The sequence below is a fragment of the Actinomycetospora endophytica genome, assembly GCF_021026375.1.
GTDB classification, from domain to species: domain Bacteria; phylum Actinomycetota; class Actinomycetes; order Mycobacteriales; family Pseudonocardiaceae; genus Actinomycetospora; species Actinomycetospora endophytica.
In genome coordinates, this window is sequence record NZ_JAJNDB010000001.1 from 1,360,607 (window position 1) to 2,204,043 (window position 843,437).

General features: G+C 73.2%; 826 protein-coding genes, 11 tRNA genes, 1 other RNA gene, 19 pseudogenes and 2 riboswitches (1 of these 859 cut by a window edge). Of the genes and pseudogenes, 475 read left to right on the top strand and 382 right to left on the bottom strand.

Going from position 1 to position 843,437, the window contains the following annotated elements:
* Positions 1 to 17, bottom strand: partial view of a hypothetical protein gene (locus tag LQ327_RS06605; protein ID WP_230730711.1) — the 5' end (the start) only. Its footprint begins 298 nt before the window's first position; the window shows 17 of its 315 coding nt (coding positions 1–17); the start codon lies at positions 15 to 17; the stop codon falls past the left edge of the window.
* A 301-nt stretch (positions 18 to 318) separates the two neighbouring features.
* Here LQ327_RS06605 and LQ327_RS06610 point away from each other — a divergent pair, with 301 nt between their 5' ends.
* The gene (locus LQ327_RS06610) at positions 319 to 1,131 is read left to right on the top strand and encodes a DUF1707 SHOCT-like domain-containing protein (RefSeq protein ID WP_230730712.1); all 813 of its coding nucleotides are present in this window, start codon (positions 319 to 321) and stop codon (positions 1,129 to 1,131) included.
* Between the two features lie 15 nt (positions 1,132 to 1,146).
* Here LQ327_RS06610 and LQ327_RS06615 read toward each other — a convergent pair whose 3' ends face one another.
* The 5 genes from LQ327_RS06615 to LQ327_RS06635 form a co-directional block, all read right to left on the bottom strand.
* On the bottom strand, positions 1,147 to 2,370 hold the full coding sequence (locus tag LQ327_RS06615; protein WP_230730713.1) for an acyl-CoA dehydrogenase family protein: 1,224 nt from the start codon (positions 2,368 to 2,370) through the stop codon (positions 1,147 to 1,149).
* 43 nt (positions 2,371 to 2,413) lie between these two features.
* The gene (locus LQ327_RS06620) at positions 2,414 to 2,974 is read right to left on the bottom strand and encodes a DinB family protein (protein ID WP_230730714.1); all 561 of its coding nucleotides are present in this window, start codon (positions 2,972 to 2,974) and stop codon (positions 2,414 to 2,416) included.
* Between the two features lie 132 nt (positions 2,975 to 3,106).
* The gene (locus tag LQ327_RS06625; protein WP_230730715.1) at positions 3,107 to 3,805 is read right to left on the bottom strand and encodes a DUF2306 domain-containing protein; all 699 of its coding nucleotides are present in this window, start codon (positions 3,803 to 3,805) and stop codon (positions 3,107 to 3,109) included.
* A gap of 217 nt (positions 3,806 to 4,022) precedes the next feature.
* The gene (locus LQ327_RS06630; RefSeq protein WP_230730716.1) at positions 4,023 to 5,234 is read right to left on the bottom strand and encodes an acyl-CoA dehydrogenase family protein; all 1,212 of its coding nucleotides are present in this window, start codon (positions 5,232 to 5,234) and stop codon (positions 4,023 to 4,025) included.
* A 30-nt stretch (positions 5,235 to 5,264) separates the two neighbouring features.
* Positions 5,265 to 5,813, bottom strand: coding sequence for an SCP2 sterol-binding domain-containing protein (locus LQ327_RS06635; protein WP_230730717.1), 549 nt, complete (start codon positions 5,811 to 5,813; stop codon positions 5,265 to 5,267).
* A 93-nt stretch (positions 5,814 to 5,906) separates the two neighbouring features.
* Here LQ327_RS06635 and LQ327_RS34600 point away from each other — a divergent pair, with 93 nt between their 5' ends.
* The 4 genes from LQ327_RS34600 (at position 5,907) to LQ327_RS33710 (ending at position 10,472) form a co-directional block, all read left to right on the top strand.
* Positions 5,907 to 6,539 carry a TetR/AcrR family transcriptional regulator gene (locus tag LQ327_RS34600; protein WP_230730718.1) on the top strand — a complete coding sequence of 211 codons (633 nt, stop codon included), beginning with the start codon at positions 5,907 to 5,909 and terminating at the stop codon, positions 6,537 to 6,539.
* Positions 6,540 to 6,795: 256 nt separating this feature from the next.
* Positions 6,796 to 7,986, top strand: coding sequence for an ATP-binding protein (locus LQ327_RS06645; RefSeq protein WP_230730719.1), 1,191 nt, complete (start codon positions 6,796 to 6,798; stop codon positions 7,984 to 7,986).
* Between the two features lie 228 nt (positions 7,987 to 8,214).
* Positions 8,215 to 8,541: a GroES family chaperonin gene (locus LQ327_RS06650; protein WP_230730720.1), complete on the top strand. Its 327-nt coding sequence runs from the start codon at positions 8,215 to 8,217 to the stop codon at positions 8,539 to 8,541.
* Complete coding sequence (locus LQ327_RS33710; protein WP_308286260.1) at positions 8,538 to 10,472, top strand: VanW family protein; 1,935 nt, start codon at positions 8,538 to 8,540, stop codon at positions 10,470 to 10,472. The genes LQ327_RS06650 and LQ327_RS33710 overlap by 4 nt, the downstream gene beginning before the upstream one ends.
* Positions 10,473 to 10,531: 59 nt before the next feature.
* On the opposite strand, the gene argG is transcribed toward LQ327_RS33710, so the two are convergent.
* On the bottom strand, positions 10,532 to 11,947 hold the full coding sequence (argG, locus tag LQ327_RS06665) for an argininosuccinate synthase (protein ID WP_230730722.1): 1,416 nt from the start codon (positions 11,945 to 11,947) through the stop codon (positions 10,532 to 10,534).
* 117 nt (positions 11,948 to 12,064) lie between these two features.
* A complete protein-coding gene (locus LQ327_RS06670; RefSeq protein WP_230730723.1) occupies positions 12,065 to 13,924 on the bottom strand; it encodes an acyl-CoA dehydrogenase in 1,860 nt (619 codons plus the stop codon).
* Between the two features lie 205 nt (positions 13,925 to 14,129).
* On the opposite strand from LQ327_RS06670, the gene LQ327_RS34605 reads away from it, so the two are divergent.
* A complete protein-coding gene (locus tag LQ327_RS34605) occupies positions 14,130 to 16,544 on the top strand; it encodes an FUSC family protein (protein ID WP_230730724.1) in 2,415 nt (804 codons plus the stop codon).
* Here the strand turns inward: LQ327_RS34605 and LQ327_RS06680 are convergent.
* The 3 genes from LQ327_RS06680 to LQ327_RS06690 all read right to left on the bottom strand — a co-directional run bounded on the left by LQ327_RS06680 (position 16,487) and on the right by LQ327_RS06690 (position 19,406).
* The gene (locus LQ327_RS06680; protein ID WP_230730725.1) at positions 16,487 to 17,812 is read right to left on the bottom strand and encodes a D-arabinono-1,4-lactone oxidase; all 1,326 of its coding nucleotides are present in this window, start codon (positions 17,810 to 17,812) and stop codon (positions 16,487 to 16,489) included. The genes LQ327_RS34605 and LQ327_RS06680 overlap by 58 nt on opposite strands.
* 75 nt (positions 17,813 to 17,887) lie before the next feature.
* Positions 17,888 to 18,490, bottom strand: coding sequence for a DoxX family protein (locus LQ327_RS06685; protein WP_230730726.1), 603 nt, complete (start codon positions 18,488 to 18,490; stop codon positions 17,888 to 17,890).
* 307 nt (positions 18,491 to 18,797) lie between these two features.
* A complete protein-coding gene (locus tag LQ327_RS06690) occupies positions 18,798 to 19,406 on the bottom strand; it encodes a hypothetical protein (protein ID WP_230730727.1) in 609 nt (202 codons plus the stop codon).
* A gap of 380 nt (positions 19,407 to 19,786) precedes the next feature.
* On the opposite strand from LQ327_RS06690, the gene LQ327_RS06695 reads away from it, so the two are divergent.
* Together LQ327_RS06695 and LQ327_RS06700 are read left to right on the top strand one after the other, a co-directional pair.
* A complete protein-coding gene (locus LQ327_RS06695) occupies positions 19,787 to 20,893 on the top strand; it encodes an AI-2E family transporter (RefSeq protein ID WP_230730728.1) in 1,107 nt (368 codons plus the stop codon).
* A 62-nt stretch (positions 20,894 to 20,955) separates the two neighbouring features.
* Complete coding sequence (locus LQ327_RS06700) at positions 20,956 to 22,590, top strand: SDR family oxidoreductase (protein WP_230730729.1); 1,635 nt, start codon at positions 20,956 to 20,958, stop codon at positions 22,588 to 22,590.
* A 41-nt stretch (positions 22,591 to 22,631) separates the two neighbouring features.
* Here LQ327_RS06700 and LQ327_RS06705 read toward each other — a convergent pair whose 3' ends face one another.
* Both LQ327_RS06705 and LQ327_RS06710 read right to left on the bottom strand, forming a co-directional pair.
* Positions 22,632 to 23,495 (bottom strand): aldo/keto reductase, encoded by an 864-nt coding sequence (locus LQ327_RS06705; RefSeq protein WP_230730730.1) that lies wholly within the window; start codon positions 23,493 to 23,495, stop codon positions 22,632 to 22,634.
* A 157-nt stretch (positions 23,496 to 23,652) separates the two neighbouring features.
* Positions 23,653 to 25,092 carry an MFS transporter gene (locus LQ327_RS06710; protein ID WP_308286261.1) on the bottom strand — a complete coding sequence of 480 codons (1,440 nt, stop codon included), beginning with the start codon at positions 25,090 to 25,092 and terminating at the stop codon, positions 23,653 to 23,655.
* A gap of 122 nt (positions 25,093 to 25,214) precedes the next feature.
* Here LQ327_RS06710 and LQ327_RS06715 point away from each other — a divergent pair, with 122 nt between their 5' ends.
* From LQ327_RS06715 to LQ327_RS06740, 6 genes are all read left to right on the top strand, one after another.
* Positions 25,215 to 26,468 carry an MFS transporter gene (locus LQ327_RS06715; RefSeq protein WP_230730731.1) on the top strand — a complete coding sequence of 418 codons (1,254 nt, stop codon included), beginning with the start codon at positions 25,215 to 25,217 and terminating at the stop codon, positions 26,466 to 26,468.
* A gap of 10 nt (positions 26,469 to 26,478) precedes the next feature.
* On the top strand, positions 26,479 to 26,832 hold the full coding sequence (cutA, locus tag LQ327_RS06720; protein ID WP_230730732.1) for a divalent-cation tolerance protein CutA: 354 nt from the start codon (positions 26,479 to 26,481) through the stop codon (positions 26,830 to 26,832).
* Positions 26,833 to 26,843: 11 nt separating this feature from the next.
* Positions 26,844 to 28,097 carry an MFS transporter gene (locus LQ327_RS06725; RefSeq protein ID WP_230730733.1) on the top strand — a complete coding sequence of 418 codons (1,254 nt, stop codon included), beginning with the start codon at positions 26,844 to 26,846 and terminating at the stop codon, positions 28,095 to 28,097.
* A gap of 61 nt (positions 28,098 to 28,158) precedes the next feature.
* On the top strand, positions 28,159 to 29,181 hold the full coding sequence (locus LQ327_RS06730; protein ID WP_230730734.1) for a sigma-70 family RNA polymerase sigma factor: 1,023 nt from the start codon (positions 28,159 to 28,161) through the stop codon (positions 29,179 to 29,181).
* A gap of 71 nt (positions 29,182 to 29,252) precedes the next feature.
* On the top strand, positions 29,253 to 30,098 hold the full coding sequence (locus LQ327_RS06735) for an SAM-dependent methyltransferase (RefSeq protein ID WP_230730735.1): 846 nt from the start codon (positions 29,253 to 29,255) through the stop codon (positions 30,096 to 30,098).
* Between the two features lie 59 nt (positions 30,099 to 30,157).
* Complete coding sequence (locus LQ327_RS06740) at positions 30,158 to 30,565, top strand: NUDIX domain-containing protein (protein ID WP_308286288.1); 408 nt, start codon at positions 30,158 to 30,160, stop codon at positions 30,563 to 30,565.
* A gap of 11 nt (positions 30,566 to 30,576) precedes the next feature.
* Here the strand turns inward: LQ327_RS06740 and LQ327_RS06745 are convergent, their stop codons facing one another.
* On the bottom strand, positions 30,577 to 30,909 hold the full coding sequence (locus tag LQ327_RS06745) for a GYD domain-containing protein (RefSeq protein ID WP_230730736.1): 333 nt from the start codon (positions 30,907 to 30,909) through the stop codon (positions 30,577 to 30,579).
* 371 nt (positions 30,910 to 31,280) lie between these two features.
* On the opposite strand from LQ327_RS06745, the gene trpS reads away from it, so the two are divergent.
* Positions 31,281 to 32,465 carry a tryptophan--tRNA ligase gene (gene trpS / locus LQ327_RS06750; RefSeq protein WP_230730737.1) on the top strand — a complete coding sequence of 395 codons (1,185 nt, stop codon included), beginning with the start codon at positions 31,281 to 31,283 and terminating at the stop codon, positions 32,463 to 32,465.
* Here trpS and LQ327_RS34610 read toward each other — a convergent pair.
* The 3 genes and pseudogenes from LQ327_RS34610 to LQ327_RS06765 form a co-directional block, all read right to left on the bottom strand.
* Positions 32,408 to 32,692 (bottom strand): annotated as a pseudogene (locus LQ327_RS34610) (hypothetical protein); the annotation flags it as partial. The gene trpS and the pseudogene LQ327_RS34610 sit on opposite strands and share 58 nt — an antisense overlap.
* A gap of 27 nt (positions 32,693 to 32,719) precedes the next feature.
* The gene (locus LQ327_RS06760; protein ID WP_230730738.1) at positions 32,720 to 33,457 is read right to left on the bottom strand and encodes a ribonuclease FAU-1 family protein; all 738 of its coding nucleotides are present in this window, start codon (positions 33,455 to 33,457) and stop codon (positions 32,720 to 32,722) included.
* A gap of 9 nt (positions 33,458 to 33,466) precedes the next feature.
* Positions 33,467 to 33,877, bottom strand: a complete 411-nt coding sequence (locus LQ327_RS06765; protein ID WP_230730739.1) for a hypothetical protein — start codon at positions 33,875 to 33,877, stop codon at positions 33,467 to 33,469.
* Positions 33,878 to 34,222: 345 nt separating this feature from the next.
* Here LQ327_RS06765 and LQ327_RS06770 point away from each other — a divergent pair, with 345 nt between their 5' ends.
* Positions 34,223 to 34,636: a DUF4333 domain-containing protein gene (locus LQ327_RS06770; protein ID WP_230730740.1), complete on the top strand. Its 414-nt coding sequence runs from the start codon at positions 34,223 to 34,225 to the stop codon at positions 34,634 to 34,636.
* A 25-nt stretch (positions 34,637 to 34,661) separates the two neighbouring features.
* On the top strand, positions 34,662 to 35,438 hold the full coding sequence (locus LQ327_RS06775) for a hypothetical protein (protein ID WP_230730741.1): 777 nt from the start codon (positions 34,662 to 34,664) through the stop codon (positions 35,436 to 35,438).
* 13 nt (positions 35,439 to 35,451) lie between these two features.
* Here the strand turns inward: LQ327_RS06775 and LQ327_RS06780 are convergent, their stop codons facing one another.
* The 10 genes from LQ327_RS06780 to LQ327_RS06825 all read right to left on the bottom strand — a co-directional run bounded on the left by LQ327_RS06780 (position 35,452) and on the right by LQ327_RS06825 (position 46,222).
* Complete coding sequence (locus LQ327_RS06780; protein ID WP_230730742.1) at positions 35,452 to 36,108, bottom strand: alpha/beta hydrolase; 657 nt, start codon at positions 36,106 to 36,108, stop codon at positions 35,452 to 35,454.
* A gap of 86 nt (positions 36,109 to 36,194) precedes the next feature.
* Positions 36,195 to 37,604: a replicative DNA helicase gene (gene dnaB / locus LQ327_RS06785; protein WP_372460649.1), complete on the bottom strand. Its 1,410-nt coding sequence runs from the start codon at positions 37,602 to 37,604 to the stop codon at positions 36,195 to 36,197.
* A gap of 570 nt (positions 37,605 to 38,174) precedes the next feature.
* Positions 38,175 to 38,627 carry a 50S ribosomal protein L9 gene (rplI, locus tag LQ327_RS06790; protein ID WP_230730743.1) on the bottom strand — a complete coding sequence of 151 codons (453 nt, stop codon included), beginning with the start codon at positions 38,625 to 38,627 and terminating at the stop codon, positions 38,175 to 38,177.
* Between the two features lie 17 nt (positions 38,628 to 38,644).
* Positions 38,645 to 38,881 (bottom strand): 30S ribosomal protein S18, encoded by a 237-nt coding sequence (rpsR, locus tag LQ327_RS06795; protein WP_230730744.1) that lies wholly within the window; start codon positions 38,879 to 38,881, stop codon positions 38,645 to 38,647.
* A gap of 45 nt (positions 38,882 to 38,926) precedes the next feature.
* Positions 38,927 to 39,487, bottom strand: coding sequence for a single-stranded DNA-binding protein (locus LQ327_RS06800; protein WP_230730745.1), 561 nt, complete (start codon positions 39,485 to 39,487; stop codon positions 38,927 to 38,929).
* Positions 39,487 to 39,819 (bottom strand): 30S ribosomal protein S6, encoded by a 333-nt coding sequence (rpsF, locus tag LQ327_RS06805; protein ID WP_230730746.1) that lies wholly within the window; start codon positions 39,817 to 39,819, stop codon positions 39,487 to 39,489. Before rpsF ends, LQ327_RS06800 begins: the two co-directional genes overlap by 1 nt.
* A 176-nt stretch (positions 39,820 to 39,995) precedes the next feature.
* Positions 39,996 to 41,024: a hypothetical protein gene (locus tag LQ327_RS06810; RefSeq protein ID WP_230730747.1), complete on the bottom strand. Its 1,029-nt coding sequence runs from the start codon at positions 41,022 to 41,024 to the stop codon at positions 39,996 to 39,998.
* Positions 41,025 to 41,230: 206 nt separating this feature from the next.
* Positions 41,231 to 42,847, bottom strand: a complete 1,617-nt coding sequence (locus LQ327_RS06815; protein WP_230730748.1) for a glycosyltransferase family 87 protein — start codon at positions 42,845 to 42,847, stop codon at positions 41,231 to 41,233.
* An 18-nt stretch (positions 42,848 to 42,865) separates the two neighbouring features.
* Complete coding sequence (locus LQ327_RS06820) at positions 42,866 to 45,751, bottom strand: transglycosylase domain-containing protein (RefSeq protein WP_230730749.1); 2,886 nt, start codon at positions 45,749 to 45,751, stop codon at positions 42,866 to 42,868.
* Positions 45,752 to 45,814: 63 nt separating this feature from the next.
* Entirely contained in the window at positions 45,815 to 46,222 is a 408-nt protein-coding gene (locus LQ327_RS06825) for a DUF5318 family protein (protein ID WP_230730750.1), read from the bottom strand.
* 162 nt (positions 46,223 to 46,384) lie between these two features.
* Here LQ327_RS06825 and LQ327_RS06830 point away from each other — a divergent pair, with 162 nt between their 5' ends.
* Together LQ327_RS06830 and LQ327_RS06835 are read left to right on the top strand one after the other, a co-directional pair.
* Positions 46,385 to 46,990: a PadR family transcriptional regulator gene (locus tag LQ327_RS06830; RefSeq protein ID WP_230730751.1), complete on the top strand. Its 606-nt coding sequence runs from the start codon at positions 46,385 to 46,387 to the stop codon at positions 46,988 to 46,990.
* 140 nt (positions 46,991 to 47,130) lie between these two features.
* Positions 47,131 to 48,204, top strand: coding sequence for an inositol-3-phosphate synthase (locus LQ327_RS06835; RefSeq protein WP_230730753.1), 1,074 nt, complete (start codon positions 47,131 to 47,133; stop codon positions 48,202 to 48,204).
* Between the two features lie 112 nt (positions 48,205 to 48,316).
* Here the strand turns inward: LQ327_RS06835 and LQ327_RS06840 are convergent, their stop codons facing one another.
* Together LQ327_RS06840 and LQ327_RS06845 are read right to left on the bottom strand one after the other, a co-directional pair.
* Positions 48,317 to 49,288, bottom strand: coding sequence for a hypothetical protein (locus LQ327_RS06840; RefSeq protein WP_230730755.1), 972 nt, complete (start codon positions 49,286 to 49,288; stop codon positions 48,317 to 48,319).
* Positions 49,289 to 49,408: 120 nt separating this feature from the next.
* The gene (locus LQ327_RS06845) at positions 49,409 to 52,342 is read right to left on the bottom strand and encodes a leucine--tRNA ligase (RefSeq protein ID WP_230730757.1); all 2,934 of its coding nucleotides are present in this window, start codon (positions 52,340 to 52,342) and stop codon (positions 49,409 to 49,411) included.
* A gap of 134 nt (positions 52,343 to 52,476) precedes the next feature.
* Between LQ327_RS06845 and LQ327_RS06850 the strand changes: the two genes are divergently transcribed.
* Entirely contained in the window at positions 52,477 to 52,977 is a 501-nt protein-coding gene (locus LQ327_RS06850) for an SdpI family protein (protein WP_230730759.1), read from the top strand.
* 12 nt (positions 52,978 to 52,989) lie between these two features.
* Here the strand turns inward: LQ327_RS06850 and LQ327_RS06855 are convergent, their stop codons facing one another.
* Both LQ327_RS06855 and LQ327_RS06860 read right to left on the bottom strand, forming a co-directional pair.
* Complete coding sequence (locus tag LQ327_RS06855; protein ID WP_230730760.1) at positions 52,990 to 53,490, bottom strand: DUF427 domain-containing protein; 501 nt, start codon at positions 53,488 to 53,490, stop codon at positions 52,990 to 52,992.
* A 77-nt stretch (positions 53,491 to 53,567) separates the two neighbouring features.
* The gene (locus tag LQ327_RS06860; RefSeq protein WP_230733119.1) at positions 53,568 to 54,194 is read right to left on the bottom strand and encodes a YqgE/AlgH family protein; all 627 of its coding nucleotides are present in this window, start codon (positions 54,192 to 54,194) and stop codon (positions 53,568 to 53,570) included.
* Between the two features lie 122 nt (positions 54,195 to 54,316).
* Between LQ327_RS06860 and LQ327_RS06865 the strand changes: the two genes are divergently transcribed.
* Positions 54,317 to 55,816 (top strand): MFS transporter, encoded by a 1,500-nt coding sequence (locus tag LQ327_RS06865; protein ID WP_230730761.1) that lies wholly within the window; start codon positions 54,317 to 54,319, stop codon positions 55,814 to 55,816.
* On the opposite strand, the gene LQ327_RS06870 is transcribed toward LQ327_RS06865, so the two are convergent.
* Entirely contained in the window at positions 55,699 to 56,298 is a 600-nt protein-coding gene (locus tag LQ327_RS06870) for a hypothetical protein (RefSeq protein ID WP_230730762.1), read from the bottom strand. The two genes, LQ327_RS06865 and LQ327_RS06870, sit on opposite strands and share 118 nt — an antisense overlap.
* A 118-nt stretch (positions 56,299 to 56,416) precedes the next feature.
* Positions 56,417 to 57,868 carry a CCA tRNA nucleotidyltransferase gene (locus LQ327_RS06875; protein WP_230733121.1) on the bottom strand — a complete coding sequence of 484 codons (1,452 nt, stop codon included), beginning with the start codon at positions 57,866 to 57,868 and terminating at the stop codon, positions 56,417 to 56,419.
* Positions 57,869 to 58,053: 185 nt separating this feature from the next.
* Here LQ327_RS06875 and LQ327_RS06880 point away from each other — a divergent pair, with 185 nt between their 5' ends.
* The 9 genes from LQ327_RS06880 to LQ327_RS06920 all read left to right on the top strand — a co-directional run bounded on the left by LQ327_RS06880 (position 58,054) and on the right by LQ327_RS06920 (position 69,861).
* Complete coding sequence (locus LQ327_RS06880) at positions 58,054 to 58,539, top strand: NUDIX hydrolase (RefSeq protein WP_230730763.1); 486 nt, start codon at positions 58,054 to 58,056, stop codon at positions 58,537 to 58,539.
* Complete coding sequence (locus LQ327_RS06885) at positions 58,536 to 60,920, top strand: hypothetical protein (protein ID WP_230730764.1); 2,385 nt, start codon at positions 58,536 to 58,538, stop codon at positions 60,918 to 60,920. Before LQ327_RS06880 ends, LQ327_RS06885 begins: the two co-directional genes overlap by 4 nt.
* Positions 60,917 to 63,373, top strand: a complete 2,457-nt coding sequence (murJ, locus tag LQ327_RS33720; RefSeq protein WP_269069169.1) for a murein biosynthesis integral membrane protein MurJ — start codon at positions 60,917 to 60,919, stop codon at positions 63,371 to 63,373. The genes LQ327_RS06885 and murJ overlap by 4 nt, the downstream gene beginning before the upstream one ends.
* A 170-nt stretch (positions 63,374 to 63,543) precedes the next feature.
* A complete protein-coding gene (locus LQ327_RS06895) occupies positions 63,544 to 65,511 on the top strand; it encodes a protein kinase family protein (RefSeq protein ID WP_230730765.1) in 1,968 nt (655 codons plus the stop codon).
* Between the two features lie 90 nt (positions 65,512 to 65,601).
* The gene (gene sigM / locus LQ327_RS06900; RefSeq protein WP_230733125.1) at positions 65,602 to 66,189 is read left to right on the top strand and encodes an RNA polymerase sigma factor SigM; all 588 of its coding nucleotides are present in this window, start codon (positions 65,602 to 65,604) and stop codon (positions 66,187 to 66,189) included.
* Positions 66,186 to 66,947: an RsmA family anti-sigma factor gene (locus tag LQ327_RS06905; RefSeq protein WP_230730767.1), complete on the top strand. Its 762-nt coding sequence runs from the start codon at positions 66,186 to 66,188 to the stop codon at positions 66,945 to 66,947. The genes sigM and LQ327_RS06905 overlap by 4 nt, the downstream gene beginning before the upstream one ends.
* Before the next feature lie 58 nt (positions 66,948 to 67,005).
* The gene (trxB, locus tag LQ327_RS06910) at positions 67,006 to 68,016 is read left to right on the top strand and encodes a thioredoxin-disulfide reductase (RefSeq protein ID WP_230730769.1); all 1,011 of its coding nucleotides are present in this window, start codon (positions 67,006 to 67,008) and stop codon (positions 68,014 to 68,016) included.
* A 73-nt stretch (positions 68,017 to 68,089) separates the two neighbouring features.
* Complete coding sequence (trxA, locus tag LQ327_RS06915) at positions 68,090 to 68,416, top strand: thioredoxin (RefSeq protein ID WP_230730780.1); 327 nt, start codon at positions 68,090 to 68,092, stop codon at positions 68,414 to 68,416.
* 284 nt (positions 68,417 to 68,700) lie between these two features.
* Positions 68,701 to 69,861, top strand: coding sequence for an N-acetylmuramoyl-L-alanine amidase (locus LQ327_RS06920; protein ID WP_308286264.1), 1,161 nt, complete (start codon positions 68,701 to 68,703; stop codon positions 69,859 to 69,861).
* A 64-nt stretch (positions 69,862 to 69,925) separates the two neighbouring features.
* Here LQ327_RS06920 and LQ327_RS06925 read toward each other — a convergent pair whose 3' ends face one another.
* Positions 69,926 to 70,600, bottom strand: a complete 675-nt coding sequence (locus LQ327_RS06925) for a GNAT family N-acetyltransferase (protein ID WP_230730788.1) — start codon at positions 70,598 to 70,600, stop codon at positions 69,926 to 69,928.
* Positions 70,601 to 70,818: 218 nt separating this feature from the next.
* Here LQ327_RS06925 and LQ327_RS06930 point away from each other — a divergent pair, with 218 nt between their 5' ends.
* Together LQ327_RS06930 and LQ327_RS06935 are read left to right on the top strand one after the other, a co-directional pair.
* A complete protein-coding gene (locus LQ327_RS06930) occupies positions 70,819 to 72,222 on the top strand; it encodes an aminotransferase-like domain-containing protein (protein WP_230730790.1) in 1,404 nt (467 codons plus the stop codon).
* A gap of 21 nt (positions 72,223 to 72,243) precedes the next feature.
* The gene (locus LQ327_RS06935) at positions 72,244 to 73,215 is read left to right on the top strand and encodes a D-alanine--D-alanine ligase family protein (protein ID WP_230730792.1); all 972 of its coding nucleotides are present in this window, start codon (positions 72,244 to 72,246) and stop codon (positions 73,213 to 73,215) included.
* 46 nt (positions 73,216 to 73,261) lie between these two features.
* On the opposite strand, the gene LQ327_RS06940 is transcribed toward LQ327_RS06935, so the two are convergent.
* From LQ327_RS06940 to rpmH, 8 genes are all read right to left on the bottom strand, one after another.
* Positions 73,262 to 74,335, bottom strand: coding sequence for a ParB/RepB/Spo0J family partition protein (locus LQ327_RS06940; RefSeq protein WP_230730795.1), 1,074 nt, complete (start codon positions 74,333 to 74,335; stop codon positions 73,262 to 73,264).
* The gene (locus tag LQ327_RS06945) at positions 74,332 to 75,240 is read right to left on the bottom strand and encodes a ParA family protein (protein WP_230733128.1); all 909 of its coding nucleotides are present in this window, start codon (positions 75,238 to 75,240) and stop codon (positions 74,332 to 74,334) included. The genes LQ327_RS06940 and LQ327_RS06945 overlap by 4 nt, the downstream gene beginning before the upstream one ends.
* Before the next feature lie 152 nt (positions 75,241 to 75,392).
* Positions 75,393 to 76,136: a 16S rRNA (guanine(527)-N(7))-methyltransferase RsmG gene (gene rsmG / locus LQ327_RS06950; RefSeq protein ID WP_372460650.1), complete on the bottom strand. Its 744-nt coding sequence runs from the start codon at positions 76,134 to 76,136 to the stop codon at positions 75,393 to 75,395.
* A 67-nt stretch (positions 76,137 to 76,203) separates the two neighbouring features.
* Positions 76,204 to 76,740 carry a Jag family protein gene (locus LQ327_RS06955; RefSeq protein WP_230730809.1) on the bottom strand — a complete coding sequence of 179 codons (537 nt, stop codon included), beginning with the start codon at positions 76,738 to 76,740 and terminating at the stop codon, positions 76,204 to 76,206.
* Positions 76,741 to 76,899: 159 nt separating this feature from the next.
* Positions 76,900 to 78,051, bottom strand: coding sequence for a membrane protein insertase YidC (gene yidC / locus LQ327_RS06960; RefSeq protein WP_230730810.1), 1,152 nt, complete (start codon positions 78,049 to 78,051; stop codon positions 76,900 to 76,902).
* Positions 78,045 to 78,599 (bottom strand): membrane protein insertion efficiency factor YidD, encoded by a 555-nt coding sequence (gene yidD / locus LQ327_RS06965; protein WP_308286265.1) that lies wholly within the window; start codon positions 78,597 to 78,599, stop codon positions 78,045 to 78,047. The genes yidC and yidD overlap by 7 nt, the downstream gene beginning before the upstream one ends.
* A gap of 8 nt (positions 78,600 to 78,607) precedes the next feature.
* Positions 78,608 to 78,994, bottom strand: a complete 387-nt coding sequence (rnpA, locus tag LQ327_RS06970) for a ribonuclease P protein component (protein ID WP_230730812.1) — start codon at positions 78,992 to 78,994, stop codon at positions 78,608 to 78,610.
* A gap of 32 nt (positions 78,995 to 79,026) precedes the next feature.
* The gene (gene rpmH, locus LQ327_RS06975) at positions 79,027 to 79,170 is read right to left on the bottom strand and encodes a 50S ribosomal protein L34 (protein WP_230730815.1); all 144 of its coding nucleotides are present in this window, start codon (positions 79,168 to 79,170) and stop codon (positions 79,027 to 79,029) included.
* Positions 79,171 to 79,708: 538 nt separating this feature from the next.
* Here rpmH and dnaA point away from each other — a divergent pair.
* From dnaA to LQ327_RS07025, 10 genes are all read left to right on the top strand, one after another.
* A complete protein-coding gene (dnaA, locus tag LQ327_RS06980) occupies positions 79,709 to 81,427 on the top strand; it encodes a chromosomal replication initiator protein DnaA (protein WP_230730820.1) in 1,719 nt (572 codons plus the stop codon).
* An 886-nt stretch (positions 81,428 to 82,313) separates the two neighbouring features.
* Positions 82,314 to 83,546 (top strand): DNA polymerase III subunit beta, encoded by a 1,233-nt coding sequence (gene dnaN / locus LQ327_RS06985; RefSeq protein ID WP_230730823.1) that lies wholly within the window; start codon positions 82,314 to 82,316, stop codon positions 83,544 to 83,546.
* Positions 83,547 to 83,682: 136 nt separating this feature from the next.
* Positions 83,683 to 84,582 (top strand): phosphogluconate dehydrogenase (NAD(+)-dependent, decarboxylating), encoded by a 900-nt coding sequence (gene gnd / locus LQ327_RS06990; RefSeq protein ID WP_230733132.1) that lies wholly within the window; start codon positions 83,683 to 83,685, stop codon positions 84,580 to 84,582.
* An 8-nt stretch (positions 84,583 to 84,590) separates the two neighbouring features.
* Positions 84,591 to 85,784, top strand: a complete 1,194-nt coding sequence (gene recF, locus LQ327_RS06995; RefSeq protein ID WP_230730824.1) for a DNA replication/repair protein RecF — start codon at positions 84,591 to 84,593, stop codon at positions 85,782 to 85,784.
* A gap of 277 nt (positions 85,785 to 86,061) precedes the next feature.
* The gene (locus tag LQ327_RS07000; protein WP_372460617.1) at positions 86,062 to 86,667 is read left to right on the top strand and encodes a DciA family protein; all 606 of its coding nucleotides are present in this window, start codon (positions 86,062 to 86,064) and stop codon (positions 86,665 to 86,667) included.
* 217 nt (positions 86,668 to 86,884) lie between these two features.
* Complete coding sequence (gene gyrB / locus LQ327_RS07005) at positions 86,885 to 88,891, top strand: DNA topoisomerase (ATP-hydrolyzing) subunit B (protein ID WP_230730826.1); 2,007 nt, start codon at positions 86,885 to 86,887, stop codon at positions 88,889 to 88,891.
* A 252-nt stretch (positions 88,892 to 89,143) separates the two neighbouring features.
* Positions 89,144 to 89,902 (top strand): FkbM family methyltransferase, encoded by a 759-nt coding sequence (locus tag LQ327_RS07010; RefSeq protein ID WP_230730828.1) that lies wholly within the window; start codon positions 89,144 to 89,146, stop codon positions 89,900 to 89,902.
* Between the two features lie 316 nt (positions 89,903 to 90,218).
* A complete protein-coding gene (gene gyrA, locus LQ327_RS07015; protein ID WP_230730830.1) occupies positions 90,219 to 92,729 on the top strand; it encodes a DNA gyrase subunit A in 2,511 nt (836 codons plus the stop codon).
* 151 nt (positions 92,730 to 92,880) lie between these two features.
* Complete coding sequence (locus LQ327_RS35205; RefSeq protein WP_443611913.1) at positions 92,881 to 93,732, top strand: DUF3566 domain-containing protein; 852 nt, start codon at positions 92,881 to 92,883, stop codon at positions 93,730 to 93,732.
* A 64-nt stretch (positions 93,733 to 93,796) separates the two neighbouring features.
* A tRNA-Ile gene (locus LQ327_RS07025) sits at positions 93,797 to 93,870 on the top strand.
* Between the two features lie 83 nt (positions 93,871 to 93,953).
* Here the strand turns inward: LQ327_RS07025 and LQ327_RS07030 are convergent.
* From LQ327_RS07030 to LQ327_RS07040, 3 genes are all read right to left on the bottom strand, one after another.
* Positions 93,954 to 94,367 (bottom strand): histone-like nucleoid-structuring protein Lsr2, encoded by a 414-nt coding sequence (locus LQ327_RS07030; protein ID WP_230730832.1) that lies wholly within the window; start codon positions 94,365 to 94,367, stop codon positions 93,954 to 93,956.
* Positions 94,368 to 94,587: 220 nt separating this feature from the next.
* A complete protein-coding gene (locus LQ327_RS07035) occupies positions 94,588 to 95,442 on the bottom strand; it encodes a phosphoenolpyruvate hydrolase family protein (RefSeq protein ID WP_230730834.1) in 855 nt (284 codons plus the stop codon).
* Positions 95,443 to 95,453: 11 nt separating this feature from the next.
* Complete coding sequence (locus tag LQ327_RS07040; protein ID WP_230730836.1) at positions 95,454 to 96,632, bottom strand: Tm-1-like ATP-binding domain-containing protein; 1,179 nt, start codon at positions 96,630 to 96,632, stop codon at positions 95,454 to 95,456.
* A 183-nt stretch (positions 96,633 to 96,815) separates the two neighbouring features.
* On the opposite strand from LQ327_RS07040, the gene LQ327_RS07045 reads away from it, so the two are divergent.
* The gene (locus LQ327_RS07045) at positions 96,816 to 96,926 is read left to right on the top strand and encodes a DLW-39 family protein (RefSeq protein ID WP_230730838.1); all 111 of its coding nucleotides are present in this window, start codon (positions 96,816 to 96,818) and stop codon (positions 96,924 to 96,926) included.
* A gap of 15 nt (positions 96,927 to 96,941) precedes the next feature.
* A tRNA-Ala gene (locus tag LQ327_RS07050) sits at positions 96,942 to 97,017 on the top strand.
* A 35-nt stretch (positions 97,018 to 97,052) separates the two neighbouring features.
* Here the strand turns inward: LQ327_RS07050 and LQ327_RS07055 are convergent.
* The 9 genes from LQ327_RS07055 to LQ327_RS07095 are packed head-to-tail and all read right to left on the bottom strand — an operon-like array spanning position 97,053 to position 101,258.
* Positions 97,053 to 97,742 carry a tyrosine-type recombinase/integrase gene (locus LQ327_RS07055; protein ID WP_230730845.1) on the bottom strand — a complete coding sequence of 230 codons (690 nt, stop codon included), beginning with the start codon at positions 97,740 to 97,742 and terminating at the stop codon, positions 97,053 to 97,055.
* Between the two features lie 2 nt (positions 97,743 to 97,744).
* Positions 97,745 to 98,188: a tyrosine-type recombinase/integrase gene (locus tag LQ327_RS07060; protein ID WP_230730846.1), complete on the bottom strand. Its 444-nt coding sequence runs from the start codon at positions 98,186 to 98,188 to the stop codon at positions 97,745 to 97,747.
* Positions 98,188 to 98,376 (bottom strand): helix-turn-helix domain-containing protein, encoded by a 189-nt coding sequence (locus LQ327_RS07065; protein ID WP_230730847.1) that lies wholly within the window; start codon positions 98,374 to 98,376, stop codon positions 98,188 to 98,190. Before LQ327_RS07065 ends, LQ327_RS07060 begins: the two co-directional genes overlap by 1 nt.
* 3 nt (positions 98,377 to 98,379) lie before the next feature.
* The gene (locus LQ327_RS07070; protein WP_230730848.1) at positions 98,380 to 98,727 is read right to left on the bottom strand and encodes a hypothetical protein; all 348 of its coding nucleotides are present in this window, start codon (positions 98,725 to 98,727) and stop codon (positions 98,380 to 98,382) included.
* On the bottom strand, positions 98,724 to 99,008 hold the full coding sequence (locus tag LQ327_RS07075; RefSeq protein ID WP_230730849.1) for a hypothetical protein: 285 nt from the start codon (positions 99,006 to 99,008) through the stop codon (positions 98,724 to 98,726). Before LQ327_RS07075 ends, LQ327_RS07070 begins: the two co-directional genes overlap by 4 nt.
* Positions 99,005 to 99,232, bottom strand: coding sequence for a hypothetical protein (locus LQ327_RS07080; RefSeq protein ID WP_230730850.1), 228 nt, complete (start codon positions 99,230 to 99,232; stop codon positions 99,005 to 99,007). Before LQ327_RS07080 ends, LQ327_RS07075 begins: the two co-directional genes overlap by 4 nt.
* Positions 99,229 to 100,485 (bottom strand): hypothetical protein, encoded by a 1,257-nt coding sequence (locus tag LQ327_RS07085; RefSeq protein ID WP_230730851.1) that lies wholly within the window; start codon positions 100,483 to 100,485, stop codon positions 99,229 to 99,231. Before LQ327_RS07085 ends, LQ327_RS07080 begins: the two co-directional genes overlap by 4 nt.
* Positions 100,482 to 100,841 carry a WhiB family transcriptional regulator gene (locus LQ327_RS07090; protein ID WP_308286266.1) on the bottom strand — a complete coding sequence of 120 codons (360 nt, stop codon included), beginning with the start codon at positions 100,839 to 100,841 and terminating at the stop codon, positions 100,482 to 100,484. Before LQ327_RS07090 ends, LQ327_RS07085 begins: the two co-directional genes overlap by 4 nt.
* A 3-nt stretch (positions 100,842 to 100,844) precedes the next feature.
* Positions 100,845 to 101,258 (bottom strand): hypothetical protein, encoded by a 414-nt coding sequence (locus tag LQ327_RS07095; RefSeq protein WP_230730852.1) that lies wholly within the window; start codon positions 101,256 to 101,258, stop codon positions 100,845 to 100,847.
* Between the two features lie 129 nt (positions 101,259 to 101,387).
* Here LQ327_RS07095 and LQ327_RS07100 point away from each other — a divergent pair, with 129 nt between their 5' ends.
* The 3 genes from LQ327_RS07100 (at position 101,388) to LQ327_RS07110 (ending at position 103,977) form a co-directional block, all read left to right on the top strand.
* Positions 101,388 to 102,248, top strand: coding sequence for a GntR family transcriptional regulator (locus LQ327_RS07100; RefSeq protein ID WP_230730859.1), 861 nt, complete (start codon positions 101,388 to 101,390; stop codon positions 102,246 to 102,248).
* Positions 102,245 to 102,922, top strand: a complete 678-nt coding sequence (locus tag LQ327_RS07105) for an HAD hydrolase-like protein (RefSeq protein WP_230730860.1) — start codon at positions 102,245 to 102,247, stop codon at positions 102,920 to 102,922. The genes LQ327_RS07100 and LQ327_RS07105 overlap by 4 nt, the downstream gene beginning before the upstream one ends.
* A 566-nt stretch (positions 102,923 to 103,488) precedes the next feature.
* Complete coding sequence (locus LQ327_RS07110; protein WP_230730861.1) at positions 103,489 to 103,977, top strand: DUF2335 domain-containing protein; 489 nt, start codon at positions 103,489 to 103,491, stop codon at positions 103,975 to 103,977.
* Here the strand turns inward: LQ327_RS07110 and LQ327_RS07115 are convergent.
* The 4 genes from LQ327_RS07115 to LQ327_RS07130 form a co-directional block, all read right to left on the bottom strand.
* Positions 103,910 to 105,127 (bottom strand): rep family protein, encoded by a 1,218-nt coding sequence (locus LQ327_RS07115; RefSeq protein WP_230730862.1) that lies wholly within the window; start codon positions 105,125 to 105,127, stop codon positions 103,910 to 103,912. The genes LQ327_RS07110 and LQ327_RS07115 overlap by 68 nt on opposite strands.
* A 917-nt stretch (positions 105,128 to 106,044) precedes the next feature.
* A complete protein-coding gene (locus LQ327_RS07120; RefSeq protein WP_230733136.1) occupies positions 106,045 to 106,851 on the bottom strand; it encodes an SCO6745 family protein in 807 nt (268 codons plus the stop codon).
* Between the two features lie 125 nt (positions 106,852 to 106,976).
* Positions 106,977 to 107,291: a DMT family transporter gene (locus LQ327_RS07125; protein WP_230730863.1), complete on the bottom strand. Its 315-nt coding sequence runs from the start codon at positions 107,289 to 107,291 to the stop codon at positions 106,977 to 106,979.
* 94 nt (positions 107,292 to 107,385) lie between these two features.
* Positions 107,386 to 108,015 carry a TetR/AcrR family transcriptional regulator gene (locus tag LQ327_RS07130; RefSeq protein ID WP_230730864.1) on the bottom strand — a complete coding sequence of 210 codons (630 nt, stop codon included), beginning with the start codon at positions 108,013 to 108,015 and terminating at the stop codon, positions 107,386 to 107,388.
* Between the two features lie 49 nt (positions 108,016 to 108,064).
* Between LQ327_RS07130 and LQ327_RS07135 the strand changes: the two genes are divergently transcribed.
* The 3 genes and pseudogenes from LQ327_RS07135 to LQ327_RS07145 all read left to right on the top strand — a co-directional run bounded on the left by LQ327_RS07135 (position 108,065) and on the right by LQ327_RS07145 (position 110,659).
* Entirely contained in the window at positions 108,065 to 108,886 is an 822-nt protein-coding gene (locus LQ327_RS07135; RefSeq protein ID WP_230730865.1) for an amidohydrolase family protein, read from the top strand.
* A gap of 1 nt (position 108,887) precedes the next feature.
* A pseudogene (locus LQ327_RS07140) lies at positions 108,888 to 109,850 on the top strand (MBL fold metallo-hydrolase).
* A 29-nt stretch (positions 109,851 to 109,879) separates the two neighbouring features.
* A complete protein-coding gene (locus LQ327_RS07145; protein ID WP_230730867.1) occupies positions 109,880 to 110,659 on the top strand; it encodes an enoyl-CoA hydratase/isomerase family protein in 780 nt (259 codons plus the stop codon).
* Between the two features lie 35 nt (positions 110,660 to 110,694).
* Here the strand turns inward: LQ327_RS07145 and LQ327_RS07150 are convergent, their stop codons facing one another.
* The gene (locus LQ327_RS07150; RefSeq protein ID WP_230730868.1) at positions 110,695 to 111,111 is read right to left on the bottom strand and encodes a hypothetical protein; all 417 of its coding nucleotides are present in this window, start codon (positions 111,109 to 111,111) and stop codon (positions 110,695 to 110,697) included.
* Between the two features lie 58 nt (positions 111,112 to 111,169).
* Positions 111,170 to 112,690 (bottom strand): CocE/NonD family hydrolase, encoded by a 1,521-nt coding sequence (locus LQ327_RS07155; protein WP_230730872.1) that lies wholly within the window; start codon positions 112,688 to 112,690, stop codon positions 111,170 to 111,172.
* A 105-nt stretch (positions 112,691 to 112,795) separates the two neighbouring features.
* Between LQ327_RS07155 and LQ327_RS07160 the strand changes: the two genes are divergently transcribed.
* The gene (locus LQ327_RS07160) at positions 112,796 to 113,374 is read left to right on the top strand and encodes a TetR/AcrR family transcriptional regulator (RefSeq protein ID WP_230730874.1); all 579 of its coding nucleotides are present in this window, start codon (positions 112,796 to 112,798) and stop codon (positions 113,372 to 113,374) included.
* Between the two features lie 3 nt (positions 113,375 to 113,377).
* Here the strand turns inward: LQ327_RS07160 and paaI are convergent, their stop codons facing one another.
* The 9 genes from paaI to LQ327_RS07205 form a co-directional block, all read right to left on the bottom strand.
* Entirely contained in the window at positions 113,378 to 113,779 is a 402-nt protein-coding gene (paaI, locus tag LQ327_RS07165; RefSeq protein WP_230730878.1) for a hydroxyphenylacetyl-CoA thioesterase PaaI, read from the bottom strand.
* Positions 113,776 to 115,800 (bottom strand): phenylacetic acid degradation bifunctional protein PaaZ, encoded by a 2,025-nt coding sequence (gene paaZ / locus LQ327_RS07170; protein ID WP_308286267.1) that lies wholly within the window; start codon positions 115,798 to 115,800, stop codon positions 113,776 to 113,778. The genes paaI and paaZ overlap by 4 nt, the downstream gene beginning before the upstream one ends.
* A gap of 15 nt (positions 115,801 to 115,815) precedes the next feature.
* Positions 115,816 to 116,916: a 1,2-phenylacetyl-CoA epoxidase subunit PaaE gene (gene paaE, locus LQ327_RS07175; RefSeq protein WP_230730885.1), complete on the bottom strand. Its 1,101-nt coding sequence runs from the start codon at positions 116,914 to 116,916 to the stop codon at positions 115,816 to 115,818.
* Positions 116,916 to 117,419: a 1,2-phenylacetyl-CoA epoxidase subunit PaaD gene (gene paaD, locus LQ327_RS07180; protein ID WP_308286268.1), complete on the bottom strand. Its 504-nt coding sequence runs from the start codon at positions 117,417 to 117,419 to the stop codon at positions 116,916 to 116,918. The genes paaE and paaD overlap by 1 nt, the downstream gene beginning before the upstream one ends.
* The gene (gene paaC / locus LQ327_RS07185) at positions 117,413 to 118,354 is read right to left on the bottom strand and encodes a 1,2-phenylacetyl-CoA epoxidase subunit PaaC (protein WP_230730893.1); all 942 of its coding nucleotides are present in this window, start codon (positions 118,352 to 118,354) and stop codon (positions 117,413 to 117,415) included. Before paaC ends, paaD begins: the two co-directional genes overlap by 7 nt.
* 8 nt (positions 118,355 to 118,362) lie before the next feature.
* Positions 118,363 to 118,659, bottom strand: a complete 297-nt coding sequence (paaB, locus tag LQ327_RS07190) for a 1,2-phenylacetyl-CoA epoxidase subunit PaaB (protein WP_230730896.1) — start codon at positions 118,657 to 118,659, stop codon at positions 118,363 to 118,365.
* Entirely contained in the window at positions 118,656 to 119,564 is a 909-nt protein-coding gene (gene paaA, locus LQ327_RS07195) for a 1,2-phenylacetyl-CoA epoxidase subunit PaaA (RefSeq protein ID WP_230733153.1), read from the bottom strand. The genes paaB and paaA overlap by 4 nt, the downstream gene beginning before the upstream one ends.
* Before the next feature lie 295 nt (positions 119,565 to 119,859).
* Positions 119,860 to 121,488 (bottom strand): acyl-CoA dehydrogenase family protein, encoded by a 1,629-nt coding sequence (locus LQ327_RS07200; RefSeq protein ID WP_230730906.1) that lies wholly within the window; start codon positions 121,486 to 121,488, stop codon positions 119,860 to 119,862.
* Positions 121,489 to 121,493: 5 nt separating this feature from the next.
* The gene (locus tag LQ327_RS07205; protein ID WP_230730908.1) at positions 121,494 to 122,297 is read right to left on the bottom strand and encodes an enoyl-CoA hydratase/isomerase family protein; all 804 of its coding nucleotides are present in this window, start codon (positions 122,295 to 122,297) and stop codon (positions 121,494 to 121,496) included.
* 209 nt (positions 122,298 to 122,506) lie between these two features.
* On the opposite strand from LQ327_RS07205, the gene LQ327_RS07210 reads away from it, so the two are divergent.
* Complete coding sequence (locus LQ327_RS07210) at positions 122,507 to 123,223, top strand: SDR family NAD(P)-dependent oxidoreductase (RefSeq protein ID WP_230730910.1); 717 nt, start codon at positions 122,507 to 122,509, stop codon at positions 123,221 to 123,223.
* Here LQ327_RS07210 and LQ327_RS07215 read toward each other — a convergent pair.
* The 6 genes from LQ327_RS07215 to LQ327_RS07240 form a co-directional block, all read right to left on the bottom strand.
* Entirely contained in the window at positions 123,195 to 123,842 is a 648-nt protein-coding gene (locus tag LQ327_RS07215) for a TetR/AcrR family transcriptional regulator (protein ID WP_230730912.1), read from the bottom strand. The two genes, LQ327_RS07210 and LQ327_RS07215, sit on opposite strands and share 29 nt — an antisense overlap.
* A gap of 81 nt (positions 123,843 to 123,923) precedes the next feature.
* A complete protein-coding gene (locus tag LQ327_RS07220) occupies positions 123,924 to 125,270 on the bottom strand; it encodes an FAD-dependent oxidoreductase (protein ID WP_230730914.1) in 1,347 nt (448 codons plus the stop codon).
* Between the two features lie 30 nt (positions 125,271 to 125,300).
* Complete coding sequence (locus LQ327_RS07225) at positions 125,301 to 125,885, bottom strand: PadR family transcriptional regulator (RefSeq protein ID WP_230730916.1); 585 nt, start codon at positions 125,883 to 125,885, stop codon at positions 125,301 to 125,303.
* Between the two features lie 142 nt (positions 125,886 to 126,027).
* Complete coding sequence (locus LQ327_RS07230) at positions 126,028 to 126,438, bottom strand: VOC family protein (protein WP_230730918.1); 411 nt, start codon at positions 126,436 to 126,438, stop codon at positions 126,028 to 126,030.
* A 132-nt stretch (positions 126,439 to 126,570) separates the two neighbouring features.
* Positions 126,571 to 126,927 carry a VOC family protein gene (locus LQ327_RS07235; RefSeq protein ID WP_230730922.1) on the bottom strand — a complete coding sequence of 119 codons (357 nt, stop codon included), beginning with the start codon at positions 126,925 to 126,927 and terminating at the stop codon, positions 126,571 to 126,573.
* Between the two features lie 67 nt (positions 126,928 to 126,994).
* Positions 126,995 to 127,828, bottom strand: coding sequence for a helix-turn-helix domain-containing protein (locus LQ327_RS07240; protein WP_230730924.1), 834 nt, complete (start codon positions 127,826 to 127,828; stop codon positions 126,995 to 126,997).
* A gap of 31 nt (positions 127,829 to 127,859) precedes the next feature.
* Here LQ327_RS07240 and LQ327_RS07245 point away from each other — a divergent pair, with 31 nt between their 5' ends.
* Positions 127,860 to 129,170, top strand: coding sequence for an amidase (locus LQ327_RS07245; protein WP_230730926.1), 1,311 nt, complete (start codon positions 127,860 to 127,862; stop codon positions 129,168 to 129,170).
* Between the two features lie 92 nt (positions 129,171 to 129,262).
* Here LQ327_RS07245 and LQ327_RS07250 read toward each other — a convergent pair whose 3' ends face one another.
* Positions 129,263 to 129,646 (bottom strand): thiol-disulfide oxidoreductase DCC family protein, encoded by a 384-nt coding sequence (locus LQ327_RS07250; RefSeq protein WP_230730928.1) that lies wholly within the window; start codon positions 129,644 to 129,646, stop codon positions 129,263 to 129,265.
* Between the two features lie 65 nt (positions 129,647 to 129,711).
* Here LQ327_RS07250 and LQ327_RS07255 point away from each other — a divergent pair, with 65 nt between their 5' ends.
* Positions 129,712 to 131,166 (top strand): flavin-containing monooxygenase, encoded by a 1,455-nt coding sequence (locus LQ327_RS07255; protein WP_230730930.1) that lies wholly within the window; start codon positions 129,712 to 129,714, stop codon positions 131,164 to 131,166.
* Positions 131,167 to 131,236: 70 nt separating this feature from the next.
* Here the strand turns inward: LQ327_RS07255 and budC are convergent, their stop codons facing one another.
* Positions 131,237 to 132,007, bottom strand: a complete 771-nt coding sequence (gene budC / locus LQ327_RS07260) for a meso-2,3-butanediol dehydrogenase (protein ID WP_230730932.1) — start codon at positions 132,005 to 132,007, stop codon at positions 131,237 to 131,239.
* A gap of 209 nt (positions 132,008 to 132,216) precedes the next feature.
* Here budC and map point away from each other — a divergent pair, with 209 nt between their 5' ends.
* The 3 genes from map to LQ327_RS07275 are packed head-to-tail and all read left to right on the top strand — an operon-like array spanning position 132,217 to position 134,410.
* Positions 132,217 to 132,987 carry a type I methionyl aminopeptidase gene (gene map / locus LQ327_RS07265; protein WP_230730941.1) on the top strand — a complete coding sequence of 257 codons (771 nt, stop codon included), beginning with the start codon at positions 132,217 to 132,219 and terminating at the stop codon, positions 132,985 to 132,987.
* Complete coding sequence (locus LQ327_RS07270) at positions 132,984 to 133,877, top strand: MBL fold metallo-hydrolase (protein ID WP_230730943.1); 894 nt, start codon at positions 132,984 to 132,986, stop codon at positions 133,875 to 133,877. The genes map and LQ327_RS07270 overlap by 4 nt, the downstream gene beginning before the upstream one ends.
* A gap of 11 nt (positions 133,878 to 133,888) precedes the next feature.
* Positions 133,889 to 134,410 (top strand): ester cyclase, encoded by a 522-nt coding sequence (locus LQ327_RS07275; protein ID WP_230730945.1) that lies wholly within the window; start codon positions 133,889 to 133,891, stop codon positions 134,408 to 134,410.
* 10 nt (positions 134,411 to 134,420) lie between these two features.
* On the opposite strand, the gene LQ327_RS07280 is transcribed toward LQ327_RS07275, so the two are convergent.
* The 3 genes from LQ327_RS07280 to LQ327_RS07290 all read right to left on the bottom strand — a co-directional run bounded on the left by LQ327_RS07280 (position 134,421) and on the right by LQ327_RS07290 (position 136,390).
* Entirely contained in the window at positions 134,421 to 134,648 is a 228-nt protein-coding gene (locus LQ327_RS07280) for a helix-turn-helix domain-containing protein (protein ID WP_230730947.1), read from the bottom strand.
* Positions 134,649 to 134,714: 66 nt separating this feature from the next.
* On the bottom strand, positions 134,715 to 135,524 hold the full coding sequence (locus LQ327_RS07285) for an MT-A70 family methyltransferase (protein WP_230730949.1): 810 nt from the start codon (positions 135,522 to 135,524) through the stop codon (positions 134,715 to 134,717).
* Positions 135,525 to 135,595: 71 nt separating this feature from the next.
* On the bottom strand, positions 135,596 to 136,390 hold the full coding sequence (locus tag LQ327_RS07290; RefSeq protein ID WP_230730951.1) for a BglII/BstYI family type II restriction endonuclease: 795 nt from the start codon (positions 136,388 to 136,390) through the stop codon (positions 135,596 to 135,598).
* 124 nt (positions 136,391 to 136,514) lie between these two features.
* Here LQ327_RS07290 and LQ327_RS07295 point away from each other — a divergent pair, with 124 nt between their 5' ends.
* Together LQ327_RS07295 and LQ327_RS07300 are read left to right on the top strand one after the other, a co-directional pair.
* Complete coding sequence (locus LQ327_RS07295) at positions 136,515 to 138,068, top strand: ArnT family glycosyltransferase (RefSeq protein ID WP_230730954.1); 1,554 nt, start codon at positions 136,515 to 136,517, stop codon at positions 138,066 to 138,068.
* A gap of 47 nt (positions 138,069 to 138,115) precedes the next feature.
* Positions 138,116 to 139,636, top strand: coding sequence for an alpha/beta hydrolase (locus LQ327_RS07300; protein ID WP_230730956.1), 1,521 nt, complete (start codon positions 138,116 to 138,118; stop codon positions 139,634 to 139,636).
* Between the two features lie 40 nt (positions 139,637 to 139,676).
* Here the strand turns inward: LQ327_RS07300 and LQ327_RS07305 are convergent, their stop codons facing one another.
* On the bottom strand, positions 139,677 to 141,110 hold the full coding sequence (locus LQ327_RS07305; protein WP_230730958.1) for an FAD-dependent oxidoreductase: 1,434 nt from the start codon (positions 141,108 to 141,110) through the stop codon (positions 139,677 to 139,679).
* A 64-nt stretch (positions 141,111 to 141,174) separates the two neighbouring features.
* On the opposite strand from LQ327_RS07305, the gene LQ327_RS07310 reads away from it, so the two are divergent.
* Positions 141,175 to 141,786 carry a TetR family transcriptional regulator gene (locus LQ327_RS07310; RefSeq protein WP_230730960.1) on the top strand — a complete coding sequence of 204 codons (612 nt, stop codon included), beginning with the start codon at positions 141,175 to 141,177 and terminating at the stop codon, positions 141,784 to 141,786.
* Here the strand turns inward: LQ327_RS07310 and LQ327_RS07315 are convergent.
* The 8 genes from LQ327_RS07315 to LQ327_RS07350 form a co-directional block, all read right to left on the bottom strand.
* Positions 141,774 to 142,100 (bottom strand): DUF5313 family protein, encoded by a 327-nt coding sequence (locus LQ327_RS07315; protein WP_230730962.1) that lies wholly within the window; start codon positions 142,098 to 142,100, stop codon positions 141,774 to 141,776. The genes LQ327_RS07310 and LQ327_RS07315 overlap by 13 nt on opposite strands.
* Complete coding sequence (locus tag LQ327_RS07320; protein WP_230730964.1) at positions 142,093 to 145,044, bottom strand: FAD-binding and (Fe-S)-binding domain-containing protein; 2,952 nt, start codon at positions 145,042 to 145,044, stop codon at positions 142,093 to 142,095. Before LQ327_RS07320 ends, LQ327_RS07315 begins: the two co-directional genes overlap by 8 nt.
* A gap of 46 nt (positions 145,045 to 145,090) precedes the next feature.
* The gene (gene pepE / locus LQ327_RS07325) at positions 145,091 to 145,789 is read right to left on the bottom strand and encodes a dipeptidase PepE (protein ID WP_230730966.1); all 699 of its coding nucleotides are present in this window, start codon (positions 145,787 to 145,789) and stop codon (positions 145,091 to 145,093) included.
* Positions 145,790 to 145,816: 27 nt separating this feature from the next.
* Complete coding sequence (locus tag LQ327_RS07330) at positions 145,817 to 147,550, bottom strand: GMC oxidoreductase (RefSeq protein WP_230730968.1); 1,734 nt, start codon at positions 147,548 to 147,550, stop codon at positions 145,817 to 145,819.
* Positions 147,551 to 147,619: 69 nt separating this feature from the next.
* Positions 147,620 to 148,156: a hypothetical protein gene (locus LQ327_RS07335; RefSeq protein ID WP_230730970.1), complete on the bottom strand. Its 537-nt coding sequence runs from the start codon at positions 148,154 to 148,156 to the stop codon at positions 147,620 to 147,622.
* Between the two features lie 45 nt (positions 148,157 to 148,201).
* The gene (locus LQ327_RS07340; protein WP_230730972.1) at positions 148,202 to 149,173 is read right to left on the bottom strand and encodes an NADPH:quinone reductase; all 972 of its coding nucleotides are present in this window, start codon (positions 149,171 to 149,173) and stop codon (positions 148,202 to 148,204) included.
* A gap of 49 nt (positions 149,174 to 149,222) precedes the next feature.
* Positions 149,223 to 150,080: an SCO6745 family protein gene (locus LQ327_RS07345; protein ID WP_230730973.1), complete on the bottom strand. Its 858-nt coding sequence runs from the start codon at positions 150,078 to 150,080 to the stop codon at positions 149,223 to 149,225.
* A gap of 29 nt (positions 150,081 to 150,109) precedes the next feature.
* Positions 150,110 to 151,021 (bottom strand): SCO6745 family protein, encoded by a 912-nt coding sequence (locus LQ327_RS07350; protein WP_230730975.1) that lies wholly within the window; start codon positions 151,019 to 151,021, stop codon positions 150,110 to 150,112.
* Positions 151,022 to 151,153: 132 nt separating this feature from the next.
* Between LQ327_RS07350 and LQ327_RS07355 the strand changes: the two genes are divergently transcribed.
* Complete coding sequence (locus LQ327_RS07355; RefSeq protein ID WP_230730985.1) at positions 151,154 to 151,645, top strand: DinB family protein; 492 nt, start codon at positions 151,154 to 151,156, stop codon at positions 151,643 to 151,645.
* 1 nt (position 151,646) lies between these two features.
* On the opposite strand, the gene LQ327_RS07360 is transcribed toward LQ327_RS07355, so the two are convergent.
* The 5 genes from LQ327_RS07360 to mug form a co-directional block, all read right to left on the bottom strand.
* Positions 151,647 to 153,119: an aldehyde dehydrogenase gene (locus LQ327_RS07360; protein ID WP_230730987.1), complete on the bottom strand. Its 1,473-nt coding sequence runs from the start codon at positions 153,117 to 153,119 to the stop codon at positions 151,647 to 151,649.
* Entirely contained in the window at positions 153,116 to 153,547 is a 432-nt protein-coding gene (locus LQ327_RS07365) for an FmdB family zinc ribbon protein (RefSeq protein WP_230730989.1), read from the bottom strand. The genes LQ327_RS07360 and LQ327_RS07365 overlap by 4 nt, the downstream gene beginning before the upstream one ends.
* Before the next feature lie 69 nt (positions 153,548 to 153,616).
* A complete protein-coding gene (locus tag LQ327_RS07370; protein ID WP_230730991.1) occupies positions 153,617 to 154,909 on the bottom strand; it encodes a hydroxyacid-oxoacid transhydrogenase in 1,293 nt (430 codons plus the stop codon).
* Positions 154,906 to 155,724, bottom strand: coding sequence for an N-acyl homoserine lactonase family protein (locus tag LQ327_RS07375; RefSeq protein ID WP_230730994.1), 819 nt, complete (start codon positions 155,722 to 155,724; stop codon positions 154,906 to 154,908). The genes LQ327_RS07370 and LQ327_RS07375 overlap by 4 nt, the downstream gene beginning before the upstream one ends.
* 63 nt (positions 155,725 to 155,787) lie before the next feature.
* Complete coding sequence (gene mug / locus LQ327_RS07380; RefSeq protein WP_230730996.1) at positions 155,788 to 156,426, bottom strand: G/U mismatch-specific DNA glycosylase; 639 nt, start codon at positions 156,424 to 156,426, stop codon at positions 155,788 to 155,790.
* A 301-nt stretch (positions 156,427 to 156,727) separates the two neighbouring features.
* Between mug and LQ327_RS07385 the strand changes: the two genes are divergently transcribed.
* Together LQ327_RS07385 and LQ327_RS07390 are read left to right on the top strand one after the other, a co-directional pair.
* On the top strand, positions 156,728 to 157,021 hold the full coding sequence (locus LQ327_RS07385) for a hypothetical protein (protein ID WP_230730997.1): 294 nt from the start codon (positions 156,728 to 156,730) through the stop codon (positions 157,019 to 157,021).
* Positions 157,018 to 158,424, top strand: coding sequence for an alpha/beta hydrolase (locus tag LQ327_RS07390; protein ID WP_230730998.1), 1,407 nt, complete (start codon positions 157,018 to 157,020; stop codon positions 158,422 to 158,424). Before LQ327_RS07385 ends, LQ327_RS07390 begins: the two co-directional genes overlap by 4 nt.
* A gap of 119 nt (positions 158,425 to 158,543) precedes the next feature.
* Here LQ327_RS07390 and LQ327_RS07395 read toward each other — a convergent pair whose 3' ends face one another.
* Positions 158,544 to 159,356: a hypothetical protein gene (locus LQ327_RS07395; protein WP_230730999.1), complete on the bottom strand. Its 813-nt coding sequence runs from the start codon at positions 159,354 to 159,356 to the stop codon at positions 158,544 to 158,546.
* 115 nt (positions 159,357 to 159,471) lie between these two features.
* Here LQ327_RS07395 and LQ327_RS07400 point away from each other — a divergent pair, with 115 nt between their 5' ends.
* Complete coding sequence (locus tag LQ327_RS07400) at positions 159,472 to 160,002, top strand: peptidylprolyl isomerase (protein WP_230731000.1); 531 nt, start codon at positions 159,472 to 159,474, stop codon at positions 160,000 to 160,002.
* Between the two features lie 67 nt (positions 160,003 to 160,069).
* Positions 160,070 to 160,966 carry a rhomboid family intramembrane serine protease gene (locus tag LQ327_RS07405; RefSeq protein ID WP_230731004.1) on the top strand — a complete coding sequence of 299 codons (897 nt, stop codon included), beginning with the start codon at positions 160,070 to 160,072 and terminating at the stop codon, positions 160,964 to 160,966.
* A gap of 33 nt (positions 160,967 to 160,999) precedes the next feature.
* Here the strand turns inward: LQ327_RS07405 and LQ327_RS07410 are convergent.
* Positions 161,000 to 161,371, bottom strand: a pseudogene (locus tag LQ327_RS07410) (PH domain-containing protein); the annotation flags it as partial.
* A 111-nt stretch (positions 161,372 to 161,482) separates the two neighbouring features.
* Positions 161,483 to 161,740: a cell division protein CrgA gene (gene crgA / locus LQ327_RS07415; protein ID WP_230731011.1), complete on the bottom strand. Its 258-nt coding sequence runs from the start codon at positions 161,738 to 161,740 to the stop codon at positions 161,483 to 161,485.
* Positions 161,741 to 161,901: 161 nt separating this feature from the next.
* Between crgA and LQ327_RS07420 the strand changes: the two genes are divergently transcribed.
* Entirely contained in the window at positions 161,902 to 162,552 is a 651-nt protein-coding gene (locus LQ327_RS07420) for an aminodeoxychorismate/anthranilate synthase component II (RefSeq protein ID WP_230731012.1), read from the top strand.
* Positions 162,553 to 162,622: 70 nt separating this feature from the next.
* Here the strand turns inward: LQ327_RS07420 and pknB are convergent, their stop codons facing one another.
* The 7 genes and pseudogenes from pknB to LQ327_RS07455 all read right to left on the bottom strand — a co-directional run bounded on the left by pknB (position 162,623) and on the right by LQ327_RS07455 (position 172,596).
* Positions 162,623 to 164,632, bottom strand: coding sequence for a Stk1 family PASTA domain-containing Ser/Thr kinase (gene pknB, locus LQ327_RS07425; protein WP_230731014.1), 2,010 nt, complete (start codon positions 164,630 to 164,632; stop codon positions 162,623 to 162,625).
* Entirely contained in the window at positions 164,629 to 166,041 is a 1,413-nt protein-coding gene (locus LQ327_RS07430) for a protein kinase domain-containing protein (RefSeq protein WP_230731017.1), read from the bottom strand. Before LQ327_RS07430 ends, pknB begins: the two co-directional genes overlap by 4 nt.
* A gap of 4 nt (positions 166,042 to 166,045) precedes the next feature.
* A complete protein-coding gene (locus LQ327_RS07435) occupies positions 166,046 to 167,533 on the bottom strand; it encodes a peptidoglycan D,D-transpeptidase FtsI family protein (protein ID WP_230731019.1) in 1,488 nt (495 codons plus the stop codon).
* 290 nt (positions 167,534 to 167,823) lie between these two features.
* A pseudogene (locus LQ327_RS07440) lies at positions 167,824 to 169,353 on the bottom strand (FtsW/RodA/SpoVE family cell cycle protein); the annotation flags it as partial.
* Positions 169,353 to 170,741 carry a PP2C family protein-serine/threonine phosphatase gene (locus LQ327_RS07445; RefSeq protein ID WP_230731022.1) on the bottom strand — a complete coding sequence of 463 codons (1,389 nt, stop codon included), beginning with the start codon at positions 170,739 to 170,741 and terminating at the stop codon, positions 169,353 to 169,355. The pseudogene LQ327_RS07440 and the gene LQ327_RS07445, both read right to left, overlap by 1 nt.
* A 112-nt stretch (positions 170,742 to 170,853) precedes the next feature.
* The gene (locus tag LQ327_RS07450; RefSeq protein ID WP_230731023.1) at positions 170,854 to 171,333 is read right to left on the bottom strand and encodes an FHA domain-containing protein FhaB/FipA; all 480 of its coding nucleotides are present in this window, start codon (positions 171,331 to 171,333) and stop codon (positions 170,854 to 170,856) included.
* Between the two features lie 12 nt (positions 171,334 to 171,345).
* Positions 171,346 to 172,596, bottom strand: coding sequence for an FHA domain-containing protein (locus tag LQ327_RS07455; RefSeq protein WP_230731024.1), 1,251 nt, complete (start codon positions 172,594 to 172,596; stop codon positions 171,346 to 171,348).
* A 186-nt stretch (positions 172,597 to 172,782) separates the two neighbouring features.
* On the opposite strand from LQ327_RS07455, the gene LQ327_RS07460 reads away from it, so the two are divergent.
* A tRNA-Leu gene (locus tag LQ327_RS07460) sits at positions 172,783 to 172,865 on the top strand.
* Between the two features lie 32 nt (positions 172,866 to 172,897).
* Positions 172,898 to 173,935, top strand: a complete 1,038-nt coding sequence (locus LQ327_RS07465) for a DUF4185 domain-containing protein (RefSeq protein WP_230731025.1) — start codon at positions 172,898 to 172,900, stop codon at positions 173,933 to 173,935.
* A 117-nt stretch (positions 173,936 to 174,052) separates the two neighbouring features.
* Here the strand turns inward: LQ327_RS07465 and rfbB are convergent, their stop codons facing one another.
* Positions 174,053 to 175,084, bottom strand: coding sequence for a dTDP-glucose 4,6-dehydratase (gene rfbB / locus LQ327_RS07470; RefSeq protein ID WP_230731026.1), 1,032 nt, complete (start codon positions 175,082 to 175,084; stop codon positions 174,053 to 174,055).
* Between the two features lie 163 nt (positions 175,085 to 175,247).
* Here rfbB and serS point away from each other — a divergent pair, with 163 nt between their 5' ends.
* Positions 175,248 to 176,549 carry a serine--tRNA ligase gene (gene serS, locus LQ327_RS07475; RefSeq protein ID WP_230731030.1) on the top strand — a complete coding sequence of 434 codons (1,302 nt, stop codon included), beginning with the start codon at positions 175,248 to 175,250 and terminating at the stop codon, positions 176,547 to 176,549.
* Positions 176,550 to 176,560: 11 nt separating this feature from the next.
* Here the strand turns inward: serS and LQ327_RS07480 are convergent, their stop codons facing one another.
* Positions 176,561 to 177,376 (bottom strand): thioesterase family protein, encoded by an 816-nt coding sequence (locus tag LQ327_RS07480; protein WP_230731031.1) that lies wholly within the window; start codon positions 177,374 to 177,376, stop codon positions 176,561 to 176,563.
* Entirely contained in the window at positions 177,376 to 177,795 is a 420-nt protein-coding gene (locus LQ327_RS07485; RefSeq protein ID WP_230731032.1) for an antitoxin, read from the bottom strand. The genes LQ327_RS07480 and LQ327_RS07485 overlap by 1 nt, the downstream gene beginning before the upstream one ends.
* A gap of 288 nt (positions 177,796 to 178,083) precedes the next feature.
* On the opposite strand from LQ327_RS07485, the gene LQ327_RS07490 reads away from it, so the two are divergent.
* Positions 178,084 to 179,580, top strand: a complete 1,497-nt coding sequence (locus LQ327_RS07490) for a serine/threonine-protein kinase (RefSeq protein ID WP_230731033.1) — start codon at positions 178,084 to 178,086, stop codon at positions 179,578 to 179,580.
* 73 nt (positions 179,581 to 179,653) lie between these two features.
* Here LQ327_RS07490 and LQ327_RS07495 read toward each other — a convergent pair whose 3' ends face one another.
* Positions 179,654 to 182,053 (bottom strand): glycoside hydrolase family 65 protein, encoded by a 2,400-nt coding sequence (locus tag LQ327_RS07495; RefSeq protein WP_230731034.1) that lies wholly within the window; start codon positions 182,051 to 182,053, stop codon positions 179,654 to 179,656.
* A 152-nt stretch (positions 182,054 to 182,205) separates the two neighbouring features.
* Between LQ327_RS07495 and LQ327_RS07500 the strand changes: the two genes are divergently transcribed.
* The 3 genes from LQ327_RS07500 (at position 182,206) to LQ327_RS07510 (ending at position 185,365) form a co-directional block, all read left to right on the top strand.
* Positions 182,206 to 183,333: a 5-methyltetrahydropteroyltriglutamate--homocysteine S-methyltransferase gene (locus LQ327_RS07500; RefSeq protein WP_230731036.1), complete on the top strand. Its 1,128-nt coding sequence runs from the start codon at positions 182,206 to 182,208 to the stop codon at positions 183,331 to 183,333.
* Positions 183,334 to 183,662: 329 nt separating this feature from the next.
* Entirely contained in the window at positions 183,663 to 184,541 is an 879-nt protein-coding gene (locus tag LQ327_RS07505) for a hypothetical protein (protein ID WP_230731038.1), read from the top strand.
* A 164-nt stretch (positions 184,542 to 184,705) separates the two neighbouring features.
* Positions 184,706 to 185,365: an SDR family oxidoreductase gene (locus tag LQ327_RS07510; protein WP_230731040.1), complete on the top strand. Its 660-nt coding sequence runs from the start codon at positions 184,706 to 184,708 to the stop codon at positions 185,363 to 185,365.
* On the opposite strand, the gene LQ327_RS07515 is transcribed toward LQ327_RS07510, so the two are convergent.
* From LQ327_RS07515 to LQ327_RS07550, 8 genes are all read right to left on the bottom strand, one after another.
* A complete protein-coding gene (locus LQ327_RS07515) occupies positions 185,362 to 186,327 on the bottom strand; it encodes a glycine betaine ABC transporter substrate-binding protein (protein WP_230731042.1) in 966 nt (321 codons plus the stop codon). The two genes, LQ327_RS07510 and LQ327_RS07515, sit on opposite strands and share 4 nt — an antisense overlap.
* 29 nt (positions 186,328 to 186,356) lie before the next feature.
* Complete coding sequence (locus LQ327_RS07520; protein ID WP_230731044.1) at positions 186,357 to 187,334, bottom strand: glycine betaine ABC transporter substrate-binding protein; 978 nt, start codon at positions 187,332 to 187,334, stop codon at positions 186,357 to 186,359.
* 155 nt (positions 187,335 to 187,489) lie between these two features.
* Positions 187,490 to 188,509, bottom strand: coding sequence for a glycine betaine ABC transporter substrate-binding protein (locus LQ327_RS07525; protein ID WP_230731046.1), 1,020 nt, complete (start codon positions 188,507 to 188,509; stop codon positions 187,490 to 187,492).
* A 115-nt stretch (positions 188,510 to 188,624) separates the two neighbouring features.
* On the bottom strand, positions 188,625 to 189,428 hold the full coding sequence (locus LQ327_RS07530) for an ABC transporter permease (protein WP_230731048.1): 804 nt from the start codon (positions 189,426 to 189,428) through the stop codon (positions 188,625 to 188,627).
* Positions 189,425 to 190,489: an ABC transporter ATP-binding protein gene (locus LQ327_RS07535; protein WP_230733163.1), complete on the bottom strand. Its 1,065-nt coding sequence runs from the start codon at positions 190,487 to 190,489 to the stop codon at positions 189,425 to 189,427. Before LQ327_RS07535 ends, LQ327_RS07530 begins: the two co-directional genes overlap by 4 nt.
* A 10-nt stretch (positions 190,490 to 190,499) precedes the next feature.
* Positions 190,500 to 191,186, bottom strand: a complete 687-nt coding sequence (locus LQ327_RS07540; RefSeq protein ID WP_230731050.1) for an ABC transporter permease — start codon at positions 191,184 to 191,186, stop codon at positions 190,500 to 190,502.
* On the bottom strand, positions 191,183 to 192,169 hold the full coding sequence (locus tag LQ327_RS07545; protein WP_230731052.1) for an IclR family transcriptional regulator: 987 nt from the start codon (positions 192,167 to 192,169) through the stop codon (positions 191,183 to 191,185). The genes LQ327_RS07540 and LQ327_RS07545 overlap by 4 nt, the downstream gene beginning before the upstream one ends.
* 353 nt (positions 192,170 to 192,522) lie before the next feature.
* A complete protein-coding gene (locus LQ327_RS07550) occupies positions 192,523 to 193,200 on the bottom strand; it encodes a DUF6474 family protein (RefSeq protein WP_230731054.1) in 678 nt (225 codons plus the stop codon).
* A 249-nt stretch (positions 193,201 to 193,449) separates the two neighbouring features.
* Here LQ327_RS07550 and LQ327_RS07555 point away from each other — a divergent pair, with 249 nt between their 5' ends.
* On the top strand, positions 193,450 to 195,285 hold the full coding sequence (locus tag LQ327_RS07555) for a TM0106 family RecB-like putative nuclease (protein ID WP_230731056.1): 1,836 nt from the start codon (positions 193,450 to 193,452) through the stop codon (positions 195,283 to 195,285).
* On the opposite strand, the gene LQ327_RS07560 is transcribed toward LQ327_RS07555, so the two are convergent.
* Together LQ327_RS07560 and LQ327_RS07565 are read right to left on the bottom strand one after the other, a co-directional pair.
* A complete protein-coding gene (locus tag LQ327_RS07560) occupies positions 195,245 to 196,003 on the bottom strand; it encodes an SDR family NAD(P)-dependent oxidoreductase (protein ID WP_230731064.1) in 759 nt (252 codons plus the stop codon). The genes LQ327_RS07555 and LQ327_RS07560 overlap by 41 nt on opposite strands.
* Before the next feature lie 174 nt (positions 196,004 to 196,177).
* Positions 196,178 to 197,464 (bottom strand): SAM-dependent methyltransferase, encoded by a 1,287-nt coding sequence (locus LQ327_RS07565; RefSeq protein ID WP_230731065.1) that lies wholly within the window; start codon positions 197,462 to 197,464, stop codon positions 196,178 to 196,180.
* A 664-nt stretch (positions 197,465 to 198,128) separates the two neighbouring features.
* Here LQ327_RS07565 and LQ327_RS07570 point away from each other — a divergent pair.
* The 5 genes from LQ327_RS07570 (at position 198,129) to LQ327_RS07590 (ending at position 201,538) form a co-directional block, all read left to right on the top strand.
* Positions 198,129 to 198,617, top strand: coding sequence for a hypothetical protein (locus tag LQ327_RS07570; protein WP_230731068.1), 489 nt, complete (start codon positions 198,129 to 198,131; stop codon positions 198,615 to 198,617).
* Positions 198,618 to 198,665: 48 nt separating this feature from the next.
* Positions 198,666 to 199,499: a PIG-L family deacetylase gene (locus LQ327_RS07575; protein ID WP_230731078.1), complete on the top strand. Its 834-nt coding sequence runs from the start codon at positions 198,666 to 198,668 to the stop codon at positions 199,497 to 199,499.
* Positions 199,496 to 200,158 carry a peptide-methionine (S)-S-oxide reductase MsrA gene (msrA, locus tag LQ327_RS07580; protein ID WP_230731087.1) on the top strand — a complete coding sequence of 221 codons (663 nt, stop codon included), beginning with the start codon at positions 199,496 to 199,498 and terminating at the stop codon, positions 200,156 to 200,158. The genes LQ327_RS07575 and msrA overlap by 4 nt, the downstream gene beginning before the upstream one ends.
* A 58-nt stretch (positions 200,159 to 200,216) precedes the next feature.
* Complete coding sequence (locus LQ327_RS07585; protein WP_230731090.1) at positions 200,217 to 201,116, top strand: alpha/beta hydrolase; 900 nt, start codon at positions 200,217 to 200,219, stop codon at positions 201,114 to 201,116.
* 134 nt (positions 201,117 to 201,250) lie between these two features.
* Entirely contained in the window at positions 201,251 to 201,538 is a 288-nt protein-coding gene (locus LQ327_RS07590) for a hypothetical protein (protein ID WP_230731092.1), read from the top strand.
* Positions 201,539 to 201,549: 11 nt separating this feature from the next.
* Here LQ327_RS07590 and LQ327_RS07595 read toward each other — a convergent pair whose 3' ends face one another.
* Positions 201,550 to 202,161, bottom strand: a complete 612-nt coding sequence (locus LQ327_RS07595; protein ID WP_230731094.1) for a response regulator transcription factor — start codon at positions 202,159 to 202,161, stop codon at positions 201,550 to 201,552.
* 448 nt (positions 202,162 to 202,609) lie between these two features.
* Between LQ327_RS07595 and LQ327_RS07600 the strand changes: the two genes are divergently transcribed.
* The 25 genes from LQ327_RS07600 to LQ327_RS07725 all read left to right on the top strand — a co-directional run bounded on the left by LQ327_RS07600 (position 202,610) and on the right by LQ327_RS07725 (position 226,585).
* Positions 202,610 to 204,001 (top strand): DUF1996 domain-containing protein, encoded by a 1,392-nt coding sequence (locus LQ327_RS07600; RefSeq protein ID WP_230731096.1) that lies wholly within the window; start codon positions 202,610 to 202,612, stop codon positions 203,999 to 204,001.
* Between the two features lie 24 nt (positions 204,002 to 204,025).
* A complete protein-coding gene (locus LQ327_RS07605; RefSeq protein ID WP_230731098.1) occupies positions 204,026 to 204,208 on the top strand; it encodes a hypothetical protein in 183 nt (60 codons plus the stop codon).
* 161 nt (positions 204,209 to 204,369) lie between these two features.
* On the top strand, positions 204,370 to 205,785 hold the full coding sequence (locus tag LQ327_RS07610; protein ID WP_230731108.1) for a purine-cytosine permease family protein: 1,416 nt from the start codon (positions 204,370 to 204,372) through the stop codon (positions 205,783 to 205,785).
* Complete coding sequence (locus LQ327_RS07615) at positions 205,782 to 206,810, top strand: aldo/keto reductase (RefSeq protein WP_230731110.1); 1,029 nt, start codon at positions 205,782 to 205,784, stop codon at positions 206,808 to 206,810. The genes LQ327_RS07610 and LQ327_RS07615 overlap by 4 nt, the downstream gene beginning before the upstream one ends.
* 276 nt (positions 206,811 to 207,086) lie before the next feature.
* The gene (locus LQ327_RS07620; protein WP_230731112.1) at positions 207,087 to 207,692 is read left to right on the top strand and encodes a hypothetical protein; all 606 of its coding nucleotides are present in this window, start codon (positions 207,087 to 207,089) and stop codon (positions 207,690 to 207,692) included.
* Positions 207,693 to 207,903: 211 nt separating this feature from the next.
* Positions 207,904 to 208,764, top strand: coding sequence for a class I SAM-dependent DNA methyltransferase (locus LQ327_RS07625; RefSeq protein ID WP_230731114.1), 861 nt, complete (start codon positions 207,904 to 207,906; stop codon positions 208,762 to 208,764).
* 173 nt (positions 208,765 to 208,937) lie between these two features.
* A complete protein-coding gene (locus LQ327_RS07630; protein ID WP_230731121.1) occupies positions 208,938 to 210,728 on the top strand; it encodes a PHA/PHB synthase family protein in 1,791 nt (596 codons plus the stop codon).
* Between the two features lie 183 nt (positions 210,729 to 210,911).
* Positions 210,912 to 211,121 carry a hypothetical protein gene (locus tag LQ327_RS07635; protein WP_230731130.1) on the top strand — a complete coding sequence of 70 codons (210 nt, stop codon included), beginning with the start codon at positions 210,912 to 210,914 and terminating at the stop codon, positions 211,119 to 211,121.
* A 125-nt stretch (positions 211,122 to 211,246) separates the two neighbouring features.
* On the top strand, positions 211,247 to 211,531 hold the full coding sequence (locus tag LQ327_RS07640) for a hypothetical protein (RefSeq protein WP_230731132.1): 285 nt from the start codon (positions 211,247 to 211,249) through the stop codon (positions 211,529 to 211,531).
* A 47-nt stretch (positions 211,532 to 211,578) separates the two neighbouring features.
* Positions 211,579 to 212,004 (top strand): helix-turn-helix domain-containing protein, encoded by a 426-nt coding sequence (locus tag LQ327_RS07645; protein WP_230731134.1) that lies wholly within the window; start codon positions 211,579 to 211,581, stop codon positions 212,002 to 212,004.
* Positions 212,001 to 212,870: an alpha/beta fold hydrolase gene (locus LQ327_RS07650; RefSeq protein ID WP_230731136.1), complete on the top strand. Its 870-nt coding sequence runs from the start codon at positions 212,001 to 212,003 to the stop codon at positions 212,868 to 212,870. The genes LQ327_RS07645 and LQ327_RS07650 overlap by 4 nt, the downstream gene beginning before the upstream one ends.
* A gap of 11 nt (positions 212,871 to 212,881) precedes the next feature.
* On the top strand, positions 212,882 to 213,328 hold the full coding sequence (locus LQ327_RS07655) for a hypothetical protein (protein WP_230731138.1): 447 nt from the start codon (positions 212,882 to 212,884) through the stop codon (positions 213,326 to 213,328).
* A 14-nt stretch (positions 213,329 to 213,342) separates the two neighbouring features.
* Positions 213,343 to 214,203, top strand: a complete 861-nt coding sequence (locus LQ327_RS07660; RefSeq protein ID WP_230731140.1) for an Fpg/Nei family DNA glycosylase — start codon at positions 213,343 to 213,345, stop codon at positions 214,201 to 214,203.
* Positions 214,204 to 214,309: 106 nt separating this feature from the next.
* A complete protein-coding gene (locus LQ327_RS07665) occupies positions 214,310 to 215,515 on the top strand; it encodes a sensor histidine kinase (protein WP_230731141.1) in 1,206 nt (401 codons plus the stop codon).
* 109 nt (positions 215,516 to 215,624) lie between these two features.
* Entirely contained in the window at positions 215,625 to 216,482 is an 858-nt protein-coding gene (locus LQ327_RS07670; RefSeq protein WP_230733165.1) for a S49 family peptidase, read from the top strand.
* Between the two features lie 221 nt (positions 216,483 to 216,703).
* Positions 216,704 to 218,197 carry a hypothetical protein gene (locus LQ327_RS07675; protein WP_230731144.1) on the top strand — a complete coding sequence of 498 codons (1,494 nt, stop codon included), beginning with the start codon at positions 216,704 to 216,706 and terminating at the stop codon, positions 218,195 to 218,197.
* The gene (locus tag LQ327_RS07680; protein ID WP_230731146.1) at positions 218,194 to 218,994 is read left to right on the top strand and encodes an ESX secretion-associated protein EspG; all 801 of its coding nucleotides are present in this window, start codon (positions 218,194 to 218,196) and stop codon (positions 218,992 to 218,994) included. The genes LQ327_RS07675 and LQ327_RS07680 overlap by 4 nt, the downstream gene beginning before the upstream one ends.
* Complete coding sequence (locus LQ327_RS07690; RefSeq protein ID WP_269069193.1) at positions 218,991 to 219,362, top strand: hypothetical protein; 372 nt, start codon at positions 218,991 to 218,993, stop codon at positions 219,360 to 219,362. The genes LQ327_RS07680 and LQ327_RS07690 overlap by 4 nt, the downstream gene beginning before the upstream one ends.
* Before the next feature lie 134 nt (positions 219,363 to 219,496).
* Positions 219,497 to 220,357, top strand: a complete 861-nt coding sequence (locus tag LQ327_RS07695; RefSeq protein ID WP_230731150.1) for a LytR/AlgR family response regulator transcription factor — start codon at positions 219,497 to 219,499, stop codon at positions 220,355 to 220,357.
* The gene (locus LQ327_RS07700; protein ID WP_230731152.1) at positions 220,354 to 221,307 is read left to right on the top strand and encodes a DUF485 domain-containing protein; all 954 of its coding nucleotides are present in this window, start codon (positions 220,354 to 220,356) and stop codon (positions 221,305 to 221,307) included. The genes LQ327_RS07695 and LQ327_RS07700 overlap by 4 nt, the downstream gene beginning before the upstream one ends.
* Before the next feature lie 3 nt (positions 221,308 to 221,310).
* On the top strand, positions 221,311 to 223,023 hold the full coding sequence (locus LQ327_RS07705) for a sodium/solute symporter (protein WP_230731153.1): 1,713 nt from the start codon (positions 221,311 to 221,313) through the stop codon (positions 223,021 to 223,023).
* 161 nt (positions 223,024 to 223,184) lie between these two features.
* Positions 223,185 to 223,544: a DUF485 domain-containing protein gene (locus tag LQ327_RS07710; protein ID WP_230731155.1), complete on the top strand. Its 360-nt coding sequence runs from the start codon at positions 223,185 to 223,187 to the stop codon at positions 223,542 to 223,544.
* On the top strand, positions 223,541 to 225,220 hold the full coding sequence (locus LQ327_RS07715) for a monocarboxylic acid transporter (protein WP_372460621.1): 1,680 nt from the start codon (positions 223,541 to 223,543) through the stop codon (positions 225,218 to 225,220). The genes LQ327_RS07710 and LQ327_RS07715 overlap by 4 nt, the downstream gene beginning before the upstream one ends.
* A gap of 131 nt (positions 225,221 to 225,351) precedes the next feature.
* Positions 225,352 to 225,657, top strand: coding sequence for a rhodanese-like domain-containing protein (locus tag LQ327_RS07720; RefSeq protein ID WP_230731157.1), 306 nt, complete (start codon positions 225,352 to 225,354; stop codon positions 225,655 to 225,657).
* A 4-nt stretch (positions 225,658 to 225,661) separates the two neighbouring features.
* Positions 225,662 to 226,585 (top strand): DUF4328 domain-containing protein, encoded by a 924-nt coding sequence (locus LQ327_RS07725; protein ID WP_230731159.1) that lies wholly within the window; start codon positions 225,662 to 225,664, stop codon positions 226,583 to 226,585.
* 83 nt (positions 226,586 to 226,668) lie between these two features.
* On the opposite strand, the gene LQ327_RS07730 is transcribed toward LQ327_RS07725, so the two are convergent.
* Both LQ327_RS07730 and LQ327_RS07735 read right to left on the bottom strand, forming a co-directional pair.
* On the bottom strand, positions 226,669 to 227,223 hold the full coding sequence (locus LQ327_RS07730; RefSeq protein WP_230731161.1) for a ferritin: 555 nt from the start codon (positions 227,221 to 227,223) through the stop codon (positions 226,669 to 226,671).
* Positions 227,224 to 227,225: 2 nt separating this feature from the next.
* Positions 227,226 to 228,644 (bottom strand): ferredoxin reductase family protein, encoded by a 1,419-nt coding sequence (locus LQ327_RS07735; RefSeq protein ID WP_230731171.1) that lies wholly within the window; start codon positions 228,642 to 228,644, stop codon positions 227,226 to 227,228.
* Positions 228,645 to 228,870: 226 nt separating this feature from the next.
* On the opposite strand from LQ327_RS07735, the gene LQ327_RS07740 reads away from it, so the two are divergent.
* A complete protein-coding gene (locus LQ327_RS07740; protein WP_230731173.1) occupies positions 228,871 to 229,593 on the top strand; it encodes a class I SAM-dependent methyltransferase in 723 nt (240 codons plus the stop codon).
* A gap of 32 nt (positions 229,594 to 229,625) precedes the next feature.
* On the opposite strand, the gene LQ327_RS07745 is transcribed toward LQ327_RS07740, so the two are convergent.
* The 3 genes from LQ327_RS07745 to LQ327_RS07755 form a co-directional block, all read right to left on the bottom strand.
* Positions 229,626 to 230,627: a Rieske (2Fe-2S) protein gene (locus tag LQ327_RS07745; RefSeq protein WP_230733169.1), complete on the bottom strand. Its 1,002-nt coding sequence runs from the start codon at positions 230,625 to 230,627 to the stop codon at positions 229,626 to 229,628.
* Positions 230,628 to 230,843: 216 nt separating this feature from the next.
* Entirely contained in the window at positions 230,844 to 232,040 is a 1,197-nt protein-coding gene (locus LQ327_RS07750) for an arginine deiminase (protein WP_230731175.1), read from the bottom strand.
* Positions 232,041 to 232,146: 106 nt separating this feature from the next.
* Positions 232,147 to 232,974, bottom strand: a complete 828-nt coding sequence (locus tag LQ327_RS07755; protein ID WP_230731178.1) for a CPBP family intramembrane glutamic endopeptidase — start codon at positions 232,972 to 232,974, stop codon at positions 232,147 to 232,149.
* 58 nt (positions 232,975 to 233,032) lie between these two features.
* Between LQ327_RS07755 and LQ327_RS07760 the strand changes: the two genes are divergently transcribed.
* Both LQ327_RS07760 and LQ327_RS07765 read left to right on the top strand, forming a co-directional pair.
* Entirely contained in the window at positions 233,033 to 233,515 is a 483-nt protein-coding gene (locus LQ327_RS07760; RefSeq protein ID WP_230731180.1) for a hypothetical protein, read from the top strand.
* 19 nt (positions 233,516 to 233,534) lie between these two features.
* Entirely contained in the window at positions 233,535 to 233,888 is a 354-nt protein-coding gene (locus LQ327_RS07765) for a DUF3817 domain-containing protein (RefSeq protein WP_372460622.1), read from the top strand.
* Here LQ327_RS07765 and LQ327_RS07770 read toward each other — a convergent pair.
* Positions 233,845 to 234,654 carry a DUF2470 domain-containing protein gene (locus tag LQ327_RS07770; protein ID WP_230731182.1) on the bottom strand — a complete coding sequence of 270 codons (810 nt, stop codon included), beginning with the start codon at positions 234,652 to 234,654 and terminating at the stop codon, positions 233,845 to 233,847. The two genes, LQ327_RS07765 and LQ327_RS07770, sit on opposite strands and share 44 nt — an antisense overlap.
* Positions 234,655 to 234,814: 160 nt before the next feature.
* Between LQ327_RS07770 and LQ327_RS07775 the strand changes: the two genes are divergently transcribed.
* The 3 genes from LQ327_RS07775 to LQ327_RS07785 are packed head-to-tail and all read left to right on the top strand — an operon-like array spanning position 234,815 to position 237,470.
* Positions 234,815 to 235,810 (top strand): hypothetical protein, encoded by a 996-nt coding sequence (locus LQ327_RS07775; protein WP_230731183.1) that lies wholly within the window; start codon positions 234,815 to 234,817, stop codon positions 235,808 to 235,810.
* Between the two features lies 1 nt (position 235,811).
* The gene (gene pheA, locus LQ327_RS07780; protein WP_230731184.1) at positions 235,812 to 236,795 is read left to right on the top strand and encodes a prephenate dehydratase; all 984 of its coding nucleotides are present in this window, start codon (positions 235,812 to 235,814) and stop codon (positions 236,793 to 236,795) included.
* 15 nt (positions 236,796 to 236,810) lie between these two features.
* On the top strand, positions 236,811 to 237,470 hold the full coding sequence (locus LQ327_RS07785) for a histidine phosphatase family protein (protein WP_230731185.1): 660 nt from the start codon (positions 236,811 to 236,813) through the stop codon (positions 237,468 to 237,470).
* Between the two features lie 5 nt (positions 237,471 to 237,475).
* On the opposite strand, the gene LQ327_RS07790 is transcribed toward LQ327_RS07785, so the two are convergent.
* Complete coding sequence (locus tag LQ327_RS07790; protein ID WP_230731186.1) at positions 237,476 to 237,817, bottom strand: metallopeptidase family protein; 342 nt, start codon at positions 237,815 to 237,817, stop codon at positions 237,476 to 237,478.
* Positions 237,818 to 237,831: 14 nt separating this feature from the next.
* On the bottom strand, positions 237,832 to 239,046 hold the full coding sequence (locus LQ327_RS07795; protein ID WP_230731187.1) for a septum formation family protein: 1,215 nt from the start codon (positions 239,044 to 239,046) through the stop codon (positions 237,832 to 237,834).
* A gap of 82 nt (positions 239,047 to 239,128) precedes the next feature.
* Between LQ327_RS07795 and LQ327_RS07800 the strand changes: the two genes are divergently transcribed.
* The 6 genes from LQ327_RS07800 to LQ327_RS07825 all read left to right on the top strand — a co-directional run bounded on the left by LQ327_RS07800 (position 239,129) and on the right by LQ327_RS07825 (position 247,339).
* Positions 239,129 to 240,019, top strand: coding sequence for a hypothetical protein (locus tag LQ327_RS07800; protein WP_230731188.1), 891 nt, complete (start codon positions 239,129 to 239,131; stop codon positions 240,017 to 240,019).
* Positions 240,020 to 240,049: 30 nt separating this feature from the next.
* Positions 240,050 to 241,216, top strand: coding sequence for a glutathionylspermidine synthase family protein (locus LQ327_RS07805; protein WP_230731189.1), 1,167 nt, complete (start codon positions 240,050 to 240,052; stop codon positions 241,214 to 241,216).
* A gap of 71 nt (positions 241,217 to 241,287) precedes the next feature.
* On the top strand, positions 241,288 to 242,151 hold the full coding sequence (locus tag LQ327_RS07810; RefSeq protein WP_372460651.1) for an SCO6745 family protein: 864 nt from the start codon (positions 241,288 to 241,290) through the stop codon (positions 242,149 to 242,151).
* 97 nt (positions 242,152 to 242,248) lie between these two features.
* Positions 242,249 to 242,686 carry a DUF350 domain-containing protein gene (locus LQ327_RS07815; RefSeq protein WP_230731192.1) on the top strand — a complete coding sequence of 146 codons (438 nt, stop codon included), beginning with the start codon at positions 242,249 to 242,251 and terminating at the stop codon, positions 242,684 to 242,686.
* 121 nt (positions 242,687 to 242,807) lie between these two features.
* Complete coding sequence (locus LQ327_RS07820; RefSeq protein ID WP_230731201.1) at positions 242,808 to 245,975, top strand: arabinosyltransferase domain-containing protein; 3,168 nt, start codon at positions 242,808 to 242,810, stop codon at positions 245,973 to 245,975.
* A 146-nt stretch (positions 245,976 to 246,121) separates the two neighbouring features.
* Entirely contained in the window at positions 246,122 to 247,339 is a 1,218-nt protein-coding gene (locus LQ327_RS07825; RefSeq protein ID WP_230731203.1) for an FAD-dependent oxidoreductase, read from the top strand.
* A 127-nt stretch (positions 247,340 to 247,466) separates the two neighbouring features.
* Here the strand turns inward: LQ327_RS07825 and LQ327_RS07830 are convergent, their stop codons facing one another.
* Positions 247,467 to 248,744, bottom strand: a complete 1,278-nt coding sequence (locus LQ327_RS07830; protein ID WP_230731206.1) for a carboxylate--amine ligase — start codon at positions 248,742 to 248,744, stop codon at positions 247,467 to 247,469.
* A 215-nt stretch (positions 248,745 to 248,959) separates the two neighbouring features.
* Here LQ327_RS07830 and LQ327_RS07835 point away from each other — a divergent pair, with 215 nt between their 5' ends.
* The 4 genes from LQ327_RS07835 to LQ327_RS07850 all read left to right on the top strand — a co-directional run bounded on the left by LQ327_RS07835 (position 248,960) and on the right by LQ327_RS07850 (position 252,277).
* Positions 248,960 to 249,760, top strand: a complete 801-nt coding sequence (locus tag LQ327_RS07835) for an HAD family hydrolase (RefSeq protein ID WP_230731208.1) — start codon at positions 248,960 to 248,962, stop codon at positions 249,758 to 249,760.
* 187 nt (positions 249,761 to 249,947) lie between these two features.
* Positions 249,948 to 250,505 carry a phosphatase PAP2 family protein gene (locus LQ327_RS07840; protein ID WP_230731216.1) on the top strand — a complete coding sequence of 186 codons (558 nt, stop codon included), beginning with the start codon at positions 249,948 to 249,950 and terminating at the stop codon, positions 250,503 to 250,505.
* On the top strand, positions 250,502 to 251,602 hold the full coding sequence (locus tag LQ327_RS07845) for a decaprenyl-phosphate phosphoribosyltransferase (RefSeq protein WP_230731218.1): 1,101 nt from the start codon (positions 250,502 to 250,504) through the stop codon (positions 251,600 to 251,602). The genes LQ327_RS07840 and LQ327_RS07845 overlap by 4 nt, the downstream gene beginning before the upstream one ends.
* Before the next feature lie 60 nt (positions 251,603 to 251,662).
* A complete protein-coding gene (locus LQ327_RS07850; protein ID WP_230731220.1) occupies positions 251,663 to 252,277 on the top strand; it encodes a GtrA family protein in 615 nt (204 codons plus the stop codon).
* Here LQ327_RS07850 and LQ327_RS07855 read toward each other — a convergent pair.
* Genes LQ327_RS07855 through LQ327_RS07865 form a run of 3 tightly spaced genes read right to left on the bottom strand, consistent with a single transcriptional unit; the run spans position 252,258 to position 255,000 of the window.
* The gene (locus LQ327_RS07855) at positions 252,258 to 252,704 is read right to left on the bottom strand and encodes an FHA domain-containing protein (RefSeq protein ID WP_230731223.1); all 447 of its coding nucleotides are present in this window, start codon (positions 252,702 to 252,704) and stop codon (positions 252,258 to 252,260) included. The two genes, LQ327_RS07850 and LQ327_RS07855, sit on opposite strands and share 20 nt — an antisense overlap.
* The gene (locus tag LQ327_RS07860; protein WP_230731226.1) at positions 252,701 to 253,969 is read right to left on the bottom strand and encodes a PP2C family protein-serine/threonine phosphatase; all 1,269 of its coding nucleotides are present in this window, start codon (positions 253,967 to 253,969) and stop codon (positions 252,701 to 252,703) included. The genes LQ327_RS07855 and LQ327_RS07860 overlap by 4 nt, the downstream gene beginning before the upstream one ends.
* Entirely contained in the window at positions 253,966 to 255,000 is a 1,035-nt protein-coding gene (locus tag LQ327_RS07865) for a protein kinase domain-containing protein (RefSeq protein ID WP_230731228.1), read from the bottom strand. Before LQ327_RS07865 ends, LQ327_RS07860 begins: the two co-directional genes overlap by 4 nt.
* A 400-nt stretch (positions 255,001 to 255,400) precedes the next feature.
* On the opposite strand from LQ327_RS07865, the gene LQ327_RS07870 reads away from it, so the two are divergent.
* Positions 255,401 to 255,748 carry a hypothetical protein gene (locus LQ327_RS07870; protein WP_230731229.1) on the top strand — a complete coding sequence of 116 codons (348 nt, stop codon included), beginning with the start codon at positions 255,401 to 255,403 and terminating at the stop codon, positions 255,746 to 255,748.
* Positions 255,749 to 255,808: 60 nt separating this feature from the next.
* Entirely contained in the window at positions 255,809 to 256,198 is a 390-nt protein-coding gene (locus LQ327_RS07875; protein WP_230731230.1) for a hypothetical protein, read from the top strand.
* Positions 256,199 to 256,223: 25 nt separating this feature from the next.
* On the opposite strand, the gene LQ327_RS07880 is transcribed toward LQ327_RS07875, so the two are convergent.
* From LQ327_RS07880 to LQ327_RS07890, 3 genes are all read right to left on the bottom strand, one after another.
* Complete coding sequence (locus tag LQ327_RS07880) at positions 256,224 to 257,087, bottom strand: heparin lyase I family protein (protein WP_230731231.1); 864 nt, start codon at positions 257,085 to 257,087, stop codon at positions 256,224 to 256,226.
* Entirely contained in the window at positions 257,084 to 258,736 is a 1,653-nt protein-coding gene (locus tag LQ327_RS07885) for a peptide chain release factor 3 (RefSeq protein WP_230731233.1), read from the bottom strand. The genes LQ327_RS07880 and LQ327_RS07885 overlap by 4 nt, the downstream gene beginning before the upstream one ends.
* A 343-nt stretch (positions 258,737 to 259,079) precedes the next feature.
* Positions 259,080 to 259,364 carry a PASTA domain-containing protein gene (locus LQ327_RS07890; protein WP_230731235.1) on the bottom strand — a complete coding sequence of 95 codons (285 nt, stop codon included), beginning with the start codon at positions 259,362 to 259,364 and terminating at the stop codon, positions 259,080 to 259,082.
* Positions 259,365 to 259,495: 131 nt separating this feature from the next.
* Between LQ327_RS07890 and LQ327_RS07895 the strand changes: the two genes are divergently transcribed.
* The 3 genes from LQ327_RS07895 (at position 259,496) to LQ327_RS07905 (ending at position 262,858) form a co-directional block, all read left to right on the top strand.
* The gene (locus LQ327_RS07895) at positions 259,496 to 261,004 is read left to right on the top strand and encodes an alpha/beta hydrolase (RefSeq protein WP_230731237.1); all 1,509 of its coding nucleotides are present in this window, start codon (positions 259,496 to 259,498) and stop codon (positions 261,002 to 261,004) included.
* Positions 261,005 to 261,171: 167 nt separating this feature from the next.
* On the top strand, positions 261,172 to 262,359 hold the full coding sequence (gene nhaA, locus LQ327_RS07900; RefSeq protein ID WP_269069199.1) for a Na+/H+ antiporter NhaA: 1,188 nt from the start codon (positions 261,172 to 261,174) through the stop codon (positions 262,357 to 262,359).
* Positions 262,360 to 262,402: 43 nt separating this feature from the next.
* Positions 262,403 to 262,858: an Asp23/Gls24 family envelope stress response protein gene (locus tag LQ327_RS07905; RefSeq protein WP_230731241.1), complete on the top strand. Its 456-nt coding sequence runs from the start codon at positions 262,403 to 262,405 to the stop codon at positions 262,856 to 262,858.
* 55 nt (positions 262,859 to 262,913) lie between these two features.
* Here the strand turns inward: LQ327_RS07905 and LQ327_RS07910 are convergent, their stop codons facing one another.
* Positions 262,914 to 263,066 (bottom strand): hypothetical protein, encoded by a 153-nt coding sequence (locus LQ327_RS07910; protein WP_230731243.1) that lies wholly within the window; start codon positions 263,064 to 263,066, stop codon positions 262,914 to 262,916.
* A 113-nt stretch (positions 263,067 to 263,179) separates the two neighbouring features.
* Between LQ327_RS07910 and LQ327_RS34615 the strand changes: the two genes are divergently transcribed.
* The 3 genes from LQ327_RS34615 to LQ327_RS07925 all read left to right on the top strand — a co-directional run bounded on the left by LQ327_RS34615 (position 263,180) and on the right by LQ327_RS07925 (position 266,744).
* Complete coding sequence (locus LQ327_RS34615; protein ID WP_230731245.1) at positions 263,180 to 264,532, top strand: lipopolysaccharide biosynthesis protein; 1,353 nt, start codon at positions 263,180 to 263,182, stop codon at positions 264,530 to 264,532.
* Positions 264,529 to 265,251 (top strand): class I SAM-dependent methyltransferase, encoded by a 723-nt coding sequence (locus tag LQ327_RS34620; RefSeq protein WP_230731254.1) that lies wholly within the window; start codon positions 264,529 to 264,531, stop codon positions 265,249 to 265,251. The genes LQ327_RS34615 and LQ327_RS34620 overlap by 4 nt, the downstream gene beginning before the upstream one ends.
* 92 nt (positions 265,252 to 265,343) lie before the next feature.
* Complete coding sequence (locus LQ327_RS07925; protein ID WP_230731256.1) at positions 265,344 to 266,744, top strand: hypothetical protein; 1,401 nt, start codon at positions 265,344 to 265,346, stop codon at positions 266,742 to 266,744.
* Position 266,745: 1 nt separating this feature from the next.
* Here the strand turns inward: LQ327_RS07925 and LQ327_RS07930 are convergent, their stop codons facing one another.
* Entirely contained in the window at positions 266,746 to 270,267 is a 3,522-nt protein-coding gene (locus LQ327_RS07930; protein WP_230731266.1) for an arabinosyltransferase domain-containing protein, read from the bottom strand.
* A 216-nt stretch (positions 270,268 to 270,483) separates the two neighbouring features.
* On the opposite strand from LQ327_RS07930, the gene LQ327_RS07935 reads away from it, so the two are divergent.
* The 3 genes from LQ327_RS07935 (at position 270,484) to LQ327_RS07945 (ending at position 272,770) form a co-directional block, all read left to right on the top strand.
* On the top strand, positions 270,484 to 270,621 hold the full coding sequence (locus LQ327_RS07935) for a hypothetical protein (RefSeq protein ID WP_230731267.1): 138 nt from the start codon (positions 270,484 to 270,486) through the stop codon (positions 270,619 to 270,621).
* 333 nt (positions 270,622 to 270,954) lie between these two features.
* On the top strand, positions 270,955 to 272,019 hold the full coding sequence (locus LQ327_RS07940; RefSeq protein ID WP_230731268.1) for a glycosyltransferase family 4 protein: 1,065 nt from the start codon (positions 270,955 to 270,957) through the stop codon (positions 272,017 to 272,019).
* A gap of 28 nt (positions 272,020 to 272,047) precedes the next feature.
* On the top strand, positions 272,048 to 272,770 hold the full coding sequence (locus tag LQ327_RS07945; protein WP_230731270.1) for a class I SAM-dependent methyltransferase: 723 nt from the start codon (positions 272,048 to 272,050) through the stop codon (positions 272,768 to 272,770).
* A gap of 12 nt (positions 272,771 to 272,782) precedes the next feature.
* Here LQ327_RS07945 and LQ327_RS07950 read toward each other — a convergent pair whose 3' ends face one another.
* A complete protein-coding gene (locus LQ327_RS07950; RefSeq protein WP_230731279.1) occupies positions 272,783 to 275,953 on the bottom strand; it encodes an arabinosyltransferase domain-containing protein in 3,171 nt (1,056 codons plus the stop codon).
* A gap of 146 nt (positions 275,954 to 276,099) precedes the next feature.
* Between LQ327_RS07950 and LQ327_RS07955 the strand changes: the two genes are divergently transcribed.
* Positions 276,100 to 278,049, top strand: a complete 1,950-nt coding sequence (locus LQ327_RS07955; protein WP_269069202.1) for an arabinofuranosyltransferase — start codon at positions 276,100 to 276,102, stop codon at positions 278,047 to 278,049.
* 12 nt (positions 278,050 to 278,061) lie between these two features.
* Here the strand turns inward: LQ327_RS07955 and LQ327_RS07960 are convergent, their stop codons facing one another.
* Positions 278,062 to 278,295 carry a hypothetical protein gene (locus tag LQ327_RS07960; RefSeq protein WP_230731283.1) on the bottom strand — a complete coding sequence of 78 codons (234 nt, stop codon included), beginning with the start codon at positions 278,293 to 278,295 and terminating at the stop codon, positions 278,062 to 278,064.
* 261 nt (positions 278,296 to 278,556) lie between these two features.
* Between LQ327_RS07960 and LQ327_RS07965 the strand changes: the two genes are divergently transcribed.
* On the top strand, positions 278,557 to 280,749 hold the full coding sequence (locus LQ327_RS07965) for an HNH endonuclease signature motif containing protein (protein WP_230733172.1): 2,193 nt from the start codon (positions 278,557 to 278,559) through the stop codon (positions 280,747 to 280,749).
* Between the two features lie 45 nt (positions 280,750 to 280,794).
* On the opposite strand, the gene LQ327_RS07970 is transcribed toward LQ327_RS07965, so the two are convergent.
* Both LQ327_RS07970 and LQ327_RS07975 read right to left on the bottom strand, forming a co-directional pair.
* Complete coding sequence (locus tag LQ327_RS07970) at positions 280,795 to 282,672, bottom strand: glycosyltransferase (RefSeq protein ID WP_230731287.1); 1,878 nt, start codon at positions 282,670 to 282,672, stop codon at positions 280,795 to 280,797.
* A gap of 100 nt (positions 282,673 to 282,772) precedes the next feature.
* Positions 282,773 to 283,672 carry a class I SAM-dependent methyltransferase gene (locus LQ327_RS07975; protein WP_230731288.1) on the bottom strand — a complete coding sequence of 300 codons (900 nt, stop codon included), beginning with the start codon at positions 283,670 to 283,672 and terminating at the stop codon, positions 282,773 to 282,775.
* A gap of 141 nt (positions 283,673 to 283,813) precedes the next feature.
* Here LQ327_RS07975 and LQ327_RS07980 point away from each other — a divergent pair, with 141 nt between their 5' ends.
* The 5 genes from LQ327_RS07980 to LQ327_RS08000 are packed head-to-tail and all read left to right on the top strand — an operon-like array spanning position 283,814 to position 288,017.
* Positions 283,814 to 285,325, top strand: coding sequence for a class I SAM-dependent methyltransferase (locus tag LQ327_RS07980; protein WP_230731290.1), 1,512 nt, complete (start codon positions 283,814 to 283,816; stop codon positions 285,323 to 285,325).
* Positions 285,307 to 285,696, top strand: coding sequence for a DUF6752 domain-containing protein (locus tag LQ327_RS07985; RefSeq protein ID WP_230731292.1), 390 nt, complete (start codon positions 285,307 to 285,309; stop codon positions 285,694 to 285,696). Before LQ327_RS07980 ends, LQ327_RS07985 begins: the two co-directional genes overlap by 19 nt.
* Positions 285,693 to 286,433 (top strand): phosphocholine cytidylyltransferase family protein, encoded by a 741-nt coding sequence (locus LQ327_RS07990; RefSeq protein WP_230731294.1) that lies wholly within the window; start codon positions 285,693 to 285,695, stop codon positions 286,431 to 286,433. Before LQ327_RS07985 ends, LQ327_RS07990 begins: the two co-directional genes overlap by 4 nt.
* Positions 286,421 to 287,509, top strand: coding sequence for an iron-containing alcohol dehydrogenase family protein (locus LQ327_RS07995; RefSeq protein ID WP_230731296.1), 1,089 nt, complete (start codon positions 286,421 to 286,423; stop codon positions 287,507 to 287,509). The genes LQ327_RS07990 and LQ327_RS07995 overlap by 13 nt, the downstream gene beginning before the upstream one ends.
* A gap of 31 nt (positions 287,510 to 287,540) precedes the next feature.
* The gene (locus tag LQ327_RS08000) at positions 287,541 to 288,017 is read left to right on the top strand and encodes a hypothetical protein (RefSeq protein WP_230731299.1); all 477 of its coding nucleotides are present in this window, start codon (positions 287,541 to 287,543) and stop codon (positions 288,015 to 288,017) included.
* Here LQ327_RS08000 and LQ327_RS08005 read toward each other — a convergent pair.
* Positions 287,965 to 288,591 carry a hypothetical protein gene (locus tag LQ327_RS08005; protein ID WP_230731302.1) on the bottom strand — a complete coding sequence of 209 codons (627 nt, stop codon included), beginning with the start codon at positions 288,589 to 288,591 and terminating at the stop codon, positions 287,965 to 287,967. The two genes, LQ327_RS08000 and LQ327_RS08005, sit on opposite strands and share 53 nt — an antisense overlap.
* A gap of 140 nt (positions 288,592 to 288,731) precedes the next feature.
* On the opposite strand from LQ327_RS08005, the gene LQ327_RS08010 reads away from it, so the two are divergent.
* Entirely contained in the window at positions 288,732 to 290,129 is a 1,398-nt protein-coding gene (locus LQ327_RS08010) for a heparin lyase I family protein (RefSeq protein WP_230731306.1), read from the top strand.
* A 152-nt stretch (positions 290,130 to 290,281) separates the two neighbouring features.
* Positions 290,282 to 291,814: a heparin lyase I family protein gene (locus LQ327_RS08015; protein ID WP_230731314.1), complete on the top strand. Its 1,533-nt coding sequence runs from the start codon at positions 290,282 to 290,284 to the stop codon at positions 291,812 to 291,814.
* A 71-nt stretch (positions 291,815 to 291,885) separates the two neighbouring features.
* Here LQ327_RS08015 and LQ327_RS08020 read toward each other — a convergent pair whose 3' ends face one another.
* Complete coding sequence (locus LQ327_RS08020; RefSeq protein ID WP_230731317.1) at positions 291,886 to 292,332, bottom strand: SRPBCC family protein; 447 nt, start codon at positions 292,330 to 292,332, stop codon at positions 291,886 to 291,888.
* A gap of 44 nt (positions 292,333 to 292,376) precedes the next feature.
* Here LQ327_RS08020 and glf point away from each other — a divergent pair, with 44 nt between their 5' ends.
* The 3 genes from glf to LQ327_RS08035 are packed head-to-tail and all read left to right on the top strand — an operon-like array spanning position 292,377 to position 296,765.
* Positions 292,377 to 293,570, top strand: a complete 1,194-nt coding sequence (gene glf, locus LQ327_RS08025; protein ID WP_230731326.1) for a UDP-galactopyranose mutase — start codon at positions 292,377 to 292,379, stop codon at positions 293,568 to 293,570.
* A 15-nt stretch (positions 293,571 to 293,585) separates the two neighbouring features.
* Positions 293,586 to 294,704, top strand: coding sequence for an alpha/beta hydrolase (locus LQ327_RS08030; RefSeq protein ID WP_230731328.1), 1,119 nt, complete (start codon positions 293,586 to 293,588; stop codon positions 294,702 to 294,704).
* Between the two features lie 54 nt (positions 294,705 to 294,758).
* Positions 294,759 to 296,765 carry a glycosyltransferase gene (locus tag LQ327_RS08035; RefSeq protein WP_230731335.1) on the top strand — a complete coding sequence of 669 codons (2,007 nt, stop codon included), beginning with the start codon at positions 294,759 to 294,761 and terminating at the stop codon, positions 296,763 to 296,765.
* A 22-nt stretch (positions 296,766 to 296,787) separates the two neighbouring features.
* On the opposite strand, the gene LQ327_RS08040 is transcribed toward LQ327_RS08035, so the two are convergent.
* Positions 296,788 to 297,228, bottom strand: coding sequence for a hypothetical protein (locus LQ327_RS08040; RefSeq protein WP_230731337.1), 441 nt, complete (start codon positions 297,226 to 297,228; stop codon positions 296,788 to 296,790).
* 145 nt (positions 297,229 to 297,373) lie between these two features.
* Here LQ327_RS08040 and LQ327_RS08045 point away from each other — a divergent pair, with 145 nt between their 5' ends.
* Positions 297,374 to 298,042 carry a hypothetical protein gene (locus LQ327_RS08045; protein WP_230731339.1) on the top strand — a complete coding sequence of 223 codons (669 nt, stop codon included), beginning with the start codon at positions 297,374 to 297,376 and terminating at the stop codon, positions 298,040 to 298,042.
* Positions 298,043 to 298,058: 16 nt separating this feature from the next.
* Here the strand turns inward: LQ327_RS08045 and LQ327_RS08050 are convergent, their stop codons facing one another.
* Complete coding sequence (locus LQ327_RS08050) at positions 298,059 to 299,405, bottom strand: MFS transporter (protein WP_230731341.1); 1,347 nt, start codon at positions 299,403 to 299,405, stop codon at positions 298,059 to 298,061.
* Positions 299,406 to 299,763: 358 nt separating this feature from the next.
* On the opposite strand from LQ327_RS08050, the gene LQ327_RS08055 reads away from it, so the two are divergent.
* Both LQ327_RS08055 and mscL read left to right on the top strand, forming a co-directional pair.
* Positions 299,764 to 300,075 carry a hypothetical protein gene (locus tag LQ327_RS08055; RefSeq protein ID WP_230731343.1) on the top strand — a complete coding sequence of 104 codons (312 nt, stop codon included), beginning with the start codon at positions 299,764 to 299,766 and terminating at the stop codon, positions 300,073 to 300,075.
* A 156-nt stretch (positions 300,076 to 300,231) separates the two neighbouring features.
* Complete coding sequence (gene mscL / locus LQ327_RS08060) at positions 300,232 to 300,681, top strand: large conductance mechanosensitive channel protein MscL (RefSeq protein ID WP_230731344.1); 450 nt, start codon at positions 300,232 to 300,234, stop codon at positions 300,679 to 300,681.
* On the opposite strand, the gene LQ327_RS08065 is transcribed toward mscL, so the two are convergent.
* The 3 genes from LQ327_RS08065 to LQ327_RS08075 are packed head-to-tail and all read right to left on the bottom strand — an operon-like array spanning position 300,572 to position 303,609.
* Entirely contained in the window at positions 300,572 to 302,017 is a 1,446-nt protein-coding gene (locus tag LQ327_RS08065) for an MFS transporter (protein WP_230731346.1), read from the bottom strand. The genes mscL and LQ327_RS08065 overlap by 110 nt on opposite strands.
* A 51-nt stretch (positions 302,018 to 302,068) precedes the next feature.
* Positions 302,069 to 302,839 (bottom strand): ArsR/SmtB family transcription factor, encoded by a 771-nt coding sequence (locus LQ327_RS08070; RefSeq protein ID WP_230731348.1) that lies wholly within the window; start codon positions 302,837 to 302,839, stop codon positions 302,069 to 302,071.
* A gap of 47 nt (positions 302,840 to 302,886) precedes the next feature.
* A complete protein-coding gene (locus LQ327_RS08075) occupies positions 302,887 to 303,609 on the bottom strand; it encodes an alpha/beta fold hydrolase (RefSeq protein WP_230731350.1) in 723 nt (240 codons plus the stop codon).
* A gap of 536 nt (positions 303,610 to 304,145) precedes the next feature.
* On the opposite strand from LQ327_RS08075, the gene LQ327_RS08080 reads away from it, so the two are divergent.
* Positions 304,146 to 305,576: an acyltransferase family protein gene (locus LQ327_RS08080; protein ID WP_230731352.1), complete on the top strand. Its 1,431-nt coding sequence runs from the start codon at positions 304,146 to 304,148 to the stop codon at positions 305,574 to 305,576.
* A 51-nt stretch (positions 305,577 to 305,627) separates the two neighbouring features.
* On the opposite strand, the gene dprE2 is transcribed toward LQ327_RS08080, so the two are convergent.
* The 4 genes from dprE2 to LQ327_RS08100 form a co-directional block, all read right to left on the bottom strand.
* Positions 305,628 to 306,383 (bottom strand): decaprenylphospho-beta-D-erythro-pentofuranosid-2-ulose 2-reductase, encoded by a 756-nt coding sequence (dprE2, locus tag LQ327_RS08085; protein ID WP_230731354.1) that lies wholly within the window; start codon positions 306,381 to 306,383, stop codon positions 305,628 to 305,630.
* 73 nt (positions 306,384 to 306,456) lie between these two features.
* Positions 306,457 to 307,827 carry a decaprenylphosphoryl-beta-D-ribose oxidase gene (gene dprE1, locus LQ327_RS08090; protein ID WP_230731356.1) on the bottom strand — a complete coding sequence of 457 codons (1,371 nt, stop codon included), beginning with the start codon at positions 307,825 to 307,827 and terminating at the stop codon, positions 306,457 to 306,459.
* 58 nt (positions 307,828 to 307,885) lie between these two features.
* Complete coding sequence (locus tag LQ327_RS08095; protein ID WP_230731365.1) at positions 307,886 to 310,894, bottom strand: arabinosyltransferase domain-containing protein; 3,009 nt, start codon at positions 310,892 to 310,894, stop codon at positions 307,886 to 307,888.
* A 31-nt stretch (positions 310,895 to 310,925) separates the two neighbouring features.
* Complete coding sequence (locus tag LQ327_RS08100) at positions 310,926 to 314,099, bottom strand: arabinosyltransferase domain-containing protein (RefSeq protein ID WP_230731374.1); 3,174 nt, start codon at positions 314,097 to 314,099, stop codon at positions 310,926 to 310,928.
* A 95-nt stretch (positions 314,100 to 314,194) separates the two neighbouring features.
* Here LQ327_RS08100 and LQ327_RS08105 point away from each other — a divergent pair, with 95 nt between their 5' ends.
* Positions 314,195 to 314,713, top strand: coding sequence for a GtrA family protein (locus LQ327_RS08105; RefSeq protein ID WP_230731376.1), 519 nt, complete (start codon positions 314,195 to 314,197; stop codon positions 314,711 to 314,713).
* Between the two features lie 281 nt (positions 314,714 to 314,994).
* Here the strand turns inward: LQ327_RS08105 and LQ327_RS08110 are convergent, their stop codons facing one another.
* The 5 genes from LQ327_RS08110 to LQ327_RS08130 all read right to left on the bottom strand — a co-directional run bounded on the left by LQ327_RS08110 (position 314,995) and on the right by LQ327_RS08130 (position 321,857).
* Positions 314,995 to 318,423, bottom strand: a complete 3,429-nt coding sequence (locus LQ327_RS08110; protein WP_230731386.1) for an arabinosyltransferase domain-containing protein — start codon at positions 318,421 to 318,423, stop codon at positions 314,995 to 314,997.
* A 76-nt stretch (positions 318,424 to 318,499) separates the two neighbouring features.
* A complete protein-coding gene (glfT1, locus tag LQ327_RS08115) occupies positions 318,500 to 319,417 on the bottom strand; it encodes a galactofuranosyltransferase GlfT1 (RefSeq protein ID WP_230731388.1) in 918 nt (305 codons plus the stop codon).
* Positions 319,414 to 320,304 carry a galactan export ABC transporter ATP-binding subunit Wzt/RfbE gene (gene wzt / locus LQ327_RS08120; RefSeq protein ID WP_230733174.1) on the bottom strand — a complete coding sequence of 297 codons (891 nt, stop codon included), beginning with the start codon at positions 320,302 to 320,304 and terminating at the stop codon, positions 319,414 to 319,416. Before wzt ends, glfT1 begins: the two co-directional genes overlap by 4 nt.
* 5 nt (positions 320,305 to 320,309) lie before the next feature.
* On the bottom strand, positions 320,310 to 321,188 hold the full coding sequence (gene wzm, locus LQ327_RS08125) for a galactan export ABC transporter permease subunit Wzm/RfbD (protein ID WP_269069694.1): 879 nt from the start codon (positions 321,186 to 321,188) through the stop codon (positions 320,310 to 320,312).
* A 99-nt stretch (positions 321,189 to 321,287) separates the two neighbouring features.
* Entirely contained in the window at positions 321,288 to 321,857 is a 570-nt protein-coding gene (locus LQ327_RS08130; RefSeq protein WP_230731389.1) for a bacterial proteasome activator family protein, read from the bottom strand.
* 104 nt (positions 321,858 to 321,961) lie between these two features.
* Here LQ327_RS08130 and LQ327_RS08135 point away from each other — a divergent pair, with 104 nt between their 5' ends.
* Complete coding sequence (locus tag LQ327_RS08135; protein WP_230731392.1) at positions 321,962 to 323,179, top strand: cysteine desulfurase-like protein; 1,218 nt, start codon at positions 321,962 to 321,964, stop codon at positions 323,177 to 323,179.
* 70 nt (positions 323,180 to 323,249) lie between these two features.
* On the opposite strand, the gene LQ327_RS08140 is transcribed toward LQ327_RS08135, so the two are convergent.
* Positions 323,250 to 324,239: an NAD(P)H-quinone oxidoreductase gene (locus LQ327_RS08140; protein ID WP_230731394.1), complete on the bottom strand. Its 990-nt coding sequence runs from the start codon at positions 324,237 to 324,239 to the stop codon at positions 323,250 to 323,252.
* Positions 324,240 to 324,329: 90 nt separating this feature from the next.
* Between LQ327_RS08140 and LQ327_RS08145 the strand changes: the two genes are divergently transcribed.
* Together LQ327_RS08145 and LQ327_RS08150 are read left to right on the top strand one after the other, a co-directional pair.
* On the top strand, positions 324,330 to 324,797 hold the full coding sequence (locus tag LQ327_RS08145; RefSeq protein WP_230731404.1) for a MarR family winged helix-turn-helix transcriptional regulator: 468 nt from the start codon (positions 324,330 to 324,332) through the stop codon (positions 324,795 to 324,797).
* Positions 324,798 to 324,852: 55 nt separating this feature from the next.
* Positions 324,853 to 324,937: transfer RNA gene (locus tag LQ327_RS08150), tRNA-Ser, on the top strand.
* Positions 324,938 to 324,944: 7 nt separating this feature from the next.
* Here LQ327_RS08150 and LQ327_RS08155 read toward each other — a convergent pair.
* Together LQ327_RS08155 and LQ327_RS08160 are read right to left on the bottom strand one after the other, a co-directional pair.
* The gene (locus tag LQ327_RS08155; protein WP_230731414.1) at positions 324,945 to 325,316 is read right to left on the bottom strand and encodes a glyoxalase superfamily protein; all 372 of its coding nucleotides are present in this window, start codon (positions 325,314 to 325,316) and stop codon (positions 324,945 to 324,947) included.
* Between the two features lie 39 nt (positions 325,317 to 325,355).
* Positions 325,356 to 325,586, bottom strand: coding sequence for a hypothetical protein (locus LQ327_RS08160; RefSeq protein ID WP_230731415.1), 231 nt, complete (start codon positions 325,584 to 325,586; stop codon positions 325,356 to 325,358).
* A gap of 142 nt (positions 325,587 to 325,728) precedes the next feature.
* On the opposite strand from LQ327_RS08160, the gene LQ327_RS08165 reads away from it, so the two are divergent.
* Together LQ327_RS08165 and LQ327_RS08170 are read left to right on the top strand one after the other, a co-directional pair.
* Positions 325,729 to 325,890 (top strand): hypothetical protein, encoded by a 162-nt coding sequence (locus tag LQ327_RS08165; RefSeq protein ID WP_230731417.1) that lies wholly within the window; start codon positions 325,729 to 325,731, stop codon positions 325,888 to 325,890.
* A gap of 115 nt (positions 325,891 to 326,005) precedes the next feature.
* A complete protein-coding gene (locus tag LQ327_RS08170; protein WP_230731418.1) occupies positions 326,006 to 326,182 on the top strand; it encodes a YegP family protein in 177 nt (58 codons plus the stop codon).
* 49 nt (positions 326,183 to 326,231) lie between these two features.
* On the opposite strand, the gene LQ327_RS08175 is transcribed toward LQ327_RS08170, so the two are convergent.
* Positions 326,232 to 326,918: a TetR/AcrR family transcriptional regulator gene (locus tag LQ327_RS08175; RefSeq protein WP_230731420.1), complete on the bottom strand. Its 687-nt coding sequence runs from the start codon at positions 326,916 to 326,918 to the stop codon at positions 326,232 to 326,234.
* 59 nt (positions 326,919 to 326,977) lie between these two features.
* On the opposite strand from LQ327_RS08175, the gene LQ327_RS08180 reads away from it, so the two are divergent.
* Positions 326,978 to 327,748: a DUF998 domain-containing protein gene (locus tag LQ327_RS08180; protein WP_230731422.1), complete on the top strand. Its 771-nt coding sequence runs from the start codon at positions 326,978 to 326,980 to the stop codon at positions 327,746 to 327,748.
* 31 nt (positions 327,749 to 327,779) lie between these two features.
* Positions 327,780 to 328,349 (top strand): TIGR03086 family metal-binding protein, encoded by a 570-nt coding sequence (locus tag LQ327_RS08185; protein WP_230731424.1) that lies wholly within the window; start codon positions 327,780 to 327,782, stop codon positions 328,347 to 328,349.
* Positions 328,350 to 328,353: 4 nt separating this feature from the next.
* Here LQ327_RS08185 and LQ327_RS08190 read toward each other — a convergent pair whose 3' ends face one another.
* Complete coding sequence (locus tag LQ327_RS08190; protein WP_230731426.1) at positions 328,354 to 329,568, bottom strand: low temperature requirement protein A; 1,215 nt, start codon at positions 329,566 to 329,568, stop codon at positions 328,354 to 328,356.
* Positions 329,569 to 329,615: 47 nt separating this feature from the next.
* A complete protein-coding gene (locus LQ327_RS08195) occupies positions 329,616 to 330,320 on the bottom strand; it encodes a DUF1990 family protein (RefSeq protein WP_230731428.1) in 705 nt (234 codons plus the stop codon).
* Positions 330,321 to 330,485: 165 nt separating this feature from the next.
* Here LQ327_RS08195 and LQ327_RS08200 point away from each other — a divergent pair, with 165 nt between their 5' ends.
* On the top strand, positions 330,486 to 331,742 hold the full coding sequence (locus LQ327_RS08200) for an acyltransferase family protein (protein ID WP_230731430.1): 1,257 nt from the start codon (positions 330,486 to 330,488) through the stop codon (positions 331,740 to 331,742).
* Here the strand turns inward: LQ327_RS08200 and hisC are convergent.
* Positions 331,634 to 332,692, bottom strand: coding sequence for a histidinol-phosphate transaminase (hisC, locus tag LQ327_RS08205; RefSeq protein ID WP_230731432.1), 1,059 nt, complete (start codon positions 332,690 to 332,692; stop codon positions 331,634 to 331,636). The two genes, LQ327_RS08200 and hisC, sit on opposite strands and share 109 nt — an antisense overlap.
* An 88-nt stretch (positions 332,693 to 332,780) precedes the next feature.
* Here hisC and LQ327_RS08210 point away from each other — a divergent pair, with 88 nt between their 5' ends.
* Both LQ327_RS08210 and LQ327_RS08215 read left to right on the top strand, forming a co-directional pair.
* Positions 332,781 to 333,518, top strand: coding sequence for a dienelactone hydrolase family protein (locus LQ327_RS08210; protein ID WP_230731434.1), 738 nt, complete (start codon positions 332,781 to 332,783; stop codon positions 333,516 to 333,518).
* A gap of 118 nt (positions 333,519 to 333,636) precedes the next feature.
* On the top strand, positions 333,637 to 335,301 hold the full coding sequence (locus tag LQ327_RS08215) for a phosphatidylglycerol lysyltransferase domain-containing protein (RefSeq protein WP_230733185.1): 1,665 nt from the start codon (positions 333,637 to 333,639) through the stop codon (positions 335,299 to 335,301).
* A 53-nt stretch (positions 335,302 to 335,354) separates the two neighbouring features.
* Here LQ327_RS08215 and LQ327_RS08220 read toward each other — a convergent pair whose 3' ends face one another.
* Positions 335,355 to 336,386: an alcohol dehydrogenase catalytic domain-containing protein gene (locus tag LQ327_RS08220; protein ID WP_230731436.1), complete on the bottom strand. Its 1,032-nt coding sequence runs from the start codon at positions 336,384 to 336,386 to the stop codon at positions 335,355 to 335,357.
* Positions 336,387 to 336,594: 208 nt separating this feature from the next.
* Between LQ327_RS08220 and LQ327_RS08225 the strand changes: the two genes are divergently transcribed.
* A tRNA-Ser gene (locus LQ327_RS08225) sits at positions 336,595 to 336,684 on the top strand.
* Positions 336,685 to 336,735: 51 nt separating this feature from the next.
* Positions 336,736 to 336,808, top strand: a tRNA-Arg gene (locus LQ327_RS08230).
* Positions 336,809 to 336,912: 104 nt separating this feature from the next.
* Here the strand turns inward: LQ327_RS08230 and LQ327_RS08235 are convergent.
* The 8 genes from LQ327_RS08235 to LQ327_RS08270 form a co-directional block, all read right to left on the bottom strand.
* Positions 336,913 to 337,581: a hypothetical protein gene (locus LQ327_RS08235; RefSeq protein WP_230731438.1), complete on the bottom strand. Its 669-nt coding sequence runs from the start codon at positions 337,579 to 337,581 to the stop codon at positions 336,913 to 336,915.
* Positions 337,582 to 337,977: 396 nt separating this feature from the next.
* A riboswitch (Fluoride riboswitch) is annotated at positions 337,978 to 338,042 on the bottom strand.
* 747 nt (positions 338,043 to 338,789) lie between these two features.
* Positions 338,790 to 339,158, bottom strand: coding sequence for a hypothetical protein (locus LQ327_RS08240; RefSeq protein WP_230731440.1), 369 nt, complete (start codon positions 339,156 to 339,158; stop codon positions 338,790 to 338,792).
* 2 nt (positions 339,159 to 339,160) lie between these two features.
* Positions 339,161 to 339,811 carry a hypothetical protein gene (locus LQ327_RS08245; RefSeq protein WP_230731442.1) on the bottom strand — a complete coding sequence of 217 codons (651 nt, stop codon included), beginning with the start codon at positions 339,809 to 339,811 and terminating at the stop codon, positions 339,161 to 339,163.
* A gap of 215 nt (positions 339,812 to 340,026) precedes the next feature.
* Complete coding sequence (locus tag LQ327_RS08250) at positions 340,027 to 340,230, bottom strand: cold-shock protein (protein WP_230731444.1); 204 nt, start codon at positions 340,228 to 340,230, stop codon at positions 340,027 to 340,029.
* Between the two features lie 197 nt (positions 340,231 to 340,427).
* A complete protein-coding gene (mtnA, locus tag LQ327_RS08255; RefSeq protein WP_230731446.1) occupies positions 340,428 to 341,480 on the bottom strand; it encodes an S-methyl-5-thioribose-1-phosphate isomerase in 1,053 nt (350 codons plus the stop codon).
* Positions 341,481 to 341,515: 35 nt separating this feature from the next.
* A complete protein-coding gene (locus tag LQ327_RS08260; RefSeq protein ID WP_230731448.1) occupies positions 341,516 to 342,649 on the bottom strand; it encodes a serine hydrolase domain-containing protein in 1,134 nt (377 codons plus the stop codon).
* A gap of 85 nt (positions 342,650 to 342,734) precedes the next feature.
* Positions 342,735 to 343,598, bottom strand: a complete 864-nt coding sequence (purU, locus tag LQ327_RS08265) for a formyltetrahydrofolate deformylase (RefSeq protein ID WP_230731454.1) — start codon at positions 343,596 to 343,598, stop codon at positions 342,735 to 342,737.
* A gap of 53 nt (positions 343,599 to 343,651) precedes the next feature.
* Positions 343,652 to 343,957: a hypothetical protein gene (locus LQ327_RS08270; protein ID WP_230731456.1), complete on the bottom strand. Its 306-nt coding sequence runs from the start codon at positions 343,955 to 343,957 to the stop codon at positions 343,652 to 343,654.
* A gap of 422 nt (positions 343,958 to 344,379) precedes the next feature.
* Here LQ327_RS08270 and LQ327_RS08275 point away from each other — a divergent pair, with 422 nt between their 5' ends.
* Positions 344,380 to 344,625 (top strand): hypothetical protein, encoded by a 246-nt coding sequence (locus tag LQ327_RS08275; protein ID WP_230731458.1) that lies wholly within the window; start codon positions 344,380 to 344,382, stop codon positions 344,623 to 344,625.
* 132 nt (positions 344,626 to 344,757) lie between these two features.
* Positions 344,758 to 344,964 (top strand): hypothetical protein, encoded by a 207-nt coding sequence (locus tag LQ327_RS08280; RefSeq protein WP_230731460.1) that lies wholly within the window; start codon positions 344,758 to 344,760, stop codon positions 344,962 to 344,964.
* Between the two features lie 72 nt (positions 344,965 to 345,036).
* Here the strand turns inward: LQ327_RS08280 and LQ327_RS08285 are convergent, their stop codons facing one another.
* Positions 345,037 to 345,210, bottom strand: a complete 174-nt coding sequence (locus tag LQ327_RS08285) for a CsbD family protein (RefSeq protein WP_230731461.1) — start codon at positions 345,208 to 345,210, stop codon at positions 345,037 to 345,039.
* A gap of 35 nt (positions 345,211 to 345,245) precedes the next feature.
* Positions 345,246 to 346,235, bottom strand: coding sequence for a DUF3048 domain-containing protein (locus tag LQ327_RS08290; protein WP_230731463.1), 990 nt, complete (start codon positions 346,233 to 346,235; stop codon positions 345,246 to 345,248).
* 56 nt (positions 346,236 to 346,291) lie between these two features.
* On the opposite strand from LQ327_RS08290, the gene LQ327_RS08295 reads away from it, so the two are divergent.
* From LQ327_RS08295 to LQ327_RS08315, 5 genes are all read left to right on the top strand, one after another.
* Positions 346,292 to 347,005 carry a DUF1707 SHOCT-like domain-containing protein gene (locus LQ327_RS08295; RefSeq protein ID WP_230731465.1) on the top strand — a complete coding sequence of 238 codons (714 nt, stop codon included), beginning with the start codon at positions 346,292 to 346,294 and terminating at the stop codon, positions 347,003 to 347,005.
* Positions 347,006 to 347,062: 57 nt separating this feature from the next.
* Positions 347,063 to 348,892, top strand: a complete 1,830-nt coding sequence (locus tag LQ327_RS34625) for a serine/threonine-protein kinase (protein WP_230731476.1) — start codon at positions 347,063 to 347,065, stop codon at positions 348,890 to 348,892.
* A gap of 75 nt (positions 348,893 to 348,967) precedes the next feature.
* Positions 348,968 to 349,357 (top strand): type III secretion system chaperone family protein, encoded by a 390-nt coding sequence (locus tag LQ327_RS08305; RefSeq protein WP_230731478.1) that lies wholly within the window; start codon positions 348,968 to 348,970, stop codon positions 349,355 to 349,357.
* A gap of 23 nt (positions 349,358 to 349,380) precedes the next feature.
* Positions 349,381 to 350,397, top strand: coding sequence for an acetamidase/formamidase family protein (locus tag LQ327_RS08310; RefSeq protein ID WP_230731480.1), 1,017 nt, complete (start codon positions 349,381 to 349,383; stop codon positions 350,395 to 350,397).
* Between the two features lie 14 nt (positions 350,398 to 350,411).
* A complete protein-coding gene (locus LQ327_RS08315) occupies positions 350,412 to 351,170 on the top strand; it encodes an SDR family NAD(P)-dependent oxidoreductase (protein WP_230731482.1) in 759 nt (252 codons plus the stop codon).
* A gap of 70 nt (positions 351,171 to 351,240) precedes the next feature.
* Here the strand turns inward: LQ327_RS08315 and LQ327_RS08320 are convergent, their stop codons facing one another.
* Positions 351,241 to 351,720, bottom strand: a complete 480-nt coding sequence (locus LQ327_RS08320) for a hypothetical protein (RefSeq protein ID WP_230731484.1) — start codon at positions 351,718 to 351,720, stop codon at positions 351,241 to 351,243.
* A gap of 394 nt (positions 351,721 to 352,114) precedes the next feature.
* On the opposite strand from LQ327_RS08320, the gene LQ327_RS34630 reads away from it, so the two are divergent.
* Positions 352,115 to 356,098: a transglycosylase domain-containing protein gene (locus tag LQ327_RS34630; RefSeq protein WP_230731496.1), complete on the top strand. Its 3,984-nt coding sequence runs from the start codon at positions 352,115 to 352,117 to the stop codon at positions 356,096 to 356,098.
* A 9-nt stretch (positions 356,099 to 356,107) separates the two neighbouring features.
* Here the strand turns inward: LQ327_RS34630 and LQ327_RS08330 are convergent, their stop codons facing one another.
* From LQ327_RS08330 to mobA, 4 genes are all read right to left on the bottom strand, one after another.
* Positions 356,108 to 356,557, bottom strand: coding sequence for a cupin domain-containing protein (locus LQ327_RS08330; protein WP_230731497.1), 450 nt, complete (start codon positions 356,555 to 356,557; stop codon positions 356,108 to 356,110).
* A complete protein-coding gene (locus tag LQ327_RS08335) occupies positions 356,554 to 356,991 on the bottom strand; it encodes a PPOX class F420-dependent oxidoreductase (protein WP_230731499.1) in 438 nt (145 codons plus the stop codon). Before LQ327_RS08335 ends, LQ327_RS08330 begins: the two co-directional genes overlap by 4 nt.
* Positions 356,992 to 357,017: 26 nt before the next feature.
* Positions 357,018 to 357,503, bottom strand: a complete 486-nt coding sequence (locus LQ327_RS08340; protein ID WP_230731501.1) for a hypothetical protein — start codon at positions 357,501 to 357,503, stop codon at positions 357,018 to 357,020.
* Between the two features lie 226 nt (positions 357,504 to 357,729).
* Positions 357,730 to 358,374, bottom strand: a complete 645-nt coding sequence (gene mobA, locus LQ327_RS08345) for a molybdenum cofactor guanylyltransferase (protein WP_230731503.1) — start codon at positions 358,372 to 358,374, stop codon at positions 357,730 to 357,732.
* A gap of 86 nt (positions 358,375 to 358,460) precedes the next feature.
* Between mobA and LQ327_RS08350 the strand changes: the two genes are divergently transcribed.
* From LQ327_RS08350 to cobA, 9 genes are all read left to right on the top strand, one after another.
* The gene (locus tag LQ327_RS08350) at positions 358,461 to 358,706 is read left to right on the top strand and encodes a hypothetical protein (protein WP_230731505.1); all 246 of its coding nucleotides are present in this window, start codon (positions 358,461 to 358,463) and stop codon (positions 358,704 to 358,706) included.
* 81 nt (positions 358,707 to 358,787) lie between these two features.
* The gene (locus LQ327_RS08355) at positions 358,788 to 360,485 is read left to right on the top strand and encodes a formate--tetrahydrofolate ligase (RefSeq protein WP_230731508.1); all 1,698 of its coding nucleotides are present in this window, start codon (positions 358,788 to 358,790) and stop codon (positions 360,483 to 360,485) included.
* A gap of 71 nt (positions 360,486 to 360,556) precedes the next feature.
* On the top strand, positions 360,557 to 361,132 hold the full coding sequence (locus tag LQ327_RS08360; RefSeq protein ID WP_230731510.1) for a cyclodeaminase/cyclohydrolase family protein: 576 nt from the start codon (positions 360,557 to 360,559) through the stop codon (positions 361,130 to 361,132).
* A gap of 1 nt (position 361,133) precedes the next feature.
* On the top strand, positions 361,134 to 362,084 hold the full coding sequence (locus tag LQ327_RS08365; protein ID WP_230731512.1) for an asparaginase: 951 nt from the start codon (positions 361,134 to 361,136) through the stop codon (positions 362,082 to 362,084).
* A gap of 116 nt (positions 362,085 to 362,200) precedes the next feature.
* On the top strand, positions 362,201 to 362,776 hold the full coding sequence (locus tag LQ327_RS34635; protein WP_308286269.1) for a helix-turn-helix transcriptional regulator: 576 nt from the start codon (positions 362,201 to 362,203) through the stop codon (positions 362,774 to 362,776).
* A gap of 77 nt (positions 362,777 to 362,853) precedes the next feature.
* A riboswitch (cobalamin riboswitch) is annotated at positions 362,854 to 363,024 on the top strand.
* Between the two features lie 66 nt (positions 363,025 to 363,090).
* Complete coding sequence (locus tag LQ327_RS08375; RefSeq protein WP_230731514.1) at positions 363,091 to 363,474, top strand: hypothetical protein; 384 nt, start codon at positions 363,091 to 363,093, stop codon at positions 363,472 to 363,474.
* Positions 363,471 to 364,517, top strand: a complete 1,047-nt coding sequence (cobC, locus tag LQ327_RS08380) for an Rv2231c family histidinol phosphate aminotransferase CobC (RefSeq protein WP_230731516.1) — start codon at positions 363,471 to 363,473, stop codon at positions 364,515 to 364,517. The genes LQ327_RS08375 and cobC overlap by 4 nt, the downstream gene beginning before the upstream one ends.
* Positions 364,514 to 366,289, top strand: a complete 1,776-nt coding sequence (gene cobT, locus LQ327_RS08385; protein WP_230731518.1) for a nicotinate-nucleotide--dimethylbenzimidazole phosphoribosyltransferase — start codon at positions 364,514 to 364,516, stop codon at positions 366,287 to 366,289. The genes cobC and cobT overlap by 4 nt, the downstream gene beginning before the upstream one ends.
* A 22-nt stretch (positions 366,290 to 366,311) precedes the next feature.
* Positions 366,312 to 367,526, top strand: coding sequence for a uroporphyrinogen-III C-methyltransferase (cobA, locus tag LQ327_RS08390; protein ID WP_230731520.1), 1,215 nt, complete (start codon positions 366,312 to 366,314; stop codon positions 367,524 to 367,526).
* A 25-nt stretch (positions 367,527 to 367,551) separates the two neighbouring features.
* Here cobA and LQ327_RS08395 read toward each other — a convergent pair whose 3' ends face one another.
* The 5 genes from LQ327_RS08395 to LQ327_RS08415 form a co-directional block, all read right to left on the bottom strand.
* Positions 367,552 to 368,187, bottom strand: a complete 636-nt coding sequence (locus LQ327_RS08395) for a DUF1707 SHOCT-like domain-containing protein (protein WP_230731523.1) — start codon at positions 368,185 to 368,187, stop codon at positions 367,552 to 367,554.
* Between the two features lie 48 nt (positions 368,188 to 368,235).
* Positions 368,236 to 369,402: an Hsp70 family protein gene (locus LQ327_RS08400; RefSeq protein ID WP_230731525.1), complete on the bottom strand. Its 1,167-nt coding sequence runs from the start codon at positions 369,400 to 369,402 to the stop codon at positions 368,236 to 368,238.
* Positions 369,403 to 369,452: 50 nt separating this feature from the next.
* Complete coding sequence (locus LQ327_RS08405) at positions 369,453 to 370,667, bottom strand: cytochrome P450 family protein (RefSeq protein WP_230731527.1); 1,215 nt, start codon at positions 370,665 to 370,667, stop codon at positions 369,453 to 369,455.
* Positions 370,668 to 370,846: 179 nt separating this feature from the next.
* Positions 370,847 to 371,731 carry an SDR family oxidoreductase gene (locus tag LQ327_RS08410; protein ID WP_230731528.1) on the bottom strand — a complete coding sequence of 295 codons (885 nt, stop codon included), beginning with the start codon at positions 371,729 to 371,731 and terminating at the stop codon, positions 370,847 to 370,849.
* Positions 371,728 to 373,251 (bottom strand): flavin-containing monooxygenase, encoded by a 1,524-nt coding sequence (locus tag LQ327_RS08415; RefSeq protein WP_230731530.1) that lies wholly within the window; start codon positions 373,249 to 373,251, stop codon positions 371,728 to 371,730. Before LQ327_RS08415 ends, LQ327_RS08410 begins: the two co-directional genes overlap by 4 nt.
* Positions 373,252 to 373,328: 77 nt before the next feature.
* On the opposite strand from LQ327_RS08415, the gene LQ327_RS08420 reads away from it, so the two are divergent.
* Positions 373,329 to 374,024, top strand: coding sequence for a TetR/AcrR family transcriptional regulator (locus LQ327_RS08420; RefSeq protein ID WP_230731532.1), 696 nt, complete (start codon positions 373,329 to 373,331; stop codon positions 374,022 to 374,024).
* 376 nt (positions 374,025 to 374,400) lie between these two features.
* Positions 374,401 to 375,588: an LCP family protein gene (locus tag LQ327_RS08425; RefSeq protein WP_230731534.1), complete on the top strand. Its 1,188-nt coding sequence runs from the start codon at positions 374,401 to 374,403 to the stop codon at positions 375,586 to 375,588.
* A 127-nt stretch (positions 375,589 to 375,715) separates the two neighbouring features.
* Here LQ327_RS08425 and LQ327_RS08430 read toward each other — a convergent pair whose 3' ends face one another.
* The gene (locus LQ327_RS08430) at positions 375,716 to 376,603 is read right to left on the bottom strand and encodes a DMT family transporter (RefSeq protein WP_230731536.1); all 888 of its coding nucleotides are present in this window, start codon (positions 376,601 to 376,603) and stop codon (positions 375,716 to 375,718) included.
* Entirely contained in the window at positions 376,600 to 377,826 is a 1,227-nt protein-coding gene (locus LQ327_RS08435; protein WP_230731539.1) for an MGDG synthase family glycosyltransferase, read from the bottom strand. Before LQ327_RS08435 ends, LQ327_RS08430 begins: the two co-directional genes overlap by 4 nt.
* 281 nt (positions 377,827 to 378,107) lie before the next feature.
* On the opposite strand from LQ327_RS08435, the gene LQ327_RS08440 reads away from it, so the two are divergent.
* Positions 378,108 to 379,301: an MGDG synthase family glycosyltransferase gene (locus LQ327_RS08440; protein ID WP_230731540.1), complete on the top strand. Its 1,194-nt coding sequence runs from the start codon at positions 378,108 to 378,110 to the stop codon at positions 379,299 to 379,301.
* A 70-nt stretch (positions 379,302 to 379,371) separates the two neighbouring features.
* Here the strand turns inward: LQ327_RS08440 and LQ327_RS08445 are convergent, their stop codons facing one another.
* Positions 379,372 to 380,490: an NHL repeat-containing protein gene (locus tag LQ327_RS08445; protein ID WP_230731542.1), complete on the bottom strand. Its 1,119-nt coding sequence runs from the start codon at positions 380,488 to 380,490 to the stop codon at positions 379,372 to 379,374.
* Between the two features lie 335 nt (positions 380,491 to 380,825).
* On the opposite strand from LQ327_RS08445, the gene LQ327_RS08450 reads away from it, so the two are divergent.
* Complete coding sequence (locus tag LQ327_RS08450) at positions 380,826 to 381,053, top strand: cation transporter (RefSeq protein WP_230731544.1); 228 nt, start codon at positions 380,826 to 380,828, stop codon at positions 381,051 to 381,053.
* On the opposite strand, the gene ku is transcribed toward LQ327_RS08450, so the two are convergent.
* A complete protein-coding gene (gene ku / locus LQ327_RS08455) occupies positions 381,050 to 382,120 on the bottom strand; it encodes a non-homologous end joining protein Ku (RefSeq protein ID WP_230731548.1) in 1,071 nt (356 codons plus the stop codon). The two genes, LQ327_RS08450 and ku, sit on opposite strands and share 4 nt — an antisense overlap.
* Positions 382,121 to 382,291: 171 nt before the next feature.
* Here ku and LQ327_RS08460 point away from each other — a divergent pair, with 171 nt between their 5' ends.
* The gene (locus tag LQ327_RS08460) at positions 382,292 to 383,161 is read left to right on the top strand and encodes an ATP-dependent DNA ligase (RefSeq protein ID WP_230731550.1); all 870 of its coding nucleotides are present in this window, start codon (positions 382,292 to 382,294) and stop codon (positions 383,159 to 383,161) included.
* Positions 383,162 to 383,167: 6 nt separating this feature from the next.
* On the opposite strand, the gene LQ327_RS08465 is transcribed toward LQ327_RS08460, so the two are convergent.
* On the bottom strand, positions 383,168 to 383,842 hold the full coding sequence (locus LQ327_RS08465) for a TetR/AcrR family transcriptional regulator (protein WP_230731551.1): 675 nt from the start codon (positions 383,840 to 383,842) through the stop codon (positions 383,168 to 383,170).
* 106 nt (positions 383,843 to 383,948) lie between these two features.
* On the opposite strand from LQ327_RS08465, the gene LQ327_RS08470 reads away from it, so the two are divergent.
* Positions 383,949 to 384,905, top strand: coding sequence for an SDR family NAD(P)-dependent oxidoreductase (locus tag LQ327_RS08470; protein WP_230731552.1), 957 nt, complete (start codon positions 383,949 to 383,951; stop codon positions 384,903 to 384,905).
* A 32-nt stretch (positions 384,906 to 384,937) separates the two neighbouring features.
* On the opposite strand, the gene LQ327_RS08475 is transcribed toward LQ327_RS08470, so the two are convergent.
* Positions 384,938 to 385,966, bottom strand: coding sequence for a prephenate dehydrogenase (locus tag LQ327_RS08475; protein ID WP_230731553.1), 1,029 nt, complete (start codon positions 385,964 to 385,966; stop codon positions 384,938 to 384,940).
* Between the two features lie 76 nt (positions 385,967 to 386,042).
* Positions 386,043 to 387,227: a M20 metallopeptidase family protein gene (locus LQ327_RS08480; RefSeq protein ID WP_230733187.1), complete on the bottom strand. Its 1,185-nt coding sequence runs from the start codon at positions 387,225 to 387,227 to the stop codon at positions 386,043 to 386,045.
* Positions 387,228 to 387,429: 202 nt separating this feature from the next.
* Between LQ327_RS08480 and LQ327_RS08485 the strand changes: the two genes are divergently transcribed.
* From LQ327_RS08485 to LQ327_RS08495, 3 genes are all read left to right on the top strand, one after another.
* A complete protein-coding gene (locus tag LQ327_RS08485; RefSeq protein ID WP_230731554.1) occupies positions 387,430 to 387,981 on the top strand; it encodes a tRNA adenosine deaminase-associated protein in 552 nt (183 codons plus the stop codon).
* Positions 387,971 to 388,450: a nucleoside deaminase gene (locus LQ327_RS08490; protein ID WP_230733189.1), complete on the top strand. Its 480-nt coding sequence runs from the start codon at positions 387,971 to 387,973 to the stop codon at positions 388,448 to 388,450. The genes LQ327_RS08485 and LQ327_RS08490 overlap by 11 nt, the downstream gene beginning before the upstream one ends.
* 10 nt (positions 388,451 to 388,460) lie before the next feature.
* Positions 388,461 to 388,549: transfer RNA gene (locus LQ327_RS08495), tRNA-Ser, on the top strand.
* 228 nt (positions 388,550 to 388,777) lie between these two features.
* On the opposite strand, the gene mftD is transcribed toward LQ327_RS08495, so the two are convergent.
* Entirely contained in the window at positions 388,778 to 389,959 is a 1,182-nt protein-coding gene (gene mftD / locus LQ327_RS08500) for a pre-mycofactocin synthase MftD (RefSeq protein ID WP_230731555.1), read from the bottom strand.
* A 268-nt stretch (positions 389,960 to 390,227) separates the two neighbouring features.
* On the opposite strand from mftD, the gene LQ327_RS08505 reads away from it, so the two are divergent.
* The 3 genes from LQ327_RS08505 (at position 390,228) to LQ327_RS08515 (ending at position 393,910) form a co-directional block, all read left to right on the top strand.
* Entirely contained in the window at positions 390,228 to 390,923 is a 696-nt protein-coding gene (locus tag LQ327_RS08505; RefSeq protein WP_230731556.1) for an RNA polymerase sigma factor, read from the top strand.
* Positions 390,920 to 391,798 carry a zf-HC2 domain-containing protein gene (locus tag LQ327_RS08510; protein ID WP_230731558.1) on the top strand — a complete coding sequence of 293 codons (879 nt, stop codon included), beginning with the start codon at positions 390,920 to 390,922 and terminating at the stop codon, positions 391,796 to 391,798. The genes LQ327_RS08505 and LQ327_RS08510 overlap by 4 nt, the downstream gene beginning before the upstream one ends.
* Before the next feature lie 294 nt (positions 391,799 to 392,092).
* Positions 392,093 to 393,910, top strand: coding sequence for an ATP-dependent DNA ligase (locus LQ327_RS08515; RefSeq protein WP_230731560.1), 1,818 nt, complete (start codon positions 392,093 to 392,095; stop codon positions 393,908 to 393,910).
* A 51-nt stretch (positions 393,911 to 393,961) separates the two neighbouring features.
* On the opposite strand, the gene LQ327_RS08520 is transcribed toward LQ327_RS08515, so the two are convergent.
* Positions 393,962 to 394,252 carry a hypothetical protein gene (locus LQ327_RS08520; protein WP_230731562.1) on the bottom strand — a complete coding sequence of 97 codons (291 nt, stop codon included), beginning with the start codon at positions 394,250 to 394,252 and terminating at the stop codon, positions 393,962 to 393,964.
* Positions 394,253 to 394,509: 257 nt separating this feature from the next.
* Between LQ327_RS08520 and LQ327_RS08525 the strand changes: the two genes are divergently transcribed.
* The gene (locus LQ327_RS08525; RefSeq protein WP_230731564.1) at positions 394,510 to 395,298 is read left to right on the top strand and encodes a DUF429 domain-containing protein; all 789 of its coding nucleotides are present in this window, start codon (positions 394,510 to 394,512) and stop codon (positions 395,296 to 395,298) included.
* 32 nt (positions 395,299 to 395,330) lie between these two features.
* On the opposite strand, the gene LQ327_RS34640 is transcribed toward LQ327_RS08525, so the two are convergent.
* Genes LQ327_RS34640 through LQ327_RS08540 form a run of 3 tightly spaced genes read right to left on the bottom strand, consistent with a single transcriptional unit; the run spans position 395,331 to position 398,347 of the window.
* The gene (locus LQ327_RS34640; RefSeq protein ID WP_230731566.1) at positions 395,331 to 396,329 is read right to left on the bottom strand and encodes a Gfo/Idh/MocA family protein; all 999 of its coding nucleotides are present in this window, start codon (positions 396,327 to 396,329) and stop codon (positions 395,331 to 395,333) included.
* A gap of 34 nt (positions 396,330 to 396,363) precedes the next feature.
* On the bottom strand, positions 396,364 to 397,152 hold the full coding sequence (locus LQ327_RS08535) for an LmeA family phospholipid-binding protein (RefSeq protein WP_230731568.1): 789 nt from the start codon (positions 397,150 to 397,152) through the stop codon (positions 396,364 to 396,366).
* A 52-nt stretch (positions 397,153 to 397,204) separates the two neighbouring features.
* Positions 397,205 to 398,347 carry an acyl-CoA dehydrogenase family protein gene (locus tag LQ327_RS08540; RefSeq protein WP_230731569.1) on the bottom strand — a complete coding sequence of 381 codons (1,143 nt, stop codon included), beginning with the start codon at positions 398,345 to 398,347 and terminating at the stop codon, positions 397,205 to 397,207.
* Positions 398,348 to 398,420: 73 nt separating this feature from the next.
* Between LQ327_RS08540 and LQ327_RS08545 the strand changes: the two genes are divergently transcribed.
* Positions 398,421 to 399,020, top strand: coding sequence for a TetR/AcrR family transcriptional regulator (locus LQ327_RS08545; protein WP_230731571.1), 600 nt, complete (start codon positions 398,421 to 398,423; stop codon positions 399,018 to 399,020).
* Between the two features lie 247 nt (positions 399,021 to 399,267).
* Here LQ327_RS08545 and LQ327_RS08550 read toward each other — a convergent pair whose 3' ends face one another.
* Positions 399,268 to 399,831: a class I SAM-dependent methyltransferase gene (locus tag LQ327_RS08550; protein ID WP_230733191.1), complete on the bottom strand. Its 564-nt coding sequence runs from the start codon at positions 399,829 to 399,831 to the stop codon at positions 399,268 to 399,270.
* Between the two features lie 103 nt (positions 399,832 to 399,934).
* A tRNA-Ser gene (locus tag LQ327_RS08555) sits at positions 399,935 to 400,022 on the bottom strand.
* Positions 400,023 to 400,120: 98 nt separating this feature from the next.
* Here LQ327_RS08555 and ffs point away from each other — a divergent pair.
* Positions 400,121 to 400,215: signal recognition particle sRNA small type (gene ffs / locus LQ327_RS08560), an RNA gene on the top strand.
* A gap of 100 nt (positions 400,216 to 400,315) precedes the next feature.
* Positions 400,316 to 402,616: a DNA polymerase III subunit gamma and tau gene (locus LQ327_RS08565; RefSeq protein WP_230731573.1), complete on the top strand. Its 2,301-nt coding sequence runs from the start codon at positions 400,316 to 400,318 to the stop codon at positions 402,614 to 402,616.
* Between the two features lie 114 nt (positions 402,617 to 402,730).
* Here the strand turns inward: LQ327_RS08565 and LQ327_RS08570 are convergent, their stop codons facing one another.
* Positions 402,731 to 404,536: an alpha/beta hydrolase family protein gene (locus tag LQ327_RS08570; RefSeq protein ID WP_230731576.1), complete on the bottom strand. Its 1,806-nt coding sequence runs from the start codon at positions 404,534 to 404,536 to the stop codon at positions 402,731 to 402,733.
* Between the two features lie 132 nt (positions 404,537 to 404,668).
* Here LQ327_RS08570 and LQ327_RS08575 point away from each other — a divergent pair, with 132 nt between their 5' ends.
* Positions 404,669 to 405,001: a YbaB/EbfC family nucleoid-associated protein gene (locus LQ327_RS08575; protein ID WP_230733193.1), complete on the top strand. Its 333-nt coding sequence runs from the start codon at positions 404,669 to 404,671 to the stop codon at positions 404,999 to 405,001.
* A gap of 6 nt (positions 405,002 to 405,007) precedes the next feature.
* Complete coding sequence (gene recR, locus LQ327_RS08580; protein ID WP_230731584.1) at positions 405,008 to 405,634, top strand: recombination mediator RecR; 627 nt, start codon at positions 405,008 to 405,010, stop codon at positions 405,632 to 405,634.
* A gap of 43 nt (positions 405,635 to 405,677) precedes the next feature.
* On the opposite strand, the gene leuA is transcribed toward recR, so the two are convergent.
* Positions 405,678 to 407,480 (bottom strand): 2-isopropylmalate synthase, encoded by a 1,803-nt coding sequence (gene leuA / locus LQ327_RS08585; RefSeq protein ID WP_372460652.1) that lies wholly within the window; start codon positions 407,478 to 407,480, stop codon positions 405,678 to 405,680.
* A gap of 289 nt (positions 407,481 to 407,769) precedes the next feature.
* Between leuA and LQ327_RS08590 the strand changes: the two genes are divergently transcribed.
* The 5 genes from LQ327_RS08590 to LQ327_RS08610 all read left to right on the top strand — a co-directional run bounded on the left by LQ327_RS08590 (position 407,770) and on the right by LQ327_RS08610 (position 412,830).
* Positions 407,770 to 408,123 carry a hypothetical protein gene (locus tag LQ327_RS08590; RefSeq protein WP_230731586.1) on the top strand — a complete coding sequence of 118 codons (354 nt, stop codon included), beginning with the start codon at positions 407,770 to 407,772 and terminating at the stop codon, positions 408,121 to 408,123.
* Between the two features lie 119 nt (positions 408,124 to 408,242).
* Positions 408,243 to 409,508, top strand: a complete 1,266-nt coding sequence (locus tag LQ327_RS08595; RefSeq protein ID WP_230731588.1) for an aspartate kinase — start codon at positions 408,243 to 408,245, stop codon at positions 409,506 to 409,508.
* 2 nt (positions 409,509 to 409,510) lie between these two features.
* Complete coding sequence (locus LQ327_RS08600; RefSeq protein WP_230731596.1) at positions 409,511 to 410,566, top strand: aspartate-semialdehyde dehydrogenase; 1,056 nt, start codon at positions 409,511 to 409,513, stop codon at positions 410,564 to 410,566.
* 232 nt (positions 410,567 to 410,798) lie between these two features.
* Complete coding sequence (locus LQ327_RS08605; RefSeq protein WP_230731598.1) at positions 410,799 to 411,287, top strand: Fur family transcriptional regulator; 489 nt, start codon at positions 410,799 to 410,801, stop codon at positions 411,285 to 411,287.
* A 58-nt stretch (positions 411,288 to 411,345) separates the two neighbouring features.
* Positions 411,346 to 412,830, top strand: coding sequence for a catalase (locus tag LQ327_RS08610; protein WP_230731601.1), 1,485 nt, complete (start codon positions 411,346 to 411,348; stop codon positions 412,828 to 412,830).
* A gap of 70 nt (positions 412,831 to 412,900) precedes the next feature.
* Here LQ327_RS08610 and LQ327_RS08615 read toward each other — a convergent pair whose 3' ends face one another.
* Positions 412,901 to 413,824 carry an SDR family oxidoreductase gene (locus LQ327_RS08615; protein WP_230731603.1) on the bottom strand — a complete coding sequence of 308 codons (924 nt, stop codon included), beginning with the start codon at positions 413,822 to 413,824 and terminating at the stop codon, positions 412,901 to 412,903.
* Positions 413,825 to 413,909: 85 nt separating this feature from the next.
* Between LQ327_RS08615 and LQ327_RS08620 the strand changes: the two genes are divergently transcribed.
* Positions 413,910 to 414,473: a TetR/AcrR family transcriptional regulator gene (locus LQ327_RS08620; protein WP_230731605.1), complete on the top strand. Its 564-nt coding sequence runs from the start codon at positions 413,910 to 413,912 to the stop codon at positions 414,471 to 414,473.
* Here LQ327_RS08620 and LQ327_RS08625 read toward each other — a convergent pair.
* The gene (locus tag LQ327_RS08625) at positions 414,463 to 415,239 is read right to left on the bottom strand and encodes an HpcH/HpaI aldolase family protein (RefSeq protein WP_230731608.1); all 777 of its coding nucleotides are present in this window, start codon (positions 415,237 to 415,239) and stop codon (positions 414,463 to 414,465) included. The genes LQ327_RS08620 and LQ327_RS08625 overlap by 11 nt on opposite strands.
* Positions 415,240 to 415,274: 35 nt before the next feature.
* Positions 415,275 to 417,140 carry a S9 family peptidase gene (locus tag LQ327_RS08630; protein ID WP_230731610.1) on the bottom strand — a complete coding sequence of 622 codons (1,866 nt, stop codon included), beginning with the start codon at positions 417,138 to 417,140 and terminating at the stop codon, positions 415,275 to 415,277.
* A 94-nt stretch (positions 417,141 to 417,234) separates the two neighbouring features.
* On the opposite strand from LQ327_RS08630, the gene LQ327_RS08635 reads away from it, so the two are divergent.
* Both LQ327_RS08635 and LQ327_RS08640 read left to right on the top strand, forming a co-directional pair.
* Positions 417,235 to 422,766 carry an ATP-binding protein gene (locus tag LQ327_RS08635; RefSeq protein WP_230731614.1) on the top strand — a complete coding sequence of 1,844 codons (5,532 nt, stop codon included), beginning with the start codon at positions 417,235 to 417,237 and terminating at the stop codon, positions 422,764 to 422,766.
* A gap of 88 nt (positions 422,767 to 422,854) precedes the next feature.
* On the top strand, positions 422,855 to 423,649 hold the full coding sequence (locus LQ327_RS08640) for an SAM-dependent methyltransferase (RefSeq protein WP_230731616.1): 795 nt from the start codon (positions 422,855 to 422,857) through the stop codon (positions 423,647 to 423,649).
* A gap of 28 nt (positions 423,650 to 423,677) precedes the next feature.
* Here LQ327_RS08640 and LQ327_RS08645 read toward each other — a convergent pair whose 3' ends face one another.
* The gene (locus tag LQ327_RS08645) at positions 423,678 to 424,331 is read right to left on the bottom strand and encodes a dihydrofolate reductase family protein (RefSeq protein ID WP_230731618.1); all 654 of its coding nucleotides are present in this window, start codon (positions 424,329 to 424,331) and stop codon (positions 423,678 to 423,680) included.
* A gap of 77 nt (positions 424,332 to 424,408) precedes the next feature.
* Between LQ327_RS08645 and LQ327_RS08650 the strand changes: the two genes are divergently transcribed.
* On the top strand, positions 424,409 to 424,906 hold the full coding sequence (locus LQ327_RS08650; protein WP_230731623.1) for a winged helix-turn-helix transcriptional regulator: 498 nt from the start codon (positions 424,409 to 424,411) through the stop codon (positions 424,904 to 424,906).
* Complete coding sequence (locus LQ327_RS08655) at positions 424,903 to 425,640, top strand: enoyl-CoA hydratase (RefSeq protein ID WP_230731624.1); 738 nt, start codon at positions 424,903 to 424,905, stop codon at positions 425,638 to 425,640. Before LQ327_RS08650 ends, LQ327_RS08655 begins: the two co-directional genes overlap by 4 nt.
* A 4-nt stretch (positions 425,641 to 425,644) precedes the next feature.
* Here LQ327_RS08655 and LQ327_RS08660 read toward each other — a convergent pair whose 3' ends face one another.
* Positions 425,645 to 427,111 carry an HAD-IB family hydrolase gene (locus tag LQ327_RS08660; protein ID WP_230731626.1) on the bottom strand — a complete coding sequence of 489 codons (1,467 nt, stop codon included), beginning with the start codon at positions 427,109 to 427,111 and terminating at the stop codon, positions 425,645 to 425,647.
* Complete coding sequence (locus tag LQ327_RS08665; protein WP_230731629.1) at positions 427,098 to 429,527, bottom strand: glycerol-3-phosphate 1-O-acyltransferase; 2,430 nt, start codon at positions 429,525 to 429,527, stop codon at positions 427,098 to 427,100. Before LQ327_RS08665 ends, LQ327_RS08660 begins: the two co-directional genes overlap by 14 nt.
* Positions 429,528 to 429,814: 287 nt before the next feature.
* Here LQ327_RS08665 and LQ327_RS08670 point away from each other — a divergent pair, with 287 nt between their 5' ends.
* The gene (locus LQ327_RS08670; RefSeq protein WP_230731631.1) at positions 429,815 to 430,831 is read left to right on the top strand and encodes an alcohol dehydrogenase; all 1,017 of its coding nucleotides are present in this window, start codon (positions 429,815 to 429,817) and stop codon (positions 430,829 to 430,831) included.
* 9 nt (positions 430,832 to 430,840) lie between these two features.
* On the opposite strand, the gene LQ327_RS08675 is transcribed toward LQ327_RS08670, so the two are convergent.
* Positions 430,841 to 431,935, bottom strand: coding sequence for a glycoside hydrolase family 18 protein (locus tag LQ327_RS08675; protein ID WP_230731633.1), 1,095 nt, complete (start codon positions 431,933 to 431,935; stop codon positions 430,841 to 430,843).
* A gap of 10 nt (positions 431,936 to 431,945) precedes the next feature.
* On the bottom strand, positions 431,946 to 432,680 hold the full coding sequence (locus LQ327_RS08680) for a hypothetical protein (protein ID WP_230731635.1): 735 nt from the start codon (positions 432,678 to 432,680) through the stop codon (positions 431,946 to 431,948).
* Here LQ327_RS08680 and LQ327_RS08685 point away from each other — a divergent pair.
* Entirely contained in the window at positions 432,664 to 432,921 is a 258-nt protein-coding gene (locus tag LQ327_RS08685; protein ID WP_230731637.1) for a hypothetical protein, read from the top strand. The two genes, LQ327_RS08680 and LQ327_RS08685, sit on opposite strands and share 17 nt — an antisense overlap.
* Positions 432,922 to 433,261: 340 nt before the next feature.
* Here LQ327_RS08685 and LQ327_RS08690 read toward each other — a convergent pair.
* The 3 genes from LQ327_RS08690 to LQ327_RS08700 all read right to left on the bottom strand — a co-directional run bounded on the left by LQ327_RS08690 (position 433,262) and on the right by LQ327_RS08700 (position 436,851).
* Positions 433,262 to 433,338: transfer RNA gene (locus tag LQ327_RS08690), tRNA-Pro, on the bottom strand.
* Positions 433,339 to 433,382: 44 nt separating this feature from the next.
* Positions 433,383 to 434,369, bottom strand: coding sequence for a metallophosphoesterase (locus LQ327_RS08695; RefSeq protein WP_230733197.1), 987 nt, complete (start codon positions 434,367 to 434,369; stop codon positions 433,383 to 433,385).
* A gap of 109 nt (positions 434,370 to 434,478) precedes the next feature.
* Positions 434,479 to 436,851: a penicillin-binding protein gene (locus tag LQ327_RS08700; RefSeq protein WP_230731638.1), complete on the bottom strand. Its 2,373-nt coding sequence runs from the start codon at positions 436,849 to 436,851 to the stop codon at positions 434,479 to 434,481.
* Positions 436,852 to 437,122: 271 nt separating this feature from the next.
* Between LQ327_RS08700 and LQ327_RS08705 the strand changes: the two genes are divergently transcribed.
* Complete coding sequence (locus LQ327_RS08705) at positions 437,123 to 437,479, top strand: WhiB family transcriptional regulator (RefSeq protein WP_230731641.1); 357 nt, start codon at positions 437,123 to 437,125, stop codon at positions 437,477 to 437,479.
* Between the two features lie 141 nt (positions 437,480 to 437,620).
* Here the strand turns inward: LQ327_RS08705 and bagB are convergent, their stop codons facing one another.
* Together bagB and bagA are read right to left on the bottom strand one after the other, a co-directional pair.
* Positions 437,621 to 438,787: an ATPase BagB gene (bagB, locus tag LQ327_RS08710; protein ID WP_230731643.1), complete on the bottom strand. Its 1,167-nt coding sequence runs from the start codon at positions 438,785 to 438,787 to the stop codon at positions 437,621 to 437,623.
* Positions 438,777 to 439,841 carry an ATPase BagA gene (gene bagA, locus LQ327_RS08715; protein WP_230731645.1) on the bottom strand — a complete coding sequence of 355 codons (1,065 nt, stop codon included), beginning with the start codon at positions 439,839 to 439,841 and terminating at the stop codon, positions 438,777 to 438,779. Before bagA ends, bagB begins: the two co-directional genes overlap by 11 nt.
* 179 nt (positions 439,842 to 440,020) lie before the next feature.
* On the opposite strand from bagA, the gene sp36 reads away from it, so the two are divergent.
* The 5 genes from sp36 to LQ327_RS08740 are packed head-to-tail and all read left to right on the top strand — an operon-like array spanning position 440,021 to position 445,054.
* Complete coding sequence (gene sp36 / locus LQ327_RS08720; RefSeq protein ID WP_018332809.1) at positions 440,021 to 440,182, top strand: Sp36 family protein; 162 nt, start codon at positions 440,021 to 440,023, stop codon at positions 440,180 to 440,182.
* On the top strand, positions 440,179 to 440,637 hold the full coding sequence (locus LQ327_RS08725; RefSeq protein ID WP_230731647.1) for a RidA family protein: 459 nt from the start codon (positions 440,179 to 440,181) through the stop codon (positions 440,635 to 440,637). Before sp36 ends, LQ327_RS08725 begins: the two co-directional genes overlap by 4 nt.
* A 50-nt stretch (positions 440,638 to 440,687) precedes the next feature.
* Positions 440,688 to 441,461, top strand: a complete 774-nt coding sequence (locus LQ327_RS08730) for a hypothetical protein (RefSeq protein WP_230731649.1) — start codon at positions 440,688 to 440,690, stop codon at positions 441,459 to 441,461.
* On the top strand, positions 441,454 to 444,225 hold the full coding sequence (locus LQ327_RS08735; protein WP_230733219.1) for a hypothetical protein: 2,772 nt from the start codon (positions 441,454 to 441,456) through the stop codon (positions 444,223 to 444,225). The genes LQ327_RS08730 and LQ327_RS08735 overlap by 8 nt, the downstream gene beginning before the upstream one ends.
* Before the next feature lie 22 nt (positions 444,226 to 444,247).
* Positions 444,248 to 445,054 carry an MBL fold metallo-hydrolase gene (locus LQ327_RS08740; protein WP_230731651.1) on the top strand — a complete coding sequence of 269 codons (807 nt, stop codon included), beginning with the start codon at positions 444,248 to 444,250 and terminating at the stop codon, positions 445,052 to 445,054.
* 50 nt (positions 445,055 to 445,104) lie between these two features.
* Here LQ327_RS08740 and LQ327_RS08745 read toward each other — a convergent pair whose 3' ends face one another.
* A complete protein-coding gene (locus LQ327_RS08745) occupies positions 445,105 to 445,779 on the bottom strand; it encodes a Crp/Fnr family transcriptional regulator (RefSeq protein WP_230731653.1) in 675 nt (224 codons plus the stop codon).
* A 232-nt stretch (positions 445,780 to 446,011) separates the two neighbouring features.
* Positions 446,012 to 446,290 (bottom strand): hypothetical protein, encoded by a 279-nt coding sequence (locus tag LQ327_RS08750; RefSeq protein WP_230731654.1) that lies wholly within the window; start codon positions 446,288 to 446,290, stop codon positions 446,012 to 446,014.
* An 85-nt stretch (positions 446,291 to 446,375) separates the two neighbouring features.
* On the opposite strand from LQ327_RS08750, the gene nth reads away from it, so the two are divergent.
* From nth to LQ327_RS08770, 4 genes are read left to right on the top strand one after another with little or no spacing between them, the layout of a single operon-like run.
* Entirely contained in the window at positions 446,376 to 447,149 is a 774-nt protein-coding gene (gene nth / locus LQ327_RS08755; protein ID WP_230731657.1) for an endonuclease III, read from the top strand.
* Positions 447,146 to 447,793, top strand: a complete 648-nt coding sequence (locus LQ327_RS08760) for a TlpA family protein disulfide reductase (RefSeq protein ID WP_230731658.1) — start codon at positions 447,146 to 447,148, stop codon at positions 447,791 to 447,793. Before nth ends, LQ327_RS08760 begins: the two co-directional genes overlap by 4 nt.
* Positions 447,790 to 448,509 (top strand): NUDIX hydrolase, encoded by a 720-nt coding sequence (locus tag LQ327_RS08765; protein WP_230731660.1) that lies wholly within the window; start codon positions 447,790 to 447,792, stop codon positions 448,507 to 448,509. Before LQ327_RS08760 ends, LQ327_RS08765 begins: the two co-directional genes overlap by 4 nt.
* A complete protein-coding gene (locus LQ327_RS08770; protein WP_230731662.1) occupies positions 448,506 to 449,702 on the top strand; it encodes a MarP family serine protease in 1,197 nt (398 codons plus the stop codon). The genes LQ327_RS08765 and LQ327_RS08770 overlap by 4 nt, the downstream gene beginning before the upstream one ends.
* Positions 449,703 to 449,753: 51 nt before the next feature.
* Here LQ327_RS08770 and LQ327_RS08775 read toward each other — a convergent pair whose 3' ends face one another.
* The 3 genes from LQ327_RS08775 to arfB form a co-directional block, all read right to left on the bottom strand.
* Positions 449,754 to 450,620 carry an alpha/beta fold hydrolase gene (locus tag LQ327_RS08775; protein ID WP_230731664.1) on the bottom strand — a complete coding sequence of 289 codons (867 nt, stop codon included), beginning with the start codon at positions 450,618 to 450,620 and terminating at the stop codon, positions 449,754 to 449,756.
* A 56-nt stretch (positions 450,621 to 450,676) separates the two neighbouring features.
* The gene (locus LQ327_RS08780; RefSeq protein ID WP_230731666.1) at positions 450,677 to 451,123 is read right to left on the bottom strand and encodes a phage holin family protein; all 447 of its coding nucleotides are present in this window, start codon (positions 451,121 to 451,123) and stop codon (positions 450,677 to 450,679) included.
* 163 nt (positions 451,124 to 451,286) lie between these two features.
* Positions 451,287 to 451,730 (bottom strand): alternative ribosome rescue aminoacyl-tRNA hydrolase ArfB, encoded by a 444-nt coding sequence (gene arfB / locus LQ327_RS08785; protein WP_230731667.1) that lies wholly within the window; start codon positions 451,728 to 451,730, stop codon positions 451,287 to 451,289.
* Positions 451,731 to 451,868: 138 nt separating this feature from the next.
* Here arfB and LQ327_RS08790 point away from each other — a divergent pair, with 138 nt between their 5' ends.
* The 6 genes and pseudogenes from LQ327_RS08790 to LQ327_RS33765 all read left to right on the top strand — a co-directional run bounded on the left by LQ327_RS08790 (position 451,869) and on the right by LQ327_RS33765 (position 456,807).
* Positions 451,869 to 452,609: a Fic family protein gene (locus LQ327_RS08790; protein WP_230731669.1), complete on the top strand. Its 741-nt coding sequence runs from the start codon at positions 451,869 to 451,871 to the stop codon at positions 452,607 to 452,609.
* Positions 452,610 to 452,718: 109 nt separating this feature from the next.
* Positions 452,719 to 453,807, top strand: a complete 1,089-nt coding sequence (gene ssd / locus LQ327_RS08795) for a septum site-determining protein Ssd (protein WP_230731670.1) — start codon at positions 452,719 to 452,721, stop codon at positions 453,805 to 453,807.
* Between the two features lie 202 nt (positions 453,808 to 454,009).
* A pseudogene (locus tag LQ327_RS08800) lies at positions 454,010 to 454,630 on the top strand (ATPase, T2SS/T4P/T4SS family); the annotation flags it as partial.
* Between the two features lie 19 nt (positions 454,631 to 454,649).
* Entirely contained in the window at positions 454,650 to 456,071 is a 1,422-nt protein-coding gene (locus tag LQ327_RS34645) for a recombinase family protein (RefSeq protein WP_230731672.1), read from the top strand.
* 4 nt (positions 456,072 to 456,075) lie between these two features.
* Complete coding sequence (locus tag LQ327_RS08810; RefSeq protein WP_230731674.1) at positions 456,076 to 456,624, top strand: hypothetical protein; 549 nt, start codon at positions 456,076 to 456,078, stop codon at positions 456,622 to 456,624.
* 51 nt (positions 456,625 to 456,675) lie between these two features.
* Positions 456,676 to 456,807, top strand: coding sequence for a hypothetical protein (locus LQ327_RS33765; protein WP_269069214.1), 132 nt, complete (start codon positions 456,676 to 456,678; stop codon positions 456,805 to 456,807).
* On the opposite strand, the gene LQ327_RS08815 is transcribed toward LQ327_RS33765, so the two are convergent.
* Positions 456,783 to 457,298, bottom strand: coding sequence for a hypothetical protein (locus LQ327_RS08815; protein WP_230731675.1), 516 nt, complete (start codon positions 457,296 to 457,298; stop codon positions 456,783 to 456,785). The two genes, LQ327_RS33765 and LQ327_RS08815, sit on opposite strands and share 25 nt — an antisense overlap.
* Positions 457,299 to 457,694: 396 nt before the next feature.
* Between LQ327_RS08815 and LQ327_RS08820 the strand changes: the two genes are divergently transcribed.
* The 17 genes from LQ327_RS08820 (at position 457,695) to LQ327_RS08900 (ending at position 464,121) form a co-directional block, all read left to right on the top strand.
* Positions 457,695 to 457,931 carry a hypothetical protein gene (locus tag LQ327_RS08820; protein ID WP_230731677.1) on the top strand — a complete coding sequence of 79 codons (237 nt, stop codon included), beginning with the start codon at positions 457,695 to 457,697 and terminating at the stop codon, positions 457,929 to 457,931.
* Between the two features lie 833 nt (positions 457,932 to 458,764).
* Positions 458,765 to 459,376 (top strand): hypothetical protein, encoded by a 612-nt coding sequence (locus tag LQ327_RS08825; protein WP_230731679.1) that lies wholly within the window; start codon positions 458,765 to 458,767, stop codon positions 459,374 to 459,376.
* Positions 459,377 to 459,518: 142 nt separating this feature from the next.
* Positions 459,519 to 460,175 (top strand): NUMOD4 domain-containing protein, encoded by a 657-nt coding sequence (locus LQ327_RS08830; RefSeq protein WP_230731681.1) that lies wholly within the window; start codon positions 459,519 to 459,521, stop codon positions 460,173 to 460,175.
* Positions 460,172 to 460,336, top strand: coding sequence for a hypothetical protein (locus tag LQ327_RS08835; RefSeq protein ID WP_230731682.1), 165 nt, complete (start codon positions 460,172 to 460,174; stop codon positions 460,334 to 460,336). Before LQ327_RS08830 ends, LQ327_RS08835 begins: the two co-directional genes overlap by 4 nt.
* A complete protein-coding gene (locus LQ327_RS08840; RefSeq protein WP_230731684.1) occupies positions 460,333 to 460,524 on the top strand; it encodes a hypothetical protein in 192 nt (63 codons plus the stop codon). Before LQ327_RS08835 ends, LQ327_RS08840 begins: the two co-directional genes overlap by 4 nt.
* Complete coding sequence (locus LQ327_RS08845) at positions 460,521 to 460,688, top strand: hypothetical protein (protein ID WP_230731686.1); 168 nt, start codon at positions 460,521 to 460,523, stop codon at positions 460,686 to 460,688. The genes LQ327_RS08840 and LQ327_RS08845 overlap by 4 nt, the downstream gene beginning before the upstream one ends.
* Entirely contained in the window at positions 460,685 to 460,972 is a 288-nt protein-coding gene (locus LQ327_RS08850) for a hypothetical protein (protein WP_230731688.1), read from the top strand. Before LQ327_RS08845 ends, LQ327_RS08850 begins: the two co-directional genes overlap by 4 nt.
* The gene (locus tag LQ327_RS08855; protein WP_230731691.1) at positions 460,965 to 461,357 is read left to right on the top strand and encodes a hypothetical protein; all 393 of its coding nucleotides are present in this window, start codon (positions 460,965 to 460,967) and stop codon (positions 461,355 to 461,357) included. Before LQ327_RS08850 ends, LQ327_RS08855 begins: the two co-directional genes overlap by 8 nt.
* Positions 461,354 to 461,626, top strand: coding sequence for a hypothetical protein (locus tag LQ327_RS08860; RefSeq protein ID WP_230731694.1), 273 nt, complete (start codon positions 461,354 to 461,356; stop codon positions 461,624 to 461,626). The genes LQ327_RS08855 and LQ327_RS08860 overlap by 4 nt, the downstream gene beginning before the upstream one ends.
* Before the next feature lie 2 nt (positions 461,627 to 461,628).
* Complete coding sequence (locus tag LQ327_RS08865; protein ID WP_230731695.1) at positions 461,629 to 462,417, top strand: hypothetical protein; 789 nt, start codon at positions 461,629 to 461,631, stop codon at positions 462,415 to 462,417.
* Positions 462,414 to 462,602: a hypothetical protein gene (locus tag LQ327_RS08870; protein ID WP_230731697.1), complete on the top strand. Its 189-nt coding sequence runs from the start codon at positions 462,414 to 462,416 to the stop codon at positions 462,600 to 462,602. The genes LQ327_RS08865 and LQ327_RS08870 overlap by 4 nt, the downstream gene beginning before the upstream one ends.
* 17 nt (positions 462,603 to 462,619) lie before the next feature.
* Entirely contained in the window at positions 462,620 to 462,787 is a 168-nt protein-coding gene (locus LQ327_RS08875; RefSeq protein ID WP_230731699.1) for a hypothetical protein, read from the top strand.
* Between the two features lie 184 nt (positions 462,788 to 462,971).
* Positions 462,972 to 463,259 carry a hypothetical protein gene (locus LQ327_RS08880; RefSeq protein WP_230731701.1) on the top strand — a complete coding sequence of 96 codons (288 nt, stop codon included), beginning with the start codon at positions 462,972 to 462,974 and terminating at the stop codon, positions 463,257 to 463,259.
* The gene (locus LQ327_RS08885; RefSeq protein WP_230731703.1) at positions 463,259 to 463,519 is read left to right on the top strand and encodes a hypothetical protein; all 261 of its coding nucleotides are present in this window, start codon (positions 463,259 to 463,261) and stop codon (positions 463,517 to 463,519) included. Before LQ327_RS08880 ends, LQ327_RS08885 begins: the two co-directional genes overlap by 1 nt.
* The gene (locus LQ327_RS08890) at positions 463,489 to 463,692 is read left to right on the top strand and encodes a hypothetical protein (RefSeq protein ID WP_230731705.1); all 204 of its coding nucleotides are present in this window, start codon (positions 463,489 to 463,491) and stop codon (positions 463,690 to 463,692) included. The genes LQ327_RS08885 and LQ327_RS08890 overlap by 31 nt, the downstream gene beginning before the upstream one ends.
* Positions 463,693 to 463,702: 10 nt before the next feature.
* Positions 463,703 to 463,864 (top strand): hypothetical protein, encoded by a 162-nt coding sequence (locus tag LQ327_RS08895; protein WP_230731707.1) that lies wholly within the window; start codon positions 463,703 to 463,705, stop codon positions 463,862 to 463,864.
* Positions 463,864 to 464,121: a hypothetical protein gene (locus tag LQ327_RS08900; protein WP_230731708.1), complete on the top strand. Its 258-nt coding sequence runs from the start codon at positions 463,864 to 463,866 to the stop codon at positions 464,119 to 464,121. The genes LQ327_RS08895 and LQ327_RS08900 overlap by 1 nt, the downstream gene beginning before the upstream one ends.
* Here LQ327_RS08900 and LQ327_RS08905 read toward each other — a convergent pair whose 3' ends face one another.
* Complete coding sequence (locus tag LQ327_RS08905; protein ID WP_230731710.1) at positions 464,122 to 464,613, bottom strand: hypothetical protein; 492 nt, start codon at positions 464,611 to 464,613, stop codon at positions 464,122 to 464,124.
* Positions 464,614 to 464,664: 51 nt separating this feature from the next.
* Here LQ327_RS08905 and LQ327_RS08910 point away from each other — a divergent pair, with 51 nt between their 5' ends.
* From LQ327_RS08910 to LQ327_RS08980, 15 genes and pseudogenes are all read left to right on the top strand, one after another.
* On the top strand, positions 464,665 to 465,105 hold the full coding sequence (locus LQ327_RS08910) for a hypothetical protein (RefSeq protein WP_230731713.1): 441 nt from the start codon (positions 464,665 to 464,667) through the stop codon (positions 465,103 to 465,105).
* Positions 465,106 to 465,269: 164 nt separating this feature from the next.
* Positions 465,270 to 466,691 (top strand): annotated as a pseudogene (locus tag LQ327_RS08915) (terminase large subunit domain-containing protein); the annotation flags it as partial.
* Between the two features lie 22 nt (positions 466,692 to 466,713).
* Positions 466,714 to 467,100: a hypothetical protein gene (locus tag LQ327_RS08920; protein ID WP_230731715.1), complete on the top strand. Its 387-nt coding sequence runs from the start codon at positions 466,714 to 466,716 to the stop codon at positions 467,098 to 467,100.
* Between the two features lie 21 nt (positions 467,101 to 467,121).
* The gene (locus tag LQ327_RS08925) at positions 467,122 to 468,549 is read left to right on the top strand and encodes a phage portal protein (RefSeq protein WP_230731717.1); all 1,428 of its coding nucleotides are present in this window, start codon (positions 467,122 to 467,124) and stop codon (positions 468,547 to 468,549) included.
* A gap of 13 nt (positions 468,550 to 468,562) precedes the next feature.
* Positions 468,563 to 469,252, top strand: a complete 690-nt coding sequence (locus LQ327_RS08930) for a hypothetical protein (protein ID WP_230731719.1) — start codon at positions 468,563 to 468,565, stop codon at positions 469,250 to 469,252.
* Between the two features lie 59 nt (positions 469,253 to 469,311).
* Positions 469,312 to 469,689, top strand: coding sequence for a hypothetical protein (locus LQ327_RS08935; RefSeq protein ID WP_230731721.1), 378 nt, complete (start codon positions 469,312 to 469,314; stop codon positions 469,687 to 469,689).
* Positions 469,689 to 469,835, top strand: a complete 147-nt coding sequence (locus LQ327_RS08940; protein ID WP_230731723.1) for a hypothetical protein — start codon at positions 469,689 to 469,691, stop codon at positions 469,833 to 469,835. Before LQ327_RS08935 ends, LQ327_RS08940 begins: the two co-directional genes overlap by 1 nt.
* A gap of 33 nt (positions 469,836 to 469,868) precedes the next feature.
* Positions 469,869 to 470,321 carry a hypothetical protein gene (locus LQ327_RS08945; RefSeq protein WP_230731725.1) on the top strand — a complete coding sequence of 151 codons (453 nt, stop codon included), beginning with the start codon at positions 469,869 to 469,871 and terminating at the stop codon, positions 470,319 to 470,321.
* Positions 470,322 to 470,614: 293 nt separating this feature from the next.
* A complete protein-coding gene (locus LQ327_RS08950; protein WP_230731727.1) occupies positions 470,615 to 470,794 on the top strand; it encodes a hypothetical protein in 180 nt (59 codons plus the stop codon).
* A gap of 15 nt (positions 470,795 to 470,809) precedes the next feature.
* A complete protein-coding gene (locus LQ327_RS08955) occupies positions 470,810 to 471,475 on the top strand; it encodes a hypothetical protein (protein WP_230731729.1) in 666 nt (221 codons plus the stop codon).
* A gap of 10 nt (positions 471,476 to 471,485) precedes the next feature.
* Complete coding sequence (locus LQ327_RS34650; protein WP_230731731.1) at positions 471,486 to 473,123, top strand: DUF6582 domain-containing protein; 1,638 nt, start codon at positions 471,486 to 471,488, stop codon at positions 473,121 to 473,123.
* A gap of 100 nt (positions 473,124 to 473,223) precedes the next feature.
* Positions 473,224 to 474,609, top strand: a complete 1,386-nt coding sequence (locus tag LQ327_RS08965; protein ID WP_230731733.1) for a hypothetical protein — start codon at positions 473,224 to 473,226, stop codon at positions 474,607 to 474,609.
* 128 nt (positions 474,610 to 474,737) lie between these two features.
* Positions 474,738 to 474,989 (top strand): hypothetical protein, encoded by a 252-nt coding sequence (locus LQ327_RS08970; RefSeq protein ID WP_230731736.1) that lies wholly within the window; start codon positions 474,738 to 474,740, stop codon positions 474,987 to 474,989.
* A 15-nt stretch (positions 474,990 to 475,004) separates the two neighbouring features.
* Positions 475,005 to 476,378, top strand: coding sequence for a tail fiber domain-containing protein (locus tag LQ327_RS08975; RefSeq protein ID WP_230731738.1), 1,374 nt, complete (start codon positions 475,005 to 475,007; stop codon positions 476,376 to 476,378).
* A complete protein-coding gene (locus LQ327_RS08980) occupies positions 476,375 to 477,064 on the top strand; it encodes a hypothetical protein (RefSeq protein WP_230731740.1) in 690 nt (229 codons plus the stop codon). Before LQ327_RS08975 ends, LQ327_RS08980 begins: the two co-directional genes overlap by 4 nt.
* 13 nt (positions 477,065 to 477,077) lie before the next feature.
* Here LQ327_RS08980 and LQ327_RS08985 read toward each other — a convergent pair whose 3' ends face one another.
* On the bottom strand, positions 477,078 to 477,248 hold the full coding sequence (locus LQ327_RS08985; protein WP_230731741.1) for a hypothetical protein: 171 nt from the start codon (positions 477,246 to 477,248) through the stop codon (positions 477,078 to 477,080).
* Positions 477,249 to 477,287: 39 nt separating this feature from the next.
* Between LQ327_RS08985 and LQ327_RS08990 the strand changes: the two genes are divergently transcribed.
* From LQ327_RS08990 to LQ327_RS09120, 27 genes are all read left to right on the top strand, one after another.
* On the top strand, positions 477,288 to 477,800 hold the full coding sequence (locus LQ327_RS08990) for a phage virion morphogenesis family protein (RefSeq protein WP_230731742.1): 513 nt from the start codon (positions 477,288 to 477,290) through the stop codon (positions 477,798 to 477,800).
* Positions 477,801 to 477,817: 17 nt separating this feature from the next.
* Positions 477,818 to 478,522 (top strand): hypothetical protein, encoded by a 705-nt coding sequence (locus LQ327_RS08995; RefSeq protein WP_230731743.1) that lies wholly within the window; start codon positions 477,818 to 477,820, stop codon positions 478,520 to 478,522.
* Between the two features lie 380 nt (positions 478,523 to 478,902).
* Positions 478,903 to 480,405: a hypothetical protein gene (locus LQ327_RS09000; protein ID WP_230731744.1), complete on the top strand. Its 1,503-nt coding sequence runs from the start codon at positions 478,903 to 478,905 to the stop codon at positions 480,403 to 480,405.
* Positions 480,406 to 480,462: 57 nt separating this feature from the next.
* Complete coding sequence (locus tag LQ327_RS09005) at positions 480,463 to 480,882, top strand: hypothetical protein (RefSeq protein WP_230731745.1); 420 nt, start codon at positions 480,463 to 480,465, stop codon at positions 480,880 to 480,882.
* Between the two features lie 29 nt (positions 480,883 to 480,911).
* Positions 480,912 to 481,571 (top strand): hypothetical protein, encoded by a 660-nt coding sequence (locus LQ327_RS09010; protein WP_230731747.1) that lies wholly within the window; start codon positions 480,912 to 480,914, stop codon positions 481,569 to 481,571.
* 62 nt (positions 481,572 to 481,633) lie between these two features.
* Positions 481,634 to 481,780, top strand: a complete 147-nt coding sequence (locus LQ327_RS09015) for a hypothetical protein (protein WP_230731749.1) — start codon at positions 481,634 to 481,636, stop codon at positions 481,778 to 481,780.
* Between the two features lie 16 nt (positions 481,781 to 481,796).
* Positions 481,797 to 485,792, top strand: a complete 3,996-nt coding sequence (locus LQ327_RS09020; protein ID WP_230731753.1) for a phage tail tape measure protein — start codon at positions 481,797 to 481,799, stop codon at positions 485,790 to 485,792.
* A gap of 24 nt (positions 485,793 to 485,816) precedes the next feature.
* Entirely contained in the window at positions 485,817 to 486,722 is a 906-nt protein-coding gene (locus tag LQ327_RS09025) for a LysM peptidoglycan-binding domain-containing protein (protein ID WP_230731754.1), read from the top strand.
* A gap of 267 nt (positions 486,723 to 486,989) precedes the next feature.
* Entirely contained in the window at positions 486,990 to 487,433 is a 444-nt protein-coding gene (locus LQ327_RS09030) for an SLATT domain-containing protein (protein ID WP_230731761.1), read from the top strand.
* Positions 487,434 to 487,508: 75 nt separating this feature from the next.
* Positions 487,509 to 488,543 (top strand): hypothetical protein, encoded by a 1,035-nt coding sequence (locus tag LQ327_RS09035; RefSeq protein ID WP_230731763.1) that lies wholly within the window; start codon positions 487,509 to 487,511, stop codon positions 488,541 to 488,543.
* Complete coding sequence (locus tag LQ327_RS09040) at positions 488,543 to 488,833, top strand: hypothetical protein (protein ID WP_230731765.1); 291 nt, start codon at positions 488,543 to 488,545, stop codon at positions 488,831 to 488,833. The genes LQ327_RS09035 and LQ327_RS09040 overlap by 1 nt, the downstream gene beginning before the upstream one ends.
* Before the next feature lie 13 nt (positions 488,834 to 488,846).
* A complete protein-coding gene (locus LQ327_RS09045; RefSeq protein ID WP_230731767.1) occupies positions 488,847 to 489,200 on the top strand; it encodes a GPW/gp25 family protein in 354 nt (117 codons plus the stop codon).
* 50 nt (positions 489,201 to 489,250) lie between these two features.
* On the top strand, positions 489,251 to 490,465 hold the full coding sequence (locus LQ327_RS09050) for a baseplate J/gp47 family protein (protein ID WP_230731768.1): 1,215 nt from the start codon (positions 489,251 to 489,253) through the stop codon (positions 490,463 to 490,465).
* Positions 490,466 to 490,496: 31 nt separating this feature from the next.
* Positions 490,497 to 491,105: a hypothetical protein gene (locus tag LQ327_RS09055; RefSeq protein ID WP_230731770.1), complete on the top strand. Its 609-nt coding sequence runs from the start codon at positions 490,497 to 490,499 to the stop codon at positions 491,103 to 491,105.
* Positions 491,106 to 491,150: 45 nt separating this feature from the next.
* Complete coding sequence (locus tag LQ327_RS09060; RefSeq protein ID WP_230731772.1) at positions 491,151 to 492,896, top strand: phage tail protein; 1,746 nt, start codon at positions 491,151 to 491,153, stop codon at positions 492,894 to 492,896.
* Positions 492,897 to 492,926: 30 nt separating this feature from the next.
* Positions 492,927 to 494,051, top strand: a complete 1,125-nt coding sequence (locus LQ327_RS09065; RefSeq protein ID WP_230731774.1) for a hypothetical protein — start codon at positions 492,927 to 492,929, stop codon at positions 494,049 to 494,051.
* 93 nt (positions 494,052 to 494,144) lie between these two features.
* Entirely contained in the window at positions 494,145 to 494,558 is a 414-nt protein-coding gene (locus LQ327_RS09070) for a hypothetical protein (protein ID WP_230731776.1), read from the top strand.
* Entirely contained in the window at positions 494,555 to 495,085 is a 531-nt protein-coding gene (locus LQ327_RS09075) for a hypothetical protein (protein WP_230731777.1), read from the top strand. The genes LQ327_RS09070 and LQ327_RS09075 overlap by 4 nt, the downstream gene beginning before the upstream one ends.
* Complete coding sequence (locus tag LQ327_RS09080; RefSeq protein ID WP_230731778.1) at positions 495,082 to 495,591, top strand: hypothetical protein; 510 nt, start codon at positions 495,082 to 495,084, stop codon at positions 495,589 to 495,591. The genes LQ327_RS09075 and LQ327_RS09080 overlap by 4 nt, the downstream gene beginning before the upstream one ends.
* An 8-nt stretch (positions 495,592 to 495,599) precedes the next feature.
* A complete protein-coding gene (locus tag LQ327_RS09085; RefSeq protein ID WP_230731779.1) occupies positions 495,600 to 496,391 on the top strand; it encodes a hypothetical protein in 792 nt (263 codons plus the stop codon).
* 42 nt (positions 496,392 to 496,433) lie between these two features.
* A complete protein-coding gene (locus tag LQ327_RS09090; protein WP_230731781.1) occupies positions 496,434 to 496,682 on the top strand; it encodes a hypothetical protein in 249 nt (82 codons plus the stop codon).
* A gap of 3 nt (positions 496,683 to 496,685) precedes the next feature.
* Positions 496,686 to 497,099 carry a phage tail fiber protein gene (locus LQ327_RS09095; protein ID WP_230731782.1) on the top strand — a complete coding sequence of 138 codons (414 nt, stop codon included), beginning with the start codon at positions 496,686 to 496,688 and terminating at the stop codon, positions 497,097 to 497,099.
* 68 nt (positions 497,100 to 497,167) lie between these two features.
* A complete protein-coding gene (locus tag LQ327_RS09100) occupies positions 497,168 to 497,881 on the top strand; it encodes a hypothetical protein (protein ID WP_230731783.1) in 714 nt (237 codons plus the stop codon).
* A 16-nt stretch (positions 497,882 to 497,897) separates the two neighbouring features.
* A complete protein-coding gene (locus LQ327_RS09105; RefSeq protein WP_230731785.1) occupies positions 497,898 to 498,401 on the top strand; it encodes a hypothetical protein in 504 nt (167 codons plus the stop codon).
* A gap of 16 nt (positions 498,402 to 498,417) precedes the next feature.
* Positions 498,418 to 502,377 (top strand): beta strand repeat-containing protein, encoded by a 3,960-nt coding sequence (locus tag LQ327_RS09110; RefSeq protein ID WP_230731787.1) that lies wholly within the window; start codon positions 498,418 to 498,420, stop codon positions 502,375 to 502,377.
* 14 nt (positions 502,378 to 502,391) lie between these two features.
* A complete protein-coding gene (locus LQ327_RS09115) occupies positions 502,392 to 503,288 on the top strand; it encodes a glycoside hydrolase domain-containing protein (protein ID WP_230731790.1) in 897 nt (298 codons plus the stop codon).
* A 372-nt stretch (positions 503,289 to 503,660) separates the two neighbouring features.
* The gene (locus tag LQ327_RS09120) at positions 503,661 to 503,954 is read left to right on the top strand and encodes a hypothetical protein (RefSeq protein WP_230731791.1); all 294 of its coding nucleotides are present in this window, start codon (positions 503,661 to 503,663) and stop codon (positions 503,952 to 503,954) included.
* Between the two features lie 97 nt (positions 503,955 to 504,051).
* Here the strand turns inward: LQ327_RS09120 and LQ327_RS09125 are convergent, their stop codons facing one another.
* Both LQ327_RS09125 and LQ327_RS33775 read right to left on the bottom strand, forming a co-directional pair.
* Positions 504,052 to 504,237 carry a hypothetical protein gene (locus LQ327_RS09125; RefSeq protein ID WP_230731792.1) on the bottom strand — a complete coding sequence of 62 codons (186 nt, stop codon included), beginning with the start codon at positions 504,235 to 504,237 and terminating at the stop codon, positions 504,052 to 504,054.
* A gap of 306 nt (positions 504,238 to 504,543) precedes the next feature.
* The gene (locus tag LQ327_RS33775; protein ID WP_269069224.1) at positions 504,544 to 504,666 is read right to left on the bottom strand and encodes a hypothetical protein; all 123 of its coding nucleotides are present in this window, start codon (positions 504,664 to 504,666) and stop codon (positions 504,544 to 504,546) included.
* A 169-nt stretch (positions 504,667 to 504,835) separates the two neighbouring features.
* Between LQ327_RS33775 and LQ327_RS09130 the strand changes: the two genes are divergently transcribed.
* The 3 genes from LQ327_RS09130 to LQ327_RS09140 are packed head-to-tail and all read left to right on the top strand — an operon-like array spanning position 504,836 to position 506,190.
* Positions 504,836 to 505,009, top strand: a complete 174-nt coding sequence (locus tag LQ327_RS09130; RefSeq protein WP_230731793.1) for a MerR family transcriptional regulator — start codon at positions 504,836 to 504,838, stop codon at positions 505,007 to 505,009.
* A complete protein-coding gene (locus LQ327_RS09135) occupies positions 505,006 to 505,653 on the top strand; it encodes a hypothetical protein (RefSeq protein ID WP_230731794.1) in 648 nt (215 codons plus the stop codon). The genes LQ327_RS09130 and LQ327_RS09135 overlap by 4 nt, the downstream gene beginning before the upstream one ends.
* A 3-nt stretch (positions 505,654 to 505,656) precedes the next feature.
* On the top strand, positions 505,657 to 506,190 hold the full coding sequence (locus LQ327_RS09140) for a hypothetical protein (protein ID WP_230731795.1): 534 nt from the start codon (positions 505,657 to 505,659) through the stop codon (positions 506,188 to 506,190).
* On the opposite strand, the gene LQ327_RS09145 is transcribed toward LQ327_RS09140, so the two are convergent.
* From LQ327_RS09145 to LQ327_RS09190, 10 genes are all read right to left on the bottom strand, one after another.
* Positions 506,174 to 506,872, bottom strand: coding sequence for a recombinase family protein (locus LQ327_RS09145; protein WP_230731797.1), 699 nt, complete (start codon positions 506,870 to 506,872; stop codon positions 506,174 to 506,176). The two genes, LQ327_RS09140 and LQ327_RS09145, sit on opposite strands and share 17 nt — an antisense overlap.
* A 67-nt stretch (positions 506,873 to 506,939) precedes the next feature.
* On the bottom strand, positions 506,940 to 507,299 hold the full coding sequence (locus LQ327_RS09150) for a hypothetical protein (RefSeq protein WP_230731799.1): 360 nt from the start codon (positions 507,297 to 507,299) through the stop codon (positions 506,940 to 506,942).
* On the bottom strand, positions 507,296 to 507,733 hold the full coding sequence (locus LQ327_RS09155) for a hypothetical protein (RefSeq protein ID WP_230731801.1): 438 nt from the start codon (positions 507,731 to 507,733) through the stop codon (positions 507,296 to 507,298). Before LQ327_RS09155 ends, LQ327_RS09150 begins: the two co-directional genes overlap by 4 nt.
* Before the next feature lie 90 nt (positions 507,734 to 507,823).
* The gene (locus LQ327_RS09160; RefSeq protein WP_230731803.1) at positions 507,824 to 508,039 is read right to left on the bottom strand and encodes a DUF4236 domain-containing protein; all 216 of its coding nucleotides are present in this window, start codon (positions 508,037 to 508,039) and stop codon (positions 507,824 to 507,826) included.
* 5 nt (positions 508,040 to 508,044) lie between these two features.
* Complete coding sequence (locus LQ327_RS09165) at positions 508,045 to 508,272, bottom strand: hypothetical protein (protein WP_230731805.1); 228 nt, start codon at positions 508,270 to 508,272, stop codon at positions 508,045 to 508,047.
* On the bottom strand, positions 508,269 to 508,430 hold the full coding sequence (locus LQ327_RS09170; protein WP_230731807.1) for a hypothetical protein: 162 nt from the start codon (positions 508,428 to 508,430) through the stop codon (positions 508,269 to 508,271). Before LQ327_RS09170 ends, LQ327_RS09165 begins: the two co-directional genes overlap by 4 nt.
* Positions 508,431 to 508,566: 136 nt before the next feature.
* Complete coding sequence (locus LQ327_RS09175) at positions 508,567 to 510,726, bottom strand: FtsK/SpoIIIE domain-containing protein (RefSeq protein ID WP_230731809.1); 2,160 nt, start codon at positions 510,724 to 510,726, stop codon at positions 508,567 to 508,569.
* Complete coding sequence (locus LQ327_RS09180) at positions 510,723 to 511,454, bottom strand: hypothetical protein (protein WP_230731810.1); 732 nt, start codon at positions 511,452 to 511,454, stop codon at positions 510,723 to 510,725. Before LQ327_RS09180 ends, LQ327_RS09175 begins: the two co-directional genes overlap by 4 nt.
* On the bottom strand, positions 511,451 to 511,759 hold the full coding sequence (locus LQ327_RS09185; protein ID WP_230731811.1) for a hypothetical protein: 309 nt from the start codon (positions 511,757 to 511,759) through the stop codon (positions 511,451 to 511,453). The genes LQ327_RS09180 and LQ327_RS09185 overlap by 4 nt, the downstream gene beginning before the upstream one ends.
* Positions 511,759 to 511,938, bottom strand: a complete 180-nt coding sequence (locus tag LQ327_RS09190; RefSeq protein ID WP_230731813.1) for a hypothetical protein — start codon at positions 511,936 to 511,938, stop codon at positions 511,759 to 511,761. The genes LQ327_RS09185 and LQ327_RS09190 overlap by 1 nt, the downstream gene beginning before the upstream one ends.
* 40 nt (positions 511,939 to 511,978) lie before the next feature.
* On the opposite strand from LQ327_RS09190, the pseudogene LQ327_RS09195 reads away from it, so the two are divergent.
* The 7 genes and pseudogenes from LQ327_RS09195 to LQ327_RS09225 form a co-directional block, all read left to right on the top strand.
* A pseudogene (locus tag LQ327_RS09195) lies at positions 511,979 to 512,623 on the top strand (ATPase, T2SS/T4P/T4SS family); the annotation flags it as partial.
* Positions 512,620 to 513,438 (top strand): type II secretion system F family protein, encoded by an 819-nt coding sequence (locus LQ327_RS09200; protein ID WP_230731815.1) that lies wholly within the window; start codon positions 512,620 to 512,622, stop codon positions 513,436 to 513,438. The pseudogene LQ327_RS09195 and the gene LQ327_RS09200, both read left to right, overlap by 4 nt.
* Complete coding sequence (locus LQ327_RS09205; protein WP_230731817.1) at positions 513,435 to 514,028, top strand: type II secretion system F family protein; 594 nt, start codon at positions 513,435 to 513,437, stop codon at positions 514,026 to 514,028. The genes LQ327_RS09200 and LQ327_RS09205 overlap by 4 nt, the downstream gene beginning before the upstream one ends.
* A gap of 42 nt (positions 514,029 to 514,070) precedes the next feature.
* Positions 514,071 to 514,283 carry a DUF4244 domain-containing protein gene (locus tag LQ327_RS09210; RefSeq protein ID WP_230731818.1) on the top strand — a complete coding sequence of 71 codons (213 nt, stop codon included), beginning with the start codon at positions 514,071 to 514,073 and terminating at the stop codon, positions 514,281 to 514,283.
* A gap of 41 nt (positions 514,284 to 514,324) precedes the next feature.
* Positions 514,325 to 514,849, top strand: a complete 525-nt coding sequence (locus tag LQ327_RS09215; RefSeq protein WP_230731820.1) for a TadE family type IV pilus minor pilin — start codon at positions 514,325 to 514,327, stop codon at positions 514,847 to 514,849.
* The gene (locus tag LQ327_RS09220; protein ID WP_230731822.1) at positions 514,846 to 515,223 is read left to right on the top strand and encodes an Rv3654c family TadE-like protein; all 378 of its coding nucleotides are present in this window, start codon (positions 514,846 to 514,848) and stop codon (positions 515,221 to 515,223) included. The genes LQ327_RS09215 and LQ327_RS09220 overlap by 4 nt, the downstream gene beginning before the upstream one ends.
* A gap of 275 nt (positions 515,224 to 515,498) precedes the next feature.
* Complete coding sequence (locus LQ327_RS09225; RefSeq protein WP_230731832.1) at positions 515,499 to 516,146, top strand: bifunctional DNA primase/polymerase; 648 nt, start codon at positions 515,499 to 515,501, stop codon at positions 516,144 to 516,146.
* A gap of 405 nt (positions 516,147 to 516,551) precedes the next feature.
* Here LQ327_RS09225 and sftH read toward each other — a convergent pair whose 3' ends face one another.
* Complete coding sequence (gene sftH / locus LQ327_RS09230; RefSeq protein ID WP_230733201.1) at positions 516,552 to 518,918, bottom strand: DEAD/DEAH box helicase; 2,367 nt, start codon at positions 518,916 to 518,918, stop codon at positions 516,552 to 516,554.
* 356 nt (positions 518,919 to 519,274) lie between these two features.
* Here sftH and LQ327_RS09235 point away from each other — a divergent pair, with 356 nt between their 5' ends.
* The 4 genes from LQ327_RS09235 (at position 519,275) to LQ327_RS09250 (ending at position 527,118) form a co-directional block, all read left to right on the top strand.
* Positions 519,275 to 521,605 carry a sodium-translocating pyrophosphatase gene (locus tag LQ327_RS09235; RefSeq protein WP_230731834.1) on the top strand — a complete coding sequence of 777 codons (2,331 nt, stop codon included), beginning with the start codon at positions 519,275 to 519,277 and terminating at the stop codon, positions 521,603 to 521,605.
* A 200-nt stretch (positions 521,606 to 521,805) separates the two neighbouring features.
* The gene (locus LQ327_RS09240; protein WP_230731835.1) at positions 521,806 to 522,855 is read left to right on the top strand and encodes a hypothetical protein; all 1,050 of its coding nucleotides are present in this window, start codon (positions 521,806 to 521,808) and stop codon (positions 522,853 to 522,855) included.
* 423 nt (positions 522,856 to 523,278) lie between these two features.
* Positions 523,279 to 526,125, top strand: a complete 2,847-nt coding sequence (gene topA, locus LQ327_RS09245; protein WP_230733202.1) for a type I DNA topoisomerase — start codon at positions 523,279 to 523,281, stop codon at positions 526,123 to 526,125.
* Positions 526,126 to 526,368: 243 nt separating this feature from the next.
* On the top strand, positions 526,369 to 527,118 hold the full coding sequence (locus tag LQ327_RS09250) for a thermonuclease family protein (protein ID WP_230731837.1): 750 nt from the start codon (positions 526,369 to 526,371) through the stop codon (positions 527,116 to 527,118).
* A 1-nt stretch (position 527,119) separates the two neighbouring features.
* Here the strand turns inward: LQ327_RS09250 and LQ327_RS09255 are convergent, their stop codons facing one another.
* Together LQ327_RS09255 and LQ327_RS09260 are read right to left on the bottom strand one after the other, a co-directional pair.
* The gene (locus LQ327_RS09255; RefSeq protein ID WP_230731839.1) at positions 527,120 to 527,305 is read right to left on the bottom strand and encodes a DUF4236 domain-containing protein; all 186 of its coding nucleotides are present in this window, start codon (positions 527,303 to 527,305) and stop codon (positions 527,120 to 527,122) included.
* A gap of 56 nt (positions 527,306 to 527,361) precedes the next feature.
* Positions 527,362 to 527,691 carry a TfoX/Sxy family protein gene (locus LQ327_RS09260; protein WP_230731840.1) on the bottom strand — a complete coding sequence of 110 codons (330 nt, stop codon included), beginning with the start codon at positions 527,689 to 527,691 and terminating at the stop codon, positions 527,362 to 527,364.
* A 61-nt stretch (positions 527,692 to 527,752) separates the two neighbouring features.
* On the opposite strand from LQ327_RS09260, the gene LQ327_RS09265 reads away from it, so the two are divergent.
* The 6 genes from LQ327_RS09265 to LQ327_RS09290 all read left to right on the top strand — a co-directional run bounded on the left by LQ327_RS09265 (position 527,753) and on the right by LQ327_RS09290 (position 532,280).
* Positions 527,753 to 528,256 (top strand): hypothetical protein, encoded by a 504-nt coding sequence (locus LQ327_RS09265; protein WP_230731841.1) that lies wholly within the window; start codon positions 527,753 to 527,755, stop codon positions 528,254 to 528,256.
* 36 nt (positions 528,257 to 528,292) lie between these two features.
* Entirely contained in the window at positions 528,293 to 529,495 is a 1,203-nt protein-coding gene (locus tag LQ327_RS09270) for a DNA polymerase III subunit delta' (protein ID WP_230731843.1), read from the top strand.
* A gap of 93 nt (positions 529,496 to 529,588) precedes the next feature.
* A complete protein-coding gene (locus LQ327_RS09275) occupies positions 529,589 to 530,707 on the top strand; it encodes a serine hydrolase (RefSeq protein WP_230731845.1) in 1,119 nt (372 codons plus the stop codon).
* Positions 530,708 to 530,731: 24 nt separating this feature from the next.
* Positions 530,732 to 531,199, top strand: a complete 468-nt coding sequence (locus LQ327_RS09280; RefSeq protein WP_230731849.1) for an ArsR/SmtB family transcription factor — start codon at positions 530,732 to 530,734, stop codon at positions 531,197 to 531,199.
* Positions 531,200 to 531,250: 51 nt separating this feature from the next.
* Entirely contained in the window at positions 531,251 to 531,718 is a 468-nt protein-coding gene (locus LQ327_RS09285; RefSeq protein WP_230731850.1) for a hypothetical protein, read from the top strand.
* Positions 531,696 to 532,280: a DUF3558 domain-containing protein gene (locus LQ327_RS09290; RefSeq protein WP_230731851.1), complete on the top strand. Its 585-nt coding sequence runs from the start codon at positions 531,696 to 531,698 to the stop codon at positions 532,278 to 532,280. The genes LQ327_RS09285 and LQ327_RS09290 overlap by 23 nt, the downstream gene beginning before the upstream one ends.
* A 270-nt stretch (positions 532,281 to 532,550) precedes the next feature.
* Here LQ327_RS09290 and LQ327_RS09295 read toward each other — a convergent pair whose 3' ends face one another.
* Both LQ327_RS09295 and LQ327_RS09300 read right to left on the bottom strand, forming a co-directional pair.
* A complete protein-coding gene (locus LQ327_RS09295; RefSeq protein WP_308286289.1) occupies positions 532,551 to 533,150 on the bottom strand; it encodes a YbaK/EbsC family protein in 600 nt (199 codons plus the stop codon).
* Positions 533,148 to 533,933, bottom strand: a pseudogene (locus LQ327_RS09300) (carbon-nitrogen hydrolase family protein); the annotation flags it as partial. The gene LQ327_RS09295 and the pseudogene LQ327_RS09300, both read right to left, overlap by 3 nt.
* 21 nt (positions 533,934 to 533,954) lie before the next feature.
* Here LQ327_RS09300 and LQ327_RS09305 point away from each other — a divergent pair.
* The gene (locus LQ327_RS09305; RefSeq protein ID WP_230731852.1) at positions 533,955 to 534,740 is read left to right on the top strand and encodes an arylamine N-acetyltransferase family protein; all 786 of its coding nucleotides are present in this window, start codon (positions 533,955 to 533,957) and stop codon (positions 534,738 to 534,740) included.
* A gap of 77 nt (positions 534,741 to 534,817) precedes the next feature.
* Here LQ327_RS09305 and LQ327_RS09310 read toward each other — a convergent pair whose 3' ends face one another.
* On the bottom strand, positions 534,818 to 535,240 hold the full coding sequence (locus LQ327_RS09310; RefSeq protein WP_230731854.1) for a DUF4395 domain-containing protein: 423 nt from the start codon (positions 535,238 to 535,240) through the stop codon (positions 534,818 to 534,820).
* A 111-nt stretch (positions 535,241 to 535,351) separates the two neighbouring features.
* A complete protein-coding gene (locus tag LQ327_RS09315) occupies positions 535,352 to 535,795 on the bottom strand; it encodes a thioredoxin family protein (RefSeq protein ID WP_230731856.1) in 444 nt (147 codons plus the stop codon).
* A gap of 87 nt (positions 535,796 to 535,882) precedes the next feature.
* On the opposite strand from LQ327_RS09315, the gene LQ327_RS09320 reads away from it, so the two are divergent.
* The 4 genes from LQ327_RS09320 to LQ327_RS09335 all read left to right on the top strand — a co-directional run bounded on the left by LQ327_RS09320 (position 535,883) and on the right by LQ327_RS09335 (position 538,081).
* Positions 535,883 to 535,956 (top strand) — tRNA-Thr (locus LQ327_RS09320).
* Positions 535,957 to 536,051: 95 nt separating this feature from the next.
* Positions 536,052 to 536,522, top strand: coding sequence for a hypothetical protein (locus LQ327_RS09325; protein WP_230731858.1), 471 nt, complete (start codon positions 536,052 to 536,054; stop codon positions 536,520 to 536,522).
* A 267-nt stretch (positions 536,523 to 536,789) separates the two neighbouring features.
* Entirely contained in the window at positions 536,790 to 537,410 is a 621-nt protein-coding gene (locus LQ327_RS09330; protein ID WP_308286290.1) for a site-specific integrase, read from the top strand.
* 107 nt (positions 537,411 to 537,517) lie between these two features.
* The gene (locus LQ327_RS09335) at positions 537,518 to 538,081 is read left to right on the top strand and encodes an HD domain-containing protein (RefSeq protein ID WP_230731868.1); all 564 of its coding nucleotides are present in this window, start codon (positions 537,518 to 537,520) and stop codon (positions 538,079 to 538,081) included.
* On the opposite strand, the gene LQ327_RS09340 is transcribed toward LQ327_RS09335, so the two are convergent.
* Together LQ327_RS09340 and LQ327_RS09345 are read right to left on the bottom strand one after the other, a co-directional pair.
* On the bottom strand, positions 538,072 to 538,545 hold the full coding sequence (locus LQ327_RS09340) for an NUDIX hydrolase (protein WP_230731870.1): 474 nt from the start codon (positions 538,543 to 538,545) through the stop codon (positions 538,072 to 538,074). The two genes, LQ327_RS09335 and LQ327_RS09340, sit on opposite strands and share 10 nt — an antisense overlap.
* A 4-nt stretch (positions 538,546 to 538,549) precedes the next feature.
* Positions 538,550 to 539,293, bottom strand: coding sequence for an XRE family transcriptional regulator (locus tag LQ327_RS09345; protein WP_230731872.1), 744 nt, complete (start codon positions 539,291 to 539,293; stop codon positions 538,550 to 538,552).
* A gap of 153 nt (positions 539,294 to 539,446) precedes the next feature.
* Between LQ327_RS09345 and LQ327_RS09350 the strand changes: the two genes are divergently transcribed.
* The 10 genes from LQ327_RS09350 (at position 539,447) to mobF (ending at position 551,668) form a co-directional block, all read left to right on the top strand.
* A complete protein-coding gene (locus LQ327_RS09350) occupies positions 539,447 to 539,695 on the top strand; it encodes a helix-turn-helix domain-containing protein (protein WP_230731874.1) in 249 nt (82 codons plus the stop codon).
* Positions 539,692 to 539,931, top strand: a complete 240-nt coding sequence (locus LQ327_RS09355) for a hypothetical protein (protein WP_230731876.1) — start codon at positions 539,692 to 539,694, stop codon at positions 539,929 to 539,931. The genes LQ327_RS09350 and LQ327_RS09355 overlap by 4 nt, the downstream gene beginning before the upstream one ends.
* A gap of 59 nt (positions 539,932 to 539,990) precedes the next feature.
* Complete coding sequence (locus LQ327_RS09360) at positions 539,991 to 541,547, top strand: sigma-70 family RNA polymerase sigma factor (RefSeq protein ID WP_230731878.1); 1,557 nt, start codon at positions 539,991 to 539,993, stop codon at positions 541,545 to 541,547.
* Positions 541,548 to 541,706: 159 nt separating this feature from the next.
* Positions 541,707 to 541,892 (top strand): eL20 family ribosomal protein, encoded by a 186-nt coding sequence (locus LQ327_RS09365; protein WP_230731879.1) that lies wholly within the window; start codon positions 541,707 to 541,709, stop codon positions 541,890 to 541,892.
* A complete protein-coding gene (locus LQ327_RS35210; protein WP_372460625.1) occupies positions 541,889 to 542,281 on the top strand; it encodes a WhiB family transcriptional regulator in 393 nt (130 codons plus the stop codon). The genes LQ327_RS09365 and LQ327_RS35210 overlap by 4 nt, the downstream gene beginning before the upstream one ends.
* A 116-nt stretch (positions 542,282 to 542,397) precedes the next feature.
* Positions 542,398 to 542,916, top strand: coding sequence for a hypothetical protein (locus LQ327_RS09375; RefSeq protein ID WP_230731880.1), 519 nt, complete (start codon positions 542,398 to 542,400; stop codon positions 542,914 to 542,916).
* On the top strand, positions 542,916 to 545,012 hold the full coding sequence (locus LQ327_RS09380; protein ID WP_230731883.1) for a type IV secretory system conjugative DNA transfer family protein: 2,097 nt from the start codon (positions 542,916 to 542,918) through the stop codon (positions 545,010 to 545,012). The genes LQ327_RS09375 and LQ327_RS09380 overlap by 1 nt, the downstream gene beginning before the upstream one ends.
* Positions 545,009 to 545,737, top strand: coding sequence for a hypothetical protein (locus LQ327_RS09385; protein ID WP_230731884.1), 729 nt, complete (start codon positions 545,009 to 545,011; stop codon positions 545,735 to 545,737). The genes LQ327_RS09380 and LQ327_RS09385 overlap by 4 nt, the downstream gene beginning before the upstream one ends.
* A complete protein-coding gene (locus tag LQ327_RS09390; RefSeq protein WP_230731886.1) occupies positions 545,734 to 546,585 on the top strand; it encodes a hypothetical protein in 852 nt (283 codons plus the stop codon). The genes LQ327_RS09385 and LQ327_RS09390 overlap by 4 nt, the downstream gene beginning before the upstream one ends.
* A gap of 364 nt (positions 546,586 to 546,949) precedes the next feature.
* Positions 546,950 to 551,668 carry a MobF family relaxase gene (mobF, locus tag LQ327_RS09395; RefSeq protein WP_230731888.1) on the top strand — a complete coding sequence of 1,573 codons (4,719 nt, stop codon included), beginning with the start codon at positions 546,950 to 546,952 and terminating at the stop codon, positions 551,666 to 551,668.
* Between the two features lie 443 nt (positions 551,669 to 552,111).
* On the opposite strand, the gene LQ327_RS09400 is transcribed toward mobF, so the two are convergent.
* The 3 genes from LQ327_RS09400 to LQ327_RS09410 form a co-directional block, all read right to left on the bottom strand.
* Positions 552,112 to 552,882 (bottom strand): DUF1828 domain-containing protein, encoded by a 771-nt coding sequence (locus LQ327_RS09400; RefSeq protein WP_230731890.1) that lies wholly within the window; start codon positions 552,880 to 552,882, stop codon positions 552,112 to 552,114.
* Complete coding sequence (locus tag LQ327_RS09405) at positions 552,879 to 553,292, bottom strand: DUF6978 family protein (protein WP_230731891.1); 414 nt, start codon at positions 553,290 to 553,292, stop codon at positions 552,879 to 552,881. Before LQ327_RS09405 ends, LQ327_RS09400 begins: the two co-directional genes overlap by 4 nt.
* 392 nt (positions 553,293 to 553,684) lie before the next feature.
* On the bottom strand, positions 553,685 to 554,275 hold the full coding sequence (locus LQ327_RS09410) for a hypothetical protein (RefSeq protein WP_230731893.1): 591 nt from the start codon (positions 554,273 to 554,275) through the stop codon (positions 553,685 to 553,687).
* 417 nt (positions 554,276 to 554,692) lie between these two features.
* On the opposite strand from LQ327_RS09410, the gene LQ327_RS09415 reads away from it, so the two are divergent.
* Entirely contained in the window at positions 554,693 to 555,679 is a 987-nt protein-coding gene (locus LQ327_RS09415) for a hypothetical protein (protein WP_230731895.1), read from the top strand.
* Between the two features lie 259 nt (positions 555,680 to 555,938).
* Here the strand turns inward: LQ327_RS09415 and LQ327_RS09420 are convergent, their stop codons facing one another.
* On the bottom strand, positions 555,939 to 556,115 hold the full coding sequence (locus tag LQ327_RS09420; RefSeq protein ID WP_230731897.1) for a YegP family protein: 177 nt from the start codon (positions 556,113 to 556,115) through the stop codon (positions 555,939 to 555,941).
* Between the two features lie 428 nt (positions 556,116 to 556,543).
* Here LQ327_RS09420 and LQ327_RS09425 point away from each other — a divergent pair, with 428 nt between their 5' ends.
* On the top strand, positions 556,544 to 557,659 hold the full coding sequence (locus tag LQ327_RS09425) for a type I restriction endonuclease (protein ID WP_230731900.1): 1,116 nt from the start codon (positions 556,544 to 556,546) through the stop codon (positions 557,657 to 557,659).
* 254 nt (positions 557,660 to 557,913) lie between these two features.
* On the opposite strand, the gene LQ327_RS09430 is transcribed toward LQ327_RS09425, so the two are convergent.
* The 7 genes from LQ327_RS09430 to LQ327_RS09460 all read right to left on the bottom strand — a co-directional run bounded on the left by LQ327_RS09430 (position 557,914) and on the right by LQ327_RS09460 (position 566,345).
* Positions 557,914 to 558,282 (bottom strand): hypothetical protein, encoded by a 369-nt coding sequence (locus tag LQ327_RS09430; RefSeq protein ID WP_230731902.1) that lies wholly within the window; start codon positions 558,280 to 558,282, stop codon positions 557,914 to 557,916.
* Positions 558,283 to 558,324: 42 nt separating this feature from the next.
* Positions 558,325 to 558,621: a helix-turn-helix domain-containing protein gene (locus tag LQ327_RS09435; RefSeq protein ID WP_230731903.1), complete on the bottom strand. Its 297-nt coding sequence runs from the start codon at positions 558,619 to 558,621 to the stop codon at positions 558,325 to 558,327.
* A 502-nt stretch (positions 558,622 to 559,123) separates the two neighbouring features.
* Positions 559,124 to 559,846 carry a hypothetical protein gene (locus tag LQ327_RS09440; RefSeq protein ID WP_230731904.1) on the bottom strand — a complete coding sequence of 241 codons (723 nt, stop codon included), beginning with the start codon at positions 559,844 to 559,846 and terminating at the stop codon, positions 559,124 to 559,126.
* A gap of 101 nt (positions 559,847 to 559,947) precedes the next feature.
* Positions 559,948 to 560,265 (bottom strand): hypothetical protein, encoded by a 318-nt coding sequence (locus LQ327_RS09445; RefSeq protein WP_230731907.1) that lies wholly within the window; start codon positions 560,263 to 560,265, stop codon positions 559,948 to 559,950.
* 811 nt (positions 560,266 to 561,076) lie between these two features.
* The gene (locus LQ327_RS09450) at positions 561,077 to 565,147 is read right to left on the bottom strand and encodes a P-loop domain-containing protein (RefSeq protein WP_230731909.1); all 4,071 of its coding nucleotides are present in this window, start codon (positions 565,145 to 565,147) and stop codon (positions 561,077 to 561,079) included.
* Complete coding sequence (locus LQ327_RS09455; RefSeq protein WP_230731910.1) at positions 565,144 to 565,464, bottom strand: trypco2 family protein; 321 nt, start codon at positions 565,462 to 565,464, stop codon at positions 565,144 to 565,146. Before LQ327_RS09455 ends, LQ327_RS09450 begins: the two co-directional genes overlap by 4 nt.
* 221 nt (positions 565,465 to 565,685) lie before the next feature.
* A complete protein-coding gene (locus tag LQ327_RS09460; RefSeq protein WP_230731911.1) occupies positions 565,686 to 566,345 on the bottom strand; it encodes a hypothetical protein in 660 nt (219 codons plus the stop codon).
* A gap of 193 nt (positions 566,346 to 566,538) precedes the next feature.
* Here LQ327_RS09460 and LQ327_RS09465 point away from each other — a divergent pair, with 193 nt between their 5' ends.
* From LQ327_RS09465 to LQ327_RS09485, 5 genes are all read left to right on the top strand, one after another.
* Positions 566,539 to 567,426 (top strand): hypothetical protein, encoded by an 888-nt coding sequence (locus LQ327_RS09465; RefSeq protein WP_230731913.1) that lies wholly within the window; start codon positions 566,539 to 566,541, stop codon positions 567,424 to 567,426.
* A 100-nt stretch (positions 567,427 to 567,526) separates the two neighbouring features.
* Positions 567,527 to 568,261: a vWA domain-containing protein gene (locus LQ327_RS09470; RefSeq protein ID WP_230731914.1), complete on the top strand. Its 735-nt coding sequence runs from the start codon at positions 567,527 to 567,529 to the stop codon at positions 568,259 to 568,261.
* A 65-nt stretch (positions 568,262 to 568,326) separates the two neighbouring features.
* Positions 568,327 to 569,376: a protein phosphatase 2C domain-containing protein gene (locus LQ327_RS09475; protein WP_230731915.1), complete on the top strand. Its 1,050-nt coding sequence runs from the start codon at positions 568,327 to 568,329 to the stop codon at positions 569,374 to 569,376.
* On the top strand, positions 569,373 to 570,698 hold the full coding sequence (locus LQ327_RS09480) for a hypothetical protein (protein WP_230731917.1): 1,326 nt from the start codon (positions 569,373 to 569,375) through the stop codon (positions 570,696 to 570,698). The genes LQ327_RS09475 and LQ327_RS09480 overlap by 4 nt, the downstream gene beginning before the upstream one ends.
* 13 nt (positions 570,699 to 570,711) lie before the next feature.
* Positions 570,712 to 571,707, top strand: coding sequence for a PrsW family glutamic-type intramembrane protease (locus LQ327_RS09485; RefSeq protein WP_230731919.1), 996 nt, complete (start codon positions 570,712 to 570,714; stop codon positions 571,705 to 571,707).
* Positions 571,708 to 572,337: 630 nt separating this feature from the next.
* On the opposite strand, the gene LQ327_RS09490 is transcribed toward LQ327_RS09485, so the two are convergent.
* Genes LQ327_RS09490 through LQ327_RS09500 form a run of 3 tightly spaced genes read right to left on the bottom strand, consistent with a single transcriptional unit; the run spans position 572,338 to position 575,562 of the window.
* The gene (locus LQ327_RS09490) at positions 572,338 to 573,606 is read right to left on the bottom strand and encodes a hypothetical protein (RefSeq protein ID WP_230731921.1); all 1,269 of its coding nucleotides are present in this window, start codon (positions 573,604 to 573,606) and stop codon (positions 572,338 to 572,340) included.
* A 35-nt stretch (positions 573,607 to 573,641) separates the two neighbouring features.
* Positions 573,642 to 574,538 (bottom strand): nitrilase family protein, encoded by an 897-nt coding sequence (locus LQ327_RS09495; protein ID WP_230731922.1) that lies wholly within the window; start codon positions 574,536 to 574,538, stop codon positions 573,642 to 573,644.
* Between the two features lie 52 nt (positions 574,539 to 574,590).
* Positions 574,591 to 575,562, bottom strand: coding sequence for an asparaginase (locus LQ327_RS09500; protein ID WP_230731923.1), 972 nt, complete (start codon positions 575,560 to 575,562; stop codon positions 574,591 to 574,593).
* Between the two features lie 119 nt (positions 575,563 to 575,681).
* Between LQ327_RS09500 and LQ327_RS09505 the strand changes: the two genes are divergently transcribed.
* The gene (locus tag LQ327_RS09505) at positions 575,682 to 576,767 is read left to right on the top strand and encodes a LacI family DNA-binding transcriptional regulator (protein ID WP_230731924.1); all 1,086 of its coding nucleotides are present in this window, start codon (positions 575,682 to 575,684) and stop codon (positions 576,765 to 576,767) included.
* A gap of 138 nt (positions 576,768 to 576,905) precedes the next feature.
* Here LQ327_RS09505 and LQ327_RS09510 read toward each other — a convergent pair whose 3' ends face one another.
* The 5 genes from LQ327_RS09510 to LQ327_RS09530 all read right to left on the bottom strand — a co-directional run bounded on the left by LQ327_RS09510 (position 576,906) and on the right by LQ327_RS09530 (position 581,054).
* Positions 576,906 to 578,210 (bottom strand): Fic family protein, encoded by a 1,305-nt coding sequence (locus LQ327_RS09510; RefSeq protein ID WP_230731926.1) that lies wholly within the window; start codon positions 578,208 to 578,210, stop codon positions 576,906 to 576,908.
* Between the two features lie 324 nt (positions 578,211 to 578,534).
* A complete protein-coding gene (locus tag LQ327_RS09515) occupies positions 578,535 to 578,681 on the bottom strand; it encodes a hypothetical protein (RefSeq protein ID WP_230733221.1) in 147 nt (48 codons plus the stop codon).
* Positions 578,653 to 579,072, bottom strand: a complete 420-nt coding sequence (locus LQ327_RS33780; RefSeq protein WP_308286270.1) for an IS110 family transposase — start codon at positions 579,070 to 579,072, stop codon at positions 578,653 to 578,655. Before LQ327_RS33780 ends, LQ327_RS09515 begins: the two co-directional genes overlap by 29 nt.
* Positions 579,073 to 579,502: 430 nt before the next feature.
* Entirely contained in the window at positions 579,503 to 580,117 is a 615-nt protein-coding gene (locus LQ327_RS34655; protein ID WP_230731929.1) for a response regulator transcription factor, read from the bottom strand.
* Positions 580,118 to 580,310: 193 nt separating this feature from the next.
* Positions 580,311 to 581,054 (bottom strand): recombinase family protein, encoded by a 744-nt coding sequence (locus LQ327_RS09530; RefSeq protein WP_230731931.1) that lies wholly within the window; start codon positions 581,052 to 581,054, stop codon positions 580,311 to 580,313.
* A gap of 932 nt (positions 581,055 to 581,986) precedes the next feature.
* Here LQ327_RS09530 and LQ327_RS09535 point away from each other — a divergent pair.
* A complete protein-coding gene (locus LQ327_RS09535) occupies positions 581,987 to 582,697 on the top strand; it encodes a hypothetical protein (RefSeq protein ID WP_230731933.1) in 711 nt (236 codons plus the stop codon).
* Between the two features lie 2,255 nt (positions 582,698 to 584,952).
* Here LQ327_RS09535 and LQ327_RS09540 read toward each other — a convergent pair.
* The 3 genes from LQ327_RS09540 to LQ327_RS09550 all read right to left on the bottom strand — a co-directional run bounded on the left by LQ327_RS09540 (position 584,953) and on the right by LQ327_RS09550 (position 587,624).
* Positions 584,953 to 585,483 (bottom strand): hypothetical protein, encoded by a 531-nt coding sequence (locus tag LQ327_RS09540; protein WP_230731934.1) that lies wholly within the window; start codon positions 585,481 to 585,483, stop codon positions 584,953 to 584,955.
* A gap of 418 nt (positions 585,484 to 585,901) precedes the next feature.
* The gene (locus LQ327_RS09545) at positions 585,902 to 586,351 is read right to left on the bottom strand and encodes a hypothetical protein (protein WP_230731936.1); all 450 of its coding nucleotides are present in this window, start codon (positions 586,349 to 586,351) and stop codon (positions 585,902 to 585,904) included.
* A gap of 208 nt (positions 586,352 to 586,559) precedes the next feature.
* Complete coding sequence (locus LQ327_RS09550) at positions 586,560 to 587,624, bottom strand: G1 family glutamic endopeptidase (RefSeq protein ID WP_230731938.1); 1,065 nt, start codon at positions 587,622 to 587,624, stop codon at positions 586,560 to 586,562.
* Between the two features lie 225 nt (positions 587,625 to 587,849).
* Here LQ327_RS09550 and LQ327_RS09555 point away from each other — a divergent pair, with 225 nt between their 5' ends.
* A complete protein-coding gene (locus tag LQ327_RS09555) occupies positions 587,850 to 588,059 on the top strand; it encodes a hypothetical protein (protein WP_230731940.1) in 210 nt (69 codons plus the stop codon).
* A 390-nt stretch (positions 588,060 to 588,449) separates the two neighbouring features.
* Positions 588,450 to 589,355 carry a hypothetical protein gene (locus LQ327_RS09560; protein WP_230731942.1) on the top strand — a complete coding sequence of 302 codons (906 nt, stop codon included), beginning with the start codon at positions 588,450 to 588,452 and terminating at the stop codon, positions 589,353 to 589,355.
* Positions 589,356 to 589,895: 540 nt separating this feature from the next.
* Here the strand turns inward: LQ327_RS09560 and LQ327_RS09565 are convergent.
* Positions 589,896 to 590,366, bottom strand: coding sequence for a hypothetical protein (locus LQ327_RS09565; protein WP_230731943.1), 471 nt, complete (start codon positions 590,364 to 590,366; stop codon positions 589,896 to 589,898).
* Between the two features lie 611 nt (positions 590,367 to 590,977).
* Here LQ327_RS09565 and LQ327_RS09570 point away from each other — a divergent pair.
* Positions 590,978 to 591,409 (top strand): L,D-transpeptidase, encoded by a 432-nt coding sequence (locus LQ327_RS09570; RefSeq protein WP_230731944.1) that lies wholly within the window; start codon positions 590,978 to 590,980, stop codon positions 591,407 to 591,409.
* A 289-nt stretch (positions 591,410 to 591,698) separates the two neighbouring features.
* A complete protein-coding gene (locus LQ327_RS09575; protein WP_230731947.1) occupies positions 591,699 to 592,097 on the top strand; it encodes an LEA/WHy family protein in 399 nt (132 codons plus the stop codon).
* Between the two features lie 599 nt (positions 592,098 to 592,696).
* Here LQ327_RS09575 and LQ327_RS09580 read toward each other — a convergent pair.
* The 4 genes and pseudogenes from LQ327_RS09580 to LQ327_RS09595 form a co-directional block, all read right to left on the bottom strand.
* Positions 592,697 to 593,575 (bottom strand): hypothetical protein, encoded by an 879-nt coding sequence (locus LQ327_RS09580; RefSeq protein ID WP_230731948.1) that lies wholly within the window; start codon positions 593,573 to 593,575, stop codon positions 592,697 to 592,699.
* A 605-nt stretch (positions 593,576 to 594,180) separates the two neighbouring features.
* Complete coding sequence (locus LQ327_RS09585) at positions 594,181 to 594,501, bottom strand: ester cyclase (protein WP_230731950.1); 321 nt, start codon at positions 594,499 to 594,501, stop codon at positions 594,181 to 594,183.
* Positions 594,417 to 594,692: a hypothetical protein gene (locus LQ327_RS09590; RefSeq protein WP_230731952.1), complete on the bottom strand. Its 276-nt coding sequence runs from the start codon at positions 594,690 to 594,692 to the stop codon at positions 594,417 to 594,419. The genes LQ327_RS09585 and LQ327_RS09590 overlap by 85 nt, the downstream gene beginning before the upstream one ends.
* Positions 594,693 to 594,751: 59 nt before the next feature.
* Positions 594,752 to 595,183 (bottom strand): annotated as a pseudogene (locus LQ327_RS09595) (cupin domain-containing protein); the annotation flags it as partial.
* A gap of 586 nt (positions 595,184 to 595,769) precedes the next feature.
* Between LQ327_RS09595 and LQ327_RS09600 the strand changes: the two are divergent.
* The 9 genes from LQ327_RS09600 to LQ327_RS09640 all read left to right on the top strand — a co-directional run bounded on the left by LQ327_RS09600 (position 595,770) and on the right by LQ327_RS09640 (position 608,330).
* Positions 595,770 to 596,486: a hypothetical protein gene (locus tag LQ327_RS09600; protein ID WP_230731960.1), complete on the top strand. Its 717-nt coding sequence runs from the start codon at positions 595,770 to 595,772 to the stop codon at positions 596,484 to 596,486.
* Positions 596,483 to 598,594 (top strand): Rv1355c family protein, encoded by a 2,112-nt coding sequence (locus tag LQ327_RS09605; RefSeq protein ID WP_230731961.1) that lies wholly within the window; start codon positions 596,483 to 596,485, stop codon positions 598,592 to 598,594. Before LQ327_RS09600 ends, LQ327_RS09605 begins: the two co-directional genes overlap by 4 nt.
* 32 nt (positions 598,595 to 598,626) lie before the next feature.
* Complete coding sequence (locus tag LQ327_RS09610) at positions 598,627 to 600,513, top strand: putative bifunctional diguanylate cyclase/phosphodiesterase (RefSeq protein ID WP_230733205.1); 1,887 nt, start codon at positions 598,627 to 598,629, stop codon at positions 600,511 to 600,513.
* A gap of 287 nt (positions 600,514 to 600,800) precedes the next feature.
* The gene (locus tag LQ327_RS09615; protein ID WP_230731963.1) at positions 600,801 to 602,135 is read left to right on the top strand and encodes a sugar transferase; all 1,335 of its coding nucleotides are present in this window, start codon (positions 600,801 to 600,803) and stop codon (positions 602,133 to 602,135) included.
* Entirely contained in the window at positions 602,125 to 603,663 is a 1,539-nt protein-coding gene (locus LQ327_RS09620) for a tyrosine-protein kinase domain-containing protein (protein WP_230731966.1), read from the top strand. The genes LQ327_RS09615 and LQ327_RS09620 overlap by 11 nt, the downstream gene beginning before the upstream one ends.
* Positions 603,660 to 604,826, top strand: coding sequence for a glycosyltransferase (locus LQ327_RS09625; protein ID WP_230731967.1), 1,167 nt, complete (start codon positions 603,660 to 603,662; stop codon positions 604,824 to 604,826). The genes LQ327_RS09620 and LQ327_RS09625 overlap by 4 nt, the downstream gene beginning before the upstream one ends.
* Before the next feature lie 11 nt (positions 604,827 to 604,837).
* A complete protein-coding gene (locus tag LQ327_RS09630) occupies positions 604,838 to 606,148 on the top strand; it encodes a hypothetical protein (protein ID WP_230731971.1) in 1,311 nt (436 codons plus the stop codon).
* A complete protein-coding gene (locus LQ327_RS09635; protein ID WP_230731973.1) occupies positions 606,145 to 607,116 on the top strand; it encodes a glycosyltransferase family 4 protein in 972 nt (323 codons plus the stop codon). The genes LQ327_RS09630 and LQ327_RS09635 overlap by 4 nt, the downstream gene beginning before the upstream one ends.
* Positions 607,113 to 608,330 carry an oligosaccharide flippase family protein gene (locus tag LQ327_RS09640; protein WP_230731974.1) on the top strand — a complete coding sequence of 406 codons (1,218 nt, stop codon included), beginning with the start codon at positions 607,113 to 607,115 and terminating at the stop codon, positions 608,328 to 608,330. Before LQ327_RS09635 ends, LQ327_RS09640 begins: the two co-directional genes overlap by 4 nt.
* Here LQ327_RS09640 and LQ327_RS09645 read toward each other — a convergent pair.
* Positions 608,315 to 608,737, bottom strand: coding sequence for a hypothetical protein (locus tag LQ327_RS09645; protein WP_230731975.1), 423 nt, complete (start codon positions 608,735 to 608,737; stop codon positions 608,315 to 608,317). The two genes, LQ327_RS09640 and LQ327_RS09645, sit on opposite strands and share 16 nt — an antisense overlap.
* 182 nt (positions 608,738 to 608,919) lie before the next feature.
* Between LQ327_RS09645 and mihF (LQ327_RS09650) the strand changes: the two genes are divergently transcribed.
* Positions 608,920 to 609,231: an integration host factor, actinobacterial type gene (mihF, locus tag LQ327_RS09650; RefSeq protein WP_230731976.1), complete on the top strand. Its 312-nt coding sequence runs from the start codon at positions 608,920 to 608,922 to the stop codon at positions 609,229 to 609,231.
* Positions 609,232 to 609,376: 145 nt separating this feature from the next.
* On the opposite strand, the gene LQ327_RS09655 is transcribed toward mihF (LQ327_RS09650), so the two are convergent.
* Entirely contained in the window at positions 609,377 to 609,523 is a 147-nt protein-coding gene (locus tag LQ327_RS09655; RefSeq protein WP_230731977.1) for a hypothetical protein, read from the bottom strand.
* Positions 609,524 to 609,826: 303 nt separating this feature from the next.
* On the opposite strand from LQ327_RS09655, the gene LQ327_RS09660 reads away from it, so the two are divergent.
* Positions 609,827 to 610,210 carry a hypothetical protein gene (locus LQ327_RS09660; RefSeq protein WP_230731979.1) on the top strand — a complete coding sequence of 128 codons (384 nt, stop codon included), beginning with the start codon at positions 609,827 to 609,829 and terminating at the stop codon, positions 610,208 to 610,210.
* A 428-nt stretch (positions 610,211 to 610,638) separates the two neighbouring features.
* Positions 610,639 to 610,842 (top strand): annotated as a pseudogene (locus tag LQ327_RS09665) (response regulator transcription factor); the annotation flags it as partial.
* Positions 610,843 to 611,099: 257 nt separating this feature from the next.
* Here LQ327_RS09665 and LQ327_RS09670 read toward each other — a convergent pair.
* The 6 genes from LQ327_RS09670 to LQ327_RS09695 form a co-directional block, all read right to left on the bottom strand.
* The gene (locus LQ327_RS09670; protein ID WP_230731981.1) at positions 611,100 to 611,669 is read right to left on the bottom strand and encodes a bifunctional nuclease family protein; all 570 of its coding nucleotides are present in this window, start codon (positions 611,667 to 611,669) and stop codon (positions 611,100 to 611,102) included.
* A 504-nt stretch (positions 611,670 to 612,173) separates the two neighbouring features.
* Positions 612,174 to 614,111, bottom strand: coding sequence for a [protein-PII] uridylyltransferase family protein (locus tag LQ327_RS09675; RefSeq protein WP_230731984.1), 1,938 nt, complete (start codon positions 614,109 to 614,111; stop codon positions 612,174 to 612,176).
* A 76-nt stretch (positions 614,112 to 614,187) separates the two neighbouring features.
* Complete coding sequence (locus LQ327_RS09680) at positions 614,188 to 614,526, bottom strand: P-II family nitrogen regulator (RefSeq protein ID WP_230731987.1); 339 nt, start codon at positions 614,524 to 614,526, stop codon at positions 614,188 to 614,190.
* Between the two features lie 3 nt (positions 614,527 to 614,529).
* Positions 614,530 to 615,909 carry an ammonium transporter gene (locus LQ327_RS09685; RefSeq protein ID WP_230733206.1) on the bottom strand — a complete coding sequence of 460 codons (1,380 nt, stop codon included), beginning with the start codon at positions 615,907 to 615,909 and terminating at the stop codon, positions 614,530 to 614,532.
* 376 nt (positions 615,910 to 616,285) lie between these two features.
* The gene (locus LQ327_RS09690; protein WP_308286271.1) at positions 616,286 to 616,993 is read right to left on the bottom strand and encodes a winged helix-turn-helix transcriptional regulator; all 708 of its coding nucleotides are present in this window, start codon (positions 616,991 to 616,993) and stop codon (positions 616,286 to 616,288) included.
* A 543-nt stretch (positions 616,994 to 617,536) separates the two neighbouring features.
* Positions 617,537 to 618,262, bottom strand: coding sequence for a TetR family transcriptional regulator (locus tag LQ327_RS09695; protein WP_230731991.1), 726 nt, complete (start codon positions 618,260 to 618,262; stop codon positions 617,537 to 617,539).
* A 1,131-nt stretch (positions 618,263 to 619,393) separates the two neighbouring features.
* Here LQ327_RS09695 and LQ327_RS09700 point away from each other — a divergent pair.
* Entirely contained in the window at positions 619,394 to 619,777 is a 384-nt protein-coding gene (locus LQ327_RS09700; RefSeq protein WP_230731994.1) for a hypothetical protein, read from the top strand.
* A 571-nt stretch (positions 619,778 to 620,348) separates the two neighbouring features.
* Here LQ327_RS09700 and LQ327_RS33790 read toward each other — a convergent pair.
* On the bottom strand, positions 620,349 to 620,471 hold the full coding sequence (locus LQ327_RS33790; protein ID WP_269069228.1) for a hypothetical protein: 123 nt from the start codon (positions 620,469 to 620,471) through the stop codon (positions 620,349 to 620,351).
* A 320-nt stretch (positions 620,472 to 620,791) separates the two neighbouring features.
* Between LQ327_RS33790 and LQ327_RS09705 the strand changes: the two are divergent.
* Positions 620,792 to 620,995: pseudogene (locus tag LQ327_RS09705) on the top strand (response regulator transcription factor); the annotation flags it as partial.
* Positions 620,996 to 621,187: 192 nt separating this feature from the next.
* Here the strand turns inward: LQ327_RS09705 and LQ327_RS09710 are convergent.
* On the bottom strand, positions 621,188 to 621,415 hold the full coding sequence (locus LQ327_RS09710) for a hypothetical protein (RefSeq protein ID WP_230731995.1): 228 nt from the start codon (positions 621,413 to 621,415) through the stop codon (positions 621,188 to 621,190).
* A gap of 864 nt (positions 621,416 to 622,279) precedes the next feature.
* Here LQ327_RS09710 and LQ327_RS09715 point away from each other — a divergent pair.
* Positions 622,280 to 622,648, top strand: a complete 369-nt coding sequence (locus tag LQ327_RS09715) for a hypothetical protein (protein ID WP_230731998.1) — start codon at positions 622,280 to 622,282, stop codon at positions 622,646 to 622,648.
* Positions 622,649 to 622,978: 330 nt separating this feature from the next.
* Complete coding sequence (locus tag LQ327_RS09720; protein ID WP_230732000.1) at positions 622,979 to 623,587, top strand: hypothetical protein; 609 nt, start codon at positions 622,979 to 622,981, stop codon at positions 623,585 to 623,587.
* A 407-nt stretch (positions 623,588 to 623,994) separates the two neighbouring features.
* On the opposite strand, the gene istB (LQ327_RS09725) is transcribed toward LQ327_RS09720, so the two are convergent.
* Positions 623,995 to 624,735, bottom strand: coding sequence for an IS21-like element helper ATPase IstB (gene istB / locus LQ327_RS09725; protein WP_230733207.1), 741 nt, complete (start codon positions 624,733 to 624,735; stop codon positions 623,995 to 623,997).
* Positions 624,736 to 624,753: 18 nt separating this feature from the next.
* Here istB (LQ327_RS09725) and LQ327_RS09730 point away from each other — a divergent pair, with 18 nt between their 5' ends.
* Positions 624,754 to 625,335 carry an SDR family oxidoreductase gene (locus LQ327_RS09730; protein ID WP_230732011.1) on the top strand — a complete coding sequence of 194 codons (582 nt, stop codon included), beginning with the start codon at positions 624,754 to 624,756 and terminating at the stop codon, positions 625,333 to 625,335.
* A gap of 103 nt (positions 625,336 to 625,438) precedes the next feature.
* On the opposite strand, the gene LQ327_RS09735 is transcribed toward LQ327_RS09730, so the two are convergent.
* Positions 625,439 to 626,560 (bottom strand): substrate-binding domain-containing protein, encoded by a 1,122-nt coding sequence (locus LQ327_RS09735; RefSeq protein ID WP_308286272.1) that lies wholly within the window; start codon positions 626,558 to 626,560, stop codon positions 625,439 to 625,441.
* 112 nt (positions 626,561 to 626,672) lie between these two features.
* Between LQ327_RS09735 and LQ327_RS09740 the strand changes: the two genes are divergently transcribed.
* The 10 genes from LQ327_RS09740 (at position 626,673) to LQ327_RS09785 (ending at position 635,311) form a co-directional block, all read left to right on the top strand.
* Complete coding sequence (locus LQ327_RS09740; protein WP_230732014.1) at positions 626,673 to 627,155, top strand: MarR family winged helix-turn-helix transcriptional regulator; 483 nt, start codon at positions 626,673 to 626,675, stop codon at positions 627,153 to 627,155.
* Between the two features lie 175 nt (positions 627,156 to 627,330).
* Positions 627,331 to 628,365 carry an aliphatic amidase gene (locus LQ327_RS09745; protein ID WP_230732016.1) on the top strand — a complete coding sequence of 345 codons (1,035 nt, stop codon included), beginning with the start codon at positions 627,331 to 627,333 and terminating at the stop codon, positions 628,363 to 628,365.
* A 79-nt stretch (positions 628,366 to 628,444) separates the two neighbouring features.
* Positions 628,445 to 630,061, top strand: coding sequence for an FtsZ/tubulin family protein (locus LQ327_RS09750; RefSeq protein WP_230732018.1), 1,617 nt, complete (start codon positions 628,445 to 628,447; stop codon positions 630,059 to 630,061).
* A gap of 14 nt (positions 630,062 to 630,075) precedes the next feature.
* Complete coding sequence (locus LQ327_RS09755) at positions 630,076 to 630,375, top strand: hypothetical protein (RefSeq protein WP_230732020.1); 300 nt, start codon at positions 630,076 to 630,078, stop codon at positions 630,373 to 630,375.
* Positions 630,376 to 630,521: 146 nt separating this feature from the next.
* Positions 630,522 to 632,177 (top strand): FtsZ/tubulin family protein, encoded by a 1,656-nt coding sequence (locus LQ327_RS09760; RefSeq protein WP_230732029.1) that lies wholly within the window; start codon positions 630,522 to 630,524, stop codon positions 632,175 to 632,177.
* 114 nt (positions 632,178 to 632,291) lie between these two features.
* Complete coding sequence (locus tag LQ327_RS09765) at positions 632,292 to 633,437, top strand: HoxN/HupN/NixA family nickel/cobalt transporter (RefSeq protein WP_230732032.1); 1,146 nt, start codon at positions 632,292 to 632,294, stop codon at positions 633,435 to 633,437.
* Between the two features lie 78 nt (positions 633,438 to 633,515).
* Positions 633,516 to 633,995, top strand: coding sequence for a redoxin family protein (locus tag LQ327_RS09770; RefSeq protein ID WP_308286273.1), 480 nt, complete (start codon positions 633,516 to 633,518; stop codon positions 633,993 to 633,995).
* 21 nt (positions 633,996 to 634,016) lie between these two features.
* Positions 634,017 to 634,493, top strand: a complete 477-nt coding sequence (locus LQ327_RS09775; protein WP_230732043.1) for a hypothetical protein — start codon at positions 634,017 to 634,019, stop codon at positions 634,491 to 634,493.
* A gap of 99 nt (positions 634,494 to 634,592) precedes the next feature.
* A complete protein-coding gene (locus LQ327_RS09780) occupies positions 634,593 to 634,799 on the top strand; it encodes a hypothetical protein (protein ID WP_230732047.1) in 207 nt (68 codons plus the stop codon).
* A gap of 2 nt (positions 634,800 to 634,801) precedes the next feature.
* Positions 634,802 to 635,311 carry a hypothetical protein gene (locus LQ327_RS09785; RefSeq protein WP_230732056.1) on the top strand — a complete coding sequence of 170 codons (510 nt, stop codon included), beginning with the start codon at positions 634,802 to 634,804 and terminating at the stop codon, positions 635,309 to 635,311.
* A 175-nt stretch (positions 635,312 to 635,486) separates the two neighbouring features.
* Here LQ327_RS09785 and LQ327_RS09790 read toward each other — a convergent pair whose 3' ends face one another.
* Together LQ327_RS09790 and LQ327_RS09795 are read right to left on the bottom strand one after the other, a co-directional pair.
* Entirely contained in the window at positions 635,487 to 635,639 is a 153-nt protein-coding gene (locus LQ327_RS09790; RefSeq protein WP_230732058.1) for a hypothetical protein, read from the bottom strand.
* A gap of 157 nt (positions 635,640 to 635,796) precedes the next feature.
* Positions 635,797 to 636,114: a hypothetical protein gene (locus LQ327_RS09795; protein WP_230732065.1), complete on the bottom strand. Its 318-nt coding sequence runs from the start codon at positions 636,112 to 636,114 to the stop codon at positions 635,797 to 635,799.
* Between the two features lie 371 nt (positions 636,115 to 636,485).
* On the opposite strand from LQ327_RS09795, the gene LQ327_RS09800 reads away from it, so the two are divergent.
* Positions 636,486 to 636,824: a hypothetical protein gene (locus LQ327_RS09800; protein WP_230732068.1), complete on the top strand. Its 339-nt coding sequence runs from the start codon at positions 636,486 to 636,488 to the stop codon at positions 636,822 to 636,824.
* Positions 636,825 to 637,668: 844 nt separating this feature from the next.
* Here the strand turns inward: LQ327_RS09800 and LQ327_RS09805 are convergent.
* Positions 637,669 to 638,007 (bottom strand): hypothetical protein, encoded by a 339-nt coding sequence (locus tag LQ327_RS09805; protein WP_230732073.1) that lies wholly within the window; start codon positions 638,005 to 638,007, stop codon positions 637,669 to 637,671.
* 453 nt (positions 638,008 to 638,460) lie between these two features.
* Here LQ327_RS09805 and LQ327_RS09810 point away from each other — a divergent pair.
* The 3 genes and pseudogenes from LQ327_RS09810 to LQ327_RS09820 form a co-directional block, all read left to right on the top strand.
* Positions 638,461 to 638,664: pseudogene (locus LQ327_RS09810) on the top strand (response regulator transcription factor); the annotation flags it as partial.
* Between the two features lie 205 nt (positions 638,665 to 638,869).
* The gene (locus LQ327_RS09815; protein ID WP_230732080.1) at positions 638,870 to 639,058 is read left to right on the top strand and encodes a hypothetical protein; all 189 of its coding nucleotides are present in this window, start codon (positions 638,870 to 638,872) and stop codon (positions 639,056 to 639,058) included.
* A gap of 356 nt (positions 639,059 to 639,414) precedes the next feature.
* Positions 639,415 to 639,481 (top strand) — tRNA-OTHER (locus LQ327_RS09820).
* 378 nt (positions 639,482 to 639,859) lie between these two features.
* On the opposite strand, the pseudogene LQ327_RS09825 reads toward LQ327_RS09820, so the two are convergent.
* Positions 639,860 to 641,133 (bottom strand): annotated as a pseudogene (locus LQ327_RS09825) (IS3 family transposase).
* 218 nt (positions 641,134 to 641,351) lie between these two features.
* Between LQ327_RS09825 and tatA the strand changes: the two are divergent.
* Both tatA and LQ327_RS09835 read left to right on the top strand, forming a co-directional pair.
* Positions 641,352 to 641,729: a Sec-independent protein translocase subunit TatA gene (gene tatA, locus LQ327_RS09830; protein ID WP_230732087.1), complete on the top strand. Its 378-nt coding sequence runs from the start codon at positions 641,352 to 641,354 to the stop codon at positions 641,727 to 641,729.
* Positions 641,730 to 642,174: 445 nt separating this feature from the next.
* Positions 642,175 to 642,768, top strand: a complete 594-nt coding sequence (locus LQ327_RS09835; RefSeq protein WP_230732089.1) for a hypothetical protein — start codon at positions 642,175 to 642,177, stop codon at positions 642,766 to 642,768.
* Between the two features lie 101 nt (positions 642,769 to 642,869).
* Here LQ327_RS09835 and LQ327_RS09840 read toward each other — a convergent pair whose 3' ends face one another.
* The 4 genes and pseudogenes from LQ327_RS09840 to LQ327_RS09855 form a co-directional block, all read right to left on the bottom strand.
* Positions 642,870 to 643,553, bottom strand: coding sequence for a transposase (locus LQ327_RS09840; RefSeq protein ID WP_230732098.1), 684 nt, complete (start codon positions 643,551 to 643,553; stop codon positions 642,870 to 642,872).
* Between the two features lie 151 nt (positions 643,554 to 643,704).
* Positions 643,705 to 644,289 (bottom strand): annotated as a pseudogene (locus LQ327_RS34660) (IS110 family transposase); the annotation flags it as partial.
* 31 nt (positions 644,290 to 644,320) lie between these two features.
* Complete coding sequence (locus LQ327_RS09850; protein WP_230732102.1) at positions 644,321 to 644,884, bottom strand: IS110 family transposase; 564 nt, start codon at positions 644,882 to 644,884, stop codon at positions 644,321 to 644,323.
* Positions 644,885 to 645,017: 133 nt separating this feature from the next.
* Positions 645,018 to 645,506, bottom strand: coding sequence for a hypothetical protein (locus LQ327_RS09855; protein ID WP_230732106.1), 489 nt, complete (start codon positions 645,504 to 645,506; stop codon positions 645,018 to 645,020).
* A gap of 969 nt (positions 645,507 to 646,475) precedes the next feature.
* Between LQ327_RS09855 and LQ327_RS09860 the strand changes: the two genes are divergently transcribed.
* Together LQ327_RS09860 and LQ327_RS09865 are read left to right on the top strand one after the other, a co-directional pair.
* The gene (locus LQ327_RS09860) at positions 646,476 to 646,778 is read left to right on the top strand and encodes a hypothetical protein (RefSeq protein ID WP_230732108.1); all 303 of its coding nucleotides are present in this window, start codon (positions 646,476 to 646,478) and stop codon (positions 646,776 to 646,778) included.
* Positions 646,779 to 647,641: 863 nt separating this feature from the next.
* Complete coding sequence (locus LQ327_RS09865) at positions 647,642 to 647,950, top strand: hypothetical protein (RefSeq protein ID WP_230732127.1); 309 nt, start codon at positions 647,642 to 647,644, stop codon at positions 647,948 to 647,950.
* Positions 647,951 to 648,569: 619 nt separating this feature from the next.
* On the opposite strand, the gene istB (LQ327_RS09870) is transcribed toward LQ327_RS09865, so the two are convergent.
* From istB (LQ327_RS09870) to LQ327_RS09880, 3 genes and pseudogenes are all read right to left on the bottom strand, one after another.
* The gene (istB, locus tag LQ327_RS09870; RefSeq protein WP_230732134.1) at positions 648,570 to 649,349 is read right to left on the bottom strand and encodes an IS21-like element helper ATPase IstB; all 780 of its coding nucleotides are present in this window, start codon (positions 649,347 to 649,349) and stop codon (positions 648,570 to 648,572) included.
* Positions 649,346 to 650,041 (bottom strand): annotated as a pseudogene (locus LQ327_RS09875) (Mu transposase domain-containing protein); the annotation flags it as partial. The pseudogene LQ327_RS09875 and the gene istB (LQ327_RS09870), both read right to left, overlap by 4 nt.
* 61 nt (positions 650,042 to 650,102) lie before the next feature.
* Positions 650,103 to 650,291: a hypothetical protein gene (locus LQ327_RS09880; protein WP_230732137.1), complete on the bottom strand. Its 189-nt coding sequence runs from the start codon at positions 650,289 to 650,291 to the stop codon at positions 650,103 to 650,105.
* On the opposite strand from LQ327_RS09880, the gene LQ327_RS09885 reads away from it, so the two are divergent.
* Positions 650,290 to 650,724, top strand: a complete 435-nt coding sequence (locus LQ327_RS09885; RefSeq protein WP_230732139.1) for a hypothetical protein — start codon at positions 650,290 to 650,292, stop codon at positions 650,722 to 650,724. The two genes, LQ327_RS09880 and LQ327_RS09885, sit on opposite strands and share 2 nt — an antisense overlap.
* A gap of 404 nt (positions 650,725 to 651,128) precedes the next feature.
* Here LQ327_RS09885 and LQ327_RS35215 read toward each other — a convergent pair.
* The 6 genes and pseudogenes from LQ327_RS35215 to LQ327_RS09910 form a co-directional block, all read right to left on the bottom strand.
* Positions 651,129 to 651,197 (bottom strand): annotated as a pseudogene (locus tag LQ327_RS35215) (hypothetical protein); the annotation flags it as partial.
* Positions 651,198 to 651,247: 50 nt separating this feature from the next.
* Positions 651,248 to 651,982 (bottom strand): annotated as a pseudogene (locus tag LQ327_RS34665) (helix-turn-helix domain-containing protein); the annotation flags it as partial.
* Positions 651,983 to 652,428: 446 nt separating this feature from the next.
* Positions 652,429 to 652,803 carry an ATP-binding protein gene (locus LQ327_RS09895; protein WP_230732154.1) on the bottom strand — a complete coding sequence of 125 codons (375 nt, stop codon included), beginning with the start codon at positions 652,801 to 652,803 and terminating at the stop codon, positions 652,429 to 652,431.
* A gap of 196 nt (positions 652,804 to 652,999) precedes the next feature.
* Positions 653,000 to 653,347: a hypothetical protein gene (locus tag LQ327_RS09900; protein ID WP_230732156.1), complete on the bottom strand. Its 348-nt coding sequence runs from the start codon at positions 653,345 to 653,347 to the stop codon at positions 653,000 to 653,002.
* Positions 653,344 to 653,559 carry a hypothetical protein gene (locus LQ327_RS09905; protein WP_230732159.1) on the bottom strand — a complete coding sequence of 72 codons (216 nt, stop codon included), beginning with the start codon at positions 653,557 to 653,559 and terminating at the stop codon, positions 653,344 to 653,346. The genes LQ327_RS09900 and LQ327_RS09905 overlap by 4 nt, the downstream gene beginning before the upstream one ends.
* On the bottom strand, positions 653,556 to 653,771 hold the full coding sequence (locus LQ327_RS09910) for a hypothetical protein (protein WP_230732162.1): 216 nt from the start codon (positions 653,769 to 653,771) through the stop codon (positions 653,556 to 653,558). The genes LQ327_RS09905 and LQ327_RS09910 overlap by 4 nt, the downstream gene beginning before the upstream one ends.
* Before the next feature lie 1,008 nt (positions 653,772 to 654,779).
* Between LQ327_RS09910 and benA the strand changes: the two genes are divergently transcribed.
* From benA to LQ327_RS09935, 5 genes are read left to right on the top strand one after another with little or no spacing between them, the layout of a single operon-like run.
* Positions 654,780 to 656,135 (top strand): benzoate 1,2-dioxygenase large subunit, encoded by a 1,356-nt coding sequence (gene benA, locus LQ327_RS09915; RefSeq protein ID WP_230732164.1) that lies wholly within the window; start codon positions 654,780 to 654,782, stop codon positions 656,133 to 656,135.
* Positions 656,136 to 656,137: 2 nt separating this feature from the next.
* On the top strand, positions 656,138 to 656,692 hold the full coding sequence (benB, locus tag LQ327_RS09920) for a benzoate 1,2-dioxygenase small subunit (protein WP_230732167.1): 555 nt from the start codon (positions 656,138 to 656,140) through the stop codon (positions 656,690 to 656,692).
* A 20-nt stretch (positions 656,693 to 656,712) separates the two neighbouring features.
* Positions 656,713 to 659,496, top strand: a complete 2,784-nt coding sequence (gene benC / locus LQ327_RS09925; protein ID WP_308286274.1) for a benzoate 1,2-dioxygenase electron transfer component BenC — start codon at positions 656,713 to 656,715, stop codon at positions 659,494 to 659,496.
* A 10-nt stretch (positions 659,497 to 659,506) separates the two neighbouring features.
* Positions 659,507 to 662,257, top strand: a complete 2,751-nt coding sequence (locus LQ327_RS09930; protein ID WP_230732186.1) for a helix-turn-helix transcriptional regulator — start codon at positions 659,507 to 659,509, stop codon at positions 662,255 to 662,257.
* Positions 662,258 to 662,295: 38 nt separating this feature from the next.
* A complete protein-coding gene (locus LQ327_RS09935) occupies positions 662,296 to 662,964 on the top strand; it encodes a maleylpyruvate isomerase family mycothiol-dependent enzyme (RefSeq protein ID WP_269069790.1) in 669 nt (222 codons plus the stop codon).
* 66 nt (positions 662,965 to 663,030) lie between these two features.
* Here LQ327_RS09935 and LQ327_RS09940 read toward each other — a convergent pair whose 3' ends face one another.
* Genes LQ327_RS09940 through LQ327_RS09950 form a run of 3 tightly spaced genes read right to left on the bottom strand, consistent with a single transcriptional unit; the run spans position 663,031 to position 665,837 of the window.
* Entirely contained in the window at positions 663,031 to 663,288 is a 258-nt protein-coding gene (locus tag LQ327_RS09940; RefSeq protein ID WP_230732203.1) for a hypothetical protein, read from the bottom strand.
* Positions 663,289 to 663,342: 54 nt separating this feature from the next.
* Entirely contained in the window at positions 663,343 to 664,689 is a 1,347-nt protein-coding gene (locus LQ327_RS09945) for a S8 family serine peptidase (protein WP_230732206.1), read from the bottom strand.
* 35 nt (positions 664,690 to 664,724) lie between these two features.
* Positions 664,725 to 665,837: a phospholipase D-like domain-containing protein gene (locus tag LQ327_RS09950; protein ID WP_230732208.1), complete on the bottom strand. Its 1,113-nt coding sequence runs from the start codon at positions 665,835 to 665,837 to the stop codon at positions 664,725 to 664,727.
* A gap of 277 nt (positions 665,838 to 666,114) precedes the next feature.
* Between LQ327_RS09950 and LQ327_RS09955 the strand changes: the two genes are divergently transcribed.
* Positions 666,115 to 667,350 (top strand): hypothetical protein, encoded by a 1,236-nt coding sequence (locus LQ327_RS09955; RefSeq protein ID WP_230732218.1) that lies wholly within the window; start codon positions 666,115 to 666,117, stop codon positions 667,348 to 667,350.
* 249 nt (positions 667,351 to 667,599) lie between these two features.
* Here the strand turns inward: LQ327_RS09955 and LQ327_RS09960 are convergent, their stop codons facing one another.
* A complete protein-coding gene (locus LQ327_RS09960; RefSeq protein ID WP_230732230.1) occupies positions 667,600 to 668,643 on the bottom strand; it encodes a 2,3-butanediol dehydrogenase in 1,044 nt (347 codons plus the stop codon).
* A gap of 41 nt (positions 668,644 to 668,684) precedes the next feature.
* Positions 668,685 to 669,443 (bottom strand): SDR family NAD(P)-dependent oxidoreductase, encoded by a 759-nt coding sequence (locus tag LQ327_RS09965; protein ID WP_230732233.1) that lies wholly within the window; start codon positions 669,441 to 669,443, stop codon positions 668,685 to 668,687.
* Between the two features lie 346 nt (positions 669,444 to 669,789).
* Between LQ327_RS09965 and LQ327_RS09970 the strand changes: the two genes are divergently transcribed.
* Positions 669,790 to 671,025 carry a hypothetical protein gene (locus tag LQ327_RS09970; RefSeq protein ID WP_230732237.1) on the top strand — a complete coding sequence of 412 codons (1,236 nt, stop codon included), beginning with the start codon at positions 669,790 to 669,792 and terminating at the stop codon, positions 671,023 to 671,025.
* Between the two features lie 8 nt (positions 671,026 to 671,033).
* Here the strand turns inward: LQ327_RS09970 and LQ327_RS09975 are convergent, their stop codons facing one another.
* The 4 genes from LQ327_RS09975 to LQ327_RS09990 all read right to left on the bottom strand — a co-directional run bounded on the left by LQ327_RS09975 (position 671,034) and on the right by LQ327_RS09990 (position 674,841).
* Positions 671,034 to 672,290, bottom strand: coding sequence for a dihydrolipoamide acetyltransferase family protein (locus LQ327_RS09975; RefSeq protein ID WP_230732239.1), 1,257 nt, complete (start codon positions 672,288 to 672,290; stop codon positions 671,034 to 671,036).
* 15 nt (positions 672,291 to 672,305) lie between these two features.
* Positions 672,306 to 673,283, bottom strand: coding sequence for an alpha-ketoacid dehydrogenase subunit beta (locus LQ327_RS09980; protein ID WP_230732240.1), 978 nt, complete (start codon positions 673,281 to 673,283; stop codon positions 672,306 to 672,308).
* A gap of 13 nt (positions 673,284 to 673,296) precedes the next feature.
* The gene (locus tag LQ327_RS09985) at positions 673,297 to 674,352 is read right to left on the bottom strand and encodes a thiamine pyrophosphate-dependent enzyme (protein WP_230732242.1); all 1,056 of its coding nucleotides are present in this window, start codon (positions 674,350 to 674,352) and stop codon (positions 673,297 to 673,299) included.
* A 249-nt stretch (positions 674,353 to 674,601) separates the two neighbouring features.
* Entirely contained in the window at positions 674,602 to 674,841 is a 240-nt protein-coding gene (locus LQ327_RS09990) for an SDR family oxidoreductase (RefSeq protein ID WP_230732244.1), read from the bottom strand.
* On the opposite strand from LQ327_RS09990, the gene LQ327_RS33810 reads away from it, so the two are divergent.
* Positions 674,831 to 674,959, top strand: coding sequence for a hypothetical protein (locus LQ327_RS33810; RefSeq protein ID WP_269069229.1), 129 nt, complete (start codon positions 674,831 to 674,833; stop codon positions 674,957 to 674,959). The two genes, LQ327_RS09990 and LQ327_RS33810, sit on opposite strands and share 11 nt — an antisense overlap.
* On the opposite strand, the gene LQ327_RS09995 is transcribed toward LQ327_RS33810, so the two are convergent.
* Positions 674,956 to 675,099 (bottom strand): hypothetical protein, encoded by a 144-nt coding sequence (locus tag LQ327_RS09995; RefSeq protein ID WP_230732247.1) that lies wholly within the window; start codon positions 675,097 to 675,099, stop codon positions 674,956 to 674,958. The two genes, LQ327_RS33810 and LQ327_RS09995, sit on opposite strands and share 4 nt — an antisense overlap.
* A gap of 80 nt (positions 675,100 to 675,179) precedes the next feature.
* Here LQ327_RS09995 and LQ327_RS10000 point away from each other — a divergent pair, with 80 nt between their 5' ends.
* Complete coding sequence (locus LQ327_RS10000; RefSeq protein ID WP_230732248.1) at positions 675,180 to 675,989, top strand: MerR family transcriptional regulator; 810 nt, start codon at positions 675,180 to 675,182, stop codon at positions 675,987 to 675,989.
* 19 nt (positions 675,990 to 676,008) lie between these two features.
* Here the strand turns inward: LQ327_RS10000 and LQ327_RS35220 are convergent, their stop codons facing one another.
* Both LQ327_RS35220 and LQ327_RS10005 read right to left on the bottom strand, forming a co-directional pair.
* On the bottom strand, positions 676,009 to 676,311 hold the full coding sequence (locus LQ327_RS35220; protein ID WP_372460627.1) for a DUF4236 domain-containing protein: 303 nt from the start codon (positions 676,309 to 676,311) through the stop codon (positions 676,009 to 676,011).
* A gap of 265 nt (positions 676,312 to 676,576) precedes the next feature.
* Positions 676,577 to 677,536, bottom strand: coding sequence for an SDR family NAD(P)-dependent oxidoreductase (locus LQ327_RS10005; protein ID WP_230732258.1), 960 nt, complete (start codon positions 677,534 to 677,536; stop codon positions 676,577 to 676,579).
* Between the two features lie 88 nt (positions 677,537 to 677,624).
* On the opposite strand from LQ327_RS10005, the gene LQ327_RS10010 reads away from it, so the two are divergent.
* Positions 677,625 to 678,185, top strand: coding sequence for a TetR/AcrR family transcriptional regulator (locus tag LQ327_RS10010; protein ID WP_230732259.1), 561 nt, complete (start codon positions 677,625 to 677,627; stop codon positions 678,183 to 678,185).
* Positions 678,186 to 678,295: 110 nt separating this feature from the next.
* Positions 678,296 to 678,637 carry a hypothetical protein gene (locus LQ327_RS10015; protein ID WP_230732267.1) on the top strand — a complete coding sequence of 114 codons (342 nt, stop codon included), beginning with the start codon at positions 678,296 to 678,298 and terminating at the stop codon, positions 678,635 to 678,637.
* Between the two features lie 10 nt (positions 678,638 to 678,647).
* On the opposite strand, the gene LQ327_RS10020 is transcribed toward LQ327_RS10015, so the two are convergent.
* Both LQ327_RS10020 and LQ327_RS10025 read right to left on the bottom strand, forming a co-directional pair.
* Positions 678,648 to 679,304, bottom strand: coding sequence for a DUF2461 domain-containing protein (locus tag LQ327_RS10020; RefSeq protein ID WP_230732272.1), 657 nt, complete (start codon positions 679,302 to 679,304; stop codon positions 678,648 to 678,650).
* Positions 679,305 to 679,326: 22 nt separating this feature from the next.
* Positions 679,327 to 680,313 (bottom strand): N-acetylmuramoyl-L-alanine amidase family protein, encoded by a 987-nt coding sequence (locus LQ327_RS10025; protein ID WP_230732279.1) that lies wholly within the window; start codon positions 680,311 to 680,313, stop codon positions 679,327 to 679,329.
* A 70-nt stretch (positions 680,314 to 680,383) separates the two neighbouring features.
* Here LQ327_RS10025 and LQ327_RS10030 point away from each other — a divergent pair, with 70 nt between their 5' ends.
* Together LQ327_RS10030 and LQ327_RS10035 are read left to right on the top strand one after the other, a co-directional pair.
* Positions 680,384 to 680,611 (top strand): zinc ribbon domain-containing protein, encoded by a 228-nt coding sequence (locus LQ327_RS10030; protein ID WP_230732281.1) that lies wholly within the window; start codon positions 680,384 to 680,386, stop codon positions 680,609 to 680,611.
* Positions 680,612 to 680,696: 85 nt separating this feature from the next.
* Complete coding sequence (locus LQ327_RS10035) at positions 680,697 to 681,239, top strand: YbhB/YbcL family Raf kinase inhibitor-like protein (RefSeq protein ID WP_230732284.1); 543 nt, start codon at positions 680,697 to 680,699, stop codon at positions 681,237 to 681,239.
* A 46-nt stretch (positions 681,240 to 681,285) separates the two neighbouring features.
* On the opposite strand, the gene LQ327_RS10040 is transcribed toward LQ327_RS10035, so the two are convergent.
* The 4 genes from LQ327_RS10040 to LQ327_RS34670 form a co-directional block, all read right to left on the bottom strand.
* Positions 681,286 to 681,552, bottom strand: coding sequence for a hypothetical protein (locus LQ327_RS10040; RefSeq protein ID WP_230732286.1), 267 nt, complete (start codon positions 681,550 to 681,552; stop codon positions 681,286 to 681,288).
* A gap of 213 nt (positions 681,553 to 681,765) precedes the next feature.
* The gene (locus LQ327_RS10045; RefSeq protein ID WP_230732289.1) at positions 681,766 to 682,476 is read right to left on the bottom strand and encodes a YoaK family protein; all 711 of its coding nucleotides are present in this window, start codon (positions 682,474 to 682,476) and stop codon (positions 681,766 to 681,768) included.
* The gene (locus LQ327_RS10050; RefSeq protein ID WP_230732298.1) at positions 682,473 to 682,913 is read right to left on the bottom strand and encodes a DUF5709 domain-containing protein; all 441 of its coding nucleotides are present in this window, start codon (positions 682,911 to 682,913) and stop codon (positions 682,473 to 682,475) included. The genes LQ327_RS10045 and LQ327_RS10050 overlap by 4 nt, the downstream gene beginning before the upstream one ends.
* Positions 682,914 to 682,935: 22 nt before the next feature.
* Positions 682,936 to 683,289 carry a UBP-type zinc finger domain-containing protein gene (locus tag LQ327_RS34670; protein WP_230732301.1) on the bottom strand — a complete coding sequence of 118 codons (354 nt, stop codon included), beginning with the start codon at positions 683,287 to 683,289 and terminating at the stop codon, positions 682,936 to 682,938.
* A gap of 180 nt (positions 683,290 to 683,469) precedes the next feature.
* On the opposite strand from LQ327_RS34670, the gene LQ327_RS10060 reads away from it, so the two are divergent.
* Genes LQ327_RS10060 through LQ327_RS10070 form a run of 3 tightly spaced genes read left to right on the top strand, consistent with a single transcriptional unit; the run spans position 683,470 to position 686,210 of the window.
* Entirely contained in the window at positions 683,470 to 684,090 is a 621-nt protein-coding gene (locus LQ327_RS10060) for a sulfite oxidase-like oxidoreductase (RefSeq protein ID WP_230732304.1), read from the top strand.
* A gap of 7 nt (positions 684,091 to 684,097) precedes the next feature.
* Positions 684,098 to 684,820, top strand: coding sequence for an FAD-binding oxidoreductase (locus LQ327_RS10065; RefSeq protein WP_230732315.1), 723 nt, complete (start codon positions 684,098 to 684,100; stop codon positions 684,818 to 684,820).
* Positions 684,813 to 686,210 carry a dihydrolipoyl dehydrogenase family protein gene (locus tag LQ327_RS10070; RefSeq protein ID WP_230732318.1) on the top strand — a complete coding sequence of 466 codons (1,398 nt, stop codon included), beginning with the start codon at positions 684,813 to 684,815 and terminating at the stop codon, positions 686,208 to 686,210. The genes LQ327_RS10065 and LQ327_RS10070 overlap by 8 nt, the downstream gene beginning before the upstream one ends.
* Positions 686,211 to 686,261: 51 nt before the next feature.
* On the opposite strand, the gene LQ327_RS10075 is transcribed toward LQ327_RS10070, so the two are convergent.
* A complete protein-coding gene (locus tag LQ327_RS10075; RefSeq protein ID WP_230732321.1) occupies positions 686,262 to 686,879 on the bottom strand; it encodes a class I SAM-dependent methyltransferase in 618 nt (205 codons plus the stop codon).
* A 70-nt stretch (positions 686,880 to 686,949) separates the two neighbouring features.
* Here LQ327_RS10075 and LQ327_RS10080 point away from each other — a divergent pair, with 70 nt between their 5' ends.
* The 3 genes from LQ327_RS10080 to LQ327_RS10090 all read left to right on the top strand — a co-directional run bounded on the left by LQ327_RS10080 (position 686,950) and on the right by LQ327_RS10090 (position 690,325).
* The gene (locus LQ327_RS10080) at positions 686,950 to 688,293 is read left to right on the top strand and encodes a serine hydrolase domain-containing protein (protein ID WP_230732323.1); all 1,344 of its coding nucleotides are present in this window, start codon (positions 686,950 to 686,952) and stop codon (positions 688,291 to 688,293) included.
* Positions 688,294 to 688,448: 155 nt separating this feature from the next.
* A complete protein-coding gene (locus LQ327_RS10085; RefSeq protein ID WP_230732333.1) occupies positions 688,449 to 689,678 on the top strand; it encodes an acyl-CoA dehydrogenase family protein in 1,230 nt (409 codons plus the stop codon).
* A complete protein-coding gene (locus LQ327_RS10090) occupies positions 689,675 to 690,325 on the top strand; it encodes a TetR/AcrR family transcriptional regulator (RefSeq protein WP_230732335.1) in 651 nt (216 codons plus the stop codon). Before LQ327_RS10085 ends, LQ327_RS10090 begins: the two co-directional genes overlap by 4 nt.
* On the opposite strand, the gene LQ327_RS10095 is transcribed toward LQ327_RS10090, so the two are convergent.
* The 4 genes from LQ327_RS10095 to LQ327_RS10110 all read right to left on the bottom strand — a co-directional run bounded on the left by LQ327_RS10095 (position 690,298) and on the right by LQ327_RS10110 (position 694,834).
* The gene (locus tag LQ327_RS10095; protein WP_230732338.1) at positions 690,298 to 691,656 is read right to left on the bottom strand and encodes an ATP-dependent 6-phosphofructokinase; all 1,359 of its coding nucleotides are present in this window, start codon (positions 691,654 to 691,656) and stop codon (positions 690,298 to 690,300) included. The genes LQ327_RS10090 and LQ327_RS10095 overlap by 28 nt on opposite strands.
* Before the next feature lie 124 nt (positions 691,657 to 691,780).
* The gene (locus tag LQ327_RS10100) at positions 691,781 to 693,358 is read right to left on the bottom strand and encodes an FMN-binding glutamate synthase family protein (RefSeq protein ID WP_230732341.1); all 1,578 of its coding nucleotides are present in this window, start codon (positions 693,356 to 693,358) and stop codon (positions 691,781 to 691,783) included.
* Positions 693,359 to 693,443: 85 nt separating this feature from the next.
* Positions 693,444 to 693,731, bottom strand: coding sequence for a YrhK family protein (locus LQ327_RS10105; RefSeq protein ID WP_230732343.1), 288 nt, complete (start codon positions 693,729 to 693,731; stop codon positions 693,444 to 693,446).
* Between the two features lie 356 nt (positions 693,732 to 694,087).
* A complete protein-coding gene (locus LQ327_RS10110) occupies positions 694,088 to 694,834 on the bottom strand; it encodes an SDR family oxidoreductase (protein WP_230732345.1) in 747 nt (248 codons plus the stop codon).
* 69 nt (positions 694,835 to 694,903) lie between these two features.
* Here LQ327_RS10110 and LQ327_RS10115 point away from each other — a divergent pair, with 69 nt between their 5' ends.
* The gene (locus LQ327_RS10115; RefSeq protein ID WP_230732348.1) at positions 694,904 to 695,326 is read left to right on the top strand and encodes a DUF3224 domain-containing protein; all 423 of its coding nucleotides are present in this window, start codon (positions 694,904 to 694,906) and stop codon (positions 695,324 to 695,326) included.
* Between the two features lie 112 nt (positions 695,327 to 695,438).
* Positions 695,439 to 696,503: a saccharopine dehydrogenase NADP-binding domain-containing protein gene (locus LQ327_RS10120; RefSeq protein ID WP_230732350.1), complete on the top strand. Its 1,065-nt coding sequence runs from the start codon at positions 695,439 to 695,441 to the stop codon at positions 696,501 to 696,503.
* Positions 696,504 to 696,507: 4 nt separating this feature from the next.
* On the opposite strand, the gene LQ327_RS10125 is transcribed toward LQ327_RS10120, so the two are convergent.
* A complete protein-coding gene (locus LQ327_RS10125) occupies positions 696,508 to 697,047 on the bottom strand; it encodes a methyltransferase (protein ID WP_230732353.1) in 540 nt (179 codons plus the stop codon).
* A 58-nt stretch (positions 697,048 to 697,105) separates the two neighbouring features.
* Between LQ327_RS10125 and LQ327_RS10130 the strand changes: the two genes are divergently transcribed.
* From LQ327_RS10130 to LQ327_RS10155, 7 genes are all read left to right on the top strand, one after another.
* Complete coding sequence (locus LQ327_RS10130; RefSeq protein ID WP_230732367.1) at positions 697,106 to 697,561, top strand: peroxiredoxin family protein; 456 nt, start codon at positions 697,106 to 697,108, stop codon at positions 697,559 to 697,561.
* Between the two features lie 78 nt (positions 697,562 to 697,639).
* The gene (locus LQ327_RS10135) at positions 697,640 to 699,337 is read left to right on the top strand and encodes a radical SAM protein (protein ID WP_230732371.1); all 1,698 of its coding nucleotides are present in this window, start codon (positions 697,640 to 697,642) and stop codon (positions 699,335 to 699,337) included.
* A 50-nt stretch (positions 699,338 to 699,387) separates the two neighbouring features.
* Entirely contained in the window at positions 699,388 to 700,176 is a 789-nt protein-coding gene (locus LQ327_RS10140) for a TIGR04283 family arsenosugar biosynthesis glycosyltransferase (RefSeq protein ID WP_230732380.1), read from the top strand.
* A complete protein-coding gene (locus LQ327_RS10145) occupies positions 700,173 to 701,546 on the top strand; it encodes a dihydrolipoyl dehydrogenase family protein (RefSeq protein ID WP_230732392.1) in 1,374 nt (457 codons plus the stop codon). The genes LQ327_RS10140 and LQ327_RS10145 overlap by 4 nt, the downstream gene beginning before the upstream one ends.
* Positions 701,543 to 702,919 carry a radical SAM family protein gene (locus tag LQ327_RS10150; protein WP_230732395.1) on the top strand — a complete coding sequence of 459 codons (1,377 nt, stop codon included), beginning with the start codon at positions 701,543 to 701,545 and terminating at the stop codon, positions 702,917 to 702,919. The genes LQ327_RS10145 and LQ327_RS10150 overlap by 4 nt, the downstream gene beginning before the upstream one ends.
* On the top strand, positions 702,919 to 703,050 hold the full coding sequence (locus LQ327_RS33820) for a hypothetical protein (RefSeq protein ID WP_269069232.1): 132 nt from the start codon (positions 702,919 to 702,921) through the stop codon (positions 703,048 to 703,050). The genes LQ327_RS10150 and LQ327_RS33820 overlap by 1 nt, the downstream gene beginning before the upstream one ends.
* A 27-nt stretch (positions 703,051 to 703,077) precedes the next feature.
* On the top strand, positions 703,078 to 703,497 hold the full coding sequence (locus tag LQ327_RS10155; RefSeq protein ID WP_230732397.1) for an AhpC/TSA family protein: 420 nt from the start codon (positions 703,078 to 703,080) through the stop codon (positions 703,495 to 703,497).
* Here the strand turns inward: LQ327_RS10155 and LQ327_RS10160 are convergent.
* The 3 genes from LQ327_RS10160 to LQ327_RS10170 all read right to left on the bottom strand — a co-directional run bounded on the left by LQ327_RS10160 (position 703,479) and on the right by LQ327_RS10170 (position 705,323).
* A complete protein-coding gene (locus tag LQ327_RS10160; RefSeq protein WP_230732399.1) occupies positions 703,479 to 704,072 on the bottom strand; it encodes a hypothetical protein in 594 nt (197 codons plus the stop codon). The two genes, LQ327_RS10155 and LQ327_RS10160, sit on opposite strands and share 19 nt — an antisense overlap.
* Before the next feature lie 88 nt (positions 704,073 to 704,160).
* On the bottom strand, positions 704,161 to 704,886 hold the full coding sequence (locus LQ327_RS10165; RefSeq protein WP_230732401.1) for a cytochrome c oxidase assembly protein: 726 nt from the start codon (positions 704,884 to 704,886) through the stop codon (positions 704,161 to 704,163).
* Entirely contained in the window at positions 704,883 to 705,323 is a 441-nt protein-coding gene (locus LQ327_RS10170; RefSeq protein WP_230732403.1) for a hypothetical protein, read from the bottom strand. Before LQ327_RS10170 ends, LQ327_RS10165 begins: the two co-directional genes overlap by 4 nt.
* Positions 705,324 to 705,525: 202 nt before the next feature.
* On the opposite strand from LQ327_RS10170, the gene LQ327_RS10175 reads away from it, so the two are divergent.
* The 14 genes from LQ327_RS10175 to LQ327_RS10240 all read left to right on the top strand — a co-directional run bounded on the left by LQ327_RS10175 (position 705,526) and on the right by LQ327_RS10240 (position 721,450).
* The gene (locus LQ327_RS10175; protein ID WP_230732405.1) at positions 705,526 to 705,786 is read left to right on the top strand and encodes a hypothetical protein; all 261 of its coding nucleotides are present in this window, start codon (positions 705,526 to 705,528) and stop codon (positions 705,784 to 705,786) included.
* 348 nt (positions 705,787 to 706,134) lie between these two features.
* Positions 706,135 to 707,022, top strand: a complete 888-nt coding sequence (locus LQ327_RS10180) for an MlaE family ABC transporter permease (RefSeq protein WP_230732406.1) — start codon at positions 706,135 to 706,137, stop codon at positions 707,020 to 707,022.
* Between the two features lie 14 nt (positions 707,023 to 707,036).
* A complete protein-coding gene (locus tag LQ327_RS10185; RefSeq protein WP_230732408.1) occupies positions 707,037 to 707,915 on the top strand; it encodes an ABC transporter permease in 879 nt (292 codons plus the stop codon).
* Between the two features lie 260 nt (positions 707,916 to 708,175).
* Positions 708,176 to 708,937: an ABC transporter ATP-binding protein gene (locus LQ327_RS10190; protein WP_230733209.1), complete on the top strand. Its 762-nt coding sequence runs from the start codon at positions 708,176 to 708,178 to the stop codon at positions 708,935 to 708,937.
* Positions 708,938 to 708,942: 5 nt separating this feature from the next.
* Positions 708,943 to 710,214 carry an Mce/MlaD family protein gene (locus tag LQ327_RS10195; RefSeq protein WP_230732410.1) on the top strand — a complete coding sequence of 424 codons (1,272 nt, stop codon included), beginning with the start codon at positions 708,943 to 708,945 and terminating at the stop codon, positions 710,212 to 710,214.
* On the top strand, positions 710,214 to 711,626 hold the full coding sequence (locus LQ327_RS10200; RefSeq protein ID WP_230732419.1) for an MlaD family protein: 1,413 nt from the start codon (positions 710,214 to 710,216) through the stop codon (positions 711,624 to 711,626). Before LQ327_RS10195 ends, LQ327_RS10200 begins: the two co-directional genes overlap by 1 nt.
* On the top strand, positions 711,626 to 712,984 hold the full coding sequence (locus LQ327_RS10205; protein ID WP_230732431.1) for an MlaD family protein: 1,359 nt from the start codon (positions 711,626 to 711,628) through the stop codon (positions 712,982 to 712,984). The genes LQ327_RS10200 and LQ327_RS10205 overlap by 1 nt, the downstream gene beginning before the upstream one ends.
* Positions 712,981 to 714,453, top strand: a complete 1,473-nt coding sequence (locus LQ327_RS10210; protein WP_230732446.1) for an MlaD family protein — start codon at positions 712,981 to 712,983, stop codon at positions 714,451 to 714,453. The genes LQ327_RS10205 and LQ327_RS10210 overlap by 4 nt, the downstream gene beginning before the upstream one ends.
* Positions 714,450 to 715,793, top strand: coding sequence for an MlaD family protein (locus LQ327_RS10215; protein ID WP_230732458.1), 1,344 nt, complete (start codon positions 714,450 to 714,452; stop codon positions 715,791 to 715,793). The genes LQ327_RS10210 and LQ327_RS10215 overlap by 4 nt, the downstream gene beginning before the upstream one ends.
* A gap of 10 nt (positions 715,794 to 715,803) precedes the next feature.
* Complete coding sequence (locus tag LQ327_RS10220; protein ID WP_230732471.1) at positions 715,804 to 717,108, top strand: MlaD family protein; 1,305 nt, start codon at positions 715,804 to 715,806, stop codon at positions 717,106 to 717,108.
* A gap of 19 nt (positions 717,109 to 717,127) precedes the next feature.
* Positions 717,128 to 719,548, top strand: a complete 2,421-nt coding sequence (locus LQ327_RS10225) for an RND transporter family protein (protein WP_230732473.1) — start codon at positions 717,128 to 717,130, stop codon at positions 719,546 to 719,548.
* Positions 719,549 to 720,658 carry a peptidylprolyl isomerase gene (locus LQ327_RS10230; RefSeq protein WP_230732476.1) on the top strand — a complete coding sequence of 370 codons (1,110 nt, stop codon included), beginning with the start codon at positions 719,549 to 719,551 and terminating at the stop codon, positions 720,656 to 720,658.
* A complete protein-coding gene (locus LQ327_RS10235) occupies positions 720,655 to 720,867 on the top strand; it encodes a hypothetical protein (protein WP_230732479.1) in 213 nt (70 codons plus the stop codon). Before LQ327_RS10230 ends, LQ327_RS10235 begins: the two co-directional genes overlap by 4 nt.
* A gap of 37 nt (positions 720,868 to 720,904) precedes the next feature.
* Positions 720,905 to 721,450: a COG4315 family predicted lipoprotein gene (locus tag LQ327_RS10240; protein WP_230732482.1), complete on the top strand. Its 546-nt coding sequence runs from the start codon at positions 720,905 to 720,907 to the stop codon at positions 721,448 to 721,450.
* Positions 721,451 to 721,498: 48 nt separating this feature from the next.
* Here LQ327_RS10240 and LQ327_RS10245 read toward each other — a convergent pair whose 3' ends face one another.
* Complete coding sequence (locus LQ327_RS10245) at positions 721,499 to 722,461, bottom strand: ATP-binding cassette domain-containing protein (protein ID WP_230732496.1); 963 nt, start codon at positions 722,459 to 722,461, stop codon at positions 721,499 to 721,501.
* A gap of 204 nt (positions 722,462 to 722,665) precedes the next feature.
* Between LQ327_RS10245 and LQ327_RS10250 the strand changes: the two genes are divergently transcribed.
* The 5 genes from LQ327_RS10250 (at position 722,666) to LQ327_RS10270 (ending at position 726,653) form a co-directional block, all read left to right on the top strand.
* The gene (locus tag LQ327_RS10250; protein ID WP_230732500.1) at positions 722,666 to 723,142 is read left to right on the top strand and encodes a hypothetical protein; all 477 of its coding nucleotides are present in this window, start codon (positions 722,666 to 722,668) and stop codon (positions 723,140 to 723,142) included.
* Positions 723,142 to 723,621, top strand: a complete 480-nt coding sequence (locus LQ327_RS10255) for a hypothetical protein (RefSeq protein WP_230732503.1) — start codon at positions 723,142 to 723,144, stop codon at positions 723,619 to 723,621. Before LQ327_RS10250 ends, LQ327_RS10255 begins: the two co-directional genes overlap by 1 nt.
* 116 nt (positions 723,622 to 723,737) lie before the next feature.
* Positions 723,738 to 724,373, top strand: a complete 636-nt coding sequence (locus tag LQ327_RS10260) for a hypothetical protein (RefSeq protein WP_230732505.1) — start codon at positions 723,738 to 723,740, stop codon at positions 724,371 to 724,373.
* Positions 724,374 to 724,622: 249 nt separating this feature from the next.
* Positions 724,623 to 725,594, top strand: a complete 972-nt coding sequence (locus LQ327_RS10265; RefSeq protein WP_230732519.1) for an ABC transporter ATP-binding protein — start codon at positions 724,623 to 724,625, stop codon at positions 725,592 to 725,594.
* Positions 725,595 to 725,723: 129 nt separating this feature from the next.
* Entirely contained in the window at positions 725,724 to 726,653 is a 930-nt protein-coding gene (locus LQ327_RS10270) for a hypothetical protein (protein WP_230732522.1), read from the top strand.
* A gap of 67 nt (positions 726,654 to 726,720) precedes the next feature.
* Here the strand turns inward: LQ327_RS10270 and LQ327_RS34675 are convergent, their stop codons facing one another.
* The gene (locus tag LQ327_RS34675) at positions 726,721 to 727,494 is read right to left on the bottom strand and encodes a hypothetical protein (protein ID WP_308286275.1); all 774 of its coding nucleotides are present in this window, start codon (positions 727,492 to 727,494) and stop codon (positions 726,721 to 726,723) included.
* 452 nt (positions 727,495 to 727,946) lie between these two features.
* Between LQ327_RS34675 and LQ327_RS10280 the strand changes: the two genes are divergently transcribed.
* The 11 genes from LQ327_RS10280 to LQ327_RS10330 all read left to right on the top strand — a co-directional run bounded on the left by LQ327_RS10280 (position 727,947) and on the right by LQ327_RS10330 (position 740,804).
* A complete protein-coding gene (locus LQ327_RS10280) occupies positions 727,947 to 729,500 on the top strand; it encodes an acyl-CoA synthetase (RefSeq protein WP_230732526.1) in 1,554 nt (517 codons plus the stop codon).
* A gap of 4 nt (positions 729,501 to 729,504) precedes the next feature.
* Positions 729,505 to 731,817: a glycerol-3-phosphate 1-O-acyltransferase gene (locus LQ327_RS10285; protein ID WP_230732528.1), complete on the top strand. Its 2,313-nt coding sequence runs from the start codon at positions 729,505 to 729,507 to the stop codon at positions 731,815 to 731,817.
* Positions 731,814 to 733,256: a 1-acyl-sn-glycerol-3-phosphate acyltransferase gene (locus LQ327_RS10290; RefSeq protein ID WP_230732531.1), complete on the top strand. Its 1,443-nt coding sequence runs from the start codon at positions 731,814 to 731,816 to the stop codon at positions 733,254 to 733,256. Before LQ327_RS10285 ends, LQ327_RS10290 begins: the two co-directional genes overlap by 4 nt.
* The gene (locus LQ327_RS10295) at positions 733,249 to 734,673 is read left to right on the top strand and encodes a wax ester/triacylglycerol synthase domain-containing protein (RefSeq protein WP_230732534.1); all 1,425 of its coding nucleotides are present in this window, start codon (positions 733,249 to 733,251) and stop codon (positions 734,671 to 734,673) included. Before LQ327_RS10290 ends, LQ327_RS10295 begins: the two co-directional genes overlap by 8 nt.
* A gap of 105 nt (positions 734,674 to 734,778) precedes the next feature.
* Positions 734,779 to 734,946, top strand: coding sequence for a CopG family transcriptional regulator (locus tag LQ327_RS10300; RefSeq protein ID WP_230732536.1), 168 nt, complete (start codon positions 734,779 to 734,781; stop codon positions 734,944 to 734,946).
* Positions 734,943 to 735,299, top strand: a complete 357-nt coding sequence (locus LQ327_RS10305; RefSeq protein WP_230732539.1) for a VOC family protein — start codon at positions 734,943 to 734,945, stop codon at positions 735,297 to 735,299. Before LQ327_RS10300 ends, LQ327_RS10305 begins: the two co-directional genes overlap by 4 nt.
* Positions 735,296 to 736,138: a class I SAM-dependent methyltransferase gene (locus tag LQ327_RS10310; protein WP_230732542.1), complete on the top strand. Its 843-nt coding sequence runs from the start codon at positions 735,296 to 735,298 to the stop codon at positions 736,136 to 736,138. Before LQ327_RS10305 ends, LQ327_RS10310 begins: the two co-directional genes overlap by 4 nt.
* Before the next feature lie 181 nt (positions 736,139 to 736,319).
* On the top strand, positions 736,320 to 736,727 hold the full coding sequence (locus LQ327_RS10315; RefSeq protein WP_230732556.1) for an SCP2 sterol-binding domain-containing protein: 408 nt from the start codon (positions 736,320 to 736,322) through the stop codon (positions 736,725 to 736,727).
* Between the two features lie 28 nt (positions 736,728 to 736,755).
* Positions 736,756 to 737,811 (top strand): alcohol dehydrogenase catalytic domain-containing protein, encoded by a 1,056-nt coding sequence (locus tag LQ327_RS10320; protein WP_230732560.1) that lies wholly within the window; start codon positions 736,756 to 736,758, stop codon positions 737,809 to 737,811.
* Positions 737,808 to 739,361 carry an aldehyde dehydrogenase family protein gene (locus tag LQ327_RS10325; RefSeq protein ID WP_230732562.1) on the top strand — a complete coding sequence of 518 codons (1,554 nt, stop codon included), beginning with the start codon at positions 737,808 to 737,810 and terminating at the stop codon, positions 739,359 to 739,361. The genes LQ327_RS10320 and LQ327_RS10325 overlap by 4 nt, the downstream gene beginning before the upstream one ends.
* Before the next feature lie 90 nt (positions 739,362 to 739,451).
* Positions 739,452 to 740,804 carry a cytochrome P450 gene (locus tag LQ327_RS10330; protein WP_230732578.1) on the top strand — a complete coding sequence of 451 codons (1,353 nt, stop codon included), beginning with the start codon at positions 739,452 to 739,454 and terminating at the stop codon, positions 740,802 to 740,804.
* 69 nt (positions 740,805 to 740,873) lie between these two features.
* Here the strand turns inward: LQ327_RS10330 and LQ327_RS10335 are convergent, their stop codons facing one another.
* A complete protein-coding gene (locus tag LQ327_RS10335) occupies positions 740,874 to 742,100 on the bottom strand; it encodes a LuxR C-terminal-related transcriptional regulator (RefSeq protein WP_230732580.1) in 1,227 nt (408 codons plus the stop codon).
* 100 nt (positions 742,101 to 742,200) lie between these two features.
* Between LQ327_RS10335 and LQ327_RS10340 the strand changes: the two genes are divergently transcribed.
* Positions 742,201 to 742,761: a GNAT family N-acetyltransferase gene (locus LQ327_RS10340; protein WP_230732583.1), complete on the top strand. Its 561-nt coding sequence runs from the start codon at positions 742,201 to 742,203 to the stop codon at positions 742,759 to 742,761.
* Positions 742,762 to 742,774: 13 nt separating this feature from the next.
* Here LQ327_RS10340 and LQ327_RS10345 read toward each other — a convergent pair whose 3' ends face one another.
* The 4 genes from LQ327_RS10345 to LQ327_RS10360 form a co-directional block, all read right to left on the bottom strand.
* Positions 742,775 to 744,076 carry a flavin monoamine oxidase family protein gene (locus LQ327_RS10345; RefSeq protein WP_230732585.1) on the bottom strand — a complete coding sequence of 434 codons (1,302 nt, stop codon included), beginning with the start codon at positions 744,074 to 744,076 and terminating at the stop codon, positions 742,775 to 742,777.
* A 107-nt stretch (positions 744,077 to 744,183) separates the two neighbouring features.
* A complete protein-coding gene (locus LQ327_RS10350; RefSeq protein ID WP_230732588.1) occupies positions 744,184 to 744,456 on the bottom strand; it encodes a hypothetical protein in 273 nt (90 codons plus the stop codon).
* Positions 744,456 to 744,692 (bottom strand): DUF397 domain-containing protein, encoded by a 237-nt coding sequence (locus LQ327_RS10355; protein WP_230732591.1) that lies wholly within the window; start codon positions 744,690 to 744,692, stop codon positions 744,456 to 744,458. The genes LQ327_RS10350 and LQ327_RS10355 overlap by 1 nt, the downstream gene beginning before the upstream one ends.
* A 137-nt stretch (positions 744,693 to 744,829) precedes the next feature.
* Positions 744,830 to 745,723 (bottom strand): helix-turn-helix domain-containing protein, encoded by an 894-nt coding sequence (locus LQ327_RS10360; RefSeq protein WP_230732594.1) that lies wholly within the window; start codon positions 745,721 to 745,723, stop codon positions 744,830 to 744,832.
* A 324-nt stretch (positions 745,724 to 746,047) separates the two neighbouring features.
* On the opposite strand from LQ327_RS10360, the gene LQ327_RS10365 reads away from it, so the two are divergent.
* Positions 746,048 to 746,413, top strand: coding sequence for an SAM-dependent methyltransferase (locus LQ327_RS10365; protein ID WP_308286276.1), 366 nt, complete (start codon positions 746,048 to 746,050; stop codon positions 746,411 to 746,413).
* Here the strand turns inward: LQ327_RS10365 and LQ327_RS10370 are convergent.
* From LQ327_RS10370 to LQ327_RS10380, 3 genes are read right to left on the bottom strand one after another with little or no spacing between them, the layout of a single operon-like run.
* Positions 746,410 to 747,618, bottom strand: coding sequence for an RNA polymerase sigma factor (locus tag LQ327_RS10370; protein WP_230732598.1), 1,209 nt, complete (start codon positions 747,616 to 747,618; stop codon positions 746,410 to 746,412). The genes LQ327_RS10365 and LQ327_RS10370 overlap by 4 nt on opposite strands.
* Positions 747,619 to 747,636: 18 nt before the next feature.
* Positions 747,637 to 747,999, bottom strand: coding sequence for a YciI family protein (locus LQ327_RS10375; protein WP_230732600.1), 363 nt, complete (start codon positions 747,997 to 747,999; stop codon positions 747,637 to 747,639).
* Positions 747,996 to 748,931: a class I SAM-dependent methyltransferase gene (locus LQ327_RS10380; protein WP_230732603.1), complete on the bottom strand. Its 936-nt coding sequence runs from the start codon at positions 748,929 to 748,931 to the stop codon at positions 747,996 to 747,998. Before LQ327_RS10380 ends, LQ327_RS10375 begins: the two co-directional genes overlap by 4 nt.
* Here LQ327_RS10380 and LQ327_RS10385 point away from each other — a divergent pair.
* Positions 748,902 to 750,335 (top strand): MFS transporter, encoded by a 1,434-nt coding sequence (locus LQ327_RS10385; protein WP_230732606.1) that lies wholly within the window; start codon positions 748,902 to 748,904, stop codon positions 750,333 to 750,335. The genes LQ327_RS10380 and LQ327_RS10385 overlap by 30 nt on opposite strands.
* Before the next feature lie 36 nt (positions 750,336 to 750,371).
* Here LQ327_RS10385 and LQ327_RS10390 read toward each other — a convergent pair whose 3' ends face one another.
* Positions 750,372 to 751,223: an SAM-dependent methyltransferase gene (locus LQ327_RS10390; protein WP_230732609.1), complete on the bottom strand. Its 852-nt coding sequence runs from the start codon at positions 751,221 to 751,223 to the stop codon at positions 750,372 to 750,374.
* A 62-nt stretch (positions 751,224 to 751,285) separates the two neighbouring features.
* Between LQ327_RS10390 and LQ327_RS10395 the strand changes: the two genes are divergently transcribed.
* Complete coding sequence (locus LQ327_RS10395) at positions 751,286 to 752,182, top strand: N-acetylmuramoyl-L-alanine amidase (RefSeq protein WP_230732612.1); 897 nt, start codon at positions 751,286 to 751,288, stop codon at positions 752,180 to 752,182.
* Between the two features lie 219 nt (positions 752,183 to 752,401).
* On the opposite strand, the gene LQ327_RS10400 is transcribed toward LQ327_RS10395, so the two are convergent.
* The 3 genes from LQ327_RS10400 to LQ327_RS10410 all read right to left on the bottom strand — a co-directional run bounded on the left by LQ327_RS10400 (position 752,402) and on the right by LQ327_RS10410 (position 754,316).
* A complete protein-coding gene (locus tag LQ327_RS10400) occupies positions 752,402 to 753,136 on the bottom strand; it encodes an HAD family hydrolase (protein WP_230732614.1) in 735 nt (244 codons plus the stop codon).
* A gap of 24 nt (positions 753,137 to 753,160) precedes the next feature.
* A complete protein-coding gene (locus tag LQ327_RS10405) occupies positions 753,161 to 753,928 on the bottom strand; it encodes a PP2C family protein-serine/threonine phosphatase (RefSeq protein ID WP_230732617.1) in 768 nt (255 codons plus the stop codon).
* A gap of 106 nt (positions 753,929 to 754,034) precedes the next feature.
* Entirely contained in the window at positions 754,035 to 754,316 is a 282-nt protein-coding gene (locus LQ327_RS10410; RefSeq protein WP_230732620.1) for a hypothetical protein, read from the bottom strand.
* Positions 754,317 to 754,438: 122 nt separating this feature from the next.
* Between LQ327_RS10410 and LQ327_RS34680 the strand changes: the two genes are divergently transcribed.
* Positions 754,439 to 754,942, top strand: a complete 504-nt coding sequence (locus LQ327_RS34680) for an Hsp20/alpha crystallin family protein (RefSeq protein ID WP_308286277.1) — start codon at positions 754,439 to 754,441, stop codon at positions 754,940 to 754,942.
* Positions 754,943 to 755,385: 443 nt separating this feature from the next.
* A complete protein-coding gene (locus tag LQ327_RS10420; RefSeq protein WP_230732622.1) occupies positions 755,386 to 755,838 on the top strand; it encodes a DUF4333 domain-containing protein in 453 nt (150 codons plus the stop codon).
* A gap of 6 nt (positions 755,839 to 755,844) precedes the next feature.
* On the opposite strand, the gene LQ327_RS10425 is transcribed toward LQ327_RS10420, so the two are convergent.
* Positions 755,845 to 756,468 carry an L-threonylcarbamoyladenylate synthase gene (locus LQ327_RS10425; RefSeq protein WP_230732626.1) on the bottom strand — a complete coding sequence of 208 codons (624 nt, stop codon included), beginning with the start codon at positions 756,466 to 756,468 and terminating at the stop codon, positions 755,845 to 755,847.
* Between the two features lie 136 nt (positions 756,469 to 756,604).
* Here LQ327_RS10425 and LQ327_RS10430 point away from each other — a divergent pair, with 136 nt between their 5' ends.
* The 3 genes from LQ327_RS10430 (at position 756,605) to LQ327_RS10440 (ending at position 759,106) form a co-directional block, all read left to right on the top strand.
* Positions 756,605 to 757,222: a hypothetical protein gene (locus LQ327_RS10430; protein ID WP_230732630.1), complete on the top strand. Its 618-nt coding sequence runs from the start codon at positions 756,605 to 756,607 to the stop codon at positions 757,220 to 757,222.
* A 64-nt stretch (positions 757,223 to 757,286) separates the two neighbouring features.
* Entirely contained in the window at positions 757,287 to 758,345 is a 1,059-nt protein-coding gene (locus tag LQ327_RS10435; protein ID WP_230732634.1) for a magnesium and cobalt transport protein CorA, read from the top strand.
* Positions 758,336 to 759,106 carry a putative hydro-lyase gene (locus tag LQ327_RS10440; RefSeq protein ID WP_230732637.1) on the top strand — a complete coding sequence of 257 codons (771 nt, stop codon included), beginning with the start codon at positions 758,336 to 758,338 and terminating at the stop codon, positions 759,104 to 759,106. The genes LQ327_RS10435 and LQ327_RS10440 overlap by 10 nt, the downstream gene beginning before the upstream one ends.
* Positions 759,107 to 759,112: 6 nt before the next feature.
* On the opposite strand, the gene LQ327_RS10445 is transcribed toward LQ327_RS10440, so the two are convergent.
* The 3 genes and pseudogenes from LQ327_RS10445 to LQ327_RS10455 form a co-directional block, all read right to left on the bottom strand.
* Positions 759,113 to 759,289, bottom strand: coding sequence for a hypothetical protein (locus LQ327_RS10445; protein ID WP_230733223.1), 177 nt, complete (start codon positions 759,287 to 759,289; stop codon positions 759,113 to 759,115).
* A gap of 137 nt (positions 759,290 to 759,426) precedes the next feature.
* Positions 759,427 to 759,795 (bottom strand): annotated as a pseudogene (locus tag LQ327_RS10450) (SDR family oxidoreductase); the annotation flags it as partial.
* A gap of 4 nt (positions 759,796 to 759,799) precedes the next feature.
* Positions 759,800 to 761,080 carry an aminotransferase family protein gene (locus tag LQ327_RS10455; protein WP_230732640.1) on the bottom strand — a complete coding sequence of 427 codons (1,281 nt, stop codon included), beginning with the start codon at positions 761,078 to 761,080 and terminating at the stop codon, positions 759,800 to 759,802.
* A gap of 56 nt (positions 761,081 to 761,136) precedes the next feature.
* Here LQ327_RS10455 and LQ327_RS10460 point away from each other — a divergent pair, with 56 nt between their 5' ends.
* A complete protein-coding gene (locus LQ327_RS10460) occupies positions 761,137 to 761,610 on the top strand; it encodes a GNAT family N-acetyltransferase (RefSeq protein ID WP_230732643.1) in 474 nt (157 codons plus the stop codon).
* 25 nt (positions 761,611 to 761,635) lie between these two features.
* Here the strand turns inward: LQ327_RS10460 and LQ327_RS10465 are convergent, their stop codons facing one another.
* Positions 761,636 to 762,610 carry a helix-turn-helix transcriptional regulator gene (locus tag LQ327_RS10465; protein WP_230732645.1) on the bottom strand — a complete coding sequence of 325 codons (975 nt, stop codon included), beginning with the start codon at positions 762,608 to 762,610 and terminating at the stop codon, positions 761,636 to 761,638.
* Between the two features lie 165 nt (positions 762,611 to 762,775).
* Here LQ327_RS10465 and LQ327_RS10470 point away from each other — a divergent pair, with 165 nt between their 5' ends.
* The 5 genes from LQ327_RS10470 (at position 762,776) to LQ327_RS10490 (ending at position 768,231) form a co-directional block, all read left to right on the top strand.
* A complete protein-coding gene (locus LQ327_RS10470) occupies positions 762,776 to 763,951 on the top strand; it encodes a lysylphosphatidylglycerol synthase transmembrane domain-containing protein (protein WP_230732648.1) in 1,176 nt (391 codons plus the stop codon).
* Between the two features lie 181 nt (positions 763,952 to 764,132).
* Positions 764,133 to 765,143 carry a hypothetical protein gene (locus LQ327_RS10475; RefSeq protein ID WP_230732651.1) on the top strand — a complete coding sequence of 337 codons (1,011 nt, stop codon included), beginning with the start codon at positions 764,133 to 764,135 and terminating at the stop codon, positions 765,141 to 765,143.
* Positions 765,144 to 765,281: 138 nt separating this feature from the next.
* Positions 765,282 to 766,076: a (Fe-S)-binding protein gene (locus tag LQ327_RS10480; RefSeq protein ID WP_230732654.1), complete on the top strand. Its 795-nt coding sequence runs from the start codon at positions 765,282 to 765,284 to the stop codon at positions 766,074 to 766,076.
* A 50-nt stretch (positions 766,077 to 766,126) separates the two neighbouring features.
* Positions 766,127 to 767,581 carry a LutB/LldF family L-lactate oxidation iron-sulfur protein gene (locus LQ327_RS10485; RefSeq protein ID WP_230733210.1) on the top strand — a complete coding sequence of 485 codons (1,455 nt, stop codon included), beginning with the start codon at positions 766,127 to 766,129 and terminating at the stop codon, positions 767,579 to 767,581.
* Positions 767,581 to 768,231 carry a LutC/YkgG family protein gene (locus LQ327_RS10490; protein WP_230732657.1) on the top strand — a complete coding sequence of 217 codons (651 nt, stop codon included), beginning with the start codon at positions 767,581 to 767,583 and terminating at the stop codon, positions 768,229 to 768,231. Before LQ327_RS10485 ends, LQ327_RS10490 begins: the two co-directional genes overlap by 1 nt.
* A gap of 21 nt (positions 768,232 to 768,252) precedes the next feature.
* Here LQ327_RS10490 and LQ327_RS10495 read toward each other — a convergent pair whose 3' ends face one another.
* The 3 genes from LQ327_RS10495 to LQ327_RS10505 all read right to left on the bottom strand — a co-directional run bounded on the left by LQ327_RS10495 (position 768,253) and on the right by LQ327_RS10505 (position 770,042).
* Positions 768,253 to 769,296, bottom strand: a complete 1,044-nt coding sequence (locus LQ327_RS10495; protein WP_230732660.1) for an LLM class flavin-dependent oxidoreductase — start codon at positions 769,294 to 769,296, stop codon at positions 768,253 to 768,255.
* The gene (locus LQ327_RS10500) at positions 769,293 to 769,802 is read right to left on the bottom strand and encodes an SRPBCC family protein (protein ID WP_230732663.1); all 510 of its coding nucleotides are present in this window, start codon (positions 769,800 to 769,802) and stop codon (positions 769,293 to 769,295) included. The genes LQ327_RS10495 and LQ327_RS10500 overlap by 4 nt, the downstream gene beginning before the upstream one ends.
* A 78-nt stretch (positions 769,803 to 769,880) precedes the next feature.
* Positions 769,881 to 770,042 (bottom strand): DUF1059 domain-containing protein, encoded by a 162-nt coding sequence (locus tag LQ327_RS10505; protein WP_230732666.1) that lies wholly within the window; start codon positions 770,040 to 770,042, stop codon positions 769,881 to 769,883.
* Positions 770,043 to 770,215: 173 nt separating this feature from the next.
* Here LQ327_RS10505 and LQ327_RS10510 point away from each other — a divergent pair, with 173 nt between their 5' ends.
* Complete coding sequence (locus tag LQ327_RS10510) at positions 770,216 to 770,950, top strand: AfsR/SARP family transcriptional regulator (RefSeq protein WP_230732669.1); 735 nt, start codon at positions 770,216 to 770,218, stop codon at positions 770,948 to 770,950.
* Between the two features lie 10 nt (positions 770,951 to 770,960).
* Here LQ327_RS10510 and LQ327_RS10515 read toward each other — a convergent pair whose 3' ends face one another.
* Positions 770,961 to 771,932, bottom strand: a complete 972-nt coding sequence (locus LQ327_RS10515; RefSeq protein ID WP_230732672.1) for a phosphotriesterase family protein — start codon at positions 771,930 to 771,932, stop codon at positions 770,961 to 770,963.
* Positions 771,933 to 771,991: 59 nt separating this feature from the next.
* The gene (gene whiA, locus LQ327_RS10520; RefSeq protein WP_230732674.1) at positions 771,992 to 772,942 is read right to left on the bottom strand and encodes a DNA-binding protein WhiA; all 951 of its coding nucleotides are present in this window, start codon (positions 772,940 to 772,942) and stop codon (positions 771,992 to 771,994) included.
* A gap of 370 nt (positions 772,943 to 773,312) precedes the next feature.
* Here whiA and LQ327_RS10525 point away from each other — a divergent pair, with 370 nt between their 5' ends.
* A complete protein-coding gene (locus LQ327_RS10525; RefSeq protein WP_230732676.1) occupies positions 773,313 to 774,152 on the top strand; it encodes a Clp protease N-terminal domain-containing protein in 840 nt (279 codons plus the stop codon).
* A gap of 117 nt (positions 774,153 to 774,269) precedes the next feature.
* Here LQ327_RS10525 and LQ327_RS10530 read toward each other — a convergent pair whose 3' ends face one another.
* Together LQ327_RS10530 and LQ327_RS10535 are read right to left on the bottom strand one after the other, a co-directional pair.
* The gene (locus LQ327_RS10530; protein WP_230732679.1) at positions 774,270 to 774,470 is read right to left on the bottom strand and encodes a hypothetical protein; all 201 of its coding nucleotides are present in this window, start codon (positions 774,468 to 774,470) and stop codon (positions 774,270 to 774,272) included.
* A 130-nt stretch (positions 774,471 to 774,600) separates the two neighbouring features.
* On the bottom strand, positions 774,601 to 775,089 hold the full coding sequence (locus LQ327_RS10535; RefSeq protein ID WP_230732682.1) for an Lrp/AsnC family transcriptional regulator: 489 nt from the start codon (positions 775,087 to 775,089) through the stop codon (positions 774,601 to 774,603).
* 237 nt (positions 775,090 to 775,326) lie between these two features.
* Here LQ327_RS10535 and LQ327_RS10540 point away from each other — a divergent pair, with 237 nt between their 5' ends.
* On the top strand, positions 775,327 to 778,869 hold the full coding sequence (locus LQ327_RS10540; RefSeq protein ID WP_230732685.1) for an indolepyruvate ferredoxin oxidoreductase family protein: 3,543 nt from the start codon (positions 775,327 to 775,329) through the stop codon (positions 778,867 to 778,869).
* Positions 778,870 to 778,891: 22 nt separating this feature from the next.
* Here LQ327_RS10540 and LQ327_RS10545 read toward each other — a convergent pair whose 3' ends face one another.
* The 5 genes from LQ327_RS10545 to LQ327_RS10565 form a co-directional block, all read right to left on the bottom strand.
* A complete protein-coding gene (locus LQ327_RS10545) occupies positions 778,892 to 780,235 on the bottom strand; it encodes a carboxylesterase family protein (RefSeq protein WP_230732689.1) in 1,344 nt (447 codons plus the stop codon).
* Positions 780,232 to 780,885: a phage holin family protein gene (locus LQ327_RS10550; RefSeq protein WP_230732691.1), complete on the bottom strand. Its 654-nt coding sequence runs from the start codon at positions 780,883 to 780,885 to the stop codon at positions 780,232 to 780,234. Before LQ327_RS10550 ends, LQ327_RS10545 begins: the two co-directional genes overlap by 4 nt.
* Entirely contained in the window at positions 780,882 to 781,376 is a 495-nt protein-coding gene (locus LQ327_RS10555; protein WP_230732694.1) for an inorganic diphosphatase, read from the bottom strand. Before LQ327_RS10555 ends, LQ327_RS10550 begins: the two co-directional genes overlap by 4 nt.
* 164 nt (positions 781,377 to 781,540) lie before the next feature.
* Positions 781,541 to 782,101, bottom strand: a complete 561-nt coding sequence (locus LQ327_RS10560; RefSeq protein WP_230732697.1) for a YceI family protein — start codon at positions 782,099 to 782,101, stop codon at positions 781,541 to 781,543.
* Between the two features lie 116 nt (positions 782,102 to 782,217).
* Positions 782,218 to 782,667, bottom strand: a complete 450-nt coding sequence (locus tag LQ327_RS10565; RefSeq protein WP_230732700.1) for a hypothetical protein — start codon at positions 782,665 to 782,667, stop codon at positions 782,218 to 782,220.
* A 318-nt stretch (positions 782,668 to 782,985) separates the two neighbouring features.
* Here LQ327_RS10565 and LQ327_RS10570 point away from each other — a divergent pair, with 318 nt between their 5' ends.
* From LQ327_RS10570 to LQ327_RS10615, 10 genes are all read left to right on the top strand, one after another.
* The gene (locus LQ327_RS10570) at positions 782,986 to 783,450 is read left to right on the top strand and encodes a GNAT family N-acetyltransferase (protein ID WP_230732703.1); all 465 of its coding nucleotides are present in this window, start codon (positions 782,986 to 782,988) and stop codon (positions 783,448 to 783,450) included.
* Complete coding sequence (locus LQ327_RS10575) at positions 783,441 to 784,205, top strand: hypothetical protein (protein WP_230732706.1); 765 nt, start codon at positions 783,441 to 783,443, stop codon at positions 784,203 to 784,205. Before LQ327_RS10570 ends, LQ327_RS10575 begins: the two co-directional genes overlap by 10 nt.
* Before the next feature lie 165 nt (positions 784,206 to 784,370).
* Positions 784,371 to 784,877: a hypothetical protein gene (locus tag LQ327_RS10580; RefSeq protein ID WP_230732709.1), complete on the top strand. Its 507-nt coding sequence runs from the start codon at positions 784,371 to 784,373 to the stop codon at positions 784,875 to 784,877.
* A gap of 455 nt (positions 784,878 to 785,332) precedes the next feature.
* Entirely contained in the window at positions 785,333 to 786,079 is a 747-nt protein-coding gene (locus LQ327_RS10585; protein WP_308286278.1) for a MerR family transcriptional regulator, read from the top strand.
* Between the two features lie 121 nt (positions 786,080 to 786,200).
* Entirely contained in the window at positions 786,201 to 787,313 is a 1,113-nt protein-coding gene (locus LQ327_RS10590; protein WP_230732715.1) for a ferredoxin reductase, read from the top strand.
* 30 nt (positions 787,314 to 787,343) lie between these two features.
* Positions 787,344 to 788,570 (top strand): fatty acid desaturase family protein, encoded by a 1,227-nt coding sequence (locus LQ327_RS10595; protein ID WP_230732717.1) that lies wholly within the window; start codon positions 787,344 to 787,346, stop codon positions 788,568 to 788,570.
* 55 nt (positions 788,571 to 788,625) lie between these two features.
* Complete coding sequence (locus tag LQ327_RS10600) at positions 788,626 to 790,278, top strand: adenylate/guanylate cyclase domain-containing protein (RefSeq protein WP_230732720.1); 1,653 nt, start codon at positions 788,626 to 788,628, stop codon at positions 790,276 to 790,278.
* Positions 790,279 to 790,289: 11 nt separating this feature from the next.
* Entirely contained in the window at positions 790,290 to 792,050 is a 1,761-nt protein-coding gene (locus LQ327_RS34685; protein ID WP_230732736.1) for a potassium channel family protein, read from the top strand.
* Positions 792,047 to 792,343, top strand: coding sequence for a Dabb family protein (locus tag LQ327_RS10610; RefSeq protein WP_230732756.1), 297 nt, complete (start codon positions 792,047 to 792,049; stop codon positions 792,341 to 792,343). Before LQ327_RS34685 ends, LQ327_RS10610 begins: the two co-directional genes overlap by 4 nt.
* A gap of 92 nt (positions 792,344 to 792,435) precedes the next feature.
* Positions 792,436 to 793,632 (top strand): glycosyltransferase, encoded by a 1,197-nt coding sequence (locus LQ327_RS10615; protein ID WP_230732759.1) that lies wholly within the window; start codon positions 792,436 to 792,438, stop codon positions 793,630 to 793,632.
* Here LQ327_RS10615 and LQ327_RS10620 read toward each other — a convergent pair.
* On the bottom strand, positions 793,617 to 794,045 hold the full coding sequence (locus LQ327_RS10620; RefSeq protein WP_230732761.1) for a CBS domain-containing protein: 429 nt from the start codon (positions 794,043 to 794,045) through the stop codon (positions 793,617 to 793,619). The genes LQ327_RS10615 and LQ327_RS10620 overlap by 16 nt on opposite strands.
* A gap of 156 nt (positions 794,046 to 794,201) precedes the next feature.
* Between LQ327_RS10620 and LQ327_RS10625 the strand changes: the two genes are divergently transcribed.
* Complete coding sequence (locus LQ327_RS10625) at positions 794,202 to 795,089, top strand: hydroxymethylglutaryl-CoA lyase (RefSeq protein ID WP_230732764.1); 888 nt, start codon at positions 794,202 to 794,204, stop codon at positions 795,087 to 795,089.
* A 43-nt stretch (positions 795,090 to 795,132) separates the two neighbouring features.
* Positions 795,133 to 795,798 carry a class I SAM-dependent DNA methyltransferase gene (locus LQ327_RS10630; protein WP_230732767.1) on the top strand — a complete coding sequence of 222 codons (666 nt, stop codon included), beginning with the start codon at positions 795,133 to 795,135 and terminating at the stop codon, positions 795,796 to 795,798.
* A 119-nt stretch (positions 795,799 to 795,917) separates the two neighbouring features.
* Here the strand turns inward: LQ327_RS10630 and LQ327_RS10635 are convergent, their stop codons facing one another.
* The 9 genes from LQ327_RS10635 to LQ327_RS10675 form a co-directional block, all read right to left on the bottom strand.
* Entirely contained in the window at positions 795,918 to 796,556 is a 639-nt protein-coding gene (locus LQ327_RS10635) for a CoA transferase subunit B (RefSeq protein ID WP_308286279.1), read from the bottom strand.
* Positions 796,553 to 797,356, bottom strand: coding sequence for a CoA transferase subunit A (locus LQ327_RS10640; RefSeq protein ID WP_230732770.1), 804 nt, complete (start codon positions 797,354 to 797,356; stop codon positions 796,553 to 796,555). The genes LQ327_RS10635 and LQ327_RS10640 overlap by 4 nt, the downstream gene beginning before the upstream one ends.
* A gap of 35 nt (positions 797,357 to 797,391) precedes the next feature.
* Positions 797,392 to 798,150 (bottom strand): 3-oxoadipate enol-lactonase, encoded by a 759-nt coding sequence (gene pcaD, locus LQ327_RS10645; RefSeq protein WP_230732771.1) that lies wholly within the window; start codon positions 798,148 to 798,150, stop codon positions 797,392 to 797,394.
* Positions 798,151 to 798,208: 58 nt separating this feature from the next.
* Complete coding sequence (gene catC / locus LQ327_RS10650; RefSeq protein ID WP_230732774.1) at positions 798,209 to 798,490, bottom strand: muconolactone Delta-isomerase; 282 nt, start codon at positions 798,488 to 798,490, stop codon at positions 798,209 to 798,211.
* Positions 798,491 to 798,558: 68 nt separating this feature from the next.
* On the bottom strand, positions 798,559 to 799,656 hold the full coding sequence (locus LQ327_RS10655; RefSeq protein WP_230732776.1) for a mandelate racemase/muconate lactonizing enzyme family protein: 1,098 nt from the start codon (positions 799,654 to 799,656) through the stop codon (positions 798,559 to 798,561).
* Between the two features lie 16 nt (positions 799,657 to 799,672).
* A complete protein-coding gene (locus LQ327_RS10660) occupies positions 799,673 to 800,560 on the bottom strand; it encodes a LysR family transcriptional regulator (protein WP_230732779.1) in 888 nt (295 codons plus the stop codon).
* Positions 800,561 to 800,565: 5 nt separating this feature from the next.
* Positions 800,566 to 801,441, bottom strand: coding sequence for a dioxygenase family protein (locus tag LQ327_RS10665; RefSeq protein WP_230732782.1), 876 nt, complete (start codon positions 801,439 to 801,441; stop codon positions 800,566 to 800,568).
* Positions 801,438 to 802,634 carry an FAD-dependent monooxygenase gene (locus LQ327_RS10670; protein WP_230732784.1) on the bottom strand — a complete coding sequence of 399 codons (1,197 nt, stop codon included), beginning with the start codon at positions 802,632 to 802,634 and terminating at the stop codon, positions 801,438 to 801,440. Before LQ327_RS10670 ends, LQ327_RS10665 begins: the two co-directional genes overlap by 4 nt.
* Positions 802,631 to 803,356 carry an alpha/beta fold hydrolase gene (locus LQ327_RS10675; RefSeq protein ID WP_230732787.1) on the bottom strand — a complete coding sequence of 242 codons (726 nt, stop codon included), beginning with the start codon at positions 803,354 to 803,356 and terminating at the stop codon, positions 802,631 to 802,633. Before LQ327_RS10675 ends, LQ327_RS10670 begins: the two co-directional genes overlap by 4 nt.
* Before the next feature lie 171 nt (positions 803,357 to 803,527).
* Here LQ327_RS10675 and LQ327_RS10680 point away from each other — a divergent pair, with 171 nt between their 5' ends.
* Complete coding sequence (locus LQ327_RS10680) at positions 803,528 to 804,688, top strand: cobalamin-independent methionine synthase II family protein (RefSeq protein WP_230732791.1); 1,161 nt, start codon at positions 803,528 to 803,530, stop codon at positions 804,686 to 804,688.
* Here the strand turns inward: LQ327_RS10680 and LQ327_RS10685 are convergent.
* Positions 804,666 to 805,256: a TetR/AcrR family transcriptional regulator gene (locus LQ327_RS10685; protein WP_230732794.1), complete on the bottom strand. Its 591-nt coding sequence runs from the start codon at positions 805,254 to 805,256 to the stop codon at positions 804,666 to 804,668. The two genes, LQ327_RS10680 and LQ327_RS10685, sit on opposite strands and share 23 nt — an antisense overlap.
* 120 nt (positions 805,257 to 805,376) lie before the next feature.
* On the opposite strand from LQ327_RS10685, the gene LQ327_RS10690 reads away from it, so the two are divergent.
* Positions 805,377 to 805,853, top strand: a complete 477-nt coding sequence (locus LQ327_RS10690) for a flavin reductase family protein (protein WP_230732797.1) — start codon at positions 805,377 to 805,379, stop codon at positions 805,851 to 805,853.
* 44 nt (positions 805,854 to 805,897) lie between these two features.
* On the opposite strand, the gene LQ327_RS34690 is transcribed toward LQ327_RS10690, so the two are convergent.
* The gene (locus LQ327_RS34690) at positions 805,898 to 806,269 is read right to left on the bottom strand and encodes a DUF3253 domain-containing protein (RefSeq protein WP_308286280.1); all 372 of its coding nucleotides are present in this window, start codon (positions 806,267 to 806,269) and stop codon (positions 805,898 to 805,900) included.
* A 229-nt stretch (positions 806,270 to 806,498) separates the two neighbouring features.
* Positions 806,499 to 807,440: pseudogene (locus LQ327_RS10700) on the bottom strand (APC family permease); the annotation flags it as partial.
* A gap of 27 nt (positions 807,441 to 807,467) precedes the next feature.
* Between LQ327_RS10700 and LQ327_RS10705 the strand changes: the two are divergent.
* Entirely contained in the window at positions 807,468 to 807,947 is a 480-nt protein-coding gene (locus tag LQ327_RS10705) for an Lrp/AsnC family transcriptional regulator (RefSeq protein WP_230732803.1), read from the top strand.
* A 54-nt stretch (positions 807,948 to 808,001) separates the two neighbouring features.
* Positions 808,002 to 808,856: a PhzF family phenazine biosynthesis protein gene (locus LQ327_RS10710; RefSeq protein WP_443611911.1), complete on the top strand. Its 855-nt coding sequence runs from the start codon at positions 808,002 to 808,004 to the stop codon at positions 808,854 to 808,856.
* Between the two features lie 57 nt (positions 808,857 to 808,913).
* Here LQ327_RS10710 and LQ327_RS10715 read toward each other — a convergent pair whose 3' ends face one another.
* Complete coding sequence (locus tag LQ327_RS10715; RefSeq protein WP_230732806.1) at positions 808,914 to 809,453, bottom strand: GNAT family N-acetyltransferase; 540 nt, start codon at positions 809,451 to 809,453, stop codon at positions 808,914 to 808,916.
* A 188-nt stretch (positions 809,454 to 809,641) separates the two neighbouring features.
* Between LQ327_RS10715 and LQ327_RS10720 the strand changes: the two genes are divergently transcribed.
* Positions 809,642 to 810,757, top strand: a complete 1,116-nt coding sequence (locus LQ327_RS10720) for an alpha/beta hydrolase (RefSeq protein ID WP_230732809.1) — start codon at positions 809,642 to 809,644, stop codon at positions 810,755 to 810,757.
* 48 nt (positions 810,758 to 810,805) lie between these two features.
* Positions 810,806 to 811,249: an SRPBCC family protein gene (locus LQ327_RS10725; RefSeq protein ID WP_230732822.1), complete on the top strand. Its 444-nt coding sequence runs from the start codon at positions 810,806 to 810,808 to the stop codon at positions 811,247 to 811,249.
* Positions 811,250 to 811,320: 71 nt separating this feature from the next.
* Here LQ327_RS10725 and LQ327_RS10730 read toward each other — a convergent pair whose 3' ends face one another.
* The 3 genes from LQ327_RS10730 to LQ327_RS10740 all read right to left on the bottom strand — a co-directional run bounded on the left by LQ327_RS10730 (position 811,321) and on the right by LQ327_RS10740 (position 814,689).
* The gene (locus LQ327_RS10730; protein WP_230732824.1) at positions 811,321 to 812,958 is read right to left on the bottom strand and encodes an FAD-binding dehydrogenase; all 1,638 of its coding nucleotides are present in this window, start codon (positions 812,956 to 812,958) and stop codon (positions 811,321 to 811,323) included.
* Positions 812,959 to 813,052: 94 nt separating this feature from the next.
* A complete protein-coding gene (locus LQ327_RS34695; protein ID WP_308286281.1) occupies positions 813,053 to 813,463 on the bottom strand; it encodes a transglycosylase family protein in 411 nt (136 codons plus the stop codon).
* Between the two features lie 233 nt (positions 813,464 to 813,696).
* On the bottom strand, positions 813,697 to 814,689 hold the full coding sequence (locus tag LQ327_RS10740; protein ID WP_230732827.1) for an SAM-dependent methyltransferase: 993 nt from the start codon (positions 814,687 to 814,689) through the stop codon (positions 813,697 to 813,699).
* A gap of 347 nt (positions 814,690 to 815,036) precedes the next feature.
* On the opposite strand from LQ327_RS10740, the gene LQ327_RS10745 reads away from it, so the two are divergent.
* The 4 genes from LQ327_RS10745 to LQ327_RS34700 are packed head-to-tail and all read left to right on the top strand — an operon-like array spanning position 815,037 to position 818,842.
* Entirely contained in the window at positions 815,037 to 816,233 is a 1,197-nt protein-coding gene (locus tag LQ327_RS10745; protein WP_308286282.1) for a glycosyltransferase family 4 protein, read from the top strand.
* Complete coding sequence (locus LQ327_RS10750) at positions 816,230 to 817,111, top strand: GNAT family N-acetyltransferase (RefSeq protein ID WP_230732833.1); 882 nt, start codon at positions 816,230 to 816,232, stop codon at positions 817,109 to 817,111. Before LQ327_RS10745 ends, LQ327_RS10750 begins: the two co-directional genes overlap by 4 nt.
* A complete protein-coding gene (locus LQ327_RS10755; protein ID WP_230732837.1) occupies positions 817,108 to 818,082 on the top strand; it encodes a lysophospholipid acyltransferase family protein in 975 nt (324 codons plus the stop codon). Before LQ327_RS10750 ends, LQ327_RS10755 begins: the two co-directional genes overlap by 4 nt.
* On the top strand, positions 818,072 to 818,842 hold the full coding sequence (locus tag LQ327_RS34700) for a class I SAM-dependent methyltransferase (protein WP_230732840.1): 771 nt from the start codon (positions 818,072 to 818,074) through the stop codon (positions 818,840 to 818,842). Before LQ327_RS10755 ends, LQ327_RS34700 begins: the two co-directional genes overlap by 11 nt.
* 38 nt (positions 818,843 to 818,880) lie before the next feature.
* On the opposite strand, the gene LQ327_RS10765 is transcribed toward LQ327_RS34700, so the two are convergent.
* Positions 818,881 to 819,735, bottom strand: a complete 855-nt coding sequence (locus tag LQ327_RS10765) for a DUF4190 domain-containing protein (protein ID WP_230732843.1) — start codon at positions 819,733 to 819,735, stop codon at positions 818,881 to 818,883.
* Between the two features lie 361 nt (positions 819,736 to 820,096).
* Here LQ327_RS10765 and mihF (LQ327_RS10770) point away from each other — a divergent pair, with 361 nt between their 5' ends.
* On the top strand, positions 820,097 to 820,408 hold the full coding sequence (gene mihF, locus LQ327_RS10770; RefSeq protein WP_230732846.1) for an integration host factor, actinobacterial type: 312 nt from the start codon (positions 820,097 to 820,099) through the stop codon (positions 820,406 to 820,408).
* Positions 820,409 to 820,480: 72 nt separating this feature from the next.
* On the opposite strand, the gene LQ327_RS34705 is transcribed toward mihF (LQ327_RS10770), so the two are convergent.
* The gene (locus LQ327_RS34705) at positions 820,481 to 821,872 is read right to left on the bottom strand and encodes a heparin lyase I family protein (RefSeq protein ID WP_230732856.1); all 1,392 of its coding nucleotides are present in this window, start codon (positions 821,870 to 821,872) and stop codon (positions 820,481 to 820,483) included.
* Positions 821,873 to 822,492: 620 nt separating this feature from the next.
* On the opposite strand from LQ327_RS34705, the gene LQ327_RS10780 reads away from it, so the two are divergent.
* The 4 genes from LQ327_RS10780 (at position 822,493) to LQ327_RS10795 (ending at position 828,704) form a co-directional block, all read left to right on the top strand.
* Positions 822,493 to 823,236: a pyridoxamine 5'-phosphate oxidase family protein gene (locus tag LQ327_RS10780; protein ID WP_230732859.1), complete on the top strand. Its 744-nt coding sequence runs from the start codon at positions 822,493 to 822,495 to the stop codon at positions 823,234 to 823,236.
* A 5-nt stretch (positions 823,237 to 823,241) separates the two neighbouring features.
* Positions 823,242 to 824,294 carry an MBL fold metallo-hydrolase gene (locus LQ327_RS10785; protein ID WP_230732861.1) on the top strand — a complete coding sequence of 351 codons (1,053 nt, stop codon included), beginning with the start codon at positions 823,242 to 823,244 and terminating at the stop codon, positions 824,292 to 824,294.
* Positions 824,295 to 824,377: 83 nt separating this feature from the next.
* Entirely contained in the window at positions 824,378 to 826,891 is a 2,514-nt protein-coding gene (locus LQ327_RS10790) for a HelD family protein (RefSeq protein WP_269069239.1), read from the top strand.
* Between the two features lie 199 nt (positions 826,892 to 827,090).
* Positions 827,091 to 828,704, top strand: a complete 1,614-nt coding sequence (locus LQ327_RS10795) for a serine/threonine-protein kinase (RefSeq protein WP_230732863.1) — start codon at positions 827,091 to 827,093, stop codon at positions 828,702 to 828,704.
* Between the two features lie 11 nt (positions 828,705 to 828,715).
* On the opposite strand, the gene eccB is transcribed toward LQ327_RS10795, so the two are convergent.
* Together eccB and LQ327_RS10805 are read right to left on the bottom strand one after the other, a co-directional pair.
* Complete coding sequence (gene eccB / locus LQ327_RS10800; protein WP_230732865.1) at positions 828,716 to 830,167, bottom strand: type VII secretion protein EccB; 1,452 nt, start codon at positions 830,165 to 830,167, stop codon at positions 828,716 to 828,718.
* A gap of 29 nt (positions 830,168 to 830,196) precedes the next feature.
* Positions 830,197 to 830,667, bottom strand: coding sequence for a hotdog fold domain-containing protein (locus LQ327_RS10805; protein WP_230732867.1), 471 nt, complete (start codon positions 830,665 to 830,667; stop codon positions 830,197 to 830,199).
* Positions 830,668 to 830,729: 62 nt separating this feature from the next.
* Between LQ327_RS10805 and LQ327_RS10810 the strand changes: the two genes are divergently transcribed.
* Positions 830,730 to 831,983, top strand: coding sequence for a glycoside hydrolase family 27 protein (locus LQ327_RS10810; protein WP_230732868.1), 1,254 nt, complete (start codon positions 830,730 to 830,732; stop codon positions 831,981 to 831,983).
* Positions 831,984 to 832,125: 142 nt separating this feature from the next.
* Entirely contained in the window at positions 832,126 to 832,518 is a 393-nt protein-coding gene (locus LQ327_RS10815) for a DUF2795 domain-containing protein (RefSeq protein WP_230732870.1), read from the top strand.
* Between the two features lie 71 nt (positions 832,519 to 832,589).
* Here LQ327_RS10815 and LQ327_RS10820 read toward each other — a convergent pair whose 3' ends face one another.
* The 3 genes from LQ327_RS10820 to LQ327_RS10830 form a co-directional block, all read right to left on the bottom strand.
* The gene (locus LQ327_RS10820) at positions 832,590 to 833,339 is read right to left on the bottom strand and encodes a class I SAM-dependent methyltransferase (protein WP_230732873.1); all 750 of its coding nucleotides are present in this window, start codon (positions 833,337 to 833,339) and stop codon (positions 832,590 to 832,592) included.
* A 284-nt stretch (positions 833,340 to 833,623) separates the two neighbouring features.
* Complete coding sequence (locus tag LQ327_RS10825) at positions 833,624 to 833,782, bottom strand: hypothetical protein (RefSeq protein ID WP_230732875.1); 159 nt, start codon at positions 833,780 to 833,782, stop codon at positions 833,624 to 833,626.
* Positions 833,783 to 834,238: 456 nt separating this feature from the next.
* A complete protein-coding gene (locus LQ327_RS10830; protein WP_230732877.1) occupies positions 834,239 to 836,341 on the bottom strand; it encodes a glycosyltransferase family 39 protein in 2,103 nt (700 codons plus the stop codon).
* A 342-nt stretch (positions 836,342 to 836,683) separates the two neighbouring features.
* On the opposite strand from LQ327_RS10830, the gene LQ327_RS10835 reads away from it, so the two are divergent.
* Positions 836,684 to 838,042 (top strand): LCP family protein, encoded by a 1,359-nt coding sequence (locus LQ327_RS10835; RefSeq protein ID WP_230732879.1) that lies wholly within the window; start codon positions 836,684 to 836,686, stop codon positions 838,040 to 838,042.
* On the opposite strand, the gene LQ327_RS10840 is transcribed toward LQ327_RS10835, so the two are convergent.
* Positions 838,039 to 838,377 (bottom strand): winged helix-turn-helix transcriptional regulator, encoded by a 339-nt coding sequence (locus LQ327_RS10840; RefSeq protein WP_230732881.1) that lies wholly within the window; start codon positions 838,375 to 838,377, stop codon positions 838,039 to 838,041. The two genes, LQ327_RS10835 and LQ327_RS10840, sit on opposite strands and share 4 nt — an antisense overlap.
* A gap of 59 nt (positions 838,378 to 838,436) precedes the next feature.
* On the opposite strand from LQ327_RS10840, the gene LQ327_RS10845 reads away from it, so the two are divergent.
* Positions 838,437 to 839,189, top strand: coding sequence for an SDR family oxidoreductase (locus LQ327_RS10845; RefSeq protein WP_230732883.1), 753 nt, complete (start codon positions 838,437 to 838,439; stop codon positions 839,187 to 839,189).
* A 68-nt stretch (positions 839,190 to 839,257) separates the two neighbouring features.
* Here the strand turns inward: LQ327_RS10845 and LQ327_RS10850 are convergent, their stop codons facing one another.
* A complete protein-coding gene (locus LQ327_RS10850; RefSeq protein ID WP_230732885.1) occupies positions 839,258 to 840,799 on the bottom strand; it encodes a S1C family serine protease in 1,542 nt (513 codons plus the stop codon).
* A gap of 296 nt (positions 840,800 to 841,095) precedes the next feature.
* Here LQ327_RS10850 and LQ327_RS10855 point away from each other — a divergent pair, with 296 nt between their 5' ends.
* Complete coding sequence (locus tag LQ327_RS10855; RefSeq protein WP_230732887.1) at positions 841,096 to 842,397, top strand: bifunctional glycosyltransferase family 2/GtrA family protein; 1,302 nt, start codon at positions 841,096 to 841,098, stop codon at positions 842,395 to 842,397.
* Between the two features lie 134 nt (positions 842,398 to 842,531).
* The coding region (locus tag LQ327_RS10860) for an ArnT family glycosyltransferase (RefSeq protein ID WP_230732889.1) at positions 842,532 to 843,437 on the top strand (906 nt) is incomplete at its 3' end.

Here is an 843,437-nt window from a genome sequence, read left to right on the forward strand (position 1 = left end):
TCAGCTGAGATGGTCATCGACGTGCTCCTCGTGGTCACCGACCAGGGTGGTCAGCGCGCTGGGCCGAACGGGTCAACTGTCGTATCGATGTCCGCTCGGATCTGTTAGCTGGATCACGCAGAGTCGTGACGAATCGGGGCGATCTCGCGCCGTCTCCGGCTGTGTACCGGTGTCTCGGGTCGTATCGGGAGTGTCGTAGACGGTGCAAGACGACGCGATGGGGTCCGCGGCGACCCCGGGTGAGGCCCCGGGCGGTCGGGGTGGAGTTCAGGGTCCGACCCGGAGGTCCGGGGCTCCGCGCGGCGGCAGGCTGAGCCCATGACCGACCAGGAGCGGCGCGAGCAGGCGCCCACCCCGTCCCCCGCCACCGCGACCGCCGGTCCGGGTTCCGCCGCGGCCGAGACCGTCGCGCCGGCGAACCCGGCCCCCGAACCGCAGGACGCACCGTCGTCGTCGGGCCCCGCCGGGTCCCTCGGGCACCCGGGCGACCTGCCGCCCTCGCCGGCCGACCTCCCGGTCGACCACGACGACCGCGAGCACGTCGTCGGGCTGCTGCAGGAGGCGGTGTCGCGCGGCCTGATCGACACCCTCGAGTTCGACCGCCGCTCCGGGCTCGCGACGACGGCGCGCACCCGTCGTGAGCTCAACACGCTCGTCGTCGACCTGCCCCTCGAGCACCCGGACCGGGCACGGGCCCGGACGGCGGCCGAGTCGCGCCGTCGTGCGACGAGCCCGCCGGCCGACGACGCCCGCGCCGCCTACGCGGCCGGCGACACCAGCGGCACCGTCGCCCTGCACGCGACGCTCGGCTCGGTGAAGCGCTCCGGGGCGTGGGCGGTCCCGCGCCGGCTGGAGATCGACGGCTGGATGGGCTCGGCGGAGCTCGACCTGACCGAGGCGGTGATCGACCACGAGGTCGTCGAGATCGACGTCGACATGACCATGGGCTCGGTCGAGCTGCGCCTGCCCGAGACGGCCAGCGCCTCCCTGGACGCCGTCAGCGCCACGGCGGGCAGCGTCGAGGACAAGCGCCGCACCAGCCGGCCCGCCGGTCGGCCGCACGTCGTCGTGACCGGGAAGGTCGCGTTCGGCTCCGTCGAGGTGAAGGGGCCGAAGTGGTGGAAGAACTGAGCGGGGGCCGGTGCCTCAGGTGAAGGCGCTGAGGCCGGTGATCTCCCGGCCGACGATCAACGTCTGCATCGTCTCGGTGCCCTCGAAGGTGTGCACCGACTCGATGTCGGCCATGTGCCGCATCACGTGGTTGTCGAGCAGGATGCCGTTGCCGCCGAGCAGGTCCCGGGCCTCGGAGAGGATCCAGCGGGCCTTGCGGGTGTTGTTCATCTTGGCGAGCCCGGCGATCGTCGGCCCGGCCCGACCCTCCTCGGCGAGGTGGGCGATCTGCATGCAGTAGAGCTGCATGCCGGTCAGCTCCGCGAGCATCCGGACGAGCCGCTCCTGGACGATCTGGAAGCTCGCGAGCGGCCGGCCGAACTGGTGGCGCTCGAGGGCGTAGCGCAGCGCCGCGTCGTACGCGGCGGTGGCGTGGCCGAGCGCGAGCCACGCGCACGTGCCCCGCGTGGTGGCGAGCAGCCGCGTGGTGTCGGCGAAGCTCTGCGCCCCCGGGAGCCGGTCGGCCTCCGGGACCCGCACGCCCTCGAGCTCGATGTCCGCCTGCCACACCGAGCGCATCGACCCCTTCCGCGGGATGACGCTCGCGGAGTAGCCCGGGGTCGAGGTGTCGACGACGAATCCGAGCACCTTCTCCGAGGAGGTGTCGCGGGCCCAGACGATCGTCCGCCCCGCGATGCTCCCGTTGCCGATCCAGCGCTTGGCGCCGTCGATCACCCAGTGGTCGCCGTCGCGGCGGGCGGTCGTCGCGAGCGCGACGGAGTCCGAGCCGTGGTCCGGTTCGGTCAGCGCGAACGCGCCGACGGTCTCCAACCGGGCCATCGGCGGGAGGAACCGCTGCTTCTGCTCCTCCGAGCCCAGCTCGTCGATCGTCTTCATCGCGAGTCCGGAGTGCACGACGAGGAAGACCGCGAGGCTGCCGTCCCCCCGCGCGAGCTCCATGTTGACCAGGCCCGAGGTCAGCGGGTCGAGTCCGGCGCCGCCGTGCGAGGAGACGTCGTCGCCCACGATCCCGAGGTCGGCCGCCTGCCGGATCAGGTCCCACGACATCTCGGCGGCGTCCCAGGCCGCGGGCGCGGCGGGCAGCACCTGGTGGTCGACGAAGCGGCGGACCGCCATGAACGTCTCCCACTGCTGCGGATCGAACCGGTCGTGCACCGAGAAGAAGTCGGTGCCCAGGGCCTCGGCGAGCTGATCGCGCACGCCGGAGGGGTCGGCATCGAGCGTGCTGTCGACGGCCATCGGTCCTCCCGGGGGACGGTGGTGGCGGCTGGAGTGCCCGTCGTCACGTCCCGGCAATCGCGCGGGCCCGATAGAGATCACGGAGCAGCGCGACCTCGGCGCCGTGGTGGATCACCTCGCGGTGGATGTGCAGGACGAGTACGGCCAGCGGCTCGGCCGCGTACGGCCCCTCGGCGGGACCGCACGGGAGGGCGAGGCCGTCCTCGCCGAGCCCCCGGACCCCCTCGGTCCACCGGGCGTAGGCGTCGTCGAGCTGGGCGAGCGCCTCGTCGGCGGTCGCGGCGTACGGATGGCTGTCCCAGTCCGCGGGCTGGCCGCCGAAGTGGCTCGCCGTGCGCATCGCGAACACCCCGACGATCACGTGGGCGAGCCGCCACGCGATCGTCGTCACCGGCGGTGGTTCCGGCGGCGGGAACGCGAAGTCGATCACCATGTCGCCGCCGCCGACGGGCGCCGTCCTCGCCTCGGACCGCGGGCGCACGTTCCAGGCGCCCGGCACGGGTTCCCAGCGGTACTCGTCGTCGGTCAGCCCGTCCAGGCGCGGGCGCAGCGAGTGCTCCCAGTGGAAGCGCAGCTGGTCTCCCAGCAGGTCGTTCCAGATCACGGTCGCCCCCTTCCGCCCGGGACGGTATCGACCAGGATCTGAGGTGGGCCCTGATGTCAGCGACGGACCATCGCTGACAGCTGACGTCAGGACGGCGCCACTCTCACATCGGTGTGCCACCCCGGTGCGACCTCACACGGCGGGTCCGACGGCGACACGACGACGCACCGGGCCCGGGCGAGGACCGACGCGCAGGTAGGCCTCGGCCAGCGCGACGTGCAGGACGAGGGCCAGCCAGAAGCTGACGCCGAACCACGGCGCACCCCGCCCGTCCTGGATCGCGAGCACCCCGACGAGCTGGAACACCCCGACCCACACCCGGATCGTGCCGACCCCGAGCGCGACGGCGAAGGCCCGGATCATCCACCGTCGGTGGGCGAGCACGTCGCGTCGACGCACCGCCCGCCGGCCGAGGACGAGCGTGATCAGGAACCAGACCCCGAACACCGCGGCGGCCCCGGTCTCGGTCGGTCCGCCGAACGGGAACCACACCCCGACGACGACGGCGAGCACCCCGCTGAGCAGGCCGGCCGTCACCAGGACCCGGCCGAGGCGGCGGTGCCCGACGAGGTGGCGGGACCGGAACCGGCCCGAGAGCTGGAACAGCGCTCCCAGCAGGAAGACCATCCCCGGCACGATGTGCACGTAGGCGGGCACCGGGTGCGCCACGTAGCGGTACTGGAACGAGTCGGCGCGCGGGAGCACGCCCGTCACCACGCCCGGGACGTCGGTGACCAGGCGCACGGCGAAGAAGACCAGCACCACGCCGGCGAGCACCCCGACCACGACCCACACCCCACGGCGCCGCCCTGCCCAGGACCGCATCGCCATGCCCTCACCGTTCCGTGACCGGTCGGCGAGATCCACCCCGGGCGTCCAGGTCGGCTCGGCGAGGGAGCCGCTGCACGTCGAGCGGATCTCCGATCAGCCCCACAGCGGCTCCCTGATCTTCGACGTCCCACGACCCGACCGAACGCACACAGCGCCGGCCACGAGGGCGAACCGTCGTGACCGGCGCCGTCGTGCACCGCCGGGGAGCGGGGTCCGATCAGGCGATGTGCCGCCCGGAGATGGAGCGGGCGATGACGAGCTGCTGGATCTGCTCGGTGCCCTCGAAGATGTCGTAGATCTTGGAGTCGCGGTGCATGCGCTCCACCGGGTGCTCCCGGGAGTACCCGGCGCCGCCGAGGACCTGGATCGCGCGCTCGGTGGCCCACACCGCGGTGCGGCCGGCCTTGAGCTTGGACATCGAGCCCTCGCCCGCCTCGAACGGCACGCCGTTGCGGCCCATCCACGCCGCGCGCCAGACGAGCAGCCGCGCCGCGTCGATCTCGGTCTTCATGTCGGCGAGGGTGAACGCGATCGACTGGTTGTCGATGATGGGCCGCCCGAACGTCTCGCGACCCTTCGCGTACTCCAGCGCGTACTCGTACGCCGCCCGCGCGATGCCGATCGCCTGCGAGCCGACGGTCGGCCGCGAGAGCTCGAAGGTCTGCATCGCGGCCGAGCCCGAGGACCGCTGGCCCTCGCGCGCCCGGGCCAGACGCTCGTCGAGCTTCTCCTTGCCGCCGAGCAGGCAGGAGCCGGGGACGACGACGTCGTCGAGGAAGACGTCCGCGGTGTGCGAGGCGCGCAGCCCCATCTTCTTGATCTTGCGGGTCGACTCCAGGCCGGGCGTCCCCGGCGGCACGACGAACGCGGCCTGGCCGCGGCTGCCGAGCGAGGAGTCGACGACCGCCTGCACCACGTGGATGTTCGCGATCCCGCCGTTGGTCGCCCAGGCCTTCTGGCCGGAGAGCGTCCACTGGTCCTTGGCCTCGTCGTAGACCGCCCTGGTCCGCATCGCCGAGACGTCGGAGCCCGACTCCGGCTCGGACGAGCAGAACGCGGCGACCTGGACGTCGGAGGCGTCGCCGTAGCACTGCGGGATGAACTCGACCATCTGCTCGGGCGTGCCCGACGAGAAGATGCCGGCGACGGCGAGGGTGGTCCCGAAGATCGCCATCCCGATGCCGCCGTCGCCCCAGAAGAGCTCCTCGTTGACGATCGGCAGCGACAGCCCGGTCTCGTCACCCCAGAAGGACGCGAGCGTCTCGAAGTTGTAGAGCTCGATCTTCGCGGCCTCCTGCAGGACGGGCCACGGAGTCTCCTCGCGCTCGTCCCACTCCGGCGCGGCGGGCCGGATCACCTCCTCGGCGAAGCCGTGCGCCCAGTCGCGGAGGTCGGTGTGGTCCTCGGACAGTTCCATCGAGAACGCCATGTCAGCGCCTTTCCGTGTCGCGAGGCCGGGTCAGGCCGACGGGATGGTGAACATCTTCTGCAGGGCGGTGGCGAACCCGACGTCGCCGGAGACCTTGAGCTTGCGGGTCATGAACAGCGTGATCGGGTTGGCGTTGTTCGTGACGACCTTGAGGAACTCCGTGCCGTTCATGAACAGCTCGGTGCGGGGGTCCTCGTCGAGGCTGGTGGAGACCGCGCAGGAGCCGTGCTGCATCGCGGTCTGGTAGTCGTCGCTGCCGCCGCCGGGCGCGCCGGTGACGTGCCAGTGCACGACCTGACGCTTCGAGCTCGCGCCCGACGACGAGTAGAACTCGCTCATCCGGCCGAAGATCGCGTCGATCACGGGGCGACGCGCATCGGAGTTCATGACGGCCTCGAGCTGGGACTTGCTCGCGCCCTTCACGAGGCGGGCGAAGACCGAGGCGTCCACGGTCTTCGCGCCCTCGGGCTCGGCGAGCGCGTCGCGCATCGTCGCGACCAGGTCGTCCTCGGAGAGCGTCTTCAGGTCGACGCTGCGACCCAGCTCGTTCACGTCGATCTTCTCGGCCACGGCCTTCACTCCGGCATCGTCGTCAGGGGTGGACGCGGGTTTCCGGTACCCCCGGTCCCGCCTTCGCTCGCTACTTTACGCAGTAGTAGATAAGATGCAAGCGTGACCCCCACCGCCCGTCGTCGCCTCGCCCCGGAGGTCCGGCGGCGCCAGGTGCTCGACGCCGCGATCGCGGTCTTCTCCGAGGAGGGACTGCACGGCGCGTCGATGGACGCGATCGCCGCGCGGGCCGGGGTGTCGAAGCCGTCGGTCTACGCGCACGGCGGCACCAAGGACGAACTGTTCGCCGCGTGTCTGGCCCGCGAGGCGGAGCGGTTGATGACGGCGATGACGACGGCCGTCGGGTCCGCCGGCGACGGCGAGGGTCCCGACGACGCCGAGGCGCGCCTGTTCCGCGCGCTGCGCGCCTTCTTCCACGCGGTGACCACGCATCGCCAGGGCTGGACGGTGCTCTACCGGCAGGCCTCCACGGGGGAGTTCGCCGGCCGGGTCGACGCGGCCCGGCGCGCGATCGTGCGCCGCGCCGCCGAGCTGCTCGCGGCCGAGCTCGGCGGGTCGGTCGAGGCGGCCGAGCCGGTCGCGCACACCCTGGTCGGCGCCGCGGAGGGGCTCACCGACTGGTGGCTCGGGACCGAGCACCCGGCGACCGACGAGCCACCGGCCGACGTCCTCGCCCGGATGCTCACCGCCGTGGTGTGGCCGGGTCTGGACCGGCTCCGGGCACTCCCGATGTGAGCGAATGGCACCTTCGGTCGACCAGACCGAGCGACGGTGCCCTTCGCTCACAACGCCCCGCCGACCGAGATTCCGGCGAGGGGCGCCCACCGCCGGATAGATCGAGCGAAGGGACCCTTCGCTCGGAATCGGGCCGTATCCGCTCGTCTAGCTCGAGCGCTAGACACCGCTAGAACTCCCGATCGGGCGACACGCCGATCGCCGTTTCTCGTGACGTATCGGGCGATCGCTAGAGAGGCCCATACTGTTCGAGGGCATGGACCCGGTGCGCAATCCGTTCGCCCCCGGGGCCGGCCAGCGCCCACCCGAGCTGGCCGGCCGCGACAAGGAGCTGACCGCGTTCGACGTCGTGCTCGAGCGCGTCGCCCGCGGACGCCCGGAGCGCAGCCTCGTGCTCACCGGGCTGCGCGGGGTCGGCAAGACGGTGCTGCTCGGCGAGCTGCGCTCGATGGCGGTCCGCGCCGGATGGGGCGCGGGGAAGATCGAGGCCCGCCCGGACGCCGACCTCCGGCGCCCGCTCGCCGCCGCCCTGCACCGTGCGGTCCGCGACCTGGCGGTCCGGCACCGCGCCCCGGACCGGGTGGAGGAGACCCTCGGCGTCCTCAAGGCGTTCGCGCTCAAGGCGACCCCGTCCGACGCCAAGCTCAAGGACCGGTGGCAGCCCGGCATCGACGCGCCGGTCCAGAACGGCCGCGCCGACTCGGGCGACATCGAGATCGACCTCGTCGAGCTGTTCGGGGTGGTGGCCGAGCTCGCCGCGGACGTCGGGGTGGGGGTGGCCCTGCTCATCGACGAGATGCAGGACCTGCAGGTCGACGACGTCTCGGCGCTGTGCGCGGCCTGCCACGAGCTCTCCCAGTCCGGGGCACCGCTCGTCGTCGTCGGCGCCGGTCTGCCGCACCTGCCCGCGGTCCTCTCCGCCTCGAAGTCCTACTCCGAGCGGCTGTTCCGGTACGTACGCATCGGTCAGCTCGACCGGGCCGACGCCGACTTCGCGCTCACCGCCCCGGCCGAGCGCGAGGACGCGAAGCTGACCCAGGAGGCGCTCGACGCGCTCTACGAGGTCTCCGGCGGCTACCCGTACTTCGTCCAGGCCTACGGCAAGGCGGCCTGGGACGCGGCGGTGCAGAGCCCGATCGACGCCGAGGACGTGCGGGTCGCCGCCCCGGACGCGGGCGCCGAGCTCGCCGTCGGGTTCTTCGGCTCCCGCTACGAGCGGGCCACGCCCGCCGAGCGCGAGTACCTGCAGGGGATGGCCGAGCTGTCCGACGGCACCGACGACGCGGTCCTGACCTCCGAGCTCGCGAAACACCTCGGCAAGCGGGCCTCATCGCTCTCACCGGCCCGCGACAGCCTGCTGCGCAAGGGGCTGGTGTTCTCCGCGGAGCGCGGCTGGATCGCCTTCACCGTCCCGCACTTCGGCCGGTTCCTGCTCGGACGCCACTAGACCGGGCACGGAGCGTGGGCGTCACCGTGGCTCCTGCGCTGTCCGGGTGAAGCTGACGAGAGCGGTAACGAACGGCGGCCCCGGGACGACACACCACACGAGCCCCGTGGCGCTGCCGGACCCCCGACCTGGCAGAGCCACGGGGCTTCTTCATGTCCCGGTCAAGATCACCCCACGTCCGGGCGACCGGCCGGACCGGGCGATCCGACCTCCCCGTACGATTCCGACGTGTCGGACCCCCGGCTGGAAATCCAGATGCTGCACGATCGTGTGCTCGTCTGCCCGACCCCCGGCGAGGGCGAACGGCGCAGCACCGGCGGCATCGTCATCCCCGCCACCGCCTCGGTGTCGAAGCGGCTCGCGTGGGGCGAGGTCCACGGCACGGGGAACCACGTCCGGACGGTCAAGGTCGGGGACCGCGTCCTCTACGGACCCGACGACCACGCCGAGGTGGAGATCGACGGCACCTCGTACGTCGTGCTGCGGGAGCGCGACCTGCACGCCGTGGCCAGCGAGAAGATCGAGCCGACGAGCGGGACGGGGCTCTACCTGTGACGACTCCTCCGAATCCGACCCCACCGGGCGGCACGCGGACCGACGACGACCCGTTCGGCGACGACGCCACCCGGTCGCTGGCCGCCGAGCCCGCCCCGGAGTCCGACGCCGAGACGACGGTGCAGCTCCCGCCGGTCCCGGGCCCGGCGGAGACGTCGACCACCGGAGGAGGCGGGGCCGGCCGCACCCGGAGGCGGCTGCTGATCGGGAGCGGGGCCCTCGTCGGGCTACTCGTCCTGCTCTACGTCGTCGACCTGCTCGTCTCGGCCACCGACGTGCCGCGCGGGGTCACCGTGGGCGGCGTCGCGATCGGCGGGATGAACCGGCTCGCCGCCGAGAGCGCGCTGCGCAGCGACCTCGAACCGCGCGTGACCCGCCCGGTCACGCTCGTCGCGGGCACCGACGCCGGCGCCCCGACCGCCACCATCGACCCGCGATCGGCCGGGCTCGACCTCGACGTGGACGCCACGATCGACCAGGCCGGCGAGCAGCCGCTGAACCCGTTCACCCGGCTGTCGTCGTTCTTCACCGACCGCGAGGTGCCCCCGATCAGCAAGGGCAACCCGGTCGCCGTCGGGCAGGCCGTCGACCGGGTCCGCCCCCAGCTCGACCGCCCGTCGGTCGAGGGCACCATCCGGTTCGACGGCGACCGCCCGGTGCCGGTGCCATCCGCCCCGGGCCACGTCGTCGACACCGGTGCCGCCCCCGCCGTCGTCCTCGAGCACTGGCTCGACCCCGCCCCGGTCGCGCTGCCCGTCACGCCCCAGCCGGTGTCGGTCACGCAGGAGGGCATCGACACCGCGATGCGCGACGTGGCGCAGCCCGCGGTGGCCGCGCCGGCCTACGTCGTCGGGTCCGGGCGCAACGCCACGCTGTCCCCCGGCGAGATCGGCTCGTTCCTGAAGTTCGACCCCGACGGGTCCGGTGGGCTGAAGCCGCGGGTCGACGTGCCGACCGCGCAGGCGGTCGTCGACAAGGACCTCTCCTCGACCGAGGCCGAGCCCAAGGACGCCACGTTCTCGTTCGCGGGGGACGCCGCGACCGTCGTCCCCGCCGTCACCGGGCGCACCATCGACTACCAGAAGACGTTCGCCGGCCTCCTCGACGCGCTGGGCAAGCAGGGCGACCCGACCCCGCCGACGACCTTCACGCCACCGCCGGTCCCGCCGGGTGGCACCCGCGCCGACCCGCCGCCCGCCACCGGCCGCGCGGTCAACGCCGTCTACACGACGACGCCGCCGAAGGTCACCACCGAGGCGCTGCAGGCCATCGGCCCGGCCACCGTCATCGGCGAGTTCCAGACCACCGGCTTCGCCGCGGACTCCGGGCAGAACATCAAGCGGGTCGCCGACCAGGTCAACGGCGCGACGGTGAAGCCGGGCGACACGTTCAGCCTGAACGACTTCACCGGCCCACGCGAGGCCGCCCAGGGCTACGTCGAGGCCGGGATCATCGAGGACGGCGTGCCCGACCGCGGCGTCGGCGGCGGCATCTCGCAGTTCTCGACGACGCTCTACAACGCGACCTACTTCGCCGGGCTCGACGAGGTCGAGCACAAGGAGCACAGCTACTACATCAGCCGCTACCCGGCCGGCCGCGAGGCGACCGTGTTCGACGGCGTGATCGACCTGAAGTTCCGCAACGACGGGACCACGCCGATCCTCATTCGGACCCTCTGGACGCCGTCGTCGATCAAGGTCCAGATCCTCGGGCAGAAGCGGTACGACGTCACCTCGCAGACCGGGAACCGCACCAACCCGGTGCCCGCGGGCGTCAAGAGCCTCGCCGGCAACCCGAAGTGCAAGCCGTCCAAGGGCGTCGACGGGTTCACGATCACCGACACCCGGGTGCTCAAGGACGTGAAGACCGGTCAGACGACGTCCGAGCCGCGGACCGTGCGCTACAACCCGGAGCCGCAGATCACCTGCTAACGCATGTGAGTGGATTTGGTCGTGGGAACGACCAAATCCGTTCACATGGGCCGCAGGCCCTAGTCCGTACCGCTCTCCATCGCGGCCCGGTCCAGCGCGGTCTCGTCGACGGGCTCCTGGTCGCCGCGGCCGGCGATCTGCCGCGCGCGGCCCTGCTCGATCTCGCCGACGAACGCCGCCTGCCCGGTGAGCTGGCCCATCGCCGCGTACTGCTCGAGCTTCTCGCGCGAGTCCGCGATGTCGAGGTTGCGCATGGTCAGCTGGCCGATCCGGTCGACCGGGCCGAACGCGGCGTCCTCGGTGCGCTCCATCGAGAGCTTGTCCGGGTGGTAGGAGAGGTTCGGCCCGGCGGTGCGCAGGATCGAGTAGTCCTCGCCGCGGCGCAGGCGCAGCGTCACCTCGCCGGTCACCATCGCGGCGACCCAGCGGGTGAGGCTCTCGCGCAGCATGATCGACTGCGGGTCGAGCCAGCGGCCCTCGTAGAGCAGCCGGCCCAGGCGGCGGCCCTCCTGGTGGTAGTTCGCGATCGTGTCCTCGTTGTGGATCGCGTTGACCAGGCGCTCGTAGGCGATGAACAGCAGCGCCATCCCGGGCGCCTCGTAGACGCCGCGGCTCTTGGCCTCGATGATCCGGTTCTCGATCTGGTCGGACATCCCGAGCCCGTGGCGCCCGCCGACGGCGTTGGCCTCCGTCACGAGCGCGACGCGGTCGTCGAAGCGCTGCCCGTTGATCGCGACCGGGTAGCCCTGCTCGAACCGGATCGTCACGTCCTCGGGCTCGATCGTGACGGACTGATCCCAGAACGGGACGCCCATGATCGGGTCGACGATCTCGAGGGACTCGTCGAGGTGCTCGAGGGTCTTCGCCTCGTGCGTGGCGCCCCAGATGTTGGCGTCGGTGGAGTACGCCTTCTCCTTGCTGGCGCGGTACGGCAGGCCCCGCTCGGTGAGCCATTGGGACATCTCCGCGCGGCCGCCGAGCTCGTCGACGAACGCGGCGTCCAGCCACGGCTTGTAGATCCGCAGGTTCGGGTTGGCGAGCAGGCCGTAGCGGTAGAACCGCTCGATGTCGTTGCCCTTGTAGGTCGACCCGTCGCCCCAGATGGACACGTCGTCGGACTGCATCGCGCGCACCAGCAGCGTGCCGGTCACCGCGCGCCCGAGCGGGGTGGTGTTGAAGTAGGGCCGGCTGCCGGAGCGGATGTGGAAGGCGCCGCACATCAGAGCGACGAGGCCCTCCTCGACCAGCGGGCCGCGGCAGTCGACCAGCCGCGCGATCTCGGCGCCGTACTGCTTCGCCCGGTCGGGCAGCGAGGCCATGTCGTCCTCGTCGTACTGCCCGAGGTCGGCCGAGTAGGCGCAGGGCACGGCTCCGCGCTCACGCATCCACGCGACCGCGACGGAGGTGTCCAGACCTCCCGAGAACGCGATCCCGATCCGCTCGCCGGCAGGAAGACTGGTCAGCACCTTCGACACGCGCGAAAACCTATCTGCCGGTCGGTTGTGACCCGCAGATCACCCTTCGCCTGAGGCACGTGCGTGCGTTTCCGTGCCTGAGCACGGAAACGCACGCACGAGGCCGAAGGCCGACGATCAGAACGAGGCGATGTCCACGTCCATGATCGCGTTGTCCGCGCCCTCGACGATCGCCCGCCGGGCGGTCAGCTCGGGCAGGACGTTGCGGGCGAAGAACCGCGCGACGGCGATCTTGCCCTCGTAGAACGCGGTGTCCTTCGCCGAGGCCCCGCCGTCGAGCGCGCCGATGGCGACCTCGGCCCCGCGCAGCAGCAGGTAGCCGATGAGCATGTCGCCGACACTCAGCAGGAACCGGACCGCGTGCTGACCGACCTTGTAGAGGCTGGTGACGTCCTCCTGCGAGGAGGTCAGGTAGCCGATCATCGAGCCGAGCATCGCCTGGACGTCGCCCAGGGCGGTCGCCAGGAACGCGCGCTCCTCCTTGAGCCGGCCGTTCCCGCCCTCGCTCTCGAGGAAGCCCTGGACGAGGCCGGCCACGTGCATGAGCGCCTGGCCGTTGTCCTTGACGATCTTGCGGAAGAAGAAGTCCTGCGACTGGATCGCCGTGGTGCCCTCGTAGAGCGAGTCGATCTTGGCGTCGCGGATGTACTGCTCGACGGGGTAGTCCTGCAGGTACCCCGAGCCACCGAGGGTCTGCAGCGCCTCCGTGAGCTTCTCGTACGCCCGCTCGGAGCCCACGCCCTTGACGATCGGCAGGAGCAGGTCGTTGACCTTCTCCGCGAGCGCCAGGTCCTCGGCCGAGACCGTGCCGGAGTCGGCGTCCGGGGCCTCGCCGAGGCGCACCGTGTCCTGGTAGGTCGCGGTGAACGCGTAGACGGCCCGGAGCCCCTCGGCGTACGCCTTCTGCGTCATGAGCGCGCGACGGACGTCCGGGTGGTTCGTGATCGGCACGCGCGGCGCGGCCTTGTTGGTCTGCTGGGTGAGGTCGGCGCCCTGGATGCGCTCCTTGGCGTACTCGAGGGCGTTGAGGTAGCCCGTCGAGAGGGTGCCGATGGCCTTCGTGCCGACCATCATCCGGGCGTACTCGATGACCTGGAACATCTGCGCGATGCCGTCGTGCACCTCGCCGAGCAGGTACCCGGTGGCCGGCACGCCGTTGCCCGAGAAGGTGAGCTCGCAGGTGGCGGAGGCGTTGAGCCCCATCTTGTGCTCGACGTTCGTGACGAAGGCGCCGTTGCGCTCGCCCGGCTCGCCGGTCTGCGGGTCGAAGTGGAACTTCGGCACGAGGAAGAGCGAGAGGCCCTTGGTGCCCGGCTTCGCGCCCTCCGGGCGGGCCAGCACCAGGTGCAGGATGTTCTCGACGAGGTCGTCGGAGTCGGCCGAGGTGATGAAGCGCTTGACGCCCTCGATCGTCCAGGTGCCGTCGCCGTTGTCCCTGGCCTTGGTGCGCCCGGCGCCCACGTCCGACCCGGCGTCGGGCTCGGTGAGCACCATCGTCGCGCTCCAGGCGCGGTCGACCATGACCTGCGCCCAGTGCTTCTGCAGCTCGGTGCCGTTGCGGTAGATCACCGAGGCGAAGTTCGGGCCGGTCATGTACATGAACACCGGCGCGTTGGCGCCGAGGATCATCTCGGCGGCCGACCACTGCACGGACGGCGGCACGCCCATCCCGCCGATCGCGTTGTCGGCCGAGAGGCGCCACCACTCCGCGTCCCACATCGCGCGGTAGGACTTCTTGATGCCCTCGTCGAGGTGGGCGGTGTGGGTCTGCGGGTCGAAGCGGACCGGGTTGCGGTCACCGGACTCGTAGGACGCGGCCAGCGGGCCCTCCGCGAGCGCGGCGGCCTCGTGGAGCAGCGCCCGCGCCGTCTCCTCGTCGGTCTCGGCGAACGGACCGACCCCGAAGCGGTCCTGCACGCGCAGGAGCTCGAAGAGGTTGAACTCGATGTCGCGGACGTTGGCGCGGTAGTGACTCATCCGGATCTCGCTCCGTCTCGAAGGTCGGCGCCCGGCAGGGGCACGAGCCGGTCGTACCGGCGGGTAACCACAGAGTATTACCGGGTGGTAACCCTGTCGAGAGCCGCCTGGCGCACCGTCGTCGCAGCCGTCGGCCGCGGCCGGGACGTGGGACACTCCCGGCCCGGGGATCCGGGGTCACGAGGAGGGGACTCACACGGTGCGGGTGGCCACGACGCGGGCACTGGAGTCCCTGCGCACGCTGCTGGTCACGGCCGATCCGGGGCTCGCGCGGCTGCGGCTGGCCACGGTGGCGGTGGCCTCGATGGCGCTGGCGGCGGGGCTCGTCTCGCTCGGCCGGGCGACCGTGCTCACCGGCGAGCCGGTCACCATCGTGCTGTTCGCCGGCGTGCTCGCGATGATCTCCAACCTCGCGGTCAACGAGACGTCGCTGCCCCGCCAGCGGGTCACCACCGTGCTCATGACGGTCCCGGCGCTCGTGGCGACGGTCGCCGGCACGCTGCTCTCGCCGTACCGGGTGGTCGCCGACGTCGTCTTCGTCCTGGTCATGGTCGGCGCGGTCTACGTGCGCCGCTTCGGGCCGCGCGGGTTCGCGCTCGGCCAGGGCGCCTTCATGGCCTTCTTCTTCACGCAGTTCCTCAAGGCCCAGCCGGCCCAGGTGCCCGCGCTCTGCGTGGCCGTCCTCCTCGGGATCGGCTCGACGCTGCTGCTGCGCGGGGTGCTGTTCGCCGAGCGGCCGGAGCGGACGCTGCGCCGGCTCGTCGACGCGTTCCGGGCCCGGGCGCACGAGATGGTCCTGCGGGTCGACGACGTGCTGGAGGCCGCGCAGGAGAGCGTCCCCGAACACCCCGTCGCCGGCCGGTCCCCGGGTGCCGAGCACGAGCAGGTCGGCGAGGTCGTCCTCGAGCGGCTCTACCGCGCGCGGCGGCGTCTCAACGAGACCGCCCTGCTGGTCGAGGACCAGCTCGAGCGCACCACGGCCGAACGCGTCTGGCCCGGCCTGGAGAACGACGTGCTCGCCCTGCGGGTCGTCGACACCGAGCTCGGGCTGGAGCGGCTCGGGGTGGCGGTGCGGCGGATGGTCCGCACCGGCGAGCCCGGGTCGGGGGAGGCCGACCAGCGCCCGACCCCGCTCGCCCTCACCGCGCTGCGCACCGGCCTGGTGCACCTCGGGCGCGCGCTGGAGCGGCGCGTCCCGCACCGCCGGGTCCTCGGTGAGCTCGCCGACGCGCGGGGGGCGGTCGCCGGGCTGGTCGCCGACATCCGCCCCGGGCACGAGCGGGTGCAGCGCGCGGCGTTCGCGGTCCGCCGCGTCTCCGACTCCGTCGAGTACGCCCAGCGCGACGCCCCGGCCCGCCCGGGCGACGCCACGACCGAGGGCATCGCCCTGCCCGGTGTGCCGCGCAGCGCGTCCCCGGTCGAGGTCGCGGGGGAGGCCGCCGGCGACGGCATCGCCGACGGCCGGCCGGATCCGCCGGGCACGGCGGGCGGCGCCGAGGAGGAGAAGCGCGACGCCGGGCTGCTGCTCACCACGCGCCAGGCGGTGCAGGTCGGGGTCGGGACGACGCTCGCGATCGTCATCGGCGAGCTGCTCGCGCCGCAGCGCTGGTACTGGGCGGTCATCGCCGCCTTCGTCGTGTTCGCCAACACCAACAGCCGCGGCGACCTGCTCTCGCGGGGCTGGGGCCGCGTCGTCGGGACCGTCGGCGGGGTGGCCGCCGGGATGGCCCTGGCCGCGCTGACCGCGGGCAACCAGACCGTCTCCCTGATCCTGCTGTTCGTGTGCGCGTTCCTCGCGCTGTACCTGGTCCGGGTCTCGCCCGGCATGCTGGCGTTCTGGATCACCGCGGTGCTCGCGCTGGTCTACGGGCTGATCGGCCAGTTCAGCGTCGAGACGCTGCTGCTGCGCATCGAGGAGACCCTGGCCGGGGTCGTGGCGAGCGTCCTGGCGGCGTTCCTCGTGCTGCCCAAGGGCACCCGGGAGGCCTTCGGCGAGTCGGTCGAGGCGTTCGTCGACACCGCCGACGACGTCCTCACCGGCGCCGTCGGGACCATCCTCGGGCAGAGTTCGACGCCGCCGCTGGAGCGCGCGCGGGACATGGACACCGCGCTGGCGACGCTGCGGGCCCGGGTGCGGCCGCTGCTCGTCGACACCCCCAAGCGCCGCGGACGCTCCAGCCACCGCCGGGCGCTGCGGGTGTTCGTCGTCGTCGACCACTACGCCCGGGCGCTCGCCCGCCTCGCCGCCGACCTCGGCACCACGCCCGATCCCGGCTGGTCCCCGACGCTCTCCCCGGCCCTGCAGGCGGTGCGGGACAACCTCGACGGCCTGCGCGACGTCGTGGTGCGCGGGAAACGGCGCTCCGACGGCGGACAGGTCCTGGTCGGTTCCGCCGAGGAGCTCGTCGACCGGGCCGAGGCGTACGCCGCCCGCGGCCAGGACCCGCACCGCCGCCAGGACGCACTCGTCGTCACCCGGCTGCTGCGCCGCATCGACCAGGCCGTCGTCGCGCTGGCCGTCGACCTCGGGGCCGCCCGGGACGAGGAGGCCGAGGAGGTCCGTCAGTCGCCGAGCACCCGGGCCAGCGCCGGGTTGGTGAACACCCGGTCCGGGTCGTAGGCGTCGCGGACCCGCAGGAAGTCGCCGAGCCGGGGGTAGGCGGCCGCGACGTCGTCGGGCGCGAAGTCGTGGCGGGTGCCCCAGTGCGGCCGGCCGCCGTGGTCGCGCAGCACCGCCGACGCGCGGTCGAGGACCGGCCCGGGGTCGGTGCCGCGGGGGACGCGCACCGCGAGCCACCCGGTCGGGCGGCCGTGGGCGGGGTGCAGCCAGCCGGGTTCGGGCGGCCCGACCCGCATCCGGATCGGCAGCCCCGTCTCGAGCCCGTCGGCCAGGCCGGTGAGCAGGTCGCGGAGCCCGTCGGCGAGGGCCTCGCGCGGCAGCGCCCACTCGGTCTGCTCGTAGCGCACGGCCGGCGGGTCGGACAGCACGCGGTGGCCGGCGCCGGTGGCGGACACGGTCCGCGCGAGGCGGGACACCACCCGGTTCAGCGACGGGGCGAGCCGCGGCAGGGCCCGCTCGACGACGACCGCCCCGCCCAGCGCCGTCCGCCCGGTGGCGCCCGCGCTGGTGATCCCGACAGTGCGCTCGCGCGCGTCCTTCGGGTCGGCCTCGTCCTCGGAGCCGGGCTCCTCGACCGGCTCCGCCGGGTCCACGTACTCCGCCCAGCGGGCCAGAGCGGTCGGGGAGGAGGGGAAGAGGGCGGCCTCCGCGAGGTCGTGGCCCTCCCAGAAGGCGGGGTCGAGGATCTCGTCGAGTGGCCGGGAGGAGCGCGTGACCCGCACCGGGACGGCGGGCACCGCCGCGAGCTCGACGTCGAGCACGACCCCGAGCGCGCCGAGCGCGGTGCGGGCGGCGTCGAGGTCGGCGCGGGGCACGTCGCGGACCTCGCCGCGGCCGTCGACGATGCGCATCCCGAGGACCTGGTCGGAGAGCGATCCGTGGCCCGCGGCGCTGCCGTGGGCGCCGACCGCGAGGGCACCGCCGACGGTGGGCTCCCGCAGGTCGAGCGGGACCGCGAGCGCGAGACCGCGCTCGGCGAGGGCCTCCTGCAGCTCACCGACGGTGGTGCCGGCCCGGACCCGCACGGTGGCCTGGCCGCTGCCCGGACCGCCGGCCGAGACCGCCGTGATCCCGGAGAACGCGGAGGCGTCGAGGTGGACGCCGTCGGTGACGGCGAGGTCGGAGAAACTGTGGCCGGAGCCGACGGGGCGGACGGTCTGGCCGCGCTCGGCGGCGCGGCGGACCACCCCGGCGACCCCGGCCTCGTCGAGCGGCCGCGCGGTCGCCACGGGCCGGCACCGCTGCCCGCCCGACCAGTTCGTCCACATCCGGGTCACCCTATGACCCCGCGGGTCCGGTGCGAGCGGGGTCGGCGGTGACCGACCCGTGCGTCCGCGCGCGTGTCAGGCGACGAACTTGCCGATCGCGACGTCGACGCCGTCGCGGACCGTCGCGGCCGTGGTGCCCGCGGCCGTGCGGGCGCCCTCGGCCCACTCGCTGACCTCGGACCCGACGTCGGACGAGTGCCCGCCCAGGCTCTCGGTCTTCTTGACGAGCTTGCGACGGGCCCGGCGGGCACGCCAGCCCAGCGACGGCTTTCCCTCGGTGTCCACCGCGGCGAGGATCAGGCCGCCGAGCAGGCCGAGGTTCTTGAGGAAGTGCGTCTGCTGGGCGCTGCGCTCGGCCGGGTCCTTGGCCTCCCAGAAGGGGTGCGCGGTGACCGTGGTCGGGATGACGCTCCCGGCCAGCAGCAGCGAGGCGAGACGCGGGAACTTGCCGAGGGCCAGCAGCACGCCGCCCCCGATCTTCACGCCCGCGTCGATCCGGACGAGCTGCTCGGGCTCGGTCGGCACCTGGGACGGGAGCTTGTCCCCGACGGCGTCCTGGGCCTGCGCCACCTTGGGCGCGATCATCCCGACGCGCGGCTCCGGGTTGAGCAGGGTGTCGATCCCGCCCTTGATGAACACCGCGGCCAGCATGGGCCGGGCGAGGCGACGGACCAGCATGGGCAAGACCTCCGACGGCAGGGATGGGTGGCCGGGGCGATACCCGGCGCCGGGTCGGGGCACACCTCACCACGCCCGGCCGCCACCGTCGTGCGGACCCCTGTCGACGGTCCGGTCCGCCCGGCGTCGTGCCCCGGACACACGACGAGGGGCACCCCCGACCGCTCCCCAGCCGCGGAGGTGCCCCTCTAGCTCGTGTCGCCTACCCCGTGTCGCCTCCCTGATGTCGCCGGTCCGATGTCACGTGTCTCGTGTCGCCGCTGCGTCGCGGCCGTTCCGGACTCCCCCGACGGGACCGGACCGGTGACTAGCGACGCAGGACGTGGCGCCCGCTGTCGGGCTCGACCCGGGGGCGACGACGCCGCTCGGCGCGACGACGCATCTCGTCCTCGGCCGACGCGGCGTGGTGCCGGTCGTCGTCGTGACGGATCTCGTCCTCGTAGCGCGGCGGCGGGGGCGGCGCCGTCTCCACCGGGGCGAGCCCCCGGCGTGACCGGCCCTGCGCCGGGAAGGGTCCCGACCCCGGGTGGGGCTCCGGGATGCTCGGCTCGGCGGGGCGACGCCGCTCCTCGAGCCGGTCGTACCGGTCGTCGTGACGCCCGCGACCCCGCTCGTCGGCCGACGTCCGGACCTCGTGCGCGATCGACCGGAAGATCGGCGTCGCCTCGAGCTCCGAGAGCGCCGGCAGGGCGGTCAGCGCCGGACGGGCGCCCTCCGCCCGGGCGCGCCGGGCCCGCTCGTAGCGCTCCTGCTCGTACCGTTCGTGCGCGAGCCGCTCGTGCGCCAGCCGCTCCGAGTCGGCCGGCTGCCTCGGGGCGCCGACACGCTCGAGCCGCGCGGGCTCGTCATACGTCCACTGCCCGTACGAGTCGAGACGCCATCCGCCGCGCACCGACTCCTCTCGCCACACCCACATGTCTTCCACCTCCGCCGTTGCACCACACGGTTGTGCTGACGCTGGGGCGAACGGCCCCGTTCGCTCGCGTCAACAGGCCCAACGGCAGCTGTGTGGCGCACCTTGTGGGCGACGCGCCGAGTCAATCGCGACACGCCCGAACACCCCCTGACCGTGTGTCACTCCACTGGTGCAGGAGGGAGGGGCGTTCTCGGCAGATGCCCGATCTCACCGTCCGTCACATCGACCCGCTCGACAGGGGCACCCGGGTGAGTCGTCCGGATCCGCGACGCGCGTACGGCCGGTCGCCCACCGGATCGAGTGGATGCGCACGGTGGTGGCACACCCCGTCGAGCGATCGGCGGCGGCCACCCGGGCGCCGCGCCCTCTACGGTGCCGGGGTGCAGACGCCGACCGCGCGACGGCCCGGGCCGGTGGTCGTCGGGACGCGGGCGATCCGCCTGCTGGCCGTCGTCGCGGTGGCGGCCGGGACGGCCGCGCTGCTCGCCCGCCTCGCGCTCGTCGTCGTGCCGGTCGCGGTGGCGATCGTGCTGGCCGGCCTGCTCACGCCCCCGGTGCGCCTGCTCGTCCGTCACCGGGTGCCCCGCCCGCTCGCGGCCGGTCTGGTGCTCGTGGCCGCGCTCGCGGGACTCGCCGGGCTCGCGACGGTGCTCGCCGGGGCCGTCGGCGACTCCCTGCCCGCCCTCGTCGCCGAGCTGAGCCGGGGCCTGGCCGCCGTCGTGGACGCCGCGTCGGGCGTCGACACCGCGACGGGCGGTCTCCCGGCCCGCGCCGTCACGACCACGCTGGTCACACTCGCCCGGGACGGACTCGCGGTGCTCGCCGGAGACCCGCAGGCGGTCACCGCCGCCCTCGGCGCCGGCCTCGTCCCCACCCTGCTCGGGCTCGTGGTGACGGTCGCGGTCGTCGTCTTCGCGGCGCTGCTGACCGTCTTCGTGCTCGCGGTCCTGCTGAACGAGGGGCCCCGGGTCTGGTGGTTCCTGCTGCGCGCCGTGCCGGCGGAGCGTCGTCCGGCCGTCGCCGAGCGGGGCGCGCGGGCGTTCGCCGCGCTCGTGGCCCACCTGCGGGGCGTCCTGGTGGTGGCGTTCCTCGGCGCGGTCGGCAGCGGCGTCGTGCTCGGGGCGCTGGGCAGCCCGCTCGCCGGACCGGTGGCGGCGACGGTGCTGCTGGGCGGGTTCGTGCCGGTGGTCGGGCCGCTGGTGGCGGGCGCGGCGACGGTGCTGGTCGCTCTCGCGACGGCGGGTCCGGTCGGGGCCGGGGTCACGGCCGCCGTCGGGATCGGGCTCTCGCTCCTGGGGCACCGGGTGGTCGTGCCCCGCGTGCTCGGCGGTCGTGCCCCGGCGGGGGCGCGACCGAACCCCGTGGCCGTCGTCCTCGCCGTGGCGGCCGGGATCGTCCTGGCCGGGGCGATCGGGGCGCTGCTCGCCGTGCCCGCGCTCGTGGTGCTCACCGCACTGCGCGTCGGGCCCCCGGACGACGCCGGGTAGTCCCCGCCGCGCCGTAGTCCCTCCCCACTGCGCCGCCGACCGCGAGCGGCGACGATGCCCGGGTGCGATGCGTGGTCACCGGTGCGACCGGCTACATCGGCGGGCGACTCGCCCCGCGGCTCGTGGCCGAGGGCCACACGGTGCGGTGCGTGGTGCGCACCCCCGCGAAGATGAAGGACATCCCGTGGGCGCAGCAGGACGGGGTCGAGACCGTCCGGGGCGACGTGCTCGACCCGGACGCGATGCGGGACGCCTGCGAGGGCGCCGACGTCCTCTACTACCTCGTCCACTCGCTGTCCGAGTCCGGGTTCGCCGAGGTCGACCGGCACGCCGCGCTCATCACCGCCGAGGCCGCCCGGAAGGCCGGGGTGGGCCGCGTCGTCTACCTGGGCGGCATCCACCCGGAGGGCGTCGAGCTCTCCGAGCACCTCTCGTCGCGGACCGAGGTCGGCGAGATCTTCCTGCGCTCCGGGGTCCCGACGGCCGTGCTGCAGGCCGCCGTGATCCTCGGCTCGGGCTCGGCGAGCTTCGAGATGCTGCGCTACCTCACCGAGCGGTTGCCGGTGATGCTGACGCCGTCGTGGGTGCACCACCGCGTCCAGCCGATCGCCATCCGCGACGTGCTGCACTACCTGACCCAGGTGGTCCATCTCCCGGCCGACGTGAACCGGACCTTCGACATCGGCGGGCCCGACGTCCTGACCTACCTGCAGATGATGGAGGGGTTCGCCCAGGTCGAGGGGCTGCCGCGGCGCACGATGCTGCCCGTCCCGGTGCTGACGCCGCGCCTGTCGTCGCACTGGGTCAACCTCGTGACGCCGGTCCCGCGGTCGACGGCGGTCCCGCTGATCGACTCGCTGGTCCACGAGGTGGTGGCCGCCGAGTCGGACATCGACTCCTACGTCGACCCGCCCGCCGCGGGCCTGACCGGCTTCCGTACCGCGGTCGACCTGGCGCTCACCCGGATCCGCGAGGGTCAGGTGGAGACCCGGTGGTCGGGGGCCAACGCGCGCTACGCCCCGTCGGAGCCGATGCCGTCCGACCTGCTGCCCTCCGACCCGGACTGGGCGGGCGGCACCGTCTACACCGACGTGCGGGAGCGCGGGTGCGCGGCGCCCGCCGAGTCGCTGTGGCACGTCGTCGTCGGGATCGGCGGGGAGCGCGGCTGGTACTCGTTCCCGCTCGGCTGGCGGGTCCGCGGGATCCTGGACCGCCTGGTCGGCGGGGTGGGTCTGCGCCGCGGCCGGCGCGACGCGAACGCCCTGCAGGTCGGCGACGCGCTCGACTGGTGGCGCGTGGAGGAGCAGGTCGAGGGCACCGCCGCCGCGCCCGACTCGGTCCCGGACCTCGAGGAGGGTGAGTACCTGCTGCGCCTGCGCGCGGAGATGAAGGCGCCCGGGCTCGCGTGGCTGGAGCTGCGGGTCGCCCCGCGCGGGAACGGCTCGCTCTACCGGCAGCGGGCCGTCTTCCTACCGCGCGGGCTCGCCGGGCATGCCTACTGGTGGGCGATCGCCCCGTTCCACGTCCTGGTGTTCGGGGACATGGAGCGGCGGATCGTCGCGGCGGCCGAACTCGAGGAGGGGAGCGGCCCGCTGGCCGTTCCCGACGACGGGCGCGGCCCGGTGGCCGCATGGCGCCGGCACCGTCGGGACCGGGCCGTGCGGGATGCGGCGAAGGCGAGGCCTGCGGCCATGTGAACGCTCTTGGTCGTCCCAGCGACCAAAAGCGTTCACATGCGCTATGCGCTCGCGTCCAGCCGGTGGACGATCGGCCGGGGCAGCTCGATGGTCGCCGCGGCGCAGTTCTCCTCGAGGTGCTCGAGCGACGACGTGCCGGGGATCGGCACCATCACCGAGCTGCGCTGCAGGAGCCACGCGAGGGCGACCTGCGCCGGCGTGACGCCGAGCTCGACGGCCGCGTCGTGGGCGGCGTTGCCCTCCTGGGCGAGGTTGCCGGCGTCGGCGGGCGCCCACGGGATGAACGCGATGCCGTGCTCGGTGCAGTGCCGCAGCTCGGCGTCCGACGACCGGTCGACGAGGTTGTAGCGGTTCTGCACCGAGGCGACGTCGACGATGTGGCTCGCGGCCTCGATCTGCTCGACGGAGACCTGGGACAGGCCGACGTGGCGCACCTTGCCCTCACGCTGCAGGTCGGCGAGCAGACCGAACTGCTCGTCGGCCGCGACGTGCGGGTCGACACGGTGCAGCTGGAACAGGTCGATGGTCTCCACGCCGAGGCGGCGCAGGCTCATCTCGCACTCCTGGCGCAGGTACTCGGGGCGCCCGCAGGGGATCCAGCGGTTCGGTCCGGTGCGCAGCAGGCCGGCCTTCGTCGCGACCGTGACCCCCCGGTACGGGTAGAGGGCCTCGCGGACGAGCTCCTCGCTCACGTAGGGGCCGTACGAGTCCGCGGTGTCCACGAAGTCGACGCCGAGGTCCGTCGCGCGGCGCAGGACCGCCACCGCGTTCTCCGCGTCCTTCGGTGGCCCCCAGATGCCCTCCCCGGTCAACCGCATCGCGCCGTAGCCGAGCCGGCGGACCGGCAACTCGCCCCCGAGCTCGAACGTTCCTGCGGCAGCCGCCGCAGACTCCGTCGTCGTCACGTGGCATCTCCTTCCCCGCTTACGCGAAGCCTCCACCCTGGCATTTCCGGTAGGTCTGGGCCCTGCCCAGTGGCCGAGGTCCCACGGCAGGTCTCGTGACAAGATTCACCCCGCCGCTGCCACTGAAGTGACACCTCACCGTGTCAGTTCCCGCAGGTCACAGGCGTGCCGGCGTCGCCTCCTCGGCGAACAGATCGGACACCCGGTCCGCCGTCGCCCGGGCGCGGGCAGTGGTGGCCAGGACGCCGATCACCCCGATGAGCAGCGTCGCCGCCGCGACCACCCACCACGCCGTCGAGATGCCGGTCTCGATGACGGCCGCGCCGGCGACGATCGTGCCGCTCACGGCCACCCCGAGGGACTGGCCGATCTGGCGGCTCGTCGAGGCGACCGCGGCGGCCACCCCGGCCTGGCTGCGGGGCATGCCGCTGACCGCGGTGTTGGTGATCGGCGGGTTCACCAGGCCGAAGCCGACCCCGTAGACGCCGTAGGCGACCAGCAGCACCCACAACGGCGTCGTGGGACCGCTCAGCGCGATGACGACCGCGACCGCCGTCGTCGTGACCCCCGCGACGACGAGCGACGGGCGCGGCCCCCGGGAGGCGACCAGTCGGCCGGACAGCGGCGCGCAGATCGTCGCGGTGACCGCCGCGGGCAGCAGCGCCAGCCCGGCGTGCAGAGCGGAGAGGCCGCGGACGTCCTGCAGGTAGAGCGTCGAGAGGAAGAGGAACGAGCCGAACGCCGCGAAGGCGCAGACCGCCACGACCGTCGCCGACGAGAACGGCACGCTGGAGAAGAACCGCAGCTCGATCAGCGGCTCGCGCCGGCGGCGCTCCCACACCAGCAGCGCGACCAGCGAGACGAGGGCCAGCCCGCCGAGCCCGACGATGAGCGGCGAGCCCCAGCCGAGTCGGGTCCCCTCGATCACGCCGGTCACCACCGAGGCGAGCAGGACGACGACGAGCACCTGACCGACCGGGTCGGGACGGCGGGCGTGCGGCGCCCGGGACTCCGGGACGTACCGCGCGGTCGCCGCGATGGCGACCAGGACCACCGGGACGTTCACCCAGAAGATCGCGCGCCAGCCCACGGTCTCGGTGAGCACGCCGCCGAGGACCGGTCCGAGCCCGAGCGAGATGCCGACCACCGAGCCCCAGATGCCGATCGCGCGCGCCCGCTCCCGGGGGTCGGTGAAGACGTTGGTGACGATCGACATCGCGACCGGGTTGAGCATCGTCCCGCCGAGACCCTGGACCGCCCGCGCGCCGATGAGCCAACCGATCGAGGGCGCCAGGCTGCACAGCAACGAGCCCAGACCGAACAGCGCGAGCCCGACCTGGAAGGTCCGATTGCGGCCGACCCGGTCACCCGTCGCGCCGGCCAGCATGAGGAAGCAGGCGAGCACCAGGGTGTAGGCGTCGACGGTCCACTGCAGGCTGGTGATCGACGCCCCGAGGTCGGTCCGGATCACCGGCAGCGCGACGTTGACGATGGTGTTGTCCATCGAGACGACGAGCAGGCTCGTGCAACAGATCAGGAGCACGAGGATCCGGCGGCGCAGGGTCGACGTGTCCTGCCGGTCCAGGTCGTTGCGCACGCTCACGAGCGTAGGCCGCCAGGCACGGCCGCTGGGTGTGAGACGGAGCGAACCCGGACGCTGCGTGACCAACCGGACGTCCGGCGTGACGATGGTGCTTGCACGGCCTAAATTCCTCCGGCATGGCGGCTCCCGGACTGTTCGAGCAGGCACGCGGGCTGACCCGCGAGCAGCGCAACGCCTTCCTGGCCGCGTGGCTCGGCTGGGCGATGGACGCGTTCGACTACTTCCTCGTCGTCTTCGTGGTCTCCGACATCGCCAAGGAGTTCGGGGAGTCCACGACGACGGTGGCGTTCCTGGCCACGGCCACGCTCATCGCGCGGCCGATCGGTGCGCTCGGGTTCGGGATCTGGGCCGACAAGAAGGGCCGCCGCATCCCGCTGATGGTCGACGTCCTCTTCTACTCGGCGATGGAGGTGCTCTCCGGCTTCGCGCCGACGTTCACGGTCCTGATCGTCCTGCGCTTCCTGTTCGGCCTCGGCATGGGCGGCGAGTGGGGCCTGGGCGCCTCGCTGGCCCTGGAGAAGATCCCGCCGGAGAAGCGGGGCTTCTGGTCCGGGCTGCTGCAGCAGGGCTACCCGGTGGGCTACCTGCTCGCGACGCTCGCCAACTTCGCGGTCACCCCGTACCTCGGCTGGCGCTGGCTGTTCGTGCTCGGCGCGATCCCCGCGCTCATCGCGTTCCTCATCCGCACCCGGGTCGGCGAGTCCGAGGCGTGGGAGCGGACCCAGGAACGGGTCCAGCTCACGCAGGTCGGTCCGGGCCAGGTCTTCCTGCAGCCGAAGGTGCTCCGGCGGTTCCTCTACCTGATCGTGCTCATGACGCTGTTCAACTTCATGAGCCACGGGACCCAGGACTACGTGCCGACGTTCCTCAAGCAGGACTTCCACGCCGGCACGGGCACCGTCACGCTGATCGCGATCATCTACAACGTCGGCGCCATCCTCGGTGGGGCCTACTTCGGAGCGCTCTCGGAACGGGTCGGCCGCCGGCGGACGGCCGCGTTCTGCGCGATCCTCGGCATCCCGGTGGCATTCCTGTTCGCCTACTCGACGGTGCTGGGGCTGGTCACGCTCGGCGCGTTCCTGCTGCAGATCGTGGTGCAGGGCGGCTGGGGCGTCGTGCCCGCGCACCTCACCGAGCTCTCCCCCGACGAGGTCCGCGGCTTCTACCCCGGCGTGACCTACCAGCTCGGCAACGCGTTCGCGGCGTTCGTGCTGCCGATCCAGACCTCGCTCGCGGACAGCCACGGCGGCTCGTTCGCGCTCGCGGCCGTGATCGTCCCGGTCCTGATCCTCACCGCGGTCGTGCTCCTGATCGGCCCGGAGGCCAAGGGCAAGGTGTTCGGGGCGCGCGAGGAGCAGACCGTCCGGTAGGACTCCGGTGGTGACCGCTTCTCCCGGAACCGACACCGTCGTCGTCGTCACCACCACCGACTCCGACGCCGAGGCCGAGCGCCTCGCCCGCGGCCTGGTCGACGCACACCTGGCCGCGTGCGTCCAGATCGTCGGCCCGGTCCGCAGCGCCTTCCGGTGGGAGGGCGCGGTGTCGGTCGAGACCGAGTGGCAGCTGGTGGCGAAGACGGCCGCCGACCGGGTCGACGACCTCACCGCCTGGATCGCCGCCGAGCACTCCTACGACGTGCCCGAGGTGATCGCGCTGCCCGTCGTGGGCGGCCATGCGCCGTACCTGGGGTGGGTGATCGAGGAGACGCAGCGCGAGGGGGCCCCGGACGCTTAGCCTGGACAACGATGTCCGTATCGACGAGTGCCGTCGCCACCGGCCTGCAGCGCGGGGACCCGGGGTTCCGGCGGATCTCGGTCGGGCTCTTCTTCGCCGGGTTCACGACGTTCGCGCTGCTCTACGCGACCCAGCCGCTGCTGCCGACCCTCGTCGACGTGTTCGGAGTGTCGCCGGGCGCGGCGTCGCTGTCGGTCTCGGTGACGACCGGCGGCCTCGCGATCGCGATCATCCCGGCGTCGGCGGTGTCCGAGCGGTGGGGCCGGCGGCCGGTGATGCTGTGGTCGCTGCTGGGCGCGGTGGTGTTCGGGCTGGCTGCGGCCGTGGCGCCGTCGTTCGGGCTGCTGCTGGTGCTGCGGGCACTCGAGGGGGTCGCGCTCGCCGGGCTGCCCGCCGTCGGCATGGCCTACCTCGCGGACGAGATCGACGCGGGCCACCTCGGCGGGGCGATGGGGCTCTACATCGCGGGCAACTCGGTCGGCGGGTTCGGCGGGCGGATCGTGGTCAGCGCGATCGGGGACCTGTCCGGCTCCTGGCGGGCCGCCCTCGGCGGGATCGCCGTGGTCTCGGGGCTCTGCCTGGTCGTGTTCTGGCTGGTGCTGCCGGCGTCCCGGCGGTTCACCCCGAGCCCGGTGGCGGTGCGGGAGCTGGCCGGCGAGGTGGTGAGCCACCTGCGCGACCCGGTGCTGCGGCGGCTGTTCGCGATCGGCCTGCTGCTGATGGGCACGTTCGTGTGCGCCTACAACTTCGTGGCGTTCCGGCTGCTCGGCCCGCCGTTCTCGCTGCCGGACCTGATCGTCGGGTTCGTCTTCGTGCTCTACGCCGCCGGGACCGTCACCTCGACCGCCGCGGGCCGGCTCTCGGCACGGTGGGGGACCCGCACGACGGTGCTGGTCGCGGCCGGGGTGGCCGCGCTCGGAGCGGTCGCCATGCTCGCGCCGGTGCTGGCGCTGGTGATCGGCGGGCTCGCGCTGCTGACGGTGGGGTTCTTCGCCGGGCATGCGGTGGCGTCGGCGGCGGTCGGGCGGCGGGCGACGCACGGGCGCGCGGTGGCGTCGGGGATGTACCTGTTCAGCTACTACGTGGGCTCGTCGGTCGGCGGCACGCTCGGCGGGGTGGTGTTCGGGGCGGCGGGCTGGTCGGCGACGGTGGGCTTCCTCGTCGCGCTGCTCGCGCTGGCCGCCGTCGTCGTGGCGGGGCTGCGCGGAGCCGCTGCGCGAGGGGAGCCCGCCGTTTCCGAGCGAAGGGCACCTTCGCTCGAATAGAGCGGCGAGGGGCGCCCTTCGCCGGAACCTCTCGAGCGCCCGATGCGGCAGACTCCACGGCATGGACGGCGCGTCGACCCTCACGGACGACGACCTCACGGCTGCCCGCGCCGGGGACGACGCGGCGTTCGAACGGCTCGTCGCACCGCTGCGCCGGGAACTGCACGCGCACTGCTACCGGATGCTCGGCTCCACCCACGACGCTGACGACGCGCTGCAGGACGCCCTGCTGCGGGCCTGGCGCGGGATCGCCCGGTTCGAGGGGCGCAGCACGGTGCGGTCGTGGCTCTACACCGTCGCGACCCGGACCTGCCTGGACCTCGTCGAGGCTCGGCGCAGGCGGGCACTGCCGATGGACCTCGGGCCGTCGTCGTCGGAGCCGGTGCTCGACGACGCCCCCGCCGGCGAGATGGCCTGGCTGACCCCCTACCCGGACACCGCGCTCGCCGTCGAACAGCGCGAGTCGGTCGAGCTCGCGTTCGTCGCCGCACTCCAGCACCTGCCCGGCAACCAGCGCGCGGCGCTGCTGCTCTTCGAGGTGCTCAGCTACTCGGCGGCCGAGATCGCCGCGATGATGGAGACCTCGACGGCCTCGGTGAACTCCGCGCTCCAGCGGGCCCGGCGCATCGTCGCCGAGCGCGTCCCCCCGGTGTCCCAGCAGCGCACGCTGGCGGACCTCGACGACGCCCGGCTGCGTGCCGTCGTCGACGGGTACGCGCGGGCGCTCGAGCGACGCGACGCCGAGGGGCTGGTCTCGCTGCTCACCGACGACGTCACGTGGTCCATGCCCCCGCTGCCGAGCTGGTACTCCGGGCGCGAGGCGGTCATGGCGTTCGCCCGCGCGGTGCCGCTCGGGGACTGCGGCGAGTGGCGGACCGTGACCACCCGGGCCAACGGACAACCCGCCGTCGCGCTCTACCTCGACGGACCCGCGACCCACCGGGACCACGACGACGGCGGCCGCTTCCGCGCCTGGTCGTTGACGGTGCTGACCCTGCGGGACGGCGCCATCTCGGAACTCACGTCGTTCATCGGACCCGAGGTCTTCCGCGCGCACGGACTGCCATCGGCGCTCGCGGAGTGACCACCCGTCCTCCCGACGCGGGCTCGACGTCGGAGATCCCAGACTGGACGGCACCGAGGAGAGGGGCGTCGATGGGATCCGACGACGAGGCCGCGCGACCCCGCGTCGGCACCAACCTGGCCAGCATGCTGACGCTGTCCGAGGTGGGGATCGACTTCGACCGGGCCAACGCCGCCCGGATCTACGACTACTTCCTCGGCGGAGCCCACAACTTCGCCAGCGACCGCGCCCAGGCCGCCCGGATCGTGGCCGCGAACCCCGACATGCCGCGCGTCTGCCGGGTCAACCGCGACTACCTGGGACGGGTCGTCCGCTGGTGTGTCGAGGCGGGCATCGACCAGTTCCTCGATCTCGGCTCCGGGGTGCCCACCGTCGGGAACGTCCACGAGATCGCGCTGCGCCTCGCCCCGGGCGCCCGGATCGCCTACGTCGACTTCGAACCGGTGGCCGTCCAGCACGCCCGGGAGATCACCGAGGGGCTCGACGGCGTCTCGGTCACGCAGGCCGACCTCCGCCAGCCCGAGGAGGTCCTGCGCGCGCCGACCGTCGCGGGCCTGCTCGACTTCACCCGGCCCGTCGCGGTCCTGGCCATCGCCGTCCTGCACTTCATCGACGACGACGTCCCGGCGATCTTCGGCCGGTACCGCGAGGCGCTGAGCCCCGGTAGCGTCCTGGCGATCAACCACGGCAGCTCCGACCAGGACGACCCCGTGCTCGCCGAGGCGGTCCGCAACATCGAGCGCGGCTACCGCGGCAGCGCGACCCCGGTCGTCCTGCGCGACCGCCGCCAGATCCGCGACCTGCTCACCGGCTTCGAGCTCGTGCCGCCCGGCCTCGTCGACCCGGTGCACTGGCCCGCGGCCGACCCCGAGGTCGAGCCGATCGGCGCCTACGCCGGCATCGGGCGCCTGCCCTGAGCCCCGACGTCAGCTGGACGCCCCCGGACGGTGGGCTGTTCTCGCTGCGGGTCGGGGCGATCCTCGTCCGCCACGGGCGCGTCCTGCTCACCCGGACCGACGGCGAGGAGCACTGGTTCCTGCCGGGGGGTCGCGTGAAGCTGGGCGAGCCCGCGGTCGTGGCGCTGCGCCGGGAGATGCACGAGGAGCTCGGCATCACGGTGGAGGACGTCCGGATCCGGATCGTCGCGGAGAACTTCTTCGCCCGGCCCGACGGATCGGTCGTCCACGAGCTCGGGCTCTACGGCGAGTGCGCGGCGGACGGGCTTCCCGACGACGGCGAGTTCGTCGGACCGGAGGGCCCGGGCTCGGTCTTCCGGTGGGCGTCCGCCGGGGAGCTGGCCGGGCTCGACGTGCGGCCGCGGCCGGTCGCCGACCTGCTCCTCGCGTTGCCCGACCACCCGGTACACCTGCAGTTGGGTCGCTGATCCCGGTCGGTTCAGGCACCCGGCCGTTGGTAGGTGCCGCGAGCATTCCCCGCCACGCGCAGGACGCCCGGCAGATCCACGGCGTCGATCAGCTGAGTGGTCTGCACCGAGTCGAATGCACCGGTGCTGTTGACGGCGAGGGCCAGCGCGGCCGCGGTACCCGTGTCAGGGACGGAGAAGAGAACGAATCCGTCCTTCTCTCCCATCATGAAGTACAGGGAGTCCAACTTGCCCCCCACCCCTTCGACCGCCGCGGACACGGCCGACGTGCGGTCCTCGGGTTTCGCCATCATCTTCGCCCACGTCTCGGGGCTGTACGAGAAGAACATCGCGAATTTCTGCATGAATCCTCCAGGGTCTCGGTTCGCCGAGTGTGGCCACGGCTCGCACACCAGTCAGTAGGTGAACGGCGGCGGTAGATGCCGGCCGACTCGACTCTCCGGCCCAGCGATCCGTCACGAATTCCCCCGCGACGGGGAATCAGCTCGTCCGGTCATTCGGCTCACGAGCCCGGGCTCGCCGTCCGGCTCGTTCCGGCTGGTCACCGGGCGGGTCCCGGTGGGACAGTCGCCCCGTGTCCCGTTGCACGCAGTCCTGGTGGTGGTCGCCTTCCCGGCGACCGTGACTGCTGCCCGCATCCGGCCGCCTCACGGCGGCCGGCGCGACGACTCCTGACGCGCACGCGTGAGGTGGCCTCTCCCGAGAGGAACCCCTCATGACGAACGTCCCGTCGTCCGATCCCTCGCTCGAGGCCCGCATCGCCGCGGACCCGCACCGGTTCCGTGTGCTGACCGGTGACCGCCCGACCGGAGCCCTGCACCTCGGGCACTACTTCGGCACCCTCGCCAACCGGGTCCGGCTGCAGGACCACGGCGTCCAGACCTACCTCGTCGTCGCCGACTACCAGGTCATCACCGACCGCGACCTCGCCGGCGACCTGCCCGGCAACGTCCACGAGATGCTGCTCGACCAACTGGCCGCCGGGATCGACCCGGAGCGGGCGACGATCTTCACCCACAGTGCGGTCCCGGCCCTCAACCAGCTGCTGCTCCCGCTGCTGTCGCTGATCTCGGTCGCCGAGCTGCAGCGCAATCCCACGGTGAAGGCCGAGGCCGCGGCGAGCGGCACCCGGGCGATGAGCGGGCTGCTGCTGACCTATCCGGTGCACCAGGCCGCCGACATCCTGTTCTGCTCGGCCCATGTGGTGCCGGTCGGCCGCGACCAGCTCGCGCACCTCGAGGTCGCCCGAACCCTCGCCCGACGGTTCAACGACCGCTACGGCCGCGTCTTCACGGTCCCCGACCCCCTCGTCGGGGACGCCCCGGTCCTGCTCGGGATCGACGGCACGAAGATGAGCAAGAGCCGCGGGAACGCCATCGAGCTGCGGGCCACCGCGGACCGGACGGCTGCCCTCATCCGTCGGGCGAGGACGGACGGCGTCCGACGCGTCACCTACGAGCCCGCGACCCGCCCCGAGGTCGCCAACCTGCTCGAGCTGGCCGGGCTCTGCCTCGGCGAGGAGCCCGAGGACCTGGCGGACCGCATCGGGGACCGGGGCGCGGCCGGGCTCAAGGCGCTGGTCACCGATGCGGTCAACGACCACTTCGCCCCCTTGCGACGACGTCGGGCCGAGCTGGCGGCCGACGCCGCCGCCGGCGGGCTGGACGAGATCCTCGCCCGCGGGAACGACCACGCCACCCTGATCGCCGAGGCGAAGCTCGACGAGGTCCGCGCCGCCATGAACATGAGCTACCGCCGGTCGGCCCCGGCTCAGAAGGCGGAGTGCTCCACCTCGGAGAGCGCGAAGAAGTCGCGGATCAGGCCGACCGCACGGTCCGCGTCGAACGCCGTGCACGTGAAGACCACGACGGCGAGGAAGCGGCGCTCGGACCACACGTAGAGCGAGATGCCGGAGTCGATCAGCGGGACGAACGCGTCGTAGCCCTCGTTGTCCGCGCGTCCCGCGCCGCCGGGGGCGTGGACGGTGGCCTCGCCGTAGGTCCGCAGCTCGAGGACCGCGGGCAGGTCTCGCAGGAAGTCCCGCACCACCGACTCGTCGACGTCCCGGGTGTAGAAGCCCTCCACCAGCAGCCGTTGGCGGGTGATGTCCGGGGCGAGGTCGCGCACGCCGGCACGGTAGCCGCGCAGGTCGGGTCAGAGCACCCGGTTCGGGTGGGCGGCGAGCGCCGCGCCCACGGCGCGTTCGACGAGCACGGGGAGGAACTCGGTGATCGTGGCGTCCCGGAAGCGCTCGGCGGTCCGCGCGACCAGCCGGCGGATGACCGCCGCGCGGGCGGGGTCGTCGTCGGCACCGTGGCGGTCCAGCAACCGGGCGTTCACCGCGGCGAGGGCCGCGGCCGGCAGCGGGGTCAGCCGGCCGGGCCCGACGGTGGCGAACGGCTCGTGCCCGTCGCTGACCGCCCGGTGGAGCCAGTCGGCGGTCGTCCACGCCTGTTCGACCACCTCCGGCGGATATCCCATGCTCACCCGCCGGGACTCGAACTGGTCCTGGTCGATGAGCGCGACCCGACGGTCGCGGTAGCGGACCACGTCGAGGTCGAGGTCGACCGCCCACAGCCCGCCGGTCGCGGTGGTCAGTACCGGCGTGGTGACGTCGCAGTAGAGCGCGAACTCGCCGTCGAGGGCCCAGCGGGCGATCCATGAGCCCGTCCGGGGCACCAGCAGGAGCTGATCGCGGCGGGGTCGTTGCGGCGGCCCGCTGCGGCGGGTCATCACGTGCCCGGCCGGCCACCGGTACCAGCGCCCGAAACGGTCGGTGTCCAGCGTCAGCAGCGGGATGGTCTTGCTGGTCGTGCCGTCCCACTTGTCCAACCGCAGCTCACAGCGCCCCGGTTCCCGGCTGTCGGGTTCGCGGGTGACGGGCTCGGCCACGACGTGCCCTCACCGCTGCGGCGGCAGGGCCGGCATGACGGGCCTGGTCATCCACGCCAGTCCGGCGACGGCGGCGATCACGGGCGCCTCGACGGCACCCATCAGCGCCAGGACGCCGAGCCCGCCGTAGGCCACCACCTCGTGGGGCGACACCGACCAGATCCCGTCCGTGGACGCGCGCACGAAGCCCTCCGCCCGCAGCCCGACCGCGCGTCGGAGCCCGGACAGCTCGGCCTCCACCCGGTCCGGAACCAGCCACGCCCAGGTTCCCGAGCCGCCGCCGACCGGGCGGTGATCGGTCCCGGCGCGACCGCCCGGAGCGTCGTCGTCGGGTGCCCCGCCACCGGGTCCCACCAGCACCGGCGAGGTGACCGTCTCCACGACCCGTAGCTGCCTGGTTCGCCGCTGCCTGTCCGTCATGGTCCGCTCCTCGCCGCCCTGAGCCCCAACGGCCGGGGCGCGGGCCGCGCATTCGCCCGACTCGACCGTCCGGATGGCCACGGAACGATACCGCCGTCCGCCGGACGAAGGCACCCTCCGACAGGACGGCAGCCCGTCCGACATGGTGTCAGAGCTGCTTGGCGAGGAACTGCTCGCTGTGACGGTCCGGATACCGGTCGAGCTCGCTCTGGAGGATCCCGCACCCGACTGTCGCGGCCGTGACACAACGACAGTCACGACGGGCGCAGACCCGGGGGCCGTCGCGGAGCACTCTTCATCCCATCGACGCCGACCACGACGTCGCCCCAGATGAAGGAGCCCGCCATGTCCGTCCCCACCGTTCCCTCGGTTCCCTCCTCCACCCCCGCTCCCGCCGGGCTCACGGCGCCGTTCGACGGCCGGCAGATCGATCCCCGGACCCAGGTGCCGGGCCCCCGACGGCGACGGACCGGGGTGGTGCTGACGGTCGTGCTGTCGGTGGCCACCCTGATCGCCGCGGTCGTCGTCGCCGCCCTCGCCTTCCTCGGGGGGACGACGAGCGTGCCGGCCGCGAGCGTCGGCGAGCAGCTCAGCCGGCAGTTCGGCGCCCCGGTCAGCTGCACCGAGGACCTGCCCGCGAAGGTCGGCGCCACCACGATGTGCACCGGCACCGACGACCAGGGCGTCCACCACGTGCTCGTCACGGCCACCTCGGTCGACGGGTCGCAGGTGGGCTTCACCGGCACCGTCCAGGACTGAGCTCCGGCACCGCGGGAGAGACGTCATGCGTCCCGGCCGGATGTTCTGGGCCGTCCTCGTCAACGGACTCTGGGCCGTGCTCATCGCGGGCTCGGCCGGCGCGGCGATCACCGCGTCCGGCCGACCCGACGCCCCGATCCGGGTGGGCCTCTCCCTGGGATGGGTCCTGATCGGGCTCGCCCTGCTGGCGGTCACCCTGCCGTTCCTCACCGGGGCCCTGCGGTGGCAGCGCACGGCGGCGACGTGGCTGGCGGACCCGTTCCCGACGGCGCCGGCGTCCTTCTTCTCCGTGGAGGAGGCGGCGGACGGATCGGCGTCGGTGTGGTGCGACGGCCGGCACATGGTCACCGCGGTCCCGCTCGACCGCCGTCGACTCGGGGACTGCGTGATCCGGGCAGACGGTCGCGACCTGCACGTCGATCGGGCACCCACGGGTGAGCTGGCGGTCCTCGACGGGGACGCCGTCGTCGGCGAGCTGCACCAGGTGGGACGGATCGCGCCCTACCTCGTGCTCATCGTCGGCGAGTCACGGCTCCTCTCCCCGCCGTCGATCGCGCGTACTCAGTGGGACTGCCTCGACCGCTCGGGGCAGGTCCGCACCGTGGACTTCTCGGAGGTCCCGGTGATCGCGGACAGTGGCGACCGTCGCTCGGTCCTGCGTACCGAGCTCCCAGGTGGTGACGACCCGCAGGCCTGGGCGTGCCTGCTCTGGATCGCCATGCGCTGTCGGTCGATCTCCATCGAGCGCGCCCGGTCCCGGACGTCGGACGGCTACATCCCCATGGTGGTGTCGTCGTCCTGACGTCGTGCGACGGTCATTGCTCGAAGGCCCACGTCACCATCAGCGGGAACTCCTGTCGCCAGAACCCGTCGCCGTGGGATCCGACCCGCTCGGTCATGACGACGTCGGCGCCTGCTCCGCGCAGCGCGTCGGCCCATCTCGTCGCGTTGTCGAGGAAGAACGGTTCCTGCGTCCCGGCGACGAGGTAGGCGCGGGGGAGCGGCCCGGGCATCGCGGCCGGCGGGCGGTAGCCCGCTCCGGGCGAGGCGCACAGGACCGTGCCGTAGACGTCGGGATGCCGGAGCCCGGCCGCGAGGGCGAACTCGCCGCCCGCCGACGCCCCGAACACCGCGGTGCGCGCCGCGGGCAGGGCCACGCCGAATCGCGACCTCACCCACCGGCGGACCTCATCGACGAAGAACGTCTCGTGTGCCGCGAACCGGTCCGGGTCGAAGCCGGGCGAGTACTCGTGGAGCCGCATCGTCTCGTCGGCCGTCCGGTGAACCCCGACGATCATCGTGGACGCCATGCCGGCTGCCTCGAGATCGCCGCCCCACGGCGAGATCTCCTGGCCGTCGGCCGCGAACACGACCGCCACTGGTGGCTCGGGAGGCACGTAGACCGTGACCTGGCGTCCGCCGTCGTAACCGAACGTCCCGGTCAGGAGCTCGCCCGAGATCCCCCCGCCCACCGGTCGATCATCCACCCTCGTATCCGATCGGCGAGAACCACGCCGAGCCTCGGTGGCAGCACTCGGGCGTTCCCCTCCCGGCCGGCTCAGCCCCGGGCGATGTCCGCGAACCGGCTGTAGTGCAGCTGGTGGGCCACGGTGATCGTCGCCGTGGGCCCGTTGCGGTGCTTGGCCAGGATGAGGTCAGCCTCGCCCGCGCGGGGATCGTCACGCTCGAAGGCGTCGGGGCGGCTGATGAGCATGACCATGTCGGCGTCCTGCTCCAGCGACCCCGACTCACGCAGGTCGGAGAGCATCGGCTTCTTGTCGGTGCGCTGCTCCGGACCACGGTTCAGCTGGCTGATCGCGACCAGCGGCACCTCGAGCTCCTTGGCCAGCAGCTTGAGCTGCCGGGAGAACTCCGAGACCTCCTGCTGGCGGCTCTCGACCTTCTTGCCCGAGGTCATCAGCTGCATGTAGTCGAGGATGATCAGCTTCAGGTCGTGGCGCTGCTTGAGCCGCCGCGCCTTCGCCCGGATCTCCATGATCGTCATGTTCGGCGAGTCGTCGATGAACAACGGCGCCTCGGAGATCTCGCTCATCCGCCGGGCCAGCCGGGTCCAGTCGTCGTCGGTCATCGAGCCGGAGCGCATGTCGGCCAGCCGGATCTTCGCCTCGGCCGACAGCAGGCGCATGACGATCTCGGTGCGCCCCATTTCCAGAGAAAAGAATGCCGAAGTCAATCCGTGTTTGATGCTCGCCGAGCGAGCGAAATCCATTCCCAGAGTCGATTTCCCGATTCCAGGTCTGGCGGCGACGATGACCATCTGCCCGGCGTGCAGACCGTTCGTCACCTCGTCCAGATCGGCGAATCCGGTCGGCACCCCGAACGAGACCCCGCCCCGCGACGCGATGGCGTCGATCTCGTCCATCGTCGGCTGCAGGATGTCCTCGAGGGCCACGTAGTCCTCGGTGACCCGCCGGTCGGTCACCTCGTAGACCGCGGCCTGCGCGCGGTCGACGATGTCGTCGGTGTCCGCGCCCTCGCCGCCGTGATACCCGAGCTGCACGATCCGCGTGCCCGCCTCGACGAGCCGGCGCAGGATCGCCCGGTCGGCCACGATCTCGGCGTAGTACGCGGCGTTCGCCGCCGTGGGCACCGCCGCGATGAGCGTGTGCAGGTACGGCGCCCCGCCGACGCGCAGCAGCTCGCCGCGGCGCTCGAGCTCCGCGGACACCGTCACCGGGTCCGCCGGCTCGCCGCGCCCGTAGAGATCGAGCACGCACTCGTAGACCGTCTGATGTGCGGGCCGGTAGAAGTCGTCCGGCTTGAGCATCTCGACGACGTCGGCGATCGCGTCCTTGCTCAGCAGGATGGCGCCGAGCACCGACTGTTCGGCGGTGATGTCCTGCGGCGGCTGCCGATCGAACTCCGGGCGCGAGCCCTCGGAACCGGATCCGGCGGAGCGGGGGCCGCCGTCACGGCCGCCTGCCCCCCGCTCGTCGAGCACCGCCACGGACTGCTCCTCCCCATCGCCGTGGACGCCCGGGCCGCCCCCGGCACGTCCGGCCTGCCCCCTTCTACCGCGAGGCACCGACACCGCCGCCGACCGCGCGAGCACGGCCCGGGACGAGGTGTCCGACGCACGCTAGGTCGGGGTCGTCCCGGCGGGCCAGGCGGTGCTGTTGATGTCCCTGTTGATGGCCTGGGGACGGATCCGGGAGCACAGGCTCCCCAGGTGGGCACACCTGGGGACAACCTGTTGGCAACCGCTCCTGATCAGGCGTCGTCGCAGGTCACACGACTGTGCATCCTGTGGACAACAAGTGGATCGGCATGTCGGCGAACACTGCCGCCCGGCGTGTCGCATCACGGCCACGACGCGCGGAGACGACCGGCCGCCGTCGGGCGCCGGACGGCCGGGTGACGACCGGGCGACCATCCGGCGCCCCGGGTGGGCGACGGCCCGTGCTGTCCACAGCCCGCCCACCCACGCACTCACCGATGCTCCATACGACCCCGGACACACCTCGGGCCCCGGACCGCGCGTGGCGGTCCGGGGCCCGAGGTGAGGACGGTGAGGCGCTCAGACGCCCTGGACGTCCAGCGGGAGCTCGACGGCGACGTCCGGGTGCAGCCGGACGGTCACCTGGTGGGCACCGGTGGTCTTGATGTGGCCCTTGGTGTCGACCAGGCGCTTGTCGAGGTTCGGCCCGCCCGAGGTCCGGACCGCGCCGACGATGTCGGCCGGCGACACGGAGCCGAAGAGCTTGCCGCCCTGGCCCGCGGACTTCGCGGTGACGGTCACGGTGCCGACGCCCTGGAGCTCGCCCGCGATCTCCTTGGCGTGGTCGAGGTCCCGGATCCGCTTGCCCTCCTGGGTGCGGCGGATCGTCTCGACCTGCTTCATCGCGCCGCGGGTGGCGACGATGGCCAGCCCGCGGGGCAGCAGGAAGTTGCGGCCGTAGCCGTCCTTGACGTCGACCAGGTCGCCGGGGCCACCGAGGTTGGCGACGTCGGCGGTGAGGATGAGCTTCATCGCGTGGGTCCCCTTCCTCAGCGCGCGGTCGACGTGTAGGGCAGCAGCGCCATCTCACGCGAGTTCTTCACGGCGACGGCGACGTCCCGCTGGTGCTGCGAGCAGTTGCCCGAGACCCGGCGGGCGCGGATCTTGCCGCGGTCCGAGATGTACTTGCGGAGGAGGTTGGTGTCCTTGTAGTCGATGATCTGGTTCTTGTCCTTGCAGAACGCGCAGACCTTCTTCTTGGGCTTGCGCACCGGCGGCTTCGCCATGGTGTTTCTATCTCCTAGCCGAAATTCTGGGGATGTCGAGAGAGATCAGAAGGGAGGCTCGTCGTCGTAACCGCCGCCGCCGGAACCGGATCCGGACGATCCCGCGACGGGCGCCGAGGCCCACGGGTCGTCGCCGCCGGACTGGCCGCCGCCGTAACCACCACCGCCGCCGCCTCCGTAGCCACCGCCGCCGCCCCCGTTCGGGGCGCCGCCGTAGCCACCACCACCGCCGCCGCCTCCGCGGCTGGCCTTGGTGACCGACGCGGTGGCGTAGCGCAGCGAAGGGCCGACCTCGTCGACCTCGAGCTCGATGACGGTCCGCTTCTCACCCTCGCGGGTCTCGAACGAGCGCTGCTTGAGCCGTCCCTGCACGATGACCCGCGCACCACGGGTCAGGGTCTCGGCGACGTTCTCCGCCGCCTGACGCCAGATGTTGCAGCGCAGGAACAGGGCCTCGCCGTCCTTCCACTCGCCGCTCTGGCGGTCGAAGGTGCGGGGGGTCGACGCGACGGTGAAGTTCGCGACGGCAGCACCGGACGGCGTGAACCGCAGCTCCGGGTCGGCGGTGAGGTTGCCGACCACGGTGATGACGGTGTCGCCGGCCATCAGGCAGCGCCGGCCTTGCCCCGCCGCGCGACGGCGGCCGGGTCACGACGCATGACCTTGGTGCGCAGCACCGACTCGTTCAGCGCGAGCTGGCGGTCCATCTCCTTGATGGTGGCCGGCTCGCAGTTGACGTCGAGGACCGCGTAGATGCCCTCGGCGTTCTTCTCGATCTCGTAGGCGAGCCGACGACGTCCCCAGACGTCGACGTTCTCGACGGTCCCGCCGTCCTTGCGGATGACGTTGAGGAACGTCTCCAGCGAAGGCTGCACGGTGCGCTCGTCGAGACTCGGCTCGAGGATCACGACCATTTCGTAGTGGCGCACGAGTACCACTCACCTCCCATGGGCTGGCGGCCACGGACGGTCCGTGACAGGAGGGTTCTCGGTCGTCCCAGCGTACGTGGTACGCCACGGACGACGACGGGCGGGCCGGGTCCGGCCGGGTCGGCCGGACCCGACCCGCCCGGGTCGGTCCACATCGGGTGACCCCCTCGGGGGTCGGACGCTTCTCAGCGCGTGGTGGTTCCCATCAGCTCGGTGTCCTCGTGCTCGTCCCGCGCGGCCGGGAAGCCCAGGGCGGGCGACTCGGGCGCCGGGGAGCGGACCTCGGTGAGGGCGTCCATCGAGATGGCGTCGTAGGCCTCGTCGTCCTCCGGGGCCTCGTCGACCGGGGCCTCGTCCACCGGGGCGGACGTGGCGGAGGCGGACGTGGCGCGGCGCAGCACCATCGACCGGACGACGAAGGCCGCGACGCCGGCGAGCGCGAGCACGGCGAGCATCACCGGGACGCCCATGCCCTTGGACATGCCGTCGACGGGGAGGGCCTGGACCTGGCTGGCCGTGGTGACCGCGCTGGCCGGGTCGTAGCCGAGGTAGGCCGGGGCGCCGGCCTTGAGGCCCGGGAACGCCGACCCGAAGAGCTGGCCCGCGTCGTAGCTCGAGGCCAGGCCCGAGGGCGCCGACGACGGCGCCGCGGCACCGAGGAACGACGAGGGCAGCGTGTTGAACGACGGCGCGAAGGCCGGCGCCGAGGCCGCGAGCGCGGTGGGCGAGAGGGCCGTCGGAGCGACCGGCGCGATGGGCGCGGACTGCGGGGCGGCCGCGGCGGGGGCGGGGGCCTGCGCGGCGGGCGCCGGGGACGCGGGCGCCGGACCACCGAGCGCGGTGCGGGAGCCCTTCTCGACGGCGCCCGCGACCGGGGCGAGCTGGGGAGCGGCGGCGGCGACCCGCGTCGTCACCGGCTGGACCAGCTGCACCTGCACCTGGCACAGCGAGCCGGCGATCGTCTGCGTGATCGACTGGAACGGCCCGGCGGCGCTGCCGATCGGGACGTTGAACGGGAGGCCGAGCAGCGGCTTCACCTGGACGGTGTCGCCCGGCTGGGCCGCGACCGTCGTGCCGCACGCCGCGGGGACGACCTGCCCTCCGGCGGTGGGCGTCGGCGCGGCGGACGCCACTCCCGCCCCGAACAGCAGCGAACCGGTGATGACACCCCCGGCCGCCGCGACGGACACCAGGCGCGAGAACCGCGTACCCATGCAGGACCCCTTATGTGGAACGACGTCTGCGGTTCCCGGCCCCGGAGCACGAGGCCCGGGCCCCACGCGGCGGGGGCAGGCATCGGCGTCGTCGGACGGGCTCCGACGACCGGCTCAACGAGGCACTGCTCCGGAGGTGACGCACGGATCACCGGTCCGTCACGGGCGGGCCACGCGCCGTGCCCGCCGCACTGGGCCGCGAGGGCTCAGGTTCGACCGGATCGGGTGGCCGTACCGGCCGGCACCCGGGGGAGATCCTCCCGGCGGTCACGGCGCCAGCGGGCGAACCAGGCGGCGTCGGACGCCCCGTCGAGCACTCCGCCGTCGGGATCGGCGCCGATCACGGGCATCCCCGGGCGCCCGGAGCGGGCACGGACCGGGTCGAGCTCCGGACGGAGCACGCTGCGCACGATCAGGACGGCGATGGCCACGACCGCCAGGTCGCGCAGCAGGACGGCCCCGTAGAACCACGGCGCGGGCAGGCCCTTGTTCGAGGTCCCGAGGTAGTAGTACATCCGCGGCACCCACACGAACGCGTCGACCGCCATCCACGCCAGCAGCGGTCGCCACCGCGGGTAGGCGAGCACGGCAAGCGGGATGAGCCAGAGCGAGTACTGCGGGCTCCAGACCTTGTTGGTCAGCAGGAACGCCGCGACCACCAGGAACGTGATCGACGCGAGCCGCGGCCGGACCGGCGCCCGACGGACCAGCTCCGCGACCCCGGCACAGCACGCCACGAAGGCGACCGCCGTGACGGCGTTGAGCACGCTCGGGGTCTGGCCGGACGCGAGCGGGCCGTCGAACCCGGCCCAGCCGGTGAGCCCGGAGACGATGTTGTAGATCGAGTCGGGATCGGCACCCCGGGTGGAGTTGAGCCGGAAGAACTCCCACCAGCCGGCGGGCGCGATGACGGCGATCGGGACGTTGACCACGGCCCACGTCGCGAGCCCGGTGGCCGTCACCGCCCACCAACTTCGCAACCGCCCGGCCCGCAGGCACAGCAGCAGCAGCGGGAAGAGCAGGAAGAGCGGATAGAGCTTCGCCGCCGCGCCGAGCCCGAGCAGCACCCCGGCGAGCCCGGGTCGTCGTCGGGACCAGGCGAGCATCCCGAGGGTCGCGCCGGCGACGGCGAGGGTGTCGAAGTTGGTGAATGCGTGGACGGCCACGAGCGGGGAGGTCGCCGCGATCGCCGCGTCCCAGGGCCGGCCCGGTCTCAGCCGGACCATCGCCCAGACCGTCCCGAGCCACGCGAGCGCCAGCCAGAACGCGGAGAGGTCGAAGTAGACGACGACGGCCAGGCCGCCCGGCAGCAGGCCCGCGCCGGCGAGGCCGAGCCAGCCCGCGGCGAGCCGCGCGTTCATCCACTGGAAGAACCCGGTGAGCACCGGGTACTCCATGTACCGCACCTGCTGGGAGCCGTCGTCGCGCTGCTCGGTCCAGCTCGTCACGTAGGGGACGCCGCCGGAGTCGAGCCGCTCCGCGGTGTAGAGCGGCACCGTGTCCGAGTAGCACATCGCGACGTACTGCCGGTTGTCCCGCCAGTCCAGCTGGGTCTGGCCGTTGTCGTCGACGTACTGCTGCAGGCACGGCGACTTCGCGAACCAGGCCAGCGCCAGCACGATCGTCGCGAGCAGCAGGACCACCCGCAGCGGGGTGAAGAACCGGGCCCGCCCGACGACGGCGTGGGCCCCCACCGGGCCCCCGGTGGCGGCGCTGGCGGCGCGGACGAACGGGTCCTCGTGAGCGGGCAGCACCCGGGACGAGGCGTCGAGCGACGCCGGGTCGTGGGTGCGGCTGCGCTCCGGTGCGGCCTCGGAGGTCAACGGTGCCCGGCGCGCGACTCAGAAGCCGTTGGGGAACAGGTCGCGATTGCCGTCGCCCCCGTTGCCGCCGTTGCCGTTGCCACCGTTGCCGTTCCCGTTGTTGCCGTTCCCGTTTCCGTTGCCGTTGTTCCCGTTGCCGTTCCCGTTGTTGTCCTGGCCGTCGTTGTTGCCGTTGTTGTTCTGGCCGTCGTTGTTGCCGTTGTTCTGGCCGTTGTTCTGGTTGTTCTGGCCGTTCTGGTTGTTCTGCCCGTTGCCGGTGGTGGTGCAGACACCGTTGACGCAGACCTGACCCTGACCGTTCGGGTTGTTCGGGTCCGGGGTCGGGGTGGCCGGGGCGGGCGGCGCGGGCGGTGCGCCGATGGCCTCGAAGTCGGAGAACTGCTGGGCCGGCTCGTTGCGCAGCGCCTGGTTCATGAACCGCTGCCAGAGCTGGCCGGGGACGCCGCGACCGTAGATCGGCGCGCCCTGCTTGGTCTTGATCGGCGAGTTGTCGTCGGTACCGACCCACACCGCCGTCGAGAGCTGCGGGGTGTAGCCGACCGTCCAGGCGTCGTTGTTCTGGCCCTTCTGCGCCGACTGCACGGTGCCGGTCTTCGAGGCCACCGGACGCCCGCCGGCGAGCGGGATCTGGGAGTGCGAGGCCACGTCGAGCATCGACTCCGTGACGTTGCGGGCGAGCTGCTGGCTCATCCGCTGCTCGGGCGCCGTGACGCCGCCGTCGTAGAGGATGCGGCCGTCCGAGGTCGTCACCCGGGTGACCATGTGCGGGCGGTGGTAGACGCCGTCGGCGGCGAAGGTCGAGTAGGCCGACGCCATGTCGCCCGGACGGACCTCCTTGTCGCCGATCGCGATACCGCCGGTGGGCTTGTCCAGCGGCGCACTGATCCCGGCCTGGTGCGCGGCGTCGGCGACCTTCTGCGGGCCGACCTGGATGCCCAGCTGGTAGAAGACCGTGTTGATCGAGAGCGTCATCGCGGTCTTCAGGTCGCAGTTCGGGCAGCTCTCGCCGTCCGAGTTCTCGACCCTCGTGCCGGCGATGGTCTGCGGGGTGCCGCCGTCGAACTGGGTCCCGAGACCGATCGGCGGTTGGCGCTCGAGCCCGGCGAGCAGCACGAACGGCTTGAACGACGACCCGGGCTGGCGCACGGTCTGCGCGTAGTCGAAGCCCGATCCGTCGTTGCCGCCGTAGTAGGCGAGGACGGCTCCGGAGCGGGGGTCCTCCGAGACCAGGGCGGTCCGCAGGTTCGTCGGCTGCCCGTCGAGGGTCTTCGACGCGGTGTCGGCCGCCTGCTGCTGGAGCTTGGGATCGACGGTGGTCTCGACCTTGAGCCCCTCCTGGTTCACCTGCTGCTCGGTGATCCCGTAGGAGGCGAGCTCGTTCTTCACGGCCGCGACGATGTGCCCGCGGTCGTTGTCCGGGATGCCGGTCTTGCGCGCCGACGGCGGCAGCACGTTCGGGAACACCGCCGCCTTCCGGTCGGCCGGTGAGAGCCACTTCTGGTCGACCATGCCGTCGAGCACGTAGTTCCAGCGCTGCTCGGAGCCGGCCCGGTCCACCGCGGGATCCCACTTCGACGGCGACTGGATCAGGCCCGCCAGCACGGCGCCCTCGGCTGGGCTCAGCGTGTTCACGTCCCGGCCGTAGTAGGCCTGGGACGCCGCCTGGATGCCGTACGCGCCGCGGCCGAAGTAGATCGTGTTCAGGTAGTTCTCGAGGATCTGCTCCTTCGACTCCTCCTGATTGATCTTCGCCGCGATCACGACCTCGCGGTACTTGCGCGAGTAGGAGTGCTCGTCGCCGACCAGCACGTTCTTGACGTACTGCTGGGTGATCGTCGAGCCACCGCCGGAGCCGCCCTGGGCCTGGTTCCAGGCCGCGCGGGCGATGCCGATCGGGTCGAAGCCGTAGTTCGTGTAGAAGCTGCGGTCCTCGGCCGAGGCGACGGCGTGCTGCACCCACGGCGGGACCTGGGAGAGCGGCACCTTGATCCGGTTCCCCTGGGCCTGCGCGAGGCTCGCCATCGTCGAGCCGTCGGAGTAGTCGATCGTCGCGACCTGGTTGTTGGTCGCGTCGTCGGGCGAGGGGATGCGGAACACGATCCAGCCGATCGCGAAGGCCACGATCGGCCCGATGATCGCGAGGCCGAGCACGACGTAGCCGATGCGCCGGCCGCGGCGCCAGCGCCGCTGGCTCGGGGTGAGGCCGGCGAGCTTCGCCTGGCGCTTGCTCAGCGGCTCGCCGTCGTCCCCGGTGCCGTTGCCGCGGCCGCCGTTGCCGCGGTCCGGCGGGTCGTCGGTCGGGCGGGTCCGGCCGGGTGCGGCGGAGTTCGGGACGACCTCGGTGGCGACGGTCGGCGCGGTGCCGGGGCGGGAGCCGCCGGCGGTGCGGGTCGCGGTCGAGGTGGTCGCGCCGGCGGCGGCGTACGAGCGCCCGCCGTCGTGGGTCAGGAGGCGCGGTTCCTGCCGTTCGGCCCCCCACGTGTCCTGACGCTCGGGACCGCGGGGCTCGGGCGCCCGGGTGTCCGGCGCGGGGCCGACCCGGGTGGCGTTCGGACCGGCGGCCCGCGGTGGCTGCCCGTTGGGGGGCTGGCCGTTGGGGGCGTGCCCGTTCGGGGGCTGGCCGTTCGGGCCGTGGCCGCTCGGGGGCTGGCCGTTCGGTGGCGGGGGCGGCGGCCCGGGCGGGCCCTGACCACGGGGCCCCGGGGCCGGCGGGCCCTGCGGTGGCGGGCTGCCCTGCGGGGGACGGCCGTTCGGGGCCTGACCGTTGCGCTCGCCGGGCGGGACGTTGGTCCAGCCCGGGGGCAGGTTCCTCGGCGGCGCCGGCGGGGGAGGGGATCCCCCCTGCCGGGGCGGAGCGGCGGCGCCGCTGACGGGACGACGGTCCGTTCGACGGTCGTCGGTCACGTGGCGCCTCCCAGGGACTGCACGGTCGGCAACGGATCCGGCCCCGTCACGCCCCCGCCGGCGTCAGGGCGAGGCCGTTCGACGCCGACGGCGGCCGCCACCCGAGGTGTCGTCCGCTCCCAAGACGTAGGACTGTACGAGGTGGTTCCAACGGCACGTGCGGCAGACCTCCACCACGTGCACGGTGAACTCGCCGGCCGCGTCGTCCAGTCGAGCGATCTCGTCGCCCGAACGGGCGGAACCGGACACCGGGCCGAGCCGCTCACCGAAGACCCACGACACGTTGACCACCTCGTCGCGGCGGCAGAGCGGGCACGGCGTCGTCGTCGGGACACCGTGATAGGTGGCGGCCTGGAGCAGGTACGCCCCGGCGTCGCAGGCGTCCTCACCGGAGATGCGCCCCGCGGCCACGTCGGCGAGATGCGCGCGACGACGCAACGCGTAGTCGACGACCTGGCGGGGGGTTCGCACGCGCCTCAGCGTAGCCAGCGTCGCCCGACGGTGCGCTGCCGTCGTGTGACGAGATCCTCGCACTCCACGTCGATGTATCGGCGCGATATGGTGGGACGAGAGGTTGCTCGTACGGGGTGGCCGGTCGCGCGGACGTGCGGACGTTCCGGGAGGGGAGGCGCGGTGCTCGAGCTCGCGGTCCTCGGCCTCCTGCACGAGGCACCGATGCACGGCTACGAGCTGCGCAAACAGCTCCACGCCCGGCTCGGATCGCTGCGCGCGTTCTCGTGGGGCTCGGTGTATCCGACCCTGCGCCGCCTCCAGCGGGCCGGGCTCATCGCGGAGCGGGACCCGGAGTCCGCCGCGGCGGGCGCCGTCCGCCCGACCTGGGGCCGCCGTGGCCGGCGGGTGTACGAGATCACCGCGGAAGGGAAAGATCGACTCGACGAACTGCTCGCCGAGGCCGGTCCGCAGGCCTGTGACGACGAGAGCTTCGGCGTGCACCTGGCCTTCTTCTCCCGGACCCCCGCGGAGGTGCGCATGCGCATCCTCGAAGGCAGGAGACGGCGCGTCGAGGAGCGGCGCGACGGCCTCCGCACGACCATGACCAGAGCCGGTGAGCAGATCGACCGCTACACCCGCGAGCTGCACCGGATCGGCCTCGACACGACCGAGCGCGAGGTCCGGTGGCTCAACGAGCTCATCGACCACGAGCGCTCGCTGGGCCAGGCCGCCACGCCCGAGCACAGACCGGAGCACCCCGACCGACCCGTGGGTCCGTCGGGCTGAGCGGCCCGGCCGCCGGAGCGGACGTCGACGTCCAGCCCGGTACCCCTGCACCCCATCCACCGCGCAGGACGACACCTGCACGTCAGACACGCCCCGACACCGACCGTCGACCGGGGCACGAAGAGCGAAGGAGACCATCCATGGGTCAGGTCCGAGTGGCCGTCGTCGGCGTGGGCAACTGCGCCGCATCGCTGGTCCAGGGCGTCACGTACTACGCCGACGCCGACCCGGCCACCCGTGTGCCCGGGCTCATGCACGTCGACTTCGGCGGCTACCACGTGCGCGACCTCGAGTTCGTGGCCGCGTTCGACGTGGACGCCAAGAAGGTCGGGCGTGACCTCGCCGAGGCCATCACCGCCAGCGAGAACAACACGATCAAGATCGCCGACGTCGCGCCGACCGGCGTCACGGTGCAGCGCGGGCACACCCTCGACGGGCTGGGCCGCTACTACCGCGAGATCATCACCGAGGCCGACGAGGAGCCGGTCGACATGGTCGCGGCGCTGCGCGAGTCGCGCGCCGACGTGCTCGTCTCCTACCTGCCCGTGGGCAGCGAGGACGCCGACAAGTACTACGCCCAGTGCGCGCTCGACGCCGGCGTCGCGTTCGTCAACGCGCTCCCGGTGTTCATCGCCTCCGACCCGGAGTGGGCGGCGAAGTTCACCGAGGCCGGCGTGCCGATCGTCGGCGACGACATCAAGTCCCAGGTCGGCGCCACGATCACCCACCGCGTCCTCGCGAAGCTGTTCGAGGACCGCGGCGTGCAGCTCGACCGCACGATGCAGCTGAACGTCGGCGGCAACATGGACTTCCAGAACATGCTCGAGCGCGAGCGCCTGGAGTCGAAGAAGACCTCGAAGACCCAGTCGGTGACCTCGCAGGTCGACCGCGACATGGGCAAGGGCAACGTCCACATCGGGCCGTCGGACTACGTGCCGTGGCTCGACGACCGCAAGTGGGCCTACGTCCGCCTCGAGGGCCGCGCGTTCGGGGACGTGCCGCTGTCGCTGGAGTACAAGCTCGAGGTCTGGGACTCCCCGAACTCGGCCGGGATCATCATCGACGCGGTGCGCGCGGCGAAGATCGCGAAGGACCGGGGGATCGGCGGCCCGCTGCTCAGTGCCTCGTCGTACTTCATGAAGTCGCCGCCCGAGCAGTACCGGGACTCGGTGGCGTACGACCGGGTCGAGTCGTTCATCCGCGGCGAGGACTGAGCCCCTCCGTCCCGCACGAGGGGAACCTTCGTGCTGCTAGAGCGACGGGATTCTCCCCTCGCGTCTGGGCGTCGTCCCAGCGCGAGGGGAGCCCTCGTATGGATGGAGCGACTCACCTGGCCTCAGCTTCACGCGCGACCAGGGGCGGACGCGGGCGCCGCCCGGCGCGTTCGTAGGCGGCTCGAAGGTCGGCCTTGACCTCGTCCTTCGCGGTGCGCAACCGGCTCGGCCGGTGCTCGACGAGGACCACGTCGTGCCGGTTCATCAGCGCGCGCCGGCGATAGGAGCGTTCCTGGTCCTCGGGTGACAGGTGGTACTCGACGGACTCGATCTCCCAGGCGACCGCCACCTCGTCGATCCACCCGTCCGGATCGAACAGCCGCTCGCCGGTCTCCAGATGGATCGCCCGATTCCACTCGACCCGCGGGAACGACTCCTCGGCGGCCATCTCGAGCGCGATCTCGCGAGCCCACGCCTCCGGGGCCGACCGGACACCGTCGCGGATCTCGACGAGCGCGATCCGCGGGAAGCGACTACCGCGCTGGCTGCCCACCGCGAGCTCCGCCGAGAGCCGTGGTTCGGTCGTGAACCCCCGCTGCACGGCCTCGGCGATGAGCGCCCGCACCGGGTCCAGGCGGCGCATTCGGCGCGCGGTGTCGAGGACGGCGCGCTCCAGTGGCGCGCACGGGAACCCGCCCCGGACGACTGCGGGGGGCGGCCTGTGCGTGCGTTCGAGCACCACGTCCCCGTCGTCGCTCCGGCGCCTCTCGTGGGGCACGAGAACGAGGAGCGTCGGCCCCTCGGGGAGCTTCGTCAGCCCGTAGCGCCGACAGGCGGCGGCGCCACTGATCACCGCTCCCTCGCCCGCCAGCCGTAGTGCACTGTCGAGGCGCTCCTCCTCGGTCGGCGCCCCTGACTGAAGCCGGACCTGCCCGCGCAGGCCCGGCTCCCACATCCCAGACTTCGTCCGAGCGGCGACGGTGCCCGATCCGACGCCCAGCTCGGCGAGCTCGGCCCGGCGGATCGCCCCGTGTGGCGCCGCCTCGCGAACGGCGCGCCAGTCGATTTTCGCTCTCTTCGGCACGTCCTGGTGACGCAGCTCTGGGCTGTCCGGATCCATTTGATTTCGCGAGGGGAGGATCCGGTCGCTCTAGCAGCGCGAGGGTTCCCCTCGTGCAGAGGGCAAGAGGGGGAAGAGCCCGGGCTACTTGACGATGTTCACCAGGCGGCCGGGCACCACGATCACCTTGCGCGGCTCCGCCCCCTCGAGCAGCTCCACGACCTTCTCCTCGGCCAGCGCAGCGGCCCGCACCTCGTCCTCCGACGCGGACGCCGGCACCGTGATCCGCGAGCGGACCTTCCCGTTGACCTGGATCGGGTACTCGACCGACTCCTCGACCAGCAGCGCCTCGTCCGCCACCGGGAACGGCGCGTAGGCCAGCGACTGCGGGTGGCCGAGCATCGACCACAGCTCCTCGGCCAGGTGCGGGCACAGCGGCGAGAGCATCAGCACCAGCGGCTCCGCGACCGACCGGTGCAGACCGCCCTCGGGGTAGGTCTTCGTCAGGTGGTTGGCCAGCTCGATCAGCTTGGCGGCCGCGGTGTTGTAGTGCATCGCCGGGAAGTCGGCGCGCACCCCGTCGATGGTGCGGTGCAGCAGGCGGAGCGTCTCCTGCGACGGCTCGCCGGCGTCGGCGACCCGCAGCGACCCGTTGTTCTCGTCGACCATCAGCCGCCACACGCGCTGCAGGAAGCGCTGCGAGCCGACGACGTCGCGCGTCGACCACGGGCGCGAGGCCTCCATCGGCCCGGTCGACATCTCGTAGAGCCGGAAGGTGTCCGCCCCGTAGGTCGCGCACATCTCGTCCGGGGTCACCACGTTCCGCAGCGACTTGCCCATCTTCCCGTACTCCCGGGAGACCGGCTCACCGTTCCACGTGAATCCACCCCCGGGCTCCTCCACGACCTCCTCGGCGGGCACGTAGACCCCCCGCGAGTCGGTGTAGGCCCACGCCTGGATGTAGCCCTGGTTGAACAGCCGGCGGAACGGCTCGGACGCGGAGACGTAGCCGAGGTCGAACAGCACCTTCTGCCAGAACCGCGCGTACAGCAGGTGCAGCACCGCGTGCTCGACGCCGCCGACGTAGAGGTCCACCCCGCCGGGGTCGTCGGGCCCGAAGACCTCGGGGCGCGGGCCGAGCCAGAACCGCTCGACGTCGGGGTCGACGAACCGCTCGGTGTTGGTCGGGTCCAGGTAGCGCAGGTGGTACCAGCACGAGCCGGCCCACTGCGGCATGGTGTTCGTCTCCCGGACGTACCGGGCCCACGCACGCTCCGGGTCCGACGCCAGGTCCTCGGAGAACGACGTCCACTCCGTCGCGCGGGCCAGCGGCGACTCGGGCGCGGAGTCGCGGTCGTCGGGCGCGAAGGTCTTGGGCGCGTACTCGTCGACGTCGGGCAGCAGCACCGGCAGGTCGGACTCGGGCAGCGCGCGCGGGATGGACGGCCCGCCGTCGGACTCGCCGTCCGCGGCGTAGGCCACCGGGAACGGCTCGCCCCAGTAGCGCTGGCGGCTGAACAGCCAGTCGCGCAGCTTGTACTGCACGACCGCCTCGCCGTCCCCGCGCCCGGCCAGCCACCCGATGATCGCGGCCTTGGCCTCGTCGACGCCCAGGCCGTTCAGCGAGATCTCGGAGTTCGCCGAGTTGATCGCGGCGCCCGCGCCGACGTAGGCCTCGCCGTCGAAGTCCTCAGGCGGCTGCACCGTCCGGCGGATCGGCAGGCCGAACACGCTCGCGAAGTCCCAGTCGCGCTGGTCCTGGCCGGGGACCGCCATGATCGCGCCGGTGCCGTAGCCCATCAGGACGTAGTCGGCGACGAAGACCGGCAGTTCCTCGCCGTTGACCGGGTTGACCGCCCAGGCCCCGGTGAAGACGCCGGTCTTGTCGCGGGCCTCCTGGCGCTCGAGGTCCGACCGGGACGCGACCACGCTGCGGTAGCCGGCGATGGCCGCCGTCGGGCTGTCCGCGCCGCCGGTCCACCGGCCGTCCAGGGCTGCCTCGCCGCCGGGCGACGGCCACGCCGACGGCACGATCGCGTCGACCAGCGGGTGCTCCGGGGCCAGGACCAGGTACGTCGCGCCGAACAGGGTGTCCGGCCGCGTCGTGAAGACCTCGATGTCCTGACCGGACACCGACTCGCGGAACCGCACCGACGCGCCCTGGGAACGGCCGATCCAATTGCGCTGCATGGACTTGACCGAGTCGGGCCAGTCGACGCCGTCCAGGTCGTCGGCCAGCCGGTCCGCATAGGCGGTGATCCGCATCATCCACTGACGCAGCTGGCGCCGGAAGACGGGGAAGTTGCCGCGCTCGGAGCGCCCGTCGGCGGTGACCTCCTCGTTGGAGAGCACCGTGCCCAACGCCGGGCACCAGTTCACGGGCGCGTCGTCCAGGTAGGCCAGGCGGTACCCGTCCAGCGTCCGGTCCTGCTCCGGCCGGGTCAGCTCCGACCACGCGCGGCCGTCCGGCAGCGACCGGGTCCCGGCGGCGAACTCGGCCTCGAGTTCGGCGATCGGCCGGGCCCGGCCGATCTCGGTGTCGAACCACGACCCGTGGATCTGCAGGAAGATCCACTGCGTCCAGCGGTAGAACTCGATGTCGGTGGTGGAGACCGACCGTCGCTTGTCGTGGGCCAGCCCCAGGCGGCGGATCTGGGCGCGGTAGCGCTCGATGTTCGCCTCGGTGGTGGCGCGCGGGTGCGTCCCGGTCTGCACCGCGTACTGCTCGGCCGGCAGCCCGAACGCGTCGAAGCCCATGGTGTGCAGCACGGTGCGCCCGGTCATGCGCATGAAGCGGCCGAGCACGTCGGTGCCGATGAAGCCCAGCGGGTGGCCGACGTGCAGTCCCGCACCGCTCGGGTACGGGAACATGTCCATCAGGTAGTACTTCTCGGCCGGGTCGAGCGTCTCGCCGTCGGACAGCGGTCCCTCGGGGTTCGGCGTCGAGAAGGTCTGCTCGGCCTCCCAGCGGTCCTGCCAGCGGGCCTCGATGTCGCTCGCCAGCGCCGCCGTGTAGCGGAACGGCGGGGTGCCGCGTCGGTCGGCGTCGGCGGTGGCGACGTCGGGCTGGGCGGTCACGGCGTTCCTCCTGGTCACCACGGATGCGCTGCGCCCGGCGCCCGCACGACGGGTGCGACGGCGACCGGGGCGGCCCGCGCCGACGGCGGACGTCTGGCCGCGGGTCTCTCGAAGGTCGAGCCTACTCTGGGGGCATGGTCGTCCCCGTCCTGGCCGCCGTGCTCGTCGTGGCCGCCGCCGCCGTCCTCGTCGTCGGGATCCTGGCGGCGACGCACCGCCTGCGCCGCAACCGTGTGATCGGGGTGCGGACCAGCTGGACGATGGCGCGGGTGGACTCGTTCCGCCGCGCCAACCGCGTCGCGGCACCCGCGTTCGTCGCGGCGGGCGTGGTGGGGGTCGGCGCCGGGACCGCCGCGGTACTGGCCCCGACGACGGCGGCCGGCGTGACGCTGCTCGTCGTCGGGCTCGTGGGGCTGGTGACGCTGCTCGGGGTCGGCGGCAGCGTCGGCGCCCGCTACGCCGAGGCCGACCGGGTCGAGACCCTCGAGGCCGAGAGCCGCGCCTCCGGTCCCTGCACGCTGGGCCAGGAGAGCGAGGAGCCGGCCGATGCGTGCGGGACGACCGCGGGCGCCTGCGGCGGGGCGTGCGCGCTGTGCCCGCGGGCCGGCGCCGCGGCGGGCGAGGAGGACGGCTGAGGCGCTACCGCCCTACCAGCCCCAGCTCCCCGGGCCGCCCTTGAACGGCCCGACGACGTCGGCGGTGATCCACCCGCCGTAGAACCCGCCGGGCTGCGGGACGACCCGCTCGCCGTCGAGCGTGATCTCGTCGAACGGCGCCGGGTAGAGCGAGACCCGGTCGGCGAGCTCCGGATAGGTCGCCGAGACGTCGCCCTCCGGGTACCACCAGCCGACCGCCTCGAGGACCGTCCCCGGCACGACGATGTCGACGTAGCGCGCGGTGCCCTTCCACTCGCACACCGTCCGGCGCTGCGCCGGCCGCAGGACGCCCTCGGCGAACGCGGTGCGGGGCAGGTAGAAGGTCGGCGGGTGGCTGGTCTCGAGGACCCTCACCAGGTCGGCGGTGTCGACGACGACCGTGCCGGCGAGGGTCACGACGGCGCGGCGGGTGTCCCGCTCGGCACGCGGCGGCCGGGGGTAGTCCCACACCGACTCCTGGCCCGGTCCCGGCTGCTCCCGCGTGATGCCCACCCCGCCGAGTGTGCGTGCGTTTCCGTGTCCTGGCACGGCAGAGACACAGCACGCCGACAGGGCACGCAGGTGCGCAGCTAATTGCGCGACGGCTCCGACACGTGCGTCGCGAGCAGCGCCAGCGGGACGCCCTGGCGGCGCAGGACACCGCCCCAGAGGTCGTGGCGCACCGGCGCGAGCAGGTCGTCGGGCAGCGCGGGCACGACGTACCAGTCGCCGCGTGAGATCTCCCCCGCGAGCTGCCCGCGGTCCCACCCGGAGTAGCCGGCGAACACCCGCAGGCCGCGCACCCGGGGGGCCAGCGAGCCCGGGTCGCCGTCGAGGTCGACCAGCGCCACCGGACCCCGCACCCCGACCACGCCCTCGGTCCGCTCCGGGTCCTGCCCGGTCCGCAGCGCGGCCAGGCACAGCGCCGTCTTCTGCTCCACCGGGCCGCCGACGAAGATCGCGTTCGGGCGCGTGGTGTACGGCCCCCAGGCGGGCAGGACGTCACCGACGGCGACCTCGCTCGGCCGGTTCAGCACGACCCCGAGCGTCCCCTCGGGTCGGTGGTCGATCACGAAGACCACCGAGCGGACGAAGTTCGGATCGGTGAGAGCGGGGGCGGCGACGAGGAGCGTGCCCGCCTCGACGGCGTCGGCCGAGCGTTCGGTGGGCTCGTCTCTCGTTCCCTCGGCCACGACCCCATCGTGGCACTCCGCCATGACGCCGGGCAGCCGGGCCACCCCCTCGTCACACCCCTCGTTCCCGTCCGGACGGAGGGGGACGGAGTCCGGTCCGGGCACCCGAGTCCGTTCCGCCGGGCGGGCGCGTAGCGTCACGGGTCGTGCCCGTTCCTCCCTCCGCACCGGAGCAGTGCTCGACGGTGCCCGGGCACGCCGACACTCCCCGGATCCGGCGCCGGGAGCTCGCGGCCCACCCCGGATTCGTGCGCCTGCTGGTGGTCCGCCTCGGCGCGCAGTGGGGCGACGGCGTCTTCCAGGCCGCCCTCGGCGGAGCGGTGCTGTTCAATCCCGAACGCCAGTCCGACCCGGTGCTCGTCGCCCTCGGCCTCGCCGTCGTGCTGCTGCCGTACTCGCTGGTCGGTCCGTTCGCGGGCGCGCTGCTCGACCGCTGGGACCGGCGCCGGGTCTTCGTCGTCGCCGGGCTGTGCAAGGCGGTGCTCACGCTGGCCACCGCCGCCGTGGTGGCCGCGGGCGTGACCGGCGCGTGGCTCTATCTCGGGGCGCTCGCGACCATCGGGGTCAGCCGGTTCGTGCAGGCCGGCCTCTCCGCGGCCCTTCCCCACGTCGTGACGCCCCGTCGGCTCGTAGCGGCGAACTCGCTGGTCACGACGAGCGGGGCGGTGGCCGCCGCGGTCGGGGCGTCCTGCGCGTTCGCCCTCACCGGGGTGATCGGCGCGGGCGACGCCGGGTCGGGCATCGCGACCGCCGCGTCGGTGGTCGGCTCGGCGGTGATCGTCGTCGTCGCGCTCGGTTTCGTCCGCGGCGCGCTCGGGCCCGACGGTGCCGCCCCCGACGAGACCGCGGTCCGGGCGGTGGGTGCGGTCGCCCACGGGCTGGCCGACGGCGCGCGGGCGGCCCGGTCCGCACCCGGCGTCGTGGCGGCGTTCTGGGCGGTCGCGGCGCACCGCCTGGCGTTCGGCGTCGCGACGCTGGTGATGCTGCTGCTCATGCGCCACGGCCTCACCGACTGGGGCCCGTTCCGAGCCGGGATGGCGGGCCTGGGCGAGACCGTCGCCGTCGCCGCCGCCGGGCTCGGCGTCGCCGCGGTCGTCACGCCCTGGCTCACCGCGCGGCTGGGCCGCCCGGCGACGGTGCGGATCATGCTGGTGCTCGCCGCCGCCGCGCTGCTGGCGTTCGGGCTGCCGATGACGATGCCCACGCTGCTCGCCGCGTCCTTCCTGCTCGGGCTCGTCGGGCAGGCGATCAAGCTCTGCTCGGACGCCGCGGTCCAGCGCGAGGTCGACGACGCGCACCGCGGCCGGGTGTTCGCGCTCTCCGACACCGTCTTCAACGTCACCTACGTCCTCGCCGTCGCCGCCGCGGCGCTGTTCTCGCCGCTGAACGGCCGCTCGGTCCCGCTGATCGCGGTCTCGGCGGGCATCTATCTGCTCGGACTGGTCGTCCACGAGGTCGCGCTGCGGACCGGGCGGCACCCCGGCGACACCCGCGGTCCCGACGGCGGGTCCCGGCAGGCCGGTGAGGTTCACGGCGGCAGCCAGCCCGGCGCGCCCTCGGTCGCCACGAGGTCGACCGCGCCGTCGCCGTCGACGTCCGTGAGCAGCACGTCCCAGCGGGCCGAGCCGGCGTCGGACGTCGCGTAGGCCCGCTCGGCGCGGCCGTCACCGTCCGCGTCCACGAGCAGCTGGTCGGCGGTCCCGTCGCCGTCGAGGTCGCACACCGTCTCGCGGGTCGCCGGGTCGTGGTCGGCCTCGACGACGGCCCCGTCGGGAACCCCGTCGCCGTCGGTGTCGATCACGGCCCGGGTGGACGCCTCCCGGCCGCGGACGTCGCTGAACCGGACCGCGCCGCCGACCGCCGCATCGGCCGGCGTGTCCCAGACCCCGCGGCCGGACGGGTCGGCGAAGATCCGCTCCGGGCGGCCGTCGTCGTCGAGGTCGAGCACCGCCCGGTCGGCCACGCCGTCGCCGTCGGAGTCCCAGAGCGCGTCGTCGACCCGCCCGTCGCCGTCGAAGTCGAGCCGGACCGCGTCGAGCCCGGCGACCGCCCCGCCGGGCAGGTCGAGGTCGGCGGGCGAGGCGTGCCGGTGCACGGGCCCGTGACCGGTGCCGAAGTGGTAGCGCACGGGATGTCGACGCGGGCCGGTGCCCGGCGGTTCCGGATCTCGCGGGGCCGCCGCCGAGGATGTGGAGTTGCTGACGTCCAGCGTCAGCGACGCCGCATCGCTGGCAACCGGAGCACCCCTACTCGGACAGGATCCCCTCCGCGCGCGCCCAGGCCAGCAGCTCCGCCTCGGCCTCGTCGCGGTCGAGCGGCCCCCGCTCGAGGCGGACGTCCTTGAGGTGCCGCCACGCACGGCCCACCACGGGACCGGGCTCCACCCCGAGCAGCTCCATGATCGCGTTGCCGTCGAGATCCGGGCGCACCCGCGCGAGGTCCTCCTCGGCGGAGATCCGCGCGATCCGCTCCTCGAGGTCGTCGTAGGTCCGCTGCAGCGCCGCCGCCCGCCGCTTGTTGCGCGTCGTGGAGTCCGAGCGCACCAGCTTGTGCAGCCGGTCGAGCAGCGGCCCGGCGTCGGTGACGTAGCGCCGGACGGCGGAGTCGGTCCACTCGCCCTTGCCGTAGCCGTGGAAGCGCAGGTGCAGGAAGACCAGCTGGGAGACGTCGTCGACCAGCGCCTTCGGGTAGCGCAGGTCCCGCAGCCGCTTGCGGGTCATCTTCGCGCCGACCACCTCGTGGTGGTGGAAGCTGACCCGGTTGCCGGACTCGACCTTGCGGGTGGCCGGCTTGCCGATGTCGTGCAGCAGCGCGGCGAGGCGCAGCGTGAGGTCCGGGCCGTCGGCCTCGCGGTCGATGGCCTGCTCCATGACCGTGAGCGAGTGCTCGTAGACGTCCTTGTGCTGGGCGTGCTCGTCGATCTCCAGGCGCATCGCCGGGACCTCGGGCAGCACGACGTCGGCGAGGCCGGTGTCGACCATGAGCTCGATCCCGCGCCGCGGGTGCGCGCCGAGGATCAGCTTGGTGAGCTCGGCCTGGACCCGCTCGGCGGTGATGCGGGCGAGCTGCGGGGCCATCGCGCTCATCGCCTCGCGCACCCGCGGCGCGACCTCGAACCCGAGCTGGGAGACGAAGCGGGCGGCCCGCAGCAGCCGCAGCGGGTCGTCGTCGAAGGAGCGCTCCGGCTCGACCGGCGTGTCGAGCACCCCGCGGGCCAGCGCGGCCAGCCCGCCGCAGGGGTCGACGAACGTGCGGTCGGGCAGTGACACGGCCATCGCGTTCGCGGTGAAGTCGCGCCGGACGAGATCGCCCTCCACGGTGTCCCCGAAGGCGACCACCGGGTTGCGGGTGACGCCGTCGTAGGAGTCCGCGCGGAACGTCGTGACCTCGAGGGTCACCCCGTGGCGGGCGAGGCCGATGGTGCCGAACTCGATCCCGGTCTCCCAGACCGCCTCCGCCCAGCCCGAGACGATCTTCTTGACGGCGGCCGGGCGCGCGTCGGTGGTGAAGTCGAGATCGCTGGAGAGCCGGCCGAGCAGGGCGTCCCGGACGCTGCCGCCGACGAGGTACAGGCGGTGCCCGGCCTCGGCGAACCGGCGGCCGAGCTCGTCGGCCACGGGGGAGTACCGCAGGAGCTCCACCACCGCAGTCTGACCGCCGTCCGGGGTCGCGCGCTGCGCATTCCCGGGCCCTGACAGGGCGGACGGCGATGTCGGCGAGGCGGTCTGAGCGGCTGATGGCACGGCGAGACAGCTTAACCCGGACAGGACGGTCACCCGGCCCACCACCCCGCGCGCGGCTCCCCACCCACGACCGTGTCACCGCCCGCCCACCGCCCGGTGCGACACCCCCGCCGGTCCGTCGTCGGCCGTACGATCGCGGAATGCCTCCGTCGTCGCGACGCTCGGCCGACCGCCGTCGGCGCGGCCCGCGGCGACGCATGCGCACGGTCGACGAGTACTCGGCCGGCGGGCTCGTCGTCGACTCCGGACGGGGCTGTGCCGCGCTGATCGGGCGGCTCGACCGGCGCGGCCGGCTGCTGTGGTCGCTGCCCAAGGGGCACATCGAGGACGGCGAGACCGCGGAACAGACGGCGGTGCGCGAGGTCGAGGAGGAGACCGGCATCATCGCGGCCGTGCAGGCCCCGCTCGGCAGCATCGACTACTGGTTCGTCGCCGAGGACCGGCGCGTGCACAAGACGGTGCAGCACTTCCTGCTCTCGGCGCGGGGCGGCGAGCTCTCCGACGAGGACGTCGAGGTCACCGAGGTCGCCTGGGTGCCCCTGGCCGAGCTCGGCTCCCGGCTGGCCTACGCCGACGAACGGCGGCTGGTGCGGCTGGCCGCGGAGATCCTGGAGGAGTCCGCGTGATCCCCCGAGGACCCGCGGCGGGGGCCGACCGGGTCCTCGTCCGGGGCGGGGCCGTCCTGGTCGTCGGCGTCGTGGCCGCGCTCGTCCTGCTCCTGCCGGGGCTCGCCGCCGCCCAGGACGCCACGCCGGGGTCGGTGACCCTCACCCTCGACAGCACCGTCCCCCGCATCGTCACCTCGGACGGCCCGCCCGAGCTCGTCGTCACCGGTCACGTCGACAACCACGGCGCGACGCCGGTGCGCGACGTCGGGGTGCGGGTGCAGCGCGGCGACTCGGTGGCCACCGACCGCGAGGTCGGGCACGCCCTCGACGGGTCGGTGTCCGCGGACGGGCCCGGCGGGGCGGCCCCGGCGTTCACCCCGGTCGCCGAGGAACTGGACCCCGAGGCCGACGTGCCGTTCACCGTCCGTGTACCGCTGCGCGGGCCGGCCGACTCGTCGCTGGCCCTCGCGACGCCGGGCGTGTACCCGCTGGTCGTGGACGTCAACGGCACCCCCGGGACGGCGGGTGCTCCCGCCCGGGTCGCGTCCGACCGGATGCTGCTGCCCGTCACCGGGGTGCCCGGCGGCGCCGGCGCGCCGGTCCCGGCTCCGGGGCGCGCCCCCACCACGTCCGTGCTCTGGCCGCTGGCCGACCAGCCGCGGCGCCTCCCGGTCCCGCCGGGCGCCCCGGCACTGCTCGCCGACGACAGCCTGGCGACCTCGTTCGCCCCCGGCGGCCGCCTCGAGGGCCTGGTGGCCGCGCTCGACCGCTCCGCCCCGCTCGGCAGCCCCGCCGCCGCGTCGGTCTGCCTCGCGGTGGACGCCGACCTGCTCGAGACCGCCGCGGACATGAGCGGCGGCTACCAGGTGCGCACGCCCACCGGCTCCCGGCCGGGCGCGGGCGCGGCGGCCGCGGGCGCGTGGCTCGCCTCGGTCCGCGACGCCGCGCGCGGCCGCTGCGTGGTGGCGCTGCCCTACGCGAACGCCGACCTGCTCGCGACCTCCCGCGGGAACATGAGCGACCTCACGACGGCGGCCCGCACGCTCGGCGAGCGCCGGGTCGCCGACCTGCTCGGCACGCCCGTCGTGCCGGACGCCACGGTGCCCGCGGGCGGGCTGGTCGACGAGCGCAGCCTCGCCGACCTCGCCGGCGGTGGCGCCCGGTCGCTGGTCCTCGACGGCGCGACGCTCGCGGGCGGGGTCCCGCCGGGCGCGGTCGGGCGCTTCGCCGGGGAGAGCGGCGCCGCCCCGCTCGCCCTGGCCACGGACCCGCTCGCCCGCGAGGCCCTCGCGCCCCGGCCCACCGCGTCCGACGGCTCGACGAGCCCGGCCGGGACCGGTGCGGGCCTCTCGACCGAGGACGCGCTGGGCGTCGTCACCCTCCGGGCGCTGGCCCCCACCCCGGTCCCCGCGACCACCGTGCTCGCCCCGCCCGCCGACTGGGCCGCGAACGAGGCCGAGGCGAGTGCCCTGCTCAGCGGCGTCGGCGACCTCGCCCGCCGCGGCCTGACCGTCCCCGTCGACGCCGGCACGCTGCTCACCACCGGAGCGGCGCGGGGCGCGGCGCTCCCGCCCGTCGTCCTGGGCCCGGGTGACCGGTCCGGGGTCTCCGACCAGTCCACGGCCGTCCTCGACGAGATCCGCGGAGTGCGCGACGACCAGCGGGATCTGCTGGCCGCGAGCCGGCAGGACCATACCGGGGCACCCACGCCGTCGGACTACGTCGAACCGCTGACCGGCGCGCTGCTGCGCAGCCTCTCCGCCGCCGGACGGGGGGAGCCGGCGCTGCAGCAGGCCGCCGCGAACGACGTCGCCGCGCAGATGCACACCCTCCGCGGCCTGGTCCGGGTGGTGCAGCCGGCCGGCACGTACTCCCTCGGGTCGAGCGACGCGCCGCTGCTGCTCACGGTCGAGAACCAGCTGCCGGTCGCGGTGGACGTCACGGTCGCGCTCGAGCCGACCCCGGGCGTGCGGGTGTCCCCGGTCCCGGTGCGTCAGGTGCCCGCGTTCGGGAGCGTGCAGTTCCAGGTGGCGCTCGACGTCGGGCGCTCCGGGCAGTTCACGGTGGACGCCACGGCTCGCACGCCCGGGGGTGATTCACTCGGGCCGACGAGTCGTCTGCTGCTGCGATCGACCGCCTACGGCACCATCACGGTGTGGTTGACCGCGTCCGCAGCCGTCGTGCTGGTGACCCTGGCGAGCCTGCGGGTGGCTCGCCGGGTGCGCCGGGCGCGACAGGACCGGCGGTCCCGGCCCAGCCCGCGGCACGCGACCGGTCCGATCCCGACGGTGGATCCGGACGGCACGGCGACGACGGGTACCGGCCCGACGACGGGCGGGGCGGCGCAGGACGGGGACACCTCGACGGGCGGACCGGGCCGCCAGCTGCAGGACCGATGACCGCGCGCCCCGACCGCGGCGCGCCCCATCCGACGCGCCCGGGTCCCGACGACGGCCCCGGCCGACCGGACGACCGCGACCCCGAGGACCAGGGTCCCGACGGCCGGCGCTCCGGCGCGCCGGCCCCCGGTGACGACCTCGCCGTCGTGCCGCCCCCGCCGCCACCGGCCGACGGCATCGTGCCGCCACCGCCCGCCCCCGAGCACCCGGTCACCCGGGCCTCCGGGCCGCCCGGACGTGCCCCCGAGCAGCCGCTGCGCGACGGCCGCGGGCCGTTCCCGCCGCGCGGCGGGCCCGGCGCGCCGCCGCCCGGTCCGCCGGACGGGCGTGCTCCGGGCCGTCCGGCCGGACCACCGCCCGGCCGGGGTCCCGGTCGCGGTCCGGGTGGCCCGGGCGGTCCGGCTCCCGGACAGGGCCCGCCGCCGGGCCGTGGACCGGCGGCGCCGCCGCGCGGACCGGGGCCGCCCGGATCGGGTCCCCCCGGTCCCCCGCCACGAGGCCCGGCCGGACCCCCGCCCGGGGGACCCGGGTCCCCCGCCGGCGGTCGCGCGCCCGACCCGGGCGCGACCCGACCCATCGATCCCGCCGGCCCCGAGGCCGAGACCGTGCCGGGCCGGGCGCTCCCGGGCCGCGCCGCGATCCCGCCCGCCGACCGGACGACCGAGACCAACGTCGTGCCCGGCCGCGTCGAGGAGGCGACGGCCCGGATGGCGGCCCTCGCCACCCAGGGCGGGACCGACCGGTCCGCCCCGCTCGCCTCCTGGACCGTCGGCGACTCGCCGGACGAGACCGTGCTGCTCCCGCGCCCGCCGCTGGAGCAGGACGCGCCCGCTGTCCCGGCGCCCCGCACCCCGAGCGACGACCGGGACGACTCCTCGCTGGTCAAGGCCTCCAGCGGGATGGCGGTGGCGACGCTCGTCAGCCGCCTCACCGGCTTCCTGCGCACGCTCGCGCTGGCCGCGACCATCGGCCTCGGGCTGGTCGGCAGCTCGTTCAACATCGCGAACACGCTGCCGAACATCATCTTCGAGCTGCTGCTGGGCGGCGTGCTGACCAGCGTCGTCATCCCGGTGCTGGTCCGCGCCGCGAAGGAGGACGGCGACGACGGCGACGGGTTCGCCCAGAAGCTGCTGACCGGGGCCGCCGTGGTCCTGTTCGTCGCGACGGTGATCGCGGTCCTCGCGTCGCCCCTGCTCATCCAGCCCTACATCGAGAACGAGGCGAACCGGCCGCTCGCCACCGACTTCGCCTACCTGCTGCTGCCGCAGATCTTCTTCTACGGCATGGGAGCGCTCTTCGGCGCGATCCTCAACGCGCGCGCCGTGTTCGGGCCCGCCGCCTGGGCGCCGGTCCTCAACAACGTCGTCGTGCTCATCTCGCTGGCGATCTACTGGGTGCTCCCGAGCCCGACCGACGGCAGCCCGATCAGCACCACACAGCTGCTGGTGGTGGGCGTCGGCAGCACCGTCGGCATCCTGCTGCAGGCCGCCGTGATGCTGCCGGCGATGCGGCGCACCGGGTTCCGCTGGCGGTGGCGGTTCGGCTGGGACCCGCGGCTGTCCTCGTTCGGCGGCCTCGCCGCGTGGGTCATCGCCTACGTCGTGGTGAGCCAGATCGGGCTCACCGTGATCCTGCGGGTGGCGTTCAACGCCAGCGACGGCGGCCCGTCGATCTACTCCAACTCGTGGCTGCTCATCCAGGTCCCCTACGGCGTGCTCGGGGTCTCCCTGCTGACGGCGCTCATGCCGCGGATGAGCGCGGCGGCGGCGAACGGCCGGCTGGACCAGGTGGTCGAGGACCTCTCGCTCGGCTCCCGGCTCTCCACCGTGACGCTGCTGCCGGTGAGCGTCATCCTCACCGTCTTCGGCTCGCAGCTCGGCGTCGCGATGTTCTCCGTCGGCAAGTCCGGCGGGGCGTCGGCGGAGGCCCTCGGCGCCGCGCTGGCGTCCTCGGCGTTCGGACTGCTGCCGATGGCCGTGGTCATGCTGCAGCTGCGCGTCTTCTACGCGATGGCGGACGCCCGCACGCCGACGCTGATCATGGTGATCATGACGGCGGTGAAGGTGCCGCTCGCGTACCTGTGCCCCGTCCTGCTGGCCCCCGACCAGGTCGTGCTCGGCCTGGCCGCGGTCAACGCGTTCGGGTTCGTGGTCGGCCTCGTGGTCGGCGACATCTGGCTGCGGCACCGGATCGGCCGGCTCGACACCCGCCGGGTCGCCCGCACCATCCTGCTCACCGGGATCGCCTCGGTGGTGTCGGTGCTGACCGCCGTCGTCGTGGTCACCCTGCTCGAACGCCTCCTCGGGGGTGCCGGGACGATCGCGAAGGCCTGGTTGTCCGTGGGTGTGGGCGGGCTCGTCTCGCTCGGCGTGCTCGTGGTCGCGATGCGGCTGCTGCGCGTCCCCGAGCTCGACCCGGTGGTCTCGCGCCTGCGTCGCCTCGTCGCCCGGTGACGGGCAGGTCACGGCCCCGGGGGTTGCCCCGTCGTGACAGGTGTCGCCGGGACGCGCCGGGTCCACGACGCCCGGGCCCGTGTCCCGTACGCTCGGGGCCCCGAACAGGGGTGCGCGGCCCGGGGTACGAGGCTGCGCCGGGGGTGTCGGAAATGCGCCGGAGGTGAGGGGTGGACGACGCGATGGCCGGCCGCCGCGCGCCAGGGGCACCGCGAGGCGCCGTCGCCGAGTCGTCCGGACCGGTGGACGCCCCCGACGAGGACGAGATGCCGCCCGACCCCGCCCCTGACGGCGAGACCCCGGCCGGCGAGCACCTCGAGGACGGCGCGACCGGCCCGGGCGAGGCGCCCGACGGCCCGTCCGCGAACGACGACGACTCCCCGACGACGGCCGTCCCCCCGGTGAGCGGCGGCAGCCCCGGGATCGACGGCCCGACGACGTTCATGCCGGGCGGCAGCCGCCGCGGCGGCACCGGCCGACCCAGCCCGGGACGCCGCGGTGACTCCGGGCGGCGCGAGGGGAACGGCGCCTCCGGCCGCCGTCCGGCCGCGCCGTGGGGCCCGCGCGCTCCCGCCTCCGGCCCGATCCCGGTCGGTCGCGGCGGCGCGATCGTGCCGGGCACGGTCATCGCCGACCGCTACCGGCTGGTCGCCGAGGTCGGCCGCGACCGCTCCGCGGACGCCGTGCTGTGGCGGGCCCGGGACACCACGCTCGAGCGCGACGTCGCGATGACGTTGCTGGTCGGCGGCTGGCAGGCCGACGCGCGGGCGTCGTCGGCGCTCTCCCGCGCGACCCGCTCCGCCCACTTCTCCCACCGCCACGCCGCCCGCGTGCTCGACGTCATCCAGCCCGGCTCGACCCGGCTGCCCTCCGGGGTCCTGGGCGCGGCGGTCGCCGAGTGGACCCCCGGCCGCGACCTCGCCGAGCTCGTCGCGGGCGGCCCGCTGAGCCCCAGCGCCGCACTGCGGGTGGTCGAGCCGCTCGCGCAGGCGGTCGCCGACGCCCACCGCGCCGGCCTCGTCCTCGGGATCGACCACCCGCAGCGCGTCCGGGTCACCGCCCGGGCGAACGCGCGGTTGGCGTTCCCGATGCCGCGCGGCGAGGCGACGGTCGACGACGACGTCCGCGGCCTCGGCTGCGCGCTGTACCTGCTGCTCACCGCCCGCTGGCCCTCCGCCGACGGGAGCACCCCCGCGGGTCTGAAGGCCGCGACGCGGACCGCCTCCGGGGCCCCCGTCGGGGTCCGTGACCTGCGGCCCGGGCTCCCCGTCGGGCTGGCCGCGCTCGTCGACCGGACCCTGGACGACACCGGCGGCATCCGCACCGCGGCCGCGGTGCACGGCCTGGTGCGCCAGCTGCGGGAGGGCGCCGAGGACGACGGCGTGCTGCTGCCGCTGACCGAGGACGGCGTCCAGCTCGACGACGGCGGGAGCACCGTCTGGCACCCGGACGACGACGACGCCCCCGAGGAGCGCGACCCCGCGACCCGCCGCAAGCTGCGCATCGGCGTGACGCTGCTGGTCGTGGCCGTCCTGGCGATCATCGGGTTCGTCGCGTTCCAGGCCGTCTCGCTCGTCGGGGGCGGACCCTCGTCGGGACCACCGCTGGTCATCCCCACCTCCGCCGCGCCCGCCGCCGCACCGGCGACACCGGGGCAGCCGGCCGCCCCCGCCCCGTCGCCCGCCCCCGCGCCCACCGGGCCGGTGCAGCTGTCCAGCATCGCGGTGTACGACCCCTCCGGGGACCCGGACGACCCGGGCAAGGTGGGCCGGGCGGCGGACAACGACCCCGGCTCGACCTGGTCGACCTCGCAGTACGACCAGCAGTTCCCCTCGCTCAAGCAGGGCATCGGGCTCATGACGACCTTCCGGACGCCGTCCAAGGTCTCCCAGGTGATCATCCGGTCGCCCAGCCCGGGCACGAAGATCGAGATCCGCTCGGCCGCCGCGCCGAACGTCCCGCTGGCGCAGACCCAGCTGCTGGGCACGGGCACGGTGTCCGGGGACACCACGACGATCCCGCTGCAGGCGATGCCCGCCCCGACCGGGAACCTGCTCGTCTGGATCACCGGGCTGGCCCAGTCGGGCGATCAGTACCGCAGCCAGATCGCCGAGGTCACGGTGATCGGCGGGAGCTGATCGGGCCCGGTTCGTCCGAACCGCACCCTTCCCGGGCGGGCCGCGTCTAGCGTCCGCTGCGTGGCCGACCCACGCTCCGACCAGGAGCTCATGGCCGCCCACGTGGCGGGCGACACCCGCGCGTTCGACGAGATCTTCCGCCGGCACGGGGAGCGCCTGTGGGCGTTCGCGGTCCGCACCCTCGGGGACTCCCACGAAGCTTCGGACGCGGTGCAGGAGGCGTTCCTGTCCGCCTTCCGCGCGGCGGCCCGGTGGCGCGGCGAGGCCTCGGTCTCCACGTGGCTGCACCGGATCGTCTTCAACGCCTGCCTCGACCGCGTCCGGCGGCGGCGCAGCCATCAGGCCGACCCGTTGGACGAGGACGCCGACCTGCCGATGCCCCGGGACCCGATGGCGGACCGCATGACCGTCCTGGCGGTCGACGAGGCCCTCGGGCGGCTTCCGCTCGCCCAGCGCGCGGCGGTGGTGCTCATCGACATGGAGGGACTCTCGATCGCCGAGACCGCGCAGGTCCTGGGCGTGCGGGAGGGGACGGTGAAGAGCCGGGCGGCGCGGGGTCGGTACCGGCTCGCGGTACTCCTCGGGCACCTGCGTCCCGGCGCAGGGAACGACGACGGCCCCGCGGACGTCGAACCCCCGGGAGGCGACGTGTCGAGCCGTGCGGGAGGTGAGCGATGACGGAGGGATACGGCGGCGGCCGGGAGGACCCGGCGACCGACGACGCGGCGCGCCGTCACGGCGACGGCGAGGCGCCGCGGCCGGGCGAGGAGGACCTGTTCGCGGCGCTCGAGCGCACCCGGGCGGAGCTCGGCGCCGCGCCGGCTCCGCGCCCGCCCGAGGACTTCGCATCCCGGATGCAGGCCGCGCTCGCCGCTGAACGGTCCGCCGGCGGGCCCCCGGCGACCGCCGCCGGCGGGCCCGGCCACCCCAAGCCCCGGGCCCTGCGCGCCGGTCGGACCCGGTCCCGCCCGCCCGGACGACCCGGCCCGCCGTCGCGCCGGCGCCGGGTCGTCGCCGGGGGCGTCGTCGCCCTGGCGGTCGCGGCCGCCGTGGTGGCCGGCCTCGCCGTCGGGACCTCCTCGCCCGGAAGCCCGGCGCCGACCGCCGCGCCCCCCGTGACGACGGGTCCGGCGAGCACCCCGAGCCCGGTGCCGGTGTCCGGCGCGGACCCGGTCCGGGCCCTGCGCAGTGGTCTCGGGGCACGGGATCCCGGGCCGCTGTCCGACCCGGCCCGCCGCTCCGCGTGCCTGGTCGCGCACGGTCTCCCGGCCGACACCGTGCCGGTGGGGAGCCGGCAGGTGCTCGTCGACGGGACCCCCGGCACGCTGCTGGTCCTGCCGACCGGGCGGGCGGCGCGGTTCCGGCTGCTCGCCGTCGGTCCGGCGTGCGCGCCCGGGAGCCCGTCGACCCTCGTCGACCTCACGGTGGGCGGGTGAGTGCTGATCAGCACGGGCCGTGGGGAATCCTGGACCCGTGGCGGACGTTGCAGCGGGCGTGAGTGAGCAGACGATCCACGACGTGATCATCGTGGGTTCCGGACCGGCGGGATACACCGCGGCGACCTACTCGGCGCGGGCACAGCTCGACGTCGTGGTCTTCGAGGGCAGCCAGTTCGGCGGTGCCCTCATGACGACGACCGAGGTCGAGAACTACCCCGGCTTCGCCGAGGGCATCCAGGGCCCGGAGCTCATGGACCAGATGCGCCGGCAGGCCGAGCGGTTCGGCGCCGAGCTGCGCCCGGAGGACGTCGACGCGCTCGACGTGACGGGTGACGTGAAGACGGTCACCGTCAACGGCGCGACCCATCGCGCGCGGGCCGTGATCCTGGCCATGGGCGCCGCACCGCGCTACGTCGGCGTGCCCGGCGAGGAGAAGCTCCTCGGGCACGGCGTGAGCGCCTGTGCGACCTGTGACGGCTTCTTCTTCCGCGACCACGACATCGTGGTGGTCGGCGGCGGCGACTCCGCGATGGAGGAGGCGACGTTCCTCACGCGCTTCGCCCGATCGGTGACGATCGTGCACCGTCGCGAGGAGTTCCGCGCCTCCGGGATCATGCTGGACCGCGCCCGGAAGGACGAGAAGATCTCGTTCCGGACGAACGCCGTGGTCACCGAGGTCCTCGGGGACAACGCCGTCAGCGGGGTCCGGCTGCGCGACGTCGTCACCGGCGAGGAGGACACGCTGGAGGTCACCGGGATGTTCGTCGCCATCGGCCACGACCCGCGCTCCACGCTGGTGTCCGGCCAGGTCGACACCGACGACGAGGGCTACGTGCTGGTCGACACGCCGAGCACGCACACCAACCTCGCGGGCGTGTTCGCGTGCGGCGACCTCACCGACAAGACCTACCAGCAGGCGGTCACGGCGGCCGGCAGCGGCTGCACCGCCTCGATCGACGCCGAGCGCTGGCTGGCCGAGCAGTCCGCCACCCCGACGCCGGAGACCTCGCCGAAGCCGACCGTGGACTCCGAGCTCACCCCGGAGCTCGACGCCGTCGGCTCCTGAGCGCCCGCGTCAACCCCGTTCCGACACCCGACCGAGCACCCGCTCGACCGACGATCTACAGGAGGATCCCACGATGGGCAGCCCCGTCACCGTCACCGACTCCACCTTCTCCGACGAGGTGCTGAGCAGCGACAAGCCCGTCCTGGTCGACTTCTGGGCGACCTGGTGCGGTCCCTGCAAGATGGTCGCGCCGGTCCTCGAGGAGATCGCCGCGGAGCACGGTGACAAGCTCACCGTCGCCAAGCTGGACATCGACCAGAACCAGGCGACCGCGCGCGACTACCAGGTCATGTCGATCCCGACGATGATCGTGTTCCAGGGCGGCAAGCCGGTGAAGCAGATCGTGGGCGCGAAGCCGAAGGCCGCGCTGCTCAACGACCTCTCCGACGTCCTGAGCTGAGCCGTTCCCGACACCCGCACGCCGGGTCCGGACCCCGTCCGGGCCCGGCGTCGGCATGTCCGGAGCCGGATGGCCGACCCCTCCCGCGGTGCCGGTCCGTGAGGCGGTGAGCCCGAACCGTGACCCTCCGGCACGGGCCCGATGCCGGGTGCTGACGGGTCGGCAAGGCACAATGAGACCCCGGTGAACCGAGGGGACGGTCAGTTCGGCCACGCTCACGTGGGTGTCCGGACGCCATGTCGGGTCACCGTCAGGAAGTCCGTGAAGGGGACGGGAGCGACGGAATGCAGCTGCTGAGCCGCGGCGACACCGGTCCGGCCGTCGCCGAGGTCCGCGCAGCCCTCCAGGCGCTGGGACTGGTCGAGCCGCCGGCATCCGGCGGACCCACCCCCGAACCCGGACGCTTCGACGGAGCCCTCGAGGACGCGGTCCGCGCCTTCCAGCAGAACCGCGGCCTGATCACCGACGGCATCGTGGGCCCGGCCACCTACCGGGCCCTGCGCGATGCCCGCTGGTCGCTCGGCGACCGCATGCTCTGCCTGCAGGCCTCGAACATCATGACGGGCGACGACGTGTTCGCCCTCCAGGAGCGCCTCCTCGAGCTCGGGTACGACTCCGGGCGGGCCGACGGCGTGTTCGGCCGCCAGACCGAGCAGGCGCTGCGCAGCTTCCAGCGCGACTACGGGATGGCGCCCGACGGCATCTGCGGGCCCCGCACCCTCCGCCACCTCGGCTACCTGGGCCGCAAGGTCACCGGTGGCCGTCCGGGCCTGCTGCGCGAGCAGGAGCGCCTGCACCGCGCCGGACCCCGGCTCTCCGGCAAGCGCATCGTGATCGATCCGGGTCACGGCGGCCCGAACCCCGGTGTCGCCGCGGGCGGGGTCACCGAGGCCGGCCTGATGTCGGACATCGCGCGGCGGCTCGAGGGGCGGATGTCCGCGGCCGGCATGGAGGCGCTGCTCTCGCACGGGCCGCACGACTGCCCCTCGGACGCCGAGCGGGCCGGGTTCGCGAACTCGGCGGGCGCGGACGTGGTGCTCTCGCTCCACGTCGACGCGAACCCGAGCCCCGCGGCCAACGGGCTCGCGGCGTTCCACTTCGGGACCGGGACCGGCGCCACCTCCACCGTCGGCGAGGCGCTGGCGGGGTACATCCACCGCGAGCTGCTCGCGCGCACCCGGATGCTCGACTGCGGGGTGCACCCGCGTCCGTGGGAGCTGCTGCGGCTGACCCGGATGCCCGCGGTCCGTGTCGAGATCGGGTACCTGACCAACGACCGCGACCGGGCGGCCCTGCTCGACCCGGCGTTCCGCGACGTCGTCGCCGAGGGCATCCTCGTCGCCGTCAAGCGCCTCTACCTGCTCGGACAGAACGACAAGCCGACCGGCACGTTCACGTTCTCCGACATCCTCCAGCGCGAGGAAGGCAGCCCGATCGGGGCGTAGGCCTCCGGCCATGTGAACGTTTTTGGTCGTTCCAGCGACCAAAAACGTTCACATGCGCGCAGCGCTAGCGAGGCGCCGGCGCACCCACCGGGGCGGCGGGCGCCGTCGTCACCGTCACCGACCCCAGGAGCTGGGCGATCGCCGCCTCGACGTCCTCCTTCCAGGAGAACCCGGTGCGCATCTCGAGCCGCAGGCGCGGCCAGCGGTGGTGCGGGGCGACCGTCTTGAACCCGACCGCGCGCAGGAACGCCACGGGTAGGACGCAGCTCGGGGTGTCGTCGGTGGTGCGGCCGTGGGCTTCGCCACGCGGCCGGTCCGCGGTGTCCCCGAACGCCTCCAGCGCCTTCACCCCGCGCCGGGACAGGTCACGCACGACGTCCTGGACGAGCAGCCGACCGACACCGCTCCCGCTGAAGTCGGGGACCACGTGCAGGCCGCAGAGCAGCACCGCGTCGGCGCCCACCGGCGCCGTCGGGAAGGCCGCGGCGCGGGGGACGGCGGCCGGGGGCGCGTAGAACGCGTAGCCGGCCGGGACCCCCTCGACGTGGGCGATCCGCCCGCAGGAGCCCCACTCGAGCAGGACCCCGGAGACCCAGGCCTCCTTCTCCAGCTCCAGCGTGCCGAACTCCTCGGCCTGGGCGCCCAGGTGCGGCGGGAGCTCCCAGTAGACGCACCGACGGCAGCCCTTGGGCAACTCGTCGATGTTGTCCAGGGTGACCCCGACACACTCTCGCGACACCGACACTCCCGTCCGATCGCGGGCCGGCCCCGGTGCGCCGGTCACGTCCCCGCCTCGCCCTGTCCTGCAGGAGGGCATGCGTACCCTCCCACGGCCCCGTCGACAATACGGGCGCCACCGATCGTGGCGCGGTCGGTGCCGAGCCTCGCACGGGCCCGCGACCCGACCGCGTACAGTCGGACGGCGATCCCTCCCGCCATGATCACGGAGAGTCGCCGATGACCGCGATGCCGCCCGACCCCCGCACCACCGGATCCCTCGGGACGGGCGCGGCGGCGGCGGGAGCGGCCGCGGAGGGCGACGCACGCGCCGCGGGCGACGCCGGCGACCCTCACCTGGACCGGTACGCCGCCCGGACCGCCGGGATGACCGCCTCCGAGATCCGCGCGCTGTTCGCGGTGGCCAGCCGGCCGGAGGTGGTCTCGCTCGCCGGCGGCATGCCGAACCTCGCCGCGCTCCCACTGGAGTCGCTGTCGGTGGAGGTCGCCGGCCTCGTCGCCGCCGAGGGGCAGAGCGCCCTGCAGTACGGCTCGGCCCAGGGCGTGCCGGTGCTGCGGGAGCAGATCGGCGACGTGATGGCGTTCGAGGCCGGCAGCCTGGGCGCCACCGGCGGGTTCGCACCCGACGACGTCGTGGTCACGGTCGGCTCGCAGTCGGCCCTCGACATGCTCACCCGCCTGTTCGTCGACCCGGGCGACGTCGTGCTCGCCGAGTCGCCGTCCTACGTCGGCGCGCTGGGCTCGTTCGCGGCCTACCAGGCCGAGGTCCGCCACGTCGCCATGGACGACGACGGGCTGATCCCCGCGGCGCTCGACGAGGCGCTGCAGCGGCTGGCCCGCGAGGGCAGGCGCGCCAAGTTCCTCTACACGGTGCCGAACTTCCACAACCCGGTCGGCGTCAGCCTCGCCGCGGACCGCCGCCCGGAGATCGTGGAGCTGTGCCGGCGCCACGGGGTGCTGATCGTCGAGGACAACCCGTACGGGCTGCTCGGCTTCGACGGCCAGACCTACCCGTCGCTGCGCTCGATGGACCCGGAGAACGTCGTCTACCTCGGCTCCTTCTCCAAGATCTTCGCGTCCGGCCTGCGCGTCGGCTGGGCGCTCGCCCCGCACGGGATCCGGGACAAGCTCGTCCTCGCGGCGGAGTCGGCCACGCTGTGCCCGCCCGCGTTCACCCAGCTCGTCGTCTCGCGCTACCTCGCGACGCACGACTGGCGCAGTCTGGTGAAGTCGTTCCGGGAGATGTACCGGGAGCGCTGCGAGGCGATGCTCGGCGCGCTGGAGACCCACCTGCCCGACGGGTGCCGCTGGACGCGTCCGCAGGGCGGGTTCTTCGTGTGGGCCACGGTCCCGGAGGGCGTCGACACCCGCGCGATGCTGCCGCGGGCCGTCACCGCACGGGTCGCGTACGCGTCCGGGACGGGCTTCCACGCGGACGGCTCCGGCAGCCGGCACATGCGCCTGTCGTTCTGCTACCCGCCGCCGGAGCGGATCACCGAGGGCGTGCGCCGCCTCGCCGGGGTGCTCGACGGCGAGCTGGACCTGCTACGGACCTTCGGCGTCGCGGGGCCCCGTCACGGGACGCCCGGAGGCCCCCAGGCACCCGCCGTCGACACCGCATGATCGCGGATTAGGGTCCCGGCCGTGACCGACCCGGCCAGGACCGACCGCACCGTCGCCGTGCTCGCCGGCGGCCTCTCCCACGAGCGGGAGGTCTCGTTGCGCTCGGGGCGGCGGATCGCCGCCGCCCTGCGCGACGCGGGCGCCGCCGTGGACGAGTGGGACACCGACGCGGCCCTGCTGGGTCGGCTGAACTCGTCCCGGCCGGACGCGGTCGTCGTCGCGCTGCACGGCGGCGAGGGCGAGAACGGGGCGGTGCAGAGCGTCCTGGAGCTGCTCGGGGTGCCGTACGTGGGCACCGAGGCACGCGCCTGCCGCCGGGCGCACGACAAGCCCTCGGCCAAGGCCGAGCTGCTCCGGGCGGGGCTCGACACCCCGGCCTGGGTGGCGCTGCCGCAGTCCACGTTCCGCGAGCTCGGTGCGGCCGGCGTCCTCGACGCGCTCGTCGGGAAGCTCGGCCTGCCCCTGATGCTCAAGCCCGACCAGGGCGGCTCCGCGCTGGGGGCGCAGGTCGTCCGCGACGCCGCGGAGCTCCCGTCGGCGATGGTCGGCGCCCTCGCCTACGGCGACACCGTCCTCGTGGAACGGTTCGTCGACGGCGTCGAGGTGGCGGTGTCGGTGGTCGACACCGGCGAGGGTCCGGTCGCGCTGCCCGCCGTCGAGGTCGAGCCCGGCAACGGCGTCTACGACTACACCGCCCGCTACACGGCGGGGCTGACCCGCTTCCACGGCCCGGCCCGGCTCCCCGACGAGACCGCCGAGCGGGTCGCCGCGGCCGCCGTCGCCGCGCACCGCGCCCTCGGGCTGCGCGACCTGTCCCGGACCGACGCCATCGTCGACGCCGGCGGCCGCGTGCAGGTCCTCGAGGTGAACGTGTCGCCGGGACTGACCGAGAACTCACTGCTGCCGCGGGCGGTCGCCGCCGCCGGCCGGGACCTCGGAGAGGTCTTCACCCGGCTCGTCGACCGCGCCGTCGCCCGGGGCGCCGAGGCGTAGCGGCGATCTCAGGGCGCCCTGAGATCGCCGCTGACGGCTTCGTGGATCACTCCGAGGGTGATGGGCCCGAAGTGCCCTCCGGGCCCATCAGACGGGCAATGCGCTCCAGATCCTCGACCGAACCGAACTCGACGACGATCCGGCCCTTGCGCTGGCCGAGCTCGACCTTCACGCGGGTGTCGTAGGCGTCCGAGAGCCGCTCGGCGAGGTCCTGGAGGCCCGGGGCGTGCAGCGGCTTGCGGGCGGGGGAGCGGCGCTTCGCCGACGACGACTCCTGGTCGCCCCGGGCGAGGGTCACGGCCTCCTCGGCGGCACGCACCGACATCCCCTCGGCGACGATGCGCGCGGCCAGCTCCTCCTGCGCCCCGGTGTCCTCGACACCGAGCAGCGCCCGGGCGTGGCCCGCCGAGAGGACGCCCGCGGCCACCCGGCGCTGTACCGCCACCGGCAGCCGGAGCAGCCGGATGGTGTTCGTGATCGCCGGCCTGCTGCGGCCGATGCGGTCCGCGAGCTGCTCGTGCGTCACGTCGAACTCGGTGAGCAGCTGCTGGTAGGCGGCCGCCTCCTCCAGCGGGTTGAGCTGGACACGGTGGATGTTCTCGAGCAGCGCGTCGCGCAGCAGGTCGTCGTCGGCGGTCTTGCGCACGATCGCCGGGATGTGCGCGAGCCCGGCCCGCTGGGCCGCCCGCCAGCGACGCTCGCCCATGACGAGCTCGTGGGTGACCTCGGCGCCGGCCTCGCCGGGCTCGGGCTCGTCGAGCTCGCGCACGACGATCGGCTGCAGCAGCCCGAACTCGCGCACGGAGTGCTCGAGCTCCGCGAGGGCCTCCTCGTCGAAGACCGTGCGCGGCTGGCGCGGGTTGGCGCGGATGCCGTCGACGCGGACCTCGCGGTAGACCGCGCCGGCGACCTCGCCGCCGTCGTCGCCGGGGCCCGGCGCCCGGCGGTTCGCCGTGGTCGGCGCCGTCCCGTTGGCGGACTCCGAGTGGATGGGAGAGCGCTGGCCGATGACGACGTCGGCCGCGCGGCTGCCCACCCCCGGCCGTTCGTCGGTCTCGGGCGGTCCGGTCGGGATCAGCGCGGCCAGGCCGCGGCCGAGGCCCCCTCGACGTTCGGTCATCCGTGATCCCCCGTGCTGCTCGCGGCGGCCGATTCCGTGCGGCGTTCGGCGACGGCGGCGCGCATGGCGAACTCCCGCGCCGCGTCGAGGTAGCTCATCGCGCCGCGCGACCCCGGGTCGTAGGTCAGCACGGTCTGCCCGAAGCCGGGCGCCTCGCTGACCTTGACGCTGCGCGGGATGACGGTCCGCAGCACGATGTCGCCGAAGTGGTCCCGGACCTCGTGCGTGACCTGGTCGGCGAGCTTCGTGCGCCCGTCGTACATGGTCAGCAGGATCGTCGAGACGTGCAGCGACGGGTTCAGGTGGGACTGCACCAGCCCGATGTTGCTCAGCAGCTGCGAGAGGCCCTCCAGCGCGTAGTACTCGCACTGGATCGGGATCAGCACCTCGGGGGCCGCGACCATCGCGTTCAACGTGAGCAGGCCGAGCGACGGGGGACAGTCGACCAGCACGTAGTCGACGTCGAGCCGGTCGAGCGCCTCGGTGGAGAGCGCCTGCCGCAGCCTGGACTCCCGATTCATCATCGACACCAGCTCGATCTCCGCGCCGGCCAGGTCGATCGTGGCGGGCACGCAGTAGAGGTCCTGCGACCGGTCGCAGACCTGCGCGGCCTGGTCGAGCGTGATCTCGCCGATGAGCACCTCGTAGATCGAGGGGACACCGCTGCGGTGGTCGACGCCGAGCGCGGTGCTCGCGTTGCCCTGCGGGTCGAGGTCGACGACGAGCACCCGGGCCCCGTGCAGGGCGAGCGCGGCGGCCAGGTTGACGGTGCTGGTCGTCTTGCCGACCCCGCCCTTCTGGTTGGCCACGGTGATGACCCGCCGGTGGGCGGGACGAGGCATCCGGTGGTCCTCGGGGTGGAGCACCCGGGCGGCCCGGGCGGCCTCCTCGGCGATGGGCGTCATGCCGCCGCCGTCGCCGTAGATGACCTCGCCCGCCCCGAGCACGCCCGCGCCCACCGTCGACACGGCGTCGCTGACGGCCTCACGCACCTTCTCGGCGCTCGACCGGTCGGGGCCGCGCCGCGTTTCACGTGGAACGCCGCCATGTCCTTCGGTCACGAGGATCGATCCTTCCTGCCACGACCGCGGCGCCCCGCACCGGGACCCGAGCCGGCAGCAGTTCGCCGCTCCGTTCGATGTACCACCACGATGTGCGTCGTGGCGTCTCCCGCGCCGCACGTCACGACCTCGACGTCGCCGGCTCCGGCGGCGCGGAGGTCGACCGCATCGCGCCGCACCTCGTCGTGCGCGCTCGCGCCCTTGAGCGCCGCGAGTCTCCCACCCGCCCGGACGAGGGGCATCGTCCATGTGGCGAGACGCCCGATCGGCGCCACGGCCCGCGCCGTCACCACGTCGAACTCCCCGCACGCCCGCCGGGTCTCCCGCTCCTCCGCCCGCCCACGACGGACGACGACCTCGAGTCCCAGGGTCGCCACGACCTCCTCCAGCCACGCCACCCGACGGGCCATCGGCTCCAGGAGGGTGACGGTCAGGTCCGGCCGCGCGAGGGCCAGCGGGATGCCGGGGAGGCCCGCACCCGACCCGACGTCGAGCACCGTCGAGGCCGGTGGCACCACCCGGCCCACGTAGGCGGAGTTGACCAGGTGCCGGTCCCAGATCCGGGGTAGCTCCCGCGGCCCGATCACACCCTGCTCGCGTCCGGGCCCGGCGAGCAGGTCCGCGTACTGCCGGGCACGGGGGAGCGCGTCCCCGAAGAGCTCCACCGCCTCCGCGGTGGGCTCGGTCGGTCCGGTCTCGCCGGAGCCGTCCCCCGCGGGCGCATGGTCCTGCCCGTCGATCGTCACGCCTGCCGTCCCCGGGAGCGCGTTCCACGTGAAACGCGGGCCGTCGCCGCGCCGTCCATGCTCAGCTGCCGGGGAGAACGACCACGCGACGACGGGGCTCCTCGCCCTCGCTCTCGCTGTGGACGCCGTCGACGCTCGCGACCGCGTCGTGCACGATCTTGCGCTCGAACGGCGTCATCGGCCGGAGCTTCTGGCTCTCGCCGCTCTCCTTGACCTCCTCCGCCGCCCGCCTGCCGAGCTCGGTCAGCTCCGAGCGCCGGTTCGAGCGCCAGCCGGCGATGTCGAGCATCAGCCGGTTGCGGGTGCCGGTCGACTGCTGCACCGCCAGGCGCGTCAGCTCCTGGAGGGCCTCCAGGACGTCACCGCGCTGCCCGACGAGCTTCTCGAGGTCCTTGCCGCCGTCGATGCTCACGATCGCGCGCCCGGCCTCCACGTCGAGGTCGATGTCCCCGTCGAAGTCGAGGATGTCGAGGAGGCGCTCGAGGTAGTCACCGGCGATGTCGCCCTCGCGCACCAGGACGTCCTGGCTGGAGCGCTCGGCGCCCTCGTTCGGCGCGGCATCCTCTGCGCGGCCGTCCGACTCCAGGGTCTCGGACACGGCTTGTCTCCTCTCGCCGGGGCCGCGGGCGGCCCTCCGGTTCCCGGCTCACCGATCCTCGACGGTCGAGGCACGGCGCTCGGGGGTGGGGAATGGGGGGTGGTGGGCGAGCGCCCCGGGCGGGCTCCGGGTCCCGGGGGGACACCGGGCCGGCCGGGGTCAGCGTCGCTTCTTCGACTTCTTGCCGCCGCCCGGGCGTCCGGACGAGGCGAGCTGCTGGCCGGACCGGCCGCCGTTGTTCTTGCCGGGGGAGCCGTTCTTCCCGGACCCGTTCTTCCCCGCCGGCGAGGACACCTTGCCGGGCGCCGCCCGGCCGCTGCCCTTGCCCGAGGCCGGGCGGGCGCCGGGCTTCGGCGTGGTGCCGACGGCGCCGTTCGCGGCGCCCGACGGGGCGTCCACCGGCTCGTCCGCGGGGGCGTCCTCGGGCTCGGCCGACGACTCCAGCTCCTCGGGCCGCTTGGGCTTCTGGCCGGGCTTCGGGGCGAGCAGGTCGCGCTGCTCGGCCGCCTGTGCGCGCCGCTCCTGCTCCTCGCGGGCGATCTTCCCGTACACGTACCACTGCTGGGTCAGCGTCCAGGAGTTGTTGGAGAGCCAGTACAGCAGGATCGCAATCGGGAAGAAGGCACCGAACACCAGCACGCCGATGGGGAAGAGCCACATCGTCAGCTTCTGCATGATCGCGGCCTGCGGGTTCGCCGCGGAGGCCGCCGTCTGGTGCTGCACCGAGATGCGGGCGGTGAAGTGGGTCGCGACGCTGGCGATGATCATCAGCGGCAGCGCCACCGGGATGACGTGCGCGTTGAAGCTGGAGAAGTTCAGCGAGAAGTGGCCGAGCTCCTGGGTGCCGCCGGAGATCGCCTCCGAGAGCTTCACGCCGAGGATGTCGGCGTTGTTGAAGGAGACGACGTCGGCGCGGCTGAAGACGTAGTTGTACGGGTAGTTCGGCTGGAAGCCCCGCAGCACGTGGAACAGACCGATGAACACCGGCAGCTGCACGAGGACCGGCAGGCAGCCGCCCAGCGGGTTGACGCCGTGCTCCTTCTGGAGCTTCTGCATCTCCTCCGCGAGCTTCTGCTTGTCGTTCTTGTACTTCTCCTGCAGCTTCTTGATCTGCGGCTGGAACTCCTGCATCTTCCGCATCGAGCGGACCTGGCTGACGAACGGCTTGAACAGCAGCGCGCGCAGCGTGAAGACCAGGAAGATGACCGACAGCGCCCAGGCGAACCCGTTGTCGGCGCCCAGCGCGAAGCCGAACACCTTGTGCCAGAACCACAGGATGGCCGACACCGGGTAGTAGATGAAGTTCAGCACTTCGCTTGCTCCTCGCTGATGGGGGCTCCGGCTCCCCGGGGGGCAGTGCGGTCAGACGGGTCGGCGGGTGGTCCGCCCGCCCCGGGTGGGTCAGGGACCGGTTCCGGGACGACGACGCCGTCCGGGTCGCGGCTCCGACGTGGAGGTACGGGGTCCAGACCCCCAGGGTGCCAGGGCGCGCACTTGAGCAGGCGCACGGTGGCCAGTCCCGTGCCCCGGAGGACTCCGTGGACCCGGAGCGCCTCGACGGCGTAGGCGCTGCAGCTCGGGTGGAAGCGGCAATGGGGGAGGAACAGCGGGGAGATCCAGCGTCGGTAGACGCCGAGGACGGCGATCAGCAGCCGGGCGGCCGGGCCCGGGGGCGAGTCCGGCAGCGCCGGTGTCCCGATCTCCACGTCGCCCACTCCCGTCGGTTTCCCGTGAAACCACGCCGCGTCGTGATCGCGGAGCTCGCCGGGGCCTGCGACCGGCCCCAGCGACCATGGTGCCCGCGACGGGCCGGGAGGGCGACCGTCGTCGGTACGCGACCACGCGGTCGTCGTACCCATCGGCCGGTCTACCCGGACCCGACGACGGCCGGCCCCGGACACTCCGCGGGGCGCGGGTCCGGGGTGAACCCCAGCCGCCGCAGGGCCGCGTCGAGGTCGGCGCCGAGCTCGGCCGAGGACGACCCCGCCGCCGCCGGGTGCGCCCGGACGACCAGCGCGGTCCCGTCCGGGAGGCCCGCGAGGCGCTCGCCCACCAGGTGTCGCAGTCGGCGGGTCACCCGGTGTCGCTCGACCGAGCCACCGACGGTGCGCCCGACGACGAAGCCGGCGCGCGACCCGTCGTCGTCACCGGTCAGGACGTGCACCGACAACCGGCGCCGGCCGGCCTTGCGGCCGCGACGCAGGATCCGCCGGAAGTCGTCGGGCCGACGGACCCGGCACGGGCGCGGCAGCACGGACTCGAGCCCGGCGGGTCGGGTGCGGGCCGTCAGGCGCTGAGGGCGGAACGGCCCTTGCGGCGCCGGTTCGCCAGCACCGCACGACCGGCGCGCGTGCTCATCCGCAGCCGGAAGCCGTGGGTCTTCGACCGACGACGGTTGTTCGGCTGGAACGTGCGCTTGCCCTTGGCCACGACTGAGAACTCCTGCGTCAGCTCACCCCGGTGTCGGGGGAGCGCGGCTGTGCCGGGTGCACGCCGAAGCCCCAGGGCGTTCCCTGGGCGTGGCGGACCCGGATCCGGTCGTGACCAGCGTAGCCGAGACCTCGCCCCACCCCCCACGGCGGGCCCCGGCGCCCGACCGGCAGGATGATCAGGATCGTCCGCCCACTGACGGCCGGACGGGTGGCCGGGAGAGGTTGTGGCCCGGCGCGAGGCCTTGTTAGCGTCTCGCACCCCGCCAACGCTCCAGCCGCATCGATGGGTCCCCGCGGTCGTTTCCGTGGTCAGGCTCCGGCGGTCGGCGTCGTCCCGGGGCCACGGAACCGGACCTGCCGCCCCAGGCGGCATACTCGGTGCGAACCCTGGGGGCGGGGGCTCGCGCCGCCGTCGCGCGCACGTCGTGCACAGTTGTGGACAACTCTGTGGATTCGTGCGCGATCACGGGCGTGACGTGCGCGGACTCACCAGGAGACCGGGTGCGCAGGGGGACGGACTTCAGGGAGGGTCGGCCATGTCGGACCAACTCTCCGATCTCGACGAGACCTGGACCCGCGTCGTCACGGAGCTCACGTCCGGCTCCGCCGACGGGCCCGCGCTGTCCGCGCAGCAGCGCGCGTGGGTCCGCGTCACGCGCCCCCTCGGCCTCCTCGACGACACCGCACTGCTCGCCGCGCCGAGCGAGTTCGCCAAGGAGGCGATCGAGCGGGCGCTGCGCGACCCGATCGTCGACGCCCTCTCCCGCCACATCGGCCGCCCGGTCCAGCTCGCCGTCCGGGTGGACCACAGCGCCCGGTCGTCCGCCGAGTCGGGACCGGAGACCTCGCCGCTGCCGCGGCTGCCCGGCAACGCCGGCGCCGCGCTCGCGGGCGACGGCGGCTACGCCCCGACGACCTTCGGCCAGGGCTACGACGACGGCGGACCCGACACCGGGTACCTGACCGGCTCGGCCCCGGACCACCACCGCTCGCACCGCGCCGACGCGATCGCGGCCGCGGCGGGCGTCGGGCAGGTAACCCACAACCCGGACCAGGCGCACCCCGAGGAGGAGGTCGACGAGGTCAACGACGGCCTCGCCGCCGTGCACGAGATCTGGAGCCCGCCGGGGCGGACCCCGACGCCGGGCCGGATCGACGGGGACGGCGCCATCGCCTCCCCCGAGCCCACCGGCGGCGACGCGCGCGGCGCGCCCCGCTCGCAGACCCGGCTCAACGAGAAGTACCTCTTCGACACCTTCGTCATCGGCGCCTCGAACCGCTTCGCCCACGCCGCGGCGGTCGCGGTCGCCGAGGCCCCCGCGCGGGCCTACAACCCGCTCTTCGTCTGGGGCGACTCCGGACTCGGCAAGACGCACCTGCTGCACGCCGTCGGGCACTACGCCCAGCGCCTCTTCTCCGGCATGCGCGTGCGCTACGTGTCGACCGAGGAGTTCACCAACGACTTCATCAACTCGCTGCGCGACGACCGCAAGATCGCGTTCCAGCGGCGTTACCGGGACGTCGACGTGCTGCTGGTCGACGACATCCAGTTCCTGGAGGGCAAGGAAGGGACCCAGGAGGAGTTCTTCCACACCTTCAACACGCTGCACAACGCGAACAAGCAGATCGTCGTCTCTTCCGACCGGCCGCCGAAGCGCCTGGAGACTCTCGAGGACCGGCTCCGGACGCGGTTCGAGTGGGGCCTGATCACCGACATCCAGCCGCCCGAGCTGGAGACCCGGATCGCCATCCTGCGCAAGAAGGCCGCCGGCGAGCGGATGGCCGCGCCGCCCGAGGTCCTCGAGTTCATCGCCGACCGCATCGAGCGCAACATCCGCGAGCTCGAGGGCGCGCTGATCCGGGTCACGGCGTTCGCGTCGCTGAACCGGCAGCCGATCGACCTCCAGCTCGCCGAGATCGTGCTGCGCGACCTCATCCCGGACTCGCGCCAGTCCGAGATCACCGCGCCGACGATCATGGCGGTGACCGCGGAGTTCTACGGGGTCTCCATCGACGACCTCACCGGCCCGGGGAAGACGAAGGCGCTCGCGCTGTCGCGCCAGATCGCGATGTACCTGTGCCGCGAGCTCACCGACCTCTCGCTGCCGCGGATCGGCCAGACCTTCGGCAACCGCGACCACACCACGGTCATGCACGCGGACAAGAAGATCCGCAAGGAGATGGCCGAGCGGCGCCGGACCTACGAGCAGGTCCAGGAGCTCACCGCGCGCATCAAGCAGCGCGCGCGGGGCTGAGCCCCGGTCCGGCACGCACGAGTCCGGGACGCCTGCGGTTTCCCGCCCCGACCGGATCGTCGTGTCGCGGCGCCGGGGACGGTTCGCCGGCCGGCCGTGGCCGTCCTGTCGCGGCGTCCAGTGGCACCAGGGCGGCCTTGTCGCGCTGAATCCGAACGACAAGGCGGGCCGGGCAGCACCGAAGACCGCGACAAGGCCCTCATCTCGCCCGGCTCTCCGTCACCCGTCCTGCGGCCTGTCGCGCCGAACGGCACCCCACGCACGTCGTCCTGCGACGGGCCGGACGCTCGACGGCGGTGATCGTCGACGGCTGTCGCCCCGCCCGCCGGTGGTCACCCCGCGTCGGCGATCACCGGCAGATTCTGCACACAGCGTCACAGCGGATCGGGCACCGACCACCGGACGGGACGTCCCGCACCCGATCGACCGCATCGGGACGGCCGGTCCTCGCCCGGCGGGCCCCGCCCGTCGTGCCCCGGTTGCACTGCGCAGTCGTTCGACTCCCGATCGACCCACAGTTGGGGACAAGTCTGTGGACACCTGTGCGTCGAGGGGTGGACGGATCCGGGACGGAGGTCGTCCACCGTCGGTTGTCCACCCCACACGCCGATCCGTCCCCGGATCCGGGGATCGCCGGCGCGTCCCGCTCCACACCACGTCGATCACTCCGACCAGCGTCGACGCCGGTACTCCACAGCGCCCACAGGACCTACTGTCACTGCTGTTCTTTCTCTCTAGGAGGAACTACAGAAGACCAGGGTTGGGGAGCGTCGCGGGCCGTGGCGCTGCACAGGGCCGGAGTGTCGGACCCCCCTGTCAGGCTCTACCGTGACGACCTGCCCGATCCCGTCCGTCCCACCTCTCGTCCGATGCCTGGAGGACAGCGATGAAGTTCCGCGTGGAGCGCGACGCCTTCGCCGACGCGGTGGCCTTCGTCGCGCGCAGCCTGCCCAGCCGTGCGCCCGTGCCGGTGCTCGGCGGCGTCCTGCTGGACGCGGCGGACGACGGCGCCCTGACCGTGTCGGGGTTCGACTACGAGGTCTCGGCCCGGGTCGAGGTCCCGGCCATGATCGGCGACGGTGGTCGCGCGCTCGTGTCGGGCCGGCTGCTGGCCGACATCACCCGGTCGCTGCCGCCGCACCCGGTCGACATCACGGTCGAGGGTCCTCGCGCCTCCCTGACGTGCGGGAACGCCCGCTTCAGCCTCCCGACGATGTCCGCCGAGGACTACCCGCAGCTCCCCGAGATGCCCCCGGTGGTCGGGCAGCTCGCCCCGGAGGTCTTCGCCCGGGCCGTCTCGCAGGTCGCCGTCGCGGCCGGCCGGGACGACACGCTGCCGATGTTGACCGGCATCCGCGTCGAGATCGACGGGCCGTCGCTGACGATGGCCGCCACCGACCGCTTCCGTCTCGCGGTCCGCGAGTTCACCTGGGAGCCCGGCGAGGACGGCCCGACGTCCGCCGACGGCGAGTCCACGGCCATCCTCGCGCCGGCCAAGACGCTCTCCGAGGCGGCCAAGACGCTGACCGCCTCGGGCTCGAAGATCGAGCTGGCGCTGGGCCGCGGGGACGGCCTGCTCGGGCTTTCCGGCGGAGGGCGCCGATCGACCACCCGGCTGCTCGACGCCGAGTTCCCCCGCTACCGCCAGCTGCTCCCCAAGGAGCACACCTCGGCCGCGGTCGTCGAGATCGCCCCGCTCGTCGACGCCATCAAGCGCGTCTCGCTGGTCGCCGAGCGCGGCACCCAGGTCCGCCTCGAGTTCGACGAGGGTTCGCTGCGGCTCACCGCGGGCGGCGACGACGAGGGCAGCGCCGAGGAGCAGCTCCCGTGCTCGTTCGCCGGTGAGCCGCTGACGATCGCGTTCAACCCCGGCTACCTGCTCGACGGCCTCGGCGCGCTCGGCGCGGACGCGGCCCACCTGTCGTTCACCACCCCGAGCCGGCCCGCGCTGCTGCGCCCGGCCGCCGCGCCGGGCGAGGACGCGCCCGCCGAGGGCGAGGTGGGGACCGACGAGGCCTCGACGACGGCGGTCGAGCCCGGCCCCGGCGGCGACGTCGAGCTCCCCGAGCCGCGCCCGGGGTACCTCTACCTGCTCATGCCGGTCCGCCTGCCCGGCTGATGAGCGGACCCGTCCGGGCCGCACCGTGACCGGGCGGCCCGGGAGCGGGTACGAAGGGATCGGCCCCGGCGCCACCGCCGGGGAACGCACGGAACCGGCGCTGGGGACGAGGGAGCGGATCGCGGTGCAGCTGGGGATGGTCGGGCTCGGTCGGATGGGCGGCAACATGGCCGAGCGGCTGCGCGCCGCCGGCCACGAGGTCGTCGGGTACGCGAACGACGGGTCGGGCGACGTGCAGTCGCTCGGCGAGCTGGTCAAGGCCCTGGCGGCACCACGCACGGTGTGGCTCATGGTGCCCTCGGGCGAGCCGACGCACTCGACGGTGCGCAGCCTCGCCGACCTCCTGGAGGAGGGCGACCTCGTCGTCGACGGCGGCAACAGCCGCTTCACCGACGACACCGAGCACGCCGAGCTGCTCTCCGGCCACGGCGTCCACTACGCCGACTGCGGGGTGTCCGGCGGCGTGTGGGGGCGCACCGAGGGCTACGGCCTCATGGCCGGCGGCGCCGACGCCGACATCGAGCGGCTCATGCCGGTCTTCGACGCGCTGCGCCCGGAGGGACCCCGCGAGGAGGGGTTCGCGCACGCCGGGCCGGTCGGGGCCGGGCACTACGCGAAGATGGTCCACAACGGTGTCGAGTACGGCCTCATGCAGGCCTACGCCGAGGGCTACGAGCTGCTCTCGGCGGGCGGCCCGGTGACCGACGTCGGCGCGGTGATGAAGGCCTGGAGCCGCGGCACCGTGGTGCGCAGCTGGCTGCTCGACCTCATGGTCCGCGCGCTGGAGGCCGACCCGCACCTCGACCAGATCACCGGCTACGCCGAGGACTCCGGCGAGGGCCGCTGGACGGTGGACGAGGCGATCGTGCACGCGGTGCCGCTGCCGGTGATCTCGGCGGCGCTGTTCGCCCGGTTCGCCTCGCGCCAGACCGACTCGCCGGCGATGAAGGCCGTCGCCGCGCTGCGGGCCCAGTTCGGCGGGCATGCCACGCGCAAGGCCGGGGAGGCCGCCAACGAGCCGCCGACGGGCGGCTAGACGACACCGTGTACGTGAGGGAGCTGTCGGTCACCGACTTCCGGTCGTGGCCGCAGGCCGACCTGAGCCTCACCCCCGGGGTCACCGTGCTGGTCGGCGCCAACGGCCAGGGCAAGACCAACCTCGTCGAGGCGGTCGGCTACCTCGCCACGCTGTCCTCGCACCGGGTGTCCTCGGACGCGCCGCTGGTTCGGCGGGGGGCCGCCGCGGCGGTCGTGCGGGCGACGGCGGTGAACGAGGGCCGCGAGCTCACGGTGCAGGTGGAGATCCAGCCGGGCAAGGCGAACCGCGCCCGCGTCAACCGGTCCCCGGTGCCCCGCCCGCGGGAGATCCTGGGCATCGTCCGGACGGTGGTGTTCGCCCCCGAGGACCTCGCCCTGGTCCGCGGCGACCCTGGTGAGCGCCGGGCCTTCCTCGACGACCTCCTCGTGGCGCGCGCCCCGCGCTGGGCGGGGGTGCGCAGCGAGTACGACAAGGTGCTGCGGCAGCGGTCGGCGCTGCTCAAGTCCGCGCGCTCGGCCCGGGGCGCGCGGGAGGCGGGCACGCTCGAGGTGTGGGACGCCCACCTCGCGCGCACCGGGGCGTCCCTCACCGCGGGCCGGATCCTGCTCGCCCGGGCTCTCGCGCCGCACGTCACCGCCGCGTACGCGGACGTCGCCCCGGAGTCGGTGCCGGTCGGGGCGCGCTACCGCTCCCGGGTGGAGGCGGTCGACGCGCTGGCCGGGCCGGACGCCCCCACGGGTGAGGACGCCGAACCCGACGACGTGACGGGCGGCCCGCGGTACGCCGCCCTCGCCGCGGAGCTCGAGACGGAGCTGCTGGAGGAGATCGGCCGGCGCCGCGACCAGGAGATCGAGCGCGGGGTCTCGCTCGTGGGCCCGCACCGCGACGACCTGGAGCTCACCCTCGGGGACGGGCCGGCGAAGGGCTACGCCAGCCACGGCGAGTCGTGGGCGCTGGCCCTGGCCCTGCGCCTCGGTGGGTTCGAGCTGCTGCGCTCCGAGGGCTCGGAGCCGGTGCTGATCCTCGACGACGTCTTCGCCGAGCTGGACTCACGCCGCCGGGAGGCCCTCGCCCGAACGGCGGCGCGCGCCGAACAGGTCCTGGTGACGGCGGCGGTGGACGACGACGTGCCCGCTGTCCTGGAGGGAGCACGCTTCGTCATCGAGGACGGCACGGTGCGTGACGAGGTCGCCTCGTGACGAATGATCGGAGTGGGCACTGATGAGCCGAATCGGTGAAGAAGGCCCGGATTCTGGGGACAGACCTGTGGATGCTGTGGACAACTTGTTCAGCATCGCCGGTCTCGACCCCTCCGAGGGCCCGGATCCGGGGTCTGACCTGCGACGTGGACCGGGGAACGCCGTCCACACCCCGGGTACGGACCGCGACGCGGTCGCGCTGCCGCCGGCCCGCCTCGGTCCCCGGCGCCACACGGACGGCCGTGCGGCCGATACCGAGGGTGTTGTCGAGGACCCGGTGGAGCCTGCTTCGACCGGGTCCCCCGAGGCGGCCGCCGACCGTGACTCCGCCGATCCCGCCGCCCCGGCCGACGGCGCTGCGCCCCGCGGCGCCGACATCGCCCGTGCGGCCCTCGACGCCGCCCGCGCCCGGCGGGCCGAGCGGGGCGGGGACTCGCGCGGCGCGACCCGACGCACCGTCCGGCGGGGCGACCCGGGCGACGGCGCCCGACGCCGTCGTCGCTCCTGGTCGGGCGCGGGGTCCGACGACCGCGACCCGCAGCCGCTCGGCCGGGTCGCCTCCCGGCTCTCGGCCCAGCGGGGGTGGGCGCCGAAGCTCGCGAACGGGTCGGTGTTCGGCCGCTGGGCCGAGCTGGTGGGCCCCGAGGTCGCCGAGCACGCCACGCCGACGGCCCTGCGCGACGGCGAGCTGACCGTCCAGGCCGACTCGACGGCGTGGGCGACACAGCTGCGCCTGCTCCAGCGCCAGCTCCTCGCGAAGATCGCGGCGGGCCTCGGCAACGGCGTCGTCACCGGCATGCGCATTCACGGTCCGTCGGCACCGAGCTGGCGGCGGGGCCCGCGGCACGTCTCCGGTCGGGGCCCGCGCGACACGTACGGCTGAGCGCGCGCTGTCCGGGCCCAGGACGCCGGCGGGGCCCGTGGCGGCCGGTCGGACCCTCCCGCAGTCGCGCCAGGCGCTCTGCGACGCGCTCAACAGGCGGACCGGCCCGTTCTGGCGTGGGTCGACCAGTAGACTGTAGGAGGAGTGCGCGACTGTCCTCACCCGGTGTCGGCAGGGTCGGCGCACCGACTGCTCAGGTAGGGAGATTCAGACGCCCGTGGCTGCCGCGAAGAAGAACAACGACTACAGCGCGTCGTCCATCACCGTCCTCGAAGGCCTCGAGGCGGTCCGCAAGCGGCCCGGCATGTACATCGGGTCCACCGGTGAGCGCGGTCTGCACCACCTCATCTGGGAGGCCGTGGACAACTCGGTCGACGAGGCGATGGCGGGCTACGCCACGAGCGTCACCGTGACCATGCAGGCCGACGGCGGCATCTCGGTCATCGACGACGGTCGCGGCATCCCGGTGGACACCCACCCGGTCGAGAAGAAGCCGGCCGTCGAGATGGTCATGACCATGCTGCACGCCGGCGGCAAGTTCGACGACAAGTCGTACGCGGTCTCCGGTGGTCTGCACGGCGTCGGCATCAGCGTCGTCAACGCGCTGTCCACCGCCCTCGACGTCGAGATCCACCGCGACGGCCAGATCTGGACCCAGCACTACGAGCAGGCGCGCCCCGGCCCGCTGACCGAGGCCGGGAAGACCAAGAAGACCGGCACGACGATCACGTTCTGGGCCGACCCGACGATCTTCGAGTCCGTCTCGTACAACTTCGAGACGATCTCGCGCCGCCTGCAGGAGATGGCCTTCCTGAACAAGGGCCTCACCATCACGCTGCGGGACGAGCGCAAGCCGGAGGGCGACACCGAGGCCGAGGGTCACGAGGTCGACGACGCGCCGGACGCCGAGGGCTACGTCGCGAAGGTCAAGGAGCGGACCTTCCACTACCCGGGCGGGCTCGAGGACTTCGTCGCCTACATCAACCACGCGAAGGACCCGATCCACAAGAAGCCGGTGGCGTTCCAGGCGGAGGGCACCGGCCATCAGGTCGAGGTCGCGATGCAGTGGAACTCCGGCTACTCGGAGTCGGTCTACACGTTCTGCAACACCATCAACACCAGCGAGGGCGGCACCCACGAGGAGGGCTTCCGCTCGGCGCTGACCACCACGGTCAACCGGTACGCCCGCGACAAGAAGCTCATCAAGGAGAAGGACCCGGCGCTGACCGGCGACGACATCCGCGAGGGCCTCGCCGCGATCGTGTCGGTCAAGGTCGCGGAGCCGCAGTTCGAGGGTCAGACGAAGACCAAGCTCGGCAACACCGAGGTGAAGTCCTTCGTCCAGCGCGTCTGCAACGAGTGGCTCTCGGACTGGTTCGAGCGCAACCCCGCCGAGGCCAAGACGATCATCAACAAGGCGGTCGGTTCGGCCCAGGCCCGGCTGGCGGCCCGCAAGGCGCGCGAGCTCGTGCGGCGCAAGACCGCGGGCGACATCGGCGGCCTGCCCGGCAAGCTCGCCGACTGCCGCTCGAACGACCCGACCCGCAGCGAGGTCTACATCGTCGAGGGCGACTCGGCGGGCGGTTCGGCGAAGTCCGGCCGCGACTCGATGTTCCAGGCGATCCTGCCGATCCGCGGCAAGATCATCAACGTCGAGAAGGCCCGCATCGACCGTGTCCTCAAGAACAACGAGGTCCAGTCGATCATCACCGCGCTGGGCACCGGCATCCACGACGAGTTCGACCTCGCGAAGCTGCGCTATCACAAGATCGTGCTGATGGCCGACGCCGACGTCGACGGCCAGCACATCCGGACGCTGCTGCTCACGCTGCTGTTCCGCTTCATGCGCCCGCTGGTGGAGAACGGCCACGTCTTCCTCGCGATGCCGCCGCTCTACAAGATCAAGTGGAGCGGGCGGGGCGTCGAGCCGGAGTTCGCGTACTCCGACCGCGAGCGCGACGGGCTGCTCGAGGTCGGCCGCGCGGCCGGCAAGAAGATCAACAAGGACGAGGGCATCCAGCGCTACAAGGGCCTCGGCGAGATGAACGCCAAGGAGCTCTGGGAGACCACGATGGATCCCACGACGCGGATGATGCAGCAGGTGACGCTCGACGACGCGGCGACCGCCGACGAGCTCTTCAGCGTGCTCATGGGCGAGGACGTGGAGTCGCGGCGCTCGTTCATCACCCGCAACGCCAAGGACGTCCGCTTCCTCGACATCTGACGGTTGCCGGGCGGGGCCCGGGGCTCGGGCCCTCGCCGATGCGGGTCTCCGCCGGTGATCATCAGTACATGACGCAGGCCCGACGGCAGCCGGACCCGAGCTCTGTGCCCCTCTTGCCACCAGGAGGCCAGGCGCCACGTCGTCGTTCCACGGGAAACGACGACGCCCGACGCGCCGCCCGACCTCCCCTGGCTACTCTCCTCGGCGCACGGCGGGTTCGCCCGTGCTTCGGAGGCCGAGGAGCGCAACGCGGTGGATCGGGTGGCGGAGTCGGTGGTCGGGAGCGGGCCGACCGGCCTGCTGAGCCGGACGCTGCGCGCCCTCGCACCGCACGCCTGGTTCCTCGAGGACGAGGTCGCCGGCCTGGCGGACGTCGTCAGTACCGGCGCGGTCTGCCTCGACGTCGGTGCCGAGTACGGCCTATACACGTGGACCCTCGCCGGGCTGGCCGGCCCCACCGGACACGTCCACGCCGTCGAGCCGCAACCGGGCCCGTCCGCGTTCGTCGACACCACCCGCCGGCTGCTCGGCGCGGACACCGTCACGGTCCACCGGACCGCACTGGGCGCCGCCGCGGGCGGCGGGGTCCTCTCGCTTCCGCGCCGCCGGCTGCTGCCCGTGCACGGCCGGGCGTTCCTGACGACGGGTGCGACCGGCCTGGGGTCGAACTCCGAGTTCTCCCACCACGAGGACGTGCCGGTTGCGGTGACCACGCTCGACGACCTCGTCGCGGACCTCGAGCTCGAACGGCTCGACCTCGTCAAGGCCGACATCGAGGGCGCCGAGGCCCACCTCCTGCGCGGAGCGCACGCCACGCTCGCGACGTTGCGCCCGACGCTCATGCTGGAGCTCGAGGACCGTCACCTGGCGCGGTTCGGGGCGTCGGTGGCCGAGATCGTCGCCGAGCTCGCGGCGGACGGGTACGAGGCCCGGACGTGGCACCGGGAGCGGGGCTGGGTCCCGCGGTGCCTCGACGACGAGCGCCGCAACGTGCTCTTCACGCCCCGCTGAGCCCTCGTCGGGCCCGCGTCGGGCCCGCGCCGAGCCCCGCTGCACCCCCGCCCGACCCCCTGCCTGAACCCCCCGCTGAGTCCACTGCTGACCCCACCGCACCCCGGGCGGCGCCACGCACGGGTCACACCGCACCTGACCGGCCCGAACACGCGCGGGGGAGCCACGTGATCGTCGGGGTCGCCGGTAGAATCGGGAGGTCGGACCCGGTGTCGTCGTGACCACCGCTGGTCCGGCGGAACGGGTACGCCCCTGATGCGTTCTCCGCGGTGACCGGCCGCGGCCCGGGGGCGCCGAGGAGTGGAGTGGACACCGCGTGACCGAGACGACGCTGCCTCCGGGTTCGGGCGACCGGATCGAGCCGGTCGACATCCAGCAGGAGATGCAGCGCTCCTACATCGACTACGCGATGAGCGTGATCGTGGGGCGCGCCCTCCCGCTCGTGGAGGACGGGCTCAAGCCGGTGCACCGCCGGGTCCTGTACTCGATGTACGACTCCGGGTTCCGCCCGGACCGCAGCTACGTGAAGTGCGCCCGCGTCGTCGGCGACGTCATGGGCAACTACCACCCCCACGGCGACTCCGCGATCTACGACGCGCTCGTCCGGCTCGCGCAGCCCTGGGCGATGCGCTACCCGCTGATCGACGGCCAGGGGAACTTCGGCTCGCCGGGCAACGACCCCGCGGCCGCGATGCGGTACACGGAGTGCCGGCTCACCCCGCTCGCGATGTCGATGCTGCAGGACATCGACGAGGAGACCGTCGACTTCGTCGACAACTACGACGGCCGCACCCAGGAGCCGTCGGTCCTGCCCGGGCGCGTACCGAACCTGCTGATCAACGGCAGCGCCGGCATCGCCGTCGGCATGGCGACCAACATCCCGCCGCACAACCTGCGCGAGGTCGCCGAGGGCGCCACCTGGGCGCTCGACCACCCGGACGCCTCCGAGGAGGAGACCCTCGAGGCCCTCACGGGCTTCATCAAGGGCCCGGACTTCCCGACGGCGGGTCTGGTCGTCGGCCGCGACGGCATCGACTCCGCCTACCGCACCGGTCGCGGGTCGATCCGGATGCGCGCTGTGGTCGAGGTCGAGGAGGACACCAAGGGCCGCACCACCCTCGTCGTCACCGAGCTGCCCTACCAGGTCAACCCGGACCATCTCATCGAGTCGATCGCGACGATGGTCCGCGAGGGCCGGATGACCGGGATCGCCGAGATCAACGACGAGTCGTCCGACCGCATCGGGCGCCGCATCGTCATCACCCTGCGCCGCGACGCCGTGGCCAAGGTGGTCCTGAACAACCTCTACAAGCACACGCAGCTGCAGTACAGCTTCGGCGTCAACATGCTGACGATCGTCGACGGCGTGCCCCGCACGCTGCGGCTGGACCAGGTCATCCGGCACTGGATCCGGCACCAGATCGAGGTCATCGTCCGGCGCACGCGCTACCGCCTGCGCAAGGCCGAGGAGCGGGCCCACATCCTGCGCGGCCTGGTGAAGGCGCTCGACGCGCTCGACGAGGTCATCGCGCTCATCCGCGCGTCGGAGACCGTCGAGGTCGCGCGGAACGGCCTGATCGAGCTCCTCGAGATCGACGAGCTCCAGGCGCAGGCCATCCTCGACATGCAGCTCCGTCGCCTGGCCGCCCTCGAGCGCCAGAAGATCATCGACGAGCTGGCCGAGATCGAGGAGACGATCCGGGACCTGCAGGACATCCTCGACCGGCCGGAGCGCCAGCGGCAGATCGTCCGCGACGAGCTCGGCGAGATCGTCGACAAGCACGGCGACGACCGGCTGACGCGGCTCGTCGGCTACGACGGCGAGGTGGCCGACGAGGACCTCATCGCGGTCGAGGACGTCGTCGTCACGATCACGCGGACCGGCTACGCGAAGCGCACCAAGACCGACCTGTACCGCGCCCAGAAGCGCGGTGGGCGCGGCGTGCAGGGCGCACAGCTCAAGCAGGACGACCTGGTCGCGCACTTCTTCGTCTGCTCCACGCACGACTGGCTGCTGTTCTTCACCAACAAGGGCCGCGTCTACCGCGCGAAGGCCTACGAACTGCCCGAGGCGAACCGCAGCGCCCGCGGCCAGCACGTCGCGAACCTCCTCGCGTTCCAGCCCGAGGAGCAGATCGCGCAGGTCATGCAGATCCAGGACTACGAGGCCGCGCCGTACCTGGTGCTCGCCACCAAGAGCGGCCTGGTGAAGAAGTCCAAGCTCACCGACTTCGACTCGAACCGCACCGGCGGGCTGATCGGCATCAACCTGCGCGACGGCGACGAGCTGGTCGGTGCCGTGCTCTGCTCCGGCGACGACGACCTGCTGCTCGTCTCCGCGGAGGGCCAGTCCATCCGGTTCTCGGCCACGGACGACGCGCTGCGCCCGATGGGCCGCGCGACCTCCGGCGTGATGGGCATGCGGTTCAACTCCGGCGACGAACTGCTCTCCATCGGCGTGGTCCGCGACGGCACCTTCCTGTTGGTCGCGACCGGCGGCGGGTATGCCAAGCGGACACCGATCGAGGACTACCCGGTCCAGGGTCGCGGCGGGAAGGGCGTGCTCACGCTGCAGTACGACCGCCGTCGCGGGACCCTCGTCGGCGCCCTGATCGTCGAGCTGGAGGACGAGCTGTACGCGATCACCGCCAGCGGTGGGGTCATCCGCACGACGGCGAAGGAGGTCCGCAAGGCGGGCCGCCAGACCAAGGGCGTGCGCCTGATGAACCTGGGCGAGAATGGCACCCTGCTCGCGGTGGCCCGCAACGCCGAGAGCTCGGCGGACCCGGACGCCGGCGGCCCGGACCAGCCGGACACACTCCTGTGACCCCGGTCCAGGACTGACCCAGGCTCCCGCCCCCGACCACGAGACGAGCACCGTGAGCACTGCGACACCGGACGAGGACGACGCTCGCGACAGCGGGCAGGCCGGCACCGACGCCGGCAAGGGCGCGAAGGCCGACACCGCCGCCGACACGGTGGCGACGTCCGCCGCGGGCTCCGGGGACGAGGCCGCCCGCGGGTCGGACCAGGCCGCTTCCGCCGGACCCCCGCCGCCGTGGCAGCGGGCCGGCTCCCGCAGCGAGAGCGGGGCCCGGCCGGAGAGCGGGCCCCGGCCGGCCGAGGGCGACCAGCGTTCCGCGGCCCGGCCGGCGACCGGCCCGGTGCCGACCGGTGGTGGGGACCAGCGCCCGGGCACGCCCGCGGCGGGGACCCCCCGACCGTCGCCGCCGGGGCCGCCGCCGAGCGGTCCGATCCCGACCGGGAACCAGCGGCCCTCGCCGCCGAGCGGTCCGCTGCCCGCGCAGGGGGAGCAGCGGCGGTCGAACACGGCGCTCATCGACGCCCCGACCAACCAGCTCTCGCCGGAACAGCTCGGGATGCGCTCGAGCGGGCGCGCCCCGGAGCCGGAGCCCGACCTCGACGACATCGAGGAGGACGTCCGGTCCTCGCGCCCGTCGCGGGGCAAGGTGCCGCGGCGGGCCAGCCTGCAGGTCAAGCGTTTCGACCCGTGGTCGGTGCTCAAGCTGGCGCTGGTCCTCGGCGTGGCGCTGTTCTTCGTGTGGATGTTCGCGGTCGGCGTGCTCTACGCGGTGCTCGACGGCATGGGCGTCTGGGCGCAGCTCAACGGCACCTACCAGGACCTCACCTCCGACAGCGGCGGCGCGGGCCAGCTGATCACCGCGGGCGGGGTCTTCGGGATCGCGGCCATCGTCGGGGTGGTCAACACGATCCTGTTCACCGCGCTCGCGAGCGTGTCGGCGTTCATCTACAACATCTCGGCCGATGTCGCCGGCGGCATCGAGGTCACGCTCTCCGAGCGGGACTAGGCACCGACCCCGGTGGCGGGCGGACCGGACACCCTCCGGTAATCTGAGGCCCGCCACCGCGCGGGGGCCCATAGCTCAGTTGGTTAGAGCGCGTCGCTGATAACGACGAGGTCGCTGGTTCAAATCCAGCTGGGCCCACCGGTCAGGAAACCCCCTCAGCACGACGACGGCCCCGGAGCTTCACGCTCCGGGGCCGTCGTCGTGTGGGTGTCGGGAGACCGTCAGCCGGAGAAGGCGGCGGCGGGAGCGGTCCCGTTCTTGCCGCGGGACTCCCAGGCCTCGACGACGTTGTTCGGCACGCGGCCGCGGTCGGAGACCTCGAAGCCCTCGGAGCGGGCCCACTCCCGGATCTGCTTCGAGGTCTCGCGGTCGTACCCGCCGGGCGACGTGGCCCGGGGCGTGCCGCTCCCGGCGCCGCCGCCGGCAGAACGGCGACGACCAGCCGCGCGACGCCCCCCCGTGCGTCGGGCGGCGGCGACGTACTGCGCGAGCGAGTCGCGCAGTCCGGCGCTGTTCTTGTCATCGAGGTCGATCTCGTAGGTCACGCCATCGAGCGCGAACTCCACGGTGGTGATGTCCTCGGACTCCTCACCAGTCAGGTCGTCCACCAACGTGACGACTGTCTTCTGGGCCATCCGGCGTACTCCTCGGCTCGCGGGGGAATTGCACCCGGAATCGTACCCGGGGTGTATTCACATTATCAGTGAATCCCCCGGTTGCGAGCACAGGGCGGCATGTCACTCGACAGAGGGTGAGAAATGGGCCCCGAGACCGGACAGTCCGCCCTCGAACACACCCTTGGCGAACAACTCCACGAGCGCTTCCGCGTCGGTCAAGTCACAGTCGAACCTCCGGTCAGGACCCCTTCTTCGGGTTCGGCCGGATGCCGGTGAATTCCCGCGTACGCGCGGTCAACGCCTCCTCGGTGGGCAGTCGCTCCATGCTGCTGGCGCCGTAGAAGCCGTGGCAGGTCGTGGCGCGCTCCAGCACGTAGGCGGCGTCGTCAGGCGCGGAGACGGGGCCGCCGTGCACCAGCACGAGGACGTCGTCGCGGACCTCCCGCGCGGCGGCCGACCACTCGTCCACCAGCGACACGCAGTCGTCCAGCGACTTCGCGGTCTCGGCGCCGATCGACCCGCCCGTCGTCAGGCCCATGTGGCAGACGACGACGTCGGCGCCCGCCGCCGTCATCGCGCGGGCGTCGTCGGCCGAGAACACGTAGGGCGTGGTGAGCAGGTCCGCCTCGCGCGCGGCGGCGACGAGATCGACCTCGTGCGCGAAGCCCATGCCGGTCTCCTCGAGATTGGCGCGGAACACGCCGTCGATGAGCCCCACCGTGGGGAAGTTCTGGATGCCGGCGAATCCGAGGTCGCGCAGCTCGCGCAGGAATCGCGGGCGGATGAGGAAGGGGTCGGTGCCGTTGACCCCGGCGAGCACCGGAGTGTGGGACACCACGGGGAGGACCTCGCGGGCCATCTCCACGACGATGTCGTTCGCGTTGCCGTAGGCGAGCAGTCCGGCGAGGGATCCACGACCCGCCATGCGATAGCGCCCCGAGTTGTAGATGACGATGAGGTCGATCCCGCCGGCCTCTTCACAGCGAGCCGACAATCCGGTGCCTGCGCCCCCGCCGACGATCGGTTCACCGCGCGCGACCTTCTCGCGCAGCCGTTCCACGATCTCGGTGCGCCCGGGTGCCTGCGTGCTCATGCAACTCCTTCTCAGCCGGTGATCCCGCGCAGTTCGGCGACGAGGCGCGCCGCGAACTCCGGGTCGTTCACGTGGTTCTCGGTCTCGATCAGGTGCCGGTCCCCGTCCTGCACCAGTTCCGCCCGCAGGGTCTCGACGAGGGCCTCCGTGGCGGCCGGGTCGGCGAACGGGCCGCCCTCGACGTCGAGGGCCGAGACCCCCCGCAGCGGCACGACGAGGCGGACCGGCCCCTCGCACGCGTTGAGCTTGCGCGCGAGGAACCCGGCCGCGGCGCGGCACTCGTCGGGGGTGGTGCGCATCAGCGTCACCTGGGCGTTGTGCTCGTAGAGCAGTCGACCCCGGTAGCGCTCCGGGACGGTGTCCGGCGCCCCGAAGTTGACCATGTCGAGCGCGCCGACGCTGCCGACCCACGGCACCCGTCGTCGGGCGATCGCGCCGAGCCGGTCCTCGGTGGCGGCCATGACGCCGCCGGCGACCAGGTCGGCGATCTCGGTGGTGGACACGTCGCAGACCGCCGAGACGAGCCCGTCGTCGACGAGCTTCTCCATGGCCTGCCCGCCGGTGCCGGTGGCGTGGAAGACGAGGCAGTCGAACTCGTCCTGCAGCGCCTCGGTGACCCCGGTGACGCACGGCGTCGTGACCCCGAACATCGTCAGACCGAGGGCGGGCCGGTCCTGACCGCGGTCGACCGGCGGCGCCGAGAGCGCGCCCGCGAGCGCGTGCGCGGCGTTGGCCAGCACCACGCGGCTGATCCGGTTGAGCCCGGCGACGTCGGTGACCGAGTACATCAGCGCGATGTCGCTCGACCCGACGTACGGCGCGACGTTCCCCGACGCCACCGTCGAGACGACGATCTTGGGGACGCCGACCGGCAGGCGCTGCAGGGCGGGGGTGATCAGCGCGGTCCCGCCGGAGCCGCCGAGCCCGATCACGCCGTCGAGGCCCTCCCGTGACGGCAGCCAGCGTTCGAGCGCCTCGGCCATGGCCGCGACGGACGTCCCCCGGTCTCCGGTGAACGCCTCCGGGCCCGCGACCTCGGCGGCGGTGACGTCCGCGCGTCCCGCCCCCGGATCGGAGGTCCCGACGTCGACGGTGGTCACCTCGTGCCCCGCGCCGCGGATCTGCTCGGCGACGTAGCGCAGCTCGTCGCCCTTCGTGTCGAACGTGCCCACCACGTAGGCGTGCGCCATCCCGGTGCCTCCCGACGTCGTCGTCCTGGGACCGTCCTATCGCACTCGGGAGGGTCGCGCGGCCGATCAGCGATGGCCCGTCGCTGACAGCTGACGTCAGAACGGCGCCACTCTCACATCCGGTGGTCGCCGGTTCGCGGCCCCGACCGGGGGTGTCGTGGGACTGCTAGCGTAGGAGGCGTGATGAAGCTGGTCGTCCTGGTGGCCGCGGCGTTGGGGGTGGCACACCTCGTGCGGCGTCGTCAGGAGCGGCCGACGGCGGAGGTGTGGCGCGACGCGACGCGCGCCTCGTAGACCCTCCGTTCACGCGGGGACGTAGCTCAATTGGCAGAGCACCGCCTTTGCAAGGCGGGGGTTGAGGGTTCGATTCCCTTCGTCTCCACCACGTCTGACCTGCAATAACATGTTCCACGTGGAACATCAGTCCTCCCCCTCGTCGTCCTGGGGCACCTCTGGGGCACACACCGCGGCGTCCATGCGGTCCGCGAGGTCGTCGAGCCGGTCCGGGAACAGGTGGCCGTAGAGGTCGAGCGTCAGCGTCGCCGTCTTGTGGCCGAGCATCTGCTGGACGACCTTCACGTCCGCCCCGGAGGCGATGGCCAGCGACGCGGCGGTGTGGCGCAGCTCGTGCGGGTGGAAGCCGGGCGGGCCGACGAGCTGGACGGCGGGGTCGAAGGTGTTGCGTCGGAAGTTCCGGCCCCGGAGGACGCCGCCGTAGGGTGCGGTGAAGACGAGGTCGTCGGACTCCTTGCCGGTGATCAGCGGTTCGAGATCCGAGACGAGGAAGCGCGGGAGCGGCACGGTTCGGCGTGCGTGCGTCTTCGGTGCTCCCCAGACCAGCCGGCCGTTGACCTCGGTGACGGACTCGGCGACGACGAGGCGGCGGCGGACGAGGTCCACCCGCTTGACGCGGAGCGCGGCGGCTTCACCCCAGCGCAGCCCGGTGTACGCGAGCAGTCGGACCAGGGGCGCGTAGTCCTCGCAGGCCTTGGCGAGCATCGCCACCGTCGCGTGGTCGAGGTACCGGTGATCGGGCAGTGCGGCCCGACGGATGCGGACGCCGGCGGCCGGGTTCTTAGTGATCCGCTCGTCCTGCACCGCCCACGCCATGATCACGAGAGCACCCGGTGCACCTTCATGATCGAGCTGGGCGAGAGGTCGGCTCCGAGCTTCGCCACCCACGCCTGGACCTCGGCGTGTCGGACCGAGCCCAGGGCGGTCGTGCCCCATCGCGGCACGATGTAGTTCTCGACGGCGCCGCGGTACCGGTCGAAGGTCGACGGCGTGAGGTGCCCCTGGGCCGCGAGCCACTGGACGGCCCACTCCCCGACCAGGACGCGGCCGGCGGCAGGGTCGATGTAGGACCCGGACCGCATGTCGTGCTCGACGGACGCGGCGAACCCCTCGGCGTCGGTCTTCTTCTTGAACGCCTTCTTGCGCTGCACGCCGGCGGGGTCGCGCCAGCGCACCAGCCAGCGGGAGCCGTGGCCGTACCGGTCGGTGCGCTCCTGGCCGGTCGGGGTCTTCCGGTGCCACCGGTCGTCGATGTCGGCCATCACGCGGCCCCGGACGACTTCGCCGACTCGCGGTTGAGCCAGGCGTGGAAGCGGTCGCGAGGGACGAGAACCCGCTTGCCCATCCGGAGGCTCGGAATGTCCCCGGCTCGGACGTGCTGGTACGCCTTGCCCCGCGCGATGCCGAGGAGCGCGGCCACCTCGTCGACCGTGTATGTCAGCGACTCCATGGGTCAGTCCTCCGGGAGGTGACGGCCGATGTGGCCGAGGTGGTTGTGCGCTGCTCGGGCCTCCTCGTCGAGGCGATCGAGGAGGGCGCGGATGGTGTCGAGGTGGTCGAGCGCCTGGCCGAACGTGCGAGCGACGGGGACGCCAGGGCGGTCGTCGTAGTGCTTGCCCGGGTCGGCGCGGTGCACCGAGCGACGGAGGTGATCGACGAGCTGGGGCAGGCGCCCGAACAGTTCCGAGAGGTTCCCGGCGACGGTGTAGGCGGCGGGGCCGTCGAGAGGACCGCGTACGACGTGGATGGCCGCGCGGACGTGCTCGCTGGCCTGGTCGACATGTTCGGCGACGGTGGTCATCGGGACCGCCCGATCGTGGCGTCGCCGTGGTCGGTGCCGGGCCACGGCTGTCGGCAGGCGATGCAGTGCGGTTGCGGCCTAAGCCAGCGCATGGAGCTGGCGAGGACCCGGGCGAAGCTCTCGCCGTCCGTGATGGTCATCGGGACGCGCACGTGGACTTCGGGCTGGTCGTAGGCGCGCAGCACGACGACCAGCCGACCGCCGTGCATGGTCACGGCCAGGGTGATGCTGCCCTCGCCGACCTCGAACACCTCCGGTGCGGGAAGGGTGGTTGCGCTCATCGGGTCTCCTCGGTGGGGAGGGTGGCGGCGCGGTCGGTGGCGTCGCCGAGTTGGTGGGCGAACTCGGCGGTGCCGTTGGTGACGGCGGGGCCGAGGGTGGGGAAGGCGGCGAAGAGCAGGCAGACGGTGACGACGCCGGCCAGGGCGGCGGGGCCGGCCTTGTGGCTCTTCGCGAGTAGGAGCGTCACGAGGAAGGCGATGACGACGATCGCGGCGAGGTTCACGCGGCGTCCTCCTGGTCGGTGTCGGGGCGCCGCCCGTGGCGGGCGATGCGGTCGCAGAAGGCGCCGTAGCCGCCGAGGTAGGGCGCGCGCAGGCGGGTGCAGTCGTGCCCGGGCGCGGAGAGGTAGGCGATGCCGGGAGCGGCGTTGGCGTGCTCGGGGCCGAGAGGGCGGGCGTCGTCGCCGTGCAGCATCGCCAGCGACTCGGCCGGCACTCGGAACGAGACCCGGACGGCGAACTGATCGCGGGCGTAGCCGCCGCCGACGGCGTTGGCCTCGAACCGCTGCGCGAGCATCAGGACCCGGAACGCCGCTTTGCGGCCCTCGGAGAGCAGCCGCAGCACCGCCGAGGTGATGCGCTCGGCCAGCTTGCGGTCCTTGGCCTGCGCTGCCCGGAGCAGGCCGGGGAACTCTTCGAGGACGACCAGGACCAGCGGCGTCTGGACCGTGGGCGTGACGGAGTCCCGCCGGGGCGGCATGGCGTCGAGGCGGGTGTCCATCCAGGCCACGAGCCGGTCGAGGTGCTCGGCGTGGGCGACCAGGTCGCGGGAGCCGGTGACCTGCCACTCCCTGTGCGCGGTGCCGTCCCAGGCGCGGCCCAGCAGGAGGCCGGTGATGTCCGAGCCGGTGACGAGGACGTCGGCGGCTGCGGCGCACTGGGCGGTCAGCCCGTAGGAGAGCTGGGACTTCCCCGACCCGTTCTGACCCTGCACGGCGATGTGACCAGGCGAGGCCAGGACGTGCTCGACCAGGGAGCCGTCCTCGGCGCGGCCGAGCAGCACCGGGGCGTCGGCACGCCCGATCACGTCGTCGGGCAACCGGAACGTCGAGGCGAGCGGGTCGACCTCGAAGAGGACCACCCGCAGCCACCGACCGGCCAGCGGCTGGACCCGCAAGCCCGCGAACCCGAGCGAGTGCGCGAGCCGGGCGGCGTGGCGGGTGATGTCGTCGGGTTCGCCGCCGGGTAGCTGCTCGACGGTGAACGAGGTTCCGGCCGGGCCAAGGCGCAGCGCGCCGAACTTCGGGGTGCGCACGGTCATGCCGGTGGCGACGTCGATGTACTGGCAGAGCCCGACACCGGCGCAGGCTTCGCGCCACAGCCCGCGCAGGTCGGCCTCGAGGAGGCGGTGGGCTTCGGCGCGCTGCTGTTCACGGGCCCGGTCACGCAGGCGGCCGAGGAGGCGTTGGGCGGCGCCGGGGCCGCCGGTGTGCCAGCGGACCGGGCGGCGGGTGGCTGGGGTGCGGTTGGTGGTCATGCCGCGTTCCTCTCCGTGCAGCGTGAGCACAGTTCGCCGTCCACGACCGGCATCGGGAACAGCAGCGCGCAGGCCGGACACATCGGTTCGTCGTCGGCGACCGGGTCCGGCACCCCGGCCTGGCGGGCGCGGCGGATCGCGCGCCGGTCGGTGGCAGTGGTGGCGGCCCACAGGCCGTGGTCCTGCCCGGTGTCCAGGGCCCAGCGCAGGCAGTCGGTGGCGACCGGGCAGCCGCCGCAGATCGGAGCGACCGCGATGCGGTGGCGGGCCACGAGCACCGAGGTGTCGTCGTCGGATGGTGGGAAGAACAGCTCGGGGTCGGTGTCGCGGCACGCCGCGTCGGTCTGCCAGCTCATGGGTCACGCCGCCTCGGAGGTGGTGGTCTCGGGGGCCTTGCGGGCGGTGCGCTGCGGCCCGGCGGGTCGCACGGCATCGGCGGTGAACGTGACGTCGACGCCCTTGCCCTGCCGGGAGCCACGGACCTTCATCCGCAGCCCGACCAGCTCGACCGGGGAGTACGCCGGGAGGTCGGGGACCTCGTGAGAGGCGAAGCGGACGCCGAACAGCTCGGGTCGTTCGTCGCGGCCGAGCGGGAGCATCACGTCGATGATTTGGAACGGGGCGCCGGTGGCCTCGTCGAGCTCGGGGGTGGAGCCGGGGCGGCGACCGTTGGGGCCGTCCTCCCAGGCCATGACCGGGGCGACGTGGCCGGTCGTCACGGCGTTGATGGCGGTGGCGTCGACGGGGGTGTCGACCTGGAAGAGGTTCGTCACGGTGTCCTCCTGACACTGACCTAGCCAGCTTGGCTAACCATGTACAGAGTGACACAGCATGGCTAGCCATGTCTACGAGATGGCTGACCTGCCTAGGCAACAATGGGGTCACGGCCATACGCTGGAGAAATGACCGACCAGGAGGGTCTGGACCCGAACGACCCGCGGCCGCCGTATCAGCAGGTGGCGAACTCTCTGCGGGCCGCGATCCTGACCCGCACCCTCTCCCCGGGGGAGAAGCTGCCCTCCGGGTCCGCGCTGGCCTCTCGCTACGGGGTGGCCCGGATGACCGTGCAGCAGGCCATCCGGCTACTGCGCGACGAGGGCCTGGTCGTGTCCCGCCAGGGCTCCGGAGTGTTCGTCCGCCAGCGCGCCGAGCGGCCGGTCGGGCTGCGGCCGCACCTGGAGCGGGCGTTCAGCGAGCCCAACGTGACCGTCGACTTCGCCGGCTTCTCCGGAGAGACCCTGCACGGCGCCATCTCCGAGCCGCTGGACCAGATCAGGGCCGGCCGGCTCCGACCGGACTCGATCCGGGTCCGGCTGCTCGTCCCCGACCCCAGCCGGCCGTGGGCGCTACCCGCCCGCGTCGAGGACCTGGCCGACAGCCCGGAGTTCCGCCGGCGGGCGACCGGGATCATGTCCCGGCACACCCTCGCGGTGGTCGACCAGGTCAACGAGCTGCGCGAGCTCGGCCTGGTCACCGACGCGGTCGCCGAGGTCCGGGTGATGCCCTCGGTGCCGATGTTCAAGGTCTACGTCCTCAACGGCGCCGACGTGTTCTTCGGCTACTACCCCGTCGTCGAGCACGAGGTCGCCCTGGCCGACGGCCCGACCAAAATGTGGGACCTCATGGGCAAGGACACCGTGCTCCTGAGCCACACCGCCGACGCCGACCCCGACTCGATGAACTCCCAGCAGGTCAACCAGGCCGTGCTGTGGTTCGAGTCCGTCTGGGAGACCGTCGCCCGTCCCTACGAGCCAGCCACATGACCCGCACCCTCGCCGAGGTCATGGCGCCGGTCCGTCACGTCCTGCTGGACTTCGACGGCCCCGTCTGTAGCGTCTTCGGCGAGCTGCCAGCACCGGTCGTCGCCCGGCGCCTCGCCGAGGCCATCGACGCCGGACTGCCGGACGAGGTCGTCGGCACCGACCCCCTCGCGCTGCTCTCGGTGTTCGCTGAGCGCGGGCGCGAGACGCTTGTCCAGGCCGAGGCCAAGCTGCGGGACCTGGAGGTCGAGGCCGTCCAGACCGCGCCCACGACGCCAGGAGCCGTCGAGGCGTTGCAGGTGTTCCGGGACACGGGCCGCACGGTGACCATCGTCAGCAACAACTCTCAGATCGCTGTTGTCGCCTTCCTTGCCGACCGCGGACTGAAGCACCTCGTCACCGGCGTCTGCTCACGCCAACACCCGGAGCCTGAGCTGCTCAAGCCCAACCCGTTCCTCCTGCGGCGCGCCATCGTCGAGCGCGATGCTGTCGTGGACGACTGCATCATGATCGGCGACAGCTCGACCGACATCGCGGCGGCGCGCGCAGCATCAGTGGCAATACTTGCTTATGCTAAGTGCCCAGAGAAGCGGGCCCGCCTGGGTGCTCTGCGACCGCCTCCGGATCTTGTGATTGGCGATCTGGCCCGCTTCAGCGCGGAGCTGGCACCCCTCTGACTAGGCAGGAAGCCTGGCGACTGGGTAGAGGCGACACACCTCAGGCCATGCGCCGCCACACGTCGCGGTCGTGTAAGAGTGACTCAGGCACTTCTAGTCACATCCGGTGTGACTACATGGCAAGGTGAGCTTTGTGAGCAGCGAACCCAGCACATGGGCTAGGCGCTGGCGTGCGCTCCTAACGGGAGTTGGGTCACTGCTCGACCTGTCCGGGTCGTCGACAGCTCGCAGTGTGAAGCATCTTTCGGTGCATGTTGAGCCCAAGACCTCGAGCGGCGTCGCCAGAGACTGGGACCTGGTTGGCCGGGACATCGACCGGGCGATCTGGTACGTGGCGCAGGTGAAGACCTCGGATGCCACGAAGAGTCGGCAGAGCGGCGACCCAGCAACCTTAGAGCGTTCTCGCCAACGCTACGAGTACCAGCTTCGGCAGACTCGAAAGGCCCAGCGAGACCTAGAGCGCGAGGTCCGGCGAGCGCAGTCCACAGCGGCCGCGCACGTTAGACACGCCCGGTCCCCGCGTGTCGACCGCTCCAGTGGGGCCTCATGACCTGTATGACCCTCATGTGACGGAGACACCGGACGAGTCCACGTCCGGGCGCGAGATCGAGCAGACGGGCGGAGAGCTAGACGCGCCGCAGGTCGAAGGGACGCCCGCCGACGGCGGTGGGGAGCAGACGGCCCTCTACCGCGTTGCTGGCTACTCGGAGAGCCACCGTGGCCCTCTGCCTTCCGCTCGGACACTCCATGAGTACAGCCAGGTCATGCCGGACCTGCCCGAGCGCGTTGTCCGCATGGCAGAGCTTGAACAGGCGCACAGGCATCGCGTTGATCTTGAGCCCTACAAGCTTGCCCGCACTGGCCAGTGGCTTGCCTTCGCGGTCGTGATCGTTGTGTTCGCCTTCTGCGGATTTCTCGTTCTCAACGATGAGGTGGTCACTGCGGGGATCATCGCCGCCCTCGACCTCGTCGGGCTGGCAACGATCTTCATCGTCGGCACTCGGGGATCGGACCCGAAGGCGGAGGACCCTGAGCCCAGTGAGCCTGACGAATGAGAGTCGGGACCACCGACGGTGTGTCTTGGCGGCCTAGGTAGGTGCACCTCTGGCCTCGGTCTTGCAACCAGGTCTTCACTGCGTTCAGCCCGCCAGATTCCGCCAGCGACAGCATCTTCGTTTGCACCTGCTCTCGACCGACCCACAGCCACGTGTCGGCATCGAGTACGAGCCTGCTCTCCGGGTCCAGGTCCTCGTCGGCGATCTCCTCGTCGGTGGCCTCCCGGCCAAGCTCGGCAAGCGCGCGGAGGTCTCGTCGACCCGTAGACCAGGTGAGCTGCCGCCGACCGTCGGAGGCTTCCTCCCACTCCCACCAGCGGGCCATGGCGGACTCCTCGTAGGTCTCGACGGCGTCCGCGAGCAGCTGCATCGGGGTGCGGCCACCGCGGGCACGGCCTTCTTTGCGGTGCCCACCGGTGACCTCATGGGCCATCTTCGTGAAGTAGTCCGCCAAGTCCCCGTCACCGAGCTGCGCACGACGCATGTCCCACCCGTGCTCCTCCGACGCCGAGAACCCCTTTCGCTCCAGTGCCCGCGACCAGCGCCCGAACAGTCGGGGTCCGAGGACAGCGCGGGCGATCTCGGCGGAGACCTGCTCGCGGAAGCACAGAAGCACGTGAAGGTGAACGTGCCAGCCGTTATCGCCGTCGGTGACCTCGACAGCCCGCGCCCACCCGAGCAGCCCGCCGAACCGCCCTGAGTCCTCCTGCCAGGACGACCCGGAGGTTACGCGCTGCCAGGCGTAGGACAGAACGTCCCAGCAGCCCTCCTGCGCCTTGATCGAGTCCAGCTCGATCGCATCGGCCTCGGCCCGATGCTCGTCGACATCCCAGCCGTTGGCCTCGGCCACGTTCACGTCCGCCAGGCGCTCCTCCAGGCGGTTCCGCCGGGCCCGCTCCTCGGAGGTCAAGCCGAGACGGTCGCCGCGGTCGTGGCGCATGGTCAGGGTCAGCAGGAACGCCGAGCCACCCAGCTCGTCGACCGCGCGCATCACCGTGGCGAGGTCATCGGCCCGGCGGGTGGCGATCTTCGCCGCGCACACCGGGCAGCACCACACCGACCCGCACGTCTTCAACCCGCCGTAGGCCGCGGAGCGAGTGCCGTTCTTGTTCTCGATCACCCCGAGCGTCACGCCGGCCTCGGCATTCATGGTGTGCCCGCAGTACCGTACCCGCTTGAGCTTCGAGATGCGCCGCAGCTGCGACCTGCGCTGCCACCGGTTCGCCCGACGCTCCTGGGCCCCGGCCACCTGTTCGGCCGACCGCGGCTGGGCGTGCTCACGACGACGGCGCTTCCCGGCCCGGGTGTCGGTTCGAAGAGTTGTTGCCCCTTTACCGAGAAACCCCGCGCTCACCGTGCACCACCAGCGAGGACGAGGGCCGGCGCTGACGCGCCGGGGGTGCCCGGCCCCTGCGGGCCGGGCACGCTTCCCCTCCTGTCTTCGACCCGGGGCGCGCGCCCGGCCCGGGGCCCGGCCACCACGACGACGACAGCGAGAACCTGGACCACGCAGATGGATGCGGTGAGCAGGTGGGGCCTCCGGCGGCCAGGCGCTCCGCCCTGGACCAGGACACCGGCCTCGGGAGAGGACCCGACGAACTCGAGCAGCGCGGGTGCGGGGGAGCGGTGGTGGTCGGGGCGGGGTCTCACCCACGACGACGCGCCCGAGGGCTGCCAGACCGCCCGGGGAGCCGCAACCACCTCCACCGTGGCGGTCATCAACGCAGACGCCACGCGCTGCGAGGGCGCGAGCCGGGATGACGTGGAGGAAGTTGCACCACCCCGACCAGCCCGGCAGGTCAGAGCCCGCGCCGCCGAGGGAGAGACCCCGAGGCCGGCGCCTGTCGTGAGGACGTCGTCGTGGGGCACGCCTGGGGCACACCGGTCCCGGTACGGGATGACACGGGGTGGAACAGCACGACCCGGGACGACCTGGTCACCGGGACGGCTGGAACGGATCAGCCAGGACGGTCGACCGGCGATCTCGGCTTTGCAAGGCGGGGGTTGAGGGTTCGATTCCCTTCGTCTCCACCCATCCCGACCTGCGATGACGCCCTCCGCGAGAACTCACTGCGAGCCGGCGGCCACCAGGGTCGCGGAGATGGGCTCGAGCGCGGTGATGAGCTCGTCGAGCTCGGTCGGGGAGAGGGCGTCGTAGGGCGGGGCGGCGAGCTCGTCGGTGAGGGCTTCGATGCGGTCCTTGGTCGCGCGGCCGGCGTCGGTGAAGCGGCCGTCGGCGTCGACGAGCCCGCGCTCGCGCAGGCCGGCCATGACCGCGGCCAGCCGCTTCGTCGGCAGGTGATGGATGCGCCCGAACGACTCCGCCGGGTGGATGCCGTACTCCAGCGCGGAGAGCACGTGGGCCTCGGTGCCGCCGATGCGCTCGCTGAGCAGCGCGGCGATGTGGCCGTCGCCGCGGTGCTCGCGCAGCATGTTCGCGGCATGCCAGAGCCGGGCGACCGGGTCGCCGGGCACCGGCATGGTGCGCAGCCCGGCGAACATCATCCGACCGTCCGTGGGTGCTCTCCTCGCGGCCTCGATCACCAGATCCGCGGCGCCCGCCACGCCCGGGGAGCCGGCGAGCTCCTCGCCGAGGATCCGCCGCACCGACGCGGCGCTGCCGCGTTCCCGGGCGGCGAAGGATGCCTCCGGCGTGGCCGTCTCCCACGCGCTGGGGATGTGTCGTGCGGCCTCTCCCTCGGCGAAGCTGTAGAAGGCCGCGTGCACGACCTCCGCCGGCACCCGTCCCAGGGGTGCGGCGCGGCTGGCGAAGTAGCCGTCCCAGTAGGTCCGGTGCCCGAGTGCCGCGAGCTCCTCGTTGCTCTCGTCGGCGAAGTAGGTGACCAGGCAGATCGGCTCGAGGAGCTCGAACATCCGACGGGCGGTACTGGACACGGGGACCTCCGATGGGGATCGAGACCGGCCCGGGTGCCGCTCTCCCACCCGGACCACGAACGGATTCGACGCGGATCGACACCGTGGCCGGAAATTCTCGATCCTCAGTGCACGAGCTTCAGGCCGATCACCCCGCCGACGATGGCGGCGACGAACACGATCTTCACGGGCGTGATCGACTCCTGCCCCGTCGTCATCGCCACGGCCACGGTCAGCACCGCGCCGATCCCGACCCACACCGCGTAGGCGGTCCCCGTCGGCAGCGAGCGCATCGCGTAGGCCAGGCCGGCCATGCTCGCCGCCAGCCCGACGAGGAAGACGATCGACGGCCCTAGCCGAGTGAAGCCCGCCGTGCGGCCCAGCGCGGACGCCCACACGGCTTCCAGCACGCCGGACACCACGAGAACGATCCACGCCATGACGGACTCCGGTCGGTCGCCGTCTTGTCGGGGTCTGGGTACGGCGCCGCTCGTCCAGGCGATCCCTCCACGCGGAGGGCGCCCGCCGAGTCTGTCAACGGGGCCGATCCCGGACAACGGTCGCGGTGGTGTCCTCGGCCTCCTCGGCGAGTGCCGCGCGGGCCGCGGCGAGGACCGGTCCGTCCAGTGACCGCGGCGGCGGCTTCCCCGCGACGAGGTAGCGGCGGATGGCTCCGGCGGGAAGGTCGAGCACGGCGAAGGTGATCGTTCGACGACGGACGGCCGTCACGTCCCCGTACCAACGCCGGGTGAAGGCGTCGAGGGCCCGGATCAGGCCGTCGTTGACGCCGGCGAGTTCCTCGGTGAGTTCGTCGGGCCAGTGCGGGGTGACCTGTTCGCGGCCGTGCGCGGCCAGCATCTGGGCGGCCGCGGTCTGCTCGCGGGACCAGCGTGGGTAGTGCAGCACCGCCGAGGTGAACGCCTCGTCGAGGTCCTCGCGTCCGAGCGCCTCGAGCAGTCCGGCCTGCCCCGCCCGTGCGGCCCGCAGCCACAGCCCGGCGAGCAGGTGGTCCTTGGTGGGGAAGCGGTAGTAGATCGAGCCGACGTGCCCGCCCATCTCGTCGGCGACGGCGTCGGTGGTCACCCCGGCGGGTCCGTGAGCGGCCGCGACCCGCAGCGCGGCGTCGAGGATCGCGTCCCGGTCGAAGCGGGCGGGCCGTGGCACGCGCTCACCCTAGGGGCGCCACGGTGTTTTTGTGGCTACGCTCAACAACGTGACCGTGATCGACGCCTGGATGCAGCACCCGGGCCAGCAGTGGATCGACAACGAGATGTTCGCGTCGCTGCGCCGCTGGAAGCCCGGCCCGTTCTCCGAGACCGCGCCGCCGCTGGAGACGACGGTGGAGATGATGGACAAGGCCGGCGTCGCCCGCGGGATGCTGTGCGCCTGGTACGGCCCCGACGGCGCCATGATCAGCAACGACGACGTCGCCGCGGCCTGCGGGCGCTACCCGGACCGGTTCGTCGGGGTCGCCTCGGTCGACCTGACCCGCCCGATGAGTGCGGTCGGCGAGCTGCGCCGCTGTGTGGAGGAGTTGGGCTTCCGGGCGCTGCGGGTGTTGCCGTGGCTGTGGGGGCTGCCGCCGGACGACCGCCGCTACTACCCGCTCTTCGCGGCCTGTTGCGATCTCGACATCACCTACTGCACCCAGGTCGGGCACGCCGGACCGCTGCGCGCCTCCGACCCCGGCCGACCCATCCCGTACCTGGACAACGTCGCGCTGGAGTTCCCCGACCTGCGGATCGTCGGCGGTCACATCGGCGTGCCGTGGCTGGACGAGATGATCTCACTGGCCACGAAGTACCCGAATGTCTACATCGACACCTCGGCCTACACCGTGCGCCGCTATCCGGGCGCGCTCGTGGACTACCTGCGTGCCCACGGCCGTCGCAAGGTGCTCTTCGGGTCCAACCATCCGTTCTGGCCCGCCGTCGACTGCCTCGCCGGCCTCGACGACCTAGCCCTGGATGAGAAGACCGAACGCGCGTTCCTGCACGACAACGCCGCGGCGGCCTTTCGCCTGGAAGGAGCATGAGATGAGCGAGGTGAAGCTGCCGAGCTGGGTGCAGTGGCAACCCCGCCCCTTCCCCGACGCGAACCTGCTGCTGCTCCAGGGTCCCGTCCCTGCCCTGGTCGACACCGGGTTCGTCGGCCACGCCGAGCAGACCCGGGAGTGGGCCGAAGCCCGGGCCGGCCGGGTGCGCCTCGTCGTGAACACGCACTGGCACTCCGACCACGTCGGCGGCAACGCCGCCCTGCAGGCCACCGGCGTCGAGATCGCCGCCAGCGCACCCGACGCCGAGGCGGTCCACCGTCGCGACCCCGGCTGCTGTGTCGCCGAGTAGCTCGACCAGCCGGTCGCGCCCTACACCGTCGACCGCGCGCTCGCCGACGGCGAGATCCTGCGACTCGGCGAGGCGGACTGGCAGGTCGTGCGGACCCCCGGGCACACCCCGGGGCACCTGAGCCTGTGGCAGCCCGAGGAAGGACTGCTCGCCGTCGGCGACGCGCTGTCGGACTACGACGTCGGGTGGATCGCCACCGCCCTCGACGGGCCGGACGCCGCGGCGACCGCGGTCGGCTCCCTCGACCGCCTCGACGCGCTGCACCCGCGGGTGCTCCTGCCGGCCCACGGACGCATCCCCGAGGACGCCTCCGCTGCCCTCGCCAAGGCCCGCACCCGGGCGCAGCGGCTCGTCGACGACCCCGAGGGCGCGGTCTGGTACGGCGCGCGACGGGTGTTCAGCTACGCGCTGATGATCCGCGGCGGCCTCCCGGTCGACGACGTCGAGGACTACCTCCTGGCTCGGACCTGGCTCACGGACGCCGCCCGCCAACTCGGGCGATCGGCCCCGGGGCTGGCCGGCGAACTCGTCGAGACCATGCGCCGCAGCGGCGCCGTCGTCGAGGAAGACCACCGGCTGCGCGCCGCCGCCGAACACACCCCGGTCGACCCGGCGAGCCTCGACCAGCCCTGGCCGGCCGCCTGGCCTCGCTGACCCCGACATCGCCGAGAGGAGCACCCTCGATGAGCTGGACCATCGAACGCGACGGCCGGGTCGCCGTCGTCACCATGACCACCAACAAGGTCAACGCGCAGAACCAGGCGTTCTTCGCCGACCTGCACGAGGCGTTCGACCTGCTCGAGTCCGAGCACCCCGACGCCCCGGTCGTGCTCACCGGCCAGGGCGGCCGCTTCTCGGCCGGTCTCGACCTCGGAGAGCACTTCCCGCTGTTCACCGGGCCACCGGAGAAGGTCGCGGAGTGGTTCGCCGGTTACCGGACCACCAACATGCGGCTGTTCACCTACCCCCGACCCGTGATCGCCGCGGTCAACGGGCACGCCTTCGCCGGTGGTCTGGTGACGGCCGCGGTGTGCGACCGGCGCGTCGGCGTCGAGTCCGACGCCCGGTTCGCGCTCAACGAGGTGCCGATCGGCATTCCCATGCCCGCCGTCTACGTGCGGATGATGGCCTACGCCTGGGGCGAGCGGGTCGCGGCGCAGCTCTCGCTCTTCGGCGAGACGTTCGACGCCGAGCGGGCCCGCCACCTCGGTGTCGTCGACGAGCTCGTGCCCGCCGACGACCTCCGGGATCGCGCCGTCCAGATCGCCGGCGCGGTTCCCGAGGACTGCCTGGAGCAGTACGCCTTCACGAAGCGCGCCGCTCAGGCCGCCGCACTGCGCGACATCGCCGACCTGGCCGACCCGCTCGACGTCGAACTCCCGACCTGGTTCACCAGCCCGAATGCCCAGCACGCCCACCGCCGCTACTGGCAGCGGCTCAAGGGCGTCGCGCCGACGTTCTGACCCGCTCGAGCGCGGTGATGAGCTCAGCCGTCGTGTCACTCCAGGGCGTCGACCAGCGGCGTCGGCGAGGGGAACCAGCGCTCGACGGCCTCGGCCGTCGTCCCCGGACCGGTGTTGAACACGATGACGGCGTCCGGGGCGAGCTCGTGGGTGACGTTCACCAGCATCTCGAGCAGGTGGGTCAGCACCGGGTCCATGCGCACGCCGGCCCCGATCGTCACGAAGTCGTACGAGGATTCCCGGAGCGCGGCGCGGAAGACGTCCTCGGCGGTGGCCCCGTAGTCGAGGTAGCAGACGTCGGCCCGGAACCCCAGCTCCTGCAACCGGGCGCGGTTGGCGGCGATGCCCGCCTCGATCCGCTCGGCGTCCATGCCCGGGAAGGCGGCCTTCGACGATGCGCCGGCCGAGACCAGCGCCGGGTCGAGGCCGACGGTGAGCACGGAACGGGACATGGTGGGACCTCCGACAGCTCGACTCCTCCCAGTCTCCCGCCGGGAAGGCGACCTCGTCTCACACCGGCGCTGACCGCGGGATCACCGGGACGAGCAGGTGCGAGGCATGCTCGCCCCCGACGTGGATGACGGCTCCCTCCGCGGAGCGGTGCAGGGCCGGGTGGTCGTGGGCCATCATCCCGAGGTCGCTGTCGCCGGTCACCAGCTCCAGGCGCAGCCGTTCGCCGGGCGCGAGCGTGATGCTGGTCGGCCAGATCTCCACCTCGAGCAGGGTCGGCTCGCCGTGCGGCAGGGGGACCTCACGGTCGTGGGGATGCCAGGGCCGGTGGGGTTCGGACAGCTCCGGGTCGGTCTCGCGGTGGGAGGCCTTGAGCCAGCCCATCGCCATCGGGACCGGCCCGCCCTGGGGTCCGACGCCGGGGATCGGTTCGCCGTCGGTGTCGAGGTGCTGGACCCGGGCGAAGACGTCGAGGTCGTCCCGGTCGGCGGTGAGCCACAGCCGCAGCGCGACCGGTCCGGTGAGTTCGAGGGGCTCGCTCACGGGCGCGGTGTCGAAGGTCGCGGGGTAGGTGGCGGAGCCGGACGTCGGCGGATCCCAGGCGAGGGTGCCGGCGCCGAGGTAGAGCTCCCGCCACTGCGTCCCCGGCAGCGGGAAGTCCGGAGCGTCGCGCCAGACGACGTCGCGCCCGTGGCGGATCGCCAGCTGCACCGGAGGGACGCCGTCCATCGCCTCGGTCCGGTCGGAGAGATAGCGCTCGAGGAACCGCAGTTGCAGTTCCTGGGCCCAGTCCGCGTAGTACGGGTCGATGTGGGTGCCGGTGTGCACGACGAGCCACTTGTCGGCCGACGCGGCCCGGCGCCAGCCCTCGATGTTCCCGCGCAGGTGCAGGTGCAGCGCGCCCCAGTTGGCGGCCGAGAGCACGGGGACCGTGACGCGGTCGAGATCGGTGGCGCGGGCCCGGTGGTAGTCGTCGAGCAGCGGGTGCTGCGGGAGCACCTCGCGCCAGTCGTCGCCGTCGGGGCCGGTGCGCTGCGGCTCGATCTGACGGTCCCACCAGAAGTCGATGAACCCGTTGCTGTAGAGACCGCCCTGGAAGGCGCACTCGCGGTAGAAGTCGCTCGAGCCCTCCCAGGCGATCACCGCGGCGAGGTGGGGCGGCTGCAGCGCCGCCACCCGCCAACCCATCATCGCCAGCCACGAGATGCCGCTCGAGGCGACCTTGCCGGTCGACCAGGGCTGTTCCGCGGCCCACTCGACGACGTCGTGGAAGTCCTCGGCGTCGCGCGGACCGTAGAGGTCCAGCCGGCCCGGCGACTTCCCGGTGCCACGCGTGTCGATGCGCACCAGGGCGAAGCCCCGCGGTACCCACCACAGCGGGTTCGGGGTCTCCCAGACCATGTGCTCGTTGTTGTCCACCAGGTCGTAGAGCGGGTAGCGGTCCGGCCAGTGCACGTCCTTGCCGTACGGGCCGATCGACGCGATCACCGGCACCGGCCCGCCGTCGTCGGGACGGAACACGTCCGCGAGGACAGGGGTTCCGTCGCGGGTGGGAATCGCGACGTCGCGATCGATCAGCATCCTGAGCTCCTTCGCCAGGCATCACTAAGTCCAGTCGACTTGCACGAGCAGTGTGGACGCGTGGCACCGCGAAAAGCAAGTGAGCTTGCGTTAGAGTTCCGGACCATGAGCGAGCCTGAGGCACGACGGCGCCCCGGCGGCCGGTCGGCGCGGGTCCGCGCGGCGGTCCTCGAGGCCACGCTCGAGCTCCTGCTCGCCCACGGCCTCGAGGGCCTCAAGGTGTCCGACGTCGCCGCGCGGGCCGAGGTCCACGAGACGTCGATCTACCGGCGCTGGGGCACGCGGGAGAACCTGCTGATCGACGCGTTGATCGACGCCTCCGAGCAGTTGCAGGTGCCCGACACCGGCAGCCTGCGGGAGGACCTGGTCGTCTACGCGGGCGACCTCGCCGCGTTCCTCGCCACCCCGGTCGGGCACGCCCTCGAGCGCACGCTCGCCGTCGCCGGCGACGATCCCGACACGCGGCGGGCCCGCGACCACTACTGGACCTCCCGCTACGAGCGGTCCCAGCAGATGGTCGTCCGCGCCGTCGAGCGCGGCGAGCTCGCGGAGACGGTGGATCCCCGCCTGGTCATCGAGATGCTCGTGAGCCCGGTGCACTTCCGGATCCTGCTCACGCGGGAACCGGTCGACCGGCGGATGCCCGCGCTGCTCGTCGACGCGCTGCTCGACGGGATCACCTGAGCCTCACGACCGCTGGATGGTGCGGCTCCGCCCGCGGAACTCGGCGATCACCTGGTCGTCGACAGGCCGGCGCACGGTCACGTCGTAGACCCCGCTACGCCCGTGGCGGCTGCGCTCGGTCGCGACCGCCTCCAGCACGTCGCCCTCCCGGGCCGACGTCACGAAGACGACGTCGGCCCCGGCCGCGACCGTGACCGGCCCCGGGCTGTTGCAGGCGCAGGCGAACGCCGAGTCGGCGAGCAGGAACAGGTAGCCCCCGTGGCACATCCCGTGCCCGTTGACCATGTCCGTGGTGACGGTCATGGTCAGCCGGGCCGCGCCGTCGGCGGCGGAGTGCAGCTCCATCCCGAGCTTGCGGGAGGCGGCGTCGTCGTCCCACATCCGCTGTACGGAGGCCGTGATCATGACTGCTTCGCCACCAGCGTGAGCACGTCGTAGCGGGCCACGGAGTCGCCGTGCTGGTTGGTGACGTCGGCGTCCCAGCGGACCTCACCGTAGGCGGCGGAGTCGCGCGGGGTGATCTGCTTGGCCGTCAGCGTGATCGTCAGCTCGTCGTCGAACTTCACCGGTGTCAGGAACCGCAGCGAGTCGATCCCGAAGTTCGCGAGCACCGGGCCCGGCGCGGGGTCGACGAACAGGCCCGCCGCGAACGACACCACGAGGTAGCCGTGGGCGACCCGCTCGCCGAAGAACGGGTTCGCCGCCGCGGCCTCGGAGTCCATGTGGGCGTAGAAGGTGTCGCCGGTGAACTCGGCGAAGTGCTCGACGTCGGCCTGGGTCACCTGCCGCGGCCCGCCGACGACGGTGTCGCCGAGGCGCAGCTCCTCGAGGTGCTTGCGGAAGGGGTGGACGTCCGTCGTCGTGCGCGTGGTCCCCGGCACCCAGCGGCCGGTGATCGCGGTGAGCATCTCCGGGGAGCCCTGGATCGCGGTGCGCTGCATGTGGTGGGTGACGCCGCGGATACCGCCCATCTCCTCACCACCGCCTGCGCGCCCGGGGCCGCCGTGGACGAGCTGCGGCATCGGCGACCCGTGCCCGGTGGAGGTCGTCGCGTCGGCCTGGTCGAGCACCAGCAGCCGGCCGTGCCACGGGGCGGCGCCGAGGACGACGTCGCGGGCGAAGTCCGGGTCCCCGGTGACGACGGATCCGGCCAGCGAGCCCTGACCGCGGGCGGCCAGGTCGATCACCTGCGCGGTCGACGAGTACGGCACCAGCGTGGACACCGGGCCGAACGCCTCGACCTCGTGCACCGCCGCGGAGTCCGGGTCGGCGGCCAGCAGCACCGGGGAGAGGAACGCGCCGCGCTCGGCGTCCGCGTCGGTCACGTCGACGTGGTCGGGTGAGCCGTACAGCACCCGCCCGCCGTCGGTCAGCGACTTCAGGGAGCGCCGCACCTCGTCGCGCTGCTCCAGACCGGCCAGGGCGCCCATGCGGACGTCGGGGTTCGTGGGGTTCCCGACCACGACCCGCTCGAGCCGGCCGATGACCGCGTCGGTGACGGCGTCGAGGTGTTGCTCGGGCACGAACGCCCGCCGGATCGCGGTGCACTTCTGGCCGGCCTTGACGGTCATCTCCGTCGTCAGCTGCTTGACGTAGAGGTCGAACTCGGGGGTGCCCGGGCCGGCGTCGGGGCCCAGGATCGAGCAGTTCAGCGAGTCGGCCTCGGCGGTGAACCGGACCGCGCGCGCCGTGAGCGTGGGGTGGGTCCGCAGCTGCTGGGCCGTGGCCGCTGAGCCGGTGAACGAGACCAGGTCCTGCTCGGTGAGGTGGTCGAACAGGTCCCCGACCGATCCGGCGAGGAACTGGACCGAGCCCTCGGGCAGCAGGCCCGAACCGACGACGAGCTCCGTGAGCTTCGCGGTCAGGAACCCGGTCGGCGTCGCGGGCTTGACGATCGACGGGACGCCCGCGAGCAGCGCCGGGGCCAGCTTCTCCAGCGGCCCCCACACCGGGAAGTTGTAGGCGTTGACCTGCACCGCGACGCCGTGGAGCGAGGTGAGGACGTGCTGGCCGAGGAAGGAGCCGTCCTTGCTCAGGGGTTCGACGTCGCCCTCGACGAGCACGTTCCCGGCGGGCAGCTCGCGCTTGCCCTTGGACGCGTAGGCCTGCAGGACGCCGATGCCACCGTCGACGTCGAACTTCGAGTCGCCCAGGGTCGCGCCGGTCCGCGCGGAGACCTCGTAGAGCTCCTCCCGGTGCTCGCGCAGGTGCCCGGCGAGGGCCTTGAGCAGCGACGCCCGCTGGTGGAACGTCAGGTCGCGCAGCGCCGGCCCGCCGGTCTCCCGCGCGTAGGACGCCGCGCCGGCGAGGTCCAGGCCGCTCGTCGAGAGCCGGCCGACCTCCTCGCCGGTCACCGCGTCCAGCATCGGCCGGCCGTCGCCGGTGCCTTCCTGCCAGCGTCCCTGCAGGTAACTGCGAACCACCACGGTCGGGCTCTCCTTCTACACGTCGTAGTCGACGGTCAGTTCGTCGGAGACCGGCACCGACTGGCACGTCAGGACGAACCCGGCCGCCACCTCCTCGGGCTCGAGCGCGAAGTTGCGCTGCATGCGCACCTCGCCGTCGACGACCTTCGCCCGGCACGTCCCGCACACCCCGCCCTTGCAGGCGAACGGCAGGTCGGAGCGGACCTTCTGCGCCGCGTCGAGGACGAAGCTGTCGGCCGGGATCGTCGCCGTCACCGAACGGCCGTGGAGCACGATCGTCGCCGTCGCCCCCTCGGCCGGGGAGTCCTCGTGCCGGATCGGCTGCGGCGGGGGGGTGTCCACGTAGAACAGCTCCGCGTGGACCTTGTCCCGCCCGATCCCGAGCTCGGCCAGCAGGTCCCGCGCGCCGGTGACCATCTCCAGCGGTCCGCACAGCCACCAGTGGTCCACCTGCGGCGTCGGGACGAGCGAGGTCAGCAGGGTGTGCAGCTTCTCGCGATCCAGCCGGCCGGCGAAGATCTCGGCCTCGACGGGCTCGCGGGAGAGCACGTGGTCGAGCTGGAGCCGCTGGTGGTAGCGGTCCTTCAGGTCGGCGAGGTCCTCGGCGAACATCACGGTGTCCGCGCGACGGTTCCCGTAGAGCAGCGTCACGTGGGTGTCCGGGTGCGCGGCGAGCACGGTCGCGGCGATCGAGAGCACCGGGGTGATCCCGGACCCGGCGGCGATCAGGGTGTGGTGCTCGCCCGGCTGCGGGTCCGGGGTGAACCGTCCCTCGGGCGGGCCGACCTCGAGCTCGTCCCCGGCGGCGAGCCGATCGACGAGCCATTCGGAGAACAGCCCGGTCTCCACGCGGCGCACCCCGATCCGCGGTGCCGCACCCTCGGGCGCGCAGATCGAGTAGGAGCGTCGCTCCTCGGCAGCGTCCCCGTCCCGCCCGCCCCGCCGCAGCGTCAGGTACTGCCCGGCGCGGAAGGCGAAGTCGTCGGTGAGGTGGTCGGGGACGTCGAAGGTCACGGCGACGGCGTCGTCGGTGAGTCGCTCGACGTCGGCGACGCGCAGCCGATGGAAGCCGGTCGCGACATCGGTGGTGCCCGGCTCAGCGGTGGGCGCGCTCATCAGATGTCCTTCATGTGCTCGAAGGGCTCGCGGCAGACGCGGCAGCGAACCAGCGCCGTGCAGGCGGTCGGGCCGAACCGGGACAGCACCGCGGTGTCCGCGCTGCCGCAGCGCGGACACTCGACCCGCTTCTCGGGCGGGGCGAGCGTCAGCGCGACCGGTCCGGTGGTGCGCGGCCCGATGTGCTCCGGCGGCGCGACGCCGGCCTCGGCCAGCTTGCGACGGCCCTCGTCGGAGATGAGGTCGGTGGTCCAGGGCGGGGTCAGCGACACGCGGACCTCGACCTCGCCGAAGTCGGCCAGCTTCTCGGCCAGGTCCGCGCGCATCGCGTCGAGGGCGGGACAGCCGGCGTAGGTGGGGGTGATCGTGGCGACGACGCGGCCGTCGTCGTGCGAGACCGAGCGCAGCACGCCGAGGTCGGCCAGGGTCAGCATCGGCATCTCGGGGTCGGTGACCTCGGCGGCGACGTCCCACGGCGACCGGTCGGTCAGGGTGCTCACCACGTCGCCTCCGGGTGCGCCCGGGCCAGCGACTGCATGACGGCGAGCACCGGGCCCAGCGCCTCGGTGTGCACCCCGTCCCGGCCGCCGCGCCCGCCGACGAGCCCGACGGCGGGCCGTTCCGGACGGGTCAGGGTAGCGACCGGCAGCACCTGCTCCAGGTCCGCGTCGACGTCGGCGCGCAGGGCGGCCGGGTCGACGGCCACCCCGGCCTCGACGAGGCGTGTCTCGACGGCGTGCGCGCCGAAGATCTCTTCGACGAACGGCCACACCGCGTCCAGGCCGGCCTGCATCCGGACGTGGGAGAGCTCGGTGCCGTCCCCGAGGCGCAGCACCCATCCGGCCGCGTACTCCCGCTGGTAGGCCAGCTCGGGCACGGCCTTGGTCGCGACGGCGGCGAGCACCGGATCCGCCGAGCCGCGCAGCCGCGTCATCAGCCCGAGCCGCCACGACGAGAAGACGAGCATCCAGGCCATCGTCTGCGCGAAGTCGCCGAGGTCGATCTCGGCGAGGGTGACGTTGCGGAAGAAGCGGTCGTCGCGGAAGTACGCGAGGACGTCCTCGTCGTCGTGGGCTCTGCCGTCCCCCGTCGCTTCGCTCGCCCGGCCCGCCACCCGGAAGCGCTCCGCCGCGCCGAGGTGCCCGGCCCGGGCCAGCAGCACGCGCGCCTGGCCGAGCAGGTCGAGCGCGATGTTCGCGAGCGCGACCTCCTCCTCGAGCTCGGGCGCGTGCGTTGCCCACTCGGAGAGCCGTTGGGAGCCGACGAGCGCATCGTCGGCCAGCATCAGGCAGTAGGCCGCGAGGTCCTCCGTGTCGACTCCGTCCGGCGCCGGAGCGGTCACCTCGACGACGCTCTCGTCGAAGCCCGCCCCGTGGGCCCAGCGACCGTCGTGGTCGGCGGCGGCGAGGGCGTCGTAGACGTTGTCGTCAGCGTCCATCCCGGCGTTCACAGGTGCGGGACGTCGTCGGGGATGGAGTAGAACGTCGGGTGGCGGTAGACCTTGTCGCCGGCCGGCGCGAAGAACGGGTCCTTCTCGTCCGGGCTGGACGCGGTGATCGCGTCGGCGCGGACCACCCAGATGCTCACGCCCTCGTTGCGCCGGGTGTAGAGGTTGCGGGCATTGTGCAGCGCCATGCGGTCGTCGGGGGCGTGCAGCGACCCGACGTGGACGTGGTTCAGCCCGCGCTTGCCCCGCACGAAGACCTCGTACAGGGGCCAGGTGGCATCCGGGGTGGTGCTCATGCCGCGGGCTCCTCGCTGCGGTCGGCGTGCTTGGCGGCATAGGCGCTCGCGGCGTCGCGGACCCACTGCCCGTTCTCGTGGGCGGCGCGGCGGTGCGCGATCCGCTGGGCGTTGCAGGGGCCGGCTCCCTTCACCACGGCGGTGAACTCGGCCCAGTCGATCTCGCCGAAGTCGTGGGCCTGGCGCTCGTCGTTCCATGCCAGCGCGGGGTCGGGCAGCGTGACACCGAGGGCCGCGGCCTGGGGCACGGTCATGTCGACGAAGCGCTGGCGCAGCTCGTCGTTGGTGTGGCGCTTGATCCGCCAGGCCATGGACTGCTGGGTGTTGGGGGAGTCGCCGTCGGCCGGGCCGAACATCATCAGCGAGGGCCACCACCAGCGGTCGACCGCGTCCTGGACCATCGCCCGCTGCGCGTCGGTGCCGGCCATCAGCGTCATCAGCAGCTCGAAGCCCTGCCGCTGGTGGAAGGACTCCTCCTTGCAGATCCGCACCATGGCCCGGGCGTAGGGGCCGTAGCTCGACCGGCACAGCGGCACCTGGTTGCAGATCGCCGCGCCGTCGACCAGCCAGCCGATGACGCCGATGTCGGCGAACGTCAGCGTCGGGTAGTTGAAGATCGACGAGTACTTCTGCCTCGAGTCGATCAGCTTCTCGGTGAGCTCGGTGCGGTCGACGCCGAGGGTCTCGGTGGCCGAGTACAGGTAGAGCCCGTGGCCGGCCTCGTCCTGCACCTTGGCCAGCAGGATCGCCTTCCGGCGCAGGCTGGGCGCGCGGAGGATCCAGTTGCCCTCCGGCTGCATCCCGATGATCTCGGAGTGGGCGTGCTGGGCGATCTGGCGGACCAGCGTCTTGCGGTAGCCCTCGGGCATCCAGTCGCGCGGTTCGATCCGGCCCTCGGCGGCCACCGTGGCCTCGAAGACCTCCTCGGGCCCACGCTCCGGCGTCGGTGCGCCGTCCGGTGTCGAGGCCGTGGCGAGCCTCGTCGTCTCGTCGGACACGGTCACCCTGATCACCTTCCGCCCGAATGTTCGTTCGGTTGGAATGGTGCCCCAGTCCCGGGGCGGGCGCAACCGCCGACCGCGAACTCCCCGCGGCGCCCATGATCACCGGGATGAGGAGGATCTGGACGCGCAGACCTCAGGAGCTCGTCGTCCCGGTGATCATGGAAGGAGGGTCGGGCGACCCCCGGGGCCGGCCGGATCAGTCCAGGCGCGCGAAGTCGATGATCGCCTCGAGGTCCACGCCCCGGAGCGTGCCGTACCCCGGACCCCAGCCGGTGCCCAGCCGCGAGCCGACGAAGGCATCCGCGACGGCAGCAGGCGCGTGCTCCACCAGCAGCGCGGCCTGCGCGGCGAGCGCGAGGCGGGTGACGAGGTAGCGACCGGTCTCCTCCGGCGCCCCCACGAGCGACTCGATCTCCGCGACCGCATCGGCCAGCAGCGGGTGCTCGGCCGCGGCGGGGCGGATCTCTTCGAGGACCGGCTCGATCGCCTTCGGCTCACGGGCGAGGACCCGGCCCACGTCCATGACCATCATGTTCGAGGTGCCCTCCCAGATCGCGTTGAGCGGCGCCTCGCGGTAGTACCGCGGGAGGGGGTGCTCCTCGATGTAGGCGTTCCCGCCGATGGACTGGATCACCTCCTCGGTCACCCCGGAGACCCGCCGGCAGTTCCAGAACTTCGCGACCGGGGTGAGCAGGCGGCTGACCAGCGCCTCGGACACGTCGTCGTGGTGGTCCTCGGCGCGAGCCAGCCGGAACCCGAGGTGCGCCGCGCCGGCCCACTCGAGCGCGAGGTCGGCCAGTACCGGCGCCTGGATCGGGAGCGCGGAGAGCGGCGAGCCGAACGCGGTGCGGCGGTCGTTGTGGTGCAGCGCCTGGGAGAGTGCCGCCCGCATGAGGCCGGCCGAGCCGATGGCGAAGTCCAGCCGCGTGTACTCGGCCGAGGACAGGATCGTGCTGACCCCGCGACCCTCGTCGCCGACCAGCACCGCCTCGGCGTCGTGGTATTCGATCTCGGAGGAGGCGTTGGCGCGGTTGCCGAGCTTGTCCTTGAGCCGGTTGACCCGGATCCCGTTCAGGCTGCCGTCGGCGCGCCGCCGCGGCACGAGCAGGCAGGACACCCCGCCCTCGGTCTGCGCGACGGTCAGATAGCAGTCCGCCATCGGCACCGACGCGAACCACTTGTGCCCGTTGACCAGGTAGGTCTCGCCCGCGCCCCGGCGCCCGACCGGACGCGCCACCGTGATGTTCGCCCGCAGGTCGGAGCCGCCGTGCTTCTCGGTCATGAAGTAGCCGATGGTCGCGGCCGACTTCCGGGACAGCGGGACGTCGGCCGGGTCGTAGCCCTCGACGACGATCTTCTCGGCCCACGGCGCGAGCTCGGGCCGGCTCCGCAGGACGGGGATCGACGCGTACGCCATGCCGGTCGGGCAGGCCGTCGAGCCGTCGACCTGGTTCCACAGGTAGGAGAGCACCGCGCGCGCCGAGTGGGCTCCCGGCGCGTCGGCGGTCCAGGCCAGCGAGTGCACCCCCGAGCCGAACGCCAGCGCCATCAGCTCGTGGTAGCTCGGGTGGAAGTCGACGTCGAAGACCTCGTGGCCGAGCCGGTCGAGCGTGCGCAGCTCCGGGGTGTGTCGCTGGGCGTTCCGCGCGGTCTCGAGCACCCGCGGGTCCCACACCTGGGCGCCCAGCGCCGACGCCCGGTCGCGGGCCCACGGCGCGTAGGTGTCGACGACGTGGGTGGCCACCGCGTCCCGCTCGAACGCGTTCACGTCGACGAGGTCGCCGATGAGGTTCTCCGGGACCGGACCCTGCCGGGAGAAGTCCACGGTGGTCACTCCTGCGACGCCGAGGGGAACGACGGGGTCCGCTTCTCCTTCAGGGCCGCGACCCCCTCGAGGACGTCCGGCCCGAGGAAGGTGAGCATCTCGTAGGCGGCGGACTGGTCGAAGGTCGGTCCGGCGCTGCGCAGCCAGTTGTTGAGCGTCCGCTTGGTGAGCCGCACGGCCTGCTGGGCACCGGTCGCGAGCGTGTCGGCGACCCGCAGTGCCTCGTCGAGCACCTGGTCGCGCGGCAGCGCCTTCGCGACCATCCCGATCCGCTCGGCCTCCGCACCGGTGATCATCTCGCCGGTGAGCAGGTAGTAGCGGGCCTTGGCCATCCCGGCGAGCAGCGGCCAGAGGATGGCGGCGTGGTCGCCCGCGGCGACGCCGAGCTTGACGTGCCCGTCGCCGATCTTGGCGTCCTCGGCGACGATCGCGACGTCGGCCAGCAGCGCGGCCACCGTGCCGGCGCCGACCGCGACCCCGTTGATGGCCGAGACGATCGGCTTCTCGCAGTTGATGATGTTGTAGACGAGGTCGGACATCTCGGTGAGCATGTGCGAGACCGCGTCGTAGTTGCCGGCCATCCGCTCGACCATCGCGAGGTCCCCGCCGGCCGAGAACGCCTTGCCCGCCCCGGTGATGACGGCGACGCGGGTCTCCGGATCGGCCGCGACGTCGTTCCACACCCGCGCGAGCTCTCCGTGCATCCCCTCGTCGGCGGCGTTGTACTTCTCCGGCCGGTCGATGGTGATCAGCAGGACGCCGTGATCCCGGCGCTCGAAGGTCAGCTGCTGGTAGTCCTCGAAGCCCACCGTGGTTCCTCCGGTCCGCGGGGCCCGCCGTCGGGCCCTCGTGCCTCGTCGCACCGCCGACCCAACCACACCTACGGCTGTCCGACCATGGTGACCGGAGTTCGACCGCTCGGTTGAACAAACCGGGACCGGGTCGTACCGTCCGCGGCGCAGAGCTGCGGATCCGACGAGAGGCGACCGTCGTGGAACTCGAGAACAGGGTGGCCGTCGTGACCGGCGCCGCGTCCGGCATCGGGCGGGCGATCGCCGTCGGACTGGCCGGGTCCGGCGCCACGGTCGCCGCCGTGGACCGCGACGCCGACGGGCTCGCCGCGACCGTCGAGGCCATCGGCGGCGAGCGGTCGCGGGCCCATCAGGCGGATCTGGGCGACAAGGACGCGATCCTCGCCCTGCGCGACGAGGTCGTCGCCGCCCACGGGGTCCCGGACGTCATCGTGAACGCGGCGGGCTTCGACCGCGTCGAGCCGTTCATGCAGAACGACGACGCGCTGTGGGAGGCGCTCGCCCAGGTCAACTTCCTCGGCCCGGTCCGGCTGACGCACGCCTTCCTCGAGTCGATCCTCGCCGCGGAGCGCACGGTCAAGATCGTCAACATCGCCAGCGACGCCGGCCGGGTCGGCAGCATGGGGGAGACGGTCTACGCGGGCACCAAGGGCGGGCTGATCGCCTTCACCAAGTCCCTCGCGCGCGAGATGGCGCGCCACCGGATCACCGTCAACTGCGTCTGCCCCGGCCCGACCGACACCCCGCTGCTGGCGACGGTGCCCGAGAAGGTCCGCGACGCCCTGGTCCGGGCGATCCCGTTCCGCCGGCTCGCCGCCCCCGAGGAGATCGCCGACGCGGTGGGGTTCTTCGCCTCCGACCGCGCGAACTACGTGACCGGCCAGGTCCTCTCGGTCAGCGGGGGCCTGACGATGGCGGGCTGAACATCCGGGCCGCCGTGTCGACCACGGCCTCCCGGAGCTCGGCCCGGCGCTCGCCGGACAGCGAGGGCCGGATCCACAACGACGACTGGTTGAGCACGCCGTGCAGGCACTGCAGGGCGACGTCGGCGTTCGGGCAGTCGAACTCGCCCGCCGCCATGCCCGCCTCGACGACCCGGCGGAAGACCGCGTCGTGGCGCCGGCGGCTGTCCTTCATCATCGGGTCGAACGACTCCGGCCAGGACTTCGGCCAGGAGAAGAGCGTGGCCACCTCCGGCGCGGTGTCGGTGAGGATGCGGACCTGCTCGCGGATCAGCGTGCGCAGCTGCTCGAGGTGGCTCGCGTCGGCGACCCGGTCCAGCTCGGCCTCGAGCCGGGCGTTGACGTCGACGGTCAGCGCCTCGATCACCGCGCCGACGAGCTCGTCCTTGCCGGAGAAGTAGTGGTAGAGCGTCGCCTTCGCGATGTCGGTCCGCTCGGCGACCTCCTCCAGGCTCATCCCCTGGTAGCCCTGCGCGGAGAGCAGTGTCGTGGCGGTCCGCACGATCTCCGCCTTGCGCCGGTCCCGACGACGGGCCACGCGGCTCGACCCGGGGGCCTCGGAGACGACGGACTCGACCACGCACCCATTGTGACCCGCCGGTCCTCCAGTCGACCACCGACCCAACGGCTCGACCCTCGGGTTGGTTTCCGGACGGCCGCCTCACACCAGCTCGGAGTCGCGCACCTTCTGCAGTCCCCGGGCCATGCGGCGCTTCGCCGCGGGCACGTGGTTGACCACCCGCATCGCCGAGCGCTGCGCGAGGACGGAGAACGGGCGCAGCAGCGGGCGGCGGTCGACGTCGTCGTGCATGAACTCCAGCGACTCCCGCACCGCCAGCGCGGAGTACCGGCGCATGTGCTCCTCGTAGGAGCCCACCGCCTCGTCGCGGGAGAGCTCGCCGTCGCGCATGCGCACCAGGCGGTCGCGCAGTTCGCGGGCGTCGCGCAGCGCCGTGTTCGCGCCGGCTCCGCGCCCCGGCGTCATGGTGTGGATCGCGTCGCCGACCAGCGTCACCGAGCTCGGGCGCCAGGCCGGCAGCGGGTCGGAGGTCCGGACCGAGACCGCCAGGGCCGCGGACGGGTCGGAGGCCGCCAGCAGGTCGCGCCAGCGCGGATCCCAGTCGCGGGTGAGGTCGGCGGCGACGTCGTGGAGCGCGGTGCCGCGCCGGTCGAGCACGTCGGCCGGGGTGACGCGTCGCGACGTCGACAGCCCCCAGGACACGTAGTCGGTGGTGTTGTCGTAGCGCAGCCCGGGCCAGGCCGCGAGCAGCGCGGCGTCGTCGGACCCGATGCCCTCGCGGGGTGCCCCGCCGGGCTCCCACGGCATCCGCATCGCGTGCAGGATGCCGAACTGCCCGCGCCGGTCGAAGAGCATCGACATGCCGCTGCGGACCCGCTCGGGCAGGGCGGCGGCCTGGACGGCGTCGAAGGGGAGCTTGCCGCCGATCGCGACGAGCCCGGTCTCCGAGTGCGTCGCGTGCGGCAGGTACTGGGCCCGCACGCGGGAGTTCGCGCCGTCGGCCCCGACCAGGAGATCCCCGCGGTCCGACGAACCGTCGGCGAAGAACGCCGTCACCGTGCCGTCCTCGTGCTGCTCGTAGCCGGTGAAGACGCGGTCGAACGTGATCACGTCCTCCATGCCCGTGAACAGCACCTGGCGCAGCGTGGTGCGGCTGACGTTGTAGTCCTGGTCCTCGGCGGCCTCGCCGTGCGGGAGGTCGTCGAAGCACATGCCCACCAGCTCGGAGAAGTGCTCGGTGTACATCGTCAGGTGGACGTAGGCCCGCCCGGTGGTGGCGACGAACGTCCCGAACAGCTCGTCGTCGAGACACGCCCTGAGCGCCCGGGCGCCGTTCGGGGAGATCCCGACGCGGTAGCCGTGCAGGCCGCCGGTGCGGGTGCGGTCGCGCTCGTGGACGGCGACCTCGAACCCGGCCCGACGCAGGCCGTGCGCGAGGCACATGCCGCCGGTCCCGGCGCCGATGATGAGGATCTTGAATGTGGACATGGGTGTCCCCTGGAAGGTGGGTGCGCGTTGCTAGTCGCGCGAGCGGAGGAGGGTGTCGCGGTCCCAGGTCAGGGCCCCGGACGTGAGGTCGTCGACGAGGCCCTCGATGAAGGTCACGTCGGTCTCGAGCTGGGCGAGGAGGTACTCCTCCTCGACGAGGTGCAGCCGGTCGACGTCGGCGGAGACGTCCGCCAGCTGGTCCCGGGTGTGATCGCGGGCGGCTCGCCGCTCGGCCAGCCGGGCGCGCAGCGCGGCGAGGGCCTCGGTGACCGTGATGAGCGGGAGATAGGCGAGCGCCGCCGTGAACTCGCCGAACTCGGGGCGCGGGGCCACGAGCATGTCGACGGTCCACTCGGTGGCGGCGCGGCGGCCGGCGTCGGTCGCGGTGTAGACGGTCCGTTCCGGACGCGTGGCCTCGCGCTCGACGCCCTGCTCGGTGAGCAGGCCGTCGCGCACGAGGCGGTCGATCGTCTTGTAGAGCTGGGAGCGCTGACCCACGTTGACCACGCGGTCCTTGCCGCGCTCCCGGATGAGCTGCTGCATGCGGTACGGGTGCATCGGTTCCTCGACGGCGAGTGCGAGCACCGCGAGGGCGAGTCCGGACCGCTGGGTCATAGTGTCGAAGCTACTAGTGTCGTCGACACTAAGCAAGGCTTCCCGGGTGTCCTCCTCCGGCGGACGACCCGGTGCCGCGCTCGCCGACCCGGCCCGCCACGTCGTCGGGACGTGGCGGACCGGGTCGGTCCCCCGCGGGTGCTCAGGTGGCGGAGCCGGCGATGTTGACCAGCCAGTCGACCCCGTAGCCGTCGGTGCAGGCGCCGAACTCGTCGCCCCACATCTGCTTCTCGAGCGGCATGGTCACCGCGCCGCTCTCGCTGAGGTGCTTGAAGTACCCGCGCAGCTCCTCGGTCTGGTCCCCGGAGAGGCTGACCGAGATCCCGCTGCCGGTCGGACGCTCCATGCCCTCGGGGGTGTCGGACGCCATGAGGACGAACCCGCTCGGCGTCTCGAGCTGGGCGTGCATGACCTTGGTGGCCTCCGGGCCCTCGGTGCCCATGTCGCCGAAGGTCATGACGTTCAGGGTGCCGCCGAAGACCTCCCGGTAGAACTCCATCGCGGCGCGGGCGGTGTCGGTGAAGTGCAGGTAGGGGTTCAGATTGGTGCCCATCGGGGCTCCTCCGGCCGGTCGAGGAACTGCGGACGCCTGGGCCGTCCGGTCCAGGGGCGCCCATCGTGGCTGCTGGTCAGGTGGCTTGACCAGGATCGGTACAGACCGTGCCGGGGCGGTGACGGCGAGGGGTCAGGAGGCCGGCGGAACCGGTCGGTAGGTCCCGAACGACCAGCGGTTGCCCTCGGCGTCGGCGACGGCGAACTCGCGTGAGCCGTAGGGCTGGTCGGTGAGCTCCATGACGATCTCGCCGCCGGCCGCGACGACCTTCGCGTGGTGGGCGTCAGGGTCGTCGACGACGAGGTAGGTCACCGCGCGGCCGGTGTCCCACGGGTCGTCGGGACGCCGCGGGCCGAGCAGGACGGCACCGTCGCCCCAGAAGAGCTCGGCGTGGCCCTCGGACAGGTGCCCGGGGACGAGGCCCAGCACGTCGGTGAGGAAGCGGGCATGGGCGAGGACGTCGTCGCTGCGCAGCGTGGTCACGATCATGCGGTTCATCGTGGTCAGGGCGCGGCGGGATGTCTTGGACGTCGGGGACATCGGGCGGCCGGGGATCTCAGCCGTGCACGACCTCGGCCGGGTCCACCCCGGCCGCCGCCCACCCGGAGACGTAGTCCTGCGGGGTCGCGCCGGCGAGCGCGCGGAACTCGCGGTCGAGGTGGGCGTGGTCGGCGTAGCCGCAGTCCAGCGCGACGTCGGCGATCCGGCGGGGCGGCCCCGCCACGGCGCCGGGTGCAGGCACCAGCAGGTCGGCCGCGCGCCGGAAGCGCAGGACGCGGGCGGTGGTCGTCGGGGCGAGCCCGACCTGGGACGTGAACCGCCGGGACAGATGCCGCCTGCTCCAGCCCACCTCGGCGGCCAGATCCGGTACGGGGATCCGCCCGCCGGCCGCGGTCAGGCGGCGCCAGGCGTGGGCGACCTCGGGGTCGGGTGCGGCGGTGGACCCGGCCAGCAGCGCGGTGAGGGTGTCGGTGACGAGTGCCAGCCGCTGCGGCCACGCCCCGAGATCGGCGACCCGGTCGGGCAGGCCGGCCAGGACGCGGCCGGCGGGGGAGACCTCGGCGAGCTCGGTCGGGCTCAGCGGCGCGCGGCTGAGCTCCTGCCCCGGCGCGCCGAGCAGCCGCAGCAGGCCGAGCGGGGCGAGGTCGACCTGCACCCCGGCCTGGTGACCCCGGAACTCGGTGAGCGCCGCGGCGTCGGCCAGGCCGCCGAGGAAGGAGCCCAGCTCGCGGTCGTCGACCCGCAACGGCTCGCCCAGGCCGAGGACGAGCGTGCACGTCGAGCCCGGGGCCTGCCGGCGTCGCACCGGGGTCGGGCTGTGCTCGTCGTAGGCCGCGAGTCGGCGCACCACGCCCCGCAACGGCGGCGGCACACCCGCGAGCAGGAACACGCGCCCGATGATGCCGCTACCGTGCGCCGCTGTGGAGCAGCGCGCGTCGTCACAGGACCGGACCCGGGCGGCCCTGGCCCGGGCGCACGAGGTCGCGCCGACGCTGCGGGCGTTCGTCGAGATCGACGACGACGGCGCGCTCGCCGCGGCCCGCGAGGCCGACCGCCGGCGTGCGGCGGGGGAGGAGTCGCCGCTGCTCGGGACCCCGATCGCGGTGAAGGACGACGTCGACGCCGCGGGCCACGTGACGGCGCTCGGCAGCCGGGCGTTCACCCGGCCCGCGGCCACCGACGGGGCCCTCGTCGCCGCGCTGCACCGGGTCGGGCTCGTGCCGGTCGGCCGGACCGCGCTGCCCGAGCTCGCGGCGTTCGGCGTCACGGATTCGGCCCGCTACGGGATCACCCGCAACCCGCCCGCGCTCGGCCGCACGCCCGGTGGGTCCTCGGGCGGGTCGGCGGCGGCGGTCGCCGCGGGGGTGGTGCCCATCGCGACGGCGAGCGACGGGGCCGGCTCCATCCGCATCCCGGCGGCCTGCTGCGGGCTGCCCGGGTTCAAGCCGACGCAGGGGACGATGCCCTCGAGCGGCGGGTGGCACGGCCTGGCGACCCAGGGCTGCCTGACCCGGGACCTCGGGCTCGCCGCGGACTACCTCGACGCGATCGGGTCGTTCCCCGAGCCGCTGCGGCGCGCGCTGGACTCCGACCCCGGCCTGCTGCGGGTGGGCGTCACCGTCGACCCGCTCCCGCTGGCCCCGCCGCTCGCGCTCGACCCGCACGTCGCGGGCGCGGTGCGCCTCGTCGCCGACCGGCTGACCGATCTCGGGCACCGGGTCCGCCCGGTGCGGATCCGCGGCGATCGCGCCCAGGCCGCCGCGATCGCCGTCACCACCCGGATCCTCGCCGGCCTGCACGACACGGCGGCCGGGGCGGACCACCCGGAGCTGCTCGAGCCCCGCATCCGGGACCTCGCGCGGGCCGGGGCGGTCATCCCGGCGGGTGCGGTCCGGGCTGCGGTCGCGCACGGGCGGCGGTGGGGTGCCCGGGTGCTCGACGAGCTCGGGGTGGACGTGCTGCTCACCCCGACGATGCGCGGCCCGGCGCCCCGGGTCGACCGCTGGGGCGGGCCCGCGCACGGCACCCGGGTCGGCGGGGTGACGACGCTGACCTCGATGGGCCGCTTCTACGCGCACACCCCGCTGTTCAACCACACCGGCCAGCCGGCCGTCACGCTGCCTGTCGACACCGGGGCGGGGCTGCCGCGGGCGGTCCAGCTGGTGGCGGCGCGGGACCGGGACGCGCTGCTGATGTCGGTGGCCGGCCGGGTGATGTCGGCGATGCGGTGATCATTCCGGCCCCCGCCTGATGTCAGCGATGGTCCGTTGCTGCCACGAGACGTCAGCAACGGACCATCGCTGACGCTGGGGGTGGGCCGTCCTCACGAGCTCCGGCAGCTCCCGGGGTGCGACTCGCAGTACGGCGTCATCCCCGGGAACCGCCCGCGATGGTCGGCGACCCAGCGGTAGACGCGCTCCTGCAGGGCGGCCGTCACGCGGTAGAGCCCCGAGGGGATCCCGGTGCCGGTCACGGTGTCGAGCACGGCGTTCACGGCCGCCGCCCCGGCCAGCCGTGCACCGTCGGGCCCCCGCCACTGCACCGCGTCCGCACAGGTGGCCGCGTCCGTCCCGATCGACTCGGGCACGCCCGGCTCCTGGTACGGGCGGACCTCGATCCGCCCCCGCCGATCCATCGCGCGGACCCACCCGACGCTGCGGGTGCAGAACCCGCAGTCGCCGTCGAATACGAGTACTCGGTCAGCCACGACTCCAGGGTGCCGTTAGGTTCCCGTCCGGACCACCTCACGACGGAGCGGAGCGGAGCGCGACCTTGGGTAGACGCGTGGTGATCATCGGCGCCGGGTTCGGCGGTATCGGGGCAGCGATCGAGCTGCGGGCGCACGGCTACACCGACGTCACGATCCTCGACGCGTCCTCGGGCATCGGCGGGACGTGGCTGGCGAACTCCTACCCGGGAGCCGCCTGCGACGTGCCCAGCCACCTGTACTCGTACTCGTACGCGCAGCGCCGGACCTGGTCACGGCTGTGTTCGCCGCAGTCGGAGATCCTCGAGTACCTGCGCACCGTCGCGACCGAGTACGGCGTCGCCGACCTGGTCGTGCCGAACACGCGGGTCGGCGAGTGCCGGTGGGACGACGACGCCAAGCACTGGTTGGTCGAGGCGGAGACCGACGGGCAGGCGCGGACCTGGACCGCCGACGCCGTCGTCGTCGCCACCGGGCAGCTGGCCCAGCCCTCGATCCCGAACATCCCCGGCCGTGAGGACTTCGGCGGGCACACGTTCCACTCGGCGGAGTGGGACCACGACCACGACCTCACCGGGCGCCGGGTCGCCGTCATCGGCACCGGGGCGAGCGCGGTGCAGTTCGTGCCGGAGATCGCACCCGTCGTCGGGCGGCTCTCGGTGTTCCAGCGCACCGGGAACTGGTTCCTGCCGCGCGCGAACGTGCTCTACCCGCGGGCGGTGCGGGCCCTGATGAAGGTGCCCTACCTCCAGCGGATCCGTCGCTGGGGACTCAAGAACGTCTACCTCGAGTCGCTGACCCTGGCCATCCGGACGCCGCGGAGCTTCGGGTGGCTGCTCTCGTTCCGGTCCAAGTGGTTCATGCGCCGGCAGCTGCGCGACCCCGAGGTGCGCCGCAAGGTGTGGCCGGACTACACGTTCGGCTGCAAGCGGGTGCTGTTCAGCTCCTACTGGCTGCCCGCCCTGCAGCGCGACAACGTCGACGTCGTCACCGACTCCGTCGAGCGGATCGAGTCCGACGGCGTGCGGACCGCGGACGGCGCCCTGCACCGCGTCGACACGATCATCTGGGGCACCGGGTTCCGGACGACCCAGTTCATGTTCCCGATGGAGATCGTCGGGCGCGGCGGGACCTCGCTGCGCGACGCGTGGGCCGACGGGCCGCACGCGCACCTGGGGATGACGGTTCCCGGGTTCCCGTCGCTGTTCGTGCTCTACGGCCCGAACACCAACACCTCGGGCGGCTCGATCATCGTCTACCTCGAGGCGCAGGCGCGGTACCTGCGGACGGCGCTCGAGGAGGCCGACAAGCGCGGCGCCGCGGCGGTGGACGTGCGTGCCGACGTCGAGGCGGAGTACGACCGCGAGGTCCAGGAGCGGTTCCGCGGCACGGCGTGGCTGGCGTGCGACTCCTGGTACCGCGACGAGTCCGGCCGCATCATCACCAACTGGCCCGGCTACATGGTCGAGTACGAGAAGGCGACGCAGCGGCTGGACCCGTCGGAGTACGAGTTCCTGTAGGTGCGCTCCGCGCCTGTGAGCACTAATTGATGCCAGAGCGTCAATTAGTGCTCACATGGCCGGAGGCCACCTACATCCGCGGCTGGCCGTTCGAGGCGCCGAGACCGCCGTCGACGGGCAGGTGCGCGCCGCTGACGAACCGGGCGTCGTCGCTCGCCAGGAACGCGATCACGTCGCCGACCTCGGCCGGCTCGGCCGGGCGGCCCATCGGGATGCGGTCGCGGAACTTCGCGACGGTGTCCTCGTCCTCCCGGATGCCCGCGCTCATGTCGGTCACCGTGAGGCTGGGGTGGACGGCGTTGACGCGCACGCCGTCGCCGCCGTGGTCGAGGGCCATCGCGTTGGTCAGGTTCACCACCGCACCCTTCGCGGCGTTGTAGGCGGCCATCCCCCAGTCGCCGCCCAGGCCGGAGACCGACCCGACGTTGACGATGCTGCCGCGGGTCGCCGTCAGGTGGGGAAGGGCGGCCTTCGAGGCGAAGAAGACGCCGTTCACGTCGATCGCCATGACCTGGGCCCAGCGCTCGGAGTCGAGCTCGGTGACCGTGCCCGGCTCCGCGATCGCCGCGTTGTTGACGAGCGTGTCGAGCCGCCCGTGCTCGCGGGCGACCTCGTCGACGAGGTGGGTGATCGCCTGCTCGTCGGCGCTGTCGGCCCGCTGGGCGACGACGGTGGAGCCGGCGGGCGCGTCGGCGACGGTCTTGTCGAGCTTGTCGGGCGAGCGGCCGGTGACGACGACGGTCGCCCCGTCCGCGGCGAAGCGGTGGGCCGCGGCGGCACCGATCCCGGAGCCGCCGCCGGTCACGATGACGACCTTCCCGCTGAAGCGGCCTGTGGACACGAGGTACTCCTCGGTGATCGGGGCAGGAGGACCTGCGCGGATACCCGGGCCGGCGGGGTGCCACGGGACGATCCGATCACAGGCGAGCCGGGAGTTGTCCACAGGTGCTGTCCACAGTGTGGAAGAACTACATCGATGTCATTCGAGGTCGTCACGGCGACTCGAAGCCGCCCGGCCCGGCGACTACTGTCGCGACGGTGAGGCGCCGCGTGACCATCGAGCTGAAGACCCCCGCAGAGATCGACGTGCTGCGGGAGGCGGGCCGCGTCGTCGCGCGCTGCCTCGAGGCCGTCCGCGCCGCCAGCGCGCCCGGGGTCTCCCTCAAGGAGCTCGACACCGTGGCACACGACGTGATGCGTGATCACGACGCCACGCCGGCCTTCCTCGACTACCACCCGCACTTCGCGCCCTCGCCCTATCCGGGGGTGATCTGCGCGAGTGTCAACGACGCCGTCGTCCACGCGATCCCCGGCTCCTACCGGCTCGCCGACGGCGACCTGGTCAGCGTCGACATCGGGGCCTTCGTCGACGGGTGGTGCGGCGACGCCGCGATCAGCTACGTCACCGGCGACGCCGACCCGGCCGACCTCGCGCTGATCGAGACCACCGAGCGCGCCCTGTACGCCGGGATCGCGGCCGCCCAGCCGGGCAACAACCTCGGCGACATCGGCGCGGCCGTGGCCGGGGTCGCCCGCCCCGCCGGGTACGGGATGCTCGCCGACCACGGCGGCCACGGCGTCGGGCGCGCGATGCACGAGCAGCCGCACGTCCCCAACGAGGGCCGCCCCGGCAAGGGCCTGCGCCTCCAGACCGGGCTCGTCATCGCGATCGAGCCGATGCTGCACGCCGGCGGGGGCGACGACTACCGCCACGACCCCGACGGCTGGACGCTGCGCACCGCCGACGGCAGCCGCGCCGCCCACGCCGAGCACACCATCGCGATCACCCCGGACGGGCCGCGCATCCTCACCGAGGCATGACGGCGGCCCCGGGCTGGTTCCACGTCCGCCCGGTCTCCCCCGGCGCGTGGCTGGTGGCGGAACCGTCGCACGTGAACGGCTGGCTCGTCGCCGGCCGCGACCGGGCCGTCCTCGTCGACACCGGGCTGGGGATCGCGCCGGTCCGGCCGCTCGCCGAGGCCACGGCGGGCCTGCCCGTCGACGCGGTCAACACCCACCACCACTTCGACCACGTCGGCGGCAACGCCGAGTTCGACGACGTCGCGGTCCACGAGCGCGGGATCGCGCCGCTGGCGGCCGGCGCGCCGCCGGCCGAGCGGGCCGGCTACCTCGCCCACACGCGCGGTCTGCTCGCCGCCGCCGCCACCTACCGCGACCTCGACCAGCGCTTCTTCCACCTGCTCGGCGCCGACTCCGACCCGCGCCCCCTCCCGGACGGGTTCGACGCCGAGGCCTGGGTGCGGCCCGGTCCGCCCGCCGGTCCGGTGCCGCGGGCGCTGCGCGACGGCGACGTGATCGATCTCGGCGGGCGCTCCCTCACGGTGATCCACACGCCCGGCCACAGCCCGGACTCGATCTGCCTGCTCGACGACCGCGGCGGCCTGCTGTTCGCCGGGGACACCGTGAACTCCGGCCCGATCTACGCCCAGGCGCCGGAGTCGGACCTCGAGGACTTCGCCCGGTCGACGGCGCGGCTGGCCGGGATGGCCGGCGACGTCTCGCTCGTCGCCATGGGCCACTTCGGACGCGGGGTCGCCGAGCCGCGCCACCTCGCCGACGTCGCCGAGGCGTTCGATCGGGTCCTGTCCGGCGACCGGTCGGTGGCGTTCCGGGTCCAGTGCGACTGCGACGACGTCGAGGTCCGCGAGGCGGTCTTCGGTCAGTTCTCGATCCTGCTGGACCCCGACTAGGGTCGGCGACCATGCCGCCCCGCGTGTCCGCCGGTCCGCCCGCGCCGACACCGCCCGGGGCGCACGCCTCGCCGGGCCAGGTCGTGCGCTGGGTGTTCGACGTGCTCAACACCCACCACGCCGCCCCGCTGCGGGACGTCCTCTCGGCCGGGTCCCGGACCCGCCTGCCGATCGGGACCTACCGCGGCGTCGAGGACATCCTCGGGTTCTGGGACGGCGTGCTCGCCGCCCTGCCCGACCTGACGATGACGATGCAGGCGATGGCCGAGCAGGACGACACCGTGTTCGTGCGCTGGACCCTGACGGGCACCCACACCGGCGCCGACCTCGCGGGCGTCGCGCCGAGCGGAGCGCGGATCGATCTCGACGGCGTCGACCACGCGACGGTGCGCGACGGCGTCGTCGTCGCGAACTTCGTGATCTTCGACCAGGTCCAGGTCGCTCGGCAGCTCGGACTGGCACCCGGCGAAGGGAGCCGCCTGGACGTGGCCCTGCGGCGTGGCGCAGGCCTGCTCACCCGCCTGCGCCACTGACGGCCCCGGGTCAGTCGGCTTTCTTGCGGACCCGTCCGTGGGTTCCGCCTCGGCCACGGAACTCCACGCCGGCGTCGACGAGGAGTCGACGGACGCGGCCGATGCTGTAGCCGGTCTCGGAACAGATCTCGCGGATGCTCTGGCCCCGCTGGTACCGCTTGAGCAGCTCGCTGGAGAGCTTCTCGCGCTCGGGACCGGTCACCCGCTGGTTGCGCGCCAGGTCGGGGGTCTTCGCCATGGCGCACATTCTCACCGCGAGTGGTCGTTGAGCGCCACCACCTGGGGTTACTTGGCGGTCCAGCGGTCAGATCTCGCGTCGAAACGACGCTGCGTGGTCACTCTCCCCAGCATCGGGGTGACTATGCGTGCCCGGTTCGTGCCCCACACCGCCGCGGTAGGCGGGATACTGCCGTCCGCGCGGCGTCACGTCGGCCTCCGACTCCGCTCCCCACGCCGACCAGCCCTCGCGGGGGTAGCGCGCGAACATCTCGAGGTACGGACCGGGGGAGCACGCCTCGATGAGCTCGTAGGCCTCGTCCGGCTTGCGGGAGTGCTCCCGCTTCACGGTCTCGATCATGTTGACCTGGCGGCGCGCCGGGTCGAGCGTGCGCATCGACCCGCGCACCCCGAAGAGGATCAGCTCGGTGACGTTGCGGAAGTAGAAGCCCACGCCCCGCCCGTCCGGGCCGCCGTCCTTGCGGCGCTTGGCCCACACCAGGTTCGAGACGTAGCGGAACCCCCAGCCCTGCATCACCGCGAGGCCCTCGGGCAGCAGCGCGTTCGGCACCCAGAGGTAGAGGTGGGCGTTGTCCGCCACCACGTCGGCCACGGGCAGCGCCGCGATCTCCGGGGCGGTCATCGTGTCGTACCGGTCCAGCCGACGGTGCTCCGGCGCGACCTTCCCGGTGCGGTTGGAGAACCGCCAGGGCGGGTCCGCGTACACACATGACCACCCGCCCGCGGTGTGCGGCAGCGGGGTCGACTCCAGCGGGGTGACGTCGACGCGCAGCGGGTCGGCCCGGGGCACCCGCCGGGGCCGCCGCGTGGCCGGCCCGCGGCTCGGATCGGCGGCACTCGGATCGGCGGCACTCGGGTCGGCAGCGGCGGTGGTCACGGGAGCGACCGTAGCCGGGGGGTCCGACAGCCCCGGGGCGGCAGCCGCCCGCGGCGTCCCGTCGGCGGCGCTCACCCGGACCACCCGTCGAGCACCGGCTGCTCGGCCGCGACCGTGCCGACCCGCGCGACCGGCGCCGCCTCCCCGTCGTCGAGACCCCAGCACCGGGCGGTGACGGCGACGGCGAGCAACGGGCACCCGCCGGCGTCCCCCCGGGTCATCCGGGACTCGAGCTTGCCCAGGTGCGTGGTGGTCGACGTCGAGAACCGGCTGCGGATCTGCTCGTCGGAGTGCCCCGCGTCCCGCGAGAGGCGTCGGGCGAGCTCACGCACGTCGTCGTGGGTCCTGGTGAGCAGCACGGCGCCGTCGATGAGCCCGGCGTCGTAGAGGCTGCGGTAGGCGCCGATGTCCCGGTCGAGGTTGCCGTCCTTGGCGTTCCACTCGACGTCGAGCGCGACCCGGCCCTTCACGTTGTCGACCTTGTAGCCCTCGTTGCGCACCTCGTTGCACCGTTCGACGACGTCGCGCTCCCCGGCGGGTGCCCACGGCTGCACCTGGAGCACCGAGCGGACCACCGTGTCCACGCGGCCCTCCCGCCAGCCCCGCCCCCGGAAGTCGTCGTTGAGCCGGTGCGCCAGCCGGGACTCGTTCCCGCCCGCCTCGATGAGGTCCGCGGTGCCCAGCACGAAGTCGTCGAGCACCGCGCACAGCTCGGCGAACTCCTCGGGAGCGGTCGCCGCCAGGACGGCGGCCGCGTTGCGGGTCTCCCGGAGCTCGTACCGCTCGCCCAGCGCCGCCAGCCGCGCCAGCGGGACGGCGGCGGGGTCCGCGCCGCCCGCGCGCGACCAGCTGTCGGTGAGCTCCATCGTCGGGCAGTCTCCCAAACCGGGTCCGCACCCCCGCAGACCTCACGGGGAGTGGTGCGGTTTCCTGGACACGACGCCCGCGCGCGGAACCCGGGCGCGTGCGACGAGAGAACCCGGGGGGCCGATGACCACCACGACGCCGGCTCACGGCCTGCCGCGGCTCGCCCCGCCGCCCCCGCCTCCCGACCGACCCGCCGTCGCGTGGTGGCCGGTGCTCGGCGTCGCGGCCGCGCTGGGGCTCGTCCTGGGCGTCCTCTCGGCGCGCTACGGCTACTTCGGCGACGAGTACTACTTCATCTCGGCCGGGTCCCGGCCCGCCGCCGGGTACGCCGACCAGCCGCCGATGCTGCCGCTCCTCGCGGCCGCGCTGCAGCACCTCGCGCCCGGGAACCTCGTGGTCCTGCGGCTGCCGTCGACGCTGCTCTCCGCGGCTGGGGTCGTCGTCGCCGCGGTGATCGCCGCCGAGCTCGGGGGCGGACGGCGGGCCCAGCTGCTGGCCGCCGTCGGGACCGCGGCCAGCCCCTACCTGCTCGCCACCGGCCACCTGCTCGCGACGTCGACCGTCGACCCGTTCTGCTGGTCGGTCGCGCTGCTGCTGCTGGTCCGGTGGCTGCGGCTCGAGAACCGTCCCGACTCCCGCGGGGCGGCGACCCGGGACCGGCTCCTCCTCGGGCTCGGCGTCGTGATCGCGGTCGCGCTCTTCGACAAGATCCTCATCCCGGTGCTGCTCGTGGGCATCGCGATCGGGGTGTGGGTCGCCGGCCCGCGACGGCTGCTGCGCCGCCCGATGCTGTGGATCGGGCTCGCGATCGCCGCGGCCTCCACGGTGCCGACGCTGGTGTGGCAGGCCCAGCACGGGTGGCCGCAGCTGCGGATGGGCTCCGTGGTCGCGGGCGAGTCGTCGCTGTTCGGGAACCGGTGGGAGTTCCTGCCGTTCGCGCTCTACTACGCCGGGGTGCTGCCCGGGGCGGTGCTCGTCGTGATCGGGCTCTGGGCGCTGCTGCGCAGCGAGCGCCTGCGTCCGTGGCGCAGCCTGGGGATCGCCTGCGCCTTCGTCACCCTGGCGCTGCTCGCGGCGGGCGGGCGGCCGTACTACCTGTCGGGGCTCTACGCGCTCGTGCTCGCGGCCGGTGCCGTGGCGGCGGGCACGCTGACCGCCCGGCCCTGGCACCGGTGGTGGCGCTGGACGCTGCGGCCGGCCGCCGTCGTGGTGGGCGCGGTGCTGGCGATGGCCTGGGTGCTGCCGGTGGGTCCGTCGTCGTGGCGGGCGCCGACCGAGTTCGAGACGATGGGCCAGGTCGGTTGGGCGGACTTCACGACGGGGGTCGCGCAGACCTGGCAGGCGCTGCCGCCGCCGCAGCGCGAGCACACCGTCGTCATGGCCTACTCGTACTGGTACGCGGCGGCGCTCGAGCACGAGGGCCCGGCCCGTGGGCTGCCCTCGCCGATCTACTCGACCCACCGCGGCTTCGGCTACTTCGACGTCCCGCCCGGTTCCGAGGATGCGCTGCTGGTCGGCGAGGTGAAGTGGGCACCGCGCTTCTGCTCGCGGCTCGTCCCGCTCCCGACCGTCGCCGGGGCCGACTTCGCCCCGGTCAACGACGACGTCCAGATGGCCCTGTGCACGCCGCGGGAGCCGTGGGCGCAGGCGTGGCCGTCGTTGCGGAACCTCGCGTAGGTGCGCTGCGCGCATGTGAGCACTTTTCCGTGCTATGACACGGAATAGTGCTCACACGGCGAAGCCACCTCCTGCTGGCGCTCCTGCTGCTGCTGGCGGGGTGCGCCGCGCCCGCGGGGTCGTCGTCGGGTGCGCCCGACGGGGCCGCCGGTCCGGCACCGTCGGTCCGGCTCGGGACGAACGGCGCCGCCGTCCCGCGGATCGACTGGCGACCGTGCGGTGGCGCGTTCCAGTGCGCGACGGTGCCCGTGCCCCTGGACTACCGGAACCCGACGGGGCCGACGATCCCGCTCGGGATGGTCCGCCTCCCCGCGCTGGACCCGGCCCACCGGATCGGCACCCTCGCGGTCAACTACGGCGGCCCCGGCACCCCCGGCACGTCGAGCCTGCGCCGGCTCGCGTCCCGGTTCGACGGCGTGCGGGCGCGGATGGACGTGCTCGCGGTGGACCCGCGCGGGGTCGGGCAGTCCAGCCCGGTGCGCTGCGGACCGTTCGACGGGCAGCCGGTGCTGCCCGCCGGGTCCCCGCTCGCCGACCCGGCCGGGTTCTGGACGGCGGCCCGCGCGGCCGGGCAGGCGTGTGCGGCCGCGTCCGGTGAGCTGCTGCGCCACCTGTCCACGGCGAACGCCGCCCGCGACCTCGACCTGATCCGGCAGTCCCTCGGCGACCCGGAGATCAGCGTCTACGGCTACTCCTACGGCACCGTGCTCGCCGGGACCTACGCGAACCTCTTCGCAGACCACACCCGGGCCCTCGTCGTCGACGGCACCCTCGACCTCGCCGCCAACGCCGGGAGCGGTGACCCGGGCCGGCCGGTCGACGTGCGGGCCGGGGTGGCGGCGGCGCGCGACGCCTCGGTGCAGGCGTTCCTCGGCGCCTGCTCCGCCGCCGGGCCGGGACGGTGCGCGCTCGCCGCCCCTCCGGGCGCCGATCCCCACGCCCGGTTCGACGCCGCCGTCGCCGCCTCGACCCGCACCGGCGGGTCCGCGGCGCTCGCCGACCGGGTCTCGACGGCGTTGGAGTCCGGCGGGCGGCTCGGCTCGCTGGCGCGCGGCGTGGCCGCCCTCGCCCCGGCCGGCGTCGCGCCCGGTCCGGTGGTGCCCGACCGGACCGCCGGCGCCCCCGGGCACTCCACGGCCTTCCTCGCGATCCAGTGCACCGACGTCGTGACGCCGAGCGCGGCGCAGATCACCGCGCTGCTGCCCGGCGAGCAGGCCGCCCACCCGCTGTTCGGGGTGCCCACCGCACTGAACACCGCGGCGTGCGTCGACTGGCCCGCGATCGACCCCGACCGCTACCTGGGCCCCTGGAACGCGCCGCTGCGGGCCCCGGCGCTCGTGATCAACGCCCGCGAGGACCCGGACACCCCGCTCGCGAACGCCCGCGCCACGGCCGCGGAGCTCTCGTCGGCGCGGCTCCTGACCGTCGACGGGTTCGGGCACACCACACTCGATCTCCCGAGCCGGTGCGCCCAGGACGCCGCGGCCGCCTACCTGGTCGACCCGACGAGGCCTCCTGCTGACGGCACCGTGTGCCCGCCCGACCCCGGAGCGGTGGCGTTCTCGTAGGTGCGCTCCGCGCCCGTGAGCACAAATTGATGCCCTGGCGTCAATTTGTGCTCACGAGCGCGGCAGCGCACCGGGACCACACGAAGCCGTCGGGCCGGATGACGATGACGTCGCCGTCGCTCGCCCCGTACGCCTCGCGCAGCACCCCGTCCGCGGCGATCGCGTCGGCGTCGAGCACCTGCACCGTCCCGGGCAGCTCCGGAGCGGGAGCCGGCCCGCCGAACGCCAGCACCGTCCAGTCGGCCGCGCGTCGTTCCGCGAACAGATCGGTGGCCGCCCCGTCGACGACCAGCGGCGCGTCCGGCGCACGGTCGCCGGGCCGCGGACCGGGCCCGTCGTCGTCCGCGACGGCCAGCGGACCACCCCGGTAGTTCGTGGCGAACCCCGCCGTGTCGCGGACCTGCTCCGGCGTCCGATGCCAGAACTGCCGTCGGGTCAACTGCCCCGAGAGGCCCAGCACGCCCGCCGCGACCGGGAGCCGCTCGGCGGTGTAGGTGTCGAGCAGCGACTCCTCGGCCCGGCCGGCGGCCACCGCGGCGAGCTTCCAGCCCAGGTTGACCGCGTCGCTGATCCCGGTGTTCATCCCCTGCCCACCCGCGGGCGAGTGGACGTGCGCCGCGTCCCCGGCGAGCAACACCCGGCCCACGCGGTAGTCGTCGACCATGCGGACGTTGAGCCGCCAGTCCCCGCAGGTCTCCACGCGGCGTACACGGATGCGCGGGGCGAGCGCGTCGATCAGTTCCCGCAGTACCGGCTCGGACGAGCGCACCGACGGGTCCGAGTGCGCGATCTGTACCTGCCAGGTCGGCGTGGCCGGCAGCGGGCAGAGCGCGAAGTACATCGCGCCGCTCCCGACCAGCGGCCCGGGCTCGGACCACATGTGCCAGTGGTCCCGGTCGAGTCCGTCGAGCTCCACGTCGCCGAGCAGCAGGCGGACCTCCTCGTGCGTCTCGCCGAGGAAGCCGATCCCGAGCTCGCGTCGCACGGTGCTCGACCCGCCGTCGGCACCCACCACCCACGACGCGGCCACCGTCCCGCCGTCCTCCAGCGCGACCCTCACCCCGTCGTCGTCCTGCTCGAGGCCCGTGACGTGGCGGCCGTACTCGATCTCCACGCCCTCCTCGGCGAGCCGCTCGCGCAGCACCTGCTCGGTGCGCCACTGCGGGATGATGAGCGAGCGGGCCCACGGGGTCGTCGGGTCGGGCTCGGCGCGGTTCAGGACGACGTCCTCCGCGGTCCCGTCCGCCCCGTGCCGCCGGATCGCCAGCTCGAACGCGCCGAGCGAGACCAGGCGGTCGGCCACTCCCATCGCGTCGAGCAGCTCGAGCGTCCGCGGCTGCATGCCCTTGCCCCGCGACCCGCGGTGCGGCCCGTCCGCGGCGTCGAGCACCCGGACCCGCACTCCCCGCCGTGCGAGCTCGATCGCCGCCGTGAGCCCCGTCGGACCCGCTCCCACCACCAGCACGTCATCCATGGGGTGAGACTACAACGCAACTGAGACTTAGTGTCAAAAGAATTTCCGTGCCATAATCGCAGCCATGGGGCTACGGGAGCGGAAGAAGGAGCGCACACGCGCCGAGCTGCAGCGTCATGCGCTCCGGCTCTTCCGCGACCACGGGTACGCCGAGACGACGGTCGACGACATCGCGGCCGCTGCCGAGGTCAGTCGCAGCACGTTCTTCCGGTACTTCCCGACCAAGGAGGACGTCGTCCTGTTCGACGACGTCGACCCGGTGATGGAACGCGTGATGCACGGCCTGCCGGACGGCACCCCGCTGCTGGCGGCGGTGCGGACGGTGCTGCGGGAGTCCTTCGGATCGCTCGACGACGAGGCCCGCGCGCTCGAGGAGGTCCGTATGGAGCTGGCCCGCTCGGTGCCCCAGATCGCGGCGATCCTGCGCGAGCGCAACGCGTTCGCGGTGGAGCAGGTCGCCGGGATGGTCGGGCCGGCGACGGGTCGGGATCCCGCCGACCCCGAGGTCCTGCTCTTCAGCGGGATCGTGCTCGGCGCCCGGCACGCGGCGCGCGCCCGGGTCGAGGCCGGCCGGGCCGCGAGCTACGTGGACGAGCTGGACGCCATGCTCGGGCGGCTCGGCGCGGGGATCCCGCTGGCCGACGAGCCGGTCCGTGCCCGGGCTCAGTCGCCATGACCCAGCACCAGCTCGGGCAGGAATCCGTGCTGGTAGAGCCGCTTTTCCCGGATCATCGGCGAGAAGATCGCGGCCATGAACAGGGCCGAGAACAGCACGAAGCACGGCAGCGCGACCCGCAGCCAGCCCGGCCCCGGCAGGAGCGCGAGCAGGGCGGCGGGCACGCACTGCACGGCGGTGCGCGAGAGCTGGCGCAGGAACCAGGTCCGCGCCGTGAGGTCGTGCAGCACCCAGTCGCCGTACCGCACCGGCAGCCGGGCCCCGAACGCGTAGGCGAGCCACCGCAGCACGCCCGGTCGGGGGGTCCTAGCCACGCGGTCCCGGACGCAGGCCCAGCGCCTGCGCCGCGAGGCTCGCGAGATGGGTGGGCTCGTGGCCGCCGTTCTCGAGCTGGCGGATCTGGGTGCGGCACGAGTAGCCGTCCGCGAGCACCGTCGTCTCGCCCGACGCCGCCCGGACCGCGGGCATGAGTCCGCGCTCCGCGCACGCCGTCGACACCTCGTAGTGCCCGTCCTCGAAGCCGAAGTTGCCCGCCAGTCCGCAGCAGCCCTCGTCGAGCACGTCGGCCTGCACGCCCAGCGCCGAGAGCACCGCACGGTCCGCGTCGGTGCCCAGCTCGGCGTACTGGTGGCAGTGGATCTGGACCAGGGCGGAGCGCTCGGAGCCGTCGGCGAGCCCGGCCAGCTCGTCGGTGTGCTCGGCCAGCACCTCGGCGAACGTCCGGATCGACGCGGACGCGGTCTGCGCCAGCTCGTGCTCCCGGCCGAGCACCTTGAGCGAGTCGCCTCGCAGCGCCGCGGTGCACGAGGGCTCCAGCCCGACGACGGGCACGCCGTCCTCGAGCCACGGCCGGATCCGCTCGAGGCTCCGCGCGATGATCTTCCGGGCGGCGCCGACCTGCCCGGTGGTGACCCAGGTCAGCCCGCAGCAGACGGCCCCGTCGGGCAGCTCCACCCGGTAGCCCAGCGCCTCGAGCACCGCGATGGCGTCGAGCGCGAGCTCCGGATCGAACGCCTCGGTGAAGGTGTCCGGCCAGAGCAGGATCCGCTTCCCGACGTCGGGTCGGGCGGCGTGGTCGGTCTTCCCCAGCAGCCGGCGCAGCGGCTTGGCCGCCAGCGGCGGGATCGAGCGCTGCGGCGCGATCCCGCCCGCCTTCTTGGCGAACCCGGCGAGCGCGGGACGGTTCGCGAGCGCGTTCGCGAGCCGCGGCGCGCCCGGGATCGACCCGGCGATCCGCAGCCACGCCGGCAGCCAGCCCATCGACCAGTGCGACCGCGGCCGGTTCTTCGCCCGGCTCCCCGCGTAGTGCTGCGCGAGGAACTCGGTCTTGTAGGTGGCCATGTCGACGCCGACCGGGCAGTCGCGCGAGCAGCCCTTGCAGCTCAGGCACAGGTCGAGGGCGTCGTGCACCTCCTGCGACTGCCAGCCGTCGGGCACCAGCTGTCCGGACGCCATCTCGAACAGCAGCCGGGCGCGGCCGCGCGTGGAGTGCTTCTCCTCGCCGGTCACCCGGTAGCTCGGGCACATCACGCCGCCCTGCGCGGTGACGCACTTGGCCACCCCGATGCAGCGGCGCATCGCGGAGCCGAAGCCGGTCTCCGGGTGGCCGTCGTGGGTGAGGTCGAGCTGGGTGCGGGTCGGGATCGTGGGCTGGCCGAGGAAGACCCGGACGTCGTCGTCGATGCGCGGCGGGTCGACCACGCGGTGCGGGTTCATCCGGCCCTCGGGGTCCCACGCCGCCTTGAAGTCGGCGAAGGTCTCGATCATCCGCGGCGAGTACATCCGCGAGAGCAGCTCGGCTCGGGCCTGGCCGTCGCCGTGCTCACCGGACAGCGATCCACCGTGGGCGACGGCGAGGTCGGCGGCGTCCTCGAGGAACCCCCGGAAGTTGCGCAGACCCGCCGTCGTGAGCAGGTCGAAGTCGATCCGGACGTGCAGGCAGCCGTCCCCGAAGTGGCCGTAGTAGGCCCCCGAGCGGCCGTGCTTGGAGAGCAACGCGTCGAACTCGCGCAGGTAGTTGCCGAACTGCGCCGGCTGGACCGCGGCGTCCTCCCAGCCCGGCCACGCCTCGACGCCGCCGGGACCGCGCGTGACGATGCCCGCCCCGTCCTCGCGGATCTTCCAGAGCCCGCGCATCGCCGTCGGGTCGCTGACGACCTTGTGGTCGACGGTGGCCCCGGCCAGCTCCTTCGCGATCGCCTCGGCCTTCGCCTCGGCCTCCCCGCGGTCGGCACCGCCGGTCTCGACGTAGAGCCAGCCGGTGCCGCGGGGCAGCTGCTCGTGGGTCCGGTCGTCGGGGCGCGCGGCTCGCAGGGCGCCGATGACGCCGACGTCCATGCCCTCGATCGTCAGCGGCGAGTGCTCGCGGATCGGCACGACGTGGTCGGCCGCGGTGTAGGCGTCGGCGAAGCCCAGCACGGCCAGCGCTCGCGCGGGCGGCGACTCGACCAGCCGGACCGTCGCGCCCAGGATCGTCGCGCAGGTGCCCTCGGTGCCGACCAGCGCCCTGGCCAGGTCGAACCCGTGCTCGGGCAGGAGCTGGTCGACGTTGTAGCCGGAGACGCGGCGGGTGAGGTCGGGGGTGTCGGTGCGGACGAGGTCGGCGGTCCGGTCGCGCAGCGCCCTGAGGTCGCGGTAGACGCGGCCCTCGGTGCCGGGGCGCTTCGCCGCGGCCTCGATCGCGGCGTCGTCCATCTCCCCGCCGACGGTCATACGGGTGCCGTCGGCGAGCAGGACGTCGAGCTCGTGCACGTTGTCGACGGTCTTGCCCCACGCCACCGAGTGCGATCCGCAGGCGTTGTTGCCGATCATCCCGCCGAGCGTGCAGCGGTTGTGGGTCGACGGGTCCGGGCCGAAGGTCAGGCCGTGCGGACGCCCGGCGTCGCGCAGGTCGTCGAGCACGGTGCCGGGCTGGACCCGGGCGGTGCGGGCGTCCGGGTCGACCTCGAGCACCCGGTGCATGTGGCGGTGGAAGTCGACGACGACGGCCTCGTTGATCGACTGTCCGCAGATGCTGGTGCGGGCGCCGAGCGGGAGCAGCGGGACGCCGTGGCGGCGGGTGATCTCGACCGCCCGCTCGACGTCGTCGGCGTCGACCGGCTGCACCACCCCGATCGGGACGTGGCGGTAGTTCGACGAGTCGGCCGACCACATGGCCCGGCTCGCCGTGTCGAACCGGACCGCGCCGCGCACGGCTCCCGCGAGCTCCTCGGCCAGCAGGGAGGTCGCGGTGCTCGGGCGGCTCGGGGCGGTCGTCATGGGCCCATCCTGCTTGGCGATCATGCGGCGTGCAGCACCGTGTGAGTCACGACGGCGTCAGCAGCCACGAGAGGTCGTCCCCGACGGCGAGCTCGACGGGCGTCTCGTCGCGGCGGAACAGCCGGGCGGTGTTGCCGCCGAGGCGCAGCGTGTCGTCGGTCCGGTGCAGCCAGGCCCCCTCCCGGAGTCCGACGACGGGCTCGGGGTTCATCTCGTGGAACTCGACGATCCGTTCCTCGCGGGTCTCGCCCTGGTGGGTGCTGGTCGGGTCCGGGTCGAGGTAGTGCGGGTTGACCTGGAAGGGGACGCGCGCGAGGGCGTCGAACCCGCCGGGGTCGACGATCGGCATGTCGTTGGTGGTCCGCATGGTCGGGCAGGCCAGGTTCGTGCCGGCCGAGCTCCCGGTGTAGCGGCAGTCCGGGTTCGCGCGCAGGCCGTCGAGGATCCCGAGCCGGCGGACGTCGTGGAGCAGCCGGAAGGTGTTGCCGCCGCCGACGAACACGGCTCGTGCGTCGGCGATCGTGGCGGCCGGGTCGGGTTCGCGGTGCAGCGGTCGGAGGTCGATGTCCTGACCGAGGGCCCGGCTGACCCAGGCGACGTAGTCGTCGTGGTCGGCGCGGGCATAGGGCACGAACCACACCGGTCGGCCGCCGAGATGGCTCGCGAGGATCTCCCGGGCGTGCGCGAACGGCGCGGCGCCGCCGGGTGGGCGTGAGTTGGACAGCAGCAGGACGTCACCGGGCACGCGTCGCAGCGTGGCATGCGGCTCGGGTCAGGGTCCGGCGGCCGGCTCCGGTCGCGGCGGCACCGCGGGCGTGCCGAGCGGCACCGTCCGCAGCGCGCCCGGCGCGTCGGCCGGCACCACCGGAGCGACGGGTGCCACCGGCGTGAGCCGCTCGTACGCCGACCCCAGCGGCGGGCGCGGGTCGGCCTCCCCCTTGTTCGGCCAGAACGCCATCGCCCGCTCGGCCTGCGCGGTGATCGTCAGGGACGGGTTCACACCGAGGTTGGCCGAGAGCGCCGACCCGTCGACCACGTGCAGCCCGGGATGCCCGTACAGCCGCTGGTAGCCGTCGATCACGCCGGTCTCCGCGGAGGCCCCGATCGCGCAGCCGCCGATGAAGTGCGCCGTCATGGGCACGTCGACCGCCTCGCCCCAGGTACCGCCCGGGTCGCCGTCGATGAGCTCGGCCATCCGCCGCGTCGTGGCGTTGGCGGCCGGGATCCACGTCGGGTTCGGCGTCCCGTGCCCCTGCCGGGAGACGAGCCGGCCGAACCGGCGGCGCACCGTGATCGAGTTGTCCAGCGACTGCATGACCAGCGCGATCACCGTCCGCTCCGACCACCGCCGCTTGTCCAGCGACCGGGCCAGTGTCCGCGGGTGCCGCACCATCGCCCCGAGCAGCTTCACCAGCCGCGGCACCTTCCCGCCGCCGTCGGTCATGAGCGTGGTGAGCAGGCCCATCGCGTTCGACCCGTGCCCGTAGCGGCACGGCTCGATGTGCGTGTCGGCGTCCGGGTGCCAGGACGAGGTGATCGCCACCCCGCGCGAGAAGTCCCGCGGCCCGCCGCGCTCGGGTGCCCGTCGCGCCATGGCCCCGACGAGGGCCTCGGAGTTCGTGCGGGTCAGGTGACCGAGCCGTTCCGAGATCCGCGGGAGCGTCCCGGCGTCGCGCAGCCGGTGCAGCAGCGTCTGGGTGCCCCAGGTCCCGGCGGAGAAGATCACCTCGTCGGCGGTGAAGACCTCACGACGACGACGGGAGCGCCGCGTCGGTCTCGTCGTCACCTCGTAGCCGCCTCCGGACCGCGGCCGTACGGAGAGCACCGTCGTCTCCGGGTGGACGACGGCGCCGGCGCGCTCGGCGAGCCCGAGGTAGTTGCGGTCGAGGGTGTTCTTCGCGCCGTGGCGGCAGCCGGTCATGCACTCGCCGCACTCGATGCACCCCGTGCGGTCGGGGCCCGCGCCGCCGAAGAACGGGTCGGGCACCGTGACGCCCGGGCCGTCGCCGAAGTACACGCCGACCTGCGTCGGCGTCACGGTGTCCTCCCGGCCCCACTCCCGCGCGACCCGTCGCATGACCTCGTCCGACGGCGTCACGCTGGGCTGGGTGACCACGCCGAGCATCCGCTGCGCCTGGTCGTAGAACGGGTCCAGCTCGGCGCGCCAGTCGGTGATCGAGGCCCACTGCGGGTCGCGGTAGAACGCGGGCGACGAGGGCTGGTAGAGCGTGTTCGCGTAGTTCAGCGAACCGCCGCCCACGCCCGCCCCGGCGAGGACCACGACGTCGCGCAGCACGTGGATGCGCTGGATGCCGTAGCACCCGAGGGCGGGCGCCCACAGGAAGTTCCGGACGTCCCACGACGTCGAGGGCAGCGTCTCCGGGGTGAAGCGTCGCCCGGCCTCGAGCACCCCGACCCGGTAGCCCTTCTCGGTCAGGCGCAGCGCCGAGACGCTGCCGCCGAACCCGGAGCCGATGACGAGGACGTCGTAGTGGGGCGACTGCACCGACGCACGCTAACCCGCCGGTAGCTGTAACGGAAGGTCACACGTACAACGTGTCAGCCACACTGACGCTCAGCGCGCGGCGGTGTCCTTCGCCTCGCGCGCGACCCACCGCGCGGTCTCGGCGTCGAGGAGTCCGCGCAGCACCGCCGCGTTGGCCGGCGACACCGGCGCCCCGTCCTTGAACTGCCGCCCGCGGACGCCGACGTAGGGAGCGCTCGGCTTCCAGTCGGGGTGGGCCATGATCGTCTCGGCGGAGACCCGGTCCTCGGGCGGGATGACCCCGATGACGCCGTCGGCGTACCAGCTGACCTCGGTCGCCGACTCGGTGCGGCTGTACGGGTTGCTGTCGAAGATCATCACGGCGGCGATCCGGCCACGGCCGTCCCACTCGTGGATCCAGCCGACGGTCCCCGGCCCGACGCGCTTCTCCCGGGAGTGGGAGACGGCGAGCTGCCAGGACGCGCGCTTGCCCGTCCAGTCGCCGTCGATGTCCCAGCGTGCCGCCGGTGAGCGGACCCAGGCGCCGTCGTCCTCGGGGTTCTCCGCCGGGGTCCACGCGAGCATCACGTCGGAGAGAATCTCGAAACGGGCGGAACGGCTGGTCACAGGCTGCCTCCCAGGGGTGGTGGTGAGCTCCGAGGTACTCGGGACTCAGGGGACCAGCATGACCTTCCCGACAGCGCCGTTCTCCACCGCCTCCTGAGCGGCGACGACGTCGTCGAGTCCGAAGGTCGACGCCGGCAGCGGAGTGAGGGCCCCGGCCGCGACCGCACCGCGGACCCAGGCGACGTCCGCCGCCAGGTCGGTGGGGCGTACGCCGTAGAGCAGGACGAACCGCAGGGTGGCGTTGCTGGTCATGAATCGGCGCACCGGCAGCACCGGATCGTTGGGCTCGTTGGCGTACACCGCGATCTCGGTGCCCGCCCCGGCGACGGCGAGGTCCAGGTCGAGGTTCGCCCCGAGCGCGACCTCGACGATCCGGTCGACGCGCTCCGCGTACCCGCGGACCCGCTCGATCGCGCCGGCCTCGCGGTAGTTCACGACGAAGTCGGCGCCCGCCGCCCGCGCGAGCTCGCCCTTCTCCTCGGAGCTCACCGTCGTGATCACGCGCGCGCCCGCGTACTTGGCGAGCTCGATCGCGTAGTGCCCGACCGCGCCCGCCCCGCCCGCGACGAGCACCGTCGCGCCGTCGAGCGCCTCGGGGTCGGCCCGCAGGCAGTGCGCCGCGGTCACGGCGGGGACGCCGAGGCAGGCGCCGAGGTCCTCGGAGGCCCCGTCGGGCAGCGGGACGGCGCGCTCGGCGGGCAGGACGCAGTACTCGGCCGCGGTGCCGAACTGGTTGCCGAACGCGGCGAGGTGCAGCCAGACCGACTGGCCCGTCTCGCGGTCGGTCACGTCCGGGCCGACCGCGTCGATCACCCCGGCGCCGTCCTGGTGCGGGACCTGGAAGTCCTCCGGATCCCGGCCGGTGAGCCCGGCCCGCGTCTTCCAGTCGGTCGGGTTGATCGCGGACCGGGTGATGCGCACGCGGACCTGGCCGGGCCCCGGGTCGGGGGCCTCGATCTCCTCGACGGCGAGGACGTCCGCGGCGGGTCCGGTCTTCCGGTAGACGGCAGCCTTCATGTCCCCAGGATTCCCCGGTGACGGCGTTGTCGCACCCTTCCCGACACGATCAGCCCGCACGCAGTTTCCGGTCGTCGTCCGGGAACGCGCCGGCGTCGCGCAGCGCGCGTGACCACCCCGTGCAGCGCTCGACGACGCGGTCCAGGCCGTGCTGCATCCCCTCGAGCACCGGGTCGAGCGCCGCCTCCGTCACGTCCTCGATGTCGTGGCGCAGCTGGGCACCGCGTTCGGTGAGGACGGCGCCGCCGTCCCGGGACACCAGGAGTCGCCGATCGAGCAGGTCGTCGAGGGCCGCCTGGATGTCGGCCTCGGCCCAGGACCGGGTGCGGGTGTAGTCGCGGGTGGTGATCCCGACGTGGGCCTCGGTCAGCAGGTTCGCCTCGATCGGCCCGATCCCCGCCCCGAGCAGCGCGGCGAGGTGGGCGTCGCCGCGGAACTCCCGCAGCAGGTTCGCCGCGTGCCAGAGCCGGCCCCAGGCGTCGCCGGGCCAGTCGAGCGCCGAGAGTCCGGCGAACAGCGGTTTGCCGAGCAGCGGAGCCCGGTCCAGGCCGCCGCGCAGGACGGTGACGACCTCCTCGACGTCGCGGCCTGGCTCGCCCAGGACCCGGTGCAGGCAGCGGACCGCGCCGGCCTGCTTGGCGGCGAGCACGTCGGGGACGGTGGCGGTGGTCAGCGCGCTCTCGTAGATCCCGGAGAGCATCTCGGGCTCGAACACCCCGAAGCTCGCCACCACCAGCGGGGTGGGAGGCAGGCCGAGCGTGCCGGCCCGGCCGAGGACGTAGCCCGCGAAGCGGGCCAGGCCGAGCGCCGCGTACTGCTCGCGGGCCTCCTCGGAGTGGACGTGCACCATCGCGATCGGCTCGATGGCGTCGCGCAGCCGCCGCGCCGGGGTCGGTTCGTCGCTCACCCGGGCTCGGTACCCGGCGTCCGCGCCGCTCACCCCGCGGCGCGCTTGTACGGGTCCGGCGGGAACCACCCGGCGTCGACCACCCGGTCCGCCCACCGTCCGAGGGTCACCAGCAGCTCGTCGAGCTCGTCGCCGAGCGCGTCGAGGACGCGCTGCTGGGCGAGGTCGGTGGCCACCTCGATCCCCTCGCGGGCCGCGCGTCCGCCCGGGGTGAGGCCACCGTCGGCGATCCACCCGCGGGCCGCGAGCCGCGCCACGGCCGCGTCCATGGCCTCCGGCGACCAGCCCCGGGTGCCGGTGTACTCGTACAGGTCGAACCCGATCCGCAGCTCCGTCAGGATGTTCGCCTCGAGCCCGTCGATGCCGGCCGCGGTGCACGCGCCGAGGTGGGCGTCGCCGCGGTGCTCGCGGTAGAGCGTGGCGACGTGCCAGAGCGCGGCGTGCGGGTCGGTGGGCCACGGCAGGTCGCGCAGCCCGGCGTAGAGCGGACGCCCGGCGAGGTCGGCGGGGCCGGCCGCGTCGAGGGCCCCGCGCAGCGAGCGGGTCACCCGCCCGATCTCGGCGACCTCGATCCCCTCCAGCGCCGCGCGCAGGCTCTCGCCGCCGCCGAGCTCGCGGACCCCGAGCAGGTCCTCGACGCTGCACGCGGCGCGGGCCCCTCGCCAGAGCTCGCCCGCCAGTCCCGGCTCGAACACCGCGAAGGTGGCGGCGACGACGCCGGGGGACGGGTCGCCGAGCACGCACGCCCGGCCGCCGACGTAGCCGGTGAGGAAGTCCAGCCCGGCCTTCGTCAGGTGCTGGTGCGCCGGCGCACCCCAGACGCTGACCATCGCCAGCGGCTCGAGCACGTGGCGCAGCCGCAGCGCGGGGGTCTCGGGAGCGGCCGCGGCCACGCCGGTACGGGGCTGGAAGAACGTCTCGCGGGCCTCGGCGAAATCCACGTGAGGAATTGTGTCCCACACCACTGTCGCCGTCGACGACACATCACCCGCGACCCCGTCCGACCGGCGGGGTGCGTGAGGTGCCCGGCGGGGTGTGGACTCGGACGATCACCCCCGGCGAGAGGGCAGCCGATGTCCGTGGACGACTCCTCCTCCGTCACGGCGCGGGCCGTCGCCGATGCCGACGCGGCCCTCGGTCGCCTCGCGGGCATCGTCGGGAAGCTCGGCGACGGGGACCTGCACCGCGCCCACCGCGACGGCGGATTCACCGTCGCCCAGGTGATCTCGCACATCAACGTCTCGGTGGTGCTCTGGTGCGGGGACGTGGCCCGGCTCCGGGCCGACCCCGACCTGCGGTTCTTCTTCCGCGAGGAGATCGGGCACGACGCGAAGGGCTACCCGCCGCCCACCGTCGCGCTCGCCGTCGGCCAGCTCGCCAGCACCCGGCGCACCGTCGCCACCGTGCTGCCCGACGTTCCCGACGAGATCCTGCGGCGCACCGTCGAGATCCCCGACCTCGGCACCATGACCGTCGAGGAGTGGACGCCGTTGATCATCGGCCACGCCACGGGCCACGTGGATCAGGCGGTGGAGATCCTCGTCGACCGCGACGCGATGCCGTGACTCAGCCCAGGGTGAACGGGTCGCGGGTGCCGCCGGTGAGCTCGACCCAGACCGCCTTGTCCTCGAGATAGGCGTCGACGGCCTTGGCCCCGTTCTCCCGGCCGAGCCCGGAGTCCTTGTAGCCGCCGAACGGCACGCTCGGCGCGACGACCCGGTAGGCGTTGATCCACACCGTGCCCGCCTTGATCCGCGCGGCGATCCGGTGGGCGCGGTGCACGTCCTTGGTCCACACCGCCCCCGCCAGGCCGTACGGGGTGTCGTTGGCGAGCTTCACGGCCTCGTCCTCGTCGGTGAAGGTCGTGGCCGCGAGCACCGGCCCGAAGACCTCCTCGCGGAACACCGTGTCGGTGGGCTTCACCGAGAGCACCGTCGGCTTCACGAAGTAGCCGCCCAGACCCTCGTCGGCCGCCCCGCCGTAGGCGACCGTCGCGCCCTCGTCGCGGGCCGTGCGCAGGTAGCCGACGACCTTCTCGTACTGCATCCCGTTGGCCACCGGACCCATCTCGGTGTCCTCCGCGAACGGGTCCCCGAGCTTGATCTGCGAGGCGCGCTCGGCGACCAGGCGGACCAGCTCGTCGTGGACGTCGGCGTGCACGATCAGCCGCGAGCCCGCCATGCAGGTCTGCCCGGTGGCCGCGAAGACGCCGGCGACGAGGCCGTTGGCGGCGGCCTGCAGGTCGGCGTCCGGGAACACCACCTGCGGCGACTTCCCGCCCAGCTCGAGCGTCGCCGGGTTGAGGTTCTCCGCCGCCGCGACGGCGACCTTGCGCCCGGTGGCGGTGGACCCGGTGAAGGCGACCTTGTCGACGCCGCGGTGCGCCGCGAGGTGCGCGCCCGGGCCGCCGGTCGAGGAGGTCACGACGTTGACCACGCCGTCCGGGATCCCGGCCTCGGCGATCAGCTCGGCGAACCCGAGGGTCGAGCCGGGGGCGTGCTCGGAGGGCTTGATGACGACGGTGCACCCCGCGGCCAGCGCGGGCGCGACCTTCCAGCTCATCAGCAGCAGCGGCGAGTTCCACGGCGTGATCGCGGCGACGACACCGACCGGCTCACGGCGGGTGTAGACGAGGTAGTTCGGGTTCGGCGCTGGGATCTGGCGGCCTTCGAGGGTGGCCGCGATCCCGGCGTAGTAGTGGTACCAGCCGCCGAGCCCGTTGAGCTGGCCGAGCATCTCGCGGTAGAGCTTGCCGGAGTCGTTGACCTCGAGGCGGGCCAGGCGTTCGGCGTTGGCGGTGATGAGGTCCGCGAGGCGGCGCAGACAGGCCGCCCGCGCGAACCCGGTCAGCTGCCCCCACTCGCCGTCGAGGGCGGACCGGGCCGCGGCCACGGCGTTGTCGACGTCCTCGTCGCCGCCGTCCGGGATCAGCGCCCAGGACTTGCCGGTGTAGGGGTTCTGCGACTCGAAGGTCTTCCCCGAGACCGCCCCGACGGCCTTGCCGCCGATCACCATCGACAGCTGTTCGAGGTCGCTCACGTCGTCTCCTTCGACCCGCCGTGGCCGTGCCCGTGTCCGTGGCCGTGCCCGTGCGCGGGGGACTCGGCCGCGGGCGTGATCATCGGCTCGCCGGCCCGCAGCGGGACCTGTTCGTAGCGGCCCTCGTGCGCCGCGACCGGGCGGGTGTCGCCCTTGAGCTCGGGGTGCTTGTCCTCGAGGCGCTGGCGCTGGTCCCACTTCCGCTGCATCGCGGTGAGGTACTCGCGGTTGCCGTGGTAGGTGCCCCGCCATGTCTGGGGCATCTGCTCCTTCGCCAGCCCGGCGTCGGCCTGGCCGTGCAGCGCCGGGCGCGACGGCACCTTCCGGGTGGCCTCGCCGCACTCGGGGCAGGCGGGTGCGGGGGCGTCCCGGCCCATCAGCCGTTCGAAGCGCAGGCCGCAGTCACAGCGGTAGTCGTAGATCGGCATTCGGGAGGCCCTCCGGGCCATGTGAGTGGATTTGGTCGTCCAGACGACCAAATCCACTCACATGCGCAGCTACCAGTTGCTGATGGACTTGGCGAAGATGTCGGCGATGTCGTCCTCGGTCGGCGTGCGCGGGCACGTCGCGAGGAGACGCTGCTGCTTCATCGTGCCGTCGACGAGATCGCCGATGTCCGACTCGCCGAACCCGACCGCACCGATGCCGTTCGGGATGTCGATGTCGCGCATCAGCTCGGTCACGACGTGCGGCAGCTGTTCCGACGCGTTGCTCTGCGTCTCGGCGTTCGGACCGAGCAGCTTCGCCGCGGCCATGTGCCGGTCGGGGGCGGACTCGAACGAGAACCGGAACGCCTCCGGCGCCGTCAGCGAGACCGACATGCCGTGCGGCACCATCGCCTCGTCCTGCGGGTAGCCCGCCGGCCGGAAGTCGCGGACCTGCCCGGCGATCGGGTAGGCGTTGGCGTGCGGGATGTGCACGCCCGAGTTGCCGAAGCCCATCCCGGCGAACGTCGCCGCCATCATCATGTCCATCCGGGCGTCGACGTCCTCGTCGCCCCGTTCGACCGCGGTGCGGAACGACCGGGCGAGCAGCGACATCGACTTCTCGCACCACAGGTCCGAGACCGGGTTCGACCCGCAGTAGGTCACCCGCTCCTCGGGCTTCTTGCGGTCGAACGTCGTGTACCAGCGCGCCGTGTAGCTCTCCAGCGCGTGGCAGACGATGTCCATCCCGGCGGCCGCGGTGACCTGGGGCGGCAGGGTCAGCGTGAGCAGCGGGTCGACGACGGCGAGGGTGGGCCGCAGCCGCCAGTGGCTGATGCCCGTCTTCACCCGCAGCGAGAGCACGTCGAGGATGCACATCGCCGTCGACTCGGAGCCGGTGCCCGCCGTCGTCGGGACCGCGATCAGCGGCTTGAGCGACCCCGGCGGTGCCTGGGCGCTGCCGACCGGCTTGTTGATGTAGTCCATCAGCTCGCCGGGGTAGGTCGTCAGCAGGTTGACGGCCTTCGCGGTGTCGATCGACGAGCCGCCGCCGACGGCGACGAACCCGTCCCACGGACCCTGCTGGGTGGCGTAGCCGATCGCCTTGTTCATCGAGTCGTCGGTCGGCTCGACGTGCACTCCGTCGAAGATCTCGACGGTCATGTCGAAGCGGCGGATCGAGTCCGCGATCCGGTCGGGCAGCCCGGTCTGCTGCATCCCGGGATCGGTGATCAGCAGGATGCGCTTCGCGCCGTACTGCGCGAGGTCGAACCCGATCTCGTCGGCCGCCCCCGCGCCGAACTTCAGCGGCGGAGCCCCCCAGGTGAAGACGGACTCCTCGGTGGGGATGCCTGGGACGGTCACGTGTAGCTGCCCCCGTTCGAGACGGTCTTGAGCTGGTGGATCTGGTCGGCGTCGTGGCCGAAGACGACGGTGGCGTCGGTCCGCTCGGCGATGCCGCGGATCTTCTCGACCGACGAGTAGAACTGGCCCATGTCGTTGACGATGGCGGCGGGTGTGGTCGGGGGGCCGTAGGACTCGCCCATGTACACGGCGTCCGACGTGAAGATCATCGTGCCGGTGTCGGGCAGGTCGACCTGCATCGACATCGTGCCCGGGGTGTGGCCGGGGGTCTGGAGCAGCGTGACGCCGGGGAGGAACTCGGTGTCGCCGGAGACGGTGTCCCAGTTCAGGTTCTCGTAGTCGGTCTTGAGGTGCGCGCCGGTGAACAGGCCGTCGAAGCCGAACGCGAAGTCCTTCTCCTTGTCGCTGCAGATCAGCTTCGCCGACGAGTCCTTGAACAGGTCGGCGTTGCCGCAGTGGTCGAAGTGCAGGTGGCTGAGCACCACGTAGTCGATCTGGTTGACCCCGACGCCGACCTGCTTGAGGCGCGAGTCCAGGTACTCGTCGTCGCTGACCTTCTCGTACGGGAAGAAGTCCTGTAGGCCCGTCGGGCCCCAGCGCTCCTCCCAGTCACGCGGGCAGCTGGTGTCCCACAGGATCGTGCCGTCGGGCGTCTCGACGAGGACGCAGTGCGTCGGCACCGTGGCCCACTCGGTCGGCTGGTCGCGCTGCTGGCGGGGGCGGATGGACCGCCCCGGCTTGAGCAGCAACCACGTCAGATCCGCGGTCATCGCCCCGCAGTCGAGGATGCTCACCTTGATGTCGCCACTGGCCACCGCTGACCTCCGCGTCGAGTCGGGTCCCCTCGCCCAGGACCCTGCCTGTGACCGGGGCCACCGTCAACAGTCTTGATCGCCGGATGCGCATCGATGCACGTCACTGGTGTCCATGTCGTGCACGGCCCGGTGCAGCGCGGCGAACGCCTCGCCGAGCGCGGCGGGCGTGTAGTGCGCGTTGAGGCCGCTCGGGTTGGGCAGCACCCAGATCCGGGTGTCGCCGATCCGGGGTTCCTGGGGGCCGACGACGGCGGCGCGGTCGGCGAACGCCACCCGGTAGGCGACGATCCCGACGACGGCGAGCCAGGCCGGTCTCGTGGTGGCGACGAGGGCCCGGAGCCGCTCGCCGCCGGCGGTCAGCTCGGCGTCGGAGAGCTCGTCGGCGCGGGCGGTGGCGCGCGGCGCGACGTTGGTGATGCCTAGTCCGAGGGCCGGGAGCTCGCCCTGCTCGGCGGGGGCCAGGAGGCGGGGCGTGAAGCCGCCGGCGTGCAGCGCGGGCCAGAACCGGTTGCCGGGGCGTGCGAAGTGGTGGCCGGTGTAGGCGGAGACCAGCCCGGGGTTGATGCCGCTGAACAGGACCTCGAGGGGCGGGTCGCCGGGGCCGGGCAGGACGTCCGGGAGGAGCTCGTCGCGGGCGGCCTCGAGCTGGGCGCGGGTGGGGCGGGGTGCCTTGTCGCGTTCTCCTGCGGTCTGCCCTGCCACTTGTCGCAGTGAATCACAACGACAGGGCCGGCTCGGGCGGTGGATCCCCGCGACAAGGTGGGTGGGTCTGGTCGGCTGGGCACTCGGCAGCGGCCGGGCCTGGCGAGGGGCACGTGGCGCAGGTTGGCCGGCGTAACGGGATGCGTGGTGTGCCCGTCGTCGACTGGCGCGGGGCGGCGCGGACCCCGCCCCGGCCGCCGAACGGCGCAGCCGGTCATCCCCACCGGCAGCGTGACCCCCGGTCGTCCACAGGCACGGCGCCGCCCGGGAGCCGCGGCGGAACCCGGGCCGTCACAGGGACATGAACGGATTCATCCACCCCACCGACGCGGTGCGCGACGCCGTCGAGGAGATCGAGGGAGCGGTCCACGAGGCGGCGAGCGCGGCCGGCGCGATGGTCGATTCCCTCCGGATGCTCGCGGCTGCCGTACCGGGCACCGAGACCGCACGACAGGCGACCGCGCTGGCCGCGAGCTGGGCCGCCGACGCCGCCGCCTGGTCCCGCGGCGCCCGGGAGCTCGGGGAGGCGCTCGAGGCCGACGCGGACGACCGGGCGGTCGTGGAGGAGGCCCTGGCCGCCTCGTTCGGCCGGTGACGACCCCGCTCGCCGGGCTCGCCCGTGACCTCGTCCTCGCCGTCGGGTCCTGGGAACGGGCGGTGTTCGCGGTCGCCGTGCCCGAGGGCTGGTCGGGGGCCGCCGCGGACGCGGCCCGCGGCGCGCACGCCCGGCTGGTCGACCGGGGCGCGGGCCTGCTCGACCGCGCCCGCCGGCTCGCGACGGTCCTCGCCGACGTGGCGCCCACGGCCACCGCCCCGCTCGACCAGGCGCACGACGAGCGACTGACCGCGGCACTCCTCGCCGCCGGGAGGGTCGGGCCGACGGCCCGGAGCGCGCCGGTGGACGGTCCGGCCCCGGCGGCGGTCGCGCACTGGTGGGCGGGCCTGCGCTCCGACGAGCGCGACCGGTTGACGGCCGAGCGGCCCGACCTCGTCGGCGCGCTCGACGGGATCCCGGCGCACGACCGTGACCGGGCCAACCGGCTCCGCCTCGCCGCGGCCCGGCGCGACGGCGAGGCCGAGGCGGCGGCCCTGGACCTCGCGCGGGACCACGCGGGCGGGTTCGCCGACCTGCAGGACGTCGAGGCGCGTCTCGCCGAGGTCCGCGCCCGGCTCGGTCGCCTCGCCGCCGTCGAGGCCGCCGCCGCGGCCCCGGGGCACGGCCTGCTCGCGCTCGACCCGGTGAGCGGTCGCGCGGCGGTGGTCACCGGGGACGTCGACGGCGCCCGGCACGTGGGCGTGTTCGTCCCGGGGTTCACCGCGCGGGCCGAGGACCTCCCGGGGCGGGTCGCCGAGCTCGATGCGGTCGCGGCACGCGCGGGCCCGGACGCCGCGATGGTCGCCTGGTACGACTACGCGGCGCCGCAGTGGTCCGAGGTGACCGACCCGGCGCGCTCGGTGCTCGGAACCGAGCCGGCGTCGGACGGCGGCGGACGGCTCGCGTCGTTCGTGGCCGGCCTGGATGCGGCGCATCCCGACGGGCCGCCGCACGTCACCGCGCTGGGGCACTCCTACGGCACGCTCACGGTCGCGCAGGCCCTGCCCGTCGCGCCCGGGATCGACGACGTCGTGCTGCTCGGCTCACCGGGGGTCACGCCGGCGCCTGCGCGGCCCGGGCACGTCTGGGTGGCGGAGGCCCGCCGCGACCCGGTGGCCGACGCCGGTTGGTTCGGCCCGGACCCGAACTCCTCGCCCGCGGTCCGCGGGATGTCGACCGCGCCGCAGGCCGCCCGGACCGGCGCCTCCGGGAGGGCGCTCCCGGCGAGCAGCGGCTCGAGCGGGCACGGCGAGTACCTGCACCCGGGCAGCACGAGCGCCGAGGGGGTCGCGGCGGTGGTCGACGGGCGCGCCGACGACGTCGTCGAGGACCGCATGTCAGGTGCCGGGGACCGGCTGCGGGCGATCCTCGGCCGGGACCGCGCGCTCCGGCCCGCCGGCTGAACCGGCAAGCCCAGCTGAATCGGGAAGCCGAGGTGAACCGGCCCCGGACACACCCGCGGCCGGTCAGGATCCGTCGTGCAGGTCCTGACCGGCCGCGAGGAGGACCGGGGTGCGGCGCGTTAGCTCTTCGCGCCGCCCGCCGGCTTGCTGCTCCCGGTGGTGCCGTTGGTGCTCGGCTTCGGCGTGACCGCGTCGGCCGGCCCCTTCGGCGGGACGACGCCACCGTCCTCGGACGGGTCCGGCACGGCCCCGGCCTTGGCCGCGGGCGTGTCCTTCGAGGGACTCGTCGCGGTGGCCGGCTTCGGCCGCGGGGCCGGCGGGGGCGGCGGCGGGAGCTCGGGGGCCTTGCGGGTCGCGACGACCGCGATCCCGGCACCCAGGATGCCCAGCACCAGCCAGAGGCCCCAGCGGCGACGCTTCTTCTTCGGCTCCTCGGGCTCGATGCGCGCCGCGAGGTCCTTGCGCGCCGCGGTCAGACCCTCCTCGAGGGAGCCGCGGAACGACTCGCCGAACTCACGCAGCTCGTCGGCGTTGCTCGGCAGCGGCGACGCCTCGAGACGCTTGCGCGCGTCCTTGGCGTACACCTTCGCCTGCTTGCGCGCCTCCTTGGCGGCCTGGTTCGCGCGACGACGGGTCTCCGCGCGGGCCTCCTGCGCACGCTGGCGAGCCTCGCCCTGCGCCTCCTCGGCCCGCTTGCGGGCGTCGGCACGGGCGTCGAGGACCCGCTGACGGGCCTCGTCGGCGGCCTTGCGAACGTCCTTGCGGACCTCGGCGCGCTTCTTGGCGCCCTCCTTGCGTGCCTTCTCCCGGTCCTTGCGGGCCTGGGCGGCGGCCTTCTCCGCGTGCTTGGCCGCCTTCTTGCGTGCGCGGCGGCCTTCCTTGCGCGCGTCGTCCAGGTCCTGCCTGGCACCGATCACGGTCTTGCTGCTCAACGGCGACACCTCACTCCTCGGTGGCGGCTCATCATGCCCGCCATTCCCCTGCCTGCAAGTGCCCGACCCGCCGGTGCGTCACACCCGCTACGCCGACGGTGGCACCATGACGCCCGTGACGAATGCCGAGAACGGGCCGACCGCGACGCTGCACACCTCGAACGGCGACATCACCGTCAACCTCTTCCCCGATCATGCCCCGAAGACCGTGGCGAACTTCGTGGGACTCGCGACCGGTGAGGGCCAGTACAGCGAGCCGAACGCGAAGGGCTCGTCGAGCGGGCCGTTCTACGACGGCACGATCTTCCACCGTGTGATCGCGGGCTTCATGCTGCAGACCGGGGATCCCACCGGAACGGGTCGCGGGGGGCCGGGTTACAAGTTCGGCGACGAGTTCCACCCGGACCTGCGTTTCGACCGCCCCTACCTGCTCGCGATGGCGAACGCGGGGCCGGGGACGAACGGTTCGCAGTTCTTCATCACCGTCGCGCCGACGACCTGGCTGAACCGCAAGCACACCATCTTCGGGGAGGTCGCCGACCAGTCCTCGCGCGACGTCGTGGACGCCATCGCCGCCGCGCCGACGGGTCCGGGCGACCGCCCGGTGTCCGACATCGTGATCGAGACCGTCGAGGTCACCCGCTGAACGGGGCAACCCGACGGATCCGACGGATCCGACGCAGCCGTCACCGGAGAGTCCGGACAATGGCGGCATGACCGTTCCCGCGGCCGGGCCGCCCCACCGGGCGGACACCCAGGTCTGCGTCCGCCACCCCGACCGGCCGACCGGCCTGCGCTGCACCCGGTGCGACCGGCCGGCGTGCCCGGAGTGCCTCCGCGAGGCCGCCGTGGGCATGCAGTGCGTGGACTGCGTGTCCGCGGGCGCCCGCAGCACCCCGCGGGTCCGGCGGCAGGTCGGGAGCTCGACGCCCGTCGTCGTCCCGACCCTCATCGCGATCAACGTCGCGGTCTTCGTGCTGACCGTGATCAACGCGGGCAGCGTCGCGAACAACACCGACGGGTCGCTGTTCGCGGCCGCCGCCCTCGCGCCGGTCCAGGTGGCGGGCGGCGGCTGGTGGCGCCTGGTGACGTCCGGCTTCCTGCACATCGGACTGCTGCACCTGCTGTTCAACATGATCGCGCTGTGGTTCATCGGCCGGGACATCGAGCTGGTGCTGGGCCGGCTGCGCTTCTCGGTGCTCTACGGGGTCTCGCTGCTCGGCGGGTCGGCCGCGGTGATGCTCTTCGGCAGTCCCGGCGGCACCGTCGCCGGGGCGTCCGGCGCGATCTTCGGGCTGATGGGCGCGCTCGTCGTCCTGCTGCGGCGCATGCGGCTCCCGATGACCCAGGCGCTCGTGATCATCGGGATCAACGTCGTGCTCTCGCTGACGATCCCCGGCATCTCGCTGCTCGGGCACCTCGGCGGGCTCGTCGTCGGCGCGGTCGTCGCCGCCGGGATGGTGCACGGCCCGGCGCGGTCACGGCCGGCCGCGGGCCTCGTCGTCGCCGGCGGGGTCGTCGTCGTCCTGCTCCTCGCGATCGTCCTGCGCGACGTGTCGTTCGGCTCGATCGTCTGCGACACCGCCGCCTCCTGCCGACGGACGGCCTGAGCGGACCCGTCCGGCGTCGGCGCGGTGCGCCTGCAGCGCGTCCGCGACGTCGACCGGGTCGGTGCCGAGCTCGAGCCGACCCATGACGAGGAGCCGCTCGGTCCCGTCGTCGTCGCGGGCGTCGATCTCGAGGTAGGCGGCCGGCAGCCCGAGGCGGCGCATCCGCACCACCCGCACCGCGTCGACGCGCGCCCAGGGCCAGCGCCGCGTCCCGAGCACCCCGCGCAGCACCAGGGCGTCCTCGTCGGCGGCCAGCCGTGGGCGGGCGCGCAGGCCGACCAGGGCCGCGCCGCCGATCGCGACCCCGGCGACGCCGAGCAGCAGTCGGCCGGGTCCGTCGAGGGTGCCGGTGCGGGCGCCGAGCACGACCCACGCGAGCAGGCCGACGGCCGCCACCAGCCCCATGACGACCGCGGGGACCGGGGCCGCCCACCGGCGCGGGAGGTCGTCGTCAGAGTTGTCCACAGGGTGCGTCCACAGTGGGGACGAATGACATCCGTGTAGTTCGGCCCGGCGTCAGCGCCACTTCATCGTCATGAGCAGCGCGATCACGACGAGGCCGAAGCCGATGAGGAAGTTGTAGCCGCCCAGCTCGGCCATGAAGGGGATCTTCTCGCCGGCCAGGTAGTTCACGACCAGCCACGCGAGTCCTAGCAGGCCGATCCCGAGCATGATGCCGACGTAGGCCGGGTGCGAGGGCCCCGACGTCTTGGCGGCCGCTGCCTGGGGCGGCGGGGTGTAGGCCGGCTTGCGGCGGACCTTCGACTTGGGCACGGGATGCTCCGCTCGGGACGGGGTGGCGGGCACGTCCGGCACGGGGTCGCGGCGCACGGTGCGGCACGCACCCCGGAGACGTGCGCGTGTCGGATTCCACGGTAGCCCAGGCGCTCGATCGGCCGGACCCGCGTCGCCCACCCGGACCGTAGGCTGGCGCCGTGCGGGTCCTCGTCGTCGACAACTACGACAGCTTCGTCTACAACCTCGTCCAGTACCTCGCCCAGCTGGGGGCCGAGCCGGTGGTGCGTCGCAACGACGCCGCGGACGTCCTCACGTTGTCTGACGAGGTCGACGGCGTGCTCGTGAGCCCCGGCCCGGGGACCCCGCGCGACGCCGGCCGCAGCATCGAGGTCATCGAGCGCTGCGCCGCCGCCGGTCGGCCGATGCTGGGCGTCTGCCTCGGGCACCAGGCGCTCGGGGAGGCGTTCGGCGCGGTGGTCGAGCGCGCGCCCGAACTGCGCCACGGCAAGACGTCGAGCGTCCACCACGGCGGGGCGGGCGTGCTCGCGGGGCTGCCCGACCCGTTCACCGCCACGCGGTACCACTCGCTCACCGTCCGGCCGGACTCGCTGCCCGACGTGCTCGAGCCGACCGGCTGGACCTCCGACGGCGTGCTCATGGCGATGCGGCACCGGACCCTGCCGCTCGAGGGCGTGCAGTTCCACCCGGAGTCGGTCCTCACCGAGGACGGGCACCGGATGCTGGCCTCCTGGATGGCCGGCTGCGGTCACCCGGTGGCCGACACCCTCGTCGAGGACCTGGTGCGCGACGTCCGCGCCCTGGCCCTCGCCGCGGCGCCGCCCGCGTAGGTGCGCTCCTCGCCTGTGAGCAGTAATTGACGCCACAGCGTCAATTACTGCTCACGAGCGCGTAGCGCACCTAGTTCCCCGGGAACAGCCCGCCGCCACCGCTGGTGCTGCCGGTCCCGCTGGTGCCGCCGTTCCCACCGAACACCCCGCCGGTGCCGTTGCCGCCGCCGTTGAAGCGGCCGACGGTCACCGTGATCGTGTCCTTCGGGCCCGCCACGCTGCCCGCCGTCGGGCTCTGGCTGAGGACCTTGCCGTCCTGGCTCTGGTCGTCCACGTCGGTCGGGTTGGTCTGCAGGTTCCCGCTGAACCCGGCCGCGGCCAGCGCGGACAGCGCGTCGGACTGCGACTTCCCGACGATCGAGGGCACCTGCAGCTGGTTGCCCTTCGACACCGACAGCGTGACCTTCGATCCCTGCGCCACCGTCGAACCGCCCGACGGCGAGGTGGACAGGACCGTGCCGGCCTTGCCCCCGCCGTCGACCTGGCTCGTCGTGACCTGCAGCCCCACGCCCTCGAGGGTCTGCGTCGCGGTGGACTGGTCCTGGCCGGTGACGTCGGGCATGCGCAGCGTCGGACGGGCCTGGCCGACCGTGAGCTGGATGGCGGTCCCGGGCGCGACGAGGGTCTGCGGCGAGGGATCCTGTGAGAGGACCTTCCCCACCTGCGACGGGTCGTCGACCTGGCGGTTCTGGGGGACCGGGGTGAGGGTCAGCCCGGCGGCCTGCGCCATCTGCTGGGCCTGGTCGGCGGTCTGGCCGACGAGCTGCGGGGTGGGGACACGGTCGGGACCGCGGCCGACCCGCAGTGCGACGACGGTGTCCGGCTGCACCTCGGTGCCCGCCCCCGGGTCGGTGCCGATGACCCGACCGACCTGGCCCTGGTCGGAGGCGACCTGGACCAGGTTCGGACGCAGGCCGGCGCCGCTCAGGGTGCGCAGCGCCACGTCCTGGGGCTGGTTGGTGACGTCGGGGATCGCGAACTGCCGGTTGGACGGCGAGGTGAACCAGAACAGCCCCGCCAGCACGGCGGCGAGCACCAGCACGCCGGCGATGATCCCGTTCCGACGGCGGCGCCGGGAGCGCCGGAGGTCCTCCTGCTCGGCCTGCCAGGCCGCGAAGTCGCCCGCGTCGGTCGCGGGCCCGCCAGCGTAGGCGGCCGGGCCGACCATCTGCGTCGGACCGGTCTGGTTCATGTAGTCGGCGCGCTCGTCGTCCGACATCACCAGCGGGGCCTCGACCGGGTCGCCCTGCAGCGCGCGGATCAGGTCGTCCCGCATCTCGCCCGCGGTCTGGTACCGGTTGAACGGGTTCTTCGCGAGCGCCTTGAGCGTGATCGCGTCGAGGGCCGGCGGCACCGCGGGGTTGAGCTGCGACGGCGCGTCGGGGTCCTCGCGGACGTGCTGGTAGGCCACCGCGACCGGCGAGTCGCCGGTGAACGGCGGCTGCCCGGTGAGCAGCTCGAAGAGCACGCACCCGGTCGCGTAGACATCCGAGCGCGCATCGACGGCCTCGCCGCGGGCCTGCTCCGGCGAGAGGTACTGCGCGGTGCCGATGACGGCGGCGGTCTGGGTCACCGCGGGCTGGGCGTCGGAGAGCGCCCGCGCGATGCCGAAGTCCATCACCTTGACCGCCCCGGACGGGGTGATCATGACGTTGGCCGGCTTCACGTCGCGGTGGATGATCCCGTAGCGGTGGGAGAAGTCCAGCGCCGAGCACACGTCGGCGATGACCTCGCAGACCCGCTGCGGATCCATCGGTCCGCCGGTCTTGACGATGTCGCGCAGCGTCCGGCCGGCGACGTACTCCATGACGATGTAGGGCAGCGGGATGTCGTCCGCCCAGGTCTCGCCGGTGTCGTACACCGCGACGATCGCGGGGTGGTTCAGCGCCGCCGAGTTCTGCGCCTCGCGCTGGAAGCGGATCTGGAACTGCGGGTCGCGCGCGAGGTCGGCGCGCAGCACCTTGATGGCCACGTCGCGGCCCAGCCGGACGTCCCGACCGCCGTGGACCTCGGACATCCCGCCGTAGCCCAGTGCGGGACCGAGCTCGTAGCGGTCGGACAGGAGGCGGGGAGTGGTCATCCGAACTCCTGACAGGTCACGGTGACGGTGTCCCCGCGGCGGACGTCCCCGGTGGGGGACACGTAGAGCACCCGGCAGGCCGACGGGTCGCTCGGCTTCGAGCCCAGGACGGTCCGGACGTCGGAGTCCAGGCCGTCCTGGCGCAGTGCGGCGACGGCCACCGAGGCGGGCCGCCCCACGTAGTCGATGTTGCTGACGTTCACCGTGTTGCCCGACGCCGAGCTGGTGGCCGTCGTGGTGCGGCTCGCCCGGGTCGTCGTGGTCGGGGCCGCCGTGGTCGTCGTCGTGGTCGGGGTGGCCACCGGCGCGGGCGGCGCGCTGGTCTGGGTGTTCGAGAGCAGTACGTAGCCCGCGACCGCCAGCAGCGCCACGACCAGCGCGATCGCCGCCACCGCGCCCCACGGCCCCCGGCGGCGCTGCTGCGGCTGGTCCTCCCAGCGGTCGCGGCGGGGCGCCGGCGCGGGCTGCGGCTCGCGGGTGGTGGCCGGGGCGACGCGGGTCGCCGGGTTGACCGCCTCCGTCGCGGCCGTCCCCGCACCCGGCCGGGGCACCGGCTCGCCGCGGCGCACCGCGGACACGGCGCGCGCGAACTCCCCGCCGGTGGCGTAGCGGCCGCGCGGGTCCTTGGTGAGGGTCAGCTCGATGAGCTGGCGCACCACCGGCGGCACGTCCGGCGGCAACGGGGGCAGCGGGTCGCGGATGTGCATCATCGCGACCGTGACGGCGTTCTCGGAGAGGTAGGGCCGGCGGCCGGCGAGGCACTCGTAGCCCACGACGCCGAGCGAGTACACGTCCGACGCCGGACCGGCGTCACCGCCGCCCGCCTGCTCCGGTGCGATGTAGTGCGCCGTGCCCATGACCATGCCCGAGCGGGTCACCGGGGCGGCGTCGACGGCCTTCGCGATCCCGAAGTCGGTGATCTTCACCTGGTTGTTCGGGGTCACCAGGATGTTGCCGGGCTTGACGTCGCGGTGGACCAGCCCGCGCTCGTGCGCCGCGTCGAGCGCGTAGCCCGACTGCTCGAGGATGTCGAGGGTGAAGTCGACGCCGAGCCGGCCGTGCACCGAGAGCAGCTGCGCGAGCGGCTCGCCCCGCACCAGCTCCATGACGAGGTAGGCCACCGGGACCTGGACGGTGCCGTTGGCGGTCGTCCAGTCGGTGGTGGTCTCGCCGTAGTCGTGGACCTGGGTGATGCCGGGGTTGTTCAGGGACGCGGCGGTGCGGGCCTCGGTGCGGAAGCGGTGCAGGAACTCCGGGTCCCCGGACAGCTCGGCCTTGAGGATCTTGACGGCGACGGTGCGGTCGAGGCGCGAGTCCTGCGCCTCCCAGACCTCGCCCATGCCGCCGATCGCGATGCGGCGCCCGATCCGGTAGCGGTCGGCGAGCAGGGTTCCCGTGGTCGGAGCCATGGCGCTACCTCCCTCCCTGCTGCAGGGCCGCGGCGACGACCGCGCGACCGACCGGGCCGGCGACGGACGACCCGGTGGCGTCGTCGCCGCGGTTCCCGCCCTTCTCGACGATCACCGACACCGCGACCGTGGGGTCGGGCACCGGGCCGAACACGTCGTACCAGGTGTGCGGCGGGCTGGTCTTCGGGGTCGCTCCCTGCTCGGCGGTCCCGGTCTTCGAGGCGAGCTGGATGCCCGGGATCTTGCCGCTGCTGGTGCTGCCGGTGCCGCCGTTCTCCGACCCGATCATCAGCTGGGTCAGCGTCTGGGCGGTGGTCGACGAGAACGCCCGCGTGCCGCGGTCGGGGTCGGTGGTGTCGACCACCGAGAGGTCCTGGCCCTGGATCTGGCTGACCAGGTGCGGCTGCATCGGGAGACCGCCGTTCGCGATGGTCGCGGTGATCATCGCGTTCTGCAGCGGGGTCATGCGCACGTTGCGCTGGCCGATGCCGGACTGCGCGAGCGCGGACGCGTCCGACAGGTCGCCGAGGTCGGACTCGGCGACCGGCATCGGGATCGTCTGGGCGGTGTTCTCCATGCCCAGCGCGGTCGCCATGGCGCGGAGCTTGTCCGCGCCGACCTGGTCGGCGAGCTGCGCGAACGGTCCGTTGCAGGACTTCGCGAACGCCACCGAGAACGGCACCGTCGGGCCGGAGCCGCACGCCTCGCCGTTGTAGTTCTCCAGCGTGGTGGTGTTGTCGGGCAGCGTGATCCGCGGTGCCGCGGTGACCGGCGAGTTCGGCGTGATCAGGCCGTTCTCGAGCGCGGCCGCGCTGGAGACCAGCTTGAACGTCGAGCCGGGGGGATAGGTCGCGCTGATCGCCCGGTCGATCAGGGGCGAGTCCGGGCTGTCGGGGTTGAGCCCGTTCCAGGCCGCCTTCTGGGTCGCGCCGTCGTGGCTGGCCAGCGGGTTGGGGTCGTACGACGGCGTCGACACCATCGCCAGGATCTCGCCGGTCTGGGGGCGGATCGCGACGACGCTGCCCGAGTAGCCCTTGGAGGCCATCGCGTCGTACGCGGCCTGCTGGACCTTGGGGTCGATGGTCAGCGCGACGTTCCCGCCGGCGGGCGCGCGGCCGGTGACGACGTCGGAGATGCGCCGCACGAACAGCCGGTCGTCCGAGCCGTTGAGCACCGAGTCCATCGCCCGCTCGATGCCGTTCGAGCCGTAGACCTGCGAGTAGTACCCGGTGATCGGCGCGTACGCCGGGCCGTTGGAGTACTGGCGCAGGTACTTGAGGCGGTCGTTGGTCGGCACGCTCGCCGCGAGCACCTCGCCGCCCGCGCTGATCTGCCCGCGCTGGCGGGAGTACTCGTCCAGCAGCACGCGCTGGTTGTAGGGGTTCGCCTTGTAGTCGTCGGCCTTGACGACCTGGACCCAGGTGGCCTGGCCCAGCAGCAGCACGATTAGGCCCATGACCACGAGGGAGACCCGACGCAGCGGGGTGTTCACTCTCGGGTCCTCCCTCCGTCGGCGTGCTCGCCCGAGCGGGTCCTGTCTCGCGACGGCGGTGGCACCGGACCGGGCCGGTGGGCCCCGGGCCCGGACTGGCCGGCCGGTCCGGGCGGGTTCGGTCCGGCCTGGTTCGGGCCGGGCTGGTTGGGTCCGGCCGGGCCGTGGCCCGACGGCGCGAGCGGTCCGCCCCGGGGCGGGGTGGCGCCCGCGGCGGGCGACACGGCCCCGCCGTAAGGCGCTCCGGCCGCCTCGTGCGGGGTGGCCGGGGACCCCTGCGGCGGCGTCGCCGCCTCGCCCCGCGACACCATCTCGGTGTTGGCCTCGGCGAGCGGGGCCCGGTGTGCCGCGGGGGACTGGCCGGGCTCGGCCCGGGCCTTGTCCTTCTCGCTCGCGGGCTGGCGGGCCGCGTTGGACACCCGCAGCACCAGGGCGACGAGCGCGTAGTTCGCGACCAGCGACGACCCGCCGTAGGACATGAACGGCGCGGCCTGGCCGGTGTTCGGGATGAGGTCGATGACGCCGCCGGCGACCACGAACACCTGGATCATGATGGTGAAGCCGAGGCCCGCGGCGAGCAGCTTGCCGAACGTGTCCCGCACGGCGAGCGCGGTGCGCAGCGCGCGGGTGGAGATCAGGCCGTAGAGCAGCAGCAGCGCCATGAGCCCGACGAGCCCGAGCTCCTCGCCCATGGACGTGAAGATGAAGTCGGTGCTCGAGAGCGGCACCAGGTCCGGGCGCCCGGCCCCGAGGCCGGTGCCGAGCATGCCGCCGGTCGCGAGGCCGAAGAGGCCCTGCGCGACCTGGAAGCTGGTGTTGGCCGGGTCGCCCAGCGGGTTGAGCCAGACGTCGACGCGCAGCTGTACACGGGACACGAACGTCCACGCCGCGAACGCGCCCGCCCCGAAGATGACCAGGCCGATGAGCACCCACGACGAGCGCTCGGTGGCCACGTAGATCATCGAGAGGACGATCCCGAAGAACATCAGCGAGGTGCCGAGGTCGGACTCGAACACCAGCACGCCCATGGCGACGACCCACGCGATGAGCAGCGGGGCGAGGTCGCGCGGGCGGGGGAAGGTCATCCCCAGGAAGTGCTTGCCCGCCGTCGTGAACAGCTCGCGCTTGGAGACCAGGAACGACGCGAAGAAGATCGTCAGCAGGATCTTGGCGAACTCACCGGGCTGGATGCCCGCGCCGCCGACCCGGATCCAGATCTTCGCGCCGTTCACCTCGGAGAACGTCGAGGGCAGGATCGCGGGCAGCCCGAGCAGGACCAGCCCGATGAAGCCGGCGGTGAACCCGTACCGGGCCAGCGCGCGGTGGTCGTTCACCCGCCACATGACGACCACGAAGATCACCAGGCCGAGGGCCAGCCAGGCGAGCTGCTTCACCGCGTCGGGGTCCGGGGCCGGGTTGCCCAGGTTGATCGCGCGGACGGCCTTGGCCAGGTCGATCCGGTGGATCATCACGAGGCCGAGCCCGTTGAGCAGCGCGGCGCACGGCAGCATCACCGGGTCGGCGTAGGGCGCGAACTTCCGCACCGCGAGGTGCGCGGCCCCGAACAGCGCCAGGTACCCCAGCCCCAGGTACAGCAGGGTGAGGTTGAGCTCCTGGTTCTGGTTGGCCTCGACGAGCACCAGCGCGCCGGTCGTGATGATCGCGGCGAAGGCGAGCAGCGCCAGCTCGATGCCGCGTCGGGTGGAGACGGCGGCGGCGACGATCGGGCGCAGGGCGGTGCGGTCCGCCGGCGCCTCGACGGCGGGACGGGCGCTGCCGCTCCGTCCGCTGCCGGGCGCGGCCTGGGCGGGGCGGGCCATTACTGCACCCGGCGGCAGTCGCGTCCCGGGACCTGCGGGGACGTGGACACGGTCGGCGGCGCCGCGCTGGCGGCCGCGGGCGCCTGGGCTCCCGGCGCGGCGGCGGTGGTGGGAACGATCGGCTGCGTCCCCGGCACGGCGGGCGTTGGCGTGGTGGCTGCCGGCGGCTTGCACGCGGGCAGCAGCTCGTCGGTGCGCAGGCGCTCGACGGTGCGGTGCGCCGCGTCGAGGTCGGAGGTGGGCAGCGAGTCGCCCGTGACCGACATCCGGCCCACCTGGGTCAGGTCACCGACCTGCAGACCGGTCTGCTCCGCGACGTCCTGGAGCTGTACCCCGAGCACGTCGCCGCGTACGCCCTGATAGATGACGACCTGTTCCCCCGAGACTCCGACGTAGTACTGCTGAGAGATCCAGAGGCGGGTGACGAGCAGCGCGAGCCCGGCCAGCACGATCACGCCGACGACGGCGAGCACCACCGCGAGGCGGGAGCGGCGCGGCCTGCTCCGGCCGCGGGCGGCGTCGCTGCGGGCGGGCAGCGGATCCGGGCGCGGCGTCGGCTCCGAGCGCGTGAGGGTCGCGGCCGACGCTCGCGCCGCGGCGGAGTCGCCCGGCGGCGGGTCCGCGCGGCCGTCGCCCGCGGCGCCGCCGTAGATCGGCTGGTCCTCGCCGTAGTCCACGTCGACGACGTCGGCGACGATGCAGGTGACGTTGTCCGGCCCGCCGCCCTTGAGCGCGAGCTCGATGAGCCGGTCCGCGCAGGTCTGCGGATCCGGGATGGTCAGCGCCTCCGCGATGGTCTCCGCGCTCACGACGCCGGAGAGACCGTCCGAGCAGAGCAGGTAGCGGTCGCCGGAGCGGGCCTCGCGCACCGTCAGCGAGGGCTCCACGTCGTGACCGGTGAGGGCGCGCAGCAGCAGGGAGCGCTGCGGGTGGCTCGCGGCCTCGTCCTCGGTGATCCGGCCCTCGTCGATGAGGGACTGGACGAAGGTGTCGTCGCGCGTGATCTGGGTGAGGACGCCGTCGCGGAAGAGATAGGCGCGGGAGTCGCCCACGTGGACCATGCCGAGCCGGCTGCCGGCGAACAGGACGGCGGTGAGCGTGGTGCCCATCCCGTCGAGGTCGGGCTCCTCGTTCACCAGCTCGGTGATGGCGTCGTTGCCCTGGGCGGTCGCCTCGGCGAGCTCGCCGAGCAGGTCGTCGCCCGGCTCGTCGTCGTCGAGCGGCACGAGCGCGGCGATGACCAGCTTGGAGGCCACCTCACCCGCCGCGTGGCCACCCATGCCGTCCGCGAGCGCGAGGAGTCGAGGGCCCGCGTAGACCGAGTCCTGGTTGTTCTGCCGGACCAGGCCCCGGTCGCTGCGGGCGGAGTAGCGCAGCACCAGGGTCACGGGACGATCCTGCACTCACGGGCACGGACGACCTGCACCCGGGTCGGTGCGGCGGGCGCGTCCCTGGGCACGGCGGCGTGCGGGCCACGGTGCCCGCGTGCGGTGTCAGCCATCATGTGCGGAGCTCGATCACGGTCTTGCCGATACGGATCGGCGTGCCCGGGGGCACCTTGGTGGGACCGGTCACCTTGGCGCGGTCGAGATAGGTGCCGTTGGTGGACCCGAGGTCCTCGACGTACCAGTCGTCACCGGACTGGGAGATGCGCGCGTGCCGGGTGGACGCGTAGTCGTCGTCGAGCACCAGCGTCGAGTCGTCGGCCCGGCCGAGCATGATCGGCCGGCCGTCGAGCGCGATGCGGGTGCCCGCCAGTGCGCCCGCGGTCACGATCAGCGCCTTCGGCCCGCTCGACCGACCCCCGCCGCGGCCCGGTTTCGACGTCCCCCCACCTCGGGAGGGTCGCCGGCCGGGCGCGGCCCGCAGTCCGGACGCCGCGTACAGGTCCGAGCGCACGACCCGTAGCGCGGCGAAGACGAACAGCCAGAGCAGCGCCAGGAACGCCGCTCGGGTGAGCTGGAGGACGAGTTCGGGCACGGGGAGAGCGCGTCAGCCCTGGGCGCGGAACAGCAGCGCCGAGTGTCCGACCCGGATGGTGTCGCCGTCGGCGAGCTGCCAGGTCTGCACCGGGGTGCCGTTGACCGTCGTCCCGTTCGTGGACCCGAGGTCGGACAGGGTGGCCTGCTGGCCGTCCCAGCTGATCTCGAGGTGCCGGCGGGAGACCCCGGTGTCGGCGAGGCGGAACTGCGCGTCCTGACCGCGGCCGATGACGTTGGCGCCCGCGACGAGCTGGTACGAGCGGTTCGACCCGTCGTCGAGGGTCAGGCTCGCGGTCATCTGGCGGGTCTGGACGCCGCCGTACCCGGGCTGCTGGCCGTACTGGTCGTAGCCCGGCTGCTGGCCGTAGGGGTCGTAGCCGCCCTGGCCGTACTGGCCGCCGTACTGGTCGTAGCCCTGCGGCTGGCCGTAGCCGGGCTGCGCGTAGCCCTGCTGGCCGTAGGGGTCGTAGCCCTGCGGCGGCTGGCCGTAGCCCGGCTGCTGCCCGTAGGGGTCGTAGCCCTGCGGCTGCCCATAGCCCTGCTGCTGGCCGTACGGGTCCTGCTGGCCGTAGGGGTCGTAGCCCTGCTGCGGGTAGCCCTGCTGCTGGCCGTACGGGTCCTGCCCGTAGCCCTGCTGCGGGTAACCCTGCTGCGGGTAGCCCTGCTGGCCGTAGGGGTCCTGCCCGTAGCCCTGCTGCGGGTAACCCTGCTGCGGGTAGCCCTGCTGGCCGTAGGGGTCGTACCCCTGCTGCGGGTGTCCCTGCTGCTGGCCGTACGGGTCCGGCTGGCCGTACCCCCGCTGGTCGTGCTCGTCCGGGTAGCGACCGGGTGCCTGGCTCATGGGTTGCTCTCCTGCGGTTCGGGGGCTCGCGGTCCGCTGCCGCGACGCGTCGGGGTCAACGGACGACTTGGTGCGGAACTGTCCCGTGTGCAGCGCGTCGGAACGCTCCAGAGAGACTACGACCTCACCGTATGTCTCCCACCCGCCCTCTGTGAGGTGCTCTTCCACGCAGTCGATCAGCGAGTGGGTGATGGTCTCTTCGTCCCCCGCCATCCGCGCGTGGTCGGCGGGGCTGAGCGCCACCGTGTAGTGGTTGGGCGCGAGCTCACGCCCACCTGCCAAGACTCGCACGCCGTCCTCCGCCTCACGACGGAGGGCTTGTGCGATCTCCTGGGGAACGACCTTGCCGCCGAAGACCCGCGCGAAGCTGTCACCCACGAAGCCTTCGAGCGCACGCTCGAAGCGCTGTGCGCGCCCCACCCGCGATCCCTCCTCACGACGTCCGCCGTCCGACAACACCCCGTTCGGAGTGTCGCCACTTCCGACGGGCTCATCGATGGTATCGGTCCGTGCCTCAGCCGCGTTGACCTCCTTCGTGGTGGGCCCCGGAGGGCGTGCTACGGTCGTCGCCGTCGATCACCGCGAGAGCGGATCGGCATCCACTCGGGGCGAGTGGCGGAATGGCAGACGCGCACGGTTCAGGTCCGTGTATCCGAAAGGATGTGGGGGTTCAACTCCCCCCTCGCCCACACTTCTCCTTCCACGCAGGCAGGCTGTGGCCATGGAGCCCGCCCACAAGGTCTGCGATCTCACCGGCCCCGGTCTCACCGACCGTTTCGGCGTCGGCGGAACCGATCTCGGCGCCACCGTCAAGGCGCCGGACGGTCCCCTCCTGTCGGTGTTCGGTGACACCTTCGAGAACGCAGGGGTCGGCGGACCCGGATGGCGGTCCCCGATCGTCCTTTTTGCCGACCCCGGCTCGCGTCGTCAGGGGCTGCAGTGGACCGGCTCGGCCGGCCCGGGCGACTACGCCTACCAGGTCGTCGACTACACGCATCACGGCTACCGGCGGGTCGGGCGCAGCATCTTCGCGTGGCGCCAGATCACCACGGTGCTCCCGACCGACATGATCACGGTCGGGAGCGACGTGTTCCTGCACGTCATGGCCTGTCACGGCCTGGGCAACCCGCGCGCGACCGAGCTGCACCTCTCGCGCGACGGCGGGCGCACCTGGGATCCGGCGGGCTGCCGCTGGCCCGGGAACCACCTCGGCGGCATGCACCAGATGCTCACGTGGGAGATCGACGCCGCCGGCGAGTGGGTGTACGCCCTGACGACGGGGTTCCAGCGCGACCGGGGCCTGCTCCTGCAGCGCGTCCGCGCCGACCGTCTCGCCGACCCGGCCGCCTGGGAGGGGTGGGGCTGGGACGGCTCGACGTGGGACTGGGGGCGGACCCCGACCGAGGTCCTCCCGGGCGCGTTCGGCGAGATGTCGCTGCGACGGGTCCCGGACGCCTCCGGGCGCGAGTGGTGGCTGCTGGTCGTCTTCGACGCCGGGAACTACCGCATCGACGCCTACCTGCTCGACCACCCGACGGCGAACCTCCACACCGCGCCGCGGACGACGCTGGTGCACGGCTGCGGATGGAACGAGGAGGACCACGGCGCCGGGCGTGTCGCGCAGCTCTACGGCGGCTACGCCGTCCCTGGCTCGACGCTGTCCGACCTCGACGTCGTCGTCAGCCAGTGGAACACCGCGACCAACTGGCCGTACAAGGCGATGCAGTTCCACGCCGACGTCTCGGCGCTGGTGGGCTGATCCCCGGCCGGCGGCGCCCGCCCCGGCCCCCGCCCCCGGTGATCAGGAGCACTGGGCGCAGCTCGACGGCGCCCGGAACCTGCCGGTTGTGCTGTTGATCAAGGGCAGGGAGTCCCGTTACGCGCGCCCGGTCCAGTCGGCGCCGGCGCCCTCGATGACGGGGGAGCGGCCGAGCAGGGGCCGCCACCAGGCCTCGTTGGCGCGGTACCAGGCGACGGTGTCGGCGATGCCGTCGGTCCAGGAGACCGCGGGCGCCCAGCCGAGCTCGGTGCGCAGCTTCGTCGAGTTCAACAGGTAGCGCCGGTCGTGGCTGGGTCGGTCCGGGACGATCGTCTTGAGTTCCGGGCCGAGCTCGAGGGCGCCGAGCACGGTGTCGGCGATGCCCTCGATGTCGACCTCGACCCCGGACCCGACGTTGTAGGTCTCGCCGGCGCGGCCGTGGTGGATCACCCGGTCGATCGCCGAGGCGTGGTCGGAGACGTGCAGCCACTCGCGGCGGTTCTTGGTCGAGGCGTAGAGCGGCAGCGGCTCGCCGGCCAGCGCGCGGGTGGTGAACAGCGGGATGACCTTCTCGGGGAACTGGAAGGGCCCGTAGTTGTTCGAGCAGTTGGTGATGGTGACCGGGATGTCGTAGGTCAGCCCGTAGGAGCGGACCACGTGGTCGCCGCCGGCCTTGGCCGCGTTGTACGGGGTGCGCGGCAGGTAGGGCGAGTCCTCGGTGAACGCCTCGTCCGCGTCGAGGGAGAGGTCGCCGTAGACCTCGCAGGTCGAGATGTGGTGGAACCGCGAGACCCCGACCCGGCGGACGGCCTCGAGCAGCGCCTGGGTGCCCATGACGTTGGTCGCGAAGAACTCGCCGGGGCGCAGGATGGCCAGCGAGTTGTGGGACTCGGCGGCGAAGTTCACGACCACGTCCACCGAGTGCGCGCGCAGCAGGTGCGCGATCAGGTCGGTGTTGGCGATCGAGCCGTGGACGAACTCGACGCCGTCGAGCAGCTCGCCGTCGGGTCCGTTCAGCGACTCCCGGACCCCGGCGTAGGTCAGCGCGTCCAGCGCGATCACCCGGTCGCCGGGGTGGACCTGGCGCCAGTAGCGCACGAAGTTCGACCCGATGAAACCGGCTGCACCGGTGACGAGAACGGTGGACACTCGGCTCTCCTGGGGACTACGGACATCAGTGACTGACCCCGGCGAACCTAACCGACCGCGCCGCGTGGTCCGACGCACCGGTGCGGCACCCTGGTGACATCCCCGGTCCCCCGGCCTCCGAGGCGGCCGGGACCACCCTCGGACGAGACCCCCAGAGGACGGCATGCACGACGCACGGACGCTCATCGAGCTCGGCGACGAGGCGGTCCGCCGCCTCGCGCGGCGCGGCTACACGCTGGACCTGGCGGGCCTCGAGGCGCTGTCCGCGCGGCGCAACGCCTCGATCTCGCGGGGCGACGAGCTGCGGGCCGAGTCGAAGCGGGTCGCGCAGGAGGTGGGCCGCGCCGCGAAGGAGTCCGGGGGGCAGAGCCCGGAGGTCGAGAAGCTCAAGGGGCGCGCGCGGGAGCTCAAGGACGAGATCCGCGAGGCCGAGGAGGCCGTCGACAGCGCCGAGGCCGAACTGCGCCGGGTGCTGCTCACCGTCCCGAACCTCCCCGACGACGAGACCCCCGACGGCGACTCGGACGAGGACGCGGTCGAGGTCCGCCGGTGGGGGGCGCCGCCGGAGTTCACCTTCGAGACCAAGGACCACGTCGACCTCGGCGAGGCCATGGGCATCCTCGACTTCGGCCGCGCCGCGAAGCTCGCGGGCGCCCGGTTCAGCGTGGCCCGCGGTCCCGGCGCCGTGCTCGAGCGCGCCCTCGCGTCGCTGTTCCTGGCGCTGCACACCGGTCGCCACGGCTACACCGAGTTCTCGGTGCCCTTCCTGGTGACGCCGGAGACGATGACCGGCACCGGTCAGCTGCCGAAGTTCGAGGAGGACCTCTTCCGGACCGGCACCGACGACCGCAGCCTCTACCTCATCCCGACGGCCGAGGTGCCGCTGACGAACCTGCACGCCGGAGAGATGCTCGACGCGGGCTCGCTCCCGCTGGCCTACACCGCGTGGACCCCGTGCTTCCGGTCCGAGGCCGGCAGCTACGGGCGGGACACCCGCGGCATCCTGCGGCTGCACCAGTTCTCCAAGGTCGAGATGGTGCGGTTCTGCGCCGCCGAGGAGTCGGGCACCGAGCTGGAGCTGATGGTCTCGCACGCCGAGGCATGTCTGCAGGCGCTCGGGCTGGCGTACCGGGTGATCCGGCTCGCCGCCGGGGACATGGGGTTCGCCGCCCAGATGACCTACGACGTCGAGGTCTGGCTGCCCAGCCAGGGCACCTTCCGTGAGATCTCGTCGTGCTCGGACTGCGGCACGTTCCAGTCGCGCCGCGCCGGGATCCGGGCCAAGGACCCGCAGGGGGGCCGGCAGGCCGTCGCGACCCTCAACGGCTCGGGGCTCCCGATCGGCCGGGCGATGGCGGCGGTGCTGGAGCAGTTCCAGGACGCCGACGGGTCGGTCTCGATCCCCGAGGTGCTGCACCCCTACACCGGGTTCCGCCGGATCCGCGCCGACGGCACCACGGAGTAGGGGTCAGCGGCTCACCGGCGGACGGCCGCGAGCTGGGTGGCCTGCCCGACCATCCGGCCCGTGGTGTCCCACACCCGGCAGGTCTCGTGCATCCGCTCGCCCGCGAGGTGGTCGACCCACTGGACGGCGCGCAGCGGGCCCGGGGCGGGCGGGGCGTGCACGTGCGCGGACAGCGACATCGTCGGTGACCAGCCGTAGATCCCGAGGTCGAACGACGCGGGCGGCAGCACGTCGAGCGCGACCATCAGGCCGATCGGCGTCCACACCTCCTGCGTGTCCAGCTCCATCCAGCCCGCGATCCGGCCCTCCCCGTTCGGCCGTCCGGACAGGAAGCCGATGGTGGCCGGGTCGATCCGGGTGTCGACGACCTCCATGAGCGGGAGCGGACCCCGGCCGTCGTCGGTCTCGACCGGACGGCGGGCGCACTGCTCGAACGGGGTGAGGTCGACCGGGTCGGGCGACACGTCGTCGTCGCGCGGGTCGACGCCGGGGTCGGCCGCGAGCACGACGGCGGCCTCGACGCACGGCCGGTCGTCCTGGTCGAGGCGGGCGCGCAGTTGCGTGACGCCCCGGCCCCGGCGCAGCACGTCGACGGTGACGACGGCCGGCCCGGGGTCGGGCGCGCGCAGGAACGTCCCGGTCACGGCCTCCGGGACGTCGTGACCGGATGCCGCGGACACCTCGTCCGTGGCCGCCTGGGCCAGCACCGCGAGCAGGTACCCGCCGTGCATCTTCGGCCCGATGCGCCACTGCTCGTCGAGCAGGGCGGCCCGCCGACCGGGTTCGCCGGTCGGTTCGGTGGTGGTCGCCTTCGCCAGGTCGCCCATCAGCCCTGCGGCGGGCGCGGGGCGTCGTCGTCGGGCGTGATCGGTCCGGGCGGCGTGGTCCCCGGGGCGCTCGTCCCGCCGGTGGGCGGGGTGGGCGGCGTGGTGGGGGTGTTCGGCATGGTCGGCCCGGCGCCTCCGGGAGCGGGGTCCGCCGCCTGGGCGCCGGGAGCGCCCGGCGTACCCGACTCCGGGGTGGACGAGCCCTGGGAGGCGACCCACCCGACGCCGTCGCCGACCTTGGCCTCGGCCTTGCCGATCTGCTCGGAGTACTTCCCGCCGGTCTTCTCGTCGACCCAGCGGGCGGCCTTGCCGAGCGTGCCCTTGATGGTGTCCTCGTTCTCGGACACCTTCGCGCTCACGGTGTCCCTCAGGTCGGAGGCCATCTGCTTGCCCTGACGGGTGATCTCGTCGCGGTCCATGGCTGTCCCTCGTGCTCTCTCGCGGGTTCAGGGGGCGCCTGATACCCGAATATAGCGGCGGAGCACGACACCGGTGATCGTTCCGGTCGGGGCGTCACGAATGGGTCACCCGATGCTCACGTGGAGTGCCGACCACGGGACCCGCGCGCCCGGGGACGGGGTCCCCGACGGAGCCGGTGGACCGACACGGCACGATGGGACCCGAGGCGCCCGGCTCCCCGGCCGGTGACGCCGGGTCCCGCGGGGCGGACCGGCAGCAGGAACAGGTTACGAGGAGGCGCGCGGGCGGTGAGTTCGACGGAGCCGGTGCCCCCGTCCACCGTGGGCGCGGGCCGGTACACGCTCGGCGACCTCATCGGTCGAGGCGGCGCGGCGGAGGTCTTCCGCGCGCGCGACGAGCTGCTCGGCCGCGACGTGGCCGTGAAGCTGTTCCCGGCCGGCGTGGGCGAGGCGGACGAGTCCCGGCGCCAGCGCGAGGTGCAGACCCTCGCCGGCATGAACCATCCCGGCCTCGTGACGATCTACGACGTGGGCGCCGAAGGCAGCCGCGCGTACTTCGTCATGCAGCTCATCGAGGGCGAGTCCCTCGCGGACCGCATCCGGAGCGGGCCGCTGCGCCTCGGTGACGTGGTCGCCCTCGGCGCCGCCCTGGCCGACGCGCTGACGTACGTGCACCGCCACGGCGTCGTGCACCGCGACATCAAGCCGGGCAACGTCCTGCTCGACACCGAGGGCCGCCCGCACCTGTCGGACTTCGGGATCGCGGTCCTCGCCGACGCCACCAACATCACCGCCACCGGCATGGTGATCGGCACCGCGTCGTACCTCTCGCCGGAGCAGGTCCGCGGTCAGCCGGTCGGGCCCGCGTCCGACGTCTACGCCCTCGGGCTCGTGCTCCTGGAGTGCATCACCGCGCGCCGCGAGTACCCGGGCAACGCCCTCGAGGCCGCCGTCGCGCGCCTGCACCGCCCGCCGGACATCCCGCCGGACCTCCCGCCCGCCCTCGGCGGCCTGCTCGTCGCCATGACCCGCGACGAGCCGGCCGAGCGCCCGACGACCGAGCAGGTCGTCGGAGAGCTGCGCATGATCGCGCGCGAGGTCGGGATGGACGCCGAGACGGTGCTCGCGCCCGCGCCGACCACCGGCTCGAACGCGATGCGCACCTCGGCGATGGGCCCGCCCGGCACCGCCGGGACCGGCGCGACCTACGCGATGAACCCGGGGACGCCCCCCGGGGCGTACGACCCGTACGGCGCCACCCAGCGCGTCGGCACCCCGCCGGGGGGCTATCAGCCCTACGGCCAGGACGGGCGGACGGCGCTGGTCGGACCCGGCACGGCGACTGGGGCGCCGGTGGCCGAGGAGCCGGTCCGTCGCCGCAAGCGCTGGCCGATGATCGTCGCGCTCATCGCGGTGCTGCTCGTGGCCGCCGGGGTCGGCGCCTACGCGCTGCTCGGCAACAGCACCGCGAACACCCCCGCCCCGGTCCCGACGGTGGCCCCGCCGGCGCCGGCGACGACGACCACCACGACCACCGAGGAGCGCACGACCACGCGCTCGCGGCGCACGACGACCGAGGCCCCGACGACCACGCAGGCGCCGCCGCCGCCGGTGACGACGACCGTCGTCCCGCCGCCGTCGACGGCGCCGTCGACGCAGGACACCGGCACCTCCACGACCGACCAGAACCAGCAGAACGGCGGCGTCGGCCTGTTCCCGCAGAACAACGGGTTCAGCAACGGTGGGGCGAACCAGACCACCACCCCCGCCAACGGCGGCGGCTGACCCCGCACCCGTCACGAGCGAAGGGCCCCGCCGACCACGTGGTCGGCGGGGCCCTCGTCGTGGGCGGGTCCGGCTACTGGTGCAGCCGGCGGAACAGCGGCGCCCGCCCGGGCGGCTGCTCGATCGCCCCGTGGGGCGGCGTCGGCGGGATGTCGAAGGTCAGCGGCTCGCCGACGGTGAGGGTGAACTGCTCCTCGTGGTGGCTCAGGTCGAGGGGCTCGGTCGACGCCGTCCCCGCCGTGGCGGGCGAGTGCTCGCCGACCTCCTCGAGGGTGTACGTCGTCTCGCCGTGCCCGACGTCGAGGTGGATCGACCGCCCCCGCCAGAGCACCCGGAACCGCAGCCCGGACACCGCCGAGGGCAGGCGCGGCGCGAACGAGAGCCGGCCGTTGTGGGTGCGCATCCCGCCGAGGCCCTGCACGACCGCGGTCCACGAGCTGGCCAGCGCCGCGAGGTGGATGCCGTCGCGCACGTTGTGCTCGAGGTCGGCGAGGTCCATCTGCGCGGACTCGCACAGGTAGTCGTAGGCCAGATCGAGGTGGCCGGTCTCGGCGGCCATCACCGCGAGGGTCCCGGGGGAGAGCGAGGAGTCCCGGACGGTGACCCGCTCGTAGTAGGCGAAGTTCTCCGCCTTCTGCTCCGGGGTGAACGAGTCCGGGCACTGGACCATGGCGAGCACCAGGTCCGGCTGCTTGACGACCTGCTTGCGGTACAGGTCGAAGTACGGGTAGTTGAGCAGCAGCGGGTAGTGGTCCTCCGGGGTGCCCTCGAAGTCCCAGATCGCGTGCGAGGTGAAGCCCTCGGCCTGCGGGTGGATCCCGAGCTTCTCGTCCCACGGGATGACCATCGCGTTCGCGGCGGCCCGCCAGCTCGCGATCTCCTCCGAGCTCACCCCGAGCCGCTCCGCCTCGCGGGGATGCCGGACGGCGACGTCGGCCGCGCCGCGCAGGTTCCGCTGCGCCATGAGGTTCGTGTAGACGTTGTTGTCGGCCACCGCGGAGTACTCGTCGGGGCCGGTCACCCCGTCGATGCGGAAGTTCGACTCGCTGTCGTGGTGGCCCAGCGAGCGCCACAACCGCGCCGTCGCGACCAGCAGGTCGACGCCCACCTCACGCTCGAAGTCGTTGTCGGCGGTCGCCGCGACGTGGCGGAGCACGGCGTCGGCGATGTCGGCGTTGACGTGGAAGGCGGCCGTGCCCGCGGGCCAGTACCCGGAGCACTCCTCGCCGCGGATGGTGCGCCACGCGAACGCCGAGCCCTTCAGGCCCAGGTGCGCGGCGTGCGCCTCGGCGATCTCGAGCGTCGAGTGCCGCCACCTCAGCGCGTCCGCCGCGGCGCGGGGCTGGGTGAACATGAAGACGGGCAGCACGAAGGTCTCGGTGTCCCAGAGGCTGTGGCCGTCGTACCCCTGCCCGGTGAGCCCCTTCGCGCCGATCGCGCGCTTCTCGGCCCGCGCGCCGGCCTGCAGCACGTGGAACAGGCAGAAGCGGATGGCCTGCTGCAGCCGCGGGTCACCGTCGATCTCGACGTCGGCGCGGGCCCAGAAGGCGTCGAGGTACTCGCGCTGCGCCGCGACCAGCCCGTCCCAGCCGGTGTAGAGCGACGCGTCGAGCGCGGCCTCGACCTGGTCGACGATCGCGGGCTGCGAGCGCGAGCTGGACCAGCCGTAGGACAGGAACTTGACCAGGCGCAGCGACTGCCCCGGCTGCAGCCGGCAGATCGCGGTGGTGCGGCCGACGTTGTTCGAGCACGAGCTCTCGACCTGGACGTCGTCCGGGCCGAAGACCTGGTGCTCCATGGCGGCGCCGACCCGCAGTTCCGAGCGCCGGGTCTGGTGGGTCATGCGCGCGCCGTAGTGCGAGTGCGAGTGGTGCTCGGGCACCAGCGGGTCGGTGAGCGCGGCGGCCACGCGGGGGTCGCCCTCGATCTGCGGCATCTGCTCGTTGGCGAACAGCTCCGACTGGACCACCAGCAGGGCGTCCGACCCCGCGTCCTCGGGGATCGAGACCTCGTAGGAGATCGCCGCGACGGCGCGCTGCGAGAAGGACACCAGCCGCTGCGAGGTGACGTCGACGCGCTGCCCGTTCGGCGAGGTCCACTCCACGTGCCGGGTGAGCAGGCCCGAGCGCAGGTCGAGGGTGCGCTCGTGGGCGTGCACCTGCCCGTAGCGCACGTCGAGCGGCTCGTCGTCGACCAGCAGCCGGATCAGCTTGCCGTTGGGGACGTTGACGAGCGTCTGGCCCTCGTCGGGAAATCCGAAGCCGCCCTCGGCGTAGGGCAGCGGCCGGGACTCGAAGAACGAGTTGAGATACGTCCCCGGCATGCGGTGCGGCTCCCCCTCGTCGAGGTTGCCGCGCATCCCCACGTGCCCGTTGGCGAGCGCGAAGAGGGACTCGGTCTGACCGAGCAGATCCACGTCGAGCTCGGGCTCGTGCACGGCCCACGGGTCGACGTCGAACACGTTCGAGATCACGGGAGGACTGTAACGACGTCCGGTGGGCCGGGGTCGTCCCGCCCGGCCGCTTCCAGGGGTTTCCCGACGACGGCGGGTTCCCGAGGACAGCGGGTTTCCGCTGGGTGGGACGGCAGGTGACTCGGCCGGGTGCGTCGCGGTGAGGTGTACGCATGTCCGCACGGAAGCTGGCTCCGTTCCGCGCCGATCACGTCGGCAGCCTCCTGCGTCCCCCGGCCCTCCTGACGGCGCGCGCCGCGCACGCCGAGGGACGGCTGGGCGACGACGAGCTCCGGGCCGCCGAGGACGACGCGATCCGCGACGCCGTCGCCATGCAGGAGTCGGTGGGCCTGCAGTCGGCCACCGACGGCGAGTTCCGTCGGACGTCGTGGCACATGGACTTCCTCTACCAGCTCGACGGGGTGTCCTCGTCGAAGGACTCGTCGGTCGAGGTGGCCTTCCGCAACGCCAGCGGCAACCTGACCTTCGCGTCGATGTCGCTGGTCATCGACCGCCGGATCGGGCTCTCCACGACGATCTTCGGCTCCGCTTTCGAGACCCTGGCCTCGACGGTGACGAGCGCGGTGCCCAAGCTGACGATCCCGTCGCCGTCGATGCTGCACTACCGGCTGGGCGGTGCCCCGGTGCACGAGGGCGGGCCGTACTCCGACCCGGACGAGTTCTGGGCGGACCTCGCCGCCGCGTACCGCGAGGAGATCTCACGGCTGTACGCGCTGGGGGTGCGCTACCTCCAGCTCGACGACACCTCGCTCGCGTACCTCAACGACCCGGCCCAGCGCGACTCGATGGCCGCCCGCGGCGAGGACGCCGACCACATGCACGAGCGCTACGTCGACACCATCAACGCAGCGCTCGCCGGACGGCCGGACGACCTGCGCGTGACCACGCACATGTGCCGCGGCAACTACCGGTCCTCGTGGGCGGCCGAGGGCGGTTACGACCACGTGGCCGAGAAGGTCTTCGGCGGCCTGGCGGTCGACGGCTTCTTCTGCGAGTACGACGACGCCCGCTCCGGCGACTTCTCCCCGCTGCGCTACGTCCCGCGCGGCGACCAGCAGGTGGTGCTCGGGCTCGTGACGACGAAGTCGGGGGAGCTGGAGTCGCCGGACGAGCTGAAGCGGCGGATCGCCGAGGCGTCGAAGGTGGTCCCGCTCGAGCAGCTCTGCCTCTCGCCGCAGTGCGGGTTCTCCTCGACGGTCGAGGGCAACGAGCTGTCCTACGAGCAGGAGGTCGCGAAGCTCGAGCTGATCGTCTCGGTGGCGCAGGACGTCTGGGGCTGACCTCCCTCCTGCCCCGCCCGCCCCACACCCGCCCGTCCCGCCCACGCCCGCCCGCCACCCCGCCCCTCCGTTCGGGACGAACGACTCGTTCGTGGCGTCTATGTGCACGAACGAGTCGTTCGTCCCAAGGGTGGGCGAGTGCGCCAACCCGGCTGCGTCGATCGGTCGATCGATCAATCCACACCGGCACTGGTCGACGGGTTGTCAACAGGGCCGGACAGCTGGACTCACGCTCCGCCGCGATGCGGGCGGACGGTGTTGCCGTGCCGCCCCGCAGCTCCGTTTCCCGCGCTGATCTCCGCGAGTGCGCGCCACTCGCCGTCGCGAGGGTGGCCGCGCTGGTCGACCTCGGGATGCGGCGGGAGACGATCGCCAGACGGGTCAGGGCGGGTGTGTGGCTGCGCCCGTTCCCGGGTGTGATCATCATGCAGAGCGGAGCCCCGACTCGCGAGCAGCTGATCCTCGCCGCACTGCTGTACGCGGGCGATGGGGCGGTCCTGACCGGGGCCGAGGCGGTGCGACGTCAAGGGCTGCGCCGACTGCCCGAGATCCCCGAGCTGCATGTCCTCGTGGAGGAGGACCGCCACCGCCGCTGTCTGCCCACCCTCGTGGTCGAGCGGACGGCTCGGCCACCCGCGACGGTGGAGCGCGACGGCACGGTCGTGGCCACCCTCGATCGGGCCGTACTCGACACCGCTCGGCGTCTCACGGATCGCGACCAGATACGGGCCCTCCTGGCGGATGCCGTGCAGCAGCGCCGGAGCACACCTGATCGGCTTCGGGACGAGCTTGACGCAGGAAACCAACGGGGCTCGGCACTGGTCCGCGAGGTGCTGGGCGAGATCGCTGATGGGATCCGTTCGGCGAGCGAGGGATGGGGACGCGATCTCCACGCCCGGAGCGGACTGCCGCCGATGCTGTGGAACCCGCGGCTGTACTTCCCGGGTGGACGCTTCCTGGCCAGCCCGGACGGCTACCTGCCCTGTGTCGGTATGGCCTGGGAGAACGACTCGCTCGAGTTCCACCCGGTCGAGGAGGACGACACCGCACGTCGTCGGGCAGACATGATCGCTGCCGGCGTCATCGTGGCGCACCACCGCCCGAGGCGGCTGCGAACCGAACCGGAGCGCGTTATCGAGGAGCTGCGTGCCCACTATCGGCTCGCGGCCTCCCGTCCCACGCCGGATCTTGTCGTCGTCCCGGCCTGAGCAATCGGCTGGTGGCGACACCCCGATAGGGACGAACGACTCGTTCGTGGCGTCTACGTGCACGAACGAGTCGTTCGTCCCAACCGGCAGGGGGCTGGGCGGGGCCGATCAGGGGCGGGGCAGCACCGCGCGTGGCGCTCGTCCCCGGCGGGTAGGCCGCTGACATGCGCGTCGTCATCGCCGGAGGCCACGGGAAGATCGCCCTGCTGCTCGCCCGACAGCTCGCCGGGCGCGGGGACCAGCCCGTCGCCCTCGTCCGCAACCCCGACCACGCCGACGAGGTTCGCGCCGCCGGCGCCGAACCCGTCGTCGTGGACCTCGAGAGCATCGGCGCGGACGACCTGGCGAAGCACCTCGCGGGCGCCGACGCGGTGGTGTTCGCGGCCGGCGCCGGGCCGGGCAGCACGGCCGAGCGCAAGCGCACCGTCGACCGGGACGGCGCCCTGCTGCTCGCCGACGCGGCCGTGACCGCCGGGGTGCGCCGCTACCTGATCGTCTCCGCGATGGGTGCCGCCGACGCACCGTCGCAGGCCGACGACGACTCCGTCTGGGGCGAGTACCTGCGTGCCAAGCGCGACGCCGACGAGGGGGTGCTCGGCCGCTCCGCCCTCGCCGTCACGGTCCTGCGCCCCGGGAAGCTGACCGACGAGCCCGCCACCGGCCGGGTCACGCTCGCCGAGTCGAAGGTCGGCCACGAGGAGGTCACCCGCGCCGACACCGCCGCCACCCTCGTCGCCCTCCTCGACACCCCCGCCACCGTCGGCCGGACCCTCGAGCTGATCAACGGCACCGTGCCGCTGGGCACCGCGATCCAGGGGATCTAGGCCTTCGCGACGAGGCCCTCCGCGACCAGCCACCGTCGGGCCACGTCGCGGGGGTCCCTCCCGTCGACCTCGACCTCGCGGACCATCCCCCGCATCGCGGGCCCGTCGAGGCGCCGGGTGATCTCCCCGAACAGGTCAGCCACCCCGGGATGGCCCGCCAGCACGCCCTGGCGCATCACCGGCGCGAACCCGCGGGGGCCGGCCGGACCGACGAGCACGCCGCGAGGGTCGGCCAGCACCGCCAGCCCGAGGGCGGGCACGCGGCCCGACTCGCCCGGCACCAGCCCGGCCGTGCACCGCCCGGTCGCGACGCCGGCGAGCACCGAACCGGCGTCCTGGGGCACCACCGTGGGCGCGAAGCGGTAGCCGGCCAGCAGTGCGGCCGTGCCGGGGGCCACCGGGGATCCGGGGACGGCGTCGGTGGTCGCGCAGAGCGTCGTCGGGCGGGTCGCGGTCAGTGCCGCGAGGGCGGGGAGGTCCGCGGCGACGCCGGGGCGGGTCACGACGACGTCCGCGCCGTCGAACGCCGTCGGGTCCAGCCAGGCGACGCCGCGCGGCGCGTCCGTGGCCCGCAACGTGGCCAGCGGCGTGGCCGTCGGCGGGAGCTGACCGTCCGGGGCCGGGGTCCCGTCGGGCATCGTCGTGCGCAGCGAGGCCCACCCGGTGTCGACGTCGGACTCCTGCGGGGACCCGTGCACGTCGACGGCGGCGACCTTGCCGCACTCGTCCTCGGCGGTGCCGTTCGCGGCCTGCACCGCCGCGATGGTCATCTGGCACAGCAGGCGCAGCGCCGTCGTGGGCCCGCCACCGACGACGTAGCTCGCCGCACGCAGGTCGGCCCGGTGCGCGAGCAGGCCCCCGGAGGCGTCGGGGGAGGTCAGGGTGCTGTTGCCGCAGCCCGCGAGCAGCAGGACCAGCGAGAGCAGCGCCGCCGGGGCACACGCGCGGGCCGTCCGGGGCACCGCGGCATCATCGCAGCTCGTCGCAGTGCTCAGCCGATGAGGCCCTGCTCGTGCAGGAAGGTCCGCGCGACCTCGTCGGGCGGGCGCTTCCCGACCGACACCCGGGCGTTGAGCTCGCGCATCACCTGGGCGGTGAGCATGGGGGCGAGCCGCTCGGAGAGCAGGGCCAGGCGGGGGTTCCGGGCGAGGACGTCGGAGCGCACGGTCAGCGCCGCGTGGTAGGGCAGGAAGTAGCCCATGTCGTCGGTGAGCGTGTTGATCCGCAGCGCGTTGAGCCGGCCGTCGGTCGCGAAGACCTCGCCGAAGGCGCACGGACGCGCGGCGGCGACCGCCGGGTAGATGTCCCCGAGCCCGATGGTTGTGAGGGCGCCGTCGGGAAACTGGAAGCCGTAGGTGCGCAGCAGGCCGACGAGCCCGTCCTCGCGGCCGGTGAACTCCTGGTCGATGCACATCGTGGCGTCCGGGGATCCGGAGCGGACGAGGCGCGCGAGGTCCGAGATGGTCCGGACGCCGAGCCGGTCGGCCGTCGCCGCGGACACCCCCACCGCGTAGGTGTTGTCGAACGGGGTCTGCCGCAGCCAGGTGACCCCGTTGGCGGCGTCCGCGTCGCGCACCGCGGTGAAGAGCTCGTCGGGGTCGGTGAGCCGGCCCTCCTGGCGCAGGTAGATGCGCCACGCGGTACCGGTGTACTCCCAGTACATGTCGATCGCACCGGTGGTCAGGGCGGAGCGGACGGTGTCCGAGCCCTGGGTGTTGCAGCGGTCGACGACGGCGGCCCCGGCCGACTGCAGGAGCGCGATCGTCATGCGGCAGAGCAGCAGCTGCTCGTCGAACTCCTTGGAGCCGACGACGTAGGTCTGGCCGCTGAGGTCGACGTCGCGGGCGAAGCTGCCCGGCGGGGTCATCCGCGTCCGGGCCTCGCCGGAGCAGCCGGCGGCCAGCAGGCACAGGCAGCACAGGGCGAGGGCAGCGGCGGTGAGCCGGGGGACCAGACGGACACGGCCCATGCCGTCGCTCCGGGGGATCGCGGTCGGGCGGGGGCGCGGTGCCCCCGGGCGGAGGATGCGGACGACGACGGCGGGGAGGCCCCGGAGGACCTCCCCGCCGTCACGTGCCGTGCGCGCCCCGGCCGGTCATCGCCGGCCGGGACACCGGGGACCGATCAGGACTGGCCGATCAGACCCTGCTGCTGGAGCCAGGTCTTCGCCACCTGGGCCGGGTCCTGGCCCTGCGACGAGATCTGGCCGTTGAGGCCCAGCATGGTGTTGTAGTCCAGGCGCTTCGCGATCTCGTTCGAGACCTGCACGACGCCCGGGGCCCGCGCCGCCACGTCACCGCGGATGGTGTTCGAGGCGTTGTAGATCGGGAAGAAGTTCTTGTCGTCGGGCAGCGCCACCAGGTTCAGACCCGGGATGCGGCCGTCGGTGGTGAACACCTCGCCGAACTTGCAGGGGTTGCCGTTGGCGGTCGCCTGGTAGACGACGCCGGTGTCGAGCGTGGTGACGGCCGGCGGCGAGGTGTACGGCTTGTTCACGCCGTACGTGCGCAGCAGGTTGGGGAGGCCGTCGTCACGGCCGGCGAACTCGGGCTCCACGCAGAGCGTGGCGTTCGGGTTGCCGGAGTTGATGAAGTTCGCCCAGTCCGACGTGGTCTTGATGTTGTTCTGCTGCGCGAACGCCTTGGTGGTGGCGATCGCGTAGGTGTTGTTGAACGGCGTCGGGTTGGTCCAGACGATGTTGTTCTGCTGCTTGTCGAGGGCCGCGGTCGCCTGGTACTGCTGCATCGGGTCCTTGATCACCTGGGTCTGCTTGAGGTCGGTGATCCAGCCGGTCCCGGTGTAGGACCAGTACATGTCGATCTGGCCGCTGGTCAGGGCGGCGCGCGTGGCGGCGGAGCCCTGGATGCCGCAGCGGTCGTTGACCGTGGCGCCGACCGACTGCAGCGCCTGGACCTGCGCCTTGCACAGGAACAGCTGCTCGTCGAAGTCCTTGCCGCCGACGGTGATGGTCTGGCCGGAGAGGTTGATGCCGCTGGCGGCGAGGCTGCCGCCGGTGGCCTGCGGCTGACCGCTCCCGGACAGGCCCCCGCAGCCCGCCGCGAGCAGCGCGGTGGCCGCCAGCGTGACCGCTGACGCCTTCCACCCGCGCAGGCGGCCGTGACCGCCCGGAGTCTTCACCTGCACTGGTCGCTTCTCCTTCGTCGTGCGAGGTCCGGTGTGGCCTCGTCGTGGATGGTGCGTGCCTTGCTGCGGTCCGGGCGGGCTCCCTCGACCCGCCCGGACGCGTACCGCCCGGCGGTCAGCCCGACCGGGCGACGATGGCCCGCTCGGCGACGCCGGCCAGCCAGTCGATGAGGAGGGCGAGGGCGGCGATGATCGCGCCGCTGACGAACAGCAGGTTGATGCGGTTGAGCCGCAGTGCCTGCTGGACGAGCTCGCCCAGCCCGCCCGCCCCGATGTAGGTGGCCAGGGTGGCCGTGCCGACGTTGAGGACGAGCGCCACGCGCAGGCCGGCCACGATGACCGGGACCGCGAGCGGGATCTCGACGCTGAAGAGGGTCTGCCGCGACGACATGCCCATGCCGCGGGCGGCCTCGATCAGCGACTGGTCGACCTGCTGGAGGCCGACCACGGTGTTGCGCAGCACCGGGAGCAGGGCGGCCAGCGTGAGGCCGATGACGGCGCTGCGGATCCCGAACTCCCAGAAGCCGAGCAGCAGGAGCACACCGAACGGCGGCAGCGCCTGGGCGAAGCCGCCGAGAGCGAGGACCGGACCCTGGACCCGACGGGCCCCCGGGCGGCTCAGCGCGATGCCGATCGGCACCGCGATGACCAGCACGAGCACCGTCGAGTACAGCGTGAGCAGCAGGTGCTGCCCGAGCTGGCTCAGCACGTTCGCGGGCTCGAGGGCACGCGCCTCGATCGTGTCGAGGTTCTGGGCGCTGATGTAGAGGTAGGTCAGCAGCAGGCCGACCACGACGATGATCGGGGCGACGAGCAGGTCGTAGTTCGCCCGGATCACGCCGAGGAAGCCGCCACCCGAGGACTTCCCGGCCTTCTCGGTCGGGGTCGGGACGCCGGGCTGGATGTCGAGCGCGGTCACCGCTCACGCTCCCGCGTCTTGAGGCCGGCGACGAGGTCGTTCCAGTGCAGGACGCCCTGGGGCAGGCCCTCGTCGTCGACGACCGCGACCAGCGAGGCCGAGCCGTCGAGCATGACGTCCACCGCGTCGTAGACCGTGCCGGAAAGCGGCACCGTCACCAGCGCGGTCCCGGCGGCGTCGCGGTCGGGCAGGTGCCGCCACGACACCGGCCGGCCCGCGCCGTCGACCTCGGCGACCGGGGTGCCGTTCTGGTTCCCGACGGCGGCCACGTCGGTCTCGACCGGGTGCAGCTCGAGACGGGAGAGCTCGAGCAGCGACAGCCGGCGCACCGCGGCGCCGCCGCCGACGAAGTCGGAGACGAAGTCGTCGGCCGGGTGGGTGAGCACGGTGTCCGGGTCGTCGTACTGCGCGAGCCGGCCGCCGGTGGCGAAGACGGCGATCCGGTCGCCGAGCTTCACCGCCTCCTGCAGGTCGTGCGTGACGAAGCAGATCGTCTTGCCCACGGTCCGCTGGATCTCGAGGAACTCGTCCTGGAGCCGGTCACGCGTGATCGGGTCGATCGCGCCGAAGGGCTCGTCCATGAGCATGACCGGCGGGTCCGCGGCGAGCGCCCGGGCCACGCCGACACGCTGCTGCTGACCGCCGGAGAGCTGGCGCGGGTAGCGGTCGCGGTAGGTCGAGGGCTCGAGGCCGACCAGGTGCAGCAGCTCGTCCGCCCGCTCGCGGATCTTGTTCTTGTCCCAGCCGAGCATCTTCGGGACGACGCCGATGTTGTCGGCGATCGAGAAGTGCGGGAAGAGCCCGCCCTGCTGGATGACGTAGCCGATCTTGCGGCGCAGCAGGTCCCCGTTGACGTCGGTGACGTCCTCGCCGTCGAGGATGATCCGGCCCGAGGTCGGCTCGATGAGCCGGTTCACCATCTTGAGGGTCGTCGTCTTGCCGCAGCCCGACGGCCCGATGAGCATGACGATCTCGCCCTTGGGGATCGTCATGTCGAGCCGCTCGACCGCCGGGGCGGTCGATCCGGGATAGACCTTCTCGACGGCCTCCAAGACGATCATGTTCTCGGTCTCAGACACGGATCCCCCTCGGGATGGTCAGGCGCTGCACGATGGCGAAGATGATCTCGAAGAAGGCGGCCACCACCAGGCACATCACCGTGCCGATGAGGACCTGGGGGAACGCGTTGGACGCCCCGATACGGGTGATGCCGGTCAGCAGGAGCTTGCCGAGGCCGGGCCCCTGGACGATGGACGCGACCACGGCGATCGAGATCGAGATCAGCGTGGTCACCCGGATTCCGTTGAGGATGACCGGCCAGGCCAGCGGGAGCTGGATCGTGAGCAGCCGGCGGACCCGGCCGTAGCCGAGGCCGCGGGCGGACTCGAGCACCGAGCGGTCCACCGCGGTCAGGCCGGCGACCGTGTTCCGCAGGACCGTGTAGAGCGTGTAGATCGTCAGCACGATGATCGCGGTGGTGACGCCCAGCCCCGTGATGGGGAGGAACAGCACGAAGAGCGCCAGGGACGGGATCGTGAGGACGGCCGCGGTGATCAGCAGGGAGCCCTCGCGGATGCCGGTGGCCCACCAGTCGAAGCTGAACCGGTTGGGGTTCGGCTCGCCCGTGGACACGAGCAGACCGATGGCGATGCTGATGATCGAGCCGATCGCCACGCAGTAGAAGACGAACTGGGCGTGCTGGATCGTCAGGTTGATGATCTGCGTGCTGTTCTCGGCGAAGTACTGGAAGACGTTCACGACACTCCTTCCTTTCTGGTCGGAGGGACGGGCGGGGTGGTCGGTGGGCGGCGCTGCCGGGGGGCACGGGACGGCGGACCCGCTCCGGAGGGGGAGACGGGGGTTCCGGGGGCGCCGAGCGCGGCGGAGAGGTCGGCGGCGGCGCGCAGCACGCCCGCGCTGACCTCGGCGAGCACCGGGTCGATGCGGGAGTCGGGGCCCCCGACCGTGACGGCGGCGACGACCGCGCCCGCGGCGTCGCGCACCGGGGCGCCGACGGCCAGCAGGCCCCGGTCCATCTCGTGGCGAGCGATCGACAGCCCGCGGGCGCGGTCCTCGGCGATGCGGACGACGAGCTCGTCGAGCGACCGCGGGGCGGCCGGGCCGGCCTGGCCCAGCCCCTCGGGCACGATCAGCCGGGCGACGGCGGCGGTGTCGAGGTCGAAGAGCATCGCGCGCCCGCCCGCGGTGCAGGACAGCGGCACGGTGCGCCCGACCCAGCCGATGGCGCGCAGCTCGCTGTCCGGGGCGGCGGTGCTCACCGTCATCGCGCTCCCGCCGCTGCGCACGCAGACCTCGACGCGCTCGCCCAGCAGGGCGGCCTCGCGCTCGACGAGGGCGTCGGCCTCGTCGCGCAGCCGCCGGCTCACCGCGCGGACGCCGAGCGAGAACAGCCGCGTGCCGATGCGGTAGCGCAGCGTGCCCGCCTCGCGCTCGACGAAGCCGGCGTCGGCGAGCAGCCGCAGGAGGCGGGACACCTGCGACTTGTCCCGGCCGAGCGTGCGGGCGATCTCGACGACCCCGAACGACGTCGGCGCCTCGACGGTGCCGGACCGGCCGCCGAGACCGACCGACTCCGGGTCGCCCAGCAGCTCCAGGATCGCGAGCGCGCGGTGGACCTGACCGCCGCCCGAGGCGTCACCGGCTGCGGGGGTCGCGGAGCGGGCGGGACGTGCGACGGAGCCGTCCTCCGGCGCTGCGCCGCGCGAGGCACGTGGACTCATGACCCCCCTCTCCGCTCCCTGACGCCGGGAGCGTGAGGGACAACCGTGGTTGCCGATCAGGCAACGGCCTGCGAGAGATTAAGGGGCTCGCCATGTGGTTGTCACCCGGAAGTTGGGACTTCCGGGTCAGGTCGTGACCGGATGAGTACAGCCCGATCAGTGACTGTGCGTCTCAACAAGGGGTCTGAGCTGCGGATCTGTGCCGGAGTTGTCCGCTTGGTCTCGCACGGGTGAACAGGCTGACGCCAAGACGTAACTTTGGGTGATCTCACTGAATGGGTGTACGGGGTGTCGTCCGGTGACCTGGAACATGGTCCGGGGGTTGCAGGAACGCGGCGTGCCGTTGACCCGCGTCAGCGTCCGGGGGCCGCTTCGCCGGGGGCCCGTCCCCCCGGCGCGTCGAGGCCCCACAGGCCCAGCAGCCGCGACTCCAGGCGGTCCAGCTCCGACGCGACGGCGAGGTGCGCCCGACGCCGACGGGCGCTCGGCATCTGCTCGGCGGAGCGGACGGCGGCCTCGAGGTCGGAGAGGCGGGTACGGGCGTCGGTGCTGAAGGTGCGGACCTCGGCGTCGTCGGGACGGCGGTTCCCGAGCTCGCGGACCGAGTTCGCGAGGTTGTGGCAGCGCGCGTAGAGCGCCGTCCCGCGCCCGGAGAAGGTCGAGAGCTCGTCGGGGGCGACGCCGAGGCGCCGGGCGCGGTAGTCGTCGACGCGGGACCGGGCCTCACCGACCGCCTGGTAGACGATCGGGGCCGCGACCGGGACGACGATCTTGGCGATCCCGATCCACCGCTTCACCGTCGCGCTGGTCAGCGGTTCGTCCTTGCCCGCCTTCTCGGCGAGCTCGGCGTCCGCCGCCTTCTCGGCCTTCTTGGTCGCCTTCTTGTCGGACCGCGCGGCCTTCGCCGTCTCCTTCTCGGCCTTCGCGGCCTGCTTGGCGGCCTTGCGGGAGAGGACGACGACGCCCTCGTCCCCGCTGCCGTGCTCGCCGCCGAGCTCCACCGAGTTCTTCGTGCTCCGCCGCCGTGCCATGGGTCCTCCCGCTGTCCCGGCGGCCGGCCCTCGCCGGGCGCCCCGGGCGGGTGCCCCCGCCCGGTCGATCCCCGGGGCCGGCCGTCCCGACCCGATGTCGATCTCCTCCCGGCACGGTTCCCCGCGAGGCCCGGACCCTAACGGGGTCTCCCCGTCCGTGGGCGGCGCCACGGCGGCGGCGTCCCGCCGGAGCCGGGCCGGTGCCCGTGGCCGACGAGGCTGTCGGGGCTCCGTGGCAGCATCGCGGTCATGAGCAGCGCGGACCCGGGCGGGCCCACCCCGGGCGGTCCCCCCGGCGGCGCGCCCGTGCTGCTGGACGCCGCCGTCACCACGCGCTGCCGCCGCCGGGTCCACCTGGAGCACGATCCGTCCGCCGGCCGCGCCCGGGGGGCCACGCCCGTCGACGGGGCGGGAGCCGTGGTGCTCCCGGAACCGGATCCGGGCGTGGAGATGCGGGTGGCCGACGCGGCGGAGCACCGCGAGGTGCTCGCCGCCCGGTTCGGCGAGCTGCTCGGCGCGTCCTACCGACGGGTGCCCGACGGCCCGCGGGGCGAGCGGGCGTCGGCCACGCTCGCGCTCGCCACGCAGGAGTCGGTCGCCGCGATCGGGGCCGCCGAGCTGCCCCCCGCCGACGGCAGGCGCGGCCACGCCGAGCTGCTGGTCCGGGCCGGCGGGGCGGGCACGGGCTGGTACCCGGTGATCGTGGTCCGGCACCGGGTGACCGATCCCGGCGCCGGCGCGGTGACCTCACCGCTGGCGCGGCCGCACCCGTCGTCGGCGGCGCCCGACGCCGACCGCAAGGTGCGCGCGGTGTCCCGGGACGTGCTGCGGCTGGCGCACCTGCACCGGATGCTCGCCGCCGCGGGCCTCGGGGTCCCCTCCGGTCCCGCGTGGGGCGGCGTGGTCGGGCTCGACGCGGACTGCGTGGTTTGGACCGACCTCGCCGCGGCGCCGGGCAACGAGGCCGGGCGCAGCCCGCTCGACATGTACGACCGGCGCTTCGCGGACCGGCTCGCCGTGGCCGACGCCGCCCGCACCGGAGCGCCCGCGCTCGCCGAGCCCTCCCGCATCACCGAGTGCCGCCGCTGCCCCTGGTGGCCGGTCTGCGAGGCCGACCTGCGCCGCACCGACGACGTGAGCCTCGTCGTCCGCGGGGAGGACGCGCTGCGGCTGCGCGGCCGCGGGGTCGGCACCGTCCGGGCGCTCGCTGCGCTCGATCCGCGGCGCGGGCTGCCGGAGCCGGTCGACGGCACGCCCGACGACGTCGGGCTGAGCACCGACCTGCGCGAGGCCGTCGCGCTCGCCCGGGCCTGGCGCTTCGACGTGCCCCTGGTGCGGCGGGTGCACCGGCCCGACGTGCCGCGGGGCGCGGTCGAGGTCGACGTCGACATGGAGAGCCTCGGCGAGGACGGCGCCTACCTGTGGGGCGTACTGCTCTCCGGGGCCGACGTGGGGCTCGCCCACGGGTACCTGGGGTTCGCCACGTGGGACCCGGTGCCGACCCGGGACGAGGCGCGCTCGTTCGCGGCGTTCTGGGCCTGGCTGTCCGACGTCCGTCGCCGGGCCGACGAGCGCGGGCTGTCGTTCCGGGCCTACTGCTACAACGAGCAGGCCGAGAACCGCTGGCTGCGCGGATCGGTCGAGCGCTTCGCCGGCGAGCCGGGGATCCCCCCGGCCGAGGAGGTGGAGGCGTTCATCGCCTCGGACGCCTGGGTCGACCTGTTCCCGGCCGTGAGCGACTCGTTCCTGTGCCCGCACGGCAAGGGCCTCAAGCGGGTGGCGCCCTCGGCGGGCTTCGGGTGGCGCGACCCGGAGGCCGGCGGCGAGAACTCCATGCGCTGGTACCGCCGGGCGGTCGGGCTCGACGGCGACGAACCGGATCCCGCGATGCGCGACCGGTTGCTCGTCTACAACGAGGACGACGTGCGGGCCACCCACGCCCTGCGGACCTGGATGACCTCGGACGCCGTCCTCGCCGTTCCGCACCTCGACGACCTGCGTCCCGAGGCGGACGCTCGTGGGTCGGCCGCCGCGGGACAGATCGCTAGCGAGGCTGCATGCGCAGCGCCCCGTCGAACCGGATGACCTCGCCGTTGAGGTAGTCGTGCTCGGCGATCATGGCCACGAGCTGCGCGTACTCGTCGGGCCGGCCGAGGCGCTGGGGGAACGGGATGCCCTTCGCGAGCTCGTTGCGGAAGGACTCCTCCACGCCGGCGAGCATCGGGGTGTCGATGATGCCGGGGGCGATCGTCATGACGCGGATGCCGTACTGCGCGAGGTCGCGGGCCGCGGGCACGGTCATGCCGACCACGCCGCCCTTCGACGCGGAGTAGGCGATCTGGCCGACCTGCCCCTCGAAGGCGGCGACCGAAGCGGTGTTGACGATGACGCCGCGCGCCCCGGCCTCGAGTGGCTCGGTCTGCGCGACGGCCGCCGACGCCAGACGCATCACGTTGAACGTGCCGATCAGATTCACGGTCACGACCTGCGAGAACGCCCCGAGGTCCATCGGGCCCTTCTTGGACAGGACGCGGCCCGCGGTCCCGATGCCCGCGCAGTTCACGACCACGCGCAGCGGCAGGCCGGTGTCCACCGCCGCGTCGACGGCCGCCTGGACCTGGTCACCGTCGGTGACGTCGGCGCCGATGTAGTCGACGCGCTCGAGCTTCTCCGCGGTGTCGATCGCCTTCGGCAGGTCGATCGCGACCACGTGCGCGCCGTCGGCGGCGAGCCGGCGGACCGTGGCTCCGCCGAGCCCGGACGCGCCTCCGGTGACGATCGCGGCGACGTCGGTCGTGTCCATGCGCGGTGCGCTCCTCGTGCTCGGGCCGGCCCGCGTGCTCGCGCCGGCGGGTGGCGGGCGCGGTGCGGATGGGGACGATCACCGGGCCCTGCGGCGCGCAGGCTATCCGGTGCCGGACGGCCGTGACAGTCAGGGCTGACCGTTCTGTCGAGGGTCACACCTCGGGGTCCTCCCTCACGGGCGCGACATCCCGAACTGCCAGTCGTCGAGGTAGCGCGTCGCGAAGCCCGCCTCGGAGTACGCGAGGTAGAAGTCCCACATCCGCACGAAGATCTCGTCGAATCCGAGACCCCGGACCTCGGCCTCGCGAGCCAGGAACGTCTCCCGCCAGCGGTGCAGGGTCTCGGCGTAGTCGGGGCCGATGGAACGCCGGTCGTCGATGCGCAGCGTGGTGTGCCGGGCGAGCGTCTGCTCGATCGCCTCGACACTCGGGATGATGCCGCCCGGGAAGATGTACTTGTGGATCCAGGTGTACGAGGACTTCGTCGCCCGGAGCCGGTGGTGCGGCATGGTGATCGACTGCAGGCCGAAGCGCCCGCCGGGCGCCAGGAGCCGGTCGACGGTGCGGAAGTACTCCGGCCAGTAGGCCACGCCGACGGCCTCGATCATCTCGATCGAGATCGCGGCGTCGTACTCGCCGACGGCGTCGCGGTAGTCCCGCACGTCGATGGTGATCCGGTCGGACACCCCGGCCGCCTCCGCGCGGGTCCGGGCGAGCTCGGCCTGCTCGACCGAGAGCGTCAGCGTCGTCACCCGTGCGCCCCGCTGCGCGGCGCGGATGGCCGCCTCGCCCCAGCCGGTGCCGATCTCGAGGACGCGGGAGCCGTCCCGGACGCCGGCCATGTCCAGGACGCCGTCGACCTTGCGGTGCTGGGCCGCGGTGAGCGACTCGGTGTGCTGGCCGTCCTCGCCGATGGGCCCCTCGAACCAGGCCGCGGAGTACATCATCGAGTCGTCGAGGAAGAGCTGGAACAGGTCGTTCGACAGGTCGTAGTGCCGGTGGACGTTCTCCTGCGAGGCCTCGGCGTCGCCCGCGACCTCCTCCCGCGGCTGGCCCCGGTCGTAGAACCCCCGCATCTTGCGCAGCGGGCGCGGCACCAGCTCCTCGATGTTCTCGCTGAAGCACTGCAGGACCCCGACGAGGTCCTCCGAGTGCCAGTCGCCGACCATCCAGCCCTCGCCGAAGCCGATCAGTCCCTGGCGCCCCAGGCGGGTGAAGCAGGCCTCCGGCCGGACCAGCCGGATCGCCGGCGAGGTGGGTCCGCCGCCGCCCTCGACGGTGCCGTCGGGCCAGATCAGGCGCATCGGCATGCGGCGCACCGCCGCGCGCATCAGTCCCTGCGCCACGCGCATCCGCAGCCGGTTCTCCCCCGGGTCCTGCAGGCCCGGCCACACGCCCTCGGCCGGCCGGGGTACCGGCCGGTGGAGGGAGAGGTCGTCGGACAGGGGTGAGGTCGACACAGCAGGTCCTCTCGACGCGGGACGATCGTTTTGCGACGACGTTGGAGTCGACATCACCTTCGTGGCCCGAAGCCGGAGCGTTCGATCTCGGGCGAGGAGATCGTGACCACGTCGGTTCGGAACGGGTGCGGTGCACCGTTGGTCCGTTACCGTGCGCGTCGAGCTACGGACACCGATCCTCACGCGGTCGGTGCGGGTCCGGTCCGCCGGGAGGGTGCCTGAGGTGGACGCCAGCGAGGAGCTGCAGCGCCTGGACGACGACCTCGCGGCCGGTCGCGTCGACGCGACCTCCTACCGACGCCGTCGCGACGAGCTGAGCGCCCGGCGTCGCGAGGAGGAATCGGCGGCGCGCGTGGCTCGTGCGTCGGCCCCGGTCGAGGAGCCGAGCGCGGTCGCGGAGAGTGCGACTGCGGGGGGCGCGTCCGGACCTTCGGCTACCGCGGAGCCGGTGTCTCCGCCGTCAGGCACCTCCGTTCCGGCCTTCCCGGCCGGGGGTTCTCCGGCAACCGGGTCACCGCGACTCGGTTCCGGCGGAACGGTGTCGTCTCCGGAGCCGTCCGGTGCGGCGGGATCCGGGCCGGCAGCACCCGGCGCCACCGGATCGACGACGACGCCGCCGGCGTCTCCGCCGGATACCGGCCCGGCGACCGACTCGATCCCCGTCGTGCCTCCGGAGCCCCCGCGCGGAGCACCCCACGAGCGCCGGACGCCGGACCCCTTCCCGCCGCCCTTCCGCTGGGGCGACCCGCAGCCGACCGCCGCCACGGAGGCCGAGGTGACCCAGGTCGTCGAACGCGATGCGGAGAGCACCCAGGTCGTCCCGGGTCCGCCGTCCGGCGGGTTCCCCCCGCCCGGCCCGGATCCCACGCCCCCGCCCGGCTTCCGCCCGCCGTCGTTCGCGGCGCCGCCGGAGCGGACGCAGATCGTGCCCGGCGGCATCGCCGGACGGCGACCGTCGGCGCCGGTACCGGCCGCGCACACCACGCCGCCGTGGGTCGAGCGGTCACCGGAACGGGTGGAGCGCGACCCGTCGGGGATGCAGGGCGCCGAGGTGTTCCTGGGCCGGCGCCGCGAGCTCGCCTCGGTGATCGGGACGGCGGCGGTGGTGCTCGTCGTGATCCTCGTGCTCGTGCTGTCGTTCACCCTCGGCTGATCCCGGTGGGCCCCCCGGGGCCCGGTCGGCCCACTAGGCTCTCGGATCGTGGCCACCCTGGTGACGTTCCACGCCCATCCGGACGACGAGTGCATCGCCTGCGGCGGCGTCATGCGGGCCGCGGCGGACGCCGGGCACCGCGTCGTCCTCGTCGTCGCCACCGGCGGTGAGCACGGCGAGATCGTCGCCGACGTCCTCGCGCCGGGGCAGACCCTCGCGCAGCGCCGGCACGAGGAGACCCTCGAGTCGGCCCGCATCCTCGGCGTCGCCCGGACGGAGTTCCTCGGCTACGTCGACTCCGGGATGGTCGGCACCGAGACCAACACCGCGCCGGGCGCGTTCGCGGCGGCCGACGTGGAGGAGGCCGCCGGGAAGCTCGCCGTGATCCTGCGCGACGAGGCGGCCGACGTCGTGACCGTCTACGACGACCACGGCGGCTACGGCCACCCGGACCACGTCCAGGTGCACCACGTCGGGATGCGGGCCGCCGAGATCGCGGGCACGCCGCGCGTGTTCCAGTCGACGATGAACCGGGACGAGATGCGCCGGCTGATGGCGGCCGCGGCGCAGGCCGGACTCATGGGCGACGGGGACGGACCGGACGAGGCCGACCTGCACTCGATGGGCACACCCGAGTCGGACCTGACCACCCGTGTCGACGTGACGCCGTGGATCGCCGCGAAGCGGGACGCCATGCGGGCGCACTCCAGCCAGATCGCCGGGGACTCGTTCTTCCTCGCCCTGCCCGACGAGGCCTTCGCCTCCGCGTTCGGCACCGAGTGGTTCCTGCGGCCGGGCGCGCCGGCGGGCGGACCGTTCGAGACCGACCTGTTCTCGGACGAGCCGTCGCGCTCGGAGGGCCGCGTACCGTCGGCCTCATGAGCCTGTTCGGTCGCGACAAGCGCCAGATGGTCGCGCGGGCCGACGCCCTGCCCGGCCGCTCCACGCCCCTTCCGACGTCGGAGCGCCACCTCGTCTCCGGACGCCCCATCAAGCCGCCGTTCCCGGAGGGTCTGCAGACCGCGGTGTTCGGCATGGGCTGTTTCTGGGGCGCCGAGCGGGTCTTCTGGCGGACGCCGGGCGTCTGGTCCACCGCCGTGGGCTACAGCGGCGGCTTCACGCCGAACCCCACCTACGAGGAGACCTGCACCAACCTCACCGGTCACGCCGAGGTGGTCCTCGTGGTGTTCGACCCGACGGTCGTCACCTACGAGCAGCTCCTGAAGATTTTCTGGGAGGAGCACGACCCGACCCAGGAGATGCGGCAGGGCAACGACGTCGGCACCACGTACCGCTCCGCGATCTACTACGCCGGCGACGCCCAGCGGACGGTCGCCGAGGCGTCCCGCGACGCCTACCAGCAGGCGCTGGACGCCGCCGGGCGCGGCCGGATCACCACGGAGATCGCGCCGCTCGGCGAGTTCTACTACGCCGAGGACTACCACCAGCAGTACCTCGAGCGGGTCCCGAACGGTTATTGCGGCCTCGCGGGCACCGGCGTGTCCTGCCCGACCGGTCTCGGGGTCGCCGCCGACGGCTGACCGCGGTGACCTGGCACACTCCGTCGTCGTTCGATCGGGACGATCCGGAGGTGTGACGGTGGCGGTGGGAGAGATCGCGCTCGAGTCGGAGGGCAGGCGGCTCGGGGCCTGGTACCTGCGGGCGGAGGACGAGTCCCTCGCGACCGGCGCGGGCCGGCCGTGCGTCGTCATGGCTCACGGGTTCGGGGCCACGAGGGACTCCGGCCTGCTGCCGTTCGCCGAGGGGTTCACCGCGGCGGGGGCCGACGTGCTCCTGTTCGACTACCGCGGTTTCGCGGACTCCGACGGCGACCTGCGCCGGAACATCGACCACCGGGCGCACCGCCGCGACTACCACGCCGCCGTGGCCCGGGCCCGCCTGATCGAGGGCGTCGACCCGGCCCGCATCGTGCTCTGGGGCTCGTCGTACTCCGGCGGTCACGTCGTGGCGGTGGCCGCCGAGGATCCGCGGATCGCCGGGGTCATCTCCCAGGGCGCGGCCATGGACGGGCTCGGCGCGGTCATGGAGATCCTCCGCTACGCCGGGGCCGGGCAGCTGCTCAAGCTCTCGGGCCACGCGATCGTCGACATGGTCGGCGCCCTGCTCGGCCGCCGTGAGCATCGGGTGGGCATCTTCGGTGCGTCCGGCGCGACCGCCGCGATCACCTCCGCGGACGCCGCCCCCGGGTACGGCGCGATCATCGGGCCGTCGTTCGAGAACGACATGCCGGCGCGGGGCATCCTCACGATCCCGCTGAACCGTCCGGTGACGGCGGCGCCCCGCGTGCGCTGCCCGATGCTGCTGGTGGTCGCGGGCGACGACTCGATCGCCCCGCCCGCCGCCGTCCGGAAGGTGGCCGCGACGGCCGGCGGGCCGGTCGAGACCCTCGAGCTCGACTGCGGGCACTTCGACATCTACGTCGGTGAGCCGTTCGCGACCTCGCTCGAGCGCCAGATCGGCTTCCTGCGCTCGCTGTAGGTCACCTCTCCGGGTGCTCCTGCCGCCGGACCGGTCTCGATCGGGTCACGACGGAAACACGGGGCCGGGCCCGGCGATAGGTCTCATGACAGCGGCCCGCACCTCCTGGGTCGCACCTCTCGGGGGAGACAGTCATGGGCCGCCACCACGTCGCCGACACCGCCGACACCGCTGACGCCGAGGCGCCGCAGGTCGTCGCGCTGCGCTCGACCCCGTTCCCGGCGGTGGTCCCGGGTCCGCGGGTGTCGCCGGAGGCCGTGCCCGCCGCCACCCCCGCCGTCGTCTCGCCGCCGCGGGGGTGGCGGGCCCGGCGCGTCGCCCGCGCCGAGGCCGCCGTCGCCCGGGCGCACGCGATGCAGATCGCGCACGCCGAGCGCCGGGCCCGCCAGGTCGCCCTGGCGTCGCGGGTCCAGGCGCGCTGAGGCGCAGGTACCTAGCCCTCGAGGACGTATCCCCGGCCGCGGATGGTGCGGATGCGCTCCGCCCCGAGCTTGCGGCGTAGGTAGCCGATGTAGACCTCGACGATGTTCGAGGTCGGCGGGCCGCCCCACACGCGCGTGACCAGGTCGTCCTGCGACATGGCCTGCCCGCGCGGGTGGCGGATCAGCGCGTCGACGACCGCGTACTCGGTGCGCGAGAGGCTGACCGGTTTGTTCTCGACGAACACCTGCTCGAGGGCGGTGTCGACCATGACCTCGCCGCGGCGCAGGTAGAGCTGCGCGGTCGGCCGGTCGTCGCCCAGGCGGAGCCGCAGGCGCGCCAGCAGCTCCTCCATGGGGAAGGGCGTGACCAGGTAGTCGTCGTGGGTCGCCCGCAGCGTCGAGACCGTGCGGTCACGGGCCTCCGCCGACGTCAGCGCGATGATCGGCGTCCGCGGGCTCTCGCGGTGCAGGTCCGCGAGGACCTCCACCGGCCGGAGGCCGCTCATCTCGACGTCGAGGACGACGGCGCGAGCGCCGCCCGCCCGTGCCGCGGCCCCGACGCTCCAGCTCTCCCGCAGGAGTTGAGGTTCGAAGCCGTTGGACCGCAACGCACCGACGAGCACGCTCGTTGTGCGGTGGGGAGGGGCTACACACAGCACGCGGCCCCGCTCCGCGTCCGCATAACGATTGGGTTGCATCGCGGACCAGGCTGCCGTGCGCACGACCGGAGTTCAACGGTCCGGCGCCGAACGGTGGCGTGGCGTGTTCGACGGGCGGTTCCCTGAGAGCGGGTACCGGCGTCCGTTGCATCCTCTGGGCCGGTTGGGCTAGACCCCCCACCCTTCGTCGCGCCTCAGCGCGCGGTCAGCGGCATCGCGTTCATGCCGCTCTCAGATCACGGTCCGGTGAACGGTTCCGCTCCTAGCGTTCCGCCTCGCGTTCCCCCCAGGCGTCGTCCGCGCTCCCCCTGGACGGGCATCAGAGCCCGCTCCGCCGGCCGACGTCGCTCGTGCCCCGGACCGCGCTCCCCACGGCCCGGGACCGAAGAGAAGGTCAGGAGGTCGTTCGCCCATGCCCCGACGTGGACGACATCGCACGCGGCTCCCGCTCCGGCTCCTCGCGGCCGTCGCAGCCCTGCTCGTCGGCGGCACCGCCGTCGTGCTGGGCGGCACGGCGCTGGCGAAGGGCTCGGACGGCGGGAACATCATCTCGTCGCTCACCGGCAGCTCCAAGTCCGACGGTGGATCGTCGGACGACAAGAGCGACGGCAACGGTGGAGGTGGCAAGGACTCCGGGTCGTCGGACTCGAAGGACTCGTCGGACTCCAAGGACTCCTCCGGCAAGGACTCCTCCGGCAAGGATTCGTCCGACGGCAAGGACGACTCCTCCGGCGACTCGAAGGACTCGTCCGACAAGAGCGGTCAGGACGACCAGAACAAGGACGACCAGAACAAGGACGACCAGAACAAGGACGGCGAGAGTCAGGACGACAAGAACAAGAGCGATCAGGGCAAGGACGACAGCAAGAACGACGCCAACGGCGACAACAAGAACGACGAGTTCCCCGGCCGGGACAAGATTTCCCCGGCCAGTGGCGACGACTTCGTGGACATCAACGACGTGAGCCCCGACGGGGGCAACCGCGGCAACGGCGGCGTGTTCTCCGCCGGCAGCGCCGCGGTGAACTGCGGCGTGAGTGACCACAACAACTCGGACAACTTCATCGCCGCGCCGGGCAAGCGCAACGGCGCCCAGCACGTCCACGACTACGTGGGCAACACCTCGACCAACGCGAACTCGAGCGACGGTTCGCTCGACGCCGCGGACACCTCGTGCGCCAACGGCGACAAGAGCACCTTCTACTGGCCGGTGCTGCGCGACATCAAGGGCCAGGGCCCGGACGTCGGCCAGGACGGCGGCAGCAAGGACGGCAACGTCGGCAGCATCCTCAAGCCGACCTCGGTCCAGATCAGCTACCGCGGCCACGGCGACGACCAGGTCCAGGCGATGCCCAAGAACCTGAAGATCATCACGGGCAACGCCAAGGCCAAGGTGCAGGACGGCAAGAACGCCAACTCCAAGTACACCTGCACCGGGTTCACCGACCGGGTCACCGACAAGTACCCGATCTGCCCGGCCGGCTCGAAGCTGCAGCGCATCATCGACTTCCCCAGCTGCTGGGACGGGCAGAACCTGGACTCGAAGGACCACATCTCGCACACGGCCTTCCCGGACGAGAAGGGCAACTGCCAGGACGGCTTCGAGCCGATCCCGGCGCTGCACGAGGTGCTGACCTACAACCAGCCGGCGGGGAAGAACTTCTCCATCGACTCGTTCCCGGACAACCAGCACGACCCCACGACCGACCACGGGGACTTCGAGAACGTCGCGACCGAGGCGCAGAACCAGGCCGTTGCGAACTGCATCAACAAGAACCAGAACTGCACCAACGTCACCGGCTGACCGAGAACCGAAAGGAGGCGTGAGATGCAGGCCGACTACCTCGCTCTCGAGGTCGAGGACTACAGTTCCCGTCCCCAGGTCGACTCCCAGGAGCCGACCCGGGAGAAGAACGGAGTGTCGATCCCGGCCCTCATCATGTTGACCGCGTTCTTCGCGGGATTCGTGACGCTGGCCGTGGCTCTCGGTCAGATCGCCGGAGCATGTTGACCTGAGCGGCTGAGGCAGCGCCCGCGTCACACCCCCTCGCGCCCCACCACCGGGAGCCCGAGAGACGGGCTGAGAGGGGACCTGGCCGCGGGACGCGGCGGTGGTCCCGACCGTTCGAACCTGATCCGGGTCATGCCGGCGCAGGGAAACGGAGGCGCAGCATGCCCCTGTCCACGCCCTCGACGTCGCCGACGTCCACGGCCGACCGGGGGAGGAGGGCCGACGAGGTCGCCCCCACCCTCGACGGGCCGGTGCCCCGCTCGCTCGGCCTGCTCGACCAGGGCGCGTTCTGGGCGAACCTCGGGGTCAGCCTGCTCGGCTTCGCCGGGGTCCTGGCCGTCCTGCAGCCCGCCGGTGCGCCGCCCCTGACGATCGGCGCCGCGGTCGTCGCGACCGTCGTCGGCACCGTGATCGGCAGCGCGATGGTGGGGCTGTCCGCGATACCCGGCGCGCGGACCGGTGCGCCCGCGATGGTCGTACTGCGAGGTCTCTTCGGCGGAGTCCTCTCATGGATCCCCTCGGTGCTCAACGTCGTCCAGCTCGTCGGCTGGGGGACCTTCGAGCTCGTCGTCATCGCGCAGGCCGGGGTGGTGGCGCTCGGCGGACCGACCTGGGCGTGGGTGCTCGGCGCCGGGATCGTGACGACGCTGCTCACGCTGCGTCCGCTCGGGATGCTGCGGCTGCTGCGCCGCGTCGTGACGATCCTGGTCGCGATCTCGGTCGCGTACCTCGCGTGGTGGCTGTTCACCCGGCCCGCGGCGGTGGACCTCGGGCAGGCCGGCTCCTGGTCCGGGTTCTGGGCGGGCACCGACGCCGCGATCGCGGTGGCCGTCTCGTGGATCCCGGTCGCGTCGGACTACTCGCGGCACTCCAAGCGGGTGTCGACGGCGTTCACCGCGGCGACCGTCGGGTACGCGATCACCCAGATTCTCTGCTTCGTCGTCGGGCTGGCGGCGCTCTCGCTGGTCGGCGGGAACGGCGACGACGTGTTCACGCCGATGCTCGCCGCGCCGTTCGGGCTGGCCGCGCTGCTGATCCTCACCCTGCGCGAGACCGACCAGTCGTTCGCGAACGTCTACTCGACCGCGGTCTCGGCGCAGAACCTCTGGCCGCGCGCGGACCGGCGCGTGCTGTGCCTGGTGATCGGCGCCCTGGTCACGGTGCTCGCGCTCGGGGTGACGATCAACGACTACTCGAGCTTCCTCGCCGTCATCGGCTCGGTGTTCGTGCCGCTGCTCGGGGTCGGCGTCGGGGACGCGCTGGTGCGACGGCGAGACCGGGATCTGTCCCGGTGGGCCCCGTCCCGGCCGTTGATGGTCGTCGCCTGGCTGATCGGGCTCGTCGCGTACCAGCTGGTCAACCCCGGCGGGGCGCCCGGCTGGTCGGACATGTGGACCGCGGCCCGGGAGGCGATCGGGTTCAGCCCGCCGTCGTGGCTGTCGGCCTCGCTGCTCTCCTTCGTCGTCGCCGGCCTGGTGGGTGCGGCCCTCGCCCGGGTCGAGCGCCGTGCTTCGACACCCGCCGTGGCGGCTACTCCGGGGGGACAGGCCGACGAGGGAGGCACCACCGAACGATGAAGATGCGGACACTGGGCCGGACCGGCATCAAGGTCAGCCCGTACTGCCTGGGCGCCATGATGTTCGGCGCCTGGGGCAACACCGACCACGACGACTCGATCCGGATCATCCACAAGGCGCTCGACTCCGGGATCAACTTCGTCGACACCGCGGACGTCTACGCGCAGGGCGAGTCCGAGGAGATCGTCGGGAAGGCGTTGAAGGGTCGTCGCGACGACGTCGTGCTGGCCACCAAGGTCCACGGCGGCATGGGCGACGACCCGAACCGGGCCGGGAACTCCCGGCGCTGGATCGTCACGGAGGTCGAGAACTCGCTGCGCCGACTGCAGACCGATCACCTGGACCTCTACCAGATCCACCGCCCGGACAACTCGGTCGACGTCGAGGAGACCCTCTCGGCGCTGTCCGACCTGATCCGCAGCGGCAAGGTCCGCGCGGTCGGGTCGTCGACGTTCCCGGCGTCGGAGATCGTCGAGGCGCAGTGGGTCGCCGAGCGCCGGGGTCTCGAGCGCTTCCGGACCGAGCAGCCGCCGTACTCGATCGTCAACCGGGGCATCGAGCGCGAGGTGCTGCCGGTCTGCGAGCGCCACGGGATGGGCACGCTCGTCTGGAGCCCGCTCGCGATGGGACTGCTCACCGGCCGCTACCGCAAGGGCCAGGAGACCGACAGCGCCCGCATGAAGTTCGCGCCGGGACGCCTCACCCACGAGCGCAAGCTCGACGTCGTCGAGGAGCTGCTCCCGCTGGCCGAGAAGGCCGGGGTCTCGCTGACCCACCTGGCGATGGCGTTCGCGGTGGCGCACCCGGGCGTCACGAGCGCGATCGTCGGACCGCGCACCATGGAGCACCTCGACGACCTGCTCGCCGGGGCCGAGGTGACCCTCGACGACGAGATCCTCGACCGCATCGACGAGATCGTCCCGCCGGGCACCGACGTGGACCCGGGCGACGTCTCGTACGCCCCGCCGGCCATCGAGCAGGCGTCGCTGCGTCGCCGTCCCGCCGCGGAGCGCTCCGCCGCCTGACGGCCGGGACCCTCACCCGGTTCCGAGCGAAGGGCACCTTCGGTCAGCTCTATCGATCGACGGTGCCCTTCGCTCAGATGGGCGGGCGCGCGGGGATTCCGGCGAGGGGCGCCCCCGGTCGGCTCCATCGAGCGACGGTGCCCTTCGCTCGAAACGGCCCGAGAACGCGACTTTTCCGGCACTCCACCCTCATCGCCACGCGCGGACACGGTCCTTCGACCGTGGTGTGACCTGGCCCTGGTAGAAAAAGCCCAGTATTCGGCGAGGGGATCGGTCGTGAGCTACCCGCAGCGTTCCTGGGACGACGGCGATGTCGAGGTCGTTTCCAAACGCCTCTGGGCCGGTGGCGTCGCGACCGCGCTCGTCGCGGCGGGCATCGCCTTCGTCGGCGTCCTGATCATCAACAGCATCTTCGAGGTCGGGATCCAGGCCGCGGGCCGCAGCGGCGCCCTGGTCGACAACGCCTCGACCGTCATCCCGATCGCCGCCGGGATCGCCGCCCTGGCGAGCACCGCGCTGCTCCACCTGCTGCTGATGACCACCCCGCGCCCCGCGTCGTTCTTCTCGGCGATCGCGGTGCTCGTCATCGTCGTGCTGATCCTGCAGGTCTTCCTGGCGGACGGCTCGATCTCGGCGCACATCGCGACCGGAATCCTCTACGCCGCGATCGGCATCGCGATCGTGTCGATGCTCTCCGGGGTCTCGGCGACCTCGGTGCGGCCGGCGACCCACGGCGGCTGGGGCGGCCGGGAGTACGACGGCCGGTACGACGCCGGCTACGGCACGCACGACCCGCAGCCGCAGTACCCGCCGCAGAACTACTACGGCGATCAGCGCACGCAGCGTTACGACCCCCGCGGTCAGCGTGACCAGTGGCGGTGAACCGCCCGACGTGGTGACCACGTCGTGTGATCACCACCCGACTCCGGGGCGCCGATTCAAGAGATCGTGATGCTTTTCGCTGTCGGGCCCCGGTTCCTTGACCGGTCACGACCGCCTTGGTGACGATCAGCCGTCCTGATCCTGCGGACCCGTCGATGACGCCTGTCCGCGTGCCGGCCCACCGTAAGATGGGTCCGAAGGGGTGGTCGCCATGACGCAGACGGTCAACGGACACGGAACCGTCACGACGTCCGGATCGGGACCGCGCGGCGGCGACGACCGGCTGGGCAGCGGGGTCTACGACGGTCCCCGCGCGCTGGCCGAGGCCCGCCGCGCCCTGCGGGTGGCGCTGCCGGAGCCGAGCAGCAAGTACACCCAGGACGACGAGTGGTGCGTCGTCCAGCAGCCCGACGGCGCGTGGAGCGAGTTCCGGTTCCACGACTACGACCGCATCTTCGACGTCCCCGGGCTCTACGAGAAGATCTTCTACGACGTCCTCGGCTGCGACTCGCCGCGCTTCATGGTCGGGCTGCTGGCCGACGCGCTGGCCGACGCCCGCATCGAGGCCGCCGACGTGCGGGTCCTCGATCTCGGCGCCGGCAACGGGATCATGGCCGAGGAGCTCGCCGCCGTCGGGGTGGCGCACAACGTCGGGGTCGACATCCTCCCCGAGGCGAGGACGGCCGCGGAGCGTGACCGCCCCGGGCTGTACACCGACTACCTGGTCACCGACCTCACCGCGCTCGACGCCGAGGGGTCGCGGCGCCTGGCCGGCCACGAGCTCAACGCCCTGACCGTCGTCGCCGCGCTCGGCTTCGGCGACATCCCGCCGGAGGCGTTCCGGACGGCGTACGACCACGTCGCCGAGGGCGGCTGGGTCGTGCTGACGATCAAGGACGCCTTCCTCGCCGCGGACGACACCTCGGGCTTCGCCCGCATGATCGCCGACGGCATGGCGTCCGGGACCCTCGAGGTGGTGCGTCGCGAGCGCTTCCGCCACCGCCTGGCCACCGACGCGACCCCGCTGGTCTACGAGGGGATCGTCGCCCGCAAGCGCGGCCCGCTCGCCTGACGGCGGGTCGCGGCTCTTGGGCGCCCCCGGCGTCGACGGCGTGGGATCCGGCCCGCGCCCCGTCCCTTCGGTTGTTTCCTCATCCGGGTGACCGGGCACACACTTGACCGGACGACGGGTCCCGGAGGCACTCCCCGGCCCGGGGCGCGGGACCTGCCGACAGGAGCGCACGCATGGCCGTCAGCACCGATCACGCGAACCGTCACGAGCCGCGGCTGCCCGCGGCGCGGACCCCGGACGTGGCCCGCGCCGTCGAGACGTTCGTGCCGGACGCGGTACTCGCCCGCACCGACCCGGCCCTGTTCGGCCGGACCGCACTGCAGCTGGCCCAGGGCTGGGCCACGCATCCCGGCGAGGTGGGTCGCGCGGCGTCGACGCTCGCGGCCGTGTCCGCCCGGATCGGTGCGGCGACGGCGGGCCGGGCGCTGCGCGGGCTGGCCGGCGGGGACATCACCGGCGGTGACGACGCGGCCCCGATGCCGATCACCAAGGACGGCCGGTTCAAGGACACGACCTGGACCGAGAACCCGGGCTACTGGGCGCTGCGCCAGGAGTACCTGGCACTCGTGTCCTTCTTCGAGGACCTCGTCGGCGCCGCCGGCCTCGACCCGGACTCCGACGAGCGCGCCCGGATGCTCATGGGCCTCGTCGGGAGCGTGGTGTCGCCCACCAACGTCCTGCCGGGCAATCCCGCCGCCCTCAAGCGGGCGTTCGAGACCGGCGGCGCCAGCGTCGTCGGGGGGCTGCGGAACCTGCTCGACGACCTGGCGACCAACAACGGCAAGCCCCGCCAGGTCGACGCGAGCAAGCTGCGGGTGGGCCAGGAGCTCGCGGCCACCCCGGGCAAGGTCGTCTACCGCAACCGGCTCATGGAGCTGGTGCAGTTCGACGCGCAGACCGACGAGGTCCACGAGATCCCGCTGCTGTGCAGCCCGCCGTGGATCAACAAGTACTACGTCATGGACCTCGCGCCCGAGCGCAGCCTCGTCGAGTGGGCGGTGCAGCACGGCCACACCGTGTTCATGATCAGCTACCGCGACCCGGACTCGTCGATGGCGTCGACGACGTTCGAGGACTACCTGGAGCTCGGTCCGGCCGCCGCCCTCGACGTCGTCACCGGGATCACCGGGTCCGACAAGGTCAACGTCATGGGCCTCTGCCTCGGCGGGCTGATGGCCGCCCTGCTGACCACGCGCTGCGCGGTGCGCGGCGACGACCGGATCAACAGCCTGACCCTGCTCAACACCATGCTCGACTACTCCGAGGTCGGACCGGTCTCGTCGTTCGTCAGCCCGGAGATCGTCGAGCGGCTCGAGCAGTCGATGAAGCAGACCGGCTACCTGCCGGCGGAGTCGATGGCCACGACGTTCGACCTGCTACGTGCCAACGACCTGATCTTCAACTACATCGGCCCGAACTGGCTGGAGGGCAAGGCGCCGCCCGCGTTCGACATCCTCGCCTGGAACTCGGACTCGACGCGCATGCCGGCGGCGATGCACGCGTCCTACCTGCGGCACTTCTACCTCGACAACGAGCTCTCCCGCGGCGTGCTGGAGCTCGACGGGGACCTGCTCTCGCTGAAGTCCGCCCAGGCCGACACGTTCATCGTGGCCGCCGAGAACGACCACATCGCGCCGTGGCGGACCTCGTTCACCTCCACCGAGCTGCTGGGCGGAGACGTGACGTTCGTGCTCTCGACGGCGGGTCACATCGCCGGGGTGGTGAACCCGCCGAGCCCGAAGGCCAAGCACTGGGTGGGCACCGTCGGCGCGAGCGGGCCGGACGCACCCGGTCCGGACGCCTGGCGCTCCCGCTCCACCGAGGTCAAGGGCTCCTGGTGGGACACCTGGGCCGAGTGGATCGGCGAGCGTGCCGGCGGAATGCGCACGCCGCCGGTGACCGGCAGCGACGAGCACCCCGTCCTCGGCGACGCCCCGGGGGACTACGTCCGCGGGACGGCCTGAGGAGCCGGGGGAGCCGCTGTCACGGTGTGTCGCCGCCATGACGTTCGCGCGGCCGGGGTGTGACACATCTTGACCGGACCCGACCGGAACGCGCACGGTGTTGCGCAGAGCGCGATGACGCTGCCTCTGTCGCAACACTCGTCGCGGTCGTCGTTGCCCGCCGCCACGCGATCGGTGACGCCCATGGAGCCCCTTCCCGCCCGCCCCGTGCGCTGCGCGTCCACGGCCCTGCGCCGCCTGGTGGACGACGCCGTCGGGTCGGTCTACGACGCGCCGTTCCTGCGTCTCGACCTGCTGCTCGCGGGTCGTCGGGCGCGCTGCGGCTGCGACGACTGCACGGCGCAGGTGCGCCGGACCGTGACGGAGATCGTCGCCTCGCTGCCGGCGCCCTGACCCTCCGCCGGGTGGGCGCGGACGCTCCTGCTCGGTATCCTGAGCGGGCGATCGGCCGGTCGAGCACGCCCGGCCGACCCGACCGCGCCCCGCACCTCACCGTCGGGGCGCCCCAGGAGGAGCCGATGACGTCAGCCTCGAACGGCCACCGGAACACCGTCACCGACCAGGTGACCGACGTGATGTCCCGGGGGCAGCAGGCGATGACCGACGCCGCCACCGGGATGGCCCAGCTGTGGGGCGCCGCGCTCCACGGGGCCGACGACGCCGCACGCCGCACGTCGGGGTCGATCCCGGCCTATCCGTCGGCGGGCGAGATGGTCGACCGCGCGGTCGACACCGGCATCGCGGTCCTCGAGATGCAGCGCTCGGTCGCCCACCAGGTGCTCGACGCGCTGCGGCTGCGCTGAGCGAGCACGCCGGGCCGGAGGCCGAGGACACGGCGCCGCCCCGGGGGATGAACGGCGTCTGGGATGCCCAGCGCCGCGCCCTCGGGTCGTTCATCCGTGACCAGCGACGCCTCGCCCGGCTCTCGCTGCGGCAGCTCTCGGCGCTGTCGCACATCTCCAACCCGTACCTCAGCCAGGTCGAGCGCGGGCTGCACGTGCCCTCGGTGCGTGTGCTCTCGGCGATCGCCGACGCGCTCGACCTCTCGGCCGAGACCCTCCTCGAGCAGGCGGGCCTCGTCCGGGAGCAGGCCGGCCCGCGACCCGGGCCGGGATCGCGCGGGGAGACCGGCGACGACCGTGCGGTGGAACGCGCCGTCCGGGCCGACCGCCGGCTCTCCCAGGCGCAGAAGGAGGCCCTGATCGCCGTGTACCGGAGCTACGTGGAGTCCGCGTCCCCACCCGAGCACGCCCCCGACCTGGGGACCCGCCGGTGACCGCCACCGCTCCCCGTCCGGCGACCGACTCCCCGGAGGAGGGGATCGAGCGCACCCTCACCGTCGCCGGGCGACGCATCCGGGTGGCGATCCGTCCCGGTACCGACCCGGCGGTGCGGCCGCTGGTGCTGGTCAACGGGATCGGGGCGAGCCTCGAGCTCTTCGAACCCCTCGTCGACGCGCTCGACCCGCGCCGCGAGGTGGTGCGCTTCGACGTCCCCGGGATCGGCGGCTCCCAGGGGTCGGCGGTGCCGCTGCCGATGGCGGCGCTGTCCGCCCTGCTCGCCGACCTGCTCGACCAGCTCGACGACCTCACCGGCGTCGGCCATCGCGTCGTCGACCTCCTCGGGCTGTCCTGGGGCGGCGGGATCGCGCAGCAGTTCGCGCTGCAGTACCCGCGCCGCACCGGCCGGCTGGTCCTCGCGAGCACCGGGACCGGCGTGATGATGGTCCCGGCCCGCATCGGGGTGCTCGCCCGGATGCTGACCCCGCGGCGCTACAACGACCCGACCTACCGGCGCCGGGCCGGGCGCGAGATCTACGTCGGGGAGGACCCGGACACCGTCGACGCGCTGTTCGCCCGCGTCCGGCCGGTGCGCGCGACGGCCTACCTGCACCAGCTGTTCGCCCTCACGACGTGGACCAGCCTGCCGGTGCTGCCGTTGATCACGGCCCCGACGCTGGTGCTCGCCGGCCGTCGCGACCCGGTCATCCCGGTGGTGAACGCCCACGTCATGGCCGGCCTGCTGCGACACGCCACGGTGCACCTCCACGACGGCGGGCACCTCGGACTGCTGACCAGGCCCGACGCGCTCGGGCGGGTCGTCGAGGACTTCCTGGATCCGATTCCGCGCCGCGCGCCCTAGAGTGGGTCGGCGTGAGTGCGAAGACGGTCACCGGCGTGGACGGCCGCGAGTGGCTGGTGAGCATGAAGATCATGTGGAGCGACCGCTCCGAGGGCTTCGAGCACGAGAAGGAGGGCGGCCGTCGGGCCGTCATCGGCATCATTGTGGTGCTGGGGCTGCTCTGGTTCGCCCTCATCGCGTGGAAGTTCCAGGTCGCGGCCGTGAGCGTGCCCTGGTGGGTGGTGGCGATCCTGCTCGCCGTCGCGGGGTTCTTCCCGGTCCGCTGGGCGCTGCGCCGCCCCCGCCGGCTCATGGTGGAGGGCGGGCGCTGGCCCGAGGACGACCAGGGCTTCGGTGAGGCCTGGAGCGGTTACATCCGCGGGCGCGCCGACGCCCGGGCCGAGTTCCGGCAGGCCGTCCGCACGCTGCAGAAGCGGGGCACCCCGGCGCGGGCGAACAGCCCGCTGCAACCGCAGTAGTCACAGGAGGAGCCGTGCCGGAGCTGCCCGAGGTGGAGGCGCTCGCCGAGCACCTGCGCACGCACGCGCTCGCCCGTCCGGTGGCGCGGGTCGATCTCGCGAGCATGACCGCGCTCAAGACCTTCGACCCGCCGCTGTCCGCGCTGACCGGACGGCTGGTCACCGGGGCGGGGCGGTTCGGGAAGTTCCTGGACGTGCAGCTCGACGGTCTCCACGTCGTCGTGCACCTCTCCCGCGCGGGCTGGCTGCGCTGGCATGAGCAGGCCTCGACGACCCCGCCGAAGCCGGGCAAGGGCCCGCTGGAGATGCGGGTGCACCTGGACGCGGTCGGCGGCCCCGGGTTCGACCTCACCGAGGCGGGCACGCAGAAACGCCTCGCGGTGTACGTGGTCACGGACCCGGCCACCGTCCCGGGCATCGCCTCGCTCGGCCCGGACGCCCTGACCCTCTCCCGCGAGGCGCTCGCGGGGCTGCTGCGCGGCGCGTCGTCGCGGCTCAAGACGCTCCTCACCGACCAGCGGGTGCTCGCCGGCATCGGCAACGCCTACTCCGACGAAATCCTCCACGTCGCCCGGCTCTCGCCGTTCGCGATGTCGAACAAGCTCGACGACGAGGCGATCGACCGGCTGCACGCCGCGATGATCTCGGTGCTCACCGACGCCGTCGACCGCGCCGTCGGACAGGACGCCGCCCTGCTCAAGGGCGAGAAGCGTTCCGGGATGCGGGTGCACGCCCGCACGGGGCTGCCGTGCCCGGTGTGCGGCGACGTGGTCCGGGAGGTCTCCTACGCCGAGCGGTCCTTCCAGTACTGCGCCACCTGCCAGACCGGGGGGAAGCCGCTCGCCGACCGTCGGCTGTCGCGGCTCGTGAAGTGACGACGCCGGTGCGGGCCGTGATGTATACCGCCGGACGGAGGAGACGGGGCCTACCTCCCCGTGTGCCGCGTTGCTCTGGGGCGGCACGCTGGCGGACGATGTCCTGATGCCCGGCTGGTTGACCGACCCGACGCTCTACGTCGCGCTCGTCGTGGTCGTCGTCCTCGCCGCGGCGGGCCTGTTGATCTACCGGCGGTTGCGGCGCAGGCACGCGTTCGCCTCACCGCTGGAGCGGGCCACCTTCTCGACACTGCACACGGTCTCGCTGGCCGCGCCGGCGCTGCGCGAAGGGCTCTCGGAGTCCTCGGCGCAGTTCGCGGTGCCCTACCTGCGCACCCTGCTCGACACCGAGGCCCTGTCGATGACGGCGGCCGACTGCGTGCCGCTGGCCTGGGACGGCAACGCCGAGCACCACAACCTCGACGTGCGCTTCTACGCCGAGAAGGTCATGAAGACCGGCCGCCAGCAGATGGCCAGCCGCAAGGACATCGAGTGCGGGTCGGACCGCTGCGGCGTCAAGGGCATCGTCGTGGTGCCTCTCGAGGTGGACGGCAACGTCGTCGGGACCCTCGCGGCGGTCAGCGCCGAGACCCCCGGACCGGTCCTGCTGCGGGCCTCCGCCGAGGTCGCCCGCTACATCTCCAGCCAGCTCGAGCTCGCCGACCTCGACGACTCCCGCGACCGGCTCAACCGCGCGGAGGTCCGGGCGCTGCGGGCCCAGATCTCGCCGCACTTCATCTACAACGCGCTCAACACCGTCGCCTCCTTCATCCGCACCGACCCGGAACGCGCCCGCGAGCTGCTCATGGAGTTCGCGGACTTCACCCGCTACTCCTTCCGGCAGGCCGGCGAGTACACGACGCTCGCCGAGGAGCTCAAGAACATCGACCGCTACCTCATGCTCGAGCGCGCGCGGTTCGGCAACCGGCTCGCGGTGAAGGTGCAGGTCGCCCCCGAGGTGCTCTCGGTGGTGCTGCCCTTCCTCGCGCTGCAGCCGCTGGTGGAGAACGCGGTGCGCCACGGGCTCGCGGGCAAGGTCGAGGGCGGCACCGTCACCCTCACCGCGGAGGACTCGGCGAGCGAGTGCCTGATCACCGTCGAGGACAACGGCGTCGGCATGGACCCGCAGGCGCTGCGCGAGGACAACCGCGACGCGCACCTGTCCGGGGCCCACGTCGGGCTCGGCAACGTCGACGACCGGATGCGCTCGGCGTTCGGGCCGGACTACGGCCTCGTCGTCGAGACCGAGCGGGGCGCGGGCACGAAGATCAGCCTGCGGGTGCCGAAGTTCCGGGCCGGGGTGCGGGTCTGACACGCGGGTGTCTCACTCCCGTCCCCGGCGCGTCGTCCGGAGCCGATAGCCTCGTGGTGTGGACCTGAAGCTGCCCTCGGCCCTCAAGCTCCCGCCCGCCGTCTCGTCGGTGCTGCCCGGCGTGCTCGCGTCGAAGGTCGGCGGCGGCACGGTGAGCGTGGTGCGCCTCAACGGCATCATCGCGTCGGCCTCCGGCCCGGTGCCCCGCTCCGTGATCAATCTGCAGGCCGTGGAGTCGGCGCTGGTGCGGGCCTTCGAGGCCGAGAACGCGGTCGCGGTCGCCCTGGTGATCAACTCGCCCGGGGGCTCGCCGACCCAGTCGCAGCTCGTCGCCGACCGCATCCGCGGCCTCGCCGCGGAGCACGAGCTCCCGGTGCTGGCGTTCTGCGAGGACGTCGCGGCCTCCGGCGGCTACTGGCTCGCCTGTGCGGCCGACGAGATCTTCGCGTGCCCGACGTCGCTGGTCGGCTCGATCGGCGTCGTGTCCGGCGGGTTCGGGCTCACCGGCCTGATCGAGCGCTTCGGCATCGAGCGCCGCCTGCACACCGCCGGGGCCAACAAGGCCCGGCTCGACCCGTTCCAGCCCGAGAAGCCCGAGGACGTCGAGTGGCTGCTCGGCATGCAGGGCGAGCTGCACGAGCTGTTCATCGAGTGGGTGCGCTCCCGGCGCGAGGGTCTCGACGAGTCGGCGGACCTCTTCACCGGCGAGGTCTGGACCGGGCGGCGCGCGCTGGAGCTCGGGCTGATCGACGGGATCGGCAGCCCGCACGAGATCCTCTCGCAGCGCTACCCCGACGCCGAGCCGGTCGGCGTCGAGCCCCGCAAGCCGCTGCTCGCCCGGCTGGGCGTCGGTGTCCTCGGCGGGGTGCCGGGGCTGGGCGCGTCGTCGCTCGACCCTGCGGCCGCGGTCGTCGGCGCGCTCGAGTTCCTGGAGCAGCGCGCGCACTGGAGCCGGTTCGGTCTCTGATTGCCCGCTGATCCGCCACTGATCCGCCACTGATTCCGTACGAACGGCACGTTGGTCACCTTCATGGGTGACGAAAGTGCCGTTCGTGGTTTCGGGGGGAGGACGGGGCGGGCGGCGCGGGCGGCGCGGGCCCGGTGACCTCCTGCTCCGCTCCGTCACGATCAGTGGTGCTCTCCCGGCCGCGGCCACCTACTCTCGACGGTCGCGGAGAGGGGGCGTGAGTGGCGGCGGTCGGGTGGGACGGGCGCGACGTGTCCGGGCTGTCCCACGAGCAGATCCACCGCTGGACCCGTGACGGCGCGAGCCCCGAGGCCCTGGCTGCCGCTCGGGATCGCCACGTCGCCCGGGCCGACGAGCTCCGCACCACCGCCGACCGCCTCCGCAGCGCGCAGCGCGGAGTGGCCGAGGGCTGGATCGGGCGCGACGCCGACGCGGCGGGACAGCGCACCGGGGCCCTCGCCTCGCGGATGGAACAGCTCGCGGAGACGGTGTCCGGTCAAGCCCGCGGCGTGGACGGGATGCGGGCGGCGCTGCTGCGGGTGCAGGCCGCGGTCGGGCCGCCCCGGCCCCCGGCGCTGCCCGGTCTCGGAGCGCCGCCGGTGCTGGGCGAGCTGCGCGCGCTGGTCACCGGTGCCCCGGCCGACGGATTCGGCGGGTTCCGCGCCGCGGCCGCGGACCAGGCGGCGGCCCGCGAGGCCTACCGGACCTACCTGACCGAGACGGCGGCCGCCGCCCGCGGGGTCACGACGGCGGGTGCGGGCCCGCCGCCGCCGACCGCCGCGCCGGCCGCTCCGGGCACCGCGCCGGTCCCGTCGGCCGCGCCGGGCCGGTCGATCGCGCCGGGCCCGTCGGCCGGGACGGGGCCGACCGCCTCGGCCTCCTCGCCGGCGGGCGGCGAACCAGCAGCGGCCCGCGGCGTCGTCCCAGCCCCCGGCGTCCGGGGCGCCCCGACCGGGGTGCTGCAGCGGGCCGCGGCGGCGACGCCGGGTCCGACGCCGCCCGGTGACCTACCGGTCGGCCCGCGCGCGGTGGCTCCGGTTCCCGGGAGCACCGCGGTCGGCAGTGCGGGGACGGTCGTCGAGCACGGCCCCGCGGTCGTGTCCTCCACGCCGACGCCCTCGTCCGCGCCGGGAGCGTCGGTGTCGGGACCGTCCGCGCCGGCGGCCTCGGGCGCACCGCCGGCCGCCGCCGGACCCGTCGACCCCGGCCGGGCCCCGGTGGCCCCGGGCTCGCTCGACGGCGGCACAGCGCGCCCGGTCCCGTTCCCCGCCGCGGGGGTGGGCCGGTGGGACCGGCAGCAGCGGCGTCGCGGCGAGCGTGCCGGCGAACCGTCCGGTGCCGGAGCGGACGGTGCGCGGGGGACATCGCCCGCCGGAGGCCCGGGTCCCCCGGCCGACCCACCCGGCCACGCCCCGAGCACCGCCCCGCCGGGCGACAACGCACCCGGCACCACCCCGATGAGTGCCGACGCCACCGGAGCACCCGACGGCCACGGTGGTCACGCCGACCCCGCCGGCCACCCCGCCGTCGGCCCCCTCGACGCGGCCCCTCTCGGTCTGGCGCCCACCGGCGGGTCCGGCGAGCACCGGCTGCCGCCACGGCGGACCGAGTACCTCGTCGATCCCGACCCGGCCGGCTGGGGCGCCGACGCCGGCCGTCGGGTCGCCCCGCCCGTGCTGGGCGAGGACGAGCACGACGACGAGGCCGCACCGTGAGCACACCCTTCCCCGTCCTCACGCTGCGGCGCCTCGAGCTCACGTGGGTGCTCGAGCAGTGCGGCGCCAGCGCCTGGCCCTACCCGCTCGCGGCGGCCGTCTGGCCCGCGGACAGGGAGGACGAGACCGTGCTGGCCCGGGCCCGCGCCGAGGACGCCCTGCGGGCCCGCGGCCTGCTGGAACCCGGCCCGGCGGCGGTGCTGCTCGCGGTCGGGGCCGCCGTCCGGGACCGGACCAGGCAGGTCGACCTGGTGCGGCGCAGCGCGACGACGCCGTGCGCCGCGGTGGCGCTCGGCAGCGCCACCGACGCCGCCCTGCTCTGGTCCGCCGATCACGCGGACGCGGACGTCGCGGTCCGACGGCTCGATCCCGAGGGCCTCGTCGCCGGGCTGCTCGCGCTCGTCCCGCCGCTGGCGCCGGCCGTCGGGCCCGCGCTGGAGGTCCCGGCGATCCCGGGCGTGCCGGCCGGTCCGGGCACGGTGCGCGGTGAGCGGGAACGGCGCGCCGTCGAGGACGTGCTCACGGCGGCGGAGGCGTGGACGCAGATCGGAGCGGTTCCTGCTCCGAACGGGCTAACTTCTGTCCGGGAACGTGTCGATGCCACGATCAAATGGCTGGACGGGCCCCGCGGACGGTACCGACTGCGGCACGATCCGGGGCACACGCACGACGCGGGCCCCGGGCGGACTTCGCGAGGGAGGGCACGGCTCGTGGGGGAGGATGCGACCTCGCCCGCGGTGCGCGCCGAGCTCGAGGCCGCGCTCGGCCCACTGGACCGCGGAAGGAGCACCGTATGAGCGGACCGGGACCCTCGGGGCCCGGGCCCGGTACGCCTTCCGGCGAGGACGGGTCCGCGGCGCTGCACCCGGCCGACGCGCGGCGGTTCGCGGGCCGGGTGGACGACCTCGAGCGCACGGTGGCCGAGGCCCGGGAGGCGTTGCGCCGCCTCGCGGAGGACCCGTTGGCCACCGGGACCGGGCAGGACAACGCGGACATGGCCGCCTGGTACCGCGAGCTGCTGGTCACCGACACGGTGCCCGCCGCGGACGACCTGTCGCGCCAGCTGGACGCGGTTCGCCGCGCCGTCGTCGAGGGCACCGCGGCGTGGGAGGAGTCGGAGCGTTCGATCTCCGATTCGCTCGGCCCCGGCACCGACGCCCCCTGAAACGTCCGTCGATCGGGTGGCGATGTACGTCAGGTCCGGTACGGCGGCGCCGTGACCGGCACCGGTGGGATCGCCCGACCGGCTGGGTCCCTATCGTGGACGCGGGACCGACCCTTGGGCAGGATGGCGAAGCAGTGACTACCAACGACAACGACGGCCTGGTCGTCCTCGCGGTCGACGACGAGGAACCTGCGCTCATGGAGCTCGCCTACCTCCTGGAGCAGGACCAGCGCGTCTCAACGGTGCTGAAGGCGAACGACTCCATTTCCGCCCTGCGCATCCTCACCGGAGGCGACCAGGTCAACATCGGCGGCTTCGGCACCCCGCCGTCGGGCATCTCCGCGCCCGCCAAGCAGTCCGACGTGGACGTCCTGTTCCTGGACATCCGCATGCCCGGGCTCGACGGCCTGGAGCTCGCGCAGGTGCTCTCGCGCTACGTGATCCCGCCGTCGGTGGTCTTCGTGACCGCGCACGACGACCGCGCGGTCGAGGCGTTCGACGTCGGCGCGGTCGACTACCTGCTCAAGCCGCTGCGCCCGGAGCGGCTCTACGCCTCGCTGACGCGCATCCTCGCCTCGCGCGGCACCACGGTCCCCGTGGAGCCCGCCATCGAGGAGGAGGGCGACGACGAGGTGATCCCCGTCGAGCTCGCCGGGACCACCAAGCTCGTGCAGCGGTCGACGGTGCGCTGGGTCGAGGCGCAGGGCGACTACGCGCGCCTGCACACCACCGAGGGCAGCCACCTCGTGCGCATCCCGCTCTCGGTCCTGGAGGAGCGCTGGTCGGACGCCGGCTTCGTGCGGATCCACCGCTCGTACCTCGTCGCGCTTCCCCTGATCACCGAGCTGCGTCTTGCCGGGTCGGGCTACGTCGTCCGGCTGGGCAACGGCGGCGGGACGGGCGAGGTCGCGGAGCTGCCGGTGAGCCGCCGGCACACCCGTGAGCTGAAGGACCGTCTCGTCCGGTCGACGAAACAGGCCTGGGGCCGACGGTGACGACGACCGACGGGCGGACCCGGTCCGGGGGCGGTTCCCCCGGCTCGGGAGACCCGTCGGCCCACGACGGCGCGGGCGAGGCTGCCGGCGCCCCGGCGGCACGCTCCGCCGAGCCCGACGGCGGACCGGCGGTGGCGCGGGTGCGCGCGCGCCGGGAGCGTCCCTCGCCCGGGCCCACGGGCGCGACCGGGCCCGCCGGACGGCACGCCCGCAGCGACGAGTCCGTCGGTACCGGGCACACGCCGCCGCCGGGGTACCGGCCTCGGCACGCCGCGCCGGACGCCGAGACCGAGCAGATCGCGGCCTCGCCCGAGCAGGGCCCGCCGGCCGCGTCCGCTCCGCCTGCCGCCTCCGCTCCGGACGCGGTCACCGACGAGCCCGCCCCGGTCCCCCGGGTCCCCGGCCCGCCGACGCCAGCGGCACCGGATCCGAGCGCGATCGACCCCACACCGGTCCGCGGCCTCCCGCTCGCCTCGACGTTCCCGGCCTCCGCGGTCACCGCGTCCGAGGACGTGCCGATGCCCGAGGGGAAGAAGCCGATCTTCGGCTGGTCCCCGGGCGAGGAGGACGAGCTCGACGCGGACGGGCGGCCCTTCGAGCGCGTGCGCATCGTGCTGTCCGAGCGGCGCTCGCCGACGCGCGCGGTCGGCACCGTCGCCGAGATCGAGGCGCAGACCGCGACCGGTGAGCTGCTGCTGTCCAATCTCATGCGCTCCCAGCTGACGCTCGCGCTGCGTCTCGCCGCCGTGGCGGTGCTCGTCCTGGGTGTGCTGCCCATCGTCTTCCTGACGATGCCCTCGGTGGCCGACGCGGCCCCCGTCCTCGGCATCGGTCTCCCCTGGCTGCTGCTCGGGGTCCTCTCCTTCCCGTTCCTGCTCGTGCTGGGGTGGCTCTACACCCGCCACGCCGAGCGGAACGAGCTCGACTTCGCCGACGACGTCGAGGACTGAGCGGTGTCCACCGCCGCTGCTGTGGTCGCGCTCGTCCTGGCGGGCCTGACGGCCGTCGCGGTGATCGTCATCGGTTCGCTGGGCGTCCGCGTCACTCGTTCCACGGATGACTTCCTCGCCGCCTCGCGGACCGTGCGCAGCCGCGCGAACGCGGCGGCGATCGCCGGCCAGTCGCTGTCGGTGGCCTCGTTCCTGGGGATCGCCGGGATCGTCCTGAGCCAGGGCGTCGACGGTCTCTGGTACCCGGTCGGCTTCGTCGCCGGGTTCCTCGTGCTGCTGCTCTTCGTCGCCGCCCCGCTGCGGCGCTCGGGCGCCTACACGGTCCCCGACTTCGCCGAGACCCGGCTCGACTCCGCCGCGCTGCGCACGATGACCACGGTGGTGGTCTGCGTCATCGGCTGGCTGTACCTGGTGCCCCAGCTGCAGGCCTCCGGCCTCCTGCTCATGGTGCTCACCGGCGCCCCGGGCTGGGTGGGCGTGCTGACCGTCGGCGTCGTCGTCACCGCCGCGGTGACCTTCGGCGGCATGCGCTCGATGACCTTCGTGCAGGCCTTCGGGTTCTGGGTCAAGGCGGTCGCGCTGACCGTCCCGGCCGTCGTCCTCGTCGCCTGGTTCCTCGGGACCGGGCTCGCCACCGGGCCCGCTGCCCCGGCCACTTTCGACCGGCCGACCAGCATCGCCGTCCACGACCCGGTCACCCTCCAGGTCGCCGACCCGGTCACGGTCCGGATCAGCGGCGACGGCCCCACCCGCACGGTCACCTGGGAGCCCGGCCCGCGCCCCGTCGCGGGCGGGAGCTCGCTGGCGTTCCCGGCCGGGGCCCGCGTCCCGGTGGTGGAGGGCGCGGTGGCCGACCAGGGGGCCTGGGACCGCCCGTTCGGCAGCGGGGAGCGCGACCCGTTGTGGGTCTACTCGCTGCTGCTCGCGACCTGTCTCGGCGTCGCGGGCCTGCCGCACGTGCTCGTCCGGTACTACACCAACCCCGACGGCCGGGCCGCGCGCCGCACGACCGTGCTGGTCCTCGCGCTCCTCGGCGGGTTCAGCATCGTGCCGATCGTGCTGGGAGCGCTGTCGCGGTTGTCCGCACCCCAGCTCCTGGTGGGCGGCGAGGGCGACGCGGCGGTCCTGACGCTGCCCTCGATCGCCCTGGGCGGCTGGCCGGGCGTGGTGCTCGGCGGCCTGGTCGCCGCCGGGATCGCGACAACGCTGCTCGCGGTCTCGGCCGGGCTGTTGCTGTCGGTGGCGGGGGTGCTCTCGAGCGACGTCCTGCCCGGGCGACTCGGGGACTTCCGGATCGCCGCGCACGTCGCCGGGGCGGTCCCGATCGTGCTCGCCCTGGTCATGGTCCGGCTGGACTTCGCCCAGACCATCTCGCTCGCGCTCGCCGTCGCGGCGTCCACGTTCGCCCCGCTGCTGCTGCTCGGGATCTGGTGGCGCGGCCTGACCGACCGCGGCGCGCTGGCCGGGATCGTCGTCGGCGGGGTGATCTCGCTCGGCGCGGCGCTCGCCACCCTCTTCGGCGCCCAGCTGCCCGGGACGCTCGGGATCCTGCTCGATCAGCCGGCCGCGGTGTCGGTCCCGCTCGCCGTCCTGACGATGGTCCTGGTGAGCCGCGCGACCGCCTCGCGGATCCCCTCCGGCGTGGGCCGGACGCTGCTGCGGCTGCACGCGCCGGAGCGGCTGGGCCTGGGCGAGATGCGGGTCGGCCGGGGCTGACGCCGCCGCCTCCGGGCTTTCACCTATGGTTCACGCCGGACATACCGTGCGTGACGTAGCGAGCCACACGAAAAGAGCATCTCGTACGGAGTGACGACAACTAGGGTTCCGGCGTTGACAACCCGGCACCCGGCGACCCCGACTCCGAAGGGTGAGAGCGCATGAGCGCAACCGACGAGAGCTCTCGCGGTGCGGCCCCGCCCGGCAGCGGGCCCACCCCGTACGAGGAGATGCAGCGCAGTCCGGAGTTCAAGGCCCTCCGCAGCCGCTGGCGCCGCTACATCTTCACGATGAGCGGCCTGTTCCTCGCGTGGTTCCTGGTCTACGTCCTGCTCGCCGACTTCGCCCCGGACGTCGTCAACACGAAGCTGGGCGACACGAACATGACCGTGGGCCTCCTGCTGGGCCTGCTGCAGTTCGTGTCGACGTTCGCCATTGCCGTGGCGTACGCGCGCTACGCCGAGAAGAACCTCGACCCGACCGCCGCGGAGCTCCGCGCCCGCGTGGAGGAGAAGCTGTGACGGCTCCCCAGACCCTCGCCGCCCTGCCGGCGCAGGCCGCCGCCCCGAAGGAGCTGGGCAGCCCGGCGCTGAACATCGGGATCTTCCTGGTGTTCGTCGTCATCACCCTCTTCATCGTCTACCGGGTGAGCCGGGCCTCGACGACGGCGTCGGACTACTACGCCGCGGGGAGCTCGTTCACCGGGCCGCAGAACGGCATCGCGATCTCCGGGGACTACCTCTCGGCCGCGTCGTTCCTCGGCATCGCCGGCGCGATCGCCGTCAACGGCTACGACGGGTTCCTGTACTCGATCGGCTTCCTCGTCGCGTGGCTGACGGCGCTGCTGCTCGTCGCCGAGCTGCTGCGCAACGTCGGGCGCTTCACGATGGGCGACGTCCTGAGCTTCCGGATGCGCCAGCGGCCGGTCCGCGCGGCCGCCGCGGTCTCCACGCTGGTCGTCTCGTTCTTCTACCTGCTCGCGCAGATGGCGGGCGCCGGCGGGCTCATCTCGCTGCTGCTGGGCATCCCGAACAGCCCGGGGATCTTCGACGGCCAGGCGCTCGTCATCGCCCTGGTCGGCTTCGTGATGATCATCTACGTGCTGTACGGCGGGATGCGCGGCACCACCTGGGTGCAGATCATCAAGGCGACCCTGCTCGTGATCGGCGCGGCCGTCATGACGGTGTGGGTGCTGGGCCTGTTCGGGTTCAACCTGTCGGCGGTCTTCGGCGCCGCGGACTCGAACGCGACCGCGAACCTGCTCAACGCGGGCAACCAGTACGGCAAGACGGTCACCAGCAAGATCGACTTCCTGTCGCTCGCCGTCGCGCTCGTCCTGGGCACCGCGGGCCTGCCGCACGTGCTCATGCGCTTCTACACCGTGCCGACCGCCCAGGAGGCGCGCCGTTCGGTGAACTGGGCGATCTGGATCATCGGCATCTTCTACCTGTTCACGCTGGTGATCGGGTACGGCGCCGCGGCGCTGGTGCCGAAGGGGATGCTCTCGTCGTCGAACGTCAACGACGCCGCCCCGCTGCTGGCCTTCGAGCTCGGCGGCACGATCCTGCTCGGCATCATCTCCGCCGTCGCGTTCGCGACGATCCTCGCCGTCGTCGCCGGTCTGACGATCACGTCGGCGGCGTCCTTCGCGCACGACGTGTACGCGTCGGTGCTCAAGGACGGGAAGCCCGAGCCCGGCTCCGAGGTGCGGGTCGCGCGGCGGACGGCGCTCGTCGTCGGGTTCGTCGCCGTGCTCGGCGGCATCCTCGCCAACGGCCAGAACGTCGCCTTCCTGGTCGCGCTCGCGTTCGCGGTGGCCGCCTCGGCGAACCTCCCGACGCTGCTCTACTCGCTGTTCTGGAAGAGGTTCAACACCACCGGGGCGCTGTTCAGCATCTACGGCGGGCTGGCGATCAGCATCATCCTGATCATCTTCTCGCCCGCGGTGTCCGGGAAGGTGACCGCCGGCAAGAGCGCGTCGATGCTGCCCATGGGCGTCGACTTCCACTGGTTCCCGCTGGACAACCCCGGGATCGTGTCGATCCCGCTGTCGTTCATCCTCGGGATCGTCGGCACGTACGTCGGCGCCAACCGCGTCTCCCCGGAGGAGCGGGAGGAGTTCGAGCGCCGGGCCGCCGAGATGGAGGTCCGCTCCATGACCGGGGCGGGCGCGTCGACGACGGTGGCGTCGCACTAGGTGCCTCGGCTCGTGAGCGCTGATCGATGCCCGGGCGTCAATCGGTGCTCACGGGCACCTACCGCACCGTGTGGTTGCATGGGGACCATGCGTGAGAGCTGGGGACGCCCGTGACGTCGGAGGCGCCCGCCGTGGCCGTGACCGAGGTGCCCCAGGGCGCGACGCTGCTCGACGTCCGGGAGGACGACGAGTGGGTCGCGGGGCACGCCCCGGAGGCGGTCCACGTGCCGATGTCGCAGTTCCTGTCGCGGCTCGACGACGTGCCGGAAGGGCCGCTGGCCGTGGTCTGTCGCGTCGGCGGCCGGTCGGCGCAGGTGGCCGCGTACCTGGTCGGGCAGGGCCGCGAGGCGGTGAACGTCAGCGGCGGGATGCTCGCGTGGGAAGCCGCCGGCCGCCCCGTGGTGGCCGACGGGCCGGGACCCGCGCAGGTGGTGTGACCCGGTGACCTGCCCGCGCTGCGGCCGGGAGCAGCCGCCCGGCGAGTCCGGCCGTTTCTGCGTGCACTGCGGCCGCGTGCTGAGCGGGGTGCGGTGGGTGGCGACCACCCCCGACGCCATGCGCCCCCGCGAGCCGGTGCTGACGCGGCTCCCGTACGCCGGGCCGCCGAGCTACCGCCAGATCCCCCGCTGGAGCCTCTGGCCCTGGGCGGAGCGCCCGGAGCCGGGGAGCCCGGACGGGCCGCTGCCGCCGCGCGCGGCCACCGAACCGCAGGAGGCCCTCCGGGCCCATGCCGCGTTCCTGCGGCAGCTCGCGATCACCACCGGTGTCCTCGCCGGGGTCGCCGCCGCGGGCGAGGTGTTCCGCTACGTGCTGCTGCTCCTGTCCCGGGACCGCGCGCTCTCCGGGGTCGTCCTGGGCTGGTCGGACGTGCTCGTGACGCTGTTCGGCCTGCTCGCCCCGGTGGCCGCGCTCGCGACCGGGGTGATCTTCCTGCGCTGGCTGCTCGCGGCGCGGACCGTCGCCTCCGAGATCTCCGGTACCCGCCCGTGGCGGTCCACCCGGATCCTGCTGCTGGGTTGCGTCCTGCCGCCGTTCACGCTCACCGTGCCGGGCGCCACGCTCGCCGAGATCGAGCACGCGGCCGGGCGGGATCCGGCGCGGCGCCCGGTGCCGTCCCGGCCGGTGCTCACGTGGTGGGCGACCTGGGCGGTCGGGGTCGTGCTCGGCATCCTCACCGTGGTGCAGGGGTTCTGGACGAGTACGCAGGCCCTCGCCGACGGCGTCGAGCTGCACGCGCTGGTCGACGTGGCCGCCGTCGTGACCGCCTGGGCGACCATCCGCGTCGTCGCGCACCTCACCGAGCTGCTCGCTCCGGTGCTGCGCCCGACGGGCCGCAGCTGGGTGGTCCGCCCGGCGGCCGCCTGAGACGCCCCCGCCGGCGGGACGAACGACCCGTTCGTGGCGTCTATCGGGACGAACGAGTCGTTCGTCCCGGGTGGGGCGCGGCCTCAGGCGCCGGCGAGCGTCGCGACCCCGCCCGCGGACGGCGGCGCCGTCGGGTCGGTCCCGGCGCCCCCGGGCATCTCCCGGGCCACGAAGTCCTCGACGTGGAACAGGTTGTCGCCCGCCCGACGCACGATCCGCAGCAGCGTCGTCATCGAGGCGACCTCCTCGACCTGCTCCTTGAGGTACCACTGCATGAACTGCTCGCCGAGGTAGTCGCCCTGGTCGCGGGCGGCGCGGGCGAGCAGCGTGATCTGGTCGGTGACCCGCTTCTCCTGATCGAGCACCAGCTCCACGACGTCCTCGACCGACTTGAAGTCGTTGCGGACCTCGTCGAGGCCCGGGATGCGGACCTGGACGTCGTTGTCGAGCAGGTACTGGACCATGCCCATCGCGTGGTTGCGCTCCTCGAGCGCCTGCGCGTAGAAGTGCGCCGCGAGCTGGGGCAGGTCCTCGTCGTCGCAGTACACGGCCACGGCGGTGTACTGCTGGGACGCCGTGAACTCGTGCCGGATCTGCTCGGTGAGGAGTTCGTGGAACGTCGACGAGGGGTCGTTCATGGTCACCGAGTGTAGGTGCCCCGGGTCCTCGCGTCCGCTGTCGGCCGGGATGTCACACCCTGGCTCCCCGTGCGGGTGGTCACCGCCGGCGGCGCGGCGGGGCCGGTCGGCCCGGTGGGCGCCTGCACCGGCATCGGGCCGGACCAGCCGAACTGCTCGGTGTGCACCCGCCCGACCGGCACCGCGAGCTGCTCGAGCGCGGCGAGCGTCCCGGCGAGCAGGGAAGGCGGTCCGCACACGAAGTAGTCGAGCTCGTCGCGCCAGGGGCGCCCGGGGAGCACCTCGGTGAGGAGCGAGAGGTCGACGCGGCGCCCGGCGGTCCGGATGATCTCCAGGTCCAGGCGGCGGCTCAGCACGTCGAGCTCGTCGGCGAACAGCGGCTCGGTGCCGCGCTCGGCCAGCACGAGCCGGTGGCAACGGGTGTCGCCGCGCTCGGCCAGCGTGCGCAGCATGCTCATCATGGGCGTGATCCCGACCCCGCCCGCGACCAGCACCAGCCCCGCGCAGCCGCGGTCCTCCTCGGCGGTGAACGACCCGTGCGGGCCGTCGAGCCACACCTTCTGGCCCTGCCGCAGCGCGGCCACCCGGTGCGAGAAGTCGCCCTGGTCGCGGACGGTGAGCTCGAGGCGGCCGGTGACGTTCGCGCTCGAGGCGATCGTGAACGGGTGCTCCTCGGTGCCGACGACCGCGCGTCGCAGCCGCAGCCACACGAACTGGCCGGGGTCGAAGCGCATGCCGCCGCGGCGCAGGTGCACCGGCGCGAGCACGAGGGTCGACACGCTGGGGCCCTCCCGGCGCACGCCGTACACGACGTAGGCGCCCTGCCGGGAGAACAGCGGCCGCCACACCCAGCGGTGGGAGAGCACGGCGAGCAGCACCCCGGCCAGCACCACCAGGCACACCCGCATGACGGGGTCGGCGACGAGGTGGTTCAGCCAGAGCACATGTAGCCCCGCGAGCACCAGCCCGAGGCCGGCGAGCCCGACGTGCAGGCGGGCCCAGATCTCGTAGCGGGCCCCCGGCCGTCGTCCGCCCGCGGCGACCCCACCCACGAGCAGCAGGGATACCAGCGAGCCCCAGCCGACCTTCGCGGTGTCGCGCGCGGTCAGCGGGTTGATCAGCTCGGGGTGGTTCCAGAGCGCCACGACGGCGTGCATCACGACCGCGGCCAGCGCGAGGATGCCGAGCCACCGGTGCAGGCCCATGACCCGGTCGACCCCGAAGGCGCGGGTCAGCGTGCGGATGCGCGACGGCACGAGCACGACCACGACCAGTGCCCCGAGCCCGAGCACCCCGAGGCCCACCGACAGCATCGAGCCGACGCGGGTGGAGTTGCCCCGCCAGGCCGACATCACGAAGGGCACCACGGCCAGCAGGACCAGGGCCCCGGCCCACGCCGTCGTCGTCATCCGTCTGCGCACGATCGGGGACGCTAGGGGCGTGACCTGTCCGTGATCGGCGAGTCTGAGAACGGCCACCCGTCGATCGCGCCGAGAGCCCGCCGCCGGGCGACGACGGGCGGCGCGATGCTCCGATCGGACGCGGTGATGATGCGTGTGCGGGATCGGGCTCTCAGATTCGGCGACCCGCCCGCCCCGCCCGGGCCGCTCGGCCCGCCGGACCGGCCACCCGGCAGGATGGCGCGCCGTGACTTTCGACCGGGCGCGCGAGGCCGCCGAGGTACCCGCGGCGTTCGACCAGGACGCGTCGTCCTACGACCGGCTCGTCGGGGCCAATCCGGGGTACTTCGACCACCTGAAGCGCTCGGCGGCCCGCCTCGGCCTGCCCGGGCGCGGTGCGGGCCTGCGGCTGCTCGACGTCGGGTGCGGTACGGGCCTGTCGACGCGGGCGCTGCTCGACACCTACCCGGAGGCGGAGATCGTCGCCGCGGACGCGTCGGCGGAGATGCTGGCGCAGGCGCGGGCGAAGGCGTGGCCCGCGACGGTGCGGTTCGTGCAGTCCCGGGCCGAGGACCTGGCCACGGCGGGCGTCGAGGGGCCGTTCGACGGCATCCTCGCCGCGTACCTGCTCCGCAACCTGCCCGACGTCTCGGCGGGTGTGGCGGACCTGCGGGACCTGCTCGCACCGGGCGCACCGCTGGCCGTGCACGAGTACTCGGTGGCGGACTCGGCGTACGCGCGGGCGGTGTGGACGGCCGTGTGCTGGGCGATCGTCATCCCGCTCGGGAAGCGGGTGACCGGTGACGCGTCGCTGTACCGCTACCTCTGGCGCAGCGTGCTGGCGTTCGACGGGCTGACCCGGCTGACCGGGCGACTGTCCGGCGCCGGACTGGAGCACGTGCACGTCGAGCCCATGGACGGGTGGCAGCGCGGGATCGTGCACACGGTGGTGGGCCTCCGGCCCATGTGAATGGATGTGGTCGCCATGACGACCGAAATCGTTCACATGCGACGCAGTCGCTGCTGGTAGAGCCGTTCGGCGTACTCGATGTCGTCGACCCAGAGCCGCTTCGCCGCCCACTCGATGAGCGGGCGGACCAGCGGCTGGGCGCGCCGGGCATGGACGAACCCCGACCGGTCGGAGTGCGCGACGACGGCCTCGGTCACCTGGGTGCGCGCCCGGCCGTCGGGGTGCGGGGCGAGCGGGGTCGCGTGGGTCTCGACGACGCTGCCCGCCCCCTCGCCGCGGGTGATGTGCATGACGACGGTGCGCGGGTCCGGGCACGTGAACCGGGCCTCGACGGGGACGCCGTAGTTCCTCGAGACCCGGAACGCGACGTGCAGGTCGAAGTGGTCGGAGTCCTCGTCCGCGGTCCGTCCCGGGGCGGAGTCGACGCGCAGGTCCGCGAACGAGTGCGGGTGGAACCACGCGCCGTGCCAGGGGTCGAGTCGGTTCGCGACGACGTCGTCGGGCTCGCACGTCCCGACCATCGTCGCCACCGCGACCAGGCTCTCCGTGTGCTCCGGCCGCACCGGCAGGATCGGGGCGTCGGTGGGCTCCTCGCCGCCGACGGCGTCGAGCCGGACCCACGCCAGCACCCCGTCGTCGTGCGCGGGCAGCGTCCGCCAGCCGGCCCGCCCGGACGGCCCGAGCGAGAGCCCGTGCCAGCGGCAGATGAGCTCGCACCCCGATTGCGTCGCGGTCGACAGATCCGCGCCCAGGTGCGGGCAGGCGCCAGGACCGGCGTGCAACTCGCCGGAGGGGGCGCGCCATGCCACGAGCTCGACCCCGGCCACCGTTGTCCCGAACGGGGTGCCGGCGCGGATCTCGCGCGACGCCCCGACGACGAACCAGTTGCCCGACGGCCGCGCCTTCGCCCGCTCGAGCGCGGCGTGGATGATCCCGGGCCGCGCGTCGCGCCAGGTCGGCTCCATGGCCTCCCAGCGCTCGCCGGAGAGCCGGCGCAGCGGGTTCACGGGACGGCGGGCGGGGCGCTTGTCCAGCACGGTGCCCGACGCTAGGCGTGGCGCGGGTGACGCTGCAGTTCCCCGGGCGCGCTCTGTGGCCGGACGCACGTCTGGCTGCGACGAACGTGGCTGGTGGGCACCCGTCCGGGTGGGGCCCGACCGAGATTCAGCGATGCGGCGTCGCAGACACCCGACGTCCGCGATGCGGCGCCGCTGACACCGGACGTCAGCAGAACCGCATCCTCGATCCGGTCACGACGGCAGGTCGCGCTCCCACGGACAGCTCAGGCACCGCGGCCCGCCGCGCCCGGAGCCCAGCTCGAACCCCTCGATCGTCACGACCTCGATCCCGGCGTCGCGCAGCCGCCCGTTCGTCGCGGTGTTCCGCTCGTAGGCCACGACGACGCCGGGTGCCAGCGCCAGGGTGTTGTTGCCGTCGTCCCACTGCTCGCGCTCCGCGGCGACGCCGGCGGGCCCGGTGTCGACCGCGCGCAGCTCGGCGATCCCCATGGCCCGCGCGGCGGCGGGACGGAACGGCTCCGGCCCGGTGATCGCGAGCCCGTCGCCGTCAGGGGTGATCGTCCAGGCCTGCAGCGCGTCGAGGACCTCGGGGAACACGACCATCGCGTCGACGTCGACCATGGTCGCGACGGTGTCGAGGTGCATCGTCGCGCGGCGCTGGGTGATCGGGACGGCGAGCACGGTGCGGGCGAGCCCGTCGGCGAACATCGCGCGGGCGAACGACTCGGCCCCGGCCGGGCTGGTGCGCTCCCCGACCCCGACCGCGAGCACCCCCGGCGCCAGGAGCAGCACGTCGCCGCCCTCGACGGGGGAGGGGTCGCGCGGGTCGGTGTGTCCGACGCCGCCGAGCTCCGGGTGGCCCCGGTGGGCGAGCGCGACGAGGGCCGCCTCCCGCCGTCGGGCCGGCATGCCCATCGCGGCGGCCACAACGCGGTCGCCGACCCGCACCGACGAGTCGCGCGTGAACATCAGGTTGGGCAGCGGGTCGACGGCGAACTCGTCGGGGCCGTGCATGCGCCGGACCAGCGAGTTCTGCCCGTCGACGAGCTCGCGGAAGGTGAGCCCGCCGATGAGCGCCCGGGCGAGGTGTCCCGCGTCGAGCGTGGCGAGCTCGCCGCGGACCGCGGCGCCGAGCTCGCGGCCGACGGAGCGCTCGTCGACGGCGTCGGCGATCCCGTGGGCGCGGACGTCGTCGTCGGCCAGGGCGGTCCGGAGCAGGTCGGCGAGGAGCAGCACCCGGACCCCGTGCTGCTCGAGGGTGGCGGCGAAGCGGTCGTGCTCGAGCTGCGCGCGCTCGACCCACGGGATGCCGTCGAAGAGCAGCCGGTCGGCATTGCGCGGGGTCAGCCGCTCGAGCTCCGGGCCGGGCCGGTGCAGCACGACCGTCCGCAGCGGGCCGACCTCGGTGTCCACGCGGGGCGGGGTCATGGGCGCCGACCCTAGATGGCAGGAAGGGTTCATCCTGACGTCTCGTGTCAGGGTCAAAGCCAGCACGCCGATAGGGGACCATCGCTGACGACAGCGGGTCGAGATCTCAGTGCGGCAGGAACGACACCTTCCCGGCCAGCAGCGCCGACCCGACGAACGCCACGACGTCGATCAGCGCGTGCGCCCCGACGAGCGGCCACAGCCGGCCGGTGCGCTGCCAGTAGCGCCCGAACACCAGCCCCATGATCACGTTGCCCAGCCCGCCGCCGAAGCCCTGGTAGAGGTGGTACGAGCCGCGCAGCAGGGCCGAGACGACCAGTGACCGGTTCTCCGAGAGCCCGAGCCGCCGCAGCACGGTGAGCAGCCACCCGACGACGAGGACCTCCTCGGCCCACGAGTTCGCCAGCGCCGAGAGCACGAGGACCGGCACCCGCCACCAGTGGTCGTCGAGCACCGACGGCACCACGGTGAGGTTGATCCCGAGCGCCCGCGTGACCAGGTAGAAGCCCAGCCCGGGGATCCCGATCAGCGCGGCCAGCCCCAGCGAGGCCAGCACGTCGCGGCCCGGGCGGGTGCCGTCGAGCCCGACCGCGCGGGGACCGGACCCGGCGCGCAGCAGCAGGTAGAGCCCCAGGCCGCCCCAGGCGACCAGCTGCAGCGACGACGCCAGCTGCGCCGCCAGGTCCACCCAGGCGTCGGTGGCGAGCGGCCGGTCGATCGAGACCTGCCGGGAGGCCAGCGGCGCCGGACCCGCGAGCGAGTCGAGCAGGGAGACCAGCGAGCGCAGGCCGGACAGGCCCAGGGTCACGGTGGCGACGACGAGGATCTCGGTCACCAGCAGCCGGCGGTCCCGCCCGTCGGCCATCGCCACGTCGGCCGGGCGCGGCGGCGAGAGCCACGCCCGCACGCGGCCCTGGGGCGGGGAGGCGGTCATCGGGCGATCAGCCTAGGACGACGGCGGCCACACCGCGGGCGTCGGTAACCTCGCCGGTGTGCGACAGGTCCTGCGAGTGCTCGCCACCGCCCGGTGGGTGGGCTGGACGCTGCTCGCGATCGTCGCGGTGATCGTCTGCGGCGGGATGGCCTACTGGCAGCTCGGCCGGGCGGAGTCGCCCACGGGCACGCTGCTCAATGCCGGGTACGCGCTGCAGTGGCCGCTGTTCGGGGTGTTCTTCGCGGCGCTCTGGTGGCGGATGCTCCACGCCGAGTCGCAGCAGCTCGCCGTCATCCGCGGCGAGATCGAGGATCCCGACGCCGTCCCGGAGGCCGCGGAGCCCGACGGTGCCCGCCCGGCCAGGGCCGCCGTCGTCGACCCCATGACCACCGACGCCGGACCGTTCACCCCCCGCCCCGCGGGCGTGCGGCCCGGTGACGGCCAGGGTGCCCCCGTCCGCGGGCGCGCCCGGACCGACTACAACGCCATGCTCGCCGCCCTGGCCCGCTCGGACGCCGACGCCGCCGACGAGACCCGCTGACCTCCCCAGGAGCCCCCGCGTGACCGCATCGACGCCCACGACGACGCTCACCCCGAAGATCGTCTCCGCGATGAAGCGCTACCGGGTGATGGCCTGGGTCGTCGGCGTCGGGCTGCTCGTGCTCGTGCTGGTCGCGATGCCGCTCAAGTACTTCGCCGCCGACCCGCTGCTCGTCGCGATCGTCGGGCCCATCCACGGCTTCCTCTACATGGGCTACCTGGCGCTGACGGCCGACCTCGGCGTGAAGAGCCGGTGGCCGGTCGTGCGCCTGCTGCTGGTCGCCCTGGCGGGCACGATCCCGTTCGTCTCGTTCATCGCCGAGCGGAAGGTCACCGCTCCGTTGCGGGATGCGGCGCCGGTGACGCCGGGCTGAGCTCGGCGAGGCGGCGGACCTCCGTCCCGAGCATCCGGGGGCAGGCGACCGGGGTCGAGAAGCCGATCCGGACGTCGTGGTCGCCGCGGTCGGTCTCCACCCGCAGCCGCAGCCCGAGCCGGTCGACGGCCAGCGGCACCACGGTGTGGTCGGGGCCGCGCAGCGCGGGCGGCAGGTGCTGGGCGAGCCCGGCGACCAGCGAGCCGTGCGCGAGCGCGAGGTGGGAGAGCCACGAGTCCCCGCAGCCCACGAACGGGTCGGCCGACGCGGCGGCGACCTCGGCGGGCGTGAACGTGCCCGTGCCCTCGGCGTCGGACAGCACCACCGATCCCGGATCCATCCGCAGCAGCACGTCCGAGTGCCCGACGTCGAGCAGCCGCTCGTCGGGGGAGTCGGCGGCGATCCGCAGCGCCGCCCGCCGCGCGACGCGGGTCGGGAGCACCCGCACGCGCCCGGCCACCCACACCAGGCCACGGACCGGCTGCCGGACCGGCAGCGGCGCGGTGTCGGTGAGCTCGAGCATCACCGGCAGGTACTCCCGGGCACGGGTGAGGGTCACGAGCGGGTGGTCCGCGGCCAGCTGCAGCGTCGCGGCCCCGGAGGCGGGCACGTGGTGCAGGACCGGGGTGACCCGGCCGCCGTCGTCGGGATCGGACCCCTCCAGGGGCCCGGCGATCAGTGCCGCGCCGCTCGCGCGGACCGCGGTGGCCCGGGCGCGCTCGGCCGGGCTCGGGACGGGCGGCTGGTGCGGGCAGCTCCTGGCCATCGGGCTCCTCCGGATCCTGTCGGTTAGGTGAGCCTAACCGAACTCATGCCGGGGAGAGCAAGACCTGATCTCGTGGTCGCCCCGCTCGGTGCTTTCGTCCCCGCCGCCGCCGTTCGCCCCGGTGCGGAACCGGGTACGACGCGACCGCTACCGTTCCCTCGTGTCCACCGTCCCCCAGGCCGGTGGGGCACCGGTCGACGGTGTGCCCCCGCTCCTCGCGCGCCTCCTCGACGACGCCGCACTCGTCTCGCCGGGTCCCCGGCTCGAGATGTCCGACGTGCTCGAGTCCCACCTCGACGCGCGCGCCGGCGATCACGGTGGCCTGCTCGGGTCGCTGGTGGTGCCGGTGTCCCGGTTGCAGGAGTTCGTCGCCGAGCTGGTGAAGCGCCGACCGGCCGCCCCGGTGCCGATCACGCTCTCGGTCGACACCGGCCTCGGCGGGGTGCCGAAGGCGCTGTCGCTGACCACCTCGCGCGCCGCGCTGCTCACCACCGCCATGGTCGAGATGCCCGCCCCGCACGACGTGGACTCGGTCTGGCTCGAGCGCGTCACCGAGTTCGTCCCCGACGACGTCGTCGCCGTCGTCGAGCCCCGCCGTCCCGACGCCGACGGGTCCGACGACTGGATCGACGGCGTCCGCCGGGTCGTCGGGCACGGGTGCCGGCCCAAGCTGCGCTGCGGCGGCGACCGTGCCGGCGCGTTCCCCGGGGTCACCGACGTGTCGCGGTTCCTCGCGGTCCTCGCCGCCTCCGGCCGCTCCTTCACCGCGAGCATCGGACTGCAGGGCGCGGCCCGCCACGTCGACCCGGAGACCGGGTTCGACCACCACGGCTGGCTCAACCTCATGGTGGCGGTCACCCGGGCGCTGCGCTCCGTCCCGGAGCCGCCCGCCGGCGGACCCGACGACGGCGGCCGCGGCTCCGGCTCCGAGGACGACGACGAGGGCCCGCGGGAGATCCCCGTCGTCGACCCGTCCCCGGAGCTCGTGGAGGCCGTCCGCGGCGCCCTGGACGCCACGGACGCGGCCGCGCTGGCGGCGGAGGTCTCCGCGGTCGACGAGCCGACGGCCACCCGCGTGCGGGCGCACCTGTCGTCGTTCGGCTCCACCGCGCCCGCCGACCAGGGCGCCGAGATGGCCCGCCTGGGCCTGGTCTGACGTGACCGCGCCCGACATCGCGTTCCTCGGGCCGCACGGCACCTTCTGCGAGCAGGCCCTGCGCTCGCTCGTCGAGGCGCCGGGCTCGGCGCTCGCCGGATCGCGCCTGCGTCCGGCCGCCAGCACCACCGCCGCGCTCGACCTGCTGCGCGCGGGCGAGGTCGGGCTCGCGTGCGTGCCGATCGAGAGCTCGGTCGAGGGCGCGGTGCCGGCCACGATGGACGGGCTCGTGGAGGCGCCGTCGGTGGTGGTCGTGCGGGAGATCCTGCTGCCGGTGCGCTTCGCCGTGCTGGTGCGGCCCGGGACGACGCACGACGACGTCCGCACCGTGGCCTCGCACCCGCACGGCGAGGCGCAGACCCGTCGGTGGCTCGCCGCGCACCTGCCCGCCGCCGAGGTCCGCATGACGCCCTCCACGGCCGCGGCCGCGGCCGCCGTGGCCGACGGGCAGGTGGACGCCGCGGTGTGCGCACCGGTGGCCGCCGGGCACTACGGCCTGGAGATCCTCGCCGACGGGGTGCACGACACCGGCGACGCGGTGACCCGCTTCGTCGTCGCGGCCCCGGCCGGCTCCCGGCTCCCCGCGCCGACCGGCAGCGACCGCACCTCGATCGCCGCGACCACGGTCAACGAGCCCGGCGCGCTGCTGGCGATCCTCACCGAGTTCGCGATCCGCGGGGTCGACCTCACGCGCATCGAGTCCCGCCCCTCGAAGGAGCGGCTCGGGACCTACTGGTTCTTCCTCGACGGGGCGGGCCACGTCGCCGAGCCGGCGATGGGGGAGGCGCTCGCCGCCCTGCACCGCCGCTGCACCGAGCTCCGGTTCCTGGGCTCGTACCCCCGCGCGACGGTGCCCGCCGGCTCGACCGCGCCCTCGCCGCCCGTCGCTCCTCCGGTTCCCGGGCAGGGGACCGGCGACTACGACGCGGCCGCGGGGTGGCTCACCGCACTGCGTGACGTCCCGGACGACGCCCTCGGCATCTGAGCGGGCGTGGTAGTGATGGGAGTCGTGCTGCGCCTCGTGCTCGCCCGTCACGGCCAGACCCCGGCGAACGTCGCGAAGACCCTCGACACGCTGCTCCCGGGACCAGGACTGACCGACCTCGGCCGCCTGCAGGCCGAGGCGCTCGGCAAGGAGCTCGCCGCCGACCCGTCGGGGCCGGTCACGGCCCTCGTCAGCTCCCCGGCCCGGCGCGCCCGCGAGACCGCGGGACTCGTCGCGCCTGCCCTCGGGCTCACCCCGGGGGTCGTGGACGGCACCCACGAGGTGCAGGTCGGCGAGCTCGAGGGGCACAACGACGAGGCGTCCATCGAGCGCTTCCGCGCCACGTACGACGCCTGGCGCGAGGGCGACGTCACCGCGCGGATGCCGGGGGGCGAGTCCGGCCAGGACGTGCTGGACCGCTACCTCCCCGCGCTCGAGGGGCTGCGCGCCGAGCACCGCGACGGCACCGTCGTGCTGGTCAGCCACGGGGCGGTGCTGCGGCTCGTCGCGCACGCGCTGGTGGGGGAGATCCCGGACCTCGGCTCCGACGACCACGTCGACAACTGCGGGCGCGTGGTGCTCCGGGCGGTCCCGGACGCCGGGTGGTCGCTCGAGGCGTGGCGCCGCGAGGCCCCGGGCGGGCTGGCCTCGAACCGCGACGCGACCGGCGGATAGGTGCGCTAGCCCCAGCCCAGCCGGTGCAGCGTGTCGTCGTCGATCCCGAAGTGGTGCGCGATCTCGTGCACCACGGTGATCGCGACCTCGTCCCGCAGCTCGTCCTCGTCGTCGCCGCACATCTCGACCAGGGCGTCGCGGTAGAGCGTGATCCGGTCGGGCAGGACGCCGCCGTAGTCGCTGGTCCGCTCGGTGAGCGCGACGCCGTCGTAGAGCCCCAGCAGGTCCGGCTCCTCGGGATGGCGCCCCTCGACCAGCACGACGACGTTGTCCATCGCCCGCAGCAGCTCGTCCGGGAGCTCGTCGAGGGCCTCCCCGACGAGCTCCTCGAACCGCTCCGGGTCCACCGCCGGGCGGGCCTCTAGTTGCCCTGGTTCGCGCCGGGCAGCAGCGGCGGGAGCGAGGGCAGCACGCGCGGGACGCCCGGCGCGGCGGGCGCCTGGCTCGCCGGCGCCTGCTGGGCGGGTGCCGCCGTCGTCGGCGCGGCCGTGTCGGACGGCTCGACGGCGGGTGCGCCTGCGGGCGGCAGCGGGTCCGGGGAGGCCGGGGCCGAGCCGCCGATCTTCACGCCGTCCTTCACCGCGCCGGTCAGCGGGGCGAAGCCGGAGTTGTCGCCGAGCAGCGAGCCCATGTTGCAGCTCACGCGGCGGGTGCCCGCGTCCCAGGACGCCTGGTTGACGTTGGTCCAGTAGACGGTGAGCTTCGAGTCGGTGAGCTTCTGCGCGCCGACCGCGTTCTGCGCGACCTTGGCGCACTCGGGCTGCAGGTAGTTGTCCTGGTCGTCGACCGAGGGCAGGTTCCCGGTGAACTTCTGGCCGAGGTCCACGGTGCCCGCGACCTCGGCGGCGTGGGTCTTCGCGCACGAGGAGACCGGGTCGGACACCTCCTTGCCGTTGAGCCCGAGGCAGGTGCCCGGCGAGAAGACCACGGCCTGGTCGGCGTCGGCGACCTTGCCCGTCGACGAGAACAGCGCCCCGCTGGTCCCCGGGGCCTGCAGGCCGCAGCGCACCGTGCGGTCACCGTCGGCCCAGGCGGCGGCCGTGGGCTTGAGCGCGCCCACCTTGTAGCGGCCGGTCGGGTCGAGCGGCTTGCCCACGTACTTCTGCACCAGCGTCCCGCACTGGTTGGAGACGACGGTCTGCCAGGCGGCGTCGTTCGGGAACGGCGCGCCGTCGGGCTGCGCCGCGTTCACCGGGCCGGCCGTCTCGAACAGGTGCGACTGCGTGCAGTCGACCTGCTTGACGTCCGAGCCGTCGGCGCGCTGCCAGTTCAGGCACGTGCCCGGGGCGGAGGAGAGCTCCGGACGGTCCGACGCCGGACCACTGCTCGACCCGCCGAGGACCCCCGGCGACGAGCCGCTCGAGTCGCCCGCGAGCCCGAGGAAGCCCAGCCCGTTCCCGGTGGCCGCGAAGGCACTGGCGGCGAGGAGCATGATCAGCGCACCGGCCAGGATGCCGACGACCCCGCGGCGCGCGACCAACCGTCGCGCGGCGTGATCGTCGGTGTCGTCCGCCGCCCGATCGTGGCTGTCGTCGTTGCGTCCTCGGCCCGAGGACGGACGTTCCCGTAGGACCATGGTGCTGACATCATGCCGCGTGCCGGACTTGTCTTCCTCGTGGGGGGACCCTTAACCGGTCGGGTGGGACGGGAGTGAGGACATGAGCGAGGACACCGGCGGCACGCCGCGCCGGACCGACGGATCCGCGGACGACGCGACGCCGCCGTCGGGCACCCCGGCCGTCGGTGGCTCCTCCGCGTCCGGGGCGCCCACCGAGCGCACCGCTGAGCCCTGGTGGAACGCGAGCTCCGACGGGGAGACGGCCGGCGGGTCGACCGGCCGCCACGCCGCGGTGGGGGAGGTCGAGGAGCCCGACTCGACGGACACGACCGGAGAGGCCGCCGCGGGTGCCCCCGACGAGGAGCCGCGACGCGGCCGGGTCCGCTACCAGGACCCCGAGACCACGACGCCGCGGGAGCCGACCGTCGCCGAGCAGCGCGCGCGGCGGGAGGCCGAGCGCCGGCAGAAGGCGCAGGAGGAGGCGGCGGCCGCCGCCGCGCAGCGCAAGTCGAAGATCCGCAAGCGGGTGCTCATCGGGGGCGGGGTCGCCGTCGGGGTCGCGGCCGTCGTCGCCATCGCCTACGCCGCGTCCTCGGGCGGCGGCGACGAGGTCAACGCCCAGTGCACCGACCAGAACGGTGTGGTCGTCGACGACAACTTCTGCTCGGGCACCCCGACCAACGGGTCGTACCACGGCGGCTTCGTCCCGATCTTCCTCGGCGGGTTCGGCAACCAGTACCACTACAACTACGGCTCGAGCTCGCCCATCGGCACCGTCGCGAGCGGCGGATCGACCACGGCACCGCCCAGCGGTACGAGCATCCGCAGCGGCACCTCGGGCAGCAGCCTCGGCTCCACGTCCTCCAGCGGGACGGTCAGCCGCGGCGGCCTCGGCGTCTCGGGGAGCTCGTCCTCGTCGGGCTCGGGGTCCAAGGGCTCGTCGTCGGGCTCGGGTTCGTCGTCCGGCTCCGGCTCGTCGTCGGGCAGCTGAGCAGCACCCCCACCACCCGAGAGGACGCGCGTGCGTCGCGAGAGGTCGACCCCCCGCCCCGACTGGCGCCGGAAGATCGAGGAGCAGGGGCTCGTCTTCGGCACCCCGGCCGCCGGGCAGAACGGCGCGCGGCCCTACTGGGACGAGTCCGTGCACTACGTGTTCGACATGGCCGAGATCCTCTCGCTGGAGGCCGACGTCGAGCTGCTGCACTCGATGTGCCTGGAGGCCGTGGACCACGTCGTCACCACCGAGCGGTTCCGCGACTTCGCGCTGCCGGAGTGGTGCTGGGAGCAGGTGGCGGACTCGTGGAAGCGCCACGACCCGCACCTCTACGGGCGCTTCGACCTGCGCTACGACGGGTCCGGCCCGGCGAAGCTGCTGGAGTACAACGCGGACACCCCGACGTCGCTGCTCGAGGCCAGCATCTGCCAGTGGTACTGGCTCAAGGACGTCTTTCCCGACCAGGACCAGTGGAACTCGCTGCACGAGAAGCTGGTGGCGCAGTGGTCCGCGATCGCCGGCGACCTGCCGCGCAGCGAGGTCCACTTCTGCTGGTCGCAGGCCGAGACCACCGGTGAGGACCACGTCACCACGGCCTACCTGCAGGAGACCGCCGCCGAGGCCGGGCTGGACACCGTGGGCCTCGCGATCGAGCAGATCGGCTGGGACTCCGCGCTGGACCGGTTCGTCGACCTCGAGGAGTCGCCGATGAGCTGTGTCTGCAAGCTCTACCCCTGGGAGTGGATCCTCGGCGACGACTTCGGGAAGCACGTCACCCGCAGCCTCCCGGAGACCCAGTGGGTCGAGCCGCTGTGGAAGACCCTGCTGTCGAACAAGGCGATCCTCGCGGTGCTCTGGGAGATGTACCCCGGCCACCCGAACCTGCTGCCCGCCTCGCTCGGCGATCCCGGGTTCCTCACCGAGTACGTCCGCAAGCCGCTGCTCGGCCGCGAGGGCGCGAACGTGCAGATCGTCGCCGGCGCGGGCGAGCCCGTCGTCGAGACCGGCGGCGTCTACGGCGAGGAGGGCTACGTCTACCAGCTCTTCGACCCGCTGCCCGAGTTCGACGGGTACCGCCCCGCCCTCGGCGCCTGGATCGTCGGCGACGAGTCCGCCGGGCTCGGCATCCGGGAGACGACCGGTCTGGTCACCGACAACGGCGCCGCGTTCGTCCCGCACCGCATCCCGGACTGATGAGCACCGGACACGAAGCATTCAACGGAGCACGCCGATAGGGGAGCTGGACCATCGGTGCCGCTCGACGGCTGTGGGCGCTCTACGAGCCGGTCCACGCGCTCACCTACTTCGCCCCGGCCGCGCTCGCGGTGGCGGAACCCCTCGGCGACTCGTTCTGGGCCCGCTACGTCGCCCAGCGCGCCGCCCCGCTGGAGGACGTCCCGACGGCGGTCGTGGTCGCCGCCTTCGGGGGCTTCGCGCCCGACCGCATCGCCGACGCGCGGGCCGGCATCGCCCCGGACGCCACCCCGACGACGGCCCTGGAGACCCGGCTGCGCGGGATCGACGCGGCCGTCGCCGAGCTCCCGGGCCTTCCCGACGACGCGGTGGTCACCGAGGCGGCCGACCTCGCCTGGACCGCGGCGCAGGCGTGCCAGGACGCCGGCCGCGTGCTCGGCGCGGCGAACCGGGCGATGCCCCGGCCGTCGACGCCGCACCTGGCCCTCTGGCAGGCGACGACGACCCTGCGCGAGCACCGCGGCGACGGTCACCTCGCCGCGCTGGCGGTGCACGGGATCGGGCCGGTGGCCTCGCACGTGCTCAAGGTCGCCGCGGGGGAGTCCCCGGCGCGGGACCTGCGGCTCGGGCGACGGATCGGCGACGAGGCGTGGGACGCGGCGGTGGCCCGGCTGGCCGACGACGGCCTGCTGACACCCGGTCACGAGGACGGCGGCCCGACGTTGACGGCGGCGGGCGCGGCCCTGCACCGGGCCGTCGAGGACGCCACCGACCGCGCGGCCGCCGGGCCGTGGGAGGCGCTGGGCCCCGAGCACACCGACCGGCTGGCGACGCTGCTCGAGCCGATCGCGGCCGCCGCGCGATCGGTGGTCCCGCCGGTCAACCCGATCGGGCTCCCACCCCGAGAGGACGCTGGTGCACCCGGATCCCGCTGATCCGGGTGCATGAACGTCTCCTCGACGGTCGGGGCAGGCGGGGGGCCGCTAGGGTGCGGCGTCTCTTTCGTCCGGATGGACCCGCACGGAGGCCTGCGTGCTGACGCCCGACTTCTTCCCCACCCTCTTCGGCAACATCGGCCTGATCGCCCTCTACGCGGTGCTCGGCGCCGTGCTCATGTACGTCGGCTACTTCGCGATCGACCTGACCACGCCCGGTGACCTGCGCGGGCTGGTGCGCGAGGGCAGGCCCAACGCCGTCGTGGTGTCCGCGTCCGGGCTGGTGTCGATGGCGCTGATCGTGGTGGTCGCGATCTACATCTCCGGGGGCGGGCTGCTCGCGGGGGTCATCAACACCGCGGTCTACGGCCTGGTCGGGATCCTCGCGCAGGTCCTGGTGGTGCGCGGGCTCGAGGCGGTGTCGCGCCTGGACGTCGGCGCCTGCCTGCACGACGAGTACTTCACCCCGGTGTCCGCCATGATCGCGGGGATGCACGTGGCGATGGGGCTGGTCGTGGCGGTCGCGATCATCTGATCCGACCTGCGGGTGTCGCGTCCGGGCGACGCCTCGTGGCTGTCTACCCTCTCGACCGGGCGGCACTGCGCCGCCGGGGGGAGGAGAGATGGCGGCGGGGACCTCCATCGAATCACCGAGAGTGCCGGACCCGGCGTCCTCGGGCGGTGTCCCCTCCCCGGATCCCGGCCACGTCGCCCTACGGCCGCGACTGCTGGTGGCCCTCGGCGCCCTCGCCGTCGTCCTCGCGATCGGCGCGGCGCTCGCCCCCGTCGTCGTGTCGACCCCGACGCTGGTCTGGCCGCAGGCCGGTCGGCCCGCCACATCGACCACCCTCGCGCTCGCCCCGCCGCGGCCGCTGTCGTTCGACGCGACCGTCCCGTGCGCCGCGCTCGCCGGCAGCGGGCCCGGGACCGTCGAGGCGCTGCGCACCGCCCCGCCGGGCGACTCGCTCGGGCTGCTCGTCGCGGCCCACGGCGACGGCCCCGCACGCCGGATCACCGTCGACCTCGACCGGCAGCGCCTGGTCGACACGCCGCTCGGGTCCACGGCGTGCACCTGGGCGATCTCGGTCACCGCGGGCACGCCCCCACGGGTGACCCGCGACGGCGTCCCGATCGCCCTGGCCTGTGGGGCCTGCGCCGCCGTGGAACCCCCGTACGTCACCCGGCTGTCCACCGACCGGGCGGGCACCCCCGGGCTCGGCGTCGAGCTGCGCCCCGACGACCGCTACGACTCCTCGCCCTCGACGCTCAAGACGGGGCTGCTCGTCGCCCTGCTCGTCGTCCTGGCAGCACTGGTCGCGGTGCTGATCGGCCGCCCGCGCCGCGGCCCGCCCGGCCTCGGGGCGCGGCTGCGTCGTCGCGCCGGCGGCCTGCTGGCCCGGGCCCGCGCGCACCGCTCGCCGGCGGACGCTGTGGTGGTCGTCGTCTCGGGGGCGTGGGCCGTGCTCGGCCCGACGAACTTCGACGACTCCTGGTATCCGCTCATGGCCCGGGCGGCGACGCAGACCGGGACCATGGCCAACGCGGTCTACATGTTCGACGCGACCGAGGCCCCGTTCGTCGCGTCGCAGTATCTCGTGCAGGTCTGGGGCGCGATCGGCGGCTGGTCGCTGCTGTGGATGCGGCTGCTCGCCACGATCCTCGGTCTGCTGGCCTACGCCGGGCTGCGGATCTACACGGTGCTCGCCCTGCGCGGGTCCGGGGTGCGCGAGGCGAAGGTCCCGTGGGCGCTGCTCGTGGCGTACCTGCTCTGGTGGATGCCCTACGGGCTCACGCTGCGCCCCGAGCCGCTGATCGTGCTGCTGTCCGTGGTGGTGCTGGTGTGCGGGCAGCTCGCGCGCCGCTGGGGACCGAAGGGCGCGGTCGGCGCCGTCGCGGTGGCGGCCGCGGCCGCCTCGGTGTCGCTGATGTGCTCGCCGACGGGGCTGGTCGCCGTCGCGCCGCTGCTGGTGGACGCGCCGCGGGGGTGGGCCTGGCTGCGCGGCGTCGCGCGGGAGCGGCCCTGGTCGGCGGCCGCCGCGGTCGCGGTCGTCGTCGCAGCGACCACCGTCGCCGTCCCGGTCGGACTCGCCGACGCCTCGGTCGGCGACATCCTCGAAGCGGCGGCGGTGCACGCCTGGTACTACGCGACGGTCCCCTGGTACGACGAGCTCGTCCACTACCAGACCCTGCTCAACCCCGGGGTCACGCCGTGGGCCCGCCGGGCGCCGGTGCTGATCACGCTGGCCGTGCTGCTCGTCGCCGCGATCGCGAGCGGTCGCCGGGACGACCAGGACCCGCTGCGCCGCCTGCTGCTCACCAGTGCGGCGACCACGGGCATCGCGTTCGCCCTGCTCACGATCAGCCCGACGAAGTGGGTGCTGCACTTCCCGGCGGTGGCCGCGTCCGGCACCGTGCTGGTCGCGGTCGCGCTGCTGCGCGCCGCCCTCCCGCGTCAGGAGCGGGCGTTCGCGACGGCGGCCAGTGTCGCGATCCTCGTCGGCGCCGCCGCGGTCACCTTCGCCGGGCTGAACCTCTGGCGACCGTTCTCCGACCGCGGCCAGCCGTTCGGCCCGCACGCCGTCCCCGACCTCACCCGCTCCGAGCAGGGCCTGCTCGCCCCGCACCTCGGGCCGATCTTCCTGCGCAACCCGCTGATCTGGATCGCGATCGCGCTGCTCGCCGCCTGGTGGGCCCGCGCCCGGTGGATGCCGAGGGCGCCGCGGCCCTCGCCCGCCCGCGCGGTGCTGGTGGCGACCTGCCTCGCGGTGGTGGTCGGGCTGGCCGGGGTGTTCGTGCTCGCGCCGATCCGCCAGTACCCGGGCTGGACGGTCGCGCTGGGCAACGTCCACGACGTCGTCCACAGCGCCTGCGGACTCGAGAACGAGGTGTCGGTGCTGCGTCCCGCGCCGACGCCGCTGGGGACACCCACAGCCCCCGTGCTCACCGGGGACTTCGCCGCCGCCGTCGGGAGCCCCGTCCCGCGCGACGTCCCGGGCCTGGGCACCGTGTGGCACACCGACGCGCCCGCGCGGAGCGGCGAGGGCTCGCTCGACTCCGGGTGGTTCCCGCTGCCGGCCGCGGCCGGGACGCCCGCTCCCGCCGGTGACCCGCAACCCGGCGCCACCGACGTCGTCGTCCCCGTCCTGGCCAGCAGCGCGGACGGCGCGATCCATGCCGGCGTACGCCTCGAGATCGGCACCGGCCCGGTCGGTGCTCCCACCTCGGTGACCAGCGAGAAGGTCGGGCTCTCGCCCGCCGCCGACGAGCGCACCTGGCAGGAGATCCCGATCTCGTTGGTCGGCCGGCCGGGCCACCCGACCGCGGTCCGTGTCGTCGCGGACTCCCCGACCGGCGTCCTCGCCGTCGCCCAGCCCTGGATCGGCGGGGCGCGGCCGGTGCGGGAGCTGCTCGACACCCCGGACGGGAAGGGTGTGCCGGTCCGCGCCGACCAGATGAGCTCGGCCCTGTGGCCGTGCGTGAACCAGCAGATCGTCGCGGGCGGCGTCGCCCCGCCGACGCAGTACCGGATGCAGGCGGGGGAGGACCTCGGCCCGAACTACACCGGCCTGTGGACCGACGACACCCTCGGCGGCGTGTGGCGCGGCGAGGAACTGGAGTCGACCTACGTGCGCCTCCCGACCTCGGTCCCGGTCGGCGGCCCCGCCACCCGCCCGTGGGGCTCGGTCGACGTCGTCGTGCACGACCTCCCCACCGGCGGGTACGCGCTGGAGCCCGGCACGACGACCCGCTCCGGCCTGGCCCGGCTGCCCACCCTCGCCCGCGAGTCGTACGCCGGGATCGAGTACCAGGGCGTCGACGACTGATCATCAGCCCGGCTCGTCCCCGGGTGTCCGGATCGTGACGGCGGGTGACGCCACGGGGGTCACCCCGACGACGGCCGCCGGATTCGCGCTCGCCATGATGGGTCTCACGCGCCGTCGTCCTGCGGCGCCCACCGGAGAGGGGGAGCATGTCCGGATCCACCGACGTCGCGGTGGTCGGCGCAGGCCCGTACGGGCTGTCCGCCACCGCGTTCCTGCGCCACCAGGGCACGTCCACACACACCTTCGGTGAAGTGATGGGCTCGTGGCGCCACCAGATGCCTCAGGGGATGATCCTGCGCTCGAAGGAGCGCGCGTCCTCGATCGCGCACCCCGTGCCGGGGCACACCATCACCTCGTGGGCCCGCGCCCACGACATCGCCCTCGACAACCCGGCCTCGCTCGAGCACTTCCTCGCCTACGGCGAGTGGATCTCCGAGCGGATCGTGCCCGACCTCGACCACCGCCGCGTGGAGCAGGTCGCGCGGGAGGGCTCCGGCTTCTCGGTGCACCTCGACGACGGCGACCGGATGCACGCCGAGCGGGTGGTGCTCAGCGTCGGGCTGCTCAACATGGAGCGCTCGGTGCCCGAGCTCGAGAACCTCCCCCAGGGCACCGTCTCCCACGTGGCCCACCACGAGGACCTCTCGGTGTTCGCCGGGAAGCGGGTCCTCGTCCTCGGCCTCGGGCAGAGCGCGCTCGAGAACGCCGCGATCCTCGCCGACCTCGGCGTGGACGTGTCCGTCACGGCCCGTTCGAAGGCGGTGCACTGGCTCGGCCCGCACCGTCCCGGGACCCCGACGTTCCGGCAGAAGTGGCGGGTGCCCCCGACGGACGTGGGCGGCCGCGCCACCGGCTGGATCGCCGCCACGCCCGAGACCTACCGGCGGCTGCCCGCGCGGGCCCAGCTCGAGGTCCGCAAGCGCTGCCTGTTCCCGGCCGGCTCGCACAACCTGCGCGCCCGCCTGGAGCACGTGCCGTTCCACCTCGGCAGCGCGATCCGGTCCGCCGAGTACACCGGCGGCGAGATCGTCGTGACGCTGAAGGACGGGTCCACGCTGAAGGCTGACCACATCATGGCCGGCAGTGGCTACGACTACGACGTCGCGCGCTACGACCTGCTCGACAAGGAGCTGCTCGGCGAGGTGGAGCTCCTCGACGGGTTCCCGAAGCTCGGCAAGGGCTTCGAGTCCTCGGTGCCCGGGCTGCACTTCCTCGGGGCGCCCGCGGTCCGCTCGTTCGGTCCGGTGAACCGCTTCGTCACGGGCACCTGGTACGCCGGGCCCGAGATCGCGCGCCGCATCGCCGGCAAGCGCGGCCCGACGATGCGGGTGGCCTTCCCCGTGGGGTCGCACTCGATCGCCTGACGGATCTCCCAGTACGGCACGAACGGCTCGTTCGTCACCTTCAAGAGTGACGAACGAGCCGTTCGTTCGTTCCGGGGCTGGGCCGAACGGCCGAACAGGCGACCAGCTGAACGGCCGCGCGGGCCGCTCAGCGCGGCTTGCGCAGACGCGGCACCCAGGTCCGGGTGAACCGCTGCAGCACCGGCGACGCCCGGCCCACGAGCATCGGCAGGAACGGCAGCGGGTCGTCGAGGGCGAACCAGCCGTGCTCGGTCGACGGCGGGCGGCCGTCCGGCGCCGGACCGTCGGTGCGGTCGCCGCGGTACGCCACGCGGGCGGCGTAGTCGAAGTCCTCGACCACGAACGCCCGCCCCTCCGGGAACCGCGCGTGGGGCACCGGACGGCCGGTGAGGGCCAGGTGCTGGGCGCGGACGACGTCGAGGCCTGCCTCGTCCTCGAAGAGCCGGAACTGCGCCCCGACCCGCGGGTTGAAGTCGACGAGCTTGTAGCGCCCGTCGCGCAGGTCGCGGCGCCAGTCGAGGTCGGCGATGCCGCGGAACCCGACGGTGTCGAAGAGCCGCCGGGCGTGGTCGGCGAGCTCGTCGTTCCAGCGGGCCCGGCCCGCCGTCGTGAACCCGGCGTGCGGCGGCCACGAGCGCAGCTTCACGCCGGTGAACAGCGCCTCCTGGCCCGGCGCGTCCGGTCCCGGCCACCAGGCGTGCACCACCCAGTCCTCGGCGGTCTCGCGCGGCACGTACTCCTGCAGGATCAGCGACGGCACGTCGTCCCAGTCGAGCGCCATCGCCCGGAGCCGGTCCGGGGTCTCGACGACGGTGGACGAGCGCACCGTCGGGTGGCGGTGGCGCTCGAACGGGTCCCGGCTCTTCACGACGACGGGGAACGCGCCGGTGGCGGCGTACTCCTCGACGTCGGCGAGGTTCTCCGGGAAGACCGTCATCGGGGTCGGGATGCCGTGGGCGCTGCAGAGCCGGAAGAGCCCCTCCTTGCTGGCGACACGGCGGGGCAGGCCCGGGTCGGCGCAGCGCGGGAAGAGGAAGTCGTCGGCGAGCCCGGGCTCGTCGGCCAGTTCCGACACCACCGCCGCGGCCTCGTCGTCGGTGGTGACGAGCACGGCGGGCCGCCCGATCGCCTTCGCGATGCCGTGCAGGCCCTCGGCGAGCTCGGCCGGGTCCTCGCTGCCGGTCGTGGGCCACGAGAACCGGCCGTGCAGGTGTCGCGAGAGGGCGGCCGGGGTGAACCGCCCCTCGGTGACCGCGTAGACGTCCACGCCGCAGCGACCGAGGCTGCGGACCACGCCGACGCCCCCGTGGTGCAGCGGGTAGTTGCCGAGCTTGAGCAGCAGCGCGGGCACCGAGCGGTCCAGCTCCACCCGGTTCCGCGCCGAACCGTGCGCGTCCAGCAGCACGACGCACCCCTCCCCCTGTCGCCGGATCCGACCGTGCTCGGGAGGTCCAACGACGTCGTCGCACGGACGGCCGTCCGGTTCGTCCCGCTCGTCCGGACCGTCGCCCGATCGGATGACACGCTGGTCAGGAGCGTAGACGGGGGCGGCGCCGATCCCGGGGGCAGGAGCCCGGTCGAATCGGCGCCCCGGCCGTGCGAGCGGCGAGAATCGGGTCCATGCGCTCCCCCCGGCTGGTCGCCAGCGACGTCGACGGCACGTTGCTGGGCGCCGACGGGCACCCGGGGCCGCGCCTGCTCGCCGTCCTCGACCGGATGCGCGACGCGGGCGTGCCGCTGGTGCTCGCGACCGGCCGCCCGCCGCGCTGGATCCTCCCGGTGTGCGACGCGATCGGGCTGCGCGGACTCTGCGTCGCCGCCAACGGGGCGGTGCTCTGGGACGCGGGCACCGACGAGGTCCTCGAGGCCGCGGAGTTCGACCGTGACGTGCTCGTCGAGGTGATCGACCGGCTGCGGGTGGCCCTGCCCGGTGCCGGGCTCGCGGTCGAGCGGGTGCCGCGCCCGGGCGTCGCGGAGTTCTGCTGCGAGCCGGCCTACGAGCACGCCTGGCCGAACTCCGACCACGTCGAGGTCCCGGCGGCCGAGCTCACCGCGGAGCCGGCCGTGAAGGTCCTCGCCCGACGCCGGGGGATCGCCAGTGACGTCCTGGCCCGGGCCGTGCGCGCCGGGCTCGGCGAGCTCGTGGACGTCACGTTCTCCGCGGGCGGCGGGCTCGTGGAGTGCTCGGTGCGCGGCGTGACGAAGGCCCACGGGCTCGCGCAGGCGGCCGTGCACCTCGGGGTGGACGCCGACGCGGTCGTGGCGTTCGGCGACATGCCCAACGACCTCGAGATGCTGCGCTGGGCCGGCCACGGCGTCGCGATGGGCAACGCGCACCCCGAACTGCACGCCGCCGCCGACGAGGTCACCGCCCACCACGACGAGGACGGGGTGGCGCTCGTGCTGGAGCGCTGGTTCTGACCCCGACCCCGCGGGGTGGACGCCCGGCGTCGGGCGGTCGACGCCCGGGTGAGCACGAGGCCGACGCCACGCGCACGCGAGCCTCCCTGACAGGCGCTTGTCAAGGCCCGCGTAGCATCGCCCCGGTTGTCCGCCCACCCGTCCGGTGGGCCCTGACCTGACTCGGGGAGACCCGGGAGGAGGACGTGTGCTCGATCGGGCGCCCGATGTGAGCGACGACCCGGCCGCCGAGGTCGCCGCGCTCACCGCCGTCCAGCGGCGCATCGACCACCCCTCGGTGGTGCGCGGTGCGCAGGCGATGTCCCTGTTCGGTGAGCACGCCGCCGGGTGGCTCGCCATCGGTGCCGCGGGTGCCGCGCTCGACCGGCCCCGCCGCCGGCAGTGGCTCACCGCCGCCGCCGCCGTCGCGGGGGCGCACGGCGCCTCCATCGCGGTGAAGCGCGTCGTCCGCCGGCCGCGGCCGCACGACCCGCGCATCGCGGTGTACGTCGGCACGCCGAGCCGGCTGAGCTTCCCCTCCTCGCACGCCACGTCCACCACCGCGGCGGCGCTGCTCTACGGCGGCCTGCTCGGGCGGCCCGGCGTCGCCCTCCCGACCGTGCCCGCGATGGCGCTCTCGCGCCTCGTGCTGGGCGTCCACTACCCGACCGACGTGCTGGCCGGATCCGCCCTGGGGGCGGTGTGCGCGCTCGGCGCCCGCCGTCTCATCGCGCGCGGATCCGTCGGCCGCTGGAGGACTGCATGACGATGTCCCAGGACGCGAAGCCCTCCGAGGCGACACCCTCCGACGTCGAGACACCCGCCGACGTCGAGACCACGGACGCGTCGCGCCCGGAGTCCGACGGCGCCGGTGAGCTCGCCGCCGAGGCGCTCGAGGAGCGCGAGCCGGAGGACGCCCCCGACGACACCGCGGTGCCGGTGGTCCGCAAGGGGCCGCTCGCGCTGCCGCTGGGCGTGCTCAAGACGATGCGCCCCAAGCAGTGGGTGAAGAACGTGCTGGTCCTGGCGGCGCCGTTCGCCGCGGGCCGGCTCGGCGAGGTCGGCGTGCTCACCCACGTCCTCGTCGCCTTCGTGGTGTTCTCGCTCGCCGCGTCCGGGGTCTACCTGGTCAACGACGCCCGCGACGTCGAGGCCGACCGCGCCCACCCGAAGAAGCGCTTCCGGCCGATCGCGGCCGGCGTGGTGCCGGAGTCCGTGGCCTACGGGGTCGCCGTGGTGCTCTTCGCCGGGGCCATCGCGCTGAGCTTCCTGGCGAGCCGCAACCTCGCGGTGGTCGCCGCGGTCTACATCGTCGTGCAGCTGGCGTACTGCCTGTGGCTCAAGCACGAGCCCGTGATCGACATCTGCATCGTGTCCTCCGGCTTCCTCATGCGCGCGATCGCCGGTGGCGCCGCGGCGACGCTCTACCTCTCGCCCTGGTTCCTGCTGACCATGGCGTTCGGGTCGCTGTTCATGGCCGCGGGCAAGCGCTACGCCGAGATGCGTCTCGCGGAGCAGACCGGCGCGAAGATCCGCAAGTCGCTCGAGCGCTACTCGTCGTCGTACCTGCGGTTCGTGTGGTCGCTCTCGGCCACCGTCGTGATCATGGCGTACGGCCTGTGGGCCTTCGGGATCGGCGTGCTCTCCATCCCCGGCCGTCTCCCCACCCCGCCGAGCATGTGGGCGATCATCTCGGTCGTGCCGTTCGTCGTCGCCATCCTGCGCTACGCGGTGGACGTCGACGGCGGCAACGGCGGCGAGCCCGAGGAGATCGTGCTGCACGACCGCGTGCTGCAGGTCCTCGGTGTCGCCTGGGTGGTGCTGGTCTTCCTCGCGGTCGAGCTCAGCCCCCTCCCGCGCTGACGTCCCACCGAACCGGAACGGCACCGCCGTACGGACACCGGACATGAGGAGGCGGACACGGTGAGCGCGCCGGCCCCGGGGTGGACCCGACGGGCCCCGCTGCTGTGGGCCCTGGTGCGCTACGCGCTCGTGGGGGTCGTGAACGCCGCGACCTACTACGTGGTCTACCTGCTCGTGCTCCGCGAGGTCGGCTACCTCACCGCGCACGTCATCGGGCTGGGCGCCGCGATGATCGTGTCGTTCTTCCTGAACTGCCGCGTGACGTTCCGCGTGCGGCCGTCGTGGCGCCGCTTCCTGCTCTACCCCGCCTCGCAGGCGGTCAACGTGGCCGCGACGACGGTCGGGGTGGTCGCGCTCGTCGGCGTCGGCGTGGACGAGCGCCTGGCCCCGCTCGTGGCCGCGGTGCTCGCGGTGCCGGTGAGCTTCCTCGCCACCCGGCTCGTGCTCGCCCACCACCGCGCCACCACGACCACCGGGCCGATCCCGGTCGTGACGGCCACCGGCCCGGTCCCCACCGCGAGCCCGACCGCCGACACCGGCCCGATCCCGGTCGTGCCCGACGACCCGGGGACCCGCAGCCCCGGCACCGGGCCCCTCGCGACGGTGGACCCGGCCGCCGCCGCGGTCCTCGAGGAGGACCCGGCGACCCTTCAGCTCATCGCCGTTCGACGGTGATCGTCGTCCACGCCCCGACGTGGATGCTGTCGCCGGAGCCCAGCGGGACGGCGGTGCCCGGTTCGAGGCGCTCGGCCGCGTAGTTCACCGAGGTCCCGTTGGTGGACCCGGCGTCGAGCACGACCCAGCGGTCCGGACCGACCGCGAGCAGCACGGCGTGCAGGTGCGAGACGCCGGGGTCGCGCGGCGGGCCGGTCAGGTCGATCCCCGGCACCTCGTCGTCGTCGGCGACGGAGGCCGACGGGTCCTCGTCCGGGACCCCGCGCCGCCCGATGCGGATCTCCTCGCCGCGCAGCGCGATCTCGAACTCCACCGGCTCGCCGGGGAAGGCGGGCACCGCGACCGGGTCCGTGGCGGGCTCGGCCCGCGCGCGCACCAGCTCGTAGTGGTCCCGGTCGGCCCAGACGCGCGCCGTCCAGCCCGTCATGGTCGGCCCGGCCGGGACGGGTCGTCGGTGTCCGCGGCCCGGTCGTCCTCACCGGGAGCGTCCACGTCGTCGCCGTCGAGCGGGATCAGGATGGGCCCGGTGTCGTCGCTGCCGTCGGGGCGCGGGCCCCACTCGCCGTCGCCGTCGGCGGGGTCGAGCGGGAGCAGCGCCACGGTGGTGTTGTCGTGCCCGCCGTCCGCCAGCGCCGCGTCCACGAGGGCGCGGGCGTCGGCGAGGACGTCGTCGCCGCTCAGGAGCCCCGCGAGCCGGTCGGCGTCGGGGAGGTGGTTCCACAGCCCGTCGCTGCAGAGCAGCAGGAACCCGGGTCCGGCGGGCCGGAAGCGCCGCGCGCGGGCGGGTCCCTCGGGGGAGTCGTGGCCCAGCCACCGGGTGAGCACGTGGGCGCGGCGGTCGGCGTGGGCCTGCTCCCGCGTCATGACGCCCGCCGCGGCGATCTCCTCGGCCCACGAGTCGTCGGTGGAGAGCAGCTGCGAGGTGCCGTCGGAGGCCAGCCAGTACACCCGGCTGTCGCCGACCCAGGACACCACCGCGGAGCCGGCCCGGGTGACCGCGCCGGTGTAGGTGGTCGCGGGCGGGTCGTTCGGGTCCCCGAAGCGCACCAGGTCGGCCGCGGCCTCGGCCGCCGCGCTGGCGCCCGCCGCGGCCAGGTTGTCGAGCCCGCCGCGGCGGTCGTGGCCGTGGGCGACCACCCGGGTGAGGACCGCCGCGACCGCGGCCTCGGCCCCGGCCAGGGAGGCCTCGTCACCGCGGCGGGCCGAGGCGACGCCGTCGCAGACCGACGCGACGAGCACCTCGCCCGTCGGGGTCGCGATCCGGCCCAGCGCGCAGGCGTCCTCGTTGCGCCGCCGGCGCAGGCCGCGGTCGGTGACCGCGGCGGCCGGGCCGAGCCGGAACTCCACGTGGTCGCGTACCGCGGGCCGCCGCGTCCCACAGTTCCCGCAGCTCCCGTCGGCCGCCCGGTCCGGGCCCGCGCCGCACTCCGGGCAGTCGGCCTCCTCGATCTCCGCGCGCGTCGCGTCGAGGACCGCGCGCAGGTCGGTGTGCTCGCCGGCGCTGCCCGCGGGACCGACGGACTGCACGGGGACCCCGCCCGTGGGGTCCGGGTCCTGGGCGGACGCGGTCCCACGGGTCGCGGCGCCACCGTCCGGCACGGCGGCCGGGATCGCCGTCCCGGGGCTCGAGGGGTCGGAGCCCGGGTCGTCGGAGCCGTTCGTCGCGGACGGCGGCGCGGAGGACTCGGTCACGTCGGGAAGGCTCCTCGGGGGGCGTGCGCAGGGGCGGGCGCGGCGGGGCGGCTGGGATCATCTTGGTGCACGGCGTCCGCGGTGTCCGTCCCACCCACGCCGAGGGCGGCGAGGAGGTCCGTGCCCAGGGCCGCGACATCGGCGTGACGGAGCCCGGGATCGGCCGCGGTCGCCCGCGTGATCACCGGATCCAGGGGCGTCGGGTCCTCGACGGGGCGGCGCGGGGCCAGGTGCGGGCGCACCGGCCGACCGAGCAGGACGGCGAGCGTGCGGCCCAGCGCGTAGACCTCCGAGGCGACCGAGGGGCCGGCTCCGCCCGGCGCGATCTCCGGCGCGAGGAAGCCCTCGGTGCCCCAGACCGGGGCGATGCGGTCGTCGAGGCGCCGCACCGACCCGAGGTCGACCAGGACCGGCCCGTCCGGCGCCCGCAGCACGTTGCTCGGCTTGAGGTCGGCGTGCAGCAGGCCGAGCCCGTGGAGGTGGCCGACCGCCGGGATGACGCCGAGCACGAGCGCGGCCGCGTCGTCGGGGGACAGCGGCCCGCGCGCCGGCCCGCCGTGGACCGGTTCCAGGACGAGGTGGACCGCGTCCGCCGTCGTGACGACGTCGCGCAGCCCGACGAGCGCGGGGTGGCCGTGACCGAGCAGCCGGGCGGGGGTCGCGGCGTCGTCGTCGCGCCGGCGTGCGACGACGACGCTGCCGCCCCGCTCGCCGTCGTCGGCGGTGTAGAGCCAGTCGCCGCCGCGCGCGAGCGGCCCGGTGATCGTCCACCGCCCGCCCAGCACGGTGCCGGGGGCGAGCTCCGGCGCGAGGTCGAAGACGTGGCGACAGTGGGCGCAGGTGCCGCGCAGGCGCCCGGGCCTGCCGTCGCGGGCCCGCCCGACGGGGGCCTCGCAGGACGGGCACCACCGTCGCGACTCCGGGAACAGGGCGGCGGCCCGGGCGAGGAGGTCGTCGGTGGCGTGCCGTCCCCCCGCGGCGGGCCGCAGGCCCTGCCGGGCCCGGCCCGGCCGCGTGCTGTGACGGTCCACCACGTGCTCCCCGTGCGCGGATGAGTCGGCATCCGCTCGCGCCCCGACGGCCCGTCCACCGGGATCGCTGGTGTGACCCGGAGGACGGTCCGAGCACGATACCTCCGCCCTTCGCCGGGGCCCGACCCGTCCACGACCACGGCCCGCGACCGGCCGTCGCGCCAGCTGCGACCCCCGGCGCACCGGGTTCCACCGTCGAGGGGACACCGTCGGTGGACGTCCGGCGGAACGTGACGAGGCACCCGGTGGTGCCCGGGCGCCGAGCGGTTCCGACGCCGGGCCCCCGGGCGCCGGATGGCCGGAAAGGTGCGATGCTGGCTCGACGTACCCCCGTCCGGGGCGGTCGCAGCGCAACCGATTGCGCTGCGCGGCGCCGGACACCGAGCCACGGAGACGCGCAGTGACTTCATCGACTCCGACCCCGTCGACGGGGTCGCAGACGAGCGAGGACCAGCCGTCCGCGGAGAGTGCCCGGCACCGTGTCGACGGCGCCGTTCCCGCGGGTCCGGACAGCAGCTCCCCGGGGGCAGGGAGCACCACCTCCTCCGACGGCGCGGCCACCGACCTCGCGGCGAGCGCCGCCGAGGCCGAGCGGGCCCTCGCCGAGGCCGCGAAGGCCGCCGAGCAGGCGGTCGCCGAGGCCCACGACGACGGGCAGGACGCCGTCAAGAAGGGGTACGACGACGCCCGGCGCGCGGCCGACGAGGCGTTCGAGCAGTCCGCGTCCCGGGCCGACCGCGGGGAGTGAGGCCCGGCCCGCACGGGCGGAGGGGCGGGTCCGTGTCGGGCACAGCGGGGAGGGGCCGCGATGACCGTGCAGACGAGGGTGACCGAGCACGGCGTCCTGCTGCGCTTCACCGGGCGCGACCGGGTCTACGCCTGCCGCGGCGGGGTGTTCCTGCCCATCGACCGCGTGCTCGGCGCCCGGACCCTCGGCCGGCGTGACGCCGTGGCGGCCAGCCCCCGCGTCCACCTGCCCGGCATCTCGGTCCCGGGGATGCTGCGCGCCGGGGCGTACGGCGTGGGGGAGCGCCGGCAGCTGTGGATGGTGCACGCCGCGACGACGCTGCTGGCCATCTACCTGCGCGGCGTCCCGTTCCACCGCGTGGTCGTCGAGGTCGACGACCCCGAGGGCCTCAGCCGGATCATCAACGCCGCGCTGCCGCCGCGCGGGCTGCCGTCGGGCAGCCGCCGCTGAGCCGGCGGCCCGGCTCAGCGGCCGATCAGCCCTTCGGCCCGACCAGCGCCGCCGCCGAGTCGTAGCTGCGGGCCACCCGCGCGTCGATGAGGTAGAGCGTGGCCGACTGGTTGATGGCGGTGTCCCGGTAGATGCCGGTCTTGAGGTAGGAGTCCTCGTCCTGGTAGCGGGTGCCGCCCGGGGGCCGGTACGCGTTGATGCGCTGCTGCCCGTTCATCCAGACGTCGACCTGGGCCTTCTTCGGGTCGGTGGAGAACTTCACGTGCAGGACGATGTCCGTCTGCTGCCCCACGACGGCGGGCCCGATCGGCACCGAGAAGTAGTTGGCTCCCGGGTCGTCCCCGCCGGCGCCGCCGTCGAGCACGAACTGGCCGTGGTCGACCTTGACCTCGATGGGCGGGCTGCCGTCGCCGTCGTTCTTCCACTGCGCGACGACCTGCCAGCCGTCGGCGTTCACGGGGAAGTCGTCCGGGAGGTTCCACGCGAAACCGAAGTAGGCGTCGTCGCCCTCCTTGTAGGAGTCGATCTGCGGCTCGAGCTCGGTGCGCTTGCCACCGCCGGGGACGGTGTAGCGCACGGCCTTCGCGCCGGTGACCCCGGGCGCGTCGACGATCTCGGGAGCCGGGGCGCCGTCGTTGTTGTAGGGCGTGTTCCGGAAGTTCGCCAACGGGTTCGGCCCGGAGAGGTTCGCCTGCCAGAGCGGGGCGGGCACGGACGCCGGGTCGGGTGCCCCGGTGAGCGGCGGCGCGCTGCCGGTGGCGGTCGAGGCGGGCGATCCCGACCCGGAGCCGCCGGAGCCGGAGCACCCGACGACCACCCCGGCCACCAGCAGGACCGACACGGCGAGCCCGAGCAGGCCGTGGATCCGGGTTCCGGTGGAGGTCCTCACGGGGTTGCTCCCTCCGCGATCAATGGTTCGAGGGTGAGATCGGGCTGGTTCTGCGTGACGGCCTGCAGCCGCCACTTGTGCGGGAAGAGCGCGAGCAGCTCGCCGTCGGCGCGGCGGGTCAGCACCTCGATGCCGATCGCGCTGCGCAGCGCGTCCGCGCCGGCGGCGTCGGTGCGCCGCGCGAGGGTGTAGTCGAGGCGCTCGAGCTTGATCGGCGCGGAGAACTCGTCGGCGAGCCGCGCGGCGACCACCTCGAACTGCAGGGGCCCGACGGCGGCGAGCACCGGCGCCTGGTCACCGCGCAGATCGGAGGAGAGCACCTGGATGACGCCCTCGGAGTCCAACTGCTCGATGCCCTTGCGGAACTGCTTGGTCTTCGACGCGTCCGCGACCCTGGCCACGGAGAAGTGTTCGGGCGCGAAGCTCGGGATGGTCGGGAACGTGACCGGCTTCTCCGACCACAGCGTGTCCCCGGGGCGCAGCGCGGTGGCGTTGACGAGCCCGACGATGTCGCCGGGGAACGCCTCCTCGATGGTCGAGCGGTCCCGCCCGAACATCGCCTGGGCGTACTTCGTCGCGAAGGGACGACCGGTGGCGTCGTGGGTGAGCACCATGCCGCGCTCGAACCGGCCGGAGCAGATGCGGACGAACGCGACGCGGTCGCGGTGCGACTTGTCCATCGACGCCTGCACCTTGAACACCAGCCCCGAGAAGGGCGCGTCGATCGGGCGCTCGTCCCCGGTCGCCGACGGGCGCGGGGCGGGCGGCGGCGCCAGCTCCACCAGGGCGTCCAGCAGCCGGGCCACGCCGATGTTCGAGAGCGCCGCCCCGAACATCACCGGCGTCGCGGTGCCGTCGTGGAACGCCGCCATGGCTTCTGGAGTGTCGAAGGCCGCTCCTACCTCGCCGAGCAGCTCGAGCTCCTCGGTGGCGCGCTCCCAGTCGACGCCCTCCTCGGCGGCGGCCCGGTCGGCGTCGAGGCGCTCCTCGGCGGCCCGGGAGGCGCCGTGCGCCGCGCGGGTGAACCGGCGCATCGTGCCGTCCGCGCGCTCGACCAGGCCGTGGAAGTCCCCGGCGATCCCCACCGGCCACGTGATCGGCATCGGGCGCAGCCCGATCCGCTGCTCGACCTCGTCGACCAGCTCCAGGGGCTCGCGGCCCGGCCGGTCCCACTTGTTCACGAACGTCAGGACTGGCACCCCCCGGGCGCGGCAGACGTCGAAGAGCTTGAGGGTCTGCGGCTCGAGACCCCGGGCGGCGTCGAGCAGCATCACCGCGGCGTCGACAGCGGCGAGCACCCGGTAGGTGTCCTCGGAGAAGTCGCCGTGGCCGGGGGTGTCGAGCAGGTTGATGACGTGGTCGCGGTAGGCGAACTGGAGCACCGCCGAGGTCACCGAGATGCCGCGCTCGCGCTCCATGTCCATCCAGTCGGACGTGACGCCCTTGCGTCCGCCCTTCCCGTGGACCGCGCCCGCGGCGGAGATGACCTCGGCGTGCAGCGCGAGGGCCTCGGTGAGCGTCGACTTGCCCGCGTCGGGATGGGAGATCACGGCGAAGGTCCGGCGGCGGCGTGCCTCGCCGCTCGGAGAGCCGTCCGGGCCCGCCGTATCGCGCTCGCCCGGGTCGGCGTGGGGGGAGGCCACGGTCATCGCGCGGTCCTCCCGATGCTTCTCGCCGTCCCCATCGCGGGCCAGATTACGGGCCACGCCGGTGTGACCGGTGTCTGGGGGACGCGCACGTGCGGGCGGTCACCGCCGTCGTCGTGGCGTCCGTACGGCGGCGTCCGGCGACCGTCCGGCGGACGCTCGTCGCGTGTAGCGGACCGCCCAACGGATCCCACCATTCACGTCTGTTTCACCGCGCCCGGTCACCACGGCACACTCTCCACGGGCAGACCGCCCGGTTTGCCAGCGGGACGTCGCGGCCCGACCGGTCCCCCCGGGGGGAGGGGACCGTCCGGGCCGTGACGCCTCCTCACCGGGCGCCCCGGCGTCATCGCCGGGCGCCGGCACCGTCCAGGGGCTGGTCGGGGGCCACGCGCGGCATGTTCCCGCCGCCCCCGCCGTCGTCGGGCTCGACCCAGATCGTCACCGGGTCGCCGGCCGGGACCCGGATACCCGCCAGGGGCTGCTGGGCGGTGACCGTGCCGCTGACCGTCGGCGGGGTGTCGGGGTCGGGATCGACCGCCACGACCCGCGCGGAGATGGCCACCTCGTGGGCCTGGGCGGCCGGGAGCCCCACCAGTGCGGGCACCAGCACCAGGTCGGGCTCGTCCATCCTCACGACGGTAGCCACGACGAGGCCGCCGTTGAAGGGCCGCCAACCCCGGTCGGTCCGTCGTTCGGCAAGATGCGCGTTCCGGCGTCACCGCGCCGGCCCGAGGGCACGAACGACGGCGGGGCGGCGCAATGGGCGATCCGAAGACGGCCGGACGGCGTAACTGGAGCCGCCTACGGGCCCAGCGCGGCGTGGTGCTGCTCGCAGCCGGGGCGCTGCTGCTCGCGGGCTGCGGGGGCACCTCGAGCCTGCCGGCGCTGCAGACCGACACCTCGGCGCCGTCGTCGAGCTCGAGTCCGCCACCACCGCCGACCGCGCTCGGCGCCCCGGCGAACTTCGTGCCGTGCGACGGCGCGTTCCAGTGCGCCACGATCATGGTGCCGGTCGACTACGCCCAGCCGAACGGCCCGACCGTCGGCATCGGGATCGTGCGCCAGCCCGCGAAGGACCAGTCCCGCAAGGCCGGGGTGCTGCTCGTCAACCCCGGCGGGCCCGGCGGCTCGGGGATCGACACCGTGGAGAGCGGCCAGGTCCCGGCCGCCGTCGCGGACCGCTTCGACGTCATCGGGTTCGACCCGCGCGGCGTGGGGCGCAGCAACGCGCTGAAGTGCCCGGTCGGCCCCGACAGCCCGTACTACGGCGACCCGGACCCCGGGAACCCCGCCGGCGAGGCGTCGGCCGAGCAGGCCGTCGAGCGCTACGACCAGTCCTGTGGCGACACCTACCACCAGCTGCTGCCCCATCTCGGGACCCGGGACGTCGCGCGGGACATGGACTCGATCCGCAATGCCCTCGGCGAGCAGCAGATCAGCTACCTCGGGTACTCCTACGGCACGTCGATCGGCCAGATCTACGGCGAGATGTTCCCGCAGCGGATCCGGGCGATGGTGCTCGACGGCGTCGTCGACGTGACGCTGCCCGGGCTCGACCCCAGCCAGGCCGAGAGCTTCGAGAACTCGCTGCACCAGTTCGCCGACGACTGCGCCTCCCGGCCCGACTGCGCGGCCGGCCCCGACCCGATCGCGATGCTCGACCGGGTCCGCGCCCGCGTGAAGGCGTCGCCGCTGCCGGTCGCCGGGACCACGCCGCTCTCGGCGGGGCTGCTCGAGCTCGGCGTGGTGCTGCCGCTGTACTCCAAGGGGAACTGGCCGACCCTGGCGCAGGCCCTCAAGGCCGCGGACTCCGGCGACGGCGGCCCGATGCGCCGGCTGGCCGCGAAGTACTTCGAGGGGTCGAACTCGGACACCTACAACGCCGTGACCTGCCTGGACAACTCGTGGCCGCGCAACCAGGAGGACGTGCTCGCCCAGGCGCGCGCCGCCGAGGCGCGGGCGCCGCACTTCAGCGGCAACGTGCTCGTCAGCGGGCTGACCTGCGCGGACTGGCCCGTCCCGCAGGATCCGCTGACGCCGCCGACCGGCCAGGGGCTCGCCCCGACCCTCGTCATCGGCACCACCAACGACCCGGCCACGCCGTACCAGAACAGCGTGAACCTGGCGCGGCGGCTGACCGGCTCGGCGCTGCTGACCTACCGCGGAGACGGGCACACCGTGTACGGGCAGGGCGTCTCGTGCGTGGACGACCAGGTGAACCGGTACCTCACCGACCTGACGCTGCCGGGGCCGAACGCGACGTGCTGAGCCGCCGCGGCGCGGCGCCGCCGACCCCGCTGACCCCGGTGATCATCAGCACGTGACGCAGGCTCGGCGGCGCACGGCGTTGCCTGACGTCCCCTCGACGCCCACCGCAGCACGCCGCCACCACCTACGATGGCGAGCGGTGTGCCGGGAAGCCTGGTCGGCGGTCGATGCCGCCTGATCAGGAGCCGCCCGTGAGCCCGACCGCCCCCGCCCGCCTCGCCGCCCTCCTCCGCCGCGAGACCGTCGGCGGCGCGCTCCTGCTCGGGGCCGCCGGGCTCGCGCTCGTCTGGGCCAACACCCCCTGGCGGGACGCCTACACCGCCCTCGGCGCGGTCACCGTCGGCCCGGCCGCGCTGCACCTGGCCCTCCCGCTCAGCGGGTGGGCGGCCGACGGACTGCTCGCGATCTTCTTCTTCGTCGCCGGGCTGGAGCTCAAGCGGGAGTTCGTCGCCGGTGACCTGCGCAGCCCGGCCCGGGCCCTGCTGCCGGTGGCGGCGGCGGTCGGCGGGATGGTGGTGCCGGCGCTGCTCTACGTCGCGATCAACCGTGCCGACCCGGCCGCGCTCGCGGGCTGGGCGGTGCCGGTGGCCACCGACATCGCGTTCGCGCTGGCGGTGCTCGCGGTCGTCGGGCGCGGGCTCCCGGCGGCGCTGCGGACCTTCCTGCTCACCCTCGCCGTCGTCGACGACCTCATCGCCATCACGATCATCGCGGTCGTCTACACGCAGCACCTCGCGGTCGGGGTCCTCCTGCTCGCGCTGGTCCCGATCGCGTTGTTCGGCGTGCTGGTCCAGCGCGGGGTGACCAGCCCGTGGTTGCTGGCGCCGCTGGCCGTCGTGGCCTGGGCGCTGGTCCACGCGTCCGGGGTGCACGCGACGGTCGCCGGCGTGCTCCTGGGGTTCACGGTGCCGGTGAAGCCGGGCCTCGCCGAGCGGTTCGAGCACCGCTGGCGCCCGGTCTCCGCCGGGGTCGCGGTGCCGGTGTTCGCGTTCTTCGCCGCGGGCGTGACGGTCATCGGCCCCGGCGGCGGGGTCGGGACGTTCGCCGACCCGGTCACCGTCGGGGTCGTGGTCGGCCTGGTCGCGGGCAAGGCGATCGGCGTCACCGGCGCCACGGCGATCGTCCGACGGGTCACCCGGGCGCGGCTCGACGAGTCGCTGACCGGCCTGGACGTGCTCGGGCTGTCGCTGCTCGCCGGGATCGGGTTCACGGTGTCGCTGCTCGTCGGGGAGCTGGCCTTCGGCGGGGGGACGCCCGCGGACGACCACGTCAAGGTCGGGGTGGTCGTGGCGTCGGTGCTCGCCGCCGCGCTGGCGACGCTCGTCCTGCGCCACTCGGCCCGCCGCCGCACCTGAACGTCGGAGGGCGGTCCCCGCCGCGAGTGGGTACACCTGGGACATGACCAGCGCGAAGCAGCCGATCCCGCCGACACCGCCGACAGCGGGGGTCCCGGAGGTCTCCGGCACCACCGAGGTCCTGCCCGCCGTCGTCCAGAAGGTCGCCGCCTACTCGGCCCGGGAGATCCCCGGCGTCGTGGCCCTCGGCGGGGCGGGCTCCCGGGCGGTCGGCGCGGTGCGCCAGACGCTCACCGGGAGCACCGAGAACGTCGGCGGTGTGCGCGTCGAGCTCGACGGCGACACCGCCACGGTCGGGCTCGACGTCGCGATCGAGTACGGGGTCGGCGCCCGCGAGCTGACCCGCGGGCTGCGGCGGCACGTGCCGGAGGCGGTCGAGCAGATCGCCGGGGTGCGGATCACCGAGCTCAACATCGTCGTCACCGACGTGGTGCTGCCCGGCCGGGAGGACGAGCCGGCGCCGCCGCCCGCGCCCGGGGCCCCGGCCGCGACGCTGTAGACCGGAGCGGACCGTCGTCGGGACCGTGCCCCGGTCCCGGCGGCGAACGCGCTGGTCAGACGACGTTTCGCAGGAAGAGGATGACCGACTGACCCGCCGAGGCGAGGTCCGCGAGGATCGTGTTCACGGTGCCCGCGGCAGTGGTCGGGGAGTCGATGATCCAGAAGATGACGAGAATCGCCACCAGCGCGCCCACGAGCTTCTGCACCGACACAGCGTCACCGTACCTTCACGCGGGGTAGGTCACACCAGCGAGTGACGCGGGTTTCACCAGGATGGTGCACGAAATCCGGTGCGCGGGCGAGCGCTGGGGGGCGGACGGTGGATCGCTATCGTCATCGCATCAGTGCCACGACCGATGGAACCCCGGACTCACCGGCGGCCCAGCCCCGCGGCGGCCCCGGTGCTCGACGCCTCGTCGGGTCGGCGGGGGTCGGGGTCATCATCTCCGGCCTGCTCATCAACGTCTACCTCGCCGTCGTGGCCCGGGCGCTCGCCCCCGCCGAGTACGCGACGTTCGGTGCGTTCTGGGCGCTCGCCCTCGTGCTGGGCTTCGGCCCGTTCCTCCCGCTCGAGCAGGAACTGGCGCGGCGGCTCTCCCAGCGGGAGTCCCGACGGCAGGTGCTGGTCGCCGGGGCGGGCACGGCGGCGATGCTGGCCGGGCTCGCGCTGGTGGTCCTCGCCGCGGTGTCGCCGCTGGTGTGGTCCTCCCTCGACGCGCACGCGGGCGCGTTCGGGGCTCTGGTGGCCCTCTGCCTCGTCTCGGCCGGCCAGTTCCTGCTGCGCGCCATCCTCATCGGGACCGACCGGCTGGTGCGTCACGGCGCGGTGATGGTGCTCGACGCCGTGGCCCGCCTCGGCCTCGCCGTCGTGCTGCTCGTCGCCGGGGGCAAGGACGCCTCGCTCTACTGCTGGGCCCTTGTCGCCGCGATCGCGGTGGCCCATCTCCCGCTGATCCCGGCCGCGTGGCGCCGTGCCCAGCACGAGCCGTCCACCGACGCCGCCGACCCGACCCACCACAGCACGCGGGCCCTGGCCGGGTCGGCCATGCCGCTGCTCGTCGGGTCGGTGTGCGCGCAGCTGCTGCTCAACGGCCTGCCGGTCGTGGTGGTGGCGCTCGCGAACGGGCCGGCGCAGGCGGCGGCCGGGGTGTTCACGGCGGCGTTCACCCTCGCCAAGGCGCCGCTGTCGATGGTGGTGCCGCTGCAGTCGGCCGTCGTGCCCACCCTGACGCGGCTGCTCGCGGCCGGGCGGCGCCGGCAGGTGCTGCGGCTACTCGTCAAGGGCGCGGCGGGGCTGGCGGCGCTCGCCGTCGTCGGGGTGCCGCTCGCGTGGTGGCTCGGCCCACCGATCGTCTCGCTGGTGTTCGGCGACGACTACACGATCCCCGGGGTCGAGCTCGCGGTGATCATCGCGGGGGTGCTCGCGCACGTCGGGCTCGTCGTCGTGACCCAGGTCCATGTCGCCCGCGGCCGGCACGTCGACGTCGCGGCCAGCTGGCTCGCCGGCCTCGTCGTCGCGGGCCTGACGTTCTGGTTCGTCCCCGGCATCGTGGTCGCGGGCGAGGTGGCGTTCGGCGCGGGCTCGGCGTTCGGCGCCGTGGTGAGCGCCCTGCTGCTGATCCGGACCCACGAACCGGCCACCACGACCACGGAGAGGACGGGACAGACGTGAGCGCGGAGCAGGCGCCCGGCAGCCACGAGGGCACCGGGGACCACTACGACGCCGAGTACTACCAGGGCAACGGGCAGGCGGGGGACCGGCCGGCGCTACGGCTCTACACCCGACTCGTCGCCCGCTACACCGACGGCGGGCCTTACCTCGACTTCGGCTGCGGGACCGGCCACCTGGTGCGCCGGCTCTCCGCGCTGGGCCCCGCGTGGGGCGTCGAGCTCTCCGAGTGGAGCGCCCGGACCGCCCGCGGCAACGCCCCCGGCGCCACGATCACGACCAGCACCGACGAGCTCCCGACGGACGGCTTCGGGGCGCTCACGGCCATCCACGTCCTCGAGCACCTCGACGACGCGACGGCCGCGGACGTGCTCGCCACGTGGCGGCGGGTGCTGCGCCCGGGCGGGCAGGCGCTCGTCGTCATGCCCGACCCGGCCGGCCGGGGCAGGCGCCTCGCCGGGGACGCGTGGATGGGATTCGCCGACCCCACGCACATCAACCTCAAGCCGCACGCCGAGTGGGCCGCGTTCCTGCGCGAGCACGGCTTCACCGTCGAGCGCGAGGGCACCGACGGTCTTTGGGACGTGCCGTACTCCCGGCGGCCGAAGCTGCTCGACGCGGCGCGTTACGCCGTGCCCGGGTTCGTGCAGTTCCTCGCCGGCCGGATGCTGCTGCGCCCGGGGACGGGTGAGTCGTCGATGTTCGTGCTGCGGTGTCCTTGATCCCCGGGCACGTGTTGGGCGCTCCGTTCGACGAAACGCCGGCGCGTGACCTCGCCGCGCCGTCGTCGAAGCTCCGGCGGCGGCTTCCGGTCGTGGCCGACGGCGTCCTGCCCGTCGTCCTGTTCGTCGCGGCAGCGGCCTGGAACCTCTGGTTCGCGGCGGGCGCCTCGGCCCAAGGGGTGCTCACCGGCGAGGAGGCCTCGGTCGACCATCGGGATCCGCTGGCGCTCTCGCTGCACTGGCAGCCCTCGATCTGGTCGACCAACGCCGGGTCCCAGCTGTTCTACCTGGTCGCGGGCCACCTGACACCGGACTACGGGCTCCTCTACGCCCGCCCGGTGAAGGCGGCCGCGATGGCCCTGCTCCCGGTGTTGCTCTACCTCGCCGCTCGGCGGCGCCTGGGGTGCCGCCCGGTCACGGCCGCCATGGGTGCAGCGCTCGCGGTCGTGCTCCCCGGCGTCACCAGCGTGGCGTGGGTGGGGACAGAGAACGGCCTCGAGGCGGTGTGGGGGGTCGCCGCCCTCCTCGTCGCCACGTCCCGACGGCGGGTGTGGCCCGTCGCGCCGGTCCTCGCGGCGATCTCGGTGGCCAACTACACGGCTGGGCTGGCGTGGGCCGCGGTGACGGTCCTGGTCTGTCTCTGGCGGATCAGGTCGCTCCGAGACGCGGCGCTGGTGGTGGCCGGGAGCGCGCTCGGCGGCGCGCTGGTCCTCGCTCCTCTCCGCTGGTGGCACAACGGCGCGGTGATCGTCACGGGTGGCGGACACGCCGGCGCCGACCTCCACGACTGGCGTGCCCGCCTCCTCGACATCGGGCATCTGCTCGTCGACGACGGCGGGAGCTACTACTGGTTCTCGTCTGCTCCGATGCTCGCGTCCCGCGTGACTGCAGCGGCCCTCGCCGTGGCAGCGGCCGTGGCCCTGGTCCGTCGGTTCTCGAGGGTCTGGCCATGGTTCGCGGTATCGCTCGCCGCGGCGGGGCTCTACGTCGTCTCGAGCGGTGTACCCGGGTCACGGCGGATCGTGGCGATCGCGGTCGTCGCCGGGCTGTTGACGGCGCCCGCCGTGGACGAGCTGATCGACCTGGTGCGCCCGGCGCACCGCTTCCCCGGGCCTGCCGTGATCATGGTCCGGGCCCTCGTGGTCGTGGCCGCGATCGTCGCGGTGGCGGGTCCGGGCCTCTCCGACGGCGTCCAGAACCGATCCGAGCTGGCGAGCGGGACCCGTCCGTTGCCGATCGACTGGCCCTTCCCGGTCGACCGCGGCGGGACGCAGGCGAGCACGTTCGGGCGGTTGGACGCCGCGCTGCGCTCCGGCGCGATGTCGCCGACCCAGGTGGGTGATGGCTGGGGCGGGACACGGACCCTCGCCGTTCTGGTCGCGCTTTCCGAACGCAACGGACGAACGCCGCCGCTCCCACCCTCGGCGCTCCTTGCGTACTACCGGACCACCGATGACTGCCGGGAGCTCGACGGCCCTGCCGTGTGCCGGTGAGTCAGGGCGTGAGCCCCGAGACCGTCCGCGAACCGGGCACCAGGTCGTAGTTCCCGCTCGGGTAGGGCTGCTGGAAGAGCAGCAGGGTCACGTTGTCGTCGGTGTCCGGGAAGTCGCGCAGGCGGGTCTTCAGCGTGGTCATCGATGCCTCCCGGGCGGCGTTCCCGACGATGCCGCCGTTGTCCGGCTGCGCGGAGAAGTCCGCGAGGGCGGACCCCTGGCTCTCGCCGTACCCCAGGAAGCCGTCCATCGTCTGGGTGACGCCGTTCTGCTGGATCGGCTGGTGGATGCAGGGGAAGAGGAACGCGTTCTCCCACGCGACGGTGTAGGTGTTCTCCCGGGGAAGCACCGTCGACATCGGCGCCCAGCGCTGCGCGAGCGGGGCGGTGAAAGCCAGCCAGCCGCCGATGTCGCTGGTGGTGTCGTCGGCGACGATCCGCACGAGCGTCGCGTCCCCGGGCGGCGGCTGGGACTTCGTCATGTCCACGGTGCGCCAGTCGGTCCCGTCGCTGGTCTCCCGGACGGTGCTCGAGCCCAGCGGCTCGACACCGGGGCCGTTCCCGACCTGCCGGCCGTACTCCAGGCGCAGCGAGTTGCCCTCCCCGAGCCGGCCGGACACCTCGGTCGTCAGCGCCGAGTCGCGGGTCGACCCCGGGGGCAGGCGGAACCAGTCGGTGGTGAAGGACCCGGTCCGCGAGTCCGGAGAGCGGCCCTCCTCCGGGGGCAGGAAGCTGCCCCACACCGGGAGCCCGCGGGGCAGGTCGGCCGGCGGACGGCTGGTCGGGAAGAACGCGTCCCGCACGAACGCCTGGCCCAGTGGCTCGTCGCCGATCGGCGGGATCCGGTCCCGGGACACCAGGGCGGTGCGCTGCGGGGTGAGGACGTCGATCGCCTGCTCGGCGCCGCAGCGGGTGGCCTGCGGGTCCTGCCACGCATCCGCCGCGGGCGAGTACGTCGACGTGGTGTGGTCCGCGGAGAGCCAGAAGTCGGAGACCATGCGCGCGGTGCTCGCGGCCATCGCCACCGTGCAGAGCATCGGGATGGCGATCATCAGCGACCACGGCCGCCAGCCGCGCCCCCTCCACGAGGTCACCAGCGCCACGCCGAGCGCGAGCACGATGAGGATGGCCGCCCACCACTGCGGCTGGTCGAGGAAGAACCCCCTGACGGACGGGTAGTCCAGCCAGGACGGCATCCCGAGGCCCCACATGAAGCCCCAGCGGTTGCGGCCGTGCCCGGCCAGGGCGATCACGGCGATCGCGGCCACCGCCGACGCGAGGACCGCGGGGACCGGCACCTTGCCCTCGCGGGCGCGCACCGTGCGCACCGAGGCGCGGACCAGCCCGGGCCCGGCGACGAGGATGAGGGCGAGGAACGGCGCGCCGACCCCGGCGATCGCCCCGAAGTGGTGCGACGGCTTGCTGGGGGTGGGCAGCAGCAGGACGAAGGCCAGCACCGTCGTCCAGCCCGAGAGCATCAGCCGGCGCGGTACCGGGAGGTCGCGAACCCGGGCGATCACGGCGGTGACCAGGAACCAGACCAGGGCGAGAAGGCAGAGCAGCACGGCGGTGCGCTTCGCGTAGGCGCCGAACCGCGAGGTCTCGTCGAGCAGGAACGCGTACCGCTGGAACTCCAGGTACCAGGTCTGCGCCCGCTGGATCGGCGCGAAAATCTGCTGCGAGCGCACGAAGTCGCCATAGGTGCCGTCCGCGAACCCGGCGAGCGCTCCCAGCGCTCCCGGCGCGATCACCACGAGCCAGCGCGGCGGGATCTCCCACCAGTGCGCCGAGCGCGACCGGATCACCCGCCACGCCGTCGGGGCCGCGGCCAGCAGCGGAGCGAGGCAGATGAATCCGGTCGGCGCGGTCATCAGGCCGACCCCGCCGAGCCCGACGGCGAGGGCGAGCAGGTCCATCCGCTCTCGCTCGACGCCCTCGGCGACGACGGCCAGGGCCAAGGCGGCGAACACCGCGGTGTAGGGCTCCGGTCGGGTGCCGACGTCGTAGGGCAGCCACCAGGCGAGGAACGCGACTCCCAGCACGGCACGGCTCGCGAACGCGATCCAGCGGTGCTCGCGCCACGGGTGGGTCACGCCCGGGCAGCGCGCCACGAACACCCGGATCGCGAACCAGGTGATGACGCCGAGCACGACCGAGGGCACCCGCAGCGCGACCGGGGAGACGCCGGCCTGCTGCTGCCACCAGGACAGCAGGTAGTAGGGCCAGGAGAACGGCGTGAAGCCCTGATTGTAGAGCTGGTAGTAGTTCGGGACGTAGCCCGAGAACGGCACGTTGGCCGCCATGGCCGAGTAGTAGCCGTCGTCGTCGGTGAGCGGTGCGAGGTAGAGCCAGGACCAGAGCGCCACGACGACGACCGCGTCGACCAGTCGCGGTCGCCCCCGCATCCGCAAGCGCGTGAGCCCGGAGAGGATCTTCGCGTCGATCCGGGCCCACCAGCGCGGGGCCCAGGGCGGCGGCGTCCAGCCGTCGGAGTCGAGGTCCGCGCGCGTCGCGACGGTGTCGGCGTCGAGGGCGGCCTCGCGCCACCGGGTCCGGCGGCGTCCGAGGTAGATCGCGGCGGTCGTCGCGAGCCCGCCCAGCACCACCGCCAGCACGGTCGCCGTGATCAGACCCGACTTGAAGGGGCTGGGCGTGCTCGCGTAGCGGTCGTCCGGGGACACGTTGACGGACAGGTCCGCGGGCGTGGCGCCGGGCAGGGCGGTCAGCGACGTCGACAGCGCGTCGATGTTCGGCAGCGGGCTGATCGGCTTCGCGGCGGGCGTCGAGTTCGGCGGGACGTTCTTGACCTCGTCCGGGTCGACCTCGCCCAACCGTGGTGCCAGTGATCCCAGCGGGCGTCCGTCGCGGCTCACGGTCACCCGCGACGCGTCGCCGGCGACCTGGTAGGAGCAATCCCCGGGGGGCAGGCGCTCGGCGAGGATGTCCTTGCCGCCGGTGTGGACGGTCAGGGTGCCCGCGCGGACCCGGATCGAGAGCGCCTTCTCGTCGAACTCGCCGGAGGTCGGCGACATCGTCGTGAGGACATAGCCGTCCGGCGTGCCATCGGCCTCGCGGGCCGCCCGGCAGCTGAACTGCGCGCTGAACGACTCCGGCTGGTAGGCGGTCAGCATCAGCATCGTCGGCGCGGGGCGGGCGACGTCGACCGGCCAGCGGATCTCCGGGTGGTTCTGGATCACCGGCGCGAACGGCAGCAGCACCCCGCAGGCCACGGCCACCAGGGCGGACGCCACCGCGATCACCCGCGCGACGAGCAGCCCGTCGAGGCCCCAGTCGTCCGGTCCCCACCTGTCTGGGCCGTCACCCGGGGTGAAGGCGTCGTCGGCGCGGCCGTTCGAGCCGGTGTGGGTGACGGGCTCGGTCGTGGAGTCGTCGGCCGGGGACGGCGCGGTGCGGGCGGCGGAGCTCCGGGTGGGCACGAGACGCCGGAGCATGAGTCCGACCGTGGTCGTGGACCCGGAGTCGTCGTCGGACGGCTCGACACCGCGTCCGGTGCCTTCGCCCACGCCGCGCTCCGTTCCTCGCCCGAATGTGCCCGCCCGATCCACGCCGGTGGGTGACGCTAACAACCGCCCTCGTCCCGGGCCGTGAAGCCGTGCCGGTGAGCGCTGACCACACCTGGCGCGGGGTTTCGTTCCGGCCGGTGGCGTCCGACCGCCGCCCGACTTCCTGGCGATGGAGGCCCCCGTCTGACGTCCACGACGACCCTGCCCGAGCCCGCCGTGGACACCCCGGCCCCGCCGCGCGTCGGCCGGGTGCCGGGCGTGGCGGCCGAGATCGGCGTCGCCTACGTCCTGGTGCTGGGCGCCTCTCCGGCGTGCGTCCTCCTGCCCGTGCGGATCTCACCGCCCGGCCCATGAGCGTGATTCCCGTGGCGCCGACGGCGGTCAACTCTCCCGATGCGGTCCTGCGCGGTGCGCACGCCATCGGCGGTGACCTCGGGGAACTACGTGGACACACATGGATGATTTCCGTCTGTCCGGCGGGTCGATGCGGGCCGTGAAAGGACTCTTACGGGGCGAGCGCTACCGTGGCAGCGCATCGATACACCGGCCGATGTGCACCCGTGTTAAAGGCGGAAGTGCGCTTCCGACGGTCGTCGCACGACGAGCAGGGAGGGCCCGGCCATCCGACGCACCGCATCACCTGCTGAGAACGACCTCGTCATCGTCCTGACTTACTACACACCGTACGTGTCCGGACTGACCAACGTGGCTCGGGACGTTGCCGAAGGCCTCGCCGCTCGGGGCTGGCGCGTGTGCGTGGTCGCGAGCAAGCACGACCCGTCGCTGCCGACCAACGAGACGATCAACGGCGTGCGGGTGGTTCGTGCGCCGGTGCTCGCGAAGGTCGGCAAGGGGACGATCGGGGTCAACCTGACGCGGATGGCCCTGCGCGAGATGCGGCGCTCCCGCGTCGCGAACCTGCACCTGCCGCTGATCGAGGCGGGGCTGCTGACGAAGCTCGCGCCGATTCCCGTCGTGTCCACCTACCACTGCGACGTCAGCCTCCCGCCCGGCATGGTCAACGTCGCGCAGCGGGAGGCGGTCGACCGGTCGAGCCGCTCCGGCCTGCGCCGCTCGGCGGCCACCGTCGTCACGAGCGAGGACTACGCCCGCCGCAGCCGGCTCTGGCCGGTGATCGCGCCGCACATGGTGGCGATCCCGCCGCCGTGCGTCCCGGTCGCCGACGGCGAGCCCTCGTACCGGCGCGGGGACGGGTTCCACGTCGGGTTCCTCGGCCGGATCGTGGAGGAGAAGGGCGTCGAGCACCTCGTCGACGCGTTCCTCGCCCTCGACGACCCCGCCGCGCGGCTGCTGATCGGCGGCGAGCACACCGGGGTGGCCGGCGGCAGCGTCGTCGAGCGGGTTCGCGCCCACGCCGGCGACGACGACCGCATCGACCTGCTGGGCTTCGTCCCCGACCAGCGCCTCGGCGACTTCTACTCCTCCATCGACGCGTTCGCGCTGCCGTCGGTGAACGCGTTCGAGGCGTTCGGGATCGTGCAGGTCGTCGGCATGCTCGCCGGCGTCCCCGCGCTGGTCAGCGATCTGCCGGGGGTCCGCCTGCCGGTCGAGCGGACCGGGTTCGGCACGATCGTCCCCGCGGCCGACGTCCCGGCGCTGCGCGACGGGCTCGCCCGCCTGCGCGACGCCCCGCCCGACGTCGCTGCCGGTCGCGCCGCCGCGTCCGAGGCGTTCAGCGTCGAGTCCGTGCTCGACGACTACGAGGCGGTCTTCACCAAGGCCGCCGGTTGATCCGTCCCGACCCCTGGAGCCCCGCCCCGTGACCACCGAGGACATCGACGACGTCTCCCGCACCTGGACCAAGCTCGGGCGCGAGGACCCGATGTGGGCGGTGCTCACGGACAAGGGCAAGGATCGCAACCGGTGGAGCGCCGAGGACTTCCTGGCCACCGGGGTCGACGAGATCTCGACCGTGATGGCCCGCCTGGGTGCGCTGGGGCTCGACGTCGGGCGGGAGCGGGCCCTGGACTTCGGCTGCGGCGCCGGGCGGCTCTCCCACGGGCTGGCCGGGGCCGGCTTCGGTGAGGTCCTGGGCTGCGACATCTCCCCGACGATGCTCGACAAGGCGCGCGAGATCGTGCCCGACGAGGCGTGCCGGTTCGTCCAGGTGACCGGGTCGGACCTGGCGGCGGTCGAGTCGGACTCGGTGGACCTCGTCTACTGCTGCCGCGTCCTGCAGCACATGCCGCCCGCCCTGGCGCACGGCTACGTCCGGGAGTTCTGGCGGGTGGCGCGCCCGGGTGGGGTGGTCGTGTTCCAGATCCCGACGGAGCCCTCGTCCTCGGCGGCCGGGCGGGTGCTCTCCGCACTGCCCGTGCCGGTCGCGCGGCTGCTGAGGCGGGGGATGGAGATGCACGCGACGTCCGAGGCCGACGTCCGCCGGCTGGCGGAGTCGGCGGGCGCACAGGTGGTCGTAGCAGACCCCGACACGAGCGCCGGCCCCCGCTGGGAGAGCTGCCTCTACGTGACCACGCCGGGCTGAGCTAGGTCCCCACTAGGGCCGGACCACAGCGTTCGGGCTGACAGGGGTCGAGAATGTCGTGTTAGGCGCGGGTGACCACCCCGGGACCGTCTCGCTACCGGGATCAACCGTGTAGCCATCCGAGGGCAGCGTCGCGCGAAATGTGTACACCTGGAGGCCGGCCGCGTCCGGCGCGTCGGCCAGCCGAGCGGAGAGTTGCGTGACCGCGTCTCCGCTGAAGCTTGGCGCGAAGAGCCCGCCGCGATCGCTCAGAAAGGCACTGTCCCCGACGCCGGCAAGCGCTCCGTCTCCCCACGTCACAGCGGTCGCGACCGGTTCGTTTATGCCGTCCGCTTGGATCGGCTTTCGCAGACAGGGAAAGAGGAACGCGATTGGCCACCCCACGGCCGTCGCCGACCCGGACGGGATGATGTCCGTCAAGGGCGCCCATCGCTGAACCAGAGGTGCGGAAAAGGCGGTCCACCCTCCAGGCCCGTCGGAAGTGTCCGATGCGATGAGGCGTACCGCAGTAGCCCCTCGGGGAGGCGCTACTGGTCCGTCGAGCGTCACCGAGCGCCACTGCCGAGCATCCACTGTCGCGCCGGCCTTGCCCTCGCCCAGCCCGGAGAACGAATCCAGGAGGACGGGTGCCCCGCCTGTACGGGGGAGGGATGCGTACCCGACCCGGAGGTCGTTGCCATTGCCAGCGCGGCCCGAGACATACAACGAGAGCGTCTGGCCCCGCAGATCGGTCGGGATCGAATACCAGGGCGTGCTGAAGGTGCCTGCGCCAGCACCGTCGGCCGGGTCGGCGCTGTCGGGTCCCGGACGGTGACTCCCCCAGACCGACCCCGACGCGATGGGCGGAGGACTCGAGGGCGACCACCCACCCGAGGCGAAGACTCCACCGGTGGCCGTGGCCCCGATGTACGACGCGACCGGCAGACCCGAGGCGCTGTGGGGGTCAAGGACCTGGACCGCCTGCTCGGCTCCGCAGCGGTGGGCGAGTGGATCTTCCAGGGCGTCGGCCCACGGCGAGTACGTGCTAGTGGTGCGCACCGCCCCGACCGCGAAACCGCCGACCATGTACCCGGTCGTCGCGAGGAACGCTACGCAGACCACCACGGGAAGTGCGAGCCATGGCGCGACGGCGACCATGGACGGAGCGCGGCGCCGAGCCACTACCACCATGGCAGCCGTGACGAGGGCGGTCCCGAGCAACCACCACACCGGCTGTCCGTACGCCACGATCCATACCTGGGGCGGGGTCAGCGGATGCGGGATGCCGAGGAGCCACGAGTACGGCCAGGAGTTGATGCCGCGTCCGGCCAGCGCGATCAGGACGCAGACACCCACAAGCGCGGTAACGGCGACGGGATGGCTCAGTGGGCGCCGAGCGGAGACCATCTGAGCGATGCGCGGACTGAAGACAACGACCGTCGCGAGCAAGACGGCGCCGACCCCAGCGAGAGAGCCGAAGTGGTGGGTCCACTTACTCGGTGTCATCCACAACAGCAGGAAACCGAGCACCGTGGTGTGGGCGGCGAGTCGCAATCGAGGCGGCCAGATGCGGTCTCGATCGCCGAGAGTCGCTGTCATGACATAGCCGAGTACCGCGAAGAGAGTCAGGAGGACCGGCAGGCGCTTTGCGTAGTTACCTTGGGGACCCTGCTTGTTCAGCAGGTAGTCCCAGCGGACGATCTCGGTAGACCACGTCTCGGGGTATTGCATGCCGAGGAAGATCTGTTGGGCGCGGGAGAAGTCTCGGAGGGAGCCGTCGGCGAAGGCGAGCAGCCCGACCACGGAGCCCGCCGCGATTATCGTCACGATCGAAAGGATTTGGGCCTGCCGTCCGCGATCGCCCAGCGCCCTCCATACAGCAGGAGCGGCCGCGATGGGGGGCGCGAGGGCGACGAAGCCCGCCGTCCCTGCGGTGAAGCCGATGCCCGCCGCGATCACCGCCAGGGCGGCGGGGAACGCCCGTCTCTGCTCGATCGAGGTGGCGAGAGCGACAAGAGCTGCCATGACGCTCGTGGCGACGACGGCTTCGGGTCGGACGCCGGTGTCGAACGGGAGCCACCACCCCAGGAAGATGATCGCCACCGCGACCCTCAGCGCCCTTTCGGAGTTGGCCGCAAGGGACGCTGAGCGCGCGAGCTTTCGGACGAACGCGCGCACCAGGAACCACGTCGCGAGGCCGAGCGCGACCGAGGGGATCCGCAGGGCGACCGGCGCCGTCCCGACCGCGTCCTGCCACCACCCCAGTGCGTAGTAGATCCACGTGAACGGAGTGAACGACTGGTTGAAGAGCTGGTAGTAGTTTGCGACGTAGCCCGAGTGTGAGACGTTCGCCGCCATTGCGGAGTAGTAGCCGTCGTCATCGGTCATCGGTGCGAGGAACAGCCAAGCAACCAGGACGACTGGTACGACGGCATCCACCACAGCGGGGCGCCGCAGGCGGAGACGACCTCGCGATGAACGGCGTTGCCGCTCTGCGAACCACAGTGCGATGAGGGACACGGCACCCGCCACCACAAGCAGCACGATCGTGACCGCTTTGAGTGGGGTCGGAGACGTCGCCCCTTGATCGTCCAGAGTCAGGTGGACATGGACCTGGGAGTGCTGGCCGGCGAGGCCGGTCGCCAGGGCGTCGACGTCAGGTAAGTCTGCGCCGGGCAACGTCCCCGCGGGCACGCCGTCTATCGAGATGGCGAGTCGGGAAAGGTCGCCCTCGATGGAGACGCTGCACGGGCCAGCAGGCAGTACACCCTGGTAGAGAGTGCTTCCCCTGCTGACAACCGTCAGACGGTCCGCGACCATCGTCGCGGTCAGAGCCGCCCGCTGCGCATCGGGGAAAGCGGGGGGAGCCGTGGTGAGAACGAGACCGTCGGGCGTCGTCGCCGCAGCGCGCGCATCGGCGCACGCGAATCCTGCGTCGAGGGCAAGAGGACGTCCGGTTGTGAGGCCCAGTTGGGTCGACTCGGTCGTGCCGGAAAGCCGCGGCCAGGTCACCTCCGGCCGGTCCGCCGACACCGGCAAGAGGGGAAGGAGTACAGCGCAGACCATCGCGACTATCCCGGCGGTCGTCGCCAGGAGGAGTGCCCGTGGCCACCGCCCGCTGTTACCGGAGGGTGGTTCGTCATTCTCGGCGTCCGAGGCCAGAACCTCCTCCTCCGCCGAATCGTCCTGCGACGTCGAGGTCACACGATTCTCCAGGTCCTTGCGCCATGTGAAGTTGCGGAATCGGAACGTAGCAACTGGGAACCTGATCTGTCGGGAGAGGTCTCCGTCACGACCGGGGGTCCTAGCTAGGGCTTCCCTCGTTCTCCGTAGCCTCCAGCCCTCGGGGGATGTCGTCGGTCCGGGCGGGGCCGACCCGAGAGGAGCACGAGATCGACGCGACGACGCAACCCGAAGCGCAGATCGCTACGGATTCGCGGGAGACCACAACCCGATACAGCGCCTGGATCGCTCCGATCGCGGGCGTCGGGTCCGTACTCGTGTGCCTGGTTCTCCAGGCCGCGATCAGCCGCCTGCGGGTCCCGTTCCCGACCTACGCGGGGACCGCCGTCGCCGCCACTGTCGGCGCCGTGGTCGTCGGGGTGCTCGTCTGGATCGCCGCGCGAGAGAGCCGTGCCCGGTCGGCGGTAGCGACCCTCGCCGTCCCCGGGCTGCTCGCCGCCCTGGTGACCCTCTGGCTCGGGATGCTGCTGCAGGGCACGCGCTACTACCTCGGCGGCATCTCGATCGACCAGAGCTTCCGGACGCAGGCGCTCGCCCGGTACGCCGCCACGTGGTCGCTGGCCGACATGAACTACCTCGGCCTGCCGTCCTACTACCCGGCCGGCTGGTTCTGGCTCGGCGGCCGCGCTGCAGACCTCGCCGGGGTCCCCGCGTGGGAGTTCTACAAGATCTGGGCGATCCTGACGCTGGCCGTCGCGGCCTGGGCGGCGTTCGCGGCGTGGCGTCTCGTCGTGACGCCGGGTCGGGCCGTGCTCGTCGCGACCGCCACCGCCGTCGTCGGGCTGGGCGTCTCGTCGGCCGAGCCCTACGCGTGGCTGCTCGTGGCGCCGATGCCGCCGATCGCCGTGATCGTCTGGCACGCGATCCGGGCCGACGAGACCCGGCTCCGCGGGCTCGCCCTGGCCGCGACCGGGGTGTACCTCGGCGTGGCCGCCATGACCTACTCGCTGCACGCGGGGTTCTTCGGGGTCTACGTCGTGCTCGCGGCGCTGATCCCGACACGGGGCCGGCCGGGGCGTCACCTGGTCCCGCGCATCACACGGGCCGCGGTCGTCGTCGTGATCGGCCTGGTGCTCGCCCTGGTGGTCTGGGCGCCCTTCGTGGTGGCCGCCCTCGCCGGTGGCGTGCCGCGCAGCGACGCTCAGCGGTACCTGCCCTACGACGGGGCGGTCTGGACCTTCCCGATGCTGCAGCCGTCGTCGATCGGGGCGATGTGCCTCGTCGGGCTGATCGGGATCGTGCTGGGGTGGACGGTGCACGAGCGGCTCGCCCGGCCCCTCGCGGTGCTGGTGCTGCTGGTCTACGCGTGGTTCGCGCTGACGCTGCCGGCGTTGCTGGTCGGGCAGACCACCCTCGCGTTCCGGCTCTCACCCGTCGTCGAGCTCGTCCTGGTGTGCGCGGGGGTGCTGACCGCGGTCGAGGCCGTGCTGTTCGCCCGCACCCGGTGGCCCGCGCTCGGAGGTCGGCTGCTGGCCCTGGGTGGGCTGCTGGCCGTCGTCGTGCTCGCGGCCTGCGCCCAGGGCGCGCTGTCGGCGGACGACGACACCGTCAAGGAGGCCTACTCCGACCCGTACCCGAGCACCGGTGCGCCGGCGGTCGGGGCGTTCGATCCGTCCCGGTCCGACTCGTGGGCGCCGCAGCTCGTCGGAGCGGTGCAGCAGGGGTCGGGTCGTCCGGCGTCGGACCTCGTCGTGCTCGGCGGCCCGACCCAGTTCTACGTCGACGCGCCCTTCCACGGCTTCCAGCAGTCCACGCCGCACTACGCGAACCCGCTCGCGCACTACGAGCAGCGCAACGACGCCGTGCGGCAGTGGTCCCGCGCGAGCGATCCGTCGGACCTGCTGCGGCGGTTGGACGCGTCCCCCTGGCCCGCGCCCCGGGCGTTCCTGTTCAGCCGGGGACCGGGCGGGTCGCTGACGACGAACATCGTCCACGACGTGTTCCCGCAGTACCCGAACGTCTCGTCCGAGACCGTGAGCTTCCCCGGCCGGCTGTTCGACTCGCCCGCGTTCGAGCGCCGGGACATCGGTCCGTGGACGGTGGTCGTCCGCCGCTGAGGTGGTCCGGCGTCACCGGACCGGTTCGACGAACACCCGCCGCGAGTCGGTCGGGTTCGCCGAGTTCGACGGATCGGGCCAGGACCCGTCGAGGCGGAAGCCCGGTCCGACCGGGCCCGGGGTGTCGAAGCCGCTGGTGACCAGCCAGGTGGCCGGTACCGGTGCGCGACGGTCGAGGTGGCGGTAGTTCCGGTCCAGCGCGTAGGAGAGCGTGATGAAAGCGTCGCCGACCAGGGCGTGATGCATCGCCCACCAAGCCGGCACCGACCAGCGCACCGAACGCGGTCGGCGGCAGCCCGCCCCGACACCGGATTCCCGCAGACCTCGCCGTGCGTACGACGACGGGCATCGCCGGCCTGGTCAGCATCGCAGCTTCCCCCATGACCAGGGGATCCTCCGAAGATTGCCGGGCTGGTCCGTGCGGCGCTCCGGTGACCACCGCATCGGATCCGCCCGTTTCACCCCAGAGTGTCAGACCTTCGAACTAGTGTGCGAAGCGTGGCGGTGATGGTGGGCGATGTCGTCGAGTCCGGTGCTGAGGAGCCCGGGCTCGATTGGGGCTGCCCGCCCGAGGAACGTGACGCCGGTGTGCCGCCGGAGTGCGCGGTGTTCCCGGAGGCGCTGCCGGACTGGATGCTGCGAGCGATGGATCCGGCCGAGGCGCCGGGGCAGTGGACCGAGGCCGGGCTGGCGGCGGCGTTCCGGGCGGAGAACCACGTCACCTGGCGGCGCTGGCGGTGGATCTGGGAGGCCTGGCGGGCCGCGGCGGACACCACCGAGCGGGTCGCGCAGCGGTCGCGGCCGGGGAAGGTCCCGGCCGCTGTTCTGGGCTGGTCGGAGCAGTTGGGGGCGGCGCGGATCGAGTTCGCCCGCCAGATCCTCGTCCGGTTGCCCGCGCTGGGGGAGGCGATGCGGGAGGGCTGGCTCGAGCAGGACAAGGCGTCGATCTTCGTGTCGACGGTGGCTGATCTGGATGACGCGCAGGCCCGGCTGGTGGTCGAGCGGCTGCTGGGTCGGGCTCCGACGTTGACCCATGCCCAGTTGCGGGCCCGTGTGGAGGCGACCGCGGCGGCGGTCGATCCGGGGTGGGCCGAGGCGCGTAAGGCGGCGGCGATCGCGCGGCGGCGGGTGTCGTTGCGGGTCTTGCCGTCGGGGTCGGCGGAGCTCTCGGGGGTGGATTTGCCGCCGGAGCCGGCGCAGGACGCCTACGACCGGATCGTGGCGCTCGGTGATGTGGTGCACGACCGGCTGCGGGCGGCGGGGCGGGACGCCGGGCACGGCGTGATCCGCTCCGAGGTGCTGCTGGTGCTGACCGGCCCGGATGGGGCCGGGCTGTGGGACGACGACGTCATCGAACTCGTGCTGGCCCGCTTCACCGACCCCGGCACCGGCCCCGACGGCGGCCCCGAGCCCGGCCCTGACGGCGGCCCTGCTCCTGGCACTCCGGACGGCGGCCCGGGGCCCGAGGGCGGCGACGCCGCACCTGACGAGGGTCCCGGCGGCGACCGGTCCGGCGGCGACCCTCTCGACGACGGAACCGACGCCCGGCTCGGAGATGACTCCGACGCCGCGGCCGAGGACGGTGACCGTCCCGACGCCGCGCCCGACCCCGGCGAGCCCGCACCCGACGGACGACCACCCGACGACGACGCCGGAAGCGGCGGCTCCGACGATCCCTGCCCCGCTCACGAGAACGATCTTGACGACGCGGCCCCCGTTGACGGCGCCGGCGGATCAGCGCCGCGGGCGGTGCCGTTCCGGGCGCGCACCGCGATCCGGCTCGGGCTGCGCACCGTGCTCGGCCTGGACCGTCGCCCCGGCGAGATCCCCGGCCAGGGCACGGTGTGCTGCTCCACCGCCCGCCAGTTGGCCTGGGACCGCACCGACACCACCTGGCGAGTCCACCTCTACGACGACCACGGCCACCTCGAGTACTTACTGACCGTGCGACCACCGAGCTGCGGGCCGCCCGGGGCCGGCGGCCGGCGACGACGCCACGTCGTCGAACTCACCGCCCACAGCGGCGAGGTCGACGACCTCGCCGCCGGGATCGGCCTCGACGGCGTCGGGGTCGGCGAGCTCATCGGCGCGGACGCGATCACCCTGCTCGACCGAACGGTCCGCGCGCTAACCGCAGCCCGCGCCCGCCCACCCGAGGAGCACCCGGCGGTCACCACCGCCGACGCCCACCGCCGCCGCCCCGGCGCCGAACTGGCCCGCTGGGTCGTGGCCCGCGACCGCACCTGCCGCGGCATCGGCTGCAACCACCAAGCCGTCGGCGCCGACCTGGACCACACCCTGGCCTGGGACGACGGCGGCCTGAGCACCGCTGATGACCTCGGCCCGCTCTGCCAGGGCGATCACCTGTTCAAACACGATCCCGACTCCGGCTGGACGGTCACCCAACCCGAAGCAGGCGTGTTCGTCTGGACCAGCCCGACCGGCACCCGCCACACCAGGATCCCGGAGCCCTACGACCCACTCCCCGACCCACTGGTCCCGACCGACGGCAGCCCCCACACCCTGCCCGCCGAGACCTGGGCACCCGCCCCGGGGACCCGGGACCCATTCACCCCGAAGCGGAACCGCCACGGGTACATCACCACCGCGGCCTTCAAGACGGCCGGCGCCATGGCCGCACGACACCGCCACCACCAAGGGAAGCCACCCAGCCGCTACGACCACGACCCCGACTTCTGATCCGAGCCCGCGCCTCGGGCGCGGGTTCAGGCTCGGGCGAGAGCCTCAGTCGAGCCCGAAGAGCCGGTGCCAGTTCCCGGCGTCGGTCAGTCGGGGCGCGGCCTCGCGCCAGCGAGCGGCGGCCTCGTCGCCCTCACGGACGAACCGCCACAGCACCCGCGCACCGTCGCGGCCGAGACGCTTGAACGCCTCCGGGTCGCGCTGGCGCACCCGCACGCCGCCCTGGCCGGCGTCGGTCACCGCGACCCGGTCGAACAGCGACACGTGCCACCAGTGGGCCTCGCCGGCGCCCACCGCCCCGACCGGGTGCGGCACCCGCCCGAGCGCCTGCTGCACGAAACGCTTGGCCATGACGAGCCCGGTCCGTGACGGCGTGCCGCCCGCCCGCACGATCGGCATCTCGCTCGGGCCGAGCCCGGGGGCGTCGTCGACCGGGTGCATGACGGTCTCGGGGTACGACGACCGCTCGCCCCGGATCCGCGCGGTCGCCGAGACCCCGCCGTCGTCGAGCACCGACGGCCCGACGAGGAAGTCCTCGACCGCCCGGATCAGCGTCGCGGCCAACCCGTAGTTCATCGACACGAGGTAGCGCCCGAGCAGGTCGCCGAGGGTCGCGGCGACGTGGCGCACCGGGAACCCGCTGTGCAGCGCCGACGTGATCATGGCGTTGCGCAGGTTGAAGTACCGGTGCCAGTCGTCCCAGTCCTTCCACGGGAAGTCGGCGTGCCAGAGGCCCGCCCCCGGGAGGGTCACCGTCGCGAACCCGTGAGCCCGCCCGCGGTAGCTGTATTCGACGTCGTCCCACTGGAAGAACAGCGGCAGCGGGTAGCCCATCGTCCGCGTGACCTCGACCGGGATCAGGCAGGACCACCAGCCGGTGTAGCCCGCGTCGACTCGCCGATCCTGGACGTTCTTCGTGCCGTCCGGGAAGTAGGAGGTCACGTCGGACTCGCCGACGGCACCCTCCGAGACATGGCCGTTGGTGAGGTTCTCGAGCACGGCGTACTCGGCGCCGGCGAGGACCTGGGTCGGGTGCAGCAGGTTGAGCATCTGCGCGCCGACGATCGTCGGGTGCGCCGTGTACTGCGCGAACGCCGCCAGCCGGATGACGACCTCGGGCTCGCAGCGGACGTCGTCGTCCATGAACAGCGCATCGGTGGGGACGTCGCCCGCGGCGCTGACGACCTCGTGCAGACCGCGGGTGAAGCCGCCGGAGCCGCCGAGGTTGGGCTGGCGCAGGTAGCGCAGGGTCGGGCCCATCGCCTCGCGCACCTCGGCGAAGGCCGGGCGGGACTCGACGGGGTCGGTGCCCTGGTCGACGACGATCACCTCGTCGACGACGCCGAGGACCTCCCGCTCGTCGGCGAGGGCCGCGAGGGTGGCGGCGCAGTCGTCGGCGCGGTTGTGGGTGCAGACGACGATGCTGGTGTGGCGCTGCTGCGCCGGGGCCTCGACCGTCCACCGCGCGTCGTGCAGGAGCAGTTCCGCGTCGTCGGTGACGATCTCGACCCACAGCCCGCCGCCGTCGAGAAAGCGGTCGAGCGTCGCCTCGAGCCGCAGGTCCTCGGTGCGCGCGTCGTGCACGGCGACCGTGCGGGGGACGCCGTTGGTGTCCGAGGCGCGCAGCATCACGCGGCCGGCCCCGCTGATCCGGCCCTCGAACCGCACCGAGCGCGCCGTCGTCCAGCGCTGCCAGTAGGAGGCGGGGAAGCGGCCGAAGTAGGTGTTCGTGCTGACCCGGCCGAACGCGCCGACCCGCACGTGGCGGCGACGCCGCTCGGCGTGGCCGGACAGCACCTCGACGTACATCTCGTCCGGGATCTCGGTCGACGGCCCGGTGAAGAGCCCTCGCTGCACCACGAGACGCCCGGGCGCCGCCGGCGTGCTGGAGGCGTCCGTCGTCATCGTCTGCACGTCGGTCACGGTCCGGCCCTCTCCCCCGATCGGCCGCGCCCACTGGTCGTCGGGCGCGTCGTCCTGCTCCCGCAGGGTAGGAGAACCGGTCGGGAGTGCGAGCACCGCGTCAGTTCGGGCGCGCCTCGTCAGCCGGGGTACGGGACGTCGGGGCGTCCACCTCGCGGGCACCGGTGAGCACGACGACGACCTGCTCGTGGTCGTGGGTGAACGCCTCGTAGACGTACTCGACGTCGTGGGTGGCGACATGCTCCCGCCAGGCCCGGTGCTCGCCGTCCTGCCAGCCCGGGTGGTTGAGGTACTCGTCGAATACCAGCACCGACCCCGGGTGCAGGCGCGGGCCGACGAGGTCCAGCACCGTCGCCGTGGAGGAGTACAGGTCGGCATCAAGGTGCAGCAGGTCCACCGGGCCCGGGTGGGCCTCGAGGAAACCGGGCAGCGTGTCCGAGAACCACCCGACGACGAGCTCGGCGCCCTCGACCTCCGGGACCGAGTCGACCGCGAAGGTGCCCGCGCGGAAGCCCGCCCGCCAGTCCTCGGGCAGGCCCTCGAAGGAGTCGAACCCGTACACCGCGCAGCCGCCCCGGTCCGCGGCGATGCGGGCCAGCGTCGCCCCGCTGTAGACCCCGAACTCCAGCGCCATCCCGCCCCGTGGCGCGAGCGAGAGCGCATGGTCGAGCGTCTCGGCCGGGGTACCGAACGTGCGCGCCCCGGCCATCGACTCGCGGACGAAGCGCGCGCTCGAGTCGACCGCGTCCCGCTCACCTGCGGCGAGGATGTCGCGGCGGTCCCGGACCTCCCGGGCGTGCATCCAGGACTGCAGCGACTCGCGAAGCTCGGCGAGGCCCGAGTCGACGCGGGCGCCGAGCTCGGCGAGGCGCTCGTCCTGCTCGCGGCGCAGTGCGTCGACGTGGCGCTCCAGCAGGGGATCCACGGCGTTGCCCACGGCTCCCCGGAACCGTGCCCGGAGGGCCTGCCGCAGTCCGGGCCCGCGTCGCAGTCGTGGCATGGCGGCCATCGAACCGTTCCGTTCGGCCTGCGTCGACCACGTCGTCCGGGCTGTGTCGACCATGCCCCATGAGGAGCGTGGCGGGTCGGTGGCCGGGGGTAAACGCAGGGCAAATTCCGGGCTGCCCGTACGGTGCCCACCATGAGGGCGAACGACGCTGGCGGACCGGCCGTCGCGGCGCGCCCCGTCGAGGCCGACCGCGAGGTGATCCGCTTCGCCGACCCGGCCGATCGCACCGAGGGCGCCGTCGACGTGCTGCTCGACGGGCGGCGGGTCTGGTCGTTCCGGCTGGAGTCCGCCGAGCTCGGCGCGGACGGCCGGCGGGTCGTCGCCTGGCCCGGCCCGATCGTCGCCTCGCTGCGGGGCTCGGCAGAGGTCGCCCTGCGCAGCGTCGCCGACGGCGGGCGGTGGGGGGCCTGTGAGGTCGAGTTCACCCCCGACGCCGGGCGTGTCTCGTTCGCCGACGAGTACGGCCGGGACCTGGTGGTCAACAAGTGGGACCGGGCCGGTCGCGTCCTCGCCGATCACGACGAGTCCATCGTCGGCCGCCTCCTCGACCACGCCGACGAGGTGCGCGCGCTGCTGGTCGATGAGCTGGGGCTCGACGTCTTCGTCACCGGCGGCACGCTGCTCGGCCCGATCCGCGACGGGCACCTGATCGAGCACGACGACGACGTCGACTTCGCCTGGATCAGCCGCCACACCCAGCCCGTGGAGGTCGCGCGGGAGGGGTTCGAGATCGGCCGGGCCCTGCGCCGGGCCGGCTTCGACGTGGTCCGCCACTCGCCGGGCCACCTGCAGATGCACTTCGAGTACCAGGGCCTGGCCGACCACTACGTCGACGTGTTCGCCGGGTGGTTCGCCGACGGCTGGTGGCACCAGGTCTTCTGCATTCGCCACCCGGCCGAGCGGGCGGACCTGCTGCCGCCGATCCCGCTGCAGGTGGAGGACCGCGAGGAGCCGGCGCCGCGTACACCCGAGATTCATCTCGAGGCCAACTACGGCCCGGGGTGGCGCGTGCCCGACCCGGCCTTCCGGTTCGACACCCCGCCGGAGACCCGCCGCCGCCTGGAGAACTGGTTCCCGGGCCTCAACGGCGGCCGCGACGACTGGGACGATCTCCTGCGCGCCGAGCGCCAGGACGGGATCGCGCCCGCGTCGGGCTTCACCCGCTGGGTCACCGACCGGATCGACCCCACGGCGCCGGTCGTCGACCTCGGCTGCGGCAACGGGACCGACGCCCGGGCGTTCGCAACGGCGGGTCACGAGACGCTCGCGGTCGACTTCGCCCGGGAGGCCCTCGCGGCGATCCCGGCGACGCCCGCGCTGCGGACCCGGGTGCTGAACCTCCACGACCCGCGCACCACGGTCGCGTTCGGCGCGGAGCTGGCCGGCCGGCGGGTGCCCTGGGCGGTTCTGGTCCGCCGGACCGTCGAGACCCTCGGCCCGAGCGGGCGGGACCACCTGTTCCGGCTGCTCTCGATGGTGCTGCGGTGCGGTGGGCGCGCCCTCCTCGAGGTCGGCGACGGCGCGGTGCCCGTCGAGGACCTGTGCGCCGAGGCGGGACGGCACGGCCTGCGGGCGTCGGACACGGCGCGCGACGAGCAGGAAGCGGTGACGAGGATGGTGATGACGTGGACGCCGCGCGGGTGAGGGCCGGTCTCGTGGGCCGCGTCCGGTCGGTGGTGACCCGCGGCCCGATCATGCGGGTCCGGCTGCTGACCGGCCGGGTGGTGACGCCCGAGGTCGCGGTGCTGCGGGACGAGCTCACCGAACTGCGGACCGCCCTCGACCGGCAGCGCGACGAGATCGCCGGACTGGGCCACGCCCTGGCGCGGGCCGAGGCCGAACGGGAGCAGTTGGCGGCTCGGGTCGACACCCTGGACGGCGACCTCGACGAGGCCCGCCGCCTGAACGTCCGGCTCGCGGAGCTCACCGACCTGGTCACCGAGGTCGTCCTCCCGCTGCACGACCGCGAGATCGACATCGAACGGCTGCGGCCGCACGACGCCGAGCCCCAGTGATCGGGCTCGTCCTGGCCGCCGGGGCGGGCCGCAGGCTCCGGCCGTACACCGACTCGGTCCCGAAGGCGCTCGTCCCGGTGGACGGGACGACGACGATCCTGGACATCTGCCTGCGCAACCTCGCGGCGGTGGGCCTACGCCACGTCGTCGTCGTGGTCGGCTACGCCCGGCAGGCCATCGAGATCCTCCGCCCGGAGCTGGAACTCAGGCACGGCGTCGACATCGAGCTCGTCGTCAACCCGCACGCCGAGGACCGCAACAACGCGTACTCGCTCTGGACCGCGCGGGAGCACCTCCACGACGGCGCCCTGCTCGTCAACGGCGACACCGTCCACCCGCCCACGGTCGAGGAGACGCTGCTCTCCCACCGCCACCCCGACGGGCCGGAGGTGCTCCTCGCGATGGACACCACCAAGTCCCTCGCCGAGGAGGAGATGAAGGTCGGGGTCGACGGCGAGGGCTACCTGGCCAGGATCACCAAGCTCATGCCCCCGGCCGAGGCGGCGGGCGAGTACATCGGCGTGTCCCTGATCGAGCCCGCCGCGGCCGCGCCGCTCGCGGACGCGCTGCAGGCGACGTGGGAGCGCGACCACGGCCTCTACTACGAGGACGGCTACCAGGAGTACGCCGACCGGGGTCGGCTCGTCCGGCCGGTCCCGCTCGGCCCGACGACGTGGGTCGAGGTCGACGACCACACCGACCTCGCGCGGGCACGGGACGTCGCGTGCCGCTGCTGAGCCGAATCCTCCTGGGTCCGCTCGAGGTCGACATCCGGCCCGGAGCCGTCGACGGTCTGGCCCGCCTGCTGGCCGACCAGCGCATCAGCGGTGGGGGACAGGTCGCCGTCGCCGTCGGTCCCGGGCTCGGCGAGGAGATCGCCTCGCGGCTCGCCGACACCCTCGCCACCGCGTCGGTCTTCGGGGTCGACGGGGGCTCGGTGGACGAGGCGGTGCGGCTGCAGGACACGATCCGCGCCTCCGGGCGCGGGTTCGACGCCCTCGTCGGCATCGGCGGCGGCCGCACTCTCGACGTCACGAAGTACGCCGCCACCCGGCTCGGACTGCCGATGGTCTCGGTGGCCACGAACCTCGCCCACGACGGCGTGTGCTCCCCGGTGTCGTCGCTGGAGACCGAGATCGGCAAGGAGTCGTTCGGGGTCACGATGCCGATCGCGGCCGTCGTCGACCTCGACTACGTGCGGCGCGCACCCGTCGAGATGGTGCGCTCGGGGGTGGGCGACGTCGTCAGCAACCTCTCGGCGATCGCCGACTGGGAGCTGGCGGGGCGCGAGCGCGGCGAGCGGGTGGACGGGCTCGCGGTGTCGTTCGCGCGGATGGCAGCCGAGTCGGTGCTGCACCATCACGGTCACGTCGACGACCCGGAGTTCCTCGTCGTGCTGGCGGAGGCCCTCGTCCTGTCCGGGATCGCGATGACGGCGGCCGGGTCGAGCCGGCCCTGCAGCGGCGGCGACCACGAGATCCTGCACGCGGTGGACCGGCTCTACCCCGGGACCGGCCAGCACGGCGAGCTGGCGGGGCTCGGCGCCCTGTTCGCCACGTCGCTGCGGGTCGACGGCGACCGGGCCTTCGCCGACCTGGACGCGTGCCTGCGCCACCACGACCTGCCCCGCCGGCCCGGCGACCTCGGCCTGACCTCCGCGCAGTTCGCCGAGGCGGTCCGCGTCGCGCCGGCGACCCGGCCGGACCGCTACACCGTGCTCGAGCACCTCGCGCTCGACCGCCCCGCGATCGACCGGGCCATCGAGGCGTGCGCGGACCGAGCTGCCTCGGCCAGGTGCCACAGCGGCTCTTGAGCCGATCGGCCGATCCTGGTGGGATTCGGACATGCTGGAGGCGCACCGGGCCACGTCCTTCCGTTCCCGGTGGGAGGTCCGCGAGGACGACGCCCCGTTGATCGTGCTGGAGAAGAAGGGGTGGCGTTCCGGGGTCGAGTACACCCTCGACGGCACCGCCTACGAGGTCCGCTCCACCTGGACCGGCGGGCAGTACACGCTGACCAGCGGCGACTCCGAGCTCGCCCAGGCGCAGCGGATCGGCCGCAAGCACTGGACGGTGACGACCCCGGAGGGCGAGTACCACTTCCGGCGCCGCTCGATCTGGAAGGCCGACCAGGAGTGGGTCGCCTCCCCGGACGCCCCGTCGGCGCTGGGCGGCATCCGCCGGACCGGGACCTGGCGCGGCGACGCCGAGGCCCGGCTGCCGGGGATGCCCACCCCGCACGCGGTGTTCGTCCTCGCCGTCGTGCTGCTCATGTGGGAGCAGGCTGCCGCCGCGGCGACGGGTGCCTCGGTGTCGAGCTGAGCACCGGCGGCACCACCGCCGCGAGCGTCGTCCACCCGACGGCGAGCACGACCATCGTGGCGACGCCGACCGGCGGGTAGATGTGGCTGGTCAGGAACGACCAGCCGCCGCCGACCACGAGCACCGTCCCGACGACGGCGGCGGTGCGCGCCACCAGACCCCGGGTCACGACGACCGCGGTCACGCCGCCGATCACCGCCGTCGCGAGGTACGCGTAGGTGCCCGGCATCCCGATCCGGTCGGCCATCCCGAACAGCGCGGACACCCAGGGCCCCGGCCCGACGACGACGGTCTCCTGACCGGCACCGATACCCGCCAGGACGTCGAGCGCGGTGTAGCTGCACGCGTAGACGAACCCCAGGACGACGACCACCGTCTCCAGCACCCGACCGCGCCCGCGCACGACCGCCCACGGCCCGAGCGCCAGCAGCGGGAACAGGAACAGCCCGATCAGGTGCAGGTCACGCCACCAGGGCGCCGACTCCGGCGTGAGCATCGTCGGGTGGGTCGTCCCCAGGCCCGCGAGCAGCAGCGGGGGGAGCGCGGCGGCGAGGAGGGCGGCCGGGCGGGGCATGTCGAGGTCCTCTCCTGAGCTGTCACATCACCGTGACGCGCCGGTGATCACCTGTTCGTGTCCGGCTCGCGGGTTAACTGATTGCTCTTTATGGGCGAACTCTCAGTGACAGGTCGAACGACCGGACCGGGGGGGCGGACATGACGGGCAGAACGGACGACGTCGGGCGCGGCGACCATGGTCGCAGAGCGGCCGTCGCGGTGGCGCTGGGTGTGATCGCGCTCGTGGTCGCGGCGCTCGTCACCGGGGTCGGACCCGGGCGCGCCGACGCCGCCGTCGTCACCGGACGGATCGCGAACACCGCGGGCGGCTGCCTGGAGAACGCGAACAACGCGGCGACCGCGAACAACCCGCAGCAGCTCAACAACTGCGGGACGGGCGCCGGGCAGCAGTGGTCCCGCTACGCGGACGGCACCCTGCGCGTCCAGGGTCTGTGCGCGGACCTGGCCGGCGGTTCCACCGCGGCGAACACCCGCGTCCTGCTGGCCGCCTGCTCGACGACGTCGACCTCACAGCGCTGGACGCTCTACGCCGCCGGGTACGTGCAGAACCAGAAGTCCGGGACGTGCATGGCCCCGGTGAACAACCAGATCTACGCCAAGGTCGCCGTCGTCGTCGCGACCTGTGCGAACGTGAACGCGCAGAAGTGGACGCTGCCGGCGGCCTCGACCACGACCACGCCGGCCCCGACCACGACCCCGAAGCCCACCACCGTCCCGCCCACCACGACGCCGAAGCCGACGACGGTGGCTCCGACGACCACGCCGAAGCCCACCACCACGGCGCCGCCCACGACGACGCCGAAGCCGACGACGACCGTGCCCCCGACGACGACCACGAGTCCCATGCCGACACAGACCGCACAGACCTGGACCTCGGACTTCACCGGTTCCGGGTTCGGCAAGTTCGACGACACCCCGTGGAACAACGTCGGGGCGAGCGCCCCGGTGATCGTCAGCTCGCCGGTGACCGCGGGCGCGAAGTCCGCCCAGTTCACGATGCCCGCCGGTGGCACGCGCACCGAGGTCGTGCCGACCACCGCCGAGTTCACCGAGGGCCAGGAGCGCTGGTTCCGCTTCTCGTTCTACCTGCCGCCGAGCTTCCCCACGCAGGTCACGTCGTGGCAGGTGATCACCCAGTGGAAGAACGACGGTGACGGCTCGCCGCCGCTCGAGGTCACCGTCGGGAACGGGAACCTCAAGCTCGAGGGCGGGTACGGCTACCCCGGCACCCCGAAGACGTTCAGCCAGGTGATCGGCCCGGCGGCCACGGGCAAGCGGACCGACCTGATCGTCCACGTCGTCTTCTCGCGTGACCCGTCCCGCGGCACCGTCGACGTCTGGCGCGACGGCACCCAGGCGATCTCGGGCTACAAGCCGGCGGGCGGGACGCTCTACCCGACGAGTGCCGCCTCGACCGACACCCTGATCTCCTACTGGAAGATGGGGATCTACCGCGACTCGGCCATCACGCAGCCGGCCCAGTACACGATCGAGAGCGCGAAGGTGGGGAACACCCAGGCGCAGGTCGCGAACTGACGGATTGGGCACAATCGATCACAATGCGTCGCTATTGGTCTAGGAATCTCGCTGAACGTCACGATTTTCGCCCGATCGGCCTATCAGATCGGCTAATGCCGACGCTGATCGTCACGACTCCCCTCACGGAGCGCAGCGCGTGAGGGGGAGTCATGGCGGACGGGGTGCAGTCGTGTCGGTCGGGGGGCCGTCGTCGGGCGGGGGCGTCGTTCGTCGCCATCCTGGGGGCGCTGGCGCTGCTGGCCGGGGTCCTCGCGGGCGCCATAGGCGGCGCCGGTGAGGCCGAGGCGGCGACGGTGACCGGCACGATCGCCGACAAGGGCGGCGGCTGCCTGGAGAACGCCAACAACTCGACGGCGAACAACAACCCGCAGCAGCTCAACTACTGCGGCACGAACCTCGGTCAACAGTGGTCGCGCTATGCCGACGGCACGATCCGCGTCCAGGGCCGCTGCATCGACACCCTCAACGGGGCGACCGCGAACGGCACCCGCGTCGTGCTCGTCGTGTGCTCGACGACCTCGACCTCCCAGCGCTGGACGATCGCCGCGACCGGCGTGATCACGAATCAGAAGTCGAAGACCTGTCTCGCGCCGCTGAACAACCAGATCTACGCCAAGGTCGTCGTCACGATCTCCACCTGCGCGAACACGAACGCGCAGAAGTGGACGGTGCCTGCGGTGTCCACGACGACCACCACGACGACACCACCGCCCACCACCACGACGACGGTGCCGCCGACGACGACCACGACGGTGCCCCCGACGACCGTGCCGCCGACCACCACGACGACCGTGGTGCCGCCGACCACGACGACGACGGTGCCGCCGACCACCACGGACCCGACCACCACTACGGACCCGACGACGACCACGGTGCCGCCGACCACGACGACGGACCCGACGACCACGACCGTCGTGCCCCCGACGACCACGACGACGGTGCTGCCCACCACGACCACGACGGTGCCGCCGACGACCACCACCACGACCCCGCCGCCGAACCAGACCGCGCAGTCCTGGGACTCGGCCTTCACCGCGTCCGGGTTCGGGAAGTTCGACGACACCCCCTGGAACAACGTGGGCGCGAGCGCCCCCGTGATCGTCAACTCGCCGGTGACCGCCGGCGCGAAGTCCGCGCAGTTCACGATGCCCGCGAAGGGCACGCGCACCGAGATCGTCCCGACGACGGCCGAGTTCAGCGAGGGCCAGGACCGCTGGTTCCGGTTCTCGTTCTCCCTGCCGGCGAACTTCCCGACCACGGTGACGACCTGGCAGGTGATCACCCAGTGGAAGAACGACGGTGACGGCTCACCGCCGCTGGAGATCACGGTCGGCAAGGGCAACCTCAACCTCGAGGGCGGCTACGGCTACCCCGGGACCCCGAAGACGTTCGCCCAGACCCTCGCCCCGGCGACGACCGGTCAGCGCATCGACCTGATCCTGCACGTCTTCTTCTCGAAGGACCCGACGAAGGGCACCGTGGACATCTGGAAGAACGGCACGCAGGTGCTCTCGGGGTACAAGCCGGCCGGCGGGACGCTCTACCCGACGACGGCGGCCGCCACGGCGACCTCGGACTCCTACTGGAAGATGGGGATCTACCGCGACAACACGATCACCCAGCAGGCGCAGTACACGATCGAGAGTGCGAAGGTCGGGAACACCCAGGCGCAGGTCTCCTAGGTGCGCTCCGCGCCCGTGAGCACAAATTGACGCCAGAGCATCAATTTCTGCTCACGAGCGCGTCAGCGCACCTACGCGGTGGGGAGCTTCTGGAGGGCGGCGCCGAGGGAGCGCTCGGCGTCGTCGGCGAGGCCCTTCAGCGCGGGCAGCATCAGCGGGGTGGCGAGCTTCGCGGCGCCGTGGAAGGTGAACGTGGCGGTGTAGCTCACCGTGGTGCCACCCCCGTCGGCGCCGGTGAACGTCATCTCGTCCTCGCTGGTCACCGTCTTGTTCCGGCCGACGATCCGCAGCCGCGTGGGCTCGTCCGCCTCGAGGGTGTAGGTCAGCGTGGTCTGCCGGCCGCGGAACTCGGAGACGTTCGTCCACTGCTTGCCGACGGTGACCGGGGCCGAGGGGTCGACCGGCTCGCAGGTGATCGTGCCGGCGTCCCACTCGGGTGCGTTGCCGAAGTCCCGCAGGTAGGCCCGGACCACGTCGAGCGGGGCGGGTGTGGTCACGGTCCGGGTCACGGTCGGCATGCCCCCGGCATACCCGTCCGGGCTCCCGGCTACCGTTTTCCTCCATGAGCGAGCCTGACCTGGTCATCGTGGGCTCGGGCTTCTTCGGCCTGACGATCGCCGAGCGCGCCGCGACGCAACTGGACAAGCGCGTCCTCGTCGTCGAGCGCCGCTCCCACCTCGGGGGCAACGCCTACTCGGAGCCGGACCCCGAGACCGGGATCGAGGTGCACCGCTACGGCGCGCACCTGTTCCACACCTCGAACGAGCGGGTCTGGGAGTACGTCAACCGCTTCACCGACTTCACCGGCTACCAGCACCGCGTCTTCACGATCTTCCAGGGCCGCGTGTACCCGATGCCGGTGAACCTCGCGACGATCTGCGAGTACGCCGGGAAGGCGATGTCGCCCGACGAGGCGCGGGCGTGGGTCGCGGAGCACGCCGCCGAGATCGACGTGGACGAGGCCGAGAACTTCGAGGAGAAGGGCGTCGCGCTCGTCGGCCGCCCGCTCTACGAGGCGTTCTTCGCGGGCTACACCGCCAAGCAGTGGCAGACCGACCCGAAGAACCTGCCCGCCTCGATCGTCTCGCGGCTGCCGGTGCGCTACACCTTCGACAACCGGTACTTCAGCGACACCCACGAGGGGCTGCCGGTCGACGGCTACACCGCCTGGCTGCAGCGGATGGCCGACCACCCGAACATCGAGGTCCGGACGGACACCGACTGGTTCGACATCCGGGACCAGCTCCCGGCCGACGTCCCGACGGTCTACACCGGCCCGCTCGACCGCTACTTCGACTTCTGCGAGGGCGAGCTCGGCTGGCGCACGCTGGACTTCGAGTCCGAGGTCGTCACGACGACGGGTGATTTCCAGGGCACCCCGGTCATGAACTACGCCGACCGCGACGTCCCGTTCACCCGCATCCACGAGTTCCGGCACTTCCACCCGGAGCGGAAGAACTACCCGACGGACAAGACGGTGATCGTCCGGGAGTACTCGCGGTTCGCGGAGTCCGGCGACGAGCCGTACTACCCGATCAACACCCCCGAGGACCGCGCCAAGCTGGAGCGCTACCGCGAGCTCGCCCGCAAGGAGGCGACCAACCGGAAGGTGCTCTTCGGCGGCCGGCTCGGGACCTACAAGTACCTCGACATGCACATGGCGATCGGGTCGGCGCTGACGATGTTCGACAACCGCATCGCCCCGTGGTTCACCGAGGGCGCCGACTTCGACGGCGCCGATCCCCTCGAGGGCTGACCCCACCCGCGCGGCGTGGGTCTGCCGAGGCCGCTGGCCGACCTCCCGATCACCGACTGGCCGTTCCTGGTCGGCCTCGGGGTCGCCGGCCTGGCGGCGGTCGCCGTGCTGGTCGTCGCGATCCGCCGTCGGGGGTGGCCGACCCGGGTGGTGGCGGGCCTCGCCGTCGTCGTACTGGTCCTGATCAACGCGGCCGCCGGCCTCAACACGTACGTCGACTTCGACCGCACCCTCGGCGAGGCGGTGGGGCAGGTCCCGCCCGACGAGGTGCCGCTGGCCAACCTGCTGCGGCGGATCGCGGTCCCCGCGTCCGGCATCGTCGCCCCCGTCGCGATCCCGACGAAGGTGTCGGGCTTCGTCGCCCGGCCGGCGCTGATCTACGTGCCGCCGGCCTGGTTCCGCCGGCCTCGCCCGCGGCTGCCGGTGATCGTGCTGCTGCACGGCACCCCCGGCGGGCCGGACGTGTGGTTCGGGGCCGGACAGGCGACCGCGACCGCCGACGCCTGGGCGACCGCCCACCGCGGAGTTGCGCCGATCATCGTCGCGCCCGACGTGAACGGCTCGATCGACGCGGACTCCGAGTGCGTCGACTCCCCGGCCGGGCGGGTCGAGACGGCCCTGACGGTGGACCTGCCGCGCTTCGTCCAGAGCACGTTCCGGACGCTGCCGCCGGGTCCGGCCTGGGCGGTCGCGGGCTTCTCGGAGGGCGGCTCGTGCGCGTTGATGCTGGCCCTGCGGCACCCGACGCTCTTCGGCACCGTCGGCGACTACGGCGGCCTCGCCGGCCCGCGCCTCGGCGACACCAACGCCGACACCGCATCCACCCTCGCCGACCTCTTCGGGGGCTCGACGGCACAGTTCGCGGCCCACGAACCCGCCGACCTGCTCGCGCGGGCGCGGTTCGCCCGGCTCGGGGGCTGGTTCGAGGTCGGCGACGCGGACCCGGAGCCGGCGGCCGCCCAGGCCGCGCTCGCCCCGGCGGCGCGGCGGGCCGGGATCGCGACCTGCTCGGTGGTGATCCCCGGCGGCGCGCACACCTTCGACGTGTTCTCGGCGGGATTCGCCGACTCGCTGCCGTGGCTCGCCGGGCGCCTGGGGATCGGCCCGGCCCGGGTGCCGTGCCCGCAGCAGTGAGCGGGCGCGGCGGGCCGCGACCGGCCCGCCGGGGGTGCCCGCTACCGTCGGAGGATGACGAGCACGCAGGAGGGCCGGTCGACCGTGGATCCGACGGTGCGTGACGCCGAATCCGCCCTGCTCCAGCGGATCATCCTGCCGCGCCCGGCCGATCCGGCGACGGTGCGTTCGCTCTACCTCGACGAGGGCACCGCGACCAGCCTGCGCTCGACCGCGCCCACGGCCCAGCGGCCGGGGACGGTCAACACCGAGGCCGACGACTACGTGCTGCACCTGGCGTCGTCCGGGGGCAGGCACGCCGAGGTGCTGTCCCGGACGAGTGCCCGGATCCCGGAGCGCACCGAGACGTCGTTCGCGGCCTACTTCAACGCCTTCCCGGCCTCCTACTGGCGGCGCTGGTCGATCCTCGACGCGGTCCACCTGCGGCTCCACCTGACCGGGTCGGGCCGGGTCGACGTCTACCGCTCCACCGCGCGCGGCGTGCCGGTGCACGTGCACGGCGAGCTCGTCGCCGGCGACGCCTCCCTGGACATCCCGGTGCCGCTGAAGCCGTTCGAGGACGGCGGGTGGATCTGGTTCGACCTGTCCAGCGGGAACGAGCCGCTCGAGCTCGTCGACGGCGGCTGGTTCGCCGACCGCGCGGCACCCGGGCGCGCCGCGGTCACCGTCGGGATGCCGACCTTCAACCGGCCGTCGGACTGCGTCGACACGCTGCGCGCGCTCGGCGAGGACCCCCTCGTCCGGGACGTGCTGACCGCGGTCGTCATCCCCGACCAGGGCACGTCCAAGGTCCGCAACCAGGACGGCTTCGACCAGGCCGAGGCGCTGCTCGGCGACCGGCTGCGGATCGTCGACCAGCCCAACCTCGGCGGCTCCGGCGGCTACAGCCGGATCATGTACGAGGCGCTCGAGCACACCGACTGCGAGCACATCCTGTTCATGGACGACGACGTCGTCCTCGAGCCGGACTCGGTGCTGCGCGCGCTCGCGTTCGCCCGGTTCGCGCGGGCGCCGATGCTCGTCGGCGGCCAGATGCTCTCGCTGCAGGCACGGTCGCACCTGCACGCCATGGGCGAGGTCGTCGACCGGACCACGTTCTTCTGGCAGCTCGCGCCGAACACCGAGGACGACCACGACTTCGCCGTCGACTCGCTGCGCGAGACGCTCTGGATGCACCGGCGCACCGACGTCGACTACAACGCCTGGTGGATGTGCATGATCCCCCGGGTCGTCGCCGAGCAGATCGGTCAGCCGCTCCCGCTGTTCATCAAGTGGGACGACTGCGAGTACGGCCTGCGCGCCGGCGCCCACGGCTTCCCGACGGCGACCGTGCCCGGCGTCGCGATCTGGCACCTCAGCTTCGTCGAGAAGGACGACAGCTCCGACTGGCAGGCCTACTTCCACGCCCGGAACCGGCTCGTCGTCGCCGCCCTGCACGGCCCCGACGACCCGAAGGCGATGCTGCTCGACTCGCTCAAGCGCACCCTGCGGCACCTGTTCCTGCTGGAGTACTCCGCGATCGCACTGCACCAGATGGCGATGCGCGACTTCCTGTCCGGCCCGCGGGCGCTGTTCGGGTCACTCCCGACGGCGCTCGGTGCGGTCCGGGCGACCCGCGCCCGCTTCTCCGACGGGACCGTCGTCCCCAGCGCCCGGGACCTCCCCGAGCCGCCGATCGACGCGCTGGCCGCACAGCTCTGGCCGAACCCGCCGCAGGGCAAGGTCGCGCAGGTCAAGGCCCTGGTCGGGGCGCTGCGCCACCAGCTGCGCCCCGCCGACCCCGGGGCCTGGGAGCGGCCGCAGCGCAACGTCCCCGCCGAGCACGGCACCTGGTTCCTGCTCTCCCGGCTCGACGGGGCCACCGTCTCGACCTCGGACGGCACCGGCGTCACCTACCGCAAGCGCGACCGCAGGCAGTTCTGGGAACTGCTGCGCGTCTCGGTCGCCCTGCACCAGCAGGTGCTGCGCTCCTGGCCCGCGCTGCGCCGCCGCTACCGGGACGGCATGCCCGAGCTGGTCAGTCGCGAGGCCTGGAACGAGCAGGTGTTCTCCCGGTTCTAGGTGCGATGCGCGCTCGTGAGCACTAATCCGTGTTCTGGCACGGATTGGTGCTCACAGGCCCGGGGGCCGCGAGGTCGTCGAGCAGCAGGTCGCGCAGCAGCACGTCCGCGGCGTCGAAGCCCTCGGTGCGCACCCGGGCGGTGTCGAGCCCGAGCGAGGTCTCCAGCACGCGGGCGCCCGCGTCGTCCAGGACCTCGCGGGCGTCCTCGATCGCGTGGCGCCCGCGCGTCCGCCCGCCGTAGCCCACGATCGCGACGACGGTGCCGCTCCAGTCGGTCCGGCGCAGGTCGGCCAGCACGTCGCTCGCGGCGGCCCGGAGGTACTCCGGGACGATCACGACGGCCGTCCCCGCGCCACCCCGACGGCAGGCCGGCGCCTGCTCCAGCCACACCGCGAGGCGGTCGCCGAACTCGGCTCGACGCAGGTGCGGCCGCCGCACGGTGGTGATCTCCCGGGCGTCCATGGTGGCCTCCCCTCACGGCGCTTTCACATCTCCTTGACGGCTGCCATACCGTCGCCCAGGGACCCGGTGGGGCTCAACGCATTTCGCGGCGGGCGAGCAACGGCCGCCGCCAGAGCCGTGGGGCGGCGGTGCCATCATTCGGCGCATGGCGCAGCAGGGGACCGAGGAGAAGACCGGGGCGGCCGGCGGCGACGGCAGCGGTGCGGAGGCCACCGGCGGGGAGGGCGCGGGCCGCCACGCCGCCTCCGAGGAGTCGACCTCGACGGAGCAGCAGGCCCCCGCCGAGCAGGCCACGGAGACGACGGCCGCCGAGCCGAAGACCGAGGAGAAGGCGCCGGCCGAGCCGGCGACCGAGAAGGTCGCGGCGCCCGCGGAGCCGAAGACCGAGAAGATCGCGCCGGCCGAGCAGCCGACGAAGCGTGAGGAGGCGCCGGCGCGCGGTCAGAAGGACACGTCGTGGGCCGAGCCCGAGCGTGCCGAGACTCCTCGCCACCGCTCCGTCGACATCGGCGAGCTCGCGTGGCGGACCGGGAACGTCCTCGCGACCGTCGTCCGGACGCTGGCGCTGCTGTTCGCCCTCGTGCTGGTGGTGAACGTGGTGCTGGCGCTCCTCACCGTGAACCCGGCCAACGGCGTGGCACAGTTCGTCAGCGGCGTCGCGAACATCGTGATCCTCGGGTTCCGGGACCTGTTCATCCCGGCCAACCCGCTGATCGGGCTGATCGTGAACTCGCTGATCGCCGCCGTCTTCTGGGTGTTCGTGGGCGAGCTGGTGTCGCGGGTGATCCGCTTCCTCGCCGCGCGCGTCAAGTAGGGCGCCCCGGCCGCCGTCACACCCCGGCGGCGGTCGGTGTCCCCCCGGCCCCGGCACCGGCTCCCAGCCGGCCGGGGACCCCGCGCACCGGGATGAGGGCCGCGAGGCCGAGCAGCAGCACGATCCCGATCCCGGCGATGCCCCAGCGCTGCTCACCGAAGAGCGTGATGAACAGGCTGAACAGCGCGGGCGCGAGGAAGCTGACCGCGCGGCCCGTCGTCGCGTACAGCCCGAACAGCTCGCCCTCGCGCCCCGGCGGGACCAGGCGGGCGAGGTAGCTGCGCGAGCACGCCTGCGCCGGGCCCACGAACAGCGACAGCACCAGCCCGCCGGCCCAGAACGCCCCCTTGCCCGAGGCGGGGAGCAGCGCCGCCGCCACGATCACGAGCGCGATCAGCGAGACGATGATGACGCGCTTCGGGCCGATGCGGTCGTCGAACCAGCCGCCCGTGACGGCGCCGAGCGCCGACACCACGTTCGCCGCGATCGCGAAGAAGATGACCTCGGTCTGGCTCAGCCCGAACGTCCCGGCCGCCAGCACCCCGCCGAACGTGAAGACCGCGGTGAGTCCGTCGCGGTAGACGGCGCTCGCGACGAGGAAGCCCAGCAGGTTCCGGTCGCTGCGCCCGAGCGCGACGAGCCGGCGCACCAGCAGCGCGTAGGAGCCGAACCACCCGACCTGCGCCGCCTCGGCGTCGCCGGGGGGAGCGGGGTAGGGGAAGCGCATGAACAGCACGGGGATGGCGAACAGCGCGAACCAGGCCGCGCAGACCAGCGCGATCACCCGCGGGCCCATGTCCGCGGACGCGAAGGTGATGGCCCCGATCGGCGCGATGAACAGCAGCAGGCAGCCGATCAGGAGCACGATCCCGCCGAGGTAGCCCGCCGACCAGCCCACCCCGGAGACCCAGCCGGTCCGCCCGGCCGGCGCGAGGCGGTAGATCATCGCGTTGTACTCGACCTGCGCGAGCTCGTAGGCGAAGGTGCCGATCCCGAGCAGGATCAGTCCGAGCAGCAGGTACGACGGCGAGCCCTGGACGAAGAACATCAGGGCGGTCGCCACGACGATCACCGCGGTGAGCAGCCCGAGGCGACGCTGGCGGCCCTGCTCGGCCCCGGACGCGTCACTGCGCTGTCCGTAGACCGGGGCGGTGAGGGCGACCAGCACCCCGGAGATCGCGATGGTGTTCGCCAGCGCGGACGAGCCGGAGGCCTCGTCGGCGGCCACGCCCGAGGTCAGGTAGACGGTGAAGACGAACGTCGTGATGACGGCGTTGAAGGCGGCGGATCCCCAGTCCCAGGCCGCCCAGGCGACCAGTGGACCCAGCGTGCGCGGCGGCGCGGCAGCCTGCTCGGTGGACACGGGAGCGGACGCTATCGGGTCCACGGGCCGCACGACGTGGAGCGCGACACGGCGCGCTACCGCTGGGCGCGTGACGTCATCCTCCCGGCGCAGCCGACGCAGCGGTCCGGGATTCGACGAGCAGCGCAGCGTGATTCGACCGTGATATCGGGCGAGTGACGGCACCGGGGTGGGTGAGCATTCTCGTGACAGCCGGGTCATGTCTTCGCAAAACATGGCGGTGAGCGGTCGTCACCATCGAGTGAGGAACTGTCGCCGCGGAGTCGGAACCCCTTGTCGGACACCTGCCGTCGGAATCTGATTTCGTTCGGTCACGCGATCGACAGGTCGCCCGAGAAGATCATCGAGAGGACACACCGTGGGAGCTTTCCGCAAGGCCGTGCTGGCGACGTCGCTGATCGGCGCCGGGCTCGCGAGCACGACCGGTGCCGCGTTCGCGCACGAGACCGACGGCGGCACGACCGTGCAGAAGGGGCTCATCAACTCCAGCGACTTCGCCCCGAACACCTCGCTGGACGCGTGCAACAACGACGTCCCGGTGAACGCGCTCGGCGTCCAGGTCCCGGTCCAGGACCTCGCGGGCTCGGTGCCGCTGCTCTCCAAGGCGGAGAAGGGCAACTCGGCGACCAACGCGAAGTCCTGCCACAACCCGATCGGCGCCTCGAACTGAGGTACCCGGGTCCTCCTGGGACCCACATCGGTGACGCGCCCGTCACGCCGGCTCCCCCCAACGGCGTGCCGGGCGCGTCGTCGTTTCGGGGGCGGACTACCGTACGCACGCTCCCGCCGTGTCGCCGTCCACCGAGAGAACCAGGGGGTCCCACGGGTGCTGAAGGGCTTCAAGGACTTCCTCCTTCGGGGCAACGTGGTCGACCTCGCGGTCGCGGTTGTCGTCGGCGCCGCTTTCACCTCGGTGGTCACTGCTTTCACGAGCGCGTTCCTCAAGCCGCTCATCCAGCTGGTCTCCGGCGGCGGGCAGTTCGCGGGCTCGTTCATCGTGAACGGGGTGGTGTTCGACTACGCGTCGTTCATCAACGCCGTCATCACCTTCCTCCTGACGGCGACGGCGATCTACTTCCTCGTCGTCTTCCCGCTGAAGGTGGTCTCCGAGCGGCGCAAGCGGGGCGAGGAGGCGGGCCCCGCCGAGTCGACCGACATCGAACTGCTCACCGAGATCCGGGACCTGCTCCGGGAGCAGCAATCGCGCCCGCCGCGCGGGACCGGTCGCGACGAGGACGGCGGGACGGCCGGGCGGATCCCTCACCAGGAGCGATGAGCGCGCGGCTGACGACCAGCGCGAGCGCCCACACCACCGCACCGAGCACCCCGATGATCCCGAGCCCCGCGGTGAACCGCGCGGGGTCGGTGGGCGAGCCGGCCAGCAGCCCGAACAGCGCCACCGCGATCGCACCGGCCGACTGCCGCGCGGTGTTGTTGACCCCGCTGGCGAGGCCGGAGCGCTCCGGGTCCACCGCGCGGACCGCCGCGGCGACGACGGCCGCGGTGAGCAGACCCATGCCGACGCCGAGGCCGAGCAGGACCGGCAGCAGCCGCAGGTAGCCGCTGTCGGGTCGCAGCCCGACGAGGGCCAGGCAGCCGACGATCCCCAGCGCCAGCCCCGCCGTCATCGGCGGCCGCGGGCCCACCCGCCCGACGAGACGGCCGGTGAGCGGCGCCAGCGCGGCCAGCGGCACGAACAGCGGCAGCAGCATCGCCCCGGCGACGACGGCCGGGTGCCCCTGCACGGTCTGCAGGTACAGCGTCGCGACGAACACCACGCCGATGCCGACCAGGTTCATGGCGGCCGCGACCAGGTTGGCGCCGACGAAGGCCGGGGTGCGCCACAGCGCGGGCGGGACCATCGGCGCCGCGGCCCGGCGCTCGCGCAGCATGAAGCCGGCCAGGCCGAGGAGGGCGACGGCCGCGGCCGCCCAGACCCGCGGATCCCCGGGGCCGCGCTCGAGGGCGATGACCGCGAGGACGGCGGCGGCCAGCGTCACCGCGGCGAGGGCGGCGCCGGGGAGGTCGAGACGGTGGACGCGGGTCGGGACGTCGCGGCCGACGACGGCGAGGGTGGCGGGCACCGCGGCCAGCACGATCGGCAGGTTCACCAGGAAGACCCAGCGCCAGCCCGGGCCGGAGACCAGCGCACCACCGAGCAACGGTCCGGCCGGGAGCGCGAGCGCCGAGACCCCGGCCCAGATCCCCACCGCACGGGCCTGCTCGGCCCGGCCCGGGAACGCGCGGGTGACGACGGCGAGCGTGCCCGGGAGCAGCAGCGCCGCGCCGAGCCCCTGCACGGACCGCGCGCCGACGAGCACCGCGGCCGACGGGGCCGCGCCGCCGGCGAGCGAGGCGGCGCCGAAGAGGAGCAGGCCGGCGATCACCACGCGCCGGTGCCCGACCCGGTCACCGAGCGCGCCGCCGGCCAGCAGCAGCCCGGCCAGGACCACCGCATAGGCGTCGACGACCCACTGCTGGCCGCTCAGCGAGGTGTCGAGGCCCGCGCGGATGTCGGGGAGCGCGACGTTGACGACGGTGACGTCGAGCTGGACCAGGAACATGCCCACGCACATCGTCGTGAGCAGGGCGGCGCGGCGGGGAGTGGTCATCGGCCGGGACGGTAGGAGCGATCGGCTTCGCGTCCGGACGAAACGTGGCGCTCAGCGGTCGACGGCGAGGGCGTCGGTGTCGATCCCGAACACCCGGGCGAAGCCCGACCGTCCGTCGTCGGTGATCGTGACGGCGCGGGGGTGGCGGTCCGCGCGGAGCACCCAGCCGAGGTCGTCGAACCGGGTCAGTAGCGCGGCCCCGACCGCGCCGCCCAGGTGGTGGCGCTGCTCGGTCCAGTCCACGCAGTAGCCGATCGTGCGTCGGCGGGTGGCGGGGAGGGTCACGGCGAGCTCGTCGAGCAGGGCGCGGCCGTCGTCGGTGAGCTCGTAGGGCCGGTCGGCCCCGGGGGCGGAGAGCCGGTCGTGGGTCGTCGTCGCCAGGTCGTGGTGGCCGTCGCCGCCGACGAGGGCGCCGCGGTCGAGCAGGGCCGCCATCAGCGCGACGCCGAGATGGCCGGCGAGGTGGTCGTAACAGGTCCGCGCGCGTCGGAGCGCCTGGGCACGGGTGCCCGCGCGCAGCGAGCGGACCGGCCGGGGAGGGGCGAGGGCCGCGAGGGCTTCCAGGGCGTGGGCGACCCGGGGCGACGCCAGCGCGTAGTAGCGGTGGCGGCCCTGCGCGCGGCTCGTCAGGAGGCCGCCGTCGACCAGCCGGGTCAGGTGCGCGCTCGCGGTCGACGCGGCCACGCCCGCCTCGGCGGCCAGCATCGTCATCGGCAGCGCCCGGCCGTCGACGAGCGCCCGCAGCATCGCCGACCGGGCCGGGTGCCCGATGAGCTCCGCGGGGGTCGTGAAGTCGCCGTCCCCGCCCGCCGTGTCCGTCATCGTCGTCGAGCGTAGGTCCAGCACGCTTCGAGTGGGACCGAAACGTGCTACGTCGCGGCGGCCCACAGCGCGTCGGCGACGAGATCGGGCTCGGAGATCATCGCGTCGTGCCCGGTGGCGATCTCCGCCCAGGACCAGTCGGAGCGTGAGCGCGCGTAGGCCCGGCTGCTCTCGAGGGGCGCGTACCAGGGGTCGGTCATCGCGACGTAGTGGCACGGCCGCCCGTTCCCGATCGGGTTCGACCACCGCACCGGCTCGTCGTAGAGCCCGATGGGGTGCGGGGTGAGGCGGCGCTCGAGCCAGGCGGCGTCGGCGGGGTCGGTCACGCCGAACGCCGCGGCGGGTGCCATGGCGAGGCATGGCACGCCGTCGTGCGTCACCGTCGTGGCGCGCCGCTGCGCGACGGTCGGCGCGGGCATGACGTCGAAGGCCGTCCGGCCGTCCTCGACGAGCAGGCCGTCGAGGAAGACCACCCCGCGCACGCGCTCGGGGACGCGGTCGACCGCGCCGGTCACCGACAGCCCGCCGAAGCTGTGCCCGACCAGTGTCACGTCGGTGAGCTCCTCGGCCTCCAGCACGCCGACGACGTCCTGCACGAAGACCGCCACCGTCGCCGCGGCGAGCTGGTGGGCGCGCTCGCCCGCCCCGGTCTGGGTCGGCGTGAGGACCTGGGCACCCCGACGGCGGAGCCGCTCCGCCACCCGGCGCCAGCACCAGCCGCCGTGATATCCGCCGTGGACCAGCACGAACGTCGGTGATGGGGAGGTCACCGGACGACCGTAGAGCAAATGTCTGATGTTTTACAGAGGGACGGCCGGTCACGGTCCTCGTACGGTGCCTTGGCTCCAGTGGGGCTCGAGGACGATCTCGTGTGGGTGATCCACGCCGGGTCCGCAGCGCGTCGGTCCGGTCGCGGCCGGCGGCTGGGCCAGGGTCTCGGCGTGATCGACACCCGGCTCCGTCCTCGTCACGGCTTCACGGGGTGCCGCGCCGCGGGGTCGGCGGGGCGTGGATCCGACGGCCTGACGCCGTGGCGACGCTCCGTGATCGGTGCGCGTCATGCCGGTCGCCACTCCACCGGGGAGGACCGAACCCCGCCTGGTCGGGCGGTGGAGGTGCCCAGGTCAGGGCGTGGAGTGACGCTGCGTGTCCAGCATGACCGGAGGGGCTGACGGCGATGTGGGCTCGTCTCCTTCGATCCACTGAACGGAGTATCAGGTATGGGCCGCCTGCTGCCGTTCCACAGGTCGAGGGTCACGGTCACCGGACCGTGGAACTCGGTCCACGACGGTCGGGGAGGCACACGGTGGGGACGCTGACAGCGCTCACGACACGGACGTCCGGCCGCGACGACGCGGCCGGTCCGACGGGCATGACGCCCGCGCCGACGACTCCCCTGGCGGCCGTCCCCGCCTGGGCGTCGTCGGGGTCCGCACTCGGGGCCACGGCCCTGGCGTCGGCGCCCGCGGCTCCGTCGCCGACCGTGCTGCCGCTGCCGCGTCGGCGCGGGACCTCCCCGACCCCGGCGGTCAGCGTGCCCGCGCCGCCGCGGCCGCCGTCGACCCCCGACGCGCCCGTCCTCCCGCTCACCCGGGGGGACATCCCGCAGCTGACCGGGCTGCGGTTCGTCGCCGCGGTGTGGGTGCTCCTGCTGCACGCCTCGTACGTGCCCGGCGACGTCTTCGCCCGCTGGACCGCGCCGATCGCGCCGCTGGTGGCCGCCGGCCCGCTGGGGGTGGACCTGTTCTTCGTGCTCTCCGGGCTCGTGCTCACCCGCGCCTACCTGGAGCGGATGGGCCGGCGGCCGTCGGTGCGGGGCACGCTCCGGTTCGTCCGGGCCCGCGTCGCCCGCGTGTGGCCGCTCTACGCGGCGGTGACGGTCGCCTTCGGCCTCTGGTGCACCGCGCGGCTGGCGTTCGGCCACGACGGCGTCGTGACCTGGCAGAACCCGCAGCCCGACCTGGGGCCGCTGGGCTGGCTGCGGCAGCTGACCATGACCCAGCTCTGGGACTCGCGCGGCATCGAGGGCATCTCGTTCGTGCTCCCGGCCTGGTCGGTGAGCGCCGAGTGGCTGGCCTACCTGTGCTTCCCGCTGCTGGTCCTGGGCGCGTGGCGGATCCGGAACTGGCCGCTGCCGGTGCTCGGCGCGCTGGCCGTCGTGGCCGCGTCACCGATCGCCGTCGGCTCGCTGATGTCCTCGGGCTCGGGGGAGACCGGCGCGTGGGCCTGGGCGCTGCGCATCGGCGGCGGGTTCACGTCTGGGATGCTGACCTGGCTGGTCGTGGCCCGGATCGAGCGGACGCCGCGGGTCGAGCTCTGGGCGCAGCGGCTGCTGCTCGGGGTGATCGCGGAGACGGTGCTCGTGGCCTACTGGGCGGCCTCCGCGCCCGCCTCGGCGGCGATCCCGGCCGCGGACCGGCTGTGGTTCGCGGTCCCGATGTTCCCGATCCTGCTCGGGTCGCTGTGCCTGGCCCGGGGCGGCGTCGTGCGGTTCCTCTCGCACTCCCGGCTCCAGCACGGCGGCCGGATCTCCTACGCGATCTACCTGGTGCACTTCCCGCTCATCGAGATCACCGTCGTGGCGATGACCCGCTTCCCGGCGCTCGCCCCGAACAGCTCGCTCGCGGCGCTGGCGGTGCCGCACGTGCTGGTCGGGTCGGTGCTGGTGGCGCACCTCGCCTACCGGTGGATCGAGGCCCCGGCGCGTCGGTGGGTAGGTGCGCTGACGCGCTCGTGAGCAGTAATTGACGCCCGGGCGTCAATTACTGCTCACAGGCGCGAAGCGCACCTACACCGGCAGGCGGCGGAAGATCGGGCGCGGGATGTGGCGCAGCACCGTCATCACGGCACGCAGCGGGGCCGGGGCCCACACCAGTTCACGGCCCTTGGCGACGGCGTCCACCGCGACCTCGGCGACCTTCTCCGGCGTCGTCGAGAGCGGGGCGGCGTCCATGCCCGTGGTCATCTTGGTGTGCACGAAGCCCGGGCGGACGATCGTCACGCCGATCCCGTCGCCGCGCAGCGCCTCGGTGAGGCCGGTGTAGAAGGCGTCCATCCCGGCCTTCGTCGAGCCGTAGACGAAGTTCGAGCGCCGCGCGCGCTCCCCCGCGACCGAGGACAGGGCGACGATGCGCCCGTGGCCCTGGCGGCGGAACTCCGCGGCGAGGGTGACGCCCACCGACACCGCGGCGACGTAGTTCACCTCGGCCAGCGCGGTGGCGGCCTCGACGTCCTGCCAGGCGGCCTCCTGGTCGCCGAGCAGACCGAACGCCACGACCGCGACGTCGACGTCGCCCCCGGCGAACGCCTTGCGGACGGTCTCGGTGCGCCCGGCGTCGTCGAGCGCGTCGAACTCGAGGGTCTCGACGTGCCCGCCCGCCCGCTCGAGACGGGCGGCGGACTCGGCCAGACCCGGCGACTGCCGCCCCGCCAGCACGATGCGGAGCGGTCCGCCGGCGAGGTAGCGCTCGGCGATCGCGAGGCCGATCTCGGAGGTGCCCCCGAGCAGGAGCAGGGAGGACGGGTGCCCGACGGCGTCGATCATGGAAATCCTGTCAGTGGATGTCATATTGTGGCTGATGTCAGCTGTCGTTCGGTGTCAGGTACAAATCCGCAGGTCAGGACGTCAGCGCGAGGCGGCGCGACATGTCGGAGGCGAACACGCCCTCCGGGTCGACCGCGTCGCGGACCTTGCGCCACTCGTCGATGCGCGGGTACATCGCCGCGAACGTCGCGGCGTCGGTGCGGGAGTCCTTGGCGGTGTAGAGCCGGCCGCCCATGGTGAGCACGCGCTCGTCGAGACCCCGGCAGAACTCGCCGAGCCCGTCGACGATCGGGAAGTCGACGCAGATGTTCCAGCCCGGCATCGGGAACGAGAGCGGCGCCCGGTTCCCCTCGCCGAACTTCTTGAAGACGTTGAGGAAGGAGACGTGCCCCGACGCGGCGATGTCGGCGATGATCGACCGGAACTCGGCCTCGGCGGCCAGCGGCACGATGAACTGGTACTGCAGGAAGCCCTTCGAGCCGTAGGCGCGGTTCCACTCCCCGAACAGGTCCAGCGGGTGGTAGAAGGCCGTCAGGTTCTGGATCTGGCCCTGCTCGTTCTTGGTCTTGCGGTAGTACAGCTCGCCGATCGCCGAGAACGAGAGCTTGTTGGCCAGCCCGTTCGGGAAGACGTCGGGCAGCGTCGCGAGCTGCGGGGCGTCGAACTTCAGCGGGTCGCGGCGCAGCTTCTCGGGCAGCTCGTCGAGGCGGGCCAGCGACCCGCGCCCGAGCGCCGCGCGCCCGAGCTTCGGGCCGGTGGAGATCGAGTCGAACCAGGCCGACGAGTAGTCGTAGGCCTCGTCCGAGCCGTCGGAGAAGCGCTCGATCGTCTCGTCGAGGTTCGCGGTGCGCTCGCTGTCGACGACGAAGTAGGCGGTCTCGGTCTTCGTCATGCGGATCGTCGCCCGCAGGATGATCCCGGTCAGGCCGATGCCGCCGACCGTCGCCCAGAACAGCTCCGACTCCGGACCGTCCGGCTCCAGACGTCGGATCTCCCCGGTGCCGGTGAGCAGGTCCATGGATGCCACGTGGTCGCCGAAGCTGCCCGCGCTGTGGTGGTTCTTGCCGTGGATGTCGTTCGCGATGGCGCCACCGATGGTGACCTGGCGGGTCCCGGGCAGCACCGGCACCCACAGCCCGAACGGCAGCGCGATCCGCATCAGCTGGTCCAGCGAGACCCCGGCGTCGAGCTCGATCAGCCCGGACCCGGCGTCCACGGAATGGACCCGCTGCCGGGACGTCATGTCGGCGACCAGGCCGCCGGCGTTCTGCGCGGTGTCCCCGTAGGAGCGGCCGAGGCCCCGGGCGATCATCCCGCGTTCGCCCGCGCCGGCGACCGCCTCGGCGAGTCTCTCGTCCGAGGTCACCTCGTCGCCGGACAGCACGGTCGCGCGGCTCGGGGCGGTCCGCGCCCAGCCGACCAGGGTCTTCACGGAACGAGGCATCGGATCGAGGCTAGCGCGCGACCCCGCGTCGACCGCCCGCAGGTACGCCGCCGGCCGCCTAGTTGTCGCCGACCGCGAGCGGACCCGGCGTCGAGAACCCCGAGTGCCCGACGTCGTGCCGGGTCACCGTCGGCGCCACCACCGGCGACGTGGGGACCCAGCGCTCCAGGCTCGCGATGTCGGTCAGCGGCAGGCCCGGCAGGTAGACGGGGTAGCGGACCTGGCGGACCAGCGAGCGCGCCGTCGTCCACGGCCCGCCCTGCGAGGCGGTGTAGCTGATGTAGCCCGACTGGGCCTCGCTGCGGGCGTCCGTCGAGACCCGCCAGCCCGGCAGCGTCGCGAGCCCGTCGCGCAGCGGGGTGAACGGCGTGCACGGGAAGAGGAACGCCCCCGGCCAGTCGACCGCGGCGGGCGTCCCCGGGGGCAGGACCTGGTTCCAGGGGACCAGCCGCGCGATCCGCGGGGCGGAGAAGCCCTGGAAGACCGGGGTCTGGGCCGAGCTGACCAGCCGGACGGCGTTCCAGCGGGCGCTCAGGGCCGGGTCCAGGCGCAGGTCGCGCGAGCGCGGCGCGTCGACCGAGGCCGAGCTCGAGTACTGGGTGGCGCTCTCGTCGATCTTCACCTGCGCGCCGGGCACGAAGGCGCCCGAGGGGTCGCGGGTGCCGAACTCGGCGGTCACGTCCCCGTGCGCCACCGGCCCCGTCAGCGTCACGACGACGGGTCCCGGCGCGTCCTTGCCGGTGGGCGCGCTCGGCCCGGGCAGCCCGAACCAGCCGGTCGTGACGCCGGGCCCGCGCCAGGCGGGGAGCGTGGCGCCGGCCATCGAGGGCCCGTCCGGGGCGGCCGTCGGCGCCGGGCCGGGTCCGTCGGCCGGGAGCAGGCCGGCGAGCGGGTCGGGCTCGACCCGCAGCCGGTCCGCGATGCCGCACGAGCGCCCCTGCAGCGAGGCCACCGAGTCCGAGGCGAGCGTGTAGGAGTCGCGGCGCTGGATGGCGGTGTGCGCGAAGGTCAGCACCTCGATGGCGACGACGACCGCGACGACCGTGATGGCCAGCGCCGGGGCGAGCGCGAGCAGCCGGGTGTCCGTGACAGCGATGCGGCGTCGCTGACGCTGAACGTCAGGATCGCCGCTTTCTCGGCGGAGCGTGCGCCGGATCGCGAGGACCGCGAGCGCCACCGCGAGCACGACGCCGAGGACCAGCACGAGGTCGGAGAGCCGGATGCCGCGCAGCGTGGGGGCGTTCGTCGACCAGGTGATCGCGTAGCTGGAGATCCAGTGCCACTGGTTGTAGCCGGCTAGCGTGAGCCCTGAGGCCCCGGCCGCGAGCGCCACCGCCCAGGCCGCCCGCCGCGGCGCGCGCTCGGCGTCGACGGGGGCACGCAGCCACGCATCGAGCGCCAGCAGCGTCGTCGCCGTGCCGAGCACCGCGAACGCGCCGAAGTGGTGGGTCCACTTCGTCGGGGTGAAGGCCAGCGTCACGAACGAGAGCAGGGTGGTGACGACGAGTCGGTGGGCCGCCGCCGGCCGCGGCATCCGGGCGAACACCAGCGCGCCGAAGGCCAGGGCGAGCAGCAGCACCGGGGCGCGGCGGCCCAGGTTGCCGTCGGCGTCCCCGACGGTCAGCAGCGAGGTGTAGCGCACGTACTCGTCGGTCCACGGCCGGTCGCCGCCGATGAGCGTGCGGATGCCGACCGAGTCGAGCACCGAGGCCCACGTCTGGTCGGCGTAGACGAGCACCAGGGTCAGGCCCAGCGCCGCGATCCCGACGACGGCGAAGGTCACGACGCCGAGCGGGTCGGCCCGCACGAGGCGGACCAGCGGGACGACCGCCGCCAGCAGCGGGGCGAACGCCATGAGGCCGGTGGGTGTGACGGCGAGCGTGATCCCGGCGACCAGCAGCGCGACGACCAGCGGTGTCACCGAGCGCCGCTCGACCGCCCGCTCGGTGAGCACGTAGACGGCGGTCGAGCCGACGAGGACCCACGACTCGGGACGGACCCCGAGGTCGTAGGGCAGCCACCAGGCCAGGTAGACGGTGCCCGCCAGCCACGGCACGAGCCGGGGGAGACACTGCAGTCCCATCCGGGGCAGCACGGCGCGGGAGAGCAGGACCCAGCCGGTGATCCCGAGCGCCGTGGCCGGCAGCCGTAGCCAGAACGGCGCGGGGTCGACGCCGGCGATGACCGCGAGGACCTCGTAGAACCAGCCGAACGGCGTCTCGGGCGAGTTCAGCCAGCGGAAGACCGTGCCGATCTGCCCGTTCTGGCCGAGCGAGCGGACGATGCCCGCGATGTACCCGTCGTCGACGGTCAGCGGGCCGATCACCTGCCACAGCAGCAGGCCGAGCACGACCCCGACGTCGACGAGCCGGGCGGGCCTGGCGCTCCGGCGGCTCGAGGATGTGGAGTCGCTGACGTCCAGTGTCTGCGGCGCCGCATCGCTGACACGCCGCCGGCGCCGCGCCCCCACGACCACCGCACCCAGCGCCACCGCGAACGCCGCCACCGCCAGCGCCCCGAGCGCGATCTTCAGCCCGCCCGCGGAGTTCTGGAAGCGGGTGTCGCCCACCACCGACAGCGACACCCCCGCCGACGTGGGCGCCCCGGTGAACGCCCCGGCCACGGCCGGCCGCTGGTCCCCCTCGAGCCGTGCGACCTGCCGCGACCCCGCACCGGGCGAGTCCACGGTCACCGTCGTCGCGTCGATCCCACTGTCCAGCCGCAGTGAGCAGGCCCCGCCCGGCAGCGTCACCGGCCCGACCTCGTGGCCCCCGACCGACACCGCCACCGCGCCCGCCGCCGGACCCGCCGTCATCGTCAGGCCCTGCAGCTGCTCGGCGAGCGGGTCGGGCCTCGGCGCGGTCGTCGAGAGCAGCACCGTGCCGGGAGCGACCGCGCGCGCCGCCTCGCAGCTGACCGACGCCGTCGTCGTGACCGGCTGGTACGGCAGCATCGGGATCGCCGCCGGCGCGGGCGACGTCGTGCCCGCGGCCGGCCACGAGTAGGTCACGTCGGGCCGCGACACCGGCGCGAACGGGAACGCCAGCGCCGCGAGCACCGACACCACGCCGGCGACGAGCGCGGTCAGTCGTAAGGCCCTATCCGAGATATTCACGTCCCGAGTACGACTCCGACGCGAGCGTCGGGAACCGCGTGAGCCCCCCGCGTTCGACGCGGTTCACGGTCAGGTCATAGCCGTCGACCGGGTGGTCGTAGACGATCCGGTCGACGTTCCCCCACTGCAGGGTGGGCGGTCCGCCGGGGGAGACCCCGGAGAACACGCGCACCGTGGCCCACGTCCGCTCGGACTGGACCAGCGTGCCGCCCCACGACTCGTAGGTCGGGTTGGTCAGGATGAAGTCCGGCGTGTTCTCCGCCGCGGACAGCCGCACCTGCGGGGTCGGAGCGATCCCGTGCCGCACGGCCACCTGGTCCACGCACGGCCACAGGGCCGCGGAGAGCTGGTCGGCGAAGACCGGCACGGTCGACGACGAGTCCGGCCCGATCAGCGTCTGCACCGACTGCATCGCCGCGAGGTGCGGCGGGGCGACGGCGAGCGCGGTGTCGGGGCCACCGACCTTGTCCTCGGCGACGATCCGCACCGAGCTGGGCCGGTCGGCGGGCAGGAGCACCGGCACCTCCTGCCACTGCCGCGAGGTCAGGCCGGGGGCCGGGTTGACGGTGGTCGCAACGGTCCGCGTCGGCGCGGCCGGCGGGCCGTACCCGTACTCGAGGACCACGCGCTGCTTGTCCGGGTCGTTGCCCGCCACGGGTACGACGACGTTGGTGGCCGGGGTGGGGTCACCGGCCACCGCGGGAGGCAGCGGGTACCAGCCGGTGGTGATCGTGCCGAGGCCGGTGCCGCCCGAGGTCCCGGGGTCGGTGTTGCCCGTGGCGGCGGGGTCGGTGACCGCGTCGTGCCACATCGTCGGGCCCACGCCCGACGGGGCGGGCCCGGGCGCCGGGACCGGGTCGGGGTCGGCGGTGCCGTTGCCGGGCGCGGTGAGCGTGAAGTCCCCGGTGCGGGTCTCGGGGGTCAACGGGCCACCGAGGTCCCGCGGCACCGCGGTCATGGCCTCGACGGAGTTCGAGAGCTGGCACGGCTTCCCGGCCAGCGCCTGCAGCTGCGCACCGGCCACCGACCAGCCGGGCGCCTGCACGAGCGGCGCGTAGGCCATCACGGCGAGCATCAGCCCGGACAGCACGACCACCGACGGCACGAGCACCGCGCGGTCGGGGGTGATCCCGAACGTCGACCGGTGCTGCCGGTGCCGCCACCACGCGAACAGCCCGGCCAGCACCGCGAGACCGACCCACCACCAGAACTGGCGCAGGTAGAGCATCCCGAGGTGCGGGGCGAGCTTCTCGAGGTCGAGCATCGACATGTCGGGGTCGAGGTGGTTGCCGAACGGCTGACCTCGGTCCGAGTAGGGCTTCCAGGTGTTCGGCCCGGCGAACCCGAGCACGGTGGCGCCGGTCAGCAGCGCCACGCTCGCGGCGGTGATGAGCGCCCCGGGCCGGCGCGGGAGCGGCGTCTGCAGCATCGCGAGGGCCAGCAGGACGGTGCCGGGCGCGGCGATCGCGCCGAAGTGGTTCACCCACTTCGTCGGGCCGAGCGCCAGCAGGCCGAGCGCGACGGCCGTCGTGACCGCCGTGGAGAGCGTGTACGCCCGGATCGGGCCGCCGATGGGCCCGCGGCGCCCGGAGCCGATCGACACCACCACGAGCAGCACCACGGTCAGCAGCACCGGGAGCCGCCTGCCCCAGGTCCCGGTCTCGATGAGCGTCCGGTAGTGCGCCCACTCCTCGTACCAGGGGAACGTCACGTAGTACCAGGAGTGGACGTTCGTGGCCTCCATGACGTCGCCCAGGGTGGCGTCGCCGAAGCCGATCGGGATCGCGATCGTCCCGGCCGCCACCACGGCGCCGACGACGCCGAGGCGCGTGCGCCAGCTCGCCGCCTTCAGCCAGCGGTAGAGCCACGGCAGGGTCACGACGACGGGTGCGGCCGCGACGAGGCCCGACGGCGAGACCGTCACGGCGAGCGCCGCGATCGCCGTCGCGGGGATGAGCGGGCCGATCACCTCGCGGCGCCGGGCCACCTCGCAGAGCAGCAGCACCGCGGCGAACAGCGGGACGATGAAGACCTCGGGGCGCAGCGCCATCCCGTAGGGCAGGAACCAGGCCAGGTGGGCGCCCAGCAGCGTCCACGGCACCCATCGTCGTCGTTCGATCCGGCCGAGGGCGGTGGCGAGGAGCGCGCGGAGCAGGAACCACGTCAACAGGCCGAGCAGGAGCGGCAGGATCCGCATCCAGAGCAGGCCCCAGCCGGTGACGCCGATCAGGTTCCCGAGGTTCCCCCAGATCGCCATGAGGTACTGGCTGCCGACGAACGGGTTCTCCGTCGCGTCGAACATGTAGATCTGGTTGCCGATGTAGCCGGTGGGCGACGCGTTCCGGGCCATCAGCAGGTACCACGAGTCGTCGTTCTGCAGTGGCGAGAGGACGACCCACGCGAGGCTGGTCAGCGTCACGGCGATGTCGGCGCCGCCCAGCCGTGGTCGTGTGAACCCGAGTCGGCCCGGTGCGCCCCACCATCGTCGCCAGGCCAGCACGAGAGTCGCGGCCAGCGCGATCGCGTGCAGGATCAGCAGCGTCAGCTTCAGCCCGCTCGGGACCGACGAGTACCGGTCGTCGGTGTGGATCGTGGCGGACAGGCCGGGGGTGCCGGGCGCGGCGGTATCGAGCTCGGCGACCTGCGGGGCCTGGCCCTGACCGGAGAAGAGGGTCTGGCCGTCGCGGGTCAGCGTCGTCGTCGTGCCGTCGGCCACCAGGCGGTACGTGCACGCTGTGAGCGGCAGCACCTCGTCGACGAGGGTGGCGCCGTCGCTGGTGACCAGGACACGGCCGCCGGAGTTCGTGAACGTCAGCCCGCGCCCGGGCGTGCCGGCCGACTCCGGCTCGGTGCGCAGCGCCACGCCACCGCCGCGGAGGGCCTGGCACGGGACGTCCACGCTGATCGACAGCGGGCGGTACGGAGAGAGCGGGACGGCCGTCGTGGTGGCCGGCTCGCCCGCCTTCGGCCAGCTCACGACGGGGTCGTCGGCGGAGACCGGCGCGAACGGGATCGCGACGCCCAGCAGCACCGTGACCGCCGCGAGAGCGGCGAGGAACCATCCGGACCGGACCCGCCAGCGGGTCGGTCGGCGCGGCTCGTCCGGTTCCGCGGGACCCTCCGCGGCGCGCGCGGGGGTGTCCTCGACGACGGCCATGGTCAGGAACGGTAGCGACGCCGAGGTCTCGGTCCGGTGGGGGGCGGCGTGGGCCGGTGAGGACGCCGTACCGGGGGCTCGTACCCTCGGTGAGCGTGAGTGTCGAGGAGAGCACGCCGGAGTCCGGCTCCGACATCGAGACGGCCGACGCGGTCGCCGCGGCGTCGGCGAGCCCGGCCGGGTCTGCGGCCGTCCCCGCGGCGGCGCCCGAGAGGCTCGGGCTCAAGGCGCAGCTGGTGCGGTTCGTCGCCATCGGTGCCGTGGCCGCCTGTGTGGACCTCGGCATCTACCAGTTGCTGCTCCACCTCGGTGTCTGGGCGCCACTGGCGAAGGGCATCTCGTTCATCCTCGGCACGACGACGGCCTACGTGCTCAACCGCCGCTACACCTTCGCCGACTCGTCGGGCGGCAGCGGGAAGTTCCTCGGCTTCGTGATCCTCTACGGCTCGACGTTCGCGGCGAACGTCGCCGTCGCCTCGCTGGTGCTCTGGCTGATGGACGCGCCGAGCGTCGGCACCCCGCCGATCCCGGGCGTCGTGTCCTGGTTCGTCGCGCAGGCGGTCGCCACGACGATCAACTTCATCGTCATGCGCACGGTCATCTTCAAGGACTGACGCCCCCCCCGCGGCGTTCTGAGCGAGGGCCCCTTCGCCCGGACAGATGGGCGAGGGGCGCCCTTGGCCGGAACGCCGGAGCCCCGGCGCACGAGGGGCACAGCGCGCACGTTCGGCGGCTCCGCGGCGTGCGCAGTGCGCCCGTGATCATCAGAGCGGAGCAGGCGCGCGAGGCCCCCGCCGCCGAGCGAGCCCATCCCGCGAACGAGCGAAGGGCCCCTTCAGTCGACTAGATCGACCGAAGGGGCCCCTCGCTCGGAAGAACCCGCCGAACGCCGTCGTCAGCGCTCCGGCGACGGCACACCGGGCGGCGGATCGCCGATCTCGCCGTCCCCGTGCAGGCCCCACACCGTCTTCTGGCCGTGCGCCACGTCCGGCGCCACCGTGTTCGGGGCGTAGGGCTCGAGCCGCTCGATGCGGCCCCAGTCCAGCGTGGGCTCGCCCTGCAGGTACGAGGGCACGTCCTGCTGCTTCTCGAGCAGCTGGATCCAGCCCATCGGTCCGCCCGCGGACGGCTGCGACCACGTCTCGCCGCCGATCCGGAACTGCGAGGCGTCGGCGATGAGGCGGTAGGTCGGCACCTGGGCGATGCCGTCGCGCACGTCGAACGGCTTCAGGCACGGCGACGCGAACTGCACCGGCCACTCCAGGTAGCCCGGCTGCTGCCCGACGGCCTGCGTGAACGGCACCAGCTTCGGCCCGCGCATCGGCGCGACCGCCATCCAGCCGTCGACACCCAGCGAGCGGTCCTGGGCCACGAGCCGGATCTGGTCGGCCTGCGCGCCCTTCCCGTTCGCCAGGTTGACCTTGATCTCGCGCCACGGCGGCTCGCCGCCCGCGCCGTCGTCGATCGGGTCCTGGCCGGTGATCTGGATGCGGCCGTCGGGCAGGTGCTTGGCGTACTGCAGGTAGAGGCTGTTCCCGCCGTTGAGTCGCCCGGCGACGCTGATGACCAGCGGCGTCTGCCCGGTGCGCAGCGAGTCGTCCACCGACTGCCACCCGGTGCGCAGGACCCCGGTGCCCAGGCCGGCCTTGTCGAACGTGCCGAGGGTCTGGCCCGCGAGGTCGTTGCGCAGCGTGTACTCGAACCCGGAGAGCCCGGTGCCACCGCCGACCGGCGGGGTGCCGTCCTGGGCGTGGAAGCCCTCGTTCAGCGGGTTCGGGTCGACGAGCTGGGCGAGCGGGCTCGACGCCTGCACGGTGTCCGGCGCCAGCGTCGTCGGGACCTGGCCCGGCGCCACCGGGGTCTGCGGCGCGATCGTCGGCAGCACCCCCTTGGCGGAGGGCGCGACGCCGTTGAACGGCGGCGCGGGCGGCAGGATCCCGGCCGCGGGGCTGCCTTCGACGCGGACCTGGTCGGCCAGTCCGCACGACGTCGAGAACGGGTGGCGCAGCACGTCACCGCCGAGCGAGAAGCTGTCCCACTCCTTGTCGATGCCCTTGGCCATCGACGCCATCTCGAAGAGCACGAGCAGTCCGCAGACCACGGCGATCGGCGCGGAGCCGAGTCGCAGGGCGCGGGCTCGACGCTCGACGGCACTGCCCGAGCGCGAGCCGCGCACCCGCTTGGCCCGCGTCATCACGGGCGTGACGATCCGGCCGAGCTTCCCGGACGGGACCCACGCCCCGGACGACGGCGGGCGTTCCTCCGGGATGCCGCGGATGTGCTCGATGGCCGCGACGATCAGGCAGACCGCCGCGACGGCGAGCAGCAGCGTCGAGGCCTGGTGGTGGTGGTACGACGGTGACTTGTCGTTCCAGGGCACGCCCCAGTTGTTCGTGTACCACCAGGTGTTCGGGCCGGTGAACGCCAGCGCGAGGGTGGCGAACACCGCGGCCAGGAACAGGGACCGGTTGCGCCGGGAGCGCAGCACGTCCGACGACGTGGCGAGCGCGGTCAGCGCGGCGATGCCGGAGCCGAGCGCGGCGAACGCGCCGAAGTGGTGCGTCCACTTCGTGGGGGTGAGCGCGAGGACGAGGAAGCCGAGCAGCGTGGTGCCGATCAGCCGCTGTGACGGGCCGAGCGCCGCGCCGCGGATGCGGTCCCGCCGCAGCAGCACGACGAGGCACACCGTCAACCCGAGCATGATCAGCAGTACCGGGGCCCGGCGTTCGAGCGAGCCGTCCGCGGAGACCGAGAACAGCGACTCGTACCGGACGACCTCCTGGTACCAGGTGTAGTTCGGCCCGATCAGGAAGCGGACCCGGTTGGCCTCCATGACGGCGGCGAACGTCTGGTCGGCGAAGATCGCGACGAGGACGACCAGCCCGGACGCGAGCACCGGGGCGAGGACCGCCAGCCATCCCTGCTGACGGACCCGCTCCTGGACCAGCCGGAAGAGCGGGCGGGCGGCCGCGAGGAACGGCGCGACCGCCATGAGGCCGGTCGGTGTCGCGGCCAGCGCGAACGCCGCCGCGACGAGACCCAGGGCCACCGGGGCGAGCCGGCGGGTGGCGACCGCCCGTTCGACCGCGCAGAACGCGAGCAGCGCCGAGATGACGGCCACCGGTTCGGGGCGCAGCCCGTTGTTGTACGGCAGCCAGAACATCAGGAACACGCCCGCGGCGGCCCAGCCCGCGGCCTTGGACGCCCGGACCTGCTGGCCCAGGCGGGGCAGCATCTCGCGGGAGATCAGCAGCCAGGACACGATGCCCATGAACACCGAGGGCAGGCGCATCCACAGGACGTTGTCGCTGACCTGCACCCAGACCGAGTAGAGCTCGTAGAACCAGCCGAACGGCGCCTCGGGGACGTTGAACCATCGGTAGTAGTTACCGATGTACCCGGCACTCTCGCGTGCCCGGGCGATCCCGAGGATGTACCCGTCGTCGGAGGTCTGGGAGCCGATCACCGCCCAGACCGCGAGCCCGGCGACGACGATGGCGTCGCGCGCGGTCGGCCGCCACCACCGCCTTGGAGCCAGTCTCGGCGCGCGGCGTCCCGCGCGGTTGTCGAGGGCGTGCAACGCCCACACCGCCCCCAGGAAGCACAGCACGGCGAGCACGCCGGCGGCGGTCTTGAGGATGGTCGCCGTCGTCTGGAACCGGGTGTCCGGGGTGACCGAGACGTTCGTCCCGGCCGTCGGGTCCTTCGTGTTGTCGAGGTCGGAGTAGATGCCGACCACCTGCGGGCGGAAGTCCCCGCCCAGCACCACGTCGGCGCCCGAGCCGAGGTTGATCGTCGTCTGCGTGTAGTCGGAGCTGATGGTGACGTTGCAGGCGCCGCCGGGTACCGGTTCCTGAGCGGCCTGCTGGCCGCGGTCGGTCAGCGTGAGCTGGCCGTTGTCGACGTAGAGCTGCAGCCCGACCTGGGAGCCGTTCGGGGACAACGGCGGCGTCGTCGACAGCACCGTCGCGCGCTGGGCCGACCGGCCGTCGAGGCTGCGCACCGCCGCGCACGGGATCGACGCCGACATCGTCTGCGGGCGGAACGCGACCAGCGGGGAGTCGACCGAGCGGGTCCCCGTCGTCGGGCTCGGCCAGTGGATCGTCGCGGTGTCCTGGACGACCGGCAGGAACGGGAAGACCAGCGCGAGCAGCGTGCCCAGACCGCCGAGCACGATCGCGAGCCAGCGGGTGCGCCGCAGCGTCCGGTCCTGCGGGGGGCCGGCGTCCGGCCCGTCCGGTCCCGGCGGGCCCTCCACGGGCGGGGCCTCGGTGCCGGGGTCGGCCGTCGCCGTGTTCGTCGCGGAGCTGCCTGACGTCAGCACGTGGTGCGTCCTGGCATGTGGTGGTCGACCTCCGAAGTCCTGGCCGGGGAGATCCTGTCGGGGAGCTGCGCCCGATTCACGGGCGCCGGAACCTCTCGCGCCGGCCCATGCGGACCAGGCGCAGCCACTCGCGCAGCGCCGCGGGGTCGCGGCGCTCGACGAGGAAGTACCAGCCGAAGCGCAGGTGCTCGATGGCGCCGAGCTTGCGCAACCCGGGCTGGGCGAGCAGGTAGCCCCGGTTGCGGTAGGTGAAGTACCGCTTCGTCGCGTCGCCGGGGTCCTGGGCGTGCAGGCGGCCGCCGAGCATCGGTTTGAACTCGTCGGAACCGTCGGGGTGGACGTAGGCCGTGGTGAGGCACGTGCCGTAGGGAAGCCCCGAGCGCATGAGACGCCGGTGCAGTTCCGTCTCGTCACCGCGCACGAAGAGCCGGAGGTCCGGGACCCCGACCACGTCGAGCGTCGAGGCACGGAACAGGGCGCCGTTGAACAGGTGCGCGATGCCGGGCATCAGCTCGCCGTCGTCCCCGGCGGAGTAGCCGTCCAGGTCGGCGCGTCGCCGGACCCAGGTCAGCCCCCGGCGCAGCGGGAACGCGAGCCGCTCCGGGTCGGCCGCGTTGGTGATCACCGGCGAGACCTCGGCGAGGTCGCGGCGCCGTGCCACGTCGAGCAGCGTGGCGAGCACGTGCTCGTCGGCGGGGCGCCCGTCGTCGTCGGCCATCCAGAGCCAGTCCGCGCCCTGGGCGAGCGCGGTGAGCATGCCGAGGGCGTAGCCGCCGGCGCCCCCCAGGTTGTGCCGCGACGGCAGGTAGGTCGACGGGAGACCGCACGATTCGACGACCTCCCGGGTCGCCGCGTCCGGCCCGTTGTCGACGACGACGAGGTGGTCCGGACGGCGGGTCTGCTTGGCCAGGACGGCGAGCCCGTCGGCGAGCAGGTCGGCGCGGTGGCGGGTGACGACGACCGCCCAGACGCCCTCGGTGTCGGGGGGCGTCACGGGAGGCCCACGGTCTCGTCCTCGGTCTTCGCGGCGGCATCCGCGTCGGTCGCGGCGGGCGCGGTGGTCGAGCCGTTCGACGTGACGGGGCTGCTCGCACCCGGATCCAGGTCCAGGCGGCGCATCGTCTCGGGGCTCAGCGAGTCGAACAGGTCCCGGCCCTTGTAGGCGCTCACGACCTCCCGGAGCGACCCCTGCTCCTTGATCTCGCCGGTGTCCATCCAGATCGCGGTGTCGCACAGCTCGACGAGGAACTCGTCGGAATGCGACGCGAACACGAGCATCCCGGAGCGGCTGACGAGGTCGCGCAGCCGGTCGCGGGCCTTCTCGAGGAAGGCCGCGTCGACCGCGCCGATGCCCTCGTCGAGGATGAGGATCTCGGGGTCGATGGAGGTCACGACGCCGAGCGCGAGCCGCACCCGCATACCGGTGGAGTAGGTGCGCAGCGGCATCGTCAGGTAGTCGCCGAGCTCGGTGAAGTCCGCGATCTCGTCGACGCGGCTCTCCATCTGCTTGCGGGTCATGCCCAGGAAGAGCCCGCGGATGAGGATGTTCTCGAGCCCGGAGATCTCGGGGTCCATCCCGACGGCGAGGTCGAAGACCGGGGCGACGCGCCCCTCGATCTTCGCGCGGCCCCGCGTCGGCTCGTAGATGCCGGCGAGCAGGCGCAGCAGGGTCGACTTGCCCGCCCCGTTGTGCCCGACGAGGCCCACCCGGTCGCCCTGGCGCAGCGACAGCGAGACGTCGCGCAGGGCCTCGACCACCGGGACCTTGGCGTCGGTGATGTGTCCACCGGCGCGGCCGAGGACGGACTTCTTCAGCGACCGGTTCTTCGCATCGAAGATCGGGAAGTCGACGGAGGCGTTCTGGACGTCGATCGAGACCATGGAGCTCACACCCAGTAGGCGACGCGGGAGCGGTAATTGCGCAGCGCGATCAGGGCCAGGGCCCAGCCGACCACGGTGATGACGCCGCAGACGGCCCAGTGCGTCCAGCTCTGCACCTGGCCCACCAACGGCGCCCGGAAGATCTCGATGAAGTGGTAGAAGGGGTTCAGCTTCGCCACGAAGTCGACGATGGACCGCGGGCTGCCGGCACGACCACCTTTCAGCAGGTCCGTCGTCCAGATGATCGGCGTCATCGTGAAGAAGAGCTGCATGAAGCTGGAGACCACGGGCGGGATGTCCCGGAAGCGGGTCGCGATGATGCCGAACAGCAGCGTCACCCACAGCCCGTTGATCACGATGAGCACGAAGGCCGGGATGGCGAACAGCGCGCTCCAGCCGAGGCCCGGATGCATGACCCCGTTGTGCACCATCTGGTACGGCCGGGTGAGCTCCGGGAAGAAGATCGCCAGCACGATGACGTAGACGACCAGGTTATGTGCGAAGAACAGCACCTGCCGCCAGACCGTGCGGAACACGTAGATCATCAGCGGCGCCGGCAGGAAGCGGATGAGACCCTCGTTGGCGATGAAGGTCTCGGTCCCCTCCAGCACGCAGGCGCTGATGAAGTACCAGATCATGAAGCCGACGGTCACGTACGGCATGAACGTGCCGATCGGCTGATCGAACAGCTGGGAGTACAGCCCGCCGAGCGCCGCCGCGGTCACCGCCATGCTGATGGTGATCCACAGCGGACCGATCGTGGAGCGCCGGTAGCGCTGCTTGACGTCCTGCCACCCGAGGTGGCCCCAGAGCTCGCGCTGATCGATCGCGGCCTTGATGTCCCCGAAGGCCCGCCGCCACGAGCGCGGGGAGGGGGCGCGCAGGTCAGCGGCCGCTGCCGCGTCGTCAGGCCCCGACGGTTCGTCGGCGCCACGTCGCGCGAGTGCTGGGACGGCCACGGCGGGTGAGCGTACTCGGGACGGTCAGAGGTACTGGCCGGTCGTCCCCCCGCCCCCCGACTCGCCACCGGCCTGGGAGGCGGTACTGCCGGAGCCCGCGGGCAGGCCGCGGCGCATCTGTTCCAGCTGCATCCGGGCGGCCATCTGCTGAGCCATGAGGGCCGTCTGGATGCCGTGGAAGAGGCCCTCCAACCAGCCCACCAGCTGCGCCTGGGCGATGCGCAGCTCGCCGTCGGACGGGGTCCGGTCCTCGTCGAAGGGGGCGATGATGCGGGCCAGCTCGTCGCGCAGCTCGGGCGAGAGCGCGGCCTCGAGCTCACGCAGTGACGCCGCGTGGATCTCCTTGAGACGACGCCGGCTCGCGTCGTCGAGCTCGGTGGCGCGGACCTCCTCCAGGAGCTGCTTGATCATCGTGCCGATCCGCATGACCTTCGCCGGTTCCTCGACCGCGCCGGAGAGATCCTCCTGGTCGGCGGCCTCGTCCTCGCGCGGGGACGCCTCGCCGGCGGGGACGCGGACGGTGCCGACGGGGGTGCCGTCCGGTCCGACGATCATGACCTGGTCCCCGGCCGGTGCCTCGGGGTGCTCGCTCATGGGCCCCATCCTGGCCGATGTGGGCCTGCTCCGTCCGAGTTCACGGGCGGGGACTCGAGGACCGGCCTCGGCTACGGCGTGCAGCCGACGTACCGTACTGGAGCATGACGGTGGACGTCGCTCGGGTCCGGGGCCAGGTCCCCGCGCTCGGTGATGGCTGGATCCACCTCGACGCGCCGGCCGGGATGCAGGTCCCGGAACAGGTCGCCACCGCGGTGTCCTCCGCGCTCCGCGCCCCGGTCTCCCCGCCCGGCGGGGTCTTCCCCGCCTCGCAGCGCGGCGGCGCGATCGTCGACGCCGCCCGCCGCGCCGTGGCCGACCTGGTGGGGGCCGAGCCCAAAGGCGTCGTCCTCGGCGCGTCGGTGCCCTCGCTGCTCGAGCGGCTCGCCGAGGTGCTCTCCGCGGGCTGGGCGCTCGGCGACGAGGTCGTGGTCTCCCGCCTCGACGACCGCGCCAACGTCGCCCCGTGGACCCGCGCCGCGAGCCGCGCGGGGGGCGCGGTGCGCACCGCCGAGGTCGACGTCGAGACCTGCGAGCTCCCGAGCTGGCAGTACGACGACCTGCTCGGCCCCCGCACCCGCGTCGTCACCGTGACCGCCGCCTGCGGCCACATCGGGACGCGCACCGAGATCGCGGCGATCGCCCGCAAGGTCCACGGACTGCCCACGCCCGCGTCGGGCATCGAGCCGCTGATGATCGTCGACGCCACGGCCGCCGCGCCCTATCTCCCGCTGGACATGGACACGATGGGCGCGGACGTCGTCGTGCTCTCGGCCGCGGCGTGGGGCGGCCCGGCGGTCGGGGCCCTGGTGTTCCGCACCCCGGAGCTGCTCGACCGCCTGCCCGCCGTCTCGTTCGACGCGGCCGCCCGCGGACCGGAGCGGCTCGAGGTCGGCGACGCCCCGTACGCGCTGTACGCCGGCCTCGTCGCCTCGGTGGACCACCTGGCCGAGCTCGACGACCACGCGTCCGGCTCCCGGCGCGACCGCGTGCTCACCTCGATGTCCTCGCTGCGCAGCCACCACGACGAGCTCACCGCCTACCTCGTCTCCGAGCTGCGCTTCCTGCCCGGCGTGACGGTGCTGGGCGAACCCGCCCGGCGCATCCCCACGATCGCGTTCCTGGTGGCCGGCCGCACCGCCCAGGAGGTGGCCGAGCGGGTCGCCGACCAGGGCGTCTGCGTGCTCATCGACCCCGGCGACCAGGGCGCGCTCGAGGTCATCGGCGGTGCGGAGATCGGCGGCGTGGTGAAGGTCGGCCTCGCGCACTACACCTCGCGGGCGGACGTCGACGCGCTGGTGCGTGCGGTGGCGTCCTGCTAGGTGCGCTCCGCGCTCGTGAGCACTAATTGAGGCTATGGCGTCAATTAGTGCTCACAGGCGCGGAGCGCACCTATCCGGAGACACCCAGGACCAGCTTCCCGACGACGCCGCCCTGGTCCATCAGCTCGTGCGCCCGCGCGGCCTCCTGGACCGGGAGCCGCTCCTGGACGATCGGCCGCACGTGTCCGGCCTCGACCAGCGGCCACAGGTCGTCCCGCACCGCCGAGACGATCCCGGCCTTGCCGTCGGGTCCCTCGACCGGGCGCGCCCGCAGCGACGTCGCCCCCATCGAGAGCCGCTTCGTCAGCAGCTTCGCGAGGTTGACCTCGCCCTTCGCGCCGCCCATCAGCCCGATGATCGCCAGCCGCCCGCCGGTGGCGAGTGCGTCGAGGTTGGCCCCGAGGGTCCGGGCGCCGATGTTGTCGAGGATGAGGTCGACCCCGCGTCCGTCGGTGACCGTCTTCACGCCGTCGACGAGGTCGTCGTGGTAGTCGAGCGCGTGGTCCGCGCCCAGGTCGCGGCAGATCTGCAGCCGGTCGGCGTGACCCGCCGTCGCCAGCACCGTCGCGCCCAGCGCCTTCCCGACCTGGATGGCGTGCGTCCCGATCCCGCCGCTGCCGCCGTGCACGAGGAAGGTCTGACCCGCACGCAGGCCGCCGAGCAGGACGACGTTCGACCACACCGTGCAGGCCACCTCGGGCAGCCCGCCGGCGTCGGTGAGCGACACGCCGTCGGGGACCGGCAGCAGCTGGGCGGCCGGGACCGCCACCTTCTCGGCGTAGCCGCCGCCCGCGAGCAGCGCGCAGGCCGGGTCGCCGACGGCCCACCCGCTCACCCCGGAGCCCACCGCGCTGACCCGTCCGGAGCACTCCAGCCCGGGCAGCTCCGAGGCGCCGGGAGGCGGTGGGTAGTTGCCCTGGCGCTGCATGACGTCGGCCCGGTTGATCCCGGCGGCGACGACGTCGAGGACGACCTCGCCGGGGCCGGGTTCCGGGTCGGGCTGCTCGGTCCACTCGAGGACCTCGGGGCCGCCGAACTCGCGGATGGAGATGCCATACACGCCGGTGGACGCTATCGGTGTGGCCCCGACGGCGCCGGGTGGCCGGACGAACGGACCAACCGGACGGTTCGTTGTGGATACCATGGGGGCATGTCCGGTTCGGAGGAGGAGCCCCGCTGGCTCGACGCCGAGGAGTGGCGGGCCTGGCGGAACTACATCGCCGGGCAGGCCCTGCTCCTCGGTCGGCTGGGTCGGGAGCTGCAGGAGAGCCACCAGCTCGCGTTCGCCGACTACGAGATCCTCGTCCGCCTCTCGGAGAAGACCGACCACCGGCAGCGGATGACCTCGCTGGCCGACGAGGTCGTGGCGTCGAAGTCGCGGCTGTCCCACCAGGTCGCGCGGCTGGAGGCCGAGGGCCTGGTCCGGCGGGAGGTGTGCGACTCCGACGGCCGCGGCGTGTTCGCCGTCCTCACCGAGGAGGGCTTCTCGCGCCTGCAGGCGGCGGCGCCGGACCACCTGCACGGGGTCCGGGAGCACTTCGTCGACCTGCTCGACGACGAGGAGCGGCGCGTCATCGGCGACGTCTTCGAGCGGATCGTCGCCAAGCTCCGCTCCTGATCATCCCGCCCCCGGGTGGCGACGGCAGGTGCCTCCGTTGCTTACGCTGACCGGCGGAAGCGTGGCAGAGCGGCCGATTGCACCCGCCTTGAAAGCGGACGTACCGCAAGGTACCGGGGGTTCGAATCCCCCCGCTTCCGCCGACGCTCAGCTCCACGCCGGGAGCTGCTGCAGCGCCCAGGTGTTGCCGTCCGGGTCCGAGAAGTAGACGAACGAGCCCCAGGGCTGGACGTCGACATCGCTCGCCCCGACCCCGCGCCCGACCAGCTCCTTCCGGGCGGCCTCGGCGTCGGCGACGACCATCTGCAGCCCGAGCTGGCTGCCCGGCGGCATCGTCGTGATCCCGACCCCGAGCACGATCGAGCACGCTGATCCGGGCGGGGTGAGCTGGACGAACCGCAGGGCATCGTTCACCTGGTGATCGTGATCGGCCACGAATCCGACCTGGTCGACGTAGAAGGCCTTCGCACGATCGACGTCGCTGACGGGCACGGCCACGAGCTCGAGCTTCATCTCCATGCCCGCGACGCTAGGAAATGAGGCGGTCAGGAACGGTCCTCATGAGTCGGAGTCGTCGGAGTCGTCGGGCGGATACGGGCGGGACCCGCGCTCCCGGTACTCGTCGAGCCGTCCGGTGCCCTCGATCCGGTCGACGCCCATGATCTGCTGGATGAACCGCGCCTTCTGGCGCTTGACCTCGTCCTCCAGGGCCTCGTCCACGGCGGCGGCGAGGTCGCTCTCCGCCGGTGGGTCCTGGTCGTCGCCGCTGGTGCTCTCGTCGTCGGGCATGGGCCCTCCCCGGGGTATGGCGCTAGGCCGAGGGTAGGTGTCCGACGCCGGGGCCGAGAAGACGTCGCCAGGACGACGGCGGGGGTGTCACGCTGGATCCGTTCGGGGAGGAGCAGCCCTTCCCCGCCGGGAATGAGGCACCGTGCTCCTTCTGATCATCATCGCCGCCCTGGTCATCTGGCTCCTGCTGGCGGTCCTCGGGTTCGTCATCAAGGGCCTGTTCTGGCTCGCGATCATCGGGATCATCCTGTTCCTCGTGACCGCGGCCTTCGGGGCGTCCCGGCGCTCGGCGTCGCGCCGCTGATCGTCTACAGCCGATTGCACCCGTCGTATGTGGGGTAAAAGGCGTAGTGAATGCGCCCGGACGCGCCAGCGTCCGGCCCTTCACCGATGCCGACACACGACAGCAGGAGGCTGAGATGGCCGGCAAGTTCGAGGTCTACGAGGACCGGGCCGGGAAGCACCGCTTCCGGCTCAAGGCCGGGAACGGCGAGATCGTCGCGCAGGGCGAGGCGTACGAGACCAAGTCGGCCGCCCACAAGGGCTGCGAGTCGGTCCAGAAGGCCGCCGCCGACGCGAAGATCGTGGAGGTCTAGCCCCTCGGGAGCGCCGGCGGCCGGTCCTGACCGGCCGCCGGCGCACCGATCACGACCGACAGCCGGCCAGGAAGACGTCCACCGCGTGGTCAGCAGCGGCATCGATCTCCGCCGGAGCGATCGTCCGAGGTCGGAACATCCCCTCGTCGAGGGTCCGGCCGAGCAGCAGGAACGCGAAGTCCGCCGCGGCCCGGTCGGGGTCGGTGACGCGCAGCAGACCCCTGGTGCCCAGGCCGGCGAAGAGCGCGCCGAGCGCCGCCAGCACCCGCTCGGGCCCCCGCTCGTAGTACGACGCCGCGAGCTCCGGGAACCGGACCGCCTCGCTGATCACGAGCCGTCGCAGCGCCAGGACCTGCGGGGTCACGACGACCGTCAGGTACCGCCGCGCGAGCGCCCGGAGCGCCGCATCCAGATCGGCGCCGGCGGGGACCCCGTCCATGGCGCTCGGTAGATCGGCCGCGAACGCCTCCGCGGTGGCGGTCACCCCGAGGACGATCTCGCGGAACAGGGTCTCCTTGTCGCCGAACTGGTTGTAGACGGTCTGCTTGGACACCGACGCCGCCGACGCGACCTGCTCGGTGCTCGTCGCCTGGTAGCCCTGACGCAGGAACAGGTCGGTCGCCGCCCGGGCGATCGCCGCCCGCCGTCCGCTCGTGTCGCGCCGGGCCGGCCCGGCGTCGCGAGCCGGAGGATGCGGGCTGATGCGCAGCAGCAGCCCGTCGTCGGACTCCGTCATCGCACCGTGCCTCCCGAAACAATGGACCGGACAGTACCGGGAGCAGTACTGTCCGGTCCATGAGCGGTACCGATGAGTCCAGTTCGAGCGGTACCGTCCGGTCCACCGAGAAGGCCACCGGCCCGTCCGGCAGCCCCCTGGTGGGGCGTGGCGACGCGGACCGCACCGCGGCGATCACCCGCTCCCTGCTCGGGTACGGCCTGCTCGCCGGACCCGTCTACGTCGTCGTGGGCCTGGTCCAGGGCCTCACCCGCGCTGGCTTCGACCTGAGCCGTCACGACCTGAGCCTGCTCGCGAACGGCCCGCTGGGCTGGATCCAGATCGCGAACTTCGTGGTCTCCGGGCTGATGACCGTCGCCGCCGCCGTCGGGATGTCACGGGCCCTGCGGGTGCTCGGGGGCGGGCCCGGCTCGGCGTGGGGACCCCGCCTGGTCGGCCTCTACGGGCTCGGCCTGATCGGGGCGGGCGTCTTCGTCGCCGACCCCATGAACGGCTTCCCGGCCGGGACCCCCGACGGGCCCGCCACCACGGTGACCGTCGGCGGTATCGGCCACCTCGTGGCCGGCGGACTCGGCTTCCTCGGGCTCATCGCCGGCGCGCTCATCCTTGCCCGCCACTACGCGACCATCGGGCAGACGGGCATGGCCTGGTTCTCCCGGATCACCGGGGTGCTCTTCCTCGTGGCCTTCGTCGGCGTTGCGAGCGGGTCCGCGAGCCCGGTCGTCGTCCTCGGGTTCTGGGTTGCGGTGATCCTGGCGTGGACATGGCTCGCGGTCGTCTCGCTCGACCTCTACCGCCGGACCCCGCTGCTCACACCCGCCACCCCATGACGCCGGCCCGTCGATCCGCCACGATGACCGGGTGACGACGACGGCGGGCCCGGTGGCCGACCTCGAGCGTGCCCTGCACGCGACGGCGACGATCATCGACGGCGTTCCCGACGACCGGCGCGCCGCGCAGTCGCCGTGCGCGGGCTGGACCGTGACCGACGTCGTCGAGCACGTGCTCACCGGGAACCTGGTGGTGGCGCGGGCCCTCGGCCCGGATCTCGCGGACGCCCCGGAGGTCGCCGAGTCGCTGGCCCCGCGGTTCCGCAGCTCGTCCGAGGCCCTCGTCGCCGCCCTCTCGCTCCCGGACGCCCTCTCCGGCACCGTCACGGTGCCGTTCGGGACGGTCCCCGTCCCGGTCGCCGTCGGACTGCGGACGGTCGAGGCGCTGGTCCACGGGTGGGACGTGGCCGTCGGCTCCGGTCAGGACACGGGGGCGCTGCCCGAGGATCTCGCGGTGGCCGGGATCGCGTTCACCGAGTCGATGTTCACGACGACGGACCGGGCCCGGCTGCCCTTCGCTCCCGCCGTTGCCGTCGACCCGGCGGCCCCGGCGATCGAGCGGCTCGCGGGCCTGCTCGGACGCACCGACCCCCGCGGGTAGCCGCTCAGGACGCCCGGAGCTCCCGGCCCCGCAGCAGGAGCAGGTAGCCGATCAGCATCACGGTGCCCACCAGGCCCATGAGCAGCACCGAGAGCCCGATTCCGACGACCCCGGCCAGCGCCGCGCACACCAGCACCCCGACGACGCCGAACGCCACCCAGCCCGGCGCGAGCGAGCCCGGTGCCCAGGTGAGCCGCCGCAGGCCGGTGAGCACGAGCAGGACCAGCGCGATCGGGATCGCCACCGCGAACGCCGCCGTCGTCGTCGAGATGTGGGACGTGTGCTCCTCGGCGTCCACCGCGACCTCGAGGCCCGCCCCGACCGCGGCCACGCCGGCGAACACGACGTAGTGGCCGTAACCCCACAGGAACGCCACCCGCTGGGTGGTCAGGCCCTCGTCGTCGCCCGCCAGGAAGTACACCCACCACAGCCCGACGACGACGAGGAGCCCGCCGATCCCGAGCAGCAACAGGGAGATCGAGAAGCCGCGCTCGGACAGCGCCGGACCGAACGCGCCGGTGATCCCGAGGATCACCTCGCCGAGCACGATCAGCGTCAGCAGCCCGTAGCGCTCGGCGATGTGCTCGGCGTGCCAGGTCGTGCCGCCGGTCGCCGACGCCATGGCGTGGGTCTCGCGCGACTCGGCGAACGGCGGGAGCGACACCTCGCAGATCACCAGCACGACGAAGCCGATGAACGACCACGGCGTGGGGACGAAGACGAGCCCGATCCAGAGCAGCTGGATGACGGCGAGCCCGGCGGCGTAGACGCGGGTGACCGGGGCGCGGGCCGGGTCCTCGTGGGCGGCGCGGAGCCACAGCGCGATCATCGCGATCCGCATGATCGTGTAGCCGAGGACGACGGTGCCGATGTCGAAGTGCTCGAACGCCGCCGGGATGCCCACCGCGAGCACGAGGACGCCGGCCATCTTGAGCACGGTCAGCACGCGGTACAGGGCGTCGTCGCAGTCGTACGCCGACGCGAACCAGGTGAAGTTGATCCAGGCCCACCAGATCGCGAAGAACACGACCAGGTAGCCGAGGCCCCCCGCCAGGATGTGGTCCTCGCTGATGGCGTGATGGAGCTCGGCCGCGGCGCTGGAGATGGCGACGACGAACGTGAGGTCGAACAGGAGCTCCAGCGGCGACGACGCGCGGTGCTCCTCGTACGGGTTCCGCGCCGTCATCGGGCGGTACCACTCGGTGCGCGGGCTGGTCACGTCGTGATCCTCCCGGATCGTCCGGTGTCAGCGCGACGGCACGGGTCTCAGCGCGACGACACGAAGTCCCGGGCCGGGGCGCGGACCACGTCGTCGGGCCCGATCGGGTCGGGCACGGGCCGGTCGCCGCCCTCGAGCACCGCCCGGACACGATCGGCCAGCTTGTGCGCGACCGTGCGGTAGAAGCGGCGCTGGGTGACCCGCCCGAACACCGTGAACCCGACGGCGAGCACCGGGTTCCGGATCGTGGCCCGCGAGGAGACCCCGGTGATGACGAACTCGACCCGGCCCGTCGTCGTGTTCTTGACGACCTCGTAGACCAGCCGGCCGCGCTCGAGGTGGTGCTCGAGCGTCCGGTAGCTCCAGCCCCAGGCCCGCTCGGTCGCCCCGTCGGCGCGCTCACGGGTCTCGTCGATCTCCGCGTCGACCCGAACCCCCATGGGCAGGCGCAGGACGAGGAACCGCCCCTCGAGCAGCATGTCCCGCCCGACCAGCGGCGCGCCCGAGTGGAACATCGCGGACATGATGTGGCGGTCGGAGAACTCGTAGTCGCGTACCAGCGCGCACGCGATCTCCCAGGGGCCGCCCGGCTCGGGGTCGCCCGGGTCCTCGACGGCGAGGGTGTGCCGGAGCCGGTCGTGGTGCCAGCCGTGCCCGCCGGCCGCGCCCGGGTCGTAGTTGAGCGCGTAGCCGGCGATCTCGGCGAGTCCGGCCGCGGGGTCGGAGACGGGGGAGAACCGCCAGGTCCGCATCGCGCTCCCTCCAGCACATCGGTGATCGCCGGGCATCGTCGCAGCCCGGCCGTTCGCCCGCCCGCCGCGCCCCGCGCCCCGTCGACCGCCGGCCGTTGACTGCTCACCCGGGTCGTACGCAGCTCTCAGCGACCCCTCAGCCGCCCTCCGTAGCGTCCGGCGCCGATGACCATCGTCGAGGAGCGTCCGCGGCAGACCCCGGCCGCCGCGGCCCCCGCCGCTCCGCCTCTCCCCTCCGCCGCGCCCTCGGGGCGGCTGCTGCAGCCGGCCTCGTCCGGCGAGCGGCGTCTGAGCTGGGACGTCATCCGGGTCCTCGCGGTGATCAGCGTCGTCGTGCAGCACGCCACGTTCACCGCGCAGGGCGTCATGCCGTGGCTGGTCTCGCCGCCGTTCACCTGGAGCGTCGAGGCGGGCGCGAACACGCTGATGGTCATCTCGGCGTACTTCGTGTGCGTGACGATCGCGAAGCGCCGGCCCGGCCGGTGGTGGTGGCAGCGGATCGCCCGGCTGGTGCCCGCCTACCTCGTCGCGGTCGTGGTCACCTACGGCGCCACGCTCCTCGCCGCGGACTACGGGTACTGGCGCCCGGGCGTGCGGGACCTCGTCGGGAACCTGCTGCTCGTCCAGAGCTTCGACCCGGCCGTGACGTACATGGACCACTCCTACTGGACGCTGCCGCTGCAGATCGGGGTGTTCTCGCTCGCGGCGCTGGCGGTCGGCCTGCTCGGGCGCGACCTGTGGCGTCACCCGGCGGCGCTCCCCTCGCTCGCGTGGGCCGGGGTCATCGCTCCGGTGCTGCTCGCGGAGTGCGCCACCGGCTGGCTCGCGACGCTGTCCGACGGCTTCGTGATGTGGCGCTGGCAGCTCTTCGCGATCGGGCTCGCGATGTGGCTGGCCAGCACGCGCCGCATCTCGCTGACCCATCTCGCCGCGCTCACGGCGGGAGGAGTACTCGCCGAGGCGATCATCACGCCCGACGTCGACTCCGCGATCGTGCTCGCGCTGGCCGTCCTGCTGGTCGCCGCGGCGACGCTCGGCCCGGACTGGAACTTCCTGCGGCGGGGTCCGCTGCCGCGGATCATCGGGTGGCTCGCCGGGATCTCCTACGGCGTCTACCTCATGAACCAGCAGATCGGCTACTTCTTCGCCTGGCTGGCGCAGGACCGGCTGGGGATCACCGGCTGGGGTCGGATCGGTGGCGTGCTCCTGCTCGCGGTGCTCCTCGGCTGGCTGCTCACCCGCCTCGTCGAGCGCCCGGCGCACCGGCTGCTGACGCGGTGGCCGCGCCGGCGCCCGTCGGGTGCTGCGCCTGCTCAGCCCGGGAACGACGACGCCGCGTCGATCAGCAGGTCGTTCTCGTCCGGCGCCCCCGCCGAGATCCGCACGCCGTCGGGGGAGAAGCCCCGCACGACCACCTTGTGATCGAGCGCGTGGTCGGTGAACGCCTGGGCCCGCTCGCGCAGGGGGAGCCACAGGAAATTCGCCTGCGAGTCGGGGACCTCGTAGCCCATCCCGCGCAGCGCGGTGGCCATCCGGCCGAGCTCGGCGACCGCGCCGCGGGCGTCGTCGAGCAGGTCGTCGAGGACGTCGAGCGCGGCGATCGCCGCCGCCTGCGCCGGGGTGGACACCGAGAACGGCACCGACACGCTCTTCAGCGCGGACGCCAGGTCGGTCGGCCCGATCGCGTAGCCCACCCGCAGGCCGGCGAGACGGTGCGCCTTGGAGAAGGTGCGCAGGACGACGACGTGGGGGTGCGCGTCGAGCAGCGTGAGCCCGTCGGGGACCTCGGAGTCGGAGACGAACTCGCGGTAGGCCTCGTCGAGCACGACCAGCACGTGGTCCGGGACACGGGTGAGGAACGCCTCCAGCTCCGCGCGCCGCACCGCCGTCCCGGACGGGTTGTTCGGGTTGCAGACGAACACGATGCGGGTGCGATCGGTGATCGCGTCGGCCATCGCGTCGAGGTCGTGCACGTGGCCCGGGGTCAGCGGCACCGGCACGGCGGTCGCGTGCCCGATCAGCGTCACGATCGGGTAGGCCTCGAACGACCGCCAGGCGAACACCACCTCGTCGCCCGGCGAGCACACCGACGACACCAGCTGCTGGCACAGCGCCACCGACCCGCAGCCGACCGCGATCCGCTCCGGGGGGACGTCGTGGTGCTCGGCGAGACGCCGGGTCAGCGCGCTGACCGAGATGTCCGGGTACCGGTTGCCCGCGGCCACCGCATCGGCCACCGCCGCCTGCACCGACGGGTGCGGGGGGAGCGCGACCTCGTTGCTCGCCAGCTTGACCGCCCCCGCGACGGTGCGTCCCGCGACGTAGGCGGGCAGCGAGGACAGGTCGGGGCGCAGCGGCGTCGCGTCGGTCACCCCTCCACGGTAATCCGCAGGTCACGGTGGCCGTTGTTCATCCGGCCTCTTCCCACCGTCCGGAATACGACGTGGAAGGCTGGTGACCATGACGACCCGCACGGAGACGATCCCGCTGGTCGACGACACCGAGCTCGCGGTGACCGTCGGCGAGCCCGAGGCGGCGGTGCGCGGCGGCATCGTCGTCCTGCACTCCGCTCGCGGGGTCACCGAGCGCACCGAACGGATCGTGGAGGGGCTCGCGGGCGAGGGCTGGCTGGCCGTCGCCCCGCACCTGTTCCACCGCGAGGGAGCCGCCCGGTTCGACGACGCCGCCTCGGTGTCGGAGGGCGCCTCCCGGGTCTCGGGCGCGTCGGTGCTCGCCGACTCGGACGCCTCCTTCGGGTGGCTGGCCGACAAGGGGGTGCCCTCGGACCGGATGGGCGTCCTGGGCTTCGACCTGGGTGCCACGGCGGCGCTCGTCGTCGCCTCCCAGCGGGCGCTCGGGGCGGCGGTCACGGTGGCCGCGGCCGGCGTGCAGGCCCCGCTCGCCGACGGGCTGCCGGCCCTGCTCGACGTCGTGGGGGAGCTCACCTGCCCGTGGCTCGGGCTCTACGGGGAGACCGGGGACCCGGTCGACCCCGACGACGTGGACCGGCTCCGCGAGGCCGCGCACACCTCCGGCGCGGTGGTCGACGTGGTGGTCTTCCCGGCGGCCGAGCACCGGTTCGACGCCGACGAGGCCGCCCCGGTGCAGCCCGACCCGCTCGAGGAGCAGGACGGCGAGGGGACCCGGTCGGAAGCACGCAACCGCGTGCTGAACTGGTTCGACGCGCACTTGCGCTGACACGCCGCGGACGGCGGCGGCAGCGAGGCCAGAGGACGTGGGTGTGACGACGACGCAGGATCGCCCCGACGAGGGGGAGCTCCGGAAGGAACGGCGCCGGCGCGCACGCATCGCCCGGGTGGTCGTCTGGGCGGCACGCCTGGTCGGCCTGCTGGCGATCATCTCGATCTTCGCCCCGGCCGCGCGGCGGCGCCTGGAGCCCGCCTCGTGGTTCGGGCTGCCGGTCGAGGCCTCCCTCGTGGGCACGGTCATCCTCGCGACGGCGGGCGTCGGGCTGATGCTCCTCGCCACCGGCCTGCGCCGACGCAAACGACGGGCATGGCAGCTCGCGGTCCTGATGTGCGTGGTGATCATCGCGTCGCACGCGCTCGGACGTCACCCGCTCCCGCCGCTCGTGGTGGCCGCCATCCTCCTGATCGGGCTGCTGCTGACCCGTCGGGAGTTCGACGCGGTGCCCGACCCCGTGGGCCGGTTCGTCGCGCTCCGGCTGGTGGTCCAGCTGCTGGCGGCCGGGCTGGTGATCGTCACCGCGATGCTGGTCCTGGTGCGGCCGACGGTGCTGGTCGGGCACCCGTCGCTCGGTGAGAAGATCTCGCACGCGGCGCTGTCGCTGATCGGGGTCGAGGGCCCCGTGGAGTTCCAGCTCGTCTGGTACGACGACCTCACCGCCGCCGTCGGGCTCACCTTCGGGATCGGCGCGCTCGTGCTCGGCGGCTACTTCCTGCTGCGCTCGGCCGAGCCGCGCCCCCAGCTCTCGCCCGACGACGTGGCCGGCATCCGCGGGCTGCTCGAGCGCCACGGGTCGGCGGACTCGCTGGGCTACTTCGCGCTGCGCCGCGACAAGTCGGTGGTGTTCTCGTCGTCGGGGAAGGCGGCGGTGGCCTACCGGGTCGTGACGGGCGTGGCCCTGGCGTCCGGGGACCCGCTCGGCGACGTCGAGGCGTGGCCGGGGGCGATCGAGGAGTTCGTCGCGGTGTGCCGGCGCTACGGGTGGGTGCCCGCCGTGCTCGGGTGCTCCGAGCAGGGCGCCCGGGTGTGGTCCCGGGAGGCGGGCCTGGACGCGCTCGAGCTCGGCGACGAGGCCGTCGTGGACGTGGCCACGTTCTCGCTGCAGGGCCGCGCGATGCGCACCGTGCGGCAGGCCGTCTCACGCATCAAGCGCGCCGGGTACGAGACCACGGTCCGGCGGCTGCACGACGTGCCCGCCGCCGAGCTCGCGACGCTGCGGGCGTGCGTGGAGCGCTGGCGCGGCGGCCCCGACGAGCGCGGCTTCTCCATGGCGCTCTCCCGCGCGGCCGACGCCGAGGCCGATCCGCAGGCGGTCGTCGTCGTGGCCTCGGAGGGGGGCGCGCCGAAGGGCCTCCTGCAGTTCGTGCCGTGGGGCGGCGACGGGCTCTCGCTCGACCTCATGATCCGCGATCCGGCGGTCACCGAGAACGGGCTCAACGAGCTCCTGATCACCGACCTGCTCGCGGCGTGCCGGGGGCTCGACGTCGCGCAGGTGTCGCTGAACTTCGCGGTGTTCCGCTCCGCCCTGGAGCGGGGCGAGCGGATCGGTGCCGGGCCCGTGGCGCGGCTGTGGGCGCGCGTGCTGCGGATCGCCTCGCGGTGGTGGCAGATCGAGACCCTCTACCGGTTCAACGCCCGGTTCGGGCCGGCGTGGGTGCCGCGCTTCCTCGCGTTCGACGCGGTGCGCGACCTGCCGCGGATCGCCGTGGCCGCCTTCGAGGCGGAGGGCTACGGCGGCAGGCCGCCCGCGCTGCTGCGGCTGCTTCGTCGCTGACGCGACCCGTGCGTGCGTTTCCGTGTCCTGACACGGAAACGCACGCACAGGGCCTACGGCCGGACGAGCACCTTCAGGGCCTCGCGGTCGTTCATCGCGCGGTAGCCCTCGGGGACCTCGTCGAGCCCGATGGTCCGATTGAAGACCTTGCCGGGCTGGACCTTGCCGGAGAGCACGTCCGGGAGCAGGTCGGCGATGTTCGCCTGGGTCGGCGCGATGCCGCCGGTGATCGTGACGTTCTTGAAGAACTTCATGCCGGCGTTCGGGATGTTGCCGCTCTGCGGCACTCCGACGATGCCGACCGAACCGCCGGGCTTCGTCACGTTGATCGCGGAGGTCACGGACTGGTCGAGCCCGACCGCCTCGATCGTGCAGTGCGCGCCGTCGGTGCCGAGGATGTCGCGCACCTTCTGCTCGCCCTCCTCGCCGCGCTCGGGCACCACGTCGGTGGCGCCGAACTCGCGGCCGAGGTCGGTGCGGTCCTTGTGGTGGCCCATGAGCACGATCCGCTCGGCGCCGAGCCGCCAGCTCGCCAGCACACCGAGCAGGCCGACCGCGCCGTCGCCCACGACGACGACGTCCTTGCCCGGCCCGACGCCCGACGTCACCGCGGCGTGGTGCCCGGTGCCGAACACGTCGGACAGGGTGAGCAGGCTGGGCATGAGGTCGGAGTCGACCGGCGCGTCCAGCGTCGTCAGGACGTGGTCCGCGTACGGGACGCGGGCCGCCTCGCCCTGGCCGCCGTCGGTCTCGGCTCCCCAGGCGTTGCCGTTCGGGCAGGCGCTGGTCAGGCCGGCGCGGCAGTACTCGCAGGTGCCGTCCGCGTAGAAGAACGGCGCGACCACGACGTCACCCTGCTTGACCCGGCTCACGTCGGACCCGGTCTCCTCGACCACCCCGATGAACTCGTGGCCGATGCGGTCGCCCTGCGCGGTGGCCTCGCGGTTCTTGTACGGCCAGAGGTCGCTCCCGCAGATGCAGGAGTGCGTGATCCGGACGACGGCGTCGGTCGGGTTCTCGAGCTTCGGGTCGGAGACGTCCTCGACGCGGACATCGCCCGCCCCGTAGATCAGCGTCGCCTTCACGGCAGATGTCCTCTCGATCTGGATGGTTCAAGACCGGGCTACCCGGGACCTCCGCCGATGCATGCGCGAACGTGTACCTGTTCACATTGCGCACAACCGGAATACGGCCCGCGGCGAGGTCATCGGGCCGGGGCCGGGCTCGGGGGTGCCCGCCAAGTGGCTCGCGGGGGACGTGTAATGTCTCCGACCGGTGGGCCCCAGGGCCTCGGGAGGCTTCGCCTAGTCTGGTCTATGGCGCCGCACTGCTAATGCGGTTTGGGGTAACCCCCCATCCCGGGTTCAAATCCCGGAGCCTCCGCAGCGGCGGACCTCCGCCGTGACAACTGAACGCTGTGTCATCGAAGTACATGCGCCCGTAGCTCAACGGATAGAGCATCTGACTACGGATCAGAAGGTTAGGGGTTCGAATCCCTTCGGGCGCGCACACGAACACGCAGGTCAGAGGGGTCGTCGCATCGCGGCGGCCCCTTCGCTGTGTCCGGGTGCAGCATCCCGTGGAGCAGCGTCCCTCGTCAGCGGCCTCCCGTCACTCCGGCGGAGCGGTCGCTGGTGAGGGACCGAGCACGGCGACCGTGACCTCGGGGAGGCTGAGCACTCGGCGCGTGCGGGCCACGCCGGAGGTCAACGCCTCGCACATCAGCCAGTCGCGGTACTCGGGCGGCACACCGCCGAGTGCCCGGCAGACCTCCGCGAAGGTGAAGTTCCGGTCGAACGTGGCCAACGGCTGCCACCGCCGTCGGCCCCCGGGCGCCGCCGGGCAGCCCTCGGTCGGTGGCGCGGGAGGCCGGACCCGGCGGGCCAGGTATGCGGTGGCGAGCTCGTCGAGCTCGCGGAACCAGGGATCGTGCGGGGCGCCGGCCAGGCCCATCGTGGCCAGTTCGCCGAAGACCACCGCCCGGACCACCCCTCGGGCCCCCGACCGATGCACGCGGGTGCCGATCAAGCCGGGGGCCAGTCCCGCCAGCGACGCCCGTGCGCGGTCGCCGACCCGGTCGTTCACCCCCCGCGCCAGCCAGCTCAGCAGCGGATCGGTGCAGTCGGGGTGGTCGCTGAAGCGGCGCCCGGCCAGGACGGACACGTACTCCATCACGCAGCTGCCCTCGGTGAGGTCGCGGTGCCGCCCGCGGGTCAGCACCGGGACACCGAGCGGCGGGGTGTCGCGTCGAGCCGTCGTCGGGGCGCCCATGATGTTCATCGCCGACCACCCGTTCGACAGGTCGACAGCGGACCGCCCGGCCCCCGCCGGCAGGCGACGCCCTCCGCGGCGCCGTGGACCTCGGGACGGAGCCGGCTCGAGCCGGTGTGGTCGGAGTTCGTACTGGTCATCGCTGATGCCTTTCTCGTGACGACGTCCGCGGGTGCTCGGACCCGGCGGTGGATGGCGGGTCAGGGCAGGTCGGGTCGCGGAGGACGCAGGAGTCGGCGGCGTCCCTGGGGTGCGCCGTGGTCGACCTCGACGGGCGCACGAACGCGGGGCGCGCTCCCGGGGATCGGTGAGGGCTCGCCGGCATCACGCGCGCGCGGAGGGCAGCGGGAACGTCGATGACCCGGGGGGAAGGACCAATGTCCATGCGGTCTCCTGAACGGTCGGAACCGAACAGGGACCGTCAGCAGGAAGACCTGCGGTTGAAGGTGAGCCCCATCACCTTCCGCGGACGATAGCCCCGTGCTCGACGACGCGGTAGTCCCGATTCCCCGATGAGCGTCGACCCGTGGACCGCAGGACATACCCGACGCACCCGGACGACCCACCGGCCGTGGACGGTCGCCGAAGCAGAGGGCCCTCCCGTGAACCGTGAGATGTGGGCGGGGCCGGGATATCGTCCGTGGGCGTACCGGGGCCGACCGCGCTCGGCAACCGGCCGGTTCGTGTCGAGGCGTCGTCGGACTCGTGCTCCAGCGGGCCCTCGACGCGGCGGGCACGTGCAGCCGGACCGAGGGCGACGTGGGCCGCTCCCCGCAGCTTGGTGGAGATCATGAGCGGGCGCCCCGAGGACCGGACGGTCGACGGCGAGCCCGTCCTCGGGTCGGTCACGACGGGGCGCGCCGGGCCGGACGGGGATTCGGCGGCCCGGCAGGTGGGCGGACGCGCGAGGAGCGGGCCGACGCGCGCGAGGCGTCCCTGGACGAACTGGCGCGGGTCAGCGGCCACGCGACCACCGACCGGTTCAGCCGGTCGGACGCGGCGTCGAGCCGCGCCGCCGAGACGGTGGCGCGGGCGGAGGAGCACCTCGATCGCTCGCGCGAGGCGCTGCAGCGCGCCCGCCGGCGGCCGAGCGCCAACAGTCGGAGATCGAGCGCGAGACCAGGGCGACCGCTGCTCGTCGTCGGGAGCTGCGGGACGAGGGCAACGACCGGAGTCGGGCGATCGCCGACGACGACCGCTGACGCCGGCCCGATGCCTCAGGCGGTGATCGCGATCGCCTGCTCGACCTCGTCGTGGTGGTACTCGCGGGGCGAGACCACCGCCCCGGTGCGGACGTCGCGGTGGGCGATGCGGGCGCCGCACCAGCCGCAACCGCCCGCGACGTCGACCACGGCGCGGGACGCGACCTCGGAGCGCCGCAGCGCCGTCGCGGCCGCGGCCCGCCGGGCCTCGCGCTCCGGTCCGGTGCGCTTCGAGTAGTCGAGGATCCACCAGAGCCCGAACGGCACGGCGAGGATCGCCGCGGTGATCAGCGCCCACTTGATGATCAGGATCGCCAGGCCGACGAGCAGCACGACACCGATCAGGGTGCCGCAGCCGCCGGCGGGAGCGGAGCGTCGCGCCATCGTCAGCACCACCACTTGCGCGCGCAGTAGCCGCCGGTCAGGGCACCGTCGCGGTGGTTGTGGTGATCGACGTCGACATCGACGTCGGGACTGCTGCTCGACGACGACGACGGCGCCGTCGTCGGGGTCTCCGGGTAGCACTGGTCCACGACCTGGGTCGTCGTCTCCGAGGACAGCGCGCTGGTGTAGTCGGTCTCGGTGACGGAGGACCGGTAGCCCCGCAGCCGGACCCAGTCCCGGCGATCGCCGGTGCGCGACGGGTCGTGGCCCATGGTCACCGTCCTGCCGTCCAGCAGCTGGTGCGCGGCGGCCGTCAGCAGCCTTTCCTGGCACCCCGCCCAGGACTCGGTCGTCAGGTCGTCGGCGTCGACGTGCGCGACGGTGCCGTCGGTGAACTCGACGTCCCGGTAGCTGTCCAGCCGGCTGACGGTCTTCGTCACTCCGGCCGAGGTGTCGTACACCGACCCCTCGGCGGGGTCGCGGGCCGGCACCGGGGCCGCGCTGACCGCGGGCACGGCGACCGGGGCGGCCGCGCTCGAGACGACCGGCGCGCTCGGCGCCGGCGTCGCGTGGTTGCTCGACAGGTCGACGACCGCGACCAGGCAGAAGACCACTGCCGCGATGCCCGACCAGACCTTGTACGCGGTGCGCACCGGGTGTCATTCCTCCCGACGACGACGGATGTGTCGCCGGGTTGTCGCCGCAACCGGATCTCTCGTTACCCGCCCATGACCCCGCTGCCCGTCCGGGTGACGACGGGGTGGTCACTCACGACGAAGGGCCCGCCACCGCGGTGGCGGGCCCTCCGGTCGTGCGATGCGCGGGCGCGGCGCCGTCCCGGCGGCGCCCGGCGTGGAGTGCGGGTGTCTCAGAGAGCCTGGACGGAGTCGGCCTGCGGCCCCTTCGAGCCCTGGCTGGACTCGAACGCCACGCGCTGGTTCTCCTCGAGGGACCGGAATCCGGTGCCCTGGATGGCGGAGTAGTGGACGAACACGTCCTTGCCGCCGTCATCGGGGGCGATGAAGCCGAAGCCCTTCTCGGCGTTGAACCACTTGACGGTGCCTTCAGTCATGCATCCTCTTTCAGGATCAGGCCGGGCGGGTGCGTACCCGCCCGCGAGCGTTGCCCGACTCCGAGATCAGCGGAGGGTGGTCCTGCGCAACGAGCCCGGGCGGTGTCACATCATCCACGGAGCTCGAACGACACAGCGAGGAAAACGAGACTGCAACGGCGGGGACCGTAGCACTCCGACCATCACAGACCCCGCGGTCACCGGCTCACGTGGCGCCGGACGGCGTCGTGACGGGTTTCCCGGACGGCCGACGGGGCGTTCGGCTCCCGCCGCGGGGACCACGCCCGGTCCTCGGTGACGACGGCGGTCACCAGCTCGAACGGCGTCACGTCGAACGCCGGGTTGAAGACCGGCGTGCCCGGCGACGTCGTCGGGACCCCGCCGACCTCGAGGACCTCCTCGGGGCCGCGTTCCTCCACGACGACGTCGTCACCGGTCGCGGTGTGCGCGTCGATCGTCTCCTCGGGGGCGACGACGAGGAACGGCACGCCGGAGCGGGCCGCGGCGCAGGCCAGCATGTAGGTGCCGATCTTGTTCGCGACGTCCCCGTTCGCGGCGATCCGGTCGGCACCGACGACGACGGCGTCCACCCGCCCGGTGGCGATCGCGGCGGGCCCCGCGGAGTCGACGCACAGCCGGTGCGGGGCGCCGGCGCGGGCCAGTTCCCACACGGTGAGCCGGGCGCCCTGCAGCAGCGGTCGGGTCTCGCAGGCGAGCACCTCGCTCAGCATCCCGCGCTCGTGCAGCCGCAGCGCCGCACCGAGCGCGGTGCCGCCCACCCCGCAGGCGAGCTCGCCGGTGTTGCAGACCGTCAGCACGCGCAGCGGGCCGTCCGGGTGCAGCGCGGAGAGCAGGTCGGCGGCGCGGGTCGTCGCGGCGGCGTTGACCCGGGCGGCGTCGGCGGCGACCGCGCGGGCCTCGGCGAGGACGGCGGCCGGGCCGTCGTCGAGCCGCGCGAGCGCCCGGCGCGCCCCGAGGGCGAGCGGGACGGCGGTCGGCCGGGCCCGCGCGATCCGCTCGGCCTCGGCGGGCACCGCCGCCGGGTCGTCGGGGTGGCGGTGTGCGGCCAGCGCGACCCCGAACGCCCCGGCGATCCCGAGGTTCGGCGCCCCGCGGACGGCGAGGGCGCGGATCGCGTCGACGAGGGCGTCGACCGTGGTGAGGCGGAGGTGCTCGGTCCGGTGCGGCAGGGCGCGCTGGTCCAGCAGCACCACCGCCGGGTCCTCGTCCGAGAAGTCCACGATCCGCACGGGGCCGATCCTGCCCCGGATTCGTGGCCGGTGGGTCAGCTCAGCAAGGCGTAGGCGGCGTCGCAGACCGCGGTGTGCAGGCCGATGTCCTCGGGCGAGGCGAACGCGCGCTGGGTCAGGATCACGACGACGAGGTCGCGGACCGGGTCGACGTGCCAGCTGCTCCCCAGACCGCCGGCCCAGCCGAACGATCCGGCGCGGGCGCCCCGCGTCGTCACCGACACCCCGAAGCCCCAGCTCAGGTCGTCGTCGAGGAACCCGCCCGCCGCCGACGCCTGCTGCTCCGCGGTGAGCTGGTCGGAGGTCATCGCGGTGACGAAGCCCTGCTCCAGGACGTCGCCGCCACCGCGGAGCAGCATCCGGGCGAACGCGAGGAGGTCGTCGACGGTCGAGACGAGCCCGGCGGCACCGTCGGGGAAGCGGGGCGGGGTACTCCAGCGTCCGTCGGGTGCGTCCCACGCCTCGTCGCCCTGGTAGGCGGTGGCGAGTCGCGCCGGGTCGCCGGTGAAGGCGGTGTCGCGCATGCCGAGCGGGGCGAGGATCCGCGTGCGGAGGAGGTCGGGGAGCGGTTCCCGCGCGGCGCGCGCGGCGAGGACGCCGAGCACCTGGCCGCTGGTGTTGTAGAGCCAGCGCCGGCCGGGCTGGGCGAGCAGCGGCAGCTCCGCGAGCTCGGCGAGCCAGGCGTCGGGGTCCGGCGTCACGTCCGGTTCCGGCGGCCCCATCGTGTTCAGTCGGCCCGACGCCAGCGCCGTCGCGATCGGCCAGGGCGGGTCGGCCGTGAACAGCTCCATCGCCTGGCCGTACCCGCAGGTGTAGGTCAGCAGGTCACGCACCAGGATCGGCCGGGCCGCGGGGACGGTGTCGTCGAGGGCCGCGTCGGGCGAGCGCAGCACCCGTCGCCCGGCGAGCTCGGGCAGCAGCCGGTCGACGGGCTCGTCGAGCGCGAGCGTCCCGTCGGCGAGCAGGGTCCCGACGGCGGCCGCGACGACCGGCTTGGTGATCGACGCGATCCGGAACTGCGAGTCCCGTCGGACGGGGGCGCCGCCGAGGGTCAGGACGCCCTGGGTCGCGACGTGCACCTCCCCGCCGTGCGCGAGCAGCGCGACCACGCCCGGGACGGCGGCCGCGGCGACGACGTCGTCGAACGGACCGGTCGCGATCGTCGTCATGGGGGCGAGACTAGGTGCGCTGCGCGCTCGTGAGCACAAATTGATGTCCTGGCGTCAATTACTGCTCACAAGCGCGCAGCGCACCTCAGAAGACGATCGTCGTGTCCCCGTCGCGCACCACGCGGTCCTCGCAGTGCCACCGCACCGCCCGGGAGAGCACGGAGCGCTCGACGTCGGCGCCGAGCCGGGTGAGGTCGGCCGTCGTGTGGCGGTGGTTCACCCGCACCACGTCCTGCTCGATGATCGGCCCGTCGTCGAGGACCTCGGTGACGTAGTGCGCGGTGGCACCGACGACCTTCACCCCGCGCTCCTTGGCCTGCCGGTAGGGCGAGGCGCCCACGAACGCCGGCAGGAACGAGTGATGGATGTTGATCATCGGGGCCCCGACGGCCTCGATCATCGAGCCCGACACGATCTGCATGTAGCGCGCGAGCACCACCAGGTCGACGCCCTGCAGCAGCTCGGCCTGGCGCGTCTCCGCCTCGGCCCTCGTCTCCGGCGTCACCGGGACGTGGACGAACGGCACCCCGAAGGGTTCGACGGCGCCGGCCAGGTCGGCGTGGTTGGAGACGACGACCTCGATCGAGACGTCGAGCTCGCCGCGCTGCGTCCGCCACAGCAGGTCGAGCAGACAGTGGTCGATCCGCGAGACGAGGATGCCCAGCCGCTTCGGGACCCCGGAGTCGGTCAGCGTGAAGTCCATGCCGAACCCCCGGGCGACGTCCGAGGCGAACGCGGCGCGCAGCCCCTGGAGGTTCCCGGAGGGCAGGGCGAACTCGGTCCGCTGGAAGTAGGTGCCGCCGGTGTGGGCCGTGGCGTGCTGGTCCAGCGACAGGATGTTCGCCCCGGAGGCCGAGAGGAACGACGCGACGGCCGCGACGATGCCCTGGCGGTCGGCGCAGCGGATGAGCAGCCGGCCGACGGTGTCGGCGGACGGAGACCCGGTCACGGGCCGCAGGGTACTGACGCCGCCCGGCGGCGCGCCGCAGGAACTCCGGCGCGTCAGGAGCGGCAGGCCAGCTCGCCCGCGGGGACGCGGAGCGGGGTCAGGGCGTCGTTGCGGCGGCGCACGATGGCGGTGGAGAGCTCCCGCGCGCGCGCGGCGACCTCGTCCTGCTCGGAGCCGCCCGCGACCGCCGACGCGGCCTCGCCGACCTCGAGGGCGACGCGCGCGAGCTCGTCGAGCAGGTCCGCCGACCAGTCGAAGCGGTCGGTGCCCGCCGGGCACGCGTGGCGCGCCCGACCGAGCTCGGCGAGCGCCTCGTGCGCGCTGCGCACGAGATCCCGCAGCGTCGAAGGATCGTCCACGTCCCCCGCCCCTCGTTCGACAGCCGGTTCCGAGTTCGACGGCCGGTCCCGATCGGGGGAGGAGTGCCCGCCTCCGACGCGCCTACACGTTTTCCGGCATCGCGCGGCCGACGGATCGGTGAACGGAGGGTGTCGCTGGACCGCTCGGCGGCGCGGAGGCGGTACGCGGACCGCTCGTCGCGCGATCGTGCCGCCCGGTCGCGACGTCGGCCACGGAAAGAGTTGAGGCCCGGCCGGCGGGGGGACACCGACCGGGCTGTCGTCGATCACGGGGGGCATGATCGACGACACGGATGGTTCCGTTCCGTGGCATCTGACGTCAAGGAAAACTCCGACGTCGGACGCTGTGCGGCTCGTCTCCCCGGCCCCGGGCAACGTGCGACCATGACGGCGCGGAACGGACCCCGGGAGGGGGAGGGACGATGTTGATCCGGCTGCAGGACGGCCCCTGCCGTGGCGAGCGCGACGTCCAGATCGGCGAGGCCGCCACACCGCCCGAGGAGTACCTGGTGCTCGTCGAGTCCGGCCCCCGGACGCCCACGGACGGTTTCAACGGGGGATCGATCCCCGGCATCAACGTCTTCGCGGTGCACCGGCTCGACCGGCGCGACCCGGACGGCACACCGGTCTACGGCTTCGCGGGCGAGCGTCACCAGCGGGGGTACTAGGCCGCCCGTCGGGCGTACGCAGTACTCCGTCCGCCGAGCGTCGCCGGGTGTTCACCGGGGTGGGTCGGGTCGATCGCGGCGTGCGGGGTACTCGGCCTCGCGCAATCGCATCCGACCCTACGGAGGGGCGACATGGGACAGATCGACGCCAAGCTGGTCAAGCAGTACGAGGAGACCCCGCTGGCGGAGCTGGCCGACGCGCCGGTGTCCGCGCTGCAGGGCGTCAGCGACGGCGACGCGCAGCACCTGAAGGACGCGTTCAACATCAAGACCGTGCGTGACCTCGGGACGAACAAGTACTTCCTCTGGGCCCAGGCGATCACCAAGCTCGCCGAGTAGTCAACGGCCCCGCGACACATACGACGGGCCCCGGCCGGGAATCGGCCGGGGCCCGTCCTCGTCGTGCGGGGGTCAGGACTTGAACGCGTCCTTGACCTTCTCGCCGGCCTGCTTGACGTTGCCCTTGACCTGGTCGCCCTTGCCCTCGGCCTCGAGCTCCTCGTCGTCCTGGAGCTTGCCGACGGTCTCCTTGGCCTTGCCCTTGAGCTCGTCGGTCTTGTTGTCGATCTTGTCTCCGGTGCCCATGCGGGCGGCTACCCGATCCCGCCCGCGATCAGGCGTCAACCTCGCGCGAGCAGCACCCAGACCGGGCCGGTGGCGAACGTCAGAGGTTTTCCGTCCGCCCCCGTGTACGAGGTCGGCGAGTTCGGATCGGGCCGCGACCAGGTCCCCGTCCAGCGCTTCCCGTCGCGCAGCACGTCGACGGCGCCCCGCCCGACGGTGACCGCGGTCGGCGACGGCGCCCCCACGACGTCGTGCACGGCGGAGTTCCTGATCGGTACCCGCTGGACGACGACGGTGGCGGGTCCCCCGGCGGTGACGGCGGGCTGCCCGTCGAACGCGACGGTGTAGCGGCCGTCCGCGGCGTGCAGGTCGACCGGGGTCGAGCCGATCGTCTCCTTGACGTCCGTCGCGGGCTGCCCGCCCGCGGGTGCGGCCCCGAAGCGGAACCCGATGTCGCGGGGGCCCGCCACCCCCGGGGCGGCCTTCACCAGCGCGGCCGGGTCGGCGTAGAGGTTGTGCGGGGCCTCGCCGCGCCCGCGGTGGTAGGCCCCGGCCACCTTCTCGGCCGACACCGGGAGCACCGGGCTCGACGCCACCAGCTGGTTCAGCTCCGGGGCGTTGCCGGAGAACCCCAGCGCGGGCCGGCCGTAGGCGGCGAGGACGTCGATGTCGGACTCCCGGAAGCTGCGCACCGGGCCGACCGAGGGCGGCAGGTGCGAGGCGAACACCGCCAGCAGCCGCGTCACCCCGCCCTCGACCGGCTCCACGTAGACCACGTCCGCGGCGTCCACCCCGGTCCAGGGCCTGCCCTGCGGGGAGTTGTCGACCTTGACGGCGAGGACGGCCTTCCCGGGGTCGGGCCCGCCGGTCAGCGGGGAGAGGTTCGCGGCGGGCTTCGCGGCCACCGGCGACGGTGCGGGCGGCAGCGGCGCCGGCGAGTCACCGCTGGAGCTCCAGACCACCACCCCGAGGATCACCACGATCACGACCGCGATGACCACGGCGATCGCCGTCCGCGCCTCGGTACCTCCCCGTTCCCCGGCCATGCGAGGACCAACGCGGGAGCCGACCTCCCGGTTCGCCCGCCCCTATCATCGGAGACATGGCCCGCAGGCCCGCGCAGGATGGCCGCCCCCGGGAGTCCGAGCCCGAGGACGCGCGGGAGCGCGCCTCGGACGGCGAGCGCGAGGACGTCGCCGCGATGCTGGCGCGGGCGATGGTGGCGGGGCGGCTGACCCCCGTGGAGTACAGCGACCGCGCGGCGATCGCCCAGGCCGCCCGCTACCGCGACCAGCTCGACGGGCTGCTCTCCGATCTGCCCGGCGCCGCGCTGCACTCGTCGCACCGCAGCGACGTCCTCGAGCTCCAGGCGGGGCTCGGGGGCTCCATCAGCCGCCGCGGGTACTGGAAGGTGCCCCCGACGGTGCGGGTGCACAGCTGGGTGGGCGGGGTGCTGCTCGACCTGTCCGAGGCGGAGTGCGCCACCGCGGTGCTGGCGCTGGACCTGGCGACCGGGATGTGCTCGCCGACGGTCGTGCTGCCGGAGGGCGCCACGGCCGACGTCGACGACCTGCGCATCTCCGCGGGCTCGGTGCGCGACGAGACCGTGCACCGCCGGGAGCGCGGCGCCCTGCACGTCTCGGTGCGCGGGCGGCACTCGTTCGGCGACGTGATCCTGCGCCATCCGGTGCGGGGTCGCTGGGAGCGGATCCGTGCGCTGCCGCACGACGCACCCCGCTCCCTGGCCCGCCGGGTGGGCCGTCGCGACCGACCCGCCCGGACCGAGGGCGCCCGGGCCGACCGGCCGGAGCGGTAACGTCGAACGGTGCACCGCCCGCCGGGGTGGGTCATCGTCACGGGTGGGGAGGACGTCGTGAGCTTCGATCCCACGCTCGGCGTGCGATTCCTGATCCCGCTCGCCGTAGGCGTGGTCGTCGCGCTGCTCATGTCGCCGCTGTACGCGGCGCTGGCCCGCCGCCGCCGTCAGGCGCTGCTGGTGGACCGGGTGGTCACCGGACGTGTCGCCCGTCTCACCGGCCCCGAGCGCCGTCGCGCGGTCCGTCACCTGCACCGGGAGGCCGGCCACCCGCTGAGCGTGGTCGCCGGGCTCGCCGGGGCCGCGGGCGTGGTCACGCTGCTCGCCGCGGTGTTCACCGCCCGCGCCTCGCTCGGCGCCGCCGACCGGCGTGCCGTCCTGGCCCGACTCTTCGACGAGCTCGACAGCGCCGGGCTCCCCACCCCTTCCACCTCGGTCGGCCTCGTCGTGGTGGCGGTCGCCCTGGCCGTCGTTCTCGCGCTGGCGGTCGGGACCCTGCACGTCGCGACGCTCGACCTCGAGCGGCGCCGCGCGATGCCGGTCACCCGCCCGTGGCCGCTCTCGAAGCGCCGCGTCACCTGGCTCGCGGCCGTGGCGGCGTTCCTGGTGCTGCTCGCCGTCGGCGTCGAGAACGGCGGGCTCGCCGCGGGGCTGTTCCTGCTCGGCCATCAGCTCACCGTCCGTGCGATGCGCCCACGGGCCTGCACGGTCGCGCCGGTGCTGCCCGAGGCGCTGCGCGCGGCGCGCCTGCCCGGGCCGAAGGAACGCCGCCTCATCCGCTCCCGCCGCGGGCCCGCGCCCGGCCTGCCCGGCGCCGCCGCGCCGCCCAACGGTGCCCGCCCGGCGCCGTCGGGTCCGGCCCGCGACGCGGCGTCGGCTCCGCCCGCCCGTCCGGCGACCCCGCGCCCGGCCACGCCCCGCCCGGCCGCGGCCGGGGTGCCGCCGCGGCCCACCGCCACCCCGCACCCGCCGACGGCGGCCACGCGGCTGGTGGACATGGCGCCGCCGGAGCAGCCGCTCACCCCGCACGACCCGCGGACGGTCGGGGAGTACCAGCTCACCGGGCGCCTGGGCTCCGGCGGGATGGGCACCGTCTACCTCGGGCACCGCGCGGGCGTGAACGGCTCGGTCGCGATCAAGGTCCTCGCGCCGCACCTGCTCGACGACGTCGACGCCCGCACCCGGTTCCTGCGCGAGGGGCAGACCCTGCAGAAGGTCACCGGCGACTACACGGCGCGGGTGCACGGCGTCGGGTTCGACGGGTCGATGCCCTACATCGTCATGGAGCGCCTCGACGGCCCGTCGTTGCACGCGCTGATCGCCGAGAACGGCGCGGTGCGCGACGCCGAGACGCTGACCCGGATCGCGATCGCGCTCGCCCGCGCGCTCGCCGCCCTGCACAACGACGGCATCACCCACCGCGACCTCAAGCCCGGCAACATCCTGCTGACCTCCGCCGGGCCGAAGGTGGTCGACTTCGGCATCGCCCGGGTCGTCGGGCAGACCCACCACACCCCGGCCGGGAACATGGTCGGCACGCCCGGCTACATGGCCCCCGAGCAGGTCACCGGCAACGGCGCGGGCCCCGCCACCGACATCTGGGCGTGGGCCTGCTGCGTGGTCTTCGCCGCCCGCGGGGACCACCTCTTCGACGGCGAGAACGTCGTGGACATCGCCCGGCGCATCCTCGACGGGCCCCCGTCGGACGCGTTCGCCGGTGTCGGGCGGCTGTCCCCGCGCCTCGTGCCGGTGCTGCGCCGGGCCACCGCGCAGAACGCCGCCGACCGGCCCCGCGACGGCGCCGCGCTGCTGCGCCTGCTCGACCGCAGCGGCGCCACGTCCACGGTCGGCGCCTTCGCCTGGGACAAGCTGGTCGGCTCCCGCTGAGGACGCCTCCCGCGGGCCTCCTCCGCTGCTACGGTTTCCGCTCGCCGGAGGAGCCCGATTTCTTCAGGAGTGTGCGTGGCCAGCTGGGACGACCTCGTGCTGTGGGTGCGGGTCCGCTACGAGGTGATGGCGCAGGACGCGGACGGCCTCACCTTCCGGCTGCCGACGACGGAGGGCCGCGACCAGCTGGTCTACGTCCGGCACCGGCGCGAGATCGACGGGCAGGACTGGATGCAGATCGAGTCACCCATCGCCCGGCTCGACGACATCGACGCGCGGCAGCTGCTCGAGCTCGCCGAGTCGACGGTCGTCGGGGGCGCGGCCGCCGTCGACGGCACCGCCGTCTTCCGGCACGCCGCCCCGCTCTCGGATCTGACGTTCGCGGAGTTCGAGGCGCCCTTCCGCCTCGTCACGAAGACCGCGGACGATCTCGAGCGGCGCCTGACGGGGGCCGACCGCTACTAGCACCACGACCCGGAGGTCGCGTCATGGCCGAGCCAGCCGTCGTCGAGTTCTCGCCGACGCCGGACCAGTACGCGTGGACCTTCGGCGGGGCCGCCCCGGTCCTCGAGGTCGAGCCGGGCAGCGTCATGCGGCTCTGGTGCGACGACGCCTTCGGCGGCCGGATCCGCGCGGTCACCGACCTCGCGAGCGCGAGCCTCGATCCGCGGTTCCTCAACCCGCAGACCGGCCCGTTCTCGGTGCGCGGTGCCGAGCCCGGCGACACGCTGGTGCTCCACCTCGTCGACCTCACCCCGGCCCGCGACTGGGGCGCCTCGACGCTCGTGCCGTTCTTCGGCGGGCTCACCGGCACCGACCGGACGGCCCTGCTCGACGAGGCCCTGCCCGAGACCACCTGGATCTACGAGCTGGACCGGGCGCGCGGCACCGTGGCCTTCGTCGCGCAGCGCAGCTCGTTCTCGGTCGACCTGCCGATCGCGCCGATGCTGGGCACCGTCGGCGTCGCCCCGGCCAACCGTGAGGTCCGCTCGTCGCTCACCCCGGACGCGTTCGGCGGCAACATGGACACCCCGGAGATGCGGGCGGGTGTCACCTGCTACCTGCCGGTGAACGAGCCGGGCGCGATCTTCTCGGTGGGCGACGGGCACTACCGCCAGGGCGAGGGCGAGTCCTGCGGCACGGCCGTCGAGGGCGCCATGGACGTCACGCTGATCGTGGAGCTGGTCAAGGCCGGGGCCGCGCCCGCCCCGCGGTGGCCGCGCCTGGAGAACGACGCCGAGCTCATCACCGTCGGGTCGTCCCGGCCGCTCGAGGACGCCTGGCGGATCGGGCAGAAGGAGATGATCTCCTGGCTGGGCGAGCTGCACGGGCTCGACCGCCTGGACGCCTACCAGCTGCTCACCCAGCTCTCGCTGGCGCCGCTGGCCAACGTCGTCGACACCAACTACAGCGCCGTGACGAAGCTGTCCAAGGCCTACCTGCCGCGCACCGACCCGTACGGAGGCCTGCACGGCGACCTCCGCGCGCGGGCGGCGCGCCTCTGACTCCGGAGGAACCCATGGATCTCGGTCTGGCCGGGCGGCGAGCCCTCGTCACCGGCGGCAGTCGGGGCATCGGACGGGCGATCGTCGAGGCCCTCGCCGACGAGGGCGCGACCGTCGCCTTCTGCGCCCGGTCCGCGGACGGCGTCGAGAAGGCGGTCGCCGAGCTGTCGGCGTCCGGGCGCGCGGTGCGCGGCGCGGCGGTCGACGTCGCCGACGGGGACGCGCTGCGGTCGTGGGTGACCTCGGCCGGCGAGGAGCTCGGCGGGATCGACGTCGTCGTCGCGAACGTGTCCGCGCTGGCGATCCCGTCCTCCGAGGAGAACTGGGAGGCGTCCTTCCGCACCGACGTGCTCGGCACGGTCCGGCTCGTCGAGGCGGCGATGCCCGCGCTGGAGGCCTCGGACGCGGCCGCGATCGTCACCATCTCGAGCGTCTCCGGCCGGGAGATCGACTTCGCGGCGGGGCCGTACGGCACGGTCAAGGGCGCGATCGTGCACTACACCCAGGGGCTGGCCCATCAGCTCGCCGGCCGGGTGCGGGCCAACACCGTCTCGCCCGGCAACGTGTACTTCCCGGGCGGCGTCTGGGAGTCGATCGAGGCGAACAACCCGGACCTGTACGCCCACGCGCTCGGGCTCAACCCGACGGGGCGGATGGCCCGGCCCGACGAGATCGCCCGGGCGGTCGCGTTCCTCGCCAGCCCGGCGGCGTCCTTCGTCAGCGGCACGAACCTCGTCGTCGACGGGGCGCTGACGCGAGGGGTGCAGTTGTAGGTGCGCTTCGCGCTCGTGAGCAGTAATTGACGCTATGACGTCAATTACTGCTCACAGGCGCGCAACGCACCTATCGGCGGGCGCCGGCCCGTTCCGGCCCGAAGACGAGGGTGACGACGGCCTGGGCGGCGGTCCCGACCGCGTCGACGGCGGCGACGACACCCCGCGCGGTCCAGTCGACGACGACCTCGACGCCTCGGCGGGCGGCCGATCCCGCGCGCGCCCACGTGGAGAGGACGGTGTCGACGCGGCGGGCGGGCAGGTCGCGGCGTGCCCGGACCAGCTCGGTGGAGGGTGCGGCGCTCATGGCCGGGAACGCCTCGGTGGGCCAGGTGGCGATCCGGCGGTGCGGCAGCAGCGGCCCGACGTGCGGGTGGCGCGGCGCCGGGACGTCGGCGGAGAACAGGGCCGGGCCCTCGCCGAACCGCGCGATCGCCGCCGCCTCGCCCGCCACCAGACCGGACCGGTCCCGGGAGGCGTCGGGCCCCTCGGCCCCGCGCGCCCCCGGCCTGTCGGCGTCCCCGGACGCCTCGTCCGGCTCGTCGGTCATGACCCACCTCTCGGCGTCTGGCGTGATGACACGGTGTGCTCGCGGTGTGGGGCCGGTTCAGGTCCGTCGCCGACCGGCAGGATCCCGTCGAGCGGGGACAGTGTCACCCACGAGCAGGAGTCGGTCACGCCGCTCGCCGCATGTTTCCATCCGGTCACGGAGCATGCCGCATCACCCCTGTAGCCGAGTCCTGTCTCGGCCGTTGCTCACTCACGGGGTCGCATGACCGACGGCTGGTCGTGCGAGCCCTACCGGACACCGGATCGAGTCACCGTTCGTCGCCAATTGATTGCGCGTGGCGACGGAGGTGACGGACTGGTGCGAGGTGGTGACCAGATCGTGATGCAATCGGGTCGGTTCAGAACGATCAGATGCGGATGCGGGAGGTGGAGCGGTGGCGGGTGCGCATTCCCGGTCGTCGCGCCATGAACGCACCTCCGATCCGGACCAGGGGCCCGGGCCGGAGCCGCGCGACCCGGACGTGGGCTCCGACCAGGACCGCGACTACGGCGAGATCTTCCGGACGCGGCCGCCCTACGACCCGGCGCCCCCCTCGCCGCCCGTGGGTCTCCCCTCGGCCTTCAACTCCTCCTCGTTCCGTGCTCCCGGTGGCGGGCGTCACGCCGAGCCGGAGCCCGCCGGCGTCGGCGCGGGCTCGAGCTCGTCCGGGCAGGAGAACAGCCCGTGGTCGGCGACACCGGCCGCCCCGAGCTCGACGTCGACCCGGTCGAGCTACACCGGCTCGACGTCCGGGGCCTCGTCCTTCGGCGGTGGCGGCACCCGCTCCACCGCGCTGGCGCCGCCCGCCGCGGTGCCCCCGCCGCCGCCGCGTACCGGCTCGGGGCCCGGGTCCGGCTCCGGCTCGGGTGGCAACGGTTCTCCGCGCACCGGGTCCGGTCGCCCCGATGACGCTCCCGTGGCGCCCCGCGCCCCGCACTCGCTCTCCGGACCCCAGGCGCTCGCCGTGCCGCCGGGACGCCCGGGTGGTCCGGCTCCGGCCGACCCCGCCTCGCGTCCCGGTGCCCCCGCGTCGCGCCCTGGCGCTCCCGGCTCTGCGCCGGCCTCGGTCCCGCCCCCCGCGCCGCCCGGCCCGCGCCGCCCCGCGGGTCCGGTGCCGCCGGCGGGTCCGGCCGCTCGCCCCGGGAGCCAGCCCGCGCCGGGCCGCCCCGCCCCGAACGGCCCGACGCCCAACGGTCCTGCTCCGAGCGGTCCGACGCCGAGCGGCCCCGTTCCGCAGGGCCCGACCACCGGCGGTCCCGGTCCGAAGGGTCCCGCGACGACCGGTGCACCGGCGACCGGCGGCGCGAACGCCCGCGCCGCGGCTCCCGCCCGGCCCGCCGGTGCTCCGCCCGCCGGCCCGGGCACCGGCTCCGGCCCTCGCCCGCCCGCCGCTCCGGGGACCGGATCGGGTCCGCGCCCGCCGGCCGGGCCCCCGACCAACGCCGGCCCGACCAACGGCGCTCCGGCGAAGCCGGCGACCGCGTTGAACGGTGCCCCGGCGAAGCCCGCGGGCACGCCGAACGGTGCTCCGGCGAAGCCCGGTAGCGGCCCGAACGGCGCACCGGTGAACGGCGCGCCGGTCAAGCCCACGGGTGCCCCGAACGGCGCTCCCGCGAAGCCCGGCAGCGCCCCGAACGGCGCTCCCGTCAACGGCGCGCCCGCGAAGCCCACGAACGGCACCACCGCCAACGGCACCACCGCCAACGGCACCACGGCGGCCAACGGGACCGCGGCCAACGGGACCGCGGCCAAGCCCGGGACCAAGCCCGCGGCCGGGCCGACGCCGACCGTCCCCCCGGCGCGCACCCCCGACGGCACCGCCATCGGACCCGCCGTCGACCCCCTCGGGTCGCCGGACGACGAGGACGAGAAGGACGCCGGCGGGCGGGACGCGACGACCACCGCGCGCCCGACGTCGACCACCCGCACCTCGACGAACCGCACCTCGACCACCCGCACCGCCGCCGTCCCGCAGTCCGCGCAGACCCGCGCCGAGCGCCGCGCCGCCGGGCGCGACGGACTCAGCCGCGCCGCCGGACGCGGGCGTGCCGGCAGCCGCCCGACCCCGTCCGCCACCCGCCGCGGCGCGGACCGCGAGGCCGACGAGCGCCCGGCCCCGCCGCGCGGCCGGATCGCCACCGCCATCGCGGCCCTCGTCGTCGCCGTGGCCGCGAAGGTCCGCCACTGGCCCGGCGGCGAGCGTCTCGTGGGCGCGGGGCACTGGGTCGACGGCCGCGTGCAGGCCTACCTCGACGGCAAGGACCCGGCCGCGCTGACGACCCATGCGTGGCTGTGGCGTCGCCGCCGCCGCGCGAGCTACGCGCTGCTGGCGGCCTTCATCGGCGTCCCGATCCTCACCTTCGCGCTCGGGTGGTTGTTCATCCCGGTGCCGAACGCGGACTCCGCGGTCGAGAGCCAGCTCAACACGGTCTCGTTCTCCGACGGCAGCGTGATCGCCCGCGTCGCCCCCGGTGAGCAGGGCAACCGGCAGAAGGTCACGATCAACCAGATCCCGCCCGCGGTGCAGCACGCCGTGCTCTCGGCGGAGGACCGCACCTTCTACACGAACTCCGGGTTCGACATCGGCGGCATCCTGCACGCGGCGTTCAAGCAGATCACCGGCGGCGCCGGCGGCGGGTCGACCATCACGCAGCAGTACGTCAAGAACGCCATGGTCGGCGACGAGCACTCGTACTTCCGCAAGTTCCGTGAGCTGATCATCTCGGCGAAGATCACGCAGGAGTACTCGAAGGACCAGGTGCTCGAGGACTACCTCAACAGCATCTACCTCGGCCGCGGCGCGTACGGCATCCAGGCGGCCTCGCAGGCGTACTTCAACAAGCCGGTCCAGCAGCTCACGCCGGCCGAGGGCGCCGTGATCGCGGGCCTCATCCAGGCGCCGTCGCAGTGGGACCCGGCGGTCAACCTCGAGGGCTCCCAGCGGCGCTGGAACTACGTCATGGACGGCATGGTCTCGTCGGGGTGGCTGTCCCAGGCCCAGCGCTCGGCCGCGACGTTCCCGGCGACCGCGCCCCCGCGCAAGACCATCAACGGCGTTCCGGACGACGACCGCGGCCACATCTACGCGGCGGTCAAGGACGAGCTGCGCACGCTCGGCATCGACGAGGACGCGCTCGTCACCGAGGGCCTCCAGATCCAGACGACGATCGACCCGAAGGCCCAGCAGGAGGCGACCGACTCCGTCCAGAAGGAGATGAAGGGCAAGCCGGGGAACCTGCGCTCGGCCGCGGTGTCGGTCGACCCGCGCACCGGCGACGTGCTCTCGTACTACGGCGGCGACAACGGGTCGGGCCTGGACTACGCCCAGGTGCAGAAGCAGGCCGGGTCCACGTTCAAGCCGTTCGTCATGCTCGCCGCGCTGGAGCGCAACCCCCCGATCGGGATCAGCACCCAGTTCGACGGCCAGCAGATCCCGGGCAAGACGGTCCGCAACGTCGAGGGGGCGGACTGCAGCAGCTGTTCGCTCAAGCGCGCCATGACGCTCTCGAACAATGTCGTCTTCACCGCGCTCGGCAACGAGGTGGGTCCGAAGGCCGTGGCCGACGCCGCCCACCAGGCGGGGATCTCGGCGAAGCTGGACAACCCGAACAGCGGCATCGCGCTCGGCAACGTCGAGGTCACCCCGCTGGAGATGGCCGGGGCCTACGCGACGTTCGCGAACGACGGCGTCTACCACAAGCCGCACCTGGTCCAGAAGGTCACGACGTCGAGCGGCGAGGTCCTCTACGACCACGCGGCCGACCAGGGCGAGCCGCGGATCGACCCGAAGGTCGCGCGCAACGTCACCGAGGCGATGCGCGACGTGCCGACCTACGACGGCGCGCAGCTCTCCGGTGGACGGCAGGCGGCGGGCAAGACCGGCACCGTCCAGTCGCACATCGACAACCAGAACAACGACGCCTGGATGGTCGGCTACACGCCCTCGGTGGTCGCCTCCGTGTGGGTCGGGACCGACGACAACACGCCGATCCAGTACGGCGACGGCAAGCCGATCTACGGGCACGGCATCCCGAGCGACATCTGGCAGTCGTTCATGAACGGCGCCACGCAGGGCACGCCCAAGCAGTCGTTCGGGGACTTCGTGCCGGTCGCCGGCACCGACCCGGGTGAGACGGCGAGCGGCGAGGGCCAGCAGGCCGGGACCTCCTCGGCGAGCCCGACCACGACGTCGAAGCCGTCGACCCGGGCGAGCGCCCCGACGCAGCCCTCGGCGAGTGCCGCGCCCACCGCGGCCCCGACGCAGCAGCCGCCGGCCCCGCAGGCGGAGGAACCGGCGGCGCCGCAGCAGCAACAGCAGCAGCCGGCCGAGCAGCAGCAGGCGCCCGCGCAGGACCCGACGGAGCCCGGGACCCCCTGAGCCGGGCGGTCAGCCCGCCGTCGTGAAGTCGGCGAAGTCGAAGCCCGGTGAGACGACGCAGCTGACCAGCACCGCGCCGTCGTCGGGACCTCCCGGGCCCGGGGCGGCTCGCTGCCAGTGCCCGCCCGGGACGAGCAGGGCCGGCCGCTCACCCGGGGCGGAGCCCGGCCCCAGGCGCAGCGCCGAGTCCGGTTCGACCGGCGCGTCGCCGTCGCCGCCGAGCCAGAGCGCGAGCGGGGCGCCGCGGTGCCAGAACCAGAGCTCGTCGGAGCGCACCCGGTGCCACATCGACTCCTCGCCCGGACCGAGGACGTAGTGGATGGCGGTCGCGGTGGGCCGGGTGGCGCCGTAGCCCGGCGGCTCGACGGTCACCGCCGACTCCCACACCCGCCGGTACCACCCGCCCTCCGGGTGGGCCTCGAGGTCGAGCTCGGCGGCGAGGGCGGGCCGCCCGCTCACGCCGTCATGTCCAGCGACGCGAGGACCTTCGTCGGGGCGAGGCGCACGACCAGCTCGCCGGGCACGGCGTTGCGCCGCCCGAACTCCGTCGCCTTCTCGGCGCCCATGTAGCGGCCGCCGATCTCGGTGGCGGTGCGCAGCAGCTCGTCGGGGTCCTCGGACAGCGTCACCGAGCCCTGGACCTGCACGAACGCGAACGGCGGCTCCTCGAGGTCGACGGCCAGCGACACCCGGGGGTCGCGGGCCAGCGCCCGACCCTTCGCGGTGTCGGCGCCCGTGTTGAACACCAGCGTGCTGTCCGCCCCGGACCCCTCGAGCTGGAACCAGATCGGGGCGACGAGGGGCCGGCCGTCCTTCGCCGTCCAGGCGAGCTTGCCGGTGCGGGTGCCGTGGGTGAGGAAGGCGCGGATGTCGGGATCGGAGAGGCTCGCCATGATCCCCAGGGTAGGGGCGTCCGGCGTCAGGACGCCTGGCCGAGCGCCGCGGAGAGCCGCCCGACCGCGGTGCGCACCGAGGTGAGCGCACCGACGCACGCGTTCGCGTCGAGCGGGACGGCGGGGCCGGTGGACGGGCAGCCCCGGCCGACGAAGTCGTCGTGGGCGGCGGCGACGGCGGGTACGGCGCCGGTCACGGCCGCGTCGTTCGGCAGGGCGCTCGCCGCGGTGCGGGCGATCCCGGCCGCCTCCTCCACCCATCGCCCGCAGCGCGGCCACACGGCGCGGGCGTCCGGGGAGGCGTAGCAGGGGTCGGCGAGCGCCAGCCGCAGCTTGGAGCGGGCGGCGTCCGGCGAGCGCGCCTCCACGACCGGACCCTGGGTGGCGGCCCCGTCCGAGGACTGGCCCGAGGGGATGTCCGCGGGGCTCCCGCCCGAACACCCCGCGAGCAGGGTGAGCAGGACGACGACGAGGCCGATCACCACCCGGGGCGCACCGTCGCTGGTCCTCACCCGGGCACGGTGTCACGGCGCGCCGCCGAGCGCCCTCCGCGGGTCGGGTTCGCCGGGTTCGTGCGGGGTCGGGTCGCCGAGTGGGCGCTCACGGGTGCCGGGAGGCGGCGCGGGCTGTGCGGCCGCCCATGATCGCCAGGATGACGAGGATCTGGACGCCAGGGCCTCAAGAGCTCGTCATCCCGGTGATCATGGAGCGCGGGCCGTGCCGATCGACCGCCGCCGGTCAGGACTCCGGGCGACCGCGGACGAGGGCCGCGTACTCCTCGGGGGTGTCCACGTCCCGGACGGCGTCCAGGGCGGGGTCGACGGCGCGCAGGGCCGGGTCGGCGAGGAGGTCCACGGCGGACAGCTCGCGGACCGTGCTCGCGGCGAACAGGTCCCCGGGGCGGCGGGCGCCCGCGTCGAGCAGCGCCGTGGCGCGCTCGCCCAGCGCGGTGCGGTAGGCGGCCGCGAGGGGCTGGCGGTGGCCGTGGAGCACCGGCAGCGCCACCTCGGCGTCGCCGAGCGCGGCGAGTACCGCGCCGACGTAGGCGGGGTGCAGCAGCGGCAGGTCCACCGAGCACACGAACGCGACGGCGCTGTCCTGCGCGGCCGCTGCCCGGAGCCCGGTGGCGATCCCCTGCAGCGGCCCGAGCCCGGGGGCGTCGTCGGTGACGGGGATCACGCGCGGGTGATCGACCGCCCGGGGGGATCCGGCGGCGCCGACGACGACGAGCGGTCCGCACACCGCCGTGCCCAGCACCCCCAGGACGTGCTCGAGCAACGAGCCGTCGCCCCAGCGCAGGAGCGCCTTGTCGGTGCCCATGCGCCGCGACCGGCCGCCGGCCAGGACCACCGCGGCCGCGGCGGGGAGCGTCGTCTGGGACACAGGCCGATTGTGGCGCGCCCCTGACGTCTATCCCGACGGGGACGGACTCCCGGCCGGGAGTCCGGCGTACATCCGGAGGAGGAACCGTGAGCAGCACGCCGAGCGGCGCCCCCGAGGCGCCGGGGCGCGCGGCGGAGCCCGAGGACGCCCGCCGCGGATACATCGCGCCGATGCCGACCGACGCCGACGAGGCCCGCGCCGACCGCGAGATGGCCGCCGCGGAGCGGGCGGTGGCGCAGGGTGGCGCCGGCGCGGAGCAGACCCGCCGGATCGGCCGGATCGCCCAGGCGCGTACCCACGAGGAACGACGCCGGCTCTGGCTCGAGGGCTGAATCCTTACGGGGGCCCGCCGCGTGTGAGTGGCTACCCCTTCGCGTCGACGGGAGCCGTGGCGTCTGCTTGTGTGACTCGCCATGAGCATCCCGTCGGACCTCGAGATCGCCCAGAAAGCGACGCTGAAGCCGCTGGACGACGTCGCCGCGGCCATGGACCTGCCTCCCCACCTGTTGGAGATGCACGGCCGCGACGTCGCCAAGATCGAGCTCGACGCCATCGACGCCATGGCCGATCGCCCGCGAGCCAAGTACGTCGTCGTGACCGCGATCACACCGACGCCGCTCGGCGAGGGCAAGACGACGACGACCGTCGGGCTCGGGCAGGCGTTCTCGCACATCGGCAAGCGCGGGGTCGTCGCGATCCGGCAGCCGTCGATGGGGCCGACGTTCGGGATCAAGGGCGGGGCCGCGGGTGGCGGCTACTCGCAGGTCGTCCCGATGGAGAAGTTCAACCTCCATCTCACCGGTGACTTCCACGCCGTGACGAGCGCCCACAACATGCTCTCGGCGGTGCTGGACAACCACCTCTACCAGGGCAACGCGTCGGGCCTCGATCCCTATCGCGTGACCTGGCGGCGGGTGCTCGACGTCAACGACCGCGCGCTGCGCAACGTCGTCACCGGGCTCGGCGGCCGGATGGACGGGGTCCCCCGCGAGTCCGGCTTCGACATCACCTCGGCGTCCGAGGTGATGGCGATCCTCGCCCTGTCGAACTCGCTCGAGGAGATGCGCGCGCGGCTCGGTCGCATCGTCGTCGGGTACACCCGCGACGGCGACGCGGTGACCGCCGAGGACATCCACGGCTCGGGCGCGATGGCGGCGCTCATGCGCGACGCGCTGAAGCCGAACCTCATGCAGACGCTGGAGAACACGCCGGTCCTGGTGCACGCCGGGCCGTTCGGCAACATCGCGCACGGCAACTCCTCGATCGTCGCCGACCGCATCGGCATCCACGGCGGGGACTACCTCGTCACCGAGGCCGGGTTCGGCGCCGACATGGGCGCGGAGCGGTTCTTCAACATCAAGTGCCGGGCGTCCGGGATGACGCCCGACGCGGCCGTCGTCGTCGCGACCGTGCGGGCGCTCAAGGCCCACTCCGGCAACCACAAGATCGTCGCGGGGAAGGACCTGCCCGAGGCGCTGCTCGCGGAGAACCCCGACGAGGTGCGCCAGGGCGGGGCGAACCTGCGCAAGCAGATCGAGAACATGCGCATCCACGGCGTCTCGCCGGTGGTCTGCATCAACGCGTTCCCGACCGACCATCCCTCCGAGCACCAGGCGATCCGCGAGATCGCCGAGGAGATGGGCGCGCGGGTCGCCGTGTCGACGCACTTCTCCGACGGCGGGCGCGGCGGCGCCGAGCTCGCGGAGGCGGTGGCCGAGGCGGCGAACGAGCCGTCGAACTTCCAGCTGCTCTACTCCGACGACACCCCGCTGCGCGAGAAGATCGAGGCCGTCGCGACGAAGGTCTACGGGGCGGACGGCGTCGACTACGCGCCCGCGGCGAACTCCTCGATCGACCTCTACGAGCGCAACGGCTTCTCGAACCTGCCGGTGTGCATCGCGAAGACCCACCTGTCGATCTCGTCCGACCCGAAGCTGCTCGGCGCGCCGACCGGCTGGCGGATGCCGGTGCGGGAGGTGCGCGCGTCGGTCGGGGCCGGGTTCGTCTACCCGATCTGCGGCGACATGCGGACGATGCCGGGCCTGGGCAAGAACCCGGCCGCGCACCAGATCGACGTGAAGCCCGACGGGACCATCGTGGGGCTGTTCTAGGTGCGCTGCGCGCTCGTGAGCACAAATGGTCGCTATAGCGACCATTTGTGCTCACATGCCGGAGGCACCTCGTGAAGGCGCTCGGCGACGTGCCGCTGGGCACGTTCGCCGAGGCCCTGGCGGCCCGCGGTCCCGGGCCGGCGGCGGGGTCGACGGCGGCCGCCACGACGGCGCTCGCCGCGGGGCTGGCCGGGAAGGTCGCGCGGGGTGCCGCGCGCACCGACCCGGCGGCGCTCGACCTCGCCCACGAGCTCGACGGCCTCCGCGCGCAGGCCTTGACCCTCGCCGACGACGACGTGGCCGCCTTCTCCGGCTTCCTCGCCGCCCGGAACTCCCCGGGCGGCGCGGCCGGGGCCACCGAGGCGATCGTGCAGGTGCCGATGGACGTGCTCGGCGCCGCGTGCCGGGTCACCGAGATCGCCGCGGCGCTCGCCGAGCACGGTCCGGACGCCCTCACCGGCGACGCCGTCACCGCCGCCCTGCTCGCCGCGGCGGCGGCGGAGTCGGCGTCCGCGCTGGTGGGGGCCAACATCGCGGACACCGGCGAGGTCGCGGGCGGTCTCGACGGCTGGGGCGACCCCCGGGTCGAGGCGGCCGAGGAGCGCGCGGGGGAGGCCCGGCGGCTGGCCGAGCGGGCGGCGTTCTGACGTGGAGCCCGTCCGCGTCGAGATGACCCGCGGCGACGTCGTCGAGTCCGTGCACGCGGTGTCGCTGGTGGTCCTCGATCCCGACGGGACGCCGGTCACGACGGCGGGCGAGGTCGACCGGCCGGTCTACGGCCGCTCTTCGCTCAAGCCGGCCCAGGCCGTGGCCGTGCTCGAGACCGCGGGCGCCGACCTGACCGACGCCGAGACCGCCCTCGCCGCGGGATCGCACTCGGGCGAGCGCCGCCACCTCGAGGCGGTCACGGCGCTGCTGGCCCGCCACGACCTCACCCCCGACGCGCTGCGCTGCGTCCCCGATCTCCCGCTCGGCGCCGACGCGGCCCGGGCCTGGCTCGCCACCGGGCACGGCCCCGAGCCGCTGGCCATGAACTGCTCGGGCAAGCACGCCGCCATGCTCGTGGCGACCGGCGGCGACCCGGGATACCTCGACCCCGGCCATCCGCTGCAGCAGCGCTGCCGCGCCGCGGTCACCGCCCTCGCCGGCCCGGTCCTCACCGCGAGCACCGACGGCTGCGGGGCGCCGGCCTTCGCCACCACGCTCACCGACCTCGCCCGGCTCCCGTGGCGCCTCGCCCGGGCCGGGGAGGGGACGACGGCGGGTCGGGTCGCGGCCGCGATGCGGGCCCATCCGTGGCTGGTGGCGGGCACCGGGCGCCTGGACACGGTGCTGATGACGGAGGTCCCGGGCGTCCTGGCCAAGAGCGGGGCCGAGGGTGTGCTCGTGGTGGCGCTGCCCGACGGCAGGGCCCTCGCGGCGAAGGTCGACGACGGCCAGGCCCGCGCGCTCGGCCCGGTCCTGGCAGATCTCCTCGGCCCCGCGGGGGCACCCGCGCTCACCGCGGTGACCACGCCCGCCGTCGTCGGGGGTGGGCGTCCGGTCGGGGGATGGCGGACCCGGTGGCCGGGGGGTTCACCCGCCGACTCGGCCGAGTGATGTCACGAAACGTGTCGGAGGGGTGACGTCGGATGGGCGATCACGGTGTGGGAGTCTGACGCTCCTGCGCCATCCCCGGGTCGAGTTCCGGCTCCCCCGTTCCGTGAGGAGTCCGCATGCCCCTCTGTGTGGTTGCGGCCGCCGACCCCGACGTCCGTGAGCGGGTGGCGCGCACGATCGACGCCGGCTTCGACCGGATCACGGGCGTCGATCTCGGCGACCTGCTCGTGACCGTCGCCCGCGAGCAGCCCGACCTGGTCGTCGTGGCCGCGGACGTCTCGACCGGGGGCCCCGGCTCGTCCTGGAGCGTGGCGGTGACGGCGATCCGCGCGGCGGTGCCGGATCTCGCCGTCCTCGTGGCCGGTCCGCCCGACGCCGGGCGCGACGCCGAGCACCGGCTGGCCGCCACCGCCCTCGACCTCGGCGCGCGGGGATTCCTGCGCTCGGGCGAGGAGATCGGCCCCCGGCCGTTCGCCGCCGGACGGCGCCCCTCCTCGGCGGAGCTCTCCCGGCGCGAGCTCGACGTCCTGCTGGGCATGACCGAGGGCCTGTCCAACTCCGAGATCGCCGCGGCGCTGGAGCTGGCCGAGGACACCGTCAAGACCCACGCCCGCCGGCTGTTCCGCAAGCTCGGGGCAGGGGATCGGGCCGACGCCGTCGCGCGCGGATTCCGGCAGGGCATCCTGCGCTGACGACCGGGGGCCGGTCGTCCGACGTCGCACGACCGCGCCGTCGTCGTGGCCTGCGCGACGTTGACCCGGACACGCGCCGTGTGGTGACCTCTTCCGTTGACGGACGGGAGGAAGCCGGTGCGAATCCGGCGCGGTCCCGCCACTGTCACCGGGGAGCGGACCCCACGCATGGCCACGGCCGGGAGACCGGCGGGAAGGCCGGGGCGAGCAGCGATCCGGGAGCCAGGAGACTCCTGCCGTCGCGACGTGCCACCTGCCGCCGTCCCGTCGAGGGGCTGCGGCCGATCGGGCGAGGAACCCGAGGAAGGCCTGCGATGACGCACGTTCCTGAATTCGGCCGGACCCCGGCCTCCGCCGGCCCGCGCGCGCTGCGGCGCCGCACCGGCTGCCCCCGCCCGGACGTCCGCGACCGTCTGATCGGCGAGCTCCGCAGCGCGCTCGCCGCGGCCTGGATCGCCGAGGACCCGTTGCCGCTGGAGCACCTGGGAGCGGGTCCGGTCCGGTCACGGGCCGAGGTCCTCGCCCGGGTCGACTCGCTGGCCCACGAGCTGTGCGAGCGCATGGACGCCGAGGGCTGGGACCCCGGAGCCGCGCCGCTCGCCGTGACCTCCGTCCTCGCCGCGTCGGTGCCGGCCGCGGAGGCGCTGCTGCTGCGCGCCGCCGCCCGCCCCGACGGCCGGGCGCGGGAGGTGCGGTGACGTCGGTCCCGGTGACCGGCCCGCTCGCCGACGTCGACCTGGCCCACCACGGCGACGCCGAGGTCGGTCCGGGTCTGGTCGACCTCGCCGTCAACGTCCGGGCCGGGACCCCGCCCGCCTGGCTCGCCGCGCGTCTCGCCGACGCGCTGACCGGGCTCGCCGCCTACCCGGACGCCACCGCCGCCCGGGCCGCCGCGGCGCGCGCCCACGGCCGCAGCCCTGACCAGGTGTGGCCGGTCGCCGGGGTCGCGGAGGCGTTCGTGCTGCTCGCGCGGGCCCTGCGGCCCCGGCGCGCGGTCGTCGTGCACCCGCAGTTCACCGAGCCCGAGGCGGCCCTGCGCGCCGCGGGCCACGACGTCGAGCGGGTCCTGCTCGACGGCGCGCTGCGCCTCGACCCGGCGCTCGTGCCCGACGACGCCGACCTCGTCGTCGTCGGGAACCCCACCAACCCGACCTCGGTGCTGCACCCGGCCGAGGTCGTCGCGGCGCTCGCCCGGCCGGGGCGGGTGCTCGTCGTCGACGAGGCGTTCGCGGACACCGTGCCCGGCGAGTCCGAGTCGCTGGCCGCGCGCACCGACCTGCCCGGGCTCGTCGTGCTGCGCAGCCTGACCAAGACCTGGGGCCTCGCGGGCCTGCGCGTGGGCTACGTCCTCGCCCCGCCTGAGCTCGTCGACCGGCTCGCCGCCGCGGCGCCGCCGTGGTCGGTGTCCACGCCCGCGCTGGTCGCGATTGAGGCGTGCACGACGGCGGCGGCGCGGGCCGAGGCGGACTCCGCGGCCCGGGATCTCGCCGCGGACCGCGCGCACCTGATCGCCGCGCTCGCGGCAGTGCCCGGGGTCGAGGTCCGCGGCGACCCGGCCGCGAGCTTCCTGCTGCTGCGGACCCCGGGGCGGACGGACGTCCGGGCGGCGCTGCGGGACCGGGGCTGGGCGGTGCGCCGCGGGGACACCTTCCCGGGTCTGGGCGGTGAGCACGTTCGCGTCGCCGTCCGGGACCGGACGATCAGTGACGCATTCGTCGCGGCGCTGGCAGGTGTGCTGTGAGCGCGCTGGAGGCGGGCGACGCGGCGGCGCTGCACCGCGTGCTCGCGGCCCGCCGCGACGTGCGGACCGGGTTCACCACCGACCCCGTCGACGACGACGTGCTGCGCCGGGTGCTCGCCGCCGCGCACACCGCCCCGAGCGTCGGGTTCTCGCAGCCGTGGGACTTCCTGGTGCTGCGCGACGACGACCTGCGCGCCGAGCTGGCGTCGTTGGCCGCCGACCAGCGCGCGACGTTCGCGGCCTCGCTGCCCGCGGCCCGGGCGCGCGCGTTCGCCGGGCTCAAGGTGGAGGCCATCCGGGAGGCGCCGCTCGGCGTCGTCGTGACCTGTGACCCGACGCGCGGCGGCCGGCACGTGCTCGGCCGGCAGACGCAGCCGCGGATGGCGGCGCACTCGGTCGCCGGGGCGGTGCAGAACCTGTGGCTGGCCGCGCGGGCCGAGGGCCTCGGCGTCGGCTGGGTGAGCTTCTTCCGCGAGCGGGAGCTGGCCGCGCTGCTCGGCGAGCGGGTCGGGCTGCCGCAGCACCTCGAGATCGTCGCGTACCTCTGCCTCGGGCACGTGTCGGAGTTCGCCGGCGCCCCCGAGCTCGAATCCGCCGGCTGGGCCCGGCGCCGACCACTGGAGTGGGCCGTGCACACCGACACCTGGGGCAACCACGGCGGCGGCGACGCCCTCGACGGCGCCATCGAGGCCTGCGCGTCGATCGACGTCACGGAGGGCGAGGCCGCAGCGCGCGAACGGCTCACCCGCATGACCGTGCCGCCCGGGGCGCTGGGGCAGATGGCCGAGGTCGGGGTAAGGCTGTCCGGGCTCGCCGGCGACTGCCCGCCGCCGATCCCCGAGCCCGCCGTCGTCGCGGTGTTCGCCGGCGACCACGGGGTGCACGCCCGCGGGGTGACGCCGTGGCCGCAGGAGGTGACCCACCAGATGGTCGCCAACTTCCTCGCCGGCGGCGCCGCGGTGAACGCCTTCGCGAACCAGGTGGGCGCCGAGGTCGTCGTCGTGGACGTCGGCGTGGCGGCGGAGCTGGACGAGGCGCCGGGGCTGCTGCCGCGCAAGGTCCGGCGCGGGACGGCGGACATGACGGCGGGTCCGGCGATGTCGCGCGAGGAGGCGCGGGCGGCGCTGGTCGCCGGGGTGGAGGTGGCCCGCGACCTCGTGGCGGCGGGCAACCGGCTGCTCGTCACCGGCGACATGGGGATCGCGAACACGACGGCGTCGGCGGCGCTCGTGGCGGCGTTCACCGGGGAGTCGCCGGAGGTGGTCACCGGGCGCGGGACCGGGGTGCACGACGCGATGCTCGCCCACAAGACGGCGGTGGTCCGCGAGGCGCTCGAGCTGCACGGCCTGCTCGCCCCCGATTCGAGCGAAGGTGCCCTTCGGTCGGAACGGCCGGCCGAGGCCGACCCGCTCGGAGCGCTCGCCGCCGTCGGCGGGCTGGAGATCGCGGGCATCGCGGGCCTGCTGCTGGGCGGGGCCGCGCTGCGCACACCCGTCGTCGTCGACGGCGTGGTCGCGGGCGCGGCGGCCCTCGTCGCGGCCGCGCTGGCCCCGACTGCGTCACACGGCTGGCTCGGGGGGCACCGTTCGGTCGAGCCTGCCCATACCCTGTCGCTGACCCATCTGGGGTTGGAGCCGTTGCTCGACCTCGGACTGCGGGTCGGCGAAGGGACCGGAGCCCTCCTGGCGGCTCCGTTGGTCGCCGCCGCGGCACGGGCGCTCGCCGAGGTCGCGACCTTCGACGCGGCCGGGGTCGCGAGCAAGGACGCCTGAGGACCGGAGGATCGGACCCATCGTGAGCACGGCGAGCACGCTCTACCCCGTCGGTCTCGACCTGACCGGCCGCCGCGTCGTCGTCGCCGGCGGCGGGTCGGTGGCCCAGCGCCGCGTGGCCGGCCTGCTGGAGGTCGGCGCCAGCGTCGTCGTCGTCAGCCCCGCCGTCACCACCGCGCTCGAGGCGCTCGCCGACTCCCGCGAGATCATCTGGGAGGCCCGCGAGTACGCCGCGGGCGACCTCGACGACGCCTGGTACTGCGTGGCGGCCACCGACTCGGCCGAGGTCAACGCCGAGATCGCCGCGGCCGCCGAGGCGCGCCGGGTCTTCTGCGTGCGCGCCGACGCCGCCGACGACGGCACCGCGGTCACCCCCGCCGTCGGGCGGTACGACGACGTCACGGTGGCGGTCCTCGGCGGCGGCGACCCGCGCCGCGCGAGCGGCGTGCGCGACGGCGTCGTCGAGGCCCTGCGCAGCGGCACCCTCGCCGACCGCCGCCACCGCGCGGTGAACCCCGGCGTGACCCTCGTCGGCGGAGGGCCGGGCGACCCGGGGCTGATCACGGTGAAGGGCAGGCAGGCGCTCGCGCAGGCCGACGTCGTCGTCACCGACCGGCTCGCCCCGCAGCCGCTGCTCGACGAACTGCCGCCCGACGTCACCGTCATCGACGCCTCGAAGCTGCCCCGCGGCCGGTACATGAGTCAGGACACGATCAACGCCGTGCTGGTCGACGAGGCCAAGGCCGGCAACCGCGTGGTGCGGCTCAAGGGCGGCGACCCGTTCGTGTTCGGCCGCGGCTACGAGGAGATCCAGGCGTGCGCGGCCGCCGGGATCACGGTGGACGTCATCCCGGGGGTGACCAGCGCGATCTCCGTCCCCGCGCTCGCCGGCGTGCCGGTGACCCACCGTGGGGTGACCCACGAGTTCGTCGTCGTCTCGGGCCACCTGCCGCCCGGGCACGCGGAGTCGCTCGTCGACTGGGATGCGCTCGGCCGGCTGACCGGCACGATCGTACTGCTCATGGCGGTGGAGAACATCGGGCTGATCACCGAGGCGCTCGTCGCGGGTGGCCGGGACCCGGAGACGCCCGCCGTCGCGGTCCAGGAGGGCGGGCTGCCGGGGGAGACGACGGCCCGCGCGACGCTGGCCAAGCTGCCCGGGGCGATCGCCGCGGCGGGGATCCGCCCGCCCGCGGTCGTCGTGATCGGCGCCGTAGGTGCGCTGGCGCGCGTGTGAGCAGAAATTGATGCTCCGGCATCAATTAGTGCTCACGAGCGCGGAGCGCACCTTCCGTCGCGGTGAGCACCTGGATGCTGCCGAACGCCCCGCGCCCGGACACCTGGACCTCCGGCGCCCCCGGCGGCCCGGGCGCACAGGCGGTGTCGCAGTTCGTGCTGCCGAAGATCGTCGTGCCGGTCGTGGTGACGTGGGTGCCGTCGGGGACCACGACCTTCGTCGACCCGAACAGCACGCCCACCTGCACCGTCGACTCCCCGGGCGCGACCTGCACGGTGCGGCTGCCGAACACCGCCGCGCCCTGGTCGGCGGAGACGACGCCGGGCGCCACGATCGCCACGACGGCGACCACGACGAGGCCGAGGAGTCCGCGCCTGCCCCGGTGCCGTCCGTGGTGCTCGGGTTCCGGCGGGCGCGCGTCGTCGTGCCAGGCCGGCTCGGTGGCCGTCGTCGGCCGCTCGTCGGGGGCGGGCTGCGGCACGGGAGCCGGCAGATCCGCGATCAGCGGGTCCAGCTCGCTGCGGAACCTCGCCGCGTAGGCCGCCTTCGCGCGCTCGTCGTACTCGACGAGGGTCAGCATCCCGTCGTCGTGGGCGGCCCGGAGCCGGTCGTCGATCTCGCGCCGTTCCCGGTCGCCGATCCGCAGTTCCCCGTCCCCCACGTGACCCATCCTGGCCCGCGGACGCGGCGGTGGCGAGGGAGTCGGCCGTCAGCCCCCGAGACCGGCCCGGCCCGCTGCCCACGCGGCCGCGCCGCAGACCTGGCCGTTGGGGGCCGTCGCGCCCGGGTCGTCCGCGCCGGCGAGCGCGCAGCCGGTCCGGGCGGCCAGCCAGTCGCGGATGCCCGGCAGGGCCGCGACGCCCCCGCGCACCAGCAGCGGCGGCCGGCCGGCGTCCGCGTCGTCGAGCAGCCCGACGACGGCCGCGCCCACCTGCTCCAGTGCCGGGGCGAACATCGGGCCCAGGTCGGCGTGGGTGAGCCGGACGACGCCCGGCGCCGGGTGCTCGGGCGCCAGGACCGGCACGTCGACGTCGACGGACCCCTCGGTGCCCAGCCGGGTCTTCGCGTCGTGCACGCCGCGGCGCAGCCAGAACCACGCGCGGTGGGCCTCGACGTCGCTGGAGAACCGGATCCGCTCGGCCAGCGCGGCGGGGGCGCGGTCGAGGACCAGCTGGGTGAGGGCGTCGTCGAGGGACTCGGCGCCGACGTCGACGGTCCGCGCGGGGACCCCGGCGCGCAGCGTCGCCGTGGTGGTGGCGGGGTCGGGTGCCTCGCGGTCGACGAGCGCGACCTCCGTGCCGCCCCCACCCAGATCGGCGACGACGACGGGGCCGGAGCCGCCGAGCCGGATCGCGGCGGCCTCGGGCGCGGCGAGCAGGGCGAGCTCGACGTCGCCGCCGTCCGCGATCGCGCCGAGCGCCGAACGACCGGCCACGAGCAGCGCCGCGGGGCCGGTGTCGGGATCGGTCCACGACGCCGGGTGGAGCAGGGTCAGGACGGCCGGTGGGGTGCCGCGGCGGCCCGCCTCGGCCTGCAGGACGCGGGCGACGAGCGCGGTCGCGACGTTCACCGCCGTCGTCGGGCGGGGCCAGGTCGCGAGCAGCGGGTCGTCGGGGCCGCCGGTGGCCGCGGCGAGGTAGGAGCGGCCGCGCAGCACGGCGGCCTGCGGGTCGGCGTGCGCGGCGTCGAGGGCCGGGCGGCCGGCGAGGACGGTGCCATCGGTGCGGGAGAGCACCACCGAGGGCACCGTGGCGTCACCGTCGACCCGGACCGCGGCGACCCGGGTCCAACCGTCGGCGGGGTCGACGTCGGCTGTGGCTCCCGTCGTCGTCGAGGTGCCGTGGTCCACCGCCAGCACCCAGCGCGGGTCTCCCATGCGCACACCCTAAGGGCGCCCGTCACGGCGTGATCTCGCCCGTCCCGTGCTCAGGCGGGGCGCAGCCGCACCGGCAGTCCGGCGAGGGCGTGGATCAGCACGCTGTGCCGGTAGACGACCTCGTCGAGGCCCACCGCGGGCTCGAGGTCCGGGTACTGGTCGAGCAGCGTCTCGAGCGCGACCTCGCCCTCGAGCCGGGCCAGCGAGGCGCCCAGGCAGAAGTGGATGCCGTGGCCGAAGGCGAGGTGCCCGGAGAGGTCGCGGTCGGCGTCGTGCAGCTCCGGGGCGTCGAAGCGGGCCGGGTCGCGGTTGGCGGCGGCGAGCGAGAGCGTCACGGTCGCGCCCGCGGGGATCGTCACCCCGCCGAGCTCGACGTCGACGGCGGCGAAGCGGGCCGGGGCGTTCGACACCGGGGAGCCCCACCGCAGGAACTCCTCGACCAGCGGCGCGAGCGGCTCGCCCGCGGCGCGGGTCGCGACCACCCGGGCGCGCAGATCGGGGTCGCGCAGCAGCGCGAACACGCTGTTGGTGACCAGGTTCGCAGTCGTCTCGTGGCCGGCGATGAGCAGGATCATGCCCATCGCGACGATCTCGGTGTCGGACAGGCGGTCGCCGTCCTCGGAGGCGACGACGAGCCCGGAGAGCAGCGCGTCGTCGGGCTCGGCGCGCTTGGCCTCGACGAGCTCGGCGAGGTAGGCGGCGAGACTGGCCGACGCCTGCTCCTTGGCCGCCTGGGGCGAGGAGTCGATCATGGTGTTCGACCAGGTCGCGAAGGCCTCGCGGTCCACCGGCGGGACGCCCAGCAGCTCGCAGATCACCGCCATCGGCAGCGGGACGGCGTAGGTGGCCACGAGGTCGACCGGCTGGTCCGGCGGGAGTGCGTCGAGCAGCGAGGAGGCGATCTGCTCGATGCGCGGCCGCATCGCCGCCACCCGCCGCACGGTGAACGCCTGGACGACGAGCTTGCGCAGCCGGGTGTGCACCGGCGGGTCGTTGAGCAGCAGCATGTGCCCGGACGGACCCGGGATCAGCGGCTCGGCGGGGCGCTCGGCTTCGGGCAGCAGCGCCCGGGGGTCCTTGGCGAGGCGGGGGTCGGTGAACGCGGCGCGCACGTCGGCGTAGCGCGTGACCAGCCACGTCGACCCGCCGTCGGGCAGGTCGACCTCGCGCACCGGGGCGATCTCGCGCAGCCGCGACAGCGTGGCGTACGGGTCGACCCAGTAGTCGTCGGTGAAGACGGGGCCGGTGGCGAGGTCGGCGGTCATGACGGCGAGTGTGGCACCGCGGCCGTCGGGTCCGGGTGATTTCGGTGAGGGTTCGCTCAATGAAGCTCGCCGCCGGACCGGAACGAACGGCACGTTCGTCACCTTCGTAGGTGACGAAAGTGCCGTTCGTTCCGGTCGGGAGGGGGTGAGTCGGGAGGGAGTGAGCCGGACGCCCGGGCTCAGGCCTTCGGCTCGCCCATCCCGGCCGAGTTCGCGCCGAACGAGCGGCCGGTCTTGCGGAACTGCTCCTCGAGCTGCGGCACCATCTTCTTCGCCTGCGCGAGGATCGGCAGGTCGCCCAGCCACGAGAAGGTGATCGGGCGCAGCGCGGCCACGACGCCCACCGACTTCGGGACGAACACCCGCCGCTTGCGCTTGGCGATGCCCTCGAGGAACCCGGTCGCGCACTCCTCGACCGAGCTCAGCGCCCCGAGCGGCCCGGGGAGCTTCTTGAGAGTGTCCTCGAAGGTCGGGGAGTCGGCCTTCACGTCGCGCACCAGGTCGGTGTCGATCCAGCCCATGTGCGCGGTCCCGACGCCGACGCCCCGGTAGGCGAGCTCGAAGCGCAGCGCGTTGCCGTAGTTCTCCACACCGGCCTTCGCCCCGCAGTACGCGGCCATCCCGGGCAGCGCGGTGAAGGCGGCCAGGGAGGAGACGAGCAGGTAGTAGCCGCGGCGCTTGGAGACCTCGGCGACGGTGGCCGACACCGTCCGGGACACCCCGATGAGGTTGACCTCCATGACGCGCGCGACGACGTCGGCCGGGCTCTCGGCGACGGTGCCCTGGTTGGCGATGCCGGCGTTCGCGATGACGACGTCGATCCCGCCGAGCTCGGCGACGGTGTGCTTGACGGCGGCGTCGAGCGAGGCCTGGTCGGTGACGTCGCAGGTCGCCCAGGTGTGTTGCGGCCCCAGTTCCCCGGCGATCCGCTCCAGCCGCGCCGGCTCGAGGCCGAGCAGGGCGACGCGCGCACCCTTCGCCGCGGCCTGGCGGGCGGTCTCCTCGCCGATGCCCCGGGCGGCGCCGGTGATGAGGACGACCTTGCCGGTGATGTCGTAGGTCATGACTGCTCCAGGGCTCGTGCGGGGGACAGGACGTACTCGTCGGTCTTCATGTGCTTGAGGCGGCGGTGGAACGGCATCGTGAACGTGGGCCAGAGGGCCGAGTTGTGCCCCTGGCCGTCGAGGTACCAGCTCGAGCACCCGCCGTCGACCCACACCGTGCCCTCGGTCAGGCGCTGCATCTCGGCGACGAACCGGTCCTGCACGTCCTGGCGGGGCTCGACGGCGCCGACGGTGGACGTCCGCAGGCGGCGGAGCACGTCCATGACGAGGTTGATCTGTGACTCGATCATGAACACGACGGAGTTGTGGCCGAGCCCGGTGTTCGGGCCGAGCAGCGTGAACAGGTTCGGGAAGCCGGCGATCATCGTGCCGTTGTGGGCGAACATGGTGTCGCCCCAGTGCTCGGCGAGGGAGCGCCCGTCGCGTCCGATCACCCGGTGGCTGATCGGCAGGTCGCTGATCGCGAAGCCGGTGCCCGCGATGATCGTGTCGACCTCGTGCTCGGTGCCGTCCGCCGTGACGACGGCGTGCGGGCGGACCTCGGTGATCTTCTCGGTCACCACGTCGACGTTCGGACGGTCCAGCGCCGGGAGATAGGTGTTCGACAGCAGGATGCGCTTGCAGCCCATCGCGTAGTCCGGCGTGATCTTCTCGCGCAGCGCCGGGTCGGTGACCTGGGTGCGCATGTGCTTCTCCGCGAGCCCGGCGGCCTTCGCCATCCGCTTCGGATCCTTGAACCCGAACACGAACGTCTCGCGGCCCCAGTAGATGGCCTCGCGGACCAGCCGCTGCAGCGCGGGGAAGCGCCGGAAGGCCCACTTCTCGATCCCGGTGATCGCGCGGTCGCGGCGCGGCATGATCCACGGGGGCGTGCGCTGGAAGACGCTCAGGTGCCCGACGACGGGGGCGATCTCCGGCACGAACTGGATCGCCGAGGCGCCGGTGCCGATCACCGCGACGCGGCGGCCCCGCAGGTCGAGGTCGTGGCGCCAGGTGGCCGAGTGGAAGACCTCGCCCTCGAACGACCCGAGGCCCGGCACGTCCGGGAACGACGGGTCGGACAGGGCGCCGGAGCCGAGCACGACGGCGTCGGCGGTCCAGGTGCCCTGCGTGGTCGTCACGGTCCAGCGCTGGTCGTCGTCGGACCAGCGGGCCTCGAGCACCTCGTGGCCGGTGCGGGTGAACTCCCCGATGCCGTACTCGCGGCTGACCCGCTGCAAGTAAGCGTGGATCTCCGGCTGCGCCGAGAACGACCGGCTCCAGTCCGGGTTCGGCGCGAAGGAGAACGAGTACAGGTGGCTCGGCACGTCACAGGCGCAGCCCGGGTAGGAGTTGTCCCGCCAGGTGCCACCCACGTCGGAGTGCCGCTCGAACACCAGGAAGTCCTCGACGCCGGCCTGACGCAGGCGGATCGCGGTGCCGAGGCCCGAGAAGCCGTTGCCGACGACGGCGACGGACAGGTGCGGGATGTGCCCGTCGCCATGGGCGCCAGGGGCGGGGCGTGCGGTCTCCGTGGACATGCTCAGGGTCCCTCCCATGTTGGTACGACTACGTACCGACTGCCGGAGAGAATGGTACGAGGTGGTACCATAAGCCAGTGACTGTGAGCGCTGACACGACGGCCGGGGACGAACCCCCGGCCGTGGCGGCGATCCGGACGGGGTCGGCGTCCTCGATGCCCGCCGCGGACCACCGCGACCGGCTCGTCGTCGCGATGGCCGAGCTCCTGGCCGAACAGGGCTACGCGAGCGTGACCGTCACCGACGTCGTCGCCCGCGCGCGGGTCTCGAAGCGGACCTTCTACCAGCACTTCACCGACCGGGAGGAGTGCCTGCTCGCGACGTACCGCGTGGTCGCCGAGGGCCCGCTGCACATGATCGCGCAGGCGGCCGAGTCGGCGGCCGGGAGCGGGCTGTCGCTGCGCGAGGAGATCGCGAGCGTGACCGGCGCGTATCTGGCCGCGATGGCCGAACATCCCCTGCTCACGCGGGCCATGCTCACCGAGCCGGGCTCCACGGGACCGGCGGGCCGGAGCGCCCGCCGCGAGGTGATGCGCCGCTTCGCCGACCAGCTGGTCGCCCTCGCCGCGGGGGTGGGCTCCCGCTCGGGCGGCCGACCGCTGCCCCCGGCGCTCGCCCAGGCCCTCGTCGGCGGGATCAACGAGCTGGTGCTGGCCGCGGTGGAGTCCGCGGACCGGGAGGGGGTCGCGCCCGCCGACATCGCCGCGGAGATCCTCGCGCTGCGGGACACGGTGACCGATCTCGCCGTCGCGGTGCTCGCCCGGCGCGACTGAGCGGCTGCCCCGGCGGGGGCCGGTCGAAACCCGTCGGGGGACGTTATGGTCGGCCCGAACGCGGCGTCCGGCCCTCGTGGCTCGAGCCCGAGCTACTCCGGCGTCCCCCTCGCAGTCCGGCGGGGGAAGCCGAGCAGCGAGGAGTCCTCCCATGCCCCGATCCCACGGACCCCCCGGCCCGCCCCCGCCGCAGGGCCGTCCCGCCGCCCCGCCGGCCCCGGCAGGCCCGCCACGGCCCGCCGGACCGCCCCCGGCCGGTCCGCCGCCCGGTGCCGCTCGCCCCGCACCGCCGCCCGTGGGCCCGCCGCCCGCCGCCGCGCCGCCCGCCGGCCCGCCCCCGGGCGCCGGGCCGCCCCCGGCCGCAGGACCGCCGCCGGTGGCACCGGCGCCGACCGCGGCGCCGCCCCGGCCCACTGCCGCGCCGCCCCGGCCCACCGAGGCCCCGCCCCGGCCGGTGGCGGCACCGCCCGAGCCGCGCTCCGGCGGTCCGGGCACGCGCGTCGGTCCGCCCCCGGGCCTGGCCGAGCCGCCCCCGCCGTCGTCACCCCCGCAACCGCCGCAGCCCCCGCAACCGCCGCGGTCCCCGAAGAGCCCGAAGGGACCGAAGAACCCGAAGGGACGCGCCCGCTGGGGCCGGCGCCTCGCGGCCGTCGTCGGGGTGCTGCTCCTGCTGGGCGTCGGATTCGGGATCTACCTGGACACCCAGATGACCCGGACCCAGGCGCTGTCGTCGTACGGCGGCCGGCCGGCCGGCGGATCGGGCACCAACTGGCTGCTGGTCGGCTCGGACAGCCGTGCCGGGCTCTCGAGCAACCAGGAACAGCAGCTCTCCACCGGCGCGGCCGACGGCAGCCGCACCGACACGATGATGCTCGTGCACGTCGCCCCGTTCGGCGGGCAGACCTCGATCATCAGCCTCCCGCGCGACTCGCTCGTGAACGTCGACGGCAACAAGGCCCGCCTGAACTCCGCCTACTCCGCGGGCGGCCCGCAGCTGCTGACCCGCACCGTCGAACAGTCCAGCGGGCTCCACATCGACCACTACGCCGAGATCGGGTTCGAGGGCTTCGCGTCCATGGTCGACGCGGTCGGCGGGGTGAACATGTGCCTCGACCAGCCGCTCGACGACCCGAAGGCGGGCATCAACCTGCAGACCGGGTGCCAGGACCTCGACGGGACGAAGGCCCTCGGGTACGTCCGCTCCCGCGCCTTCCCCGACGCCGACCTGCAGCGGGTGCAGAACCAGCGCAAGTTCCTCTCCGCGCTGATGGCGAAGGCGACGAGCCCGCTGACCCTGGCCAACCCGTTCGCGACCGTGCCGTTCGCGAACGCCTCCGTCGGCACCCTGACCGTCGACGGCTCCGACCACGTCTGGAACCTCGCGAGCCTCGGCTGGGCGATGCACTCGGTCGGGTCCGGCGGGGTCACGACGACGGTGCCGGTGTCGCCGTCGTCGTCGGTGTCCGGTGCGGTGGACTGGGACAAGCGCGACGCCCCGCGGCTCTGGAACGCCCTGCGCTCCGGCGACGACATCCCGCCGGACCTGGTGACCTCGGGGAAGTGAGGTCAGCGGTCCCGGGAGAACAGGATCGCCAGCGCGGTGCAGCCCACCACGATGAGCACGATCGGCAGGACGGCGATGATCGAGTCCGCGTCGACCGCTGCGAGCAGCTGCACGGCGATCCCCTCCTTCAGCCCCACGCGAGGGCCGGCGTGCCCTCGCGGTCGTCGCGCAGGACCGCGGCCGAGTGCCGGGTGATGACGACCGTGCCGGCGACGACGACCGCGGCGGCGAGGATCTCGCCGGCGATGTCCAGGGGCGAGGTCGCGACGTGCTCGCCGAGCACGAGCACCCCGAGCAGCACCGCGACCGCGGGGTCGGTGGTGCCGATGACGGCGTTGACCGGGGCGTTGAGGCGCCCGAGGTGCAGGGCGCGCTGGGAGAGCGCCCAGCCGCACACCGCGCTCACGGCCGCTCCCGCCGCGTACCAGGTGGTCAGGGCCGCGATCAGGCTCGGCTCGCGGAGCGCGGAGGAGAAGAGCGTCGCGGTCAGCCCGTAGAAGCCCCCGGTGGCGAGGGCGAGCAGCGCGGCGCGGACCGGCTCGCCCCAGCCCATCCCGCGCAGGCCCAGCAGGCCGAGCCCGCCGGCGGCGACGGCCACGGCGAACAGCGGCGCGAACGCGGGCTCGGGCGGGACGGCGGGGGCCTGCGGTCGCGCGATCGCCAGGAAGGTCGCGAGGCCCAGCACGCACGCGCCGGAGGCCACGAGCAGGCGGCGGTCGAGCCGGCGCCGGGCGAACCGCGCCGAGGCGATCGTCCCGAACACCAGGCCGGTCACCAGCACCGGCTGCACGAGGGCCACGGGGCCGATGTGGAGCGCGAAGGCGTACGAGCACCACGCGATGCCGATGACCGCCTGTCCGGTCCACCAGCGCCGGCGGCGCAGCACCCGGACGAGGAGGTCGCGGGTCGAGTCCGGCTCGTCGATCTCCTGGCCGGCCCGCTGCTGGAGCACGGTGCCGGTGGCGATCCCGCAGGCCCCGAACAGCGCCGCGATCAGCGCGATCGCGGGGCTCACCGGGCACTCCCGACGAGGCGCGGCGGGATCTCGTCGTCCCCGTCGCGGCTCGGCTCGGCGGGCTCGGGCTCCGCGACCGGGGCGGGCAGTCCCAGGACCGCGGCGAGGTCGACGTCCGCGTGGCCGTCGGACCAGCGGGCGGCGCGGGCGTGGGCGGCGGCCAGCGCGGCGGGGTCGGCGATCCAGGTGCGCAGCAGCCGGGTGAGGGCGCCCGGGCGCCGGCAGGTCCGGGCCAGGCCCGCCGCGGTCAGCAGGCGGGCGGAGTCGCGGCCGTGCCCCGGCAGCGGCTGGTAGATCACGAGCGTCCGGCCGCAGGCGAGCGCCTCCTGCGCGGTCGCCCCGCCGGAGTTGTTCACCACGACGTCGGCGGCGGCGAGCAGGGTCGGGACGTCGTCCACCCAGTCGGGTACCCGCAGACGCTCGCCGCCGACCTTCTCGCGCAGCGCGCGCAGCCGCGTCCGGGCCCGCTCGTCGCGGCCGCAGATCGCCACCACGTGGGCGCGCGGGTGCGCGGCGAGCGCGGCGCGCACCGCGCCCGCCACCCCGCCCAGGCCCAGCGAGCCCGCCGTCACGACGACCACCAGGGCATCGTCGGGCAGTCCGAGCTCCGCCCGGGCCGCGCGGGACTCGTCGTCGTCGACCGGCCGGAACGGGGCACCGACCAGCGGCGAGCGCACCGTGACCCCGGCCCCGGGGTCCATCGCCCGGGTGGGCTCGCGGGCGAGGTCGTCGAGCACGAGGTACTCGTCTACGCCGGGGTAGGTCCAGTAGGCGTGAGGGGCGAAGTCGCAGACCGCGGCGACGATCCGCGCGTCGAGCTCCCCGCGGCGGCGCAGCCAGGCGAGGCCGGCGGTGGCGAGCTGGTGGGTGGACACGACGACGTCGGTCGGCTCACCCGCCAGGTCCTCCTCCAGGGCCCGGGCCACCCACGCGCCCATGACCTCGCGGTAGAACCAGCGGACCAGCCGCGAGTGGGTCACCGCGGCGTACCAGGCCTCCTGCAGCAGCGGCGTCCACTGCACCGCGAACTCGAAGAGCCAGCGGAAGACCGGACCCGAGCCGTGGCCCATCCGGGCGAAGGCCTCGGCGACCCGGACGTCGCTGTCCGGTCGGTCGCGCGTCACCGTCGACTGGACGGCGCGCGCGACCGCCTCGTGGCCCTGGCCGATCTCGCCGGAGACGATGAGCACCCGGGTCGCGTGGTCGTTCTGCGGCCTCGTCACGGGTGTCAGTCTCTCGACCCGCGTTCGGCCGCACCCGTCCGGGTGTGCTGTTCATGCTCCGGGGAGGCCATGTTCACCCGCTCACGGGGGCTTCGGCCGGGCTTCACCCGCCCCTCATCACACCGCCGTGCGCGACACCGATCATGTGTCCCGGCGTCGTGGTCCGGAGTGGGTCACAGTAGGTTCACGGGCGGGTCACGGCCAGCGGAACGCCGTACGGTGGCGTGGATCAAACCCGTGCCCGTCGGACGTCGTCACGCCCGAGAGGAGCCCCGCGACCGATGACCGCACTCGGCGTCCCGAGGTCGATTCGTCCCCGGAGGCGTCACGGTCCCCGCGCCGTCGCCCCGGACCAGCCCACGCCGGCCCGGGAGCCGAACGCGCGCTCTCCGCGCGTCGTCGTGCTCACCGCGCGCGTCGGGGCGGGGCACGACCGGCCCGCCTACGAACTGGCCGCGCGCCTGCGCGCGCGGGGTGCCGTGGCCGAGGTGCACGACTACCTCGACGCGCTGCCCCGGTTCGGCCAGGTGATCATCGGCGACGGCTACGGCGTCGTGGTGAACAAGCTGCCGCGCTTCTTCGACTGGCTCTTCCACGCCCTCGAGCACCGGGGTCTCGTGCGCGGCATCATCCTGACGTTCCTGATGTGCTCCGAGCGCACGGTGCGCCGCTGGACCCGGGACGCGGACGTCGTGGTCTCCACGTTCCCGCTCTCGTGCCAGACGCTGGGGCGGATGCGGGCGGCGGGCCAGATCGCGGTGCCCGTCGTGAGCTACCTCACCGACCCGGCGCCGCACCGGATGTGGCTGCACCCGGGCGTCGACGTCCACCTGTCGGTGACGACCGCCTGCGCCGACGCCGCCGGCGAGGTCTACGGCGTCGCCGTGAGCCCGGCCGGCCCGCTGGTCGACCCGCGGTTCTCCCGCGCGCACACCGACGCCGACCGCACCGACACGCGGCGCTCCCTCGGCCTGACCGACGACGAGACCGCGGTGCTCATCAGCGCCGGCTCGCTCGGCCTGGGTGACGTGCCCGCGCTCGTGGACGCGGCGCTGACGAACCCGTCCGCGCACGTGCTGGTCCTCTGCGGCCGCAATTCCCTGCTGCGCGAGGACCTGGACGCCCGGGACCGGGTGACCGCGCTGGGCTGGCGCGACGACGTCCCGGCGCTCATGGCGGCCGCGGACGTGCTGCTGCACAACGCGGGCGGGCTCTCGGTGACCGAGGCGCTCGTCGCGAACCTCCCCGCCGTGACGTACCACCCGATCCCCGGGCACGGCCGCGCCAACGCGACGGTGCTCGCCGACGCCGGCCTCGCCCCGTGGCCGACGACACCGGAGGGGCTCGCCACGGTGCTCGACGGCATGGCGTACACCTCGCCGCTCTCGCCGTGGCCCGCGGCGCCCGACCGCGACGTGGCCGCGATCGTGCTCGAGCTCGCCGCCGAGGAGCATCAGGCGGTGCCGGCGGCGTAGGTGGCCTCCGGCCTCGTGAGCAGTAATTGATGCTCTGGCGTCAATTACTGCTCACGGGCGCGGAGCGCACCTATGCGGGCGGATCGGTGATCTGGATGACCCCGCCGGACACGCCCGCGATGTAGAGCCGGCCGGTCCGCTGGTCGACCCCGAGCGTGTACGGGTTCTGGACCGTCGGGACCCGCGCCACCTCCCGCGGCTGCGGGCTCGTCATGTCGTAGCCGATCACCTGGTTCGTGCCGGACGAGGCGACCCACACCCGGTCGCGCACCGCGTCGTAGGTGATCCCGTACGGCCCGCCCGGCTGGGGCACCGCGCCGACCTGGGTGGGCGGCCCCGACTGGTTCGGCTGGAACACGAGCACCTGGTTGCCGCGGGTGTCGGTGGCGATCATCCGGCCGTGGCGGTCGGCGACGAGGTGCGTCGGGCCGCCGCCGGCGGGGGCCTCGCCGACGATGTGCAGGGTGTCCACGTTGTAGGTGGTCAGCGTGTTCTTGCGCACGTCGATCATCCCGACGAGGTCCCCGACCGGCGCCACGCCCGCCGGCTGCACCGCGTCGGTGAAGACCTTGACGACCTGGTTCCCGCGCACGGCCGACACCGTCCCGCCGAGCTCGTCGGCGGTGATGACGGTGCCGTTCGGGTCCTGCGTGGCGTCGTGCGGCACCGAGCCGACGAACAGTGGCGGCGCCGCCTGCCCGCCCGGCAGCGTCACCCGCACCAGGGCGTTCGCGCTCTCCACCGGCACGAGCACCGGCCCGCCGGGGGCGGCGAGCTGGAGGTGGCGCACGAAGCCGGGGAGCGGGGTACGGGAGCGCACGGCACCGGTGTCGGCGTCGAGCAGCACCAGCTCGTTCGGGTTGCGCTTGGCGACCGCGACGGTGCGGGTCACCGGGTCGACGACCACGCCCTCCGGGGCCGACCCGACCTGGACCTGTCGGCCCGGCGGCGGGACGGTCGGGACCGGCGCGGACTGCGGCTCGGCGGCGAGCGGGAGCCCGGCGGTGTTCGGCCGCGTCCCCTCGGTGGGCACGCCCGGTGGGAGCAGGCCGGTCGTCGGGGCCGCGGCTCCCGCCGGGGTCGAGCTCGGTGGCGCGGCGGCGGGGGGTGGCTCGTTGCTGCAGGCGGTGAGCGCCAGTCCGGCGACCGCGAGGGCCGTCAGCAGGACGCGGGCTCGACGTCGAGGCATGTCCGGAGTATTCCGTTCGTCGTCGGAAGGTGCCGACGGCGGCCGGGGCAGCCGCCGTCGTCGTCGCGAGGACTCCGTGCGCGGCGCCCCGGGCGGTTCGTCGTGGCGTGCACTCCTGGATCGATCCGGAGCCCGGGGTTCGGGGATACCCTCGGGGGGTACGGTTCCGCGATCATGCCAGGCGCCCCCGGTGCCGCCGCCGCGGAACGCCCCGGGGTGCCCGGCACGCCCGGACCGGGGGCGTGGCACCGTCGCGAGGACGCACGGGGGCACCGACCGGTGACCCACCGCCCCCAACACGCCGGCCGCGCTGCCGGCCCGACAGGGAGGACGACATGGCCAAGACCACGCTCTCGGTCCCCGAGATCCACTGCGACCACTGCCGCGCCGCCATCGAGGGCGCGCTGTCCCCGATCGACGGCGTCGAGGGGGTCGACGTCGACCTCGAGGCGCGGGTCGTCCGCGTCGAGCACGACGACGAGCTGGCCCTCGGGTCCGTCGTCGAGGCGATCGAGGACCAGGGCTACGACGTGCCCGGACGCGACGCCTACATGCGCGCCTAGGCGGTCCGGCTGGCCTTCTCGTCCTTGCTCTCGTCGTCGGAGGTCTTCCGGCGCGACCGTGACGGGGACCCGGACTTCGTGCCGGACGACGAGCCCGACTTCTCCGACGAGCCCGTGCTCTTCGACGACGACGAGCTCTTCTTCCGCGTGGTCGAGCCCTTCGACCCGGACGAGGCGGCCTTCTCGGGCTCCTTCGCCGGTTCCTTCCCCGGCTCCGCCTTCTTCCCGGGCTCCGCCTTCTTCTCGGGCTCTTGCTTCTCCTCGGCCGGCGCGTCCGACCCGGACGCCGTGCCGCCCGCCGCCTCCACCGAGCGACGCAGCGCGGTGAGCAGGTCTGTCATGTCGTCGGTGTCCTCGGCGACCGTCTCCTCGGGGGCCGGGCGCCCGCCGCCGTGCTCGCGCTTGTACTCGATGAGGTCGCCCACCGCCTTGCGGTAGTCGTCCTCGAACCCGTCGGCCTCGAAGTCCCCGGCGAGCGAGTCGATGAGCGAGGACGCCATCGCCATCTCCTGCGGGCGCAGGTCGACCTCGCCGTCGAGCACGGGGAAGTCGGCGTCACGGACCTCGTCGGGCCACAGCATCGTCTGGAGCACGATCGCGTTCCCGCGCACCCGCAGGAGCGCCAGCGTCTCCCGCTGGCGCAGCGCCACCTTGACCAGCGCCATCCGGTCGGTCTCGCGCAGCGCCTCCCGCAGCAGCGAGTACGGCTTGAGCGCCTTGCTCTCCGGCTCCAGGTAGTAGCTCTTGTCGAGCAGCAGGGCGTCGACCTGGTCGGCCGGGACGAACTGCACGACGTCGATCTCGTGGCCGGTCGCGGTGGGCAGCGTCGCGAGGTCGTCGTCGTCCAGGATGATCAGCTGGCCGTCGTCGGTCTCGTAACCCTTCGCGATCTCGGAGTAGGCGACCTCCTCGCCACACACCGAGCAGACCCGCTTCTGGCGGATGCGGCCGCCGTCGACCTCGTGCACCTGATGGAAGCGGATGTCGTGGTTCGTCGTCGCGGCGTAGAGCCGTACGGGTACGTTGACCAGCCCGAACGACACCGCGCCGTTCCAGATCGCGCGCATCGCGCGGCTCCCCTCGCTCCGCCGCCCGTCACCCCACGTGACGGCATACTCCCCCCCAGGATGCCCCACATGCGTCCCGGCTCACAGGATTGCGCGACGGACACGCGACCCACGACACGCCCGAGGGGCGTCCGCGACAGTCCGATCACGGGCTCAGGGCACGATGTCGGCATGCAGGATGTCGGCGTGCGCGGCGCCGGGGTCCGGCCCATGCAGCCGGTGCCCGGTCGCCTCCCGGTGGGTGAGGCGTGGAGCTACGAGGTCGACTGGAGCGGGATCCGCCTGCTCGCCGACGTCGACCAGGGGACGCTGCACCTGCGCACCCTCGACGGGGACGACGTGACGGCGCGGTTCCCGGAGTTCGCCCCGCTGGCCGAGGTCGTCGCCGACGGGCTGTTCGACGGCGAGGCGGTGCTGCTCGACGCGGGGCAGCCCTCGTCGCTGGCGCTGTTCGACCGGCTGCGCCGCGCCGACCCCCGCAAGGCCCGCTCCCTCGCGCACGCCCGCCCGGCGATCTTCATGGTCTACGACGTGCTGCGGCTCTACGGCGTCCCGCTCACCGAGCGCCCGCTCGACGAGCGCCGCGCCACCCTGGGGCGGCTCTCGCTCGACGAGGTCGGGCGCATCCAGGTCTCCCCGGTGTACGACGACGGCGCGGCGCTGCTCGCGGGGGTCCGCGAGCAGGGGCTGCCGGGCGTGATGGCCCGGCGTCGGGACACCCCGTACGACGCCGAGGCCGCTGACGACTGGGTCCGGGTGGTCGCCGGCGTGGAGGCGCTGCCCACCACGCCGACCGACGCCGTCCGGGACCTGCCCGCGCCGGCCGAGCCACCGCCCGCCGGACCGGCCCTGTCGGCGATCGCGCCGACGCTGCCGGGGATGGCCGTGCCGCCGGGCGAGGCGCCGTCGGACCCGTCACCGGCCGCGGCGTCGTCGGGCCCCGCCGCGGCCGCGTCGTCGTCCACCGGACCACGCTCGTCGTCGGGACCAGGCCGCGGCCGGCACAGCCGCGACGAGGAGGAGACCCTCGGGCTGTGGTGAGGCGGGTCAGCCCGTCGGGAGCCGACCGCCCCGCGCCAGCAGCCCGGCGAGGAGCAGCGCCACCAGTTCGCGGAGCGCGGCGGTGAAGTCGAGGCGCATCGCGGCGAGGTCCGGGTCCTGCTCGTAGGCCGCGAGCATCGCGGACGAGGGCTGGCAGGCCGTCCACACCGCGCCGGCGCACAGCACCGCCGCGCCGCCCACGTGCATCGCGGCGTCCGCGTCGACCTCGGGCACGTGCCGGCGCACGGTGGCGGCGAGCGTGCGGGCCGCGGCCAGGGCGGCGTGCTTGTGCCGCACCGCCAGCTCGGTCGAGACGTTGCGCTCGAGCACCGCGGCCTGGGCGCCGAGCAGGTCGCAGAGCACGGGGCGCTCGGCGAGCGTCGTCGCGATCAGCCCGGCGATGCCGTCGGCCCGCTGCTGGGCGGACCCCGCCGTCACCGGGGCCTCGTCGAGAGCGGTGAGCCACTCCTCGGCGCGCGCGTGGAGCAGGTCGAGCAGCGCCGCCTCCCGGGACTCGACGTAGCGGAGCACGTTCGACTTCGCGAGCCCGACCCGGCGGCTGATCTCGTTGAGGCTCACCTCGGCGACCGGCATCTCGAGGAGCATCGCGGCGGCCGTCTCGAGGATCGCCCGCCGTCGTTCCTCGCGCTGGGAGTCACTGCGCGCCCGGCGGAACGTCATGCCGCCGATATTACGGACCGGCGGTACGTTGCGAACAGACCGGCGGTCCGTTAGCGTCGTCGGTAACAACAGACCGCCGGTCTGTTGTTACCGAGAGGAGTCAGCCGTGCACGTCGTTCCCGACCTCACCGGACGGACCGCCGTCGTCACCGGAGCCAACAGCGGCACGGGCAAGGAGGCGGCGGCGCGGCTCGCCGGCGCCGGGGCCCGCGTCGTGATGGCCGTGCGCGTCCCGGAGAAGGGCGAGGCCGCGCGGACCGAGATCCTCGGCCGGGTGCCCGGCGCGGACGTCGAGGTGCGCCGTCTGGACCTCGCGGACCAGGCGTCCGTGCGGGAGTTCGCCGACGGCTTCGACGGCCCGCTGGACCTGCTGCTCAACAACGCCGGGGTGATGGCGATCCCGGAGCAGCACCTCAGCGCGGACGGGTTCGAGCTGCAGACGGCCTCGAACGTCCTCGGGCCGTTCGCGCTCACCGTCCGGTTGCTGCCGCGCCTGCTCGCGACGCCCGGGGCGCGGGTGGTGACGATGAGCAGCACCGCCGCCTGGATGGGGCGGGTCGACCCGGCCCGGCTCGCCGTCCCGCGCCGGTACACCCCGTGGTCGGTCTACGGGAGCACCAAGCTCGCGGACCTCCTGCTCGCCAACCACCTCGCGAAGGTCGCCACGGCCCGGGGCTGGGACCTGCGGAGCCTGGCCGCGCACCCCGGCATCACGCGGACCAACCTGGGGGTGGCCGGGGCCTCGGTCGGCAGCGCGACGCCGCGGCGCAGCTTCCCCCTGCTCGCCGAGCGGCTGCTGCCGACGCAGGAGGTGGACATGGGCGCCGAACCCATGCTGGTGGCCGCCACGGACCCGCACGCGGCGACCGGGTCCTACTGGGGCCCGACCGGGTGGGGCCCGGCCGGCCTGCTGCAGATGGCGGGGCGCACCGGGGAGGTGCGGGCCCCGGCCGCGGCCGGCGACGCCGATCTCGCGGCCCGGTTCTGGGCGGCCGCGGAGGAGCTCACCGGGGTGGCGCTCCCGTCGGCCGTTGCTGGGCGAGGGGCACCTTCGGTCGGTTAGACCGAGCGAAGGGACCCTTCGCTCAGAACGGGTCAGTCCTCGTCCGGAGCTGCCGCCTCGAGCGCCTCGCTGGTCCAGCCGATGATCCGACCCCCGGTCCGGCCGAGCTCGCGCATGGCCTCGAGGTGCTCCGCCGGGCTCGGGTCGAGGTCGATCCGGACCTCGCGGCGATCCTGCCGGGCGGCGTCCAGCGCGGCGCGGCCGTCGTGCCCCGCGGTGAGCGTGGAGAGCAGCCCGCCGGTCGAGGCGAGCGAGCCGCGGGCGGCGCCGAGGCGGCCGAGCGCGTCGTCGAACGCGGAGAGCAGGGCGTCGCGGTTGCCCTCGCACATCGCGGCCGTGAGCTCGGGGCGGGTGGCCGCGACGCGCGTCCCGTCGGTGAACGACCCGGCCGCCAGCGCGAGGGCCAGCTCCCCGCCGTCCGCGCCGACCGCGGCGAGCACGGCGGCCAGCAGGTGCGGCAGGTGGGAGATGCGGGCGACGGCGACGTCGTGCTCGTCGGACGCGGCGGGCACCACGGTCGCGCCGCAGGCCAGCGCGAGCGCGACGACGTCGGTCCACACCTCGAGGTCGGCGTCGTCGTCGGTGGCGACCACCCAGACCTTGTCGTGGAAGAGCTGCAGCGAGCCCGCGTCCCAGCCGGAGAACTCGGTGCCGGTCATCGGGTGCCCGCCGACGAAGCGCGCGGCGGGCGCCCGGCGCCCGACGGCCTCGCCGACCGGCTCCTTGACGCTGGTGACGTCGGTGAGCCGGCAGCCGGGCGCCTCCCGCCCGACGACCGCGAGCACGTCGTCCATCGCGGTCAGCGGCACGGCGACGACGACGAGCGCGTCGGCCTCGGCGGCGCGGCGCACGGCCGCGGCCACGTCGTCGGCGACGTCGTAGCCGTCCGCGCGGGCCTTCTCGGCCGTCGTCGTCGAGGCCGACGCGCCCCACGCATCTCTGCCGGCGTCGACGGCGGCCCGCAGCAGCGAGCCCCCGATCAGCCCGAGTCCGAGCACGCACACGGGTCGCTGCAGCGCGGCGGCCAGGACGGCGCCGCTGTCCACCTCCGGAGTCCCCACGGCACGGGAGCGTAGGACGACACGGACGGGTGACGACAATTCCCCCGTGTGCGCGTTCAGGGGTCGCCGTCCCGGGTCACGACGGACGCAGCGACTCCAGCGCGTAGCCGGCGTAGAGCGCGACGCCCGCGACCATGGCGTCCTCGTCGAACACGACGCGGTTGGAGTGGTTCGGCGGCGCCTCGGACGGGTCGGTGCCGGGCGGGCAGGCGCCGAGGAACGCGAGCGCCCCGGGGACCCGCGCGAGCACGTAGGAGAAGTCCTCCGAGCCCATGATCGGGTCGGGCATCGGCTCGACGAAGCGCGATCCGAGCACCGAGCGCCCGACGTCGGCGACCCGGTCGGCCACCCCGGCGTCGTTCACCGTCACGGGGTATCCGCGGTCGATCTCGACGGTGGCGGTGCAGCCGTACGCGTCGGCCATGCCGGTGCACACCCGCCGCAGCTCGGCGAGCAGCGTCTCCCGGGTCTGCTCGGACAGCGTCCGCACGGTCCCCTCGAGCACCGCGGTCTCGGGGATGACGTTCGTCGTCGTCCCGGCGGTGAGGTGGGCGATGGTGAGCACCGCGGGATCGAACGCGCTCACCCGCCTGCTCGTCATGGTGTGCAGCGCGCCGACCATCGCCGCGGCGGCGGGGACCGGGTCCAGCGCGTCGTGCGGGGCGGAGGCGTGCCCGCCGGCGCCGTGCACGGTGACGGTGAAGTCGTCGGACGAGGCCATGATCGAGTCGGCGCGGGTCTGCAGCGTGCCGGAGGCCAGCCGCGAGGTCACGTGCAGCGCCATCGCCGACGTCGGCCTGGTGCCGCCGTGCTCGAGCAGCCCCTCGGCGAGCATCGCCAGCGCCCCGTGCCTGCTCTCCTCGCCCGGCTGGAACATGAACACGACGGTGCCCGCAAGCCGTTCCCGGCGACCGGCCAGCAGGGTGGCGGCGGAGGCGAGCATCGCGGTGTGCAGGTCGTGCCCGCAGGCGTGCATCGCGCCCTCGATCCGCGACGCGTGATCGACCCCGCTCTCCTCCTGCAGCGGCAGCGCGTCCATGTCGGCGCGCAGCAGCACCGGGGGGCCGGGGTGGTTCCCGGTCAGGGTGGCGACGACGGAGCTCGACGAGCGTCCCGTCGTGAGGGTCAGCGGCAGGTCGCGCAGCGCGGCGAGCACCGCGGCCTGGGTCGTCGGCAGCTCCAGACCGAGCTCCGGATGACGGTGCAGCGTGCGGCGCAGGGCGACGGTGTCGGGCTGCAGCGCGCGGGCCTCGGCGAGCAGCGCGCGCTCCGGAGCACGGTGCGCGGCGCGGCGCCCACCCCCGGCCGCGTGGCCCGAGCGGGTCTCCGAGGACGTGCTCACACCCCGATCCTGCACCCCCGACCCCTGACGGGCGACCGCCCGGCGCGCAGAAGGTGTCGATTCGGTGCGAGCAGGCTGAACTCCCTTTCCGACGCGGAAGGACGCCCCTACCGTGGTCCACATGGCTGGTCAGGGCGCGCAGGCCGCCCCGCGCGGTGGGCCCAAGGGTGGTGGGCCGGGCACCGTCGTGCCGCTCGACGGCTGGGCCGTCGCCGTGACGCGGGAGGAGGGGCGCTGGCGCGCGGTCTCGATGGACCGTACCGCGCTGGCCGACCTCGACTCGGCCATCACCGCGCTGCGGGCGCTGCGCTCCACGGGCGCGGTGCTCGGCCTGCTCGACGTGGACGACGAGTTCTTCGTGCTCGTGCGGCCCGTGCCCGGCGGTGTGGCGCTGCTCCTCTCCGACGCGGTCGCGGCACTGGACTACGACGTCGCGGCCGACGTCCTGGACCTGCTGCGCCTCGACGTCCCGGACGAGGACGAGGTCGACGACGACCCGTGGCCCGAGGGCGACCTCGCGATGCTGGCCGACCTCGGCGTCCCGGCCGACGAGCTCGCCGTGCTGGTCGACGAGATCGACCTGTACCCGGACGAGCAGCTCACCGCGATCGCCCGGCGCTGCGGGTTCGCCGACGAGCTGGCCAAGGTCGTGGAGACCGCGCCTGCGTCCTGAGGACCTGATCGGCCGGGCGCTCGAGGTCGCGGCCGGCTCGGATCCCGACGACGTGCCGGTGGGCGCGGTCGTCGTCGACTCCGCCGGTCGGGAGCTGGCCGTCGCCGCCAACCGGCGCGAGGCGGACGGCGACCCCACCGCGCACGCCGAGATCCTGGCGCTCCGTGCGGCCGCTGCGGTGCACGGCGACGGGTGGCGGCTGGGCGGCTGCACCCTGGCGGTGACACTCGAGCCGTGCACGATGTGCGCCGGCGCGGCGGTGCTCGCGCGGGTCGACCGGATCGTGTTCGGGGCGTGGGAGCCGCGGACCGGGGCGGTGGGTTCGCTGTGGGACGTGGTGCGCGACCGGCGCCTGACCCACCGCCCGGAGGTGGCCGGCGGGGTGCGCGACGCGGAGTGCTCGGAGCTGCTGCTGGCGTGGTTCCGCAGCGGTCGGGGGGGTCGCGAGGGCGAGGCCGGCGTCCCGTAGGGTTACCACCGGTAGCGTGTCCGAGCGGCCAAAGGAGCGCGCCTCGAAAGCGCGTGTGGGTTCTGCCCACCGTGGGTTCGAATCCCACCGCTACCGCCACGCCGGTCATCCCCTCGGGATGGCCGGCGTTCGTGCGTCCGGGCCCGGTTCCGGGTTCCGCGTCCCCCGGCCCCTCGTTTCGACCGAAGGGCACCGTCGCTCGAAAGAGCCGCCGAAGGGCGCCCCTCGCCGGAACGCGCTCGCCCCGCCCCGAACGAGCGAAGGGCACCTTCGCGCGAATAGATCGAGCGAAGGTGCCCTTCGGTCGGTACGAGAGCCGCGAACCCGCTACGAGTTCGTCGCCGTCCGGGCGAAGTTCGGCGGGATGAGCAGGTCCTCCGGCGCGAGCTCCTGGACCGACTTCTTGCCCAGCCCGAGCAGCCCGGAGTCGAGGCCGCCGCGCAGGATGTCCAGGACGTTCCCGACGCCGACCTCGCCCGCCGCCGCGAGGCCCCACAGGTAGGCCCGGCCGACCGCGACCGCGTTCGCCCCCAGCGCCAGCGCCTTGACCACGTCCGAGCCGCGCCGGATGCCGCCGTCCATGATCACCTCGACGTCGCGCCCGACCGCCTCGACGATGCCCGGCAGGACCCGGATCGGGGCGGGCGTCGAGTCGAGGTTGTTGCCGCCGTGGTTGGAGACCTGGATCGCGGTGGCCCCGGCGTCCACGGCGCGCTTGGCGTCGTCGGCGCGGGTGATGCCCTTGACGCAGAACGGCGAGTCCGTGCCCCACTGCTCACGCAGCCACGCGACGTCGGCCCAGGTGGGCGGCGGGGTGAACATCCACTGGCCGTAGGCGCCGAAGAAGGTCGGGGGGACGGACCCGTCGACCGGGATGTTCGGCACCGTCAGGTCGGGGATCTTGCCGCTGCGCAGGAACTCGATGCCCCACTTCGGCCGCGAGACGCCCTCGGGGATGTACTTGAGGATCGTCTTCCAGTCCATCTTCTCGGGGATGGACGGGCTGCCCCAGTCGCGCCCGTGCGAGAACGACCAGTCGAGCGTGACGATCAGACCCTTGGCCCCGGCGCGCTTGGCGCGCTCGGCGCGGGCGGCGAGGGTGTCCCGGTCGCCGACCCAGTACATCTGGAAGAACGTCTTGTCGTTGACCGCGCAGACGTCCTCGATCGACCGGCTCGCGAACGACGACAGGCCCATCGCGGTCCCGCGCGACGCCGCGGCGCGGGCCACGGCCACCTCGCCCTCGGGATTGACGGCCTGCACCCCGGTCGGCGAGATCATGATGGGCATGGAGATCTCCTGGCCCATGATCGTCGTCGCCAGGGAGCGCTCCGCCGGGAGATCCGCGACGTGCGGGGCGAAGCCCAGCTCACGGAAGGCGCCCGTGTTGTCGTCGAGGGTCACCCCGGCCTCGCTGCCGGCCACCAGCGCGCCGTACACCGACTTCGGCAGCCGCTTGCGCGCGCGGCGCTGCGCCTCCGCCACCGACTCGAACCACTGACCTGCCATGAGAGCGCTCCGCCCCTTTCCTCGTCCGGATCTCCGGGTCGACCGGATCGTCCTCTCCACGCGCGGGAACGCGCTCGGTGACCCGTCCCGACGGAGCCTAGATGGCGGCGGTCACCGGGGGACCCGCGTGAGCGGGCGGCCCGGTCCCCTCCGGGCGGAGGGGGCCCGCACCTTCGCCCGATCGACCGAACCGCGGTGGGGCCGGACGCCGAACCCCTGCACGTCTCCGGCGTGACCTACCGCGGCCGGGGAGAGGAGACCGCAGACCATGCACCCGTCCAGCCCCCCGGGGCCCCCGCTCACGGGGCCCGCCCCCGCCGTCCCGGTCGGAGCCGACCGGTCGGCTCCGGCGGGCTCGCCCGCGGGTCCGGACGCCGACGTCACCGACGCCGAACTGGTCTCGCGGCTCGTCGAGCGCGACACCTCCGCCCTCGACGTCCTCTACACCCGCCACGGCCGCGCCGCCTACTCGCTCGCCCGCCGCATCTGCGCGGACGAGAGCCTGGCGGAGGACGTCGTGCAGGAGGTCTTCCTCGTCCTGTGGCGCGACCCGGCCCGCTTCGACCGCACCCGCGGCACCGTCGTGAGCTGGCTGCTGACCCTGGTGCACCACAAGGCGGTCGACGCCGTCCGGCGCGAGGCCACCCGCCGTCGCCACCACGTCCCGACCGAGGAGCCCGACGACGGCGGTACCGCCACCGGGCCGTCGGCGGACCGCGCGGCCCTCGGGTCGGTCATCGCCGAGCACGTCCGGGCCGCCCTGCGCCACCTGCCGAACGAGCAGCGCCAGGCGCTCGGGCTCGCCTACTACGGCGGCTACACCCAGCGTGAGGTCGCCTCGATGACGGGCGTCCCCATCGGGACGGTGAAGTCGCGGATGTTCACCGGTGTCGCGAAGCTGCGGGTGCTGCTGGCCCCCGTCCTCGGCACCTCCGGCCTCGACCTGCTCGGGGACACCTGGTGAGCGCCGGCCACGAGAACGGACAGGACCCGGAGCTCGCCGAGGGCGTCGTCGGGCGTGCCCTGCACGCGCTCGAGCCCGACGAGGAGGACCGCGTCGCCGAGCACCTGCGCGAGTGCGCGGCCTGCCGGGCGCTGCTCTCCGAGACCCACGAGACGATGGCCGCCCTGGCGCACGCGGTCCCCGTCGTCGAGCCGTCGGCGGCGCTGCGGGAGCGCATCCTCGCGGCGGCCGCGGCCGAGCCGGACCCGCCCCGTCCGGCCCCCGCGCGCGAGCGGACCACGCGGGAACTGCCGGCGGTGACCCCGTCCGGCGCCGAACCGACCCCGGGCACGACGACGGGCCCGCTGCCCGTCCCGCTCCCGCGTCGGCGGGTCGCGGCGATCCTGGCGCTCGCCGCGGTCATCGCGGGCATCGTGGTCTTCGCCGCGCGGGGCGCGGCGGGCCCGGACCCGACCGACCCGCGCACGGCCGTGGCGCAGCGTGCCCAGCAGGTGGTCGCGAGCGCCCAGGCCCGCGACCCCGCGGTGCGCTCCGCGTCCCTGATCCAGCGGGGCAACGGCAACGTCGCCGCGGTGGTGCTCGACGACGGCTCGGGCCCGCGCGTCGTCCCGCTGGACCTCCCGGCGATCGGCAGCGGGCGCACGTTCGTGCTCTGGCGGGTCGCCGGGGTCAGCGCGACCCCGGTCGGGACGGTCGATCCCACCGGCGGGTCGTTCACCCCGACGGCGGGCTCGACGCCGGGCGCGACCGGCGCGCCGGGGTCCGACGGCAACCCCCTGACGCTGCAGCAACGCGCCTACGCGCTGTCGGCCGAACCGGTCGGGCCGGTGCCCACGCGACCGACCGCGATCGTCGCGAGCGGCCCGCTGGTCTGATCGGGCGAGAGCCCGGGGCGGTCCGGGGGCGACTGGCGGCCATCGGTCGTCCGGCGGCGTCCTATCGGCTGTGGGCAGGCACCCGACGCGGCAGGATGGCGGGTCAGCCGCTCGTCGCGTCGTGGCGGTGTCCGGCCGCAGCACCGCCGTGGCGCGGCGCGGAACTCACGGACGCCGTCGGGGGGTCTGGCTACCGTGTCGCTCGTCGGGTGGGACGCGGCGCTCCGACCGCCGCGGAGCACCCGCCGCGCCGGAACGGGCCGGTGCGGGCCGACGAGCAGGGGAGGCGCCGCGATGGGGACCTCACCGCTGCGCGGCCCGTCCGCGGCCCCCGGGGCGCGGGAGACCGTCGCCCGCGTGCCCGGCCCCCGCGGCCGGGCCCGTCCGATGCTCGCCTCGCCCGGGGAGCTGCCCCGCGGGGCGGGCTGGGCGTTCGAGTTCGTCTGGTCCGGGCTGCGCTGCCTCGGGCACGCCGGCGGCGGTGAGCTGCGCCTGCTCGACGCCGACGGGCACGACGTCACGGCCGGTTTCCCGGAGCTCGGCGCGCCCGCCGCCCCGGGGCTGGTCCTCGACGGCGTGGTGGTCGCGCTCGACGCGGTCGGGCGCCCCAGCCCATCGCGGCTGCGACGCCGGAGCAAGGTGCGCGCGCCGTCCCGGGGGCTGGTCGAGACCACGCCGGTGTCGTTCTACGTGTTCGACGTGCTGGAGGTCGGCGGGCGCTCCACCGCCCGCATGAGCTACCGGGAGCGCCGCGAGCTGCTCGCGGAGATCGATCTCGCGGGCGGCCGGGTGGTCGTCCCGCCGTCGTTCACCGGCGTGGACGCCGAGCAGGTCGTGCGCACCGCGCGCCACTACGGGCTCGAGGGGGTCGTGGCGAAGCGCGTGGAGTCGACCTACCAGGGCGGGCGGCGCTCGAGGAGCTGGATCTCCTCGGTGGTCACCCGCCCGCAGGACGTCGTCGTCGGCGGCTGGCTGCCCCCGCGCGGCGGCGGGGCCGGGATCGGCTCGCTGCTGCTCGGCGTCCCCAGCGAGGGCACGCTGCGCTACGTCGGCCGCGTCAGCACCGGGGTCACCGCGGGCGCCCGCCGGGAGATGTTCGAGGCGGCGCAGGGGCTCACGTGCCCGGTCAGCCCCTTCGACGACCCGCTGCCCGCCGACGTCGACGCCGCGGCGCACTGGCTGACCCCGCGCCTCGTCGGGCACGTCGAGCACCGGCGGTGGACCCCGACCGGCCTGCTCGGCCGTCCCGTGTGGCGGGGGCTGCGGGCCGGGACGCACCCCGCGACGGTGCAGGCGCCGGTCCTGGCCGCACCGGTCGTCGCGACGGATCTCGCGCTCGACGATCTCGCGACCGTCGACGGCCCGCGCCTGCGCCGGCCGGGGCACTCCCGCGGCATGACGGGGTCGGGGGGCGCGTCGGACGTCGGGGGCACGACGCCGGCCCGGACGCCGCCGACGCTGGAGGTGGCGCTGCCCGACGCCGAGGTCGAGGCCGCGCTGCGCTCCCGGTTCTCCGCGCACTTCGTGCACAACGCCCTGACCGCGATCGCGGCCTACGTGCGGCTCGACCCGTCCCGGGCCCGGGAGCTGCTCACCGAGTTCGCCGATTTCACGCGCTACTCGTTCCGCGACGGCGAGGCCGGCACCACCGTGGCGGAGGAGCTCCGCAACGCGCGGCGCTACCTGACGCTCGAGCAGGCCCGGTTCGGCCCGCGGCTGGGCGTCGAGGTGACGATCGCCCCCGACGTCGAGAAGGTCGTGCTGCCGCCGTTCGTGGTGGCGCCCCTGGTGGAGAACGCGGTGCGGCACGGCATCGAGCCGAAGCCGGAGGGCGGCACGGTGCACGTGACCGCGTCGGGTGCCGGGGCGGACTGCCTGGTGACGGTGTCCGACGACGGCGCGGGCATGGGTCCGGAGGCCTTTCGCGCGGCCTCGCAGGTCGACGCCCGTCACGGCGGCATCGCCGAGGTCAGCCGCCGGCTGCAGGCCGCCTTCGGCAGCAGCTGCGACCTGCACGTCGACTCCCGGCCGGGCAGCGGGACCACCGTACGGCTGCGGGTCCCGGCGCGTGATCGCGAGCAGGTACCCACGGAGCAGTTGCTGGTCGGCTGACCCGGAGCGCCCCCGGCCCCGTGGGTGGAGCCGGGGGACGCCGCCGAGGGGTCAGTCGTCGGAGTTGGTGTCCGACTGGGCGCAGCTCGCGTGGTCCGAGTTCCCGCCGAGGATCCCGGAGAGGATCGGTACCTGGGTCCCGCAGGCCTGCACGGGGAGAACGGTCGAGTGGTTGAGGACGCCGACGTCGCCGTCGTCGTCGTTCCAGTCGTGGTGCTTCGTGCTGGTGTGGGCCGACGCCATCGGCGCGACGGCCGTCAGAGCGGCCGCGGAGAGCGCGAGGGCTGCGACGGGCGTGGCGGCGCGACGGCCGAGCCGGCGCGGGGCGCGGTGCTTGGACACGGAGTTCCTCCCAGGTGATCGGACCGATCGGTTCGACCGTTCGTCGCAGGTAACGTACGGCGAACGGCTGCGCGGAGCCTGCGCTGCGGGTGACGGGTGGGGCCACTGGGACGGCGGATGACGCCCGGAAAGCGTGGTACGGCTCGCGTGTCGCCCCGTGGGCGAGTACAACCCGCTGAGCGGTCATCCTGATACGACGAATGGTCTAATGTGTTGATGCTGTCGCGGGCCGGTCTCGGAGGGGTGACGATGGCCCGGTGCGCGTGCTCGCCGTCGACTGGTCCGGGGACGCCCGTGGGGCGCGGCACCGGATCCGGGTGGCCGAGGCGCGCCCGGGCGAGCTGCTCGAGGTGCGCCTCGGCCTCGACCGGGAGGGGGTCGGCGACCTGCTGCTCGGCCTGCGCGCGGGAACCGAGCCCGCCGTCGTCGGGATGGACTTCTCGTTCGGTCTCGCGTCGTGGTTCGCCCGCGAGCACGGCTGCGCGACCCTGCCGCAGATGTGGGACCTGGCCGCCCGCGACGGCGAGCGCTGGCTGCGCGCGTGCCCGCCGCCGTTCTGGGGGCGGGCGGGGACCCGGAAGCCGACGGGGGACCCGGCGCGCCCGCTGTACCGGTCGACCGAACAGGACGTGCGGGCGCGCGGACTGAACCCGCTCTCGACGTTCCAGATCGGCGGGGCCGGGGCGGTCGGCACCGGCTCGGTGCGGGGGATGGCGCTGCTCGCGGCGTGGCGGGCCGCGGGCGTCGGGGTGTGGCCGCTGGACCCGGCGCCAGGGAGCTCCGGAGTGCTGCTCGTCGAGGTCTACCCGCGCGCGATGACCGGGCCGGTGGTGAAGTCGTCGCCGGACGCGCGCCGGGCCCACGTCGTCGCCGACCCCCGCATCCCGACCGCGCTGCGCGACGCCGCGGCCGCCACCGAGGACGCCTTCGACGCCGCGCTCGCCGCCCTGGGGATGGCCGAGCACGTCGACGAGCTGGCGGGGCTGGGACCGCTGCGCGATCCCACGTACCTGCTGGAGGGCGCGATATGGGCTCCGCCCATGTGAACGATTGTGGTCGTTCCGGCGACCACATCCATTCACATGGCGCGAGCCTCGGAGAACGTCAGGCCGAGCTGGTCACCGGCCTCGGCGAGCACGCCCTGGACCGCGAGGGTGTCGTCGAGCGGCATGACGGCGGACTCGGTGCGCCCGGCCCGCAGGCAGGCGTTCACCTCGTCGATCTCGTGCGAGTAGCCCGCGCCGTGCGGCGGCAGCTCGATGGTCTCGGCCTCGGACCCCGCGCGGTGCACCACGATCGTCGTCGGGTGGTGGAAGCGGGGCAGCACGTCGATCCACCCGGTCGACCCGAAGATGCGCGCCTGACCCGGCGACGGGCTGTGGAACGAGGTCTGCGCGGTCGCGAACCGGCCGTCCTCCCAGGCCAGCAGCAGCGCGTTCTCGGCGTCGACGCCCGTCGTCTCGCGGGAGGCCACCGCGTTCACCGACGACGGTGTCCCGCCGAGCACCATCTGGGCGAACGAGACCGGGTAGACGGTCAGGTCGAGCAGCGCGCCGCCGCCGAGCTCGGGGGCGAAGAGCCGGTCGGTGGGGTCGACGTCGCGGACGGTGCCCAGGTCGGCCTGCACCGACCGGACCTCGCCGATCTCCCCGGCCTCGTAGATCTCACGCGCGCGCACGATGGCGGGCTGGAAGCGCGTCCACATCGCCTCCATCGCGAACACCCCGTGGCGTCGCGCGGTGTCGACCACCCGCCACGCGCCGGCCAGCGTCGCGGTGAACGTCTTCTCGACGAGCACCGCCTTGCCGGCCTCGAGTGCGGCGACGGCGAGGTCGGCGTGCTGCGGGTGAGGGGTCGCGATGTAGACGACGTCGACGCCGTCGTCGTCGAGCAGGTCCCGGTAGGAGCCGTGCGCACGGGTCGCGTCGGTGCCGTGCTCGCGGGCGAACGCCTCGGCCCGGTCCGCCGACCGCGACCCGACGGCGGCCAGCTCCGCGCCGTCGGTGCGGGTGAGGTCGCCGGCGACGTTCGCGGCGATGCGGCCCGGCCCGGCGATACCCCAGCGGATCGTCTGCACGGCGCTCACCCTGTCACGGGGCCGACCACCGGCCTCACAGGGAGCCGCCGAGCAGGTCGACGTTCTTCGCGGTTCCCGAGACGACGAGCTTGCCGTCCTGCGCGCGCAGGTCGGTGGCGCTGATGGAGAAGGGCAGCGCGCCCGGGTCGACCTTCGCCGAGAAGCCCGAGAGCCGGCCGCGCAGTGCGTTCGACACGGCGCTGGGGACGGCGGCGTCGCCCGAGTCGACCGCGATGTCCCGGGCGGAGAGCACGATCTGACCGCCGGAGAGCTTGAACGTCGCGATGACCGAGACGTGCACCTGCTGGCCGAGCACCGTCGTCGTCGAGGTGAGCTGCACCGCCTGGCTCGGGTCGACCCCGGAGAGCGCCTTCTGGGCGGTCGACCCGGTCGCCCGTCGTGCGTCCAGCGTCTCCTGGGTCACCGGCGCGACCGTCACGTCCTGGACGCCCAGCACCCGCGCGAGGTCGGTGGGGTCGACCTGCGCGCTGGCCGTGACCGTCTTCGCGGGGATCGAGGACACCGTGCCGTCGATCAGCGACTGCGGCGGCAGGCTGACGTCGCCCAGGTCGGCGACCAGCGTGATGTCCTGCAGCTGCCGGTACTGGATGTGCTGCGCGGTCAGCGTCACCGCGCCGTAGTCGCCGGCGGCCGCCTGCGTGACGAACGGGAAGCCGTGGATGGCGACGTCGGGCTTCTCCTGCAGCTTCAGCTGCGACTGCAACTGTGTCGCCACCCGGTCCTCGGCGATCCACCGCGCGCCGAAATCGGCGCCCACGAGCAGCACGACGAGCACCAGCAGGGTGACCAGGAAACCGCGCATCGGAGGCCATCCTGCGCCACGGCGCCGGGCGCGCCGCCGTCGCCCCGCCCGGTCAGCGGGCGAAGTGCCTGCTGATCACGAGGCGCTGGATCTGGTTGGTGCCCTCGAAGATCTGCATGATCTTGGCCTCGCGCATGTAGCGCTCGACCGGGAAGTCCCGCGTGTAGCCGTAGCCGCCGAAGACCTGCACCGCGTCCGTCGTGACCTTCATGGCGGCGTCGGTGGCGACGAGCTTCGCGACGCTGGCCTGGCGGCCGTAGTCCACGCCCGCGTCCCGACGGCGGGCGGCGTCGAGGTAGGTGGCGCGGGCCGAGTCGACGGCCGCGGCCATGTCGGCGAGCACGAAGCCCAGGCCCTGGTGGTCGACGATCTTCTTGCCGAACGTCTGGCGCTCGTTCGCGTAGTCGACGGCCGCGTCGAGCGCGGCCTGGGCGAGCCCCGTCGCGCACGCCGCGATGCCGAGTCGGCCGCTGTCGAGCGCGGCGAACGCGATCGGCAGGCCCTGGCCCTCGTCGCCGAGGAGCCGGTCGGCCTCGATGACCGCGCCGTCCCAGGTGGCGGAGGTGGTCGGGATGCCGTGCAGGCCCATCTTCTCCTCGGGCTTGCCGAAGGTCAGGCCCTCGGCCTGCCCGGGCGCGAGGAAGCACGAGACGCCGCGGCTGCCCTCACCGGTGCGCGCGAACAGCGCGTAGAAGTCGGCCTTCCCGCCGTGGGTGATCCAGGCCTTCTCGCCGGTGATCCGGTAGTTCCCGGCGTCGTCGCGCTCGGCCCGGCAGCGCAGCGCCGCGGCGTCCGACCCGGCCTGCGGCTCCGACAGGCTGTACCCGCCGATCAGCTCGCCGGCGAGCATCGTCGGCAGCCACTGCTCCTGCTGCGCCTCGGTGCCGAACGTCGCCACCGGGAAGCACGACAGACCGTGCACCGAGACCGCGACGGCGACGGCCGCCCAGCGCGCCGCGAGCTCCTCGAGCACCTGCAGGTAGACCTCGTAGGGCTGGCCGCCGCCCCCGAGCGCCTCCGGGTAGGGAAGCCCGAGCAACCCGGTCTCGCCCAGCGTCGAGAACAGGCCCTCGGGGTAGGTCTCGGAGCGCTCGTGGTCGTCCACGCGCGTCGCCAGCTCCTTGTCGGCGACCTCGCGCGTCAGCTCGATCAGCGCGCGGGCCTCGTCGGTGGGCAGGAGGCGGTCGACGGCCATGGGACTCCCTATCGGTACTGAGATCGGAACGTCAGTACCGATGAGAGTAGCCGTGGCCGGTTATGATCGCCAGGTGGCGACGACGGGCACGCGTTCTGGTCCGGTTCGCCGTGGGGCGGCCCGGCGGGACGAGCTGTTCGACGCGCTGGTCGAGCTGCTGCTCGCCGAGGGGTTCAGCGCGTTCACCCTCGACGACGTCGCCGCCCGCCTGCGCTGCTCCAAGCGCACCCTCTACGGGCTCGCCGGATCGAAGGAGCAGTTGGTGACGGCGGCCGTGGTCCGGTTCTTCCGCTCGGCCACGGGGCGGGTCGAGGCCACCGTCGCCACCCGCACCGACCCGGCCGACCGGCTCGCCGCCTACCTGCGTGCGGTGTCGGCGGAGCTCGCGCCCGCCTCCGCGCGGTTCTTCGAGGACCTGGCGTCGTTCCCGCCGGCGGCCGAGATCTACGAGCGCAACACCCGCGCGGCGGCGCGGCGGGTGCGGGAGATCATCGCCGAGGGCGTCGAGTCCGGGGCGTTCCGCGACGTGCACGTCGGGTTCGCCGCGGAGGTGATCGCCTCGACGATGGAGGCCATCCAGCAGCGCCGGATCGCGGCGACGACGGGTCTCGCCGACGCCGAGGCCTACGAGCAGCTGGCGGCGTTGCTGGTGCGGGGTCTGCGTTCCGAGTGAGTCCTTGCTGTGTCGGCGTGGCTCTCGCCTCGAGGAGGGGCACCCTGCGGCCGGAACGCCTCGGGTGGCGCGACGGGAGCGAAGGACTCTCCCGACGCTACGCAGTTGATCTTGACGAGCGCGGCCCGAACCGGCGCCGCGCTCGCCACCATCAACTGACTAGCGCCACCGACGTCGATCGCCACCGCGAGGCCGTATCCCGGCGAGATCGACCGCCGGCGCGAGACCCGCCCGACACCCGCGCCGATCAGCTCTTGTGGGCGGTGAACCGCAGGCGCCCGTCGGAGCGGATCGCGACGTCGGGATCCTCGTCGAACCCGGCCGTCGTCAGCCGCCCCGGCAACGTCCCCGGGTCCACGACGACCATCGTGTCGCCGATGTGGAGCACGCGGAAGCGCAGGCTGAGCTGGGAGTCCACCCCGCGGAACACCCCGCCCGGTCGCAGCACCCGGCACGCCTCCGCGAAGAGCGAGTCCTGGAGGGCCCGCGACGGCACGTGGTGCAGCATCGTGAAGCAGACGACGGCGGAGAAGCGGCCGTCCTCGAAGGGCAGCGCGGTGCCGTCGCCGTGCACGATCGTCGCCCGCCCGCGGTACTCGGCCTCCAGTCGCGCCGCCGAGGTCTCGTCCACCTCGACGGCCGTCAGTCGCGGCACCTGCCCGACCAGCACCGCCGTCGTCGCGCCGAAGCCCGGACCGATCTCCAGGACGTCGTCGCCGAGGTCGACGTCGGCGAGGTCGCGGGGCATCCACCCGGCCACTTTCTCGGCCCAGCCGGCGGAGCTGCAGAGGCGGCGGTGCATCAGGTTCATGGCCACGGTCGACGACGATCCCCGCCCCGGATCGTCGTCGCGACCCCTGTGAACGACAGAACGCCGGGCCCTCCGCGATGGAGGACCCGGCGTTCGTCGGAGCTGGCGGAGGATACGGGATTCGAACCCGTGAGGGTGTTACCCCAACACGATTTCCAATCGTGCGCCTTAGGCCGCTCGGCCAATCCTCCGCCGAGAAGCGTACAGGGCATGCCTCCGGCGTCCGCGAGGCGGAGGGAGCATCCACCCCACCCCCTCGGGACACGAGCCGAGGACCGGTACAGTTCTCTGCGGACCCCGCGCGGCGTCCATCCTGTGAACTCCCCCAGGGCCGGAAGGCAGCAAGGGTCAGCGGGCTCTGGCGGGTGCGCGGGGTCCCCTTTCGTCTCAGGCGCCGGTTCGTCGAAGGCGCCCCATCGCTGTCGGACGGTCCGCGTAGCCTCGCGGCCGTGGCGGGGACATCGAGCGCAGCGGAGCCGGACCGATGAGTCTCGCGCTGTACCGCAGGTACCGGCCCGGCACGTTCGCCGAGGTCGTGGGGCAGGAGCACGTCACCGATCCGCTGCGCACCGCGCTGTCGGCCGGCCGGATCAACCACGCCTATCTGTTCTCCGGTCCGCGTGGCTGCGGGAAGACCTCCAGCGCCCGGATCATGGCCCGCTCGCTGAACTGCGAGCAGGGGCCGACGCCTGATCCGTGCGGGGTCTGCGAGTCGTGCGTGGCGCTGGCCCCGAACGGCCCCGGGTCGCTCGACGTCACCGAGATGGACGCCGCCAGCCACAACGGCGTGGACGACGCGCGCGAGCTGCGGGACCGGGCGCACTTCGCGCCGGTCAACTCGCGGTACCGCGTCTTCATCATCGACGAGGCGCACATGGTGACCACGGCGGCGTTCAACGCGCTGCTCAAGGTCGTCGAGGAACCGCCCGAGCACCTGATCTTCGTCTTCGCGACGACGGAGCCGGACAAGGTCCTGCCGACCATCCGGTCGCGGACGCACCACTACCCCTTCCGCCTGTTGCCGCCGAGCACGCTGCGCGGCCTGCTCGAGCGGATCTGCGGCGAGGAGGCCGTGACCGTCGAGCCGGCGGTGTACCCGCTGGTGGTGCGGGCGGGCGGCGGCTCGGCGCGCGACTCGCTGTCGGTGCTGGACCAGCTGCTCGCCGGTGCCGACGACGCCGGGGTCACCTACGCCCGGGCGGTCGGCCTGCTGGGCGTCACCGACGTCGCGATCCTCGACGACGTCGTCGACGCCCTCGGTGCCCAGGACGGCGCCGCGGTGTTCGGCGCCGTGGACCGGCTGGTGGAGGCGGGGCACGACCCGCGCCGTTTCGCGGCCGATCTCCTGCAGCGCCTCCGGGACCTGATCCTCGTGCACGCCGTACCCGACGCGGGGGAGAAGGGCCTGGTCGACGTCCCCGCCGACGAGCTCGAGCGGATGGTCGACCAGGCGCAGCGCCTCGGTCCGGCGTCCCTGGCGAGGCACGCCGAGCTGGTGCACACCGCGCTGACCGAGATGCGCGGCGCCACCGCGCCCCGCCTGCTCCTGGAACTGGTCTGCGCCCGGATGCTGCTGCCCGCGGCGTCGTCCTCGGACGCGGCGCTGGTGCAGCGGCTCGAGGGCGTCGAGCGGCGTCTCCAGGCGGGTGCGACGGCGGGTGCGGGCGGCCCGCTGGCACCCGGCGCCGGTCCGGCGGTGTCGGAGGAGGCCGCGGAGCCCCGCTTCCAGCGTCCGTCCCGTCGTCGCGACGAGGAGGTGCCCGCCCCGGCGTCGGCTGCGGCGTCGGAGGCCGCCCCCGCCGCTCAGGCCGCCGACCCGCAGGACGCCACGGTCGAACCGCCCACCGAGCGGCCGGGCGCGACGGTGGAGGCGCCCCGGGAGCAGGACCGGCCGGCCCAGGAGCAGTCCGCCGGGCCGGCCGAGGAGCCCCGGCGACGCCCGGCCGAGCCGCCGCCGGCCGCCACGTCGGCGGAACCCACCCCCGAGCAGGCGCCGCCCGCCGCCGCGCCCGGGGCGATGGACGCCGCGGGCCTGCGGCGGATCTGGTCCGAGGTGATGTCGGCGGTCCGGGAGTCGAGCAAGCCGACGCACGCGCTGCTGCAGAACGCCACCGTCGCCGCCGTCGAGGGCACCACCGTGACCCTGGCGATGCCGACCCCGCCGCTCGCGAAACAGCTCTCCCAGCCGAACCGGGCCGCCCACGTCACGGCGGCGCTCGGTCGCGTGCTCTCCGGGGAGTGGGCGATCCGGGCGGTGGACGCGGACGGGCGCGGCCCGGGAGGGGCAGGCCCCGGCGGCCCGGACGCACGCGGTCGTGGCGGCCAGGCCCCGGCCGCGCCGCAGCGCCCCCAGGCCCAGACGCGCGGGGCCTCACCGCCCGACGGCGGGTCGCGCGGCGGCCGGGAGTCGTCCTCCGGGCCGTCCGAGCGCCCCGCCGACCCCGAGGCGGGCGCCTCCGCCGGACGACCGCAGTTCCAACGCCCGAGCGCCCGCAACGGCGGCAGCGCCTCCGGGGCGGCCGCCACCCAGTCCGGTGAGCAGCAGCCCGCCCGGCCGCCCGAACCCCCGGCCGGCCGCGACGGTCCCCGCCCCGCGGCCGCCTCTCCCGACATCCCGCCCCCTCCGGAGCCTCCCGACGACGAGGACGTGACCGAGGAGGACATGTACGCCGAGGCCCACGCCGACCCGGGCTCGAGCGAACCCGCGAACCGTCGCGACCCGGACGACATCGTCATGGAACTGCTCACCGAGCAGTTGGGGGCGCGGCGGGTCGACGGCCGCTAGCGACGGACGCCCCGCCCTTCTTGATCAGGGGCACATAGCGCAGGTCAGCGGGCGCGTCGGCCTGCGTGGTGTGCCTCTCGCGGCGGGCCCCGGGCCGATCACCCGGAAGCCGCGCTACCCCAGGACCCGGCCGAGGAAGTCGATCGCGCGCGGGTAGGCATCGAGCCGGTTGACCCGCTTCGCCAGGCCGTGGCCCTCGTCGTCGTAGACCACCAGCTCGACCTCCACCCCGCCCGCACGCACGGCGTCCGCGACCTGCACTGCCTCGGAGAGCGGCACCCGCGGGTCGTTCGCGCCGTGGATGACGAACAGCGGCGCGCGGACGTCGGAGATCCGGTTCAGCGGCGAGGCCCGCTCCAGGAACTCGCGGTTGCGCTCGAGCGAGCCGTACTCCCGCTCCCGGTGGGCGCGCCGGTACGGCGAGGTGTTCTCCAGGAACGTCACCAGCGACGAGATGCCGACGATGTCCACGCCGGCGGCCCAGCGCTCGGGCTGGAACGCGACCCCGGCCAGCACCATGTAGCCGCCGTACGACCCGCCCCAGAGCGCCGAGCGCGCCGGGTCCAGGCCGAGCTGCGGCAGGTAGTCGTGGATCGCGGCGAGGTCCGCGACCGAGTCCAGCCGGAGCTCGACGTCGTCGAGCGAGTACCAGCGCTTGCCGTAGCCGACGGACCCGCGCACGTTCGGCACCAGCACGGTGTGCCCCTGCGCGGTCAGCGCCTGCACGATCGGGGAGAACGAGCGCACCGACTGCCCCTCGGGTCCGCCGTGCACGATCAGCACGCTGGACCCCGAGGGCTGCTCAGGGGCGTAGACGAAGCACGGCACCGTCTCGCCGTCCGGGGTCGGGACGCCGACGCTGGTCGGGGTGACCAGCTCGAGGCCCTCGAGGTCGTCGACCGACGACGCCGCGGTGCCGGTGCGCCCGCTGGCGGCGTCGACGAGCACGACGTCGGCGGGGATCGTCGGGGACGTCCAGGTCAGCGCGAGGCCCTGCGAGTCGGCCGACCAGCGCGGCACGGTGAGGAAGTCGCCGACCCCGACGCCGGGGGTGACGACGTCGACGCGGTGTGCGCCGGTGGTCACGTCGTGGATCGCGAGCCGGGACGCGCCGTCGTCGTCGGTGACGACGAGCAGGCTCGCGCCGTCGGGGGAGAGGCGCCCGGAGACGTCGTGGGCGTCGTCGGTGACGAGGTAGGTCACCGTGCCGGTGGCCGGGTCGAGGCGGGCGATCCCGGTGCGGTCGCGCCCGGAGTTCGTGGTGACGATCGCGGCGGAGGAGTCCGGGAGCCACTGGAGACCACCGAAGAGCGCGGGCTCGTCGGCGGCGGTGATCTCGCGGGTCTCGGCGCCGGCGAGCAGGAGCACCTGCGAGCTCATGGCGGGCGTTCCGGGGCGGGTCATGAGCGCGCCGGATCCGTCGGGCGCGACCGCCGCGCCGCCGACCATGCCGCCGCCGTCGTAGAGGACGGTCTCGGTGGTGGCCTCGACGTCGCGCAGCACCAGGTCGAAGTCGACGCCGTTGCGGCGGTTGGTCGCGTAGACGACCCGCCCGCCGTCGAGGACCTCGGCGAGCGAGTGGATGTGGGCCGGGTCGCGCACGAGCGGCTCGAGTCCGTCCTCGCCGACCGGGTCGGTCACCTCGTCGGGGCGCAGCAGCGAGAGCTGGGCGCGCTCGTCGCCCGCGGAGTCGTGCGAGACGACGACGGTGCGCGGGGAGATCCCCTTGAGGTACCGGCCGGAGCACGCGCCCGGGAGCGCGGTGAGGGTGCGCCGCCCGCCGTCCGGGGTGAGCTCGACGAGCTGCACCGAGCCGGAGGTGTCGTCGCCGGCGAGGACGCGGCCGTCCGCGTCGACGTCGAACGCTCGCCAGGTGCGGGCGGAGAGCAGGCGGTGGACGAGGTCGGCGGTGTCGCTCACGGGCGCCACTCTGCCCGACGTCCCCACCGGTCAGCCGTGCGCCGTTGCTGACATCCGGCGTCAGCGATGCGGCATCGCGGGCACGTGGCGGGGACCGCCTACCCTGGGGGCGTGCAGCCAGGACAGCAGGACATGCCCGACATGGGTGCCCTTCTGCAGCAGGCCCAGGCCATGCAGGAACAGCTCATGAACGCCCAGGCCGAGCTCGCGGAGACCGAGGTGACCGGCCAGGCCGGCAACGGCCTGGTCACGGTCACCCAGACCGCCGCCGGCGAGGTCCGCGGGATCTCGATCGACCCGAAGGTCGTGGACCCCAGCGACGTCGAGACGCTCCAGGACCTGATCCTCGGCGCCCTCTCGTCGGCCGCCGACAACGCCGCGCAGCTGCAGGCCGAGAAGATGGGCCCGCTCGCCGGCGGGCTGGACATGGGAGGCGCGCCGGGCGGCCCGCAGCTGGGGGCGTAAGGACCAGTGTTCGAGGGCCCGGTCCAGGACCTGATCGACGAGCTCGGCCGGCTCCCCGGGATCGGCCCGAAGAGCGCCCAGCGCCTGGCGTTCCACATCCTCGCGGCCGAGGACGCCGACATCACCCGGCTGCAGGACGCGCTGGCCAAGGTCAAGGCCGGGGTCGTGTTCTGCGAGGTGTGCGGCAACGTCAGCGAGAAGCCGCGCTGCCGGATCTGCGCCGACACCCGGCGTGACGCGACGCTGGTGTGCGTCGTCGAGGAGCCCAAGGACGTCATGGCCGTCGAGCGCACCCGGGAGTTCCGGGGGCGCTATCACGTGCTGGGCGGGGCCCTCGACCCGATGGGCGGCGTCGGTCCCGACCAGCTCCGCGTGCGGGAGCTGCTCCGCCGCATCGGGGGCCAGGAGACCGAGGGCGGCGAGCAGGAGCCCGAGATCACCGAGGTCATCCTGGCGATGGACCCGAACACCGAGGGTGAGGCGACCGCTACCTACCTGGTGCGCCTGCTCCGGGACTTCCCCGGCCTCTCGGTGACGAAGCTGGCGTCCGGCCTGCCGATGGGCGGCGACCTGGAGTTCGCCGACGAGCTGACGCTGGGTCGGGCGCTGGCCGGGAGGCGCGGAGCGATGTGAGTGGATTTGGTCGTCTGAACGACCAAATCCACTCACATGCGCGCTAGCGCATTGCTCGGTTGACCGCCGACACCACGGCCTTGAGCGAGGCGGTGAGGATCGAGCCGTCGATGCCGATGCCCCACACCTCGGCGTCCCCGACGGCGGCCTCGACGTAGGCCGCGGCCCGCGCGTCGTCTCCGGCGGACATGGCGTGCTCGGCGTAGTCGAGGACGCGGACGTCGTAGCCGACCGAGGCGAGGGCGTCGACGAACGCGGCAATCGGGCCGTTCCCGACGCCGGTGACCTCGTGCAGGTCCCCCTCGACCTTCAGCGTGGCCTCGAGCTCTGCCTTGCCGTCGTCGTGGGTCGACACCCGCGAGCGCACCAGCTCGAGCGGGACCCGGCGGTTCAGGTACTCCTCGGCGAAGATGTCGTACATCTCCTTGGCCGAGACCTCGCCGCCCTCGGCGTCGGTCTGCTCCTGGACCCGGCGGGAGAACTCGATCTGCAGCCGGCGCGGCAGCTCCAGCTGGTGCTCGGTCTTCATCAGGTAGGCGACGCCGCCCTTGCCCGACTGCGAGTTGACCCGGATGACGGCCTCGTAGGTGCGGCCGACGTCCTTCGGGTCGATCGGCAGGTACGGGACCTCCCACGGGTGGTCGTCGACCGGGTGCCCGGCCGCCGACGCCTCGGACCGCATCGCCTCGAGGCCCTTGTTGATCGCGTCCTGGTGGGAGCCGGAGAACGCGGTGAACACCAGGTCGCCGCCCCACGGGTGGCGCTCGCCGACGGGCAGCTGGTTGCAGAACTCGACGGTGCGGCGCACCTCGTCGATGTCCGAGAAGTCGATCTGCGGGTCGACGCCCTGGCTGAACAGGTTCATGCCCAGGGTCACCAGGCAGACGTTGCCGGTGCGCTCGCCGTTGCCGAACAGGCAGCCTTCGACGCGGTCCGCGCCGGCCTGGACGCCGAGCTCGGCGGCGGCGACACCCGTGCCGCGGTCGTTGTGCGGGTGCAGCGACAGGATGATCGAGTCGCGGCGCGCGAGGTTGCGGTGCATCCACTCGATGGAGTCCGCGTAGACGTTCGGGGTCGCCATCTCCACCGTCGCCGGCAGGTTGACGATCATCGGCTTCTCGGGGGTGGGCTCCCAGACGTCGCCGACGGCGTCGACGATCTCCTTGGCGTAGGAGAGCTCGGTGCCGGTGTAGGACTCGGGCGAGTACTGGAAGCGCCAGTTCGTGCCCGGCCGCTTCTCGGCCTCGGCGCGGACGAGCGTCGCGGCGTCCGTCGCGATCTTCGTGATGCCGTCGCGGTCGGAGCGGAAGACGACCCGGCGCTGCAGGATCGACGTCGAGTTGTAGAGGTGGACGACGGCGGAGTGCACGCCCTCCAGCGACTCGAAGGTCCGGGTGATCAGCTCGGGCCGGGCCTGGGTGAGGACCTGGATCCGGACGTCGGCCGGGATCGCGTCCTGGGTGATGATCTCGCGGACGAAGTCGTAGTCGGTCTGCGAGGCGGCCGGGAACCCGACCTCGATCTCCTTGTAGCCCATGCGCACGAGCAGGTCGAACATGCGGCGCTTGCGGGCCGGGGACATCGGGTCGATCAGCGCCTGGTTGCCGTCGCGCAGGTCGACCGCGCCCCACAGCGGGGCCTTGGTGATGATCTTGTCCGGCCAGGTGCGGTCGGGTACCGAGACCTTCTCGACGACGTCGGCGAAGGGCTTGTACCGGTGCACCGGCATGCGGCTGGGCCGCTGGGCGTTCCAGAACGCCTGGTCGGCGGGGATCTCGCCGTCCGGGTGGACGACGGTCTCGCGGATGTCGCCGATGGGCCCGTCGGGCATCGAGGGCGTGGACATGCTCATGGCTCGTGATCTCCGTGCGGCGGTGCAGGGATCCCGGACGGTCCGCCCGGGGGCGACCGGCGAGCGCGCATCACCCGCGGCGGGGAGCCGGTCTCGGTCAGGCCCCGCCGCGGCGCAGAAGGAGCAGCACGCGGAACATCGAGGACCACGGTAGACCCATCGCACCCGGTGCGGGCAACCCGACGCCGGGAGTGATCCGGGTCGCACCCTCTCGCCGAACCCCGATGACCGTTGGTCACCGTCCCACTACCACCCGGTAGGGCGGCGTGCCATGATCTGTGTCATGACGCAGGATGCCGAGACCGGTCAGCAGCGCAAGGCCAGCACCCAGCAGGATCTCCGTGCGCTGGCGAGCAAGTCGCTGACGCTCGCGGCCTCGGTGATCCGCATCCTCACGGTCATCTTCGCCGCCATCCTGGTCATCCACATCGTCCTGACGGTGGCCGCGGCGAACCCGCAGAACGGCATCACCACGTTCTTCGCGGACGCGGCGAACAACCTCACGCTCGGCATCGGCGATCTCTTCCTGCCGGCGAGCGAGGCGCTCAAGGTGATCCTGAACTACGGCATCGCGGCCGTGGTCTGGCTGGCCATCGGCATCGTCATCGCGAAGATCCTCAACGCCCTCGCGCCCTGATCTCCGCACCACGCCACATCTGGGGAGTTCGTCCGGCACCGCTCGGCTAGGGTGGAGCCCCGGTCCGGGTCGCCGGGCCGATGGTCCCGCACACCCCAGGTAGCCGGAGGTCGGTCGAGGTGGCGCTCGTCGTCCAGAAGTACGGCGGGTCGTCCGTCCAGTCCGCGGAGCGCATCAAGCGCGTGGCGGAACGGATCATGCGCACCCGCAAGGACGGCAACGACGTCGTGGTGGTCGCGTCCGCGATGGGTGACACCACCGACGAGCTGACCGACCTCGCCCTCGCCGTGCACCCCAGCCCGCCGCCGCGCGAGCTGGACATGCTGCTGACCTCCGGGGAGCGCATCTCCAACGCGCTGCTCGCGATGGCGATCAACGCCCTCGGCGGGACCGCGCGCTCGTTCACCGGCTCGCAGGCCGGGATGATCACCACCGGGAAGCACGGCGACGCCCGGATCATCGACGTCACCCCGGGCCGCATCCACGCGGCCCTGCACGACGACGGGATCGCGCTGGTCGCCGGCTTCCAGGGCGTGAGCGCGGACTCCAAGGAGATCACGACGCTCGGCCGCGGCGGCTCGGACACCACCGCCGTCGCGATGGCAGCGGCCATGAAGGCCGACATCTGCGAGATCTACACCGACGTCGACGGGGTCTACTCCGCCGACCCGCGCATCGTCCCGAACGCGAAGCTGCTCGAGAACATCACCTACGAGGAGATGCTCGAGATGGCCGCGTGCGGGGCGAAGGTGCTGCACCTGCGCGCGGTGGAGTACGCGCGCCGCGAGGGCGTCCCGCTGCGGGTCCGCTCGTCGTACACCGACCAGCCCGGCACGACGATCGTCGGGTCCATCGAGGAGCTCAGCGTGGAACAGGCCGTCCTGACCGGGGTGGCGCACGACCGGTCCGAGGCCAAGGTGACCGTCGTCGGCGTCCCCGACCAGCCGGGGTTCGCGGCGCGCATCTTCCGCGCCGTGGCCGACGTCGACATCAACATCGACATGGTGCTGCAGAACATCTCGCACCTGAAGACGGGCAAGACCGACGTGACGTTCACGCTGCCGGTGAAGGACGGCCGCCGCGCGGTCGACGCGCTCGCCGCGGTGCAGGGCGAGGTCGGCCACGAGGAAGTCATCTTCGACGAGCACGTCGGCAAGGTGACCCTCGTCGGCGCCGGGATGCGGACCCACCCCGGCGTCACGGCCACCTTCTGCGAGTCCCTCGCCCAGGCCGGCGTGAACATCGAGATGATGAACACCTCGGAGATCCGCATCTCCGCGCTCATCCGCGACACGCAGCTCGACGACGCGGTCCGCGCGCTGCACGAGGCGTTCGACCTCGGCGGCGACACCGAGGCCGTCGTGCACGCCGGGACGGGAAGGTAGTCATGACGACCCTGGCCATCGTGGGAGCTACCGGAGCGGTCGGCTCCGTCATGATCGACATCATCGACGCCCGCGAGACGGTGCCGTGGTCGGAGATCCGGCTCATCGCCTCGCCGCGCTCCGCGGGCCGTCGGTTGACCGTGCGCGGGCAGGAGATCGAGGTCGTCGCGCTCTCCGCGGGGGCGTTCGACGGCGTCGACATCGCCATGTTCGACGTCCCCGACGAGGTCAGCGCGACGTGGGCCCCGGTCGCCGTCGAGCGCGGCGCGATCGCGGTGGACAACTCCGGCGCGTACCGCATGGACCCCGACGTGCCGCTCGTGGTGCCCGAGGTGAACGCCGACGCGGCGCACACCCGGCCCAAGGGCATCGTCTCGAACCCCAACTGCACGACGCTGTCGATGATGGCGGCGATCGGCGCCCTGCACCGGGCGTTCACGCTGACCGAGCTGGTCGTGGCGAGCTACCAGGCCGCCTCCGGGGCCGGTCAGGAAGGCATCGACCGCCTGCAGGCCGAGATGTCGGCCGTGGCGGGCAAGGGCGTCGGGCACCGGGCGGGCGACGTGCGCGAGGCGCTGGCCGCGGCCGGGCTCGGGACCGACTCGCCGTTCCCCGCGCCGCTGGCGCTCAACGTGGTGCCGTGGGCCGGCTCCTGGCGCGATGGCGGCTGGTCGTCCGAGGAGCTCAAGGTCCGCAACGAGTCGCGGAAGATCCTGGGTATCGAGGGCCTCAAGGTCTCGGCGACCTGCGTGCGCGTGCCCGTGGTGACCACCCACGCGCTCGCGGTGCACGCCACGTTCGACTCCCCGGTGGACGTCGAGACCGCCCGCCAGGTGTTCGCCGCGCAGCCGTCGATCGTGCTGGTCGACGAGCCGCGCGAGGGCCGGTTCCCGACGCCGGCCGACGTCGTTGGGGAGGACCCGACCTACGTCGGGCGCATCCGCCAGGCGCTGGACTTCCCGAACACGCTCGACTTCTTCGTGTGCGGCGACAACCTGCGCAAGGGCGCGGCGCTGAACACGTACGAGATCGCCGAGGAGCTCGTCGGGGACCGGTGAGAGTACGCGTCAGCGACGGTCCGTCGCTGACATCTGACGTCAGGATGAACCCTTCCTGACATGCCGGGCGATCCCCCGAGCCGCCGGTGAGGTGCGCCCGCGACAGCGAGGGGCACGTGGCGCAGGGCCGGGCGAGGTCGGAGCTGCCTGGAGTACTCCTGATCAAGGCCGACGCCAGCCCGCCCGGGCTTTTCTTGACCAGTTCCAGTTTCGGTGGCACCGTCGAGCCATCATGACGATCGACGGCGAGCTCTCCGGAGGCGTCCCCGACGTCGGGTCGCGGGACCCGCGGCACGACATCGGCGACGTGGTCTCGGCGTTGCGCGCCGTGGGCCTGCGGGTCACCGCGCCCCGTCGCGCGGTGCTCGCGACCCTCGCCGACCACCCGCACTCCACCGCCGACGCCGTGGCCACGGCCGTCCGCGGCGAGCTCGGGTCGGTGTCCACCCAGGCGGTGTACGACGTCCTCGCGGCGTGCGTGGACGCAGGCCTGGTGCGGCGGATCGAGCCGGCGGGGTCGGCGGCGCGCTACGAGACACGGACCGGCGACAACCACCACCACGTCGTGTGCCGCTCGTGCGGGGTCACGGCCGACGTCGACTGCGTGGTCGACGAGCGCCCGTGCCTGACTCCCTCCGACGACGCGGGTTTCGAGATCGACGAGGCCGAGGTCGTGTTCTGGGGTCGATGCCCCGCATGCCGCGCGACCCCGAGCGGGTAGCCCCCGGCCTCACCACAGAACGCAGAACGCCTTTCACCACCACCACGAGAGGTGAGCAGTGACTACCGCGAAGGACCAGGCCACCACCGCCACCACCGATGCCGGCATCCCGGTCGAGAGCCAGGAGTACTCGCTCACGGTCGGCGCCAACGGGCCGCTGCTGCTCCAGGACCACTACCTGATCGAGCAGATGGCGAACTTCAACCGGGAGCGCATCCCGGAGCGTCAGCCGCACGCCAAGGGCAGCGGGGCGTTCGGGCGCTTCGAGGTCACCCAGGACGTCTCGCGCTACACGAAGGCCGCGGTCTTCCAGCCGGGCGAGGTGACCGAGGGCGCGATCCGCTTCTCCACCGTCGCCGGTGAGCGGGGCAGCCCCGACACCTGGCGCGACCCGCGCGGCTTCTCGCTGAAGCTCTACACGCGCGAGGGCAACTGGGACATGGTCGGCAACAACACGCCGGTCTTCTTCGTCCGCGACCCGATGAAGTTCCAGAACTTCATCCGCTCGCAGAAGCGCCTCGCGCGCAACGGGCTGCGCGACCACGACATGCAGTGGGACTTCTGGACGCTGTCGCCGGAGTCGAAGCACCAGGTCACGTGGCTCATGGGCGACCGGGGGATCCCGGAGACCTGGCGCCACATGAACGGCTACTCCAGCCACACCTACATGTGGGTCAACGCCCAGGGCGAGGAGTTCTGGGTCAAGTACCACTTCATCTCGGACCAGGGCGTCAAGTGCATGACCCAGGACGAGGCCGACGCGATGTGCGGCAAGGACAACGACTACCACCAGCGCGACCTCTACGAGTCGATCGAGCGCGGTGAGTTCCCGTCGTGGACCCTGAAGGTGCAGATCATGCCCTTCGAGGACGCCAAGACCTACCGCTTCAACCCGTTCGACCTCACCAAGGTCTGGCCGCACAGCGACTACCCGCTGCAGGAGGTCGGGCGCCTGACGCTCGACACCAACCCGGTCGACTACCACACGCAGATCGAGCAGCTGGCGTTCGAGCCGAACAACCAGCCCCCCGGGACGGGCCTCTCGCCCGACAAGATGCTGCTCGCCCGCGGGTTCTCCTACGCCGACGCCCACCGCGCCCGGCTCGGCGTGAACTACAAGGAGATCCCGGTCAACGCGCCGAAGGTCCCGACGGCGGCGTACACGTTCGCCGGGGCGCACCGGACCCAGAACGCGCTCGACCCGGTGTACGCGCCGAACTCGAAGGGCTCGCCGCAGGTCCCGCAGGGGCACGTCGAGCAGCCGCCGACGTGGTACGCCGACGGCGACATCCAGCGCGCCGCCTACGTGAAGCACCCGGAGGACTCCGACGAGATCCAGGCCCGCACCATGATGATGGAGGTCTGGAACGACGAGGAGCGCGAGCGCTTCATCGGCAACGTCTCCGGCCACCTCGCGGGTGGCGTCGGTGACGACGTCCTGCAGCGCGCCTTCGAGTACTGGCGCTCGATCGACCAGGGCGTCGGTGAGCGCATCGAGGCCAAGGTCCGCGAGCTGACCGGCAAGGTGCTCTCGCAGAGCTAGGTGGCCTCCGGCCTCGTGAGCAGTAATTGATGCCAGGGCGTCAATTACTGCTCACGAGCGCGAAGCGCACCTACACGTACTTGCTGCCCGCGGCCTCGTCGAAGTAGTGGCCCTTGTCCAGGTCCTCGAGCAGGCCGGGCCCGCTCGGCGACCAGCCGGTGACCTCCCGCGTGATCGCGCTCGACGCGGGGCTGTCGAGGGTGACGAACCCCGCCAGGAAGCCGAACTGCTCGCCCGCGTCCTCGGGTGCGACCTGCTGCACCGGGATGTCGAGATGGCGCCCGATCACCTCGGCGATCTCGCGGATCCGCACCCCCTCGTCGTCGACCGCGTGCAGCACCGACCCGGCCGGCGCGACCTCGATCGCGAGCCGGAAGAGCCGGGCGGCGTCCGAGCGGTGCACCGCGGTCCAGCGGGTGCCCCCGTCGCCGAGATAGCCGGCCACGCCGCGGCCCCGTGCGGCGGCGATCAGCGTCGGGACGAAGCCGCCGTCGCCCTCGCCGTGGACGGTCGGGGACAGCCGGACGACCGACGAGCGCAGCCGCGGCGCGAGCGCCAGCGCCGCGGTCGCCGACGCCTGGCGTCCCGCGGCCATGCTGTCGGCCGCCGGGACGTCGCGCTCCGTGGCGGGCACGCCGTCGTGCGCCAGGCCGAGGATGCCGCCGGCGATGGTCAGCGCCCCGCCGTCGGGCAGTCCCTCGCCGAGGGCGCCGATGGCCGCGGCGTCCGATCCGACGGCCTCGGCGAAGCCGCCGGAGAACGCGATGTCGTGGCGGAAGGCGAGGTGCACGACGGCGTCCGACGCGGCGGCCGCGTCGCGCAGGATGTCGAGGTCCTCGATGCCGCCGCGGACCACCGCGGCCCCCGCGGCCTCGACGGCGGCCGCCGAGGCGTCCGAGCGGGCCAGCCCGGTGACCTGGTGGCCGGCCGCGACGAGCTCCGGGACGACCGCCGAGCCGATCCAGCCCGACGCACCGGTGACGAACACGCGCATGGGAACTGCCTCCTGAGGAGAATGTCAGTGACTGACATGACCGTACGCCTTCATGTCAGTCGCTGTCATCACTAGGCTGGAGGTCATGGGTCGCTGGGTGCCGGGTGCGCGGGGGCGCCTGCAGCGTGCGGCCATGGAGCTCTACGCGGAGCGCGGGTTCGAGCAGACCACCGTCGCCGAGATCGCCGCGCGCGCCGGGGTCACCGAGCGGACCTTCTTCCGGCACTTCGCCGACAAGCGCGAGGTGCTCTTCGCCGGGCAGGAGCAGCTGTCCGAGCTCGTCGTCGGCGCGCTCACCGACGCACCGGCCGATCTCTCCCCGCTCGACGCCGCCGCGCGGGCCGTCGAGGCGAGCGCGGAGCTCTTCGGCGAGCGCCCCGACGGGCCGCGCGCCCGGCAGGCGATCATCGACGCCCATCCCGACCTGCGGGAACGGGAGCTCATCAAGCTGGAGGGCCTCGCCGCGGTGATCGCCGAGGGACTCCTGCGCCGCGGGGTGCCCACGGCGGCGGCGACCCTCGCAGCCTCGAGCGCCGTCGCCGTCTTCCGGATGGGCTTCGAGCGCTGGATCACCGACGACGGCGACGACCGCGGCCTCGAGGAGCTCATCCGCGAGGCGCTGGCCGAGCTCCGCGCCGTCACCCGGTAGGTGCGCGGAGCGCACCCTTGAGGTGCGCCTGGCTCGCCTCCTCGAGGTGCGTGAGGTCGCTCGCGATGCTCACCCAGCTGAACCCGGCCGCGATCCGCTCGGCCGCCACCGTCCCGCTCGGGCAGTGGATCCCGAGGACGATGCCCGCCGCGGCCGCGGCCGCACGGATCCGGTCGAGCGCCGCCGCGAACTCCGTGTCGAGGGACGCGTCGTCGGGAGCGGAACCGCCGAGGCCGAGACGCAGGTCCGACGGGCCGATGTAGAGCCCGTCCACGCCCGGCGTCGCGGCGATCTCCTCGACGTTGGCCAGCCCCTCGGCGGTCTCGATCATCGGCAGGCAGAGCACCGCCGCGTTCGCCTCGGCCGGCGTCGTCGGCATCCGCAGCTCCGCGCGCACCGGCCCGAACGAGCGACGTCCTACGGGCGGGTACCGGCAGGCGGCGACCGCGGCCCGCGCGTCGGCCGGGGTGTCCACCATCGGCACGATCACGCCGGCCGCGCCCGCGTCGAGAGCCTGGCCGATGAAGAACTGCTGGTTGTCCTGGACCCGGACGAGCCCCGGGCAGCCGCACGCGTCCAGCGCGGTGAGCCCGTCCAGCAGCGCCCGGTAGTCCAGCAGGCCGTGCTGGGCGTCGAAGCAGAGGTAGTCGTAGTTCGCGCCGTCGTCGCCGGCCGCGGCGATCCGCTCGACCGCCTGCGGGTTGTCGGACAGCATCCAGTAGCCGATGGTCCGCGCGCCGCTGCGCAGTTGCTCCGGCAGGGTCATGGGTCGGGCTCCGCTTCGCGTCTCCGGCGTCATGGTCACTTCTCGTCGCCGACCGGAAGATTCATACCCAGCGCGTGTCGGGTGAACGTGATCTCGGCCGCCGTGTGGCGCAGCGTCTCCGCGACCACCAGCGAGCCGTGCCCGGCGTCGTAGCGGACCATCGCATACTCCCGGCCCCGTGCGGCGAGCCCGTCGAGGTAGTTGTCGATCTGCCGGATCGGGCAGCGCGGGTCGTTCTCGCCCGCCAGCACCAGCACCGGCGCCGACACCTCGTCCAGGTAGGTCAGCGGGGACGCCGTCCGGTAGATCTCGGGCACCTCGGTGGGCGAGCCGCCGAACAGCGAGCGGTCGAACGCGCGCAGCGGCTCCATCTCGTCCTCGTAGGCGGCGACGTAGTCCGCGACCGGGACGCCCGCGCAGCCCACCGCCCAGCGCTCGGGCTGCAGGCCGAGCCCCAGCAGCGTCAGGTACCCGCCCCAGGACCAGCCCTCGAGCACGCACGCGGCCGGGTCGGCGAGCCCGGACTCCACCGCCCAGGCCTGCACGACGGCGACGTCCTCCAGCTCCGTCGTCCCCGGCCGGCCCTCGATGGCGTCGCGCCACGCCGAGCCGTAGCCCGAGGAGCCGCGGTAGTTCACGTGCACCACCGCGAACCCGGCGTCCAGCCACACCGCGCGGACCGCCGAGTAGCGGTCCTCGTCGGCCGCCTGGGGGCCGCCGTGGATCATGAAGAGGGTCGGGACGGGGCGGCTGGTCCCCTCCGGACGGGCGTACAGGGCGTGGACCTCACCGCCCGGGCCCGCGACCCACGCGTCCTGCAGCGCCACCGACGGCGCGGGCTTGTCCCCGGGCGGGGTCAGCAGTACCTCGTCGGTCCCGTCCGGACGCAGCACCCGCACCGACGACGGGTGCTCCGCCGACGACCAGCCGTACTCGACCGACCCGTCCGGACGCACGTCCGCGCCCCCGACCGACCCGCGCGCCGTCGGGAGGTCGGAGAGCTCGCCGGTCGTGAGGTCGTAGCGGTGCAGCGTGGTCCGCCCGGCGCGGGTGTGGGCCACGAGCAGTGCGGAGGCGTCGGGGTAGAAGCCGGCCGACAGGTCGCCGGGCAGGTCGATCACCAGCTCGGTCTCGACGCCGGCCACCGGGTCCCAGATCAGGAGCTCGTCGCGGCCGCGGCGCTCGTGGGACACCAGCAGGCGGGTGTCCCCGGCGACCGGCGCGAACTCGACGGGCTCCAGGCCCTTGCCCTCGCCGTCGTACAGGTCCGCGACCGCCGAGCCGTCGGCCACCTGCAGGACCCGGACAGCGGGGTGGCGGGAGTCGCCGTGCTCGGAGTGCGAGATCGCGAGGAGGGTCTCGTCGCGGGAGAGCCCGCCGATGCCCGCGTCCTCGGTGTGGGCGTAGACGGTCCGCAGCGCCGCATCGCCGACCGCGACCGCGAGCGTGGACCCCTCGTCGGTGGACCAGCCGATCGCCGTCGTCGTGCGCCCCAGGTCGAGCCCGGCGGGGTAGCCGCGCTCGGCGCCCGGCACGGCCTGCCGGCGCTCCCCGGCCGCGAACGGCTCCGCCACCCAGGTCCCGAACTCGTCGCCGTCGGTGTCGTCGAACCACCAGATCTCGGTGCCGTCCACCGACACCGTCGCCCCGCGGGTGCCCTGCGGCCGGTCGGTGACCTGCCGGTGCGCGTCGGCCTCCCGGTCCCAGGCGTAGACCTCCCACGTGCCGCTCGCGTTCGACGAGTAGACGCTGTGCGCGGGGGCGTCGCGGGCCCAGTCGGGCACGGAGATGCGGGCGGCGGTGAAGCGACCGCGCCAGCGGGCCTCGGCCGCCGGATCGGCGAAGAGGGGCTCGGGGACGTCGACCGTGGGGTCGCTGCGCTGTGTGCTCTCGGTGACCACGCCTCCAGATCATGCCTGCTCCGGACCCGGCCGTTCGAAACCGATCGGGACGGCGGACTGGCGAGTACAGGCGGGAACCGGAATCTTCTCGGGCGTGGCGAGCGACGAAGGTGCCGAACCGCGCCCGGTGGGGCGTATCGCGATCATCAACCGCGGCGAGGCCGCGGTCCGGTTGATCCACGCGGTGCGTGACCTCAACGCCGAACGGCGGCTCGACGACCCGGTCCGGACGATCGCGTTGTACACCGACGCCGAGCCCGCGGCGATGTTCGTCCGCGAGGCCGACGTGGCGTACTCGCTGGGCGCCGCGGCCGACCGCCCCTACCTCGACCACGACCGCCTCGAGGCCGCCCTGGTGGCAACCGGCGCCGACGCCGTCTGGGTCGGGTGGGGCTTCGTCGCGGAGGACGCGGAGTTCGCGGCGCGCTGCGCCCGGCTCGGCGTCACCTTCGTGGGCCCGAGCGCCGACGCGATGCGCCGCCTCGGCGACAAGATCGGGGCCAAGCAGCTCGCCGAGGAGGTCGGCGTCCCGGTCGCCCCGTGGAGCGGGGGAGCGGTCTCCTCGCTCGACGAGGCGGTCGCGGCCACCGGGCCGATCGGCTACCCGCTGGTCCTCAAGGCCGCCGCGGGTGGCGGCGGCCGCGGCATCCGGCTGATCCGCTCCGAGAGCGAGCTCCGGGAGGCCTACCAGCCCACCCGCGACGAGGCCCGGCGGGCGTTCGGCAGCGACGTCGTCTTCCTCGAGGCGCTGGTCACCGGCGCCCGCCACGTCGAGGTCCAGGTGATCGCCGACGCGCACGGCACCGCCTGGGCCCTCGGGGTGCGCGACTGCTCGGTGCAGCGCCGCAACCAGAAGGTCATCGAGGAGTCCGCCTCGCCGCTGCTCGACGCCGAGCAGACCGCGCTGCTGCGCGACTCGGCGGAACGGCTCGCCGTGGCGGTCGGCTACTGCGGCGCCGCGACCGTGGAGTTCCTCTACCGCCCCGAGGACGCGACCTTCGCGTTCCTCGAGGTCAACACCCGGCTGCAGGTCGAGCACCCGGTCACCGAGATCACCACCGGCACCGACCTGGTGCGGCTGCAGTTGCACGTGGCCGGCGGCGGGCGGCTCGGCGACGTCGGCGACCGGCCCGTCGAGGTCGGGCACGCCGTCGAGGCCCGGCTCAACGCCGAGGACCCCGACCGCGAGTTCGCGCCCTCGCCGGGTCGCATCGAGCTGCTGGACCTGCCGAGCGGCCCGGGCGTGCGCGTCGACACCGGGGTCAGCCGCGGCGACGTCATCCCGTCCGAGTTCGACTCGATGATCGCGAAGATCATCGCCAGCGGGCGGACCCGCGAGGAGGCCCTGGCCCGCCTGCGCCGGGCCCTCGCCGAGACCGCCGTCGTCATCGAGGGCGGGGTCAGCAACAAGAGCTTCCTGCTCGACCTGCTCCACCGCCCCGAGGTGATCGACGGGACCGCCGACACCGGCTGGATCGACCGGGTGCGCGCCGAGGGCGGCCTCGCCGAGGAGCGCCACGCCGGCACCGCGCTGGTCGCCGCGGCCGTCGAGGCCTACGAGAGCGAGGAGCTCCTCGACGTCTCGCGCCTGCTCGAGACCGCCCGCGGCGGGCGCCCCTATGTCCAGCACCGCGTCTCCCGGCCCTTCGAGCTGACCCTGCGCGGCCACGGCCACCGCCTCGAGGTGTCCCGGGTCGGCGCGCGGCGCTTCCGCGTCACCGTGGACGACGAGGGCGGGCCCCACGAGCTGCACGCCGAGGTCCACCCCCTCGACGCCCACCACAGCCGGCTCGTCCTCGGCGGGCGCACCCACCGCGTGCTCTCGGCGACCCACGGCCCGGTGCACTTCGTGGAGGTCGACGGCGTCGCGCACCGGGTCGGCCGGGACGAGGGCGGCGTGGTGCGCGCACCCGCGCCCGCGCTCGTCGTCGCCACCCCGGTCGCGGTCGGCGACGAGGTGGCCGCGGGCGCGCCGGTGCTCGTGCTCGAGTCGATGAAGATGGAGACCCAGCTCCACGCGCCGTTCGTCGCCGTGGTCAAGGAGCTGCACGTCGGCACGGGCGACCAGGTCGAGACGGGTGCCGCGCTGGCGCGGCTCGAGCCCGTCGAGGACGACGACGCCGCGCCGGCGACCGCGGACGCCGCGCCCGACCTCGACCTCCCCGCGACCGACGAGCCGGCCCCCGCCGTCGACGACCTGCGCGCCGTCCTGCTCGGCTACGACGTGACGCCGGCCGACGAGGGGGAGGCGCTCGAGCGCTACCTCGGCGGGCGCGACGCCCGCTCGGCCCGGGGCGAGGACGTCCACGGCGACGAGATCGAGCTGCTCGGGATCTTCGCGGACTTCGCCGAGCTCTCGCGCAACCGGCCCGCCGACGAGGAGGCCAGCGCCGAGATGCGGGTCCACAGCCCGCGCGAGTACTTCCACACCTATCTGCAGAGCCTCGACGTCGAGCGCGGCGGGCTCCCCGAGCTCTACACCGAGAAGCTGCGCAGCGTCGTCCGGCACTACGGCGTCAGCGACCTCACCCGGACGCCCGCCCTCGAGCGCGTGGTGTTCCGCGTCTTCCTCGCCCAGCAGCGCTCGGCGCCGGAGCTCGCGATCGTCACGGCGATCCTGCAGCGCTGGCTCGGCGAGCCGGCCCCGTCGGCGGGGGACGCCCGCACCGCCGGGATACGGGAGCTCCTGGAACGGCTGGTGCAGGCCACGCAGCGGCGCTTCCCCGCCGTCGGCGACCTCGCCCGCAGCGTGCGCTACCGCTGGTTCGACGAGCCCGCGGCCGCCCGCGAGCGGGACGCCGCCCTCGAGCGGGTCGCCGAGGAGCTCGCCCACCTCGACGCCCATCCCGACGCCGCCGACCGCGCCGAGCGGATCGAGGCCCTCGCGGGCACCCCGGAGCGGATCGTGGGCCTGCTCGCGAACCGGCTGCTCGACGGCCTGCCGGTGCGGGAGGCGCTGCTCGAGACCCTGGTGCGGCGCCACTACCGCGGCTACGAGCTGCGGCACCTCGGCGCCGCGTCCATCGGGGCGGCGGTCGACGGGTCGGGTGGCCGGCCCGGGATCGAGGCCGACTACGTCCTCGACGAGCGGCCGACGCGGCTGGTCTCCACGGTCGGGAGCGTCGCCGAGCTGGACCCGGCGAGCGCGATCGCCCGGTCGCTGGCCGAGCGGGTGGCCGCCCGCGCCGCCGACCAGGCCGCCGTCGTCGACCTCTACCTGGCCTGGCCCGAGGCGCCCACGGATCCCGACGAGTGCTCCGCGGCGCTGCACGACCTGCTGCTCGCGACCCCGTTCGCGCTCGACGTCCGCCGGGTGGCTGTCGCGGTCTGCGCCCCCGGCCAGCCGGTCGGCTACTTCACGTTCCGCCCCGCCCCGCCCGGGCTGGTCGAGGACGACCTCGTGCGCGGCGTACACCCGATGGTCGGGCGCCGCCTGGACCTGTGGCGGCTGCGCGACTTCGACATCACCCGGCTCGAGGCCCCCGACGACGTGCTGCTGTACCACGCCGTCGCCCCGGAGAACCCCGCCGACCAGCGGCTGGTGGCGCTCGCCCAGGCCCGCGAGCTGACGGTCGTGCGCGACGCCGAGGGGCGGGTCAGCTCGCTGCCCCAGGTCGAGCGGGCGATCGCCGGGTGCGTCGAGGGCATCCGCCGGGCCCGGGCGCAACGGGCGACCCGCTCGGTGCCGCTGGACATGAACCACGTCTGGGTGCACATCTGGCCGCCGATCGCCGCCGAGCTCGAGCAGGTGACCGCGCTGCGGGGCAGCATCGCCCCGATCACCTCGGGTGCGGGCATCGACGAGGTCCTCGCGCAGGGGCACCTGGTGGGTCCCGACGGCGAGCCGTTCCCCATCGCGGGCCGCTTCTACGCCCAGCCCGGGGCCGGGGTCCAGTACTCCGTCGGGCCGCCGCCGACCGAGAACCTCGCCCCGATGGACGACTACGGGCAGAAGGTGATGCGGGCCCGCCGCCGCGGCACCGTGTACCCGTACGAGATCTTCTCCATCGTCGCCGGCGAGGGTGGCGGCGTCGTCGAGCACGACCTCGACGACGCCGGGTCGCTCGTGCCGGTGGACCGTCCGGCGGGTGGCAACAAGTCCGGCATCGTCGTCGGGGTCGCGACCACCCCGACGGACGCCTACCCCGAGGGCATCACCCGGGTCCTGCTCTGCGGGGACCCGACGAAGGCCCTGGGGGCCGTCTCCGAGCCGGAGTGCTCCCGCATCGTCGCCGCCCTCGACCTCGCCGAGGCGATGGCGGTGCCCGTCGAGTGGTACACGCTCTCGGCCGGGGCCCGGATCGCCATGGACTCCGGCACCGAGAACATGGACTGGGTCGCCCGTGGCCTCAAGCGGATCATCGAGTTCACCCAGGCCGGTGGCGAGATCCACGTCGTGGTCGCGGGCATCAACGTCGGCGCCCAGCCGTACTGGAACGCCGAGGCCACGATGCTCATGCACACCAAGGGCATCCTGGTCATGACGCCCGACTCGGCGATGGTGCTCACCGGCAAGCAGTCCCTCGACTTCTCCGGCGGGGTCTCGGCCGAGGACAACTTCGGCATCGGCGGCTACGACCGCGTGATGGGCCCGAACGGCCAGGCCCAGTACTGGGCCCCCGACCTGGGCAGCGCCCGCGACGTGGTGCTCGCGCACTACGAGCACGCCTACATCGTGCCCGGCGAGGCCGGCCCGCGGCGGGTCGCGACCACCGATCCGACCGACCGGGACATCACCACCGCGCCGCACCACTCGCCGGACTCCAGCTTCACCACCGTCGGGGAGATCTTCTCGGCCACCACCAACCCGGACCGCAAGAAGGCCTTCGACATCCGCACCGTGATGCGGGCCCTCGCCGACGCCGATCATCCGACGCCGGAGCGGTGGGCCGGCATGGCGGACGCGGACACCGCCGTCGTGCTCGACGCCCACATCGGCGGACACCCGGTCTGCCTGCTGGGCATCGAGTCGCGGGCGGTGCCGCGGCGCGGCTTCCCGCCCACGGACGGCCCGGACACCTACACCGCGGGCACGCTGTTCCCGAAGTCGTCGAAGAAGGCCGCCCGCGCGATCAACGCGGCCAGCGGCAACCGGCCCGTCGTCGTGCTGGCGAACCTCTCGGGCTTCGACGGCTCCCCGGACTCGATGCGCAACGTCCAGCTCGAGTACGGCGCGGAGATCGGCCGCGCGGTCGTGAACTTCGACGGGCCCATCGTGTTCGTCGTGATCTCGCGCTACCACGGTGGCGCGTTCGTGGTGTTCTCCCGGGCGCTCAACCCGCGGATGACGGTGCTCGCCGTCGAGGGCTCGTTCGCCTCGGTGATCGGTGGCGCGCCGGCGGCTGCCGTGGTGTTCGCCGCGGAGGTCGACAAGCGCACCGACGCCGACGAGCGGGTCGTCGAGCTCAGCGAGGCGATGCGGGCGGCGGACGAGGTCGACCGGGCGTCGGTGGCGGCGCGGTGGCGCGAGGTCCGCGCCTCGGTGCGGGCCGAGTACCTCGGCGCGGTCGCGGCGGAGTTCGACGGCATCCACAGCATCCACAGGGCCGTCGAGGTCGGGTCGGTGGACGCGGTGATCTCGGCGCACGAGCTGCGCCCCCGGGTCATCGGGGCGCTGGACGGCTGAGGGCGCGGGGCGGCATGCCCGCCCCGCGCCACGGCCGGGATGGTGGGGGAGGATCCGGCCCGACGACGAGCCGGTGGGGGGATGCCGGGTGGACGATGGGGTGGATCCGGTCGACGACGACGTGCCGAGCATGGCGCGCACGTTCGACTTCATGCTCGGGGGCTCGGAGAACACCCCGGTCGACCGCGAGTTCACCGAGGCGGCGCTGGACGTGTTCCCCGGCATGCCGGAGCTGTGCCGCGACCTGCGCACGTTCTCCCGGGCGGTGGTCGCCCACCTCGCCCGGCACGGCGTCGACCAGTTCCTCGAGCTCGGCTCCGGCCTCCCGACGGTTCGCCCGGTGCACGAGGTGGCCGCAGCGGCCGGGGCGCGCCCGCGGGTGGTCTACGTCGACGTGGAGGAGCGGACCGTCCGCCACGCCCGGCGCCTCGTCGAGGACGTCGACGGCGTGGCGGTGGTGCGCGGGGACGTCGGCGACGCGGCGGGCATCCTCGCCGACCCGGACGTCCGCGCGACGATCGATCTGACCCGGCCGGTGGCGGTGCTCGCGCTCGGCGTCCTGCACTACGTCGGGATGGACGTCGCCGAGCGGTCCGTCCACGCGATCCGCGACGCGACGACCCCGGGCAGCGCGCTCGCCCTCAGCGCCATGACCGACGCCGGCCGCCCCGACATCACCGACTGGGTGACCTATGCCCACCAGGGCCTCTCCTACCCGCCGGAGCTGCGGGAACCGGAGGTCATGACGCCGTGGCTGTCCGGCTGGGAGCTCGTGCCGCCGGGCTGGGTGTCGGCCCCGGACTGGACCGCGGACGGGACGGACGTCCCGGGGCCGGGACAGGCCCGGTCGGGTCACTGGGGCGTGCTGGCCACCCGGATCTGACGGGATCCGTCGGGTCGGACGCCGGTGCTCACGCGCGGACCACCCGGGCGTGCAGCACGGTCTCGGAGGGGATGAACGGTTCGAGGCGGTAGCCGGGCCACGGGCCGTCGAACAGCCGCTCGCCCGCCCCGATGAGGACCGGCGAGACGACCAGGTGCATCTCGTCCACGAGCCCGGCCCGCAGGAACTGCTGGACGGTCGACACGCCGCCACCGAGACGGACGTCCTGCCCGCCCGCCGCGCCCACCGCGAGCTCGAGGGTCTTCTCCGGGGAGGCGTCGACGAAGTGGAAGGTCGTGCCGCCCGCCATCTCCAGGTCCGGGCGCGGGTGGTGCGTCATGACGAAGACGTCGTGGTGGTACGGCGGGTTCGGGCCCCACCAGCCGGTCCAGGAGTGGTCCGGCCAGGGCCCGCGGACCGGCCCGAACATGTTGCGGCCCATGATCGTGGCACCGATGCCCTCGAAGCCCTCGCGCGCCTCGTCGTCGTCCGGGCCGGTGGTGCCGCCCTCCTCGCCGGTGAGCTCGTGGAAGTAGCGGGTGGCGAACATCCAGTCGTGCAGGCCGTCGCGGGCGTCGCCGCCGGTGGGGCCGTCCCCCATGGGGGCGTCGAGGCGCTGGTTCGGGCCCGCGGCGTAGCCGTCCAGGGAGAGCGTGAAGGCGTGGACACGGAGACGGGCCACGGTGGCCTCCTCGAAGTGGTAGCAACCTGCAACTGGTCCCGAACCGTAGAGCGCAGTGGTGGTAAAGTGCAAGCACTATGGACCGTGAACCGCGATCGGGCTGTCCGATCAACCAGGCCGTCGAGGCGTTCGGCGACCGCTGGAGCCTGCTGGTGCTGCGGGACATCGTCTTCGGCGGCCGCCGGCACTTCCGCGAGCTGCTCGCGGGCAACGAGGAGAGGATCGCCTCCAACATCCTGGCCGACCGGCTCAAGAGCCTCGTCGCGTCCGGCCTCCTGATCCGCGACGACGCCGGGCGCGGCCGGCGCGCCACCTACAGCCTCACCGAGGCGGCGATCCAGCTCGTGCCGGTGTTCGCGGCGCTGGGCTCGTGGGGGCTGCGGCACCGGGAGACCACCGAGCCCCTGCGGGTGCGCGCGGAGCTGCTCGAGGCGGGCGGTCCGGAGCTGTGGGCGGATTTCATGGACGAGCTGCGCACCCTGCACCTCGGGGCGCCCGCGCCCGCCGGCCCGTCGGCCACCGCACGCCTGGCGGCGGCCTACCAGGAGGCGCTGGGGCAGACTGCGGTCTCGTGATCGAGTCGCACTCCCACGGCGCCGTGACCGAACTGCGGATCGCCCGCCACGACCGGCGCAACGCCCTGAACACCGCCCACTGCCGCGACCTGCACGCCGCGCTCGACGACGCCGTCGCCGGCGGCACCCGCGTCGTCGTGCTCACCGGGGAGGGCTCCGCGTTCTGCTCCGGCGCCGACCTCGACACCGTCGGCGACGCCGGGTTCCTCGACGCGCTCTACGCGATGCTGCAGCGGGTCGTCGCGGTCCCGGTCCCGGTGATCGCCGCCGTCCAGGGCGCGGCCATCGGCGCGGGCACCCAGCTCGCCATCGCCGCCGACCTGCGGGTCGCCGCCGAGCGCGCGGTCTTCGGACTCCCGACGGCGGCGCTCGGGCTCGCCGTGGACCCGTGGACGGTCCGGCGCCTGGCGCTGCTCGCGGGAGGCGGCCCGGCGCGCCGGATGCTGCTGGCCTGCGAGCGCCTCGACCATGCCGAGGCCCTGGCCCACGGGCTGGTCGACCGGACCGGCTCGCCCGAGGACGCGCTGGCCTGGGCGGCCGAGATCGCCGCGCTGGCGCCGCTGACGCTCGCCTACAACAAGCTGGCCGCGAACCGTCTGCTCGAGGACCAGCGGGATCCGGAGACGCTCGACGCCGTCGGGGACGCCTTCGCCGCATGCTGGGCGAGCGAGGACCTCGTCGAGGGCCGCCGGGCCCGCGAGGAGAAGCGGGCCCCGAACTTCGTCGGGAAGTAGGGGCTCAGTCCTCGCCGGGCCAGTGGGCGAGGGTGTCCAGGTAGAGCTGCCGGACGCTCTCGACCCGCTCGTCGAGGTCCTCGGCGTCCCAGCCGGACACGTCGATGGGCGGCAGCACCGCCACCTGCACGACGCCCGGGTGGATGATCATCGCGTTGCGGCTCATCAGCTCGCCGGTGTTGCGGAACACCAGCGGGATCACCGGCACCCCGGCCTGCATCGCCAGGTGGAACGCGCCCTTCTTGAACGGGCCCGGGCTCGGCGTCGCCGACCGGGTGCCCTCCGGGGCGATGACCACCGAGACGCCCGACCGCAACCGCTCGACGGCGGGCTCGAGGGCCTTGCGGGCCTGCGCGTTGTCGGCCCGGTCGATGAACGCCGTCTCGAGCAGCCGCATCAGCGGGCCGAACAGCGGGTTGGTCGCCAGCTCCTTCTTCGCCACCGGCGCGAAGTTGCCGCGCAGCAGCCCGCCCAGGACGAGGACGTCGAGCTGGCTCTGGTGGTTGAACAGGAACACCGCGGGCTGGGAGTCCCAGATGTGGTGGGCGCCGTGCACGTCGAGCGAGACCCCCGAGGCCAGCAGCGAGAGGTCGCCGCCGAGCCCGATGCCCATGTTCAGCCCCGCGCGCCGCGACCCGCCGATCAGACCCAGCCCGAGGCCCGTCGCGAACCCGCCCATCATCCCGGCGTAGGTCCCCGCGGTGCGGGCCACCTCGACGGGGCCCGACCACGGCCGGCCGGCGAAGTCGACGACGGGCCAGCCGCGCTCCGCCGCCGCGCGGCGCAGGCCTCCAGACGGGTTGACCGCGGTGGGACGGCCGACGGTGGCGAGGAACGGGACGTCCTCGTTGCCGTTGGAGTAGGCGAAGCTGGTGTCGAGGTCGACCTGGTGCGCCGCGGCGAAGTCCTTGACGGCGGCCGCCTTGCCCTCGCCGTAGGGCGTGCGCCCGTCGGGGTGGCCGGTGAGCTTGCCGTCGGCGTCGACCTCGAGCGCGGTGTAGAGGGTGTGCTCGATCCCCAGCGCCTTCGCCGCCGGCCCGACCTGGAACCGGGTGGCGGACGAGGCCAGCACGACGGTGTGCCCGCGCTCGAGGTGCGCGCGCACCAGCCGCCAGGCCTCCGGGTAGACCGACGGCCCGATCTCGTCCCGGAAGAGCTGCTGCCCGAGCTGCTCGAGCTCCTCGGGCGTGCGGCCGGCCCAGGTGCGGCCGGTGATCTGGAGGAACTTGCGGAAGTCCTCCTCGGTCTCGAGCTTCTGGGTGCCCGCGGCGAGGGTCTTCAGCGTCGTGCTCAGGTGCACGTCGAAGTTGCGCAGGTGGTGGCGCATGAACGCCATCACCGAGTACCCGGCGATCACCGTGCCGTCGAAGTCGAAGAACGCGCCGACCTGTGGTCCCTCGGGACTGTTCCGGACGTCCTCGAGCAGCTGGGCAGCGGCGCCCCCGGCGATGGGGGCGTCAGGGTCGGACACCGGTGCTCTCCTGTCGGTTACGGGCGTCGGTCTCGTCGATCCGCACGACGCGGCCGACCACGGCGCGGATCTCGTCGGCGAAGGCACGGCGCCGGACGGCCAGCTCCGCGCGGGCGGCATCGACGTCGGCGGCGGACGCCGGGGTGGGAACCTCCACGAGTCCCCTGTTCCCCGCCAGACGCAGTGCCGATGCGAACAGTTCGCGGGACAACGCTTCCGGACCGTGCAAGCGGCCCTGGAGCAGCAGCTGCTGGCCCACCGCCGAGCAGTCGTCGAACAGCTCGGACTCCTCCACCGGGCGCGCCGTCTCCCAGGCCGCGAGCCGCTCCGCGAAGAGCCACTGCGCGTCCACGAACGAGCGCAGCACGCGGTGCGCGCACAGGAACGGGCTCGCGAGCAGGATCTCCTTGGTGCGGGTCACCGGGCGGTCGCGCTCGGTCCAGTCCGGGTCGATCAGCGACAGCTCGGTGGTGAGCTCGTTGCGGAAGGTCTCCTTGTCCGGGAAGAAGAACTCGTACTTGAGCAGGTCGCGCAGGGCGAGGGCGTGGGTGAAGCCCGCCGCCAGCGCCTCCCGGCCCTCCTCGGCGTCGTCGACCTCGAGCACCGAGAGCTCCACGATCGCCCGGTTGACGAAGTGGTGGATCGCCGAGTTCCGGTAGAAGGCGGCGACGATGTGGTGGCCCGGCTCGACCGAGAACACCGGCTCGGTGCCGTCGGTGTAGGCCGACACGACCTTCTCCTGGCGCAGCGCGAGCAGCGCCTCGGCGACGCCGCCGTTGGTGCGCAGCGACTCGACGCCGGTGTGGGGCAGCTTGCGGGCCTCGGCGTAGTCCAGGACCGGCTCGAGCACCCGGCGCACCTGGGAAAGGGTGAGCGCCCGGTCGCGGACGCCGAGCAGGGCCAGGGCGGCCAGCGCGATCGGCGTGACGGGCGTGACCCGGTTGATGCGCACGAAGACCTCGAAGGCGGTCTTCTGCAGGGCGAGCCGGCGGGCCGACGCGTCGGTGGAGTCGCCGTCGATGTCGTCCGGGGTGCGCTCCAGCGCGGGGTCGCCCGCGGTGGAGAGCGCCTGGCGCAGGGACAGCGGCTCCCCGAAGCTCACGTGCAGGGCACCGACCGGCCGGCGCTGCGCGCGGGCGTACCCGGCCAACCAGCGCAGGCCCTCCGGCGTCTTCGCCGTGCCGGTCTGCTCGGCGGCCATCTGGTGCACTTCCTGGAGCTGGTCGTGCATGATCGACACGGGCACCAGGTAGACGTCGGAGGTGCGGCGGGTCTCCACCGCGTGCGCGACGTCGGAGAGCAGCCCGTACTTCGCGGGCCGCAGCTTGCCGGTCCGCGACCGGCCGCCCTCCATGTACCACTCGAGGTTGAACCGCTTGGCTGCCAGCCACGAGAAGTACTCACGGACCACGGCCTTGTAGACGGCGTCCTTGCCGAAGCTGCGGCGGATGAAGATGATCCCGCTGCGCCGGGCCAGGGCCTCCAGACCCCAGATGCGCAGGTTGTTGCCGCCGAGCACGTGGTTGCGGGGGAAGTCGTTCTCGCGCAGCACCTCGGCCAGCACGAACGGGTCGGTGTAGGAGCGGTGCGAGGGCAGGAAGACCAGGGCGTGCTCGGCGTTGAGCTCGCGCAGCGGCTCCAGGCCGCTGGTGTCGGCGTGGACCTCCCACGCGCGCTCGTGCATCGGGCGCAGGACCCCGGAGAACATGTCGACCGCGGTCGGGTCCATCGCCGCGACGAGGCTCTGCAGATCCTTCTCCGCCTCGGCCGCCACGTCGGACTCCGAGCGGCCGGTCTCCTCGGCCAGGCGCCGGACCTCGCGGGCGAAGTGCGCGCCGCCGACGATCTGGTCGCTGACCTCGCGCGGCACCTTCGAGCGGTTGCCGAGCACGCTGCGTTCCGCGCGGTCGAGCGCGAGCTTGGCCTGCTGGGCGACGAAGCGGACGAAGTCCTCGGTGTTGGTGCCCATCCGCTCGCGACGGTGCCGGACGAGCAGTTCCCGCGCGGTCGCGGGACGGCCGACGACGATGCGGTGGCGGATCTCGCGGCCGTCGCGGCGCGGCTGGGCGCGGGCGGCCCGCGCCCGGTCCCGCAGCTTCGACCGCCGGGTGACCGCGTCGAGCAGGCGCAGCAGCGTCTTCTCCGGCGCCGGGCCGGCCGGTTCCCAGACCAGCCGCACCGGGACCAGCAGGGCGTTGTCGCCGCGGGTCAGCCGGCTCGCGAGCTGCTCGCTCTCGACGGGCACCGTCTCGACCCGGCGCCCGTTCGCCGAGGACATCCCGGCGAGCCACCGGTCGATGAGCCGGCGCTCGAGCACGCTCGGGGCGTCGACGAGGACGACGAGGGGCCGGTCGCCGGAGTCGGGCAGGTGTGCGCCGTGCGGGGGCAGCGCCGTCGGCTGCTCCGGGAGCCCCACCGGGCCTGACGCTCGCGGCGTGCCCCCCGGGCCGGGCGCGCCCGGCGGCTCCGAGGGGGACGCGGCGGGGACGGACGGGGACTCCACGGTGCACCTCCCGCGTCGTGAGCCCGCGTGGCCCGGAGATGACCGCGACGCGGGTGAGGGTCACCCTACCCGGCGGTCATCGTGGCACGTGGTGATCGCGACGGTGGTGATCGTGACGCCCGCGCGTCGGTCCGTCCATGCGCGGGTACGCATCCGACGGTGCCGGAACCGGCGCCGTTCGCGAGAGGTGGAGTGACGACGTGCGTGCAGTACAGGTGCCGAAGGCCGGAGCGGACTTCGAGCTGGTCGAGCGGGACCTCCCCGTGCCCGGCGAGGGCGAGGTGCGGGTGACGGTGCAGGCCTGCGGGGTCTGTCACTCGGACATGTTCGCCAAGGAGGGCGTGATGGGGGACGCGACGCCGTTCCCGATCATCCCCGGCCACGAGGTCGTCGGCCTCGTGGACGCGGTCGGCCCGGGTGTCACCGCGGAGTTCTCGCCCGGTGACCGCGTGGGCGTCGGCTGGTTCGGCGGCGCCTGCTACCACTGCGAGTCCTGCCGCCGGGGCGACTTCATCACCTGCGCGAACGGGCGCATCCCCGGCGTGACGTTCGACGGCGGGTACGCCGACGCCCTCGTCGTGCCCGCCGACGCGCTGGCGCGGATCCCGGCCGAGCTGTCCGCGGAGGACGCGGCGCCGCTGCTCTGCGCCGGCGTGACGACCTTCCACGCGCTGCGCTCCAGCCCGGCCCGCCCCGGGGACCGGGTGGCCGTGCTCGGCGTCGGCGGCCTGGGCCACCTGGCGATCCAGTTCGCCGCGCGCATGGGCTGCGAGGTCGTGGCGATCTCCCGCGGCACCGACAAGGCCGACCTGGCCAAGCAGCTCGGCGCCCACCACCACATCGACTCGCAGGCGACCGACCCGGGCGCGGCGCTGGCCGAGCTGGGCGGGGCCACGACGATCCTCGCGACCGCCACGAACGGCGAGGCGATCTCCGCGCTCGTCCCGGGGCTCGCGCCGCGCGGCCAGCTCGTCGTCCTCGGCGCCGCGGAGACCCCGCTGACGCTGGACGCGATGTCGCTGATCGGGCCCGCGACCGACGTGGCGGGCCACCCCTCGGGCACGTCGAAGGACTCAGAGGACACCCTGAACTTCTCCCGGATCACCGGCGTGCGCCCGATGATCGAGACGATGCCGTTGGAGAAGGCGGCCGAGGCCTACGACAAGATGATGGCCAACGACGCCCGCTTCCGGATGGTCCTCACCACCGGGAACTGAGGGCCCGGCTCACCGGAAGCCCTGCAGCGTCCTCGTGAACGCCCACCGGGACTGGTCGATGCCGCTGCAGTCGTCGGCCTCGGTCGCGGTGCCGGGACAGCCGCCGTTGTCCCGGGCCAACGACCACGCTCCGACGTAGCCGTAGCCGGCCGCCCGGGCGCCCTCGACGAGCGCCCGGGCGTCGGCCAGGGTCGTCGTCGCGTCGGTGTCGTTGCGGCCCAGCATCAACGTCACCCCGACCCGCGCGGCGACGTCGGCCGGGTCGCTGCCCGGCCACATCCCCTCGAGGGTGCGGGTCGAGGCGGCCGCCGCGTCGAGCATCGCCCGGGACCACGACCCGCTCGCCGCGAAGTTCATGACCATGAGGTTGACCCGCACCGCGACCCCGCGGTCGGACACCGCCCGGACGAGATCCTCGGCGGTGGCGGTCATCCCGGTCGCGGCGTCCTCGACCTGCACGGTCAGCGTGATCCGGGCGCCGCGTTCGGACTGGAGCAGCGCCAGCGCGTCGGCGATGCGCGCGACCGAGACCGCCCGCCCGGTGTCGGTCTCCACGTCGACGTCGAGGTGATCGGTGCCCACCGCGTCGAGGGCCTTGCCGTACGCGGTGGCGAGCGAGCGCGCGTCGGGGCAGCGGGTCTCCAGGTAGGTCCCGACGGCGCCGCCGGAGGAGACCGTCGTCGTGCCGCCGCGGGCCTTGAGCGCCGCGACCGAGCGCTGCACCGCGGGGTCGGTGATCGGCGTCGTGCCGCCCCAGGTCGGCGTGCACGAGGCCCCCGCGAGGACGAACGCCAGCACGACGTCGTTCTGTCCGGAGGCGGCCGCGAGCGCGCCCAGGTCGGGCAGCGGCGGGGTGGTCAGGTCGACGTACGGCGCGACGCGGACCGTGGGCAGCGGGCCGGCGGGCGCCTTGGTGCCCTCCCGGACGGGGGCGGCGGTCGTCGTGGTCGTCGCCGGGCTCCTCGCCCCGGCGGCCGCGACGGGGGTGGACTCGGCGGCCGGCGCCGGATCCGCCGTGCGCACCGGCGAGGGCACGACCGAGCAGGCGACGAGCACCATCGTCAGGAGGACCCCGCCGAGGGCCGCGCGGAGGGCGAGGCGCACTAGCGGACGCTCACGTGGTGAGGGGCTTGGCCTGCGCCGCGCCGTTCTGCTGCGCGGGCGCCGGCTGCTGGGGCTCGGTGTTCTGGCCGGCCCCGGTCTTCGGCGTGGTGTTCGTGGCGGGTGGCGTCACCGGGGCCGCGGGCGCCACCGGTACCGGCGCGGCGGGAGCCGGTGCGACGACGGGCGCGGGCGCCTGCGGGGCGACGACCTTCGGCGCGACCTTCTTCGGCGTGACCTTGGCGGTCGTCCGCTTCTTGGCGGTGGTCGTCGGCTTCGCGGGCGTCGTCGTGACCGCGGAGGGCCGTGCGACGACCGGCGTCGGCACGATCGCGGGGGTCGCCGGCAGGGAGGGGGCGAGCGAGGCGCCGGACGCGACGGGGACGGCTCCGCCGGCCGGTCCGGTCGACCCGGCGACGGCGCCGGTGACGACGACCCCGACGTAGCCCGCGGCGAGCGCGGCGGCGGCGACGGCGATCCCCTTGAACCGGCGGGCCCGGCGGCCGCTGCCGTCGACGAACACCGGGCCGGCGCCGCGCCGCGCACCGGGCGAGCTGGGGATGAGCGTGGTCGTCGCCCGGGCGGCGATGTCGTCCGGGGCGCTGCGCCGGGCCGCGTCGGGGTCGAGCGCCTCGGTGAGGGCCGGCGTCGAGCCGGTGGGGGCGCCGGCGGCGGGCGGCATCGGGGCGGCCCAGGCGTGCGGCGGCGAGGCGGGGGAGGGGCCGGCCTGGGTGGGGACGACGGGCATCGGCGCCGACGGCGTCGGCCGTGCCGGCGTCGGCCCCGCCGGAGCGGTGAGGTCGGCGGGCCCGGGGGCGATGCGGGGGAGCCCGGTCGGGGTGCCGGTCCGGGGCGCCGGGATCGCGGGCGCGCTGCCGGTGCGCGGTGCCGGGATCGCCGGAGCGGTGCCGTACGTCCAGGCGGACGTGGCGATGCGTGACTGCGGAGCGGTGTACGTCGTCCGAACGGCCGAGTCGAGCGCCGTGTAGCGCGGCGCGACTCCGTCTGGTGTCCGGTGGTTCGCCATCTCGTCCCCGTCGTCCGGTTCGCGGTGCGTGCGCTCGGGTCGAGCGTCACCCGTACGAGCTATCGCCGGGGCGGCAGTGACCGTTACCGATCGGAGATGTCTTGCCGAGGGTGTGGGAGAGACGACGCTGTGCTGTCGGCGCCGGCACACGTTCTCGAACACGCCTGAGGCCCCGGCCGCGTCACCTCGAGAGGCACGTGACGCAGGCCGTGTGGCCGGTCGGGATGCGCGGTGTGCCCCTCGCGCCGCCGGCGAGGTCCGGACACGACGAAGGCCCCGGTCCGATCGGACCGGGGCCTCCATGGTCGGGGTGGCGGGATTCGAACCCACGGCCTCCTCGTCCCGAACGAGGCGCGCTACCAAGCTGCGCCACACCCCGAGCACTCGAGCGACGTAGCGACGTCGTTTGCTCTGGGGATCAGCCTACCTGGCGCTCCCCGCGGGACGGGACGGGGGCCGGGTGCTCGCGGGCGCGCCCGCCGCGGCCGTGGCGTCGGGCCCGGTCACCTCGCGGGGCACCAGTTCGAGCAGGCTGGCCTCGGGGCGGCAGCCGAACCGGACCGGGGCGTACGGCGACGTCCCGAGCCCTGCCGAGACGTGCAGCCGCATGTGGGCGCCCCACCGGGACGCGCCGCGCGCCCGCGACCGGTCGACGCCGCAGTTGGTGACGATCGCGCCGTAGCCGGGCAGGCGCAGCTGCCCGCCGTGGGTGTGGCCGGCGAGCACGAGGTCGTAGCCGTCGGCCGCGAAGCCGTCCAGCACGCGGGGCTCGGGGGAGTGCGTCAGGCCCAGGCGCAGCGTCGGGCCCCCGTCGGTCGCCGGGCCGTCGTCGTCGGGGTCCGCCGGCCCGGCGATCCGGTCGTAGTCGTCGTGGCCGATGTGCGGGTCGTCCACGCCCGCCACCGCGATCCGCTGCCCGGCGACGGTGAGCTCGAGCCGGGTGTGTGTCGCGTCGTGCCACCCGTGCTCGATGAAGGCCGCGCGCAGGTCCCGCCACGGGAGGTCCGGGCCCAGGATGCGGTGCTGCGGCCGGAACAGGTAGTTCGCGGGGTTCTTGGGCCTCGGCCCGTGGTAGTCGTTGCTGCCGAAGACGAACACACCGGGACGGTCGAGCAGCCGTCCGAGCGCCCGCAGCACCACCGGCACGGCGCGCCGGTGCGAGAGGTTGTCCCCGGTGTTGACGACGAGGTCGGGCTCCAGCTCGGCCAGACCCGCCACGAAGCGCTCCTCGGTGCGCTGCCCGGGCCGCAGATGCAGGTCCGAGACGTGCAGCACCCGCAGCGGCCGGGAGCCGGGCGAGAGGACCGGCAACGTCGCGTGGCGCAGCGTGAACCAGTGCCGTTCGACGACGGAGGCGTAGCCCAGCCCGAGCGCGCCGGCGGCGGCGCCCGCGGCGGCCGTCCGGATCAGGCCCCGGGTGAGCCCGTGGGTCGTGCCGTCCGTCGCCGGCTGGTCGGCCACCGCGTTCCTCCTCTGGCGTGGTCGGCCCCGCCGGGTGCCCGGGCCCTCCCCGTCGGTCCTACGGCGGCGGAGGAGGTGCGCCCACGGTGCCGCTGGCGACCTGGAGCGTGACGACCTGGTCGGGCAGCGCGGACCCACGCGGGGACTGCCCGACCACGGTACCGGCGGCGGCACGGTTGTTCACCGTGGTCCGGGTGACCGCGAAGCCCGCGTCCTCGAGGCGGGACTGCGCGTCGTCGGCCTGCCGTCCGACCACGTCGGGGATCTGCTCGTTCGTCCCGCCGGAGACGTAGCGCGGGTCGGTCGCCGGCAGCGGCTGGGCCGGGGCGGCGGCGAGCAGCGGCGTCATCGTCTTGTACCAGGTCCGGGCGGGCGTCTTGCCGCCGAAGATGTTCCCGTCGCCGCAGGGGTAGGGCGGCGAGTCCCCGCCGCCGTCGCACAGCGGACGGGGCGACGACGAGTCGTCGAAGGTGATCACCGCGCCCGCGATCCCCGGGGTGAACCCGAGGAAGGCGGCGGACTTGTTCTGCTGGGTGGTCCCGGTCTTGCCCGACATCGGCCGGCTCCAGCCGTTCTCCCCGGCGGCGCCGGAGGACGTGCCGCCGGCCTGGTCGTCCTTGGACAGGCCCGTCATCAGGGTGTCGGCGAGCGTCGGCGGGACGACCTGTTCGCAGGGCTGCTCGGCGACGGGGACCGGGTTTCCGGAGGCGTCGGTGATGCCGAGGACCGGGGTCGGCGGGCACCACTTCCCGTGCGAGCCGAGCGTGGCGCCGACGTTCGAGAGCTCGAGCACGCTGGTCGGGGTCACGCCGAGGGTGAAGGAGCCCTGGTTCTGCTCCTTGGCGACCTCGGCGATCGACTTCCCGCCCGCGCCCTGGGGCTCGGCCAGCGAGCGCATGCCGAGCTTCACCGCCATGTCGACCACGGGCGCCACCCCGGTGTACTCCATGAGCTTGACGAACCCGGTGTTCGGGGACTGGGCCAGCGCGTCGGTCATCGAGAGCACCGGTGCGTAGGAGCCGGCGTTGCGCACCGGGAACGGGTTGCCCTGGCCGTCGCGGTAGATCGGGGACGCGTAGCCGTCGGCGGGGATCTGCATCTGGTAGTCGATGCCCAGGCCCTTGTCGAGCGCCGTCGCGGCGGTGAAGACCTTGTAGACCGAGCCCGCGCCGAGGTTCACCGGCTCCCACGGCAGCCCGTAGCTCGTCTCCAGCGCCGACCCGTCGACGCCGAACACCCGGTTCGACCCCATGGCGAGGACCTCGTGGCGGTCCGCGCCGGGGGAGACGGCGGCCATCACGTCGGCGACGTTGCGCTGCCGCGCGGGGACCTCGCCCCGCAGCGCGGCGGACATCGCGGTGAGCGTGTTCCGGTCCAGCGTCGTCCGGATCGTGTAGCCGGCCCGGTTGAGCTGCTCGGCCGAGATCCCGGCCTGCCCGAGGTACTCCACGACGTACTTGCAGAAGAACGCCCCGTCGCCCGCGCCGATGCAGCCGTTCGCGGGGGTGGCGAGCGGGCTGACGACCCCGAGCGGGCTCGTCGCCGCCTCCTGGGCCTGCGCCTGGGTGATCATCCCCTGCACGGCCATCTGGTTGATGACCTCGTTGCGACGACCGGTCGCGGCCTGCGGGTGCGCGACCGGGTCGAACGCCGCCGTGGACTGCACCATCCCGGCGAGCAGCGCGGCCTGCGGGATCGTCAGGCGGTCGGGCGTGGTGTTGAAGTACGTGCGGGCCGCGGCGCCGATCCCGTAGGAGTTGTTCCCCAGGAACACGATGTTGAGGTAGCGCTGGAGGACCTCCTCCTTCGCGTCCTTCTTCGTGCGCCCGTCCGCGAGCTGGCGCTCCAGCTGCAGGGCGACGCGGACCTCGCGCAGCTTGCGGGCGTAGGTCGCCTCGGTCGCCTTGAGCCGCTCGGACTGGCTCCGCGCGGTGACGTAGAGCTGGTAGTTCTTGATGTACTGCTGGGTGAGGGTGGACGCGCCCTGCTGGGTGGACCCGGCGCTCTGGTTCGTCACGAGCGCGCGCAGCGTCCCCGTCCAGTCCACGCCGTCGTGCTCGTAGAACCGGCGGTCCTCGATCGCGACGATCGCCGCCTTCATCGTCGGCGCGATGCTCTCGAGCGGGGTCGGCTGGCGGTTCTGGTCGTAGAGGTAGGCCAGCGGCGCGCCCTGCCGGTCGGTGACCGTCGTGACGAGGGGCAGCTGGCCCGCCGCGAGGTCGGTGGACGTGGCGCTCACCGTGTCGCTCGCGTCGTTGCTGACCAGGCCGACGCCCCCGACCAGCGGGAACGTCACCCCGGCCAGGATCAGGCCCGCGACGAGGCAGAGCCCGAGCAGGCGCGCCACCGGACCGGCCCGCAGGCCGCGTCGGCGTCCCTCGGGAGCCTCGCCGGTGTCCGCCGCGTCGTCCCGATCCGTTCCTCCGGTCATCGGCGTCCAGGTTACTGGCAGGACGTGTGCTTCGTGCTCGTGTCATGCCCTACGGGCGGGTAGGGCGATGTGTCGGGGATGCCGGTCACGGATCTTCCGATGACGGATCCGTTTCGGGTCTTTCTCGGTGGAACCGTCCGCTCCTAAGCTGCGTCGAACCCTGTGAACGGGCGAGACGCGCGGCCGAGGAAGGCCGGGCGTCCGGGAGACGCGTGCCGGCGGGGCGGGCGCGGACCCCGGGAGCCATGGGGCCACACGAGGGCGGGATGACGTGAGCGACGATTCGGGACGGACGACGACCACGCGGAACTGGCGCCGCGACGCGCGCTGCCGCGACGAGCACCCCGACACCCTGTTCGTCCAGGGTGCGCAGCAGCGGGACGTGCGCGAGGTGTGCAAGGCGTGCCCGGTGCGCACCGAGTGCCTGGCGCACGCGCTGGACAACCGCATCCGCTTCGGCGTGTGGGGCGGGATGACCGAGCGCGAGCGCAAGGCGCTGCTCAAGCGCCGCCCGGACGTCGTGTCCTGGGCGGCCCTGCTCGAGGCGGCCCGCCGCGCCGCGATGCGCCCGGCGCAACCGGCGGCCGGGTCCGCCGGGAAGGGCCGGTCCTCGCGTCAGGCCGGCTGAGCCGACCCGGCGCCGTCTCGGCGGCGGATGGGTGCCGGGCTGACGTGTGCGCTGGTGATCAGGGAGTCACTGCGGGGCCGGTCGGAGATCCGATCGACCTCTGGTGGCTCCCTCGCCGTCGGCAGCCCAAGGCCGACCCCCTCAGGCCGTCAGCAGCTCGCCGATCGCACGCAGGCCGTCGAGGTCGTGCACGTCGGTGGCCATCGCCGGCACGTCGACGATCGGCACGCTCGGGTGCGCGCGCGTGAACCGGGCGAGCACCCGGCGCTCGCGCTCCGCGGTCTCGACCCGGTCCGCGTGCAGACGCAGCACCGCCGCGGCCGTGGCGTCGCCGCGCGCGGCCTCCAGGGTCTCCGCGCCTTCCCGCGCCCGGGCCCCGGAGAGGGTGGCGTGCACCGGGTGGGTCCGGTTGAGGACCATCCCGGCGAGCGGCATCTTCTCGTTGCCCAGCCGCTCGACGAAGTAGGACGCCTCGCGCAGCGCGTCCGGCTCCGGCGAGGCCACCACGAGGAATGCCGTCCCCGGGGCGCGCAGCAGCTGGTAAGTCGCGTTCGCGCGCTCCTGGAACCCGCCGAAGAGCGTGTCGAAGGCCTGCACGAACGCCGAGGCGTCGGAGAGCATCTGCCCGCCGAGGATCGTCGAGACGGCCTTGGCGAACAGGTTGAACGTCGAGCCGACGAGCTTGCGCAGCGCCGAGCCGCTCGCCCGCGCGGGCGCCGAGAGCAGCCGGATCATCCGCCCGTCGAGGAACGACGACAGCCGCTGCGGCGCGTCGAGGAAGTCCAGGGCGGACCGTGATGGCGGGGTGTCGACGATGATCAGGTCCCACCGGCCCGTCGCGGCGAGCTGCCCGAGCTTCTCCATCGCCATGTACTCCTGCGTTCCGGAGAACGACGTGGAGATGGTCTGGTAGAAGGGGTTGTCGAAGATCGCCTGCGCGCGCTCCGGCGTGGCGTGACCGGAGACCATCTCGTCGAAGGTCCGGCGCATGTCGAGCATCATCGCCTGCAGCTCGCCGCCCGAGTCGCCGGTCACGGCGTCGGGCACCGCGCGCGGCTCGTTGTCGAGCTCCTCGAGGCCCATCGACTGCGCGAGCCGGCGCGCCGGGTCGATGGTGAGCACGACGACCTTGCGCCCGCGGGCCGCGGCCCGGAGGGCGAGCGCCGCCGCCGTCGTCGTCTTGCCGACCCCGCCGGAGCCGCAGCAGACGAGCACGCGGGTCGCGCGGTCGTCGACCAGCGCGTCGAGGTCGAGGTGCTCCGGGCGGCGGAAGCGCCCGGTCGGCGCGGTACCGGACTCAGCGGCCATGGCGCACTCCCTGCTCCCGCAGCAGTTCGGCGAGCTCGTAGAGCCCGCCCAGGTCGACGCCGTCGGTGAGCTCGGGCAGCTCGACCTGCGGCATCCCGGCCTCGTCGAGGCGCGAGCGCACGCCCGCCTCGACCGCGAGCCGTTCGGAGTGCTCGCCCACCTCGGTCAGCAGGCCGTCCATCTCCTCGTCCTTGAGGAACAGCCCGGCGGCTTCGAGTCCGGCGCGCAGGCCGCTGTCGTCGACCTCTCCGACGCCGTCGGCGGGCACCGGCAGGCGGGCCGGACGGACCCGGTTGACCATGACCGCCCCGGGCGGGAGGTTCGCGTCCGAGAGCTCCTCGACGGTGTCGAGGGTCTCCTGCACCGGCAGGTCCTCGAGCTGGGTCACGACGTGCACGACCGTCTGCGGGGAGTGCAGCAGCGCGACGACCCCTTCACTCTGCGTGCGGATCGGGCCGGTCCGCGCGAGCGAGCCCATCGCCTTGGTGACGTCGAGGAACTTCACGACGCGGCCGGTGGGCGGCGCGTCGAGGATCACGGCGTCGTAGAGCGGCTGCCGTGAGGCGCGGGAGCGGCGGTCCTCGCCGACGGTGCGCCCGACGCACTCCTTGACCTTCCCGGTCAGCAGCACGTCGCGCAGGCCCGGGGCGAGGGTCGTCGCGAACTCGACGGCGCCCATGCGGCGCAGGGTCCGGCCGGCGAGCCCGAGGTTGTAGAACATCTCGAGGTACTCAAGCAGGGCCTCCTCGGCGTCGACGGCGAGGCCGCGGACCTCGCCGCCGTCGGGGGCCACCGCGATCCGCTGCTCCGAGTAGGGCAGCGGCGGGGTGTCGAAGAGCTGGGCGATGCCCTGGCGGCCCTCGACCTCGACGAGCAGCGTGCGCCCGCCGTCGGCCGCGAGGGCCAGCGCGAGCGCCGCCGCGAGGGTCGACTTGCCCGTGCCGCCCTTGCCCGTCACGACGTGGAGCCGGGCGGCGGCGAGGGACTCGGGCCAGCGTTCGACGCCCCCGTCGTCGAGGACGCCGACACTGCCCGGGCGGCGCTGGTTGCTCACGGCGACCAGCGTAGGACCGTGCCCGCGGCGCCGTGGCCCCCGGCCGGAGGGCTGGGTCACACCGGGGTCACGAGCCGGGTCACGGTGCGTGCCTGTCACGTCGGCGCAGGTGTGAGGGGGTACGCGGGCGTCCGGGGCAGGGCCGGGCCCGTCGGAGCCGACATCTACCCTCGGCGGACATGAGTGCCCAGACGTGGGAATACGCGACCGTCCCCCTGCTGACCCATGCCACCAAGCAGATCCTCGATCAGTGGGGTGCGGACGGCTGGGAGCTCGTCACCGTCCTCCCCGGACCGACGGGTGAGCAGCACGTCGCGTACCTCAAGCGGCCGCTGTCGTGACCTCGCCCACGGCGCGGCTGGCCGAGCTCGGGGTCGAGCTCCCGCCGGTCGCGCCGCCGAAGGGCATCTACGTGCCCGCCAAGAAGGTCGGCGCCCAGGTGTGGACGTCCGGGCAGCTGCCGCTGGTCGGCGGTGAGCTGCCGGCGACGGGGCTGGTCGGCGCGGAGGTCTCGGTCGACGACGCGAAGGCCTACGCCCGCATCGCCGCCCTCAACGCGCTCGCCGCGATCGACGCCCTCGTCGGGCTCGACGCGGTCGCGTCGGTGGCCAAGATCGTCGGGTTCGTGGCGTCCGCGCCCGGGTTCGGCGGGCAGCCCCAGGTGGTGAACGGCGCGTCGGAGCTCATGGGCGACGTGTTCGGCTCGTCGGGCGAACACGCCCGCTCGGCGATCGGGGTGGCGGCGTTGCCGCTGGGCGCCCCGGTCGAGGTTGAGGTCGTCGTCGACCTGGCGTGAGCTTCGGTGGTGCGTGGGCGGACGACGCCCACGGCGGAGGGAGTACGGACGTGGCGATCACGGGTGCCGGGATCGACGGGGCACCGGTCGGTGGCGACCGGTCCGACGGAGCCCGTGGCGCCGCCGACGACCGGTCCGGCGGCGCGGAGCGCGCCTGCCACGACCTCCTCGTCGCGCTCGCCGGGCGCCTGCCCGACCGGCCGCTCTGGCGGCTGCGGGACTGGCTCGCCGCCGAGGCGACGGTCGCGCTGCGCACCGCGCTCCCGCGCACGCTGCTGCGCCACCGTGTCGGGGTCACCGAGAGCGAGCGGGCCCTGCTGCGCGAGGTCGTGACGGGCTGGCACGGGCCGCTGCGCCTGGTCGACGCGGTGCTGCATGCCGAGTCCGCCCCGGAGGCCACGGTGACGTTCGCGGAGCCCGGCCGCTCCGCGTGGGACGCCGCCGACCTGGTGCTCCGCGCCCTGCTCCCCACCGTCGGCGACGTGGGCGAGGTGCGCCGGGCGTGGCGGTCGGGCCCGGCGCGCGCGACCGGCGACGAGGTGCGCGTGGTCCTCGTGAGCGCGGCCGGTGACCTCCCGGCCCTGACGGGCGCCGTCCAGCGGGCGCTGCGCGCGCACGGCGGCGCCGTGCCCGGCGTCGAGGTCATCGGCGCGGGCACCGTCACCACCGCCTACCACCGCGCGGCGCTGGCCGCGTCCGACGTCCTCTGGCGCGCCGGGGCACCGGCCTCGGTGTCCGCCTCCGCCCCGGAGCGGGGTCCCGGTCTGCCCGGCCCGCGTACCGGGGTGGTTCCCTCACCCCCGGAGCTGGTGCGTCATGGCTGAGCCCGGTACCCCGCAGCCCGACGGACCGCGTCCCCCCTCTCCCCGGACCCGCGGCGACCGCGGGCGTGACCCGGTGGCCCTGGCCGCCTGGCGCCGCGTCGCGGAGCAGCGTCGTCGTGCCGCCGACCCGGACGTCGTCGCGGACGACGTGCCCCCGGCGGCCGCCGAGGCCGCGACCCCGAGCGGTGCCGCCGAGATCGGCTCGGGCGGGTCCGGCATCCCCGCGGAGCCGGTCGCCGCTGCCGAACCGGTGGTGGCCGCCGAGCCCGTGGTGGCCGGGGAGCCGGTCGCCGAGCCCGCCGCGACGGCCGAGTCAGCCGCCGCCACGTCAGCCGCCGAGCCCGTGGCGGCCGCCCGCCCGGGTCGGCCGTCCACCCCCGAGGCGACGGGAGCCCGCGACGAGGGCCCCGGCACCGGCGGGTTCGCCGTGCCCGAGAGGCACTCCGCGGCGGACGCCCACGCCACGCCGGACGCCCACGCGGCGCCCGTCGGATCGCCCGAGCCCGCCCCGGCCCGCGCCGGCCACGGTGACGGACCGCCCCCCGAGGGGCGCCTGCACGACGTCCTGCTCGGCCTCGCCGGGCGTCTCGACGACGACGCCCTCACCTCGGTCCGCGAAATGGTCGCCGCGGAGGACGACGCCGAGGCCGCCGAGCTGCTCGGCGGGAGCCTGCTCGCCGGCGGGGTCGGGCTCACCGGCGAGGAGCGCTCCCTGCTGCGGCCCTGGTTCACGGCCGCCCGGGTGGACGCCGACCTGCTCGGTCTGCTGCCCGCCGACCCCGGGGCGCTGGGCCGGTCGGTCCACCGCTTCGCGCCGACGGCCGGTGACCGCGCGCCGGGCCTGCCGCTCGCGCGGGCGGCGCGCCGCCTGCCCGGCGTCGTCGCGGTGCGGGAGAGCTGGCGGGTGACGCCCGCGGGGTCGGCCCCGGGACCCGTGCCGCACCGGGTCGTCCTGGTGGAGACGGCGCGCCCCGACGACTGCGACCACGTCGTGCACCACCTCGCCCACGCCGCGCGCGCCCTCGACGACACCTCGGTCGAGGTCTTCGCCTCCGGCGCGACGCTGCCCGCGTACCACCGTGAGGCCCTCGCGGCGGCCCACCCGCTCGTCGCGGACGACCCGGCGACCGGCCCGACCACCGCAGCCGCGCCCGCCCCGCCGGTGGAGCGCCCGGCGCCGTCGCGCTTCGGGGCCGTCGACGACGACGAGACCTGGCAGACCGTCGCCGACTCCGGCGCCGGTCGGGCCGCCGCCGAGCCCGCCGCCACGGTCGACCCGATCACGGCCGGGGCGGCAGCCGGGCAGCCCCTGGACGACGAGGAGCCCGGCCTCGAGGACCTCGACGAGACCTCCGACGCCGCGCACGCCGCCACACCCGCGCCCCCGGCCGACGACCGGACCGCCGCCCCCGAGGCCCCTGACGCACCGTCGGAGACCTCGATCGACGACGACCTCTCCTCGACCGCGCGCCGCATCGCCGCGCTGTGGGCGCGGCCCGCGCCCGAGGACTTCTCGGCGCCGCTGCCGCAGGAGTCGCTCGAACCGACGCGCCTCGAGCCGGACGGCGAGGAGACCGACCCGGTGCCCGACGAGGCACGGCCCGCGGTCGACGACGAGCCGGGCGGGCGCCACGGCGTCGTCGGGGAGCCCGACCTGGGGACCACCTCGTTCCGGTCGCCGACTCCGCGGTCGCGGAGCAACGGGCACCGTCTCGACCCGGACGCACCCACCGACGGGGTCGCCGACACCGGGAGCCTGAACGGCGCCGCCGCCGGGCCGGGAGCCGACGCGCCCACCGCCGACGACGGGGTGGACGCCGACACCGCCCAGGTCCAGCGGGCCCGTCACAGCCGCGCCCGTGACGAGGAGGCGCCGCCCGCGACGGAGGACCCCGGGTCGGCGCGCTTCGGGCACGACGCCCGCTTCGGCGCCGGACCCGGACCGGCCTGGCCCGGCGGTCCGGTCACCGGCGACTCCCGGCCTGGTCCGGACACGCTCTTCACCTCTCCCGTGGAGGTCGGCGAGGGGCCGGTCACGCTCGGGACGAACGGACACCGGCACGGACCGGTGCCGGCGACGCCGTCCGACGACGAGCCGACGACCCTCGGCACCAACGGCCACCGTCACGAGCAGGCGGCCGCCCACGAGGAGCCGGCCACCGGCCCCGTCGCCTGGTCCGGGCCCGCGGCGCCCCCGCCGGTCCCGGGCCCGCCACCGGTCCCGGGGCCACCGCCGGCCGGACAGTCACCCGCCGCACCGCCGCCCCCGGGACCTCCGGCCGCCGGACCGCCGGCGCCCCCCGCCCCGGGCGGCCACGGCACCGTCGGGAACGGCGCGGGTCCGCGGCGACCCGACCCGGGGCACGAGGTCGCGCCGCCGTGGGCGGCGGCCGACGGCGCCGGTTGGCCCTCGGAGGCACCCGGCTGGAGCCCGGCCGCGGACGGCGGGCCCGCCCGGCCCCCCGAGGCGGAGAGCACGGCGGCCTGGTCGCCGGAGTTCGACGACTCGGTCGCCCAGCTCTCCGACCGGGAGCGCGAGCTGCTCGCGCGGCTCCACGAGGAGCTCGCCCAGCGGGAGCGCGCCGAGGGCGCGGACCCGTTCGCGGCGCCGCCCCACCCGCCGTCGGACCGGCAGAACCCGCCACCGCCCCCGCCGGGCCCGGGTGGGCCGCACCGGCCCCGACCCGGGCGGCCACCCGGACCCCCGGGCGGCCGGGTCAACGGTCACGGCCTGTCGGGGAACCCGGACGACACCGGCGCCTGATCGACGCGGCTAGGGTCCGGGCGTGACCGACGCGTCCGGGACCGCCCGGCCCGAGCACCCCACCTACGAGCTCCTCCGTCCCGTCACGGCGGCCGCGAGCGTGGTGCTCGCGGACAACCCGTCCGGGATGACCCTGGACGGCACCAACAGCTGGGTGCTGCGCGCGCCGGGACAGCGCGGCTGCGTCGTGGTCGACCCGGGCCCCGACGACCCGCGGCACCTCGACGCCCTCGTCGACCAGGGCCCCGTCGAACTCGTCCTGCTCACCCACCACCACCTCGACCACAGCGAGAGCGCACGGACGTTCTCGGAGCGGACGGGGGCGCCGGTCCGGGCGCTCGACCCGGAGCTCTGCCTGGGCGCCGAGGGCCTCGGGGCGGGTGAGGCGCTCGGAGCGGCCGGGCTCGACATCCGCGTGGTCGCGACGCCCGGGCACACCACCGACTCGCTGTGTTTCGTCCTCGACGGCGACGGCAGCGTGCTGACCGGCGACACCGTGCTCGGTCGCGGCACGACGGTGCTGGGCGACCACCACGGCGCCCTCGGGGAGTACCTGACGTCCCTGCAGCGGCTCGCCGCGCTCCCGGCGGGGACCACGCTGCTCCCTGGCCACGGCCCCGACCTCACGGACGCTCCGCGGACCGCGCGCGAGTACCTCGCCCACCGCGAGCAGCGCCTGGACCAGGTGCGGGAGGCGCTGCGGCGGCTCGGGGACGACGTCACGCCGCGGCAGGTCGTGGAGGTCGTCTACGCGGACGTGGACGAGTCACTGTGGCCCGCCGCCGACATCTCGGTGGCCGCGCAGCTCGAGTACCTCCGGTCCATGTGAACAGATGTGGTCGCTGGGACGACCACATTCGTTCACATGGGCCGAAGGCCCTACCGGGCGCGGCGGGCCAGGCGGTCCGGCTCGAGGATGAGGACGCTCTTGCCCTCGAGGCGCAGCCAGCCACGGGCCGCGAAGTCGGCCAGGGCCTTGTTCACCGTCTCGCGCGAGGCGCCCACGAGCTGGGCGATCTCCTCCTGCGTGAGGTCGTGCGTGACCCGCAGCAGGCCGGCCTCCTGCGAGCCGAAGCGCTGCGCGAGCTGCAGCAGCGCCTTGGCGACGCGGCCCGGCACGTCGGTGAAGATGAGGTCCGCGAGCAGGTTGTTCGTGCGGCGCAGCCGGCGAGCGACCACGCGCAGCAGCTGCTCGGCGATCTCCGGGCGCTGCGAGATCCATTCCTTGAGCGCCGTGCGATCCATCGAGTAGGCGCGCACGTCGGTCACGCAGGTGGCGGTCGACGTCCGGGGGCCGGGGTCGAAGATCGACAGCTCACCGAACATGTCCGACGGGCCGAAGATCGAGAGCAGGTTCTCCCGGCCGTCCGGGGAGCGGCGCCCGATCTTGACCTTCCCGCTCTGCACGATGAACAGCCGGTCGCCCGGTTCGCCCTCGTTGAAGATGACGGTGCCGCGGGGGAACTCGACGCGGTCGAGCGATTCCGTCAACACTTCGATCGCGGCCGGATCCACGCCCTGGAAGATCCCTGCGCGGGCCAGTACCTCGTCCACCGTCAAGCTCCTCGCCGACTCGTCCGACCCGCACGCCCCGGGGCTCCTCGACCCCGCGCCGCACTGTGTCACCAGTCACGTCTTTCAGAAAAGTCTAGTCGTGTGCAACGCCATGATCACGCTGCACGCGCCCGACGCGACCCCCGGGTCTAGCCCCCATGGTCGCCATCCGCGAGCAGCATCCCCCAATCGGACGATCCTACTCGTCATATATGACGCCGCTGGGTGAGCGTCAGACGCTCGTCGTGTCCCGGGGGGACGTGGCCGTCCCGCGCCCGCGTTTCGACCCTCCCCCACGCTTGCCCAGGTTGCGGAGCCGGAACATCTGCAGGGCCCCACCGATGCCCTGCCGGAACAGGGCCTTCACCTCGTCGGGGCGGGCGCGCTCGAGGAAGTCCTCGACCTCGTCCTCACGGACGGTGCCCGAGCGCAGTCTCGTCTCCAGGCGCTCCATGCCCAGGGCGAAGACCATGATGAGCAGGGGGATGAGAACGGCGATCCAGGCGGTCATGGTGAGACGCATGCTCCCGCACGCGCGCGAAGCGGCGAGCACCGGGGTCGTCCCGGCGTGTCGGTGGGTTCACTACCCTGGACGGATGACCTCGGGGGCCACCACGCGCAGCGGCGCGTCCGGCGTGAAGCCGGGCGAGACGCGCCTCGGGCTCGTACGGCGGGCCCGGCGCATGCACCGCGCGCTCGCCGAGGCGCACACCGATGCGCACTGCGAGCTCGACTTCACCAGCCCACTGGAGCTGCTGGTGGCCACCGTCCTGTCCGCGCAGACCACCGACGTGACGGTCAACCGGGTCACCCCGGCCCTGTTCGCGCGCTACCCGGACGCGGCCGCCTACGCCGGTGCCGACCGCACCGAGATGGAGGAGATCCTCCGTCCGACCGGCTTCTACCGGGCGAAGACGAACTCGGTGATGTCGCTGGGTGCCGCCCTGGTGGAGAAGTTCGACGGCGAGGTCCCCGGGCGGCTGAAGGACCTGGTCACCCTGCCCGGCGTCGGGCGCAAGACCGCGAACGTCGTGCTGGGCAACGCCTTCGGCGTCCCCGGGATCACCGTCGACACCCACTTCGGCCGGCTCGTGCGCCGCTGGGCGTGGACCGACTCCGAGGACCCGGTGGAGGTGGAGAAGCAGGTCGGGACGCTCATCGAGCGCAAGGACTGGACCATGCTGTCCCACCGCGTGATCTTCCACGGTCGGCGCGTGTGCCACGCGAAGAAGCCGGCCTGCGGGGCGTGCTCGCTCGCCAAGGACTGCCCCTCGGCCGGGATCGGCGAGACCGACCCGGTGAAGGCCGCCAAGCTCGTGAAGGGTCCGGAGGCCGATCACCTCCTGGCCCTCGTCGGTCTCGAGCGGTGACGCGCACCGAGGTCGGATCGACCCTGATCGTGGTGATCCTGGTGATCGTCGGGGTCATCGCGCTGTGGCCGCGGGACTCCGACGGCGGGTCCGCGCCCCAGCCCGTGCCCACGGCGGCCCCGACGGCGCGCAGCGACCCCGCCGAGCTGGCCGGGGCCCGGGCGGAGGCCGGCCTCGCCGCCTGCCCGACCCCGACGGCGGGCACCACACCGGCCCGCGCGCCGCTCGCCGGGCTCTCCCTCGACTGCCTGGGCGCCCCCGGCCGGGTCGACCTCGGCGCCGCGCTGCCCGGTCGGACGACGCTGGTGAACTTCTGGGCGTCCTGGTGCGGGCCCTGCCGCGAGGAGATCCCGGCGATCACCGGCTACGCGGCCCAGCCCGGCGCGGCCTCGGTGCTGGGCGTCGACGTGGCGGACGACCCGGCCGACGCCCTCGCGCTGCTGGGCCAGCTCGGCGCGCACTACCCGTCGGTGTCCGACCCGGGCCAGACCGTCGGGCGCCGCCTGGGCGCGGCGCCGGTGCTGCCGGCGAGCGTCGTCGTGCGGTCCGACGGCACGGTCGTCCCGCTGCCCGCCCAGGTGTTCGCCTCGCCCGCGCAGGTGCGGACCGCGGTCGACGGCGCGCTGGCCAAGGCGGCCGGATGAGCAGCCTGCTGCGCCCGCGGGAGGCGCCGGCCTGGCTCGCGGGCCTCGTCGACGGGTGCGGTCGGGCCTCCGCGGACGACGTCCCGCTCCGGCGCCGACCGGGCGCCGACCCGGCCCGTGAGGCCGCGGTCCTGCTGCTGTTCGGCGAGTCCGACGACGGGCCGGACGTGCTGCTCACCGAGCGCGCGGCCGACATGCGCGACCACGCCGGCCAGGTCGCGTTCCCGGGCGGCGGGCTCGAGCCCGACGACGGCGGGGGTCTCGACGCCGCGGTCAGCGCGGCCCTGCGCGAGACCTGGGAGGAGACCGGCGCCGACCCGGCGGGCATCGTCCCGCTCGCGACGCTGCCGCCGCTGACGATCCCGGTCACCGGGTTCGCCGTGACACCCGTCGTCGCGCACTGGCGCCGTCCCGGGCCCGTCGGTGTCGTGGACCCGGCCGAGACGGCCGCCGTCGTGCGGGTCCCGCTCGCCGAGCTCACCGACCCGGCGAACCGGTTCACCGTCACCTCGCCCAGCGGCTACCTGGGCCCGGCCTTCGGTGTGCGCGGGCTGCTGGTGTGGGGCTTCACCGCACTGGTCCTGTCCTGGGTCTGTGACCTCGCGGGGTGGACGATCCCCTGGGACACCTCCGACGTCCGCGACCTCGGCGAGGCGTGGGCCCGTCGGGGAGACAACGAGGCGGCTCGCCGCCGTGAGGGAGACGCGATCCGATGAGCTGGGTCGACATCGTCGTCGTGCTGCTCGCACTCGCCGCCGCCATCTCGGGCTGGCGGCACGGGCTCGCGGTCGCCGCGCTGTCCTTCCTGGGCGTCATCGGCGGCGCCCTGCTGGGGCTGAAGATCGCGCCGCTGGTCGTCGGGCTGTTCCAGGGCGACACCAGCCGCGTCGTCGTCAGCGTGCTCATCGTCATCGCCCTGGTGGCGCTGGGCGAGACGCTCGGGGTCTACCTGGGGCGGGCGCTGCGCGACCGGATGCGGCTCAACGCCGTCCGCACGGTCGACTCGACGTTCGGGTCGGTCCTGCAGGCCATCACCGCGCTCGTCGTGGCGTGGCTGATCGCGCTGCCGCTCGCGACCTCGTCGAACGTCGCGCTGTCCTCCGCACTGCGGAACTCCGCGGTGCTCTCGACGGTCGACTCCGTGATGCCGGCCCAGATCCGGGCGCTGCCCAACGAACTGCGCTCGATGTTCGACGCGTCCGGCTTCCCCGACGTGCTCTCGCCGTTCTCGTCCACCCCGGTGGCCGAGGTGCCCGCGCCGAACCCGGAGCTCGTGCAGGACCCGGTGGTCCAGCGGGCCCGGGCGAGCGTCCTGAAGATCAAGGGGCGGGCGCCGTCGTGCTCCCGGGCGCTGGAGGGCAGCGGGTTCGTCATCGGGAACGAGCGCGTGATGACGAACGCCCACGTGGTCGCCGGGACGAACGAGGTCTCGGTGGAGGTGCCGCAGTCCGGGGGCGGCTCGGAGACCGAGTCGGCCCGCGTCGTGTACTACGACGCGCAGGTCGACGTCGCGGTCCTCGCGGTGCCCGGGCTGGACGCGCGGGCGCTGCCGTTCAACTTCTCCGGCGTGAACACCGGGGACAACGCGGTGGCCCTGGGCTACCCGCTCGACGGGCCGTTCTCGTCGTCGCCCGCCAAGATCCGTCAGCGGATCCAGCTGCGCGGCCCCGACATCTACGACTCGTCGACGGTGACCCGCGACGTCTACACGATCCGCGGCACGGTGCGATCCGGGAACTCGGGCGGCCCGCTGGTGAACCCGCAGGGCCAGGTCATCGGGGTGGTCTTCGGCGCGGCCGTCGACCAGGGCGACACCGGGTTCGTCCTCACCGCGGACCAGGTCCGTGCCGCCCTCAACGCCGCGCCGGGGGCGACGAGCCGGGTGTCGACGGGGAGCTGCGCCGCATAGGTGCGCTGCGCGCTCGTGAGCGGTCATTGACGCCAGGGCATCAATGACTGCTCACAGGCGCCGGAGGAGCACCTCGGAGACGTGGCGCGGGGCCTCCTGGTGGGGGAAGTGCCCGACCCGCGGCACCGTCAGGAACTCGTGGTCCTCCGCCCACCGGGACGACGCGCGGGCCACCGACGCGGGCACCCACGGGTCGTCCTCGCCGTGCAGCGTCAGGACCGGCACGTCGACCCGCCGGTCGATGGCGCGGGCGAAGCGCCGGCCGTCGGGACGGCCCTGGGAACGGACCGCCCAGCGGAAGTACTCGAGGGAGCAGTGCGAGGTGCGCGGGGTCAGGATCGCCGCCGCGTGCCGGGCGGCCACCCCGGCGAACTCCGGCGCCTCGGGCCAGGCCGCCCCGGAGCCCGTCGCGAGCAGCTCGCCGGCTCGCGTCCCGCCGTCGCGGCGCAGCGAGCGCTCCGGCAGCCGGGGGAGCTGGAAGAAGGCGACGTCGCGCAGCGCGGCCGCGTGCCGCCAGGGCCGCCGATGCACCGCGCGCCGCAGCGCCAGGGGGTGCGGGGTCCCGACGACGGCGAGGCGGGACACCACACGCGGGTGCAGCGCCGCCACCGTCCAGGCGACCGCACCGCCCCACCCGGCGCCGACGATCGTCGCCCGCCGGGCGCCGAGGGCGCGCACGAGCCCCGCGACGTCACCGGCCAGCGTCCACAGGTCGTAGCCCCGGGGCGGCCGGTCGGAGCCGCAGTAGCCGCGCAGATCGGGCGCGACGACGTGGTGCCCCTCGGCGCCGAGCGCGGTGAGCTGGTGGCGCCAGGACCACCAGAACTCCGGGAACCCGTGCAGCAGCAGCACCGGGTCGCGGCCCGCCGCCGGGGGACCGCACTCGGCGACGTGCAGCCGGATGCCGTTGGCCGACACCGCGCGGTGCCGCCACGGCCCGGCGAGCGTCGCCGGGTCGTCGTCGGGAAGCTGACTCAGGAGGTCGTCGAGGGGGCGTCCGAGCGGCCGCGGCGCAGCGCCTCGACCGACTCGCGGGCCGTCTCGATGGTTCGCTCCGGAGCGCGGATCTTGCGGACCTTGAGGTAGCCGAGGAACCCGGCGATGCCCGCGGTGATCAGCATGATCGCGAACGTCACCGCGTAGCCGGCCCACTGCTGGCTCGGCCAGATGAGGTTGAACGCCTCGGCGACGGCGAAGAAGAAGTAGAAGAGGCTGAACAGCGCGATGACCGCGGCCACCACGAAGAAGATGCTCCCCTGCACCCCCTTCTTGACCTCGGCCGTGACCTCCTGCTTGGCGAGCTCGACCTCCGCACGCACCAGGGTGGAGACGTGCGTGGTCACCTCCTTCACGAGCGACCCGACGGACGCGTCGCCGGTGGCGCGCACCGGTTCGGCGTTGAGCGGGATCGAAGGCACCACGGGGGGTCCTCCGGGAGACGACGGCGAGGTCACGGGCGCTCCTGGCGGGTCGGGTCGAGAGGGAGCACATCGTGCCACGACCTTGGCGTGACCGAGTCGTGACACGAGCGCACGGCCGGTGTCTTCCCGATCAAGGCCGACCTCAGTCCTCCGTGAGGACGACTCATTCGCTCGGCGACCGGCGCAGTGCCTTGCGCTGAGATTGCACTCGCTTGTCTTCCATCCGTCGTAGTCGCGCACCGCGACTGGGACGGCGGGGCCGACGAGCAGGGGGATCCGGGGCGAGGGCCTCCCGCAGCATCGCCGCCAGGCGTCGGCGTGCCGCCTCCCGGTTGCGTCGCTGCGAGCGGTGCTCGGAGGCGGTGACACTCGCCCGGGTGCCGTCGATGAGACGCGGAACACGGGCGAGCAGGCGGGCGCGGGCCTCGTCGGGGATGCCCGGCGCCTCGGCCAGGTCGACGACGAGCTCGACCCGGCTGTCGGCCGTGTTCACGCCCTGCCCGCCAGGACCGGACGAGCGCGAGAACCGCCAGGTCAGGGCGGCCGCGGGCAGCACGACGTCGTCGGAGACCCGGAGGTCTCCGGTGGCGTCGTCGTGGCTGTCCATGCCTCCAGTGTCCTGGTGCTGTCGAGCGGGTTGGCCTGCGTCGTCAGAGATGCGGCGAGGCTGACGCTGGACGTCAGCAACTCCACATCCTCGGGCGGTGACCTGGGACGCAGCCGGCCACCTGGGACGATGGGCGCCATGACCGCCGCGACCACCGACCCGCTCGCGCCGCTGCTCGACCTGCCCGGCGTGGCGGAGGGCGCGGAGTCCGTCCGCCGACACGTCGAGGCCGTCCACGCGCACCGCACGAACCGCCGCGGCTGGCCGACGACGGCGGCCGAGGCCGGCACCCGCGCCGCCCGCGCCTCGGCCGCCCTCGACGGCGGCAGTGCGGACCTCCCGGAGGACGGCCCGGTCACCGACCCGACGCTCGCCGGCGCGCTGCGCGTGGCGGAGGCGCTCGGCGGCCTGCTGCCGACCTGGCGTCGGGCCCCGCTGCAGGCGCTCGCCCGGCTGCACGTCCTCGCGGCGACCGACCGGGTACCGGAGTCCGATCTCGGCCGACCGCGTCCGGGCAACTGGGTCTCGGCGCGGCTGGACGCGCTGGCGGGCCTCGTCGTCGGCGGGACGTCCGTGCCGGGGCCGGTCCTGGTCGGCGTCGTGCACGGCGAGATGCTCGCGCTCTCGCCCTTCCTGGTCGCGAACGGCGTCGTCGCGCGGGCGGCGGCCCGGCTGACGGCCATCTCGACGGGCCTCGACCCCAAGGGCCTCGTCGTCCCCGAGGTCGGCCACCTGCGCACCGCGACCGAGTACTCCGCGGCGGCCCAGGCGTTCGCGTCGGGCACCCACGAGGGGCTCTCGCAGTGGTTCTCGCACTGCGTCACCGCCTGGAAGACCGGCGCGAAGGAGGCCACCGGCATCGCGGACGCCGCGGGCTGACGCCGTTCGGGCGAACGCGCCGTCCCCACCGGCAGTGCGGGTCCCGTCCGTCCCCAGGGTGCGGCCTCGTCGTACCGCTGTTCGCGGCGTCGGCGTGACCCTCCCGGGCGTGGACGGACGACGAGTGACGGTGTGCTGCGACGACGAGGACCTCCTGGACGAGGTGGTCCGCGTCGCCGCGGCGGCGGGATGCGAGCTGGAGCGGGTGCCGGATGCGGCCGCCCTGCGGCGACGATGGCCGGGCGCCGCGATGGTGCTGCTCGACGAGGCGGCGGCGCGGGCGGTCGCGGGCGTGCGGCTGGGACGGCGCGACGGCGTGGTGGTGCTGTGCCGCGGTGACCCGCCGGGCAGCGTCTGGGAGCGCGCGGTGGCGGTCGGTGCGGAGCACGTCGTGTCGCTGCCGGAGGGGGAGGACTGGCTGGTCTCGGCGCTGTCGGACACCGTCGAGGAGGGGGCGGTCGGGGACGGGCGGGTCGTCTCGGTGATCGGCGGGCGCGGCGGGGCGGGTGCCTCCGTGCTGGCTGCGGCGGTCGCCGTGCGGGCCCACGACGAGGGCGCCCGGGTGCTGCTCGTGGACTGCGACCCGCTGGGCGGCGGGCTGGATCTGGTCGTCGGCGCGGAGCAGGTCGAGGGGCTGCGCTGGCCGGGGCTCGCGCTCGGCGGCGGCCGGGTCGCGGCGTCGTCGTTGCACGAGGCGCTGCCCGCGGCCGAGGACGGATCGCCCGCGCTGACCGTGCTCTCCTGCGACCGGCACGGCCCCGGCCCGGCCCCCGACGCGGCGCGGGCGGTGGTCGACGCGGGCCGCCGCGCGGGCGACACCGTGGTGTGCGACCTGCCCCGGCACCTGACCGACGCGGCCGCGGCGGTGCTCGACGCCTCGGACCTGACGGTGGTCGTGGTGCCGGCCGAGGTCCGGGCGACGGCGGCCGCGTCCCGGGTGGCCCGGCAGGCGGCCGACCGGGGCGCGACGGTGGCCGTGGTGGTGCGGGGGCCCTCACCCGGCGGGCTGGTGGGTGACGACGTGGCCGAGGCCCTCGGCCTCGACGTGCTCGTCTCGATCGACGCGGAGCCTGGGCTGGCGGCGTCGCTCGACCGCGGGGCGGTGCCCGGGGTGCGGCGCGGGCCGCTGGCGGAGGCCGCGGGGGCGGTCCTGGACGCGCTCGACCAGCTCCGGGGAGGGCGGTCCGCGGCGGCCTGACCGATGGAACCACGACCCGGCTCACCCGCGCGGTGGGCCGGGTCGTCGTCGTGCGCTGGTGACGATCGCGGCGTTCGGCCCAGCGGTTGTCCCCAGCCGGCACCGAGGGCCCGGGTTGTCCACAGGCGGGCGGCTCGGGCTGGGAGATCGGGGTGCGGGGCGGGGAGCGTCGTCTTCCACGAGAGCGAGGGCGGTGACGGGAATGGCGGTCGAGGCGGGGAGCGGCGAGGTCGGTGACCTCGTGGAGCGGGTCCGGGCGCGGTTGGCGGGCGCGGGCGGTGAGGCGGGGGTCGCGGAGCTCGCGGCGGCGGTGCGGGCCGAGGCACGGGGCGTGGTCGGTGACGCCGACGTGCTGGCGGCGGTCCGCGCGCTGCAGCGGGAGTTCGTCGGCGCGGGGCCGCTGGAGCCGTTGCTGCGCGACCCGGCGACCTCGGACGTGCTCGTCACCGCCCCGGACGCGGTGTGGGTCGATCGCGGGGCGGGCCTCGAGCGGGCCGCGGTGGAGTTCGCCGACGAGGACGCGGTCCGGCGCCTGGCGCAACGGTTGGCGGCCGCGGCCGGCCGCCGGCTGGACGACGCCAGCCCCTACGTCGACGCGCGGCTGCCCGGGAGCGGGGTGCGGCTGCACGCGGTGCTGCCTCCGGTGGCTGCCGACGGGACCTGTGTCTCGCTGCGGGTGCTGCGCCCGGCCCGGCACGATCTCGACGCGCTCGAGGTGGGCGGCACCGTCGACGCGGCCGGGCGGGCACTGCTCGAGGCCGTGGTGGCCGCGCGGCTGGCCTTCCTCGTCGTGGGCGGCACGGGGTCAGGAAATACGGTGGTCACACCATACGCTCAGAGGCGTGCCAGCCGACAAGCTCACTCGGGCAGCGATCTACTGCCGCATCTCCCAGGACCGGATCGGTGCTGGGCTGGGTGTCGAGCGGCAGCGCGAGGAGTGCCAGGAGCTGGCCGAGCGGCTGGGCTGGACGGTCAGCGGCGTCTACGTCGACAACGACATCTCGGCGTTCTCCGGCAAGCGCCGTCCGCAGTACGACCGTCTGCTCGCCGACATCCGGGAGGGCCGGGTCGACGCGGTGATCGCCTGGCACACCGACCGCCTGCACCGCTCACCCATCGAGCTGGAGACCTACATCTCCGCCAGCGAGCGTCACGGGACGCTGACCCACACCGTCCGCGCGGGCTCGCTGGACCTGAACACACCCTCGGGAAGGATGGTCGCCCGCATGCTCGGAGCTGCCGCTCGCCAGGAGAGCGAGCACAAGGGCGAGCGGATCGCCGCTGCACGGGCTCAGGCGGCCCGTGAGGGTCGGTGGCAGGGCGGCATCAGGCCGTTCGGTTTCGAGGCCGATGGAGTGACACTCAGGCCCCAGGAAGCGGCCGAGATCAGGCGGGCGGCCGACTCGATCCTTGCAGGCGGGTCGCTGCGGGGGGTCGTGCTCGACCTCAACGGCCGCGGGGTGCTCACGTCGACCGGGCGGACCTGGCACTCGCGCACCCTCAAGTCGATGCTGATCCGGCCGCGGAACTCGGCCCAGCTCGTCTACCACGGCGAGGTCACCGGTCAGGCTCCGTGGCGGGAGATCATCAGCCCGGACGAGCGGCTGCGGATCCAGCAGCTGCTCGCTGACCCTGCGCGCCGCACCTCGACGGGCAACCAGGTGAAGTGGCTGCTGTCGGGCCTGGCCTTCTGCGGGGTCTGCGGATCTCAGCGGATCGTGTGCAACACCTCGGGCGGGTCGCGGCCCGGCCAGTACCGGCCACCGGCCTACCGCTGCGGCGCCCGGGAGTTGGTCAAGCGCTCGAACCACCTGGTCCGCCACCAGCCCAACGTCGACAAGCTGGTGACCGAGACCGTCCTCGCTCGCCTGGAGCGCGAGGACGCCCGGGAGCTGATCACCACCACCGACGCCGCGGTGGACACCGCCGCCATCACGGCCGAGATCGAGACCATCCGGGAACGGCGCACCTCGCTGGCCGAGATGGCCGCGGACGGCCTGATGAGCCCCGCGGAGTACCGAGTGGCCCTGACGCGGATGAGCGAGCGCACGAGCGAGCTGGAGGCCCAGCTGCTCTCGGTCCCGACGTCGAGTCCGCTGGCCGTGCTGGTGAACGCCGAGGACGTGCACGAGGTCTGGGAGGGCCTGGACCTCGGCCGGAAGCGAGCGGTGATCGACGCGCTGATGACCGTCACTCTGATGCCGAGTAAGAACCGGGGCCCGGTGTTCGACGCAGAGAGCGTGGACATCACCTGGAAGATGTGACTCCGTGCCCATCGACGCGACGCAGGCTGCCCTCCTCGGGGCCGCGGTCGGTGCGAGCGCGTCCCTGATCGGTGCATACCTCAGCGCCCGGGTCACCCGCGCGAACAGCTACCGGCAGGTCCTCTACCTCAAGCGCATCGAGACCTACGAGGACCTCTGGATGGCGATCGAGCGCTGGGCGGACACGGAGACGCTGGCCATCACGCCGCAGGAGGACCGCCTCGCCGCGAGGGTGCAGCTCTACGCTTCGGTGCCTGTCAGCGGGAACTTCGGCATCCTGCTGGAGCACCTCGATGCTGCGATCAACGGCAGGAACGCTGCCGATGGGCCCGACCTCGACGCGGAGCGAACCCTCCTGGACTGGAGTCGGCTTCTGATCTACCTCATCGGGGACGACAGCCAGAAGGTGGCCAAGGCCCGATGGCTCGACATCAAGAGGTTCGACAGGTACGACAGGTTGGCCAGGAACCAGGTCGACGACAGTCGCTTCGAATCTGATGACGAACCGACCGCGGGGCCGCGAAGCGGTCGGTCTGACCCCGACCGACGGTAAGCTGGCGCTACCCGGCACCCCGCAGCCACCCTCCTCGTTCCAGGAGTTCTGGTGGCAGATCCGCAGCCCGACCCCATCGCCGCCCGAGCGCGCGAGCTGGCGGCTGCGGCCCCTCCGCTGACCGACGAGCAGCGAGCCCGCCTGCGGGCGCTGCTGCGTCAGCAGAGGTCGCGCCAGGCGTAGATCACGATGTTGTTGAAGTACCAGGTGCTGGTCTGAGGCGGCTGTCCGAACGACTCGTTCGACCACTTGCCTTCGAGTCTCGACATCACCTGCCCCTGGTTGTAGCCCTGGGCGCCGAGCTGGCAGGCCTCCTGGCCCGCAGAGACCCACGCCGTGCTGTGGGCCTCGACGCGCGAACGGTCGTACTGGGGCCCGAAGAAGGTCATGTCCCCGACGGTCTGCGTCAGGTCGGTGAGGTACCGCTGCGTCTGGGCTGCTGCGATCGAGCCCGGAGTCGGCCCCGGGGCGGCGGCCGGGATGGCGGTGTTGGCGCGGTGGCCGTCCCCGATCAGCAGCGCGATGAGCAGGAGCACCACGGCCAGCCCGATCGAGCCGAACAGACCCGGCAGGAACCAGGTCGGCAGCAGCGGCTTCGGGTCGTCCTGAGCCTGCTGTGCGACCTCGATGCGCTCGGTCGGTGCGTCCAGCTCCAGCACGGCGTGACGGCCCACGATGTCCCCCGACGATCGAGCGCCCCAACTGGCGCAGTTGCCCGATAGTCGTGGGCCGATCGGACCTCGTTACAGACCCGTCACCCGGACCACCTGGCCGAGTGCCTCGGCACGCCGCAGGCCCCGCGCCCGGGGAGGTCACGGGGCCTGCGAGCTGAGACGTCCGCGGCAAGGCAGACGGACGGCTCTCGGCCGAACGAGAAGACCTGGGGGAAGAGTCGGCTCGTCCGGACCAGCCCCCTTGGTACACCGTTTGAATTGATCGGCGTAGGACCTCTCAGGCTCGATCTCAGGAATTGTTGCGGCTAGTTGCCACAATCGCTTGAAACGGTGAGGTCAAGCACCTTCACTCGAATAGAGCAAGGCGATCAAATGGTCGGTGGTTATCGTTTCCCCATGCAGACGACGAAGGTGGACGGCCGGAAGACCCGTCGCCGTGCGGTGCACAAGCTCCTCGACTTCGGCCACCAGAACCCGGGGCCACACACGATCCATGACCTGGCCACGGGCATCGAGATGACTGAACGTTCGGTGAAGTACGGCATCCGTGAGTTGAAGACCGACAACCGGATCAGCGCAGACATCTGGTGGACCCAGGAGGGCAAGCGGGCCCTCTGGACGTTCCACCTGTAGCAAAGAGAAACCCCGCACTCCCTCGGCGGCCAAACCATCGGGAGTACGGGGTCAACACCTCCCGAAGGAGGACTGGCATGGGGACATCTTACTTTGTTGCGGCATGCCGATCGACCCCAGAGGCCGATCAGCCGAAGAGGATTCTCGCGGTCGACAAGGTGCTCGGCTACGGGCTCGTAGTGAACCCGCAGCACGCGCACACGACCAGCGATCTGATGAAGTACACCGGGCTGTCCCAGCGGTCGGTCGAGGGCGCCCAGATCACCCTGAGGCGCGAAGGTCTGGCGCACCGCCGGATCCGGATGACCCAAGAGGGCAAGCGAGCCCTGTGGATGTTCACGTCCAACTACGAGAACCCGCGAGTGATCGCGCTGGCGGAGCGCCTCGGGGCCTCGCCAGAGATCATCGGCATCCCGCAAAAGCACCTGTCGAGTGAGCTCGGAATCGGACGAACCGACCTGATGAAGATCGTCGGCATCCCGCAAAGGCCAGACAGCTACCGGTTCGACTGCGAGAGCATGAAGACCTACCGTGCGGGATGCGGACGATCTTCTACGTACCCTCTGAGCAGGGAAAACGTGGCTCGTAGGCTGGCGGAGGGGGCCGCGGCCCGTAGTACCACCTCATCCCCCTGTGTTGGACGAGGGACTGGGTGTCCCACCGAACCCATAGCGGCACACGGTGGTACTGCTGCTCGTCGCCGCGCCGACCGCTCCGGCCCCGCCCCTCGCCGCAACCACGGCGACCCTGGTCGGCTCACCGCCGGGACCTTCAACGGCCGCGACTACCGACCGGACCTCGCCGAGAACTGGTCCCCGGCCGCCCGCCACGAGATGGACGTCGAGACGATCTACGAGGTCTACGCCAAGTCCCTCGTCGAGTACGGGCACGAGCCTCCGATCCACGATGACCGGATCAAGGCCAACATCCAGGCCTGGCTCAGCGAGACCGGCGACTGGACCCACGTCGCCCGTGCCGTCGCCCGGCTCTTCGACTCCCATCTCAGCGGCCGACGCATCTGGGAGGTCTGCAAGGTCCCTGGCAACCCCGTCCAGTTCGAGCGCGCCCTCGACGAGGAGTGCCGCGGCAACATCCAGCCCAAGAACCGGGCCGCCAAGGCCGTCCTGGCCACGATGCTCGCCCGCCACGAGGAGAACGCTCCGGCCGCCGTCGACCAGCGCACCCCGGAGGAGCTGGCCGAGGCGCGACGGGACGCCGAGCACCAGCGCAAGGAGCAGGAGCGCCAGGAGCGCGAGCGGGTTCAGGCCAGGGCCGAGCAGGACCGGCAGCACGCGAAGGCCCAGCAGGAGCAGATCAAGCAGCGGCTGGCCGAGCGGGAGGCGTACTACGCCGAGCGTCGGGCCAAGGAGGAACGGGCCCGCCGCTGGGCCCGGGACCCCCGCCACGACCCGAAGAGCCCCGAGTATGTCTACGAGGAGGTCTGAGAACCGCTGGTACTTCCATGAATAACCCCCGCCGGGAATGACATCCGGCGGGGTTCTTCATGCCCCGCCTGTCTGTCGGCCAGGTCTCCACCTAACGGGTGGAGGGACATCTCGGTCTCTCCGGAACCTCGGGAGACATGCCGTGAACGGCATCAAGAACACCATCGAGAACCCGGCGGGACTTCCCGCCGGGCCGGAAGAGAACTGGAAGCCCATCCCGGGCTTCCCCGGCTACCTGGCCAGCGACCTCGGCCAGCTCCGCGGCCGGAAGGGCGGCATCCTCGCCCAGCAGATCGACGAGCACGGGTACCACCGCATCACGCTGCGCGACGCGCGGGGCCGGAGCCGGACCCGGTTCGTCCACAACGTGATCCTGGAGGCGTTCGTCAGCCTCCGTCCGGCCAAGCTGGACGGCTGCCACAACGACGGCGACCAGGACAACAACGCGCTGACGAACCTCCGGTGGGACACCCGGTCGGCGAACACCTACGACAAGGTCCGGCACGGCACCCACAACTACGGCTCCCGGAACCGGTGCGACTGGGGGCACGAGTACACCGAGTTCAACACCCAGATGGCCAAGGTCAGCGGCGGCTCGGGCCGCCGCTACCGCCGCTGCCGGGCGTGCAATGCCGCCGGTGCCACCGTCTGGTACGCGGGCAAGCACGGCGAGCAGCTGGACTTCCAGCAGGTCGCCGACGGCAAGTTCGAGACCTTCCGGGCCGAGCACGAGGCCCGGCTCCGGGAGGACGCCCAGCAGCTCGCTGAGGGCCAGAAGCGCCAGGCGGTGGCCGCGTGAACGCCCCGGTGGTGATCGCCCTGCTGGTGGTCGCCTGCGCCCTTGGAGTGACCGCCCTCGCAAGCCTGGCCGCCGGAGCGCCCGTGCTGGCTCTCGGGCTGACGGTCTGCGCCGGGGCCAGCCTGACCGGCGCCACGGCCCTGGGTGGTGCGCGCCGATGAAGCGGTACGACCTCGACACCGGCGCCCAGCTGACCCGGATCGCGAAGGCCAAGGACGACGCCCGGGCCGCGGCCACCGAGGCCCGGGCCCGGCGGGCCGTCGCCCGCCGCGCCCGCGACGGTGAAGACGAGCAGGCCCTCCTGGAGATGCTCGGCATCGCTCCCGACCCCACCCCGGTCGCCCGGTGAACCGGCTGGCCCACGCCGCTGTCGTCGCCTTCACCGCGCCGCTCTGGATCCCGCTCTGGATCGGCTCGGCGGTGGTGGTGATGCGCACGGCAGATGACTTCGACCAGTTCATCGAGGACGCACAGAACAACGCGCACCTCTTCGTGAAGAAGGCGGCGGTATGACCATCAACCTTCCGGTGAAACTCATCCTGGCGGATGTGAACGGTGGTCAGTACGACACCGCTGCGTTGTGCCTGGGATTCCAGCTGGGAATGCTCAACAACTACCTGCACTACATGGAGGCGATGTTCTTCTTCGACCTCGATGTCGAAGCGCTCCATCAGGCCGACTTGTTGGCGATGAGCCACAACTACGCGGCGACCGTGGTGGCGCGGACCCAGGACTCGGCCCGGGTGAAGTTCACGCCGCTCGACGACCTGAACACCCTGGCGGTACGGCATGTCTGACCGCTACGAGCAGCTCCGCGCCGAGATCGACGCCGAGATCGCGAAGCTCCGCGGGTCGAGCGCCCCGGAGACTCCGGCGAACCCGGCCGACTACGACGACCACTCCGACCGGGCCGAGCTGGCCGCTCAGGTCGCCCAGGCCGCCCAGCAGGCCGTGGCCCAGGTCCAGGCACCGCCGAAGCCCAGCCCGATCCCACGTGCGCTGCAGCGCCCGAACACGGTCGCCCCGCCGCCGACCCCGGCGCCCGAGCGCAACGGCCAGCTGGTGCTCGCCACCGGCCAGGCCCCGGTGCGCATCCCCGGCACCAACGTGGCGGTCTCCGTGGGCATCGAGGTCGGCGGCGACCAACCGGCCGTCCGCCTGCTCTGGCGGGTGGTCGCTTGAAGATCGAGTTCAAGGTGTCCGGCTCCACCTTCGCCGAGGTCGTCCGCCAGACCGAGGCCCTGGCCGCCGCCTTCGCCGAGGGCGAGGACGTCCGGATCTACTACGGCAAGGGCTACCTCAAGGACCACCTGTTCGGGCCGACCCACCGCGACCCCGTCACCACCCCGCCGGAACTGGAGCCCGAGGCCCAGACCGCGTTCGTGGTCCCGGTGCGCCTGGTCGTCGGCCACACCGAGGACATCGACGACGACGAGGACCTGGGGGACTGACCATGTGCCTGCTCTGCCCGACCGGGCTGCCCAACGGCGAAGGCCTGCTGTGCTGCTACCGGTGCCGGGACGGTCTGCGCGATGCCCTCGACGCCGACAACCGCGGCGACTTCGAGCTGACCCCGCCGCTGGCACCGTCGATCCCGGTGCTCGCTGAGCTGGTGACCGTGCACAAGACCCGCGGCGGGGACGGCGGACGCCGGGCTCCGGGCTTCGAGGGCTCGGTGCCGATCAACCTGCACGCCGCGGCCATGCTCGACCCGCGATCGACGCCCACCGGCAAGGCCTGGGTGGGTCACGACGGCCGAGTGCACTCGGAGTCCGAGACCCCGCCGCAGCACCCGGCCACCGTCCTCGCAGGCTGGGTGCGTCTGATCGCCGAGGAGCGGTTCGCCGAGCTGCCGCTCAAGCAGCAGAAGATCGCCCGGCTCAAGCGGGCCTCGTGGCATCAGCTCGGGTCCTCGGTCGTCGAGCTGGCGGACTACCTCTATCGCCACGTCGACTGGTGCTGCGCGCAGCCCTGGCTCGACGAGTACGCCTCGGCCATCCGTGAGCTGCACTCCCAGCTGCGCACCGTGACCCGGGTGTTCACCGGCGAGCACCGGCCCGCGGTGATCGGCCGGTGCAACATGATCACCAACCCCGAAGCTCCCCTCGAAGAGCAGGAGTGGTGCGGCGAGCCGCTCTACACGCCGCGCTCGGGCGACACCATCACCTGCCGCCGCTGCGGGGCGTACTGGCGTCGTCGGGACTGGCTGGTGCTCGGGCGCGAGATGGAGAACGCGTCATGAGCACCCCAGCGGAACGGATCGAGGCGTTCCTGCGGCGACGCCAGCGGGCGTTCCCTGGGTCCCACGTCGTCTGGTCGGACACGTCGTGCCGGGCGGTCCCGCTGATGCTCTCGGACCTGGAGCTGCTCGCGCGGCTCGCCGCAGGGATGGACGGCGACGACGTTCAGAAGGCGGTGACCGAGTGAAGGTGTGCAGCGATCCGGTGGTGGATCCGGAGGCGCTCGCGGTCCACATCGGCGTCCCGGTCGGGACCATCTACCGCTGGGCCCACGAGGACGGCTGGCAGAAGTTCGGGCGGGATCGGCGTCGGCTCTACCGCATCGCCGATGCCGAAGCCTCGGCCGACAAGCGGGGTCGCGACTGGGGATAGCTGACACGACTTGACAGCTTCGGAGCCACGCCGAAGACTGATCACAGCCACTCGTGTCTCTTCCGATGGCTTCCCATCTCGCTCACGTCCCGCGAACACCAGCTTCGGGGACTGCCTTCCGCGTCCACCTTGCCGCGCGGATAGCGGGCGTGAGCGGACCCTCCACGTCGACCCGGGAGGTCGCATGTCCGTGCCCAGCATCGGTCGCGCCGTGCACTACGTGGCCCGCGGATCCGCTGACGGGGCCTTCCCGCCGGTGTGCCGGGCCGCGGACGTCACCGAGGTCGCTGACGAGGCCCACGTCGGCCTGGCGGTGAAGAACCCCACCGGGCTGTTCTTCCACCCGCTGGCCATGAACGGCGGCGTGAGCCTCGACGAGGGCACCGACCAGGCCTCCGGCCAGCACCCGCACCGGCTCTGTGACGGCCGCTTCCACGCACCCGGCACCTGGCATTGGCCCGCGAGGGTGTGATGTTCCGCAGCTCGCAGCCCGGCCCCGACTGGTTCCGCTACCAGTACCGCTCGCTGATCCGGGCTACGCACACCCACGCCGAGCTGGACGCCGCTCGGCTGGTCGAGGAGTCGATGCTCCCGCGCCCCGACGACGACCAGGGCCAGGACGACGTCCGCGAGACCCCGTCGCGGATGGACCCGATGTGCCCGGACGACAAGGTCGGCTACCTGAGCACCGAGGAGAGCCCGTGGCTACCGCCCGACGTTCCAGCGAACTGACCGGCCACGAGCGCGCGCTCTCCGACGCCCTCGACGACGTCCTGAGCCGCCAGCACGGCCTGTACTCCAGCCACTCGGGCTGGGAGCTGCTGATGGAGAACCTCGACGCCTCCGGCTACGCCGTGGTGCCCAAGGCCCTGACCGCCACCCCGGCGGCCACCGACTGCGCATGAGGAGACCACCGTGCCGCTGCTGCTGATCCTGCTGATCGTTCTGCTGCTCGCCGGAGCCGGTGGCGTGGGCTTCCTGGGCTCGAACCTGCTCTGGCTGGTCGTCGTGCTCGTGATCCTCGCTCTGGTGCTGCCGAGCGGTTGGTACTACGGCCACCGAGGAGGTCGTTGGTGATGCCCGACCGATCCACCGGCGCCTGGCGCCGTCCCGAGGCCGCGACCGAGCAGACCGGCCAGATCGACATGACGGACCTCTTCGCCCGGCTCGACGCCCTGGACGCCAAGGTCGAGGCCAAGCACCGCCGTCCGGCCACCAAGGCCCGCCGCCCGATCTCCTGGCAGGCCGTGACCATCGTGGTGGTCGTCGTCCTGGCGCTGTGCGCGCTGGTCGGCTTCTTGGCCGCCATCGGCTTCTTCGCCATCGTGCTGTAACTAGGAGGTCAGCAGGTCACCCAGGAACGCCAACGTCAGTACAAGGATGCTGACGACGCGGACTGTCAACTCGAAAGACTTCCGCTCTAGTGCCCTCGCATAGGTCTTGAGGGAAAAAGGGATGACAACTCCTAGCATCCCTAGGACCCCGCAGAGGACACCCACAATCGCTACGACTGTCTTTGAGTCACCATTCGTGAATACTGCGAGCAGGATGATCACGGCGACGAACGCGATGATAGACGGGACAACTACCCGTTTCCCGTAACTCTCGTAGACTTCCTCTTCGCCTCGGAGGCTCATCCGCCTCCCAAACTCGCGTACACGTTCCGGTCCAATGATGTCGAGCACCACGCTCAGTCCCGCTGCGTATGTGGCGACCTTTGCGATACGACCGATCCACACGGTCGACAGCCCGTAGATCGCCATCCCGTCCAGCTTCTGGCCGCTCCACCAGAGCGACAGGGCTTCCCACAGCCCGATGTTGTGCACCGCGTGAGCGTCCCCCAGCCCATCGCCAGTAGCCGGTAGGGGGTGGCACCGATGGCCTTCGCCGACATCGAGCACGCCCAGCGTGCCGCGCACATCGTCGAGCTGCGGACCAAGAAGTGGTCCTTCCCGATGATCGCCAAGGAGGTCGGGCTGTCCCGGCAGCGATGCCAGCAGCTCTACGAGAAGGCGCTCGTGGAAGCGCCCAACCTCAAGGTCGACGAGATGCGCACCGAAGAGGGCGAGCTGCTCGACATGGCGGTGCGCGAACTGCTCGCGATCGCCATGGACCCCAAGCAGTCCGGCCGCACTCGCATCGAGGCCTGGAACTCGATCGTGAAGGCCTCCGAACGCAAGTCCAAGCTCTTCGGCCTCGACGCCCCGACCAAGCACGAGGTGTGGACGCTCGATGAACTCGACCGCGAGCTTCGAGACGTCACCGAGCAGCTTCGCCGAGCTGAGGCTGCAGAAGCTGCAGGAGCTGCGAGCGGCTAAGCAACGCCTCCAGGACATCGAGACCGAGCGCTCCCGCTCGATCGACGTCTTCTCCGAGCTGGGCTACGTGCCCACGCCCCGGCAGGAGGTGTTCCACGCCGCCACCGAGTTCAGCGTCCTCTACGGAGGAGCTGCCGGTGGTGGCTGAGTAGGGCAAGACGAAGGCTCTGGTCAGCGAGGGACTGCGCAAGGCGATCCAGTACCCCGGCATCCGCATCGGGGCGTTCCGGCGCACCTACGGCGAGCTGGAGGAGTCGCTGCTGGCTGAGCTGGCCGCCTACGGCTACGCCAAGGACCTCGGCGCCCGGTGGAACCAGACCGAGAAGAACCTGACGTTCCCCAACGGCTCGCTGCTGATGTTCCGCTACGCCGAGAACATGCTCGACGCCACCCGGCGCCAGGGCGGGCAGTACCAGCTCCTGCTCTTCGACGAGATGACGCTGACCGACCCGCGGGTGATCCGGTTCCTGTCCTCGCGACTGCGCACCGGTGACCCCGAGCGGCTCCCGGTGCTGGGTGTGCGAGCCGGGAGCAACCCGGGCGGTGTCGGCCACGGCTGGGCCAAGACCACCTTCATCGACCCGACCGAGGGTGGCACCAAGGTCCACGTCGACGAGCGTGGGCGGACCGTGCGGTTCATCCCGGCCAAGATCGACGACAACCCGCACCTGAACCCGGAGTACGCCGAGGACCTCAACACCCTCGACGAGGCCACCCGAGCCGCCATGCGTGACGGCTCCTGGACCAGCTTCTCGGGGCAGGTGTTCACGGTGTGGCGCGACGACCGGCACATCGTCCCGGCCTCCATCGAGCTACCCGCCTCGTGGCTGCGATACGGCGGACTGGACTACGGCTGGTCGGCTCCCTCGGTCTACGAGCTGATGGCCCGGGACCAGGACGGCCGGGTGTGGCTCTACGGCGAGCTGGTGATGCGTGAGACGCCCGAGGCCGAGCAGGCCCGCCGGGTGCTCGCGCTGGAAGGCAACCACCCGCCGTGCGTGCGGGCCGCGGACCCGGCGATGTGGGGCAAGACCTCCTCGGCGCTGCCGGTGGCGGTCACCTACGCCCACGAGGGCGTCCCGCTTCGCCGGGCCGACAACGACCGGCTCTCCGGCAAGGCCCGGGTGCACTCGTACCTGGAGGACGGACCGGCCTGCGGCTACCACCGCCAGCTGGGCTGGGCGACCTGCCCGATGCTCCACGTGCTCGACGGGGCCTGCCCGGAGCTGGTCTCCACCCTGCCGAACCTGGTCTACGACAAGAACCGGCCCGAGGACGTCGACACCCACGGCGACGACCACGCATTCGACGCCGCCCGCTACGCCCTGATGTCGGTCGGGGCGACGCCGCACCTGGTGCTCGAAGGCGTGCCCGAGCGCGAGCCGATCACCGACCCGTCCGAGCGCCACATCGAGCGCGGCGACGTCGCCTTCCGGCCCGCCGACCTCGACAACGCCGGAGCCCGCCGCCTGGAAGACCACCAGGACCTGAACGACCTGCAGTCCGACCCGGCGCTGGCCCGGGCCGACGGCGAGCTACCCGAGTGGCTGGGCAAGTCCCAGCGCGCGCCCTGGCTCACCGACTGACCCGACACCACCGGGAGCGCTGATGATCCCCGTCCTGATCACCCTCTGGGCCTGCACCGTGGTCTTCGCGGTGGCGGCCATCGCCGTCACGCCCTGGCTGCGGCGAGAGCGGGTCATGCGCTCGATGGTGCGCAGGCGCTACATCGCCTTCCGGCGGGACGGTGGCGCCCCGTTCGACGGCCTGCTCGTCGAGTGGGACGAACGCACGCTGGTCTTCGCCGACGTGCACACCCGCGGCAGCGGGATGCCCCAGGACGCCGCTCCGGGCCTGCTCTACCTCGACCGCGAACGGATCGACTACCTGCAGTACGTCGTCGCCGAGCAGGGCGGACCGCCGGTGGCCGTGCCGGACAGCCTCGCCGACATCAACGCCGTGGGTCAGGCCTCCCCGTTCATCAGCGCAGCATGACCCGAGAGGCGGTGACCGATCGTGCTCACCGCCTCCGGACAGATGATCGGCATCGCCGAGGCAGCGAGCGCCCCGGCACCGGCCGGACCGCCCGCCTCGCGGCTCGGTCTGGAGTCCGACGTCCCCCGCGGTGGCTCCTCGGACTACAACCCGGGCGGGGTGTACCCGAACGGCGCCGAGCGCCGGTCGTTCATGGACGAGTGCGCCGGAGCCTACGAGGCCTGCCCGCCGCTCTCGGCCGCGGTGGACGTCACCGCCCGCACCGTGACCGCCGGTGGCCTGGAGGTCGTCCCGGACGACGACAATGAGGAGGCCGACGAGACCGCACCCCCGCGCGAGGTGCTGCGGCTGCGCAAGCTGCTCAAGTTCGTCAACGAGCGCGAGGACATCCGCCAGCTGCTGCGCGGGGTCGCGGTCGACGTCCAGGTGTTCGGCGACGCCTTCCTGGAGGTCGTCTGGCTGCTCGGCGAGCCGGTGGGGCTGTACTCGCTCCCGGCCAACACCATGACCGTGGAGGCCGACGAGCACGGCACGGTGACCGGCTACTCGCAGCGGGTCGACACCCACCCCGAGGCGATCGAGTTCTCACCGAACCAGGTCATCCACATCCCGGGTGACTCGGTACGCGGCTCGCTCTACGGGCTCGGCATCGTGCAGAAGGCGTTCTGGCCGATCGCCACCTACCTGTTCGCGGCGGCGCTGCTCAAGGAGCGGATGCGCCGCGGCGACCCGCCGGACCTGCACGCGGACGCTCCGCTGGAGGTCCCGGAGAACGAACTCAAGACCTGGAAGCAGCAGTACAAGGTCATGAACGTCGGGGCGGCCAACATCGGCAACCCGATCATCAGCCGCGGCGGCTTCAACATCAACGAGCTGCGCACCGCGGCCCGCTCGGACCTGGTGGCCATCCAGACCTGGTGCCGCGACTCCATCCTCAACGTGGCCGGTGTGCCGCCCGCCCAGGTCGGCATCATCGAGTCCGGCAATCTCGGCGGCGGCACCGGCACCAGCCAGTTCAAGACGTTCCGCATCAACACCTGCGGGCCGCTGGGCCAGCTGATCCTGGAGAAGCTGAACTACTTCCTGCTCCGGGCGTTCGGCATCTCCGGTTGGCACATGGAGCTGAACGAGGTCGACTACCGCGACGACCTGATCATCGAGCAGATTCGGGACATCCGGCTGCGCAACGGCTCCTGGACGCTCAACGAGCTGCGCGGCGACATCGGCGAGCCCCCGCAGCCCTACGGCGACAACAACGTCGTGGTCGAGCGCAGCTACGTCATGAGCTGGGACCTGATGCAGGCGTACTCCCAGTCGATGATCAACAAGAACAACAGCGCGGATGCTGCCGCACCCCCTGCTCCGGGAGAGCCAGGACATGCGCCACCGGAGGAAGAGACGCGCGCTCCGTCATTCCAGGGATGGGACGAACGGGCCCGCCGCCGCTGAGAGGAAGACCGCGATGAGCGACAACGTCTGGGCGGCGATCTACGAACTCGAAGCCCGCATGACGACCGACTTCGAGGCGCGCAGCAACTGGTGGCGAGACCGCCTCCGCGCCCTCGAACACAGAACGGAGACACAGATGACGAACCTCCACGATCGGGCGGGCCAGATCCTCAGCCAGATCGCCAACCTGCAGTCCCAGCAGGCCGCGCTGATGACCGCGGTGCACGCGGCCATCGACGCCGCCGCCTCGGGCAGCGCCTCGGCGGCCGACGCCAAGGCCCAGGTCGACGCCGCGGCAGCCGACCTCGACTCGGTCTCGCAGGCCGTCACCGACGCGACCACCCAGATCCAGACCGACATCTCCGAGGTGCAGCCCGCCCCGGCGCCGACGCCTGCTCCGGCTCCGGTGACCCCGGGCCAGGACGGCCCGGCCGTGCAGCCGCCGGTCAACCCCAGCCCGGTCGACCCGACCGCGCCCCCGGCGGACCCGAACGCCCCGGTGACCCCGGCGCCGACTCCGGTCGAGCCCGGTCAGCCCTCGCCGTTCAGCCCGCCGTCGGACCCGTCCGCGGGCTCGGACAGCGGCTCGTCCGACGACTCGGGCTCAACGTCCCCGGGTTCGCCGAGCCCCGCCCCGGCGCCCAGCGTCGACCCCAGCTCCTCGGGCTCGGACGACTCCGGCTCCTCGTCGAGCAACTCCTGACCGGTCGGGGACGGGCTCGACAACGGGCCCGTCCCCCACCACCCCCGCGAGGAGAGGCCATGACTCAGCCCCAGGACGTGACCGTCGGCGACGGCAGCAACGCCCACGCCGATCCGGTGACCGTCGAGCCGAGCGCGCCGGAGACGTCCACCGACGTGCCGACCAGCGCGACCGGCCAGCAGATCGCCGCGGACGCGGGCTTCACCTCGATCGAGCAGTACGTCGCGTCGGTGCTGGAGAACGCTCCGCAGGACGACAACCAGCCGACCATCACGATCCCGGAGCACCTCGTGTCGCTGGCCGAGTGGCTGGCCGATCCGGCGTTCAACACCGCGTTCGTGGTCGGGCAGACCACCTTCTACTCGTGCACCTTCTGCGGCGGCGTGACCGCCTCGAAGGACGGCCACATCGCCAGCCACAAGAACGCCAGCGGCTGATGGCCGACCAGCCCGCCAACGGTCAGCCGGTGACCGAGGACGAGCCCGTCCCGCCGCCGCGACTCGACCCAGACGAGTTCGTCGTCGCGCGTGGCACGCTGACAGCCGACAAGTGCGAGCCGCTGATCCAGAAGCGGATCGGCTGAGTCCCACCGGTGCCCACCACCACGGAGCAGTCGATGACCAACCGCAAGCAGCGCCGGGCTCAACAGGGCCGCCCACACATGCCCGGCTTCGAGGGTCTGATCGCGATGGGTCAGGCCGCTTCGGAAGCCGACGCCGCCGCCCACGGTCACGAAGCCCCCGGTCCCGACACCCAGGTGGGTATCCTCGCCGACCTGCTGCACAAGCCGTGCAACTCGCCGTGGCCCTCCACGCACAAGGCAAGCGCTTCGTGGCACGTCCGGGAGGCCCGAGAGTTGCTGGATCGCCTCCAGAACGCCTCGGACGCTCCGCAACCACCCGAGGGCACGCCGGACACAGCGAACGCTCGTGAGCGCGCCGCGCAGCGCCTGGAGGATGTCGAATCCCTGGTGCGCACCGGCGACTACGCGATCCTGGCGGTCGAGCTGCGCGACCAGGACTCCGCCCGCACCCGGGCGATCGCAGCAGCGATCCTGGGTCAGGGGTGACTGGAACCCGGGTATCGTCACGGCATGAGTCGCGTCAAGAAGCTCGTCCGGTGGTTCCGGACGCAGTCGGCGCGCCTGCCCCTTCCCTTGGCCACCGCCCTGTCCGGTGCTGCCGGGTTCCACTTCGTCCCTCCGGCACTCCAGCCCGTGTTCGTTCTGGTGGCATCGCTCGCAACTCTGGCGAGCACGTCGGGCTCTTCAAAAAAGTCTGCGGATCGTACTTCTGTTCGACTGCCTTCAAAAAAGCTTCCTGACTTCCGGATTGATTTCTTGAGGGTTGGCGGAGCGGAAGCTTGATCCGGGTCGCCGTCGGCGTGCTCATCGGCGTGCCGATCGGCTGGTTGCTCTCCGAGGTCGGGCGGGGCTGGAAGGCAGGCTCAGCCGAGGTGCCTGACGGCCCGCCCTTTGCAGGCGACCTGGTCGGCGTCCCACGTCAGCCCGGCGAGCCCGACTGGCTGTTCACCGAGGAGTAGTCCCGGGAGGCGGTCGTGGCTTCTCGTCGTGGTCGCTCCCACCCGCACCGCGGGCACAAGGGCCCGCACCCCGGGGCGCGCGGTAAGCCGCACCCGCACAAGGGCTCGCACGTGCCCCACCCGGGCGCCCGAGGCCCACACCCGCGCCACGAGAGCCCGGCTCAGGCCGCTGCGGCCCGGGCCAGCCTGACCAAGGCCCGTGCCGCACACCCCAAGGGCCAGCAGACCTCCGCACAGCTCGCCGCTGAGCGCTCGAACCTGGTGAAGGCCCGAGCCGCTCGCAAGGCGAAGGGACTGCACACCGCCCGGAAGGCGAGTCAGCGCGGCCCGACGGCGCGTCGGGCGCGGACCACCGCCCACCGAGCCCGCCCGGCGACGCACCGGCACGCGGTCACGCATCGCAGCGTGACCCACCGCAAGGCCGCCCACACCACCGCGACCCGGCGGATGGCCATCCACAAGCGCGCCAGCATCCCGGTGAAGCCGAAGCACTACGGCGGCCACACCGGCATCACCCGGCATCACTACAACCGCCACGGCCTGGAGAAGGCCGCGCACCGCATCGCCGGGCACCGCAGGCCGATCCGTCCGCGCCGCCGCCGCTACGTCTGGACGGTGCCCGCCGGACGGCGTCATGGCTGGAACTGGACCAAGCAGCGCAAGCCCAGGAATCAATGGTGAGGAGGTGGCCGTGGGCTCCATCGGAACCATCGACGCGACATTCCTCGCCCCGGGCATCAGCCACAACAACCGCGAGTACACCCCGGACCTGATCGGCAAGGCCGGGCAGCGCCTCATCGAGCGGCTGGCCGATCCCGGTGGCCTGCCGGTCACCGTGCTCACCCATCACGGCGCCGGAGACGACTCCGCCCAGATCGCGGGGCGCATCGCCACCGCGGCGCTCGACGAGAACGGCGTGCTCTCCGGCTCCGTGATCCTGGCCGACACCGTGGCCGGTCGCGACATGCTCGCGCTGACCACGCCGGATGAGTCCGGACGCCGGTTCCTCGACTCGATGTCGATCCGCGGCTACTGGCTCGGCGACGTACGCACCGAGGACCGCGAGGGCCGCACGGTGATGACCGGCGACGACCTGGAGATCGACGGCGTGGACTTCACCGCCACGCCCGGGGTCGACGCCGCCCGCCTCGCGCAGGCCCGCCGGGACGCCGAGGAAGCCCGCGGCACCGGTCGCACTCCCCTCTACGAGTCGATCGGACATGCCGTGGTGCACGAGGCCAGCGATCCCCAGAAGCCGCACGGCGACGTCACCTACGCCGACCCGGGCTATCAGGACGACGGGAAGAAGCGGTATCCGCTCGACACCAAGGGCCACACCCGCTCGGCCTGGGCCTACGTCTCGATGCCGAAGAACGCGGCCAAGTACTCGTCGTCGCAGCTCTCCTCGGTGAAGTCGAAGATCAAGGCCGCGGCCAAGAAGTTCGGGATCAAGCTGGCCAGCGAGACGAAGCTGGCCGAGGCCTGCGGCCAGCTCGATGAGCTCACCGAGGCCTACATGGCGATCTCGGCGATGAACGGCCCGGCCGACGTCAACGTCAGCGCGTACGGCATCGACAACCTCGACCTGACCGCCGTGGCGGCGAAGCTCGGGCAGGCCACGTCCGCGGCCCTGCTCACCCTCGACCCGGACCAGGACAACGACATCGACCTGGACGACGCCGAGGGCGAGGTCGACGACACCGAGCCCGCGGACGACGACGCGGTGACCTCGATCTGCGCCGACTGCGGCGCCGAGATCCCGAACGACGCCAAGTTCTGCCCCTCCTGCGGGGCCCAGATCACCGACGACTCGGACACCGAGTCCGCACGAAAGGGGCCCGACGTGGCCGAGACCGACAGCAGCAGCGACGGCGGGACGACGTTCTCCATGGACGACATCACCAAGCTCGCGAACGCCCTGGCCAAGGCCATCAAGGGCGACACCTCCGACGACGCCGACAGCGGCAGCGAGGACTCGCAGGAGTCCGCCGACAAGGGCACGCCCGCCACCGAGGCCAAGACCGAGACCGGGGAGACCGACTACGCCGCGCTCGTGGCCGCCGAGGTGGCCAAGGCCAAGGAGGCGATGGCCAAGGAGTTCGCCCCGGTCATGGCGAAGGCCCTGGCCGAGCAGCGCGACGCCATCCGCGACGAGCTGGTCTCCAGCGGCGGGTCGCCCAACCGCGCCGGAATGATCGAGTCGCTGCGCAAGGAGGGCGGCATGGGCGACCAGACGCCCATCCACCAGCTGCCCGCCCAGGAGCAGGACAAGCGCCGCGCCGAGCTGTGGGCCACGGCCCTCGACCTCGGCGGCGTCCAGCGCATCTGAGCGACGTCCAGCGGCACGGGACCCCTCTCAACGCCCTGCCAACACGCACTCAAGCCCCCGGTCCACACCGGGGGCTTTTTCATGTCCAGAGGAGCTAACCGTGGCCGGAATGTCACAGCTGGGTGAGGCCCTGACCGCCGGTCAGGCCGGAGCCCTCGTCCAGAAGCGCATCAGCCCGCTGATCGTCGACCTGCAGCGTCGCTTCTCGGTGTTCGTCACCGCGGTGCCGACCGAGTCCTGGGATTCGACGGTCTACAACTTCAACCGGCGCCTGCAGCGTCCCGGTGGCGGCTTCGTCACCGACGGCGGCGCCGTGCCGATGAGCAACAGCGTGTGGGAGCAGAAGGCCTTCACGCTGCGGAACATGCAGGCCGTCGGTGCCGTCACCGGCTACGCCCAGGCCGTCACCCGCTCGCTGGTCGGTGACCTGGAGCGCGAGGAGTACGAGGCCACCGCCGAGAGCCTGGTCTGGGACATCGAGACCGCGCTCGGATGGGGTTGTGCCGGGGCCACCCAGTACGGCCCGGCCCCGCAGTTCGACGGGCTCAACTCGCTCGTCACCCAGTTCGCCTCGACCTCGCAGCTGCGCCAGAACGCGATCGAGACCTCGGGGGCGAGCTTCGCCCTCACCCATCTCGACCACCTCTACGACCTGGTCCGCACCAACGCGGCGATGAACATCGGGTCGAACTACATGTTCGTCATGACCCCGACCGCGCAGAGCCGCTTCGAGCAGCTGCTCGTCCCCGAGCAGCGGTTCGTCAACCAGGTCGAGATCGCGGCCGGGATCATGTGCAACTCGTACAAGGGCGTGCCGATCGTCCCGTCCTCGTTCCTGGGCAACACCTGGGCCGCGAGCATGGGCACCGTCACCGGCACCCCGGGCACCACCGGCGGCACGCTGGCCGCGGGCGACTACTACTACGTCGTCGTCCCGATCATGTCCCGCGCCGGTCGCGGCAACCCCTCGACCGAGGTCCACGTGACCACCACCGGCACCACCAGCACGGTCTCGCTGGCCTTCACCCCGCCGGTCGGCCCCGAGGGCTCGGTCCCGCTGCACTACGAGGTCTACCGGGGCTCGTCCACCGGCCAGGAGGTCCTGCTGGGCGTCGTCGACGCCACCCCGCAGGTCCAGGGCGACAACGTCACCCGCATCTACGCCACCGGGATCACCGACACGGGCACCACGCTCGTGCCGACCTGGAACTCGGGCAGCCAGGTGCCGACCCAGTACCCGGCCAGCTACCAGAACGGCTCGGGCGCGAAGCTGCCGGTCGGCGGGGGCGAGGACATCTACCTCATCCCGCGGGACAAGAACATCATGTGCCGCCCGATCGTGCGGGACATCCAGCCGGTGCAGGTGGCCGCCACGGTCAACCAGCCCGACGCCCGCCCGTTCGCGCTCGTCTCCGACACCACGTTCGCCCTGCGGGCCGAGCGCTACGTCGGCCGCCTGCGCAACGTGGTCACGGCGCTGTCCTGATCACGCCTCCGGCTTCGGGCCGGATGCCGCGCGCTCGTTGTGGTGGCGGGTCGCGCACGGGCCGGAAGCCCACGGATCCCATCGTCCGTGGGCTTCCGGTTCCCCGCCGTCGAGGACAGGAGAACGTCGTGAAGAACGTGCATCACCCCGTCGGCGGCACCCGCGTGCCGAATCCCGACGGCGGTTCCTACGAGTGGCCCGAGGGCGGTGGCGAGGTACCGGTCGACGACCACACCGCGCGCGAGCTGGGGCTCATCGAGGGCTTCACCGTCACCGGTGAGGCCGACGAGTCGCGGCCCAAGCCCCCGCCGGACCGGGCCGCCGAGAAGACCTCGGACAAGTCCGAGAAGGGCAAGCGCACCGCCTCGGTGCAGGAGTAGTCGCGGGGGTGCCAGATGGCCACGCTCGGCGTCTGGAACCTCTCGCCCTACGACCTTTCCGACGGGGCTGGGGTGACCATCTCCTCCGGCTCCGTCGGGGTCCAGACCGTCACGCCGTGGCTGACCCGGGCGGTCATGGCGGGCCTGCTGACGATCACCGACGGCAGCCCCGCTCCAGCGCTCGGCCCGGTTGCCGTGCCGCAGACCGCGCCGGTCACCTCCACGATCGCGGTCACCACGAGCCCGAACCCGACGGTGGGTGCGGGCCAGCGCCTCCCGGTCGACGCGACCGCGGCGATCGCCACCCCGGTGCTGCCTCCGGCCGCGCCCAACGTGGTGGTCGACCTGGTCAAGGTCGACGCCAGCAGCCACAGCGTCATCCCGGTGCCCTACGGCGCCGACACCATCCTTCCGGCCACCTACGCCACGCTGAGCGCCCAGGGCGCCGCGGTGCGGCTGTTCGGCACCACCGGCGGCTGGGTCGCGGTGCTGATCGCTCCGATGGCCACCAACTCGGCCACCCAGGACGCTCGCACCGCGGCGACCCTGACGTCCATCCAGGCCGCGGCCGTGACCCTGGCCGGGGCCCAGAGCGTCACCGGCGAGAAGACCTTCACCAGCCCGATCCACGGCTCCACGGCCACCCTCTCGGGTTCGCTGTCGGCCGCCTCGGCCAGCCTGACCGGGCTGCTGGGCGCTGGCTCGGCCTCGATCTCCGGAGCGCTCTCCGCCGGGTCAGCCACCATCGCCGGTGCGTTGGGCGCGCAGAGCGCTTCGGTCACCGGAGCGCTATCGGCTGGTTCGATCTCGACCTCGGGCGCAGCCACGGTCGGTTCGCTGTCCTCCACCGGTGTCGTCAGCGCGACGTACGGCTCGTTCAGCAACCTCGTCTCGGCCCCGTTCATCGACGCGGGCGCCAGCGGCTTCTACACCACCGCGTCCAGCAGCTTCGGTGCGATGAGCACCGGGCCGATCACCACCACCGGGAGCATCAACGCCAGCGTCTCGGTCGGCGCGACGCTGAACGTCGTCGCGGGTGGCGACGTGCATGGGACCAACGGCGTCTTCACCGGCACGGTCACCTCGAACGGCACGGTGCTGACCTCCGACGAGCGCCTCAAGCAGAACTTCACCGACATCGAGCCCGCGGTGCTCGACGAGCTGCTGGCGGCCCCGGTGCGCGAGTGGGAGTTCACCGGTAGCGACGAGCGCCGGATCGGACCCACCGCCCAGGCCGTGCCCGCGGTGCTGCGCAGCACCCGGCCCGGCAGCCACTACCTCGGCATCAAGGCAGAGTCCCTGGTCGGGGCCCTGCTCGCCCTCGCGCAACGCCAGCACGCCCGGCTCACCGACCTCACGGCTCGACTCGACGCTCTGGAGGGCCGATGAGCACCCCGATCCCCTGGGCGTCCCCGTCGTTCATCACCGTCGACGAGTTGCGGGCCGGGGCGTTCTCCGAGGTCGTCGAGTTCTACGCCAACAACCTCGACTACCTCGACGAAGTGGTCATCACCGCCTCGCAGGACATCGAGGACCGCTGCGACCGGCGCTTCCTGCCGTTCACCGACCTCGTGGAGACCCACACCGCCGAGGGCATCGACCCCGACGGGCTGGGCTTCGCCGACTCCGACCTCGGGCCGCTGGGCCTGGAGGGCTCGCTCGCGCTCTCGCAGGCGCGGGCCTACGGCTACCAGGGCCTGGTCCGGGACGTCTGGCTGCGCCAGCACGCGCCGCGCCGGGTGGATCTGTGGGCCTACACCGCGGTCTCGGTTCGCATCGACCGGCCGTGGGGCGACTTCACCGTGCTGCCGACCGACGCCTGGACCGGGCCCACGCTCGACACCGGCCACATGCGCTTCCGGATCGGCACGCTGATCCCGCAGGGCTCGGAGATCACGGTGACCTACTCCGGCGGCTACGTGAACGGCATGCCGCACACGCTCAAGCAGGCCGCCCGGCTGGAAGCCATCAAGCGGCTGATCCGCGAAGTGGATCCGTCGGCCCGGCCGAACGAGTCCACCGACGCCCTGGAGGCCGACGTCGTGGAGGCCCTGGCGGGCTACGCGCGCTACTGACCTGGCCTCCGAATCAGGAATCCAGGGTCGCCTTGACCCACTCGCCAGGTGCGTAGAGAGCAACGGTGCGCTCGGCTTGCGGCTGGTTCTGCTGAACCTTGAGCGCTCCGCCGTCGACCTGAATGGCGTTGGCGTCGGAGAAGTCCTCGCCCTTGGGTGCCATACGCGTAATGACCTTCACCATGTGCCGCGACCTTACGCGGACGGCCTTCTGGAGGCCGCGATGCCCTTCGAGTCCGCTGTCGTCGTCGAGGGCCAGCAGATCGGCCACGGCTTCGGCGACCTGATCGCCGCGGCCGAGGGCATCGAGACTCTCGCCTGGCCCGCCATCGTCGAGGACTTCCACGCCATGGAGGAGCGCCGGTTCGAGGCCGAGGGTCCCGGCTGGTCGCCGGACTCTCCGGCCACCGCCTCCATCAAGTCCTCCCGCGGCATCCCGTCGAGCGGCAGGGTGCTGGAGGGCACCGGCGAGCTGCGCCGGGCGCTGACCAGTTCCCACGCGCCGGGCTCGAAGGTCGACATGAGCCCCGAGGAGCTGTTCGTCGGCACCGACCTGCCCTACGCCACCTACCACCAGCAGGGCGCGCAGATCGAGGTGTTCGGCCGCGGCCACGCCACGCTCCCCGCCCGGCCGCTGGTGGTGGTCACCGAGGAAGACGTCCTGCGCTGGACGCGCATCGTGCAGGCCGCTCTGCGGGTCGGCCCCGGCAACGCGAAGTCGGTGATCCTGGAGTGAGCCCGAACCTGCCCCCGATGCCGAGCCCCGAGGGCGCCGAGCAGGCCACGCCCGGCGAAGGCCCGCACGCCGCCGGGGCCGCGCCGGGGGAGTTCCACCCCGAGCCCCGCCCGCTCTCGCCGCGAGGCGGCGGTCTGGGCCCGATGGTGGGCGCGCACAGCGTCCGCGACGCGGTGGAGTCGGTGTTCACCCGCCGGATCCCGAGCTACGTCGCCGAGGCCCGGCGGCGTCACCCTGAGATCACCAACCCGCCGTTGGCGGACTGGCACGACTGGGTCAACCAGCCCGGCGTCGGCCCGGTGAACCCGGGCAACGCCCCGCGGTTCGTCATCTTCGTGCCCGGCACGCTCTCGGTCCGGCGCAAGGGCGACGGCAGCCACGCGGTCGACTGGATGACCCAGGTCCAGATGTGGCTGTGGGGCTCGAACTGGCGCAGCGTCGACGACCGGCTGGGCCTCTACCTGGCCTCGGCGCGGATGTGCCTGCTGCAGAACCCGTCGCTGGACGGCTTCGCGCGCTCGGTCACCTGGCGCGGCGAGACGATCTCGCCGGTCGCCCCGAACCAGGCCACCGGCAACCACACCTGGGGCCAGGCCCGCCTCGAAGTCGCGATCCACGTCGATCCGGTCGTCAGCGCGTTCGCCGGGCCCGCTCCGCTCGACCCCGACACGCCCCCGCCGGACCCCACCGCGATCACCGGGGCCGAGATCACCCTCACCTAGGAAGAGGTCGCGCTCATGCACGTGCGCAACATCGCCAGCCACCCGGTCGACGCCCCCGACGGCTCGTGGCTGCTGCCCGGTCAGACCGCCGAGTGGGATGACGAGGACTTCGCCAGCCAGATGGTCGAGGCGAAGCTCGTCGAGGACGTCGACCAGGCCCCGAGTGGCTCGTCCGGAGGCTCCAACACGGCCTCCAACGACTCATCGACTACTTCGACGCCGAGTTCTGGAGTCCAGAACGGCTCCAACACGCCGTCGAGCCCCTCCAGCACGCCCGCGGCGCCCTCGCCCGGCCCGGTGACCCCCTCGCAGCCCTCAGCGGCCCCGTCCGCAACGAACGACTCGGCCCCTGCGGCCCCGACGAGTGAGGACACGACCTCATGAGCAGCATCCAGGCCCCGGGCACCAAGGTCTTCGCGCAGACCGCGCTGCCCTCCTCGACCGCGAACCCGTCCACCTCGACGTGGTTCGCCGCCGGACCGACCCAGCGCGGTGCGGTCGGCACCCCGATCACGCTGAACTCGATGGCCGACTACGCCCACTTCTGCGGCCAGCGGACCCCGGCCACGGCGCTGTTCTACGACGCGCTGGAGCTGTTCTTCCGCGACGGCGGCACCCAGGCCCTGGTCTCGCGGCGGGTCGGCGGATCCGCGGCCACCGCGAGCCTGATGCTCAAGGACAAGGGCACCTCCGGCGGCCAGAACACCCTGCAGGTGCAGGCCAACTCGCCGGGCGCCTGGGGCAACCAGGTGACCGTCGAGGTCGACGCGGCGGGCACCAACGGCTTCACGCTGACCGTCTCCGGTCCCGGCGACACCGCAGGCACCACCTTCATCGAGGTCTCGCCGACGCTGTCGAGCCCGGCCGACGCGGTGAACTGGTCCTCGGCGAGCCGGTTCGTGACGATCTCCGACCAGGCCTCGTCGACGACCGCGCCGAACAACATCCCGGCGACGATTGCGGGCACCGCGCTGGCCCTGGGCGCCGACGACAACGGCTCGGTCACGGACACGACGATCGCCGCCGACCTCGCGGTGTTCGCTCAGGACTTCGGCCCCGGCCAGGTCTCGGTGCCCGGCGCGACGACCGACACCGCGCACCGGGCGATCCTGGTTCACGCCACCAGCAACAACCGGGTGGCGCTGCTCGACGCGGTGGACACCCCGGTCGCCAGCACGCTGCTCACCGAGGCCACCAACGCGGTGGCCAACGGCGTGGACCTGGGCCACGGCGGCATCTTCGCTCCCTGGGTGAAGATTCCCGGCGTCCCGGCGCAGGGCCCGATCCCGACTGCGCTGCGCACCGTCCCGCCGTGCGCGCTGGCCGCGGCCGGGTGCTCTCGGGTCGACGCCGCGGGCAATCCGAACGTCGCCCCCGCGGGCGACTCGGGTGTCTCCTCGTACGCCGTCGGGGTCACCCAGGTGTTCTCGGAGTCCGACCGCGCCAACCTCAACCAGGCGGGCGTGAACGTCGTCCGGTACTTCAACGGGGCCCAGCAGGTGAAGCTCTACGGCTTCCGGACGCTGAGCCAGGACCCGCTGCACATCCAGATGAACTGGGCCCGGCTGGACATGGCCATCTTCTCCGACGCCGCGCGCATCGGTGAGCAGGTCGCCGGATGGGCGCAGATCGACGCCCGCGACCAGGTCTTCGCCGCGTTCAAGGGCGCGCTGACCGGGATGCTGTCGAACTACTGGATGGCGAACGCGCTCTACGGCGTCGACCCGTCCGATGCGTTCTCCGTCGACGTCGGTTCCGACGTGAACACGGTCGCGACCCGGCAGGCCGGGCAGATCAACGCGTCGATCGCGGTGAAGCGTTCCCCGGTCGGCGAGTTCGTCAACATCGGCGTCGTCTCGGTGCCGATCTCGCAGAACTTCTGAGAGCAGCTCGGTCGGCATTCCTAGGAATGCCCCGGCGCAACATGAGGAGGTCGGTCCATGTCGACCGAGCAGATGTATCTCACCACCGTCCATATCGACGATCCAGCGTTCGGGGATCTGGGCGTGTGGGACAAGCGGACGGGTGGTGACACCCAGATCGCGGCGACCAAGCACCGTCCCGGCGGGATGGGCCCGGAGAAGACCTACCGCTCCCTGCCCACCTACTCCGACATCACCGTCACGCGGGTCATCGAGCCCGACCGCGGTGACTACGAGCTGTTCCGTCGGTTGAAGTCGGCCGCGGGCCGGGTCTACGGGACGGTCACCGAGCAGCCGCTCGACGACGACGGCCACCCGCAGGGTGACCCGTCGAGCTGGTACGGGCGCCTGGCCAACTGCAAGCCGGGCCAGACCGACTCGAACGGCACCGCGATCCGCTCGATGGAAGTCGACTTCCACGTCGAGACGATCACCTAAGCGCGAGCACGGAAGGACCCCTCTCAGCCATGACCCACGCCCAGGGCGAGTTCGCCCCCACCTCTGCGGCGCTGGACATCCAGCCGTCCACGCCGCAGCCCTCGTCGCCGGACGCTCCCGAGGCCGTGCGCTCCCCGCTGGGGAACCTGCGCGCGCAGCGAGAGGCCCGGCTCAAGAAGCTCTACCTGGACCTGCGGGTGCCCGGCTGGGGCGATGACCCCGAGCTGGACCCGCGGGTGTTCGTGTACGTGCGCTGCCGCCCGCTCAAGCCCTCCGAGCTGGCGGGCATCCAGGAGGCGCAGTCCAAGCGCGGCAAGAACGCGCAGGGCAAGCTCCCGAAGGACCAGATGGCCTGGATCGACCGGGCCAACGCCGACCTCATCGCCACGGCGTGCCTGGAGGTCTGGGCGTACTCCGGTCCGGACGAGCCCGACCCGGCCACGCTCTCCGACGACGAGCGGCTCTCGCTCAACGCCGAGGACTGGCACGGCGCCAAGACCCGGTTCGACGGCGACCTCGCCGACGCGCTGGGCATGGAGCGGAACTTCGAGGGCAAGCCGCCCGCCGCGGTGGACGTGGTGCGCGGGCTGTTCCTGCACGACGGCGACGTCATGCAGGCCGTCGAGCGGCTCACGAAGTGGTCGAACCTGCGCGCCAACCAGGAAGAGCAGGATTTTACGACTGGCTAGTCAATGAGTCGCCGGACATCGCGATTGCCGCGTACGGGGCACGGCTGGGGATTCCCCCGGAGATGTACCTGACCGCCGAACGTGATGATGCGTCGATTCTGCGCGCGGTAGTTCAGCGAGCTCTCTACGACGATGCGGAACAACGCAAGCATGAAGTAGAGGCCACCGGTAAATCCGTCGCGCAGGAAGTCGCGAAACTTCTCGGCTAAGGGGGTGCGAGCCCCCATGCCCGCCAACATCGAAGACGTCGGCATCCGTGTCGCTCTCATGGGTCGCGGTGACTACATCGCGTCGATGCGGGAGATGCAGAAGTCGCTCGACGACTTCGTAGCCGCCAACAAGGCGGCTGGAACGTCGGCCAAGGGCATGGGGGTCTCCACCGACGAGTCCAAGGCGGCGGTGGACCGGCTCAAGGCCGCCACCCAGACCGCCATCGGGGCGCAGCGGGAGTACGAGGCCGCGCTCAAGCAGGCGGCCACGGCGGCCAAGGAGGCAGCCTCTAGCGACGACGCCGCGGCGCAGTCCCGCAAGCGGGCCGCCGACCAGCAGGTGACCAGCTCGAAGGCGGCGCGCGACGCAGCGCTGGCCGAGCAGCAGGTCGCCAAGGACGGCGTGAAGGCCGAGGAGGACCTGGCCGAGCGCACCCGGCTGGCCGGGGTCAAGAAGCAGTCCACCTGGGATTCGTTCAAGCAGACCGTGCTCGGGGCCTCGACCGGCATCACCGGTGCCTCGGCCGGGATCGCGGCCAAGGAGGCCGACAGCGCCGCGAAGATCGAAGCGGCCAACGTCCGCAAGAGCGCGTCCTGGGGTCAGGCCCTCAAGGCCTCGCAGATGTTCGCGGTCGGGCTCGGGGTGGCGCTGGTCGGCGTCTCAGCGACGACCATCAAGAGCGCCTCGGACTTCCAGGCCTCGATGGAGCGCATCTCCACCCAGGCCAACGTCCCACAGGCAGCGATCAAGGGGCTCTCCGACGGCGTCCTCCAGCTCGCGGGCCAGGTCGGTGAGGATCCCGGGTCGCTGGCCGACGCGATGTATCACGTCCAGTCCTCGTTCGCCGGGGCCGGACTGTCTGCGCAGAAGTCGATGGACATCCTGCGGGTGGCCGCTGAGGGCGCCCGAATCGGCGGAGCGAACCTCGTCGACGTCACCAACGCCATGGACGCCGCGATCGTCTCCGGCATTCCCGGCGTGCAGGATTACAACAAGGCGATGGGTGCGCTGAATGCCACCGTCGGTGCCGGTGACATGAGCATGCAGAACCTGGCCGAGGCGCTGGGTACTGGTGCGCTCGCGGTCATCAAGAACTACGGCGTCACCATGAACGACGCCTCGGCCGCGCTGGCGGTATTCGGTGACAACAACATCCGGGGCGCCCAGGCCGGTACCCAGCTTCGGATGTCGGTGCAGGCGTTGTCGACGCCGACGAAGGCCGGAGTCGCGGACCTGGCGAAGCTGGGAATGACCCAGAAGCAGCTCGCCGATGACATGCGCACCGGTGGCCTCAACAAGGCAATGATCGACCTGAACACGCACATGCAGAAGGCAGGTATCACCGGCGACAAGACCGGCCAGTTCATCACCGAGGCATTCGGCAAGAAGGCCGGTACCGGCATCGCGGTGCTGATGGGGCAGTTCGATCGCTTCCAGCAGAAGCTCGGTGAGGTCGACAAGGGCGCGAACACCTTCGCTCAGTCGTGGGCCGGAACCCAGGCCACCTTCCAGGGAAAGCTCAAGGACATGGAGGCCGGGGCTCAGGCCACCGGCATCAAGATCGGCATGGCGCTGCTACCCATCGCCGGGAAGGTCCTCGACGTCTTCACCTGGGCGTTCTCCGGCGTCGGCCGGGTGCTCGACTGGCTCGGCGACCACAAGTGGGCCGTGATCGGCATCGGGGCCGCGATCGGCACGGCCCTGATTCCCGCCCTGATCGCGGCCACGATCGCCACCTGGAACTTCACGGTGGCGCTGCTGGCCAACCCGTTCACCTGGATCGTCATCGGGGTCGGGCTCGTCGTGGCCGCCATCGCCTGGCTGGCCATGAACTGGGGCACCGTCACGAAGGCGGTCGGGGCGGCCTGGCATTGGCTCTACGACAACGCCGTGAAGCCGGTGACCGACGCCATCGGTACGGCCTGGCACGCGGTCTACACCAACGTGATCAAGCCGGTCGGTGACTTCTTCGCCTCGACCTTCCGGGCCATCGGTGCCGCGGGCTCGTGGCTCTGGCACAACGCGCTGGAGCCCGCGTTCAACGGCATCGTGACGGTCCTCAAGTGGGCCGGGGCGATCATCTTCACGATCCTCGTCGCGCCGTTCGTGCTGGCGTTCAACCTGATCAAGGGTCCGGCGCTGATCTTCTGGCACAACGTCATCGAGCCGATGGCTCACGGCGTCGCCGCGGCGTTCATCTGGCTCTGGAACAACGGCGTCCTGCCGGTCGCGAACTGGATCGGCGACAAGTGGAACTGGCTCTACAACAACGTCTTGCGACCGGTCGGTCAATGGATCGTCGACCGGCTGCACGACACCGGTGCCGGATTCCAATGGTTGTGGAACAACGCCGTCGTTCCGGTGGCCAACTGGATCGGTGACAAGTGGCATTGGCTGCACGACAATGTCATGCGGCCGGTCGGCCAATGGATCATAGATCGACTGCACGATCTCGGCGCCGTTTTCGAGTGGCTGTGGAACAACGCCGTTCTGCCGGTGATCAACTGGATCTCCGACAAGTGGCATTGGCTGCACGACTCGGTGATGAAGCCGGTCGGCGACGCGATCGGCACCGTGATCCACGACGTCGGTCAGGCGTTCTCGAACGTCGTCGACTGGATCAGCCGTACCTGGCAGACGATCAAGGACATCGTCTCGGTGCCGGTGCACTTCGTGGTCGACACCGTCTACGGCAAGGGCATCAAGCCCACCTGGGACGCCATCGCCGGAGTCTTCGGGCTGCCGAAGGCCCCCGCGGCCCCAGGCTTCGCCACCGGCGGTGTGGCCGGGGACCCGGTCTACGCCGACTCGGGGGCGGTGATGCCCGGCTACGCGCCGGGGATCGACTCGATCCACGCCATGGTCTCGCCCGGCGAGGCGATCATGGTTCCGGAGTGGACCAGGATCATGCGGGGGCTGTTCGGTCCGAACGCCATCGACATGATGAACATGGCGGCGATGGGTGGGCGGGCCGGGCCGATGGGCAACGTCGGCGGGCTCGCGTTCGCTGCCGGTGGCGCCGTCGGCGACCTCCCGGCGGTGCCGCTGCCGCGGCCCGGACCCAGCGTCGGGATCGCGCAGTCGGCGCTGTCGATGTTCTCCAACCTGTTCAACATCCCGCAGCTGATCACCGACCCGAAGGGCTACTTCACCAGCCTCTTCCGCCCGGTCACCGACCCGCTCAACGGGATGGGGACGTCGCGGTTCATGGAGGCCATGAAGGACGTCCCCGGCAAGGCGATCGACGGCATCGTCGCCAAGGTCAAGGACTGGCTGTCGTCGATGATGTCCGGCGGTGCAGCGATGGGACCCGAGTCCGCGTCGCACGCCCTCGACATCGTCAACGCCGCCAAGGCCAAGGGCCTGCACCACGACGCCGCGGTCATCGCCCTGATGACCGGCATGCAGGAGTCCGGCATCCGGGTGCTGGCCAACCCGGCCGTCCCGGCGTCGATGGCTCTGCCGCACGACGGGGTGGGCCATGACCACGACTCGGTCGGCATCTTCCAGCAGCGCCAGAGCTGGGGGCCGACGCCGCTGCTGATGAACCCGTTCGGTAGCGCTGAGCTGTTCTACAACAAGCTCGGCGGCGGTCCCTACGGGGACTTCGGCTCCGCGGCCCAACGGGTGCAGGTCTCGGCGTTCCCCGGGGCCTACTCGAAGTGGCAGGGACAGGCGACCGCGCTCGCCGGTCCGACGTTCGCCGGTGGCGGCATCGTCGGCCTGCCCTTCGGGGGAGCGCGCGCAGTCGGCGGCTCGATCAGCCCGGGGGCGTCCTACTGGGTCGGCGAGCAGGGGCCCGAGCTGGTCACGCCGAACGTCCCGGGGATGGTCATCCCGTCCTCGGGCTCGGAGTCGGTCGCCGAGGGCTCCGGGTTCACGCCCGGCCCGCGGGTGGTCTTCGAGAACGGGGCCATCCAGATCAGCGGGGTCACCGACCCCGTGATGGCGGCCAACGCCGCGGCCAACGCGGTGGCCAAGCGGGTCTCGGACTCGATCGCCCGCCAGTAATCGCACGAGCCCGAGGGGGTCGAGATGGCGCCGGACGTCTACGCCACGCCGATCGACCCCCCGGGCCCGGCGGTCGGCTTCCGGCTGCTCGGGGACGGCAAGATCTCGGACTACAGCTCGGGCGGGTACGCCTGGACCGCGGTCGACCGATCGCACCGGCAGCCCTACGTCGAGTACACCTCGGACCTGCTCGCCCAGATCGAACTCCCGCTGATGCTCGACGGGATCAGCACGAACACCGCGGTCAACAACACCTCGGTCGAGCCCCAGGTGGCCGCGATCAAGTCCTGGCGCAAGCCCAACGCCTCGACCGGCAAGGGCACCGTGCTCTCGCTGACCGGCCCGGTGGACACCGTCGGAATCTCCGGCTGGGTGGTCATGTCGCTCTCGCTCGACGAGGCCATCCGCGCGAGCAACGGGGTGCGGATCCAGCAGAAGCTCACGCTGACGCTGATGGAGTACACCGACACCAACTCGGCCCTGACCGCCTCTCCGGCGGCCGAGGCCTCGGTGTCGCTGCCCTACCCGTTCAACATGCTCAGCCCGCAGCTGCAGGGCCTGGCGGGCCAGTACACCGGCAACCTCGCCGAGCTGGCCGCGCAGTTCTCCTCGAACCTGTCCGGGCTGCAGGAGTACGTCGCCCAGAACGGGCCCTCGCTGGCCAAGCTGGCCAACGCGGTGCCCCAGCTCCAGCAGCAGGTCCACGACGAGCTGGCTCAGCTGGCCGCGGCGCTGCCCTCGGTGCTGGCGACGCTGCCGACCTCGACAACCACCACGCACCGGGTCGTGGTGGCCAAGCCCGGCGACACGCTGGAGAAGATCGCGCAGCGGGAACTAGGGGATTGGCGCAAGTGGCCCGCCCTAGCAACGATCAACAGTCTGCGGGACCCCGACCTAATCTACGTCGGTCAGAAGATCCTGCTTCCTTGACTCTGGTAGACCCGGGACCGGTGAATCTACTCTGCTCCTCACGCGGCGGACGGGTGACCGCTGAAAAGGAGCTGGTGGATAGTGGGGGATGACGGTCAGGGTAAGAAGGGGAGGCCTCGGCGTAGGCCTATCCGCTCCTCGGATGACTGGCGGCACTCCGAGGGCCTGTTAAATACCCAATGGCGACAATCGGTGTCTCAGCGTCCGCAGTCGCTTGGGGGCCGCTACGGCGGATCCGTTTACGGATACGACCCTACTGTGAAAGCCGTGTTCGACTATCGGTCGGAGTACGTGAGGGACGCCAAGGACGGCGTCGGTAACGCACGGAGACGCGCTGCCCGCTTCACCCTTCTCTACTGGGTCCTGCGGCTCGGTGTGATCACTTGCGGAGCCCTAGTCGCGATCTTTAGCGCGGCGCAGCTTCCGCTGTGGCTAGTTGGAACGTGTGGTGCACTCGCGGCAGCGGCTGAGGCCGTGCTCATTGCCGCGAACCTCCAGCAGCGGTCTGTCGTGTGCGGTCTGCTCGCGGACGAGATGAGCGCAGAACTTAGGTCCTATGAACTTCAAGTCGGCCCCTACAAAGACGACACCAGAATCGAAAATCTGCACGAAAAGATCGAGGACCTGAGACGTAAGGCGTCAACCGAGAAGTTCCGACTCGACAGCGCTCCGGAGAGAGGTTCCGACGAGTCGAGCAGCTCGGCTAAGTAGCGGCACCTGAGAGGCCTAACCCAGAACGCTCCTGCCTTCGCGGGCTAAATCGCACGGCCCCGAGGGAGTTGGCTCATGGCTGGGTACTGGCCGAACGCTGCGCTCCGCGACCAGTACTGGCCGCACGACCTCCGGCTCAACGGCGAGGCGCTGCCCGGCGACATGGCCAACAAGCTCACCACCGGCGCGGTCAGCCGCTCGATCACCCAGGCCTCGACGATCCAGATGGTCTTCGAGGACGGCAACCGCGCGCTGCTCTCCCACACCGGGGCTGACCCGTTCCAGTACCCGGCGCCGCGCTACGTCTACGGCATACCCACCGGCCACTCGCTGGTGCAGTTCTCGAAGAACGGCGACCAGCTCACGCTCACCGCCGAGGACGCGGTCATCAACCTGCTGCGGAACTTCACCGGGCAGAAGAACCAGGCCCCGGGCACACGCACCCGGGTCGACTTCGCCAAGCAGCTCTGCGACGAGGCCCGGGTGCCGTTCATCGCCGACTACGACGCCGCCCCGCTGGCCGCGCCGGTCTCGCGTGGGGGTACCAACGCCCCCAACGAGGACTCCTGGACCTGCCTGACCCGGCTGGCCCAGGACGTCGGGTGGCGCTGCTTCTCCGACGGCACCTCGGTGCTGTTCGGGCCGGACTCCTGGCTGCTCTCCTGGCCCGGCGGCCCGGCCATGACCATCGCCGAGCGCACCGGTGGTGTGGACGTCATCGACGGCGAGATGGACTCCGGCAAGCCGGTCGGCACCCTCAACGTCACCTCACGGGCCTCGGCCTGGTTCGCCGACCCCGGCGCCTGGGTGCGGGTTACCGCGGGGATGGGGCCGTTCTCCGGCGACTGGATCGTCTCGGAGATCAACCGGCAGGACCTGGCCTCGGACCAGCTCGCGGTCGCGCTCATCGCCCCCACGCCGGTCAAGCCCGAGCCCACCGCCTCGGGCACCAGCACCACCAACGACGACCCGAACGTCTCGGTGCCGATCGCCGGGACCGAGCAGCGGATCATCATCCGGCTGCAGGCCCTGGGCTACCGGCCGGGAGCGGGCGGGGTCTTCTCGGTCCCGCAGTCCGTGCTCGACCGCGTGCAGTACGGAGATGCCTGATGACCGACCCGTCCGTGGCCGCGCTGCACCGCGGGTTGCTCGGCCCGAGCCACACCAAGCCGCAGAGCCCGCAGTTCCCCAACCCGGTGCCGATCACCGTGCTCGACGGAGGCTCGCCGGAGGGCGTGCGCTTCACCGTCGACGGGCTCGACTCGTCCTGGGCGTTCGGCCCGGCGCCGTTCCCGCGCCCGGTGCAGGGCCAGGTCCCGCCCGGCGGCACCAAGGGTGTCGCCGTCTTCGCCCCGAACTCCGAGACCGCCTGGATCGTCGCGCTCTTCGACTGGCCCTGATCGGGAGGACGACATGACCCAGCCGCTGCCGACCACCACCGGGCCGCAGCACTTCGCCCTGCCGTTCAACCTGCAGGCCAACGGCAGCTACGGCGTGGTCGACCAGGACTCCTCCGACGACGTCATCTCGTGCGTGCGGGTGCTGCTCGCGACCCGTGTCGGAGAGCGCCTGGAAGTCCCGCAGTTCGGCATCCCGGACCCGACCTTCGCGGTCGGCAACCCGGGCTGGCCCGGGGTCCTGGAGAACGCGGTGGCCCGCTGGGAGCCGCGCGCGGCCGGGCACGCCATCCCGACGGTCGTGCACGAGGACGGCACCGCCGAGGTCGTGGCCGCCGTGCCCTCCCACCCGGGCGGCCCGGCGGTGTGAGGCCGTCTCCGTCGATCTGAGCGCCCGCCCAGCAGCCCCAGGAGGCCCGCGTGACCGCGCCCCAGCTCTCGCCCCCGGCCGTGGTGGGCAACGCCATCCAGCTCCCGGTGGTGACCGACCCGGACGTGCTCACCGCCGAGGGGATCGCCTACCTGCAGGCCATCCAGCCGGGCTGGACACCGCACGAGGGCCAGCTCGACGTGGCCATGATCGAAGTCTTCGCCCGCATGGTGGCCAACGCCGCCCGGGTCATGACCACGGTGCCGCTGTCGATCTTCCAGTACCTCGGCCAGCAGCTGTTCGGGATCCCGCCGCTGGGTGGCCAGTACGCGACCATGAACGTGCAGGTCACCACGGTCAACAACTTCGGCTACACCATCGGGGCCGGGACCCAGGTGCTGCTGATGTACGGGCCGAACCAGAGCTTCCTGTTCCAGTTCGCTGCCTCGCTGGTCATCCCGCCCGGTTCGACCACCGGCACCGCGGTGCTGGTCTCGGCCAACGCCAGCTCGGAGTCCAACGGGGTGCTGGCCAACAACCTGGTGCTCGTCGACGGGCTCGCCGGGGTCGACTCGATCGTCTGCACCGACTCGCCACAGGCACCGACGGGCGGCGCCGACGCCGAGACCCAGACGACCTACCTCGACCGGCTGCGTCGCGAGATCAGCCTGCTCACGCCCCGGCCGATCCTCGCCGGGGACTTCGCCACCATCGCCCTGAACCAGGTCGGGGTGGCGCGCGCGGTGGCCCTCGACGGCTACAACCCGGGCGACGGGACCGCGAACAACTCGCTGATGGTCACCGTCTGCGCGGTCGACGCCGGGGGCGAGGCCCTCGGCGCCGACCACAAGAACGAGCTGATCGCCTACCTGGAGGCCACCCGCTCGGTGAACTGGGTCGTGCACGTCATCGACCCGACGTACACCACGGTGAACGTCACCGCTCAGATCAACGTCAAGCGGGGCTATTCCCTCAACGATGTGAAGTCGGCGGTCGCCGCGGCCATCACGAACTACGTCTCATCCCGCTACTGGGGTGCATCGGTGGATTCCGACGGCAATCCCACCGCGGATTGGTACAACACCACCGTCGTGCGCCAGCTCGGCGTTGTGGGCGCCATCTCGAACATTCCTGGGCTCGCCTGGGTCGACAGCGTCTCGCTTTCCGCGGGGAACGCTTCACCGGCAGACCAGGACGTGAACCTGTCCGGCCCGGTTCCTCTGACGACGCCGGGAAACATCAACGTCGCCGCGACTTACTCGTAAGTCCGAGAATCAGGAGCCGACCATGCGCAAGATGCGCCAGACGGACCTCAAGGCGTACACGAAGCAGATCAACCTCTCCACCGATGCGCTGTGGCTGGTGCTGCTCTCGCCGAGCTACACGCCGAACTACGACACGCACATCCTCTACTCGGACGTGTCCGGCTTCGAGCTGGCCTCCGGCGGCGGCTACACCCCGGGCGGCATCCAGCTCACCGGCCAGGCGATCAGCTACGTCACCGCCGCGAGCTGGAGCTACTCCTGGGCGGCGAGCACCCCGCACGTGGTCGACGACGTGGTGCGGCCGAGCAGCGCGAACGGGTTCCTCTACCGCTACACCGGCGCGGGGACCTCGGGCAGCTCGGCTCCGGCCTTCCCCACCACGCCCGGCGTGGCGGTGGCCGACGGGACGGCAACCCTGGAGTGCGTCGGCTCGGGCGTCACACAGATCAGCGCCTCGAACGTCACCTGGGGCGCGCCGTTCACCGCCGGGCCCGCCCGCTACGCCGCGCTGATCGACAAGACCCCGGGCACGCCGATCCTCATCGGCCTCTCGGACTTCGGGTCCTCGATCACCGGCCAGTCCGGCGCCTTCTCCGAGCAATGGAACGCCGAGGGCATCTTCCTGCTCTTCGAGCAGTAGGCCGCCCGACCTCGGACAACCACATGACGTGAGGGGTGGGTCTCGGTGGCGATCACGTTCGTCGGAGCCATCGAGGCCCACACCAGCGTCCCGGGCAACGGGACGGCCACCGCCACCACCGCCTCGTTCACCCCGGCGGTGGGCGAGCTGCTCGTGGTCAAGGTCGGCACCGGCTCCTCCCTGGTGTCGTTCTCGGCTCCGAGCGGTGGCAGCCTCACCTACTCGCTCAAGGCCAGCTCGGGCGCGGTCTCCGGCTATGGCGAGGGCGCCATCTTCGTGGCCACGGTGGCCACGTCGGCCGCCATGACGGTGTCCGTCACATTCAACGACACCTCGGTCCAGGCTTCGGCTGGTGAGGTCGTCGTCGAGCGGTACACCGGGGTCGCCACCGGGGGCTCTCCGGCGACCAACGTTGTCGAGAACACCACCGCGCAGTCCACGCTGACCACCACGGCGTCGAACTCGGTGCTGACCTACATCGACGTCGACTACAACGGCACGACAGGCACGCCGACATATGTCAACGGCGGGACTCAGACTGCGCTTTACCAGAACAGCAGCGTCCTCTCGTGTTATTCGGCGCGGATGACGACGACTGCGTCCGGGTCCTATAGCTACGGCCTCTCGGCTCCCGCGAGCCAGAAGTCAACGCTGGTCGCGATCGAGATCCTCAGCGCCGCGACCGACGTCAGCCACCAGTCGAGCCCCGGTGGGGCGGAGCAGGGGAACCCGCACGAGACGCTCGCGGTCGACTACGTCCACCAGTCGAAGCCGAGCGGTGCCGAGCAGGGCTCTCCGGCCGACACCCACAGCATCGGCTCGGTCCAGCACGACACCTCGGCCCAGGGGGCCGAGCAGTCGGGCACGGCGGGGGAGTCGCCGACCACCGCGACCACGTTCGCCTACGACCCGTCGCCCGAGGGCGCCGAGCAGGCCGACTTCCAGCAGACCGATGCGCTCGACCTCGTGGTGCGCGAGGCCCCCGGCACCTCCGGGGAAATCACCATCGACCCGGACGCGGTCGAGGAGCCGTTGCCGCCGGAGCTACCCGACGCGCCCACCGAGGCTGCCCAGGGCCTCGTGGGAGCCCCGCAGGTGTCCGAGGCCGCGCTGCGCTTCTACGCCTCACTCGGTCAGGCCTTCATCGAGGGCGACGGCGACCGCGGGTGGCCGCTGCTGCGCTTCTGCGAGTCCGGCGGGCGGCTGCTGCAGAACATCGAGGACGTCACCAAGGGCTCGGCCGGAGCGCCGGGCTGGTCGGCGCTGTTCGACCTCTCCCGCTGCCCCACCTACGGGCTGCCATGGCTGGGGCAGATGGTCGGGGTGGTCGTCGACCCGACCCTGACCGATACCGAGCAGCGTCAGCAGATCTACGACGAGGCGGCGACCGGCCGAGGCACCCCGGCGCGGCTGCGCCAGGTGGCGCTGTCGTTCCTGCGGGGACCGGCGCCCGAGGTCGAGGTCATCGAGCGCGACGGCAACGCCTGGACGGTCACCGTGACCGTCTACGCGGCGCAGCTGGTCGGCAAGAGCTACGCCGAACTCGCGGCGGAGTTCCCGACGTATCCGCAGCTCAACGCGGCCTACGCGACCTATGAGGACTACGCGGTCGGCTACAACGAGCTGAACGCCGCGCTGCAGGCCGCCAAGCCCGCCGGGCTGATCCTCAACCTCGTCGTCCGCACCGGTGCCTCGTACGCCGTGCTCTCGCGCGAGCTCCCGGCTTACCCGCAGCTCGACTCCGCCTTCACCGACTACGCGCACATGATCGGTGCCGTGCCGGTGAGCTGACCCCTCTCATGCCAGCGAAAGGAATGACTCGTGGCTCAGAACACCGCGCGTCTCGGGCTGCGCTATCCCGAGGCTGAGGACTCGAACGATGTCCCGGGCGACATCCAGAAGCTGGCACAGGGGCTGGATCTGCTCGCCGTGTCGTTCTCCCGGGACGTGGCCAACAACCGGCCCACGTCGAGCGCTCCCACCGGCACCCCCGGGCAGAACAACTACAACCCGGGGACGCAGGGCCGGTGGTTCTACGCCACCGACACCGGGAAGCTCTCGTACGACTTCGGTGGCGGCTGGATGACGCTCTCGGACGTCGCCAGCTACATCTCGGCCAAGGGCGATCTGCTGGTCGGCTCCGCGGCCAACCAGCTCGTGCGGGTGCCGGTCGGCTCCGACGGTTACGCCCTGGTCGCGCGCTCCTCGGCCGCGCAAGGCGTGGACTGGGAGCCCCAGGCCGGTCAGGCCCTCAACCTCTCGGGCGCCACCCAGGCGACCCGGTTCGTCGGCGGCACGCACAACGGGCCGCCGTCTTCGGGGACGTTCTCGGCCGGGGACTTCGTCATCGACAACCTCTCCGACGTCTGGGTCTGCGTCTACCCCGGATCGCCTGGCCAATGGATTCGCAATGGTGGTGACACTCCGGCGTTCTTCACTAACGGTGGCGGGAACTGGTCCGTCGCCAGCGGCAGTTCGGCCAACATCAACAACTGGAACACCTCGGGCATTCTCGACACCACCGGCGGGGTGACGTCTTCCGGGTTCGTCATCACCCGGCCGGGCATCTGGGTGTTCAGCTTCGGTGTCGACATGTTCTACAACACGGTGAACACCATTCCGTGGGCAGGTGCGACTGCCGGAATGCAGCGCAACGGAAGTCTCCCGCCTGGGACGGGTAAGTACCGCAGCGCGGCGTTCGCCAACGCGGCAGGCACAGCGACGAGTCCGACCGTTGGCACGTCAGGAACCGGCGCCCCCGTTCTCTGGTTCAATCAGCAGAACGCGGGAGCACCCCGCTTCCAGGGCTCTGCCTCATTCGTGTATCCCGTGCCGCTTTCGGTGGGCGACGTGATGAGCGTTTTTGTCAACCAGTCGAACACCTCGTCGCTCCCCCTCAGCTCGTACTCGGACAACTTCATGTCCGGTTTCTGGCTGCGCGACTGACGCGGCCCCACAGACCCCCACCGCCAGCGTGCTCTTGAGAGGGGTCCGGCTGGCGGTGGGGAACCTTCGCTACAGCTTCGGTGAGGAGAACCGATGAGCGTCAGTCGGGGCATCAGGAAGCTGTGGCAACAGCAGCCTGGGCTGCTCGATGGCTTCGTGACGGATGTCCTGACGACATTCGCCCTCGGGAGCTTCATGGTCACAGGAGGTCGAGATCGCACGGTCGCTGCAGCGTTCTCGGTCATCAACCAGAACGGCGGACCAGAACTCTGGGGAACGTTCTTCCTGGTTCTGGGTGTCGTGATGCTGGGTTCGATCGTGTTCCCGCCGCGCTTTTTGGGTGTCGTTCTAGGAATGGCGGCGTTGTACTACGTCTTGGTCGCGTTGTTCTTCGGATACGCGGCGGCTCATGATACGGGGGCATCATGGATCGGAACGGTATTGTTCATGAAGGTGGCGATTACCCACGTGTCTCGCGGGGTCATCTACCTCGGTGGACCCCGGTGAGCAACGATGGCATCGAGATTCGTCTGTCGCGCGATCCGGTCCAGGCCATGTTCTTCGTGGGCACCGTGCTCGGTGCCATCCTCGCGGTCTTCTTCCTCCCGGCCCGGTCACCTTCGACCGTCGGAACCTTCCCGACGTGGCTCAGCGTCGTCTTCTACGCCAACATCGGCATCTGGGCCGTCGTCGGGCTCTGGGGGATGCTCACGAAGCTCCCGCGCCAGCTCAACCCGAGCACCTACCGGTTCCTGACCCGCCAGCTCTGGCTGGAGCGGATCGGCTGCTACGGCGTGGGGTGGAACTGCTGGTCCTTCGCCGCTGCCGCGATCGGCGTCAACGGCTGGCACGGGTTCAGCTCGGCCACCTGGCTCTTCTGCGTCGGCCTCGGGCTCGGCATCCGGATCCGCTACATCCACGTCGACCTCGCCAAGCTGCGCGAGTTCTACCGAAGCTTGGTCAACGAGTACCTGCAGTCGGTCGATGACACCGGGGCCGAAGGCGACGGCTCCGGAGAGGCAGCGCCGTCGTGATCCTGATGACCTGGCTCGCGGCGATGCCGACGCCGAGTCCCCCGACGAACACCCCCGCTACACCTGCAGACGGGGGCGGCACGCTCGCGGCCTACGTCGCACTAGCGGTGGCGATCCTGACTCCGCTCGCGGCGATGGTGAAGGCGCTGGCGAGCTGGCGCTCCCGCCGCCAACGCAAGGCCGAGACCGACGGCAACTTCATCAAGAACGAGTCGGTCATCTCCGGCATGACGCTGCAGTCCTGGCAGGAGTCCCGCCAGGAGGTCAAGGACGCCCGCGCCGAGGCCAAGGAGGCCCGAGAGCGCGCTCAAGCTGCGGAGACGCGGGCCGATCACGCCGACGACCGGGCCGACCAGGCCGAGACCCGTCTGCGCAAGGCAGAGGCCCGCATCGACGAGCTGGAGGCGGCGTTCAAGGCCTTCCAGCGCCGCGTCGCCGCCTGCTCGGTGGCTGACCCGCCTGGGTGCCCGCTGCGTGAGGCCGTCGTCGAACTGCCGACTCCGTAGGAGGAGCCATGAGCACGCCGGTGGCGTTCACCTACCAGAAGGTCTGGGTCCGAGCCCAGTACGCCGACCTGCACACCGGCAGCCCCATCGTCGGGCGCCATCTGCAGGCCGTGCCGAGCGCACGCTGGTTCACCGACACCGACCACCAGGTGATCCTGGGGCCCTCACCCGTCGCCGAAGTGACCGACTCGTTCGGCCGGGTGGCGGTGCTGCTGGAGTGCCTCGACGACCCGCGGCTCAACCCGCAGGGCGCGACCTGGCAGATCACCGACCCGCTGCGCCGGACCTTCCCGCTGCGCGTCTCGGTGGACACTCCGGTGTTCCACGCGCCGACCCCGGCTCCCGGCCAGGATCGCGATCCCCTCGACGGCCAGCAGGTCATCGACCTGGCCTCGGTGCTGCCCGAGGCGGCCCCCGACGGCGGCACGGTGCAGATCGAGCAGGGCCCGCAGGGCATCCAGGGAGTGCCGGGCCCGCCGCTGGCCCCGCCGATCCGCCTGGACTACCAGCCGATGGTCTCCATCGACTGCAGCCGCGGCGACCACTTCCGGATCACCCTCGGAGGCCCGTTGGTGCTCGCCGAGCCCACGCACCCGGTCGACGGCGCCCGGCTGTTCGTGGAGCTGATCCAGGACCAGGTCGGGAACCGCCCGTTGACGCTCGACCCGATCTTCAACCTCGGGTTCGACATCAACTCGATCGACCTCTCGCCCCAGCCCGGCAGGCGCGACCACCTCGGCGCGATGTTCAACGCCGACGTCGGCCTGTGGGACGTCGTGGGCATGGTCCGCGGCTACTGAGCCGCCCTCATTCGCCGTATCCCCTCTCAAGAAGGAGACGCCATGGAGCGCAACTGCATCGGCTGCGGGCAGGTCGACGACCACCCGCGCCACCACATCAGCATCGGCGAGGACGACGTCTTCTGGCACATGGACTGCCACGCGCGCTCCGGCCAGGGCTGCGAGCTGTGCAAGGCGGTCGTCGACTCGGCCGGAGAGCTCAAGGGCGACGAGCTGCGCGCCCACATCCAGCAGAACGACCCCGCGAAGCAGGTCCTGGTCGCCCGGGGCCTCGTCGCCCAGGAGGGCTGATCTATGGCGAACATCGACCAGGCCGAGGCGATCCTTCTCCTCAAGGCCCTGCTCAGTAATACGGCCTACACCGTTCCCGGAGCGCAGTACGCCGCGATCGACACGAGCACTACCGCACCCACGTCGACGTCGTTCGGCTCTGAGGCCTCCGGCGGTGGATACGCCCGGGCTGCGCTCTCGGTGACTGCCGCCGCGGCAGGCTCGGGCGGCAACGCGGGCCTGGCGTACTCCCCGTCGAGCGGGGCGCTGAACTACACGAACATGCCCGCGGGCACGTTCTCCTCGATCGAGGTGTTCAACGCCGCCACGGGCACGACCCGACGGCTCCTCTTCGGCGCGTTGGCTTCGTCCAAGACGCTGGCTGCGGGAGACACGCTCTCGATCGCCGCCGGACAGCTCACGGCGACCCTCGGGTAGCTCTTCATCCCCTCAGCCCCCGCCTGCATCCGTGCAGGCGGGGGCTTCGTCGTGCTGGGAGGCCCACCGTGGCGATCAGCTACATCTCCGCGGTGGTGGCGTCCTCGGCCACCTCGACGTCGCTCGGCACCACGACCCTCACAACCCCGTCGTTCACCCCCAACGCCGGAGACCTGCTGGTCGCCAAGATCGCCACCGGCGATGAGCGAGTCACCTCCACCTCGGTCACCGACACCCAGGGCAACACCTGGACCAAGCGGGTCCAGTCGACCCAGACGACCAACAACGCCCTGGTCGCGATCTGGACGGCAGTCGCCTCGTCGGCCACCTCGATGACCGTGAGCGCTGTGCAGACCAACGCGGCATCGAGCACCGGGTTCCCCGAGGGGCTCTGCGTCGAGCGGTACTCGGGCGCGACTGTCGCGGCTTCTCCGGCGACGAACACGGTGCTTATCGCCCAGGGATCGGCGATCCAGTCGACGATCACCAGCACCGTCGCGAACTCGGTCATCGTCTGGCTCGACTCGGACTGGGCACCGGCTCCCGGCACTCCGGCCTACATCAGCCCCGCCTCGGCGACCGGGACCTACTACCAGGACGCGAACGGGTCGTTCTACTACGCGCAGCAGGCCGCGGCTTCCGTCGGATCGCAGACGTACGGAATGAGCGCCCCGACCAACCAGAAACCCGCGCTGGCGGCGATGGAGATCATCCCCGCCGCCCCCGTGCGGAGCACCTCCCTCGTGCTCGGCCAGGCCGTCGGTCGGGCCGCGTTGTTCTGACGACACCAGGAGAGACATGAGCACCTACATCGTCCGGAACAGCGCGATGGCCACCACGGCTGCTCCGACCAAGGTCACGACCGGGACAGCGATCAAGACGCTGCTCCAGCTCGCGCCCAGCTCAGGGAACCCGATCGTCGTCAAGGAGTGGGGCATCTCGTTCGACGGCTCGGCCGCCGCGACACCGATCGCGGTGGAGCTGGTCGACACCTACGCCGTGGCCGCCACCGTGACTGCGTTCGTGGCCAACGACGTGCAGCCCTACCTGCGGCTCTCGGACGTGGGCGCGTCATCGGTGACGCTCGGGACGGCTGCCTCGGGCTACACCGCCTCGGCCGAAGGCACGATCACGCAGACCCGCCATGGAGACCTGCAGCTGGTCGCCCCGTCGAGTCAGTACGTCAAGCAGATGCCCCTCGGGATGGAGTTCTTCGTCCCCGGCGGCCACTTCCTGCGCATCCGGGTCACGGCACCGACGGCGGTGAACGCCTGGTGCTACGTGATCTACCAGGACATGTAGCGAGGGGAGCCCGGACATGGCTCGCTTGGGTCGCGGTCAGCCCATCAAGGTCCATTCCGGGCTCCCGCCCGCTCTCCGGGCGGGTCCAGCATTCCCGACCTTCATCGGTGCGACCGCTGAGGTCCATGCCGCAGCCGGTTCGGCTGGGACCTACACCCTGACCTCGGCGATCTTCACCCCGAACGTCGGGGACCTGATCGTCGTCAAGGCCGCTGGCGGCTACCAGAACATCACCGAGACCGCCGTCAGCGACAGCAACGGCCTGACGTGGACCCTGCAGGCGCAGGCGGCCTACGCGCAGGTGGCCAGCTCGCCGACGGCCTCGATCTGGACGGCCACAGCCACCTCGGCGACAAGCATGACCGTCACGGTCACGTACTCCACGTCGATCACCGCAGGCAACCTTGAGGACAGCCTGATCGTCGAGCGGTACGCCAACGCCCAAGTCGGCACCGGCGTGTCCCAGGTCGCGGCGAGCGGGAACACGACCACCATCACCCCGAGCCAGGCGGGGTCGATCATCACCTGGGCGGACGGCGACTACACCGCCACCGCCACCGCGCCAACTGCTGCCGCCGGGGCGATCACCGGTTACAGCCAGAACAGCGGCCAGGAGTCGTTCTACTACGGCTACCAGACCTCGACCGGCACCTCGGCGCAGACGTACGGCATCAGCTCGCCGACTTCAACGAAGTCCGCGCTCGCTGCAATCGAGCTGGTCCCGTACGCCGGTGGCACGACGTATCAGGCCACCGTAACGCTGAACGGGTCCGGCGGCCTCGCGGCCTCGGGCACCGAGATCGGACTCGACTCAGTCTCGCTGGCCGGTGCCGGGTCGCTAAGCCCGACCGGAACCGCGGTCGGGCAGGCCGCGGGCTCCTTCGCGGGTGCTGGATCGCTGACGTCGACTGCGGTCGGCGTCGCCATGGACACGGTGACCCTGACAGGGTCTGGCAGCTTCTCGGCGAGCGGGACGACCACCGGGGTCTCGGCTGTGGCGATGGCGGGCTCGGGCTCGCTGTCCACGGCCGCGATCGACGTGGCCTCGGGCTCGGTGACGCTGGCCGGGGCCGGAGGTCTGTCCGCCGCTGGGACTACCACCGGCCAGGCATCGGCTGCGCTCGTCGGTACTGGCTCGCTGAGCACCGCAGCCATCGACCTGGCGCAGGACTCCGTGGCGCTCAGCGGATCCGGGAGCCTGTCGGCGTCCGGAGTGACCACCGGGCAGGCCTCGGTCGCCCTGGCTGGCGCCGGTGCTCTCGCGGCGACCGCGGTGGACCTCGCTCAGGGCAGCGTCGCGCTGCATGGCGCAGGCGCACTCACCGCGTCCACCCTCGCCACCGGCGTGGCTTCGGTCGCTCTCGTCGGCTCCGGTGCGCTCCAGGCGTCGGGGACGGACCTCGGTCTGACGACAGCGGCGCTGGCCGGAGCAGGGATGCTCACGGCTGCCGCCACGGACGTCGCCCAGGGCTCCGTGGGTCTGGCGGGTGCTGGCGTGCTCAGCGCCGCGGGCACCACCACCGGGATCGCCTCGGCCGCGCTGGCCGGGTCCGGCGTGCTCACGGCGCCTGCCTCGCAGGGCCAGTTCGCCTCGGTAGCGCTGGCCGGGTCCGGGACGCTGTCGACCTCCGCTATCGACCTCGCCCAGGCCGCGGTCTCGCTGGTCGGAGCAGGCTCCGTGACCGCCGCCGGTGTCGACGTAGCCCTGGCGATCGTCAACCTGGCCGGATCCGCGGCGCTGGCCGCGAGCGCCACCGACCTCGGGCTGAGCAGCGTCTCGTTGACCGGCTCGGGAGCGCTCTCCGCGCTCGGGGTGGACATCCAGCCCGCCTCGGTCTCGCTGGCGGGCTCGGGAGCCCTGGCCGCTTCGGCGACCGTGCTGGCGCAGGCCAGCGTTGCGTTCTCGGTCTCCGGGGGACTGAGCGCCGTGGCGATCGACGTGGCCGCCACCTCGGTGGCGCTGCACGGCTCGGGCACGCTGACCAGCAGCGCCATCGACCTCGCCCAGGCGGCAGCTGCGATGGCGGGCACCGGCGCCCTGGCCACCGCAGCGGCAGTCACCGGCCAGGCCTCGGTGGCGTTGGCGGGCTTCGGCACGCTGGCCGCCAGCGCGCTCGACCTGGCCTACACCTCGGTCGCGTTCGCCGGGGCCGGTTCGCTGAGCGTTCCGGCGACGACCACCGGCATCGCCCAGGTGGCTCTGGGCGGTCGCGGGGCTCTGAACGCCGCCGCGATCGACGTCGGGCTGACCTCGATGGCCTTGAGTGGATCCGGCGCCCTCTCGGCGACTCCGCTGATGACCGGGATGGCGTCCGTCGCCTTCGTCGGGGCCGGAGCCCTGGCCGCGGTGGCCCTGGACGTTGCCCTCGACGCGGTCAGTCTCGCTGGGGCCGGTCAGATGACCACGTCGGCCCTCGACATCGGGCTCGTCGCGGTCACGGTGGCCGGTTCCGGCGGCGTGGCTACGGTCGCGGTCGACGTCGCGATGGGCTCGGTGGTCCTCGTCGGGTCCGGCGTGCTGTTCGCGAGCCCGGGCGGTGGCCAGTTCACCAGCGCGACGCTCGCGGGCACCGGCGCGTTGACGGCCAGCGGGATCGACGTGGCCCCAACCAGCGTCGCCCTGGCCGGTTCTGGCTCGCTCGCGGCCACGGACATCGCCACGGGGCTCGCCAGCGTCGCCCTGGCCGGGACGGGCGTGCTGACGACCGCCGCGTACGCCCAGCAGTTAGTCGCGGCGACCTTCACCGGCACCGGTGCGCTCGTCGCGAGCGCCATCGACGTCGGGGTGGCCGCGGCGAGCCTGCACGGGGTCGGCTCGCTCTCGGTCGCGGCGCTGGATGTCGCTCTGGCGGCGGTGGGTCTGGCCGGGACGGGCACCCTCAGCGCGTCTGGCGGCACGACGGGCCTGGCAGCGGCCTCGATGGCTGGGAACGGCGTCCTGAGCGCCGTAGCGGGGCGCACGGCCACCGAGACGGTGCCGCTGAGCGGCTCGGGGGTCCTCGCGGCCTCGGCGATCGTGCTGGGGCAGACGACGGTGGCCCTGCGCGGGTCGGGAAGCCTCTCCGGGGCCGCTCTCGATCTCGCGTACGGCTCGGTGTCCCTCCACGGGAGCGGCGCCGTGACCACGTCGGCCATCGACGAGGCCGGGTCCGCGGTCGCCATCACGGGCCAGGGCGGACTGGCCGCCGCTGCGGTCGACCTGGCGTACGCCAGCGTGACGCTCACCGGCGTCGGTTCGCTCGCGGTCGACGGGCTGACCGGCAACGAGGCCGCGGTCGTGCTGACCGGCGACGGCGAGCTGTCGATCGCTGCGCAGACCGCCGCGTACTGCAGCGTGGCGCTGACCGGCATGGGCTTCCTCGCCGCGACCGATCTGGTCGTCGGGGTGGCCCAGGTGGCGCTTCGCGGGGCCGGGGCCCTCGCGGCAACCGGCACGGGCCAAGCGCTCGACACGGTGGCCCTGGCCGGGTCGGGGACGCTGGCTGTGAGCACCCTGGCCGCCGGTCTGGCGCAGGTCGCCCTTCACGGGTCTGGGTCGCTCTCGACCAACGCCCTACCGGGCTCGGTCAACGCGGTCAGTCTCGCCGGGGCGGGCACGGTGGCGGTGAGCGCGCTGCGCATCACGACGCCGACGATCACCTTGTCCGGCACCGGGACGCTCGCCGCGGTCAGCGTTGCCACCCAGTACGTGGCCGCGGTGCTCGCGGGAGCAGGTTCGCTGTCGAGCACGGCCAGGGCTCAGGCTCTGAGCACCGTCGATCTGTCCGGGCAGTTGTCCCTGCAGGCGGCGGCGCTGCGCGCGGTCTCTGCGGCGGCTGCACTCGCCGGTTCCGGTTCGCTGTCGAGCGCCGGGACGGTGGTCGGCCAGGCCGTGGTCATCCTCGCTGCGAGCGGCGTGCTCGGCGTCGGAGAGGCCACCGTGATCCCGCGCTCGGACAAGAACCCGCGGCTCGGGCTCATCCCGCTGTTCATGTGACTCAGGAGGTCCTCGTGCTCGGTGTCGACAACACCGCGGGCATCACCGACGTGGCAGCCATGAAGGCCGCGGGCTACACCGCGATCTTCCGCTACCTCTCGAACACGCCCTCGAAGAACCTGATCATGTCGCAGGCTCCGTACGACACGGAGCTGCGGCGCTACCTCGACAACGGGGTGGCGGTGGTCATGAACTGGGAGTCGTCCGGCCACATCGACGACAACCAGACCAACCACCCGGGCGACGCCCACGCCCAGGGCGTCGAGGACGCGACCCGCGCCAACGACCAGGCCAGGAAGATGGGCCACTCCGAGGCGCCGATCTACTTCTCGATCGACTTCGACTGCTCGGACTGGGCGGGGCTCACGGCGTACTTCCAGGCCGTGGCCTCGGTGATCGGGCTGGCCCGCACCGGGGTCTACGGCGGCTACTGGGTCGTCGACCACCTGGTGAACAACGGCCTGGTCACCTATGTCTGGCAGACGCTGGCCTGGTCGACGGTCAACGGCGTGGCGTACTCCCGGCACCCTCGGGCCAATGTCATCCAGCGGGTCGGGGAGGTCACCGTCGCCGGGGTCGCCTGCGACGTGGACGAGATCCTCACCCCCGCTGATTTCGGTCAGCTCCCGCGGGGCGCTGCTCCCGCGCCGACTCCTGCTCCTGTCACGCTGCCGGAGATCGTGGACGGCTCGACGTCGGCGCTGGTGTGGAATCTCCAGCTCTTCATGAACCGGGCCTTCGCCAGCTACAGCCACATCGACGCCGGGCCCGGCCCCACGTCGCGCTGTGGGCCGCAGACCGAGGCGGCGGTGACCGAGTTCCAGCGCCGGATGGGAATCTCGACAGCGCCGCCCTTCGCGGTCGGGCCGAAGACCTGGGCGGCGCTGGAGTCGTTCGGCTTCCAGCCCTGACACGACAACACCCCGGGACCAGAGCGGTCTCGGGGGTGTTGTCGACGGACCTAGGGCTTGCTCAGCGAGCCCCGGTAGCGAAGTCCGCCCCGTCCACCGCAGCCATCGCACGGCCCGGAAGCGACGAAGGGCTCGTCATCCCACATGTTCAGGCCGGGTCCTGTGTTCTTCAGGTAGCGCGCGTCGTCACCCCACTTCGCGCGCATGGGTCCGTTGGCAGGACCGTTGGCGAGGACGTTCGTGCAGCCCTCACAGAGGTCTAGCGGAGTGACTTGCGACATGGGGAGCCCCTCTCTCCGGTGACCCCTGCTCATCGGTTGATCGAGGAGCGTCGTTTCACCCCCGCGTCTCGCGGGCCTTCGGGAGGCACCCATGACCAGTCCCGTCTCCGACTTCGAGTCGTCCTCCGGTGAGCAGGTGGCCAACGATGTCGCGAACCTGTCCTCGACCCCCAGGCCCGTGCTCTGGAGCCACCTGGCGGCCTTCGTGCTCGCGCTGGGGCTCGCGGCGGTGAACTCGGCGGTCTGGGCCCAGATCCCGGGCGGTGCCGCCATCACGATCTCGGTGGCCAGCATCGTCGTCCAGGGCGTGGTGCAGGGCATCGCGGCTTGGCTGGCCCACATCCAGGTCGCTCCGGTCTCCGGAGGCGGCGCGCACGAGAAGTAGGTACACAGAGACGGCCCCCGTCGAGCGCCCACCCCCCAGGGTGCTCGGCGGGGGCCTTCTTGCGTTTCAGGGCGTGCTCCGCCCCGGGCGCCTCCAGCTACCCGAAGAGATCCTTGAAGACGACCACCAGGCCGCCGATGGCGGAACCGGCGGCGCCGATCAAGCGGAGCAGGTAGAGGCGCTTCGCGCGACGGCGCTCCAGCTCGTCAAGAGTGGCTTCCGGCGCGTCATGAGCGTCCTGCGGCTGCTCTCGCTCGTGTTCCAGCTCGTCGTTCGTCGTCATGGCCGAACATCCCTCAGGAGGGCAGGGGGTACCTGCCGTGGGTGAGTGGTCGAGTGCGCCCGTGGCCCTTGGGCTGACCGGGGGGACCTGGCCTGGGCCCTCATCCGGCTACCACTAACGATGGTCGACGAGGTGCCGAGGCGGCGCGGATCCGCGATCGGCACTCCCACTACTATCAGAAGTCGTCACTTATCAATGCTGCGCACAGCTCCGATGTTGACCTTGAACTCCGTCGAGAACGGACGATGCACAGGTCTCACGCGCTGAAAGGCCCCCGAAAGCCTTGCGCGGTGTGATAAGGCCCGTTCAGCGCAGGGTGAGTTGCACGCGGCGTGGTGGGCGGCGCCGCTTGCCGACGGCCCAGCCCCACCAATAGCCCAGCGGGCCGACGAGGGCGGCGGCGATCAGGGCGCAGATAACCTCACACATCGGGCGGACCTCCAGCGTCCGTCAAGGGCCCGGCCGGTGTTCCAGCACCGCGTCCGGGCCCGCTCCATGTCCGAGCCCTCACCGTGGCACCGGCGAGCCAAACGCGCCAGACACGTCATTCACGCCAGCAGGTCGCATCCACGCCGTCCGAGCCACGATGATCTCCGCCGTGTCCGAGTTGGTGTCGACGTCCGAGGCGGCGAAGGCCGTCGGGGTGTCGGCCCGCTCGCTGGCCCGGTGGGCCCAGGAGGGCACGCTGGAACCCGAGCTGGTCACTCCGGGCGGGCACCTGCGCTGGGACGTCGAGCGGCTCCGCCAGCAGCTCCGGGAGCTGCGTAAGTGAGCGCTGCCGACTCCGCTCAGGTCGTCGCCGCCATCGCGGGCAGCGTCAGCGCGGTCGGCACGCTGGCTGCCGCGTACGCGGCGCTCAGGACGACCCGGAGCGCGGACGAGACGGCTCGGCGGGCGAGCACGGCGCTGGGTCGGACCGCCCGGCCGGACGTGCGGGTCACCGTGCTGATGCGGAATCACTCGCCGGACCCCGCGCCATTCCGAGTCAACGTCTTCAACGTCAGTCGACGGTTCGCTGCGGCCAACATCGACGTCTGGTTCGAGCGACTCGATGGCCAGGGCAAGCCACCTGAGCCGATGAAGCCCGTGCGCCACCTGGAGCCCGACGAGCACAAGGACGCTGGCGCCGGGTCGCTGGCATGGCGATGGGAGCCTCCTTCGCCCGACGCGATCCCGCTGGACTGGTACGACATTCTTGCGGTGAGGATGCGCTACCAGGACGAGAGCCAGCTCGTGACCTGGGAGCGTCCGGCGGGGACGTTGCGGGTGACCTGGACCCAGGATGACGAGGGCACCTGGAAGGCATCCGTGGTCTACAGCGCCGAGGCGCCGGAGCCCGTCGAGGTCGGACGCGAGACCCCGGCTCAGCTCGGCTACTGGCGAACCCTGGGCCGGGCGATCAAAGGGACGCGGTAGGACGTGGTCGAGAGCATCGGGAGAGCGGCGGGTGACCCGCTCTTCGAGATCGCGGTCTACCGGGTGACTCCGAGGCGCTGGCACCAGGAGCTGGACGAGCTAGACGGGCAGGTCCACGAGTTCCTTGCTCCGGATCGGGACTACCTCTCGGAGTCCCGCTACCAGGAGCGCTTCGAGCGACTCCAGGAGGCGTTCCGGGCCCAGGTCGGCGAGTTCCCCTACGGCCAGGCCCTCGGGTGGTTGCGCCTGATCCACGACGGCCCGGGGCCCGCGGTCAAGGGGTACTCCTACAAGCTGCCGCAGAAGCGCTTCCAGCGGCGCTTCCAGCAGGCCCACTTCCGCGCGACGGGAACGGAGCTTGAGGTCAGCTTCCGGCGCTCAGGAACCGCGGCGGACTTCGTGAAGGAGCTGCGCGCCGCGATCGTGGCGACCAGGTCCCGGGGGCGCATCTTCGAGGGGCGGTGGCTGGACATGGCTGCCTTCGACAAGGTCGCCCCGTTCGTCGACTGGCAGGGCCTGCTCAGCCCGCCTGGCTGACCTGTCCGCCCACGGCTGGCTCGGACCGACGGAGCACCGCCGCGACGGTCGAGGGATACCACCGAGACCCGCCCTGGCTGGTGGGCACCTCGAAATAGTTGAAGGTTGAAGCGATCTCCGCGAGCGTCATGCCCTGGTCCCGCAGCTCCCGCGCGCGGGCCACCAGCTCGGCGTGAGCACGGTCTGGGCGACCGAGGACCTTCCCGTCGCGGCGGAGCGCCTGCAGGGCGTCCGAGGTCCGCTGGGCGATCAGCTCTCGCTCGAACTGCGCAAACGACGCCAGGACGTTGGCCATCATCGCGCCGGAGGGCGTGGAGGTGTCCACGCCGAGGTCCATGACCACCAGCGACCAGCCGTTGCGCTTCGAGCGGTCCACGAGGCCGGTGAAGTCGTGCACCGAGCGGGAGAGCCGGTCGAGCTTGGCCACCATGAGGTTGGCGGCCTCACCGCCATCGAGCGCGCCCAAGGCCGCGAGCAGCCCCGGGCGCCCGACGATGGTCTTCGCGCTGATGCCCTCGTCGGCCTGCTCAGCCACGACCCGCCAGCCTCGGCGGTCGACCTCGTCGGCGAGCTTGGCCCGCTGCGCGTCGAGTCCGAGCCCGCTCTGGGCCTGGTCCTCGGTCGAGACCCGGACATAGGTGATGACGGTGTCCGGATCGGCCGTCTTGCGGCGTGCTGGCACGTCTCCTCCATACAGCTAACGGGCGTTGGGTGTATGCGATCGGGCGAAACCGGACATCTAGCGCCGTCTACTGTTCGCGCGAGACGGGGGTAGACGCAGGTGCCCCCTCGGGGGCCCAACTCGGGTCCCAGCCGGGGCGGTCGAAGCGCAGCCCCCAGGCGATCCACCGAACCCCGTCGAGGAACGCCTGAGTCCGCTCGTCGCGCTCAGGGTCGGCGTAGAAGTCCCGCCACATCTCGTACTCCCGCAGGATCGCCCGGTTGGCGTCGATCCGGGCGAGGTCGCGCTGGCGCTGGCATGAGTGTTGTCCCTCGGGCAGGCCCCACCATGCGCAGGCGCATATCTGGCTGGCCGCCGTGCGCTGCTGGGCGTGGAGGGCCTCGTGGGTCCAGGCCAGTAGACGGTGGTTGCACGGACGGCGGCTCATCGGGCGTGCCGTCCCGAGCGCACCGGCACGGTCACCGGACAGGTGATCGGTGCGGTCACGGGCTCCAGCGCGGTAGCGCGGAAGGGGCGGGCGTCCAGCCCCCACGCCTCGTTGTGCCGGGCGGCGGCCTCGGCGTCGAAGGGCGGGAGCGCCGGGTGCTCGCGGCCGTAGCGCGCCTGCTTGCGCGCCCGAGCGGCCCGCTGCCGCACCAGGACCAGGTAGACCGCCCAGGGCACCGTCCCGAGCAGCGTGAACGGCAGCAGGACGGCGGAGATCGTGGCCATGCCCAGGAACGCCAGCCACATGAACGGCTCCGCCCAGGGCATGGCGGTCAGCGTGTCGACCAGCTTGACCCGCGGCGCCTTGGCCCGGCGGCGGCCCACCGGCACCGAGACCCCCACCGGGCCCACGAACCCGTACAGTCGAATGCCCATCTCAGCGTCCTCTCGCGATGCGCAGGCCCAGGTCCTGCGCGCTCAGGCTTCTCAACCATTCGTCGGTGATCTCGGGAGCGCGACAGGACATCAGTAGTCGTCCGCATGTGCGTGGTTCTTCGATCCCTCGTGCCAGGACCAGTCACCAGGAAGGTCAACGGACTTCTTGTGGGTCCGGCTGTTCCAACTGATCCCGGCGACCTTGACCGTCCACGAGACCATCCAGCCGTTGCGCTCTGACCTGCTGATGTTCAGCCAGACCGGCAGCGGCTTGAGCTTGATCCGGCGTCTGTAGCGGATCCCCATGTCATTCACTCCGTCTTCTGGAGGCCGAGGAGTGCATCGGCGATGCGACGCCCCCAGCGCACTCGGTATCCCTTGCCGCGACACCACTTGCATCGCCGGAACGCCTTCCGCTTCGGCGACTTCACCTTGCCCTTCTCGCAATGCGGGATCGGGCAGTCCTTGAACGGCCACCAGACGCAGCAGAACGCGTACCAGCAGAACCACAGCGCGGCGATGGCGAGCCAGGTGGTCATGGGCTCATTTCCTTCGCGAGTGCGTTCATCAGGTCGAGCCGAGTGATCACCGAGCCGTCGTTCAGCTCGAAGGCGTCGGCGTCGCCCAGGGCGTCGAGCAGGTCTTCCAGGAACTGCCGTCGTGACACCCCGGGAGGTAGCCCCGCTTCGTTGGTCACCGGCCCTCCGGGAGGTAGCACCCGGTAGCGGTGGGCCCGGCGGAGGTAGCGGCACCGCTACCCGGGGTGCTACCTCGGTGGGGGACGTTTGCGCAGCTCAGAAGGCTGCTTCCTGCCGCGGTAGCGGGTAGCAGGGTCACATCTCACCGTCCAGATCAGGCCCCTGGGGCAGCTCGGGGACACCATCGGCCGGGCCGATACCGGCCAGCACGTGCTCGCGCCGCAGGCCACGCCGGTTCTTCCCGCCGATCTTGATCTGGGTGGTGCTCATGCCCTCCGGCAGAGCCTCAGCCAGCGTGTCCGGGGTCCAGTCGGCGTAGGCGTCTGGACGAAGCTGGCGGAGTCGCTCGCAGATCTCCTCGGAGTGCATCCCGACCCGCTCGGACTCCACGAAGATGGTCTGCAGATCCTCCAGCAGCGAGTACGACGCGGGTCGCTCGACTTCCTCTCCGGCCGCCTGGCCGGTGATGTTCCCGGCGGCCACGCGCGCGTCGTAAGCACGCTTCGCGATCCGCTTCGCGGCGTCCGCGCCCGAGTAGTACGTGCGCACCACCACGGCGTCGTCGAATGCCCCCTTGAGGTATCCGATGCCCTTGTCGCGCTGCGAGAGGATCGTGGCCTGAATGCCCTGCTTGTAGGCCGACGTCCCCAGGATCATGTCGTTGGTGACCTGATCCGCGACGCGCAGGCAGAACCGGTGCGAGACGTTCGCGGAGACGCCGGTCGGCAGCGAGTCCTTGTCCGGGCGCTGGGTGGCGAGGATGAGGATCACGCCGAACGCCCGGCCGCGCTTGATGATCTTCTCGGCGAGCCTGCCGCAGTCCTTGCCGTAGTCCTCGTGGCCGAACACCTCGTGGCATTCGTCGATGACCATGACGATCGGCTTGAGCCCCAGGTTCCGCATCGAGGCGGTCTGCCGGGTGACCTTCATGTCGGGCGCCAGGCCGTCCTTGCCGAGCTTCTTCACGACCTCGGCCCGGCGCCCGACCTCCCGGACCAGATCCCGGAGCTGGTCGCGGGTCTGCTCGATGTCCTCGTCGGCGATGCCCGAGACGTAGAAGTGCGCCATCTGCTCGAACATCCCGAGGTCACCGGAGCCCTTGTGCTCGGCGACCCGGAGCTGAGGCAACGGGTCGAGGGCGAGGGCCAGGAGCAGGCCACGGATGGCTGCGGTCTTCCCCGCGCCCGGCAGCGATCCCACCAGCAGGTTGCCGTACATCATCTCGAAGCTGACCGACCGGCCGCGCTGGTCGTAGCCGAACGGGATGTTGCCGAAGCAGTCCGCCTTCCACCCGGAGCGGTCGTACGGGGCCTTCTTCACCAGCTTCGACAGCTCCTGGTTACCGACCCAGAGCACCAGGCGTCCGGCGTGCACCGCCGGGTCCGACTCCGGCCACACCGTGCCCAGCGGACGGCGCAGGCCTGAGGCCAGCTCGGTGCGTTTCTCCATGATCTGGGCAGCCGTGACGCCGTGCGGGAGGTCGACCTCGGCGCGGAAACCGGGGCCGTCGGTGGTGATCGGCTTCGGGAAGCGGACCCCGTCCTTCGGGTCCTCCTTGATCGCCGCGTTGATCGCCGCGATGGACAGCGACCCGAGCGCCTTGATGACCATCTTCGAGGTCAGGCGGAACGTCTCGTTCGGCTTGCTCGTGTAGTACGCGTCCACCAGGGGGCGGTCCTCGGGCGCCCCCAGCTTCACCAGGACGCCCAGCACGCCCACCAGAGCGAGGGCGACCGCCCACGGGGGCAGGGTCAGGTAGGCGGTCACGACGACGCCCACCCCGCCCAGGAGGGCGAAGGCCGACCCGATGAGGCGGCGGCGGACGGTCTCGGACCACTCCTTGCGGGCGGTCTTCCACGCCTGCTGGTCCGCCCCCTGGTGGGCGAGGGCGGCCATCTGCCGCCCCTGCTTGTCCCAGACCCAGGCCCAGTAGGCGGCGATCGTCCGCCCCGCCCCCACGAACGTCCGCAGGAACGCGCGGTAGGCGTACAGGGGGGCGCGGGTGAGGTGGAAGGTCGCCCAGTTCCCGACATAGCGCACCAGCCACAGGGCGACCGCCTTCGCGTCGGCCCACGACTTCATCCACCGCGGCACGATCAGGCGGTGCTCGGGCAGGTCGAGCCCGGTCAGCTCGGCCAGGGACAGGTGGCCCTGCGGCGGGTCGACGGCCAGCGGCACGTCCTCCGCCGCAGCTCCCAGCACCTCGGTGGGGGTCTCCGGCATCATCACCGCGACCTCGTCGGAGTCGTCCTCTTCCACCTGCGGGCGGATCGGGACCACCTTGTTGTCGGTCATCGAGCTGCCTTTCCAGCGACAGTCAGACGGGGGCGGGAGTCGTAGAGGGCGAGCGCGCGCTCGGCCTTCTTGGTGCCGACGGCCCACTCGGTCTTGATGGCGTCTCGCCCTGGGCGGCGCCCCCGGGCGGTCGCCTGGGCGGCCAGCCAGTCGGCGATCTCCTCGTCGGTGGGGGCGGGGGCGGACTCGCCCCCTTCGGTGGGCGGGGCGGGCGACTGGGCGGTGGGCGCCGGTGTGGGCGTCTGAGGCGGGGGCGGGTCCAGACAGACGGGGACGGGCACGGTGGGCGGCTCAGCGGACGCTGAGGGGGCGGGAGCGGTCTCCGTGATCAGCGCGGGGGCGTCCGCCTGGGGCGGCTCGCCCTCGGCGCCCTGGGCGGGCGTGGGCGTTCCGCTCGTGGAGGCGAGGCGGGCCAGCTCGACCCCGCCGAGGACGAAGACCGGTCCGACCAGCCCGATCAGGCCGTAGGTCAGCACCCCGCACCAGCCGGTGACCAGCGACGCCCCGGCGACGAAGACGCCCGCCTCGACGCAGGCGTGGCGCCGGGTGTCGGTGAGCAGCACCCAGGTGCCGAGCACGTTGGTCACTTCCAGCACCACGACGATCGCGGCCAGGGCGAGGCCCCGCATGCCCGCCGCGTACGCCTCGTGCGTGGTCGAGGACGCCGTCACCGCGAGACCCGCGGCGACGCCGATCGCGGCGAGTCCGGTGAGCACGACGCGCCTCATCGGCGATCACCTCGCGCGCCGATGAACACCGCGACGCACACGGCGATCAGGGCGGCGGTCAGGACGAGCGTGGCGACCATCCCGACGAGGTAGACCAGGAAGCTGCCGACACCGAACAGCAGGGCGGCGACCCCGACCGGGCCCCAGACCGCCAGCCACATCAGGTCCGGGTACTCGCGCAGCAGCTCGGTGACCGGGGTGCGCTCCGGCGGCGGGGGAGTGGGCTCCGCGCGCTCGTCCTCGCGCACCACGCGGAGTGGGCGGGACTTCGGGGCGGCGTCCTCGTGACGCTGTGGAGCGCCCATCAGGCCTGCTCCAGGTCATCGGTCCGGACGATGACGACACACCACTCCGGGGGGATCTTCCGCTCGTCACGGGTGGCGGCCACCTCGGCGGCGCGGATCGACTGGTAGAGCGAGCGGATCAGCAGACAGTCGACGGTGGTGAGGTTGTTCTCGTCGAGGCGGGTCAGGAAGTCGCTCATCGTGCGTCGTCCCCCATGAGCGGCTAGCCCGCTCTTCGTGAAGACGACGGTGCTCTCCGCGCTGTTGGCCCGGGTCCCGGCCGAGGAGCGGATCGTCCTGGTCGAGGATGCCGAGGAGCTGCGCCCGCGGCATCCGCACGTGGTCCGGCTGGTGTCGCGGCCCGCGAACGTCGAGGGCGCGGGCACGGTGCTCCTGCGCGACCTGGTCCGCCAGGCGCTGCGGATGCGGCCCGACCGGCTGGTGGTCGGCGAGGTCCGCGGCGCCGAGGTCTGCGAGCTGCTCGCGGCGCTGAACACCGGGCACGACGGCGGGGCGGGCACCGTCCACGCCAACTCTCCGCGCGAGGTGCCCGCCCGCCTCGAGGCGCTGGCGGCGCTCGGCGGGATGACCCCGGAGGCGCTGCGCAGCCAGGTGGCGGCGGCGATCCAGGTCGTACTGCACGTGCGGCGACGGGCTGACGGCCGGCGGGTGCTGGAAGGGGTCGGGATCGTGCGGCGCGGGGACGCGGAGGGCCTCGTGGTGGTGCCCGCCTGGGGCCGCGAGGGCGGTTGGGCGGCCGGGCGACCCGACCTGGGGGCCATGCTCGCCGAGCGGGGCGTCGACGCGCCCTGGCCCTCCGCCGCCGGTGGCCGGCCCGCGTTGCAGGCCGGTGTCGCGTCGCTGCGGCCGGCGGTGACGGCATGACCGGCGCCCAGGCGCTCCCGATGGTCCTCGCGGCCGCGGCGACCCTGGCCTGGCCTCCGGCGGTCGCCCCGGGCCGGGTGCGGGCGCTGCGGCGAGCGGCTCCCGACGACGAGCGGCGCGGGTGGGCCCGCATCCCGGTCGCGGTGCCCGCCGGGGCGGGCCTGCTGATCGCGGTCCTGGTCGCGGGCGTCGGGGGAGCGGTGGCGGTGTGCGTGCTCGGCGCGGTGCTGCTGCGGGCCCGGGCTGCCCGGCGCCTCGAGCGGGCGAGGACCGAGACGACGGGCGGTCTCGCCGAGGGCCTCGCCGCGTTCGCGGCGGAGCTGCGGGCCGGCCACCCGCCGGCGTCGGCCGCGGCGGCCGCCGGACGCGACGCCGGGGCCGCGTGCCGGGGCGCACTGACGCTGGTCGAGGCCACCGCGCGGCTGGGCGGCGACGTCCCGGCGGCGCTGCGGGAGCACGCGGCGTCCGACCCGCTCGCCGGGCCCCACCTGGTCCGGCTGGCCGACGCGTGGTCGCTCGCCGACCGCCACGGGATCGGCCTCGCCGGTCTCGCCGAGGCGGTCGCGGAGGACCTGCGGGCGCGCAGCCGATTCGGGGGCCGGCTGTCCGCGCAGCTCGCCGGGCCCCGGACCACCGCCGCCGTGCTGGCCGCGCTCCCGGGCATCGGGCTGGTGCTCGGCGAGCTCGTCGGTGCCCATCCGCTGGGGGTGCTGACCGGCACCGCGGCCGGGCAGGGGCTGCTCGTGGTCGGCGCGGTACTGGTTGCGGCCGGGCTGGAATGGAGCGGCCGCCTCACCGCGGGGGTCGTCCGATGACGGTGTTCGCCGCCGGTCTGGTCCTGCTGGCCTGCGCCGCGCTGGTCGCGCCCGGTCCGGTCGCCGCGCGCCACCGACTGCGGTCGCTCCGGGCGCCCGCGACGCCCGTGGTCCCGGCGCGTGTCCGCCGCCGGCGGCGTGAACACCGGGACCCGTGGCAGGAGGCCGGCGCCTGGGACGAGCTCGCGGCGTGCCTGCGGTCCGGACTGTCGCTCGACCGGGCGGTGCGTGCGGTCGCCGCCTCACTGCCCGGCCCCATGGCGGCGGCGCTCACCGAGGTGGCCGACCTGCTCGCCCTCGGCGCCGACCCCGGAGACGCGTGGGTGCCCGCGCTCGACGAGCCCTCGACCGCGCGCCTGGCCCGCGCGGCACGCCGTTCGGCGCGCAGCGGTGCGGCCGTGGCCGACGTCGCGACCACCGTCGCCGCCGACGTGCGCGCCGAGGCCGCCGAGGCGGTCTCCGCTCGGGCCGAGCGGGCGGGCGTCCTCGTCGCGGGCCCGCTCGGCCTGTGCTTCCTGCCGGCCTTCCTGGCGCTGGGGATCGCCCCGGTCGTCATCGGGCTGGCCGCCCCGCTGCTGGAGCGGACATGACCACCGCGGCCCACCCCGGGTCCGGGAGGAGAGGAGACGACGATGGAGAACCCGACGACAGTGGTGGCGCTGCTGTTCGCCCGGCTCGCGGCCCTGGCCCGCGACGACCGGGGCATGTCGACCGTGGAGTACGCCATCGGCCTGATCGCGGCGGCGGCGTTCGCGGGCCTGCTGTTCGTGATCATCAACGCGCCCGCGGTGATGGGGGCGCTCACCGGGCTGATCCAGCGGTCGCTCACCCCGGCAGGCGGCTGAGCGGTCGGGAAGCCTCGCGGCTCCCGGTCGACGACCGCGGGATGGTCACCGTCGAGGCGGCCATCGCCATCGGGAGCCTGGTGGCGGTGCTCGCGGTGGTGCTCGCCGCGGTCGGCGCCGTCGTCGCCCAGATCCGGTGCGTGGACGCCGCGGGGGAGGCGGCGCGCCGGGCGTCCCGTGACGACACCCTGGGTGCAGAGGCGCTGGCGCGGGATCTCCCGGCGGGGACGGAGGTGCACGTCGAGCCCGAGGGCGGGCTGGTCCGGGTCGTGGTGCGGGTCCCGCCGCTCGGCGGTGCGCTGCCCGGGCTGCGGCTCGCCGCGGAGGCGGTGGCGGCCCGGGAGCCCGCCGTCGCCGCCCCCACCGGTACCGCGGACGACGCGGTCCCCGACGGCGCTGCCGCGGACGCGCCGCCCGCCGGACCCGATCTGCCGGGGTCCGACCCGGGGGCCGCCGCGCCGGACGTCTCCGGGCCGAGGGTCGGCGGGTCCACGCCCGCTGCCGAACCGGACCCGCCGGGGGCGTCCATCGGGAAGCCGCCCGTCGTCGAGCCGGTGCCGCCGTGACCGCCGGGCCGCAGTCCCGGTGGCGCGACGACCGCGGGGTTGCCACCGTCATCGCGGCCGGCGCGATCGGCGTGATCGCTCTCCTGCTCGGCGCGCTCGTCGTCCTGGGCGCGGTCGTCGCCACGAGGCACCGCGCCGCGAACGCCGCCGACCTCGCCGCGCTGGCGGGGGCGGCAGAGTCGGTGCGGGGCCGCCAGGCCGGGTGCGACCGCGCGCGGGAGCTGGCCGAGCTCAACGGTGGGCGGTTGGTCGCGTGCACGTGGTCGGGCTGGGATCTGCAGGTCGACGTGGCCCGGAGCTGCGGATGTCTTCCGGTCGCCGACTCGACCACGGTCCGCGTTCGGGCGGGTCCTGTGGTGAAGATCATGGGGTGAATCGCCGGAATCGCGGTCACCGATCGTCACCTGACTGTGTCCTCACCGGACGAGCGGCTCGGGCCCCCCGCCGAGCGGCGACACCGATGGTGCAGTCGGGACGAGTGGTGCGTCAGACGCCTTTCGGGGGCACGTTCGCCCGCTCGACGGCGTCAGGCATGGCGCTCGGCGTTCCACCCCCGCCGATGGGCGACGACGGGTGGAAATCGTGCGGCGACGGCCCGTTACTAGGGAAGGAACACCGCACGGGGTGGACCAATACCGGGAGGACCCGCATGCAGTGGTGGGACAGCTACCGCGCCGTCTATGGCACCGAGCTCCGCGCCGAGGCGATGGTGCTCGCCGACCACGGCTGGGCGGTGGTTCCCGGCACGTTCCCGCAAGGTGACGTCTGGACCGGGTGCAGCGACGCACCTCAGGTCGGGCCGACCCCCGTCCTCGACGACTGGGCCGTCGCGGCGACGACCGACGCCGGCCAGATCGCCGAGTGGTGGTCCGGCCTGCCGTACTCGATCCTGCTGCCGACCGGGCTGACGTTCGACGTGATCGAGGTGCCCGCGAGCATCGGCCGCCGTGCCGCCGCTGCGCTGCGGGCGGTCGGGGTCCCGGTGCCGATCGCCGCGACGCCGACCGGTGAGTGGCTGTTCCCGGTGCTCCCGGGCGAGCCGCTGCGCCCCGACCTCGCGGGCCGCCCCGGCATGACGCTGCACGGTCGCGGCAGCTTCCTCGCCGCACCGCCCTCGACGTTCCCCCAGGGCTCCAACCACTGGCGGGTCCGCCCGTCGGCCTGCGGCTGGCGCCTGCCCGACCCGTACAGCGTCCAGGACGCCATGGCCGAGGCCGTCCGCGAGCGTCCGCACCGCGGGCTGGGCGGCAGCTCCACCTACCGGATGGCGACGGTCGCCACCGGTATCCGGTCCTAGCGGACCACCCCCGGGCGAGCCCGGGACCACCACAATTCAAGACTCGGGTCGGCCAGGACCGCCGACGACGTCCCCGCGCAGCGCGTCGCACCGCAGCGCCGGGAGACGTCCCGGTCCGGCCCTCCCAGCGGCGGTGGGCGCGACGAACGCGCCCGTGACCACCCCGGAGCGCGCGAGCACCGCGCCCACCGCCGCCCGAGACAGCGCCGCAGGGCGGGTCGAGCACCCTCCCCGTCCTGCGGCGTGACAGACGTCCCCGCGGGCCGGGAGCCCCCAACCCCGGCCCGCGGCGGAACCCACCTTGCGTCAGCGCCTGGGTCGGCTTGACGAGGGGCACCACAGGCAGGTTCAGGGGTGGCCGGAGCTGCGCCATGTGCTCTTGATCAGCCGCGAAACCCCGCGCGCTCAGCCCGGCAGCCGCCCCAGCACCGCCGTGAGCACCGCGACCGCGCCCGCCTTGTCCAGCGGGTCGTTCCCGTTCCCGCACTTCGGCGACTGCACACACGACGGGCACCCCGACGGGCACTCGCAGCCGGCGATCGCGTCGCGCGTCGCCGTGAGCCAGGTGCGCATCGCCTCGTGCCCGCGGTCGGCGAACCCGGCGCCCCCGGGGTGCCCGTCGTGGACGAAGACCGTGGGCCGGCCGGTGTCCGGGTGCAGCGCCGTCGAGACGCCGCCGATGTCCCAGCGGTCGCAGGTCGCGACGAGCGGCATCAGCCCGATCGCGGCGTGCTCCGCGGCGTGCAGCGAGCCGGGAACCCGGGCGGGCACGATCCCGACGCCGTCGAGCAGTGCCTCCGAGAGCGTGTACCAGACCGCGCGGGTCGCCAACGTCCGCGCGGGGAGGTCCAGCGGCACCTGCTCGACGACCTGCCCCGACGGCATCTTCCGCAGGTAGCCGACCACCTGCTCGGTCACCTCGACCGTCCCGAGACACACCTGGAGTTCCGGGCCGTCCGCGCCCACCGCGCCGAACGACTCGCAGTGCTCGGTCTCGACCACCTCGATGTCGGTGACCGACCGGGACTGGGTCGTCCACTCCGGTTCCTCGGCGTGCACGTGCGCGAGTCCCTCGTCGAGGTCCAGCGAGTCCACGACGTAGCTCTCGCCCTGGTGCAGGTGCACCGCGCCCTCGTGGACGGTCGACGGAGCGGCGCCCGGGTCGACGGTGCCGAGCATCCGTCCGGTCCCGGACTCCACGATGACGACCTGCTCGCCGCCCGACCCGCGGATGTCCACCCCGGCGTGCGGCCGCTCGGTGGGCAGCGCCCAGAACCAGCCGCCCCGCCGGTGGCGCACCAGTCCTTCGGCCGCGAGGTCGTCCAGGGCCCGCCGCGCGACCTCGCCGCCGAACACGTCGTCGACGTCGGACGCGGTCAGCGGCAGCTCGGCCGCCGCGCACGCGAGGTGCGGTGCGAGGACGTACGGGTTCGTCGGGTCGAGCACGGTGCGCTCGAGCGGCGCACCGAGCACGGCCTCGGGGTGGTGCACGAGGAACGTGTCCAGCGGGTCGTCCCGGGCCACCAGCAGCACCAGGGCGTCGTCGCCGGAGCGCCCGGCCCGACCCGCCTGCTGCCAGAAGGATGCCCGCGTCCCCGGGAACCCGGCGACCACCACCGCGTCGAGCCCGGCCACGTCGATGCCCAGCTCCAGCGCGTTCGTCGTCGCGACCCCCCGCAGCGCGCCGCTCATCAGCGCCGCCTCGAGCTCCCGACGCTCCTCGGGCAGGAACCCCGCCCGATAGGCGGCCACCTGTCGCGCCAGCTCCGGGTCGATCTCGCCGAGCACCCGCCGGGCCCCCAGCGCGGTGAGCTCGGCGCCCCGCCGCGAGCGCACGAACGCCAGCGACCGGGCCCCCTCGACGACGAGGTCGGCCAGGATCCGGGACGTCTCGGCGCCCGCCGAGCGCCGCACCGGGGCGCCGTTCTCGCCGGTGACCTCCTCGAGCAGCGGCGGCTCCCACAGCCCGACCGCCCGGCGGCCCCGCGGCGACGCGTCGTCGGTGACCTCGACCACGTCGAGCCCGGTGAGCGCGGACGCCGACTGTCCGGGCTCGGACATCGTCGCCGAGGCGAGCACGAACGTCGGGTGGGCGCCGTAGCGCGCACAGATCCGTCGCAACCGGCGCAGCAGCAGGGCCACGTGCGAGCCGAACACCCCGCGGTACGCGTGCGCCTCGTCGACGACGACGTAGCGCAACCGGCGCAGGAACGTCGTCCAGCGGCCGTGCCGCGGCAGGATCCCGCGGTGGAGCATGTCCGGGTTGGTGAACAGCCAGCGCGCCGAGCGCCGCACCGCGTCCCGCTCGGCGTACGGGGTGTCCCCGTCGTACGACGAGGCCCGCAGCCCGTCCGCGCCGCCCGGGTCGAGCGCGCGGGCCGCCCGCAGCTGGTCGGCCCCCAGCGCCTTGGTGGGTGAGAGGTAGAGGGCGGTGGCCGCCGGCTCGACGGACAGCGCCGACACCACGGGCAGCTGGTAGGCCAGCGACTTCCCCGACGCGGTGCCGGTGGAGACGACGACGTGGCGCCCGGCCCACGCGTGCTCGGCCGCCAGCGCCTGGTGCTCCCACGGCGCGGGCAGCCCGCGCGATTCCAGCCGCTCACGCAGGTCGGGTAGTACCCACGACGGCCACTCCGCCTGCCGTCCCTCGCGGGCCGGGACGACCTCGGCGTGGGTCAGCGGGTCCTCGCCCTGCGGCGTGCCCGCCAGGACGCGGCGCAGCAGGTCGGTGCCGTGCCCGGCGTCGTCGGGAACGCGCTCCTGCCGGGCGATCGCACCGACACCGCTCCCGGCGGCGCCGACACCGCTCCCGCCCGTGCCGACCTCACCGCGGACGGAGCCGTCCGGCCCGCCGACGAGCTCGCCCGCCTCCCTCGTCACGCCGCCTCCTCCATGAGGAGACCGAGATTCGCACACCCCACCGACGCTCCGCCCGGCGTCGTCTCACACGCGAAAGAAGCACAGGTCACATCGAGATCAGGAACCGCGCCGGAGCGTGGCGCATGCCACCCCCATACACTGCGTCCCCTGTCACTCCGCGCGGTCTGCGCGTGGTGACGATCACTGCGCGCCGAGGACGCCGCCAGCGGCCTCCCGACGCCCCCGTTCCGATCCAACCGGGAGGCTGGATGCAAGCGTCCGTCCTCGCTCAAGGGGTCCAGTTCTCCTCGAGCGACTACGCCGTCGTGAGCGTGGTGGCGGTGATCGCGCTCATCGCTCTCGCCATCGGCTTCTTCCTGCGCCAGCAGGTCCTTGCCGCCGACGAGGGCACGCAGAACATGCGCGACATCGGCAAAGCCGTCCAGGAGGGCGCGAGCGCCTTCCTGCAGCGGCAGTTCCGCACTCTGGCGCCGTTCATCGTCATCGTGTTCCTGGTGCTCCTCGCGCTGCCCGCCGACAACTGGGGCGAGCGCATCGCGCGCTCGATCGCCTTCGTGTTCGGCGCGCTGTTCTCGATGAGCATCGGTGGCCTGGGCATGAACCTGGCCACCAAGGCGAACATCCGCGTCGCCGCCGCGTCGACCAAGCCCGGCGGTCGTGACGAAGGTGCCCGGATCGCGTTCCGCACCGGCGGTGTCGTCGGCATGGCGACGGTCGGCCTCGGTCTGCTCGGTGCGTCCGTCGTCGTGCTCATCTTCGTCGAGAACGCCCCGAAGGTCCTCGAGGGCTTCGGTCTCGGCGCCGCCCTGCTCGCCATGTTCATGCGTGTCGGCGGCGGCATCTTCACCAAGGCCGCCGACGTCGGCGCGGACCTGGTCGGCAAGGTCGAGCAGGGCATCCCCGAGGACGACCCCCGCAACGCCGCGACCATCGCCGACAACGTGGGCGACAACGTCGGCGACTGCGCCGGCATGGCCGCCGACCTCTTCGAGTCCTACGCGGTCATGCTGGTCGCGGCGCTGATCCTCGGCTCGGTCGCGTTCGGCACTCTCGGCCTGACCTACCCGCTGATCGTCCCGGCGATCGGCGTCCTGACGGCCATCATCGGCGTGTTCATCACCCGCACCCGTGAGGGCGAGAACGCGCTCAAGGCGATCAACCGCAGCTTCTACATCTCGGCCGGCATCTCGCTGGTCCTGACGATCATCGCGGCGTTCGTCTACCTGCCGTCCAGCTTCACCGAGCTGCCCGGTGTCAACGCGGCCTCCGTCGGCGACCTCGTGGCGGCGGGCAACCCGGCCCGCATCGCGGCGATCGCCGTCGCCATCGGCATCGTGCTGGCGATCATCATCCTCGCGCTGACCGGCTACTACACCGGCACCGAGGACAAGCCGGTCAAGGACGTCGGCACCTCGTCGCTCACCGGCGCGGCGACCGTCATCCTCGCCGGCATCTCGGTCGGGTTCGAGTCGGCCGTCTACACCGCGATCGTCATCGGGGCCGCGGTCTACGGCGCGTTCCTGCTCTCCGGCTCGGTCATCGTCGCGCTGTTCGCGGTCGCCATGGCCGGTACCGGCCTGCTCACCACGGTCGGCGTCATCGTCGCCATGGACACCTTCGGGCCGGTCTCCGACAACGCCCAGGGCATCGCCGAGATGTCCGGCGACGTCGACGAGAAGGCGGCCGAGATCCTCACCGAGCTCGACGCGGTGGGGAACACGACGAAGGCCATCACCAAGGGCATCGCGATCGCGACGGCCGTGCTCGCCGCGACCGCGCTGTTCGGCTCCTACAACGACGCCATCCGGCAGGGCTACGAGTCGGTCGGCAGCCAGCTGACCAACGACATCTACAACATCACCAGCCCGAACACGCTGGTCGGTGTCGTCCTCGGCGCGGCGGTCGTGTTCATGTTCTCGGGACTGGCGATCAACGCGGTGTCCCGGGCGGCCGGCGCGGTCGTCTACGAGGTCCGTCGCCAGTTCAACTCGATCCCCGGGATCATGGAGTACAAGGCGGGCGGCGGGGAGGCCGGTCGTCCGCAGTACGGCCGCGTCGTCGACCTCTGCACGCGGGACGCGCTGCGGGAGCTGGCGACGCCGGGTCTGCTCGCGATCCTCGCCCCGATCACCGTCGGCTTCGGTCTCGGTGTCGGCCCGCTCGCCGGGTACCTCGGCGGCGCGATCGCCGCGGGCACGCTCATGGCGGTGTTCCTCGCGAACTCCGGTGGTGCCTGGGACAACGCGAAGAAGCTGGTCGAGGACGGCAACCACGGTGGCAAGGGGTCGGACGCCCACGAGGCGACGATCATCGGTGACACCGTCGGTGACCCGTTCAAGGACACCGCGGGCCCGTCGATCAACCCGCTGATCAAGGTCATGAACCTGGTGTCGGTGCTCATCGCGCCGGCCGTGGTCGCCCTGTCCATCGGCCCGAGCGCCAACCCGGCGATCCGCATCCCGATCGCGGTCGTCGCCCTGCTCGGGATCGTGGTGGCGGTGTACGTGTCGAAGCGTCGTTCGACCGCGATCGCGGACTCGAACACCGACGCGCCGACGCCGGAGACCGTCAGCAGCTGACCTGAGCACGACGACAGGGCACCTCCGGCCACCGCGAGTGGTCGGAGGTGCCCTTCGTGCTGTTCCGGGGGCTCGTCGGAGTGTCAGCGATGGGCCATCGCTGACACTGGACGTCAGCAACTCCACATCGTCGCTCGGGCGGGCGCCGCGCGGGTCGGCCTCCTACACGCGTTCGAACGCATGTTCTACAGTGCGGTCGCGTGGGGCAGATGTCGTTCTACTCGGCGGACGCCCTGCCGCGCGCGATCACCGACCTCGAGGGCGTGCTCTGCGCGGGCGGGGTCATGACGCTGTTCGGGCGCGGGACGGCCGCCCGGCTCGCCATCGTCCTCGGCGCACCGCCGCTGCTCATCGAGGTTCCCGACGACGAGGTTCCCGACGACGAGGTCCCCGACGACGAGGCCCCGGTGCCGGTCCCGGACGAGCCGATCCGTGATCAGCAGGACCTGGTGGCTGCCGGCGGGCTCGCGGCGGAACCGTGGCGTCCCGATGATCAGCAGGCCTCCGTGGCTGTCCAGGAACCCGCCGGAGACCCACCCGGGACCGGTGATCACGGGCGCGAGTGGGACGAGGGAGTCGACGAGATCCCCGCCGACGAGTTCCCGACCCGCGACGAGGACCCCCGCCCGCCCGACGGCGCCCCGCCCGACGACGCCCCCTCCGACGGAGCGAGGGGCTCCTTCGTGCGGATAGATCGACCGAAGGGCCCCCTCGCTCAGAACGACGACGCTCAGAACGACGACGCTCAGAACGAGGACGGACCACCCGACGCGCCCACACCCGGCGTCGTGACCCCCGACCCCGTCGTGGAATGGCGTGCGCACGCCCTGTGTTGCGCCCTCCGAGGACGAGGAGTCCCCGCCGACGTGGAACGGCTGCCCGACGGGCGGCCCGTCGTGCGCAGCGCGTACCGGGCCGATCTCGTCGGGCTGGCCACCGCATGGCGGGGCGAGGACGGCGCGACGACCGTGCCGCGGGACCTCGAGCTCGACGGCCCCCGGTTACGGCTGTGGGTCCTGGCCGCCGGACGGCGGCGTGGCCGTGCTTACACTCTCGGTCTCGACCCGCACGCACGGGCGACGCACGAGCCCCTGCTCACGGCGTGTCAGCGTGCGGGCCTCGGCGCCACCCTGGCCGGGGACGAGGACGATCCCGTGGTCGAGATCGTCGGGCAGCGCCGACAGCGCCGTCTGGCTGAGCTCGTCGGAGACCGGCCACGGTCCCTCGTGGAGGGTGTCTGGCCGGAGTGAGCTCCACCGGACGGTGCCGTGGTGAGGCTGTGACCTGCACCGATCGGACGGTCGACACAGGGTGGACACGGGAACGACAGCGGGGCATGACACGTTCTCGATGGCACGAACGCCGCGGTGAGGCACACTGGCGGCGAGTGGGGCACCGGACGACCGGGCTCCGCGAAGCGACGAGACGAGGCATGACTGGTGGCAGCGGGAAAGGCAGCGGCCGGTTCCACGGGGTCGACGACGACACGGAGCGCAACCACGACGGCGTCCGCGGGCACCGCGACGGTGGACGAGACGGCGACGGAGCAGACCGCTCCGGCGTCGCGTGGTCGGACGTCGGGCACGCGCAGGTCCACCGGGGCGAAGAGCTCCGGGGGCGGCCGCAAGAACGGTGGGGGCACGACGACGGCGGCCGGTGACGGCAACCGTCGTCTGGTGATCGTCGAGTCGCCCGCGAAGGCCCGGAAGATCGCGGACTACCTGGGCTCGAGCTACATCGTCGAGTCCAGCCGCGGCCACATCCGTGACCTGCCGCGGGGCGCCGCGGACGTGCCCGCCAAGTACAAGGGCGAGAGCTGGGCGCGGCTCGGGGTCGATGTCGACAACTCCTTCGAGCCGCTCTACATCGTCACGCCGGACAAGAAGTCCACGGTCACCGAGCTCAAGGACGCCCTCAAGGAGGTCGACGAGCTCTACCTCGCGACTGATGGTGACCGCGAGGGCGAGGCCATCGCCTGGCACCTGCTCGAGACGCTGAAGCCGAAGGTCCCGGTCCGGCGCATGGTGTTCCACGAGATCACCGAGTCGGCCATCCAGGCCGCCGCCGCGAACCCGCGCGACCTCGACAAGGACCTCGTCGACGCGCAGGAGACCCGCCGCATCCTCGACCGGCTCTACGGCTACGAGGTCAGCCCCGTGCTGTGGAAGAAGGTCATGCCGAAGCTCTCGGCGGGCCGCGTGCAGTCGGTGGCGACGCGCGTGATCGTCGAGCGCGAGCGCGAGCGGATGGCCTTCGTCTCGGCCTCCTACTGGGGCATCGACGCGGTCCTGCGCACCGACAAGGAGCAGGCCCAGGGCAACACCCCGACCTTCAAGGCCTCCCTGACGGCGGTCGACGGGTCCCGGGTGGCCACCGGTCGCGACTTCGACTCGCTGGGCCAGCTGAAGTCGGGCGAGGTCCGGCGGCTGGACGAGGCCGACGCGCGCCGGCTGGCCGAGGCGCTGGGCTCGAGCGAGTACACGGTCAGCTCCGTCGAGGAGAAGCCGTACACCCGTAAGCCCTATCCGCCGTTCATGACCTCCACCCTCCAGCAGGAGGGCGGCCGCAAGCTGCGGTTCTCGTCCGAGCGGACGATGCGCACCGCGCAGCGGCTGTACGAGAACGGCTACATCACCTACATGCGTACGGACTCCACCACGCTGTCGGAGACCGCGATCAACGCCGCGCGCAACCAGGCGCGGGACCTCTACGGCGCCGAGAACGTCGCCGAGTCCCCCCGCCAGTACACGCGCAAGGTGAAGAACGCCCAGGAGGCCCACGAGGCCATCCGGCCCGCCGGGGACTCCTTCCGGACGCCGGGTCAGGTCGCGAATGAGCTCGGCGGCGACGAGTTCCGCCTCTACGAGCTCATCTGGCAGCGCACGATCGCCAGCCAGATGCGCGACGCCCGCGGCACGACGATGACCGTGCGGATCACGGCGCCCGCATCGACCGGCGAGGAGTGCACCTTCTCCGCGTCCGGCCGCACCATCACCTTCCCCGGCTTCCTGCGGGCGTACGTCGAGACGGTCGACGAGCTCGAGGGCGGTCAGGCCGACGACGCCGAGAGCCGCCTGCCCCGGCTGGCCGAGGGCGACGGGCTCTCCGCCGACGAGCTGGAGCCGTCCGGGCACGCCACGAGCCCACCGGCGCGCTACACCGAGGCGAGCCTGGTGAAGACCCTGGAGGAGCGGGGCATCGGCCGGCCGTCGACCTACGCCTCGATCATCAACACCATCCAGGAACGCGGCTACGTCTGGAAGAAGGGCGCCGCGCTCGTCCCCAGCTGGATCGCGTTCTCCGTCGTCGGGCTGATGGAGAAGCACTTCGAGCGGCTCGTCGACTACGACTTCACGGCCACGCTCGAGGACGAGCTCGACTCGATCGCCGCGGGCAACGCGCAGCGCCAGACCTGGCTGTCGCACTTCTACTTCGGCGGCCAGAACGGCGAGAACGGCAACGCGCCCAGCGGCAGCGGTGTCGAGGCGTCGATGACGCACCTGGGCGGGCTGAAGAAGCTCGTCGGGGACAACCTCGAGGGCATCGACGCCCGCGAGGTCAACTCGTTGCGGATGTTCGCCGACGACGAGGGCCGCGATGTCGTGGTGCGGGTCGGCCGCTACGGGCCGTACCTGGAGCGGATGATCACCGGCGACGATGGTGAGGAGAAGTCGCAGCGGGCGAACCTGCCCGACGACCTCCCGCCCGACGAGCTCGACCTCGCGCTCGCCGAGCAGCTGTTCTCGACGCCGCAGGAGGGGCGCTCGCTGGGCACCGACCCGGAGTCGGGACACGAGATCCTCGCCAAGGAGGGCCGCTTCGGGCCGTACGTGACCGAGGTGCTGCCGGAGGGGGCGAAGGAGAAGCCCCGCACCGGTTCGCTCTTCAAGTCGATGACGCTCGCCGAGATGACGCTCGAGGACGCGCTCAAGCTGCTCTCGCTGCCACGGGTGGTCGGCACCGACCCGGAGTCGGGCGTGGAGATCACAGCCCAGAACGGCCGGTACGGGCCGTACATCAAGAAGGACAAGGACTCCCGCTCGCTCGACAGCGAGGAGGCGCTCTTCACGGTCACCCTCGAGGAGGCCCAGAAGATCTTCGCGCAGCCGAAGCAGCGCGGGCGGGCCGCCGCGAAGCCGCCGCTCAAGGAGCTCGGCAAGGACCCGGTCTCCGGCGAGCCGATGGTCGTCAAGGACGGCCGCTTCGGGCCGTACGTCACCGACGGCACCGGCTACAACGCGTCGCTGCGCAAGGGCGACGACGTCGACACGCTGACCGACGAGCGGGCCGCCGAGCTGCTCGCCGAGAAGCGGGCGAAGGGTCCGGCGCCGAAGAAGACGACGTCGAAGTCGTCGTCCTCCAAGTCGACCGCTTCCAAGTCGACGGCGTCGAAGTCCACCGCGTCGAAGTCGACCGCGTCTAAGTCCACAGCCTCGAAGTCGACCGCGTCGAAGTCGGGCACGACGACGAAGAAGGCGCCGGCGAAGAAGCCGACGACGCGGAAGTCGCCGACCACCTGACGTCGCACGCACCCGACGTCGCACGCACCTGACGTCGCACAGAATCACCGCACGACGAGGGGCACGTCAGACATCTCCGGGAGTCTCCGGATCTGCCTGATGTGCCCCTCGTTCGTGTCTCGTGGGCGCTAACGTCCGTCTCGACCAGCGCGATAGGCCGGATGCCCGGGGCGCGATGGAGCTCCCGGACCAGTCCGGGGGAACCTGTCGATGATCGTGCGCTCGCACGCTGCCCGTCCCGTCATGCTGGCCGTGACGGCCGTCGTCGGGGCCCTGCTCCTCGGTGGGTGTGCGCCGACCGAGACGCCCCGGTCGCTGTCCTCGACGTCCTCCGCGACGACAGCGCCGGCCGTCTCGCCGGCGGCGGGGACCGCCACCCAGGACACCGCGGCCGCCGCGCCGGCCGGGACGACGACCATGGTGACCCGGGTGATCGACGGCGACACCTTCGTGGTCACCGGGAACGTGAAGATCCGCGTGCTGGGCATCGACTCCTGCGAGTCGAACACCCCCGGCGGCACCCGCGCGACGCAGGCCGCGCAGGCCGCGATCCTCGGCCAGCCGGTCCGGCTGACCGCCCAGCCGGGGGTCGACCTCGACCGCTACGGCCGGGAGCTGCGCTACGTCTCCTACTCCGGCGGCGACTTCGCGGAGATGATGGTCCGCGGCGACCACACCGCGATCTACACCAAGGGGCACGACGACGCCTCGGCCGCCGTCCAGGCGCGACTGCAGGCGCTCGACGCGAACGGTCGGACGTGCGGGGACCCGGTGAGCAGCACCACCTCGGCCCCGCGACCCGCGCCCGCCGTCGGGACCCCGAAGCCGCAGCCCCGTCCGGCTGCCGCGGTTGCCCCGGCCGCCCCGGCGAGCTCGGCCTACTACGCCAACTGCACCGCGGCCCGGGCGGCCGGCGTCGCCCCGCTGCACCGCGGGGAGCCCGGGTACAGCGCCAAGCTCGACCGGGACGGTGACGGGATCGCCTGCGAGTGAGTCACTCGGAGGTGTAGGAGTACCCGCCCGGGAGATCGACGGTCTTCTTCTTGGTCCGGCTGTTCCAGGTGAACGGACCCAGCTTGAAGCTGTAGGACACCGTCTTGCCGCCCGACTCCGACCGGGACACGTTCCGCCAGATCGGCAGCGGTCCCATGCGACGGTGCTTGCGGTAGTTCAGGCCCACGGGGTCCTCCCGAATCGGATGATCGTTCGAAAGGGCGTTCCCCGTGATCGTCGACCTCACTCCTGACGGGGGCCGACGAACGCCCACGCCTCCTCGGCGAGGGCCAGCCACCGCTCGGGGTCGACGGCCGGGACGGCGACCCACTCCTTCATCGGGCGTCCCCGCCCAGCGCCGAACGGGGCGCCGTCCCCGGCCGCGATCAGCGCGCTGACCCGCGGCGCCGGGAGCTTCACGACGAGGGCCGCGTCGCGCAGCATCGCGAAGATCGAGCCGTGGACGGTGAGGGCGTCCGCCCCGAACGCCCGCCGGGTGGGGTCGGATGGCGCCACCCCCGGCCGGTCGCGCAGCGCGGCGACGACGCCGGCGAAACACTCCTCGGGATCCACCTGGTCAGCCTTCCGCGACCGGATGCTGGCCCGGGACGCCCGATCGTGTGATGGTCGGGGGATGGAGGCTTCCGGTCCGCGCCACTCCGACCCGCTCGCCGGGACGGACGGGACTGCACCCCCGCCGCCCACGGCCGATCCCGCCGCCGGCACGACCCGTCCGTCCGACCTGCGGCTGCCGCCCCTCGCCGACGCCGACGGGGTGGCCCGCTGGATGGACGAGGACCGCGAGCGCGGTCTGGCGCTCTGGGCGCCCGAGGTCCGCGACGTGCCGACGCCGCGCCCGCTGCCCCCGCCGCGTCGTCGTCGCACCCTGCCGCCGGAGACCAGCGACGAGACCACCGCGGTGTCCGGCGGGCCCCCGGAGGACGAGCCGGCGTGGCGACGGGAGCGGCGCGAGGAGGCCGAGTTCCGCGCCGAGTTCGGGGAGTGGCGTCCGGGGCGCGCGGCCGCTCCGACGGCGGGCCGGTCGGGCGGCTTCCTCGGCGGCGTGCGCCTGGGCGCGCCGCTGCTGGTGCTGATCGCGGTCCTCATCGCCGTCGCGGCCCTGGCCCTGCACCTCTGAGGGAGGGCTGTCGGACCCCTGGGGCATCATCGGGTCATGAGCGTGTGGTCCCAGGTCGTCGGCCAGCCCGAGGCCGTCGCCGAGCTGCGGGCCGCTGCCGAGCACGCCGCGCACGTCCGCTTCTCGAGTGACGGCGAGGGTGAGGAGGGCGCCCGCGGCGGCGCGATGACCCACGCCTGGCTCTTCACCGGTCCGCCGGGCTCGGGGCGTTCGGTGGCCGCGCGGGCCTTCGCCGCGGCGCTGCAGTGCCCGCGCCAGGGGTGCGACGCGTGCCAGGTGTGCCGCACGGTGGCCGCCGGGACGCACGCCGACGTCCACGAGGTCGCCACCGAGGGACTCTCGCTGGGCGTGAAGGAGATGCGCGGCATGATCGAGCGCGCCGCTCGCATGCCCACCACGGCGCGCTGGCAGATCATCCTGATCGAGGACGCCGACCGGATGACCGAGCAGGCCTCCAACGCCGTCCTCAAGGCAGTCGAGGAGCCGAACGAGCGCACCGTGTTCCTGCTCTGCGCGCCCAGCGAGCACCCGGACGACGTCAGCGTCACCATCCGTTCCCGCTGCCGCCCGCTGCGCCTGCGCACCCCCGTCATGTCGGCGATCGCCGAGGTCCTGGCGGAGCGGGACGGGATCGACGCCGAGACCGCGAGCTGGGCCGCCAGTGTGTGCGGCGGGCACATCGGTCGGGCCCGGCGGTTGGCTCGCGACGACGACGCCCGGAACCGTCGGGAGGCCGTCCTCGCCGTGCCCCGCTCGCTGCGCAGCGCCGCCGAGGTGTTCGCCGCCGCCGACGGGCTCGTGGGCGCCGCCGAGGCCGAGGTCACCGCGCTCACCGGCGAGCGCGACGAGGCCGAGCGGGAGGAGCTGGCCGTCTCGATGGGGGCCGGCGGCTCGGGGAAGGGCGTCGCGCAGGCCCAGCGCGCGGCCAAGGCGGCGGAGAAGGACCTCGAGAAGCAGCAGAGGTTGCGCGCCACCCGCACGCGCCGCGACGCGCTCGACCGCGCCCTGGTCGATCTCGCCGGCTACTACCGCGACGTGCTCGTCCGCGGGTTCGGCGCCGAGGTGACCGCGACCCACCCGGACCGGGCCCGCGAGGTGGAGTCCGCGGCCCGGGACGACTCCCGCGAGTCCGCGCTGCGCCGCCTGGAGGCGATCCTCGCCTGCCGGGAGGCCCTCGAGACCAACGTCAAGCCGCAGATCGCCGTCGAGGCGATGGTGACGGCGCTGCGGGCCGGGTAGCGCTCGCCTCGTCTCGACCCACCCCGTTCCGGCGGTGGACGCCGTCGTCGAAATCTCTCGAATGTCCGCTTCGTAGCTGCTACGTTCGCCGCCATGCCGGAATTCCGGATTTCCGTAGCAACGGTGCTGCTGCTGCTCGTGCTCTCCGGATGCGCGGCGCCGGCCTCGCCGGACCCGCTCGGGCTGCCCGCGAACCCGCCCCGACCCGCGACGTGCACACCGCCGACATCGACCGATCTGACGACCGCGCCGGGCTGGCTGAACCGGATCGCGTCGGCGCCCGGGACGGTCGGGCTGGTCGTCGACGACGGGCGGGGTCGGGTGGTCTCGCACGAGGCGACGACGCCGTTCCCGCTGGCCTCGGCGGTCAAGGTGGTGCACCTGGCGGCGTACGCCCGGGCGGTGACGGATGGCCGGATCCGGCCCGACGAGCCGGTGGCACGCGCCGACTGGGAGCGCTGGTACGTGCCGGGGACCGACGGCGGCGTGCACCCGGAGGCACTGGCCCGGCTCGGGAACGGCCCCACCGACACGGCCGACCAGGTGGTCTCGGCGATGATCCGGGAGAGCGACAACGCGGCGGCCGACTGGCTGCGTGGCCGGCTCGGCGACGAAGCCCTGCGGGAGGCGGCCGCGTCGGCGGGGTGGGCGGACGTCGACCTGCCGTCCTTCGTCGGGGCGACCGCCCGCTTCGCCCTCCCTGACCGCGCGTCGGCCGGGGCGGGTCGGGCCCAGATCGCGACGATCGACGCGCAGCTCGGTCGGCAGGTCGCCGACGACCCGGCGTTCCGCGTCGAGGTCCAGCGTCGGTACGCGGCCGCGGCCGAGCAGGACCCGGAACGGTTCCTCGCCGATCAGCAGCGGTGGACCGACACCACCGCCGCCGGCACGCCCGTCCAGCTCCTCAGGCTCCACCGTGCGATCGCGACCGGGACGGTGCCCGGCGCCGACATCGTGCGGCGGCAGCTCACCTACCAGGGCCCGACCCCGGGGCTGGGCACGATCGGGTTCAAGGCCGGGAGCTTCGTGGACGTCGTGACGTTCGGGTCGTTCGTCCGGCGCGACGACGGGTCGTTGGGCTACGCGGTCGTTCTCGGTCGTGATCTGCCACTGCTGCCGCTCACCGGCACCCAGGCCCGCGGCCAGCAGACGATGGCCCTCGACGCGCTCCGTTCCCCCGCGGGTTTCGACCGCCTGCTCTGTGTCGCCTGAGGGCGAGGTTGGGACGATGCCACGGTGACGTCCGACGACCGCCTGGCCGACCTCGAGGCCCGGATCGCAGCCCTGGAAGGGGCGCCGGCGCGCTCGCCGGGTGAGGCGGTCGACGCCGTCGACGGGTCGGGGGCGGTCGGCTACGAGGGCGACGTGAGGCTGCACGGCCAGGTGTCGTGGACGATCCGCTACTCGCCGACCGCTGTGCTCGACCTCCCCGCGCCACCGACCGCCGAGGTCCTCGCCGCGCTGGGGCACCCGGTGCGCCTCGCGCTCGTCCGGCGGTTGCTCGCCGGCCCGGCGAGCGCCGCGCAGCTGCAGGAAGCGGCCGAGCTCTCCTCGACCGGGCAGGTGTACCACCACCTGCGGGCGCTGACCTCCGCGCGCGTCGTCGAGCAGGACGGGCGCTCCTTCCGGGTCCCGACGACGGGCGTGGTCCCGGTGCTCACGATGATCCTCGCTGCTGGGGACGTGGCCGGCCTGCTGCGGTGAGTTGTGCCGTTCGGCCCCTGAAGGTCGGCTCGGGTGGTTAGCGTGCTCGGGGTGAGCACTCCCGTCCCGCCGCCGGGGCTCTACACGCAGCCGCCGACCGGTCCGCCGCCGTCCCTGGCCGAGCGACCGGTCGGAGCGGCGGACCCGGCGGTGCTGACCGACGGGCAGGTCGTGCCCCGCCAGGTCGTGCCCGCGCCGACCGGAGGAGGAGCGTTCTCGGTCGATCTCGACCGAGCGCCGGAGGTCCTGCAAGATCTGGAGAACGCCCGCCAGGAACTGATCGTGCTCCGCAGGGACGCACTCCGTCTCGGGCAGGTGGATCCGTCGTCGAACGACCAGGTCAGTCGCGACGCGGCGGCCGTTCTCGGGGCGGTCGCCGTCGGTGGTCCGGGTTCTCTCGTGGAAGCTCTCGACGGAGGCATCGAGCGGCTGGCGCACCTGATCGGGGCCATCTCGGCCGAGCTCGGTTCGTACTCTGCGACGGAGCAGGGCAACGGTGCGCAGTTCGACCGCGCGTAAAGCGCTGGTCGTCCTCGTCATGGCGGCGGCTGTGGTCACTGCGTGTGCCGCCCCGCAACGGGCCCCATCGCGTCCGGGGCAACCGGCCGACGAGACCACTCCGCGCTACGGCGCGCCCGCGGTCGAACGGCCCCTCGACGTCTCGCGAATCTTCAGCGATCCCTGCGGAGCCACGTTGACGGTGCCTGAACTACGACAGTTCGACATTCATGACGAGGGCCGTCCGCGGAGCTACCTCGGGGACAGCGAGTGCTCCTGGAGCTCGCGAGCCGGAGACGTCCTCTCGCTGGGGGTCGACAACAACCGCGATTCGCTGGTCGATACCTATCGGAGTCCCCACCTGCCGGTGTTCGTTCCGACGAAGGTCGGTGGATACCCATCGGTGCGTCAGAAGACGAACGACAAGTACAACGCGTGCACGGTGACCACCGGCCTCGGCCAGCGCCGGGCTCTCCAGGCGGACTGGACCGGACTCGCGCCGGCCTCGCCTGGGGTCGATCCCTGCCAGCGGGCCGAGGACGCGATCGCGCTGGTGATCCGGAAGCTCCCGCCACAGAAGTGATATGCCGCAACCGAGTCACGATGACTCGGTTGCGCGCGAGCTCTACCGAGGAGCGGAGCGTCGCACCACCAGACGCCGGGCCCTGCTCCGCCGCCACAATTTCTTCTGGACCAACCGAGTCACCGTGACTCGGTCGCGCCGCACCAGTTGGTCCCCGCAGGAGTCCCGTCCACGGGTGCGATTCCACGGCACCGAGCCACGCCGCCCGGAACGGCTGCCGCCGTGTGATCGCCGGCCACGGTTCTCGACCGCCTCGTCGGACCGGCACCCTCACCCCTCGGCGACGTCCACCACCGTGGCACCCGTCGCCGCCAGGAGCTCATCCGGTGTCGCGTCGAACACCGTCCGGGGCGAGCCCGCCGCGGCCCACACGCGGGACCACCCGAGCACACCCCGCTCGACATAGGTCCGCACCGGCGAGGTGAGACCCACCGGCGCCACTCCACCGATCGCGAACCCCGTCCGCTCCCGGACGAACGATCCCGACCCCTGCTCCACGGCAGACCCGAGCAGCGTCGCCAGCCGGTCGACATCCACGCGCGTCGATCCGGACGCCAGCACCAGCACCGCCTCGTCGGACGACGGCACCCGGAACACGAGCGACTTCACGATCTGCCCGACCTCGCAGCCGAGTGCCGCGCCCGCCTCGGCCGCGGTCCGCGTCGACTCCGGCAGCTCGCGCACCCGCCCGTCCATCCCGAGTTCGGACAGGGCCGCAGCGACCCGATCGACACTCCGCACCTTCGCCACGCCGAGCATCGTCGCGTGGCCGTCCACCGACTTGCGGCCGACCCGGCGGGTGAGTGGCGCCGTTCGCTCGTCAGATGTCAGCAACGGACCATCGCTGACAAGCGCCGCCGACCCCTCCATCCGGCGGTTCGCCAGCACCGGCAGCACCGACCGCGTCTTCTCCACCGAGGCGGTGTCGACGTCGACGATCAGCAGCCCGGGTTCCGCCTCCAGCGACTCCTCGACCACCCCGAACGGCGACGCCACCAGCGAGTGCCCGACGCCCCGCGGAGCCTTTCCCGGGTCGATGCCGCGGGCGAGGGGGTCGGCCTGGTCGCAGGCGAGCACGTACGTCGTCGAGTCGATCGCGCGAGCGCGCACGAGCAGCTCCCACTGCTCGACCTTCCCCGGACCGGCGCCCCACGAGGCGGGGAGCAGCACCGCCGAGGCGCCGCGGTCGGCCAGCGCGCGGAAGAGCTCGGGGAAGCGGATGTCGTAGCAGACCGCGAGGCCGAGGGTCTCGCCGTCGACCTCGATCACGACGGGCTCGGTCCCGGGCGCGACGGTGTCCGACTCCGCGAACCCGAACGCGTCGTAGAGATGGATCTTGTCGTAGGAGGTGTCGACCCCACGACCCGTCGCGAGCAGCGTGTTCGTCACGCGCCCGTCGGAGGTCGGCGTGAACATCCCCGCGACGACGAGCACGCCGTGCTGCTCGGCGATCCCCCGGACCTCGGTCGCCCACGGCCCGTCCAGCGGCTCGGCGACGGGCTTCAGCGAGACCCCGAACCGGCACATCGTCGCCTCGGGGAACACGACGACCGAGGCGCCCTGCTGCGCGGCGAGCGCGGTGTGGTCGGCGACCAGCTCGAGGTTCGCGGCCGGATTGTCGGACGCCAGGATCTGGGCGAGGGCAACGCGCATGCCGCCGTGTATACCGGTCCGATGGACGTCATCGGCGACGGACCGGAGCACAGCCCGACGAAGGTCACCGACTACCTGGCCCGGATCGGCGCGACCGCCGACGACGACCTGGCCACGCTCACCGCGCGCCACTACCACGCCGTCCCGTTCGAGAACCTGTCGATCCACCTCGGCGAATCGATCGACACCCGGCCGGGGCCGCTGTTCGACAAGATCGTGCGACGAGGCCGCGGCGGCTTCTGCTACGAGCTCAACGGGCTGTTCGGGTGGCTCCTGGCCGAGCTCGGGTACGACGTCGGGTTCCTCGGCGCGCGGGTGCACGGCCCGGAGACCGACACCGCGCCGCTGGCTCACCAGGCGTTGCGCGTGACCGGCGACGACGGAGTCGCGCGGCTCGTCGACGTCGGGTTCGGCGGGTTCGCGGTGCCCGCGCTCGAGCTGGGACGGGAGTCGGTCCAGGTCGTCCCGCAGCCGGACGGCGACGTCGAGGTCCGTGACCCCAGAGGCAATCAGGGGTACCGGCTGGACACCCGGGAGTACGCACGGAGTGACTTCGAGCCGACCTGCTTCTGGACGGCCACCCACTCGGACTCGCCCTTCACCCACGGCCCGACCTGCTCGCTCCCGCTCTCACCCGCGGGCCGCATCACGCTCAGCGGCACCCTGCGGATCCGGACCGCGGCGGACGGCACCCGCACCGAGGACGACCTGTCCGCCGGCGAAGCTCTCGCGGCCTACCGCGACATGTTCGGCATCACGCTCGACCGGCTCCCGGTGCCGCTGCACCCGAGCCCGCCCGACGACTAGCGGTGTCCGCGATGCCCTATCGGCGTGCTCAATGCGCACCGCTAAGACACTGAACGTCAGCAGCTCCGCATCCTCGCTCAGGCCGTACGCCCCGCCGTCCGGAACCGCGCGATGAACCCGTACATCTCGCAGCCGAGGCAGAAGCCGAAGGCCGCGTTGAGGAACGCGGCGAGCAGGGCGAACGCGGTCGCGACGATGCCCACCGCGGTCAACCCGCTCAGGTAGCCGGCCGCCGCAACCACGGTGAAGACCAGGCCCACGGTCTGCGAGAACCGGACGGGCGCGGCGTCCTCGGTCTCGGCAGGCGGCCCGAGCCGGGGCGCGACCGCCGTCCGGAAGAGTGCGCCGTACGGCGAGAAGCGCATCCCGAACAGCGCCGGGAGGGCGAACACGATCGCCTGGGCGAACGCGAGCCATCCGCTGCCGGTGATGAGGACGAACGCGAGGACGACGGTCGTGATCGTGGCGGCGAACCGGACGCCACGGGGGTCGAGCTGCATGGTTCGGGGTTCCTTCGGGCTGGGCGCGACGGGGTGGTCAGCAGCCCGGACAGAGGTCCGCGGACAGGCGACCGTGGTCGACGGCCCGCCTCCGTGTCAGCACGCCGGGAATCATCGACGAGCGGCCAGCTCGGTGTCCAGCGCGTCGAGGAGCTCCTGACGACGGGGCACGCCCGAGACCCGCAGCAGCTCACGGCCGTCGCGGGCGAACGCGATCGTCGTCGGCGTGCGCATGACGTGCAGCGTGCGAGCGGTCTCGGCGTCCTCGGCGACGTCGATCTCGACGTGCCGCAGCCCGGTCTCCTGCTCGGCGAGCTCGGTCAGCGCGGCGGCGGTCTGCCGGCACGGCGCGCACACCGGAGAGGAGAGCTGCAGCAGCAGGACGCGGTCGTCGGGGTCCGGAGCGAGGCCGGCGAGCGCCCAGCCGGACGTCTCGTCAACGCTCTCGGTGGGCCGCGTGGCGCGCACCCGTCCGGCCCGCGCCCGCACGACGAGCCCGACCGCGGTGGCCACGGCCAGGACGGCGAGCACGACGATGATTCCCACGACGGACACGTCGGGAGTCAACCGGGGTGGCGCCGACGATGTTCCCGGACCCGGTCGCCCGGCGGCCTGGGCTGCTCGCCTACACTCGACCGCACTGCCGCCTTAGCTCAGTCGGCCAGAGCAACGCACTCGTAATGCGTAGGTCGTCGGTTCGATTCCGACAGGCGGCTCCCCAGGTCAGGGCCGGTTTGGAACACTCCAAACCGGCCCTGTTGCTATCTGGCGTGGAATGGGTCGTGGCACGAACACGGTCTACCGTCGTTCCATGGCCTCCTCAAGGGCTCACGCCACCCGGCGTCGAGGGAACATCAGCTTCCTCCCCAGCGGCTCAGCAAGGGTCACCGTGTACAGCGGCACGGACCAGCTGACGGGTAAGCCGATGCAGCTCCGAGAGACGGTTGCGGCCCGTCCGACTCAGCGTGAGACGGAGCGCGAGGCCGAGAAGGTACGAACACGGCTGCTCAACCAGGTCGATGAGCGGCGCAGCCCTCGCACCGAGGCGACGGTCAACGACCTCTTGGACCGATGGCTCGAGGTTGTCGACATCGATCGCAAGACCCGCGCGGGCTACGTCGGAAAGATCGAGAAGCACGTGCGCCCGGCTATAGGTCGGCTACCAGTCGGCCGGGTGAAGGCTGACACCGTCGACGCTCTCTACGCGGCCATGCGGCGCTGCCGGGACCACTGCAGTGGTCGTTCATTCGTCCAGCACCGCTCCGAACGGGACCACGTCTGAGACGAGCACAACAACTCCAGACGGAGGTGCACGAAGACCACGGGCGGGGCAGCTGAGCCATGTAAGTGGTGCGCCCGAGCCTGCCGAGCCCATGAGTGCCGCCCACTCGCCCCGGCCAGCATCCTCGTCGTCCACGCCGTCCTCAGCGGGGCGTTCGCCCGAGCCGTCCGGTGGGGTTGGCTCGCGGTCAGCCCGATCGACCAGACCGAGCCGCCGGCAAGGCCGCGTCCGAACCCCGATCCGCCCACCGCCTGGGAGGCGGCGGCGATCCTCAACGAGGCGTGGAGCAGCGATCTCGACTGGGGAACGATGATCTGGCTGCTCATGACCACGGGTTCCCGCCGCGGCGAGGTGTGCGGCCTGCGGTGGCAGCAGCTCGACCTTGAGAGCGGTGTGGTGACCTTCCGGCGGAGCACCGGACAGATCGGAGGAAGTCTCTGGGAGAAGGACACGAAGACGCACCAGGACCGACGGGTGACCCTGGACTCCGAGATCGTGCAAGTCCTGCGCGAGCACCGGGCGCGCTGCGAGGAACGAGCCGCGATGCTCCGCACGGCCGTGCGACGAGACGGTTATGTGTTCTCACCGTCGACTGACGGCTCGACCCCAACCAAACCGGACACTGTGACTCAGCGATACGGCCGCCTCGCAGCCCGACTCGGACTGAGGACCCACCTGCACTGCCTTCGCCACTACTCGGCGACCGAACTCATCGCCGCGGGCGTCGACGTCCGGACGGTGGCTGGCCGACTTGGGCACGCAGGCGGTGGTTCAACCACGCTCCGGACCTACACGGCGTTCGTCCAAGAGGCTGACCAGCGGGCGGCGGCTGCCCTGGCGGCGCGGCGGGTCCGCCCGAACGGACGCTCCGCCCCGGTGATCGACTAACGAAATTTCGTCGAAAGCCCCGGCCGGCGGTGTTAGGCGGGCCTGGTGTACAGCTTCCCCAACCTGCTACGCGGGCCGGTCGGAGCCGACCCCCTAGGCTTCACGGGATGCTGCTCGCGCCGTTGGACGCCGAAGAGTGGGCGCGGAGTCTCCTTGCTGCGGCCCTCCCGCGCCGCTGGTCCCACGTCGTTGCTGTGGCCCAGAAGGCTCGCGTCATCGGCCGAGAGCTCGGAGAGGATGGCAGGCTCCTCGAGGCGACGGCTTGGGTGCACGACGTTGGGTACGCGCCGAGCACCATGGTCACCGGCTTCCACCCGCTCGATGGAGCCCGATACCTCCTCGCTCACTCGGTCTCGGAGCGCATAGCCAGTCTTGTCGCCTTCCACTCGTCCGCACGGGCCGAGGCTGTGGAGTTTGGTGTGGCGACCGACCTGGTCGAGTTCCAGGACGAGCGGACGCTCACTCGCGACCTGCTCTGGTATTGCGACATGACGACCGGACCGGACGGCACAGACCTCGATTTCGAGGACCGGATGACCGAGGTGCGGCAGCGCTACGGCCCGGACCACTACGTGACGCGCGCTCTAGACGGCGGGATGAAAGAGCGGCGCAGCGCCGTATACCGGTCCAGGGACTGGCTGATGTCGGTCGGCCTCGCAGATCAGGTGTAGTACGGCGGCGCTTCGCCGCCTCTGAAGCCGTGATCGATCCGTAGGCGGATTGACGGGTGGATGTCGCGGGTACCAAGTTCCCCCCGCGGGACCCAGATGACCTCGCTGGACTCGTCGCTCGTCCGCGCCGACCCACCGACAGCCCGCGCCCGGAAGCAGATGGAGAACTCCTGCCGCACCTCGCCGTCGTCGTAGGACAAGACGTGGTCCGGGTTGGAGAAGATACCGACCAAGCTCGTCACCTCGACAGCGATGCCAGTCTCTTCCTTGGTCTCTCGGATCGCCGTCTCAGTCATCGTCTCGCCCAGCTCGTGTCGGCCCCCGGGTAGCCCGTAGAGGTCGTTGTCGGTGCGCCGGATCATGAGAAGTCTCTCGTCCTCATCGAGGACGAAGGTGCTGACCGCGATGACGATGCTATTCGGTTGTGGCGCCTTGGGATCGTGGAAGTGGTCGGTTCTCGTCACGTGTTCACCAGGCCGCCGGCTCTGATTGCTCCCAGACGTCCAAGAAGCTCCTTTCATAGGTTTCGAACACGTCGCCAGCGGCGAGCTTGCGGACATGCATCGCGGGCGCGTGGGGGCCCGGCACGCCATAAATGTGCATGTTGACGATCATCTCGTCGTCGAACCGGAAGATCGAATTATACAGAGTAGTGTCGTGAAAGCGAAACTCGATCCCTTGCGTGCCTAGCAGTGGCCGGTAACTCACAAGTCCGTAACGAATTCGAGCTCCCAACACTCCCTGGCCAAGATTCTCCTCCGAGCTGCGACGCTCCGTCGCCTCGCTTTCGGGCGTCCCGAAGGCGATCCTCACGCAGGCGCCGACTTCTGCCTTGGCCTTCAGGGTGGAGATGAAGTTCGGCCGTTCGTGCAGAAACTGACCGGCGTGCACCAGCACGTCGATGCGCGAGCTCGACCGTTGCAAGAGGCTGTCCCAGAGCTGCGACGGCACGTCGCTGCGATGGGGGAACGTCTCCACGATCTCTGAGGCCGCGGCCTTACTCTGCCTCTGCGCAGGCAGGGCGTCAGGCCACAGGTACGACTCGCTGCGCCCGACCAGCAAAGCGAGGGCGCCACGGTGCCGCGGATAGGGCACGCGATCTTGGGTCAGCCAACGCTCGACCGTCTTCGCGTCGACGCCAACATGGTCTGCGGCCGTAGACGTGGAGTGCCCAACGTTCATGAGGGCGTCACGGAGACGTTCGTTGGCCACCTCTGACCTCCCCGCTTTCCCTAGGGACGACTTCATCCTACCGAAGACGTCCCTAGTTGTCCCGCCTGATGGTGAAGGTGTCCCCTGCTTCTTTTGCATCCTTCTGTTGCCTCGCCGCTGCGTGGTGAGCACGAAGGAGCTTCGGAGGATCCCGTGACGATCAACGAGAGGACGACGGCAACGCCAACGTTCTACGACGTGGCTGAAGTCGCCACCATGTTCAAAATGTCGCGCATGACAGTCTACCGGGCTATCAATTCTGGTGAGCTACGCGCGATTCGCATCCGCGGTCGATTGCTCGTTCCGGCGGCAGTCATCGAGGGTCTCGTCGCGGAGGCGACGGCGGAGCCCGTGGGGGCCGCGCCCGATGCGTTCGGCCGCATTGGCGGAGAGTCCTCGTGAGCGGCGTAGGTCTACTTATCTTGTTCGCTGTTCTGGGTGCCTTCATCTGTGCGAAGACGCGGTCGGCTGCGGGTGCGGTGGTGTTCTCGTTGATCGCGGTGGTGCTGTTTGTGGCGACGCCGGTGGGGCAGGGGGTGCCGGGGGCGATCAGCGGCCTGATGTCGGCGGTTGATCGGGCGACGAGCCCGGTGCTGACGCATACGGCGACCCCGACCAGTGATGGGCCGGTGCGGTGAGCGCCGACGACGCCACCGGCGCGGCGCAGGCGCCAGCCGGTGGTGTGGATGAGGCGGAGATGGCGCGCCGGACGGTGGCGGTGGCACCGATGGTGCGGGCGATGTGCGCGAACCGGCTGCGTGGGAACGGGTCGGAGGACGCGGCGCAGTCGGTGCTGGAGGCGGTGTGGCGCGCCCAGCACCGCCAGGAGTTTGCCTCTGAGGAGGCGGTCCGTCGCTACGCGGCGGTGGTGGCCCGGGTCCGGCTGCCCTATGACGATCGCCGGTCGGTGCGGGCAGCTCCCACTTCGGATGTCTCGGAGCACCTGTGGGCCGGGGACGCCGGCGAGGAGCCGGAGGCCCGCTATGAGCGGACCGAGGCGGTCGCGGAGGCCGCGCAGCGGGTGGTCGAGCTGATGGGGCGGTTGTCCGATCGGGAGCGGGAGGTCATCGCGGCGACCAAGCTGGGTGGGCTGACCAAGGCCGAGGCGGCCGCGCAGTTGGGGCTCAAGCCGAGCGGGGTGAAGTCGGCGCAACGGCGCGCAGTGGCGAAGATGCGCCAGAGCGAGGACCCCCGCACGGCGCGCCCGGCCGCCGCCGACGAACGCGCCAACGAGCCTGGTAACGGAGCCGGGGAGAAGCTGGAGCGGCGCCGGGTGGCGCGGGCGGCGGCGACCGATCAGCTGCCGGAGGGCCCCGTGGCGCACGCGGCGGCGGGGGCGGCGCGGGGGTTCGAGGCCGAACACGGCCGGTTGCCCAGCCGCACCGAGCTGGTGGCGCTGACCGGGGCCGGCGCCGGAACGGCGGGGCGGGTGGTCCGGGCGCTGCGCGAGCAGGACGGCGCCCGGTATGAGGTGACCACCCCGGTGCGCAATCAGACGGTGGCCGCAGCGGCCCAGTTCGCCGCGGAACACGGGCGGCGTCCGCGACCGGTCGAGCTGGCCCGAGCCGCGGAGACCAGCGAGCAGACCGCGCGGCATGTGCTGCGAGGCCTGGCCCGCCAGCAGCGCGACACCCGCGCCGGCGACGCGGCCGGGGGTCGGGGGTGGCCGAGCCCGTTGTCCGACCGGGCGGAGCGGGCCGCCCGGGAATTGCGGGAGCGGGACGGGTCCTGGCCGGATTGGCGGGCGGTGAGCGAGGCCGCCCAGGTCGGGCGGACCACTGCGGCCGGGGTGTTGCGCGAGCTCAAGGCTCACACCAGCGATCACGCGACCGACCACGGCGACGACCGAGACGAGGCCGCGCCGGCCCGGGCCCAGGCTGGCTCGCCGCTGGTCGAGCACCCGTTGGTGGCCCAGTTGGGCAGCCAGCACCCCCCGGACGCTCTCCACGCCCAGCCGCCGGAGCACAACACGGACCAGAAGGGGTCGACCTCGGCCGGCCGTTCCGGCGAGGACAGCCAGGCGGGTGGGCCAACATCCGAGGCGGAGCCCGACCCGGTGTCGGTCGCCGGGACGGCGGTTGAGGCGGCCGCGCTCCGAGTCGCCGGCACTAACGAGGCCGCGACGGCCGACTCGGCAGCGGCGGAGAGCCCGAGGGCGCGGCGCGACCAGCTGGCGCGCTGGCACACCGACGACCACGGCCAGAGCTACACCGCCGCGGTGGGACAGGCCGCGGCGTCCGACGCCGGCACCTAGCCGACCCCCGCGAGCCCGGTCGCCGCCGCCGGGGCCCCGGCGACGAGGGCTCGGGCCGGGCGGTGCACCTCCAACCCTGCCTGGCCGTGCGTGGAGCCATGCCCGGGTGGGCGCACGGCTGTAAGGCCGGTTCACGACAGCCCTTGAGGAGACGACGAGATGAGCGACGACCACACCCCACACCCCGATCAGGAGACCCCACCACCAGCAGGAGCAGCCGGTGTTCCGGCGCGGCCCGCCGAGGTCCGGGCCCTCAACGAGCGGGAGGCCGAGGAGGCCGTGCCCGGACTGTTTCCGGCCCCGCACCGGGTGCGACCGGTCTCGGGTGAGGACGGTGCGCGGTGAGCACCCTTGGTGTGAACACCGGCTGGCGGGCGCGCGCGGCGTGCCGGGATCACGACCCGGAGCTGTTCTTCCCGACCGCCCACAGCGGCCCCGCCCGCGCGGCGCAGGCGGCCGCGGCGAAGCGGGTGTGTGCGGGCTGCCCGGTCCGCGAGGCGTGCCTGCGGTTCGCCCTGGCCCACCTGCCCCACGGGGTCGCCGGCGGGCTCGATGAGGACGAGCGCCGCGCCGTGCGCCGCCGCGGGGCCGTGGGGCGGCCGGTGGCGCGGCCCGGTCCGCGGGTGCTGGCCCGCCGGGCCCGGGCCGGCGGCTGCAGCGCCGCCCAGGTCGCGATGTGGCTGGGGGTTTCCACCCGCACCGTGCACCGCTGGACCGCCGGGGGAGCGGCATGACCACCTCCGACCGCTCGCATCAGCAGCGTATTGCGGCCCGGGATCTGTTGGCCCACGAGATCCGCGCCGCGATTACGCGCGCCAGCGCAGCCTGCCCATCCGGGGCGGAGGCGGGGATGACGGATCCGCTGGCGGGGGTGCGGGCGGCGCGGCTGGCCCGCGACGTCGCCGCCGGCCAGCTCCGCGAGCAGGCGCTGCACGCGCGCGGCGCCGGCCACTCCTGGGATGACATCGCCGATGCGCTCGAGCTCACCGACACCAGCGATGACAGCGAGCGATGCGGCCAGCAGCTGGGCGAGCTGGCGTGGGAGTGGCTGATCGAGCACCGCCCGCCAGCACCGGGCGGGCGCCGCGGGATGCCCGGGTCGGCGGTGTGGGTGTGCACCGCCTGCCGGGCCCGGGTCCGCGACACCGGTCCCTACGCCTGCCACCCCGACGACCGGGAGAGCGGTCACGCCTCCGGTTGCCCGCGCCACCGCGCCGCGCTGGCGGCCTATCGCGACGAGCTCACCGACCACGACGACGACCACGACGCGTGCGACGCGAGCGACGAGGCGGGGGACGACCCGGCAAGGGGCGCCGCGCTCGCCCCGCCGATCGAGGACACCACCGGCCACCAGAAGGGGACGGGCTGATGATCGCGGAAACGGTGATCGCGCTGGGGTTGTTGGGCGCGGCCATGGTGGCCTGGCACGCCGAGCGGTGGGGTCTGACGCTGATGTTGCTGTGCGCGGCGGTGCTGCCGGCCGCGGTGCTGGTGAACCTGCTGGCGTGGCCGACGCTGCCGGCCGGCGGGGCTCTGCTGGTCGCGCTGCTGGTCGCGCGGTGGCGGTGGTCGGGTTCGGCGTTGCTGGTCACCCGCTGGTCGGCGCGGTCGCGGCGCAAGGCCGGGGTCGCCTCCGGGCTGGACATCACCCGCCGGGGCGGGGCGATGGCGATGCGGGCAATGGCCATCAAGGTCCGGCCCTCGCTCTGCGAGCTGTCGTGGTGGGCCCGGCTCCGGCTGCCGGCCTGCGAGGTCGCGGTGGAGCTGGCCCGCGCCGGCTGGCTGCGGGTGTGGGCGTCGATCGAGGACGTGGTGCTGATCTTCGGGGGGCCGCGGACCGGGAAGACCGGCTGGCTGGCCGGTCGGGTCCTCGACGCGCCGGGCATGGTGGTGGTCACCTCGACCCGCACCGATCTCCTCGAGGTCTGCGCGCCGCTGCGCGCGCTGGTCGGGCCGGTGCAGGTGTTCAATGCGGTCGGGCTGGGTGGGATCGCGACCACGCTGGGGTTCGACCCGCTGACCGGATGCAGCGACCCGGTCACCGCGACCGAACGGGCCAGTGACCTGGTCGACGGCGGGATCCGCACCACCAGCGCGGATGCGCAGCGCTGGGACGACCAGGGCCGCCGGGTGCTCGCGGCGTTGCTGCATGCGGCGGCGCTGGGGGGCGGGTCGATGCACGACGTGCTGGATTGGGTCGCCGACAACGACCGCGCGGCCCGCGAGGTCCCCAGCCTGTTGCACCGCTCGGCGGTGCAGGCCTTCCACAAGGCCGCGCACCAGTTCGTGACCACCAACGACCGCACCCGCACCAGCATCACCAACTCGATCATGCCGGCGTTGGGGTGGCTCAATCACCCCGACGCGGTCGCCGCCGCCCACGGCCAGGACTTCGACGTCGCCGCGCTGCTGGAGGCGCGAGCGACGGTGTTCCTGCTCGGCGCCGAGGAGGCCGGCACCGGGCCGCTGGTGACCGCGCTGACGGGCCATATCGCCCGGGAGGCCCGCCGGCTCGCGCCGTCACTGCCGGGCGGGCGGCTGGATCCGAACCTCACCCTCGCCCTGGATGAGGCGGCGTTGATCTCCCCGGTGCCGTTGGAGTCCTGGACGGCGGACATGGGTGGGCGCGGGGTGACGATCATCGCGGCGTTCCAGTCCCGCGCCCAGTTGCTGGCCCGCTACGGGGAGCACAAGACCGCCACCATCTTGAACAACACCGCCGCGGTGATGGTGTTCGGCGGCACCCGCGACCAGCCCGACCTGGCCTTCTGGTCCACGCTGGCCGGGGAGCGCGACGAACCGATCATCACCACCGACAACCGCGGCAAGACCACCTCGCGCAGCACCCGCCGGGTCCCGGTGCTGGGCGCGGCGCGGATCGCGAACCTGCCCCCGGGCCGGGCGGTGCTCTACCGCCGCGGCCTCGACCCCGTGATCGGCCGCGTCGCCATGGTGTGGCGCCGCCGCGACGTCCGCGCCCACGACCGGGCCGCCGCCCGCGCCGACACCGCCCGCAACCACGCCGCCCGCACCGACACCACCGCCCGCGGCCGCGCCCACGTCCCGTGGCGGGGACGCGTCACCACGCTCGTCCGAGGGCTACTGCGCCATGTCCGGCCGGGCACCGCAACGCCCACTTCAACGGCCACCTCGACGTCCGCCGCGGCCGACGTCAGTCGCACCAGCCCGCCGGCGAGTCCCGGGGCGCAGCTGGCGCGGTGGGAAGCATCCCGACCCGGGCAGACCCCGCCCACACCGCGGGCCGGGGAGCTGGGGGACGTCGAGCCCTGGGACGCCCCACCGCGGGAGGGAGACCGTTACGGCGTCTACGGCCGTCTCGGGCGAACCCGAGACGTCACTAGACGAGCCGAGCCGGACGACGAGGCGCGCGACGACGAGACCCGCGACGCCGGCACCGAGGACGGCGACCTACGCGGGGACGGCACCTCGGGGTGGTCGGCGTGACCGGCCCGGACCCCGGCTTCGCCCGCGCCGACGTGGTCGCCGGCTTGGCCCGGGAGGTCGCTGGGCTGCGGCGCCTGGCCGAGTCGCTGCCCGGCGAGCTGGCCACCGTCTCGGAGCGGGTCGATGACCTGGCGCGGATCGTGGCCCAGCTCGCCGACACCGTGGCCGCCACCCCACCCCGGGCGGCGCCGGCTCCGGCCCGGTCGTGGCTGCAGGCCCCCGACGACCCTGACCTGGCCCGGGAGCTGCTCGCCGAGCTGCGGGGCTGGTTGGAGCTGGTGTTCCTGCGCTACCCGGACGCCCGGGAGGCGCTGCCGGAGTGCTGGGCCTGGCACCCCGAGGTCGTCGAGGAACTGCTCTGGCTCGCTGCGGCCTGGCACCAGGCCTACCAGGGCACACAGGCCTGCGCTCAGCTCGCCGGGGACTGGCACGACCGGCAACGCCCCGGCGTGGTGCGCCGGCTGCGCGCCGCGGCTGCGGCGTGCTCGCGGGAGACCCACCAGCACGCCGCGGCCCGGCCGGGGTGGGGACCGGCGCGGGCGGAGGCTCCGAAGCTGCACGACGACGACACCCTCGACGCGATCGCAGCCTGGTGGGGCGAGCACCGTGACCACCCCGCCCCCGAACCCCCACCCCGACCCGCCGCCGCGCGGGCGCCGTGGCCCGACGGGTCGGGCGGCTATCCGCCCGGGCCGCCCGGTCGCGGCCCGGGCTGGTCGCGGTGAGCAGGCCCGGCGGCGGTTCGTGGGCGGGGGTGGTGATCTGGGTGCCGGGGCTGGCGGTGGCCTGCGGGGCCGCGGCGGCCACGGTGCACGGGCTCTACGAGGTCGCGGTCGCCTCGCGGGTCCCGCCCGGGATCGCCTGGCTCTACCCGCTGATCACCGACGGGCTCGCCCTGGTCGCCTACGCCGCCACCGCCCGGCTCCACGGCACCCCGGCCCGCTACGCCTGGACCATCGTCGCCATCGCCGCCGGCCTCTCCGGACTCGCCCAGGCCGCCTATCTGGCCGGCGGACCCACCGTCGACGTGTCGCCCGCGCTGCGCTTCGGGATCGGTGCCTGGCCCGCGATCGCCGCCGCCGTGGTCGCCCACCTGCTCTACCTGCTGGCCACCGAGAGCCCCGACGGCGACATCGGGCACAGACGCCGCGACGCCGAGGTGTTCAACGCGACCGGCTCACTCGCGAGCCGGTCAGAGGTTCAGCCGGGGGTTCAGAGCGAGCCGTTCAGCCTCCCTTCCGTTCAGCCCGAGGACTCCGAACACCCCGTTCACCCCGGCCCGCCCGGCGATCCGGACCAGGCTCCCGGGCCGGTTCCGCCGGTCCGGCCGGGGCCGCGTTCAGCGCCGTCCCCGGCCCGGGACCGGGCCGCGGAGGTCGCCACCCACCACGCCCAGCGCCAGGGCGCCTGGCCCACCGTCACCGAACTCGAGACCGCCGCCGCGGTCTCCCGCGGCACCGCCGCCGCCGCGCTCAAAGCGCTGCGCCACCGGCCGCTGCCGCTGCACCTGATCAACACCACCAACCCCGACGGCGAGCAGCCGCCCAACACCCACCCGGAGACCCAGCCATGAGCCTTCATCAGGCCACCGACACCACCACGAGCACCACCCAGCACCACCACCAGACAGCACACCGCCAGCACGCCCAGCACCGCCACGACAACCAGAACAACCGCGACAAGCAAGAGCACGGACCAGCCCCACGAGCCGATCACCATCACGACCCGACCAACGACAACGACATAACAGACAAGAGCAAAAGATCAAGTACCCCAGCACACCGAGGCATCACGATCCCGAGGTTCTGGCCGGCCTCCGGCCGGCCCGCCGGACGCTCCGCGCCCGGGACGGCACCGCTCCCGGTTGTCGGCCTCGTTCGGGCGTGTTCCTCGGGCGGCGAGCGGGGCGCAGCGGTGGCCGGGCGGGAGTGGTTTCGGTGCTGAGCATCGCGACCGGCTACTCGGTGGATTACCTGCTGCGCCAGGTCGCGGCCGGGCGGGAGAACTACTACACCGGCGCGGTCGCCGACGGCGAACCGCCGGGCCGGTGGTGGGGGGCCGGCACCGCCGCCCTGGGCCTGTCGGGGGAGGTGGATCCGCAGGACATGCGGGCGGTGTTCGAGCGGTTCCTCGACCCCCGCGACGAGCACTTCAGGGACCCGTCCCGGTGGGGCGAGGCCGCGACGCTCGGGCACACCGGCCGGGCCTATACCTCCGAGGACGAGCTGTACGCCCAGCTCCTTGAACGGGAGCGGCACGCCGGCGCTGAACGCCGCGATGAACTCCGGGTCGAGGCCGGGCGCAAGGCGCGGCGCAACGTGGCCTTCCTGGACGTCACGTTCAGCGTTCAAAAGAGTGTGACGGTGCTGCACACCGCGTTCGAGGCCGCCGAGGTCCGCGCCCGCCGCACCGGGGACACCGACGCCGAGGCCCGGTGGGCGGGGTATCGGCAGGCGGTGGAGGACGCCATCTGGGCCGGCAACGACGCCGCCCTGGGCTATCTGCAGGAGCAGGCGGGGTATGCCCGGGTCGGCCATCACGGCGGCCAGGGCGGGCGCTGGGTCGACGCGCACGGGTGGACGGTGGCGTCGTTCTTCCAGCACGACTCCCGGGATCATGATCCGCAGCTGCACATCCACAACCCGATCGTCAACCGGGTGCAGGGCCCCGACGGGCAGTGGCGCACGCTGGACTCGCGGGCGATCCACCGGATGCGCCCGGCCGCCGCCGCGGTCGGCGAACGCGTCCTGTCCGAACGGCTCGCCGCCGATCTGGGGGTGTCGATGGCGATGCGCCCGGATGGCAAGGCCCGCGAAGCCACGGTGGTGAGCCCGACCGCGACCGAGATGTTCTCCTCGCGGCGCCGGGCGGTGTCGGCGAAGGCGGCGGAGCTGATCTCAGCGTTCGAGGCCCGGCACGGCCGGGAGGTCAACGGGGTGGAGCGTGACCGGCTGCAGCGCCAGGCCACCCTGACCTCGAGAAAGGCTAAGTCGCATCACGGGGAGTCCCGCGAGGCGCTGCTCGATCGGGTCGATGCCCAGATCGCTAGCGAGGTCACCGGCGGGCTCGCCGCGGTCGCCCACGCTTACCTCACCACCCGCGACCAGGCCACCGAGGAAGACGGGGCCGCTGCGGGCGCTGCGGGGGAGGTGTGGTCGGCGGAGGCGGTGCTGGAGACCGCGCTGGCCGGGGTGCAGGCCAAGAAGGCCGCCTGGACCCGCGCCCACCTGATCCGCGAGATCGACGCCCGGCTCCCGGACCATCTCGGGCTCGACGACCCCGACCAGATCAGCGAACTGCTCGACCGACTGTCCGCCCAGGGGGCGGCGATGGCCTCCAGCCTGGACACCGACGGCCCCGGCGAAGACCAGCTGCCCGACGAGCTGCGCCTGGACAACGGCACCTCCGCGTACCGGGCCCCCGGCGGCGGCTTGTTCGCGACCCCGGAGCACGTGCACTCCGAGAACACGCTGCGCGCGGCCAGCCGCGACCACGGCGCCACCCGCCTATCGGGCCCCGCCGCCGACACCCTACTGCGACACCTCGCCGCCCAGGGGGTCGCGCTGGGGGCGGACCAGGCCGCCGCGGTGCGCGGGGTGCTGACCTCCGGCGCCACCCTGGAAACCCTCATCGGACCGGCCGGCACCGGCAAGAGCTTCACCGTCGGCGCCCTGGCCCACGCCTGGACCACCGCCGACGGCGGTGACGGGTCTCTAGCGTCACGGCGGGTGGTGGGGTTGGCGACCAGCCAGGTCGCCGCCGACGTCCTGGCCAGCGAGGGCCTGGATGCGGCGAACACCGCCCGATGGCTGGCCACCCAGGACCGGCTCGCCGCTGCGGCGGGTGAGGGCCGGGCCCCGTCGGGGCACGACCAACCCTGGCGGCTCGGGCGTGGGGATCTGGTGGTGGTCGACGAGTCCTCGATGGCCGACACCGCCGCGCTGACCCGCATCCACCAGCACGTGCGGGCGGCGGGGGCGAAGCTGCTGCTGGTCGGGGATCACCGCCAGCTCGCCGCGGTCGGTGCCGGCGGGGCGATGGAGCTCATCGCCCAAACGGGGGCGCGGTACGAGCTCACCGATGCCCGGCGCTTCACCGCCGGCTGGGAGGGCCCGGCGTCGCTGCGGCTGCGGGCCGGCGACCCCACCGTGGTCGCCAACTACCACCGGAACGGGCGGCTGATCGATGCCGGCACTCTCGAACAGGCTGAGCAGTCGGCGGCGCGGGCGTGGCTGGCCGACACCCTCGCCGGGCACCGGTCGGTGCTGGTGGTGGACAGCAACGACCAGGCCGCCCGGCTGTCGACCCAGCTGCGCCATGAGCTGGTGCGGCTCGGGCGGGTCGCCGAGCACGGCGTCCCGTTGGACCGCGACGGCACCTACGCCGGTGTCGGTGACACCGTCGCGGCGCGGCGCAACGGCTGGGACCTCGCCGGCCGGCACCGCAATCCGCGCGGGCCGATCAACCGGGAAACCTTCACCGTCCTCGACACCGGCGACGACGGCTCCCTGCTCGTCACCCCCACCGGATCCACCCGCGACGACGGCGATGGCGGGGTGCGGTTGGTGCTGCCCGCCGGTTACGTCGCCGCCGATGTGTCGCTGGCCTATGCGGGCACCGTGCACGCCGTGGAGGGGCTCAGCGTGGACACCAGCCACCCCGTGATCACCGCCCGCACCTCCCATGCCGCGGCCTACGTCGGCCTGTCCCGCGGAAAGCTGAACAACACCGCGCACGTGGCGACCACCACCGCCCCGGACGACCTCGCGCACGGCACCGAACGCGAGCATACGCTGCATCGCGACCCCCGCGCGGTGCTGGCCGACACCCTGGAACGCGCCGAGGCTGCGGCGGCCGCGACTCGGGCGGCGGTGGCCACCGCGGAGACCCTGGCCGCCGAAGCCGGGTCGGTGCAGACCGCCGCCGAGCGGTTCGCCGACGCCGCCCACCTCGCCTCCTGCGAGCGCACCAGCGGCTGGCTCGACCACCTCACCGCCGAGGGACACCTGCGGCCCGAGGAGCGGGCGCGGGTCGCGGCCGAGGACGGCACCGCCACCCTGACCCGGCTGCTACGCGCCGCCGAAGTCGCCGGCCACCAGCCCCGCGAGGTGCTCGAGGCGGCGGTGGTGGACCGGCCGCTGGACGGGGCCCGGTCGGTCACCTACGTCATCCACGGCCGCATCACCGCCGCCCACACCTTCGACCCCATCGGCGAGTCCTGGGCCGAGTGGCGACCCCGGCTCGACGACCCCACCTGGGACCACTATCTGGCGGTGCTGGCCGAGGCGGCCGACACCCGCACCCGCGACCTCGGCCAGCAGCAGACCAAACACCCCGAGCGGTGGGCGGTCGAGCTGCTCGGGCCGGTCCCCGACGACCCCGCCGCCCGCGCCGACTGGACCCAGCGCGCCGGGCTGGTCGCGGGCTACCGCGAGGCCCGCGACCACCCCGACCAGCACAAGCACATCGACGAGGCCGACGGCAGCCGTGAGGCCGGGTCGGACCGCGGACGGCATGGGGATGCGGTGGATGTGCTCGGGTCGGCGCCGGGGCGCGGGCAGGTCGAAGCCCACGCGGCCTACCGGGCAGCGTGGCGGGCCGCCGGGCTGCCCGAGCACGACCGCGACACCCTCGAACTCTCGATCGGTGCGCACCGCGCCCGCGTGCAGGCGTGGGAACGCGAACAGACCTGGGGCCCGGCCTATGTCGACAACCTGCTCGCCGGCACCCACCACGCCGCCGCACAGCATCACCAGACCGCCCAACTCCGGTATGCCGAAGCTGCCGCCACCCCCGACCCCGACCAGCGCCAACAGCTCGAGACCCAGGCCCGCGACGCCGAAGCCCTCGCCGGGCACCTCCGCGAGGAGGCCGGGCGGCTCGACGAGGTCGCCACCGCCTACGCCGCCTGGAGCGCCGAAACCGCCATGACCCGCGCCCTGGCCGACCAATCCCGGGCCTACCTCGCCGCCCACGACGCCAACAGCCAGCCGGCCCCGGCCGTGACCGCTGCCGAATGGCTCGCCGCCGAACACACCGCCCGCGCAGAGGACGACCCGCACCGCGACATCACCGACACCGACCTCACCGAACCGACCCCGCGCCACCCAGGCGACGATCACAGCTCCACTACCGGACACGCGGCTGAACCGCAGAGCAGCGAAACCGACCAGAACACCGACCAGGCACAGGGCGAGTCCGCCCCTCCGGGCCCGCGGGACCGGTTGGAAGCGTCGACGGCCGACCATGCCCCTACCGGCGGCCACCCCGAGCGCGATGGCTGGGACCACCGCGCCGCGGCCGACTTCACCGAAGCCCCGCTGCCGGACCCAGGGGAAGATCACCGGAACGGCCACGGCACTGACGAGGCCCCGAGCGAACGGCGCGCGACCGCCGATGCTCCAGATCCTGCGGCGGATGCGCGCGAAGGTGACCAGGCCGGACGCCGCGATGAGGACACCGTCCGCGTGCCCGAGCCGGGAGAGACCGCCGCTGAGCTCGCCCGGGCTCGCCGCGCCCTCGCTGAGATCACCGACCGCCGTCAGCAGACCGACCAGCAGCAGTACCGCGAGCAGCAACACGGAACCTGGCACAGCGACGACCAGGACACGAGTAACGACGACATCCGGCCCGACGTGGCAGAGGGCGATCCCTAGGCGCCGTGACCATCGGAAGGCCCTGCGTAGCCGAGGTGAGGACTTTCTCTACTGGGTCAAGAGCGATCCTGGCGGGCCGCCAACGGCGGCCCGCCACGGCACCCCGCCTCCTGCTCCTGCTCCTGCTCCTGCTCCGGCCCGGCGGGCGCCGTGCGGGCACGCCCGTCCACCGGCAACGCAGACCACCCAAGAACCAGAACAGATGTCCTCGCCGGACGGGCAGGTCTCCAGGATGGCAGGGTAAGAAAGGGGCGCCGGCCCGGTGATGGGGTGGTTGCCAGGTGCCATCCCGACGACCTCCCGCAGGGCTATCACACCATCGGCGAGCGGCAAGTCTGGTCTTTCGACGTCTCGTCGCGCTCGAACATTGCCGCCCACCGACGGCGTGATCGGGCGACGCCAGGTCGACGGGATGACACGGCGCTGCGGTCGAGAACGGCTCGTCAAGCCGCAAAGTCTGCGGCGAAGTCGCCGATTCGTGACCAAGGCGCCATCTTTACTTCATACTCGTTCAGCGCCGCGGTAAAATCAGGGGGAACTGGCCGCTTCGAATCGTTCACTACAGCATAGTAATCTAGTTCGTGCTCCCTAGTACGACGAATGTCACTGACCGCGAACAGGAACCGGTCGATATTGTCTCGGCGAGGCGAGCTGATAACCTCTAGGGCCCTTTCCGGGGCCATCTTAGAACTAGGGATCACGAAGCTGAACTTATGACCCAGTCCGCTCTTACCGGACATGTTGACATTCGAATAAAACGGTACCGAGCGGTCCAGAAGGAACTCCTGGACGTCGTCCCGGAAGACGCGCTTAACGTTGTCCTGCGCCAGCACGAACAGGTCGTCTAAGCTGATCATCGCTTGGACCATGTCATGCACACGCTGCCCCAAGTTGTTTGCGCTCGCCTCAGCATGGAGCTCCCCCTTGTGGATCGTCACCCCGTGGCCCGCCAGGAGAGAGCTCACGATCTCTTCGCGTCTAGACCCTCGGCTGTCCACCCCGGACGACTTCAGCTCGGCAAGGATGTAGCCATCGTCTGTGACTAAATAAAGATCTCCAGGACGCGACTCTACATAAACCTGAAGGTGGTCGTTGTGGCGATCGACGAAAGGAGTCGTCAGCTCGGCGATGTTGTCCCCGACAATCTTGGACTTCACCGAATCGGTGAACCAATCTCGGTAGGAACTCGCGAGGAGACTGTCGGTCTCGTTCACGTTAGACCTCCCTCGATTGCCGGGACCGGTAGATGGATGATATCACAGAAGACCTGTAAAGCGTACGAGATATCAAAAATGTCACTGCGGTGGACTGCCCATTTGTCGATGACTTCCTCATGGAAGACATGCAGATGAGGCGGCTCACAGTACTCGCCGTCGGGGTTTGTGTGCGGAACAGCCGTGCAGAGTCGAGAAAGAACTGCACCGTGCGGGCTATGTCGGAACTGAAAGCGGGCCTTATCTGGATTTCGGGGCGACATCCAGACATCGAGGAGAAAGAACTCGGTGCCATCGTCGCTCTCCAACGGGTAATCACGATCACTGCCCGGTCGAAGATCGACAGTCGGCGGGCCGACGTAGGCCTTCGGCAGAGCAAGGAGGCGCTTCGCCTCCCACTCCTCCAGCATGGACCCCCCTACCGACACTGTGCAGCGCATCACCGTACCGGGTGGTCGCGCAGTAAGCGGACGAACGCAACGCCGAGTCCTCGCAGACGGCGCCGCACCCACGGCCGAAGGATCGAGGCCGAGCCGAGTTGGCGCGTCAGCTACGTCGAGGGGGGACATATCCGGTACAAGACGTAGGACGCACTGGCTGACAACAACGGACACTCAGACAGTGATCATGCGGGTCACCGGCCCGCTACAGCCGTTCGCCCAGGTCGGGCACGGTCAACGAACTATTGCAGGCCTCATCGGCTTGATCCGACTACGGCGGCTGCATGAGGGCGAGCGAGGGCAGGGGCCGGTCCCGAGCCCTTGGGGCCGTATGGGCCGGTCCACCGAGGGGCAGTCGAGGTCTAGGAAGCAGTGTTGACCCAGCGCACGGTGTAACCCGCGTGCTGCATGTCTTGGTAGACCGCCCGGAGCCGGCGGGGATCCCCACCGGCTCGCCAGGTGGCCAGCAGCGCCGCGACCGGCTCGGGCAGTGGGGAGTCGGGTTCGCGGGTCGACTGGCCCCAGTCGGGCGTGACGGTCGAGTCCCCGGGCTGCGGGGGCGGCCCGACCGGCAAGGTGAAGGGGTGCCGCCGTAGCTCGTGGTCGCCGGGGCCGGCGTCGACGACCACGACGGCGGGAGCTGCGGGCTGGGGGAGTTCCAGGGCGGTGTACAGGTCCTGCTGTTCCCAGGTGAGCACCAGCCGGGCCGCGTGCATCGCGGCGGGGAGGTCGCCCATGGCGGCGAGGGCGTCGGCGGCGTCCGCGCCGGGGGTGTGGGAGCGGGTCACCGCGTAGCCGACGTATGGCCGGTCGGGCAGCGCGCTGATCAAGTGCATCGTCGGCGGCGGGCAGCGGCCGTGGTTGACCAGCATGGATTCCGCCGTCCCGACCGCGGAGATCTCCAGGAGGTCGACCAGCTCGCGCAACGAAGCGTCGTGGGTCTGCGTCGCCATGTCTCCCGCCCCCGTCGCGACCGGCTCGGCGGTGCCGGTGTTTCGAGTATGGCCCCGGGCTGCGACACCGCACCGCAGCACCCGACATCAGGCCTGACGGAAGCGTGTTCCGCGGCGCCGTGGGGGACGCAGGCGATACGTCGCACCGGGTGGTAGCGGCAGCGGTTGGTTCGTCCGGGTGACGTCGGGAACTCTTGCCGTTGTCGCGGTGTCTCCTGTCGTGAGGGATCTTCTCGAGCCGCCGCCGCCGCGGCGGCTGCTGCTGCTGCTGCTGTTGGCGCGTGACTCCTCCCTCACGTTCTCAGCGTGAAGGGAGCAGCCGCCATGAGCCGAGTACACCACCGCCTCGCTACCCGAGGCGCAGCCGGAGCCGACAGCCAGGGATCGCGGTGGGAGGGGTGAGCGAGTCCGCCGCCGGTGCCTGTCGCCCCGACCTACCAGCCGGCGTGGCAGAAGAAGGTGCTGCGCCGCGAGGGCGCGTTCGTCTGGCCCGACCCCGACGAGCCGGAGCCGCCGCTGGTCCCGGTGCCCGATGAGAGCCCCCTGCCCGCCCGTAGCCCGCATGTGTGGGCGCTGCGGGTCGACACCGTGCTCGGCTACGGCCGCCCGGGCTACGACCCGGTCTGCCACGCCCGGGTCTTCGAGGCCCCACCCCTCCACGACGACGAAGCCGCACCACCGCCGGTGGTGGTGCTGGGCGGGTTTCACCGGGCGCCGGGCCCGGCACTACAGCAGCGCGGGCAGAAGGCCGCGGCGGCCGCGCAGGCCCGGTTCGCCCCCGACGGGCGGCGGCTGCGGTTCGCGCTGGTCTACCCCGGGGCCTCCCGCTACCACGGCGCCGCCGACGCCCCGGTCGAGGTCCGGGAGCTGATGTTCACCGAGCGGCAGCGCCGTGGGGCGTGGGAGGCGCGGCGGCGGCGTCGGCGCGCGCAGCGGGAAACCCGCCGCGGCACCACCGCGGCCGGGCTGGCTGAGACCACCGTCCACGGGGTGACCCGCCACGTGCTGCCGCCGCATCCGGTCGACACCGACGACTGGGTGTTCGGCGGCGACCACCAGGGCGGCGCGCTGACCGTCGAGGTTCCCGAGGCGCACCGGGACGCGGTGGTCGGTGTGGCGCCGGACTGGGGCTGGAGCCGGCCCGCGGCGGTGTGGGTGCCCGCGCTGCTCGGCGAGACCGAGCTTTCGGTCTGGCCCGCCCACCACTACACCCCCGAGCACGTGGCCAGCGCCGCCGACGCCGCCTACGCCGCCGGGCGCCACGACGCCGTCGAGAGACACCGCGCCCAGGAGAGCCGGTTCATCGACGCGTTCACCGACCCGAACCCCGGCTCGGTGGTGGTCCCGGACTCGGTGCACCTGACCCCCGACGAGCTGCGCTCGTACCGCGCCGGCGACACCTGACCTACCGGGGCGACGGTGTCCACGAGCATGCCCACCAGGAAGACATGCACCCGTGGAGCGGGCTCACGGGTGGGTCTGTTGTCCGCCGGACGGATCCGCCGTTCGTTACGGTCGGCGCGAGGGCTCCCTCGGGGACAGGAGCAGGCAGACCCGCCGCGGACCGTCGTCGATGGACGCGACCGGGACCACCACTGAGACGACCGCGGTGGAGCCGGCGGCGGGCTGTCGCCTCGCCGCCGGCACCTGCGGCTGTGAGGACCTACACGTCTTCGATCTTCGCGCCGTCGGCGGCCTTCTGCACCGACTCGCAGCCCTTCTTGGCTGCGGCCTTGGTCTCGTATGCTTCGCCGGAGGCGACGATCTCCCCGTTGCCCGCCTTGAGCCGGAACCGGTGCTTCCCGGAGCGGTCTTCGTACACCTCGAACTTGCCGGCCATTCGCAACCTCCCACTGATGGACTGAACGTGCTGGTCAGCGGCACGCTAGCGCGACCGGCGGCGTCACCGAGGACGTGCCGGGTCGGCGCGTCGCGCGTACAGCCCGGCGTGGGTGACTGGGCCGCACCGGGAATCGGCGCCAGGCCAGTGGTGCTCCCACCAGCGGGGCCGGCCACTCGCGGTGCGGGCGGCGGCGCCACCTCCTCGCGCCACCGGCGCCGAGGCCGCAGTACCCCGCGGGTGGGACAGAGCGTCGGCATTGCCCGCGAGTACCTCCGCCGCGAGGCGGGGCGCCGCAAGCTCGAACGCAACAGGAGCTGAGCGCCCCATATCCGGGTGTTCTGGTAACGCCCGGTGGCTCAGGTGCGACGTCACGTGCCGAGACCCCGGGATCTTGCCCCGGGGTTCCTGGAGGCGAGGGGGACGTGGTGGGGATCACCGACCGGGTGGCGGAGCTGTCGGCGAAGCTCGCGCAGCAGCGGGCCTCGATCGAGACCGAAGAGGCCACCAAGAACGCGTTCGTAATGCCGTTCATCGGCCGGGTCCTCGGCTATGACGTGTTCAACCCCTCCGAGGTCATTCCGGAGTTCACCGCCGACGTCGGCACCAAGAAGGGCGAGAAGATCGACTACGCCCTGGTCCACGGCGGCGAGGTGCAGATGCTCATCGAGGCCAAGAAGGTCACCGAGCCGCTGCGCCTGGAGCACGCCTCCCAGCTCTACCGCTACTTCTCGGTCACCAACGCCCGCGTGGCGGTCCTGACCAACGGCCAGGTCTGGGAGTTCTACACCGACCTCGACCAGCCCAACGTCATGGACGCCAAGCCGTTCCTGGTCCTCGACCTGGCCGCGGTCGACCGCACATTGCTGCCCGAGCTGGCCAAGCTGACCCGGGAGTCGTTCGACCTCGATTCGGTGATCAGCGCCGCCGGCGAGCTGAAGTACATCGGGGCGATCAAGCGGATCCTCGCCGCCGAGTTCAAGGAGCCCTCCGAGGAGTGGGTCCGCTACCTCGCGGTGCGGGTCTACAGCGGTAAGAAGTTCACCACCCAGGCCCGGGAGCAGTTCGCGCCGCTCGTGGAGAAGGCCGCTCACCAGTTCCTGACCGAGCAGGTCAACGATCGGCTCAAGACCGCGCTGGGTCCGGAGGCCGTGGTCGAGCCGGCGGTCGCTGCCGAGCCGGCGGCGGCGCGGGTCGCGGAGCCGACCGTCGCCGACCCGTCGTCTTCGGCGGTCGGGGAGGAGGTCGTGACCACCGAGGATGAGCTCGAGGGCTACCGGATCGTGCGGGCCATCGTGTGCAGCGAGGTCCCCGCCGGTCGCGTCGTCGCCCGCGACGCCAAGACCTACTTCGGGGTGCTGCTCGACGACAACAACCGCAAGCCCATCGCCCGGCTGTGGTTCAACCGCAGCCAGCACTACCTCGGGGTCTTCGACGAGAACAAGACCGAGACCCGCATGCCCATCAACGACGTCACCGACATCTACGGCCACGCCGACCAGCTCCGCAAGACCGTCGCCGGCTACCTCGCCCGGACCACATAGACCGGCGGGTCGGGCCAGCCCGGACTCCTCACCCCAGGGCCGGGACGGCTGTCCCTCCCAGGGTCGACGGTGGCGTCGCAACGATGTTCCGCACGCCGAGACCGGCCGGGTGCCGGCGCGGCCACTCGCATAGCGGCGGTCGCCGGATGGTCTGGCCGGCCGTCAGCCCGCCCGGCCAGAGCCCCCGGCGAGAGCCGCGAGCGGCGTCGCGAAATTGCGCCGGTCTTGGGTCGCCGCTGGTCGGGGGCTGTCGCTCACCCTCGCGGGGTGCCAGCAGCGCCGGGGTCCTGCGGCCTGGCCGGGGGGCGAAGTCGCAGCGTGGGCGGCTCGGGCTGGCCGGGCCGGTCAGGTCGACGCGGCACAGCATGGAGGTCGAGCACGATGTCGGGATAGGCCTCGAGCAGCGCGGCGGGCAGATACACGCAGGCGGCGCCGCGGGTGACCGCGACCTCCCCGGCCCCACGCCGACGGGCAGGCTCGGTCTCCACGATCGCGGCCGTGCCGCCGTAGTCGGCGGCGGTAGGGGCGCCGCCGCGGGAGGCCCGGGCCCGCAGCCCGGGCACCTGGGCAGCGCAGGCCGCCTCCGAGATTGCTGCGGCGGCGCGCGGGGTGAGCATCGCCATCGGCCGTGGTCTCCTCGCGGTCGGGTACAGGGCTGCTCTCTCTCACCCAGCGGACCGGGTGTACCCGCGCACACCGCCGCGGCGGCGCGGGGTCACCCCGGCGGTCAGCAACAGTTCACGCACGTGCCCGACGCTGTAGCCGCTGGCATCGGCCAGCGCACCAATGGTGGCGCCGCCCTGGTAGTGCTCGGCCAGCAAACCCGCGACTCGGCGGCGCGCGGCCGGCTCAAACCGCCGGGTCCGCCCCGCCGCAGGCAGGCCCACAACTCCGCCCGAGAGCGCTGCCCATGCGCTGAGTCTGGCAGCAGTTTCAACAGAATGCTGCATTTCCTCGACCACATTCAGCTTTCTCCCGTTCTCTGGCCCGCTACCTGACCGCCTCGCAGGCGATCATCAACACTTCTCTTCGTTCGCCACCCGCCGCGGCAATGAGCGTGAGGCGCCGCCGTCGCGCCGGAGAGCGAGCCGTCGTGCCGCAGCGTCGTCACAACTACGCGGAGGGCTTGCCCGATCGGGCGGCGTCGGCCGGACGGGTGCGCGAGAGCCGGGTGGCGGTACGACGGATCCATCCCTCGCTGTCTCGATCCAGAGCGTTCGCGAGGGCTTGGTGGTGTCTGGTGGCCTCCGGCGCTCGTTCCGTCCGCTGGGCCGCCTGGTTGGCTTTCCCGAAGGTGACCGCGAGATGGTCGGAGGTCATTGCCCGCCTCCCCCGTCGACGTTGACCAGGTTCGGCGTCGGGGCCTTCCGCCCGGGAGGGTACTGCTCGGTATGTCATTGGGTCACGGCGTCGGCCGGCCCGGCGGCCGGTGCTGGAGAGCAGTTGCGGTGTCGGTGTTCCGGGCTAGAGGCTGAGGCGGGCCATGTCGGCAGGTTCCGCGCCGCTCATGATCGCTCCGGCCCAGCAGCCGAATAGCTGGGCGTGCGTTTCGGTTTGGGTGAAGGCGTGGGGTTGTCTGCCGTAGAAGTTGATGGCCCCCAGAGAGCGCCGCTCAGGATGCACACCCACGCGCCACGGCGTCCAGGGGACGGCGATCGAGAGCGCCGAGCGCATGCCGAGGCGTTCAGCGGCCCGGGCCAGCTCCGGCCAGATACGTCGTTGTTGGGCGGCGGTCAGGTCGTTCGCCTCGACGACGGCGACCATGTCCAGTTCGACGGCATCGATGCAGGGGCCCTCGCCGAGGCGGTACTGCGCGACGTCCAGGGCTCCTGCGGTGCCGGTGGAGGCGGCGGTGAGATAGCGGCGCCGGTTGTCACCGAGTTGCTCGACGAGGGTCAGGCTCACCGACTCACAGTCGTCGAACAGCGAGCGCGCCGAGTCGCGAACGAGGCCGATGACGTCGTCGCCGGTGCACCCGCCGGCCGTCGAGGGCAGCCCGTGCGCCGCCGGCCAGTTGTTGATGGTGCGCTCGGCGTTCGCCTCAGCGCGGGCCCGGACGACATGAGCACCGCGTTTGTGGTCCTCGGCGAGGTCGTGCGCGCGGGCGATCAGCGCCCGCGAGTCCTTGACCTGCGCCCGCAGTCGTCGGCACCGCAGCGCCATGGCCTCGGCCTGGTCGGTGCCCATGCCCCGAGCGTAAGCGCTTCGACCGTCGTGACAACCACGCCGTCGGTCAGGGCGAATAGGTGCCTGCGTCGTGCTGGGCTCCGCCCTCGGCGGCGGCCGGATCACGTGATCAGGTCCCTGATCGCGGTTGTCCTTCCGGCCAGCTCAGCCAGCACCGGGCCGTAGACGCAGTCGTGGTGGGTGCTCGCGACGTCGTCGACGTCCGCGGCGACCTGCTCGACGGCGTCGGTGACGGTATCGGCCTGGCGGGCTTCGCCGCGTAGCCGGAGCCGGATGTCGTGGAGCTGCCCGGCGATCGCGTGCAGGGTCTCGCGATGGTCCCTGGTCATCATTCCGGCCTGGGCCAGCCGGCCCAACTTCACCACCAGCGCGTCCAGCTCGGCGCCAACGGCCCGCACGGTCTCGCGATGAGTGCCCATCGGTTGCTGTTCCCCTCCGTTACCGGGGTCCTGCAGGCTCCCTGTCGCCGGATCGCAGCACCAGCGAGTCAGCCCGGAATGCCCGGCCGCCGGTGATCGGCCCCTTGCGGCAGCCCGCGCGCAGCCCGCGACGGCTCCCCGAGTGGCGTGGACGGCGCGTCCGACCTCGCGCTTTGCGAGGTGGTCCAGGTCGACGCCGCGCGGGCCCACCCTCGTGCATCCTCTCCGACATGGTCCGACAGCGGGTCCGGGACGCCCGCCTGCAGTGGGCGCGGCGCGGTCGAGGCCGACGCCGGGTCGCCTGGGCGGCGCAGCCGCTTGGCCGGGATCTGCGGGCGGCCACACGGCGGCCGCCAAATATCAGTGCACACGCGCGAGTCCCCGGCAGGGCCGCTCGCATGGGCATGCAGGTCTCGGTCTTGTTGACGTTCGAAGTCCCACGGGACCCATCGCGCGCTGGCCTACCATGGCACCGAGCGTCTCGGCCCTTGTCCGGAGGGTCGTCCGAGCAACGTTGTCGTGGTGCGAGAACTTCGCGTTGCTAATCGACGCTACCGCGAGGTGCCGAGTGTGTGGTTAGTCCGATCCCGACTCGGTTGGTCGGCAGCGTCAACACCGGCATCGGCGGATGGGACGCCGCCCCGCTTCGTCACGCCGATAAGTCCGGTCTATGTCACCTGGGCGGCTGCCGGGCCGCCGGTGAACCTCCGCAAGGTGGCTGTTTCCGAAGGTCCAGTTTCCGAAGGTTCATCGGTCAGCGGGGCGGGCGCGAAGCCAGCACCGGCGAAGTCGGCCGACCCGCCCGGTGTGGTCACGGAGTACCGGACTCGGCCCGGACGTGATCCGCTAGGGCTACGAGCGCTCGGCGATCGACCGCGGCGAGCACCGGCAGCGACCGCCGCCAGTCCAGCGCGATTAGTTCCTCGAGCAGACCCTGCCGCGCCACCGACTGACTCCGGTCATCAGAGTCGGGACCACCATCGCGAGAAGCGGAGGCGAGCTGGCCGGCCAGGTTCGCGAATGCGTCAATGCGGGCGGGGCTGGTGAACTCGCGGGCTAACTGCTCCGCGTGATCGTGTTGGTCGGCGGCGGCCAGCGCCGACGCCAGCTTGGCGAGGGCCCACTCGCGCGGCCCGGGGCCGGGGAGCTCGTGGGTTGCCCGTTCGGCCTGTTCGGCGAGGGCGCGGGCGCGGTCGTGTTGGCCGATGGCGGCCTGCGCCGACGCCAGGTCGGCGAGGGCGCGGGCGCGTTCGCCCGGGTCGAGGACCTCGCGGGCGGCTTGTTCGGCGCGGGTAGCAATGGTGGCGGCCAGGTCGTTCTCGCCGGAGGCGCCGAGCGCCCGGGCCAGGTGGGCAAGGGCGAGCGTGCGGGGCCCGGCTTCGGAGATCTCGTGGGCGGCCCGTTCGGCCCGTCCGGCGAACTCACGGGCGCGATGGTGCTGGCCGATCGCGGCCAGCACCGACGCCAGGTCGGCGAGGGCGCGGGCGCGTTCGCCCGGGTCGGGAACCGAGCGGGTGGCGAGTGCGGCCTGGGTGACGATGGTGGCGCCGCGATCGCGCTGGCCGATGGCGGCCAACGCCTCGGCCAGGTCAGCCAGGGCGCGGGCGCGTTCGCCCGGGTCGAGAACCTCGGGGAGCTCGTGGATGACTTGTTCGGCGCGGGATGCGATGGCCGCGGCCCGGCCGTGCTCGCCGGCGGCGCCCACAGCCCGGGCCAGGTGGGCGAAGCCGCTTGCGAGGGCGTAGAGGAACCGGCCGCGTCCTCCGGGGTCGGGGAGCTCGTGGATGACTTGTTCGGCGTGGGTAGCTAGGGCCGCGGCACGGTCGTGCTCGCCGGCGGCGCCCAGCGCCTCGACCAGTTCGGTGAGGCTCTCGGCGCGGTCGCCCAAGTCGGTGCTCGCCCGGGCGGCCTCTTCGGCGCGGGTGGCAATGGCGGTCGCGCGGTCGTGCTCGCCTGCGACGGCTAAGCCCTCGGCCAGGTTGGCGAGGACCCAGGCGCGGTACCTAGGCTCGAGGATCTGGTGGGTGATCTGTTCGGCGCGGGTGGCATTGGCCGCGGCGCGGTCGTGCTCGCCGGCGGCGGCCAGCGCCCGGACCAGGGTCACGAGGGCGCGGGCACGGTCGTCGGGGTGGGAGATCTCCCGTGCGGCCTGTTCGGCGCGGTCGTATTCGCCCGCGGCGGCCAGCGCCCCCGCCAAAGCGGTGAGGACGTCCGCGCGGGCGCCCGGCTCGAGAATCTCGCGGGCGGTTTGTTCGGCGCGGGTGGCAATGGCCGCGACCTGGTCGTGCTCGCCGGCGACGGCCAAGCCCTCGGCCAGGTTGGTGAGCACCCTGGCGCGGCTGGCGGGATCGGGGATATCGCGGGCGGCTTGTTCGGCGCGGGTGGCAATGGCCGCGGCCCGGTCGTGCTCGCCGGCGACGCTCAGCGCCCTCGCCAGGGCGGCGAGGGCCCGGGGACGGTACCCGGAGCCCAGGATATCGAGGGCGGCTTGTTCGGCCTGGGTGGCGATGGTGGCGGCGCGGTCGTGGTCGCCGGCGGCGCCGAGCGCCCCCGCCAGGGCGGTGAGGGCCTCGGCGCGGTCGAGCGGGTCGTAGATCTCGTGGGTGGTCTGTTCGGCGGCGATCGCGATGGCGATGGCCGTCGCGCGGTCGTCCTCGCCGGCGTCAGCCAACGCCCTGGCGAGCGCGGCGAGGGCTTTGGCCCGATCTCCATCATGGTCGGTGATCTCACCGGCGGCTTTCTGAACCAAGGTCACAAGCAGGGCGCGGTCGTCAGTGGCGTCGGCCGCTGGGATGAGCCTGCACAGCGCCGAGGCCCGCTTCTCTGGATCGCGGATCCCTTCAGCGAGCGCAAGCGCTCGGGCTGGAGAGCCCAGTCGCTGCCACACCGCTGGAAGCGCTTCCGGGACATGGGTGTTGCGGGCGGACAGCTCGTCAGCGGAGTAACTGAGCACCAGCAGCACCGCGAGTTGATCAGACCCATCCGCGCGGCGAACGAGGTCGACCACCGTGGCGATCTCGGTGAGGGCGAGTGCATCGCCTCCGGTGAGGTCGAGCATCCGGTCGTGGCGAGCACGGTCAGTGGCGAGCGCGACCAGCCGCGAACGATCATCGGCGGCCACGAGCATGCGGACGTATCCCCGGAGCAGGTAGGTGGGGGTGTCTGGGGGCCAGCCCTGCTGGCGATAGTGGTCGGCCCAGGTGTGCAACCGGTCCCGGTAGCCCTGCAGCTGATGACCGAACTGCTCGGCGGCGGTCTTGCGGAGCGTTTCGTGTGCGAACAAGTAGACCCGCTCCCCGGTACGCCCTGCTGGAGCGGTCCGGGAGGTGCGACCAGCGACGGTGCGGCCGAAGACACCCCCCAGGAGCGGCTCGAGCTGGTAAGGCGGAGCGCCAGTGAGTCCGATGAGATCGGACAGTGTGAGTCCGCCGCCGGAGGCGGTGATCAGGCCGGCGACGTCTTGGTGTAGGGACGGTCCGCGCAGAACATCGCTGAGCTCGTCCTTGGCCTCGCGGGCGATATCCAACGCCCGGTTAGAGGCGCTCAGCTCGCGTGGAATGACCTTCCGTAGTGGGTGCGCGCTCTTGACGTCGCCGGGGATCCCCGGGCTGCCGCGGCTGGCGAGTAGTACCCGCAGGCCGGGGGCAGGTGTCCGTGGGAGCAGCGAGGCGATGCTGGGCAAGCCGGCGGTATCGCTGGTGTCCTCGTCGAGGCCATCGAGGATCAGCACCAGGCGGCGGCGGAACGCGTGGGAGGTCTCGGCGGCCTGGTTCAGCAGTCGTAGCAGGTGGCCTGAGCGGGCGTGCGCGGCGCGTAGCGGTTCGACGGCCTCTCCGGTCATCGCGGCGAGTTGTTCGATGAGGGCTTCGGTGTAGGCGGCGCTGTCGGATTGGCTGAGGTAGCGGGTGGTGATGAAGAACGACACCACGTCGACCTCGGCCGGGGGGTGGAGCGCGAACCAGGACATCAGTGCGGTTTTCCCGGCCCAGGGCTTGGCCTGCCACCACGCATACCGTTCGTCGCCGGCGCAGAAGCGCACCAGCTCGTCGAGCTCCGCTTCCCGGCCTAGCAACTGGTCGGGCGCGATGTCGACGACCTGCGCGTGGTAGCCGCTCAACGTGAGCGTGCTCTGGGAGGGCGGCACCACGTCCGGCAGCAGGCCACTGGGATCGACATCAAGATGGAGTTGTTCGAGCAGCTCGGTGCGCCGCAGGGCTGAGGTGCCGAGCGCGGCGTCCAGCCGGACGGCTGTGAGCCGAGCGGTGCTCTCGGTCGGGTAGTGCCGGGCGATCACCCCGACGATGCGCCGGCCAACCCACACCGAGGCCCCGGACATCCCTTCCCAGGGGGAGCCGTCGTCGACCCGCGGGTCGGGCGGCGCCGGAACCTGGACCTCGAGGGTGCGGCTGCGGAAGTTCGCCAGCAGCGGCGCAGTCCCGACGATGTGGCTGGGGTCGCGGTACCGGTCTTGGCCGTCCTCCGGTTCGGGCACGCTGCCGTCGGCATTCTTGAGCTTCCACCACGGGAACCCGACGGCCTGCACGGTGATCACGGCCGCCCGCGAACCCAGAGCACCGAAGTAGACGGGCGCCACGGCGTGATCGCGTTCGGGAACTCGAACGACGCCGAGGTCGACGTCCGGGTCGGGGTCGGTCCACCACGACTCGGCCGGTGCGCCCCAGGTCTCGGGGGTACCGGGGGCGAGCTGCACCCGCACCTTGGTGGCCGCCGCGAGCACGTGCGCCGCGGTGAGGACGCGGCCCTCGGCGATCAGATAGCCCGAGCCCCGCCGCCGACCCCCGGGATGGGTCACTGTGAGCTGGACGACCCGTGCCGGTTCGGGGCCCTTATTCATCCCCGGCGGGGTCGACGGGGTACTCATCCGGCCTCGTCGTCGAGTTCGCCAGGCACCTCATCTCCGGCGATATCCGGTTTGCGGCCGGCTTGGCTGGTCCGCCGGGGCTGCAACGTCAGTTTGATCTTCTGAGTGTTCGTCGAGGACAGCTTGGCGTCGGCGCCCAACTCGACCACCCAGAAGCGCACCTTGGCTCCGGGCTTGGCTTCCTTGTCCACCCCGACGTTGAGCTCCAGCTCGATCGGGCCGAGTTCGAAGCGCAGGTCCTCCTTCTTCCCAGTCTCGGTCGCGGTGTTCAACTCACTGCGCAGCTGGCTGATCAGCTCCGCCACTTCGATCGCCATGTCCCGCCGCCCCCATCGGTGCCCCGACTAAGCATGGATACCGCACGACAGCGAACCGATGAGACGCCACAGTCTGGGATCGATCCGCATCCGCGAGCACGATGACGCAGACTCCCACAGTCCGCCAGGCTCCTCTTCCGCCGCCGCTCTTCTCAAAGGTCCAGTTTCCGAAGGTCGGGTCGGGGCGAGCCTGGCCGATCCGGCCGAGGTGGGCGTTGCGGTTACACGGGACAGAGGTCGAGCAGCCCGGCTCGGATCGACGCCCGCGCCGTAGCGATATCCGTTGGCCCCGCCGCAGCGAGGAAGCTTGCCGCGTTGTCGGGACTCTGAGCGCCATAACGGACGAGCTCGCAGGCGATAAGGCCGCCAGTCCAGCCGGACTGCTCGGTGTCGGACATGTACTGCTGCTCCTCTTTATAGGAGGGCGTGGGCACGTTGAACCGCGTACCCAGGTAGTAGGTGTAGGCCGAGGTCTGCAGGTCGGTGGGCCCGAGGCCTGTGTCCCAGCTCGTGGTCGACGAGCCGGACCCGCCGGAGCTGGTGCCGGAGCTGCTGGCGCTGGACGAGGTGGAGCTGTGGTTGCTGATGAGGACCCCGGCGAGCACGACTGCGACGGCGGCGATGGCCAGGGCGATCCACGGCCAGGCAGTCCGGGTCTTATCCGCCGGTGACATAGGCGGCGCAGTGGCGCCCGCCGGAAAGGGGGGAGGTCCGGCCGTGGCGGTGGGCCCGGTGAACATGGCGCTGCCGGAGCGCGTCCCGCTTGCGGGCCCAACCCCGGTCGACGCGGCGAACTCGCCGGCGGGTGTGGGGCTGGGCGTGGGGTTCGGTGTCCATTGCCCGGTGTTCGGGTCACGTCTCCAGCCGGTGGTGGTGCTCATTCCTGGTCCCCGATCGATGTCTCTAGCCCGGTCGCCGCTTCCTCGCGCCAGCAAGAGCCGGTGTTACCGGTGTCGCTCGAAAGGGTGGTGTAGGCGAACCGGCGGGTTGGTTCGCTAACGCAACGTCCGCGGCGGCGATGTGTTGGTCGTCCGGCCACGGTGGCCGGCCGGGGCTGTCGTCGGGGGACTTCTGATGAGCCAGACCTGCCGCTGCGGAGCGCAGCTGCTGGCGTCGGTGACGTTCTGTGTGGAGTGCGGTGCTTCAGCCGCCCCGCAGCTGCTCGTGGCCGCGGCAGCCACCCGCGCCGAGCACCCGCTCGCCGGCTGGAGCGTCGCGGCGTCTCCAGCCCTGCCCCACCGCTCCTACGCCGCCGCCCCGCAGCGCCCATCGCGAGCGGGCACGGGGGCGGGCTGGCCCCGGACGCTGTGGATCACAGTGGGCGCGGCGACGGTCACGCTGGTGCTGCTCGTGGTCGGCGCGGTCCTCGCGGCGCGGGCCTCGGCGCCGGCGGTGGCCGCCGCCGCCCCGATCGCCTCGGCGCCGCCGGCCGCCGCGACCGGCCCCGGTTCCTACGCGTCGTCCTCCCCGGGATCGTCCTCGTCCGGTTCGGGCGCTACCGCGGCGACCTACCCGGGCGAGAGCAGCCCGTCGACCCCAGGCTCTACGTCGGCGGGATCGTCGTCGGAGGCGACGTCGTCGTCGGGCGCGCAGGAGGAGCTGACGTCGATGGCGTCCTCGGACAGCGCCGAGGTCTCCAGCCTGGCCGACCAGTGGGTGCCGCAGCTGTCGTCGAAGCAGCTCGGCATGGTCGTGCAGGGCGTGACGTACGACTATCCCGCGATCCTGGCCGACCATGAGGCGCTGCGCTCCCGATACCCGCAGGCGCGGCTGCTGCTCTCCGATGACTGGCCGGTGTTCAACGGCACCGGCTACTGGGTGACCGTGGTCGCCGAGCCGTTCTCCACCGCCGATGGCGCCAACGCCTGGTGCGACCAGCAAGGCATCGGCCCCAACGACTGCTTCGCCAAGAAGCTCTCCCACACCTCCGGGCCGCAGGGCACCACCAAGCTCCGCTCCTGACACCGGAGCGACTTCGCGTCCGGGGATCCCGCGTGCGCGGTCCCCGCCCGAACTATCCGTCCACCAGCGCAACCTTCTAGATCATCTCGGGGGAACCATCATGTCTGAGCGCGGCAAGCTGCTGCCGTTCTACCTGGTCATCGACGTGTCGTACTCGATGGACGGGCCAAAACTGGAGCGGGCCAACAACATCCTGCCGGCGATCGTCGACACCCTGGCCCAGAACCCGATCATCTCCGACAAGGTCCGCTTCGGAATGATCGACTTCTCCGATGATGCCCAGGTGCGGCTGCCACTGTGCGACCCGTTGGACCCGCACCTGGTGCTGCCCGGGCTGGCCCCCCGAGGGGGCACTTCCTATGGGGCGGCGTTCTCGATGCTGCGTCAGGCGATTGCCTACGACGTGGCCCAGCTCAAGGCCGACGGGTTCGCCGTGCACCGCCCGGCGGTGTTCTTCATCAGCGACGGCGAGCCCACCGACCCCGAACGGGGCTGGCGCTCGCAGTTCGCCGCGCTGACCCATTATGACCGGGCCTCCGGGCAGGGCTTCGCGATGTACCCGAACGTGATCCCGTTCGGGATCGACCAGGCCAACCCCCGCACCCTGCAGACCTTGATCCACCCGGCGGCCGGGTCGAAGCCGATGCGGATGTTCCTGGCCGACGAGGGCCAGGACCCCGCGGTGGCGATCAAGGCGATCGCGGAGATTCTAATCTCTAGTGTGCTGGCTTCGGGCGGCAGCCTCGCGGGCGGCGGGTCGGGGATCGTGCTCCCGCCCGAGGCGGACCTGCCTGGCGGCATCCATTCCGTCGCGGCCGACGAGGACTTCGTGTGATGGGCCGCCCCACGCTGCGCCGCCGAGGCTTCTTTCGTCGCCCTGACCTCGACGGTGCCACCAGCATGGTCGAGTCCCCCGCCACCTCCCGTGAGACGAACCCGGCGGAGCCCGGCGTCGCCCCGCCCCCCGACACCGTCGCCCTGGCGGCGCCGCTCGACGCCGCCCGGGGCGACGGTCCGGCCCGTGCGGTCGCTCCGGCGGCGGCCCGGGCGCCGTATGTGGTGGGTGACCCGGGTCGCGCCGCTGGGCAGGTTCGCCCGGCGCCCGACCTGCGGTTCCCGGAACGCCCCGACACCACCGTCGATGGCTACACCGTGGCCGGGCCCGACGGACGACCCAGTGTCGAGCTGCGCGCTGCCGGGGTGCGGGGGCTGGCGCATCGCTATTACGGCACGGTCCGGCAGGACTCGGCCGCGGTGCGGGTCAGCGTCGACCAGCGATGGCTGGTGGCTGTGGTCGCCGACGGGGTCTCCGCCGGCGAGCACTCCCACGTCGCCGCCGACACCGCCGCCACCGCCGCGGCCACCGAGCTGGCCGGCCTGCTGGGCGGCACCGCTCCCGAGGCGATCGACTGGCCGGCGCTGTTCCTCCGGCTGGCCGACCAGGTCGCCCACGCCACCCGCGTTCACCTGGCCGGGCACGGCATCCACACCGACGGTGAGCTGACTGATCTCGCCGCCCAGGCGGCGACGACCGTGCTCATCGCCGTGCTGGCCCTCGCCTCCGACCCCGACGGCACCCGGGAGCTGCACCTGATCGGGCTGGGCGACACGTCGGCCTGGACCCTCGACGACTCCGGCTGGAGCTGCCACTACGGCGCCAAGACCCACCAGCTGTATGCGTCGTCGGCGACCGCGGCGCTGCCGATCCTGCCGCCCGAGCCCCCGCGACCCGCGCGCACCCAGCTGGGCCGCGGGCAGGTCCTCGCGCTGGTCACCGACGGGATCGGTGACCCGCTCGGCGACGGCACCGGCGAGGTCGGCGCTTTCCTGGCCGCCCGCTGGCAGGCCCCGCCCACCCCGCTGGAGTTCGCCGCCCAGGTGGACTTCGCCCGCCGCTCCTACGACGACGACCGCACCGCGATCGTGCTCTGGCCCGAGGAGACCCCGTGACCATCGCCCACGCCACCAGCCCCGACATCATCTCACCGCACGCGAACGAGATCCGGCGCAGCGAGCTCGGCGAGCTCGGCGACGAGCTCGGCCGCGGCGGCCAGGCCCGCGTCGTTGCGCTCTCGCAGCTGCGCCTGCCCGATGTCCCCGGGCCGCTGGTGTTCAAGGAGTACAAGCCCGGCCACGCCCCCGCCCACGGGCTGACCGGCATCGTCGCGCTGCGCAACACCCTTACCCCGGCCCGACGGGCCGCGCTGGACGCCTGCACGGTCTGGCCGGTCCGAGTGGTCCGCGACGGCCCCGAGATCGTCGGAGTGGTGATGCCGCTCATCGGTGACGGGTTCCTCCAGCAGCGGGCGCTGCCCTCCGGACGGGTCGAGCGGGCGCCCCGCGAGGTGCAGAACCTCTTCGTCGACCCCGACCTCGCCACCCGGATCGGGATGCCACTGATGCCGCTCGAGGCGCGCCTGACCGTATGCCGCGACCTGGCCGCCGCACTCGCGGTGCTGCACGACCTCGGAGTCGTCTTCGGCGACATCAACGCCAAGAACGCCCTGTTCCGCCGCGCCAACGCCGCCAGCGTGCTGCTCGTGGACACCGACGCCGTCCGGGTACGGGGCAGCAGCGCCGTCGTGCGCCAGCTGAACTCCCCGGACTGGGAGCCCCCCGAAGGCGAGATCCTCAGCCAGGCCACCGACGTCTACAAGTTCGGGCTGTTCCTGCTGCGCACTCTGAGCCCCAGCGCCCAAGCCTCCGTCGCGCGCGACGCCACCCGTGCCGCGGCCCTGCTCGAGGGCACCGGCCGCACGCTGCTCGACCTGACCCTCCACCCCGACCCCGCCGAGCGGCCCAGCGCCGCCCACTGGGCCAACTACCTCAGCGAGCGCGTCGCCGCCCTCCGCGGCTGGGCCAACGGACACCGCGACCCCCAGGAACGCCAGCACACCGCGGCGGCTCAGGCAACCGGCGCCGGTCAGCGCCAGGACGACAAGGGTGTCTCGGTTGTCGCCCAGCGACCGGCACCCGCCGACAGGCCCAACGCGCTCCCGGTCGGAGCCGGCGCCAATGTGTTTCCGCTGCGACCCACGACACCGACCACCCCCCACGACGCCGCCCCGCAGACAGCCGGCTCCTGCGAGCCGGCCGCCAACGACGGCACACCACCGGTCCTGGTGACGACTGGGGCATCGCGAGGGCGCCACAGCGCCACAAGTGACGCTGACGACTCCGGCGCGCCTGCGCGGGCCGACATCGGATCGGCAGAGACGCCGAGCCCATCCGTTCCTGTCTCGTCGGGCCGGCACGCCCGCCCGAGCTCGTGATCAGGAGTCGTCGATGACCAACCCTTACACCCCGCCACGGTCCGGGTTGCCCGAGCTGTCCTCTCTGCTGCCGTGGCGAGCCTGGTGGTACAACCCGACGCTGCGTACCTGGCCGGTGTGGCTCTTCGTCGCGCTCGTGACCGTTCCGCCGGCCGCGTTTCTTCTGGCTGCCGACGCCGGCGACGGTGGAGCGGCCGCGGCCGATCTGTTCGCGTTCTACTTCGCCGCCGCGTGGCTGCTGGTGCTGCGGACCGTGCTGCGCCCGCCCAACCTCACCGGGCGCATGTACGCCGAGATCGTCGTTCTCGCCCTGATCGTCGAAGTCCCCCTCGCGCTCGGACTGGAGAGCGCCCTTCCGGCCGACGGCGACAACGTCTTCTCCACCGTTGCGGCCGTTGGCCTGCCCGAAGAGCTCGCCAAAATCCTCCCGGTCGTGGCCGTGGCGCTGCTGCACCGTCGCGCCTGGGCTCGATTGGAGCCCAGGGACTACCTGTTCCTGGGCGCGGTGAGCGGACTGGCCTTCGGTGCCCAAGAAGCCATCCACTACTACGCCGGCTACGGCGACGACCTCAGTCGCCCTGAGGCTCTCGAGGTGATGTGGCGCTTCGTCACCGACCCCGTCAGTCACGCCTGCTGGGCCGGGATCTCGGCGTACTTCATCGGGCTGGCCATCCAGCACCGCGAAATCGCAACCCGAGCCGCGCTGGCCGGCCTGGGCCTGGCCATCCCCGCGGTCCTGCACGGGGTCAACGACTGGAAACCAGTCAACACCAGCATCCTGTGGGTCGCCGTGACCGCGCTCAGCGCCGTGCTCTTTCTCGCCTACGCCACCGTCGGCGTCACCCACGCCGCCGCGAGCCCGAACCGCGGCCCACGCCCACGAGCAGCGAGCGGTCACTCCAGCCCGACTCCCACGCAGACTCGCTCCACCGCGGCGGCGACGACCGGCGCGGCGGTGGCTCCCCGGGGCTGGACCCGCGGACCCGATGGCCGCTGGACCCGCCTATGACCCTCTCCCAGCCGACGCGACCTGCCCGATCCCGCTCGACGACCTGGCGATTGACCACAGTGCCCGGACTCCGCTCGAGTACCTAGGACTGGCTGGGTGCCCCGGGCTGCGCGGCCCGGTGCAGCTGGACACTGATGACGCTGGCCTGCCGTGTGGGCACCCAGCGGACTGTCGCTCCCGACAGCGTGAAGACGATGATCAACGACCGGCCCGACATACAGGCCCAAATGCTGTCCCCTTCCGCGTCCAGGTTGGCCAGCCCGCCGCCGGCTGATCCTGCTGACCCCCACGGGTAGCTGAGACGAGGAAGTCCCCCGAACGAGTACGTCGGCTGGGCCCAGCGCATCGTGCCGCGCCGACGACCATCCGCCCGGGACGTGGCCGCGCTCCACGTCTAGTCCGATAAGTCCGGTCTACGTCACATCTGATCGCTCAGCGTGATCGAGGTCCGCAGGTTCGGGGTTAAGGAACCAGCGATCTGTAGAGGGCCGCCTCATTGGGGCTCCCGTCTCGCCGCTTGGGGCGGCCCACAGGCCTATCCGTTCTACCTGCGCGGACTTGCACGACGACCAATAGCGTTTCCTGGCGCATCGACGACGGTGGCGCTCAACGGGCCGTGACTGGTTCTGGTCATGTCCCGGGGAGGAGACCGATGAGCGGGACGATGATCGCGGTGGAGATCGCCATCGAGGTGGTGTTGCCGATGAAGGGGTGGAAGTCGGCGGGTAGCCGCGCGGAGATGGGCCGGGCGATCACGGGGCACAGCAGTGCCCCGGCGAGGGCTCCGACGACGATCGCGGTGGCGCTGCCGTGGTAGGTGATCACCGCAGCGGGCGCGACGGAGACCACCGAGATGTAGGTGGGGGCCCAGCCGCCGTGGCGGTAGAGCGCGCGCCACATGATCACGCCGACCGCCGAGGTCAGGGCCTGGGCGAGCAGGATGTGCGGGATCAGTCCGGTGCCGTAGGCCGGCAGCGTGGGGTCGGCCAGGACGGCGATGACGATGCCGGCGAGGACACCGAGGCTGGCTAGTTCGTTGGCGTAGAACTGGGTTTCGGTGAAGTCGGTGAGTACCCGTCGCGCGGTCCAGACGGCGTCGGAGACCACGGTGGGCGGGCGCATCGGGCCGGGTTCGGTGGCCGGTGCCGGTGACTCCGTGGGGGCTGGTGCCGGTCCGGGCATCCAGGGCAGTACCCGGCAGAGCAGGTAGGACACGGTGGTGCCGATCGACATCGCGGCGGTGTTGGCGACGACCAGGGGAAGCCCGAGGGGCCCGGTGATGGTGGCGATGAGCAGCATCGCCAGCGGGGTGGTGGTGGCCGCGCCGAGCACGGCGCCGGTGAGCAGGACCGGCCAGCCGCGGCCATGGATGAGCACGATCCCGGTGGCCACGCACACGAACGGGATGAAGGTGGGCTGCCAGGTCGTTCGAAGTCGCCACCCGAAGGCCAGGTTGGACAGGGCCAGGCTCAGCGTGGCGGCCCCGAGGATCCAGGGCCAGAGCCCGCTGCCATAGGAGATGGCCCGACCGGCCCACCGGTAGCCGCGGCGCCCGGCCCACCATCCCAGGGTGGCGCCGGCGAGCAGCCCGATTGCGGCGATCGGCGATTTGTAGAACTGCGGCTCGGTCATGTCCCCGAGTGCCCACCGGGCCCGGGCGGCCAGGTTCCCGGGCAGCTCGGCGGTCCACTGGTCATAGCTGGTGCCGGCGGCGTGGCCGGTGACGGCGAGCAGCACGAGCGCCAGCGCCGCGGCGAGTACGACCGCGACAGTGGCGCCGAGCACGGTGCCGGGCAGGGTCAGCTCCGGGCGCGCCGGCGCCGGGCCCGGCTCGGAGGCGGTCGGGCCGGGCCGGTTGAGGGCGGAGGAGTCGGGGTGCGGGGCGGGTGGGGTGGTCATCGGGCGGGGCTCCTCGTCGGGATGGGTCGCGGGGGTCATCGCGGGAGCGGGGTGCCGCCGGTGTAGCCCAGTAGCGGGTCGTAGAGGTCGACGCGGCGGTCGCGGGGCAGGTCGTTGAGGGAGTGCCAGACCACCGCAAAGCGGGACTCGACGAGGTCGAGGTCGGCGTAGAGGGTGGTGGTGGCCTCGGCGTCGGCGATCCCGCCGATCGGCCAGCCGTTCACCCCGGTGATCAGTGAGCAGCCCAGGAACTTCCCGCCGCGCTCTTCGCCGACGCGGTCGGCGGCGATGAACGGGATGTTGTTGACGTGCGAGGCCGACATGGTCAGGTAGGAGGCCATGCAGTTGCCGGCCTCGTCGAACAGCGGCGGCGGGGTCCAGACCCAGTTGTTGACGCTGCAGATGACGTCGGCGCCTTGGGTGGCGAGGATCCGGGCGACCTCGGGGAACCAGATGTCCCAGCACACCAGCAGCCCGATCCGCCCGATGCGGGTGTCGAACACCGGGTACTCCGAGCCCGGCGTGAAGATCAGCTTTTCGCGGTTCCACAGGTGGGTCTTGCGGTAGCGGCCGATGTACCCGTCGGGGCCGATGAGGACTGCGGTGTCGTATAGCGCCACGCCGTCGCTCTCGGCGAGCCCGGCCACCAGGTAGACGTCGTGGGCGGCGGCGGCGTCGATCCAGGCGCTGCAGGTGAGTCCGTCCGGGACGGGTTCGGCGTGGGCGTAGGCCTCTTCGCGGGTGTCGAAGCTGTAACCGGTGCTGGCCAGCTCGGGCAGCACGATCAGCCGGGCACCCTGGGTGGCGGCCTGCTCGATCCCGCGCAGCGTCTCGGCCAGATTGGCCTTCTTGTTCTCCACCCCGACCTGGGGGTCGGTCTGCAGCGCCGCGACACGCACGGGGCTCACGGCGGGGTCGGTCGGTGAGCGCATGGGCCCTCCTTGGTTGACGGACTCGGACGAACGGCCGCGGGAGCGGCGGTGATCAGGCAGCGGCGGTGAAGGTCTGCACGGCGACGTCGTTGAGCTCGGCCTGGTGGGCGAGCAGCACCAGCAGCAGGATCCGGGCCTGGCCCGGTCGCAGGTCTCCGGCCATAACCGCGCCGGCGCGGACCAGGTCGGCTCCGCCGCCGCGGTCGTAGACCGCGCGGGTGGCCCCGGCGGGCACCCGGGTGGAGACCAGCACCGCGATCCCCGCCGCCCGGGCCTCGGCGACCGCGGCGACGATGTCGGGGTTGGCGTTGCCGCAGCCGGTGGCCTCGAGCACCAGCCCCCGAGCGCCGGCGGCGATCTCGGCGTCGAGACCCGACCGATCGGCCCCCGGGTAGACCGGGATCACCCCGACCCGCAGTCCCGCGATCGGCGCGGCGGGCAGCACCGAACGCTCGCGGCACGAACCGGGTCGCCCTCGGACCTGCACATTGTCGCCGTCGACGAACCCCAACGGGGCATGGTCCGGATCCGCGAACGCCTCCAGGGCGCTGGTGTGGACCTTGCGGCCGCCAATCGCGTGATCGAGCCGCCCGGCGAAACACACCACCACGCCGCGGCCGCGCAGGCCGGGCGCGGCCGCGGCGGTAACCGCGTCCTGCAGGTTGCCCGGACCGTCGGCCTCGGGATGGTCGTGGGGGCGTTGCGCGCCGGTGAACACCACCGGCCGCGGGTCGTCGTGAGACAGCGCGACCAGCATGGCGGTCTCCTCCAGGGTGTCGGTGCCGTGCACCACCACCACCCCGCCGACCTCCGGACGAGCCAGGACGGCGCGAACGGTCTCGTGGAGGCGGTCCAGGTCGGCCAGCGAGAGCGCGTAGCTGTTGACGCTCATCGCCTCGATCACCTCGACCCGCCAACCCTGCGGGGCGCGAACCTCAGCCAGCAACGCAGCGCCGGCCACCGCGACCCCGACCCCGCCCCCGGGCCGGGCCCGGCTGGCCGCCGTGCCCCCGGTCGTGATCACCGCGATCGTGTCCACATCTACCCAATCGTTTTCGCCAAACGTTTGCGCAACGTAGCGTGGCCCGGTGGAGGGCCACAAGGGCTCATGTCGGCGGTCTGGCCGGGGAGGAGACTCGAGCGATGACGTTGCCCCACCTCGACGGCTCCGGGCGGCCCACGCTGCGCACCGTTGCTGCGCTGGCCGGGGTGCACGTCTCGACGGCGTCCCGGGCGCTGACCCAGACACCGCCAGCGGGGGCGCGCGCCGCGTCGAAAGACACCATCGCGCGAATCCAGCGAGTCGCCACGGAGATCGGTTTCGAACGCAACCCGCACGGTGCCGGACTGCGTACCAGCCGCAGCCACCTGGTGGGGGTGCTGGTGCCGCGGCTGACCGACGTGGTGCTCTCCACGATCTACGAGGGCATCGACGAGCGGGCCCGCGAGCTGGGCTATCAGGCCTTCGTGGTCAACGGCCGCGACGTCGCCGACCAGCGCTGGGCCGCGCTGGAGATGTTGCTGGCTCGCCGGGTGGACGGACTGATAATCGGCGACGCCCGCCTCGCGGACGACGATCTGGTCGATTCGCTGGTCGCCCGCCACGTCCCGTTCGTGCTGACCAACCGGCACGCCGGTGACCACCCCGCGGTGACCTGCGACGACTACGCCGGCGGGGTGCTCGCCGCGGAACACCTCCTCGAGCTGGGCCACACCGACGTGGCCGTTCTGGCCGGTCAGCCCTACGCCAGCACTGGCCACGAACGCAGCGCCGGGTTCGCCGCCACCTACGCCGCAGCCGGCCACCCCGTCCCCGGCCACCGCATCCTGCACTCCGCGTTCGACGTCGCCGGCGGCCGCGTGGCCACCACCGCGCTGCTGGCCCAGCACGGCCCGCCGCCCAGCGCGGTGTTCGTTGTCAACGACTTTGCCGCCATCGGCGCCATCGGCGCCGCCGCCGCGCACGGGCTGCGGGTCGGGGACAACATCGCCATCGTCGGCTACAACGACATCCCCATCGCCGCCGAGCTGCCCGTGCCACTGACCTCGGTCGCGTCCCCCATGCACGACATGGGCGCCCGATCGATCGAGCTGCTGCTCCAGGTGCTGGCCGGGGAAACCGTCGCACCCGAACGGCTCGCCCCTACCCTCAGCGCCCGCGAGAGCACCACCGCGAGCAGCGTCACCGCCCACCGGGCCCCGCAGATTCAGCCTCGTCCGGCCAACTGAAAGCGCCATCTGCGCAGTCGAACGGAGATTCAGTGAGCACGGAGCCTTCGCCTGGAAACAACCTCTGACGGGAACGGAGGCCCTCCGAGCCGATAAGTCGGCTCTATGTCTGCGGGGGAGACTGTTTTCGCGGCCTGATCAGGGTTGGCCGTCCTCGGCGGGTAGGGCGGGGACGGGGCGGTTGGGTGGGGCCTCTCGGGTGTCCCAGCGGGTGCTTGCCAGGCGGCGTTCGGCGATGGTGAGCAGTTCGAAGACGTCGGTGGCGAAATAGCCGGTGGTGCTGCCGATGCGGCGTCTGGACACGATGTGAGCTTCGGTGAGTTCGTCGGCGGCCGCTCGGGCGGCGACGTCGGAGACGTCGAGGACGTCCTGCACGGTGCGGATGGTGAACAGTGGGAACTCGGGTAGCCGTTCCACGAGCCGGGCGGTGGTGGAGCCGGCGCGGGGGCGGCCTCGGGTGCCCTGCTCGGCTCGGCGGGTGGCGAGCTGCTGGAGCCATTGGTCGTGCAGGTCGCTGAGCTGGTGGGCGAAGTCCGCGGCTTGCTCGGCGGCGGCGATGGTCGCGGCGACGAACACCTGCAGCCACCGGTCGACCGCTTCGCGGGCGTTCGCGCTGCCCGGATCGCCGTCGAACCGGAACGCGGTCAGGCCGTCGAGGTAGTCGCGGTCGCGGGTGAGCAGGACCAGACTGACCGGCAGGATCGCCGATGGGGTGAGGCCGCGGCGGGTGAGCACGGTGTGGATGAGCGCCCGGCCCACCCGGCCGTTGCCGTCGCGGTAGGGGTGGATGGTTTCGAACTGGGCGTGCACCAAGGCGGCCTGCACGATCGGCGAGTGGGTCCCGCCGCTGGCGTAGGCGACCAGGTCCTCCATCAAGGATGGGACGTACGACGCTGGCGGGGGGACGAACTGGGCCTCGAGGGGGTGGTAGTCGCTGCCGCCGATCCAGTTCTGGGTGGTCCGGAGGTCGTGCAGGTCCGGGTCCTCGAGCAGGGCGTGATGCAGGGCGTCGATCCCGGCGAGGTCCACGGTGGGCGCGCTGGCCAGGGTCGACGCGGCGTTGCGCAGGATGGTGATGTTGTTGGCGACCAGCCGGGCGTTCTCGGAGAAAGACTTACCGGTGAGTTCCTCGCTCTGAGCGAGTTCGGCGAGCGCGACCTGTTGCGGTGACACCGACAGCCCCTCGATCCTCGAGGAGGCGATGGCCTCGGACCGGAGCAGGAACCTTGCCAGTCCTTCGAGTCCGCCGACCTCGGGCCCGACCGCGAGGGCGCGCACCGCGGCCTCGGCACGCGCGAGGAGCTCCGACATCTCGACACTGACCACGATGGGCCAGGTGCACAGCGGGCCGGGCTCGTAGGCTTGATAGATGCCGCCGCGCTGGTCCCGCCGGTGAGGCGCCCCCAGGTCGGGTGCCCAGCGCCGGTCGTGCCACTTGCCCACCTTGCCGCCCAACCTTGCCCGCGGTGCACTGCGAGGTAAGGATAGCCCCTTATCCTTCGGTGGTCAGCGGGGCCGGGTCAGGTTGCTGATTAAGCTTCGGTTCGCGGCTCTGAACGGTAGCTGTTTCCCGCGCGGCGACAGGACGTCCAACCCCCTGGACCCTCGAGGCCGCCGAGTTCGATCACGCCGTCATCGGCCCGAAGGGTCCGATAAGTCGGCTTTATGTCGGGGTCGACCCGTCGCGCGGTGGTGGGCTGTCTCTGAGGCCGTCCTCTTCGGCTTCATCGAGTATGAATCGACTGCCGGTCGAGTGGGTGAGTTCCTCTAGTGGGGATGGGCCTTGGAGATGCCCGGGTCGACGGAAGCCGCCGTCCCCCGGTTGGTCGCTTGGATGTCGGTCTCGGCGATCTGGCGGCGCAGCTCGGGCAGGTGACTGCGGGCGTTACCGCGGCTGGTGGTCCGAGAGCGCATGCTCGCGGGTCCGGACGACGTCGTCCCGGTGGTCGGTGAGGGCGCGCAGCGCGGTGATCGTCTCGTCGACGGCGGCGCTGCGCAGCCCTACCGCGGTCAAGGCGGCGATACCGACCGAGATCGCATCATCGCTGTCGCTTTTGCGGCCATGCCCGGTGGAGAGCATCAGCACCCGCGCGGCGAGCCTCGCGGGCACATCCACCGCGTCGATGCCATCCGCGGACAACCGGGCAGCCAGCGGTGCGCCCAACCCGGTGGCGCCCTCGATCGCCCACACGACCTCCGGCGAGCGGGCCGCGAGCGCCGCAGCTCGCGATATCCCTGCGAGCCGACCGGCACCCGCACGGTGTCCAACGCGGTGACCCCCGGACCGACCGCTGCCGCGGTCCACGACGCCCTGTGAGGATCGACCGCGATCACCACTGAGTCTTGCTGCTGTGCCGGCTTCCTCGACCCCTGACCTCCTCGACGATGCCCGATGGTTGTTCGACGAGGAGGGCGGACCAACTTCGGGCAGTGCAGACCTCTCTCAAGCCACCCCCGTCGGCGGCGTCGATCGGGTTACAAGCGTTCTTGGAGCCAGCCCAACGGGACGGCAGGTAACGGGCGAGCGAACCCGATCGACGCCTCGAAGATCATGGCTGCAGACCTGATCTCCTGCCGGAGATCAAACAAGGTGGTAGCGGGGGGAGGAGCGCCGCCGGTAGACGGGGCTCCGGCTCGGTGTGCTGGGTCGCCCGGGTGGCGCGGCGCTCACGCGAAAGATGACAACTGGACCGAGATCGTTTGCCGACGACGCTCGATCGTGACACGTCCGGACTCTAGGTGAGCAGTCCGCTTCGGAACCCGACGGCGACGGCGGCGGCCCGGTTGGTCGCCCCGAGGGTGGCGAACATCCGGTGGGTCTGGGACTTGATCGTTTCTGGGGTCAGCGCCAGCCGCGCCGCGAGCTGCGCGCCGGTCTCGCCCCGGCTCATTCCAGCGAGGAGCTCAGCTTCCGGCTCCGTGAGTACGGGTTTTGCCTCCGGTCTGGCCTGCTCGGACGCCGGCGCCGCGCGGTGTGGACTCGACCCGGTCTCCGGGCCGGGCGTGTGGTCGGGCTCGGGCAGGGTGAGGTAGCCGCGGGCCCCGGCCACCAGCGCCTCGGGACACACCTCGTGGTCGATGCCGCTGCCGGCCATCAGCACCAGCGCGTCGGGGGCGTGCGCCAGCAGCGCCCGGAGTCCGGCCAGGGTGCGCCGGTGGTTGCTGCCCGCCCCCAGCACCACCACCTCGGGCTCGGCGGCCGCCCACGCCTCGACAAGCCGGTCGGGATCATCGAGCGCGTGCACCCCGGCGGGGCCACCGACGAGCTCGACGATCACCCCGGCGGCCAGGTCGGTGGTCAACCCCGCCCGCAACCCGGCCCGGTCCTCGCACACCAGATACCCCGCCACCACCACTCCTGCCTGCCCGGGGCTCGGGAGGCTAGGACCCACAGACTGTGCGACCTAGCCCGAGTCACCGGTCCGGCTGAACGCCTCAGCCCTGGCGGTGAAGGTTTCGTGCCGGTCGACCTCGCGACCCCGCTGCTGGCCCGCCACGTCCACAGGGTCGGCATCTGCCATTCCGATCAAGGCTCGGGGGAGCTCACCCGAAGCGCGGAGCTTGGCTACCTGACCTGTCCGGGTTCCCACCGGAGTCTCCTGGCTGATCTTCGGGTGTCTCGGTGTGGTGGTGGTCTGCCGGTGGGTGGGTGGGGGCGGTTCCTCCGAGTTCGGGGAGGTGCTTGTAGAGGGTGGAGCGGCTCACGGCGAAGTGGCGGGCGATCGAGGCGACGGAGTTGCCGGGGTCGGTGAGCATGGCGCGGGCGGCCTGGATCTGGTCGGGGGTCAGGGCGGGGGGCCGGCCGAGCCGCTCGCCGCGGGCGCGGGCGGCGGCCAGGCCCTCCTTGGTGCCCTCGATCAGCAGTTCCTGCTGGAAGCTGCCCAGCGCGGTGAACACCTCGAAGATCAGTTGTCCGCCGGGGGTGGTGGTGTCCAGGCCCTCGTGCAGGGCGCGGAAGCCGGCCCCGTGGTCGCGCAGGTCGTTGAGCAGTTTCACCAGCTGGGGCAGCGAGCGCCCGAGCCGGTCGAGGCTGACCACGACCAGGGTGTCGCCGGGGTGCAGCGAGGCCAGGCAGGCCTGCAGTTCCGGGCGGTGGCCCTCACCGCGCCGGGTGGCGGTGTCGAGATAAACCCGCCCGCAGCCGTGCTCGAGCAGCGCGGTCCGCTGTTCGGCGGCCGGGCCGGCTTCGGCGCGGGACACGGCCGCGGCCCGCCCGTAGCCGATCCTCGAGCCCGACCCCGCCGCCGGCTGCGCCGCGACCCGTCCATGATCCAGTTTCGCGCTCAACCGGTCCCCCCAGGCAAGCTCGTTGTACGAGAAACGTAATAAGTACAGGACAATGGCGTCCGGGTCGAGCCGCGACCCCGAATTAGAGGAGCCCGGCAACAACGGTCCGTGTTCTCGACACCCTTCCCGTCGTAGATGGTCCACCACGTATCCGAAAGATTGTGTGCCAGAGACTTCGTTGCGCGACCGGGAACGACCGGCGGGAGCAGCCGCGTCGACGTCCCGCGGCGGCCAACGCCGCGCCGGATTCGGCGACGTTCTGAATGCAGCCACGGCGTGAAAACGCATATGCGAACGCATAGTCGGGCGCTGTGCCATTCCGGTGCTCTGCATGTGGGGTCGTCTCGCGGCAGGCGCTGACGCCTCCGTCGCCGGGTGGCGGGAAACCGGAGTGCGGCGGGTCCGGGGAGGCGGTGACGAGCCGAATCCCTGGTGTGTTTCCGCTGCTGGAGGCCGGGGCTAGGGGCGCGGGCGCCCAGCACGGGGTGGGGCCCCGGAGGCATCCGGGTGGGCGGGTCCGTCCGCCCCTGAGCGCCCACCCGGATGCCGCGGCCCCTGCGGGAAGCGCCGCACGAGAGAAACAGCGCACCCTGGCCAACGCCGGGGCCGCTGGATGCGTGACGGGAATTCCCGGGACGTCACCCGAGAGTGTCGATCCTCGCGACTGAAGTCCCGATGTGGTTTCTCACTCCTTCGGGCGGCACCGACGGAAAAGCCGTAGCCAGATTTGCCGGGCGGGAGTTGTCGCTGCCGCGAACAACCAGTTCCCGGTGCTGTCATAAAAGGGTGTCGAGAAATTGTCGGCCACCCACGGCCGGTTCCCACACGCGCTGGGGGACCCCGGCCTGGACGGCGCCGCACCCGCGGGACCCCGCCCCGCCGAGCCGCTCGGCGCCGGGACCACCCCGCTCACACGAGGGAGTCGAAACTCGATGTTCAAGCAGGTCAGCCGCGTGGTCCTCGGCGCCGCGGCCGGGATGGCGGTGTTCACCCCGGTCGCGCACGCCGGCGAAGCCACCTCGAGCAGCAGCCAGGACCAGAGCCACGACCAGGGCCACCACGGCGACCGGCACCGCGACCGGGACTGCAACCCGCACCGCGATCAGCACCACGGGGACCGGCAGCACCGCGACCGGCACCATGGTCACCACCGCGACCGGCACCACCGCGACCGGCAGCCGGGCCCGTCGTCACCGATCGGGGACCTCGGCTCGATCATCGGTGCCCCGCCGAGCACCGTGGTCGCGCCGGTGAACGCCCCGGTCGCGAGCAACGACCCCGCCACCACCGCCAGCACCACCGGCGGCGACACCGGCGGCGGTGGCGACACCACCGGCGGCGGCGACAGCACCGGCGGCGGCGCCACCGGCGGGTCGGGGGCCAGCGCCGGGGACGGCGGCGCGGCCAGCGACACCGGCACCGCCACCACGGTGCCCGCCGCCGGGGACGGCTCCGGGACCACCGTGGTCGCCCCGGTCAACGCCCCGGTCGCGAGCAGCGACCCCGCCACCACCGCCAGCACCACCGGTGGCGACACCGGCAGCGGTGGCGACACCGGCGGCGGTGGCGACACCGCCGGGTCGGGGGCCAGCGCCGGGGACGGCGGCGCGGCCAGCGACACCGGCACCGCCACCACCGTCTGATCCGGCGGTCCTCTGGGCCTCGGCTACCGCGAAACCCACGCCCGGGAGGTCCTCCGACCCCCGAGGGACTGCTTGGGCACCGCCAACCCCGTCGTGTCACCGGTGGGGTCGGCGGGGAGATCGCGGAACGGGCCGGGGTGGGTCGGCTGCATTGGTCTACCCGCCGACCCACCTCGGCGCCGCACCCAAGCTTGGGCCGGGCCCGACGGGCTCGCCGGGGACGTCAGCAGTCGCGCCGCTCTGCCGCCCGCGTGGGCGGGCCGGGAAACAGATGTCGACTACGATCGGCTGCCTGCTCGACGCGTGCGTCCCGGCCAGGCTTGCCCCGCGGGCCGCGCCACTTTCAGCGGTTGGTGGGCTTCCGGATCCACCGCGTGCGGTGCGTCGTCCCGTTACCGTCTTGACCACGCCGCTGAACTCCGCGATCTCGCGGTCCAGGCCTTCACGCCCGTCCGTCGGCCTGGAAGGTGGTCTGGTTGGACGGGCGCAGTCGCAACGGTGCCCACATCGCCCGGCCCGCCACCGGCGACATTGGTTCCGCCCCCGACATCGCGGAGCATGACCGATGCGCCGGTTCGAGCCGATTCTCGACCTCGGCCCGAGCCACCGGATCGCCGAAACGATCGAGAACGGGGCGATCAACCGAGCACGCTCTCGCTGCGCGACCCGCACCAAGCCGGGCCGGTGCGGTTCGGCTGCTGCAGCGCCGCGAACCCATCGCTGGATGCTGGTGCCAGCGGATGCGAGGAATCTCGACGGGATTCTTGGCCGGTCGGCTGGCCGGGGCTGTGCCGGAAACTGCGCGTCGGGGAAACCGGCTATGGGGACTGTCGCTGCCCGGACGAGTGGCGGTCTTCCGGGAGCGACGGGCACATTCGGGTGATGTTGCGGAAACGCCCGCAGCGGAGGGCGGCCATTGGGGTTAACGTCTGGTGCGCCGCATTACTGCGACGTTCTCGAAGGGAAAGTGGCATCCGGGTGGGCCGGGTTGACACGGGTCGGCCCACCCGGATGTTCGAGGCCGCCGCACCGTTCCCGTCGGACGCCCGGCCGCTCTCAGCTTTCGGGCCCACCGATCGCGACCTTCGAACCGCGATCGCTTCCCCAGGGCGGCGGTTTTGGGGGCGTGATTCACAGGAAAGCCGCGGAGGACTGTTGAGACTTAGCGAACCAGTTTCCTGGGCACCACGGCATCGCGTGTCAACTCGGGCGAAGATCTATTCGAGAGATCTGACCCCGGGTCACCAACATCGCGGTGACGGTGGCGACTCTGTGCCGCTCGGGCGGCCCGGCGTCCTGGTCGGGAGTCCTCGATGAGCGCCGGTTATCCGCAGCATCTGGTCTGGCACCAGGAGCTGATCTGTCCCGGGCCGGCCTGCCGCGGTCGACGCCGCACCTTCCCTCCCGGTGTGCTGGTTGATCGCGGTCGGCAGGAGCGGCGAACCTGCCCGGACTGCGGATGCCAGGTGCGCGTTCCGGCGTTCTACCGGTGCCCCGGCGCTCCCCGCGGTATCCCCGCCCGGGATGCCACACGCTGACCGCCGACGTCGTCCTAACGGTTCGGCCGCTCCGTTGCGGTACGTGGGTCGGCAGGCCCGCCTCACCGGAAGCGACGCGACCGGCCCCTGCCGGATGCGACATGCCTCCGTCGCGCGTGACCCGCCCGATGCGGTGTCGAGACCATCAGCGCGCGGCTGGCGCGCCAGGGCCAGCGGCTCAATGCGCGGTCTGCGCGGGCCATTTCTGCGCGGTCTCAAGGTGCCTGTCACGCGATGGTAGGGTGGCCGCGAAGTCACCGTCCACGCCGGGACCTTTCCGCGTACCGTCGAGTTCGTGGCTTACCGGAAACAAGATCGGTCGGGGTTCGACGTACCCGGCACACGGACCGGTCGATACCCTCAACACGGGTGATGACTAATGTCGGCCCCGTTGCATTGTCTGGGCTGTGGGTACCGGTTCCGGTCCACCGATCTCGTCGCCAGCGTCCAGATACGTTTCGAGTACTACGATCCCAGCGACAACACCACCGCGGTCGAAAATGTCGACACTCTGACGTTGTCCTGCCTGAATGCGCGCCCTCGCACGCCGCGATCGCGGAGGCGCTACACGGTATCGGTCTCACCCTCGCCCGCGACTCGGCCGGCCGCGGCTAGTTCCCGGCGCCGATCTGCGTGCGATGTTGTCCGGGGACCGGCCCGGCGCGGATGCTCGCTCCCGCGGCTGGTGCTGGCGGCGGTGGTACGTCGGCCCGGGTCCTATTGATCCGCGGCATCGCGGTCGACGGGGATGGACGCGGCGGTTGATTCCGCCCGTCGGGCCCCCTGATGTGCGGGCCGGCCGACGGTTCGCAGATGGCGCAAGGCCAGCGCGGGTCGTCGGGCCGCAGGGCTGCACTGCCACCGGGGACCGAGCGCGGTGATGAGCTCCTGGCAGTCCGGGGCGACCCTCTGGCCGGTGTCGATGCCCCGGCCGCTGATTGTCATCAGTTCGGCGGCCGCGGCGAGCAGTTGGGCGGTGGCGGCCCGGGGTCCGCGGGTGAGGCAGACCTCGAGGACGTCGGCGGCCTCGTGTGCACAGCTGGTCTGCAGGGCCGGACCGGCCAAGCTGATGGATGGGGCGGCGAACTCGATGACCAGTTTTGTGAGTTCGTCGGTCAGTTCCACCCAGATTTCCGGTGACGGGGCGGCGGCGAGCACCGTCGACGGCACCGCGCCGGCGGGGGCGGCGGTGGGACGGGCCCGCAGTGTGAGGCGTGCGCCGAGGGCGGGGAAGGGATCACTGGTCACCGGGCGTTCCTTCTCGAGTGGCCGGGAGCGAATCGGGCAGGTGGGGCCCGGCCGATGGCGATGAGCGCGGGAGGCAGCACGAACCAGTGACTCGTTCCTGGATGATCTGCTCGCGTGTCCGGCCCTCCCGCTGACCGCGCACGCGGGAGAGGTCCCGGTGTCGGCGTTGAAAAGAGTAGGGCCGCCACCGGGAATGAACGGCCAGAGAACACGAACGAGATCTGCACTGACGGATGAATTGTGTCTTCCCGTCAGGCGAGACATCCCGAGGAGTTGTCAGCTCGCCGGGTCACCGGTTCTCTCCCATCCGCTGTGAAGCCTGGCCGTGCGGAGCCGACCGTGTGCCCGCTGGGTTTGGCGAGTGCCCGGCCGGGTCGGGTGCGCCGACCCGGCCCGGGCCCGGCCCTCCCGGGGCGGCTCAACCGGTGGTGCAGACAGTCAGGGTCAATGGGGCGGTGGCGGTGACCGACTGCTTGATCGGGATGATGGCTTGGGCGCCGTTGCTGGATCGCAGGTTCAGGGTCCCGGTCAGGGTGCCGGCCCCGCCCGAGGCTTGGGCGGCGATGCCGACCCCGGTAGCGCAGTTGGACTGGGTGATGTCGGGAGCCTGGCCCGGGGCGGCGGAGCTGCCGGCGGCGGCGAGGTTCATCGCTGCCGCCGCCAGCGGTGGGGTGAGCCGGCAGTTGCTGTTGACACACACTCGGGCCGTGGCGTTGGGCAGGGTGACGGGCCCGAGCGAGAGGGTGCTCGCCCGCGGCTGTGTGGTCGGGGCGCTGTCGGCCCACGCGGCGCCGGCGAGGATCAGTACCCCCGTCAGCGTGGCGGCCACGACGCCGACCAGGCGGTGGGTGGTGATGGGGTGGGACACGATGGCCTCCAAGGGGCTAGGTCGCGGCGGTGGGGTGGGCCGATAGGTCCGGAGCCGAGAGCGGCGCCGGGTACAGGGGCTGGTCGTCAGTCACGTGGTCGTCAGCCGTGTGGTCGTCAGCCGTGTGGTCGTCAGTCGTGTGGTCGTCAGTCGTGTGGTCGTCAGGCGGGTGGGCCTCGCGGGCGCCGGTTCCTCGGGTGGGAGCGGGTCAGCGATGGCGGGTCACCGGGCCGCCGCCGAGGCCGAGCGAAGGCTTGGGCGCCGGGCGGCTGTACTCCACCGCCGGGGCAGATCGGCCGGGGCGCCCGGTGGCCGTGACGGCGGTGTCACCGAGGCGCTGCAGCGGCCCCGGGACGATCGTGGAAGCACCGGCCGGGGGACCTGGTCGCGGCCGGGACGACGGGTCCGGGTGTGCCGGGGTCGGGGAGGTGGCCTGCCGGCCGGCGAGGTCTTTCGAGGTCCCGCCCGGTGGTCCCGTCGACGTGGCCGCCGCGCCGGCGGTGGGGCTGGGAGTGGTACTGGGAGTGGCGGTGGTGGTGGGGCTGGTCGTGGGGGTTGGGGTGATGACCAGCCGGTAGGCGGAGTAGCCGTTGCCGCCGTCGAAGATGGGCGCGGGGCTGACCGGGGTGGTGATCGAGGTGTAGGGCTGGCAGCGCAGCGCCGGTGGGGTGAACTGGGGCGCGTCGAGCAAGGCCAGGGTGGTGGCGTCGCGGGGCCGTTCGATGATGCATTCGGCTTCCCGGCGGGTGACGACCCACGGTGTCGGGGTCTGGCTGGCCGGCCAGACCTCAAAGGTGCCCTGGCCTGCCGGGCGGACCGCCACCGAGGTCAGATACGGCGCGGCCGACGCAGCGCCGGGCTGGCAGCTCCCGGTCGAGGTGGTGCTCACGGCGGGGCAGTCCACGACGCGCACGGTGTCGCCCGGGGACACCGTGGGGCCCTCGGTGGACGCGCCGGTGCCCTGGGTGAGCTGTTCGAAGAGCTGGTAGACCGGGGTGGTGCCGTGGCAGCGGACTTGGACCCCGGCCTGGACCAGGGACTGTTCGAGCAACCCCCCGAAGCCGGCCCAGATCGAGAGGGCCTGGTTGTCGGCGGTGCAGGTGACCGGGGGAACCGTGAACTCCAGCACGACCGCGTCCATGGGCGGCGCGCCGCGCAGCGCGTAGCCCGACCAGTTGTAGGACGGCACGCTGCGTGCGGCGGCGGGAGCCGGTCCGGCCACCGCCATCATCAGGCCCACGACCAACACCGCCAGGCCGGCGAGGTAGGCCACCGGTATCCGAGAGCGCGCCATCACCGTGTCGGCCTCCCACCGCGCCGGGCCGGGTCGCCGCCGGCTGCGGCCGGACCAGGCGCCGGGGTCGAGGCGATCGGTGCGCCGCCGCTCTGGGTGCTGCCCGACCGGGGAGACGGTCGGCTGTTCGTGGTGGCTGGAGCGGCGACCGGGAGGTTCCCGGGTCGGTGGCGTCCCCCGCGGGTGGAGCTCGCCGGAGTCGCCGTGACCGTCCACCTGGCAGGGGACCGGCCCGGATCCGTCTCGAGCGCGTGTCGTCCGGCCCCGGCCACCGCGGCCCGGCCGGAGCCGGGCACCGCCGCAGACGGCGCGGAGCCGCGCGACGGCGCCGCGGGCGTCCGGGTGGCGCCGCGGCCACAGCCGCACGGGGGCGGCGGCGGCGGGGCGCAGGCGCACCCGGTCGAGGCCGGGTAGCCCACACCCGGATAGGACGGAACACCGGGGGCGCCGGGATAGCCATAGCCCGGTCCCGGCCCGCTCGGATAGGACGGAAACCCGTATCCGGCGGGCACGGCGCCGTATCCCGCCGTGCCGTATCCCGCCGCGCCGTATCCGGCCGGCCCGACGACCGGATAAGAGGCCGCCGGGGCAGCGGGATACGCCGGGCCCGCGGGATACGCCGGGACCGGCGCGCACCCCGACCCCGGGGCACCACCGCCGACCGGGCCGGCAGGCGCGGCGACCGAGGGCGAGGACGCGCACCCCGAGGAGCTCGCCGAGCTCGAGCTCCCGGCCACCCCGCCGGTCGGGGCGGCTCCCGCACCGGTTGGGCCCGCCCCCGGAACACCGGTAGCCCCGGCCGTGGTGTCCGAGGAGGACGTCGACGTGTCGTCCAGGACGCCATACAGCGAGCTGAACCCGTTCAGCAGACCCCCCGAGCCCGCGCTCGCCCCCGCCGCCGGGGACGTTGCCGCCGGCGATGTCGCCGCCGGTGGCGTTGCTGCCGGTGGCGTTGCTGCCGGTGACGAGGCCGGGGGAGATGTCACGGCCGTCGACGGCGAGGTGCCACCGGCGCCCGAGGTCCCGCCGACGGTCGTGGCGCCGGGAGCCGTGGGCGTGGCCGGAGCCCCCGATCCCGGGGCGGTGGGCGTGGAGGTGACACCCGAGGAACCGGCGGAGGCCCCCGCCGTCGAGGTGGAGCTGGTGCTGCCGGGTGCCGGGGTGCTCGGCGTGGCGGCCGAGGTCGAGTCGTCGTCGAGGAACCCGGCCAGATCGCTGAAGCCGTTGAGCAAATTCGAGGAGGTGTCGCTGCTGGTATCGGCCGGGCCGTTCCCAGCGTCCAGCCCATCGGCCGGGACCCCGGCGGGAGTCGTGCCGGTGCTCACCGCACCCGACCCGGTGGCGTCCACCGGCGTCGTGCCGGAGGACGTGACGTCGCTGGACGCCGCGCCGGTGGTGGTGTTGTCGCCAGGACCCGTGCCCGCGGGAGTGGTGCCCGCGGGAGTGGTGTCGGCGGGGGTGGTGCCCGCGGGAGTGGTGCCCGCGGGGGTGGTGTCGGCGGGGGTGGTGCCCGCGGGAGTGGTGCCCGCGGGAGTGGTGTCGGCGGGGGTGGTGCCCGCGGGGGTGGTGCCGGTGGTGTTGCTGCCGGAACCCGTGCCCGCGGGGGAGGTGCCGGTGGAGGTGGTGTCGGATGGCGTGCCGGACCCAGCCGTTGGTGGGAGCACCGCGGGGCTTCCCCCGATGCCCGACGAGGAAGGCGTCGTCGGCTGAGCAGCACCCGGCGACGAGGCCGCCGGCGACGAGGGCGCTGTCGAGGTCGGGGGCGGTGTCGACGAGGGCGGTGTCGAGGCCGGCGGTCGTGACGGGACCGTTGTCGGGGGCCTTGCCGGGGGCCGGGGCCTGGGTGGGCGGTAGGGAGGATGCGGATGTGGACGGGGATGCGCGGGTGGGGGTGGGCCCGGGGACGGCGGGCCGGGTGCGTCACCGGCGTTCGCGTAGGGGGCCGCGACCATCATCCCGCCGAGCATGAGCGAGGCCGCCGTGATCGCGGCCCGTGATTTACGCATAGTGGAACCGTCCTCGGAAAAGGGAGAAGGCATGTCGCCCGGCGGCTGCGGGCGACATAAGCAACCCTTCGGTGGGGATGCTTTGCTGCTAGGCGGGCGGACTTTTCTCTGTCAGCCCCGCGGGGAGGCGGGCGGCGGACCGCATCGCCACGGCGGACCAAAGCCAGGCCGCGGGGAGGGGCCAACAACGCGGCGAGCCCCGGGCGGGCGTCCGGGCCTCGGGCCTTGGCCCGTTCGCTCGCGGCTACATCGGGTTGTTCCACGGTTCGCGGACGCTGACCCCGTGCAGCGGACTGTGGTAGCCGAACGGATCCGCCGGCGCGCTACTGGGATGGGCATCAGCCGGGGCCGCCCGGTGGGCGGCCGAGAACGGCGTGACGGCGGGGTCCGGGCCGGCGCTGGGCGTCGCGGTGGCCGCCGGGGCATCGGTCGGCACGGTCGTCGGTGCCGGGGTCTCGGTCCCGGTGTCTCCCGAGCCGCCGGCCGGGCTGGGCTCGTCCGGGATCGGACCGGTCGAGTCACTGCCGGGATCGGGGGCGGGGTCGGTCGATGACGGCACCGGTTCGTCGGTGGGCCCGGCCGGGTCGGCCGTCGACGCCGCCGACGAGCCCGCCCCCGATACGTCATCGCCGGGTCGCGGTCCCAGCTGGTGGCACTCCGGTGGGGCCTGGCGGGCACCGAGCAGGATCACCGTCGACGGGTGCAGCACGCACACCGGCCGCGGATACCGGGAAAGCGCGTCCGCGTCAGGACGCGAGGTGATCGCGTGATCGTCGGACGGATGGCTCGTGTTCGGCTCAGCATTCGCGATGGCCTCGGTGGTCGGCAGCATGGTGACGCTTCCGACCATTGCGGCCAGCGCCGCGAGCACTTGACGTGTCGTACGCACAATTCGCCCTTCGAACGTCCGCTCGGCGCCTCATGGCGACCGCTTGGCGAGGAAGTGAAGAGGCTCCGTATCTGCTCGGCGATTGCCTCGTTTCCGACATTTCGGATGGTCACACTATTCCCGACACGCACGGGCCCGTCCTTGAGCAGGGAAGACGGCTCCGGCGCTTCACGGACGGGTGACGACCCGGCGATTCACTCGGAACGCCGATTCTCCGACAGTGCAGTTCCTGGCGGGGAGCAGGCCGAGGCCGGAGGTCGGCTCGGCGTGCCGGGCCCGCCGGGGCGGGTGGTCTCACCCGATGCGGTGGTGCCGGCCGTGCAGAGCTAGCGCCCCGCGGCGTCCTGGGACAAGCGTGACCGGTCATCGTCGGCCGGTGCGAGCCGGCCGGTGGATCGGAGAACTTGATGTCGCTCAGGCCTGCTCACGCTCGGCGGATGGCCGTTGTCCTGGCGGTGCTCGTCGTGGTCTTACTCGCCGGGGGTGGTGCCCTGGCGCCCGCTCCTGCCATGGCCGCCGGCGCGACGCCGTGCACCACCGCAGTGCGGGTGTGTGTGCAACTCGGCGCCGCGCGGGCGTGGTTGATCGATGCCCACGGCACCGTGGTGCGCGGCCCGGTGCCGATCACCGCTGGGGCCCCGGGAATGGCCACACCGAGGGGCCGATTCACCGTGCAACGCAAGGACGCTCACCACATGAGCCCCTACGGCGCGATGCCGTGGTCGGTGTTCTTCGACAATCGCGGCGACGCCCTACACGGCGGTAACCTGCATCGACAGTCCCGCGGCTGCATTCATCTCGCCCCCGCCGACGCCGAAGCGTTCTACAACGCCCTCTCGGTCGGGGACCGGGTCGAGATTCTGCCATGATATCGCCTGTGCACACACGACCGCCGCGCACCGGTGATCATCGAATTCCTCCGTCGGCCGTGTTGAAGCCGGGCCCGGCGGGATCGCGACCCCCGCTCCGCGGGGAGCCGGGAAGCAGAAGGGTCACCGCGATCAGCCCCGCCCCCCTGATCTGGTGAGTCGACGTCACCCCGGTCGCCCGAAGGAGTCTCAGCCACGACTGGGGACCATCACCGATTCAGCGAGGCGAGAACACGCGATGCGCACCGCTCTGCGGCCACGAGTTCCGAGTACACGGATAGCGATCCTCGTGGGCGGCTGCCTGGCCGTGGTCCTGGTTGTCTGGGTGACCGGCGTCGGCAACAACGCCGCAGGACCCGCCGACGGGCAGGTCCTCGGTCTCGCCCCCCTCGGTCCGCCGACGCTCTACCCGGGATCTAAGACCACGTACTCGGTCACGGTCCGCAACCCGAATCCTTACCCGGTCAGTGTGCAACGCATCTCGGCGAGCTCCTCGGGCGCAACGGCCAACGGTTGCGCCGCCGGAACGGTCACGAGTGCCCAGATCGACAACCCGGCCGGTGGCATCGGCCCGTATCAGACCGCGACTTTTCCGGTGCCCGTCGCGATGTCCACCGATGCCGACAACGCCTGCCAAGGTCAATCATTCACGCTCCCCTTCCGAGTGACACTCCGACCGACACCATGATTCGTGGGAGCGATCCCGGCATGAAAGCCGGGTGAGGCGGTCGTCGTCGTCGCCGCCGAACCCCAGGGTGGCGACCAGCTCGGGGCGGGCCGGGGCGCCTGATGTGCTCGGGGTCCGGCGGGTCCACCAGGTTCGTCGAGCTGTTCGTCGAGATCGATCAGGACCCTTCCCGACGCCAGCTCGCGCCCGGTCGATCTCGGGTCGCGACCGCCCGTTCAACGGACACTCCCCCGCAGCTTGATCGGCCCGGGGAACCCGACATCAGATGCTCCTGGAGTTGTCCTATTGGCCTGCGGCGGTGTCGTACACGGCTGCAGCGCCAAGCGGATCGACGCTATGCCCTTGTGTAGGCGGTGATGGTGCGAGGTCGCCCGCGTGGCGAAATACGCTGGCCAGCGGCTCGGCGCGGTGCCCCGGGATGCGGCGGGCAGGGCCCGCCGGAACGGGGGGCGAGAACCGCGCGGTACGGGCGAGGATCGCCGTCACAGCCCGCAGCGCTTGATCTTTCGAGGTAGCGTCCACGACTCGGCCTCGAGCATGATTCCGACCTCCGACGTGGATGACCTCGCGCTTTCACACTTCCCGGTCGTAGCCAGCCACTACGGGCCAGCATCGGCGCTCACGCGGGCCACCAGCGTGGTGGAGTGCAACGCGGTTGCTGGGAGCTCGGCGTAGACCTGCCAGACGGTCTGCGAGGTGATCCATGCCGTCGCGGGTTCCTCGGCGGCCGCGGTCAGCAGCGGGTGGGGGCGGTGGTGGGGCAACCCGTCGCGGATGGTCACCGAGAGCCACCCCCGGCCCGGGACGTCGACCAGCGCATCGAGCAAGGCATCGAGGGCGGCGTCGCGGCGCCGGTCGGGGGCCGGCTCAAGATCTCGGCAGTACAGCATCGCCAGTTGCCTCAGCGTGCCCCGATCCAGCGGGAACGGGATCTGGTAGCGATCCCAGTCGACGGCAGCGCGCAACAGCGCCAGCGCCGGAACGCGGCGGTGCTCCGGGGTGAGCTGATCGCGGGCGCGGGCCAACTGTTCGACGACCCGATGACGAGGCGCGGGGCCGCCCGGGGTCTCGTCGGTGTCGAAGACGACCCGGTGTTCCTCAAGCGCCTCCTGGGTGTGCTCGGGCAGGGCGCCCGAGTCGATGACCGCTTGCCGGGTGGTCACCAGCAGGCGCAGCCCGTCGGGCACGGACCGGAGAAAATCGCGATCAATCTGGGCCAGCAGCGCCAGGTGTGCGTCATCAAGCCAAATGACCACTCCGTGGGGGCGTCCCACCCAGCGCCCGGCCCGGGCGACCAATTCCGTTAGCGACCCCCGGACGGTTTCCGGGAACTTCACGCTCCGGTGATCGGGAATCCGGCGTCGTGCGGCGTGTACGAGCGCCCGGCTCGTCCCGGCCAGGCGCGGCCCGTGCGCGAGGACCAGCGGGCCGCCGTCCTCGATGAGCTGCTTGAGGACCGGATCGGCTGGGCGGGACACGTATCCGGGCGTGCCGTCGTCGCCTTCATGGACCCCGAGGGCGACGACATCCGACTCCGCAACCCGCGGTGGGCGCCGTCGCCAGCCCCGTCGCAGCACAGGTCGGCCCCGCTGCTCGCGCATGCTCCCCCCGAGATCTCGCCGCCGAATCGACGCCCACACTCTACGTAAGAGTGCGATGACGTTCCGTCACCACTTCCGGTGGCTCCTGCGCCACAGAGCCGTCGATCGACCTCGGGCCCCGTCCGGGCGGCGCGATCGTGAGGACCGCTCGCCTCAGCCCTGCTGGAGTGCATCTCTCCGACGTGGTCGGGACCGAGCACGGCCCCGAGCTGCGGACATGGTGCCGGTCGCGCTCGTCGGGAGTTGTCGTCCTTGTGTGGCCTCGTCCTAGTACTCGAGGCTCGAGCGCGCCCGCACTGTGATCAGCCGGGCCCATCGCGCGTCATTCGAAACCCGGCGAGCGGTCCACCGCGATCCTGCTCAGCAGGCTCTCTGACCCGTCGACGTGAGTGCCCGCTCTCCTTTACGAGGAGTCGCCGGTCGAGCGCAGCCGATAGGACCCGCTTATGACAACTCCGATCGGGATTGAGGGTCGCGGCCGGTCACGTCTTGGGCGGGCGCTGCCATCCGGCGGACTCGGTGATGGAGTTGGCGGTCGCTGGGGGTGGCAGGGCTGCGAGCTGTTGGAGCGTGGCCAGGTCGTTGCGGGTGCCCCAGTGTTCGACGATGCGTCCGTCGCGCACGCGGGGGAGGTGGATCTGGTCGACCGCGAACGAGCGTCCGCTGGCGGTGAGGGCCCCGACGGCGGGGTGCTGGAAGATCCCGGTGTGGGTGCCGGTCAGCGTGACCCGGTGGACCACGGTGTCGCCGCGGACGATCTCGTCGTCGATCTCGTATTGCAGGTCGGGAACGCCGAGCGCCACGCGGTCACGATCGCGCGGATGAGCGCGTGGGCGTCGGGTCCACGGCGCCCGAAGTTGGAGAACTCGTCGCCGAAGAAGTCCTCGACGGCCTCGAGCCGTCCGTGGTTCCACAGCACCTCGAGGCGTCCTCGGACCAGTGCGGCGGTGTCGTTCTCGCGGTGGGTGTCGGTCTCGAAGGTCTCCATCGTCATCCCGCTCCGAGGGTGTCGATCATGTGGTGTCTGATGAATCGGCCGTGGGCTGGTCGGGGTCAGGCCGGGCGCGGTGACCGGGTGTACTGGGGGTGGGAGCGCGGGTGACCGCTGGTCAAGTGGCCGAGGACGATCGATCTTGCGGGATCGGAGCCCGGGCGGAGGACCGACGACGTGACGCCGTACTCAGTGACAGTGACCACTGCTCGCTCGGCCTCGTCCTGGTCGGCCGTGCCCGCGGACGGGAGGTCGTGGGTCTCGGTGGGCTCCCCGACCTGGCGAAAGAAGCCCTCCAAGCCGGCGGGGGTGGTCTGGCACAGGAACCGCGCGGTCGGCGAGGACACGGTGTAGCCGTGGGCGACTCCGCGCGGCGCCCAGGCCAGCGCGCCGGGGCCGTAGCGCCGGGGTGGGTCGTCGCCGGCCCGCCATTCGATCTCGCCGTCGATGACGAGATAGCCCTCGTCCTCGTTCGCGTGGACCATCATCGGTGAGCCGTGACCGCGGGCGGCGGTGCTGGCGGTCCTGCTCGGTGTCTTGCTCGGTCACGGCTTGTTCTCCGGCTACATCCCCTACCCGTGATCACTTCGATGCCGATCGACGGCGCCGGGTCGGTCGGCCCGGCTCGGCCGCGCGGCCAGCATCGCCGTCGGGGTCGGCGGTGCTGGCCGCGAATCTCGAGAGGTTAGGCCTTGACCAGGCCGTGCGGGTCGATGACGAACTTCTCGGCGACCGCCGGAGTCGAACTGTGCGTAGCCCTGCGGTGCCTCGTCGATCGGCGGTTCCACCGGCGCCGACGCGCGCCACAACGTGGTGGGGGAGAACGCCCGGAGCGGGATCGTCACCGACAGCGCGGTCGCGCCCGGGCCCGGTGACTCCGCTCGGCGGGCCGAACGTCCGGCGCCGGAGGAATTGTCGCTGTCCGGCGGATGGCGCACACGCGACGTGATCGGGGGAATGGCGAAACGCGGCACGCGGGCGAGATCCGGCGCGTGAAGCACACCGCAACGGCGGCTGCTCGGACGAGCTCCCGACGTCCATGATCGGAGACGGTTGTGGCGCCGGAGGGTCGGGGGTGGCATGTCCGTCCGGTTCGCTGAGCCCGGATGGTCCGCGACGGCGGGCCGCCAGCTGCGGTACGCGGTGCCGGGGACCGCTCACCACGTCCTCGTGACCGCACCGGCGGCGGGGCCGGAGCTGTGGCGGTCGTATCTCGAGGGAGCGGAGCGGGTGTACCGCTCCTACGGCGTCGAGGCGGCCCTGGACGTGACCGAGGCGGATACCTCGCTGGTGTTCGTCGCCGTGACCCGCGAGGGCGAACCCGTCGGCGGGATGCGGGCCCAGGGCCCCTACGCCACGGCCGACCAGGCGCAGGCCCTCCACGTCTGGGACGGTGAGCCCCGGGTGCGTGCGCTCATCGAGGAGCGGCTGCCCTTCGGCGTCGTCGAGTCGAAGGGGCTCTGGGTCGCGCCGGACGTGCCCGACCGGCGCGCGCTCGTCGCCTGCTTTGGGCGGGCCCCGGTACAGGCCTCGACCATCCTTGGTGCCCGCTACGCCCTGGGCACCACGGCGGAGCACACGGAGCGGCTCTGGACCTCGACCGGGGCGGTCCTGGCCCGTGACGTCCCGCCGATCGGCTATCCCGACGGCCGCTACCGCACCCATCTGATGTTCTGGGACCGCTGGGGCTGGCCGGCCGGGGTCTCCGCGCAGGAGAAGCACGCCATCGACGTCGAGACGGCACAGCTGCTCGACGCGCGGGTGCCGTCGCCACGCCCCGCGCCGGGACCGAGATGAGCACCGAGGCATACCGGGCCGTCCTGCTCGACGAGGCCGGTCTGGCCTCGCTGCGCGCCGGGACGGACGTCGTCGTCCTCGACCAGCGCGCCGCCCAGCGTGCCGACCTCGCGGAGCTGCGGGAGGAGGTTCCCGACCGGGAGCCGGACGTCTGGGCGTTCTACCCGTGGCGGCGGACCGTCGTCGGGCTCATCGGCCCCGAGGCGTTCACCCGGCTGCGGCTCGACCGCAACCGCAACAAGATCACTGCTGCGGAGCAGGCGCGGCTGCGGCGGTTGCAGGTCGGCGTCGCGGGACTGAGCGTGGGGCATGCCGTCGCCCACACCCTCGCGCTCGAGGGGCTGTGCGGGCAGCTGCGGCTGGCCGACTTCGACGGGATCGACGTCTCGAACCTCAACCGCATCCCGGCTACGGTCCTCGACCTCGGCGTCAACAAGGCGGTCGTCGCGGCCCGCCGGGTCGCCGAGCTCGATCCCCACCTCGACGTGCGGGTGGTCCCGCAGGGCGTCACGGACGAGGTGCTCGACGAGTTCCTCGACGGGCTCGACGTCCTCGTCGAGGAGGCGGACTCGCTCGACGTCAAGGTGGCGTTGCGGGAGGGCGCGCGGCGGCGCGGGATCCCCGTGCTCATGGTCACCAGCGACCGCGGTCTGCTCGACGTCGAACGGTTCGACTCCGAGCCTGACCGCCCGCTGTTCCACGGACTCGTCGGCGAGCTCGACTCCGAGCGCCTGTGTGGGCTCGCCACCGCGGACAAGGTCACCCACGTCATGCGGATCCTCGGTGCCGCGGACCTCTCCCCGCGGATCGCGGCCTCGATGGTCGAGGTCGGCCGCACCCTGTCGACGTGGCCCCAGCTCTGCGGGGAGGTCGCGCTCGGCGCGGCGACCGTCGCGGCGGCGGTGCGGCGCCTCGGGCTCGGGCGACCCTTGGGGTCCGGGCGGGTGCGGATCGACCTCGACGAGGCCCTCGACGATCTGGGCGACGCGGTCTGCGGCCCGGGCACCGCGCCGGATCGGCCGGCGGCCCCGGTTCCGCCGGCGCCGGTGCCGGCGCCCGCGCACTCGGCGACGCCGGCCGTCCTCGAAGCCGTGCGCCGCGCGCCCTCCGGGGGAAACGTCCAGCCGTGGCACGTCGAATCGGACGCCGACGAGGTGCGCCTGCTGCTCGATCGCGAGCGCACGACGACGATGGACGTCGACCATCGCGGCAGCTACGTCGCGCTGGGGGCCGCGCTGTTCAACGCCCGCACCGCCGCCGCGGCCGCGGGGGCGCTCGGTCCGGTCGCGGTCTTCCCCGACCCCGGCCGTCCCGACCTGGTGGCGACTCTGCGCTTCGGCACCGGCCACGACGAGCGGCTGGCCGCCCGCCATCCGGGGGTCCTGACCCGCGCCACCGACCGCGCCCGCGGACGCTCCCGCCCGCTCGAGGCCGCGGCGGAGGAGGCGCTGCAGCAGGTGGCCGCGGAGGAGGGCGCCTCGCTGCACCTGGTCGCGCCCGGCCACCGGCTGCGCGCCGCCGCCGAGGTGATCGGGGCGGCCGACCGGATCCGCTTCCTCACCCCGCGGCTGCACCGGGAGATGTTCGACGAGCTGGTGTGGCCCGACGCCGGGCCGGCACCCGTCGGGATCGACGTCACCGCCCTCGGCCTGGACGCCGCGGACCAGGCCAAGCTGGCCATCGCGCGCCGACCCGAGGTGATGGCTCTGCTGGCCGAATGGGACCGCGGCACGGCCCTGGCCGAGGACACCCACGACCGGGTGGTCTCGAGCTCGGCGCTGGCCGTCATGTCGGTCCCGGGCACGTGCCCGGCGGACTTCGTGCGCGGCGGCGCGGCGGTCGAGGCGACTTGGGTCGAGGCGCAGGCCCGGGGGCTCGCCGTGCACCCGGTCTCGCCGGCCTTCTTGTTCGCCGTCGTGCCCGACGACCTGCGAGAGCTCTCGGACCGGTACGCCGCCGAGCTCGGCGAGCTGCAGGCCCGCTTCCGAGCGACCGTCGGCCTGGACGAGGGCGAGACGATCGCGCTCGTGCTGCGACTGAGCCACACCGACGCCGTCCCCGTCCGCAGCCGCCGTCGTTCGATCGGGGAGATTCTCAGAACTGCCTGATCGGCCGTGTGTCGGCTACCCTGCGTCAGGTGATGCATCCGCAGGGTGATGGGCCGTCCAACCTCGACGAGCTCGTCACGGCCGTCGCCACGACGCTCATGGGTGTCGACTCGGCGGGACTGAGGCCGGCCGCGGAGATCGTGCTGCGCTCGCTCGTCGAGTACTTCGGGGTCGACCTGAGCTTCCTGCGCTTCCACGACGACGCGCAGCGAGCGACGGTGCTCGTCGCGGAGTGGCCGCCCCGGCAGGACGTCCCCGACCCGGACCCGCTCGGGGTCATCCCGTTCGAGACCGCCGATCCGACGTTCGCGGCGAGCGAGCACCTCGCCGACATCATGGTGATCCGGCCGTCGGAGTCCCCGGACTACCAGGAGCGGATCCGCAGCGGCTCGGGTGTCGAGAGCACCTCGCTCGCCGTCGTCCCGCTGCGCGCCGGGGGGAGCACCACCGGGGCGCTGGGGTTCATCAAGTTCGGGGACCGGGGGTGGGGCGAGGACGAGCTCCGGGCGCTGCGGACGATCGCGCTGCTGTTCGCCCAGATGCAGGGGCGCATGCTCGCCGAGGACCAGCTGCGCTACATCGCCCACCACGACGAGCTGACCGGCCTGCCCAACCGCCGCGCGCTGATGACGCACCTGCGGGAGCTGCTCGACGCGGGGGAGCGCGGGCCGCGGGCGCTGCTGTTCATCGACCTCGACCGGCTCAAGGCGATGAACGACTTCCTCGGCCATGAGGCCGGCGACCGGTTCATCGCCGCGGTCGCCGAGCGCCTGCGCGCGGCGGTCGACGCCGCGGACGTCGTCGCCCGCCTCGGCGGGGACGAGTTCGTGGTCTCAGTTGCCGGGCGGGCCGACGAGACGCGGGCCCGCGTGATCGCGGGCCGGGTGCAGCACGCCATGGTCGCCCCGATCCAGCTCGGTGGTCAGGCGCTGGGCCGGACCGTCAGCGTCGGGATCGCGGTCGCCGAGCCGTCGGAGGTGAGCCTCACCGAGTGGCTCCGCAGCGCCGACCAGGCGGTGCTCGTCGCCAAGAGCCGCGGCGGCAACAACGTCGTCCTGTTCACCGCGGAGATGGAGGCGCGCGAGCAGATGCGCGTCGCCGTCGAGATGAACCTGCTCTCGGCGATCCGCGAGCACTCCCTCGCCGTGGCCTTCCAGCCCGTGGTGGAGCTCCGGTCGGGACGCACGATCGGGGTCGAGGCCCTCGTGCGGTGGCGTCACCCGACGCTGGGGGAGGTCACCCCTGAGCTGTTCGTCGGCGTCGCCGAGGCCACCAACCTCGCGGGCGAACTGGGCACCTGGGTGCTCGAGGAGGCGTGCCGTCAGTTCGCGGGCTGGCGCGACGCCCTCGGCCCCGACACCGCGCCCGACTTCGCGCTGTCGGTGAACGTCTCACCCGTCCAGCTCATCGCCGTCGACTTCGTCGACACCGTCGAGCGGGTCCTGCGGAGCAACGCAATGTCGGGCCGCGAGCTGATCCTCGAGGTCACCGAGCACACCGTGGTCAGTGACGACGCCGCGGCCCTGCAGACCCTGCGCGGCCTCCGCGAGCTGGGGGTCTCGGTCGCGATCGACGACTTCGGCACGGGCTACAGCTCGCTCGCCCAGCTCAAGGCCTTCCCGGTCAGCATCCTCAAGATCGATCGTGGCTTCGTGCGCGAGCTCGGGGAGGACGCGGGCGATCTGGCGATCGTCCGGTCGATCATCGCCCTCGCCGACGCCTACGGTCTGGAACTGATTGCCGAGGGTGTGGAGAGCGAGACGGCCCGGGCGGTCCTGCTCGAGATGGGCTGCCGGGTCGCCCAGGGGTTCCTCTTCTCCCCACCTGTCTCCGGGGACCGGATCCTCGAGCTGCTGGCGCGGGCACCGGAACGGGGCCCGGTCTCGTCGCTGCGCTCACCGCGCGCCCAGGCCGGGTAGGCCGTCGGGCTGCGATCTTCGATGCCCAGATGGAGTGAATGGCCACGACGCGCCGTCAGACTCCCGCCAGGGGGCCGTCCCCCCACCGGAAGCAGTGCCGCCGACCGGATGCTCGTCATCGACCCTCGGCGGATCGGCGATCGGGGGGCGAACAGGTGGTCGAGAACGTCGACTGGGCGGTGTGGTCGGGGAACGCGGAGGACACGGCCGCGCGGCCCGATGCCCCGGCACCGCCCCGGGAACCGAGCCCGAGCGGTCGGTGGTCCCGGCGGGGACTGCAGGCCTGGATGCTCGTCCTTCCGGTCGACGCGCTCATGATCATGCTCTCGGCGCTGTGGATGCCCCGGTTCGCGACCACGCTCGCGGTGACGGCCGTGCTCACGGTGCTGGGCTTCTCGACCGGCGGGCGCTACCGCGCCAAGCTGCACCTGAGCGTGCTGGACGAACTCCCCACCATCATCGCTCGCCTGCTCATGGTCATCGCCGTCGTCGTCACGCTGCGCGCGGTCTGGTTCGTCGCCGTCGACCCCCTGGCGAACACCGCCGGGGACGACGCCGGAGCGGTGGTCCTGTTCCTCGCCGCGCACGTGTTGCTGGGCGTCGTCGTGGGGCGCTTCGTCTCGACCGCGATCATCCTGGCGGCGCGGCGCCGCATGCTGATCGCCCACCGGACCATCCTGGTCGGCGGCGGGGTGACGGCGGCCGAGCTCGCGACCCTCCTGCGGCGCCACCGCCGCTACGGCCTCGACGTCATCGGGTTCGTCGACGATGGCGAGCGCTGCGAGGCGTCGTTCGTCGTCCCCCACCTCGGGCCGGTCTCCATGCTGGGAGAGGCCGTCGCGGCGCACGGGGTCGACGTCCTGCTCGTCACCGGCGGGAACCGCAGCGACCTCGAGCTCCTGCGCCTCCTGCGCCAGCCCGACTGCGTCGCGTGCGACCTGCTGGTCGTGCCCCGGCTCTACTCGCTGCACACCCAGACGGGCACGGCCGACCACATCGGCTCCATCCCGATCCTGCGGATCCGCACCCCTGCCCTCAACGGCGTGACCCACGTGATCAAGCGCATCCTCGGCGGGCTGCTCGCGGCTACGGCATTGGTCGCGCTGTCGCCGCTGCTGCTGCTCTGCGCCCTGGCCGTCCGCATCGAGGGCGGACCGGGCGTGATCTTCCGCCAGGAGCGGGTGGGACGCGACGGGCAGCACTTCGCCTGCCTCAAGTTCCGCTCGATGACCCCGCGATCCACCGAGGAGTCCGCCACGCAGTGGAACGTCGCCCAGGACGACCGGATCGGTCCCGTCGGCCGGATCCTGCGCCGCACGTCGCTCGACGAGCTGCCCCAGCTCTGGAACGTAGTGCGCGGGGACATGGCGCTCGTCGGCCCCCGGCCCGAGCGGCCACACTTCGTCGAGCAGTTCTCCGGTCGCTACGTCGACTACCCGACGCGGCACCGCGTCTCCGTGGGCATGACCGGGCTCGCGCAGGTCAGTGGCCTGCGGGGCGACACCCCGATCGCCGACCGGGCCCGGTTCGACAACTACTACATCGAGAACTGGTCGCTGTGGCTCGACGTCAAGGTGCTGCTCCGGACCGTCGCGGAGGTGCTGGGTGCCCGTGGACGGTGAGCAGCCGACGCCCGACGGGACGGCGACGACGGTGCTGGACCACGTCCGGGTCCTGCGGGCCCGGGCGCGGTGGGTCGTCCTCGGTGTCGTCCTCGGGCTGCTGGGCGGGGTGCTGGTCGCCGTCCTGGTGCCTCCCACCTACACCGCGCAGATCTCGATGTATGTGGCCGCGCAGGACGACGGCGACGCGACCCAGGCCTACCAGGGCGCCCAGCTCTCCCAGGCCCGCGTGATCTCCTACGTCGAGCTGGTCACCCGCCCGAGGGTGACCAAGGCCGTGATCGCGCAGCTCGGCCTGGACACCACACCGGACGAGCTGGCCAAGGACATCACCGCCTCGAGCGAGCAGGACTCGGTGCTGCTCGACGTCACGGTGGCCACCCACGATCCGGGCGAATCGGTCCGGATCGCGAACGCCGTCGGCCAGGTGTTCCCCGGGGCGGTGAGCGAGCTGGAACTCCCGCTGCGTGCGGGGGCGGTGCCGCCGGTCGTCGTGCGCGTCGTCGAACCCGCGGACGGCGCGGAGGTCACCTCCCCCGCCTGGCCGGTCCCCGTCGCGTTCGGGCTACTCGCCGGCGTGGTCGCGGGGATCTTCCTGGCGCTGCTCCGGAACGCGACCGACACCTCGGTCACGTCGGCCGGCTCGGTGCGGGCGGTCACGGGTCTGCCGCTGCTGGCGACGACGTACACCGACCGCGCGGGCACGGCGGACACCTTCGTCCCGGCCCGCGATACGCCGAGCTCGCCCACCGCCGACGCGGTCCGGCGGTTGCGCACCAACCTGCAGTACCTCGACGTCGACGCCCCACCGCGGATCCTCGCGGTCGCGAGCTCGGCGCCCGCCGAGGGCAAGACGACGCTCGCCTGCGACCTCGCCGTCGCGCTCGCCCGGGGCGGGAGCCGCGTACTGCTCGTCGAGGCGGACCTGCGGCGCCCGGCCGTCGCCGAGCGCTTCGGGCTGCCGCGGGCGGTGGGCCTCACCGACGTCCTGGCCGGCCGGCTCGACCTCGCCGACGCGATCCAGCCCACCGAGCCCGGCGCGGCGGTGCTGGCCAGCGGGCCGCTCGTACCGAACCCGGGCGAGCTGCTCGCCTCCGACCGGATGGCGCGCCTCGTGGCGGAGGCCGGGGAGCGCTTCGACCACGTCGTCGTCGACACCGCGCCGCTGTTGACCGTCAGCGACACCGCGGCCGTGGCGCCCCTCGTCGACGGTGTCCTACTCGTCTGCCGCTGGGGCCGGACCTCCCGCGCCGAGCTATCGCAATCCGTCGAGGCCCTGCACTCAGTGTCCGCCCGGGGCCTCGGCGTCGTGCTCACGATGGCCCCGGCCCGCTCGGCGCCCACCGACGCGGTCGGCTACGGGAACCTCCCTGCCGCCACCTCGGCGCCGGCCCCGACGGTCACGCGCCCGGCGCCGCCCCACCCGCCGGGACACCAGCTCGTCGACCACGAGCGGCTCGCCCACCGCGGCGCGTCAGCCCCGCGGGAGACCGGCCATGGCGTAGGCCTGGAGAGAAGGAACCCGTGACCGGATACGCCCACCCGCTGCCGTCGGCCCGGGCCGCCCAGCTGCCCGGGCACGGCCTCCTGGTGCACGAGTGGCTCGCCCCGGCCGGTGGCTCCGAGCAAGTCTTCGACCGCATCGTCGCCGACTTCCCCCGCGCCGACGTCCTATGCCTGTGGGACGACCGGGGGAACCGGTACCCGGATCGCCAGGTCCGGGAGACCTGGCTGGCCCGGACGCCGCTGCGTCACCACAAGGCGCTCGCCCTCCCGCTCACCCCGCTGGTCTGGGCCCACCAGATGCACGGAACCTACGACTGGGCGGTCGTGAGTACCCACAGCTTCGCCCACCACGTGCGGTTCTCCTGCGCGCCGGGAATGCGCAAGATCCTCTACGTCCACACCCCGGCGCGCTACGTGTGGGAGCCCGAGCTGGACGCCCGGGGCGACGGCGCGCTCGCGCGCGCGGCCAGCCCCTGGCTGCGCGCGCTCGACCGGCGCCGGGCCGCCGAGGCCCACACCCTCGTCGCCAACAGCCACTTCGTCGCCCGGCGCATCGCCCGGACCTGGAGCCGCGAGGCCCACGTCATCCACCCGCCGGTCGAGGTGGAACGCATCGCGTCGGTGCGGGACTGGCGGGGCCGCCTGGACGGGCCGGAGGCCGCGGTCTCGGACGGCCTGCCGTCCGAGTTCGTCCTGGGGGCGTCGCGGTTCATCCCCTACAAGCGGCTCGACCTTGTGATCCGGGCGGGCGAGGCCGTCGACCTGCCCGTCGTCATCGCCGGCGGCGGACCCGAGGAGGAGGCGCTGCGCGCCGCGGCGGCCCCCGCCCGGGTGCCGGTGCACGTCGTCGTCGACCCGTCCGACGCCCTGCTCTACAGCCTCTACCAGCGCGCGACGGTGTTCGTGTTCCCGCCCGTCGAGGATTTCGGGATCATGCCGGTGGAGGCGATGGCGACCGGTACCCCGGCCGTGGTCAACGTCGAGGGCGGGGCACCCGAGACCCTCGCCGGACGGCCGGTGGGGGCGGTGTTCGACGCGGCGTCGCCGGCGTCGTTGCGGGAGGCCGTCGAGACCGCGTGCTCCCGGCACCGGGCCACCGTGGCCGACCACGCCCGACGGTTCGACTCCCGGCTGTTCGACGACGCGATGACCTCCACGGTCGTCGAGGCCGTCTCCGCCCCCTGACCCCCCTGCCCGTGCGCCTGCGTCAGCTCCTGCACCCGGCGGTCCTGCTGCTCGGTCCCGTGTTCCTCAGCGCTGCGGCGTGGTCGGTGCCGGGCACGTCGGCCGCGCTGCGCGGGTTCTCCCACCGCTCGGAGGTGACCTTCGGCGGGCTCGCGATGCTCGCGGGCTGGTACCTGCTGTGCACCGGGCTGATCGTGCTGGGTCACCGCTGCGGCGCCGGCCTGCCGCGGCTCCCCGCGCTCTCCCGGTTCGACGACGACCCCGTCCTCGAGCGGCGGCTGTTTCGGCTGGTCTGGCTCCTGGCGGCTGTGGGTATCGGCTACTCGGTGGTCCGGACGGCGGCGACCGTCGACATCGCCGCGGCGCTCGCCGGTCACACCGGCAACGACCTGAAGTCGGCGCTCGGCGGCGAGGCCGGGGCGGCCACCCTGCGCTACGCGACCGCGGTCGCCGCGCCGATGGGGATCCACCTGTGGCGTCGCGGGCTCCTGGGGGGCGTCGAGGCCGCGTCGGGTGTGGTGCTGCTCGGGGTCGACGCCCTGTTCGCGTCCCGGCTGGCGGTGCTGATGGCGGTGGTGGTGTTCGTCTTCCTTCACGTCTCCCGGCGGCCGCAGGCGCGCGTGCGGTGGCGGGCGGTGGCCCTGGTCGTGGTCCTCGTCTTCGCCGCACTCACCCTGCTCAACTCGCTGCGCAACGAGAACTACTACACCGCCGCGGGTGTGGACAGTCCGCTCGCGGCCAACGGGTACCAGCTGCTGACCTACCTGGGCGCGCCCTTCCAGGTCTCGATGGGCGTCGCGGACGCCATCGCCGCCGGCCGCTACCCGCAGCAGTACAGCGCCGCCCACGGCGCCCGGATGTGGATACCGACGTTCCTGCGCGGACCGGACGACACCGAACAGACCACCGACGACGCCGCGGCCCGTCACGCCCAGGGCGAGGAGTTCACGGTCTCCAGTGCCTCGCTGCCGCGCGGTGGCGAGCGGTACGCCTCGACCGTCGACGTCGGCGACACCCTGACCACCAACTCCGCGTTCGCCGACGTCCTGTCCGACTACGGCTTCGGGGGCTTGCTGGCGCTCGCGGTGACCACCGGGGCGGTCGGTCTGCTGCTGGGCGTCCTGGGTCGCTACCGCTCGGTGGTGGCGAGCGCGTGCGGCGTCGTCGGCTACGGCGCCGCCGAGTCGTGGCGCACCTACCTGTTCAGCCAGGGGATCGTGGTGTTCCTCCTGGTGGCCGTCCTCGGCGGAGCCCTCGCCCTTTCCCTGCTGCGCCTGCGCCCGCACGCTCTCGCGATCCCGCTCGGGGGGACAACGGAATGATCTACGTCGACGACCGACGCACCGGCAACCACGGCATCGCGCGGTTCGCCCGCGAGGTCCTCTCCCGGTTGCCTGCCCGCGTGTCCGGCCCCGTGCGGCGGTTGCCGGTGCACGGCTCGGCGAGCACCCCGCTGGACTGCCTGCGGCCGGGCAGGCTGCGGGCCACGTCGCGGGACCTGGTCGTCAGCCCCGGCCCCAACGCCGGGCTCTCCCGGGCACCGCAGCTGGTCACGCTCCACGACCTCATCCATCTCGACACCGGCTCGCGGCTCAAGCGCGAGTACTACGAGCGAGTCCTGCGCCCCGCGATCGCGCGGGCTGGCCGGGTGCTCACCGTGTCCGACGCCTCCCGGGAGGCCATCGAGTCCTGGCTCGGGCCCGCGGCGGCGCGGGTCCGGGTCGACGTCGTCGGCAACGGCTGCTCGTCGGCCTTCACCCGCGACGGCGAGGTGGAGCGGTTCACTCGCCCGACGCTGGCACTGGTCAGCAACGCCAAGGTGCACAAGAACGTGGAGGTCGTATTCCGGGCCCTGGCGCGCTGCCCGGAGCTGGGGATGGTCGTGGTGGGCCCCGCCCCCGCGACGATGGCCGGGTTCGCCGCCTCCGCCGGTGTGACCGACCGCGTCGAGATCCGCCACGACGTGCCCGACATCCAGCTCGCGCGGCTCTACCGCGGCAGCGCGGCCCTCGTGATGCCCTCGACCCTCGAGGGCTTCGGGCTGCCCGTACTCGAGGCGATGTCCTGCGGCACCCGCGCCGTGTACTGGGAGGGCTGCGCGCCGGTCGCGGAGATCGCCGCGGGCAGCGGCGTCGCCGTCACCGGCTCGACCGACGACCGGGAATGGGCCGAGGCGATGGACAAGGCAGTTCGCGGCGAACCCCTGCACTTGCCCGGGACCTGGGCCGGTCGGTACGACTGGGACCGGGTGGGGGACCGGTTCGCGCGAGCGGTACGGAAGCTCGCGTGAGGGCGGGACTCGCTCGGCTCCTCCTCGGGCAGGTGCTGGGCCAGCTCTGCCTGGTCGTCGCCGTCCCGGTGCTCACGCGCCTGATGGACCCCACCGAGGTCGGCCTGTTCCAGCTCGCGTCGGCGATCGCCGTCGTCGCGCAGCCCGCGGCCACCTGGTGCCACGAGTTCCGGATCCCGGTGGCGGCGTCGCCGGCGGAGGTAGCGGCGCTGCGACGGGTCGGGTTCGCGATGCTGACCGCAACGACCGCGCTGTGCGGGGCGGTCGCGCTCGGGGGTGCGCTCGCGGCGTCTTGGGACACGGCGGAGACCGCCCTGACCACCGCGCTCCTGCTCGGCGCCTACGCCGGCACCGTGCTCGACAACGCCGTGCTGATCCGCGCCCAGCGGCGCTCGGCGCTCGCCGCGCGCAACCTGCTCAGCGGCGTGCTGGGCGCGGGACTCCAGATCGCTGCGGCGCTGCTGCTCGGGTCGGCGGTGGCGCTCGGCGTCGCCGTGCTCGTGGGGCGCCTGGCGGCGATCGGGCTCACCCGCGCCTCGACGACCCCGGGGGAACGGACCGGGAGCGTCTCCCTGCGCGGCTCGCTCCCGGCGGTCGGCGCCCAGTCGATCTGGGTGCTGTCGATGCAGACGATGACCCTGCTGGCCACCCCGTTCTTTGGGGTGGTGGCCGCCGGGTACGTCGGCCTCGCCCAACGCATCGCGGGCGCCCCCACCTCCCTGATCGGCCAGGCGCTCGGGCAGGTCGCGCAGAGCCTGCTCGCGCCGCACGTGCGCGCCCGCGACGGGCAGCTGCGCCGCGCGGTGCTGCGCCAGACGGCGGCGCTGGGCGCGTTGGCGTCGGCCGTCGCCGTCCCCCTGATGGTGCTCGCTCCCCGCTGGGCCGCGACGTTGCTGGGGGAGCAGTACGCCACCGTGGGCACGGTGACCGCGATCCTCGCGGTGCCGTTCGCCCTGCAGATCACCGCGGGCCCCCTCACCCCGCTGCTGATCATGGTCGATCGGCAGACGGTGTTCTTCCGGCTCCAGACCCTGCGCGCCCTGGCGGCAGTCCTGGCGGTGGTCGGCGCCGGGCTGCTGACCCGAGACTTCGTCACGACCTGCCTGGTGTACGCGATCGCCGAGACCGCCAGCTACGCAGCGTGCCTGGTCGTCGTGCAGCGCGAGGCCGGGCGCAGCGACGCCACCGCGCGCGCGGTTCACGCGACGGCGTAGGTGTTGTTGCCCTCACGTTTGGCGAGCCCGGTCAGCTCGGCGCCCAGCCGGGCTACCCAGGTTTCGTCGAGGGTGGCGGTGGCCAGCACGACGTTGTCCCAGTGGCCGGTGAACGCCGCCCAGGTCGGGGCGAGTATCACCGGGGCGGCCGCCTCGTCGCGGCCCGAGGTCAACTGCATCCGGGTGCCTTCGAGCGGGGCCATCGCGATCAGCGTGCCCTCGGCCGGCGCCGAGGGGCCGACGAAGCCCATGGAGTGCTGCAGCCGGGCCAGTTGCAGCGGCCCGGCGGTGATGGTGGCCATCTCGAACGCGAACTGCTCCGGGTCGCCGTAGAGCGTCGGCTGGTGATCGGTGTGGGCCGCCCGCGGGCCCGCCGGTGCTGGTGTCGCTGGCGCGGGCCGGTACACCGGTCGGGGTGTCCGGTGCGGCGACTGTGCCAGGAGCGCGACGTCGCGATCCGGCGTTGGCGTCGGGTGCCAGGTACCCCGGTCCGGCCGAGGCGGTGCTGGCCGTGCCCGGGCCAGAATGGGTCGACGATGACCGCGCGGATCCCATCGTGGTCCGCCGCCTGAGCTGGTGGAGATTTCGCATGGCACCTCCGACGTTGACCCCGGAGCAGCGGGAAGCCGCCCTGGCCAAGGCGCGGGAAGCCCGCCGGGCCCGCATGGCGTTGCTGGCCAGGATCAGCAGCGGCGAAGAGACGATCCGCTCGGTGCTGCAGCGGGCCCACTCCGACCCGGTGGTCGGCAAGGTCAAGGTGTCCCAGCTGGTCCGGGCGATACCTGGCTACGGACCCGCCAAGACCGAGGCCCTGCTGGAGGGCGTGGGCATCACCGGGGGCCGTCGCGCCGGTGGCCTCGGAAGCCGCCAGCGCGAGGCGCTGCTCACCGCTCTCAGCTGACATGCGGCGCCCGGATCACGACCGCAGGGGTCCGGCCGGACGGTGGTCGGCTGAAGATCACCGGGCCCGACTCGGCAGCCCACTGTGGCCCTCTTGAGATCACTTCGGTGACGGGACAGCCGGATCGCGGCGGGCCCGGTTCCGCTCAGCCCGAGAAGGTCAGGTCGAGCAGTAGCCAGACGATTGCCGCTGACGCGGCAAAGGCCGCAGAGACCAGCAGCAGCACGGTCGCGATTTCCCACCGCCGCACCACGTCGTCATGCTCGCGCCACGCGCTCGGCCATCCGGTCACGGCATGGCAGTGTCGGCCAACCGGGCCCCGGGATCCAGAGCTGCTCGGCCGATCCCCGCCAGGGGCCGCGAGGTCCAGTGATCGCGAGCTCGCCCATCTTCATGGCCGCGCCCGGCTCGGTAGATCAGTCCTGGCCCGGGCGCCGGTAACGTCGGCGGTGCTGACCAGTGCGCCGCAACCACCGATGTCGACATCTTTTTGCGTTCTCACCGGGATCCGCTGTTCCACGCGCCTCGGGGATCCCCCGGCAGGATCTTGATGGGACACTGCGCCCAGGCGGCAAGGTGGGGAAGTAGAGGACTGATGCCCGAGGAGATTGACCCGCTCGCGGCGGCGGCTTATGCGGATGAGGACACCACCGAGGTTGCGGTCAGCCGGGTGGCGAGCATTCTCACGGTGCGCGACGGGATCGCCGCCGAGCGCCGGGGTCGGGTGGACGCGTTGGAGTCCTGGGGATCCACCGCGCCGTGGCCGATCGCCCGCAAGATCGTCGCCAGCCTGCGCAGCGCAGGCTGGCAGCCGCCGGCCCCGGAGCGCGTCCACGCCGTCGCCCAACGCGCCGCCGCCGACCGCACCCGGTACAAAGCGTGGTTCGACAGCCTCACCGCCGAAGACCGGGCCCGCGTCGTCGAGCACTACAGCGAGCACGGCAACTACCCCGCCGACCTCCAACCCCCCGAGCCATGACTACCAGGTCGGGAGACCCCGAATCGGGGCACCGTCAGAACATCGTCGTCTCTTCCTGGTGGTGTCGGCGACAGCTCCTTGAGTCGCTCAGGCCCCGTCACACCCCTGCCAATCCATCCCGCCCGGTTCTCGCCTTCGCCGGCTCGACCGAGGCGGTTACCGGTCGCTGAAAGGAGATCGTGCGGGGTCCCGCCGATCCAGGGCGGACTCACGTGATCAGCGGAGTGGCGGCCCATGAGGGTCGGCGCGATGCCACCGCCGGGTCAAGGGTGGATCCGGGGTCGTTCGATCGGGTGCCCGTGCGGCTCTCCGCCCTGGTGGCGCGCCGGACGGGGTTGGATGACCTGGTGATGTGCGGCGAGGATCTCGGGGTCGGCGCGGAATCGCAGGCCGGATCCCGGCCGGCGAGGCAGCTGGCCGGGATGTTCTCGCCGCGCGAGGCGCAGATCCTGGCGCGGGTCGCCGAAGGGCTGAGCAACCGGGAGATCGGTGAAGCGCTGGGGCTCTCCCCGTTCACGGTGAAGTCGCATTTGGTCCGCATTGGGCACAAGTTCCGTAGTGTTCACGAGGTCCGGTGCGGCGATCGGGCGCACCTGGTGGCGATGGCGCTGCGCGCCGGTGTCATCAGCTAACGCCCGGCCCACCAGCACCGAGCTCGCGGTGTTGCCGACGGCCGCGCGTCACGCGCGCAGGTATCGCTAGCGGCGCACCGAGGCCGACGTCAGCACGCCGGGGCGTGGTCGCCCGGGGCGTCATCGCGGACCTCGTCGGGGAGGGTCTGTCCGCGGGCGGCCGTCGCGTCCCTGCATTACCGCGGACCGCGCTGATCGTTCGCGATCCGAACGACCGAGCCGACCTTGGCGTGTCACTTCGGGGCCGTCTGCGGCGGCTAGTGGGGGTCGTCGTTGCCGGGTGGGCGGTCGAAGTCCGCCGGGGAGGTGGTGTCCAGCCAGCGGCGCAGTGCCGCGGCGTGGGCGTCGATCTCGGCCGCACCGGCTAGCTCAGGACTGGGGGCGGGGTCGGCGAATTCACCGTCGGCGATGCGCTCGAGGGGCATGGCGGCCACGTCGAGGACCGCCGTGGCGAGGTAGATCGGTATCGCCGCGGCCAGCGCTACCGGCACCGCGTCACTGGGCCGGGCGCTGACCCGGGCGCCGCCGGCGAGTGCCACCTCGGCCAGGAACGTGCCCTCGGCCAGCCCGCAGATCCGGACGTGGGTGAGGCGCTGCCCGAGGGCGGCGACCACGTCGATCAACAGTTGGTGGGTCAGCGGCCGCCGCGGGCGTTCCCGGCCGACCACCAGGGCGATCTGTTGGGCCTCGGCCGGGCCGATCCAAATCGGGACCGCCCGCCGGGCCCCGCCGCGTTCGCGCAGCACCATCAACGGGGCGCCGCTGGCGGGGTCAATGCCGATCCCGAGCAGCGTCGCCTCGCGGTCCTCGGCGCCGCCTTCACCCACCCCGCCATCATCCGCCTTCCCTTCGCGGATGGCACCGTGGCACTGAGCGTGTCTCGCGGCGGCCCGGCAGCACTCACGAGCCGGCCCCGCCGCGTCCCGGGGCCGGAGCTTCGAAGGCTCCGTGGTGCGGGTCGTGGGGGACGAAACAACGTCAACTCCTTTGTCCTGCGACGGTCGAAGCCGCAGGCACGCTTGCCGTAGTTGCTGGTAGAGGCCCCAGGTGGCGGGTACTGGAATCCCTTTGATCCGCTGGTTGTGGCAGCTCGAACAGTTGTCCGAGAAAGGCTGTGGTGGTGGGAGTCGTTTGCGTTGCCAATGAAATGCGGGGATGCGGTGAGCTCGCCGTCGCGGGTCTCGTCTGATGCTGGCGCGACCACCGTCCCCGACGACGGAGACTGTCCTATGCGCCTTCGGGGCATCGCCGGGTCGACAGCTCCCTCGGGTCCTCGCCGAGGGAGCTGGGGCCGCGAGCCTTCACGTCCCGGCTTCGCCGATAAGTCGGCTTTATGTCGGGGTCGACCCGTCGCGCGGTGGTGGGCTGTCTCTGAGGCCGTCCTCTTCGGCTTCATCGAGTATGAATCGACTGCCGGTCGAGTGGGTGAGTTCCTCTAGTGGGGATGGGCCTTGGAGATGCCCGGGTCGACGGAAGCCGCCGTCCCCCGGTTGGTCGCTTGGATGTCGGTCTCGTGGCGGTGCGGTGGGCATGGCTTGTTGGCAGTGGCGGACTAGGTCGTTGATGAGCGTGGCGCGCCACGTGGTCCAGGTTCGGGGGGCGGTGCCGCGGGCGTCGGCCTCGGTCAGGGCGTGCAGCAGCTCGAGCAGGATCGGGTCGCCGTCGAGGGTGTCGACGACGTGGTGGGCGGTGGCCGGGTCTGTGGGGTTGTGGTTGGTCGCGGTGTGGGGCAGCAGTTGGTGGTGGCGCACCATCGCGGTCAGGGCGGCGAGGTCGGCGGGGCTGAGTCCGAGCCGGTGCCCGATCTGGCCGGTGAGCAGGGCGCCGTGGTGGCAGTGGTGGGTGGTCGGAGGATTGCGGCGGGGGTGGCCTCGTCCGATGTCATGTAGCAGGGCCCCGAGCAGCAGTAGGTCGGGTCGGGAGACCCGGGCGGTGAGCGCGGCGGCGTGGGCGCAGACCTCGAGCTGGTGCCGGTCGACGGTCCAGACGTGGGCCGGGTCGGGGGGTGCCAGGTGGCGGATGGCCCCCCACTCGGGCAGCAGGCGCGCCCAGAGCCCGGCGACGTCCAGCGTCTGGACCACATTGATCATGGCTGGGCCGCTGCCTAGCAGGGTCTGGAGGTAGGCGAGGGCGGCGGCCGGCCAGGGGGCGCGGAGCTCCGGGGCTTGCTCGGCAAGCCGATGCAGGGTGCCGCGGTCGATGGGCAGGCGGGTGCGGGCGGCGGTGGCGGCCACCCGCAGGATCAGGACGGGGTCGCGGCCGGGTCGGGTGTGGCCGTCGAGGGTGATTTCGCCGCTGTGCTCGATGACGCCGTGGTCGGGCCGGCGGCACGGCGACGGGCGGCCCGCGGCGGCCGATGTGGGGCGCGGCAGGCCTGGGCGGGCCGCCCGTAGGGCCGCGGCGGTGGCGGAGGCGACGGCGGCGCCGGCGTCGGAGAGTCGGCGGGTCAGTTCGACGCGGTCGGCCAGGCCGAGGTCGTGGGCGACCTGCTCGGCGTCCTGGGCGGGCAGGGTGTCGCGGGCGCGGCCGGAGCGGCGGCGCAGTTCGGTACGGACATCGAGGATCAACGCGTTGGCCTGGGTCACCTCGGCGGCGGGCTGTTCGGTGAGCTCGGCGGTGGCCAGCGCGTTGAGCAGGTGGATGTCGCGCAGCCCGCCGTGGCTGTTGTTCAGCTCCGGTTCGACGCGCTGGGCGAGGTTTCCGGCGCCGGCCCACCGTGCCCGGATCTCGGCGGCCAACTCGTCGAAGTGGCTTCGCAGGCGGTCCCGCCAGGTGTTGCGGGCCACGCGGATTAGATGAGTGACGAGGTCGGGGTCCCCGGCGATCGCGCGGGCCGCGAGTAGGCCCATCCCGTCGCGGGGGTCGCTGATCGCGGCCTGCACGGTTTCGCCGACGGTCGACACGGCGTGGTGTCCGCCGATGCCGGGCTCGCGCAGCGGGCCCCACAGCGCCTGGCCGATGCGCAGGCTGGTGGCCGGGTCGAGCCCCGACTGGCGCGGGTCGTAGACCAGCAGCAGATCGAGACCGGAGTGGGGCACCAGGTCGCGGCGGGCGAGCCCGCCGAGGGCCACCACCGCGGTGCCGGGGCCGATCCTGGCATCCGCGGCCCGCGACGAGAGCCACAGTTCGTGGAGATCGACCAGCGCGGTGCGCAGCGCCTCCGGCCCCAGCCGTCGCGATCCGTGCGGCGGGCAGAGCAGCCGCGACCGGGCACGCAGCAGCGCCTCGGCCGACCTCGATGGGTCGGGCCCCGAGCTCGCAGCGGCCATGTCCAGGCCCCCCGCCAGGTCATCGGGTCCGGCCCTCCGGCGGGACCGCCGGAGGGCCGGACCGCGGCTGGTGTTGCTAGAGGGCGTCGGGCCCGCGTTCGCCGGTGCGCACCCGGACCACGGTCTCGACCGGGGTGGTCCAGACCTTGCCGTCCCCGATCTTGCCGGTGCGGGCGGCGTGGGCGATCGCCTCGACGACCTTGTCGACCATCTCGTCGCCGGTCAGCACGTCGATGCGGACCTTGGGGATGAAGTCCACCGAGTACTCCGCGCCGCGGTAAACCTCGGTGTGGCCTTTCTGGCGGCCATAGCCCTGGACTTCGGAGACGGTCATGCCCACCACGCCGAGCCGCTCCAGGGCGCTCTTGACGTCCTCCAGCATGAACGGTTTGACGATCGCGGTCACCATCTGCATCGCTCAGCCCTCCTGACCGGTCGGGGCGCCAGCGGGCGGCGCCGCCTGCTGGGGTGGGTGGCCGATGGCCTGCTCGAGGGCACCTCCGCCGGCGAACAGGCCGGTGAAGTCGTAGCCGGTCTCGGCGTGCTCGGCCTCGTCGATGCCAGCCGATTCCTCTTCCTCAGAAACCCGGAAACCGATCGTCTTGTTGATCAGGAAACCGAGGATCAGCGCGATCACGAACGAGTACACCAGCACCGAACCGGCCGCGACCGCCTGGCGCCACAGCTGGCTCGCCCCGCCGCCGTAGAACAGGCCGTCCGCGGCGCCGGTGGTGCCGGTGGACGAGGTGCCGAAGAACCCAATCAGCAGCGTGCCGATGATGCCGCCGACCAGGTGGACCCCGACGACGTCGAGCGAGTCGTCGAACCCGAACCGGAACTTCAGGCCGACCGCCATAGCGCACAGTGCCCCGGCGAACAGCCCGACGACCAGCGCGCCCATGGTGTTGACGTAGGCGCACGCTGGGGTGATGGCCACCAGCCCGGCCACCGCGCCGGAGGCGGCCCCGAACGTGGTCGGCTTGCCGTCGCGGACCTGCTCGACGATCAGCCAGGCGATGACCGCGATCGCGGTGGCGGCGGTGGTGTTGGTGAACGCCAGCCCGGCGGTGTCGGTGGCCGAGAGCGCCGAACCGGCGTTGAAGCCGTACCAGCCGAACCACAGCAGGCTGGCCCCGAGCAGGATGAACGGCACGTTGTGCGGCCGGGACGAGCTGCGCGGCCAGCCCCGCCGGCGGCCCAGCACCAGACACAGCGCCAGTGCGGCCGCGCCGGCGTTGATATGCACCGCGGTGCCGCCGGCGAAGTCCTCGGCCTTGAGGGTGTTGGCGATCCAGCCGCCCGCGGCCGGGCCGCCGGTCACCGCGTTGGCGTAACCGTCGAACGCGAACACCCAGTGCGCCACCGGGAAGTACACGATGGTCACCCACAGCGCCACGAACACCGTCCAGCCCCAGAACCTGGCGCGGTCGGCGATCGCCCCCGAGATCAGCGCCGGGGTGATGACCGCGAACATCAGCTGGAACATCACATAGGCGAACATCGGGATCGTGTGTCCCGGGGCCGAGGTGATGGTGTTCCCGATCACCGAGGCCATCCCGGCGTGCTCGAGATCGCCGAACAGGTTCAGGGAATTGGCGCTGGTCCCGAACGCCTCCGAGTAGCCGTAGAGCACCCACAGCACACTGACCACGGCCAGGCACATGAAGTTCATCATCAACATGTTCAGGACGCTTCGCGAGCGGACCATGCCGCCGTAGAAGAATGCCAGGCCCGGCGTCATCAACATCACCAGCGCCGCGCTGGCCAACACCCACGCGGTATCTCCCGAATTGATCACATCACCCTCCACGGCCAGGTCGGGATCGGTGGGCGCACACGGTGAGAGCGCGAGGTTTCCGCCAGTGTCACGGCCCATTACCGTGCTGTTAAACGTGTTTCTTACCGGTGCAGGGCACTCTGCGCGCCCGCCGCCCGGCGTGCCGAAAACCGGATGGTCCCGTCAAAAGGGGCTTTAATGGTCGTCGTTCTGGGTAAGCCTGATCGACCCCGTTGTCTGGCTTCCGCGAGTCGGTCTTGTCGGTCTAAGTCGTGACGGAGATTCAACGCCGAGATAGAAATCTGAGATCAGCGCTCCGCTGGACAATCAGTCCTCGATCTCCGGCAGATGCCTTTTTCCCGACGGCTCTTGTCGTCTGGAGACCTAGGGTGCGGAGTTACGGATCGTCATCGGTCTGTGGCGTGAGGTCGAGCCCTCCATGTTTGGGTTGGATAAACGTGTAGCCGACGTTGCGCACGGTGCTGATCAACTGCTCGTGCTCGGAGCCGAGCTTGGCGCGCAGTCGCCGGACGTGGACGTCGACGGTGCGGGCGCCGCCGAAGAAGTCGTAGCCCCAGATCTGCTGCAGCAGCTGGGGCCGGGTGAAGACGCGGCCGGGGTGCTGGGCGAGAAAGGTCAACAGCTCGAACTCCTTGTAGGTCAGCTCGAGCGGGCGGCCGCGCAGCCGCGCGGTGTATCTCGCCTGGTCGATCACGAGGTCGCCGCGCTCCAGCGGCCCGTCGGCCCTGTTGTCATGGGGGGCGGGCGAGGGGCGAAGCAGGCGTAGCCGGGCATCGATCTCGGCTGCCCCGGCATCCTCGAGCAGCACCTCGTCGACCCGCCACTGCAGCGACACGGTCACCAGGCCGCCCTCGGTCAGGATCGCGACGAGCGGCACCCCCAGGTCCCTGGAGCCCAGCCGGTAGCAGCGGCTGCGGGCGGCGGCGAGGTCGTAGCGGGCGTCGACGAGCACCGCGTCGTGGGCGCCCGCCTGGAGTGCGGTCGCGACCTTCGGGGTCACAGTCTTGAGTCGGTGGGGGAGCAGGGCCAGAGACGGCAGCACCGACGACGGTTCCGGGTCCGCAGTCACCAACAGCAGCTCCACGCCTGGCTCCCTCCGGACCGGCGGCCAGGCCATAATAGCCGTTCAGCGAGAGAGCTATCCAACCTCGACCAGGCCTCCCGGCTGCGGCCGCCCGAGGCCGTGCCTCATCTGGCTGCCGAACTACAGAAGGCAGGAGGCCATTCCTCAAGGCCGCGTGAGCCCTCGTGCATGAGCACGGCCTGGCCGCGTTGACGTTGCGTAGGGTCGCCGGACGCGTCGGGCCGCGCGCCACCGCTGTCCTCCCACTTCGGATTCGCAATTCCCACCAGCGCGCCGGAGAGCGAGCAATAGGAAACGCGATCCGGTGCCGGCTGCCGTGCAACGCGGGCGCTCATCTGCTGGTGTTCAGCGCACTGGCCGGCTCCCCGCCGAGTGCGGCCAGGCAGTTCGTCGCGGCGCCGTGGCCGGCCCGCACGCCACCGGGGGATGGTTGCAGCCGCCCGTGGGCCGTCGAGGCCGAACTCCGGCGCAGGTTGGCCCTTGGCCCGTTGCTGGCCGGTTCGTGATCTCCGCCGGATCCGGGGGCCCCGGCGGGGCGTCTGGTTATTGGTGCAGGCCGGTGGGTGGGTGGGGGCGGTTGAGCCAGCGGGTGATGTCCCAGCTGTGGTGCCAGGCCGGGGTGGCGATGAGCGGGAGGAATCCGGTCCAGAAATGGTTCATCTGGTCCCAGAGCTGCTGCGGCGGGGTCAGGGACTCGAGCAGGGTGGCCCGGCCGGCGAGGCTTGCCACGAGTTCGTGCGCGGCCCACCGCGGGTCGACCGTGGGGGTGAGCAGATGCTGCTGGTCGGCGAGGGTGAGCAGCCGAGCGAGGTCGGCTTCCCAGCCGGCGCTGAGCTCGGCGAGGGTGGGGGTCTCGAGGACCTGGTCGCGCAGCACCCGAGCGGCGCCGCGCACGATCGGGTCGCCGAGGCGGGCCACGACGACGTCGGTGACCGCGATCAGGGCGTGCAGCGGGTCCGGCGCGTTGCGTTCCGCGGCGGGTACGACGTGCTCCCAGGTGGTGATCATGGCCTCGACCAGCGCGGCGGCCACGTCGTGTTTGGAGGGGAAGTGGAAATACAGCGCGCCTTTGCTGCCCGGCGCCTGGCTGAGCAGGTCGTTAAGGCTGGTGCCGTGATACCCCTGCGCGGCAAATTGCTCGCCAGCAGCGACCAGCATGGCGTGGCGGGTGGCCGCGGCGCGCTGCTGTTGCCGGTTCGGGCGACCACGCCCGGGCGGGGGACCGCTCCGGGGGCCGGGTGGGGCGTGGGCGGGGCGCGGGCTGGTCATCGGTGGGGTGCTTTCCCTAGGCCGAGCGTTGAGATCTGGGCGGTCGAGGGGTGCCTGGCCCCGGGCCAGGCACCAGGCGCCGGGGCGGTGGCTTCCGACCGCGCCGGGCCGGGGTCGAGCGCGGCACGGCGGACACGCTGAGCCGGGCGCGGGGCTTGGAGCCGGAGTATCTGCGATGGAAGCGTCACCAACCCGCGCGGCCCCGGCGCCGGGTCCCCGCGCCCGGCCCGACAGCGCCGCGGCCGAGCATGGCCACCGCAGCACCGGCGACAGGGAGACCGGGGCCGCGATGCGTCGGCAGGCAGGGTTCGCCTCCCGACCAGACACCGGCTCCTCGTCGAGCATCAGCGTGGTATCGCTACGCCGCGGGGTCAATCACTTCGGCGAGGGGACAGCCGGATCGGGACGCGGCACCGGATCAGGCCGAGGGACGGGCCGTCCAAGCGGCCTGGGCGGGCCGGAGTCGGCTTTCAGTCGGTCCGACTCGGTTGCCGCGGGTTCCAGTCCGTCGGAGCCCTGACTCCGACGGCCGGTGCGGCGCCGGTCGGCCGGATCGGGGCGGGCCCCGGTGCGCTCAGCCCGAGACGGTAAGGTCATGTACTAGCCAGACGATCGCCGCCCACGTGGCAACCGCCGCGATGATCAGCAGCACGGTCGCGATCTCCCACCTGCCGCAGCACCACCCGCGGGGCATCCCGGCTGCGCCGCGCGCTCGGCGATCCGGTCACAGCATGGCAGTGTCGGCCAACCGGGCCCCGAGATCCAGGGCTGCCCGGCCGATCCACGCCGGGGCCGCGAAACCCGGTCACTGCCCGCTCGCCCATCCTCATGGCCGCGCCCCGTTCGGTGAATCTGTCCGGGCGTGGTGGTCGGTCGGGTCCGCGGTGCGGTCCCGGGGGGCCGCGGCCACCGACGTCGACATGGTTTCTGTTTTCTCGGCCGGGATCCTGCCCCGCCGAATCGCCGGTAGCCGAGCCCGTCGGGGCCGATCGGGCGGGTGGCGCTTGGCTCGGCTCGCAGCACGCCGCGAGACCCGCGGTCCTGTGCACCCACTGGGTTCCTGCGGCAGGATCTTGAGGGGACACTCCGGTGCCGGGGAGCGCTCAGGCGCCGAGGTGGGGAGGGGGACTGATGCCCGAGGAGATCGATCCGCTCGCGGCGGCCGCGTATGCCGATCAGGACGCCACCGAGGTTGCGGTCAGCCGGGTGGCGAGCATTCTCACGGTGCGCGACGGGATCGCCGCCGAGCGGCGGGGACGGGTGGACGCGCTGGAGTCCTGGGGATCGACCGGGCCGTGGCCGATCGCCCGCAAGATCGTCGCCAGCCTGCGCAGTGCCGGCTGGCAGCCGCCGGCCCCCGAGCGGGTCCAGGCGGTCGCCGAGCGCGCGGCCGGGGACCGTGCCCGGTACAAGGCATGGTTCGACAGCCTGACCGCCGACGACCGGGCCCGCGTCGTCGAGCACTACAGCGAGCACGGCGACTACCCCGCCGACCTTCAACCCCCGGAGCCCTAACCGCCGGGCCGGGTTCTCCCGAAGCGGGGCACCGCCCCGGAAACGTCCTGTCTGATTTGGTGTCTCGGCGACAGCTACGGACCTCGCCCGGGCCCGGTCGCACTACGTCGCTCGGTTCTCGCCTCCGCCGTCTCGACCAGGGTTGTCGCCGGTCAGTGAACGGTGACCGTGCGCGGCTTCCTGGAGATCCGGGGGCGTTACACACTTGATCATCGGACGGTGCGGCGCGGGAGAGCTGTGGTGCCGCGCCACGCCGACGGTTGGGCCGCGGCTCGGTGGCGCACGCTCGGCGGGCGAACAACGTCGCGAAGTCCGGCGACTGGTCGGCGTGCTGGGCCGTCAGTGGTGACGCCGACGGCGCCTACACACCTACGCGGCCCGGGCATGCCGCTAGAGCGCCGCCGCCTCGTGACCCAGCCGGGAAGACGGGCGACGCGGGGCCCGGCGCTCGATCCGCTGGGGTCCGTTCACCTCGCAGACGCCGGGCCGCCGCGTCCCCTCGAGAGTCCTCCGGCCTCGCTCAACGGTCAACTCGTGCGTCGCCGGGACAGCGCAGCCGGACTGATCTGGCTCAGCGGTGGCTGGAGGCCTGGTCGCCGTCGTGGCTGGGGTTGGCCATGGCCAGCCCGGTGGTGGAGAGCAGTCCGGTGGAGATCATCGCGGTCGCGAGGACAGCCTTGCGCATGGTCGCCACGAGCGGCCGGTCCTTCCGTGTGCGGGAGCCCGGCCACCGGTGAGCACACCGCGCGAGCGTCCGATTACGTGTCGCCAACCCGGCACCGCAGACCCCGGTGACGGGGTGGGCCGCCGGTTCAGCGCAACGGGTGGCCCTCAGCTCGGTCCGCCGCCCCCGGATCCGATCCGGGGTCGTTCGATCGTGTGGCGGGGTGAACCGCCGCTCTCTTGGCGGGCTGGTCGGGGTTGGATGGGCTGGCGGTGTGTGGCGACGATTCCGGGGGCCGCTCGAAGTCGCGGGCCGGTGCCGGCCAGGCGAGCCAGGTGGTGGGGATGTTCTCGCCGCGTGAGGTGCAGATTCTGGCGCGGGTCGCTGACGGGCTGAGCAACCGGGAGATCGGGGAGGCGCTGGGGCTCTCGCCGTGGACGGTGAAGTCGCACCTGGTCCGCATCGGGCACAAGTTCCGCATTGTTCACGAGGTCCGGTGCGGCGATCGGGCGCACCTGGTGGCGCTGGCGTTGCGCGCCGGTGTCATCAGCTAACGCCGGGCCCGGCCGCACCGTCCGGGAGGCCGCCGAGCGGGGCCTGCGCGTTCCGCTGGGTGCTCTCCGGGCGGCCCAGTTGCGGCGTGCTCGTGAGCCAGGCCGCCGGCGATGGCCGCGAGGTTCGGCGGGGCCGTCCGAGCCGCTGCCGCGCCGAGCGCCGTCGCGCGCCCGGGTTGGGCGGCCGCGCGATCAGGACCGTCGCCGCAGCCGCGGCATGGCCCGGTCGCTGGGGTTGCGGCGGGCCCGCAGCACGATCTCGACCTCGGGATGGGCATGGTCGGCCAGGGTCCAGCGGCGTCCCACCACGACGTAGGTCCCAAGGCGGTGCTCAATGGTGTCGCCGGGCGCGGGCGGCACCGGAAGATCAGCCGGCGGTGGCGCCTGCAGCCGGTCGAGAACGGTGAAGCGGATCCGCATGACCGCTCATCGTGGCCCAACGCGCTGCGCCTGCCCGGCGCGGAGGGGGTCAACACCGGTGGCAGTCACCCAGGCAACCCGGCACCCGATGCGGGCCGCCGGACGCGGGCGATCGCGCCTGCCTCGCGGGCCGGGTCCCGACGGTCGTGCGGGTCAGCCCACGAGGACGAGCTCCCGGGGGTGTTTCTGACTTACTTGGTTGGCGCCCCGGCCGTGGGGTCTGCATCCGATGGCGTGCCGAGGGTGACGGTCGGCTGGCGTCAGCGTAACCAGCCCGGGGCCAGCCTGTTGATCTCGCGGCGGCGGCCACCGGATGTTCCCATCCTCGCGAGTTATCCGAGCAACGAACCGAGGAACCCCTTGATGACGCTGGGTCGAGCCGTCGCATCGGTGGAGGCCCGGGGGTCGCCTCTATCCATGTCGTGCTCGAAGGGACCGCCGAGACCGCCCCTTCATACACCCCCCGCCGGGGGGTCAAACTTCGTCGGCCCCTTTGACGACTCCGCCATCCTGACCTGAGCGTGGTCGTTTAGATCCCGATCAGACCGCTGGCTGCGCCAGGAACGGGAAAGTCATCGGCATGACGGCGGCACGGCCCCGTGCGCGGAGTTGATCACCGGACCCGGCCCCTGGGTGTCGCGACCGGCGCGGGAGTGATGTCGGCCACCTTCCGCCTGGCCGATCAGAACTCGCCGGAACCGCGGGATATCTGCCCTACTTGGGTGTTGTGAGTGATCACACCGCAGCGCGCGGCGGGCGTGAACGCCGGCGGCGGGGGTCTGCTGATATCAAATGATGCGGGTTGATCGAGGTCCAGCGTCGGGCGGATCGACCGAGGTGGACCCGATCCGAGGAGTCGAACTCATGTCCGAACCCACGACCCTGGCCTCTGCCGAGGGCCCCACGCCGGTGGAGCAACTCTCCGCGATCACCCGGCGCGGAAACGCGACCTGGAACCAGGCCCGGGAGCAGTGGACCGGGCAGGTCAAGGAGCTCGGCGCCGAAGCCCGTACCCGGGCCGGCTATGCGCGGGAGAACCCCGAGCAGGTCCTCGACGCGGTGTTCGACCTGGTGATCAGGCTGATCGACCAGCAGCGCGAGTTCACCCGCGGCCTGCTGCGCGCGACCGCTCAGATCCGTCGCTCCGCGGCGGCAGGAATCCAGGACTCGGCCAAGGCGGTCGACCTCGAGGCCCACCACGCCACCAGCTCGGCGCGGCGCCGGGCGAGCTGATCTCCGGGCCGCGCCAGCCGGGAGGGAGCAGAGATTCCCAACCCGCGGCGACGTCAAGGGGAAGCGGCAGCGCCAAGAGCCCACGCTCGGGGACAACGCCAACCTCGCCGCCGAACGCAACGACCACGACTGAAACGCTGCGGCGCGGGTCGACCGCGAGGGCGACGATCACGGTCAGCGGGCGCGGGCCGGGTGAGCCCGAAGGGTGGGGCCTAGACCGGCCACGAGCGGACACCGGGGGTCATGAACGGGCACAAGCAGCCGGTCACTACGCCGGCCCGGTGCACGCCGGGCCGGTGGTGGTTCGCGGGATTGCGCCGGGTCGGGAGAATGCTGAACGGGCGGCGGGTCACGCTGCGCGGCCTGGCGTTCACCGTCGACTCGCTGCACGGGCGACCTGAGCGCTCCGGGTGGTCGTTGCGGCGGGTCCGGGCGGTCCGGGTGGTGCTGCATGACCTCACCGGCCCCGACCTCGCCGCGCGCGAGCTGATCGTGGAGTGCGACACCCTCGCGGTCTCCTCCACCGTGACCGCCACCGGGATCACGATCACCGTGACGCTGTCCCCGGAGGCGCTCGAGACGCACGGTGACCGGCACCGGCCGAGCCCCGAGGTCAGCGTCGTCGACGGCGAGTTCCGCGTCCGGCGGCGGCCGGGCCTGGAGGTGGTGCTGCGTCCCGAGGTCGCCGCAGACTATTTGCGGTTCGTCCCGGTCGCGCTGATCACCCCGGTCGGGCGGTGGAGCGCGCTGTCGTGGCTGCCGGCCGGGACCGCGCCGCCGCCTGAGCTACCGGGCGGACTGCGCCTGACCGAGATCACGACCACCTACGACGCGGTGCGCGTCCGCGCCACCCTCGAGCGGTGGAGCGCCCCGCTGCACCACCGGCCCCGGCTCCGCGAGCTGTTTGCTATCGCCTCCGACCAAGAGCCGGGCTCGTGACCCCTGCCGGGTCGCGGTGCGGTCCGTCGGCGTAGGCGGGGTGTAGGTCGCCCTCGACGGCGGCTTCCCCAGGGCAGGCGCCGGGTCGGGTCCGCCGCCTCACGTTCCGCGGGCCGCAGGACAACCTCGGACGGTCCCTCCCGCCGAGTTGGCTCCGGGTTTGCGTATCGATGCCAGCCCGCGCGGTGAACCGACCCCTCCACGCGTCTCGATCAGGCGTGTCCCGGACACCTCACACCTGCAAGAGACTCGGAAGTCCGGTGTGCGCCGACCCGGAACCGCTTGTCCGCCGATCCGGAGTCTGTTGTCAACGGCAACCGGGTCCTCCCCAACGGCGGTCACGAACTCTCCCCACTGGCGGACAGCGGAGCTCCCCGCGGACGGCCAGGGCTTCTCCCCGGCCCGGGTCAGGTGGCTAGCGGCTTCACCCCCTTGCCGGCGGTGGCCTCGGAGAGCCGGAACGAGTCGCCCTCGGTCAGGCAGATGTGGGCGTGATGGAGCAGCCGGTCGACGGTGGCGGTGGCCAGCGTCTTGGGCATGAGCTCGTCGAACCCGGAGGGATGCAGGTTGCTCGACACCGCCAGTGAACGGTGTTCGTAGGCGGCGTCGACGAGCCGGTAGAAGCCTTCGGCGGCGTCCGCGCCGATCGGGAGCATGCCGATGTCATCGACGATGACCAGGTCGACCCGGGTGAGCCGGGCGATGGCTTTGGTGATCGAGTCGTCGGCGCGGTGGCGGCGGACCAGGGCGCCGAGCTCGTCGATGGCGAACCAGACGACGCTGCGCCCGGAGTCGATCGCGGCCTGGCCCAACGCCTCGCAGAAGTGGCTCTTGCCGGTCCCGCTGGGCCCGCAGACGCAGAGGTTCTCGTGCCGGTCGACCCATTCCAGGGTGCGCAGCGCGTGCTGGCTGGCCTGGGGGATGGAGCTGGCCTGCTCGTCCCAGACAGAGAAGGTCTTGCCGGCGGGGAACCCGGCCTTCTTGCGCCGGGCGCGGATCGTGGCCTCGTCGCGGCCGGCGATCTCCTCGGCGAGCAGCACCCGCAGCGCCTCGGCCGGGTCCCAGCGCTGCGCGCGGGCGGTAGCGAGCACTTCGGGGGCGTGGGCGCGCAGGTAGGGCATCCGCAGTCGCCGGGCCAGGCGCAGCATCTCGTCCAACGCAACTGTTTGGAGACCGTCATCGTGGACTTTCCCGCTGTCGGACTGACTGGACGTGTGGTGGTGGTGACCGGGGCTTCCTCGGGGATCGGGGCGGCCACGGCGCGGGGGCTGCATGGCGCGGGGACGCATCCGGTTCTGGTGGCCCGCCGCGCGGAGCGCCTCGAGCAGCTCTCGGCCGAGCTGGGCGGCGCGGTGGCGGTCCCGGTCGATGTGACCGACCCGGCGGCGGCCCAGCGGGTGGTCACCGCGGCGCTCGAACGGCACGGCCGCCTCGACGGGCTGGTCAACAATGCCGGGGTGTCGCTGCACGGTTCGCTGCTCGACACCGACCTCGACCCGTACAGCGAGGTGCTGCGGCTCAACGTGGTGGCGCTGTTGGGGCTGATGCAGGCGGTGGTGCCGGCGATGCGTGCCGCCGGGTTCGGGCGCATCGTCAACGTCAGTTCCGGCACCACCACCCGGTTCGCCCCGCCTGGGGCCCGGGGGCTATGCCTCCAGCAAGGCGGCGGTGAACATGCTCGTCTACAACATCCCCCACGGCCCGCAACACCCCGAACTGCACACCGAGCCGGCGGCCGCCGACCCTGAGGATGCGCAAGTCGACTGACCGCGCGGGACGCGGCCGGTCCCCGCACGCTCCCAACCTGGTCGTGGTGGTGCCCATCGACCTGGGCCAACTCGGGGCGCCAATTCACGCCTCTCGAACTCCGCTCGAGAGGCGCGCGATGACCTCGAAGTGCACGTCCTGGGCCCGGGCGATGTAAACGTCCTGGACGACGTGCGACCCGCGCAGCGTCACCTCGCCGCGAGCTCCGCCGAACCGCACCCGGTCGCTGGCGGCGAGCACGTTCTGGCGACGGACGGACCCGGCGTCTCGGACGAGCTGGGCGTAGAGGTTCATTCCCTCGTAGCACGATTCACCGAGGCTCGACGGCACCGGTGCGGCTGTCCCGAACTGTCCAGCGTACCGCCCGGCGAACTCCATCGCGTCGGCGGTGGCCAGGTCCTCGAAGTAGGCGGCGGCCGAGTAGAGGGAACGAGTCGCCGGGGGGCCGGAGGCGAGCAGCATGCTCTCGTCCATGAGGGTGGAGAGGCGGGTCTGGCGGTAGTCCAGGCCTGCCGAGGCGAATGCCCGGTTGAAGTGCACGGCGTCCTCGCCGACGAGCAGCAGCAGCACCCCGTCGGCGCTGCTGCGTGCCAGCGTGCGCAGGGCCGGTCGGAAGTCATGGGTGCCCAGCGGGACGAAGACCTCGTCGACGATGGGCACGTCGTGCGCGCGGGCCCATTGCGTCGCGACCGCTGCCGAGGCCCGGGGCCAGATGTAGTCGTCGCCGACGATCGCCCACCGGCGCACCCCCAGCTCGGTGCGCATCCACTCCAGCGCCGGACCGAGCTGATTGGTCGGTGTCTCTCCGGTCAGCAGGACCCCTGGCGTGCGCTCGCCGCCTTCGTAGAGCGCGGTGTAGATGTAGGGGACCTCGGCGGCGATCCGCGGGGCCAGTGCGCGCCGTACTGCGGAGATGTGCCAGCCGACGACCGCGTCGACCTTGCCGACGCGGATCAGGTGGTCGACGTCCCCGGCGACCGTCGCGGGGTCCGCGCCGCCGTCGACGTGGTGGAGCTCGAGGGCCCGTCCGAGCAGTCCTTCGGCGAGGTTGATCTCGGAGACGGCCAGTTCCGAGCACATCCGACACGACAGCCCGAACATGCCCGCCGGCCCTTGCCACGGGGTGACGAGGGCAACGCGCACTGCCTCCTCGCGCTGCATGCCCTTCTGGCCGAGACGCGCGCTCGGGGCCTCGGTGTTCGGCAACGGCCTCACCTCCGGGCCGGGTTCCCCGGCAGCCCCGGGGAAGTATGGCCATCCAGAGCGAGATGAGGAAACCTTGTACTGTTTCGAGTAGGCAAATCTCGGGAGGCAGGTCATGGGCAGGCGAGGCCACGCTCCCGGGATCCGGGTCGTCGATCTACTCGACCTCGCCGACCGCACCGTGGGTTCCTGCCTGGCTCGCGCCTCGGTGACCGCCGGGATCAGCCGCGAGCAGTGGCGCATCCTGATGCTGCTCGACGAGGGCGTCGGCGAGGCGGGTCTCGCGTCGCCGGGTCACACCATGGGACAGATCGCCGCCCGCGCCGCTGTGCCGGCCCCGACCGCAACACGGCTGGTCGACAGACTCGTCGCCGAGGGCCTCGCCTACCGCCGCAGCGACGACTGGGACCGGCGGCGTGTGCATGTGCATATCTCGCCCGAGGGCCACGCACTGGTGACCCGGGCCGCGGGCGAGCTCGACGACGCCTTCGGCGCCGCCCCGGGCGGTCTCGGCGAGCCTGATCGCCTCGAGCTGTGGCGACTGCTCGACCGCCTCAGTGCGCCCGCAGCGCACGAGGACCGCACCTCGGTGAGCTGACCACCGTCCACTTCGGTCCCCGCGGCACTTCCGGCGAAGTCGACTGTGACGTCCACCTCCCCGTGTTTCAATCGCATTACTTCTGATCTGGAACAGTTGCTCGGGCCGTCAGGGCTCGTACGTTAGGTCCTCGCCAGGCACGGCGGTCGAGGATGAAACGACGAGGTGGGTCCGGATGAGACACGGGGACATCAGCAGCAGCCACGACGGCGTGGGCGTCGCGGTCGTCAACTACACCATGCCGCGCCTGCACGACCAGGCCGAGATCCGAATCAACTGCGAGAAGATCGCCGAGATGGTCGTCGGGATCAAGCAGGGCTTCCCGGGCATGGACCTGATCGTGTTCCCGGAGTACTCGACCCACGGGATCATGTACGACCGCGACGAGATGTTCGCGAACGCTTCGCAGATCCCCGGCTTCGAGACGGAGATTTTCGGCGAGGCCTGCCGACGCGCCGGGGTGTGGGGGGTGTTCTCACTAACCGGTGAGCGCCACGAGGACCACCCCGACAAGAACCCGTACAACACCCTGGTTCTCATCAACGACCAGGGTGAGATCGTCAACAAGTACCGCAAGATCCTGCCCTGGGTGCCGATCGAGGGCTGGTACCCGGGCGAGCACACCACCGTCGTCGAGGGCCCCAAGGGGCTCAAGATCGCGTTGATCATCTGCGACGACGGCAACTACCCCGAGATCTGGCGTGACTGCTCGATGAAGGGCGCCGAGCTCGTCGTGCGCCCGCAGGGCTACATGTACCCGGCCAAGGAACAGCAGATCATGATGGCGAAGTCGATGGCCTGGGCGAACAACGTCTACGTCGCCGTCGCCAACGCTACCGGGTTCGACGGCGTCTACTCCTACTTCGGGCATTCATCGGTCGTCGGCTTCGACGGCCGCACCCTCGGCGAGTGCGGGACCGAGGAGATGGGCGTGCAGTACGCCGAACTGTCGCTCTCACTGATCCGGGACGCCCGGAAGAACTGGCAGTCCCAGAACCACCTGTTCAAGCTCCTGCACCGCGGCTACACCGGCGTCATCCAGTCTGGCGACGGGAACAAGGGCGTCGCCGAGTGCCCCTTCGACTTCTACAAGACCTGGGTCACCGACCCGGCCCTCGCCCAGAAGCAGGTCGAGGCGATGACCCGTGAACACATCGGCACCGCCGAGGCCCCCGTCGACGGACTCCCGAACTCCGAGACGGTGAGCTAGGCCGCCGAGCCCGCAGCCGTCCCCGCCCGCTGCGGTGGGCCGGGTCGCGCCCGGATACCCACCGGTCCGCCGATGCCCGGTGCCGACACCACGGCGCCACCCGAAGCGCACCCCCGACCCGCACTCCCGACCCGAGGAGGACCCGGCCATGGCCGCCGAGCACGACCACTCCCATGACCACTCCCACGACCACGGCGACGCTGCCCTGGCCCGCATCGAGGCGTTGCGCGACGAGGGGGTGCACCGCGCCGGGGACCACGAGGGTCCGTTCTCGCTGCACGTGCTCGGGCTGGGCAAGACCGGGGCCGATCTGATCACCTCGCTGGTGACCAATCAGCCGGACGGGTTCCTCTCCGAGCCGGGCACGCGATTCTCCGCGCTCGCGGTCGACATCGGCGACGAAGATCTGGCGCAGGTCCGCGACGCGGCGGGGTCGCTGCCGACCGACCGGTCCTTCGTCAGGACAGTCGCGATGCCGGTGCCCACCAACGCGGAGCTCTCCTACGCGCTCAATCGGTACCGCGAGTTCCTCAAGATGGAGTACCCGCGGTACTACTGGAACCCGAACTACGAGCCCTGGCTGCCCGCGGACGTCGAGATCGCCCCGTCGGACGGCCACTACTCCCGCGCGGTCGCCAAGGCGATCTACGGCTCCGAGTACTACCAGGGCGGCGAGATCGCCGAGGCGCTCGACGACTTCGCCGCCAGCGTGCTCTCCAGCGAGGCGACCCCGCTGGTCGTCGTGGCGTTCTCGCTGGCCGGCGGCGTCGGCAGCGGCATCGTCGTCGAGATCGCCCGGCACCTGTCGTCGATCAAGCTCGGCCGCCGACCCTGGGTCGTCGGGCTGGGGATCCTGCCGAACAACGCCGACCCCGCCGAGTACTCCGACGGCTCCCTGTTCCCGGTGATCAACGAACTGGACTGCATGATCGACGCCGAGAAGAACAAGGGGGTCATGGCGGTCTGGGGAGACCTCTACAAGAACCCCTTCACCGGCGGCTTCTTCCTGGTCGACCAGAACGACGTCCAGGATCTCACGGGCGATCTCGCCGCGACCCACGAGTACCTCGACACCGGCATCGGGTCGTTCCTGGCGCGCGACGCCAGCGTGCACCTCTACGAGACCCTCAAGGCGCTGAACTGGCTGGCGGTCCCGGCCGACGCCTGGCATCCGGCGATCCGCGGTGAGCAGGGCGACCGGTGGATCAACATGCTCTCGGTGCGCAAGCTCGCCGACATCGACACCCTCGGCGCGACGGGTCTGGTGAAGGGCTTCAGCACCGAGTATGTCGAGGCCCGCGCCTTCGGTGCGCCCGGGAAGAAGGCCGCCGCGGCGATCGCGAAGGCGGTCTCCGGGGTCGCCGCCTCCACGGTGGAGCCCGCGGTGCTCGAGCTCGCCGGCGCCGACGATCTGGTCAGCGTGGTCCTGCCCCGGGCGAGCAAGCTCGACCTGGCGGCGTTCGTTCCGGCCCGGGACTACTACGACACCCTCGAGTGGGACGACAAGCTGCTCATCCACTCCTGGCTGCTCGACCTCGGGGTGATGCTCTGCGAGCCCTCGATCCGCTTCGATGGCATGGGCGGCGAATGCATCTGGGGCTGTGCCTGCTGGGTCGTCGTCCCGCACGCCGCCATCCGCGGCGAGGTCAGCTCACCGATCCAGGTCGACGCCGCCGACGCCCTGTCCGCGAACTGAGGAGCTCGGCAGCAATGGCCATCCCGTGGACCGAGATCGTCGAGCGCTACTCCGCCGGGGCGCAGCTGCCCTCGATGCCCGGGGCCCGCACCCTGCAGGTCACCGGCGCCGACGACGAGTACATCTACATCAGCCACCGGCTGTGGTCGGACAAGCTGACCCGGGCCTACCTCGAGAAGGCCATGGCGCTGCTCGACGAAGGCAAGATGACCCGGGACTACGCCTCGGTCATCGACCACTACCGCACCTTCATCGCCGATGAGCGGCCGACGACGGCCGCCACCGTCCTCAAGGACCTCGGCTACGTCGATTGAGGGTCCCGGCCGGGGCCCGTCGCAGCGCCCCCGGTCGCCGTCTCGATCCGACACCGCCGCCATCCCCCCGCGATCCCCCGCCACGCCCCGGCGCCCGGGCGTACCTGGGCGCGCACCGACGCGCCCACAACAGAAAGGTCTCCGTCATGGGAATGTCGCTCTACCACTCCGCGACCGGGAGCCAGTCGCCGCACTGCATCCATGCGCTGGGCATCGGCAAGACCGGCGCCTACATGGTGGAGGCCCTGCTGCGTACCGGCGAGATCGAGGACCAGCTCGACGATCCGCGGGCCCGCTTCACCGGCCTCTCGATCGACATCGGTGACCAGGACCAGCACGAGCTCAAGGAGTACGCCGGCGGCTTCAGCCAGCGCCTCACCGAGCGCGAGATCCCCACCGACCGCCACCAGGTGCGCACGGTCGGTCTCGAGGTCCCCAGCTCCGAGGAGCTGCGGACCAGCCTCAACCGCTGGCGCGAGTACCTCAAGATGGAGTACCCGCGCTACTACTGGAACCCCAACTACGAGCCGTGGCTGCCCGCCGACGTCGAGATGCCGAAGCCGGGCGAGACCTGCCCCCGCGCGATCGCCAAAGCGATCTACGGCCACTACTACTACGGCGGCGACAAGACCCTCGAGACCGAGCTCGACCTGTTCGTCGACTCCATCAACAAGACCAAGCTGCCCTCGATGGTGCTGGTCTTCTTCTCCCTGGCCGGCGGCACCGGCTCCGGGATGGTCGTCGACATGGTCCGGCACCTGTCGAACGTCAAGCTCGGCCGGCGCATCCCGGTCATCGGCGTCGGCGTCCTGCCGTTCTCTGGCGACGAGGAGCACGCCGGCGGGACCGCCGCGCTCTACCCGGTGATCAACGAGATCGACTGCATGCTCGACGACGAGAAGAACCAGGGCGTCATGGCGGTCTGGGGCGACCTCTACAAGAACCCCTTCACCGGCGGCTTCCTCGCCCTGCCGCAGGAACATTCGTGGCAGCGGCTGGGCCAGTACACCAAGACCGGGGTGCCGGCGATCCGCGACGGGCTGCGCAAGGGTGTGACCCGCAAGTTCGTCACGGACTCGTTCACCCGCTTCGTGGTGCAGGACTACGGCCGGCTGCTGTTCAAGATGCTGCGACCGGCCGGCTTCACCGGCGCACCCCACGAGCGCAACATCTCCGGCGACCGCGCCTGGACGCTGTTCGACGTCGCCAAATACACCCACCCGGGCGTGGAGGTGCTGCCCGGCGAGCCGCGCGGCAAGTGGCGCGAGGTCGTCAGCAAGTGGATCGGCTACATCCCGACGTTCTCCGGGCTCAAGGAGGGCTTCAAGACCGACTACATCGAGGTCAACACCGTCGGCCCCCGCGAGATGTGGAACGACACCCTGCAGAAGAAACTGGAGTCGGTGCTCGGCGAGTACCTGCTCGACGGGGACGACGGCACGCTCGTCACCAGCAACGGTGAATTCTTCGACGAGCTCACCTGCTACTCGAACATCGTCATCCCCGGCGTGTCCAAGACCGACCTGACCGCCTTCTTCGAGGCCCGCGACGCCTACGACCAGATCGAGGACTGGGACACCAAGCTGATGATGCACTCGTGGCTGCTCGACCTCGGGGTGATCCTCTCCGAGCAGTCGATCCGCTTCGACGGGATGGCCGGCGAATGCATCTGGGGCTGCGCCTGCTGGGTCGTGGTCCCGCACGCGGCGATCCGCGGCGACGCGCCGGCCTCGGCCGACATCACCGAGGTCCAGCAGGCCCACATCGCGCCGATGGTGCAGACCGTCGTCCCGACACCCTGACCCTCGCCCGCCGGCCGGCGCGTGAAGCGCTGGTGCCCCGGACCGATCTCGACTGCCCGATCCGGGGCACCACGGTCGCCTGCCGCTTCCCTCCAAACACCGAGAGGACCCCCGTTGACCTCGAGCGCCCTCGCGCCGTCCACGAGCTGGTCGCGCGGTCAGCGCCTGCAGCTGTCGGCCATCGTCGCCGTCGTCTGCCTGCTCCACGTGGTGGGCTGGACGCTCTACCTGTCCCTGACCGCCGGGCCGCTCGGCGCGGGGGCGTTCGCCGGGGCCGGGGTGCTCGCCTACGTGCTCGGCATCCGTCATGCCTTCGACGCCGACCACATCGCCGCGATCGACGACACCACCCGGCTGATGGTCCAGCGCGGCCGCCGCCCGGTGGGCGTGGGCTTCTTCTTCGCCATGGGCCATTCCTCGGTGGTGGTGATCCTCGGGCTGGTCGTCGCGCTGGCGGCGGGCCTGGCGAGCTCGAGCGGGGTCGACACCTTCCGCGAGGTCGGCGGCACCGTCTCGACCGTCGTGGCGATGGTGTTCCTGGGGCTGGTCGCGGTGCTCAACGCGATGGTCCTCACCGGCATCGTCGGCTCCTGGCGCGACCTGCGCCGCGGCCGTCTCGACGAGGACGAGCTGGAGCGCCGGCTGCTCAACCGCGGCCTGGTCAACCGGATCCTCGGCGGGCGCGCCCGCACCCTGATCCGCCACTCCTGGCACATGTACCCGCTGGGCCTGCTGTTCGGGCTCGGGCTGGAGACCGCCTCCGAGGTCACGCTGCTGACCCTGTCCGCGTCGACCGCCTCCGGGGCGGGCGGGACCGCCGGCGGCGCGCCGCTGCTGGCGGCCCTGACGCTGCCGCTGCTGTTCGCCGCCGGGATGAGCGCGTTCGACACCGCGGACGGGCTGCTGATGTCGATCGCGTACTCGTGGTCGAACCGCAGCCCGGCGCGGCGGCTCTTCTACAACATCGCGACCACCGCCGCGACGGTCACGGTCGCCGGGTTCATCGCCGCCGTCTACCTGGCCGGGGTGCTCGCCGACGATCTCGGGGTCACCGCGCTGGCCGGGTTCGCCTCGATCGCCGACGACTTCGAGCTGCTCGGTTACGTCATCGTCGGCTTCTTCGTCCTGGTCTGGGGCGGTGCGGCCCTGCTCTGGCGGGTCGGCGGCTTCGAGCGACGTCACGATTCCGTCGCGGCGGACGTAGCACCGACCGAACTGGACGAGAACAGCCTCGACGCACCGCCCACCATCGCGTCCTAAGAACCGAGCTCGACGAGGAGCGCCCCTGACCTGTCGCCGGGACCGAGTGCCGGCGGCCGAGGAGAAGGAGAGCGACAAGTGATTGCAGCAGGAGACCCCATCCCCGACGTGGCGCTCAAGGCAGTCACGCCGGCGGGCACCGAGGACGTCCGTACCGGCGAGCTGTTCGCGACCGGCAAGATCGTCCTGTTCGGGGTGCCCGGGGCCTTCACCCCGGTATGCAGCGACTTCCACCTGCCCGGCTTCGTCCTCAAGACCGACGAGCTCAAGGCCAAAGGCATCGACACCATCGCCTGCGTGTCGGTCAACGACGCATTCGTCATGGGCGCCTGGGCCAACAGCGAGGCCGCCGAGGGCATCGTCATGCTCGCCGACGACGCCGCAGCCTTCACCGCCGCGATGGGCCTGACCACCGACGCGTCCAGCTTCGGACTCGGCACCCGATCCGAGCGCTACGCCGCGATCATCGAGAACGGCGTACTCACCTCGATCAGGGTGGAGAAGGAATTCGTGGACCACGAGGTGTCCACCGCCGAGCACGTGCTCGCGGCGCTGTAAGCAACCGTCAGAGACTGTCGGGTGGACGCCGTCGAGTCCGGGCTCATCCCGGAGTACGCGGAGTGGTTGGACCGGGTGACCGCGACCTACCAGGCGGTCACCTACACCTGCCGGGTCCGACTCGGCGACGCCGCCACCGCGGAGGCCGTCGCCGTGCGCGTGGCGACGGGGCTGGTCGCCCGACCCGCCGTGTTCCGGTACTGGGGCCTGCCGTTCTCAGGACGGATCGCCAAGCTCGCCGAGGACGCCATCGCGGACGCGCGCGCCGACCGCCCGCGAGCCGCCGGAGAGTGGATCCCGTTCCGTCGTGCGCTCGCCGCGATCCCGATCGAGGACCAGAGGACGTTCGTGCTGACCTGCGTCGAAGGTCTCGACGACGAACAGGTGGCACGACGGTGCGGCTGTGACACCGCCACCGCGGTGGCGCGCCGCGCGAGCGTGCTGGACCAGATGCAAGCCCTCGCCGCCCGGCACGGCAGACCCCGAACGGAGAAGTGACCCACGATGCCACTGGACTGGGCCGGTCTACAGCGCGAGTTCGGATCCGGCGGCGAGGTTGCCACCGTCGCCGGAGGCAAGACATTGACGATCACGGCCGTGGACGACGACTACGTCCACATCCAGCACTCGCTGTGGCGTGACCGGCTCGCCCGCGAGCACCTGGAGAAGGCGGTCGCGTTGATCGAGACCGACGCGATGACCCGGCATGCCGGGCTTTTCGCCGAGGAGTACCGCACGATGGTCGCCGACGTCCGCGCGACCTCAGTCGCCCATGTCCTCAAGCACCTCGGTGTCCTGGAATGAGCGTGGCCGGCACGACCTACGAGCTCCACGGCATCGTCGGCGCCCCCGAGGTGCTCGCACCTCTGCACGAGCAGTTCCCGCACGCCCGTCCCGTCCTGCTCGACGGCGCCGAGCTGGCGCTGGTGCCGCTATGCGAACAGCTCTTCCATGACATCGACCTGCCCGGATTCCCGATCGGCCCGGACTGGGCGTTCGACCGACTCTCCTCGGGCGTGGCGGCCCTGCTCACCGCCGCCTCCCGCCGGGGTTCGTTGGTCTACCTCGAAGCCGACTACGCCGGCGGGCTGGGGCGGCAGTCGGCTGTGGCCTGGCTGGACTGCCACCTGGTCTACGGCCCGAACGTGCTATTGCCCGACGAGCCGTTCCCGGTCTCGAACGACGACCCGCGCAGCGGCAGTCCCATCGTGCAGGCGCTGCGCTATCTCGGGGTCCAGGCAGCCGGGCGCGCCGACGAGTTCGTCGTGCTCGGCCTCGGCCGCCACCGCCGAACCCAGGACTGGTGCGCCGGGTGAGCACCGTGGGCGCCGTCCCGGCGGCGCCCGCCGACATCGCCCCTTCCAGCCCGGCGAGCGGCGCCCCGGCCAGCGACAGGTCGCTCGCGGAGCTCTCCGAGCTTGCGCGGGGCGCGGCGCGCCGAGTGGCGGTGGCCCTGGGACTCCGTCACGACTGCGGGGTCCGGCTTGTCGGTCAGGTCAGCAGCGCCGGGATCGGCTCGCCCAGCGCCTCGGCCACGGCGTTCGCCCACCGCGAGGCCGCGGCCTGTTTGAGGACCCGGAAGCCCGGACGGCCCGCCGGAAGATCTCGTACCCCGATGATCGCGGGTGTGCGCCGGGCCGTCATGACTAGACGGTCCGAGAGTTCTCGAACGCCCTGAGTTCGGCTTCGTCGTTACGCAGCTGGGTGATCTTGTTCGTGCTGGTCATGCCGCGGGTCCGCCACCCAGTCGAGTGAATAGGTATCTGCGTCGTGCGGGCCCCTGCCGTCGGCGGCGGCCGGATCATGTGATCAGGTCCCTGATCGCGGTTGTCCGCCCGGCCAACTCAGCCAGCACCGGGCCGTATACGCAGTCGTGGTGGGTGTTGGCGACGTCATCGACGTCCGCGGCGACCTGCTCGACGGCGTCGGTGACGGCATCGGCCTGCCGGGCGTCGCCGCGTAACCGGAGCCGGATGTCGTGGAGCTGCCCGGCGATCGCGTGCAGGGTCTCGCGATGCTCACTGGTCATCATTCCGGCCTGGGCCAGCCGGCCCAGCCTCACCACCAGCGCGTCCAGCTCTGCGCCAACGGCCCGCACGGTCTCGCGGTGAGTGCTCATCGGTTCCTGTTCCCCTCCGTTCCCGGGCCCCTCCAGGCTGCCCCCGATCGCAGCACCGCGAGCCAGCCGGGATGCCCGACGGCCGTGATCGGTGCCCTTGCGACAGCCCGCGCGCAGCCCGCGACGACTCCCGGTGCGGCACGGAGGGCGGCCACGCTCAGGCACGTGTGGTCAACACCGGGATCCGGGCCGAGCGTCAGCGGCGCCACGGTGGCCGGCGGTGTTCGTCGAGTTGGGCCGATCCACGGGTCTAGCGGGCTGCGGGTCCGTCCGGTTCGACGAGGACCGCTCGGTTCGGAAGGTTGGTGGGCCTGCCGCCAGGTTGCGACCGTTCCCGGCCGTCTGCCGGTCGGGTTTCAGGGTCGGCCAGCGTGTGGGATGTCGTCGCGGGTAGCGACCGGGGAGGCTTCTCGGGCGGCGCGGTGGGCGTGTTCGTCGGAGTCGGGCGCGAGGCAGGCGAACAGGGCGTGGTCGTCGTGCCTGCCGAGCATGCACGCGAACACGCGGCTTCCGATGGCGATCTCTTCGAGGTTCTCGCCGCTCTCACGGAGGCGGATCAGCCGTCCGCCGCGGGCGTCGGCGATCTGGCCGAGGGCTTCTTGCACGTCACAGTCGGCGGGCAGCTCACCGAAGGAAGCCAAGGCGCACGCGCCGTCTGCCCGTCGGCGGCCCGGCGGCCGGCGAGCGTCGGTATGGGGGCAGTCGGTTGATGGGTGGCGACGCGGCGGGGGAGGGGTGGTGCTGTGGGCACCTGCCGGGTGTCGAGCGAGGCGAGCAGCTCGGCGCCGAACGGCCAGCCGGTCCGGCGCGCCACGCGGGCCACGTCGGCGAGCTGTTCCAGGGCCTGACGCTTGACTTCGGGCAGCCCCACCTGGCTGCGGCTGCCTGGTTCGTCGCCGAGCGGCTTGCCCGTCTCGTCGCGAGTGGCGGGCCCGGGGCCGCGCGGCGGTTCGTCCGGGTCTTGCGGTGATGACCCATGACCGGCCTCTTTCGGTGAGCGGCGAGCGCGATCGGCGTCCCCTGTTTGAAGAGAACGGCCGGGGGCGCGAAAGGCAACGCCGTTCGCGGCGCCGACCGGGGATCGTTTCGCGTGCACCGCAGAGCCCGGTCCGGCGTCGCCGCCGGACCGGCGCCCGTTGAGTCGGCCTCCGGTCGCCGCCGGTCGGCTTGGGTGCTGGTGCTGATCAACGGCGCGGTCGGGGACCGGCGCTCCGCTCGTCTCCCGCGCCTTGGCTCGCCCCGGGGAAGCACCTGGTCGGCTGGGTGTTGCTGAGGTCAGGGCGGGATCCAGGGGCTGGGGTGGGGCATGGGCGTCACGGGTGGCCCGAAAGCTCCCCCCGGAGTGCGCCCAGGGTGTCGCCGTTGACCCCCACCGCGGGCGCGGGCCTGCCGGGGACGGCATCCAGGGCCCGCCCCGCCGGCAAGCGGGGGTCGACATGCTGCGGGCCCGGTCACCAGCCTCGAGGGGGGAACTGGTGGACCGGGCCCGCAGACCTGCCGAAGACACCGCCCGGGGCTCTCCCCGATTCCGACCGGTGACTTCGGATGGACCGGTTAGTTCGCGGCGGAGATCGGGTTGTGGCAGCTCTTGGCGTTGACCGCGCCGTTGCCGTGCCCGGCCGCCGAGCCGATCGGCACCCCGGCGGAGTTGTCCTGGACCGGGACCTGCACGCCTAGCACGTTGACCGGGACGTCGTTGTTGCACAGGTCGCCGGTGGTGTTCGGGGCGAAGTCGCTGGAGTTGAACATGCCCTTCTGCACCGTGGTCCCGTCGCTGTGGCTGGGGGCCTGGTCGCCGTCGTGGCTGGGGTTGGCCATGGCCAGCCCGGTGGTGGAGAGCAGCCCGGTGGAGATCATCGCGGTCGCGAGGACAGCCTTGCGCAGGGTCGCCATGAGCGGCCGGTCCTTCCATGCTTGGGAGCCCGGCCACCGGTGATGACACCGCGCGACCGTCTGATTACGTGTCGCCAACTCGGGACCGCGTCCCCCGGTGACGGGCTGGGTCCCTCGTTCAGCGCAACGAGTGAACCGGCCCGGGCCACTGCGACCCCTTCGATCCCGCGGCGCGGATTCCGGTGCCCTGGGGTGTCGGTCCGCGTCAGGTCGGTGCAACGGCTGTGGCGTTCGGCTCGGTCGACACCACGGTGCAGGCCCACCACGCTCAGCGCCACGCCGCTAGGTCGAGGGTAGATCCGGGGTCGTTCGATCGGGGCGGCGGTGTGGAATGCCGCCCCGGTGGCGGTCTGATCGGGGTTGGATGGGCTGGCGGTGTGTGGCGACGATTCCGGGGGCCGCTCGAAGTCGCGGGCCGGTGCCGGCCAGGCGAGCCAGGTGGTGGAGATGTTCTCGCCGCGCGAGGCGCAGATTCTGGCGCGGGTGGCCGAGGGGCTGAGCAACCGGGAGATCGGGGAGGCGCTGGGGCTCTCGCCGTGGACGGTGAAGTCGCACCTGGTCCGCATCGGGCACAAGTTCCGCAGCGTTCACGAGGGCCGGTGCCCCGACCGGGCGCACCTGGTGGCGCTGGCGTTGCGCGCCGGTGTCATCAGCTAAACGCCAGGGCTCGCGAGAGCGTTGAGATCGCGGTGTCGCTGACGGCCGCGCCTCACCCGCGTACATCGTCCCCGGCCAACCAGCGGTTTATCGATCGCTGACCATGCGCCTGAAGCGACGAGTGCGGACGGCGCAATGCCGCGGGCGGAACCCCGACGCCGCTCGCGGGGTGACCGCGAAATCCGGACGAGGCATTCTAAGGGTGATGGACGTGGGCGAGCCCCGGCCGCAGGCGGATGACTCAGAGATCCCTGCCCTCGCGCTCATCGCGACCGGGTTGATGTTCCTCAACACCTCGACCGGCGCCCAGACCGCGTGGCTGGTGCTGACCGTGCTGGTCGCGGTCGCTGCGCGACTCGACTGGACCGCCGCCGCGCAGCGGCTCGACCAGTGATCACGGCTCAGTGCGGCGTCGCCGGTCCGGGTCAGTCGTTCTGGTCAGCGATGGCGATGCCACACCCGGTGTCACGGTCGAGGTAGAGACCGGATAACGGGTCGAGGCATCGGATCTCGTTCGGGCGCAGGGCGGGGTGCACGGAGTCGACCAGCATGCTCAGCGGTTCGTGGCGGTGGACCGGCCCGGAGCGGCCAGCGTGGACGTGCCCCAGGAGTCTTCAGCGGACGAGGCGAGGTATGTCGACGGGTGCGCGACGCCCGGGCGTGGAACGGGTCGTGGAACGAAATGGCGTCAAGTTGCGGAGGCCGGTGAGCACGGTGTGACTGGCGACGTGCACCGATGGACGCATAGAGGCTGCCGTTCACGGAGAAGAACGTTCTCGTAATGCGTAGGTCGTCGGTTCGATTCCGACAGGCGGCTCTATTGGCGCTGGTCAGCACGATGTTGACCTCGGTGTGTGAGCGGTGCGCACATGTCGTGGAACGGGTGCGGAATCAAGGCACTCCCCGGTGCGGGGAGGAGCGTGGGCTACGGGAACGTCGACGATGTCGTGTCCGCGTCCGGGCTGGACCCGGACCTTGATCGGGGCCGCCACGCGCACGTAGGACGGGGCTTGGGCTTGGGTGTGGGCCGCGGCGAGGGCGACCGGGTGCCGGTGTCAGCGCTCGTGGCCAGACCGGGGCCCGTCGAGCGGCGTCGAGCCGGGTGGGTTGGGCCAGTCGGTGCCCGGGTCCGAACGCGGCCCGGTCCAGATCACCGCGCCAGCCGATGGTGAACCGCCCCGGCGCGTCCGGAGAGCTACGGGCTTGAGTGAGCCGGCTCCGGGTGGGGCCGGTGTTGACGGTAGTGGGCGGTCTCGAGTTCGGCGGGTGGGATGTCGCCGCAGGTGCTGTGCAACCGACGGTGGTTGAACCAGTCGACGTACTCGAGGGTGGCGATCTCGACCTGCTCGACGGTGCGCCACGGACCTCGCGGCTTGATCAGCTCGGTCTTGAACAGCCCGATCGTGGACTCGGCCAGAGCGTTGTCGTAGGCGTCGCCCACCGACCCGACCGAGGGGGCGGCGCCGGCCTCGGCGACGCGTTCGGTGAACGCGATCGAGGTGTACTGGCTGCCGGCGTCGGAGTGGTGCACCAGCTCGCCGAGCTCGTCGACACCTTGCTGGCGGCGGGTCCACACGGCCTGCTCGAGGGCGTCGAGCACCAGGCTGGTGCGCATGGTGGTCGCGGCGCGCCATCCCAGGATGCGCCGGGAGTAGGCGTCGATGACGAACGCGACGTAGACCATCCCCGACCAGGTCGGGACGTAGGTGAAGTCCGCGACCCACAACCGGTCCGGGGCCGGTGGGTTGAACTCGCGTCCGACCAGATCCCCGGCCCGCACAGCGTCGCCGGGGATCGTGGTGCGGACCCGACGGCCGCGGCGGGCTCCGGCCAGGCCCTGGTCGCGCATCAGCCGTTCCACGGTGCAGCGGGCCACCGCGACGCCCTCTCGGTTGAGCTGGGCCCAGACCTTGCGAGCGCCGTAGACGCCGTAGTTCTTGGTGTGCACCCGGGCGATCTGCTCGCTCAACCACTCGTCGCGCACTCGGCTCGGTGAGGGTTCCCGAGCGGCTCGGCGGGCGTCGTAGTAGGTCGATGGGGCGATCGGTGCGCCGAGCTCGGCGAGCACGGTGCAGATCGACTCGACGCCCCAACGCCGCCCTAAGCTCGTTCGGGCGGCGTGCTCGTCGATGAACCTCACGAGCGTCGCGGTGGCCGGTCGATCTCGGCCGCGAAGAAAGCCGACGCCGCCTTGAGGATGTCGTTGGCGCGGCGCAGCTCGGCGTTCTCCCGGCGCAGCCGCTTGAGCTCCTCGGACTCCTAAGAGGTGGTGCCCGGCCGGGTCCCGCCGTCGATCTCGGCCTGGCGGACCCATTTGCGGACCGTCTCCCCGGTGCCCACCCCGAGCTTCTCGGCGACCGCGTTCATCGCCGCCCACGGCGAGTCGTAGTCACCCGCGACCTCGGCGACCATGCGCACCGCTCGCTCCCGCAACTCCGGCGGATAGGGCGGCTGGGCTCGACGTGACATGACCAGATCTCCTCAGACGGTCTGGTCTCCGGACTCGCCGGGGCGGTTCATGGCCGTGGTCGGCGCAGGCGACACTTCCGGTCTCGCGTTGGTAGGCGACGAGGTGGTGCAACTCTTGTCGAAGCTCGTGGCGCTGAGCGCGGCGACGTGGCGCATCCTGGACCGGGGACCTGGATTGGATCCCCCCACGGACCCCATACACCGGAAGGACCGCGGCCGTGACCGGAGAGTTGAGCCCTGTCCACTGGTTGATCGTGTTGGTGGTGCTGGTCGTGCTGTTCGGGGCCAAGAAGCTGCCCGACGCCGCCCGCGGGCTCGGCCAGTCCCTGCGAATCTTCAAAGCCGAAATGTCGGCCTCTCGCGTCGGCGCGCCGCCCACCGATCCCGCGGCGGGATCACCGAGCGATGACCAGGACCGCCGCCCCCAGAACGCCTTCGACGACGCGAGCGAGGTCCCCGCGCCCGACAACACGACGCCGACGACGTCCCCGGGAAGCGACACCGTGCAAGGCCACGACCCCGACCCACCGAGCAGGCCCCACCCACCCCTCGAGCGGACTCCGCTGCACGACCAGCCGTCGACGCCGCCCGGGTAGGGGAGGACTATCCGCAACCGGCGGGATCGGTGCACGACACCGCCGCGGCCACCGCGACGACCGGCCGTGGGGCGTGGGTCGTAGCGATCGGGACGCCGACCGGCCCTCGGTGCCGCCTGCCCGATAAGTCGGCTCTATGACAGCCCTGCTGCTCAACGGACCGGGGCTGCCGCGCCGCTCGGTTGGCTCGAAGCTGTCGGACTCCGGGCAAGCGGGGGAAGCTCACCACGCATCCCGCGGGCTCGCCACCGCCATCGCGATCAAGGACCGGGCTCTCGTCCCGGGGCACTGCTCGTCCGTCGCGGGAAGTCACGGGACCGGAACGTGATCGCGGTGACGTAACCGGGGCTGACACGGATGGGCGTTGCGGTCCCGGCGCTGCGGGGCGGATCGTCGAGGCCATCGAGACGGCGTGGGGGCCGCTCGACGAATGGGGGGTGCCGCCGTGGTCAGGCTTGGGGGGTCCGGGTGGTCGCTGCACTCGCTGGCGGTGCCGCTGCTAGGGGTGCTGGTGATTGTGCTGGCGGTCGCGCTGATCTCGACTCACCGGACGGTGGAGGCGCCGTCCCCGTCGGCGGCCTCGGAGTTGCCGCCGCCCTATCTGTTGTCGCTGGTGCGGACCGGGGTGGTGTCCGGGGTGAATGACGACGGCACCGTGGAGGTGACCCCGACGTCGGTGAGCTCGGACGGCGCGCCGCCGGGCGCTCCGAAGCGTGTGACGGTGGCCGGGCTGCAGGTTCCGGCGGCCGGGCAGTGCGGGCATACGGAGGCCCTGGACGCGGCCCGCTCGGCGTTGATGAACGAGGCGGTGACGCTGGTCCCGGACCCGGCGGTCCCGGTCCCGGGGGTGGAGCACGTCGTCACTCACGACCAATGGTCGTGGACCGACCACGCGATCAGCGAGGGGATGGGCCAGGAGTCCATAGGCGGCTGGACCTACGCCGGGGTGTTCGAGCGGGAGCAGCGGGAGGCGAGCGGGGCCGATCGAGGCCTGTGGGCCACCTGCTGGGCGGCCGCCACCGCCTCCGGGTCCAAGTGAGCTGACAAGCGACTAGTGTCCCGAGTCCGAAAATCTGGTCCGGGGACGGCAGGCCGAAGGCATCCCGCGTAGCGGGGTGGAAGTCTGGCTGGGTCGTGAGGTCAGGCGGTGGGGGCGAGGGTGACGGTGTAGCCGAGTGCTTCGAGTTGGTGGATGTGGGCGCGCTTTTTGCTTTCGGGGTTGAGACGTCGCTCGTGGAAATCCGACCCGAGATCGACGAAGTGGGCCTCGGGGTCGCCGAGCAGGTGCCAGACCGCGACCAGGATGGAGCACTCGACCGCGACGATGGCCTTCTTCTTGCCCCGGCGCGCGATGCGCTGATAACGCTCGCCGAGGAACGTGTTGGTGCGTCCGGCGCCGACGGCGGCCTCACCGAGGACTTTGGCCGGGTAGCGGTTGCGGTGCCCGGTCGAGCCTTGGCCCTTATTCTTGCCGGCGGACTCCTTGGTCTGCGGGGTGAACTTGGCCCAGGAAGCCAGGTGACCGGCGGTGGGGAACCGGGACAGGTCCAGCCCGATCTCGGAGACCACGATCGCTGCGGCCACCGGTCTGGCTCCGGGGATCTCATCGAGGCGGGCAACGGCCGAGGCGACAGGGGCGATCATCTCCTCGATGGTGGCGTCGAGTTCGATGATGTCGGTGTCCAACCCGTCGACGCGGGCGAGCATCTTGGCCGGCAGCAGGGCATGGTGGTCGGTGAAGTACCCGGTGAACGCCTCTTCGAGCCGCCCCAGCTTGCGCCGTAGCGGGCCGCGGGCCAGCTGGGCGAGGGCCTTGGGGGTCACGCTGCCCGGCGATCAGACGGGACATCATGTCGCGGCTGGAGACCCCGACGATGTCCAAGGCGACCACCGAGAGCTTGATCTGGGCGTCCCCGAGCAGCTTCTCGACCCGCTGCTTTTCCGCGGTGCGCGTCTCGACCAGGTCGCAGCGGTACCGGGCGACATCACGCAGCCGCCGAATCTCGGATGGGGACACGAAGCTGGGGCGCAGCATCTGCCGTTCGGCGACCTTGGCCAGCCACACCGCGTCGAGCTTGTCGGTCTTGGGCCGGCCGGGCAGGTGCTTGACGTCGCGGGAGTTGACCAGCCAGGTCTCGAACCCGTGCGCCTCGAGCAGGTAGAACACCGGCTTCCAGCAGTCCGAGGTGGCCTCCATGACCACCCGGGTCACCCCCAGACACCGCAGGTGATCGGTCATGCCCAGCAGCGAGCGGGTCATGGTGGAGTAGGCCGCCACTTCTTGGAGCCGCCGTCCTGGACGAGCTTCGTTCGGGACGCGAACGCAGCAGATCAGCTCGGCCTTACCGATATCGCAGGCCGCGACCCGCGCGACGATCTCTTCCTTCGCTTGGTCTTCTTCAAGCACCACTGGCTCCTCGCCGTCTCGGCCACCAGGCGGGCCGCCCGCGAGGACCAGCGAGAAGGACGGAATCTGATCCGCGTGCTCGAAGCCACACTGAAGCTCTCGTGGGCAGTCCTCTCCACCCTGCTGAGTCACGACCTCGAAGATCACAGACACCCGGCGTCAGGCGAGCGCCCCACCAGGATTTTCAGCGCGGAACGCGCGACCCACCAGGGGGTAGGGATTGCTGAGTCGGAAGTTGTGACGCAGTTGTAGGTTGGGGTATGGCTCCGGCCTCGAGACGCCGCCGCTTTTCTGCGCCGAGCAGGTCCCCGTCGGCGGCCGGGGCACCCTGGTGGAACAGCGTGCCGCGCAGTTGTTGGACCCAGCCGGTGTGCTCGTCACGGAGGTCTTTGAACAGCTCCAGCAGCGGACGCACTTCGATGACCTGCTCGGGCGGGATCCACGACTCCGACAGCCGTCCACTGGCCAGCAGCTCGCGCAGATGTCGGGCGTCGAGCCGGTCCGTCTTTGCGCGTCGTTTCGGGCCCCGCGCGGCGGCGGTGTCGGCCGGCTCGGCCAGGTGCGCCTCGGCCCCGGCGGCGGCCAGCTCTTCGACGACGAAGCGCCACCCGCACGCCTCCACCGCGAACCGGGCCGGTCGCTCGGTGATCTCCGTGGCCAACCAGCGGCGCAGCACCCCCGAACCCTCGTCGAGATAGTCGAACATGATCTGGAGCCGGTGCACGTCCAACCCGCCTACGATGCCCATCGGGGACCTCCTCAAGCTCCTTCGAACTCACACACGCACGAATCATGCGCGCGAGCTGGGGGGGCCCGCGACATGTCATCTTTTGCGGACCGTCGTAGATGTTTGGTGAGCCGAACCGGGTCGACCGCGCGGGTTATTCGTCGGCTAGTGGGATGTAGACCAGCGGTCCGCTGTCGGGGTTCCCGGCGTTGATGTCGAAGAGGTCCGGAGTCTGTGGGGCGTCGACGGACGCTCTGAACCCGGCGGTGTCGATCGCCAGTGGTACGGAGTCCGGGCCTTCCTGACCCGGTACGAGGACATTGACGTTGATCAGCACCGGGAGGTGGCCGGGGATGTCCGAGAGCCTGCTGCGCAGCCGGCCCACGGTCCAGCCGTTGGAGGGGGCGCCCTCGGCGCTGGTCACCGGCATCAGGGTTCGCACTTCGTCGCGCCGGCACGGTGCCGCGGGAGACCCGGTTGTGGCCGCCGACTGGCGGGAGGCGCACCAGGTATACGAGGCGATCTTGCGTAACGCCGTCGCTACGTCGAACCGGCCCGCTTCAAGGTCGTCGAGAGCCTGGGCGACAAACGCCTCGATCAGAGGCTTATCGGGTCGCTCGTTCTCGGGCAGCAGCGACTCCACTCGATCCCATTTGACTTCGCAGGCCATGGAGAATGGTAACAACGCCGATGGGTGACCGGTAAAGGGCCAACCAGGGAGTGTCGGGAGCGACGAAGGGCATCGACTCGACACGGGTTGTGTCGAACTGGGCGGTTTCGGGTGGCGTTAGAGGGTATTTTCCCTGTGCCGGGCGCGGGCGGGCCCCGGTGCGCCGTTGGGGCCGATCGGCCTGTACATCTCGACTGCCGCGGCGGCCCCAACGGCGCGTTTGCGACAATCCTCTTCCGACGTGGTCCGCCGGAGGGGGGCTCGTCGCGACAATCCTTTTCCGACGGTTGTACCGGAGACGCGGCGTCGAGGCGGCGCTTCGACGGTCAAGAGAAGCTCTCCGTCTGACATCTTCGGCGACGCCGGGGCCGAAGGGCGTGGCGACTGGGAAAGGCCGGGCCCGACATGATCGCCATCCTCGCTCGGCTGCGGTGGGTTCTTCCGTGCGGTGGCAAATCCGGATTATTCACCGGTACACCCTGGCGCTCGGTCTCCGCACCGCCGACACGGGTCGTGGTCACCGACCGCGTCGAGAAACGGCGGGAACTCGACGTCAGGGAAAGCGCTCGCGCCGAGTTCCTCCTCGTTTTCTGGCTATGTTGCAGGTCATGCGCACAACACGTGCTGCCGCTAGCCGGTTGTCGCTCACCCCGGGTTGCGAGGTGTGCTCCCTCTGCTCACGTCGTCGAAAGGCGTCGACCGGCGGGCCGGTCGGGGCCGAACGGGTGAAACACCAACGGGCACCTGTTTCGGAGTGGTTAACGCAGGGTGCGACTGTTAGCGTCGGGCCGCCCAATCAGGGCAGATCGGTTCCCTCCTGGGGGGTCACGAGGAACGATCTAGTTCGCTGTGCGTGACCCTTTTCCGTCAGGGGCCGGTCGAATCCGGAGCAGGAAAGGGATACATCCCATGTCAAACGTGACCTGGCGACGTCGAGTCGCCATGGGCGCCGTGTCGGTGGCCGCCGCCGGTGGCCTCGCCTTCGCCGGAGCCGGCGGAGCGATGGCCTCCCCGTCCCACCACCCGGGGCCCCCGCCGCCGTCGTCCTCGACCAAGCAGACCGCCGTGGGCATCGGCGGCAACGGCGGCAAGGGCGGGAGCTGGAACATCGCCGGCTCGCTCAACGCCGGCAACGGCAACCAGCTCGGGACTTACAAGTCCAGCACCTCGGGCGGGTCGTCGTCGGCGAACGCCGGCAACGGCGGCAACGGCGGGGACGGGAGCGCGGTCAACGTCAACAAGTGACGATCGCCCGGGTGGGTAGAGAAACGAGGAAACCCACCCTGGCGACCGCACCGGGCCCCTGTCAGGCCGTCAGCGCAGCGTAAACCGCGCTGTGCGGCCGGGTCCATGCCAACCGGTGGATCTCTGATCAGTTCGGAACCACCGGCCGGCACCCGGGCGCCCCATCCCACAGGTCTGTGGGGTGGGGCGCTCGTGGTGTGCCCCGGACCCTCGTGCGGGTCCAAGCCCGCCTATTGTCGACTCCGCCGTCGTCGTCGCGCTTTGCAACCGAGAGGGTCCGCGCTCCTAGCGGATGGCCTGGCGGGTTGTTGGCCTGTGCGGTGGGTGTCGCGTCTGCCGCGATCGGGTGGTCTCGCTGTACTCCTCGCGGCAGAGCCCAGCACGATTCGGTGAACGCCTACCGGTCGACTTCGGGTCCCCACCCGATGAAGCCTCCCTCGTTTTCCGGCCAGATTGCGGCCGCCCCGCCCTCCCAAGTGAGTGACACGTAAAGCGTCAGGGCTCTCAGAATGGTCGACACGGCTGTGAACGCCGGTCGCGACCGGGCCCCGCTCAGCCGTACAGCGCATCCGCCGCGCAGGCCAGGTTTCGCTTATTGGCCAGTGCGCAAAATAGCCGCGCGGGCACCCGGTCAGGGCCAAACGGGTGATACGAACAACAGAGACCTGTTTCGGAGTGGTCGACGGTCCATTCGACTGTTAGCGTCGTGCCGCCCAATCAGGGCAGATCGGTTCCCCGATGGGGGGTCACGAGGAACGATCTAGTTCGCTGCACGTGACCCTTTTCCGTCAGGGGCCGGTCGAATCCGGAGCAGGAAAGGGATGCATCCAATGTCAGACGTGACCTTGCGACGTCGAGTCGCTATGGGCGCCGTGTCGGTGGCCGCCGCCGGTGGCCTCGCCTTCGCCGGAGCGGGCGCAGCGATGGCCTCGCCCTCCCACCACCCGGGGCCCCCGCCGCCGTCCCACTCGTCGTCGACGAAGCAGACCGCCGTGGGCATCGGCGGAAAGGGCGGCAACGGCGGCAACGGCAACACCGCGGTGTCGGTGAACGCGCTCAACGGCAACCAGGTGCTGACCGACAAGTCCAGCACCTCGGGCGGGTCGTCGTCGGCAAACGCCGGCAACGGCGGCAACGGCGGCAACGGGAGCGCGGTCAACGTCAACAAGTGACGATCGTCCGGGTGGGTAGAGAAACGAGGAAACCCACCCGGCGACCGACCGGGCCCCTGTCAGGCCGTCAGCGCATGGCGCGACCGCGCTGTGCGGCCAGGTCCGTGCCGTCTGTTTGACCCCCAAACTGTCGACGACGGCATCGAAGCGCCCCATCTCGCGGCTCTGCGGGATGGGGCGCTTTGATACATCCGGCCCTTCGAGACCTCGCCGCCCGGGGATATCGCCGAACAGCCTCCCCGCTCCGCCGCAATGGGAAATTCACGGAGAACCCGGGCGACAACGCCGGCGAACGACGATCACGACGATCAGTCAGTTACCCGGTGCGGGTGGAGCTGCCAGGTCAAGGCAGGAGTCGCCGGTCACCCACTGTCGCTCGGCGCTGCTCGGTGCAGGACGCACCCACGGCGAAGCTCACTACCTCGGGTGGAGGCGTCGCTGCGAGAGGGGGTGATAAAGCGCGTTGGGGTATCCACTCAAGCAGAGTAGTTTGATGTCGTGGCCAAGCCGCAGGCATGGGTGCACTACCCGCGATCGCTGAGCGAGTTCGGGGCCTGTCAACGGCCAAGTTGTGGTCCCCGCTGGTGGCCAGGAAAAAGTCCCCGCCCCGGTGGGGTGATCAGGGGTTCGGGCGGGGTGGTCCTTCGTTGGTTCGGGCTTGGCGCATCCGAAACGATTGGCCGGATGTGGTCACGACGTGGCAGTGATGGAGGAGTCGGTCGAGCAGGCTGACCGCGGTGGTGTGTTCGGGCAGGAACCGGCCCCACTGTTCGAAGGGCCAGTGCGAGGCGATCGCCAGCGAGCGGCGTTCGTAGACCGCGGCGACCAGCCGGAACAGCAGCTGGGCGGCGGTGTCGTCTAGCGGCGCGAACCCGATCTCGTTCAGGATGATCAGGTCGTAGCGCAGCAGGGAGTCGATGACCCGGCCCACGGAGTTGTCGGCCAGCCCGCGGTAGAGGGTCTCGACGAGGTCGGCGGCGGTGAAGTAGCGGACCCGGTGGCCGGCCTCGACGGCGGCGTGCCCGAGCGCGACCAGCAGGTGTGATTTGCCGGTGCCGGCCGGCCCGACCAGGGCCGCGTTCTCCGCCGCCCGGATCCACTCGAGCCCGGCGAGGTAGTCGAACGTGGCGCGCGGGACGCTGGCGGCCGAGAGGTCGAACTCGTCGAGGGTCTTGGCCAGTGGGAATCCGGCGGCCTTGTGTCGGCGGCGGGTGTTGGCCGCGTCGCGGGCGGCGATCTCGGCGTCGATCAGGGTGCGCAGCAGCTCCTCGGGGCTCCAGCGTTGGGTCTTGGCGGTCAGCAGTAGCTCGGGGCCCAGTTCGCGGACGGTGGCCAGCTTGAGCCGCTTGAGGCCTGCTTCGAGGTCGGCGGGCAGCGCGGGCGGTGACGTTGCGGTCATGAGGCGTCCCCGTTCTCGACGCCGACGGTGTCGGCGCTGGGCAGGGCGTAGTCGGCCAGCGAGCGCGTGGTGACCCGGGGCAGGTCGATGACCAGCGCGTCCCCGGCCGGTTGCGGGTCGGGGGTGGCGACGCCGGCGGCCAGGATGGAGCGGACGTCCTCGGCGTGCCAGCGGCGGAACGCGGTCGCCCGGGTCAACGCGGCCAGCATCGGGTCGCGGCCGTAGGCGGCCTCGAGGACGAGCAGCTCGTCGAGCTCGGGGCCCAGGCGGGTGTTGCCGGCCGCGGTCGCCCCGGTCAGGAAGGTCTCGGCGACCGGGCCGAACGCGCAGAACCGCTTCTCCGCGTTCGTCCTGGGTCGCGGTGCCCGCCGCGGGGTGTTGGGGCGGGGCCGGTTGTAGTGGGTGTCGTCGATGCTGGCCTCGCCCGGGGCGACCAGGGTGTGCTCGGCCAGGATCACCCCGCTGTCGCGCTCGAGGACTCTCAGCGTCCCGTCGCTGGTGGCCAGCTCGACGGTGGCGCCGATCAGCCGGGTGGGCACCGAGTAGCGCGCGGAGCCGAACCGGACGCAGGAGAGCCGGTCGACCTTGCGGGTCACCACCGTCCGGCCGGGCAGCGCCGGGCGCAGCGAGGGCAACCCACCCAGCAGCTCACGTTCCCGGCCGAGGCGCTCGGCGGGGACCGCGCAGATCTCAAGCGGGCCCGTTCACGCAAAGTGCGCTGTGCGGTCTCGGGAGATCGTTGGCGGATTGTCGTCAGGACTTGGTTGTCGGCCCGGCCTTGGTCCAGGTCTTGAAGCGGGTCAGTGGCTTGCTGGGGTCGGGGGCGAAGGTGGTGAGTTCGTGGTCGCCGTCGAGGACGCGGAAGGTGGTGTCCTCGGCGATGACGGTGATGGTCTTGCCGGCGTGCGCGCGTCCGATCCGCAGGCGGTGGCGGGCCACCATGACCACTCCGCACTCCGTCGGCGCCGACGACGCGCTGGGAGCGGGGAGCGTGGGCGGGTATAGGGGCCGGCAGCGGGCCCGCGGCGCGGCGGGCGCCGCGGAGCGCGAGGCGGCGCTCGAGCTCGATGGGGTGGGGCCAGGAGCCGACCAGCATCTGGTCGGTGACGGCGTGGACGAGGTGGCCATCGAGGCGCAGCGCTACCCGGGTGCCGGTATGGACGACACCGACGTTGAAGTCGGTGCCATCGACCCGCACGATCCCGTCGCGGCCGACGACCCGATCGACCTCGACCACCGTGTGGGCCGCGCAGTGACGGGGACTGCGCGGCAGCGCCGCCGGCGCCGGCGCCGCGCCGGCGGGCGGGCGCCGCGGGCGCGCAACTCGGCGAGGTGGGTCGGCGAGAGCCGGGAAGCCACGGTCTTGAGCAGCTGATCCTCGAGGCAGACGTGGACGGTGTCGACGTCAGCTCGGACGGTGACCAGACGCCCGCCGTAGGCAGGTCCGAGCCAGACCTGTTGATGGGCGGCGACGGCGAAGCTGCCGCAGCTCGGGACCCGGACCTCCAGCTCCACCGCCCCATCAGCAGCGCCGTCGGCAACGGGAACCTCGCCGGCCGGTGCCGTCAGCGCTGACGAACTCGACGACGGCTCCGAGCTGGTCGCGGAGCACAGCCCGTCGCTGAGCTGCGCCTCGGCGTCGAGAGCCGCCGGGGGCGCGGGTGCGGTGCTGGCGAGCGGACCGGCGGTGGCCGCCTGTCCGGGGCGGAACAGCCTGGCCGGGGTGGCCATGTCCAGGCTCTGATGCGGTCGGACGTGGTTGTAGCCCTGTACCCAGGCATCGATCGCGGCCTGGGCGGTGTCGAGATCGGCGAACGGCGCGACCTGGTCGAGCAGCTCACGGCGCAACGTCCGATGGAACCGCTCGATCTTCCCCGGTGCTCGTCGGGGGAGCGGCGCTTGGTCAACCGGGCGGTGATCCCAAGCTCGCGGCAGGTTCGCTCGAAGAGCACCTCGACCGGCGCCGGGCGGGTGTAGCGGCCGGTGAACTGCTTGCCGTTGTCGGTCAGCACCTCACTGGGCACCCCGGAGCGCGCGATCGCCGCGAGGAATGCCCCGGTGACCGCCCGGCCGGTCGGCACCACGACCAGGGCGGCGACGACCACGGAGCGGGAGTGGTTGTCGATCCCAGAGACCATCGTGACCTCGCGCCCGCCCGCCAGGTGCACCCCGCCCACCAGATCGAGCTGCCAGAGCGCCATCGGCGTCTCCCGGGCCCACCGCTTGTACGTGCGCGGCCGGCGCTGCTCCTGCGGGGCGACCAGCTCATGGCGCACCAGCACCCGGTGCACTGTCGCCCGCGACGGCGCCGCCTCGGCTCCGTGGGTCACGGCGAGCTCGTAGGCGATCCGGCGGGCGCCCCACCGCGGATGCTCCCGCCGCAGCCCAGCGATCTCGGCCTCCAGCGTCGCGGTGGTCCGCGACGGGCTGGAGCGCGGACGCCGAGATCGGTCCGCCAACCCGACCACGCCCGCCTCGTCGAACCGGCGCCGCCACCGGTAGACCGCCTGCCGGGACACCCCGTAGCGATCAGCCACCTCCGCGACCGGCGAACCGGCCCGGACCTCGAGTACCGCCCGATACCGCTGCTCGACCCACCAGCCGACGTCCTCGCCCACGCGCTCTCCTCCCACTCCGAAACGAGCGGAACAAGATCATCTTCGGCGCGAAGTCGTGAAGCCTGTCCTGAGGCCGAAGCGTCAACCAGGTCCTGAGACGTCACACATCAACGTCGGCGGGTTGCGCCCGATCTCACCGGGCCACGCCCGCTACTGGGAGTCGGTGGCCGACCACCTGACCAACGAGGTGCTGGGCAACGACGCAGCGGCGGGCCCGCCTCTGGTGCGCGCCGAGACGTTCCGCCACCTGTGGCTATGTCAACGTTGCTTGGCTCCAGGTCGACGCAACCTTGTACCCACTTGTCGATCTCTGCGGGTGTGAGCGAGGCTCGGCGGCGGGCGTGTCAACGGCGGCTCATCTTGAGCAGCGGTCGGCGACTGGTTCTTTGATCAGGCGTGATGGCTGTCGGCGGGCCGTTGGAGGCCGAGCTTGAGCCCGTGATGATGGCGCTAAGCGAAGCTCAGCTAGCGCCATCACCGTGGGGGAGCGCCCAGGACAGGGTCACCGTGGTGCCGGTCGGGTGGGTCGCGGTCTCCACCCGGCCGGCGAGGGCGCGCATCAGGGCGAGACCACGGCCCCGTCCTCCTGGGTCCGCCGGCGGTGGGTGCCACCGTCCGTGGTCGCTGACCTGGACCTCGGCGACGGCGCCGCCGGTCGCCGCGGCGAGCCGGACCGGTCTGCCCGGCTCTGGGTAGGCGTGGTCGGCGACGTTGGTCAACGCTTCGTAGACGGCCGCCTCGATCTCGCCGGTGGTCTCCTGGTCGAAACCGATCGCCGCCACCCACTGCTGTAGCCGGTGGCGCAGCCCGCGCAGATTCTGCGCGATCGCGGCCACGTTGAGCTGCAGCGGTGCCGGTGACCCGGGTGGGCTGCGGCTGCGCGGTCCCCTTGACCTGGTCCCTGACGTCGGGATCCGGCGCCGCCCTGGTCCTGGTCGCGAGCAGCACCCGGGACGGCGAGGTCGCTGTCACGCTGCTGTGGCGCGGTCCGCATCGGCAGCGACTGACGTCGTCGAGGTTGACCGAATGACGTTAAGTCTCGCCGGTTGGCGCACTGGGAACGGCGGCGGGTCTGGTCGGTGTCGGGGTGAGAGCTGTGGTGAGACCGGGCCAGCTGGCGGTGGTATGTGTCTTCTGACCGTCGGGATCGGCAGCGAGGATCTCCTCGGTGAGCGCCCGGATAAGCCCGTCGGGCGTGAGCGCGCATCCGAGGTCGGCGTAGGTGGTGAGTTCGAGGGCGACGAGCCGGCCCAGCGCCCCGGGGTAGAGGCGCCGGGCGCGGTAGCCGGCGCGGCGCAGCCGTCGGCGGTCCTGGTAGTCCAGTCGCGGGGCGTTCCCGTCCGGCTGTGGTGGGCTGGGCGGGATCCGGATGCCGGTCACTGGGCCGGTCTCGATGCCGCGTGCAGTATTTCGTCGGCGAGCTGCGGGACGAGGCGATCGCCGTCGAACTGGTAGCCGAAGTCGGCCCACGCCCGGAGTTCGCGCTCGATCAACTCGCCCAACGCCCCGGGCTGCAGCGCCTGGGCGTGGGCCGCGGCGATCCGGCACCGGGAACGGTCGGCTGCGGTGGTGGATTGCTCGCCGACGGTCATGGCAGGCTGGCCCTGCTCACGGCGGTGGGCCGGTGGAGGATGTCGTCGACCAGGCGGGGGACCAGGGCGTCGCGGTGGTCGCGGTATCCCAGCTCGACCGCGCGCTCCAGCTCGCGGCAGATCAGCTCGCCCAGCAGCCCGGGGTAGATCCGGCGGGCATAGTCGGCGGCCGCGCGGTAGCGCGAACTCTCGTGCAGAGCCAGTGTTCGCATGATTTCCCCCTGCTACTACGTGTCACGCCACGACGCGGTGAGCTTTGCCCCTCAACGCTTATGGCCGATGGCGTTTGGCTCTTAGGTTACAGAAGGCGATATCAGCGCGCCATTGACCACTTAACTTACGCCAAACAGGTGATACATCCGGGTTGTGTGTGCGACTGATCTCGGGCTGCAGTTGGTCCTTTCCGCATGCCCAACGCCACGGGGCAGACACGTGAGCTGGTCGCGGCCGTGATACAGCCGGTAGAACACGCGGGACGCTGGCGTGCCGGGCGTCGTTGTCCGCCGAATCGGACTCGCCGGGCACCTTCTCGGTGATCAGGTCGATAAGCGCGGCGAGGTCGTCGGCGCCGTGGTTGGTGGCGAGTGGTCATGACCCGCTCCTGGGGGCGTCGGTTCCCGAAGGTTTCCGGGAGCGATGCTCGACGGTGCCGTGCCTGGGTGGCGGCCCGGGGCCGCAGATCACCCGTTGCGCTGAACCAGCGGCCCACCCCGTGACCGCGGGCTGGTCCGCCGGGTTGGCGACAGCGGTTCGTGGCGGTGGACCGGCCCGGAGTGGCCAGCGTGGACGTGCCTCAGGAGTCTTCAGCGGACGAGGCGAGGTATGTCGACGGGTGCGCGACACCCGGGCGTGGAACGGGTCGTGGAACGAAACGGCGTCAAGTTGCGGAGGCCGGTGAGCACGGTGTGACTGGTGACGTGCACCGATAGACGCACAGAGGCTGCCGTTCACAGAGAAGAACGTTCTCGTAATGCGTAGGTCGTCGGTTCGATTCCGACAGGCGGCTCCGCAGGTCAGGGCCCGTATCGCACGCCGGTACGGGCCCTTCTGCTGCCCGGCCGAGGCCGCTTTCCCGCCCGGCAGCGACGGCAGCCGACCCGCGATGCCTAGGTCAGGACTAGGTACTTGGCCGATGTGTCGGGGACCAGGCCGGACCACCGTGGACGGACCACCACTTCTGGTCCGGCGCCGATCCGGACGACTTCCGCCTGGAGGACGCGATGACGCAGAGCCTCGACCGAGCTCAGAACATCCTCGCCGACGCCGTCGTCGACGACCGCGAGTCCGGAGTGGTGAAGGCCAATCGCCGGATCTTCACCGACGAAGAGATCTTCGAGCTCGAGATGAAGCACATCTTCGAGGGCAACTGGGTCTACCTCGCCCACGAGAGCCAGGTCGCCGAGGCCGGGGACTACTTCACCACCTACATCGGCCGTCAGCCCGTGGTGATCACCCGCGACAAGGACGGCGGCCTGCACTGCCTGATCAATGCGTGCGCCCACCGCGGGGCCATGCTCTGCCGCAAGAAGCGGGACAACCGCAGGACCCTGACCTGCCCGTTCCACGGCTGGACCTACCGCAACGACGGCACCCTGCTCAACGTCAAGGACCCCGAGGGCGCCGGCTACCCCGAGAACTTCAACACCGACGGGTCGCACAACCTGGTCAGGGTCCCGGTGTTCGAGAGCTACCGCGGGTTCCTGTTCGGCAGCCTCGATCACGACGTCCAGCCCCTGACCGAGCACCTCGGCGACACCACCGAGCTGATCGACATGATGGTCGACCAGTCGCCGGAGGGTCTCGAGGTGCTGCGCGGCTCGTCGACCTACACCTTCGACGGCAACTGGAAGGTCCAGGCCGAGAACGGCGCCGACGGCTACCACGTCACCGCGCTGCACTGGAACTACGCCGCCACCACATCGCGGCGCGAGAGCGGCGAGTCCAAGAACGAGACGAAGGCCCTCGACGCCGGCGGCTGGGGCAAGTCCGGCGGCGGCTACTGGTCCTTCCCCCACGGCCACCTCTGCCTCTGGACCTGGAAGGCCAACCCCGAGGACCAGCCCCTCTACAGCGAGATCGACACGCTCAAGGAGCAGTTCGGCGAGGCCACGGGCGACTTCATGGTCCGAGGCTCCCGCAATCTGTGCCTCTACCCGAACGTCTACCTGATGGACCAGTTCTCGACGCAGATCCGGCACTTTCGCCCGATCGCGCCGAACCAGACCGAGGTCACGATCTACTGCATCGCCCCCAAGGGCGAGAGCGACCAGGCGCGGGCCAATCGCATCCGCCAGTACGAGGACTTCTTCAACGCCTCGGGCATGGCCACCCCCGACGACCTCGAGGAGTTCCGGGCCTGCCAGCTGACCTTCCAGGCCACCACCGCGCCGTGGAACGACATGACCCGCGGGATGCAGCACTGGATCGACGGACCGGACGAGGTCGCCTCGGCGCTGGGCATGGACGGCGTCATCTCCTCGGGCGCGAAGAACGAGGACGAGGGCCTCTACCCCGTCCAGCACGGCTACTGGCTCGAGACGATGCGCAGCGCGCTCGAGGCCGAGAAGGAGGCCTGATCATGACGACCGCCGAGAAGCCCGTCGGGACGGGCAGGGACGCCGACACCCCCGGCAGCGGACATGCGTTGATCACCCAGAACCTCATCGAGCAGTTCCTCTACCGCGAGGCCCGCTACCTCGACGACCGCGAGTTCGAGCGGTGGCTCGAGTGCTACGCCGACGACGTCGTGTACTGGCTGCCGTGCTGGGACGACCACGACACCCTCACCCAGGACCCGCAGCGCGAGATCTCGCTGATCTACTACCCGAACAAGGGCGGCCTGGAGGACCGGGTGTTCCGCATCCGCACCGAGCGCTCGAGCGCGACGTCGATCCCGGAACCGCGGACCAGCCACAACATCACCAACGTCGAGGTGATCGAGCGGCGTGGCGACCTGGTCGACGTGCGCTTCAACTGGCACACCATGTACTTCCGGTACAAGACGGTCGATCCCTATTACGGGACGTCGTTCTACACGATCGACTTCTCGGGGCCCTCGCCGCTGATCCGTCGCAAGACCGTGGTGCTCAAGAACGACTTCATCCACCACGTCGTCGACGTGTACCACTTCTGACCAGGAGGAGAGTGAGTGCGGTGTCGACGACGACGCACGATGTCGCTCTGACCTTCGAGGACGGCGTCACTCGCTTCGTGCGCTGCCGTGAAGGTCAGACGGTCATGGACGCAGCCTACCGCTCCAAGATCAACATTCCGGTCGACTGCAGCGACGGCGCCTGCGGGACCTGTAAGTCGTTCCTCGAGTCGGGCGAGTTCGACATGGACGACTACGTCGAGGACGCGCTCTCTCCCGACGAGGAGGCCGACGGCTATGTGCTGACCTGCAGCACGCGCCCCAGGTCGGACCTCGTCCTGCAGATCCCGACGACGTCGGCGGTCGCCCGGACCAGCGCGGGCTCGTTCACCGCGACCGTCGCCGGGGTCGAGCGACTGTCGTCGACGACGATGTCGCTGACCCTGGACTGCGAACAGCGCGGCACGCTGGTCTTCCTCCCGGGGCAGTACGTCAACATCGCGGTGCCCGGCACCGAGGCGACCCGCTCCTACTCGTTCTCGTCCGGCCCCGACGCCGAGCAGCTGACCTTCCTGATCAAGCTGTCGCCCGGCGGGGTGATGTCGGACTGGCTGGAGAACCGGGCGTCGGTCGGCGACCCGGTGCAGTTCACCGGGCCGCACGGCAGCTTCTTCCTCCGCGAGTCGGACTCGCCGCTGCTGCTGCTCGCCGGCGGGACGGGGCTCGCCCCGATCCTGTCGATCCTGCGTCGGCTGCGTGCGGCCGGCAGCAGCCGGCCGACGCACCTGACCTACGGCGCGACCACCGACGACGACGTCATCGAGCTCGACACCCTGACCGAGCTCGCGGAGTCGCTCGAGTCGTTCACCTGGGCGCACACGGTGGCCGACGATCGGACGACCGCCGAGCGGCAGGGCTACGTCACCGCGCACACCGAACCCGGGCACCTCCACGACGGCGAGGCCTCGGTCTACCTGTGCGGGCCGCCGCCGATGGTCGACGCCGTCCGCAAGGACTTCGCCGAGCGGGGCTTCGAACCGGCGGGGTTCTACTACGAGAAGTTCGCCCTGGCCGCCAAGCCGGACTCCGACCAGACCGCCGACGGTCTCGAGGGCGCTGAGCCGGAGAACGACGCGGCCATGCCGATCGCCGAGGGGGAGGAGCACGGGAGCGAGGACCGGACCCCGGCGCCGCTCGGCCCGGAGTCCACCGGCGAGCTGCTCCAGAGCCTCGAGGGACGCGAGCTCGACGGGCAGACGCTGCTCCCGCGCGTCGACCTGGCCGAGCTGGGCGCCGGCGCGCGGGTGGCGGCGGCGTCGGATCTCCCCGATGGCAGTCCGATCGAGGACCTGCCACGGCGGCTGCTCGGGCGGGTCGTCCTCCCCGGGGGCGAGCCCGGACCGGGCGAGGCCCGGGTCGGTGACGACGACGAGCTGCTCGTCGCCGACGGCGCGCGCGGCATCCTTGGCCAGGACGTGTTCACGACGAGCGTGGTCGAGCCGCTGATCACGCCCCTCACTTCCGAGCCCGTCTCCGAGCCCGGTGTGGTGAGTACCGATGGCTACGAGATCGGTCAGCAGCACCCGTCGATCCAGATTTCCGACGCGATCTTCGACGCGCGGCGTGCTCTGGAGCTCGGGGCCCTGGAGCTCACGATCGGACGGATCACCTCCCAACAGGTCGCCGGCTACCGCGTGCTCGCCCAGGCGACCGTGCCCTACGTCGACGTGGCGAACGAGCGGTTCACCGACGCCCACGCCTACACCGAGTCGAACGCGGCCTTCCACGACCACCTGTTCACCCTCACCGGCAACGAGCACCTGCTGCACGCCTATCAGGACCTCGGCGTGAAGGGGCACATGGAGGAGTCGTTGCGGTCGGCGACCTGGTGCGATCCCCGGTGCGCGCAGGACCACCTCGACATCGTCGACGCGTTCGAGGCCGGGGACCGGGACGAGGCCCGCCGGCTGATCTCCGAGCACGCCGAGCGGTCCAAGGCCACCACCCGCCGCGCCATGAACGAGCGCCGCGAGTCCCGTCGGCCGAGGTTCATCACGCCGGGCCGCTTCGCCGACCACGTCGTGGTGATCACCGGCGCCGGTCAGGGGATCGGGGAGACCACCGCACGGCGCGTGCACGCCGAGGGCGGCCTCGCCGTGCTGGCCGACCGCGCGGACACCGTCAAGGACCTCGCGGCCGAGCTGGCCGAGGACCGCACCGAGGGCGTCGGCGACGCGGTGGCGGTGATCGCGGACCTCGAGACCTGGGACGGGGCGAAGGCCGTCATCGACGCGGCGATCGATCAGTTCGGCCGCGTCGACGTCGCCATCCATGGCGTGGGCGGCACGATCTGGGCGAAGCCGTTCGACGAGTACGCGCCGGACGAGATCCAGGCGGAGATCCAGCGGTCGCTCTGGCCGACGTTGTGGTGCTGCCGCGCCGTCGCACCGCACATGATCGAGCGGGGAGGCGGCACCATCGTCAACATCTCGTCGAACGCCACCCGGGGCATCCTGAGGGTCCCGTACTCGGCGGCCAAGGGAGGCGTCAACGCGATCACGTCGGCCCTCGCGATGGAGCTCGCTCCGCACGGGGTCCGGGTGACGGCCACCGCGCCCGGCGGCACGGACGCTCCCGAGCGGAAGACCGCGCGGGGTCCGGCGCCCGCGTCCGAGCAGGAGCTCCGGTGGCGCGACGACATGGTCGAGCAGGTCACCGGGTCGTCGCTGATGAAGCGCTACGGCACGCTGGACGAGCAGGCCGCCGCAATCACCTTCCTGGCCTCATCGGAGGCCTCGTACATCACCGGCTCGGTCCTGCCCGTCGCCGGCGGCGACCTCGGCTGAGGTCGTGATCATGGCTGCGCCCGAGGACGACCGCACGACCCGGCCGTCCGGTGCGGACGTGCGCCCGGCGGCCCTGGTCGACGGGGCGGTCGGTGCACACGATCGGAGCGAGATCCGCCGGGCGCTGCTCGACGTGCTCGAGCAGGGCCGCGGAACCGTCCTGATCACCGGGGAACCCGGCGTCGGGAAGTCCCAGCTCCTGCGCGAGGCCCTCATCCGGGCCCGCGGGACCCCGGTACTCACCGCGGCGGGGGTCGAGTGGGAACAGGACTGTTCCTACGGAGTACTCGCCCAGCTCGTCGGCGACGAGGTCGGGGGCCTGGCCGGCGACGACGCGTTCACCGCCGCCGACCGGCTGGTCGCCCGGGCCGGGGATCAGCCGGTGGTGATCGTCGTCGATGACGCCCACTGGTGTGATGTCGACTCGGTCAGGGCGCTGTCCACGATGGTCCGCCATCACCGCCGAACCCCGGTGGTGATGTTGTTCGTCGCGACGCCCGGTCTCGGGGCCTCGGCCCCGGTCGCGCTGCTGCGCCGCACCGCGGACCTCGCGCTGCCCCTCGGACCGCTCTCGAACCGCGAGCTCGAGGAGCTGTGCAGCAGCCGCGGTCGCCCCCTGCCGCCGTGGCTTCTCGAGCGGCTGCGCCGCCACACCAACGGCAACCCTCGCCACGTCCTGGCGCTGCTCGCTGAGCAGCCCGACGCGATGTGGGACACCCCCGACCTGCGGTTGCCCGCCCCGGAAGACGTGGCCGTCCGTGTCGACGAGGAGTGCGAAGCCCTCACCGAGCAGGCCGGACGGCTCGTCGAGGTCGTCGCCTGTTTCGCGGAGCCGGTCAGCCTCGACGAGATCGCCCGCACCGCGGGGATCCGTGATGTCCTCGCCCCGCTCAGCGAGGCCGCCGAGCGCGGACTCGTCACCCGCTTCGGTGGCCGCTCGCTGCCCGTCGTCGGACCCGCCAGTCCGATGGTGCGCGCCGCGATCCTCGACCGGGTCGGCCCGCACCGCGCGGCCGAGCTGCGCCGCGTGGCCGCCGAGATCGTCTCCGAACCCCAGCGCCACCTCGGACTGCTCGCCGCCGCCACCCCCGGGCCAGCGCCCGAACTCGCGTCCCGGCTCACCGACCTGGCCGCGGCCAAGACCGCCGACGGCGCCTGGTCCGACGCGGCTCACGCCCTGCTCGAGGCCAGTCGTCTCAGCGAGCGGCGCGAGACCCGGGAGCTGCTGCTCATCCGCGCCGTCGACGCGCTCATCGGTGCCGGAGCGGTGTTCGAGGCCGAAGCCATGATCCCGGCCGTCGAGAACCTCTTCGACAGCGACATCCGCAACTCGGTCCTGGCCTACCTCGCGATCCAGCTCGGCCGTCGGACCCAGGCGGAACGGACCCTGACCCGGGCCTGGGACCTCGTCGACCCCGACGCGGACCCCGACGCCGCCGCCTGGATCTGCCAACGGCGGGTGCTGCACGCGCTGCTCTGCGGCGACGGCCCCGCCCTGGTCACGTGGGCCGACCGCGCCACCGACCTGGTCGGGCCCGACCACCCCGCCGCGGTCGAGGCGCTGGCGATGCGTGGCCTGGGCACCGCGGCGTCCGGGCGCCCCGCCGAGGCCCTGAGCGAGTACCGCGCTCTCGCCGCGCGCGTCCGGGAAGGCCCGCAGGTCCAGCGGATCACCATGGGCCACGGGTGGTTGCACCTCGTCGTGGGGGACCTCGACGAGGCGCGCGCCGAGCTCGAGAGCGCCATCCCCACCACCACCCTCGGCGGATCGTCGCGGATCTCGCTCTGGGCCTCCGGGTGGCTCGCCCGCGCGCACTTCCTCGCCGGGGACTGGGACCTCGCCCTGCGCACGGTCGCCCACGGTCTGCGTCGCGCCGAGCAGACCGGCATCGCCATCGTCACCCCGCTGCTGGGCTGGACCGCCGCCCAGATACACAGCCTGCGCGGCGAGGAGGACCGCGCCGAACGCGTCCTGCGGGACGCCAACACCGGCGTCGAGGACTACGAGATCATGGCGGTGCCCCGGCGTCTCGCGCGTGCCGCCCTGGCAGAAGCCCGCTCGGACTACCGCGCCGTCGTGCGCGCACTGGGTCCCCTCGCCACCCGCGACGACGACAGCACGGTCGCCCAGCCCGGCTGGTGGCCCTGGCGGGACGTGTACGTCAACGCACTGGTGCTCGAGGGTCAGCTCGACGACGCCGAAGCCTTCCTCGACCACCACGAGGCCCGCGCAGCCGAGCAGGACAACCGACCGGAGCTGGCCCGGCTGGCCTGGGCCCGTGGACGCCTGCACGCCGCCCGCGGCGACCTCGACGCCGCCCGCGACGCGTTCGAGGCCTCGCTCGCGGCCCTGGACACGATGTCGTTGCCGTGGGACCGGGCCCGCGCCCATTTCGCCTACGGCCAGTCGCTCCGGCGCCTGGCCCAACGGCGCGACGCCGACACGATCCTGTCCACCGCCCGCGAGCTCTTCCTCGCCCTCGGGGCGACCAGCTACGTCGCGCGCTGCGACCGGGAGCTGCGCGCCGGAGGGGTGCACCAGACCCGTCACGAACGCGCGACCCGGGAGCTCACGTCCCAGGAGGCCGCCGTCGTCGAGCTCGTCGTCCAGGGCCGGTCGAACAAGGACGTGGCCTCCGAGCTGCAGATCTCACCCAAGACCGTCCAATACCACCTCACGCGGATCTACGGCAAGTACGGCGTCCGCTCCCGCACCGAGCTGGCCCGGCGGCATCCCGACGAGCGTGGAGACGTGACGTGATCAAGGACCTTCGGAGCCTGACGAGCGACATCGGCGTGATGCACCGTGAGTCGGACATGGCGATGGCGACCATCGCGAGCCTCGACGACGGGGAACTCACCAGGCCGACCCGATGCCCGGGGTGGACCCGGGCGCACCTGATCGCCCATCTGATCCGCGACGCGGACGCGCTGACCAATCTCGCGACGTGGGCGGTCACCGGCCGCGGGACGCCGGCGTACGAGTCGCGGGAGGCACGGGACGCCGACATCGAGACGACCGCGCGGCGCTCGGCCACCGAGCTCGCTGCCGCACTGGCCCAGGCCGATGTCCGTCTCGAGGACGCGTTGCGACGGCTCAAGGACGGAGTGCAGGTGCAGACGATGCCGACCCTCTTCTCGGGCGAGATCAGCGCCTTCTCCCTGCCTGCGGTGCGCACCACCGAGCTGATCGTCCACCACGACGATCTCGACACCACGTGGGAATGGCACGAGGCCGATCCCGACGGGATCGTCGACGCCATCGACGTCTGTGTGACGAGGCTGCAGGCGAGCCCTGCCGTTCCCGGCCTGCAGATCATCGCCCGCGAAGGCGAGGAATGGACCGTGGGCGATGGCTCGATCAGGATCGAGGGCTACTACGAGAACCTGCTCCCGTTTCTCGCGCGCGGGCAGGTCGACGAGGGTCTGCATCATGAGGGCGAGCTCCCCAGCCTTCCCTCCTGGTGAGCCGGTGCCCCGACACCGCGCACCCCCGGCTCATCGACCTGAGCGGACGACGCTCGTCGTCACGGCTCAGGGCGGCCCGGGACCTTCGTGCTGGGTGCCGACGGCCCGATCCGGCTCGACGGCCATGACCCCGGGCAGCTGCGCGACGGCGGCGGTCTGGGCCGGGGTGGCGGTGCCGGTCACCACCCCGACGGTGCCGAGGACAGCCTCGACGGTCATTCCCGCGTCGCGCATGCGATCGGCGAGCTCGTCGATGTCGCCACGCCGCCCGGAATCCACGGTGACGAGGATTCCTGTCGGCACGGCCCCGTCGTCGTCGGTCACGGATGCCTCCCGGAGGGGGACGTCGGGCGTGGGGCTCGGGTCACGCCCGACGGGTCACCGGGGAGCCTGGACGAGTCCGGCCCCCACGTCGACCGACGGGAGGGTCAGCTGGCGCGCACCGCGGACGACCTCGCCCCAGAGAGTCATCCCGGTCGCTCCCGTGGCCTGGGCGTAGAGCGCCGCGATCCCGGAGACGTGCGGGGTGGCCATGCTCGTGCCCTGGATCGTCTTGAACTCGTCGGGGAGCGGCCAGGCGGAGAACACCACGGTGCCGGGGCCCGCGATGTCGACCTGGCCGCCCGCGGCCGGGCCGGTGCGGGCGGAGAACCGCGCGATCTGCATCTCGGGATCGATCGCTCCTACGGCCATGACCGACGTGCTGTTCGCGGGCCGGCCCACGAAGCCGGGGTCGCCCGGGCGGGTCGCGTTGTTCCCGGCCGCCGCGACGATCAGGCATCCGGCGTCGAGCGCCCGCTGTCCCACGGCCTCGTAGGCCGACGAGACCGTCGGGTCGTTCGACCCGAGCGACATCGAGATGACCTGGCAGCGTTGGGTGACCGCCCACTCCATGCCCGCGAGGACCTGGCTGTCGGAGCCGCTGCCCGCGTCGCTGAGAACCTTGCCGACGAACAGGTTGGCGCTCCCGGCCACGCCGTAGCGGCGCGATCCGCTCGGGGGCACCCGGGGACCCGCAGCCGTGCCCGAGGTGTGGGTGCCGTGCCCGTTGCCGTCCTGCACCTCCTCGTCCGGGACGAACGACTGGTTGATCACCCGGCGTCCGACGACGTCGGGATGCGTCAGGTCGATGCCGGTGTCCAGGACCGCCAGCCGGATTCCCTCGCCCGTCCACGGCGAGGTGTCCACGAGCGCCGCCTGGAGACCCCACGTCGTCGCGTCGGTGTCGGCGAACGTCGCCGACGCGGTCGCGGCGGCACCGTTGGGGGCGAACTGGGTGGGCACCGTCGCGCCGTCCAGGCCCAGGTTGGTCAGGAGGGCCGACGCGGCGTCGCGGTAGCCGCGCAGGTACTGCTCGAGCTGCTGGTCCCCGATCGGTGCGTCGGCGGGGGCGGCGAGGGCGTACATCACCTGCTCGGGCTCGACGCTGCGGATGCGGGCGTCGGTCGTCGCGGCGTTGCGCAGGGCCGCTACGCGTTCCGCGCCACCCGGGACGACGGCGAGGCCCAGGTTCGGGAACAGGGTCGCGTCCTCGTCCCCGATCTGATCCATGACCATCGCGTGATGGCCGAAGTCGCTCGAGCTGGCGATCGACGACGTGCCCGCGAACGAGCGCACCGTCCTCGCCAGCGACTCCTCGTCCGGATGCGCGTCGAGCTCCATCACGAGGATCGACCGGCCCGTGTACTCGGGCCGGCCGGGATTAAGCTGCTGTGGACTGGTCATCGGTGCTCCAGGGTGGTTCCGGCTCGTGACGGAGGTCAGCGGCGGTAGGCGGCGGTGATCTCACCGATCGCGTCGCGATAGCGGCCCGCCAGCTCCGCCGCGGCGGAGACGACGGCGTTCTCGGCGTTCTTCGCGGCGTTGCGGGAGAAGTTGAAGCTGCCCGTCGACACGGTGTCGTCGCACACCAGCACCTTGTCGTGCATGAAGTTGTGCTTGCTGGTCGGCGTGAACGGCTCGGATTTCTTGCCGACGAGGTGCTCGGCGACCTGCTCGAACAGCGCGGCTTTCCGGCGGCCGTTCGCGGTCTTCTTCCACTGCCGCACGATCGGCCCCATCTGTCCCGCATCGTAGATGCCGGCGAGAGCGACGCCCCGGTCGGACGCGTCCGCGAGGGCTCCGAGAATCGTCTCCGACGTGAGCACCATCGACGCGACGTCGACGCGAGAACGGGCGGCGTCGATCATCGCCGTCAGGTCGGCGTCGATGGCCGGACCGTCGCCCGGTGCGAAGTCCCATTCGAGAGTGGATCCGTCGACCGTGGCCGACCCCTGATCGTGTTCGCCCGTGCCTGCGAGGCGGCCGGTCCGCCACAGCTCCGCGAAGTCACGCTCGTATCCGGTCGCGAGGTCGGGCGACGCGAGGATCACGATGTTGTTCTCCTGATGGGTCCATGCGTCGCTCGTGAAATTCGTCGATCCGGTCCACACCCGGGCGTCCGGGCTGCCCCCGTCCCGGATCACGTATTTGTGGTGCATGATCTGGTCGCCGGGATCGATCGCCCTCAGCGCCACCGCGGTCCCGTCGAAATGCTCGTGCAGCCACTGGTGGGTTCCGGGCGGTGCGGGGTCGGCGCCCCGCTCCGCGAACCCCAGCGAGAGCTCGCCGGGCGGCGCCGCGGCCTGCGCCGCCGCCTTGCCGCCGTGGTCGTAGGTGAGGCGCACCTCGACGCCGCGATCCGCGGCCTGCGTCAGCGCCTGCACCACGATCCCGGCGAGCGGCTCGTCCAGTCGGAAGTCGTAGATCGCCAGGTGCAGGCTCGTGGACGACGTACCCGCGAAGTCCGCGAGGAGCTGAGCCACCTCTTTCGGCTGACCGTCGAGGCCGCCGTGATCGGTGTCGCGGAGGAAATGGGTCTCGATCGCATTCATGGTCATCCTCGGTCGGAAATCGCGGGCGGTCCGTTGCCGAAGCGCGGTACCGCGACTCCCAGGGGACGGCCGACCAGGTGATCGAATCAATCCTGATAGGTAGAAATACGTAGGTCGGAGCAGGACCGCTCCGGTTTCAGGTCGGGTCGAGGCGGTGACCGATCATTCACGGCCCGTCACCCGCCCATTCGGATGCTTGCCCGGTCGCCGACGCTGCCCGATACGCTTTCCCGAGCCGTGGCCGTCGATGCGAGATTCATCGAAATGGGGGGCCGTCATGGGAGCGATCACAGCGCAGCGCCGGTGGACCGTGGAGTTCGACGAGGACGGCCATCTGCGTTCCGGCCCCGATCCCGCGGAACTGGTGGGTCTCACCGATCTGTTCGTCTTCAGTCATGGATGGAACACCGACGAGACCGGTGCACGCGAGCTCGCGGCGGATCTCTTCGAACGGGTTCATCGACTGCTCGACCCCGAGAAGGAGCCGACCACCGGGTTCCTCACGGTCGTGTGGCCTTCGATGCTGTTCCCCGACGATGCGCCGGTACCGCCCGTCACGGTCGCTGCCGCATCGCCGCCCGGTCTCGAGGCCGCGCTCGCCGCGGCGTTCCCGGGCCACGCCCCGGAGGTGCGGTCCGTCGCCGACCTGCTCGAGCGCCGTCCCGACGACGAGGCGGCGCTCGCCGACTGCGTCGGGCAGATCCTCTCGCTGGCGGGCGGCCTGCACCTGAGCCCGGAGGACGCCGGGAGCGAGCCGCTGCTGACGGAGACGCCGCTGGACGCAGCCCGGGCGGCCACCGCGCTCTCGCGATCGGCCACGTCCCCGACGATCGAGGACGTCGATGCCACCGCGTCGCTCTGGGACGGCGCGCTCGAGGTGGCGCGGACGCTGAGCTACTACGCCATGAAGGCCCGGGCGGGGACGATCGGCGAGCAGGGGCTGGCGGAGGTCCTGCGCTCGGTCCCCTCGGGCCTGCGCGTGCACCTGTCCGGGCACAGCTTCGGCGGCCGGCTGGTCTCCTTCGGACTGCGCGGCCTGGACGCGGCGTCCTCCCCGGTGGCCTCAGTGGTCCTCGTCCAGGCGGCGTTCAGCCACTTCGCGTTCTGGGGCGCGCCGCCGGCGTCCGGCTCCGGCGCGCTCGCCGGAGTCGTCGACCGCGTCCACGGACCGCTCGTCTCGACGTTCTCCGAGCACGACCGCGCGTGCGGCTGGTGGTACCCGACGGCGAGCCTGCTGGCCCGTCAGGACATCTCCGAGGTCGGCGACCCGCTCTACCGGTGGGGTGCCCTCGGGCACGACGGGTTCCAGGGCGGGGCCGCGGTCGGTGTCCCGATCTCATCACCCGGACACACCTACGGGTTCGCCGCGGGGAGCCTGACGCGCGTCGACGCCGGGACGGTGATCCGCGAGAACCAGTCCTGGATCGCCGGTGCCCACAGCGACATCCGCCACGACGAGGTTGCCTGGCTGATGGTCGACGCCGCGGACGCGGGGAAGGTCTCCCATGGGTGAGGTCGAGATCAAGGTCTCCTACGCCGACGACGCGGCCGACCACGCCCGCGAGGTGCTCCGGCCCGGCTCGACCGACGAGAGGATCCAGAAGATCTTCTTCGGTCCGACGCCCACCGTCGCGAACGGACGTTCGACGGGGTGGACGGCACCTGGAGGCGCTGCCCCGAGCGCTCGCCGACCTCGGACTGCCGCCGGACGCCACGTCGTCGACCAAGACCGAGGCCGTGCTCCGGGCCCTGATGAGCCGACTCAGAGGTCGATGAGCACCTTCATCCGCTCGCCGCGGCGGAGCTGGCCGTAGACCTCGAGCAGGTCGTCGAGCGGCGCGTGGTCGACCCAGCCCGCCCCGGTGATCTCGCCGCGCGCCATGCTCTCGATGACCTGGCGGTAGTCGTCGTCGGTGTAGACGAGCGAGGCCACGATCTGCGCCTCGCCGAGCAGCAGCGCTACCGGGTTGAGCTCCATGGCCTGCTCGTGGATCCCGACGACGACGACCTTCCCCCGCGGTGCGAGGGCGCCGATGCCGGTGATGATGGCCTCGCCGACCCCGGCCGCGTCGAAGACGACGTGGGCGCCCAGGCCGTCGGTGGCCCCCCTGGCGGCGACGGCGACCTCGGTGGCGGTCGGATCGATGACGTTCCGGGCGCCGAGCCCGGTCAGGATCGCGCGCCGCTCCGCGGAGGGGTCACTGGCGATGATGTCGGTGATGCCGGCGGCGCGGAGCGCGAAGAACAGGCCGACGCCGATCGGGCCGAGCCCGGCGATCACCGCGAGCTGTCCCGGCTGGATGCCGGAGAGCTCCACCGCGTGGTAGCTGACGGCCATCGGCTCGACGAGTGCGCCGAGCTCGAGGGAGACGGTGTCGGGCAGCGGGAACACCATGCTCTCGGGCAGCACGGTGTACTCCGAGAGCCCGCCGCCGTGCCCGGACAGGCCGTGGAAGGCCAGCACCCGGCAGGTGTTCGGGGCGCCGGCCCGGCACGAGGGGCACTCGCCGCAGGTGTAGGTGGGGCGGACCGCGACGCGGTCGCCGTCGGCCACCGTCGTCACGCCCTCGCCGACGGCGACGACGGTGCCGGAGAACTCGTGACCGAGGGCGACCGGCGCCTTCACCCCGGTCTGCGGGTGGGGCTCGACGGGCACGAAGGTCTCCGAGGAGTAGTACTCGTGCAGGTCGGAGCCGCACACGCCGTTGTGGGCCACCCGGAGCTTGACCTGTCCGGGCCCGGCCGCGGGCTCGGAGACGTCGTCGATCCGGATGTCGTGGGGCCGGTAGTAGATCGCGGAACGCATCGTCGGGGACCGCCTTCCTCTTCCTCGTCGGGGTGGACCGCTCAGCCGGCCATGCCGCCGTCGATGGCGAGCGTCGTGCTGGTGACCATCGCCGACGCGTCGGAGGCCAGGTAGAGCGCCGCCTGCGCGATCTCGTCGGTGGTGGTGTGGCGGCCCAGCGGGATGAATCCGTCGAAGTCCACCGCGGCGTCCGCCTGCGACTTGCCCGTCGCGCGCATCTCGATGTCGTCCTGGAAGGGCGTCGACGTCGGGCCCGGGTGCAGGGTGTTGACCCGGATCCGCCGGTCGGCGACCTCCTTGGCGGCCGAGCGCATCAGCCCGACCTGGCCGTGCTTGGCCGCGACGTAGGCGGAGAGGTCGCCGAAGCCGACGAGCCCCACGACGCTGGAGGTGATGATGACGCTGCCGCCGTCGTTCATCCGGGGCAGCGTGTGCTTGAGGACGTGGAACGCGCCACCGATGTGGACCGCCAGGGTGCGGGCGAACACGTCCTCCGGGTAGTCGACGATCTTCGCGACCTCGCCGGAGATCCCGGCGTTGGAGAACACGACGTCGAGCGGCCCGAACCGGTCGACCCCCGTCGACACCGCGGCGGCCACCGCGCCGGAGTCGGTGACGTCCGCGACCGCGGCGACGGCGTGCTCGGGGCCGATCTCCTCGACGGCGGCCTTGAGCTTGGTCTCCTCGATCCCGACGAGGACCACCCGGGCGCCCTCGCGGACGAACAGCTTGGCGGCGGCGAGGCCGATACCGCTCTCCCCGCCGGTGATCAGGGCGACCTTGTCCTGCAACTGGGCCATCGGGCTTCCTCACGTGTGCTCGGGCGTGGTTGCCGTCACACATGAGACGGGTCGAGGCCGCGATCAGCAAGCGCACGTTTCTCCGACGGCCGGTGATTCGGCCGCGCGACGACCATCCCTACGAGCGTTCCCTGACGCCCGACCTGTCCCTCAGCGCCGCTTTCGGGCGGGTTTTCAGGAGCCGAACGCCGCACGAAGTAGTCCGAACGGCGTACGTCTGAACCGGAGTCGATCACGTATGGTCTAGATCACAACGGATTCTGAATTCCGTATTCGCAGGGCGTGTCGGGTGCGCATCGCATCCGGCCGGTCCCGACCGATGTCACCGAGGAACACCGAGGTTCCGATGAGTTCTCCGTCCGCGACCCCCTCGGGGACCGCTTCCGCGGCCCCTCCCACCCCGTCCGGCACTGCCCCGGACGGCCACACGCGAACCCTGCCCTGGTGGGTGTTCGGGCTGGCCAATGTCGTCGTCGTCGCGGTGGCGGCGGTGCTGTTGTGGTGGCTGTTGATCGATCCGCAGTGGAGCCCGGTGGGTTCGTATCCGCAGCCGTTCAACGCGTCGCTGTTCTGGGCGATCATCGCCACGGTGTGGGTGGCGTTCAACTGCGGCTGGACCGGGCCGGCGCGGCTGGGTCAGCCGGCCCGCGGGCTGGTGGGGATCGTGGTGGTGCTCGCGATCGCGGCGGCGGTGGTGGCGCTGCTGGCCTACGGCTGGTCGCGCGTGGATCCGAGCTTCGCCGCGTCGCGGGCCGAGGGGGCCGGGTTCGGGACCGGGCAGCTGATCGTGCTGTTCGCGTTCTTCTTCTACGTGACCGCGGTGGTGAACTGGGCGCAGTGGCCGTGGGCGGATCGGCTCTCGCCGCCGTGGGCGGGGCTGGCCGAGATCGGGACGCTGGTGCTGCCGACGCTGGTGCTGTTCGGGGTGCTGGCGGTGCCGAACGTGGCGACCTGGGCGGATCCGTCGACCGCGTTGATGAGCAAGGCGACGCTGACCGGCTGGTTCTACAGCTGCATCGTGGCGGTGGTGGTGACCGGGCTGCTCTGGGACAACCTGCCGTGGGCGCTGCTGAAAAGCCGCGCCGCGACGGCGGTGGTCTCGCTGGTCGGGAACTTCGTGCTGGGCACGGTGATCTATTTCGGGACGCTCGGGGCGGCGAAGCTGCTCATCGGCCCGGCCAACGTGGCCGCGCTGGGGGACGGGGTGACCTCGTATGCCGCGGAGTTCGGGGTGTGCTGGGTGTTCTGGATGATCGCCTGGGCGAACGTGTTCGGGAACAAGCCCACCCATCTGGGTCGGGCGGCGAACCTGGTGGTGCGCACCGTGGTGACCCTGGTGCTCGCCGTGGTGACGTTCCTCGGCTACTACTTCGTGGTGGCCGGGTCGGTGCTGCACGAGCCGGCGGCCGGGGTGTCGCTGCACGGTGACGCGCTGGGGTTCATGAACTTCGCGGTGCTGGTGATGCTGTTCTACGTGCTGTTCCTCGGGTCGTTCGGGCTGCCGCCCGCCGAGCCCGACGCCGCCGCGGCCGACGCCGAGACCATCGCCGTCGAGACCGCCGGAGCCCGCGAACCCGCCTGAGGAGTTCCTCAGTCGAGCAGGAGTTCCATGGCCGGGTCGGCGAGCACGGCGCCGACCCGGCCGAGCACCTTCGAGCCGAGCTCGCCGTCGACGAGCCGGTGGTCGAACGAGAGCGACAGCTGCGTGATCTCGCGGAGCGCGATCTCGCCCCGGAACTCCCACGGGCGGCGGCGCACCGCGCCGAAGCAGAGGATCGCGGCCTCGCCCGGATTGAGGATCGGGGTCGCGGCGTCGACCCCGAAGACGCCGACGTTCGTGATCGTGATCGTGCCGCCGGACATCTGCTCCGGCGTCGTCCTCCCGGCCCGCGCCGTCGTCGTGAGCTCGCCGAGGGACCGGGCGAGCTCGACGAGGGTCAGCGCCGCCGCGTCCTTGATGTTCGGGACGAGCAGCCCGCGCGGGGTGGCCGCGGCGATCCCGAGATTCACCTTCCGCTGGTGGACGATCTCCTGGTTCGCCTCGTCCCAGCGGGCGTTGACGTCGGGGTGGTGACGGATCGCCGAGAGCAGCGCCCGGGCGACCAGCAGCAGCGGCGTGACCCGGACGTCGGCGAACGCCGGGTGCGCCTTCAGGGCCTCGACGGTCTCCGTCATCGCGGTGACGTCGACCGTGAGGAACTCGGTGACGTGCGGGGCGGTGAACGCGCTCGCGGTCATCGCCGCCGCGGTCGCCTTGCGCACGCCCTGGACGGGTACGCGCCGCTCGTCCGACGGTGAGGGCGACGATGGCGCCGGTGACGACGGCGGTGTCGGATCCACCCCGTCGAGGTGGCGCTGGAGATCCTCCCGCCGGATCCGGTCGCCGTCGTGCGCGACCTCGGCGAGGTCGACCCCGGACTCCTTGGCGAGCTTGCGGACCGGGGGCGTGGCGAGCGGCCGCCCGGCACCGTGCGACTCCGGCGCCGGCGGCCGGGCCGGCCCGGATCGGCGTCGCGGTCGCCGGGTGGTCCCCGCCGAGCTGGTCCCGTAGCCCACGAGGACGCTGCCGCTGGTCTCGTCGGGGACACCATCGGAAGCCGCCGCGGCCGCCGTCGTGACCCGCACGATCCCGGCGCCGACGGCGACGGTGTCGCCCTCGCCGACGAGCAGTTCCGCGACGACGCCGTCGAACGGACTGGGCAGTTCGACGGCGGCCTTGGCCGTCTCGACCTCCACGAGCACCTGGTTGACGGCCACCTCGTCGCCGACCGCGACGGCCCACGTCAGGATGCTCGCCTCGGTCAGGCCCTCCCCGACGTCCGGCAGGGCGAAGGTCTCGGTGCTCACCAGGTCTCCCGAGGATCAGTAGTGCAGGACGCGGTCGACGGCGTCGAGCACGCGGTCGAGGTCGGGCCGGTAGTGCTCCTCCAGGTGCGCGGCCGGGTAGGGCACGTTGAACCCGCCGACGCGCATCACCGGGGCCTCGAGGCTGGTGAAGCAGTGCTCACCGAGGGCCGCGGCGACCTCGCCGCCGAGCCCGCCGAACGTCGGCGCCTCGTGCACGACGACCGCGCGACCGGTCCGTCGCACCGACGCGACGAGGGTGTCGGTGTCGATCGGCGAGAGCGAGCGCAGGTCGACGACCTCCAGCGAGTGGCCCTCGGCCTGTGCTGCGGTCGCGGCGCGCAGGCAGGTCTCGACCATCGAGCCCCAGGTCAGCAGGGTCACGTCGTCGCCCCGGCGCACGGTGCGGGCGGCGTCGAGCGGCAGGACGAGCGGGTCGTCGGGGCTCTCGGTGACGTCACCCTTGGACCAGTAGCGGCACTTGGGCTCGAAGAAGATCACCGGGTCGTCGCAGGCGATGGCCTGGCGCAGCAGCCAGTGGCCGTCCTGGGGGGTCGCGGCGCTCACGACCCGCAGCCCCGCGGTGTGGGTGAAGTAGGCCTCGTTGGACTCCGAGTGGTGCTCGACGGCGCCGATCCCGCCGGAGAACGGCACGCGGATGACGACGGGTGCCGTGACGCGGCCCCGCGAGCGGGCCCGGAGCTTCGCCAGCTGGGAGGTGATCTGGTTGAAGGCGGGGTAGACGAACCCGTCGAACTGGATCTCGCAGACCGGTCGGTACCCGCGCATCGCCAGTCCGATCGCCGTCCCGACGATGCCCGCCTCGGCCAGCGGGGTGTCGACGACGCGGTCGGCGCCGAAGTCCTTCTGCAGGCCGTCGGTGACCCGGAAGACCCCGCCCAGCCGGCCGACGTCCTCGCCCATGACCATGACCTTCGGGTCGGTCTCGAGGCCGGCGCGCAGGCCGCGGTTGATGGCTTCGGACAGCGTGAACACGGTGTCCTCCTCCTCAGTCGAGGAACGATCCGGCGTACTCGACGTACGCGGCCCGCTCGGCGGCCAGCGCCGGGCCCGGCTCGGCGAGGACGTGGTCGAACATCGAGGCCGCCTCCGGGGCGGCCAGGGCGCGGCAGGCGCCGCGCACGCGCTCGGCCAAGGCCGTCGCCTCCGCCTCGAGGTGGGTGAAGAACCCGTCGTCGGCCCAGCCGCGCGCCTCGAGCAGCCGACGGAGGCGGTCGAGCGGGTCCAGGGTCTGCCAGTGGTCGAGCTCGGCGTCGCTGCGGTACCGGGTCGGGTCGTCCGACGTCGAATGACCGGCGATCCGGTAGGTGAGGGCCTCGATGAACGCCGGCCCCTCGCCGCAGCGCACCGCCTCGGCGGCCCGGGACGTGGCGACGTGCACCGCGAGCACGTCGTTGCCGTCGACGACCTGGGTGCTCAGCCCGAATCCGGCCGCGCGCTGGTGCAGCGGAGCGCCGAATTGTGCCTGAGTGGGTGTGGAGATCGCCCATTGATTGTTCTGGCAGAAGAACAGGACGGGCGCCGCCATGGTGGCGGCCCAGTTGAATGCCTCGTTCGCTTCGCCTTCACTCGAGGACCCCTCGCCGAAGTACGTCATGACGAGCTCGTCCGCGCCGTCGTGCTGGGCGCCGATCGCGTAGCCGACCGCGTGCGGGAGCTGGGCGGCGAGCACCAGCGTGTAGATGTGGAAGCGGTAGCGGGCCGGGTCCCACCCCGACTGGCTCACCCCACGCCACTGCGCGAGCAGCTCGGCGGGCTCGATCCCCCGGCACAGCGCCGCCGCGTGGTCGCGGTAGGACGGGAAGACCCAGTCGGTGTCGCGGAGCGCGCGGATCGAGCCGACCTGTGCGGCCTCCTGACCCCGCGACTGCAGCCACAACCCGAGCTCGCCCTGTCGTTGCAGGTAGTAGGCCTCGTCGTCGAACCGGCGGGCCAGGACCATGTCGCGGAACAGGGCCCGGCACAGCTCGGCGTCGATGGCCGACGCGGACGGGCCGTCACGGAGGTCGCCGTCGGGACCGAGCAGTTGGAAGATCTCCACCATCACTCGTCCCGGGTGGGGGCCGGGGATGCCTGGCGGGTGCCTACGGCGGGCGTCACGAGCGCCATCATGGGGCGACGGACGGTCCGGTGACGACTCCCTGCCGCTGCAATCCTTTTCACAGGTGAGAAGGCAGAAGAAATGCGTGTTCAGTGGCTAGGGTCGGAAGGCTGAAGGGTATTTACTCGGACCTCCTAACGATTACTCGGAGGTCCGATGAATTACTCGGACCTCCTACGGAAATGCTCCCGCTCAGATGGTGCGGACGGTCCCGCCGTCGATGCGGTGGTCGGCGAGACCGGCGGCGAGCCGCGCGGCCAGACCCGCCGCGGCCGGCGTCGCGATGAAGCCGGGCGAGACGGTGAGGACCCGCACGCCCCGCGGTCCGACCTCGGTCGCCAGGCCCTTGCTGTAGACGGTGAGGGCCGCCTTCGCCGCCGCGAAGGCGAGCGTCGCGTCGGGCAGCGGCATCTCGCGCTGGATGGAGCCCACGTGCACCACGGCCCCACCGACGCGCCACCCGCTCGGCGACGAGGCGGGCGCCGTCGGGGCGGGTGAGGTCGGCCGCGACGAAGGCCTCGTCGTCGCCGGGCTGCTCGACCGGGGCTAGCGGGCGACGCCGAGGACGGTGGCCGCGGCCGCGACGAGGCGGGCGACGACCGCCCCGCCGGTCGCGCCCGTGGCTCCGGTGACGACGGCCCGGCGTCCGTCGAGGTCGCGGGCGGGGGCCGCGAGTGCGGTGTCGGTCATGACGACGACGCTGCGGTCTCCCGCTGCGGGAGGGTCCAGCGCGGGACTCTCCCGTGGCGGGAGGGTGCAGGCTCGTCGTCGTGACCGCTCTGCTCTCCATCGGTGAGTTCGCCACCGTGACCCATCTGAGCGTGAAGACGCTGCGGCACTACCACGACGAGGGCCTGCTCGTGCCCGAGCAGGTCGACCCGCACTCGGGCTACCGCTACTACTCGCCGGACCAGATCCCGACGGCTCAGGTCATCCGGCGGTTCCGCGACCTCGACATGCCGGTCCGCGAGATCGCGCGCCTGCTCGGCACCGACGTCGACGGCCGCGCCGGGATGATCACCGACCACCTCGCCCGCCTCGAGCGCCGGCTCGCCGCGACGACGGAGGCGGTCGGGGCGCTGCGGCGGCTGCTCACCCCGGACCCGCCGCGGTTGGAGGTGGTGCACCGCCGGGAGCCCGCACGACGGGTGGTCGCGGTGAGCGAGGAGGTCCGGCGGGCGGACGTCCTCCGCTGGTACTCCGGCGCGATGGCGGAGATCGACGCCGTGGTGCCCCGTGCGCTGCGGACCGGTCCGCCCGGCGGGCAGTACGACAATGCGCTGTTCACCCACGGCGCGGGCCGCGCGACCGTCTTCGTGCCCGCCGACCGCGACGTGGCCGAGGGGCGGGTCCGCTCGATCACGCTCCCGGCCCGCGAGCTGGCCCTCACCGTCCACCGCGGCCCGCACGACGACATCGACGTCACCTACGGCGCGCTCGGCGCCCACCTGGCCGAGCACGCGCTGCGTCTCGACGGGCCGGTGCACGAGAACTACCTGGTCGGGCCGCGCGACACCGCCGACTCCGACGCCTGGCGCACCGAGATCGGGTGGCCGGTGTTCACGACGACGCCGGGGTGAAGGGCGCGGCTCGGGGTGGTCAGCGAACCCGTGCCCGGCGGTGCCGTCCGTTGCTCTCGACGGTCGGGACGACTGCCGGCGCAGCGGGCTCCGACGGGCGCGGCGCCGGGGCCGGCGTCGTGGGTGCCGTTCTCGCCGCGCCGGCCCGCATCCGGGTGGTGGCGCGGTAGGTGACCACCCCGTTCGCGAGGGAGACGTACGCGCCCCGGGGCCCGGCACCGACCCGGAGGCCGGGCACCCCGATCGACGCCCCGAGCCCGCGCGTCGAGACCGACACGCGCATCGGACCGAGACCGATGCTCCTGCGCAGGTAGAACCCCATGCCGCACCCCCCAACGGATCTGTTGCCCTCCCGTCGATCGATGCGGGTCCGGCGTTAGCGCGCGTTCGGGCTACGGGACCGGGTTCGCTCGGCCGGAGCACCCGGCGGCCGGCCGAGATCACGAGTTCGGGAGCGTGTCGCGTCGAATCTTGCGCGTGTCGCTCCCGAACTCGCGATCATGGTCCGCCGCCGACCCCGACGCGGCCGACGACGCCGCACCCGGGTACTCGATCGCGGCGGGCCGTCCGGCCGGCCCCGTCGAGGCTCACCGGCCGAGCAGCGCCGCCGACACCGTCCACAGCCGCGCCGCGTTCTCCGGGTCGAGCGCGTACGCGGCCACCCCGTGCCTGCCGTCGGACTCGGAGCGGCTGCCGATCACCGTCGCCTCGCCGCAGTCCTCGAAGTACCGACCGCCGACGCCCTCGAGCAGCGGGGACGTCGCGAGCAGCACCGACGTGGCGGCGCCCTGCTCCGTCGTCTTGAGCACATCCGAGGCGCCGGCCTCGCGGCGCGCCCGGGTCAATGCCTCCATGTCGACGTGGCGCTGCAGTCCGGTGGCGATGCCGCCGGGCATGACGGCGTTGGCGGTGATCCCGTCGTCGGCCCAGCGGCGGGTCGCCTCGACCGCGAGGAGCACGTTCGCGGTCTTCGACTGGCCGTAGGCGAGGAACGGGTCGTACGGCACGAACGAGAACGCCAGGTCGTCGAAGAGCACCGGGCAGCGCAGGTGCGCGGCCGACGACACCGACACCACCCGCGCGCCGTCCGCGGCCGCGAGCGCGCGGTGCAGGCCCGTGGTCAGCGCGAAGTGACCGAGGTGGTTCGTCGCGAACTGCGTCTCCAGGCCGTCGGCCGTCAGCTCGAGCGACGGCAGGGCCATCACCCCGGCGTTGTTCACGAGCAGGTCGAGCGGCCCGGACCAGCCGTCGACGAACGCGGCGACGGACGCGCGGTCGCCCAGTTCCAGCGGACGGACCTCGACGCGGGCGTCGGGGGCGCCCGCGCGGATGTCCGCGGCGACCTTCTCCCCGGCCTCGGTGTTGCGCACGGCCATCGTCACCTGCGCGCCGTGGGAGGCGAGCGTGCGGGCGGTCTCGACGCCGATCCCGGACGACGCGCCGGTGACGACGGCCCGGCGGCCGCTCAGATCGATGCCCTCGGCGACCTCGTCGGCGGTGGAGAACTCGCCGAACGGCGTCGAGATCCGGGTGGGTGCTGCGGTCATGACGATCTCCCGTTCCGAGCTAAACGTAGGCTCCCTACGCTTATGCCACCACCGTAGCACTCAAACGTAGGACGCCTACGCTTGTTCCGTGCCCCTTCGAGCCGATGCCCGCGCGAACCGCGCCGCGCTGCTGACGAGTGCCGCACGCCTGTTCACCGACCAGGGCCCCGACGTCGCGCTGGACGCGATCGCGCGCGACGCGGGCGTCAGCATCGCGACCCTCTACCGGCACTTCCCGAGCCGTGAGGCCCTGATCGCCGAGGCCTACGGCGCGGAGATCGCGGCACTCGGGGAGGTCGACCTCGCCGAGGGGACCGCGGCCGACGCGCTGACGCGGTGGCTGGCCCGGTTCGTCGAGTACGCGCGGACCAAGCGCGCCCTGGGCGACCTGGTGCACGCGCTGCCGGAGGGCTCGAGCCCGCCGGCGCGGGAGGTGATCGTCGACGCGCTCGAGCGCATCCTCGCGGCGGGCGCCCGGGACGGCAGCCTGACCACCGACCAGGACGCCCAGGACGTCCTCGCCCTCCTCGCCGGCCTGTGGACCCTGCCGGACGGTCCGGAGTGGCCGGCGCGGGCCGGACGCCTGGCGCGCTTCGTCGTGGCGGGACTCAAATCCAGCGATTCGCTAACTGGACAACCGCCTCTCTGAGAGGTCATGGTGTCCCTGTGGTGCCGGTCACGTCGCGTCGTCGACCGGTCACCGTCGTCATCGGCTTCACCGAGGAGGCCCGCCGAGTACCGACACCCCGGAGGCGTCTCGTGGGTTCACTGTCCGAGCAGGGCGCAGCGACCGGGGCCGACCCGGCCCCGTCGGAGTCGCGACGGCGGTCGCCGCTCGCCGTCGCGGTCGCCGCGGGCATCGCGGTGCTGGGAAACCTGGCCGTCCTGCATCCCGACGTCACGTCCGGCGGGCTCGAGCGCAGCCTGCGCTACGAGGTCGACCGGCTCCCGCGCGAGACCCGGACCGCGCCGGTCGCGGGCGGCGAGTCCCGACCGGCCCATCCGGCGGCCGCCGCCGTCCTCACGGCGTGCTCGCACCTCGCGACCCGGGCGTACGAGGACGCCTATCTCGCGCTGCTGACCGCCCGGAACCTGCTCTAGGAGCCTGCGGTCAGCGTCGTCGGCGGGCCTTCTCGGCGCCGTCGTCGAGGTCGACCCCGACATGCTCGTCGAGCCACCGGCCGAGCGGGTCGAGCCGGCGCCACGTCGTCGCGACCCGCTCGGCGAGCGCCTCGGTGTGCAGCTCCTCCGACGGCGGCCACGAGCACCAGGCGTAGAGGCTGCGATGGCGCAGCAGGTCGATCCGCGGGTGCTCGGGATCGGTGCCGCGCGGGCGGGTCTTCAGCCGGTCCCCGGCGATGGTGAACCCGTCGTCGTCGAGCCCGTCGACGATGGCGGCGAGCTCCGGCCCGTGACGCTCGTCGTCGACGGCCGCCCGGAACCGGGCCACCTGGGCGGGCACCATCGCGTAGTAGCCGACCGCGACCATGATCCCGTCGGCCGACACCTGCACGTAGTGCGGACCGGCGGTGGCCCCGCACTGGACCTTGTACGGCCGCTTGTCGGCGGCGAAGCGCACGTCGCGGTGGGGCCGGAAGATCCGGCCCGGGCCGAACTCCGGTTCCAGGTCGGCCAGCAGATCGCGCATCGGCTCGCGGACGTGCGACTCGTAGAGGTGCTTGTGATCGGTCCAGTAGGCCTTCGAGTTGTCGGCCTCGAGCCCCTCGTAGAAGTCGACGGCGGCGTCGCCGAACCCCGTGAACACCACACGACGACCTTACGACGAGGACTCAGCGCCGGGGATCGGGACCGCGCAGGAACGCCTCCACGCCGTCGCCGATCGAGTCGGCGAGCACGCGTCGGCCCTCGTCGCTGCGGACGAAGTCGGTCGCGGACGGATCGGTGATGAACAGCGGCTCGATGACGGCGCCCGGCATCTCGCTCTGCGGGAGGTCGCTGCCGCGCGGCGTCGCGCCGAGCAGGACGAGGTCCTTCGCCGCGTTCGAGGCCTTGTCGGTGGAGTCGCTCCCGACGACGCCGCGGTCGTCCGTGTCCCGTCCCGCGGCCCGGTACCCGGCGCCGATCGCGCTCTGGAGGGACTGCGCGAGCCGGGCGTTGTCGGCGCCGAACGGACGGTCGGCGTCGTAGAGGGTCTCGAAGCCGTCGACGTCGGGCTCGTCGAAGGCGTTGAAGTGCACCGAGACCAGCGCGTCCGCCCCCGCGAGGTTCGCGCACCGGGCGCGGGCGGCGAGCTGGGCGGCGAGACCGGACTCGGTGAGCGCCCCGGCCTCGACGTCCCCCGGGCCGAGCTTCTTCCCGACGGCGTCGATGCTGCGGGAGAGCGCGACCCGGATCCCGCGGGCACGCAGGTCCTCCGCGGCGCGCAGGACGAGGGGCAGTGTCAGGTCCTTCTCGGGGATCTTCTCGCCGCTGCCGGTGACCCCGGTGCTGCCGATGTCCGGCGCGCCGTGCCCGGCGTCGAGCAGGACCGTCGCGCCGCGGTCCGGGGCGGTCGGCGCGAGCGCGACGCAGGCGCCGTCGACGTAGTCCTCCGGGGCGAGGGCTCCGACGGCCTCGGCGGTGGGGAGCTGCGGGAGGCCCGGGAGCGACGTCGACGTGGTCGCCGGGGCGAGGACCGCGAGGACGAGCACCGCGATGGCGCCGAGCCCCAGGCTCGCGAGCATCGACCGCGGCCCGGCGAGGTCGGTCGGGCGCCCGCCGTGCCCGACCCGGACACCCGGGGCGTGGCGTGATCGATGACGACGAGCGTGACCCATACCGGACACCAGACTAGGCGCCCGGCCGAGCCGCTGTTCGACGGCGCCGGTGCGGCCTAGGCTCCGGACCATGGCGCTCTACGAGTTCCGCTGCCGCGAGTGCGGGTCGACGTTCGAGGTGGACCGGCCGATGCAGCGCTCCGCCGACCCCGCCGAGTGCCCCGGCGGGCACACCGACACGGTGAAGCTGCTCTCCACCGTCTCGCTCGGCGGTCGCGCCCGGACGGCCACCCGGCCCGCGATGGCGCCCGCCGCCGGCGGTGGCGGGGGTTGCTGCGGCGGCGGGTGCTGCGGCTGACCTCGGTCGGTCGCCGTGCATGGGGGATGACGGGGACGGGGTAAGCGTCCCTGCGACCGCACATTCGCCAGATCGAGGAGGAACCGTGGCGCCGCAGCCGCCCGACCCGTACAGCTTCCTGCCCGCCGTCGCCGGCTTCGAGGTGACCAGCACCGACGTCGCCGACGGGAAGCCCCTGCCGAACGCCCAGGTCAGCGGCATCATGGGGGCCGGGGGCGAGGACGTGACGCCCCAGCTGGCGTGGTCCGGAGCCCCGGAGGGCACGAAGAGCTACGCGGTCACCTGCTACGACCCGGACGCCCCGACCGCCAGTGGGTTCTGGCACTGGGCCGTCGTCGGGCTGCCCGCGTCGACGACGTCACTGCCGACCGACGCCGGCAACCCCGACAAGGGCCTGCTCCCCGCCGGAGCCGTGACGCTCGCGAACGACGCCGGCGCGCGTCGCTTCATCGGCGCCGCGCCGCCGCCCGGGCACGGGCCGCACCGCTACTACTTCGTGGTGCACGCCATCGACGTGGAGGACCTCGGCGTCGGAGCGGACGCCACCCCGGCGTTCCTGGGCTTCAATCTGTTCTTCCACTCGCTGGGCCGCGCGATGATCACGCCGACCTACGAGATCAACGGCTGATATAGCTGCGCCGTCCGGCTCACCGGGGTGAGCCGGACGGCGGGTCTCAGCGCTCGAGGACCTCGTCGAGGAAGGCCTCGAGGTCGAGCGGGTTGCCCGCCACGCCCTCGAGGCGGGGAGCCGGACGCAGCTCTGCGGTGGCTTCCTCGATGGCGGTGCAGATCAGGGACAGCTCGTCCTCGCTCACCACGCGGAACCCGCGCATCGAGCCGTTCCACGGGCGCCGCCACTCGATGGCCGTGAGCTCCGTGCCCTCGATCTCCCACATCTCCACGCGATTGCCCATCCAGGGCACCGACGTCGTCGGCATCATCGGTCTTCACCACCTGCTCGGTCGTCCGGCCTCGGGGGGACCGACCTCGGGGGCGAGGTCGGGTGGCCGCGACATCGGGGCTACGAGCGCAGGGTGCCGCTCCGAGCACGCTCGGCACACGCGGACGTGGCCCGCGCGACAGCGACGTACATCACCGTCGCCCGGTTCGCAAGGGGCGCACGACGGCGGATTCCAGGGCTCTCGGCAGGGGAGCTACTGCCAGGGGGCGGGCCGCCGCACCGCGACCGCGAGCACGACCACCACGACCGCGAGCAGCACCGGGGCGGGCAGCAGCGCCAGCGCGAGCCCGGTGTGCAGGACGAGCAGCGCCCCGGCCAGCGCGCCCACGAACATCGTCACGACGGCGAGCACCCGTCGCGTCACCACCGGGCGCCCCGCGGCGCGGACGTCGGCGGCGATCCCGGTGAGGGTCATGGTGAGCACCGTCGTCGTGAGGTCGGGGACGGCGAGGCGCCGCACCGTCGAGTTCTGCAGCCCGAGCGCCACCGCGGCCAGGCCCGCGACCGCCGACGCGAGACCGCTGCCCGGCGTCCCGGTCACCCCCGCGAGCAGGCCGACGGCCACGAACAGGAGCACCGTCTCGATCAGCGCCGCGTCGCGCAGCAGGTGACCGCGCCGCTTCCCCCGCGCCGAGACCAGGCCCCCGCCGGCGAGCGCGCCGAGCAGGAACCCGCCCAGCGCGGCGAGCGAGGCCGCGAGCGCGAACCCCGGCGCGCCGGCGACGGCGAAGCCGAGGAAGACGACGTTGCCGGTCATGTTCGCGACGAACACCCGGCCGAGTCCGAGGACGCTGACGGCGTCGACGAGCCCGGTCGCGGTCGTCATGACCAGCAGCAGGATCGGCAGCGGTCCGTGCACCGGCCCCCGGAGCAGGGCCCCGTCCCAGCGCGGCGGGTCGCTCACCCCTCCTCGTCGACCAGGTGGACCGCGGCCTCCTCGGCGCTGGCGCCCGCGCCGTCGACGCCCACGTCGTCGGCCCAGAAGTCCTCGCCGTCGTCGCGCAGCACGAGCCGGCCGGCGCGGTCCTCGCCCACCTCGTCGTCGTAGAGCTCGCCGTCGGTGTCGCTGGCGTCGCCGAGCCCGTCGCCGCCGTCGTCGTCCTCGTCGTCGTCGGGGACCTCACGGCGCAGCCGGCCGTCGAGCGGCTCGCCCTCGAGCTCCTCGTAGTCGGTGACGCCCCAGGCCTCCACGCCGCGGGGCCGCTCGTTCGGGGAGATCCCCTCGTCGAGCTGGTCGGGGACGCGGGGGTCGGCGAGCGTGTCCTCGTCGTCGAGCTGCTCGAAGACCGTGTCGTCGACGGAGTCGCGGTCGTCGCCGCCGAGCTCGTCCGGTTCGGTCACGGATCCTCCTCCTCAGGGGCGGTCAGTGCAGGTGGCGCTGCCAGTCCGCGGGAACGCGATCGCGCGGGCCGGGCGTCGTCTGGTCGGCGGGGTGGTGGCGCGGCGCCGCGATGTCGGGGCCGTCGCCGATCTCGCCCGAGCGGTCGTCGAAGAACCAGTACTCGCCGGGCTCGTAGCTGGTCAGGATCGGGTGCCCGGCCGACCGGGCGTGCCCGGTGGCGTGCTGCGACGGGGACGAGTCGCAGCAGCCGATGTGGCCGCACGCGGCGCACCGGCGCAGGTGGAACCACCACCCGCCGTCCCGGTCGCACTCCACGCAGCCGGCTCCCGACGGCGCGGCGGCGGGATCGATCTCCACGGCAGACGGTTCGCTCACGTCGGTGATCGTCCTCGGCCGGGCGCCCTCGCGGTATCGGTCGGACGACCCAATGTGAGGCACATGGCGGAACCGCGGCGGCCGGGATGATCCGCCCGATGCCGGTCGTTCGACCGAAGCGGAACCGGACACGACCTCCCTACGCTGGCGGTCCGGGGGCGTCCCGAGAGGAGTCGGCGCATGGCGATCACCCGCGGTTTCACCGGTCGACGGCGGCAGGCCGAGCGTGACCCGCGCCTGCCTCCCGGGCAGTACGACGTCGGCAGATCCTGGCCCGTGCTCACCGCGGAGCCCACGCCGCGGGTCGACGCCGAGCGCTGGTCGCTGGCCGTCGACGGCCTCGTCGCGAACCCGACGACGTGGTCGTTGAAGGACCTCAGGAAGCTGGCCGGCGAGGCCTCCGACACCTACCGCGGTGACATCCACTGCGTGACGACGTGGTCGAAGCTCGACACCTCGTTCACCGGCATCGCGCTGGACCGGCTGCTCGAGATCGCGCAGCCGCTGCCGGCCGCCACGCACATCGTCGAGGAGTCGACGACGCGGTACCGCACCAACCTGCCGCTCGACGACGTCACCGGCGGCAAGGCGTGGATCGTCTGGGAGCACGAGGGCAAGCCGCTGAGCCGCGAGCACGGCGGCCCGGTGCGGATGCTCGTCCCGCACCTGTACTTCTGGAAGTCCGCGAAATGGATCTCGAAGATCACGCTGCTGGACCACGACGAGCCCGGCTTCTGGGAGGTCAACGGCTACCACGACCGCGGGGACCCGTGGCTCGAGCAGCGCTTCGACGGGGACTGAGCCGACGATGACCGAGACCGGCCAGGACCGCCGCCTCGCCGCGGTGTGGCGCGACGCCCGCGTCGTCGAGGTGCGCCACCACGGGGACCGCGCGGTGATCCTGCGCCTCGACGTCCCCGACCGCGTGATCCACCGCCCCGGGCAGCACTACGTCGTGCGGCTCCGGGCCGAGGACGGCTACACGGCGAGCCGCTCGTACTCGGCGGTGTCCGCGCCGTCGGACGACGTCGTGGAGCTCTACGTCGAGCGGGTTCCCGACGGCGAGGTGTCCGGCTTCCTCGCCGAGGTCGTCGAGCCCGGCGACCTGCTCGAGTGCCGCGGGCCGATCGGCCGCTGGTTCGCGTGGGACGGCACGACCCCGGCGCTCGGGGTCGGCGGCGGCAGCGGCGTCGCCCCGCTGGTGTCGATGCTGCGCCACGGGCTCGACGTCGGGCGTCCCGAGCTGCTCTCGCTCGCGGTGTCGGCGCGCACCGCCGCCGACCTGCCCTACCGCGAGGAGCTCGAGGCGGCCGGGGCGCTGGTGGCGCTCTCCCGCGCTCCCGGCGGGTTCCGGTTGGATGCGGCGTCGATCGGCGCCGTAGCGGACCCGGGCGCTACCGCGTTCGTGTGCGGTTCCACGCGATTCACCCTGGCGATGGAATCGCACCTGCTCTCCGCCGGGCAGCCCACGGACAGCATCCGGGTCGAGCGGTTCGGGCCGACCGGGGACGAGGAGGAGACGGATGAGTGATCTGGACGTCGACGTCGTGGTGATCGGCGCGGGGCCGGTCGGGGAGAACGCCGCGGGCCGTGCCCACGAGCAGGGCCTCTCGGCCGCGATCGTCGAGGCGGGCCTGGTCGGCGGCGAGTGCTCCTACTACGCGTGCATCCCGTCGAAGGCGCTGCTGCGCCCGGTCGACCTGCTCGCTGCCACCCATCGCATACCCGGCGTCGAGGCCGGACCGATCGACGTCGGGAAGGTCCTGGCGCGCCGCGACCAGTTCGCGAACCCCGACGACTCCGGCCAGGCCGACTGGCTCTCCGGCGCCGGCGTCACGCTGCTGCGCGGGCACGGCCGGCTGGCCGGGGAGCGCGCCGTGGAGGTCACCCACGACGACGGCACGACGACGACGGTGTCGGCGCGCTCGGTCGTCGTCGCCACCGGCTCGGTGCCGACCGCCCCGCCGGTCGACGGCATCGATGACGTCGGCGCCTGGACCAACCGCGACGCCACGCAGGTCAAGGACGTCCCGTCGTCGCTGCTGATCCTCGGCGGCGGTGTGGTCGGGGTGGAGATGGCGACGGCGTACGTGCGACTCGGCGCGCAGGTCACCCTGGTCCAGCACGGTGACCGCCTGATCCCCGCGACCGAGGCCGAGGCCGGCCGTCGGGTCCAGGCCGCCCTGGAGGCGGACGGCGTCGACGTCCGGCTGGGGACGTCGATGACGGCGGTGCGCCGGGACGGGGCAGACGTCGTGGCGACGCTGGACGACGGCTCCGAGGTGCGCGGCGCGGAACTGCTCGTCGCCGCGGGCCGCCGGTCCACCACCGACGACCTGGGCCTCGAGACGGTGGGCCTGCCGCCGGGCCGCCCGCTCGGCGCCGACGACACCACGACGGTGCTGGGCGACTGGCTCTACGCCGTCGGCGACGCCAGCACGGGCGCGAAGCTGACCCACATGGGCAAGTACCAGGCGCGGATCTGCGCGGACGTGATCGTCGCGCGGGCGCACGGCAAGGAGCTCGGCGGCCGGTACTCCCACCACGCCGCGACGGCCGAGCACACCGCCGTCCCGCAGGTGATCTTCACGGATCCGCAGGTCGCCGCGGTCGGCCACAGCGAGGCGTCCGCCCGGGACTCCGGCCTGCCGGTCCGCGCGGTGAGCTTCGAGATCGGCAACACCGCGGGCGGGTCCCTGCAGGCCGACGGGTACGACGGGTTCGCGTCGATCGTCGTCGACACCGAGCGCGAGGTGATCGTCGGCGCGACCTTCGTCGGTCAGGACGTCGCGGACATGGTCCACGGCGCGACGATCGCGATCGTCGGCGAGGTCCCGCTGTCGCGGCTGTGGCACGCGGTGCCCTCGTTCCCGACGATGAGCGAGGTCTGGCTCCGGCTGTTGGAGACGTACGGGCTGTAGGTGCGCTCCGCGCCTGTGAGCACTAATTGACGCTATGGCATCAATTTGTGCTCACGAGCGCGCAGCGCACCTCCCCAGGACGACGTGGTTCAGCACCGAAGGCCCCGGGATGGCCACCGCCTCCAGCGAGGTGAAGGTGAACCCGGCCCGCTCCACCCGTCCGGCGATGTCCCGCTCCAGGTGGCAACCGGCGAACAGCCGCTGCTGCATCCCGGTGAGCCGGTGCTGCCAGCGGGCCACGGCCGGGTTCGGCGAGAGCCCGTGGTCGAGGATCAGGAACACCCCGTCCGGGCGCAGGACCCGCCGCACCTCGGCCAGCGCGGTGTCCAGGTCGGGGATGGTGCACAGCGTGAAGGTGCTGACGACGGTGTCGGCCGCGTCGTCGGCCAGCGGCAGCGCGGCCCCGTCGAGCCCGACGTGCTCCACCGGGACGGCCGCCGCCGCGATCCGCGGTGCAGCCAGCCGCCGCGCCGTCGTCGAGGGCTCGACCGCGAGCACCCGGGTGACCGCGGGCGGCAGCAGCGGCAGGTTCGGCGCGGACCCCGAGCCGAGGTCCACGACGACGCTGTGCGCCGGGGCCAGCGCCCGCTCGCGCAGCCGGCGGACCGGCGGGCGGCCCAGCGCGAGGTCGGTGACACGGGGGACGACCTGCTCGGACCAGACACCCACGCCGTCCACGCTAACGGTCGGTCCGGCGCGCCTATGATCACGCCGCTCACCGCCGGTGGAGGGACGCCCGATGCTCGACAGCACCGCCCACGCGCTGGACCACCGGCTCGCCGTCGAGCAGTCCCGGGGGCGCGCGCCGTCGATGGCCGGGGCCGTGGTGCGCGGCGGCAAGACGGTGTGGACCGGCGCCCGCGGCCGCGTCGACGGCGCCGTCCCGACGCCGGACACCCAGTACCGGATCGGGTCGATCACCAAGACCTTCGTCGCCGTGCTCGTGCTGCGCCTGCGTGAGGAGGGGCTGCTGGGTCTCGACGATCCGCTGGGTCGCCACCTCCCCGACGCGCCGCTGACCGACCCGACGATCGCACAGCTGCTCGCGCACTCCTCCGGGCTCGCCGCCGAGACCGGGACGCCGTGGTGGGAACGCTCCGACGGCGCCGTCCGCCCGGACCTCGCGAGCCTCGTCGCGGTGCCGCCGCTCCGGGGGCCCGGTCGGCGGCACCACTACTCGAACGTCGGGTTCGCGCTGCTCGGGGCGCTGGTCGGGCGGCTGCGCGGCGGCTCCTGGACCGAGGCGCTGCAGACGGAGATCCTCGACCCGCTCGGGATGGGGCGCACCACCTACGACCCGGCGGCGCCGCACGCGTCGGGCTGGGCGGTGCACCCGTGGGCGGACGCGCTGCTCCCCGAGCCCGCCGAGGACGCCGGGCTGATGGCGCCCGCCGGGCAGCTGTGGTCCACCACCGCCGACCTCGGCCGCTACGGCGCCTTCCTGCTGCACGGCGACGACCGGGTCCTGCCGCCCGCCGTCCTCGAGGAGATGCGCGCCCCGTCGTCACCCTCGGAGCCCGGCTCGCCGCTGTCCTCCCAGGGCCTCGGGCTCCAGCTGCTGCGCCACGGCTCCCGGGACCTCGCGGGCCACACCGGGTCGATGCCCGGCTTCCTCGCCACGCTGTGGGTCGACCCGGCCGAGGACCTCGCCGGCGTGGTGTTCGCCAACGCCACCTCGGGGCCGGCGATCGGGACGACGGTGGCGGAGCTGCTCGCCACGGTCGCCGATCGTGAGCCCCGACTGCCCGCGGAGTGGGTGCCCGCCGCCCCCGATCCGGCGCTGCTGGCGCTGACCGGCCCCTGGTACTGGGGCTCGGCGCCGGTCGCGCTGCGGGCGCAGGGCACCGACCAGCTCACGATCGGCGGGCTGGGCGGCGGCGGGCGGGCCTCGCGCTTCCGGCGCGGCGCCGACGGGAGCTGGATCGGGCTGGACGGCTACTACGCGGGCGAGACCCTGCGGGTGGTCCACGACCCCGACGGGTCGGTGAGCCACCTCGACCTCGGCAGCTTCGTGTTCACCCGCGAGCCCTACGCGCCTGCGGACGTGGTGCCCGGTGAGGTGGATCCGGCCGGCTGGCGATGAGTTCGGCCTCCGGCCCTGTGCGTGCGTTTCCGTGTTCAGACACGGAAACGCACGCACGAGGCCGGAGGCCGAACGCTCATCCCGTGGGGGTGAGCGTGCTCCCTCCTTCGGTCCGTGGCCCCCGATCCGCGCCCCACTCTTGATACGACTTCCTGATGGACCCGACCGCCGTGCCACGGACCCAGGACCGGATGAGCCACGACGTGTGGCTGCCGGACGAGACCGTGGAGCTCCGGGGCCGGGCGCGGGAGGCCGTCGAGAAGCACCTCGCGCCGGTGGCCCGCGAGATCGGGGCACGGGAGGAGTCGCGGGACTCGTTCGCCTGGGACGCCTTCCGGGGGCTCGCGTCGGAAGGGCTGTTCGCGGTGCCCTTCGCCGAACCGTTCGGTCCCGGACTCGATCACCCGATGCTCGGGGTCTGCACGGTCACCGAGGAGATCGCCTACCACTCGTCGTCGATGGCCGGTGTCTACGACGGCCAGGCGATCCTCGTCCCGCAGACACTGCACCACGCCGCCCCGGAGCTGCGCGAGCGTCTCATCCCTCAGCTGACCTCGGGAGAGACGTCGTTCTCGTTCGCGACCACCGAGCCCGAGACCAGCTCCGATCTCACGGCGGAGCGGATGACGACGGTGGCCACCCGCACCGACGACGGGTTCCGGGTCAGCGGGCGGAAGCGCTGGATCACCAACAGCGTCGTCGCGGGCTGGGTGTCGGTGCTGGTCCGCGCCGAGGAGACCGACCGGGCGGCGATGCTGCTGGTCGACCTGGGATCGCCCGGGATCCGGATCGGCGAGCCGGACCTGAAGATGGGTCATCGCGGGCAGATCACCGCGGACATCGTGTTCGACGACGTGCACGTGCCGGCCGCGAACCTGCTCGGCGAGTGGGGCAACGGGCTCGGGGTCGCGCTGGGGTCACTGGTCCGGGGCCGGATCGGTATCGGGGCCGCCGGGGTTGGGGTCGCGCAGGCCGCGCTCGACCTCGCCGTCGAACGGCTCCGCACCCGGCAGGTCTTCGGGGGCCCGCTCGGGGCGATGCAGCACTGGCAGTTCACGCTCGCGCGGCGCGCCACCGAGATCGAGTCCGCCCGGACGCTGTACCAGAAGGCGGCCACGCTGCTCGACCGCGGCGACCGCTCCGCGATGCCCGAGGCGGCGATGGCCAAGGAGGCCGGCACGCGGCTGGCCAACGACCTGGTCCGCGAGGCCATCCAGATCCACGGCGCCGTCGGGTTCGCCCGTCAGGTCTCCGAGAGCGGCGAGTCGGTGCGGCTCGAGGAGATGTACCGCGACGCCAAGATTCTCGAGATCTTCGAGGGCGCCAACGAGCTGCAGAACTGGATCATCGCCCGTCAGCTCATCGGCCGGGACGTCACCGGGTGAGCCTGGCGCCCGGCGGCGCGACGCGGGCGGCACTGCTGGACGCCGCCGAGACCTGCCTGGAGCGGTTCGGCGCCGAGAAGATGCTGATGAACGACGTCGCCCGCGAGGCGGGATTCTCCCGGCCGACGCTGTACCGCTACTTCGCCGACCGCGAAGCGCTGATCCGGGGCGTGCGCTCGAGGCACTCGGAGCGCGTCGCCCGGCGGGCTCTCCGGCACATCGCGAGGCAGCGAACGCTGGAGGACAAGATCGTCGAGGGGCTCATGTTCCTCATCGAGCACGGTCGCGCCGGTGCCCACCTCCCGGCGAACCCCGGGACGGCCCGGGCGATCGCGGACCGGGTCTGGATCCCGGTGCTCGGTGAAGCAGGTCTCGGCGACGACGACCACCTCGACGAGGCGCTGGACTGGCTGGCCCATCTGAACCTGCAGATGGCTGCGCACGTCGAGGGTCACGACGACACGGATGCCCGGGTCCGTGTCCGCGCCCTGATCCGGCGCTTCGTGCTGCCGGCGTTCATCGCCCCTCCCCCGGAGGCCCTCCCCGGAACTCCTCACCGTCTGCCGGGCCGTACTCGGTCGGGCCGAGGTCACAGCGGCCCGCAGTCGTGCGTGTCCGGTCACCGCCGGTCGTTCCATCCCCCGTGATGGGTGTCGATGCGGATGCCGTGCTCGTCGAGCCGGGTCGGTTGACGGGTCGCCTCGAGTACCGAGGCCCAGAGCTCGCCGGCGGGGTCGACGCGATGCGGTACCTCGGTCATCAGTGTCATGGGGACGAGTACGTACCGGCCTCGCCAGCGTGCGACCACGGCGCCGGTGCGCCCGGACATCGCGGCGTGGACCGCGGCGTGTGCGAGCAGCACGCAGTAGACGCTGTCGTAGGTGTCGGCGCGTACCGAGCGGATCGCGTAGCTCGGATCGAGGTAGCGCATGACCGGCGAGTAACCGTGTGCGGTCAGGTCGGCCGTGACCCGGTCACGGACGAGCGGGCCGATGTCCTCGCCCTCGGCCCGGTGTTCCGGTCCGGCGCCCTCGGCGACCACCACCAGCGCGCGGCCCCGCCGATCGACGCAGTCGCGCACGGCGGCGAGGAGCCCGTTCTCGCCGGTCCAGGCGAAGGGGACCTCGGGGATGAGGACGAGGTCGACGTCGTTGACCGCGATGGCGGCGTAACAGGCGACGAAGCCGGCGTGGCGTCCCATCAGCTTCACGACCGACACCCCGTGCCGGACGGAGAGGGCCTCGGCGTGCGCGGCATGCACGGTGTCCGCGGCGCGGGTGACGGCCGTGAGGAACCCGAAGCTCTGATCGATGAAGGGCAGGTCGTTGTCGATGGTCTTGGGCAGACCGACGACGGCGATGTCGCGGTCGCGACGCTCGATCTCCCCGACGATCTCCCGGGCCCCGGTCATGGTGCCGTCCCCGCCGATGACGAACAGCACGTCGATGCCGAGATGCTCGAGCGCGTCGACCATCTCGGACGGGTCCTGACGATCGCGTGAGGTGCCCAGGAACGTCCCGCCGGCTTGGTGGATCTCCTGCACCATCGACCCGGACAGCTCCACCGCGTCGTCACGGTAGGCCCGGGTGAGCCCGAGGTAGCCGTGTCGGATCCCGAGGATCCGTTCGACGCCGTACTGGCGCCGGAGCTGCTGCACCAGCCCGCGGATGACGTCGTTGAGGCCGGGGCAGAGACCCCCGCAGGTCACGATCGCGGCGGTGGTCGCCGCCGGGTCGAAGTAGATCTGACGGCGCGCGCGGGCGGGCTCGAAGCTCGGCGGCGGCCCCGCCGCGGGATCGCGTCCGGCGACCGCCCACTCGGTGTCCTCCAGGAGCACCCGGTCATCGGGGTCGACGTGGCCCACCGGGCCGCCCTGCTCGAAGGCCTCGAACACCGGCGCCAGGGGCGATTCGACCGAGCAGGGTCCGAGAGTGGTGATCTCGCAGTCCGTGCGGGCGGGCGTCGGGCTGCTCGGCACCGTTGTCGTCTCCCTCGTCGAACGTTCCGTCGTCCATCGCGACGCAACGGGAGCGGCACCATAGAACGGCCGGCAGGGCTACAAGGGATGACCACCGACCGCTCGTTCGGGAGATTCGGGCGAGTCAGAACCGGTCCGGATCGGCGCGCTCCCAGTCGTCGACCCATCCCATCGGCGGCTCCGCCAAGAGCTGACCGGGCCGCAGCCACTCGTAGAGCTCCGCGTAGGAGCGGGTGTCGGTGGGGGAGACCCGGCGACGGAGCATCCGCGGGTGCAGCTCGCCGGGGCACGTCGCGCCGAGCGAGGCCATCATCCGGGTCGCCTCGGCGACGGTCGCCCGCTGGTAGCGGTGCACCCGGTGGGTCTTGTCCTCCACGTCGAGCGCCCGCGCCCGCTTCGGGTCCTGGGTGGCGACGCCGACCGGGCAGTGGTTGGTGTGGCACCGCTGCGACTGGATGCAGCCGGTCGCCATCATCATCGCCCGCGCGGCGTTCGTGTAGTCCGCGCCCTGGATGATCCGCTTCACGACGTCCGAGCCCGTCGCGACCTTCCCCGCGGCCCCCACCCGCACCCGGTCGCGCAGCCCGGCGCCGACCAGGGCGTTGTGCACCAGCATCAGGCCTTCGGTGAGCGGGGTCCCGACGTGGTCCTCGTACTCCAGCGGCGCCGCACCGGTCCCGCCCTCGGAGCCGTCGACGACGATGAAGTCCGGTTCCGTCCCCTCGTCGAGCATCGCCTTCACGACGGCGAGGACGTCGACCCGGGTGCCGACGCACAGCTTGATCCCGGCAGGCTTCCCGCCCGCCAGCTCGCGGATCCGGGCCACGAACCGGATCAGCTCGCGCGGCGTCGCGAACGCGGGATGCCGCGACGGGCTGGTCACGGTCTTCCCGATCGGCACACCACGGGCCTCGGCGATCTCCGCGGTGACCTTCGCGCCGGGCAGCACGCCCCCGATCCCCGGCTTGGCGCCCTGCGAGAGCTTGAGCGACACGGCCTTGACCGCGTCGTGGGATGCCTTGTCGGCGAACTGGTCCGCGTCGAACCCGCCGTCGGGAAGGCGGGCCCCGAAGTAGCCGCTGCCGAGCTCCCAGATCAGGTCACCGCCGGCCTCGAGGTGGTAGCGCGACAGGCCGCCCTCGCCGGTGTCCTGGCAGAACCCGCCGAGCGCCGCGCCGCCGTTCATCGCCCGCACCGCGTTGGCCGAGAGGGAGCCGAAGCTCATCGCGGAGACGTTGAGCAGCGCCATGTCGTAGGGCTGCGAGCAGTCCGGACCGCCGACGCGGACCCGGGGCGGCCGCGGCGGCTCGTCGGCCGGGGCGGCGGAGTGGACGAGGAACTCGTAGCCGACCGCGTTGACGTCGAGCTCCGTGCCGAAGGCCTTCTCCCCGGCGATGCCCTTGGCCCGCTCGTAGACGATCGTGCGGGTGTCGCGGTCGAACGGCCGGCCGTCGACATTGCGCTCGATGAAGTACTGCTGCAGCTCGGGCCGGATGCGCTCGAGCAGGAAGCGCAGGTGCCCGACGACGGGGTAGTTGCGCAGGAGCGAGTGCCGCCGCTGGAGCACGTCGTACACGCCGACGAGCAGCAGGACCCCGACCACGCCGAGGAGCACCCACCACGCCGCCGACCCGACCGCCGCCGCCAGCACGGTCAGCGCGCCGAGCACCACCAGGGTGCCGAGGATGAAGAAGGCGAGCACGTGATCACGCTAGGGCCGGTACCGGCGGTGCCGCGCGGCGGAGCGGGGTCGCCCTGACGCCGGGCTCACGGGATCGCGGGCGGGGTCAGAAGTCCTGGCTGCTCTCGTAGGACGCGTCCGGGCCCGAGATCCGTGTGAGGTGCACCCGGCGGGACAGCCGGATGATCGGCCGGATCAGCAGTTCGACCGAGCCGGCGAGGAAGCACCAGGTGCCCGCGATCGTCGTCGAGTCCGAGAAGAACAGGACGCTGCCGACGATGAACCAGAGCGCGACGAAGATGTCGTTGACGATCGACAGCACCTCGTAGCGCCTGCGGATGATCAGCTCGTCGCGGCCGATGTGGATCGTCAGGGGACCCGGACCCGTGGTCATGGGCGCACGCATGCTCCCGGCGGGCGCTCGTGGAGGGTTCCCTGCCCGTCGGTGCGTCGCGATGATCGAGATCCGCGCGGCGGAACGCATCAGATCTGACGCGTTCCGCCGCACACTTCGGGATCACGATCTCGTGGCGGGCGCAGAGGGGCCGCTGACATCACCGGCTCATGATCAGGGGCACGTGGCGCATCGGCGTCCGGCGTGGGACGTGCGTGGAGTGCCCCTCGTGATCGGGCTCGGCGAACTCGACTTGATCAGCAGCACGTGGCGCAGGATTCGAGCGTCTCGGCGCTGCCTGACGTGCCCCTCGTCGTCGGGCGGCGGCACGCGGCGCCCCGGCACCAAGCCAGCCCTCAACCCCGCCCGAGATACGGCATCGTCGTCGCCATGACCGTCAGGAACGGGACGTTCGCGTCCAGCGGCAGCCCGACCATGTAGCGCACGGCGTCCGCGACGTGCACGGGGTCGAACGTCGGCTCCACCATGCGCTCACCGTTCGGCTGCACGATCCCCTCGCGCATCCGCGCGGTCATGTCGGTCGCGGCGTTCCCGACGTCGAACTGCCCGCACGCGATCCCGAACGGCCGACCGTCGAGCGCGATCGACTTCGTCAGCCCGGTGATCGCGTGCTTCGTCGAGGTGTACGCGATCCCGCCCGGACGGCCGGTGTGCGCCGCGATCGACCCGTTGTTGACGATGCGTCCGCCCTGCGGCTCCTGCGCCCGCATGATCGCGAACGCCTCGCGGGCGCACAGGAATGAGCCGGTGAGGTTCACGCCCACGGTGGCCTGCCAGCCGTCGACGTCGACCTGGTCGGGCGTGCCGACCGGCCCGGTCATGCCCGCGTTGTTGACCAGCAGGTCGAGCCGGCCCCAGGCGTCGGTGGCGGCGCCGAACAGCGCGGCCACCGCGTCGGCGTCGGCGACGTCGGTGGGGACCACCAGCGCGCCCTCCGACTCAGCGGCCGTCTCCCGCAGCGCGTCCTCCCGACGCCCCGCCAGGGCGACCCGCCACCCGTCGTCGAGCAGGGCCCGGGAGATCACCCGGCCGAGGCCGGATCCGGCTCCGGTGACGACGGCGGTGCCGGGCTCGGTGCGCATGGGCCTCACCCTGGCACGGCGTCGCGATTCTTCAATCCACCGCCGACCGCACGGCCCTAGCCTGCCGTCATGCGGACCTCGGGCACCTTCAGCGTCGCCTCCTTCGAGCCCACCGACGTCACCGGCGAGCCGGCGATCACCACCGCCCTGCCGATCGGGGTCGCCAGGATGGAGAAGTCCTACGAGGGCGACGTCCGCGGCCGCTCGGCGACGCTGTTCACCGCCGCGTTCGACCAGGCCACCGGGCAGGGGACCTACCTCGCGATGGAGGCGTTCGAGGGCAGCCTCGGCGGGCGCGAGGGCACGTTCGCCTACGTGCACTCGGCGACGACGTCGGGCACGGACCGCAGCCACGAGTTCTTCCTCGTCGTCCCGGGCAGCGGGACCGGGGCGCTGGCCGGGATCTCGGGCGGCGGCAGCATGGGCGTCGACGCGGACGGCACCCACCGGATCGCCTTCGACTACGAGCTGGAGCCCGCCGAGCTGGGGTGATGCCCGGAACGACATGCCGGGTGCGCATCGCGCATTGGATCCCGGACGGCGGGCGGGACGACGCTGGAACCCGTGCACCGGGCGACGGACCCCGGGCCGCCGGGAGGACGCGATGAGCGGGATCTGGATCGTCGGGGCCACGGGGCGGACGGGACGCGCTCTCGCCGCCCGGCTCGCCGGGGACCACGAGGTCGTCCTCGTCGGCCGTGACGCGACCCGGTTGCAGGCGCTGGCGGACCCGCTCGGCGCGCGGGTCCGCGCCATCGGATCGATCGACAGGGTCCCCGCCGCGGTGCGGGGCGGGGACGCGGCCGTCGTCGTCAACCTCGTCGGGCCCTACCCGACGACGGGTCCGCGGCTCGCGAGTGCGTGCCCACCGGGCACGCACTACGTCGACCTCGCGAACGAGCTCGACGGCGTCCGCGGGCTCCTCGCCACGCACGACGAGGCGGTGGCCACCCGACGGACGGTCGTCACCGGGGCGGGCTTCGGCGTGCTCGCGACGGAGAGCGTCGCGCGGAGGCTGTGCACCGGCCGTCCGGCACCGGCGGCGATCCGCGTCGACGGGCTGCCCTCGGTGCGCAGCGAGCCCGGACCGGTCGGCGAGGCCCTGGCTGCCACGGTGGTCGAAGGCATGGCGGCGGGCGGCCGGCGCTACGACGGCGGGCGGCTGGTGCCCGCGCCGCCCGCGAGCGACGTCGAGGACCTCGTCCTGCCCGACGGGACCACCGCCCGCACCGCGGGCATGCCCTCCGGCGAGCTCGAGGCCGCGTATCGGGCGAGCGGCGCGCCCCGGGTCGTCGCCGCCTCCGCGCTCGCCCCCTCCGGGCCGGCGGCCCGCGTGCTGCTGCCGGCCGTGGCGACGGTGCTCGGGGTGCCGCTCGTGCGGCGGGCGGCCATCCCCGCGCTGGCCCGGTTGCGGCTCCCGGACCGGCCCCCGGCCCGTGACGTGTCCTGGGCCCGGGCGCGCGTGCGGGAGGTCGACGGGACGGTCCGCACCGCCTGGCTGCGGGCCGGCGACGCGATGGACTTCACGATCGCGGCGGCCGCCGAGGTCACCGAGCGGCTGGCCCGCGGCGAGGGCGAGCCCGGGGCCTGCACGCCCGCCGCCGCGTTCGGTCCGGAGCTGGCCACCGCGGCCGGCGCCCGCTTCGTGCTCGACGACGAGACGGTCTGAGTGCTCACGCGCGGTCGGACGTCGCGGCGATCGCGGCGGCTACGTCGATCCGCTCGACCCGGGCCTCGACGCCCTGCAGCCCCACCAGGCTGACCAGGGCGAACAGCAGGTAGACCGCGTCGGCCTCGCGCAGGGTGAGGCTGACGAAGCTGAGCGTGTAGGCGACGTACATCGGGTCGGCGAGCACCGCGTAGATGCCGCCGTCGGCGAAGCGCGCGCGGCCGAAGAAGTTCCCGTTGAACAGCGCCTGGGCCCCGAGCGCCCGGATCGCCAGGCCGAAGATCACCGAGGCGGCGACGGTGACGACGAGCCCGAACGGCCGGACCCAGGTCGGCAGCGGCCAGGAGAGCTCGGGGCCTCCGAGAACCAGCACGACGATCAGCGCGATGGCCGCGCCCCACACGACGACGAGCAGGGCGATGTGCGCGGTCCAGGCCCGTCCACCGAAGACCCGGTCGTAGAACCGGTGCCGCTTCTGGGCCCACACCGCCGCGGAGTTGATCGCGATGGCCGCGGCGAGGGCGGCCAGGGCGGTCCACAGCATCGGTCGTCCCCCACCGGGTCGAGGGCCTCGTGGGCCGGTCGGTCTATCGTCCACCGCCGTGACGCTCGTCGCGGAGGTGGGGCAGCCGGCCCCCGACTTCACGCTCGAGGGCACGGACGGCCCCTTCACGCTGTCCGAGCACCGTGGCGAGCGGGTGGTGCTGCTCTTCTACACGATGGACCGGGGCTCGGTCTGCGCGCGGCAGTTCCGCTCGTACTCGGTCAACCAGGCCGCCCTCGGCGAGCTCGGCGCGACCGTGGTCGGCATCAACGGGCAGGGGCTCGAGTCGCACCGTCGCTTCCAGCGCCGCGACGGCATCCCGATCCCGCTGTTGTCCGATCCCGGGCTCACGGTGGCCTCGGCGTACGGCGCCGCGATCCCGGTGGTCGGGACGCGGCGCTCGGTGATGGTCGTCGACGAGCAGGGCGTGCTGCGCCATCGCCACGTCCACACCGTCGGGGTCACCTTCGCCAGCGTCGCCGACCTGCGGCGGGTGCTCGACGAGGTCGGCTGAGCCGGCGGGAACCGCCTACGGTGGGCGCGTGAGTTCGGCTCCGCCTCGTGCGTGCGTTTCCGTGTCCGAGGACGGCCGATGACACAGCACGCCGATAGGGCACGCACGAGGCGGAGCCGAATCGCGCTGTGCGGCGGGATCTACTCGAACCCGTACGCCCTGCGCGCCTTCGTCGCCGACGCGCGCCGCCGCGGGGCCGACCGCCTGATCTGCCTCGGAGACTTCGGCGCGTACGGCGCCGAGCCGGAGGCGGTGTGGCCTCTGTTGGACGAGCACGGGATCGAGTGCATCGCCGGCAACTACGAGGTCGCGATCGGGTCCCGCCAGGCCGACTGCCTGTGCGGCTACACCGACGACACCGACAACGCCTTCGGCCAGATCGCCTACGACTACACCTTCGCGCACACCTCCGAGGCCTTCGCCGCGTGGATGGCGACGCTCCCGATCGAGCGGCGCTTCGACGTCGACGGCGTCGCGGTGCACCTGGTCCACGGCTCACCGCTTCAGCTCAACGACTTCTGGTGGGAGTCCCTCGACGACGACGCCCATCGCATGCGCGCCGACGCCTCGGGCGCGGACGTCGTGTGCTGCACCCACTCCGGCCTGCCCTGGACGCGGCGGATCACCCGGTCCGACGGCGGCGAGACGCTCGCCGTCAACGTCGGGGTGCTCGGTCGTCCGGCCAACGACGGCGAGCGCCACGTCTGGTACGCGCTGCTCGACCTCGACGACGGGGCCGCGTCGGCCGAGCTCGTGCCGCTCGACTACGACTGGCGGGCGCAGGCGGCGTCGATCCGGGCGGCGGGTCTGCCCGAGTCGTTCGCCGAGGTGATCGAGACCGGCTGGTGGACCTCCTGCCTGGAGATCCTCCCGCCCGCGGAGCGCTCCCGCGGCCGGTTCCAGCTCTACCGGTCGGTGCTCGCGCAACTCTCCGGTGTGGATCCGACCCCTGGCGATCGGCCCGTCGTGCCGCTGTTCGGCTCGGAGCTCTTCCCTCCCCGGCTCTGGATCTACACCAACTTCGACTGCAACCTGGCCTGCTCCTACTGCTCGGTGGCCTCGTCCCCGCAGGCCCCGCGCCGGCGGCTGGGCCTCGGGCGGTTCACCGCGCTGGTCGACGAGGCCCTGGACGCCGGCGTCACCGAGGTCTACGTGACCGGCGGCGAGCCGTTCCTGGAGAACGACCTGGTCGAGATGCTGCTCTACGCCGCCGAGCGCCTCGAGGTGGTCTGCCTGACCAACGGGATGCTCTACCGCGGCCGGCGCCGCGCCGAGCTCGAACGGCTCGCGGGGCATCCGGGCCTGACGCTGCAGACCTCCCTCGACGGCTCCGAGGGGGCGCACGACGCGCAACGTGGCCGCGGGACCTGGGCCCGGGCGATGGAGGGCGTCGACATCGCCCGCTCGCTCGGCCTGCCGGTGCGGGTCGGGATGACCGAGACCAGCGGGAACGCCGGGCAGGGCGACGCCCTGCGCACGATCCTGGCCGACCACGACGTGGCGCCCGAACAGGTCGCGGTCCGGCCCCTGGTGGCCCGGGGGAACTCGGCCGAGGGTGTCCTCGTCGCCCCGGAGAACACCGTTCCGGAGCTGACCGTCGCCGCCGACGGCTGGTTCTGGCACCCGGCGGGGGCCGACCGGGCGACCTCGCCCGACATGCTGATCGGCAGTCCCGAGGTCGGGCTCGTCGAGGCCCGCCGCCGCGTCGTCGAGCGGTTCCTGACGATGCGCCAGCGTGACGGGTCGTTGCCGACGATCTACCAGTGCGCGGTCTGAGGCGGGGCGCGGTCATCGGGGCCCGGCGCTCTGGGACGAACGACTCGTTCGTGGCGTCTACGTGCACGAACGAGTCGTTCGTCCCGAACGGCGAGGGGGACGGCGAGGGGGCCGGCGACGGGGTCGGCGAGCAGCACGGCGGAGGTCCCGACGGCGAGCTCAGCGTCTCGATCATCGTCCCGGTCCGCGACGAGGAGGCCGGGATCGAGACGACGCTTCGGGCGCTGCGGACGGCGTTCGGGGACTGCGAGCTGATCGTCGTCGACGGCGGCAGCCGTGACGCCACCGTCGCGCGGGCCGAGCCGCACGCGACGGTGCTGCACGCCGACGGCGGCCGCGGGCCACAGCTCAACGCCGGCGCGGCCGCCGCCCGGGGCGATGTCCTCTGGTTCGTGCACGCCGACGCCCAGCTCGACCCGGGAGCGCTCCCGGCCCTGCGCGCGGCGCTGGCCGACGAGCGCGTGGTCGGCGGCGGCTGCCGGCTGCGGTTCGACCGCACCGGCCCGGTGCTGCGGTGGCTGCAGTGGACCTCGAACCTGCGGGCCCGGCACCTGCACTGGATCTTCGGGGACCAGGCGATGTTCGTGCGCCGGAGCACCTTCGACGAGGTCGGCGGCTTCCCCGAGATCCCGATCATGGAGGATCTGGAGATGTCGCGCCGCCTGGCCCGCCGTGGACGCCTCGCGGTCCTGCCGACGCCGTGCACGGCCTCCGCCCGCCGCCTCGTCGACCAGGGCCCGGCCCGGATGCTGGTCCTCATGCAGCTCTACAAGCTGCAGTACTTCCTCGGCGTCGACCCGCACACCATCCGACGCCGGTACGAAGCGAGACACCGATGAGCCACGACCTCCTCGTGATCGGCGCCGGCGCCGGCGGGCTCTCCGCCGCCCGTGCCGGCGTCCGGGCGCGGCTGGCGACCGCACTGGTCACCGACGGACCGATCGGCGGCGACTGCACGTTCACCGGCTGCGTCCCGTCGAAGACACTCCTCGCCGCGGCGGCGGCCGGCGCCTCGGCGACGGACGCGCTCGCCCGCGTCCGCGCCACGGTCGCCCGCGTCGCCGCCACCGAGACACCGGAGGCGCTCCGCGACGAGGGCGTCGACGTCGTCGAAGGACGGGCCCGGTTCGCCGGGCCGGGCGCGCTGGTCCTGGACGACGGCCGGACGTTGGCCGCCCCCCGCATCGTCCTCGCCACCGGCGCGACGCCGCTGCTGCCCGACCTGCCGGGGCTCGCCGCCGCCGACCCGCTGACCACCGACACCGTGTTCGACCTCGACGGCACCCCGGGCTCGTTGATCGTGCTCGGGGCGGGCCCGGCCGGGTGCGAGCTTGCTCAGGCGTTCGCCCGCCTCGGGACCGCCGTCACGCTCGTCGACCGGGCGGACCGCGTGCTGCCCGGCCTGGACGCCGACGTGAGCGCGGTGGTGGCCGACGCGCTGCGCCGCGAGGGCGTGGACGTGCGGCTCGGTACCGGACCCGCCGACGTCGAGGCGCTCGGTGACGGCCGGCTACGGCTTCACGACGTCGAAGCCGACCGCCTCCTCGTCGTGACCGGCCGCCGCCCGGCCACCGCCGATCTCGACTTGGACCGGGCCGGCATCGGGATCGGCGCCGACGGTGCCGTCGTCATCAACGACCACCTCGCGACGACGACGGCGGGCGTGTTCGCCGTCGGTGACGTGGCCGGGACCCAGCACACCCACGCGGCCGACGAGATGGGGCGGATCGCGGTGGCGAATGCCGGGCGACCGGCGTGGCGGCGGCGCCGGTTCCGGCCGCACCTCGTGCCCCGCGTGGTATTCACCGACCCGGAGGTGGCGACGATCGGGCTGAGCGAGTCCGAGGCCGGGCCTGACGCCTGGGTCGCGGAGATCCCGATGAGCGCGGTCGACCGCGCCGTGACGGCCGGACGCGAGGAGGGGTTCGTGCGGCTGGTGGCCGGCCCGCCTCCCGGAACGAGGCGCCTCACCCGCGACGGGCTGCGGAAGGTCGGTGGCGGACGTCTGGTCGGCGCCACGATCGTCGCCGAGCGCGCGGGGGAGATGATCGCGGAGGTGGGACTGGCGATGCGGACCGGCGCGCTCACCGGTCGGCTCGCCCAGACCGTGCACGCCTACCCGACGTGGTCGCTCGCGGTGCGCCAGGCCGCGGCGGCGCTGGCCACCGGCGCGAGCCCCGGGGTCACGGTTCGGAGGGCAGTCCGGTGAGTCTCAGGACCTGGTGGCGCCGCACCCGCCCCACCGACCCGGAATTCGTCGCCGCCCTGGCCCGCCGCTGGGCGGAACTCCCGGCCGTGGCCCGGACGAGGGCGCAGGTCATCGGGCGGCACGCGGTCGGCTGCGAGGGCACCCACGGCGTCTTCCCGCGCTGCAACCTGTCCTGCGCCCCCTGCTACCACTCGCGCGACGCCAACCGGGTGCGCGTCGACGGGGAGCACACCGTCCGCGAGGTCGATGCGCAGATGTCGCTGCTGCGCCAGCGCCGAGGACCGGTGGCCCACGCCCAGCTCATCGGCGGCGAGGTGACCCTGCTCGACCCCGACGACCACGCCGCGGCCCTGCTCGCCATGCGCGCCCACGGCCGCGAGCCGATGAGCATGACCCACGGCGACATGGACGACGACTACCTCGAGCGGCTCGCCCTCGGGCCCGACGGCCGCCGTCGGCTGCACCGGATCTCGTTCGCCGGCCACTTCGACTCGCTGATGACCGGCCGCCGCGGCATCCCCCGGCCGCCCGACGAGGCGTCGCTGAACCCGTACCGGCGGGCCTTCGTCGCACGGTTCGAGCGCCTGCGCCGCGAGCACCGGGTGCGGTACTTCGTCGCGCACACCATGACGGTCTCGCCGGCCAACGTCGCCGAGGTCGCCGGCGTGACCCGCGACGCCGGCCGGATGGGCTTCGGGATGCTCGCGTTCCAGCCCGCCGCGTTCGTCGGGGACCATCGCCGCTGGCACGAGCCGTACCGCGCGATGACCGACGACGACGTCTGGGCGGAGATCGCGCGGGGGATCGGCGCCCGGCTGGACCACACGTTCGTCCAGCACGGCGACCTGCGGTGCAACCGCGTGGTCTACGGCTTCTGGGTGGGCGCCCGGTGGCATCCGATCGCCGACGGCGACGACCCGCGCGACGTCGCCGCCCGCGACGCGTTCCTGGACTGGTTCGGGCCGGTGAACTTCATCGGCTCGTCGGCGCCGGTCCTGCTCGTCAAGATCGCCCGGGTGGTCGCGCGGCACCCGCGGGCGGTGCCGATCGCGCTCGGCTGGGTGCGGCGCCGACTGCGGGCGGTGGGGCTTCGCGCCGTGCTGCGGCACGGGGTCCGGCCGATGTCGGTGGTCATGCACTCGTTCATGGACGCCGCCGACGTCGCGCCGGCGTGGGCTGCGACGCAGCGCGGGGAGGTCGCCGACGACGAGGCGGTGCGCGCGACCCAGGAGCGGCTCGCCGCCTGCCACTACACGATGGCCCACCCGTCGACGGGCGAGCTGGTGCCGGCCTGCGTCCAGCACGCCGTGCTCGACCCCGCCGAGAACGTCGAGCTGCGGCGCCTGCTCCCGATCGCGGAGGTGCGTCGCTGATGCCCCGGCTGGTGACCGACCCGGTCGCTCTCACCGGCCTGGTGCTCCCCGACGCGCGGGATGGCCGCGCGGTCGATCTCGGGGCGTTGCCGGGTCCGGCCGTGCTCGTCGCGATCCGCCACCGGCATTGACTGCCCTGCCGACGCCACCTGGTCCAGGTGGCCAGCGCCGCCGGTGACGCCGTGCCCGTCGTGGCGGTGGGGTTCGACCGCGCCGATCACCTCGGCCCGCTGGCCGACCATCTCGGCTGGTCGGCGCCGTTCCTCGCCGACGAGGACCGCCGGCTGTACGCCCGGCTCGGGATGCGGCGGGCGCCGTGGTGGCGGGTGTTCTCGCCGCGCACGCTCGCGTTCTACCGCCGCGCGGTCCGCGGCGAACCGGTCCCTGAGCCCGATGATCCGGCGCCGGTCGACGTGTTCCAGATGGGCGGCGACGCGGTGGTCGTCGGCGGCGTGGCCGTGCGGCGCTGGTTGCCGCGGACGCCGGTCGACCGGGTCGCCCCCGAGGTGGTCGTGGCCGCGGCCAGGGGCGAGCGCAGCGACGGGGAAGCGGGCGGGGCCTACACCGAGAGCATGTAGAGCATCCCGAGCGCGAGCACGGCCAGGGCGATCGGCACGACGGCGTCCGCCCGGGCCGAGGTCTCGACCGCTGCGTCGTCCGACGCCGGATGACCGCCCGGGTCGACGAGGCGGCGCGACGAGCGCTGGGGTGCGCCGCGCAGTGCCCGGACGGCGACGGTCACGCGGAGCGCGACCTGCACGGCCAGGTAGCAGGCGAACAGCACGCAGATGATCACTGGCCGGACGTCGGCGGGGATCTGGATGTAGGCGAGGGTGACCATGTCGACGGTCGCGACCAGCCACGACGCGGGCGGCCGGGCCCGGACCGCCATCGCGGCGGTCGCGACGACACCGACCAGCCCAATGACGAAGACGATCAGCGCCGGGCCGTTGAAGCCCGGGGTGTCCATCGGGTTGGCCGCGTACATGACGACCATCCCCACGGCCATGACGACGTACGCCGCGTGCCACCACCGCGCGGGCCCGGATGCCGTGGCGGCTGCCCGGCCGAGCACGAGGACCACCCCGAGGAGCAGGACCACCCAGATCGCGCGCCACCAGGTGGGGAGGAGCTCGGCCGCCGTGGGATACATCGTCGTCCCTTCGCTCGCGCCCGCCGAAGACAGCGGAACCTAGCAAACCGGACGCGGGAGTCCGTTCGGCGCGGACCGTCGAGCCCGACTAGTGGCGCCCACCCTCGCGGAGCGCCCGGACGCCGAGGGCCGCCGTGATCACCACCAGCAGACCACCGCCGGCGGCCCAGAGGATCGTGCCGCCCCGGTGCACGTCGTCGGGCGCGAAGGTCGGCGCCGAACCCGCGGACGACGACGCGAGGATCCCGCCGACCGCGATCGTCACGACCGTTGCGGCCGTGAGCAGCGAGAACCGGACGGTGTACGAGGGGGCGAGCGCGGCACGGAAGAACAGCAGCCCGGCGCCCAGCCACACGAGCTGCTGCAGCACCGAGAGCACCGGGCTCGCCGCGACCGCGACGGGGAACGTCGTGAGCCGGGTGAGCACCACGACCAGCGCGTAGACCACCAGCGCGACCGCCGGACCGGCCACCGTCCGAGCGATGCGCCCGAGCTGGTCGAGCCGGGACGCCGTTCGCTCGGAGCACCCCCTGCGGACGAGCTCGACCGGTCGACCCGCCACCCACAGCGCCGGTACCACGACGGTCAGCAGCAGCTGCAGGACGACGCCCACCGCGAATGACCGCGGCGCGCGGATGCCGACGCCGGAGTCGACCGCGACGACAGCGGCCACCAGCGCCGCCATCGCCGACACGGTCCGGATCAGCGGCCAACCACCGACGTGCAGGACGGACCGGAGGTACAGCGCGGCCAGCGCGGTCACGACGAGCTCGGCGCCCCAGGTGGTGCGCCACGTGGTGAGCAACGCGCTCACGGCAGGAGCGCCTGGAACCGCTGCATCCGCTTGCGACCCGGGTTGAGGCTGGTGTGGGACGGCATCCGCATCACCGAGATCCGCCGGGTCGCGACGCCGCCCGGACGACCGGCGAGGGTGACGACCTCGGTGATCTCGTCGGCGGTCGACCCCTCGAACGGGCGCGCCTGCGGATGCGGGTGGCAGAAGTAGATCCGGTAGATGCGGCCGTCGACCGCGAGGTCGCAGACCGGCAGCTCGATGCGCTCGGGCCAGGAGTACCCGACCCGTCCGAGATCGCCGGAGCAGATCACCTCGTGGCCACTGGCGAGGACGAACTCGGTGCCCCGCACCAGGAACAGGCACGGCTCGAACGAGCGGGCGTCGAGCACGACCCGCCGGACCTTCGGGTCCCACCAGACCGGCGACTCGAAGTCGTAGTCCCCGTCGCCCTCCATGCCCCGCTCCTCGAGGTCGGTGCTGCCCGCCGTCGGGTGGGGTGACAGCGTGCCAGCCTCCCCGGTCCGGGTCCTGCGCGGTCGCCTGGGAACCGAAGGGAGGAGGCACCCACCCTCCAGGACCGATGCCGGAGGGCGCACCCACCGGGATCGTCGAGCGTTCACCACAAGAGCGAGGCATCCGACCCGAGGAGGAATCCCGTTGACCGCAGCGGCCGTCGGTCAGGGTGTCCTGATGGGCCTGGTGTCCGATCCCGGTGCGCCCTGCTGGGCACGTTCGGCCGTGGGGATCGGGGTGGCGGCCATCTGCTGGTTCGGCTACCTCGGGGCCCGGGCCTCGTACCGACACCACCGGGACGGGCGGATCAGCGCCGCCCGGCTGACCGGGGCCGCGGTGACCGTGGGGGTCCTCGGTGCGCTGGCCCTGCTGTGGGTCGGTTTCTCGAGCGCTTTCCCCACCTGAGCGGACACATCCCCGGAGATCCCCCCTACGGACGTGTCATGTCCTCCCTGAGGTTGATGCCCGCTACTCCGTTCGACACCAGCATGAGTCGGTGATGACCCGTGACCGCCGGCACGCCGCGCCACCCGAATCCGGGTGGCGCGGCGTGCCGGCGGCGACCGGTCCCGACCGGAGGCCGAGGTCCTGGGAGCCAGGCGCCTCGGTCCTCCAGGGGGCCGACACTCCCCCCGAGGGCGGGGGTCTGTCCCTCTTTCGGCAGGGGTCCCGTGTCGTCGGCATCAACCAGACGTTGAGCGCTGCACCAGTACGCCCAGCGTCCGAATGGGTCTCTCGAAGGGAGGAAGCCCGGTGAGCACCGACACCAGCAGGCTGGACAGCGGTGCGTCGCCCGGGAGCGCGGGGTCGATCCCCGACACCCGGGAGCGCAGCAAGACGCTGACCCCGCCGCGATGGCTCGGCCAGGCCGGCGAACCCCTCGTCATCGTCGGAGAGATCTTCCGCCTGGGCTTCCAGGTCTTCGCGATGGCGATCAAGCAGCCCTACGGCTACTGGGCCGACACCCGCGACCAGTGCTACAGCGCGCTCAAGCTGTGCTGGTTCCCGATGGCGGTGGCGACGTTCGCGTTCGGGTTCGGTGCGCCGGGCCTGTCCGGCGGCGCGATCTTCCACATCTTCGGCATCCCGTCCCGTCTGGGCTCGTTCTTCCAGTTCGCGAGCATCCGGGAGTTCGCTCCCTTCATCGACGGGATGGTGGTCGCCGGCGTCGTCGGTACGGCCGTCACGGCCGATCTGGGCGCCCGCAAGATTCGCGAGGAACTCGACGCGATGGAGGTCCTCGGCGTCGATCCGATCCGCTCGCTGGTCATCCCGCGCGTCCTGTCGATCACCTTCATGACGGCGATCTTCGACATCATGGCCCTGATCATGGGTCTGATCAGCGGTTATCTCGCCGCCGGCCCGGTGTTCGGCGCGGACCTGCCCGCCTACACCGCGAGCCTGTACGACCTGCTCAACGTCCCGGACGTGATCGGCAGCCTGGCCAAGGCCGCGTGCTTCGGTCTCGTGATCGGCGTCGTGTCCTGCTACATGGGCCTCAACGTCAAGGGCGGCTCCATCGGCGTGGGCCGTGCGGTGAACCAGTCCGTGGTCATCGCCTTCGCGGGTGTGTGGATCGTGAACTTCGTCTTCACGAGCATGCTGCTCGGCCTCAGCCCGTCGCTCTACGTCTTCAAGTAAGGGGGCGGCCGAAGATGTCCGTCGACGACGACACCAAGCAGTACGACACGTCGAAGGCGCCGATGAAGGCGCCGGAGCCGCAGCCGATCTACCTCGGCTTCTCGACGTTCAAGGAGAAGGTCCGCGCCGGCCTCTACACCTCCGGTGAGATCGGCGTCTTCATCCAGGGCACGATCCGGGACTTCCCGGACATGCTGCGGCGCTACATCCCGGAGATGTTCCGCCAGCTCGGCCTCCTCATCATCGGCAGCGCCCTGGTGCTCTGGATGATGATGTTCATCATGGGCCTGGAGTGCGGCCTCGAGGCCGGCTACGTGCTCAAGCAGATCGGTGCCCCGCTGTACTCCGGCGTCTTCAACGCCTACTGCGGGCTCCGTGAGTGCTCGGTCTACATGTGGGGCTGGATCCTCGCGGCGAAGGTCGGCTGCGGCTACGTCGCCGAGATCGGCTCGATGCGGATCTCCGACGAGATCGACGCCATGGAGGTCATGGGCGTCAAGTCGAAGAGCTACCTGGTCGGCACCCGCATCATGTCGGCCCTGATCGCCTTCCCGTTCCTGTGGGCCACCGGGCTGGGCATGCTCTACCTCGGCCAGTACCTCATGACGGTCGTGAACATCGGTGAGGTCTCGCCCGGCGGGTACTTCTACATCTTCTGGCTCTACCAGAGCCCGTACGATCTGGTCGCCTCACTCATCAAGGTGATGGTGGAATCGCTCGCCATATGCGGAGTGGGTCTCTATTACGGCTATCACGCCGGTGGAGGACCAGTCGGTGTGGGTCAGGCGACGGCAAAATCAATGATTCTCAACATGGTGCTGATATCCGTCATCGGGGCCCTCGGGACACTGTTCTTCTGGGGCATCGACGTGAACGCACCCATCTCCAACTGAACCGGTCGAGGAACCGGGCGCCGACGTAGCCGAAACTCGACCCCAGCGCTCCCGTGGGGCGCTGGGGTCGAGTTTTCTGTGCCCGCTCGACAATCGTCGGTGCCCGCACTACCCGCGTTATTTTCCCGTAACCCTCGCCGTCCCTCGTCGTTTGAGGTGTAAAGGCGCCCCGGAGGTCAGTCGTGTCGGAAACCGAACCCATCGCCATCAACGCGGCCCAGGACCAGCAGCGGGGCGCCTCGGAGACGAGTGGTAGCGGGATCAGCAGCGCCACCAAGCTGCAGGTGCACAACCTGTCGAAGTCGTTCGGCTCGTCGCAGGTCATGAAGAACATCAACTTCGACTTCGCCGACAACGCGATCACGACGGTTCTCGGGCCGTCGGGTACCGGCAAGAGCGTGCTGATCAAGCACCTCGTCGGCCTGCTCGAGCCCGACACCGGCGAGGTCCTGGTGGACGGCGACGACATCTGGGCGATGACCGAGGACGAGCGCTACTCGATGCGGACCCGGTTCGGGGTGTGCTGGCAGGACGGCGCGCTGTTCGGTTCCATGAACCTCTACGACAACACCGCGTTCCCGCTCCGGACCCACACCAAGATGTCCGAGAAGGAGATCGAGGAGAAGGTCATGCGCCTTCTCGAGGAAGTGGGTCTCGGACACTCGGCGCACAAGGCTCCGAATGAGATCTCCGGTGGCATGAAGAAGCGCGCCGGATTCGCCCGGGCCATGGTCATGGACCCCGAGTTCGTCATCTTCGACGAGCCGGACTCGGGTCTCGACCCGGTCCGGACCAGCCTGCTCTGCGACATCATCCTGGACGTCCACCAGAAGCACGGCGGGACGTACCTGCTGGTCACGCACGACATGGCCACCGCCCGGAAGGTCAGCGACTACATCGGACTGATCTGGCAGGGCGAGGTCGTGCACTACGGCCCGGCCAAGGAAGCGTTCGAGAACGAGGACCCGTTCGTGAAGCAGTTCCTCGCCGGAGAGTCGGCCGGACCCCTCGGAATGGATTAAAAACCATGCGTTTCACGCCCACCCGCGTCCTCGTGGGGGTGGTCATTCTTCTGCTCATCGCCGGTGGCATCGTTCTCATCACGACGCCCACCGGGTACAAGGCGACGGCTTTCCTCCCCGCCGGTAACCCGAACATCATCGAGGGCGCCCCCGTCCTGATCAACGGCTTCCCCAAGGGCAAGGTCGACAAACTCGTCCCGGAGGGTCAGGGAGCGGAGATCACGATCGCGACGGACAGCGACGTCGCTCCCCTCCACGCCGGCGCGGTGGTCTTCGTGCAGTGGAGCGCCGCCGTCGGTGAGCGCCTCATCCAGGTGAACGACGGGCCCCCCTCGAACCCCGAGATCCCGGACGGCGGCCGCATCGAGGGCAACATGCCCAAGCCGATGGAGCTCAGCGACGTCCTCGCCGCCCTCGACCCGGCCACCCGCAGCCGCCTCGGCCCGGTGATCCAGCAGCTCCAGGGAACCCTCGCGGGTCACGAGCAGGACCTGAACAACACGCTCGCGACGGCCGGTCCGGCCTTCACCGCGATCGGCAACGTCTTCCGCGGGGTCGCCATCGACGAGCCGGCGATCAACCAGCTGGTCACCGACACGAACAACCTGGTGACCCGGGCCGGCTCCCACGACCAGGACATCTCCGGGATCGTGAACGACCTGTCCGTGAGCACCCACGACACGGCGCAGCAGCGCGAGGCGCTGCGGCAGGTCCTGCAGAAGCTTCCCCCGACCCTCGACCAGGCGCGGTCGACGCTGGGCAAGGTCCCGGGGACGACGGACGCGGCGGTGCCGCTGCTCGAGGACGCGAAGACGACCACCGCCAAGCTCCCCTCGGTGGCCGGTCACCTCGCGCCGGTGCTCGCGGACCTCCGGCCGACCATCGCGCAGCTCAAGCCCACCCTCGAGGCGGCCTCGCAGCTGCTCGACGAGACGCCGGGCCTGCTCGACGCGGGCGACACGACGATCCCGAAGGTCGGCGACACCTTCGGGAAGCTCTCGCCGGCCCTGCACGATCTCCAGCCGTTCACCCCGTGCGTCGTCGGCTTCCTCTCCACCTGGGGTTCGGCGGCCGCCTACCACGACCTCAACGGCGGATACGTCCACATCCCGATCCGCGAGGGCCCGGAGAGCGTCGACGAGACCCCGGTCAACCTCGGGACCGGCGCCAACAAGCCGGTCCCGCGCAACTGTGACGCGGTCTCGCAGGGCGATGCCGGTGGAACGGCGACCGGCGGGGCCAACCCGGTGTCGGCGGGACTTGGAGGACTGAACTGATGGCCCGGTCCTCGGCGAGCACCAACTCCGGCCCGAACCCGTTCCGGGGGGTCGGCAAGGTCCACATCCTGTTCCTCGCGCTGGTGGCCCTCCTCGGGGCCACCGCGATGACGACGGCGGTCACCGCGAAGCAGGGTGACGGCCAGACGGTCGTCGCCGACTTCGCGAACATCGGCGCGATGACCAGCCAGGCGCAGGTCAAGATCGGCGGCGTCGTGGTCGGCACGACCGGCTCCCCGACGGTCGACCCGGACCGCAAGGTCGCGCTGGTGCCCATGAACCTGGAGCAGAAGGCGCTGCCGCTGCACGTCGACGCCACGGCGACGATCCGCCAGCTCTCCCTCATCGGCGAGAAGTACGTCGACCTGAACCCCGGCACGCCGTCGGCCCCGATCCTGGAGCCCGGACAGGGGCTGTCGGTGAAGCAGACCAGCTTCGCCGAGGACTACCAGAACATCGTCCAGGCACTGAACGACCCGACGGCGGCCGGCCTCTCCTCGATCCTGCGCACGCTCGGCGGCGGGATCGCGAACCGCGGCCAGAACGTCCAGGACATCATGCGCGAGCTGAAGCCCGCCTTCGGTGACACCTCGGCGCTCGCCGCCTCGCTGAGCCGGCAGAACCAGCTGCTCGGCCAGGTGATCGACCAGGTCCAGCCGGTGACGAACGGCCTGGCGGCCGACCAGGGCAAGACCCTGGACAACACCGTCGGCTCGGCCACCAACCTGCTCGGCACCACCGCGGCGAACGAGCAGCAGCTGCGGGACACGCTGGCCGAGCTCCCTTCGACCCTGTCCGCGGCGCAGAAGACCCTCGACGACCTCACCGGCACCGCCGGGGCGACCCAGAAGACCCTCGGTGCCCTGCGCCCGACCGCGGACAACCTGGCCGCGATCTCCGGGGAGATCAACACGTTCACCGACTCGGCCCAGCCGGCGCTCGAGGCGGCGAACCCGCTCCTCGACAAGGCCAACACCCTGCTGGACGAGGCCCGGCCGCTGGCCGCGGAGGCGAAGACCACCGGCAAGCCGCTCTACGACACGGTGCACGGCGCCCGTCCGATCGTGGACTCGCTGACCAACAACCTCGGCGGGCCGTACGGCTCCGGCAAGGACCAGATCTGCGGCGGCACGGACCCGAACGCGTGCAACAACGACCGCATCCAGGGCGTGCTCGGCTTCCTGCACAACTGGGCGCTCACGACCAACGGCGGTGACGCCCTGAGCCACTACTTCCGGGTCTTCTTCGTCGCCGACACCCAGAACCTGACCGGCGGCGCCGGCCTGCCCAACCTCATCCCCGGGGCGAACAACACCCTGCTCAAGGGCCAGCCCGCGCCGGACGGCAGCGCCACGGGCCTCACCCCCACGCAGGAGCAGAGCGCGCTGGGCACCCTCATGGGAGGACGCTGATGGCCGGCAAGAAGAAGCGGTCGGCGCGCTTCGGTTCCGGCGTCATCGGCCTCGTGGTCGTCGTGGCGTCGGCGCTGATCGCCCTGTTCGCGCTCAACTCGGCGAAGGGCTTCCCGGGCGAGTCCCACACCTACGTCGAGGCACAGTTCACCAACACCGGTGACCTCCACGTCGACGACGACGTCCGCGAGGCGGACGTCCGGGTCGGGCGCGTGGACCGCATCGACTACGAGGGCAACGGCGTCGGGACCGTGCGCCTGCAGTTCGACGACGACAACCCGGTGTTCAAGAACGCCACCGCCCAGGTCGTCTCGCGGTCCGGTCTGGGCCAGAAGTACATCAACATCACCCGGGGCGACGCCGCGGCCGGTGCCCTGCCGACCGACGGCGTCATCCCCGCCGCCCAGACGCAGCCCGCGGTCGAGATCCTGGACCTGGCCGGCGTCTTCGACCCGAAGACGACGACCGCCGCGCAGAACGCGCTCGGGCAGCTGGGCGGCGGCCTCGAGGGCCACGCCAAGGACCTGTCCGACGCGGTCGACGCGGTCCCGAGCAACCTCCCGAAGCTGGGCACGGTCGCCCGGGCGCTGAACAACAACAACGGCGCGGACATCCAGACCGTCCTGACCTCGCTGCGCGACCTGAGCTCCTCGTTCCAGGGCAAGCAGCAGCAGATCACCGACCTCAACCGCCAGCTGGCGACCACCTTCGACGCGGTGAACGTCAACCAGGGGAGATCGCTGGCCGACCTGCTCAAGGTGGCGCCGGGCGCCTTCGCCGACGTGCGCAAGGCGCTGGTCGACCTCCAGCAGCCGCTGGAGACGACGACCCAGGCGGTCACCGCCATCCGGCCCGGGGTCGGCGCCCTCGCCGCGGCCACCCCGGACCTGCGGGGCGTCCTGCGGGAGTCGCCGCGTCCGCTCGACAAGGTCCCGGGCGTCTCCGACGTCGGGCAGCCCGCGTTCGAGGCCCTGACCCCGGCCCTGCACGACCTGCGGCCGCTGGTCACGGACATCCGCACCGGGGCCCAGAACGCCCGGCTACCGCTGGCCTGCCTCGCGCCCCTCGACGTCGGCCACGTGTTCACCAACCTCGCGATCCTGGTCCGCCAGGGCGACGCCACCGGCAACGCGGCGAGGTTCGTGCTCGTCCCGCAGGGCGGGATCATCGGCGGCGTCCCGACGAAGACCGAGCTCAGCCAGGTCAACAACACGCGCTGCCCGCAGCCGAACTTCGACGACGGCGACCACTGGGGCGACCACGGCAACGGTTCCTGGGGCGACCAGCACGGCGGTGACCAGGGCAAGGACGACCCCGACAACCAGCCCGTCGTCGACCGGAGCGGAGGGAACCGATGAAGCTCAGCTCCGCCCTGCCGGGCAAGGGAGACGGCGGTAACGGCAAGGACAGCGGGAACGGGGACGGCTCGACCAAGCGGCCGAACGTCCGCAAGGTCAACTACGCCCTCGTGGGCACGATCGTGGTGGCCGTGCTCACCCTCGGGCTGCTGGCCGGCATCACGAAGTCGGAGTGGCAGCAGTACCTGCAGTGGGGCTTCACGACCCGTGACATCCACACCACCGGCGACTACTTCACGCTCGCGAACTCCAGCAAGGTGAAGGTCGGCGGGGTCGAGGTCGGGCGCATCGACTCGGTCGAGCGCGAGCCCGACGGGTCCGCGGTCATGCACCTGCGCATCGAGTCGGACGTGCCGGACAAGGTGGGGTCCGCGCCGTCGGCCAACGTCCGGCCGGTCAGCCTTCTGGGCGGTGTCATCTACGTCGACATCATCCCCGGCGGGGACCGGACGCAGCCCTGGACCGACGACATCCCGGTGCAGCGCACGCAACTGCCGACCGAGCTCAGCCAGGTCGTCCAGGGGATCCAGCCCGACGCGGTCAAGGGCATCCCGGCCTCGATCAACGGCCTCGACCGGGCGCTGAAGGCCGGGTCCGGCCAGGCGATCCAGGGCCTGGCCAAGGACGCCCCCGCGGCCCTCGGCCCGGGCGCCGGCGTGATCGACGCCCTGCAGGGCACCAACCCGGGCAACGACCTGCCCGCGGTGGTGGACGGCCTGCAGCGCACGACGGCGGTGCTGTCCCGCCAGGACGGGCAGATCGAGTCCGTTCTCACGAACCTGCACACCACAACCTCGGCGTTCCGGGACTCGAGCAAGAACACCGTGCAGGCGATCCACGACCTGCCCGACGCCCTCGACACCGCCCGGCCCGGCCTCGCCCGCCTCGGCGGATCGCTGGACAAGCTGCGGGACACCGCCGGGCCCGCCCGGCCCGTCGTGCAGCAGGCAGGCGTGCTCCTCGACCACCTCGACCCGGTGCTGGTGAAGGCCCGTCCGGTGGTGAGCGACCTGCGGGCCGCTCTCGAGCAGACCCGCCCGGTCGTGCAGGGCCTGATCCCGGCGAGCAAGGACCTGACGACGGTCTTCAACGGGCTCAACACCCCGCTGGACCGTGTGAACGGCCCGATCGTCGACACCCTCGAGTCCGGCTACAGCCCGAACCAGGGTGCTGACGCGGGTCGCCGGCACGCCGACGTGCCCGGCGAGCACGCCGACAAGCTCCGCGAGGAGATCGGTCCGATGTTCCGCGGCCTCAACGGGGTCGCCGGCTACAACGACGCGAACGGCCACGGCATCGCGTTCAACGTCGGTGGCGGGACCGGGACGATCGCCGGGAACCCCGGCATCTCGCTGCCCACGCTGTACGCGCTGCTGAACCCGGCCGGCTCGGCGCTCCCCATGGCCTCCCAGGCCGCACTCCCCGCCCCCGTCGCCGGCCTGCTGCCCCAGACCGGAGGGAACCGATGAGCGCGCAGAACCCCGGCCGGATCCGCCGGGCGGTGCACTTCGTCCGGACCGAGCCCGGCCTGCTGCGCAACGTCATCGCCATCGTGGTGGTGGTGGCCCTGGGTCTCGGGATCGGCGGCACGGTGCTGGCCAACCAGCGCTTCACCCCGCCGTGGCAGGGACGCACCGAGGTCTGGGCCACTTTCGCCGAGGCGGCCTCGGTGGCACCGGGTCTCGGTCAGAGCGTGCAGGTCAACGGGGTCGAGGTCGGGCAGATCGCCGACGCGAAGATCGACAACAAGGGCCACGCCCTCGTGCTCATGTCGATCAACCAGAGCAGCTACGACCGGCCGATCTACCAGAACGCCACGGTCGTGATGCGCCCGACGACGCCGCTGAACACGATGTACATCGAGCTGGACCCGGGCGGTCCGCCCGCCCAGGAGGTGCCGGACCAGGGCGTCCTCCCGCTGGGCAGCAGCCAGTCGCCGGTCGAGATCGACCAGCCGCTGAGCCACCTCGACGAGAACACCCGGGAGGCGACGCGGTCGCTGCTGAGCCAGGCCGACACGGCCCTCGCCCGGGCCGGCCAGGATCTGCCGGGTGGTGTCAACGCGGTCGACGACTTCACCAAGCAGGTGCAGCCGCTGGTCGACCAGCTCGACCAGCGCCGCGACAAGATCAGGCAACTGATCACCGCCGTCGGCCAGCTGTCGCAGGCCGTGGGCGGCAACGACGTGCGCCTGACCAACCTGGCGAACTCGCTGCAGACCACGCTCCAGGCGGTGTCCGACCGCAACGACCAGCTGCGGGACAGCTTCAACCAGCTGCCGGGCGTCACCGACAAGCTCAAGGCGAGCACCGGTGCGGTCCAGGGACTGTCGGACCAGCTCGACCCGACCCTGAACGACGTCAAGCAGGCCAGCGACACGCTGCCCGACTCGCTGGGCAAGCTCAGCGACACGGTGGACACCGCGAGCAGCACGGTCGACAAGCTCGCCCCGGTGGCCCAGAAGCTGAAGCCCACGGCCGCCGACCTGCGGCCGTTCGTGAACGACGTGAACCGGACGCTGCCCGACCTCAAGCCGATCGTGCGCGACCTCGACCCGATCACGGGGAACCTGCTCCCCTACCTGCCGGACCTCACGGCGTTCGTCTACCAGACCCGGTCGGTCACCGACCTCGGGGACAACAACGGCAGGAACAGCGCCCGCGCGCTGCTGCAGTTCGGCACGTGCTCGGTGCCGGTGCCGAACCCGCTCTGCGCCGAGACGCCCGTCCCGAAGTACCCGGGCAGCCCGAAGCCCACGTGGGGGCAGGACAAGACCAAGTCCATCTCCAAGCAGAACAACGGCGGATAGGGGCTCCACGGTGAAGATTCCCCAGAAAGCGCTCCCGTGGATCCAGACCACGATCCTGCTGCTGTTCGTCGTGGTGAGCCTGGTCTTCTACGCGGTGTTCTTCGTGGGCGCCGGCGGGAAGCTCCCGCCGTTCACGTCCACGCCGTACTCGGTGGTCTTCCAGTCGCCGATCAACAAGAACCTGGTCAACCAGAGCCAGGTGACGTTGAACGGGGTGCCGGTCGGCCGCGTCCTCGACCTGTCGGTGGTCAACGGCGTGGCCCAGATCCGAGCCGGCCTCGGTGACCACCCGGAGTTCGCCCCGCTCCACCAGGGCGTCCACGCGGCGGTCAAGACGAAGACGCTCATCAACGAGACCTACGTCGACATCACCGACGGCAACGGCCCGCCGCTGCCCGACCAGGCGGTCATCCCGATGGGCAGCGTCAGCCCGCCGGTCGACACCGACGAGCTCGTCCGCGCCCTGCCGGAGTCCGACCGGAAGAACCTCGGCGGCACGCTGCAGTCGCTGGACAAGGTCACGCAGGGCAACCAGTCCGGCATCTCGCAGACGGTGGGCAGCCTCGGTGAGCCCACCCGCTACGTGCCGGCCGCCCTGACCGCGCTGAGCCGGCAGGAGATGGCGCTGCGCCAGCTCTCGACGAACACCGCGAAGGTCCTCGACGCGCTCGACACGCGACAGGGCCAGATCGCCCAGCTGGTCGGTGACGCGGACGACGTCACCAAGGTGACCGCCGGGAGCTCCGACGACCTGAAGGCGGTCATCTCGAAGCTGGCGCCGACCCTGTCGACGGCCCAGGACGCCAGCGGCGACCTCTCGCGGCTCGGTGGGGCACTGCAGCCGGTGGCGCAGAACCTCAACGACGCGTCCGGCCCGCTCAACGACGCGCTCCGTCAGCTGCCGGGGGCGTCGAAGGACCTGCGCGGGCTGCTGCCCGCGCTGGACGAGACCCTGCAGAAGGCACCGGCCACGCTGCAGCGGGTGCCGGAGTTCGCCGGGGACGTCCAGGACATGGTGCCCAACGGACGGCAGTTCTTCGGCGAGCTCAACCCGATCCTCGCCTACCTGAAGCCGTGCGGGCCGAACGTCGCGCCGTTCTTCACCAACTTCGCGGCCGGCATCGTCCGCTCGACGCAGGCTCCGAACGGCCCGGTCGGTGGTGTGGCGCCGCAGTTCGGCTACGACAGCCTCGCGCCGCCGGCGGCGCTCCCGCCGTTCCTTCCCCCGGTCGGCCCGTTCAAGTACGACGTGGGGAACCCGCCCGGAGGGACCAACGCGCGCTGCAACACCCCGCTGGTTCCTTACACCCGGTGACTGGACAGAATCGCTCCGTATGAGGATGGCCTGGATCACACGGCGGGGAGCCCGCGGCGACGCGGGCGCCCCGCCGCGGGAATCCCTCCGTGAACGCTCGGCGCGGGCGCGGCGGCGGGTGCTCCACCCGAGCCGGCACGACCTCGTCGCCGTGATCGCGGGGCTGCTCGTGGCGGCGTTCCTCGGGGGCGGGCTGGCCCAGGTGAAGGTCGAGACCGGGGTGGACTCGTTCCTCCCGTCGAACGATCCGTCGCTGGCCCAGCTGAACGAGCTCGGGCGGTCGTTCGGCGGGGACCCGATCGTCGTCCTGCTCCAGAACCCGCAGCCGCGGGCGATGCTGCAGACGAACCAGCTCCCGGGGGTGCTCGACCTCGAGAAGCAGCTCGGGAACGAGCCCGACACCGCGGCGCTCTACGGGCCGGTCGGCACCCTGAACAACATCGCCGGCCAGGCCCAGCTCGTGGTCGCCGAGCTGCTCGGTCGCCGGGACGGGCTGGTGAACGCGGCGCGGCAGGACGCCCAGAAGCGCGGCGCCGCTCCGGCCGACGTCGACGCGGCGGGCGCCCGGGCCCAGGCGGAGTTCGACAACCGGTACGCGCCGTCGATCATCCAGGCGCTGCCGACCGGGCTCCCCACGCTGAAGAACCCCCGGTTCGTCGAGAACGTGGTGTTCGACTCGACGGGCGAGGTCAAGGCCCGCTGGCACTACGTCATCCCGAACGCGAACTCGCTGGCGATCCTCGTCCGCCCGCGCGCCGGTCTCGACCAGGCCGGGACCCAGCGGTTGGTCGACAACGTCACGCAGGCCGCTCACAGCGCCGCGCTGCCACCGGGCACGACGGTGACCGTGTCCGGGGTGCCGACGATCGTCGCGGGCCTCGGTCAGTCGGTCGACACCCAGATCCCGATCATCGGCGTGATCGCCGTCGCGGCGATCGGGCTGGCCCTGTTCCTGGTCCCCTGGACCCGGCGACGACGTCGCCTCCTGCCGCTGGCGGTGACCCTCCTGGCCACCGGGATGACGGTGGCCGGGCTCGGGTGGATCGGCCACCCCCTCTCACTCGGCGTGCTCGCCTTCCTCCCGGTCCTGCTGGGGCTGGGCAGCTACTACCCGACCTATTTCGCGCAACGGGCACGCAGCCGGGTCGTGTTCGTGGTCGCGGCCGGGTCGGCGTGCAGCTTCGCGACCCTGGCCCTCACGCCGCTCGCCTTCGTGCGCGACCTGGGCATCACCCTCGCCGTCGGGATCGCCTTCGCCGTCGGCCTCGGTGCGCTGCTGGTGCGCCGCGGCGCGGACGCCCCGACGGTGCCGGAGCCCCGGCCCGCCGAGCGCCCTCAGCGCACGCTGTTCCCCGCCGCGACCCGGCGGGTCCGGCTCGGCGTCGGTGCGGGCGTGCTGGCCCTGGCCCTGGCCGGATGGGCACTGCTGGCGACCATGCCGCTGCAGACCAACATCCAGGACCTCGCCCGGGGCCTGCCGGCGATGGCCGACGCCGACCACGTCCAGGACGTCATCGGCACCAACGGCGAGCTCAACGTCGTGCTGCGCGCGAACGCCCCCGCGCCGGGGGCGCCGCCGGCCGACGTCCGCAGCCCACAGGCGTGGCAGTGGATGCAGAACGCCAACCAGCGGATCGTCGTCAACCACGGTGACGCGATGAACCCGGTGCTCTCGCTGCCCGGCCTGCTGGACTTCCTCGGCAACAACCCCACGGCCGACCAGATCCAGGCCGGCATGCGGCTGATGCCCGAGTCGCTGACCAGCTCGGTGGTGCGCGGTGACGGCCAGGTGGCGAACATGTCGTACGGCGTCTCGCTGAACGACCTCGGTGAGCTCGCCGCGGTGACCGGGCAGGTGCAGGCGGAGCTCCCGCCGCCCCCGCCGGGCATGACGGCCGAGCTCACGGGCCTGCCCATGGTCGCCGTGCGCGGCTACCAGGTCGTGTCGTCCGACCGCTACCTGGCGAGCGTCGCCGGCGTCGTGGCCGCCGGGCTGGTCCTGGCGCTCGGCCTGCGACGGCGGGTGGACGCGCTCCGCGCCGTCGTCGCCGCGGTGATCGCGACCGGCGGCTCGCTGGTGCTGCTCTGGGCGACCGGGACCGCGCTCAGTCCGCTGACGGTGGCCCTCGGCTCGCTGACCGCGGCGGTCGGCTGCGAGTTCACGGTCATGGTGTCCCAGTCCGTCCGGCAGGCCGACCGCAGCCTGCGCCGCGCGGTGGCGCTCGCCGCGGGCACCTCCGCCATCGGCTACGCGGTCCTGGCCGTCTCCCCGCTCGCGCTGATGCGGGAGTTCGGCCTGCTCCTCGCGGCGTCGGTGGGTCTCTCCTACGTCGCCGCGCTCTTCGTCGTGTGGGTGTGGCCCCCGGCCACGCCCGCCCCCGCCGTCCCCGAGGCGCCCGAGCCTGCCCCCCGAGCTCCAGTGACCATGGGAGTGTCCTAGATGCTGACCCTCGAGCGACCGCGCGCGGCGTCGACCGTCGAGAAGTTCCGCAGCCCGAAGCCGCCCCGGACCCGGCTGCGTCGGGTGCTCGTCGGAATCCTGGTCGCGCTGGTGACCCTGGCGTCCGCGCTGGGCGTGCCGGCCCTCATGGGCGCCTTCCCCTCGGTGTACACGCCGCCGCTGCCCGACGGGGCCGCGTTCGCGGTCGGGGGCCGGGTCATCACCACCGCCGAGTACGACAAGCGGCTCAAGACGATCCAGGCGCTCTACGGGGCCCAGGCCCCGACCGACCCGGCCGGGGCGGACCGGTTCCGGCGCGACGCCGCGAAGGCCATGGCGGTCGCGGACGTCATGGAGAACGCCGAGGCCGACCGCAACATCGTCATCCCCGACACCAAGGTCCGCCAGCAGCTGACCGACATGATCAGCGCGCAGTACGGGCCCGGCCCCGACGGCTACCAGAAGTTCACCGCCGGGCTGGCCCAGGCCGGGTCCTCCGAGCCCGAGGTGCTCGACGAGCTCCGCCAGCAGTACGCCTCCGCCGAGCTGATCAAGCAGGTGACCGATCCCGTCCAGGTCCAGGACAGCGAGCTGCCCGCGGAGTTCCCGAAGTACGCCGCGCGGCTCGGCTCCCCGGAGCAGCGCAAGCTCAGCAACATCGTCGTGCCGACCCAGGACCAGGCGAACGACATCCTGAACCAGGTGCGCGGCGGCGCCCCGTTCGCCGACCTCGCCCGCAGCCAGAGCCTGGACGGCGCCACCAAGGCGGCCGGCGGCGACCTCGGCGACCCGATCACCGCCGACAAGCTCCAGACGTCCTACGCCCAGGCGGCCTTCGCGGCCCCGAAGGGCCAGCCGTTCGGTCCGGTGCAGACCTCGCAGGGCTGGAACGTCGGCCTGGTCACCGACGTCATCCCGGGCAAGCCCGCCGACTTCGCCCAGTCGCAGCTCCAGCTCAAGCAGGCCGTGCTGAACGACCGGAAGATCGCGGCCTGGAGCTCGTGGCTGCAGAGCACGCTGCGCAGCGCCGGCATCCGCTACGCCGACCCGTACCGGCCCGCCGACCCCGACGGCGCCCCCGCCGGCCTCGGCGGGACGCCCGGCCAGTGACGATCAGCGTCCTCTGGTTCCTGGTCCCGATCGTCCTGCTCGTGGTCGTCGGGGTCTGGGGCTGGCGCAACGCGGACGCCCTGGCGGCGGCGATGCCGCTCGACGAGCGCACCAAGCAGAAGCGTCGGCGCGTCTACCTGCGCGGCTCGGTCGCGTGCCTGGTCGTCGCCGTCCTGTTCGTCGTGCTGATCGTCGTGTCCTTCCTCTGAAGACGCCCCGTACCGAGACACCCGACCTGGAGGACCCATGACCGTGACCGTGCGGGGAGACGTCGTCAGGCGAGCCGCGGCGCTGCCCGTCCTCCTCGTCGCCGTGGCCGCCCTGACGGCCTGCGGCGCCCAGGTGGACGAAGGTCCGAAGGCGGAGCTCTCCGGCTCCGACACCACGCTGCAGGTCCGGCCGAGCCTCTACGGCGCCGCGCTGGCCGACGGCGCGGGCCACATCCTCTACCAGTTCAGCGCCGACCGGCCGGGCTCGGCCACCTGCGCCGACGCCTGCGCGACCGTCTGGCGCCCGTACATCGCCACCGGCGAGCCCGGGGCGAAGGACGGGAACACGAACTCGCTCGACGACGACCAGATCGCCACGGTCACCCGCGCCGACGGCCGGCAGCAGGTCACCTACGCCGGCCACCCGCTGTACTACTACGCGAACGACGCCGCCCCGGGTGACCCGGACCGCGTCGACGACATCCGTGGCGCCGGCCTGGTGCAGTACGGGGGGACCTGGGCGGCGGTGAGCGCGGCGGGGGCGCCCGTCGTCCCGAACGGGCCCCTCGTCCCGCCGACCTGATCCGGCTCCCGCGCGCCGGGCACCCGTCGGTGCCCGGCGGCGACGGGCTCAGAGCACGTGCGCGAGCGCCAGGGTCATGATCACCAGGGTGACGACGACGACGCCGATGATCGCCGCCCGGACCATGGCCGGGTCGATCGTGAGGCGCAGCTTCACGCCACCCCGGGACGTCTCGTCGTCGGCCTCGATGTCCTCCATCCGGGGCGGCCCGAGGAAGTCCGAGATCTGGAACCGGTGGTCGAACTGCTCGTTGGTCTCGATCCCGTTCAGGAGCTCCGCCGCGCTGCCGGTCGTGATGATCCGCCCGTTGCACAGGATCGCCAGGTGATCGCCCAGTTCACGGGCCAGCCCGATCTTGTGCGTGGTGATCAGGAGCGTGCCGTGGGTGCGCTCGCGCCAGTTCGCCAGCGCCGCGAGGATGCGGTGCGAGTGTGCGGCGTCCAGGCAGACGTCGATGTCGTCGAGGATGAGCGCAGGAGCGTCGGTCACCAGCGCCCGCGCCAGGCCGAGCCGACGCCGGGCGTGGGCCGGCATCGCCTCCGGGCGCTGCTCGGCGACGTCGCCGAGCGCCAGCTCCTCCAGCCGGGCCATCGCCCGGCGCCGACGTTCCGCCTCGCCGACCCGGTGGTGCTTGAGGGAGTACTCGAGGTTCTCGAAGGCGGTCATCGACGCGAACAACGACGAGTCGAACAGCGACGACCCGCCGAGCAGGACACCCATCCCGTTGCGGATCTCCCGGAGGCCGGCCGGATCGGCCTCCCAGACATCCCGGCCTCCGATCTCGACGGTGCCCCGGTCGGGCTCGAGCAGGCCGACGAGGTGGCGGACCAGGGTGGTCTTCCCGGCGCCGGAGGGCCCCATCAGGACCGTGATCTCACCGGCGGGCACGTCGAGCATCAGCCGGTGCAGCACGGGGGAGTCGTCGAGGACGGTCGTGATGCCCATCAGGCGCATCCCCGGCGCGTCCACCTGGTCGTCGACCGGGCTCATCCGGTCGCTCTCGCCGCGCATCGTGTCTCCTGACCTCGCCGATCAGTCGCCGCGGCTCCACCGGCACGCGCGAAGGGGACACCCTAGGAGGTGGTCGGTTCCGCGGGGGGAATCGCCGGAAACCATGCCCCGACGAGAGAGGCGGGTGCCTCGCGCGGGGGACGCGGGCGCCGCGGGGCGGTCTCCTATCATGAGTCGATGATTCCGCCCAAGGTGACGCGCCCCATGGCCGCTGTCGCCCAGGACTGGAAGCACGGCCGCTACCCGTGGCAGCTCGTGGTCGCCGGTGTGTGCTGGGTCGTGGTGGCCGTCTCGCTGCTGATCTCGCGGGTCGGTGTGCCGGAGCCGACGGACGCCGACGCCCAGCGCGACTCGCTCAACGGGGTCGTCCCGGTCGTGGGGACCAACGCCCAGGACAACTGGTTCGCGCCCCTCCTGCCCTGGCTCGGCGTCGTGGTCCTGCTCATCGCCGTGGCGCTGCTGCTCGGCCAGGGCTGGGCACGGATCGTGCTCGCCGCATGCGGGCTCGTCGGCGTGGTCGGCCTGGCGATGGCCGCCCAGTGGCAGGTGTTCCCCGCGTTCGTCGGTTTCCTCGTCGGCGCGGTGTTCGGGGTCCTGCTCCCGACCCACCGCTACCTCCAGCGCCCCCACGGGGACGACTCCGCGGCCGAGTCCGCGACCGAGAGGACCGTGATCTCCTGATGGCGTCCAAGCCCGCCTCGAAGGCCCCGGGGAAGCCCCCGAAGGGCGCGACGACGCCGCCGAAGTCGCCGGCCACGCCGTCGTCGGCCCGGAGCACGTCGACGACGGGCAGCGCGTCGACCCAGGTCGACGTCGGCGCGGTCGCCCGGGCCGTCAGCACCGGATTCATGATCCTGGTCTTCGGCGGGCTCATCCAGCCGATCGTCAGCACCTACGTACCGGTCATCGGCATGTTCTGGCTGATCATCGTGGCCGTGACGGCGTTCGCGTCCGCCGGCGCCCGGGTGGGCCTCGCCTGCCCCAACCCGCCGTTGCACGGTGCCGGCGCGGCCGTCATCAGCTACCTGCTCGTGGTGCCGCTGATGTTCCTGCAGGGCACCTTCAACCCGCTGTACACCGTCTTCTCCTTCGCGGCGGCCGCCGTCGTGGGTGCGGCGGCCGGGCACATCGCCGGCCGCTCGAAGACCACCGGGAACTGAGGTCCGGGTCGTCCGGTTCCGGACGACGACGGACGGCCGCCGGTCGGCCCGCGGAGAGCGGGCGATAGCATGCCGGGGCCCGGAACGCGAGTCCACCACAGGAGGACCTTCGTCTCATGCTCATCGGTGCACTCCTGGTCCTGGCCGCGGCGCTGCTCATCAGCGCCTTCCTCACCGGCACGACGATGTTGGCCGGTGCGGCGCTCCTGGTCAGCCTCATCGCCGCAGTGCTCTACCTGATGCTGCTGCGTCAGGCTCCGGACGACGCCGACGCGAGGGCGGAGCACGGCGAGGCCGAGCTCGCCGCCGACGGGACGGAGACGACGGAGGCCGCGGAGAGCGCTCCGAGGACGACGACGGACCCCGAGCCCGTCGAGGCTGCGGAGGCCTCGGAGACCTCGGAGCCGGCGACGGTGGCCGCGGAGACCTCGGAGCCCGAGCCCGCGAAGGCCTCGGAGCCCGAGCTGGTGACGGCCGAAGCGGCGGAGGTCGACCCCCCGAAGGCCGAGACCCCGCACCCGGCGCCCGAGCCCACGACGGCCGCCCCGGCCCCCGCGGCGGCCGCGCCCCGCGGGATCGACGGCACGACGGTCGTGCACGTCGTCCCGGGCCGGATGCGTTATCACGTGGACGGCTGCCAGGTGCTCGACGGCCAGGAGGCCGAGGCCCTGACCGTGGACGACGCCCGCGACGAGGGCTTCACCGCCTGCAGCCGGTGCGCGACGCCGGTGCGCTCGCCCGCGACTGCCTGACGGCCTACCGAGGGCGGGCTGACGGTCGGCTGTAAGTCGTCTTGTCGCGGCGAGATGCTGTCGGTCGCTGCCTTGTCGTTGTGATTCCCAGCGACAAGGCAGCCGGGCTGCCGCGGGAGCCCGCGACAAGGCGGATCGGGCGACCACGTCGCCGCGATCCGGGCCGGATTCCCGGTCCACGTTGACCCGTCTGAGAAGCTGGCCCGCCGCAGTCGGGGTAGTGCTGCCCCCCGAAGGAGCCGCGTGCAGATGGCGAGGACGAATCGGCCGACCGGAGCCGCGCTGCTGACCACCGCCCCGGCGATCGAGATCGACGACGTCAGCAAGTCGTTCGAGGGCGACCGGGTGCTCGACGGTGTCTCGTTGACCGTCGCTCCCGGCCGGACGCTCGTGATCATGGGTCCGTCGGGCGTCGGGAAGACCACCCTGACCCGGATCCTGCTGGGGCTCGAGACCCCCGACGACGGCTCCGGTGACGTCACGGTCGGCGGGCACGTCGTCCACGATCTCCCTCCCGCGCAGCTCCGCGATCTCCGTCGCGGCATCGGGGTGCTGCTCGGCGGCACGTCGATCTACGACAGTTCGGTGTTCGGATCGATCTCCGCGTGGGCGAACGTGCGCTACCCGCTCGAGTCCCGCGGCTACGACGAGGCGGTCATCGAGGACCGTGCCTGGCGGCGGATGGTCGAGTTCGACCTCGCCGACGTCGCCCACCAGCTCCCCGGCACGCTCTCGTCGGGCACCCGGCGACGGCTCGCGCTCGCGAAGTCGTTCGTCGACGACCCGCACCTGCTCGTCCTGGACGATCCCGGGGCGGCGATGGACGTCACGAACCGCCGGACGATCGTCGAGTCGATCCGCCGCGCCCGGGCGGACGTGGACGCGACGATGATCCTCACCTGCCACGACATCGAGATGGCGAGAGCGCTCGGCGACGACGTCGCGGTGATCCTCGCCGGACGGGTGGTGGCCTTCGGGCCCACGGCCGAGATCCTGGAGGGTGTCGTCGACGCCGACACCTGGGACGAGCGCTTCGCCTTCCGGGAGTCCTTCGCGCAGACGGACGACCGGAGCCGGAGCACCCTCGACCGGGTGGAGACCGCCCGGCGGGAGACGTCCTCCTGGCAGTGGGCGACCTACCTCCTCCTCGCGCTCATGGGCCTGGCGACGCTGATCGCCCTGCTCTCGGGAGTGATCGACAACGTGTTCACCTTCCTCTGAGACGTCCCCCGGTCGTGTGAACGGCGGGACCTAGTAGGTATCACGGCGTAACAGCCGCTGCTCCGTTCCGATGCACCTGGCGAAGGGCCGGAGCACCGATCCGGCCTCCTCGTCGGGGGGATGATCGTCATGGGCCGCTGTCGCTGCGGGGCCGCGCTGGTACCGGACCTGCACTTCTGCGTGGCCTGCGGGGCCCGGGCCCAGGTGCCGGCGACGGCGGGTGCGCCCGCCGCCGGGGTCCCGACGTCGGGTGCCGCCACCGTCGGCGCCCCCATGTCTGCCGGCCCGATGTCCGGCGGCCCGGCGTTCGGCCCCGGTGGACCGGCCGGTCGCGCGCCGTACCCCGGTCCCCGCCCGACCCTCCCGCCGTCGTACGCCTACTCCGGCCCCGTGCCGTCGCCGATGGTGGCCGTCGCCCCGGGCGCTCCCGCCCGCTCGACGGTGCCGTGGATCGTCGCCGGGGTCTCGATCGTCGTGGCGGTCGTGCTCGTCGCGGTCGGGGTCCTCGTCGCGCGGCCCGCGGTGATCTTCGGCGCCGCGGCGCCGACGCCCGTCGTGACGCCGACCGTGACCGTCGGGGTCCCGGTCCCGGCCCCCGCGGTCTCGTCGTCCGACACCGGTTCCTTGTCGGGCGGTTCGAGCTCGACCGGCGCGAGCACCACGTCGTCGTCCGGTACCTCCTCGGCCTCCGCCACGCTCGCGGCCCAGGTCGCGTCGGACCGCTCGACCGTCGAGGGCCTGGTCGGACAGTGGGTGCCGCAGCTGTCGTCGAAGCGCGACGGGACGGTCGCCGACGGCATCACCTACGACGACGACTCCATCCTGACCCACTTCTCGTCCCTGCAGGCCCGTGACCCGTCCGCCGTCCTCCTGTACTCGGGCGACTGGCCGGTCTTCAACGGCCCCGACTACTGGGTCGTCGTGCACGCGCAGGGCTTCTCGACGGCGGCCGCGGCGAACGCCTGGTGCGACGCGCAGGGCTACTCGACCGACGACTGCCTCGCCAAGAAGCTCTCCCACACCGGCGGCACGTCCGGGACCACGGTGCCGCGCCACTGACCCCCGACACGACGATGCCGGCCCTCCCGCTGGGGGAGGACCGGCATCGTCGTCGGTGCGGTACTGCTCAGAGCTTCATGTTCATGCCGCTGAGCCAGGAGCGGCTGTCGTGGCTCGAGGCCTTGTCGGCGGCCTTGGAGAGGTCGTTCTTGGCGGCGTCGGCCTTCTTGGAGTCGGCCTTGCTCGAGTCGGCCTTCTGCGAGGTCGACTTCTTGGCGTCCGAGGCCTTCGAGGTGGCCTTGGAGCCGGCCTGCGAGAAGAGGCTCTTGGCGTCGCCGGCCTTCGGGGTGGACGCCTGCGGGGTCGACGGCGTGGCGGCCGGAGCGGCGGTGGCCGAGGAGCCCATCAGCGTGCCGAGCAGGCCGGGCGAGGGCGCGGCCGGCGCGGCGGCGGCCGGCTGGGCGTAGGCGGGCTGCGCGGCGGCGGGCTGCGCGTAGGCCGGCTGGGCCGCGGCGGGCTGGGCGTACGCGGGCTGGGCCGCGGCGGGCTGGGCGTAGGCGGGCTGCGCGGCGGCGGGCTGCGCGTAGGCCGGCTGGGCCGCGGCGGGCTGGGCGTAGGCGGGCTGCGCGGCGGCGGGCTGCGCGGCGGCCGGCTGGGCGTACGCGGGCTGAGCCGCAGCCGGCTGCGCGGCGGCGGGCTGCGCGGCCGCCGGCTGAGCAGCGGCCGGCTGAGCGGCGGCCGGCTGGGCGGCAGCGGGCTGCGCGGCGGCGGGAGCCGGAGCCGCGGCAGGAGCCGGAGCGGCGGCCGGAGCCGGGGCGGCGAACGCGGTGGCTGCCGGCGACGCGGCGGCCGCGGCGAGCACGCCGATCGTCAGGGCACGGGAGCGTGCAGACAGGGACACGAACGACCTCCACGGGGGAGCGGGGAGCGGGACAGGCGCGCGTGCACCCGTCGGGGGATGTGACCGGCTCAACGACGGGGTGCGCGTAACGATTCGCTCGCGCGCCGCCGAATCCGCCGGTCGAGAGGTTCAGGTGCCCGCGAGGGGGAAAGCGTGTCGGGCAATTCGGACAGATCGTCGGTCCCGCGCCCACGATGCGTGCTCTGAATGGGGCACCGGCGTGATCGTCGAGGCGGGGTGTGACGCGCGCTACCCCCGTGACCCATGATGGGTCGGATCGCTCGAGGCGTCGCTCGACGGTTCGTGCGCCTCCCTCCGGCCAGGGTCGACCCACAGCCCTGCCCTACATCGAAAGGGGCGGGAACCCACCCTCGGCGGACGACGTGGAGCCGGGTGGCATGGGTGACCATCCAGCTGCCAGCCGACCATCGAGCCGAGCGAGGACCACCGCCGTGTATCCCGGAAATCACGCGAGGACGACCCCCGACAAGCCCGCGGTGGTGATGGCCGACTCCGGGGAGACGCTCACCTATGCGGAGCTCGAGGACCGGTCGATCCGCCTGGCGCATGTCCTGCGCGGTGAGGGACTCGAGCGCGGCGGCCACGTCGCCCTCATCGCGTCCAACGGGCCGGACGTGTTCGTCTCCTACTGGGCCGCGGTCCGCTCGGGGCTCTACATCACCGCGGTGAACCACCACCTGTCGGTGCCCGAGGCCGCCTACATCGTCGACGACTGCGGCGCCGAGGTGCTGATCGTGTCGGCCGACCAGGCCGAGCTGGCCACCGGACTCGTCGAACAGACCCCGAACGTCCGGCGGCGCCTCGCCTACGGCGGCGCCGTCGCGGGGTACGACTCCTACGAGGACGCCGTCGCCGCCGCGAGTGCCCAGGAGCCCGCCGACCAGCCCGCGGGCGCGGACATGCTCTATTCATCGGGCACCACCGGCCGGCCGAAGGGCATCCAGCCGACGCTCGTCGACCGCCAGGTCCACGAGCCGGGGGAACAGTTCGTGGCTGTGTTCGGCCCGTTGTTCGGCTTCGACGAGAACACCGTCTACTACTCGCCCGCGCCGACGTACCACGCGGCGCCGCTGCGATTCGGCGGTATGGTCCTGGCCACCGGCGGAACGCTCGTGATGACGGCGGGGTTCGACGCCGAGCAGGCGCTCGGCGTCATCAGCCGGCACGGCGTCACGCACTCGCAGTGGGTGCCGACGATGTTCGTCCGGATGCTCAAGCTCGACGAGTCGGTGCGGCGCGCCCACGACGTGTCGTCCATGAAGATCGCCATCCACGCGGCCGCGCCGTGCCCGGTGGACGTCAAGCAGACGATGATGGACTGGTGGGGCCCGGTGCTCTGGGAGTACTACTCCTCCACCGAGGCGAACGGCATCACGCTCATCTCCCCGCAGGAGTGGCTGGACCACCCGGGCTCGGTCGGGCAGGCGAAGCTCGGCGTGATCCACATCTGCGACCCGGACGACGAGGACGGCCGGGAGCTCGCGACCGGTGAGATCGGCACGATCTTCTTCGAGCGCCCCGAGCGGCCGTTCGAGTACCACCACGACCCGGACAAGACGCGCGAGGCGCAGCACCCGCGGCACGAGAACTGGACGACGACGGGCGACGTCGGCTACGTCGACGAGGACGGTTTCCTCTATCTCACCGACCGGAAGGCCTTCATGATCATCTCCGGCGGGGTCAACATCTACCCGCAGGAGATCGAGAACTGCCTGACGATGCACCCGGCGGTCTACGACGTCGCCGTCATCGGGGTCCCGGACCGCGAGATGGGCGAGCAGGTGAAGGCCGTGGTCCAGCTCGCGGCCGGCCACCAGGGCACCGACGAGCTCGCGGGCGAGCTGATCGAGCACGTCAAGGCGACCATCGCCCGGTACAAGGCGCCGCGCACCGTCGACTTCACCGACGCGTTGCCGCGGACCGCGACGGGCAAGCTCGTCAAGGGCGAGCTCCGCAAGCAGTACACGCAGACGGCGGGGGTGTAGGACCGTGGCCGTCATCGTCGACGAAGCCGCCAGTACGCCGAGGACGGACCCGCCGGTCGTCGTGCTCGGCGCCGCGCGGACCGCTCCGGAGCGCGAGCTCCTCACCGACTGGGCCGCCCGGAACCATCCCGAGGCCCCGGTCTGCCTCGACGAGTCCGCCCTGCACCGGGCGCTGCGCGACGCCGACCCGACGACGACCGTCGTGCCGGTCCGGGTGACCTGGCTGCCACCGACCCGGGCGGCCGAGTGGGCCGACGGCACCGGGGCTCCGCCCGAGAAGCCGAAGCCCGCCGACCTCGTCGCGCTGCTCGGGCCCCGCCGCCCGCCCGGCTTCTGGCAACGCCGTCTGGCGCGGAACTCGCCGGATCGCGTCCGGCTGGTCGAGGGCGAGCCGGCGACGCTGTCGGACCTGCGGCGCCGGCACGACGCCGAGGCCCGGGAGGACTCCCTGGCGGCCTACGTCCACCGCGCGGGGGTGCTCGCGTGCGAGCGGGCCGAGCGCGCGCTGATCGGCGACCACTACACCGTGCCGCGGATGGTGGTCGAGCAGATCGTCGCCTCGACGCGCTTCCGGGAGCGGTTGCGCGAGCTCGCCGGGGAGACCGGGCGCGGTTTCGAGGACCTGCTCGCGGACGCCCGGGCACGCCTGGGCGAGCTGGCGACGGTGCAGAGCCCGGTCGCCATCGACGCCTTCCGGACCGCGCTCGCGCCGATGCACACCTCGGCGTGGGACGTCGAGGTCGACAGCGAGACGGTCGAGCCGCTGCGCGAGCTGAACCGGACCGCGCCGCTGGTGTTCCTGCCGACGCACCGCTCCTACGCGGACCCGCTCGTGCTGGCCGAGGTGCTGCGCGCCCACGACCTGCCGCGCAACACCATGCTCGGCGGCAACAACATGGCGTTCTGGCCGATCGGGCCGCTGGGCAAGCGCGCCGGCGTCGTGTTCATCCGCCGCACCAGCGGCGACGACCCGGTGTACCGGCTGGCGCTGCGCGAGTACATCGCGCACCTCGTCTCCAAGCGGTTCAACCTCGAGTGGTACGTCGAGGGCGGCCGGTCGCGCACCGGCAAGCTGCGCCGCCCCCGGATGGGCCTGCTGAGCTACCTCACCGGCGCCCTCGACGACGGGCGCGCCCCGGACGTGCAGCTCGTGCCGACCTCGCTCGTCTACGACCGGATGTTCGAGGTCGACGCGATGGCCGCCGAGCAGGGCGGGGAGGGGAAGTCCGCGGAGGGCCTCGGCTGGCTCGCCCGCTACGTCCGCGGCCAGGTGAGCAACTCGGGCACCGCCCGGGTCCGGTTCGGCGAGCCGTTCTCGCTCCGGGAGGCCCTGGAGGAGGCGGGCGAGGGCAAGGCGCGCCTGGAGAAGGTCGCCTTCACCATCTGCGACGGGATCAACCGGGCCACCCCGGCCACCCCGACGGCGTTGGTCACGTTCGCCCTGCTCGGCGCCGGCGGCCGGGCCCTGACGCTCGATCAGATCCGGGTCACCACCGAGCCGCTGCTCGACCACCTCGACCGGCTGGGCCGCCCCGGGCCGCGCGAGGGCCTGCGCGGGGAGGGCATCGAGCGGACCCTCGACCGGCTGGTCAGCGGTCAGGTGGCCGACCGCTACGCCGGCGGCGAGGAGCCGGTGTGGTCGGTGCGCGAGGGGCGCCACCGGGTCGCCGCGTTCTACCGCAACGGCGCCATCCACCACTTCGTCAATCGCGCGATCGTCGAGCTCGCGCTGCTCACCGCCTCGCGGGAGCAGCCGGGCCGCGACCCGGTCGACGTCGCCTGGGAGGAGGCGCTCGCGCTCCGTGACCTGCTGAAGTTCGAGTTCTTCTTCCCGCCGAAGCGGCGCTTCTCCGACGAGATCTCGGCCGAGGCGGCGATGGTCGACGTGGACTGGCGGGAGCGGGTGCGGGAGGCGGTCGAGGACCCGTCCGCCGCGACGCTGCTGCAGTGGACCCGGTTCCTCGTCGCGCCCCGGACCCTGCGCTCGTTCGTCGACGCGCAGTGGGTGGTCGCGACGAAGCTGGCGGAGCTCGACCCGGGGACGGCGGTGGACCGGAAGTCCTTCGTCCGGGAATGCCTCGGGCTCGGCACCCAGATGCTGCGCCAGGGCCGGGTGGCGCGGCCGGACTCGGTGTCGACCGAGCTCTACGGGTCCGCGCTCGACCTGGCCGACAACCGCGGCCTGCTCGACGCGGCCACGGGCACGGACGGCGCCGCGGGCCGCGTGGCGTTCCGCGACGAGATCGCCGGGGTCCGCGAGCGGCTCATCGAGCTCGCGCGCATCGAGGACCGACTGACCGAGGAGCTGCTCGCATGACACGGGGTGACGCGTTCGGGCCGCACTCGCCCGCCGAGGACTCGCTCGACGAGCGCATCGCCGCGGCGCCGTCGGGACCGGTGGTGACCGCGTTCGTCGTCGTGGACGGCGGGCTGCTGGCGGGCTCCCCGCTCGCGCCGTTCGCCGCTCCGGCGTCGTCCTGGGGCCGGTTCGCGGCCCAGATCCGCTCCGGTGTCGACGGGCCGTCCGAGGTGACCCCGGCCGACGTCGAGCAGGTCGTGCGCTCGCGGCAGGGGCGCCCGGTCGACGAGGTCGCCAAGGAGGGACGGACGACGTTCCGCTCGACGACCGCGTCCTGGCTGCACCCCGAGGTGTGGCGACTCGCCGTCGGGCACGCCCGCCGTGGGCACCGGGTCGTGCTGGTCTCCGCGGCCACCACGGCCGAGGTCGAGCCGATCGCCCGGGAGCTGGGCGCCGACGACGTCGTGTGCACCCGGGTGTCGGTCGACGACGGCCAGGTCGGGGGGATCGCGTCCCCGGTGTGCTCGGGTGGGCCGGCCGCCGACGCGGTCTCCGCCTGGGCGGACGCGCACGACGCCGACCTCACGAGCGCGTTCGCCTACGGGCCCGCGTCCGAGCGGCCGCTGCTCGACCTCGTCGCGCACTCCGCCGTCGTCGGCGAGCCCGACGAGCTCCGGCCCGCGCTCCCGGTCGCTCCGCGCGGGTCCGTCCCGCCCGTGGAGGCGCTCGGCGGCACGCTGGGCTTCTACGGCGGGTTCACGGCGGCCACCGCCGTCGGGGTCGCCACCGGCTTCCTGCACGGGGGCGCGCGGCGCCGACGCGCGTGGACGCTCGCCGGCTCGCTGGGCTCGGAGCTGGGCCTGGGCCTCGCCGGCATCGACGTGGAGGTGGTGTCGGGGGAGGAGCACCTCTGGTCGGCCCGCCCCGCGGTGTTCGTCTTCAACCACCAGAGCCTGCTCGACGCGATCGTCGTGCTGTCCCTGCTGCGGCGCGACTTCACCGGGGTCGCGAAGGCCGAGGCGAAGTCGATGCCGCTGTTCGGTCAGCTCTTCCAGCTCGCCGACGTGGCGTTCGTGGAGCGCGGGAACACGGCCCAGGCCAGGGAGGCGCTCGCACCGGCCGTCGACCGGCTCCAGGCCGGGACCTCGCTGGCGCTGGCCCCCGAGGGCACCCGCTCGACCACCCCGCGGCCCGGCCGGTTCAAGAAGGGCGCCTTCCACATGGCGATGCAGGCGGGCGTGCCGATGGTGCCGATCGTGCTGGAGAACACCGGCGAGCTCATGTGGCGCTTCGACCGGTCGCTGCGCCCCGGCACCGTGCGGGTGGTCGTCCATCCCCCGGTCGACACGACCGGTTGGCGCCTCGGGACCATGAACGAGCACGTGGCCGACGTGCGTGGACTGTTCCTCGAAACCCTCGGGCTGGCCGAGGAGAAGGCGGAGGCGCGCGGTGAGTGAGACCGGGCTGGCGTGGGCCGACTCGGACGAGATGTCGCCGTTCGAGACGCTGATGTGGCGGGCCGAGGCCGATCCCGCGCTGCGCTCGACCATGGTCGCGTTCGCCCTGCTCGACACCGCCCCGGACTGGCCCCGGCTGGTCGCCGCGCACGACTGGGCCACCCGGATGGTGCCGCGCTTCCGCAAGCGGGTGGTGGAGCCGCCGCTCGGGCTGGGGACGCCGGTGTGGGCCCCGGACCCGGATTTCGACCTGTCCCGCCACGTGCGCCGTATCTCGCTCGCCGAGGGCGACGGCTGGCCCGGTGCCCTCGCGGCCGCCGAGCACCTCGCCACCACGCCGTTCGACCGGCAGCGCCCGCCGTGGGAGGCGCTGCTCATCGAGGGCCTGCCCGACGGGAAGGCCGCCTACCTGCTGAAGCTCCACCACGCCACGACCGACGGCATGGGCGGCGTGCAGCTGTTCTCCGGGCTGCTCAACCGGCACCGCGAGACCGACCCGGACAAGCCGCAGCCGCTCCCGCCGCTCGGCGACGGTCCCGGGCCGTGGACCGCGCTCGGGCGCCAGGTCCGCCACGACGCCGAGGCGCTCGCGTCGGTGCCGACCCACGTGCTGCGTGCGGCCGGTTCGGCGCTGCGCGACCCGATCGCGAAGGCCCGGGACGCCGTCGCGTTCGGGATGTCGGCGATCCGGGTCATCGGCGACCCGGGCGGGGCCGCCTCCCCGCTGCTCGCGACGCGCGGGCCGGACTGGAAGTTCGTGGCGCTCGACCTGCCGTTCGCGCCGCTGCGGGCCGCCGCGAAGGCCGGCGGCGGGACGGTCAACGACGCCTACGTGGCGGCGCTCCTCGGCGGCTTCCGCCGCTATCACGAGGCCCTGGGCACACCGGCCGAGGAGATCCGGATGGCGATCCCGGTGTCGCTGCGCGCCGCCGACGACCAGGGCGGCGGCAACAAGATCGCGTCGCTGCGCCTGTCGGGCCGGATCGCCGAGAAGGATCCGGCCGTACGGATGCGGCAGGTCGCCGACGACGTCGCCCGTGGCCGGGCGGAACCCGCGGCCGACGACATCGGACTGATGTCGCCGCTGTTGGCGCGCCTGCCCGGATCGGCGATCGCCGCCGTCGCGGGCAGCATCACCAAGGGCAACGACCTGCAGGCCTCCAACGTCCCGGGCATCCGCGAGGACGTCTTCCTGGCCGGCGCCCGCGTGGAGCGGATGTATCCGTACGCGCCCCGCCCCGGGTGCGCGGCCATGATCACGATGCTGACGCACGGCGACACGTGCTGCGTCGGGGCCAACATCGACCCGGCGGCGATCACCGACCGGGAACTGTTCGGGCGGTGTCTCGTCGAGGGGTTCACCGAGGTGCTCGCGCTCGGTGGCGACGATGCTCCGGGGCCGACGCTGAGGGACTAGCACTGGCCCCCTGTCAGCGATGGTCCGTCGCTGACGTCTGACGTCAGCGATGGCGCATCGCTGACATGCCTGGTGGCTACCTGTCTAGCTTGCTAGCATTCTAGCGTGGCCGACGAGGTCAAGCAGTTCAACGTCTATCTGCCGGTCGACCTGATCAAGCAGGTCAAGTTCCGCGCGCTCGAGAACGAGCAGTCGCTCTCCGCCCTGGTGGCCGAGGCACTCCGCGATCACCTCACGCGTCCGGCACCTGACGACGAGGGGAGCGAACCATGACGAGCACCGTCGAGGGGATCCACGCGGTGATCCTGGAGACCCACAACTGGGGCCGGACCGCGAAGTTCTTCACCGCGCTCGGCTTCGAGCTGGACTTCGAGACCGACCACCACTCCGGCCAGTTCCGCGCCGACGGCGGCCCGACGGTCTTCGTGGTCGAGGTGCCGGAGGACGAGCCGACGAGGAGCAGCCTCGTCCTGACGGTCCTCGACGCCGCCACCTATCACCCGGACCCGTCGCTGCAGATCGAGGAGCCGTTCGCCGACACCCACTACGGGACGCGCGAGATGGTCGTCCGCGACCCCGACGGGCGCTCGTGGACGGTCCGGGCCCCGGGCGGAAGCGCGCGATGACGAGCGTGGTGCCCGACCACACCGCGGTCCGGGTGGCCCTCTGGCGGGCGCTCCACCTCGAGGTCGACGCGGCCCCACCGGTCATGGACGACACCCTCGCCCTCGAGCTCGCCGCGCCCGACGACGATTGGCGCGACCGGCCCGACATGGAGCCCGGCACCACGCGCGGAGCCCGCGCCGGGATGGTCGCCCGGGCCCGGTTCGTCGACGACCTGGTCCTCCAGCGTCACGCCGCCGGCACCACCCAGTACGTCGTCCTCGGCGCCGGCCTGGACACCTTCGCCCTGCGCCATCCGAACCTCCACGCCGAGGTCTTCGAGGTCGACCAGCCCGACACCTCGGCGTGGAAACGACGACGCATCCCCGAGCTCGGACTCACGCCCCCCGAGAGACTCCGGTTCGTCCCCGCCGACTTCGAGGCCGAGGGCGCCTGGTGGGACGCCCTGCTCGCGGCCGGGTTCGACCCGGGCAGGCCGGCCGTCGTCTCGTCGACCGGGGTGAGCATGTACCTCACCCGGGAGGCGAACCGGGCGACCCTGGAACGGCTCGCCGGCCTCGCCGCACACTCCACCGTCGCGATGACGTTCCAGCCGCCGAGCGAGATGCTCGACGGCACCGCGCGGCACTTCCGCGATCTCTCCGCGGCCGGGGCGGCAGCGGCCGGCACCCCGTTCCTGAGCTACTTCGCGCCCGACGAGATCGTCGCGCTGGCCCGCTCCGCTGGGTTCCGGGAGGCGCGTGTCGCCGGAGCGGACGAGCTGAACCGGGCCTACTTCGACGGCCGTGCCGACGGGCTGCGTGTCACCCCCGCCGAGGAGTTCCTGGTCGCCTCCACCTGAGGCCTGCCCGGAAACCCCAGCGAAGGGGGGAGGGGGGTGCCTCCCGGGGGAGGTTCCCCCCGATCCCGGGCCCCCGACGATGGGTGTCACATCGCGCTGACCAGGGACGGCGCGGACCGCGACCCCGAGCGTCGGTCCGCCTCCCGGGGCGCGCGCCACACCGGGACGAGGAGTGCGCACGATGGCTTTCTTCAACGACGCGGCCGAGGTCGACACCTACATCGGCGGGGTCTTCCGCGCCGCGAACGACCACCCGGAGTCCGGCCCCAAGCTCCGCGCGTCGGGCATCTTCCTCAAGGTCTACTACACCGACCCGGCGTGCGAGATGAACATCGTCATGCGCGACCCGGCCATCGACGTGACGACCGGGCCGACCGACGAGAAGCCCGACATCACGCTGATGATGAAGTCCGACACCGGCGACAAGTTCTGGCGCGGTGAGTACAACCTCGCGGTCGGCCTGGCCAAGGGCGAGGTCAAGGCCAAGGGCCCCGTCAACAAGATCCTCAAGCTCGTCCCGCTGACGAAGCCGCTGTTCCCGATCTACCGGGACCTGGTGGCCGAGAAGGACGCCAAGGTCGCGGGCTGAGCGACGAGGGATCGGCGAGGAGCACCCCATGGCCACGATGCGCGCGGTCCTGCTGCGCAAGGCCCACGACGTCCGCGTCGACGACGTCGAGGTCCCGACGATCACCGACCCCGGTGACGTGCTGCTGAAGGTCGAGAAGACCGCGATCTGCGGCACCGACCTGCACCCCTACGAGGGTCGTCTCGAGCTCGAGGAGGACGTGGTCCTGGGCCACGAGTTCCTCGGCACCGTCGTCGGGACCGGCGCCTCGGTGACGCAGTTCGAGGAGGGGGACCGCGCGGTCGCCTCCTGCGTCGTCAGCTGCGGCGCCTGCTACAACTGCCGCCGCTCGCGGCCGGGCCAGTGCCTCGGCACCCGGATCTTCGGCCTCGGCATCGTGTTCGGGTCGCTCTCGGGTGGCCAGGCCGAGTACGTGGTCGTGCCGAACGCCGACCTGACGATGCGCAAGATCAGCGGCGAGGGCGCGGGCAACGACGAGGACAAGCTCTTCGTCGGCGACATCATGGCCACCGGCTACGAGGCAGTCCGCAAGGTGATGCGCCCGGGCGACACCGTCGCCGTCGTCGGCGCCGGTCCCGTGGGCCTGTGCGCCGCAATGGCCGCGAACGTGCTCGGCGCCGGCCAGGTCGCCGTCGTCGACAAGGTCGCCGCCCGGCTGAAGGAGGCCGAGGCGATCGGCGCGATCGGGGTGGACGCCACCGAGACCGACCCCGCCGAGGCCGTCCAGGACCTCACCGAGTGGCGCGGCGCGGACGTCGTCATCGACGCCGTCGGGCACCCGTCGGCGCTGCTGTCGGCCTGCTCGCTGGTCGCCTCGGGCGGCGCGCTCTCCATCCCCGGCGTCTACACCGAGGACTCCATCGAGCTGCCGTTCGGCGAGCTGTACCTCAAGGGCGTGACGATCCACCAGGGCGTCGCGAACATCATCAACTACATGGACGAGACGCTCGCGCTGATCGCGGCGGGCAAGCTCGACCCGAGCCGGTTCATCTCCCACCGGATGCCGATGTCGGAGGCCGCCGAGGCCTACCGGATGTTCGAGGCCCGCGAGGCCACCAAGATCGTCCTGGACCCGACGTCATGACGGCCACACAGGACACGGAGCGCAGCGGAGCTGGACCATCGGCGCTGCCTCACCACCCGTTGATCATCGGTGGCGAGAAGGTCGACACCGACGACAAGCTCGAGATCATCGACCCGTCCAACGGTGAGGTCGTCGCGACGGCGGCCTGCGGGACCGCCGAGCACATCGACCGGGCCGTCGAGGCCGCGCAGCGGGCGTTCGACGGCGGCGACTGGTCGCGCGCCACACCGGCCGAGCGCGCCGACGTGCTGCGGAAGATGTCGACGCTGCTCGGCGAGCGCCTCGAGGACATCGTCGAGCTGGAGATCCTCGGCAACGGGGCGACGATCCGGCAGGCCACCGGCTTCCACGTCGGGTACTGCGCGCCGCACCTCGAGTACTTCGCCGACCTGGCGGCCCGCTACGAGTTCGAGCGGCCCGGGCCCCGCGCCCAGTTCCCGACGCTCGGCCAGAGCTCGGTGCGCCGCGAACCGATCGGTGTGGTCGGCGCGATCGCCCCGTGGAACTTCCCGCTGCTGCTGTCGCTGTGGAAGTGGGCGCCCGCGCTCGCCGTCGGGAACTCCGTGGTGCTCAAGCCGGACGAGAAGACGCCGCTCTCGGCGCTCGCCCTGGCCGAGATCGCCCTGGAGTGCGGCATGCCGCCCGGCGTGTTCAACGTCGTCCCGGGGATCGGGGCGGACGCCGGCTCCCGCCTGGCGTCGCACCCCGGCGTCGGGAAGATCGGGTTCACCGGGTCGACGGCGGTCGGGCGCGAGGTGATGCGCCTGGCGTCGGGCACGGTGAAGGCGGTGACGCTGGAGCTCGGCGGCAAGTCGCCCGCGGTCGTGCTCGACGACGCCGACCTCGAGACGACCGTCGACGGCGTGCTCTACGGCTGCATGCTCTACAGCGGTCAGGTCTGCGAGTCGATGACCCGCCTGCTGGTCCCGCGGGAGCGCGAGCAGGAGTTCGTCGACCGGCTCGTGGAGCGGGCCTCGACGATCCAGCTCGGCGACACCCGCGACTGGGAGACCGACATGGGTCCCCTGGTCAGCGCCAAGCAGCAGGAGCGCGTCCTGGGCTACATCGAGAGCGGCCGGGCCGAGGGCGCCACGGTGGCCCTCGGTGGCGGCGTTCCCGACGGCGAGCGGTTCACCCACGGCTACTGGGTCGAGCCGACGATCTTCACCGGCGTCCGCAACGACATGCGGATCGCCCAGGAGGAGATCTTCGGCCCGGTCCTGTCCGTCATCGCCTACGACGACGAGGACGAGGCCGTCGCCATCGCGAACGACACCGAGTACGGCCTGGCCGCCTCGGTGTGGAGCGCCGACAACCAGCGGGCGCTTGAGATCGCGGACCGGATCCGGGCCGGCTCGGTGTGGATCAACGACGCGCACCAGATCAACTGCGCGGTGCCGTTCGGCGGCTACAAGCAGAGCGGCACCGGGCGGGAACTCGGGCCGGACGCCCTGGACGCGTTCACCGAGGTCAAGGGCATCCACCTCGACCTCTCGGGCAGCCGCGACGCCCGCCCCTACGACGTCCTGCTCAGTCACGCCGGCGACTGAGCTTCCCCGCGCCCGTGGCCCGCCGTCCACCCCCGCCGGCGGGCCACGGGACGCCTCGTCCTTCCTGTTTCATCTCCTGGAGGTACACCGGTGACCACCGAGACCACGGCGCCCGCCGAGTGGGACGCCATCTTCGACGACGACGAGTCCGAGGGTCCGGAGTTCCTCCCGGCGACCTCGGACGAGAAGCCCGAGCACAGCGACGTCGACATCTCGTCCAAGGACTTCTGGAACCAGACCTCCGAGGAGCGCGAGCACCGGTTCAAGGTGCTGCGCGAGACCGACCCGGTCTCCTGGCAGCGTCCGGTGGAGGACGCGGTCACCCCGGACCCCGAGGACCCGGGCTACTGGGCGCTGACGAAGCACGAGCACATCGTCAAGGTCAGCCGGGACAACGACACCTTCATCTCCGGCCAGGGCGTGCTGTTCGACCTGCTGCCCGAGATCTTCCTGCAGATGACGCAGTCGTTCCTCGCGATGGACAACCCGAGGCACGACAAGCTCCGCAAGCTCGTCTCGGCGGCGTTCACCCCGAAGCAGGTCCGCCGGCTCGAGGAGCAGATCGCGACGGCCGCGCGGGAGATCGTCGACTCCTTCGCCTCGGAGACGGGCGAGATCGACTTCGTGGAGCGCTGCGGTGAGCGGCTCCCGGAGCGCATCTTCTGCGACATGTTCGGCATCCCCGAGCACATGCGCACGCGCACCGTGAAGGCCGCGGGCGACATCATCGCGTGGGCCGACCCGGAGCATCTCGCCGGTCGCCCGGCCGACGAGGTGCAGGTCGAGGCCGCCGCCACCCTGCACGAGATCGCCGAGGAGCTCATCGCGCTGCGCCGCGAGGAGCCGGGCGACGACCTCATGACCGCGCTGCTGAACGCGGAGGTCGACGGCGAGCAGCTCGACGACTTCGACATCGGGGCGTTCCTCGTCCTCATGTCGGTGGCGGGCACCGACACCACCAAGCACACCTCGGCGTTCACCGTCCGCGCGATGACCCACCACCCCGAGCAGCGGGAATGGCTCGCGGAGGACTTCGACGGGCGTATCGACACCGCCGTCGAGGAGTTCGTCCGCTACGCCTCGCCGGTCATGACGTTCCGGCGCACCGCGGTCAAGGAGACCGAGCTCGGCGGGAAGAAGATCATCCCCGGCGACAAGGTCGTCATGTTCTACCCGTCGGGCAACCAGGACGCGGACGTGTTCACCGAGCCCGAGCGGTTCGACCTCTCGCGCAAGCCGAACCCGCACGTCGGCTTCGGCGGCGGCGGGGCGCACTTCTGCCTCGGCAACCAGCTCGCGAAGTCGGCCCTCCGGTCGCTGTTCCGTGAACTGCTCACGCGCATCCCCGACTTCGCGGCGGGGGAGCCCGAGCTCCTGGGCACCAACTTCATGCGCGGCGTGAAGCGGCTCCCGTTCACCTTCACCCCCGAGGCGAAGGACTGAGCGGAGGCACCGGCCTGCCGGTCGCCGACACGGGGGTGTCGGGGACCGGCGGGTCGGTGCCGCGTCCGGTCAGGCGCTGGCGCCCCGGTGTCCGCGGTCCTGCATCTGCCACCACAGCGACACCGCCTCGGCGCGGTTCGCGGCGCCGAGCTTGCGCAGGATGTGCTTGACGTGCGACTTCACCGTGCCCTCGGAGATCACGAGCCGGCGCGCGGTCCGGGCGTTGGTGTCGCCCGCCGCCATGTGCCGGAGCACCTCGAGCTCCCGGCGGGTGAGGTCGGCCTTCCCGACGGAGCTCGCGGCCTGCGTCCGCGACCCGAAACCGGAGTCCGCCGCGGGGGCGGGCGCGGGAGCCTGCTCCGCGGGCGCCGCGCCGGACCACAGTCCGCGGAAGGCGTCCGCCGGACCACCGGCGAGGCCGGGCGCCCCGAGACGGGACGCGATGTCGTTCAGGCCGCTGCGCACCGCGCCGACCTGGTCGAGCATCATCGTCCGGGCGAGCACCTGGCCGAGGCCCTCGGCGAACGTCGCCAGGACCTGACGGTCGGTCTCGTCGAGGTCGCGCTGCTGGTAGTAGCAGTCGCAGTGCAGGAAGCCGACGACGTCGCCGGCGGTGAGGATCGGGCTCGCGGCGTAGCTGCGGGAGAGCGACGCGTCGGCGATCGGCTTGTGGACGCTCTCGCGCTGCTGGACGTTCTCGACGACCAGCGACACGCGCCGGCGGAGGATCTCGCTCTCGGGCAGCGCGGCGGTCAGCGTCAGCGGGTTCTCCCGGCCGATGGCGAGGATCTCGCCCGCCCAGGTCGGGTCCCGCTCGACGACGACGTTCTCGGGAATCCAGACCGCGTCCTCGACGCGGGAGATGATCGCCCGGTCGAACCCGAGCGCGCAGGCGAGCTGGGGGACCCTGGCGATCAGCGCCGCCGTCGACTGGATGTCCGAGAGTGCCGCGAGGGCCTCCCGCACCCGGTGGAAGAGCTGGTCGCGGGCCGCGATGTCCCGCCGGAGCAGGGCGTCGTCGACCTCCTTGACCCGCCGCAGCAGGTCGACCGCCGGGGCGGTGACGGTGGGGCTGGTCGACATCACGGACAGGAGCTGGTCCCAGGCGAGGTCCAGGGCCCGCCGCGCCGTCCGGTGGTCGCGCACCGCGTCCGCGCCGATGACGGGGAGCGAACCCGTGACCCGGGCGACCGCCCCGACCAGGTCCACGACGTCGTCGCGGTCAGCCGGGAGCAGGGCGCCGACCCGGTCCGGGTCCCCGGTCGAGCTCTCCGGCCCGCTCGTCGCCACCGCCATTGCGCCTCCTCGCCGAGGTCGATCCCACAGCTGTAACGGCGAACACACCATACCGATACCCTGAATGCGGGGGGCCATGCCCTCGAACCCGGAGTTGCCGGTGGATGACGTCGAGTCGATGCAGGTCCGTGACCTGCTCGGCGAGGACCTCGATCGCCTCGCCGGTGGCTCGCCGTCCGCCCGGAGCCGCTTCCTGTCCGAGGTCCAGGAGATGCTCGAGACCCGGGACGACGGCGACCTGCTGGTGATCGGCGCCGACGGCGAGGTGTGGGCCGCGGCGGCCGCCGGGTACGGCGTCCAGTTCGACGACGCCCGCATCGTCACCGCCCGGGAGCCGCGGGACCTCGGCGCGCTGGGCCGGCTGCTCGCCGACATCGAGGTGCGGACCATCCGGCGCCGCTGCGCCACGCTCGTCGCCGCCGTCGACGTCACCGACGAGGCGGCCCGGCGCACCTTCGAGCGGCTCGGCTACACGGTCACCGGCGCCGCTGTCGCGGTCTGGAGCGAGCGGACGGGCGCGGGCCCGCCCGAGTGCGCGGTCGACACCTGGACGGTGCGCAAGGCGGTCGCGTCCTCGGCGTCACGGCGGTCCGCCGCGGGGGCGCCGCCGTGGTCCCCGGCCGAGGAGGACGGTCTGCCGGACGAGGCCGTCGCGGACTGACCGGCCGGGGGCCTCAGCGTCGCAGCGCCGCCCCGACGCGGGCCGCGGCGTGCTCACCGCTGCGGATCGCGCCCTCCACCCACGGGGCGCTCATGTGGTCACCGGCGAGATCGACCCGGCCGGCCGGCAGGTGCCGCCGCACCTCGGCCAGGCGCCTCACCGATCCCGGCCGGAACGTCGGGGTGTAGGGCTGGTGGCGCATGACCACCCGGTCGGTCACCTCCCCGACGACCTCGGGGTGCAGCTTCTCGACGTCGGCCTGGAGCCGGTCGGCGAGCTCGTCGTCACCGAGGTCCTCGGCCCGGGCCGCGCGGGCGGCGGTGACCAGCAGCATGCCGCCGTCGTCGACCCAGGCGTTCGCCCCGTAGATGCCGCCGATCGTCCGGCCGCCGACCTCCGGGCTCGTGATGACCTCCATGCCCACCGGCCGGCCTTCGGCGTGCAGCTCCACCGGTCGGCGGGTGCGGAGGTAGACGTAGTCGATGCGGGAGTGGTCCATCGCCCGCACGTGGGCGCGGACCGGTGCGGGGGCGTCGGGCCAGAGGCCGGCGGCCGCGTCCGCGGGACACGCCAGCACGACCGACCGTGCCCGCAGCGCATCTCCTCCCTCGACCTCCACCCGGACACCGTCCGGTTCCGGACGGATCGCCGAGACCACTGTCCCGTGCCGGACGTCGGTGCCACCGGCGACGGCCGCGACGAGGCGGCCGATGCCGCCGGAGACCTCCCGCAGCTCGCCGGTGAACACGTGCAGCTGGAGCGCGAACACGGCGGCCGACAGCTCCGTCGAGGGGACGCCCCAGAGGAACTCGTGCGGCCCGGCCGTCAGGTAGCCGGCCGTGGCGGCGGACAGGCCCGCCGCGGCGGAGCGGGTGTCGAAGCGGCGCATCGAGGTCAGGTCGCCGAGGTCCGCCGGCCGGGCGAGCAGCATCGGGCCTGCGACCCGCAGCAGCGAGGCCTTGTCGCGGACACCGAGCAGGCGGGTGAGCAGCGGGCCGGTCACCGAGCCGAGGTCGGCGTGGCGGAAGACCCCGTCGCGCAGGACGCCCGCGTGGAACCCGGTGGCGGTGGGCCGGGCGGCCTCGGCCAGGCCGTGCTCGGCCAGCAGCCGGCGCATCGAGGTGTAGGCGTGGGTGTGGAAGATGCCGCCGTGCTCGAGCAGGACGCCGGGCCGGTGCTCGCTGCGGATGCGCCCGCCGCTGTGGTCGTCGCGCTCCAGCACGACGACGTCGAGCCCTCGCCGCCGGAGCTCCCGGGCGGCGGTGAGACCGGCGATGCCTGCACCGACGACGGCGACGTCCGGGGTGTCGTCCACGGGCCGACGCTAGCGACGTACCGCGGGGCGGCGAGTCCTTCGCCGGGGGCGTCCGGCCCCCTCGAAGGAGAGCCGTCCCGACCCCCCTCGGGGAGAGGGCTGCGGGCTCAGGCGGCCCGGCGGCCGAGCCAGCGTCCGAGCAGCCCGGGACGACGACGGGGCGACCCGCCCGTCGAGTCGTCGCAGTCCGGGCAGCGGGCCGCCGGCGGGCTCGCGAGCGAGGAGGCCCACACCGTCTTCGCGCACGCCGAGAGGTGTGCGCCGGACTCCGGGTCGTGATCGACGACGGCGTGGTCGCGGCCGTCGAGGGCGCACGTGAGCCAGGTGGCGCGGACCGCCGACGGGGCGGCGCCGCGGCGCGACGCCGGGAGGGTGGTCATCACGCGCCCTCGAGCAGGTCGTCGAAGCCGCCGGCCTTGACCTCGGCGATCAGTGTGGCGAGCTGCGAGCGGGTCAGCAGCAGGGCGGGCTCGTCCGGGAACCGGGAGTTGCGCACCGCCACGCCCGCGCTCCCGCCGGTCGAGACCGCCGCGAGCTCGACGCAGTTGCCCTGCGCGCCGCTGTACCGGCTCTTCCGCCACTGCGCGTCGCTCAGATGCGACGCCGAGGTGTGCATGGGTCGGGATCAGCCACCTGTCCGTCTCTCGCACGTGCCGCTTGCTGTGCGAGTGAACGTAACACCGGCCCGGGGCGTCTGCATGTGCAAACGGGCACGCTGCGCGTGTCGGCGGTCACGCAGCGCCAGAGGAGGGGTCAGTCCAGGCCGGAACGGAGCTTGCCGAGCAGGCTCCGGGTCTCCTCCGGGCTGTAGGCGTCGATGGTGAGCTGGTCCATGACGCGGGTGTACTCCTCGACCTCGCCCTGCCGGTCGAGGTAGAGCGCGCCGGTGAGGCCCTCGATGTAGGCGATGTCCGGGACGTCGGCCTCGGCGAAGCGCAGCATCGTGAACGCCGCCTCGCCGCCGTAGCCGGAGAGCGCATTCGGCACGACCTGCAGGCTGATGCTGGGCCGGCGGGACATCTCCAGGAGGTGGTCGAGCTGGCCGGCCAGGACGGCGGGCCCGCCGATCGGCCGATGCAGGACCGACTCGTCGACGACCGCCCACAGCCGCGGCGCGTCCGGGCGCGCGAGCAGGCGCTGCCGGTTCATCCGGACGCGGACGCGCTCCTCGGCGAGATGGCCCGCGTTCTCCGGGTGGCCGCGGGTGACGATCGCCCGGGCGTAGTCCGGGGTCTGCAACAGGCCGGGCACGAAGAGCAGCTCGTAGGTCTGGATGCGCACGGCCGCGGACTCCAGGCCGACGTACTCCGAGAACCAGTCCGGCACCGCGTCACCGGAGCGCTGCCACCAGCCGGGCTCGTTGCTGCGCTTGGCGATGCCGAGCAGGTGGTCGCGGCGCTCGGTGTCGTGCTCGCCGTAGAGCGTCAGCAGGTCCTCGACGTCCCGGGGCTTGAAGCCGACCTTGCCGGACTCCATCCGGCTGATCTTGGACTCGCTACCCCGGATGTGGTAGCCGGCGATCGACCGGGTGACGTCCGCGTTCTCCCGCAGGCGCCGCAGCTGGGCCCCGACGATGATCCGCCGAGCGGTCGGCCCGACGTCGTCACCGGGGGCGTCGTGCGGATCGGGAGCCTGGTCGCTGGCCACGCGTGTCCTCCGGTCGCCCTCGGGGTGGGCCGTCACGGGCCCGACGGTCACGGCCCGGATTCGGGACACTACAGGTCGTCGGCGGATTCTCGTACGCTGAGAACCCTGGATCCTCGTCCGCGGCACCCCGGCGCCCAGTGTGCCCGGGCGAGGCGTCATCCCAGGTCGTGATGGCCGCCGGTTCGATCGAACGATCAGGTGAGGCAACGCATGGCAGGTACGACCCGGTCGGCGTAGTCGACTACCGAGGGTCCGGTCCGGGTCGACCGGGACACGGCGAGCATCGCCCACAGTCGGGCGCTGCTCGAGGAGAACGAGCAGACGATGATCGCGCTCTTCCTGCTCGGGGTGCTGCACCACTACGACGGCACCCCGACGCCGGCCGAGATCGTCGCCGAATACGTCGACGCCCTGCCGTCGGGCTCCTACCTCGCGCTCACCCACTTCTACGACCCGCAGGACGACGACAGCGTCGTCGCCCGCCGGATCGAGGAGGTCATGGTGAACAGCCCGATGGGCACCGGCCTCTTCCGCACGCGCGCCGAGATCGAGGCGTTGATCCCGCCGGAGCTCGAGATCATCGACCCGGGCCTGGTCCGGCTCGCCGACTGGTGGCCGGACGGGCCGCGGCTGCGTGAGCTCGAGCCGGCGCAGCGGTGCGCGCTCGGAGTGGTGGCCCGCAAGCGTTAGGTCAGTGCGGCGCGGCGCCGGGCCAGCAGCGCCCGCTCGGCCGGGTTCGCGGTGCCGTCGAGGGCCGCGTCGAGCGCCTCCCGGGCCTCGTCGGGCCGGTCCAGCCGCGTGAGCAGGTCCGCGCGGACGGCGTCGCGCAGGTGGTGGTGGGGCAGATCGAGGCCGTCGACGACGGCGAGGGCGGGCCCCGGCCCGTCGACCTCCGCGAGCGCGACGGCCCGGTTCAGCGCGACGACCGGGCCCGGGTCGAGGGCCGCGAGCTGGTCGTACAGGGCGAGGATCTGCCGCCAGTCGGTCGCGGCCGCCGTCGGGGCGTCGGTGTGCACGGCGTTGATCGCCGCCTGGATCTGGTAGACGCCGGGAGCGCCCCGTCGCAGGCAGCGGCGCACCAGCTCGTGCCCCTCGGCGATCGAGGCCGCGTCCCAGCGGGATCGGTCCTGCTCGGCCAGCGGCACCAGCGACCCGTCATCGGTCACCCGCGCGGGACGGCGGGCGTCGGTGAGCAGCAGCAACGCCAGCAGCCCGAGGGCCTCCGGCTCGTCGGGCATCAGCTCGGTCGCCAGCCGGGCCAGCCGGACGGCCTCGGCGGCGAGGTCGGGCCGGTCGGCGGCGCCCGACGTCGCGGTGTGTCCCTCGGTGAAGATCAGGTAGACGACGGCGAGGACCGCGGACAGCCGGTCGGGGAGGTCGGCGTCCCGGGGCACCCGGTAGGGCACGTTCGCGTCGCGGATCTTCGCCTTCGCCCGGACCAGCCGCTGCGCCATCGTCGTCTCCGGGACCAGGAACGCCCGCGCGATCGCCGGGGTGTCCAGGCCGCCGAGCAGCCGCAGCGTCAGCGCGACCCGCGCCGGAGCGGCCAGCGCCGGGTGGCAGCAGGTGAACAGCAGCCGGAGCCGGTCGTCCGCCACCGGGCCCACCTCCTCGGGAGGGTCGTCGCCCTCGACGGCCAGCCGGGCCACCGCGACCTGCCTGCCCTCACGCGCCGCGTCCCGTCGCATCCGGTCGATCGCCCGACGGCGGGCGGTGGTGACGATCCAGCCGCCCGGGTTGGGCGGCAGGCCGCCGTCCAGGTCCGGCCAGCGCTCGACGGCGACCCCGAAGGCGTCCGCGACCGCCTCCTCGGCGCGGTCGATGTCGCCGAGGAGGCGGGTGAGCGTGGCGACGCAGCGTCCGTACTCCCGGGCGAACACCTCGGCGACGGTCACGGGGCTCCTCGGTCCTCGTCAGTCCTGGAAGGGCCGGACCTCGATCGGCAGCGGATGGATGGCCCGCGCGAGCCGGCCCGCCCAGTGCAGCGCCGCGTCGAGGTCCTCCGCGTCGAGGATCGTCAGCCCGCCGATCTGCTCCTTGCCCTCGGCGTACGGGCCGTCGGTGAGCAGCACCTCGTCGCCGCGGGTGCGCACCACCGTCGCGGAGCTCCCCGAGTGCAGACCCCCGGAGAACACCCACACCCCGGCGTCGACCATGTCCTGCCGGACGGCCTCGACGTCGCGCATGATCGCCGCGAGGCGCTCGGGCCCGGGACGCTGCGCGTCGGGGGCGGTGGGGTCGTCGGGCTGCTGGATCGCGAGCAGGTAGCGGGTCATCGTCGTCCTCCTGTGTCGGCCCCCGCGGGCCGTCGCACCCTCCACGCCGCGTCGGCCCCGGGATCGACAGGATCGCCGGGCACTTGTGCTGTGAGCTGGACCACACCGGGCCGGTAGGGCTCCATGCCCGGGGCGACCGCTGCCAGTGCCTCGGCTCTGATCGCCGAACGTGTCCGTGGGTCGAGGCCGGCGAGCCAGTCCGCGAACTGCGCCTGCCCGAGGCGGTAGTCGACGAGCGCCGCGGGGTCGGTGAGCCCGAGGTCGGCCGGGGCCTCCTCGACGCGCACCGCCACCAGACCCGCCTCGTGCGCCGCCCGGGCCATCCGGTCCGCCGAGCCCAGCAGCGGGGCCTGCTCCCCGGTCAGCTCGGCGTACCAGTCGGGCGGGGTGAAGCCGTGCGCGCGGGCCACGACGTCGATCCGGTCGCGGACCGGGCTGCTGTTCCCGGCCGACATCACCGTGGCGAGCACGGCCCCGTCCGGCCGGACGACGCGGGCCAGTTCGGCGAGGGCCGCCACCGGGGCATGCACGTGGTTGAGGACGAACGCGGCGACGGCGTCGTCCATCGCGGCGTCGGCCAGGGGCAGGGCGAGCACCGAGCCGACCACCCGCGGCTGGTCGCCGGGCACGGCGGTCAGCATCGGCGCCGAGACGTCCAGGGCGACCGGCCGCGCACCCGCCGTCGTGAGCGCGTCGCCGGCGAGGCCGGTGCCGGCCCCGGCGTCGAGCACCCGGCGGCCCGCCAGCGGGTGCGGCGCGGCGTCGACGAGGGCGCGGGCGAGCGGTCCGTAGACGTGGGCGGCGCCGGCGGCCCAGCCCGGCGCGGCCCGGGCATAACGGTCGAGCACGGCGCCACCGTACGGCCGGGCGTCGCGCCCGCCCGCGACGTAGCGTCGGTGGACGTGGACGACGGCGGGGTGGGCGTCCCTCACGGGAGCTGGCGCGACCTCCTCTCGGCGGGGCGGCGGCCGACCGTGGCCGTCCTCTGCGGCGGGGTGCTGCTCTTCGCCACCGACACCTACGTCACCGCGAGCCTGCTGCCCTCGGCCGTCGCCGAGATCGGGGGCGAGCGCTTCTACGCCTGGGTCACCACCGTCTACCTGCTCACCGCGGTCGTCTCGTCCGCGCTGGTCGGGCGGGTGCTCGCCGCGTGGCCCGCGCGCCGCGCGTACGCCTTCGCGCTCGCTGCGTTCGGGGTGGGCACCGCGATCGACGCGGTCGCGCCGGACATGGGGGTGCTGCTCGTCGGGCGGGCTGTGCAGGGCATCGGGGGCGGACTGCTCGCGGGCCTGGCCTACGCGTTGATCCGGACGGCGTTGCCGCGGCGGCTCTGGACGCGGGCGAGCGCGTCGATCTCGACGATGTGGGGTGTCGGGCTGCTGGTCGGACCCACGCTGGGCGGGGTGTTCGCCGAGGCGGGGCAGTGGCGGCTGGCGTTCGTCGCGATGGTCGTGATCACCGTGGCCGTCGGCGCCGGGGTCCCGGCCGGGCTGCGGCGTACCGCGCAGGCGCCGTCCGGGGCGTCGGGTCCGTTCCCGCTGGCCTCGGTCCTGCTGGTCGGCGGTGCCGCGGCGGTCCTCTCCGTCTCCGGGCTCGCCGTCTCGGGATCGGGCGTCACGGGGCGTGGCATCGCGGTGGCGACCGGCGGGCTGGTCGTCGCCCTGCTGCTGCTCGGCGGGCTGGTGCTCGTGGAGCGCCGCGCGGGTGACGACGGCGGGCGGGTGCTGCCCGCGGCGACCTTCCGCCGGGGTGGCGGACTGGGCGCGCTGTACGTCGTGGTCGGGGTGCTCGTGGGCGCCTCGGCGGTGGAAGTGTTCGTGCCGCTGTTCGGCCAGCGCCTCGGTGGCCTGGAGCCGGTGACGGCGGGGTTCCTCGGGGTGGCGCTGGCCTGCGGCTGGGTGACCGGCGAGGTCGTCAGCGCGAGCGTCGGCCGGGCGCGGGCGTGCGTGACGGTCGGGCCCGCGGTGACCGTGCTCGGCTTCGCGGCGCTCGCGGTGTCCCAGAGCGCGGACGCCTCCGTGGTGACCGTGCTCGTGTGGGCGGTGGCGCTCGCCGCGGCCGGGGCGGGCGTCGGTGTGGCCTGGCCGCACCTCTCCGCCGGGGCGATGGCCGCCGGATCCGAGGACACCGACGGGCCCGACGGCGAGGGCGACCGGGCCTCGGCCGCGATCACGATGGTGCAGATGCTCGCCGTCGCGCTCGGGGCGTCCTTCGCGGGCGTCGCGGTGGCGCTGGGCACCGACGTCCTCTCGTCCGCGCGGCTGCTCTACGGCGGGCTCGGCGTCGTCGCGGTCCTCGGGGCCGTCACGGCGCTGCGGGCCCGCCGCGCGGTGTGAGCGTGGCGGGGTGTGAGCGTCAGCGGGGTGTGGGCGTCAGCGGCGGGCGCGGGCGAGCCAGGCGTCCATCCCGCCAAGCTCCGGGTCCATGATCGCGGGGACCGGCCGCCCGACGAGCCCGGCCTGCTCGCGCACCGTCGACTCCTCGACCGTCCAGCCCCGCGAGCCGAGCCAGCGGGCGGGGGAGTCGCGGGGCCCGGCCTCGACCAGGTCGGCGAACAGCTGCGCGCCCGGGTCGTCGGTGCCCGCGAGCCCCGTCATGGCGGAGGCCGGGTCGCGGTCGGCGTACTCCACGCCGATCGCGCTGCCGGGCGCCGAGAGTCCGGTGAGCCGGTCGAGCAGCAGGTCCGCGGCGTCGGCGGGCAGGTAGATGAGCAGTCCCTCGACGAGCCACGTCGTCGGGACCGTCGGGTCGAACCCGGCCGCCAGGAGGGCCTCGGGCCAGTCCTCGCGCAGGTCGATCGCGACCGGACGGTGCTCGACCGTCGGGGTCAGGTCGTCGGCGACCGCGTCGCGGAACGCCAGCACCTCGGGCACGTCGACCTCGTAGATCACCGTTCCCGCCGGCCGCTCGAGGCGGTAGGCGCGGCCGTCGAGACCGGCGGCGAGGATCACCACCTGCGGGGTGGGGTGCTCGGTGACCACGCGGTCGAAGAAGCACGTCCGCACCGGCAGGAAGTCGCCCATCACGCGGGCGAGGGTGCCCCGCTGGTCGGTTCCGCCGTCCGGGCCGGGCCCGGCGGCGATCGCGTCCTCGCCGACGCGCTCGACGAGCGCCTCGGCGAGCGGGTCCTGGAAGAGCGCGTCCGGACGACGGGACTCGGCGGCGCGCTGGGCGGAGACGACGAGCGCGGTCCAGCCGACGCCGTCGGGGATCGTGGGTGCCACGTCCCCTCGCTTCCCCCGGGTCGTGAGCATGCGAAACGAACTGAGTCGACCTTCACGCTCGCGTGGCGGCGACACGCGGCCCCGTGGTGGTGTCCCGGGCGCCCGGCACCGTCACCATCTCCGACGTGCCGTCACCTCCGCGCCCGCCGCGTGCCGCCCTCGTCGCGACCCTGGTGGCGGTCCTGTGCAGCTGCGCCGGCCCCGGGAGCGCGCCCGCCTCGAGCACGGCGCCCCTGACGACGCCGCCCGCCGCGCCGCCGTCGTCGTCGGCTCCGGCACCGTCCGCGGCCGCGCCGCCGTCGGCGCGGCCCGGGGCGTTCGGGCTCCCGCCGGGCGCGACGATCGTCGTCGACCCCGGGCACAACGGGCGCAACGGCCCCGGATCGGGCATCGACCGTCCCGTGCCGGACGGCCGCGGGGGCACCAAGCCGTGCAACACCACCGGCGCGAGCACGGCCGACGGGTACGCCGAGCACGCGTTCACCTGGGCGGTGTCGCAGAAGCTGGCCGACCGGCTCCGGGCCCGCGGCTACAAGGTCGTCCTCACCCGTGACTCGGACGACGGCGTCGGGCCGTGCGTCGACGTCCGGGGCGAGGCGGGTGCGAAGGCGGGGGCGGCCGCCGTCGTCTCCGTCCACGCCGACGGCGGCCCGACGAGCGGGCACGGCTTCCACGTCCTCTACTCCGCGCCGCCGCTCAACGCGGCCCAGCGCGGGCCCGCCCGCGGCCTCGCGGACGCGCTCGTGACCTCGATGCGCGGGGCCGGGTTCACGCCGGCGACCTACATCGGGCGCGGCGGGCTCGACGGCCGGGCCGACATCGCCGGGCTCAACCTCGCGACGGTGCCGAGCGCGCTCGTCGAGTGCGCGAACCTGCGCAACCCCGCCGACGCCGCGCTCGCCCGCTCGCCGCAGGGACAGCAGCGCTTCGCCGACGCGATCGCGGCCGCATTGGGCTGACGCATTGCGCGTGCGTTTGCCGCCTGCCCCGCCGCCTCGCCCGTCCCGCCCCGCCGCCTGCTCCGGCGCGCCCCCGCCGCCATGATCAAGAGCACTGGAGGCAGCTCGCGCGGCCGTCGAACCTGCCTGGAGTGCCCTTCGTGGGGTGGGTGGGCCCGCAGCCCGCACGCGCGCGCCGCCGACCCCCTCGCGGGGCGGCCGAACTCGACGCGCCGACCCTCAGCGCGCGGCCACCGGGGCACCGACGAGGTCCAGCACCGCGCGCAGGCCTCGCTCGCCCAGGCGGTGCTCCGCCGGCAGCAGGAAGGAGCGGCATCCGAGGAGCACCGCGCCGCCGTCGCGCGCGGGGTTGTCGCCGACCATGAGCGTCGCCCGGGGATCGACGTCGAGGGAGGCGCAGGCCGCCCGGAACATCGCGGGGTCGGGCTTCTCGACCCCGAGCTCGCACGAGAGCGTCCACGACCCGACGAGGTCGGCGACCCCCGCGTGCTGCGCGTGCACGCGGATGTCCCACCCGATGTCCGACACGACACCCACCGGCACACCCCGCGCCGCGAGCTCGGTCAGGACCTCCGCCGTGTCCGGGTAGGGCATCCAGGAGTCCGGCGCCCGCAGCACGTCGACCGCGGCGTCCTCGACACCTGCGAGGGCCGGGACGTGCGAGAACCAGGCCCGCATGGCCTCCCGGTGCGCGGCGTCGGAGAGGTCACGGCCCTGCTGCGCGGCGACGACGTCCGGCCGGGCGGCCGCGGTGGCGACCTCGGCGAGCACGGTGTCGACGTCGAACCCCTGCCCGGTCGCCGCCGCGACCCGCGTCAGCCAGGTCCGCACGTCGATCATCCGGAAGAGCGTGTTCGAGAAGTCGAAGAGGACCGCCCCGACGGCGGGGACGGGGGCGCGGCGCTCGTCGTCGGACGGCTCGTAGGCGGTGGTGAGGTCGAACAGGGCGCGCACGGCGGCCAGTCTGCCGGGCCGGGCTCAGGGCCGCCGGGGCGTCGGGATCACGGGCGCCGGCGTCCGGGTCTCGACGACGAGGGCGGTCGCGTTGTCGTGCGTGCCCGCGGCGCGGGCGGAGTCGACGAGGGTGCGGGCGAGCGCGGGCGGCGGGACGTGGGCGACGAGCCGGGCGACGAGCGCCGGGTCGATGCTGCGGTGGACGCCGTCGCTGGCGAGCACCAGCGCGGCGGGCGCGGGCACCGCGACCAGCCCGATCTCCGTCGCGCCGCGGACCGTCCGGACGCTGGTCGTCAGCACGTTCTCGAGGCGCTGCGCGACGGCGACGCCCGCGGCCTGCATCTCGGAGGCGACGGTGTGGTCCCGGGTCAGCGGGTGCACGGCCCGCCCGTCCCAGGACCAGGCGCGGCAGTCGCCGACCCACGCGACGGTCCACGTCCCGCCGACGGCGCCGGGGTCGGGGGAGAGGGCGACGGTCAGCGCGGCGTCGCCGCCGATCATGGTGCCGGCCGCGAGCAGCACGTCGCGGGCCGCGAGGACGGCGAGGTCGGCGCGGCCGTCGAGCACGGCCACCCGCACCGCGTGGTCCGCGGCGGCGTGGGCCGCGAGCGCGGCGGCCGCGGAGTCCCCGACGCCGTCGGCGATCGCGACGGCGACCCGGCCCCGGCCCTCGAAGCGCGCGGTGGCGTCGGCCTGGTTCCGGCGCGGACCGCGGGCCGAGGCGGTCCACGTCGGTGTCGGGCTCACCGCCCGCGCCTCGTCACGCCGCCCCGCGACCGCCGCCACGCTCATCGCCCGACCTCCCCTTCCGCACCGTTGTCTCCAGGGTGCGCGCGGCGGCTGTGGAGTGCCTGAGGGAGCGGTGTGGGGTCTCCGACACCGGAGCCGAGCAACCTTTTCAGCCGCCCATGCTCCGGCGGATCTGCTCGAGCCGGTCACGCGCCGCCGCGTCCCGGTCGGCCTCCTGCTGGGCGATCGTGCGGCCCTCGGGGGTCTCGGCGTCGAGCACGCCCTGACCCTCGGCCGTCGCGATGCGGCCCTGGATGCGGTCGCGCACGAAGTCGAACGTCGGGACGCCCTCGTCGGTGTAGTCCGCGGGGAGGGCGGGGGTCACGGGGTCCGGCACCACCGGCTCCGCGCGCTCCACGGCGCCGGCCGGATCCGGCTCGCTGCTCGTCATACCGGCCAGTGTCCTGGCCGCGCGAGATTCCTGACAGGGTCGGGAATTGAGTCAATGCGACTCATGTTGTCGGAGTCAGAGGCCCGCAAGGTCGGGCCACCTTCATCGAGGAGGAACCACTCATGAGCTCAGCACTGACCTTCTGGGGGCCCCGGGCCCCGTTCGCCCCGTTCGGCTTCGCCGACCCGTCGGCCCTGCTCCGTCGCTTCGCGGCGCCGAGCCGTGCCGCCGAGTCCGCCTGGTACGTCCCGGCCGCCGACGTCGTCCGTGACGGCGACGACGCCGTCGTCCGTCTCGAGGTACCCGGCGTCGACGTCGCCTCCGACGTGACCGTCGAGGTCGTCGGGCACCGGCTGGTCATCCGCGGCGAGCGCCGCGACGAGCAGTCCGGCGAGGGCTTCCGCGAGAGCCGCCGCGGCTCGTTCCGTCGCAGCTTCTCGCTCCCGCAGCACATCGGCCCGGAGGCCGTCAGTGCCTCCTACGACGCCGGCGTGCTGACCGTGCGCGTCACCGGCGTGCACACCGAGCCGGAGACCCGCCGGATCGCCATCGACGGCGTCACCCCGGAGGCCTCCGCCGAGGGCACCACGCCCGAGGGCGGGACGTCCACCGAGGACGCCGCCTGATCAGGGGCACCGTCTGACACCGGGGACCTCCGGGTCCTCCGACGCCCGCGGGACGCGGACGGCGGCCACACCGGCCGCCGCCGCCCCCGCGGGCGTCGTCGTGTCCGGGCCGGGTGACCTCGAGCGCCCGGTGATCCTCCGTGTCCGGAGTGGCGCCGGGTGGCCCGCGATGTGGTCCCTTCGGTATCCCGTGCCGACGAGATCGCTACGATCCGCAGCGCTCGTCCGCACGATCCGCCGGAGACCGGATGACCTCGCAGGCCCCGCCGCCCGGCCGCCCGGGAGCGGTCCCGCCGCGGCCGATGCCGCCGCGCCCGCCCGTTCCGGGCGCCGGTCCCCCGACGGCCGGCCGGGGACTCCCCGCGCCGCCGCCGCGGCCGCCCGTCCAGTCCGTCTACGGGCCGGCGGGAGCACATCGTGGTCCGGCCCGGCGCGCGGAGAAAGTGTCCAGGCTCGCCGTCGTCGGACTCGTCGCCGCCGTGCTCGTGCCGCCGGCCGGGCTCGTCGTCGGGATCGTCGCCCGTCGGCGGATCACCCGCTCGGCCGCCGCTCCCGACGCGCCCGTCCGGCTCACGGGACGAGGAGCCGCGACGGCGGCGATCGTGCTCGCCGTCCTGCTGACCCTGGCCGAGGCGGCTGCCGCCGTTGCACTGTTCGTCGCCGTGCCGCAGGGCTGGCTGCCCTCGTCGGACCTGCCCGCCGCGTCCGTCCAGGGCACCATCGAGAGGACGGTGCCGTTGCCCGCGGGCTCGGTCCGCTGCCCCGGCCCGCTGCCCGCGAAGGTCGGCGCGAGCATCGCCTGCACCGGCACGCAGAACGGCGCCCCGGTGACGCTGAAGGCCACGGTGAGCAGCGTGGACGGCAGCGACGTGCGCTTCGAGATCACCCGCGGCTGAGCCGGCTCACCAGCGCCAGACGCGCTCCTCGCCCGCGCCCTGGCGGACGATCTCGGGCTCGTCGCCCGAGAGGTCGACGACCGTGGTCGGCTCCTTGCCCTGGTCGCCGGAGTCGAGGACGGCGTCGACGGCGTTCCCGAGCCGGTCGGCGACCTCCCATCCCTCGGTCGGCGGCTCGGTCTCCCCCGGGAGCAGCAGGGTGCTGGAGAGCAGCGGCTCGCCGAGCTCGTCGAGCAGGTCCCGGACGACGGTGTTGTCGGGAATCCGGACACCGACGGTGCGCTTCTTGGGGTGCGCGAGCCGGCGGGGGACCTCCTGCGAGGCGGGGAGGATGAACGTGAACGGGCCCGGCGTGGCCGCCTTCACCGCCCGGAACACCGGGTTGGAGACCTCCACGAACTGGCCGAGCTGGGCGAAGTCGCGGCACACGAGGGTGAAGTGGTGCCGGTCGTCGAGCTTGCGCAGGGTCTTGATGCGCTCCACCGCCTCGCGGGCGTCGACCCGGCAGCCCAGGGCGAACCCGGAGTCCGTCGGGTAGACGATCAGGCCGTCCTCGCGCAGCAGCCCCACCACCTGACCGATCGTCCGGCGCTGGGGATTGCGGGGGTGCACGTCGTAGTACCGGGCCATCCCAGGAGCCTAGGCAAGGTGTGACCGGGACGACGTGTGTGGGACCGGGGAGAGCCGGTTACCCCGTTATCGAATCGAGACCGAACGGGGACGGGTGTGGCTGACGCCGACCCGACGGAGCAGCAGGAGGGCGATCATGGGTGCGCATTCGGCGTCCGGACATCACCCGGTCCGCACGGCCACCGCGACCGCCGGCGTGGCGGCCGCGCTGGTCACCACCGCGACCGGGGTGCTGAGCGGAGGGACGGCGCTCGCCTCGGAGAGCCACGGGAGTTCCGGGCACACCCACGAGGGGCACGGGTCGCACTCCGACCGCGGCGGCTTCTGGGGTTCCGACGACGACATCGCCGACGCGGACCCGGGCTCGGGCTTCGCCCAGCAGACCCTGTGCGACGTGCTCGACGGCGTGGACCTCGGCAACTGCTCGTCGGGCGGCGGGCACTCGTCCCACGCGAAGTCGTCGGACGACTCGGGCTCCTCGGACTCGCCGGACGGCGTTTCGGGGAACGACACCCCGCCGTCGTCGGGCCTGCTCGGGAGCGCGTTCCCGGGCCAGAGCGGTGAGCAGCCGAAGCCCTCGAGCTCGCAGGCCTCGCCGCAGAGCAGCGCCCCCGCCGCGCAGGCGCCGAAGCCGGCCCCGAAGCCGACCTCGTCGGTCCCGAACCGCTCCACCGTGCAGCCGATCACCGGGCCCTCTTCGGGTGCCGGCCAGGCGCCGCCGGCGAAGCAGGTCGTCCCGATCGCGAACGGCTGACCCCGCGAGCGGATTTCATCGCAGCGGCGACGGAATCCGCTCGCCCCTGGGTACCTCTTCCGCCATGAGCGTCGTGGACAACGCGGTCTACCGGTCGGGCCACCGTGAGGCGGAGCCCGACTCCCTCGACCGCACCCTCGGGCTGCTGCGTGACGAGGAGCGCCGCGACGGGACGGCCGGTCGTACCGGGGGCGACTTCGCCTGGATCGGGCTGCTGCGTCCCGACGACGAGGAGATGGCGCACGTCGCCGAGGACTTCGGGCTGCCGAAGCTCGCCGTCGAGGACGCGGTCTCCGCCCACCAGCGACCCAAGATCGAGCGCTACGACGACATGGAGTTCGTCGTGCTGCGCCCCGCCTGGTACGTCGACGAGGACGAGGACGTCCAGGTCGGCGAGATCCACCTCTTCCTGGGCTCGGACTTCGTGGTCGCCGTCCGGCACGCCGAACGACCCGATCTCGCCGCGGTCCGCACCCGGCTGGAGGCCGACCCGGACCTGCTGGCCATCGGGCCGCGCGCGGTGCTCTACGGGATCCTCGACCGCATCGTCGACGACTACGGCCCGGTGATCTCGGAGCTGCGCCGCGACATCGACCAGATCGAGACCGAGGTGTTCGGCGGCGACCCCGACGTCTCGCGCCGCATCTACCAGCTCTCCCGCGAGGTCATCGAGTTCCAGCGCGCGACGGATCCGCTGCGCGGGATGATGCGCCTGCTGCTCGACGAGACCGCCGAGGACGACGCCGCCCCCGCGGTGATCGACCTGCACCGCAACCTGCGCGACGTCGCCGACCACGTCGAGCAGGCGGTGGAGGCTGCGGACGGGTACCGCCAGCTCCTCGAACGGCTGCTGACGGTGAACGCCTCGCTGGTGGGTCAGCGGCAGAACGAGGAGATGCGGCGGCTCTCGGAGACCAGCCTGGCCCAGGGCGAGGAGGTCAAGCGGATCTCCTCGTGGGCGGCGATCCTGTTCACCCCGTCGCTGATCGGCGCGATCTACGGGATGAACTTCGACGACATGCCCGAGCTGCACTGGACGCTGGGCTACCCCTTCGCGCTGGCGCTGATGGTGGTGGCCTCGGTGGTGCTCTATCTCGTCTTCAAGCGCCGGGGATGGCTGTGAGCACCCCTGCGCAGGCCCGCGCGCGGTTCCGGGCGGGGCTGCGGACACCCACCGCCGGCTGGTGCCCGGGACACACCCAGGCCAACCTCGTCGTCGTCCCGCGGGACCTGGCCTACGACATGCTGCTGTTCGCCCAGCGCAACCCGAAACCGTGCCCGGTCCTCGACGTGTCCGACCCCGGGGCGACGAGCACCCCGCTCTTCCCCGGCGACCTGCGCACCGACCTGCCCGCCTACCGGGTGTACGTCGACGGCGAGGCCGCGGGCGACGTCGCGGAGGTCACCGAGCACTGGCGCGACGACCTGGTGGCGTTCCTGATCGGCTGCTCGTTCACTTTCGAGGACGCCCTGGTCGCGGCCGGGGTGCCGGTGCGCCACGTCGAGCAGGACCGCAACGTGCCGATGTACCGCACCGACCGGCCCTGCCGCCCGGCCGGGTCGCTCGCCGGTCCGCTGGTGGTCTCGATGCGCCCGGTCCCGGCCGAGCTCGTGCCCACCGCCGTCCGGGTCACCGCCCGGTACCCCGCGGTGCACGGCGCGCCGGTTCACGTCGGCGACCCGGCCGCCCTGGGTATCGCCGACCTCGAGCGGTCCGACTACGGCGATCCCGTCGAGGTGCGGGCGGGCGAGCTGCCGGTGTTCTGGGCCTGCGGCGTCACCCCGCAGGCGGCGGTCGCGGCGAGCCGCCCGCCCCTGGCGATCACCCACGCGCCGGGGCACATGGCGATCACCGACGGGCGCGACGCCGACCTGCACGTCTGAGGACGCTCAGCGCTCGAACGCCCCGAGGTGCGCGGCCGCCCAGTCCCGGAACGTCCGCGGTGGGCGTCCCAGCAGGGTCTCGACGACGGGGGTGGTCCCGGAGTCGTCGTACTCGCCGCCCCGGAAGAACCGGAAGAACGCGTCCGGCACCTGCCCGCGGGCCTCGTCGTCGGGCAGCGGCACCAGGCGCAGCGGGCGGCCGAGCAGCTCGGCGAGGACGGCGAGCCGCTCCGCGGGCAGCAGCGCCTCCGGTCCGGTGAGGCGGTGGCTGCGGCCGTCGTGGCCCGGTTCGGTGTGAACCCGCTGGGCCGCAGCGCGGTCCAGGCCATCCCGGAGTCGCGGACCGCGGCCTCGGTGACGACGTTGAACCGGGTCACGTCGTTGTCCAGGTCGCCGCCGACCACCGCGCCCGTCGAGAGGACGACGACCCGTCCGACCCCGGCCGCGCGCATGTCGGCGAGCAGCCCGGGCGGGTCCGGGTAGCCGGTCGGGAGGAACACCGCGTCCGCGCCCTCCCAGGCAGGGGCCGCCCCGGCGCGGTCGGCGAGGTCCCCGACGACGCCGGTGGCGCCGTCGGGTGCCGTGCCCCGCCGGGACATCGCCCGGACCGGGTGGCCCCGCGCGACGAGGGCCCGGGTCACCTCGGCGCCGACGTTCCCGGTGGCGCCGGCGACCACGGTGACCCCCATCGCGCTACGCGCCCGGCGCGCTCGGGACGGGCGTCTCGACCGGCAGCGCGTCGAGCCCGGCGCGGATGGCCTCGCCGAGCAGGCGGATCTCGTCGTCCTCCACGGTCAGCGGCGGCGACACCGCCACCCCCTTTCCGAGACCGCGCACCAGAACCCCGGCCTCGCGGGCGCCGCGCAGCAGCGCGTTGGGGGCGTCCGGCACCGACGAGAGGACCTCCGGGGTCAGCTCCACCGCGGCGAGCAGACCGAACCCGGACCGGACCTCGGCGACGTACGGGTGGTCGACCAGCGGCGCCAGCGCGGCCTGCAGCGCCGCCTCGAGCTGCTGTCCGCGCGGGATGAGGTTCTCGCGCTCGTAGATGTCGAGCGTGGCGAGCCCGGCCGCGCAGCAGGTCGGGTGCCCCGAGTACGTCGGGCCGTGACGCAGCTGCCGCTCGCCCGGCGTCGTCCACCACGGCTCCGCGACCTGCGAGGACACCAGCACCCCGCCGAGCGGCAGGTAGCCCGAGGTGACGCCCTTCGCGAACGTGACCAGGTCGGGCTGCACGCCGAACCGCTCGACGCCGAACCACGTGCCGAGCCGGCCGAACCCACAGATCACCGCGTCGATCACGAGCAGCACGCCGTGCTGGCGGCACAGCTCGGCGACGCCCTCGACGTAGCCCGGCGGCGGGATGTGCACCCCGCCCGCGCCGGTGATCGGCTCCATGACGAACGCCGCGATCCGCTCCGGCCCGACGTCGGCGAAGACCTTCTCGACGCCCTCGAGGTCCTGCGGCGCGACGGTGTTCTCGCCCGCCAGCACGCCCCAGCCCTCGCGGTTGGCCGGGATGCCGACGATCGAGGTCCCGTACCCGTGGGTGCCGTGGTAACCAGTCTCGCGGGACACCACGTGCACCCGCTGGTGCTCGCCGCGCGCCTGCCAGTACCCGCGGGCCAGCTTGACGGCGGTGTCGATCGCGTCCGCGCCGCCGGAGCCGAAGAAGACCTTGGTGTCCGGGCCGGTCGGGGCCAGCGCGGAGAGCCGGTCGGCGAGCTCGAGGGCCGGTCGGTTCGCGATGTCGGCGAAGCACGAATAGGCCTCGAGCTTCGCCATCTGCGTCGTCGCGGCCTCGACGATCTCGGTGCGGCCGTGACCGACGTTGGCGTACCAGAGGCTCGCGCAGCCGTCGAGATAGCGGCGGCCTGCCTCGTCGTAGACCCAGACGCCGTCGGCGTGGTCGACGACGAACTCGTGGTCGCGGACGGCGGCCATGTCGGAGAAGGGGTGCCAGAGCGTTCCCATGACGCCGATTGTGGTCGCTCGCGAGGCGTTGGTCACCCCGCCTAGCGTGCTCGGCCGTGGATGTCCGCCCGTGCAGCGTCGAGGAGGCGGTGACGCTCGCCTTCGAGCCGGAGGCGTTCCCGGCGCGCTTCGGCCTGCGTCTCGTCCCGGGATGGGCGGTCCCGGGCGCCCTCGAGCCGACCGTCGACGCGCTCGAGGGCGGGGCCGACCCGGCCTGGCTGACCCACCTGCTGGTCTGCGACGGCGCGGTCGTCGGGATGGGCGGGTTCACCGGCCCGCCGCTCGACGGCGAGGTCGAGATCGGCTACCAGATAGCGCCGGCCCGTCGGGGGCGCGGGATCGCGACGACGGCGGTGGCGATCTGGGTGGCGCGGGCGCGCGCCGCGCGGCTGGCCCGGGTGGTGGCGCGCACCGATCCGGGCCCGAGCGCCTCGGCGACGGTGCTCGGGCGGAGCGGGTTCGCGCGGGATCCGGAGCGCGACGACGGGTGCTGGTGGTGGGTATGTGCGCTTCGCGCCCGTGAGCACTAATTGATGTTCTGGCGTCAATTAGTGCTCACGAGCGCGAAGCGCACCTCACGAGGCGGTCCGCGAACGCGCGCACGTGCTCGCGCAGCACCTCCGGCTCCTCGATCACGAACGGCCGGTCGACCCCGGCGAGCAGCGACGGCACCCAGTCCAGGCGCTCCACCCGCAGCCGCACCCGCACCACCGGCCCGCGCCCGTCGTCGGGAAGCTCCTCGACGGTGGCCAGCGCCGCCGGGATCCGGGCCCGGACCTGCTCGGGCGTCGCGTGGACGCGCACCGACACGGTGTGCCGGCGGGGGACCTCGGCGAGCCCGGACAGCACCCGGGCCGCCGGGTCGAAGCCGTCGGGCACCTCGAAGGACCCGGGCCGCACCGTCGCGGCGGCGATCCGGTCCAGCCGGAAGGTGCGGACCTCGCCGCTGGCCGAGTCGGCCCCGGTCACGTACCAGCGGCCGTCGTGGACCACGAGCCCGTACGGGTCCACCGTGCGCTCGCTGACGGTGCCGTCCCGGCGGGTGTGGCGGACCGCGACCGGTCGGCGCTCCCGCGCAGCTCCGGCGAGCGCCAGCAGCACCTCGGTCTCCGGTGAGTCCCCGGCGCGGGCGGGCGCGGTGAAGTCGGCCGTGTCCACGAGCGCGTCGAGCCGGTCACCGAGCGCCGCGGGCAGCACCCGGCGGACCTTCGCCGCCGCGCTCGCGACGGCCGCCGCCGAGGCCCCGACCAGCCCGGTCCGCCGGCCGGCCAGCAGCCCGAGCAGCACCGCCAGCGCCTCCTCGTCGGTGAGCATCAGCGGCGGCATCCGGTAGCCGGGCGCGAGCCGGTAGCCGCCGTAGCGGCCCCGGACCGAACGGACCGGCACATCCAGGTCGACGAGGTGCCCGACGTAGCGGCGCACGGTGCGCTCGTCGACGCCGAGCCGGTCGGCCAGATCGGCGACGGTGCGGGTCCCGCCGGTCTGCAGGATCTCGAGCAGCGCCAGCACGCGGGCGGTCGGCCGGGTCACCCGGTCAGTCTGTCCTCCATACCGGGCCGATGGTGCCCGGTATCAATCCTCCGTTCCCGGTCACGAGCCTTCCGGGTACCGCCGGACGGGGCGAGATGCGATCTCCGTCGCCACGCCCCGACGTTTCCGCACGGCCGAGGATGGAGGACAGTGGAGGTCGTGGCCATGACGATGCAGGGCGTGGTGCGTGACGTGCGCCGGGTCGCGTCCGGCCGGGCCGCCCGCATCGTGGCCGGGAGCCTCGTGGTCGCGGCCCTCGTCGTCGGGTGCGTCCTGATCCTCCCGACGATCCGCGCCGCCGGTGCCGCCCTGGTCGACGCGGACGCGCTCTGGGTCACCGTCGCGATCGCCTGCGAGGCCGGGTCGATCCTTGCCTTCGCGCTGCTGCACCACCGACTGCTGCGGGCGGCCGCCGTGCGGGTCCGCTTCCGCGCGGTCGTGCTCGTCACGCTGGCGGCGAACGCGCTGCACCTCACCGTGCCCGGCGGGGCCGCCCTCTCGACGGCCTACACCTTCCGGAAGCGCCGCAGCTGGGGCGCCAGCGCTCCGGTCACCACCTGGACGATGGTCACCGGCGGGGTGGCGGCGAGCCTGGCCCTCGCCGGGATCGCGGCCGGCTCCGCGCTCGTCGTGAACGGCCGGGCCACCACGCTCGGCCCGCAGATGCTGCAGCTCGCGGGCGTCGTGGCGCTCGGCGCGCTGATCGTCGTGATCAGCCGCAGGCCGGGGCTGATCACCGCGGCGGCGACGACGGGGCTGCGCCTGCTCAACCGGGTGCGCCGCCGCCCCCGGGACACCGGCGTCGAGGCGCTGGTGACCCAGATCGAGGGGCTCGCGCTCATCGAGCTGACCGGTCGGGGCCGCGTCGTCGTGGGGCTGTCCGCCCTGCTCAACTGGCTGCTCGACATCGCCTGCCTCGCGGCCTGCTGCGCGGCGGTCGGGGCCAACGGGATGACGCTCTCGCTGGTCCTCGTCGCCTACGCCGCCGCGACGGCCGCCTCCAGCGCGGCCTTCCTGCCGGGCGGGCTCGGCCTCGTCGACGGCGCGCTGCTCGCGGCGCTCGTCGCGGGCGGGGTGCCCTCGAAGCCCGCGCTCGCCGCCGTCCTGCTCTACCGGCTCGTCAGCTTCGTCGGGGTGGCCGCCGTCGGGTGGATCGCCTGGTTGTGGGTGCACACCCGCGGCGGCGTCGACGAGGCGCCCCTCGACGACCGGGACGACCCGGCGGACGAGGAGATCCACACCATGCCCTTCCCGTCGGTCCGTGCCCGGCCCGACGACGCCTGGAGCGACCGGCCCGGGATCGCCCGCACCGGCGATCCGGTGCGGCCCCGCACGGGCTGACCGACGCCCGTCAAGGACCCTCGCCGGGCGACTGTGGTCACCTGGTCGAGTGGTCTATTCGGCCCAGAAGGCTTGTGAGCCGTTCGGAGTATCAGGGAATCCATACGGACGCGCCGTTGAGGGAAGTGGACAGCGTGGGAACGGCGGGTTCCCACGGCGGACACGACCGACGGGGGCGTGTGTGAACAGCGGGCTGGCGGATCCGGAGTTCGTGCGTCTCGGCGAGGCGCTGCAGGCGCTCGACGGGCGACAGGCGCGGGTGCGGCGCGCAGCGGCGACCATGGCGTGCGCGGTCCCCGCGCTGCGCGATCGGCTGCCGGTGCTCGCGGAGCTCCCGACGCTCGCGGTGAGCCTCTCTCCCACCGCGCTCGGCGAGCGCATGGAGGCGAAGTACGGCGGGCACCGGCGCGGGGTCCCGCGCCGGCTGGCGGTGTCGGTGCTGGCGCTGCCCGAGTGCGGCTCGGACTATCTGCGCGGGCGGTCCCGGCAGGCGGTGCGGACCAACGGCAACCGCGCGATCGAGGCGGGCGTGACCTGCCGTCGCATGGGCCGGGTCGAGGCCGACGTGCGGATCACCGCGGTGCTCCGGGCGCGCGGCGAGGACGAGCTGGTCGGTTCCGTGCGCGAGGACCTGCACGACGGGCTCGTGCAGGCCTGGCTGGCCCGCGACGCCGAGGACGCCACCGAGGTCGTCGCCCTCACCTCGGTCGACGGGCCGTTCGCGCGGCTCGACCTCATGCTCGCGGCGCCGGGCCGGGAGGCGGGCCCCGCGCGCTACCTGCTCTCCTCGCACCTGGTCGCCGAGCTGGCCGGCCGCGGCGTGCGCCACCTCGCCGTCGACACCGCCCTCTTCCTCCAGTCCGGCCTGCGCCACTTCCAGCGCCTGCTCGGCTTCGTCCCGATGACCCTCGAGCTCACCCGGGGCCCGCAGCCCGACGACGACTGCCCGGCGCCGCGCATCTCCCCGGCCTCCGGTCCGGTCCCGACGGTGTCCGCGCAGGCACCGGCGGCCCGTCGGCCCGAGCAGTACCCGGCGCCCGTCGGCTGGCCCGCCGCGCCGACGGGACGGCGAGCGCTGCCGCCACCCCTCCCCGCACCGGGGTGGCGGCAGCCTCGTCCCCTCATGATCAACGGGCCTGTGCGGGTGTGGCAGTGCTGCTGCGACCCCCGTACGGGCCCGTTGATCATGTGAGGTCCCCGGGATCGGTCCACCTGGCCGCCCGGACAGTGCCCGCCCGGACGATGCGGCCCGGGTGGAGGTGAGCGGAGAGCCCGACCGGCGGGCACACTCTCCGACGTCGAGGAACCGTCGTCGAGGAGTTGGACAGCCGTGCGGATCGCCGTCGTCGCGACCTGCCTCGGGGACGCCCTGTTCCCCCGGGCCCCGATCGCGACCGTGGAGCTGCTGGAGCGGCTGGGCCACGAGGTCGTCTTCCCGGCGGACCAGACCTGCTGCGGCCAGATGCACGTCAACACCGGCTATCTGGACGCGGCGCTGCCGATCGTGCGCCACCACGTCGAGGTCTTCGGCCGGGCGCTCGACCGCGGTGCCGACGCCGTGGTGGCCCCGTCGGGCTCGTGCGTCGGGTGCGTCCGTCACCAGCACGCGATGGTCGCCCGCCGTGCCGGCGACGAGGGCCTGGCCCGGGCGGCGGAGCACGGCGCGGAGCGGACCTACGAGCTGTCCGAGCTCCTGGTGGACGTGCTGGGCGTGACCGACGTCGGCGCCTACTACCCGCACCGCGTCACCTACCACCCGACCTGCCACTCGCTGCGGATGCTGCGGGTCGGCGACACGCCGCTGCAGCTGCTGCGCGCGGTGCGGGGTCTGGAGCTGGTGGAGCTGCCCGACGCCGACGTGTGCTGCGGGTTCGGCGGCACGTTCGCGGTCAAGAACGCGGAGACCTCGACCGCGATGCTCGCCGACAAGATGGCCTCGGTGCTGAGCTCGAAGGCCGAGGTGTGCACGGCCGGGGACTCGTCGTGCCTGATGCACATCGGCGGTGGCCTCTCCCGGCTGCGCTCCGGGGTCCGGACCGTGCACCTCGCCGAGATCCTCGCGAGCACGGACCGCGGGAACGCCTCGGCGGACCTGGTCTTCGACACCGCGGAGGTGGGCCCGTGAGCGTGCACCCCGGACGCGCAGCGCAGCGGAGCCGGACCGTCGAGCTGGGCATGCCGACCGTCGCGTCGGACCCGCACCGCCACCTGCGCGGGACGGAGTCGTTCCCGGCCGCCGCGCACAAGGCGCTCGCCGACACCCAGCTGCGTCGCAACCTCGGGCACGCCACCCGCACGATCCGCGCGAAGCGGGCCGGCGTCGTCTCCGAGGTCGACGACTGGGAGGAGCTGCGCCGCGCCGGCGAGGCGATCAAGGCCGACACCATGGCGCGGCTGCCCGAGCTGCTGGTGGAGCTGGAGTCGCAGGTGACGGCCCGCGGCGGGGTGGTGCACTGGGCCCGCGACGCCGAGGAGGCCAACCGCATCGTCGTCGACCTCGTGCGGGGCACCGGGGCCGACGAGGTCGTCAAGGTCAAGTCGATGGCCACCCAGGAGACCGGGCTGAACGAGGCGCTCGAGGGCGCCGGGATCGCGGCGCTGGAGACCGACCTGGCCGAGCTGATCGTGCAGCTCTCGCACGACCGGCCGTCGCACTTCCTCGTCCCGGCCATCCACCGCAACCGCGCCGAGATCCGCGAGATCTTCCTCCGCGAGATGCCGGACGTGGACCCGTCGCTGACCGACGAGCCGCGGCGTCTGGCGATGGCGGCCCGGGCGCACCTGCGGCGGAAGTTCCTCGCGGCGAAGGTCGGGATCTCCGGGGTCAACTTCGCGGTCGCCGACACCGGCACGATCTCCGTCGTCGAGTCCGAGGGCAACGGCCGGATGTGCCTCACGCTGCCCGAGACGCTGATCACCGTGATGGGCGTGGAGAAGCTCGTCCCGACGTGGGCCGACCTCGAGGTCTTCCTGCAGCTGCTGCCCCGCTCCTCGACCGGCGAGCGGATGAACCCGTACACCTCGACCTGGACCGGGGTGACCCCCGGCGACGGCCCGCAGGCCTTCCACCTGGTGCTGCTGGACAACGGCCGGTCGAACGTGCTCGCTGATCGCGACGGGCGGCAGGCGCTGCACTGCATCCGGTGCTCGGCGTGCCTCAACGTCTGCCCGGTCTACGAGCGCACCGGCGGGCACGCCTACGGCTCGATCTACCCGGGGCCCATCGGGGCGGTGCTGTCCCCGCAGCTGACCGGGATCGACGGTCCCGACGACGTCAACGCCTCGCTGCCGTACGCGTCGTCGCTGTGCGGGGCGTGCTTCGACGCGTGCCCGGTGCGCATCGACATCCCGAACCTGCTCGTGCAGCAGCGCGCGGCCGCCGTCGACGCCCACACCCGGCCCACCGGGCAGGACGTGGCGATGCAGGCGGCGGCGATCGCGATGACGACGCCCGGCCGGTTCAAGCTGGCGGAGCGCGCGCTCGGGGTGGGTCGGGTGCTGGCCGGTCGCAAGGGCCGGATCACGTCGCTGCCGTGGCCGGCGTCGGGCTGGACGAACGCCCGCGACCTTCCCGCGCCGCCCGCGGAGACGTTCCGGCAGTGGTGGGCGCGCACGCACGGGGGTGACTGATGGACGTGGCCCGCGAGGAGGTGCTCGCCCGGCTGCGCTCGGCCCGCGACGCCGGAGCGCCGCCCACCCCCGTCGTCGTCCCCCGGAAGTACCGGCCGGCCGGCCGGTACGCGCCCGGCAGCGCGCAGGCCGTCGCCCGGCTCGACGAGACCCTCACCGACTACCGGGCGACCGTCACGCGGGTGGGCTCCGAGGCGGACGTCGCCGCGGCGGTGGCGGCGTTCCTCGGGTCCGCCTCGGGCATCGTCGTGCCGCCGGGGCTGCCGGCCGAGTGGCTGGCGGGCTTCGTCGGCGAGGTCCACCGGGACACCCCGCCGCTGACCGTCGACGCGCTCGACCACCTCGACGCGGTCGTCACCGGCGCCGCGGTCGCGATCGCCGACACCGGGACGTTCGTGCTGGACTCCGGCTCGCCCGACCAGGGACGACGGGTGATCACGCTGGTGCCCGACCACCACGTCTGCGTCATCCGGGCCGCCGACGTCGTCTGCTCGGTCCCCGAGGCGATCGCCCGGCTCGACCCGACGCGGCCGCTGACGTTCGTCTCCGGGCCCTCGGCCACGAGCGACATCGAGCTCGACCGCGTCGAGGGTGTGCACGGGCCGCGGCGGTTGGACGTCGTCCTGGTAGGTGCGCTGACGCGCTCGTGAGCAGTAAGTGACGCCAGGACGTCAATGAGTGCTCACGAGGCCGGAGGCCACCTCGATGGCCCGCCCCAGCGTCGTGAGCCGCTCGTCGAGGGTGTCCCCCGCGGGGTAGAGCCGGACGGTGTCGACCCCGGCGTCGCGCCACACCCGCAGCCGCTCGCGCACCATCTCCTCGGTGCCGAGCAGCGTCGTGGCCAGCACCATCTCGTCCGGGACGAGCGCCGCGGCCCCCTCGTGGTCCCCGGCCTGCCACCGCTCGCGCGCCGCGTCCGCGATCTCCGAGAACCCCTGGCGGGCGTAGGCGTCGTGGTAGAAGTTGGTGGTTGCGGTGCCCATCCCGCCCAGGGAGAACGCGAGCCCCCGTCGTCGGGCCGCGACCATCGACGTCAGCTCCGCCTCGTCCTCGGCGAACGCGACCTCGGCGCCCTGGCAGACGGTCAGATCGGCCCGGGTCCGCCCGGCGCGTGCGATCCCCGCGTCGAGGTGGTCGAAGTAGGCGGCCGCCCCCTCGGGCACGAAGCTGGTGCCGAGCCAGCCGTCGGCCAGCTCGCCGGTGAGCTCGAGCATCCGGGGCGACAGCGACGCCACGTAGATCGGCAGGTCGGGGTTCGCCGGCATCGACAGGCGCATCGGGCGTCCCTCGCCGCCGGGCAGCGGGATGGCCACCGTGCGTCCCTCGTACGCGATCTTCCCGCCCGCGAAGGCCTGGCGGACGACCTCGATCGTCTCCCGCATCCGGGTCAGCGGCCGCGCGAACGGCACCCCGTGCAGGCCCTCGATGACGCCGGGCCCGGACGAGCCCAGCCCGAGGGCGAACCGGCCGCCGGACAGTGCGTCGAGGGTCAGGGCGGCCTGCGCCACGGCGACGGGGGAGCGGGTCCCGACCTGCACGACGCCCGCCCCGAGTCGGATCCGCTCGGTGCGCGCGGCCAGGAAGCCGAGCACCGAGGGCGCGTCGGAGCCCCACGCCTCGGCGACCCAGCACTCGTCGAGCCCGAGCCGCTCGGCCTCGACGACGAAGTCGACGCTCGTCCGATCCGACCCCTCGATGGTCGTCGCGGTCCTCACGGGGCCTCGGCGGCACTGCGGATCGCGGCGAGCGTCGCCGTCATCGACGCCTCGAACTCGCGCAGCCGGACGAAGACGATCTTCTGCTCCTTGTCCGGCATGCGGTCGATGGCGTAGCTGAGCCCCGAGCGGCCGGGGCCGAGCCGGACGCGCTGCCGGACCCGCGTCCCGCCGTCGTCACCCTCGAGCCGGAACGACCAGCGGGCGGCCGGGCCGCCCTCGCCGTCGACCTCCCACGCGAAGTCGGTCGGCGGCTCGCAGGTCACCACGGTCGACGTCGCCGACCACTCGCCCAGCGAGGGATGGCTGTTGTGCCCGACGAAGCGGGCGCCGGCGCACGGGCCGGTCGCCCCTTCCGCCCACTCGACCGCCTGCAGTTCCCCGCTGCTGGCCGGCATCGCCTCGAGGTCGCTGACCAGCGGCCACACCCGCTCGGGTGGGGCGGCCACCCACGTCTCGACCTCGACCTCGGGCTGGTCGGCGTAGCGGGCGCCGGTCCACTCCATAGTGGGCTCCTCGGGCTCCGGGGGCGTCCCGGCCACCCTAGGGATCCTGGGTTGTGGACCGCCACCCAGCCGCCGTCGTCAGTCCGGTACCAGTTCGATCCAGCCCCGGACGACGTCGGGTGTCACCTGCCCCACGAGGTCCGGGTGGTCCTGGCGCACGTGCGCCAGGACCTCGTCGACCACCTGCTGCTCGGCGTCACTGCGCGCCGCGTATCCGCACTCGCACCTGACCTGGTTCATCCCGGTCCCCTTCCGGTCGTCCCAATGGTCACGAAGTCTGGCGACACCCCGTTGCCGGAACCTTGTCGTCGACCTGTCGGGCGGCTCGCCCCGCTGGTTAGTGTCGGTCCACGGTCGGGATGCGGGCGAGAGCCACGGGGGCGCTCATGCCGGAGCCGCAGCAGTGTCCGCCCGTGCGGATCCAGCTGCACGGGCGCTTCGCGGTGGCCGTCGGCGGGCGCACCGTTTCCCAGCACCTGCCCGGCCGTCGCGCCCGCCTGCTGGTCGCGGTGCTGGCCGCGGCCGATCGGTGCCCGGTCGACCGGGGCGCGCTGCTCGACCTGCTCTGGTGCCCCTCGAGCCCGGGCGAGGGCGCGGCGGCGACGTTCGCCGCGCTGCTCTCCAAGGTCCGTACCGTGATCGCGCCCGCCGAGATCCGGGGCAGGCGCAGCCTCGACCTCGTCCTGCCGCACGGTTCGATCGTCGACGCCGCAGTGGCCCGCGCCGCCCTGCACGCGGCCGAGTCCGCGGCGGCCCGCCGGGACTGGCCGGTGGCGTGGACGGAGGCGTTGAGCGCACTGTTCGTGACGCAGCGCGGCTTCCTCGCGGACTTCGACGACCCGTGGAGCGAGGACCGTCGTCGGGAGGCGCTGCACCGTCACCGGCGGGTGCTGGCCTGCTACGGCGAGGCCTGCCTGCACCTCGGGCCCGGGGAGCGCTCCGGCGCGGAGCGCAGTGCCCGGGCGCTGATCGAGCTCGATCCGCTGGCCGAGAGCGGACATCGCCTGCTGATGCGGGCCCTCGTCGCGCAGGGAGACCGCTCGGCGGCCCTGCAGGCCTACGAACGGATGCGGCGGCTGCTGCGTGAGGAGCTGGGTGCCGGCCCGGGCGCGGCGTCAAGGGAGCTGCACACCGAGATCCTGGGCTGACCCCCGGGGCTCAGCCGCCGAAGTACCGCCGCGGGTTGTCGATCATCATCGTCGCGATCTGCTCGTCGGTGACGCCGGCATGGCGCAGCGCCGGGATCACGTCGCGGCTGATGTGCTCGTAATGCCAGTTCGGCGCGGCCCGGCGCAGCGCCTCCTGGGCGGCGTCGCCGAGGTAGAAGTCGATGTAGCAGGACGCGTCGTGGGCCAGCACGATCCGGTCCGCGTACCCCTGGGCGCACAGCGCGGCGACGGTCGCGACCCGCCGGTCGGTCGGGTTGAAGCGGTCCAGCCCGAAGCGGTCGCAGCCCAGGGTCGCGCCGCGGTCGGCGAGGGAGCGCAGGTAGTCCAGGTCGTTGGAGTCGCCGGCGTGCCCGACGACGACCTTGGTCAGATCGACCCCCTCGGCCTCGTAGAGATCCAGGGCGAGCGTGCCGGTCCGGTGCTCGGAGTTGGTGTGGACGGTGATCGGCACGCCGGTCTCGCGGTGCGTCGCCGCGATGGCCCGGTGGACGCGCTCCTGGTCTCCGGTGAACCCCTTCTCCTCGACGACGCCCTTGAGGAACGCCGCCTTGATCCCGGTCCCGGCGATGCCCTCCCGGACGTCGCGCACGAACATCTCGATCATGGGCTCGTCGCCGCCGAACCGGGCGCCCGGACCCTGGTTCTGCAGGAACCGCGGGAGCTCGTCGAACGTGTAGAGCCCGGTGGCCACGACGATGTTGATGTCGACCTGCGCGTTCACCCGCGCGACGCGCGGGATGTCGCGCCCGAGGCCCACCACCGTCGGGTCGACGATGGTCTCGACGCCGAGCGCCCGCAGCCGGGTGAGCTTCTCGACGGCGTCCGCGACCCGCAACTCCTCGTCCCAGTACCGGTGCCCGTAGTTGGTCAGGACGTCGGGGGTGAGGACGAAGACGTGCTCGTGCATCAGCGTCGTCCCGAGCGCCGCCGTGTCGACCGCGCCGCGCACCGTCTCGACCATCCTGGCCCTCCTCGGGGGTGATCACCGCACCCTAGGAGCGGTCCGGGCGGGCCGCCGGGTCAGCGGTGGCGGTCGGCCAGCGTGAGCAGGCGGCGCAGCCGGCCCGCCAGGGCGTCCTTGGACAACGGCGGGTCGGCGCGGGCGGCGAGGTCGGCCAGTCCGAGGTCGGGATGGGCCAGGCGCAGCCGTCCGGCCTCGGCGAGGGAGTCCGGCACCGCGACACCGGCCCGCTCCAGGGCCGTGAAGGCCTCCGCGACGGCGGCCCCGGCCCGGGACGCGGCGACCGTGGCGCGGGCGTCGTTGGCGGTCCCCGTCGTCGGTTCCCCCGCCGGCTCGTCCACCCTCGCCGCGGCTGCGGCGGCCCGCCCCCCGCAGGTCGTGAGCAGCAGCGTGACCTCGTCGGGGTCGGTCACGAGCACACGGGCGCCGGCCCCGTCGCGCCGGGTCCCGGCGCGCACCCCGAGGCGCAGTCCGAGCTCGGCGAGGGTCACGGCGGGGCCGGGAGCGGGGCAGTCGACGACGATGCCCGCGCCCTCGGGGGCGAGGTTGCCGCGCGCCAGCAGGGCCCCGCGCCACGTGGCGACCGCACCCGGCAGCGACCCGCCGGTGAGCCAGGCCGGCGGGGCGGCGAGCGCGCGGCCGCGGCCGTCGACGAGCCCGAGCCGGGCGGCCAGCGGGTCGTGCCCCGCCGCGGGGTCGTCCGCGTCGGGCATCTCCACCCGCCAGGCGTCGCGGTCGGCGTCGCCCTGGACCACCCCGTCGGTCGCCCCGATGCGCGTCAGCAGCGACACCAGGCGTGACGCGGCCTCGGGGGTGTCGAGCTCCGCGGTCAGGGTGCCCGCCGGGCCGGCGACGCGCGCCCAGCGCACGATCGCCGCGGCCTCGGCCCCGGCGTCGCGGTCGCGGGCGGGCGGGGCGACCCGGGCGAGCGCGGCGACGACCGCGCGGGACGCCGCGGAGCGCGGGGAGCCCACGGGCAGGGTCACGTGGTGCTGTCCGACCCGCCCCATCGCACCTCCCGCAGCCGCGTGCCCGGACCCCTGTCCGGAACATCGCGGCAGCCTCACACATGGCAACGAACGACGGCCGACGGGGCTGCGTCCCACGCGAGGCCGTCAGGAATCGCCCGAAGGAGTCGACGCGCGATCCAGTGGGGCACGTGGGGGTGAGGACCTGCTCCGGAGTGCCACTGCGCTGCGCCGACCGAACGTGTCGTGTCGCTCGCGGCCGTCGCCCGGATCGGGCGCACCGGTCACCGGTAGGCGCCGGATCACCCGGACGGGCGATCACCCCTGCGTGCCGGTGGGGGATCGAGATCCACCACACCGCGCTCCCACGCCGCTATAACGCCCCGGAGGCGCTGCGAAGGGAGCCGGGCCGATGACCGTCACGCCGATCTTCGACGACCTCACCGCCCACGGCGCTGCCGTGGAGGATCCGGCGGCTCGCCGCACCATGGGCGGGGGCATCGTCGTCGCCCCGGCACGGCGCCCCTCCCCGGTGCCGCGGCCCGGTCCCGAGGACGCGACCGCGTTCGGACAGGGATGTCTCGACGACGACCGCCCCGCCGCCGCGACGATCGGTTCCCGGCCCGCGGACGATGTGCTGGTCGGGCTCGTCGAGGCCGCCCGCCGGGAGGTGGCGGTGCTCGGTCACGGCCGGGTCGGCACCGAGCACCTGTTGCTCGCCGTGGTGCGCGGGGGCGGCGAGGTCGGGCGGGCCTTCGGGCTCCGCCGGGCCGGCGCGGCGGTGATCGCCGCGGCGTGCGCCGACGGGCCCACCCCCGGCGAGCTGCTGGCGCCCGACGGCGCCGCGGGCCTCTCCACATCCGCCACGGCCGCGCTCGACCGGGCGCGGCGCCGCGCTGCGGCACACGGCCGCCCGTGCCGGCCGACCGACCTGGCGCTCGGTCTGCTCGAGGCCGGGCGCTCGGCGACCCTGCTCGCCGTGCTCGGCATCGACCGTGACGATCTCGCCGACGTCCTCGGCCGTGAGGACCTCGCCCTGCCGGTCACGGCCCCGGCGCGCGCGGACGTCCGCCCGGACGTGCCCGCGCCGACGCCGGTCGGCACCGTCGCACCGGTCGCGCTCATGCTCCCGGGCGCACCGGTCGTCCCCGACGCGACGGCGCCGCTGCGGATCGGCCCGCCCCCGGGCTCGCCCGCCCTTCGTGGCGCGCGGGGGCGGGTCGATCGGCCGCGGCTCGACCGGCCGGCCTGACGCTCAGCCTGCCGACCAGCTCGTGATCACGTCGGTCGGGCCTCGAGTGCTGATGTCGATCTCCGGAACAACACGGGGCGACCTCTCGCCGCGATCACCGCCGGGCCGGCCCGACGCTCAGCCGCGGTAGGCCAGCAGGCGCACCCCGAGCGTGGACTCGACGCGCTGGATCTCGGCCAGCTGCTCGCTGGAGAGCGCCGCGAAGGGGCTCTCGGCCTCGTAGGCGACGACGGGGGTGCCCAGCTGGTCCTCGAGGCGGCGCACGTCGCCGAGCGCGGTGTCGTCGAGGGTGGCGGGACGGAGCTCGGGTGCGGTCATGGTGGTTCCTCCGGTGATGCGCGACACGGCAGCCGACATGTCAGTCGATACCCCTGCCGTCCCGTCGTGACGCCGGTCGCACGCGGGTCCCCCCGAGCGTGCGACCCGCTGCGCCGAGCGGCGGGTCGTGTCAGGCCTCCTCGCGCCGGCGACCGGCCCGGGGCAGTGCACGCACCAGGGGCAGCACCCGCGCCGGGACCCGCTCGGTCAGCGAGATCTCCGACTGGGTTCGCTCCACCCCCGGGGACGCCAGCAGCTGCTGGATCACCCGCTCGAGATGGGCGTTCGACTGCGCGACCACCCGGCACCACAGATCGCCGTCCCCGGTGATGCTGTGCGCCTCGACGACCTCGGGTACGGACGCGAGGTGCTCGGCCACCGCGTCGAGACGCCCCTGCGCGATGTGCAGCGTGACGAACGCCAGCACCTCGTAGCCGAGCGCGGACGGTGACACCCGCGGGGCGAAACCGGTGATGACACCGGCCTCCTGCAGCCGCACGAACCGCGCCTGCACCGTGCCCCGCGCGACGCCGAGCGTGCGGGCGTGCTCGCGCAGGCCGACACGCGGGCGTTCGAGCAGGGCGAGCAGCAGCGCGCGGTCCAGGTCGTCGAGCGTCACCCGTGACTCCTTCGTGAGCGGCCGCGCCCGGGCTGGTCCGTTGGACCAGCGTGCTCGGCAGATCGAGCCTTCAACTGTACCAACGGCTCAACATCGCGATCTGATGATGGACCACTGGTGAGTAGCTCGCTAGCTTTCGGATCCATCCGAGCAGTCCCGTCCGCCTGGACGTCGCTCGGCGGGGCGGTCCGGTGACCCCGGACCGCGTCGCCACGGTCCCGATCGGAGGTCGCCACCATGACCCTCGAGCTTCCGCGCACCCGCCCCTCGGCCGTCCCCTCCGGCACGGCCCGCACGCCGATGACGCTGCGCGACCGCTACACCGCCACGGACGGCCCCGTCGCGCTCACCGGGGTGCAGGCGCTCGTCCGCCTCCCGCTCGACCAGCGCCGCGCCGACGCGGCCGCGGGCCTGCGCACGGGCGGCTACGTGTCCGGGTACGAGGGCTCACCGCTGGCGGGCTACGACCTGGAGCTCCTCCGGAACCGGGACCTGCTGGACGCGCACGGCGTCGTCGTCGCCCCCGGGCTGAACGAGGAGATCGCCCTCACCGCGGTGCAGGGCACCCAGCTCGCCCCGGCCACCGGCGCCCTGCGCGACGACGCCGCCGACGGCATCACCGGCTACTGGTACGGCAAGGCCCCGGGCCTCGACCGCGCCACCGACGCCCTGCGCCACGCCAACCTCGCGGGCACCTCCGCCCACGGGGGCGCGCTCGCGATCGTGGGCGACGACCCGGCCGCGAAGTCCTCCTCGGTGCCCTGTGCCTCCGAGGCGGCGCTCGCCGACATGGCCGTGCCGGTGCTCTACCCGGCCGACGTCCAGGACGTCCTCGACCTCGGCCGCCACGCCGTGGAGCTCTCCCGGATCTCCGGGTGCTGGGTCGGGTTCAAGATGGTGACCGCCGTAGCCGACGGATCCGGCACCGCGTGGGTGGCGCCGGACCGGATCGTGCCGATCACCCCCGACCTCGAGATCGACGGCAAACCGTTCCACCACGAGCCGCACGCCAAGCTGCTCGGCCCGCGCCTGGGCCCGCTGGAGCGCGACCTGCACCGCGCCCGCCTCGTCCTCGCCCGCCGCTACGCCGCGGCCAACGGGCTGAACACCGTCATCGGGCGTGGTCCGGCGCGGATCGGGATCGTCGCCGGCGGGAAGAGCTGGCTCGACCTGCGCCAGGCACTGTCCGCCCTCGGTCTCGACGACGACGAGCTCGCCGCCCGCGGCGTCCGGCTGCTGCGCGTCGGGATGCCCTGGCCGCTGGAGCCCGGCGTCGTCGACCACTTCGCCGACGGCCTCGACGAGATCGTCGTCGTCGAGGAGAAGCGCGCGTTCCTCGAGACCCAGATCAAGGAGCGGCTCTACGGCCGGCCCGGTGTGCCCGCCGTGCACGGCAAGACCGACCCGTCCGGCGCGCCGCTGTTCGCCGTGCACGGGGATCTCGACCCCGACGCCGTCGCCCTGGGCGTCTCCCGCCGGCTGCTGGACCGGTCCGGCCCGTCGATGCCGTCGGTCGTCGCCTGGGACGAGCGCCGTCGCAACCGCCGCACGCGCATCGACCTGCCGATCGCGGGCGCGAACCGCCAGCCGTTCTACTGCTCGGGCTGCCCGCACAACACCTCGACGACGTCGGCACCCGAGGGCTCCCTGGTCGGCGCGGGCATCGGCTGCCACACCATGGTCATGCTCATGCCCGAGGGCCAGGTCGGCGACGTCACCGGGCTGACCCAGATGGGCGGCGAGGGCGCGCACTGGCTGGGCACCCAGCCGTTCGCCGACCCCGCGAAGGCCTCTCACTGGGTGCAGAACATGGGCGACGGCACCTTCCACCACTCCGGCAGCCTCGCCGTCCGCGCGGCCGTCGCGGCGGGCGCGCACATGACCTTCCGCCTGCTCCACAACGGCGCCGCGGCGATGACCGGCGGGCAGGACGCGGTCGGGGCGCTCCCGATGCCCGCGCTGGTCCGGGTCCTGCTCGACGAGGGCGTCGCCCGAGTGATCATCACGACGGAGGACACCGGCCGCTACCGACGTGTGCGCCTGGCCAAGGGCGTCGTCGTGTGGGACCGCTCGCGCATCGAGGAGGCGCAGCAGACCCTCGCCGACACCCCCGGCGTCACGGTCCTGATCCACGACCAGGAGTGCGCCGCCCAGAAGCGCCGCAAGCGCAAGCGCGGCACCCTGGCCGACCCGACCACCCGCGTCGTCATCAACGAGCGGGTCTGCGAGGGCTGCGGCGACTGCGGGCAGACGTCGAACTGTCTCTCGGTCACCCCGGTCGACTCCGAGTTCGGCCGCAAGACCCGCATCCACCAGGCGTCCTGCAACAAGGACTACTCCTGCCTCGAGGGCGACTGCCCGGCGTTCACCGTCGTCGAGCCGGGAACCGCGCCGAAGGGTGCAGACGTCGAGCCGCTGGACGCCGCGGTGCTGCCGCGGCCGGGCAGGACGGTTCCCGACGACGCCGTCGTCCGGCTCGCGGGCATCGGCGGCACCGGGGTCACGACGATCTCCCAGGTCCTCGCGGCCGCCGCCCGGATCGAGGGCAGGCCCACCCGCGGGCTCGACCAGACCGGGCTCGCGCAGAAGGGCGGCGCCGTCGTCTCCGACGTCAAGCTCGGTGCCGCCGAGATCGCCGGCCGCGCCGCGGCGGGGGAGTGCGACCTCTACCTCGGCGCCGACCTCCTCGTCGCCGCCGACCCGGCGAACCTCGCGGCCGCCTCGCCGGAGCGCACGGTCGCCGTCGTGTCCAGCGCGAAGATCCCGACGGGCGACCAGGTCGTCGACCCGACCGTCTCCTACCCGCCGGTCGACGCCGTCCTCGGGCGGATCCGGTCGTCGGTGCGCGCCGACGTCGGCGCGGTGCTCGACGCCCGGGCGCTCGCCGAGGCGCTGTTCTCCGACGACCAGTTCGCGCTGTCCCTGCTGCTCGGTGCCGCCCACCAGCTGGGTGCGCTGCCGCTGTCCGCCGAGTCGGTGGAGGCGGCGTTCGAGCTCAACGGGGCCGCCGTGGCGAAGAACGTCCAGGCGTTCCGGCGCGGCCGCCAGTCGGTGGCGGATCCTGCGGGGTTCGCCGCGGTAGTGGAGTCGGCGACCCGTCCGGCTGTGGACGGCGTCCCCGGGCTCACGACGGCGGGTGCGGCGGCCGCCGCGGGCATCGTCGCCTCGATCGGCGCGCCCGAGGGTTCGGAGCTCGCGCGGCTCGTCGGGATCCGGGTGCCCGAGCTGGTCGCCTACCAGGACGCGGCGTACGCCCGCTCGTACGCGGACGTGATCCGGGGGCTCGTCGCCGCCGATGCGGCGCTGGCCGAGGCGGTCGCGGTGGGCCTGCACAAGTTCATGGCCTACAAGGACGAGTACGAGGTGGCGCGGCTGTCCACCGACCCGGCGTTCTCGGCGGGCGTGCGGGCGGAGTTCGGGTCGGACGCGCGGATCTCGTGGAAGCTGCACCCGCCGTCGTTGCGGGCGATGGGGCTGCGCCACAAGCTCACGCTCGGTCCGTGGTTCCGACCGGCCTACTCGACGCTGCACGCGATGCGGCGGCTGCGGGGGACGCCTCTCGACCCCTTCGGCCGCGCCGAGGTGCGCCGGGTCGAGCGGGCGCTGGTGGAGGAGTACCGGGCGCTGGTGCCGCGGTTGGTCGCGATGGCCGCCGAGGGCGACGTCGAGCGCGCGGTCCGGATCGCCGCGCTGCCCGACATGGTCCGGGGCTACGAGGGCGTCAAGCTCGCGAACGTCGCGCGCTACCGGGAGGTGCTGGGCGCCGAGCTTCGCGCGTAGCGCATGTGCGTGTGTTTCCGTGCTAGGGCACGGAAACGCACGCACGAGCGCCGCGCGCGAACTCCAGCCAGCGGGCCCGCATCGCCCGGGACACCGGCTCGACGTCGTCGTCCCACGACGCCCCGGCCAGCATCGGGGCCTGCTCCCACGCGGCGCGGTTGCCGAACACGAACGGCAGGTCGATCGCGTGGCAGGCGCCGAGCCCGCTCTCGGGAGCGCCCCAGGCGAAGCGGTAGCTGCTCACCGTGGTCCCGGCGGCCGCGGCGCGGGTCGCCAACCGGTCCGCGGGCCCGGCGAACACGCGGCGCGTGGCGATCCGTGAACCGAGGTCGATCAGGGAGCCGAGCGGGCCGTCCCCGAGGCGGCGCAGCGGCGGCGCGATCCGGATGAAGGTGTTCGCCTCGTCCGCCGTCGTCCCGACGATCATCGGGTGGTCGGAGTGGGCGGCGGCCACCCACGGGTCGTCGGCCGGGACGCCGATCAGCGGCGCGACGCCCGCCACCGGGGCGAACGCGGGCGAGGAGTTCACCCCGCCGGGCCCGGCGTGGCGCACCATCGTGCGCTTCTGGGCGCGCAGCAGGGTCCCGACGTCGACCGTGCGCGGGTCGGCGCCCGGACCGGCGATCCCGCGCAACGCATCGACGACGAACCCGGCGACCCGCGCCGCCGAGCGCTCGGTGCCCAGGCCCAGACCGAGCTGGCCGCTCTGCAGGATCACGCGGGCGAAGAGCGGCCGGTAGGCGGGGACGCTCATCAGGCAGGTGATGGCGTGCGCGCCGGCCGACTCGCCCATCAGCGTCACCGCCGACGGGTCACCGCCGAAGGCCGCCACGTGGTCGCGGATCCAGACCAGGGCGGCGGCGAGGTCGAGCAGGCCGAGGTTGCCGGGCGAGACGCCGGCCGAGCGGAGCCAGCCGAGGATCCCGAGCCGGTAGCCGAGGCTCACCGTCACCACCCGGCCCTCGCGGACCAGGCGCGCGGTGTCGTACCAGGCCAGCGAGGGGGCGCCGATGACGTAGGCCCCGCCGTGGATCCACACCAGCACCGGCAGCCGGTCGTCGGGCGTGGCGTCCAGCGGAGCCCGCACCGTCGCCGTCAGGCAGTCCTCGTCCTGACCCAGCGTCGCGGACTCGGACGGCCCCGCGACGTCGCCCATCCGCGACGCCAGCTGCGGGCACTGCGGCGCCGGGGTGCGGGCGTCGCGGACGTCGGTCCAGGGTTGCTCGGGCTCGGGCGGGGCGAAGCGGTCGGCGCGGGCGTAGCGCAGACCGAGGAACTCGACGACGTCGCCGTCGGCGTGCACGCGACCGCGGACCGCCCCCGAGGGGGTGTCCACGACCACCGGCTCGCCCGCGCTCGGCGTCACCGGCGGCTCCCGTCCGAGCCGCCGTGGGTGTCGGTCTCGGGCTCGGCGCCGCCACCGTGCGGGATGCGGGAGGTGCGGGCCTCGTCGTCCTCGTCGTCGTCACGCTCGATGACGTGGCCGTCCTCGTCGTCCGCGTGGGCGGCCTCGGCCTCACGGGCGCGGCGGTCGGCCTGGTAGCGCTGGTAGGCCATCTCCTCCTCGTCGTACCCGGTGCCGTCGTCCTGGTCCGCGGGAGCCTGGTCGTAGTCGAAGTACTCGCTGAACTCGGCGTCCACGATGTCCTCGTCGTGGTCGTGGTTCTCGTACGTCGTCGTGGCGTCGTCGGTCGACGTCGAGTGGGTCACGTACTCGTCGTCGTCGACCGCCTCGCCGTCTTCGGGTTCACCCCACGGGTCGGCGCGCAGCCGGGCCTCGTCGTGCTCGAGCTGCTCGCGGGTGCGCTGACCGAGGTAGAGCGCCCCGCCCGCGAGGACGCACAGGACGCCGAAGACGGCGATCCCCGCCGAATGCATGAGCAGGGCGGTGAGGAGTCCGACCGCGCCGAAACCGGCCCAGACGATCGCGACGATCACGAGCTTGGGCAGCCGCTCCTCCCCCGTCGCGTACCCGAGCGGGTCGACGAGGTCGTCGTGATCGTCGGCGCGGGTCATGTCGTGAAGCCCGCTTCCTTCGCTCGCGCCACGGAGGCCGAGACCTCCTTCTCGGCCGCCGACCGGCCGACCCACTCGTGGCCCTCGACCTGCTTGTCGGGCTCCAGCGCCTTGTAGACCTCGAAGAAGTGCTGGATCTCCATGCGGTGGTACTGGTCGAGGTGGTGGATGTCGCGCAGGTGCTCGAGGCGCGGGTCGTCGACCGGCACGCAGAGCACCTTGTCGTCCCCGCCCGCCTCGTCGGTCATCCGGAACATGCCGATGGCCCGGCTGCGCACGAGGCAGCCGGGGAAGGTCGGTTCCTGGACGAGCACCAGCGCGTCGAGCGGGTCGCCGTCCTGACCGAGGGTGTCCTCGATGAAGCCGTAGTCGGCCGGGTACTGGGTCGCGGTGAAGAGGGTCCGGTCCAGCCGGATCCGACCGGACTCGTGGTCCAGCTCGTACTTGTTCCGGCTGCCCCGGGGCACCTCGACGAAGACGTCGAAATCCACGCGCTGCTCCTGTCCCGTCACGGTTCGTGCGGACACACAGTGTGGCGTGCGCGATGCCCGACGGCCAGCCCGCCGCGCGGTCGTCCGACGGCGACCGAACGGCGCTCCCGCACCCGGCGGGCGCCGGCCCGGGCGTCGCGCCCGGGCCGTGCGGCCCGGCCGGATCAGGCCTGCTTGATCGCCGAGATGTCGAACTCGAGGCCGACCTTCTCGCTCACCAGCACGCCGCCGGTCTCGAGCGCGGCGTTGAAGGTGATGCCGAAGTCCTTGCGGTTGATCGTGGTGGCGCCCTCGAAGCCGGCGCGGACGTTGCCGAAGGGGTCCTTGGCGAGGCCGGTGAACTCGAAGTCCACGGTGACCGGCGCCGTGACGTCGCGGATGGTCAGCTCACCGCTGATGCGCCAGATGTCGTCGCCCGACTTCTCGACGCCGGTCGAGCGAAAGGTGATCTCCGGGTAGACCTCGACGTTGAGGAAGTCCTCGCTGCGGACGTGGCCGTCGCGCTGCTCCTGGCTGGAGTCGAAGCTGCCGGCCTGGATGACGATCTCGGTCGCCGAGGCGGCGGGGTTCGCGTCGTCGATGCGCGCGGTTCCCCGGAACTCCCCGAACTGGCCACGCACCTTCGTCACCATCGCGTGCCGGGCGGTGAAGCCGATCCGGCTGTGGGCCGGGTCGATCTGGTACTCGCCGGCGAGGGTGAGGGTCGGGGCGGCGGTCTCGGTCATGGTGATCCTCCACGCTTGAAGCGTCAACTGACTGTCACGGTCCAGCCTAACACCATCGCTTCAAGCTTCAACCATTGGGCCTGTGGCAGCGGTCACATCCCTATCCGGAGAAACGGTCAGGCGGCGACGTACTCCGCGTCGCCGAGCACGACGGAGCCCGACCAGCGCTCACGCAGCCGGCGGGCGAAGGCGTCGGCGCCGGCCCCGAGGAGGTGCACCACGAGCCGGTCGCCGGCGAGGCCGGAGGCGCTCGTCGCGAACCGGACGACGGCGTCCACGTCCCACGCCCGGGCGCGGATCGGGACGACCACCCGCACCCGGGTGGTGGCGAGCAGGACCGCGAGGGCCTGGGCCGTGGCCGGCCAGTGGCGGGGCTCCGGAGCGCCCGCGCCGGCGGCGGGGACGACGACCGTCGTGGCGCCCGCCCGCTCCGCCGCGCGGGCCTCGTCGAGCATGGCGTCGAGGTCGCGGCTGCCGCCCGCGGGATCGACGAGGCCGTGACCGACCGGGTCGAGCGTGACGACGGCGTCCGCGAGCGAGACCGGGCGCTCGGTGGTGACGGACATGGGGTGGGCCTCCGGGGTGCGGACGGACGAGCTCGGGCCTCGACCGAGGGGCGATCTGGGAACTCGACCGCGCGGGGGCCGGGTCGGGCGCAGGCCGCCGGTCACGAGGGACCGGGCGGGAGGCCGGAGCGGGCGCGCGGGCGGGCGCGATCAGCCGGAAGGGCGACAGAACTCGTCGAACGCGTCGAGGCGGCGGCTCGGCCAGAACCGCTCCAGAACCTCGCCCGACGACGTCACACCGTGTTCATACACCGGCGTCCCCGACCGGGGCCACCCTCGCGTGGCCCAGGTCCCACCGCGTCGTCCTACCGTGGACCGGTGATCCACAGTGCGGCTCTCGACGCGATGTCGCCCCGGGACGTCCACGACGTCCTGGCGCTGCGCGTGGCGGTGTTCGTCGTCGAGCAGCGGTGCGCGTACGCCGAGATCGACGGCCGGGACGTCGAGCCGGGCGCCGTCCACTGGTGGAGTCGTCACGACGACGGCGTGCTCACCGCGTACCTCCGGGTGCTCGTCGAGCCAGGGGTGCACCGCATCGGGCGGGTCGTCACCGCGCCGGCCGCCCGCGGCACCGGGGCGGGGGCGGCGCTGATGCGCGCGGCGTTGACGACGTTGCCCGGGCCGGTGGTGCTCGGCGCGCAGGTCCGGGTGCAGGGCTTCTACGAGCGCCTCGGCTTCACGGTCGACGGGCCCGGGTACGACGAGGACGGCATCCCGCACGTCCCGATGCTCAGGGGGCCCACAGCGGACCTTCAGGAACGGGGTGGATCGTCGTGGATGTGACCCTTCTGCTGTTCCTCCTCGTCGTCGGTGGCCTCATCGCGCTCGCCGTGTCGCGCCGGGGCCGGGCCGTCGCGGCGGGATCGTCCCCGTCCGGAGTGGCTTCCGGCGCCGCCGATGTCGACGCCGAGGCGGAGGCCCGCCGCTGGTACGACCGCCTCGGGGGTCAGGTGCTCGCGCTGACCGGGACCGACGACCCGTCCCGCCAGGCGCTGGCCGACGCCTCCGAGCGGTACACCGCCGCCGGCTCGCAGCTGTCCTCCGCGACGACGCCCGGCCAGTACCGGCTGGTCACCGACACCGCGCTCGAGGGCCTGCACTTCGTCCGCGCGGCACGCACCGCGATGGGCATGGACCCGGGTCCCGAGCTGCCGTCGAGCACCGACCGCGCCCGCGCCGGAGAGCTCACGGGCGACCGCAGCGTCGACGTCGAGGGCCGCACCGTCACCGGCTCGCCGAGCCCGTCCGCCCAGAACTCGCACTACTACCCCGGCGGCACCGTGGCCGGGCGCCCGGTCGCCGCGGGCTGGTACTCGGAGCCGTGGTGGAAGCCGATGCTGCTCGGCGGCGTGGGTGCCGTGGGCGGCGTCCTGCTCGCCGACGCCCTGTTCTCCGGGTTCGGCGGTTTCGGTGGCGGCGGTTTCGGTGGCGGCGGTTTCGGTGGCGGCGGTTTCGGTGGCGGTGGTTTCGACGGCGGTGGTTTCGGCGGCTTCGATGGTGGCGGGTTCGACGGCGGGGGCCTGTTCGACAACTGGTGACCCTCGCGGTTCACCGTCGTCGAAGGTGCGCTTGAGCTGATCTTTACCCGTCCCGCACGAGTGTGCGGTGTTGCGTACCGGTGAATTCGCAGAGTGATTACCCGGTTACCGTCCGACCCTGCCCGGGTGGATCAGCCGCCCGGCGTCGGGGAAGGGGGACGCGCCATGCGTCCGACGAACACGCTCCGCACGAAGATCGGGGTCGCCCTGGGGCTCGCCGTCGCGGCGTCCCTCGGAACGGCGGCGGCGGCCGACGCCGCGCCCGCCCCTGCTCCCACGCCGGGCGCCGGCGCCGGTGCGACGCCGGGTGGCGCTCACCAGGCCCACCACGTCACTCGGCCCGCGGCGGGGGAGAAGGCCGTCGGTCAGAAGGCCGTCGGTCAGAAGGCCGTCGGTCAGAAGGCCGTCGGTCAGAAGGCCGTCGGTCAGAAGGCCGTCGGTCAGAAGGCTGCGGGCCAGAAGGCTGCGGGCCAGAAGGCGGCGGGCCAGAAGGCGGTCGGCCAGAAGGCGGTCGGGCAGAAGGCCGCCGGCCAGAAGGCGGTCGGTCAGAAGGCCGCGGGCCAGAACGCTGCCGTGGCGCGCCCCGCCCACCGCGCCGCCGCGCCGGCCGCTCACCGCACGGCTGCTCCCGCGGCCCAGAAGGGCGCCGTGCACGGCAACGCCACCCGGTAGTCGGGCCCGGGGCAGCCCTTGATCACGACGCGGGTGGCGAAGTGCTCGCTCACCGAGCACTTCGCCGCCCAGATGTCGATCACGGGTCTGCTCGGCGATCGTGATCGCGGCGCGGCTCCCTCGCGCACCGCGGTCGGCCGGGCTCCGGGCCGGAGCTGTCCCCCGGCTCCGGCCCGGAGCCTCCCGCCGCCATGATCATGAGCACCTGAGGCATGCCGCCATGATCATGAGCACCTGAGGCATGCAAGGAGCGCTCGCCGCCTGCCGGACGTGCCCCTCGTCGGTGGAGCTCGCCCGGCCCGCGCCGGCCGCCCTGATCAACGGCACACCGGGCATCGAACGAGCGCTCGCCGCCTGCCGGACGTGCCGCTCGTCAGGACCCGACCTCAGCGCTAGCAGGTACCTCGGGTAACACGAACCGCACTCACCGTCCGACGCTCGTACCGTGATCGGGCGTGGGGTCTCCGGCATCGGCATGGACGATCGACCGTCTGGCCGCTCACGCTGGGATGACCGTCCGCAACGTGCGCGCCCACGCGGCCCGCGGCCTGCTCCCGCCGCCGCGGATGCAGGGCCGGACCGGGTTCTACGGCGCCGAGCACCTGGCCCGGCTCGAGTTGATCACGCATCTGCAGGCCGAGGGGTTCTCGCTCGCCGCGATCGAGCGCCTGGTCGACGCCACGCCCAACCAGACCGCCGAGCGGGCGCTCTCCCAGTACCTCGAGATGCTCACGCCCTGGCAGGCCGAGCCACCGGTGGACATGCCGCGCGAGGAGTTCGCCTCGTGGGTGGGGGTCCACCCGCCGCACCACGAGATGCTCACCGAGGCGGGCCTGGTCGAGGACCTCGGAGACGGGTCCATCCGCGTCCACAGTCCGGGCATGGTGCGGGCGGGCGCGGAGGCGGTGCGCCTCGGGATGCCGCTGGACGCGCTGCTCGAGACCCGGCGGATGGTGCTGGAGCAGGTCACCGAGGTGGCCGAGAACTTCGTCGACCTGTTCCGGCGCACGGTCTGGCAGGACTTCGTGGCCGACGGTCTGCCCGCGGACCGGTTCGCCGACATCAGTGACGTCGTGGCGAAGCTGCAGCCGGTGGCCGCGCAGACCGTGATGTCGGCCTTCCGCGAGACGATGCCCCGGGCGGTCGGGGACCTCGTCCGGGAGGCCTCCCGGGTGCTCGGCGAGGACGGCGAGCGTTCATGACATCCCGCGATGTCATATGACATCGCGGGATGTTTCGATGTGCGCGTCATCGGTCATCTAGGGGCCACGCTCCCGCCGTTCGCCTGAGCGGAGCAGTCCCCGGCAACGAAGCGGAGGCGATGTGAACGAGTCCTCGGCGAGGCTCCCCCGCCCGGTCCAGCGGCTGCGGGCCGCCGCGTCGCGCTTCACCACCCCGTTGCTGCCCGACGACTACCTGACCCTGCTCAACCCGCTGTGGTCGGCCCGTGAACTGCGGGGCAAGATCGTGAAGGTCGTCCCCGAGACGGAGGACGCCGCCACCCTCGTCATCAAGCCCGGCTGGGGCTGGTCGTTCGACCACCACGCCGGGCAGTACGTCGGCATCGCGGTGCAGGTCGACGGCCGGTTCCACTGGCGCTCGTACTCGCTGACCTCGCCGCCCAAGCGCGACTCCGGGCACCTCTCGGTGACGATCAAGGCACAGCCGGAGGGCCTCCTCTCCCAGCACCTCGTGCGGGGTGTCGCGCCGGGCACGATCGTCCGGCTCGCCCCGCCGCAGGGCGACTTCGTGCTCCCCGAGCCGCCGCCCAAGAAGATCCTCTTCCTCACGGCGGGCAGCGGGATCACGCCGATCATGGCGTTCCTCCGGACCCTCGACCGCCGCCGGACGATGCCCGACGTCGTCGTCATGCACTCCGCGCCCGACCCGGAGCACTTCCTGTTCTCCGACGAGCTCGCCGACCTCGACGCCAGGTACGGCTCGGTCAGGGTCGTCCGCCGCCACACCTCGCGGGACGGTCACCTCGACCTGCGCGATCTCGCGACCGTCTGCCCCGACTGGACCGAGCGCGAGGCCTGGGTGTGCGGCCCCAACGCGATGCTCGACGACGCCGAGGAGGTCTGGGAGGACGCGGGCCTCGACGACCATCTCCACGTCGAGCGCTTCTCGGCGAACCTCGCGGGCGGCGAGGCCGAGGGCGGCACCGTCCGGTTCTCGCAGTCGGACACCGACGTGGAGATCGACGGCGCGACGACGCTGCTGGAGGCCGGCGAGCAGGCCGGGCTGCAGTTGCCGTTCGGGTGCCGGATGGGCATCTGCCACACCTGCGTCGTGCCGCTGCGCTCCGGCGTGGTGCGCGACCTGCGCGACGGCACCGAGCACCGCGCCGACGGCACCGGCGGTCAGAGCTGGGACGCCGTGAAGATCCAGACCTGCATCACCGCGGCGGCGGGCGACTGCGTCGTCGACGCCTGAGACGAGCACCGGCAACCGAGGGGAGACGTCGTGGCCATCAGGGACGTGAAGGAGTTCGCCCACCTCACCCAGGAGGACGTGGAGGCGCTCGGCCGGGAGTTCGACCAGATCCGGTCGGACATCGAGGAGTCCCGCGGGGACGCCGACGCCGCCTACATCCGCCGCCTGATCACCGTGCAGCGCCGCCTGAACGTCGCGGCGCGCGTGATGATGTTCGGCAGCAACCGGCGCGAGCTGTGGTGGGCGGGCGCCCTCACGCTCGGCGTGGCCAAGATCCTCGAGAACATGGAGATCGGCCACAACGTCATGCACGGCGAGTGGGACTGGATGAACGATCCGGAGATCCACTCATCGACGTGGGAGTGGGACAACGTCTGCCCCGCCGACCAGTGGAAGCACTCCCACAACTACCTGCACCACACCTATACGAACGTCATCGGCAAGGACAAGGACGTCGGCTACGAGATCCTCCGCGTCCGCTCCGACCAGCCGTGGCACCCGTACTACCTGACGCAGCCCGTGGTGAACACGCTGCTCATGCTGGGCTTCGAGTACGGCGTCTCGCTGCACGACCTCGACATCGAGGGCCTGCGCAAGATGCAGCTCGAGGACCCCGAGGAGTTCAAGCGCAAGCTCGCCGCGATCGGGCGCAAGCAGGCCCGCCAGATCGGCAAGGACTACGTGCTGTTCCCGCTGCTCACCGGCCCGAACGCGGTGCCGACGGCGACGGCGAACCTCACGGCCAACATCATCCGCAACATCTGGTCCTACGCGATCATCTTCTGCGGGCACTTCCCCGACGGCGCCGAGGTCTTCACCGAGGAGGAGCTGGAGAACGAGACGCAGGGCGAGTGGTACCTGCGCCAGCTCCTCGGCTCCGCGAACTTCACCGGCAACCGGCTGATGCACGTCATGTCCGGAAGCCTCGGCTACCAGATCGAGCACCACCTCTACCCGGATCTGTGCTCGAACCGGTACCCGGAGATCGCCGTCCGGGTGCGCGCGCTGTGCGAGAAGTACGAGCTGCCCTACACGACCGGCTCGTTCCCGCGGCAGTTCTGGCAGGCCACGCGGTCGATCTGGCGGCTCTCGCTGCCCGCGAAGAAGCTGCGGGAGGCCAACGAGCGGCGCATCGCCCGGGGGCTCCCGCGCCGCACCGGCGCCGTCCGCTCGACCGGCGCCGACGCGCCGTCCACGCCGCAGGTCGCGCCCGCGCCGCCGACGACGCCGGGTGCAGCAGGCGCATCGGGCGGCTGACGGGTCGACCACACCACCCACCCGGGGTGGCGGCCGGTGGCTACCGTCGGGAGCCGTGACGGCCGGCACGTCGAGGAACGCGACCGGGCCCGCGACCGCGGGCCCGCCCTCGCGCGTCGCCGAGGACCGTGAGGTCGAGGCGCCCCGCGACGTCGCGTTCCGGACCAAGGCCGTCGTCGGGGCGCTGATCGTCGTCGCCAACGTCGTCGGGGCCGGGATCCTGGTGGGCCTCGCCGGGTGGGTGCTGCCGTTCCGGGCGCTGGTGGCCGACGAGGCCGAGGCGCTGCGGGTCAACCTGATCCTCTTCGGGGTCTACGCCCCGCTCGGGGCCCTCGTGGCGTTCGGGTTCGGCTGGACGTGGATGCGGATCCCCGATCCACCCGGCCCCGGGGCCACCGCCGCCGACCGGGACCGGCACCGCCGCCGCGCCCGCCGGGTGGTGCTGCGGGCGCCGCTGCGTCTCGCGGTGGTGCAGGCCGTGCCGTGGGTGATCGGCGTGGTGCTCTTCGCCGCGGTCGACACCCGCTGGTCGGTCGCCCTGGCGGTGGCGGTCGCGGGCATGATCGCGCTGGGCGGCGTCACGACGGTGACCGTGGCGTACCGGCTGACCGAGCTCGGCCTGCGCCGCGAGGTCGCGCGGGTGTTCGTGCTCGAGCCGCCGAGCGGCAGCGGGATGCCCGGCGTCGCGGTGCGCTCGCTCGGCACCTGGGTCCTGGGCACCGGCGTCCCGCTGCTCGGCCTGGTCATCGCGGCCGGGACGTCGCTGGTCTACGGGGACTACTTCGACGTGACCCGGCTCGGGACCGTGACGCTCGTGCTGGCGCTCATGGCGCTCGCGACCGGCTTCCTCGTCACCGCGCTGACCTCCACCTCGCTCGCCGCCTCGGTCCTCGCGGTGCGCCGGGCGCTGCGCCGGGTCGAGAAGGGGGATCTCGACGTCACCGTCGAGGTCTCCGACACCACCGAGCTCGGGCTGCTGCAGTCCGGGTTCAACACCATGGTCACCGGGCTGCGCGAACGCGACCGGGTCCGGGAGCTGTTCGGCCAGCAGGTCGGCGAGGACGTCGCGGCCGCGGCGATGGCCGGCCAGGTGGAGCTCGGCGGCGAGGTGCGCGAGGTCGCGGTGCTCTTCGTCGACCTCGTCGGCTCCACCCGCATGGCCGCCACCCGGCCGCCGACCGAGGTGATGGCGCGCCTCAACCGCTTCTTCGCCGAGGTGGTCGACGTCGTGGAGAGCCACGGCGGGTGGATCAACAAGTTCGAGGGCGACGCGGCGCTCGCGCTGTTCGGCGCCCCCACCGACCACGACGACCCCGCGACCGCCGCGCTCGCGGCCGCCCGCGCCCTGGCCGACCGGCTCGACGCCGAGCACATCGCGATCCGGGCGGGCATCGGGGCCTCGGCGGGGGAGGCCGTCGCGGGCAACATCGGCGACACCCGCCGCTACGAGTACACCGTCATCGGTGACCCGGTGAACGAGGCGTCCCGGCTGTGCGACCTCGCCAAGGCGCGCCCGGAGCTGGTCGCCGCCTCCGGGGCCGCCCTGGGCCGGGCGGCCGAGTCCGAGGTCGGGGAGTGGACCGTCGTGGGGACCGAACGGCTGCGCGGACGGGAGGCCGACACCGAGATCGCGGTGCCGCGCTCCCGCGTCGACGACGCGGAATCGATCTCCGCCGAAACCGCCCGGTCGGAGGTCACGCGCGGTTAGGGTGCGCGCTCGTGACGAGTGCGGGGTCGACGCCGTCCGCGCGCCCCCGACGCTTCGTGATCTGCGGGGAGAACCTGCTCACGCTGCGCATCGTCGAGGCCCTGCGCCGTCAGGGCAGCGCCGCCGTCGACATCGTCGTCGTGGTGGCCGACCGCGCGGGCCGCTACGTCCCGCAGATCGAGGACGCCGGCGTCCGCGTCCTCGAGGGCGGGAGCTCCGACGACGACCGCACCTTCCTGGCCGCGGGCGTGCGCGGGGCGACCGCCGTCGCGCTCGTCGACCGCGAGGACGTCACCAACATCCACCGGGCGCTGCGCGTCCAGGAGATCGACCCCGACGTGCGGCTCGTGGTGCGGCTGTTCAACACCCGCCTCGGCCGGCGCATCGAGCAGATCCTGCCGACCGCCACCGTGCTGTCGGTCTCCGAGACCGCGGCGCCGTCGTTCGTCGCCCAGGCGATCGGGCGCAACACCCGCCAGCACATCCGCGTGCCGGAGCGCACCTTCGTCGTGGCCGGGCGGCGGGAGGTCCGCGACGAGGCCGTGGTGTGCGGGCTGGCCGCCAACTCCCAGCTCGGCGCGCGGGGCGGCCCGCGGCTGCTGCCCGCCGGCGGCCCCGACGCCGCCGACTACGTCCTCGCCGTCGCCGAGTCCCGCGCGCGGGAGACCGACCAGCTCTCCCGGCCCCGCACCGAGCGGGTCCGCAACGCCGTGGAGCGCGTCGTCGTGCGGCTGCGCGGGACGTTCACCCGCCGCCTGGCCCGCGCGACGCTGGCCCTCGGCGCGCTGTTCATCCTCGGCACCGTGGCGTTCGCGACGGCGGGCGGCTACCACCTCGGCGACGCGATCTACCTGGCGGTCCTCGACTCCGCCGGCGCCGCCCAGCCCGACACCGGCGCCAGCGTGGCGGTCCGGGTGATCCAGGGGTTCGTCACGGTGATCGGCATCGCGATCATCCCGCTGGTCACCGCGGTCGTGGTGGAGAGCGCGGTGAGCGGCCGGGTGCTGGGGACCACGCCGCGGCGGATGCCGCGCCGCGACCACGTCGTCGTCGTCGGCCTGGGCAACGTCGGGATGCGCATCGTGACCACGCTGCGCGACCGCGGCGTCCCCGTGGTCGCCGTCGAGCGCAGCGAGGGGGCGGTCGGGGCCTCGACCGTCGCCCGCGCGGGCATCCCGGTGATCCTCGGCGACGCGACCCGGGAGCGGGTGCTGCGCGAGGCGGGCGCCGAGGAGTGCCGCGCCCTGGTCGCGGTCACCAGCGACGACGCCACGAACCTGCAGGCCGCGCTCGTCGGGCGGTCGGTGCAGCGCTCGGTGCGCGTCGTGCTGCGCCTGCGTGACGACGACCTCGCCGGCCGGGTCGAGCGCAGCATGGACGCCATCTCGCGCAGCGTCTCCTACGTGGCCGCGCCGGTCTTCGCCGCCGCCCTGCGCGACGGTCAGGTGGTCGCGACGATCCCCATCGGGCGCCGGATCCTGCTGATGGCCGAGGTCGCCGTCGGGCGGGCGTCGTTCATGGCCGGCCTGCCGATCCCGGCGCTCAGCGAGACCGGCGCGGTGCGGGTGGTCGGGGTGTACCGCGGCGCCGGGCCGGACGCGGTGCTCGAGACTCCGCCACGGCCCCACCGGCGTCTCAAGGTCGGCGACCGGCTGCTCGTGGTCGCCACCCGCGGCGGGCTGGGCACGGTGCTGGAGCGCTGCGCGTCGCGCTCGGTGTACGACCGGGCCGCCGTGCCGAGCCGTCGGGCGGAGGGCATGGTGTCGGTGTGATCCGCAACGTGGTGGTCGGGGTCGTCGCCGACGGGGTGCCGCCGGAGCAGGTCGAGACCGCGCTGCAGGCACTGCGCGACCTGCGCGTCGAGGGGCTCGAGTTCACCCTGCTCGCCGGCCAGGACCGCGGGCTGCGCCCCGGGAACGCGTCCTACTGCCTGACCGTCGACTTCCCCGACGACGAGGCCTACCGCGTCTACGACGCGGACCCCGAGCACAACCGGATCCGCCGGGAGCTGTTCGCGCCGATCAGCTCGTCCATCCAGCGCATCCAGTTCGCCCTTCCCGACTGACCGCGCCGTCGCCGGGGAGATCACGACCGTTCCCGGGACGAACCGGGCTCCCGTCACCCGCCGTGCACCCGGGTTCGGCACAGTGGGGCGTCGTGCGCATCCTCGTCGCCGCCCTGGGCTCCCCCGGCCACGCCTTCCCGCTCGTCCCCCTCGCCCGCGCCCTGCACGACGCGGGCCACGGCGTCACGTTCGCGACCGGCCCGGACACCGCGGCCACCATCGCGACCTCCGGGGTCCCCACGGCGATCGCCGGGCGACCGGTCTTCGACGCCTTCCGCGAGGTGATGATCGACCACGGGCTGTCCGAGCGGCCGTCGGACCCGGAGACGATGCGCGTCGTCGCGAGCGAGGTCTTCGGTGCCGTCATGCCGCGGTCGGTGGCGGGCGACCTCGTCCCGTGGCTGGACGAGCACCGCCCCGACCTCGTCATCTCCGAGGTCGGCGACCCGGGCGCCGCGCTCGCCGCCCGCACCGTGAGCGTCCCGTGCGTGCTGCACTCCTTCGGGCGCCGCCCCTCGCCGCACTCGCCGATGAGCATGACGATGCCGGCGCACCTCGCCGCGGTGGCCGACGACCTCGGGTCGCCGCTGGCCGAGGGCGACGCGACCGGCCACGCCTACCTCGACATCTGCCCGCCGTCGCTGCAGGAGCCGGACTCGACGGCCTACCTCAAGGGCATGACGGAGCTACCGCTGCGCCCCGTGCCCTGGAACCCGCCGACGTCGTTCACGCCGCGGCACCTCACCGGCCGGCCGTGGGTGCTGCTCACCCTGGGGACCGCGTTCGGCGAGGCGGACGTGCTGCGCACCGCCCTGACCGGCCTGCGCGGGCTCGACGTCGACGTGCTCGTCGCGACCGGCTCGGTCGAGGCGGGCGAGCTGGCCGACCTCGAGACCGCGGGCGTGCAGGTCGAGGGCTTCGTCCCGCAGGCCGACCTGCTGCGAGGCGAGGTCGACGGGGTCGCCCCGCCCGCGCTGGTGGTGCACCACGGCGGCAGCGGGACCACGCTCTCGTGCGCCGGTGCGGGCGTACCACAGCTCTTCCTGCCCCAGGGCGCCGACCAGTTCTTCAACGCCCAGGCCGTGACGACGGCGGGGGCGGGCATCCAGCTGATCGGGGAGGGCGTGGCGGCAGCCGCGGTGACGGCCGCCGCGACCGACCTGCTCGCCGAGGGGCCGGAACGCGCCGCGGCCCGCGCTCTGGCCTCGGAGGTCGAGGGCCTGCCCGCCCCCGCCGAGGTGGCCGCCGACGTCGACCGGTGGGCCTTCCCGCGTCAGCCGGCGATGTAGGCCTCGAGCTGGGAGCGGTGCGCCTCCAGCTCGTCGAGCCGGTTCTTCACGACGTCGCCGATGCTGACGATCCCGGTCAGCCTCCCGTTCTCGACGACGGGGATGTGCCGGATGCGGCGCTCGGTCATCGTCGCGGCGAGGGCGTCGACCTCGTCGTCGGGACCGCACGTCGTGACGTGACCGCTCATGATCGAGGTGACGGCGTCGGCCAGGAGCGCGGCACCGCGGTGGTGGAGGTGCCGGACGACGTCACGCTCGGAGACCATCCCGACCACCGCCCCCTCGGCGTCGACGACGACCGCCGCACCGACCCCCCGGGCCGCAAGCGCGGTCAGCAGGCTGGGCACCGGGGTCTCCGGCTCGACGGTGAGCACACCGGTGGGCTTCTGGGCCAGGACGTCCCCGATGCGCATGCTCGTCTCCCTCGTCCGGTGTCGTCGTCCGTGTGACGACGGTCTCACGCCGCCGTGACCTCGGGAAGGGCTCCGTCGGGGGCTTCGCGGACCGGGCGGGCGGTCACTGCGCGCCACTATCGTCTCCGGGAGGGCGATGAGGAGGAAGGACGTCTGATGAAGGGCATCGTCGAGGTCAGTCCGCGGGACGGCCTGCAGAACGAGCGCGCCGTGCTCGAGACCGACGCGAAGGTCGAGCTGATCACCCGGGCGATCGCCGCCGGCGCGCGCCGGATCGAGTCGGCGTCGTTCGTGCACCCGAAGCTGGTGCCGGCGATGGCCGACGCCGAGGCCGTGATGGAGCGGGTGCCGCGGCCCGAGGGGGTCTCGCACATCGGGCTGGTGCTCAACCGCCGCGGCTACGACCGGGCCGTCTCGGCGGCGGTGGACGAGATCAACGTCGTCGTCCCGGCCTCCGACGGCTTCGCCAAGGCGAACCAGAACTCGACCACCGAGGCGCTGACCGAGGTGGCCGAGGAGGTCCTCGCCGAGGCCTCGTCGACGGGGCTGTTCGCCACGGTGACCATCGCGACCTCGTTCGGCTGCCCGTTCGACGGCGAGGTCGACCCGGCCCGCGTCGTCGAGGTGGCGCGGCGCTCCGCGGCCGCCGGGGCGAATGAGATCGCGATCGCGGACACCATCGGCGTCGGGGTGCCGACCCAGGTCCGCACGCTGCTCGACGGGGTCCGGGAGGTGGCGCCGCGGGTGATCATGCGGGCGCACTTCCACAACACCCGCAACACCGGCTTCGCCAACGCGGTCGCGGCCCAGGAGTGGGGGGTCGACTGGCTGGACTCCTCCAACGGCGGGATCGGCGGCTGCCCGTTCGCCCCTGCCGCGACCGGCAACATCGCCACCGAGGATCTGGTCTACCTGCTCGAGCGGATGGGGGTGCCGACCGGCCTGGACCTCGACGCGCTGCTCCCGATCGCCGGCTTCCTCTCCGACCAGCTCGGCTACCGGGTCCCGGCCCTGCTCCCGCGCGCGGGCACCTTCGGAGGCTGAGAGTTCCCGGGCTGAGGGTTCCCGGGTGGGCGAGGATGAGGTCATGGCCGACACCCCGACCCCCGGCGATCCCCACGCGACGAACACCGCGGGCAACCCGCTCCTCGAGCGCGCCTACGCCCTGGCCGACGCGGACGAGGCCCGGGCGCTCTACGACGAGTGGGCCGAGCGCTACGACGCCGACCTCACCGACGCCTCACAGGGCTACGTCGGGCCGGAGGTCGCGGCCGGCACGGTGGAGCGCGTCGCGGGCGTGGACGGCGAGATCCTCGACGCCGGGTGCGGCACCGGGCTGGTCGGCGTCGCGCTCGCGGCGCGCGGGGCGCGGACGATCGACGGCGTCGACCTCTCGCCCGGGATGCTGGAGCAGGCGAAGGCGACGGGCGCCTACCGGCGGCTGGCCCCCGCGGACCTCTCGCGGGCGCTCCCGGTGGCGGCGGACTCCTACGACGTCGTGGTGTGCGTCGGGACGCTGACCCACGGCCACGTCGGGCCGGGGGCGTTCGGCGAGTTCGTCCGGCTCACCCGGCCGGGCGGGGCGATCGTCGCGACGGTGCTCGACGACATCTGGGACTCCGGCGGCTACCGCGCCGAGGTGGACCGGCTCGCGCAGATGGCGATGGTCGAGATCGTGTCCACCGACGTCGTCGACTACCGCAAGGCGGCGGACGTCAGCGCGCGGATGGTGGTGCTCCGGGTGGCGCAGTAGCCCGGCGGCCGTTCGCGCTCGCCCAGAACCCGCCCGCGCCCGGCCAGAACCCACGAACGGCACGTTCATCACCATCGACGGTGACGAGCGTGCCGTTCGTCCGTTCGGGGCTGGGCCGATCAGCCCAGCGCGCTGGTGAGCTCCGCGCCGGTCTTCTCGCGGACCTCGTCCTCGGTGATGCCGTCGGCGAGCTCGCGCAGCACGAGGCCGGAGTCGGTCACGTCGATGACGGCGAGGTCCGTGATGATCCGCTGCACGACGCCCTGACCGGTCAGCGGCAGGTCGCACTTCTCGACGATCTTGTGGGCGCCGTCCTTGGCGGTGTGCTCCATGAGCACGATGACGGTCTTCGCGCCGTGGACGAGGTCCATCGCGCCCCCCATGCCCTTGACCATCTTGCCGGGGATCATCCAGTTCGCGATGTCGCCGGTCTGCGAGACCTGCATCGCGCCGAGGATCGCGGTGTCGACCTTGCCGCCGCGGATCATCCCGAAGCTCAGCGCGGAGTCGAAGAACGACGCCCCGGGCAGCGTCGTGACGGTCTCCTTGCCCGCGTTGATCAGGTCCGGGTCGACGTCGGCGTCGTAGGGGTACGGCCCGACGCCGAGCAGCCCGTTCTCGGAGTGCAGCACCATGCCCACGCCCTCGGGGACGTAGTTCGGCACGAGGGTCGGCAGCCCGATCCCGAGGTTGACGTAGGAACCGTCGTGGAGCTCCTGGGCCGCGCGGGCGGCCATCTGCTCGCGGGTGAGGCTCACTTGTTCATCGTCTCCTGGGTCGTGCGCTTCTCGATGTGCTTGCGCTGCACTTCCTCCGGCGTCAGCTCGACGACGCGGTGGACGAAGATGCCGGGCAGGTGGACCTCGTCGGGGTCGATCTCCCCGGGCTCGACGAGCTCCTCGACCTCGGCGATCGCGAGCCGGCCCGCCATCGCGCACAGCGGGTTGAAGTTCTGCGAGGACTTGTTGAAGACCAGGTTGCCGTGCCGGTCGCCCTTCGCGGCGCGGACCAGCGAGACGTCGATGTCCAGGGCCAGCTCGAGGACGTGGGGCTTGCGCACCTTCGAGCCGTCGGGCTGGGTCACCTCGAACTCGCGGACCTCCTTGGCCGGGGAGGTCGCGACGACGTTGCCCTCGGCGTCGTAGCGCCACGGCAGCCCGCCGTCGGCGATCATCGTCCCGACGCCGGCCGGGGTGTAGAAGGCCGGGACGCCGGTGCCCGCGGCGCGCAGCCGCTCGGCCAGGGTGCCCTGCGGGGTCAGCTCGACCTCGACCTCACCGCCGAGGTACTGGCGGGCGAACTCCTTGTTCTCCCCGATGTAGGAGGCGGTCACCCGGGAGATGCGGTGCTGCTCGAGCAGCACGCCCAGCCCCCACCCGTCGACGCCGCAGTTGTTGCTCGCGACCTTCAGGTCGGAGACCTCGGTCCGGTTCAGCGCGTCGATCAGCACGATCGGCACCCCGGAGAGCCCGAAGCCCCCCACGGCGAGCGAGGCGCCGCTGGGGATGCCGGCCACCGCCTCGTCCGCCGACGCCCACACCTTGTCGATAGCGCTCATGCGCTTCCCTTCGTCACGAGCTCGAGCCCGTTCATTCAGCTCGAGGCCTTCAGGTGCTCGGCCAGCAGCCCGGTCACCACGTCCGGGCGTTGGTAGGACGCGAGGTGTGCCGCGTCGGGCACCACCTCGAGCCGTGCGCCCGGGATGCCGTCGGCGAGGACCTCGCCGTCCGCGGGCGGGGTGGCCGGGTCCTCGGCGCCGGAGATCACCAGGGTCGGCGCGGAGATGCGGCCGAGGTCGGCGCGCGAGTCCCACCCGACGATGGCCTCGCAGCAGCTCGCGTATCCCTCGGGCGGCGTCGCGGCGATCATCGCCTGCATGCGGGCGACCATGTCCTCGTCGGCATCCGCGGTGAACCACCGGGTGACGACGCCGGCGGCGATCGCCTCGACACCCTCGGCGCGGGCCTTCACGGCGCGATCGCTGAACGTGGCGAGGTTGCCGAACCGCGCCGCGGTGCAGAGCAGGGCCAGCGACACGACCCGGTCCGGCGCGCGCAGGGCGATCGCCTGGCTCATCGCGCCGCCCAGGGAGAGCCCGGCGAACGCGGCGCGGCCGATCCCGAGGTCGTCGAGGGTCTCGACGACGTCGTCGGCGAGCTCGGCGACGGTGTACGGGCCGGCGGGCACCGGCGAGCCGCCGTGGCCACGGGTGTCCATGGTGACGACCCGGCGCTCCCGGGCGAGCTCCTCGCGCTGCGGGGCCCACATGTCGACGGTCGAGCCGAGGGAGCAGAGCAGCACCAGCGGGGTGCCGGAGTCGCGCGGTCCCTCGTCGGTCAGGTGGAGACGCACGGCTCCACCCTCTCCCATCCGGACCGTGTGCGACACCGGCCTTCCGTCGATCGGCAACTCACTGGTCGAGCTTCGAGGGATGCCGGGTCAGGGCGGTCACCTCGACCTCCATGTACGGGAAGAGCGGCAGGCTCGACAGCAGCTCGTGGAGCTCGTCGCCGGAGTCGACGTCGAACCGGCTCACGTTCGCGTACCGGCCCACCACCCGCCAGAGCTCCGGCCACTTGCCGGCCCGCTGGATCTCGTGGGCGCGGGCCTTCTCGCGGGCGCGGAGGTCGTCGGCGACGTCCTGTGGCATGTCGTGGGGCAGGTGGACGTCCATGCGGACGAGGAACTGCACGGGGACTCCCAATTCGACGATGTGGAGTTGAGGACACTCAACGTCTGCGGTGCCGCATCGCTGACAGATCAGTCGACGCGGTAGTGGGCGAGCTTGTCCGGATCGATCGTCACGCCGAGGCCGGGTTCCTGCCGGGCGGCCAGGCGGCCGTCGGCGATCACCGGGGGCTCGGCGAGCACGTCGTCGGTCATGAGCAGGTAGTTCGTCACCTCGACGGGGTGCCGCGCCAGGGCCCGCAGCCCGCAGCCGAGCGCCACCGACGCCACCGTGCCGAGCATCCCGTCGATCTGGTTGCCGACCACCGTCGTCACCCCGAGCCCCTCGCAGAGCCCGACGATCTTGGCGGAGTCGGTGAACCCGGTCCGGGCGACCTTGACGCTGATCGCCTCCGAGTCGCCGTCGAGCAGGGACCGCGCGACCCCACCGAGGGTGATCGTGGACTCGTCGCCGACCACTGGGATCGGCGACGCCGTGACGATGCGCCGGCGGCCGAGCACGTCGGCGGCCGGGTTGGGCTCCTCGAGCATCGACACGCCGAACTCGTGCAGCCGCCGGGAGGCGACGATCGCGGTGTCGGCGTCCCAGCCGCGGTTGGCGTCGGCGTAGAGCTCGACACCGTCGCCCAGCTCCGCGCGCAGCGCCCGCACCGCGGCCATGTCGACGCCCAGCTCGCGGCCGACCTTGATCTTGAAGGCGTCGACGCCGTGCTCGTCGCGCATCTCGACCGCGTCGGCGACCATCTCCTTCGGCGTACCGAGCCCGATCATGTGGGCGGCGCGGACGTCGTCGGCGGCGTGCCCGAGCAGCACGTGCACCGGCTGCCCGCAGGCCTGCCCGACGAGGTCCCAGAGCGCGACGTCGACGGCGCCCTTGGCCGCGTTGTTGGCGACGGTGCGGTCGAGGTCGGCGCGGATGCGCTCGCGGGCGAACGGGTCGGCGCCGACCAGTACGGGCGCGAACAGGTCGGAGACGGCGGCGATGATCGAGGCCGCCGTCTCGCCGTAGGTGTACGGACGGGGCGGGGCCTCGCCGTGACCGACCAGGCCGTCGTCGGTGGTGATCCGCACGAGCACGTGGTCGGCGGCCGTCACCCGCCCGCTGGCGAAGCCGAAGGGACGGCGGTACGGGATCGCGAGCGGGATCGCCTCGATCCGGTCGATCTTCATGGGGTTCCGTTCTTGTTCAGGGGGTTCCCTCGTGGCGGCCCAGCACGGCGAGGGCCTTCTCCAGGGCGGGGGAGGGATCGTCGCGACGCCAGGCCAGGGCGACGTCGGCGGTGACGTCGCAGCCGGTCAGCTCGCGGTAGCGCACGCCGTCGACGGTCACGGCGAGCACGGACTCCGGCAGCAGCGCGACCCCGAGACCCGCCGCGACAAGGGCGAGCACGATCGAGGTCTGTTCGGCCTCGTGGGTGCGCCGCGGCACGAAGCCCGCCGCGCGACAGGCCCGGTCCGCGGCCGCGCCGACGACCGAGCCCGGCGCCGAGTACACGACGAACTCCTCGTCGGCCAGGTCGCCCAGCGCCACCGCACCGTCGGACCCCGTCCTCCACGAGGCCGGGACCGCGAGTACCAACCGCTCCCGCGCGAGCAGCCGGGTCTCGAGGGTGTCGTCGCCGACCGGCGGGCGCAGGACCGCGAGGTCGATGCGGTGGTCGGTGAGCGCGTCCGCCAGCGCCGGGGTGAGCATCTCGGTGTCCAGGTGCAGTGAGAGGCCGGGCAGCTCCCCGCCGAGGCGCCGGACGATCTCCGGGACGTGCCGGTAGGTCGCGAGCGCCGTCGAGCCGATCCGCAGCCGGCCGAGATCGCCGGCGGCCACCCGCGAGACCTGCTCGCGGGCGGCCCCCACCGACTCGAGGATGCGGACGGCCTCCGGCAGCAGCGCCTCGCCGGCCGGCGTGAGGTCGACCCGGCGCGTGGTCCGCTCGAACAGCGGCGTGCCGAGATGCGACTCCAGCTGGCGGATCGCCTGGGACAGCGGCGACCCGGCGATGTGCAGCTCGTCGGCCGCCCGCCCGAAGTGCCGTGTCCGCGCGACCGTCACGAAGTAGCGCAGCTGCCGGAGCTCCACCTCGGTTACTCCGGCTCCAGCACGAAGTCCCGGTCCGAGCGGACCTCGCTCCCGTTGCCCGTCGGCTGCGGGTCCAGGGTGAGCTCCGGCTTGTCGGCCGAGGCGACGTCGTTGCCCAGGTACGGGTCCCCGGTGAAGAACAGCTGCGTGGTGAGCGTGCGGTGTCCGGGCGCGGAGACCAGCAGGTGGATGTGCGCGGGGCGCCACGGGCTCCACCCGGCGGCGAGGGTCATCTGCCCCGTCGGGCCGTCGAGCGGGATCGTGTACGGCGCGGGCTTGCGGGTGTGGATCTCGTAGCGGCCCTCGGCGTCGGCGGTGACCACACCGCGCAGGTTCCCGGCCGGCGGCTTCGACGCGAAGCCGGAGTACCAGCCCTCCTCGTCGGTGTGCCAGATGTCGACCTTCGCGCCGGCGAGCGGCTTCCCGTCGGTGCCGGTGACCTGCCCGGCCAGGATCATCGGCGTGCCCGGCTCGTCGTCGCGCATCGGCAGGGTCGCGGGCGAGTCGAGCTGGGCCTGGCCGTCGAGCCAGAACGGGCCGAGGATCGTGCCGACCGAGCCGTCCTGGGTCTGCGCGGCGACCTTCTCGACCTCGAACTCCAGGTAGACGTCGAGGAACAGCGGCCACTCGCCGGTGTCGGAGACGCCGATCAGCCAGCGCTTGAACGCGTCGAACTCCTCGTAGGTGACCTTCTGGTCGCGGATCGCGCCCCGGATGCCCTCGAGCGCGGCGCCGATCACGGCGGCCGCCCGCTGCTGGTCGACGGCGCCGCCTCCCGAGCGGAAGGTCGCCGCGCCGGAGCGGGCGATCTCGGTGGCGTGCGAGCCGGCGGTGACGGCGTCGCTGGTCCCGGACACGGACTGGTCTTCGGCGGTGGTCATGCGGCTTCCCCTGTGGTGGTGACTGCACTGGCGGCGTACTCGTGGACCCAGGCGTTGGCGTCGAGGTAGCTCTTGAAGCGCGCGTCGCGCTCCGCGAGCCCCGCGACGTCGTCGTCGGGAAGATGCAGCAGCGTCCCGGTGTCCCAGGCGCTGCGGGCCACGGCGCGGGCGCGCGCGCGGCGGTGGCGGGGGTAGGCGGCGAGGGCGGCAGTGAGGTCCCCGCCCGCCCCGCCGTCGGCCAGCAGGTCCGCGAGCACGACGGCGTCCTCGATCGACTGGTTCGCGCCCTGCCCGTGGTGGGGCAGCATCGCGTGACAGGCGTCGCCGATGAGGACGACGCGGCCGCGGGTCCACCGGCTCAACGGGGGCTGGGAGAGCAGCGGCCAGCGGGGGCTCTGCGCGACGGCGGCGAGCATCTCCCGGACGGCGGGGTGCCAGCCGGCGAACCCGTCGAGGAGTTCACCCTCGGGTACCGAGACGTTCCCGCCCTCCCACCGCTCGGGTCCGCACAGCACGGCGAAGAAGTTGACGGTGTCGTGGTCGCGCTTCTCGCCGCCCATCGGGTAGTGCAGCAGGTGGGCGTGCGGTCCGGCCCAGAACTGGATCGCGAGCGGGTCGGGCAGCGAGGGCAGGTCGGAGCGGTTGACCAGGCCGCGGAACGCGCTCGTGCCGGAGTAGACCGGCCCGTGGCCCGGGCCGGCGACCGCGTCACGGACCACGGAGTGCACGCCGTCGGCCCCGACGACGACGTCGGCGGTCTCGGTCGACCCGTCGTCGAACGTGATCGTCCCGTCCTCGGTCACCCCGGTGACGGGGCGACCCAGGTGCAGGTGCTCCGGGTCGACGGCGGCGGCGAGGGTCTGCTGCAGGTCGACGCGGTGGATGCCCCAGTAGGGCGCGTCGAAGCGGGCGCGGTAGTCCGCCCCGCCGGTGTGGGCGGCGATCCGCTCGGCGGTGCGCCCGTCGCGGTAGATCAACTCGGTCGGCTGGGTGGAGACGGCGTCGATGGCCTCGCCGACGCCGAGGCGGTACAGCTCGCGGGTGCCGTTGGCCGAGAGCGCGACGGCGGCGCCCACCTCGCGCAGCTCGTCGGCCTGTTCGTAGAGATCGACGGTGACCCCGGCCCGCTGCAGCGCGATCCCGAGGGTCAGCCCGCCGATCCCCGCGCCGACGACGGCGACACGCGGGGTCACGTGGCCACCCGCAGGATCGCGTCGGCCAGCTCGGTGGGGCGGGTGAAGTTGGCCTCGTGGCTGCCAGGGGTGTCGACGACGACCGCGTCGTTCAGCCGGGGCGGGAAGCGGTCCCAGCCCCACTCGCCCGGGGGCAGCGCGACGTCCTCGGTGGAGCGGATGTAGGCGCTGGGCACCTGCAGGTCGAAGAACGGCTTCTGGTTCGGGGCCTCGGCGAACGTGCCCATCGGCTGCGGGGCGAGCAGGCCGAACACGGCGCGCTGGGCGTCCTCGGAGGCGTCCTGCATGAACGCGCCGGCCCAGACCTCGAACGGCAGCGACACGGTGTTGGCGTCGCCGCTGGCCGCGGCCTGGGCGGTGAACAGCTCGGCGTAGTGCGGCGGGACGGCGTCCATGAGCGACTCGCCGTCGTGCGGGACGAACGCGCTCCAGAACACCGTGCGCTTCATCCGTGCGGCAACCCGGGGCGCGGCGCCGGAGACGACGAAGCCGCCCCAGCTGTGGCCGAGCATCGTCACGTCGTGCAGGTCCTCGCGCTCGACCAGCGACACCACGGCGTCGACGCAGTCGGTGAGGGTGACCCCGCGCGGGTCGTCGCCGAGGTCGAGCCCCGGCAGCGTCGGGGTGAGCACCCGGTGCCCGGCCTCGCGCAGCCGGGTCGCCACCGGGCGCCAGCTCCATCCGCCGTGCCAGGCCCCGGTGATCAGGACGAACGTCTCCACGCGCTTCTCCGCTCCTCGTCGAACAGCGTCACGAGCGTGACACAGCTCATCCCTGAGGGAGAAGCACGGAATTCGGCATGATTGCGACGTGTGGCGTCATAGAAGGTCTTGACCGCCGCGCTAACTTCCACCTGAACTGCTCGGTACAGGAATTGGTGTCCGGGGGGAACCGTGAGCGACGAGGCCCGCATCCGCACCACCCACGTCGGGAGCCTGCCCCGACCGGAGGCCCTGCTCGACCTGCTCGCCGCCCGGCAGCGGGGCGACGCGGTCGCCGGCGAGGTGCTCGAGACCGCGACCCGGGACCCCGTCGCCGGGATCGTCGCCGCCCAGCGCGAGCACGGGATCGACGTCGTCACCGACGGCGAGATGGGCAAGCTCGGCTTCTTCAGCTACGTGACCGAGCGCCTCGGCGGGCTCGAGCGCCGGCCGGGCGCCGAGACCGTGTACAGCTTCGCGGCCGAGCAGGAGGCCTTCCCGGAGTACTACGAGCAGTACTTCGCCCAGGCGATGATGGGCGGGACGGTCGGCGCCGTCGAACCCGTCGTCTGTACCGGGCCGCTGGTCTACCGGGGCGAACAGGCGCTGCGCCGGGATCTCGACAACCTCGCCGCGGCGGTGGATCCGGCCGGGGCGTTCGTCCCGTCGATCGCCCCGAGCGGCGTCGGCGTGAACGAGTACTACGGCTCCGAGGAGGAGTACTTCTTCGCGGTCGCCGACGCGATGTCGGTCGAGTACCGGGCGATCGTCGACGCCGGGTTCACGCTGCAGGTCGACGACCCGTTCCTCACCGAGATCTACAGCTTCCACGGCTACGACGAGGCGACCCGCACCCGCCGCGGCCGGATGTACGTCGAGGCGGTCAACCACGCGCTGCGCGGCATCCCGGCGGAGAAGGTCCGCTTCCACACCTGCTACTCGATCAACGAGGGCCCGCGCGTCTTCGACGTCCCGCTCGCCGACGTGATCGACCTCGTGCTCGCGGTGGACGCGCGCTACCACTCGTTCGAGGCGGCGAACGCCCGCCACGAGCACGAGTACCACCTGTGGGAGACGGTGGCGCTGCCCGAGGACAACGTGCTGATCCCGGGCGTGATCACACACGCGTCGAACATCGTCGAGCACCCCGAGCTGATCGCGGAGCGCCTCGAGCGGTTCGCGCGGCTGGTCGGACCGGAGCGGGTGATGGCCGGCGCCGACTGCGGGTTCTCCTCGCAGGCCACCTACCGCCCGGAGGTCCACCCGACGGTGATGTGGGCGAAGTTCGACGCGATGGCGCAGGGGGCGCGGCTGGCGTCGTCGCGGCTGTTCAGCGGTTCCGCAGCCCGCTGAGGGCGAGGTCGACGACGGCGGCCGGCCAGGCCGCCGTCGTCGTGTCCCGGCCGGCGAGGTGGTCGGCGTACAGGGTCCCGACGACGAGGCTGGTCGCCGCCTCGACGTCGAGGTCCGGCTCCAGTTCGCCGCGGCCGACACCGGCGGTGATCACGGCCGCGAACAGGGCCCGGCGCGGCAGCAGCGTTGCCTCCCGGACGATCCCGAGGAGCTCGCCCGAGCCGGGCTCGTCGGCGAGGCAGGTGCCCAGGATGCTCATCGCGCCGACCTCGACGTACTGCTCGCGCATCGCCTCGAGCAGCGCGATCAGGTCGGTGCGGACCTCGCCGACCGGCTCCGGTACCCGGCCCAGGCGCAGGTGCGCGAGCGCCGCCCCGACGAGCTCGCCCTTGCTCGGCCACCGCGAGTACACCGTCACCTTCGACACGCCCGCGGCCGCGGCGACCCGGTCCATCGACATCCGCGCCACGCCGTCGGTCGCGAGCAGGCGGACCGTCGCGTCGAGCACGGCCTCGTCCTTGCCGCGGTCCTTGGTGCGGCCGCGGCCGGGGCGGGGCGCCGGATCCACGCGCGGCAGGATACGGCCGCCGGCGCCGCGGTCCGCTGCGGCGCAGCACACGGTGACGTGGCCGCCGTCATCGGGAACGCCTAGCGTGCGGAAGGCCCGGGCACGATCGAGGAGGACTTCATGGCGAGCACTGACCCCACGACGATGCGCTCGGTTCTCGGGCACTTCCCGTCGGGGGTCACGATCGTCACCGGGGTCGCCGACGGTGAGCCGGCGGGATTCACCTGCCAGTCGTTCGCGTCGCTCTCGCTCGACCCGCCGCTGGTGCTGATCCTGCCGGGCCGGAACTCGTCGTCGTGGCCGAAGATCGAGGCGACCGGGCAGTTCTGCGTCAACGTGCTCGCCGAGGACCAGGGCGAGCTGTCGACGACGTTCTCGAAGTCCGGGACCGACAAGTTCGCCGGGGTCGAGTGGACGCCGTCGGGCCTGGGCTCGCCGATCCTGGCCGGCGCGACCGCCTGGATCGACTGCACCCTGCACGCCTCCCACGACGGCGGCGACCACCTCATCGTCGTCGGCGCCGTGCACGACCTCGCGGCCGACGCCGAGGTCCCCCCGCTGGTCTTCCACCGTGGTGCGTACGCGCGGACCTCATAGGTGCGCTGCGCGCCTGTGAGCACTAATTGATGCCCTGGCGTCAATTAGTGCTCACGAGCGGCGGAGCCGCACCTCCGGAGGCGCACCGGGCCCGTCGCCGTCGCCGGATCGACGACCTCGCCCTGCTGGGTCATCTCGATCTCACCCGCATCCACCAGCCGTCGCGCAGCCCGGCGCGCCGGTTCCATGAGCGGGCGCCAGCCCTGCGGGTCGACCCGCCGCGCCGCCTCCGACGGGCAGATCGTCTTCCCGGCGCCGCGCTGATCGAGCAGATCGGTGATCGCGGCCGCCAGGTCCGCGTCGACGTCGCTCACCGGACCGGGATACCCGCCGCGCCACGACGACGACCCCGACGACGAGCGCCGGCACCACCACGACCGGCCCGCTCTGGGCGAGCACCGCACCGACCGCGACACAGGAGAGCGCCGCGGCGACCCGGGCCCTCCCGACCAGCAGCCGGACCCCGGCGGCGGTGGCCGCGAGGTAGACGGCCAGGAACATCGTCGTCGGGAAGGCCACCAGGTCGGTGGTGTCGAGCCACCCGAGCCCGGTCAGCGTGAGCATCACGCTGCCGAGCGCGGCCACCCCGAGAGGGAGGCCGTACCGACGACGGCGGGCGCCCGCTCCGCTCATGAGCGCCTCGACCATCTCGGCCGCCCCGGTCAGGTACGCGTTGGTCGCGGCCAAGGTGAGCGCGACGGCGGCGATCCCCGCGGCGACCGCCCCCGCCGGCCCGATCCCCACCCGTAGGAGATCCGCGACGGGGGTCGCGCTCCCGGCCCGCGGGCCGAGCACGGCGATCGTCGCCCCGGCGGTGGCCAGGTAGACCGCCGAGGTGATCGCGAAGGCGGCCCCGATCACCCGGGGCAGCTGCCGGCCGGGGTCCCGCAGCCGCGCGGTCATCGGGGCGATCGCCTCCCACCCGACGAACGAGAGCATCAGCACGGCACTCGCCGAGCCGACCGCGGACCACCCGTGCGGGGCGAACGGTGTCCAACTCGCGCCGCGGGCATGCGGTGCCGAGGCGGTCACCGCGACGACGAGCAGGGTCACCAGCACCCCGACGAGCCCGATCTGGACGGCTGCGGACGCCCGCGCGCCGCCGATCGTCAGTACGACGACCACGAGCAGCAGCCCGGCCGCGATCTCGACCGTGGTCCCGGGCCCACCACCGGTCAGGGGCGCCAGGTAGGCCGCGCCGATGAGACACACCACCGGCGCCCCGAGCACCACCCCGCCGAGGAAGCAGGCCGCGACCGCCCGCTCCGCTCCGGGGCCGAACGCGGCCCCGGCGAAGCCCGCCGCGCCGGACCGGCCCGGGTACCGGCGGCCGAGGGCGCTGAACACCGCCGCGAGCAGGCCGGAGAGGACGAGCAGCCCGAGCCAGGCGACGAGCGACGCCGGCCCGGCGATCCCGGCCGCCAGTCCCGGCAGCAGGAGCACGCTCGGGCCGAGCAGGGCACCGACGTAGAGGGTCACGGCGCCGGGGGTCGAGAGGGTCCGTTCCATGCCGAAAGGCTGTCGCGATCGGCCTCGCACGCGCTGCCGACAATGCCGCGCATCCGGGTCCTCGCCGCAACGATCCATCGCCGCAGCGCCGCTAGGCTGCACGTCGTGCCGGACGAGCTCTACGACAGGACCGATCGCGCCATCCTGACCATCCTGCAGCGGGAGGGTCGGCTCTCGAACGTCGAGCTGGCCGAGCGGGTGTCGCTCTCGCCGTCGTCGTGCCTGCGGCGCACCAAGGCGCTCGAGGCGGCGGGCTTCATCGCGGCCTACCGCGCCGAGCTCGACCGCCGGCGCCTCGGGCTCGGGCTGACCGTGTTCATCTCGCTGCGCGTCGAGCAGCACTCCCGGGCGACCTCGCGGATCATCGAGGACGCGCTGACCGCCATCCCGGCCGTCGTCGCCTGCCACGTCGTCAGCGGCGAGGCGGACTTCCTCGTCGAGGCCGTGGTGGGCGACCTCGCCGCCTACGAGTCGCTGCTGCTCGACGACGTGCTCGCCATCGACGCGGTCACCGACGCCCGGTCCACGTTCGCGATCCGCACGGTGCTCTCCCGCGGGCCGCTGCCGGTCGACTCGGTCCGCTGAGCCCGCTGCCACTTCCGGCCGGGTGGCCCTGGCCGAGCGGGCCGTCGTCGTGGCGTGATCGTCGGCATGCACTCCTTCAGCCAGGTCGACGTGTTCACCGACGAGCTCACGGCGGGCAATCCGGTCGCGGTCGTCCACGACGCCGACGACCTCACCGACGCGCAGATGGCCGCCGTCGCGTCCTGGACGAACCTGTCCGAGACGACGTTCCTGCTCGCGCCCACCGACCCGGCGGCCGACTACCGGTTGAGGATCTTCACGCCGCGCACCGAGCTCCCGTTCGCCGGGCATCCGACCCTCGGCTCGGCGTGCGCCTGGCTCGGGGCCGGGGGAGTCCCGGGTGACGACGACGGCCCGGTGCAGGAGTGCGGCGCCGGGCTCGTCCGGCTGCGACGACGCGACGGGCGACTGGCCTTCGCCGCGCCGCCGCTGGTCCGCTCCGGGCCCGTCGCCGACGCGGACGTGGGCGCGCTGGCGGCTGCGCTGGGGGTCGATCGCACGAGGGTGCGCGACGCCGCCTGGGTCGACAACGGCCCGGGATGGGTCGCGCTGTTGCTCCCCGACGCCGCCACCGTGCTCGGGCTCGAGCCCGACCTGCGCGCCCTCGGGGCGAGCGAGATCAGCCGGGCCGTCGGCGTCGTCGGACCCCATCCGGCGGGTGGCGAGACGCAGTTCGAGGTGCGCGCGTTCGTGCCGGCGATGGGGGTGGGCGAGGACCCGGTGACCGGGTCGCTCAACGCCGGGCTCGGCCGCTGGCTCGTCGACGCCGGCCACGCACCCCCGACCTACGTCGCCGCGCAGGGCACCCGGCTGGGACGCCGCGGCCGGGTGCACGTGGAGCACGCCGACGGCGAGGTGTGGGTCGGGGGCGGGACGGTGCCCGGCGTCACCGGGACGCTGCGGATGTAGCGGGGGACCGCGCCGACGGCCTGGCGTCGTGCGCCCGGTCGCGCGGTGGCACGCGGCCTACACCCGGTCCGACGCGCGCAGACCGTGCACCAGCACCGGGCGCACCGAGCCGTCACCCAGGAGGTGCTCCGGGTCGAGGTACTCCACGACGAACCCGGCGCGCCGGGCGACGGCCCGGCTCGCGACGTTCTCGGGGGCGATGAGCAGCTCGAGGCGCTCGGCCCGTCCCTCGCCGAACACCCAGGCGACGACGACGCCGAGCGCGTCGGCGGCGTACCCGCGCCCCCGGGCCCACGGGGCGCCCCAGTAGCCGATCTCGCCGATCCCGTCGCGCACGTGCAGCAGCGCCATGCTCCCGGCGACCGTCCCGGGCTCGTCGATCGCCTCGACGCAGAACGAGGCGCCGCCCTCGTCGGCGACGTCGTGGACGTGGTGGGCGAGGAACCAGTCGGCGTCCTCACGGCGGTACGGCGACGGGATCGTCGTGAATCGCTGGGTGTCCGGGTCCTGGCAGGCGCGGAAGATCGCCTCGGCGTCGTCGGTGTGCCAGGGCCGCAGGCGGGTGCGGGTGCCGAGGAGCACGGGCGGGTCGGACATCTCCGCAGGATGGCCCGACCGCGTGGCGGCCGCCTCCCGATATCCGGTGGGTGACCATGCCGCGGCGACGGTGTTCTCCGAGCGCCTCGGCTACGAGCGCTCCGAGGTCACGGTTCTCGGCCGCCGTCTCGGGCGATCCCGGCCGGGCGGGCGGGCCGCGCCGAGATCGCCCTCCTAGGGTGGTAGGAGTGAAGTTCCCGATCCTGCGCCGTGTGCTCCGGGCGCTCGTCGGGCTCCCGCGGCCCGCCAAGCGCGCCATCGCCGGCCGTCGCGTCGAACGCGACGGTCAGGTCCTCGATCTCGACGTCCAGATGATCCTGAAGCTGATCGCCCTGGCCGCGGGACCCGGGGAGGACCCTCCGCTGGTCGACCAGCGGAAGCTCACCGACGAGGCGGCGTCCGGGCTCGCGGAGGTCACCCGGGGGGTCACCAGCCGCGCCGTGTCGATCCCGGTCCCCGTCGGCCCGACCCGCGACGTGCCCGGCGTCCTCGACGCCCGTCTCTACGAGCCCGACGACCTCGCCGGATCGAGTTCCGGGCTGCTGCTGTTCTTCCACGGCGGCGGCTTCGCGCTCGGCAGCGTGCTCTCCGGCGACCCGCTGTGCCGGGCGCTCGCGCAGCAGGCCGGCGCGCGGGTCCTGTCGGTGGAGTACCGCCTCGCCCCGGAGCACCCGTTCCCGGCCGGGCTCTCGGACGCCGTCGAGGCGCTGCGTCACGTGGTCGCCCACCGGGAGGAGTACCGGGCTGGGGCGATCGCGGTCGGTGGCGACTCCGCGGGCGCCAACCTGGCGCTCACCTCGGCCCACCAGTTGGCCCGACGCGGGGAGCCGACCGCGGAGTTCGTGCTCGCCCTCTACCCGGTCACCGACGCGGGCCGCTCCGGCGGCTCCCGGGAGCTCTTCGCGGAGGGCTTCGGGCTGCGCACCGTCGACGTCGAGTGGTTCGAGGGCCTCTACCTGCCCGAGGGCCTCGACCCGATCCGCCCGACGGCGCTGCTCGAGGCCGAGGACCTCGGCGTCATGCCCCCGGCCTACGTCGCGACGGCCGGGTTCGACCCGCTGCGCGACGAGGGCGAGGAACTGGTCTCGGCGCTGCGCGCGGCCGGGGTCCCGACGGTGGCCCACCGGTTCCCCGGGCTGGTCCACGGCTACGCCGGGTTCGCGGGTCTGGTGCCCGCCGCGCGCGACGCGGTGCTGGACGCGGCGTCCGCGCTGCGCGCCGGGATCGCGCTGACCGGCACCCCGGCCGAGCGCTCCCACGGCGGCCGGATGGCGAACGAGGGCGCGGTGGCCGACCGGGCGTGACCGGTACGTCACGGGTGACCGGGGCCCCGGTGGGGGTACCTGGTCGTCATGGCGGGACCCGTGAAGGAAACGATCTCCATCGCCGCGCCGGTGACGACCGTCATCGGCGTGGTGGCAGATCTCGAGAACACCGATCGCTGGGCGAACGAGGCGAAGTCGGCCGAGGTCGTCACGCGAGACGGTGATGGGCGCCCGACCCGGATCGTGGTGACCCTCGGGGCGATCGGGTTCACGAGTGCGTCGACGTTCGACGTGGCCTACACGGACTCCTCGGTGACCCTGACCTGCGTCGAGGGCCGGCTCATCGCCGAGAGCACGATCTCCTACGAGGCGGCCGAGTCGGGCGCGGGCACCGAGCTGACGATGACCTCGACGATGCAGGTCACGGTGCCCGTGCCGCAGTGGGGCCTGGAGCGGGCGATGAGCCGCTCGGCTCGCAAGAACCTGGCGTCGGTGAAGGCCGACGCCGAGCGGGCGGTCGCGTTCGGCTGACGCCTCGTGCGTGCGTTTCCGTGTCTGAGCACGGCAGAGATGCAGCACGCCGATAGTGCACGCACATGCCGCTAGGCCAACGCCCGTCCCACCGTCCGTCCGCTGAACAGGCACCCGCCGAGGAACGTGCCCTCCAGCGAGCGGTACCCGTGGACGCCGCCGCCACCGAAGCCCGCCGCCTCGCCCGCGGCGAACAGGCCCGGCACCGGCTCGCCGTCGGGACCCAGCACGCGCCCCGACAGGTCGGTGTGGAGCCCGCCGAGTGTCTTGCGGGTCAGGACGTGCAGCTTCACCCCGACCAGCGGGCCCGCGGCGGGATCGAGCAGCCGGTGCGGCGCCGCCACGCGGGTCAGCTTGTCGCCGAGGTAGTTCCGCGCCGAGCGGATCGCGGCGAGCTGGAGATCCTTGCCGTAGGGGTTCGCGAGCTCGCGGTCACGGGCGAGGACCTCGCGCTCGACGTCCTCGAACGCCAGCAGCGGCTCCGGCGTCAGCGCGTTCATCCGGTCCACGAGCTCGCGCAGGGTCGTCGCCGCGACGAAGTCCTCGCCCCGGCGCTGGAACTCCGCCACCGGACCCGTCGGGCCGGGCCGTCCGCGCTGCAGCGTGAGCCCGATGTCGCGGCCGGTCAGGTCCGGGTTCTGCTCGGAGCCGGAGAGCGCGAACTCCTTCTCCAGGATGCGCTGGGTGGTGATGAACCAGGTGTGGTCGTGGCCGCTCTGCCGGATGTGGGCGAGGGTGCCGAGGGTGTCGAAGCCCGGGTAGAACGGCGCCGGCAGGCGGTTCCCGACGGCGTCGAACCACAACGACGACGGCCCGGGCAGGATCCGGATGCCGTGGCTCGGCCAGACCGGGGAGTGGTTGACGATCCCCTCGGTGTAGTGCCACATCCGGTCGCGGTGGACGACCGCGCCGCCGGCGGCCTCCGCGATCCCGATCATCCGGCCGTCGACGTGCGCCGGGACCCCGGAGATCATGTGCTCCGGCGGGGTGCCGAGGCGGGCGGGCCAGTACTTCCGGACGGCCTCGTGGTCCCCGCCGATCCCGCCGGAGGTCACGACGACGGCGTCGGCCGCGACCTCGAACGGCGCCACCTCGACCCGGGAGCTCGCCTGTCCCCGGCTGACGTCGGAGGGCTCGAGGACGGCGCCCGCCACGCCGGTGACCGCACCCGCCGTCGTCGTCACCCGGTCGACCCGGTGCCGGAACCGCAGCTCGACCCGGCCCTGCGCGACCGCCTCCCGCACCCGACGGGCGAACGGCTCGACGATGCCGGGCCCGGTGCCCCAGACGATGTGGAAGCGCGGGACGGAGTTGCCGTGGCCGGTGGCGGTGCCCGAGCCCCGCTCGGCCCAGCCCACCACGGGGAAGAACCCGATCCCCTGCGAGCGCAGCCAGTCCCGCTTCTCCCCGGCGGCCCACTCGACGTAGGCGCGGGCCCAGCGGCGGCCCCACTCGTCCCCGGTCTCGTCGAACCGGGCGGAGCCCTGCCAGTCCGACCACGCGAGGTCGAGCGAGTCGTGGATGCGCAGCCGGCGCTGCTCGGGGGTGTCGACGAGGAAGAGCCCGCCGAACGACCACCAGGCCTGCCCGCCGAAGGACGCCTCGGGCTCCTGGTCGAGCAGGATCACCCGGCGTCCGGCGTCGGCGAGCTCGGCGGTCGCGACCAGCCCGGAGAGTCCGGCGCCCACCACGACGACGTCTGCAGTCACCGGATCATTCTCCTCGATGCGGGTGCCGAGGATGTACCGATACTGATGTCAGGTGTCAGCGACGGACCATCGCTGACACCTGACGAGGGGCGATCTACTCGCTGTAGCCGAGCTTCTTGGTGCAGGTCGGCCAGGCCTTCCAGCCCTGCTCGGCCTGGACCTTCTTGGCGATCGCGATCTGCTGCTCACGCGAGGCCTGGTCGGGCGTCGAGGCGTACTGCGTGCCGCCGAAGCGCTTCCAGGTCGAGGGGGTGAACTGCAGACCGCCCTTGAAGCCGTTGCCGGTGTCCGCGTCCCAGTTGTTGGTCGACTCGCACTTGGCGAGGCGGTCCCAGGTCGCGTTGCTCTGCGGCGAGTCCGAGGCGGCCGGCGCCGCCATCGCGTTGCCCGCCATGACGACCGGCGCGGTGACCGAGGCGGCGACGACGCCGACCTTGAGGCTCGCGAGCGCGAGGCTGCCGGTGGTCTCGGAGAGCGTGCTGGGCTTGCGGTGGCGGCCGGCCATGTTCGGCTCCAAGTCGAGTTCGGGGCTGCTCGGGCCGGAAGCGTGGGGAGCGGACCGGCGAGGAGCGACCGTAATCGAACCGAGACCTTCCGTCACCTCAAGTGACCGGGGGCGCGCGGAATGTCGCGGTGAGTGGACCGACGGGCGCGCTCAGCGGCGAACGGAGCAGCGTCGAGCATCTTGCGCTAGACCGAACGGCACGACGACGGCATCGGAACCCGAGACGAACGGGATCAGCGGCGGAAGCCGACCGCCGCCCAGTGCCCGCGGAGGGTCGCCGCCCCGGCGGGCCGGCCCGGCTCCGGCCGCCACTCGTCGGCCCACACGAGGCCCGGGTCCACGAGGTCGACGTCCGCGACCAGTGCCGCGACGTCGGCCCGCGAGCGGGCCCGGGGCACGGCCCGTGGGTAGGCCGTCGCCTCCGCCGCGATCGTGGGTCCGGTGCGGGGGTCGTCGTCGGTGAAGTGGGAGAGGGCGAGCGCGCTGCCGGGGGCCAGCCGGTCCAGGTAGTCGCCGACGAGCCCCGCGGCGTCGTCGCGCACGTGCTGGAACACGGAGAACGCGAGCAGACCGACGGGTCGGCGCAGGTCGAGCAGCCCGGCGACGCCCGGGGAGGACAGCACCGCGTCGACGTCGCGCACGTCCACCGCGGTGTAGGTGGCCGTCGGCAGCGCCGCGAGCAGGTGCTGGCCGTGCAGCGCGGCGATCGAGTCGACGTCGGTGTAGGCGACGCGCGCCCCCGAGCGACTCCGCGCGACGACCTCGTGGACGTTGCCCATGGTGGGCACGCCGGAGCCCAGGTCGAGGAACTGCTCGACCCCGGTGGCGAGCAGGAAGCGCACCGCCCGCCGCAGGAACGCGCGGTTCTCGCGGGCGAGATCGACGATGCCGGGCTGCGAGCGCTTGAGCCGCTCGCCCAGTTCCCGGTCGACGGCGCCGTGGGCCGCGCCGCCGAGCAGGTAGTCGTAGACACGCGCCGAGCTGGGGCGCTCGAACTCCTCGGCCGCGGCGGTCGAGGTCCCCGCGGCCGGTCGCCTCGTGGGGGCCGCGGCCGGCGACGGGGCGACCGCCGGCGAGGGGGCGTGGGCGGGCGGCGCCGGCGCGACGGGAGCCGCGGCCTGGGTGGGCACCGAGGCGAATGTCGTCGCCCGGGCGGTCTCGGCGCGCTCACGTCCGGCCACGCCGGCCGGGGCGGCCGACGCGTGCCACCGCGGCAGCTCGCTCACGCGCGGCACCTCCGGGGCCAGGGAGATCGCGTGCCGCCCGAACCGGCGGGACGGCGCTCGGAGATCAGTAGGGAGTCCGAGACGGGACCGTGTCAAACGAGGATCTCGGACGGACCAGCCCAGAGCGACGGATTCGGCTGCTCACGGTGACGAAATCCGGGCAACAGTCCCACAGGAACCGGTTTCGACCCGTCGTCATCCCCCATCACGACACGGAGGGTGATAGATAACGAATTGATAACAGGATCCGCTCCCTTGCTGTTGGGAGAGGGTTCCGCCGGAGGTCACGTCGTCGTCGGCAACAGGGACCTCACACCGGCAACGGTCAGCGTGTGCGCGTCGCGGTCGTGACCGAGTCCTTCCTGCCGCAGGTGAACGGAGTCACCAACTCCGTCCTGCAGGTGATCGCCCACCTCCGCAGGCGGGGCCACGAAGCCCTCGTCCTGGCTCCCGGGGCGGGCCCGGAGGAGGTCGAGGGCGTCCCCGTGATCCGGGTGCCCGCCCTCGACCTCGCCGTCGTCGACTCGCTGCCGGTCGGCGTCCCCACCCCGGCGGTGCGGGCGACCCTCGAGGAGTACCGCCCGGACGTCGTGCACCTCGCATCCCCGTTCGTCCTGGGCGCCCGCGCGATCACGGCGGCCCGCCGGCTCGACGTCCCGACCGTCGCCGTCTACCAGACCGACGTCGCCGGGTTCGCCGCCTCGTACGGCGTCGGCCTCACCGCCCGGGCGGCCTGGCGCTGGACCCGGCGGCTGCACGCACGGGCCGACCGCACCCTCGCGCCGTCGGCCTGGGCGGTCGAGGCCCTGGAGTCGCACGGGGTGCCCCGGGTGCACCGGTGGGGCCGCGGGGTGGACACCTCCCGGTTCCGGCCCCTCGCCGAGCACGACGACGGCGGGTCGGCCGCCGCCGCGCTGCGCCGCGAGCTGGCTCCCCGGGGGGAGATGCTCGTCGGCTACGTCGGGCGGCTCGCGGCGGAGAAGCAGGTCGAGCGGCTCGCCACGCTGGCCGACCTGCCCGGGGTGCGGCTCGTCGTCGTCGGCGACGGGCCGGCGCGCGAGCGGCTGGCCGAACTGCTGCCCGGGGCCGCCTTCCTGGGCTTCCGGGGCGGCGACGACCTGGCGACCGCGTACGCGGCGCTCGACGCGTTCGTCCACACCGGCCCGTTCGAGACCTTCTGCCAGGCGGTGCAGGAGGCCAAGGCGGCCGGCCTCCCGGTGCTCGTGCCGGACGCCGGGGGCGCGCGCGACCTGGTCGAGCCCGGTGAGACGGGCTGGCTGTTCGACGCCGGGTCCGACGTCGCCTCGAGCGGCGGGCTCCGTGAGCGGGTCCGCGCCTGGCGCGACGACCCGGCGCTGCGCCGGCGCATGGGGCACGCCGCCCGCGCCTCGACGCGCGGCCGGACCTGGCCCGCCGTCTGCGACGAGCTCCTCGGCCATTACGGCGAGCTGGTCGGGACCGCCGACGATTCACGCGGAGCACACCGCCTCGTCACGCGCGGGTCGGCCGGCGAACGTCCTGGCCCCGTAGACACCGCGGCATGACCAGCACCGAGGTCCTGCTCACGACCACGCCCGACGGCGGCGTGCGCCCCGCCGGGAGCGACAGCCCGGCGGGCCCGGCACCGACCCTCGCGGCCACCGACGGCGCCGACACCCGGGTCGCCCGCCCCGGCGACTCGGGTCGCTACAGCCTGCTCGTCACCCGCGACGGAGAGCACATCCGGGCCGCGCAGCGCCTGCGTCACGACGTGTTCGCGATCGAGCAGGGCGCCCGCCTGGCGCCCGGTCCCGCCGCGGAGGAGGGCCGCGACGAGGACCGGTTCGACGCGTTCTGCGACCACGTGATGGTCCGCGACGACACCGACGGCGCGATCGTGGGCACCTACCGGATGCTGTCCCCGGACGGGGCGCTCGCCGCGGGCGGGCTCTACTCCGACACCGAGTTCGACCTGTCCGCGCTCGACGACCTGCGGCCCCGGCTGGTCGAGGTCGGCCGCTCCTGCGTGCACCCCGAGCACCGCACCGGCACCGTGCTCTCGCTGGTCTGGGCCGGGATGTGGCGCTACCTGATCCTCACCGGGCACCGCTGGCTCATCGGCTGCGCGAGCGTGCCGCTCACCGGCGAGGGCACGCTGCCCGGATCGGTGTGGTCGCTGGTCGAGCGCAAGCACCTCGCTCCCGAGAACCGCCGGGTCGTGCCGCGGCGTCCGGCCCCGGTCGGTACCGACGGCGTCGGTGACGTGCGGCGCGCCCGCGCGGAGACCCCGCCGCTGCTGCGCGGCTACCTGCGCCTGGGCGCGCAGATCGCCGGCACGCCCGCCCTCGACCCCGACTTCGGCGTCGCCGACCTGTTCGTGCTGCTCGACCACACCGCCATCGACCCGCGGTGGCGGCGTCATCTGCTCGGGGAGGACGTATGAGCTGGTTTCCGACCTCGCCGTGCGCGCCGGAGTGCCTGCCGGTCCCCGCGGCCGACGCCGGTCTCGCCCGGGTGCGCCGCCTCGTACGGACCACCTGGCGGTTGACCGCCCTCGTCGGCGCGCTCCTGCTCGGCGCCGCGCTCGCGCTCCTGGCGCCGGTCCTCGGCCCGCGCCGGGTGGGACGGGTCCAGGCCCTGTGGTCCGGCTGGCTCCTCGCGGCCGGGGGAGTGCGCGTCGTGGTGACCGGGCCGCGCCCGCAGCCGGGCTCGCTCGTCGTCGCGAACCACGTGTCGTGGCTGGACGTGCTCGCCCTCAACCGCGTCGTCCCGGTCCGCATGCTCGCCAAGGCGGAGGTCCGCGACTGGCCGCTGGTCGGCCCGATGGCCGCCCGGGTCGGGTCGGTGTTCCTCGACCGTGACCGGCTGCGCGCGCTGCCCGGAGCGGTCGCGGTGGTCGCGGGTGCACTACGCGAGGGCGCCTGCGTCGGGGTGTTCCCGGAGGGCACCACCCGCTGCGGGCGCGACCTCGGTCGGTTCCGGCCCGCCGCGTTCCAGGCCGCGCTCGACGCCGGCGCTCCGGTGGTGCCGGTCGCGCTCTCCTACGCCGACGCCGAGGGTGCGCCCGATGCGGCCGCGGCCTTCGTCGGGGACGACACCCTGCTCGCGTCGCTGATCCGTGTCGCGTCCGCGCGCCGCACCGTCCTCACGGTCCGGGTGCTGCCGGTCCAGGTGCCGGTCCCGGGCGCGGAGGGCGAGGCCCGCGCGCTGCCGCGCCGGCAGGCCGCCGGTCTCGCGGCGACCACGATCGGTGGCGCGCTGCCCGAGGCGACGGCCGATCTCCGTCCGTGGCCGGCCGTCCACGTCGACCCGGTGCCGGCCCGCGCGGGGACCGTGCCGCCCCTGGTGTCGGTCGCCGTGGCGCGGGACCGTGGCACCGTGCACACGGACGAGGAGGTGAGCCGTGTCGCCTGAGGAGGCCAGGGAGACGCAGCGGAGCGGAGCTCGACCCGAGGTCACGGAGACGCAGCGGAGCGGAGCTCGACCCGAGGTCACGGAGACGCAGCGGAGCGGAGCTCGACCCACGGTTCCGGTCGAGCGGTCCGAGCCGCGCCGCGACTGGCGTGACGACGCCCGCTTCGCCGCCGAGTTCGTCCGGTCCCCGGTCGCGACCGCGTCGGTGTGGCCGAGCTCGACGGCGCTGGCCCGGGCGGTCGCCGACGCGGCCCTGGCTCAGTGCTCGCGCCCCGACCCGCTGGTCGTCGAGCTCGGCGCGGGGTCGGGGGCGTTCACGATCGAGCTGGCCCGCCGGCTCGACCGGCGCGCGCGCCACCTCGCGGTCGAGCTGAACCCGGCGTTGGCGCACCGGCTGGCCGAGCGGATCCCGGACGTGGACGTGGTGCCGGCCGACGTCGCCGAGCTCCCGACGCTGCTGGCCCTGCGCGGGCTGACCGGGGGGCGCGGGGTGGACGTCGTCGTCAGCGGTCTGGGGTGGTCGGCGACCCGCCCGGGACGCGACGACTCGCTGCTGCCCACCGTCGCGTCCACGCTCGCCGACGACGGTGTCTTCGTACAGTTCGGCTACACGTTCACCCGCTGGGCGGGTCCGGCCCGGGCCCTGGAGCGCGAGCTGCACGAGCTCTACGGCGAGGTCACGACCACGCCCACGGTGTGGCGCAACCTGCCGCCGGCGATCGTGCACCGGGCCGCCCACCCCCGCCGGTCGGCGTCCTGACGACATCACACGGCCCCCCGCCCCCCGCGAAGGCGCAGCTAGCCGCCGACGGCGGTCGTGGCTGCGGTGACCATCGCCTGCGAGTCGCCCTGCAGGCGGTCGGCGGCGGCGGACAGCCTGCTCTGGCTCGACGACGTCGACAGCGTGTCCAGGTCGGCGAGGACCCGGTCGATGGCGGGCACCAGGTCGGCGTCCACCTTCTGGCGCGCGTCGGGCGAGAGCGAGGCCGTGGTCGCCGTCGTCCGGAACTGCGAGATCGCGTCCCGGTAGGCGGCGAAGTCGCGCTGCATGGCGCCCAGGTCGCCGCGGTGCTGGTCGAGGTCGGTCGACATGGTGTCGGCCGCCGCCCCGACCTGGATGAACCCGGCCATCAGCTGGGCCCGGCCGGTGGAGTCGTCGGTGGTCGGGGCGGGCGCCGGGGCCGCGGCCGGTGCGGGTGCCGCCGGCGACCCGGCGGCGGCGGTCGGGGCGGGGATCGTCGCCGCCTGGACGGTCGCGGTGACCTGGCTGGCGAGCACCAGGACGACGATGGTCGAGGCGATGCCGACCAGGCTGAACACGGCGCCGAGGACGGTGCCGAGCGTGGCGAGCCCCCGGCCGCGCTCGCCGCTGCGGGCGATCTGCCGGCGGGCGACGAGGCCCAGCACGATCGCGACCGGCGAGACGACGAACGCCATGACCACCGAGAGCCACGACAGCGTGTTCAGCGGCGCGGGCATCGGGCCGACACCGACCGGCGAGGAGGGCGGGGCCCCGTACCCCGCGGGCGCACCGGGCGGCCACCCGGGGGGCTGAGCGGGTGCTGGGCCGAAGGCCTGCGTGCCCGGAACGGTCGTCTCCGCGTCCGCGGCGGGGTCGACGGCGGGGAATCGGGGGTCGGCCTGCTGGGTCATGACGGTGCTCCTCGAGCGATCGGGCGTCCGGCGGCTTCTGGACGCCGATACCGTCACTCTTCGTAGAGAGATCCGCCAAGCGAATCGGACATGCATCACTCAGTCGGACTAGTGATGATTACCCACCGAGATATCAGCAGGTCAGCGCGTGGTCGAAATCAGGCGGGGTGTACGGTCCGGCATCGATCGGACCGTCGGGGTCGACCACCTGCCCCCGGCGGATGAGCCCGAGACGCGGTGCGCCATGGTGTGTCGCAGCCGGTCGGACACCCGTCCCCGGTCACGATGGCACCGTCGGCCCGAGCCCGGGACCGGCAGGCACCGACCCACGACCTGTGCAGGTGAGGAGAGGGAGACTCCCATGGCACTCCCGACGTTGACCCCCGAGCAGCGCGAGGCCGCCCAGGCCAAGTCGCGTGAGGCGCGCCAGGCCCGTTCGGCCCTGCTCGCCGGCATCAAGAGCGGCGACGAGACGATCCCGGCCGTGCTGGACCGCGGCAAGAGCGACCCGATCGCCGGGAAGACCAAGGTCTCGCAGCTCGTCCGCGCCCTGCCCGGCTACGGCCCGGCGAAGGCGTCGGCCGTGCTCGAGCAGGCCGGCATCCCCGAGGACCGCCGCGTCGCGGGCCTCGGCGCCCGCCAGCGCGAGGCGCTGGTCAGCGCGCTCAGCTGACATCCTCGAGCCACGACGGCCCGGTCACCTCACCCGAGGTGACCGGGCCGTCGTCGTCTCCGGGGCCCGGCGTCAGTCCAGGCCGGCGGGCAGGTCCTTGCTGACCGAGCCGAGGCTGGTGCCGATCGCCCAGCTGCCGAACGCGAGCTTGCCCGCCTGGCCGATCGAGGTGTCCCGGTAGATGCCGGTCTTCACGTAGCTGTCCTTGCCCGAGTACATCGTGCCCGAGGGCGGCGCGAAGTCGGCGATCTTCTGCTGCCCGTCCTGCCAGGCGCTCACGGTGCCGTTCGACGACGAGAACTTCACCTTCAGCACGAGGTGGGTCCACTGGCCCGGTTTCGCGTCGCCGACGACCTTCGAGAACCCGCCCGAGTCGCCGTCGATGAGGAACTTGCCGTTCTGGACCTTGAGCTCGAGGGGCGGCGAGCCGTCGCCGTCGTTCTTGAACTGGGTGATCACCTGCCAGTCGGAGGTGTTCACCGGGAAGTCGGGCGCGAGCTTGACCGAGAACCCGAAGTAGTACTGGTCCCCCTCCTGGAGGGCCTTGAAGTCGGGCTCGACCTCGGAGCGCTTGCCGCCGCCCGGCATGAGGACGTTCAGCAGGCCGCCGGCCACGGACGGCGTGGACGCGCCCTGGTTGTTCCACGGCGTCGACTTGAAGTTCTTCATCCCGGCCGACGCGAAGTCCGCCGACCAGAGCGTCTTCCCGCCGTCCCCGAGCAGGGACGGTGCCGGGGCGCTCGTCGTGGTCGTCGGGGCCGCGGTCGTCGTCCTCCCGGTGGACGGCGCCGTGTGGGGCGCGGGCGACGGTGTCCGGACGACGGGCTCCGAGACGCCCGCGGGGGCGACGGCGAGGTTCGGGCGCGCGAGCTCGCCGGTGTCGGCGGCCGGGTCGGCCAGGAACGACGGTCCGGTGCTCGCCGCCGCGACGCTCGCGCCGGTCAGGGCCCCGAACAGGGCGAGCGCGCCCGCGGCGCGGCCCGGGGTCATGACGCGGTGCTCGCGCGGGGCGCGGTGCGAGGCCCGGCCGGGACCCGGGAAGCCGGCGGTGACGGGGCGCGAGGGAGCCGGTGCGTGGCCGGGCCGGGCCGGCATCGGGGCCTGCCCCGGGAAGCCGCCGGTCACGGGACCGGTGGGCGAACCGGGGAAGCCGCCGGTCGCGGGACCGGGGGGCGAGCCCGGGAAGCCGCCGGTCGCGGGACCGGGGGGCGAGCCCGGGAAGCCGCCGGTCATCGGTCCGGGCGGCGGTCCGGGCGGCGACGCGGGGACGCCGCCGGTCACCGGTCCGGCCGGGGCGCGGTGCGCGCCGGTGGCCGGCGAGGGCTGCGCCCGGGTGTCGAGCAGGCCGCCGGTGTCGCCGGTGGCCGAGCCGCCGCCGTCCGCGCGCACCTCGGCGGCCGCACGGGCGATCGCGGCGAGGTCGAGCGGCGTGGTCGCGGGGTCGTGACGGTGCTTGCCCCGCACCGCACGGGGTCCGGTGGCGGGAGCGTCGAGGGCTGCCGGCCAGGAGCCCGTGCGCGGGGGAGCGTCGGGCCGGGATGCGCCGGGACTCGCCCGGCCGGAGCGGGACGACCCGGAGCGATGTCGAGCCATGGAGGTCCTCGTTCGGGGCGCCAGGGACCCGGTCATGGGGGAGCGAACCGGTGCCGGGCTGGGGGGCCCGACGTGTCCACCTGTCCCGCACACGGGTTCCGGGGGGCCGGGCTCGCCGGGACAGGTGGGCGCCTCGAGTCCGGGGCCGGGCGCCTGGACGCCCTGCCGAGGAACACCGTAGGGACCCCGGACGAGTGACACCGAGCGGCGTTCAGGAGGCCGGATCCGGGCTTCGGTCACGAAATGGTCACGTTCTCGCTGCTCACGGCGTCGCGCCGTTCCGCGAACACCCAGCGCACCGGCTCGGACGCCCATCGTGAGTGACGCACGTCACGGTCAAGTTGCTCCGAACGGCTCCGGACCTTCTCAGGTCAGCGCCCGAGGCTCCTCGTCCGGGACCGTACGATCGAGCGCGGCTCCCCCCGGGCGGTGTGCCCGCCCGCTCCCCGACGGGCCGCCGCGGCCCCCGACGCGCGACCGAGACGAGAACCATGCGCTTCACGAAGCTGCTCCGCACGCGCCCGCGACGCCCCGGTTCGGACGGGGAGCACATCCTCCAGGACCGCCTCGGCACCACGGCGCGCGCGGACCGCTTCTACGACGACCAGGTGTGCGACCGGCTGCTGCCGAGCATGATCGAGTTCGTCGGGCGGATGAGCATGATGTTCGTGGCCACGGCGGACGCCCGCGGTGAGTGCGACTCGTCGTTGCGGGCCGGACCGGACGGCTTCGTCGTCGTCCTCGACGACCGTCACGTGGCCTACCCCGAGTACCGCGGCAACGGCGTCATGGCGAGCCTCGGCAACATCGCGGAGAACCCGCACGTCGGCATCCTGATGATCGACTTCGTCGAGGACCTCATCGGGCTGCACGTCAACGGCACCGCCCGGGTCGTCGAGGACGCCGTGCTGCGCGGCGACCATCCCGCCCTGCCCCTCGACCCGGTGCCGGGCAGGCGTGCCGAGCTCTGGGTCGTGGTCCAGGTCGAGGAGGCCTACATCCACTGCCGCAAGCACATCCCGCGCCTGGTCCCCGCCGACCGCACACGGAGCTGGGGCACCGACGTGGCCAAGGCGAAGGGCGGCGACTTCTTCGGCGTCGCGGCCCGTCGTCGGGCCGCGGAGCAGCCTGCCGACCCGGCCCCCGCGGTCGGGGCGCCGGACCCGCGGAACGGTGAGCGGGACGCCCCGGCCGACCCGGTCGTCGGCCGCGCCGGGGCCGGCGCGGCATCCTGAGCCGTGTGACCGACGCCGACGACCGCCACAGCTGGAGCCGCCCCGAACCGGAGACGGTGGCTCCCGACGTGCTCCGGGTGCCGCTCCCGCTGCCGTTGGACGCCCTGCGGGCGGTGAACGTGTACGTGCTGCGCGACGGCGACCGGCTGACCCTGGTCGACGGCGGGTGGGCGCTCACCGAGTCGCGCGACCTGCTCGCCACCGCCCTGCGCGGGCTCGGCGCCGAGCTCCCCGACATCGGGCGGTTCCTGGTCACCCATGTCCACCGCGACCACTACACCCAGGCGGTGGCGCTGCGGCGCGAGACCGGAGCGGTGGTGGCGCTCGGCGCGGGGGAGCGCGACTCCCTCGACGCCATGGCCCGACAGCCCATGCCGCTGAGCGCGCAGGTCGCCGGGCTGCGCCGCGCCGGGGGCGGGGCGCTCGCCGACGAGCTCGTCGCGTGGCTCGCGGACTCCGAGGGCGAGAGGCTGGCCGACTTCGCCGCGCCCGACCAGTGGCTGGCCGACGGCGACCGCGTCACGGTCGGCGAACGGGTGCTGGAGGCCGTCGAGACCCCCGGGCACACTCGCGGCCACCTGGTCTTCGACAGCGGCGCGGGTCCCGACGACGAGGGCCCGGGCCTGCTCTTCGCCGGTGACCACGTGCTGCCCCACATCACCCCGTCGATCGGCTTCGAGCCCGGCGCGCGCCCGGGTTCCCTCACCCGCTTCCTGGCCTCCCTCGCCCGGGTCCGCGAACGGCCCGACCGCCGGCTGCTGCCCGCGCACGGCCCGGTGCGTCCCAGCGCCCACGCCCGCGTCGACGAGCTGCTCGACCACCACGGCGCCCGCCTCGACGCGATCGAGCGGGTGGCGGCCGCGGGGGCGGGAACCGCGGCCGAGGCGGCGGCCGCGCTGACCTGGACCCGCCGCGAGAAGGGCCTCGAGGATCTCGAGCCGTTCCACCGCATGCTGGCCGTGCTGGAGACCGACGCCCACCTCGAGGTGCTCGCCGCGCAGGGTCGCGTGGTGCGTGAAGCGGACACCGACGGCACCTACCGGAACCGCCCGGCCTGAGCGCTCGCGCCGAGCCACCGGCGCGGTGAGGGCTATCGTGGAGGGCCGTCCCGTCGCCGCACGACAGCGAACGAAGGTCGTCCTTGTCCCACTCCGCGAGCACCACCGCGCCCGACGTCGAGCCGACGCCGGACGTCGTCGCCCGCCCGCCCGGCGACGCGGTCGCCGCGGAACAGCCCTACGTCACGATGCTCTACGAGCGGCTCGACGCCCGGCGCAAGGAGACCGCCGAGCTCCTCGCCCGGGTCCTGCGCAACGAGACCACCGGCACCCCGCAGGCGGTCTCCGAGCGCGACGCCGCGGCCGCGATGTACTCGGAGCAGCTCGCCACGCTCTCCGCCGTCGAGGAGGGCCTGTGCTTCGGACGCCTCGACGTGGAGCCCGATGCGGTGCTGGAGCCGGGGAGCAAGGACAGCGCCGACCCGGAGACACCCGGGTTCGACCAGGAGGTCGCCTACATCGGGCGCCTCGGCCTGCTCGACGAGGACCACGACTACGAGCCGCTGCTCATCGACTGGCGCGCCCCGGTGGCGCGGCCGTACTACACCGCGACGGCGGCCAACCCGGACGGCATCCGTCGGCGCCGCCACCTGCGCACCCGCAGCCGCCGGGTCCGCGCCGTCGACGACGAGATCCTCGACCTCGCGGAGGCCGCCGCGGCCGCGGCGAACCACGACTCCTCGCAGCGCAGCGGCCTGACCGGTGAGGCGACGCTGCTGGCCGCGCTCACCTCCGGACGCACCGGGCGGATGGGCGACATCGTCGCGACGATCCAGGCCGAGCAGGACCGGATCATCCGCTCCGGGGTGAACGGGGTCCTCGTCGTCGAGGGCGGTCCGGGCACCGGCAAGACGGCCGTGGCGCTGCACCGCGCGGCCTACCTGCTCTACACCCACCGCCGCCAGCTGGCGAAGCGCGGCGTGCTCGTCGTCGGGCCGAACCCCACGTTCCTGCGCTACATCGAGCAGGTGCTGCCCTCGCTCGGCGAGACGAGCGTGCTGCTCTCGACGGTCGGGGAGCTCTTCCCGGGCCTCGCTGCGCAGCGCTCGGAGTCCCCCGCGGCGGCCGCGCGCAAGGGCTCCTCGGACATGGCGAAGGTGCTCTCCACCGCCGTCCGGGACCGCCAGGAGCTGCCGCGCAGGACGGTCCCGCTGATCGTCGACGGCGAGACCGTCGAGATCGACCGCGATCTCGTCGCCCAGGCCCGCACCCGGGCGCGGCGCACCCGTCGTCCCCACAACGACGCGAAGCGCACCTTCGTCCGCGAGGCGATCGACATGCTCGCCCGCCGGGAGCGGGACCGGCTCTCCCGCGAGGGCAGCCACCCGGAGGTCTCCGAGGGCGACCAGCGGTTGCTCGACCGCGGCGACCTCGCCGACATCCGGGCCTCGATGCGCGAGAACGACGACCTGCTCGCCGCGCTCGACGAGCTGTGGCCGACCCTGACGCCGGCGCAGCTGCTGGCCGACCTCTACACCGACCCCAAGCGGATCACCGCGGCCACGCGGGGCTGGTCCGAGGACGCCCGGGCCCTGCTGCGCCGCGACGCCCCGCCGGCGTCGCCGTTGGACCCGCACTGGTGGACCCCGGCCGACGCTGTGCTGCTCGACGAGGCGGCCGAGCTGCTCGGCGAGGACGACACCGCCGAGCGCGAGCGCGCCGAGCGCAAGCGTGAGGCCGACGAGGCGTACGCCGCGGGGGTCCTCGAGATCCTCGCGATGGAGGAGGACTGGGACCCCGAGGTCCTGCGCCCCACCGACGTCGTCGACGCGTCCGTGCTCGCCGACCGCAGCCGCGAGGTGAACTACGCCTCCGCCGCCGAGCGCGCGGCCGAGGACCGCACGTGGACCTTCGGGCACGTCATCGTCGACGAGGCCCAGGAGCTCTCCCCGATGGCGTGGCGGGTCCTCATGCGCCGCTGCCCGAGCCGCTCGATGACCCTCGTCGGCGACGTCGCGCAGACCGGCGCCCGCGACGGCGCCGGCTCCTGGCACGAGGTGCTGTCCCCGTACGTGGCCGCCCGGTGGCGCCGGGAGGCCCTCACCGTCAACTACCGCACCCCGGCCGAGATCGCGGAGATCGCCGCGGACGTCCTCGCGGTCATCGACCCGTCGCAGCGCCCGCCGGAATCGGTGCGCGAGTCCGGGGTCCCGCCCCGGGCGGCGGCGGTCGCGGAGTCCGGCCTCGAGGCCCGGGTGGCGACGACGACCCGCGCGGCGGCCGACGACGTCGTCGACGCCGAGGGCAACGGCCGCGTCGCGGTGCTCGCCCCGGCGGCCCGGGTGGCCCGCCTGCGGGAGCGGCTGGCGGCCGACCACCTGCTCGCCGACGGCCCGGGTGACGACCGGGACGCCGTCGACGAGCGCGGTGCGGCGGACCTCGAGGTCGCCGTCGTGGTCTCCACCGTGGGCGAGGCGAAGGGCCTGGAGTTCGACGCCGTCGTGCTCGTAGACCCCGCCGGGATCGTCGAGGAGTCCCCCCGCGGGCTGAACGATCTCTACGTCGCGCTCACCCGCGCCACCCGGTCGCTCGACGTGGTGCACACCGGGTCCCTGCCGGCGGTGCTCGAGCGCCTGGAGGACGCGACGGAGGGATAGCCGCGCCGCGATCGTGCTCACGGGTTCGTAACGGTCCGCGTCCGCACACCGACTTCGTCGTTGACCGGAAGTGAACCCGGGATCCGGGTGGCGTCATCGGCAGACACGGCGCCCGTCACTGGGAGAGAATCGATTCCGGGCGAGGTCCCGCGGGACGCGGGATGCGCCGGAGGGGCCGCAGCGAGCGAGGGGGTGACCGGTGAGCACCACCGATGCCGGGCCGCCCACCGTCGTCGGCGGCCGGTACACCGTCGGGGACCTGATCGGTCGCGGCGGCGCCGCGGACGTCTACCGGGCCCGTGACGAGCTCCTCGGCCGGGACGTCGCGATCAAGATGTTCGGGGCGGGTGGCGAGGTCGTCGCCGCGGCGAACGCCGAGGCCGCCGCGGCCGCGGACGAGGCCCCGCCGGAGGTCGACGACGCCCCGGTCGCCGAGGCCCCGGACGAGGAGCACGACGACGACGCGGCGCCGGACGCCGCGGCCGCCCGCTACGGCCCCGGGGGCTCCGAAGGCACCCCGCGCCGGTCCGGCCCGCCCGCGGAGCTCGTCGGTGACCTCGAGGAGGGTTCCGACGCGCGCAATCGCCGGGAGGTGCTCACCCTCGCGGCGCTCTCCCACCCCGGGCTGGTCACCGTCTACGACGTGGGCGACGACCACGGCCGTGCCTACTTCGTCATGCAGCTCATCGAGGGCGACACCCTCGCGCAGCGCATCCGGCGCGGGCCGCTGCCCCTCGGCGACGTGATCGCCCTCGGCGCCGCCCTGGCCGACGCCCTCGGGTACGTCCACCGCCGCGGCGTGGTCCACCGCGACGTCAAGCCCGGCAACGTCCTGCTCGACGGCGACGGCCGGGCCCACCTGTCCGACTTCGGCATCGCCGCGGTGCGCGACGCCGCGCCGGTCACGGCGGCGGGCATGGTCATCGGGACCGCGTCCTACCTCAGCCCGGAGCAGGTGCGCGGCGAGGCGGTCACCCCGGCCGTCGACATCTACGCCCTCGGGCTGGTGCTCATCGAGTGCCTCACCGGCCGCCGGGAGTATCCGGGCAACGCCCTCGAGGCGGCCGTGGCCCGGCTCCACCGCCGGCCCGTCGTGCCGATCGGGCTGCCGGAGTCGCTGCGCTCGCTGCTGATCGCGATGACCGCGGACGACCCGACGTCCCGCCCGGACGCCGACGAGGTACTCGCCGCCGCCCGGGCGGTGTCCCGCGACGTCGGGCTCGACGCGGAGACGGTGCTCTCGCCCGCGCTCATGGCCGCACCGACCGGGGCGTTCCCGGCCGGCCCGCCCGCGCCGGTGGGTCCCCCGGCGCCCGCCCCGCCGACCGGGCCCTGGGCCGAGGCGCCCACCGGCGCCGAGACCCCGCCCGGGCGTCGGCGTCGCGGCCTGCTGCTCGCGGCCGGGATCGCCCTGCTCGCGGTGCTCGTGGCCGGGTCCGCCCTGGCGTACACGCTGGTGCGAGGCGTCTCGGCGACCGCGCCGCTCCCGCCGCCCGCCTCGTCCGTGCCCGCGATCCCGGCGCCGCCGGCGGCCGTCGCGCCCACCAGCGAGGAGGCCGAGCCCGCGCACTCCACCCGCATCCGCACGACCACCCGGCCACGCCCCCGGACGACGACCACCACCGAGGCGCCGTCGCTCGTGCCCACCGCGGCGCCGCCGCCCGCGGTGACCACGACCCCGGCCGCTGCGGTGCCCCCGGCCGTGCCGCCGGTGGTGACGACGACGCCCACCGGCCGCTCCGCGCCGACGGACACGACCTCCTCCACCGTGGCCCAGCCCGCCGCGCAGCAGGTCGTCGCCGCCGGGCGCTGACCCCCGCGCGGTCAGCCGAGGGGACGGGTCGCGGCCTCCACCGAGAGGGTCGGGCCGCTCGGCAGCAGCCCCACGATCGCCTGGGGAGCGGGCGAGAACGTCCGGCCCAGCCCCAGCGCGTCGGCGGTCGCGGCATCCGGCACGCCGTGCACCGTCCCCGTCGCCGACACCACGACCAGCGCGCCCGCCCCGGCCCCGACCGTTCGGACCGCGACGCCGGTGCCCGGCAGCAGCACCCGGTCCACCCGGTCGCCCGACCCGTCGGCCTGGCGCAGCGTCGTGGCCTGCGGCAGCGGCTCCGTCGACACCGTCACGGAGGCCGCGCCGGCTCCACCGGCGAGGTCCGCGCAGGCGGTCGGCGCCCGGTCGGGCGGCAGCGGCACCGGGGCGGGGTCGGGGAACGCGCTCGCGTCGACGGCGCGGGAGAGCGGCGGCGAGGCGACCTGCGCGGGCGAGACGGTCGGGATCGGCACGGCGGCCCGGGCCGGGTCGTCGAGCCGGATCAGGCGGGCGAGCAGCTCCGGGACCACCTCGACGCCGTCGGGCAGCACCAGCAGGTAGGTGTCCGGCCGGCCCGGCCCGACGACGCGCACCACACCCCCGGCGCGCTCGCCCGCGAGGTCGACCGGCACCGGGGACCCCCGGCCGGGGATCGCGGGCGGCGTGATCGTCGGCGCCTCGGGCAGCGCCGCGAGGAAGCCGCTGCTCGCCGGCCGGGGCAGCAGGCCCCCGAGCCCGAGGGCCTCGACGACCGCCGGGCGGGTCACGTCCAGGCGCGCCCGCACCCCGTCGTGGACCAGCCAGTTCTGGCCGGCCCGGTCGACGACGACGAGGCCCTCGCCGGGAGCCAGCGGTCGGCCCGGCGCCGCGGCGGCCCCGGCGACGGTCGTCGTCGTGCGGGGGCGCGTCCAGGCGACGCCGGGCGACGGGTCCGGCGCGGTGGTGTCGCAGACCGACCACACCGCAGGCCCGGGTTGGTCCGCGGGCGGCAGGGCGGGGGCGTCGACGATGCCTACCGGGCGGGCCCGCGGTGCGGCGTCGAGGGTGTCGTCGGCGATCTCGACCGGGTCGGAGGGCGCCGGAGCCCCGGCGAGCGCGGCGGCGGCCAGGCGGGCGGAGGCGAGGTTCGGGACGCCGATCAGCGCGTCGTCCGGGTCGTGCGTGACGACCGCGAGGGCGCCGGAGTGCTCGGCGACGACGATCGACGCCTTCCGCCAGTCGGTGGGCTCGTCGACCACCCCGAGCACGGCCGCGGCACCGAGGGCGAGCGCCGCGACGAACCCGCCGGCGACGGTGGCCCGGGTGTGGCTGCGCAGCGGGTCGACCCGGGGGGCCGGGTCGCGGCGCACCAGCGCGGAGGCGACCCGGCGGGCGGTGAACCGCTGCGCGACGACCTGCCCGGAGGTGGCCGGGCGCCGCCCCTGCGGCCCGCTGCCGGACCCGGGCTCGGTCGGGGCGCTCATGATCCGCCGATCGTAGGCGGGCCGGACCCCTACCGGGGTGGCCGCGCAGAGATCCGCAGGTGGATCGACGCGTGCACGGCCTCGTTCCCGGCCGCGTCGCGGACCGCCACCTCCACGGTCACGTCCTCCTTCTCCGCGCCGAACTGCGGCGGGGCCGACCACTGCGCCTCCGCGGTCACCGAGGTCTTCGCGGTCGCCAGGTAGCGGACGTCCATCCCGATCGGGATCCAGCGGTGCGACGCCGGGACGGCCGCCTCGGCGAGCACTCCCATCGCGTACTCGGCGAGGTTGCACGAGGCGATCGCGTGCACGGTGCCGAGGTGGTTGTGCACGAGCCACCACTTCTGCATCCGGACCCGGCTGTGCTTCTCGTCGAGCTCGGCGATGACCGGGGCCGCGGTGAGGAAGTACGGGGCCCGCAGCCAGACCGCGCCGCTGACGAGGGCGCGGCCGGGCAGGGTCCCGGAGAGACGGTTCCACGCGGACAGCACGGTGCTCATGTGGTCAACCTACTCACCGGTAACCAAGTCTGTACACAGGTCGGGCGGGCACTCTCGTCGCGATGGCCGTCCTGTCTGCCCGTCTGCGGGCCCGCCGCGCGCGCCGCGCCCGCTCCCGTCCGGCCCGGGTCGCGGCCGCCGTCGTCGCGGTGGTCGTCGTCGTGCTGGTCGTGGCCGCGGCGGACGCACCGGCGCCCCCGCTCGTCGCCGGTGCCCCCGGGGACCCGTCGGATCTGGTCGCGACCCCGCCGATGGGCGTGAACAACTGGAACGCCACCGGGTGCACGGACACCTTCGACGAGGCGTGGGTGCGCGCCCAGGCCGACGCGCTGGTCAGGACGGGCCTGCGAGACGTCGGCTACCGCTACGTCAACCTCGACGACTGCTGGGCCTCCCCGCAGCGCGACGCCGCGGGCCGGCTGGTGCCCGACCCGGTCCGCTTCCCGCACGGCATCGCCGCCCTCGCGGACTACGTGCACGCCCGCGGGCTCCGTCTCGGGATCTACACCAGCGCGGGCACGCTGACCTGCGACGCCCGCGGCTTCCCCGCCTCGCTCGGCCACGAGACCGCTGACGCCGCGTCATTCGCAGCCTGGGGCGTCGACTACGTGAAGGAGGACGACTGCTTCACGGCTGGGACCGACGCCGTCGCCCGGTACACGACGATGGCCCGGGCGCTCCGCGCGACCGGACGCCCGATCGTCCTCGCGGTCTGCGACAAGGGGAACTCCGCGCCGTGGCTCTGGGCGCCCGGGACGGCGCAGGTCTGGCGGACGACCCACGACGTCGCCGACGACTGGGCCTCCGTCGCGGACATCATCCGGCTCGACGTGGGCGTGGCCCGCTTCTCCGGCCGGCCGCCGGGGGCGGGCTGGAACGACCCGGACATGCTCGAGGTCGGCAACGGGTCCGGCGGTGGCGCGGTCACCGGGGACGGCACGGTGGACGTGGGCCTGACCCCGGCCGAGCAGGCCACGCAGATGGCGGTGTGGTCGATGCTCGCCGCGCCGCTGCTCGCCGGCACCGACGTCGCCCACGCGACCCCGGCGACCCTCGGCCTGCTGGGGAACCGCGGCCTCGTCGCGATCGACCAGGACCCGGCGGCCCTGCCGCCCTCGGTCGACCTCGACGCCGCCACCGGACGGCTGGTCCTGCGCCGCAGCCTCGCCGACGGGGCGACCGCCGTGTCGGTGACCGCTCTCGGTGACGATCCGGTCACGGTGCCCGACGGCGTGGGTGGACCGGATCTCCTCACCGGCGCCGCAGCGGGTCCGGGGAGCGTCGTCCCAGCGCACGGGACCATGATTTTCCGGTGAGATCCCATCGTCCGGACCAGCACCGATTCCGCTGAGCGGAATCGTCCACAGACGAATGACGGAGCGTCAGGCATGTGGACCATGCAAAGGGGGGAATAGACCGAGGACGCGGTCACCGATCGCGACCCCGAGGAGCCCCCCGATGTCGACGACACCCCGCCCCGTAGTACCCGCTGTTCCCGGTCTCACTCTCCGCGACACCAGCCCGGCGGCGCTCGCCGAGCGGCTCGTGCCGGTCCTGTCCGAACTGCCGTTCCCAGCGCGCCGGTGGCAGGTGATCACCGCCGGTGAGATCTACGGTTGCGACGGCGTCACCCGGGAGATTCTCGCCCGCCTACCCGAGGCGGAGTACGCGACGCCGCAGGACATGGTCGTCGTCCTCTCCGCGGCCCTGACCGGCCGGCCCCTGCCCGTCACCTCCGCCGCGCGCGGCGCGGCCCCCGCCGGACGGCCCGCGCGGCCCGGTGTCCCGGCCCGGATCCCACACCGCGCGCTCGCGGCCCGTCGCCCGAGCATGCCGCGCCCGGCCGCCTGAGACGCCGACCCCGCGCCCGGTCCCTCCGGGCGCGGGATCGTGCACGTCCGGCTCCGTCCGCGAGCGCGTGGTCAGCCGGCCCGGGTCCAGCGTCGGGCGACCGTCTCGAACGGCACGTCCACGTCGTCGGTCCCCGGGAGCACGACGTCGAGGAGCTCGCGCGCGGCCCGTCGGACCTCGTCCTGCTCCGCCGCCGGGAGTTCGAGGACCCCGCTGTAGGTGCACACCATCCCGGCGACGTCGTCGCGGGTCATGCGCCGCGTCCAGCGCACCGTCACCGCCTCCGGCAGTTCGTCGACGAAGCCGTGGCCCGGCGGCAGGGCGACGTCGAACCCCCGTCGTGACAGCCTCGCCGACCCGTCCGCGGCGGCGTTCCCGATCCCGCGGACCTGCGCGACCCACGGCACCGTCGGGTCGGCCCGGCTCCACAGCAGCCCCAGGACCCCGCCGGGACGCAGCACCCGGGCGATCTCGGCGGTCGCGACCGGCGGGTCGAACCAGTGCCACGCCGACGACGCGAGGACCGCGTCCATCGAGCCCGACGCCAGCGGGATCGCCTCGGCCACCCCGCGGACCGCGAGCGCGCCCGGGGTGGTCGTGGCGAGCCGGGCGAGCATCCGCGGGTCGGGCTCGACGGCGACGACGGCGGGTGCCCCGGGCCGGGCCAGGACCGCGCGGGTCACGAGGCCGGTGCCCGCGGCGAGGTCGGCCACACGGCGGACGCCGGGCGGGAGGACCTGGTCGAGGGCTCCGGGGGCGGGGGCGGGACGCAGTCGGTCGTACGCGTCGGCGCGGGTCCCGAAGGTCATCGCGCGGGTCATCGAGCCATCCTCCCGCGTCGGGCATCGGCTCGGCGTGACCCGTGCTGATCGTGAGCCGCTCGATCGTCGGGGCTCAGCATGTGATCTTGGCGAGCGCGACACCGCCCGGCGTGATCGACGTGGACCGGGTCGGCGGCGGCACGTGGTAGATCCGAACTTCGTGAGCGCGCCGCACCGGAATCTTGCGCGTGTCGCCCCCGAGATCGTGATCATGCTCGGCGCGCTGGGGCCGGGCGCAGCGCTCGACAGGATCATCTGGCTAGCGTGGCGGGACCACGGCGCCTCTAGAACCGAGCTCGTCCGGCGCCGGACGATCCCGCGTCGGCGACGACCGCGTCGGGGAGGTGGTCGAGCGGGCTCGCGCAGAGGGAGGCGACCAGGTCGAGCCAGAACTCCGCGCGCTGACCCCCGGGTGCCCCCGGCGCGAGAAGCGGGGCAGCCATGGGTCGAGTGTGACGCCGTGTAGCGCCTGGGGTGCGTGTGACGACCCGTCTGCGAGTCCCGTCCCTCGAAGCGTCCAGCAATCCGAACCGGCGGCCGCGCCCGTCAGGGCGAAGTGCTAACTGCGCAACCGAGTCACGGTGACTCGGTCGGGCCGTTGTCGTTCCGCATGTGGAGGTGCGATTGCGGTTCGCGACGCCGCAGGCGGCGCCCACGGGGGGAAGTGTTCTGGTGCGACCGAGTCACGGTGACTCGGTTGCGCGATCGTGGTTTCGATTGCCAGGAGCCCGGCCGCGGACCGCGACGATCGGAGTTCGCGCGAACGACCCCCGCGCCGTCGTCGACGCCCACTGTGGTCCCGTGACCGAGGCGGATCGCAAGCAGAAGCGTGACGACGAGGGCCCGGACGTCTGGCGTCCGGGCCCTCGTCGTCGTGGTGCTCCTCTCGAGGCGACCGATCAGCTGGTCGGCGCCGTGAGGTCGTAGACCGTCGTGCCGCCCATCGTCGTCGACGTGTAGTGCGCCTTCACCCAGGCGGTGATCTCGGAGCCGACCGAGTCGGAGCCGCCCTGCCCGCCCATGCCCCCGCCGTCGCCGGAGCTGATGAAGTAGTGCACGTCCCCGGCGGCGACCAGGGCCTGGAAGCCCGCCAGGGTCGGGGCGGAGTCGGTACCGCTGAACCCGCCGATGGCCATGACCGCGCTGCCCGAGGACAGCTCGAGCGAGGCGGCGCTCTGCGAGCCGATGGTCGCCGCGGACCACCGCGTGCCGGCGTTCTGGAGGAGCGAGGTGAGCTCGGTCGAGGTCGTCGTCATGCCGCCGGGACCGCCGCCCTGCCCGCCCTGGGAAGCACCCTGGCCACCCTGGGAGGCCCCCTGCGGAGCGCCCGGCATGCCGCTCGGCCGCTCGCCCGACGGCGGCGTGCCGCCACGACCCGGGCCACCCGCGCCGCCGGGCCCGCCGCCCATGCCCGTGCCGTCCCCGCTCGAGGGGCCGGCCGAGACGATCGAGCCGGAGTGCGCGGTGGTCGCCGTGTCCATCGCGTAGGCCACCGACCCGCCGGCACCGGCGAGCAGGGCGCTCAGCAGGAGCACCGGCAGCGCCCGGCGCAGCCACGCCCGGCGGGAGACCAGGCCGGCCAGCACCAGCACCACCGCGACGGCGCCGGCGATCGCCACCACCCAGCGCAGCCAGGGCAGGAACTCCGGCGTGCGACGCAGCAGCACGACGCTCCACACCGTGGTCGCGGCCAGCGCGGCGGCGAGGGTCAGGCGCGGGGCGAGCTCCTCGCGGCGCCGCCACAGCACGACGCCACCGACGGCGAGCGTGCCGGCCAGGCCGGGCGCCATCGCGACCGAGTAGTACGCGTGCACGGTGCCGCTCATGAAGCTGAAGACCAGCGCGTGGACCACGAGCCAACCGCCCCAGAGCAGCAGCGCGGCGCGGGTGCGGTCGGTGCGCGGTGCCCGGCGCGTGAGCCACAGGCCGGGCACCAGGACGATCAGGGCGGCCGGGAGCAGCCACGAGATCTGGCCGCCGAAGGACTCGTTGAACATGCGGGTGATGCCGGTGGAGCCACCGAAGCCGGTGTTGCCGCCGCCCGAGCCCCCGCCGGGACCACCGCCCCCGCCGGCGTTGCCCTCGCCGCCGAAGATTCGGCCGAGGCCGTTGTAGCCGAGGACCAGGTCGAGGAACGAGTTGTCGGTGGAGCCGCCGATGTAGGGGCGCGAGTCGGTCGGCCACAGGTCGACGAGCAGGACGTACCAGGCCACCGACGCGATCATCGAGACCAGCCCGACGCCGAGCAGCACCAGACGCCGCCGCCAGGTCACCGCGGCCGCGAGGACGATCACCGCCGCCAGCGCCGGGAGCACCAGCCAGGCCTGCAGCATCTTCGTCAGGAAACCGAGCCCGAGCAGCGCGCCGGTCAGGGCCATCCACCGGGTGCCGGCCTTCTCGGCGGCGGCGTCGACGGTGCGGACCGCGGCGTACGCGGCGGCGGTCATGCAGAGCACGAGCATCGCGTCCGGGTTGTTGAACCGGAACATCAGGACGGCGACCGGCGTGAGCGCCAGTGCGGCGCCCGCGATCAGCCCGGCTCCCGGACCGGCCCACCGGCGGACCGCGGCCCGCAGCAGCGCCACCGAGGCCACGCCCATCAGAGCCTGCGGGACCAGCATCGACCAGGAGCTGAAGCCGAAGATCCGACCGGAGAGGGCCATGATCCAGAGGGAGGCCGGCGGCTTGTCGACCGTGATGAAGTTCGACGAGTCCAGCGAGCCGAACAGCAGTGCCTTCCAGGACTGCGTGCCCGCCTGGACCGCCGCGGCGTAGAAGCTGTTCGCGTCCCCGCTCGCGCCGAGGTTCCACAGGTAGAGCAGCGCCGTGCCCAGCAGCAGCACGAGCAGCGCCGGGCGCTCCCAGCGGGGCGCGAGCGTCGAGCCGCGCCAGAACCGCGCGAACGGCCGTGACGGCAGGGCGTGGCGCGCCCCCGTCCGACCGGGCACCGGCGGGCGCGGACCGGGCCGTGGCACGGTGCGAAGGTCGGTCGTCGTCGTCATGGTGACGACTCTGCTGGCCCGCTCTGTCCGGTTCCTGGGCCGTCGTTGTGGGCCTGCTGTGAGGCCACGGCCCGGTCGGAGCCGCACGAGGGGAACCCTCGGCCGTTCTAGCCGACCAAGGGTTCCCCTCGTGCGACGGGGTCAACTGCCCGAGCTCGCTGACGGCGGCGCACCCGCCTCGCTCCTGCAGTGGTCACCGTGGGGGACCGCTGGGCCGTGGTGTGAGGCGGCTGTGGGACGCGGGACCGGATCGACACTTGATACGTCCCACGTCACGGTGACGATCATGCGCCGAGCGGGAACCATGGTGAGGTGAGCGGAGCCACGACGGGGCGGAGGCGTGTGCGCGTCCTCGCGCGCTCGTTGCTCGTCGTGGCGTCCGTGGCCGTGCTCGCCGTCTCGGCGTTCGCCTGGGCCCAGGTGCGCATTCTGGATCGATCCACGGCGTCGGCCTCGGTCATCGGGTCGGGGGCCGGGACGGCCGCCGAACAGAACATCCTGCTGCTCGGCGTCGACAGCCGCACCGATCCGCAGGGCAATCCGCTCCCGCCCGCCCTGCTCGACGCGCTGCACGCCGGCGGGTCCGGCGACGGCGGGGACACCGCCGACTCGATCATCGTGGTCCACGTCCCCGCGGGTGGCGGACGGGCGACGGCCATCTCCATCCCCCGCGACTCGTTCGTGCAGCTCGCCGACGGGTACGGCAAGCACAAGATCAATTCCGCGTACTCCCGCGGGGTCGCGGACACCACCGACGCGCTGACCAGTGGCAGCGCGTCAGCGGGGGCACCGACCTCGGCCTACGCCCCGCAGGCGGCTCCGGCCCCGTCGCCGAACGACCCGGCCGTGCGCCGTGCCGCCCTCGCCGCGGGCGCCCGGACCACGATCGACACCGTCCAGGCGCTCACCGGACTGACGATCACCCACTTCGCGTCGGTCAACCTCGCCGGGTTCGCCGACGTCAGCCAGGCCATCGGCGGCGTCCCGGTGTGTCTGCGCGCCCCCGTCGACGATTCGTACTCCGGCCTGGCGCTCCCGGCGGGTCCGCAGCTGGTCAGCGGTACGCAGGCGCTCGCGTTCGTCCGTCAGCGACACGGCCTGGCGAACGGCGACCTCGACCGCGTCGTGCGCCAGCAGGTCTTCCTCGCCGGGGCGACCAGCAAGCTGCTCTCCGCCGGCACGCTCGCCAACCCGTTCGCGCTGAGCCGGCTGTCCGGGGTCATGGCCCGTTCGGTCACCCTCGACTCCGGGTGGGACGTGCTCTCGTTCGCCACGCAGATGCAGGGGCTCTCGGCCGGCTCGGTCACCTTCCGCACCATCCCGACGGGGACGATGGAGCTCTCCACCCCCGAGGACGGCCAGGCGGTGCAGGTGAATCCCGCGCAGGTCCGCTCCTTCGTGACCGACGCGATCGACGTCGACTCCGGGATCGCGCCGCCGCCGCAGCCCGTGCCCTCCGATGCGGCGGTGATGCGCGCCGCCTCGCAGAGCGACTCGTCGTCGTCCTCGGACTCGTCGGGCGGCTCGGACTCGTCGGGCGGCTCGGGTTCGTCAGGTGACTCGGGCAGCTCGGATTCGTCGAGCGGTTCGGATTCGTCGGGCGGCTCGGGCAGCTCGGGCGGTTCAGGGGCGACGGCGGCCGCGCCGCCCGCCCCGGTCCCGGCACCGATCACCGCCGCCGCGCCGGGGTGCGTCAACTAGGTGCGCGGCGCACCGGACGCGTGCTTCTCGCCCCAGGCGCGCAGCTCCCCGAGGACCGGCATGAGCTCCCGGCCGGCGTCGGTGAGCAGGTACTCGTCGCGCGGAGGGTGCTCCGAGTAGCGCTGCCGCTCGACCAGTCCGGAGTCCTCGAGCGAGCGCAGCCGCGCCGACAGGCTCGCGCGCGGAGCCCCGGTGTTGACCTGGATGTCGTTGAACCGCCCCACGCCGAAGCCGAGCTCGCGCAGGGCCAGCAGCGCCCAGCGATCCCCGACCAGCGTCAGGGCGTCGGCGATCCCACAGACCCGCGGTCCAGTGGGTGCAGGTTCTGAACTCACCGTGCTAGCGTACCGACGGAAGCAAGTTCAGAATCTGAACTCACTAGCGGAGGCCAGTCATGGCATCGGTACTCATCACCGGGGCGTCGAAGGGGATCGGGCGCGCCATCGCAGTCGAGGCCGGCAAGCGGGGTCACCGCGTCATAGCGACCGCGCGCGACCTGCGCACCCTCGCCGACCTCGACGTCGAGGAGCGCCTCGCCCTCGACGTCACCGACCCGCGGAGCATCGCGACGGCCGTCGCGGCGGCGGGCAGGATCGACTCGCTGATCTCCAACGCCGGCGTGATCTTCTACGCCGCCGTCGAGGCGACGCCGCCCGAGGAGCTGGCGCGGATCTTCGACCAGAACACGCTCGGCGCGCTGCGGGTCGCGCAGGCGGTGCTGCCCGGCATGCGGGAGCAGGGGCGTGGTCGGCTGCTGTTCATGTCGAGCGTGGTCGGCCGGACCGTGCTGCCGCCCGGGGCCGCGTACGCGTCGACCAAGTGGGCGCTCGAGGCCCTCGTCGAGGCGCTCGCTCTCGAGACCGCGCCGCTGGGGCTGCAGGCGGCGCTGCTGGAGCCGGGTCCGGTGAGCTCCGGTGCGCTCGACGACGTCGACTGGTTCCGGCTGCCCGGCGACCCCTACGCCCACCTCGCGCGCAACGGCGACAACGGGCGCCGCGAGTTCGTGACGCCGGAGGAGGTCGCGGCCGAGGTCGTCGACGCCGTCGAGGCCGAGCACCTGCCGCTGCGGATTCCCGTCGGAGCCCCCGCACGGGCGGTGCTCGCCGCCCGCCACGACGCGCCCGACGACGTCCCGTTCGTCCCGTAGGTGCGCTACGCGCCTGTGAGCACTCATCGCCGCCAGGGCGGCGATGAGTGCTCACGAGCCGAAGGCACCTAGCTCGAGGGCGCCCGCTCCGTGCCGAGGGTCACCGGCACCTGGCGCGGTTGACCACCCGGCGACTGCACGGTCAGCGTCACCTGGGCGCCCGGATCCTGGGTGCGGATCGCGGCGATCAGCGAGTCGCCGTCGTCGATGAGCCGGCTGTTGACCCGGGTGACGACGTCGCCCTGCTTGATCCCCGCCGCGGCGGCGGCGCCACCGGGCGTCACGGTGCCGATGGTGGCGCCGTTCTCGCTGGTCGCCCCGCTCTGGTCCTGCGCGACGCCGACGCCGAGCACCGCCTGGTTGGCGAAGCCCTGCTTCGCGAGCTGGTCGCCGATCGACTTGGCCTGGTTGATCGGGATCGCGAAGCCGAGGCCGATCGACCCGGACTGCTGGCTGCCGCTCCCGCCGCCTCCGCCGCCCGAGCCGGAGCCCAGCGACGCGATCGACGAGGTGATCCCGACGACGCGGCCGTTCATGTCGACGAGTGCGCCGCCGGAGTTGCCGGGGTTGATCGCGGCGTCGGTCTGGATCGCGTCGGAGACCGTCGCCTGTCCGGAGCCCTGACCGCCGGCCACGACCGGACGCTGCAGGGCCGAGACGATGCCCGAGGTCACCGTCCCGGAGAGGCCGAGCGGCGAGCCGACGGCGACGACGCCCTGACCGACCTGCAGCTGGCTCGAGTCGCCGATCGACACCGGGCTGAGGTTCGAGACCCCCTGGGCGCGCACGACGGCGAGGTCGGCCGTCGCGTCCGTCCCGACCACCTGGACCTGCGCGGTCTGCCCGTTCTGGAACACCGCCTGCAGCTGGGCGGACTGCGGTGACTGCTGCGGCTGCTGTTGCTGCTGCTCACCGCCGAGGAGGCCGCCGAGGCCCCCGAGCCCGCCCTGCTGCTGGGTCTGCTGCTCGCCCGCCTCGAGCACGTGGGCGTTGGTGAGGATCAGGCCGTCGGCCGAGATGACGATGCCCGAGCCCTCACCGGACGCGCCGCGCAGCTGCACGACGCTCGGGAGCACCTTCTGGGCCACCGACTCGACGGACCCGGCCGGTGCCGTCGAGCTCGCCGAGGAGGAATCGGAGCTCCCGGAGAGCACGGAGCTGCCCCCGCCACCGCCGCCGGCGCTCGCGGCCTCGTAGCCGACGACGCCGCCGACCCCGCCCGCCACGAGCAGCGCCGCGAGCGCCGCCGAGACCAGCACGAGCGGGCTACGACGAGGGCGTCCGCCCCCGCCGCCGCCCGACCCGCCGGTCGGCCACTGCCCGGTCGGCGGCGGTCCCTGCGGGGGTCCCGACGACGGCGACTGTCCCCAGCCGCCCGGGTGCTGGCCCCACGGCGAGGTGGTCTGCTCGGTGGGCTGATCGGTGCGGGGCATCGTGGCGGTGCCGCCGGACGGGTCACTCGTGCCCGGCGAGCTCCACGGGCTCGGCGAGCCCTGCGGCGATTCGTAGCGCACACCCGCGCTCGCGGACCCGTCGCGCGGGGCCGGGCCGGCGGAGTGGGCGGGTTCGCCGGGCTGTCCTGCCCTGGCGAACGGGTCCTGGTCGGTCATGGTGTCGAGCGTTCCCCTCGCGGCTGTGGGTGCCCTGCGGCTTGTCTGCAAAGTTCCTGAGATCGAGCGGCTTCACACCCGCCGTGAACAGGACACGACGGGACGATCCCACCCCGAGCGGACACAGGCAGCGCACAGCCTGTCTCCATTCCCCGGACATCGTGCCTCGCGACCCTGATGGCATGGCGTCCCCGGCCCACCTCGGCCACTCCTTCCCCGACGGACGCCTCGATCCCCACAGGTCGATCACAGGCGGGACCCACCACGCGTCCACGTCCGACTCCGACGGTGAGGACATGACCGCAGCCCTCGCTCCCGACGCCGCCGGCCCGCCGGCGGGCCCGCTCCCCGGCGGCCGTCCGTCGCCCTCGCCCCGCGCCGCCATCGAGCCCGACGGCGACACCCCCGTGCTCGATGTCGTGGTTCCGGTCTTCAATGAGGAGCGGGGGCTGGGTCCGTGTGTGCAGCGGTTGCATGCGCATCTGTGTGAGGCGTTCCCGTACCGGTTCCGGATCACGATCGCCGACAACGCCTCGACGGATCGGACCCTGTCCGTGGCGCAGGCGTTGGTGTCCCAGTACGACGAGGTGTCGGTGGTGCACCTGGAGCAGAAGGGTCGGGGGCGGGCGCTGCACACGGTGTGGTCGACCTCGGACGCGCCGGTGCTCGCGTACATGGATGTGGATCTGTCCACGGATCTGAACGCGTTGTTGCCGTTGGTGGCGCCGTTGATCTCGGGGCATTCGGATCTGGCGATCGGGTCGCGGCTCTCGCGTACCTCGCGGGTGGTGCGCGGCGCGAAGCGGGAGATCATCTCGCGGTGCTACAACGTGCTGCTGCGGGGGACGTTGCGGGCCCGGTTCTCCGATGCCCAGTGTGGGTTCAAGGCGATCCGGGCGGATGTCGCGGCGCGGTTGTTGCCGTTGGTGCAGGACACCGCGTGGTTCTTCGACACCGAGTTGTTGGTGCTGGCCGAGCGGTCGGGGTTGCGGATCCACGAGGTGCCGGTGGACTGGGTCGACGACCCGGATTCGCGGGTGGATGTGGTGGCGACCGCGGTGGCTGATCTGCGGGGGGTCGCGCGGGTGGGGAGGGCGTTGGCGACCGGGGCGTTGCCGGTGGCGCAGTTGCGGGCCGAGTTGGGGCGGGCGGAGATCGTGGGGTCGCAGGCGGATGCGGCGGCGGGGGTGGCGCCGGGGATGACCGCGCAGATGGTGCGGTTCGCGGTGATCGGGGTGATCTCGACCGCGGCGTTCCTGGGGTTGTATTCGCTGTTCCGCACCGCGATGCCGGCGCAGGTGTCGAACCTGTTCGCGTTGGTGATCACCGCGGTGGCCAACACCGCGGCGAACCGGCGGCTCACGTTCGGGATCCGCGGAAAACGCCATGCCACCCGCAGCCAGGTCGAGGGGCTGCTGGTGTTCGGGTTGGGGCTGGTGCTGACCTCCGGATCCCTCGCTCTATTAGATGTGGTGTCGCCGGGCGCGGGGCATGTCACCGAGCTGGTGGTGCTGGTGATCGCGAACGCGGTGGCGACGCTGCTGCGGTTCGTGGCCTACCGCTCCTGGGTGTTCCACCCCCGCCGCCAGTCCGCCTGAACCAGCCCCGAAGACCTGAACCAGCCCGAAGAGATGTCAGCGATGCGGCGTTGCTGACACTGGACGTCAGCAGCTCCGCATCCTCAGCTCCCCTTCCTCGACGTCCCGCCTGCGCTCCAGGAGCCATCCGCGCCATGAGCACCACCGCTGACGCGCCCGCGTCCGCCTCCCCCGACGACGAGACGGCCGTCGAGACCGTCGACCGCCCCGCCGCGCAGACCGGGCCCTCGGGCGGTCGCGGCCGGGTGGGCGGGCGTCCGGCCGACCCCGGGTGGGTCCGTCCCGTCTACTGGCTGCTGCTGCTCGCGACGACGGTCACGTACCTGTGCAACCTCGGTGCCGCGGGCTGGTCGAACTCCTTCTACGCGGCCGCGGTCCAGGCCGGGACGCAGTCGTGGAAGGCGTGGCTGTTCGGCGCCCTCGACGCCCCGGGGCTCATCACGGTCGACAAGCCCCCGGCCTTCCTGTGGGTCATGGGGCTCTCGGGACGGATCTTCGGGTTCTCGACGTGGTCGATGCTGGTCCCCGAGGCCCTCATGGGCGTCGCGTGCGTGGCGCTGGTCTACGCCCTCGCCCGCCGCTGGTCCGGCCCGCGCACCGCCCTCGCGGCCGCCGGGCTGCTGGCGTTCATGCCCGCCGCGGCGCTGATGTTCAAGTTCAACAACCCCGACGCCCTGCTCGTGCTCTGCCTGGTCGCCGCCGCCTACGTCACCGTCCGCGCGGTCGACGCCGCCGGCACCAAGGCCGGCACCTGGTGGCTGATCGCCGCCGGCGCGCTGGTCGGGCTCGGGTTCCTGACCAAGCAGCTGCAGGTCATGCTGGTCGTCCCCGGCCTGGCCCTGGTCTACCTGGTCGCCGCCCCCACCCGGCTGCGGCGGCGCATCGGTGACCTGCTCGCCGCCGGCGTCGCGATCATCGTCTCCGCCGGCTGGTACGTCGCCCTGGTCCAGCTCTGGCCCGCCTCGTCCCGGCCCTACATCGGCGGCTCCACCGACAACTCCCTGCTCGAGCTCGCCCTGGGCTACAACGGCCTCGGCCGC

Bases quoted from the DNA above. Each gene is read 5' to 3' on its own strand.
- LQ327_RS06610 (WP_230730712.1), top strand. From the start codon at position 319: ATGACCGACCAGGAGCGGCGCGAGCAGGCGCCCACCCCGTCCCCCGCC.
- LQ327_RS06615 (WP_230730713.1), bottom strand. From the start codon at position 2,370: ATGGCCGTCGACAGCACGCTCGATGCCGACCCCTCCGGCGTGCGCGAT.
- LQ327_RS06625 (WP_230730715.1), bottom strand. From the start codon at position 3,805: ATGGCGATGCGGTCCTGGGCAGGGCGGCGCCGTGGGGTGTGGGTCGTG.
- LQ327_RS06630 (WP_230730716.1), bottom strand. From the start codon at position 5,234: ATGGCGTTCTCGATGGAACTGTCCGAGGACCACACCGACCTCCGCGAC.
- LQ327_RS06645 (WP_230730719.1), top strand. From the start codon at position 6,796: ATGGACCCGGTGCGCAATCCGTTCGCCCCCGGGGCCGGCCAGCGCCCA.
- LQ327_RS06670 (WP_230730723.1), bottom strand. From the start codon at position 13,924: ATGAGTCACTACCGCGCCAACGTCCGCGACATCGAGTTCAACCTCTTC.
- LQ327_RS06680 (WP_230730725.1), bottom strand. From the start codon at position 17,812: ATGTGGACGAACTGGTCGGGCGGGCAGCGGTGCCGGCCCGTGGCGACC.
- LQ327_RS06685 (WP_230730726.1), bottom strand. From the start codon at position 18,490: ATGCTGGTCCGTCGCCTCGCCCGGCCCATGCTGGCCGCGGTGTTCATC.
- LQ327_RS06690 (WP_230730727.1), bottom strand. From the start codon at position 19,406: ATGTGGGTGTGGCGAGAGGAGTCGGTGCGCGGCGGATGGCGTCTCGAC.
- LQ327_RS06715 (WP_230730731.1), top strand. From the start codon at position 25,215: ATGGCGGCTCCCGGACTGTTCGAGCAGGCACGCGGGCTGACCCGCGAG.
- LQ327_RS06725 (WP_230730733.1), top strand. From the start codon at position 26,844: ATGTCCGTATCGACGAGTGCCGTCGCCACCGGCCTGCAGCGCGGGGAC.
- LQ327_RS06730 (WP_230730734.1), top strand. From the start codon at position 28,159: ATGGACGGCGCGTCGACCCTCACGGACGACGACCTCACGGCTGCCCGC.
- LQ327_RS06735 (WP_230730735.1), top strand. From the start codon at position 29,253: ATGGGATCCGACGACGAGGCCGCGCGACCCCGCGTCGGCACCAACCTG.
- LQ327_RS06745 (WP_230730736.1), bottom strand. From the start codon at position 30,909: ATGCAGAAATTCGCGATGTTCTTCTCGTACAGCCCCGAGACGTGGGCG.
- trpS (WP_230730737.1), top strand. From the start codon at position 31,281: ATGACGAACGTCCCGTCGTCCGATCCCTCGCTCGAGGCCCGCATCGCC.
- LQ327_RS06765 (WP_230730739.1), bottom strand. From the start codon at position 33,877: ATGACGGACAGGCAGCGGCGAACCAGGCAGCTACGGGTCGTGGAGACG.
- LQ327_RS06770 (WP_230730740.1), top strand. From the start codon at position 34,223: ATGTCCGTCCCCACCGTTCCCTCGGTTCCCTCCTCCACCCCCGCTCCC.
- LQ327_RS06775 (WP_230730741.1), top strand. From the start codon at position 34,662: ATGCGTCCCGGCCGGATGTTCTGGGCCGTCCTCGTCAACGGACTCTGG.
- rplI (WP_230730743.1), bottom strand. From the start codon at position 38,627: ATGAAGCTCATCCTCACCGCCGACGTCGCCAACCTCGGTGGCCCCGGC.
- rpsR (WP_230730744.1), bottom strand. From the start codon at position 38,881: ATGGCGAAGCCGCCGGTGCGCAAGCCCAAGAAGAAGGTCTGCGCGTTC.
- LQ327_RS06800 (WP_230730745.1), bottom strand. From the start codon at position 39,487: ATGGCCGGCGACACCGTCATCACCGTGGTCGGCAACCTCACCGCCGAC.
- LQ327_RS06810 (WP_230730747.1), bottom strand. From the start codon at position 41,024: ATGGGTACGCGGTTCTCGCGCCTGGTGTCCGTCGCGGCGGCCGGGGGT.
- LQ327_RS06835 (WP_230730753.1), top strand. From the start codon at position 47,131: ATGGGTCAGGTCCGAGTGGCCGTCGTCGGCGTGGGCAACTGCGCCGCA.
- LQ327_RS06850 (WP_230730759.1), top strand. From the start codon at position 52,477: ATGGTCGTCCCCGTCCTGGCCGCCGTGCTCGTCGTGGCCGCCGCCGCC.
- LQ327_RS06860 (WP_230733119.1), bottom strand. From the start codon at position 54,194: ATGGCGGAGTGCCACGATGGGGTCGTGGCCGAGGGAACGAGAGACGAG.
- LQ327_RS06880 (WP_230730763.1), top strand. From the start codon at position 58,054: ATGCCTCCGTCGTCGCGACGCTCGGCCGACCGCCGTCGGCGCGGCCCG.
- murJ (WP_269069169.1), top strand. From the start codon at position 60,917: ATGACCGCGCGCCCCGACCGCGGCGCGCCCCATCCGACGCGCCCGGGT.
- sigM (WP_230733125.1), top strand. From the start codon at position 65,602: ATGGCCGCCCACGTGGCGGGCGACACCCGCGCGTTCGACGAGATCTTC.
- LQ327_RS06905 (WP_230730767.1), top strand. From the start codon at position 66,186: ATGACGGAGGGATACGGCGGCGGCCGGGAGGACCCGGCGACCGACGAC.
- trxA (WP_230730780.1), top strand. From the start codon at position 68,090: ATGGGCAGCCCCGTCACCGTCACCGACTCCACCTTCTCCGACGAGGTG.
- LQ327_RS06920 (WP_308286264.1), top strand. From the start codon at position 68,701: ATGCAGCTGCTGAGCCGCGGCGACACCGGTCCGGCCGTCGCCGAGGTC.
- LQ327_RS06930 (WP_230730790.1), top strand. From the start codon at position 70,819: ATGACCGCGATGCCGCCCGACCCCCGCACCACCGGATCCCTCGGGACG.
- LQ327_RS06940 (WP_230730795.1), bottom strand. From the start codon at position 74,335: ATGACCGAACGTCGAGGGGGCCTCGGCCGCGGCCTGGCCGCGCTGATC.
- LQ327_RS06945 (WP_230733128.1), bottom strand. From the start codon at position 75,240: ATGACGCCCATCGCCGAGGAGGCCGCCCGGGCCGCCCGGGTGCTCCAC.
- yidD (WP_308286265.1), bottom strand. From the start codon at position 78,599: ATGGGTACGACGACCGCGTGGTCGCGTACCGACGACGGTCGCCCTCCC.
- dnaA (WP_230730820.1), top strand. From the start codon at position 79,709: ATGTCGGACCAACTCTCCGATCTCGACGAGACCTGGACCCGCGTCGTC.
- dnaN (WP_230730823.1), top strand. From the start codon at position 82,314: ATGAAGTTCCGCGTGGAGCGCGACGCCTTCGCCGACGCGGTGGCCTTC.
- gnd (WP_230733132.1), top strand. From the start codon at position 83,683: ATGGTCGGGCTCGGTCGGATGGGCGGCAACATGGCCGAGCGGCTGCGC.
- LQ327_RS07030 (WP_230730832.1), bottom strand. From the start codon at position 94,367: ATGGCCCAGAAGACAGTCGTCACGTTGGTGGACGACCTGACTGGTGAG.
- LQ327_RS07035 (WP_230730834.1), bottom strand. From the start codon at position 95,442: ATGAGCACGCAGGCACCCGGGCGCACCGAGATCGTGGAACGGCTGCGC.
- LQ327_RS07040 (WP_230730836.1), bottom strand. From the start codon at position 96,632: ATGGCGCACGCCTACGTGGTGGGCACGTTCGACACGAAGGGCGACGAG.
- LQ327_RS07045 (WP_230730838.1), top strand. From the start codon at position 96,816: ATGAAGCTGGTCGTCCTGGTGGCCGCGGCGTTGGGGGTGGCACACCTC.
- LQ327_RS07055 (WP_230730845.1), bottom strand. From the start codon at position 97,742: ATGGCGTGGGCGGTGCAGGACGAGCGGATCACTAAGAACCCGGCCGCC.
- LQ327_RS07060 (WP_230730846.1), bottom strand. From the start codon at position 98,188: ATGGCCGACATCGACGACCGGTGGCACCGGAAGACCCCGACCGGCCAG.
- LQ327_RS07065 (WP_230730847.1), bottom strand. From the start codon at position 98,376: ATGGAGTCGCTGACATACACGGTCGACGAGGTGGCCGCGCTCCTCGGC.
- LQ327_RS07070 (WP_230730848.1), bottom strand. From the start codon at position 98,727: ATGACCACCGTCGCCGAACATGTCGACCAGGCCAGCGAGCACGTCCGC.
- LQ327_RS07075 (WP_230730849.1), bottom strand. From the start codon at position 99,008: ATGAGCGCAACCACCCTTCCCGCACCGGAGGTGTTCGAGGTCGGCGAG.
- LQ327_RS07085 (WP_230730851.1), bottom strand. From the start codon at position 100,485: ATGACCACCAACCGCACCCCAGCCACCCGCCGCCCGGTCCGCTGGCAC.
- LQ327_RS07090 (WP_308286266.1), bottom strand. From the start codon at position 100,841: ATGAGCTGGCAGACCGACGCGGCGTGCCGCGACACCGACCCCGAGCTG.
- LQ327_RS07100 (WP_230730859.1), top strand. From the start codon at position 101,388: ATGACCGACCAGGAGGGTCTGGACCCGAACGACCCGCGGCCGCCGTAT.
- LQ327_RS07105 (WP_230730860.1), top strand. From the start codon at position 102,245: ATGACCCGCACCCTCGCCGAGGTCATGGCGCCGGTCCGTCACGTCCTG.
- LQ327_RS07115 (WP_230730862.1), bottom strand. From the start codon at position 105,127: ATGAATGCCGAGGCCGGCGTGACGCTCGGGGTGATCGAGAACAAGAAC.
- LQ327_RS07120 (WP_230733136.1), bottom strand. From the start codon at position 106,851: ATGTTCGAGCTCCTCGAGCCGATCTGCCTGGTCACCTACTTCGCCGAC.
- LQ327_RS07125 (WP_230730863.1), bottom strand. From the start codon at position 107,291: ATGGCGTGGATCGTTCTCGTGGTGTCCGGCGTGCTGGAAGCCGTGTGG.
- LQ327_RS07145 (WP_230730867.1), top strand. From the start codon at position 109,880: ATGAGCTGGACCATCGAACGCGACGGCCGGGTCGCCGTCGTCACCATG.
- LQ327_RS07150 (WP_230730868.1), bottom strand. From the start codon at position 111,111: ATGTCCCGTTCCGTGCTCACCGTCGGCCTCGACCCGGCGCTGGTCTCG.
- LQ327_RS07155 (WP_230730872.1), bottom strand. From the start codon at position 112,690: ATGCTGATCGATCGCGACGTCGCGATTCCCACCCGCGACGGAACCCCT.
- LQ327_RS07160 (WP_230730874.1), top strand. From the start codon at position 112,796: ATGAGCGAGCCTGAGGCACGACGGCGCCCCGGCGGCCGGTCGGCGCGG.
- paaI (WP_230730878.1), bottom strand. From the start codon at position 113,779: ATGATCACGGCCTCCGTACAGCGGATGTGGGACGACGACGCCGCCTCC.
- paaE (WP_230730885.1), bottom strand. From the start codon at position 116,916: ATGAGCGCGCCCACCGCTGAGCCGGGCACCACCGATGTCGCGACCGGC.
- paaC (WP_230730893.1), bottom strand. From the start codon at position 118,354: ATGGACGCTGACGACAACGTCTACGACGCCCTCGCCGCCGCCGACCAC.
- paaB (WP_230730896.1), bottom strand. From the start codon at position 118,659: ATGAGCACCACCCCGGATGCCACCTGGCCCCTGTACGAGGTCTTCGTG.
- LQ327_RS07220 (WP_230730914.1), bottom strand. From the start codon at position 125,270: ATGTCCACATTCAAGATCCTCATCATCGGCGCCGGGACCGGCGGCATG.
- LQ327_RS07225 (WP_230730916.1), bottom strand. From the start codon at position 125,885: ATGACCCAGCGGTCCGGACTCGCCCTCGCGGTGCTCGCACTCGCCGTC.
- LQ327_RS07230 (WP_230730918.1), bottom strand. From the start codon at position 126,438: ATGGGCACCAATCTGAACCCCTACCTGCACTTCACCGACACCGCCCGC.
- LQ327_RS07235 (WP_230730922.1), bottom strand. From the start codon at position 126,927: ATGATCGTGACCACGCTGCGCAGCGACGACGTCCTCGCCCATGCCCGC.
- LQ327_RS07270 (WP_230730943.1), top strand. From the start codon at position 132,984: ATGACGGCGGCCCCGGGCTGGTTCCACGTCCGCCCGGTCTCCCCCGGC.
- LQ327_RS07275 (WP_230730945.1), top strand. From the start codon at position 133,889: ATGCCGCCCCGCGTGTCCGCCGGTCCGCCCGCGCCGACACCGCCCGGG.
- LQ327_RS07280 (WP_230730947.1), bottom strand. From the start codon at position 134,648: ATGGCGAAGACCCCCGACCTGGCGCGCAACCAGCGGGTGACCGGTCCC.
- LQ327_RS07290 (WP_230730951.1), bottom strand. From the start codon at position 136,390: ATGGAGCTCACCGACAGCTGGTCGCGCGCGGGCGGCGCGGACCCCGCC.
- LQ327_RS07295 (WP_230730954.1), top strand. From the start codon at position 136,515: ATGACCACCACGACGCCGGCTCACGGCCTGCCGCGGCTCGCCCCGCCG.
- LQ327_RS07305 (WP_230730958.1), bottom strand. From the start codon at position 141,110: ATGGATGACGTGCTGGTGGTGGGAGCGGGTCCGACGGGGCTCACGGCG.
- LQ327_RS07310 (WP_230730960.1), top strand. From the start codon at position 141,175: ATGGGGCTACGGGAGCGGAAGAAGGAGCGCACACGCGCCGAGCTGCAG.
- LQ327_RS07320 (WP_230730964.1), bottom strand. From the start codon at position 145,044: ATGACGACCGCCCCGAGCCGCCCGAGCACCGCGACCTCCCTGCTGGCC.
- LQ327_RS07340 (WP_230730972.1), bottom strand. From the start codon at position 149,173: ATGAAGGCTGCCGTCTACCGGAAGACCGGACCCGCCGCGGACGTCCTC.
- LQ327_RS07355 (WP_230730985.1), top strand. From the start codon at position 151,154: ATGTCCGTGGACGACTCCTCCTCCGTCACGGCGCGGGCCGTCGCCGAT.
- LQ327_RS07365 (WP_230730989.1), bottom strand. From the start codon at position 153,547: ATGCCGATCTACGACTACCGCTGTGACTGCGGCCTGCGCTTCGAACGG.
- LQ327_RS07385 (WP_230730997.1), top strand. From the start codon at position 156,728: ATGAACGGATTCATCCACCCCACCGACGCGGTGCGCGACGCCGTCGAG.
- LQ327_RS07405 (WP_230731004.1), top strand. From the start codon at position 160,070: ATGACCGTTCCCGCGGCCGGGCCGCCCCACCGGGCGGACACCCAGGTC.
- pknB (WP_230731014.1), bottom strand. From the start codon at position 164,632: ATGACCACTCCCCGCCTCCTGTCCGACCGCTACGAGCTCGGTCCCGCA.
- LQ327_RS07430 (WP_230731017.1), bottom strand. From the start codon at position 166,041: ATGGCTCCGACCACGGGAACCCTGCTCGCCGACCGCTACCGGATCGGG.
- LQ327_RS07465 (WP_230731025.1), top strand. From the start codon at position 172,898: ATGGAGCCCGCCCACAAGGTCTGCGATCTCACCGGCCCCGGTCTCACC.
- serS (WP_230731030.1), top strand. From the start codon at position 175,248: ATGCACGACGCACGGACGCTCATCGAGCTCGGCGACGAGGCGGTCCGC.
- LQ327_RS07480 (WP_230731031.1), bottom strand. From the start codon at position 177,376: ATGGGCGACCTGGCGAAGGCGACCACCACCGAACCGACCGGCGAACCC.
- LQ327_RS07485 (WP_230731032.1), bottom strand. From the start codon at position 177,795: ATGGACCGCGACGAGATCACCCGTCAGGGCAAGCAGATGGCCTCCGAC.
- LQ327_RS07500 (WP_230731036.1), top strand. From the start codon at position 182,206: ATGTCCGCACGGAAGCTGGCTCCGTTCCGCGCCGATCACGTCGGCAGC.
- LQ327_RS07510 (WP_230731040.1), top strand. From the start codon at position 184,706: ATGCGCGTCGTCATCGCCGGAGGCCACGGGAAGATCGCCCTGCTGCTC.
- LQ327_RS07520 (WP_230731044.1), bottom strand. From the start codon at position 187,334: ATGGGCCGTGTCCGTCTGGTCCCCCGGCTCACCGCCGCTGCCCTCGCC.
- LQ327_RS07535 (WP_230733163.1), bottom strand. From the start codon at position 190,489: ATGATCGTCTTGGAGGCCGTCGAGAAGGTCTATCCCGGATCGACCGCC.
- LQ327_RS07545 (WP_230731052.1), bottom strand. From the start codon at position 192,169: ATGAGTCCACGTGCCTCGCGCGGCGCAGCGCCGGAGGACGGCTCCGTC.
- LQ327_RS07550 (WP_230731054.1), bottom strand. From the start codon at position 193,200: ATGGCACGGCGGCGGAGCACGAAGAACTCGGTGGAGCTCGGCGGCGAG.
- LQ327_RS07555 (WP_230731056.1), top strand. From the start codon at position 193,450: ATGAGCAGCGCGGACCCGGGCGGGCCCACCCCGGGCGGTCCCCCCGGC.
- LQ327_RS07560 (WP_230731064.1), bottom strand. From the start codon at position 196,003: ATGGACACGACCGACGTCGCCGCGATCGTCACCGGAGGCGCGTCCGGG.
- msrA (WP_230731087.1), top strand. From the start codon at position 199,496: ATGAGCCTGTTCGGTCGCGACAAGCGCCAGATGGTCGCGCGGGCCGAC.
- LQ327_RS07590 (WP_230731092.1), top strand. From the start codon at position 201,251: ATGGGCCGCCACCACGTCGCCGACACCGCCGACACCGCTGACGCCGAG.
- LQ327_RS07600 (WP_230731096.1), top strand. From the start codon at position 202,610: ATGCCCCGACGTGGACGACATCGCACGCGGCTCCCGCTCCGGCTCCTC.
- LQ327_RS07605 (WP_230731098.1), top strand. From the start codon at position 204,026: ATGCAGGCCGACTACCTCGCTCTCGAGGTCGAGGACTACAGTTCCCGT.
- LQ327_RS07610 (WP_230731108.1), top strand. From the start codon at position 204,370: ATGCCCCTGTCCACGCCCTCGACGTCGCCGACGTCCACGGCCGACCGG.
- LQ327_RS07615 (WP_230731110.1), top strand. From the start codon at position 205,782: ATGAAGATGCGGACACTGGGCCGGACCGGCATCAAGGTCAGCCCGTAC.
- LQ327_RS07625 (WP_230731114.1), top strand. From the start codon at position 207,904: ATGACGCAGACGGTCAACGGACACGGAACCGTCACGACGTCCGGATCG.
- LQ327_RS07630 (WP_230731121.1), top strand. From the start codon at position 208,938: ATGGCCGTCAGCACCGATCACGCGAACCGTCACGAGCCGCGGCTGCCC.
- LQ327_RS07635 (WP_230731130.1), top strand. From the start codon at position 210,912: ATGGAGCCCCTTCCCGCCCGCCCCGTGCGCTGCGCGTCCACGGCCCTG.
- LQ327_RS07640 (WP_230731132.1), top strand. From the start codon at position 211,247: ATGACGTCAGCCTCGAACGGCCACCGGAACACCGTCACCGACCAGGTG.
- LQ327_RS07645 (WP_230731134.1), top strand. From the start codon at position 211,579: ATGAACGGCGTCTGGGATGCCCAGCGCCGCGCCCTCGGGTCGTTCATC.
- LQ327_RS07665 (WP_230731141.1), top strand. From the start codon at position 214,310: ATGCCCGGCTGGTTGACCGACCCGACGCTCTACGTCGCGCTCGTCGTG.
- LQ327_RS07690 (WP_269069193.1), top strand. From the start codon at position 218,991: ATGAGCGGACCGGGACCCTCGGGGCCCGGGCCCGGTACGCCTTCCGGC.
- LQ327_RS07710 (WP_230731155.1), top strand. From the start codon at position 223,185: ATGAGCGCAACCGACGAGAGCTCTCGCGGTGCGGCCCCGCCCGGCAGC.
- LQ327_RS07730 (WP_230731161.1), bottom strand. From the start codon at position 227,223: ATGAACGACCCCTCGTCGACGTTCCACGAACTCCTCACCGAGCAGATC.
- LQ327_RS07750 (WP_230731175.1), bottom strand. From the start codon at position 232,040: ATGACCCCGCCCCGCGTGGACACCGAGGTCGGCCCGCTGCGGACGGTC.
- LQ327_RS07755 (WP_230731178.1), bottom strand. From the start codon at position 232,974: ATGACCGCCTCCCCGCCCCAGGGCCGCGTGCGGGCGTGGCTCTCGCCG.
- LQ327_RS07770 (WP_230731182.1), bottom strand. From the start codon at position 234,654: ATGGCCAGGAGCTGCCCGCACCAGCCGCCCGTCCCGAGCCCGGCCGAG.
- LQ327_RS07785 (WP_230731185.1), top strand. From the start codon at position 236,811: ATGGGAGTCGTGCTGCGCCTCGTGCTCGCCCGTCACGGCCAGACCCCG.
- LQ327_RS07795 (WP_230731187.1), bottom strand. From the start codon at position 239,046: ATGGTCCTACGGGAACGTCCGTCCTCGGGCCGAGGACGCAACGACGAC.
- LQ327_RS07800 (WP_230731188.1), top strand. From the start codon at position 239,129: ATGAGCGAGGACACCGGCGGCACGCCGCGCCGGACCGACGGATCCGCG.
- LQ327_RS07825 (WP_230731203.1), top strand. From the start codon at position 246,122: ATGTCCGGATCCACCGACGTCGCGGTGGTCGGCGCAGGCCCGTACGGG.
- LQ327_RS07835 (WP_230731208.1), top strand. From the start codon at position 248,960: ATGCGCTCCCCCCGGCTGGTCGCCAGCGACGTCGACGGCACGTTGCTG.
- LQ327_RS07845 (WP_230731218.1), top strand. From the start codon at position 250,502: ATGACGATGTCCCAGGACGCGAAGCCCTCCGAGGCGACACCCTCCGAC.
- LQ327_RS07855 (WP_230731223.1), bottom strand. From the start codon at position 252,704: ATGACGGGCTGGACGGCGCGCGTCTGGGCCGACCGGGACCACTACGAG.
- LQ327_RS07875 (WP_230731230.1), top strand. From the start codon at position 255,809: ATGACCGTGCAGACGAGGGTGACCGAGCACGGCGTCCTGCTGCGCTTC.
- LQ327_RS07885 (WP_230731233.1), bottom strand. From the start codon at position 258,736: ATGACCGTGGCCTCCCCCCACGCCGACCCGGGCGAGCGCGATACGGCG.
- LQ327_RS07890 (WP_230731235.1), bottom strand. From the start codon at position 259,364: ATGGACGAGCCCGACCTGGTGCTGGTGCCCGCACTGGTGGGGCTCCCG.
- LQ327_RS07895 (WP_230731237.1), top strand. From the start codon at position 259,496: ATGGGCGATCCGAAGACGGCCGGACGGCGTAACTGGAGCCGCCTACGG.
- nhaA (WP_269069199.1), top strand. From the start codon at position 261,172: ATGCCGCCTGATCAGGAGCCGCCCGTGAGCCCGACCGCCCCCGCCCGC.
- LQ327_RS07905 (WP_230731241.1), top strand. From the start codon at position 262,403: ATGACCAGCGCGAAGCAGCCGATCCCGCCGACACCGCCGACAGCGGGG.
- LQ327_RS07955 (WP_269069202.1), top strand. From the start codon at position 276,100: ATGTCGTCGGTCCGGGCGGGGCCGACCCGAGAGGAGCACGAGATCGAC.
- LQ327_RS07960 (WP_230731283.1), bottom strand. From the start codon at position 278,295: ATGCATCACGCCCTGGTCGGCGACGCTTTCATCACGCTCTCCTACGCG.
- LQ327_RS07965 (WP_230733172.1), top strand. From the start codon at position 278,557: ATGGTGGGCGATGTCGTCGAGTCCGGTGCTGAGGAGCCCGGGCTCGAT.
- LQ327_RS07975 (WP_230731288.1), bottom strand. From the start codon at position 283,672: ATGCCACGACTGCGACGCGGGCCCGGACTGCGGCAGGCCCTCCGGGCA.
- LQ327_RS07980 (WP_230731290.1), top strand. From the start codon at position 283,814: ATGAGGGCGAACGACGCTGGCGGACCGGCCGTCGCGGCGCGCCCCGTC.
- LQ327_RS08000 (WP_230731299.1), top strand. From the start codon at position 287,541: ATGCTGGAGGCGCACCGGGCCACGTCCTTCCGTTCCCGGTGGGAGGTC.
- LQ327_RS08005 (WP_230731302.1), bottom strand. From the start codon at position 288,591: ATGCCCCGCCCGGCCGCCCTCCTCGCCGCCGCGCTCCCCCCGCTGCTG.
- LQ327_RS08010 (WP_230731306.1), top strand. From the start codon at position 288,732: ATGACGGGCAGAACGGACGACGTCGGGCGCGGCGACCATGGTCGCAGA.
- LQ327_RS08015 (WP_230731314.1), top strand. From the start codon at position 290,282: ATGGCGGACGGGGTGCAGTCGTGTCGGTCGGGGGGCCGTCGTCGGGCG.
- LQ327_RS08020 (WP_230731317.1), bottom strand. From the start codon at position 292,332: ATGCCGACCGTGACCCGGACCGTGACCACACCCGCCCCGCTCGACGTG.
- glf (WP_230731326.1), top strand. From the start codon at position 292,377: ATGAGCGAGCCTGACCTGGTCATCGTGGGCTCGGGCTTCTTCGGCCTG.
- LQ327_RS08035 (WP_230731335.1), top strand. From the start codon at position 294,759: ATGACGAGCACGCAGGAGGGCCGGTCGACCGTGGATCCGACGGTGCGT.
- LQ327_RS08040 (WP_230731337.1), bottom strand. From the start codon at position 297,228: ATGGACGCCCGGGAGATCACCACCGTGCGGCGGCCGCACCTGCGTCGA.
- LQ327_RS08045 (WP_230731339.1), top strand. From the start codon at position 297,374: ATGGCGCAGCAGGGGACCGAGGAGAAGACCGGGGCGGCCGGCGGCGAC.
- LQ327_RS08065 (WP_230731346.1), bottom strand. From the start codon at position 302,017: ATGACCACTCCCCGCCGCGCCGCCCTGCTCACGACGATGTGCGTGGGC.
- LQ327_RS08070 (WP_230731348.1), bottom strand. From the start codon at position 302,839: ATGACGGACACGGCGGGCGGGGACGGCGACTTCACGACCCCCGCGGAG.
- dprE2 (WP_230731354.1), bottom strand. From the start codon at position 306,383: ATGATCGACGCCGTCGGGCACCCGTCCTCCCTGCTCCTGCTCGGGGGC.
- dprE1 (WP_230731356.1), bottom strand. From the start codon at position 307,827: ATGCCTCGTTCCGTGAAGACCCTGGTCGGCTGGGCGCGGACCGCCCCG.
- LQ327_RS08100 (WP_230731374.1), bottom strand. From the start codon at position 314,099: ATGGCCGTCGTCGAGGACACCCCCGCGCGCGCCGCGGAGGGTCCCGCG.
- wzt (WP_230733174.1), bottom strand. From the start codon at position 320,304: ATGGTCTCGATCGACGTCCAGAACGCCTCCGTCGACTTCCCGATCTTC.
- LQ327_RS08130 (WP_230731389.1), bottom strand. From the start codon at position 321,857: ATGAGCGAGCACCCCGAGGCACCGGCCGGGGACCAGGTCATGATCGTC.
- LQ327_RS08135 (WP_230731392.1), top strand. From the start codon at position 321,962: ATGACGGTGGACGTCGCTCGGGTCCGGGGCCAGGTCCCCGCGCTCGGT.
- LQ327_RS08145 (WP_230731404.1), top strand. From the start codon at position 324,330: ATGTCCGGTTCGGAGGAGGAGCCCCGCTGGCTCGACGCCGAGGAGTGG.
- LQ327_RS08155 (WP_230731414.1), bottom strand. From the start codon at position 325,316: ATGGAGATGAAGCTCGAGCTCGTGGCCGTGCCCGTCAGCGACGTCGAT.
- LQ327_RS08160 (WP_230731415.1), bottom strand. From the start codon at position 325,586: ATGCCCGACGACGAGAGCACCAGCGGCGACGACCAGGACCCACCGGCG.
- LQ327_RS08170 (WP_230731418.1), top strand. From the start codon at position 326,006: ATGGCCGGCAAGTTCGAGGTCTACGAGGACCGGGCCGGGAAGCACCGC.
- LQ327_RS08175 (WP_230731420.1), bottom strand. From the start codon at position 326,918: ATGACGGAGTCCGACGACGGGCTGCTGCTGCGCATCAGCCCGCATCCT.
- LQ327_RS08180 (WP_230731422.1), top strand. From the start codon at position 326,978: ATGAGCGGTACCGATGAGTCCAGTTCGAGCGGTACCGTCCGGTCCACC.
- LQ327_RS08195 (WP_230731428.1), bottom strand. From the start codon at position 330,320: ATGCGGACCTGGCGGTTCTCCCCCGTCTCCGACCCCGCGGCCGGACTC.
- LQ327_RS08200 (WP_230731430.1), top strand. From the start codon at position 330,486: ATGACCATCGTCGAGGAGCGTCCGCGGCAGACCCCGGCCGCCGCGGCC.
- LQ327_RS08210 (WP_230731434.1), top strand. From the start codon at position 332,781: ATGACGACCCGCACGGAGACGATCCCGCTGGTCGACGACACCGAGCTC.
- LQ327_RS08235 (WP_230731438.1), bottom strand. From the start codon at position 337,581: ATGAACATCATGGGCGCCCCGACGACGGCTCGACGCGACACCCCGCCG.
- LQ327_RS08240 (WP_230731440.1), bottom strand. From the start codon at position 339,158: ATGGCGCGACGCTCCGCTCCCGCCGGCGGCTGCGGCACCCTGATCGGT.
- LQ327_RS08250 (WP_230731444.1), bottom strand. From the start codon at position 340,230: ATGACTGAAGGCACCGTCAAGTGGTTCAACGCCGAGAAGGGCTTCGGC.
- LQ327_RS08260 (WP_230731448.1), bottom strand. From the start codon at position 342,649: ATGACGACGATCGCGACCGGTCCGTTCGACGACGTCGTCGCCGCGGCC.
- LQ327_RS08275 (WP_230731458.1), top strand. From the start codon at position 344,380: ATGTTGATCCGGCTGCAGGACGGCCCCTGCCGTGGCGAGCGCGACGTC.
- LQ327_RS08280 (WP_230731460.1), top strand. From the start codon at position 344,758: ATGGGACAGATCGACGCCAAGCTGGTCAAGCAGTACGAGGAGACCCCG.
- LQ327_RS08285 (WP_230731461.1), bottom strand. From the start codon at position 345,210: ATGGGCACCGGAGACAAGATCGACAACAAGACCGACGAGCTCAAGGGC.
- LQ327_RS08290 (WP_230731463.1), bottom strand. From the start codon at position 346,235: ATGGCCGGGGAACGGGGAGGTACCGAGGCGCGGACGGCGATCGCCGTG.
- LQ327_RS08295 (WP_230731465.1), top strand. From the start codon at position 346,292: ATGGCCCGCAGGCCCGCGCAGGATGGCCGCCCCCGGGAGTCCGAGCCC.
- LQ327_RS08310 (WP_230731480.1), top strand. From the start codon at position 349,381: ATGGCCGAGCCAGCCGTCGTCGAGTTCTCGCCGACGCCGGACCAGTAC.
- LQ327_RS08315 (WP_230731482.1), top strand. From the start codon at position 350,412: ATGGATCTCGGTCTGGCCGGGCGGCGAGCCCTCGTCACCGGCGGCAGT.
- LQ327_RS08320 (WP_230731484.1), bottom strand. From the start codon at position 351,720: ATGACCGACGAGCCGGACGAGGCGTCCGGGGACGCCGACAGGCCGGGG.
- LQ327_RS08335 (WP_230731499.1), bottom strand. From the start codon at position 356,991: ATGGCGAGCCTCTCCGATCCCGACATCCGCGCCTTCCTCACCCACGGC.
- LQ327_RS08355 (WP_230731508.1), top strand. From the start codon at position 358,788: ATGAGCATCCCGTCGGACCTCGAGATCGCCCAGAAAGCGACGCTGAAG.
- LQ327_RS34635 (WP_308286269.1), top strand. From the start codon at position 362,201: ATGCCCCTCTGTGTGGTTGCGGCCGCCGACCCCGACGTCCGTGAGCGG.
- LQ327_RS08375 (WP_230731514.1), top strand. From the start codon at position 363,091: ATGACGCACGTTCCTGAATTCGGCCGGACCCCGGCCTCCGCCGGCCCG.
- LQ327_RS08400 (WP_230731525.1), bottom strand. From the start codon at position 369,402: ATGGGAGACCCGCGCTGGGTGCTGGCGGTGGACCACGGCACCTCGACG.
- LQ327_RS08405 (WP_230731527.1), bottom strand. From the start codon at position 370,667: ATGACCGCCGACCTCGCCACCGGCCCCGTCTTCACCGACGACTACTGG.
- LQ327_RS08410 (WP_230731528.1), bottom strand. From the start codon at position 371,731: ATGACCTACGACATCACCGGCAAGGTCGTCCTCATCACCGGCGCCGCC.
- LQ327_RS08415 (WP_230731530.1), bottom strand. From the start codon at position 373,251: ATGTCCACGGAGACCGCACGCCCCGCCCCTGGCGCCCATGGCGACGGG.
- LQ327_RS08440 (WP_230731540.1), top strand. From the start codon at position 378,108: ATGACCGCACTCGGCGTCCCGAGGTCGATTCGTCCCCGGAGGCGTCAC.
- LQ327_RS08445 (WP_230731542.1), bottom strand. From the start codon at position 380,490: ATGCCTCGACGTCGAGCCCGCGTCCTGCTGACGGCCCTCGCGGTCGCC.
- LQ327_RS08450 (WP_230731544.1), top strand. From the start codon at position 380,826: ATGGCCAAGACCACGCTCTCGGTCCCCGAGATCCACTGCGACCACTGC.
- ku (WP_230731548.1), bottom strand. From the start codon at position 382,120: ATGCGCGCGATCTGGAACGGCGCGGTGTCGTTCGGGCTGGTCAACGTA.
- LQ327_RS08460 (WP_230731550.1), top strand. From the start codon at position 382,292: ATGCAGGATGTCGGCGTGCGCGGCGCCGGGGTCCGGCCCATGCAGCCG.
- LQ327_RS08465 (WP_230731551.1), bottom strand. From the start codon at position 383,842: ATGACGTTCCGCCGGGCGCGCAGTGACTCCCAGCGCGAGGAACGACGG.
- LQ327_RS08485 (WP_230731554.1), top strand. From the start codon at position 387,430: ATGGCTGGTCAGGGCGCGCAGGCCGCCCCGCGCGGTGGGCCCAAGGGT.
- mftD (WP_230731555.1), bottom strand. From the start codon at position 389,959: ATGGCAGGTCAGTGGTTCGAGTCGGTGGCGGAGGCGCAGCGCCGCGCG.
- LQ327_RS08505 (WP_230731556.1), top strand. From the start codon at position 390,228: ATGCACCCGTCCAGCCCCCCGGGGCCCCCGCTCACGGGGCCCGCCCCC.
- LQ327_RS08515 (WP_230731560.1), top strand. From the start codon at position 392,093: ATGGGGACCTCACCGCTGCGCGGCCCGTCCGCGGCCCCCGGGGCGCGG.
- LQ327_RS08535 (WP_230731568.1), bottom strand. From the start codon at position 397,152: ATGCGCGGTTTCCTGGTCACCCTGCTGGTGCTCGTCGTGCTGCTCGTG.
- LQ327_RS08540 (WP_230731569.1), bottom strand. From the start codon at position 398,347: ATGGCCGTCGACCGCCTCCTGCCCACCGACGAGGCCCGCGCGCTGATC.
- LQ327_RS08550 (WP_230733191.1), bottom strand. From the start codon at position 399,831: ATGAACCTGATGCACCGCCGCCTCTGCAGCTCCGCCGGCTGGGCCGAG.
- LQ327_RS08565 (WP_230731573.1), top strand. From the start codon at position 400,316: ATGAGTCTCGCGCTGTACCGCAGGTACCGGCCCGGCACGTTCGCCGAG.
- LQ327_RS08575 (WP_230733193.1), top strand. From the start codon at position 404,669: ATGCCCGACATGGGTGCCCTTCTGCAGCAGGCCCAGGCCATGCAGGAA.
- leuA (WP_372460652.1), bottom strand. From the start codon at position 407,480: ATGTCCACGCCCTCGATGCCCGACGGGCCCATCGGCGACATCCGCGAG.
- LQ327_RS08590 (WP_230731586.1), top strand. From the start codon at position 407,770: ATGACGCAGGATGCCGAGACCGGTCAGCAGCGCAAGGCCAGCACCCAG.
- LQ327_RS08600 (WP_230731596.1), top strand. From the start codon at position 409,511: ATGACGACCCTGGCCATCGTGGGAGCTACCGGAGCGGTCGGCTCCGTC.
- LQ327_RS08605 (WP_230731598.1), top strand. From the start codon at position 410,799: ATGACGATCGACGGCGAGCTCTCCGGAGGCGTCCCCGACGTCGGGTCG.
- LQ327_RS08615 (WP_230731603.1), bottom strand. From the start codon at position 413,824: ATGCGCGTGTTCGTCACCGGTGCGTCGGGCTGGATCGGCTCGGCGGTC.
- LQ327_RS08620 (WP_230731605.1), top strand. From the start codon at position 413,910: ATGGGTCGCTGGGTGCCGGGTGCGCGGGGGCGCCTGCAGCGTGCGGCC.
- LQ327_RS08625 (WP_230731608.1), bottom strand. From the start codon at position 415,239: ATGACCCTGCCGGAGCAACTGCGCAGCGGCGCGCGGACCATCGGCTAC.
- LQ327_RS08650 (WP_230731623.1), top strand. From the start codon at position 424,409: ATGGACCGTGAACCGCGATCGGGCTGTCCGATCAACCAGGCCGTCGAG.
- LQ327_RS08680 (WP_230731635.1), bottom strand. From the start codon at position 432,680: ATGCCCGTCGTCCCCACCCAGGCCGGCCCCTCCCCCGCCTCGCCGCCG.
- LQ327_RS08700 (WP_230731638.1), bottom strand. From the start codon at position 436,851: ATGACCGGAGGAACGGATCGGGACGACGCGGCGGACACCGGCGAGGCT.
- bagB (WP_230731643.1), bottom strand. From the start codon at position 438,787: ATGGCCGCTGAGTCCGGTACCGCGCCGACCGGGCGCTTCCGCCGCCCG.
- sp36 (WP_018332809.1), top strand. From the start codon at position 440,021: ATGAGTGCCCAGACGTGGGAATACGCGACCGTCCCCCTGCTGACCCAT.
- LQ327_RS08735 (WP_230733219.1), top strand. From the start codon at position 441,454: ATGGCTGAGCCCGGTACCCCGCAGCCCGACGGACCGCGTCCCCCCTCT.
- LQ327_RS08750 (WP_230731654.1), bottom strand. From the start codon at position 446,290: ATGACCGCCTGGATCGCCGTTCTCATCCCCCTGCTCATCATGGTCTTC.
- nth (WP_230731657.1), top strand. From the start codon at position 446,376: ATGACCTCGGGGGCCACCACGCGCAGCGGCGCGTCCGGCGTGAAGCCG.
- LQ327_RS08765 (WP_230731660.1), top strand. From the start codon at position 447,790: ATGAGCAGCCTGCTGCGCCCGCGGGAGGCGCCGGCCTGGCTCGCGGGC.
- LQ327_RS08770 (WP_230731662.1), top strand. From the start codon at position 448,506: ATGAGCTGGGTCGACATCGTCGTCGTGCTGCTCGCACTCGCCGCCGCC.
- arfB (WP_230731667.1), bottom strand. From the start codon at position 451,730: ATGGACAGCCACGACGACGCCACCGGAGACCTCCGGGTCTCCGACGAC.
- LQ327_RS08790 (WP_230731669.1), top strand. From the start codon at position 451,869: ATGACCGCCGCGACCACCGACCCGCTCGCGCCGCTGCTCGACCTGCCC.
- LQ327_RS08820 (WP_230731677.1), top strand. From the start codon at position 457,695: ATGCAGACGACGAAGGTGGACGGCCGGAAGACCCGTCGCCGTGCGGTG.
- LQ327_RS08825 (WP_230731679.1), top strand. From the start codon at position 458,765: ATGGACGTCGAGACGATCTACGAGGTCTACGCCAAGTCCCTCGTCGAG.
- LQ327_RS08840 (WP_230731684.1), top strand. From the start codon at position 460,333: ATGAAGCGGTACGACCTCGACACCGGCGCCCAGCTGACCCGGATCGCG.
- LQ327_RS08850 (WP_230731688.1), top strand. From the start codon at position 460,685: ATGACCATCAACCTTCCGGTGAAACTCATCCTGGCGGATGTGAACGGT.
- LQ327_RS08855 (WP_230731691.1), top strand. From the start codon at position 460,965: ATGTCTGACCGCTACGAGCAGCTCCGCGCCGAGATCGACGCCGAGATC.
- LQ327_RS08865 (WP_230731695.1), top strand. From the start codon at position 461,629: ATGTGCCTGCTCTGCCCGACCGGGCTGCCCAACGGCGAAGGCCTGCTG.
- LQ327_RS08870 (WP_230731697.1), top strand. From the start codon at position 462,414: ATGAGCACCCCAGCGGAACGGATCGAGGCGTTCCTGCGGCGACGCCAG.
- LQ327_RS08880 (WP_230731701.1), top strand. From the start codon at position 462,972: ATGTCCGTGCCCAGCATCGGTCGCGCCGTGCACTACGTGGCCCGCGGA.
- LQ327_RS08885 (WP_230731703.1), top strand. From the start codon at position 463,259: ATGTTCCGCAGCTCGCAGCCCGGCCCCGACTGGTTCCGCTACCAGTAC.
- LQ327_RS08900 (WP_230731708.1), top strand. From the start codon at position 463,864: ATGCCCGACCGATCCACCGGCGCCTGGCGCCGTCCCGAGGCCGCGACC.
- LQ327_RS08910 (WP_230731713.1), top strand. From the start codon at position 464,665: ATGGCCTTCGCCGACATCGAGCACGCCCAGCGTGCCGCGCACATCGTC.
- LQ327_RS08920 (WP_230731715.1), top strand. From the start codon at position 466,714: ATGATCCCCGTCCTGATCACCCTCTGGGCCTGCACCGTGGTCTTCGCG.
- LQ327_RS08930 (WP_230731719.1), top strand. From the start codon at position 468,563: ATGAGCGACAACGTCTGGGCGGCGATCTACGAACTCGAAGCCCGCATG.
- LQ327_RS08935 (WP_230731721.1), top strand. From the start codon at position 469,312: ATGACTCAGCCCCAGGACGTGACCGTCGGCGACGGCAGCAACGCCCAC.
- LQ327_RS08940 (WP_230731723.1), top strand. From the start codon at position 469,689: ATGGCCGACCAGCCCGCCAACGGTCAGCCGGTGACCGAGGACGAGCCC.
- LQ327_RS08945 (WP_230731725.1), top strand. From the start codon at position 469,869: ATGACCAACCGCAAGCAGCGCCGGGCTCAACAGGGCCGCCCACACATG.
- LQ327_RS08975 (WP_230731738.1), top strand. From the start codon at position 475,005: ATGGCCACGCTCGGCGTCTGGAACCTCTCGCCCTACGACCTTTCCGAC.
- LQ327_RS08980 (WP_230731740.1), top strand. From the start codon at position 476,375: ATGAGCACCCCGATCCCCTGGGCGTCCCCGTCGTTCATCACCGTCGAC.
- LQ327_RS08985 (WP_230731741.1), bottom strand. From the start codon at position 477,248: ATGGTGAAGGTCATTACGCGTATGGCACCCAAGGGCGAGGACTTCTCC.
- LQ327_RS08990 (WP_230731742.1), top strand. From the start codon at position 477,288: ATGCCCTTCGAGTCCGCTGTCGTCGTCGAGGGCCAGCAGATCGGCCAC.
- LQ327_RS08995 (WP_230731743.1), top strand. From the start codon at position 477,818: ATGCCGAGCCCCGAGGGCGCCGAGCAGGCCACGCCCGGCGAAGGCCCG.
- LQ327_RS09000 (WP_230731744.1), top strand. From the start codon at position 478,903: ATGAGCAGCATCCAGGCCCCGGGCACCAAGGTCTTCGCGCAGACCGCG.
- LQ327_RS09005 (WP_230731745.1), top strand. From the start codon at position 480,463: ATGTCGACCGAGCAGATGTATCTCACCACCGTCCATATCGACGATCCA.
- LQ327_RS09010 (WP_230731747.1), top strand. From the start codon at position 480,912: ATGACCCACGCCCAGGGCGAGTTCGCCCCCACCTCTGCGGCGCTGGAC.
- LQ327_RS09015 (WP_230731749.1), top strand. From the start codon at position 481,634: ATGTACCTGACCGCCGAACGTGATGATGCGTCGATTCTGCGCGCGGTA.
- LQ327_RS09020 (WP_230731753.1), top strand. From the start codon at position 481,797: ATGCCCGCCAACATCGAAGACGTCGGCATCCGTGTCGCTCTCATGGGT.
- LQ327_RS09025 (WP_230731754.1), top strand. From the start codon at position 485,817: ATGGCGCCGGACGTCTACGCCACGCCGATCGACCCCCCGGGCCCGGCG.
- LQ327_RS09035 (WP_230731763.1), top strand. From the start codon at position 487,509: ATGGCTGGGTACTGGCCGAACGCTGCGCTCCGCGACCAGTACTGGCCG.
- LQ327_RS09040 (WP_230731765.1), top strand. From the start codon at position 488,543: ATGACCGACCCGTCCGTGGCCGCGCTGCACCGCGGGTTGCTCGGCCCG.
- LQ327_RS09045 (WP_230731767.1), top strand. From the start codon at position 488,847: ATGACCCAGCCGCTGCCGACCACCACCGGGCCGCAGCACTTCGCCCTG.
- LQ327_RS09055 (WP_230731770.1), top strand. From the start codon at position 490,497: ATGCGCCAGACGGACCTCAAGGCGTACACGAAGCAGATCAACCTCTCC.
- LQ327_RS09070 (WP_230731776.1), top strand. From the start codon at position 494,145: ATGAGCGTCAGTCGGGGCATCAGGAAGCTGTGGCAACAGCAGCCTGGG.
- LQ327_RS09085 (WP_230731779.1), top strand. From the start codon at position 495,600: ATGAGCACGCCGGTGGCGTTCACCTACCAGAAGGTCTGGGTCCGAGCC.
- LQ327_RS09090 (WP_230731781.1), top strand. From the start codon at position 496,434: ATGGAGCGCAACTGCATCGGCTGCGGGCAGGTCGACGACCACCCGCGC.
- LQ327_RS09095 (WP_230731782.1), top strand. From the start codon at position 496,686: ATGGCGAACATCGACCAGGCCGAGGCGATCCTTCTCCTCAAGGCCCTG.
- LQ327_RS09105 (WP_230731785.1), top strand. From the start codon at position 497,898: ATGAGCACCTACATCGTCCGGAACAGCGCGATGGCCACCACGGCTGCT.
- LQ327_RS09110 (WP_230731787.1), top strand. From the start codon at position 498,418: ATGGCTCGCTTGGGTCGCGGTCAGCCCATCAAGGTCCATTCCGGGCTC.
- LQ327_RS09120 (WP_230731791.1), top strand. From the start codon at position 503,661: ATGACCAGTCCCGTCTCCGACTTCGAGTCGTCCTCCGGTGAGCAGGTG.
- LQ327_RS09125 (WP_230731792.1), bottom strand. From the start codon at position 504,237: ATGACGACGAACGACGAGCTGGAACACGAGCGAGAGCAGCCGCAGGAC.
- LQ327_RS33775 (WP_269069224.1), bottom strand. From the start codon at position 504,666: ATGTGTGAGGTTATCTGCGCCCTGATCGCCGCCGCCCTCGTCGGCCCG.
- LQ327_RS09150 (WP_230731799.1), bottom strand. From the start codon at position 507,299: ATGAGCCGCCGTCCGTGCAACCACCGTCTACTGGCCTGGACCCACGAG.
- LQ327_RS09155 (WP_230731801.1), bottom strand. From the start codon at position 507,733: ATGGGCATTCGACTGTACGGGTTCGTGGGCCCGGTGGGGGTCTCGGTG.
- LQ327_RS09160 (WP_230731803.1), bottom strand. From the start codon at position 508,039: ATGGGGATCCGCTACAGACGCCGGATCAAGCTCAAGCCGCTGCCGGTC.
- LQ327_RS09165 (WP_230731805.1), bottom strand. From the start codon at position 508,272: ATGACCACCTGGCTCGCCATCGCCGCGCTGTGGTTCTGCTGGTACGCG.
- LQ327_RS09175 (WP_230731809.1), bottom strand. From the start codon at position 510,726: ATGACCGACAACAAGGTGGTCCCGATCCGCCCGCAGGTGGAAGAGGAC.
- LQ327_RS09180 (WP_230731810.1), bottom strand. From the start codon at position 511,454: ATGAGGCGCGTCGTGCTCACCGGACTCGCCGCGATCGGCGTCGCCGCG.
- LQ327_RS09185 (WP_230731811.1), bottom strand. From the start codon at position 511,759: ATGGGCGCTCCACAGCGTCACGAGGACGCCGCCCCGAAGTCCCGCCCA.
- LQ327_RS09190 (WP_230731813.1), bottom strand. From the start codon at position 511,938: ATGAGCGACTTCCTGACCCGCCTCGACGAGAACAACCTCACCACCGTC.
- LQ327_RS09200 (WP_230731815.1), top strand. From the start codon at position 512,620: ATGACCGGCGCCCAGGCGCTCCCGATGGTCCTCGCGGCCGCGGCGACC.
- LQ327_RS09205 (WP_230731817.1), top strand. From the start codon at position 513,435: ATGACGGTGTTCGCCGCCGGTCTGGTCCTGCTGGCCTGCGCCGCGCTG.
- LQ327_RS09210 (WP_230731818.1), top strand. From the start codon at position 514,071: ATGGAGAACCCGACGACAGTGGTGGCGCTGCTGTTCGCCCGGCTCGCG.
- LQ327_RS09215 (WP_230731820.1), top strand. From the start codon at position 514,325: ATGGTCACCGTCGAGGCGGCCATCGCCATCGGGAGCCTGGTGGCGGTG.
- LQ327_RS09225 (WP_230731832.1), top strand. From the start codon at position 515,499: ATGCAGTGGTGGGACAGCTACCGCGCCGTCTATGGCACCGAGCTCCGC.
- LQ327_RS09235 (WP_230731834.1), top strand. From the start codon at position 519,275: ATGCAAGCGTCCGTCCTCGCTCAAGGGGTCCAGTTCTCCTCGAGCGAC.
- LQ327_RS09250 (WP_230731837.1), top strand. From the start codon at position 526,369: ATGCTGGCCGTGACGGCCGTCGTCGGGGCCCTGCTCCTCGGTGGGTGT.
- LQ327_RS09265 (WP_230731841.1), top strand. From the start codon at position 527,753: ATGGAGGCTTCCGGTCCGCGCCACTCCGACCCGCTCGCCGGGACGGAC.
- LQ327_RS09270 (WP_230731843.1), top strand. From the start codon at position 528,293: ATGAGCGTGTGGTCCCAGGTCGTCGGCCAGCCCGAGGCCGTCGCCGAG.
- LQ327_RS09275 (WP_230731845.1), top strand. From the start codon at position 529,589: ATGCCGGAATTCCGGATTTCCGTAGCAACGGTGCTGCTGCTGCTCGTG.
- LQ327_RS09295 (WP_308286289.1), bottom strand. From the start codon at position 533,150: ATGGAGGGGTCGGCGGCGCTTGTCAGCGATGGTCCGTTGCTGACATCT.
- LQ327_RS09305 (WP_230731852.1), top strand. From the start codon at position 533,955: ATGGACGTCATCGGCGACGGACCGGAGCACAGCCCGACGAAGGTCACC.
- LQ327_RS09310 (WP_230731854.1), bottom strand. From the start codon at position 535,240: ATGCAGCTCGACCCCCGTGGCGTCCGGTTCGCCGCCACGATCACGACC.
- LQ327_RS09325 (WP_230731858.1), top strand. From the start codon at position 536,052: ATGGCCTCCTCAAGGGCTCACGCCACCCGGCGTCGAGGGAACATCAGC.
- LQ327_RS09335 (WP_230731868.1), top strand. From the start codon at position 537,518: ATGCTGCTCGCGCCGTTGGACGCCGAAGAGTGGGCGCGGAGTCTCCTT.
- LQ327_RS09360 (WP_230731878.1), top strand. From the start codon at position 539,991: ATGGCGCGCCGGACGGTGGCGGTGGCACCGATGGTGCGGGCGATGTGC.
- LQ327_RS09365 (WP_230731879.1), top strand. From the start codon at position 541,707: ATGAGCGACGACCACACCCCACACCCCGATCAGGAGACCCCACCACCA.
- LQ327_RS09375 (WP_230731880.1), top strand. From the start codon at position 542,398: ATGACGGATCCGCTGGCGGGGGTGCGGGCGGCGCGGCTGGCCCGCGAC.
- LQ327_RS09380 (WP_230731883.1), top strand. From the start codon at position 542,916: ATGATCGCGGAAACGGTGATCGCGCTGGGGTTGTTGGGCGCGGCCATG.
- LQ327_RS09405 (WP_230731891.1), bottom strand. From the start codon at position 553,292: ATGCTGGAGGAGTGGGAGGCGAAGCGCCTCCTTGCTCTGCCGAAGGCC.
- LQ327_RS09410 (WP_230731893.1), bottom strand. From the start codon at position 554,275: ATGGCGACGCAGACCCACGACGCTTCGTTGCGCGAGCTGGTCGACCTC.
- LQ327_RS09420 (WP_230731897.1), bottom strand. From the start codon at position 556,115: ATGGCCGGCAAGTTCGAGGTGTACGAAGACCGCTCCGGGAAGCACCGG.
- LQ327_RS09430 (WP_230731902.1), bottom strand. From the start codon at position 558,282: ATGGCGATGCTCACCCCGCGCGCCGCCGCAGCAATCTCGGAGGCGGCC.
- LQ327_RS09440 (WP_230731904.1), bottom strand. From the start codon at position 559,846: ATGGGCACCGACCAGGCCGAGGCCATGGCGCTGCGGTGCCGACGACTG.
- LQ327_RS09445 (WP_230731907.1), bottom strand. From the start codon at position 560,265: ATGGGCACTCATCGCGAGACCGTGCGGGCCGTTGGCGCCGAGCTGGAC.
- LQ327_RS09450 (WP_230731909.1), bottom strand. From the start codon at position 565,147: ATGAGTACCCCGTCGACCCCGCCGGGGATGAATAAGGGCCCCGAACCG.
- LQ327_RS09455 (WP_230731910.1), bottom strand. From the start codon at position 565,464: ATGGCGATCGAAGTGGCGGAGCTGATCAGCCAGCTGCGCAGTGAGTTG.
- LQ327_RS09460 (WP_230731911.1), bottom strand. From the start codon at position 566,345: ATGAGCACCACCACCGGCTGGAGACGTGACCCGAACACCGGGCAATGG.
- LQ327_RS09465 (WP_230731913.1), top strand. From the start codon at position 566,539: ATGAGCCAGACCTGCCGCTGCGGAGCGCAGCTGCTGGCGTCGGTGACG.
- LQ327_RS09470 (WP_230731914.1), top strand. From the start codon at position 567,527: ATGTCTGAGCGCGGCAAGCTGCTGCCGTTCTACCTGGTCATCGACGTG.
- LQ327_RS09475 (WP_230731915.1), top strand. From the start codon at position 568,327: ATGGTCGAGTCCCCCGCCACCTCCCGTGAGACGAACCCGGCGGAGCCC.
- LQ327_RS09485 (WP_230731919.1), top strand. From the start codon at position 570,712: ATGACCAACCCTTACACCCCGCCACGGTCCGGGTTGCCCGAGCTGTCC.
- LQ327_RS09490 (WP_230731921.1), bottom strand. From the start codon at position 573,606: ATGACCACCCCACCCGCCCCGCACCCCGACTCCTCCGCCCTCAACCGG.
- LQ327_RS09495 (WP_230731922.1), bottom strand. From the start codon at position 574,538: ATGCGCTCACCGACCGACCCCGCCGTGAGCCCCGTGCGTGTCGCGGCG.
- LQ327_RS09505 (WP_230731924.1), top strand. From the start codon at position 575,682: ATGACGTTGCCCCACCTCGACGGCTCCGGGCGGCCCACGCTGCGCACC.
- LQ327_RS09515 (WP_230733221.1), bottom strand. From the start codon at position 578,681: ATGCGCTCTCGGACCACCAGCCGCGGTAACGCCCGCAGTCACCTGCCC.
- LQ327_RS09535 (WP_230731933.1), top strand. From the start codon at position 581,987: ATGTTCAAGCAGGTCAGCCGCGTGGTCCTCGGCGCCGCGGCCGGGATG.
- LQ327_RS09570 (WP_230731944.1), top strand. From the start codon at position 590,978: ATGGCCGTTGTCCTGGCGGTGCTCGTCGTGGTCTTACTCGCCGGGGGT.
- LQ327_RS09590 (WP_230731952.1), bottom strand. From the start codon at position 594,692: ATGACGATGGAGACCTTCGAGACCGACACCCACCGCGAGAACGACACC.
- LQ327_RS09600 (WP_230731960.1), top strand. From the start codon at position 595,770: ATGTCCGTCCGGTTCGCTGAGCCCGGATGGTCCGCGACGGCGGGCCGC.
- LQ327_RS09605 (WP_230731961.1), top strand. From the start codon at position 596,483: ATGAGCACCGAGGCATACCGGGCCGTCCTGCTCGACGAGGCCGGTCTG.
- LQ327_RS09610 (WP_230733205.1), top strand. From the start codon at position 598,627: ATGCATCCGCAGGGTGATGGGCCGTCCAACCTCGACGAGCTCGTCACG.
- LQ327_RS09615 (WP_230731963.1), top strand. From the start codon at position 600,801: ATGCTCGTCCTTCCGGTCGACGCGCTCATGATCATGCTCTCGGCGCTG.
- LQ327_RS09635 (WP_230731973.1), top strand. From the start codon at position 606,145: ATGATCTACGTCGACGACCGACGCACCGGCAACCACGGCATCGCGCGG.
- mihF (WP_230731976.1), top strand. From the start codon at position 608,920: ATGGCACCTCCGACGTTGACCCCGGAGCAGCGGGAAGCCGCCCTGGCC.
- LQ327_RS09660 (WP_230731979.1), top strand. From the start codon at position 609,827: ATGCCCGAGGAGATTGACCCGCTCGCGGCGGCGGCTTATGCGGATGAG.
- LQ327_RS09675 (WP_230731984.1), bottom strand. From the start codon at position 614,111: ATGGCCGCTGCGAGCTCGGGGCCCGACCCATCGAGGTCGGCCGAGGCG.
- LQ327_RS09680 (WP_230731987.1), bottom strand. From the start codon at position 614,526: ATGCAGATGGTGACCGCGATCGTCAAACCGTTCATGCTGGAGGACGTC.
- LQ327_RS09695 (WP_230731991.1), bottom strand. From the start codon at position 618,262: ATGACCAGCCCGCGCCCCGCCCACGCCCCACCCGGCCCCCGGAGCGGT.
- LQ327_RS09700 (WP_230731994.1), top strand. From the start codon at position 619,394: ATGCCCGAGGAGATCGATCCGCTCGCGGCGGCCGCGTATGCCGATCAG.
- LQ327_RS09710 (WP_230731995.1), bottom strand. From the start codon at position 621,415: ATGCGGATCCGCTTCACCGTTCTCGACCGGCTGCAGGCGCCACCGCCG.
- LQ327_RS09715 (WP_230731998.1), top strand. From the start codon at position 622,280: ATGTCCGAACCCACGACCCTGGCCTCTGCCGAGGGCCCCACGCCGGTG.
- LQ327_RS09720 (WP_230732000.1), top strand. From the start codon at position 622,979: ATGCTGAACGGGCGGCGGGTCACGCTGCGCGGCCTGGCGTTCACCGTC.
- istB (WP_230733207.1), bottom strand. From the start codon at position 624,735: ATGCTGCGCCTGGCCCGGCGACTGCGGATGCCCTACCTGCGCGCCCAC.
- LQ327_RS09740 (WP_230732014.1), top strand. From the start codon at position 626,673: ATGGGCAGGCGAGGCCACGCTCCCGGGATCCGGGTCGTCGATCTACTC.
- LQ327_RS09745 (WP_230732016.1), top strand. From the start codon at position 627,331: ATGAGACACGGGGACATCAGCAGCAGCCACGACGGCGTGGGCGTCGCG.
- LQ327_RS09755 (WP_230732020.1), top strand. From the start codon at position 630,076: ATGGCCATCCCGTGGACCGAGATCGTCGAGCGCTACTCCGCCGGGGCG.
- LQ327_RS09760 (WP_230732029.1), top strand. From the start codon at position 630,522: ATGGGAATGTCGCTCTACCACTCCGCGACCGGGAGCCAGTCGCCGCAC.
- LQ327_RS09790 (WP_230732058.1), bottom strand. From the start codon at position 635,639: ATGACGGCCCGGCGCACACCCGCGATCATCGGGGTACGAGATCTTCCG.
- LQ327_RS09795 (WP_230732065.1), bottom strand. From the start codon at position 636,114: ATGAGCACTCACCGCGAGACCGTGCGGGCCGTTGGCGCAGAGCTGGAC.
- LQ327_RS09805 (WP_230732073.1), bottom strand. From the start codon at position 638,007: ATGGCGACCCTGCGCAAGGCTGTCCTCGCGACCGCGATGATCTCCACC.
- LQ327_RS09815 (WP_230732080.1), top strand. From the start codon at position 638,870: ATGGACGTGGGCGAGCCCCGGCCGCAGGCGGATGACTCAGAGATCCCT.
- LQ327_RS09850 (WP_230732102.1), bottom strand. From the start codon at position 644,884: ATGGGCATCGTAGGCGGGTTGGACGTGCACCGGCTCCAGATCATGTTC.
- LQ327_RS09860 (WP_230732108.1), top strand. From the start codon at position 646,476: ATGGGCGCCGTGTCGGTGGCCGCCGCCGGTGGCCTCGCCTTCGCCGGA.
- LQ327_RS09865 (WP_230732127.1), top strand. From the start codon at position 647,642: ATGGGCGCCGTGTCGGTGGCCGCCGCCGGTGGCCTCGCCTTCGCCGGA.
- istB (WP_230732134.1), bottom strand. From the start codon at position 649,349: ATGACCGCAACGTCACCGCCCGCGCTGCCCGCCGACCTCGAAGCAGGC.
- LQ327_RS09885 (WP_230732139.1), top strand. From the start codon at position 650,290: ATGACCACTCCGCACTCCGTCGGCGCCGACGACGCGCTGGGAGCGGGG.
- LQ327_RS09880 (WP_230732137.1), bottom strand. From the start codon at position 650,291: ATGGTGGCCCGCCACCGCCTGCGGATCGGACGCGCGCACGCCGGCAAG.
- LQ327_RS09905 (WP_230732159.1), bottom strand. From the start codon at position 653,559: ATGACCGTCGGCGAGCAATCCACCACCGCAGCCGACCGTTCCCGGTGC.
- LQ327_RS09910 (WP_230732162.1), bottom strand. From the start codon at position 653,771: ATGCGAACACTGGCTCTGCACGAGAGTTCGCGCTACCGCGCGGCCGCC.
- benA (WP_230732164.1), top strand. From the start codon at position 654,780: ATGACGCAGAGCCTCGACCGAGCTCAGAACATCCTCGCCGACGCCGTC.
- benB (WP_230732167.1), top strand. From the start codon at position 656,138: ATGACGACCGCCGAGAAGCCCGTCGGGACGGGCAGGGACGCCGACACC.
- LQ327_RS09930 (WP_230732186.1), top strand. From the start codon at position 659,507: ATGGCTGCGCCCGAGGACGACCGCACGACCCGGCCGTCCGGTGCGGAC.
- LQ327_RS09935 (WP_269069790.1), top strand. From the start codon at position 662,296: ATGCACCGTGAGTCGGACATGGCGATGGCGACCATCGCGAGCCTCGAC.
- LQ327_RS09945 (WP_230732206.1), bottom strand. From the start codon at position 664,689: ATGACCAGTCCACAGCAGCTTAATCCCGGCCGGCCCGAGTACACGGGC.
- LQ327_RS09950 (WP_230732208.1), bottom strand. From the start codon at position 665,837: ATGAATGCGATCGAGACCCATTTCCTCCGCGACACCGATCACGGCGGC.
- LQ327_RS09955 (WP_230732218.1), top strand. From the start codon at position 666,115: ATGGGAGCGATCACAGCGCAGCGCCGGTGGACCGTGGAGTTCGACGAG.
- LQ327_RS09960 (WP_230732230.1), bottom strand. From the start codon at position 668,643: ATGCGTTCCGCGATCTACTACCGGCCCCACGACATCCGGATCGACGAC.
- LQ327_RS09965 (WP_230732233.1), bottom strand. From the start codon at position 669,443: ATGGCCCAGTTGCAGGACAAGGTCGCCCTGATCACCGGCGGGGAGAGC.
- LQ327_RS09970 (WP_230732237.1), top strand. From the start codon at position 669,790: ATGAGTTCTCCGTCCGCGACCCCCTCGGGGACCGCTTCCGCGGCCCCT.
- LQ327_RS09985 (WP_230732242.1), bottom strand. From the start codon at position 674,352: ATGGTGGAGATCTTCCAACTGCTCGGTCCCGACGGCGACCTCCGTGAC.
- LQ327_RS33810 (WP_269069229.1), top strand. From the start codon at position 674,831: ATGGAGCCCACGTGCACCACGGCCCCACCGACGCGCCACCCGCTCGGC.
- LQ327_RS09995 (WP_230732247.1), bottom strand. From the start codon at position 675,099: ATGACCGACACCGCACTCGCGGCCCCCGCCCGCGACCTCGACGGACGC.
- LQ327_RS35220 (WP_372460627.1), bottom strand. From the start codon at position 676,311: ATGGGGTTCTACCTGCGCAGGAGCATCGGTCTCGGTCCGATGCGCGTG.
- LQ327_RS10005 (WP_230732258.1), bottom strand. From the start codon at position 677,536: ATGACCGCAGCACCCACCCGGATCTCGACGCCGTTCGGCGAGTTCTCC.
- LQ327_RS10025 (WP_230732279.1), bottom strand. From the start codon at position 680,313: ATGGGTCACGCTCGTCGTCATCGATCACGCCACGCCCCGGGTGTCCGG.
- LQ327_RS10030 (WP_230732281.1), top strand. From the start codon at position 680,384: ATGGCGCTCTACGAGTTCCGCTGCCGCGAGTGCGGGTCGACGTTCGAG.
- LQ327_RS10040 (WP_230732286.1), bottom strand. From the start codon at position 681,552: ATGATGCCGACGACGTCGGTGCCCTGGATGGGCAATCGCGTGGAGATG.
- LQ327_RS10060 (WP_230732304.1), top strand. From the start codon at position 683,470: ATGGCGATCACCCGCGGTTTCACCGGTCGACGGCGGCAGGCCGAGCGT.
- LQ327_RS10065 (WP_230732315.1), top strand. From the start codon at position 684,098: ATGACCGAGACCGGCCAGGACCGCCGCCTCGCCGCGGTGTGGCGCGAC.
- LQ327_RS10070 (WP_230732318.1), top strand. From the start codon at position 684,813: ATGAGTGATCTGGACGTCGACGTCGTGGTGATCGGCGCGGGGCCGGTC.
- LQ327_RS10080 (WP_230732323.1), top strand. From the start codon at position 686,950: ATGCTCGACAGCACCGCCCACGCGCTGGACCACCGGCTCGCCGTCGAG.
- LQ327_RS10085 (WP_230732333.1), top strand. From the start codon at position 688,449: ATGGACCCGACCGCCGTGCCACGGACCCAGGACCGGATGAGCCACGAC.
- LQ327_RS10105 (WP_230732343.1), bottom strand. From the start codon at position 693,731: ATGACCACGGGTCCGGGTCCCCTGACGATCCACATCGGCCGCGACGAG.
- LQ327_RS10110 (WP_230732345.1), bottom strand. From the start codon at position 694,834: ATGCGCACCGAGCCCGGCACCGCCGTCGTCACCGGAGCCGGATCCGGC.
- LQ327_RS10115 (WP_230732348.1), top strand. From the start codon at position 694,904: ATGCGGACCTCGGGCACCTTCAGCGTCGCCTCCTTCGAGCCCACCGAC.
- LQ327_RS10120 (WP_230732350.1), top strand. From the start codon at position 695,439: ATGAGCGGGATCTGGATCGTCGGGGCCACGGGGCGGACGGGACGCGCT.
- LQ327_RS10125 (WP_230732353.1), bottom strand. From the start codon at position 697,047: ATGCTGTGGACCGCCCTGGCCGCCCTCGCCGCGGCCATCGCGATCAAC.
- LQ327_RS10135 (WP_230732371.1), top strand. From the start codon at position 697,640: ATGACACAGCACGCCGATAGGGCACGCACGAGGCGGAGCCGAATCGCG.
- LQ327_RS10145 (WP_230732392.1), top strand. From the start codon at position 700,173: ATGAGCCACGACCTCCTCGTGATCGGCGCCGGCGCCGGCGGGCTCTCC.
- LQ327_RS33820 (WP_269069232.1), top strand. From the start codon at position 702,919: ATGCCCCGGCTGGTGACCGACCCGGTCGCTCTCACCGGCCTGGTGCTC.
- LQ327_RS10160 (WP_230732399.1), bottom strand. From the start codon at position 704,072: ATGTATCCCACGGCGGCCGAGCTCCTCCCCACCTGGTGGCGCGCGATC.
- LQ327_RS10170 (WP_230732403.1), bottom strand. From the start codon at position 705,323: ATGGAGGGCGACGGGGACTACGACTTCGAGTCGCCGGTCTGGTGGGAC.
- LQ327_RS10185 (WP_230732408.1), top strand. From the start codon at position 707,037: ATGTCCGTCGACGACGACACCAAGCAGTACGACACGTCGAAGGCGCCG.
- LQ327_RS10195 (WP_230732410.1), top strand. From the start codon at position 708,943: ATGCGTTTCACGCCCACCCGCGTCCTCGTGGGGGTGGTCATTCTTCTG.
- LQ327_RS10200 (WP_230732419.1), top strand. From the start codon at position 710,214: ATGGCCCGGTCCTCGGCGAGCACCAACTCCGGCCCGAACCCGTTCCGG.
- LQ327_RS10205 (WP_230732431.1), top strand. From the start codon at position 711,626: ATGGCCGGCAAGAAGAAGCGGTCGGCGCGCTTCGGTTCCGGCGTCATC.
- LQ327_RS10210 (WP_230732446.1), top strand. From the start codon at position 712,981: ATGAAGCTCAGCTCCGCCCTGCCGGGCAAGGGAGACGGCGGTAACGGC.
- LQ327_RS10215 (WP_230732458.1), top strand. From the start codon at position 714,450: ATGAGCGCGCAGAACCCCGGCCGGATCCGCCGGGCGGTGCACTTCGTC.
- LQ327_RS10225 (WP_230732473.1), top strand. From the start codon at position 717,128: ATGAGGATGGCCTGGATCACACGGCGGGGAGCCCGCGGCGACGCGGGC.
- LQ327_RS10230 (WP_230732476.1), top strand. From the start codon at position 719,549: ATGCTGACCCTCGAGCGACCGCGCGCGGCGTCGACCGTCGAGAAGTTC.
- LQ327_RS10240 (WP_230732482.1), top strand. From the start codon at position 720,905: ATGACCGTGACCGTGCGGGGAGACGTCGTCAGGCGAGCCGCGGCGCTG.
- LQ327_RS10245 (WP_230732496.1), bottom strand. From the start codon at position 722,461: ATGCGCGGCGAGAGCGACCGGATGAGCCCGGTCGACGACCAGGTGGAC.
- LQ327_RS10250 (WP_230732500.1), top strand. From the start codon at position 722,666: ATGGCCGCTGTCGCCCAGGACTGGAAGCACGGCCGCTACCCGTGGCAG.
- LQ327_RS10255 (WP_230732503.1), top strand. From the start codon at position 723,142: ATGGCGTCCAAGCCCGCCTCGAAGGCCCCGGGGAAGCCCCCGAAGGGC.
- LQ327_RS10260 (WP_230732505.1), top strand. From the start codon at position 723,738: ATGCTCATCGGTGCACTCCTGGTCCTGGCCGCGGCGCTGCTCATCAGC.
- LQ327_RS10265 (WP_230732519.1), top strand. From the start codon at position 724,623: ATGGCGAGGACGAATCGGCCGACCGGAGCCGCGCTGCTGACCACCGCC.
- LQ327_RS10270 (WP_230732522.1), top strand. From the start codon at position 725,724: ATGGGCCGCTGTCGCTGCGGGGCCGCGCTGGTACCGGACCTGCACTTC.
- LQ327_RS10290 (WP_230732531.1), top strand. From the start codon at position 731,814: ATGACACGGGGTGACGCGTTCGGGCCGCACTCGCCCGCCGAGGACTCG.
- LQ327_RS10305 (WP_230732539.1), top strand. From the start codon at position 734,943: ATGACGAGCACCGTCGAGGGGATCCACGCGGTGATCCTGGAGACCCAC.
- LQ327_RS10310 (WP_230732542.1), top strand. From the start codon at position 735,296: ATGACGAGCGTGGTGCCCGACCACACCGCGGTCCGGGTGGCCCTCTGG.
- LQ327_RS10315 (WP_230732556.1), top strand. From the start codon at position 736,320: ATGGCTTTCTTCAACGACGCGGCCGAGGTCGACACCTACATCGGCGGG.
- LQ327_RS10320 (WP_230732560.1), top strand. From the start codon at position 736,756: ATGGCCACGATGCGCGCGGTCCTGCTGCGCAAGGCCCACGACGTCCGC.
- LQ327_RS10325 (WP_230732562.1), top strand. From the start codon at position 737,808: ATGACGGCCACACAGGACACGGAGCGCAGCGGAGCTGGACCATCGGCG.
- LQ327_RS10335 (WP_230732580.1), bottom strand. From the start codon at position 742,100: ATGGCGGTGGCGACGAGCGGGCCGGAGAGCTCGACCGGGGACCCGGAC.
- LQ327_RS10350 (WP_230732588.1), bottom strand. From the start codon at position 744,456: ATGACCACCCTCCCGGCGTCGCGCCGCGGCGCCGCCCCGTCGGCGGTC.
- LQ327_RS10355 (WP_230732591.1), bottom strand. From the start codon at position 744,692: ATGCACACCTCGGCGTCGCATCTGAGCGACGCGCAGTGGCGGAAGAGC.
- LQ327_RS10365 (WP_308286276.1), top strand. From the start codon at position 746,048: ATGATCGCGCTCTTCCTGCTCGGGGTGCTGCACCACTACGACGGCACC.
- LQ327_RS10375 (WP_230732600.1), bottom strand. From the start codon at position 747,999: ATGACCCGCTACCTGCTCGCGATCCAGCAGCCCGACGACCCCACCGCC.
- LQ327_RS10405 (WP_230732617.1), bottom strand. From the start codon at position 753,928: ATGAGCGTGGCGGCGGTCGCGGGGCGGCGTGACGAGGCGCGGGCGGTG.
- LQ327_RS10410 (WP_230732620.1), bottom strand. From the start codon at position 754,316: ATGACGAGCAGCGAGCCGGATCCGGCCGGCGCCGTGGAGCGCGCGGAG.
- LQ327_RS34680 (WP_308286277.1), top strand. From the start codon at position 754,439: ATGAGCTCAGCACTGACCTTCTGGGGGCCCCGGGCCCCGTTCGCCCCG.
- LQ327_RS10425 (WP_230732626.1), bottom strand. From the start codon at position 756,468: ATGGCCCGGTACTACGACGTGCACCCCCGCAATCCCCAGCGCCGGACG.
- LQ327_RS10430 (WP_230732630.1), top strand. From the start codon at position 756,605: ATGGGTGCGCATTCGGCGTCCGGACATCACCCGGTCCGCACGGCCACC.
- LQ327_RS10435 (WP_230732634.1), top strand. From the start codon at position 757,287: ATGAGCGTCGTGGACAACGCGGTCTACCGGTCGGGCCACCGTGAGGCG.
- LQ327_RS10440 (WP_230732637.1), top strand. From the start codon at position 758,336: ATGGCTGTGAGCACCCCTGCGCAGGCCCGCGCGCGGTTCCGGGCGGGG.
- LQ327_RS10455 (WP_230732640.1), bottom strand. From the start codon at position 761,080: ATGGGAACGCTCTGGCACCCCTTCTCCGACATGGCCGCCGTCCGCGAC.
- LQ327_RS10470 (WP_230732648.1), top strand. From the start codon at position 762,776: ATGACGATGCAGGGCGTGGTGCGTGACGTGCGCCGGGTCGCGTCCGGC.
- LQ327_RS10485 (WP_230733210.1), top strand. From the start codon at position 766,127: ATGCCGACCGTCGCGTCGGACCCGCACCGCCACCTGCGCGGGACGGAG.
- LQ327_RS10490 (WP_230732657.1), top strand. From the start codon at position 767,581: ATGGACGTGGCCCGCGAGGAGGTGCTCGCCCGGCTGCGCTCGGCCCGC.
- LQ327_RS10500 (WP_230732663.1), bottom strand. From the start codon at position 769,802: ATGGAGTGGACCGGCGCCCGCTACGCCGACCAGCCCGAGGTCGAGGTC.
- LQ327_RS10505 (WP_230732666.1), bottom strand. From the start codon at position 770,042: ATGAACCAGGTCAGGTGCGAGTGCGGATACGCGGCGCGCAGTGACGCC.
- LQ327_RS10515 (WP_230732672.1), bottom strand. From the start codon at position 771,932: ATGGTCGAGACGGTGCGCGGCGCGGTCGACACGGCGGCGCTCGGGACG.
- whiA (WP_230732674.1), bottom strand. From the start codon at position 772,942: ATGGGGCGGGTCGGACAGCACCACGTGACCCTGCCCGTGGGCTCCCCG.
- LQ327_RS10525 (WP_230732676.1), top strand. From the start codon at position 773,313: ATGACCGTCACGCCGATCTTCGACGACCTCACCGCCCACGGCGCTGCC.
- LQ327_RS10530 (WP_230732679.1), bottom strand. From the start codon at position 774,470: ATGACCGCACCCGAGCTCCGTCCCGCCACCCTCGACGACACCGCGCTC.
- LQ327_RS10540 (WP_230732685.1), top strand. From the start codon at position 775,327: ATGACCCTCGAGCTTCCGCGCACCCGCCCCTCGGCCGTCCCCTCCGGC.
- LQ327_RS10550 (WP_230732691.1), bottom strand. From the start codon at position 780,885: ATGACCCGCGCCGACGATCACGACGACCTCGTCGACCCGCTCGGGTAC.
- LQ327_RS10560 (WP_230732697.1), bottom strand. From the start codon at position 782,101: ATGACCGAGACCGCCGCCCCGACCCTCACCCTCGCCGGCGAGTACCAG.
- LQ327_RS10565 (WP_230732700.1), bottom strand. From the start codon at position 782,667: ATGTCCGTCACCACCGAGCGCCCGGTCTCGCTCGCGGACGCCGTCGTC.
- LQ327_RS10580 (WP_230732709.1), top strand. From the start codon at position 784,371: ATGCGTCCGACGAACACGCTCCGCACGAAGATCGGGGTCGCCCTGGGG.
- LQ327_RS10620 (WP_230732761.1), bottom strand. From the start codon at position 794,045: ATGCGCATCGGGGACGTCCTGGCCCAGAAGCCCACCGGTGTGCTCACC.
- LQ327_RS10625 (WP_230732764.1), top strand. From the start codon at position 794,202: ATGAAGGGCATCGTCGAGGTCAGTCCGCGGGACGGCCTGCAGAACGAG.
- LQ327_RS10630 (WP_230732767.1), top strand. From the start codon at position 795,133: ATGGCCGACACCCCGACCCCCGGCGATCCCCACGCGACGAACACCGCG.
- LQ327_RS10640 (WP_230732770.1), bottom strand. From the start codon at position 797,356: ATGAGCGCTATCGACAAGGTGTGGGCGTCGGCGGACGAGGCGGTGGCC.
- LQ327_RS10655 (WP_230732776.1), bottom strand. From the start codon at position 799,656: ATGAAGATCGACCGGATCGAGGCGATCCCGCTCGCGATCCCGTACCGC.
- LQ327_RS10665 (WP_230732782.1), bottom strand. From the start codon at position 801,441: ATGACCACCGCCGAAGACCAGTCCGTGTCCGGGACCAGCGACGCCGTC.
- LQ327_RS10690 (WP_230732797.1), top strand. From the start codon at position 805,377: ATGGCGAGCACTGACCCCACGACGATGCGCTCGGTTCTCGGGCACTTC.
- LQ327_RS10715 (WP_230732806.1), bottom strand. From the start codon at position 809,453: ATGTCCGACCCGCCCGTGCTCCTCGGCACCCGCACCCGCCTGCGGCCC.
- LQ327_RS10725 (WP_230732822.1), top strand. From the start codon at position 810,806: ATGGCGGGACCCGTGAAGGAAACGATCTCCATCGCCGCGCCGGTGACG.
- LQ327_RS34695 (WP_308286281.1), bottom strand. From the start codon at position 813,463: ATGGCCGGCCGCCACCGCAAGCCCAGCACGCTCTCCGAGACCACCGGC.
- LQ327_RS10750 (WP_230732833.1), top strand. From the start codon at position 816,230: ATGACCAGCACCGAGGTCCTGCTCACGACCACGCCCGACGGCGGCGTG.
- LQ327_RS10755 (WP_230732837.1), top strand. From the start codon at position 817,108: ATGAGCTGGTTTCCGACCTCGCCGTGCGCGCCGGAGTGCCTGCCGGTC.
- LQ327_RS10765 (WP_230732843.1), bottom strand. From the start codon at position 819,735: ATGACCCAGCAGGCCGACCCCCGATTCCCCGCCGTCGACCCCGCCGCG.
- mihF (WP_230732846.1), top strand. From the start codon at position 820,097: ATGGCACTCCCGACGTTGACCCCCGAGCAGCGCGAGGCCGCCCAGGCC.
- LQ327_RS10780 (WP_230732859.1), top strand. From the start codon at position 822,493: ATGCGCTTCACGAAGCTGCTCCGCACGCGCCCGCGACGCCCCGGTTCG.
- eccB (WP_230732865.1), bottom strand. From the start codon at position 830,167: ATGAGCGCCCCGACCGAGCCCGGGTCCGGCAGCGGGCCGCAGGGGCGG.
- LQ327_RS10805 (WP_230732867.1), bottom strand. From the start codon at position 830,667: ATGAGCACCGTGCTGTCCGCGTGGAACCGTCTCTCCGGGACCCTGCCC.
- LQ327_RS10810 (WP_230732868.1), top strand. From the start codon at position 830,730: ATGGCCGTCCTGTCTGCCCGTCTGCGGGCCCGCCGCGCGCGCCGCGCC.
- LQ327_RS10815 (WP_230732870.1), top strand. From the start codon at position 832,126: ATGTCGACGACACCCCGCCCCGTAGTACCCGCTGTTCCCGGTCTCACT.
- LQ327_RS10820 (WP_230732873.1), bottom strand. From the start codon at position 833,339: ATGACCCGCGCGATGACCTTCGGGACCCGCGCCGACGCGTACGACCGA.
- LQ327_RS10825 (WP_230732875.1), bottom strand. From the start codon at position 833,782: ATGGCTGCCCCGCTTCTCGCGCCGGGGGCACCCGGGGGTCAGCGCGCG.
- LQ327_RS10830 (WP_230732877.1), bottom strand. From the start codon at position 836,341: ATGACGACGACGACCGACCTTCGCACCGTGCCACGGCCCGGTCCGCGC.
- LQ327_RS10845 (WP_230732883.1), top strand. From the start codon at position 838,437: ATGGCATCGGTACTCATCACCGGGGCGTCGAAGGGGATCGGGCGCGCC.
- LQ327_RS10850 (WP_230732885.1), bottom strand. From the start codon at position 840,799: ATGACCGACCAGGACCCGTTCGCCAGGGCAGGACAGCCCGGCGAACCC.
- LQ327_RS10855 (WP_230732887.1), top strand. From the start codon at position 841,096: ATGACCGCAGCCCTCGCTCCCGACGCCGCCGGCCCGCCGGCGGGCCCG.